Annotated in this window: 778 protein-coding genes, 4 tRNA genes, 30 pseudogenes and 4 riboswitches (2 of these 816 running past the window's edge); of the genes and pseudogenes, 384 read left to right on the top strand and 428 right to left on the bottom strand. The window is 72.5% G+C overall.

Annotation, left to right across the window (positions count from 1 at the left end; genetic code table 11):
* Positions 1-113, top strand: partial view of a hypothetical protein gene (locus HEP81_RS03020; RefSeq protein WP_037652629.1) — the 3' portion only. Its footprint begins 94 nt before the window's first position; the window shows 113 of its 207 coding nt (coding positions 95-207); its start codon lies beyond the left edge, outside the window; its stop codon occupies positions 111-113.
* Positions 114-304: 191 nt separating this feature from the next.
* On the opposite strand, the gene HEP81_RS03025 is transcribed toward HEP81_RS03020, so the two are convergent.
* From HEP81_RS03025 to efeU, 4 genes are all read right to left on the bottom strand, one after another.
* Positions 305-766: a DUF5709 domain-containing protein gene (locus HEP81_RS03025; RefSeq protein ID WP_037652627.1), complete on the bottom strand. Its 462-nt coding sequence runs from the start codon at positions 764-766 to the stop codon at positions 305-307.
* 97 nt (positions 767-863) lie between these two features.
* Complete coding sequence (nicT, locus tag HEP81_RS03030; protein ID WP_172637073.1) at positions 864-2,015, bottom strand: Nickel transporter NicT; 1,152 nt, start codon at positions 2,013-2,015, stop codon at positions 864-866.
* A 186-nt stretch (positions 2,016-2,201) separates the two neighbouring features.
* On the bottom strand, positions 2,202-3,473 hold the full coding sequence (gene efeB, locus HEP81_RS03035; RefSeq protein ID WP_037652767.1) for an iron uptake transporter deferrochelatase/peroxidase subunit: 1,272 nt from the start codon (positions 3,471-3,473) through the stop codon (positions 2,202-2,204).
* A 38-nt stretch (positions 3,474-3,511) separates the two neighbouring features.
* Positions 3,512-5,572, bottom strand: a complete 2,061-nt coding sequence (gene efeU, locus HEP81_RS03040) for an iron uptake transporter permease EfeU (RefSeq protein WP_037652625.1) — start codon at positions 5,570-5,572, stop codon at positions 3,512-3,514.
* Between the two features lie 230 nt (positions 5,573-5,802).
* Between efeU and HEP81_RS03045 the strand changes: the two genes are divergently transcribed.
* From HEP81_RS03045 to HEP81_RS03070, 6 genes are all read left to right on the top strand, one after another.
* Positions 5,803-6,462: a DedA family protein gene (locus HEP81_RS03045; protein WP_037652623.1), complete on the top strand. Its 660-nt coding sequence runs from the start codon at positions 5,803-5,805 to the stop codon at positions 6,460-6,462.
* A 1-nt stretch (position 6,463) separates the two neighbouring features.
* Positions 6,464-7,237: a phosphatase PAP2 family protein gene (locus HEP81_RS03050; protein ID WP_243279272.1), complete on the top strand. Its 774-nt coding sequence runs from the start codon at positions 6,464-6,466 to the stop codon at positions 7,235-7,237.
* Between the two features lie 63 nt (positions 7,238-7,300).
* Entirely contained in the window at positions 7,301-7,741 is a 441-nt protein-coding gene (locus HEP81_RS03055) for a MarR family winged helix-turn-helix transcriptional regulator (protein ID WP_037652618.1), read from the top strand.
* A gap of 46 nt (positions 7,742-7,787) precedes the next feature.
* Positions 7,788-9,539, top strand: a complete 1,752-nt coding sequence (locus HEP81_RS03060) for an MFS transporter (protein ID WP_051849954.1) — start codon at positions 7,788-7,790, stop codon at positions 9,537-9,539.
* Between the two features lie 76 nt (positions 9,540-9,615).
* A complete protein-coding gene (locus HEP81_RS03065; protein WP_037652617.1) occupies positions 9,616-10,200 on the top strand; it encodes a cysteine hydrolase family protein in 585 nt (194 codons plus the stop codon).
* The gene (locus HEP81_RS03070) at positions 10,197-10,757 is read left to right on the top strand and encodes a YbhB/YbcL family Raf kinase inhibitor-like protein (protein WP_037652616.1); all 561 of its coding nucleotides are present in this window, start codon (positions 10,197-10,199) and stop codon (positions 10,755-10,757) included. Before HEP81_RS03065 ends, HEP81_RS03070 begins: the two co-directional genes overlap by 4 nt.
* A gap of 5 nt (positions 10,758-10,762) precedes the next feature.
* Here HEP81_RS03070 and HEP81_RS03075 read toward each other — a convergent pair whose 3' ends face one another.
* The 3 genes from HEP81_RS03075 to HEP81_RS03085 form a co-directional block, all read right to left on the bottom strand.
* Positions 10,763-10,966 carry a hypothetical protein gene (locus tag HEP81_RS03075; protein ID WP_051849953.1) on the bottom strand — a complete coding sequence of 68 codons (204 nt, stop codon included), beginning with the start codon at positions 10,964-10,966 and terminating at the stop codon, positions 10,763-10,765.
* 96 nt (positions 10,967-11,062) lie between these two features.
* Positions 11,063-11,917 carry a proteasome subunit beta gene (gene prcB, locus HEP81_RS03080; RefSeq protein WP_037652614.1) on the bottom strand — a complete coding sequence of 285 codons (855 nt, stop codon included), beginning with the start codon at positions 11,915-11,917 and terminating at the stop codon, positions 11,063-11,065.
* Positions 11,918-11,944: 27 nt separating this feature from the next.
* Positions 11,945-13,465: a hypothetical protein gene (locus tag HEP81_RS03085; protein ID WP_051849952.1), complete on the bottom strand. Its 1,521-nt coding sequence runs from the start codon at positions 13,463-13,465 to the stop codon at positions 11,945-11,947.
* A 164-nt stretch (positions 13,466-13,629) separates the two neighbouring features.
* Between HEP81_RS03085 and HEP81_RS03090 the strand changes: the two genes are divergently transcribed.
* Both HEP81_RS03090 and HEP81_RS03095 read left to right on the top strand, forming a co-directional pair.
* Positions 13,630-14,013: a BlaI/MecI/CopY family transcriptional regulator gene (locus HEP81_RS03090; protein ID WP_078967196.1), complete on the top strand. Its 384-nt coding sequence runs from the start codon at positions 13,630-13,632 to the stop codon at positions 14,011-14,013.
* Positions 14,014-14,173: 160 nt separating this feature from the next.
* Positions 14,174-15,064: a M56 family metallopeptidase gene (locus tag HEP81_RS03095; RefSeq protein WP_037652607.1), complete on the top strand. Its 891-nt coding sequence runs from the start codon at positions 14,174-14,176 to the stop codon at positions 15,062-15,064.
* 52 nt (positions 15,065-15,116) lie between these two features.
* Here the strand turns inward: HEP81_RS03095 and HEP81_RS03100 are convergent, their stop codons facing one another.
* Complete coding sequence (locus HEP81_RS03100; protein ID WP_037652605.1) at positions 15,117-17,474, bottom strand: glycoside hydrolase family 65 protein; 2,358 nt, start codon at positions 17,472-17,474, stop codon at positions 15,117-15,119.
* The gene (locus tag HEP81_RS03105) at positions 17,471-18,211 is read right to left on the bottom strand and encodes a beta-phosphoglucomutase family hydrolase (protein ID WP_037652603.1); all 741 of its coding nucleotides are present in this window, start codon (positions 18,209-18,211) and stop codon (positions 17,471-17,473) included. Before HEP81_RS03105 ends, HEP81_RS03100 begins: the two co-directional genes overlap by 4 nt.
* A 106-nt stretch (positions 18,212-18,317) precedes the next feature.
* Here HEP81_RS03105 and HEP81_RS03110 point away from each other — a divergent pair, with 106 nt between their 5' ends.
* The 4 genes from HEP81_RS03110 (at position 18,318) to HEP81_RS03125 (ending at position 23,789) form a co-directional block, all read left to right on the top strand.
* Complete coding sequence (locus HEP81_RS03110; RefSeq protein WP_037652755.1) at positions 18,318-18,968, top strand: nucleoside/nucleotide kinase family protein; 651 nt, start codon at positions 18,318-18,320, stop codon at positions 18,966-18,968.
* A 498-nt stretch (positions 18,969-19,466) separates the two neighbouring features.
* Complete coding sequence (locus HEP81_RS03115; protein WP_037652601.1) at positions 19,467-20,384, top strand: MurR/RpiR family transcriptional regulator; 918 nt, start codon at positions 19,467-19,469, stop codon at positions 20,382-20,384.
* A 402-nt stretch (positions 20,385-20,786) separates the two neighbouring features.
* Positions 20,787-21,155, top strand: a complete 369-nt coding sequence (locus HEP81_RS03120; protein ID WP_037652599.1) for a hypothetical protein — start codon at positions 20,787-20,789, stop codon at positions 21,153-21,155.
* 141 nt (positions 21,156-21,296) lie between these two features.
* Positions 21,297-23,789, top strand: coding sequence for a SpoIIE family protein phosphatase (locus tag HEP81_RS03125; protein WP_051849970.1), 2,493 nt, complete (start codon positions 21,297-21,299; stop codon positions 23,787-23,789).
* Positions 23,790-24,101: 312 nt separating this feature from the next.
* Here HEP81_RS03125 and HEP81_RS03130 read toward each other — a convergent pair whose 3' ends face one another.
* Positions 24,102-24,587 carry a flavin reductase family protein gene (locus HEP81_RS03130; RefSeq protein WP_037652597.1) on the bottom strand — a complete coding sequence of 162 codons (486 nt, stop codon included), beginning with the start codon at positions 24,585-24,587 and terminating at the stop codon, positions 24,102-24,104.
* 236 nt (positions 24,588-24,823) lie between these two features.
* Between HEP81_RS03130 and HEP81_RS03135 the strand changes: the two genes are divergently transcribed.
* Positions 24,824-27,247 carry a polysaccharide lyase 8 family protein gene (locus HEP81_RS03135; protein WP_037652595.1) on the top strand — a complete coding sequence of 808 codons (2,424 nt, stop codon included), beginning with the start codon at positions 24,824-24,826 and terminating at the stop codon, positions 27,245-27,247.
* Here the strand turns inward: HEP81_RS03135 and HEP81_RS03140 are convergent.
* On the bottom strand, positions 27,234-28,073 hold the full coding sequence (locus HEP81_RS03140; RefSeq protein WP_037652593.1) for an ATP-grasp domain-containing protein: 840 nt from the start codon (positions 28,071-28,073) through the stop codon (positions 27,234-27,236). The genes HEP81_RS03135 and HEP81_RS03140 overlap by 14 nt on opposite strands.
* A 365-nt stretch (positions 28,074-28,438) precedes the next feature.
* On the opposite strand from HEP81_RS03140, the gene HEP81_RS03145 reads away from it, so the two are divergent.
* Positions 28,439-29,596 carry a CaiB/BaiF CoA transferase family protein gene (locus HEP81_RS03145; RefSeq protein ID WP_037652590.1) on the top strand — a complete coding sequence of 386 codons (1,158 nt, stop codon included), beginning with the start codon at positions 28,439-28,441 and terminating at the stop codon, positions 29,594-29,596.
* A gap of 48 nt (positions 29,597-29,644) precedes the next feature.
* Here the strand turns inward: HEP81_RS03145 and HEP81_RS03150 are convergent, their stop codons facing one another.
* Complete coding sequence (locus HEP81_RS03150) at positions 29,645-30,763, bottom strand: substrate-binding domain-containing protein (protein WP_037652587.1); 1,119 nt, start codon at positions 30,761-30,763, stop codon at positions 29,645-29,647.
* Positions 30,764-30,959: 196 nt separating this feature from the next.
* On the opposite strand from HEP81_RS03150, the gene HEP81_RS03155 reads away from it, so the two are divergent.
* The 3 genes from HEP81_RS03155 (at position 30,960) to HEP81_RS03165 (ending at position 35,316) form a co-directional block, all read left to right on the top strand.
* Entirely contained in the window at positions 30,960-31,721 is a 762-nt protein-coding gene (locus HEP81_RS03155) for a TetR family transcriptional regulator (protein WP_037652585.1), read from the top strand.
* A 177-nt stretch (positions 31,722-31,898) separates the two neighbouring features.
* On the top strand, positions 31,899-32,315 hold the full coding sequence (locus HEP81_RS03160) for a Zn-ribbon domain-containing OB-fold protein (RefSeq protein WP_037652583.1): 417 nt from the start codon (positions 31,899-31,901) through the stop codon (positions 32,313-32,315).
* Between the two features lie 172 nt (positions 32,316-32,487).
* A complete protein-coding gene (locus HEP81_RS03165; RefSeq protein WP_037652582.1) occupies positions 32,488-35,316 on the top strand; it encodes an alpha/beta hydrolase in 2,829 nt (942 codons plus the stop codon).
* A 31-nt stretch (positions 35,317-35,347) separates the two neighbouring features.
* Here HEP81_RS03165 and HEP81_RS03170 read toward each other — a convergent pair whose 3' ends face one another.
* Positions 35,348-35,737: a PPOX class F420-dependent oxidoreductase gene (locus HEP81_RS03170; RefSeq protein ID WP_037652581.1), complete on the bottom strand. Its 390-nt coding sequence runs from the start codon at positions 35,735-35,737 to the stop codon at positions 35,348-35,350.
* A gap of 22 nt (positions 35,738-35,759) precedes the next feature.
* The gene (locus HEP81_RS03175) at positions 35,760-36,938 is read right to left on the bottom strand and encodes a MalY/PatB family protein (RefSeq protein ID WP_037652579.1); all 1,179 of its coding nucleotides are present in this window, start codon (positions 36,936-36,938) and stop codon (positions 35,760-35,762) included.
* Here HEP81_RS03175 and HEP81_RS03180 point away from each other — a divergent pair.
* Positions 36,937-37,965, top strand: a complete 1,029-nt coding sequence (locus HEP81_RS03180; protein WP_157854338.1) for a DUF3800 domain-containing protein — start codon at positions 36,937-36,939, stop codon at positions 37,963-37,965. The genes HEP81_RS03175 and HEP81_RS03180 overlap by 2 nt on opposite strands.
* Positions 37,966-38,018: 53 nt before the next feature.
* On the top strand, positions 38,019-38,849 hold the full coding sequence (locus HEP81_RS03185; RefSeq protein ID WP_037652577.1) for an SAM-dependent methyltransferase: 831 nt from the start codon (positions 38,019-38,021) through the stop codon (positions 38,847-38,849).
* A gap of 55 nt (positions 38,850-38,904) precedes the next feature.
* Here HEP81_RS03185 and HEP81_RS03190 read toward each other — a convergent pair whose 3' ends face one another.
* A complete protein-coding gene (locus HEP81_RS03190; RefSeq protein WP_037652576.1) occupies positions 38,905-39,090 on the bottom strand; it encodes a hypothetical protein in 186 nt (61 codons plus the stop codon).
* A 206-nt stretch (positions 39,091-39,296) separates the two neighbouring features.
* The gene (locus tag HEP81_RS03195; protein ID WP_037652574.1) at positions 39,297-39,995 is read right to left on the bottom strand and encodes a L,D-transpeptidase family protein; all 699 of its coding nucleotides are present in this window, start codon (positions 39,993-39,995) and stop codon (positions 39,297-39,299) included.
* Between the two features lie 578 nt (positions 39,996-40,573).
* On the opposite strand from HEP81_RS03195, the gene HEP81_RS03200 reads away from it, so the two are divergent.
* A complete protein-coding gene (locus HEP81_RS03200) occupies positions 40,574-41,077 on the top strand; it encodes a LysR family transcriptional regulator substrate-binding protein (RefSeq protein ID WP_051849950.1) in 504 nt (167 codons plus the stop codon).
* Here HEP81_RS03200 and HEP81_RS03205 read toward each other — a convergent pair.
* The 5 genes from HEP81_RS03205 to HEP81_RS03225 form a co-directional block, all read right to left on the bottom strand.
* Positions 41,034-41,819 carry an SDR family NAD(P)-dependent oxidoreductase gene (locus tag HEP81_RS03205; RefSeq protein ID WP_037652572.1) on the bottom strand — a complete coding sequence of 262 codons (786 nt, stop codon included), beginning with the start codon at positions 41,817-41,819 and terminating at the stop codon, positions 41,034-41,036. The two genes, HEP81_RS03200 and HEP81_RS03205, sit on opposite strands and share 44 nt — an antisense overlap.
* 67 nt (positions 41,820-41,886) lie before the next feature.
* Positions 41,887-42,849 (bottom strand): SDR family oxidoreductase, encoded by a 963-nt coding sequence (locus HEP81_RS03210; RefSeq protein ID WP_051849949.1) that lies wholly within the window; start codon positions 42,847-42,849, stop codon positions 41,887-41,889.
* A gap of 90 nt (positions 42,850-42,939) precedes the next feature.
* On the bottom strand, positions 42,940-43,308 hold the full coding sequence (locus HEP81_RS03215) for a DUF4180 domain-containing protein (protein ID WP_037652570.1): 369 nt from the start codon (positions 43,306-43,308) through the stop codon (positions 42,940-42,942).
* A 28-nt stretch (positions 43,309-43,336) separates the two neighbouring features.
* Positions 43,337-43,966, bottom strand: coding sequence for an MBL fold metallo-hydrolase (locus HEP81_RS03220; RefSeq protein ID WP_037652567.1), 630 nt, complete (start codon positions 43,964-43,966; stop codon positions 43,337-43,339).
* A complete protein-coding gene (locus HEP81_RS03225; RefSeq protein ID WP_037652566.1) occupies positions 43,966-45,054 on the bottom strand; it encodes an S-(hydroxymethyl)mycothiol dehydrogenase in 1,089 nt (362 codons plus the stop codon). The genes HEP81_RS03220 and HEP81_RS03225 overlap by 1 nt, the downstream gene beginning before the upstream one ends.
* Before the next feature lie 265 nt (positions 45,055-45,319).
* Here HEP81_RS03225 and HEP81_RS03230 point away from each other — a divergent pair, with 265 nt between their 5' ends.
* The gene (locus tag HEP81_RS03230) at positions 45,320-46,102 is read left to right on the top strand and encodes an acyltransferase domain-containing protein (RefSeq protein ID WP_051849948.1); all 783 of its coding nucleotides are present in this window, start codon (positions 45,320-45,322) and stop codon (positions 46,100-46,102) included.
* A gap of 9 nt (positions 46,103-46,111) precedes the next feature.
* On the opposite strand, the gene HEP81_RS03235 is transcribed toward HEP81_RS03230, so the two are convergent.
* A complete protein-coding gene (locus HEP81_RS03235; RefSeq protein WP_037652564.1) occupies positions 46,112-46,417 on the bottom strand; it encodes a hypothetical protein in 306 nt (101 codons plus the stop codon).
* A 172-nt stretch (positions 46,418-46,589) separates the two neighbouring features.
* Here HEP81_RS03235 and HEP81_RS03240 point away from each other — a divergent pair, with 172 nt between their 5' ends.
* Both HEP81_RS03240 and HEP81_RS03245 read left to right on the top strand, forming a co-directional pair.
* Complete coding sequence (locus HEP81_RS03240; protein WP_037652562.1) at positions 46,590-46,955, top strand: nuclear transport factor 2 family protein; 366 nt, start codon at positions 46,590-46,592, stop codon at positions 46,953-46,955.
* A gap of 541 nt (positions 46,956-47,496) precedes the next feature.
* A riboswitch (ZMP/ZTP riboswitch) is annotated at positions 47,497-47,576 on the top strand.
* Between the two features lie 26 nt (positions 47,577-47,602).
* Entirely contained in the window at positions 47,603-48,463 is an 861-nt protein-coding gene (locus tag HEP81_RS03245; protein ID WP_037652560.1) for a bifunctional 5,10-methylenetetrahydrofolate dehydrogenase/5,10-methenyltetrahydrofolate cyclohydrolase, read from the top strand.
* 19 nt (positions 48,464-48,482) lie between these two features.
* Here the strand turns inward: HEP81_RS03245 and HEP81_RS03250 are convergent, their stop codons facing one another.
* Complete coding sequence (locus HEP81_RS03250) at positions 48,483-49,508, bottom strand: alcohol dehydrogenase catalytic domain-containing protein (RefSeq protein WP_037652558.1); 1,026 nt, start codon at positions 49,506-49,508, stop codon at positions 48,483-48,485.
* A 394-nt stretch (positions 49,509-49,902) separates the two neighbouring features.
* Here HEP81_RS03250 and HEP81_RS03255 point away from each other — a divergent pair, with 394 nt between their 5' ends.
* The 5 genes from HEP81_RS03255 to HEP81_RS03275 are packed head-to-tail and all read left to right on the top strand — an operon-like array spanning position 49,903 to position 55,752.
* On the top strand, positions 49,903-50,427 hold the full coding sequence (locus HEP81_RS03255) for a (2Fe-2S)-binding protein (RefSeq protein ID WP_037652556.1): 525 nt from the start codon (positions 49,903-49,905) through the stop codon (positions 50,425-50,427).
* A complete protein-coding gene (locus HEP81_RS03260) occupies positions 50,424-52,805 on the top strand; it encodes a xanthine dehydrogenase family protein molybdopterin-binding subunit (RefSeq protein ID WP_037652553.1) in 2,382 nt (793 codons plus the stop codon). Before HEP81_RS03255 ends, HEP81_RS03260 begins: the two co-directional genes overlap by 4 nt.
* A complete protein-coding gene (locus HEP81_RS03265; RefSeq protein WP_037652742.1) occupies positions 52,802-53,656 on the top strand; it encodes an FAD binding domain-containing protein in 855 nt (284 codons plus the stop codon). The genes HEP81_RS03260 and HEP81_RS03265 overlap by 4 nt, the downstream gene beginning before the upstream one ends.
* 15 nt (positions 53,657-53,671) lie before the next feature.
* A complete protein-coding gene (locus HEP81_RS03270; protein WP_051849947.1) occupies positions 53,672-54,547 on the top strand; it encodes an AAA family ATPase in 876 nt (291 codons plus the stop codon).
* Positions 54,548-54,552: 5 nt separating this feature from the next.
* Entirely contained in the window at positions 54,553-55,752 is a 1,200-nt protein-coding gene (locus HEP81_RS03275; protein ID WP_051849946.1) for a vWA domain-containing protein, read from the top strand.
* A 114-nt stretch (positions 55,753-55,866) separates the two neighbouring features.
* Here the strand turns inward: HEP81_RS03275 and HEP81_RS03280 are convergent, their stop codons facing one another.
* The 6 genes and pseudogenes from HEP81_RS03280 to HEP81_RS42845 all read right to left on the bottom strand — a co-directional run.
* Positions 55,867-56,457: a GNAT family N-acetyltransferase gene (locus HEP81_RS03280; RefSeq protein WP_037652551.1), complete on the bottom strand. Its 591-nt coding sequence runs from the start codon at positions 56,455-56,457 to the stop codon at positions 55,867-55,869.
* Positions 56,458-56,479: 22 nt separating this feature from the next.
* Positions 56,480-56,980: a metallophosphoesterase family protein gene (locus HEP81_RS03285; protein WP_037652548.1), complete on the bottom strand. Its 501-nt coding sequence runs from the start codon at positions 56,978-56,980 to the stop codon at positions 56,480-56,482.
* A gap of 4 nt (positions 56,981-56,984) precedes the next feature.
* Positions 56,985-58,004: an SDR family oxidoreductase gene (locus tag HEP81_RS03290; protein ID WP_037652546.1), complete on the bottom strand. Its 1,020-nt coding sequence runs from the start codon at positions 58,002-58,004 to the stop codon at positions 56,985-56,987.
* Positions 58,005-58,060: 56 nt separating this feature from the next.
* A complete protein-coding gene (locus HEP81_RS03295; protein WP_037652545.1) occupies positions 58,061-59,170 on the bottom strand; it encodes an enolase C-terminal domain-like protein in 1,110 nt (369 codons plus the stop codon).
* A pseudogene (locus tag HEP81_RS03300) lies at positions 59,167-60,954 on the bottom strand ((Fe-S)-binding protein); the annotation flags it as partial. The pseudogene HEP81_RS03300 and the gene HEP81_RS03295, both read right to left, overlap by 4 nt.
* A gap of 60 nt (positions 60,955-61,014) precedes the next feature.
* A pseudogene (locus tag HEP81_RS42845) lies at positions 61,015-61,284 on the bottom strand (FAD-binding oxidoreductase); the annotation flags it as partial.
* A 146-nt stretch (positions 61,285-61,430) separates the two neighbouring features.
* Here HEP81_RS42845 and HEP81_RS03305 point away from each other — a divergent pair.
* Together HEP81_RS03305 and HEP81_RS03310 are read left to right on the top strand one after the other, a co-directional pair.
* Positions 61,431-61,868: a MarR family winged helix-turn-helix transcriptional regulator gene (locus HEP81_RS03305; protein ID WP_037652733.1), complete on the top strand. Its 438-nt coding sequence runs from the start codon at positions 61,431-61,433 to the stop codon at positions 61,866-61,868.
* Between the two features lie 77 nt (positions 61,869-61,945).
* Positions 61,946-62,530 carry a hydrolase gene (locus tag HEP81_RS03310; RefSeq protein ID WP_037652544.1) on the top strand — a complete coding sequence of 195 codons (585 nt, stop codon included), beginning with the start codon at positions 61,946-61,948 and terminating at the stop codon, positions 62,528-62,530.
* A 119-nt stretch (positions 62,531-62,649) separates the two neighbouring features.
* On the opposite strand, the gene HEP81_RS03315 is transcribed toward HEP81_RS03310, so the two are convergent.
* The 3 genes from HEP81_RS03315 to HEP81_RS03325 all read right to left on the bottom strand — a co-directional run bounded on the left by HEP81_RS03315 (position 62,650) and on the right by HEP81_RS03325 (position 63,717).
* Positions 62,650-62,835, bottom strand: coding sequence for a hypothetical protein (locus HEP81_RS03315; RefSeq protein ID WP_037652541.1), 186 nt, complete (start codon positions 62,833-62,835; stop codon positions 62,650-62,652).
* Between the two features lie 133 nt (positions 62,836-62,968).
* On the bottom strand, positions 62,969-63,337 hold the full coding sequence (locus HEP81_RS03320) for a DUF6479 family protein (RefSeq protein ID WP_237533380.1): 369 nt from the start codon (positions 63,335-63,337) through the stop codon (positions 62,969-62,971).
* Between the two features lie 92 nt (positions 63,338-63,429).
* On the bottom strand, positions 63,430-63,717 hold the full coding sequence (locus HEP81_RS03325; RefSeq protein ID WP_037652536.1) for a hypothetical protein: 288 nt from the start codon (positions 63,715-63,717) through the stop codon (positions 63,430-63,432).
* A gap of 192 nt (positions 63,718-63,909) precedes the next feature.
* On the opposite strand from HEP81_RS03325, the gene HEP81_RS03330 reads away from it, so the two are divergent.
* The 5 genes from HEP81_RS03330 to HEP81_RS03350 all read left to right on the top strand — a co-directional run bounded on the left by HEP81_RS03330 (position 63,910) and on the right by HEP81_RS03350 (position 72,675).
* On the top strand, positions 63,910-66,042 hold the full coding sequence (locus HEP81_RS03330) for a SpoIIE family protein phosphatase (protein WP_037652731.1): 2,133 nt from the start codon (positions 63,910-63,912) through the stop codon (positions 66,040-66,042).
* Positions 66,043-66,500: 458 nt separating this feature from the next.
* On the top strand, positions 66,501-66,716 hold the full coding sequence (locus HEP81_RS03335; protein ID WP_037652534.1) for a hypothetical protein: 216 nt from the start codon (positions 66,501-66,503) through the stop codon (positions 66,714-66,716).
* Between the two features lie 105 nt (positions 66,717-66,821).
* Positions 66,822-67,628 (top strand): HlyD family efflux transporter periplasmic adaptor subunit, encoded by an 807-nt coding sequence (locus HEP81_RS03340; RefSeq protein WP_037652532.1) that lies wholly within the window; start codon positions 66,822-66,824, stop codon positions 67,626-67,628.
* Entirely contained in the window at positions 67,625-69,850 is a 2,226-nt protein-coding gene (locus tag HEP81_RS03345) for an NHLP family bacteriocin export ABC transporter peptidase/permease/ATPase subunit (RefSeq protein ID WP_037652529.1), read from the top strand. The genes HEP81_RS03340 and HEP81_RS03345 overlap by 4 nt, the downstream gene beginning before the upstream one ends.
* The gene (locus HEP81_RS03350) at positions 69,850-72,675 is read left to right on the top strand and encodes an NHLP bacteriocin export ABC transporter permease/ATPase subunit (RefSeq protein ID WP_037652527.1); all 2,826 of its coding nucleotides are present in this window, start codon (positions 69,850-69,852) and stop codon (positions 72,673-72,675) included. Before HEP81_RS03345 ends, HEP81_RS03350 begins: the two co-directional genes overlap by 1 nt.
* A 111-nt stretch (positions 72,676-72,786) precedes the next feature.
* Here the strand turns inward: HEP81_RS03350 and HEP81_RS03355 are convergent, their stop codons facing one another.
* Complete coding sequence (locus HEP81_RS03355; protein WP_243279273.1) at positions 72,787-73,638, bottom strand: ribonuclease BN; 852 nt, start codon at positions 73,636-73,638, stop codon at positions 72,787-72,789.
* Positions 73,639-73,884: 246 nt separating this feature from the next.
* Between HEP81_RS03355 and HEP81_RS03360 the strand changes: the two genes are divergently transcribed.
* The gene (locus HEP81_RS03360) at positions 73,885-74,961 is read left to right on the top strand and encodes an MGDG synthase family glycosyltransferase (protein ID WP_051849945.1); all 1,077 of its coding nucleotides are present in this window, start codon (positions 73,885-73,887) and stop codon (positions 74,959-74,961) included.
* Here HEP81_RS03360 and HEP81_RS03365 read toward each other — a convergent pair whose 3' ends face one another.
* Genes HEP81_RS03365 through HEP81_RS03375 form a run of 3 tightly spaced genes read right to left on the bottom strand, consistent with a single transcriptional unit; the run spans position 74,962 to position 77,485 of the window.
* Positions 74,962-75,672, bottom strand: a complete 711-nt coding sequence (locus tag HEP81_RS03365; RefSeq protein WP_233360993.1) for a polysaccharide deacetylase family protein — start codon at positions 75,670-75,672, stop codon at positions 74,962-74,964. It abuts the gene before it with no gap.
* Positions 75,673-75,715: 43 nt separating this feature from the next.
* Positions 75,716-76,627, bottom strand: coding sequence for a DMT family transporter (locus tag HEP81_RS03370; RefSeq protein WP_037652522.1), 912 nt, complete (start codon positions 76,625-76,627; stop codon positions 75,716-75,718).
* Between the two features lie 6 nt (positions 76,628-76,633).
* Complete coding sequence (locus HEP81_RS03375) at positions 76,634-77,485, bottom strand: SDR family NAD(P)-dependent oxidoreductase (protein WP_037652518.1); 852 nt, start codon at positions 77,483-77,485, stop codon at positions 76,634-76,636.
* A 282-nt stretch (positions 77,486-77,767) separates the two neighbouring features.
* On the opposite strand from HEP81_RS03375, the gene HEP81_RS03380 reads away from it, so the two are divergent.
* From HEP81_RS03380 to HEP81_RS03400, 5 genes are all read left to right on the top strand, one after another.
* Complete coding sequence (locus tag HEP81_RS03380) at positions 77,768-79,270, top strand: MFS transporter (protein ID WP_037652516.1); 1,503 nt, start codon at positions 77,768-77,770, stop codon at positions 79,268-79,270.
* A gap of 290 nt (positions 79,271-79,560) precedes the next feature.
* On the top strand, positions 79,561-79,752 hold the full coding sequence (locus HEP81_RS03385; protein ID WP_037652514.1) for a hypothetical protein: 192 nt from the start codon (positions 79,561-79,563) through the stop codon (positions 79,750-79,752).
* A gap of 28 nt (positions 79,753-79,780) precedes the next feature.
* The gene (locus tag HEP81_RS03390; protein ID WP_037652512.1) at positions 79,781-80,794 is read left to right on the top strand and encodes an iron-containing redox enzyme family protein; all 1,014 of its coding nucleotides are present in this window, start codon (positions 79,781-79,783) and stop codon (positions 80,792-80,794) included.
* A gap of 14 nt (positions 80,795-80,808) precedes the next feature.
* Positions 80,809-81,483 carry a HemK2/MTQ2 family protein methyltransferase gene (locus HEP81_RS03395; protein WP_037652511.1) on the top strand — a complete coding sequence of 225 codons (675 nt, stop codon included), beginning with the start codon at positions 80,809-80,811 and terminating at the stop codon, positions 81,481-81,483.
* Positions 81,464-81,661 carry a CDGSH iron-sulfur domain-containing protein gene (locus HEP81_RS03400; RefSeq protein WP_078967192.1) on the top strand — a complete coding sequence of 66 codons (198 nt, stop codon included), beginning with the start codon at positions 81,464-81,466 and terminating at the stop codon, positions 81,659-81,661. Before HEP81_RS03395 ends, HEP81_RS03400 begins: the two co-directional genes overlap by 20 nt.
* A 215-nt stretch (positions 81,662-81,876) precedes the next feature.
* Here HEP81_RS03400 and HEP81_RS03405 read toward each other — a convergent pair whose 3' ends face one another.
* Entirely contained in the window at positions 81,877-82,311 is a 435-nt protein-coding gene (locus HEP81_RS03405; protein WP_037652508.1) for a subtilase-type protease inhibitor, read from the bottom strand.
* Positions 82,312-82,652: 341 nt separating this feature from the next.
* On the bottom strand, positions 82,653-83,639 hold the full coding sequence (locus HEP81_RS03410; RefSeq protein ID WP_037652505.1) for an alpha/beta fold hydrolase: 987 nt from the start codon (positions 83,637-83,639) through the stop codon (positions 82,653-82,655).
* 144 nt (positions 83,640-83,783) lie between these two features.
* On the opposite strand from HEP81_RS03410, the gene HEP81_RS03415 reads away from it, so the two are divergent.
* Positions 83,784-84,437, top strand: coding sequence for a helix-turn-helix domain-containing protein (locus tag HEP81_RS03415; protein WP_051849968.1), 654 nt, complete (start codon positions 83,784-83,786; stop codon positions 84,435-84,437).
* A gap of 203 nt (positions 84,438-84,640) precedes the next feature.
* Here HEP81_RS03415 and HEP81_RS03420 read toward each other — a convergent pair whose 3' ends face one another.
* Positions 84,641-84,913 (bottom strand): hypothetical protein, encoded by a 273-nt coding sequence (locus HEP81_RS03420; protein WP_037652503.1) that lies wholly within the window; start codon positions 84,911-84,913, stop codon positions 84,641-84,643.
* A gap of 129 nt (positions 84,914-85,042) precedes the next feature.
* Here HEP81_RS03420 and HEP81_RS03425 point away from each other — a divergent pair, with 129 nt between their 5' ends.
* Entirely contained in the window at positions 85,043-85,924 is an 882-nt protein-coding gene (locus HEP81_RS03425; protein WP_243279274.1) for a barstar family protein, read from the top strand.
* 354 nt (positions 85,925-86,278) lie between these two features.
* On the opposite strand, the gene HEP81_RS03430 is transcribed toward HEP81_RS03425, so the two are convergent.
* Both HEP81_RS03430 and HEP81_RS03435 read right to left on the bottom strand, forming a co-directional pair.
* Positions 86,279-86,875 carry an NADPH-dependent F420 reductase gene (locus HEP81_RS03430; RefSeq protein ID WP_037652502.1) on the bottom strand — a complete coding sequence of 199 codons (597 nt, stop codon included), beginning with the start codon at positions 86,873-86,875 and terminating at the stop codon, positions 86,279-86,281.
* A gap of 38 nt (positions 86,876-86,913) precedes the next feature.
* Positions 86,914-87,732 carry a 3'(2'),5'-bisphosphate nucleotidase CysQ gene (locus HEP81_RS03435; protein WP_037652501.1) on the bottom strand — a complete coding sequence of 273 codons (819 nt, stop codon included), beginning with the start codon at positions 87,730-87,732 and terminating at the stop codon, positions 86,914-86,916.
* A 139-nt stretch (positions 87,733-87,871) separates the two neighbouring features.
* On the opposite strand from HEP81_RS03435, the gene HEP81_RS03440 reads away from it, so the two are divergent.
* A complete protein-coding gene (locus HEP81_RS03440; protein WP_037652500.1) occupies positions 87,872-88,777 on the top strand; it encodes a LysR family transcriptional regulator in 906 nt (301 codons plus the stop codon).
* Between the two features lie 148 nt (positions 88,778-88,925).
* Here HEP81_RS03440 and HEP81_RS03445 read toward each other — a convergent pair whose 3' ends face one another.
* Complete coding sequence (locus HEP81_RS03445) at positions 88,926-90,134, bottom strand: MFS transporter (RefSeq protein WP_051849944.1); 1,209 nt, start codon at positions 90,132-90,134, stop codon at positions 88,926-88,928.
* Between the two features lie 94 nt (positions 90,135-90,228).
* Between HEP81_RS03445 and HEP81_RS03450 the strand changes: the two genes are divergently transcribed.
* Positions 90,229-91,071, top strand: coding sequence for a helix-turn-helix transcriptional regulator (locus HEP81_RS03450; protein WP_037652499.1), 843 nt, complete (start codon positions 90,229-90,231; stop codon positions 91,069-91,071).
* Between the two features lie 124 nt (positions 91,072-91,195).
* On the opposite strand, the gene HEP81_RS03455 is transcribed toward HEP81_RS03450, so the two are convergent.
* Positions 91,196-91,879, bottom strand: coding sequence for an NADPH-dependent F420 reductase (locus HEP81_RS03455; RefSeq protein WP_037652498.1), 684 nt, complete (start codon positions 91,877-91,879; stop codon positions 91,196-91,198).
* A gap of 74 nt (positions 91,880-91,953) precedes the next feature.
* Between HEP81_RS03455 and HEP81_RS03460 the strand changes: the two genes are divergently transcribed.
* The gene (locus tag HEP81_RS03460) at positions 91,954-92,328 is read left to right on the top strand and encodes a winged helix-turn-helix transcriptional regulator (protein ID WP_037652496.1); all 375 of its coding nucleotides are present in this window, start codon (positions 91,954-91,956) and stop codon (positions 92,326-92,328) included.
* On the opposite strand, the pseudogene HEP81_RS03465 reads toward HEP81_RS03460, so the two are convergent.
* From HEP81_RS03465 to HEP81_RS03480, 3 genes and pseudogenes are all read right to left on the bottom strand, one after another.
* Positions 92,320-92,758, bottom strand: a pseudogene (locus tag HEP81_RS03465) (IS5 family transposase); the annotation flags it as partial. The gene HEP81_RS03460 and the pseudogene HEP81_RS03465 overlap by 9 nt on opposite strands.
* 434 nt (positions 92,759-93,192) lie before the next feature.
* Positions 93,193-93,570, bottom strand: coding sequence for a hypothetical protein (locus HEP81_RS03475; RefSeq protein ID WP_037652724.1), 378 nt, complete (start codon positions 93,568-93,570; stop codon positions 93,193-93,195).
* A gap of 3 nt (positions 93,571-93,573) precedes the next feature.
* Positions 93,574-93,813 carry a hypothetical protein gene (locus HEP81_RS03480; protein WP_037652492.1) on the bottom strand — a complete coding sequence of 80 codons (240 nt, stop codon included), beginning with the start codon at positions 93,811-93,813 and terminating at the stop codon, positions 93,574-93,576.
* 195 nt (positions 93,814-94,008) lie between these two features.
* Here HEP81_RS03480 and HEP81_RS03485 point away from each other — a divergent pair, with 195 nt between their 5' ends.
* Both HEP81_RS03485 and HEP81_RS03490 read left to right on the top strand, forming a co-directional pair.
* Entirely contained in the window at positions 94,009-94,731 is a 723-nt protein-coding gene (locus HEP81_RS03485; protein ID WP_037652491.1) for a 2OG-Fe(II) oxygenase, read from the top strand.
* Positions 94,732-94,855: 124 nt separating this feature from the next.
* Positions 94,856-97,255, top strand: coding sequence for a SpoIIE family protein phosphatase (locus HEP81_RS03490; protein ID WP_037652489.1), 2,400 nt, complete (start codon positions 94,856-94,858; stop codon positions 97,253-97,255).
* Here HEP81_RS03490 and HEP81_RS03495 read toward each other — a convergent pair.
* Positions 97,242-97,790, bottom strand: coding sequence for an RNA polymerase sigma factor (locus tag HEP81_RS03495; protein WP_037652487.1), 549 nt, complete (start codon positions 97,788-97,790; stop codon positions 97,242-97,244). The two genes, HEP81_RS03490 and HEP81_RS03495, sit on opposite strands and share 14 nt — an antisense overlap.
* A gap of 46 nt (positions 97,791-97,836) precedes the next feature.
* On the opposite strand from HEP81_RS03495, the gene HEP81_RS03500 reads away from it, so the two are divergent.
* The 5 genes and pseudogenes from HEP81_RS03500 to HEP81_RS03520 all read left to right on the top strand — a co-directional run bounded on the left by HEP81_RS03500 (position 97,837) and on the right by HEP81_RS03520 (position 102,862).
* A complete protein-coding gene (locus HEP81_RS03500) occupies positions 97,837-99,234 on the top strand; it encodes a serine/threonine-protein kinase (RefSeq protein ID WP_037652486.1) in 1,398 nt (465 codons plus the stop codon).
* A gap of 160 nt (positions 99,235-99,394) precedes the next feature.
* Positions 99,395-100,096, top strand: coding sequence for a DUF4232 domain-containing protein (locus tag HEP81_RS03505; RefSeq protein WP_037652484.1), 702 nt, complete (start codon positions 99,395-99,397; stop codon positions 100,094-100,096).
* A gap of 84 nt (positions 100,097-100,180) precedes the next feature.
* Entirely contained in the window at positions 100,181-101,434 is a 1,254-nt protein-coding gene (locus HEP81_RS03510) for an SLC13 family permease (protein WP_078967190.1), read from the top strand.
* Between the two features lie 15 nt (positions 101,435-101,449).
* Positions 101,450-101,941: a universal stress protein gene (locus HEP81_RS03515; RefSeq protein WP_037652482.1), complete on the top strand. Its 492-nt coding sequence runs from the start codon at positions 101,450-101,452 to the stop codon at positions 101,939-101,941.
* A 115-nt stretch (positions 101,942-102,056) separates the two neighbouring features.
* A pseudogene (locus HEP81_RS03520) lies at positions 102,057-102,862 on the top strand (phytanoyl-CoA dioxygenase family protein).
* Between the two features lie 19 nt (positions 102,863-102,881).
* Here HEP81_RS03520 and HEP81_RS03525 read toward each other — a convergent pair.
* Positions 102,882-103,850: an aldo/keto reductase gene (locus HEP81_RS03525; protein WP_037652480.1), complete on the bottom strand. Its 969-nt coding sequence runs from the start codon at positions 103,848-103,850 to the stop codon at positions 102,882-102,884.
* Positions 103,851-103,951: 101 nt separating this feature from the next.
* Here HEP81_RS03525 and HEP81_RS03530 point away from each other — a divergent pair, with 101 nt between their 5' ends.
* Both HEP81_RS03530 and HEP81_RS03535 read left to right on the top strand, forming a co-directional pair.
* A complete protein-coding gene (locus tag HEP81_RS03530; protein ID WP_037652478.1) occupies positions 103,952-104,758 on the top strand; it encodes an endo alpha-1,4 polygalactosaminidase in 807 nt (268 codons plus the stop codon).
* Between the two features lie 138 nt (positions 104,759-104,896).
* Complete coding sequence (locus HEP81_RS03535; protein WP_051849943.1) at positions 104,897-105,754, top strand: hypothetical protein; 858 nt, start codon at positions 104,897-104,899, stop codon at positions 105,752-105,754.
* Here HEP81_RS03535 and HEP81_RS03540 read toward each other — a convergent pair.
* The 4 genes from HEP81_RS03540 to HEP81_RS03555 are packed head-to-tail and all read right to left on the bottom strand — an operon-like array spanning position 105,751 to position 109,003.
* Positions 105,751-106,293: a flavoprotein gene (locus tag HEP81_RS03540; RefSeq protein ID WP_037652477.1), complete on the bottom strand. Its 543-nt coding sequence runs from the start codon at positions 106,291-106,293 to the stop codon at positions 105,751-105,753. The two genes, HEP81_RS03535 and HEP81_RS03540, sit on opposite strands and share 4 nt — an antisense overlap.
* Before the next feature lie 51 nt (positions 106,294-106,344).
* Complete coding sequence (locus HEP81_RS03545; protein ID WP_037652476.1) at positions 106,345-107,211, bottom strand: MOSC domain-containing protein; 867 nt, start codon at positions 107,209-107,211, stop codon at positions 106,345-106,347.
* 47 nt (positions 107,212-107,258) lie between these two features.
* Positions 107,259-108,035 (bottom strand): thioesterase II family protein, encoded by a 777-nt coding sequence (locus tag HEP81_RS03550; protein WP_037652474.1) that lies wholly within the window; start codon positions 108,033-108,035, stop codon positions 107,259-107,261.
* Complete coding sequence (locus HEP81_RS03555) at positions 108,032-109,003, bottom strand: LLM class flavin-dependent oxidoreductase (RefSeq protein ID WP_243279275.1); 972 nt, start codon at positions 109,001-109,003, stop codon at positions 108,032-108,034. Before HEP81_RS03555 ends, HEP81_RS03550 begins: the two co-directional genes overlap by 4 nt.
* A 497-nt stretch (positions 109,004-109,500) precedes the next feature.
* Between HEP81_RS03555 and HEP81_RS03560 the strand changes: the two genes are divergently transcribed.
* The 3 genes from HEP81_RS03560 to HEP81_RS03570 all read left to right on the top strand — a co-directional run bounded on the left by HEP81_RS03560 (position 109,501) and on the right by HEP81_RS03570 (position 113,268).
* Positions 109,501-110,247 carry an AfsR/SARP family transcriptional regulator gene (locus HEP81_RS03560; RefSeq protein ID WP_243279276.1) on the top strand — a complete coding sequence of 249 codons (747 nt, stop codon included), beginning with the start codon at positions 109,501-109,503 and terminating at the stop codon, positions 110,245-110,247.
* A gap of 392 nt (positions 110,248-110,639) precedes the next feature.
* Entirely contained in the window at positions 110,640-112,094 is a 1,455-nt protein-coding gene (locus tag HEP81_RS03565; RefSeq protein WP_051849942.1) for a flavin-containing monooxygenase, read from the top strand.
* A 208-nt stretch (positions 112,095-112,302) separates the two neighbouring features.
* Positions 112,303-113,268, top strand: a complete 966-nt coding sequence (locus HEP81_RS03570) for an alpha/beta hydrolase (RefSeq protein ID WP_051849941.1) — start codon at positions 112,303-112,305, stop codon at positions 113,266-113,268.
* Positions 113,269-113,728: 460 nt separating this feature from the next.
* Here HEP81_RS03570 and HEP81_RS03575 read toward each other — a convergent pair whose 3' ends face one another.
* The 3 genes from HEP81_RS03575 to HEP81_RS03585 are packed head-to-tail and all read right to left on the bottom strand — an operon-like array spanning position 113,729 to position 120,196.
* Positions 113,729-115,312, bottom strand: a complete 1,584-nt coding sequence (locus HEP81_RS03575; RefSeq protein WP_037652467.1) for a long-chain-fatty-acid--CoA ligase — start codon at positions 115,310-115,312, stop codon at positions 113,729-113,731.
* Positions 115,309-119,844, bottom strand: a complete 4,536-nt coding sequence (locus HEP81_RS03580; RefSeq protein ID WP_051849940.1) for a type I polyketide synthase — start codon at positions 119,842-119,844, stop codon at positions 115,309-115,311. The genes HEP81_RS03575 and HEP81_RS03580 overlap by 4 nt, the downstream gene beginning before the upstream one ends.
* 25 nt (positions 119,845-119,869) lie before the next feature.
* Positions 119,870-120,196 (bottom strand): acyl carrier protein, encoded by a 327-nt coding sequence (locus tag HEP81_RS03585; RefSeq protein WP_239695583.1) that lies wholly within the window; start codon positions 120,194-120,196, stop codon positions 119,870-119,872.
* Between the two features lie 135 nt (positions 120,197-120,331).
* On the opposite strand from HEP81_RS03585, the gene HEP81_RS03590 reads away from it, so the two are divergent.
* Together HEP81_RS03590 and HEP81_RS03595 are read left to right on the top strand one after the other, a co-directional pair.
* Positions 120,332-121,786 carry a CoA transferase gene (locus HEP81_RS03590; protein ID WP_157854334.1) on the top strand — a complete coding sequence of 485 codons (1,455 nt, stop codon included), beginning with the start codon at positions 120,332-120,334 and terminating at the stop codon, positions 121,784-121,786.
* Positions 121,787-121,838: 52 nt separating this feature from the next.
* On the top strand, positions 121,839-122,396 hold the full coding sequence (locus HEP81_RS03595) for a carboxymuconolactone decarboxylase family protein (protein ID WP_037652462.1): 558 nt from the start codon (positions 121,839-121,841) through the stop codon (positions 122,394-122,396).
* Between the two features lie 496 nt (positions 122,397-122,892).
* Here HEP81_RS03595 and HEP81_RS03600 read toward each other — a convergent pair whose 3' ends face one another.
* The 3 genes from HEP81_RS03600 to HEP81_RS03610 form a co-directional block, all read right to left on the bottom strand.
* Entirely contained in the window at positions 122,893-123,102 is a 210-nt protein-coding gene (locus HEP81_RS03600) for a ferredoxin (RefSeq protein ID WP_037652461.1), read from the bottom strand.
* A 12-nt stretch (positions 123,103-123,114) separates the two neighbouring features.
* On the bottom strand, positions 123,115-124,344 hold the full coding sequence (locus HEP81_RS03605; protein ID WP_037652459.1) for a cytochrome P450: 1,230 nt from the start codon (positions 124,342-124,344) through the stop codon (positions 123,115-123,117).
* Positions 124,345-124,506: 162 nt separating this feature from the next.
* Positions 124,507-124,965 (bottom strand): nuclear transport factor 2 family protein, encoded by a 459-nt coding sequence (locus HEP81_RS03610; RefSeq protein ID WP_037652457.1) that lies wholly within the window; start codon positions 124,963-124,965, stop codon positions 124,507-124,509.
* A 190-nt stretch (positions 124,966-125,155) separates the two neighbouring features.
* Here HEP81_RS03610 and HEP81_RS03615 point away from each other — a divergent pair, with 190 nt between their 5' ends.
* Positions 125,156-125,605, top strand: coding sequence for a nitroreductase family deazaflavin-dependent oxidoreductase (locus HEP81_RS03615; RefSeq protein ID WP_037652455.1), 450 nt, complete (start codon positions 125,156-125,158; stop codon positions 125,603-125,605).
* A gap of 78 nt (positions 125,606-125,683) precedes the next feature.
* Here HEP81_RS03615 and HEP81_RS03620 read toward each other — a convergent pair whose 3' ends face one another.
* Entirely contained in the window at positions 125,684-126,748 is a 1,065-nt protein-coding gene (locus tag HEP81_RS03620; RefSeq protein WP_037652453.1) for a cation diffusion facilitator family transporter, read from the bottom strand.
* Positions 126,749-126,887: 139 nt separating this feature from the next.
* On the opposite strand from HEP81_RS03620, the gene HEP81_RS03625 reads away from it, so the two are divergent.
* Both HEP81_RS03625 and HEP81_RS03630 read left to right on the top strand, forming a co-directional pair.
* Positions 126,888-127,904 carry a glutathione S-transferase family protein gene (locus HEP81_RS03625; protein ID WP_037652451.1) on the top strand — a complete coding sequence of 339 codons (1,017 nt, stop codon included), beginning with the start codon at positions 126,888-126,890 and terminating at the stop codon, positions 127,902-127,904.
* Between the two features lie 28 nt (positions 127,905-127,932).
* Positions 127,933-128,304, top strand: coding sequence for a DUF4235 domain-containing protein (locus HEP81_RS03630; protein ID WP_078967188.1), 372 nt, complete (start codon positions 127,933-127,935; stop codon positions 128,302-128,304).
* An 18-nt stretch (positions 128,305-128,322) separates the two neighbouring features.
* On the opposite strand, the gene HEP81_RS03635 is transcribed toward HEP81_RS03630, so the two are convergent.
* A complete protein-coding gene (locus HEP81_RS03635) occupies positions 128,323-128,787 on the bottom strand; it encodes a pyridoxamine 5'-phosphate oxidase family protein (RefSeq protein WP_037652449.1) in 465 nt (154 codons plus the stop codon).
* A 131-nt stretch (positions 128,788-128,918) separates the two neighbouring features.
* Positions 128,919-129,785 (bottom strand): hypothetical protein, encoded by an 867-nt coding sequence (locus HEP81_RS03640; RefSeq protein WP_037652447.1) that lies wholly within the window; start codon positions 129,783-129,785, stop codon positions 128,919-128,921.
* A 128-nt stretch (positions 129,786-129,913) separates the two neighbouring features.
* Here HEP81_RS03640 and HEP81_RS03645 point away from each other — a divergent pair, with 128 nt between their 5' ends.
* Both HEP81_RS03645 and HEP81_RS03650 read left to right on the top strand, forming a co-directional pair.
* Entirely contained in the window at positions 129,914-130,864 is a 951-nt protein-coding gene (locus HEP81_RS03645; protein WP_037652445.1) for an NADP-dependent oxidoreductase, read from the top strand.
* A 126-nt stretch (positions 130,865-130,990) separates the two neighbouring features.
* Positions 130,991-131,371: an anti-sigma factor antagonist gene (locus HEP81_RS03650; protein WP_037652442.1), complete on the top strand. Its 381-nt coding sequence runs from the start codon at positions 130,991-130,993 to the stop codon at positions 131,369-131,371.
* Between the two features lie 22 nt (positions 131,372-131,393).
* On the opposite strand, the gene HEP81_RS03655 is transcribed toward HEP81_RS03650, so the two are convergent.
* The 8 genes from HEP81_RS03655 to HEP81_RS03690 all read right to left on the bottom strand — a co-directional run bounded on the left by HEP81_RS03655 (position 131,394) and on the right by HEP81_RS03690 (position 138,536).
* The gene (locus HEP81_RS03655) at positions 131,394-132,338 is read right to left on the bottom strand and encodes a ribose-phosphate diphosphokinase (protein WP_037652440.1); all 945 of its coding nucleotides are present in this window, start codon (positions 132,336-132,338) and stop codon (positions 131,394-131,396) included.
* Positions 132,339-132,381: 43 nt separating this feature from the next.
* The gene (locus HEP81_RS03660) at positions 132,382-134,556 is read right to left on the bottom strand and encodes an ArnT family glycosyltransferase (protein ID WP_037652438.1); all 2,175 of its coding nucleotides are present in this window, start codon (positions 134,554-134,556) and stop codon (positions 132,382-132,384) included.
* A 153-nt stretch (positions 134,557-134,709) separates the two neighbouring features.
* Positions 134,710-136,479, bottom strand: a complete 1,770-nt coding sequence (locus HEP81_RS03665) for a complex I subunit 5 family protein (protein ID WP_037652436.1) — start codon at positions 136,477-136,479, stop codon at positions 134,710-134,712.
* The gene (locus HEP81_RS03670; protein ID WP_037652710.1) at positions 136,479-136,826 is read right to left on the bottom strand and encodes a sodium:proton antiporter; all 348 of its coding nucleotides are present in this window, start codon (positions 136,824-136,826) and stop codon (positions 136,479-136,481) included. The genes HEP81_RS03665 and HEP81_RS03670 overlap by 1 nt, the downstream gene beginning before the upstream one ends.
* Before the next feature lie 8 nt (positions 136,827-136,834).
* On the bottom strand, positions 136,835-137,575 hold the full coding sequence (locus tag HEP81_RS03675) for an MnhB domain-containing protein (protein WP_037652434.1): 741 nt from the start codon (positions 137,573-137,575) through the stop codon (positions 136,835-136,837).
* Positions 137,572-137,832: a Na(+)/H(+) antiporter subunit B gene (locus tag HEP81_RS03680; protein ID WP_037652431.1), complete on the bottom strand. Its 261-nt coding sequence runs from the start codon at positions 137,830-137,832 to the stop codon at positions 137,572-137,574. The genes HEP81_RS03675 and HEP81_RS03680 overlap by 4 nt, the downstream gene beginning before the upstream one ends.
* Before the next feature lie 60 nt (positions 137,833-137,892).
* Positions 137,893-138,345, bottom strand: a complete 453-nt coding sequence (locus tag HEP81_RS03685) for a monovalent cation/H+ antiporter complex subunit F (RefSeq protein ID WP_037652430.1) — start codon at positions 138,343-138,345, stop codon at positions 137,893-137,895.
* Entirely contained in the window at positions 138,342-138,536 is a 195-nt protein-coding gene (locus HEP81_RS03690; RefSeq protein WP_037652427.1) for a hypothetical protein, read from the bottom strand. Before HEP81_RS03690 ends, HEP81_RS03685 begins: the two co-directional genes overlap by 4 nt.
* A 289-nt stretch (positions 138,537-138,825) precedes the next feature.
* On the opposite strand from HEP81_RS03690, the gene HEP81_RS03695 reads away from it, so the two are divergent.
* Entirely contained in the window at positions 138,826-140,067 is a 1,242-nt protein-coding gene (locus tag HEP81_RS03695) for a ricin-type beta-trefoil lectin domain protein (protein WP_037652424.1), read from the top strand.
* A 9-nt stretch (positions 140,068-140,076) separates the two neighbouring features.
* On the opposite strand, the gene HEP81_RS03700 is transcribed toward HEP81_RS03695, so the two are convergent.
* Positions 140,077-140,322, bottom strand: coding sequence for a hypothetical protein (locus tag HEP81_RS03700; protein WP_037652422.1), 246 nt, complete (start codon positions 140,320-140,322; stop codon positions 140,077-140,079).
* Between the two features lie 150 nt (positions 140,323-140,472).
* On the opposite strand from HEP81_RS03700, the gene HEP81_RS03705 reads away from it, so the two are divergent.
* The gene (locus HEP81_RS03705; RefSeq protein ID WP_037652419.1) at positions 140,473-141,513 is read left to right on the top strand and encodes a PHP domain-containing protein; all 1,041 of its coding nucleotides are present in this window, start codon (positions 140,473-140,475) and stop codon (positions 141,511-141,513) included.
* A 48-nt stretch (positions 141,514-141,561) separates the two neighbouring features.
* Positions 141,562-142,221 carry an HAD family hydrolase gene (locus HEP81_RS03710; RefSeq protein WP_037652418.1) on the top strand — a complete coding sequence of 220 codons (660 nt, stop codon included), beginning with the start codon at positions 141,562-141,564 and terminating at the stop codon, positions 142,219-142,221.
* 294 nt (positions 142,222-142,515) lie between these two features.
* Here the strand turns inward: HEP81_RS03710 and HEP81_RS03715 are convergent, their stop codons facing one another.
* Complete coding sequence (locus tag HEP81_RS03715; RefSeq protein WP_063755207.1) at positions 142,516-143,409, bottom strand: alpha/beta fold hydrolase; 894 nt, start codon at positions 143,407-143,409, stop codon at positions 142,516-142,518.
* A gap of 217 nt (positions 143,410-143,626) precedes the next feature.
* On the opposite strand from HEP81_RS03715, the gene HEP81_RS03720 reads away from it, so the two are divergent.
* The 3 genes from HEP81_RS03720 to HEP81_RS03730 all read left to right on the top strand — a co-directional run bounded on the left by HEP81_RS03720 (position 143,627) and on the right by HEP81_RS03730 (position 145,825).
* Positions 143,627-144,658: an SDR family oxidoreductase gene (locus HEP81_RS03720; protein ID WP_037652708.1), complete on the top strand. Its 1,032-nt coding sequence runs from the start codon at positions 143,627-143,629 to the stop codon at positions 144,656-144,658.
* A 50-nt stretch (positions 144,659-144,708) separates the two neighbouring features.
* A complete protein-coding gene (locus tag HEP81_RS03725) occupies positions 144,709-145,002 on the top strand; it encodes a hypothetical protein (RefSeq protein ID WP_037652416.1) in 294 nt (97 codons plus the stop codon).
* Between the two features lie 70 nt (positions 145,003-145,072).
* Complete coding sequence (locus HEP81_RS03730) at positions 145,073-145,825, top strand: dienelactone hydrolase family protein (RefSeq protein ID WP_037652414.1); 753 nt, start codon at positions 145,073-145,075, stop codon at positions 145,823-145,825.
* Between the two features lie 55 nt (positions 145,826-145,880).
* Here the strand turns inward: HEP81_RS03730 and HEP81_RS03735 are convergent, their stop codons facing one another.
* On the bottom strand, positions 145,881-147,173 hold the full coding sequence (locus tag HEP81_RS03735; RefSeq protein ID WP_037652412.1) for an ROK family transcriptional regulator: 1,293 nt from the start codon (positions 147,171-147,173) through the stop codon (positions 145,881-145,883).
* Positions 147,174-147,314: 141 nt separating this feature from the next.
* Positions 147,315-148,199 (bottom strand): DUF3626 domain-containing protein, encoded by an 885-nt coding sequence (locus HEP81_RS03740; protein WP_037652409.1) that lies wholly within the window; start codon positions 148,197-148,199, stop codon positions 147,315-147,317.
* A gap of 83 nt (positions 148,200-148,282) precedes the next feature.
* Here HEP81_RS03740 and HEP81_RS03745 point away from each other — a divergent pair, with 83 nt between their 5' ends.
* From HEP81_RS03745 to HEP81_RS03755, 3 genes are all read left to right on the top strand, one after another.
* On the top strand, positions 148,283-148,777 hold the full coding sequence (locus tag HEP81_RS03745; protein WP_037652408.1) for an FBP domain-containing protein: 495 nt from the start codon (positions 148,283-148,285) through the stop codon (positions 148,775-148,777).
* Positions 148,778-148,871: 94 nt separating this feature from the next.
* Positions 148,872-150,122: an FUSC family protein gene (locus tag HEP81_RS03750; protein WP_172624745.1), complete on the top strand. Its 1,251-nt coding sequence runs from the start codon at positions 148,872-148,874 to the stop codon at positions 150,120-150,122.
* 88 nt (positions 150,123-150,210) lie between these two features.
* Entirely contained in the window at positions 150,211-151,404 is a 1,194-nt protein-coding gene (locus HEP81_RS03755) for a lactonase family protein (RefSeq protein WP_190275937.1), read from the top strand.
* On the opposite strand, the gene HEP81_RS03760 is transcribed toward HEP81_RS03755, so the two are convergent.
* Together HEP81_RS03760 and HEP81_RS03765 are read right to left on the bottom strand one after the other, a co-directional pair.
* Positions 151,372-152,097, bottom strand: coding sequence for a DUF2470 domain-containing protein (locus tag HEP81_RS03760; RefSeq protein ID WP_037652406.1), 726 nt, complete (start codon positions 152,095-152,097; stop codon positions 151,372-151,374). The genes HEP81_RS03755 and HEP81_RS03760 overlap by 33 nt on opposite strands.
* A gap of 141 nt (positions 152,098-152,238) precedes the next feature.
* The gene (locus tag HEP81_RS03765; RefSeq protein WP_037652404.1) at positions 152,239-152,844 is read right to left on the bottom strand and encodes a TetR/AcrR family transcriptional regulator; all 606 of its coding nucleotides are present in this window, start codon (positions 152,842-152,844) and stop codon (positions 152,239-152,241) included.
* 121 nt (positions 152,845-152,965) lie between these two features.
* Here HEP81_RS03765 and HEP81_RS03770 point away from each other — a divergent pair, with 121 nt between their 5' ends.
* Positions 152,966-154,543 (top strand): cytochrome P450, encoded by a 1,578-nt coding sequence (locus HEP81_RS03770; RefSeq protein ID WP_078967187.1) that lies wholly within the window; start codon positions 152,966-152,968, stop codon positions 154,541-154,543.
* A 539-nt stretch (positions 154,544-155,082) separates the two neighbouring features.
* Here HEP81_RS03770 and HEP81_RS03775 read toward each other — a convergent pair.
* Positions 155,083-155,940, bottom strand: coding sequence for a pentapeptide repeat-containing protein (locus tag HEP81_RS03775; RefSeq protein ID WP_037652401.1), 858 nt, complete (start codon positions 155,938-155,940; stop codon positions 155,083-155,085).
* Positions 155,941-156,147: 207 nt separating this feature from the next.
* On the opposite strand from HEP81_RS03775, the gene HEP81_RS03780 reads away from it, so the two are divergent.
* Positions 156,148-157,302, top strand: a complete 1,155-nt coding sequence (locus HEP81_RS03780) for a glutathione-independent formaldehyde dehydrogenase (RefSeq protein WP_037652399.1) — start codon at positions 156,148-156,150, stop codon at positions 157,300-157,302.
* 44 nt (positions 157,303-157,346) lie between these two features.
* Here HEP81_RS03780 and HEP81_RS03785 read toward each other — a convergent pair whose 3' ends face one another.
* Together HEP81_RS03785 and HEP81_RS03790 are read right to left on the bottom strand one after the other, a co-directional pair.
* Positions 157,347-158,648: an alpha/beta fold hydrolase gene (locus HEP81_RS03785; RefSeq protein WP_037652397.1), complete on the bottom strand. Its 1,302-nt coding sequence runs from the start codon at positions 158,646-158,648 to the stop codon at positions 157,347-157,349.
* Positions 158,649-158,767: 119 nt separating this feature from the next.
* Complete coding sequence (locus tag HEP81_RS03790) at positions 158,768-159,043, bottom strand: hypothetical protein (protein WP_037652396.1); 276 nt, start codon at positions 159,041-159,043, stop codon at positions 158,768-158,770.
* 153 nt (positions 159,044-159,196) lie between these two features.
* Here HEP81_RS03790 and HEP81_RS03795 point away from each other — a divergent pair, with 153 nt between their 5' ends.
* The 4 genes from HEP81_RS03795 to HEP81_RS03810 all read left to right on the top strand — a co-directional run bounded on the left by HEP81_RS03795 (position 159,197) and on the right by HEP81_RS03810 (position 163,296).
* Positions 159,197-159,952, top strand: coding sequence for a (Fe-S)-binding protein (locus HEP81_RS03795; protein ID WP_037652393.1), 756 nt, complete (start codon positions 159,197-159,199; stop codon positions 159,950-159,952).
* Entirely contained in the window at positions 159,949-161,424 is a 1,476-nt protein-coding gene (locus HEP81_RS03800) for a LutB/LldF family L-lactate oxidation iron-sulfur protein (RefSeq protein WP_037652391.1), read from the top strand. Before HEP81_RS03795 ends, HEP81_RS03800 begins: the two co-directional genes overlap by 4 nt.
* Positions 161,421-162,065, top strand: coding sequence for a LutC/YkgG family protein (locus tag HEP81_RS03805; protein WP_037652389.1), 645 nt, complete (start codon positions 161,421-161,423; stop codon positions 162,063-162,065). The genes HEP81_RS03800 and HEP81_RS03805 overlap by 4 nt, the downstream gene beginning before the upstream one ends.
* Before the next feature lie 76 nt (positions 162,066-162,141).
* A complete protein-coding gene (locus HEP81_RS03810) occupies positions 162,142-163,296 on the top strand; it encodes an ABC transporter ATP-binding protein (RefSeq protein ID WP_037652387.1) in 1,155 nt (384 codons plus the stop codon).
* A 27-nt stretch (positions 163,297-163,323) separates the two neighbouring features.
* On the opposite strand, the gene HEP81_RS03815 is transcribed toward HEP81_RS03810, so the two are convergent.
* Genes HEP81_RS03815 through HEP81_RS03825 form a run of 3 tightly spaced genes read right to left on the bottom strand, consistent with a single transcriptional unit; the run spans position 163,324 to position 165,604 of the window.
* Positions 163,324-164,259 carry an ABC transporter substrate-binding protein gene (locus HEP81_RS03815; protein WP_037652385.1) on the bottom strand — a complete coding sequence of 312 codons (936 nt, stop codon included), beginning with the start codon at positions 164,257-164,259 and terminating at the stop codon, positions 163,324-163,326.
* Positions 164,256-164,927, bottom strand: a complete 672-nt coding sequence (locus tag HEP81_RS03820) for an ABC transporter permease (protein WP_037652383.1) — start codon at positions 164,925-164,927, stop codon at positions 164,256-164,258. Before HEP81_RS03820 ends, HEP81_RS03815 begins: the two co-directional genes overlap by 4 nt.
* Entirely contained in the window at positions 164,924-165,604 is a 681-nt protein-coding gene (locus tag HEP81_RS03825) for an ABC transporter permease (protein ID WP_037652380.1), read from the bottom strand. The genes HEP81_RS03820 and HEP81_RS03825 overlap by 4 nt, the downstream gene beginning before the upstream one ends.
* 232 nt (positions 165,605-165,836) lie before the next feature.
* On the opposite strand from HEP81_RS03825, the gene HEP81_RS03830 reads away from it, so the two are divergent.
* From HEP81_RS03830 to HEP81_RS03875, 10 genes are all read left to right on the top strand, one after another.
* Complete coding sequence (locus HEP81_RS03830; RefSeq protein ID WP_037652378.1) at positions 165,837-166,694, top strand: AAA family ATPase; 858 nt, start codon at positions 165,837-165,839, stop codon at positions 166,692-166,694.
* Positions 166,691-168,043, top strand: coding sequence for a vWA domain-containing protein (locus tag HEP81_RS03835; RefSeq protein ID WP_037652376.1), 1,353 nt, complete (start codon positions 166,691-166,693; stop codon positions 168,041-168,043). Before HEP81_RS03830 ends, HEP81_RS03835 begins: the two co-directional genes overlap by 4 nt.
* A 120-nt stretch (positions 168,044-168,163) precedes the next feature.
* Positions 168,164-169,132 carry a pyridoxal-phosphate dependent enzyme gene (locus HEP81_RS03840; protein ID WP_037652375.1) on the top strand — a complete coding sequence of 323 codons (969 nt, stop codon included), beginning with the start codon at positions 168,164-168,166 and terminating at the stop codon, positions 169,130-169,132.
* Positions 169,133-169,277: 145 nt separating this feature from the next.
* Positions 169,278-169,766, top strand: coding sequence for a hypothetical protein (locus HEP81_RS03845; protein ID WP_125210626.1), 489 nt, complete (start codon positions 169,278-169,280; stop codon positions 169,764-169,766).
* 61 nt (positions 169,767-169,827) lie between these two features.
* Complete coding sequence (locus tag HEP81_RS03850) at positions 169,828-170,481, top strand: RNA polymerase sigma factor (RefSeq protein ID WP_037652371.1); 654 nt, start codon at positions 169,828-169,830, stop codon at positions 170,479-170,481.
* The gene (locus HEP81_RS03855) at positions 170,478-170,828 is read left to right on the top strand and encodes a hypothetical protein (RefSeq protein WP_037652370.1); all 351 of its coding nucleotides are present in this window, start codon (positions 170,478-170,480) and stop codon (positions 170,826-170,828) included. The genes HEP81_RS03850 and HEP81_RS03855 overlap by 4 nt, the downstream gene beginning before the upstream one ends.
* A gap of 84 nt (positions 170,829-170,912) precedes the next feature.
* Entirely contained in the window at positions 170,913-171,878 is a 966-nt protein-coding gene (locus tag HEP81_RS03860) for a pirin family protein (protein ID WP_037652369.1), read from the top strand.
* Between the two features lie 269 nt (positions 171,879-172,147).
* Entirely contained in the window at positions 172,148-172,687 is a 540-nt protein-coding gene (locus HEP81_RS03865; protein WP_190275938.1) for a hypothetical protein, read from the top strand.
* A 21-nt stretch (positions 172,688-172,708) separates the two neighbouring features.
* Complete coding sequence (locus tag HEP81_RS03870; RefSeq protein WP_051849937.1) at positions 172,709-173,119, top strand: hypothetical protein; 411 nt, start codon at positions 172,709-172,711, stop codon at positions 173,117-173,119.
* Positions 173,101-173,616, top strand: a complete 516-nt coding sequence (locus HEP81_RS03875; protein WP_051849936.1) for a nucleoside phosphorylase-I family protein — start codon at positions 173,101-173,103, stop codon at positions 173,614-173,616. Before HEP81_RS03870 ends, HEP81_RS03875 begins: the two co-directional genes overlap by 19 nt.
* A gap of 432 nt (positions 173,617-174,048) precedes the next feature.
* Here the strand turns inward: HEP81_RS03875 and HEP81_RS03880 are convergent, their stop codons facing one another.
* Entirely contained in the window at positions 174,049-176,448 is a 2,400-nt protein-coding gene (locus HEP81_RS03880; protein WP_190275939.1) for a M4 family metallopeptidase, read from the bottom strand.
* A 157-nt stretch (positions 176,449-176,605) separates the two neighbouring features.
* Between HEP81_RS03880 and HEP81_RS03885 the strand changes: the two genes are divergently transcribed.
* Complete coding sequence (locus HEP81_RS03885) at positions 176,606-177,565, top strand: LysR family transcriptional regulator (protein WP_037657081.1); 960 nt, start codon at positions 176,606-176,608, stop codon at positions 177,563-177,565.
* 218 nt (positions 177,566-177,783) lie between these two features.
* A complete protein-coding gene (locus tag HEP81_RS03890) occupies positions 177,784-178,554 on the top strand; it encodes an intradiol ring-cleavage dioxygenase (protein ID WP_479681813.1) in 771 nt (256 codons plus the stop codon).
* A gap of 107 nt (positions 178,555-178,661) precedes the next feature.
* Here HEP81_RS03890 and HEP81_RS03895 read toward each other — a convergent pair whose 3' ends face one another.
* Positions 178,662-180,017, bottom strand: coding sequence for a histidine-type phosphatase (locus HEP81_RS03895; RefSeq protein WP_037657078.1), 1,356 nt, complete (start codon positions 180,015-180,017; stop codon positions 178,662-178,664).
* Between the two features lie 120 nt (positions 180,018-180,137).
* On the opposite strand from HEP81_RS03895, the gene HEP81_RS03900 reads away from it, so the two are divergent.
* The 5 genes and pseudogenes from HEP81_RS03900 (at position 180,138) to HEP81_RS03915 (ending at position 183,770) form a co-directional block, all read left to right on the top strand.
* Positions 180,138-180,491: a hypothetical protein gene (locus HEP81_RS03900; RefSeq protein ID WP_037657077.1), complete on the top strand. Its 354-nt coding sequence runs from the start codon at positions 180,138-180,140 to the stop codon at positions 180,489-180,491.
* A gap of 301 nt (positions 180,492-180,792) precedes the next feature.
* Positions 180,793-180,956, top strand: a pseudogene (locus HEP81_RS41200) (pirin family protein); the annotation flags it as partial.
* A 92-nt stretch (positions 180,957-181,048) separates the two neighbouring features.
* The gene (locus HEP81_RS03905) at positions 181,049-181,951 is read left to right on the top strand and encodes an alpha/beta fold hydrolase (RefSeq protein ID WP_421673947.1); all 903 of its coding nucleotides are present in this window, start codon (positions 181,049-181,051) and stop codon (positions 181,949-181,951) included.
* Positions 181,952-182,000: 49 nt separating this feature from the next.
* A pseudogene (locus tag HEP81_RS03910) lies at positions 182,001-182,580 on the top strand (nitroreductase).
* Positions 182,581-182,963: 383 nt separating this feature from the next.
* Positions 182,964-183,770 (top strand): hypothetical protein, encoded by an 807-nt coding sequence (locus HEP81_RS03915; RefSeq protein WP_157854459.1) that lies wholly within the window; start codon positions 182,964-182,966, stop codon positions 183,768-183,770.
* Between the two features lie 36 nt (positions 183,771-183,806).
* Here the strand turns inward: HEP81_RS03915 and HEP81_RS03920 are convergent, their stop codons facing one another.
* From HEP81_RS03920 to HEP81_RS03930, 3 genes are all read right to left on the bottom strand, one after another.
* Entirely contained in the window at positions 183,807-184,928 is a 1,122-nt protein-coding gene (locus HEP81_RS03920; protein ID WP_037657072.1) for an FAD-dependent oxidoreductase, read from the bottom strand.
* Between the two features lie 489 nt (positions 184,929-185,417).
* Positions 185,418-186,782, bottom strand: coding sequence for a beta-1,3-glucanase family protein (locus tag HEP81_RS03925; protein ID WP_037657070.1), 1,365 nt, complete (start codon positions 186,780-186,782; stop codon positions 185,418-185,420).
* Positions 186,783-187,006: 224 nt separating this feature from the next.
* Positions 187,007-187,969: a TIGR01777 family oxidoreductase gene (locus tag HEP81_RS03930; protein ID WP_037657068.1), complete on the bottom strand. Its 963-nt coding sequence runs from the start codon at positions 187,967-187,969 to the stop codon at positions 187,007-187,009.
* 356 nt (positions 187,970-188,325) lie between these two features.
* On the opposite strand from HEP81_RS03930, the gene HEP81_RS03935 reads away from it, so the two are divergent.
* A complete protein-coding gene (locus HEP81_RS03935; RefSeq protein ID WP_037657066.1) occupies positions 188,326-188,760 on the top strand; it encodes a VOC family protein in 435 nt (144 codons plus the stop codon).
* 75 nt (positions 188,761-188,835) lie between these two features.
* Here HEP81_RS03935 and HEP81_RS03940 read toward each other — a convergent pair whose 3' ends face one another.
* The 4 genes from HEP81_RS03940 to HEP81_RS03955 form a co-directional block, all read right to left on the bottom strand.
* Positions 188,836-190,086 carry an MFS transporter gene (locus HEP81_RS03940; RefSeq protein ID WP_037657065.1) on the bottom strand — a complete coding sequence of 417 codons (1,251 nt, stop codon included), beginning with the start codon at positions 190,084-190,086 and terminating at the stop codon, positions 188,836-188,838.
* Entirely contained in the window at positions 190,083-191,222 is a 1,140-nt protein-coding gene (locus HEP81_RS03945; protein ID WP_037657064.1) for a PLP-dependent cysteine synthase family protein, read from the bottom strand. The genes HEP81_RS03940 and HEP81_RS03945 overlap by 4 nt, the downstream gene beginning before the upstream one ends.
* Positions 191,223-191,339: 117 nt before the next feature.
* Positions 191,340-191,777, bottom strand: coding sequence for a hypothetical protein (locus HEP81_RS03950; protein WP_157854457.1), 438 nt, complete (start codon positions 191,775-191,777; stop codon positions 191,340-191,342).
* A 64-nt stretch (positions 191,778-191,841) separates the two neighbouring features.
* A complete protein-coding gene (locus HEP81_RS03955; protein ID WP_051850246.1) occupies positions 191,842-192,267 on the bottom strand; it encodes an ArsR/SmtB family transcription factor in 426 nt (141 codons plus the stop codon).
* 70 nt (positions 192,268-192,337) lie between these two features.
* On the opposite strand from HEP81_RS03955, the gene HEP81_RS03960 reads away from it, so the two are divergent.
* Complete coding sequence (locus HEP81_RS03960) at positions 192,338-194,314, top strand: heavy metal translocating P-type ATPase (protein WP_037657119.1); 1,977 nt, start codon at positions 192,338-192,340, stop codon at positions 194,312-194,314.
* A 143-nt stretch (positions 194,315-194,457) separates the two neighbouring features.
* Positions 194,458-194,529: riboswitch (Fluoride riboswitch) on the bottom strand.
* A 136-nt stretch (positions 194,530-194,665) separates the two neighbouring features.
* On the opposite strand, the gene HEP81_RS03965 is transcribed toward HEP81_RS03960, so the two are convergent.
* Positions 194,666-195,967: a PP2C family protein-serine/threonine phosphatase gene (locus tag HEP81_RS03965; RefSeq protein ID WP_037657061.1), complete on the bottom strand. Its 1,302-nt coding sequence runs from the start codon at positions 195,965-195,967 to the stop codon at positions 194,666-194,668.
* Between the two features lie 329 nt (positions 195,968-196,296).
* On the opposite strand from HEP81_RS03965, the gene HEP81_RS41205 reads away from it, so the two are divergent.
* The 3 genes from HEP81_RS41205 to HEP81_RS41215 are packed head-to-tail and all read left to right on the top strand — an operon-like array spanning position 196,297 to position 197,342.
* Positions 196,297-196,860, top strand: a complete 564-nt coding sequence (locus HEP81_RS41205) for a hypothetical protein (RefSeq protein WP_051850245.1) — start codon at positions 196,297-196,299, stop codon at positions 196,858-196,860.
* 17 nt (positions 196,861-196,877) lie between these two features.
* Positions 196,878-197,012 carry a CoA transferase gene (locus HEP81_RS41210; RefSeq protein ID WP_243279774.1) on the top strand — a complete coding sequence of 45 codons (135 nt, stop codon included), beginning with the start codon at positions 196,878-196,880 and terminating at the stop codon, positions 197,010-197,012.
* Positions 197,013-197,027: 15 nt separating this feature from the next.
* Positions 197,028-197,342, top strand: coding sequence for a hypothetical protein (locus HEP81_RS41215; RefSeq protein WP_051850244.1), 315 nt, complete (start codon positions 197,028-197,030; stop codon positions 197,340-197,342).
* A gap of 28 nt (positions 197,343-197,370) precedes the next feature.
* Here the strand turns inward: HEP81_RS41215 and HEP81_RS03975 are convergent, their stop codons facing one another.
* Positions 197,371-199,596: a protein kinase domain-containing protein gene (locus HEP81_RS03975; RefSeq protein WP_037657059.1), complete on the bottom strand. Its 2,226-nt coding sequence runs from the start codon at positions 199,594-199,596 to the stop codon at positions 197,371-197,373.
* A 367-nt stretch (positions 199,597-199,963) separates the two neighbouring features.
* On the opposite strand from HEP81_RS03975, the gene HEP81_RS03980 reads away from it, so the two are divergent.
* Entirely contained in the window at positions 199,964-200,707 is a 744-nt protein-coding gene (locus HEP81_RS03980) for an SDR family NAD(P)-dependent oxidoreductase (protein ID WP_051850243.1), read from the top strand.
* A 66-nt stretch (positions 200,708-200,773) separates the two neighbouring features.
* Here HEP81_RS03980 and HEP81_RS03985 read toward each other — a convergent pair whose 3' ends face one another.
* From HEP81_RS03985 to HEP81_RS04000, 4 genes are all read right to left on the bottom strand, one after another.
* Positions 200,774-202,831 (bottom strand): cellulose binding domain-containing protein, encoded by a 2,058-nt coding sequence (locus HEP81_RS03985; RefSeq protein ID WP_243279279.1) that lies wholly within the window; start codon positions 202,829-202,831, stop codon positions 200,774-200,776.
* A gap of 376 nt (positions 202,832-203,207) precedes the next feature.
* Positions 203,208-204,278 carry a CU044_5270 family protein gene (locus HEP81_RS03990; protein WP_037657056.1) on the bottom strand — a complete coding sequence of 357 codons (1,071 nt, stop codon included), beginning with the start codon at positions 204,276-204,278 and terminating at the stop codon, positions 203,208-203,210.
* Complete coding sequence (locus tag HEP81_RS03995) at positions 204,275-204,892, bottom strand: RNA polymerase sigma factor (protein ID WP_037657115.1); 618 nt, start codon at positions 204,890-204,892, stop codon at positions 204,275-204,277. The genes HEP81_RS03990 and HEP81_RS03995 overlap by 4 nt, the downstream gene beginning before the upstream one ends.
* A 115-nt stretch (positions 204,893-205,007) precedes the next feature.
* Positions 205,008-206,027, bottom strand: coding sequence for a LacI family DNA-binding transcriptional regulator (locus HEP81_RS04000; RefSeq protein WP_037657054.1), 1,020 nt, complete (start codon positions 206,025-206,027; stop codon positions 205,008-205,010).
* A 271-nt stretch (positions 206,028-206,298) separates the two neighbouring features.
* Between HEP81_RS04000 and HEP81_RS04005 the strand changes: the two genes are divergently transcribed.
* The 3 genes from HEP81_RS04005 (at position 206,299) to HEP81_RS04015 (ending at position 211,654) form a co-directional block, all read left to right on the top strand.
* Positions 206,299-209,523, top strand: coding sequence for a glycosyl hydrolase 115 family protein (locus HEP81_RS04005; RefSeq protein WP_037657052.1), 3,225 nt, complete (start codon positions 206,299-206,301; stop codon positions 209,521-209,523).
* Positions 209,524-209,542: 19 nt separating this feature from the next.
* On the top strand, positions 209,543-210,874 hold the full coding sequence (locus HEP81_RS04010) for an SGNH/GDSL hydrolase family protein (RefSeq protein ID WP_037657051.1): 1,332 nt from the start codon (positions 209,543-209,545) through the stop codon (positions 210,872-210,874).
* Between the two features lie 93 nt (positions 210,875-210,967).
* Positions 210,968-211,654 carry a glycoside hydrolase family 11 protein gene (locus tag HEP81_RS04015; RefSeq protein ID WP_106979950.1) on the top strand — a complete coding sequence of 229 codons (687 nt, stop codon included), beginning with the start codon at positions 210,968-210,970 and terminating at the stop codon, positions 211,652-211,654.
* A gap of 53 nt (positions 211,655-211,707) precedes the next feature.
* Here the strand turns inward: HEP81_RS04015 and HEP81_RS04020 are convergent, their stop codons facing one another.
* From HEP81_RS04020 to HEP81_RS04060, 9 genes are all read right to left on the bottom strand, one after another.
* Complete coding sequence (locus HEP81_RS04020) at positions 211,708-213,039, bottom strand: protoporphyrinogen/coproporphyrinogen oxidase (RefSeq protein ID WP_037657047.1); 1,332 nt, start codon at positions 213,037-213,039, stop codon at positions 211,708-211,710.
* A gap of 43 nt (positions 213,040-213,082) precedes the next feature.
* Positions 213,083-214,678, bottom strand: coding sequence for a class I adenylate-forming enzyme family protein (locus HEP81_RS04025; RefSeq protein WP_037657044.1), 1,596 nt, complete (start codon positions 214,676-214,678; stop codon positions 213,083-213,085).
* Between the two features lie 46 nt (positions 214,679-214,724).
* Positions 214,725-215,756 (bottom strand): UbiA family prenyltransferase, encoded by a 1,032-nt coding sequence (locus HEP81_RS04030; RefSeq protein WP_243279281.1) that lies wholly within the window; start codon positions 215,754-215,756, stop codon positions 214,725-214,727.
* A gap of 80 nt (positions 215,757-215,836) precedes the next feature.
* The gene (locus HEP81_RS04035; RefSeq protein WP_154821885.1) at positions 215,837-216,328 is read right to left on the bottom strand and encodes a hypothetical protein; all 492 of its coding nucleotides are present in this window, start codon (positions 216,326-216,328) and stop codon (positions 215,837-215,839) included.
* Between the two features lie 168 nt (positions 216,329-216,496).
* Positions 216,497-218,779 carry a lantibiotic dehydratase gene (locus HEP81_RS04040; RefSeq protein WP_190275940.1) on the bottom strand — a complete coding sequence of 761 codons (2,283 nt, stop codon included), beginning with the start codon at positions 218,777-218,779 and terminating at the stop codon, positions 216,497-216,499.
* 110 nt (positions 218,780-218,889) lie between these two features.
* Positions 218,890-219,153, bottom strand: coding sequence for an acyl carrier protein (locus tag HEP81_RS04045; RefSeq protein ID WP_037657040.1), 264 nt, complete (start codon positions 219,151-219,153; stop codon positions 218,890-218,892).
* Positions 219,154-219,181: 28 nt separating this feature from the next.
* The gene (locus tag HEP81_RS04050; RefSeq protein ID WP_078967426.1) at positions 219,182-220,276 is read right to left on the bottom strand and encodes a threonine ammonia-lyase; all 1,095 of its coding nucleotides are present in this window, start codon (positions 220,274-220,276) and stop codon (positions 219,182-219,184) included.
* A complete protein-coding gene (locus HEP81_RS04055) occupies positions 220,273-221,763 on the bottom strand; it encodes an amino acid adenylation domain-containing protein (protein WP_037657038.1) in 1,491 nt (496 codons plus the stop codon). The genes HEP81_RS04050 and HEP81_RS04055 overlap by 4 nt, the downstream gene beginning before the upstream one ends.
* On the bottom strand, positions 221,763-224,087 hold the full coding sequence (locus HEP81_RS04060) for a lantibiotic dehydratase (protein ID WP_154821889.1): 2,325 nt from the start codon (positions 224,085-224,087) through the stop codon (positions 221,763-221,765). The genes HEP81_RS04055 and HEP81_RS04060 overlap by 1 nt, the downstream gene beginning before the upstream one ends.
* A gap of 316 nt (positions 224,088-224,403) precedes the next feature.
* On the opposite strand from HEP81_RS04060, the gene HEP81_RS41220 reads away from it, so the two are divergent.
* From HEP81_RS41220 to HEP81_RS04075, 3 genes are all read left to right on the top strand, one after another.
* Positions 224,404-224,583: an MbtH family protein gene (locus tag HEP81_RS41220; RefSeq protein ID WP_037657109.1), complete on the top strand. Its 180-nt coding sequence runs from the start codon at positions 224,404-224,406 to the stop codon at positions 224,581-224,583.
* A 127-nt stretch (positions 224,584-224,710) separates the two neighbouring features.
* On the top strand, positions 224,711-225,487 hold the full coding sequence (locus tag HEP81_RS04070; RefSeq protein ID WP_243279282.1) for a 4'-phosphopantetheinyl transferase family protein: 777 nt from the start codon (positions 224,711-224,713) through the stop codon (positions 225,485-225,487).
* A 145-nt stretch (positions 225,488-225,632) separates the two neighbouring features.
* A complete protein-coding gene (locus HEP81_RS04075) occupies positions 225,633-226,373 on the top strand; it encodes a Type 1 glutamine amidotransferase-like domain-containing protein (protein ID WP_037657036.1) in 741 nt (246 codons plus the stop codon).
* 25 nt (positions 226,374-226,398) lie between these two features.
* Here the strand turns inward: HEP81_RS04075 and HEP81_RS40915 are convergent, their stop codons facing one another.
* Together HEP81_RS40915 and HEP81_RS04085 are read right to left on the bottom strand one after the other, a co-directional pair.
* Complete coding sequence (locus tag HEP81_RS40915) at positions 226,399-227,019, bottom strand: helix-turn-helix transcriptional regulator (protein WP_051850242.1); 621 nt, start codon at positions 227,017-227,019, stop codon at positions 226,399-226,401.
* The gene (locus HEP81_RS04085; protein ID WP_037657034.1) at positions 227,016-227,618 is read right to left on the bottom strand and encodes a helix-turn-helix transcriptional regulator; all 603 of its coding nucleotides are present in this window, start codon (positions 227,616-227,618) and stop codon (positions 227,016-227,018) included. The genes HEP81_RS40915 and HEP81_RS04085 overlap by 4 nt, the downstream gene beginning before the upstream one ends.
* A 644-nt stretch (positions 227,619-228,262) precedes the next feature.
* Between HEP81_RS04085 and HEP81_RS04090 the strand changes: the two genes are divergently transcribed.
* The 3 genes from HEP81_RS04090 (at position 228,263) to HEP81_RS04100 (ending at position 234,698) form a co-directional block, all read left to right on the top strand.
* On the top strand, positions 228,263-231,361 hold the full coding sequence (locus HEP81_RS04090) for a type 2 lanthipeptide synthetase LanM family protein (RefSeq protein ID WP_037657031.1): 3,099 nt from the start codon (positions 228,263-228,265) through the stop codon (positions 231,359-231,361).
* Positions 231,362-231,429: 68 nt separating this feature from the next.
* Complete coding sequence (locus HEP81_RS04095) at positions 231,430-231,645, top strand: hypothetical protein (RefSeq protein ID WP_037657029.1); 216 nt, start codon at positions 231,430-231,432, stop codon at positions 231,643-231,645.
* Positions 231,646-231,782: 137 nt separating this feature from the next.
* Positions 231,783-234,698 (top strand): helix-turn-helix transcriptional regulator, encoded by a 2,916-nt coding sequence (locus HEP81_RS04100; protein WP_037657027.1) that lies wholly within the window; start codon positions 231,783-231,785, stop codon positions 234,696-234,698.
* Between the two features lie 19 nt (positions 234,699-234,717).
* Here the strand turns inward: HEP81_RS04100 and HEP81_RS04105 are convergent, their stop codons facing one another.
* The 7 genes and pseudogenes from HEP81_RS04105 to HEP81_RS04135 form a co-directional block, all read right to left on the bottom strand.
* Positions 234,718-236,016 (bottom strand): MFS transporter, encoded by a 1,299-nt coding sequence (locus HEP81_RS04105; RefSeq protein WP_243279283.1) that lies wholly within the window; start codon positions 236,014-236,016, stop codon positions 234,718-234,720.
* A gap of 10 nt (positions 236,017-236,026) precedes the next feature.
* Positions 236,027-237,283, bottom strand: coding sequence for a cytochrome P450 (locus tag HEP81_RS04110; protein ID WP_037657024.1), 1,257 nt, complete (start codon positions 237,281-237,283; stop codon positions 236,027-236,029).
* Positions 237,280-244,569: pseudogene (locus HEP81_RS04115) on the bottom strand (non-ribosomal peptide synthetase); the annotation flags it as partial. The pseudogene HEP81_RS04115 and the gene HEP81_RS04110, both read right to left, overlap by 4 nt.
* Before the next feature lie 56 nt (positions 244,570-244,625).
* Positions 244,626-250,919, bottom strand: a complete 6,294-nt coding sequence (locus HEP81_RS04120) for a non-ribosomal peptide synthetase (RefSeq protein WP_051850239.1) — start codon at positions 250,917-250,919, stop codon at positions 244,626-244,628.
* A gap of 224 nt (positions 250,920-251,143) precedes the next feature.
* Positions 251,144-251,833, bottom strand: coding sequence for a VOC family protein (locus HEP81_RS04125; RefSeq protein WP_037657021.1), 690 nt, complete (start codon positions 251,831-251,833; stop codon positions 251,144-251,146).
* A gap of 57 nt (positions 251,834-251,890) precedes the next feature.
* The gene (locus tag HEP81_RS04130) at positions 251,891-252,304 is read right to left on the bottom strand and encodes a hypothetical protein (RefSeq protein WP_037657019.1); all 414 of its coding nucleotides are present in this window, start codon (positions 252,302-252,304) and stop codon (positions 251,891-251,893) included.
* A 133-nt stretch (positions 252,305-252,437) separates the two neighbouring features.
* Positions 252,438-253,412, bottom strand: a complete 975-nt coding sequence (locus HEP81_RS04135; RefSeq protein ID WP_037657018.1) for a TetR/AcrR family transcriptional regulator C-terminal domain-containing protein — start codon at positions 253,410-253,412, stop codon at positions 252,438-252,440.
* A gap of 179 nt (positions 253,413-253,591) precedes the next feature.
* Here HEP81_RS04135 and HEP81_RS04140 point away from each other — a divergent pair, with 179 nt between their 5' ends.
* The 3 genes from HEP81_RS04140 (at position 253,592) to HEP81_RS04150 (ending at position 256,400) form a co-directional block, all read left to right on the top strand.
* Entirely contained in the window at positions 253,592-254,827 is a 1,236-nt protein-coding gene (locus HEP81_RS04140) for an FAD-dependent monooxygenase (protein ID WP_037657017.1), read from the top strand.
* Between the two features lie 563 nt (positions 254,828-255,390).
* Positions 255,391-255,837: a DUF6027 family protein gene (locus HEP81_RS04145; protein ID WP_051850238.1), complete on the top strand. Its 447-nt coding sequence runs from the start codon at positions 255,391-255,393 to the stop codon at positions 255,835-255,837.
* Between the two features lie 77 nt (positions 255,838-255,914).
* On the top strand, positions 255,915-256,400 hold the full coding sequence (locus HEP81_RS04150; RefSeq protein WP_051850237.1) for a nucleotide triphosphate diphosphatase NUDT15: 486 nt from the start codon (positions 255,915-255,917) through the stop codon (positions 256,398-256,400).
* 75 nt (positions 256,401-256,475) lie between these two features.
* Here HEP81_RS04150 and htpG read toward each other — a convergent pair whose 3' ends face one another.
* The 4 genes from htpG to crcB (HEP81_RS04170) all read right to left on the bottom strand — a co-directional run bounded on the left by htpG (position 256,476) and on the right by crcB (HEP81_RS04170) (position 259,617).
* A complete protein-coding gene (gene htpG / locus HEP81_RS04155) occupies positions 256,476-258,377 on the bottom strand; it encodes a molecular chaperone HtpG (protein WP_037657015.1) in 1,902 nt (633 codons plus the stop codon).
* A gap of 81 nt (positions 258,378-258,458) precedes the next feature.
* Entirely contained in the window at positions 258,459-258,833 is a 375-nt protein-coding gene (crcB, locus tag HEP81_RS04160; protein WP_037657013.1) for a fluoride efflux transporter CrcB, read from the bottom strand.
* Complete coding sequence (locus HEP81_RS04165; protein ID WP_037657012.1) at positions 258,830-259,183, bottom strand: DUF190 domain-containing protein; 354 nt, start codon at positions 259,181-259,183, stop codon at positions 258,830-258,832. The genes crcB (HEP81_RS04160) and HEP81_RS04165 overlap by 4 nt, the downstream gene beginning before the upstream one ends.
* The gene (crcB, locus tag HEP81_RS04170; RefSeq protein ID WP_375139897.1) at positions 259,180-259,617 is read right to left on the bottom strand and encodes a fluoride efflux transporter CrcB; all 438 of its coding nucleotides are present in this window, start codon (positions 259,615-259,617) and stop codon (positions 259,180-259,182) included. Before crcB (HEP81_RS04170) ends, HEP81_RS04165 begins: the two co-directional genes overlap by 4 nt.
* A gap of 529 nt (positions 259,618-260,146) precedes the next feature.
* On the opposite strand from crcB (HEP81_RS04170), the pseudogene HEP81_RS41225 reads away from it, so the two are divergent.
* Positions 260,147-260,260 (top strand): annotated as a pseudogene (locus tag HEP81_RS41225) (ATP-binding protein); the annotation flags it as partial.
* Between the two features lie 320 nt (positions 260,261-260,580).
* Here the strand turns inward: HEP81_RS41225 and HEP81_RS04175 are convergent.
* Entirely contained in the window at positions 260,581-261,108 is a 528-nt protein-coding gene (locus HEP81_RS04175) for a hypothetical protein (protein ID WP_051850236.1), read from the bottom strand.
* A gap of 262 nt (positions 261,109-261,370) precedes the next feature.
* Here HEP81_RS04175 and HEP81_RS04180 point away from each other — a divergent pair, with 262 nt between their 5' ends.
* Entirely contained in the window at positions 261,371-262,333 is a 963-nt protein-coding gene (locus tag HEP81_RS04180) for a LysR family transcriptional regulator (RefSeq protein WP_037657008.1), read from the top strand.
* Between the two features lie 9 nt (positions 262,334-262,342).
* On the opposite strand, the gene HEP81_RS04185 is transcribed toward HEP81_RS04180, so the two are convergent.
* The 8 genes from HEP81_RS04185 to HEP81_RS04220 form a co-directional block, all read right to left on the bottom strand.
* Positions 262,343-263,287 (bottom strand): alcohol dehydrogenase catalytic domain-containing protein, encoded by a 945-nt coding sequence (locus tag HEP81_RS04185; RefSeq protein ID WP_421673923.1) that lies wholly within the window; start codon positions 263,285-263,287, stop codon positions 262,343-262,345.
* Between the two features lie 151 nt (positions 263,288-263,438).
* Positions 263,439-264,689, bottom strand: a complete 1,251-nt coding sequence (locus HEP81_RS04190) for a vWA domain-containing protein (RefSeq protein WP_051850235.1) — start codon at positions 264,687-264,689, stop codon at positions 263,439-263,441.
* Positions 264,690-264,722: 33 nt separating this feature from the next.
* Positions 264,723-265,499, bottom strand: coding sequence for an SRPBCC family protein (locus tag HEP81_RS04195; RefSeq protein WP_037657006.1), 777 nt, complete (start codon positions 265,497-265,499; stop codon positions 264,723-264,725).
* 3 nt (positions 265,500-265,502) lie between these two features.
* A complete protein-coding gene (locus HEP81_RS04200; RefSeq protein WP_037657003.1) occupies positions 265,503-266,396 on the bottom strand; it encodes an AAA family ATPase in 894 nt (297 codons plus the stop codon).
* On the bottom strand, positions 266,393-267,283 hold the full coding sequence (locus HEP81_RS04205; RefSeq protein WP_037657095.1) for an XdhC family protein: 891 nt from the start codon (positions 267,281-267,283) through the stop codon (positions 266,393-266,395). Before HEP81_RS04205 ends, HEP81_RS04200 begins: the two co-directional genes overlap by 4 nt.
* Before the next feature lie 60 nt (positions 267,284-267,343).
* Entirely contained in the window at positions 267,344-269,740 is a 2,397-nt protein-coding gene (locus tag HEP81_RS04210; RefSeq protein ID WP_037657002.1) for an aerobic carbon-monoxide dehydrogenase large subunit, read from the bottom strand.
* Positions 269,737-270,297: a (2Fe-2S)-binding protein gene (locus HEP81_RS04215; RefSeq protein WP_359424048.1), complete on the bottom strand. Its 561-nt coding sequence runs from the start codon at positions 270,295-270,297 to the stop codon at positions 269,737-269,739. The genes HEP81_RS04210 and HEP81_RS04215 overlap by 4 nt, the downstream gene beginning before the upstream one ends.
* Positions 270,294-271,175 (bottom strand): FAD binding domain-containing protein, encoded by an 882-nt coding sequence (locus HEP81_RS04220; RefSeq protein ID WP_037656999.1) that lies wholly within the window; start codon positions 271,173-271,175, stop codon positions 270,294-270,296. Before HEP81_RS04220 ends, HEP81_RS04215 begins: the two co-directional genes overlap by 4 nt.
* Positions 271,176-271,518: 343 nt before the next feature.
* On the opposite strand from HEP81_RS04220, the gene HEP81_RS04225 reads away from it, so the two are divergent.
* The 3 genes from HEP81_RS04225 to HEP81_RS04235 all read left to right on the top strand — a co-directional run bounded on the left by HEP81_RS04225 (position 271,519) and on the right by HEP81_RS04235 (position 273,952).
* Positions 271,519-272,643, top strand: a complete 1,125-nt coding sequence (locus tag HEP81_RS04225) for an XdhC family protein (RefSeq protein WP_037656997.1) — start codon at positions 271,519-271,521, stop codon at positions 272,641-272,643.
* A 184-nt stretch (positions 272,644-272,827) separates the two neighbouring features.
* Positions 272,828-273,196, top strand: coding sequence for a tetratricopeptide repeat protein (locus tag HEP81_RS04230; RefSeq protein ID WP_037656996.1), 369 nt, complete (start codon positions 272,828-272,830; stop codon positions 273,194-273,196).
* Between the two features lie 111 nt (positions 273,197-273,307).
* Positions 273,308-273,952 (top strand): peptide deformylase, encoded by a 645-nt coding sequence (locus tag HEP81_RS04235; RefSeq protein WP_037656994.1) that lies wholly within the window; start codon positions 273,308-273,310, stop codon positions 273,950-273,952.
* A 44-nt stretch (positions 273,953-273,996) separates the two neighbouring features.
* On the opposite strand, the gene HEP81_RS04240 is transcribed toward HEP81_RS04235, so the two are convergent.
* Entirely contained in the window at positions 273,997-275,436 is a 1,440-nt protein-coding gene (locus HEP81_RS04240; RefSeq protein ID WP_037656992.1) for a dihydrolipoyl dehydrogenase family protein, read from the bottom strand.
* 194 nt (positions 275,437-275,630) lie between these two features.
* Here HEP81_RS04240 and trxA point away from each other — a divergent pair, with 194 nt between their 5' ends.
* Positions 275,631-276,005: a thioredoxin gene (gene trxA, locus HEP81_RS04245; RefSeq protein ID WP_037656990.1), complete on the top strand. Its 375-nt coding sequence runs from the start codon at positions 275,631-275,633 to the stop codon at positions 276,003-276,005.
* 20 nt (positions 276,006-276,025) lie between these two features.
* Here trxA and HEP81_RS04250 read toward each other — a convergent pair whose 3' ends face one another.
* Together HEP81_RS04250 and HEP81_RS04255 are read right to left on the bottom strand one after the other, a co-directional pair.
* The gene (locus HEP81_RS04250) at positions 276,026-277,021 is read right to left on the bottom strand and encodes a LacI family DNA-binding transcriptional regulator (protein ID WP_051850233.1); all 996 of its coding nucleotides are present in this window, start codon (positions 277,019-277,021) and stop codon (positions 276,026-276,028) included.
* 112 nt (positions 277,022-277,133) lie between these two features.
* Positions 277,134-277,814, bottom strand: coding sequence for a TetR/AcrR family transcriptional regulator (locus tag HEP81_RS04255; protein ID WP_190275941.1), 681 nt, complete (start codon positions 277,812-277,814; stop codon positions 277,134-277,136).
* 100 nt (positions 277,815-277,914) lie between these two features.
* Here HEP81_RS04255 and HEP81_RS04260 point away from each other — a divergent pair, with 100 nt between their 5' ends.
* The 3 genes from HEP81_RS04260 to HEP81_RS04270 all read left to right on the top strand — a co-directional run bounded on the left by HEP81_RS04260 (position 277,915) and on the right by HEP81_RS04270 (position 281,256).
* Positions 277,915-278,478, top strand: coding sequence for an NAD(P)H-dependent oxidoreductase (locus HEP81_RS04260; RefSeq protein ID WP_037656987.1), 564 nt, complete (start codon positions 277,915-277,917; stop codon positions 278,476-278,478).
* 311 nt (positions 278,479-278,789) lie between these two features.
* Complete coding sequence (locus HEP81_RS04265; protein ID WP_037656986.1) at positions 278,790-279,749, top strand: alpha/beta hydrolase; 960 nt, start codon at positions 278,790-278,792, stop codon at positions 279,747-279,749.
* 100 nt (positions 279,750-279,849) lie between these two features.
* Positions 279,850-281,256: an amidase gene (locus HEP81_RS04270; RefSeq protein WP_037656984.1), complete on the top strand. Its 1,407-nt coding sequence runs from the start codon at positions 279,850-279,852 to the stop codon at positions 281,254-281,256.
* 4 nt (positions 281,257-281,260) lie between these two features.
* Here HEP81_RS04270 and HEP81_RS04275 read toward each other — a convergent pair whose 3' ends face one another.
* Together HEP81_RS04275 and HEP81_RS04280 are read right to left on the bottom strand one after the other, a co-directional pair.
* Positions 281,261-281,590 (bottom strand): hypothetical protein, encoded by a 330-nt coding sequence (locus HEP81_RS04275; protein ID WP_190275942.1) that lies wholly within the window; start codon positions 281,588-281,590, stop codon positions 281,261-281,263.
* Positions 281,587-282,366 carry a helix-turn-helix transcriptional regulator gene (locus tag HEP81_RS04280; protein WP_037656983.1) on the bottom strand — a complete coding sequence of 260 codons (780 nt, stop codon included), beginning with the start codon at positions 282,364-282,366 and terminating at the stop codon, positions 281,587-281,589. The genes HEP81_RS04275 and HEP81_RS04280 overlap by 4 nt, the downstream gene beginning before the upstream one ends.
* A gap of 114 nt (positions 282,367-282,480) precedes the next feature.
* Between HEP81_RS04280 and HEP81_RS04285 the strand changes: the two genes are divergently transcribed.
* Together HEP81_RS04285 and HEP81_RS04290 are read left to right on the top strand one after the other, a co-directional pair.
* Positions 282,481-282,882, top strand: a complete 402-nt coding sequence (locus tag HEP81_RS04285) for a cupin domain-containing protein (RefSeq protein WP_037656981.1) — start codon at positions 282,481-282,483, stop codon at positions 282,880-282,882.
* An 87-nt stretch (positions 282,883-282,969) separates the two neighbouring features.
* Positions 282,970-283,422 (top strand): type II toxin-antitoxin system PemK/MazF family toxin, encoded by a 453-nt coding sequence (locus tag HEP81_RS04290; RefSeq protein ID WP_037656979.1) that lies wholly within the window; start codon positions 282,970-282,972, stop codon positions 283,420-283,422.
* Positions 283,423-283,446: 24 nt separating this feature from the next.
* Here HEP81_RS04290 and HEP81_RS04295 read toward each other — a convergent pair.
* Positions 283,447-284,269 (bottom strand): annotated as a pseudogene (locus HEP81_RS04295) (TIGR02452 family protein).
* A 275-nt stretch (positions 284,270-284,544) separates the two neighbouring features.
* Between HEP81_RS04295 and egtA the strand changes: the two are divergent.
* From egtA to egtD, 4 genes are read left to right on the top strand one after another with little or no spacing between them, the layout of a single operon-like run.
* Positions 284,545-285,879 carry an ergothioneine biosynthesis glutamate--cysteine ligase EgtA gene (gene egtA / locus HEP81_RS04300; protein ID WP_037656975.1) on the top strand — a complete coding sequence of 445 codons (1,335 nt, stop codon included), beginning with the start codon at positions 284,545-284,547 and terminating at the stop codon, positions 285,877-285,879.
* The gene (gene egtB, locus HEP81_RS04305; RefSeq protein ID WP_037656973.1) at positions 285,876-287,213 is read left to right on the top strand and encodes an ergothioneine biosynthesis protein EgtB; all 1,338 of its coding nucleotides are present in this window, start codon (positions 285,876-285,878) and stop codon (positions 287,211-287,213) included. Before egtA ends, egtB begins: the two co-directional genes overlap by 4 nt.
* Positions 287,213-287,992: an ergothioneine biosynthesis protein EgtC gene (gene egtC, locus HEP81_RS04310; protein WP_037656971.1), complete on the top strand. Its 780-nt coding sequence runs from the start codon at positions 287,213-287,215 to the stop codon at positions 287,990-287,992. The genes egtB and egtC overlap by 1 nt, the downstream gene beginning before the upstream one ends.
* The gene (gene egtD, locus HEP81_RS04315) at positions 287,989-288,951 is read left to right on the top strand and encodes an L-histidine N(alpha)-methyltransferase (RefSeq protein WP_037656969.1); all 963 of its coding nucleotides are present in this window, start codon (positions 287,989-287,991) and stop codon (positions 288,949-288,951) included. Before egtC ends, egtD begins: the two co-directional genes overlap by 4 nt.
* A gap of 5 nt (positions 288,952-288,956) precedes the next feature.
* On the opposite strand, the gene HEP81_RS04320 is transcribed toward egtD, so the two are convergent.
* Positions 288,957-290,213, bottom strand: a complete 1,257-nt coding sequence (locus tag HEP81_RS04320; protein ID WP_037656967.1) for an extracellular solute-binding protein — start codon at positions 290,211-290,213, stop codon at positions 288,957-288,959.
* 227 nt (positions 290,214-290,440) lie between these two features.
* On the opposite strand from HEP81_RS04320, the gene HEP81_RS04325 reads away from it, so the two are divergent.
* A complete protein-coding gene (locus HEP81_RS04325) occupies positions 290,441-290,656 on the top strand; it encodes a dodecin (RefSeq protein ID WP_037656965.1) in 216 nt (71 codons plus the stop codon).
* A gap of 10 nt (positions 290,657-290,666) precedes the next feature.
* Here HEP81_RS04325 and HEP81_RS04330 read toward each other — a convergent pair whose 3' ends face one another.
* Positions 290,667-291,158 (bottom strand): phosphatase domain-containing protein, encoded by a 492-nt coding sequence (locus HEP81_RS04330; protein WP_037656964.1) that lies wholly within the window; start codon positions 291,156-291,158, stop codon positions 290,667-290,669.
* Positions 291,159-291,214: 56 nt separating this feature from the next.
* On the opposite strand from HEP81_RS04330, the gene HEP81_RS04335 reads away from it, so the two are divergent.
* From HEP81_RS04335 to HEP81_RS04345, 3 genes are all read left to right on the top strand, one after another.
* Positions 291,215-292,222 carry an LLM class flavin-dependent oxidoreductase gene (locus HEP81_RS04335; RefSeq protein ID WP_037656963.1) on the top strand — a complete coding sequence of 336 codons (1,008 nt, stop codon included), beginning with the start codon at positions 291,215-291,217 and terminating at the stop codon, positions 292,220-292,222.
* Between the two features lie 87 nt (positions 292,223-292,309).
* Entirely contained in the window at positions 292,310-292,504 is a 195-nt protein-coding gene (locus tag HEP81_RS04340; protein ID WP_037656962.1) for an antitoxin, read from the top strand.
* 29 nt (positions 292,505-292,533) lie between these two features.
* On the top strand, positions 292,534-294,867 hold the full coding sequence (locus HEP81_RS04345; protein ID WP_037656961.1) for an ATP-binding cassette domain-containing protein: 2,334 nt from the start codon (positions 292,534-292,536) through the stop codon (positions 294,865-294,867).
* Positions 294,868-294,936: 69 nt separating this feature from the next.
* Here HEP81_RS04345 and HEP81_RS04350 read toward each other — a convergent pair whose 3' ends face one another.
* The 6 genes from HEP81_RS04350 to HEP81_RS04375 all read right to left on the bottom strand — a co-directional run bounded on the left by HEP81_RS04350 (position 294,937) and on the right by HEP81_RS04375 (position 301,191).
* The gene (locus tag HEP81_RS04350; RefSeq protein WP_037656959.1) at positions 294,937-295,752 is read right to left on the bottom strand and encodes a lysophospholipid acyltransferase family protein; all 816 of its coding nucleotides are present in this window, start codon (positions 295,750-295,752) and stop codon (positions 294,937-294,939) included.
* Positions 295,752-296,522: a GNAT family N-acetyltransferase gene (locus HEP81_RS04355; protein WP_037656957.1), complete on the bottom strand. Its 771-nt coding sequence runs from the start codon at positions 296,520-296,522 to the stop codon at positions 295,752-295,754. Before HEP81_RS04355 ends, HEP81_RS04350 begins: the two co-directional genes overlap by 1 nt.
* Before the next feature lie 157 nt (positions 296,523-296,679).
* The gene (locus tag HEP81_RS04360) at positions 296,680-297,714 is read right to left on the bottom strand and encodes a hypothetical protein (protein WP_051850232.1); all 1,035 of its coding nucleotides are present in this window, start codon (positions 297,712-297,714) and stop codon (positions 296,680-296,682) included.
* Positions 297,715-297,822: 108 nt separating this feature from the next.
* Positions 297,823-298,572, bottom strand: a complete 750-nt coding sequence (locus HEP81_RS04365) for a succinate dehydrogenase/fumarate reductase iron-sulfur subunit (RefSeq protein ID WP_037656955.1) — start codon at positions 298,570-298,572, stop codon at positions 297,823-297,825.
* On the bottom strand, positions 298,569-300,518 hold the full coding sequence (locus HEP81_RS04370; RefSeq protein ID WP_037656954.1) for a fumarate reductase/succinate dehydrogenase flavoprotein subunit: 1,950 nt from the start codon (positions 300,516-300,518) through the stop codon (positions 298,569-298,571). The genes HEP81_RS04365 and HEP81_RS04370 overlap by 4 nt, the downstream gene beginning before the upstream one ends.
* Before the next feature lies 1 nt (position 300,519).
* On the bottom strand, positions 300,520-301,191 hold the full coding sequence (locus HEP81_RS04375; RefSeq protein WP_037656952.1) for a succinate dehydrogenase: 672 nt from the start codon (positions 301,189-301,191) through the stop codon (positions 300,520-300,522).
* A gap of 120 nt (positions 301,192-301,311) precedes the next feature.
* On the opposite strand from HEP81_RS04375, the gene HEP81_RS04380 reads away from it, so the two are divergent.
* Positions 301,312-302,196: a LysR family transcriptional regulator gene (locus HEP81_RS04380; protein WP_037656950.1), complete on the top strand. Its 885-nt coding sequence runs from the start codon at positions 301,312-301,314 to the stop codon at positions 302,194-302,196.
* A gap of 74 nt (positions 302,197-302,270) precedes the next feature.
* Here the strand turns inward: HEP81_RS04380 and HEP81_RS04385 are convergent, their stop codons facing one another.
* Positions 302,271-304,412 (bottom strand): putative bifunctional diguanylate cyclase/phosphodiesterase, encoded by a 2,142-nt coding sequence (locus HEP81_RS04385; protein WP_037656947.1) that lies wholly within the window; start codon positions 304,410-304,412, stop codon positions 302,271-302,273.
* A complete protein-coding gene (locus HEP81_RS04390; protein ID WP_037656945.1) occupies positions 304,409-305,221 on the bottom strand; it encodes an SAM-dependent methyltransferase in 813 nt (270 codons plus the stop codon). Before HEP81_RS04390 ends, HEP81_RS04385 begins: the two co-directional genes overlap by 4 nt.
* A gap of 1,045 nt (positions 305,222-306,266) precedes the next feature.
* Between HEP81_RS04390 and HEP81_RS42095 the strand changes: the two genes are divergently transcribed.
* Both HEP81_RS42095 and HEP81_RS04400 read left to right on the top strand, forming a co-directional pair.
* Positions 306,267-306,395 carry a hypothetical protein gene (locus HEP81_RS42095; protein ID WP_259332543.1) on the top strand — a complete coding sequence of 43 codons (129 nt, stop codon included), beginning with the start codon at positions 306,267-306,269 and terminating at the stop codon, positions 306,393-306,395.
* Between the two features lie 32 nt (positions 306,396-306,427).
* Positions 306,428-307,192: a bestrophin-like domain gene (locus HEP81_RS04400; protein WP_078967421.1), complete on the top strand. Its 765-nt coding sequence runs from the start codon at positions 306,428-306,430 to the stop codon at positions 307,190-307,192.
* A 91-nt stretch (positions 307,193-307,283) separates the two neighbouring features.
* Here HEP81_RS04400 and HEP81_RS04405 read toward each other — a convergent pair whose 3' ends face one another.
* The gene (locus tag HEP81_RS04405; protein WP_037656941.1) at positions 307,284-308,240 is read right to left on the bottom strand and encodes a hypothetical protein; all 957 of its coding nucleotides are present in this window, start codon (positions 308,238-308,240) and stop codon (positions 307,284-307,286) included.
* 334 nt (positions 308,241-308,574) lie between these two features.
* On the opposite strand from HEP81_RS04405, the gene HEP81_RS04410 reads away from it, so the two are divergent.
* A complete protein-coding gene (locus tag HEP81_RS04410) occupies positions 308,575-309,267 on the top strand; it encodes a class F sortase (RefSeq protein ID WP_037656939.1) in 693 nt (230 codons plus the stop codon).
* A 33-nt stretch (positions 309,268-309,300) separates the two neighbouring features.
* Here HEP81_RS04410 and HEP81_RS04415 read toward each other — a convergent pair whose 3' ends face one another.
* Together HEP81_RS04415 and lysX are read right to left on the bottom strand one after the other, a co-directional pair.
* The gene (locus HEP81_RS04415) at positions 309,301-310,143 is read right to left on the bottom strand and encodes a polysaccharide deacetylase family protein (protein ID WP_037656937.1); all 843 of its coding nucleotides are present in this window, start codon (positions 310,141-310,143) and stop codon (positions 309,301-309,303) included.
* 291 nt (positions 310,144-310,434) lie between these two features.
* Entirely contained in the window at positions 310,435-313,704 is a 3,270-nt protein-coding gene (gene lysX / locus HEP81_RS04420; protein WP_037656935.1) for a bifunctional lysylphosphatidylglycerol synthetase/lysine--tRNA ligase LysX, read from the bottom strand.
* 103 nt (positions 313,705-313,807) lie between these two features.
* Here lysX and HEP81_RS04425 point away from each other — a divergent pair, with 103 nt between their 5' ends.
* On the top strand, positions 313,808-314,278 hold the full coding sequence (locus tag HEP81_RS04425; RefSeq protein ID WP_037656933.1) for a universal stress protein: 471 nt from the start codon (positions 313,808-313,810) through the stop codon (positions 314,276-314,278).
* Here HEP81_RS04425 and HEP81_RS04430 read toward each other — a convergent pair.
* Positions 314,214-315,464, bottom strand: a complete 1,251-nt coding sequence (locus tag HEP81_RS04430; protein WP_243279286.1) for an MFS transporter — start codon at positions 315,462-315,464, stop codon at positions 314,214-314,216. The two genes, HEP81_RS04425 and HEP81_RS04430, sit on opposite strands and share 65 nt — an antisense overlap.
* A 122-nt stretch (positions 315,465-315,586) precedes the next feature.
* Here HEP81_RS04430 and HEP81_RS04435 point away from each other — a divergent pair, with 122 nt between their 5' ends.
* Together HEP81_RS04435 and HEP81_RS04440 are read left to right on the top strand one after the other, a co-directional pair.
* Complete coding sequence (locus tag HEP81_RS04435) at positions 315,587-316,534, top strand: LysR family transcriptional regulator (RefSeq protein ID WP_078967427.1); 948 nt, start codon at positions 315,587-315,589, stop codon at positions 316,532-316,534.
* Between the two features lie 51 nt (positions 316,535-316,585).
* A complete protein-coding gene (locus HEP81_RS04440; protein ID WP_037656927.1) occupies positions 316,586-318,007 on the top strand; it encodes an amino acid permease in 1,422 nt (473 codons plus the stop codon).
* Here the strand turns inward: HEP81_RS04440 and HEP81_RS04445 are convergent, their stop codons facing one another.
* Positions 318,008-319,135 (bottom strand): CapA family protein, encoded by a 1,128-nt coding sequence (locus HEP81_RS04445; protein WP_037656925.1) that lies wholly within the window; start codon positions 319,133-319,135, stop codon positions 318,008-318,010.
* Between the two features lie 417 nt (positions 319,136-319,552).
* Here HEP81_RS04445 and HEP81_RS04450 point away from each other — a divergent pair, with 417 nt between their 5' ends.
* Positions 319,553-320,068, top strand: coding sequence for a hypothetical protein (locus tag HEP81_RS04450; RefSeq protein WP_037656924.1), 516 nt, complete (start codon positions 319,553-319,555; stop codon positions 320,066-320,068).
* A 224-nt stretch (positions 320,069-320,292) separates the two neighbouring features.
* On the opposite strand, the gene HEP81_RS04455 is transcribed toward HEP81_RS04450, so the two are convergent.
* From HEP81_RS04455 to HEP81_RS41230, 3 genes are all read right to left on the bottom strand, one after another.
* Complete coding sequence (locus HEP81_RS04455; RefSeq protein ID WP_037656923.1) at positions 320,293-321,156, bottom strand: Fpg/Nei family DNA glycosylase; 864 nt, start codon at positions 321,154-321,156, stop codon at positions 320,293-320,295.
* Between the two features lie 78 nt (positions 321,157-321,234).
* Positions 321,235-323,304: a SpoIIE family protein phosphatase gene (locus HEP81_RS04460; protein ID WP_037656922.1), complete on the bottom strand. Its 2,070-nt coding sequence runs from the start codon at positions 323,302-323,304 to the stop codon at positions 321,235-321,237.
* Positions 323,305-323,369: 65 nt separating this feature from the next.
* Complete coding sequence (locus HEP81_RS41230; protein WP_243279287.1) at positions 323,370-325,433, bottom strand: DUF6777 domain-containing protein; 2,064 nt, start codon at positions 325,431-325,433, stop codon at positions 323,370-323,372.
* A 101-nt stretch (positions 325,434-325,534) separates the two neighbouring features.
* Between HEP81_RS41230 and HEP81_RS04470 the strand changes: the two genes are divergently transcribed.
* Positions 325,535-326,956: a lipase maturation factor family protein gene (locus HEP81_RS04470; protein ID WP_037656921.1), complete on the top strand. Its 1,422-nt coding sequence runs from the start codon at positions 325,535-325,537 to the stop codon at positions 326,954-326,956.
* Between the two features lie 109 nt (positions 326,957-327,065).
* Here the strand turns inward: HEP81_RS04470 and HEP81_RS04475 are convergent, their stop codons facing one another.
* Entirely contained in the window at positions 327,066-330,080 is a 3,015-nt protein-coding gene (locus HEP81_RS04475) for an alpha-mannosidase (protein WP_037656920.1), read from the bottom strand.
* Positions 330,081-330,259: 179 nt separating this feature from the next.
* On the opposite strand from HEP81_RS04475, the gene HEP81_RS04480 reads away from it, so the two are divergent.
* On the top strand, positions 330,260-331,606 hold the full coding sequence (locus HEP81_RS04480) for an amidase (protein WP_037656918.1): 1,347 nt from the start codon (positions 330,260-330,262) through the stop codon (positions 331,604-331,606).
* 22 nt (positions 331,607-331,628) lie between these two features.
* Here HEP81_RS04480 and HEP81_RS04485 read toward each other — a convergent pair whose 3' ends face one another.
* From HEP81_RS04485 to HEP81_RS04495, 3 genes are all read right to left on the bottom strand, one after another.
* Positions 331,629-332,282: a hypothetical protein gene (locus HEP81_RS04485; RefSeq protein WP_037656916.1), complete on the bottom strand. Its 654-nt coding sequence runs from the start codon at positions 332,280-332,282 to the stop codon at positions 331,629-331,631.
* A gap of 80 nt (positions 332,283-332,362) precedes the next feature.
* Positions 332,363-332,848, bottom strand: coding sequence for a GNAT family N-acetyltransferase (locus tag HEP81_RS04490; RefSeq protein ID WP_037656914.1), 486 nt, complete (start codon positions 332,846-332,848; stop codon positions 332,363-332,365).
* Between the two features lie 53 nt (positions 332,849-332,901).
* On the bottom strand, positions 332,902-333,075 hold the full coding sequence (locus tag HEP81_RS04495; protein ID WP_106979947.1) for a hypothetical protein: 174 nt from the start codon (positions 333,073-333,075) through the stop codon (positions 332,902-332,904).
* A 462-nt stretch (positions 333,076-333,537) separates the two neighbouring features.
* On the opposite strand from HEP81_RS04495, the gene HEP81_RS04500 reads away from it, so the two are divergent.
* A complete protein-coding gene (locus tag HEP81_RS04500) occupies positions 333,538-333,933 on the top strand; it encodes a hypothetical protein (RefSeq protein WP_037656912.1) in 396 nt (131 codons plus the stop codon).
* A 39-nt stretch (positions 333,934-333,972) separates the two neighbouring features.
* On the opposite strand, the gene HEP81_RS04505 is transcribed toward HEP81_RS04500, so the two are convergent.
* The 4 genes from HEP81_RS04505 to HEP81_RS04520 form a co-directional block, all read right to left on the bottom strand.
* The gene (locus HEP81_RS04505) at positions 333,973-335,517 is read right to left on the bottom strand and encodes an SDR family NAD(P)-dependent oxidoreductase (protein ID WP_037656911.1); all 1,545 of its coding nucleotides are present in this window, start codon (positions 335,515-335,517) and stop codon (positions 333,973-333,975) included.
* A gap of 171 nt (positions 335,518-335,688) precedes the next feature.
* On the bottom strand, positions 335,689-337,020 hold the full coding sequence (locus HEP81_RS04510; protein WP_037656908.1) for a wax ester/triacylglycerol synthase family O-acyltransferase: 1,332 nt from the start codon (positions 337,018-337,020) through the stop codon (positions 335,689-335,691).
* A gap of 144 nt (positions 337,021-337,164) precedes the next feature.
* Positions 337,165-339,486 (bottom strand): GH92 family glycosyl hydrolase, encoded by a 2,322-nt coding sequence (locus tag HEP81_RS04515; protein ID WP_037656906.1) that lies wholly within the window; start codon positions 339,484-339,486, stop codon positions 337,165-337,167.
* A 166-nt stretch (positions 339,487-339,652) separates the two neighbouring features.
* Positions 339,653-340,462 (bottom strand): (2Fe-2S)-binding protein, encoded by an 810-nt coding sequence (locus HEP81_RS04520; protein ID WP_037656904.1) that lies wholly within the window; start codon positions 340,460-340,462, stop codon positions 339,653-339,655.
* A gap of 244 nt (positions 340,463-340,706) precedes the next feature.
* Between HEP81_RS04520 and HEP81_RS04525 the strand changes: the two genes are divergently transcribed.
* Positions 340,707-341,834, top strand: a complete 1,128-nt coding sequence (locus tag HEP81_RS04525; RefSeq protein ID WP_078967420.1) for a DMT family transporter — start codon at positions 340,707-340,709, stop codon at positions 341,832-341,834.
* Here the strand turns inward: HEP81_RS04525 and HEP81_RS04530 are convergent.
* Positions 341,824-342,795: a M23 family metallopeptidase gene (locus HEP81_RS04530; protein WP_037656902.1), complete on the bottom strand. Its 972-nt coding sequence runs from the start codon at positions 342,793-342,795 to the stop codon at positions 341,824-341,826. The two genes, HEP81_RS04525 and HEP81_RS04530, sit on opposite strands and share 11 nt — an antisense overlap.
* Before the next feature lie 270 nt (positions 342,796-343,065).
* Here HEP81_RS04530 and gndA point away from each other — a divergent pair, with 270 nt between their 5' ends.
* Positions 343,066-344,505, top strand: coding sequence for an NADP-dependent phosphogluconate dehydrogenase (gene gndA, locus HEP81_RS04535; protein WP_037656899.1), 1,440 nt, complete (start codon positions 343,066-343,068; stop codon positions 344,503-344,505).
* Positions 344,506-345,043: 538 nt separating this feature from the next.
* On the opposite strand, the gene panD is transcribed toward gndA, so the two are convergent.
* Positions 345,044-345,463: an aspartate 1-decarboxylase gene (gene panD / locus HEP81_RS04540; RefSeq protein ID WP_037664635.1), complete on the bottom strand. Its 420-nt coding sequence runs from the start codon at positions 345,461-345,463 to the stop codon at positions 345,044-345,046.
* Between the two features lie 808 nt (positions 345,464-346,271).
* Between panD and HEP81_RS41240 the strand changes: the two genes are divergently transcribed.
* The 3 genes from HEP81_RS41240 (at position 346,272) to HEP81_RS04560 (ending at position 348,523) form a co-directional block, all read left to right on the top strand.
* The gene (locus tag HEP81_RS41240; RefSeq protein WP_078967838.1) at positions 346,272-346,805 is read left to right on the top strand and encodes a transposase; all 534 of its coding nucleotides are present in this window, start codon (positions 346,272-346,274) and stop codon (positions 346,803-346,805) included.
* 149 nt (positions 346,806-346,954) lie between these two features.
* Complete coding sequence (locus tag HEP81_RS04555) at positions 346,955-348,034, top strand: serine hydrolase domain-containing protein (RefSeq protein WP_190275943.1); 1,080 nt, start codon at positions 346,955-346,957, stop codon at positions 348,032-348,034.
* 321 nt (positions 348,035-348,355) lie between these two features.
* A complete protein-coding gene (locus tag HEP81_RS04560; RefSeq protein ID WP_157854713.1) occupies positions 348,356-348,523 on the top strand; it encodes a tetratricopeptide repeat protein in 168 nt (55 codons plus the stop codon).
* On the opposite strand, the gene HEP81_RS04565 is transcribed toward HEP81_RS04560, so the two are convergent.
* Positions 348,507-349,381, bottom strand: a protein-coding gene (locus tag HEP81_RS04565; protein ID WP_207748323.1) for an IS5 family transposase whose coding sequence is annotated in 2 segments (ribosomal slippage) — positions 348,507-348,988 and positions 348,988-349,381 — 876 coding nt in all. Because the reading frame shifts where the segments join, the coding sequence is not laid out codon by codon here. The two genes, HEP81_RS04560 and HEP81_RS04565, sit on opposite strands and share 17 nt — an antisense overlap.
* 560 nt (positions 349,382-349,941) lie before the next feature.
* On the opposite strand from HEP81_RS04565, the gene HEP81_RS04570 reads away from it, so the two are divergent.
* From HEP81_RS04570 to HEP81_RS41245, 3 genes and pseudogenes are all read left to right on the top strand, one after another.
* Positions 349,942-350,628: a helix-turn-helix transcriptional regulator gene (locus HEP81_RS04570; protein WP_154821937.1), complete on the top strand. Its 687-nt coding sequence runs from the start codon at positions 349,942-349,944 to the stop codon at positions 350,626-350,628.
* A gap of 305 nt (positions 350,629-350,933) precedes the next feature.
* Positions 350,934-351,944: an aldo/keto reductase gene (locus HEP81_RS04575; protein ID WP_037662388.1), complete on the top strand. Its 1,011-nt coding sequence runs from the start codon at positions 350,934-350,936 to the stop codon at positions 351,942-351,944.
* A gap of 918 nt (positions 351,945-352,862) precedes the next feature.
* Positions 352,863-353,006: pseudogene (locus tag HEP81_RS41245) on the top strand (DUF1684 domain-containing protein); the annotation flags it as partial.
* A 32-nt stretch (positions 353,007-353,038) separates the two neighbouring features.
* Here HEP81_RS41245 and HEP81_RS04585 read toward each other — a convergent pair.
* From HEP81_RS04585 to HEP81_RS04605, 5 genes are all read right to left on the bottom strand, one after another.
* Entirely contained in the window at positions 353,039-354,718 is a 1,680-nt protein-coding gene (locus tag HEP81_RS04585; protein ID WP_172636797.1) for an ABC transporter family substrate-binding protein, read from the bottom strand.
* Between the two features lie 98 nt (positions 354,719-354,816).
* Entirely contained in the window at positions 354,817-356,901 is a 2,085-nt protein-coding gene (locus HEP81_RS04590) for a dipeptide ABC transporter ATP-binding protein (protein WP_037662386.1), read from the bottom strand.
* A complete protein-coding gene (locus tag HEP81_RS04595) occupies positions 356,898-357,833 on the bottom strand; it encodes an ABC transporter permease (RefSeq protein WP_037662383.1) in 936 nt (311 codons plus the stop codon). The genes HEP81_RS04590 and HEP81_RS04595 overlap by 4 nt, the downstream gene beginning before the upstream one ends.
* A gap of 1 nt (position 357,834) precedes the next feature.
* The gene (locus tag HEP81_RS04600; protein WP_190275944.1) at positions 357,835-358,818 is read right to left on the bottom strand and encodes an ABC transporter permease; all 984 of its coding nucleotides are present in this window, start codon (positions 358,816-358,818) and stop codon (positions 357,835-357,837) included.
* A gap of 291 nt (positions 358,819-359,109) precedes the next feature.
* Positions 359,110-360,579, bottom strand: coding sequence for an extracellular catalytic domain type 1 short-chain-length polyhydroxyalkanoate depolymerase (locus tag HEP81_RS04605; RefSeq protein WP_037662379.1), 1,470 nt, complete (start codon positions 360,577-360,579; stop codon positions 359,110-359,112).
* A 524-nt stretch (positions 360,580-361,103) separates the two neighbouring features.
* Between HEP81_RS04605 and HEP81_RS04610 the strand changes: the two genes are divergently transcribed.
* The 5 genes from HEP81_RS04610 (at position 361,104) to HEP81_RS04630 (ending at position 363,916) form a co-directional block, all read left to right on the top strand.
* A complete protein-coding gene (locus HEP81_RS04610; RefSeq protein WP_037662377.1) occupies positions 361,104-361,916 on the top strand; it encodes a 3-hydroxybutyrate dehydrogenase in 813 nt (270 codons plus the stop codon).
* A 144-nt stretch (positions 361,917-362,060) separates the two neighbouring features.
* Complete coding sequence (locus tag HEP81_RS04615; protein ID WP_037662376.1) at positions 362,061-362,351, top strand: hypothetical protein; 291 nt, start codon at positions 362,061-362,063, stop codon at positions 362,349-362,351.
* 88 nt (positions 362,352-362,439) lie between these two features.
* A complete protein-coding gene (locus HEP81_RS04620) occupies positions 362,440-362,652 on the top strand; it encodes a helix-turn-helix domain-containing protein (RefSeq protein WP_037662375.1) in 213 nt (70 codons plus the stop codon).
* A 127-nt stretch (positions 362,653-362,779) separates the two neighbouring features.
* On the top strand, positions 362,780-363,025 hold the full coding sequence (locus HEP81_RS04625; protein WP_037662373.1) for a DUF5133 domain-containing protein: 246 nt from the start codon (positions 362,780-362,782) through the stop codon (positions 363,023-363,025).
* A gap of 132 nt (positions 363,026-363,157) precedes the next feature.
* Complete coding sequence (locus HEP81_RS04630) at positions 363,158-363,916, top strand: restriction endonuclease (protein ID WP_106980063.1); 759 nt, start codon at positions 363,158-363,160, stop codon at positions 363,914-363,916.
* 33 nt (positions 363,917-363,949) lie between these two features.
* On the opposite strand, the gene HEP81_RS04635 is transcribed toward HEP81_RS04630, so the two are convergent.
* From HEP81_RS04635 to HEP81_RS04645, 3 genes are all read right to left on the bottom strand, one after another.
* Complete coding sequence (locus HEP81_RS04635; RefSeq protein ID WP_037662369.1) at positions 363,950-366,349, bottom strand: prolyl oligopeptidase family serine peptidase; 2,400 nt, start codon at positions 366,347-366,349, stop codon at positions 363,950-363,952.
* Positions 366,325-368,106 carry an N-acetylglutaminylglutamine amidotransferase gene (locus tag HEP81_RS04640; RefSeq protein WP_037662366.1) on the bottom strand — a complete coding sequence of 594 codons (1,782 nt, stop codon included), beginning with the start codon at positions 368,104-368,106 and terminating at the stop codon, positions 366,325-366,327. The genes HEP81_RS04635 and HEP81_RS04640 overlap by 25 nt, the downstream gene beginning before the upstream one ends.
* A gap of 276 nt (positions 368,107-368,382) precedes the next feature.
* Positions 368,383-369,534 (bottom strand): carboxylate-amine ligase, encoded by a 1,152-nt coding sequence (locus HEP81_RS04645; protein WP_051850592.1) that lies wholly within the window; start codon positions 369,532-369,534, stop codon positions 368,383-368,385.
* 267 nt (positions 369,535-369,801) lie between these two features.
* Here HEP81_RS04645 and HEP81_RS41250 point away from each other — a divergent pair, with 267 nt between their 5' ends.
* Positions 369,802-371,910 (top strand): eCIS core domain-containing protein, encoded by a 2,109-nt coding sequence (locus HEP81_RS41250; protein ID WP_051850591.1) that lies wholly within the window; start codon positions 369,802-369,804, stop codon positions 371,908-371,910.
* Between the two features lie 66 nt (positions 371,911-371,976).
* Here the strand turns inward: HEP81_RS41250 and HEP81_RS04655 are convergent, their stop codons facing one another.
* Complete coding sequence (locus HEP81_RS04655) at positions 371,977-372,576, bottom strand: DsbA family protein (protein WP_051850590.1); 600 nt, start codon at positions 372,574-372,576, stop codon at positions 371,977-371,979.
* A gap of 345 nt (positions 372,577-372,921) precedes the next feature.
* Between HEP81_RS04655 and HEP81_RS04660 the strand changes: the two genes are divergently transcribed.
* Positions 372,922-373,581 carry a DUF4230 domain-containing protein gene (locus HEP81_RS04660; protein ID WP_037662363.1) on the top strand — a complete coding sequence of 220 codons (660 nt, stop codon included), beginning with the start codon at positions 372,922-372,924 and terminating at the stop codon, positions 373,579-373,581.
* A gap of 40 nt (positions 373,582-373,621) precedes the next feature.
* On the top strand, positions 373,622-374,257 hold the full coding sequence (locus HEP81_RS04665; protein ID WP_037662361.1) for a VanZ family protein: 636 nt from the start codon (positions 373,622-373,624) through the stop codon (positions 374,255-374,257).
* A gap of 124 nt (positions 374,258-374,381) precedes the next feature.
* On the opposite strand, the pseudogene HEP81_RS04670 reads toward HEP81_RS04665, so the two are convergent.
* A pseudogene (locus HEP81_RS04670) lies at positions 374,382-374,669 on the bottom strand (ATP-binding cassette domain-containing protein); the annotation flags it as partial.
* 282 nt (positions 374,670-374,951) lie between these two features.
* On the bottom strand, positions 374,952-375,209 hold the full coding sequence (locus HEP81_RS04675) for a hypothetical protein (protein ID WP_157854592.1): 258 nt from the start codon (positions 375,207-375,209) through the stop codon (positions 374,952-374,954).
* Between the two features lie 282 nt (positions 375,210-375,491).
* On the opposite strand from HEP81_RS04675, the gene HEP81_RS04680 reads away from it, so the two are divergent.
* Positions 375,492-375,644 (top strand): hypothetical protein, encoded by a 153-nt coding sequence (locus HEP81_RS04680; RefSeq protein WP_157854590.1) that lies wholly within the window; start codon positions 375,492-375,494, stop codon positions 375,642-375,644.
* Between the two features lie 27 nt (positions 375,645-375,671).
* Here the strand turns inward: HEP81_RS04680 and HEP81_RS04685 are convergent, their stop codons facing one another.
* Positions 375,672-377,192, bottom strand: a complete 1,521-nt coding sequence (locus HEP81_RS04685) for a catalase (RefSeq protein ID WP_037662357.1) — start codon at positions 377,190-377,192, stop codon at positions 375,672-375,674.
* Between the two features lie 227 nt (positions 377,193-377,419).
* A pseudogene (rpsN, locus tag HEP81_RS41255) lies at positions 377,420-377,720 on the bottom strand (30S ribosomal protein S14); the annotation flags it as partial.
* Positions 377,721-377,788: 68 nt separating this feature from the next.
* Here rpsN and HEP81_RS04695 point away from each other — a divergent pair.
* The 4 genes from HEP81_RS04695 (at position 377,789) to HEP81_RS04710 (ending at position 380,134) form a co-directional block, all read left to right on the top strand.
* The gene (locus tag HEP81_RS04695) at positions 377,789-378,007 is read left to right on the top strand and encodes a hypothetical protein (RefSeq protein ID WP_037662354.1); all 219 of its coding nucleotides are present in this window, start codon (positions 377,789-377,791) and stop codon (positions 378,005-378,007) included.
* A 107-nt stretch (positions 378,008-378,114) separates the two neighbouring features.
* Positions 378,115-379,164 carry a tRNA (adenosine(37)-N6)-threonylcarbamoyltransferase complex transferase subunit TsaD gene (gene tsaD / locus HEP81_RS04700; RefSeq protein WP_037662352.1) on the top strand — a complete coding sequence of 350 codons (1,050 nt, stop codon included), beginning with the start codon at positions 378,115-378,117 and terminating at the stop codon, positions 379,162-379,164.
* Positions 379,161-379,748 carry a GNAT family N-acetyltransferase gene (locus HEP81_RS04705; protein WP_037662349.1) on the top strand — a complete coding sequence of 196 codons (588 nt, stop codon included), beginning with the start codon at positions 379,161-379,163 and terminating at the stop codon, positions 379,746-379,748. The genes tsaD and HEP81_RS04705 overlap by 4 nt, the downstream gene beginning before the upstream one ends.
* A 32-nt stretch (positions 379,749-379,780) precedes the next feature.
* A complete protein-coding gene (locus HEP81_RS04710; protein ID WP_037662348.1) occupies positions 379,781-380,134 on the top strand; it encodes an antibiotic biosynthesis monooxygenase family protein in 354 nt (117 codons plus the stop codon).
* A gap of 7 nt (positions 380,135-380,141) precedes the next feature.
* On the opposite strand, the gene HEP81_RS04715 is transcribed toward HEP81_RS04710, so the two are convergent.
* On the bottom strand, positions 380,142-381,011 hold the full coding sequence (locus HEP81_RS04715; RefSeq protein WP_037662346.1) for an NmrA family NAD(P)-binding protein: 870 nt from the start codon (positions 381,009-381,011) through the stop codon (positions 380,142-380,144).
* Positions 381,012-381,409: 398 nt separating this feature from the next.
* On the opposite strand from HEP81_RS04715, the gene HEP81_RS04720 reads away from it, so the two are divergent.
* The 3 genes from HEP81_RS04720 (at position 381,410) to HEP81_RS04730 (ending at position 383,737) form a co-directional block, all read left to right on the top strand.
* Positions 381,410-381,613: a cold-shock protein gene (locus tag HEP81_RS04720; protein WP_030648194.1), complete on the top strand. Its 204-nt coding sequence runs from the start codon at positions 381,410-381,412 to the stop codon at positions 381,611-381,613.
* Positions 381,614-381,793: 180 nt separating this feature from the next.
* Positions 381,794-383,284, top strand: a complete 1,491-nt coding sequence (locus HEP81_RS04725; protein WP_172636798.1) for a DEAD/DEAH box helicase — start codon at positions 381,794-381,796, stop codon at positions 383,282-383,284.
* 105 nt (positions 383,285-383,389) lie between these two features.
* A complete protein-coding gene (locus tag HEP81_RS04730; protein WP_037662344.1) occupies positions 383,390-383,737 on the top strand; it encodes a hypothetical protein in 348 nt (115 codons plus the stop codon).
* 294 nt (positions 383,738-384,031) lie between these two features.
* Here the strand turns inward: HEP81_RS04730 and HEP81_RS04735 are convergent, their stop codons facing one another.
* Positions 384,032-384,406 carry a hypothetical protein gene (locus HEP81_RS04735; RefSeq protein WP_037662342.1) on the bottom strand — a complete coding sequence of 125 codons (375 nt, stop codon included), beginning with the start codon at positions 384,404-384,406 and terminating at the stop codon, positions 384,032-384,034.
* A gap of 544 nt (positions 384,407-384,950) precedes the next feature.
* Between HEP81_RS04735 and HEP81_RS04740 the strand changes: the two genes are divergently transcribed.
* Positions 384,951-385,301, top strand: coding sequence for a MerR family transcriptional regulator (locus tag HEP81_RS04740; protein ID WP_037662340.1), 351 nt, complete (start codon positions 384,951-384,953; stop codon positions 385,299-385,301).
* Positions 385,302-385,425: 124 nt separating this feature from the next.
* On the opposite strand, the gene HEP81_RS04745 is transcribed toward HEP81_RS04740, so the two are convergent.
* From HEP81_RS04745 to HEP81_RS41265, 3 genes and pseudogenes are all read right to left on the bottom strand, one after another.
* On the bottom strand, positions 385,426-385,914 hold the full coding sequence (locus HEP81_RS04745) for a GNAT family N-acetyltransferase (RefSeq protein WP_037662338.1): 489 nt from the start codon (positions 385,912-385,914) through the stop codon (positions 385,426-385,428).
* Between the two features lie 730 nt (positions 385,915-386,644).
* The gene (locus HEP81_RS04750; protein ID WP_037662336.1) at positions 386,645-387,370 is read right to left on the bottom strand and encodes a peptidylprolyl isomerase; all 726 of its coding nucleotides are present in this window, start codon (positions 387,368-387,370) and stop codon (positions 386,645-386,647) included.
* A 361-nt stretch (positions 387,371-387,731) separates the two neighbouring features.
* Positions 387,732-388,116 (bottom strand): annotated as a pseudogene (locus tag HEP81_RS41265) (NF041680 family putative transposase); the annotation flags it as partial.
* 1 nt (position 388,117) lies between these two features.
* Here HEP81_RS41265 and HEP81_RS41270 point away from each other — a divergent pair.
* The 7 genes and pseudogenes from HEP81_RS41270 to HEP81_RS41285 all read left to right on the top strand — a co-directional run.
* A pseudogene (locus tag HEP81_RS41270) lies at positions 388,118-388,765 on the top strand (NF041680 family putative transposase); the annotation flags it as partial.
* Between the two features lie 403 nt (positions 388,766-389,168).
* Positions 389,169-389,768: pseudogene (locus tag HEP81_RS42575) on the top strand (aminotransferase class I/II-fold pyridoxal phosphate-dependent enzyme); the annotation flags it as partial.
* 74 nt (positions 389,769-389,842) lie between these two features.
* Positions 389,843-390,193, top strand: a pseudogene (locus tag HEP81_RS42580) (aminotransferase class I/II-fold pyridoxal phosphate-dependent enzyme); the annotation flags it as partial.
* Positions 390,194-390,338: 145 nt separating this feature from the next.
* Positions 390,339-392,072 carry a bifunctional S-methyl-5-thioribose-1-phosphate isomerase/methylthioribulose 1-phosphate dehydratase gene (locus HEP81_RS42290; RefSeq protein ID WP_051850589.1) on the top strand — a complete coding sequence of 578 codons (1,734 nt, stop codon included), beginning with the start codon at positions 390,339-390,341 and terminating at the stop codon, positions 392,070-392,072.
* Between the two features lie 71 nt (positions 392,073-392,143).
* Positions 392,144-392,722: a 1,2-dihydroxy-3-keto-5-methylthiopentene dioxygenase gene (locus tag HEP81_RS04770; RefSeq protein ID WP_037662331.1), complete on the top strand. Its 579-nt coding sequence runs from the start codon at positions 392,144-392,146 to the stop codon at positions 392,720-392,722.
* Positions 392,719-393,495 carry an acireductone synthase gene (gene mtnC / locus HEP81_RS04775; RefSeq protein WP_037662328.1) on the top strand — a complete coding sequence of 259 codons (777 nt, stop codon included), beginning with the start codon at positions 392,719-392,721 and terminating at the stop codon, positions 393,493-393,495. Before HEP81_RS04770 ends, mtnC begins: the two co-directional genes overlap by 4 nt.
* A 141-nt stretch (positions 393,496-393,636) precedes the next feature.
* Positions 393,637-393,852, top strand: a pseudogene (locus tag HEP81_RS41285) (IS256 family transposase); the annotation flags it as partial.
* Positions 393,853-394,035: 183 nt separating this feature from the next.
* On the opposite strand, the gene HEP81_RS04780 reads toward HEP81_RS41285, so the two are convergent.
* Positions 394,036-394,998 (bottom strand): IS481 family transposase, encoded by a 963-nt coding sequence (locus HEP81_RS04780; RefSeq protein ID WP_190275945.1) that lies wholly within the window; start codon positions 394,996-394,998, stop codon positions 394,036-394,038.
* A gap of 500 nt (positions 394,999-395,498) precedes the next feature.
* Here HEP81_RS04780 and HEP81_RS04785 point away from each other — a divergent pair, with 500 nt between their 5' ends.
* The gene (locus tag HEP81_RS04785; RefSeq protein ID WP_037660670.1) at positions 395,499-396,881 is read left to right on the top strand and encodes an MFS transporter; all 1,383 of its coding nucleotides are present in this window, start codon (positions 395,499-395,501) and stop codon (positions 396,879-396,881) included.
* Positions 396,882-397,021: 140 nt separating this feature from the next.
* Complete coding sequence (locus tag HEP81_RS04790; RefSeq protein ID WP_037660667.1) at positions 397,022-399,028, top strand: helix-turn-helix domain-containing protein; 2,007 nt, start codon at positions 397,022-397,024, stop codon at positions 399,026-399,028.
* A 59-nt stretch (positions 399,029-399,087) separates the two neighbouring features.
* Here the strand turns inward: HEP81_RS04790 and HEP81_RS04795 are convergent.
* Positions 399,088-399,912: pseudogene (locus tag HEP81_RS04795) on the bottom strand (branched-chain amino acid ABC transporter permease); the annotation flags it as partial.
* A gap of 505 nt (positions 399,913-400,417) precedes the next feature.
* Between HEP81_RS04795 and HEP81_RS04800 the strand changes: the two are divergent.
* Both HEP81_RS04800 and HEP81_RS04805 read left to right on the top strand, forming a co-directional pair.
* Positions 400,418-401,266, top strand: a complete 849-nt coding sequence (locus HEP81_RS04800; protein WP_243279288.1) for a GAF and ANTAR domain-containing protein — start codon at positions 400,418-400,420, stop codon at positions 401,264-401,266.
* 136 nt (positions 401,267-401,402) lie between these two features.
* Positions 401,403-402,182, top strand: a complete 780-nt coding sequence (locus HEP81_RS04805) for a DUF1206 domain-containing protein (RefSeq protein ID WP_037660666.1) — start codon at positions 401,403-401,405, stop codon at positions 402,180-402,182.
* A gap of 92 nt (positions 402,183-402,274) precedes the next feature.
* Here the strand turns inward: HEP81_RS04805 and HEP81_RS42295 are convergent, their stop codons facing one another.
* Both HEP81_RS42295 and HEP81_RS04815 read right to left on the bottom strand, forming a co-directional pair.
* Entirely contained in the window at positions 402,275-402,964 is a 690-nt protein-coding gene (locus HEP81_RS42295) for an ATP-binding protein (protein ID WP_310739520.1), read from the bottom strand.
* Positions 402,965-403,050: 86 nt separating this feature from the next.
* On the bottom strand, positions 403,051-404,379 hold the full coding sequence (locus HEP81_RS04815; protein WP_037660664.1) for an MFS transporter: 1,329 nt from the start codon (positions 404,377-404,379) through the stop codon (positions 403,051-403,053).
* 712 nt (positions 404,380-405,091) lie between these two features.
* On the opposite strand from HEP81_RS04815, the gene HEP81_RS04820 reads away from it, so the two are divergent.
* Genes HEP81_RS04820 through HEP81_RS04840 form a run of 5 tightly spaced genes read left to right on the top strand, consistent with a single transcriptional unit; the run spans position 405,092 to position 416,864 of the window.
* Positions 405,092-411,298, top strand: a complete 6,207-nt coding sequence (locus HEP81_RS04820) for a type I polyketide synthase (RefSeq protein WP_051850473.1) — start codon at positions 405,092-405,094, stop codon at positions 411,296-411,298.
* Positions 411,295-413,109, top strand: a complete 1,815-nt coding sequence (locus HEP81_RS04825) for a non-ribosomal peptide synthetase (protein ID WP_037660662.1) — start codon at positions 411,295-411,297, stop codon at positions 413,107-413,109. Before HEP81_RS04820 ends, HEP81_RS04825 begins: the two co-directional genes overlap by 4 nt.
* 34 nt (positions 413,110-413,143) lie before the next feature.
* The gene (locus tag HEP81_RS04830; RefSeq protein ID WP_037660660.1) at positions 413,144-414,931 is read left to right on the top strand and encodes a beta-ketoacyl synthase N-terminal-like domain-containing protein; all 1,788 of its coding nucleotides are present in this window, start codon (positions 413,144-413,146) and stop codon (positions 414,929-414,931) included.
* The gene (locus tag HEP81_RS04835) at positions 414,925-416,172 is read left to right on the top strand and encodes a cytochrome P450 (protein WP_037660658.1); all 1,248 of its coding nucleotides are present in this window, start codon (positions 414,925-414,927) and stop codon (positions 416,170-416,172) included. The genes HEP81_RS04830 and HEP81_RS04835 overlap by 7 nt, the downstream gene beginning before the upstream one ends.
* A complete protein-coding gene (locus HEP81_RS04840) occupies positions 416,169-416,864 on the top strand; it encodes a formyltransferase family protein (RefSeq protein ID WP_037660656.1) in 696 nt (231 codons plus the stop codon). The genes HEP81_RS04835 and HEP81_RS04840 overlap by 4 nt, the downstream gene beginning before the upstream one ends.
* Positions 416,865-417,010: 146 nt before the next feature.
* Here HEP81_RS04840 and HEP81_RS04845 read toward each other — a convergent pair whose 3' ends face one another.
* Together HEP81_RS04845 and HEP81_RS04850 are read right to left on the bottom strand one after the other, a co-directional pair.
* Positions 417,011-418,051, bottom strand: a complete 1,041-nt coding sequence (locus HEP81_RS04845) for an alpha/beta fold hydrolase (RefSeq protein WP_037660654.1) — start codon at positions 418,049-418,051, stop codon at positions 417,011-417,013.
* Positions 418,052-418,294: 243 nt separating this feature from the next.
* Complete coding sequence (locus HEP81_RS04850) at positions 418,295-419,701, bottom strand: short-chain fatty acyl-CoA regulator family protein (protein WP_037660652.1); 1,407 nt, start codon at positions 419,699-419,701, stop codon at positions 418,295-418,297.
* A gap of 375 nt (positions 419,702-420,076) precedes the next feature.
* On the opposite strand from HEP81_RS04850, the gene aceA reads away from it, so the two are divergent.
* From aceA to HEP81_RS04875, 5 genes are all read left to right on the top strand, one after another.
* Positions 420,077-421,363 carry an isocitrate lyase gene (gene aceA, locus HEP81_RS04855; protein WP_037660650.1) on the top strand — a complete coding sequence of 429 codons (1,287 nt, stop codon included), beginning with the start codon at positions 420,077-420,079 and terminating at the stop codon, positions 421,361-421,363.
* Positions 421,364-421,408: 45 nt separating this feature from the next.
* Complete coding sequence (gene aceB / locus HEP81_RS04860) at positions 421,409-422,992, top strand: malate synthase A (RefSeq protein ID WP_037660648.1); 1,584 nt, start codon at positions 421,409-421,411, stop codon at positions 422,990-422,992.
* A complete protein-coding gene (locus HEP81_RS04865; protein WP_037660646.1) occupies positions 422,989-423,858 on the top strand; it encodes a 3-hydroxybutyryl-CoA dehydrogenase in 870 nt (289 codons plus the stop codon). Before aceB ends, HEP81_RS04865 begins: the two co-directional genes overlap by 4 nt.
* Positions 423,859-424,097: 239 nt before the next feature.
* Positions 424,098-424,320, top strand: a riboswitch (cobalamin riboswitch).
* Between the two features lie 155 nt (positions 424,321-424,475).
* Entirely contained in the window at positions 424,476-426,794 is a 2,319-nt protein-coding gene (gene metE / locus HEP81_RS04870; protein ID WP_037660644.1) for a 5-methyltetrahydropteroyltriglutamate--homocysteine S-methyltransferase, read from the top strand.
* A gap of 511 nt (positions 426,795-427,305) precedes the next feature.
* Complete coding sequence (locus HEP81_RS04875; RefSeq protein ID WP_037660641.1) at positions 427,306-428,256, top strand: SDR family NAD(P)-dependent oxidoreductase; 951 nt, start codon at positions 427,306-427,308, stop codon at positions 428,254-428,256.
* On the opposite strand, the gene HEP81_RS04880 is transcribed toward HEP81_RS04875, so the two are convergent.
* The 3 genes from HEP81_RS04880 to HEP81_RS04890 are packed head-to-tail and all read right to left on the bottom strand — an operon-like array spanning position 428,196 to position 431,765.
* Positions 428,196-429,335 carry a bifunctional 2-methylcitrate synthase/citrate synthase gene (locus HEP81_RS04880; RefSeq protein WP_037660639.1) on the bottom strand — a complete coding sequence of 380 codons (1,140 nt, stop codon included), beginning with the start codon at positions 429,333-429,335 and terminating at the stop codon, positions 428,196-428,198. The two genes, HEP81_RS04875 and HEP81_RS04880, sit on opposite strands and share 61 nt — an antisense overlap.
* 19 nt (positions 429,336-429,354) lie before the next feature.
* A complete protein-coding gene (prpB, locus tag HEP81_RS04885) occupies positions 429,355-430,260 on the bottom strand; it encodes a methylisocitrate lyase (protein WP_037660636.1) in 906 nt (301 codons plus the stop codon).
* On the bottom strand, positions 430,260-431,765 hold the full coding sequence (locus tag HEP81_RS04890) for an MmgE/PrpD family protein (protein ID WP_037660634.1): 1,506 nt from the start codon (positions 431,763-431,765) through the stop codon (positions 430,260-430,262). Before HEP81_RS04890 ends, prpB begins: the two co-directional genes overlap by 1 nt.
* Positions 431,766-431,960: 195 nt before the next feature.
* Between HEP81_RS04890 and HEP81_RS04895 the strand changes: the two genes are divergently transcribed.
* Both HEP81_RS04895 and HEP81_RS04900 read left to right on the top strand, forming a co-directional pair.
* Complete coding sequence (locus HEP81_RS04895) at positions 431,961-433,406, top strand: short-chain fatty acyl-CoA regulator family protein (RefSeq protein WP_037660632.1); 1,446 nt, start codon at positions 431,961-431,963, stop codon at positions 433,404-433,406.
* A 22-nt stretch (positions 433,407-433,428) separates the two neighbouring features.
* Entirely contained in the window at positions 433,429-434,004 is a 576-nt protein-coding gene (locus HEP81_RS04900; RefSeq protein ID WP_037660629.1) for a histidine phosphatase family protein, read from the top strand.
* A gap of 116 nt (positions 434,005-434,120) precedes the next feature.
* On the opposite strand, the gene HEP81_RS04905 is transcribed toward HEP81_RS04900, so the two are convergent.
* From HEP81_RS04905 to HEP81_RS04945, 10 genes and pseudogenes are all read right to left on the bottom strand, one after another.
* Positions 434,121-434,993 (bottom strand): CbtA family protein, encoded by an 873-nt coding sequence (locus tag HEP81_RS04905; protein ID WP_037660626.1) that lies wholly within the window; start codon positions 434,991-434,993, stop codon positions 434,121-434,123.
* A 25-nt stretch (positions 434,994-435,018) separates the two neighbouring features.
* Entirely contained in the window at positions 435,019-435,234 is a 216-nt protein-coding gene (locus HEP81_RS04910; RefSeq protein WP_037660624.1) for a CbtB domain-containing protein, read from the bottom strand.
* Between the two features lie 243 nt (positions 435,235-435,477).
* Positions 435,478-435,645 (bottom strand): annotated as a pseudogene (locus tag HEP81_RS04915) (enoyl-CoA hydratase-related protein); the annotation flags it as partial.
* A gap of 18 nt (positions 435,646-435,663) precedes the next feature.
* A pseudogene (locus HEP81_RS04920) lies at positions 435,664-435,789 on the bottom strand (NAD(P)-binding domain-containing protein); the annotation flags it as partial.
* A gap of 34 nt (positions 435,790-435,823) precedes the next feature.
* Complete coding sequence (locus tag HEP81_RS04925; RefSeq protein WP_037660622.1) at positions 435,824-436,903, bottom strand: enoyl-CoA hydratase/isomerase family protein; 1,080 nt, start codon at positions 436,901-436,903, stop codon at positions 435,824-435,826.
* Positions 436,900-437,886 (bottom strand): acyl-CoA dehydrogenase family protein, encoded by a 987-nt coding sequence (locus tag HEP81_RS04930; protein WP_051850477.1) that lies wholly within the window; start codon positions 437,884-437,886, stop codon positions 436,900-436,902. The genes HEP81_RS04925 and HEP81_RS04930 overlap by 4 nt, the downstream gene beginning before the upstream one ends.
* 167 nt (positions 437,887-438,053) lie before the next feature.
* Positions 438,054-438,170, bottom strand: a pseudogene (locus HEP81_RS41295) (hypothetical protein); the annotation flags it as partial.
* Between the two features lies 1 nt (position 438,171).
* Positions 438,172-438,495, bottom strand: coding sequence for a hypothetical protein (locus HEP81_RS04935; RefSeq protein WP_167739867.1), 324 nt, complete (start codon positions 438,493-438,495; stop codon positions 438,172-438,174).
* A 72-nt stretch (positions 438,496-438,567) separates the two neighbouring features.
* The gene (locus HEP81_RS04940; protein ID WP_037660617.1) at positions 438,568-439,401 is read right to left on the bottom strand and encodes a sterol desaturase family protein; all 834 of its coding nucleotides are present in this window, start codon (positions 439,399-439,401) and stop codon (positions 438,568-438,570) included.
* Positions 439,398-440,120: a FadR/GntR family transcriptional regulator gene (locus tag HEP81_RS04945; RefSeq protein WP_037660684.1), complete on the bottom strand. Its 723-nt coding sequence runs from the start codon at positions 440,118-440,120 to the stop codon at positions 439,398-439,400. Before HEP81_RS04945 ends, HEP81_RS04940 begins: the two co-directional genes overlap by 4 nt.
* A gap of 225 nt (positions 440,121-440,345) precedes the next feature.
* Here HEP81_RS04945 and HEP81_RS04950 point away from each other — a divergent pair, with 225 nt between their 5' ends.
* From HEP81_RS04950 to HEP81_RS04970, 5 genes are all read left to right on the top strand, one after another.
* Positions 440,346-440,555 (top strand): ferredoxin, encoded by a 210-nt coding sequence (locus tag HEP81_RS04950; RefSeq protein WP_037660614.1) that lies wholly within the window; start codon positions 440,346-440,348, stop codon positions 440,553-440,555.
* Positions 440,545-441,900 (top strand): NAD(P)/FAD-dependent oxidoreductase, encoded by a 1,356-nt coding sequence (locus HEP81_RS04955; protein ID WP_037660610.1) that lies wholly within the window; start codon positions 440,545-440,547, stop codon positions 441,898-441,900. Before HEP81_RS04950 ends, HEP81_RS04955 begins: the two co-directional genes overlap by 11 nt.
* A 25-nt stretch (positions 441,901-441,925) precedes the next feature.
* Positions 441,926-443,107, top strand: coding sequence for a cytochrome P450 (locus tag HEP81_RS04960; RefSeq protein WP_037660609.1), 1,182 nt, complete (start codon positions 441,926-441,928; stop codon positions 443,105-443,107).
* A gap of 57 nt (positions 443,108-443,164) precedes the next feature.
* Positions 443,165-443,818 carry a M15 family metallopeptidase gene (locus tag HEP81_RS04965; RefSeq protein WP_037660606.1) on the top strand — a complete coding sequence of 218 codons (654 nt, stop codon included), beginning with the start codon at positions 443,165-443,167 and terminating at the stop codon, positions 443,816-443,818.
* A gap of 62 nt (positions 443,819-443,880) precedes the next feature.
* Positions 443,881-444,774, top strand: a complete 894-nt coding sequence (locus tag HEP81_RS04970; protein WP_037660681.1) for a carbon-nitrogen hydrolase family protein — start codon at positions 443,881-443,883, stop codon at positions 444,772-444,774.
* A gap of 30 nt (positions 444,775-444,804) precedes the next feature.
* On the opposite strand, the gene HEP81_RS04975 is transcribed toward HEP81_RS04970, so the two are convergent.
* The 7 genes from HEP81_RS04975 to HEP81_RS05005 form a co-directional block, all read right to left on the bottom strand.
* Positions 444,805-445,575: a thioesterase II family protein gene (locus HEP81_RS04975; protein ID WP_037660604.1), complete on the bottom strand. Its 771-nt coding sequence runs from the start codon at positions 445,573-445,575 to the stop codon at positions 444,805-444,807.
* 79 nt (positions 445,576-445,654) lie between these two features.
* A complete protein-coding gene (locus HEP81_RS04980; RefSeq protein ID WP_037660603.1) occupies positions 445,655-446,089 on the bottom strand; it encodes a cold shock domain-containing protein in 435 nt (144 codons plus the stop codon).
* A gap of 86 nt (positions 446,090-446,175) precedes the next feature.
* The gene (locus tag HEP81_RS04985) at positions 446,176-448,602 is read right to left on the bottom strand and encodes a glycoside hydrolase family 65 protein (protein WP_037660600.1); all 2,427 of its coding nucleotides are present in this window, start codon (positions 448,600-448,602) and stop codon (positions 446,176-446,178) included.
* A complete protein-coding gene (locus HEP81_RS04990) occupies positions 448,599-450,704 on the bottom strand; it encodes a xanthine dehydrogenase family protein molybdopterin-binding subunit (RefSeq protein ID WP_037660599.1) in 2,106 nt (701 codons plus the stop codon). Before HEP81_RS04990 ends, HEP81_RS04985 begins: the two co-directional genes overlap by 4 nt.
* Before the next feature lie 57 nt (positions 450,705-450,761).
* Complete coding sequence (locus HEP81_RS04995) at positions 450,762-451,757, bottom strand: FAD binding domain-containing protein (protein WP_037660598.1); 996 nt, start codon at positions 451,755-451,757, stop codon at positions 450,762-450,764.
* A complete protein-coding gene (locus HEP81_RS05000; protein WP_037660595.1) occupies positions 451,754-452,293 on the bottom strand; it encodes a (2Fe-2S)-binding protein in 540 nt (179 codons plus the stop codon). Before HEP81_RS05000 ends, HEP81_RS04995 begins: the two co-directional genes overlap by 4 nt.
* Before the next feature lie 112 nt (positions 452,294-452,405).
* Positions 452,406-454,304 (bottom strand): ABC transporter ATP-binding protein, encoded by a 1,899-nt coding sequence (locus HEP81_RS05005; protein WP_172637078.1) that lies wholly within the window; start codon positions 454,302-454,304, stop codon positions 452,406-452,408.
* Positions 454,305-454,498: 194 nt separating this feature from the next.
* On the opposite strand from HEP81_RS05005, the gene HEP81_RS05010 reads away from it, so the two are divergent.
* The gene (locus HEP81_RS05010) at positions 454,499-455,473 is read left to right on the top strand and encodes a lysylphosphatidylglycerol synthase transmembrane domain-containing protein (RefSeq protein ID WP_243279289.1); all 975 of its coding nucleotides are present in this window, start codon (positions 454,499-454,501) and stop codon (positions 455,471-455,473) included.
* A 43-nt stretch (positions 455,474-455,516) separates the two neighbouring features.
* The gene (locus tag HEP81_RS05015) at positions 455,517-456,275 is read left to right on the top strand and encodes a crotonase/enoyl-CoA hydratase family protein (protein ID WP_037660675.1); all 759 of its coding nucleotides are present in this window, start codon (positions 455,517-455,519) and stop codon (positions 456,273-456,275) included.
* Positions 456,276-456,350: 75 nt separating this feature from the next.
* On the opposite strand, the gene HEP81_RS05020 is transcribed toward HEP81_RS05015, so the two are convergent.
* Genes HEP81_RS05020 through HEP81_RS05035 form a run of 4 tightly spaced genes read right to left on the bottom strand, consistent with a single transcriptional unit; the run spans position 456,351 to position 461,811 of the window.
* Entirely contained in the window at positions 456,351-457,622 is a 1,272-nt protein-coding gene (locus HEP81_RS05020) for a hypothetical protein (protein ID WP_037660672.1), read from the bottom strand.
* Between the two features lie 39 nt (positions 457,623-457,661).
* Positions 457,662-458,939: an NAD(P)/FAD-dependent oxidoreductase gene (locus HEP81_RS05025; RefSeq protein WP_190275946.1), complete on the bottom strand. Its 1,278-nt coding sequence runs from the start codon at positions 458,937-458,939 to the stop codon at positions 457,662-457,664.
* Positions 458,936-460,381 (bottom strand): FAD-dependent oxidoreductase, encoded by a 1,446-nt coding sequence (locus HEP81_RS05030; RefSeq protein ID WP_051850726.1) that lies wholly within the window; start codon positions 460,379-460,381, stop codon positions 458,936-458,938. The genes HEP81_RS05025 and HEP81_RS05030 overlap by 4 nt, the downstream gene beginning before the upstream one ends.
* Positions 460,378-461,811 (bottom strand): FGGY family carbohydrate kinase, encoded by a 1,434-nt coding sequence (locus tag HEP81_RS05035; RefSeq protein ID WP_037663831.1) that lies wholly within the window; start codon positions 461,809-461,811, stop codon positions 460,378-460,380. The genes HEP81_RS05030 and HEP81_RS05035 overlap by 4 nt, the downstream gene beginning before the upstream one ends.
* A 309-nt stretch (positions 461,812-462,120) precedes the next feature.
* Here HEP81_RS05035 and HEP81_RS05040 point away from each other — a divergent pair, with 309 nt between their 5' ends.
* The 5 genes from HEP81_RS05040 to HEP81_RS05060 all read left to right on the top strand — a co-directional run bounded on the left by HEP81_RS05040 (position 462,121) and on the right by HEP81_RS05060 (position 469,597).
* On the top strand, positions 462,121-463,197 hold the full coding sequence (locus tag HEP81_RS05040; RefSeq protein ID WP_051850727.1) for a hypothetical protein: 1,077 nt from the start codon (positions 462,121-462,123) through the stop codon (positions 463,195-463,197).
* A gap of 73 nt (positions 463,198-463,270) precedes the next feature.
* A complete protein-coding gene (locus HEP81_RS05045) occupies positions 463,271-464,782 on the top strand; it encodes an amino acid permease (RefSeq protein WP_037663832.1) in 1,512 nt (503 codons plus the stop codon).
* A gap of 188 nt (positions 464,783-464,970) precedes the next feature.
* Positions 464,971-466,056 carry a mechanosensitive ion channel family protein gene (locus tag HEP81_RS05050; protein ID WP_037663834.1) on the top strand — a complete coding sequence of 362 codons (1,086 nt, stop codon included), beginning with the start codon at positions 464,971-464,973 and terminating at the stop codon, positions 466,054-466,056.
* Positions 466,057-466,856: 800 nt separating this feature from the next.
* Positions 466,857-467,258: a DUF4186 domain-containing protein gene (locus tag HEP81_RS05055; protein ID WP_037663835.1), complete on the top strand. Its 402-nt coding sequence runs from the start codon at positions 466,857-466,859 to the stop codon at positions 467,256-467,258.
* Between the two features lie 119 nt (positions 467,259-467,377).
* Positions 467,378-469,597, top strand: coding sequence for an NADP-dependent isocitrate dehydrogenase (locus HEP81_RS05060; RefSeq protein ID WP_037663837.1), 2,220 nt, complete (start codon positions 467,378-467,380; stop codon positions 469,595-469,597).
* Between the two features lie 77 nt (positions 469,598-469,674).
* Here the strand turns inward: HEP81_RS05060 and HEP81_RS05065 are convergent, their stop codons facing one another.
* Positions 469,675-470,130: a hypothetical protein gene (locus tag HEP81_RS05065; protein WP_037663839.1), complete on the bottom strand. Its 456-nt coding sequence runs from the start codon at positions 470,128-470,130 to the stop codon at positions 469,675-469,677.
* Between the two features lie 320 nt (positions 470,131-470,450).
* Here HEP81_RS05065 and HEP81_RS05070 point away from each other — a divergent pair, with 320 nt between their 5' ends.
* Positions 470,451-471,761 (top strand): bifunctional o-acetylhomoserine/o-acetylserine sulfhydrylase, encoded by a 1,311-nt coding sequence (locus tag HEP81_RS05070; protein WP_037663841.1) that lies wholly within the window; start codon positions 470,451-470,453, stop codon positions 471,759-471,761.
* Positions 471,762-472,901: a homoserine O-acetyltransferase MetX gene (gene metX / locus HEP81_RS05075; protein WP_078967788.1), complete on the top strand. Its 1,140-nt coding sequence runs from the start codon at positions 471,762-471,764 to the stop codon at positions 472,899-472,901.
* 3 nt (positions 472,902-472,904) lie between these two features.
* Here metX and HEP81_RS05080 read toward each other — a convergent pair whose 3' ends face one another.
* Complete coding sequence (locus tag HEP81_RS05080; RefSeq protein WP_037663844.1) at positions 472,905-473,225, bottom strand: DUF5713 family protein; 321 nt, start codon at positions 473,223-473,225, stop codon at positions 472,905-472,907.
* Between the two features lie 60 nt (positions 473,226-473,285).
* Here HEP81_RS05080 and HEP81_RS05085 point away from each other — a divergent pair, with 60 nt between their 5' ends.
* Together HEP81_RS05085 and HEP81_RS05090 are read left to right on the top strand one after the other, a co-directional pair.
* On the top strand, positions 473,286-474,065 hold the full coding sequence (locus tag HEP81_RS05085) for an N-formylglutamate amidohydrolase (protein WP_037663859.1): 780 nt from the start codon (positions 473,286-473,288) through the stop codon (positions 474,063-474,065).
* Between the two features lie 108 nt (positions 474,066-474,173).
* Entirely contained in the window at positions 474,174-475,400 is a 1,227-nt protein-coding gene (locus HEP81_RS05090; RefSeq protein ID WP_037663863.1) for a cytochrome P450, read from the top strand.
* 12 nt (positions 475,401-475,412) lie between these two features.
* On the opposite strand, the gene HEP81_RS05095 is transcribed toward HEP81_RS05090, so the two are convergent.
* Genes HEP81_RS05095 through HEP81_RS05105 form a run of 3 tightly spaced genes read right to left on the bottom strand, consistent with a single transcriptional unit; the run spans position 475,413 to position 477,981 of the window.
* Entirely contained in the window at positions 475,413-475,928 is a 516-nt protein-coding gene (locus HEP81_RS05095) for a hypothetical protein (RefSeq protein WP_037663847.1), read from the bottom strand.
* Positions 475,925-476,500, bottom strand: a complete 576-nt coding sequence (locus HEP81_RS05100) for an RNA polymerase sigma factor (RefSeq protein ID WP_037663849.1) — start codon at positions 476,498-476,500, stop codon at positions 475,925-475,927. Before HEP81_RS05100 ends, HEP81_RS05095 begins: the two co-directional genes overlap by 4 nt.
* Before the next feature lie 59 nt (positions 476,501-476,559).
* Entirely contained in the window at positions 476,560-477,981 is a 1,422-nt protein-coding gene (locus HEP81_RS05105) for a S8 family peptidase (RefSeq protein WP_037663851.1), read from the bottom strand.
* 74 nt (positions 477,982-478,055) lie between these two features.
* On the opposite strand from HEP81_RS05105, the gene HEP81_RS05110 reads away from it, so the two are divergent.
* Entirely contained in the window at positions 478,056-480,668 is a 2,613-nt protein-coding gene (locus tag HEP81_RS05110; RefSeq protein WP_106980107.1) for a CHAT domain-containing protein, read from the top strand.
* 159 nt (positions 480,669-480,827) lie between these two features.
* Here HEP81_RS05110 and HEP81_RS05115 read toward each other — a convergent pair whose 3' ends face one another.
* The gene (locus tag HEP81_RS05115) at positions 480,828-482,012 is read right to left on the bottom strand and encodes an IS701 family transposase (protein ID WP_037664760.1); all 1,185 of its coding nucleotides are present in this window, start codon (positions 482,010-482,012) and stop codon (positions 480,828-480,830) included.
* Between the two features lie 90 nt (positions 482,013-482,102).
* Between HEP81_RS05115 and HEP81_RS05120 the strand changes: the two genes are divergently transcribed.
* Positions 482,103-482,639 carry a GNAT family N-acetyltransferase gene (locus HEP81_RS05120; protein ID WP_154821980.1) on the top strand — a complete coding sequence of 179 codons (537 nt, stop codon included), beginning with the start codon at positions 482,103-482,105 and terminating at the stop codon, positions 482,637-482,639.
* A 141-nt stretch (positions 482,640-482,780) separates the two neighbouring features.
* On the opposite strand, the gene HEP81_RS05125 is transcribed toward HEP81_RS05120, so the two are convergent.
* From HEP81_RS05125 to HEP81_RS05150, 6 genes and pseudogenes are all read right to left on the bottom strand, one after another.
* A complete protein-coding gene (locus HEP81_RS05125; RefSeq protein WP_198422737.1) occupies positions 482,781-482,999 on the bottom strand; it encodes a hypothetical protein in 219 nt (72 codons plus the stop codon).
* A 325-nt stretch (positions 483,000-483,324) separates the two neighbouring features.
* Positions 483,325-483,507 (bottom strand): hypothetical protein, encoded by a 183-nt coding sequence (locus HEP81_RS05130; protein ID WP_037664713.1) that lies wholly within the window; start codon positions 483,505-483,507, stop codon positions 483,325-483,327.
* 251 nt (positions 483,508-483,758) lie between these two features.
* Complete coding sequence (mobF, locus tag HEP81_RS05135) at positions 483,759-485,207, bottom strand: MobF family relaxase (RefSeq protein ID WP_190275947.1); 1,449 nt, start codon at positions 485,205-485,207, stop codon at positions 483,759-483,761.
* A 43-nt stretch (positions 485,208-485,250) separates the two neighbouring features.
* Complete coding sequence (locus tag HEP81_RS05140) at positions 485,251-487,278, bottom strand: vWA domain-containing protein (RefSeq protein WP_154821982.1); 2,028 nt, start codon at positions 487,276-487,278, stop codon at positions 485,251-485,253.
* Positions 487,279-487,742: 464 nt separating this feature from the next.
* Positions 487,743-488,570, bottom strand: a complete 828-nt coding sequence (locus HEP81_RS05145) for an alpha/beta fold hydrolase (protein WP_037664469.1) — start codon at positions 488,568-488,570, stop codon at positions 487,743-487,745.
* A gap of 76 nt (positions 488,571-488,646) precedes the next feature.
* A pseudogene (locus tag HEP81_RS05150) lies at positions 488,647-490,097 on the bottom strand (catalase).
* 438 nt (positions 490,098-490,535) lie between these two features.
* Between HEP81_RS05150 and HEP81_RS05155 the strand changes: the two are divergent.
* The 3 genes from HEP81_RS05155 to HEP81_RS42305 all read left to right on the top strand — a co-directional run bounded on the left by HEP81_RS05155 (position 490,536) and on the right by HEP81_RS42305 (position 492,521).
* Positions 490,536-491,675 (top strand): alpha/beta hydrolase, encoded by a 1,140-nt coding sequence (locus HEP81_RS05155; RefSeq protein ID WP_078967821.1) that lies wholly within the window; start codon positions 490,536-490,538, stop codon positions 491,673-491,675.
* Positions 491,676-491,886: 211 nt separating this feature from the next.
* A complete protein-coding gene (locus tag HEP81_RS42300) occupies positions 491,887-492,117 on the top strand; it encodes a hypothetical protein (RefSeq protein WP_338058739.1) in 231 nt (76 codons plus the stop codon).
* A gap of 65 nt (positions 492,118-492,182) precedes the next feature.
* The gene (locus tag HEP81_RS42305; RefSeq protein ID WP_338058770.1) at positions 492,183-492,521 is read left to right on the top strand and encodes a DUF6233 domain-containing protein; all 339 of its coding nucleotides are present in this window, start codon (positions 492,183-492,185) and stop codon (positions 492,519-492,521) included.
* 255 nt (positions 492,522-492,776) lie between these two features.
* Here the strand turns inward: HEP81_RS42305 and HEP81_RS41305 are convergent.
* From HEP81_RS41305 to HEP81_RS42585, 3 genes and pseudogenes are all read right to left on the bottom strand, one after another.
* Positions 492,777-492,968: pseudogene (locus HEP81_RS41305) on the bottom strand (B/F/G family RNA polymerase sigma-70 factor); the annotation flags it as partial.
* Positions 492,969-493,160: 192 nt separating this feature from the next.
* Positions 493,161-493,658, bottom strand: coding sequence for a hypothetical protein (locus tag HEP81_RS05170; protein WP_243279290.1), 498 nt, complete (start codon positions 493,656-493,658; stop codon positions 493,161-493,163).
* Positions 493,659-494,098: 440 nt separating this feature from the next.
* Positions 494,099-494,368: pseudogene (locus tag HEP81_RS42585) on the bottom strand (MobF family relaxase); the annotation flags it as partial.
* A 73-nt stretch (positions 494,369-494,441) separates the two neighbouring features.
* Between HEP81_RS42585 and HEP81_RS05180 the strand changes: the two are divergent.
* Positions 494,442-494,543: pseudogene (locus tag HEP81_RS05180) on the top strand (transposase); the annotation flags it as partial.
* A gap of 420 nt (positions 494,544-494,963) precedes the next feature.
* Here the strand turns inward: HEP81_RS05180 and HEP81_RS05185 are convergent.
* Both HEP81_RS05185 and HEP81_RS05190 read right to left on the bottom strand, forming a co-directional pair.
* Positions 494,964-495,356 (bottom strand): hypothetical protein, encoded by a 393-nt coding sequence (locus HEP81_RS05185; RefSeq protein WP_154821983.1) that lies wholly within the window; start codon positions 495,354-495,356, stop codon positions 494,964-494,966.
* Positions 495,357-495,521: 165 nt separating this feature from the next.
* Entirely contained in the window at positions 495,522-495,842 is a 321-nt protein-coding gene (locus tag HEP81_RS05190) for a hypothetical protein (protein WP_167739895.1), read from the bottom strand.
* Here HEP81_RS05190 and HEP81_RS05195 point away from each other — a divergent pair.
* Positions 495,796-496,566, top strand: coding sequence for an IS5/IS1182 family transposase (locus tag HEP81_RS05195; protein WP_063755303.1), 771 nt, complete (start codon positions 495,796-495,798; stop codon positions 496,564-496,566). The genes HEP81_RS05190 and HEP81_RS05195 overlap by 47 nt on opposite strands.
* A gap of 87 nt (positions 496,567-496,653) precedes the next feature.
* Here the strand turns inward: HEP81_RS05195 and HEP81_RS05200 are convergent, their stop codons facing one another.
* The gene (locus HEP81_RS05200) at positions 496,654-498,372 is read right to left on the bottom strand and encodes a LuxR family transcriptional regulator AbsR2 (protein WP_244312134.1); all 1,719 of its coding nucleotides are present in this window, start codon (positions 498,370-498,372) and stop codon (positions 496,654-496,656) included.
* Positions 498,373-498,460: 88 nt separating this feature from the next.
* On the opposite strand from HEP81_RS05200, the gene absR1 reads away from it, so the two are divergent.
* The gene (gene absR1, locus HEP81_RS05205) at positions 498,461-499,543 is read left to right on the top strand and encodes a beta-glucuronidase AbsR1 (protein ID WP_037663989.1); all 1,083 of its coding nucleotides are present in this window, start codon (positions 498,461-498,463) and stop codon (positions 499,541-499,543) included.
* 116 nt (positions 499,544-499,659) lie between these two features.
* On the opposite strand, the gene HEP81_RS05210 is transcribed toward absR1, so the two are convergent.
* The 10 genes from HEP81_RS05210 to HEP81_RS05245 all read right to left on the bottom strand — a co-directional run bounded on the left by HEP81_RS05210 (position 499,660) and on the right by HEP81_RS05245 (position 508,826).
* Complete coding sequence (locus HEP81_RS05210; RefSeq protein WP_037663987.1) at positions 499,660-501,036, bottom strand: NtaA/DmoA family FMN-dependent monooxygenase; 1,377 nt, start codon at positions 501,034-501,036, stop codon at positions 499,660-499,662.
* A 19-nt stretch (positions 501,037-501,055) separates the two neighbouring features.
* The gene (locus HEP81_RS05215; RefSeq protein WP_037663985.1) at positions 501,056-502,294 is read right to left on the bottom strand and encodes an LLM class flavin-dependent oxidoreductase; all 1,239 of its coding nucleotides are present in this window, start codon (positions 502,292-502,294) and stop codon (positions 501,056-501,058) included.
* 123 nt (positions 502,295-502,417) lie between these two features.
* Positions 502,418-502,540, bottom strand: a complete 123-nt coding sequence (locus tag HEP81_RS42100; RefSeq protein WP_274599479.1) for a putative leader peptide — start codon at positions 502,538-502,540, stop codon at positions 502,418-502,420.
* A gap of 127 nt (positions 502,541-502,667) precedes the next feature.
* Positions 502,668-503,687: an ABC transporter substrate-binding protein gene (locus HEP81_RS05220; protein ID WP_037663982.1), complete on the bottom strand. Its 1,020-nt coding sequence runs from the start codon at positions 503,685-503,687 to the stop codon at positions 502,668-502,670.
* Between the two features lie 50 nt (positions 503,688-503,737).
* The gene (locus HEP81_RS05225) at positions 503,738-504,538 is read right to left on the bottom strand and encodes an amino acid ABC transporter ATP-binding protein (protein ID WP_037663980.1); all 801 of its coding nucleotides are present in this window, start codon (positions 504,536-504,538) and stop codon (positions 503,738-503,740) included.
* Positions 504,535-505,515, bottom strand: coding sequence for an amino acid ABC transporter permease (locus HEP81_RS05230; RefSeq protein ID WP_190275948.1), 981 nt, complete (start codon positions 505,513-505,515; stop codon positions 504,535-504,537). The genes HEP81_RS05225 and HEP81_RS05230 overlap by 4 nt, the downstream gene beginning before the upstream one ends.
* Before the next feature lie 238 nt (positions 505,516-505,753).
* Entirely contained in the window at positions 505,754-505,903 is a 150-nt protein-coding gene (locus HEP81_RS05235) for a hypothetical protein (RefSeq protein WP_157854681.1), read from the bottom strand.
* Positions 505,904-505,935: 32 nt separating this feature from the next.
* A riboswitch (SAM riboswitch) is annotated at positions 505,936-506,046 on the bottom strand.
* 79 nt (positions 506,047-506,125) lie between these two features.
* Positions 506,126-507,016 (bottom strand): glutathione S-transferase C-terminal domain-containing protein, encoded by an 891-nt coding sequence (locus HEP81_RS05240; RefSeq protein ID WP_037663978.1) that lies wholly within the window; start codon positions 507,014-507,016, stop codon positions 506,126-506,128.
* A gap of 97 nt (positions 507,017-507,113) precedes the next feature.
* Entirely contained in the window at positions 507,114-507,236 is a 123-nt protein-coding gene (locus tag HEP81_RS42105; protein ID WP_256639939.1) for a putative leader peptide, read from the bottom strand.
* Between the two features lie 138 nt (positions 507,237-507,374).
* Positions 507,375-508,826: a purine-cytosine permease family protein gene (locus HEP81_RS05245; RefSeq protein ID WP_037663977.1), complete on the bottom strand. Its 1,452-nt coding sequence runs from the start codon at positions 508,824-508,826 to the stop codon at positions 507,375-507,377.
* Between the two features lie 287 nt (positions 508,827-509,113).
* Here HEP81_RS05245 and HEP81_RS05250 point away from each other — a divergent pair, with 287 nt between their 5' ends.
* Complete coding sequence (locus HEP81_RS05250; protein ID WP_037663974.1) at positions 509,114-510,529, top strand: amino acid permease; 1,416 nt, start codon at positions 509,114-509,116, stop codon at positions 510,527-510,529.
* 16 nt (positions 510,530-510,545) lie between these two features.
* On the opposite strand, the gene HEP81_RS05255 is transcribed toward HEP81_RS05250, so the two are convergent.
* The 5 genes from HEP81_RS05255 to HEP81_RS05275 all read right to left on the bottom strand — a co-directional run bounded on the left by HEP81_RS05255 (position 510,546) and on the right by HEP81_RS05275 (position 519,012).
* Positions 510,546-511,922, bottom strand: a complete 1,377-nt coding sequence (locus tag HEP81_RS05255; RefSeq protein ID WP_037663973.1) for a cryptochrome/photolyase family protein — start codon at positions 511,920-511,922, stop codon at positions 510,546-510,548.
* A gap of 106 nt (positions 511,923-512,028) precedes the next feature.
* Positions 512,029-513,552: an SDR family oxidoreductase gene (locus HEP81_RS05260; RefSeq protein ID WP_106980113.1), complete on the bottom strand. Its 1,524-nt coding sequence runs from the start codon at positions 513,550-513,552 to the stop codon at positions 512,029-512,031.
* Positions 513,553-513,725: 173 nt separating this feature from the next.
* Positions 513,726-516,002 (bottom strand): DEAD/DEAH box helicase, encoded by a 2,277-nt coding sequence (locus HEP81_RS05265; protein WP_078967797.1) that lies wholly within the window; start codon positions 516,000-516,002, stop codon positions 513,726-513,728.
* A 1,091-nt stretch (positions 516,003-517,093) separates the two neighbouring features.
* Positions 517,094-517,735, bottom strand: a complete 642-nt coding sequence (locus HEP81_RS05270) for a response regulator (RefSeq protein WP_037663970.1) — start codon at positions 517,733-517,735, stop codon at positions 517,094-517,096.
* Positions 517,732-519,012 (bottom strand): sensor histidine kinase, encoded by a 1,281-nt coding sequence (locus tag HEP81_RS05275; protein ID WP_078967796.1) that lies wholly within the window; start codon positions 519,010-519,012, stop codon positions 517,732-517,734. The genes HEP81_RS05270 and HEP81_RS05275 overlap by 4 nt, the downstream gene beginning before the upstream one ends.
* 172 nt (positions 519,013-519,184) lie before the next feature.
* On the opposite strand from HEP81_RS05275, the gene HEP81_RS05280 reads away from it, so the two are divergent.
* The 8 genes from HEP81_RS05280 (at position 519,185) to acs (ending at position 527,942) form a co-directional block, all read left to right on the top strand.
* Complete coding sequence (locus HEP81_RS05280) at positions 519,185-520,273, top strand: ABC transporter permease (protein WP_037663968.1); 1,089 nt, start codon at positions 519,185-519,187, stop codon at positions 520,271-520,273.
* Complete coding sequence (locus HEP81_RS05285; protein WP_037663966.1) at positions 520,270-520,962, top strand: ABC transporter ATP-binding protein; 693 nt, start codon at positions 520,270-520,272, stop codon at positions 520,960-520,962. Before HEP81_RS05280 ends, HEP81_RS05285 begins: the two co-directional genes overlap by 4 nt.
* Before the next feature lie 55 nt (positions 520,963-521,017).
* On the top strand, positions 521,018-522,220 hold the full coding sequence (locus HEP81_RS05290) for a sensor histidine kinase (protein ID WP_051850739.1): 1,203 nt from the start codon (positions 521,018-521,020) through the stop codon (positions 522,218-522,220).
* A 39-nt stretch (positions 522,221-522,259) separates the two neighbouring features.
* Positions 522,260-523,075 carry a LytR/AlgR family response regulator transcription factor gene (locus HEP81_RS05295; RefSeq protein WP_037663964.1) on the top strand — a complete coding sequence of 272 codons (816 nt, stop codon included), beginning with the start codon at positions 522,260-522,262 and terminating at the stop codon, positions 523,073-523,075.
* The gene (locus tag HEP81_RS05300) at positions 523,068-523,442 is read left to right on the top strand and encodes a hypothetical protein (RefSeq protein ID WP_037663963.1); all 375 of its coding nucleotides are present in this window, start codon (positions 523,068-523,070) and stop codon (positions 523,440-523,442) included. The genes HEP81_RS05295 and HEP81_RS05300 overlap by 8 nt, the downstream gene beginning before the upstream one ends.
* 43 nt (positions 523,443-523,485) lie before the next feature.
* Positions 523,486-525,048: a sodium/solute symporter gene (locus HEP81_RS05305; RefSeq protein ID WP_037663962.1), complete on the top strand. Its 1,563-nt coding sequence runs from the start codon at positions 523,486-523,488 to the stop codon at positions 525,046-525,048.
* A gap of 262 nt (positions 525,049-525,310) precedes the next feature.
* Entirely contained in the window at positions 525,311-525,940 is a 630-nt protein-coding gene (locus HEP81_RS05310; protein ID WP_051850738.1) for an acetate uptake transporter, read from the top strand.
* A 43-nt stretch (positions 525,941-525,983) separates the two neighbouring features.
* Positions 525,984-527,942 carry an acetate--CoA ligase gene (gene acs / locus HEP81_RS05315; RefSeq protein WP_190275949.1) on the top strand — a complete coding sequence of 653 codons (1,959 nt, stop codon included), beginning with the start codon at positions 525,984-525,986 and terminating at the stop codon, positions 527,940-527,942.
* Positions 527,943-527,988: 46 nt separating this feature from the next.
* Here the strand turns inward: acs and HEP81_RS05320 are convergent, their stop codons facing one another.
* The gene (locus tag HEP81_RS05320) at positions 527,989-529,440 is read right to left on the bottom strand and encodes an amidase (protein ID WP_037657322.1); all 1,452 of its coding nucleotides are present in this window, start codon (positions 529,438-529,440) and stop codon (positions 527,989-527,991) included.
* 155 nt (positions 529,441-529,595) lie between these two features.
* Between HEP81_RS05320 and HEP81_RS05325 the strand changes: the two genes are divergently transcribed.
* Entirely contained in the window at positions 529,596-530,204 is a 609-nt protein-coding gene (locus HEP81_RS05325; protein ID WP_037657324.1) for a TetR/AcrR family transcriptional regulator, read from the top strand.
* 377 nt (positions 530,205-530,581) lie between these two features.
* Positions 530,582-531,658 carry a response regulator gene (locus HEP81_RS05330; RefSeq protein WP_172636802.1) on the top strand — a complete coding sequence of 359 codons (1,077 nt, stop codon included), beginning with the start codon at positions 530,582-530,584 and terminating at the stop codon, positions 531,656-531,658.
* 161 nt (positions 531,659-531,819) lie between these two features.
* Here HEP81_RS05330 and HEP81_RS05335 read toward each other — a convergent pair.
* A tRNA-Pro gene (locus HEP81_RS05335) sits at positions 531,820-531,893 on the bottom strand.
* 85 nt (positions 531,894-531,978) lie between these two features.
* On the bottom strand, positions 531,979-532,515 hold the full coding sequence (locus tag HEP81_RS05340) for a hypothetical protein (RefSeq protein ID WP_037657326.1): 537 nt from the start codon (positions 532,513-532,515) through the stop codon (positions 531,979-531,981).
* A gap of 180 nt (positions 532,516-532,695) precedes the next feature.
* Here HEP81_RS05340 and HEP81_RS05345 point away from each other — a divergent pair, with 180 nt between their 5' ends.
* The 3 genes from HEP81_RS05345 (at position 532,696) to HEP81_RS05355 (ending at position 535,417) form a co-directional block, all read left to right on the top strand.
* Positions 532,696-533,040 carry a cupin domain-containing protein gene (locus HEP81_RS05345; protein WP_037657327.1) on the top strand — a complete coding sequence of 115 codons (345 nt, stop codon included), beginning with the start codon at positions 532,696-532,698 and terminating at the stop codon, positions 533,038-533,040.
* A 157-nt stretch (positions 533,041-533,197) separates the two neighbouring features.
* A complete protein-coding gene (locus tag HEP81_RS05350) occupies positions 533,198-534,346 on the top strand; it encodes a Gfo/Idh/MocA family protein (protein ID WP_037657328.1) in 1,149 nt (382 codons plus the stop codon).
* A 66-nt stretch (positions 534,347-534,412) separates the two neighbouring features.
* Complete coding sequence (locus HEP81_RS05355) at positions 534,413-535,417, top strand: Gfo/Idh/MocA family protein (protein WP_037657329.1); 1,005 nt, start codon at positions 534,413-534,415, stop codon at positions 535,415-535,417.
* Between the two features lie 24 nt (positions 535,418-535,441).
* Here the strand turns inward: HEP81_RS05355 and HEP81_RS05360 are convergent, their stop codons facing one another.
* The 5 genes from HEP81_RS05360 to HEP81_RS05380 form a co-directional block, all read right to left on the bottom strand.
* Positions 535,442-535,636 carry a hypothetical protein gene (locus HEP81_RS05360; protein WP_037657331.1) on the bottom strand — a complete coding sequence of 65 codons (195 nt, stop codon included), beginning with the start codon at positions 535,634-535,636 and terminating at the stop codon, positions 535,442-535,444.
* A gap of 538 nt (positions 535,637-536,174) precedes the next feature.
* The gene (locus HEP81_RS05365; RefSeq protein ID WP_037657333.1) at positions 536,175-537,077 is read right to left on the bottom strand and encodes a sugar phosphate isomerase/epimerase family protein; all 903 of its coding nucleotides are present in this window, start codon (positions 537,075-537,077) and stop codon (positions 536,175-536,177) included.
* Positions 537,078-537,079: 2 nt separating this feature from the next.
* A complete protein-coding gene (locus HEP81_RS05370; RefSeq protein ID WP_037657335.1) occupies positions 537,080-537,976 on the bottom strand; it encodes an ATP-binding cassette domain-containing protein in 897 nt (298 codons plus the stop codon).
* A 3-nt stretch (positions 537,977-537,979) separates the two neighbouring features.
* On the bottom strand, positions 537,980-539,059 hold the full coding sequence (locus HEP81_RS05375; RefSeq protein ID WP_037657337.1) for an ABC transporter permease: 1,080 nt from the start codon (positions 539,057-539,059) through the stop codon (positions 537,980-537,982).
* Positions 539,059-540,078, bottom strand: a complete 1,020-nt coding sequence (locus tag HEP81_RS05380; RefSeq protein WP_037657339.1) for a substrate-binding domain-containing protein — start codon at positions 540,076-540,078, stop codon at positions 539,059-539,061. Before HEP81_RS05380 ends, HEP81_RS05375 begins: the two co-directional genes overlap by 1 nt.
* 406 nt (positions 540,079-540,484) lie before the next feature.
* Between HEP81_RS05380 and HEP81_RS05385 the strand changes: the two genes are divergently transcribed.
* Genes HEP81_RS05385 through HEP81_RS05415 form a run of 8 tightly spaced genes read left to right on the top strand, consistent with a single transcriptional unit; the run spans position 540,485 to position 548,514 of the window.
* Positions 540,485-541,678, top strand: coding sequence for a cytochrome P450 (locus HEP81_RS05385; protein WP_037657340.1), 1,194 nt, complete (start codon positions 540,485-540,487; stop codon positions 541,676-541,678).
* Between the two features lie 40 nt (positions 541,679-541,718).
* Positions 541,719-542,849 carry an acyl-CoA dehydrogenase family protein gene (locus HEP81_RS05390; protein ID WP_037657341.1) on the top strand — a complete coding sequence of 377 codons (1,131 nt, stop codon included), beginning with the start codon at positions 541,719-541,721 and terminating at the stop codon, positions 542,847-542,849.
* Positions 542,850-542,904: 55 nt separating this feature from the next.
* A complete protein-coding gene (locus HEP81_RS05395; protein ID WP_078967438.1) occupies positions 542,905-544,155 on the top strand; it encodes a GNAT family N-acetyltransferase in 1,251 nt (416 codons plus the stop codon).
* Positions 544,142-544,609 (top strand): type II toxin-antitoxin system RatA family toxin, encoded by a 468-nt coding sequence (locus HEP81_RS05400; protein WP_037657342.1) that lies wholly within the window; start codon positions 544,142-544,144, stop codon positions 544,607-544,609. Before HEP81_RS05395 ends, HEP81_RS05400 begins: the two co-directional genes overlap by 14 nt.
* On the top strand, positions 544,606-545,886 hold the full coding sequence (locus HEP81_RS05405) for an aspartate aminotransferase family protein (protein WP_078967439.1): 1,281 nt from the start codon (positions 544,606-544,608) through the stop codon (positions 545,884-545,886). The genes HEP81_RS05400 and HEP81_RS05405 overlap by 4 nt, the downstream gene beginning before the upstream one ends.
* 51 nt (positions 545,887-545,937) lie before the next feature.
* Positions 545,938-546,198, top strand: a complete 261-nt coding sequence (locus HEP81_RS41320) for an acyl carrier protein (RefSeq protein ID WP_063755244.1) — start codon at positions 545,938-545,940, stop codon at positions 546,196-546,198.
* Positions 546,195-547,442, top strand: a complete 1,248-nt coding sequence (locus tag HEP81_RS05410; protein ID WP_037657344.1) for a beta-ketoacyl-[acyl-carrier-protein] synthase family protein — start codon at positions 546,195-546,197, stop codon at positions 547,440-547,442. The genes HEP81_RS41320 and HEP81_RS05410 overlap by 4 nt, the downstream gene beginning before the upstream one ends.
* 28 nt (positions 547,443-547,470) lie before the next feature.
* Entirely contained in the window at positions 547,471-548,514 is a 1,044-nt protein-coding gene (locus HEP81_RS05415) for an SDR family oxidoreductase (RefSeq protein ID WP_037657345.1), read from the top strand.
* Positions 548,515-548,705: 191 nt separating this feature from the next.
* On the opposite strand, the gene HEP81_RS05420 is transcribed toward HEP81_RS05415, so the two are convergent.
* The 3 genes from HEP81_RS05420 to HEP81_RS05430 all read right to left on the bottom strand — a co-directional run bounded on the left by HEP81_RS05420 (position 548,706) and on the right by HEP81_RS05430 (position 550,460).
* On the bottom strand, positions 548,706-548,888 hold the full coding sequence (locus HEP81_RS05420; protein ID WP_051850258.1) for a hypothetical protein: 183 nt from the start codon (positions 548,886-548,888) through the stop codon (positions 548,706-548,708).
* Between the two features lie 64 nt (positions 548,889-548,952).
* Positions 548,953-550,080: an erythromycin esterase family protein gene (locus HEP81_RS05425; RefSeq protein WP_051850259.1), complete on the bottom strand. Its 1,128-nt coding sequence runs from the start codon at positions 550,078-550,080 to the stop codon at positions 548,953-548,955.
* A 306-nt stretch (positions 550,081-550,386) separates the two neighbouring features.
* Positions 550,387-550,460, bottom strand: a tRNA-Pro gene (locus HEP81_RS05430).
* Between the two features lie 107 nt (positions 550,461-550,567).
* On the opposite strand from HEP81_RS05430, the gene HEP81_RS05435 reads away from it, so the two are divergent.
* Both HEP81_RS05435 and cobF read left to right on the top strand, forming a co-directional pair.
* Positions 550,568-551,074, top strand: coding sequence for a DUF309 domain-containing protein (locus HEP81_RS05435; RefSeq protein ID WP_037657347.1), 507 nt, complete (start codon positions 550,568-550,570; stop codon positions 551,072-551,074).
* Between the two features lie 90 nt (positions 551,075-551,164).
* The gene (cobF, locus tag HEP81_RS05440; protein ID WP_037657491.1) at positions 551,165-551,938 is read left to right on the top strand and encodes a precorrin-6A synthase (deacetylating); all 774 of its coding nucleotides are present in this window, start codon (positions 551,165-551,167) and stop codon (positions 551,936-551,938) included.
* Between the two features lie 33 nt (positions 551,939-551,971).
* On the opposite strand, the gene HEP81_RS05445 is transcribed toward cobF, so the two are convergent.
* Positions 551,972-552,763 carry a cobalt-precorrin-6A reductase gene (locus tag HEP81_RS05445; protein WP_037657349.1) on the bottom strand — a complete coding sequence of 264 codons (792 nt, stop codon included), beginning with the start codon at positions 552,761-552,763 and terminating at the stop codon, positions 551,972-551,974.
* A gap of 196 nt (positions 552,764-552,959) precedes the next feature.
* Here HEP81_RS05445 and HEP81_RS05450 point away from each other — a divergent pair, with 196 nt between their 5' ends.
* Positions 552,960-553,871: an aldo/keto reductase gene (locus tag HEP81_RS05450; RefSeq protein WP_037657351.1), complete on the top strand. Its 912-nt coding sequence runs from the start codon at positions 552,960-552,962 to the stop codon at positions 553,869-553,871.
* Here the strand turns inward: HEP81_RS05450 and HEP81_RS05455 are convergent.
* The 3 genes from HEP81_RS05455 to HEP81_RS05465 all read right to left on the bottom strand — a co-directional run bounded on the left by HEP81_RS05455 (position 553,868) and on the right by HEP81_RS05465 (position 557,552).
* Positions 553,868-554,647, bottom strand: coding sequence for a sulfite exporter TauE/SafE family protein (locus HEP81_RS05455; protein WP_093680009.1), 780 nt, complete (start codon positions 554,645-554,647; stop codon positions 553,868-553,870). The genes HEP81_RS05450 and HEP81_RS05455 overlap by 4 nt on opposite strands.
* A 54-nt stretch (positions 554,648-554,701) precedes the next feature.
* Positions 554,702-556,210, bottom strand: a complete 1,509-nt coding sequence (locus HEP81_RS05460) for a long-chain-fatty-acid--CoA ligase (RefSeq protein ID WP_037657356.1) — start codon at positions 556,208-556,210, stop codon at positions 554,702-554,704.
* Between the two features lie 154 nt (positions 556,211-556,364).
* Positions 556,365-557,552, bottom strand: a complete 1,188-nt coding sequence (locus tag HEP81_RS05465; RefSeq protein WP_037657357.1) for a thiolase family protein — start codon at positions 557,550-557,552, stop codon at positions 556,365-556,367.
* 141 nt (positions 557,553-557,693) lie between these two features.
* Between HEP81_RS05465 and HEP81_RS05470 the strand changes: the two genes are divergently transcribed.
* From HEP81_RS05470 to HEP81_RS05485, 4 genes are all read left to right on the top strand, one after another.
* The gene (locus HEP81_RS05470) at positions 557,694-558,518 is read left to right on the top strand and encodes an alpha/beta hydrolase (RefSeq protein ID WP_037657358.1); all 825 of its coding nucleotides are present in this window, start codon (positions 557,694-557,696) and stop codon (positions 558,516-558,518) included.
* 139 nt (positions 558,519-558,657) lie between these two features.
* Positions 558,658-559,134: a Dps family protein gene (locus tag HEP81_RS05475; protein ID WP_037657360.1), complete on the top strand. Its 477-nt coding sequence runs from the start codon at positions 558,658-558,660 to the stop codon at positions 559,132-559,134.
* Positions 559,135-559,163: 29 nt separating this feature from the next.
* Complete coding sequence (locus HEP81_RS05480; RefSeq protein ID WP_037657362.1) at positions 559,164-559,505, top strand: DUF3140 domain-containing protein; 342 nt, start codon at positions 559,164-559,166, stop codon at positions 559,503-559,505.
* Positions 559,506-559,541: 36 nt separating this feature from the next.
* Positions 559,542-560,189 (top strand): endonuclease, encoded by a 648-nt coding sequence (locus HEP81_RS05485; protein WP_037657364.1) that lies wholly within the window; start codon positions 559,542-559,544, stop codon positions 560,187-560,189.
* A 221-nt stretch (positions 560,190-560,410) separates the two neighbouring features.
* Here HEP81_RS05485 and HEP81_RS05490 read toward each other — a convergent pair whose 3' ends face one another.
* A complete protein-coding gene (locus HEP81_RS05490; protein ID WP_037657366.1) occupies positions 560,411-561,265 on the bottom strand; it encodes a Cof-type HAD-IIB family hydrolase in 855 nt (284 codons plus the stop codon).
* 180 nt (positions 561,266-561,445) lie between these two features.
* Here HEP81_RS05490 and HEP81_RS05495 point away from each other — a divergent pair, with 180 nt between their 5' ends.
* The 6 genes from HEP81_RS05495 (at position 561,446) to HEP81_RS05520 (ending at position 567,458) form a co-directional block, all read left to right on the top strand.
* On the top strand, positions 561,446-562,243 hold the full coding sequence (locus HEP81_RS05495) for an SAM-dependent methyltransferase (RefSeq protein WP_397729457.1): 798 nt from the start codon (positions 561,446-561,448) through the stop codon (positions 562,241-562,243).
* A 104-nt stretch (positions 562,244-562,347) separates the two neighbouring features.
* Positions 562,348-563,751: a type I glutamate--ammonia ligase gene (locus HEP81_RS05500; RefSeq protein WP_037657369.1), complete on the top strand. Its 1,404-nt coding sequence runs from the start codon at positions 562,348-562,350 to the stop codon at positions 563,749-563,751.
* 2 nt (positions 563,752-563,753) lie between these two features.
* On the top strand, positions 563,754-564,929 hold the full coding sequence (locus tag HEP81_RS05505; RefSeq protein ID WP_037657371.1) for an amidohydrolase family protein: 1,176 nt from the start codon (positions 563,754-563,756) through the stop codon (positions 564,927-564,929).
* Positions 564,930-564,945: 16 nt separating this feature from the next.
* Complete coding sequence (locus tag HEP81_RS05510; RefSeq protein ID WP_037657374.1) at positions 564,946-565,473, top strand: NUDIX hydrolase family protein; 528 nt, start codon at positions 564,946-564,948, stop codon at positions 565,471-565,473.
* Positions 565,474-565,644: 171 nt separating this feature from the next.
* Positions 565,645-566,868, top strand: coding sequence for a hypothetical protein (locus HEP81_RS05515; protein WP_172624589.1), 1,224 nt, complete (start codon positions 565,645-565,647; stop codon positions 566,866-566,868).
* Positions 566,865-567,458 carry a hypothetical protein gene (locus HEP81_RS05520; RefSeq protein WP_051850260.1) on the top strand — a complete coding sequence of 198 codons (594 nt, stop codon included), beginning with the start codon at positions 566,865-566,867 and terminating at the stop codon, positions 567,456-567,458. The genes HEP81_RS05515 and HEP81_RS05520 overlap by 4 nt, the downstream gene beginning before the upstream one ends.
* On the opposite strand, the gene HEP81_RS05525 is transcribed toward HEP81_RS05520, so the two are convergent.
* Positions 567,416-569,518: a tetratricopeptide repeat protein gene (locus HEP81_RS05525; protein ID WP_078967441.1), complete on the bottom strand. Its 2,103-nt coding sequence runs from the start codon at positions 569,516-569,518 to the stop codon at positions 567,416-567,418. The two genes, HEP81_RS05520 and HEP81_RS05525, sit on opposite strands and share 43 nt — an antisense overlap.
* Before the next feature lie 184 nt (positions 569,519-569,702).
* On the opposite strand from HEP81_RS05525, the gene HEP81_RS05530 reads away from it, so the two are divergent.
* Together HEP81_RS05530 and HEP81_RS05535 are read left to right on the top strand one after the other, a co-directional pair.
* On the top strand, positions 569,703-570,152 hold the full coding sequence (locus tag HEP81_RS05530) for a hypothetical protein (RefSeq protein WP_037657376.1): 450 nt from the start codon (positions 569,703-569,705) through the stop codon (positions 570,150-570,152).
* Positions 570,153-570,263: 111 nt separating this feature from the next.
* Positions 570,264-571,061 (top strand): COG4705 family protein, encoded by a 798-nt coding sequence (locus HEP81_RS05535; RefSeq protein ID WP_037657378.1) that lies wholly within the window; start codon positions 570,264-570,266, stop codon positions 571,059-571,061.
* Between the two features lie 76 nt (positions 571,062-571,137).
* Here HEP81_RS05535 and HEP81_RS05540 read toward each other — a convergent pair whose 3' ends face one another.
* Positions 571,138-571,800, bottom strand: coding sequence for a chaplin (locus HEP81_RS05540; RefSeq protein ID WP_037657380.1), 663 nt, complete (start codon positions 571,798-571,800; stop codon positions 571,138-571,140).
* A gap of 334 nt (positions 571,801-572,134) precedes the next feature.
* Between HEP81_RS05540 and HEP81_RS05545 the strand changes: the two genes are divergently transcribed.
* From HEP81_RS05545 to fxsT, 3 genes are all read left to right on the top strand, one after another.
* A complete protein-coding gene (locus HEP81_RS05545; protein WP_037657382.1) occupies positions 572,135-572,443 on the top strand; it encodes a trypco2 family protein in 309 nt (102 codons plus the stop codon).
* 170 nt (positions 572,444-572,613) lie between these two features.
* Positions 572,614-574,059 carry a VMAP-C domain-containing protein gene (locus HEP81_RS05550; RefSeq protein ID WP_037657384.1) on the top strand — a complete coding sequence of 482 codons (1,446 nt, stop codon included), beginning with the start codon at positions 572,614-572,616 and terminating at the stop codon, positions 574,057-574,059.
* 273 nt (positions 574,060-574,332) lie between these two features.
* Entirely contained in the window at positions 574,333-578,298 is a 3,966-nt protein-coding gene (gene fxsT / locus HEP81_RS05555; RefSeq protein WP_051850261.1) for an FxSxx-COOH system tetratricopeptide repeat protein, read from the top strand.
* Between the two features lie 69 nt (positions 578,299-578,367).
* Here fxsT and HEP81_RS05560 read toward each other — a convergent pair whose 3' ends face one another.
* The 4 genes from HEP81_RS05560 to HEP81_RS05575 form a co-directional block, all read right to left on the bottom strand.
* On the bottom strand, positions 578,368-580,206 hold the full coding sequence (locus HEP81_RS05560) for an HEXXH motif domain-containing protein (RefSeq protein ID WP_078967442.1): 1,839 nt from the start codon (positions 580,204-580,206) through the stop codon (positions 578,368-578,370).
* Positions 580,207-580,242: 36 nt separating this feature from the next.
* The gene (locus tag HEP81_RS05565) at positions 580,243-580,407 is read right to left on the bottom strand and encodes a hypothetical protein (protein ID WP_157854461.1); all 165 of its coding nucleotides are present in this window, start codon (positions 580,405-580,407) and stop codon (positions 580,243-580,245) included.
* A 126-nt stretch (positions 580,408-580,533) separates the two neighbouring features.
* Positions 580,534-581,625: an effector-associated domain 2-containing protein gene (locus HEP81_RS05570; protein WP_037657386.1), complete on the bottom strand. Its 1,092-nt coding sequence runs from the start codon at positions 581,623-581,625 to the stop codon at positions 580,534-580,536.
* A gap of 9 nt (positions 581,626-581,634) precedes the next feature.
* Positions 581,635-582,528, bottom strand: coding sequence for a helix-turn-helix transcriptional regulator (locus HEP81_RS05575; RefSeq protein WP_037657388.1), 894 nt, complete (start codon positions 582,526-582,528; stop codon positions 581,635-581,637).
* Positions 582,529-582,687: 159 nt separating this feature from the next.
* Here HEP81_RS05575 and HEP81_RS05580 point away from each other — a divergent pair, with 159 nt between their 5' ends.
* Together HEP81_RS05580 and HEP81_RS05585 are read left to right on the top strand one after the other, a co-directional pair.
* On the top strand, positions 582,688-583,449 hold the full coding sequence (locus HEP81_RS05580) for an SDR family oxidoreductase (RefSeq protein ID WP_037657390.1): 762 nt from the start codon (positions 582,688-582,690) through the stop codon (positions 583,447-583,449).
* Between the two features lie 724 nt (positions 583,450-584,173).
* A complete protein-coding gene (locus tag HEP81_RS05585) occupies positions 584,174-585,415 on the top strand; it encodes a cytochrome P450 family protein (RefSeq protein WP_037657391.1) in 1,242 nt (413 codons plus the stop codon).
* Between the two features lie 107 nt (positions 585,416-585,522).
* On the opposite strand, the gene HEP81_RS05590 is transcribed toward HEP81_RS05585, so the two are convergent.
* The gene (locus HEP81_RS05590; RefSeq protein WP_037657393.1) at positions 585,523-586,287 is read right to left on the bottom strand and encodes an SDR family oxidoreductase; all 765 of its coding nucleotides are present in this window, start codon (positions 586,285-586,287) and stop codon (positions 585,523-585,525) included.
* A 285-nt stretch (positions 586,288-586,572) separates the two neighbouring features.
* Between HEP81_RS05590 and HEP81_RS05595 the strand changes: the two genes are divergently transcribed.
* Positions 586,573-586,977 carry an FKBP-type peptidyl-prolyl cis-trans isomerase gene (locus tag HEP81_RS05595; protein ID WP_037657395.1) on the top strand — a complete coding sequence of 135 codons (405 nt, stop codon included), beginning with the start codon at positions 586,573-586,575 and terminating at the stop codon, positions 586,975-586,977.
* 61 nt (positions 586,978-587,038) lie between these two features.
* On the opposite strand, the gene HEP81_RS05600 is transcribed toward HEP81_RS05595, so the two are convergent.
* Positions 587,039-588,652: a phospholipase D-like domain-containing protein gene (locus tag HEP81_RS05600; RefSeq protein ID WP_051850263.1), complete on the bottom strand. Its 1,614-nt coding sequence runs from the start codon at positions 588,650-588,652 to the stop codon at positions 587,039-587,041.
* A 142-nt stretch (positions 588,653-588,794) separates the two neighbouring features.
* A tRNA-Pro gene (locus HEP81_RS05605) sits at positions 588,795-588,868 on the bottom strand.
* A gap of 126 nt (positions 588,869-588,994) precedes the next feature.
* On the opposite strand from HEP81_RS05605, the gene HEP81_RS05610 reads away from it, so the two are divergent.
* Together HEP81_RS05610 and HEP81_RS05615 are read left to right on the top strand one after the other, a co-directional pair.
* Positions 588,995-589,702, top strand: coding sequence for a thiamine pyrophosphate-dependent enzyme (locus HEP81_RS05610; RefSeq protein WP_037657398.1), 708 nt, complete (start codon positions 588,995-588,997; stop codon positions 589,700-589,702).
* A 131-nt stretch (positions 589,703-589,833) separates the two neighbouring features.
* A complete protein-coding gene (locus HEP81_RS05615) occupies positions 589,834-590,745 on the top strand; it encodes a transketolase family protein (RefSeq protein WP_037657401.1) in 912 nt (303 codons plus the stop codon).
* A gap of 23 nt (positions 590,746-590,768) precedes the next feature.
* Here HEP81_RS05615 and HEP81_RS05620 read toward each other — a convergent pair whose 3' ends face one another.
* The 11 genes and pseudogenes from HEP81_RS05620 to HEP81_RS05670 form a co-directional block, all read right to left on the bottom strand.
* On the bottom strand, positions 590,769-592,061 hold the full coding sequence (locus tag HEP81_RS05620) for an MFS transporter (protein ID WP_037657402.1): 1,293 nt from the start codon (positions 592,059-592,061) through the stop codon (positions 590,769-590,771).
* A gap of 186 nt (positions 592,062-592,247) precedes the next feature.
* Positions 592,248-592,607: an MmcQ/YjbR family DNA-binding protein gene (locus HEP81_RS05625; RefSeq protein ID WP_037657404.1), complete on the bottom strand. Its 360-nt coding sequence runs from the start codon at positions 592,605-592,607 to the stop codon at positions 592,248-592,250.
* A 40-nt stretch (positions 592,608-592,647) separates the two neighbouring features.
* Complete coding sequence (locus tag HEP81_RS05630) at positions 592,648-593,550, bottom strand: LysR family transcriptional regulator (RefSeq protein WP_037657405.1); 903 nt, start codon at positions 593,548-593,550, stop codon at positions 592,648-592,650.
* 31 nt (positions 593,551-593,581) lie between these two features.
* A complete protein-coding gene (locus HEP81_RS05635; RefSeq protein WP_037657407.1) occupies positions 593,582-594,775 on the bottom strand; it encodes a glycine C-acetyltransferase in 1,194 nt (397 codons plus the stop codon).
* 77 nt (positions 594,776-594,852) lie between these two features.
* Positions 594,853-595,881 (bottom strand): L-threonine 3-dehydrogenase, encoded by a 1,029-nt coding sequence (tdh, locus tag HEP81_RS05640; protein WP_037657409.1) that lies wholly within the window; start codon positions 595,879-595,881, stop codon positions 594,853-594,855.
* A 215-nt stretch (positions 595,882-596,096) separates the two neighbouring features.
* Complete coding sequence (locus tag HEP81_RS05645) at positions 596,097-596,672, bottom strand: GAF domain-containing protein (RefSeq protein ID WP_037657411.1); 576 nt, start codon at positions 596,670-596,672, stop codon at positions 596,097-596,099.
* Between the two features lie 61 nt (positions 596,673-596,733).
* Positions 596,734-597,336, bottom strand: coding sequence for a GTP-binding protein (locus HEP81_RS05650; RefSeq protein WP_037657413.1), 603 nt, complete (start codon positions 597,334-597,336; stop codon positions 596,734-596,736).
* Positions 597,314-597,685: a DUF742 domain-containing protein gene (locus tag HEP81_RS05655; RefSeq protein ID WP_037657415.1), complete on the bottom strand. Its 372-nt coding sequence runs from the start codon at positions 597,683-597,685 to the stop codon at positions 597,314-597,316. Before HEP81_RS05655 ends, HEP81_RS05650 begins: the two co-directional genes overlap by 23 nt.
* Positions 597,686-597,687: 2 nt before the next feature.
* Complete coding sequence (locus HEP81_RS05660) at positions 597,688-598,122, bottom strand: roadblock/LC7 domain-containing protein (RefSeq protein ID WP_037657417.1); 435 nt, start codon at positions 598,120-598,122, stop codon at positions 597,688-597,690.
* 101 nt (positions 598,123-598,223) lie between these two features.
* Positions 598,224-600,071, bottom strand: coding sequence for a sensor histidine kinase (locus HEP81_RS05665; protein ID WP_243279292.1), 1,848 nt, complete (start codon positions 600,069-600,071; stop codon positions 598,224-598,226).
* A 277-nt stretch (positions 600,072-600,348) separates the two neighbouring features.
* Positions 600,349-600,648: pseudogene (locus HEP81_RS05670) on the bottom strand (cupin domain-containing protein); the annotation flags it as partial.
* 56 nt (positions 600,649-600,704) lie between these two features.
* Here HEP81_RS05670 and HEP81_RS05675 point away from each other — a divergent pair.
* A pseudogene (locus HEP81_RS05675) lies at positions 600,705-601,324 on the top strand (TetR/AcrR family transcriptional regulator).
* Between the two features lie 30 nt (positions 601,325-601,354).
* Here the strand turns inward: HEP81_RS05675 and HEP81_RS05680 are convergent.
* On the bottom strand, positions 601,355-602,521 hold the full coding sequence (locus tag HEP81_RS05680; RefSeq protein ID WP_037657419.1) for an MBL fold metallo-hydrolase: 1,167 nt from the start codon (positions 602,519-602,521) through the stop codon (positions 601,355-601,357).
* A 162-nt stretch (positions 602,522-602,683) separates the two neighbouring features.
* Here HEP81_RS05680 and HEP81_RS05685 point away from each other — a divergent pair, with 162 nt between their 5' ends.
* On the top strand, positions 602,684-603,865 hold the full coding sequence (locus tag HEP81_RS05685; protein WP_037657420.1) for a Glu/Leu/Phe/Val dehydrogenase dimerization domain-containing protein: 1,182 nt from the start codon (positions 602,684-602,686) through the stop codon (positions 603,863-603,865).
* A gap of 9 nt (positions 603,866-603,874) precedes the next feature.
* The gene (locus HEP81_RS05690; protein WP_172624587.1) at positions 603,875-604,492 is read left to right on the top strand and encodes a TetR/AcrR family transcriptional regulator; all 618 of its coding nucleotides are present in this window, start codon (positions 603,875-603,877) and stop codon (positions 604,490-604,492) included.
* Positions 604,493-605,178: 686 nt separating this feature from the next.
* Here the strand turns inward: HEP81_RS05690 and HEP81_RS05695 are convergent.
* Positions 605,179-606,483 (bottom strand): amidohydrolase, encoded by a 1,305-nt coding sequence (locus HEP81_RS05695; protein ID WP_037657424.1) that lies wholly within the window; start codon positions 606,481-606,483, stop codon positions 605,179-605,181.
* 180 nt (positions 606,484-606,663) lie between these two features.
* Between HEP81_RS05695 and HEP81_RS05700 the strand changes: the two genes are divergently transcribed.
* Positions 606,664-606,837, top strand: a complete 174-nt coding sequence (locus tag HEP81_RS05700) for a thiazolylpeptide-type bacteriocin (protein ID WP_037657426.1) — start codon at positions 606,664-606,666, stop codon at positions 606,835-606,837.
* A gap of 62 nt (positions 606,838-606,899) precedes the next feature.
* Here HEP81_RS05700 and HEP81_RS05705 read toward each other — a convergent pair whose 3' ends face one another.
* The 9 genes from HEP81_RS05705 to HEP81_RS05745 all read right to left on the bottom strand — a co-directional run bounded on the left by HEP81_RS05705 (position 606,900) and on the right by HEP81_RS05745 (position 623,016).
* Positions 606,900-608,864 carry a TOMM precursor leader peptide-binding protein gene (locus tag HEP81_RS05705; RefSeq protein WP_078967444.1) on the bottom strand — a complete coding sequence of 655 codons (1,965 nt, stop codon included), beginning with the start codon at positions 608,862-608,864 and terminating at the stop codon, positions 606,900-606,902.
* The gene (locus HEP81_RS05710; RefSeq protein WP_037657428.1) at positions 608,861-609,613 is read right to left on the bottom strand and encodes an ABC transporter permease; all 753 of its coding nucleotides are present in this window, start codon (positions 609,611-609,613) and stop codon (positions 608,861-608,863) included. The genes HEP81_RS05705 and HEP81_RS05710 overlap by 4 nt, the downstream gene beginning before the upstream one ends.
* Entirely contained in the window at positions 609,610-610,569 is a 960-nt protein-coding gene (locus tag HEP81_RS05715; RefSeq protein WP_078967448.1) for an ABC transporter ATP-binding protein, read from the bottom strand. The genes HEP81_RS05710 and HEP81_RS05715 overlap by 4 nt, the downstream gene beginning before the upstream one ends.
* A gap of 1,391 nt (positions 610,570-611,960) precedes the next feature.
* The gene (locus HEP81_RS05720; RefSeq protein ID WP_051850264.1) at positions 611,961-613,043 is read right to left on the bottom strand and encodes a thiopeptide-type bacteriocin biosynthesis protein; all 1,083 of its coding nucleotides are present in this window, start codon (positions 613,041-613,043) and stop codon (positions 611,961-611,963) included.
* Complete coding sequence (locus HEP81_RS05725; RefSeq protein ID WP_078967445.1) at positions 613,040-615,892, bottom strand: lantibiotic dehydratase; 2,853 nt, start codon at positions 615,890-615,892, stop codon at positions 613,040-613,042. Before HEP81_RS05725 ends, HEP81_RS05720 begins: the two co-directional genes overlap by 4 nt.
* Before the next feature lie 58 nt (positions 615,893-615,950).
* A complete protein-coding gene (locus HEP81_RS05730; protein WP_037657432.1) occupies positions 615,951-617,552 on the bottom strand; it encodes a nitroreductase family protein in 1,602 nt (533 codons plus the stop codon).
* A gap of 125 nt (positions 617,553-617,677) precedes the next feature.
* Entirely contained in the window at positions 617,678-619,609 is a 1,932-nt protein-coding gene (locus HEP81_RS05735; RefSeq protein ID WP_037657434.1) for a TOMM precursor leader peptide-binding protein, read from the bottom strand.
* A complete protein-coding gene (locus HEP81_RS05740) occupies positions 619,599-621,869 on the bottom strand; it encodes a TOMM precursor leader peptide-binding protein (protein ID WP_037657436.1) in 2,271 nt (756 codons plus the stop codon). The genes HEP81_RS05735 and HEP81_RS05740 overlap by 11 nt, the downstream gene beginning before the upstream one ends.
* A gap of 22 nt (positions 621,870-621,891) precedes the next feature.
* A complete protein-coding gene (locus HEP81_RS05745; RefSeq protein ID WP_078967446.1) occupies positions 621,892-623,016 on the bottom strand; it encodes an AfsR/SARP family transcriptional regulator in 1,125 nt (374 codons plus the stop codon).
* A gap of 293 nt (positions 623,017-623,309) precedes the next feature.
* Here HEP81_RS05745 and HEP81_RS05750 point away from each other — a divergent pair, with 293 nt between their 5' ends.
* Positions 623,310-623,504, top strand: coding sequence for a hypothetical protein (locus HEP81_RS05750; RefSeq protein ID WP_037657437.1), 195 nt, complete (start codon positions 623,310-623,312; stop codon positions 623,502-623,504).
* 203 nt (positions 623,505-623,707) lie between these two features.
* Here the strand turns inward: HEP81_RS05750 and HEP81_RS05755 are convergent, their stop codons facing one another.
* The gene (locus HEP81_RS05755; protein ID WP_037657439.1) at positions 623,708-624,493 is read right to left on the bottom strand and encodes an SGNH/GDSL hydrolase family protein; all 786 of its coding nucleotides are present in this window, start codon (positions 624,491-624,493) and stop codon (positions 623,708-623,710) included.
* 339 nt (positions 624,494-624,832) lie between these two features.
* Here HEP81_RS05755 and HEP81_RS05760 point away from each other — a divergent pair, with 339 nt between their 5' ends.
* A complete protein-coding gene (locus HEP81_RS05760) occupies positions 624,833-625,630 on the top strand; it encodes a tyrosine-protein phosphatase (RefSeq protein WP_037657441.1) in 798 nt (265 codons plus the stop codon).
* Between the two features lie 43 nt (positions 625,631-625,673).
* Here HEP81_RS05760 and HEP81_RS05765 read toward each other — a convergent pair whose 3' ends face one another.
* The 20 genes from HEP81_RS05765 to HEP81_RS05855 all read right to left on the bottom strand — a co-directional run bounded on the left by HEP81_RS05765 (position 625,674) and on the right by HEP81_RS05855 (position 646,712).
* Positions 625,674-625,796, bottom strand: a complete 123-nt coding sequence (locus tag HEP81_RS05765; protein ID WP_037657443.1) for a DUF6126 family protein — start codon at positions 625,794-625,796, stop codon at positions 625,674-625,676.
* Positions 625,793-626,419 carry a helix-turn-helix domain-containing protein gene (locus HEP81_RS05770; RefSeq protein ID WP_037657445.1) on the bottom strand — a complete coding sequence of 209 codons (627 nt, stop codon included), beginning with the start codon at positions 626,417-626,419 and terminating at the stop codon, positions 625,793-625,795. Before HEP81_RS05770 ends, HEP81_RS05765 begins: the two co-directional genes overlap by 4 nt.
* Before the next feature lie 80 nt (positions 626,420-626,499).
* Positions 626,500-627,885, bottom strand: a complete 1,386-nt coding sequence (locus tag HEP81_RS05775; protein ID WP_037657447.1) for an aspartate aminotransferase family protein — start codon at positions 627,883-627,885, stop codon at positions 626,500-626,502.
* Positions 627,882-629,780 (bottom strand): 1-deoxy-D-xylulose-5-phosphate synthase, encoded by a 1,899-nt coding sequence (gene dxs / locus HEP81_RS05780; protein ID WP_037657449.1) that lies wholly within the window; start codon positions 629,778-629,780, stop codon positions 627,882-627,884. Before dxs ends, HEP81_RS05775 begins: the two co-directional genes overlap by 4 nt.
* Positions 629,781-629,818: 38 nt before the next feature.
* Positions 629,819-630,934, bottom strand: coding sequence for a flavodoxin-dependent (E)-4-hydroxy-3-methylbut-2-enyl-diphosphate synthase (gene ispG / locus HEP81_RS05785; RefSeq protein WP_037657456.1), 1,116 nt, complete (start codon positions 630,932-630,934; stop codon positions 629,819-629,821).
* A gap of 4 nt (positions 630,935-630,938) precedes the next feature.
* Positions 630,939-631,961, bottom strand: coding sequence for an adenosyl-hopene transferase HpnH (gene hpnH, locus HEP81_RS05790; RefSeq protein ID WP_037657461.1), 1,023 nt, complete (start codon positions 631,959-631,961; stop codon positions 630,939-630,941).
* Positions 631,962-631,967: 6 nt separating this feature from the next.
* The gene (locus tag HEP81_RS05795; protein WP_037657462.1) at positions 631,968-632,609 is read right to left on the bottom strand and encodes a phosphorylase family protein; all 642 of its coding nucleotides are present in this window, start codon (positions 632,607-632,609) and stop codon (positions 631,968-631,970) included.
* A gap of 1 nt (position 632,610) precedes the next feature.
* Positions 632,611-634,674, bottom strand: a complete 2,064-nt coding sequence (shc, locus tag HEP81_RS05800; RefSeq protein ID WP_037657463.1) for a squalene--hopene cyclase — start codon at positions 634,672-634,674, stop codon at positions 632,611-632,613.
* Positions 634,675-634,790: 116 nt separating this feature from the next.
* On the bottom strand, positions 634,791-635,918 hold the full coding sequence (locus HEP81_RS05805; protein ID WP_093681208.1) for a polyprenyl synthetase family protein: 1,128 nt from the start codon (positions 635,916-635,918) through the stop codon (positions 634,791-634,793).
* A complete protein-coding gene (gene hpnE, locus HEP81_RS05810) occupies positions 635,918-637,342 on the bottom strand; it encodes a hydroxysqualene dehydroxylase HpnE (protein WP_037657465.1) in 1,425 nt (474 codons plus the stop codon). The genes HEP81_RS05805 and hpnE overlap by 1 nt, the downstream gene beginning before the upstream one ends.
* The gene (locus tag HEP81_RS42590) at positions 637,339-637,467 is read right to left on the bottom strand and encodes a DUF6380 family protein (protein WP_220511668.1); all 129 of its coding nucleotides are present in this window, start codon (positions 637,465-637,467) and stop codon (positions 637,339-637,341) included. The genes hpnE and HEP81_RS42590 overlap by 4 nt, the downstream gene beginning before the upstream one ends.
* The gene (gene hpnD, locus HEP81_RS05815) at positions 637,467-638,429 is read right to left on the bottom strand and encodes a presqualene diphosphate synthase HpnD (protein ID WP_037657468.1); all 963 of its coding nucleotides are present in this window, start codon (positions 638,427-638,429) and stop codon (positions 637,467-637,469) included. The genes HEP81_RS42590 and hpnD overlap by 1 nt, the downstream gene beginning before the upstream one ends.
* On the bottom strand, positions 638,426-639,322 hold the full coding sequence (gene hpnC, locus HEP81_RS05820; RefSeq protein ID WP_037657472.1) for a squalene synthase HpnC: 897 nt from the start codon (positions 639,320-639,322) through the stop codon (positions 638,426-638,428). Before hpnC ends, hpnD begins: the two co-directional genes overlap by 4 nt.
* Positions 639,323-639,683: 361 nt before the next feature.
* A complete protein-coding gene (locus tag HEP81_RS05825) occupies positions 639,684-640,496 on the bottom strand; it encodes an ABC transporter ATP-binding protein (protein WP_037657474.1) in 813 nt (270 codons plus the stop codon).
* On the bottom strand, positions 640,489-641,418 hold the full coding sequence (locus HEP81_RS05830; protein WP_037657476.1) for an ABC transporter permease: 930 nt from the start codon (positions 641,416-641,418) through the stop codon (positions 640,489-640,491). The genes HEP81_RS05825 and HEP81_RS05830 overlap by 8 nt, the downstream gene beginning before the upstream one ends.
* Before the next feature lie 55 nt (positions 641,419-641,473).
* On the bottom strand, positions 641,474-642,319 hold the full coding sequence (locus HEP81_RS05835; protein WP_078967449.1) for a glycosyltransferase family 2 protein: 846 nt from the start codon (positions 642,317-642,319) through the stop codon (positions 641,474-641,476).
* A gap of 35 nt (positions 642,320-642,354) precedes the next feature.
* Positions 642,355-643,134 (bottom strand): CDP-alcohol phosphatidyltransferase family protein, encoded by a 780-nt coding sequence (locus HEP81_RS05840; protein ID WP_078967447.1) that lies wholly within the window; start codon positions 643,132-643,134, stop codon positions 642,355-642,357.
* Positions 643,112-644,173 carry an iron-containing alcohol dehydrogenase family protein gene (locus HEP81_RS05845; RefSeq protein WP_037657480.1) on the bottom strand — a complete coding sequence of 354 codons (1,062 nt, stop codon included), beginning with the start codon at positions 644,171-644,173 and terminating at the stop codon, positions 643,112-643,114. Before HEP81_RS05845 ends, HEP81_RS05840 begins: the two co-directional genes overlap by 23 nt.
* A complete protein-coding gene (locus tag HEP81_RS05850) occupies positions 644,161-644,913 on the bottom strand; it encodes a phosphocholine cytidylyltransferase family protein (RefSeq protein ID WP_182789516.1) in 753 nt (250 codons plus the stop codon). Before HEP81_RS05850 ends, HEP81_RS05845 begins: the two co-directional genes overlap by 13 nt.
* Entirely contained in the window at positions 644,910-646,712 is a 1,803-nt protein-coding gene (locus tag HEP81_RS05855) for a DUF5941 domain-containing protein (protein ID WP_037659599.1), read from the bottom strand. The genes HEP81_RS05850 and HEP81_RS05855 overlap by 4 nt, the downstream gene beginning before the upstream one ends.
* A gap of 335 nt (positions 646,713-647,047) precedes the next feature.
* Between HEP81_RS05855 and galE the strand changes: the two genes are divergently transcribed.
* From galE to idi, 3 genes are all read left to right on the top strand, one after another.
* Complete coding sequence (gene galE / locus HEP81_RS05860) at positions 647,048-648,019, top strand: UDP-glucose 4-epimerase GalE (RefSeq protein WP_037659602.1); 972 nt, start codon at positions 647,048-647,050, stop codon at positions 648,017-648,019.
* Between the two features lie 134 nt (positions 648,020-648,153).
* A complete protein-coding gene (locus tag HEP81_RS05865; protein ID WP_037659603.1) occupies positions 648,154-649,095 on the top strand; it encodes a cation diffusion facilitator family transporter in 942 nt (313 codons plus the stop codon).
* A 238-nt stretch (positions 649,096-649,333) separates the two neighbouring features.
* Entirely contained in the window at positions 649,334-649,927 is a 594-nt protein-coding gene (gene idi, locus HEP81_RS05870; RefSeq protein ID WP_037659604.1) for an isopentenyl-diphosphate Delta-isomerase, read from the top strand.
* Positions 649,928-649,950: 23 nt separating this feature from the next.
* Here idi and HEP81_RS05875 read toward each other — a convergent pair whose 3' ends face one another.
* Together HEP81_RS05875 and HEP81_RS05880 are read right to left on the bottom strand one after the other, a co-directional pair.
* Positions 649,951-650,442 (bottom strand): ATP-binding protein, encoded by a 492-nt coding sequence (locus HEP81_RS05875; RefSeq protein ID WP_037659713.1) that lies wholly within the window; start codon positions 650,440-650,442, stop codon positions 649,951-649,953.
* 157 nt (positions 650,443-650,599) lie between these two features.
* Complete coding sequence (locus HEP81_RS05880) at positions 650,600-651,172, bottom strand: HdeD family acid-resistance protein (protein WP_037659606.1); 573 nt, start codon at positions 651,170-651,172, stop codon at positions 650,600-650,602.
* A 117-nt stretch (positions 651,173-651,289) separates the two neighbouring features.
* Here HEP81_RS05880 and HEP81_RS05885 point away from each other — a divergent pair, with 117 nt between their 5' ends.
* Together HEP81_RS05885 and HEP81_RS05890 are read left to right on the top strand one after the other, a co-directional pair.
* Complete coding sequence (locus HEP81_RS05885) at positions 651,290-652,039, top strand: enoyl-CoA hydratase/isomerase family protein (RefSeq protein WP_037659608.1); 750 nt, start codon at positions 651,290-651,292, stop codon at positions 652,037-652,039.
* Positions 652,040-652,325: 286 nt separating this feature from the next.
* Positions 652,326-652,610 (top strand): hypothetical protein, encoded by a 285-nt coding sequence (locus tag HEP81_RS05890; RefSeq protein WP_157854519.1) that lies wholly within the window; start codon positions 652,326-652,328, stop codon positions 652,608-652,610.
* A 95-nt stretch (positions 652,611-652,705) separates the two neighbouring features.
* Here the strand turns inward: HEP81_RS05890 and HEP81_RS05895 are convergent, their stop codons facing one another.
* On the bottom strand, positions 652,706-653,341 hold the full coding sequence (locus HEP81_RS05895) for a DJ-1/PfpI family protein (RefSeq protein ID WP_037659612.1): 636 nt from the start codon (positions 653,339-653,341) through the stop codon (positions 652,706-652,708).
* 36 nt (positions 653,342-653,377) lie between these two features.
* Positions 653,378-654,349, bottom strand: coding sequence for a GlxA family transcriptional regulator (locus HEP81_RS05900; protein WP_037659614.1), 972 nt, complete (start codon positions 654,347-654,349; stop codon positions 653,378-653,380).
* Between the two features lie 206 nt (positions 654,350-654,555).
* Here HEP81_RS05900 and HEP81_RS05905 point away from each other — a divergent pair, with 206 nt between their 5' ends.
* Positions 654,556-656,979 (top strand): Tex family protein, encoded by a 2,424-nt coding sequence (locus tag HEP81_RS05905; protein ID WP_037659615.1) that lies wholly within the window; start codon positions 654,556-654,558, stop codon positions 656,977-656,979.
* Positions 656,980-657,188: 209 nt separating this feature from the next.
* Positions 657,189-657,860, top strand: a complete 672-nt coding sequence (locus HEP81_RS05910; protein WP_239695686.1) for a hypothetical protein — start codon at positions 657,189-657,191, stop codon at positions 657,858-657,860.
* Positions 657,861-657,921: 61 nt separating this feature from the next.
* Here HEP81_RS05910 and HEP81_RS05915 read toward each other — a convergent pair whose 3' ends face one another.
* Positions 657,922-659,562 (bottom strand): ABC-F family ATP-binding cassette domain-containing protein, encoded by a 1,641-nt coding sequence (locus HEP81_RS05915; RefSeq protein WP_037659617.1) that lies wholly within the window; start codon positions 659,560-659,562, stop codon positions 657,922-657,924.
* Between the two features lie 173 nt (positions 659,563-659,735).
* Between HEP81_RS05915 and HEP81_RS05920 the strand changes: the two genes are divergently transcribed.
* Positions 659,736-660,653: an FAD-dependent oxidoreductase gene (locus HEP81_RS05920; RefSeq protein WP_037659717.1), complete on the top strand. Its 918-nt coding sequence runs from the start codon at positions 659,736-659,738 to the stop codon at positions 660,651-660,653.
* A gap of 101 nt (positions 660,654-660,754) precedes the next feature.
* Here the strand turns inward: HEP81_RS05920 and HEP81_RS05925 are convergent, their stop codons facing one another.
* Positions 660,755-662,731 carry a Xaa-Pro dipeptidyl-peptidase gene (locus HEP81_RS05925; RefSeq protein ID WP_037659619.1) on the bottom strand — a complete coding sequence of 659 codons (1,977 nt, stop codon included), beginning with the start codon at positions 662,729-662,731 and terminating at the stop codon, positions 660,755-660,757.
* 184 nt (positions 662,732-662,915) lie between these two features.
* Between HEP81_RS05925 and HEP81_RS05930 the strand changes: the two genes are divergently transcribed.
* Positions 662,916-664,403 carry a M1 family metallopeptidase gene (locus HEP81_RS05930; RefSeq protein ID WP_037659620.1) on the top strand — a complete coding sequence of 496 codons (1,488 nt, stop codon included), beginning with the start codon at positions 662,916-662,918 and terminating at the stop codon, positions 664,401-664,403.
* A gap of 208 nt (positions 664,404-664,611) precedes the next feature.
* Here the strand turns inward: HEP81_RS05930 and HEP81_RS05935 are convergent, their stop codons facing one another.
* Both HEP81_RS05935 and HEP81_RS05940 read right to left on the bottom strand, forming a co-directional pair.
* Positions 664,612-665,091, bottom strand: coding sequence for a macro domain-containing protein (locus HEP81_RS05935; RefSeq protein ID WP_037659622.1), 480 nt, complete (start codon positions 665,089-665,091; stop codon positions 664,612-664,614).
* 42 nt (positions 665,092-665,133) lie between these two features.
* Positions 665,134-666,597 carry an amino acid permease gene (locus HEP81_RS05940; protein WP_037659624.1) on the bottom strand — a complete coding sequence of 488 codons (1,464 nt, stop codon included), beginning with the start codon at positions 666,595-666,597 and terminating at the stop codon, positions 665,134-665,136.
* 264 nt (positions 666,598-666,861) lie between these two features.
* Here HEP81_RS05940 and HEP81_RS05945 point away from each other — a divergent pair, with 264 nt between their 5' ends.
* Positions 666,862-667,605 carry a MerR family transcriptional regulator gene (locus HEP81_RS05945; RefSeq protein WP_037659625.1) on the top strand — a complete coding sequence of 248 codons (744 nt, stop codon included), beginning with the start codon at positions 666,862-666,864 and terminating at the stop codon, positions 667,603-667,605.
* Here HEP81_RS05945 and HEP81_RS05950 read toward each other — a convergent pair.
* The 3 genes from HEP81_RS05950 to HEP81_RS05960 form a co-directional block, all read right to left on the bottom strand.
* A complete protein-coding gene (locus tag HEP81_RS05950) occupies positions 667,594-669,774 on the bottom strand; it encodes a 3-hydroxyacyl-CoA dehydrogenase NAD-binding domain-containing protein (protein ID WP_037659626.1) in 2,181 nt (726 codons plus the stop codon). The genes HEP81_RS05945 and HEP81_RS05950 overlap by 12 nt on opposite strands.
* Before the next feature lie 41 nt (positions 669,775-669,815).
* The gene (locus tag HEP81_RS05955; RefSeq protein ID WP_037659627.1) at positions 669,816-671,030 is read right to left on the bottom strand and encodes an acetyl-CoA C-acetyltransferase; all 1,215 of its coding nucleotides are present in this window, start codon (positions 671,028-671,030) and stop codon (positions 669,816-669,818) included.
* A 62-nt stretch (positions 671,031-671,092) separates the two neighbouring features.
* A complete protein-coding gene (locus tag HEP81_RS05960) occupies positions 671,093-672,247 on the bottom strand; it encodes a CaiB/BaiF CoA transferase family protein (RefSeq protein WP_051850424.1) in 1,155 nt (384 codons plus the stop codon).
* A gap of 219 nt (positions 672,248-672,466) precedes the next feature.
* On the opposite strand from HEP81_RS05960, the gene HEP81_RS05965 reads away from it, so the two are divergent.
* Positions 672,467-673,636 (top strand): saccharopine dehydrogenase family protein, encoded by a 1,170-nt coding sequence (locus HEP81_RS05965; protein ID WP_037659631.1) that lies wholly within the window; start codon positions 672,467-672,469, stop codon positions 673,634-673,636.
* A 90-nt stretch (positions 673,637-673,726) separates the two neighbouring features.
* On the top strand, positions 673,727-673,915 hold the full coding sequence (locus HEP81_RS05970; protein ID WP_037659636.1) for a hypothetical protein: 189 nt from the start codon (positions 673,727-673,729) through the stop codon (positions 673,913-673,915).
* On the opposite strand, the gene HEP81_RS05975 is transcribed toward HEP81_RS05970, so the two are convergent.
* Positions 673,864-674,613: an endonuclease V gene (locus HEP81_RS05975; RefSeq protein WP_037659639.1), complete on the bottom strand. Its 750-nt coding sequence runs from the start codon at positions 674,611-674,613 to the stop codon at positions 673,864-673,866. The genes HEP81_RS05970 and HEP81_RS05975 overlap by 52 nt on opposite strands.
* Before the next feature lie 60 nt (positions 674,614-674,673).
* On the opposite strand from HEP81_RS05975, the gene HEP81_RS05980 reads away from it, so the two are divergent.
* Positions 674,674-674,970 carry a YciI family protein gene (locus tag HEP81_RS05980; protein ID WP_037659640.1) on the top strand — a complete coding sequence of 99 codons (297 nt, stop codon included), beginning with the start codon at positions 674,674-674,676 and terminating at the stop codon, positions 674,968-674,970.
* Positions 674,971-674,999: 29 nt separating this feature from the next.
* Here the strand turns inward: HEP81_RS05980 and HEP81_RS05985 are convergent, their stop codons facing one another.
* Together HEP81_RS05985 and HEP81_RS05990 are read right to left on the bottom strand one after the other, a co-directional pair.
* Positions 675,000-675,338 carry a hypothetical protein gene (locus HEP81_RS05985; protein ID WP_037659642.1) on the bottom strand — a complete coding sequence of 113 codons (339 nt, stop codon included), beginning with the start codon at positions 675,336-675,338 and terminating at the stop codon, positions 675,000-675,002.
* A gap of 73 nt (positions 675,339-675,411) precedes the next feature.
* Positions 675,412-676,503, bottom strand: coding sequence for a WD40/YVTN/BNR-like repeat-containing protein (locus HEP81_RS05990; protein ID WP_243279293.1), 1,092 nt, complete (start codon positions 676,501-676,503; stop codon positions 675,412-675,414).
* Between the two features lie 233 nt (positions 676,504-676,736).
* Between HEP81_RS05990 and ssgD the strand changes: the two genes are divergently transcribed.
* The 4 genes from ssgD to HEP81_RS06010 all read left to right on the top strand — a co-directional run bounded on the left by ssgD (position 676,737) and on the right by HEP81_RS06010 (position 681,674).
* Positions 676,737-677,150: a spore wall synthesis regulator SsgD gene (gene ssgD / locus HEP81_RS05995; RefSeq protein WP_037659645.1), complete on the top strand. Its 414-nt coding sequence runs from the start codon at positions 676,737-676,739 to the stop codon at positions 677,148-677,150.
* Between the two features lie 758 nt (positions 677,151-677,908).
* Complete coding sequence (locus HEP81_RS06000; RefSeq protein WP_037659646.1) at positions 677,909-679,537, top strand: ABC-F family ATP-binding cassette domain-containing protein; 1,629 nt, start codon at positions 677,909-677,911, stop codon at positions 679,535-679,537.
* Between the two features lie 153 nt (positions 679,538-679,690).
* Positions 679,691-680,467, top strand: coding sequence for a dimethylargininase (gene ddaH / locus HEP81_RS06005; protein ID WP_037659648.1), 777 nt, complete (start codon positions 679,691-679,693; stop codon positions 680,465-680,467).
* 229 nt (positions 680,468-680,696) lie between these two features.
* Positions 680,697-681,674 carry an acyl-ACP desaturase gene (locus tag HEP81_RS06010; RefSeq protein WP_037659650.1) on the top strand — a complete coding sequence of 326 codons (978 nt, stop codon included), beginning with the start codon at positions 680,697-680,699 and terminating at the stop codon, positions 681,672-681,674.
* Positions 681,675-681,718: 44 nt separating this feature from the next.
* Here the strand turns inward: HEP81_RS06010 and HEP81_RS06015 are convergent, their stop codons facing one another.
* Positions 681,719-681,964 carry a WhiB family transcriptional regulator gene (locus HEP81_RS06015; RefSeq protein ID WP_037659718.1) on the bottom strand — a complete coding sequence of 82 codons (246 nt, stop codon included), beginning with the start codon at positions 681,962-681,964 and terminating at the stop codon, positions 681,719-681,721.
* A 256-nt stretch (positions 681,965-682,220) separates the two neighbouring features.
* On the opposite strand from HEP81_RS06015, the gene HEP81_RS06020 reads away from it, so the two are divergent.
* A complete protein-coding gene (locus HEP81_RS06020; RefSeq protein WP_037659653.1) occupies positions 682,221-683,006 on the top strand; it encodes a VOC family protein in 786 nt (261 codons plus the stop codon).
* 136 nt (positions 683,007-683,142) lie between these two features.
* Here HEP81_RS06020 and HEP81_RS06025 read toward each other — a convergent pair whose 3' ends face one another.
* Both HEP81_RS06025 and ligD (HEP81_RS06030) read right to left on the bottom strand, forming a co-directional pair.
* Entirely contained in the window at positions 683,143-684,243 is a 1,101-nt protein-coding gene (locus HEP81_RS06025) for a LacI family DNA-binding transcriptional regulator (RefSeq protein ID WP_243279294.1), read from the bottom strand.
* 73 nt (positions 684,244-684,316) lie between these two features.
* Entirely contained in the window at positions 684,317-685,336 is a 1,020-nt protein-coding gene (gene ligD / locus HEP81_RS06030) for a non-homologous end-joining DNA ligase (protein WP_172636808.1), read from the bottom strand.
* Between the two features lie 74 nt (positions 685,337-685,410).
* Here ligD (HEP81_RS06030) and HEP81_RS06035 point away from each other — a divergent pair, with 74 nt between their 5' ends.
* Positions 685,411-686,481 (top strand): ATP-dependent DNA ligase, encoded by a 1,071-nt coding sequence (locus HEP81_RS06035; protein ID WP_037659658.1) that lies wholly within the window; start codon positions 685,411-685,413, stop codon positions 686,479-686,481.
* A gap of 32 nt (positions 686,482-686,513) precedes the next feature.
* Here the strand turns inward: HEP81_RS06035 and HEP81_RS06040 are convergent, their stop codons facing one another.
* Positions 686,514-687,704: a zinc-dependent alcohol dehydrogenase gene (locus tag HEP81_RS06040; protein ID WP_037659661.1), complete on the bottom strand. Its 1,191-nt coding sequence runs from the start codon at positions 687,702-687,704 to the stop codon at positions 686,514-686,516.
* Between the two features lie 253 nt (positions 687,705-687,957).
* Here HEP81_RS06040 and HEP81_RS06045 point away from each other — a divergent pair, with 253 nt between their 5' ends.
* Positions 687,958-688,869: a DUF3048 domain-containing protein gene (locus HEP81_RS06045; RefSeq protein WP_243279295.1), complete on the top strand. Its 912-nt coding sequence runs from the start codon at positions 687,958-687,960 to the stop codon at positions 688,867-688,869.
* A gap of 22 nt (positions 688,870-688,891) precedes the next feature.
* On the opposite strand, the gene HEP81_RS06050 is transcribed toward HEP81_RS06045, so the two are convergent.
* Positions 688,892-691,570 (bottom strand): ATP-binding protein, encoded by a 2,679-nt coding sequence (locus HEP81_RS06050; protein WP_190275950.1) that lies wholly within the window; start codon positions 691,568-691,570, stop codon positions 688,892-688,894.
* Positions 691,571-691,744: 174 nt separating this feature from the next.
* Here HEP81_RS06050 and HEP81_RS06055 point away from each other — a divergent pair, with 174 nt between their 5' ends.
* The 3 genes from HEP81_RS06055 to HEP81_RS06065 all read left to right on the top strand — a co-directional run bounded on the left by HEP81_RS06055 (position 691,745) and on the right by HEP81_RS06065 (position 695,725).
* The gene (locus HEP81_RS06055; RefSeq protein WP_243279296.1) at positions 691,745-693,073 is read left to right on the top strand and encodes an MFS transporter; all 1,329 of its coding nucleotides are present in this window, start codon (positions 691,745-691,747) and stop codon (positions 693,071-693,073) included.
* Between the two features lie 2 nt (positions 693,074-693,075).
* Positions 693,076-694,260, top strand: a complete 1,185-nt coding sequence (locus HEP81_RS06060; RefSeq protein ID WP_051850425.1) for an anhydro-N-acetylmuramic acid kinase — start codon at positions 693,076-693,078, stop codon at positions 694,258-694,260.
* Between the two features lie 94 nt (positions 694,261-694,354).
* Positions 694,355-695,725, top strand: coding sequence for a DUF2510 domain-containing protein (locus tag HEP81_RS06065; RefSeq protein WP_037659666.1), 1,371 nt, complete (start codon positions 694,355-694,357; stop codon positions 695,723-695,725).
* Between the two features lie 142 nt (positions 695,726-695,867).
* On the opposite strand, the gene HEP81_RS06070 is transcribed toward HEP81_RS06065, so the two are convergent.
* On the bottom strand, positions 695,868-696,482 hold the full coding sequence (locus tag HEP81_RS06070; protein WP_037659668.1) for a TetR/AcrR family transcriptional regulator: 615 nt from the start codon (positions 696,480-696,482) through the stop codon (positions 695,868-695,870).
* Between the two features lie 210 nt (positions 696,483-696,692).
* On the opposite strand from HEP81_RS06070, the gene HEP81_RS06075 reads away from it, so the two are divergent.
* Both HEP81_RS06075 and HEP81_RS06080 read left to right on the top strand, forming a co-directional pair.
* Positions 696,693-697,493 carry a phosphatase PAP2 family protein gene (locus HEP81_RS06075; protein ID WP_037659670.1) on the top strand — a complete coding sequence of 267 codons (801 nt, stop codon included), beginning with the start codon at positions 696,693-696,695 and terminating at the stop codon, positions 697,491-697,493.
* Positions 697,490-698,461, top strand: a complete 972-nt coding sequence (locus HEP81_RS06080) for a DMT family protein (RefSeq protein ID WP_037659671.1) — start codon at positions 697,490-697,492, stop codon at positions 698,459-698,461. The genes HEP81_RS06075 and HEP81_RS06080 overlap by 4 nt, the downstream gene beginning before the upstream one ends.
* Before the next feature lie 123 nt (positions 698,462-698,584).
* Here the strand turns inward: HEP81_RS06080 and HEP81_RS06085 are convergent, their stop codons facing one another.
* The 3 genes from HEP81_RS06085 to HEP81_RS06095 all read right to left on the bottom strand — a co-directional run bounded on the left by HEP81_RS06085 (position 698,585) and on the right by HEP81_RS06095 (position 702,374).
* A complete protein-coding gene (locus HEP81_RS06085) occupies positions 698,585-699,469 on the bottom strand; it encodes an LURP-one-related family protein (protein ID WP_037659672.1) in 885 nt (294 codons plus the stop codon).
* A gap of 66 nt (positions 699,470-699,535) precedes the next feature.
* Entirely contained in the window at positions 699,536-701,584 is a 2,049-nt protein-coding gene (locus HEP81_RS06090; RefSeq protein ID WP_037659674.1) for a phosphocholine-specific phospholipase C, read from the bottom strand.
* A 118-nt stretch (positions 701,585-701,702) separates the two neighbouring features.
* A complete protein-coding gene (locus HEP81_RS06095; protein ID WP_037659676.1) occupies positions 701,703-702,374 on the bottom strand; it encodes an MmyB family transcriptional regulator in 672 nt (223 codons plus the stop codon).
* A 261-nt stretch (positions 702,375-702,635) separates the two neighbouring features.
* Between HEP81_RS06095 and HEP81_RS06100 the strand changes: the two genes are divergently transcribed.
* Both HEP81_RS06100 and HEP81_RS06105 read left to right on the top strand, forming a co-directional pair.
* Positions 702,636-703,292 carry a helix-turn-helix domain-containing protein gene (locus HEP81_RS06100; protein WP_037659679.1) on the top strand — a complete coding sequence of 219 codons (657 nt, stop codon included), beginning with the start codon at positions 702,636-702,638 and terminating at the stop codon, positions 703,290-703,292.
* A 119-nt stretch (positions 703,293-703,411) separates the two neighbouring features.
* Positions 703,412-703,642: a hypothetical protein gene (locus HEP81_RS06105; RefSeq protein ID WP_037659682.1), complete on the top strand. Its 231-nt coding sequence runs from the start codon at positions 703,412-703,414 to the stop codon at positions 703,640-703,642.
* A 106-nt stretch (positions 703,643-703,748) separates the two neighbouring features.
* Here the strand turns inward: HEP81_RS06105 and HEP81_RS06110 are convergent, their stop codons facing one another.
* From HEP81_RS06110 to HEP81_RS06120, 3 genes are all read right to left on the bottom strand, one after another.
* Positions 703,749-704,432: a 4'-phosphopantetheinyl transferase family protein gene (locus HEP81_RS06110; RefSeq protein WP_037659685.1), complete on the bottom strand. Its 684-nt coding sequence runs from the start codon at positions 704,430-704,432 to the stop codon at positions 703,749-703,751.
* Positions 704,380-705,288 carry a metallophosphoesterase family protein gene (locus HEP81_RS06115; RefSeq protein ID WP_037659687.1) on the bottom strand — a complete coding sequence of 303 codons (909 nt, stop codon included), beginning with the start codon at positions 705,286-705,288 and terminating at the stop codon, positions 704,380-704,382. Before HEP81_RS06115 ends, HEP81_RS06110 begins: the two co-directional genes overlap by 53 nt.
* Before the next feature lie 83 nt (positions 705,289-705,371).
* Positions 705,372-706,709, bottom strand: coding sequence for a 6-phospho-beta-glucosidase (locus HEP81_RS06120; RefSeq protein ID WP_037659692.1), 1,338 nt, complete (start codon positions 706,707-706,709; stop codon positions 705,372-705,374).
* 244 nt (positions 706,710-706,953) lie between these two features.
* Between HEP81_RS06120 and HEP81_RS06125 the strand changes: the two genes are divergently transcribed.
* From HEP81_RS06125 to HEP81_RS06135, 3 genes are all read left to right on the top strand, one after another.
* Positions 706,954-707,796 (top strand): hypothetical protein, encoded by an 843-nt coding sequence (locus HEP81_RS06125; RefSeq protein WP_037659695.1) that lies wholly within the window; start codon positions 706,954-706,956, stop codon positions 707,794-707,796.
* 228 nt (positions 707,797-708,024) lie between these two features.
* A complete protein-coding gene (locus HEP81_RS06130) occupies positions 708,025-709,434 on the top strand; it encodes a glycoside hydrolase family 16 protein (protein WP_037659696.1) in 1,410 nt (469 codons plus the stop codon).
* Positions 709,435-709,465: 31 nt separating this feature from the next.
* Positions 709,466-709,864 carry a hypothetical protein gene (locus HEP81_RS06135; RefSeq protein WP_051850426.1) on the top strand — a complete coding sequence of 133 codons (399 nt, stop codon included), beginning with the start codon at positions 709,466-709,468 and terminating at the stop codon, positions 709,862-709,864.
* On the opposite strand, the gene HEP81_RS06140 is transcribed toward HEP81_RS06135, so the two are convergent.
* From HEP81_RS06140 to HEP81_RS06150, 3 genes are read right to left on the bottom strand one after another with little or no spacing between them, the layout of a single operon-like run.
* Entirely contained in the window at positions 709,855-710,220 is a 366-nt protein-coding gene (locus tag HEP81_RS06140; protein ID WP_037659700.1) for a MerR family transcriptional regulator, read from the bottom strand. The two genes, HEP81_RS06135 and HEP81_RS06140, sit on opposite strands and share 10 nt — an antisense overlap.
* A 52-nt stretch (positions 710,221-710,272) precedes the next feature.
* Positions 710,273-711,226, bottom strand: coding sequence for an aldo/keto reductase (locus HEP81_RS06145; protein ID WP_243279297.1), 954 nt, complete (start codon positions 711,224-711,226; stop codon positions 710,273-710,275).
* A gap of 50 nt (positions 711,227-711,276) precedes the next feature.
* Positions 711,277-712,179 (bottom strand): helix-turn-helix domain-containing protein, encoded by a 903-nt coding sequence (locus tag HEP81_RS06150; protein WP_037659702.1) that lies wholly within the window; start codon positions 712,177-712,179, stop codon positions 711,277-711,279.
* Between the two features lie 146 nt (positions 712,180-712,325).
* Here HEP81_RS06150 and tkt point away from each other — a divergent pair, with 146 nt between their 5' ends.
* The 8 genes from tkt (at position 712,326) to HEP81_RS06190 (ending at position 722,034) form a co-directional block, all read left to right on the top strand.
* Positions 712,326-714,401 carry a transketolase gene (gene tkt, locus HEP81_RS06155; protein WP_037659704.1) on the top strand — a complete coding sequence of 692 codons (2,076 nt, stop codon included), beginning with the start codon at positions 712,326-712,328 and terminating at the stop codon, positions 714,399-714,401.
* 19 nt (positions 714,402-714,420) lie between these two features.
* On the top strand, positions 714,421-715,566 hold the full coding sequence (gene tal, locus HEP81_RS06160) for a transaldolase (RefSeq protein ID WP_037659708.1): 1,146 nt from the start codon (positions 714,421-714,423) through the stop codon (positions 715,564-715,566).
* Complete coding sequence (gene zwf, locus HEP81_RS06165) at positions 715,563-717,149, top strand: glucose-6-phosphate dehydrogenase (protein ID WP_190275951.1); 1,587 nt, start codon at positions 715,563-715,565, stop codon at positions 717,147-717,149. Before tal ends, zwf begins: the two co-directional genes overlap by 4 nt.
* A complete protein-coding gene (opcA, locus tag HEP81_RS06170; protein ID WP_093679015.1) occupies positions 717,146-718,072 on the top strand; it encodes a glucose-6-phosphate dehydrogenase assembly protein OpcA in 927 nt (308 codons plus the stop codon). The genes zwf and opcA overlap by 4 nt, the downstream gene beginning before the upstream one ends.
* A 1-nt stretch (position 718,073) precedes the next feature.
* Complete coding sequence (pgi, locus tag HEP81_RS06175) at positions 718,074-719,732, top strand: glucose-6-phosphate isomerase (protein WP_190275952.1); 1,659 nt, start codon at positions 718,074-718,076, stop codon at positions 719,730-719,732.
* 2 nt (positions 719,733-719,734) lie between these two features.
* Entirely contained in the window at positions 719,735-720,613 is an 879-nt protein-coding gene (gnd, locus tag HEP81_RS06180; protein ID WP_037654933.1) for a phosphogluconate dehydrogenase (NAD(+)-dependent, decarboxylating), read from the top strand.
* A 2-nt stretch (positions 720,614-720,615) separates the two neighbouring features.
* Positions 720,616-721,209 (top strand): histidine phosphatase family protein, encoded by a 594-nt coding sequence (locus HEP81_RS06185; protein WP_037654929.1) that lies wholly within the window; start codon positions 720,616-720,618, stop codon positions 721,207-721,209.
* A gap of 150 nt (positions 721,210-721,359) precedes the next feature.
* Positions 721,360-722,034 carry a TetR/AcrR family transcriptional regulator gene (locus HEP81_RS06190; protein WP_037654927.1) on the top strand — a complete coding sequence of 225 codons (675 nt, stop codon included), beginning with the start codon at positions 721,360-721,362 and terminating at the stop codon, positions 722,032-722,034.
* Positions 722,035-722,049: 15 nt separating this feature from the next.
* On the opposite strand, the gene HEP81_RS06195 is transcribed toward HEP81_RS06190, so the two are convergent.
* Positions 722,050-722,646 (bottom strand): TetR/AcrR family transcriptional regulator, encoded by a 597-nt coding sequence (locus HEP81_RS06195; protein WP_037654924.1) that lies wholly within the window; start codon positions 722,644-722,646, stop codon positions 722,050-722,052.
* A gap of 141 nt (positions 722,647-722,787) precedes the next feature.
* Between HEP81_RS06195 and HEP81_RS06200 the strand changes: the two genes are divergently transcribed.
* Positions 722,788-723,687 carry an NAD(P)-dependent oxidoreductase gene (locus tag HEP81_RS06200; RefSeq protein ID WP_274599513.1) on the top strand — a complete coding sequence of 300 codons (900 nt, stop codon included), beginning with the start codon at positions 722,788-722,790 and terminating at the stop codon, positions 723,685-723,687.
* 6 nt (positions 723,688-723,693) lie between these two features.
* Here the strand turns inward: HEP81_RS06200 and HEP81_RS06205 are convergent, their stop codons facing one another.
* Positions 723,694-724,131 carry a PPOX class F420-dependent oxidoreductase gene (locus HEP81_RS06205; protein ID WP_037654918.1) on the bottom strand — a complete coding sequence of 146 codons (438 nt, stop codon included), beginning with the start codon at positions 724,129-724,131 and terminating at the stop codon, positions 723,694-723,696.
* Here HEP81_RS06205 and HEP81_RS06210 point away from each other — a divergent pair.
* Positions 724,130-724,663, top strand: a complete 534-nt coding sequence (locus HEP81_RS06210; protein ID WP_190275953.1) for a hypothetical protein — start codon at positions 724,130-724,132, stop codon at positions 724,661-724,663. The genes HEP81_RS06205 and HEP81_RS06210 overlap by 2 nt on opposite strands.
* A gap of 59 nt (positions 724,664-724,722) precedes the next feature.
* Here the strand turns inward: HEP81_RS06210 and HEP81_RS06215 are convergent, their stop codons facing one another.
* Positions 724,723-725,433: a YcnI family copper-binding membrane protein gene (locus HEP81_RS06215; protein ID WP_037654915.1), complete on the bottom strand. Its 711-nt coding sequence runs from the start codon at positions 725,431-725,433 to the stop codon at positions 724,723-724,725.
* A 43-nt stretch (positions 725,434-725,476) separates the two neighbouring features.
* The gene (locus HEP81_RS06220; RefSeq protein ID WP_037654914.1) at positions 725,477-726,082 is read right to left on the bottom strand and encodes a hypothetical protein; all 606 of its coding nucleotides are present in this window, start codon (positions 726,080-726,082) and stop codon (positions 725,477-725,479) included.
* A gap of 522 nt (positions 726,083-726,604) precedes the next feature.
* Between HEP81_RS06220 and HEP81_RS06225 the strand changes: the two genes are divergently transcribed.
* The 3 genes from HEP81_RS06225 to HEP81_RS06235 all read left to right on the top strand — a co-directional run bounded on the left by HEP81_RS06225 (position 726,605) and on the right by HEP81_RS06235 (position 728,838).
* On the top strand, positions 726,605-727,105 hold the full coding sequence (locus HEP81_RS06225) for a hypothetical protein (protein ID WP_037654913.1): 501 nt from the start codon (positions 726,605-726,607) through the stop codon (positions 727,103-727,105).
* A gap of 23 nt (positions 727,106-727,128) precedes the next feature.
* The gene (locus tag HEP81_RS06230) at positions 727,129-727,500 is read left to right on the top strand and encodes a hypothetical protein (protein WP_154822102.1); all 372 of its coding nucleotides are present in this window, start codon (positions 727,129-727,131) and stop codon (positions 727,498-727,500) included.
* Positions 727,501-727,803: 303 nt separating this feature from the next.
* Positions 727,804-728,838, top strand: coding sequence for an EcsC family protein (locus tag HEP81_RS06235; RefSeq protein ID WP_243279298.1), 1,035 nt, complete (start codon positions 727,804-727,806; stop codon positions 728,836-728,838).
* A gap of 86 nt (positions 728,839-728,924) precedes the next feature.
* Here the strand turns inward: HEP81_RS06235 and HEP81_RS06240 are convergent, their stop codons facing one another.
* The 5 genes from HEP81_RS06240 to HEP81_RS06260 form a co-directional block, all read right to left on the bottom strand.
* Positions 728,925-730,325, bottom strand: coding sequence for a GH1 family beta-glucosidase (locus HEP81_RS06240; protein WP_051850129.1), 1,401 nt, complete (start codon positions 730,323-730,325; stop codon positions 728,925-728,927).
* On the bottom strand, positions 730,322-731,161 hold the full coding sequence (locus HEP81_RS06245) for a carbohydrate ABC transporter permease (protein WP_037654999.1): 840 nt from the start codon (positions 731,159-731,161) through the stop codon (positions 730,322-730,324). Before HEP81_RS06245 ends, HEP81_RS06240 begins: the two co-directional genes overlap by 4 nt.
* A 7-nt stretch (positions 731,162-731,168) precedes the next feature.
* Entirely contained in the window at positions 731,169-732,158 is a 990-nt protein-coding gene (locus tag HEP81_RS06250; RefSeq protein WP_037654907.1) for a carbohydrate ABC transporter permease, read from the bottom strand.
* Positions 732,159-732,163: 5 nt separating this feature from the next.
* Positions 732,164-733,480 carry an ABC transporter substrate-binding protein gene (locus HEP81_RS06255; protein ID WP_037654906.1) on the bottom strand — a complete coding sequence of 439 codons (1,317 nt, stop codon included), beginning with the start codon at positions 733,478-733,480 and terminating at the stop codon, positions 732,164-732,166.
* Between the two features lie 310 nt (positions 733,481-733,790).
* Positions 733,791-734,390 carry a TetR/AcrR family transcriptional regulator gene (locus HEP81_RS06260; protein ID WP_243279299.1) on the bottom strand — a complete coding sequence of 200 codons (600 nt, stop codon included), beginning with the start codon at positions 734,388-734,390 and terminating at the stop codon, positions 733,791-733,793.
* Between the two features lie 123 nt (positions 734,391-734,513).
* On the opposite strand from HEP81_RS06260, the gene HEP81_RS06265 reads away from it, so the two are divergent.
* Positions 734,514-735,527 carry a zinc-binding dehydrogenase gene (locus HEP81_RS06265; protein ID WP_037654904.1) on the top strand — a complete coding sequence of 338 codons (1,014 nt, stop codon included), beginning with the start codon at positions 734,514-734,516 and terminating at the stop codon, positions 735,525-735,527.
* Positions 735,528-735,676: 149 nt separating this feature from the next.
* Here the strand turns inward: HEP81_RS06265 and HEP81_RS06270 are convergent, their stop codons facing one another.
* The gene (locus HEP81_RS06270) at positions 735,677-736,486 is read right to left on the bottom strand and encodes a TrmB family transcriptional regulator (protein ID WP_037654901.1); all 810 of its coding nucleotides are present in this window, start codon (positions 736,484-736,486) and stop codon (positions 735,677-735,679) included.
* Between the two features lie 322 nt (positions 736,487-736,808).
* Here HEP81_RS06270 and HEP81_RS06275 point away from each other — a divergent pair, with 322 nt between their 5' ends.
* Together HEP81_RS06275 and HEP81_RS06280 are read left to right on the top strand one after the other, a co-directional pair.
* Entirely contained in the window at positions 736,809-737,996 is a 1,188-nt protein-coding gene (locus HEP81_RS06275; protein ID WP_093676501.1) for a S53 family peptidase, read from the top strand.
* A 209-nt stretch (positions 737,997-738,205) separates the two neighbouring features.
* A complete protein-coding gene (locus tag HEP81_RS06280) occupies positions 738,206-738,625 on the top strand; it encodes an ASCH domain-containing protein (protein ID WP_037654899.1) in 420 nt (139 codons plus the stop codon).
* Positions 738,626-738,685: 60 nt separating this feature from the next.
* Here HEP81_RS06280 and HEP81_RS06285 read toward each other — a convergent pair whose 3' ends face one another.
* The 14 genes from HEP81_RS06285 to HEP81_RS06350 form a co-directional block, all read right to left on the bottom strand.
* Complete coding sequence (locus HEP81_RS06285) at positions 738,686-739,573, bottom strand: alpha/beta fold hydrolase (RefSeq protein ID WP_037654897.1); 888 nt, start codon at positions 739,571-739,573, stop codon at positions 738,686-738,688.
* 176 nt (positions 739,574-739,749) lie between these two features.
* Entirely contained in the window at positions 739,750-740,877 is a 1,128-nt protein-coding gene (locus tag HEP81_RS06290; protein ID WP_051850127.1) for a pyridoxal-phosphate-dependent aminotransferase family protein, read from the bottom strand.
* Positions 740,870-742,213, bottom strand: a complete 1,344-nt coding sequence (locus HEP81_RS06295) for a glutathionylspermidine synthase family protein (RefSeq protein WP_037654895.1) — start codon at positions 742,211-742,213, stop codon at positions 740,870-740,872. Before HEP81_RS06295 ends, HEP81_RS06290 begins: the two co-directional genes overlap by 8 nt.
* On the bottom strand, positions 742,210-743,061 hold the full coding sequence (locus HEP81_RS06300) for an alpha/beta fold hydrolase (RefSeq protein ID WP_051850126.1): 852 nt from the start codon (positions 743,059-743,061) through the stop codon (positions 742,210-742,212). The genes HEP81_RS06295 and HEP81_RS06300 overlap by 4 nt, the downstream gene beginning before the upstream one ends.
* A 20-nt stretch (positions 743,062-743,081) precedes the next feature.
* Entirely contained in the window at positions 743,082-743,933 is an 852-nt protein-coding gene (locus HEP81_RS06305) for a class I SAM-dependent methyltransferase (RefSeq protein ID WP_051850125.1), read from the bottom strand.
* Positions 743,934-744,130: 197 nt separating this feature from the next.
* Positions 744,131-745,414 (bottom strand): MFS transporter, encoded by a 1,284-nt coding sequence (locus tag HEP81_RS06310; protein ID WP_037654893.1) that lies wholly within the window; start codon positions 745,412-745,414, stop codon positions 744,131-744,133.
* A 45-nt stretch (positions 745,415-745,459) separates the two neighbouring features.
* A complete protein-coding gene (locus tag HEP81_RS06315) occupies positions 745,460-746,458 on the bottom strand; it encodes a class I SAM-dependent methyltransferase (protein WP_037654890.1) in 999 nt (332 codons plus the stop codon).
* On the bottom strand, positions 746,455-747,474 hold the full coding sequence (locus HEP81_RS06320; RefSeq protein WP_037654887.1) for a GNAT family N-acetyltransferase: 1,020 nt from the start codon (positions 747,472-747,474) through the stop codon (positions 746,455-746,457). Before HEP81_RS06320 ends, HEP81_RS06315 begins: the two co-directional genes overlap by 4 nt.
* 6 nt (positions 747,475-747,480) lie before the next feature.
* Positions 747,481-748,311 (bottom strand): isocitrate lyase/PEP mutase family protein, encoded by an 831-nt coding sequence (locus HEP81_RS06325; protein WP_037654885.1) that lies wholly within the window; start codon positions 748,309-748,311, stop codon positions 747,481-747,483.
* 60 nt (positions 748,312-748,371) lie between these two features.
* On the bottom strand, positions 748,372-749,490 hold the full coding sequence (gene aepY / locus HEP81_RS06330) for a phosphonopyruvate decarboxylase (protein ID WP_078967326.1): 1,119 nt from the start codon (positions 749,488-749,490) through the stop codon (positions 748,372-748,374).
* Positions 749,487-750,530 (bottom strand): aminotransferase class I/II-fold pyridoxal phosphate-dependent enzyme, encoded by a 1,044-nt coding sequence (locus tag HEP81_RS06335; RefSeq protein WP_037654883.1) that lies wholly within the window; start codon positions 750,528-750,530, stop codon positions 749,487-749,489. Before HEP81_RS06335 ends, aepY begins: the two co-directional genes overlap by 4 nt.
* Positions 750,527-751,843, bottom strand: a complete 1,317-nt coding sequence (locus HEP81_RS06340) for a nucleotidyltransferase family protein (RefSeq protein WP_078967325.1) — start codon at positions 751,841-751,843, stop codon at positions 750,527-750,529. The genes HEP81_RS06335 and HEP81_RS06340 overlap by 4 nt, the downstream gene beginning before the upstream one ends.
* Positions 751,803-752,759, bottom strand: coding sequence for a nucleoside-diphosphate kinase (locus HEP81_RS06345; protein WP_157854421.1), 957 nt, complete (start codon positions 752,757-752,759; stop codon positions 751,803-751,805). Before HEP81_RS06345 ends, HEP81_RS06340 begins: the two co-directional genes overlap by 41 nt.
* Positions 752,760-752,793: 34 nt before the next feature.
* Positions 752,794-753,681 (bottom strand): GNAT family N-acetyltransferase, encoded by an 888-nt coding sequence (locus HEP81_RS06350; RefSeq protein ID WP_037654878.1) that lies wholly within the window; start codon positions 753,679-753,681, stop codon positions 752,794-752,796.
* 593 nt (positions 753,682-754,274) lie between these two features.
* Between HEP81_RS06350 and HEP81_RS06355 the strand changes: the two genes are divergently transcribed.
* The 6 genes from HEP81_RS06355 (at position 754,275) to HEP81_RS06380 (ending at position 764,307) form a co-directional block, all read left to right on the top strand.
* Positions 754,275-757,718, top strand: a complete 3,444-nt coding sequence (locus HEP81_RS06355) for a non-ribosomal peptide synthetase (protein ID WP_063755222.1) — start codon at positions 754,275-754,277, stop codon at positions 757,716-757,718.
* A 103-nt stretch (positions 757,719-757,821) separates the two neighbouring features.
* Positions 757,822-758,655: an alpha/beta fold hydrolase gene (locus HEP81_RS06360; RefSeq protein WP_051850123.1), complete on the top strand. Its 834-nt coding sequence runs from the start codon at positions 757,822-757,824 to the stop codon at positions 758,653-758,655.
* Positions 758,636-759,169, top strand: a complete 534-nt coding sequence (locus HEP81_RS06365) for a hypothetical protein (RefSeq protein WP_037654876.1) — start codon at positions 758,636-758,638, stop codon at positions 759,167-759,169. Before HEP81_RS06360 ends, HEP81_RS06365 begins: the two co-directional genes overlap by 20 nt.
* 28 nt (positions 759,170-759,197) lie before the next feature.
* A complete protein-coding gene (locus tag HEP81_RS06370; RefSeq protein WP_037654873.1) occupies positions 759,198-761,249 on the top strand; it encodes a S9 family peptidase in 2,052 nt (683 codons plus the stop codon).
* 6 nt (positions 761,250-761,255) lie between these two features.
* Positions 761,256-761,969 (top strand): thioesterase II family protein, encoded by a 714-nt coding sequence (locus tag HEP81_RS06375; RefSeq protein WP_037654872.1) that lies wholly within the window; start codon positions 761,256-761,258, stop codon positions 761,967-761,969.
* Positions 761,970-762,033: 64 nt separating this feature from the next.
* Positions 762,034-764,307 carry a non-ribosomal peptide synthetase gene (locus HEP81_RS06380; RefSeq protein WP_051850122.1) on the top strand — a complete coding sequence of 758 codons (2,274 nt, stop codon included), beginning with the start codon at positions 762,034-762,036 and terminating at the stop codon, positions 764,305-764,307.
* Positions 764,308-765,712: 1,405 nt separating this feature from the next.
* Here HEP81_RS06380 and HEP81_RS06385 read toward each other — a convergent pair.
* Positions 765,713-767,155: an aminopeptidase P family protein gene (locus HEP81_RS06385; RefSeq protein ID WP_037654870.1), complete on the bottom strand. Its 1,443-nt coding sequence runs from the start codon at positions 767,153-767,155 to the stop codon at positions 765,713-765,715.
* Positions 767,156-767,494: 339 nt separating this feature from the next.
* On the opposite strand from HEP81_RS06385, the gene HEP81_RS06390 reads away from it, so the two are divergent.
* From HEP81_RS06390 to HEP81_RS06420, 7 genes are all read left to right on the top strand, one after another.
* The gene (locus tag HEP81_RS06390) at positions 767,495-768,748 is read left to right on the top strand and encodes an MFS transporter (RefSeq protein ID WP_243279300.1); all 1,254 of its coding nucleotides are present in this window, start codon (positions 767,495-767,497) and stop codon (positions 768,746-768,748) included.
* 62 nt (positions 768,749-768,810) lie between these two features.
* Positions 768,811-769,632, top strand: a complete 822-nt coding sequence (locus HEP81_RS06395; protein WP_243279784.1) for a cupin-like domain-containing protein — start codon at positions 768,811-768,813, stop codon at positions 769,630-769,632.
* Positions 769,629-770,903, top strand: coding sequence for an 8-amino-7-oxononanoate synthase family protein (locus tag HEP81_RS06400; protein WP_037654867.1), 1,275 nt, complete (start codon positions 769,629-769,631; stop codon positions 770,901-770,903). The genes HEP81_RS06395 and HEP81_RS06400 overlap by 4 nt, the downstream gene beginning before the upstream one ends.
* Positions 770,900-771,910: an HpcH/HpaI aldolase/citrate lyase family protein gene (locus HEP81_RS06405; RefSeq protein WP_078967323.1), complete on the top strand. Its 1,011-nt coding sequence runs from the start codon at positions 770,900-770,902 to the stop codon at positions 771,908-771,910. Before HEP81_RS06400 ends, HEP81_RS06405 begins: the two co-directional genes overlap by 4 nt.
* Positions 771,907-772,827, top strand: a complete 921-nt coding sequence (locus tag HEP81_RS06410) for an acetaldehyde dehydrogenase (acetylating) (RefSeq protein ID WP_037654865.1) — start codon at positions 771,907-771,909, stop codon at positions 772,825-772,827. The genes HEP81_RS06405 and HEP81_RS06410 overlap by 4 nt, the downstream gene beginning before the upstream one ends.
* Positions 772,824-773,834, top strand: coding sequence for a 4-hydroxy-2-oxovalerate aldolase (gene dmpG, locus HEP81_RS06415; RefSeq protein ID WP_037654864.1), 1,011 nt, complete (start codon positions 772,824-772,826; stop codon positions 773,832-773,834). Before HEP81_RS06410 ends, dmpG begins: the two co-directional genes overlap by 4 nt.
* Positions 773,831-774,787: an ornithine cyclodeaminase family protein gene (locus tag HEP81_RS06420; RefSeq protein WP_037654862.1), complete on the top strand. Its 957-nt coding sequence runs from the start codon at positions 773,831-773,833 to the stop codon at positions 774,785-774,787. Before dmpG ends, HEP81_RS06420 begins: the two co-directional genes overlap by 4 nt.
* Positions 774,788-774,804: 17 nt before the next feature.
* On the opposite strand, the gene HEP81_RS06425 is transcribed toward HEP81_RS06420, so the two are convergent.
* Positions 774,805-775,296 (bottom strand): MaoC family dehydratase, encoded by a 492-nt coding sequence (locus tag HEP81_RS06425; protein WP_037654861.1) that lies wholly within the window; start codon positions 775,294-775,296, stop codon positions 774,805-774,807.
* 131 nt (positions 775,297-775,427) lie between these two features.
* Between HEP81_RS06425 and HEP81_RS06430 the strand changes: the two genes are divergently transcribed.
* From HEP81_RS06430 to HEP81_RS06495, 14 genes are all read left to right on the top strand, one after another.
* Positions 775,428-776,789: a hypothetical protein gene (locus HEP81_RS06430; protein WP_051850121.1), complete on the top strand. Its 1,362-nt coding sequence runs from the start codon at positions 775,428-775,430 to the stop codon at positions 776,787-776,789.
* Positions 776,790-776,864: 75 nt separating this feature from the next.
* Positions 776,865-778,217, top strand: coding sequence for a cation:proton antiporter (locus HEP81_RS06435; protein WP_063755221.1), 1,353 nt, complete (start codon positions 776,865-776,867; stop codon positions 778,215-778,217).
* A complete protein-coding gene (locus HEP81_RS06440) occupies positions 778,214-778,810 on the top strand; it encodes a histidine phosphatase family protein (RefSeq protein ID WP_037654859.1) in 597 nt (198 codons plus the stop codon). The genes HEP81_RS06435 and HEP81_RS06440 overlap by 4 nt, the downstream gene beginning before the upstream one ends.
* Before the next feature lie 129 nt (positions 778,811-778,939).
* Positions 778,940-780,772 (top strand): eCIS core domain-containing protein, encoded by a 1,833-nt coding sequence (locus HEP81_RS06445; protein WP_051850120.1) that lies wholly within the window; start codon positions 778,940-778,942, stop codon positions 780,770-780,772.
* 343 nt (positions 780,773-781,115) lie between these two features.
* On the top strand, positions 781,116-788,450 hold the full coding sequence (locus HEP81_RS06450) for an amino acid adenylation domain-containing protein (protein ID WP_157854419.1): 7,335 nt from the start codon (positions 781,116-781,118) through the stop codon (positions 788,448-788,450).
* An 81-nt stretch (positions 788,451-788,531) separates the two neighbouring features.
* Positions 788,532-790,130: an argininosuccinate lyase gene (locus HEP81_RS06455; protein ID WP_063755220.1), complete on the top strand. Its 1,599-nt coding sequence runs from the start codon at positions 788,532-788,534 to the stop codon at positions 790,128-790,130.
* Positions 790,130-791,158 (top strand): GHMP family kinase ATP-binding protein, encoded by a 1,029-nt coding sequence (locus tag HEP81_RS06460; protein ID WP_063755219.1) that lies wholly within the window; start codon positions 790,130-790,132, stop codon positions 791,156-791,158. Before HEP81_RS06455 ends, HEP81_RS06460 begins: the two co-directional genes overlap by 1 nt.
* A gap of 2 nt (positions 791,159-791,160) precedes the next feature.
* Positions 791,161-793,431 (top strand): pyridoxal-phosphate dependent enzyme, encoded by a 2,271-nt coding sequence (locus HEP81_RS06465; RefSeq protein WP_037654857.1) that lies wholly within the window; start codon positions 791,161-791,163, stop codon positions 793,429-793,431.
* 70 nt (positions 793,432-793,501) lie between these two features.
* The gene (locus HEP81_RS06470; protein WP_037654855.1) at positions 793,502-793,726 is read left to right on the top strand and encodes an MbtH family protein; all 225 of its coding nucleotides are present in this window, start codon (positions 793,502-793,504) and stop codon (positions 793,724-793,726) included.
* Positions 793,719-795,608: a condensation domain-containing protein gene (locus HEP81_RS06475; protein WP_051850118.1), complete on the top strand. Its 1,890-nt coding sequence runs from the start codon at positions 793,719-793,721 to the stop codon at positions 795,606-795,608. The genes HEP81_RS06470 and HEP81_RS06475 overlap by 8 nt, the downstream gene beginning before the upstream one ends.
* Entirely contained in the window at positions 795,605-798,802 is a 3,198-nt protein-coding gene (locus HEP81_RS06480; RefSeq protein WP_051850117.1) for a non-ribosomal peptide synthetase, read from the top strand. Before HEP81_RS06475 ends, HEP81_RS06480 begins: the two co-directional genes overlap by 4 nt.
* 21 nt (positions 798,803-798,823) lie before the next feature.
* Positions 798,824-802,069: a non-ribosomal peptide synthetase gene (locus HEP81_RS06485; RefSeq protein WP_051850116.1), complete on the top strand. Its 3,246-nt coding sequence runs from the start codon at positions 798,824-798,826 to the stop codon at positions 802,067-802,069.
* A gap of 89 nt (positions 802,070-802,158) precedes the next feature.
* Positions 802,159-803,697, top strand: coding sequence for an amino acid adenylation domain-containing protein (locus HEP81_RS06490; protein WP_051850115.1), 1,539 nt, complete (start codon positions 802,159-802,161; stop codon positions 803,695-803,697).
* 78 nt (positions 803,698-803,775) lie between these two features.
* Positions 803,776-805,122: an MFS transporter gene (locus HEP81_RS06495; protein ID WP_051850114.1), complete on the top strand. Its 1,347-nt coding sequence runs from the start codon at positions 803,776-803,778 to the stop codon at positions 805,120-805,122.
* A 498-nt stretch (positions 805,123-805,620) separates the two neighbouring features.
* On the opposite strand, the gene HEP81_RS06500 is transcribed toward HEP81_RS06495, so the two are convergent.
* Positions 805,621-806,073: a MarR family winged helix-turn-helix transcriptional regulator gene (locus HEP81_RS06500; RefSeq protein ID WP_037654852.1), complete on the bottom strand. Its 453-nt coding sequence runs from the start codon at positions 806,071-806,073 to the stop codon at positions 805,621-805,623.
* Positions 806,074-806,264: 191 nt separating this feature from the next.
* On the opposite strand from HEP81_RS06500, the gene HEP81_RS06505 reads away from it, so the two are divergent.
* Positions 806,265-807,716: an MFS transporter gene (locus tag HEP81_RS06505; protein ID WP_037654851.1), complete on the top strand. Its 1,452-nt coding sequence runs from the start codon at positions 806,265-806,267 to the stop codon at positions 807,714-807,716.
* A 108-nt stretch (positions 807,717-807,824) separates the two neighbouring features.
* Here HEP81_RS06505 and HEP81_RS06510 read toward each other — a convergent pair.
* From HEP81_RS06510 to HEP81_RS06530, 4 genes and pseudogenes are all read right to left on the bottom strand, one after another.
* Positions 807,825-807,980 (bottom strand): annotated as a pseudogene (locus tag HEP81_RS06510) (LuxR C-terminal-related transcriptional regulator); the annotation flags it as partial.
* A 32-nt stretch (positions 807,981-808,012) separates the two neighbouring features.
* Positions 808,013-808,084, bottom strand: a pseudogene (locus tag HEP81_RS42850) (hypothetical protein); the annotation flags it as partial.
* A 716-nt stretch (positions 808,085-808,800) separates the two neighbouring features.
* Positions 808,801-809,091, bottom strand: a complete 291-nt coding sequence (locus HEP81_RS06525) for a hypothetical protein (RefSeq protein ID WP_037654850.1) — start codon at positions 809,089-809,091, stop codon at positions 808,801-808,803.
* Positions 809,092-809,119: 28 nt separating this feature from the next.
* Positions 809,120-809,311 (bottom strand): hypothetical protein, encoded by a 192-nt coding sequence (locus tag HEP81_RS06530; protein WP_037654849.1) that lies wholly within the window; start codon positions 809,309-809,311, stop codon positions 809,120-809,122.
* A 462-nt stretch (positions 809,312-809,773) separates the two neighbouring features.
* On the opposite strand from HEP81_RS06530, the gene HEP81_RS06535 reads away from it, so the two are divergent.
* The 3 genes from HEP81_RS06535 (at position 809,774) to HEP81_RS06545 (ending at position 813,542) form a co-directional block, all read left to right on the top strand.
* The gene (locus HEP81_RS06535) at positions 809,774-810,091 is read left to right on the top strand and encodes an SCO0607 family lipoprotein (protein WP_037654847.1); all 318 of its coding nucleotides are present in this window, start codon (positions 809,774-809,776) and stop codon (positions 810,089-810,091) included.
* Between the two features lie 160 nt (positions 810,092-810,251).
* Positions 810,252-812,927 (top strand): MXAN_6230/SCO0854 family RING domain-containing protein, encoded by a 2,676-nt coding sequence (locus HEP81_RS06540; RefSeq protein WP_037654846.1) that lies wholly within the window; start codon positions 810,252-810,254, stop codon positions 812,925-812,927.
* A gap of 78 nt (positions 812,928-813,005) precedes the next feature.
* Positions 813,006-813,542 carry a cysteine hydrolase family protein gene (locus tag HEP81_RS06545; protein ID WP_037654950.1) on the top strand — a complete coding sequence of 179 codons (537 nt, stop codon included), beginning with the start codon at positions 813,006-813,008 and terminating at the stop codon, positions 813,540-813,542.
* 15 nt (positions 813,543-813,557) lie between these two features.
* Here the strand turns inward: HEP81_RS06545 and HEP81_RS06550 are convergent, their stop codons facing one another.
* From HEP81_RS06550 to HEP81_RS06565, 4 genes are all read right to left on the bottom strand, one after another.
* The gene (locus tag HEP81_RS06550) at positions 813,558-813,926 is read right to left on the bottom strand and encodes a nuclear transport factor 2 family protein (protein WP_037654845.1); all 369 of its coding nucleotides are present in this window, start codon (positions 813,924-813,926) and stop codon (positions 813,558-813,560) included.
* 186 nt (positions 813,927-814,112) lie between these two features.
* Positions 814,113-817,487, bottom strand: a complete 3,375-nt coding sequence (locus HEP81_RS06555) for a GH92 family glycosyl hydrolase (RefSeq protein ID WP_243279301.1) — start codon at positions 817,485-817,487, stop codon at positions 814,113-814,115.
* A gap of 796 nt (positions 817,488-818,283) precedes the next feature.
* Positions 818,284-818,371: transfer RNA gene (locus HEP81_RS06560), tRNA-Leu, on the bottom strand.
* Between the two features lie 180 nt (positions 818,372-818,551).
* The gene (locus tag HEP81_RS06565; protein WP_037654842.1) at positions 818,552-819,499 is read right to left on the bottom strand and encodes a beta-ketoacyl-ACP synthase III; all 948 of its coding nucleotides are present in this window, start codon (positions 819,497-819,499) and stop codon (positions 818,552-818,554) included.
* Between the two features lie 318 nt (positions 819,500-819,817).
* Here HEP81_RS06565 and fdhD point away from each other — a divergent pair, with 318 nt between their 5' ends.
* Positions 819,818-820,672 carry a formate dehydrogenase accessory sulfurtransferase FdhD gene (gene fdhD / locus HEP81_RS06570; protein WP_037654841.1) on the top strand — a complete coding sequence of 285 codons (855 nt, stop codon included), beginning with the start codon at positions 819,818-819,820 and terminating at the stop codon, positions 820,670-820,672.
* 117 nt (positions 820,673-820,789) lie between these two features.
* Positions 820,790-821,509, top strand: coding sequence for an SDR family oxidoreductase (locus HEP81_RS06575; RefSeq protein WP_037654839.1), 720 nt, complete (start codon positions 820,790-820,792; stop codon positions 821,507-821,509).
* Between the two features lie 23 nt (positions 821,510-821,532).
* On the opposite strand, the gene HEP81_RS06580 is transcribed toward HEP81_RS06575, so the two are convergent.
* A complete protein-coding gene (locus HEP81_RS06580) occupies positions 821,533-822,009 on the bottom strand; it encodes a MarR family winged helix-turn-helix transcriptional regulator (RefSeq protein ID WP_051850111.1) in 477 nt (158 codons plus the stop codon).
* A 169-nt stretch (positions 822,010-822,178) separates the two neighbouring features.
* Between HEP81_RS06580 and HEP81_RS06585 the strand changes: the two genes are divergently transcribed.
* Positions 822,179-823,096 carry a quinone oxidoreductase family protein gene (locus tag HEP81_RS06585; protein WP_037654838.1) on the top strand — a complete coding sequence of 306 codons (918 nt, stop codon included), beginning with the start codon at positions 822,179-822,181 and terminating at the stop codon, positions 823,094-823,096.
* Positions 823,097-823,280: 184 nt separating this feature from the next.
* On the top strand, positions 823,281-825,197 hold the full coding sequence (locus HEP81_RS06590) for an exo-alpha-sialidase (RefSeq protein ID WP_037654836.1): 1,917 nt from the start codon (positions 823,281-823,283) through the stop codon (positions 825,195-825,197).
* On the opposite strand, the gene HEP81_RS06595 is transcribed toward HEP81_RS06590, so the two are convergent.
* On the bottom strand, positions 825,147-826,205 hold the full coding sequence (locus tag HEP81_RS06595; RefSeq protein ID WP_037654834.1) for a bile acid:sodium symporter family protein: 1,059 nt from the start codon (positions 826,203-826,205) through the stop codon (positions 825,147-825,149). The genes HEP81_RS06590 and HEP81_RS06595 overlap by 51 nt on opposite strands.
* 200 nt (positions 826,206-826,405) lie before the next feature.
* Here HEP81_RS06595 and HEP81_RS06600 point away from each other — a divergent pair, with 200 nt between their 5' ends.
* The 3 genes from HEP81_RS06600 to HEP81_RS06610 all read left to right on the top strand — a co-directional run bounded on the left by HEP81_RS06600 (position 826,406) and on the right by HEP81_RS06610 (position 830,424).
* Positions 826,406-827,275 carry a LysR substrate-binding domain-containing protein gene (locus tag HEP81_RS06600; RefSeq protein ID WP_037654832.1) on the top strand — a complete coding sequence of 290 codons (870 nt, stop codon included), beginning with the start codon at positions 826,406-826,408 and terminating at the stop codon, positions 827,273-827,275.
* A gap of 378 nt (positions 827,276-827,653) precedes the next feature.
* Complete coding sequence (locus HEP81_RS06605) at positions 827,654-829,480, top strand: AMP-dependent synthetase/ligase (protein ID WP_037654830.1); 1,827 nt, start codon at positions 827,654-827,656, stop codon at positions 829,478-829,480.
* 107 nt (positions 829,481-829,587) lie between these two features.
* Positions 829,588-830,424: an aldo/keto reductase gene (locus HEP81_RS06610; RefSeq protein WP_037654828.1), complete on the top strand. Its 837-nt coding sequence runs from the start codon at positions 829,588-829,590 to the stop codon at positions 830,422-830,424.
* Positions 830,425-830,537: 113 nt separating this feature from the next.
* Here the strand turns inward: HEP81_RS06610 and HEP81_RS06615 are convergent, their stop codons facing one another.
* Positions 830,538-831,149: an antibiotic biosynthesis monooxygenase family protein gene (locus HEP81_RS06615; RefSeq protein WP_037654825.1), complete on the bottom strand. Its 612-nt coding sequence runs from the start codon at positions 831,147-831,149 to the stop codon at positions 830,538-830,540.
* 185 nt (positions 831,150-831,334) lie between these two features.
* Here HEP81_RS06615 and HEP81_RS06620 point away from each other — a divergent pair, with 185 nt between their 5' ends.
* Positions 831,335-832,042 (top strand): glycoside hydrolase family 75 protein, encoded by a 708-nt coding sequence (locus HEP81_RS06620; RefSeq protein WP_037654824.1) that lies wholly within the window; start codon positions 831,335-831,337, stop codon positions 832,040-832,042.
* Positions 832,043-832,055: 13 nt separating this feature from the next.
* On the opposite strand, the gene HEP81_RS06625 is transcribed toward HEP81_RS06620, so the two are convergent.
* Positions 832,056-832,757: an SDR family oxidoreductase gene (locus HEP81_RS06625; protein ID WP_037654822.1), complete on the bottom strand. Its 702-nt coding sequence runs from the start codon at positions 832,755-832,757 to the stop codon at positions 832,056-832,058.
* A 95-nt stretch (positions 832,758-832,852) separates the two neighbouring features.
* Positions 832,853-833,797: a class I SAM-dependent methyltransferase gene (locus HEP81_RS06630; RefSeq protein ID WP_037654820.1), complete on the bottom strand. Its 945-nt coding sequence runs from the start codon at positions 833,795-833,797 to the stop codon at positions 832,853-832,855.
* 146 nt (positions 833,798-833,943) lie between these two features.
* Between HEP81_RS06630 and HEP81_RS06635 the strand changes: the two genes are divergently transcribed.
* Positions 833,944-834,708, top strand: coding sequence for a phytanoyl-CoA dioxygenase family protein (locus HEP81_RS06635; protein ID WP_051850133.1), 765 nt, complete (start codon positions 833,944-833,946; stop codon positions 834,706-834,708).
* Positions 834,709-834,761: 53 nt separating this feature from the next.
* Here HEP81_RS06635 and HEP81_RS06640 read toward each other — a convergent pair whose 3' ends face one another.
* Complete coding sequence (locus HEP81_RS06640) at positions 834,762-835,502, bottom strand: class I SAM-dependent methyltransferase (protein ID WP_037654815.1); 741 nt, start codon at positions 835,500-835,502, stop codon at positions 834,762-834,764.
* Between the two features lie 5 nt (positions 835,503-835,507).
* Positions 835,508-835,813 (bottom strand): 4a-hydroxytetrahydrobiopterin dehydratase, encoded by a 306-nt coding sequence (locus tag HEP81_RS06645; protein ID WP_037654812.1) that lies wholly within the window; start codon positions 835,811-835,813, stop codon positions 835,508-835,510.
* A 212-nt stretch (positions 835,814-836,025) separates the two neighbouring features.
* Here HEP81_RS06645 and HEP81_RS06650 point away from each other — a divergent pair, with 212 nt between their 5' ends.
* Together HEP81_RS06650 and HEP81_RS06655 are read left to right on the top strand one after the other, a co-directional pair.
* Positions 836,026-836,853 (top strand): helix-turn-helix domain-containing protein, encoded by an 828-nt coding sequence (locus HEP81_RS06650; protein ID WP_037654810.1) that lies wholly within the window; start codon positions 836,026-836,028, stop codon positions 836,851-836,853.
* 99 nt (positions 836,854-836,952) lie between these two features.
* Positions 836,953-837,816 carry a helix-turn-helix domain-containing protein gene (locus HEP81_RS06655; protein ID WP_037654808.1) on the top strand — a complete coding sequence of 288 codons (864 nt, stop codon included), beginning with the start codon at positions 836,953-836,955 and terminating at the stop codon, positions 837,814-837,816.
* Positions 837,817-837,914: 98 nt separating this feature from the next.
* Here the strand turns inward: HEP81_RS06655 and HEP81_RS06660 are convergent, their stop codons facing one another.
* The 3 genes from HEP81_RS06660 to HEP81_RS06670 all read right to left on the bottom strand — a co-directional run bounded on the left by HEP81_RS06660 (position 837,915) and on the right by HEP81_RS06670 (position 841,177).
* A complete protein-coding gene (locus HEP81_RS06660) occupies positions 837,915-838,340 on the bottom strand; it encodes an OsmC family protein (protein WP_037654806.1) in 426 nt (141 codons plus the stop codon).
* A 115-nt stretch (positions 838,341-838,455) separates the two neighbouring features.
* On the bottom strand, positions 838,456-840,567 hold the full coding sequence (locus HEP81_RS06665; RefSeq protein ID WP_037654804.1) for an alkaline phosphatase family protein: 2,112 nt from the start codon (positions 840,565-840,567) through the stop codon (positions 838,456-838,458).
* Between the two features lie 178 nt (positions 840,568-840,745).
* Positions 840,746-841,177, bottom strand: a complete 432-nt coding sequence (locus tag HEP81_RS06670) for a hypothetical protein (protein ID WP_051850110.1) — start codon at positions 841,175-841,177, stop codon at positions 840,746-840,748.
* Between the two features lie 84 nt (positions 841,178-841,261).
* On the opposite strand from HEP81_RS06670, the gene HEP81_RS06675 reads away from it, so the two are divergent.
* Both HEP81_RS06675 and HEP81_RS06680 read left to right on the top strand, forming a co-directional pair.
* On the top strand, positions 841,262-842,035 hold the full coding sequence (locus HEP81_RS06675) for an MBL fold metallo-hydrolase (protein ID WP_037654945.1): 774 nt from the start codon (positions 841,262-841,264) through the stop codon (positions 842,033-842,035).
* A complete protein-coding gene (locus tag HEP81_RS06680) occupies positions 842,032-842,664 on the top strand; it encodes a DedA family protein (RefSeq protein WP_078967317.1) in 633 nt (210 codons plus the stop codon). Before HEP81_RS06675 ends, HEP81_RS06680 begins: the two co-directional genes overlap by 4 nt.
* A 12-nt stretch (positions 842,665-842,676) precedes the next feature.
* On the opposite strand, the gene HEP81_RS06685 is transcribed toward HEP81_RS06680, so the two are convergent.
* From HEP81_RS06685 to HEP81_RS06695, 3 genes are all read right to left on the bottom strand, one after another.
* Positions 842,677-843,840, bottom strand: a complete 1,164-nt coding sequence (locus tag HEP81_RS06685; protein ID WP_037654941.1) for an MBL fold metallo-hydrolase — start codon at positions 843,838-843,840, stop codon at positions 842,677-842,679.
* Complete coding sequence (locus tag HEP81_RS06690; protein WP_037654801.1) at positions 843,837-845,096, bottom strand: aminotransferase class I/II-fold pyridoxal phosphate-dependent enzyme; 1,260 nt, start codon at positions 845,094-845,096, stop codon at positions 843,837-843,839. Before HEP81_RS06690 ends, HEP81_RS06685 begins: the two co-directional genes overlap by 4 nt.
* Positions 845,097-845,283: 187 nt before the next feature.
* Positions 845,284-846,066 (bottom strand): hypothetical protein, encoded by a 783-nt coding sequence (locus HEP81_RS06695; protein WP_037654800.1) that lies wholly within the window; start codon positions 846,064-846,066, stop codon positions 845,284-845,286.
* 411 nt (positions 846,067-846,477) lie between these two features.
* Between HEP81_RS06695 and HEP81_RS06700 the strand changes: the two genes are divergently transcribed.
* From HEP81_RS06700 to HEP81_RS06710, 3 genes are all read left to right on the top strand, one after another.
* The gene (locus HEP81_RS06700) at positions 846,478-848,274 is read left to right on the top strand and encodes a thiamine pyrophosphate-requiring protein (protein ID WP_037654799.1); all 1,797 of its coding nucleotides are present in this window, start codon (positions 846,478-846,480) and stop codon (positions 848,272-848,274) included.
* Positions 848,275-848,345: 71 nt separating this feature from the next.
* On the top strand, positions 848,346-848,723 hold the full coding sequence (locus HEP81_RS06705) for a DUF2795 domain-containing protein (RefSeq protein ID WP_037654797.1): 378 nt from the start codon (positions 848,346-848,348) through the stop codon (positions 848,721-848,723).
* 34 nt (positions 848,724-848,757) lie between these two features.
* A complete protein-coding gene (locus HEP81_RS06710; RefSeq protein ID WP_037654795.1) occupies positions 848,758-849,300 on the top strand; it encodes a type 1 glutamine amidotransferase domain-containing protein in 543 nt (180 codons plus the stop codon).
* An 88-nt stretch (positions 849,301-849,388) separates the two neighbouring features.
* Here the strand turns inward: HEP81_RS06710 and HEP81_RS06715 are convergent, their stop codons facing one another.
* The 3 genes from HEP81_RS06715 to HEP81_RS06725 form a co-directional block, all read right to left on the bottom strand.
* The gene (locus HEP81_RS06715; protein ID WP_037654794.1) at positions 849,389-849,676 is read right to left on the bottom strand and encodes a DUF6158 family protein; all 288 of its coding nucleotides are present in this window, start codon (positions 849,674-849,676) and stop codon (positions 849,389-849,391) included.
* 86 nt (positions 849,677-849,762) lie between these two features.
* The gene (locus HEP81_RS06720) at positions 849,763-851,382 is read right to left on the bottom strand and encodes an ABC-F family ATP-binding cassette domain-containing protein (protein WP_037654792.1); all 1,620 of its coding nucleotides are present in this window, start codon (positions 851,380-851,382) and stop codon (positions 849,763-849,765) included.
* A gap of 118 nt (positions 851,383-851,500) precedes the next feature.
* On the bottom strand, positions 851,501-852,157 hold the full coding sequence (locus HEP81_RS06725) for a histidine phosphatase family protein (RefSeq protein ID WP_037654790.1): 657 nt from the start codon (positions 852,155-852,157) through the stop codon (positions 851,501-851,503).
* A gap of 92 nt (positions 852,158-852,249) precedes the next feature.
* Between HEP81_RS06725 and HEP81_RS06730 the strand changes: the two genes are divergently transcribed.
* Together HEP81_RS06730 and HEP81_RS06735 are read left to right on the top strand one after the other, a co-directional pair.
* Positions 852,250-853,758 (top strand): bifunctional phosphatase PAP2/diacylglycerol kinase family protein, encoded by a 1,509-nt coding sequence (locus HEP81_RS06730; protein WP_078967314.1) that lies wholly within the window; start codon positions 852,250-852,252, stop codon positions 853,756-853,758.
* Positions 853,759-853,920: 162 nt separating this feature from the next.
* Complete coding sequence (locus HEP81_RS06735) at positions 853,921-854,742, top strand: class I SAM-dependent methyltransferase (protein WP_037654789.1); 822 nt, start codon at positions 853,921-853,923, stop codon at positions 854,740-854,742.
* A gap of 26 nt (positions 854,743-854,768) precedes the next feature.
* On the opposite strand, the gene HEP81_RS06740 is transcribed toward HEP81_RS06735, so the two are convergent.
* The 13 genes and pseudogenes from HEP81_RS06740 to HEP81_RS06795 form a co-directional block, all read right to left on the bottom strand.
* Positions 854,769-855,050, bottom strand: coding sequence for a gas vesicle protein K (locus HEP81_RS06740; RefSeq protein WP_037654788.1), 282 nt, complete (start codon positions 855,048-855,050; stop codon positions 854,769-854,771).
* Positions 855,050-855,259, bottom strand: coding sequence for a gas vesicle protein (locus HEP81_RS06745; RefSeq protein ID WP_037654786.1), 210 nt, complete (start codon positions 855,257-855,259; stop codon positions 855,050-855,052). Before HEP81_RS06745 ends, HEP81_RS06740 begins: the two co-directional genes overlap by 1 nt.
* Positions 855,256-856,080, bottom strand: a complete 825-nt coding sequence (locus tag HEP81_RS06750) for a GvpL/GvpF family gas vesicle protein (RefSeq protein WP_037654785.1) — start codon at positions 856,078-856,080, stop codon at positions 855,256-855,258. The genes HEP81_RS06745 and HEP81_RS06750 overlap by 4 nt, the downstream gene beginning before the upstream one ends.
* Positions 856,077-856,424, bottom strand: a complete 348-nt coding sequence (locus HEP81_RS06755; protein ID WP_037654784.1) for a gas vesicle protein — start codon at positions 856,422-856,424, stop codon at positions 856,077-856,079. The genes HEP81_RS06750 and HEP81_RS06755 overlap by 4 nt, the downstream gene beginning before the upstream one ends.
* Positions 856,421-857,587 (bottom strand): SRPBCC family protein, encoded by a 1,167-nt coding sequence (locus HEP81_RS06760; RefSeq protein WP_037654783.1) that lies wholly within the window; start codon positions 857,585-857,587, stop codon positions 856,421-856,423. Before HEP81_RS06760 ends, HEP81_RS06755 begins: the two co-directional genes overlap by 4 nt.
* Positions 857,584-858,192, bottom strand: a complete 609-nt coding sequence (locus HEP81_RS06765) for a hypothetical protein (protein WP_037654782.1) — start codon at positions 858,190-858,192, stop codon at positions 857,584-857,586. Before HEP81_RS06765 ends, HEP81_RS06760 begins: the two co-directional genes overlap by 4 nt.
* Positions 858,189-858,452: a gas vesicle protein GvpG gene (locus HEP81_RS06770; RefSeq protein WP_037654781.1), complete on the bottom strand. Its 264-nt coding sequence runs from the start codon at positions 858,450-858,452 to the stop codon at positions 858,189-858,191. Before HEP81_RS06770 ends, HEP81_RS06765 begins: the two co-directional genes overlap by 4 nt.
* Before the next feature lie 51 nt (positions 858,453-858,503).
* Positions 858,504-859,268, bottom strand: a complete 765-nt coding sequence (locus HEP81_RS06775) for a GvpL/GvpF family gas vesicle protein (RefSeq protein ID WP_037654780.1) — start codon at positions 859,266-859,268, stop codon at positions 858,504-858,506.
* A complete protein-coding gene (locus HEP81_RS06780; protein ID WP_037654778.1) occupies positions 859,265-859,684 on the bottom strand; it encodes a gas vesicle structural protein GvpA in 420 nt (139 codons plus the stop codon). The genes HEP81_RS06775 and HEP81_RS06780 overlap by 4 nt, the downstream gene beginning before the upstream one ends.
* 54 nt (positions 859,685-859,738) lie before the next feature.
* A complete protein-coding gene (locus HEP81_RS06785) occupies positions 859,739-860,206 on the bottom strand; it encodes a gas vesicle protein GvpO (RefSeq protein ID WP_078967328.1) in 468 nt (155 codons plus the stop codon).
* Between the two features lie 64 nt (positions 860,207-860,270).
* Entirely contained in the window at positions 860,271-860,600 is a 330-nt protein-coding gene (gene ligD / locus HEP81_RS42595; protein WP_421673924.1) for a non-homologous end-joining DNA ligase LigD, read from the bottom strand.
* Positions 860,560-860,907 (bottom strand): annotated as a pseudogene (gene ligD / locus HEP81_RS42600) (non-homologous end-joining DNA ligase LigD); the annotation flags it as partial. The pseudogene ligD (HEP81_RS42600) and the gene ligD (HEP81_RS42595), both read right to left, overlap by 41 nt.
* A 161-nt stretch (positions 860,908-861,068) precedes the next feature.
* A complete protein-coding gene (locus HEP81_RS06795) occupies positions 861,069-862,916 on the bottom strand; it encodes a transketolase (RefSeq protein WP_037654774.1) in 1,848 nt (615 codons plus the stop codon).
* 321 nt (positions 862,917-863,237) lie between these two features.
* Between HEP81_RS06795 and HEP81_RS06800 the strand changes: the two genes are divergently transcribed.
* On the top strand, positions 863,238-864,197 hold the full coding sequence (locus HEP81_RS06800; protein ID WP_037654771.1) for an LLM class F420-dependent oxidoreductase: 960 nt from the start codon (positions 863,238-863,240) through the stop codon (positions 864,195-864,197).
* A gap of 40 nt (positions 864,198-864,237) precedes the next feature.
* Here the strand turns inward: HEP81_RS06800 and HEP81_RS06805 are convergent, their stop codons facing one another.
* Entirely contained in the window at positions 864,238-864,684 is a 447-nt protein-coding gene (locus HEP81_RS06805; protein ID WP_037654769.1) for a phage holin family protein, read from the bottom strand.
* An 82-nt stretch (positions 864,685-864,766) separates the two neighbouring features.
* On the opposite strand from HEP81_RS06805, the gene HEP81_RS06810 reads away from it, so the two are divergent.
* Positions 864,767-865,114: a VOC family protein gene (locus tag HEP81_RS06810; RefSeq protein WP_037654767.1), complete on the top strand. Its 348-nt coding sequence runs from the start codon at positions 864,767-864,769 to the stop codon at positions 865,112-865,114.
* 4 nt (positions 865,115-865,118) lie between these two features.
* On the opposite strand, the gene HEP81_RS06815 is transcribed toward HEP81_RS06810, so the two are convergent.
* From HEP81_RS06815 to HEP81_RS06840, 6 genes are all read right to left on the bottom strand, one after another.
* Positions 865,119-867,080: a DUF5107 domain-containing protein gene (locus HEP81_RS06815; RefSeq protein ID WP_037654764.1), complete on the bottom strand. Its 1,962-nt coding sequence runs from the start codon at positions 867,078-867,080 to the stop codon at positions 865,119-865,121.
* 91 nt (positions 867,081-867,171) lie between these two features.
* The gene (locus tag HEP81_RS06820) at positions 867,172-867,717 is read right to left on the bottom strand and encodes a GNAT family N-acetyltransferase (protein WP_037654762.1); all 546 of its coding nucleotides are present in this window, start codon (positions 867,715-867,717) and stop codon (positions 867,172-867,174) included.
* A gap of 41 nt (positions 867,718-867,758) precedes the next feature.
* Positions 867,759-868,682: a S66 peptidase family protein gene (locus HEP81_RS06825; RefSeq protein WP_037654758.1), complete on the bottom strand. Its 924-nt coding sequence runs from the start codon at positions 868,680-868,682 to the stop codon at positions 867,759-867,761.
* Positions 868,679-870,646, bottom strand: coding sequence for a dipeptidyl-peptidase 5 (locus HEP81_RS06830; protein ID WP_037654756.1), 1,968 nt, complete (start codon positions 870,644-870,646; stop codon positions 868,679-868,681). The genes HEP81_RS06825 and HEP81_RS06830 overlap by 4 nt, the downstream gene beginning before the upstream one ends.
* 5 nt (positions 870,647-870,651) lie before the next feature.
* Complete coding sequence (locus tag HEP81_RS06835) at positions 870,652-871,956, bottom strand: M20/M25/M40 family metallo-hydrolase (protein WP_037654754.1); 1,305 nt, start codon at positions 871,954-871,956, stop codon at positions 870,652-870,654.
* Positions 871,949-872,782: a M55 family metallopeptidase gene (locus HEP81_RS06840; RefSeq protein ID WP_037654752.1), complete on the bottom strand. Its 834-nt coding sequence runs from the start codon at positions 872,780-872,782 to the stop codon at positions 871,949-871,951. Before HEP81_RS06840 ends, HEP81_RS06835 begins: the two co-directional genes overlap by 8 nt.
* Before the next feature lie 247 nt (positions 872,783-873,029).
* Here HEP81_RS06840 and HEP81_RS06845 point away from each other — a divergent pair, with 247 nt between their 5' ends.
* Positions 873,030-874,709, top strand: a complete 1,680-nt coding sequence (locus HEP81_RS06845) for a chloride channel protein (RefSeq protein WP_198422768.1) — start codon at positions 873,030-873,032, stop codon at positions 874,707-874,709.
* 40 nt (positions 874,710-874,749) lie between these two features.
* Here HEP81_RS06845 and HEP81_RS06850 read toward each other — a convergent pair whose 3' ends face one another.
* The 5 genes from HEP81_RS06850 to HEP81_RS06870 form a co-directional block, all read right to left on the bottom strand.
* A complete protein-coding gene (locus HEP81_RS06850) occupies positions 874,750-875,286 on the bottom strand; it encodes a MarR family winged helix-turn-helix transcriptional regulator (RefSeq protein ID WP_037654749.1) in 537 nt (178 codons plus the stop codon).
* A gap of 107 nt (positions 875,287-875,393) precedes the next feature.
* Positions 875,394-876,113, bottom strand: a complete 720-nt coding sequence (locus tag HEP81_RS06855; protein WP_037654748.1) for a class I SAM-dependent methyltransferase — start codon at positions 876,111-876,113, stop codon at positions 875,394-875,396.
* 105 nt (positions 876,114-876,218) lie between these two features.
* Positions 876,219-878,774 carry an ATP-binding SpoIIE family protein phosphatase gene (locus HEP81_RS06860; protein WP_037654746.1) on the bottom strand — a complete coding sequence of 852 codons (2,556 nt, stop codon included), beginning with the start codon at positions 878,772-878,774 and terminating at the stop codon, positions 876,219-876,221.
* A gap of 153 nt (positions 878,775-878,927) precedes the next feature.
* Positions 878,928-881,384 carry an MFS transporter gene (locus tag HEP81_RS06865; protein WP_037654745.1) on the bottom strand — a complete coding sequence of 819 codons (2,457 nt, stop codon included), beginning with the start codon at positions 881,382-881,384 and terminating at the stop codon, positions 878,928-878,930.
* A gap of 185 nt (positions 881,385-881,569) precedes the next feature.
* Positions 881,570-882,013 (bottom strand): SRPBCC family protein, encoded by a 444-nt coding sequence (locus HEP81_RS06870; protein WP_037654743.1) that lies wholly within the window; start codon positions 882,011-882,013, stop codon positions 881,570-881,572.
* Positions 882,014-882,175: 162 nt separating this feature from the next.
* Between HEP81_RS06870 and HEP81_RS06875 the strand changes: the two genes are divergently transcribed.
* The 5 genes from HEP81_RS06875 (at position 882,176) to HEP81_RS06895 (ending at position 887,224) form a co-directional block, all read left to right on the top strand.
* On the top strand, positions 882,176-883,222 hold the full coding sequence (locus tag HEP81_RS06875) for an Rv2578c family radical SAM protein (RefSeq protein ID WP_037654742.1): 1,047 nt from the start codon (positions 882,176-882,178) through the stop codon (positions 883,220-883,222).
* A 147-nt stretch (positions 883,223-883,369) separates the two neighbouring features.
* Positions 883,370-884,923: an alpha/beta hydrolase gene (locus HEP81_RS06880; protein ID WP_037654741.1), complete on the top strand. Its 1,554-nt coding sequence runs from the start codon at positions 883,370-883,372 to the stop codon at positions 884,921-884,923.
* 85 nt (positions 884,924-885,008) lie between these two features.
* The gene (locus HEP81_RS06885; protein ID WP_037654739.1) at positions 885,009-885,425 is read left to right on the top strand and encodes a RidA family protein; all 417 of its coding nucleotides are present in this window, start codon (positions 885,009-885,011) and stop codon (positions 885,423-885,425) included.
* A gap of 98 nt (positions 885,426-885,523) precedes the next feature.
* Entirely contained in the window at positions 885,524-886,585 is a 1,062-nt protein-coding gene (locus tag HEP81_RS06890; protein WP_037654737.1) for a YihY/virulence factor BrkB family protein, read from the top strand.
* Positions 886,586-886,747: 162 nt separating this feature from the next.
* Positions 886,748-887,224: a hypothetical protein gene (locus HEP81_RS06895; RefSeq protein WP_037654735.1), complete on the top strand. Its 477-nt coding sequence runs from the start codon at positions 886,748-886,750 to the stop codon at positions 887,222-887,224.
* A 223-nt stretch (positions 887,225-887,447) separates the two neighbouring features.
* Here HEP81_RS06895 and HEP81_RS06900 read toward each other — a convergent pair whose 3' ends face one another.
* Positions 887,448-888,032 (bottom strand): adenylosuccinate lyase, encoded by a 585-nt coding sequence (locus HEP81_RS06900; protein WP_037654734.1) that lies wholly within the window; start codon positions 888,030-888,032, stop codon positions 887,448-887,450.
* Positions 888,033-888,432: 400 nt separating this feature from the next.
* On the opposite strand from HEP81_RS06900, the gene HEP81_RS06905 reads away from it, so the two are divergent.
* The 7 genes from HEP81_RS06905 (at position 888,433) to HEP81_RS06935 (ending at position 897,735) form a co-directional block, all read left to right on the top strand.
* Positions 888,433-890,235, top strand: a complete 1,803-nt coding sequence (locus HEP81_RS06905) for a 3-hydroxyacyl-CoA dehydrogenase family protein (protein ID WP_037654733.1) — start codon at positions 888,433-888,435, stop codon at positions 890,233-890,235.
* Between the two features lie 157 nt (positions 890,236-890,392).
* Positions 890,393-891,211 (top strand): TetR family transcriptional regulator, encoded by an 819-nt coding sequence (locus HEP81_RS06910; protein ID WP_243279302.1) that lies wholly within the window; start codon positions 890,393-890,395, stop codon positions 891,209-891,211.
* A 464-nt stretch (positions 891,212-891,675) separates the two neighbouring features.
* Complete coding sequence (gene ccrA, locus HEP81_RS06915; RefSeq protein ID WP_172624596.1) at positions 891,676-893,013, top strand: crotonyl-CoA carboxylase/reductase; 1,338 nt, start codon at positions 891,676-891,678, stop codon at positions 893,011-893,013.
* Positions 893,014-893,022: 9 nt separating this feature from the next.
* Positions 893,023-895,050 (top strand): protein meaA, encoded by a 2,028-nt coding sequence (locus HEP81_RS06920; protein ID WP_037654729.1) that lies wholly within the window; start codon positions 893,023-893,025, stop codon positions 895,048-895,050.
* A complete protein-coding gene (locus HEP81_RS06925) occupies positions 895,047-896,012 on the top strand; it encodes an HpcH/HpaI aldolase/citrate lyase family protein (protein WP_037654727.1) in 966 nt (321 codons plus the stop codon). Before HEP81_RS06920 ends, HEP81_RS06925 begins: the two co-directional genes overlap by 4 nt.
* A gap of 5 nt (positions 896,013-896,017) precedes the next feature.
* Complete coding sequence (locus HEP81_RS06930) at positions 896,018-896,530, top strand: MaoC family dehydratase (RefSeq protein ID WP_037654726.1); 513 nt, start codon at positions 896,018-896,020, stop codon at positions 896,528-896,530.
* Positions 896,530-897,735, top strand: coding sequence for an acyl-CoA dehydrogenase family protein (locus tag HEP81_RS06935; protein WP_037654725.1), 1,206 nt, complete (start codon positions 896,530-896,532; stop codon positions 897,733-897,735). Before HEP81_RS06930 ends, HEP81_RS06935 begins: the two co-directional genes overlap by 1 nt.
* Positions 897,736-897,771: 36 nt before the next feature.
* On the opposite strand, the gene HEP81_RS42110 is transcribed toward HEP81_RS06935, so the two are convergent.
* Positions 897,772-897,897: a hypothetical protein gene (locus HEP81_RS42110; RefSeq protein WP_256638473.1), complete on the bottom strand. Its 126-nt coding sequence runs from the start codon at positions 897,895-897,897 to the stop codon at positions 897,772-897,774.
* A gap of 18 nt (positions 897,898-897,915) precedes the next feature.
* Between HEP81_RS42110 and HEP81_RS06940 the strand changes: the two genes are divergently transcribed.
* Positions 897,916-898,572 (top strand): phosphatidylserine decarboxylase, encoded by a 657-nt coding sequence (locus HEP81_RS06940; protein WP_078967312.1) that lies wholly within the window; start codon positions 897,916-897,918, stop codon positions 898,570-898,572.
* Positions 898,573-898,594: 22 nt separating this feature from the next.
* A complete protein-coding gene (gene pssA / locus HEP81_RS06945; RefSeq protein ID WP_037654721.1) occupies positions 898,595-899,413 on the top strand; it encodes a CDP-diacylglycerol--serine O-phosphatidyltransferase in 819 nt (272 codons plus the stop codon).
* A 161-nt stretch (positions 899,414-899,574) separates the two neighbouring features.
* Here the strand turns inward: pssA and HEP81_RS06950 are convergent, their stop codons facing one another.
* The gene (locus tag HEP81_RS06950) at positions 899,575-900,711 is read right to left on the bottom strand and encodes a glycerate kinase (RefSeq protein ID WP_037654719.1); all 1,137 of its coding nucleotides are present in this window, start codon (positions 900,709-900,711) and stop codon (positions 899,575-899,577) included.
* Between the two features lie 174 nt (positions 900,712-900,885).
* On the opposite strand from HEP81_RS06950, the gene HEP81_RS06955 reads away from it, so the two are divergent.
* The 3 genes from HEP81_RS06955 to HEP81_RS06965 all read left to right on the top strand — a co-directional run bounded on the left by HEP81_RS06955 (position 900,886) and on the right by HEP81_RS06965 (position 903,291).
* The gene (locus HEP81_RS06955; protein ID WP_051850109.1) at positions 900,886-902,004 is read left to right on the top strand and encodes an ADP-ribosylglycohydrolase family protein; all 1,119 of its coding nucleotides are present in this window, start codon (positions 900,886-900,888) and stop codon (positions 902,002-902,004) included.
* Entirely contained in the window at positions 901,988-902,482 is a 495-nt protein-coding gene (locus HEP81_RS06960; RefSeq protein WP_037654717.1) for an NUDIX domain-containing protein, read from the top strand. Before HEP81_RS06955 ends, HEP81_RS06960 begins: the two co-directional genes overlap by 17 nt.
* A 71-nt stretch (positions 902,483-902,553) precedes the next feature.
* The gene (locus tag HEP81_RS06965) at positions 902,554-903,291 is read left to right on the top strand and encodes an SIR2 family NAD-dependent protein deacylase (protein ID WP_037654713.1); all 738 of its coding nucleotides are present in this window, start codon (positions 902,554-902,556) and stop codon (positions 903,289-903,291) included.
* Between the two features lie 84 nt (positions 903,292-903,375).
* Here the strand turns inward: HEP81_RS06965 and HEP81_RS06970 are convergent, their stop codons facing one another.
* The 9 genes from HEP81_RS06970 to HEP81_RS07010 form a co-directional block, all read right to left on the bottom strand.
* On the bottom strand, positions 903,376-904,863 hold the full coding sequence (locus HEP81_RS06970; RefSeq protein WP_154822190.1) for a DNA-3-methyladenine glycosylase 2: 1,488 nt from the start codon (positions 904,861-904,863) through the stop codon (positions 903,376-903,378).
* 67 nt (positions 904,864-904,930) lie between these two features.
* Positions 904,931-905,800, bottom strand: coding sequence for a methylenetetrahydrofolate reductase (locus HEP81_RS06975; RefSeq protein WP_051850422.1), 870 nt, complete (start codon positions 905,798-905,800; stop codon positions 904,931-904,933).
* Positions 905,801-905,982: 182 nt separating this feature from the next.
* Positions 905,983-907,338 carry a cytochrome P450 family protein gene (locus tag HEP81_RS06980; RefSeq protein ID WP_037659563.1) on the bottom strand — a complete coding sequence of 452 codons (1,356 nt, stop codon included), beginning with the start codon at positions 907,336-907,338 and terminating at the stop codon, positions 905,983-905,985.
* 14 nt (positions 907,339-907,352) lie between these two features.
* Positions 907,353-907,913 (bottom strand): GTP-binding protein, encoded by a 561-nt coding sequence (locus tag HEP81_RS06985; protein WP_037659561.1) that lies wholly within the window; start codon positions 907,911-907,913, stop codon positions 907,353-907,355.
* Positions 907,914-907,916: 3 nt separating this feature from the next.
* Positions 907,917-908,300 carry a DUF742 domain-containing protein gene (locus HEP81_RS06990; RefSeq protein ID WP_037659559.1) on the bottom strand — a complete coding sequence of 128 codons (384 nt, stop codon included), beginning with the start codon at positions 908,298-908,300 and terminating at the stop codon, positions 907,917-907,919.
* Positions 908,297-909,136, bottom strand: a complete 840-nt coding sequence (locus HEP81_RS06995) for a roadblock/LC7 domain-containing protein (RefSeq protein ID WP_233360081.1) — start codon at positions 909,134-909,136, stop codon at positions 908,297-908,299. Before HEP81_RS06995 ends, HEP81_RS06990 begins: the two co-directional genes overlap by 4 nt.
* Positions 909,133-910,323, bottom strand: a complete 1,191-nt coding sequence (locus HEP81_RS07000; protein WP_037659557.1) for an ATP-binding protein — start codon at positions 910,321-910,323, stop codon at positions 909,133-909,135. Before HEP81_RS07000 ends, HEP81_RS06995 begins: the two co-directional genes overlap by 4 nt.
* Positions 910,324-910,664: 341 nt before the next feature.
* Positions 910,665-911,174, bottom strand: coding sequence for an O-acetyl-ADP-ribose deacetylase (locus tag HEP81_RS07005; RefSeq protein ID WP_037659555.1), 510 nt, complete (start codon positions 911,172-911,174; stop codon positions 910,665-910,667).
* 36 nt (positions 911,175-911,210) lie between these two features.
* Positions 911,211-911,669 carry the 3' portion of a phytoene desaturase family protein gene (locus HEP81_RS07010; RefSeq protein ID WP_106979995.1) on the bottom strand. The gene runs 960 nt beyond the window's last position, so only the last 459 of its 1,419 coding nucleotides appear in the window; the start codon falls outside the window, past its right edge; its stop codon occupies positions 911,211-911,213.

Below are 911,669 nucleotides of genomic sequence, written 5' to 3' on the forward strand. Positions count from 1 at the left end.
CGGAGGATCTGGTGATGGCGGCCGGGCGGGACGTCACCCCGAAGACACTCGACTGGGCGCGCCGCAAGCTGGAGACGGAGGGTCCGTCGGCGATCGAGAAGCTGCTGCCGTAGGTTTTCCGACCGCGTACCGGCCGAGCGGCGGGCGATCCAGGCTCGGCCGGTGTTCCCGACTGCGTTGCTCCGGGGGCCTGCTCAGGGGATCATCTCCGCGTCGTCAGCCGCGGCTCGTCGGTGGCGTGTCGCGCGGTTCCCCGCGCCCGCCCCTCGGGTCGGACCACCCGGGGTCGGCCGAATCGTTCCGTTCATTCCGGCCGGTCCTGCTCGTCCGGTACGACGTGCACCGCGGCCTCCTCCGCGCCCGCCGCGCCCCCGTCGATGCCCACGTCCTCGGCGAAGGTGTCCACTCCCGGGTCCCGGGCCGACAGTCGGCCGGCGCGGGAGTCGCCCGCCTCGGGGTCGAGGGGTTCGCCCTCGCCGCCGGGCAGGTCGCCGATGCCGTCGCCGACCGGTTCGTCCGGTTCGGGGACCTCTTGGCGGAGCCGCTGGTCCAGGGACTCCCCCGCGTGCTGTTCGGCGGCGGTGGTGCCGTACTTGGTGACGCCGAGGGGCCGTTCGGGCGGCGAGTAGCCCTCGTCCAGCATGTCGTCGTACGAGCGTTCGCCGACCGCGTCCTCGGGATCCACGGGTGCGGCGTCCGCCTGTTCCTCATTGGTCCCGGTGGGCTGGTAGGCGTCGTCCCCCAGGGGAGTCTGCGCGTCGCTCATCGTCGCCTCCTTCGGTGTTCGCGCGGCGGTCCCGGTCCGCGTTTCCCGCAGCCGGGACGTCAACCCCGCGAATATCGGATCGGCCGGTGCGACCGGGTCAGTCGGCGGACTGCTCCGCCAGGCCCGAGGTCCACTTCTCCTCGATGCGGCCCGCCTTCCACACCAGCAGCGCGAGCGCCCAGGTGACGAAGAACAGGCCGACGATCACGAAACCGACCGTGTTGAGGTCGAGCCCCGCCACCCAGTCCCAGAAGAACCCGTGCAGGTCCATCTTGTCGGCGAGCAGGCCGAGGAGTTCGACGGACCCGATGATCAGGGCGACGGCGACGGACAGACCGGTGATGGTGAGGTTGTAGTACACCTTGCGGACCGGCTTGGAGAACGCCCAGCCGTAGGCGAAGTTCATGAACGAGCCGTCGATGGTGTCCAGCAGCGACATCCCGGCCGCGAACAGCACCGGCAGGGTGAGGATCGCGTACCAGGGCAGTCCGGAGGCGGCGCCGGAACCGGCGAGGACCAGCAGGGCGATCTCGGTCGCGGTGTCGAAGCCGAGCCCGAACAGCAGGCCCAGCGGGTACATCTGCCAGGGCTTGCTGATCGAGCCGGTGACCCGGCCCAGCAGGCGGTTCATGAAGCCCCGGTTGTTGAGCTGGGTCTCCAGGGCGGCCTCGTCGTAGTGGCCGGTGCGCATCTTGCGGAAGACCTTCCAGATGCCGGCCAGGATGACGAGGTTGATCGCGGCGATCAGATAGAGGAAGGCGCCGGAGACGGTCGTACCGATGAGGCCGGTGACCTCGTGCAGATGCGAGTTGTCGTTCTGGACCGGTCCGGCCAGGGACTTCATGCCCAGGGAGAGCAGCAGGGCGAGGCCGAAGACGATGCTGGAGTGGCCGAGGGAGAACCAGAAGCCGACGGACAGCGGACGCTGCCCCGAGCCCATCAGCTTGCGGGTGGTGTTGTCGATGGCCGCGATGTGGTCGGCGTCGAAGGCGTGCCGCATGCCCAGGGTGTAGGCGGTCACTCCGATGCCGATACCGAAGGACTCGGTGCCGACGCTGAAGTGCCGGGGCGCGATGAAGCCGACCAGGGTGCCCCAGCCGATGACGTGCAGGGCCAGCACGAAGGCGGCCATCGAGCCGAGCCTGACCCACTCCTGGCGCGTCATGGAGCGGCGGACGCGTTGCCAGGCCGACGGCTTGGCGCCGGCCTGTGCGGGGAGGGACGGAGCGGAACCAGGGGCGGCCGTCATCGGGAGGGTCATTCCTAACGTCGTACGGGTACGGCTGCGCACCACAGCCTTGTGCCATCTTCCCGTACTTGCAACTGATGCGCAGTAAAGGCGACGACAGGCCTTTCCCATGGTCAGGAAAAGACCATGAACAGGAAAAGGCCGCTCCCCAGGGGTGGGGAGCGGCAAAGAGGGGCCGGGGTCCGGTCAGGCGGAGAACATGCCCCGGCCCAGCCAGTCCTCGGCGTCCCGGACGCCCGGCAGGGCGAAGAAGTAGCCGCCGCCGGTCGGGGAGATGTAGTCCACCAGGGGCTCGTCGATCAGCCGGGTCTGCACGGCCTCGAACTGGCGCTTGACGTCCTGCTGATAGCAGCAGAAGACGAGGCCCATGTCGAGGTTGCCGACATTGTCCGCGCCCCGGTCGTAGTTGTAGCCGCGGCGCAGGATGCGGGAGCTGTCCGACGTCGCGGTGCGCGGGTTGGCGAGCCGGATGTGGGCGTCCATCGGGATCGCGTTGCCGTGCGGGTCCTTGGCGTAGTTGGGGGCGTCGGTCTCCTTGGCGCCGTCCAGCGGGGCGCCGGTGTCCTTGCGGCGGCCGAACATCTTCTCCTGCTCGGTGAGCGAGACCCGGTCCCAGAACTCGACCAGCATCCGGATGATCCGGATCACCTGGTAGCTGCCGCCGGTGGCCCAGGCGGGCTCGCCCTGTCCGTCGCCGACCCAGATCAGCTTGTTCGTCTCGCGGGCGGAGTTGACGTCCGGGTTGGCGATGCCGTCCTTGAAGCCGAGCAGGTTGCGCTGGGCGCCGCTGGGCCGGGGGGCGTTCTGGAAGCCGTCGATGCGCCACTTGACCTGCATCGCGCCGCGGGTGTGCCGGGCGATGTCGCGCAGGGCGTGCAGCACGGTGTCCCTGCTCTGCGCGCAGATCTGGAGGGAGAGGTCGCCGTGGCACTCGGCCGGGTTCAGATTGTCGTTCGGGAAGGTCCGCATGGGGACGAGCCGGGCGGGCCTGGCCTTGGCGAGGCCGTAGCGGTCGTCGAAGAGGGAGGTGCCGACGCCGAGGGTGAGGGTGAGGCCGTCCGCGGGGACCTCGGGGCCGAGGATGCCGTTGTCGGCGGGCGGCGCGCCGACGCCCAGGTCGGCGGGGGTTCCCCCGGAGGTGAGGAAGCGGGCCCGCTCGGTGATGGTCTTCAGCAGCTCGGTGAGGCCGCGCCGGTCGTCGGCTATGACGTCGAAGGAGACGAACGCGGCGGCGGCCGGCTGCGGGGTGATGATCCCGGCCTGGTGGGCGCCGTGGAAGGGCACCTTCGTACGGCCGTCCGGACCGCTCGGCCGGGCCTGGGCCGTGCCACCGCTCTCGGCGAGCGCGAAGCCGCCGCCGGCCAGGACCGCTCCGGCGGCACCGGCGCCCAGCGCGCCGCGCACGAAGGAGCGGCGGGCGGGGCCCACGGGGCAGGACGGCGTGTCGGCGGTGGGCATGGGCGGGTTCCCTTCGGGGTGCGGGTGCGCGGTGGTCATCAGGCGGACTTCCGGATCTCCAGCAGGTCCGGGATCGGCGCGAGGTCCTCCAGGAGCTGGCCGGTGGCTCCGTCCAGGCGCCGGCGGTCGGCGTCGGAGAGCTTCTCGACGGGGGTCCAGTGGCCGCCGTCGTGCTGCGCGTCCAGCAGCTTCTGCACCCGGTCGATGTCGGTGTCGACGGTCGGCAGCACCTTGGGGGCGCGGTCGGTGAGCAGCGGCTTGAGGACGGTGAGCAGTTCGCGGGTGCCGGCGAGATTGGCGTCGGCGGTGGCGAGGTTGGTGCCGCTGCCCTCGTCGGTGTCGCCGGTCAGCTCGAACTGGAGGGTGTTCTCCAGGATCTCGTGGGCGCGCAGCGGCAGGTCGCCGGCGTCGAAGTCCTGGCTCGGGAAGGCCTTGCCCAGCCCGGCCACGTCCGTGCTGAGCTGCCGCGCGGGCCCGGTCAGCTCCTTGGCCGAGCGGCCGTGCCACAGGCCGTACTCCAGGCGCAGGAAGCCGCTGAAGTCCTTGTCCCGCTCACCGCCGGGCAGACCGTCGGCGCGGCCGTCGATCTTCTTGTCGAAGTCCTCGAAGGTGCCGTAGGCGGCGCCGAGCGAGGCGTAGGTGCGGTGGGCGGTGAGCCAGTCGGTGCGCGCTCTGTCGAGGTGACCGCCCTCGATGTCGTGCTGGAGGGCGCGGGTCTGCCCGGCCAGGGTGTCCAGGCCCTTGCCGACGTACGACTTGTACGACTTCAGGGGCGCGGCGAGGTCCTGCTCGGAGACGGGGGCGACCGGCTTGGCCGCGCCGCCGCCGGTGACGGTGACCGCCTTGGAGGTGACGGCCTTGCCGCTGGCGGGGACGCAGCGCCAGGCGTAGGTGCCGCCGGCGATGGTGGCGACGAGGTCGCGGGTGGTGCCGGGGGCGAGGCCCTCGATCTCGCCGTAGACCGCGTTGGTGGAGGGGTCTACCAGGTAGACCTCGGAGGCCTGGCGGCCGGTGTTGTGCATCTGGAAGGTCTGCCGGCCGGGCTCGGGCACGGTGAAGCCTTTGCCGCAGTCGGTCTCGGAGACGGCGACGGTCTGGTCACCGGCGGGCTTGGGGCGGCCGAGGGCGACGAAGAGTCCGGCGACGACGGCGGGTACGGCGACGACGGCGGCCGGGACCACCCAGACCGGGCGGCGCCGGGCGGCGGCGGGCTTCCGCGCGGCGGATCCCTCGCCGGATGCGCCGGCGGACCTCTGGGTGGCTGTTTCGGGCTTGGCCTTGGGCGCGGTGACGCGTACACCGCGCACGAACAGGGTCATCACCACGGCGAGGTAGGCGACGTAGGCGACCACCTGGAGCCAGGTCATGGTGGGCATCAGGTTGAAGACGCCCTGGATCAGGGTGCTGTACCAGGAGCCGGCGTCGATGCTGCCGGCCAGGTCGACGGCGTAGGCCGTCTTGCCGGGCAGCACGCCGCCCTCCTGGAGGTCGCGCAGGCCGTAGCCGAGGACGCCCGCGGCGATGACGATCAGGACGACGCCGGTCGCGGTGAAGAATTTCGTCAGGTTGATCTTCAGGACCCTGCGGTACAGGCCCCAGCACAGCCCCGCCGCGAGGAGCAGGCCGATGGCGGCGCCGGTCAGCGGACCCGCGGACTCACCGGCCGCCTGGGCGGTGGTCCACAGGAACAGGGCGGTCTCCAGGCCCTCGCGGCCGACGGCCAGGAAGGAGGTGAGGATCAGCATGCCGGAGCCCATGGCGAGGGCGCCGGAGACCTTCTGCTTCAGCTCGCTGGAGAGGTTGCGGGCCGAGCGGCGCATCCAGAACACCATGGCGGTGACGAACGCGACGGCGATCACGCTGAGGACGCCGCCGAAGGCCTCCTGGGCGGTCTGCGGCATGGACGCGGCGGTGAAGGTGAGGACCGCGCCGAAGCTCATCGCGACGGCGATCGCCGCCAGCACACCGGTCCACACCTGCGGCAGCCGTGAGCGGGCCTCGGCACGCACCAGGGTGGCGACCAGGATGGAGACGATGAGTCCGGCTTCGAGTCCCTCCCTCAATCCGATCAGGAAACTCGGAAACGCGTCGTCCCACATGCCCTGCGGCCCTCCCGGAAAACCAAACGAAGCATGCGAAATAAGCGAAGGCATGCCTTACTTTCGCGACCATGATGACCACACCTTCATAGGCAACCGGTCACGATCCGGTAATCCCCGGGCAAAGTCCGGGAAGGAACCCCTGTCCATGTCCGACGGTCGCCCGGCGAACGTCTACAAATGTGTAGTCACATGTTGTCGAAGCAAGTCGAAGGAAAGGGTGTGCGGCCGTGGCCACTCCCCCACATCTGGCATCGCAGCTCGCGGTCAATGTGCTCGACGCCCACTCGCTGCTGGCCGCCTTCGGCGTCTTCGGCGTCGGCGTGGTGCTCTTCGCGGAGACCGGCCTGCTGATCGGGTTCTTCCTGCCCGGGGACTCGCTGCTGTTCACGGCGGGGCTGCTGTGCACCGGCGCGGCCGACCGCGGGCTGCACCTCTCGCTCGGCCCGCTGCTGGTCGCTGCGGCGCTCGGCGCCCTGGCGGGCTCCCAGTGCGGGTTCCTGATCGGCCGCAAGGCGGGCGGCGCGCTGCTGGCCCGCACCCGCTCGGCGAAACTGCGCGAGGGCGCGCAGCGCGCGGAGGAGCTGCTGGACCGGTACGGCCACGCGAAGGCGATCGTGCTGGCCCGCTTCGTGCCGGTGGTGCGTACGGTGCTCAACCCGATGGCGGGCGCGCTCGGCGTACCGGCCCGCACCTTCACCCTGTGGCAGGTGATCGGCGGCCTGGTCTGGAGCCTCGGTCTCACGCTCGGCGGGTACGCGCTGGGGTCCTCGATCCCGAATGTAGACAAGTATCTGCTGCCGGTGATCGCGCTGATCGTCCTGGTCTCGCTGATCCCGCTCGCGGCGGAGGTGCTGCGTTCACGCAGGGCGGCGAAGGAGGCACCGTGACGTGCCGGACGGCATGCGGGCCGGGGCTTCGGGCGGCGCGCGGGCCGGCCCTTCGGACGGCGGGGGCGTCCCGGGCGTGGCCGCCGTCCGCGTCGTGAGCCCCCGGAGGACCACGGTCGTCGTCGGCCTCGGTGTCTGCGCCTGGGCCGCGTTCGCGGTGCTGACCCTGATCGTGGTCTCCCGGCACGGCGCCCCGCTCCCCCCGGACCGCGCCCTGCTCGCCCGGTCCCTCGGGCACCGGCCCCCGATGGCGGTCGCCGCGGCGCGCGCGCTGACCGACACGGGCACGGGCGCGGTGCCGTACGCCCTGGTGATCGCGGCCGGACTGATCGCGGGCCGTACAGCCCGGCAGCGCTGCGCCGCCGCCGTGACGGGCCTGCTCTGCCTGGGCCTCGGGCAGGCGGTGCGGTACGGCGTGATGGACCTGGTCGGCCGGGTCCGGCCGCCGTACGCGGACTGGGAGGCGCTGGCCTCCGGCTGGTCGTACCCCTCCGGGCACACCACCACCTCGGCCCTGACGGCCGGGCTGCTGATCACGGCGCTGTGGCTGCGCGCCCCGCACGGCCGGGGCCCGCTGACACTCCTGGTCGCCTGCTGGGGCGCGGGGGTCGGGCTGACCCGGATCTTCCTCGGGGTGCACTGGTTCACCGATGTGCTGGGCGGCTGGCTGTTCGCGGCGGGCTGGCTCGCCCTGTTCCTCACGGCGGCGGCCCGGTGGCTGCCCGCCGACGTCAGGCCCGGTGCTCCGGAGCCCGGTTCCGGAGAGGCTCCGTAGTCCGGTTCCGGAAGGAGAGCCTCGGAGAGATGCTAAGGCAGCTTTATAAGTTAGCCTTAGCATATGAGTGATGATCTGGATCCCGAGGCGGTCGCCTCGGCCCTGCTCGCGAGCATCGGCGTGCTGGTGCGCCGACTACGTCAGGTGCCGGTCGAGGGCGGACTGACCCTCCCGGAGCGCGGCGCGCTGGCGCAGCTGGACCGCACGGGCCCCACCACCTCATCGGCGCTGGCCCGGGACGCGCAGATCACCGCGCAGTCCATGGGGGCGACGCTCGGCGCGCTCCAGGCCCGGGGGCTGGTCGAACGCCGCCGCGATCCGGACGACGGCAGGCGCGTGGTGCTGTCGGTGACCGACGCCGGGCGGCAGGCGCTGCGGGACAAGCGCAACGCGCGGGCCGAGCTCATCGCGGGCGCCCTGACCGGCGGCGCGTTCACGCCCGCGGAGCTGGAGCGGCTCGCGGCCACCGCCCCGCTGCTGCAACGGCTGGCCCAGAACATCTGACGCCGCCGCGCCCGCCGCGCCGACGAACCTTCGAGGAAGCAGGCCGATGACGGATTCCCCCCAGGCGCCCGCCCCGCGCCGCTCACCGGGTGACCGGTACAGGTGGACGGCGCTGACGAACACGACCGCCGCTGTCTTCATGTCCGCGCTGGACGGCTCCATCGTGCTGATCGCCCTGCCGGCGATCTTCCGCGGGGTGCACCTGGATCCGCTGGCCCCGGGCAATATCGCCTATCTGCTGTGGATGATCATGGGGTACCGGCTGGTCCAGGCCGTCCTGGTGGTCACGGTGGGCCGGCTCGGGGACATGTACGGGCGGGTCCGGATCTACAACTCCGGCTTCGCGGTGTTCACCTTCGCCTCGGTCCTGCTGTCCTTCGATCCCTTCGACGGCGGCCACGGGGCGATGTGGCTGATCGCCTGGCGGGTGGCGCAGGCCGTGGGCGGTTCGATGCTGACCGCGAACTCGGCGGCGATCCTGACCGACGCCTTCCCCAAGGAGCAGCGCGGTTTCGCCTTGGGCATCAACCAGGTGGCGGGGCTGGCCGGGATGTTCATCGGTCTGGTGGCCGGTGGTCTGCTGTCGGCGTGGGACTGGCGGGCGGTGTTCTGGGCGAACGTGCCCGTCGGCGTGTTCTTCACGCTGTGGGCCTACCGCACCCTGCGCGAGACGGGCAGGCGGGGCGGCGGCCGGATCGACTGGTGGGGCAACATCACCTTCGCGGTGGGCCTCAGCGCGGTCCTGATCGCGGTCACCTTCGGCCTCCAGCCCTACGGCGGGCACACCATGGGCTGGACGAACCCCTTCGTCGACGTGCTGATAGCCGGCGGTCTCGCGCTGCTGGCCGCGTTCGTCGTGATCGAGAACCGCACCGCCGCGCCGATGATCCAGCTGAGCCTGTTCCGCCGCCGGGCCTTCGCCTTCGGCAACCTGGCGGGCCTGGCCATCTCGATCGGGCGCGGCGGGATGCAGTTCGTGCTGATCATCTGGCTCCAGGGCATCTGGCTGCCGCTGCACGGCTACGACTACGGCGACACGCCCCTGTGGGCGGGCATCTTCATGCTGCCGCTGACCGCGGGCTTCCTCGCGGCGGGACCGGTGTCCGGGTATCTGTCCGACCGGCTCGGCTCCCGGGGCCTGGCCACCGGGGGCGCGGTGCTGTTCGGCGCCAGCTTCCTCGGCCTGATGCTGCTGCCGATCGACTTCAGCTACTGGGTGTTCGCGGTGCTGATCGCGGTCAACGGGATCGCCAGCGGCATGTTCGCCTCCCCCAACTCCTCCGCGATCATGGGCAGTGTGCCCGCCGAACTGCGGGGTGTCGCCTCGGGCATGCGCGCCACCTTCCAGAACTCCGGCACCGCCGTCTCGATCGGCGTGTTCTTCTCGCTGATGATCGCCGGTCTGGCGAGCCGCCTCCCGCACACCCTCACCGCAGGCCTGCACCAGCAGGGCGTGCCCGCCCAGGTCGCCGCTCAGATCGGCGATCTGCCCCCGGTCTCCTCGCTGTTCGCCGCCCAGCTGGGCGTCAACCCGATCCGGCATCTGCTGGAGCCGAGCGGCGCCCTGGCCCGGCTGACCCCGGCGCAGCAACAGGCCCTGACCGGGCGGGAGTTCTTCCCGAACCTGATCTCCGGGCCCTTCCACTCCGGCCTGGTGATCGTGTTCGCCTTCGGCGCCGCCCTCGCCTTCCTCGCCGCGACCGTCTCCCTGCTGCGCGGCGCCAACACCCCCGCCCGCGTGCCGGAACCGCGCGAGAACGGCGCCATCACGCGTCCGCACCGGCGCACCAGCGCCTGAGACACCACCCGGCCCGGGCGCCCTCGCCTCATGGCCAGGCCCCGCACCACGGACATCCACAGGAGAAGCAACCACCATGGCACTGACCACGATCGACCCGACGTGCGCACTCGTCGTGATCGATCTCCAGAAGGGCATCGTCTCCGCCCGCGCCGGCGCCCGGGTGACCGACGCCGTCGAGCGATCGGCGCACCTGGCGGACGAGTTCCGGCGGCACGGCCTGCCGGTGGTCCTCGTCAACGTCACCGGACGCTCGCCGGGTCGTACGGACGCCGTACGGTCCCGGGAGACCGGCCGGTCCGGGGGCAGGGCCGAGCGGCCGTCCGACTGGGCCGAGCTCGTGGACGAACTCGGCGTCCGGCCGGGCGATCATCTGATCACCAAGCGGCGGCGCAGCGCGTTCCACGACACCGGGCTCGACACCCTGCTGCGGGACCTGGGCGTCACCCAGGTCGTGCTCACCGGCATCTCGACCAGCTCGGGCGTGGAGTCGACGGCGCGCTCGGCCGCCGACCACGGCTACCACGTGGTCCTGGCCACCGACGCCATGGTCGACCCGGACCCCGAGGCCCACCGTCACAGCGTCGAACGCGTCTTCCCAAAGCTCGGCGAGACCGCCACCGCCACCGAGGTCGTCACCATGCTGGAGGCGACGCGATGAGCCTGCTGGGCCGACTCCTGAGGAACCGCAGGGCGGGCGAGACGCATATGGCGTGGAACATGCCCAACCTCCAGGGTCCCGAGCCGCTGATCCTCACCAGCCGGGACTTCGGCGACGGTGACCCCATACCGCTGGAGCAGTGCGCGAAGACCATCGGCGGCGCCGACCTCTCCCCCCAGCTGTCCTGGACGGCGCCCCCGGGCGGCACCGCCCGACTCCTGCTGGTGGTCGAGGACATCGACGTGCCCATGGCCAAACCCGCCGTGCACTGCCTCGCCCTGATCGACCCGGCGGCCGGACACCTCGACCCCGGTGCCCTCGGGGCCCGGCAACCGGCGCCCGGCGTACGGCTGTTGCGCTCCACCATCGGCCGCGGCTACCACGGTCCGGCCCCGATCAAGGGCCACGGCCCCCACCGCTACACCTTCCAGCTGTTCGCCCTGGCCACCCCCGTGGACCTCCCGGCGCCGGAGCGGGCCCGCCCCCGCGCCTTCCTGCCCGCCGTCACCGCACCGGTCCTCGCCCGCGGCCGCCTGACCGGCGTCTACGAGCGCTGATCCGGTCAGGCGCCCGCGTCCCGGCGCCCGTGCTCCAGGAAGGCGCGCAGGGCTTCGGGCATGCCGTCGTCCAGGGCCTCCTCGGCCGCCGCGCACAGGGCCGCTCCGGTGGCCGGGTCGGCGAGGATGCGGAAGACCGCGACCCGCACATCGGCGTCGGACATGTCGTCGACCGGTGTGGTGGAGCCGTCCGTCGCCGCTGCCGCCACGCTCGTGGTGGGGCGGCGAGGCGCCGGCCCGGCCCGTACCGGTGTTCGTTGCCGTTCGCATGACGCCCCGGCAGTTCACCGGATGCCCGCCAGGGTTCAGGGCGCGACGTGCGGGCCGTCCGGGCGGCCGTCGCGCTGGCGCACCATCTCGCGGCTCAGCTCCTCCGTCTCGGCCTCCGGCAGCCGCTCGTAGCCGTCCTCGGTGATGAACGAGAGGATCGGGAAGATACGGCGGTTGAGGTCGGGCCCGCCGGTGGCCGAGTCGTCGTCGGCGGCGTCGTACAGCGCGTGCAGTGCGGCGAGGGCGGCCTCGCGGCGGGTCAGACCGGGCCGGTAGAGCTTCTTGAGCGCGCCCCGGGCGTACGGCGAACCGGAGCCCTCGGCGTGGAACTCCCGCTTCTCGTACAGGCCGCCCGCCGCGTCGTAGGCGAAGATGCGGCCGCCCTCGCCCGTGGGCGCGCCGAGGTCGTACCCGGCGAGCAGGGGGACGACGGCGAGGCCCTGCATGGCCTGCGCGAGGTTCTGCCGGATCATGGTCGCGAGGCGGGTCGCCTTCGCGCCCAGCGTCATCGGGATGCCCTCGATCTTCTCGAAGTGGGCCAACTCGACCTGGTAGAGCCGCACCATGTCGAGGGCGAGTCCGACGGTGCCGGCGAAGGCGACGGCCGTGTGGTCGTCGGCCGGGTGGACCTTCTCCAGGTCCCGCTGGGCGATCAGATTGCCCATGGTGGCCCGGCGGTCCCCGGCGAGCAGCACACCCTCGCCGTAGGTGAGCGCGAGCACCGTGGTGCCGTGCGGGAAGCTGCCCGGGGCCGCGCTCGTGCCGGGCGGCAGCGGGGACGCGGTGGGCAGCAGCCGGGGGCGGTGGGCGGCCAGGAACTCGGCGAAGGAGGAGCTGCCCGGCGTGAAGAACGCCTCGTCCATCAGCCCGGCGGTGTCGTTCCCCGTCATCTGCTTCCCCTCCATAGACACGCGGTATCACCCGTCTCCTACCTGACGCGGCCGAACCGGAAACCCTTCCCCGCGCCCCGGCGTGTAGTACAGCCGTCGGTTTTCGGCCGCGACCCATGGCCAAGCACGGGCGTACGGGGGCGGGTTCGCCCCCGCCGGTACGAGGGTGGCCGTCGGCACGCGCCGGGCCGTGCGCGCGATGGCGTCCGCCGTCGTGTCGGCGTTGGGCCCGGACGTCGCGGCCGAGGCGCAGCCGGCGTAGAAGGCCACGGGCAGGGCGTCCTCGCCGGTGACCAGGCAGGGGGCGCGCACCCCGAGGCGGTGCAGGGTGGTGGCGGTGCGCGACCAGGAGCGGTGGCCGCTCGCGGCGATGTCCGCCGTGCGCACCAGGACGGTCAGTTGGGCGCCGAGGTGGACGGCGAAGGCCAGGCAGAGCGCGCCCGCGGCCACCGGGCGCCAGGGCCGGGGCGGGGCGCTCGCCAGGCGGAGCAGCGCGGCGGCGACGGGGGGCGCGAGCAGGGCGTAGGCGGGCAGCAGGAAGCGGGGTGCCGCGTAGCCGATCAGGAACAGGTACGGGAAGGCGGCCGACGCCGCGCACGCGAGGGGCAGCGCCGTGGCCGCCGTCCGTCCGGCGCGGACCGCGAACAGCAGGGCGAGTGCGGCCAGCAGGGGCAGCGCGCACCACCAGAAGGTGACGAGCGGACCGGGCAGCGCCCCGGCGCAGGGCCGGCACAGGGTACGCCCGCCGAGGCTGCGCAACTGGTCGACGAGGGCGAGGTGCCAGCCCAGGCCGCCCTGGATCGCCGAGCCCTCGGACAGCCGGTGCAGCAGGCCGCCGTAGCGTACGTACGCCTCGATCACCCACTCCGCGGCCCCGGCCGCGAGCCCGGCGAGCAGTGCGGCCGCCCGGCGCGGGTCCCGGTGCCGCAGTCCGAGGGCGAGCAGCGGCAGTACGACCCACACCGCGTCCATGGGCCGCATCCAGCCCAACAGCGCGGCGCCCGCGGCGAGGCCCCCGAGCGCGCCCCGGCGGGATGGGGATGCGCCCGCGCGCAGATACGAGCCGACCGTCACCAGTGCGCCCATCGCGACCCAGTAGTTGGGCATGGCCTGGAGGCCGTAGAAGAGGGTCACCCACAGGGAGGCGAGGAGGGCGGCGGCGAGGGTGAGGACGCGGGGCGGGAACAGGCCGCGCCAGGTCCGCAGCGCCACGTACAGGGCGAGACCGGAGAGCGTGGCGAGATAGCAGCGCAGCAGGACCGTGGAGGACGACCACGCGGCGACCGGCGCGACGAGCAGGGAGATCCCGCGGGCCCGGGGGGCGCTGAAGTAGGCGGCGGGAGCGCGGGCGCCGACCTGGCTGACGTACACCGCCTCGTCCCAGCCGAGGCCCATGCCGGGGCGGACCAGGAGCAGTTGGGCGAGGGTGAAGGCGGCGGCGACGGCCGCGAGCGGGAGGGCGGCCCGGGGGCTTCGGGCGCCGTTCGACGAGGGCCGGGAGCGGGCGGATCGCGTCCCGGTGAGTACGGTGTCGGCGCTGCCGGTCATCATCCTCCCCTTCGCCCCGAACGGGGCGGAACCGGAAAGACCACCCCATCACAGAGTGGCCGGAGATCTCGGGCGAACCCGCCGCTCGCCCCGCCGCTCGCCCCGGTGTCCGGGAAGGCGGGACGACCCACGGGCGCCGCCACTACGCGCTGTAAGGTTAGGACATGGCTGGCACAGGGTCCCGGGGCAGGGCGGAACGGCGCAGCGCCGGGGAGCTGGAGAGCGAGGTGCTGGCCGCCCTCTGGGCCACCGACCGGCCGCTCACCCCGGCGGAGATCCAGGCCGAGATCGGCGGCGGCCTCGCGTACAACACGGTGCACACCATCCTCAAGCGCCTGTACGACAAAGGGCTGGTCCTGCGGGACGCGGACGGGCGGCGCGGCGCCTACCGTCCGGCGAAGAACGCGGCCGAGCTGACCGCCGAGGCCATGCACCAGGCTCTGGACCGGGGCCCGGACCCGATCGCCGCGCTCCAGCAGTTCGTGACCGGGCTGAGCCGCGAGGAGGAGCGGGCGCTGCGCGCGCTGCTCGCCGAGGGCGACGCGTAGGCGGACGGCTCCTCGCGCAAAGCCCAAGTACCAAGTACACGCACCAAGCGCGTGCTCCGAGCCACGCACGAAGGCTCCGCACAAGGTTCGGCACACGAGGTTCGGCGCATTTCGGCACACGAGGTTCCGCGCACGACGTCCACGACATGAGGTCTCGCGCATGAGATTCGATGTGTACAGCCCGCTGGCACTGTCGCTGCTGCTCGCCGCCGCGGGCCCGCTGACCGGCCGGTACGTCGCCCCCGCGGCGGCCGCGCGGGTGCTGGCCGTGGCCGCCGTGGTGACCGCCGGGGCCACCACCTGGTCGCTGGTGCTGCTCGGCGCGGCGCTGCTCGGGGACATGCCGCCGGCGATGCGCGGCGCCGGGCAGGGCGGGGCGGCGGCCGATCCGGTGCCGGTGATGATCGGTCTTGCCGCGTGGCCGGCGCTGGTGGTCGTCGGCGTGCGGCTGCACCGTGCCGTACGGGCCGAGCGGCGCACCCGCCGGGCGCTGCGGCGGCTGTGCGCGGGGCATCCTGCGGACACCGAACTGATCGTGGCCGCCTCGGCGGTGCCGCGGGCGTGCGCGGTTCCCGGGCGGCCGGGCCGGATCCTGGTCACCTCGGCGATGCTGGGCGCGCTCGGGCCCGCGGAGCGGCGGGCGCTCCTCGCGCACGAGCGGGCCCATCTCGCCCATCGGCACGATGTCCTGGTGACGGCGGCCACCCTCGCGGCGGCGGCCGATCCGCTGCTGTGTCCGGTGCGTTCGACCGTCGTCTACCTGGTGGAGCGATGGGCCGACGAGCGGGCGGCGGCCGCGGTCGGCGACCGTCGTACCACCGCGCACGCGCTGGCGCGGGCCGCGCTCACGGCGCAGCGGGGCGGCGCGGTGTGCGCGCTGCACTTCGCCGACCGCGCCGTCACCCGCCGTATCGCCGCCCTCCAGTCCGCCCCGGAGCCGAGCCTCGGGTCCGCCGCGCTGGCCGTGCTCGCCCTGAGCACCCTGCCGCCGCTGCTGGCGGCGGACGCCACGGGCGACCTCTTCCGGCTCCTGACGGGCGCGCCGCTCTGAGCGGACCGGGCCCCCGTCCGGAACTCAGGCCCGAGCCCCGGGAGATCCGGCCTCAGGATGCCTGGTTCGGCACCCGGTGCCGTGGCTGCTGCGGCAGCGCCCGGCGGGGGCCCGGTGGTACGGGGCGGACGGCCGGCTCGCTCATGGTCACCGTGACGGCGTCCCCGTGGTGCCGCAGGTCCAGCGGCGGCCCGTCGAGCAGCTCGTACGTCGTCTTGTCCGCGTCGATCTCCACCCGCAGCCTGCGGCCCCGGAACTGCACATGGAAGGCGAGCCGGGAGAGCCGTTCGGGCAACCGGGGGGCGAAGCGCAGCCGTTCGCCGTCGCGGCGCATCCCGCCGAAGCCCGCGACGAGCGCCATCCAGGTGCCGGCGAGCGAGGCGATGTGCAGTCCGTCGCGGGTGTTGTGCTCCAGGTCGTGCAGGTCCATCAGGGCCGCCTCGGCCGTGTAGTCGTAGGCGAGGTCCAGATGGCCGGTCCGGGCGGCGACGACGGCCTGGCAGCAGGCGGACAGGGAGGAGTCGCGGACGGTCAGCGGCTCGTAGTAGGCGAAGTTCCGGGCGATCTGCTCCTCGTCGTACCGCTCGGCGAACCAGCCGTCGCAGGTGTACAGGGCCAGCACCAGGTCGGCCTGTTTCACGACCTGTTTGCGGTAGAGGTCGAAGTACGGGAAGTGCAGCAGCAGCGGGTACTGGTCGGAGCGGGTGCCGTCGAAGTCCCAGCGCTGGTAGCGGGTGAACCCGGAGTGCTGTTCATGGACGCCGAGTTCGGCGTTGTACGGCACATGCATCGCCCCGGCCGCGTCCCGCCAGGCCGCGCTCTCCTCCTCGTCCACCCCGAGCCGGGCCGCCTCGCGCGGATGGCGTTCGACGACATCGGCGGCGGCCAGCAGGTTCTGACGGGCCATCAGGTTCGTATAGGCGTTGTCGTCGGCGACCGCGCTGTACTCGTCGGGTCCGGTGACGCCGTCGAGATGGAAGACGCCATGGGCGTCGTGGTGGCCGAGCGAGCGCCACAACCGGGCGGTCTCCACCAGGAGTTCGACCCCGGCCTCGCGTTCGAAGGCGGTGTCGTCGGTGGCCTCTACATAGCGGACGACGGCGTCGGCGATGCCGGCGTTCACATGGAAGGCGGCGGTGCCGGCCGGCCAGTACGCCGAGCCCTCCGGACCCGCGATGGTCCGCCAGGGGAACGCGGCCCCGGCGAGTCCCAGTTGGGCCGCGCGCTCACGGGCCTCGTCCAGGGTGCTGTACCGCCAGCGCAGCGCCTGGGCGACGGCCGCGGGCGCGGTGTGGGTGAGCACCGGCAGCACGAACATCTCGGTGTCCCAGAAGGCGTGTCCGTCGTAGCCGGAGCCGGTCAGGCCCTTGGCGGGTATCGCGCGCCGCTCCGCGCGGGCCCCCGCCTGGAGGACGTGGAACAGGGCGAACCGTACGGCCTGCTGGATCTCCTCGTCGCCGCTGACCTCGACATCGGCGCGCGCCCAGAAGTCGTCCAGGCAGGCCCGCTGGTCGGCGAGGAGTCCGGGCCAGCCGTCGTGGGCGGCGGCCGCGAGCGCGGCGTCGACCTGGTCGGCCATCGCGGGCAGCGAGCGGGTCGCGGACCAGCCGTGGGCGACCAGCTTCTCCACCCGCAGGCTCTGACCGGGCTCCAGGACGGAGGTGACGGTCAGCCGGGCCAGGTCGGTGCCGCTCTCACTGCGGGTGGTGGTGCGCTCGGGCCCGCTGACGACATGGTCGGCGGCGACCGCGACCCGCAGGCCGCTGCGCCGGGTCCGGTGCACCAGGCGCAGCCGGTTGCCGGTGGCGAGATGGTCCTCCTGCTCCAGGGGCGACTGGAGCGCCATCGCGGCGCGCGGGTCGCCGTCGGAGCCGGGCAGGCTCTCGTTGGCGACCAGCTCGGACTGGATCACCACCCGGCTGCGGGCGTCGACGGCCTCCACCTCGTACGCCACGGCGGCCACCGCGCGCTGGGTGAGCGAGACCAGCCGGGTCGAGCGCACCCGGACCGTGGAACCGGCCGGTGAGGTCCACTCGCAGGTCCGCTCCAGCACCCCGCGGCGCAGGTCGAGTACCCGCTCGTGGGCGGTGAGGCGGCCGTAGCGCAGATCGAACGGCTCGTCGTCCACGAGCAGCCGCAGCACCTTGCCGTTGGTGACGTTGATGACGGTCTGGCCCGACTCCGGATAGCCGTACCCGGCCTCCGCGTACGGCAGCGGGTGCACCTCGTGCACACCGTTGAGGTAGCTGCCGGGCAGTCCGTGCGGTTCGCCCTCGTCGAGGTTGCCGCGCCAGCCGACATGGCCGTTGGACAGTGCGAACACGGACTCGCTCTGGGCGAGTACGTCGAGGTCGAGGGTGGTCTCGCGGACCGTCCACGGCTCGACGGCGTACGACCCCTGGGTGATCACCGTTTGCCTCCCAGCTCGTCGAGGTCCGCCACGACGACGCTCGCGCCGTGCGCGTACAGGGCGTCGCGCTGGCCGACCCGGTCGAGGCCGACGACGTACCCGAAGCCGCCGGCGCGGCCCGCGTCCATGCCGGCCTGCGCGTCCTCGAAGACGGCCGCCCGGGAGGGCTCGACGCCGAGGTCGTGGGCGGCGGCGAGGAAGGTGTCGGGATGCGGCTTGCCGGGCAGCTTGCGCTCGGCGGCCACCACGCCGTCGATGCGTACGTCGAAGAAGTGCTCGGCGTCCACGGCCCGCAGCACGTCACGGCAGTTGGCGCTGGAGGAGACGATCGCGGTGCGCAGGCCCTCGGCGCGGACCGCCTCCAGGTAGCGCAGGGTGCCCTCGTACGCCTCGACGCCGCCGGTGCGGATCCGCTCCAGGAGCAGTTCGTTCTTCCGGTTGCCGAGGCCGTTCACGGTCAGCGCGTCCGGTGGGTCGTCCGCCGTGCCCTCCGGGAGGTGGATGCCGCGTGACTCCAGGAAGGCGCGCACCCCGTCGGCGCGGGGGCGGCCGTCGACGTACTCGTCGTAGTCGGCGACCGCGTCGAACGGCCGTGCCGCCGCGCCCTCGTGGGAGAGCAGGAAGGCGTCGAACGTCTCCTTCCAGGCGGCCGCGTGCACCACGGCCGTCCTGGTGACGACCCCGTCGAGGTCGAAGAGGCAGGCCTGGATGTCGTCGGGGAGTCCGAGCTGAGTCATACCGAGGACTGTTCCCCATCAGCGGCGCTCCAGCGAGTGTCCCGCGCCACAATATTCCCGGTTTCGGGGTGACACACTCGGGGGTGTGCAGTTGACCTCCGACCGTGTGCCCCCGGCCTTCGACGACCTCCTCGCGCGCGCCCGCGCACTCCCCCGAGGCGGCCGGCGCGCCCTGCTCGGCATCGCGGGCGGCCCCGGCGCGGGCAAGTCCACCCTGGCCGCGTCCTTGGTGCGGGCCCTGAACGCCGATGGGCCGCCGTGGGCCGCCCATGTCCCCATGGACGGCTTCCATCTGGCCGACGCCGAACTCGACCGGCTGGGGCGGCGGGACCGCAAGGGCGCGCCGGACACCTTCGACGCGGCCGGGTACGCGGCGCTGCTGCGGCGGCTGCGGGAGGAGTCGGAGGAGGTCGTGTACGCGCCCGGGTTCGAGCGGGTCCTCGAACAGGCGCTCGCCGGTGCGATCCCGGTGCCGCCGGCCGCCCGGCTCGTGGTGACCGAGGGCAACTACCTTCTCCTCCAGGAGGGTTCCTGGGCGCGGGTGCGGCCGGCCCTGGACGAGGTCTGGTACTGCGAGATCCCCGAGGCCGAGCGGATCCACCGACTGGTGGCCCGGCACGAGGAGTTCGGCAAGGAGCCCGCGGCGGCGCGCGCGTGGGTGCTGGGCACGGATCAGCGCAATGCCGAGCTGGTGGCGACGACGCGGGGGCGGGCGGATCTGGTGGTCCCGGCGGGGGCGATGCCGTCGCCTCGGTGACCCCCTGGGTGAGCTCCTGGGTGACCTCCTGCGGGGGGAGGCGACGGCGTCGCCTTCGTGCTCCCTACGGGCGCTGCTGTCCGCTTTGGACCCCTACGGGGTGCGCGACCGTCGGCTTCGCGTGCCCTGGGGGTGGGCTGCGCCGCCTTCGCCTGTGTGGCCCCTACAGGTGCGCTGCACCGCCTTCGCTTTCACGGCCTCTACGGGTGCGCTGCTGTCGCCCTGGTGACCCCGGTGGGGGCGCCGCCGCTGTCTTCGTGGCCGGGGCAGGCCGAGCCGGCCGGGCCGGGTGACCCCTGGTCAGCCGGGCCGAGCGGCCCCGGTCGGCGGAGCCGATCGCCCCTCGGCCGTCCGGGCCGGTCGGCCCCCGGTCGGCGGGGCCGACTCCCCTGGCTGTGCCGGGTGGTGGGCAGGTTCCCTCGATTGCTGGTCAACCCGCTGGTCACGGCCCTGGGTGAGCTATGTTGAGTGCTCGTGGGAGACAAAGGAGACGGACCGGTGCCCTCGCCGCAGCAGGCCCGCGCACAGGCATCAGCGATCACTTCGGGCAAGACCGCGCCGGAGGTCGAGGCCGCCCCGACCTCCCAGCTCAGGGAGTTGTTCGACGGCCCCCGTCTGTCCCCGGGGCAGCGGCGGATCGCCCAGTATCTGATCGAACACATCACCGAGGCCGCGTTCCTGTCGATCACCGAACTGGCGGACCGGGTCGGGGTCAGCCAGCCGTCCGTGACCCGCTTCGCCGGTGCCGTCGGCTTCAGCGGCTACCCCGCGCTGCGCGAACGGCTCCAGTCGATCGCACTGAAGGCCCTGGCGGGCGGGCCCGGTGAGCCGGACCGCGCCAATGAGCTACAGGCCGCCGTGGACGCCGAACTCGCGAATCTGGAGAACCTGCGCCGCGACTTCGCCGACCCGGACCGGGTGATCCACATCGGCCGCGAGCTGTCCCGCTCCACCCCGCTGACCGTGCTGGGCCTGCGCATCGCGGAGTCGCTGGCGGAGTACTTCGGTTACGCGGCCCGTCGCATCCACCCCGATGTACGGCTGGTCACCCGGGGCGGCAGCGTGGCCTACGACGCGCTGCTCCAGTCCCGCGAGGCCGGCGGCAGCTGGGTGCTGGCCTTCGCCATGCCCCGGCACTCGCACGAGACCCTCCAGGCGGTCCGGGTCGCGCACCGCGTCGGCCTGAAGGTCGCCCTGATCACCGACCTCGCGCTCGGACCGCTGGCCGACGAGGCCGACGTCACCTTCGCCACCGGCACCGGCTCCCGGCTGGTCTTCGACTCCTATGCCGCGCCCAACGTGATGGCCGCGGCGCTGCTCCAGGCGATGACCGACGCCGACCCGGAGCGGACGCAGGCGCGGCTGGAGAAGTACGAGCAGGTGTCCGACCAGCACCAGTTCTTCGTACGGGACTGAGCGCCCCCTCTCCGAGCGGCTTCCCTCTCCGAGCGGCTTCTGTCACCGGGCCGCTTCCTCCCTGAGGGCCGTCACTTCCGTGTGGCCGCGCGCCGTCGGTCCTGCGGTGCCGCCCTCACACCCGTGAAGATCTTGCGGTCGTCGATCGCCCGTAGGCGGATCTTTCACCTCATATCGAGGATGAATGTTTTCATACGCCTTGCAAACTGCTCGGTATATATAAATACTCTGCTGGCGGATCGCCCGCGCGGACATCCCTGACCGCCGTCACCTACCCGGACGGCGCCGAGGGTGTCCGGTGGTGCGGCGCCCCTGTGCCGCACCAGGGGCGGCCCCGGTCATCCCCTAGGCCGGGGCCGCCCGCATTTCGTCGGACCACCCTCACGACGCCGCAGACCGGAAGTGACCATGCCCCTGACCAGCACGCGCATCAGCCCCGACTGGCCCTGCCAGGTCAAGACCCCCGGCTCGTACGACTGGGAGCGCTCGGCCGCCAAGTGGCTGCGCGAGCTGATTCCGGCGCGCTATGCCAGCTACCCGGCCCTGATCCGGCACCCCGTACTGCTCGCCCGGCACGCGCAGATCCAGGTGGAGCAGGAGATCCGGGTGGCCCGCACCGCGCTCCAGACCGCGCGGGCCGAGCTGCCGACACTCGGACTGCCCGAGGCGGTCATCGAGCACACGATCAAGATGTACGCCGCCGAGGTGCTGCAACTTCAGCACATCGCCCGCAGCGTCCGCGCGGTCAGCACGGCCCTGGCCCGCCGCTGAGCCCCGTCCGGCCGCGCCCGCACCCGCGCCCTCACCTGCGGCCCACCCGTTCCCTCGTAGCACATCGCCTTCCCCGGACAAGTGATCGAACGTCCCCGAATGTGCGATGCTCATCGCGTGACCAGCAAGTCCGTGCCCCCGATGGACGACCCCGGAACCGGTGCCGACAGCGCCACGCCGGCCCAGGTCGTGGCCCGGCAGCGTGCCGAGCTGGAGCGGCTGCGCGGTCTCGCCGCGGCATCGGCAGTCCTCGAACGGGCCAAGGGTGCCCTGATGGCGCTCACCGGACGCACCCCGGACGCCGCCGACCAGGAACTGCGCAGACGCGCCGCGGACAGCGGGCGCACCCTTCTCGAACAGTGCCGGCTCACGCTGGGCTCCCTCCCGCCGCCCCAGGAACCATCGCTCCAGGGACTATCGCCCCAACAACCGCCGTCCCCCGCGCCGCCCGGCACGGCACCCCCGCCCCGTACGACGCCCGCGACCCCGCTCCCGCCCTCGCCCGCCGGTGCCTCGGAGATGGCGGAGGTGGCGGAGGTGCTCAGCGAGATCGGGCGGGACCTGGTCCATGTCCGCTCCGCGCACGAGCTGGCCGCGCGCCTGCTGGACCACCTGGCGCCACGGGCGCGGGCCGATGCCGTACTCCTCTACGAGCGGCGGGCCGAGGGCGCTCTGGAGCTTGCCGGGCATGCCGGGATCGACGCGCGGTTCGCCGCCCGGTGGCGGCAGGTTCCGCCGCTGGCCGGGATGCCCGCGTTCGACGTCCTGACGGCGGGCGAGCCGCTGTGGCTGGAGGACCTGGCCGCCGACCGGGTCCGCCATGTGCTGGTCGGGGACCCGCCCGAGCGGTGGCCGAGCCGGGTGTGGCTGCCGGTACCCGCCGGGGAAACCGCCCGGTTCGCCCTCGGGGTACTGCGCCGGTACGGGGGGCCTTTCGAGCCGCACGAGCGCCAACTGCTCGTCGCGGCGGCCCGGTTGTGTGCGGGGCGGCTGCGCGTCTTCGACACCCCGCGGGAGGCGCCCGGGGATCCGGGCGTCACGGAGACCGTGCAGGCGGTGTTCGACGCGCTGCCGGGTGCCGCGGTCCTGCTGACGCCGTTGCGCACCGCCGCCGGTGAGGTGACGGACTACCGGATCGACGCCGCCACCCCGCAGGCCGTCGATGCGTCCGGCCGGACGGGCCGGGACATGGTCGGCCGGCTGATCCTGGAGAGCTTCCCGTCCGTGGCGGGCGAGCCGCTGTGGCGGGGCTATCTGGAGACCCTGGAGTCCGGGGTGCCGTTCGAGAGCGAGACGTTCGCCTACCAGGAGACCGTCGACGAGGCGGCCCTGACCGGCACCTTCTCGGTGCGGGCCGCTCCCCTGGGCGGGGGCCTGCTGGTGTCCTGGGTGCGGCACGACCCCCTGGAGCGGCAGGAGCAGCGGCTGGCCGATGTGCAGCGGCTCGGCAACCTCGGCTGGGCGAACTGGAATCTGCTCACCCAGGAGATCTCCTGGTCCGCGCAGGCGTACGCCGTCCTGGGGCGCGACCCCGAACAGGGGCCGCTGGAACTGGAGAAGCTGCCTCGGCTGGCGCTGCCGCAGGACGCGGATCCGCTGACCGCCGCGATCGCCGGACTGATCCACCGGGGGCGGCCGTTCGACGTGCCGTTCCGGGTCGAGACGCCCGCAGGCGTACGGCATCTGCGGCTGGTCGCCGAGGCCGTACGCGAACCGGACGGCACCCCGGCCGAGGTGCACAGCTTCGTACAGGACCTCACCGCGCAGCGCAGCGCGGAACTCGCCCTGGTCAAGAGCGAGCGCACCATGTCGGTGCAACGCGGGGTCCTCCAGGCCGAACGCGCCCTCGCCGCCCGGCTCCAGCACGCCCTGCTGCCCCTGCCCAGTAAGCCGGTACAGCTGGCCGGGCTGCGCGTCGAGGTTGCCTATCTGCCGGCGCAGGCCGGGATCCATGTCGGCGGCGACTGGTTCAGCGCCGTCGAACTGCCCGATTACGACGCGCTGTTCGTCGTCGGCGACGTGGCCGGACACGGTATCGACGCGGTGGCCACCATGGCCCAACTCCGCTTCACCGCCAAGGGGATGGTCAGTACCGGCACCTCGCTCACCGTCGCCCTGGCCCGGCTGAACCACCTGCTGCTGCACTCCCGGGACAGCCGGATGACGGCCACCATGATCATGGCCCGCTACGACCCCGACCGCCATCTCCTCGCCTGGGCCCAGGCCGGGCATCCGCCGCCGCTGCTGGTGCGCGGCGACGAGGTCCGCTACCTCGACCGCCCCGGCGGCCTGTTGCTCGGCGCCAGCTCCGACCCGTACTACGAGTCCGCCGAGCTGCGCCTGCGCCCCGGCGACCGGCTCCTGCTCTACACCGACGGCCTGGTCGAACGCCCCGGCGAGGGCCTGGACGCGGGCCTCGACCGCCTGGTCCGGGCGGTACGCGCCCACGACGACGGCGACGGCGGCGGTTCCGGCTCCCTGGAAGCACTGCTCGCGGCCATGCTGGTGGACGAATGGCGGGACGACGTGTGTGTGGTGGACATTCGGGTGCCGGAGCAGTTGGCGGAGGCCGCGGACGGGGAGGAGGCCGGGGCCGTCGACGCGGCGGGTGCCGGGGAGAACCAGGACGGCTGACAGGCGTTCACCTGGAAGCCCTTGATTCGCCGACCCGTGACCCTCGTGACTTCGACCACGTCGTCCCGGTCGCAGGCATCCTCCTCGAACCAGCCTGTTCCGGCGAGCCATGTCTCCAGCCACACCGCGAGGCCGGCGGAGTCGAGGAACCAGCACTCGGCCCATGACCCGCCGCTGTACGGGTTCGGCTCGAAGAGCAGGACCCGGCCCTCGGCACTGAGACAGTCGACCCCGGCCTGCATGGCGCGGACAAGTCGCCCCCATGGGCCGACGGTTGAGCCACAGGGCCACAGGGTTAGGGAAGGGTCCGGGTCAGTCCACGGGGTGGCCGGCCTCGATGTCGACCGCGTCGGAGAGCCGAAGCAGGGGTCCTTCCCGGCCGCCGCCCCACGCCAGGGGGTCGAGGACGAAGCCGACGTGGTCGCCGCCGTCGACACGGTGCAGGATGCCGCCGACGAACCAGGCCGCCGCGTCGCCGAGGACGGCCGCGCCACCGGGTCCCGGCGTCCAGTCGAGGCCGGTGAACTTGTCGGTCTCGTCGCCGGTCTCGCCGCCGAAGCGTTCCGCGAGGGTGTGTTGGTCGCGGGTGAGCAGGTGGACGGCGAGGCAGTGCGCGGCGCGGGCGACGCGGTAGGTGTGGTTGGCCTTGGACAGCCATACGGCGAACCGGGTCGGCCGGATGGAGCACTGCGAGGCGAAGCCGACCAGACAGCCCGCCCGCTCACCGCCGGCCGAGGCCGTGACCACGCACATGTCGGGGTCGAGCCGCCCCAGGAATTCGTCCTCCGCCCGCGCCATGCCGCTCCGCTCCGTCCGCCGCTGCCGCCGCCGTCGCCTTTGAGTGCCGTGCTTGCGTACCGATCGTTCCGCGCACTCATCGTCCCGTGGTCCGGCGTTCCCCGCGCGCCGCTGTCGAATCGCCCCACCGGCCCAACTCGCCCAACCCGCCCACCCCTGTGCGACCAAACGATCAAACGATCACCTGGAACGCGCCTATTGAGCGTTTGAGTAAGCGCGTGCTAGAAAGCGCCGTCATGACGACTCCTTGGTCACGCCGTGGTTTCCTGGCCGTCTGTTCCGGCACCGCCGCCGTCCTGGGACTGGGCACCTCCTCCCCCGCCTCCGCCGCAGCGGACGAGTTCGCCGCCCTGCGAGCGAAGTGGCGCACCCTGATCCTCGGCGAGGGCTTTGACCCCGCCGCCGAACCCTTCGCCTCCCGGCTGGCCGCCCTGGGCGGTACGGCGCGGCAGTACCTCGCCTCGATGTCCCCGGCGACCGGGGCGCTGTGGCCGGACCTTCCGTACGCCGACCCGGATCCGGACACGGACCCGGAGTCGTACGTCTACTCGGGCAACATGAGCACCAGTTACACCCGGCTGAGCACCCTCGCGCAGGCGTACAGCCAGCCGGGCACCGGCCTCACCGGTGACGCGGCTCTGCGCGAGGCCGTCCTCACCGGCCTCGACCACCTCCACGACGATGTGTACAACGCCGGCCAGGCGCGGTACGGCAACTGGTGGAGCTGGCAGATCGGCGCCCCGCAGGCACTGCTGGACGCGTGCGTGCTGATGTACGACGCGCTGTCCGCCGATCGGCTCGCCGGCTATCTCGCCGCCGTGGACCGGTTCGTGCCCGACTCGGCGGTGTCGAGCTACAGCGGTACGAGCACCGGCGCCAACCGGGTGGACCTGTGCCGGGTGCTGGCGCTGCGCGGGGTGGTGGGGGCGGACGCGGCGAAGGTGGCGCTGGCCAGGGACGCCCTGTCCCCCGTGTTCCCCTACGTCTCCTCGGGGGACGGTCTGCACACCGACGGTTCGTTCATCCAGCACACCTGGGTGCCCTACACGGGCTCGTACGGTTCGGTGTTCCTCGGCGGACTCGGCATGCTGTTCGCGCTGCTGGCCGGGTCGAGCTGGGAGGTGACGGACGAGCACCGGGCCATCGTGTTCGACTCGGTCGAGAAGGCCTGGGCGCCGTTCCTGTACAACGGCCTGGTCATGGACGGCGTCTCAGGCCGGGCGGTCAGCCGGGGCCTGTCCGCCGGCGACCCGTCGGACGTCCAGCAGGACGACCATCTGCGCGGCCACCCCGTCCTGGCCTCCATCGTGCTGCTGGGGCAGGGCGCGAGCGCGGCGCAGAACGCGCGCTGGCGTGCTCTGGTGAAGGGCTGGATGCGGCGCGACCAGTACCGTCCGCCGCTCACGGACCCGGTGCTCAGCCTGCCGAACCTGGCCCGGCTGAAGGAAGTCGAGGACGACACTGCGGTGCGGGCCCTCCCGGAGCCGACCGGGCACCGGCTGTTCCCGGCCATGGCCCGGGCCACGCACCGCCGGCCCGGCTGGGCGGCCTCGCTGAGCATGGCGAACAAGCGGATCGCGTACTACGAGTCCGGCAACGGCGAGAACCCGCGCGGCTGGCACACCGGTTCCGGCATGCTGTACTGGTGGGGCGACACGTTCGCCAACGACCAGTACAGCGACGCCTTCTGGCCCACCGTCGACCCCTACCGGCTCCCCGGTACGACCGTCTCGCGCAAGGTGCTGGCCGACGGCGCGGGCGGCGACTGGGGCGCGGCCAAGCCGGATGTGAACTGGGTGGGCGGCGCGACGGACGGCCACCGGGCAGCGGTCGGGCAGTACCTCAAGGGCCTCCTGTCGACGCTGGTCGCGAAGAAGTCGTGGTTCTTCCTGGACGACACGGTGGTCTGCCTGGGCGCGGGCATCTCCTGCACCGACGGCACGGCCGTGGAGACGACGGTCGAGAACCGCAACCTCGGCGCGGCCGGGAGCGCGTCGTTCACGGTGGACGGCAGGGCGGAACCGGCCGGATACCCGTGGTCGCAGACGCTCACCGACACCGGCTGGGCGCACCTCGGCGGGCACGGCGGTTATGTCTTTCCCGGGGGCGCGACGGTACGGGCGGTGCGCGAGGCTCGGGAGGGCAGCTGGAGTTCGATCAACACGGGCGGATCGACGACCGTGTTGAGCCGGAAGTACCTGACGATGTACGTCGATCACGGCACCGATCCGGTGAACGCCTCGTACGCCTATCTGCTCATGCCGGGCGCGAGCGCCGCGCGGACGCGCGCACGATCGGCGGACCGGCACTGGCTGACCGTTCTGGCCAACACGAACGATCAGCAGGGCGTCTCGGTTCGTTCGCTCGGCTTCACCGGGGTGAACTTCTGGTTCGGCGGTACGGTCGGATCGCTCACGGCGAGCGATCCGTGCTCCGTGATGATCAGCGAGAAGGAGGACGATACCGCGGTGATCGCAGTGAGCGATCCGATGCTGATGCGCACGGGTCTGACCCTGACCTGGAGGCGTCCGGTCGCCTCGGTCAGCTCGGCCCCGGCCACGCTCGCTTCGGCCGAAACGGGCAAATCGCTCACACTGACCTTCGGCGATCTCACCGGCACGGCCGGAGTCACCCAGCTGATCACCGTCAGACTGCGCTGACCGCCCCCCGCGCGAACCGGCTCAGCGACGCCGTGAACGCGCCGACGAAGGCGTCCCTGCCCTCCTCCGGCAGGGCCTCCAGCGACAGATAGGGGTTGAGGTCCTCCAGCTCGACCAGCAGGAGGCCGTCGTCGGGCGCGCGGCAGGCGTCGACGCGCTGGATGCCGTGGCCGAGGTCGTTCCAGTCGATGAAGCGCCGGGCGAACTCCAGGTCGGCGGCGGTCGCGGCGTACGGCTTCAGCTCCCAGCGGCGGCGCGGGTCGGGGGCGTAGAGGGCGTACTGGAAGTCGTCGTCCACGAAGTAGAAGGAGACCTCGTAGGCGAAGTCGATGTGCGGCTGGATCAGGACGTCGTCCCCGGCATGCGTGTCGAGGCGGGCGGCGGGGACGATGCGCAGGCCGAGGGAGTCCGCGCCGAGCCGGGGCTTGACGACATAGCGGTGCGCGGGCGGCAGCCGGTGCAGGTCGGCCAGGCTGTCGACGGTCGGGATCACCGGGTACCCGGCGGCGGTCAGGTCGAGGAGGTACTGCTTGCCGGCCATGTCCGCCTTGCCGGTGAGCGGGTTGTACACGCGGCTGCCGCGTTCCAGGGCCCGGGCGCGGAAGTCGTCGTAGGCCTGCTGGTAGCCGAGGACCGGGCCGCTGTTGCGGACGACGACGGCGTCGTAGCCGTCCAACAGGGCCGCCGCGTCCAGCGGATGGCACAGGGCGAGGTCGAAGTGGGCGCGCAGCCGGGAGGTGAGGAAGATGTCCTCGTCGCAGTAGCGGCGCCCGCGGGCCTGGTACGCCAGGTCGGTGACGTAGAGGACGCGGGGGCGAGCGGGCATGCGGGTCTCCTTGGGCGGCGCTGGGGTCGGCGGTTGGGCAGGGCCGGGCGCAGAAAGGTTACGCCTGACGGTTGACGCGTTTTCGATCACCCGGGGTTCCGCCTCGCCGCGCCCGGCGCCATCGACAGATCGGCGTACCCCGACCCCCGGGAGCAGGCCATTTCGTCCAGTGCGTCGCGGGGCCGGCCACGCCCACAATGGCCGCCTCAGCCAGGCCGGCGCGGCTCGGGGCACTCCGGGGTGCGGCGGCGTGCCGAAAGGAGTGGCGTTGTGCGGTCCATCGCAGGCGGCGGGGAGGGGCGGACCGGCGCGGTCCGGCGGCGCCGGGTCACCGGGTGTCCGCACGGCTTCGGGGGTACGGCGTCATGAGCGGGGCCGCTTCGCCGCTGCCGCTGAGCGGTGTGCTGGTCGCCGACTTCGGACGGGTGCTCGCGGCGCCGTACGCGACGATGCTCCTCGCCGATCTGGGCGCCGATGTGATCAAGGTCGAGCATCCGGCGGGCGGTGACGACACCCGCGCGTGGGGCCCGCCGCACGCACACGGCGAGGCCACCTATTTCCTCTCCGTGAACCGCAATAAGCGTTCGGTCGCTCTCGATCTGCGGGAGGAGGCCGACCGGCGCCGTGCCGCCGAACTGGCGCGCCGCGCCGATGTGTTGTTCGAGAACTTCCGGCCGGGGACGCTGCGCAAGTACGGGCTCGGCTACGACGAGGTGCGGGCCGCGAACCCGGGCGTCGTGTACTGCTCGATCACCGGCTTCGGGTCCGGTCCTGGGGCCGCGCTGCCCGGGTACGACCTGCTGATCCAGGCCGTGGGCGGCCTGATGAGTGTGACCGGGTCCGCGCCCGGGGAGCCGGTGAAGACCGGGGCGGCGCTGGTGGACGTGCTCACCGGGCTGCACGCCGCGGTCGGGGTGCTGGCGGCGCTGCGGCACCGGGACGCGACCGGCGAGGGGCAGCTCATCGAGGTCGATCTGCTGAGGACCCTGCTGTCGAGCCTGGTCAACCAGTCCGCCGGGTACACCCTGGCCGGGCGGGTGCCGGGCATCATGGGCAACCGGCACCCGTCGATCGCCCCCTACGAGGTGTACCGGGCCAAGGACCGGCCGCTGGTGATCGCCGTCGGCAACGACCGCCAGTTCGCGGCGCTCTGCCGGGGCCTCGGCGCCCCGGAACTGGCCGCCGACCCGCGCTTCGCCGGCAACGCGGACCGGGTGGCCCATGTCGACGAACTGGCGGAGAGACTGGGCGCGTTGCTGGTGGCTCGGACCGCCGCCGAGTGGTTCGAGCACCTCACGCCCCTCGGTGTCCCGTGCGGTCCGGTCAATGACCTCGGCCAGGCCTTCGCCCTCGCCGACCGGCTGCATCTGGCGCCCCGGGCCACGCTGGACGGGGACGACGGGGCGGCCCTGGACCTCGTCGCCAACCCGATCTCGCTGTCCCGCACCCCGCCTCGCTACGACCGCCGCCCGCCCCGACTCGGCGAGCACACCGGGGAGATCGCGGACTGGCTGGACTCCTGACCGGGCGGGCCGAGGTGTCCGCAGGGGGATGCGGTGGCGGCCGGTGGATCAGTGTGCGGTGGCGGCCGGGGACTTGGCGCCGCAGGAGGAGCGGATGTGCAACTCCGGAAGCAGGTCGAGGTGTTGGCGGGGTCCAGGGGTGAGCCGGCCGGCGCGTTCGGCGATGCGGCGCAGCAGGATGCCGGTGGCGAGTTCGCCGACCGAGCGCTTGGGCGGGGCGACGGCGGTGAGGGGCACGTCGGCGAGCGGGGCGACCTGGTCGTCGTAGGCGATGAGCGCGAGGTCCTCGGGCACCCGTACGCCGCGCGCCTGGAGGCGGGGTACGAGCACGATGGCGTCCTCGTCGCTGTGCACCAGGGCGGCGGTGACCCCATGGGCGCGGACGGCGTCGGTCAGGTAGTCGACGGACGCCTCGTAGTCTCCGTACTCGCGTACGTTCGGGGCGCCTTGGTGGATCTCCAGGCCGCGGGCGCGGGCGGCGGCCCGGAAGCCTTCGCTGATCGGTGCCGCGTGGGGGCCTTCCTGGAGGACGGCGGTGACCCGGCGGTGACCGAGGACGGCGAAGTGGCCCACGGCGACGGCGGCGCCGTGGGCGCGGTCGGTGCGCACCCGGTCGAGGCCGGCGGCGGGGTTGCCGGGCGGTGCGGAGCGTTCGACCAGGACGACGGGCACCCCGCAGCGGGTGAGCCACTCCTCCTGCCCGTCGGTGGGGACGCCGCCGAACCAGCTGGGTGCCACCAGCAGGCCCTGGGCGCCGCCCGCGATCAGGTGTTCGGCCTGGACGGAGTCCTCGGTGTCGACGTAGCCGGAGACGCCGAGGACGAGCCGGCCGCCGCGGGCGCCGACCGTTTCGCGCGCGCCGTGCACGATGTCGGTGAAGATGGACACGGTGGTCGGCACGATCATGCCGATCACCGCGCCTTCGGGAGTGTCGTACGACCGGTCGATGGGGGCCTGCCGGAGTGTGGCGGCGGTGTGGTCGCCCGGCCAGACGACCGCTCCGTGCATCCGGCGCAGCATGCCGCGGGTGGCGAGGGTCTCGACGTCGCGGCGCAGGGTGACGGCGGAGACGCCGAGTTCGGCCGCCAGTTCGGCGACGCGGAGGCTGCCCCGCTCACGGACGAGTTCGAGCACCCGCTCGTGGCGCTGGTCGACGTGCAGTCGCATGGGCTCCCCCTGGACAGTGATCCCGAGCCGGATTTCGGGCCGCTCACTCTACGCCCACAGCCGTATCGACCGTTTCCAATCAATACGATCGCTCCGATGTTCGAACGCACATCTCGCACTGCACTCAGTTCCCTCATATCTCCACAGTCGCTGCACTGAGTGTCACATTGCCGGTCCGGGTGCTACGTTCCCGTCCATGAGCTCCAGCAGTGCGGCGCCGGCCGCCAAACCGCCGATGCGGGACGCCCTGGTCGCGGCGGCCTTCCGGCTCTTCTCGGAACACGGCTACGAGCAGACCACGGTGGACGACATCGTGGCGCTCGCCGGAGTCGGCCGGCGCTCCTTCTTCCGTTACTTCCCCGCCAAGGAGGACGTGGTCTTCCCTGACCACGAGCGCTGTCTCGCCGACATGACGGCCTTCCTCGCGGCGGGCGGCGAGGAGTGCGAGCCGGTGCGGCGGGTGTGCGACTCGGCCCGGATGGTGCTGCACATGTACGCGGAGAACCCGGCGTTCTCCGTGCAGCGCTACCGCCTCACCCGCAAGGTGGCGGGCCTGCGGGCGTCCGAGCTGTCGGTGGTGCGGCGGTACGAGCGCGCGATGGCCGGATATCTGCGCGGCCGGTTCACCGGGCGCCCCGACGGGACGCTGCGGGCCGATGTGATCGCGGCCGCTGTGGTCGCCGCGCACAACAACGCGCTGCGCTCCTGGCTGCGTTCGGACGGCCGGGGCGACGCGGTCGCGGCGCTGGACCACGCGCTGGGGTATGTACAGCGGGAGTTCGGGCGCCCGCAGGAGACGGCGGCCGCGGCGGGCGGCCGTACCACCGTGTGGCCCGGGTCGGCGCCGGACGACGAGGACGCGCCGCACCCCGACGACGTGCTGGTCCTCGTCACCCGCCGGGACGCCCCGCTGTGGCGGGTGGTGCAGGAGCTGGAGACGGCGACGCGCCGCGCCTGAGCGGTCGGCACGGCGGACGTCCGGGGGGCCTCGGGATAATTTTGGGGTACCGAGTGCCTTTACGAGTGACACTGAGTGCCATACCCTGTCGGTCATGCGCGGTGGCCAGGCCGCCGGGCGCACGCGTGCACGGGACGCGCACGCGGGATTCCGGCCGAGTGCAGGGAGTTGACCAGGATGTACCACCACGAAGTGAGCGCCCCTTATGCGGTGGCCGGCTCCGCGACGGGTGTGCTCGATCCCGTCCCCGCGGACTCCAGGGACGCCCTCCACTTCCAGCGCTGCACCTGGTGCGGCACCGCGATGTACCACCGGCTGCTGTGTCCGGTGTGCCAGGGCAGCGAGCTGTGCACCGAGCGCAGCGAGGGGGTCGGCACGGTCCGCCACTCCACGGTGGTGCACCGCAACACCCCGGCGGCGCGCAATGTCTCGCTGATCGAGATGGCCGAGGGCTTCGTCGTGCGCGGCCGGGTGATGGGCCCGGCGGTCGGCATTCACAGCGGTGACCGGGTGCGGCTGTCGACCACCAAGGACCCGGTGCGTGGTGAGCCGGTCTTCCAGCTGGTGGACGAGCCGTACCGGGCCTGGACCTGACCCGCCCGCACGCCGGACCCCCCGCACACCCCACTCTCGTACTCCTGATCCCCCTACATGTGATCCACCACTTCTCCTCCACAGGCAACCCACAGACTCCGCGTTCCGTCCTCCGGGGGCGAGGGGCCCCGGGACGGCCGGGGCGCCCGCGGTCGGGGGTCGAGGAGGAACAGTGGTCCGTGCCCGGCGCATATGGGTCACCGCCGCCGCGTTATGCGCGGTGGCGGGAGTGTCTCCAGGGGTGGCGGTCGCCCAGGGTCAACCACCGTCAGCGGCGGCCAAGTCGGCGTCAGCGGACGGCCATGACGCGCTGCCGCCCGGCTGGCGGCTGACCGGCGGGACGTCGGCGCCTCAGCTGGAGTGGCGTTCCGACCGGCCGCTGCCGGTAGGGGACGCGCGGGTCGAATTCCGTTCCGGCGGGCGCCTGTTGGGCGTCCCGACGCCCGACGCGGACGGCCGCACGTTCCGTCTCGCTCTCGACGGGAGGCAGTCGGGCGGCCCGCACGGGCTCGCCGGACTCGGCAGGACCGACGGGCTCCAGGTCTGGTCCGGCGGCCGGCGGCTGGACGGCCGTACGAGCGGCGGGGCTCCCGCGTCGCCCGGCTCGCCCATGGCCCCCGTCTCACCCGCCAAACCGACTCCCCCGCCGCAGCTTCCGGCGAACGGCGTCGACCCGGGCAAGCCGGGCGCCTACCGCACCAAGACCGGTGAGTACACCCTGGATTCGGTACGACTGCCGGGCTTCGCGAAGCCGGTGGAGATGCGCGCGGTGGTCGTCGCTCCCGTCGGCGCCCCCGGCAAGCGGCCGCTCGCGCTGTTCCTGCACGGCCGGCACTCCACCTGCTACCGGGGCGACGAGATCACCATCGACTGGCCCTGCAAGTCGGGCTACCGGTCGGTGCCGAGCTACCGCGGCTATCTGCGCGACCAGCAACTCCTGGCATCGCAGGGTTACATGACGGTGTCGATCGCGGCGAACGGCATCAACGGGCAGGACAACGACACGGAGGACGGCGGCGCCCAGGCCCGCTCCTCCCTGATCCGGCTCCACCTCGGCCACTGGGCCGACTGGGCGAAGAACCCCGGGTCCGCGCCGGCGATCGTCCGTTCCGCGCCCCGCGCCGACCTGTCCCGGGTACTGCTCGTCGGACACTCCCGGGGCGGCGAGGGCGTCAACCGGGCGGCCCTGGACAGCCTCTACCCGCCGCCCGCCGACCAGGACGGCTATCACGGCGCGGTGCGCTGGACCGTGCGCGGCTCGGTGCTGATCGGCCCCACCGCCTTCGGCCAGAACCCGGTGCCCGATGTGCCCTCGATGTCCGTCCTGCCGGGCTGCGACGGCGATGTCTCCGACCTGGAAGGCGAGTTGTACGTCGACGGGACGCGCGCGGTCACCGGCGGCAGCGCGCTGCACAGTGCCGTGTACGTCATCGGCGCCGACCACAACTTCTTCAACTCCGAGTGGACGCCCGGCACTTCGGCGGCGCCCGCCGAGGACGACTTCTACGACGATCCGGACCGGCCGGACCCGGTGTGCGGCAAGCACGCCGCGACCCGGCTCTCCGCCGACCGGCAGCACCGCGCCGGTTCGGTGTACATCGCGGCGGCCGCGCGGCTGTTCGTGGCCGGCGACGACCGGGTGCGGCCGCTGCTGGACGGCTCCGGGAAGCGGGCGCCGTCGGCGGATCCGGCGCGGGTCCTCAGCCATGCCGTGGGGGCGCGCCGCGGCGGCGGGTTCCTGCCGGACGGCGGGGTCGCGGTGAGCGGCGGCAGGCTGTGCTCCGTCGTGGCCACCGGCCCGGCCGAGCGCTGCCTCGGCGACGACGCGAGCGGTTCCTCGCCGCACTTCGCTCAGTGGGGGACCGACCAGGAGGCCGGCCGGCACGCGATCGCGCTGCGCTGGACGCACACCGGCGCCCGGACCCGGGTGACGTCGCAGCGGCCGCTGTCCCTGGCCGGTGCCAAGGATCTGGCGCTCCGGCTGTTCGTGCCGCCCAACTCCCGTGGCGCGCAGTTCGATGTGACCCTCACCGACACCGGCGGGCATCGTGCGACGCTGGGCCGGATCCATGCGGACGGACTGCCCGGCAGTGAGCGGACCGCCTCCTACTGGGCCCGCGAGTTCCGGGTCCCGCTGACGGCCGCGGGCCGGGCGCGTGTCGATCTGCGGTCGGTCAAGTCCATGGAACTGACGGCACGTTCGGCCTCCGGGCGGGCCTGGGCCGTCGACGCGTGGGGCTGGCAGCCGGGGACGCCCGCGGTGCGTGCGGCGGCGCTGCCGCGCGTGGACCTCGGCCGGCTGACGGTGGCCGAGGGCGACTCGGGCACCCGCACCTACCGTGTCCCGGCCCGGGTGTCGGGTCACGGCAGCGGCCAGGTCCGTGTCTACGTCCTCGACCCGGTCACCGGCCATGCCTCGGACCGGCTGGTCACGGTGCACCCGGGCGGCCAGGACATCGATGTGCCGATCAAGGTCGTGGGCAACACCCGCTACGGTTCGGACGTGACGTACGACGTGCTGGTCAAGGCGGTGCACAACACCGTCGTCGGGTCCTACGGGGGCGGTGTCACGGTGCGTGACGACGATCCCGCGCCCACCATGACCGTCACCCCGGTCGCGAACCGGGTCACGGAGGGACAGTCCCTCACCTGGCGCGTGTCGCTGTCGGAGCCGGTCGACGTGGACATGAGCGCCATGTTCGCCGCCATCGCGCCGACCACGGGTGCGGAGCTGTCCACCAAGGACGTCCCCGCCGCGTGGCTGCGCGATGCCTCGGGTGAATCCCCGGACCCGGAGCGCCCGTTGTCCAAGGTCAGCGGTCTCTACCTCTGGGTCGACATCCCCGCGCACCGAACGAGCGCGGACATCACGCTGCCCACGGTCAAGGACAAGGTCGCCGAGCCAGCGGAGTCCGTACGGTTCCAGCAGCTCGACGACATGACGGGCGAACCCCGGAAGAACGGGCTGGTGTTGGAGGGTTCGGTGCTGAACGCGTCCTGATCCGGGGGTGGTTCCGGGTGGCTCTCGGCGGTCAGTCGTCGAGGGTCACCCGGATGCCGACCGTGCCGTCCGTGCCGCGCCGCAGCCTGCTGCCAAGGAGGGTGAGACGGCCGAGGATGCCGTACTTGCGGGCGATCAGGGCGCGGTAGCGGGCGGTGGTGGCCCGGTCGGTGATCTCGGCGGTGGCGGGGAGTTGGTCGCCGGTGGGGTTGCCGCGCACGTCGCAGGGGCCGGCGAGGATGTCGGCGCGGTGGCGGATGCGTTTGACCTTGAAGCTGTCGGCGGTCGTCCAGACGCCGAGGCTCGCGCCGTCCCGGACCACCCAGACCGGGGTGGCCACGGGGGTGCCGTTCCTGCGGAAGCTGGTGACCAGCAAGTACTTTCCGGCGGCGAGCCGGGCCAGGCGCGAGTCGTCGTCCATGACGCCGAGTCTAGGCGTTCGCTCACTTCAGGGCGGCGGCCATGCGGTGCACGGCCTCGGTGAGGATCTCCGGTGACGTCGCGAGGTTGAGGCGGGCGTGGCCCGCGCCGCCGGTGCCGAACGGGAGTCCGGCGGACAGGGCGACCCGGCCGCGGTCCAGGAAGACCTGGGCGGGATCGTCACCGAGGCCGAGGCCGCGGCAGTCGAGCCAGGCGAGGTAGGTCGCCTCCCCGGGATGGACGCGGACCGCGGGCAGGTGCTCGGCGAGCAGGTCGGCCAGCAGCAGCCGGTTGTCCCGGATCCCGGTGCGCAGGGCGTCGAGCCAGCCGGTGGCCGCACGCAGGGCGGCGGTGTGCGCGATGATCGCGACATGGCTTGCGCCGTGGCCCACTTCCTCGGGCATCCGGGCGAGATCGGCGGCGGCTCCCGGTCCGGCCAGGGCGAGGGCGGCCTTGAGGCCCGGCAGGTTCCAGCCCTTGGAGGCCGACATGAGCGAGAGGCCCCGGGCGGCGGCGGGCAGGCTGAGGTACGGCACGAAGGGGGTGCCGGGGGCGGTGAGCGGGGCGTGGATCTCGTCCGCGACGACCCGCACACCATAGTGTTCGGCCAGTTCCGCGACGGCCGTCAGCTCGGCGGCGGTGTGCACCGTACCGGTGGGGTTGTGCGGGCTGCACAGCAGGTAGGCGGCGCGGCCGCCGCGCGCCGTGGCCGCTCGGAAGGCGTCCTCCAGAGCCGCCAGGTCGAGGCGCAGGTCCGCGCCGAGCGGGGCTTCCACCACGCGGCGGTCCATATGCGTGATGAACAGGAAGAACGGCGGATACACCGGCGGGTTGACGATCACCGGATCGCCCGCATCGGTCACCAGCTTGATCATTTCGACCACTCCGAGCATGACGTCCGGAACGATCGCCGTGCGGTCCGTCGTGATCCCGTCCCAGTGCCAGCGGCGGGCCGCGAAGGCGGCGAGGGCCTCGGCATAGGCGGTGCCCGCCGGGTACCCGGTGTCGCCCAGGGCGAGGGCGTCGGTGACGGCACGGACGACGGGTGGGGCGAGGGGTACGTCCATCTCGGCCACCCACAGCGGCAGGACGTCCTCGGGGTAGGTGCGCCACTTCATGCTCGTACGACGGCGCAGCCGCTCCAGGTCGAGGGCGCGCAGCGGATCCGGTTCGCCGGCGGTGTCGTGCGGGAAGCTGGTCATGAGGCACAAGATAGGGGGCTGCGCGGTGAGCCGGAACGGGGCGGACGAGGCGGGCGCGGCGGTGGTGCGCCGCCGGGAGGTCGCCTGTGACGAGTCGGGGTCGGACGGGGAGAACCTGACCGGTGGCAACACCGAGGTGTTCGCGCACGCGAGCGTGGCGCTGCCGGAGGACGTGGCGGCGGAGTGCGTACGGGAGATCAGGCACCGGATCCGTTCGCCCGCCGAGGAGTACAAGGCGAACCATCTGCTGCGGGAGAAGCACCGGGCGGTGCTGGAGTGGCTCCTGGACGAGGCGGGCCCGATCCATGGGCATGCCCATGTGGAGCTGACGGAGAAGGCGTACTTCGTGGTGGAGCGGACCGTCGAGCTGCTGCTCGGGGACACGGCCGAGGCCGGTCCGCTGTACCGGTGGGGGCCCGGCACCTTCGGGGAGCCGGGCTGGCGGGAGTTCCTGCGTGCGGCGAACCGTCTGCTGCGCGTCCGTCCCGACGGTGATCCGCTCACCGTCGTCGATCAGTTCTTCCGTACGATCGACACGCTCACGCGAGCCTGGCCGGGAACCGAGGCGGCGCGGATCCTGCGCCGGCTGTCCGCGGCACGCGCCGGCGCGGACGCCTACCGGGAGCGTGTCCGGGCCGCCCCTCCGTTGTTCCCGGTGCTGAACCCGCTGTTCCCGGCGATCCGGCGCACGGCCGCTTGCTGGAGCGCGGGCGGGGTGCCGGTGACGCTGGTGCACGATCAGCAGAACGCGCTGACGCCGGGCCGGATCGCGGCGATCGTGCAGGGCGCCCGGCGTGACGGGATCGCGCTCGACGGTGTGCGGCTCGTCGACTCCCGTGCTGACGCCCGGGTGCAGATCGCCGACTTCCTCGCCGGGGTCGCCCGCCGGATCACCTCCGACCAACTGGCCCAAGACGGTGACCCGTTCCTGATCAGTGCCCTGCGCCCGTACATCGGCGAGGGGGTGCCCACGGGTCCGGTACCGGAATCGGACGGACCGGCGGCGCGGGGCAACCCGGGGGATTAGATTGCGCCTTGAAGGTTGAACCACTTCTCCAGGCACCCCAGGAGCTGACGCACGTGACCGACAACCCCGCAGCCACCAACGACGTGGCGGTGTCGCTGCGCGCCCGTATCAACACCAGCCAGCCGCACACGGCGCGGATCTGGAACTACTGGCTCGGCGGCAAGGACAATTACGAGGTCGACCGGGCGGCCGGCGACCAGATCCGCCAACTGCACCCGGGCATCGGGGAGTACGCGCGCGCGGACCGGCTGTTCCTGGGCCGGGCCGTGCGGCATCTGGTCGAGGAGGCGGGCATCCGCCAGTTCCTGGACGTCGGCACGGGGCTGCCCACCGCCGACAACACGCACGAGGTCGCCCAGCGCATCGCGCCGGAGTCGCGGATCGTGTACGTGGACAACGACCCGCTGGTGCTGGCGCACGCGCGGGCCCTGCTGACGAGTACGCCGGAGGGTCGTACCGACTATCTGGACGAGGATCTGCGCAATGTGGACGCGATCCTCGAACACGCCTCGAAGACGCTGGACTTCAGTGAGCCGGTCGCGCTGATACTGCTCGGTGTGGTCATCTTCATCGGCGAGGACGACGAGGCGTACGGACTCGTGCGGACGCTGATGGACCGGCTTCCGGCGGGCAGCCATCTGGTGCTTTCGCACACGGTCACGCATCCCTCGATGCCGGACGTGGACGAGGCGGTGAAGTTCTGGAACGAGCACGGCACGCCGAAGCTGACCCAGCGCACGCCGGAGGACGTCACTCGGTTCTTCGACGGTTTTCAGTTGCTGGAGCCGGGGGTGGTCTCCTGCTCGCGCTGGCGCCCGGAGCACGACAACGGGGCCGAGCCGGAGGAGGTCGCCATGTTCGGCGGGGTGGCCCGCAAGGACTGAGGAGGATCTGGGGACCCGCGACTCCCGATCGGGGTCGCGGGTTCGCGTCGCGAGGTCAGACGGCCCGGTACGGCCGTGGGGCCGCGGCGGCCCACTCCATCACGAGGCGCTGGTACTGCTTGCGCTGCTCGCTGGTCAGCGTCCCGCCCGATCGGCGCCACAGGGCCCGGATCTCCTCGTTGACCTCCGCGGCCGATCGCTCGGAGGCGGCTTCAAGAGTGGTGGACATGCTGTGAAGCATATGCCGATCGAAGTGAAGGCGCTGTGAGCAAGTACCTTCGATACGGACATTTCGGACCGTGTTGCTCATCACGTCAATGTGTCAAGAGGCGTACGGGAGTTCACACCCGCCCCTCACCCGACGGCCGCTCCGGGGCCGCCGGACGAGGGTGAGCAACGGCACAGCGCCCGATCGAGGCGACCGGGGTGATCGGGTGATCGCCTCGCTCAGGTGCCGGGCTTGTGGCCGTACACGAAGACGTCGTCGCCCGTCCGCAGCAGCGACCAGTACTTCTTGGCGTCCTTCGGGGTCATGTTGACGCAGCCGTGCGAGCCGGGCGGGTTCCACATGCTCAGGCCGACCGAGTGGAACGCCTCGCCGCCGTTGAAGAACTGGCTGTAGGGCATCGACACGTCGTAGAGCGTCGAGACGTGGTGGAGGTCACGCCAGTAGACCTTCGTCAGACCGGTGCGGGTGACGAAGCCCTTGCGGCCGGTGCGCACGGGGACCGGGCCGTAGACCAGCTTCTTGCCGTCCTGGATCCAGCTGAGCTGGTGCGTGAGGTCCACACAGGCGATCCGGCCCTTGTTCACCGGGCACTTGCCGCTCTTGTTCGGGTTCTTCCCCACGGCCTTCTGCTGGTTGATGAGGTCCATCACACCCCAGGTGACGGGCCCCGCGTAGCCGATGGTGGGGGTGATGCCGTTCTTCGCCTGGAAGGCGCGGATCGCCTTGCAGTCGGCGGCGGACTGGCGGCCGTCGACCGGGCGGCCGAGGAACTTCTCCGCCTGCTTCTGGTACGGGCCCGTCGATGTGGTGCAGGAGCTCGCGGCCTGGGCGGGTGCCGCGCCGAGGGCGAGTGTGAGCGGCGCCACCAGAGCCGTGAGTCCGAGCGCCACGACACCTCGTCTATGTATGTCCCCCATGAGGGCTTTTCTCCTTCTTCTGGCCGGTTTGCCCAGGGCCTCCCCCGGGGTTTCTTCGTGCGCGATTCCCACGATCTCGGACAAGTAGACCTGATCGGGCGTGTCGAGGTTGCCTTTCTGGTCATGCTGTGATGAAAGGGTGAGTTTCCTCACCCCGGAGTCGGCCACAGCGCGCTGCCGTGGAGGGACCCGCCGGTCCAGGTCCAGGGCGACGGTGATGTCCAGGCCGGTCCTGGTGGGCGGCCGCGTCCCGGTGGGCGAGCCGGTCGGCGCAGAGGCTGGGCGCGCCCCGCTGCGCGGGGTCAACTCCTCGAAAAAATTGGCCGATTCGCGGCGTTCGGCGGCGACGAGTGCGGCGAGGTCCGGTGCTCTCTCCATACGCCCCGGCATGGTGAGGACTTCGACGGCACGTCCAGGACCGGGTTCCGGGCGGGGCGTGCGGTGCGGCCGACGGAGGTCGGTGCGGCCGTACTGCCGTACGCGCGGGCGGGTCGCGATCGGTCTCGTGCCCGGCGCGCTGGACCTCGCGGTGGCCGGGGTGGCGGTGCGGACCCCGCCGCCGGGCCTCGCCTGGGGGGGTGTTCGTCGATGTGCCGCTGGTCGTGGCGGCCGTACCGGAGCATCCGCTGATGGCCGCGTACCCGGACGGGGGCGCCGTGTCGTCGGCCGCGCTGGCGGGGCACCGGCTGATCGGTCTGCAGCACGTGATCGGGATGCGGGCGGTGCTGGAACGGCTGTGTGCCGGGGCCGGGTTCCGGCCGCAGGTCGTGTTCGAGGCCGCGGCATCGGACGCGCTCGCCCGTCTCGCGGCGCGCGACCTCGGCGTCGGCGTCGGCGTCGGCGTCCTACCGGGCCCGGGCCCTCACCCCGGCCTGCGCGCGCTCACCCTCGCCGACCCGCGCGCCCGCGCCCGCGCGGCCCTCGTCCGGCGGGCCCAGGGGCCGCTGGGCCCGGCCGCGCGGGAGCTGCTGGGCCGGCTGCGCGAGGAGTTGCGCGCAGGGAGACGAATGCGCGGCCGCAACCGGGCCGGGGCGAGGGTCAGTTGTGCAGGGCGGCGTGGAAGCCGGTGTGCACGGAGGTGAGGCCACCGTCGACCACGAGGGTGGTGCCGGTGATCCAGGCGGCGTCGCGGGAGGCGAGGAAGGCGACCGCGGCGGCGATGTCCTCGGGTTCGCCGATCCGGCCGAGCGGGTACAGGGCGCGGACGGCGTCGAGTTCACTCTCGCGCCCCTCCCACGCCGAGGTGCGCACCGTACCCGGGGCCACGAGGTTCACCCGGACGCCCCGAGAAGCCGCGTGCCCGGCGAGGGTGCGGGTCAGGGAGCCGAGGCCGGCCTTGGCGGCGCTGTAGGCGTGGTTGCCGAAGTCCTGGAGTCCGTTGACGGAGCCGATGCTCACGATCGCGCCGCGTCCGGAGGCGGCCAGGTGGGGCAGGGCGGCGCGGCAGCAGCGCTGGACGCCGGTCAGGGTGATGTCGAGGTCGCGGGCCCAGGTGTCGTCCGTGCCGTCCTCGAAGCGCGGGGTGTCCGGGGTGCAGTGGGCGGCGCAGTTGACCAGGACGTCCAGGGAGCCGAAGGCGTCGACGGCACGGGCCACGGCCGCCTCCACGGCGGTGCGTTCGGCCACGTCGCAGCCGAACGCCTCGCCGGTCAGGCCCTGTCGGCGCAGCTCGGCGGCGGTTCGCTCGGCCTCGGCCGGGTCCCGGTCGGTCACCAGGACCCGGCCGCCCTCCTCGGCGAGCCGCCGGGCGACGGCGGCACCGATGCCGCGGGCCGCTCCGGTGACGAGTACCGCGTGTCCCGCGAAACGGGTGTGATCGCTCATGGGGCGACGGTACGTCCGCACCCGCGGTCTTTCACCGTCCCGTGCCGGTGTTCCGCCCAACTCCCCCTCACCGGTATCCCGTTGTGTCGGCGGGCCGCCCCGCGTCCTGGACCTCCTTCAGATAGCGCCAGGCGTCGGGGCGGCTGCCGTCGAGGTCGGTGAAGCCGTACTCACGGGCGAGGCCGCCGCTGGAGAGGGACCGCCCGTTGAAGCGGGCCACGGTGGGGTCGGCGGCCAGGGCGGCGACGGCCCGGCCGGTGAAGCGCGGGGTCTCGGAGATGGCGAAGTGCGGCTCGCGCGCGAGGGCGTCGCGCCAGTTGTCCTCGCGGACGCCGAACAGGTCCAGCATCAGTTCGGAGCGCATCCAGCCAGGGGTGAGGGCGACGGCGGTGGCGCCGCGCGGGCCGAGTTCATGGCCGAGGGCGAAGGCCATGCGCAGGACGGCGGTCTTGGCGAGGTCGTAGAAGAGGTTCACACGATAGGTGTCGCGGTTGTGCTCGGCGGTGCCGTCGGTCATCTCCACGACCAGCCCACCGGGTCGGCGCAGCAGCAGGGGCAGCGCGAAGTGGCTGGTGACGGCGTGGGTGTCGATCGCGAGGCGCAGGAGTCTGAGCCCGTTGTCCAGGTCGTGCTCCCACACCGGGGTGTCCCACTCGAAGAGTTTCTCGCCGCCCCAGATGTCGTTGACGAGGATGTCCAGGCGGCCCTGTTCGGTCGCGATGCGGTCCACCAGGTCGCGTACGGCAGCCGGTCGCAGATGGTCGACGGGTACGGCGATGCCGTGGCCGCCGGCGGCGGTGACCAGGTCGGCGGTGTCCTCGATGGTCTCGGGGCGGTCGTACTCGGAGCGACGGGCGCGGGTGCTGCGGCCGGTGACGTAGACGGTGGCGCCGGCCGCGCCGAGCTCCACCGCGATGCCCCGCCCTGCGCCCCGGGTCGCCCCCGCGACCAGGGCGACCCTGCCCGCGAGGTCCTTGATGTCCTTGAGGTCCCCCGGATCTCCGTGGTCCTCGTCGAGCGGTGCTGGCATGTCCGGCCTCCGTGCGCTGAGCGTGTGCTGTCGTCCCTCAGCGTCACGGAGAAGCCGGACATCTCCCGTCGGGTTTTACCGGGCGGTCGGTCAGCGGGCGAGCCGTTCGGCGACGGCGTCGGTGTCCGGCAGGAACCACAGCTGGTCGCCCTGGTTGGACTCGTGCACGAAGTCGCGCAGGGCGTCGCTCGCCTCGATGTGGGCGGAGATGTCGCCGACGACGGCGAGCCGCACCCGGTAGTTCACGAACTTCTGGACGACGGCGCCCGCGACGCCGGACCGCAGCCGGAAGAACTCCTGCGCGATCCGTGCCACGGGCACCTCGACCAGCTGGGCGTCCTGCCCGAAGGCGTCGCCTATGAGGTCCAGTGCCGCGCGCTCGCCGTCCAGGGGCGGGCCGTCGGGGGCGCAGCGCAGGACGCGGGTCTCGTGCAGGGTCACGAGCGTGTTCGTGGTCATGATCGCGACCCTATGCGCACGATGCGGTTCAGTGCCCGCGTTTGATCCATTCCTCCAGATGAGGGGCCTCGGCACCGATGGTGGTGGAGTCGCCGTGGCCGGTGAGGACCTGGGTCTCGGGCGGGAGGGTGAGCAGTTTGTCGCGGATGGAGTCGATGATCGTGGGGAAGTGCGAGAAGGAGCGGCCGGTGGCGCCGGGGCCGCCCTGGAAGAGGGTGTCGCCGGTGAAGACGGCGCCCAGTGCGGGGTCGTAGAGGCAGATCGCGCCGGGCGCGTGCCCGGGGGTGTGCAGCACGGTGAGGTCGGCGCCGGCCGCCTCGATGACCTGGTCGTCCACGAGGAGCCGGTCGGGGTCGCGGTCGGGGTGGGTCATCCGCCACAGCGGCAGATCGTCGGGGTGCAGCCAGATGACCGCGCCGGTGCGGTCGGCCAGCGCGGGCGCCGCGTCGATGTGGTCGTTGTGGGCGTGGGTGCACACGATGGCGGTGAGCCGGCGGTCGCCGACGGCGCGGGCGATGGCGTCGGCGTCATGGGCGGCGTCGATGACGATCGCCTCATGGTTGTCGCCGACGATCCAGACGTTGTTGTCGACGTCCCAGGTGCCGCCGTCGAGGGTGAACTGCCCCGAGGTGACGAGCCGTTCGATGCGTGCGGTCATCAGAGCACCACCACCGAGCGCAGCACGTCGCCCTGGTGCATCCGGTCGAACGCCTTCTCCACCTCGTCCAGTTGGATGGTCTCGGTGACGAACGCGTCGAGCGGCAGCCTGCCTTGCAGATGCAGGTCGATGAGCATCGGGAAGTCGCGGGAGGGCAGGCAGTCGCCGTACCAGCTGGACTTGAGGGCGCCGCCGCGGCCGAAGACGTCCAGCAGGGGCAGTTCGAGCTTCATCTCCGGGGTGGGGACGCCGACGAGGACGACGGTGCCGGCGAGGTCGCGGGCGTAGAAGGCCTGCCGGTACGTCTCCGGGCGGCCGACCGCCTCGATGACGACGTCGGCGCCGAAGCCGCCGGTCAGTTCGCGGACGGCCTCGACCGGGTCGTGCTGCTTGGAGTTGACGGTGTGGGTGGCGCCGAGGGCGCGGGCCTTCTCCAGCTTGCGGTCGTCGATGTCCACGGCGATGATCTTCGCCGCGCCGGCCAGCTCGGCCCCCGCGATGGCGGCGTCGCCGACGCCGCCGCAGCCGATGACGGCGACCGAGTCGCCCCGGCCGACCTGGCCGGTGTTGATGGCGGCGCCGATGCCGGCCATCACACCGCAGCCGAGGAGGCCCGCGACGGCCGGGGAGACGGCCGGGTCGACCTTGGTGCACTGGCCGGCGGCGACCAGGGTCTTCTCGGCGAACGCGCCGATGCCGAGGGCCGGGGAGAGTTCCTGGCCGGTGGCGGCGAGGGTCATCTTCTGCTTCGCGTTGTGGGTGTTGAAGCAGTACCAGGGGCGGCCGCGCAGACAGGCCCGGCAATTGCCGCACACGGCACGCCAGTTGAGGATGACGAAGTCACCGGGGGCCACCTCGGTGACACCGTCGCCGACCGACTCCACCACACCGGCGGCCTCATGGCCGAGGAGGAAGGGGAAGTCGTCGGAGATGCCGCCCTGCTTGTAGTGCAGATCGGTGTGGCAGACACCGCAGGCCTGGACGCGTACGACGGCCTCGCCCGGGCCGGGATCCGGCACCACGATCGTCTCGACTCGTACGGGCTCGTCCTTGCCCGGTGCGATCACGCCGCGTACTTCCTGCGCCATGGTCTGGTTCCTTCCATCGAGTGCTTACCGTGCAGACCCTACGCGCGCCCGATGGGCGGCGGGACGGGCCACGGCGGTGACCCTGGATCTTTCCCCCGGGGGCACCCAGAGGCGCCTGGAGGCAGCGGGAGGCACCCGCCCCGAGAAACGCTTATGAATTGCACAAGAATCGGATCGAATGACGACGTTCGATGATGGGGATTCCTTTGCGAGGTGCAGGCGCCCGACCGGTCCGGTGCTTACCCGACCGTGCCTTCATGGGGGCATGCCCGCTGATGGCCGTAAGGGACGTACCGCATTCCTGTTCTCGGCCGGTGCCTCGCCGCGCCCGGAGACGGAACGTGAACTCGCGGCGGCTTTCCCGCTGTTCGCGAAGACGCTGGACGAGCTGTGCGCCCGTCTGGATCCCTATCTCGAACTGCCGTTGAAATGCGTGATGTTCGCGGAGCCCGGCACCCGGACGGCGGCGCTGCTGGGCCGGGCGTCGTACGCCGGGCCGGCGCTGTTCGCGCTCCAGGTGGCGCAGTACCGGCTGCTGCGGAGCTGGGGCGCCCGCCCTGATGTGCTGTTCGGGCACGGGGCCGGGCGGATGGCCGCGGCGTACGCCGCAGGGGTCTTCTCGCTCGCGGACGGCTGCCACGCGGTCGGCACCCTGGCCCGGCTGCTGGACGGCGCCCTGGGTGAGACGGCCCCGCAGGCGCTGCGCACGGCTTACGGCCGTACGCTCGCCACGCTTCACCCCGGCCCGCCGCGGCTCCCCCTCGTCTGCGACATCACCGGCCGCCCGGTCGGCGCCGAGACCGCCGAGCCGGGGTTCTGGCTGCCGGGCCCGGGGTCCCGGCGGTTCGCGGAGGTGGCCGCCCTGCTGCACCGGGGCGGGGTGCGGACCTGGCTGGAGCTGGGCCCGGCGGACACCCTGACCCGCGCGCTGGCCGAGGAGCTGCCGCCCGGCGCCGCCCCGGCCCCCGGCGCGGCCTACGCCGTGGCCCGGGACTGGGCGGTGCTGAACGCGGGCGGCGGCACTCGGCCGCGCGGCGCCCCGGTGTGACGCGTCGGCTCAGGCCCCCACGGCCGGGAGCAGGCCGGTCACCGGCGCCACGATGTCGGTGACCTGGTGGAGTTCGCTGAGCTGGTTCAGCTGGCTGACCTGGTTCAGGGACTTGAGCTGCTGGGAGGCCGTGGGCAGCTGGGCCCGCTGCTCGGCGGGGATGTTGCCGGTGGTGAGCGTGTCGAGCACGGTCATCGGGTTGATCTGCCCGGTGTGCGAGGCGCTCGCGTCGGCCGCGCTCGCGAGGGGTGCGGCCAGGCCCGTGACCCCGGCGGCGAGTCCGAGGACGGCGACGATACGGCGTGTTGAGATCATGCCCTCAGCAACGCCGACGGCCCCCGGCCGGACACGGGCGGCGGCCCGCGCTCACTCGTGAGGCGGAGCGCGCCCCGTGCGCTTGCCGAGGCCACCGGGGCGGGGGACGCTCGAAGACGGGGCCCGTACGGTCCGCCGCGCGCCGGACCGGGAGCCCTTGAAGGAGGTCACCATGGGCACCGCGACAGGCTCCGCCTTCGACACCGAGACACTGCGCCGGGGCATCGAGGGGAACACCGGGAACACCCTGCTGTCCCTGTACGCGGACGACGCGGAGATCCGCATCATCGACCGCAACACCCAGCCCAGCCACCCCAAGATCCTGCACGGCCGGGGCGAGATCGCCGAGATGCTCGACGACGTCTACCGCCGCGACATGATCCACAAGTTGGACCGGTGCGTGGTGCAGGGCGACCACGCCGCGTTCACCGAGTCCTGCCAGTACGGGGACGGCACCCGCGTCCTCGCCGAATCCATGATCACCCTACGGGACGGGAAGATCGCCGAGCAGATTCTGATCCAGGCATGGGACGAGTAGGCAGGAGGTTCGCGCGGATCCAGGTCAGCTCCCGGCTGACCTGGACTTTCTCGGCCCGCGCGGTGGTGGGCCGGGCGCGGCCCCGGCGCCGCGGGCCGGTCTCCGCGGCGGGTGTGCCGGTGACGGGCGCGGTGCTGCGGTCGGTCCTGAAAGCGATGCGTGGACGTCCCCCGGCGGCGGTGCCGCGCGCGTCGCGGCTGCCACGGGTGCCGCGGGTGGTGCCGCGGGTCCGGCGCGGACGGACGCGGTGAGCGTCCCCATTCCCGAGGGTCGGCTTTCCCGACGGTGCGCCTCCCCGGCCGCGCGCCTTCCCGACGGTGAGCCTTTCCCACCGTGCGCCATCCCGGCCGCACGCCCTCCCGACGGTGAGCCTTTCCCACCGTGCGCCATCCCGGCCGCACGCCCTCCCGACGGTGAGCCTCCCCGGCCGCGCGCCCTCCCGAAGAGGGCTTTCGCGGCCGTGAGGTTCCCGCCCCCGTGAGGCTGGGCGCGGGCTGGATCACGCCCGCTCCCCGGCCTCCTGCGCGCCTCGGTTACGCTGTACACGGGCCGTGACTGGCGCTGAGGTGGAGTACCACCGGGGAGCGGTCCGTATGGTTGCCGCGCGCCTGGGCGTAAGACATCTATCCAGCTCAGGAGTGTGCCGCATGACCCAGGCCCGTCTCATGGACGGAACCGCCCTCGCCCGTCGCATCGTCGAGGACACCGCGCGCAGGGCGGCCGACCTCACCGCGCGTACCGGTGTGGCGCCCTGTCTCGCGACCGTGCTGGTCGGCGAGGACCCGGCGTCCGTGACATACGTCCGGATGAAGCAGAACCGCTGCCGCAAGGCCGGCATCACCTCCCGGCACGTGGCCCTGCCCGCGAGCACGTCCACCGCTGAACTGGTGGGCACGCTGCGGGAGTTGTCGGCCGATCCGACGGTGCACGGGATCCTGCTCCAGCATCCGGTGGGCGACCATGTCGACGAGCGGGCGGCGTTCGAGGCGATCGCGCCCGAGAAGGACGTCGACGGGGTCACCTTCGCCTCGTTCGCCACGATGAGCTTCGGTCTGCCGGGCTTCGTGTCCTGCACGCCGGGCGGCATCCTGCGGCTGCTGGACGAGTACGGCGTCGAGTTGGCCGGGAAGCGGGCCGTGGTGGTGGGCCGCAGCGCGATCCTCGGCAAGCCGGTGGGCATGCTGCTGCTGGCCAGGGACGCGACGGTGACGTACTGCCACTCGCGCACCCGGGATCTGTCGGCGGCGGTCCGCGAGGCGGACATCGTCGTCGCCGCGGTCGGCCGGCCGCGGCTGCTGCGGGGCCAGGACATCAAGCCCGGCGCGGTCGTGATCGACGCCGGTTACAACGCGGGGAACGTGGGCGACGTCGACTTCGACTCGGCCGTCGAGCGAGCCTCCCTGATCACCCCGGTCCCGGGCGGCGTCGGCCCGATGACGATCGCCACGCTGCTGGAGCAGACGGTGACGGCGGCGGAGGCCGCCGCAGGGAGGCTTGCGGCGGCCTGACGCTCACCCGCTCCCCCGCTCACCCCTCCGTCAGCACCATCCTGAACCTCGCGCCGCCCGCCATCATCTTCCGGAACGCCGCGTCCGCCTCCGTCAGCGGAACCTTCTCCGTCATCGGGCGGATGCCGTGCAGGACGCTGAACGCCATGGTGTCCTCGATGTCCTGCGAGGTCCCGGAGGGGTGGCCCCGGACCACGCGGGCGGCCATGAGGAGCTGGTTGGGGTTGATGTCGAGGGGGGCGATGTCCGCGCCGATGACGACCAGTTCACCGCGGTGGGTCAGGCCGTCCACGGTGGCGGAGATGGCCTCGGAGTTGCCGGCGGTGCCGAGGACGACCTTGGCGCCGCCGAGGGACTGCAGCGCCTCGGCGACCGGGGTGGCGGCGGTGCTGTCGACGTAGTGGTGGGCGCCGAGTTGCTTGGCGAACTCAGCCTTCTGGGGGCCCCGGGCGATCGCGACCGTCTCGAAGCCCATCGCGACCGCGTACTGCACACCGAGGTGCCCGAGGCCGCCGAGACCGAGCACCGCGACCAGGTCGCCGGGGCGTCCCGCGCTGCGCCGCAGCCCGTTGAAGGTGGTCACGCCCGCACAGGCCAGCGGCCCCGCGTCGCTCGCGGCGAGCGCCTCCGGGATCCGGGCCAGGGCGTCGACGGGTGCGATCACCTGCTCGCCGAAGCCGCCGTCGTAGGTCCAGCCCGGCACCTTGAGGCTCTCGCACACGATGAAGTCGCCCTCGCGGCAGGCCCGGCAGTGGCCGCAGCTGCCGCCGAACCAGCCCACGGCCACCCGATCGCCGACCTGCCAGCCGCGCTCCCCCGCGCCCTCGCCCAGCTCCGCGATCCGTCCGGCGATCTCGTGCCCGGGCACCTCGGGGAAGGTGATGCCCGGCACCGCCGCGCTGACGAAGAGAGCGTCGCTGTGGCAGACGCCGCACGCCTCGACGGCGATCCGCGCATGGCCGGGCCCCGGCCGCGGCACCTCGCGCTCGACCACCTCGAACGTGCCGTTCGCGGCGGGCACTTGGGCGACTCGATAGCTGCTCATGGATCTCTCCGGAGAAGGGGGTACGAGCATGGGCGGGACGGCCGCTCGGGGGTGCCGGCCGCCGCTCTCCCGGGCAGGTCGGCACGACGGCCCATTCCTTCTCAGCAGACCAGTTCCGGCGCGATCGCGCGCGCCGAACGGCTTCCGCCGGACCCGACCGCTCGGACCCCCGCCCCGTGCGGCGGCCGCCGCTCCGGCTCATGCCCCCGGGACCGTGACGTGGAGTGCCAGCCGGTCACGCTCCGTACAGGAAGGCGCTCCCCCTTCGGCAATGGATCAGTGCGCGACGAACCGGCGCCTCAGCGTTCGCCGGGTCCACACCCCGGTCATAGAGTGACCTACATCATGCCGGACCGGCTGATATCGACTCCTGCCCGCACGGTCTGGAGGGCGCATGACGCACATCAAGGTGAACGTGGACGGCACGATCTACGAGGACGACGTGGAGCCGCGGCTGCTCCTCGTCCACTATCTGCGTGACCGTCTCGGTCTGACCGGCACCCCGATCGGCTGCGACACCTCCAACTGCGGGGCGTGCACGGTCGACCTGGACGGCGCGACCGCCAAGAGCTGCTCGGTGCTGGCCGTCCAGGCGGACGGATGCGCGGTGACGACCGTGCAGGGCCTGGCGAAGGACGGTGAGTGGACACCGCTCCAGCGCGCCTTCCATGAGCAGCACGGACTCCAGTGCGGCTACTGCACCCCCGGCATGATCATGGCGGCGCGCGATCTCCTGCGGGAGAACCCGCACCCCACCGCCGAGGAGGTGCGCGGCGCCCTGGAGGGCAACCTCTGCCGCTGCACCGGCTACCAGAACATCGTCCGCGCCGTGCTCGCCGCGGCCGGTCAGCAGGACGGCTCCGGGACGCAGGCTCAGGCCCCCTCCGGACAGCAGGTCACCGAGGAGGCCACGGCATGACCGATCAGGCCGTAGCGGGCGAGACCGGCACCGGACGGGAGGTCGGCCGGTCCCGGCTGCGCAAGGAGGACGCCCGGCTGATCACCGGCCAGACCACCTGGACCGACAACATCCAGGTCGCCGGGATGCTGCATCTGGCCGTGCTGCGCAGCCCGATGGCGCACGCCCGCATCACCCGCGTCGATGTCGCCCCCGCGCTCGAACGCCCGGGTGTCCTCGCGGCGTTCAGCGGCGCGGACCTCGCCGAGGGGCTCGGCTCACTGCCCTGCGCCTGGCCGGTGACCGAGGACATCGTGCTGCCCGACCATCCGCCGATCGCGGTGGAGGAGGTCCGCTACGCGGGCGACCCGGTGGCCGTCGTCGTGGCCCGCGACCGGTACGCGGCGGCCGACGCGCTGGAGGCGATCGAAGTCGACTACGACCCGCTGCCCCCGGTCCTCGACCTGGAGGACGCGCTCGCCGAGGGCGCCCCGCTGGTCCACTCCGACAAGGGCACCAACCGCTGCTACACCTGGCCGCTGGCCACCGGCGAGAGCTTCGCGGCGGTCCGCGAGCGCGCCGAGGTGACGATCAAGCGGCGCTACCACCAGCAGCGGCTCATCCCAAGCGCCATGGAGCCGCGCGCGGTCGTGGTCACTCCGCTGGCCGCCTCCGGCGAGTACACCATGTACTCCGCCACCCAGATCCCGCACATCCTGCGGATCATGCTCGCGACGGTCACCGGCATCCCCGAGCACAAGCTGCGGGTGATCGCCCCGGACGTCGGCGGCGGTTTCGGCTCCAAACTCCAGGTGTACGGCGAGGAGGTGCTGGCCCTCGCGGTCGCCCGCCGGCTGGGGCGGCCGGTGAAGTGGACGGAGTCCCGCTCCGAGGGCCACCTCGCCACCCACCACGGGCGCGGCATGATCCAGGACATCGAGGTCGCGGCCACCCGGGAGGGCCGGCTGCTCGGTCTGAAGGTGGATCTGCTCGCGGACATGGGCGCCTATCTGATGCTGGTGACACCGGGCATCCCGATCCTGGGCGCGTTCATGTACCCGGCGATCTACAAGATGGACTCCTACGAGTTCACCTGCACCGGCGTCTTCACCACCCGCACCCCTACCGACGCCTACCGGGGCGCCGGCCGCCCGGAGGCCACGTTCGCCATCGAGCGGATCATGGACGAGCTGGCCGCCGAACTGGGCCTGGATCCGGTGGAGTTGCGGCGCCGCAACTGGATCAGGCACGAGGAGTTCCCGTACACCACGATCGCCGGACTGACCTACGACAGCGGCGACTACGAGGCGGCGACCGCGAAGGCGCTCGCCCTGTTCGGCTACGACGGGCTCCGCGCCGAGCAGCGCGAGCGTGCGGAGCGCGGCGATCCGGTGCGCCTGGGCATCGGCGTGTCGACGTTCACGGAGATGTGCGGCCTGGCGCCGAGCCGGGTGCTGCGCGACCTGAGGTACGGCGCGGGCGGCTGGGAGGCGGCGAGCATCCGGATGCTGCCCACCGGCAAGGTCGAGGTGGTCACCGGGACCAGCCCGCACGGGCAGGGCCACGAGACCTGCTGGAGCCAGATCGCGGCGGACGTCCTCGGTGTGCCGTTCGAGGACGTCGAGGTGCTGCACGGCGACACCAGGTCCTCCCCGCAGGGCATGGACACCTACGGTTCGCGCTCGCTGGCCGTGGGCGGTGAGGCCGTGCACCGGGCGGCCACCACGGTGGTCGACAAGGCCCGCAAGGTGGCCGCGCATCTACTGGAGGCGAGCGAGCAGGACCTGGAGTTCCGGGAGGGCGTCTTCTCCGTGAAGGGCTCCCCGGAGGCCCGCAGGTCCATCCAGGAGATCGCCTTCGAGGCGTTCACCAACCACGATCTGCCCGACGGGGTGGAGCCGTCCATCAACGCCGAGCACGTGGTCGACCCGGAGAACTTCTCCTTCCCGCACGGCACCCATCTGTGCGCGGTCGAGGTCGACACCGAGACCGGGCGGACCTGGATCAGGTCGTACGTCTGCGTGGACGACGTCGGCCATGTGGTCAATCCGATGATCGTCGAGGGGCAGGTGCACGGCGGGCTCGCGCAGGGCATCGCGCAGGCGCTCTACGAGGAGGCCGTCTACGACGACGAGGGCAACCTGGTCTCCGGCAGCATGGCCGACTACCTCGTGCCCTCGGCCGCCGATCTGCCGGAGTTCGTGACCGACCGGACCGAGACCCCCGCGTCGTCCAACGCGCTCGGCGTCAAGGGGGTCGGCGAGGCCGGGACCATCGCCTCGACGCCCGCCGTGGTCAACGCCGTCGTGGACGCGCTGCGGCCGCTGGGCGTGACCGATGTACGGATGCCCTGCACCCCGGAACGGGTGTGGCGCGCGGTGCGGGAGGCGACGGCATGATTCCCCCGGCGTTCGAGTACGCCCGCCCGGAGAGCGTCGAGGAGGCCGTACGGCTGCTCGGCGAGGCGGGCGACGAGGCCAAGGTGCTGGCCGGCGGGCAGAGCCTGCTGGCGCTGCTGCGGTTGCGGCTCGCCTTTCCCGAACTGGTCGTGGACGTGGGCCGGATCCCCGGCCTGCGCGGGGTCCGCGAGGAGGGCGGGACGCTGGTGATCGGCGCGCTCACCACCCACCACGAGGTGATCCACGACCCGCTGGTACGCCGGCACGCCGGTCTGCTGGCGCAGGCGACGGCGACCGTCGCCGATCCGGCGGTACGGCACCGGGGCACGCTCGGCGGCTCGCTGGCGCACGCCGACCCGGCAGGCGATCTGCCCGCGATCGTCCTGGCGCTGGACGGCGAACTGGTCGCCGTGGGCCCCGGCGGCCGACGCACCGTACCGGCGCGGGAGTTCTTCGTCGGCTACCTCCAATCCGCCCTCGCTCCGGAGGAGTTGCTGGTGGAGGTGCGGTTGCCGAAGGCGGACGGCTGGGGCTTCCACTACGAGAAGTTCCACCGGGTTGCGCAGTCCTGGGCGATCGTCGGGGTCGCCGCGCTGGTACGCCGGGAGAACGGGCACATCGCCGAGGCGCGGGTCGGCCTGACCAACATGGGCGCGACCCCGCTGCGCGCGGCCGCGGCCGAGGCGGCGCTGGCCGGTGCCGACGGGCCGCAGGCGGTGGCACGGGCCGCGCGATCGGCGGCCGAGGGCGCGCAGCCGGGGCGGGACGCGTCGGCCTCGCCCGACTACCGGGCGCATCTGGCCGAGGTGCTGACCGAGCGGGCGGTGCTGACCGCCGCCGGGATGGGGTGAGGGCCGATCGCCCGGATGGACGGCCCGGAACAGGTGCGGGCCCGCCTGGAGGAGACGGGGTATCTCGTCGACGAGGGGCTGGCCGTCACCTGCTACCTGGCGCTGAGGCTGCACCGGCCGCTGTTCTGCGAGGGCGACGCGGGCGTCGGCAAGACCGCGCTCGCCTCCGCCCTCGCCGAGGCGCTCGACGCGCCGCTGATCCGGTTGCAGTGCCATGAGGGCATCGACGCCTCGCAGGCCCTGTACGACTGGGACTTCCCGCGTCAGCTGCTGCATCTGCGCGCGGCGGAGGCGGCCGGCGTCAAGGACGCGGACCGGCTGGAGAGCGAGCTGTACGACCGGCGGTTCCTTGTCGCCCGGCCGCTGCTCCAGGCCCTCCAGAGGCAGCCGTCGGTGCTGCTGGTGGACGAGATCGACCGCGCCGACGACGAGTTCGAGGCGTTCCTGCTGGAGCTGCTGTCCGAGTACGCGGTGACGATCCCGGAACTGGGCACGCTGCGGGCCGAGGTGCCGCCGGTGGTGGTCCTCACCTCCAACCGGACCCGGGAGGTGCACGACGCGCTGAAGCGGCGGTGTCTGTACCACTGGTTCGACCACCCCGGCTTCGCCCGTGAACTGGCCATCGTGCGCCGCAGGTTGCCCGAGGTGTCGGCGCGCCTGGCCGAGCAGGTCACGGCTCTCGTCCAGGCGTTGCGCGGCGCGGACCTGGTGAAGCCCCCGGGGGTCGCGGAGACCATCGACTGGGCGGAGGCGCTGGACGCCCTGGGAGCCACGGAGGTGGACGCGGAACTCGCCGTCTCCACGCTGGGTTCGGTCCTGAAGTACCGGGAGGACATGGACCTGGCCAGGGGTCTCGACCTGGCCGCGGTGCTGGCCGCGCGGGGGGTGTGAGCGCCATGGCCGGCGGCGGGCGGACGGAGTCCGGGCGGGCCGGGGGGCCGACGGCGGGGCTCGCCGGGGCGGATGCCGTACTGCTCGGCCTCGTACGGGCGTTGCGCGCGGCCGGGGTCGACGCGAGCGCCGAGCGGATGTACGCCTTTCTGCGGGCGGTGGCCGTGCTGCGGCCCGGGATGCGGGCGGATGTGTACGCGGCGGGGCGGGCGACGCTGTGCGGCGGGCCGGACGATCTGGAGCGCTACGAGCGGGTGTTCGCCGCCTACTTCGGCGCCACCGCGGGCTCCCCTCCCCTGCCGACGGTGCGCACCCCTCCCCCGCCCCGGCCGCGGCTGCGCGCACGGGACGCGGCCGGTGGCGGCGGTACCCCCGGCGAACGCGATCCGCTTGGCCAGCCGACGGCGGCACTGGCCAGCTCCACGGAGGTGCTGCGGCACCGTGACATCGCCGCGCTGGACGCCGTGGAGCGCGCCCGACTCCACCGGCTGCTGGCCGCGTTCGCGCTGCGCGGCGAGGCCCGGCGGTCCGCGCGGCGGCGGTCCGCGCGGCGCGGGGAGGTGGATCCCCGTCGTACCGTGCGCGAACTGCTGCGGCGCGGGGGCGAACCGGCCCGGCTGCGCCGGCAGGCGCGGGTCGACCGGCCGCGCCGGGTGGTGCTGCTGGTGGACGTGAGCGGTTCGATGGCGCCGTACGCGGACGCGCTGCTGCGCTTCGCCCACGCGGCGGCGCGGGGCGGCCGTACGGAGGTCTTCACGATCGGCACGCGCCTGACCCGGGTGACGCGCGAGCTGTCCCCTCGCGACCCGGACCTGGCGATGGCGGCGGTCTCGGCGGCGGTGCCCGACTGGCGGGGCGGCACCCGGCTGGGCGAGCTGCTGCGCGAGTTCCTGAACCGCTGGGGGCAGCGGGGCATGGCACGCGGCGCGATCGTGGTGCTGCTCTCCGACGGCTGGGAACGCGACGATCCCGCGCTGCTCGGCGCCCAGATGCGCCGACTGCACGCGCTGGCGCACCGGGTGGTCTGGGCCAACCCCCTTAAGGCGCGGCCGGGTTACACGCCGACGGCCGCGGGAATGGCGGCGGCGCTGCCGAGCGTGGACGCGTTCGTGGAGGGGCACAGCCTGGCGGCACTGGAACGGCTCGCGGCGGTGGTGCGCGGGGCGGACACCGGCGCGGTGCCGGAGGCGGAGGCCGAGCGTTGATCGACGGCAGGACCGTGGTCGACTCGGTGAGGGTGAAGGTGAGAGGGCGCCGGGCGGAGATTTCTCCGGTCGGCGGCCACAGCGCGCGGGCCGTGTCCGAAGCGGCCGTCCCGCCTACTCCGGGTCGCCCGCCAGCCGTGCGTGCAGATGCTGGTCGTGCCAGCCGTCGGCGTGCAGCAGGGCGCCGCGCATCGTGCCCTCGAAGGTGAAGCCGGCCTTCTCGGCGACGCGGCAGGAGGCGGGGTTGGCGGTGGAGTGGCACAGGCGCAGGCGGTGCAGGCCCAGGTCGTCGAGGGACCAGCGGGTGAGGCGCCGGGTCGCGGCGGGGGCGAGGCCGGTGCCGCGGACCTCGGGCAGCAGCCAGTAGACGAGTTCCGCGGCGCCGCCCGCGAGGTCGATGTCATTGAGCCCGATCAGTCCGATCGCGGCGCCGCCGGTCCGGGCGATGGCCCAGACGGCACCGGTCTCGCCCCGCCACCGCTCGTGCATCCGCTCGATCCGGCGCCGGGCGTCGGTGTGGTCGGCCACGGTGAACAGGTTCCACCGCCCGATCGCCGGATCCCGTGCGGCGGCCAGCAGCGCGTCGGCGTCGTCCGGGCGCCAGGGCCGCAGCTCGACGCCCTCCGTGAGATCGAGAACGGGCTGCCCCCTGTCGGCCATGCGGCCCGCGGGTACGACGTCGGGTATGCCTGCGCTGAAGATCATCCGGTGATGATCGCACGCCGTCCTACCCCTGGGGCAGCCGATGCAGGGTCACCTCGGCGAGCGCCCCGCCCTCGATCTCGGCCGTCATGTAGGTGCGGTACGGCTGGCGTCGGCGGTCGGTCGGCGAGCCGGGGTTGAGCAGCCGGAGGCCGCCGGGGGCCGTGCTGTCCCAGGGGATGTGGCTGTGCCCGAACACCAGCACGTCCAGGTCGGGGAAGCGCGCGGCGCACCGGGCCTCGCGGCCCCGCGCGGACCCGGTCTCGTGCACCGCCCCGAAGCGCAGTCCGTCGAGTTCGGCGTACGCCACCTCGGGGAGCCGGGCGCGCAGTTCGGGCCCGTCGTTGTTGCCGTACACCCCGATCAGCCGGCGGCTGCGGCTCTCCAGCAGATCGAGCGTGTCGGTGTCCACCCAGTCCCCGGCGTGGAACACGACGTCCGCGCGCGGGAGTTCGGCCAGCAGCGCCTGTGGGAGCCGTTTGGCGCGCCGGGGCAGATGGGTGTCGGAGATGAGCAGGAGTCGCACGGCTTCAGGATGCCCCCTTCACCGACCGCCTCAGCCGCCGTACCCCCGCGAAGGCGGCGCACGCGGCCGCTCCCGCGCCGACGGCCGTGGTGGCGGGGTGGCGCAGGGCGGCCTCCTGCCAGGAGTGGGCGTGTGCGCTGTCGTCGAACGCGCCGTGGGCTCCCCGGTCCTGCCCGGGGCCCCGGTCGATCGGCGTGAAGAGGTTGTCCTCGCCGGTGGGCGGGACGGCGGTCGTCTGCTGGGCGTCGTAGCCGGTGCGGGCCAGGTAGCGGTCGAGGAGGGCGGGGAAGAGCCGGTTCGCCCAGATGGTGGCCACCGTCGAGGCACCCACGTAGTACTGCTTGCGGCGCGGATGGTCGGCCGCGTACATGATGCCGCGGGCGGCGACCTCCGGCTGGTAGATCGGCGGGACCGGCATGGGGTGGTGGTCCAGACGGTTGCGGACCCAGTCGAACTGCGGGGTGTTGACGGCGGGCAGCTGGGCGACGGTGACGCGCACCCGGCTGCCGCGGTGCAGGAGTTCGGTGCGCAGGGACGAGGTGAAGCCGTTGATGGCGTGCTTGGCGCCGCAGTACGCGGACTGCAACGGGATCGAGCGTTCGCCGAGCGCGGAGCCGACCTGCACGATGGTGCCCCGGTCGCGCGGCAGCATCCGGGCGAGGGCGGCGCGGGTGCCGTTGACAAAGCCCAGATAGGTCACATCGGTGATGCGCCGGTACTCGTCCGGGGTGATCCGGTCGAAGGGCGCGAACACGGAGGCGAAGGCGCAGTTGATCCAGACGTCGATCGGGCCGAACTCCCGCTCGGCGGCCGCCGCGACGGTCTCCGCCTGTGCCGGGTCGGCCATGTCGGCGGGCTGCACGAGGGGGCGCCCGCCGAGCGCCGCGACCTCGTCGGCGACCGCTTCGAGGCCGCTCTCGCCCCGCGCGACCAGGACGACGTCGGCCCCGCGCCGGCCGTAGCGGCGCGCCGTGGCACGGCCGATCCCGGCACTCGCCCCGGTGATGACGACGGTCGTAGGCATGATGCTCGACTCCCTTTCCCTCTAGGTGAGTTCACTCGGCTTCCGCTTCGGTGGGTTCACTGGACCCGGTACGGCTCCGCACGCTCCTCGGCGAGGGTGAGGCCCAGTCCGGGTGCTCCGTCGGCGCCCGGGGTGATGCTTCCGCCGCCGGGGTCGAGGACGCCGTCGAAGAGCAGCCGTTCGGTGCGGACGTGGTCGTGGAACCACTCCAGATGGCGCAGGCCGGGCACCGCGGCGGCCGCGTGGGCGTGGGCGCTCGGCGCGCAGTGGCCGGAGATGTCGATGCCGTGCGCGTGGGCGAGGGCGGCGGCGCGCAGCCAGCCGGTGATGCCGCCGCACCGGGTGGCGTCGGCCTGGAGGCAGTCGACGGCTCCGGCGGCGATCAGCTGCGCGAAGTACGGGAGCGTGTAGCCGTATTCACCGGCGGTGACGTCCATCGGGAGCCGGTGGCGCAGGTCGGCGAGGGTGGTGAGGTGGTCGCAGGAGACGGGTTCCTCGAACCAGGTGACGCCCGCGTCGGCGAGGGGGCCCGCGAGGCGGCGGGCCTGGCCGCCGGTGTACGCGCCGTTGGCGTCGACGTACAGCTCCGCGCCGTCGCCGATGGTCGCCCGGGCCCGGTCGACGCGTTCGAGGTCGCGTCCGGTACGGCGGCCCCAGGACTCCCCGATCTTGATCTTCACCCGGGGGATGCCCGACTCATGTGTCCAGTGCCGGAGTTGGCGGTCCTGCCGCTCGGCGTCGTAGGTCGTGAAGCCGCCGCTGCCGTAGACCGGCACCTCGTCGCGGGCGGCGCCGAGCAGGTGGACGAGGGGCAGGCCGAGGAGGCGGGACTTGAGGTCCCACAGGGCGATGTCGACGGCGGAGATCGCCTGGGCGGCCACCCCGGGCAGGCCGGCGTTGCGTACGGCCCGGAGCATCTCCTCGTTGGCGCGCGGCACATCGAGGGCCGGGCGGCCGGTGACGGTGCCGGTGAGCAGTTCATGGACGAGGTGGGCGGTGGCGGCCGGCGCGTAGGTGTAGCCGAGTCCGGTGGTGCGGCCGCTGCGGGCGGTGACCAGGACGAGGGTGGTGCGGTCCCAGGCGAGGGTGCCGTCCGCCTCGGGGGTGTCGGTGGGCACGGTGTAGACGGCGGTGTCCAGCGCGTCGATGGCCGGCAGGTCGCTCATGCGGGGCTCCTCAGGCGCGGCGCCGCAGCAGGCGCAGGGCGAGTGCGGCGCCCAGGGGCAGGGCGGCGGTCGTCGCCCAGGGGCAGGGCGGCGGTCGTCGCCCAGCGGGCCGCGCGGGACGGCGGGGACGGGCGGTCGGCCAGCCGCTCGGGGTGGTCGCTCGGCAGGTTGCCGTCGAGGGCGAGGGCCAGGGCCTCGGCGAGGTGCAGCGCGCGGCGGCCGGTGCCGCCCTCCTCGGTCTGGGTGCGGCAGCTGAAGCCGTCGGCGAGGACCAGGCTGTCGGGCGCGGCGCCCCGCACGGCGGGCAGCACGCCCTGTTCGGCGACGGTCATGGAGACCTCGTGGTGGCCGCGTTCGAAGCCGAAGTTCCCGGCGAGTCCGCAGCAGCCCTCGTCGAGGACGTCGGCGTCGAGGTGGGCCCGCCGCATCAGCGCGCGGTCGGCGTCGTCCTTCAGGACGGCGTGCTGGTGGCAGTGGGTCTGTACGAGGGCCTGGCGGGCGAGCGCGGGCGGCCGCCAGTCGTCCGGGGCGTGGTGGACGAGTTGTTCGGCGAAGGTGCGGACCTGCCCGGCCAGGCGCTGCACGTCCTGGTTGTCGGGGAGCAGTTCGGGGGCGTCGGAGCGGAAGACCGCGGTGCAGGAGGGTTCGAGCCCGATCACCGGGGTGCCGGCCTCCAGATAGGGCGCGAGCACATCGAGAATGCGGCGCAACACCCGTTTCGCGGTGTCGAGTTGGCCGGTGGAGATCCAGGTCAGGCCGCAGCACACCGGCCGGGTGGGGACGGCGACCCGGAATCCGGCGTCCGCCAGGACCCGGACGGCCGAGCGTCCGATCGCGGGGTGGAAGTAGGTGGTGAAGGTGTCCGGCCACAGCAGGACGGTGCGCGGGTCGGCCGGGTCCGGCGGTTCGTCGGCGCGGGCGCGCCACCACTGCACGAAGGACTCCTCGGCGAACACCGGAGCCGCGCGGGAGCCGTCCACCCCGGCCAGCAGCTTGCCCGCGCGGGCCGGACCCGGCGCGTGCAGCGCGGAGTTGACGAGGGACGGCGCGAGGCGGGACAGCCGGGCCCAGAGCGGGAGCCAGCCGAGGGCGTAGTGCGCGGCGGGCCGGGGGCGGCCCTCGTAGTGGTGGGAGAGGAACTCCGCCTTGAGGGTGGCCATGTCGACGCCGGTCGGGCAGTCGGACTTGCAGCCCTTGCAGGCGAGGCACAGATCGAGGGCGTCGCGTACGGCGGTGGAGCGCCAGCCGTCCCGGATCGCGGAGTCGGCGTGCCCGTTCAGCATCTCGAACAGCAGCCGGGCCCGGCCGCGTGTGGAGTGCTCCTCCTCCCGAGTGGCCCGGTACGAGGGGCACATGACCCCTCCGGAGTGGCTGCGGCAGTTGCCGATGCCGACGCAGCGCAGCACCGCGCGGGTGAAGGAGTGCTCGTCGTCGGGGAAGCCGAAGCGGGTTGCGGGGGTGTCGGGCCGCCAGTCAGCGCCGAGGCGCAACTGCCCGTCGACCGGCTGGGGTCGCACGATCTTCCCGGGGTTCATCCGGTCGTCCGGGTCGAAGAGGGCCTTCAACTCGCCGAAGGCGCCGACCAGTCGCTCGCCGAACATCCGGGTGAGCAGTTCGCCGCGGGCCTGCCCGTCGCCGTGTTCACCGGAGAGCGAGCCGCCGTAGGAGGTGACGAGGTCGGCGGCGCGTTCCAGGAAGCGGCGGAAGTCCGCGACGCCTTCGGCGGTCCTGAGGCCGAAGGGGATGCGGGTGTGCACACAGCCCTGCCCGAAGTGGCCGTACAGGTCCACGGTGATCAGGTCGGTGCAGTACTTGCTCCAGTCGATCACCACGGCGGTGTTGGTGCACTGTCCGGCCAGGCTGGTGCCGCCGCCCCGGGACAGCACGGGGGCGGCGAAGCGCGCGCACACCGAGACCGCGCGGGCGCCCGCCTCGACCGTGCGGGGGACGACGACGCCGAGGGGCACCTGCCGGTAGTTGGAGCCGTCGGTGGCGTAGGCGCCGCGGCTGCCGGCGTCGAAGCGGATCTCGCCGTCCACCTCGGCGCGCAGGGCGGCGATCAGTGCGGCGCGGTCGGTCGTGTCGCCGGTGCCGCTCATGTCCCCAGGCGTCATCCGTGCTCCTCGCGTCCGCCGGACCGCTTCTCCGGCCGCCTTTCCGGGGGCTCCCGGGCCGTCCGACGAGTACCCGAGAGTTTCTTCAGGCAAAGCTGAACAGTTTCAGCTGGACAGTCCAGCCTGACGGACCTAGGGTGACCGGCGTGGAAGACATCTCCGACGCCGCGGTCCGGGCGGCGCGCGATCTGCGGGTGGCGTTCAGCCGGCTGCGGCGCCGTATCCGCGAGGTCGCCCAGGACGCGGACCTGACTCCGTCGCAGGAGTCGGCGCTGACCCTGGTCGGCAAGCACGGCGCGGCCACCGCGAGCGCGCTGGCCGCCGCCGAGGGAGTGCGCCCGCAGTCCATGGCCACCACGCTGGCCGGGCTGGAGCAGCACGGTCTGATCCGCCGTGCCCCCGACCCGGACGACGGCCGCCGTCAGCTGGTCACCCTGACCGACGCCGGCCGGACCCGTATCGAGGGCAACAAGCAGGTGCGCGAGGAGTGGCTGGCGCGCGCCTTCCAGGACCGGTACAGCGACGAGGAACGGCAGACGATCCTGGCGGCCCTGGAGCTGATGCAGCGGCTGTCGCGGCCGTAGCCACCGAACACACACGCGAAACCCCGCACACCCCTGAACGCCCCCTGAAACAACCCCTCGAAAGGCCTGACCGACTCATGTCGCTCACCACGCTCGACCCCCGTACCGCCCTCGTCGTGATCGACCTCCAGCACGGCATCGTGGGCTCCCCCACCGAGCCGCACTCGGGCGCCGACGTGCTGTCCCGCTCGGTGGAGCTGGCCGAGGCGTTCCGCGCCCGGAACCTGCCCGTCGTCCTGGTCCGGGTGTCCTTCGCACCCGACTTCTCCGACGCCATGCCCGGCCGCACCGAGCAGCAGGGCGGCGGCGCGGCCTTCCCGGAGGGCTGGGACGTCATCGTCGACGAACTGACCGGCCACGCGGGCGACATCCAGGTCACCAAGCACAACTGGAGCGCCCTGTTCGGCACCGACCTGGATGTGCAGCTGCGCCGTCGCGGTGTCACCCAGATCGTGCTGACCGGCATCGCCACCAGCATCGGCGTCGAGTCCACCGCGCGTGACGCCTACGCCATGGGCTACCACGTCACCCTGGCCACCGACGCGATGGCCGACCGCGACGCCGCCACGCACGCGCACAGCGTCGAGAAGATCTTCCCGCGGCTGGGCGAGACCGGCACCACGGCGGAGATCCTGGAGCTGCTGGCGAAGACGCACGGCTGAACCCCGGATCCGGCGACGCACGGCTGAACCCCGCGGCCGGACAGCGCGGCGGCCCGGTTCCCTCGTCCGTGCGAGGGGCCGGGCCGGTGCGGTGTCAGAGGCCGCGGTGTGCCGTGCGCTCAGTCCTCGCCGCGCACGATGGTGTCCTCGGGGCCGTTGCCCGGCCGCCAGGCCCCGGTGCGGTCCGGCACGGCGGGCACGCAGGTACGCACCCCCAGATCCGGCCGGTCCCGGCGGTTGTGCGCCTGCGCCCACCCCGTCTCGGTCCGCGGTATGTCCGGTTTCTCGGTCGGCTGCGCGATCACGTCGTGTCATCCACCCTCTGCGTACGGCGGCCGGCGGGGCCGGCGTGTCGGACCCCGCGGACCTGGTCTGGACTATCCGCCGCGGGTATCCGCCCGGCGTGACCCGTAAACGGGAGCCGGGCGACGGGCCGTTTCAGGTACGGCCGCCGCCACCGCCGCCGAAGGACCCGCTGGACCCCGGTGACCAGCGCGGACGCCGCTGGTCGTCGGCGCGCTGGGAGCGGATGTTGTCGAGCTGGTGCGGGGTGAGCCGCTCGCTCTCCTCGCCGGTCCTCGGCACATCGCGGGGCTCGCGCATCTCGCTGGTCTCGCGGACCGGGCCCGTCGGCGGCAGCTTGGGCTGCTCCTCCGGCAGCGGTGGGGCGGGCTCGCGCTGACGCACCTTGAAGCCCAGCCGGAACGCCCAGATCAGCCCGCCGACCAGGACGACCCCGGCGATCAGGATGAGGACGTAGCCGAAGACCTGCCTGCTGGTGGCCGCTTCGTACATGGCAGTGTTCATGGTCGCCGGGTACCCGGGGCGGGCCGACGAATACCGGCTCGCACAGGGGCCTTTCCCCGGCCGCTCGCCAGGCCCTCGGCCCGCCAGGCCCGTCAGCCCGTCGGCGGTCGCTCCCCCGGCGCCGCGGCGGCGCGTTCCACCTCGGCCTCGATGTCGGCGCGCGGGCGGCCCGTGTCCTTCGCGTACTCGCTCAGCGCGGTCTGCGCCTCGCGAGCGAGGTCGCGCCAGGCCCGCAGGGCGGTCTCGTAGGTGCCCGACTGGACGCCGGTCATGCCGCGTTCGGCCGGCGGACCGTACGTCTCGCGCAGCTCCTCGACCATGGTGTGGGCCGCGTCGGCCGCGCGCTGCTTCTGCACCAGTTCCTCGAAGGTGTGTGCCACGCCATCGAATCTAGGCGCGGTCCCGTCGGCGCGCCTGTCCAACCCGCAACCAAGCGCTCCGACACCACGGCGCGCCGTACCGCCCCCCGGCGGGGGCATGCCGCCGGGGGCGTGCTCGCCGTGCGCCGGGCGCCGTCACGGGGGAGTCTTGATCCGGGATGCGACACGCGGCCGTAGGAGGAGGTGGTCGGCGTGTCCGACGGGCCAGGGCCCGCACGGGCGGCCGCCGGGACACCCCCCGGTGAGCCGGTGCTGTCGGTCGCCCTGGCCGCGATGATGGAGGAGGTGCACGCCCACTCCGGCGCCGTGTACCTGCTCAGACCCGACGAGCCGGTCCTGGAGATGGCGGTGCACGCGGGCCTGCCCCGTGCGTTCGCGGCGCCCTGGGAGCGGCTCGGGCTCGGCGCGTCGGTGCCGGTCGCGGACGCGGTGCGCAAGCGGCGTCTGGTGTGGGTGGGCGGCGAGGAGGAGATGGCGGGGCACTATCCGCGGATCGCGGTGGTGCTGCCGTACCCGTTCGCGCTGGCCGCGCTGCCGCTGGCCACCGCGCACGAGGTGTACGGCGCGGTGTTCGTGACCTGGCCCGGGAGCCATCCGACGGAGCTGTCCACCGAGGAGCGGGTCCGGCTGACGGCGGCCTGCAAGCGGCTGGCACTGCGGCTCGCCCGGGCCGCGAAGGAGCACAGGCCGCTGGGCCGGGAGCGCGATCTGCTCGCGGCGCCAGGACCCGAGGTGGCGGGCACCCTGGGTTCCGTCGAGGCCGCGCGGATGGTGGCCCGGCTGCCGTACGGCCTGGCGTCGCTGGATCTGCACGGCCGGATCGGCTACGTCAGCCCGGCCGCCGCCACCCTGCTCGGCAAGACCCCGGACGAACTGCTCGGCGCCCTGCCGTGGATCGCGGTGCCCTGGCTGAACGATCCGACCTACGAGGACCGCTACCGGGCCGCGCTGCTGAGCCAGCAGCCGACCTCGTTCGTGGCGCTGCGGCCGCCCGGCGACTGGCTGTCGTTCCGGCTGTATCCGAATCTGACCGGGCTGAGCGTGCGCATCGGCCGGACCCACCCGATGTCCGACGTGGCGCCCGCCGCCGCGCCGGTGGAGGCGGGACCGTCCCGGCTGGTGACGATCTCCCAGGTGCTGAACCTGGCGGGCGCGCTCACCGAGGCGGTGGGCGTGCGGGACGTGGTGCGGCTGGTCTGGGACGAGCTGGCGCCCGCGGTGGGCTGCCGGGCGTTGGTGATCGCCGCGCCGCAGGGCGGGCGGCTGCGTCTGCTGGGGCATCGGGGATACGACGAGCCGCGCGCGGTGGAGCGGTGGGATGGGCTGCCGTTGTCCGAGCGGACCCCGGGCATGCGGGCGCTGAGCAGCGGGGTGCCCGCGTTCTTCGAGTCCCGGGAGCAGCTGGGGCGGCTCTACCCGGAGCGGGAGGAGAGCCCGGACGGCTTCGAGGCCTGGGCGTATCTGCCGCTGATCGCCTCCGGGCGGCCGGTCGGCACCTGTGTGCTGGCGTACGCCGAACCGCGGCTCTTCCCCGCCGACGAACGGGCCGTACTGACCGCCCTCGGCGGGCTGATCGCACAGGCCCTGGAGCGCGCCATGCTCTACGACGCCGAGCACCAGCTGGCGCACGGGCTGCAGCAGGCGCTGCTGCCGCACTCGCTGGCGTCGCTGCCGGGGGTGGAGGCGGCGGCCCGGTATCTGCCTGCCACCCATGGCATGGAGATCGGCGGCGACTTCTACGACCTGGTCGCGGCCCGGCCCCTGACGGCGGCGGTGATCGGGGACGTGCAGGGGCACAACGTGACGGCGGCGGGCCTGATGGGGCAGCTGCGCACCGCGGTGCGGGCGTACACCGCGGTGGGGCAGGGCCCGCACGAGGTGATGGCCAGCACCAACCGGCTGCTGATCGACCTGGGCACGGAGCTGTTCGCCAGCTGTCTGTATCTGCGCCTCGACCCGGCGGCCGGGCTCGCCGTGATGGCGCGCGCGGGACATCCGCCGCCGCTGCTGAGGCGGCCCGACGGGCAGGTGCGGGTGCTGGACCTGGCCGGGGGCCCGCTGCTCGGCATCGACGCGTCGGCGGCGTACCCGACGACCGAGGTCGCCCTCACGCCCGGTTCGGTCCTCGTCCTCTATACCGACGGCCTGGTGGAATCGCCCGGCGTGGACATCGAGGACGCCCTCGCGGAACTGAGCGCACGCCTCGCGGAGCTGGGCGACCTGCCGCTGGAGACGCTCGCGGACGAACTGGTGCGCCGGAGCGTGCCGGCGGGGGCGCGCCGCGACGATGTGGCGCTGCTGCTCCTGCGGGCGCGCGGCGATTGAGCGCCCGCGCACCCGATGGAAAGCCCGCCCGCCCGAAAAAACACGTGCAGCGACCGGCCAAATACGTTCAGTTCCGGCTCCGTACCGGAATCACCGCTTCAGCGAATCTGCACATTGAATACTCAACCAAGCCACCGCGGTCAGCGCTTCTGCACATCCGGGCACCCTCGGCCCGCCCCGAGTGGCTGCCGTGCCGGACGCCGCCCCCCGAGGCAAGCCCGTGGCCGCGACGATGCCGTGCCACATGTGAAAAAGTCGCCGACAAGCCGTGCCCGCGCCTGCACGGTTGCACCCCCTCGTGGATCAAGTTCCCTGGTGAGGGCCCTGTTTGAGTGGAAGCGCGGACGACGTGCGTGCTTTGATCCTTCGCACCGCGGCCCTCCTCCTGTTGATCGCCTGTCGACCGGAGAGGGTCTCGTTCCCCCCTTGTGAATATCCATATGAAGGGAAGTTCCATCATGAACTCCACCCCCCAGGTCCAGACCGCCGAGATCGCCGACGCCGAGCTGGACGCCGTCTCCGGTGGTCTCCAGGTGAACGCCCTCAACACCGTGACCGGCGCCGTCAACGGCATCGCCCCGGTCTCCGACCTGGCCAACACGGCCATCGGCACGGTCGAGGGTGTCACCGGCCTGAACGTGGCCCCGGTCACCGGCCTGGTCGCCGGTCTCTGACCGAGCCCTCCTTGCAAACCCGTCGGTCCCGGAGCCGTCCCCCGGCTCCGGGGCTCTCGGGCGTCCCGAACCACCCGCGACTCCCCCACAGGTGAGGGAAGTTCCGTGCAGTTCCGCCAACAGGCCCTCGCCAAACTCCAGTCGCCCCAGGAGCTGGACCTCCCGGTGCGACTCGCCCGCCCACAGGGCCGGCTCGCGCTCGGGGTCACCGTCGCCGTCATGGCCGCGGCCTCCGTCTGGGCGGTGACAGGTTCGGTCGCCTCCACGGTGAGCGCGGGCGCCATCCTCACCCACGGGCAGGGCAGTTACGTCCTCCAGAGTCCCGTGGCGGGGCAGGTGACGGCCGTCCTCGCCCGGCAGGGCCGACAGCTGCCCGCGAACGCCCCCGTGATCAAGGTCCGTACCCCGCAAGGGGATTCGGTCGTCCGCACGGTCGCCGCGGGCAGGATCACCACGCTCGCCGCCACCATCGGGCAGATCGTGCAGACCGGCACCGATGTGGCCGCCGTCGAGAAGGTCGCCCACGCGGACGACCCGCTGTACGCGACCGTGTACGTCCCCGCCGAGAACGCCGCCGCCATCCCCGCGGGCGCCGCCGTGGATCTCACCGTCTCCTCCGTACCGGCGCAGCGCTACGGCGTGCTGCGCGGCCGGGTGCGCTCGGTGGACCGGGCCGCGCAGTCCGCGCAGTCGATCGCCGCGTTCCTCGGCGACAGCCAGCTCGGCCGACAGTTCACCAAGGACGGCCGTCCGGTCGCGGTGACCGTGGAGCTGGACAAGTCCCGTACCGCCAAAAGCGGTTACCGGTGGTCGACCGCCGACGGGCCGCCGTTCCGGCCGGACTCCATGACCCTCGCCTCCGCCTCCATCCGGCTGGCCGACCAGCACCCCGTCGATTGGCTGCTCCCGTGACGACCGCTCCGCAGGAGACCCGCGGCCGCAGACGCGCCGCCCCCGCCCGGCGTCCGGTCCCCACATCCCGTACCGGCACGGTCCGTACGCCCACGGTGCTCCAGATGGAGGCCGTCGAGTGCGGCGCCGCCGCCCTCGCGATGGTCCTCGGCCACTACGGCCGGCATGTCCCGCTGGAGGAGCTGCGCATCGCCTGCGGTGTCTCCCGGGACGGCTCGCGCGCCAGCAACCTCCTGAAGGCGGCGCGTAGTTACGGCCTGACCGCCAAGGGCATGCAGATGGACCTGGCCGCCCTCGCCGAGGTGCGCGCCCCGGCCATCCTGTTCTGGGAGTTCAACCACTACGTCGTCTACGACGGGACGGGCCGCCGCCTCGGCCGGCGCGGCGTCCACATCAACGACCCCGCCAAGGGCCGCCGTTTCGTGCCCCTGGAGGAGTTCGACGGCAGCTTCACCGGTGTCGTCCTGGTGCTGGAGCCCGGCGAGGACTTCACCCGCGGCGGCCGCAGACCGGGTGTGCTCGGCGCGCTGCCGGCCCGGCTGCGCGGCACCGCGGGCACCCTGCCCGCCGCGGTGCTGGCCAGCCTGCTGCTGGTCGCGGTGGGCGCGGCCGTACCCGCGCTGAGCCGCACCTATATCGACATGTTCCTGATCGGCGGACAGACCTCGCTGCTGGGCGTGCTGTTCACCTCGATGGCCGCCTGTGTCCTGCTCACCCTGGTACTGACCTGGCTCCAGCAGGCCAATCTGCTGCACGGCCGGATCATCTCCTCCACGCTGAGCAGCGCCCGCTTCCTGCGCCATCTGCTGCGGCTGCCGGTGACGTTCTTCGCCCAGCGCTCCCCCGCCGACCTGGTGCAGCGCCTTCAGTCCAACGACCAGGTGGCGGAGACGCTGGCCCGCGACCTCGCGGCGGCCGGCGTGGACGCGATCGTGGTCGTGCTGTACGCGGTGCTGCTCTACACCTACGACCCCCAGCTGACGTTCCTCGGCATCGGCGTGGCCCTGCTGAACATCGTCGCCATGCGGCTGGTCGTACGGCTGCGCGCGACCCGCACGGCCAAGCTGCGCGCGGACACCGCCCGGTTGACCAACACCGCTTATACCGGGCTCCAGTTGATCGAGACGATGAAGGCGACCGGCGGTGAGGACGGCTACTTCCGCAAGTGGGCCGGGCAGCACGCCGCCACGCTGGAGGAGCAGCAGCGCCTCGGGGTGCCGAGCGCCTGGCTCGGGGTGGTCGCCCCGACGCTGGCCACGTTCAACAGCGCGCTGATCCTGTGGATCGGTGGGCTGCGCGCCGTCGAGGGGCATATCTCGGTGGGTCTGCTGGTGGCCTTCCAGGCGCTGGTGACCCGCTTCACCGCGCCGCTGACCCGGCTGAACGGGGTGGCGGGGCGCATCCAGGACTTCGCGGCCGATGTGGCCCGGCTGAAGGACGTGGAGAACTTCCAGGCCGATCCGCTCTACGCGCGGGGCGGCCCCGGCGACGAGACGCGGCGGCTGCGCGGCCATGTCGAGCTGGAGAACGTCGCGTTCGGCTACAGCCCGCTGGACAAGCCGCTGCTGAGCGGGTTCGACCTGACCGTGGGGCCGGGGCAGCAGGTGGCGCTGGTGGGCGGCTCGGGCAGCGGCAAGTCCACGGTGTCCAGGCTCATTTCGGGCCTCTACGCGCCCTGGGAGGGGGTGATCCGGATCGACGGCCGACGCCTTGAGGACATCCCGCGCGGCGCGCTCGCCGCCTCCGTCTCCTTCGTGGACCAGGAGGTGTTCCTCTTCGAGGGCTCGGTCCGCGACAACGTCGCCCTGTGGGACCCCTCGATCCCGGACGAGGCGGTGGTCGAGGCGCTGAAGGACGCGGCCCTGTACGAGGTGGTGGCGCGCCGGCCCGGCGGCATCCACGGCAGGGTCGACCAGGACGGCCGCAACTTCTCCGGCGGGCAGCGCCAACGCCTGGAGATCGCCCGGGCCTTGGTGCGCAGGCCCAGCATCCTGGTGCTGGACGAGGTGACCAGCGCGCTGGACGCGCAGACCGAGCTGGTGGTGATGGACAACCTGCGGCGGCGCGGCTGCGCCTGTGTGGTGATCGCGCACCGGCTGAGCACGGTCCGCGACAGCGACGAGATCGTCGTGCTCCAGCACGGCACGGTGGTCGAACGCGGGCGGCACGAGGAGCTGGTGGCGCGCGGCGGCGCGTACGCGGCGCTGGTCAGGGAGCGTTGATGACGTCTGTTCAGGAGGGGTACGAGGGCGACCTGGTGCTCGGCGCCCTGGGCGCGCTCGGCACCCGGGTGGACTGCGCCGGGCTCACCCGCCTCGATCTGGAGGGGCCCCAGGTGCTGTGGCTGGTGGCGGCCGGCGCCCTGGACCTGTTCGCCGTGGACGCCGAACAGCAGGGCCACTGGCACCATCTGGGCCGCCTCGACGCGGGCGCGCTGCTGCTCGGCCCGGTCGCCGGTCCCCGGCACACCCTGGTGGCCCGCCCGGCGCGGGACTGCGTGGTGCACCGGGTGAACCTGCGCGAGCTGTACCAGCAGACGGGCACCCAGACCTGGTCGTACGACGAGTACGGGCGGCCGCAGTACGTGCCGCCCGCGTCCAGCCCGCTGGAGTACGCCCTCGCGCTCGGCGTCGGCCGCGGTCTGTCCGTCCTCTTCCAGGCCCCGCTGGCCGAGGAGCGGCCCGAAGTCCCCACGGACGACGATGTGTTCTGGATGCAGGTGCCGCCCGGCAGCGTCCAGTACGGCTCCCTGTACGGCGCGGAGGCCGCCGCCGATCTGCTGATGGACCCGGCGCTGTGGCAGTCGCTGGTCGACCAGCAGTACCGGCTGCTGACCGCGCTGGACCGCTGGATCGAGCAGCTGGAGCGCAGCCATGAGACCCGGACGGCCGCCGGGATCAAGGCCGGTGAGGCGGCGGGCGCCCAGGCGGACCGCACCCTGCTGGCCTCGATCGGCCGCCGCTCGGGGCGTCGTACGACGGCCGCCGACGCCGATGCCACGTACGCGGCCTGCGCGTTGGTCGCCGAGGCCGCCGGGATCAAACTCGCCGAGCCCGCGCGGAGCGGCACCGAGAGCGAGCGCCTCGATCCGGTGGAGCGGGTGGCGCTGGCCTCCCGGGTGCGCACCCGTGCCGTACGGCTCGAAGGGCGCTGGTGGCGAGAGAACGTGGGACCGCTGGTGGGGCAGCGGGCGCTGTCCGGGGCGCCGGTCGCCCTGCTGTGGCGGCGCGGCGGCTATGCGGCCGTCCACCCCGGCAGCGGCCGGGAGACAGCCATCGACAAGGCGAACGCCGAGGAGTTCGAGCCGCGCGCGGTGATGTTCTACCGGCCGCTGCCCGACAAGGCGCTCTCACCGCTCGGGCTGCTCCGGTTCACGCTGGGCGGCGCCCGCGGCGATCTGCTCGGGCTGCTGTTCGCGGGTCTGGTGACGGTGGCGATCGGCGCGCTGGTGCCCATCGCCACCGGCAAGGTGCTCGGCGAGTACGTGCCGAGGGCCGAGGAGGGCCTGATAGTCCAGGTGTGCCTGGCGGTGCTGGTGAGCGGGGTGGTGTCGGCGGCGTTCACCCTGCTGGAGAACCTGTCGATCCTGCGCCTTGAGGGGCGTGTGGAGGCGGCGCTGCAACCGGCCGTCTGGGACCGGCTGTTGCGGCTGCCCACCCGGTTCTTCACCGAGCGCTCCACCGGTGAACTGGCCAGTGCGGCCATGGGGATCAGCGCGATGCGCCGGATGCTGGCGGGCGTCGGTCCGGTGGTCGCCCAGTCGGTGACGGTCGGCGCGATGAACCTCGGTCTGCTGCTGTGGTACAGCGTGCCGATGGCGCTCGCGGCGATCGGCATGCTGGTCGTGATCGCGGCCGTGTTCCTGGGGCTCGGGTTGTGGCAGGTGCGCTGGCAGCGCCGTCTGGTGGTGCTCGGCAACCGGCTGAACAACCAGGCGTTCCAGACCCTGCGCGGGCTGCCCAAGCTGCGGGTCGCGGCCGCCGAGAACTACGCGTACGCCGCCTGGGCACGGGAGTTCGCGCGCAGCCGGGAGCTCCAGCAGAAGGCCGGGCGGATCAAGAACCTCACCGCGGTGCTCGGGGCGGTCTATCTGCCGGTGTGTTCGCTGCTGATGTTCATGCTGCTGGCGGGTCCGGCGCGGGGCACGCTGTCGGCGGCGGACTTCCTCACCTTCAACACCTCGGTGACGATGGTGCTGACCTCCGTCACCCAGCTGACCGGCTCGCTGGTGTCGGCGGTGGCCGCGCTGCCGCTGTTCGAGGAGATCCGGCCGGTCCTCCGGGCCGCCCCCGAGGTCCGCGCCGGAAGCACCCGGCCCGGTCCGCTGACCGGCGCGCTGGAGGCCCGCAAGTTGTCCTTCCGGTACTCCGAGGACGGCCCGCTCGTCCTGGACGGTGTCGACTTCGCCGTGCGGGCCGGGGAGTTCGTCGCGGTCGTCGGCCCCAGCGGCTGCGGCAAGTCCACCCTGCTGCGGCTGCTGATCGGCTTCGACCGGCCCCTGTCGGGCAGTGTCCTGTACGACGGCCAGGACCTCGCCGCCCTCGATCAGTCGGCGGTGCGCCGGCAGTGCGGGGTGGTGCTCCAGCACGCCCAGCCCTTCACCGGCTCCCTCCTGGACGTCATCTGCGGCACCGAGCCGTACACCCCCGAGGAGGCGATGGCGGCGGCCGAGATGGCGGGGCTCGCCGAGGACATCGAGCGCATGCCGATGGGCCTGCACACCATCGTCTCCGGCGGCGGCTCGGTCTCCGGCGGGCAGCGCCAGCGGCTGATGATCGCCCAGGCGCTGATCCGCCGCCCCCGCATCCTCTTCTTCGACGAGGCGACCAGCGCGCTGGACAACGACACCCAGCGCATCGTCATCGACAGCACCCGCAAACTGAACGCGACCCGCGTCGTGATCGCCCACCGTCTGTCCACGGTCATGGACGCGGACCGGGTGATCGTCATGGAGGACGGCCGCGTGGTCCAGCAGGGCAGCCCGGCCGAGCTGCTCGCGGACACGACGGGCCGACTGCATGAACTGGTGCGGCGGCAAATGACGTAGGTCCGGGGCGTCGTACCCGGCGCGGCCCTGGCGGGGGCGGGACGTGCCGCTGGTCGTGCCGAGGCGGTTCGTCGTGGAACGGGGTATCGCAGGGGGAGCCGGGACGGTCCCCTAAGGGGCCTCGTCCTCTCCCGGGCCCCCGCTCTCCCCGCCGTCCTCGTGCTCATGGCGGCGCAGATGGACCGGCATCACCCAGTGGTGCTCGCAGAACCAGCGGCCGAACAGGGCGCCGCCGTAGATGACGAAACCGACGCCGATCAGCCAGGACTCCAGGACGAGGACGGTGCCGACCGCGCCGTAGCTCAGGGCGTTGGTGACGATGAGGGGCGTGAAGACGAGGTAGGAGAAGGCGCGCAGCCCGGCGAGGCCCACCATGGTGGCCAGCGCGCCGGGCAGCAGTTCCCGCCAGCGGACCTGGTCGCCGAGCAGGAAGTGCTGCCCCCACCAGAAGAACAGCACACCGCTGAGCCCGGACAGCAGGATCCGCTGGGAGCCGTGCAGCGCGGCCTTGGTCGCCACCTCCTGGTAGAGGTAGGCGGTCAGCACGATCAGCCAGGTGGCCTGCCGCCAGACCCGGTGCCAGGGCCCGGCGGCGAGGCCCCAGATGCGTTCGTAGGCGTTCTGCACGCTGCCCCCGAAGGACACGCCGAACACGGCGAGCAGCACGGCGCTCCAGGCGCTGGTGGTGCCGATGACGTTGTGCGGGGGGCTGATGACGTCCGTGACCACGCGCGCGGAGGCGCCGGACAGTCCCATCCCGTCGGTCAGCCAGGAGGCGAACCCGCCCTGGACCAGCGGATCGGCGGCGGCGACCACGATCAGCAGCGGGGCCAGTGTCACCAGTGCCAGGGTGGCGAAACCCATGGCCCGGTGCATCAGCTCCAGCTCCCGGCCGTGTGCGAACAGGGCCTGGACGCGGATCCACCGCCAAGCGCGGTGCAGGCCGCGCCGCAACCGACTCACGGCACCTCCCGTGCTCACCGCCGCGCGCGTGCGGGTCCGGCGTGAACGCGCGCCTGGCTTCACTCTGGCACGGTCCGGGCGTCCCGCCACGGAGGAGTCGGCCAGTCGGGTCCATCGAGGCGGCCCGACACGGCCCGACACGGCCCGGCCTGTCCGGTTCGGCCGTCCCGGCCCGGAGAATCGGTCCCCGTGTGCGCATCTGCCGAGGTGCCCCGGCGGCGCCGGACGCTGGTCCTGAGCGCGAGCATGGGGGCGGGACATGACACGGTCGCCGCCGAACTGGCGCGGCGGGCCGGGGGGTACGGCCATGAGCCGTACGTCGTCGACGTGCTGACGCTGCTGCCCCGCGGGCTCGGGGCGGGGCTGCGCGGCTGGTACCAGGGGGTGGTCCGGCACGCGCCCTGGGTGTACGCCGGGGTCTACGACGCGTTCCTGCGCGGCGGCCCGGGCGGCACCCGGCCGAGCGGGGTGCCACTGGCGCGGCTCGCCGGGGAGCGGCTGCTCACCCTCGTGGACCGGGTGGACGCCGATGTCGTGGTGTCGGTCTTCCATCTGGCCGCCCAGCTGACCGGGCATCTGCGGGCGCGGGGGCGGCTGCGGGTGCCGAGCGCGGTCTATCTGGTCGATTTCGCCGTGCACCGGCAGTGGCTGCACCCGGGCAACGACCGCTATCTGTGCCTGACGGACGCGGCGGCCCGGGAGGTGCGCGGGAGCCTCGGGGTGGCGGCCGTGCCGACCGGTCCCGCCGTGGCCCCGCCGTTCTCGGCCCCGGCCCCGGGCGCGGCGCGCTGGCGGGAGCGGTTCGCCGGTCGTGCGCCCGGCCGGCCGCCGGTGCTGCTGTCCGCGGGTGCCTGGGGAGCGGCGTCCCGGCCGGACGCGACCGCCGCGCTGCTCGCCGGCGCCGGGTATCTGCCGGTGGTGCTGTGCGGTCGTAACCGGCGGCTGTACGACCGGATCGGCCGGGTTCCCGGGGCGCTCGCCCTCGACTGGGTAGCGGACATGCCGGGGCTGCTCGGCGCGTCGTACGCCCTGCTGGACAACGCGGCCGGTCAGACCGCTGTCCAGGCCCTCGCCGCCGGGTTGCCGGTGATCGGCTACCGCCCCTTGCCGGGCCATGGCCTGGAGGGCGTCCACCGGATGGCCGACCTGGGTCTTTCGGCCCTCGCCCCGGACCCGCCCGGCCTGCTGAAGGCCCTGGCCGACCTTCCGTCCTGCGGCCCGGCGCGGGCGGCGCAGGCGCGCGCCCTGTTCCGGGCGGACCCGATGGCGGCGGTGGCGGAACTCGCCGAACGCGCCGAACGCGCCGGCCCCTCGTCTTCCTGATCAGCCGATCCCGTGCTCCCCCAGCGGCCCGACCGCCAGCCCCGCCTCCCGGCAGTCCCCGACGATGCCCGGCAGGGCGTCGAGGGCCGCTCGCCAGCAGCCGGGCGCGGACTGCCGGTCCGAGTCGTGGAGCAGGATCGTGCCGCCGCCCCGCAGCTGCGCGGTCACCAGGGCGTGCACCGACCGCGGGGTGGCGTCCGCGCGCCAGTCCTTGCCCCAGGCGGACCACAGGACCGGGCGCAGCCCGGCGCGCCGGGCGGCCAGCCAGCGGGGGGAGGTGAGGATGCCGTACGGCGGCCGGTACCAGCGGGGGCTGCGGCCGGTGAGGTCGTGGACGGCGCGGGCGGTGCGGGCGACGCCCTCGCGTTCGCGGGCGAGGGCGGGGTGCCAGGGCCGGTCGTGGCGCCAGCCGTGCACCGCGATCTCGTGCCCGCGCCGTGCGGTCTCCGCGACCAGCGCGGGATGGCGCACCGCGTGTTCGCCGAGCACGAAGAAGGTGGCGCGCACGCCGAGTCCGTCCAGCGCGTCCAGGAAGCGCGGCGTGGCGACCGGGTCGGGGCCGTCGTCGAAGGTCAGGGCGACATGGTGGGGCGCTCCGGTGCCCGCGAGCCGGGGGAACAGCGGCAGCCGTACGGCGGGCAGCCAGGTGGCGGCCGGGCCGACATGGGCGCCCACCAGCCCGAGCGGCAGCAGCGCGGCGGCCGTACCCAGGGCGCGCGCCGACGGCCGGGGAGCCCGCCAGGGGATCAGGTGTTCACTCACGGCGGGTCCGGACCTCACTGCCGTCCGGCTCGGCGGGTGCGTCCCAACCGCGCCCGGCGGAGAGCGTGTTGGCCAGTCCGATGCTGCCCGCGCCGATCAGCACGATGCCGATGGCCTCGGGGATCATCCGCAGCCCGAGCTGTACGGACTCCTCGAACAGCGCCCAGCCGAGCGCCACGCTGGTGAGCGCGTCGCCCAGGGTGAGCGCGGGCTGGGAGGCGGCCAGCGATCCGGCGCCGAGCGCGCTCTGGAGCAGCAGGAAGGCGACCAGCCCGACGGCGGCGGTGGCGTACGGCGACCAGTGGGAGAACATCACGCCCGGCCCCAGCCGCAGCCGTCCCACGCTCTCCTTGAGCAGCGCGGCGGTGGTCGCGAAGGACACGGCGGAGGCGAGGCCCAGCAGCGCCGCGCGGGCGGGCCCCCGTACCGTACGGGCGGCCAGCACCAGCAGCAGGACGACGGCGCAGGCCACCCCGCCCGCCATGAGCCAGGCCCGGGAGGTGGCGTCGTCGCGGCCCGGGCGTGGCGCGGCCGAGAGCAGGAAGACGGCCAGCCCCACGGCGAGCGCGACGAACGCCAGCCAGGTGCGGCCGCCCGGGCGGCGCCGGAAGACGAGGCCGCCCACGATCAGCGTGAACAGCAGCTCGGTGGCGAGCAGCGGCTGGACCAGCGAGAGACTGCCCACGGCCAGTGCCCAGCCCTGCATGACGGCGGACAGCATCAGCAGGGCGACTCCGGCCAGCCAGTCCGGGCGCCGCAGCAGTCGCCGCAGCCCCCGCAGCAGCGCGCCGGGGCCGCCGGGTTCCGCGGGGGTGTCCACCGCGGCGGCCCGGCGTTGCAGCACCGAGGAGGCGGCGTTCGCAAGCGCCGAGCACAGGGCGAGGCCGACCGGGAGGGCGAGCACGGGCGCTCACCCGAAGCGGGCGGCGAGCCGCCGGTAGAGCCCCGGCGCGGCGCCGCGCACCCGGGCGGGCAGCCGCAGCCAGCCGGGCACGTACACCTCGTCGGTGCCGCGCCGTACGGCGGTGAGCACGGCGTCCGCGACCCGCTCGGGCGGCACCGGGCGGGGCCAGGTGCGCCGGTAGGGGGCGCCGCGCCGGTCGAAGAAGGCGGTGTCGACCACGCCGGGGACCACATGGGTGACGCCGACGCCGGTGCCGCGCAGTTCGTAGCGCAGCGCGTCGGCGAAGGCGGCCACGGCGGCCTTGACCGCGGAGTACACCGCCTCGCCGCGCACGCCCACACTGCCCGCGACGGAGCCGAGCAGCACGATCCGTCCGGAGCCGGCCGCGACCATGTGGGGCAGCAGTCCGCGGACGAGGTGCAGGGTGGCGAGCAGATCGGTGCCGACCAGTTCGTCGATGCGGGCGCGGGGCATACCGGTGAAATCGCCGGCCCAGCCGACACCGGCGCCCGCCACGAGCAGGTCCACGCGGCCCAGGTGGTCGAGGGCGGTCTCGGTCACCCGGCGGTCGGCGCCGGGCCAGCTGAGGTCGGCGGCGACGGTCAGCGCCGATGTCCCGGCGGCCACCTGCTCCAGACGGGTGAGGTCGCGGCCGTTGAGCACCAGCCGCCAGTCGCCGTCGGCGGCCAGCCGACGTGCCACGGCCGCGCCGATACCGGAGGAGGCGCCGGTCACCAGGGCCGTGCGGCGAGGTGCCCGCTGATCGGCGGGCCGGGCGCCGGGATCCGCCGCCGGGCCGGACTTCGTCACCGGCCGAGCGCGGTTCGACGGTCCTGCGGGGGACGGGGCGTGGGACATGGTGGCGACCTCATCGCGACGGCGTGCGGGATCCGCGAGCTCCTGGGCCGAACCTCGCGGTGTATCCAGGGCGCCACATCCGGATACTCCGCGCACGTGGAAGCGGCGCGGACGGGGCCCCGGGCGGGCCCGCGCCGTCGCCGGGCGGTGCGCCTTTCCGGGCGCGACAGCGAAACGTTGCCGTTTCGCTCAAGCTGGTCTAGCCTCGACGCGTACGAAACCGTTTCGTTTATGTACGCCGTATGACTCGCGCGTGAACGACTTCCCTGGAGTGGTTCCCCCATGTCCCAAAAGACCCTGACCGACGATCCCCGAACGGGGACCGGGACGGCGCCGCACGATGCCTCGCCCCGTCGCTGGTGGATCCTCGCGGTGATCGCCGTCGCCCAGCTGATGGTGGTCCTCGACGCCACGATCGTGAACATCGCCCTGCCCTCCGCCCAGCGCGACCTCGGCTTCTCCGACGGCAACCGGCAGTGGATCGTCACCGCCTACGCGCTGGCCTTCGCCTCGCTGCTGCTGCTCGGCGGCCGCATCGCCGATCTGTTCGGCCGCAAGCCCGCCTTCCTCGTCGGCGTCGTCGGCTTCGCCGGGGCCTCCGCGCTGGGCGGCGCCGCCAACGGCTTCACCATGCTGGTCACCGCCCGCGCCCTCCAGGGCGCCTTCGGCGCGCTGCTCGCACCGGCCGCGCTCTCCCTGCTCAACACCACGTTCACCGACGCCCGCGAGCGGGCCCGCGCGTTCAGCGTCTACGGCGCGATCGCCGGCGCCGGCGGCGCGGTCGGCCTATTGCTCGGCGGGCTGCTCACCGACGCCCTGGACTGGCGCTGGACGCTGTACGTGAACGTGGCCATCGCGGTCATCGCCTTCGCGGGCGGCTGGATCCTGCTCGGCAACCACCGCGACGCGAGCCACGCCAAGCTGGACGTGCCGGGCACGGTCCTGGTCGCCGCCGGACTCTTCTCCGTGGTCTACGGCTTCTCCAACGCCGAGAGCCACCACTGGCACTCCCCGCTGACCTGGGGCTTCCTGCTCGCCGGCGCCCTGCTGCTCGCCGCGTTCGCCTGGTGGCAGACCCGTGCCGCGCACCCCTTGCTGCCGCTGCGGATCCTGCTGGACCGCGACCGGGCCGCCTCCTTCCTCGCCGTGCTGATCACCGGCGCCGGCATGTTCGGCGTGTTCCTCTTCCTCACCTACTACCTCCAGCTCAACCTCGGTTTCAGCCCCACCAAAACCGGTGTGGCGTTCCTGCCGATGGTCGGCGCGCTGATGGTGGCGGCGCAGCTGGGCACCACGCTCCTGGTGCCGCGGCTCGGCCCGAAGGCGGTCATCCCGCTGGGCTTCGCCATCGCGATGGCGGGCATGGCCTGGCTGACCGGTATCGGCCTCGGCTCGCACTACAGCACCGCCGTGCTGCCGCAGCTGATCGTGGCGGGCTTCGGCCTCGGTCTCGTGATGCCGCCCGCGATGCAGCTGGCCACCGGCGGGGTCGCCGCCGAGGACGCGGGCGTGGCCTCCGCGAGCGTCAACGCCATGCAGCAGGTGGGCGGCTCGGTCGGTACGGCCCTGCTGAACACCCTCGCGACCAGCGCCGCCACGCACTATGTGGCCGGTCGTGACGCCACCAGCAAGCTGGTCCAGGCGCAGGCCACGATCGAGAGCTACACCACCGCCTTCTGGTGGTCGGCGGGCTTCTTCGCCGCGGGTGCGGTGCTGGCCTTCCTGCTCTACCGGCGCGGGGTGCCGCGGCAGGACGCGGGCGCGGCGACGGTCGTCCATATGTGAGGCCACCCGGCCGCATGACGTGGGGCCACCCGGCCGCATGCGAGGCCACCTGGTCCGGCGCGGAGCCGCCGAGGGCCATCCAGCCAGGAGGCCACCGAGCCGAGAGGCCACCCGAGCCGAGGGGCCGCCGTCCGCAGGGAGACGGCGGCCCCTCGCCCATGTCCCGGGGACGGCGCGGGCGCACGCCGGAGCCCGCGCCGGGGGCCCGCGCGTGGGCGGGGCCGTACCGGGTAATCGGATGCAGATCAGAAAGAGACCCACGGGGATGACCCCTACGGGAAGGAGACAGCATGTCCGGCGGGAACGACCACGGCAAGCGGCCCGAGACGGCGCTGGAGGAGGTGCTGCACGAGGCCGAGCAGGCCGAGCTGCGCGGCGAGAAGCGCCACGACGAGGGCGAGGCCGGGGATGCCATCTCCCCGAACACACAGGCCCAGGAACAGGCGAGCGGCGACCGGACGGCACCCAGGCGGCGGCACTGACCTGCCCGGATCCGGGTACCCGACCGCCATGAACCCACGAGGACCCGAGCTGCCGCCCGCACGGGGCCCGCTGTCCGCCGCGCTCGTCGAATACCTGCGCGGCACCGGACCGCTCCCCGGCCCCACCGACCCCGGGGACCCCTACGGGGACGACCCGCAGCTCGCCCTGTACCTCTGCTACGAGCTGCACTACCGCGGCTTCGCGGGCGTGCCCGACGAGGCCGAGTGGGACCCGGACCTGCTGCGTCTGCGGGCCGCCCTTGAGCACCGCTTCCTGGCCGCGCTGCGCGCGGACACCCCGGGGCACGCGAGCCTGGACGACGCGCTCGGCGCGCTCCTGGTGGAACCGGCCGAGGGCACCGGCGTCACGCATTTCCTGTGCGCCGAGGGCGAGTTGTGGCAGCTGCGCGAGTACGCGGCGCAGCGCTCCCTGTACCACCTGAAGGAGGCGGACCCGCACGCCTGGGTGCTGCCCCGGCTGTGGGGCCGGGCGAAGGCGGCGATGGCGGCGGTGGAGTACGACGAGTTCGGCGGCGGCCGGGCCGAGCGGGTGCACGCGCGTCTGTTCGCCGACCTGATGCGGGACCTGGGCCTGGACACCGCGTACGGCCGCCATCTGGACGCGGCACCCGCCGAGATGCTGGCCGTCGTCAACCTGATGTCGCTGTTCGGCCTGCACCGCGCGCTGCGGGGCGCGCTGGTCGGCCACTTCGCGGACGTGGAGATCACCTCCTCCCCCGGCTCCCGGCGGCTCGCCGAGGCGCTGCGCCGCACCGGCGCGGGAGCGGCCGCGCAGTTCTTCTACGACGAGCACGTGGAGGCGGACGCGGTGCACGAACAGGTGGTCCGGCACGAGGTGATCGGCGGACTGCTGGAGGAGGAACCGGAGTTGGCCCAGGACATCGCCTTCGGCATCGACGCGACCGAGTATCTGGAGGACCGGCTCGCCCGGCGGCTGCTCGCCGACTGGCGCGCGGGCAGGTCCTCGCTGCGCGTCCCACTCGCCCAGCCGGACACGCTGGAAGAGCCGTGCGCGACATGACCCATATTTCTGCGATGTCCGGGTACTCGCGTCACGTGATCGCTTTGCTGATTCCGGGCGTCTACGCCCCCCAGGACGACACCGCGCTGCTGGCCGAGGCCCTGCGCGAGGAGGCGGTGCCCGGCGGGGCGCGGGTGCTCGACGTGGGCACCGGGAGCGGGGCGCTGGCACTCGCGGCGGCCCGGCGGGGTGCCGAGGTGACCGCGGTGGACGTGTCCCGGCGTGCGGTGTGGACGGCCCGGCTGAACGCCCTGCTGTTCCGGCTGCCGGTACGGATCCGGCGCGGCGACCTCTTCGCACCGGCGCGCGGACGGTCGTACGACGTGATCCTCGCGAACCCGCCCTACGTCCCCGCCCCGCACGGCGGCCGCGGTCCGCGCGGCCGGTCCCGGGCCTGGGACGCGGGCCATGACGGGCGGCTGCTGCTGGACCGGATCTGCCGGGAGGCGCCCGCGCTGCTGGCGCCCCGGGGCGTGCTGCTGATCGTGCAGTCGGTGCTCAGCGATCCCGGGCGCACCCTGGAACTGCTGCGCGGCGCGGGCCTGAAGGCCGCGGTGGTGCGGCGGCGCTGGATCGCGCTGGGCCCCGTACTGCGCTCCCGGGAGGAGTGGCTGCGCCGACGGGGGCTGCTCGCACCGCACGAGAGAACGGAAGAGCTGGTGGTGATCCGTGCCGAACGAACCCGCTGACCGAGCCCGCCGGATCACCGTGCAACGGCGGGGGCCGCTGCTCGTGGAGGGTCCGGTCGAGGTGGAACTGGAAGACGGTACGACGGTGTCCTCGGACCGCTTCCGTGTCGCTCTGTGCACCTGTCGGCGCAGCCGCCGCTACCCCTGGTGCGACACAAGCCATCGACGCAAGGCCTGAGCACCGTTCGTTTTTCGCCGCTCCCCGGTAGGCCCCCCACGGGCCTGTCCGGGGAGCGGCTCTGTGTGCCGGCAAACCGGCGGGCGACCCCACTTCGCCCAGCGGTCCGGCGCGAGATCGCGGGTTCCCCGTTCCGAGAGGTCCGCACTCCCCAGTCACGGTCCTGATCCGGTGTGCACGGAGACCCTGCGATCCCGGTCCTTGTGCAGCCCTCGCTAGAACGCGAAGAGGCTGCCGCCGACGGCATCCCGCTCACAGGAGTTGCCGAACGTGCGCTCGTAGCTGACCCGCTGGCCCTGCCACACACCCTGGGCGGTGACGACGACGGGGTCGTAGAGCTTGTTGCACCAGACATCGTCGCGCGCCTTGAGGGCGGCGAAGTCACCGCCGACACCGCGCAGTTCCGCGCAGGCCGCGGGGGCGGCCGGGTGGGTGCCGGAGGAGGTCGGGGCGCAGCTGAGTGTGACGGCGCGTTCGGGAGTCGCGGTGGCCGCTCCGCCGCCGTGGCCGATGGTCAGCACCAGCGCCGAGGGGGCATAGAGCGAGGCCGGGGCGGCGTCCGGGGCGGCGACGGCGGCCCCGGTCAGGGGTCCGCAGACGGCGACGGCCGTGAGGCCGAGGGCCGCTGCCCAGCGCGCGGTGTTCCGCATGGTGTGCATCCTTCCGCTCGAACTAGACGGGTGCCGGCTCCGTTTCCGGTAGGACGTCGGAGCGGCGAGCGCCACTCTGCCGAGTCCCCGCCGGAAACACACATCGACCCCACAGGTTTCGGTAACATTTCGTGTTGAAGCAGTGGCGTGAAGTCACGGAATTCGAACGGCGGGGCCCTGGAACTGGGCGGCACGGGCCCCTGAGAAGTCGTCAATTGGCCGAAAATCAGCGGTTATTTAATCGTCCGGAAACATTCCGACACCACCGCCCCGGACCCCCTTCATGACTCCCTGTGTTCACCTGATGATCACCGCCCGAGCGGGCCGGGGCGACCGCCGGTTCAGCCCTGGAGGGTGGCGAGCCAGTCGGTCAGCAGGCGGTTGACCTCGTCGGGGCACTCCTGCTGGATCCAGTGGCCGCAGCCGTCCAGGAGATGGGAGGCCGACAGGGCGGGGAGGGTGGTGGGGTAGGCGTCGATGGCGTCGGACATCCAGGTGGTGGAGGCGTCCAGGGCGCCGCCGATGAACAGGGACGGCTGTGCGATCGGGGCTCCGCGGTGCGGGGCGAGGTCTTCCCAGTCCCGGTCCATGTTGCGGTAGCGGTTGAGTGCGCCGGTGACGCCTGCGCGCTCGAACTCCCCGGCGTAGACGTCGAGATCGTCCTCGCTCAGCCAGGCCGGGAGGACCCCCGCGGGGAAGCGGTCGCGCAGCCGGCCGCCGCGGGCGACGAAGTGCGGGTCGGGCTCACCCTGGGCGGGCACGGTGTCGGCGGACAGGGCCGCGTAGAAGCCCGCGAGCCAGCCCCGGACATCGGGCTCGATCTCCGCCTCGGCACGGCCGGGCTCCTGGAAGTAGGAGACGTAGAACTCCTGCTCGGGGCCGCCAATCAGGCCGAAGACATCGGTGGGGCGAGGGCCGCCGGGCGGCGCGTAGGGGACGCTCAGCAGGCCGACGGCGCGGAAGACCTCGGGGTGGAGCAGGGCGGAGGCGGCGGCGATGTTGGAGCCCCAGTCGTGGCCCACGACCACCGCGCTCTCCTCACCGAGGACGCGCACGACGGCGACGTTGTCCGCCACCAGGTCGAGCATCCGGTAGGCGTCGGTCGCCGCCGGCTTGGAGGAACGGCCGTAACCGCGCACGTCGATCGCCACCGCCCGGTAGCCGGCCGCGGCGAGGGCCGGGAGCTGGTGGCGCCAGGAGTACCAGGACTCGGGGAAGCCGTGCACGAGCAGGACCAGCGGGCCGCTGCCCTGCTCGACCAGGTGCAGGCGCCCGGCAGGGGCCTCGACGGTGCGGTGGCGGAGGGCGGCGGTGGGCTCGGGCTGCATGGACTTCTCCTCGGTTCGCGGCGTTCGCGGCTTTCCGTCGATCATGCGACGCGACACCCACCCGACGCGATCAGCGTTGACATTCTGGCAAACTCGCAGAACAGAGCAGTGAAGCGGCATGGTCTACAGGAGGGAGCGGGAGTGGTGGCGGTCGACGACGTGGACGGCACGCTGGCCGCGCTGGGGCCCCGGTTGCGGGCCGCGCGTGAGCGCCACGGCGCGACTCTCGCCGGCGTCAGCGGCGCGACCGGCATCGCGTCCAGCACGCTGTCCCGGATTGAGACCGGCCGGCGCAGGCCCACCCTGGAGGTGCTGCTGCAACTCTCGAAGGAATACGGCGTCGGCCTGGACGAGCTGGCCGGCACGGCACCCGCCCCCGCGGCCGAGCCGCGCGCCACGGCACCGCTGAGCTTCGGCGACGACAAAGCAGTACTGCCGCTGACCCGGTACGTCGGCGGCCTGCACGCCCACAAGCACGTCCTGCCCGCCCTTGAGGAGGACCCGCCCACGCGTCCCCGTCAGGTCTCCCACGACGGCTACGAGTGGCTGTGCGTCCTGTACGGGCGGCTGTGGCTCGCGCTCGGCGACCAGGACCTCCTTCTGACCGCCGGAGACGTCGCCGAGTTCGACACCCGCACCCCGCACGGAGTGACGAACACCAGCCCCGGCGCCCCGGTCGAATACCTGATCATGTTCGGCCCCCAGGGCGAACGCCTCCGCCCACGCACCCCTGCGACCACTGACCGCGGGAACCTCCGGCGGAACCGCGCCCGGGCCGACCCAAAAGAACAGCCGTAGCGGAGCATCCGGCGAGCGTTCTTGGCTGTGTGCTGATGGGCAATGGCGGGGGCCACCGCCCCGAAGTCCCCGAGCCGTACCACTCTCAAGGGTGAGCCCTGTCCAAGCAAACGCTCGACTCGCCAGATCGCCTGCTGATTCGTCAGTTGGAAGGCTCGGTCACAACGGGGCTGCTGAGAGTCCGAGTTGGCCAGTTTGGTGCCTCACCTGGCCACCTCGTCCCCAGCGAGGGTGCCGACCGCGGCAAGATTCCGTACGTCACGTAGCCGGCGAAAAGCGTTCTCGGAGGCGACGAATACGTTCGACGCGGCCGTGATCGACATCTGGTAGTGCACGCCGTAGCACGGAGCGAAGCTGTCGCGGGCGGAACGATCTCGTTCGACCAAGTCCACGGTCTGATCGCGGGCCAGACTACGGAAGTTGTTGCGGGCCTGAGAGAGGCACGCGAGGTACTCGCCGTACAGGGTGCCGACCACGGCACTGGCCAGTGTTGTCCAAGGCACGGCCAGAGGGCAGGACGCGTGCCGACGCGCCAAAAGCCCGCTGAACGCCGGGTGCTCAGTCGGCCACCGACAACAGCGCCCTTCGCACCGTAGGGTCGGAACATGTCGTCCGAAGACCTCCGGTTTCCCACGGCCAAGCACTGGCAGGGCTGCACGGATGTGCACGACTTCCTGGACCAGATCCGTCTCCGGCCCGACATGTGGCTGTCCGGCGGCTCGCTCCACGATCTACAGACGATGCTGATCGGCTATCAGGTAGCTGTTGGCGTGCACTCCATCGACGAGGGGTACGACTTCTGGCATGGCGGAGCCTTCAGCCAATGGCTCGGAACACACCTGGGCGGCTCCAGTCCACTCGGCTGGGCAGCCGACATCGAACGCAACACCCCACGCGGTTCGACCCCCGTCGAGGAGTTCTTCCGTCTCCTCGACGCCTACCGAAGTGACGCGTCACATGCTCCAGCGCAGGCCACCGCGACGACTCGGCCCCCCGGCATCGAATACATGATCAACACTTTCGTCACTCTCTTCTGGCGCAAGCGTCTCCTGACACAAGCGACCGAACGTCTCGAAGACTGCGGCTTCCAGGTGATCTGTCTGGAGGCCGGACGATGGAGCACGGCGCGAGATATGCACCGTGCCATGGCCGCGGCCCTGGACTTCCCCGACCACTACGGGCACAACCTGGACGCGCTCAACGACTGCCTCGGCGACGTGGCCTGCTACGGCGGCTACGACGATGCTCCCGAGGGCGCCGGGCTGGTCCTCGTCCTCACCGACTACGACCGGTTCGCGACGGCCTGCCCCAGGGCGGCCCAGGTCGTCCTGGACATCATCGCCGACCAGGCCAGGAAGGCATCTGTACTTCGCCGCCGTCTGATCTGCCTGGTCCAGAGCAACGACCCGCAGATCCGGTTCGACCCCGTCGGAGCCATGCCCGTCATGTGGAACAGCGATGAATGGGCGGACGACAAGCGCGGCTGAGCGGGTGGCACCAGTGGGAGACGATCAGCGCTGACACAGCGAGCCAGGTTATGGCCGCGGCTCGCCAGGCGGTGACGACACGCCCTTCGTCTTAGCGCCACCATCCGGAAGCGTCCGATCCCCTCGCCGATCGTGCCGAGATGACGAAACGCCTCCACCACGAAACGGACTCACCGGCCCAGCGGCACCCGTCATCGTCGGCCCACGCCGCATAGCGCCGACGGTGTCCCCGTGGGCACAAGCCCTGGGGACCGTCGCGCTCGGCGTCGTCATCACCCTCGTCATCGCGATGCTGCGGGCGTTCGTGGAAGTCGACCGGGCGACCGGATGGCCGCCGGAAGTCGAGGGCTGCCTTCAGCGGGCGATTGTGATGGCGAAGGGGGCGAGGCCGTTGGAGCGGATGATGGGCGGTACGAAAAGGATCGCGGCCTCCGTGGCGCGGGCGGTGTGGATTCCGCCGAGGTCGGTGATCCATTCACTGCGCCAGCCGAGGGTGCTGAGCAGTTCGCGGACGGTCTGCTTGGCCCGCGGGTCCTCGCCGGAGAGGAAGGCTTCCGGTGTCTGGGTGAGGGTGGCCGGCGCGGTCATCACCGGGAAGAGCATGGTGTTGAGTGTCTTGACGACGCGCGTTTCGGGGAGTGCTTCCTGGAGTTGCTCGGCGAGGCTGGAGCCGGGGTAGATCAGGGCGGCGGGCAGACCGTCGGGGCCGTCGACGGTGGCGTTGGAGACGTCGATCAGGATCTTACCGCGCAGTTCGTCGCGCAGGGCGGAGAGCCGGTCGAGCGAACCGGCGCCCGGTGTGGCGTTGATGACGATCTGTGCGGTGCGGGCCGCCTCGGCCGCGGCGCCCGGCGTGCGGTCCGCCACCCTCACCTCGTGCCCTGCACGGGTGAGGGCCGTGGCCAGGTTGCCGCCGACGCGGCCGTTTCCGAGGACGGTGATCGTGGTCATGGTGGTCCGGTTCCTCCGTGTGCGGTGGTGGTGCGCTGTCAGCGGGTGAGGGTGGTGACGGCCTGGCTGTGGATGCCGGGCGCGCAGGCCAGGAAGCTCTCGCTGTGCGGGGTCCAGGGGCGGCCCTTGGCGTCGGAGATCCGTCCGCCGGCCTCGGTGACGAGCAGTGCCCCCGGCAGGAGGTCCGCGCGGGCGCCGGCGAACTGCCAGAAGGCGTCGATCCGGCCGGCGGCCACGTGCAGCAGGTGCAGGGTGGCGGGGACGGCGGTACGGACGACGAGCGCGTCGCTGAGCATGGCGGTGATCGAGGAGCCGACGCGGCGCACGACGTCGTCCTCCTCGCCGGGCCGGGCCTGGCTGGTGGCCACGATGCTCAGGCCGAGGTCCGTGGTCGGGGCGACGTCGAGCGGGCGGCCGTCGAGGTGGGCGCCCGCGCCGGTGAGCGCGGTGTAGGTCTCGCCGGTCATCGGCACGTGGACGGCGGTCAGCACGGGCCGGTTGTCGCGCACGAGGGTGGCGGTCACCGCCCACTCCGGCAGGGCGTGCAGATGGTTGATGTTCCCTTCGGCCGGGTCCACGACCCACCATTCGCCGGGCGGCAGCGCCCCGCCGACCAGTTCGTCCTCGACCCAGCCGGCGTGCGGGCGCAGCCGCGTGAGGCGGGGGCGCAGGATGTCGAGGGCCGTGTCGTCGTTGGCGGCGAGCGCACGCATCAGCTCCTCGCGGGTCTGGTGGCGGACCACCTCTCCGAAGCGCTCGCGGAGCGCGGAGCCGGCCGCGCGCACGGCGATCGCGGTCCGGTCGAGGAGCTCGATGTCGGAGGTGGCGACGTCGGCGGCCTCAAGGGTTTCGGACATGGTGTAACTCCCTTTGAGTATTGGGGGGTTGAGGCTGGTGAGGCCGAGTCCGGCGCTCTGGTCCTGCGCTCTGGTCTCGAAGGTATAGAGCCCTTTGATTAACTTCAAATGCATGTCAGGCACGGCTAGGATTACTCCTATGCAACTGGATTTGAACCTCCTGGCCGCGCTCGACGCGTTGCTGGAGGAGGGCAGTGTGACCGGGGCGGCTGCGCGCCTGCATGTCACCGCCCCCGCGATGAGCCGGAGTCTGGGCCGGATCCGGCGCACCACCGGGGACCAGATCCTGGTGCGCACCGGGCGGACGATGACCCCGACGCCGTACGCGATCGCCGTACGGGAACAGGTGCACGAGCTGTTGCATCAGGTCCAGGGAGTGCTGGCACCGAGCCGTGAACTCGATCTGGCGACGCTGGAACGCACCTTCACGCTCCGCTGGCACGACTCCCTGGTCGCCCTGAGCGGCCCCGCACTGCTCGCCGCCGCGCGCGCGGAGGCGCCGGGCGTACGACTGCGCTTCGTCGCCGAATCGAGCCTCGACACACCGGAGTTGCGGCGCGGCGAGGTGGACTTGGAGGCGAATGCCAACCGCCCGAGCGCACCGGACATCCGAGCCGAGAGCGTCGGCGCGACCCGTCTCGTCATCGCCGTACGGAAGGGGCATCCCCTCGCCCGGGGCGGGGCCGTCACCGCGGCGCAGTACGCCGCCGCCGAGCACGTGAACGTCTCGCGGCGCGGCAACCTCACCAATGCTATCGACGATGCCCTCGGGACGCTCGGCCTCACCCGCCGCGTGGTGGCCACCGCGCCCACGGAAGCGGCCGCGCTGGAGTTCGCGCGCGGCTCCGATCTGCTGGTCAGTGTCCCCGAGGCCACCACACGCTCCGCCGCCGCCGACCTCGGCCTGGTCGTGCTCCCGCTGCCGCTCGAACTGCCGTCGGCATCGGTCTATCTGTCGTGGCATCAGCGCTACGACACCGACCACGCCCACACCTGGCTGCGCGGGCTGGCACGGACCGCACTGACCATGCGCGAGGCGCCGTAGACGGGCGATGAGGCCCCAGAGACACGCGAGTTGACGCTGTGCCCCTTCTGCGGCACCAGGCACGCGAAAGCCGGCGACCGGCGGTTTCCTGCCGGTCGCCGGCTCGGGCGCCGCGTGGTGCAGCGGCCACCGGGCACCCCTTCGAGGTTCAGGACTCCGGGGCCGGGCGGGGGATCAGGCCGTGGACGGCGGCGGCCGCGAGGGCGACGGCGACGCCGGCCAGGCACAGCGCGCGGGCGGTGATTCCGTGGTCGACCAGGATGCCGCCGAGGGCCGCGCCAAGGGCCTGGCCCAGGTAGATGCCGGAGGAGTTGAAGGAGATCACGACGCTGGGCAGCGTCGGCGCGAGCGCGGTCAGGCGGTGGTTGTTCGGGGTGGCCAGGGCCCAGCCGGCGGCGCCGTTGAGCACCATGACGACGATCACGGGGACCATCGAGGTGCACACGGTCAGCGCCGCGAGGGTGACGATCAGCAGGGCGATCGCGACGGTGAGGGTGCGGGCCGCGCCCAGCCGGTCGGTGAGCCAGCCGCTGCCGAAGGAGCCGAAGATGCCGCCGACGCCCCAGGCGAGCAGCGCGGCCGCGAGGCCGGTGCCGTGGATGTGGGCGATCTGCCCGAGCACGGTGGCGGTGTAGGTGTAGACCATGATGCTGCCGCCGCTGGCCAGGAGCATGAAGGCCACCATGGCGACGACCCGGCGGTTGGCCAGTACGGCGAACCGCCGCGCGAGCGGGATCGCCGGCGGTATCGGCAGACCGGGCAGCACCACCACGACACCGAGCAGGGCCAGGGCGCCGACGGCCGCGACGAAGACGAGGCCGGCCTCCCAGGACAGGTGCTGGCCGATGGCGGTGCCGACGGGGACACCGAAGACCGTGCCGACGGTCAGACCGCCCAGGATCATCGACAGCGCGCGGCCACGGGCGGCGGGCCCGGCGAGCGCGGCCGCGGCGGCGGAGGCGTTCGGGGTGTACAGGGCCGCGCCGAGGCCCGCGACGACACGCGCCGTGAGCAGCAGGGGCAGGTCGGGCGCGGCGGCCGAGGCGAGGTTGGCGAGGACGAACAGGGCGAGCGCGACCACGAGCAGGGGCTTGCGGGGCAGCCGGCTGGTCAGCGCGGCCAGGAACGGCGCGGTGAGGCCGTAGGCCAGCGCGAACGCGGTGATGGTCTGCCCGGCGGCGCCGGTGGAGATGCACAGACCATGGGCGATCTGCGGGAGGATGCCGGCCAGTACGAACGAGTCGGTGCCCATGGCGAACGAGCCGAGGGCGAGGACGGCGACGGGCCTTCCCCAGGCGGGCGAAGACGTGGCGGGGGCGGGGCTGTTGATGCCCGCGGCAGTGGATGACGTGGTCACGAGAACACGGTGCGGCGGTTCCCGAAGCGGGTACAGAGGGGCAGTCATGCTGGTGTAATGGCCACCAGGACAGGGCCGTTCGGGGGGTGCTTGGATGACCGGCATGCAGCGTGAGCTACTTGCGGCGTTCCTGCGCTCCCGGCGCGAGGCGCTCTCCCCCGAGCGGGCGGGGCTGACCCCCGGACGGCGGCGCCGCACCCCGGGGCTGCGCCGCGAGGAGGTGGCGCAGCTCTCCGGGGTGAGCCTGACCTGGTACACCTGGCTGGAGCAGGGCCGGGACATCCGGGTGAGCCGGCAGGTCCTGGAGGCGCTCGCGCACACGCTCCAGTTGACCCCGGCCGAGCGGCGGCACCTGTTCACGCTGGCGGAGACGGCGTTGCCGGCCGAGCGTCCCGAGCCGGTCGCGGTGAGTCCGACCCTGCGCAAGCTGGTGGAGACCCTCGACCCGTTCCCGGCGCATCTGATCAACGACTGCTGGGACCTGCTGGCCGCGAACCGCGCCTACGCGTCGCTGGTCGGGGGTCTTGAGCAGTTGCCGCAGGAGGAACGCAACAGCATCTGGCTGCTGTTCACCCGGCCGCAGATGCAGTCCCTGCTGGTCGACTGGCAGCGTGAAGTCCGCGCCATCCTGGGCCAGTTCAGGATCTCGGTGGGCCGCAACCCCGACGATCCGCGGACCGCGGCCCTCATCGACACCCTGACCAGGTCCAGCGGCCAGTTCCGCGCGCTGTGGTCCGAGCACCCGGTGCAGGCGTTCCAGCCGACCCTCAAGCGCTTCAGCCATCCGACGGCCGGGCGGCTGGACCTCAACTACACGAAGCTGGACGTCACGGAGACGCCCGGTCAGCACCTGGTGGTGTTCATGCCGTCCTCGGAGGAGGACGAGCGGGCGCTGGCGCGCCTCGTCGAGGAGTCGGGGCAGGCGGCGCTGCTGTAGGGCGGACGGCGTTTCGTCCAAGGCGAGGCCCCGAGTGGTGAGTTGACGCCCGCCTCCCCTTTCCGTGCACCTGTCTCCCCCCTCGGTACGTCCCCCTCCCGCACGCTCCTTCCCCTAAGAACTCCTAACGAAAAACCCCCTTGGTCTCTTCTGATTCCTCGTGTCCCGGTCCGGCGGCATAGGCCAGCGGGGGTGCGATTGCTTGGGCATCGGCTCCCTCGCCGACCCATAGCCCGATGAAGAGCGCGGCGGTCGCTTCCAGGAGTCCCGCTCGTTCGAGACCGCCTCCGACCACGGGCTCACAGCCGACCTGCCGCACCAACTGGTGTACGAGTGCGAGGGCCGTCTCGTCGTCTCCGCAGACCGGAACGGCCAGTGGCCGCCCGTCGAAGACGGGTGGCGTCATGCGCCATACGTCCTCGTGGCAGAGATTGAACGCCTTGACCACATGAGTTCCCGGCGCCGCCGCGGCCAGTCGCTGTGCGGCCGAGAGGCCGCTCTGTGTCAGCAGCCGGAAGCCCGGACCGACCGGATTGGAACAGTCGAGCAGCACCTTGCCGTCCAGGACCGCCCGCAGTTCCCTCACCACACTCGCCCCCGCGCCGAAGGGCAGCGCGACCAGCACCACCTGACCGAACTCGGCCGCCGCACGCGGACTGGCCGGCTTCGCGCTGCCCCCGAGGCGCGTCGCGAGCCGCTCCGCCTTGCGCACGTCCCGCCCACCGATGACCACGTCGTGCCCGGCCCGCACCCAGTGGGTGGCGAGCGCGTCCGCCATGTTGCCCGTGCCCAGTACGCCGATTCTCATCACGCATTCCCTCCCAGGACCTGCTTGGACCGTTCGCAACGACGCTAGAGGGCCCATCGGGCACCATTTGGTACGTGACGACCGACACTTTCCTCGCCGACTGCCGTGCCCGCCTCGCTTTCGACCTCCTCTCCAACACCTGGAACGCCGTCGTGCTCTGGGCACTGAGCGACGGTCCCAGACGCCCGGTCGAACTACGCCGCCGGATCGGGGGAATCAGCTCGAAGGTCCTCACCCAGACGCTGCGGCGCTTGCAGTCCAACGGACTGGTGGACCGGCAGGAACACCCCGGAGCGCCACCGCGCGTTGAGTACCGACTCACCGCCCTGGGAAGGACTTTGCTGGCACCCATCAACGCTGTCGGAGCATGGGCCTTCGAGCATGGCGATGAGCTCATGGCCGCCCAGGAAGCCGAATGCACCGCCACGATCCAGCCCTCCTCAGAGTGAGCGCGGGCGCCGCCGGCAGATCAGTGCACATCCAAGGGTGAGGAAGGCTTCGTGGACGTCGTCTCGGTCTCCCAGCGGATCCGCAGTCGGCGGAACCAGTGCGGATGGGCGAACGCGCGCTCCACTGGCCAGCGTTGGGTGCCCGGGCCCGAACCGTGCTCGGTGCCGCGGCGGGCGATCAGCGGCTTCACGCCGAGGTCCCAGACCAGGCGGCGGTACTTGCCGTGGTCGTAGCCGCGGTCGCCCAGGACCACGTCCGGGCGGCGCCGGGGCCGGCCGCGCTTGCCACGTACCGGCGGCACGGCTTGGAGGAGCGGGGTCAGCTGGGTGGCGTCGTTGCGGTTGCCGCCGGTCAAGGTGGCGGCGAGCGGTATGCCGGTGGCGTCAGTGATCAGGTGATGCTTGCTGCCGTCCTGCCCCGGTCAACAGGGCCGCCCGCATGGGCGACGGCGGCCAGTTCGGTGGTGCCGAGGCGGCGGCTGCCGCAGATGGCTGCCGAGGACCGGGCCGCCTTCGCGCTGCCCCTGTTCGCGGTGACCGCGTTGCCGGACCGGATGCGCCTGGCCGGGCGGGCGTTCGCCGCGGTCGCCGCGGTCGCCGCGGTCGCCGCGGTCGCCGACATCCTCGCCCCGCTCGTGCAGCGGTTTCTACGATCTGGTGCTCGCCTTCGGGGTGAGCCGGGTCGCGCACGTGCTCGCCCTGCACCGGCTGGTCGCAGCCCTGAGACTGTTCATCGGCGAGGCCATCCGCCCCTGCCGGGCGGTCTGTCCCAACTCCGGCCCCCCGCGCGGCGCCTGGGCGAAAGAGCCGTGGGCGCTCCGCGCGCGGGTGTCCGGACCCGTACCCGGACCGGTGCTCCGGCGGTCAGATCTGCCAGGAGCGGAGCCGGTCGGCGGCCCCGTACACGTCCGCCTTGCCGGAGATCAGATCGCGGGCGAGGTCCACCAGCGCGCCGTACGGCGGGTCGATGCCGGCGCCGCTGACGAACATGTAGGCGACCGCGGTGGCGCAGGCGAAGCGGGCGTTGGCCGCGGGCAGCGGCTTGAGCAGGGCGAGGGTGTGCAGCAGCGCGGCGGCCCGCCAGGCGGGGTCGGAGTCCACGCCGAGCCGGGGCGGGTCGACCCGGTGCCGGGCGACGGCGGCGACCAGAGCGGAGAAGTCGTCGACCGTGGGCTGCTCGGGCAGGACCTCTTCATGCCGCTGGAGCAGCCACGGGACATCGATATGGATGACGGGCGGCATCACTCAGGCGGCCTCGCCCCGTGCGGGCGGCTCGTCCTCGGGGAACGCGGCGGCGAATTCCTCGGCGTGCGTGGTGAAGAAGCTGCGGAACGCCGCGGCGCCCTCCTTCAGCGCCCGGTGCCGGGCGATGTCGGCGGCGGCGGCCTCGCGGACGAGGGCCTTCATCGACGTACCGCGCTCCTTGGCGATCTGCCGCAGGTCCTCTAGTTCCCGGTCACTGAACTCCACGTTGAGAGCTGGCATGGACCAAACGGTACCGCTCGGGTACTCACCAGTAAATTCCCGCAGGTCACGTCATCCCGGCCGCGGTACCGGTGGTGGCCCAGGGGCGCCCGAGAGCCGTGTCCGTTTCCCGCCGGTCCCACGGCGTCCGGCGGCGCAGACTCGGCACGGACGACGGTTCGAGCAAGCCCCGGACCTTTCGAGGAGGCACCGCACATGGAGTTCACCCCGGCCGAGGGCCGCCGCCGGGTGGCCGGCACGGACTGGGCCGCGCTCGCGGCCGAGCTGGACGACGTCGGCTGCGCCGCCACGGGGCCGCTGCTGACACCCGCCGAGTGCGCGGGGCTGGCCGGCCTGTACGACCGCCCGGACCTGTTCCGCACCACGGTCGACCTGGCCCGGCACCGCTTCGGCTCCGGCACCTACCGCTACTTCACCCACGATCTGCCCGCCCCGGTGGCCGCGCTGCGCGGCGCGCTCTACCCGCGGCTGCTCCCCCTCGCCCGCGACTGGGCGGCGCGCCTGGGCCGCCCGGCGCCCTGGCCTGACACCCTGGAGGAATGGCTGGCCCGCTGCCACGCCGCGGGCCAGGACCGCTCGGCGCAGATCCTGCTCCGCTACGGCCCCGGCGACTGGAACGCCCTGCACCGGGACGTCTTCGGGGACCTGGTCTTCCCGCTCCAGGTGGTGGTCGCCCTGGACGTGTACGGCGCGGACTACACCGGCGGCGAGTTCCTGATGGTCGAGCAGCGCCCGCGCGCCCAGTCCCGGGGCACCTCGACCGCGCTGCGCCAGGGTCATGGCCTGGTCTTCACGACCCGGGACCGCCCGGTGCGCTCCCGCCGCGGCTGGTCGGCCGGCGCGCTGCGGCACGGGGTGAGCACCGTACGATCCGGACGGCGGCGGACGCTGGGGCTGGTGTTCCACGACGCGAGCTGATCACCGCACACCACAGGTACCGGCCCCTGGGAGGCCCGGCGTCCGCCGGTGTGCGGGAAGCACTAGGCTGGGGCGCGAGGGGTGCCACCTGTTCACTGTGAGTGTGCGCTTGGGAGCGGCGACGATGAGCCGGGTCTATCCGTTCGACGAGGCGGCGACGGCCCGAGCTGTCATCGATGACGACGGAACGCTGGTGGAGTGGAACGAGGGCGCGCGGCGCCTGCTCGGCCACCCCGCCGACGCGGTCGTGGGCCGCCCCGCCGCACAACTGCTCCTCGGGCCCGCCCCCACCCTGCCCCGGGGCTCCCGCTGGCACGGCACGCTCACCGTGCGCCACCTCGACGGCCGCAGCGTCGACCTCTGGCTGCTGGCCCGGTACAGCCCTTCGCCCGACGGCGCGGGGAACCGGTGGATCCTGGTCACCCCGGTGCCTCGCGCGGAGCCGCCCGGCGCCGACGATCCGCTGGGCGACGCGGGCCTGATCCAGTCGCCGTGCGCGATCGCGGTGTACGACGAGGAGCTGCGGCTGCGCCGGATGAACAACGCCATGTCCGTGGTCTCCGGGCTGCCGGAGGACCACGCGCGGGGGCTGCGGTTCACGGAGCTGGTCGACGGTCCGCAGAGCGAGGAACTGGCGCAGGGCATGCGCGAGGTGCTGGCCACCGGCCACCCGCTGGACGTGCGGACCTTCATGCGGGCCGGCGGCGAGAGCGGGGCGCACGCCTGGCTCGCCCGGATGGCGCCGGTGCACGACCGCGCGGGCCGGGTGCGGGGCGTGTGCCTGGCCGCGCACGACGTCAGCGACAGCCACCGGGCCCGGCAGCGCCTCCAGCTGGTCAACGAGGCGAGCATGCGCATCGGCACCACCCTCGACGTCACCCGGACGGCGCAGGAGCTGGCCGACATGTGCGTCCCCGCGCTCGCCGACTTCGTCACCGTCGATCTGCTGGACCCCGAGGAGTACGGCGGTGAGCCCCCGGCCCGTGTCGCCACCCCGGTGACCCTGCGGCGGGCCGCCCACCGTTCGGTCCTGGACGGGGTGCCGGAGGCGGTGATGGAGCCGGGGCAGACCGAGCGCTATCCGGGCGGCTCCCCGCAGGCGGACTCGCTGACCGCGGGCCGCACGCTTGTCTTCTCCAGGACAGCGGGCGGCACCAACCCCTGGATGAACTGGAACAGCGCCCGCACCCGGCAGGTGGGGCGCTTCGGCATCCACTCCACGATGTCGGTCCCGGTGCGGGCCCGCGGCCTCACCCTGGGCGTCGCGGTCTTCATACGGCACCGCCGCCCGGACAGCTTCGACGCCGACGACCGGATGCTGGCCGAGGAGATCACCGCCCGGGCCGCGGTCTGCATCGACAACGCCCGGCGCTACTCGCGCGAGCGGGAGACCGCCCTCGCCCTGCAACGCAGCCTGCTGCCCCGCACCTTGCCGCGCACGGCCGCGCTGGAGGCGTCCTCCCGGTACCTGCCGGCGGCACGCGCGGGGGTGGGCGGCGACTGGTTCGACGTGATCCCGCTGTCGGGGCTGCGGGTCGCGATGGTCGTCGGGGACGTGGTCGGGCACGGCGTCCAGGCCTCGGCCGCCATGGGCCGGATGCGCACCGCCGTACGCACCCTCGCGGACATCGACCTCGCCCCGGACGAACTGCTCACGCACCTGGACGACCTGGTGATGCGGCTCGCCGAGGAGACCGGCCGGGACGGCAGCACCGGCGAGGTCGGCTCGACCTGTCTGTACGCGGTCTACGACCCCGTGTCGCGGCGCTGCACGCTGGCCCGCGCGGGGCATCCGCCGCCCGTCGTGCTGCCGCCGGGCGGCCGCCCGCACCAGCTGGACCTGCCCGCGGGCCCGCCGCTGGGCCTCGGCGGCCTGCCGTTCGAGTCCGCCGAGGTGGAGCTGGCGGAGGGCACGGTGCTCGCGCTGTACACGGACGGGCTGGTCAAGTCCCGGGACCCGGACGGGGACGCCGGGCGCGCGATGCTCTTCGAGGCGCTGACCGCGGGCGGCGGCTCGCTGGACCTGTCCTGCGACCGGATCCTGCACACCCTGCTGCCGTCCGGCGGCGCCGCCGACGACGTGGCGCTGCTGCTCGCCCGCACCCAGGGACTGCCCGCCTCGCAGGTGGTGACCTGGGACATCCCGGCGGACCCGGCGCTGGTCGCGCCGATCCGCAAGCAGGTGGTGGAGCAGCTGGACGTATGGGGGCTGAGCGAGGCGTCGTTCACGGCGGAGCTGGTGGTCAGCGAGCTGGTCACCAACGCCATCCGCTACGGCGCCCATCCGATCCGGCTCCGGCTGATCCATGACGCGGCCACGCTGATCTGCGAGGTCTCCGACACCAGCCACACCGCCCCGCATCTGCGCCGGGCCAAGACCTTCGACGAGGGCGGCCGGGGGCTGCTGCTGGTCGCCCAGCTCACCCAGCGCTGGGGCAGCCGGCACACCGGGGACGGCAAGACGATCTGGGCGGAGCTGCCGCTGTTCGAGGAGGACGACCAGCCGCCGGTCAGGGGCTCGTGAGCCAGGGCCGTACCTGTCTGCGGGCCTCGTGCAGCCGGGACTTGAAGGTGCCGAGGGGGATGCCGACGCGTTCGGCGGCCTCGGCGTAGTCGAGCTGGCAGATGTCCCGGTAGACCAGCGGCGCGACCAGTTGCGGATGCTCGCGCTCCAGCCGCTCCAGCGCCTCCAGCAGGTCCACCCGGGAGCCGGCGATGACGCTGGTGGTGCGCGGGTCGACGGCGTGCGCCGGCTCGATGACGACGGGCTGCTCGGCGGCCCGCCGCTTCAGCTCGCGGTACTTCTGCCGGCAACAGTTGGCGACCACGGTGTACAGCCAGGTGCTGAAGCGGCTGCGGCCCTCGAAGGCGCCGATGCGCCGGGCCACTTGGAGCAGTACGTCCTGGGCCGCCTCCTCGGCGTCCTCCCGGCAGGGCAGGAAGCGCCCGCAGCGGCGGACGACATCGGGCCGCAGCTCGGTCAGCAGCCGGTCCAGGGCCGCCGGGTCCCCGGCGGCGGCATGCCGGGCGAGTTCCTCCACCGGCGCCTCGTCCCGCACGTCACGCTCCCCTTCGGGTCGATCTCAGGGCAGGCATGATAGTCGTATGCACTCCCTGGAGCGGATCGGCCGCTACCGTCTCGAACGGCCGCTGGGCACCGGCGCCTTCGCCACCGTGTGGCTCGCCCATGACCCGGAGCTCGAGGCCCCGGTGGCGGTGAAGGTGCTCGCCGAGAACTGGTCGCACCGGCTGGACGTCCGGGAGCGTTTCCTCTCGGAGGCGCGGCTGCTGCGCCGGGCCGGTTCCAGCCGGGTGGTGCAGGTCTACGACATCGGTGAACTCCCGGACGGAAGACCGTACTTCGTGATGGAGTACGCCGACGGCGGCACCCTCGCCGATCTGCTGCGGGACGGTCCGCTGCCGGTGCCGGAGGCGCTGGCGCTGACGGCTCAGGCGGCGCGGGCCGCCGCCGCGCTGCACGAGGCGGGGATCGTGCACCGCGACATCAAGCCGACCAACGTACTGCTGCACACCGCTCCGGACGGCACCCGGCGGGTGCTGCTGGCCGATCTGGGGCTCGCCAAGAGCCTGGCGCAGGGCTCGGTGCTGACCCTGGCGGCGGGCTCGGCGGGCTACCGGCCGCCGGAGCAGGCGGAGCCCGGCGCGGGCATCGACGAGCGGGCCGATGTCTACAGCCTGGGCGCGGTCGGCTACGAGCTGGTCACCGGGACCGTGCCGGGGCCGCCCGGCAAGGTGGTGCCGCCCGCACGGCTGCGGCCGGGCCTCGGTGAGGACGTGGCGCGGGCGCTGCTGCGGGCGCTGGAGCCGGACAGGGCGCGGCGCTGGCCCGGCGCCGGTGCGTTCGCGGCCGAGCTGGACCGGCTGGCGGGCCGGCCCGCGGCCGCGGGGAGCACGGCGCGCCCTCGCCTCGACCGGGTCCGGGGGCGGCTGAACACGGTGACGCTGTCGGTGGCCGCGCTGGTCGCCGCCGCGCTGGCGGCGGTCACGGTGACCGTGGTGCTGCACCACGGCGGGGCCCCGGAGCAGCCGCGGGTGGCGGACGCGGGCGGCCGGGTGAGTGTCCGGGTGCCCGCGAGCTGGGACCGCGAGCTGCGCGACTCCGGCTGGGACCCCCGGGTACTGGGCCTGGGCCCCGGGCATGAACCGGGTCTGGTGGTGGCCGACGACCTGGCCCGCTGGCCCGAGCTGACCGCCCCGGTCGACGGTGTGTTCGTCGGGGTCAGCGCGCACGGCGATGTCACCGCACGGGTGAAGGCGCTCGCGCACTCCGCCTGTCACTACTCCAGCAGCCGTGATTTCCGCGGTGCCGACTGGCACGGACTGGTGCGGGCCTGGAGCGGCTGTCCGGACGGCGGTTCGATCACCGAGTCCGCGCTCGTCCCGGCGGGCGGCGCCACCGAGCCGCAGGTGTATGTGCAGCTACGCCAGCGGGGTGACGGCGACGCCACCGATGGCGTACTGCGCTCGCTGCGGGTGCGCTGAGGGGTGAGCCGAGGGTCGGTCCGGGGCCGAAGCGGGAAAAGGAATCCTCGTGTTCCGAACTTTTCCCACCCTCCGTGCATCGGAGTGGGGTGACGGCGCACTCGGCACCGTAGGCACGCGTCCATCCGCGTGCCCCGACCAACCAGGAGTGTTGAGCGACATGGTGTACACCCCACGGTCCGCGCGGCGCGGAGCCCTGTTCGCGGGCTCGGTCGCCGTGCTGGGCCTGCTGACCGCCTGCGGCACCGGCCAGACCGTGCACAGCAGTTCCCCCATCACGTCCTCGGGTACGGCGGCGCCCGCGACCGGCGATTCCTCCGCACCGGCGCCCTCCGACACCGCGACCACGTCCTCCCCCGTCTCCTCCGCGCCCACCGGCGCCCCCTCGACGGCGCCCACCCGGGCGACCGCCACCTCGGGCGGGGGCACCACCGCCGCGGCGAGCACCCGCTGCCACACCTCCGAACTGCGGGCCTCCGTCGGCCGCAACGACCCGGGCGCCGGGCAGGAGAATTTCCCCGTGGTTCTCACCAACACCTCCGGGCGCACCTGCACCGTGCGCGGCTTCCCGGGCGCGGCCTTCGTGAACGCGTCCGGCGGGCAGCTCGGGCCCAACCCCGGCCGGGAGTCGGGCTCTTCGACGACGGTCACGCTCAAGCCGGGCCAGAGCGCCTGGGCCGGGCTGACCTTCTCCAACCCGGGGGTCAGCGGCGCGAAGACGGCCAGGCCGGCGGCCCTGCTGATCACCCCGCCGGATGAACGCGATCATCTGAAGGTGACGTGGACGGGCGGTGAGGTCCCGGTCTCCGGCAACTCCTCGGCCGTCTTCCTGACCGTGTTCAGCCCCGGCACCGCTCCCTGACCGTCCGCCCCGGCCGTCGCGAGACGGCCGGGGCCATCTGCTTTCATGGGCGGGAAAGCGTGATCGAATCCGGAAGGACCCGCCCTGAACAGCGCGCTCGCCGAAGCACTCTCCGTGGCACTGCTCCTCGCGGTGCTCGCCTTCGCCGTCGTACGGCCCTTCGGGTGGCCGGAGGCGGTCATGGCCGTCCCGGCCGCCGGGATCGTGATCGCCTCCGGCGCCATCTCCCTCGACCATGCCCGCGCCGAGGCCGAGCGGCTGGGTCCGGTGGTCGGTTTCCTCGCGGCGGTCCTGGTGCTCGCCCACTTCTGTGCCGTGGAGGGCCTGTTCCGGGCGTGCGGGGCATGGATGGCCCGGTGGGCGGCGGGGCGTCCGGTACGGCTGCTGACCGCGGTCTTCGTGCTCGCCTCCGCCATCACCGCCGCACTCAGCCTGGACGCCACGATCGTGCTGCTCACCCCGGTGGTGTTCGCCACCGCCGCGCGCACCGGCGTACGCCCCAAGCCGCACGTGTACGCCTGCACGCATCTGTCGAACACGGCGTCCCTGCTGCTGCCGGTGTCCAATCTGACGAACCTGCTGGCGTTCGCGGCGAGCGGGCTGAGCTTCACCCGGTTCGCCGGGCTGATGGCCCTGCCGTGGCTGGCGGCGATCGCCGTGGAGTACGTGGTGTTCCGGCGGTTCTTCGCCGGTGACCTCGCGGCGGCGGCCCCGGCGGGCCGGGACACCGGCGAGCCGCCCGTCTTCCCCCGGTTCGCGGTGGTGACCGTGGTCTGCACGCTGGCCGGGTTCGTGGTGGCCTCGGCGTTCGGCGTCGAACCCGCCTGGGTGGCGGCGGCCGGGGCGCTGGTGCTGGCCGGGCGGGCGCTGCTGCGCCGCGAGGCGACCCCGGTGGCGGTGGTGCGGGCGGCGGCCCCGGCGTTCCTCGCGTTCGTGCTCGCGCTGGGCATCGTGGTGCGGGCGGTGGTGGACAACGGGCTCGCCGATGTGCTCGGGCATGTGGTGCCGGGCGGCACCGGGCTGCCCGCGCTGCTGGGGATCGCCGCGCTGGCCGCCGTCCTCGCGAACATCGTCAACAATCTGCCCGCCGTGCTGGTCCTGCTGCCGCTCGCGGCCCCCGCGGGCCCCGGCGCGGTGCTCGCGGTGCTGCTCGGGGTGAACATCGGTCCGAACCTGACCTACGCCGGGTCCCTGGCCACGCTGCTGTGGCGGCGGATCGTGCACCAGCACGAGCACGGTGTGAACCTCGGCGAGTTCACCCGGCTGGGTCTGCTCGCCGTGCCGTCCTCCCTCGCGGTCGCGGTGGTGGCACTGTGGGGGTCGCTGCACGTTCTCTGACGGGAGGCCGACCCGATGCGGGTGATCGTCTGGCTGGTCGAGGGCACCTGGCCCGCGTGTGTGGACGCCGTGCGCACACATGCGCCGGAGTCCGCCGAGGTGGTGCTGCTGCATGTCAGCGGGCCCGATGTGCCCGGGGTCGCGCACGGCGCGTTCGCCGGGCTGCTGGGCCGTGGGCACCCGGAGCGCGATCCCGGTGACCTGCTGGAGGCGTTGGGCGGGACGTCGGCGGCCGAACTCCTGGCGGCGGCCGCCGAGCGGCTGGGCCGGCCCGCCGTGTGCGAGGAGCGCGCGGGCCGGGTGGAGCGGGAGGTGGTGGCCGCCGCCGAGGGGGCCGATCTGCTGGTGCTGGCCCGGGACGGCGACCGGTCCCGGCTCGGGCCGCGCAGCCTCGGCCCGGCGGTCCGCTTCGCCGTCGACCACGCCCCCTGCCCGGTCCTGCTGGTCTGGCCCGAACCGGCCCCCGGCCTCGCGACCATCCCCCCTCCGCCGCCGCACCACCCCTGAGAACGCCCCTTGAGCCGGTGGGTGACCTCCGGGAGCCGGGCCTCGCACACGCCTCCCCCTGTCGGGGGTGTCCGCCTGGCCTGGCACGGGCTGGACCCCACGCGAGGAGCGGACCATGACAGCGACAGGCAAGGGCACTCTCACCCGGGCCGCGGCCGCGCACTTCGAGGAGCGCGGATTCACCGTCGTACCGGGGCTGTTCGGGTGCGACGAGATCGCCCGGCTGTGCGCCGAGTTCGCGGCGCTGCACGCGGCGGGCCGGTGCCGGGGCACTTCGCGCCGGATGCGGCCGACCCCGATCCGCTGCGCCGCCACCCCCGGGTGATACACCCGCACGAAATCAGCTCCCTGGCCCGGGAGTTCCTGCTCGACGTCCGGCTGCGGTCGGTGCTGGAGGCGCTGTTCGGCGAGGAGGTGCTGGCCGCGCAGAGCATGTTCTACTTCAAGCCGCCGGGTGCGCGCGGGCAGGCGCTGCACCAGGACAACTTCTATCTGCGGGTGGCGCAGGGCACCTGTGTGGCCGCGTGGGTGGTGTGCGAGCCGATCGACCGGGGCAACGGCGGTCTCGAAGTGGTGCCCGGCACACACCGGATGGACCTGTTCTGCCCCGAAATAGCTGACATGGAGCTGTCGTTCGCCCGTGAGTACGTCCCGCCGCCGCCCGGTCTCGAACCGGTGCCCGTCGATCTGGCCCCGGGCGACGTGCTGTTCTTCAACGGCAGCCTGGTGCACGGCTCGGGCCCCAACCGCACCGCCGACCGGTTCCGGCGCTCCTTCATCGGGCACTACGTGGGCCGTTCGGCGCGGCGCATCGGGGCGCACTACCGGACGCTCACCATGTCCGGCGCGCGGGTGCGGCTGCCCAAGAGCGCGGGCGCGGGCCCGTGCGGCACGGAGTTCGCGCCGCACGGACCGCACTGAGCTCGACCGCGCGGGGCTCTCAGTGACCGCTGATCGCGCGCGGAGTGTACGGCCGCTCCAGCTCCTCGATCTCCTTGTCGCTGAGGGTGAGTTCGACGGCGGCGACCGCGTCCTCCAGGTGCCGGGGCTTGCCCGCGCCGACGATCGGGGCGGTCACCGGGCTCTGGTGCAGCAGCCAGGCGAGGGCCACCTGGGCGCGCGACACGCCCCGCTCCCCGGCGATCCGGGTGACGGCCTCCACGATCGCGCGGTCGCCCTCCTGGTAGAGCTTGCCGCCGAAGACGTCGTGCTCGCTGCGCTCGGTGACCGTGCCCCAGTCGCGGGTGAGCCGGCCCCGGGCGAGCGGGCTCCACGGCAGCACGCCGACGCCCTGGTCGACGCAGAGCGGCAGCATCTCCCGCTCCTCCTCGCGGTAGAGCAGGTTGTAGTGGTCCTGCATGGAGACGAACTTCGTCCAGCCGTGCCGCTCCGCCGTGTACTGGGCCTTGGAGAACTCCCACGCGTACATCGAACTCGCCCCGATGTAGCGGGCCTTGCCCGCCTTGACCACGTCGTGCAGCGCCTCCATCGTCTCCTCGATCGGAGTGGCGTGGTCATAGCGGTGGATCTGGTAGAGGTCGACGTAGTCGGTGCCGAGGCGGCGCAGGCTGTGGTCGATCTCGGTCATGATCGCCTTGCGGGACAACCCGGCGCCGTTGGGGCCCGGCCGCATCCGCCCGTGCACCTTGGTGGCCAGCACGATGTCGTCGCGGTGCGCGAAGTCCTTGAGCGCCCTGCCGACGATCTCCTCGCTGGTGCCGTCGGAGTAGACATTGGCGGTGTCGAAGAAGTTGATGCCCGCCTCCAGCGCCTGCCGGATCAGCGGACGGGCGGCCTCCTCCTCCAGGGTCCATTCGTGCTTGCCGCGCTCCGGCACCCCGTAGGTCATGCAGCCCAGACAGACACGCGACACGTCCAGGCCCGTCGAACCGAGCTTCACATACTGCATCGTTGCTGCTCCTGCCTTCGGGACGGGTGATCACGGCCGAGCCTACGACGTGGCCGGACACCGTCTTGACGGTCGAAGCGTTTGCACGCTTTGATCCTGACATGTTCCGCGCCGCCTCACTCGTCGTACTGGCCGTCACCGTCTCCGTCCTGACGGGCTGTGCGACCACCGGAAAGGACGACGGCGCGAAGCCGCCCTCGGTCCGGCTGCCACCCCGGCACGCCGGGTTCGACTACCAGATCGGCGGCGCCTATCCCCCGCCGTCCGGCGTCCGCGTCGTCAGCCGCGACCGGTCCGACTCCCCCGCCCCGGGCCTGTACAACATCTGCTACGTCAACGCCTTCCAGGCCCAGCCCGCCGAACGCGCCTCCTGGCCGCGCGACCTGCTGCTGCGGGACAAGCACGGCAGGGTGGTCATGGACAAGGACTGGAACGAGGCGCTGCTCGACATCGGCACCCCGGCCAAGCGCAAGCGGGTGGCGCGGCGGGTGGACGGCTGGATCGACGACTGCGCGCGCAAGGGCTTCGACGCCGTGGAGCCGGACAACTACGACAGCTACACCCGCTCCGACGGCCTGCTCTCCGCCTCCGACGCGACGGCGTTCATCGCCCTGCTGTCCCGGCACGCGCACGACCGGCACCTGGCGATCGCCCAGAAGAACACCTCCGAACTGGCCGGCCGGCGGCGCCGGGCCGGGCTGGACTTCGCGGTGGCGGAGGAGTGCGGGCAGTACGACGAGTGCGGGGTGTACGCGAAGGCGTTCGGGGACCGCGTGGTCGACATCGAGTACACCTCGGACGGACTGCGCAAGGCCCTGGCCGGCTGGGGCAAGCGGCTGAGCATCGTCCGCCGGGACCGGGACGTCACCACTCCGGGCGCCTCGGGGTATGTGCGGGCGGTGCGCTAGGTGTTCTGTCCGGGCGGATGTGTTGCTGCCCCCAGGTGACCGTTCGGCGTGGGAGGCGGTGGAGGGTCGTACCGTCGGATGATCCTCGTGGGCAGGCGACCGGCGCCCGGCCGGTCCTGGCCGCCCGGGAGGACCGCGGTGCCGACTCGTCCGACCACCCTGAGAGCACTGACCGGAGCGGCGCTGCTGCCTCTGGCCCTCGTCACCCCGGCCTGGGGCAGCCCGGCCGCCGCCCCGGCCCCGAAGGCCGAGGATCCGGCCACGCTGTGCGCGGTCGCGGGGACGCTGCGCGGCGATCACGGCCAGCACGCGCTGGTCAGCCTGTGCGCGGGCAGCGGCACCCCGCAGTTCGCGGTCTCCGCCCCGGCCTCCTGCGGCCGCGCGGGCACCCGGGTCCGCTACAGCTGCCGTACCAATGGCACCTGGTCCGCCAAGCGCTCCGGCAAGACCCTGGCCGGCGGCCCGCTGCCCGGTTCGGGCGACTACCCGGGGCCCGGCACATACGACATCACGGCCACCGTACGGGTACTGTCCGCACCCGCCGGGGTGGACCTCACGGGCCAGGTGCGGGCCACCCTGACACTGACCGCGCCCAAGGCGCCGCCCACCCACGCCATCACCGTCGACCGGACCACCCTGCGCCGCAACTCCACGACCACGCTTGTCTACACGGTCCGCCGGGACAGCGCGGAGGGCGACGGCAGCGCACGGTTCGGACTGATCGGCGAGTCGGCCAGCGGTGTCCGGATCGCCACCTCCGACGCCCGCTGCGTCAACCCGCTGGTGGGCAAGTACCCGGCGAGGACCCGGCTTCCGTACTCCCTGGACTGCGCGCTGACCGAGCTCCAGCCCGGCCACCCGGAGCAGGTCAAGGTCCGCGTGACCGTCGGCGCCACCTGCTCCACGGTGGTCTCCAAGCTGGGCTACTGGATGCCGAACGGGCAGGCCCTGTACACCGGCGGCATGCTGGAAGGACCCGAGCTCACCTGCTCCTAGGCTCGTTCCAGCAGGTCGAGGGCGGTCGTCCAGGGGAACGCGGGGCGGTCGCCGGCGGAGCCCGGCTCACCGGAGTACGGCTCTCCGAAGCGCACGCCCATCCCGCGCAGCCGTACCAGGCTGTCCTGGTAGGCGGGATGGGCGGCCAGCGCACCACCCACACAGGGCAGCACCGCGATCGGCACCCCGAGGCCCGCGGCCTCGCACAGGGTGCCGACGGCCAGGGTGTCGCCGATGCCCGCCGCCCACTTGTTGACGGTGTTGAAGGTGGCCGGCGCGACCGCCACCGCGTCGGGTGCCGGGAACGGCCGCGGATCGGCCGGAGACCGCCATGCCGACCGTACGACCCTGCCGGTACGGGCCTGAACGGCCGCGACGTCGAAGAAGCCGCCCATCGCGACCGGGGTGGCGATGACCCCGACCTCCCAGCCCCGCTCCTGCGCGGCCGCGATCAACTCCTCGACCCCGGCGGCGATACCGGCCGCGCAGACGACGACGTACAGGAACGGCTTCTGAGGTGCTCCGGCGTGTTCGGTCACCGGGGAAGCGTATCGACCGGCGACGGGCCGCTGCGGTGATCCGGTGATCCGCTACTCCCCGGCGCCCATGGTCACCGGATCGCCCGTGCGGACGGTGCCGGGTTCCACTACGTCCAGGTAGACGCCGACGCAGGACAACGGGCCGAGGGTGAGGACCGGGACGCGGTGCTCGCGGGCCACCGTGCGCATGATGCCCGGGTCGGAGGGCAGTTCGCCGTGGCGCAGGGTCGGGACCACGCAGCGGGGGGTGGGGACCGTGACCCGGAACAGGGCCTCGCCGATCCGCAGTGTCGCGCCCGGCCAGGTGTCCTCGGGGAAACCGGGGCCGCCGGGGAGGTCGACCACCAGGTTCGGCCGGAAGCGGCGCGGGGCGAAGTCCCCCGCGGGATACACCTGCTGGAGCCGGCGCAGGCTCGCCGTGGTGACGAGATGGACCGTGCCGTAGTCGAAGAAGGTGCCGGGGGCGACGCGCCCGGAGGTGATGAGGTCCCCGGTCTCGTCCGGGGCCGCCGTCGCGCGCAGCACGTCCGGCAGGCCGCCCTCGTACGCGGGCACCGCGCGCTCCAGGGCGCCGTGCCCCGACGGCTTGTCCGACACGGACACCTGACGGCCGAGCAGATCGGAGAGCCGCGCGTCCAGTTCCGCGGCCCCGGCGGACAGGACGGTGCCGTCCGGCAGTTCGACCCGGACCGCGCCGGGGCCGGTCAGCCGGCCGTGGCAGCGCAGCAGCGGCTCCCACTTGCGCGGATGCTTGGCGCTGCCGATCGCGCCACCCGCGTCGAGCACCGCGAACATCCGGTCCCCGGCCAGCCCCCGCTCACCGACCCGCACGGCCGTCAGCGCCTCGCCGAGCATCGATTTCACCGGGTACCGGCGCAGCGCCGTCACTGTTCCCGGCACCGCCGTCACTGTTCCCATCCGGCGATTATGCGATCTTCCCGTCTCCGCGGGGTGGGGTGTGGTCGTCAGATCCGGGCGGAGAGGCGGCGCAGCCTGCGGTCCAGGCTGTGCTGGAGGGCCGCGGTGTGTTCGAAGAGGTAGAAGTGGCCGCCGGGGAACTGGGTCGCGCCGAGGAAGTCGGTGCAGTGGTCGGCCCACGCGGCCATGTCGCCGGGTGCCACGATGGGGTCGGTGGTGCCGCAGTAGGCCGCGACCGGGCAGGGCGCCGGTTCGCCGTCCTCGCGCAGGCTGCCCGCGGCCAGGAAGTCGGCGCGCAGCGCGGGCATGATCGAGGCCAGGGTGGCCGGATCGAGTGTCGCACCCTCCGGCATCAGACCCAACTGGCCTACCCGGTCGAGGAGTTCGTCGTCCGACATGGTGGCGACACGGGCCAGTTCGGCGGCCGGTTCCAGGGCCGGGGCCCAGGCCGAGACGCCGAGGAGCGCGGGGGCCTGCAGCCCGTTCCACGCGGCGGCCACGGACAGCCGGTAGGCGAGCAGCGCGCCGAAGCTGTGGCCGAACAGCAGATAGGGCCGGCCGTCGAGTTCGGCCTCGAACACCTCCAGGAGCGCGTCCAGCAGGGGCTCCACATCGGTGAACGGCTCCTCGTCCGACCTCTCCTGGCGGCCGGGCAGTTGCAGGGTGCGTACGTCCATGGTGGAGGGCAGGGTGGCGGCCCACGCCTGGTAGGCCGGGGCGGTGCCGCCCGCGTGCGGGAAGAGGAACACCTGGTGGTCGGCGTGCGGGTCGGCCCCGGCGGTGGTGAACCAGCGGGCGCGTCGGGTGCGGCCGGCGGTGCTCATGTGCTCTCCTGATCTGTCTGGCGGGCCGTGGACACGAGTACGTCCGCGATCTCCCGCAGGTGTGTCTCCGGTCGCAGCGAGCCGATGCGGAGCAGGATGTGCCGGGCGCCCGCCCGCACGTAGTCGGCGAGGCGCTGCGCGCAGTGCTCGCTGGGCCCCCACGCACAGGCGCGCATGGCCGACATCTGCTCCAGGGCGCGTCCGTAGCAGTGTTCGAGATAGTCGTCCAGCTCGACCCTGGCCCCGCGCTCGTCCGGGCCGACCGTGACCGTGAGATACAGGGCCGGGGTCACCGCGCCGGCCCGGCGTCCCGCGCGCCGGCAGAGGTCCTCCAGACGGCGCCGGGCACCGGCGTAGGACTCGGCCGAGGTACGGGACGACAGCCAGCCGTCGTAGAGGCGCGCGGCCCGTTCGAGCGCGCGGGCGCCGTCGGCGCCGGCGGCGAGCCACAGCGGCGGTCCGTCCAGCGCGGCGGGGCAGATCAGCCGGTCCAGGCCCTCCTCCTGCCAGTGCCGGCCGGTGAAGTGTGTGGGCGCGCCGGGCCGGGTGCTGCTCCAGGCCGTCCGCCACAGCGCGGTGACCTCGTCGACGGAGCCGGCCCGGGCGGCTGGCGAGGCGCCCACGGCGGCCAGTTCCTCGTCGGTCTCCGGTACCGGGAAGCCGGATCCCACGCCGAGCACGAGCCGGCCGGAACTGACCTGGTCCAGGCTGCTGACCATGCTCGCGGCCACGAGCGGGTGGCGCAGCGCCGGTGTCATGGCCGCGGTGCCCAGCAGCACCCGGCGGGTCACCGCGCCGACGGCGGACAGCACCACCAGGGGGTCGAGCCGGGGGCGCGCGGTGAGCGAGTCGCCGGTCCACAGGGAGTCGAAGCCGAGCTGTTCGGCGCGTCGCGCGAAGTCCAGCAGGGAGGAGGCGCCGCGCTCGCCGAGGATCGCCTGCTCCCGGGTCGGCAACAGGACCCCCACACGGAGCGGCTGACGAACGGGCCCCATCACACACCTCTTTCTCGGTCGCGGTCGGCGGTACCCGCGATCCAAGCAACCGCACCTGACAGGTTCCTGATCGTCCGATGAAAGCGGTCCCGGCAATTGGAAAACCGTTAATGCAGTGCCTTAACCGGCCGTGGCTGGGCTCGATAATCAGCACGATGGGGTGGCGAACACGCAATGATGACGTCCGAAATGCACCAGTTCACCCCGATATCACCGACGGAAATCAGCATTGTTGCAATGGACACGCACTGGCCTGGAAGCGACGGCCGACTCTGCTCGATACTTGCGGTTGCGAAGGTTACTGGAGTCAATTAAAGGAACCGCGTACGGCTCGGCAGGAGGAAAAAGTGATCACCTATTCGAAGTTCGAGGACGCTCATCCGAACAACGACCGGAGACTACATTCCGGGCCTACGGGACCGGACGTTTCCCTGACGCGTCCGGTCTGCGCATTCCTGGGCCCCCTGGAGGTGCGCACCGGCGGTCGTACACACACCGTCGGCGGCAACAGGCAGCGCACCCTGCTGGCGGCGCTGCTGGTGAGCCCCGGCCGGCCGCTGGCCGCCGAGCAGCTGTACACCGAGCTGTGGGGAGAGAACCCCCCTCCCACCTTCGAGAACTCGCTCCAGGCCCACGTCTACCGGTTACGCCGGACCCTCCAGCAACTGGCCGGGCCGGACGGCCGGGCACCCGAACTGCTCACCCGCTCGTCGGGGTACGTACTGGAGCTGGGCGACGAGGAGACCGACGCGGCGGCCTTCCGGCGCCTGGTCGGCCAAGCCCGCGCCTGCGCCCGGCACACCCCCGACCAGGCGCTTCACCTGCTCGACGAGGCACTGGCGCTGTGGCGCGGTGCGCCCTTCCAGGACGTGGCCCAGGGGCCCATGTCGCAGAGCGTGGCGCTGGCCCTGGAGGAGGAGCAGCTGTGCGCGGTCGAGGACAAGCTCTGGCTGGAGATACAGCTGGCGGACCCGGTGCACAGCATCAGTGAGCTGAAGCGCATGCGCACCATCCACCCCTGGCGGGAGCGGCTCACCGAGATGCTCATGCTGGCCCTGTACCGGACCGGGCGGCAGGCCGAGGCGGTGGAGACGTACAACAGCACACGGCAACGGCTGGCCAGCGAGCTGGGCATGGAGCCCTCGCTCAAGCTGCGCCAGCGGCTCCAGCAGATCCTCAACCAGGCGCCCTCGCTGGACGCCGCCGTGCCCGCCTAGCGGCTCGGCGGCCCAGCGGCAGGCAGCGACGAGGCTGCGGCAGTACGCCCGGAAACCGCCGGGGGCGTACCGCCGCAGCCTCGTTCCTCGTTTTCGGGCCCGGCCTCGTCCGAAGGAGTCCGCGGCGCGTCAGCTCCGTGTCAGCGCTTCGCGCGAGACTATTCCTCGCGCATACCCCGCACAGGAAGTCGACACGAGCACGAAGAGAGCGCTGTCAAAGCATTCTTCGATGCTTTTCTCCTTCGAGTCGGCGAGGGTTTACTTGTCGCATCCTTTTCTATTGCAATCACTGTGAGCAAATGTAGCTCTTCGGTCCATCAGTCGTTCTTCAGCCGTCGATCAGCAGCCCTGTCCAGGGTGGAGCGCGAAGAGGCACTACGAAGGGGATGACTATGGACGAGGACTTCGAGATCGTCATCATCGGCGCCGGGATGTCGGGCCTCGGCATGGCCGCCCGTCTCAAGGAGACCGGCCGGCACACGTTCACGGTGCTGGAGAAGGCCGCCAGGATCGGCGGGACCTGGCGCGACAACACGTACCCCGGCGCGGCCTGCGATGTGCAGTCCCACCTGTACTGGTACTCCTTCGGCGAGCAGCCCGACTGGAGCCGCACCTACGCCGGGCAGCCGGAGATCCTGCACAACCTCGAACGGTTCGCCGAGAGCCAGGGGCTGATGGAGCACATCCGCTGCGGCACCGAGGTCACCCAGGCCACCTGGTCGGACGAGGACGGCCGCTGGCTGCTGCGCACCGCGCGCGGCGAGCGGCTGCGGGCCCGGGCGCTGATCACCGCGTGGGGACAGCTCAATCTGCCCGCCTGGGCGGCCATCGAGGGCGCGGAGCGCTTCACCGGGACCCAGGTGCACACGGCGCGCTGGCCCGAGGACCTGGATCTGACGGGCAAGCGGGTCGCCTGCATCGGCAGCGCGGCCAGTGCCGTCCAGCTGGTGCCCGCCATCGCGGCGGACACCGAGCGGCTGACGGTGTTCCAGCGGTCCGCCAACTACCTGCTGCCGCGCCAGGACCAGGCCCTGAGCGACGAGGAGCGCGCCGAGCTGCTCGCCGAACCGCACCGCTACGACGAGCTGCGCGAGGGCCTCTACCGTGAGCGCGACGGCTGGGCCGTCGGCCTGCGCGACGACGGCAACCCGGTGCGGGACGAGTTCCTGCGGGTGGCCAAGGATCATCTGGCCGCGCAGGTCGCCGACGAGGAGCTGCGCGACCGGCTCACCCCCGACTACGCGTTCGGCTGCAAGCGGGTGCTGATCAGCGACGACTACTACCCGGCCGTCTCCCGCGACAATGTCGAGCTGGTCTCCGAGCCCATCACGAGGATCGAGCCGGAGGGCATCAGGACCGCGGACGGGCGGCTGCACGAGGTCGATGTGATCGTGCACGCCACCGGCTTCCAGCCGCTCGACCGCACCGGCGGGGCGGAGATCGTCGGACGGAACCTGCTGACGCTGCGCGAGGCGTGGAAGGACGGCCCCGAGGCGTATCTCGGGGTGTCGGTCAGCGGCTTCCCGAACATGTTCATGCTCTACGGCCCGAACACCAACCTGGGCCACCACTCGATCCTGTTCATGGTGGAGTGCCAGATCGACTACGTCCTCAAGGCGCTCGGCTCCCTCGGCGGCGAGCCGAACCGCATCCTGGACGTCGACCCCGAGGTGCAGCGCCGCTACAACGAGGAGCTCCAGCGGGACCTCGCGGGCACAGCCTTCGCCGCGGGGTGCGCGAGCTGGTACAAGACGGGCGACGGGCGGGTGGTCAACAACTGGCCCGCCAGCATCGAGGCGTACAAGGAGCGCACCGCCGTCTTCGAGCCGAAGGACTACACCCGCTAGGCGGTTCTCGTCCCGCTCCGGGGCGGGGCCGGCCGGGGCCCAGGGCGGCACCGCGGCCGCGTCGCGTCCGGCGGCACCGAGCGGTGGCAACTCCTCGGGGCCGCCCGGGCGTTCACGGTCGCCGCGCCCCGGCCGGCGGCGCCCGCGCGGTCACGTTCCCCGCTTCGGGCGACGCCCTCTTGTTCCGATCCCGGGAAGGAAAGAGACCATGGCCCACGACATCGACCCCGAGCTCGCGGCGGCGCTGGCCGCCCTGCCCAAGGCCCCGAACGGCGCCCTGCTGGACCTCTCCGACATCCCCGTGTGCCGCGAGCGGGTGGCGGCGGCCGAGGAGTGGCTCCCCGCGCCCGAGCCGGACCCGCGCGTCAAGAGCGAGACGCTGAGCCTGCCGCGCGCGGACGGGACCGTGCTCGACGTGCTGATGTTCCATCCCGGCGACCCCGACCGCGCCCGCCCTGCCCTGGTCCATTTCCACGCCGGCGGGCAAGTGCTCGGCAGCGCCCACGACCGCACGGCCCGGGCGTACTGCGCGGACCTGGCGCTGCGGCTCGATGTCGTCCTGGCCGCCGTCGACTACCGGCTGGCGCCGGAGACTCCGGCGCCGGGCGCGGCCGAGGACGGCCATCTGGCGTACACGTATCTGACCGCGCACGCCGCCGAGCACGGCATCGACCCGGACCGGATCGGGCTCGCGGGCGCGAGCGGCGGCGGGGCGGTCGCCACGGCCGCCGCGCTCATGGTCCGCGACCGCGGTGAGCGCGCCCCGCGGCTGCTGTCGCTGCTCTACCCGATGCTCGACGACCGGGGCGTGACGCGCTCCAGCCGGGAGATCACCGACCTCGGTGTCTGGGACCGTCAGGAGAACCTGTACGCCTGGGCCGCGGTGCTGGGCGACCGCGTGGGGGCGCCCGATGTGCACCCGTACTCCGCGCCGGGCCGCGCCACCGATCTCGGGGGCCTGCCGGACACGTTCATCGCGGTCGGCCAGTTCGACGTCTTCCGCGACGAGGACATCGACTTCGCGCGGCGGCTGATCGCCGCCGGGGTCCCGGTCGACCTGCATGTCTACGCGCACGCCTTCCACTCATGGGACGTGTTCGCGCCGCACTCGGCCCTCGCCAGGACCTTCGAACAGACCTGGCACGACTATCTGCGCCGCCATCTGCACGGCTGAGCCCGGTCGGACGGCCTGAGCGGACGCCCCCGGCCGGGGGCGTCCGCTCAGGCCGTCCACACCCGCACCGCTTCACCGGCGATCTCCACGAACTGCCGGGATCATCCTGGGCGGTCCGGGTCGTGTCGAAGCTGGTCCCGGTAGTACGCCCGGCCGCAGAGCCGGACCCGGCCCGGACCGTCGTCCAGGACGCCTCTCGTCGTCGGCTGGCTCGACAGGTGACCGGGCCCGCACCGCGGTCCGCGCGTTGGACACATCCAGCCGGTTCCAGTCAGTGCGAAGCACCCGGCACACCGGCCGTCCGGTACCGCTCACCGGCGCCAGGAAAGCGATCTCCCCAACGCCCGCCGGCACCGGGACCTCCCGGACCCCGCCGTCGCCACCGGTCAACGCTGTTCCCGTACGACGCCGGCCCGCCCCCTCGGTGAGGTGGCGGGCCGGCGTCGTACGCGATGTGCGGTCAGCTCTTCGCGGCGGCGAGTTCGTCGCGCACCGCCCGGCGCAGGACCTTGCCGCTGGGGTTGCGGGGCAGGGCGTCGGCGAAGTCGTACGACGTGGGCATCTTGAAGTCCGCGAGCCTTCCGCGCAGGAAGAGGTGCAGGTCCCTGGCGCCCGCCTCCTGACCGGGCTCCAGGACCACCCGGGCGTGCACGGACTCGCCCCAGCGCTCGTGCGGCAGGCCCACCACGGCGGCGCCGGCCACGGCGGGGTGCCGGGCTAGGGCGTCCTCGATCTCCTTCGGGTAGACGTTCTCGCCCGCCACGATGATCATGTCGTTGACGCGGTCGCGGACGTAGAGGTAGCCGTCCTCGTCGAGGTAGCCGGCGTCCCCCATGTGCACCCAGCCCTCCACCACGGTGCGCTCGGTGGCCTCGGGCAGCCGCCAGTAGCCGAGCATCCGGGCGGGGGTGCGCACACAGACCTCGCCGACCTCGCCGGTGGGCAGCACCCGGCCCTCGGGGTCCTCGATGCGCACCTCGATCCCCGGGTAGGGGCGGCCCGCCGCGCGCAGTCGCGGGCTGCCGGGGACATGGTCGGCGGGCGGCAGGCAGACGGCGAAGTTGCCGGTCTCGCTGCTGCCGTAGATCTGGAGGAAGTCGCAGTCCATGAGGTCGATCGCCCGGCTCAGCAGGTCCTCGCCGATCGGCGAGCCGCCGTAGACGATCTTGCGCAGCGAGCCGAGGGCGCCCCTGGCGGCGGCCGGTTCCAGGAGCATCAGCTCCAGCATGGCGGGTGCCACGATGCCGGTGGTGACCTTCTCCTCCTCGATCACCCGCACCGCGTCGGAGCTGATGAAGGCGGGCAGCGACACCACGGTGACACCGGCGTTGAACGCCTGCATCGCGTAGGAGAGGCCGCCGATGTGGAAGCCGGGCAGGCCGATCAGGCTGCGGTCGCCGGGCTTCCAGTCGAGCCAGTCCAGGCCGTTGTCGTCCATCGCCTCGGCGACGTTGAAGAAGCTGCGGTGCGGCAGGACGACGCCCTTGGGCAGCCCGCTGGTGCCGCTGGTGTAGATCTGCACGACGGGGCTCTCCGCGTCGTCCGGCACTTCCCGGCCGCCGGGCTTCCGCGGGCCGGCACCCGCGGACACCGCTTCCTTGCGGGCGGCCAAGGACTCGGAGCCCGGCGTGTCGGCGTCCAGGCAGAGCAGGGTCCGCAGCGTGGGCAGCCCCTTGCGCACCTCGGCGGCCACCGGCAGGTGCTCCTCGTCCACCAGCAGCACCTGGGTGGTGGAGTCCCGCAGGATGTGGTCCACCTCCTGGGGGGTCAGCCGCCAGTTGACGGGGACCAGGACCGCGCCGGTGCGGGCACAGGCGAAGGCCAGCTCCCAGTACTCGACGGCCTCCTTGCCGAGGTAGCCCACCCGGGCGCCGGGCACGACGCCTGCCGCGCGCAGCACCTCGGCCGTACGCGTGCTCTCCCGGTCCAGTTCCCGGTAGGTGAGCGACCGTCCGGCGCAGACGACGGCCGGCTGGTCGGGCCGGAGCGCGGCCTGGCGGGAGATCACTTCCCCCAGGGTCCGCGATCGTGTGGCTGTGGTCATCGGTGTGCTCCCGTTCCCGCCTCGTGTGCCGGTGCCTCGGCACCGGACAGCAGTTCTTCGATGTATGCGCCGAGCAGGTCCACGCCGGGCCGGTCGAAGGTGACCGACGCGGGCAGCGTGATCCGGAAGGCCGCCTCCAGCGCGTTGCGGATCTCGACCGCGTTGAGCGAGTCCATGCCGAGGGCGGCCAGTTCGGCGTCGGGTTCGATGTCGTCGGCCGACTCGAAGCGCAGCACGTCCGCGAGCCGGGCCCGCACGATGGCGTTGATCCCGGCCGAGCGGGCCGCCCCCGGGGTGTCGGCCAGGGCGTCGACACCGGTCGGCGTCCCGTCCGCGGCGGATCCCGAGACCAGTTCGGCGAAGAGCGCGCTGGGCGCCCTGCGGGCCACGAAACGGTTCCAGTCGCAGCGGCCCATCAGGACCTGGGCGCGCCCGGCGTCCAGCAGCGCGGGCAGCGCGTCGGTGGCCTCGTCCTCGTCCAGGAGCGTGATGCCCTGACCCTCCCAGCTGCGGACCAGCGAGGAGCTGAGCTGCCGACCCGGCTCCCGGGGCGCCCAGGGGCCCCAGTTGACGGCGGTGGCGGGCAGCCCGGCACCGGCGCGCTGGGCCATCAGATGGTCGAGGAAGGCGGCGCCCGCACCGGCACCGGTCTGCGTCGCGGCGCCGAACAGGGCGCCCGCCGTGGAGCAGCCGAGGAAGAAGTCCAGCTCGGGCAGGCCGGCGGTGGCCTCGTGCAGCAGCCAGGCGCCGTAGACCTTGGCCTGGAACACGGCGTCCAGGCTCTCCCAGGTCTGCTGGGCGAGTGGCAGGTCCCGCGCGGCCTCCTGGGCGGCGTGCACGACACCGCCCACCGGGGGCGCGGTGGCGGCGAGTTCGGCCAGGACGCGGGTCAGGTCCGCCGCGGAGCCGAGGTCGCAGGCGTGGACCTGGACCGTGACGCCGTCGCCGAGGGCCGGGGCCGGGCCGCCGGTGCGGCTCAGCAGGGCCAGATGGCGGGCGCCGAGGGCCACCAGGCGGCGGGCGAGAGCCCGTCCGACCATGCCCGTCGCGCCGGCCACCACATAGGTGCGGTCGGGTCGGACGGTGAGGGGACGGGAGTCCGCGGGCACGGGGTCGGCCGTGCGCAGCCGCCGTACCCAGCGCCCGCCGTCGCGGTGGACGATCTCCAGCTCGCTCTCCTGGGCCGCCAGGCACTCCCCCACCAGTCCCGCGGCGCCGTCGGCGCCGGGTGTCAGGTCCAGCAGGGTCACCCGGTAGCCGGGGAACTCCGCGCCCAGCGCGCGGCCGAAGCCCCACAGGGTGGCCGCGGCCGCCGGTTCGGTGTTCTTGTCGCCGGGCAGGTGCTGGGCGCCCTCGGTGACCAGCCACAGCCGCTGGCCCCGGCCGAAGCCCGAGCGGGCCAGCGTGTCCAACACGGCCAGCAGATCACGGTAGTTGGCCTCGGACTCGGCGCGCAGCCGCGCCGCTCCCGTCTCCTCGCCGGTGTGGGCGCGCCACAGCCAGCAGACATCGGTGGGCGGCTCGCCCGCCAGCGCCCCGGCGAGGGCCTCGGGGTCGGGTACGACATCGAGGGTGACGCCCTGGGCCGCGGCCGTCTCGGCGAGGGCGCGCGGCAGCCGGTCCGTGCCCCCGGCGACGAGGACGCGCCGTCCGTCGCGGCGGGTGTCCGGCAGGGTCTGCGCGACCCAGTGCTGCTCGTAGAACAGGCCGCCGTTCGCGCCCTGTTGGTCCTCGCCGGTCCGCTCCGCCTGCCAGGCGGCCTCGGCGGCCCGGCGCTGCGGGGTGGGCAGCCAGTACCGCTTGCCGTCGAAGGGGTACGACGGCACGGGGATCCGGCGTCGCGAGGCGCCCTCGTGGTAGCCGGTCCAGGAGATGGGCACGCCCGCCTCGTACGCCTTGGCCAGGGACCGGCGGACCATGTCGCCGTCGCGGTCGTCCCGGAAGGTGCTGCTCAGCCAGACGTGGTCGGCATCGCCGGCCGAGGTCCTGGCCAGCGCGGTGAGCGCGCCGGAGGGGCCGAGCTCGACGAAGACATGCCGACCGCGCTGGTCCACCGCCTGGACACCGGCCTCGAACTGCACCGGTTCGAGCAGGTGGCTGATCCAGTACTCGGGGTCCGCCATCTGCCGGCCGCGGGCCACGCGTCCGGTCACATTGGAGACCAGGGCCATGCCCGGGGTGCGGAACTCGACACCGGCGAGGACCTCGCGGAACGCGTCGGTGATCTCCGCCATCAGCGGCGAGTGGTAGGGCACGGCGCCCTTCAACGGGGTGAATTTCACGCCGCGTTCGGCCAGTTTCCGACCCGCGTCGGCGAGCGAGTCATGGCCGCCGGTGAGCAGGCACTGGCCGGGTCCGTTGACGGCGCCGATGGTCAGGTCCGGGTAGTCCTCGATCAGCGGGGCGATCTCCGCGGCGGGTGCGCCGACCGCGGCCATGCCGCCCTTGCTGCGCAGTGCCTCGCTGAGCCGGCCGCGGGCGGCCACCAGGCGGGCGCCGTCTTCCAGCGAGAACAGTCCGGCCACCGCGGCGGCGGCGAACTCGCCCAGGCTGTGGCCCATCAGCACCGAGGGGCGGACGCCCCAGGACAGCCAGAGCCGGGCCATCGCGTATTCCAGGCTGAACAACGCGGGCTGGAGGTAACGGGGTTCGTGGATGCGCTCGGGTGCCTCGCACTCGCCGCGGATCAACGCGCCGAGCGGGACGCCGAGCAGCGGGGTGAGGATGGCGTCGCACTCGTCCAGCGCGGCGCGGAAGACCGGGTACTGCCGGTAGAGCGCGGCGCCCATGCCGGGGTACTGGGTGCCGGTGCCGGAGAAGAGGAAGGCCACCTTAGGGGCGCTCGTCGAGCCGCCGCGGGCGCTGCCCGCCGCCAGGGACTCGACCCGCTTGCCCAGGGCCCGTACGGCGCCGTCCCGGTCGCCCACCACCTCGGCGATCCGGTAACGGAAGTGCGCGCGCCCGGTGTTGGAGGTGCGGCACAGGTCCGCGAGCGGGGTGTCGGGGTGGCGGTCCAGGTGGTCGAGGTAGCGCTCGGCGAGCCGGCGCAGCGAGGCGCGGCTCTTGGCGGACAGCGTGAGCACGGCGCTCGGGCGTGTCTCGGCCTCCGCTTCCTCGGCGGGTGCGGGCGGTGCCTCCTCCACGATGACGGAGGCGATCGTTCCCGTCACGCCGAACCCGTTGACCATCGCGCGCCCGGGGCCGGTGCCGGGCCAGGGGCGGCACTCGGTCGGCACGGTGACGGGCGCCTCGTCCCAGGCGATGCGCCGGGAGGGGGTGACGAGGTTCAGGTGCGGGAAGACCGTACGCTCCCGCAGTTGGAGCACCGCCTTGATGAGCGAGCCGGCACCGGCCGCGCCCTCCATGTGCCCGATGTTGGTCTTCAACGAGCCCACCACGATGGGCCGTTCCTTGGTGTGCGACGTCGCGAACACATCGCTGATCGCGTCCATCTCGGTGGGGTCGCCGAGCGCGGTGCCCGTGCCGTGGGCCTCGACGTAGTGGATGTCGCCGGGCGTGAGCCGGCACCGGGCCAGGGCGGAGCGCATGACCTGTTCCTGGGCGGCGCCGTTGGGCGCCGTCAGGCCCGCGCTCTCGCCGTCCTGGCCGACCGCGGAGCCCCGGATGACGGCGTGCACGGTGTCGCCGTCCCGCAGCGCGTCGGACAGCCGCTTGAGGACCAGCACCCCGCAGCCCTCGGCGCGGGCGTAGCCGTCGGCCCGCTCGTCGAAGGTCTTGCACTGCCCGTCGGCGGAGAGCACCCCGCCCAGCTTCAGGATGGTGTGGTTCTGCGCGTTGTGGATGACGTTGACACCGCCGCTCAGCGCGATCCCGCACTCGCCGCCGCGCAGGGCCTGCACGGCGAGGTGGGTGGCCGTCAGCGACGAGGAGCAGGTGGTGTCGACGGTCAGGCAGGGGCCGCGCAGCCCGAGGAAGAACGACATCCGGCCCGAGACGGCGCTGTGGGTGAGTCCGGGCGCGAGGTAGCCGTCGAGGTCGGCGGGGGCGAGGTCGGTGGACTCGAAGATGTAGTCGAGGGTGGTGACGCCCATGAACACGCCGGTGTCGCCGTGCCGCAGCGAGGTGGGGTCGATGCCCGCGTGCTCCAGCGCCTCCCAGGCGGTCTGGAGGGCCAGCCGCTGCTGGGGGTCGATGTAGGGGGCCTCCTTGGGGGAGATCGAGAAGAAGGCGGCGTCGAAGCGGTCGACGTCATGGACGAAGCCGCCGCTCGGCAGCTCGCCGTCCTGCCCGTCGGCTTCCGCGCCGTCGCCCGGGGCCATCTGACGGCGCTCGTCGGCCGGCAGCGGTCCGATGCCCGAGCGGCCCTCGCGCAGGAACTCGGCGAATGTGTCGACGTCGTTGTTCCCGCCCGGGATACGCAGCCCCATCCCCACGATGGCGATGGGTTCGTATTTCTCGCGTTCCAGGGCGGCGAGCGCCTCCGCGTTGGCGGCGAGCGCTTCCTCCTTGCGTCGCAGTTCGGCGAGTACGGCGGCCAGTTCGGCCGCCGTAGGATTCGATGTGTCCGACATTTATTCCCTCCGGTCAGGAAAAAGATCACGCACAAAGATGGTCGATCAACTGACCGGCGGTCGGATGGCCGAAAAGGGCGGCTGTCGAAATCTCGCGACCCAGCTTCCGCTCCAGGGAAAGCTTCACCTCGCTCAGCCGCAACGAGGTGAGCCCCAGGTCGAAGAAGCCCACGTCCAGGGCGAACTCCTCGCGGTCGGTCATGAAAAGGGCGCTCCTGAACTCCTGCACCACCAGGTCCTCGATGAGCTCCCGGCGCTCGTACTCCGGCAGGTGATTGAGCTCCTCCACGGCGGGAAAATCATGCGACATCCACGTCACCGCCTCTCTACGAATCGACTGCTTCAGAACCACCGAACCAGCCCTTCCTGATAGTGAACTGATAGCCGGCTGATAACGGTTCGACTTTCCTCGGCAGCGCTCCGAACCCCCTTCGAAAATGACACTCGACCGGTTTACCGCCACCTCATCGGTGCTATGTTTCCGGGCATGGAAGAAAACGAATTCGATCTGGTCGGTGAATTAGACAGGACACTGAAGGCGCTCGGCCTGTCGCGTGACGGCGCGGTCAGCGAACTCGTCGTGCGCGGGCAGGATCCGCTGGTGCCCTCGACCATTCGGCTGGGCTCGGCCATGGGCATAGCCCTGCTGTCCGCGGCCGTCGGCGCGGCACAGATATGGGAGAGCGCGACGGGCCGCCCGCAGCGCCTCGGCCTGGACCTCGGGCAGGCCATGCACCAGCTCACGCCGTACCTCGGCGGCGGCAACACGCTGAACGGCTACGGCTCCAACATGGGCAGCGTCCTCGGGCTCGGCGGCGGCCTCGCGCCCGCGCTGTGGGACCTGTACCGCACCGCGGACGACCGCTGGGCCATCCCGATCGCCTGCTATCCGAGCACCCGCGACGCCTTCCTCGACATGCTGGGTACGGCGCACACCCGCGAGCACATCGGCGCGGCCGTGGCGCGGCGGATCTCCTGGGAGCTGGAGGAGGAGGCGGCGGACCGGGGTGTCCCCCTCGCGATCATTCGCAGCCGCGAGGAGTTCCTCGCGCATCCGCAGGGCCGGGCCGTGCTGGACGAACCCCTGGTGGCCGTGGAGCGGGTGGGTGACGCCCCGCCGCGTCCGCTGCCGGCCGGTGCCCAGCCGCTGTCCGGTCTGCGCTCCTTGCAGTTCACCCATGTCTTCGCGGGCACCGCGGCCGGCCGGGTCCTCGCCGAGCAGGGCGCGGACGTGCTGCATGTGTGCGAGCCGAACGCCTTTGACCACGATCTGTGCTGGAACGAGACCGGGGTCGGTCTGCGCTCGGCCCGGCTCGCCCTGGACTCCGGCGGCGACGGCCGGCGCGCCTTCGAGGAACTGCTGCGCACCGCGGATGTGTTCATGCACAACCACCGGGCGGGCAAGATGTCCCGGCTCGGGCTCAGCCCCGAGGAGTGCGCCGAGATCTCGCCCGGCATCATCCATGTGTCCGTGCGCGCCTACGGCCACAGCGGCCCCTGGCGGGACCGGGGCGGTTTCGACCAGCACGCCCAGGCGCTGACCGGCGTCAACTGGAGCGAACGGCGGGACGGGCGACCGCAGTTGCCGCCCGGCCGGATGCTCAACGACTACCTGGCCGCGTATCTCGTCGCCGCCGGTGTCATGAGCGCGGTCCTGCGCCGTGCCCAGGAGGGCGGCAGCTACCGGGTCCGGGTCTCCCTCGCCGGGGTGTCCAACTGGGCCTATCAGCTGGGCACGTTCACCCCCGAGCAGGTGGAACGGCTGCTTCCCGCCACGCCGTTGGCCCCTGCGGAGCGCCTCACCCGGGCGACCCCGCTCGGTGAACTCTCCCTCGTGGCGCCGCCGGTGACCCTGAGCGAGACCCCGCCGGCCTGGCGCGGCCCGCTCCTCGTCCCCCGCGGCTCCTCACAGCCCCGCTGGCTCGACGACGAGTCCTCCTGACCCTCCTCCCCCACCTTGCCCCTTGCGCCGTCCCGCCCCAAGGAGAGACCCCATGTCCCGCATCCCCTGCCTCGACACCGAGGCGCTGCCCGAATCCCTGCGCTCGCTCAGCCAGGGGCGCATCATCAACGTGTACCGGACGCTCGGCCACGCGCCCCGCTCGGTCACGCAGATCGCCCGGCTCGGCGCCGCGCTCTTCGCCGACGCCAGCCTGAGCGCGATGGACCGCGAACTCCTCATCCTCACGTACGGCACGGTGTTCGAGGCCGAGTACGAGTGGGCGCAGCACGTGCCCATCTCCCGGGCCGTGGGTGTCACCGACGAGCAGCGTGCGGCCCTGCGCGCCAAGCGCTACGACGCCGAGGTGTTCACCCCGGCCCAGCAGGCACTGGTCACCTTCGCCGCCGCCGCGGCCGCCTCGCCCCTCGTGGACGACGCCCGTTACGCGGCCGTCAGCGCCCACTACACCGAGGAACAGATCGTCGAGACCCTCGTCCTGGCGGGCTTCTACTACCTTCTGGCCCGCGTCTGCACCGTCCTGGACGTCGAGATCGACGCGGCGGAGAGCGACGAACTGGTACGGATGGCGCAGAGCATGCATGCCAACTGAATCCCCGCCGACGCACGACGGACCGGGGCGGGCGGGGCGGACGGGGGCCACCTCGCGGCATCCGGTGCGGGCCTGCGGCATGCCGACCGGGCCGACTCGCCCCACAGGCAGGGCCGCGGCTCTCTCACCGACGTCACGGCCATGGCCCGCCGGTGGAACGGCATCCCGCCCGACGGGCGGTCCGTACGCCGTCCGCAGTCCGTCCGCTCGCGGGTCGGCCTTGGTGGCGACCGGCGCGGGCAGCACCCACCGCTCCGGCGAGGCGGCAGCGCTGAAGGCACCGCCTCGCCGGTCGGCGTGGGGCCGGGAACCGGCTCGAACATTGCCCCGGTCCGTCGGTCGGGGCGACAACCGGTCCGGGCGCTGCCCCAGCCGACCCACCGCTCCACCGACCTGACGTACAGGCGAGAAGGCCAGAAGGCGAGCAGGCCGGCAAGCCCATCGCTCACTGCCCCTGCCCGCCCCTCGCCACCCCCACTCAGTCCGCTCAGCCCACCTACGCCTCCGCCGTCGCAGAGTCCGTCACGGTGATCGCGCCCACCGGGCACGCCCGGGCCGCCTCGCGGACGTTCGGGTCGCCCGCGCCGTCCTCGCGGCCGGGGATCAGCATGCTGAACCCGTCGTCGTCCTGGGTGAACACACCCGGCGCGGTCAGCGCGCACTGGCCCGCGCCGATACAGACGTTCTTGTCGATCTCGATGTGCATGAGCTGAGCCTCTTACCAGGTCACGGGGAGTTCCAGCATCCCCTGGATCGTGTCGCCGGGTTTGAAGGGAATCTTCTCGGCGGGCGCGGCCAGCCGCAGTCCCGGCAGCCGGGTGAGCAGGGTGCCGAGGGCGATCTCCAGCTCAGCGCGGGCCAGGTTCTGGCCCAGGCACTGGTGGATGCCGAACCCGAACGCCACGTGGTGGCGGGTGGGCCGGTGGAAGTCCAGGGCGTCGGGTTCCTCGTACTGACCCGGGTCCCGGTTGATCACCGACGTGGAGAAGAAGACGCCCTCACCGGCCCGGATCGTGGTGCCGTCGATCTCGATGTCCTGGAGCGCCACCCGGGCCAGCCCGTCGGCGATGGACAGCATCCGCATCAGTTCCTCGACGGCCGCGGGCAGCAGCGCCGGATCCGCGCGCAGCTCGGCCAGCCGGCCGGGGTTCTGGAGCAGGGTGAAGGTGCCGAGGGAGATCATGTTGGCGGTCGTCTCATGGCCCGCGACCAGCAGGATCACCGCGAGCGAGACGACATCGGCGCGCTCCAGTGTGCCCTGGCTCAGCTGCTGGTGGACGAGGTCGTCGAGGACGCCGTCACCGGGCTCGGACTGCCGGGCCTTGGCGTCGACGAGGCCGCCCAGATACTCCTCCAGGCGGTCGCGGGCGCCCTGGCTGTCCGCGGCGGTCGGCCCGCGCAGCAGCCGCCTGGACTGCTCCTCGAAGAACTCGTGGTCGGCGTAGGGCACGCCGAGCACATCGCAGATCACCATCGACGGCACGGGCAGCGCGAAGGCGGGGACCAGATCGGCGGGCGGCCCCTGTTCGATCATCGTGTCCAGCAGGCCGTCCACGATCCGCTGGATGGCGGGCCGCAGGCCGCCGGCGCGTTTGAGGGTGAACGACGGGATCATCATCCGCCGCTGCCGCTGGTGCTCGGGGTCGTCCTGGCCGAGCAGCGCCACCCGCCGGTCGCGGACGCCCTCGAAGCGGGGGGAGATCGACGGGAACTCGCCGCGGCGGCGGTCGCTGGACAGCCGGGGGTCGGCGAGCAGCGACCGGGCGAGGGCGTGCCCGGTGACCATCCAGACCTCGCGGCCGTCGTACAGGGAGACGCGCGCCAGGGGCCGGGCCTCGCGCAGCGGGGCGTAGCCGGTCGGCGGGTGGTAGGGGCAGTTGCGGTCCTGGGGGAAGGCGACGGGGTCGGCCGGGGTCGCCGGGCCGGTGATGTCCGTCAGTTCCGTCATGGAAAGACCTCGCAGACGAAGAAGTGCGTCGTGCCGATCTTCATTAGATGCCTCAGGCACCTATGGGTCGATGACAAGTTCAGCCACTTCAAGGATCCTCCCGATCCGTCCGAATCGCGAAGGTAGGAGGGTCCGGTTCCGGCCAGACGGCGCAACCGCCGCTCACCGTGCCCCGGCGGCCCCCTCGTGCGGGGCGAAGGCGCGGGCCACGGCGAGGCTGTCCTCGTACACGTGGTGGCGTACGACGAAGCCCTCGCGGACCGTGAGACGCAGGGCGAACCGGGCGGTGTAGGAGCGGCCGGTCGGCGCGGCCGTCTGCCGTATGACGCCGAGGACGACCGCGTCCTCGCCGTCGACCAGGACCCGCTCGACGCCGGTGTCCGCCTTCTCGGGGACATGGTGGGCGGCCAGCTCCCGGAAGTGGGCGGCCGCGTCGGCGCGGGTGGCGCGGTGCCGGATCCAGGGGGTGTCCGGGCGGCCGTGCTCCTCCTCGGGCCAGTCCAGCCGCCAGTCGCAGTCCTCGGCGTACAGCTCGGCGATCCGGTCCGGGTCGCCCGCGCCGATCCTGGCCAGGAGTTCCTGGACCGCGGCGCGGGTGTCGGGGGTGGGGTCGTACGTCATGGCGGGCGCTCCCGGGGTCTGGGACGGTCTCGGACGGCGACCACTGTGTCAAGGGCGGTGCGGGTGACGCGATGACCGCCGAGGTAATGATCGCGGCGGTGCGGGGAAGCACGGTACGGATGAAGCATGCGCGCGCCGGTGTTGAAACCGGTGCACATGCATATGTGGAAGCGACGAAGGGGACGGATCCATGCCTCTCAAGGGTGAGTACGAACCGAGCCCGGAGCAGTGGGTACGCGATCAGGTGGAGTTGTACGAGAGCTCCGGCGGGACGAAGGGGAACACCCTGCTGGACACCGGGATGCCGGTCATCGTCCTGACGACGCGGGGTGCGAAGAGCGGGAAGATCCGCAAGACGCCGCTGATGCGGGTGGCGCACGACGGCGCGTACGCCGTGGTCGCCTCGCAGGGCGGCGCGCCGAAGCACCCGGTGTGGTACTTCAACATCAAGGCCGATCCGCATGTCGAGTTGCAGGACGGCCCGGTCAAGCAGGACATGCGGGCCCGTGAGGTCACCGGCGACGAGAAGGCCCGGTGGTGGGAGCGGGCGGTCGCCGCCTACCCGCCGTACGCCGAGTACCAGCAGAAGACCGACCGGGAGATCCCGGTGTTCGTGCTGGAGCCGGCCGAGGGAAGCTGACCGGCGCCGAGGCGACGCCCGCCGGAGATTTCTTCACCCGGCAGGTGTGAACTCGCTCCGGCACGGGCAGTCGTGCCGTCAGGCCCCGCCGCGTTCCCCCGTCGCGGCGGGGCTCTGTCGTGCCCCGCCGTCCGCGCCGTCGGTGACGTCGAGGAAGATCTGGTCGGCGGCCGGGAACGTCGCGGCCAGCGAGCGCTTGATGCGGTCGGCGACCTCCTCGACCCGCTCGCTGTCCAGGCCCGGCACCAGGTCGATGCGGGCGGCCACCAGGATGGAGTCGAGGCCCAGTTTCATGGTGAACAGCGACTCCACGCTGTCGATCTCCGGCTGCGCCCGCAGCAGCGCGCGGATACGGCCGCTCAGCTCCGGGTCGGCGGCCTGTCCGATGAGCTGATCGCGGGCCTCGCGGCCGAGTCGGTAGGCGACGTAGACGAGCAGGACCCCGATGGCGAGCGAGGCGGACGCCTCCCAGGCGACCTGCCCGGTGGCCATGTGCAGGGCCATCCCGGCGATCGCCAGGCTCACACCGAGCACCGCCGTGCCGTCCTCGGCGACCACCGTGCGCAGCGCCGGATCGCGCAGCGCCGCCCGGCCGCCCCGCGCACGCACCTGATACAGGGCACGCAGCAGCGAGCCGCCCTCGGCCAGCAGTGCCACGCCCAGCACGATCAGGCCCACCACATAGCCGCCGGACGTCTCCCGGGTGCCCTGGCGCAGTGCCTCGAAGCCCTGGAAGAAGGAGAAGCAGCCGCCCATCACGAAGATCCCGACGGCGGCGAGCAGCGACCAGAAGAAGCGTTCCTTGCCGTAGCCGAAGGGGTGCCGGGCGTCGGCGGGGCGGCGGCTGCGGCGCAGGGCGGCCAGCAGGAACACCTCGTTGAAGGAGTCGGCGACCGAGTGCGCGGCCTCCGAGAGCAGCGCGGGCGACCCCGAGATCACGCCCCCGACGGCCTTGGCCACGGCGATCAGCAGATTGGCCCCGAGGGCGACGAGGACGGTGACCCGGGTACGGCGGTCGCTCGCCCGGCTGCGCCGCTCGCGGGCCCGCACCCGGTGGTCGGTGGCCCGGGCGCGCCCATCGGCGCGGGCCGCTTTCGCCGGGGCGGCCCCGTGCTCCTGTCGTTCCTGTGATGTTCCGCTCACGGGGGCCGACTGCCCGGGGGCCCGGGAATCACACCGTGCGGGTGCCCGGAAACGGGGAAGTCGGTGCTCTGACGGAGAAGTCGGTGTGCTCCGGGGGCCTCGGCTGCGAGGGTCCGGGACCCGGAGGCGAGGAGGAGACATGGGCGGTGACGGCAACCGCGCCTACGGCCACAAGAGCTTCAGCCGGTCACGCAGCCATTTCCGGGACCGGATCACGGCGGACGGCCGAGACGGGTGGCCGGTTGCGGCCGGGCGCTACCGGCTGGTGGTGTCGCGGGCCTGCCCCTGGGCCAGCCGGGCGGTGATCTCCCGCCGACTGCTCGGCCTGGAGGACGCGCTGTCCATGGCGGTCGCCGACCCCATCCAGGACGACCGCAGCTGGCGGTTCACCCTGGACCCGGACGGCCGGGACCCGGTGCTCGGCATCCGCTACCTCGGCGAGGCGTACGACCGCCGGGAGACCGGTTATCCGGGCGGGGTGAGCGTGCCCGCCGTCGTGGACGTGGACAGCGGGAAGCTGGTCACCAACGACTATCAGCAGCTCACCCTGGACCTCGCCACCGAGTGGACGGCCCTGCACCGCGAAGGCGCCCCCGACCTGTACCCGGCGGACCGCCGCGACGAGATCGACGAGGTGATGGCCGGGGTGTACGAGGACGTCAACAACGGCGTGTACAGGGCCGGGTTCGCCACCCACCAGGAGGAGTACGAGAAGGCCTGCGCGGGGGTCTTCCGGCGGCTGGAAATGATCGCCGAACGGCTGGCCGGACAGCGGTATCTGGTCGGCGACACCCTCACGGAAGCGGACATCCGGCTGTTCACCACGCTGGTCCGGTTCGACCCGGTCTACCACGGCCACTTCAAGTGCAACCGCTGGAAGCTGGCGGAGGACCCGGTGCTGTGGGCGTACGCACGTGACCTGTTCCAGACCCCGGGGTTCGGCGACACCGTCGACTTCGACCACATCAAACGGCACTACTACCAGGTGCACACCGGTATCAACCCGACCGGCATCGTGCCGCTCGGACCCGATCTCGCGTCCTGGCTGAGCCCGCACCACCGCGAGGAGCTGGGCGGCCGGCCGTTCGGCGACGGCACGCCCCCGGGCCCGGTGCCCGAGGGCGAACGGGTGGCCCCCGCGGGCCGCCCCGTATGAGAACCCCCTGACGAGGAAGGAGTCATCCATGTCCAAGTCGAAGAAGTCCAAGCTCCCCTTCGTCTACCAGCCGATCGGTTTCGTGCTCAGCTGGGCGAGCGGCGCGGTCGCCAGTCTCGCCTTCAAGCAGGCGTGGAAGGCGATCCGGCACGAGGACGACGCGCCCACCGCCCTGGACGAGGACCGCCGGCTGCGCGACATCCTGCTGGCCGCCGCCCTCCAGGGCGCGATCTTCGCGGTGGTGCGCAGCGCCGTGGACCGCACCGGGGCCAAGGCCATCGCACGCTCGACGGGCGTATGGCCGGTGGCCGAGGACCACGAGAACGGCACGGCGGGCAAGGCGGGCAAGGGCGGCAAGGAGAGCAAGCGGGACAAGGGCGGCAAGCGGGGACGGCGTTGAGCCGCCGCCCGGTCGGGCTCAGTCGTCGAGCAGCCACCGGCCGTCGCGCATGAGGTCACGCCCGGGCAGCTCGTTCGCCTCGCGCCAGGCCTGGATGCGCTCGGGGACGACCCGGAAGTACAGATAGCGGGTGGCGAGCCGCCGGGGGTCGAAGCCGGTCTTGCCCGCGAAGACCTCCGCGTCCTCCTCGGGCAGGTCCTCCGGGCTCACCGACTGCACGCCGCCGTCCACGACGACGACGTCCCGGGTCGTCCCGATGCCGAGCCTGACCCGGCCGCTGTCGACCAGATTGCGGCCGGTGGGGCTGTCGGCCGGGGTGGCGAACAGCAGGAGGGCGCCGTCCCAGACGAACGACAGCGGCACCAGGTAGGGCGCGCCGCCGTCGGGTCCGGCCGTGGCCACCCAGGCGTCCTCGTCGTGGTCCAGCCGGTGCAGGGTGTCCTTCTTGCGCTGCTCGGCGGTGCGGGCGGGCGGCGGGGTCATCGCGTTCGGCCTCCTGACGGGATGCGGGTGCGCTCCAGTGTGCCGCCGGGGCGGGGCCGGCGCACGAGGTCCGTCCCCGACGGCGCGTCTTCGCACCGGGGCCGTCCCCGGCGTATGCCCGGCCCCGGATCTCAGTCGCAGTTGACCCCCGGCTTCAGGCGGGGCCACGCCTCCACCCCGTGGGAGGTCCGGACGTAGGCCGTGGCCCGGCCGGGGGTGAGCCACAGCCGCTCGTCGCGGTGCCGGTACCCGGTGTCGTACGCGTCGGCGGGCAGGGCGCGCAGCCGGCCGGCGTACGGCGCGCCGAGGAAGCCGTCGCGGGCGAGGACGCCCTCGGGATCGCGGACGTAGATCCGGTCGCCCAGGCCGAGGAAACGGGCGGATCCCCAGCCGCAGTGGTCAGGACCGGGTGAGGTGTACAGCCGGGTCACCGGCACCCGGCTGCCGTCGCGCGCGGTCCAGATCTCCCACATGGTGGTGGCGGTGAACCGCTCGGGGAGTTCGGCCGGGTCGCAGGAGGCGCTGGTCTCGGGGCCCCAGCCGGGCCGGTCGCGCTGATCGCTGGCCACCACGACGGCCACCTTGGTACGGCCGCCGACGTCGAAGGAGTACAGCACCCGGCCCGGCTCCCGGCGCTCCACCCGGTAGCCGTACGCGGGCACCTCCGGCTTGTCCATGTCGAAGTAGCGGGCCAGCCCCTCCTCGGGGGTGGCGCCGCCCTCGGCGGTGCTCCAGGGGTCGGACCCGCCGCCGTCGAAGATCTTCCCGTCGCACTCCAGCGCCCGCCCGGCCGCCCCGGAGGCCGCGGGCAGCGCCCGGGTACCGCTTCCGCCCGCCACCTCGGTACGGACGTGGAGCGGTCCGCCGTACGGCCGCGCCGGCGGGGTTCCCCGCACCACCAGGTCAGGACCTGGTCCCGTCCCGTGGCCGCCCGCGCCGCATCCCGCCACCACGGCCGTCACCGCCACCGACGCCATCGCCCTCAGCCCTGCGCGCATGTTCCGCCCCCACCTCGCCTCGTTCACCGGATCCGTACGACCCCTGGACGCGGGAGCGGGTCCGAACGTTCGAAACTCCGTCATGGTGCCGATCCGCCGTGGGGCGGCGCGGGGCAGGCTGGGGGACCATGAACGATGTGACCACCATGCGAGCCATCAGCCAGGACGTCCTCGGCGGCCCCGAGGTACTGCGGGAAGTGACGCTGGAGCGGCCGGAACCGCGGCCGAACGAGGTGCTGGTCCGGGTGCGGGCCGCCGGGGTGAACCCCACCGACTGGAAGCACCGCGCCACCGGCGGGTTCCTCGGCGAGCCGCCGTTCGTGCTCGGCTGGGACGTCTCCGGGGAGGTCGCCGGGACCGGGATCGGCGTGGCCGAGTTCCGGCCCGGCGACGAGGTGTTCGGCATGCTGCCCTACCCCTTCGGACACGGCTCGCACGCCGAGTACGTGATCGCCCCGGTCCGCGCCCTGTGGCACAAACCGGCCTCGGTCGACCACACCCAGGCGGGCGCGCTGCCCCTGGTGTCGCTGACCGCCTGGCAGGCGCTGACCGAGCGGGCCGGGGTACGGCGGGGACAGCGGGTGCTGATCCAGGCGGCGGCCGGCGGGGTCGGGCATGTGGCCGCGCAGATCGCCACGGCGCACGGCGCTCATGTGATCGGCACGGCGAGCGCGGCCAAGCACGGCTTCCTGCGGGAGATCGGCGTGGCCGAGCCGATCGACTACCACTCCACCGATGTCGCCGAGGCGGTACGGGACGTGGACGTCGTCCTGGACACCCTCGGCGGCGAGACGGCCCTGCGCTCCCTGCGGACACTGCGGCCCGGCGGGATCCTGGTGTCGATCCTGCCGGTGGGCTCCCGCGAACTGTACGAGGAGGCCGAACGGCTCGGTGTACGGGCGGTACGGATGCTGGTGGACGCCGACCGGGCCGGCATGCGGTCGGTCGCGGAACTGGTCGAGTCGGGGAAGCTGAGGGCATCGATCGCCGGGACGTACCCGCTGGCCGACGCCGCGAAGGCGCACGAACAGGGGGAGACCGGGCGCACCACGGGGAAGCTGGTGCTGCTGGTCGACTGAACGGCCCGCGGACACGCGTGAAACCCGAAGACATATGTCAATCGAACATGCTCAAATTCCTTCCATCGAGGGTAACTTGACGGTCGGAGATCCGACGTCCGGGCGCGGGTGGGAGGTGATGCCGAGGTGCGACGGGAACCCGTGTCCCTCACCCGGCATCTGCGCGTGTACGCATACCAGGCGTACACCGTCCTGGAGTTCCGGGGCGAGATCGACATCATCGCGGCGGACGAGATCCTCCCGCTGCTGGACCGGATCACCGGCTGCCCGGGCGCCCGGGTCGTGCTCGATCTACGGCCCGTGGAGTTCTTCGACTGCTCGGGGCTGCGCCTGCTCTACCGGGCGCGGGCCCGGATCCTCGGGCACGACGGGCAGGTGCACCTGGTGTGCACACACCCGTTGACCCTGCGCGTCCTGCGGGTGACGGGCCTGTCCCGGCTGCTGCCGCCGCATGCCACCCCGGACGCGGCCCTGGCGCAAGCCGGGTCCACGTCCGGTGCGCACTGAGGGCGCCCGGGGGCGGAAGGGCTCACCCCTCCTCGAACAGGGCGCTGACCGACTCCCCGTTGTGGATGCGCCGTACCGCCTCGGCCAGGGCCGGGGCGATGGACAGGACGCGCAGCTTGTCGCTGTGCTCGTCGGCCGGGATCGGCACGGTGTTGGTGCAGACGATCTCCAGCACGTCCGGCTGCTCCCCGAGCCGCCCCAGCGCGCCGGCCGCGAACAGCCCGTGCGTGCACGCCACCCGGATCGAGCGCGGACCCAACTCGCGCAGCCGGTCCAGGAGTTCGAGCACGGTGCTGCCCTTGGCGATCTCGTCGTCCAGCACGATGACGTCCCGCCCGGCGATGTCGCCGATGACGGAGCTGATGCTCACCCGGTCGTCCGCGTACCGCTGCTTGGCGCCGGCCGCCACCTGCGCGCCGATACGCCGGGCGAAGGCGGCGGCCTCCTTGGCGTTGCCGAGGTCCGGGGAGACCACCGTGGTGCGCGACAGGTCGTACTGCCGGAAGTGCGCGGCCAGTTCGCGCAGCGCGTGCAGATGGTCCACCGGCACCGAGAAGAAGCCGTGCACCTGCGGGGAGTGCAGGGTCATGGCGAGGACCCGGCTCGCGCCCGCGGCCACCATCAGATCGGCGACGAGCCGGCCACCGATGGAGATCCGGGGCGCGTCCTTCTTGTCGGAGCGGGCGTAGGAGTAGTGCGGCATGACGACGGTGATCCGGGAGGCGGAGGCGCCCCGGGCCGCGTCGCACATCAGCAGCAGCTCGACCAGGTGTTCCTGCACCGGCTTGACCAGCGGCTGGATCAGGAAGACGTCCCGTTCCCGGCAGTTGGCCTGGAGCTGTACCTCCAGACAGTCGTTGGCGAACCGGCTGACCCTGGTCGGGCTCAGCGGCACCCCCAGATGCGCGCAGACCTCCTCGGCCAGTTCGGGGTGGGCACTGCCGCTGAAGACGGCGATGTCTCGCACGATCTGCTCCTAGCATGATCATTCCGGGCTGCCGTCGCTCATGCTACTGGCCGGGACCGCAGCGGTAGAGCGTCCGGGCGGCCCGTCCGGGCGCCGGGGGCGCGGCGGGGGTGTCCGTGCCGCCGTACGCCGACGCGGGGACCTTCGTACAGGTGGCCGCGACCCAGTCGGCGATCCGCGTGGCCGCGGTCGGCCCGGCGGCCGTGTTCCCGGTACCGGCGGCCAGCGGGCCGAGCCCCGCGGGGCCGCCCACGAGCACGTACCGGACCTGCCCGGCCGCCACCAGCCGCCGGAAGTCGGCCGGTGCCGGGAAGGGCACCTTGCCGCTGAACCCGCCGAGCGGCAGGACGTCGGCGCCCGCCGACAGGATGTACGGGGAGGCCGCGTTCCAGTTGGTGGTGGCGAACACATAGCGGGCCCCGTCCCGGTGGGCGCGGGTGTAGCCGAGGAGACGGCGTTCGTCGGGGGTCAGGGAGCCGTCCGAGGCGATGCCGGCCAGGGCGGCGAAGCCGGCGGGGGAGGCCGTGCGCGCGCCGGCGGACTGCGGTCCCGAACTCCCCCGTGACCGCTCGCGATTGGGGGTGGTCGGGCCGACCGAGCCCATGCCCAAGGTGCCGTACGCAGGGTTGAAGACCTGCACCGCCCAGGCGCTCGGGGCGATGAGCAGGGCCGCGAGGGAGGCGGCCAGCCCGGCGAGCGCCAACCGGCCGCCGGTGCGCGGCCGCTGGGGCCGGGCGAGGGCCAGCAGGACGACGGCGGCGAGGCCCAGCGCGGCGACCGCGGGGGCCAGCCACGGCAGGAAGGAGGCGGCGAAGCGGTCGGCGAGGCACGCGCTCCACACCGTGGTCGCCGCCACCGCGACCGGCAGGGCCCAGGCGCGCCGCCCGCCCGCGCGGTGGGCACGCCACATCTGCACCGTCCCGGCGCCGGTGAGCGCGGCGAGCGGCACCGCGATCACGCCCATGTAGTAGGTGTGCGGGCCGACGCTCCCGGCGCTGAACACCAGGAAGTAGGTGGCGAGCCAGGCGCCCCACAGCAGGAACCCGGCGCGCGAGGCGTCGGTGCGCGGCCGGCCCCGCCGCCAGCGCAGCCCGCAGACGACGGCCGCGGCGGCGAACGGGTAGAACCAGCCGGTCTGGGCGGCGAGCGTGGTCCCGAACATCTTCGCCCACCCGTTCTGCGCGCCGCCGAACCCGCCCGCGGCCAGCGGTGAGGCGCCCGGGGCAGGCTGCGCGCCCTGCCGCTCGGATGTCCGGTGCGTGTCCGCGCGTACGGCTCCGGGCCCGGCCGCTCCCCGCTCCCGGTCGCCCCGGTGGCCGCCGCCGCCCTGTGTCGCGCTCACGCTCCCGGTGGCGGCCGCGCTGATGCCGAGCGAGCCGAAGCGGTTCAGGAAGTTGTACCCGACGACCATGCTGAACGCGGAGTTGTTGGTGGTGCCGTCCACGTACGGGCGGTCCTTGGCGGGTACCAGGGTCACCGCGAGCATCCAGGAGGCCGAGACGGCGGTCGTCACCAGGGCGGCCAGGCCGAGGTGGGCGAGGCGGCGGCGCAGCGCGAGCGGGGCCGAGACCAGGTACACCAGGGCGAGGGCGGGCAGGACGGCCCAGGCCTCCAGCATCTTCGCCTGGAAGGCGGCACCGACCCAGACCCCGGCCAGCAGCAGCGGGCGCAGTCGGCCCGCCCGCGCGGCCCGCTGGGTGGCCTCGGCGGCGAGCAGCAGGCACAGGGTGAACGCCGGGTCCTCCACCGAGGTGCGGAACAGCCCGACGGCGACCGGGGTCACCAGGAACGCCGTGGCGGCCAGGAGGGCCGCGTGCGTCCCGGCCCAGCGGTGCACCAGGCGGTACAGCACCAGCATGCTCGCCACGCCCTCCAGGACCTGGGGCAGGGTCAGGGTCCAGGGGTGGAAGCCGAGGAGGCGGGCGGACAGGGCCTGCGGCCACAGGAATCCCGGGGATTTGTCGAGCGTGATGGAATTCGCTGGGTCGAAAGAGCCGTAGAAGAACGCCTTCCAGCTTCCGGTCATGCTGCGGGCCGCGTCGGCGTAGAAGGTGTGGTACTGGCTATGGGTGATTCCCCATGCGTAGAACACCGCGGCGAGCATGGTCAGGAACAGCAGTGCCGGACGGGCGTACGGAGGTTCGCCCACCGGGGCTTTCCACGGGGCGCGGCGGCCGGTGCCGGTCGCGGCGGTCGCGTCGAGAACGTTTGTTGCCATGCCCGGAAGTTTTGGTCACACCGGGCGCCCGGCACGCCGTGTCGCGCCCTCTTCAAGGAAACTCTCATCGCGAACAGGGCAATTCTTTGATCGCACGATACGGAATTTGCTCCGGTAAAGCAGAGTCATTACCCACGGCGCGACGACCGCCCGTCAGCCGCCGAGCACCCCCGGCAGGGCCAGGGCCGCCAGCAGGGTGCTGCCCAGCAGCAGCCAGGCCACGTAGTCGCCGACATGGCCGGACTGGAGGCGGCGCAGGGGTGTCATCCACGCGGGGGCGGACGGGCGGTGGGAGCGGGTGACGGCGGCGGTGGCGAGGGCCACGGCGAGGGCGGCGGAGACCAGGCCGAGCAGGACGCCGTGGAGGGTCCAGGCGGCCGAGGCCCGGGCGCCGCCCGAACCCGCCTCGTTGACCGAGCGGGCCACGAGGTCGCCGAAGCCCGGGACGGTACCCATGGCGAGGGCCGCCGCGAGGAGCACGGCCGGGACCGTCGTCATGGTGTCGGGCACCCGGCGCAGCAGTCCGGAGGTCTCGGGCCGCTCCGCCGAGCCGCTGGTCTCGTACGCGTCGGTGTCCTCGGGCGGTGGCCCGAGCCCGAGGAAGACCCGGGCGGCGACGCGCAGCACCGCGCCGGCCGTGACCGCGGAGGCGAGCACGTACACCACCGTGAGCGGCCCGCCGACCGCCTCCTCGCTGACCGCCTTGCCGAGCCCGGTGCCGAAGGGCGGCAGTCCCGCGAGGGCGAGCCCGCCGACCGCGAACAGCACTCCCGTGGCCCGTAGTTCGCGCGCCCGGCCGTGCAGTTCATGCTCGTCCACGCTGCCGAACCGGTCGAGGAGCGCGCCCGCGCAGGCGAACAGGGCGGCCTTCACCCCGGCGTGTCCGAGGATGTACAGGGCGGCTCCGTCGTCGCCCTCGGGGGTGAGCACACCGACGGCGACCAGGAACAGACCGGTGTGCGCGATCGTGGAGAAGGCGAGCAGCCGTTTGATGTGCCGCTGGTACCAGCACATGACGGCCCCGGTGACGGCCGTGAGCACGCCGAGGGTGACCAGGGCGCGGGTCAGATCGGCGGCCGGGATGCCGCCGGGTCCGGCGAAGACGGTGCCGTAGACCCGCCAGACGCCGTAGACACCCAGTTCGACCATCACCCCCGACAGCAGCATGCACACCGGGGTGGGGGCGACGGCATGGGCGTCGGGCAGCCAGAAGTGGAAGGGCACGGTGGCCGCCTTCACCAGCAGCCCGGTCAGCACCAGGACGAACGCGGCGAGGACCAGCGCGTCCGGTCCGCCGTGTCCGGCCGCAGTGTCCAGGCCCCGGCCGATCTTGGACATCGACAGCTCGCCGGTACGGGCGTAGAGCAGGCCGATGCCGGTCAGCATGGCGTACGCGCCGAGCGAGTTGACGACTCCGAAGGTCAGCGCGCCCTGCACGGCCTTGGCCTCGTCGATGCGGAAGCCGGTCAGCGCGTACGCCACCACGCTCATCAGCTCGAAGAACACGAAGGCGTTGAACAGGTCGCCGGCGAGGGCGAATCCGCACATGGCGCCCTGGAAGACCAGCATCAGCGCGGGGAACGAACCGGCGTGGCCGCGCGGTGGCTCGTCGAAGTAGCGCCAGGAGTAGGCGAGCGCGGAGAGGGTGAGAAGGGAGACAAGGGTCGCCATGCCGAGGGAGGGGCCGTCCCCGATCACCTCGATGCCGACGCTCTCCCCGCCGACGGGCACCCAGCCGCCGGCCCATTCGACCACGGGCGGCGAGGAGTTCAGCAGCAGGACGAGGGCGAGCGCGGCCGTCGCGGCGCAGACGAGGAGGCCGGTCAGCTCGGCGGCGGGCCGCGGCAGCCGGCGCCCGGCGGCGGCCAGCAGGGCGGCCCCGAGGAGTGGCACCGCGACGAGGAGCGGAAGCAGATGGTGCATCAGCCGCGCAACTCCCGCAGTTCGTCCGGGTCGAGGGTGCCGTGCCGCTTGACGATCTGGAGCACCAGGGCGAGCAGCAGCGCGGTGACGGTGGCACCGACCACGATGTCGGTGAGGGTGAGGGCCTGCACCACCGGGTCCACCAGGGGCCGGGTGCCGGGCTTGATGTCCGAGAAGACGGGTGCGGTGCCGCCGGACCGGTAGCCGACCGCCAGCAGCAGGATGTAGGTGGACACCTGGCACACCGAGAGGCAGCCGACGGCATGGATCAGATTGCGGCTGGTGGCGAGGCCGTAGCAGCCGGTCAGGAAGACATAGGCGGCGATCAGGTACGGCAGGACCTGCATCAGGGCGCTCATCCCGCTTCCTCCTCCACGATCTCCACGGCCTGGTCGAGGAAGTTGGCGAGCAGCACGACGACCGCGCTCGCCACCTCCATGCCGACGGCGGCGTTCAGCAGCGGTACGAAGCCACCGGAGGACAGCGTGTTGAACGTGCCGTACGGCAGCAGCGTGTTGGCGAGGAACGCGGTCCCGGCCAGGACCCCGGCGAGGCCCAGCACGAGATACGCGCAGACGGACAGGGCGTCGGTCGCCTCGAAGGCGCCCAGGGGGCGGACCCGTTCCAGCGCGCGGTAGTCGGCGCCCAGGTAGAGCAGATGCAGGGCGGTCGCGGCGACCACGCCGCCCTGGAAGCCGCCGCCGGGGCTGAGCTGGCCGTGGGCGACGATGTACAGGCCGCAGACGAGGGCGGCGGGGACGACGAGCAGGGCGTAGCGCCGTACCGGCCGGGCCACTTGGGCCGGCCGCGGTCGCTCGCGGTGTTCGTCGCGGGCCTGGCGCAGCAGCACCACACAGCCGAGGACGGCGGCGAACAGGATGCTCATCTCGCCGAGGGTGTCGTAGGCGCGCTGGTCGAAGTTGACGGAGGCGATGGTGTTGGCGGTGTGCCGGGCGAGGGAGGCGCGCACGGCCCGGGTCCCGTAGGGGTGCGAACGGCCGCCGAATCCGGGCAGTTCGAGGCAGGCGGCGGCCAGCACGGCGGCGAGCCCTGCGCCCCCGACGGCGAGCAGCCACAGCCGCAGCCGCCGGCTCATCGCGCACCGTCCCGGTCCCGGCGGCGGCGGCGGATCTTGCGCACCGACAGCATGATCAGCAGCGGAGTGAGGGCGGCCCCGACCGCAAGCTGGGACAGGCCGACGTCGGGGGCCTGGAGCACGGTGAACAGCACGGCCAGGAACACGCCGAGCACGGACAGCACAAGGGCCTGCCGGGCGGGGTCGCGCTGGGCGACGGCGGCGGTCGCGGTGGCGGCGACGAGCAGCAGGGCCACGAGGATCAGGGCATCGGACATCCGGCACCTCTCCCGTCCCCGGCCCCCCGCCTGTTCCCCCGGCCGCCTTCCCGTCCCGGCTCAGCCACCCAGCACCCCCCGGAAGCCGCCCGACAGGGCGCGGGAGGCGATCAGGTTGCCGCCGATCAGGAGCGCGCCGATCACCAGCAGTTTCACCATGGCCCGGCCCGGTCCGGTGACGGCGCAGAGCGCGATCACGACCGCGGCGCCCACCCCGGCCACGGCGTAGGTGAGCCCCCAGGCGCTCGGTCGCCGCCCCTCCAGGTCCTCGTGCAGCAGCCGGGCGAAGACCAGGGTGCCGACCGGTCCGAGGAGGGCGAGCAGCAGGGCGAGATCGACATAGGCGGGGCGGCCGTACCCCTGCGCGAGCAGCAGCAGGGCCGGGCACAGGGCGGCTGTGGTGAGGTTCTGGGCGACGACGCGGCGGGCGGTGGGGCCGGTGGTCACGCCCCACAGGGCGGCCGCCCCTCCCCCGCCGAGTTCGACGGTCGCCGCGAGGATCCAGCCGTTCACCGCCAGGTCACCGCCCGCCGGCCGGCCCGTGCCAGCAGCGCGCCCGCGGCGGCGACGCCCGCCCCGACGACCCGCTCCAGAGTGTCGACTGTGCTGATCAGCACCAGCCAGAGCAGGGCCAAGGCGCCCCACCACAGGAGGAGTTCACCGGTGGCGAGCAGGACCGCACGAGGCGTCGTACGCCGTCGCATCCGCCGCCTCCTCTGTCCTCGCTCTCGTCCGGCCGCTTCCGGTTCGCGGCGGTATGCCCGCCGCGCCGCTCGGTGCATCCAAGCACCGCCGGGCCCCTGGCGGGGTGGCGGCACGCGGGTCCGCGGGCGGAGTGCCCCGGGAGCGTGAACGGAAACCGGTGAGGCATCCCTCCCGTCAACAGCAGGTCTGCACCAGCCTCTTGACGCTCACTTATCTCACTCCTTAAATCAAGAGACATTGCTTCATCCGAGAGCCTCCCCGGAGCCTCCCCCCACCGATCGGAGAGCCATGGCCTCCCCCCGTCTGCTCCGTGGCTGTCTGTTCGCCGCCCTGTCCGCCGCACTGGTCGGCGCGGCCGCCGTCGGCCCCGCGCAGGCGCGCCCCGCCGACCGGATCGCCCCCGCCGCGACCGTGAGCACCTTCTCCGACACCTTCGACGGGCCCGCGGGCTCGGCGGTCGACTCCTCGAAGTGGACCCAGGAGACGGGCGACAACGTCAACAACCACGAGCGGGAGTACTACACCTCGGGCACCAACAACGCGGCCCTGGACGGCCAGGGCCATCTGGTGATCACGGCCAAGAAGGAGAACCCGGCCGGATACCAGTGCTGGTACGGCAGTTGCCAGTACACCTCGGCGCGGCTGAACACGGCCGGGAAGTTCAACGCCCAGTACGGGCATGTCGAGGCGCGGATGAAGATTCCGCGGGGTCAGGGCATGTGGCCCGCGTTCTGGATGCTCGGCACGCCGGTGAACTGGCCGGACTCGGGCGAGATCGATGTGATGGAGAACGTCGGTTTTGAACCCTCGACGGTGCACGGCACCATCCACGGTCCCGGTTACTCCGGCTCGGGCGGCATCGGCGCCGCCTACAGCCTGCCGAACGGGCAGGCCTTCGCGGACGGCTTCCACACCTTCGCCGTGGACTGGGCACCGAACTCGATCACCTGGTCGGTGGACGGCACCGTCTACGAGCAGCGCACGCCCGCCGATCTGGGCCGCAAGACCTGGGTCTACAACGACCGGCCGTTCTTCCTGATCCTGAATCTCGCGGTCGGCGGCTACTGGCCCGGCGACCCGGACGGCAGCACCCAGTTCCCGGCGCAGCTGGTGGTGGACTCGGTCTCCGTCACGACCAGCAACACGGCGGCGGGGCTCCCGATCCGGGGGCTGGCCGGCAAGTGCGTGGACGTGGCCGGCGCGAACTCCGCGAACGGCACCCCGGTCCAGCTCTACGACTGCAACGGCACCGCCGCGCAGTCCTGGACGGTCGGTTCGGACGGCACGATACGGGCGCTCGGCAAATGCCTGGACGTGACCGACCGGGGCACCGCGGACGGCTCGACGGTCCAGCTGTGGGACTGCACCGGCGCTGCCAACCAGAAGTGGACCGTCACCGGCGCGCACGACATCGTCAACCCGCAGGCGAACAAGTGCCTGGACGCCACCGGGAACAACTCGGCCAACGGGACGCGGTTGCAGATCTGGACCTGCACGGGCGGCGCCAACCAGAAGTGGACGGTGGGCTGAGCCGGCGGCTCAGTGCAGAGTCCAGGTGTACTTGCCGCCGCCGACCCAGCGGACCACGTCCGGGTCGTCGAGGTCATGGATGGTGATCCCGTGGGCGGCGGCGACCTCCAGCACATCGGTGACGTTCCTGGCCTCGCCGATCACCTCCCCGTCGATCTCCATGATCCGGAAGGGCGGCTGCCCCGGCTTCCCCGGGCACACGCCCAGCACCCAGATCCGCGGCTGAGGAATGTAGGGGGCTGCTTGTTCGGTCATGCAATTCAGGTTAGGTCGGAACGTCCTGGAAGGGAGATTCACGGGCCTCGATCACGTAAGGGCGCGGCACCGTCGGGGATGCGGGTGGGGTGTGGTCGACCGCGCGGTTCCCCGCGCCCCTGAGGGGCGCCTGATGTCAGCCTTGGCCGTATGGATGCCGTCGCCGCCCTGGAGCGGATCGCGTTTCTGCTGGAGCGCTCCTTGGCGCCCGGCTACCGGGTGCGGGCGTTTCGGACGGCCGCCCGGGTGGTGCACGGGCTGCCGCCCGGGGAAGCGGCCGCGCGGGCGGCGGACGGGTCGCTGGAGTCGCTGAAGGGCATCGGACCGAAGACGGCGCAGGTGGTGCGGGAGGCCCTGGCCGGGGAGGTGCCGGGATATCTGCGCAAGCTGGAGGAGGAGAGCGAGGACACCGGCCGCGAGGGACCCGGGGCCGCGCTCCGGGCGCTGCTGCGGGGGGACTGCCACACGCACTCGGACTGGTCCGACGGGGGCAGTCCGATCGAGGAGATGGGGCGGGCGGCGGCCGCGCTCGGCCATGAGTGGACCGTCCTCACCGATCATTCGCCGCGGCTGACCGTGGCCCGGGGCCTCTCCCCGCAGCGGCTGCGCGAGCAGCTGGATGCCGTCGCCGGCCTGAACGCCGGCTGGGCGCCGTTCCGGCTGCTCACCGGCATCGAGTGCGACATCCTGGACGACGGCTCCCTGGACCAGGAGCCCGAGCTGCTGGAGCGGCTGGACGTGGTCGTGGTGTCCGTGCACTCCAAGCTGCGGATGGACGCCAGCGCCATGACCCGCCGTCTGGTGGCCGCCGTACGCGATCCGCACGCCGATGTCCTCGGGCACTGCACCGGTCGCCTGGTCACCGGCCGCGGGCGCCCGGAGTCGCGGTTCGACGCGGACGAGGTGTTCGCCGCCTGCGCCGAGTCGGGCACCGCCGTGGAGATCAACAGCCGCCCCGAACGGCTGGACCCGCCCCGCCGGCTGCTGCGCCGGGCGGTGGCCGCCGGGACCCTCTTCGCGATCGACACCGACGCGCACGCGCCCGGCCAGCTGGACTGGCAGATCCTGGGCTGCGCCCGCGCCGAGGAGTGCGGGGTACCGGCCGAGCGGGTGGTCACCGCGTGGTCGGCGGACGAACTGCTGGGCTGGACACGCGAGGGACGGGTGCCGGCACGCGTGGCGGGCGCCTGACGTGGTACCCGGTCCCGAGCCGCACCAGCGACAGAGAGGGTCTTCGGGATGGAGCCGCGCGCCGCAGTCTTCGATGTCGACGGAACCCTCGTCGACACCAATCATCTGCACGTCGTCACCTGGTGGGAGGCGTTCCGGCAGGCCGGTCACACCGTGCCCATGCACGCCGTGCTCCGGGCCGTCGGCCTCGGCTCCTCGGACCTGATCGCGCATCTGCTGGGCGAGGACCGCGACCGCGGGCAGGACGCGGAGCTCAGCGCGGCGCACAAGGCGCTGTACGGGCAGTACTTCGACCGACTCCCCGCCCTGCCGGGCGCCGGTGAGCTGCTGCGAAGGCTGCACCACGACGGCTGGACGGTCGTCCTCGCCACCTCGGCGAGCGGCTCGGAGCTGGGCGCGCTGCGCCGGGCCATCGACGCGGACGAGGCGATCGAGGCCACCGCGAGCAGCGACGACGTACAGGAGGGCAAACCCGCCCCGGAGCCGGTGGAGCACGCGCTGGAGCTGGCCGGGGTGCCGGCCGAGCGGGCGGTGTTCGTCGGCGACACCGTGTGGGACATGCGGGCGGGCACCAGGGCCGGGGTGCGGTGCCTGGGCGTGCTGTGCGGCGGGATCCCCCGGGCCGATCTGGTGCAGGCCGGAGCGGAGGAGGTCTACGCGGACCCCGCCGATCTGCTCGCCCACCTCGCCGACAGCCCGCTGACCTGAGCGTTTCGCCGTGTGGCACAGGTCACCGGCGGGGGTGGAACAGCGGATGCCGGCCGCCCGTTGAACCAGGCGTGGGTACGGACGGGACAGTGTCCCCGGGCCTCACCTTTTGCCCACAGGGACGATCGTTCGGCTGAAGCCCTGTGGAGCCTTTCGCCGAGAGGCGACCGCCGTCCGCACCCACTCTCAGACCGCCCCGGCCGTGAATCCCCCCGTCACGGCCGGGGCTTCCTCATTTCCCCGGACGTTCTCCCGGTCGGCCTTCTCGATCGCTCGCCCCCAGCCGGGGGCTGCTCATCCGCCGAGCCCCGCCGCGGCGAGCATCCGGCAGATCCCGGTGGTGGCCGCCGTGGCCCCGGCAGCGCCGAGGAAGTCCCGCAGGTCCGCGGTGAGGCGTTCCGCATGGGTGAAGAACAGGCCGTGACCGCCGTTCTCGTACACCTTCAGGACGGCACCCGGCACCAGCCGGGCCAGCCGCTCACCCGTATGGGCCAGGGGCGCGGAGGTGTCATGGGTGCCGTGCACGACAAGCACGGGTACGTCCACGGCGGGCAGCTCGGCGGTGAGATCGAGGCCGGTCACCACGGACCGTACGCCGGTGGCGGCGCGGGGCGTGGCCACCAGGCAGCGGTCGATCAGATAGCGCGTACAGGCGTCGGAGACCTCGTTTCCCGCGCTGGTGACGGCGAAGAACGCGTCCGCGAAACGGGTGAACCATGCGGCCCGGTCGCGCCGGAAGAACTCCTCGTCGGCCTGTACGACCGCCGGATCCAGGCCGTCGGGCAGCCGCTTTGAGCGGATGATGCCCGGGCTGACCCCGCTGACCAGCGCGGCCCCGGCCACCCGGGACGAGCCGTGCCGGGTCAGGCAGCGCACCACCTCGGCGGTGCCGACGGAGTGCCCGATCAAGGTGACCTCGCGCAGGTCGAGGTGGTCGAGAAGCCCCTGGAGGTCATCGGCGAGGGTGTCGAGGTCGTACCCCGACCAGACGTCGTCCGAGCGCCCGTGACCGCGCCGGTCCAGGCCAACACAGCGGTATCCGGCCTCGGCGAGCGGCAGCATCTGGTGCTCCCACATCTCATGGCCGAGATAGGCACTGGCGACGAAGACGGCGACGGCACCGCAGGCGGGACCGTGGTCGACGTAGTGCAGCCGGGTGCCGTCGACGGGGCTGTCGTAGTACGGCATGGGGGTCTCCTCTGAATGCGGCGCGCGAGCACCGGCGGGCGCGCGGGGGGCAGCGGTCCGCCGATGATCCCGATGGTGCCCAAAACGGACCGCGCGGTCGATTACCCGGCACGTCAAGCACGTGTGTCCGAGTCCCCGGTACGCGTGTGCGGGCGGACCGCCCGGGTACCCGGCCGGTCGTCGCGGACCCTTCGCCGAAGGACGGAAGGAGCCGATGGTGAGCAGCTCAGCGGGGAGCACGGTGGTGGTCACGGGAGCCACCGGCAATGTCGGTACGAGCGTGGTGCGCCTGCTCTCCCAGGATCCCGGGGTCGCCTCGGTACGGGGCCTCGCGCGCCGGATGCCGCAGTGGTCGCCGCCGGGGACCGAGTGGTCCGCGGTCGATCTGGCGTCGGACCGGGCGGATCTCGCGGAGCGGTTCGCGGGCGCGGACGCGGTGGTCCATCTGGCATGGGCGTTCCAGCCGACCCACGATCCGGCTGCCACCTGGCGGACCAATGTGCTCGGCAGCATCCAGGTGTTCGAGGCGGTCGCCGCGGCCGGGGTGCCGGTGCTGGTGCACGCCTCGTCCGTGGGCGCGTACTCACCGGGTCCCAAGGATCACGCGGTGGACGAGTCCTGGCCGACGCACGGCTGGCCGGACGCCGCGTACTGCCGGGAGAAGGCGTATCTGGAGCGCACCCTGGACGTGTTCGAACGCGACCATCCGGAGGTACGGGTGGTGCGGATGCGGCCCGCTTTCCTGTTCAAGCGGGAGTCGGCGAGCGAGCAGCGCCGGATCTTCGGCGGCCGCTTCCTGCCAGGACCGCTGGCCCGGCCCGAGCTGCTGCCGCTCCTGCCGGACGTCCCCGGTCTGCGCGTCCAGGCGCTGCACACCGACGACGCCGCCGAGGCCTACCGGCTCGCGGTGCGCTCGGCGACGGCCCGGGGCGCCTTCAATCTCGCGGCCGACCCGCCACTCGACGCCGCGGTCCTCGGCGAACTGCTCGGCGCGCGTCCGGTACGCCTCCCGCGTACGGCGGCACGCTCGGCCGTCGCGGCGGCCTGGAACCTACGGCTGCTGCCGGCGTCCCCGCATCTGTTCGACGCGGTACTGCGGCTGCCGCTGATGGACTGCACGCGCGCGCACCAGGAGTTGGGCTGGCGGCCCCGGTGGACGGCGACCGAGGTGCTGGAGGAGTTCCTGGAGGGACTCCAGCGGGGCAGCGGGCTGGACACGGCGCCGCTGCGCGGCCGCAAGGTGGGCTGATCCACGAGAACGCTCTGACCGCACGGCAAGGGGAGGAAGGCGAGGACATCATGGCCGAACAGCGCGCACAGGAACCCGTCGGGGCACCGGAGCCGGACCCGGTCCCCAGGGACATGCCCGACCAGCAGGCGCGGTCCGACGATCCGTGGGACCTGCCCCCGGACAAGGACGACGGAGAAGACCCGGGCGACGGGGACGACAGGGAGCGAAGGGGCGGAAGGGACGGCGGGGATCCCGGAGACGAACTGCCGGACACGGACGAGGCCGGTACCGGTCCCCGCGGCGCGCCGCGCAGCGCGACGGTTCACCCCGAGCACCCGGGCTCGGACGAGTCACCCGCGTGAACGTCCGCTGTCCCCCGCACGGTTGATCTCCCTTGCGCGCGTCCGGCGGCGACGGCGAGGATGGTCGATCATGCTCACCGAGACTCTGCGCATCCCCACCCCGGACGGCGTCGCCGACGCGTTCGCCGCCCGTCCCGACGACGACCGGCCCCACCCCGCCGTGTTGATGTACCCCGACGCCTTCGGCCTGCGGCCGGTACTGGAGGAGATGGCCCGGGAACTGGCCGGACACGGTTACTACGTGCTCGTGCCCAACGTCTACTACCGGCAGGGCCCGGCGCCGCTGATCGACCTGCCCGAGCACATCGGCGAGGAGATCCGGCCCAAGGTCATCGCCCAGCTGATGCCACTGGTCGACGCGCACACCACCGAACGCGTCCTGCGCGACGCCGACGCCTACCTGGCCTTCCTGGCCGACCGGCCCGAGGTCGCCGCCGGGCCCGTCGCCGCGATCGGCTACTGCATGGGCGCCGTCCTGGCCATGCGCACCGCGACGGCCCATCCGGACCGGGTGGCCGCGGTCGCCGGGTTCCACCCCGGGTTCCTCGTCACCGACGACGCCGACAGCCCGCATCTGCTCATCCCGGGACGCCTCACCGCCGAGGTGCATCTCGGCCTCGCCGAGAAGGACATGACGCCCGAGGCCATCGCCACGATCGACGAGGCGTTCGAGGCCGCGGGCGTCGGCCACAGCACCGAGGTCTACCCCGGTACCATCCACGGCTTCACCATGTCGGACACCGACGCCTTCGACGCGGCCGCGTTCCAGCGCCACTGGGACCGGCTGCTGCCGCTCCTCGGCCGCGCTCTCACCGCGTCCTGAGACTCCGGACCAAGGGCTCCGGATCAGGGGCTCCTGAAGGCGCGTCAGGCGCCCGTCACGCGCCCGGAGTCCGCTCCCGCAACGCCGTCCGCCAGGCGGGGAGCGGGCTCTCGGGGGCCGGGGCCGGGCGGTGGCCGCCGCTGGTGAAGAAGTCGGCCAGGGGGAGGATCGCGGCGCCGACGGTCACGGCGTCCGGACCGAGGCGGCCGAGTTCGATGGTGACCTTGTCGGCGGGATGCCGCAACGCGTACGTCGTCGCATGCCGGCGTACGGCGGGCAGGAACCGGGTGCCGAGCTGGAGCCCGGCCCAGCCGCCGACGATGATCCGCTCGGGCTGGAAGAGGTTGATCAGATCGGACAGGCCCGCCCCGAGGTACTCGGCGGTCTCCTCCAGGACGGCCAGCGCCACCGGGTCCGCCGCACCGGTGTCCGCCGGGTAGGCGGCCGCGAGCATGGCGGTGAGCGCGGTCTCCTCGTCGGCCTCGGCCGGTGGACGGCCGCCCTCCTCGCACCAGCGGGCGAGCAGCGACTCGGCGCCCGCGTACGCCTCAAGGCAGCCCGGAGCGCCGCAGCGGCAGCGGCGCCCGCGCACCCGTACCGTCAGATGCCCCCACTCGACGGCCCGCCCGCGCTCCACCTCGGGGGTCACCAGGCAGGCACCGACGCCGGAGCCGAACAGCACGACGACGGCGTTTCGGGCACCGCGTCCCGCGCCGAACCACATCTCGGCCTGGCCCAGGGTCTTGGCGCCGTTGTCGATGAAGTACCGCACGCTCTGCGGCAGTTCGGAGGTGGCCCGGAGCAGCCGCTCCAGCGGGACCGCGTCCCAGCCGATGGTCTGCCCATGGACGACGGCACCCAGGTCGGCGGTGTGCTCGACGATGCCGGGGACCCCGACCCCGATGCCCAACAGCCGCTCCGGCACGGCCGCCTGGGCTTGCAGCACCTCGGCGACGCCCTCGCGGATATGTCCGGCGATGACCTCGGCGTCGTACCGCTGGGCGGTCAACGGGCGTTCGGTGCGGGCGAGTTCGTTCAGGGCCAGGTCGAACAGCTCGACCCTCACCCGGGTCTCGCCGACGTCGACGCCGATCATCTGTCCGCTGTCCGGGGCGACCCGCAGCAGCGTGCGCGGCCGGCCGCCGTCGGAGTCGACGCTGCCGGCCTCCTCGACCAGCCCGTCGGCGACCAGATCGGCGACCACATTGCTGACCGACCCGGAGCTGAGACCGGTGGCCGGCCCCAGCTCGAACCGGCTCAACGGGCCGTCGAAGTACAGCCGCTGCAACACGGCGGTGCGGTTGCCCCGCCGAAGGTCACGCACCGTGCGCCCGTTCCGCCCTGCCATGCGGCTCCTTTCACGAACCATGCCCGACCTGCAACATACTCCTTCGGGCGACCGGAACGCGACTTTCCACCAACCCTTAGTTCATGCTGTGAGCTAAGCAAGAACCCGGTGAGTTCCGCTCACCGGGCCGGAACCGCCGACTCAGCCCGTCGCGCACACCCGCTCGGAGCGCGCCGTGCCCGCCCCCTCCGGCGCGCCGAAGCGGGCCAGGGTGTGCCAGAGCATCTTCAGATGCTGGAGGTCATGGTCGCCGGTGCGGGCCGCGTCGCCGAGGTGGCGGGGGGTCAGGAGGCCGTCGGAGGCGAGGCGGGTGCCGAGGGAGGTGTATCGCGGGCCCCGGTAGCCGGCGTGGTGGTGGAGGCGGTCGGTGGTGAGGACATAGCCGGGGTGCCATTCCAGGGGGAAGGGGAGGTGCCGGGCGGCCGCCTCCACCGGGGTGCCGCGGTAGCTCGCGTCCAGGACCAGGGCCTCGACGTCCCGGGCGAGCAGCACTCCCCCGTGGACATGGCTCTCGATGTAGTCGTCGAGGGCGTCCCGTTCGTCCGCCTCGGCGAGGGTGATCAGGCCCAGCGCGGAGGCCACGCCGAAGTCCGTGGGCTCGGCGGCGCTGTCCGGGTAGCAGAAGGTCGCGCGGGCCGTGGCCAGGGCGGTGAGCCGTAAGTGTGAGGAGCCGAAGCGTGGGGCGGCGCCCACCACTTGGCGGCGGAAGTCCAGCGCGCCGTACACCGGCCGCGCCGCGGGCTCGGCATCGTCGTAGGCGCCCCCGAAGATCCGGCTTTCCCAGCGCCACCGGTCGCCGCCCCGGTGCGCGGTGAGCCCGCCGTTGCTGGTGCCGGTGACGAACTGGGAATGGTAGACGCCGTCCCGGGCGAGCGAGGTGAGGATCGGCAGGCCGCCCGAGAGCCGGTCCGGGTGGAAGTTGAGGGTGATGCGCGGGCCGGGGGCGAGCGGGGGCCCGCAGGCGCGGGCGGCCACATGGCGCAGTGCGCGCAGGGCATGCGTCGAAAGCCCGTCCGGGAAATCCATTGGCCCGCCCTCCCCTGAGGTACCTAGGCTGGTCAGGGGCCCCATCTTCCCGGGTCCGGCGCACGTACGACGAAGGATTTTCCATGAAGCCGCTCACCGAGCAGGACATCCGTAGCTCTTTCGTGAACTGCTCGAAGGGTGAGGCCAAGCGGCTCGCGGTGCCCCGGGACCTGGAGGAACGGCCCTGGGAGGACCTGGACTTCCTCGGCTGGCGGGATCCGGGCGCGCCCGACCGCAGCTATCTGGTCACCGAGCGGGAGGGCCGGCTGGTCGGCGTCGCGCTGCGCTACCCCTCCTCCCAGCGCGGCTTCCTGCACCGCAGCATGTGCTCCCTGTGTCTGACCACCCATCGCGGCGGCGGGGTGTCCCTGATGACCGCGCGCAAGGCGGGCACGGCGGGCCGCGAGGGCAACTCGGTCGGCCTGTACATGTGCACGGACCTGGCGTGTTCGCTGTATGTGCGCGGCAAGAAGACCCCCGACACGGGGATGCGGATCGAGGAGAGCCTGACCGTGGAGGAGCAGATCGCGCGGACGACGGGCAATCTGGCCGCGTTCCTCGACAAGCTGTACGTCTGAGTCCACCGGCCCCACCCCTGCCGGATGGCCCAACCCCGGGCCCCCCTCGAACAGCCACGTTCGACGCACCCGAGGAACGGGAACAGGCCAAGGGATGCACTGGGTACGCATGGGGACCGAGGGGCTGCTGCGCCTGGCGAAGCGTCGCCGGGAGCCGGTGGTCGTCCAGACACTGCGATCGGCCACGGCGGCGACGATCGCCTATGTCATCGCGCTCCGGCTCAGTCCGGAGCCGGCCCCGCTGACCTCGCCGCTGACCGCGCTGCTGGTGGTTCAGGTGACGTTCTACGCCACCCTCACCAACGGCATCCGCCGGGTGAACGCGGTGGTGGCCGGCGTCCTGGTCGCCATCGCCTTCAGTGTGCTGGTGGGCCTGACCTGGTGGAGCCTCGCGCTGCTGATCGTGGCCTCGCTGGGCGTCGGCCATCTGGTGCGGGTGGACGAGTATGTCGCCGAGGTGGCGATCAGCGCGATGCTGGTGCTCGGGGTGACCACGGTCGGGTTCACCGCCTGGGCGCGGATCGTGGAGACACTGATCGGCGCGGTCGTCGGCACCGCCTGCAATCTGCTGCTGCCGCCGCCCGTATGGGTGGACAAGGCGAGCGAGTCGATCGAGAACCTGGCGCGCCGGGTGCGGCAGTTGATGCTGCGGATGGGCGAGGAGGCCGCGGACCGCATCCCCTGGGAGCGGGCGGCCGAGCGGCTTCACGAGGCGCGCCGGCTGGACCAGTACATCGCCGAGGTGGACGCCTCGCTGCGGCAGGCCGAGGACAGTCTGCGGCTCAATCCGCGGGTCAAGGAGGGGCTGCTGCACCGGGTGGTGCTGCGCACCGGTCTGGACACGCTGGAGATCTGCACGGTGGTGCTGCGGGTGCTGGCCCGCTCCTTCACCGACCTGGCGAAGGCCCGCGAGTCCGACTATCTGTTCCCGCCCCGGGTCGGGGCGACCGTGGCGGAGCTGCTGTCGCAGATCGGCGACGCGGTGGTCAGCTTCGCGGTGCTGGTGACGGCCCATCTGAGTGCGGACGCCGAGTCCGCGGAGTCCCGGCTGACGGCCGAGCTGCACACCGCGGCCGGCACCCGGGACCGGCTGGCCGAGCAGCTGCGGGAGGAGATCCGCGCCGACTGGGCGAACTGGCAGCTGCTGGGCGCCGTACTGACCGAGACCACCCGGATCATCGACGAGCTGGACACCGAGCACCGCACCCACCGTCTGCTGGAGGAGCTGGACCGGGTCTCGCGCGAACAGCGCGCCAAGCTGCCCCGAATGACCCGGCTGCGCGAGCGGCTCGGGGTGCAGGAGGAGCTGTGGCGCCGTACGGGATTCGGCGACCGTGCCCGGTGAGCGGGCGCGGGCCGGTGCCGGGCTTGCCCTTCGGGCCCGGCTCGGGCGAGGGTGGCCGTGCACGACCGGGACGACCTGAGGTGGGCGGATGAGCACGCGGGCAGGGACGGACGGCCGCTGGAGCAGACGCGGATTCATCGGGATGGGCGCGGGCGCGGCCGCCGTCGTGGCGGTGCCGGCCCCGGCCGCTCCTCCCCCGGACCCCGCGCGCTCCGGCGCCACGGGACGCCGGCCCGCCGACCGCGAGGACGGGCCCCGCCCGCTGTACGTGGGCACGTACACCTCCGTGCCGGGCGGCGGCACCGGCATCGGGCTCGCCTCGTACGACCCGGAGTCGGGCCTGATCACCGGGTCCGGGACGCTCACCGGGGTCCCCGACCCGTCGTATCTCGCCGTCCACCCGGACGGCCGGACCCTGTACGCCGTGGACGAGCGCCAGGACGGCGGGGTGACGGCCGTACGGCTCGCCGACCGGCAGGTCCTCGGCACGCGGAGCACCGGCGGCGCGGGCCCCTGCCATCTGTCGGTGCACCCGTCCGGGCGGTGGCTGCTCAGCGCCAACTACACCTCGGGCAGTGTCGCCGTGCATCCGATCGACGGCTCGGGCGCTCTCGGCGAGCGCACCGACCTGGTCACGCACACCTCGCCGAAGCCCGGCCCGGGCCAGGAGGGGCCGCACGCGCACCAGTTCCGCACCGGCCCCGACGGCCGCCATCTGCTGGCGGTGGACCTCGGCACCGACACCGTCTACACATACCGTCTCGACAGCGCGAAGGGCACGCTCACCGAGGTGAGCCAGGCGCACACCCGGCCGGGCGCGGGGCCGCGTCATCTGACCTTCCATCCGGGCGGGCGGCACGCCTATCTGGCCAACGAGGTGGACGACACGGTCGTGGTCTGCGCGTACGACCCCGCCACCGGCCGGCTGACCATCGGCGAGCCGCAGTCCACGGGCGCCACCGGGGATGTCACCAACTACCCGGCGCAGCTGCTGGTCACGGCGGACGGCCGGTACGCCTTCCTCGCCAACCGCGGTCACAACAGCCTGGCCAGGTACGCCGTCGAGGCCGACGGGGCCCGGCTGCGGCTGCTCGGCACGGTGCCGGTGGGCGGTGACTTCCCCCGGCAGATCGCCTTCTCCCCGGACGGCCGGCTGCTGTTCGCGGCGAACCAGCGCTCCGGCACCGTCACCGTCTTCCATGTGGACGCCGACCGGGGCGAACTGCGGTCCGCGGGCGAGCCGTTCGCGTCACCCGTCGCCGTCTGCGCGCTGCCGCTGTAGCGCCCGCGGGCAGCCGGCGGCGCTCGCCTGCGCCAGCAGGGCGTGCACCCGCTCGGTGAGCTGGCCGAGGTCGTCGGCGGGGGTGTGGAAGGGCAGGCGTACGTCGCCGTGGGCGCGGGTGCGTTCGATGCGCAGGGTCAGTCCGTGCCGGTCGACGGCGAGCGGCAGCACCCGGATCGCGGCGTGCAGACTCTCGGGCCGCACCAACCGGGTGAGCCGCTCCACGGCGTCCGGGTGGGCCTCGGCGAGATGGGTGAGCAGCCCCGCCTCGGCGACGGCCAGCGGGTCGGGGCGGGCGGTGGCGAACTCGTCCGGGTCGACGAGTACGGCACCGCAGGAGCGCCGCAGCACCACCCGGGCGGGGTGGAAGTTCAAGGCGCCGTCGGCCGGAGTGAGGCGGCCGGCCAGCCAGAGCCGGGCGCGGATCCGGTCGCGTACGGCCACGGGGGCCACGTCGGCGAACTCCAGTACGGCGCGGGAGTCCTGGCGCGGGAGGCAGCGGCCCGCCCCGTGCAGAGGGCTGTCCTCGGGCACGGTCAGCAGTACCGCGCCCTCGTCGGTCACGGTGTGCGCGCCGACGTACTCCTCGCGGGCGCCGCCCGCGGTCACCGCGCACGACCACGCGGCGGCGAGCACCGAGCGCGCCTGTTCCGCCGCGCCGGGGGCGGCCGTCCATGCCTGGATGTCACCCATCTCGAGACCTCCTTAGGTAAGCCTTGCCTAACTTAGCGGAGATCGAGGCGCGCGCCAACCAGGCACCCCGGTTCGCACCCGAACGTTTGCGCCATGTGGGTGACATGTGGCTCGATCGGGGTCAGGCCACTCGTCCGAGTCTCAGGTGATGGCGCCGAGCAGCGCGCGTGCGCACAGGTCGCGCACCTGGTCCCGGCTCAACTCGCCCTCGCGCAGCCACTCCAGGCAGACGGCGGTGGTGAAGGCGAGCCAGCCGCGCACGGCGAGGCGCAGATGCGGGGCACCCTCGAAGTCCGGCCCGAACTCGGGGTCGGCCGCGAGGGCGGCGAGGATCTGCTTCTCCTGTGCGGCCAGGGCCCGTCGATAGACCCGGCGCACGGCTTGGTCGCCCGCGGCGTCGGCGCGGTGGAAGGCGCGGAAGCCATGGGCGTGGGCCTCGACGTAGCCGAGGTAGGTGTCGAGCCCCGCGGTCAGCTGCTCACGCGCCGGCACGCCCGGCTCGGCCGCCGTCATGCGCAGCATCCGCTCGCTCTCGCGCTCCACGACCGCCGCGAAGAAGTCCCGCTTGGTCGGGAAGTAGTGGTACAGCAGCCCCCGGGAGACCCCGGCGAGATCGGCGACCTGCTCGATCCACACCTCGTCGTACGGGCTCTCCGAGAACAGCCGCGCGCCGACCGTCAGCAGTTGCTCACGGCGTTCGCCGGTGCTGAGGCGGCGCCGGGCGCGCTCCCCCTGGTTCGCGGGCATGGCGTCACTTTACTTGACGTCGGTTCAACAAGCGGACCAGACTGAAGCCGTTGTTGAATCCACGTACAACAGGCGTGCGCCGGGGGCTCGACGGCCCGCCGGGTCAAGGGAGATCGGCGTCATGGCGCAGACGACGGAGAGCGCGCGGACCACGGCTGTGACCGGGGATTCGCGGTTGCCGAAGGGCTTCCGGAGTGCCGAGCTGGGGTGGCCCGAACTGGACCGCGTCCCGCATCCGCCGCGCCGGCTGCCGCTGCTCGGCGATGTGGTGGGCGTCGACCGGCGCAAGCCCGTCCAGGACTCGATGCGCCTCGCTCGCGAGCTGGGACCCGTCTTCCGGCGCCGGATCTTCAACAAGGAGATCGTGCTGGTGTGGGGGGCGGGGCCGGCCGCCGATCTCGCCGACGAGTCCCGGTTCGCCAAGCATGTCGGGCTGGGCGTGGCCAACCTCCGGCCGATCGCCGGGGACGGGCTGTTCACCGCGTACAACCACGAGCCCAACTGGCAGCTGGCGCACGACGTCCTGGTGCCCGGGTTCAGCCGGGACGCGATGGAGGGCTACCACGGGATGATGCTGGCGGTCGCCGGGCGGCTGACCGACCGCTGGGACCGGGAACTGGCCGCGGGGCGCCCGGTGGACGTGCCCGGGGACATGACCAAGCTGACCCTGGAGACGATCGCGCGGACCGGGTTCGGGCACGACTTCGGCTCCTTCGAGCGGGACCGGCCGCATCCCTTCGTCTCGGCGATGATCGGCACGCTGACCTACGCCCAGCGGCTCAACGCCGTGCCCGGACCGCTGGCCCCGCTGCTGCTGCGCGGCGCGGCCCGGCGCAACGCGGCCGACATGGCGTATCTGAACCGCACGGTCGACGCCCTGGTCGAGGAGCGGCGCGGGTCGGGCGGCGGTGACGGGGATCTGCTGGACCGGATGCTGGCCACGGAGCATCCCTCGACCGGTGAGAAGCTGTCCGCGCAGAACGTCCGGCGGCAGGTCATCACCTTCCTGGTCGCCGGGCACGAGACCACCTCGGGCGCGCTCTCCTTCGCCCTGTACTACCTCGCCCGGCACCCGGACATCGCGGCGAGGGCGCGGGCCGAGGTGGACCGGGTCTGGGGTGGCACCGGGCGTCCCGGCTACGAGCAGGTGGCGAAGCTGCGCTATGTGCGCCGGGTGCTCGACGAGTCGCTCCGCCTGTGGCCGACCGCGCCCGCGTTCGCCCGTGAGGCCCGCGGGGACACGGTGCTCGCCGGGGAGCATCCGATGCTCCGGGGCGCGTGGGCGCTGGTCCTCACGCCCATGCTGCACCGGGACCCCGCGGTCTGGGGCGAGAACGCGGAGGACTTCGACCCGGACCGCTTCACCCCGCAGGCGGTGCGCACCCGCGCCCCGCACAGCTTCAAGCCCTTCGGCACGGGGCTGCGCGCCTGCATCGGCCGCCAGTTCGCCCTCCACGAGGCCACCCTCGTCCTCGCGCTCCTCCTGCGCCGCTACCACCTCCACGCCGACCCCGCCTACCAGCTGAAGGTGACGGAACGGCTGACCTTGCTGCCGGAGGACTTCCGGCTACGGCTGTCGCGTCGTCCGCTGCCCGGACGATCAGCGGAGCCGGACCCGGCGGCGGAGCGGGAGGACGGCGGGACTCCCGGGGGCTGCTGCCCGGCGCATGCGAACGAGGGCGCGGAGAGCGGGGGTTGAGGGGAGCGGGCCCGGACGCGGGTTGCCCGGCGTACGGGCGGGTGGCGGGGACGGCGGTTCAGCGGCGGTCGGCGTGACACGGGATCAGGCGGATCAGAGTGGTGCCGGGACGGGCAGGGGCCGGTTCGGGGACCTTCGGCGGCCCGGCGGCGGGGCGACCCGCGCGGGCGACACCGGCGCGCGGGCCGCTCCGGAAGCGCTGACGGAACCCCGGTGGCCGCAGCGCCGGGCCGCCCCTGCGGACCCGCCGACGCACCGGCTCGCGAACCGCCGTGTCAGCGGGGCACGTTGTTGTGCGGGCGGCCGGTAAACCGGGCCGGTGTGTGAAGCGTCCCGGTCATGGCCGACTGCCGGGCCCCGGCAGTCGCCGCCGAGTCATGCCCGCCACTTGTCACCCGCCACCCGCACAGCCACACCCCGCCGCGACCACGGCGGCACCCGGTCCGCACCGCTCCCGGCGCCGGAGTCCGCCCCGCCCTGGCCGCTCGACGCCCCCGTCCCTGCCGCGCGACGCCCCGGTCGCTCCCCCTCGGTCGGCGCTACTCCCCCGCCGTCCCAGTCCAATGCCCCGGCCTGTTCAGCGTTCCCGGCAGCTTCGTTCCCGTGTTTCCCCTCGCCGCGTTCACCTGCGGCTGGGTGAGGAAGAAGGCGCCGGTGAGATCGGCGTCGGAGAGGTCGGCGTCGCGCAGGTCGCTGCCGATCATGTCGGCGTCGCGCAGGTCCGCGCCGGTGAGGTCGGCGGCGATGAGGTAGGCGCCGCGGAGGGTCGCCCCGCGCAGGTCGGCGCCCCGGAGCCGGGCGCCCATCAGATCCGCGCCCCGGCGGTTCTTGCCCTTGCCGCCCTTCTTGCCCTTGCCGCCGGCCGCTCCGGCCCGCACCAGTTCGCTGGTGCGCAGCAGCAGGGCGTTGATCTCCGCGCGGTGCGCGGCGACGTCCAGCGCGGCCAGGTCCTCGGCGGGCAGCAGGGTGAGGCGTTCGGTCTCCGCGAGCGCCCGGCGCAGCTCGGGGTGGACGGACCGGGCGGCGGGCAGGGACAGCGCCTCGGTCAGGTACCAGAGCAGCTCGTGCAGCTGGCGTACGACGGGAAACACGTCGAACATCCGGCGGGCCCGGTCCTTGGGCGCCGTACGCCAGTCCTGTCCGCCGAAGGTGTGCCGTGAGACCTTCTGGCCCGCGCCGAAGCAGTCGTAGACGGTGCAGCCGGTGAAGCCCTTGTCCCGCAGCCGGGCGTGGATGCCGCAGCGGTGGTCGTCGGCGAGGTTGGGGCACGGCCTGCCCGCGGGCTTGTCGAGCGCGAAGTCGGCGGACGCGGCAAAGGGCAGGGCGACGCAGCACAGCCCGAAGCAGCTTCCGCAGTCCCCGCGCAGCTCCGGAAGCCCGGCTATCTGATCTGGCATGAGCACAGCCTACTGGCCCCGACCAGCCGGAACACCGGCCCACCGAACCGGGGGTTGCGACCCCTGCCGTACCGGAGTTACCTGGAAGTACCGGCGGTGAAGCGCGCGCAGGGGGCTCCGGCACATACCGGGGGCCCGGGCCGACGCCTGCTCCCCCGGACCTGGCTCACCGCCGTCGTCCGGCGTTCCACGCGGAGGTGACCCAAGGTGAAAGCCGTCGTCTACGAAAAGCCGTTCAGCGTGGCGGTGCGAGACGTCGATGACCCGCGGATCGAGCACCCCAACGATGTGCTCGTACGCGTCACGTCGACCGCGATCTGCGGCTCCGACCTGCATATGTACGAGGGCCGCACGGCGGCCGAGCCGGGCATCGTCTTCGGCCACGAGAACCTCGGGGTGATCGAGGAGATCGGCAGCGGTGTGACCTCGCTGTCCGTGGGCGACCGGGTCGTGATGCCGTTCAACGTGGCCTGCGGTTTCTGCAAGAACTGCCTCGCCGGCGAGACCGGCTTCTGTCTGACGGTGAACCCCGGCTTCGCCGGCGGCGCCTACGGATATGTGGCCATGGGCCCGTACGAGGGCGGTCAGGCCGAGCATCTGCGGGTGCCCTTCGCCGACTTCAACTGTCTGAAACTGCCGGCGGGCGAACAGTTCGAGACCGACTTCGTGCTGCTCGCCGACATCTTCCCGACCGGCTATCACGGCTGTGAGCTGGCCCAGGTGGCCCCCGGTGAGAGCGTGGCCGTCTACGGCGCGGGTCCGGTGGGTCTGATGGCCGCCTACTCGGCGCTGCTGCGCGGCGCGTCCAAGGTGTTCGTGGTGGACCGGGTGCCCGAGCGGCTGGCCAAGGCCGAGGAGATCGGGGCCGTCCCCATCGACTTCACCAAGGGCGACCCGGCCGAGCAGATCAGGGCGCAGACGAACGGCGAGGGCACGGACAAGGGCGTGGACGCCGTCGGCTACCAGGCCCAGGCGCACGACGACACCAGCCACGAGGAGCCCGCCATCGTCCTGAACGCACTGGTGCAGACGGTGCGGGCGACCGGCAGGCTGGGCGTGCCGGGGCTGTATGTGCCGTCCGACCCGGGCGGGCCCGACGAGCACGCCAAGCACGGCCAGCTCCTGGTCTCGATCGGCAAGATGTTCGAGAAGGGCCAGAAGATGGGTACCGGTCAGTGCAATGTGAAGCGGTACAACCGCCAGCTGCGCGATCTGATCATCGCCGGGCGGGCCAAGCCCAGCTTCGTGGTCTCCCATGAGCTGCCACTGGACCAGGCACCGCAGGCGTACGAGAAGTTCGACAAGCGGATCGAGGGCTACACCAAGGTCGTACTGCACCCGGGACACGCGCTCGCCGCGTGAGGTCCAGGGGTCCGGGCGCCCGCGAGGTGCCCGGACCCGCCGTGTCACACCTCGTCCCGGACCATCGCGAGAAGCCGGTCAAGGACCCGGGGCGCGCCGCTGCGCAGCCCGTCGTGCTCGTACTCGTCGGTGACCCAGGTGCGCAGCCCGCGGATGGTGCGGGCGGTGCGCAGCGAGTGGCCGGCGTCGACGTACATGTCGTCGTGGTAGACGGCGGCGGCGACCGGGACCTCGTTTGCGGCGAGGCGGTCGCGGTCGTACAGCGGGGTCCAGTCGGTGCGGGCGGCGAGCAGCTCGGCGGTCTCGCGCAGCGGGCGCAGGGCGGGGTCGGTCTCGAACATCCAGGGATGGATGGTCTCGCCGGTGAACAGCAGCGGCTCGTCGCCGGTGAGCGTCTTCGCGGCGTCGAACCGGGGGAACTCGGCGCGGACGCGTTCGGCGGCCCAGGCGGTGGGGCGGGCGTCCTGGCCGTAGATCGACTCGTGGACGAGGGCGTAGAGGGGGTGGCCCGCGAACGACAGCAGGCTCTGGACCTGCTCCTGGAAGGCATCCGCCAGTTCGGGCCCGGCCGGGGTGCGGACGAACGCGTCCGCGAGGAGGTGGTGCAGGCGGTGGCTGCCGTCGCCGCTGCCGAGCATCAGGCCGAGGGACTGGAAGGCCTCGACGGTGAGGCGGTAGCCGTTCGGCAGGACCACGTCATGGGTGAGCAGGTGGTCGGCGATGCGGCGGGCCCGCTCGATGTCCTGCGGGTACCGGGCGTAGTGCGCGGTGACCTTGCGTTCGATGCGGGGGTAGGCGGCGCGGTAGACGTCCTCGGCGTGGGCGTCCAGGGAGGGCAGTCCACCGGTGATCAGGGCGGTGTTCAGGCCCTCGGGGGCGAGCGAGAGGTACGACACCGTGCAGAAGCCGCCGAAGCTCTGGCCGAGGACGGTCCAGGGGGCGCCGCCGGTGACCTCGGCGCGGACGGCCTCGCAGTCGCGCACGATGGAGTCGGCGCGGAAGTGGGCGAGGTAGTCGGCCTGCGCGGCCGGGCCGCCGCGCTGCGGGAGGGTCTGCCGGGTGGCGGGGGTGGAACTGCCCGTGCCGCGCTGGTCGAGCAGCAGTACGCGGTACTCGTCGAGCGCGCGGTCGAGCCATGCCTGTCGCCCGATGAAACGATTCGCCCCGAAACCGGGACCGCCCTGGAGGTACAGCAGCCAGGGCAGTTCCTTGTCCGCCTTGTCCCCCGCGACCACCTCCCGCGCGTACAACTCGATGCGCTCACCGCCGGGATCGGCGTGGTCGAGGGGCACGGTGAACCGGCGATCGGTCAGAACGACGCCGGGCTGGCGGTAACTGATGCTCAACGGGTCTCCCGGGAGGGGTGGGGTGGACGGGTCAAGTTCAGCACATGCGTGGTGGGGCCGGGTGGACGGGTGGCGGGCCGCCGCGGCGTGCGGTCGCGGCGCGCTCGCGCCGGCGGGCGTCAGGGTCCGGAGTACCGGAAGACGCCCTCCGCGATGTCCTCCAGCGCCTCCGCGCCGATGACCGCCTCCAGCGCGTCCCCCACGGTCCCCCTCGCGCGGGCCAATCTGGCGGCCACCCGACGGTCCACCAGGTAGTCGGCGAGGATCGCGGGATCGGCGCCCGCCGCGAGCCGGGACATGATGCGGTCCAGGGAGACCGCGTACTCCTCCAGATCCCGGAACAGCAGCAGGGCGTCCTCGGCACTCAGCGAGAGATCCGCGTTCGGAAGGCTCATCCCACCGCCTGTACATGTGCGACGTCGCACCTCGGGACCGGGTCACTTCCGCACATGCTAGGGCGCGCGCCACGCCCCGGTCCCCGGTCCGCGTCGCGGCCCCTGCGGCGACTAGGCTGCATCGCGCCCCGTGATCCCTCCCGAGGAGCCGCGATGCGTGTCGCCCTGTTCCTGACGTGTGTCAATGACACGCTCTATCCGGAGACCGGGAAGGCCGTGGTGAAGCTGCTCGCGAGGCTGGGGGTCGAGGTCGGGTTCCCGATGGGGCAGACGTGTTGCGGGCAGGCGCACTACAACACCGGGTACCGGCATGAGGCGGAGCCGCTGGCGCGGCGGTTCGCGGAGGTGTTCGGGGAGTACGAGGCGGTCGTGACGCCCTCCGGGTCGTGCGCGGCGATGGTGCGGGAGCTGTATCCCCGGATGGGCGAACGGGCCAGGGCGGAGGGCCGCGGGGACTCGCTCGCGCGGACCGTGGCGCCGGTGGTGCCGCGGACGTACGAACTCACGGAGTTCCTCGTGGACGTGCTGGGCGTGATCGACGTGGGCGCCTGGTACCCGCACACGGTCACCTATCACCCCACCTGCCACGGTCTGCGCAGCCTGGGTCTCGGAGAGCGGCCACGCCGCCTGCTGGAGGCGGTGCGGGGGCTGGACCTGGTGGAGCTGCCGGGCGCGCAGGAGTGCTGCGGGTTCGGCGGCACCTTCGCGGTGAAGAACGCCGCGGTCTCGGCCGCGATGGGTGCGGACAAGGTACGCAACGCCGAGTCGACCGGCGCCGAGGTGCTGTGCGCCGCCGACAACTCCTGCCTGATGCACATCGGCGGCACCATGACCCGGCTGAAGGCGGGCATGCGCCCCGTCCACCTCGCGGAGATCCTGGCGAGCACGGAGGAGGACCCCGCGCGATGAGCGGCACATTCGTCGGCATGCCGGCCTTTCCCGAGGCCGCGCGCACGGCCGTGGACGATCCCACCCTGCGCGGGAATCTGCGGCACGCCACCCACACCATCCGCGCCAAACGCGCGAGTGCCGTCGCCGAGTTGGCCGACTGGGCCGAGCTGCGCGAGGCGGGGCGCCGCATCAAGGACCACACGCTGCGCCATCTCGACCGCTTTCTGGAGCAGTTGGAGGCGTCGGTGACCGCGGCCGGCGGCACGGTCCACTGGGCCGAGGACGCCGAGGAGGCCAACCGGATCGTGGCCGCGCTGGTCAAGGAGACCGGTGAGTCGGAGGTCGTCAAGGTCAAGTCGATGGCGACCCAGGAGATCGGGCTGAACGAGGCGCTCCAGGCCGAGGGCATCCGCGCCTACGAGACCGATCTCGCCGAACTGATCGTGCAGCTGGGCAAGGACCGCCCCTCGCACATCCTCGTCCCGGCCATCCACCGCAACCGTGGCGAGATCCGTGACATCTTCACCCACGAGATGGCCGCCTGGGGCCGCCCGGCCCCCGAGGACCTGACCGACACGCCCGCCGATCTCGCCGAGGCCGCCCGGCTGCATCTGCGGGAGAAGTTCCTGCGGGCCAAGGTCGGTATCTCCGGCGCCAACTTCATGGTCGCCGAGACCGGCACCCTGGTCGTGGTGGAGTCCGAGGGCAACGGGCGGATGTGTCTGACCCTGCCACAGACGCTGATCTCGGTCGTCGGCATCGAGAAGATCGTGCCCACCTGGCGCGACCTCGAAGTCTTCCTCCAGACCCTCCCCCGCTCCTCCACCGCCGAACGGATGAACCCGTACACATCGATGTGGACCGGCACCAGCGACGAGGACGGACCACGCGCCTTCCATCTGGTGCTGCTCGACAACGGCCGCACCGACACCCTCGCCGACCAAATCGGCCGCCAGGCCCTGCGCTGCATCCGCTGCTCGGCCTGCCTCAATGTCTGCCCCGTCTACGAGCGCGCCGGCGGCCACGCCTACGGCTCGGTCTACCCCGGGCCCATCGGCGCCATCCTCACCCCCCAGCTCCGGGGCACCGCCAGCGAGATCGACGCCTCCCTGCCGTACGCGTCGAGCCTGTGCGGCGCCTGCTACGAGGTGTGCCCGGTCGCCATCGACATCCCCGAGGTCCTGGTCCATCTGCGCGAACGGATCGTCCAGGGCGGCCCCGCGGTGCGCCACGGCAACAAGGTGGTGCTGCGCCCCGCCAGGGGACACGCGGCCGAGCGCGCCGCGATGCGGGCGGCGGCCTGGGCGTTCGGGCACCCGGGCGCCCTGCGCACCGGCCAGCGGCTCGCCGCCCGCTCCCGCCGGCTGCACCCCCGCACCCTGCCGGGCCCAGGACGGGCATGGTCCGCCACCCGCGACCTGCCGGCCATGCCCGCGGAGCCGTTCCGCGACTGGTGGCAGCGCACCCACGGCGGAAAGGACGCCAAGTGAACAGCAGGGACCGGATCCTGGGCCGGGTACGGCGCGCCCTCGCCGACGTACCCCCGCACGACGGCTCGTACGAGGAGGCCGTGCCCCGAAACTATCTGCGCGAGCACGGGAAACGGACGCTCCAGGAGACGGTCGATCTGCTGGCCGAGAACCTCGCGGACTACCGGGCGATCGTGCACCGCACCGACACGGCCGATCTCCCGCACCTGATCACCCGGCTGCTGGCCGCGCACGGCTCCACGGAGATGCTGGTCCCGCCCGAGCTGCCCGCCTCGTGGACCGCGGCGGCCGACCCCGTGCGCATCCACGACCGGGCGGAACTCACCCCTGAGCGCATGGACCGGGTCGCCAGCGTCGTGACCGGCTGCGCCGTGGCGATCGCCGAGACCGGCACCCTCGTCCTCGACGGCTCCCCCGACCAGGGCCGGCGCCGTATCTCGCTGATCCCCGACCACCACATCTGCGTGGTCCGCGTCCCCTCACAAGTCGTGGCATCGGTGCCACAGGCCCTCGAACGCCTCGACCCCACCAGCCCGTTGACCTGGATCTCCGGCCCCTCGGCCACCAGCGACATCGAACTGAACCGGGTGGAAGGCGTCCACGGACCGCGCACGCTGGAAGTGATCCTGCTGGACGACTGAACCAGCGGACTGAACCACGGGGGGAGGCGGCCGGCGTCGCCGCGCGTCGTACCGGCGGCGCCGTTAGCGTGAGGACATGATCCGGTTCGAGCAGGTCACCAAGCGCTACCCGGACGGTACGACGGCCGTGGACGATCTCTCCTTCGAGGTGGCCGAGGGCGAGCTGGTGACGCTGGTCGGCCCCTCGGGCTGCGGCAAGACGACGACCATGATGATGGTGAACCGGCTGATCGAGCCGACCTCCGGGCGGATCAGCGTCGACGGCGAGGACATCGCCGCGGTCGACCCGGTGCGACTGCGTCGCCGTATCGGGTACGTCATCCAGCAGGTGGGCCTCTTCCCGCACCGCACCGTGCTGGACAACACCGCGACCGTGCCCGCGCTGCTCGGCTGGAAGCGGGCGAAGGCGCGGGCCAGGGCCGCCGAACTGCTCGACCTGGTGGGTCTCGACCCGAAGACGTACGGGCCGCGCTACCCGGAGCAGTTGTCCGGCGGCCAGCGTCAGCGGGTGGGCGTGGCGCGGGCGCTGGCCGCGGACCCGCCGGTGCTGCTGATGGACGAGCCGTTCGGCGCGGTCGATCCGGTGGTGCGCGAGCAGTTGCAGGACGAGTTCCTGCGGATGCAGGCGGCGGTGCGCAAGACGGTGCTGCTGGTCACCCATGACATCGAGGAGGCCGTCCGGCTCGGCGACCGGATCGCCGTGTACGGACAGGGCCGGATCGAACAGTTCGACACCCCGGGGGCGGTGCTGGGGGCGCCCGCCACACCGTACGTCGCCTCGTTCGTGGGCGCGGACCGGGGCCTGAAGCGGCTCTCGGTGACCGCGATCGAGCCGGACGATCTCCAGCAGCCGCCGGTGGCCCGGCCGGACGAGCCCGCCGAGCGGGCGCGGCAGCGGCTGACCGAACAGGGCGCGCGCTGGGCGGTGGTGCTGGACGAGCGGGGCGATCTGCACGGCTGGGTCGGGGTGGCGGACCTCGCGGCGAGCGGCACGGTCGGGGAGTTCGGCCATCGGATGACCGCGTGGGTGCCGGTCGGGGCGCCGCTGAAGCAGGCGTTCGGGGTGATGCTCCAGCACGACGCCGGGTGGGTCGCGGTCCTCGACGGGGCACGTTTCCTCGGGGTGCTGACCCCGGCGAAGCTGCACGAGGCGCTGCGCCGCTCGGTGGACGCGGACGCGCGGGGCGTGGCGCGCGGGCAGGTGCCCTTCGACTCGGTGTCCGACGCGTGAGACCTGGCGTGTGCGGATACGGAGGGCCTACTTCAGCAGGCCCTTGTCCCTGAGGTAGGCGCGGGCCACGTCGGCGGGCAGCCTGCGCCAGTTGTCGACCTGCTCGTTCAGATCGGCCAGGTCCGAGGTGGTGAGGACGTCGTTGAGCCGGCCGAGGGCCTTGGTGACTCCGGCGCCGCCCGCGCGGGCGCGGTTGACGACCGGGACCACGTAGTCGGCGTTCTGGAGATGCCGGTCGTCGGCGAGCAGGACCAGGCCGAACTGGTCGAGGGTGGCGTCCGTGGTGGTCGTGAGCACCATCTGGTCCCGGCCCTGCTGCACCGCCCGCTTGGCCGGGGTGGTGCCGACGCCCTTGGGGTCGACGCCGGTGACGTCGATTCCGTACTCCTGTCTCAGGCCCGGTGCGCAGTACGGCCGTTGCACGCATTCGTCGCCCGCCGCGAGCCGTACCTTCAGGCCGGAGGCGCCGAGATCGCTGAGCGTCTTCAGACGGTGTTCGCGGGCGTAGTCGGCGCTCACCGCGAAGGCGTTCTGGTCGACGGCCCGGCCCGGGGGCAGGACGGTGAGTCCGCGGGGGGCGGCGAGCGCGCGCAGGGCGTCCATCGTGGTGTCGAGGTCAGGCGAGCCGACCGGTTTCGCGTCGGTGCCATGGACCTTGGCGTTCAGCCAGTCCGCGAAGGTGGCGGCGAACTCGGGCACGACGTCGATCTGGCCGGATTCCAGGGCGGGTTCGTACAGCTCCCGGTTGGAGACGGTGAGGATGGAGGTCTTGTATCCGGCCCGGTTCAGCAGTTGGGCGTACATCTGGGCGAGCAGATCGCTCTCGGTGAAGCCGGCCGAGCCGATGGTGAGATGGTGGCTGTCCCCGGGCGGTGCGGTGACCCGGCCGCGGTTCTCCAGGGAGGGGCCGGTGGCGCAGCCGGCGAGGGCGAGAAGCACCAGCAGCCACGGGACGCGTCTCATCGCCCTCCCCTCGCCCACGCGGGGCCCAGCCGTTCGGCGATCTCGAATCCGCCCTCCACGAGGAGCGCGAAAACGGCGACCAGCAGGGCGCCCGCGACCACCTGGGGGGTGCTGGCGAGGTTGAACCCCGCGGTGATGATCCGGCCGAGCCCGCCGCCGCCCGCGAGCGCCGCGATGGTGGCGGTGGCGACGAGCTGTACGGCCGCGATCCGCACCCCGTTCATCAGCAGGGGGAGCGAAAGGGGCAGTTCCACGTGAAACATCAGTTGTCGGCCGGTCATGCCCATGCCCCGGGCCGCCTGGACGACGCCCCGGTCGACCTCGCGCATCCCGACGTAGGCGTTGGTGAGCAGCGGCGGCACCGCGAACAGCACCAGGGCGACGACGGTGGGGCCCTCGCCCCAGTTGCCGACCGGGGTGAGCAGCAGCAGGACCAGTACGGCGAAGGTGGGGACCGCCCGGCCGACGTTGGAGATGTTCACGGCGAGCGCCCCGCCCCGGCCGAGATGGCCGAGGACCAGGGCGACGGGCAGCGCGATCAGACAGCTCAGGACGAGGCAGACCACGGTGAGCAGAAGGTGCTGGAGCAGCCGGTGCCACACACCGTTGTCGCCGGACCAGTGCGCGGGGTCGGCGAGCCAGTCCCAGGTGGCGGTGAGGGTGCTCATCCGCGTGCCGCCCTCGTCCAGGGCGTGATCAGCCGCTGTACGCCCAGGAGCAGCAGGTCGGCGGCGACCGCGATCAGCACGCAGAGCACGGAGGCGGTGAGCACCTGGGCCTTGAAGTAGGTGTTCATGCCCGCGTAGACGAGGTTTCCGAGGCCCCCGTAGCCGACGATCGCGCCGACCGTGACCAGGGAGACCGCGGAGACGGTGGCGATGCGCAGCCCGGCCATCGCGGCGGGCAGGGCGAGGGGCAGTTCGACGGTGAGCAGCAGCCGGATCGGGCCGTAGCCCAGGCCGCGCGCCGCCTGCCGGGTCTCCTCCGGGACCGCGCGCAGGCCCGCGAGCAGATTGCGGACCAGGAGGGTGAGCGAGTACAGCACGAGCCCGGCGACGACCAAGGTGGCGGACAGGCCGTAGAGGGGCAGGAGCAGGGAGAACATCGCGAGGGACGGGATGGTGTAAAGGATCGTGGTGAGCGCGAGCACCGGTCCCGCGGCCCAGCCCCAGCGGCGGGCCAGCACCGCGAGGGGCACCGCGATGAGCAGGCCGATCAGGACCGACAGGGCGGTCAGCTGGAGGTGCTGGACGACCGCGTCGAGCAGGATCCCGCGGCGGCTGCTCAGATAGGCGCCGCAGATCCACTCGTTGCGCGCGAGACAGTCGTCGGGGGCCGCGGTCACGGGTCCATTGGACCGGCGGCCTTGGCGGGACGCGCGCGGTGGGGGGCCGTACGAGGGAGGGGCCGTGCGAAGGAGGGGGCGTACGAAGGCCGTACGACCGGGCGGTGCGGCGCCTCGTACGGAGCGGCCGGGGAATCCATGCGTGACAGGGGCGCTGAACAAGCGCTTAGATAGAAGGGCTCGGGTGCCGTTCCGCGCCCGGCTCGCTCCCCGACCCCGCCGGAGGACCCCGTTGTTCACGTCCGTCGACGACGTCTCCGCCCGCCTCGCCGAGACCGGCTATCTCGCCTCGCCCGCGGTCGCCACCACCGTGTTCCTCGCGGCCCGGCTGGGCAAGCCGCTGCTGGTGGAGGGCCCCGCCGGGGTCGGCAAGACCGAGCTGGCCAAGGCCGTCGCCCAGGTGGCCGACGCCCGGCTGGTGCGGCTCCAGTGCTACGAGGGCGTGGACGAGTCCCGGGCCCTGTACGAGTGGAACCACGCCAAGCAGCTGCTGCGCATCAGCGCGGGCCGGGACGAGAGCTGGGACGAGGCGCGGACCGACATCTTCAGCGAGGAGTTCCTGCTGCCGCGCCCGCTGCTGACCGCGATCCGCGGCGACGAGCCGACGGTGCTCCTGATCGACGAGACCGACAAGGCCGACGTCGAGATGGAGGGCCTGCTGCTCGAGGTGCTCAGCGACTTCCAGATCACGGTGCCGGAGCTGGGCACGGTCACCGCGACCCGGCGCCCGTTCGTCGTGCTCACCTCCAACGCGGGCCGGGAGCTGTCCGAGGCGCTGCGCCGCCGCTGCCTGTTCCTGCACATCGGCTTCCCTGAGGAGGAGCTGGAGCGGCGGATCGTACGGCTGAAGGTGCCGGGCCTGCCCGAGGCGCTGGCGGAGTCGGTCGTCCGGGTGGTCGGGGCGCTGCGCGCGATGGACCTGCGCAAGGCGCCGTCCGTCGCCGAGACCGTCGACTGGGCGCGCACCCTGCTGGCGCTGGGCGCGGACACCCTGGACGAGGCGGTCGTACGGGACAGTCTCGGGGTGATCCTCAAGCACCAGGACGACATCCAGAAGGCCGCGGCCAAGCTCGATCTGGACGCGCTGTGACGGATCCCGCCGAGCGGATCACCGGTCTGGTCGGGGCGCTGCGGGCGCACGGGGTGCGGATCGGCACCGGGGAGACGGTGGACGCGGCCCGCGCGGCCGAGGCGCTGGGGCTCGGTGACCGGGAGCTGCTGCGCGAGGGACTGGCCGCGACCCTGTTGCACGGCCCGGCCCAACGCGCCGTGTTCGACCCGGTCTTCGACCTCTACTTCCCGCGCGGGGTGGGTGCCCCGGACGCCGGCCCCAGCGATCGCGAGAGCCTGCGCGACCGGCTGACCGAGGCGCTGGCGGCCGACGATCGCACCCTGATGGCCCAGTTGGCGGCTCAGGCGGTCGACGGGCTCGGCGGATACGGGAGTTCACCGGGGTCGGACGGCTGGTCGGCGTACCAGACCCTCGAACGGCTGCGCCCGCAGACCCTGTTGGCGCGGGTACGGGCCGATGTACGGGCCGGGGCGGGCGCCGGCGGGCAGTTCGCCGACCGGTTGCTGGACGACGAGATCCGGCGCCGTATCGAGGAGTTCCGGCGCCTGGTCGGCGCGGAGGCGCGGCGCCGGGTCGCCGAGCGGCGGGGGCGGGACGAGATCGCGCGGCGCGGAGTGCGTCCGACGGCCGACCGGGTCGACTTCCTGTTCGCGAGCAGGGACCAACTGGCCGAACTGCGCAGGGCCGTTCAGCCGCTGGCGCGCAAGCTGGCCACCCGGCTCGCCGCGCGCCGCCGCCGGGCCGCACGCGGCACCGTCGATCTGCGCCGCACCCTGCGCTCCTCGCTGTCCACGGGCGGTGTTCCGATGCGTCCGGTACTGCGCCGGCGCCGCCCGGTCCGCCCCGAACTGGTCCTGCTCTGCGATGTGTCGGGCTCGGTGTCGGGCTTCTCCGACTTCACGATGCTGCTGGTGCAGGCGCTGCACGACCAGTTCAGCAAGGTCCGGGTGTTCGCCTTCGTCAACCGGCTCGACGAGGTCACCGGCCTGCTCGACCACGGCCGCGCCGACCCCGAGGGCCTCGGCGCCCGTATCCGCGAGGAGGCCACGCTCACCGGCTGGCACGGCAGCAGCGACTACGGCATGGCGCTGGGCGAGTTCACCGAGCGGTACGGCGCCGCGGTCGGCCCGCGCACCACGGTGTTCGTGCTCGGCGACGCCCGCACCAACCAGAGCGACCCGAATCTGCCCGCGGTCCGCGAGATCGCCCGGCGGGCCCGGCGCGTGTACTGGCTGAACCCGGAGCCGGCCGGCCAGTGGGGCACCGGGGACTCGGCGGCGCTGGCGTACGCGGACCTGGTCGAGATGCACGAGTGCCGTACGGCGCGGCAGCTCGGAGGGCTGGTGGGGCGGCTGCTGCCGGTGTGAGGGAGCGGCGGCGGGGCGCCGGCCGCGGCGGGGTGACGTACGGGACCTACTGTGATCGACTGATCGGCGTACCGCCGTCACCGTAGCGAGGGCCCTGCCCTTCTCCCCCGAGGATCAGCCATGACGCACCCGCCCGTGCCGCTCGGCACCTTCCCCACCCCGCTCGAACCGGCGCCCCGGCTGGCCGCGGCGCTGGGGCTCGGCCCGGAGGACCTGTGGGTCAAGCGGGACGATCTGACCGGTCTGGGCGGGGGCGGCAACAAGATCCGCAAGCTGGAGTGGACGGTGGGCGCGGCCCTCGCCGAGGGCACGGACACCCTGGTGACCACGGGTGCCGCGCAGAGCAATCACGCCCGGCTGACCGCCGCCGCGGCCGCCCGGCTGGGTCTTGACGCCGTCCTGGTGCTGCGCGGCGCCCCCGGTGCCTCCCGCTCCGGGAACCTCGCGCTCGACGGGCTGTTCGGGGCCCGGCTCGCCTGGGCGGGCGAGGCGGACCAGGCGGGTCTGGACGCGGCCGCGGCCGAGGTGTGCGCCCGGCTGCGCGCCGAGGGGAGGCGGCCCGCGCTGATCCCGTTCGGCGGGTCCGGGGCCCTGGGCGCCCGGGGCTACGCGCGCTGCGGCGAGGAGCTGCGCGCCCAACTGCCCAATCTGCGCACGGCGGTGGTCGCGCTCGGCTCGGGCGGCACCATGGCGGGCCTGGTCGCCGCCCTCGGCACCGGCTCCGTCCTCGGCGTCGACGTCGGCGCGCTGGCCGACCCGGCCGCCGCGGTGGTGGCGTTCGCCGCGCCGCTCACCTCGGAGGAGGTCACGGCGCAGCGGCTGCGGGTGCGGCGGGACCAGGTGGGCGCGGGATACGCGGCGCTGACGGGACCGGTGGCCGAGGCCCTGCGGCTGGCGGCGCGCACCGAGGGGATCGTGCTGGACCCGACGTACACGGGCCGGGCCCTGGCCGGGCTGGCGGCGGCGGTGCGCGAGGGCGACGTACGTCCCGGTGAGAAGACGGTGTTCGTGCACACCGGAGGGCTGCCGGGGCTGTTCGGTCATCCGGCGGCGGTGACGGCCGCGGAGGCGGGGGCGGGGGCCTACTGAGAGAACGGGCCCGGGGGGAGATCGAGGCGGTGAAGGGCGTACGAAAATTCCTCGGCCGCCACCCGCAACCTCGACCGGGGTCGGACGTCTGTCCGGGTGGAGGCCTCCACTTCGACCAGTTGTCCGACCAGCCCCGAAGGATCCCATGTCCGCACATCGTGTCCCCCGTCCGCTCCGCGCCCGCAAGCTGCGCACCGTCCTGGGGGTCTCCGCGCTGGGCGCGGCACTCGCCGTCACCGGCACCGTGGCCGCGCAGGCCGCGCAGTCCGACCACCACGCCGCGGCGACGCCGAAGCCGGTGCCGTCGACCCCGACGCGTACGGCGACCCCGAGCCCCGTCCCCTCGGTCCCGGGCGGTACGGCGACCCCGAGCCCCGTCCCCTCGGTCCCCGGCGGTACGGCGACCCCGAGCCCCGTCCCCTCGGTCCCCGGCGGTACGGCGACCCCGAGCCCCGTCCCCTCGGTCCCCGGCGGTACGGCGACCCCGAGCCCCGTCCCCTCGGTCCCCGGCGGTACGGCGACCCCGTCGCCCGTGCCCGCGCCGCCGCGCTCCGCGTCCCCGTCGCCGGTGCCGTCGACGCCCGCGCACCCGCACCACGGCCCGGCCGTTCCGGCACCGGTTCCGCAGCACTGAGGTAGGGCGGGTGCGGGGAGCCGTCGCAGGACGGTTCCCCGCACCCGGTCCCGGGAGATCCATGACGACAGCCACACCACCGGCGGCCCTGCCCTGGGAACGGGCCGGAACCGCCCGACTCCCTTCCTTGCGGCGGCGACTCACCCGACTCCTCGCCCGCGTCAACATGGACACGGACACCGTGTCCGGGCCGCGTCCCCCGACCGCGGGGACGGCCACCCCCGAACCCCGGCCCGGGATCGAGGAGTTGTACCACCACCGCCGGCTGTCCCTGGTGCGCTTGGCGGTGCTGCTGGTGGACGATCTGCCCACGGCCGAGGACGTCGTACAGGACGCGTTCACCGCGCTGTTCCGGCGGCACGGCCATCGGCTCGCCACCCTGGACGACCCGGAGGCGTATCTGCGGACCAGCGTGGTCAACACGGCCCGCTCGGTGCTGCGTCGGCGCAGGACCGTACGGGCGCATCCCCCGGTGGCGGAGGGGCACGCGCCCGCGCCGGAGGAGGACGTGCTCATCCATGAGGACCACCGGGAGGTGCTGGCGGCGCTGGGCACCCTGACCCGGCGCCAACGGGAGGTACTGGTGCTGCGCTACTGGTCGCATCTGACGGAGGCCGAGATCGCGGCGACGCTCGGTCTGTCGAGAGGGGCCGTCAAGTCCACGGCCAGCCGGGCCCTGGACGCGCTCGGCCGACGACTGGAGGGTCTGCGATGAACCACTCCCCCGTCGACGGATCCGTCCGCGAACCCGTCGAGGAACGGCTGCGCGCCGCCCTGGCCGCCCGCGCGAACGCCGTCGGACCGGCCGAGCTGCGCCCCCTGCGCCCGCCGACCGACGCGCTCAGGACCCATCGGCTGTCGCTGCGCGGCACCGTGGCGGGGCTGCTGGCCCTGGCGGCGGTGGCGGCCCTCGTCCTGTTCACCCTCCACGGCGGCGGGAGCCGCCCGGCACCGCCGGCCCATCCCCCGCGTCCGAGCGTCGGCACTCCCTCACCGGTGCCGAGTTCCGCGCCGCCCACGCCCGTGGCGAGCCCTTCCGTCCCGGAGCCGGACCCGCGGTGACGACGATGAGCACGGGGAGAACGGTGGCGAATTGCACCCGTCCGCGGTCACCGGTCCGGCATCGGCACCGCTAAGTTGGGCTGCATGAGCAACCTTGACCGCGCGCCCGAGCCGACCGTCTGCGGTGGCCGTGGATTCGTCGTCGCCGAACCCGTCCGCGAGCTGCTGAGCCCCCGCCCCGTCAAGCTGGGGGAAACGACCGAGGTGCGCAGGCTGCTGCCGAACCTCGGCCGCCGCATGATCGGCGCGTGGGCCTTCGTCGACCACTACGGTCCGGACGACATCGCCGACGAGCCCGGTATGCAGGTCCCGCCGCACCCCCACATCGGGTTGCAGACGGTCAGCTGGCTGCACGAGGGCGAGGTGCTGCACCGCGACTCCACCGGCAGCCTCCAGACGATCCGGCCCCGGCAGCTGGGCCTGATGACCGCGGGGCGCGCGATCAGCCACTCCGAAGAGAGCCCCCGCCCGCACGCCCGTCTCCTGCACGGCGCGCAGCTGTGGGTGGCGCTGCCCGACGCGCACCGGTACACGGAACCGAAGTTCGAGTTCCACGCCGAGCTGCCGACGGTCACCGCGCCGGGCCTGACCGCCACGGTGCTCCTCGGCGACCTCGACGGCTCCGTCTCCCCCGGTACGGCCTACACCCCGATCGTCGGCGCCGATCTCGCCCTCACCCGGGGTGCGAATGTACGGCTGCCCCTGGACCCCGACTTCGAGTACGGCGTCCTCGCGATGTCCGGCGAGGTCCACGTGGACGGCGTACCGGTGCTGCCCGGTTCGATGCTCTACCTCGGCTGCGGCCGCTCCGAACTCCCTCTGCGCGCCGAGTCCGACGCCGGGGTCATGCTCCTGGGCGGCGAGCCCTTCGCCGAGGAGCTCATCATGTGGTGGAACTTCGTGGCCCGCACCCAGTCCGAGATCGAACAGGCCCGCGAGGACTGGTCCCAGGGCACCCGCTTCGGCGAGGTGAAGGGCTACGACGGGGCTCCGCTGCGCGCACCGCAGCTGCCGGAAGTACCGCTGAAACCGCGCGGAAGGGTGCGTTGAGCTGGGGAAACTCTGATTTGCGGTCCAAGGTGTTCGAGACCGGCCCTTCGCCTGACCTCCAACGAGGATCGCTGGTGGCGCTGGCCCTTGGATACTGCCTGCGGGACGCCTCCGGGGCTGCCCGCGTTTCCAAGGTCTGGTCATATGAGGCAGCTTTGGCCGGACGAATGCTGACCCAATGCTGACTTTACTGACGAGTCATCAACACATGGTGAAGCGGTGTGATCGCTCCTTGGAGCGCGGCTGGGCAGGAGATTATCTGCATCGCGTTGTCGGCTGATGCTGCCCCGGAGTCGATTGTCCTTCGGGGCCAGTCGTCGTTGGCCGGCTCGGGCAGTTGCCCGGCTGTCACCGAGCGGGCCATCCAGTACGACTGCCTCGTCCGCGACGGCAACCGGCTCGCGGCGCCCGCCGGGAGCCGTACCGCAGCATCGAGTCGCCCCGGCCCGTCGATGAAGCCGACGTACTCGGCATATCAGGATCTGGGCGCCTCCCACTTCTGCTACCCGGTCACCGACGGCACCGCTGTCGGTATGCACAGCGGCCTGACCGACCCCGAGCCGCTCGCCGACTACCTCCAGGCCGTCAGCGAACTCGGCGACTTCGGGCACCTGTTCACCGAGCTGCACCTCACCCAGGCGCGCGGCATCATCACCATCGCGCCCGAGTGGGCCGCGCCCGACCTCGACACCCTGTACGGCAAGATGCAGAAACGCGAGCGCGTGAACAAGGCCCTCGACCTGTGCCGGGCGAGCGACGTCAACACGGTGATGCCGTACTTCATCATCGGGGCACCGACGGGACCGTGATCGTCAAGCTGCACCAGTTCAATGCCCAAGCCGGGCGCGCTCACCCAGCGGCTCCGGATGGCGGACCCCGACGTGGCGCATGGCTACGGTGACCGGGTCGCCGCCCGGCCGCGCGAGTTGGTCGGCGATGAGGAGTACGAGCAGCACTACCGCGTGGAGCAGTTCGGCGCGAGCCGCATGCGTCTGGAAGTCGTGTGCTCGCGTGGCGACCGGCGCATCGGCCATGTGCTCGAAGACCTCTACGACGCCGGAACCGACCTGAGCGAGCTGACGAAGGACCAACTCACCGAGGCCCTGGCCAGACGCGGCGTGGACCACGACCGCCACCTTCGGCACGAGCCGGTCCTGCCCTGGCACATCCTCAACCACGTTCACGCGGGCGCCGAGCAGGAGCTGGCGACCACGCTCGCCGAGTGGGAAGCACGCTCGTGACCCCGTTCCCGCTGCATCCCGGCAAGCACGCACTGCCGGCGGTGACCGAACCGGCCGAGCACGCCAGACACGTGCGCGACCGGTATCCGGGGGCAACGCTCAGCAGCACCGACGGAGTGGTCCTGCTGTATCAGCAGGACGTGCCGGAGAAGACGGTGAACCGCTACCGCTGCCGCCGTGTGCACCGGGTCCGCGGCGAGCTGTTCATCCTCAAGCGCCGGGACCGACAGGTCGCGGCGTGCGGCGGGTTCGGCCTCGGCGCACCGGCGACGGTCCTGGTCCTCGAACAGCTCATCGCCCTTGGCGCCCGCCGCGACGTCACGGTCGGCACCGCCGCCACCCTCCGCGCCGACCTGTCGCCGGGCCAACTCGTGGTCTGCGACAACGCCCTCCGCAACGAGGAGGGTCCCGCCACTACCTCCCGCCGGGCTCGCACATCAAGGCGTTCCAACAGCTCACCTACGCCCTCGCCGCAAGTCTGCGCGCACGAGAGGTAGACGCCAGGAGCGGACCGAGCTGGACCACGGACGCCCTGTACCGGGGCATCGATGCGGCCGCCGTGTTCGCGGTCGCCGACTCCCTCGTGGAGCGCCGGCCCCGGCGCGAGCAGCCCGAGGTCGCTTCGGCTTCGGCTTCGGCTTGCCATCGGCCTTGAGGTGATGGGCGACGCGGGCGCGGAAAGAATCCCTACCGATGCCGCCGGGGTCCGGCCTTCCGGGTTGCCCACCGCAGGCGCCCGAGTATCAGAAATTCGGAAGCCTGGGCAGGAGAACTTCCATGCGATCGACTCGAAGGCGAACAGATCTCGTACCAACGTCGATGGATGTCGCACGTCTTCCGGGTGACGCCCGCCTATGTGGACTCGCTCTGACCCGCCATGGTCCCGCGCCCAGGGAACGGTGTGCGGGACCATGCCGGCCAGCGTGTGCTCAGCTGGTCGTCAGAGCGGTGTCGTCCACGACGAAGTCGGTCGCGAGGTAGGCGTCCTCGACGCCGGTGAACTTCAGGGTGACCGTCTGGCCCGCCAGCGAGGACAGGTCGAAGGTCTTCAGCGAGTAGCCGGAGGCCGCGTTGGCGTTCGAGTACGTCGCGAGGGTCTTCGAGCCGGCGGTGACCGTCAGCTTGTCGTAGGCGGTGCTGCCGCTCTCCGCGGTGTCGACGTGCAGGTAGAAGGACAGGATCGCCTTGCAGCCCGTCGGGATCTTCACCGACTGCGACAGCGTGTCGGTGTGCGCGGATCCCCAGCCGTTGAGCCAGGCCGTCCAGGAGCCGCTGCGGGCCGGCTCACGGGTGTCGTTGTTGATGACCCCGCTGTCGGTCCAGCCGGTGTCCCCCGACTCGAAGCCCGGGTTGGCCAGCAGCTGGGTCGATGAGCAGCCACCCCCACCGCCGCTGGTGCTGACGGTCCAGGAGAAGGAGGCGGTGCCGGTGGCGCCGGTGGAGTCCTTCACCGTGACGGCGGTGCTGTAGGTCCCGGCCGTGGTCGGCGTACCGGAGATCACGCCGGTGGAGGCGTTGATGGACAGACCGGTGGGCAGGCCCGAGGCGCTGTAGGTCAAGGAGCCGCTGTTGGTGCTGGACGCCTGGACCTGGAGGCTGACCGCGGTGCCCACCGTGGAGGACTGGCTGCCCGGGTTGGTGACCGTCACACCGCTGCTCGGTGGGGTGATGTGGCTGCCCACGTTGATACCCGCGAACGCGTTGCCGACCGCCGCGTACTGCGCCGAGTTGGCACCGTACAAGGCGGATGCCGCGTTGAGGGCGGCGGTGCGGGCACCGGCGTAGTTGGTGCTGGACGTCATGTACGACGTCAGCGCCTTGTACCAGATCTGGAGGGCGGCGTCGCGGCCGATGCCGGTGACGGCGACGCCGTCGGTCGTGGGGCTGTTGTAGGTGACACCGTTGATCGTCTTGGTGCCGCTGCCCTCGGACAGCAGGTAGAACATGTGGTTCGCCGGACCCGACGAGTAGTGCACGTCCAGGTTGCCGAGAGAAGAGGACCAGGAGTCGGCGGAGTTGCCGTCCTTGCTGGGCTTGTCCATGTAGCGCAACGGGGTGCCGTTGCCGTTGAGGTCGACCTTCTCGCCGATGAGGTAGTCACCGGGATCGGACGAGTTGTTGGCGTAGAACTCCACGCCCGTGCCGAAGATGTCGGAGGTCGCCTCGTTGAGACCGCCGGACTCGCCGCTGTAGTTCAGGCCGGCGGTGTTGGCGGTGACGCCGTGGCTCATCTCGTGACCCGCGATGTCCAGCGAGGTCAACGGGTCGTTGTTCCCGGAACCGTCGCCGTAGGTCATGCAGAAGCAGCTGTCGTCCCAGTACGCGTTGGCGTACGCGTTGCCGTAGTGGACGCGGGAGTAGGCTGCCTGGCCGTCGTTCTTGATGCCGTTGCGGCCGAAGGTGTTCTTGTAGAAGTCCCAGGTCTCCTGCGCGCCGTAGGCGGCGTCCGCGCCGGCCGTGGCGGCGTTGGAGTTGGTGCCGTCGCCCCAGGTGTCGCTGGTCTGCGAGAACAGGGTGCCGGTGCCGGAGGTGCCGTGGTTCAGGTTGTACGTCTTGTGCCCGCCGCGCGTACCGTCGGTCAGGTTGTACGACGAACCCGACTGGGTCGAGGTCAGCGAGACCTGGCCGCTGTAGTGGGTGTTGCCGACGCCGGTCTCGATGCCCTGGTACCGGTACAGCTCCTTGCCGGTGGTGGCATCGGTGATGACGTGCAGCCGGCTCGGCGTGCCGTCGTCCTGGAAGCCGCCGATCACGGTCTCCCAGGCAAGCTTCGGGGTGCCGCTGCCGGCCCAGATCACCTTGCGGGCGCTGTCGGCGGCGGGCTTCGCGGCGTCCAGGGCCTTGGCGGTCTTCAGCGCCTTGCTCTCGGCCGCCGACTTGGCGACGGTCGCGGTGGTGGAGGACACCGCGATCTTGTGCTTGTTGTTGTACGTGGCACTCAGGGTCCCGGCCGCGAGCGAGGCGGGCGGGGTGTGCACGATCAGGTCGCCGCCGAGGACGGGCAGACCGTCGTAGGTGCGCTCGTAGCGGGTGTGCAGCGTGCCGTCGGCGTCCTTGGCGACGTCCTTGACGACCAGCTTCTCCTTGGCGCCGAGGCCGAGGGTGCGGGCGGTGTCGGTCGTCTTGTCCTGGGCGCTCTGGATCAGGGCCTTGTGCTGGGCCGGGCTGAGCTTGACCTCCAGGGCACCGGTGCGCAACAGGCTGAGGTGGCGCGCGGCGGGGGCGGAACCGCCCTCGGCGGCCGCGGCGGCGGTACTCACGAGAGTGCCCGCGAGGCCCGCCGTCAGTGTGAGCGCCGCAAGGGCCGCCGTGAGTCTGATGGGGTGCACGTCTACTCCAGTTCCGTAACGGGGAGTCGGGGGGTTGCGCCGAGTATGAGCGTGGGCATGGCAAAAAGGGGACCTCCCATCGGGCATAAGACCGGTGTTATGACCAGTCGGCCCGAGCCCCTCCCAGGCCGTCCGTCGCCCTGCCTATGCTGGTGAAATGCAGTTGGAGTTGAGGCATCTGGAAGCTGTCCGCGCGATAGCGGAAGCGGGCAGCCTGGGGAGGGCGGCCATGCGGCTCGGGGTGTCCCAGCCGGCTCTCTCCGCGCAGCTACGGCGTATCGAACAGGTCACCGGCGGCGAGCTGTTCGTCCGCGGCAGACTCGGCGTCGAGCCCACACCGCTGGGCGAGTTCGTGCTGTCCGTGGCACGCCGGGTGCTCGGCGAGATGGACGCCCTGACCGCCGGAGCGCGAGCCGCGGCACCGCATCCGACACTACGACTCGGCTGTATCCAACTCGTGCTGGTGGACCGACTGTTCGGGCGTTTGGAGGAGGAACTGCCCGGCCATGAGGTCGACATCGCCATCGAGCACTCGGCGACCACGCTCACACGCATGCTCGGTGCCGGGAAGTACGACGCGATCCTGTACGCGGAGGTCGGCGACCACGAGGTGCTGCTCCCCGACGGCCTGGCTGCCCGCACCCTCATCCCGAAGGAACCCGCCTGCGTACGCCTGTCGGCGACCCACCCCCTGGCCGGGCAGGAGGAGATCGAACTCGCCGACCTGGCCGGCGAAACCTGGACGACGCTCACCGACGACGGCGACGGCGGCCCGGAAGCCATGACCGACGTCTGCCTCCAGGCCGGCTTCACACCGAAACTGCGCTACCGGATCGCCGACCGCAAGATGCGTTGGGAACTGATCGCCGCCGGACGGGCCATCTCCATGTGCCAGCCCACCTCTCCCCATGTCGAGGGAACGGTACTGCGCCCGCTGGCCGGCGACCCGCTCACCGAACGCATCCGGATCGCCTGGAACCGGGCCGCAGTCACGGAGCAGCGTGCCGGGCTGCTCTACCGGGCGGCGGGACGCGCGTACCTCGACAGCATCCCCGACGACACCTTCTACCGCACATGGTGGGAAGCCCGCCCCGAACTCCACCCTGTCCTCGACTGAGCGCACCCGCGGATCACGGCGGGGACGCGTCCTTCGCGGAGCAAGACGGCTCCAGGCGCTTCCCCTTCCAGCACGTGACGTCCCGTCATGTAAACGCTGTGACGGAGAAGTTGAGGCGTCAACGGGCGGTTGCCGTCGCGAGCGCCGCCGACCGCAGCGCCGCCGGCACCGGCACTCTTGATTCGGTGAAGGCGGCCGCCTCCGCGTCCAGCGCCTGCATGTCGCTTACCACGGAGCAGATCGAGGGCCCTTACTACATCGACTACGAGCTCTTCCGGAAGAACGTGGTCGAGGACCGCACCGGAATCCCGCTCCTCCTCGTGCTGCGCGCCGTGGACAGCGCGACCTGCAAGCCCATCCGGAACTCGGCCGTCGAGATCTGGCACTGCGACGCGTCCGGCATCTACTCCGGCTACACCCAGATCGGCAACGGCGGCGGCGGTACGCCTCCCGGTCCGCCGCCCTCCGGTACGCCGACGGCACCTCCGGGCGGTCCCGGAGGCCCGGGCGGCGGGGGCGGCCACGCGACCTCGACCGACGACCTCACCTGGCTGCGCGGCATCCAGATGACCGACCACCAGGGCTTCGTCACCTTCCGGACCGTCTTCCCCGGCTGGTACACCGGCCGCGCCGTCCACATCCACACCAAGGTGCACACCGGCGGTTCCCGGACCTCCGACGGGTACACCGGCGGACGCACCTGCCACACCGGGCAGTTCTACTTCTCCGAGGACGCGGTGAAGGCCACCGAAGACACTGCCCCCTACTCTGCGAACACCGTCTCACGCGTGACCCTCGACGAGGACTCGATCTACCCGAGGACCGGCGCCCAGGGCGGTCTGCTCGAACTCGTCTACGACAAGAGGCACATCGAGCGCGGAGTCATCGGGTACCTCACGATGGCGGTCGATCCCAGCGCCACGAACGACGGCCAGGGCGCACCCGGCGGCGCACCCGCCCCCACCACCTCCCCGACACCCTCCGCCTGACACAACGACGTCGTCGCATGCGACAGAAAGAGCGGCCCGGACACCGTTCGGTGTCCGGGCCGCCACCTTCCGGCACTCCGCCTGGCGTTCGGTGGACTCAACCGCCCTCAGCCCGCGCGGCCGAAGCAGCGTTCGAGTTCGTTCAGGTCGTAGAACGCGCTGCCCTTCGACACCGGGCGGCAGTCCTGCTTGAAGGCGGTCTCTTTCTCGTTGTAGAGCATGCGTACCAGGTAGGTGTCGCCCTTTCGGAAGACGTCCCATTGGATGTTCGCGGCCATGGGGGCGACGGATGCCCCGCGCCACGTGTTGTCTTCGTAGGTGTACGGCCGGTCGGGTGTCGCCGCTTCGGTGCTGCCCGGCAGGCCCATCAGCGCGGCCAGTGGGATGATCTCCTCGGCGTGCGTGAAGCGCAGCTCCGCGCCCAGCGTGCTCGTGCCGTCCCGCTTGGCCTCGACCTGCTGGAAGAAGTCGTCGAGCAAGACGTCCGCCATCTTGTAGGTGATGTCGCTGTCCGCGAAGCCGGGGCCCTTCTCGTAGAAGTCTTCGGCGTCGCTCAGGTACCCGAACCACGCGGCGTCGCGCGGCGCGATGTAGCGCTCCATGGGCAGGGCGCGGCCGTCCGGCATCTCGGCGCTCATGGCCGGGGCGATCGCGTAGAGGTTGTAGACGGCCTGGGCGGCGTCGACGTCCGAGGCGATGGAGGAGAACTCGCCGTCCGCGACGCGCTGGACGAACGCGGGGGTGAAGATCCTCTCCAGGACCCTGCGGGCGGCCTGCCGGGTGGCGGGCTGATCGGTGATGCTGTTGAGGGTGGCGGCCAGCCGCTGGTCGTGGTCGATGTAGTCGCGGTAGGCGGCGCCGCCGGCCGACTTGTGGAAGTAGAGCAGGTCCCTTTCGGTCCTGGCGGGCCGGATGAGCGGCTTCAGGGCGGGGTCATCGGCGGCGAGGGCGTCGGTGAACACGTTGCCGCTGGCGACGGCGCGTGCCTCGCCGGAGTTGACGACATCGATGGGTTCGGAGTCCTGGGCGATCCGCCGGAACAGGTCCGGAAGACGCTGCTCCAGGCGTGCGGCGGCGCCGCGCAGCTCCTGCCGGCCGCGCCCGCTCAGGTTCCCGTAGCCGATCTTGTCCATGGCGGCGAGGAGCGTGCGCACGTCGGGCCCGAACCGCCTGCCGGCGGAGGTGAGCAGGCCCTCACGGGCGGCCTGGTCCCACAGCCCGAGGATGAGGTCGCCGTCCTTGCCGCTGGTCGCGGCGCGCGAGCCGTGCCGGGAGACGGTCTCGGTGAAGACGGGGACGTAGCCCCTGGGAGCGTGCTGGTAGCTGCGGACGCTCTGCCGCGGCTCGTACGACGCCTTGGTCCCGTAGCTGTTGAGGGGCCGCGAGCCGGTGGCGTGGGCGGGCACCGTGGCGGCGAGCAGCGCGGACAGACCGAGGGCGATGACAGGGGCGACCCGTTTCATGAGGCGTATGGTGATCGGTGCGGGTGAACAGAGGCCGACGCTGAGGTTGTCGCAAGAGGTATACGGTCTGGCCCTGACGCGAGCGGGTAGCGGAACATCGCGGTACCCCCCTGCCTTCCGATGTTTGAGCGGGCCGTACTGACGAGTGGACATGATGACCTGCTCGGTGACGCGATCCACATCGTCAGCCGCGATGTCGTTGACGTGTACGGCCGCCGCCTCGCCGTTACGGAGGCCACAGCCGCTCATCAAGTCGACGATCAGCATGAGCGCGTGATCACCTGCGGTGCGTACAGCACGAAGTTGTTCGGGAGACGGAATAACGGCGCGCTTGGGGTCGTACTGTGGCGGCTTGACGCCGGCCACCGGGTTGTCGGTGAAGATACCGAGTCGATGTGCATCGAGAAGGATCGCGCGCGGATGACCACCTTGTCATCGAAAAAGTTCATCCGTCGGCTGGCGAGCGTCGGATAGAGATGGTGTTCCAGGAGGGAGTCGAGGTGTCGCACCGACGCGACAATGGCCTTGTCGCGGTCCGCGAACCCCGACTCCTCCACCTGCTTGCCGGCCGCCGACCGGTACCGGATCTTGTAAGGGTGGGGGCACTTCGACCACCGGGACCGCGGATGCTCGCACTCCTCGAAGAACGAGCCCGTCCCCGGAACCAACGGATCCCACCACGGCCGACCGACTCCTCGCGACCAGTGCTGACCTTTTGCTGACCAGGAGCAGTCGCGCAGGTCGTTGACCTGCACAAACAGCGGCGCAGTGCGATATGTGCTGGAACTTCGCGGCCCGCACCCAGTCCGAGATCGAACAGGCCCGCGAGGACCGGTCCCGGGCACCCGCTTCGGCGAGGTGAAGGGCTACGACGGGGCTCCGCTGCGCGCACCGCGGCTACCGGAGGTACCGCTGAAGCCACGGGGAAGGGTGCGCTGACCTGCCGGAAGTGCTCCAGTGCCGCGTCGGACAACATCTGCCCTGTTCGAGGCCATGGTGAAAGTCGAGTGCGGGACTTCGGGCCCATGGCCATGCTGGTGATCATGACTGGTTGCATCGACGTTCCTGCCCGACTGGGTGAGAGTGCGCTGTCCGACGGGCGGTTGCTCGGCTGGGCGGAGTGGGGGCCGTTGGACGGGACGCCTGTGCTGTTGTGTCCTGGTGCGGCTACGAGCCGGTGGCTCGGTTTCGGCGCAGGCGTTGTCGAGGCGCTCGGAGTGCGTCTCATCTCCGTGGATCGTCCGGGTCTCGGTGTCTCGACGGCCGCCCCCGGGCGGACCTTCTCCGACTTCGCCGGAGATATGCGCCAACTCTGTGTGCGGCGGGGGCTGGAGCGACCTGTGATGGTCGGGAATTCCCAAGGTGCGCCCTTCGCTCTCTCCTGCGCCGCGGCGGGGGTCGTCTCGGCGCTGGCTGTCGTCTCCGGTGCGGACGAGGTCGCCAGGCCGGAGTTCGCTTCGGTGCTGAACGCGGACCTGCGTGCTCTGGTCGAGCGGACTGAGTGCGATCCGGCCGGCGTCGAGGAGTTTTTCGCGCGCTTCACCGCGGATGCGATGTGGGACATGGTCATGGCCGGGAGCCCTGCGTGTGACCTCGCCGTTTACCAGGCTCCTGATTTCGCTGCCGGCTACCGCAGGGCCTTGGCCGAGGGATTTGGTCAAGGCGCCGCCGGCTACGCCCGGGACACGGTCCTCGCGATGGGGCGGTGGCCGTTCGCCCTCGACGAGATCGCCGTCCCCGTCGACATCTGGTACGGCGAGCAGGACACCGGCCACTCACCCGACAACGGAGCACTTCTCGCCGCCCGAGTGCCCGGTGCTCGTCGTCATGTCGTGCCGGGGAACGGCGGTGCCCTGCTGTGGACTCATCCCGAGCCGATCCTCACCTGCCTCCTTGAAAAAGCCGTCACCGGCCGGCAGACGAGGGGTTCGTGACCGCGCCGTTCAGCAATGTGGCTGTCGTCAAGTGGGAGGAAGAGCGGACGTGGATGTGTATGAAGCTGTGGACAGTCGCCGGGCGGTGCGGGCGTTCAGCGAGGAGCCGGTGTCCAGGGAGATACTCGAACGCGTGCTGGCCGCGGCGACGCGGGCTCCGTCGAGTGGGAACCTCCAGCCGTGGCATGTGTATGTCGTGACCGGCGAGCCCCTGGCCGAGCTCAAGAGGCGCGCGACAGCCAGGGCGCTGGCCGGAGACCCGGGCGATGAGCGGGAGTACCCGATGTACCCGGCCGAACTGACCCCGCCGTACGTGGACCGCTTCTCCGCCGCAGCAGCTCAGCGGTACGAGGCACTGGGAATCGAGCGCGACGACCCCGACCGGCCCCTTAAGCGCCGAACGCCTGCGAGTTCAAGGCGGCGATCTGACGGTCATGCTGTTGCTGAGGGCGGAAGGGCTGCACAGCTGCCCCCAGGTGATGTGGACGATGTATCGCGAGACCGTCGGAGCCGATGACGGGCTCGTACTGTTCTGCGGTGTCGCGGTGGGATTCGAGAAGGAGGGCGTGCCGCGGCTGCGTACCGGGCGGGCGGACATGACGGAAACCGTGAGCTTCATCGGAGTGTGACCGGCGATGCCGGTCCGGGCATCGGCCTCGACGCCACCGCGTCTTCGAGGGCGGCCTGCTGAGCCTGCCGCTCGTGGATTCCTCGCCGATTCGCCATGCCCTTCCGACTGCCCTTCCGACTGCCCTTCCGGCCCTTGTGGGGGCCGGACCGAGAGCCTAGCCTCGGCCCCTCCGAGCCGATGTCGGCCTGAGTGACCGGAGGGCTGGTCAGCGCGTGCGAGACAGAGCGACATCCCCGGTGCCGGAGGCGCCCGCGGCGGCGCGGAGGAGGCAGATACCGGGCCCGGCCCCGCAGTTCACCGCCGGGCGGGCGCCGCATGCCGCCGGGCTCGCCGACCTTCAGCGGACCGTGGGCAACGCGGCCGTCACCCGTTATGTGCAACGTGTGCAGGGCCAGGGGGGGTCCCGGTGTCAGGGAGGAGGCGCGGCGCCATGCCGCCGACCCCACCGCCCACGGCGAGTGGGACACCTTCCGCGACATGATGGACAAGGTGGGCTTTCCGCAGGATGTCACGGACGCTGCCTGGCAGTTGATCCTGGGCGGCATCGCCGAACAGGGACAGCTCAACGACGAGGCGCTGGCGATGTTCACCGAGCGCCAGGAGCAGCGCGACCACCGCGCGTCGAACAGCTGGTACCAGGAGTTGGTGCGGCTCATCGGTGACTATCTGGAGATCGACCGGCCGACGATGGCCCTGTGGTCCGGCGGCATCGACACCAGCGTCTACGCCCGCTCCAAGGGCCATACGCCCCTGGAGTCCACCCCCTTCGGCAGCGTGGTCAACGAACTCCAGCTGACCATGGACTGGATGCTCAAGACGCCGATGTGGAACGTCCTGTCCAAGGCGTTCGTGACCCGCGCCCGCGGTCCCGTCCACATCTTCCTGCGGGCGTACAACCCCGACAGCGTCCTCATCGCGCAGGAGGTCCCGCAGTTGCGCGTGGTCATGGCGCTCAACCCGGCGGTGGAACTCGTCTGGCACCCCGTCTACACCACGGCCGACGGGCAGCTGCTGGAGGTCACCAAGGACCTCGAACTGACCTCGGACGCGACCTATCGCACCCGGGACCTGTGCGTACGGGCCCTGTACGACTACCTCCGGCTCAAGCACGACCAGGCCAACAGCCGTTCCGAGCGCGCCAACGCGGAGATGGGCGCCCGGCTCGCCTCCAACGGCAACCAGCCGTGATCCCGGGGCGGCGGGATCACGGACCGGGGCCAGAGGTCAGGAGCGGTCGAACAGCGCGGCCACGCTCTGCGGTGCTTCCTGGCCGAAGAAGACCTCCAGGTTCTTCGCCGAGCGGTCGGCGGCGTCGCGGCTCCGCGGGAACAGCCGCTCCTCGTAGGCGGTGAGCGCGGCCTCGACGTCGGGTTCCTCGACCAACTTGCCCGCCAGGTCGGCGCCGTCGTACATGGCGAGGTTCGCGCCCTCGCCGGCGAAGGGCGACATCAGATGCGCGGCGTCGCCGACGAGCGTCGCGCCGGGCACCCTGTCCCATCGGAGCCCGACCGGCAGGGCGTGGATGGGCCGGAGCAACGGTTCCGCGTCGCTCCGCGTCACGAAGGCGGTGAGCAGCGGCGACCAGCCGGCGAACTCGTCGGCGAGCCGGCGTGGGCCCGCGGACGGGTCGCCGAAGTCGATCGACCTCAGCCACTCCTCGGGTTTGTTCAACGCCACGTATCCGCGCACCTGCCCGTCGGCGCAGCGATGGGCGATGATGCCTTTGCCCGGCGCGACCGCCATCAGCGTGCCGCCGCCGATCGCGGCCACGCTCGCCCGGGACTCCCGGCCGCCCGGAGCGAGGGCGATCTCGATGAAGCAGGTTCCGGTGTAGTCAGGCTCGGCGGGGGTGAGCAGCGGACGCACCTTCGACCAGGCGCCGTCCGCGCCGATGACCAGGTCGGCGCGTGTGGTGGGACCTTCCGCGAAGGCGAGTTCGTAGCCGCCCTCCCCGCGGTGCCGGACCGAGGCGAGCTTGTGACCCCACTTGATCGTCCCGGGCGCCAGCGAGTCGATGAGCAGGCGCCTGAGTTCGCCACGATCCACCTCAGGACGGGCCGACGCGGGGTCCGCGGGCCTGTCGAACAGGATCGTGCCGTGGCGGTCGACGACGCGCTTGGCGTCCTCGCCCGGGCGGACCAGGGTGCGGAACGCGTCGTACAGACCGGCCGCGCGAAGCGCGACCTGTCCGGTCTCTTCGTGGATGTCGAGCAGGCCGCCTTGCGCACGGGTCGTCGCCGAGGCCTCGCTCTCGTAGATCGTCGCGGCGACGCCGTGGGTCTGGAGCACACGCGCGAGCGTCAGCCCGCCCGGTCCGGCTCCGACGATGGCGATGGTCTTCCGCATGGTGCGCCCCTCTGTCGCGCCGACACGCGTCGGCGGTGGTCAGCGCCGGAAGCAGGCGGTATGCCCGGTCTCGGCAAGGAGACGCTCATCGATCAGAACCCTCTGCATCGATGTATGCGCGATGTCCGGCGGACGGAACCACACGGAACATCGTTTTTCGCGACCGTGTGACTATAGCGTCTCTCGCGGGAAGGACGCGTCGACCTTCGCCGCCCCGGGAAGGGCGGACAGCGGCTCATGGATCTCGTGCTCGCGCGGCAGCCCGGTGGGGTGGTCGCCCCGGCCGATGAGCGCCTGGGCCGGGGAGTCGAGTTACACGGCGGGCAGATCGGCACTGACCCGGGCCATCGGGCGGGCCGGGGACACCGTGTCGTCCCACAGCGCACCATTTGGCCGGTCGCCCCGCAGGCGCAGAGCCCCTCCACCGGTCGGGACGGTCACCGGTGAAGGGGCGTGCCCATGTGCCGCGCCGTACGGGCGGACGGTCGCTCAGTAGCCGACCGCGACCTCCATCCACTGCGGGCCGTCCATCGAGGTGTACGCGGCCTGGCCCGCCACGTCGTCGTACGGGAAGCCGTACGCCAGGTGGTTGATCGCGTGGTCGTGCCAGTACTTGGCGTACCAGTTGGCCGGGTCGCCGCCGTAGAACTTCGACGGGTCCTGCTGCTGGGCGGCCGGCAGGTCGGCGGTGTGCCGGTTGAGCGCGGCGCACAGGGCCGCGTTGGAGGCGAGGGACCCGGCGCAGCCGAAGATGTTCGAGGTGGGCTCGTTCACGCCGACCGAATTGGCGTACGCCGTGAAGTAGTTGGCGTTCGCGCCGTCCGACCGGAAGCTGGGGTCGCTGCCGGGGGCGATGATCCGGTACGGCGCCTGGGTCTGGGCCAGGACCTTGAACTGCTGCGGCACGGAGTTCTGGAAGTTCTGGAACACCTGGTCGCGGGTCATGGTGAACAGGTCCTGGGCGTCGCCCAGTTGGACGTCCTGCCCGCTGTGCGAGTGCAGCCGGATCGCCAGCGGCAGGCCCCAGGCGTCGACCCGGGTGGTGTTGCCGCTGAACGAGGACGTGCCGGTGGTGAACTCGATGAAGTCGTAGTACTGGCCGTTCGGGGAGCCGACGTAGAAGTACATACGCTGGGCGGGGGCGGCGACGATGTCCACGTAGGGCTGTTCGGCGATGGAGTGCTCCTGGCCGTTGTAGCTCCAGTAGACCTGGCTGTCCGGGTAGGCGCCGCCCGTCCGGTTGAGCACCTTGACCTTCATGACGCCGGAGGACGGCGGGATGTCGTCGGTGGTGCCCCAGAAGGCGTCCGGGGGCGTGGTGCCGCCGGAGCCGCCGTAGACCTGGAACTCCCAGAGGGAGTAGCCGTACGGAGTGGCGCGCTGGGTGCCGTACATCCGGACGTACCGCCCGGAGCCGCTCACGTTCAGGTTCTGTACGCCGCCGGTGCCTGCGGTGGTCGAGTAGACGGTGGTCCAGGGGCCGTTCGGGTCCGTGGCCGTCTGCACGGTGAAGGCCTTGGCGTAGGCGGCCTCCCACTTCAGGGTGACCTGGGTGAGGGGCTGCACCGAGCCGAGGTCGACCATGATCCACTGCGGGTCCGCGAACGCGCTGGACCAGCGGGTCTGATCATTGCCGTCCACCGCCTGCGCGGCGCCGAAGGAGGCGTTCTCGGTGGAGGAGGCGGTGGCGGGTCTGCCCTGGGAGAGCAGGGTGCCCGCGGCGCGGGCGGGGCTCTGGGAGGTGACGGTGAGTCCGAGCGCGGCGACGAGCGCGATCAGCAGCGCGAGGACGAGATGGGGCCGGGACCGGGGTCGTCCCGGCGCGCGGCGTGATGAGGCGGAGCTGACTGGCATGGGTGTACTCCTCGAACGGGTGGGGACCGTGCTGGAGACCGAACCGTGACGCAGCCTGAGAGCGCTCTCGGGTGAGGGTGATGGTGGCAAGCTCCCCGGGGCCAGTCAATGGGTTGTTCACAAATGAACGGCAGCACAGCGGAATTCGTTCGGCTCTCGAACGCCGGGCCCGCGACAGCGGTGTCGGCCGACCTCGTCCGGACCGGCCGAAGGGGCGGGCTCACTCATCGGCCCACCGAGGCCCCGCCCCTTTCTCGTGCCCGACGCACCAACTCGTCGGCGGCCCGCGGCCATTGGGGGTACTGGAACGCGAAGCCCGCCTCGGTCAGGCGCCCCGGGACCACTCGGCGGCTCTTCAGGAGCAGTTCGGTGTCGGAGCGCAGGGCGAACGCGCCGGCCTCGGCCATCCACCTGGTCGCCGGAAGACCCATCGGCACTCCCCACGCGGAGCGCAGCGCGCGCATGAAAGCGCGCTGCGGCAGAGGATGGGGTGCCGCCAGGTTCACCGGCCCGGTGAGGTCCTCGCGGTCCACCAGGAACTCCACCGCGCGCACGAAGTCATGTTCGTGGATCCACGACACGTACTGCGCGCCGCCCGCGACCGGGCCGCCGAGGCCCAGGCGGGTCAGCCCGGACAGGACGGCGAAGACTCCCCCGGGGTCCGGGCTCATCACCATGGCCGAGCGCAGGGCGACCTTGCGGGTGGCCGGCGTCTCGGCCTGCCGCTGAGCCCGCTCCCACGCCGCGGCGATGTCGACGCTGTACGCCCAGTAGTCCGGCACGCCCGTCTCGCTGCCGCCGATCACTCCGGTGGCCTCGTCGTTCGGGGCGTCGAAGCGGTGCGCGTACACCGTGGCGGTGCTCATCTGGAGCCAGACCCGAGGCGGTCGGGCGGCACCCGCGATCGCGGCGCCCACGACGCGGGCGGAGTCGACCCGGGACTCCATCATCTCCCTCAGATGGGCCGCCGTGTACCGACAGCTCACGCTGCGTCCGGCCAGATTGATCACGACATCACTACCATCGACGGCCGCGGTCCACGGCCCCGGGGTCCTGCCGTCCCACTCGATCTCGCCCGCACGCTCGGGGCGTCTGGTGAGAACCACGACCTCGTGGCCTGCGGCGTCGAGCGCGCGCTTCAGAACCGTGCCGATCTGCCCGGTCCCACCGGGAATCACGATCTTCATGTGCAGCCCCTCCCTCGTGTGGAGGTGACCCTAGACCAAGGGGTTGAACGCGTTCAAAACGGGTCGGCAGGTGGCGGCCGGAGTGGCCGCAGGCTCTACCTGGGCGGTGCAGTAGCTGGTCACTACATGTGACCTGGACCACACACTCGTAAGCCTTCCCAACGAACTGCCGGAGGCGTACGTTCCGGTTTACCTCGCGATGGCGCCCCCAAGGCGTCGGCCCGCCGAGCCTGGGACGGCGGGCCAGCGGGGGCCAAATCCGTCCCGTGCCGGTCGGCGTGACCTTCCGCCCGGTGGACAACGTGCCGCACGAAAAAGACAGTTCGACGGCGGAGCACCCCTGCTATGGTGCGCCGATGTCATCGATCAAGAAGATCCAGGTCACCTTCGACTGTGCGGAGCCCGAGCGCGTCGCCCGGTTCTGGTGCGAGGTGTTGGGCTACGAGGTTCCGCCGCCGCCGGAGGGGTTCGACACATGGGGTGATTTCGATCGGTCGCTGCCGGCCGAGCGGCAGGGCGCCGCGTTCGCCTGCGTCGATCCCTCGGGCGACGGGCCGCGGCTGTTCTTCCAGCGCGTTCCCGAAGGGAAGGTCGTGAAGAACAGGGTGCACCTCGATGTACGGGTCGGCACCGGGCTCGTGGGCGAGGAGCGGCTGGCCGCGCTGGAGGCCGAGTGCGCGCGGCTGGTCGCGCTCGGCGCGGTGCAGGTACAGGTGCTGCGCGCCGACGGCTTCAACGAGTCTTGCATCGTGATGCAGGACATCGAGGGCAACGAATTCTGTCTCGACTGAGGACCGCCCCTCCCCTGATGGCCAGCCTCCCCCGCGCGGTCCCGCCGACGAGGCCGGGACCGCGCGGAGCCGGGATCACACCGGGGCGAGCCGAGGCTGTGGCGTGGTCAGGCGGCCGGTACGGGCCAGCGCCGCGACGGCCGTCGCACAGGCCGCCCCGGTGACGGTCAGAGCCGTCCAGGGCAGCCAGGCGGCATCGTGGCGGGCGGCGCTGTCCCAGAGGGCTCCGGTGCCGAGGTTGCCCAGGGTGACGCCGAGCCCGGAGACCGTGTTGTAGAGGCCGTAGTGGGTGGCGACCAGGCGGTTGCCGGACAGGGCGACGACCGTGTCCATCTCGAAGGGGTAGACGATCGCGGACCCGGCGGCCAGCAGGACCACGGCCACCACCAGGGAGGCGAGCACGGCCGCCGAGGAGCCGCGCGGGCACAGGGCCAGGGGGACGAAGGCGAGTCCCATGACCGTCAGCCCCCGCACCAGGGCCTGGCCGCTCTGCCAGCGGTTCTTGGCCCAGCCGGTGAGCCGTAGCTGTCCTACGACGGCGACGGCGGCCGAGATGACGAACAGAGCGCTGGTGGCGGCGGTCCCCTCGGCGCCGAGCGCGTCGGCCGCGGCCAGCGGCAGGGCGAGATAGACCTGGAACGTCAGGACGTACGAGCCGATCATGGCCGCCGAGAAGAGCAGGAACGGGCGGTTGGCGACGATGGCGCGCCACTGCGCCAGGACACCGCCGGTTCCGGTGTCTTCCAGGAGCCGGTGGCGGGCGGGCAGCGCGCGCCATTGCAGCAGGGTGAGGGCGGCGAAGACGGCGGCGGCGACCGTGCACACGAGCCGGAAGTCGGCGGCCAGCAGGGCGAGTCCGACGAGCGGGCCGAGCAGCATGCCCGCCTGGTAGTAGACGTTGAAGGTGGCGAAGGCGTCCACGCGCCGCTCGCCGGCCTCGGTGGCGAGGCAGGCGCGGACGGCGGGGTTGAACAGGGCGCCGGCGAAGCCCGTGGCGGCGGAGGCCACGACGAGGGCGGGCAGGTTGTCCACCCAGCCGAGCAGGCCGAAGCCCACGGTGCGCAGGAGGCAGCCGGCCATGATCGGGGCCTTGTGGCCGAGGCGGTCGGCGAGCGTGCCGCCGACGAGGAACATGCCCTGCTGGGAGAAGTTGCGGACGCCCAGCACGAGTCCGACGGCCCAGGCGGCGAGGCCGAGGCCGTGGGACAGATGGGCGGCGAGGTAGGGCATGAGCATGTAGAAGGCCAGATTGATGGCGAACTGGTTGGCCATCAGCAGCCTTGCCGCGGGCGGGAAGGAGCGGGTCTGCCGCCACAGATGCTTCATCGGGCCGCTCCCACAAGGGCGTTCGGCGCGGAACGGGCGAGGGGGTCGGCGACGCGGGTGCAGCGCGTCCAGCGGGTGACGGTGCGCTCCCGTGGATCGCCGATCTCGTCGGGGTCGTCGGCCGGCGGATGCCCGAGCAGGTCGTGGCGGTGGCAGTAGGGGTCGTCGAAGACCGTGCCGACGTACCGCTCGGGGCCGTCGGGGAAGACGGTGGCGATGCGGTGCTCCGGGGGCGCGGTGCGGGCCACCCAGCGGGCGACGAGGGCGACGGCGCCGACGCTCCAGCCGCCGGTGGCGTAGTGATGGCGGGCCAGGCGCCGGGCGGCCCACACGGACTCGGGGGCGGCGACCCAGTGGACCTCGTCGAAGAGGTCGTAGGCCACATTGCGGGGGTGGATGCTGGAGCCGAGGCCGCGCATCAGACGAGGCCCGGCGGGCTGTCCGAAGATGGTCGAACCGGTCGTGTCGACGCCGACGATCCGCAGGTCGGGGAAGTAGCCGCGCAGGACGGAGCCGATGCCCGCGGAGTGTCCTCCGGTGCCGACGGAGACCACCAGGGTGTCGATCCGGCCGAGTTGGGCGAGGAGTTCATGGGCGAGCGGCGCGTACGCGGCGATGTTGTCCGGGTTGTTGTACTGGTCCGGGCACCAGGCGTCCGGGCGCAGCGCGAGGAGTTCCGTGACGCGCCGCCGCCTGGCCTCCTGCCAACCGCCGTGCGGGTGCGGTGTGTCGACGACGTCGATCTCGGCGCCGTACGCGGTGAGCAGGCCGGTCATCAGCGGTTCCATGCCGGGGTCGGTGACGACGGTGACCGGATGGCCGTACGTCGCCCCGGCCAGCGCCAGGCCGAGGCCCAGGGTGCCGGAGGTCGACTCGATGAGGGGTGCGCCGGGCACGAGCGGTCCGCGCTCCCGGGCGGCGCGGACCATGTGCAGGGCGGTACGGTCCTTGATCCCGCCGGGGTTGTGGCCTTCGAGCTTGGCCCAGAAGCCGCGGTCGGACGTGGTGAAGGGGGCGCCGATCCACAGGACGGGCGTGCCGCCGACGAGGCCGGCCGGGGTGTGCAGGGGGCGTTTGGCGTCGGCCAGGATCTGGGCCGCGGGCATCGGCCGTGCGGTGGGGGTGGGTTGGTTCATGGCGTGCATCTCCCGCGGCCGGCGCCGTACGGGGCGACCGGCCGGTGGCTGTGGAAAGGGGGCGGAGGTGATCGTCCGCCGTGCGGCCCACGGGTGTGGGGCACGGCGTGGGAGCGATCAGGTCCGCCACACGCCGAGTCGGGCTCGGGTCTCCGCGGCGGGTGGTGCCGGAGGCCGTGGGTCGAACCGGTGCCGCGCCGGTGGGGCAAAGAGGTGGAGGTACCCGGGCGCGGCCGGTGGAACGGCGGCGAGCAGCGGCGCGCCCGTACCGGCCTCACGCGGCTGGACAGTCGGCTGGTCCAGACCCGAGCAGTGGGCTTCCCCGTCGGGGGCGGGTGCGCGCTGCCCGGCCGCGGTCACCCCGGGCCGGTTGGCGGGAAGCTGCCCGCAGGCGGTCGCCGAGGTCTGTGCCAGGGCGTCGGCGCGGGCGTCGGGGGACGCCGTCGGGCCGTGGCAGCAGCCGAAGAGGTGGAGGAGCGTGGCGAGCAGCAGGACGAGCACCGCTCCGGGCCGCGGGGCGGAGCGGTCGTATCGCGTGGAGGACGCAGCCCGCATGGGCACGAAGAGTAGCCCGGTGTGTGCGTGACGTAATCGTCAACCGGCGCCCTGACGTGGGGGGTTACGGGGCGATGTTCACCGCATCGGGTGAACTCTCCAGCTCCGGTTCCGGCTCGGGCAGGGCCAGGTGGTCGGCGGCGTCGGCCAGGCCGAGGCGGAGATGTTCGACGTGGTAGATGGCCTGGTCGATCAGTTCCGCGACGTGGTTGTCGTAGAGCGAGTACACGATGGAGCGGCCTTTGCGGGTGCCCACCACGAGACCGAGGTTGCGCAGGAGGCGCAGTTGATGGGAGCAGGCGGACTGCTCCATGCCGACCTCGGCGGCCAACTCGGTCGCGGGCAGGGGACCTTCGCGCAGCCGGGCGAGGATCAGCAGCCGTGAGGGAGTCGCCAGCGCCTGGAGGGTGGTGGCGACTTTGGCGGCGCTGGTTGCGTCCAGGCGGCCGCGTGGAACGCGACCTGCCGGCGGTGCGGCTCCATGACCCATGGGGCTATCGTACGGCACCATTGATGAACACATGAATGCCTCTTCATTCATTCCTGTTATGGTGGCGGCCATGTCTTCCACTCTTCTGCGTGAGGCGCCGCCCGGTGTCGACCGCGCGACCGTGGCGCCCGGCCGTCGCACCCGGATCCTCGCCGTGCCCGAGGCCCGCTGGGCGGCCGCGGCTCTGGTGCTGTTCCTCGTCGCGCTGCCGCCGTATCTCGCCGGTGCGCCGGCCTGGGCATGGGGACCGCTGTTCGCGGCCGTCTACGCGAGCGGCGGCTGGGAGCCGGGCTGGGCCGGGCTCCGGGCGCTGCGGGAGAAGACCCTGGACGTGGATCTGCTGATGGTGGTCGCCGCGCTCGGGGCCGCGTCGATCGGGCAGGTTCTGGACGGCGCGCTGCTGATCGTCATCTTCGCGGTCTCCGGGGCGCTGGAGGCGATCGCCACCGCCCGCACCGCCGACTCGGTACGCGGCCTGCTCGATCTCGCCCCGGCCACGGCCGCCCGGCTCGCCGACGACGGCACCGAGGAGACGGTGCCGACCGGGCGGCTCTCGGTGGGCGAGGTGATTCTGGTACGGCCCGGTGAGCGGATCGGCGCCGACGGCCGGGTGCTGGCCGGGTCGGGCGAGGTGGACCAGGCCACGATCACCGGCGAGCCGCTTCCGGTGACGAAGGGGCCGGGTGACGAGGTGTTCGCCGGGACTTTGAACGGCACCGGCGCGCTACGGGTCAAGGTCGAACGGGACCCGTCGGACTCGGTGATCGCCCGCATCGTTGCCATGGTCGAGGAGGCGTCCGGGACCAAGGCGCCGACCCAGTTGTTCATCGAGAAGGTGGAACAGCGGTACTCGATCGCGATGGTGGCCGCCACCGTCGCGTTGTTCGTGCTTCCCCTGCTCTTCGGTGCCGCGCTCCGGCCGACCCTGCTGCGGGCCATGACTTTCATGATCGTGGCCTCGCCCTGTGCGGTGGTGCTGGCCACCATGCCGCCGCTGCTCTCGGCCATCGCCAACGCCGGCCGCCATGGGGTGCTGGTGAAGTCGGCCGTGGTCATGGAACGCCTCGGCCAGATGGACGCGGTGGCCCTGGACAAGACCGGCACGCTCACCGAGGGCGCCCCGCGGTTGACGGACGTGCGCCCGCTCCCCGCTTCCGGGCTGGCCGAGGACGAGGTGCTGCGGCTCGCGGCCGCCGCCGAGCACCCCAGCGAGCATCCGCTGGCCCGTGCCGTGGTGGACGCCGCCCGCGCCCGGGGGCTGGACATTCCGCAGGTGGAGGACTTCGGCTCCACTCCCGGCACGGGCGTGACCGCCGTCGTCGACGGTGCCTCGGTCGCGGTCGGCAGTCCCGCCCGGCTGCTCGGCGGCGGCCGGACGCACCCGGCGGGCGTGGTCGCGGCGGAGTTGGAGGACGAAGGCCGTACGGCCGTACTGGTCACCGTCGAGGGGGACCCCGTGGGAGTGCTGGGCATCGCGGACCGGCCGCGCCCGGACGCGGCGGCCACTGTCGCCGCGCTGACCGCTCTCGCGGGAGCCGCGCCGCTGCTGGTCACCGGGGACAATCCGCGTGCCGCCGCCCGGCTGGCCGAGGAGGTCGGGATCACGGACGTACGCGCCGGTCTCCTGCCGCAGGACAAGGTCGCCGCCGTTCAGGAGCTGGCGCGGGCCGGACGAAGGGTCCTGGTGGTCGGCGACGGGGTCAACGACGCCCCCGCGCTCGCCGCCGCGCACACCGGCATCGCCATGGGCCGGGCCGGTTCCGACCTCGCGCTGGAGACCGCCGACGCGGTGATCCTCCGCGACGAACTCGCCGCCGTCCCCGCCGTCGTACGGCTTTCCCGCCGGGCCCGGCGCCTGGTGGTGCAGAACCTGGTCGTCGCCGCGGTGTTCATCACCGGCCTGGTCGTGTGGAACCTGGCCGGCACCCTGCCGCTGCCGCTCGGCGTCGCCGGGCACGAGGGGTCCACCGTGATCGTCGGGCTCAACGGACTGCGTCTGCTGGCGGACGGTGCCTGGCGCCGGGCGGGTGCGGGGAGCGGGCGGTGAGACCTGGTGCCGTGGCCGTCCGGGCGATCCGCGCAGCCGACACCGGGGGGCCGTGCGCGAGCCGGTGACCAGGCCGGTGGCCAGCAGGGCGGTGGCCGTACGACGCGAGGGGTAGCTCGCTCCGTGGAAGACGGCGATCCTGACGTCGGTCAGGAACCATCAGCCCGGGGGCGGTTCGGACCGAGGTCCAGGCGGGATCCGTCGCCGAGGTCGCCGGTCTCCTCTTTGGCCTGCCGCTGCCCGCGACCGCGATCGCCGCCCTGGTCATCGGGGTCGGTACATGGCTGCCGCCGGCCGTGCGAAGCCGCTCGGAGCCGGACGCGGTTCACCGCCGTAACGGCCCGTCGCCGCTCAGGGGACGCGCAGGGCCAGTACGGCGACATCGTCGTTCTGGACGTCGCTCATCCGGGTGAGCAGTTCGTCCCGGAAGACGGCCAGTGGCTCGCGGGCGAGTGCCGCCGCGTGCTGGCGCAGCCGGGTCAGACCGCGGCCGATGTCCTCGCCGGGGCGTTCGACGAGTCCGTCGGTGTACAGGAGGAGGGTGGCGCCGGGCGGCAGGGTGACGGTCGCCGTCTCCCGGGCGAGCGAGGGGTCGACCCCGAGGATGGGGGCGTGCCCTTCCTCCAGCAGCAGTGTGTGGCCGTCGGGCTGGGCCAGCAGGGGTGGGAGGTGGCCGGCGTTGGTCCAGGTGAGCCGCCACGGCCCGGCGTCGGGGGTCTCGATGCGCGCGATGACGGCCGTCACCAGCTCGATGCTGGTCAGGCCCTGCATCACCTTGTCCAGGCGGCACATGATGCCGGCCGGGTCGTCGCCGCCGCTGTCGTAGGCGAGTGCGCGCAGCATGTTGCGCAGCTGCCCCATCCGGACGGCGGCGGCGAGGTCGTGGCCGACCACGTCCCCGATGGCGAGAACGGCCGAGCCGTCGGGCAGCGGGAAGGCGTCGTACCAGTCGCCGCCGACCTCGGCCCGTTCGCGGGCGGCCAGATAGCGGGTGGCGAGCTGGAGGTGGTCCAGGCCGGTCAGGTCGGGCAGGAGGGAGAGCTGGAGCTGCTCGGCGGTGTGCTCCTGGAGCGCGTACAGCCGGGCGTTGTCCAGGGCTAGGGCCGCGCGGTGGCCGAGGTCGGCGGCGAGCGCCTGCTCCTGCTCGTCGAACGCCGGGGCTCCGGTGCGGCGGACGAAGGTGAGGGCGCCCAGCCCTTGCCGACGTACCCGCATGGGCACGATCAGCGCGCTGTGGGCGCCGAGCGCCCGGTACAGGGACCACTGGGCGGCGCGCAGCGGGTCGCCCGGGCCGGGTTCGCCGAAGTCGGTGACCACGACGGGGCCCGCGCCCCGCAGCACCTTCGCCAGCGCGCAGGCCGAGTCGTCCGGGCCGGGGAGCAGCCCGCCGGAGAGCACGCGCAGCGCCCGTTCGGTGTCCCGGTCGGTGACCATGAGACGTCGCACCCCCTCACCTTCGACGACGTCCACGACACAGGCGTCGGCCAACTGGGGCACGACCAGTCGGGCGAGCCTGCGCAGCGACTCCTGCGCGTCCAGACCGGAGGCCAGCGCGCGGCTCACATCGGCGAGCAGCCGCAGCCGGGCTGCGGCGACCTCCGGTGGCAGCTCCTCGGACGCAACGGCCGCCGGTGGCGTCGGCTCTCGTTTCATGACGCTCCTCCGGGCGTCCCTGGGGCGGTCGGGAGTCGTCCGGACCGCCTGTCCGGTGGGATCGCGGATAACGGCCGGCAGCGCGGCGCCGACCGGGCGGTCGCACACGGCGAGCCTGATCGCCGTCTTACGCACCGATGCCCCGCCGGGGTGCCGCGCAATCCCTCCTCACTCCCCCTGACCACCGGCGTCGGACGTCGTCGGCAGCCGTGCCGTGGAGACGGGACGGACGGTGGAGGGGCCCACCGCCAACCGCGGCACGGCGGCGCCGACGGTCCCTGCCCGACGCAGGGTGGTGATCCGGATGGACAAAGACCAGGGCCGGACGGGTGCAGGCCGAGAGTGGGCGGGCGGTCGGGGTGGTCGTCCGGTGGCCGCAGGCCGGTGGCGGCCCGCACCGCCTGTGCCCCTTCTACGACGGGAAGTGGGAGCTCATCAACGGCTATGTCGGCGGCACCCCCTCGCTGCCGAACCAGGCGTTCGCCAACGCTCTCTACCGCACCGCCGACCACCGCTGGATGATGCCGTTCGACATCTACCCCACCATCAAGGTCGCCGCGCAGCGGCTGCTCGGTGCGGGCGGGGTGCCCGAGGACGTGGCGGCCGCGATCTCCAAGTGCGCGGATCCGACCGCGCCGTTCGACGGGGTGCGTGCCCTGGGCATGGGCCACATCATCGCGGGCGCCGGAGCCGGCCGCGCCCTCGCCCTGCACGGCGCCGATGTGCTGAACCTGTGGCGGCCCTACGAGCTGGAGCACGATGTCACCTACCTGACCACCGGCGTGGGCGTGCGCTCCGCCACGGTCAGCCCGTACACCCGGGAGGGCTGGCCCGGATCCACGAACTCCAGTCCGGCGCCGATGTCCTCTACGCCAACCGCCGCCCGGGCCTGATCCACGCGACGGTCTCACTGAACGGCCGTAGCGGTCCCTGGAAGAACTGCCTGGGCTTCGACCGGACCGCGGGCGCGCTCACCGGACTGCTCCATCTGGAGGGCGACGGCGACAAGCCGGCCCTGCCGCCCATCACCGTCGTCAACGACTAACTGGTCTCGTGGTTCATGACGGCCGGCATCGCCGAGGCACTGCGCCGCCGTGCCGTGGACGGCGGCGGCTACCGCGTCCATGTCTCGCTGTCCCGGGTCGCCCTGTGGATCCTGTCGATGGGCGTCTTCGACACGTCGTACGCCGAGGAGATCGCGGGCACCGGCGAGCTGCACGCCTACCCGGACCCCGAGGTCTTCACCGCCGAGACGCCGCTCGGCCACTGCCAGGGCGTCACCGACCAGGTGAAGATGTCGGACACCCCCGGCACCTACCGGCAGGTCCTCGTGCCCCGCGGTTCCCAGCGGGCACAGTGGCTGCCCACCGCCTGATCCGCCGCGCGGCGCAACCGGGTTCGTGTCACCCCGGTACGGGTTCGCGGTCCGGGTGGGCCGGGTCGAGGGTGAAGAGTTTGCCGTCGGAGGCCGCGAGGACCAGCGCGCCCTTGTCGAACCACACCGTGGGCAGCAGCCCGCTGTCCAGCACCTCCGCGCGGGCCGAGGACTCCCACAGCAGGAGGCCGCGGGCCGTGTCGAGAGCGGCCACCCGGCCGCTCCCCCCGGCCAGGTACACGGTGCGGCCGTTCGGATCCACCGAGACCTGGCCCGGCGTCTCCAGGGTCGTATGGCTCTGCCACAGCCTGGCCCCGGTCACGGCCGAGACGGCCGTGACCATGCCGCTGGAGGTGGCGAAGTAGAGCGTGCCGCGGGCCAGGGTCGGGAGCCCGCCCCGATACCGCTCGGGCAGCGGGGTCAGCGCACGCTCGCCGGTGCGCGGGTCGACGCGCACGATACGGGTGTAGACCAGGTCGGGGCTGTCGGGCGCGGGGTTGTCGGTCGATTCCACGAAGACCAGCCGGCCGTCCAGGGCGCCGATGAAGCTCCGCTGCTGGGCGGGGGACGCCAGGGTGCGCGCGGAGCCGTCGGCGGGGTCGACCACGAGGAACCTGGTGAGGTGCGAGCCCTCCGCGCGGGTGATGCACTCCACGTACGGGCGGTTCCCGGCGGCGAGCGGATAGCAGTCGTATCCGGCGGGTATGGGGATCCGTCCGCGTACCGTTCCGTCGCGCGCCGAGCGGACGGTCACCGCGCCGCCGTCGCCCTCCTGGGTCATCGTCACCCCGGCCGCGTAGGCCGAACCGAGACTGTCGGGGCGCACCGGGTGGGACCAGAGCTGTGCGCCGCTCGTGGCGTCGAGGGCGAGGACGGACTGCGACCGGCCCGTGCCGGCCGAGCCGGTGACCGTCAACTCCACGAGCACCACGCCCTCGTACGTGCCGAGGGTGTTCGTGACGTACCGGTCGGCCGGGACCCCGGCGGGCGCGATGCCGGCGCGCCACAGGGTGCGGCCGGAGGCGGCGTCGATCCGCTCGGGGAGGAGTGCGCTGCCCGCGCAGTAGAGGGCGCCGGCGTCCGGTACGCAGTCCGGTGTCCGGTTGCCGTCGTATCCAGGTGCCTTCCGCACGCCCTTCTCGGCGTCGGCGGCCGCGGTCGTCTGCCAGGGTTTCCAGCCGGCCGGGAGCGGGGTCCAGCGTCCGCCGGCCGTGGCTCCAACCTGTACCGTGCCGCCACCGTCGCCACCGCTGTCGCCCGGCGGGTCGAGCAGGAGATAGCCGTTCAGGGCGGCGGCCAGCACTCCGGACACGGCCAGCAGCACGCGCGGTCCGCGCCTTCGGGGGCGCTGGTCCGCGGTCGTCGGGGCGCCGGTGGCGGGCGGATCCGCGGGCCGCGCGGAGGGCAGCCGCAGTGTCATCGTCCGCGGTTCGCCCGGTGACAGCTCCGGCAGGGCCTCGGCGAACTCCTGGGCCAGCCGGTCCGGTGCGGGCCGGTCGACGGGCTCCTTGGCCAGGCAGCGCTCCAGCACCGCGCGCACGGATCCGGTCACCCCGTCGAGCGCGGGCTCGTTGTGGACGACCCGGTAGCCGGTCAGATAGGGGCTGTCGGCGTCGAAGGGGCCGCGTCCGGTGACGCACCACACCAGCAGCGCGCCGAGCGAGAAGACGTCGGAGGCGGGGCCGACCGTACGGGCGTCGGTGAACTGCTCGGGGGACATGAAGGGCGGGGTGCCGATCACCTGCCCGGTCTCGGTGAGGGTGTGGTGGCTCTCCACGGCCCGGGAGATGCCGAAGTCGATGACGCGCGGGCCGTCCTCCGCCATCAGGACGTTGGCCGGTTTCAGATCGCGGTGCACCACCCCGGCCCGGTGGATGTCGCGCAGCGCCTCCACCAGACCCAGCGCCAGCGGCCGCAACTCGGTGACGCGCAACGGTCCTTGGTCGCGGACATGGTCCGCGAGGGACCGGCCGCGCACGTACTGGGTGGCCATCCAGGGCGCGTCGGCCTCCGGGTCGGCGTCCACCACGGCCGCGGTGAAGGCGCCGCTCACCCGGCGGGCGGCCTCGATCTCCTGCCGGAACCGGGCCCGGAAGACGGGGTTCTGGGCGTATTCGGCATGGACGACCTTGACGGCGACCTCGCGTCCGGAACGTGATCTGCCCCGGTAGACCCTGCCCATGCCGCCGGCGCCGAGCCGGTCGACCAACTTGTAGCCGCCGACGGATCTCGGGTCGTCCTTGTGTAGCGGCACGCGCCCCTCCCCTGGCCAGCCGGCAGTTCCAGCCGCCAGAATACGGAACGCGCAGGCGTGGCCGGCCGGGCTGCGGACGGTCCGGGCAGCCCTTCGCAGAAGCATCACACTCGGACACGGCCCTCCCAACTCCTCGGCGACCGGGCCGAGTCCGTGCTGGGGGCTCCGGGCGGGCCCTCACCCGACGGAGGCCGACCCGCCGGGGCCGACGCATGCCCGCCTCGAAGGCGCCGATCAGGCGGCCCCCCGGGGTGTCGTGACGCCTTCTCACCGCCGGACTGCGTTCCTTGGGGAGGGCGTCGTCTCGGACGCGCCCTCAGTCCGCCGGACGGGCCTGCCCGGCTCGTGACCTCGAAAGGTGTCCCGTATGTCCGCACAGAGCGCCGCCCCCGCGTCCCGTCCCCCGACCGCGCTGGTCACCGGGGCCACCTCCGGTATCGGCCGGGCGATCGCCAAGCGGCTGGCCGAGGACGGGCTGTCCGTCGTGGTCGTGGGCCGCAATGCCGAGCGCGGTGCCGAGGCCGTGGCGGAGATCGCCGCGGCCGGGGGCCGGGCCCGGTTCGTCGCGGCCGACCTCACCGAGCCGGACGGCGCGAGCCGGCTGGCGGCCGCGGTGGGCGAGGTGGATGTACTGGTCAACAACGCCGGAGTCGCGCACTGGGCCCCGACCGAGGAGATGCGGCCCGCCGACTACGACGCCATGTTCGACGGCAATGTCCGCGCGCCCTTCTTCCTGGTGGCCGCCTTCGCCCCCGCGATGGCCGCGAAGCGCTCAGGCAGTGTGATCAGCATCGGCAGCATGGCGGGCACCCTCGGTCTGGCCAACGCCGCGGCCTACGGCGCCACGAAGGCGGCCCTGGCCTCGCTGACACAGAGCTGGACGGCCGAGTACAGCGCGCGCGGTGTCCGCTTCAACACCGTGGCCCCCGGCCCGGTGTACACCCGGCCGGAGGGGCGCGAGCTCTTCGACGCGCTGGGCGCGACGACCGCGATGAAGCGGGTCGCCGAGCCCTCCGAGGTCGCCGAGGTGGTCGCCTTCCTGGCCTCGCCTAGGGCCAGTTACGTCACCGGCGCCACCATCGCCGTGGACGGCGGCCGGACCGCGATCTGAGGCGCCCCGGTCCGGGACGTACCTCGGGTGGGGCGGTGGAGCCGTCCCACCCGGGGCCGCGCCGGATCAGGAGACCGTCCGGCAGACCGTGCCGTTGAGGGTGAAGGACGTCGGGGAGGGGTTGGCGCCGTCATTGGCGCCGACGAAGCCGAAGGTGACGGAGTTGCCGCCGTTCGGGGCAAGTTCGGCGTTGGAGTCGGTGTTGGTCACATGGACGTGCCGCCCGTCGCCGGTGACGTTCGCGTTCCAGGACGAGGAGAGGGACTGCCCGGCCGACGGCCAGTCGAAGGTCAGGGTCCAGCCGTCGATGTCCGCGGGCCCGACATTGCTCACCACCACGTTGGAGACGAAGCCGTTGCCCCAGCCCGAGGTCACCTGGTACGAGACGGTGCAGGTGCTGTCGTCCGGCGTAGTGGTGGTGAAGGTCAGCGGGGCGGAGGGCCGGGAGAGGTGTCCCGCCTTGTCGCGGGCCAGCACCTCGACGGTGTGCCGGGAGCCGGCCGGCAGGTTGGAGAGCGTGACGGAGGTGCCGGTGGACGAGCCGAGCAGCTGGATGTTGGTGCCGAGCTGCTCGTAGACCTCGTACCGGTCCACCGTGCCGGTCGCGGCCGGCCAGGTCAGGCCGACGGTGCCGGCGCCGACCGCGGTGGTCCGCGGTGTGCCGGGCGCGCCGACGGTGGCGGCGGCGGAACCCGTGCCGCTCTTCGGGTGCAGGGTCAGTACGGTGATGGAGTACGGCGCGAGGGTCACCGAGTCGGCCGTGGCGGTGCCGGTCGCGTCCACCAGGCCGTCGTCACCGGGGGCCCACCGCTGGACCTCGGGGGTGCCGGAGGCGGCGGTGAAGCCCAGGTACCGCAGGTCCACGGTGTGCTCGGTGCCGGAGCTCTTGTTCAGCAGCAGGACGCCGAGGTCACCGTCGGAGCGGAGCACCGCGTGCGAGGAGACCTCGGAACCGGAGGTGCCGGAGGCCACCATGCTGTCGCCGGGGTCGCTGAGCGCGCCGAGTGTCCTGATGCCGTAGTACGGCGCGAAGGGGGTGTTCACGGCGGGCTCGCAGACGCCGCCGGAGCAGCTGCCGTTGGACAGCATGCCCATGTCGCCGTAGTCGGTCTCACCGCCGACGTTGCTGATGGTGCCCGCGCTGTTGTGGGTGTCCCACCAGTCGACGGTGAAGACGCCGTTCTCCAGCGCGGTCATCATGGCCTCGGCGGTGAACAGGCCGTTGGGGCGGCTGGTGAAGGCGCCGCCGCCGGAGTTGGAGTTCACCTCGGTCATCGCGATGCCGATGTGCGCGGAGTCGGCGCCCGCGTACCGGTCCACCAGGTCGCGCACCTCGTGCAGCTCACCGGGCAACTGCCGTACGGCGGCCAGCGACTGGTCGCCGTTACTGGTGTTGGGGTACCAGTGGACGCTGACGAAGTCGATGTCGTGGGCGACGGCGGCGAGCACGGTGTGGTTCCAGTCGCCGGTGTCACCGGTGGCCACCGAGCCGTCGGGCCAGTTGCCGGGCATGGTGAGGACCGCTCCGATCCTGACGGTGGGGTCGACCGCCTTCATGGCGGCGGCGTAGGACTTGACCTCGCGGGCGTACTGGTCCGGCGTCTTGTCGGCGTGGGTGTCGTTCTCCCAGCCGCTGCCGTAGACGCCGTTGCCGTAGAGCTCGTTGCCGATCTCCCAGTACCTGGCGCCGTAGCCCTTGGTGATGTTCGCGTACCGGACCCAGTCCGCGGCCTCCTGGGCGGTTCCCGAGCCGTAGTTGGCGATCAGGATCGGCTGGGCGCCGGATGCCTTCGCGGTGCCCATGAAGGAGTCGAAGTCGGTGCCGGGGGCGACGTAGCCGCCGGGCGCGGTGTTGTCGACCCAGTGGTAGAGGTCGGCGTAGGAGCCGCCCGGGTAGCGCAGCGCGCCGATCCCCGCGGCCCGGTAGAGGGGGGCCACGCCGGGGTCGTTCATGTACGCGTCCCAGACGGCGGTGTTGGCGCCGAGCGCGGTCGAAGTGACCGTGCCCAGGCCCGCGTTCGCGTTGACCGTGACCGTGGTGTCGCCGGTGGCGGCCGCGTCGGCTGCGGCGGAGGTGGCGAGCGGCACGATCGCGGCCGCCATGGCCAGGGCGGCCGAGGCCAAGACGGCGAGCGGACGGCGGAGCCCGTCCGTTCTGCTGCGGGCTGGTCTCCTGCGGAACGGCATGGGGGTGTTCCTCCCGGGTGATGCGCCGGCCCGGGGCCACACCGCGGAGCCGGACGAGGGATGGGGGACCGTGCGGCGTGCAGCACCGCGCCGTCCGTCGGCGGTGCGCCAACGGGTGGGCGGAGCCTGGGACTTGAGGCTTGGGAGCGCTCCCATGATGGGAGCGCTCGCCGGTCGTGTCAATCGGCTGTCCCTCGCCACCACGACCCGCGTCCGGCGGTGTCGCGGCCCGCCCGCGACGGTGCCACGGCGTTCCCGGTGCCCGGTGGCCGTGCCCCGCGGGAGGTCTCGCCCGCGGGGCACGGCCGGATCATCAGGCGGTTCCGGTACGGTCCTCGGCCGCGGGCCGCACGCCCGCCTTGTCGACCACGGCGTGGGCCAGTTCGGCCGTGCTGGACAGCAGGGTGCCGGCCTTGCCGTACGACGCGTCCTTCGTCAGGTAGCTGCGGGAGCCGAGGAAGGAGTAGTCCTTGGCGTCGAAGACCCACTCGGTGCGCACGCCGTAGCGCGTGTCGTCGCGGACGATGCCGAGGCCCGGCCGGCCGATCGCGTCCCGCACCCGCGACGACCGGTCGACGCCGGGGATCTTCGCGGCGGCCTGGTACAGGGCGGCGGCGGTGCGGGGCGGCGTCAGTCCGCCGAGCAGGCTGCCGATCTGCTCGAACACCGCCTGATCGCGCTCCCGTCCCTCGGCCGCGGGCGTCTTGGCGTAGAGGTAGGCGAGCAGCTTGTCCGGGTCGGTGGGCAGGGAGGCGAGCCAGTGGTACGTCGGCCGGCCGAGACCGGCCGGGGTGCCCTTGGTGTCCCCCAGTTCGGCGTTGATGGGCATGGTCTCGCCGTCGGCGCGGACCAGGCCGAGCGTGTGCAGCGGGCCGGGCTTCTGGGACACCCACGACTCGTAGTCCTCGAGCGGGCCGACGACGGCCTTGCCGCTGGTCAGATCGGCCCCGCGGACCTTCTCCCGGGTGTAGGCGAACTGGTCGTCGCGCACGGTGAGAGTGCCGTGGTCCGCGACGGCGTCCGAGATGCGGTGCAGCAGGGCGGCGGCGGGCCGCATGTCCGTTGCGGCGTGCTGTGCGGCGGCGTCGTCGTGGCCGCCGTTGCCGCTCAGGACGGCACCGGTGGTTCCCGCCGCGGCCAGGGCGAGGGCGGCCGCCGAGGCGACGAGCGCGGGCCGCAGCAGGGGCCGCGCGCGGCGGACCGGCGCGGTGCTGGGTTCGGGGGTCGCGGTCTCGGCCTGGTCGCGGTCGATGTGGCGCATGAGCAGATCCTTGTGACGAAGGTGCTGCGCGCGCGGGAGGTCCCAGTCGGCCGGGGCCGGCAGCAGACGGGCGATCTCCTCGCGGTCGTCGTGCCGCTGTGGGCAGGCGTGACGGTCGTTCATGTGAGTTCCTCCCGCACGGGCAGGGCCGCGATCGCGGCCGCACTGGTTATCTCTCCGCGGCGGATCTGCGGTTCCCGATTCTGTCCGGCGCTCTCGTCCGCGAGGCGGGCGAGCTTCTTGCGGGCACGGGAGAGCCGGGAGCGTACGGTGCCGACCGCGATCCCCAGTGCTTCGGCCGTCTCCTGGTAGTCCAGTCCGGACCAGACGCACAGGGCGAGGACCTCACGGTCCTGCCGCCGCAACCGGCCCAGCGCCGCGTGCACGGCCCGGAGCCGGCGCGCGTCGTCGATGCGCCCGGCCGAACGGGCGGCGAAGTCCTCGACGTCCGGCGGTGGCGGCTGACGGACCAGGAACAGCTGGCGCCGCCAGGTGCTGCGGCGCGCGTTGTCCGCCTTGTGGGTGGCGATGCCCAGCAGCCAGGGCAGCAGCGAGCCGCCGTCCTCCTGGACCCGCGCACGCGAGTGCCACGCGGTCAGAAATGTCTCTGCCATGACCTCTTCGGCCGTCGACCAGTCGCCGGTCAGCCGCAGCCCGTGGTTGTACACGGGCCGGGCGAACTCCTCGTACAGCTGGGCGAACGCCTCGCGATCCCCCTCGCGTACGCGGCGGCGGATGTCGTTCTCTGACTTGTTCACACTCACTTCTCTCCGCACGACGCGGATAGTTCCTGTGTCGTACATCACGGCGGCGCCCCGCTCCGGGCAGCCTCCCGAGGGCCCGGCCCCGGGATCACCCCCGCGCCAGGCCCGTACTGCTGCGCACCACCAGTTGTGTCGCCAGTTCGATGTGCGGGCTCTCCAGGGTCTCGCCCTGGATCAGGCGGAGCAGGGTGCGGACGGCGACCTGGCCCATTTCGTCCAGGGGTTGACGGACGGTGGTCAGGGGTGGTGGGGACCACTGGACCTGGGGCAGGTCGTCGAAGCCGACGACACTGAGGTCGTCCGGGATCCGCAGGTCGTGCTGGCGGGCGGCCTCGTAGACACCGAGGGCCATCTGGTCGCTGGAGGCGAAGATCGCGGTCGGCGGGTCGGGGAGGGTGATCAGTTCCGTGCCCGCGGTGAAGCCGGCCTCGTAGGAGAAGTCGCCGCGGCGGACGAGCCGGTCGTCGATCTCCACCCCGGCGGACTCCAGAGCGGCCCGGTAGCCGTCGAGCCGGGCCCGGCTGCACAGCAGCGTGGCCGGGCCGGTGATGACGCCGATGCGGCGGTGCCCGAGGGAGAGCAGATGCTCGACGGCGCTGCGGCCGCCCGCCCAGTTCATGGCGCCGATCGTCGGTATGCCGAAGGTGGGCACCCCGGCCGGGTCGATGATGACGGTGGGCACGCCCAGGCGCCTTAGCTCGGCGTGCAGTTCGGGGGCGAGGTCCGAGGTGACCAGGATGACGCCGTCGGAGGCCCGGGCCCGCAGGTTGACCAGCCACTGCTGGGCCGAGGTGCTGCGATGGTGCACCGCGGAGACCACCGTGCCGAGGCCCGCCGCGTGCGCCACGTCCTCCACGCCGCGCAGGATCTCCACGGCCCAGGGGCTGTCGAGGTCGTTGAAGACCAGGTCGATCAGTTCCGCCCGGCCGGCGGGCTGGGCGGCGCGCCGCCGGTAGCCGTGGTGGGCCAGCAGGTCCTCGACCCGGCGGCGGGTCGAGGGGGACACATCGGCGCGTCCGTTGAGCACCCGGGAGACCGTCGGCAGGGACACGCCCGCCTCCCGGGCGATGTCCGCGATGGTGACGCGGCCCGCGTCCTGTGCTGCCATCCGTGCCTCCTCGCCTGCGGTCCCTCAGCATAGGCAATCGCCCGAGCGGGGACCCGCGCGCCGCCGCCCGGGACGCCGCGCGGCCAAGGCCCGCACGGCGGGGGCCAGTTGATGCCGCGGGGGTTGACGGCCAGTCGGTGCGACCCTAACGTTTCGCGACAACTTCCGGAAACTTTCCGGAAACAGTATCGGCCCCTTTCGATGCCCCACCCCGTCCCCAGGGCCGTCCCCCGCGGCCCGCGAAGGGGCTCCCCGTCCCCTGGAGAGCGGCATGGACTCTGCGCGGCACAGGCCCGCCGGCACACGACCCGACACCCCCGCGGCCGACGACGGCCGCCCGGACGGTATGAGCCGGCGGACGGCACTGGCCCTCGGGGTCGGGCTCACCGCGCTGACGGCCCCCGTGGCCTCCGTGCTGGGCGCGGCGGCCCCCGCCCGGGCCGACGGGACCACGGCGGCGGCGCGGCCCACCGACCCGGGGTCGTACATCACCACCTCGCGCGGACCCGGCACGTTCCCGCTGGTCGACCGCGGCAGGGCCACTCCGCTGGTGGTCGATGCCGACGACCACGAGAGCGTGGTCCGCGCGGCCGGCGATCTGCGCGACGACCTGGAGCGGGTCACCGGGGTCGCACCCGCGCTGTCCCATGGCACGGCCGGCCTGCGCGAGGTCGTCCTCATCGGCACGCTCGGCAAGAGCCCGCTGATCGACCGTCTGGTGGCCGCCGGGAAGCTGGACGTCAGCGGGCTCGCCGGGAAGTGGGAGACCTCTCTCGAGCAGGTGGTGGAGCACCCGCTGCCCGGGGTCGACCGCGCCTTCGTGATCGCGGGCAGCGACCAGCGCGGCACCATCTACGGCATCTACGACGTCAGCCGGGGCGTCGGGGTCTCGCCCTGGTACTGGTGGGCGGACGCCGCGCCGATTCACCAGGATCTGCTGCACGTCCGGCCAGGGCGGCACACCCAGGGCACGCCCGCCGTGAAGTACCGCGGCTTCTTCATCAACGACGAGAACCCGTCGCTGGGCACCTGGGCGCCGGCCCACTTCGGTCCCGGTCTCGCCCCCGGCCACCCCGACGGCTTCAACCGCGCCTTCTACGCCAAGGTCTTCGAGCTGATGCTGCGGCTGAAGGCCAACTACCTCTGGCCCGCGGTATGGGGGCGCGCCTTCGCCGAGGACGATCCGGAGAACCACGCGACCGCGACGGCGTACGGCGTGGTGATGGGCACCTCGCACGAGGCGCCCATGATGCGCGGCATCGAGGAGTGGAACCGGCACGCCGTGCCCGCGGTGCGCGACACGCAGGGCAATGTCGTCACTCCGGGCAGCGACCCGTACGGCGGTACCGGCGAGTGGAGTTTCCGGCACAACACCGAGGCTCTGAAGGCGTATTGGACGGACGGCATCCGCCGCAAGGTGCGCGAGGGCTTCGAGGGGGTGGTGACCCTCGGCATGCGGGGCAACGGCGACACTGCGCTGCCCGACGGCGACGGCATCGACCTGATGCAGAGCATCGTGGCCACCCAGCGCCAGATCATCGCGGACGTCACCGGCAGGCCGCAGTCCGAGACCCCGCAGGTGTGGACGTTCTACAAGGAGGTCCAGCGCTACTGGGAGCAGGGCCTGCGGGCGCCCGACGATGTGACGGTGGTCTTCACCGACGACAACTGGGGCAATCTGCGCCTGGTCCCGAGCCCGTCCCTGCCCGCGCACAGCGGCGGTTACGGCCTCTACTACCACTTCGACTACGTCGGCGCGGGCCGCAACTACAAGTGGGTCGACACCGCCAACCTGGCCAATGTCCTCGACCAGCTCGGCCAGGCGTACACCTACGGCATCCGGCAGCTGTGGATCGCCAACTCCGGTGATGTGAAGGGCAATGAGCTGTCCACGCAGTTCTTCCTCGACTACGCCTGGAACCCCGCGCGCTGGACCGCCGAGGACGTCCCCGCCTGGCTGGAGCAGTACGCACGGCAGAACTTCGGGCCCGCGCACGCCGCCGAGATCGCCAAGGTGCTGGACACGTACGGGTATCTACAGGCCCGGCGCAAGCCCGAGTTGCTCAACCGGAAGATCACCGTGGATCCGGACAAGGACCTGGCCACGGACTCCTCCGCCGTCGTCTACGACGACCGGGCGACGCCGTTCAGCCTCACCGACTACCGGGAGATGGAACGCGTCACACGGGAGTGGACGGAGCTGTCCGCCGCGGCCGAGCGCGCGAACCGCGCCCTCCCGGCGGCAAAGCGGGACGGCTTCTACGAGCTGGTCCTGTATCCGGTCAAGGCGACGGCGAACCTCTACGCCCTGCGCCAGGCCCAGTTCACCAACCTGCTGTACGCCGGTCAGGGCCGGGCTCTCGCCAACGCGCTGGCCGCGCAGGCGGAGTCGTACTTCGCCGAGGACAAGGCGCTCGCCGATCACTTCGACAACGGTGTGGCACAAGGGAAATGGAAGGGGTTCCAGACCCAGCCGCACATCGACTACGGAGATGTGGCCCGGTACGGCCCTGACGCGCCCTGGCAGCAACCGCAGATCGACAACGCGGCCATCCCCGACGTCATCTTCCCGGCCGTCGAGCGGATCACCCCGCAGACGAAGGCGCGGATGGGGATCGCCGTGGACGGCAGCGACCAGGTGTGGCCCGGCTCCGCGGCCGACTGCGTGCTGCCCGCCCTGAGCCCGTACGCGAGCGGACCGGCGCCGTACATCGAGATCTTCAACCGCGGTACGGCGCCCTTCGACTACCAGATCCGTACCGGGGTCCCGTGGCTGTCCGTCGACGCGACGAGGGGGCGCGTCGACGGACAGACACGCGTCACCCTGCACGCGGACTGGTCCCGTGCGCCCCGGGGCAGGACCACGGTGCCCGTCACCGTCAGCGGTCCGGACGGCCAACGGGTCACGGTCCAGGTCCCGGTGGACCATCCGAGGCCCGCGCACAAGGTCAGCGGGTTCGTCGAGGCGCGCGGCCACATCTCCATCGAGGCCGACCACTACACCGATGCCCGTGGCGGGGACGGGATTTCCTGGCGCCGCCTCCCCGGCATCGGCAGGACCGGCGCGGGCATGGAGCCCTTCCCGGTCACCGCGTCCCGGCGGACCCCGGGCGGCGACGGACCCCGACTGGAGTACACCGTCACGCTGTTCACGACCGGCCCGGTCAAGGTGTCGGCGTACCTCTCGCCGCGCAACGACGTGCTGGCGAACGGCGGTCTCACCTACGCCGTCTCCTTCGACGGCGACCGGCCGCAGTCGGTGAACATCACCGAGGTCACCGGCTCCGACGACGGCACGATGAACACGCAGTGGCAGCGCAACACCTCCGACAACGTCAACGTCACCACGACCACCCACCGCATCACCGAGGCGGGGGTGCACGTCCTGAAGTTCTGGATGGTCGACCCCACCGTGGTGCTCCAGAACCTCGTCATGGACACCGGTGGCCTCAAGCCCAGTTACCTCGGTCCGCCCGAGAGCCTCCGGCTGCGCTGAAGAAGGGACGACACACCTCATGGGCCGAACATCCGCATTCGTGGTGAGCATTGCCGCCGCGGCCGTGCTCACGGCCACCGGCTTCGCCACCTCACCCGCGGCCGGCGGGGACCGTACGGTGGCCACGAGCCGGGCCGTCGCCGGGCACTGGGTGAACACCTGGACCTCGATGCCGCAGCTGACCGAGCCGGGCAACATGCCTCCGGCGCCGTTCACCCAGCCGGACCAGGTCTTCGCCGACAGCACGGTGCGCCAGACCGTGCATGTCTCGGTCGGGGGGACGCATCTGCGGCTGCGCTTCTCCAACGCGTTCGGCGGGGCGGCGCTGCCCCTCACGGCCGTCTCGGTGGCGCTCCCGGCGGGCGGGCGCCCCGGGTCCGGCGCCGTCCGGGCGGGCAGCACCCGGAAGGTGACCTTCGACGGCCGTGCCTCCACCGTTCTCCCGGTCGGCGCGCAGGCCGTCTCCGACCCGCTGGACTTCCAGCTGCGGCCGGGGTCCAACCTCACGGTGACGCTCTATCTGGCCGACGGCCAGGCGTCGGACGACATCACCTCGCATCCGGGCTCGCGCACCACGTCGTACATGGTGCGCGGGAACCATCTGGACGACGCGGACCTCGGCGGGGCGGCCACCGCTCAACACTGGTATTTCCTCAGCGGAGTCGAGGTCTTCTCGAAGAGCGATACCGCGGCGGCCGTCGTGGTGGGCGACTCGCTGACGGACGGCCGGGGCTCCACGACCGACGGGAACGACCGGTGGCCGGACCAGCTGCTCACCCGGCTGCGGTCGCGCCCCGAGACATCCGGTGTCGCGGTCCTCAACCAGGCGGCCGGCGGCAACCGGGTGCTCAACGACGGCCTCGGACCCAATGCGCTGGCCCGATTCGACCGCGATGTCCTGGCGCAGAGCGGGGTGAAGTGGCTGATCCTCTTCGAGGGGGTCAATGACATCGGCACCGCCGACGCCACCGGGGCCGCGCAGCGGAGGACCGCGGCGGATCTGATCGCGGCCTACGACCAGATCATCGTGCGGGCACACGCCCAGGGGATCCCGGTGTACGGGGCCACGCTGACGCCGTTCGGCGGCAACACCGGCTACGACGACCCGAACGGCTACCGCGAGGCGGCCCGGCAGACGGTCAACCGGTGGATCCGCACCAGCGGCCGCTTCGACGCCGTCCTCGACTTCGACCGGGCCGTCCGCGATCCGCGCCGACCCCGGCGGATCCAGGGCGCGTTGGACGTCGGTGACCATCTGCACCTGAACCCGGCCGGCTACCGGCTGCTGGCCGACGCGGTGCCGGCCCGGCTGTTCGGCAAGCAGCCCACGCCGGAATTCGGTCTCCGCTAGCGGCACTTCGCCGGCCGGACCGATCTGTGCCCCCGGAGCGGCAGCACGCGGCCCCGGGTTCTCCACGAGCCTTCCCGAGGAGGAAGCATGCACATGGAGGACAAGCCCCCCGCCCACCCGCTCAGCCGCAGAAATCTCCTCGCCGGTGCCGGGGCCGGTGCCCTGGCGCTGGCCGCCTCCGGGCTGCTGCTGCCGGGCACCGCCCAGGCCGCCACCACCGTCACCACCAACCAGACGGGCAGCAACAACGGTTACTGGTATTCGTTCTGGACCAACGGCGGCGGTTCGGTCTCCATGAACCTGGGGTCCGGCGGCAACTACAGCACCTCGTGGACCAACTGCGGCAACTTCACCTGCGGCAAGGGCTGGAGCACCGGCAGCCGCCGCAGCGTGAACTACTCCGGCAGCTTCAGCCCGTCGGGCAACGGGTATCTGTCGCTCTACGGCTGGACCACCAACCCGCTCGTCGAGTACTACATCCTGGAGAGCTGGGGCACCTACCGGCCCACCGGCACGTACAAGGGCAGCGTCACCAGTGACGGCGGCACGTACGACATCTACGAGACGCAGCAGGTCAACCAGCCGTCCATCATCGGCACCGCGACGTTCAACCAGTACTGGAGCGTGCGGCAGTCCAAGCGGGTGGGCGGCACCATCACCACGGGCAACCACTTCGACGCGTGGGCGAGCCACGGGATGAACATGGGCGCCTTCAACTACATGATCCTCTCGACCGAGGGCTACCAGAGCAGTGGCAGCTCCAACATCACGGTGAGCTGACCGAGGACAACCCCGCACAGGGGAGGGCCGGGGCGTCCCGGCCCTCCTTCGCGTCAGCCGGTGCCGGCGGCGAGGACCCGGCGCACGGCGAGCGTGGCCGAGTGGACGGCGGCCTCGCTGTTGGGGCGCAGGGCCAGCCAGTCCCCGGCGAACTCGACGCAGCGCAAGGGGCGTTGGAGGAAGGCCCGGCGCAGGCGCAGCGCGGCCGGTTGTGCCTCCGGCAGGCCGTGCGGCCAGCGCGCCACGAGGGCGGTGCGTGTCGCCTCGGTCAGGCCCGGCAGATACCGCTCGGCGTGCGCGCCGATCTCGGACGCGATCTCCTCGTCGGTGCCCGCAAGCAGCCGCCCCGACGCGTACGGGGAGGCGAACAGGCTGATCAGGCCGCGTCCGGGCGGCACCCGGCCGGGTGCCTTGATGTGGTCGAGGATGGCTCCGGCGAACACCCGGTCCTCCACCGCGGGCACTTGGAGGCCGTAGGAGGGCCGGCGGGTGGGGCTCGGCAGGGGGCGGTCGAGGAGGCAGGACACCTTGAGCATCGGGCGATAGGTGCTGGCCGTCAGATAGGGGCGCTCGTCGTCCGGGACATCGGCGTGCAACTCGAGTGCGAGGGGCGCGGGTACGGCGAGGACGACGTGTCCTGCGGTCACCGTCGTGCCGTCGGCGAGGTCGAGGCGGCCCGTGCGCGGGCCCGGCTTGACGGCGACGGCGGCGGTGCCGGTGACGACGTCCAGCCGGTCCGCGAGTGCCCTGGCCAGGGTGTCCATGCCGTCCCGGTACGCCACCCAGCGCTCTCCCGCGCCGCCGACGGCGAGCAGCAGCGCGGCCATCGGTCCGATCGCCGAACGCTCGGGCAGCCAGCCGAAGAAGGTGCCGGACATCGGCTGCAACAGCCGCTCGTACAGGTCGCGATGGTGACGGCGGGCGTACTCTTCCACGGTCATCTCGCCGAACGGTGTCGACTCCGGGTGCTCGGGGTCGAAGCGCGAGCGGTGGCGCAGGAGGGTCGCGGTGAAGCGCAGCCAGGACAGCCGGCCGCGCCAGGTCATGCCCGCGCCGGTCAGCAGCCCCGCCGGATGGCCGAAGTCGGGGTGGGCCCGGCCGTCGCGCCAGATCGCCATGCGGCCGCCCACCGGTACGACGGCGTCGGCGGGCAGGCCGACCGCGCGGATGAGCCGCCAGGTGGCGTCGTAACCGCGGGTGGCGATCTGCTCGGCGCCCTCGTCCAGGACGTACCCCTCGTGGCGGCGCCCGGCCATCCGCCCGCCGACCCGGTCGCCCGCCTCGAACACGCGCACCGATCTGCCGGTGCGCGTCAGATGGAAGGCGGCGGCCAGGCCCGAGATCCCGGCTCCGACCACGGCGACATCGATGTCTGTGTCGGCCATCAGGGGTTCTTCCTCGTGTAGGGGTACGGCGCGGCGGCGCGGGTCAGGTCCAGCGTCCGGTGCCGGGCGCCGGCGCCCCGTCGAGCAGCCGGTCCCGCAGCTCCTGGCGCCGTACCTTTCCCGTCGCGGTGAGCGGGAGCCGGTCCAGGGGCAGCAGGGCGGGCTCGCCGAGCGGGGGAAGGTCGGCGACGGCCCGGCGCCACGTGTCGTGGTGGAGGGTTCCGTCCCGGGTCGCCAGGACGGGCAGCGGGAGATCGTCCGGCCGGGCGAGCACCACCGCCTCGACGACGTCCGGGAGCCGGTCGTGCAGCACGTCCTCGATCTCGACGCAGGCGCCGCCCGGGACCGCGTCCACCTCCCGGTCGAGCAGCCGCAGCCGGCCGGACCGGGTGATGACGCCGAGGTCCCCGGTGGCGAACCAGCCGCCCGCGGACTTGGCGGACAGCCGCTCCCGCTCCCCGACGTATCCCGCGCACAGCGCCTTGGTACGGGCCATCACCAGGCCGGTCCTGCCGGGTGCCACCGGTCGCAGGGTGGCCGGATCCACCACCCGCAGCCGTGTCCTACCGGGCACGGGACGGCCCAGGTCGCGGGTGGTCGGGTGCCGCTCCCCCGCCGCGCGCACCGAACGGCGGGTCAGGCAGCGGAAGGTGAGCGGCCCGGTCTCGGACTGCCCCCAGACCTGCACCCACAGCGGCAGCCGACGGCGCGTGGCCGCGAGATAGGCGCGCACCGTGGGCGGGTGGATGGCGTCGAAGGTGCTGACGAACAGGCGCACTCGGGCAAACGGGTTGTCCGGCGCCGCCGCGAGCGGCTGCCAGCGCACATAGGCGGCGGGCGTGGCCTCCAGGACGGTGGGGCGGTGGGCGCGCAGGACGGGTTCGGCGTGCTCGGCCTCGAAGCGGTCGAGCAGCACCACGTCGCGCGGGGCGAGGGCGAACACGCTGAGCGTCCAGGTGAGGCCGCGCCCATGGGCGTACGACGTCGCCTGGGCCACGATGTCGTCGGGGCGGCTGCTCACCAGGGGCCAGCGGTGGGCCTCGGCGGCGGCGATGCGGTGCACCAGTGAGGCGGTGGTGTGCACGACCAGCTTGGGTACGCCGGTGGTGCCCGAGGTGTGCATGATGGCCAACGGTGCCTGCACGGACGGGCGTTGGGGTGTCGGTGGCCGGTGGCCGCGCACGTCCGCGAGGGGTACGGCGCCGGGTGCCGGGGCGTCGAGGGTGAGAGTGCGGCGGGTGCAGGCGGTCAGGTCGGTGCCCGCGGTGTGTGCGGCCGCGAGGGTGTCCGCGGTGGTGACCAGGGCCCTGGCGTCGAGGCGCTTGAGCAGGAGGTGCAGGGTCTCGGGCGGGAGGCTCCCGGAGAGCAGCGCGGGCACGGCGCCGATGCGGGCGGCGGCGCAGGCGAGCAACACGTAGTCCCAGTGGTTGGGTTTGAGCACGGCGACCCGGTCGCCCCGCGTCACACCGAGCGCGGTGAGCCAGCCCGCGGCCTGGGTCACCAGGCGGGAGAGGTCCTCGACGCCGTAGGACGTACGGCCGTCGTCCGGGATGTCCAGCGGGCGGCTCAGGTGGACCCGGGTCCGGGTGCCGCGGTCGGCCAACGCGTCGAAGAACAGGCCGGGTTCGAGGGTTCTCATCTCTGGTGCTCGTCTCTCGGGTACCCGCGACCGCGGGTCGGACGGGTCAAGACGTGGCGGCGTGCAGGGTGTTGGCCGCGACCAGGGCGACGACCAGGATCCGGTGCGCCCGGATGCCGATCAGCCGGCCGCGCAGGATGTCGCCGCGCACCATGCCGACCGTGAACTGCGCGATGCGGACCGCCGTCACGGGGAGGAGGGCCGACGGGAACCACCAGGGCACGATGCCGAGGACGGCCGACGCGACGATCACCGCGGTCTCCAGGGCGGAGAGCGCGCCGATGAAGACGGTGTTGCCGCGGCGGGAGAGGAGGCAGGCGGCGGTGGGCCGGCCCACCGCACGGTCTCCGGCGATGTCGTTCGTGTTCGAGTACACGCCGAAGAGGAGGGGCCCGAGGCCGAACAGAAAGGCCTCCACGGCCGCGAGGGCGGTGGCCCGGCCGGTGAGCAGGCCGTACAGCGGCAGCACGAAGGCCCAGCCGACAGCGGCGAGGAACACTTCCTGGAGCCCGTGGTAGCCGAGTCGCAGGCCCCAGGAGTACTGGGGGACGAGGAGGGCGGCGGCCGCGACGCCGAGCACGGCCCACCACGGCCGATGGGGTGCGAGCGCCAGTGCCGCCGTCCAGCACAGGGCACCGGCGGCGAGCGCGCCGCGGGCGAAGCGGAGGGCGTCCGCCTCGGTCAGGGTGCCGGCGAGCAGGGGTTTGCGGGCGAGCCGGCGTACGGCGGCGTCCGTGCCGTAGTTCGCGGCGTCGCTGCCGTCCCGGTACCCGGTGATGTCGTCGTACGCGACGGCCGCGCCCACCAGGCACAACTCGCCGAGCAGGAAGGCCGCGAGGGCCGCCCACGACGAGGCGCCGAGGACACCGGCGCCGCTCGCCGGGAGCAGCGACACGACGACGATCAGGCTCAGGTAGTAGTCGACCATCCCGAGCTTGGCCAGCCGGAGATAGGCGGTCGGACGGGGGCGCGCGGGGCGGGCGGGGTGGAACGCGACGGCGGGCGGCGGGCCCGCGGGGGCGTGTCCCACGCCGGGCTCGGCGACGGCGACGGCCGACGTGGGGGCAGAGGGCTTCACCGAAGCTCCTGAGATCACTTGGCGGGTGTGCGAGGAGCCGCGGGCCACGCCGGCGGCTCCTCGCACATCGGTTCCCGACGTCAGGAGAACTTGACGTCGACCTTGTAGACACCGGGGCGCTCGGCGGTGACGGTGGCCTCGCCCTGCGCGCCGTTGTACACCCCGGTACCACCCTCGACCACGGCCTTGAACCGGTAGGGGTAGTCCATCGGGTTGGCGTCGATCACAGCCTGGGTGCTCAGGTTGAGCTCGTCACCGTCGTTGAAGATGATGTACGCGCCGCAGTCGGCGTCCATCTTCGTCGGGCCCTCGATACCGTCGACGGCGCAGGTGTCGAAGGTCCGGCCGATCACCCGGCCCCAGGCGTCGAGCACCGGGCCGTTGCCGGCGAACCCTCCGCCCAGGCTCGGCGACTGCGGGATGGAGGTGTTCCTCGTGTAGTCGATGGTGAAGCTCAGCGGCGCGGGCGCCGCCGCCAGGGCCGGTGCCGCCCCGGCGACGCCGAGCGCGCCGACGAGGGACGCGGTGGCGACGGCGGAGGCGATACGCCTGCCCATAGCAACTCTGTGCATGAACTCTCCTTGGACATCTCGGGCCCGTTGCCCGACGACCAGGGCACAGTTGATCACAGTTCGGAGTTTCTTGATCACCAACCGTGATGGCGTGTCGGGGGTGAGGTGTTCGCGGAATTCACTACGGGGCGCACGCTCGGGGGCGTGCGGTTCACCGGCCCTCCGCCGTCAGCGCGGCATCGTGGTGTCGAAGGCCACGAAGCGGAGTTCGGAGGTGTAGCGACGGCCCTGGTCGTCGGTGAGCCAGCTCTGTTCGGGCGTGGGGAGCATCTCGGTGAGGGTGACGGTGGCGGAGGGGTCCTTGCGGGCGAGGCGGCGCAGGGCTTTGGCGAGGATGGTGAGGTAGACGGGGCTGTCGAAGTCGACGTAGAAGGGCCGTGATTCGGTCGGGGAGACCACGAAGACGTAGCGGGGCAGGCCGAGTTGGGCGCGCCAGCGGCGGGCGGCCACGAAGCGGCGGGCCTCGTCCTTCTCGTCGGCGAACGAGGCGTCCGCGGCCGGCAGGCGCCAGGTCTCGCGGGCCACCACCAGCCGGTCCAGGGTGACACGAGGGGTGTGGTCGGCTTGGGGCAGGAGTTGGAAGAGGTCCATCGACAGGGTGGTCAGAACGTGGGAGAAGACGTCCAGCGCGGGGAAGACGGAGCCGTCCGGGAGGCGGACGACGAGATCGCCGGCCCGGTTCTCCACGGTCGCGTCGGCACTGCGGATCGTCCGCGCGGGGTCCGCGGTGAAGTCGGCGAGGGCCACTTGACGGTCCTGGGGCCGTACGAGGGTGTGGCGGACCCGGGCCGACAGGCGGGCGCGGTGCTCCTTGGGGATCAGGGGCATCAGGCGGGGGCCGGGGTGGTCGCGGTCGGTCAGGTCGAGGAGTTCGGCGATGTCCGGGTGCTGATGGGTGAACAGGGAGGCGCCCAAGGTGTTGGACGCCATGTGGAGTTCGCCCAGGACCAGGGTGAAGTCGCCGCGCTCGATCGCCTCCGTGCTCTCGGCCGCGATCAGGATGTCCGGGCTCAGATAGCGGGCCGTCGTCCAGCCGTCGCCGCCGGACGCGAACCCCTCCCGTACCGCCGTCTCGATGTCGGCCGTCGAGACGGTCACCTCGCGGGCGCCCTCCGGCACCGCCAGGATCCGCCCCCAGCGGGCGGCGAACTCCCTTTGCAGTTCGGCCGACTTGGCGCGGGCGGCGCCGTGCAGCGCAGGGAGGCACGCGAACCAGAAGGAGGCGAGGTCGACCGGGCCCTCGGCGGCCAGACGGTCGTGGACGAGGCGGACCTCCTCCCGGACGGTGGCGGCGAGTTCGGAGGTGAGCCAGGCCGCGCTGTCCATCAACAGCCTTAGCGGGCGCAGCGCTTCGAGCATGCCGGGGCCGAGGCGGGCCCTCGCGGAGCGGCGGCTGTCGGAGTAGACCAGCGAGCGGCAGGGCGCGGTCGACGCGGACTTCTCGCGTACCGCGGCCGTGTCGGTGAGTTCGGTGAAGTCCTGTTCGAGGGCGGTCAGGGCCTGGACGAGGGTGTCCACGTCGGTGGCCGCCGCCACGGCGGCGCGGCCGCGTTCCAGCCGGTCCAGTGCCGCGAGCCCGCGCCGGCGGGGTTCGGGCGCGCCGACGGTCTCCAGCCAGGCGCGCAGGGCGCGGTCGGGGTGGGTGTCGGCGGGTATCTCCAGGCGCCGGACCACCCAGCGGCGGGCGACCAGGTCGGTCAGCACGGCGGGGACGTCGGTGTCCGGGAGTTCGGCGGCGATGGACCGGGCCGGGCGCACGCCGTCGCAGCGGGCGAGGACGGCCGCCGTCTCGGCGGACACGGGGATGGGGCGCCGGCCGGGGACGCGGACCCGGTCGCCGTCCAGCACGAGGAAGGGCACGCGGCGGGGGGCGATCCACTCGCGCAGGGCGGGGTCGGCGTCCAGCATCTTGGCGAGCGCGTCGATCCCCCAACTCGCCCAGTAGACCGAGGATTTGGCGATCAGGCCGGTTCCGGGGTCCACGCCGACCGTCCGGGTGCCAAAGTCCCAGCGGCCCCAGCCCACGGGCCCGAAGAAGCCGATGGTGTCGTTCTTCACGCAGAACCGCTGCCAGTAGTGCGCGACCAGCTCCTCGCGCTGCCGCGGCATGCTGCTGCGGCTGTCCGCCGTCGGGGTCCAGCGCAGGAAGGGGGCGATCCCGGAGGTGAGGACCGGCCGGTTCTGCCAGGCCACCGCCTCCCGGAAGGCGGGTGCGCGGGCGATGTCCTGCAAGGTGTGCGCGGTCTCCACGGCGGCCTCCGTGAAGAGGCGGGCGAAGCCGCTCCAGTCGGGGCCGTCGAGCGGTTCGCCCGCGCCGAACTTGTCGGCCGCCTCGGCCAGTCCGGGCGGGGCGAGGCGCAGTACGCCGTCGGCGGGGAAGCCCGCCCCGCGCAGGGCGAACTGCTCCCACAGCCGCCAACGGCCGAGGGACGGCACGAGATCTTCGGTCATGGCACGGCTCTCCTTGGCGAGCGCGGACGGACGGGAGCGACGACGGGGGCGACGGGGCGCGGTGGAGGAGCGGGACCCGTCGGGCGGATCGGGGCGCGGCGGCGAACGGGTCAGGCGGTGCCGTAGTCGGCCTCGACGACCTCGGCCAGCTCCAGCGGCGTCGGGTAGGCGAAGACCAGGGAGACCGGGACGTCGGCGCCGAGGATCTCCTGGAGGCGGCCGGTGATCTGGAACGCGGTGAGCGAGTCGCCGCCGGCCTCGTAGAAGTCGGTCTCGGCGGTGAGGTCGGGCAGGCGCAGCACGTCCCGGAAGATGTCGACCAGCAGGTCGACGGTGACGGCGGCGGTGGCGACGGTGGCGGTGTTCGGGGTCATGGCGTGGGCTCCTTCGTCTTTGTACGGATCAGATGCGGACGTCGGTACGGGCAGTGGTACTGGTACTGGTGTGGCTGTGGTGCAGGGTGTGCAGCCGGGCGGGGGTGTTGCCGCCCGAGACGATGGCCACGGCGCGTTCGCGGCGTCCGGCGCGCAGGGCGCCGGCCAGGGCGACGGCTCCGCTGGGTTCGGCGTCGACGCCGAGGCGGTGCAGCAGGGCGGTGGCGGCGAGGATCTCCGCGTCGCCGACTGCGATCAGTTCGTCCACGCGGTCCCGGATGATCGGGTAGGGCACGGCTCCGGGGCTCTGGCCGCGCAGTCCGTCCGCGACGGTGGCGCAGGGCGGGAGGCGGACCGGGTGTCCTGCGGCCAGGGAGCGGGCGTAGCGCGGGGTGAGGGCGGGTTCGACGCCGACCACGCGGACCGGGTGCTCGGCGGCGGCGAGGCACAGGCCCGCGAGGAGTCCGCCGCCGCCGGTGGGGACGTAGACCGTCTCCGTGTCGGGCGCCGCGGCAAGGATTTCGAGGCCGGCGGTGCCCTGTCCGGCGACGACCAGGGGGTGGTCGGAGGACGGTACGAGGACGGCGCCCCGCTCGGCCGCGAGGGCGCGGGCCCGTTCCTCCCTCTCCGCCACTCCCCCGCCCACCTGGACGGTCTCGGCGCCGAGCGCGCGGATGGCGGCGGCCTTCGAGGGCATCGCGCCCGCCGCGAGGACGACGGTCAGCTGGATGCCGAGGGTCCGGGCGATCCGGGCGAGGGCGATGCCGTGGTTGCCGGAGGAACCGGTGACGACCCGGTCGGCGGCCAGCGCCAGGACGGCGTTGGCGGCGCCGCGCATCTTGAACGAGCCGCCGAGCTGGAGGTGTTCGGCCTTCAGCAGCAGCCCCGTCCCGTGCGCCGCGGTCACCGGGCCGCGCAGCAGAGGGGTGCGGACGACGTACGGTGCGATACGGGAGGCGGCGGCCAGGAGGTCGGCCCCGCCCAGCGCCCCGGAGGCGACCCCGAGCCGGACCTCACCGGTTCCGGGTCCGAACCCGACCCCGGATCCGGTCGTACTCGTACCGGCCCCGAGCCCGGTGACGCCCGTACCGGCCCCGCGTCCCGCCGTACCCGTCGTACTCATACCGGCCTCCCGCCCGCCAGCACCCGGCGGTCGGCCTTGCCCCCGCGGGTCGTCGGCAGTGTCTCCAGGCGGACGAAGCGGCGCGGCATCAGGTGCGGGGGCAGGGTGCGGGCGAGGTGGCGGCGCAGGGTGGCGTCCGTCGTGTCCGACAGGGCGCCGGTGACATGGGCGAGCAGATGGACGCGGCCCAGGTCGTCGGTGTGCGGGGTGACCACCGCGCCGGTGACGCCCGGGTGGGAGAGCAGGGCGCCCTCGATCTCGGCGGGGTCGACGCGGTAGCCGCGGATCTTGAGCTGGCGGTCGGTGCGGCCGGTGTAGTGCAGTCCGCCGGGGCCCCAGCGGCCGAGGTCGCCGGTGCGGTAGAGGCGGGTGCCGGGTGGGCCGAGGGGGTCGGGGACGAACGCGGCGGCGGTGCGGGCGGGTTGGCCGCCGTAGCCGCGGGTCACCCCGGTGCCGCCGATGTAGACCTCGCCCACCGTGCCCTCGGGTACCGGGGCGAGGTCCGCGTCCAGGATGCGGACGACGGTGCCCTCGCGCGGGGTGCCGACGAGGTCGGTGGTGTGGTCGGGGGCGGCGGACACGCTGTGCCGGGTGGTGGTCATGGTGCACTCGGTGGGGCCGTACTGGTTGACGAGCCGGCCGGGTACGAGACCGCGGCCGCCCGCGGCGAGGAAGGGCCGCAGCGATTCGCCGCTGGAGGCGACCAGTTCGACGCCCGCGAGGGGTTCGGTGAGGTCGGTCTGTCCGCCGAGGTGGGTGAGGAAGGACGGGGTGACGCTGAGCAGCGCGGTCACCCCGTGGTCGCGGACGGTGGCGGCGAACTCCGCGGGGCGCAGCAGCCGGGCGCGGTCCACGATCACCAGCCGGGCGCCGGCGAGCAGCGGTACGAAGGTGTCCCGGATGGAGGCGTCGTAGCCGAGCGGTGCGGTCTGGAGGGCCACGGTGTCCGGGCCGAGGCCGAACGCCCGTGCGGTGTCGCGGAGATAGGCGTCGAGGCTCGCGTGTTCGACGAGTACGGCGCTGGGTTCGCCGGTGCTGCCGGAGGTGTGGCTGACGTAGGCGAGGGCCTGGGGGTCGGCGTCCATGTCCGGGAGCGGGCTGTCCGGGGGTTCCTCCTGATCCAACAGGAGAGTGGGTACGCCGAGTTGGAGGGCCGGGGCGAGGGTGGCGTGGGTGAGCAGCAGCCGGGCGCCGGCGCTGCGGACGAAGGCCGCCAACCGCTCGCGGGGCTGGCTCACGTCCAGGGCGAGGAAGGCGGCGCCGCAGCGCAGCACGGCGGCCATGGCGGCGACCGCGTCGGTGCCGTGCTCGACGGCCACCGCGCAGACGGTCTCGGGCCGGGCGCCGTGGGCGCGCAGCAGCCGGGCGATCTCCTCGATCCGGGTGGCCAGCCGAGCGTACGACACCTCGCCCGCCGGGGTGCTCAGGGCGGTGCGGCCGGGGTGGCGCAGGGCGTGCGCCGCGAGGTCGTCGGCGACCGTGCGCATCACTGCTCCCTCAGGTCGGCGACGGTCATGTCGACGGCCACGAACCGCAGTTCGGAGGTGTAGCGGCTGCCCTCGTCGTCGGTGAGCCAGGCCTGCTCGGGGGTGGGCAGCATCTCGCTGACCTTGAGCCGGGCGCCGGGGTCCTTGCGGGCGAGTCTGCGGGCCGCCTTGGCGAGGATGGTGAGGTAGACCGGGCTGTCGAAGTCGACGTAGAACGGCCGGGGTTCGGTCGGCGAGACCACGAACACGAAGCGGGGCAGATCGTGCCGGCGCTGCCAGTGCCGGGCCTTCACGAAGCGGGCGGCCTCCGCCTTCTCGTCGGCGAAGTCCACCTCGGCGACGGGCAGTTGCCAGGTCTCGCGGGCCACGGTCATCCGGCCGAGGGTGATCCGCGGGGTGTGCTCGCCCTCGGGGCGCAGGGTGAAGCGGTCCATGACGCGCTGGGTGAGGGTGTTGGCGTAGGCGTCGAGCACGTCGTACGCGGTGCCGTCGGGCAGGACCGCGGTGAGCCGGCCGTCCCGGTCCTCGACCCGGACGTCGGCGCTGAGCACGGTGCGCGGGCGGTGCGGGTCGCCGGTCTGGTCGACCAGGGCGACGTAGTGGTCCTCGGGCCGGTCCAGCGAGGGCCGGCTGCGGGTGGACCACTTCAGGGGCAGCTCCTTGGGCAGCATGGGCAGCAGGCGCGGGCCGGGGAAGTCGCGGGTGGTCTCGGCGAGCAGTTCGTCGCGGTCGGGGTGCTGGTGCACGAACAGGGAGGCGCCCATGGTGTTCAGCGCGCAGTGCATCTCGCCGAGGACGAGGTCCACGTCGCCCCGGGCGAGGGCGGTCTCGTCGGCGGCGGTGACCAGCACGTCCGGGCTGATGTAGCGGGCCAGCGACCAGCCGTCGCCGGGCTCGTCGAACTCGCGGCGGACCCGTTCGGCCAGCTCGGCGGTGGTCACCTGGACCCGGCGCGCGCCCTCGGGCAGTTCGAGGACGCGGGCCCACTTGACGCGGAGTTCGGCCTGGATCGCGTCGATGAGGTCGCCCGCGTCGGGGTGCGGGGAGGGCAGGGTGTGCAGCCACAGGGTGCCCAGGTCGACCGGTGCGCCCCCGGCGCTCAGCCGCTCGTACACGGTGCGCAGCCGGGCGCGGACGGCCTCGGCGAAGCGGTTCGTCATCCAGCGGGCGGCGGTCAGGCACAGCTGGAGCGGTTCGAGGTGGCCCAGCAGTGCGGCGCCGGTGGTGGCGGTGGCGGCGCGCCGGGTGTCGGAGTACACCAACCCCCGGCAGGGCGCGGTGCGTTCGCCCTTGGCGCGCTGGGCCTCGCTGTCGGTCAGCGTGGCGAAGTCGGCTTCCAGCGCGGTGATCGCGGCGGTCAGCGCGGTGGCGTCGGTGCCGGCGGCACGGACGGCGTCCCGGCCGCGCTCCAGTACGGCGAGGCGCTCCAACGCGCCTTCCCGTGCGGCCTGTTCGGGGACACGCTCCAGGATGTCGCGCAGCGCGCGGTCGGGGTGGGTGGCGGCGGGTACCTCCAGTCGCCACTGCACCCATCGGCGGGAGATCAAGTCCCGTACGGTCTGGGTGACGTCGTCCTCGGGCAGGCCGAGTTCGGCGGCGATGGCGGGTATGTGCCGGGTGCCGTCGCAGCGTTCCAGTACGGCGCGTTCGAGGTCGCCGAGCTGCCGGGCGGGGCGGCCGGGCACCTGCACCGTGCCGTCGGCGCAGCGCACGAACGACACCCGGCGCGGCGGGATCCAGCGCATCAGGGCGCTGTCCGTGGCCAGCACCTTCGCCAGGGCGTCGATCGCCCAGCCGGAGAAGTACACCTCCCGGGCGGCGAGGAAGCCTTCGCCGGGGGTCACTGCGACGCCGCCCCGGGCGACCAGGTCCCAGTAACCCCAGCCGACGGGCCCGAAGAAGCCGATGGTGTCGTTCTTCACGCAGAACCGCTGCCAGTAGTGCGCGACCAGCTCCTCGCGCTGCCGCGGCATGCTGCTGCGGCTGTCGGCGGTCGGGGTCCAGCGCAGGAACGGGGCGATGCCGGTGCGCAGGACGGCGGGGTTCTGCCAGGCGAGCGCGGCCTGGAAGCGGGGCCGGGCGGCGATCTCCTGGAGGTAGCGGGCGGTGTCCACGGCGGCCGCCGCGAGGTCCTCCGTGAAGGCATCCCATTCCGGTCCGGACAGCTCGCTGTCGGGCCCGAACTTGTCGGCGGCCTCGGCGAGTCCGGGCGGGGCGAGGCGCAGCACGCCGTCGGCGGGGAAGCCGGGACCGCGGAGCGCGAACTGTTCCCACAGCCGCCAGCCTCCGCCCGGCAGCAGGACAGGTGCGTTCTCGTCCGACATCGCGTGCTCCTTCCGAATGGGGTGCGCGGGAAATCGCGTGGCCCGGGGTTTCCGGGGTGCCGGGCGGCCCGCGACCAAGCAGCACGGTCCCGCGTCGGGGCGGTGGGTCACCAGGGAAGTTCCGGCAGCAACGGGTGCCACCACTGCGGCGTGTTCGTCCCTGACCGGGCGGGCCGGGGGCCGGGCACTCTTGCGTCGCCGGACCCTGATCCGCGGCCGGCCCATCACCTGCGGGAGGTTCACCGTGACGCAACCCAACTCCGCGAACGGCAGCGGCGGCGACGAGGCGCGCCCCGGCGTCGAGGACGGGTATCTCGTGGTGCGCAACGACGAGGAGCAGTACTCGATCTGGCGGGCGGACCGCGAGCTGCCGGCCGGCTGGCACCGGGAGGGCCACGAGGGCAGCAGGCAGGAGTGCCTGGACCACATCGACGCCGTCTGGACGGACATGCGCCCGCTGAGCCTGCGCCGCCGGCTCGCCGGGGCCGATGTCTGAGGTCCGGCCGGCCCTGGTGCCGGCCAGGCCGGCCAACGCACCGCCGACGGACGACGGATGTGACCTATCGTCATTCTCGCTGTCTGCGGCAGGAGTTGGCCTCCTGACGACGACAGAACCGGGCGGCGTGCTCACGACCGCCCGGATGCCGGCGGACGTCAGCGACACACCCCTGCCGGACTCGCCCCCCGGCCCCCTGTGTCCCGCCCTCCTGGACCTGCCCGGTCCGCAGTACCCGCAGTACCCCGCCGGCCCCCGGCCGCTGCGTGGTCAGCTGGAGCTGTATCTGACCGAGGTCGGCAGCCAGGACGACCGATCGCTGCTGCGCGCCCAGGAGTTGCTGGACGCGCAGGAGCGGGCGCGGGCCCGTGCCTTCCGGCGGCCCCGGGACCGGGACGCGTATGTGATCGCGCATGCGACGCTGCGCGCCCTGCTCAGCCCCCTGCTGGGTGTCCCGGCGGACGAGCTGCCGCTGATGCGGGAGCCGTGCGCGGGCTGCGGGGGCCCGCACGGGCGGCCCGCGCTGCGCACCTCGGGGGTGCACTTCTCCCTGTCGCACAGCGGGGACCTGGTGCTGGTGGCGCTCGCCGGCGCACCGGTCGGCGTCGATGTGGAGGGCGTGGCCACCGTGGAGGCGGTGCGCAGCGCACAGTGCGCGCTGCACGCGGCGGAGGTGGCGGAGCTGGCCCGGCTCCCGGCACACGAGCGGCAGGCGGCCTTCACCCGGACCTGGGTGCGCAAGGAGGCGTACCTCAAGGGGCTGGGGACGGGGCTGGTGCGCGATCCGGCCCTTGACCACGTCGGCACCGGACCACGGCCGGTGTCGCCGTCGCCCGACTGGAGCCTGCGGGACGTCCTCGTCCCGGCGGGGTACGCGGCGGCCGTGGCACTGCGGCGCGAGTGAGCGCGCGGCCGAGGCGGCGCATGCGAAGACGGCGGGGACCGGTCCGACGACCGGTCCCCGCCGCGTTGTCGCCCGCCCGTCTTCGCGGGTGCGCCTTCACGACTCCCCCACGTCCGGAGCACGTATCGCGCGCTACGATCACCGCGTGACCGCCCCGGAACCCACCATCGTCGCCACCTCCGGAGGACATCGCGTCGCCGCACGCACCCGGGTGCTCTTCGACGCCCTGGTCCAGCACGCGGTCGATCTCTCCGGCGTGCACGGCAGGCGACCGCGCATCCTGTACGTCGGCACCGCGATCGGGGACGCCGAGCACGTCGCGGCGCGGATGTCGGAGGCGGCCCGGGTTGCGGGCTTCGATCTGACACCGCTGCACCTGTTCCCCATGCCGAACGTCGAGGACGTCGAGGGCACGGTCCTCGACCACGACGTGGTCTGGGTGATGGGCGGCTCGGTGGCGAACCTGCTCGCCGTCTGGCGGGTGCACGGCCTGGACGCGGTGCTGCGGCGGGCCTGGCGGTCGGGGGTGGTGCTGGCCGGGGTGAGCGCGGGTTCCATCTGCTGGTTCGAGGGCGGTGCGACGGACTCCTTCGGGCCCGAACTGCGCCCGGTGACGGACGCGTTGGGGCTGCTGCCGTACGGCAACGGGGTGCACTACGACTCCGATCCGGGCCGGCGCCCGCTGATCCACCGGCTGGTCGCCGACGGCACCCTGCCCACGGCGCACTGCACCGACGACGGGGTGGGCCTGGTCTACCGGGGCACCGAACTGGTCGAGGCCGTCGCGGAGTTGCCGGGCAAGGGCGCGTACGTGGTGCGCCGCGAGGACGGGCGGGCGGTGGAGGAGCGCATCACACCGCGGTTGCTGCCGACTCCCGGGGCGTGACCCCCGGGTCGCTGGCGATCGCATCTCAGATCAGTCCGTGGCGCACCGCGCGCGCCACCGCGTGGGCCCGGTTGCGGGCGCCGAGCCGGGCCATGACCTCGTAGACGACGTTCTTCACGGTGTGTTCGGAGCAGTCAAGCAACTGTGCGATGCCCGCGTTGCCGTGGCCCTCCGCCATGAGTCGCAGCACGGACATCTGACGTCCCGTCAAGGAGGGGGGCCGGTCCTCGTGCGCGGTGGGCGTGCCGGGTCCGGGTCCGGTGGTCAGCAGGTGGGACAGCTCCGGGTAGGGAATGCTCAGATGCGGCGCCCCGGCGCGGCGGACGGCCGCCGTGAGGCTCTCCTCGGTGAGGTCCGCCCTGCGCAGTACGACGACTCCGGCGCGCAGCGCCTCCAGGAGTCCGGCGCGGCCCACCGTGTCGCACACCAGCAGCAGCGGGCCGGGCAACCGGGTGGCGCGCAGGGCCCGTTCGGCGTCGTCGGTGACGACGACGGTGACGGTCCCGGGCTGTCCGTGGCCGATCGCGCAGTCGAGGCCGGCGCGGCGGGCGAGTTCCCGCACCCGGTCCGCGTGCCGTGCGGGCAGGACGCGCAGGGGCAGGATCGTGGTCACCGCGCCGGGTGCGGCGGTCAGGGTGGCGGTCACAGCAGGCCCGCTCTCAGTGCGTAGGCGACGGCATGGGCGCGGTTGCGCAGTCGGAACCGCTGGGTGATGTCGTGCACGACCGTGGTCACGGTGCGCGGCGAGTAGGCGAGTTGCTGGGCGATCTCCGCCGTCTCGTGCCCGTCGGCGACCATGCGCAGCACCGAGCGTTCGCGGTCGGAGAGCGATCCGCCCACCCAGCCCCGCTCGGCGCCCTCGGGCCGGTCGAGGACCTGTTCGAGCAGGTCGGTGGGGACGGTGCAGTCGTCCTGTGCGGCGGCGAGCACCGCGTGGGCCAGCCGGGACGCGTCCGCCTCGCGGCGCAGCAGCAGTCCCCGGGCGCCGGCGGCGAGGGCGTGCAGGGCGTCTCCGGAGGCCAGCGCGCCGGCCACCAGGACGACGGCGGGACGTGTCAGGTGGGCACGGGTGGTGCGCACCATGTCGAGTTCGGCCGGGCCGAGCCGGTCCACGGTGAGCACCGCGACCCGGGCGTTCCCGGGCTCGCACACGGTGAGTTCCGGGCAGGCGAGCAGGGTACTGCGGGTGCCGGCCTCCAGGACCGGGTCGAGGGCGACCACACCGACGGGTACGGGAACTCCCATCTTCTGCTCCTTGCAAGGTCGTTCGCCCGGTGGTGAGCACCGCGGGCGGCCTGTGGGGTACGACGCTCACTCTGCTGTCGTCTCCTGGGGGCGGGCATCGGTAGTCGGTCCCCACGTTTCCGCTGCGGGCCCGCCGCGGGATGGTGGGGACGGTTCCCTGAGGGCGTGCGCAGCCCCCCTAGGGGCGACGCGGGACCCCCTAGGGGGGGCCGCAGGTCCCCTTAGGGGCGCCTGCGCACGCCCCTAAGGCCTGCGCGGAACCCCCTAAGGGCGTGCGCGGAGCCCCTAAGGGCGCGCCCCGGGGGGCTCCAGAGACTCACGCGAGGCCCCTTAAGAGCTGCGCGGCCCCCGTAAGGGCATGTCCCGGCCCATGGCCGGGGGCCGTCGGCCATATGGGGGGTACCCGTGGCGACGCATGGGGGCGTCTCTGGGTAGTCGCGCGTGCGGGTGGCGGCCGTAGGGACATGGGGGGTGTTCCTGGGGGCCTATGGGGGACGGGCATGGGGGTTATGGGTAGTACGGCGCCGACCTGCGGTTTCCCCATCCTCCGGGGCGCCCGCCCCCACCCCTGGGAAGGGGCCGGGGAGAATATGGGGGTCACTTCCCCATGTGGGGGTCGGCCCCCGTCTGGGACCTTCGTTGACGTGACTGAGACCGCCAGCCTCTCGACTCCCCGGAGCGCCGGCCTGCCGCTCGCCTGGTGGGCCCCGGCGCTTTCCCTCGCGGAGCGCCTCGCCGCCCCCGGCCGACCGGCCGCGCCCGCCGACCCCGACGCCCCCGTCCGCGCCCCCTGGGCCGCCGGGGACGCGGAGGGCTTCGCGCTGCGGCTGGCGCACCTCGGAGTGGACGGCGCCACGGTGGCGGCCCTCGCGGCGGAGCCCGCCGAGCGGCTCGCCGCCCGCGCCGCCGAGCCCCGCTGGGCCCGCTATGTGGCGGCCGCGCTGGACGCCGCCCCCGAGCACCAGGAGGAGCCGGCCACGGACCGTACGGGCGCCGAGGCCTTCGCCCACGTCGTACGACCGCTCGTCGCCCCGGCCACCGAACGCCTCGCCGACCTGCTGGCGGGCGTGCCCGTCACCGAACGGAGCGTGTGGCAGGGCGAGTTCGAGACCTGGCTGACCTCGCAGCTGGTGCGGCTGGCCGCTCGTACGCTCGTACGGGAACTCGCCGGGGCCCGGCGCGCCGGACGTCTCGCGGGGGCGACCTCGCGGGAGCGGTTCGCGTCCTTCGTGGCCGGCGCGGGCACCCGGCGGGGGCTCGGTGATCTGTTCGCCGCCTATCCGGTACTGGCCCGGATGCTCGGACAGACCGCGCTGGACGCCCTGGACGCGGCGGCCGAACTGGCCGCCCGTTTCCGGGCCGACCGGGACGAGCTGGTCGCCGCTCTCCTCGACGGCCGCGACCCGGGGGCGCTGGTCCGCGTCGAACTCGGGCTCGGCGACGCCCACCAGGGCAACCGGTCGGTGGCCGTGCTGCGCTTCGCCGACGGGGCCCGCGTGGTGTACAAGCCGCGGCCGCTCGGCCAGCACGCCCTGCTGGACGAGCTGGCCGCCTGGTTGGACACCAAGGTGCCCGATCTGGCGCTGCGCACCGCGCGCACCGTGCGCCGGGAGGGCTACGGCTGGCTGGAGTTCGTCTCCCACCGCTGGTGCCGCTCGGTGACCGAGACCGACGCCTTCTACCGCCGCCAGGGCGTGCTGCTCGCGCTGCTCTACGCGGTGGACGGCGCCGACATGCACTACGAGAACGTCATCGCCTGCGGCGACCAGCCGGTCCTGGTGGACGCCGAGACGCTGCTGCACACCGGCCTCGGGCAGGCCATGACGGCCGGCGCCGACCCGGCCGCGGACGCCCTGCACACCTCCGTGCACCGCACCTGCCTGCTGCCCCATCTGCTGATCGGCGAGCACGGCGCGCTGGACATCTCCGCGCTGGGCCGCTCCACCGACGGCACCTTCCCCAGCGAGGGGCTGCACTGGGCGGACAGCGGCCGCGACACCATGCGCGCCGTACGGGGGCCGCTGCTCAGCCCGGCCGCGCAGAACCAGCCGCTGCCCGACGGCCGCCCGCTGGACGGCGCCGACCACCGGGCCGCCCTGCTCGACGGCTTCCGCACCGCGTACGCGGCCATCGCGGCGCACGGCGGTGAACTGACCGGCGAGGACGGCCCGTTGGCGGCGGCGGCGGACAGCCCGGCACGGCTGATCGCCCGTGCCACCCGGCTGTACGCGACCCTGCTGGAGGAGTCCACGCATCCGGCGCTGCTCGGTGACGCGCTCGCCCGGGACGGGGTGTTCGCCGTGCTGTGGACCGAGTCCGAGCACGACCGGGCGCGCTCGCGGCTGATCGAGCACGAGACGGCCGACCTGTGGCGCGGCGACGTCCCCCTGTTCACCCATCGGCCGTCCGGGACAGGGGTCCGGGCGGCCGACGGGACCTGGCTCGCGGACGTGCTGCCGGAGGCGAGTCTGGCCGCGGTGCGCAAGAAGATCGCACGGATGGACGAGATCGACTGCCGCGACCAGGAGTGGATCGTCTCGGCGACGCTGGCCGCCCGGGGCGCCTGCGAGCCGGCGGACCGGCCGAGGTCGGCGCTCGCCGTGGCGCCCGTGCCGGCCGTGGTGCCCGACGCCTCACGGCTGCTGGCCGCGGTGTGCGGGATCGCCGACGACATCGCCGCCCGTGCGGTACGCGACGGCGGCCGCGCCAACTGGCTCGGTCTGGAACGGGTTTCGGGTCCGCACTGGGCGGTGCTGCCGATGGGTGCCGGGCTCGCGCAGGGCTACTGCGGGGTCGCGCTCTTCCTCGCCCACACCGGCGCGCTGACCGGCGCCGACCGGTACACCGCGCTGGCCCGGGAGGCGGTACGGCCGCTGCCCGCGCTGCTGAAGGCCCTGGCCGCCGACCCCGAGCTGGGCGCGGCGGCGGGCCCGGGCGCCTACGACGGTCTCGGCGGCATCTGCTACGCCCTGGTGCGGCTGTCCGCGCTGCTGGGCGAGGAGTTGACGCAGGTCCTGCCGGACGCGCTGACCGCGCTCGGCCACGCGGCGGCCGGGTGTACGGACCCCGGGCTGTCCTGCGGTACGGCCGGGGCGCTGGCCGCCGCCGTCGCCGTGCACGAGGCGACCGGGACCCCGGGCGCGCTGGAGCTGGCGGACGCCCTGGCCGACCTGCTGTGCCAGGCGGGGCCCGTCGAGGACGCCGGTTTCGCGGACGGCGCCGCCGGGATCGGCTGGGCGCTGCTGCGGTACGCCGCCGCACGGCCGGAGCGGTCCGCGGCGCACGCGAGCGCCGGCCGGGCCCTGCTCGACGGCGCGGCCCGGCGGGCCCGGGACACCAGGACGGATCCGTCCTGGGCGCACGGGCTCGCCGGAGTGGCGGCCGCCACCTCGGCACTCACCGGACTCCCCTGCGCCGCCGACGAGTTCTCGGCCCTGCTGCGGGACGCCGAGGTCGGGCCCGATCTCAGCCTCGGCCAGGGCGCCCTCGGCGCCCTGGAAGCCCTCACGGTCCTGGCGGAGCGGGGCGACGGCCCGGCCGCCGAAGCCCTGACCCTGCGCACCGGCCAGGCGCTCGCGTTCGTCGAGGCGCAGGGCCACCGCTGCGCCACCCCCGACCACGTTCCCTCCCCCGGACTGCTGACCGGTCTCTCCGGCATCGGCTACGGACTGCTCCGCCTGGCCCATCCGGGCACCGTGCCCTCCGTCCTGCTCCTGGGACATCCCGGCCAATACGGCAACTGACCACCGCGCACCTCTCCGCCTCCGCCCCCGCGCCCACCCGCGCGGGACCATCTGAAGGGGATCACCTCATGGACAAGAACTTCGCCGCCACCGCCGCCACCGCCGACGCCACGGAGATCGCCGCCGAGATCGCCGCCGACGAGCAGGACGCGGCCGGTGGCATCACCCTCAAGGGCCGTAACCGCGCCTGCGCCCGCGCCCGGGTGCTGGCCGGAATGGTCCTCACCAGCGGCCTTGTCATCACGCTGAGCACCATCGACACGTCGGTCTCCGCCCCCCGGTAGGCGACCGCCGACTGCCACAGGCGTGATGGCGCGGACCCGTCTTGCGGGTCCGCGCCGCCGTGTGTCCAAGCGGAGCGGCACGGTCCGGACGGGGCGACCTGCCACAGGTCGCGATATTCCGATTATCATCTGCGTTCATGCGTTCCCATACGCCTTCCCTGGTCGGGCGGGGTCCCCAACTCCACCTCCTCGAACGTGCGTTGAGCGGTGCTCAACAGGGACGCGGTGGTGTGGTCTTTCTGGTCGGCGAGGCCGGCGTCGGCAAGTCGCGGCTCGCGGCCGAGGTGGTGGGCGGTGCGCTCGACTCCGGTATGCGGGTACTGCGCGGCCGCAGCAGCACCACGGGCCCGGCGGTGCCGTTCCGGCCATTGACCGAGGCGCTGATGTCGCTGTTCCGGGGCGGCGAGTCCATGGACGACCTGGCCCTTGGCCCGTACCGGCCGGTGCTCGGACGGCTGATTCCCGACTGGGACACCGGCGAGCGCGAGAGCAGTTCCATGGTCATCCTGGGCGAGGCGGTGCTGCGGCTGCTGATCGCGGCCGGGCGCGGCCAGGGCCAATTGCTGCTCCTGGAGGATCTGCACGACGCCGACCCCGAGACGCTCGGCGTCCTCGAATACCTCGTGGACAACCTGGAGTACACGCCCGTCCTGCTGCTCGCCACCGTGCGCACGGATTTCAGCGACGCGCTGGACCTGGCCCAGTCCGCGCGCCGGCGCGGTGCCGCGACCCTGCTGGAGATCCCGCCGCTGACCCGGGAGCAGGCGGACGAGATGGTCGCGGCCCAACTGGGCGCGGCGGACCCGCAGGAGGTGCCGCAGCCGGTGCTCCAGCGGCTGTGGGAGGACAGTTCCGGCAGCCCGTACCTGGTCGAGGAGCTGCTCCAGACCATGATCGGGGCGGGCACCCTGGTACAGGGCCAGGACGGCTGGCGGGCGATCGGGGATCTGCGCAGCGATGTCTCCTCCACGCTGGCGCGGGACATCCTGCGCCGCATCGACCGGCTGGGCGCGCAGGGCCTGACCCTGCTGTCGGCGGCCGCCGTGCTGGGCCGGCGCTTCCCGCTGACCGTGCTCCAGCGGATGAGCGGCGTGGACGACCGCGCGCTGCTCAGCCATCTGCACGCGGGGGTCGCGGCCCGGCTGGTGATCCCCGACGAACCCGCCCCCGACTGGTACTCCTTCCGGCACTCGCTGACCGTGGAGGCCCTGTTCACGCAGATGACGCCGGGCCAGCGGGCCGACCTCGCGCGCCGGGGCGCGGAGGCGGTCGAGGAACTGCATCCCGAACTCGGCGGCGACTGGTGCGCGTTGGCGGCGGGGCTGCGCAGCGAGGCCGGGGACCGGGGCGCGGCCGGGCTGCTGTTCGCGGACGCGGGCGGCCGGGCCCTTGCGGCCGGGGCGCTGGGCTCCGCCGTGACCCTGCTCAGCCGTGCCGAGAACCTGCTCGCCGAGGCCGGTGACGCGCAGGGGCGGGCCGCGGTCCTGGAGAACCTGCTGCCGGCGCTCGCCGAGGCCGGTGACTTCGCGCGCGCCTTCGAACTGGCCGAGGACCTGCATCTGCTGGGCGGCTCCGGGCTCAGTCCCGTCCGCCTCGCCACGCTGCACGCCCGGCTGGCCAAGGTCGCCCACACGGCGGGGCGGTGGAGCGACGGCAACCGGCAGGTGGCCCGCGCCCGTGAGGTGCTGGCGAGCGCGCCGGACGAGATGACCGCCGCCACCGTCGATGTGACGGCCGCCTATCTGGCCCTCGACACCCCGGGCCCCGACCGCACCCAGCACGCGGAGAAGCTGGCCCGCTCGGCCGCCGACACCGCCGAACGGCACGGGCTGCCCGTGGTCGCCTGCCAGGCACAGGAGTTGCTCGCCACCGTGGCCCGCGAACGCGACCCGGAGGAGTCCGAGGCGATGCTCGGGCAGGCCCTCGCCACGGCCGAACGCCACCGGCTCCCCTTGCAGCGGATGTACGCGGCCACCCGGCTCGGCGGCAACGCCTGGCTCGCCGAGGGCGACGCCACGGGCCTGCTGGCGGCACGCGAGGAGGCCCTGCGGCTCGGCTCGGTCAACATCGTGCACACCGTCGACGGCATCCTCGTACTCGACGCCGTACTGCGCGGTGACCACGACACGGCGCGCGCGACCGCCGCCGAGTGCCTGCCCGTCGTACGACGGCTGCGGCTCGCGCCCGCCGTGCGGTACGTCCTGATGGCACAGGCCGTCCTCGCGGCGCACCATGCCGACCGGGCCGGGATGGAGGCGGCGCTGGCCGCGTTCGCGCAGTGGGACGGGGCCGGTTCGCAGGAGGAGCCGCTGAGCCACGGTCTGGCCCGGGCGTTCTGCGCGCTCCTCGAGGAGGACCGGGAGCAGGCCCGGGAGGATCTGGGCACGGTGCTGGCGCTGGAGGCGGACAACCCCTCGACGTACCATCTCAGCGGCACCCACGGCATGGTGCTGCTGCTGGACGTACTGGCCGGGCGCGCGGACCGCACCCGGCACGCGGAGATCACCGCCACCGCGATGGCCCGGATGCGCTGGAACCGGCACTTCGTGCTGCTCACGGAGGCCGTGCTGCTGGGCCGGGAGGGCGCGGGGGCCGGGGCGGCGCGTGCGGTCGAGGCGGCGCAGGCGGTGGCGGAGCCGTATCCGCTGGCCCGGCATCTCGGGCTGCGGCTGATCGCGGACGCGGCGCACCAGGACGGCTGGGGCGATCCGGTCAGCTGGCTGCGGCAGGCGGAGCACTACTTCCACGAGCGGGACATCCCGGCCGTGGCGGGCGCCTGCCGGGCGGGGCTGCGCCGGCTCGGTGCCCCCGTGCGCCAGCACCGCACCGGGAGCAGCGGCATCCCGGACCCGTTGCGCGCCCAGGGCATAACGGTCCGGGAGTTCGAGGTGTTCCGGCTGCTCGCGGAGCGGCTGTCCAACAAGGACATCGCCGACCGGCTGTTCATCTCCCCGCGTACGGCGGAGAAGCACATCGCCAGCCTGATCACGAAGACGGGGGCGGCCAACCGCGCGGATCTGTGCGCGCGTTCGGCCGCCCTGCGCGATTCCTAGGGCCTTCTTCGAAGGGGCCCTAACGCATCTCGCGCACCGCCCGGGAGCCGAGCACCGCGAGCCCTGTGAGGGCGAGCACCGCGGCGACCACTCCGAACAGGGCGAGCGTGCCGGTCCTGGCCAGCGCGCCGCACACGATGAGGGACAGCGGGGCGGCGGCGTAGCCGAGGACCATGTCGACGGAGATGACCCGGCTGAGCACCTCCTGGGGGATGTTGCGCTGGATCCAGCTCAGTCCGAACACCCCCTGGAAGCCGATGGCGAAGCCCATGGCCAGCACGGTCGCGACGACCGCCGGGGTGCTGTGCACCAGGCCGAGGACCGCCATCCCGGCGCCCAGCCAGCCGGCCAGTGCGGCCACCAGCAGACCGACCCGGGGCCGGCCGCCCATGGCGCCGCCCGCCAGCGTGCCGAGCATCGCGCCGCCGGCGAGGGACCCGTTGAGCACGCCCAGGGTGGCCGAGCCGCCGCGCAGCACCTGTTCGGCGAGGGTGGCGAAACCGACCGTGAAAGGGCCCGCGTAACAGAAGTTGACGGCGGTGTCGAGGACGACGACCGTGCGCAGCCGCGGGTCGCGGAGGGTGAAGGCGATGCCCTCGCGGATGCGGGCACCGAGGGACGGGGGGCGTTCCGTCTCCTCGCCGTCCCGGGGGTCCGCCGGCTGCTGCGGCGCGGCGGTGCGGGGCCGGGTGGCGATCAGGGACACGCACCAGCCGCACAGCGCGAAGCAGACGGCGTCGACCACGAAGGCGACCGGCGCCCGGGTCAGCGCGATGACCACACCGCCGACCGCGGGCCCGACGACGGCCGCGGTGCGCGAACCGGCGCCGAGCAGCGCGTTGGCCGGGGTGAGCAGGTCCTTGTCCACCACCGAGGGCAGGATCGAGACCCGGGCCGGCTGGAAGAAGGCGTCCACCGTGCCGAACGCGGCGGCCGCCGCGCACAGCATCCAGACCGTCAGATGCCCGGTGAGCCCGGCCAGTCCGACCCCGGCCATCAGGGCGGCGCGGGTCCAGCTGGAGGCGATCATCAGGGTGCGGGTGGACCAGGAGTCGCTGAGGGTGCCGCCGACCAGGGTGAGCAGGGCGCGGGGCACGGCCTGGAAGGCGAGGACGTAGCCGAGGGTGAGGGTGGAGCCGGTCAGGCCGAGGGTGATCCAGGAGAACGCGACGACGCTGAAGCCGTCCCCGAGCAGGGACAACGACTGTCCCAGCCACAGGAGTCGGAAGGGCCGCTGGCGGGCGGGTGCCCACAGCCGGGGACCGGCGCCGGCGAGGGTGGTGGCCATGGTGTGCCTTTCGGGGGTGCGGACGCTCACGGCGGTCCGGTCAGTAGCGGACGGGCAGCGCGGTGAGGCTGCGGTTGAGGAGGGACGGCTGCCAGGTGAGCCCGCCCGGGTCGGTCAGGGTCAGGCCGGGGTGGTCACTGACGAGCGTCCGCACGGCGGCGACGGCGACCAGCCGGGCCAGCGCGGCGCCGATGCAGAAGTGGGCGCCGAAGCCGAAGCCGAGGTGGGTGGCGCCGGTGCGCCGGACGTCGAACCGGCCGGGGTCGGGGAAGCGGGCCGGGTCCCGGTTCGCGGCGGCGGTGACCAGGAAGATCCGGTCGCCCGCCCGCAGGGTGTGGCCGTCCAGCTCCAGATCGGAGACGGCGGCGCGGATCGACATCTTGGACGGGCCGTCCAGGCGCAGCGCCTCCTCCACGGCGCCCTGCGCCAGCTCGGGATCCTCGCGTACGGCGGCGAGTTGGCCGGGGCGGGTGTGCAGGGCGAGGACCGTGTTCGCGATGAGGTTGCTGGTGGTCTCCCCGCCGGCGAACGCCATCTGGGTGAGCATCCCGACGAACTCCTCCTCGGTGACCGACTCCCCCACCCGGCCCTCCTTCAGGACCTGGCTGATCAGGTCGTCGGCGGGTTCGGCGCGGCGCCGGGCGACCAGCCCGGCGAGGTAGTCCTCCAGGCTCACCAGCGCCTGGAGGGAGGCCCGGTACTCGCTCTCCTCCTGGGCGGTGCCGAGCACGAGGTCGGCCACGCGGGCGTTCCAGTACCAGAAGGCGGCGGCGTCGGTGCGGGGGATACCGAGCCAGCGGGCGAACACCAGCGCGGGCAGCGGCTTGGCCACGTCGGCCATCAGGTCGCCGGTGCGGCCCGGAACGGCCTTGCGGGCGAGGACGGCCCGGGTCGCCTTCTCGGTGAAAGTCCGGTAGCGGGCCACCGCCCGGGCGGCGAACGCCTCCTGGAAGACCTGGCGCAGCCTGCGGTGCTGCGGCGGGTCGTTGAACACCATCCAGCGGGACAGGATCCCGAACGCCCGCTCCGCGTCCTCGCGGGCGCCCTGCGGCACGGCGTCCATCAGGGGCCGTACCCGGTCGGCCGTGACGCCCGGGTCGCGCAGGCAGCGCATCACCTGGTCGTAGCCGGTGACCAGCCAGGCGTGGTGCATCGGGCTCCAGTGCACGGGGGCGTACGCGCGCAGGGCGTCGAGGTGACCGTAGGGGTCGGCGATCATGTCGGGGGACAGCAGGTAGCGCTCGGTGAACGTGGTCGCGGGGACGGTCGCCGTACTCGTCGGGGTCGCCGTCGTCATCGGTTCTCCCCCTCCTTGATCGCGACGAGGATCTCGGCGATGCCGGACACCCTCGGCTCGGCCATCATCGACATGTGGTCGCCCTCGCTGATGTGGACGGTGAGCCCGCCGCCGGCCAGGTCGCGCCAGCGGGCGAGATAGGTGTCGTAGTCGACGTCCAGGCCGGGCATGGTGCGGCCGCGCGGCAGTCCCGCGGCCTCGCTGCCGACCACCAGGTGGATATGGCCGGGGTAGGGGCGGACCTCGTAGCCGGCGAGGGCGGCGAGCAGGGAGTGCCACACCTCGATGGGCGCGTTCTCGACCAGGGCCGCCTCGGCGGGGCTCATGCCGGCGCCCAGCAGGGTGGCGGTGAGTTCGGCGGTGGCCCGGTCGCGCTCCGGGGACGGCGGCAGTTGCCGGATCAGGTCGCGCTGGCGCCAGGCGGTGCGCAGGTCGTCGGTGACGCCGTTCAGCCGGGCGCGGGCTGCGGGGTTGGGCAGGTACGGCTCGATCAGGACGAGCGGGGCCACCGGGTGCCCGGCGCGGTCGAGCTGGGTGGCCATCTCCAGGGCGATGTTGGCACCCATGGACCAGCCGAGGAGGGCGTGCGGGGCCCGCTCGCCGGTGGTGACCGTGGTGACGTCCGCGGTGCGGTCGGTGATCTCGGCGACGTAGTTGGCGGCGATCCCGGTGACGGTGCTCGGGTCCACCCCGCCGAGCAGTCCGCGCGCCTGGAAGGCGTGCACGGGCCGGCCGGGCGGCAGGGCGCGGGCGAGCGGTACGAACCAGGCGGCGCTGCCGCCGGTGGGGTGCACGCACCACAGCGGCTCGCCGGTGCCCTCGCGCAGCCGTACCTCGGAGGTGACGGCGGCGGGCAGGCCCGCTCCGGCCGCGCGGGTGGCGTGCTCGGCGAGCTGGGCGATGGTGGGGTGCTCGATCAGATCGCCGACGGAGACGGTCAGGCCGCGTCCGGCGGACATCAGGGAGACCCGGACGGTGGACAGGGAGCTGCCGCCGATGCGGAAGAAGTCGTCGTGGACGCCGATCCGGGCGAGGCCGAGGACTTCGCGCCAGATCTCGGCGAGCACCTTCTCGGCCGGGGTGGCCGGGGCGACGAACTCGGTGTCTTCCCGGTCGAGTTCTGCGGGCGGCAGCGGCAGCGCCCGCTTGTCGATCTTGCCGCTGCGGTTGACGGGCAGTTCGTCGAGGAGCACGAACCGGGCGGGGATCATGTACGCGGACAGCGAGGCGCGCAGGGCGCGGCGCAGTTCCTCGGGCGTGGGCGCGGCGGGGCCCTGCGGGACGAGGTAGGCGACGAGGGCCGGTTCGCCGCCGGGCAGGTCGGTGCGGTGCAGTACGACGGCCTGGCGGACCTCGGGCAGGGCCCGCAGCGCGTGCTCGATCTCGCCGAGTTCGATGCGGAAGCCGCGCAGCTTGACCTGGGAGTCGCGGCGGCCGAGCCATTCCACGGAGCCGTCGGGCCGGTGGGTGCCGAGGTCGCCGGTCCGGCACAGCCGGTCACCGGGGAGCCCGTAGGGGTCGGGTACGTAGGTGGCGGCGGTGAGTCCGGGGCGGCCGAGGTAGCCGCGGCCAACGGCCTGTCCGCCGAGGTAGATCTCGCCGGGGACGCCGGCCGGGACGGGCTGGAGGTCGTCGTCCAGGACATGGACGCGGGTGTTGCGGATCGGGGTGCCGATGGGCGGCTGTCCCTGGCCGGGGCTCAGTTCGGCGGCGACGGACCATACGGAGGTCTCGGTGAGGCCGTAGACGTTGTGGAAACGGCGGCCGCGCGACCAGGCGTCGGCGAGTTCGGCCGGGCAGGACTCGCCGGCGACCTGGAGGACCCGCAGTTCGGGGAAGTCGTCCTCGCCGAGCACCGCGAGGGCGCTGGGCGGCAGCATGGCGCAGGTGACGCGGGCCGTGCGCAGGGTGCGGGCGAGGTCGGGACCGGGGCGCAGGTCCTCCTTGGGCGCGGTGACCAGGCGGCCGCCGTTGGCGAGGGACCAGGTGAGTTCGAGGATCGAGGCGTCGAACCCGAACGACGCGAACTGGAGCACCCGGTCCCCGGGGGTGGGGCGTACCAGGTCGCGCTGGCCTTCGAGCATGTTGGACAGTCCGCGGTGCGGCAGGGCGACGCCCTTGGGGGTGCCGGTGGAGCCCGAGGTGTAGATGATGTAGGCGAGGGTGTCGGCGTCGGGCTCCCGGCCGGGGACGGGCTCGACGTGCGCGGCGGGGGCGTCCAGATGGAGGACGGGGCCGTCGAAGGGGACCGTGCCGTCGAGGGCGCGCTGGGTCAGCAGGACCCGCATGCCGCTGTCGTCGGCCATGAACTTCAGTCGCTCGGTGGGGTGCTGGGGGTCGAGCGGCAGGAAGGCACCGCCGGAGCGCAGCACCCCGACGGCGGCGCGCACCAGGTCGGGGCCGCGTTCGACGCAGATGCCCACGACCGTCTCCGGGCCGACGCCGAGGTTCCGCAGCCTCCTGGCCAACTGCTCAGCCTGCTCCTGGAGTTCACCGTACGACAGCTTGTGTCCGCGGTGCTCGACGGCGATCGCGTCCGGGGTGCGGGCGGCGTGCCCGGCGATGTGCTCGTGGAGCATCAGCGGCGAGGACGGGATCTCGGGTCCGCGTGCCCAGACGTCGAGGGCGGTGGCGCGGGCCGTGCCGGTGAGCGCGGGCCGGGTGACCCGGGCGTCGGGCCCGGCGACCATGGCCTCCAGCTGGGCGCAGTACACGTCGGCCAGTTGCTCGGCCGTGGCGGGGGCGACGAACTCGGGGTCCACATCGAGGGTGAAGGCGTTGACGCTGGCGTTGACCAGCAGCGGGAACATGGTCCGGGCGATCTCCAGGGAGTCGTCCCAGGAGTAGTGCGAGAGCCGGTGGAAGTTGACGTAGTTGAAGACGGTGTCCGTCAGGCTGGGCTCGGTGGGCCGCAGTTGGGCGATGCGGACCAGCGGCACCCTGCGGTGCGGCAGCATCTCCTGCTCGGCCTCGAACACGTCCCGCAGATAGGCGCGCCAGCTGCCGCGCGGGCGGGCGACACCGAACGGCACGGTGTTCAGGAACAGTCCGCGCATCCGGTCGGCGCCGGGCACCTCGGGCCGTCCGTTGGTGACCAGGCCGATGCTGTGTCCGAGGGCGCTCTCGTCGCGGTCGGCGAACAGGCTCATGGTGTGGTGGAAGGCGGTGAGCAGCACGGTACGCCGCGGCACCCCGGCCTCCTTCGCCAACTTCCCGATGCGCTCGGCGAGATGGGCGTAGGAGCGCCGGACCTCGTGCACCGGCGGCCGGTCGGCGCCCGCGTCGCCCTGCACCCGGCGGCGGAAGGTCACCGGGCGCAGGTCGGCGAGGCTGTCGCGCCAGTACGTCAGCGACTCCTCGCTGTCGAGGGCGGCCCGCTCCAGGGCCACGTACTCGGCGAACGCGGGGGCCTGTGGCGGCCGGGGCGTGGTGCCGTGGGCGACGGCCTCGCGGTGCAGGGCGAGCAGGTCGGCGACGAGCGAGGTGAGGCTCCAGCCGTCCAGCACCACATGGCAGTCGGTGAGCACCAGCCGCAGATCGTGGTCGGTGATGTGGTGCAGATGGATGCGGACCAGGGGCGCGGCGGCCAGGTCGAAGCGCTTCTCGAACTCCTCGTCCACGAACTCCCGCAGCCGGGCGCGCTGTTCGTCGCGGGGCAGCCCGCGCAGATCGGTGTAGCCGACCCGCAGACGGGCGGCGCGGTGCACGAGCTGGAGGGGTTCGCGGTAGGTGACGAGGTCGACGGAGCTGCGCAGGATGGGGTGTCCGGCGACCACCGCGTCCACGGCCGCCTGGAAGGCATGCCGGTCGAAGCCCTCAGGCGTGCTGATCTTCAGGTCGGTGACGTTGTGGTAGGCGCCGCGCCGGGGGTCGGCGAGCATCTCGTGCAGCATGCCGGCCTGGAGCATGGTCAGCGGATAGGCGTCTTCCAGCCCGTCGGGCAGCCGGCCCGCGTCGGCGGGGTCGAGCTGGGAGAACGGGGCGACGGGGGCGGGCTCGTCGACGGCTTCGGTGACGAGGCCGGCGAGGTCGGCGAGGGTGCGGGTGCGGAAGACGTCGGCGACGGAGAAGCCGAGTCCGGCGAGCCTGGCGAGACCGACCAGGCGCAGCGCGAGGATCGAGTCGCCGCCCAGGTCGAAGAAGTTGTCGCCGCGGCCGACGTGTTCGGCGCCGAGCACCTGGCTCCACACCCCGGCCAGGGCCTGCTCCAGCGGGCCCTCGGGCGGTACATGGGTGCCGGGTCCTGCGGCGGCGGGGGCGACGGCGGTGAGCGCGGCGCGGTCCACCTTGCCGTTGGCGGTCAGCGGCAGCCGCTCGTGCCGGACGAACAGCGCGGGCACCATGTAGTCGGGCAGGGTCAGCCGCAGCCCCTCGCGCAGCGCGGGCGCGTCGAGCGGGCGGGCCTCCGGGGTGACGATATGGGCGACCAGGCGGGCCGTTTCGCCGTCCCGGCGGGCGACCACCGCGACATCGGCGACGCCGGGCAGGGCGCGCAGCGCGGTCTCGATCTCGCCGGGTTCGATGCGGTAGCCGCGGATCTTCACCTGGTGGTCGGCGCGGCCGAGATACGCCAACTCACCGTCGGGCAGCACCCGTACGAGGTCGCCGGTGCGGTACATCCGGGCGCCGGGCGCGCCGAAGGGATCGTCCAGGAAGCGTTCGGCGGTCAGTTCGGGCCGGTTGCGGTAGCCGCGGGCCACGCCGCCGCCGGAGACGTACAGTTCGCCGACGCTGCCGGGCGGCACGAGCCGGCCTCCGGGGTCGAGGACGTACCCGTGCTGTCCGGTGAGCGGACGGCCGATGGGGGAACGGACGGTGCCGTGCACATCGTTCTCGGTGATGGTGCGGAAGGTGACGTGCACCGTGGTCTCGGTGATGCCGTACATGTTCACCAGGGCGGGCTTCCCGCCCGGGGCGGTGAACCAGTCGCCGTAGTCGCGGACGTCGAAGGCGTCGCCGCCGAACACCACGGTGCCCAGCGCGAGTTCGGCGAAGTCGCTCCCGGTGCTCTTGAGGTGGGCGCGCAGACCCTTGAAGGCGGCCGGGGTCTGGTTGAGGACGGTGACGCCCTGCTCGCGCAGCACCCGGTGCACGGCGGCCGGATCGCGGACCTCGTCGGCGCCGAGCACGACCACGCGTCCGCCGCTGGTCAGCGGCGCCCACAGCTCCCAGACCGAGAAGTCGAAGGCGGGCGAGTGCATCAGCGTCCACACGTCGTCCGGGCCGAAGTCGAAGTGCCGGTCGGCGGCGGCCAGCAGCCAGGCCAGATTGCCGTGGGTGACCTCGACGCCCTTGGGGCGGCCGGTGGAGCCGGAGGTGTAGATGACGTACGCGAGGTCGCCGGGCGCGGGGCGGATGTCGGGGGTCTGGGCCTCGGCGCCGCCTTCCTCGTCCAACGCCATGAGGCGGACCGGCAGTTGCTCCACGGCGCCGCGGGTCGCGCTGTCGGTGACGATCCACTCGATGCCGGAGTCGGCGACGGTGAACTCGCGGCGGGCCTTCGGGTGGGAGGGGTCGAGCGGGAGGTAGGCGGCTCCGGCGCGCCAGACGGCGAGCAGGGCGACGGCCAGGTCGGGGGTGCGGTCGAGGCAGACGCCGACCAGGGAGCCCGGGGTGACCCCGGCCGCGCGCAGCCGTCGGGCCAGGTGCGAGGCCCGGGCGTCGAGTTGGGCGTAGGTCAGGGAGCGGCCGGCCGTCCTGTGGGTGCCGCGTACCGCGATCGCCTCCGGCGCCCGGGCAATGTGCTCGGCGAGCCGGTCGGGGGCGGTGCGCGGGGCGGTCCGGGGCTCGTTGCCGGCGTTCGCGGGGCCGTTCGGGCCGAGCAGGTGGGCGCGTTCGGCGGGGGTCAGCGGGTCGATGCCGCTGAGCGGGGTGTCGGGGGTGGCGCAGAACGCCTCCAGCAGGTTCACGGTGTGCCGGGCGAGGGCCGCCACGGTCCCGGCGTCGTACAGGTCGGGCCGGTAGACGAACGCCAGCTCGGTGCGGCCGTCGCCGTCGCGCAGATCGAGGGTGAGGTCGAACTTGGCGGTGGTGAGGTCGATCCGGAACGGCGTCCCGGTCGCCCGGCCGAGGTCGAACGCGGAGCCGCTGATGTCGGTGTGCGTGTACAGGACCTGCACCAGCGGGTTGCGGGCGAGATCGCGCTCGGGGCTCAGCGCCTCCACGACCCGCTCGAAGGGCAGCGACTGGTGCGAGAACGCCTCCAGGACCCGCTCCCGGGTACGGGCGAGCAGCACGGCCGGCGTCGGGTCGTCGCTGAAGTCACCGCGCATGACCAGGGTGTTGACGAAGAACCCGACGAGCTGCTCGGTCTCGGCCCGCTCCCGGTTGGCCACCACGGTGCCGACCGCGATGTCCTGCTGCCCGCTGTGGAAGGCCAGCGCGGCCTGGAAGGCGGCGAGCACCGTCATGTACGACGTCGTGCCCGCGCGTCGGCCGAGTTCGCCGAGCGCACCGGTCAGCGCGGGCGACAGGGTGAGGACATGGGCGTCGCCGCGGCCGCCCGGGGTGTCGGGGCGGGGGTGGTCGGTGGGCAGCTCCAGCGGGGTGAGGCCGGCCAGCCTGGTGCGCCAGTGGTCGAGCGCCGCGGACTGGTCGCCGCCGCGCTGCCAGATCGCGTAGTCCGTGTAGTCCAGGGGCAGTTCGGGCAGCTCGGCGCGACGATTCCCGGTCCTGGCCCGGTACAGCTCGGTCAGGTCGCGGACGATCAGACCGAGGGACCAGCCGTCGGAGACGATGTGGTGCATGCCGAGGACCAGGACATGGTCGTCGTCGGCGGCGCGGACCAGGGTGGCGCGGAAGGCGGGCTCCCGGCCGAGGTCGAAGGGGCGCAGCGCGGCGGCGTGCACGGTGGCGGCCAGCCGTCCCTCCTGGTCCGCGCCGGCCGGTCCGGTGGCGTCCACCAGGTCGAGGCAGGCGGGGTCGGGCGGCAGGATCCGCTGGTAGGGCAGGCCCTCGTGCTCGGGGAAGACCGCCCGCAGCTGCTCGTGCCGGGCCGTGAGGTCGGTGACGGCGGCGCGCAGCGCGGGCAGGTCCAGGGGGCCGGTGAACCGCCAGGCGGCGGGCAGCAGATAGGTGGCGGCCCCGGGGTCGAGGCGGTCCAGGAAGTACAGGCGCTGCTGGGCGGGCGACAGCGGGATGCGCTCGGGGCGCGGGCTGATGCGGACCGGGCCGTCGTCGCGGGCGCCGGTCAGTCCGCGCAGCCGCTGCTCCAGCAGGCGCCGGGCGGCCGGGGACAGCGTGGCGGACGGGGCGGCGGGTCCTGGGCGCACGTCGGATGTGGTCATGAGGGCACTCCGATCTGAACTCATGGGAAGGAAGCGGGTGTCGGGGCGAAAGGCCCTCAGAAGTCGGCGGTGAGGGAGAGGTCGATCTCGTCGTCGCTCATCTGCGAGATCAACTCCAGCAGTCGGCTCTCCACCTCGGCGGCGAGCCGCCCCACCGTGGGATGCTCGAACAGGTCCCTGACCTGGAGCGGGCAGTCGAACGCGGTACGCAGTCTGGAGGCGACGGCGACGGCGCGCAGGGAGTGGCCGCCCAGGGCGAAGAAGTCGTCGTGGACGCCGACCCGGGGCAGGTCGAGCACCTCGCACCAGATCTGGGCGACGACCGTCTCGGCCGGGCTGCGGGGCGCCACGAAGGCCGTCGCCTCGGGTGCCGCGGGCTCGGGCAGGGCGGCGGTGTCCAGCTTGCCCTGGACCGTCAGCGGCAGCGCGTCGAGCAGGACGAACGCCGACGGCACCAGATAGTGCGGCAGTTGGGCCCGGCAGTGCGTCTGGAGGATCTCCTCCGACAGCCCGTCGGCGACGACGTAGCCCACCAGGGCGGCCTCGCCGCGCAGGGTGCGGACGACGACCGCCGCGGCCCGGACCCCGGGGTGCCGGCGCAGTGCCGCCTCGGCCTCCCTGGGCTCGACGCGGAACCCGCGGATCTTCACCTGGTCGTCGTTGCGGCCGAGGAACTCCAGCTCGCCGGTGGGCAGTCGGCGTACGACGTCCCCGGTGCGGTAGAGCCGCCCGCCGAGCGGCCCGAACGGGTCGGGCTCGAACCGCTCGGCGGTCAGCGCCGGCCGCCCCAGATATCCACGGGCCAACTCGCGCCCGCCGACGAGGAGTTCGCCAGGGACACCCTCGGGGACGAGCTCGCCCCGCGCGTCGACCACATAGGTACGACGCCCGCCCAGGGGCCGGCCGATGGGAACTCGTCCGCCGCGGGCGCCGTCCACGGTGTGCGCGGTGGCCGAGATCACCGACTCGGTGGGCCCGTAGGTGTTGAGCACGGGCACCTGCGGCAGATGCGCGAACCACCGCTCCAGCGGATCGGCGGGAAGTGCCTCCCCACCGGTCACCAGCAGCCGCAGCGAGGCGAGCCGCGGGGCGAGCCGGTCCAGGTGGGAGACCAGTTCCGCCCAGTAGGACGGGGTGAGTTCCATGACGGTGACCCGCTCGGCCGCGACGCGGGCGGCCAGCTCCTCCGGCGCCCAGATCTCGTCCGGGCGCACGATCACCGTGGCGCCGGTGCTCAGCGCCGGCAGGATCTGCTCCAGCGAGGCGTCGAACGACGTGGACGCGAAGGTCAGCACCCGGTCCTCGGCACTGAGCGCGAACCGCTCGCGGGCGGTGGCCACATGGGCGTCCAGGGCGTGGTGCTCTACCCCGACGGCCTTGGGGCGGCCGGTGGAGCCTGAGGTGAAGATGACGTAGGCGAGGTCGCTCGGGTCGGGGGTGCGCGTCGGTCCGTCGGGCAGCGGTCGTACGTCCTCGACGGCTACGGCGCCGACCCCGAGCGCGGTGACCTTCGCGCCGGTGTGCGCGTCGGCCACCACGTGCCGTACCCCGGCCTCCTGGAGCATGTACCGGAGCCGGTCCTCGGGCAGCAGGGCGTCGAGCGGGACGTAGACGCCGCCCGCCCGCCACACGGCGAGCATCGCGGCCACGGACCAGACGCCTCGCCCGACGCACACCCCGACGGGGTCACCGGGAGCGACCCCCCGGTCGGCGAGGCTGGCGGCCAACCCACCGGTCAGGGCGTCCAGTCGGGCATAGTCGAGGCTCGTGCCCTCGCACACCACGGCGGGGTCGGCGGGGCGGCCGGCCACCCGGAACGCCGGTGCGGGCGGCACCTCGCGCCCCGCCGTCGCCACCAGCAGGTCACGCTCCCCCGCGGACAGCAGCGGTGCCGCGTCCACCCGGGTGCCGGGGTCGGCGAGGAAGGCTTCCAGCAGGCGTCCGACATGGCGGGCGAACCGGGTGGCGGTGGCCGGCTCGAAGAGGTCGGCGGCGTACTCGACGTTGAGGGCGAACCCGTCGGGCCGCACCACGAAGGTGGCCGTCAGATCGAACTTGGCGGATCCCCAGGGCAGTTGGAAGTCTCTGGTGTCGAGCCCCGGCAGCCCGGCGCCGCCGGTGGAGGCGTCCTGGACGTCCACCATCACCTGGAACAGGGGGTTGCGGGACAGATCGCGTGCGGGGCGCAGCCGCTCCACGACCCGCTCGAACGGCACCTCCTGGTGGTCGAAGGCGCCCAGCACCACCTCACGCACCCGGTCCACGAGCCCGGCGAAGGTGGGCCGCCCGGACAGGTCCGTGCGCAGCACCACGGTGTTGACGAAGAAGCCGACCAGCGGCTCCAGTTCAAGGCGGCCGCGCCCGGCGACAGGCGTGCCCACGGGGACGTCGGTCTGTCCCGACCAGCGGGCCAGCACCGCCTGGGCGGCGGCCAGCAGCACCATGAACCGGGTCGCGCCGCGCTCCCGGGCGAAGGCGTCCACCCGGTGCACCAACGCGGCGGGCAGATCGATCTCGACGGCACCGCCGCGCCCGGTGAACGCGGCCGGCCGGGGCCGGTCAGTGGGCAGCTCCAGGGCGGGCGTCTGTGCCAGCACCCGCTCCCAGTAGGCGAGTTGCGGTTCCAGCGCCCCGCTCTCGGCACGTTCACGCTGCCATACGGCGAAGTCGCCGTACTGGACCGGCAACGGCGGAAGGTGGACCTCCCGTCCCGCACGCCGGGCCGCGTAGTGGTGGGCCAGCTCGTCCAGCAGGACGCCCTTGGACCAGCCGTCGGTGACGGCGTGGTGCAGGGCGAGCAGAACCACATGGTCGTCGTCGGCCAGCTCCCACACGCCGGCCCGCAGCAGGGGCGGCCGGGCGAGGTCGAAGCGGCGGGTGGCGAGGGCCGCGGCCCGCTGCCGTACGGCGTCCAGGCGGGACTCCTCGTCCGGCCCCTTCGGCGCCGCCTCCCAGTGCAAGGGCACGCCCACCGGGTCGCACACCTGCTGCACCGGGCGGCCGTCGGACTCGATCAGCGCCGTGCGCAGCACCTCGTGCCGGGCCACCAGATCGTCCAACGCCCGCTGCCATGCGTCGCGTTCGAGTCCGCCGCGGACCCGCCAGCAGTACCACAGCAGATAGGAGTCGCCGCGGTCCGAGGTGCGGTCGAGGAACCACAGGCGCTCCTGCGCGAAGGACAGCGGCAGCGGGCGGGCGCGGTCGACGGGCACCACCTCGGTCGTGCCGGAGGTGCGGGCGCCGGCCACCCGCGGGGCGAAGCCGCGTACGGTCGGGTGCTCGAAGACGGTGCGCAGCTCGATGTCCCGGCCGAGCCGCCCGGCGATCCTGGAGACCGCCATGGTGGCGAGCAGGGAGTGCCCGCCCAGGTCGAAGAAGCTGTCGTCGATGCCGATCCGCTCCAGGCCCAGGACATCGGCCCACACCTCGGCGACGATCCGCTCGGTCTCGTCGCGGGGCGCGGCGAAGGCGGCGTCGTCGGCCGGGCGGCCCCGGTCGGGGTCGGGCAGGGCGCCCCGGTCGAGCTTGCCGGAGACGCCGACCGGGAGGGCGTCCAGGGTGACGTAGTCGGAGGGGACGGCGTAGTGCGGCAGATAGCGGGCGCACCAGGCCCGCAGCTCCGCCCGGTCGGGCGCGGCGGGCGCGTCCGGGGCGGGTACGACATAGCCGGTGAGGGCCTGTCCGGTGGCGCGGTCGGGCCGGACGGCGGCCGCGGCGACCAGCGGGCAGGCCCGCAACACCGCTTCCACCTCGCCGAGTTCGACACGGAAGCCCCGGATCTTGACCTGGTCGTCGCGGCGGCCGACGAATTCCAGCTCTCCCCCGGTCGTCCAGCGCACGAGGTCGCCGGTGCGGTAGAGGCGGCCACCGGGCGGGCCGTAAGGGTCGGGGACGAAGCGGTCGGCGGTCAGCGCGGGCCGGTTGAGGTAGCCGCGTGCCAACTCAATGCCACCGATGAGGAGTTCGCCCGACACCCCGACGGGCACCTGCTCGTCGTCCGCGTCCACCACGTAAACCCGCCGGTCGCCGAGCGGGCGGCCGATGGGCACGCTGTCGGCGGGCGGTTCCTCGGCGTCGTAGGTGGTGGCGGTGACGGTGGTCTCGGTGGGCCCGTAGGCGTTGCAGACCCGCACCCAGGGCACGGCGGCCCGCCAGACGGCCAGGGTGTCGGCCGGTACCGCCTCGCCGCCGAGGACCAGCAGCCGCAGCGGCGCGAGGGCGGCGGCCAGCCGCCGGTCGAGGGAGAGGGCCAGCTCGGACCAGTAGGTGGGCGGCACATTGACCACGGTCAGTTCGTGCCGCTGGACGATCTCCGGCACCTGGGTGGGCAGCCAGGGCTCCTCGGGGCGCATGACGACGGTGGCGCCGGAGGTGAGGGCGGGCAGCACCTGGTCGAGAGAGGCGTCGAAGGAGAAGGAGGCGAAGGCCAGCACCCGGTCGGCGGCGGTGATGCCGAGGCGCTGCCGCGCGGCGGCCACGTGCGAGGCGAGCGCGGCGTGTTCGACACCGACCGCCTTGGGGCGTCCCGTGGACCCGGATGTGAAGATGACATGGGCGAGTTGCTGGGGGTCGGGCCGGTGACGGGGCCCGTCCGGGTCCGGGGTGACGGCGGTGACGTCGACGGCGACGGGCGCGAGCGGGGCGGCGGTCACGGCTGTCGCCGGTGCGCTGAGGACACAGGCGAGCCCGGCCTCCTGCGCCATGAACGCGAGGCGTTGCGCGGGCAGTTCGGGGTCGAGCGGTACGTACACCCCGCCGGCCCGCCAGATCCCCTCGATGGCGGCGATCGACCACAGACCTCGGCGCAGTACGACACCCACCGGGCTGCCGGCGGTGACTCCGGCGGCACGCAAGGCGGCGGCGAGTCCGCCGGACATGGCGTCGAGTTCCGCGTACGTGGCGCTGTCGTCGCCGCAGCGCAGCGCGAGCGCGTCGGGCCGCCCGGAGAAGGCGACCGGTGCCGCGGGTGCCGCGGGCCGGTCGGGGGCGTGGTGCCAGTCGCTCCTGGGCCGCGCGGGCGCACCGGGCCCGGCAGCCAGGGTGCGCGCCAACTCGTGTACGGGAGTGGCGGGTTGGGTGATGACGGCCCGCAGCAGGGCGACGTACGCCGTCCCGAAGGCGCGCATCGTAGTGGCGTCGAACAGGGCGGTGGCGTACTGGAGGATGGCGGCGATGCTGCCGTCCGTGCGCAGGGTCAGGTCCAGGAAGAGGTCCAACGGGGTCTCGGTCAGCGGCGGTTCGACGAGCGCCACGTCCAGGTCCGCCATCCGCACCGGCCGGATCGGGGAGTTGAGCAGGGTGAACGACGCCTGGGCGAGGGGGTGCCGGGACAGGTCCCGGGATCCGCCGAGCGCGCCGACCACGAGGTCGAAGGGCGCCTCGGCATGCGACAGATCGGCCGGCACCCGGCGCCGTACCCGCTCCAGCAGGGTGTCGAAGCCGGGCCGTCCGGACAGGTCCGTGCGCAGCACGACGGTGTTCACCAGCGGGCCGATCAGCTCGGCGGCACCGCGCTGGGCCCGGTCGGCGAGGGTGCTGCACACGGCGACGTCGGTACGGCCCGACCAGTGGCCGAGCAGCGCCTGGTAGGCGGTGAGCAGCACCATGTACCGGGTGACGCGGTGGGAGCGTGCCAGCCCGTCCACGGCGGTGACCAGTTCGGCGGGCAGGTCGAAGCGGACGACGTCACCGGAGCCGTCCCAGACCCGGGGCCGGGGCCGGTCGGTCGGCAGCTCCAGCGGGGTCAGCCCGGTCAGCCGCTCCCGCCAGTGCCCGAGCAGCCGTTCCAGCCGGGCGCCGGAGAGCCGGTCGGCCTGTGTGCGGGCGAGTTCGGCGTACTGCACGGCGGGCGGCTGGACCTCCTCGCCCCGGTATCCGGCGGCCAGTTCCTCCAGCAGCACGCCCCAGGACCACCCGTCCACGGCGATGTGGTGGACCTCGACCAGCAGCAGATGCTCGTCCTCGGCTACCCGGGCGAGGGTGGCGCGGATCGGGTGCTCTTCGGCAAGGTCGACGGGGCGGCCCAGGCAGCGGGCGTACAGCTCTTCGGGGCCGTCCGCCGTGACCCGGCGCAGCGTGAGCCCGGCGGGCGCGTCCACGACCGGCACCGGCTCCCCGTCCACGGCGGTGAACCGCGTCCGCAGCACCTCGTGCCGGGCCACGATCCCGTCCAGCGACCGCTCCAGCCGGTCGACATCGAGGCGCCCCCGCAGCCGCAGCACCAACGGCAGCATCGACCCGCTGGAGGACCCCGCCAGCTGGTCCATGAACCACAGCCGGCGCTGCGCGAAGGACGCCGTCCGGGCGTCCACGTCGTTCGGCGCCCCCGCAGGGGCCGGGCCTGTTGTCACTGTCGCCTCCCAGCCGTCTTTTCCCAGCAGCCTGCCGCCACCGGCGGGCACTCCCCAGGGAAGAAGACGCAGCGGTGTGAGCAGAGTCGACTGCGGTTCTGGGGGCGGGGGCAGAGCTGAGGGCGGCGCGCCCTTGCGGTACAGCGGACCGGGTCCTGCTCCTGGAGGGGCGTCCGGGTCGAGCGAGCGAGGTCACAGCCGTACGCATGACGGTGGCGGGCCCGCTACTCCGTCGGGGCGGGTGGGCCGGCCACGCCGACGCAGGCCTCGTTGCCCTCGGGGTCGGCCAGGACCCAGTTCGACGGGGCGTCGGCGTCGTTCACCAGTCGGCCGCCGGCCGCGAGCGCCGCGGCTATCCGGGTCTCGGCCTGGTCGTAGGGCACCCATACGTCGATGTGGATCCGGTTGCGCTGCGGGCGCGGTGCGTCCATCGGCTGAAAGTAGAACGGTGCCCCGCGGCGGAGCGGGTCCATCAGGTCCTCGCCGCTGTGCGCACGGTCCTGGTAGCCGAGCAGCGCACGCCAGAACGCCACCACTTTCGGGCCTTCGAGGGCATCGACGGTGACCTGGACGGTCTGCACGGCGGACGGGTCGGCCGATATGCCCAGCGTGCGGGCCACCGCGGAGATCCGCCGGGCCAGTTCGACGTGCCGCTCGGTCAGCCCGTAGTAGTCGTCCGTGACCGCGATCAGCCGTACGACCACGGCGTCCTGCCGCACGTCGACGTCCGGGTGATCGCCCTCGGCGCCGGGCAACTCTCCGATCGCCCCCACGAACCGGGCACCGACCGCGAACGACCCGGTCCGGAAGTACGCGCACGCCCCCTCGCCCACGACGCGCCAGTCCTCCACACCGGCGCTCCCATGGAAGCGCTCCGGCCGGATACGCTCGCTCTTGCTCTCCGCGAAGGTCATGCGGAAGACGTAGCGCCCGGCACTGACAACCCCCGTCGGCCGTCGGACACTTCAGCCTCAGTGGCTTGCCCGGCGCAGGCTTCGCAGGAAAAGCGGCACCGACAGCAGAAGCAGCGCGCCCTCGACGGCCAGGCTGGCCAGCCCGAGCGGTTCCGTCCAGTTGCCGATGTCATCACGGTAGTCGGGCAGTCCCGGGCCCCGGGAGAGGACGTAACCGAGCAGGGGCCCGACGGCGACCCCGGCGGCCAGCAGCCATCCCGGGCGGACGAGGCCGACGAGGAGCAGTACGGCGGCGACCACGGCCGCGATCTCCAGGACGTGGTAGGCGACGCCCACATACCGGGGATCCCTCGTCGCCGTGATGCCGCCCTGGTCCACGACATGGATCGCGGCCACCGCGAGACACAGCAGCGCCCCCGCCCATCGGGCAGCCCGGGCGGCCTCCGACGTCCTCGCGGCGTGGTGTGGCATACGGGGGCACCCTCTTCTCCGGTGGCGCGGCGTACCTCTGTCAGGTCCAGCCTCGACGGACGGCCGCTCGGCGTCGCCTTCGGCGGTGCGGACGGGTGATGCGGGGGTCATCCCCCAACCAGGTGGAGCGCGGTCACGGGGTGCAGGGTGTCTCCCCCCGGCGGCCCTGGTCGAGCAGCGCCGCCACCCCGTCCAGCAGCCGCTGGAGCCCGAACTCGAAGAGGGCGTCCAGGTCGAGGTCGTAGCCCGCCGTGGCGAGGCGGGAGAGGACGGGGAAGCGGCCGTTGGCCAGGATGTCGAGGAGTTCGGGTTCCCGGGTGTCCATCCACTGCTCGCTGTCGAGGCCGCTGTACGCCTCGGCCTCCCGTTCCGACTCCAGGTTCACGGCGATGCCGCGGGCGTAGTTGAGCAGCATCAGATGCGCGGTGAAGGCGGTTCGCAGGTCGAGGCCGCGGGAGTGCAGGACGGAGAGCATCCACTCGCTGTACGGCAGGGCCGAGACCACCATCTGGGGGCGGGTCACCGACAGGGCCGGCGCGAGCCACGGGTGGCGGCGGAACTGGCCCCACAGCCGCCGGGCGGCCAGCTCGATCGCCGCGCGCCAGTCCTGTGGCGGGTCGGCGGGCAGCGGGTCCCGTGCGATGACCGTGTCCAGCATCCGCGTCAGCAGGTCGTCCTTGTCGGTGACGTGCCGGTACAACGACATGGTCGCCACGCCGAGTTCGGCGGCCACCCGGCGCATCGAGACCGCCGCCAGCCCCTCCGCGTCGGCGACCTCGATCGCGGCGGTGACGATCCGGTCGAGCGCGAGCGCCGACGGGGCCGCGGACGCGTCGGCGGACCGGGTGCCGCGCCGGGTGGCGGCAGCGGGGCGGGCGGGCCGCGCCGGGGGCGCCACGACCGTGCCGACGCCGGGTACGGCGCGGACCAGGCCCTCGCGGCGCAGCTCGGTCAGCACCTTGGTGGCCGTCGCCATGGCCACGCCCCACTGGCGGGTGATCTCCCGGGTCGAGGGCACGCGCTCGCCAAGCGCCAGTTCGCCCGTCTCGATCCGCCGGCGCAGCTCGCCGACGATCTGACCGGAGCGCGACACCGCCTGTCCGCTCATGGACATCCTCCGTACTAGTGCACTGAAGGGGGCCATCGTAAGCCCGCGACACCTGGCGATAAGCCCGTACGTCCCCCTCTCAGCACTCTCACGCACTAGTGCACTGTGCCGTAACTCCCCTGACCAGCATGCCGTTTCGCGCTTGCGTCCTAACTTGCGTACGGCGTACATTCACGCTCATGACCGACAACGAGATACTCATCTGCGGCGCCGGCATCGCGGGGCCCGCGCTGGCGTACTGGCTACGCGAAGGGGGCTTCACGGTCACGATCGTGGAGCGGGCGCCGGCGCCCCGGCCGGGCGGCCAGACCGTGGATCTGCGCGGCGCCGGCCGTACCGTGATCGAACGCATGGGCCTGATGGAGCGGGCCAGGGCGGAGAGCGTGGACCAGCGCGGGCTCGCCCTCGTCGACACCGCCGGACGCGTCACCGCCGCACTGCCCGCCGACAGCTTCGGCGGCGAGGGGATCGTCTCCGAGATCGAGATCCTCCGGGGCGATCTCGCCCGGCTGCTGTACGAGGCGAGCCTGCCCGACACGGAGTACCTGTTCGACGACACGATCACCGCGCTGGAGCAGGACGCGGACGGGGTCACGGTCACCTTCGAGCGGGCCGCGCCACGCCGGTTCGGGATGGTCGTCGGCGCGGACGGGCCGCACTCCGTGGTGCGCGCGCTGGCCTTCGGCTCGGAGCGGGAGTTCGTCCGCCCGCTCGGCCTCTACACGGCCTGGTTCACCGCCACCGACGACCTGGACCTGGACGGCTGGTACATGATGCACAACGCGCCGCCCGGTCTGGTCGCCTCCGCCCGGCCCGGCCGGCTGCCCGGCGAGATCAAGGCGGGCCTCAGCTTCCGCTCGGCGCCCCTCGCCTACGACCGCCGGGACATCGCCGCCCAACACGAGCTGCTGGCCCAGCGGTTCGCCCACGTCAGATGGGAGGCCCCGCGGCTGCTGCGGGCGATGCGCACCGCCCCGGACTTCTTCCTCGACTCCCTGGGCCAGGTCCGCCTCGACGGCTGGTCGCGCGGCCGGGTCGCGCTGCTGGGCGACGCCGGGTACTGCGCGACCCCGCTGACCGGCCTCGGGACCAGTCTCGCCCTGGTCGGCGCGTACGTACTGGCCGGCGAACTGGCCATGGCCGGGGGCGACCACCAGGCCGCGCTGCGCCGCTACGACGAGGTCATGCGCCCGTACGTCGACCAGGCCCAGCAGCTCCCACCGGGCGGCGCCTCCGGATACGCGCCCAGGAGCCGCCTCGGCATCCGGCTGCGGGACCTCTCCATGCGTCAGATGACCCGCCGCCCGATGCGGAACGTGCTCGCCGCACAGTTCGCCAAGGCCGGGAACATCGAGCTGCCCTCCTACAGATGGGGCTCACAACTCCCCGGGCGCCGACAGGAGTTCGGTGTCTGAGCGGGGGCGGGAGGCGAGGTCCGCCACGTGGGTGGGGCAACGGGGACGTCGCCGGTGAACAGTGTCCCGGCACGGCTGCCGGCGGCCGACTCGCGCACGAGCACCTCGCCGGGCGTGATCGGATCCGGGGCGGCGGACTCGTCGTAGCGCACCCGGCCCCGAGGAACACGGCGCCGCCCGATCCATCGACCGACCGCTCTCCTGCCGTAGCACGGCCACCCGCGACCCGGACGGCACACTCGGCCGTCGTCGCCCGGGTCGGATGTCCGAGAGGCCACGGATCACGCCCGTCGGTCGTAACCGGTCGACGGTTGCGGCAAGTCGACCGTGACGCCGGGTGTCCAGTCGCAGTCGGTCGGCCCCCGCGAGAGCTCCCGGGCGGCTGCCGTACGTCGCCGCGCGGGCATACCCGGCCGCCGTCGCCCGCCGGACCGGTTCCCCACCGAGGAAACCGGTCCCCGTCGAGGAAGCCGCTGCCGCCGATGACGAGGTGCGTCAGGCTGTGCCTTGCCCGAGGTTCGGGAGCGAGGCCGAGTGCGAGGTCGAGACGGAGGTAGAGGCGGATGACCACCATGCCGCATGGGGAGTACGAGGAGACGGGTCCGCGGGAGGAGCCGGTGATCCGGCTGCACCGCTGGGACGCCGACTGGCCGGACGACGACCCGCACGCCAACTTCAAGTCCGACGTCGTCCTTTACGGCCGGCTCGATCCGCTCGCCACCCTGCGGGGCATGGCCGAGAACCTGGACATCCCGGTCGGCGCCCTCGCCCGCTATGTGCTGGCGCGCTGGGCGACCGGCGGCAGCGGCGGTCTGCTGGAGGTGGGCCCGGTGATGGTGCACCGGCTGTGGGAGCCGATCGCCGAGGCGGAGCGGCAGGACAGCGACAGCGAGCGGCTGCGGGCGTACCACCAGCTGCGGCAGATGATCGCCTGGCTCAAGCTGCCGCTGGACGAACCGAGCGTCTATCCGGCCCACTTCGAGGACGGTCCGGCCGACACCACCCGGTGAACTGCTGGAACCATGGTGACGGCCACCCGTTTCGGCGGGTCGCCCGCCCACGCACCCCGCTCACCCAGGAGTTTCCCGTGTCCGCACCGGACGTCGGCACCATCACCAGCCGCGAACGCTCCGCCAAGCCCCCCGTCCCGCATGCCGCGCTCGGCGTGGGCGCGATCGTCCTCGGTGAGCGGGGCGTCCTCCTCGGCCGCCACCAGCGCGGCACCCTCGAACTCCCGGGCGGCACGGTGGAGCCCGGGGAGTCCCTGGAGCAGACCGTCGTACGGGAACTCGCCGAGGAGACCGGGCTGATCGTGCGCACCGAGGACGTCGGGCTGCTGGGCACGCTGGTCGACCATGTCGAGGACGTCGTACGCGTCACCGTCGGCGCCCTCGTCACCGCATGGCGGGGCGAACCGGCCACCCAGCCGGACGAGCGGGTCGGCGACTGGGCCTGGTACCCCCTGGACAAGCTCCCCGACGGCCTGTTCGTGTGCAGCGCGCAGATCCTCACCGCCTGGTGCGCCGAACTGCCCATCGCGCACGCCCCGGCGCACTTCACCCCGTACGCCTAGGAAGACCCCGTACGCCGGGGGAGGAAGGGCGGCCGCCGCACCCGACACGGCCGGCCGCCTTCCCCCGTACGTCCCCTACAGCGCCTTCTCCAGCCGCTCCGCCATCAGCTTCACGAAGCGGGCCGGTTCCTTCGGCTGGCCGCCCTCCGCCAGGACCGCGAGGCCGTACAACAGCTCGGCGGTCTCGGCGAGTTCGGTGCCGTCGCCGTGCTCGGTGTACGCCTCGTTGAGCCCCTGGACCAGGGCGTGGCCGGGGTTGAGTTCGAGGATGCGCTTGGCCCGGGGGACCTCCTGGCCCATGGCGCGGTACATGTTCTCCAGGGCCGGGGTGAGTTCATGCGCGTCGGAGACGACGCAGGCCGGGGAGACGGTGAGCCGGGAGGACAGCCGTACCTCCTTGATGTCGTCCTCCAGCCGCTTGCCCATCCACTCCAGCAGACCGGCGTACGCCTCGTTCCGCTTCTCCCGCTCGCCGTCGGCGCCCTCGTCCTCGCTCTTCGCGTCGAGGTCGAACTCGCCCTTGGCGACGGAGCGCAGCTTCTTGCCCTCGTACTCGCCGACCGCGTCGACCCACACCTCGTCCACGGCGTCGGTGAGCAGCAGCACCTCGATGCCCCGGTCGCGGAACGCCTCCATGTGCGGGGAGTTCTCGATGGCCTGGCGGGATTCGCCGGTCAGGTAGTAGATGTCGTCCTGGCCGTCCTTCATCCGCTCCAGGTACTGCTTCAGCGTGGTCGGCTCGCTCTCGTGGTGCGTGCTCGCGAACGAGGACACGGCGAGCAGGGCCTCGCGGTTCTCCGCGTCGGTGACCAGTCCCTCCTTGAGGACGGTGCCGAACTCCCGCCAGAACGTGGCGTAGCGGTCCGACTCCTCGCCCATCAGGTCCTTGATCGTGGAGAGGACCTTCTTGGTCAGCCGGCGGCGCATCATCTCGATGTGGCGGTCCTGCTGGAGGATCTCGCGGGAGACGTTGAGCGTGAGGTCGGCCGCGTCCACGACGCCCTTGACGAAGCGGAGGTACGGCGGCAGCAGCGCCTCGCAGTCGTCCATGATGAACACGCGCTTGACGTAGAGCTGTACGCCCCGGCGGAAATCCCGGGTGAACAGGTCGTGGGGGGCGTGTTCGGGCAGGAAGAGCAGCGCCTGGTACTCGAAGGTGCCCTCCGCCTGGAGCCGGATGGTCTCCAGCGGGTCGCGCCAGTCGTGCCCGATGTGCTTGTACAGCTCGTGGTACTCGTCGTCGGACACCTGGTCGCGGGGCCGCGCCCACAGCGCCTTCATGGAGTTGAGGGTCTCGGGCGCCGGCTCCTCGCCGTCGGCCGGGGTCTCGGTCACCATCCTGATCGGCCAGGTGATGAAGTCCGAGTACCGCTTGACGATCTCCCTGATCTTCCAGGGGGAGGTGTAGTCGTGGAGCTGGTTCTCCGGGTCGGCCGGCTTGAGGTGCAGGGTGACCGAGGTGCCCTGCGGCGCGTCCTCGACCGCGGTCAGGGTGTACGTCCCCTCGCCGCGCGAGGTCCAGCGGGTGCCCTGGCTCTCCCCGGCCCGCCGGGTCACCAGGGTCACCTCGTCGGCCACCATGAAGCCGGAGTAGAAGCCCACGCCGAACTGGCCGATGAGCCCCTCCTCACCGGCCGCGTCCTTGGACTCGCGCAGCTCGCGCAGGAATTCGGCGGTGCCGGAGTTGGCGATGGTGCCGATGAGCTGCCCGACCTCCTCGTAGGACATACCGATGCCGTTGTCCCGCACGGTGAGCGTGCGGGCCTCGCTGTCGATGTCCAACTCGATGTGCAGGTCGGAAACTTCGGCGTCGAGCGCGTCGTCCCGCAGCTTCTCCAGGCGCAGCTTGTCCAGTGCGTCGGAGGCGTTGGAGACGAGCTCGCGCAGAAAGACATCCTTGTTCGAGTACACGGAGTGGATCATCAGCTGGAGCAGCTGACGGGCCTCCACCTGAAACTCAAACGTCTGCGTCGACATGTTCGCGGATACCTCACAGGTCCTGTCGTCCGAACTGGGCGCCAAACACTGTAAAACACCACGTCGGAGCAGGGTGCCAGATCAGGCCCAGAGGGACTGCGCGAGCGCGGCGCCCAGGAAGGCGGCACCGAGTCCGGCGACGATGCTCGCGACGACGTTGGCGGCGGCGAAGAAGCCCGCCCCGTCCTCGGCGAGCCGCAGCGTCTCGTAGGAGAACGTGGAGTACGTGGTCAGCGCCCCGCACAGCCCGGTGCCGATCAGCAGCTGGAAGTTCGAGGACAGCCCGCCCGCGACGACCGCCCCGGTGATCAGGCCGAGAACGAGGCTGCCGACGACATTGACGGTGAAGGTGCCCCAGGGGAAGACGGTGTCGTGCCTGGACTGCACGGTGCGGTCGGTCAGATAGCGCAGTGGTGCGCCGACGACGGCTCCGGCGATGACCAGCAGCCAGTTCACGAACTCTCCTTGTCGTCATGGCCGCCCGGGCACACGATCTCGCAGTGGTCGATGGTCACCAGGCCCTCGCCGACCAGCTCGTCGAGCTGGGGCAGGAAGGCCCGGACGCGTTGTTCGGTGTCGATGACGACCACGGCCACCGGCAGGTCCTCGCTGAGGGAGAGCAACCGGCGGGTGTGGATCAGGGAGGTCGCCCCGAATCCCTCCACGCCCCGGAACACGCCGGCGCCGGAAAGCCCGGCCCGGTGCGCCCGGTGCACGATCTCGGCGGAGAGGGGCTTGTGGTGCCACATGTCGTCCTCGCCGACGAGGACCGTGAGCCGGAGGCCGGGAGCGGTCGTTGTCGTCATGATGTTCTCCACTCGATGACGCGCCGGGTGAGGTGCGCGGTGGTCCAGACGGCCGCGAGGGCGCCGAGCGCGGTCGCGACGAGGTCGAGCAGGCCGGTGGTGGCCCGGCCGGTGTCGGTCAGGCGCTCGATGTCCACGGTGTAAGTGGAGAAGGTGGTGAATCCGCCGAGCACACCGGTGCCGAAGAAGGGTCTGACCAGGCGGTGCCCGGCGCCGATGTCGGTGATGACGACCATGAGGACGCCGATGACGGCGCAGCCGCTGACGTTCACCCAGAACGTGGTCCACGGGAAGGCACCGGACGCGGTCGGCCACAGCAGCGCGGTGGCGTAGCGGGCGCAGGCCCCGATGGCGCCGCCGACGGCGATGGCCGCGAGGACCGGTCCCTGCGTGCGCCAGGGCACGCTCCGACGGGCCGGCGTGCGCCGCTCGATGCCGCGTTCGGTGGCTGCGTTCAGCGCGGTCCGCTCTGCCACATGGGCCTCCTCTTACAGGGCGCCCGGGGCGTGCGGGGGCGCACTTCGTCATAAGGAGGGACCATTGGCGGCGACATTGCCGCGGTTGGGTACGGCGGGACCCACCGCCGTGCGGGGACCGAGGTCGCACCGCGCAACCAGGATAGCGCGGAGGGCGGAGGGCCTGATGACGGGCTGCCCCGGCGCCGTCCGGCAGGACGAACGGGGGCTCGGCGGCGGGCCCGACATACCCCCGCAGACCCTGGCGGAGCGAATGTCGGAATTGCGAAAGTCAGCAATTAATTCGGCGCTATGTTCGCTCCAGGACGGGCCCCGGCCGGTCCTACGCCACCACCCCGAGGCGATCCGGGCGGCCAGCGGCCACCTGGAGGGCGTCGTGCCCGCGCTGCCCGCGCAGCGGACCGTCCCGGTGTCCAGTGAGGAAGCCGTCCGATGAGCGGAACCTCCAGCGCGGAAGACCCACAAGGCGCGTCTGCTCACCGCGCTCACCGGGGTCGGGGACCTGGTCACCGTGAGGGAACTGGTCCTCGTCCTGGGCGGCACCGCGGTGGTCCGCGCGGACGCCGACGGCGAGGGCAAGAGCATCTGGATCACCGGCCCGCACCGGATCGCTCGCGGACCGCGCAGGCGGTGCCGCCGCTGTTCGCGCCCACCCTCGTCCTCGTCCCGGTGGCCGCCTCGGTCTCGACGTTCCCGGCCCTGTGGGAACCGATGGCGCCGGCCTCCCAGACACCGGCGTTCACCGAGCACGCCGAGCGGCGGACGGTACGGCAGGCCGACCGCTGGTACGCGGTGCCGACCTATGACTGCCTCGCAATGATCGGGCGGTTCGCCGAGGAACTCGCCGGGCCGGTCACCGCGCTGGGCGCGGCACCGTCGCCTCCCAGGTGGAACCGGGCCCCGAAGGGACGCTGCGCCGGGTCAAGAACGACCTGTGAGCCCGCAGACCCCCCGGGCCTCGGCGGACGGAACGGTCCGGTGCTCGGCGCCGCGCGGCCACAGCACCTCCACGTCGACGCCGTGGCTGCGCGCGTAGGCCACCAAGTGGGCCGTCGCGTCACGCCCGTTGGAGGGTGAGCCGTCCCAGATGGCCAGCACCCGGGCGCAGGAGCGGACCAGGGCCTCGTCGGCGCTGATGCAGGAGGCGCGGTCGCCGGGGTCGTACTCGACCAGACGCACCATCTGCGACAGCAGCAGCAGTTCACCGGCCGCCTTGCGATCCGGCTCGGCGACGTGGGCGGGCACGCCGCTGAGGGTCGGCAGCACGGTGACCAGGGCCAGCCCCGCCTTGCGCGCGGCCCGCCCGAACACCACGGGCAGGCCCTTGCCGGCCCGGACCAGCCCGGCACGGCCGGGGCGGGCACGGTCGGCCAGCCGCGAGCGCAGCTCCTCCTCCAGGATGGCCAGCGTCGGCACGGTGAGATCCGGATGTCCGACCACGGCGATCACTCCTGACCTTCCCTTCCTCGCATGCGCCGATCATCGTCATGCGCGGCCGCCGGGCACAGGGGCCTTCGGCAGAGATTCCGGGGCCGAACGGCCCATGGACGAAGGCGGCGGCGATGCGCCGGGCGCCGATGTGCGAGGCGTGCGGCCGGGGTCCGGGGGTTCGGCCGGTTTCATGGCCCCGGAACGATCTGTGGGGTAGTTTGAGACATAGGTCACACTCGCCACTTATGTACGCATCCGTGGTGATCAGGGGAGGTTCTGGTTGACCCCGGCACAGCTGCGGGCGTTCTCGGCGACCGTCCGGCTCGGCTCCGTGAAGGCAGCGGCGGCGGACCTCGCGGTGACCGAGGCCGCCGTCTCGCTGCACATCGCCCATCTGCGCCGGGAACTCGGCGACAAGCTGTTCACGCGCACGGGCAGCGGGCTGGCGTTCACCCCGGGCGGGTTGCGGCTCGCCAGCCGCGCGGCGCAGATGCTGGGCCTTCAGGACCAGACCGTGCTGGAGGTGCAGCAGGCCGGGGCCGGGCGGCGGCTGCTGCGGGCCGCCACATCGAGCCTGTTCGCCGAGTACGCGGCGCCCGGCCTGATCGAACTCTTCGCGGGGCGGGCCGACGATCTCGACGTCGAACTCAGCGTGCACGATCCGCAGCGCTTCCCGCTGCTGCTGCTGGAGCGGGCGGTGGACGTGGCCATCGGGCCCCGGCCGGCCACCGTGGACGCCTCGATGAGCTGTACGCACTTCCTCAACTACCAGGTGATCGCGGTCGTCGGCGCCACCCATCCGCTCGCCGCCCGCACCGGGCCCGCCGGGGTCGCGGAGCTGCGCGAGCAGACCTGGCTGCTCGGGCCCTCGGCGGTGGGGCGGGCCGGGATAGTGCCGTCGGTGCTGCGGCGGCTCCAGATCCCCGAGGACCGCCAGCGGATCTTCCAGAGCCACACCGCGGCGGTGGACGAGGCGAAGCACGGCACCGGGGTGGCGCTCGCGGTGACGTTCGCGGTCAGCAAGGACCTCGCCGACGGCGACCTCCGGCAGCTCGGCGGCCCCCAACTGCCCGCGCGGGGCTCCTGGAACCTCCTCACCCTCGGCGACCGCGAGGCCCCGCCCGCCGCCGCCGAACTCCGCCGCTTCGTCACCACCCCGCGCGCCACCCAGGCCATGCTGCGCGGCGCGGGGGTCACAGCGGGCCGGTTCCGTCCGGCGATCCATGTGACGCTGTGGAGCTGAGCCGCGGCGTCACCGCTGCGCTTCGATCAGGATCTTTCCGCTTCTGTGCCCGACGGCGGGAGCCTGGAGATGCCCGGCGAGTGCGCTGAGCCCGACCCGGTGTGACACGGCCGTACGCAGCAGGCCGCGGCGCAGCTGCTCGAAGACCGGCGCGAACAGCTCGGGCAGATACCGCCGTCCGTCCCCGTGGACGGTGTCGCGCAACCGGAACAACTCCACGCGCGGGCCCCCGGGTTCGGTGAAGCACCGCGCGGGCAGCGGCCTGCCCGACAGCAGCCCGTAGTGGACGAGCACTCCGTCGGCGGACGTGAGCGCGCAGACGTCCGCGCCGACCTCGCCGCCGACGCAGTCGTAGGCCACGTCGATCCCCCGGGGCCCGGCCAGCGCCCGCAGCCGTTCGCGCCACCCGGGCTCGTCCGTCCGGATCAGGGCCCGCCACCGGGACGGCTCGGCGACCGTCCGCCCCGGCGTTCCGCGTACGACCCCGATCGGCGCGACACCGCGCGCGGTGAGGAGTTCCGCCAGGTGTCCGCCGATGACCGAGTTCGCCGCCGTGACCACCACAGCGCGCACCCCCGGCCGGCAGAACCGCTCGACCATCGTCACGGGGGTCAAGGGGTTGATGTAGGCGAAGCAGGCGAGGTCGTCGGGGAGATCGTCCGGGACCGGGACGCACCAGGAGTGGTCGAGCCGCTTGTACTGCTGCCAGGCCCCCGCGGACCCCAGCGGAAGCACCCGCCGGCCCAGCGCCGCGGCGGGCACCCCCGGTCCGGCGGCCTCGGTCACACCGACGCCGTCGAACCCCGGGACCAGGGGGAACGACGTCCGGGTCCCGTAGGCGCCCGAGAGACGGTGACCTCGTCGGAGGGATTGACGGTCGACGCGAGCATCCGCACCACGACCTCGCCCGCGCCGGGGGCCGGGGCCCCTCCACCTCGCGTACGGCCAGCACATCGGCGAGGCGACCGGGTGAGTCGACGACGGCGGCCAGCATCGACGGCCTCCCTTTCCTGCACATGCCGGAACGTCCCATCCTAGGAACGCCGAGGATCGCGACTCCGACCGGGACAGCGCCGGGGACGCCCGCGAGGGACGGCCGCGGGGCCTACTCCCACACTTTCGTGCGACGCCGAGGCGGGCCGCCGCGCCCCGTCAGCCGGGCCACCTCCGGGGCCACCCGCAGCAGGGAGGCGAAGGTGTCCGCCGGGAGAAGCAGGTCGATGTACGGGAGCGCGGCGGTCATCGTCGTCGTACGGGGGCGGTAACCCGGGGCGCCCGCGCGGGGGTTGAGCCAGACGACCGTATGGGCGCGGCGGCGCAGCCGGGCCATGGCCGCGGCGAGGCGCTCGGGCGGGTCGCCGTCCCAGCCGTCGGAGGCGATCAGCACGACGGCGCCGCGCAGCGCGCCCCCGTGGTGGGAGGCGAGCAGGGTCTCCAGGCAGTGCGCGATCCTGGTGCCGCCGAACCGGTCCTCGACCCGCCGCGACGCCTCCTCGAACGCCGTCTCGGCCGAGCGGTGCGCGAGCACCTGGGTGAGCCGGGTCAGCGAGGTGGCGAAGGCGAACACCTCGGCCCGCGTGGTCAGCGCGAGCGCCCGCATCAGATGCAGATAGGCCACCGCCTGCGCCTGCATCGACCGGCTCACATCGCACAGCACCACCACCCGCCGGGGCCGGTCCAGGGGCCCGGTGCGCACCAGCCGGACCGGTTCCCAGCCGGTGCGCCGGGAGCGGGCCACCGTCTCCCGGATCGCCACCCGGGGCCCGCCAGGACGCCGCGCGTACCGGCGGGAGCGGCGCGTCGGCCACTGCCGCAGCCCTGTCTCCAGCCACTGCCCGAGCAACGCCGCCTCCCGCTCGCCCAGCCGCTCGAACGGCGTGTCCACGGCACCGGCCAGCTCGGTCGGCAGCCGCTGCGGCACGGTCAGTACGTGTTCCTCGCCCGGATCGGCCGCCCCCGCCACCGGCGGCGGCGTCACCCACGGCAGCCCCGCGTCGTCCACCGGGTCGCCGTCCGCACCGACGGGCAGCGTGGCGCGGACGTCGTCTGCGGCTGGTGGCACGGCGCCCCGGCCGGTACGGCGGGCGTGCGGGTCCAGGGACAGTACGGCGTCCCCGAACACCGCGTCGAAGACCTCGTCGAAGCGGGTCAGACACGGCTGGTCGCGGACCAGGGTGACCCGGGCCGTCCAGTACAGGGCGGACCGTGTCGTGGGCCAGGACGCGGCCAGCGCGTGTACGAAGTCCCGGGCCGAGGTCAGGCCCACGGGCACGCCCCGGCTCCGCAGCCGGTCGGCGAGCGCCACGGCGAACGCGGCCCGGTCGACGGCGGGCAGGAACGGCTCGGTCGGCGTCATCACACGGGCTCCCGTGTCACCGCCCGGCCGGGCTCAGTGCACCGCCCAGTAGATCACCACGCCGACGACGACCGCGCCGACGGCCACCGGGACGAGCCGTTTGTACACCGACTTCCCGGCGTACTGCATCAGGTCCAGGGGTTCGTTCTCGCGCACGGTCGGCTGCGGGCGGGCGGCGGGCCGGGGCGCGGCGGACTCGGACCGAGGGGGCGCTGAGGGTCGTACGGCAGGGGCATCCGCAGGGGCATGGGACTCGGCGGCGGTCGGCTCGGCGGTGCTCTGCTCTACGGTGGTCGCGGACGAGGGTGCGGGCGCGGCCGCCCGGGCTTCGGATGCCTCCGGCTCCGTCGGCTCCGCCGGTTCCGGCTTGTGCAGCAGCTGCTCCTCCACGTTCGCCACGAACTGCGCGAACAGCTTCTCGGAGATCTCCTTGATCATGCCGCTGCCGAACTGCGCCAGTTTCCCGCTGATGTTGAGGTCGGTGCTGACGCTCACCACGGTGCCCGTGCCGTCGGGCCGCAGCCGGGCGTGCACGGTCGCGGAGGCGTTGCCCTGGCCCCGGATGTCCTTGCCGGAGGCGCTGATCACCGCGCTGTGGCCGGCCTCGTCCTGCTCGGTGAGGCGGGCGGTGCCCTGGAACTGGCTGGTCACCGGCCCGACCTTGACCTTCACCTTGCCCCGGTAGACATCGCCGTCGACCCCGGTGAGCTGGGCACCGGGCATACAGGGGGCGAGGCCCTCCAGATCGGTGAGCGCCTGCCAGGCCCGCTCCAGGGGCGCGTCCACCCGGAACTCGTTGTCGATCTTCATGGCTTACGGTCTCCTCGCTTCTTCGGGGTAGCCGAGCTCGCCGAGGGCCCCGGTGATGGTGGTGCGGTCGTCAGGGCTCTTGGCGACCGCGCTGAGGGTGCTGATCACATCGCGGCGGGCCAGCCGGGACACGCGCAGCGCGGCGAGCGCGGACACCCAGTCGATGGCCTCCGCCAGGCCGGGCGCCTTGTCCAGGTCCAGCGCGCGGATCTGGCCGATGAACGCGGTGGCGGACGCGATCAGCGGTTCGTTCGCGGCCGGCACCGAGCGGCGCAGGATCTCCGCCGCGCGCTCGGGGCCCGGATAGTCGATCCAGTGGTAGAGGCAGCGGCGGCGCAGCGCGTCATGGAGTTCGCGGCTGCGGTTGGAGGTGAGGACCACCACCGGGGGCCGGGCGGCGGCGAAGGTGCCCAGCTCCGGGACGGTGATGCTCCACTCCCCCAGGAACTCGAAGAGCAGCGCCTCGAATTCGTCGTCCGCGCGGTCGATCTCGTCGATCAGGAGCACCGGCGGCAGCGGTCCCTGATGGCGTACGGCGCGCAGCAGCGGCCGGTCCAGCAGGAAGTCCTCGGTGAACAGGTCGGCGTCGGCCAGACGCTCCCCGCGCGCCTCGGTGAGCCGTACGGCGAGGAGCTGGCGTTGGTAGTTCCACTCGTACAGCGCCTCGCCGGCCGTCAGGCCCTCGTAGCACTGGAGGCGGATCAGCGGGGTGGCGAGTGCCTCGGCGAGTGATTTGGCCGCGCTGGTCTTGCCGACGCCCGGCTCGCCCTCCAGGAGCAGCGGCCGGTCGAGGACGGTGGCCAGGTAGAGGGCGGTGGCGGTGCCCTCGTCCACGAGGTGGCCGGCCTCGGCGAGACGGCGCCGTACGTCCTCCGCGTCCAGGAAGAGTGCGCTCACCCGCCCACCAGTCCCGTCGCACAGCGGTCCCGGCAGCCGGTGCCGCAGAACCAGAACTCCTTGTCCCCTGCGGTGAGATGAGGGGTGTCGGCGGTCACGGTCACCGTCATCCCGCACACCGGGTCGACGACCTGGGCCGGCGCTTCGGGCAGGGCCGTCGGCGGTGGCGCGCCGCGCGCGTGTACGGCCTCCACCACCTCCGCGAGGATGGACAGTGCCACCTCCGGTGCCGTGCGGGCGCCGATGTCGAGGCCGGCCGGGGTGTGCACACGGGCCCGCGCCGCCTCGCCGAGGCCGAGTTCGTCCAGCAGGGCGGCGCCCCGGCGGCGGCTGGCGACCAGGGCGATGTGCGGGACGTCCGCGTCCAGGGCGGCGCGCAGCGCCTCGGCGTCGCCGCGGCCCTGCCCGGCCACGATCACCGCGCCGGTGTACTCGGCGGGCGGCCCGTCGGGCAGGGAGCGCGCGGTGGCGTACCCGAGGACATCGGCGAGGGCGATGAACGCCTCCGCGATCGGGGTGGTGCCGACGACCTCGATCAGGGGCGGCGGCAGCACCGGTTCTAGGAAGATCTCCAGCGCCCCGCCGGACAGACAGGGGTTGACCACCACCTTGGCGCCCGGGGTGTCCGGGAAGGCCACCTCGCCCGCCGGCAGCACCCGCAGCAGCAGCGGCCCGCCGCCGTTGAGGGCGCCGAGCGCCGCCGTGCGCACCGAGCCCTCGGCGCACATCCCGCCGACGAATCCGTCGATCCTGCCGTCGCCGTAGACGATCGCCTCGTCGCCCGGGTGCGCGGACGCGGGCGGCTGGGCGCGCACCACGCGGGCGTGCACGAACGGCACGCGCCGCTGGGCCAGTTCGAGCGCACGCGCGCTCACCGTCTTCGGCACCCCGGTCACCTCCTCGACTCCGTCACCGTCTCCTGTTCCTGCGGTGGTCGCCACTTCTCGTCAGATCGGCGGGAGGGGCCGGCCCTGCATCGCCTCCCAGACCCGGGAGGGGGTCAGCGGCATGTCCGCGTGCCGGATACCGAACGGGGAGAGGGCGTCGACCACCGCGTTGACGATCGCCGGCGGGGAGCCGACGGTCGCGGACTCGCCCACGCCCTTGGCGCCGATCGGGTGGTGCGGGGAGGGAGTGACCGTGAACCCCGTTTCCCAGTCGGGCACTTCGAGTGCGGTCGGGATGAGGTAGTCCATCAGGGAGCCGCTGAGGCAGTTGCCGTCCTCGTCGAAGGCGATCATCTCCATCAGCGCCATGCCGACGCCGTCGGTGAGTCCGCCGTGCACCTGGCCCTCGATGATCATCGGGTTGATACGGGTGCCGCAGTCGTCCACCGCCACGAACCGCCGTACCGTCACCTTCGCGGTGCCCGGGTCGATGTCGACCACGCAGATGTAGGCGCCGTGCGGATAGGTGAGGTTCTCCGGGTTGTAGCAGATCTGCGCCTCCAGACCGCCCTCCACGCCCTCGGGCAGATCGCCCGCGCCGTGCGCCCGCATCGCGATGTCCTGGATGCTCACCGAGGCGTTCGGGTCGCCGGCCACCGTGAAGGAGCCCTTCTCCCACTCCAGGTCGGCGACCGAGACCTCCAGCATCCCGGAGGCGATCAGCCGCGCCTTGTCGCGGACCTTGCGGGCGACCAGGGCGGCGGCCGCGCCGGAGACCGGGGTGGAGCGGCTGCCGTACGTGCCGAGGCCGAACGGGGTCTGGTCGGTGTCGCCGTGCACGACCTCGATGTCCTGGGGCGGGATGCCGAGTTCCTCGGCGACGATCTGCGCGAACGTCGTCTCATGGCCCTGCCCCTGGCTCTGCACCGACAGCCGTACGACGGCCTTTCCGGTGGGGTGGACCCGCAGTTCGCAGCCGTCGGCCATGCCGAGGCCGAGGATGTCCATGTCCTTGCGGGGTCCGGCGCCGACCGCCTCGGTGAAGAAGGACACGCCGATGCCCATGATCTCGCCGCGGGCCCGCTTCTCGGCCTGCTCGGCGCGCAACTCGTCGTATCCGGCGAGCTGTTTGGCCAGTTCCATGGTCGGGGCGTAGTTCCCGGAGTCGTAGACCCAGCCGGTCTTGGTGCGGTACGGGAACTGCTCGGGCCGGATGAAATTCTTCATCCGCAGCTCGATCGGGTCCATCCGCAGTTCGTCGGCGAGGCAGTCGACGATCCGCTCGACCAGGTAGACCGCCTCGGTGATACGGAAGGAGCAGGCGTACGCCACCCCGCCCGGCGCCTTGTTGGTGTAGACGGCGGTCATCTTGCAGTAGGCCGCCTCCAGGTCGTAACTGCCGGTGAAGACACCGAAGAAGCCGGCCGGGTACTTCACGGGCGCGGCGACGCCGTTGAACGCGCCGTGGTCGGCGAGGACGTGGGTGCGGATCGCGAGGATCCTGCCCTCGCGGGTGGCCGCGATCTCGCCGCGCATGATGTAGTCGCGGGCGAAGCCGGTGCTGATCAGGTTCTCCGCGCGGTCCTCCATCCACTTCACCGGTTTGCCGGTGAGCAGGGAGCCGACGATCGCGCATACATAACCCGGGTAGATCGGCACCTTGTTGCCGAAGCCGCCGCCGATGTCCGGGGAGACCACCCGGATCTTGTGCTCGGGCAGTCCGGCGACGATCGCGTACAGGGTGCGGTGGGCGTGCGGGGCCTGGGTGGTGGACCACAGGGTGAGCTTGCCGTCGACCGCGTCGTAGTCGGCGACGGCGCCGCAGGTCTCCATGGGCGCCGGGTGCACCCGCGGGTAGACGATGTCCTGCGAGACGACCACGTCCGCGCGCCGGAACACCTCGTCGGTGGCGGCCGCGTCCCCGGTCTCCCAGTCGAAGACGTGGTTGTCGGCCTTGCCCTCCAGGTCGTCGCGGATGACCGGCGCCTCGGGCGAGAGGGCGGTGCGTACGTCGATCACCGCGTCCAGCGGTTCGTACTCGACGTCGATGAGTTCGAGGGCGTCGCGCGCCGCGTACCGGTCCTCGGCGACGACGAAGGCGACCTCCTGGCCCTGGAAGCGGACCTTGTCGGTGGCGAGGACGGCCTGCACGTCGTTCGACAGGGTCGGCATCCAGGCCAGGCCCTTCTCGGCGAGCATCGCGCCGGTGACCACCAGGCGGACCTTGGGGTGGGCCTCGGCGAGGGTGGTGTCGACGGACAGGATGCGGGCGTGGGCGAGCGGGGAGCGCAGGATCGCCAGGTGGAGCATGCCGGGCAGCTGGAGGTCGTCCACATAGCGGCCCCGGCCGCGGACGAAGCGGGGGTCCTCCTTGCGCAGCATCCGGCCGTGGCCGTTGGGCTTGCCGTCGTTGTCGACGAAGGCGGTGCGGTGGCCGTTGGCGGCGACGGTGGTCATGAGGCGCTCCCCGAGGCCGACGCGACGGCGGGTCCGGGAGCGTCGGCCGGTGCGACGGTCCGCTCGGGTTCCTCGGCGGTGGTGCGGGTGCCTGCCTGTTCGGCGGCGGCCCAGCGGATCGAGCGGACGATGGTGGCATAGCCGGTGCAGCGGCAGATCTGGCCCGAGATGGCCTCGCGGATCTCCTCGTCGGAGGGGTCGGGGTTCCGGTCGAGCAGGGCGCGGGCGGTCATCATCATGCCGGGGGTGCAGAAGCCGCACTGGAGTCCGTGGCATTCCATGAAACCGCGCTGGATCGGGTCGAGTTCGCCGTGCTGCTCCAGGCCCTCTACGGTGCGTACCTCGTGGCCGCCCGCCATCGCGGCCAGTACCGTACAGGACTTGACGGGTTCACCGTCCAGCCAGACCACACAGGTGCCGCAGTTGCTGGTGTCACAGCCCCAGTGGGTGCCGGTCAGCTGGAGGTGGTCGCGCAGGAAGTGCACCAGCAGCAGCCGGCCCTCGATCTCCCGGGTGACCTCTTCGCCGTTGACGGTCATGGTGACCTGCACGATCACACCTCCTGTCCGTTGATCCGGGCCGCGGCGCGGCGCAGTACGCGCATCGTCAGCTCGCGGGCCAGATGCCGCTTGTACTCGGCGCTGCCGCGCCGGTCGGTGGCCGGGGAGCAGGACTCGGCCGCGATGTCGCCGGCCCGCGCCCACAGCTCCTCGGCGGGCGGCTGTCCGCGCAGGGCGTCGGCGATCCCGGGGATGCCGGCGGTGTTCGGGCCGACGGCGGCGAGGCCGACCCGGGCGTTCGCGATCAGCCCTGACTCGTCCAGCCAGAGCGCGGCGCCCGCCGAGACGACCGCCCAGTCCCCGGCGCGCCGCTCGACCTTCTCGTAGGCGCTGGATCCGCGCGGGCGGACCGGGAAGCGGACCTCGGTGAGGATCTCCGCGTCGCCGACGGCGGTCTCGTACGGGCCCTGATGGAAGTCCTCCATGGAGACCACGCGCTCGCCGTCCGTCCCGCGGATGACGCAGGACGCGTCCAGCGTGGTGCACACCGCCGAGAGGTCCTCGGAGGGGTCCGCCTGGCACAGGGAGCCGCCCAGGGTGCCGCGATTGCGCACCACCGGGTCGGCGATCACCCGTTCGGCGTCGCGGAAGATCGGGAAGGCTGCGGCGAGTTCGTCGGACTCCAGCAGTTCGCGGTGCCGGGTCATCGCGCCGATGCGGATCAGGCCGGGCTCGACACGGATATGGCCCAACTCGTCGTGCAACTCATTGATATCGATCAGGTATTCGAAGTTGGCCAGCCTGAGTTTCATCATCGGGATGAGGCTGTGGCCGCCGGCCACCAGGCGGGCGGTGTCGCCGAGCCGGTCCAGGAGCGTGACCGCCTCGTCCACCGTGCCCACCCGCTGGTACTCGAACGGAGCGGGAACCTGCATGCCGCACCCCCTGTCTCGCCCGGCGGGCAGCCGGACGCGTCGGGTGCCGTTGTTCAAAGATCATTGCGCCTCCGTCCGGGACGGGGTGTCAATCGCGGCTTAAGTCTTCGCTTAACTCGCCCGACACGGAGGGCGCGGCCACTTGAGCGAAGACTTAAGCTGCCGTTGACATGCGACGGACGGCATTCGCGTGATCCGGACGCCGGACGGGTGAGAACGGCTGCCACGGGGTGTGGGCCGGGGCCGGACACCAAGGCGCGGACCGCCGTACGGCCTGCACAGAGGACCGAACGGGTATTCGGCGGGTGTGGCGGTGGTGGACACCGCCGAAGGAGGCACACGGATGCGGGACATCGCGCAGGGCCTCTCCTCCTGGAGTGCGTCGGGCAAGCGATTCGCGGTGGCGACGGTCGTACGGACCTGGAAGTCGGCGCCGCGCCAGGCGGGCTCGTCGCTGGCGGTCGCCGAGGACGGCGAGGTGATCGGCAGCGTCTCCGGCGGCTGTGTGGAGGGCGCGGTGTACGAGCTGGCGAGCGAGGTCCTGGAGAGCGGCGAGCCCGCTCTCGTGACCTACGGCGTCAGCGACGACGACGCGCTGGCGGTCGGCCTGACCTGCGGCGGGATCATCGAGATCCTGGTACGACCGGCGGGCGCGGGCCGCTTCCCGGGGCTGCCGGGGGTGCTGGCGGCGATGGACGCGGGGCGGCCGGTGGCGGTGGTGTCGCCGCTGCCGGACGAGGGCGGCGGCGCGGAGCCGGATCCCACGGCCGCGCCCGCCGGTCAGATGATCGTCACGCCGTCCGGTGCGCAGGGCACGCTGGGCGGCCCCCGTCTCGACGCCGCGGTGGTCGAGCGGGCGCAGGGGCTGCTGGCGCAGGGCAGTACCGGTGTGATGCGGGTCGGGCGCGCGGGTGAGGAGCGGCGCGACGATGTCGCCGTGTTCGTGGAGTCCTTCGCGCCGCCGCCGCGGCTGCTGGTGTTCGGCGCCATCGACTTCGCGTCCGCGGTGGCCCGGATCGGCAAGTTCCTCGGCTATCACGTCACGGTGTGCGACGCCCGCCCGGTGTTCGCCACCCGCCGCCGCTTCCCGGACGCGGACGAGCTGGTGGTGGACTGGCCGCACCGCTGTCTGGAGTCGACCGAGGTGGACGAGAACACGGTGATCTGCGTCCTCACCCACGACCCGAAGTTCGATGTGCCGCTGCTCCAGCGGGCGCTGCGCACCCCCGCCCGCTACATCGGCGCGATGGGCAGCCGCCGCACCCATGAGGACCGGCTGCGGCGGCTGCGCGAGGAGGGCATGACCGAGGCGGAACTCTCCAGGCTCTCCGCCCCCATCGGCCTCGACCTGGGCGCCCGCACCCCGGAGGAGACGGCGGTGGCGATCATGGCCGAGGTCATCGCCCTGCGCTGGGGCGGCACGGGCCGCCGCCTGGTGGAGATGACCCCGCTGCCGATCCATCGCTGACACCGGTAGGCAGTCGTCGACGCCGTCCGGGATCCGTACGGGGTCCCGGAGGAGGAGCCAAGGGGGCGCCTCGGCTCGGGAAGACGATGTCGTTGCGGCCGTCGTACGCGGACCGGACCCACGGAAACCAGTAGTGGAATATTGAACTACATGGTGCCGTTGTGCCCGCCGAGGGAGGTCACAAGTGGAGACCACGTACTACGACCACGGCACCCCGGCCGAGCGCTGGGAGCGTGCCCAGGCGTTCTTCGCGGCCAAGGACTACGCGGGGGCGGCGCGCGTGCTGGCCGCCCTGGTGGAGGAGGTGCCGGAGCAGACCGGGCCCCGGCTGCTGCTGGCCCGTGCGTACTACCACTCGGCGCAGCTGCGGCGGGCCGAGGACCAGCTGCGGACGATCGTGGAGCGCGACCCGGTGGAGCACTACGCCCGGCTGATGCTGGGCCGCACGCTCGAACGGCAGTCGCGGCACGAGGAGGCGGAGCGGCATCTGCGGATCGCCGCCGCGCTCGCGGGCGACCTCCCACAGGGCCGGAGCGACCTCCCGCAGGTCTGAGGCGGCGTCCGGCAACGCTGAGGCGGATTCCCGCGGCCACCGGGGCGGGGCCGCCGCGGCACCGGGGCGGGTGCCTCGTGCCCGGGTGGGCCACCGTGGCATCCTGGCGCGATGGCATCCGACCGTGATCACGCGCCGCTCGCCGAACGGGTCGAGGAACTCCTCGCCGCCGGCGGCCCCCTGCCCATCGTCGCCGCCGGCCGGCCGGTGCTGCGCCGCCCCACCGAGGCGTACGACGGCCAGCTCGGCCCCGCCCTGCTGGCCCGCTTCGTCGAGGCGCTGCGCCTGACCATGCACGCGGCGCCCGGCGTGGGCCTCGCCGCGCCCCAGGTCGGCGTGGAGCTGCGGATCGCGGTCCTGGAGGACCCGGCGCCGGTGCCGGAGGAGATCGCCGCGATCAGGGGCCGGCGCCCGCAACCCTTCCGGGTACTGGTCAACCCCGCGTACGAGCCCGTCGGCACGGCGCGCGCCGCGTTCTTCGAGGGCTGCCTCAGCGTGCCCGGCTGGCAGGCGGTGGTGGCCCGGCACGCCGAGGTGCGGCTGCGCGCCGAGGACGAGCGGGGGCACGCCGTGGACGAGGTGTTCACCGGCTGGCCGGCCCGTATCGTGCAGCACGAGACGGACCACCTCGACGGCACGCTCTACCTCGACCGCGCCGATCTGCGCTCCCTGTCCACCAACGAGGCCGTCGCCGCCCTGTGGTCCCAGCCGACCCCGGCCACGGCCGCGACGGCACTCGGCTTCGAACTGCCGTAATCCACCCGCGCGTCAGCGCCCCGGCAACTCCCCTGAGGGTCCCCTCAGTTGTCCCGGTACGCCTCCAGCAGGCGCAACCAGACCTCGCTCAGGGTCGGGTAGGAGGGGACCACATGCCACAGGCGGCTGATCGGCACGTGTCCCGCGACGGCGATCGTGGCGGAGTGGATGAGTTCGCCGACGCCGGGGCCGACGAAGGTGACGCCCCGCAGGATCTCGTCCTCCAGGTCCACGACCATCCGGGCGCGGCCCTTGTAGCCGTCGCCGTACAGCGCCGCCCCGGCGACGGAGGAGAACTCCACATCGACCGCGCGGACCCGGTACCCGGCCTCCTCCGCCTCGGCGAGGGAGAGGCCGACCGCGGCGGCCTCGGGGTCGGTGAACACGACCTGCGGTACGGCCTCGTGGTCGGCGGTGGCCGCGTGCGGGCCCCAGGGGCCGTCCAGCAGCGGGGTGCCGGCCGCGCGGGCACCGATGGCGGCACCGGCGATACGGGCCTGGTACTTGCCCTGATGGGTGAGGAGCGCGCGGTGGTTGACGTCACCGGCGGCGTACAGCCAGTCGGTCCCGGTGACCCGCAGGGTGTCGTCGACCTCCAGCCAGGAGCCGGGCTCCAGGCCGACCGTGTCGAGGCCGATGTCATCGGTCTGCGGGATGCGGCCGGTCGCGAAGAGGATCTCGTCGGCCTCGAACCTTTCACCCGTACGGGTGAGGGCGACGACGGTGCCGTCCTCCCGGGTGACGGACGCGACGGACACCCCTGTGCGCAGGTCCACCCCGGCCTCGGTGAGCGCCTCGGCGACCAGCTCTCCGGCGAACGGCTCCATACGGCTGAGCAGGCCCTTGCCGCGCACCAGCAGGGTCACCCGGGAGCCGAGCGCCGCCCAGGCGGCGGCCATCTCGGTGGCCACGACACCGCCGCCGACGACGAGCAGCCGCCCGGGAGCCGAGTCCGCGCTGGTGGCCTCCCGGCTGGTCCACGGCCGCACCTCGGCGAGTCCGGGCAGGTCGGGCAGCTGGGCGCGGGTGCCGGTGCAGACCACGACGGCGTGCCGGGCGGTGAGGGTGGTGACGCTCCCGTCGGACACGGTGACGGTGACCGTGCGCGGTCCCGCGAGGCGGCCGTGGCCCCGGTAGAGGTCGGCGCCGATGCCCTCCACCCAGTCGACCTGCCCGTCGTCCTGCCAGTGTGAGGTGAAGTTGTCGCGGCGCTCCAGCACGGCCGGGGTGTCGAGGGGCGCCTGGGCCGCCACGGCGAGGCCGGGCAGCCGGCGGGCGTCGGCCTGGGCGATGACCGGCCTGAGCAGCGCCTTGCTGGGCATGCACGCCCAGTAGGAGCACTCGCCGCCGACCAGTTCGCTCTCCACGATCGCGGTGGTGAGGCCGGCCGCGCGGGTGCGGTCGGCGACGTTCTCCCCCACGGGCCCGGCCCCGAGCACCACGACGTCGTACGCGATGGTTTCCGATTCCGTCGTTTCCGTCATGGGGTCAGTCTGGTGGGTGGTGTGCGTGGAGGCCACATGGGTACGAGCGCGCACACGTGCGCCCGGTGCGCGAGAGGCCATCCGGGTGCGCGTGCGCGGTGCCCGCACCAGCGTGGACACCGCCCGGAATAGGCGGCCCACCGGCCGTGTTTCCGCCGTCGGCACACCCCGGACCAGGAAGAGGGAACCAGGCCATGAGCAGCACCGTGGAACTGACCAAGGACAACTTCGACCAGACGGTCACGGACAACGACTTCGTGCTGATCGATTTCTGGGCGTCCTGGTGCGGTCCGTGCCGGCAGTTCGCGCCGGTGTACGAGAAGGCCGCGGAGGACAATCCGGACCTGGTGTTCGGCAAGGTGGACACCGAGGCGCAGCCGGAGCTGGCGCAGGCCTTCGGCATCCAGTCGATCCCGACGCTGATGATCGTGCGGGACCGGGTGGCCGTGTTCGCGCAGCCGGGCGCGCTGCCCGAGGCGGCCCTCACGGACGTCATCGGCCAGGCCCGCGAGCTGGACATGGACGAGGTCCGCAAGAACATCGCCGCCCAGGAGGGCCAGGCGCAGTAGCCGCCTGGGGCGGTCCGGGTTCAGGTGGACTCGCGTCGTACGACCGAGGAGCCGAGGACCCGGTGCACCTCCGGTTCGCCGCCCGGGTCGCGCACCGCGCGGTCGACGAGAGCGGCGAGCGCGCGGCCCGAGGGCAGTTCGATGCGGACGGTGCTCAGCCGGGGCCTCAGCAGCCGGCCGAGCATCAGGTCGTCGGCGCCGATCACGGCCACGTCCTCGGGGATGCGCCGCCCGGTGTCCTGGAGGGCGCGCATCAACAGCATGGCGTACTCGTCGTTGTAGGCGAACACCGCGTCCAAGTCCGGCCAGTTGGCGATGAGTTCGGCGGCGGACCGCTCCGTGTAGGCGAGCGGCACCCCGGTGACGCGCGCGCCGGTGCCGCGCAGCGCCTGCCGGGCGCCGGCGAGCCGGGGTCTCGAATAGACCTCCAGGCCGGGCTCTTCGGGTATGACGACCCCGATCCGCCGTCTGCCGCGTTCGTACAGGTGGGCGGCCGCGCATCGGCCCACGGCGTCATGGTCCATCAGCAGGGCGTGCGCGCCCTCGACCCGTTCGGGACCGAGGGTGACGATCGCGCGGGCGCCGGAGCGTTTGAGGACGGCGACGCCCCGCGGGCCGATCCCGGTGCCGGGCACCAGGACGGCCACGGGCCGTAACTCGGCCCAGGCGCGGGCGGCGTCGTCGCCGTGCAGGCCGACGGAGCCGTACTGGACGACGGTGTAGTCGAGTCGGTTCAGAGCGCCCTGGACCTCGTTGAGGAACGCGCTGTAGAGGGGTCCGACGGGGATCGCCGGGGCGGGCATGAGGACCGTACGGCTGTGTCCCGCGCGCAGGCTGCGGGCGGCCGCGTGGGGGACGTACCCCAGTTCGCGCGCGGCCTCGTGGACGCGCTGCCGCGTGGCGTCGCTGATCCGCACGGCGTCGGTCTTGTTGAGGACGTAGGACACGGTCGCGCGCGAGACGCCGGCCAGGCGGGCCACATCGGCACTCGTGGGAGTGTTCGGTATCTGCACCATGACAGCCGCATCTTGGCAGAGCCGGCCATGGGGGTGGCGGGCGGGGGAATGTGGTTCGCTTTTTGACCAACTCCCGTGTACGGCAGGGCCGTTCGGTCCCTTGCCGGCGGGGTCAGACGGGTGGCCGGGTGCGCGTCACCCGCGCGACCAGGTCCACCCAGGCCGACTCGAGGCGGGCCATGGGCATGTGGCGCTGCCGGGTCAGATGGTGGATGAGCGCCGGGTCCAGGGAGGCCAGCAGGGTCTGGGCCAGCAATTCGCAGTCCGCGTCCGGCACGATCTGGCGCAGCAGCATGGTGACGTGGGTGCGCAGCGCCTGCGTCGCGGGGTGGGAGAAGCGGCGGCACGCCTCGGGCTGGGCGGCGAGTTGCAGCTCCAGTTGCTCGGCCGAGCGGTAGAGCACCGCGATGCCGAACGCCCGCAGCCGCTCCAGGGGCGGTGCACCGGGGCCGAGCGGCGGGGGCCCACCGAGGAAGTCGGCCTGGAGCTGTCTGCCCGAGTGGTCGAGCAGGGCCATCAGCAGTCCGGTGCGGTCGCCGAAGCGCCGGAAGACCGTGCCCTTGCCGACCTTGGCCGCCGAGGCGACGGCCTCCATGGTGACGCCGGCCACGCCGTGCTCCGCGATCAGCCGGGCGGCGGCCTCCAGCAGCCGGGCCCGGTTGCGGGCCGCGTCGGCACGCAGACAGGGCTCTTCGGGAGCCGGGCCGAGCTCCAGCAGGCGTGGCGCGTCGGAGGGCTCCTGCGGCGTCGGGAAGGGCTGCGGCGCGCTGGACATGAAGACAGCGTAAAGCACCGGGAACAGAACTGGACCCCGGTCCGGTTAGAGTGGTAGAAACTTAAACGGACCTTGGTCCGGATCGTAACGGCGATGTTTCAGCCCCTGGAGATTTCCCATGTCTGTTCGTATCCTCGCGCTCGTCGGCAGCCTGCGTGCCGGTTCGCACAACCGTCAGCTGGCCGAGGCGGCCGCCAAGCTCGCCCCCGAGGGCGCCGAGGTCGTGCTCTTCGAGGGCCTGGCCGACGTGCCCTTCTACAACGAGGACATCGACGTCGAGGGCGCTGTCCCGGCCGCCGCCGCGGCGCTGCGTGAGGCCGCTCAGGGCGCCGACGCGTTCCTGCTGTTCTCGCCCGAGTACAACGGCACCATGCCGGCCGTCCTGAAGAACGCCATCGACTGGCTGTCCCGCCCCTTCGGCGCCGGCGCCTTCGGTGGCAAGCCCGTCGCCGTGATCGGCACCGCCTTCGGCCAGTACGGCGGCGTCTGGGCGCAGGACGACACCCGTAAGTCGGTCGGCATCGCCGGCGGCAAGGTGATCGAGGACATCAAGCTCTCGATCCCCGGCTCCATGACCCGCTTCGCCGAGACCCACCCGGTCGACGACGCCGAGGTCGCCGCCCAGCTGACCGAGGTCGTGGCGCGGCTGCACGGCACCGCGGCGGAGATCACGGCCGCCTGAGCCCCACCCGAACCGCCCGTAGGGGCCGGAGCCGAGCGGCCTCCGGCCCCTACGGGTCTTTTCCGGCCCCTGAGGGGTTCCGGCCGCCCGGTGCCGAGGGCCGCGCGGTACGGCGGCGCCCCCACTCGCCACGAACGACGCGGCGGCGCCGGGATGCGCGTCATCCACGCGCAGTTGCCCACCGCTGAACGGAAGCCCATTACGGCAGCCGGGGTACCACTCCGCGGCGAACTCGACTTCCGGGGGCGGTCAGGGGTATGCGGACGATGGCCGTACGGCCATGATCGTGTCAGCCGTCCGAGGAGGAAGCCGTGCCCCTGGTCCCGCCCCCGTTCGACCCGGAGCTGGCCGCACGCCTGGACTCGCTCGGGGACGCGGCCGCGCCCGGGTTCCGGCTGGAGGATCTCGACGCCGCCCGGCGCGGTACCTGCCTGGCGGCACCGGACCTCACCCTGGGCGGCGCCTTCGAGGTGAGCGAGTACGCGGTGCCCGGTCCGCCCGGCGCCCCCGGGGTCCCGCTGCTGGTCTGCCGCCCGAGGGATACGACGGCCCCGCTGCCGGTGCTCTACCACGTGCACGGCGGCGGCATGATGGCCGGCTCCGACCGGGCCGGGGTGGAGGTCCCGCTGGACTGGGCGCGGGAGCTGGGCGCGGTGGTGGTGTCGGTCGACTACCGGCTCGCCCCCGAACATCCGCATCCGGCCCCGGTCGAGGACGTCTACGCGGGCCTCGTCTGGACCGCCGCGCACACTGCGGAGATCGGTGGCGCCCCGCGGCGGATCGTCGTCGCGGGGGCCAGCGCGGGCGGCGGGCTCGCGGCGGCCGCCGCCCTGCTCGCCCGGGACCGGCAAGGGCCTTCCCTGCTGGGCCAGTTGTTGATGAGCCCGATGCTGGACGACCGCAACGACACCGTCTCCAGCCGGCAGATGACCGGCCGCGGGCTGTGGGACCGCACCGCCAACGAGACCGCCTGGACAGCCCTGTTGGGCACGGACAGGGGCGGCCCGGACGTCTCCCCGTACGCCGCCCCGGCCCGCGCCACCGATCTGTCCGGGTTGCCGCCGGCCTACCTCGACGTCGGATCGGCGGAGACCTTCCGGGACGAGACGGTCACCTACGCGTCCCGCCTCTGGGCGGCCGGCGGCCGGGCCGAACTGCACGTCTGGCCGGGCGCGTTCCACGGCTTCGACACCCTCGCCCCCGAGGCGGCCCTGTCGCGCACGGCGCGCGCCGCCCGACTCGACTGGCTGAGGCGGCTGTTCGCGCGGTGAGGCACAAGCCGGCCCGGCGGGCAGCCCCCTCCCCGGCCCGGCTTGTTGACGTTACCGTTCGGTAGACCCCGTGTCCGGAGCCTCCCGGAGGTACTCGCCCATGACGCCCGACCGCTCCCCCGGTCTCGCCGAGTCCGCCCGTGCGCTCGCCGCCGGGGAGGTGACCTCCCGGACCCTGGTGGAGCGGACCCTGGCCCGGATCGAGGCCGGCCGGCCGGTGCTGAACGCCTTCCGTATCGTGTGCGCCGAGGCCGCACTCGCCGAAGCGGACGCCGCCGACCGGGAGTTGGCGGCGGGCGGGCGGCGCCCGCTGCTCGGGGTGCCGGTCGCCGTGAAGGACGACACGGACGTGGCGGGCGAGCCCACGGCGTTCGGCTGCGCGGGCGACTTCCCGCCGGCCGCCGAGGACGGGGAGGCGGTACGGCGGCTGCGCGCGGCCGGCGCGGTGATCGTCGGCAAGACGAACACCTGTGAGCTGGGGCAGTGGCCGTTCACGGAGGGGCGGGCCTTCGGCGACACCCGCAACCCCTGGCACCCCGGGCACACCCCGGGCGGTTCTTCGGGCGGCTCGGCTGCGGCGGTGGCGGCGGGTCTCGTCCCGGCCGCGCTCGGCTCCGACGGCGCCGGTTCGGTGCGCATACCGGCCGCCTGGACCCGGCTGATCGGCATCAAGCCGCAGCGCGGCCGCATCTCCACCTGGCCGCGCCCCGACCCCTTCCAGGGGATCACGGTCAACGGCACGCTGGCCCGTACGGTCGCCGACGCGGCCCTGCTGCTGGACGCGGCGAGCGGCAGCCACGCCCGGGACGTGCACCGGCCGCCCGCGCTGACGGTCGCGGACGCGGTCGGCCGCGATCCCGGCCGGCTGCGCGTCGCGCTGTCCCTGAAGCCGCCGTTCACCGCCGTACCGGCCCGGCTGCATCCGCAGATCCGCGCCCGGGTCACCGAACTCGCCGGGCAGCTGGCGGCGTTGGGGCATGAGGTGACGGAGGACGACCCGCCGTACGGACAGATCGGGCTGGCCTTCGTGCCCCGCGCCACCGCCGGGATCGCCGAACTGGTCGCCGAGGCCCCCGACCCCGCGCTGCTCGACCCCCGCACCCGGGGCGCGGCCCGGCTGGGCAGGCTGCTCGGCGGGGCCCCGCTGCGGGCGGCCCGGCGCGCGGAGGTGGCGCTGCAAGGGCGGATCGGCGCCTTCTTCCGGTCGTACGACGTGATCCTCGCCCCGACCACGGCGGCGCCCCCGCCGCGGATCGGCGCGCTGTACGGGCTCGGCGGGGCGGCCACGGACCGGGCGATGATCGGCGCGTGTCCGTACGCGTGGCCGTGGAATGTGCTGGGCTGGCCCGGGGTCAATGTGCCCGCCGGGTTCGCCGGGGACGGGCTGCCGGTGGGGGCGCAGTTGCTCGGACCCGCGGGCAGCGAACCGCTGCTGGTGTCGCTCGCGGCCCAGTTGGAGGCGGAGTTGCGCTGGCACGAGCGGTGGCCGCCGGATCCGGCCGGGTGAGGGCTCAGACCGTGAGCGGGCCGATGCCCAGGGCGAGCAGGGCGGCGACCTTGAGGAGTTCCAGGGCCACGTACCACAGGTGGCTGCGGGAGCGGGGCAGGTTCTCGCCCGCGAGGAAGCGGTCGGAGCAGCGGTTCAAGGAGGGGCGGACGGCCGCCAGTTGGGCCAGCGGGAGGACGGCGGCGGCCGCGGTCGGCCCGATGATCCAGGCGGGGGCGGCGCCCACCGCGACGGCGACGATCCCCACGACCGCGCACACCGCCTCGACCGTGTGCGGCGCCCGGAACACCAGTCGGCCGATGCCGAGCCCGACGGGGACGGACGTGGCGTTCATCGGCGTGTGCCCTTTCTAGGGTCCCGTGGTGCGGAGCCTGCCGCGCTCAAGTGGGCGTAGCAGGAGTCGGGTTCGGCGAACGGCTCCAGACGGGTCGCCGTCAGCGGCGCGTCGAGCCGGTCGAGGGCACCCTGGATCAGGCCGAGATGGAGGGGGCAGACCAACTCGCCGTGCTCCTCGGCCAGTTCGAGGAAGGGGCAGTGGCGGAGACGGATCCGCTCCGGGGTGTCCTCCCCCGCCGCCACCGGGCCGGGCTCCGACGCCGATTCCCGCTCGCCTCCGGGTGCGGACTCCGGAGCAGCTCCCGACGCGGACTCCGGCGCGGCGCCCGCCGCGGGCTCCGGTTCAAAGCCCAGGTCGGCGAGGAGCGCGAGAAGTCGGGTGACCGACCGCTGGGCCGTCGGCCGCTCGAACGGCGGCAGCGGGTCGACGAGGAAGCGGCCCCATTCACGGCCCGTCCCCATGGCCTGCTCGCGCGCCTCGGCCGGATCGGCGGACGTCCAGCGGCTGAGCAGCATCCGCGCCAGCAGCAGATATCCGCGGGCACCACCCCGGTCCATGCCGGGGCGGACGGTGTAGACGGTGCGCGGGCGGCCGGGGCCGGTGGACGCCTCGGCCCGGCGCTCGACCAGACCCTCGGCCACCAGGGCGTCCAGATGGAAGCGGACGGTGTTGGGGTGCACGCCGAGCCGCTCGGCCGTCTCCGTCACCCCGAGCGGCGCGGGTGCGGCGCGCAGCACGTCCAGCACGGCACGTCGGCGCGGGCTCTCCGCCATGTTCCGCCCCCTCTCACCTGCGTGTATTTTTTACAAATTCTACGTGTGGAAATTGTACGCTGGTCCCGGAGACCGAGGAGGGCAAGGGGTACGGATGACGAGCGAGGGGTGCAGATGACGTCAGAGGCCGAGCGGGCGGAACCGCTTCCGGAGCTCCTGTGCGACGCCCGGGCACTCGCCGAGGAGTCGCCGGTGCCATCCGGTGTGCTGTGGAAACTCGCCGAGAGCGGGCGCCAGTTGGATGCCAACGTGGTACGGATCGCGCCGGGCGGGCGGATCGCGGCGCACGCGGAGGGGCGACTGGATGTACTGCTGCTGGTCGTCGCCGGGGACGGGGTACTCGGCGCGGGCCCCTCGGACGCGCCCCGGCCGGTCGCCGAGGGCACCCTGGTGTGGCTGCCGCGCGGGTCCACCCGCAGCATCAGCGCCGGGGAACGGGGCCTGACCTATCTCACCGTGCACAACCGCCGCCCCGGTATGGGCATCACCGCCCGGCCCGCCGACGGCCCGTCCTGACCCATATCCGGACCGATCCGGACAGGGCTCAACCGGGATACGGCAGGCGCCCGTTGCCCCTGCGGGAGGTGCCACTAGGGTGCCCACGTGAGCACGTTTACCGACACCGATGAGAACGTCCCCGGCCGCCACGGCCCGCACGCGACCACCGAGGCCGACCCCCGCGAGGTCGGCCGGGTGCGCACCGAGTACTCCCCGGCCCACGACGGCGACCCGGACCCCGGCGAGATCGTGTGGACCTGGGTGCCGTTCGAGGAGAACGACGGCCGGGGCAAGGACCGCCCGGTGCTGGTCGTCGCCCGCGAGGCGGCGGGCACCTTCCTGGCGGTGCAGCTCTCCAGCAAGCGGCACGACGGCGACCGGGAGTGGGTGGCCATCGGCAGCGGCCCCTGGGACCGCTCGGGCCGGGACTCCTGGGTGGACGTGGACCGGGTGCTGCGCCTCTACGAGGACGGCATGCGCCGCGAGGCCTGCGCCCTGGACCGGATGCGGTTCAACCTGGTCCGGCAGCGGCTGCACGAGCGGTACGGCTGGACCTGACGGCCGACGCCGACCCCGGTCTCTCTAGACCCCGGCCGACGTGAACACCCGTACGAACGCCTGCCGTACCGTCGCCCGCGGAGTCCGGTCCAGGACTCCGAACACCACCCGCTCGAACGACCGCTCGAACCGGCCCCCGGTACCGAGCAGCTCCCGGAAGGCGCCCGCGACCTGCTCCGGGTCGTTCTGGAAGACGCCGCAGCCCCAGGCGCCCAGTACTAGCCGTCGGTACCCATGGGCCGCGGCGGTCTCCAGGACCCGCTCGGCGCGGGTCGCGAGGGCGGCCGGGATCTCGGCGGCGCGTTCGGGAGCCGTACGCCGCAGGACGCCCGCGTTCGGGGCGGCGGCGGTCAGGAAGCCCGCGTGGTAGGGCTCGGCGAGGAGCCGCCCGCGGTCGTCGCGGAAGACGGGGACGCCGGGGGTGTGGATCACCCGGTCGGAGTAGAGCGGGTCCCGGTCGGCGCGGTGATGGTCGTAGAACTCCCGGGCCTCCAGCAGACACGTGTACAGCGCGGAGGCGCGGCACAGGGCCTCTTCCTGGGCCTGGGCGCCGTTCAGATAGCCGCCGCCGGGATTTCTCGCCGAGGCGAAGTTCAGGACGGCGACCGGGGCGTCGGCCAGCCGCCGGGCCGCCTCGGTGCTGCTCTCGCCGGTCACCTCGACGACCGTGTCCAGGCCGGGTGCCGACGGCACCGGGACCGGCCCGGGGCCGTACATCCGGGTGCCGGTCCGGGCGGCCGCCGTCGCGTCCGCGAGGGACACCTCCCGGCCGTCCGGGAGCCGGTAGCGGCCCGCGGCCACGATCTGTTCCGTCTCCGCGGCGATCCCGCGGCAGGCGTGCGCTCATGGCGCCACCCCCGTGGACGCCATGACCGCGGCCCGCGCGGTCTCCCCCGTTGTGCTCATGCGGTCATCCTGGGTGATGCTGGTGGAGCGGTGCAACGGAGTTTCCCGGCCCCGGAGTCCGCCGCGAACGCGCACGGTCACGAAGATGACCGTTCCGGAACGCCCGGAAGGGCGCTCTTGTGCGATCCGGCACGAGGGTCTTGGCTGGGACGAGTGCCGGTCCGGCCGACCGAACGCCGGACCGCAGACATGGTGGAATCTCAGGAGGATCCCGACATGTCCGATGTGATGGACGAGGGTGGCGACTGTACGGGGCACCGTGCGACCGTCACCGAGGCCGAGGTGGACGCCCTGGTCCAGGGCATCTGCTTCAAGACCGGGCCGCCCCGGACCCTCGGTGTGGAGCTGGAGTGGCTCATCCATGACCGGGACCTGCCGCAGCGTCCCGTGACACCCGAACGACTGCGCGCGGCCTACGCGGCCGTGCGTGCCGTACCCCTCGGTTCGGCGCTCACCGTCGAACCCGGCGGCCAGCTGGAGCTCAGCTCGCCGCCCGCCGCCTCCCTGATGGAGTGCGTCGGCACCGTCTCCGCCGACCTCGCGGCCGTCCGCGCCGTCCTCGACGAGCAGGGGCTCGTCCTCGTCGGTCTCGGGCACGATCCCTTCCGCGTCCCGGAGCGGTTCCTGCGCGAGCCGCGCTACGACGCGATGGAGACCTGCCTGGACCGCACCGGACCGGCCGGGCGGCACATGATGCGTGCCTCCGCCTCCGTGCAGGTCTGCGTGGACGCGGGCCACGAGGAGCCGGGCCCGCTGGGGCACGGGCGGCGCTGGTGGCTGGCGCATCAGCTGGGCGCGGTCCTGGTGGCCGCGTTCGCCAACTCCCCGCTGATCGACCGGCTGCCCACCGGCTGGCTGTCCAGCCGGCAGCTGATGTGGGCAAAGATCGGCGCGGCCCGGGCGGGCGCGCCCCCGCCGCGCGAGGAGCCGCGGTCCGCGTGGGCCCGGCATGTACTGGACTCCCCGGTGATGTGCGTACGCCGAGACGGCGGGCCCTGGGAGGTCCCCGAGGGGCTGACCTTCCGGGAGTGGACACGGGGGCAGGGGTCCCGGCCGCCCACCCGGGCGGACCTCGACTACCACCTGACCACCCTGTTCCCGCCGGTCAGACCGCGTGGCCATCTGGAGCTGCGGATGATCGACGCGCAGCCGGGCGAGGACGGCTGGATCGTGCCGCTCGCGGTGACGGCGGCGCTCTTCGACGATCCGCAGGCCGCCGAGACCGCCTACCGCTGTGTGAAGCCCCTGGCCGAGCGGGCCCTGAACCTGCCGGCCCCGCACAATCCGCTGTGGAGCGACGCGGCCCGGCTCGGGCTCGCCGACCCGGAGCTGCGGGAGGTGGCCGCCGCCTGTTTCGCGGCGGCGCTCGACGCGCTGCCCCGGCTCGGTGCCGGCACCGAGGTGACGGGCGCCGTCGCGGGGTACCTGGAACGCTATGTCGCCCGGGGCCGCTGCCCGGCCGACGATCTGCTGGACGCGCTGCCCGGCACCCCTACCGCCCCGGCCGGGAGCGGCCCCGCCGCCCAGGGCAGGAAGGACGTTCCCTCATGACCGCCGCCAAGGCCGAGGCCACGACCGCGGAGCCGGACATCGAGGCGCTGCGCGAGCGTGCGCTGACCTCGCTCACCACCGCCCGGGACCGCACCACCTTGCTGACCACATGTGTGGACGAGCCCGATCTCACCGCGCAGCACTCGCCGTTGATGTCCCCGCTGGTGTGGGACCTCGCGCACATCGGCAACCAGGAGGAGCTGTGGCTGCTGCGGGCGGTCGGCGGGCGGGAGGCGATGCGCCCCGAGATCGACGGCCTGTACGACGCCTTCGAGCATCCGCGCGCGGAACGGCCCTCGCTGCCGCTGCTGCCGCCCGCGGAGGCCCGGCACTACGCGGCCGAGGTGCGCGGACGGGTCATGGACGTGCTGGAGTCCGCCGATCTGCGGGGCACCCGGCTGACCGAGGCCGGGTTCGCCTTCGGGATGATCGCCCAGCACGAACAGCAGCACGACGAGACGATGCTGATCACCCATCAGCTGCGCAAGGGGCCCGCGGTGCTGACCGCGCCGGACCCGGAGCCGGGGCCGCCGTTCACGGGTCCGGCCGAAGTCCTCGTCCCCGGCGGCCCGTTCACCATGGGCACCTCCAATGAGCCCTGGGCGCTGGACAACGAACGCCCGGCGCATCCGAGGGAGGTGGCGCCGTTCTGGATCGACACCACCCCGGTGACGAACGCGGCGTACCAGGCGTTCATCGAGGACGGCGGCTACGACACCGAGCGCTGGTGGACGCCGGAGGGCTGGGCGCACATCCGGCGGGGCGGCATCGACGCGCCGCTGTTCTGGCGCCGGGAGGGCGAGCGCTGGCTGCGCCGCCGCTTCGGCACCACCGAGGTGGTGCCGCCCGATGAGCCGGTGCTGCATGTGTGCTGGTACGAGGCCGACGCCTACGCCCGCTGGGCCGGGCGCCGGCTGCCCACCGAGGCGGAGTGGGAGAAGGCCGCCCGGCACGACCCGGCCACCGGCCGCTCCCGGCGCTACCCCTGGGGCGACGCCGACCCGGGCCCGGAGCACGCCAACCTCGGCCAGCGGCACCTGGGTCCCGCCCCGGCCGGCAGCTACCCGGGGGGGGAATCCCCGCTCGGGGTACGACAGTTGATCGGCGACGTGTGGGAGTGGACGGCGAGCGACTTCCTGCCGTACCCGGGGTTCCAGGCGTTCCCTTACAAGGAGTACTCGGAGGTGTTCTTCGGCGCCGAGCACAAGGTGCTGCGCGGCGGTTCGTTCGCCGTGGACCCGGTGGCCTGCCGGGGCACCTTCCGCAACTGGGACTATCCGATCCGGCGGCAGATCTTCTCCGGCTTCCGCACCGCCCGTTCGGAGGCCGTCTGATGTGCCGTCACCTCGCCTATGTGGGAACCGAGTCGCCGCTGGGGCGGCTGCTGACCGAGCCCCCGTACAGCCTGTTCCGGCAGTCGTGGGCGCCGCGGCGGCAGCGGTACGGGACGGTCAACGCCGATGGCTTTGGCGTGGGTTGGTACGCCGAGGGCGATCCCGAGCCGGCCCGCTACCGGCGGGCCGGGCCGATCTGGGCGGACCTGTCCTTCACCGATCTGGCCCGGGTGGTGCGCTCCGGCGCGGTACTGGCCGCCGTACGGGACGCCACCCTCGCGGGGGCGGACGCGGAGGCCGCGGCGGCGCCGTTCGCCGCGGGGCGCTGGCTGTTCAGCCACAACGGGGCGGTCGCGGGCTGGCCCGACGCGGTGGCACCGCTGGTGCCCACGCTTCCCCCGGTCGACCTGCTGTCGCTGTCCGCACGCACCGACTCGGCGTTCGTCTGGGCCCTGGTGCTGCACCGGCTGCGCACCGGGGCGGACCCGGAGCGGGCCCTGGCGGAGACGGTGCGCGAGGTCGCGCAGGCCGCCCCCGCCTCCCGGCTGAACCTGCTGCTGACGGACGGCACCACCATCGCCGCCACCGCCTGGGGCGACAGCCTCTGGTACCGCACGGAGCCCGGTCACGGCACGGTCGTCGCCTCCGAGCCCTATGACGACGACCCGCTGTGGCGGGAGGTCCCCGACCGCACCGTGCTCACCGCGGACAGCACCGGTGTGCTGCTCGCCCCGGCGGCGCGCCCGGCCGCCGTACCACCTAAGGAGCCCTGCACGTGAGCCCTCTGCACGTCACCCGCACCCTCCCCGAGGACGCGACGGAGGCCGCGCTGCGCGCCGATGTCGAACACGGCCTGACCGACGATCCCAAGTGGCTGCCGCCGAAGTGGTTCTACGACGCCCGGGGCAGTGAACTCTTCGACCAGATCACCGAGTTGCCCGAGTACTACCCCACCCGTGCCGAGCGGGAGATCCTGGCCGCCCGGTCCGGTGAGATCGCCGCCGCGAGCGGAGCCAGGACGCTGGTCGAACTGGGCTCGGGCTCTTCGGAGAAGACCCGCTATCTGCTGGACGCCCTCACCTCACTGGCCGCGTACGTGCCGGTCGACGTCAGCGAGAGCGCCCTCACCCAGGCCGGGCGGGCGCTCATCGCGGAGCGCCCCGACCTGGAGGTGCACGCGCTGATCGCCGACTTCACCGCGCCGCTCGACCTGCCCCCGACGCCGGGCCCCCGGCTGGTGGCGTTCCTCGGCGGCACCATCGGCAATCTGCTGCCCGCCGAGCGCGCCGCGTTCCTCGCCTCGGTGCGCGCCCTGCTCGAACCCGGCGACGGCCTGCTGCTCGGCACCGACCTGGTCAAGGACGAGCAGGTCCTGGTGCGGGCGTACGACGACGCGGCCGGGGTGACGGCCGCGTTCGACAAGAACGTGCTGAACGTCGTCAACCGCGAACTGGGCGCCGACTTCGACCCGGACGCCTTCGAGCATGTGGCGCTGTGGGACGCCCGCCGGGAGTGGATCGAGATGCGTCTGCGCTCGCGCACCGCGCAGACCGTGAAGGTGCCCGCGCTGGGCCTCGCGGTCGAGTTCGCGCCGGGCGAGGAGCTGCGCACCGAGGTGTCGGCGAAGTTCCGCGAGGAGGGGGTGCGCCGGGAACTGGCCGCCGCCGGGCTGGGGTTGACCCATTGGTGGACCGATGCGCAGGACCGGTTCGCGCTGTCGCTGAGCGTGGCGCGGTGAGCGGATCAGAGGTTCGGGGTGAGTTCCTCGGTGATCTTCTGTGACGCCCGGCGGGCCTCCGTCGCCGGGTCGCCCCCGTTCAGCACCCTGGTCATGTACTGCTTGATCGGGTTGTCGGCCTCGACGTCCGCCCACTGAGGGGTGTTGGGGGTCGCCCTGCCGTGTGCCGCGCCCGCGGCCATGGCGGCGACCCCCTCCTCGCCGGAGACGGCGGAGGCCAATGTGGTCTTGTTGGGCACGTAGTTCATGGTGCGGGCGAGTTCGGTGTCCCACTTGGCGCCGGTGAGCGCCCCGACCACGGCGGTCGCGGCGAACTGGTCCTTGGTGTTCTGCGGGACGACGAGGTCGGAGCCGCCGGTGAACACCGCGCCGGGCCGGGAGGCGTTCGGTCCGGGCACCGGGAAGTAGCCCAGCTTTCCCTTGAGTTCCGGGTTCTGCTTCACGATCGCCTGGGCGAGTCCCGGTACGGCGACGATCTGCGCCACCTTGCCGCCCGCGAACACCTTGGCCTGGGGCGGGTGTTCCTCGTCGGCGCCCTTGGGCCCGTCACCCAGTGACTGGAGCCGCCGGTAGAAGTCCATGCCGCGCAGCGCGGCGGGGGTGTCCAGGGCGCCCTTCCACTGGTAGTCGCCGACCTTGCGGGCGAGGTCGCCGCCCTCGTCCCAGATGAAGCCGGAGAGCGTGTACCAGTCCTGTCCGGCGAGGTAGATCCCCTGGTTCGGGCCGGAGTCGAGCTTCTCGGTGTCGGCGAGCCATTCGGCGCGGGTGCGCGGCGGCCGGGCGATGCCGGCCTGGGCGAACAGGTCCTTGCGGTAGACGACGACGCGGTTGGCGGCGTACCAGGGGATGCCGTACTGGGAGCTGCCGTCCTTGCCGGGTTCGGCGAGGCCGGGCAGCCACTTGTCCTTGCCCCAGTCGCGCATCGACTCCAGGGTCAGGTCGGCGAGTCGGCCGCCGTCGGCGTACAGCGGCACCTGGGTGTTGCCGACCTCGATCACGTCGGGCGCGTCGCCGGAGGTCTCCGCGAGCGCCTTGCGGACCTTCGCCACGATGCCGGTCCAGTCCTGGACGCGGATGTCCAGGCGCAGGTCCGGATGGGTGTGTTCAAAGTCCTTGGTGAAGCGGTCGAGGAAGTCCGCCGAGGCGCTGTCCTTCATCAGCCACACGGTGACGGTCTCGCGCTGATGGGTGCCGGGGAGCATCCCGCAGCCGCTGACGAGGCAGCCGGTGACACAGCCGAGGGCGAGCAGACGACGTCTCACGAGGGGTCCTGTTCTGTCTGGCATGGCGCATGCGCACAGGGGTGAAGACCCGACGTGGGGGGACGAGCGCACAGGCTCGTACGGGTGTGGCTGGATTTTGGTATGGACCAATGCCGAGGTCAAGGGGTGTCGGTGATTACGCGAGGTCACGGTCGCCACGCCGTGCGGAGCGGGCCGGGATGCGGCACCGTGGAGTACGACGTGTCCCCGGCCCAAGGAGCCCCCCGATGACGGACCACACCTACCGGGTCACCGAGATCGTCGGCACCTCGCACGAGGGCCTCGACCAGGCCATCCGCAACGGCATCACCCGCGCCGGCCAGACGCTGCGCAACCTGGACTGGTTCGAGGTGACACAGGTCCGCGGCCAGATCGAGGACGGGCGGATCGAGCACTACCAGGTGGGCTTGAAGGTGGGCTTCCGCATCGAGGACGGCGACTGACCCTCCCGCCTCAGGTACGGCCCTCCTTCTCCTGGGCCTCGCGCAGCGCGGCGGAGTCCTCGGCCCAGCGGGCCCGCACCACGGTGAATCCGGCGCGTTCGGCGTCGTCGCACACCACCGCGTCGTCGTCCACGAGGAAGCGCACCTCGCGGCTCCGGGCGAGCCGGCGCAGGGTCGCGAGCTTGGTGAACCGGGCGGGCCTGCGGTCCGCGTCGCCCCGCATGTGCAGGTCTCCCGCGGGCAGTTCATGCGCGGCGAGCCAGTCCAGGGTGTCGCGCCGGTACCGCTCCGGACGGCCGGTCAGATAGACGACCTCGCAGTCCCGCGCGCTGCGCCGGGCCAGCTCGACGCCCTCGGCGAGCGGCGGGTCCGCGGGCGCGGCACCGAAGAACCCGTCCCAGTCCTTGGGCCGCCGCTGGAGGAAGTGCTGCCGGTGGGCGGTGTCCGCCAGGGTGTTGTCCAGGTCGAACACGGCGATCGGCCGTGCGCTGTTGTCGCTCACACCAAGACCTTAGCCACCTGCGGGAATCCGCGGGCGGTCAGCGCGTTGAACCGTATGTGAGCAGTTCAGTGATCGCCCGGACCCGGTTCTCCGTCCTCGACCGTTCGCGCATCCGGCAGGGGCACTCGCCCGCCGAGGCGCTGCGGGACACCGTGGCGCTTGCGCGGCAGGCGGAGGCGCTCGGCTACCACCGGTTCTGGGTGTCCGAGCACCACGGTGTGCCCGGTGTCGCCGGTTCCGCGCCGACCGTGCTGGCCGCCGCCGTGGCCGCCGCCACCCGGACGATCCGGGTGGGCACCGGCGGAGTGATGCTGCCCAACCACCGGCCGCTGGTCGTCGCCGAGCAGTTCGGGGTGCTGGAGTCGCTGTTCCCGGGGCGGATCGACATGGGTCTCGGGCGTTCGGTGGGCTTCACGGACGGGGTGCGCCGGGCGCTCGGCCGGGACAAGGAGGACGCCGAGGACTTCGGGGCCCAGCTCGACGAGCTGCTCGGCTGGTTCTCCGGGGCGTCCCCCACGGGAGTGCGCGCCCGGCCCGCGGACGGTCTGCGGGTGCCGCCGTTCGTGCTGGCCCTCGGCGAGGGCGCGGCGATCGCGGCGCGGGCCGGACTGCCCCTGGTCATCGGGGACCTGCGCGGCCGGGAGCGGCTGCTGCGCGGTGTCGAGCGCTACCGTGCCGCATTCCGCCCCTCCCCCTGGGCGGCCGAGCCGTATGTGGTGATCTCCGGGACGGTCGCGGTCGCCGGCACCGAGGAGGCGGCGCGACGGCTGCTGGTCCCGGAGGCCTGGTCGATGGCGTACGCCCGCACGCACGGCACCTTCCCGCCGCTCGCCCCGGCCGAGGAGACCGAGGCCCGCGCGCTGACCGCGCGGGAGCGGGAGGCGTACGACGTCCAGCTCGCCGGGCAGCTCGCGGGCACGCCGGACCAGGTCGCGCACGAGCTGGAGGGGGTGCTGAAGGAGACCGGCGCGGCCGAGGTCCTGGTCACCACCAGCGGCTACGACCGTACGGCGCTGCTGGACTCCTACCGGGCGCTGGCCGCGCTCTTCGCTCCCGCTGCCTGACCCCGGGGGGCGCGCCCCGAGATGCGAGGCGGGCCCGCGCCGGTGAACCTGGGAGGGCAAGTACGTAAGCCGAGGAGGAGGACCGCCATGTCCTTCATGGACAAGCTCAAGGGCATGATCAAGGGCCACGAAAGTCAGGCCGACAAGGGCATCGACAAAGGCGGCGACTACATCGACCAGCGCACCGGCGACAAGTACCAGAAGCAGGTCGACGCCGCTCAGGACAAGGCGCGGGACGAGTTCGGCACCCGGCAGGACCCGGGCAACCCTCCGCGAACCTAGCGTGCGGGGGCGGATAGGGTGTGTCTTCCATGCACCACAGCCCCCATGATCCCTACGTCCGCGTGCGCGGCGCCCGTGAGCACAATCTCCGGGGCGTCGACGTGGATGTCCCGCGTGACGTACTGGCCGTGTTCACCGGGGTGTCCGGCTCGGGGAAGTCGTCCCTGGCGTTCGGCACCATCTACGCCGAGGCCCAGCGCCGTTACTTCGAGTCGGTCGCGCCGTACGCCCGCCGGCTGATCCACCAGGTCGGCGCGCCCAAGGTCGGTGAGATCACCGGGCTGCCGCCCGCGGTCTCGCTCCAGCAGCGCCGAGCGGCCCCCACCTCGCGCTCCTCGGTGGGCACGGTCACCAATCTCTCCAACTCCCTGCGCATGCTGTTCTCGCGTGCCGGGGAGTACCCGCCGGGCGCGGAGCGCCTGGATTCCGACGCGTTCTCGCCGAACACGGCGGCGGGCGCCTGCCCCCGCTGCCACGGTCTGGGGCAGCTGCACGACACCAGCGAGGAATTGCTGGTGCCGGACGACTCGCTGTCGGTGCGCGAGGGCGCGATCGCCGCGTGGCCGGGTGCCTGGCAGGGCAAGAACCTGCGGGACATCCTGGACGCGCTCGGCTACGACGTGGACGTCCCCTGGCGTGAACTGCCCGCCGAGCAGCGGCACTGGATCCTGTTCACGGACGAGCAACCGGTCGTCACGGTGCATCCGGTGCGGGACGCGGAGCGTATCCAACGCCCCTACCAGGGCACGTACATGAGCGCCCGCCGGTATGTGCTCAAGACGTTCGCCGACACCAAGTCGCCGACCCTGCGCGCCAAGGCGGAGCGTTTTCTGACCAGCGCGCCCTGTGCGGGGTGCGGGGGCAGCCGGCTGCGGCCCGAGGCGATGGCGGTGACCGTCGGCGGCCGCACCATCGCCGAGCTGGCGTCGCTGCCCCTGACGTCCCTCGCCCGGCTGCTGGACGGCGAGTCGGAGACGGCGCGTGTCCTCACCGAGGACCTGAAGTCACGGATCGCGCCGGTGGTCGAGCTCGGTCTCGGCTATCTGAGCCTGGACCGCGCCACGCCCACCCTCTCGGCGGGCGAACTGCAACGGCTGCGGCTGGCCACCCAGTTGCGGTCCGGACTGTTCGGTGTGGTGTACGTGCTGGACGAGCCGTCCGCGGGACTGCACCCGGCGGACACCGAGGCGCTGCTCACCGTGCTGGCCCGGCTGAAGGCGGCGGGGAACTCGGTGTTCGTGGTGGAGCACCATCTGGAGGTGGTGCGCGGCGCGGACTGGCTGGTGGACGTGGGGCCCGGCGCGGGCGAGCACGGCGGGCGGGTGCTGTACAGCGGGCCGCCCGCCGAACTGGCCTCGGTCGAGGAGTCGGCGACGGCCGCGTTCCTCTTCGACGAGGCGCCGGGGCCGCCGCGTGAAGTGCGGGAGCCGCGCGGCTGGTTGAAGGTCGGCCCGGTGACCCGGCACAACCTGCGCGAGGTGACGGCCGCGTTCCCGCTCGGCGCGTTCACCGCCGTCACCGGGGTCTCCGGATCCGGGAAGTCCACGCTGATCGGGGAGTTGACGCAGGACTTGGAGGGCGTCGACCGGCTGGTGCGGGTCGACCAGAAGCCGATCGGCCGTACCCCGCGCTCCAATCTGGCCACGTACACCGGGCTGTTCGACGTGGTGCGGAAGGTGTTCGCGGCGACGGACGAGGCGCGGGCGCGCGGATACGGGGTCGGGCGGTTCTCCTTCAATGTCGCCGGGGGCCGCTGCGAGACCTGCCAGGGCGAGGGGTTCGTCAGCGTCGAGCTGCTGTTCCTGCCGAGCACGTACGCGCCCTGCCCGGACTGCGGCGGCGCCCGCTACAACCCCGAGACGCTCCAGGTGACGTACCGGGGGCGGAGCATCGCCGAGGTGCTGGACCTCACGGTGGAGGCGGCGGCGGAGTTCTTCGCGGACGTCCCGGCCGCCGCCCGCAGCCTCGGCACGCTGCTCGATGTGGGCCTCGGCTATCTGAGCCTCGGCCAGCCCGCGACCGAACTGTCCGGCGGCGAGGCGCAGCGGATCAAGCTGGCGAGCGAGCTTCAGCGCGGTCGCCGCGGCCACACCCTGTATCTGCTGGACGAGCCGACCACCGGGCTGCATCCGGCCGATGTCGAGGTCCTGATGGACCGGCTGCACGGCCTGGTCGACGACGGGCACACGGTCGTCGTGGTCGAGCACGACATGACGGTGGTCGCCGCCGCCGACTGGGTCATCGATCTCGGCCCGGGCGGCGGCGACCGGGGCGGCCGTGTCGTCGCCGCGGGGCCGCCGCAGCGGGTGGCCGGGGCGGAGGGCAGCGCGACGGCGCCGTATCTGGCCCGGGTGCTGCCGTAGGGGACGCCCCCGAGGGGCTGCCCCTGCCTGGTCATCCCCTCCTGGTCCCCCCAGCTCATCCCCTCCTGGTCATCCCCGGCCGTTGACCAGGACCGCGTGGGGCCAGGTCGGGGCGGGGGTGATCGGCTGGGCCGCGGTGGCGAGGGCGCGCCGGTCGGGGTGGGTGTCCGGGGGGATCAGCGGGCGCACCTGGACCTCGGCGACCAGTCCCCGGGTGCGGGCCACCCGCCACAGGGAGGCGAGCAGGGTGTCCTCGCCGACGAACGCCGCGGCGGTGCCCGTACCGCCGTCCTTCAGCCAGTACCGCAGACGGACCGGCTGCACGGGCACGCCCGCGTCCAGCGCCGCCTGGAAGACGGCCCGGTGGAAGCGGCCGTGGGCGCGCCCGCACCAGGTGCTGCCCTCCGGGAACGCGGCCACGGCGGACCCGGTGCGCAGGGCGTCGGCGATCACCGCGACCGTGCCGGGCAGGGCCCGCAGCCGGTCCCGTTCGATGAACAGGGTCCCGCCCCGCGCGGCCAGCGCGCCCGCCACCGGCCACCGCCGTATCTCCGTCTTGCCGAGCATCCTGGCCGGCCGTACGGCGGTCAGCAGCGGGATGTCCAGCCAGGACACATGGTTGGCGACCAGCAGCAGCCCGCCGCCTGGCGCGACCGCGCCGGTGATGCTCGCCCGTACCCCGAAGGCCCGTACGACGGCCCGGCACCAGCGCCCGATCCACTCGGCGGGGATCCGCCGCCCGAGTGGGGACAGGGCGATCCCGGCCAGCACCAAGGCGGCGACGGCGGCCAGCCGCAGCACGGCACGGGGTGCGGCGACGACGGCGGGCGCCGGTTCCACACAGGCGTCCGGGGTGCAGGGCGCGGTGGGCAGCCAGACGCTCATCAGGCCGGCACGAGGGAGAGGAAGTGCCGCAGATAGCGCGGATTGACCCGGCGCATCGGCAGCAGCACATACAGGTCGGCGACCCCGAAGTCCGCATCGTGCGCGGGCTCCCCGCACACCCAGGCGCCGAGGCGGAGGTAGCCGCGCAGCAGGGCGGGCAGTTCGGTGCGCCCGGCGGGGGCCTCGGCGTTCGGGGTCCAGGGCGAGAGCGGTCGTACCCGGAACTCCTCGGGCGCCAGGTGCTTGGCGCGCACCCGGTCCCAGGTGGCGGTGGCGAGGGCGCCGCCGTCGGCGAGCGGGATCGAGCAGCATCCGGCCAGCCACTCATGGCCCCGGTCGGTCATGTAGCGGGCTATGCCGGCCCAGATCAGGCCGATGACCGCGCCGTCGCGGTGGTCGGGGTGCACACAGGAGCGGCCGACCTCGACCAGGCCGGGCCGGATCGTGTCGAGCGCGTCGATCGTGAACTCGCCCTCGGAGTACAGCCGTCCGGCGGCCGCGGCCCGCTCGGGCGGCAGCAGCCGGTAGGTGCCGACGACCTGCCTGGTCACCGTGTCGCGGACCAGCAGATGGTCGCAGTGGGCGTCGAAGGCGTCGATGTCGTGGCCCGGCCGCGGGGTGGCGAGCACGGCGCCCATCTCCCCGGCGAAGACGTCGTACCGCAGCCGCTGCGCGGCCCGCACATCGTCCTCGTCGCGGGCGAGCGCGACGGTGTAGCGGGCGGGTGCCAAGGGCCCCGGGGGACGGTCGAGGGTGGATACGCCGGTCATGGCTCTCTCCTGGTCACGGGGCCGGTTCGGCGGCAGCGGCGGCGGACCGGTGGTCCGCGGCCCGCCGTTCCTGTTCTTCCGACGCCGGTTGGCCGGCGCGTGACGGGTGCCGGGAGAGCGGATGTGGGAATGCTGAACGGCCAGGGCCGCCAGGCGGCTACTCGCCCGGCGACCCCTCGGTCGCACAGTCGGCGAGCAGCCGCGCGGCCTCCTCGGGCGCGAGGACGCGTTCCAGGACGAGGTCGCCGCTCATGTGCGGGAAGAAGCGGCCTGCGGGCCAGCTCCGCTGGTACGGCGGCGGGTCAAGGACGAGGAGCCGGGCGCCGTCCACGACCGGGATGTCCGCGGGGGTGCCCTCGTTCCACACCCACTCCCCGGTGGGGCTGACCAGGTTGAAGGAGCCGGTGGTGGGCACCTGGCCCGGCTGGTCGCGGCAGACGGCGGCCTCCTCGGCGGAGGGGGCCTGGCCGGGGAGGTGGCCGCCGCCGATCAGCACGTCGGCGAGCAGGGTGTGCAGCTGGAAGTTGTCGCCGAGTCCGCTCATCCGCAGCGCGAAGCCGGTGCCGGTGGCGCGGTCGAGGACGATCAGCGGTTCGTCGTCGAGGACGAGCAGGGCGTGGTGGAGGCACTTGAACGCGTCTCCGGATGCCTCCTGCACCGCGCGCAGCCCCGTGAGCAGTGCGGCGCGCCGCTCGGTGCCGAGCGCGGTACGCACGGCGGCGTGGTTGAGCACGGCGACGCAGGCCATCTCCCACTGGGGCAGCGTCAGCCAGGCCAGGGCGGCCTCGGGGCCGACCCGGTCGAACAGCCCCGGGTCCTGTTCCCCCTCCGGGTCCGGCAGTTCACCGCCGCCGGTCGCCGCCCAGCGCTCGCCGAACTCTCGGACGCCCGCGAGCGCCTCCGCGAGGCCGTCGAAGATGTGTGGCGCGCAGGCGGTCGGATCGGCGCCCCGCTCCACGCAGGCGCCGACGATCACGGCCACGGTGCCGCGCGGTCCCGGCGGTATCCCGGGCAGCAGCGCGGCGAGGCGCCGTGCGGCCCGCTCGGTCTCCTGCGCCTTTGCCCCCTGGAAGTGCCGGTGCAGCTCCTGGAACGCGTGCTCGGCACGATCGGTGTCACGCTCCCGCACAGCGGTCTCGAACCCGGCGACGGCTTCCAGGAACCGCTCCCTCCCCTTGTTTCCGAAGATCATGAGCGGAGGGTACAGGCGCGGGAAACACGAGACGGGGCCGGGTGAGCACCACCCTCCCGGCCCCGCCCGCTCGCCCCTGTCGGCGAACGGTCGTGTGTGCGAGCGGCGTTACCGCTTGCCCGCCTTCCGGGTGGCCCGCAGCCACTCCCGGTTCATGCCGGTGATGGACATCAGCGGAATGCCCTTGGGGCAGGCGGTGGCGCACTCCCCCGTCAGGGTGCAGCCGCCGAAGCCCTCCTCGTCCATCTGCGCCACCATGTCGAGCACCCGGGTCTCCCGCTCGGGCGCGCCCTGCGGCAGCACATTCAGATGGTTGATCTTGGCCGAGGTGAACAGCATCGCCGCGCCGTTGGGGCACGCCGCCACGCAGGCTCCGCAGCCGATGCACTCGGCGTGCTCGAACGCGAAGTCGGCGTCCGCCTTCGGCACCGCCGTGGCGTGTGCCTCGGGCGCGGATCCGGTGGGCGCGGTGACATAGCCGCCGGCCTGGATGATCCGGTCGAACGCGGACCGGTCGACCACGAGGTCCTTGATCACCGGGAATGCGGCGGCCCGCCAGGGCTCGATGTCGATCGTGTCGCCGTCCTTGAAGGACCGCATGTGCAGCTGGCAGGTGGTGGTCCGCTCGGGTCCGTGCGCGTCGCCATTGATCACCAGGGAGCAGGCACCGCAGATGCCCTCGCGGCAGTCGTGATCGAAGGCGACCGGGTCCTCGCCGGAGAGGATGAGCCGCTCGTTGAGAAGGTCCAGCATGTCCAGGAAGGACATGTCGGACGAGATGCCGTCCACCTCGTAGGTGGACATCGTGCCGTCGGCGTCGGCGTTCTGCTGCCGCCAGACGCGCAGGGTGAGCTTCATGCGTAGCTCCGCTGGGTGGGGTGGACGTACTCGAAGACCAGGTCTTCCTTGTGCAGGACGGGAGCGGAGCCCGTACCGGCGAACTCCCAGGCGGCCGCGTAGGCGAACTCCTCGTCCGTGCGGGCGGCTTCGCCGTCCGGGGTCTGGGACTCCTCGCGAAAGTGGCCGCCGCAGGACTCGGCGCGGTGCAGCGCGTCGAGGCACATGAGTTCGGCGAGTTCGAGGTAGTCGACGATGCGGTTGGCCTTCTCCAGCGACTGGTTGAACTCCTGGCCGGTACCGGGGACCTTGATGCGCCGCCAGAACTCCTCGCGGATCTGCGGGATGCGCTCCAGGGCCTTGCGCAGCCCCTCGTCGGTGCGGGCCATGCCGCAGAACTCCCACATGATCTCGCCGAGTTCACGGTGGAAGGAGTCCGGGGTGCGGTCGCCGTCGACGGCGAGCAGCAGGTTCAGCCGGTCCTCGGTCTCCGCCAACACCTCCTGCACGGCGGGGTGTTCGGGGGTGACCGGGGCCTGGTGGGGGTTGCGGGCCAGGTAGTCGTTGATGGTGGCCGGGAGCACGAAGTAGCCGTCGGCCAGGCCCTGCATCAGGGCGGAGGCGCCGAGCCGGTTCGCGCCGTGGTCGGAGAAGTTGGCCTCGCCGACCGCGAACAGGCCGGGGACGGTGGTCTGGAGGTCGTAGTCGACCCACAGTCCGCCCATCGTGTAGTGCACGGCCGGGTAGATCCGCATCGGCACCTCGTACGGATCCTCGTCGGTGATCCGCTGGTACATGTCGAAGAGGTTGCCGTACTTGGCCTCCACCGCTCCCCGGCCCATCCGCTGGATCGCGTCGGCGAAGTCCAGGTAGACGCCCTGGCCGCCGGGGCCGACCCCCCTGCCCTCGTCGCAGACGTTCTTCGCGGCGCGGGAGGCGATGTCGCGCGGGACCAGGTTGCCGAAGGAGGGGTAGATGCGCTCCAGGTAGTAGTCGCGCTCCTCCTCGGGGATCCGGTTCGGCGGGCGGTCGTCCCCCTTGGCCCTGGGCACCCAGATCCGGCCGTCGTTGCGCAGCGACTCGCTCATCAGGGTGAGCTTGGACTGGTGGTCGCCGGTGCGCGGGATGCACGTCGGGTGGATCTGCGTGAAGCAGGGGTTGGCGAAGTAGGCGCCGCGCCGGTGCGCCCGCCAGATCGCGGTCGCGTTGGAGTTCATGGCGTTGGTGGACAGGTAGAAGACATTGCCGTAGCCGCCGGAGGCGAGGACGACCGCGTCCGCGAAGTACGTGTCGATACGGCCCGTGATCAGGTCCCTGGCCACGATGCCGCGCGCCCGCCCGTCCACGACGATCAGGTCCAGCATCTCGGTGCGCGGATGCATCTCCACGTTCCCGGCGGCGATCTGCCGCGACAGCGCCTGGTAGGCGCCGAGGAGCAGCTGCTGGCCGGTCTGGCCGCGGGCGTAGAAGGTGCGGGAGACCTGGACGCCGCCGAAGGAGCGGGTGTCGAGCAGGCCGCCGTACTCACGGGCGAAGGGCACGCCCTGGGCCACGCACTGGTCGATGATCTCCACCGAGATCTGCGCCAGGCGGGCGACGTTGGACTCGCGGGCGCGGAAGTCGCCGCCCTTGACGGTGTCGTAGAACAGCCGGTGGATCGAGTCGCCGTCGTTGCGGTAGTTCTTCGCCGCGTTGATGCCGCCCTGCGCGGCGATGGAGTGGGCGCGGCGCGGGGAGTCCTGGTAGCAGAACTGGACGACGTGGTAGCCCTGTTCGGCCAGGGTGGCGCCCGCGGAGCCGCCGGCGAGGCCGGTGCCGACCACGATGACGGTGTGCTTGCGCCGGTTGGCCGGGTTGACCAGCTTGGCCTCGAAGCGGCGGGTGTCCCAGCGCTCGTGGATCGGTCCCGCGGGGGCCTTGGTGTCGGCGACGGGTTCGCCGGTCGTGTAGTTCACGTAGTCGGTCATGTCAGCTCACCACTCCGGTCATGACGCCCACGGGTACGGCGATGAAGCCGGCCGTGAGCAGCAGCGCGAGTACGTTCGCGGTGGTCTTCAGTGCGCGGTCGCGGGCGCGGCTGCCGACGCCGAGGGTCTGCGCGGCGCTCCAGAAGCCGTGCCGGATGTGCAGGCCGAGCGCGAGCATCGCGACGATGTAGATCACGTCCCCGTACCAGGTGGAGAAGGTGTCCACGACGTTCTGGTACGGGTGGCCGGGCTGGAAGCCGCCGGAGTGCACGGTGCCGGTGGTCAGGTCCAGGATGTGCCAGACGATGAACAGGCCGAGGATGATCCCGCCCCAGCGCATGGTGCGCGTGGCGTAGCTCGCCCGGGGCCTGCTGTGGACGTACTTGCTGGGCCGTGCCTTGATGTCGCGGCGGCTGAGCTGGTACGCGGACGTGGCGTGGGCGACCACGGCGACGACGAGGACGACCCGGATGATCCAGAGCGTCCACTCGTAGTGCATGAAGGGTTCGCCGACGGTGCGCAGCCAGTGGGCGTAGTGGTTGAACTCGTCCGCCCCGAAATAGATCTTCAGGTTTCCGATCATGTGCACCACCAGGTAGAGCAGCATGATCAGACCGCTGACGGCCATCACTGTCTTCTTGCCGACGGAGGAGTCCCACATCGTGCGCGCCATGGACGGCCGTCGGTCCGTCCGCGTTGCCAGAGCCATGGAACAGCACGCTAGGGCCGAACGTCCCGATCGGTCCAAGACATGGTGCGGCTCGTTTCCATAGGCTGAGGCTATCGTTGCTGTATGCAGCTCCAGCAGCTCCAGTATTTCGTGGCCGTCGCCGAGACCCGGCACTTCACCCATGCCGCCGAGCTGGTGCATGTGGCACAGCCGTCGCTGTCGCAGCAGATCAAGGCGCTGGAGCGGGAGCTGGGCGCGGATCTGTTCCTGCGCGCGCGGGGCAACATCACGCTCACCGACGCGGGCGAGGCGCTGCTGCCACTGGCCCGGCGGATCCTCGCCGACGCGGACACCGCCCGGCAGGAGGTGCAGGAGCTGGTGCAGCTGCGCCGCGGCCGGGTGCGGCTCGGTGCGACGCCGAGCCTGTGCACGGGTCTGCTGCCGGATGTGCTGCGCGCCTTCCACGACCGCTATCCGGGCATCCGGCTCATGATCGAGGAGGGCGGCTCCCACGACCTGGTGCGGGAGCTGGCCCGGGGCGCGCTGGACCTCGCGCTGATCGTGCTACCGCTGCCGACGCCGTCGCCCGCGCTGACCACGCGGGAGGTGCTGCGCGAGGACCTGGTCGTCGTCTCCTCCCCGGAGGCACCGGCGCCCGGCCGGGGCGGGCGGATCGTGCACATCGCCGACCTGGAGCGGGAGCGCCTGGTGATGTTCCGGCACGGGTACGACCTGCGGGAGCTGACCGTCGCGGCGTGTCGCTCCGCCGGGTTCGAGCCGGAGTTCGCCGTCGAGGGGGGTGAGATGGACGCGGTGCTGGGGTTCGTGCGGGCGGGGCTCGGGGTGGCGGTCGTACCCCGGATGGTCGCCATGCGGGCGGGGCTGGGGTTGCGGGTCACTCCGCTCGCTCGGCCGGGGTTGGATCGGGTGATCGCGTTGGCGCATCGCAGCGACGTGGCTCCGCCGAGGGCGGCGCGAGAGCTTCAGCGGATGTTGCTGGAGCGGTGAGGGAGCTTGGTGCGGGGTGCGTCAATACAGCCCCGCGCCCCTGGTGGGGGGCTGCGCCCCCCACACCCCCGCGATCATCCCTTCGCGTCCGCCAACGCCAGGTCATGCAGCCGCTCCGGGGGGCCCGGGCGGGCGTAGTACCAGCCCTGGGCCGTGTCGCAGCCCAGGACGCGGAGTTGTTCGGCCTGGGCGCCGGTCTCCACGCCCTCGACGGTGACGGCGAGGTCGAGGCTGTGGGCGAGGGTGACGATGCCCTCGACGATCTTCAGGTCCACGGGGTCGGCGGGGAACTGCTGCATGCCCTGGGTGAAGGAGCGGTCCAGTTTCAGGACGCTCACCGGGAGGCGGCGCAGATTGGCCAGGTTCGAGTAGCCGGTGCCGAAGTCGTCCAGGGCGATGTCCACGCCCATCTCGGCGAGTCTGCGCAGGGGTTTGAGCAGATCGTCGTCGGCGCCGATGAGCGCGGACTCGGTGACCTCCAGGCACAGCGCGTCGGGGGTGACGCCCGCGCGTTCGAGGATGTCCACCGTGTCCTGGACCAGACCGGGGTGGCTGAGCTGGCACGGGGACAGGTTGACGTTGATCCGCAGCGGCCCGGCGTCCTGGCCGCCGTGCCGCACCCGCCAGGCGCGGGCCTGCCGGATCGACTCCTCCAGGACCCAGCGGCCGAGCGGCACGATCAGCCCGGTGTGCTCGGCGAGCGGGATGAAGCGGTCGGGCCCGAGCACTCCGTGCTGCGGGTGCAGCCAGCGCACCAGCGCCTCCGCGCCGCGCACGCTGCCGTCGCCGAGGTGCACCAGCGGCTGGTACTCGATGAAGAACTCGCCGCGTTCCAGGGCGGCGGGCAGGGCCGTGGTCAGGCCGTGCCGGGTGATGGCGCGGGCGTCCGCCTCCGGGTCGGCCAGCTCGCAGCGGTTGCCGCCCGCCGACTTGGCCCGGTACATGGTGATGTCCGCGCTGCGCAGCACCTCGGCGGCCGTACGCTCGCCCGCCGGGCCCTCCACGATGCCGAGACTGCCGCGCACCAGCAGGTCGCGGCCGTCGATGCTGATCGGAGTGACCAGCGCGTTCATGATGCGCTCGGCCAGCTCGTCCACGGTGCGGTCGGTACCGGGGCCGGTGGTCAGCGCCACGAACTCGTCGCCGCCGAGCCGGGCGACCATCTCGCCGGGCGCGGTCGCGCAGGACTGGAGACGGTCGGCGACCTCCACCAGGAGCCGGTCGCCGGCCGCGTGGCCGAGGCTGTCGTTGATGGTCTTGAAGCCGTCCAGGTCGAGGTAGCACAGCCCGAAGCGCTGGCCGTCCCCGGCGGCGAGGACCTTCTCCAGCCTCTCGAAGAACAGGGTGCGGTTGGGCAGTCCGGTGAGCGCGTCGTGCGTCGCCTCGTACCGCAGCCGCAGATTGAGCAGCCGGCGCTCGGTGGTGTCCTCCATGAGCGCGAGCTGGTACTGCGGTCTGCCGTCGGCGTCGCGCAGCAGGGAGACCGTCAGATTGGTCCACAGCACCGTGCCGTCGGGCCGGTTGAAGGCCTTCTCCAGGTGGTAGTGCTCGCGGTCGCCGCGGACCAGTTCGTCGTAGAGCCGCCAGGTCTGGGGGGCGTCGTCGGGGTGCGTCCAGTCCTGCACCCGGCGGCCGCGCAGCGACTGCTGGGTGAGCCCGAACATGCGCAGCAGCGCCTCGTTGACCTGGAGGATGTGGCCGTCGAGGTCGGCGATGCCGATCCCTATGGCGGCGCCCTCGAAGACCGCGCGGAACCGGGCCTCGCTCGCGTGCAGCGCCTGTGCCACCACGCCCTGGGCCCGCAACGCGGCCTGGGCGATGGCCTCTTGCTCGGCGAGGGTGCGCCGGCGCAGCGCGTGCGCGTAGCCCGCGGCCATCGCGTGCTGCAACCGCGAGGAACGCATGCGCAGTTCGTCCTGCGGGCCGTCTCCGCCGCAGTAGAGCACCAGGTAGGCGTCCACGCAGTCCAGGGTGCGCGAGAGCGCCTCGGGGTCGGTGCAGTGCGCCTCGACCAGGGCGGCGCCGACCGCCTTCGCGGCGTCCGCGTCGAAGCTGCGGACTCGCAGCAGCTCGCTCAACCGGCGCGCGAGCGGAAGGAGTTGTTCCTCGAACTCGGCGCGGGTGAGCGACGTCGAGGTCACCGGGTACAGCGCCCGGCTCCAGATCGTCGTCAGCCGGCGCAGTCTGTCCTCCGGCCCGTCCGGTTCCGCGCTCACGCCGTACGCCCCACGCCGGCGTATCCGGCGAAGGCGAACGGATCCTCGTCCTCCGGCGCGGATTCCGGGCGCCAGAGCGGCATCGGCACCAGTCCGGGTTCCACCATGTCGTACCCCTCGAAGAACCGCGCGACCTCGTCGCGCGAGCGCATGATCAGCGGGTTGCGAATGTCCTTGTATACGTCCACCGCGCCCTCGGCCCGCTCCGCGGACACGGGGATTCCCTCGTACGAGGCATGGGTGAGGATCAGCATGCTGCCGGGCGCGAGTGCCTCGCGCAGTTCGGCCACCGCCCCGTAGGGGTCGTCCGCGTCTTCCACGAAGTGCAGTATGGCAACGAGGAGGAGAGCGACTGGCCGGTTCAGGTCGATCAGGCGGCCAACTTCGGGGCTGGCGAGGATCTCCTGCGGCTTGCGCAGGTCCGCCGTGGCCACGTCCGCGGTGTCGTTGCCCGCGAGGACGGCCTGGCTGTGCGCGACGGCGACCGGGTCGTGGTCGACGTAGACGACATGCGCGCCGGGGACGGCGGCCTGGGCTATCTCATGGACATTGCCGTACGTCGGGATGCCGGAGCCGATGTCCAGGAACTGGGTGATGCCCTCCCGCCCCGCGAAGCGCACGGCCCGGCGCAGGAAAGCCCGGTTGGCCTGCATCGTCTTGGGCAGCCCCGGCATGAAGTCCATGGCCTTGCGGGCGGCCTCCCGGTCGACCTCGAAGTTGTGCGAACCGCCCAGGTAGTAGTCGTAGATGCGCGAGACGCTCGGCACCGAGATGTCGATGCTGCGTGGGACCCAGGCGGGACGCTCCATTATCTCTCCAAGGCGGGGACGTGGACGTAGGCGATCCGGTGTTCGAGCAGAGGCTACTGATCGCCCGCCAAAGGAGCGACCTGAACCGGAAATTGACCATCCGTTCCCGGTCACTGCCTGCGGGAAGTGCCCGGCCGACCCCGCTCGGTGACGTCCGGGCCCGGGGACCGCGTCGACCGCCGTCCACCGCACGCCATCGGGACGGGTGACGCCTCGCGGGGCCCTCTGTTCGACGATCCGGTGATGCCCTCGTGTGGATGAAGGGTCGAACTGGGGTGCCTTCTCAGCCATGTCGGACTCATCCGATCGTCAAACCGCTGATCGGCTTTATCCCTCCTTCGGACCAATATCGCCGCAGTCCGGGTTACGGCCGCCGCGCGCGTCCCATGATCTTCGGGTGCATGGACTCCACGTGACCCGACGCCCGCCCGCCCCAAGGGTGTTGGCCCTCCTGGCGCTGGCCTGCGCTCTGACGGGCTGCCCGGTCGGCCATGCGTCGGCCGACGCCTGCGCGTACGCCTCCACGGGGCCGGACGGCACGGTGGCGGTGGCCTCGGCGGGCGATGTCTCGGTCGTGGCCTCGGGGGGTGGCGGCTCGGCCTTCGCGGGCGGTGCCTGGGCCTTCGAGGGTGCCGGCTCGGCCTCCGCCGACGGCCCGTCGGCCCCGGCGGGCGGTGTCCCGGTCGCCGTGGGGGGCGCCTCGGTGACCCTCTCCGGCGGCCGTCATCACCGGCCGGCTCCCCCGTACCACCACCACCGGCCGCCGCACCGGCACTGCCCACCGCCACCCCCGCCGACGTGCCCACCGACCCCGACGCCGACCCCCACACCCACCCCGACCCCGACCCCTGCTCCGCCCCCTACGCCTTCGCCGAAGCCGAAGCCGAAGCCGACGCCGACGCAGCGGCCCACACCGAAGCCCGCGCCGCCCGTCCGGGCGCCCCGGCCGACGCCCACCCCGCCTCCCCCGCCCACGCCGAAGCCCGTACCGGCCCCGAAGCCGAAGCCCAAGCCCGCACCCGCACCGCGGCCTTCGCTCGCGCCGGTGAGCTTCCCGGCGTACCACCCGCATCCGGCCAACCGGCCCGCCCCGGGCCACACCGCGCCCGTCACCTACGTCCTGCTCATCGCCGTACCCGCGATCGTCGCCGTCGTGGCCCTGCGCCCGCGCTGACCCGTCGGGCAGTTCACCTCTGGAGGTATCCGTTGTCGGATTGGCTTGTTCTCGTCCTCGGGATGCTGGGCGCCTGTGTCGTGGTGGTCCTCGTGACCTTCGTACGGCACCGGCGGGCGCCCGAGGACGAGGACCCCAATGAGACCCCGGACGTCATCGAGTACATGACGATGTGGATCGGCGTCGTCTACGCGATCGTCCTGGGTCTGGCCATCGCGGGCGTGTGGGAGGCGCGTGACTCCGCCCAGAGTTATGTGCAAACCGAGGCGCAGGCGCTGCACGAGATCTCGGAGCGGGTGCGGGTGTATCCGCCGCAGACCCGAGACCTCATCCGGGCCGATGTCAACTCCTATGTCAGCTATGTCGTGCACTCCGAGTGGCCCACGATGGCCCACCAGGAGCGCATCACCGACCATGGGACCGCGCTGCTCCAGAAGGTCCGCGAGGACGTCACCGACTACCGGCCGAAGAACGACTTCGAGGCGCAGGCGTACCAGCCGCTGCTGGATCAGATGGCCGCCGCGGACCAGGCCCGCAACGCGCGGGGCGATTCGACGGGCGCCACCATGCCCTCGGTGGTGTGGTGGGGGCTGCTCACCGGCGCGGTGATCACCGTCGGGATGGTGTTCGCGCTCCAGATCCGGCGCACCAAGAGGGAGTTGCTCCTGGCCGGGCTGTTCTCCGCGACCATCGCCTTCATGCTGTTCCTGATCTGGGACCTGGACGCCCCCTACAGCCGGGGCATCGCGGTGACCGCCGAACCGTTCCTCAATCTGTTCCCGGGCATCACCAGCTGACCGGACCGGGCACAGCCCGACAGCACAGGAGTCCCGGACCGGCGGCCCGCGCACAGTGGCCGCCGGTCCGGGCGTTTCTCGGGGTTTCCCCTCAGGCCCGCCGCTCACCCCTGCGGCGCAGCCAGTACGCCCCGCCGCCGATCAGGGCCACGCCGACCAGACCGCCGCCGATGGCCATGTCCGTGGTCGTCGCGCCGCTGGTCCGGCTGCCGCCGAGCCCGCCGTTGACCCCACCGATCACCGTGAAGGCCCGGGGCCGGGTGATGGTGCGGCCGTCGCAGCGCACGGAGATGTCGTACCGGCCCGCGCGGGCGTTGCGGTTGACGTAGACGACTCCGCGCGAGGTGTCGTCCCGGAAGGGCGTCAGCGGGGCCGTGCGGAAGGCGCGGGAGGCCATCTCGCCGCCGCGCCGGCAGCCCTGCACGGTGACCGTCAGCCGGCCCCCGGCCGCGACCACGCTCGGTGAGACGACGATGTTGCGCAGCCCGTTGTCACCGCCGGGCCCGTTGCCGAAGTCACCGCCGAGGCCGCCCTCGCCGCGTCCGAAATCGTCGCCCCGGCCATTGCCGAAGTCATCGCCCCGGCCATTGCCGCTGATACGGCCGTTGCCGCTGATGGTGCCGTTGAAGTGGCCCTCGAAACGGCCGTTCCCGTTGAAGCCGCCGTTCCCGTTGAAATTCCCGTTCCCGTTCCCGAAGTCGCCGTTCCCGTTGCCGAAGTTGCCGCCTCCGCCTCCGCCTCTGTTCCCGTTGCCATTGCCGAAGTTGCCGCCCCCGCCTCCGCCGCCCCCTCCGCCGTTGCCGAAGTTCCCGCCTCCGCCACCCCCGCCACCGCCACCGAGATTTCCGCCCCCGCCACCGATTCCGACATTGCCGTTCCCGAAGTTGCCGACACCGGTACCGGGACCGACGATGGTCCCCGAGCCGGCGCCCGTGCCTCCCGTGGTGCCGCCCCCGTTGCCCATGCCGTCCGCGACGGCCACGGGGGCGGCGAGCCCGAGCACGGCCACCGCGGTGCACGCGGCCGCCAGGGCGCGTTGGTTTCGCATGTGATCCTCCGCGGAAGGCACCCCGGGGCCCGTCCCCGGTCGATCGGCGAGAAAGCACCTCCCAGCTCAGACCCTCGGGTGAACGGAACACGCCCGCATGTCGAGAATGCTCCGTCCTGGTGATCCGACACTCCGCACGACAACCTGACAATCGGATATAGCCGCAGGTCACGGACCGTCAGAAAATTCCTGGGAACGGCAACTCGGATGGCGCACCACGAGGGTGACGGGCCACCCGTTCGCCACTCGGCCCGTCGCCGGGTGCCCGTGCGGGACTTAGCTTTTTCCCATGCGCAACGCAGGGGACGACCGACGCTTGGAGACGGGACGGCGCATGTCCGCGCCCCGGCTGTACCAGCCGCCCCGGCTCGCCGAGGAGGACGAGGACGACGCCGTACGGCGCCGGCGGCGCGCACCGTGGGGTGTGATGGCGCTGCTGCTGCTCTCCGGTCTGGCACTTCTCCGCAACGGCTCGGGCGAGTTCGACGTCGGCCCGCCGCAGCCCGCCTCGGCGGCGGCCCCGGACACCCGCACCCCGCAGAGCCCGCAGCCCACCGGGCCCGTACCGCTGACGTTCTCCGCGGCGGACCGGGTGCGGATCCCGGCGATCCATGTGGACGCGCCGGTCACCCCCGTGGGCCTGGACCCGACCGGCGCGGTGAGCGCGCCGCCGCCCGAGGACCCCGATCTGGCGGGCTGGTTCACCGGCGCGGTCTCCCCGGGTGAGAAGGGCACCTCGGTCATCGTCGGCCATGTCGACAACCAGCAGGGCCCCGCCGTGTTCTACGGACTCGGGGCCCTGAAGAAGGGGAACCGCGTCGAGGTCCTGCGCAAGGACGGCAGGACGGCGGTGTTCGAGATCTACGGCGTCGAGGTCTTCTCCAAGGCCGGCTTCCCCGGCGACCGGGTGTACGGCTCGAAGGGCACCCCGGAACTGCGGGTCATCACCTGCGGCGGTGGTTTCTCCAAGCAGAACGGCTACGACGGCAATGTCGTCGTCTTCGCCCGCCTGGTCGCGGTCACCTGAACCACCGCGGCCCGGCGGGCGGTCGGGCGGGGGTCAGACGCGCCGGGTCGGCACCGTGAGGTGGTATCCGCTGTCGAGCAGATAGGGCAGCCACTCCTGGATGGCCTCCACGGTCTGCGAACGGTCGCCCCCGGCGTCGTGCGAGAGGATCACCACGCCCGGCGCGGCGCCGCTCTCCACCCGGTCGATGATGACGTCGGTGCCGGGCGTGTCCCAGTCGGTGGTGTCGACGGTCCAGGCCATCGGCTCCATGCCCATCTCGGCGCCGAGCTGGAAGGCGGCCTTGTTCCAGGCGCCGTAGGGGGCGCGGAACCATTGTGGAAGGTCGCCGTAGAACTTCTCGATGATGTGACTGGTGCGTTCCATCTCGGACTTGATCTCGGAGCGGTCGAGGGTGGTCAGCAGGGGATGCGTCCAGGTGTGGTTGCCGACGACATGGCCGTCCTCCGCCATCCGGGCCACCAGGTGCGGGTTGGCCTCGACGCACTCGCCGCACAGGAAGAACATCGCCCGTACGCCGTGCTTGGCGAGGGTGTCCAGGATGTGCGGGGTGTAATCGGGATTGGGGCCGTCGTCGAAGGTGAGCATCATCTGCCGGCCGTGCTCGGAGATCCGGAAGATGGGTTCGGTGCGCACCTTCAGCTTGCGCGGCGCGGAGTGCGGCGGGGCGCCTCCGGTCAGCGGCCGGAGCCGGAAGGCGGAGGACTTCAGGGGCGCCTGGCGGGCCTGGGGGCCGGGGGCGGGCGCGGGGGCGGCGATCCGGGCGCCCTCCTCGTCGCTGCCCGCCACGATGAGTCCCGCGGTGCCGGCCGCGCCCAGGGCGGCGGCACCGGCGAGGAGCAGGCGACGGCGTGTGAACAACTGATCTTTCTGCATGACTCATCAGTCGCCCCACAAGGGGTCGCCGCACCGTAACGGCACGGCGTGCGGGCGGTATTTCCACCCGGTCGGACCAGCGGGGGCAGCGCCTCCGCGGCACCCGCGGGGCGGCTCCGACAGCCCTTCGGCCGGCACGGACATCGTCAGGACAACGGTCAAGGGGGCGAGCCGAGTTGGCGCCGCCGGGGGGAGCGCGCAGGCGGTGGTGCCGTGCCGCGGGGTCTGGACGCGTCCCGGCGGTCGCGCCGCCGGCCTTCGCCAGGACCGCCCCGGCCCCCGAGGCCGGGCTCAGCGGCGGCGCACCAGCGGGAACGGCAGGGTCTCCCGGATCGTGAGGCCGGTGAGGAACATGACGAGCCGGTCGACGCCGAGGCCGAGGCCGCCGGTCGGGGGCATCGCGTAGTCCAGGGCCTGAAGGAAGTCCTCGTCCAGTTCCATGGCCTCCGGGTCACCGCCCGCCGCCCGCAGCGACTGCTCGGTGAGCCTGCGGCGCTGTTCGACGGGGTCGGTCAACTCGGAGTAGGCGGTGCCGAGTTCGGTGCCGAAGGCGACGAGGTCCCAGCGTTCGGCGAGCCGGGGGTCGGTGCGGTGCTGCCGGGTCAGCGGGGAGACGGCGGTCGGGAAGTCCTTGTAGAAGGTGGGCAGTTGGGTGCGCTCCTCGACCAGGCGCTCGTACATCTCCAGGACGACGTCGGCGGGTTGGTCGTCCGCCGTGTACGGCACCTTGGCGCGGTCGCACAGCCGGTGCAGGCGCAGCAGTTCGGTGCCGGGGCCGATCTCCTCGCCGAGGGCCTCGGACAGGGCGCCGTAGACCGTCTTCACCGGCCAGGGCCCGGAGATGTCGTACTCCTCGGTGCCTCTGCGGGCCACCGGGGCGCCGTGGGCGGCGGTGGCGGCGCCCTGGATCAGTTCGCGGGCGAGGTCGAGCATCACGTCGTAGTCGGCGTACGCCTGATACGCCTCCAGCATGGTGAACTCGGGGTTGTGCTTGGGCGACACGCCCTCGTTGCGGAAGGTGCGGCCGAGTTCGAAGACCTTCTCCAGGCCCCCCACGCACAGCCGCTTGAGGTACAGCTCGGGGGCGATGCGCAGATACAGATCGAGGTCGTAGGCGTTGCTGTGGGTGGTGAAGGGACGGGCGTTGGCGCCGCCGTGGATCCGCTGGAGCACCGGGGTCTCGACCTCGACGTAGCCGCGGCCGAGCAGTCCCTGGCGCAGGGCTCCGACGGCGGCGGAGCGGGCGCGGAGCACGGCACGGGCGCTGGGCCGGGTGACCAGGTCGAGGTGGCGCAGCCGGACCCTGGCCTCGGGGTCGGTCAGGCCCCGGCGCTTGTCGGGCAGCGGGCGCAGGCACTTGCCGGTGAGCTGCCAGGCGGTGGCGAAGACGGTGGGCTCGCCCCGGTCGCTGAGGCCGCTCGTCCCGGTGACGGTGATGTGGTCGCCGACGTCGGCGTCGGCGGTGAAGCGGGCGAGGGCGGCGCCGCAGCCCTCGCGGGTGAGGGCGATCTGGTGGTCGCCGGACCAGTCGCGGAGCACGGCGAAGACGATCCCGCCGAGGTCGCGGACCAGCATGATCCGCCCGGCGACGGTGACCCGCTCGCCGGGCGGAACGTCGGCGAGGGCATGGGTCGGGGGGCGGACCCCGACGGGGTAGGGGTCGGTGCCCTCGGCGCGCAGCCGGTCGAGCTTGTGGTGGCGGACGCGGACCTGGTCGGGCAGCCCCGCGTCCGGGTCGGCGGGCGCTGCGCCGGTGTCCGGGGCGGGCGCGGTCGTGAGCGGCGGGGTGAGGGGCGCGGGCGGCCGGCCGGTCGTGCGGTGCCCCTTGCCCCACAGGGTGCGCAGGGACGGTACGGGGACGAAGCCCTCGGCGATGCCGGAGGCCAGGCCGATCCGGGCGAGGGAGGCGGTCTCGCCGTAGCAGATGAAGCGCGGGTACCACTCGGGGTGGTACTTGGCGTTGGAGCGGTACAGGGCCTCCAGCTGCCACCAGCGGGAGAAGAACAGCAGCAGCCGGCGCCAGAGCCGCAGGACGGGCCCGGCGCCGATCCGGGCGCCCTCCTCGAAGACCGAGCGGAACACGGCGAAGTTCAGGGAGATCCTGCGGATGCCCAACTTCGGTGCGGCGGCGCACAGTTCGGTGACCATGAACTCCATCACGCCGTTGGGCGCGGCGCGGTCGCGGCGCATCAGGTCCAGGGAGACGCCGTCGGTGCCCCAGGGCACGAAGGAGAGCAGCGCGAGCAGTCGGCGGTCCTCGCCGCAGGCCTCGACGAGCAGGCAGTCGCCGTCGGCGGGGTCGCCGAGGCGGTCCAGGGCCATGGAGAAGCCGCGTTCGGTCTCGGTGTCGCGCCAGGCGTCGGCCCGGTCGACGATCTCCTCCATCTCCCGTTCGCCGAGCGCGGCGTGGCGGCGGATGCGGCAGGTGGCGCCGGTGCGGCGGACCCGGTGCACGGCCTGCCGGGTGACGCGCATGTCCCGGCCGTCCAGATCGAACCCGGCGACGTGCAGGATCGCCTCGTCGCCGAGCTGGAGGGCGCCGAGGCCCGCGCGGGCGTAGGCGCGGGCGCCGTCCTCGGAGGCGCCCATCACGGCGGGCACCCAGGCGTAGCGGCGGGCCAGATCCAGCCAGGCGGCGATGGCGTGCGGCCAGGCCTCCGGGTCGCCGACGGGATCGCCGCTGGCCAGGCACACCCCGACCTCGACGCGGTAGGTGACGGCGGCCTTGCCGCTGGGCGAGAAGACGACGGCCTTGTCGCGGCGGGTGGCGAAGTAGCCGAGCGAGTCGCGGTCGCCGTAACGCGCGAGCAGGGCGCGGACGCGGGCCTCCTCGTCGCCGTGCAGGGCGGCCTCCAGGCGCTGCGAACGGAACAGTGTGGCGGCTGCGTTGAGCAGGGCGAGGGCGCCGAGCAGGCCGAGCACGAAGGTGACCGCGCGGGGCGGGTGTCCGGCGAAGGAGCTGCTGGAGACGAGGCCGCCGCAGACCCGGTCGGCGGCCCAGGCCAGGTGCTCGTCGGCCGGGAGGGTGCCCGGGAACAGCAGGACCAGACCCCAGCCGAGCAGGATCGCGACGGCGAGCCCGCCGAGCAGCACGGCGAGGGCGCGCCACACCGCGCCGCGGCGGGAGGCGGCGTAGAACTCGCCCCGGGCCACCAGCAGCAGGGCCAGCAGCAGGCCGCACGGGATCAGGGAGGGCAGGGACTGGGCGTACAGGCCGAGGGCGAGGCCGAGCGCGTCGCTGAGGACGAGCAGGCCCAGGTAGACGACGACCAGCCACCAGGCGACCTTCTTGCGGGCGGCGGTGGCCCCGGCCAGCAGGAACAGGAAGACCGCGTAGGCGAGGTTGGCGCTGATGGGGACCAGCAGCAGATCGATGCCCCGGACGAGCGGACGCAGCACCCGGCGCAGGGGCTCCACCAGCGCGATCGCCGCGCACAGCAGCCCCAGTGCGGCGAACAGCCCCCCGAACGCCTCGGGCACCCGGCCGAGCCGCCCGCCGCCGGCCGGGGGGTGCTCCCCCGCGCCGTCCCTGCGTGCGGCGGGCTCCGCGGTGGCGGTCATGGTTCCGACTGTAGGGAGGGGGGCGGGGGGTGCGCGCGTCGAGGCGTGATCTCCGTACGCCCTGGCGGTCCACAGGAAGCAACGGTTCCGATAACCTCGGGACGTGACGGAGCAGCACGAAGAGCATGCGCAGCAGTTCGAACGGGGCACGGACGGGCCGAAGGTGATCCTCGTCGGCGTGGACGGCTCCGAGTCCTCGATGCGCGCCGCCGCGTACGCGGGCGGTCTGGCCCGGCGGCAGCACGCGCTGCTCGCGGTGGTGTACGTGCAGCCGGTGCTGGCCGCCGGGGCGGCGCTCGGGGCGCCGGTGATGGAGACGACCGACGAGATCGCCGATGACCTGGTGGCGCAGATCCGGGACGCGGCCGAGCGGGTCCGCGGGATATTCGAGGTGCGCTGGGAGTTCCACACCTTCCGCGGCGACCCCTACGCCGGACTGGTGACGGCCGCCGAGGAGCTGAAGGCGGACGCGGTGGTGGTGGGCGCCTCGGAGCAGGCGGGGCACCGGATCATCGGGTCGGTGGCGGTGCGGCTGGTGAAGGCGGGACGGTGGCCGGTGACGGTCGTTCCGTAGCGGCCGGGCGGGGCCACAGCAGCAGCGGCGTGGCGAGCAGCAGCGCCCCGGCGAGGCCGAGCGCGGTGCGCGCGCCGAGGAGGGCGGCGAGCAGCCCCCACAGCGCGGTGAGCGCGGCCGTGACCGCCTTGCCGGTGACCGACCAGGCGGCCAGGACGCGGGCCACCCGGTCGTTCGGGGTCATCTCCAGGCGCTCGGTGACGAGGAGCGGGTTGAAGATGCCGCAGCAGGTGATCAGTCCGGCCTCGACGACCATCACCACCAGCAGTCCGCTCGGGCCGGGCCCGACGAAGGCGAGGCCGATCGGCCAGCAGGCGCGCAGGACGCCCGAGGCGCGCAGCACCCGGTGTCTGCCGTACCGGGTGGCGAGCGGGCGGGCCAGCCGGGAGCCGAGCAGTCCGCCGAGGCAGGGCACGGCGAAGGCGAGGCCGTACTGCCAGGGCGTGAAGCCGAGGCGGCCGAGCATGAGGACCGCGAGGACCGGTGAGCCGGCCATGATCAGCGCGTTGTTCAGCAGCACGTTGAAGAACAGCGGGCGCAGGGCGCGGCTGGTGAGCAGGTGCCGCCAGCCGTCGAGCAGCTCTCCGGCGCGGGGTGTGCCGGGGCGCTCGGGGACGGTCTCCTCGCGGCCGATGGCGCGGATGCCGAACGCGGAGAGCAGATAGCTGACGGCGTCCGCGGCGACCGTGGTCACCGGTCCGAGCAGCCCGACGAGGGCGCCGCCGACCGGGGGGCCGAGCACGCTGGCGGTCCAGGTGGTGGACTCGAATCTGCCGGCGGCGGTCAGCAGGCCGTCGGGCGGCACGAGCGCTTTGAGGTGGGCGCCGGAGGCGGCGGTGAAGGTGATGTCGGCGGCCGCGACGACCACGGAGACCACGAGGAGCTGCCCGAAGCCCAGCGTCCCGAGCGCGTAGGCGGCGGGCAGGGTGAGCAGCGCGGCCCCGCGTACGAGGTCCGCGGTGATCATCACCGGCCGTTTGCGGCGGAACTCGATCCAGGGTCCGAGCGGTACGGCGGCCACCGCGCCGACGGCCACGCCGACCGAGGCGAGCAGCGAGACCTGGGCGGCGCCCGCGTGCAGCACGATGACCGCGATCAGCGCCAGCGCGTCGAACGCGAGCCAGGTACCGAAGGTACTGACCGTGTACGCGGCCCACAGCCACCCGAACCGCCGACCCAGCTTCATCCACAACCTCCCGTTGCCCCGGGACATGAAAACCACCAGGTGGGGTGCGTATCAAACAACCGGGAAGACGCCGGCCACAACCACAGGTTGTACAGCGAGGGGCGGTGGCTACGATGACGGGCGTGGATCTCAAGGCCGTACGCACCTTCGTCGCCGTGGCGGACACCGGGCAGTTCCAGGAGGCGTCGGCCGTCCTCGGCATCACCCAGCAGGCCGTCTCCAAGCGGATCGCGGCACTGGAGAAGGAGCTGGGGGTACGGCTGTTCACCCGGACCGCGCGCGGGGCGCGGCCGACCATCGACGGGCAGGCGTTCCTGCCGCACGCCCGCGAGCTGCTGCTGGCCGAGGAACGCGCCGCGGCCTCGGTACGGCCGGGCCGGCGGGCGCTGCGGGTCGATGTGGTCGGGGCCCGGCTCGGCCCCGCGGGGCTGCTGCGCGACTTCCACCGGGCGCATCCGGAGACCGCCCTGGACGTGGTGACGCTGTTCGACGCGGACACGGCCGTTGCCGCCGTGCGCGCGGGCACCATCGACGCGACCTTCCGCGCGGTGGGCACCCGGCTGCCCGAGGGGCTGCGGGCGGCCCGGGTCTTCGACGAGCCGGTGCAGCTGCTCACCGGCCCCCGGCACCCGCTGGCCGGGGCTCGCTCGGTGACCCCGGCGCAGCTGGCCGGGCACCGGATCTGGATGCCGGGCCTGGTGGCCGGCACCGAGTGGGCCGCCTACTACGCGGCGCTGGCCGCCGAGTTCGGGCTGACCATCGACTCGGTGGGCCCCGACTTCGGCTCGGAGGCGCTGCTCGACACGGTCGCGGACTCCGCCTCGCTGGCCACCCTGGTCGCCGAGGGCATCCGGCTGGTGTGGCCGCAAGGCCACGATCTGCGGCGGATCCCGCTCACCGACCCGACGCCGGTCTATCCGCACTCCCTGGTGTGGGACGCGGCGAACACGCATCCGGGGCTCGCCGCGCTGCGCGCCCATCTCGCCGAGCGGCCGCTCGCCCGCCCGTCCTCGCGTGCGTGGACCCCGGCCTGGGCCGTGCGTGGCGCCTTCCCTGCGCGGCGCCCCTGAGCCATCATGAGCCGCCGTCAGCCGTTTGCCGTCGGCGAAGAGGTGAGGCGTATGGCAAGACTCCGCGCGGGTGAGGGCATTCTCCGCCGCAAACCCATCGAGCACATCGAGGAGACGGAGGTCGGCGAGGGGCCCCGCCTTGAGCGGTCCCTCGGGCTGTGGCAGCTCACCGCGATCGGCGTCGGCGGCATCATCGGCGCCGGTATCTTCACCCTCGCCGGTACGGTCGCCAACGGCACGGCCGGGCCCGCGGTGCTGGTGTCCTTCCTGATCGCCGGTGCGGCGAGCGCGTGCGCGGCGCTGTCGTACGCCGAGTTCGCGGGGCTCATCCCGAAGGCGGGTTCGGCGTACACCTACGGCTACGCGGTGCTCGGTGAGTTCGCGGGCTGGTTCATCGGCTGGGACCTGCTGCTGGAGTACACGGCGATCGTGGCGGTGGTCGCGATCGGCATCTCCGGCTACTTCGGCTTCCTGGTCGAGCAGATGGGCGCGAAGCTGCCGCACTGGATGCTGGGCGCGCCCGGCACCGGCGCCGGGCACCGGGTGGACCTGTTCGCGGTACTGCTCTGCTTCCTGATCGCCTGGCTGCTCACCCTCGGCATCCGCAGCGCGGCCCGCTTCGAGACGATCGTGGTCGGGGTGAAGGTGCTGGTGGTGCTGCTGGTCATCGGGGTGGGCCTGTTCCACATCGACAGCGCGAACTACCACCCGTTCTTCCCGTACGGGATCAGCGGCGCGTTCACGGGTGCGGCGACGGTGTTCTTCGCGGTGTTCGGCTACGACGCGATGTCGACCGCCGCCGAGGAGTCCAAGGACGCGCAGCGGCACATGCCGAGGGCGATCATCTACTCGCTGGTGATCGCCATGGTGCTGTACGTGGCGGCCTGTCTGGTGCTGACCGGTATGCAGAACTACAAGTACATCGACAAGGAGAGCGGGTTCAGTACGGCCTTCAAGTCGGTCGGGCTCAACGCGCTCGCGGACGTGATCGCGGTGGGCGCCATCATCGGCATTCTTACTGTCATGTTCACGTTCATGCTGGGGGTCACTCGTGTCTGGTTCTCCATGTCCCGGGACGGGCTGCTGCCCCGCTGGTTCGCCAAGACGCACCCGACGCGGCATGTGCCGACCCGGGTGACCTGGATCGTCGGGGCGGCGTCCGCGCTGATCGCCGGGTTCCTGCCGATCGGGGAGGCGGCCGAGCTCACCAACATCGGGATCCTGCTGGCGTTCGTGGTGGTCTGCGTGGCGGTGATCGTGCTGCGCCGGCGGCGCCCGGACCTGCCGCGCGCCTTCCGTACGCCGTGGGTGCCGTTCGTGCCCGCGCTGGGTGTCGTCTTCTCGATCTGGCTGATCACGTTCCTCCAGTGGCAGACCTGGGTGCGGTTCGCGGTGTGGTTCGTGATCGGCTGCGTCGTCTACTTCACCTACTCCTACAAGCGTTCGGCGCTGGCCGAGCGGACCACCGACTGATCACTCCCCCATGACCAGGCCGTCCTGGGCGGCGCCCCGGCTGAGCACCACGTCCCGGATCCGGTCCCGGACCCCGGCGAGGTCGGCCCCGCCCGCGACGGCCCGGTCCACGTCGACCACACGCCCGGCGTCGAGGTCGTACAGCTGCGGCACGAACTCGGCCCGCGTCACCCGCCAGCGCTCGCCGGACCGCGCGGGCGGGGCGAAGGTGAAGCGGGCGAGGGTGGACTCATTGCCGCGCGGGTCCCGGGAGCCGTTGCCGTCATCCAGTTCGCCGGAGATCTGGTCGCCGAGGCCGTAGACCACCCAGGTGCCGTTGACCTTCTCGTACGGCTGCGGGACATGGGTGTGGGCGCCGAGGATCAGGTCGATGTCCGGGCGGTGTCCGTCAGTGGCCGCGGTCAGCCTGCGGGCGAGGGCGGCCTGGTCCTCGGTGGGGGCGTCGTCTCCATTGGTGCCCCAGTGCAGGGAGAGGACGACCACATCGGCGCCGGCCTTGCGGGCGGCGCGGGCATCGGCGGTGATCCGGTCGGCGTCGATCGGACCGAGCGCCCAGGGCTGCCCGTTCGGCAGCGGCTGCTCGGTGTCGAAGGTGTACGACAGCTGCGCGACCGTGGCGGAACCGGCGCGGTAGAGGGCCGGCCGCCGGGACTCGTCCGCGCTGCGGGCGGTACCGACGTGCTTGAGGCCCGCCGCGTCCAGCGTGTCGAGGGCCCCCCGGATGCCGTCGGCGCCGTTGTCCAGGGCGTGTTCGGAGGCGGTTGCGCAGCCGTCGTAGCCGGTCATGGCGAGGTCCTGGGCGAGCTGCGGCGGGGCCAGCGGGGCCGCGCCCCCGGCGCCGTCCTCCAGGTGGCACAGCGCCAGATCGGCGTCGTGGACGAGGGGTTCGACGCCGGAGAGCATGGGCCGGAAGTCGTAGCCGCCACCGGAGGCGTCGGAGGAGGCGCGTTCGAGGACGGCGGGGTGGGTGAGGATGTCGCCGGTAGCGACGAGGGTGAAGCCGCGGCCCCCGGGCGGCCCGGCGGCTCCCCTTCGGCCGGAGTCCTGGCGGGCCTGCTGGGAGCAGGCGGCCGCCGCCGTGAGGACAACGGTCAGGGCCAGGGCCACCTGGTGTCTGCGTCCGATCATCGGCTCACCCCTCGGGATCTGCGTCAGCACCTCAGTACGGCTGTCGTATTTACCGACCTTGCCGTGACGGGCATATGGGTATGAAGCCGACTCTCCGTCCAAACGGGCCGGGTCCTCTCATTGACCCATCCGGTGCCTCCACAAGGGGCCGCCGGGCGGCTGTGAAGACTCTCACGCCGCGGCGCCGGGACGCGTTTGCCCTCGTGTGCACCCGCGGGGCCGATGGGACGGAAGCGGCGCGCGCCCTCACCGTTCCGCCCGGTACCGTGATGAAACCGGGGGTCAGGTCAAACCTTGGCAAAGCGCCTTGCTGTGAGCCCCGTCGGGGCAATGGGCTGTCCTCATCCGCGTTCCGGGCGAGGGCGGGTCCCCGGGGATCGGGCGACCCGTACGCACCGGAGGAAGGGCAGGAAGGAAATGCCGCACACAGGTCACGAGAGCACCGACGGCGCGGACGGCGTCGGTGGTGAACTGGTCGTCCCCATGGCGTGGTTGTACGCCGAGTACATCGCCGACGAGCTGCTGCGCACCGGCGATCTGATGCCGCCGACGTCCTTCGAGTTCCGGGCGGGCCGGGACGCGCTGGCGCTGACCGTCTTCCTGTCCGACACCGAGGGGGAGCTGTCCGGCATCCGGGTCGTCTCCCAGCTGGAGAACTGGCTGTCGCTGACCGCCTGCGATCATCCGTGGCAGGACTGGGTCCGCACCCGGATGGCCGACCTGACCGCCCGCGCCGCCGGCTTCCCCTCCCCCGACCTGGCCCTCGCCCAGGACGCCTGGCGCTGGCTGGAAGAGACCGAACTCCTGGCCACCGACCTGGACGCGGTACCGGGCACCGGCACCCCGGCCGACGAGGACGACGGCCCGAAGGTGTGGACCCCCGCGTGGCAACTGGGGCTGCCGCTGGGGCACTTGGCGATCCATCTGTTCTGAGGCCGGGGCCCGTTCGACCGCTCCGAGGCTCGGTGGGGGCCGGGTCCGACCGACCGGCACGAGGGCGGGTCCTCGCCGCGGGGCGCGGGCAGCCGATTGCGGGCCCCGGAGGCGTCTCGGCCGTGGTCGCGCCCGCCCCGGCGGGCCAGGACGACCGTCGGGCGCGGGCCTTGCGCCGCCGTTCGCGTCATCGGGCCGCGGCCGCGAGCACCGCCGCCCGCCCCTCACTTCAGCAGGCGGGACAGTCTTCGGTCCGCCAGGGGTTTGCCGCCCGTCTGGCAGGTGGGGCAGTACTGGAGGGAGGAGTCGCTGAAGGAGACCTCGCGGATGGTGTCGCCGCAGACCGGGCAGGGTTCGCCGGTGCGGCCGTGGACACGCAGTCCGCTCTTCTTCTCGGACTTCAGCCGGCCCGCGGCCACGCCCCGGGAGCGTTCGACCGCCTCGGTGAGGGTGCCGCGCAGCGCGTCGTAGAGGTGGCGGGTCTCCTCCGGGGTGAGGGAGGCGGCGAGCTTGAAGGGGGACATCTTCGCGGCGTGCAGGATCTCGTCGCTGTACGCGTTGCCGACCCCCGCGATCAGGGACTGGTCCCGCAGGGCCCCCTTGAGCTGCCGTCTCTCGCCCGCGAGGAGAGCCGCGAAGCGGGCCTCGTCGAAGTCCGCGGCCAGTGGGTCGGGGCCGAGGCGGGCGATCCCCGGCACCTGCGCCGGATCGCGGACCACGTACACCGCGAGCCGCTTTTGCGTGCCGGCCTCGGTGAGGTCGAAGCCCTCGCCGGTCTCCAGCGCCACCCGCAGCGCGAGCGGACCCTTGCCCGGCTTGGGCGGTCGGTCCGGCAACCGGTCCCGCCACTGGAGCCAGCCGGCCCGGGCCAGATGCGTCACCAGGTGCAGCCCGCTGTCGGCCACGAGGTCCAGGAACTTGCCGTGCCGGCGCACCTCGGTCACCCGGGCGCCCTCCAGGGCGGTGACGGGAGGGTCGTACGTCTTCAGCACGCTGACGGCGACCGGCAGCACCCGCGCCACCCGGGCGCCCACCAGGTGCTCGGTGAGGAAATCCGTCAGCGCTTCCACCTCGGGCAGTTCCGGCATACGTCCAGAGTGCCACCCAGCACCGACAACACTCCCCGGCCCACCCGGTCGGCCCGCGCCCACTCGGCGGTCACCCGTTCAGCCGTCGTCCAGCCGGAACTCGCACCACACCGCCTTGCCGCTGCCCCGCGCCTCAACGCCCCAGTCGTCGGCCAGCATGTCCACCAGCAGCAGCCCCCGCCCGGACACGCCCTCCTCGCCCGCGTCCCGGCGCCGGGGCAGGGCGCTGGAGGAGTCCTCCACCTCGATCCGCAGCCGGTGCCCGGCGCCGACGAGGGAGCGCAGGGTGACGATCGCCGCGCCCTCGGTGTGCACCAGGACATTGGTCATCAGCTCGTCCGCGGCCAGCTCGATCTCGTCCGCCCGCTCACCCGCGCCCCACGCCCGCACCGCCGATCTGATCATGTGCCGGGCCTGGGTGAGGGCCTCCGGGTCGCCGGGTGCCACATGCTGCTGGAGCCGGCCGCAGGCCCGCGCGGTCTCCGGCTCCCGGCGGCGCAGCAGAAGCAGGGCCACGTCGTCCTCGCCGCCGCGCTCCTCGGCCAGCTGGATCAGCCGGTCGGCGAGGTCGTCCACGTCCTCGGGCCCGGCGCAGACCTGCTCCGCCAGGCTCCGCATGCCGTCGTCCAGGTCGGCGCCGGGTTGTTCGACCAGGCCGTCGGTGCACAGCAACAGGGTCTCGCCCGGGTCGAGTTCGAGGGTGGAGACGGGATACTCCAGACCGCCGAACTCCGCCGAGAGCCCGAGCGGCAGCCCGCCCTCCACCTGGACCCGCCGGCATCCGCCGGGCCCGCGGATCAGCGGGTCGATGTGCCCGGCGCGCACCACCTGCACCACCCCCGTGGACAGGTCGGCCTCCGCGTACAGACAGGTGGCGAAGCGGTCGGTGTCCAGTTCGTGCAGGAAGACCGAGGCGCGGGCCATCACGGCGGCCGGGGTGTGCCCCTCGGCGGCGTAGGCGCGCAGCACGATCCGCAGCTGGCCCATGACGGCCGCCGCGTGGGTGTCATGGCCCTGGACGTCGCCGATGACCGCGCCGACCCGGCCGCCGGGCAGCGGGATCACGTCGTACCAGTCGCCGCCGATGTCCCGGCCGAGCGCGGCCGAACGGTAGCGCACGGCGATGTCGGCGCCCGGCACGTTCGGGATGGTGCGCGGCAGCATGGCCTGCTGGAGGCCCTGGGCCAGGTCCTTCTGCTGCTCGTAGAACATGGCCCGCTGGAGGCTCTGCGCGATGCTGCTGCCGAGCGCGACGAGGACGCCGCGCTCCTCGTCGGAGAAGCCGCGCCGGTCGCTGTAGAGCAGGCCCATCGCGCCGATCGGGCGGCCCTGCGCGATCAGCGGCAGATAGGCGGCGGAGGCGATGTCCAGATGGGTGATCTGGGGCCACAGGAGCGGGTACTCCTCGGCGAACTCCTCCGGCGTCTCCACGAACCGGGGGCTCAGTGTGCGTACGACCTCGCTCATGGGGTACGGCTCGTCGATCCGGTTCACCTGGGTGGCGGGTACGAAGCTGCCGGGCGGTGCCTCCGCGACGAGCCGGATCCGCCCGGCCTCCACCAGGGCCATCACAAAGCTGGCCGCGCCCAGGCGGCGGATGCCGTGGGTGTCCTTGAGCACGTCGATGACGTCCTGCACGGTACGGGCGTGCGCGAGGGCCGCGGAGACGACCTGGACGATGTTGGTCTGCTGCCGGAAGGCGAGTTCCTGCGCCGCGCGCATGCTGCGGGACGTGCTGTCGGCCAGTTCCTCGGTGGCGTCCCGCACGATGCCGACGACCCGGCGGGGCCGCCCGGAGTCGTCGCGGCGGATATAGCCCTGGGTGTGGGTCCAGCGCGGGGTGCCGTCGCGGCAGCGGATACAGAAGTAGGCGCCGTAGTTCTCGCCGCCCTCCTTGATGACCTGGGCGATGAGGGCGTCGAGCCGGGCCGCCTCGGGCTGCGGCACCCGCAGGACCAGGGATCCGGGGCGTCCGTCGAACTCCTCGGGCAGCAGGTCGAAGACCTCGTGCGCCTTGGCGTCCATGTGGAACAGGCCCTTGTCCAGGTCCCAGTCGAAGGTGCCCATGTGGTTGAGCGCCAGAATCGGGTCCGGGTGGGCGGGCCAGTCCTCCGGGAGTGACAGGGCACTCGCTCCCCGATCAGCCATGGGCCCACCTTGCCAGGATTCGCCGGATTCTTCGACCGGTCCCGGGGCCACGGCCCGGCCCGCGGTCAGCCGCCGAGCGCGTCGGTGCCACTGGGGTCGGGCATGGCGGGGGTGTCCGTGACGTTGGGCGGGCCGATCTCGTCGGAATCCTGGGGCATGAGCGAATCGCCGAAGGGGGCCGAATTGTAGAGGGAGGTGTCGGGGGGATAGGCGAGGGGGTCGAGGAGGGAGGGGGCGGTGGAGGGCGTGGGCTTGGGCTTGGGAGCAGCCGGTGACTTCGAGGGCGCCGAGGAGGCCGACGGGAGGGCCGAGGCGAGGAGTACGGCACGCGCCTCGGCGGAGGTGACGGGCGCGGGCGTGCCCCGGCCGGGGGCGGCGGACGTACCCCGGGCGTCAGCCGTCGGGGTGCCCTGGCCGGTCACGGCGGGGGCACTGGACGCGTCGGCCGCGCGGGTGCCGTGGCCGGTCACGGCGGGAGTGGCGGACGCATCGGCCGACCGAGTCGAATCGCCGGTCGCGGCCGGCGCACCGGACGGATCGGCCGCGCGAGTGCCGTGGCCGGTCACGGCGGGGGCACCGGACGCGTCGGCCGCGCGGGTGCCGTGGCCGGTCACGGCGGGAGTGGCGGACGCATCGGCCGACCGAGTCGAATCGCCGGTCGCGGCCGGCGCACCGGACGGATCGGCCGTCCGAGTGCCGTGGCCGGCCGTATCCGAAGGGGCGGACGCGTCAGGTGTCCGGGCCTCATCGCCGGTCGCAGCCGGAGCGCGAGACCGATCGGCCGTCCCCGTACCCGTCCCCGTTCCCGTCCCGTCCCCGGTCGTACCCGAAGTGCCGCGCGCGTCCGGCGCCGGGGTCACCCGCTCGTCCGCCGCGTGCGTGCCGTGTCCATCGGCGGAGGCGGCGCTGTGCGAACCGGTGTCCGACCTGCCCTCGGCGGTGTCCGTCGTCCTCTCGCCGGAGTTCGCCCCCGTGCCCGTCGTCCCCTTCGTGCTATCGCTCCCGGTGTCCGGCCGCCCCTTGGCGCTCTGCGTCCGCGTGTCGGACCTGCCCTCGCTCCGCCCGGGTGCCCCCCGATTCACGGCACGCGTACTCCGCTCCCGTTCCCCCGCGCCGATCCCGTCCGCCCTCGTACGACGATCGTCCGCACGCTCGCCACGGCCGTCACCGTGCCCCGGTGTCACCCGCCCGGTGTCGATCACCGCTCCCCCGATCTCGCCCGTCGCCGTGTTCGGCCTGCTCTCCCGGGGACTCGGCCGGCCGGTGTCAGGCCGGGACGGGTGGGGGAAGCCGGTGAGTCCCGGATCCGGGGGCGCGGTGTCGGCGACGGCCGGCGGGGCCACGAGGTGGTCGTTGCGGACGTCGGGGCCGAGCCGGCGCTCTATCCACGTGTTGGTCCCCGCGTCCAGGAGCGTGAGGCTGCCGACGGTCTGGGGCGCCGGGGTCACCACGATGACCTGGTTCGGCCGGTAGCCCGACCAGGCGGTGCCGCGCGCGCCGACCCCGCCCCGGGCCTCCTCGGGCGGTCGCAACGGGTTCCCGCATGCGCAGCGCACCCGGGGCACGCCCCGGTTGTCGACCAGCACGGCGGTACCCGCCTGGAGCACGGCCTGGTACCCGGCGGTCTGCCCGTCGCGGTAACCGTGGTTGGTGACACGGGTGTCGGCGCGCAACAGGACCGGGGTCAGGGCGCGCAGATAGCCGGGCAGATCCGCAGGGGAGACACCGGCCACATGGGCGAACGCGTCCCTCCGGGCGGGGTCCGCGGTCAGCCCGCCGATCTGCCGCTCGACATCGCAGCCGGAGACGCGGACACTGCCGCTGTAGAGCCCCGGGGTGCCGCCGGACAGGGCACGGGCCGCCGCCAGCGGGGCGACGGCGAGACCGGCGGGCGGCGCGCTGACGTCGGCGGTGCGACCGGTGCCGGTCGGCCGGGGCGTGCCGGTGCGGGCGGGGCCGGTCGCCATGGAGGCGGTGAAGGGGTTGGGCCCCTGCTCGGCGGCGGGCTGGAGGAAGACCTCCTCGCCCAGCTGGGCCTCCTTGACGGAGGCGCCCGCACACCCGGTGAGGAGCAGCCCCACCGACAGCAGCACGCAGGCCATGAGCATGGATCCGGTGGGTATGCGCACCGTGCACTCCGCATCACTGTGGGTGAATTATCTCTATTATTTGCTTTGCTCCCGTTTCACTGGCAACTCGGGGGGATCGGCACGAGGGAGACGAGGCGGTCGTGGACTGGTTCACCGCACCCGACTACTGGCTGAGCCGGCTCGTCCTCCAGCGGGCACTGGCCGCGGTGTACCTCGTGGCGTTCCTGGCGGCCGCCCTCCAGTTCCGGGCGCTGCTGGGCGAGCGCGGCATGCTGCCGATCCCGCACTACGTGGCGCGGATCCGGTTCCGGCGGGCGCCGAGCCTGTTCCACCTGCACTACTCCGACCGGTTCTTCGCGGCCGTGGCATGGCTCGGGTGCGCGGTGTCGGTGGCGCTGCTCGCCGGGGCGGACGCGCTGCTGCCGCTGTGGGCGGCGATCGTGCTGTGGCTGCTGCCGTGGGCGCTGTATCTCTCGATCGTGAACGTGGGCCAGACCTGGTACGCGTTCGGCTGGGAGTCACTGCTGCTGGAGACCGGTTTCCTGGCCGCGTTCCTCGGCAACGACAAGGTGGCGCCGCCGGCGCTGGTGCTCTTCCTGCTGCGCTGGATCCTGTTCCGGGTGGAGTTCGGCGCCGGGCTGATCAAGCTGCGCGGCGACGCGTGCTGGCGCGAGCTGACCTGCCTCTACTACCACCATGAGACCCAGCCGATGCCGGGCCCGCTGAGCTGGTTCTTCCACCATCTGCCGAAGCCGCTGCACCGGGTGGAGGTCGCCGCGAACCATTTCACCCAACTCGTGGTGCCGTTCCTGCTGTTCACGCCCCAGCCGATCGCCTCGGCCGCCGCCGCGCTGATGATCGTGACCCAGTTGTGGCTGGTGCTCTCCGGCAACTTCTCCTGGCTGAACTGGATCACCGTCGTGCTGGCGGTCTCCGCGCTGCGGCTCCCGGCGACGCCGCCGTCCCTGCCGTCCGCGCCCCTCTGGTACGAGATCGTGGTCCTGGCCCTCGCCGCGCTGCTGCTGTTCCTCAGCTATCACCCGGTGGTGAACATGGTCTCCCGGCGCCAGGTGATGAACCGCTCCTTCGACCCGCTCCATCTGGTCAACACCTACGGCGCGTTCGGCAGCGTCAGCCGGGTGCGCTACGAGGTGGTCGTGGAGGGCACCTTGGACGAGGTGGCCCGGGAGGACTCGGACTGGCGGGAGTACGAGTTCAAGGGCAAGCCGGGCCGACTGCGCCACTGGCCGCGTCAGTTCGCGCCGTACCATCTGCGCCTGGACTGGCTGATGTGGTTCGCCGCACTGTCGCCCGCGTACGCCGGGGAGTGGTTCGGCGGTCTGATGGAACGCCTCCTGGAGAACGACCGCGACACGCTACGGCTGCTGCGCCGCTCCCCCTTCCCGCCGGACACCCCGCCGCGCTACGTCCGCGCCCGCCTCTTCCGCTACCGCTACACCTCCTGGCGGGAGTTGCGGGAGACGGGGGCGTGCTGGGACCGGACGTACGTGCGCGAGTACCTGCCGCCGACCCGGCTGGCGGGCGCGGCCGAGCGGCCGTAGCCCCGCCCTGGCCGCGTCCGCGTCCGTGTCCGTGTCCGACCAGCGCCACCCGGCGACGGTCAGCAGCCCGCCCAACAGCGCGCCCGACCGGCGCCGCCGGAGGGGTGGTTCAGAGCCTGCGCAGTCGCAGCGTCATCAGCTCGAACGGGCGCAGTCGTACGGTGATCCGCGCGCCCTCGCAGGCCGGTCGGGGCGCCTGGGCGAGCGGGCGTTCCAGCAGGTCGGTCGTCGTGAGACCGGTGAACTCGAAGCCGGCCGTGAGGGTGGGCCGGGACCGGCCGCCGTGGGCCTCGTGGAAGCGGATCACCACATCGCCGCTGCCGTCGTCGGCGAGCTTGACCGCCGTGATGACGACCGCGTCGTCGTCCACGGTGACCAGCGGGGCCACGTCCTGGGCGCCGGTCATGCGGCGTTCGGGCAGATTGACCCGCCAGCCCTCGCGGACCGCGTCGGCGATCGTGGCGCCGGGGACGAGGGCGTGCCGGAAGCGGTGGGTGCCCTGGTCGGTGTCGGGGTCGGGGAAGCGCGGGGCACGCAGCAGGGAGACCCGGACCGTGGTGGTCGTACCCCGGTCGCCGTCGGTCCGTACGGTGCGGGTGACATCGTGCCCGTACGTCGCGTCGTTGACGAGGGCCACGCCCCAGCCGGGTTCCTCCAGGTGGACGAAGCGGTGGTTGCACGCCTCGAACTTGGCGGCCTCCCATGAGGTGTTGGTGTGGGTGGGGCGGAAGACATGCCCGAACTGGGTCTCCGACGCGTACCGTTCGGCGTGCAGGTCGAGCGGGAAGGCCAGCTTCAGGATCTTCTCCGTCTCGTGCCAGTCGACCTCCGTGTCGACGACCAGCCGCCGCTGCCCCGGGGGCAGCGAGTACACCTGGGTGGCACGGGAGTCGCCGAAGGAGCGGACGATCCGTACCGAGGCCCCGTCCGCGCCGACGCCGATCTCGTCGGTGTCCGTGAGGTCGGTGACGGTGTTGCGGTAGAAGGAGTCGACGTCCCAGGCGTCCCACATGTTCGGGAAGTCCTGGTGGAGTTGGAGGAGTCCGGCCGCCGCGCCGGGGGCGACGGCCTCGCGGTCGGCGGTGAGGTCGCGGGCGGAGACGACGAGGCCCCGGGCGTCGATCTCGATGTGCAGCAGCCCGTTGTCGAGCACGTAGCCGCCCGCCGCACGGGGCTCCGGCACCGTACCCGCCCCCGCCCTTGAGGACGGCCGGGCGCCCGCCGCCGGTACCCCGTCGTGCTCGTACGGCGCCGAGTTGAAGACCAGCTCCCGGTCCCCCTCCCCCGCCAGTGCCCGCTGCGCCCCGGCGATGATCGCCTCCAGTTCTCCCGCGACCCTCGCGTAGGTCGCCCGCGCCTCCCGGTGCACCCAGGCGATGGAGGAGCCGGGCAGGATGTCGTGGAACTGATGCAGCAGGACGGTCTTCCAGATGCGGTCCAACTCCGCGTACGGGTAGGGGTGTCCGGTGCGCACGGCGGCGGTCGCGGCCCACAACTCGGCCTCCCTGAGCAGGTGTTCGCTACGCCGGTTGCCCCGCTTTGTCTTGGCCTGGCTGGTGAGGGTGGCGCGGTGCAGTTCCAGGTACAACTCCCCCACCCACACGGGGGCGTCGGGGTATTCGGCCGCCGCCTTCTCGAAGAAGGCACCCGGTGTCTCCCAGACGACGGTGGGCGAGCCCTCCAGATCGCGCAGCCGGGCCGCCCTGCCGGCCATCTCCCGGGTGGTGCCGCCGCCCCCGTCGCCGTAGCCGGTGGGCGCGAGGGAGTGCCGGGCGCGGCCCTTCTCCCGGAAGTTGCGTGCGGCGTGGGCGAGTTCGGAGCCGTGCAGGGCGCAGTTGTAGGTGTCGACGGGCGGAAAGTGGGTGAGGATCCGGGTGCCGTCGATGCCCTCCCACTGGAAGGTGTGGTGCGGGAAGCTGTTCGTCCTGGACCAGGAGATCTTCTGGGTCAGCAGCCACTTGGCGCCCGCCGCCCGGATGATCTGCGGCAGACCGGCCGCGAAGCCGAAGGTGTCGGGCAGCCACACCTCCTCGTTCTCCAGGCCGAACTCGTCCAGGAAGAACCGCTTGCCGTGCACGAACTGCCGGGCCATCGCCTCCGAACCGGGCATGTTGGTGTCCGCCTCCACCCACATCCCGCCGGCCGGCACGAACCGCCCCTTCGCCACCGCCTCGCGCACCCGCGCCCACACCTCGGGCCGGTGCTCCTTCACCCAGGCCCACTGCTGCGCCTGGGACATGGCGAACACGAACTCCGGCCGGTCCTCGATCAGGGCGGTCATGTTGGCCGCCGTCCGGGCCACCTTGCGGACCGTCTCGCGCAGCGGCCACAGCCACGCCGAGTCGATGTGCGCGTGCCCGACGGCGCTGATCCGGTGGGCGGAGGGCACGGCGGGCGCGGACAGGACACCGGCGAGTTGTTCGCGGGCGCGGGCCGCGGTGCCGTTCACGTCCTGGAGGTCGACGGCGTCCAGGGAGCGTTCGACGGCGCGCAGGATGTCGTACCGGCGCGCGGAGTCGACCGGCAGCTCGGCCATCAGTTCGCCGAGCACCTCCAGATCGAGGACCAGCTGCCACACGGTCTCGTCGAAGACGGCGAGGTCCATGCGGCCGAGCGTGTACTGCGGAGCGCTCCCGGCGGTCTCCTTCTCGCCGAGGGGGGTGGGTCCGGGCCCGAAGACCAGCGGATTGGCGGCGGCCTCGATGTGCAGGCACACCCGCTCGCCGCCCGCGGCGGGGGCCCCGATCCGCACCCACTGGTTGCGCGGGTTCAGGCCCTTCACCGGGGTGCCGTCGGGCCGGTGGACCAGGCCCTCGCACTGGAATCCGGGCAGGTCCTGCTCGAAGCCCAGGTCGAGCAGGGCCTCGACGGTCCGGCCCGCCCACGCCTCGGGCACGGTGCCGGTCACCCGGAACCAGCTGGTGCCCCAGGGGGCGCCCCACCGGGCGCCCACCTCGATCGGCCGGTGCTCGGCCGCGAGCCCCTCGGCGACCGGCACGGGCTCGCCGGGCGCGTGCCACACCGCGACCTGGAGCGGCACGGACTCGGGGTACACGGCCGGTCGGATGCGCTCGCTCAGGACACGGCGCAGGCGGTCCTCCACCAGAGTGCGGTCGTCATGCATACGGGATGCTCCCTGCCGGGTTCCGGTTGTTCACGGGTCGGGCTCGCCGCGGACTCACTGAGGAACGCATTCCCCTCCGACGGCCTCCGGACCCTCGACGTACCGTGCTCGACGGGGCACAGTTCTCCCTGCGCCCCTGTGCGTACCGGCGAGTAGCCGACGAGTGACCGAGGAGTGCCGTGGGGAACTGGGCCGGGCGGAGCGCCGCCGACATAGCCGCCGCCGTGCGGGAGAAGCGGGTGACGCCACGGGAGGTGGTGGCGGAGCACCTGGCGCGGATCGAGCGGTACGACGGGCGGATCGAGGCGTTCCGCACCGTACGGGCGCACGCGGCGCTCGCCGAGGCGGACGAGGTGGGCGCACGCGCCGATCTGACCGAACTGCCCCTCGCGGGCGTGCCGGTGGCGGTGAAGGACAACCTGGCGGTGCGCGGCGAGGCCCATCGCGACGGCTCCGCCGCGACCCCGGACACCCGGGCGGCCGAGGACCATGTCACGGTGGCGCGGCTGCGGGCGGCGGGTGCGGTGGTCGTGGGACTGACGAACGTGCCCGAGCTGTGTGTCTTCGGTACGACCGAGGGGCCGTACGGCGCCTCGCGCAACCCCTGGGACACCACGCGCACGGCGGGCGGCTCCTCCGGGGGCAGTGCCGCCGCGGTGGCCGCGGGGTTCGTGCCGGTCGCGCTCGGCAACGACGGCATGGGCTCCCTGCGCATCCCGGCGGCCAACTGCGGACTCGTGACCCTGAAGCCGGGGTCCGGAGTGGTGCCGGCGGGGATCGGCAACGGCGACTGGTTCGGCATGTCGGAGAACGGCCCGCTGGCCACCACGGTCGCGGATCTGCGGCTGATGCTGGGCGTCCTGGCCGGTCAGGACTTCCCCGCCGCCGAGGAGCCCGCGCGGCGCACGATCGCCGTGGCCCTGCGCAATCCGCTCCCCGTGGCGGGCGTCGGCCGCCCGTACGCGAGCGCGGTCCGGCAGGCCGCCGGGGCGCTGGCGCGGGCGGGCCACCGGGTGCGGCACGCGGAGCCGCCGTACCCCCTGACGATGGGGGTGAGCGCGCTCAAGCACTGGACGGCGGGGACGGCGGTGGACGCCGAGGGCCTGGATCCGGCGCGGCTGGCCCGGCGCACCCGGGTGCACGCGGCGATCGGTCGGCGCTTCGTCGGCTCGGTCCGCACCGGCACCGAACGCGAGCGCCTGCGCGCCCGGCTGACCCCCTTCCTCACCGAGCACGATGTGCTGCTCACCCCGGCCCTGGCCCGCCGCTCCCCCGCCGCCGGGCCCTGGCACGAACGCGGCTGGCTGCGCAATGTCCTCGCCAACTCGGCCTACTCGCCGTTCACCCCGCCCTGGAACCTGACCGGCTGGCCCGCGATGTCCGTCCCCGTCGGCTCCCTGCCCTCGGGCGCCCCCGCCGCCGTCCAACTGGTGGGCCGCCCCGGCACGGAGGCCGTCCTGCTGGACCTGGCGGAGGAACTGGAGCGCTCGCTCCCCTGGGGGCGTACGGCACCGCTGGGCGACTGAGACGGGCGACCGCCCTCACCCATCAGCCCTGCTCCCCGATGAGCTGCCGGGCCTGCTCGACCCACCCCGACACCGTCGCGGCGCCACAGCTCTCGGCGACCTTCCGGGCCTCGTCGAGGTGCCCGGACGCGGTCGCCGGGTCCCCGGTCTCGGCGGCGAGGTAGCCGAGCGCCACCAGCCCGGCCGCCTCGCCCGCCGCGAAGCCGATCTCCCGGCGCAGCGCCACCGATTCGGTCAGCCGCTCCCGGGCCCGCTCGAAGCGCCCGGCGTCCTTGTCCGCGAAGCCGAGATGCCGCACGGCGTACGACATCGTCCTGCGGTCGCCGGCATCCCGCGCCAGCGCGTACGACCGCTCGAAGTACGGCACCCCGGCCGGGCCGTCCCCCTTCACCACCTGGTGGCAGCAGCCGATCCAGAACAGCGCGTCCGCCTCCCCCGGACCGTCCCCGAGGCGCCGGTACAGCTCGGCGGCGCGTTCGAACAGCGCCAGTTCCTCGGGCCGTTCCACTCGGTCGCCCAGGAAGCGGATGTGCAGCACCTTGCCCCGGGCGAGCGCGAGCGGCGCCTCGACCGCGTCCAGTACGTCGTCCGACCGCTCCAGCGCGCCCGTGTCCCCCCGGAACATCGCCGCCTCGAACAACTCCCCCGCCTGCCCGATCCAGTCAGGCTCCCGCATGTCCCGCCCCTCCCCGTCGATGTGAACAGCGCCGAGGCTATCCGCCCGCGCCGGGCGGGGTCCGGGGATTTCCGCGGGGGTCAGACGAGCGATCTGTGCATGACGTGCAGACCGACCAGGCCGTGGCGGGGGTGTTCGAACGCCTCGGGGATCGTGGCCAGGACCGTGAAGCCGAGCGAGGTCCACAGGCGTACGGCGGGATTGGTCTCGACGACGGCGTTGAAGACCATCGCGCGGTAACCGTGGCGGACGGCCTCGGTGAGGACGTGTTCGGCGAGGGCGCGGCCGAAACCCCGGCCGGTGTGGGCGGGATCGACCATGAAGCCGGCGTTGGCGACATGGGCTGCGGGGCGGCCGTAGTTCGCCGTGAGGTAGGCGGAGCCGGTCACGGTGCCCGTGGGGTCCTCGGCGACGTACCCGTGCTTGCCCGGGCCCGTCCACAGGGCGCGGGCGGCGGGCTCGTCGGTGTCGGGGTCCCAGGTGTACGTCTCGGCGGCGGCGACGATCCGGTGCCAGAAGGGCCAGATCAGTGGCCAGTCCTCGGGTACGGCTGCTCTGATCGGCATGGGCGTGATTCTCGCATCACGCCCATGCGCGGCGGCGATCTCGGGCGAGAGGGTCAGTCCACGCTCGGCAGGATATGGGGTTCGGCGAGGTCCTCCTCGTAGCCCGCGAGGCGGATGGGGGCGGACCGGGCCCACACGTCGAGGCTGCCGAGTTCTCCGGGCCGGCGGCCCGGACGCTCCGGGTACTCTTCGGGGCTTTGCTCGCGTTTCGTCTTCTCCGGTGTCACCGCGCACTCCTTATGTGTCGGGTCACCCTCGGGGCGTACCGGACAGTCTGCGCTCCGGCGTTCGCCGCCCGCTCAGGTCTGGGTGGAAGGCCAGTTCGGGCGCGGTGGCGCCGGTACTTCGGGCGGAGCGGGCCGGTGATCTGCGGCATGCTCCCGGACGGACGAAATGGGTGTGGGTGGGACCCCTTTTCGCTGTCCGTCCACTCCAGATTAACCAAATGAGCGGACTGCCGCTCGATAGGGAGTGCAAACAAGGGGTAACTATCGCGTTTCGAACGGCAACCCAACACCGTCCAATATGCAGCTATTCATAACAAAGCGCATCGCGGACACGACGGTCCGTATCACCCGTTCGGCCTACGTGACGGGGTTCGCGACGCAGTTCAGGTGCCGTTGGCCGGGCCGCAAGCTCACCATGGTCTGCTGGCGCCCGACACGGCCCTCTCGCGGAAGGACGGACGCATGGAACTGCGCAGCGTCGAGGAGCTGATGGACCTGCTGCACGCCGGGCGGCCCCAGCACGCGCTGCGGACCGCCGCGCTGCTGCGCCGCGGCCGCCCCGCCGACAAGGAGCTCCAAGTGGCGGGGCTGGTCCAGGGCATCGGGCCGCTGCTTGCCCCGGGCGACGAGGCGGACTCGGGGCGCCGTGCGGCCGCGGCGGTACGGCCGCTGCTCGGGGAGCGGGTGTGCCGGCTGGTGCGCGGGGACGCGGGCGTCGCCGACGACGACGTCCTGCGGCTGCGGCTGGCCCGCGAGGAGGGCCGTACGGCGGGCTTCGACGCCGGGGTGCTGGAGGACTGGCGCACGGTCCTGGAACTGGTCGCCGCCCGGCACTGCCGGCTCGACGCGGTCGACTGACCCCCGGGGCGGACCCCGGAGATCAGTGCCGGGCGCTTCCTACCACTTGCCGGGCGCGTAGTCCTTGAGGAAGACGCCGTACACGTCGTCGCCGTCCTCGCCGCGCACGATCGGGTCGTAGACGCGGGCCGCGCCGTCGACCAGGTCCAGGGGCGCGTGGAAACCGGCCTCGGCGAGCCGCAGCTTGTCGTAGTGCGGGCGCTCGTCGGTGATCCAGCCGGTGTCGACGGAGGTCATGAGGATGCCGTCGGTGTCGAACATCTCCTGGGCGCTGGTCCGCGTCACCATGTTCATGGCCGCCTTCGCCGCGTTGGTGTTCGGGTGCCCGGCGCCCTTGTAGCCGCGGCTGAACACCCCTTCCATCGCCGAGACGTTGACGACGTACGACCGTCCGCGCGCCGCCTTGCGGGCCGCGTCGGCCATCGCCGGGCGCAGCATGCTGATCAGGATGAACGGCGCCGTGTAGTTGCACAGCTGGGTCTCCAGCAGCTCCACCGGGGAGATCTGCTCGATGGACTGCACCCAGGTGTTGGAGTCCACGACGTCCGGGACCAGGCCGCCCGCGTCGATCGCGGTCCCGTCCAGGTGCCGGGCGACGCTGGCGTTGCCCGCGACCAGCGCGAGGTCGGCGACCTGCTGCGCGTCCAGGCCAGCGGTCCGCGCCTCCAGGGCACCGGTGCCGAGAGGCAGCGCGGCGATGCCGTCGACGGCGCCCGAGTTGAAGGCGCCGATCACCTGGTGGGCGGGGAGTTCACCGGCGGGCAACGGGGCGCTCTCGCCCTCGACCAGCGCGGCGTACGCCGAGGGCAGCCGGCGCACGGTCTGCGTCGCGTTGTTGATCAGGATGTCGAGCGGGCCGGCCTCGGTGACCCGCTCGGCCAGGGACACGGCCTGCGCCGGGTCGCGCAGGTCGATGCCGACGACCTCCAGGCGGTGCAGCCAGTCCGCCGAGTCCTCCATCGCCTTGAAGCGGCGGATGGCGTCCTTGGGGAACCGGGTGGTGATCGTGGTGTGCGCGCCGTCGCGCAGCAGCCGCAGCGCGATGTACATGCCGATCTTGGCGCGGCCACCGGTGAGCAGGGCGCGCTTGCCGCTGAGGTCGGCGCGGGCGTCCCGCTTGGCGCGGTTCAGACCGGCGCACTGGGGACAGAGCTGGTGGTAGAAGTAGTCGACCTCGACGTAGCGGGTCTTGCAGGTGTAGCAGGAGCGCGGGCGCTGGAGTATGCCCGCGATGCGGCCCTCCTCGACCTTGGAGGAGGGCAGGATGCCCTCGGTCTCGTCGTCGATGCGCTCGGCGGAGCCGGTGGCCGTCGCCTCGGTGACCGCGCGGTCGTGCGCGGTCTTGGCGGCCCGGCGCTCCTGGCGGCGGCGCTGCTTGACCGTCCGGTAGATGGACGAGGTGGCCCGGCGCACCAGGATCGCGTCGGGGTGGTCGACGTCGATCGTGTCGAGCTCCTCCAGCACGCTGAGGCAGACGGCCAGGCGCTCGGGGTCGATCCCCGGGCCGTGGACGACCTCTTCCGCGGCCATGGAGTCCATGCCCATGGGGTCCGTGGCCATGGAGCCGTCTTCTGTCACCGTCATCGCGCTGCCGTTTCCCTGATCCCGCGCAGCGCTCCGACTCACGCCCGCTATCGAACGCGAAATTCTAACGGAGCGCGGGCGGCGGAAGCGAAACCCGATCGGAGCAGGGGCGGAACCGGTGGGGAGCCGGGGCGGGCGGGGACCGGTGCGGCTCCGGCCGGGCCCCGCCCCTCAGCAGTCGCAGGCCGCCAGCAGCGTCGCCACCTCCGTCGACACCGCGTGCGCGAACCGGTCCAGGTCCGGTACCGCCGCCGCGTCCGCGACCAGGCCGTAGTGCACCCGCCCGCGGTACGTCGAGATCGCGACGGCGAGCGACTGGCCGGGCGCGAGCGGGGCCAGCGGGTAGACCTCGGTCAGCTGGTGGCCGCCGAGCCGCAGGCCCACGCCGGGCAGCGGCACGCTCGTGACCAGGATGTCGAACCACAGCCGTGCCGCCTGGCCGACGAGCGGGCCGCCGAGCCGGTGGCCGAGCGCCGGCACATGGTCGGCGAGCAGCGCGACCGCGCCGGCGCCCCGGTCGGGGCCCGCGTCCTTGTTGCGGACCATCGCGGTGCGCACGGCGGCGAGCCGGCCGAGCGGGTCGGGCTCGTCCACGGGGAGCCGTATCAGATAGCCGGAGAGCCGGTTGCCGGGTGGCTGGGCGGTGCGCGGGCGGCGCCGGGAGACGGGGATCAGGGCGCGCGGCGCCACCCCGGTGCTGCCGTCGCCGCGTTCGTCGAGCCAGCGGCGCAGCGCACCGGCGACGACCGCGATGAGGACGTCGTTGACGGTGCCCCCTGCCGTCTTGCGCACCCGGTGCACATCGTCGATGTCCAGGACGACACCGGCGGTGCGGCGGGTACCGCTGGGCGGGGAGGCGAGCGCGGTGCTGGGGCGCATGCGCAGGGTGGACAGGGCGAGGGAGGCACCGATGTCCAGGGCCCGCCCCGCATCGGAGAGGGCGCCCCTGACCAGGCCGGGGAGCATGCCGGGCAGCTCGCGTACATGCGGCAGCGCGCGGCGCGGCGGTTCGGCGGGGCGGGCCGGCCGCTCGGGCATGTCCATCGGATCGAGGACGCCCGCGGCGAGCTTGAGCGCGCGCAGCCCGTCGGCGAGGGCGTGGTGGAACTTGAAGAGCACGGCGAAGGAGACCCCGTCCTCGCCGGGCAGGACATGCGCCTCCCAGGGCGGCCGGCCGCGCTCCAGCGGACGCTCCATCAGTCGTCCGGCGGCCGCGTGGAAGTCGCCGGTCGGCGCGTGCAGCCGTACATGGTTCAGCGGATCGAAGTCCGGGTCCGCCTCGCGGGTGGCACTGCCGAAGGCGAGCGGCCCCCAGACGTCGCGGATGCGCAGGCGGAGCCCGGGGACGGCGGCGGCGCGGGCGGCGAGCAGGTCGGCGGCGTGGGCGCCCGCGGTGGGCGAGTGCGCGCCGAAGACACCGAGTGCGCCCAGGTGCATCGGGTGCCGGTCGGACTCGATGTTCCAGAAGGCAAGGTCGAGGGGAGCGAGCAGATCGGAGGTCACGGGCTTGCCTCGCGCGTCGACGGAAGGGAACTTCAGTCAATCCCCGACAGTCGATTACGGTCAAGTGTGATCGATATACGCTCAGTTAACAACGGATAAAGTCCCGCCCCGCCGAACGGGGCGGGACTCAGGAGACGCCTGAGGTCACTTCAGTACCGGGGGCGCCGCCTGGGCCGACGTACCCCACCCTGACGGGCGCGGGCCGACCGTGAACGCCAGCGAGCGCAGGGAGCGCAGCGCACGCGTCGTCAGATACGTCCGCCCGTGGGCCGAACCGTCGACGCGCACGCCCTGGACGTAGCGGTCGGCGGCCGAGGTGCCCGGCGCGGTGACGGTCAGTCCCCCGCTCGGCCAGTAGCGGCGGTCCAGGGCGAGGTCGACGCGGTCGAAGACCGGGGTGGACAGGCCCCAGGTGTCGTAGCCGGGCTGGATCGGGAACAGCCCGATGGAGGACAGCACGTTCCAGGCGGACATGGTGCCGAGGTCGTCGTTGCCGGTCATACCGGTGGGGCCGTCGGTGAACAGGGTCAGGGCCGCGTGCACCACGTCGGTGGTCTTCCACGGCTGGCCGGTGGCGAGGTAGGTGTAGGGCGCGATCAGATCGGGCTCGTTCATCGGGTTGTAGACGGCCGCGTTGTAGTAGGCGTACGCGTCGCCGTGCACCCACACCTCACGGGCCGTCCGCGCCGGGTCGGCGAGCAGCCGGTCGTAGGCGAAGAAGGAGTCCAGGCGGTCGTTGGCGGCGCGCTTGCCGCCGATCAGTCCGATCATGCCGGTCAGGTCCTGCGGGACCAGCCACTGGTACTGCCAGGCCGTGCCCTCGTGGAAGCCGGTGCCGAGCGCCGGGTCGGGGGAGCCGGTGAAGGCGCCGGAGGCGTCACGGGCCCGGAAGAAGCCGGTCGAGGGATCGAAGATGGTGCGGTAGTCGCGGGAGCGGGCCGCGTACCGCGCCGCGTCGGAGTCATGCCCGAGGCCCCGGGCCATCTGGGCGAGCATGGCGTCGGCGAGGGCGTACTCCAGGGTGACGGAGGCACCGTGGTGGTAGTCGGAGTCGCCCATCTTGGCCAGCGGCCGGTCCTTGTCGAACGGGGCGAAGCCGTCCCTGATGTACTCGGCGTTGGCCTCCCGCCCGATGCCCGGGTTGGCGGCGGGCGGCACCCCGTCCGCGTTCTTGCGCAGCGCCCGGTAGGCCCGCTCCTCGAACCCCTTCAGCAGGCCCATCTGATAGGCCGTGGTCAGGAACGGGGTGACCGGGTCGCCGCTCATCACATTCGTCTCGACCGGGCCGTAGCCCCACTTGGGCAGCCAGCCGCCGTCCTCGTCGATCGCCACCACCGAGCGGGCCATGTCCCGCGCCTCGCGCGGCGCGAGCAGGGCGAGCAGCTGGGCCTGGGTGCGGTAGGTGTCCCACAGCGACCAGTTCTGGTAGTACGTGAATCCCCGCGCGCGGTGAACGCGCCGGTCCCAGCCGAAGTAGCGGCCGTCGGCGTCGCCGCCGACGTTGGGCGCGAGGTACGAGCGGTACAGCGAGGAGTAGAACGTACGGCGCAGGGTGTCGGTGCCGCCCCGCACCCGCACCCCCGCAAGCCGCGTCTCCCACTGCGCGCGGGCCGCCCTGCGCACGGTGTCGAACGACCGGCCGCCCTCGGACCGCAGATTGCCCGCGGCGCCCGCCGCGTCGACGTACGACAGCGCGGTGGTCGCCTCGACCGTACGGTCCCCGGTGGTGTCGAAGCGGACATAGGCGCCGCCCCGTCCGGCGCGCGAGCCCGCGGTGACGGTGGCGCCGTCCCAGGTGCCGTACGCGGTGAAGGGCCGGCTGAAACGGGTGATCGTGTAGACCGTGTACGGACCGGTGTCCCGGCAGAAACCGTGCCCGGTGATCTCGGTGCGCACGGTGCGGTCGTCCAGGATCTCCACCTTGCTGCCGCCCGCCTTGTGCAGCGACTGGGCCGCGTTCAGCAGGACGTTGGCCTTGGTGGTGGCGGGGAAGGTGTAGCGCTGCACACCGGTGCGGGCGGAGGCGGTCAACTCGGCGCGGACACCGGAGGCGAGGCCGACGCGGTAGTAGCCGGGGCTCGCCGTCTCGTCGCCGTGCGCGAAGGCGGCCGCGTACTTGGCGTCGTCGGTCTGCGTGAAGTCGCCGGTGGTGGGCAGCACGGGCAGGTCGCCGCCGATCCGGCAGCCCACGCCCGAGAGATGGACCAGCGAGAAGCCGCGGATCCGGCTCTGGGTGTAGTCGTAGCCGGTGTTGTGCCCGGTGTCGGGCGAGAGCTGCACCATGCCGAAGGGCACGGCGGCGCCGGGGAAGGTGTTGCCCTCGTCCTGGCTCCCGATGAAGGGGTTCACCAGGTCGGTGAGGTGGCCGTCGGTCCGCTCGGCGGCTCCTGCGGCGGGGGTGGCGATCAGCGCGGACGCTGCCATCACCCAGGCCAGGCACAGCCGTGTGCGCCGGGTCCCTCTCATCTCGGATGACCTCCGGAGGTTCGACATCGTTGCCTGCATCGTGGCGGGCGAACGCCGTGAAACCGGGCATTGCGCGACGGGAGAGGGTAAACGCGTCGCGGACGAGGGTGATTTGACGGGCCGTGAGAAGAGCCGCGCCCCGGTCGCGCCCCCCTCGTACGGCACTTCAGCCGGTCGCCCCATCCCCCTTGTCCGGTACGACGGTTGAGGTGCCCGGTGCCGCCGGGGGCCGGGAGAAGCAGCAGTCGCCGCACACGCCGCCGCCGGGGACGCGGTAGTACAGGCAGCAGCTGCGGCGGCGGAAGACGGTGCCGGTGGTGGCGGCGGTGCGGGTTCCTGTGGTCCGCAGCAGGGGGTGGGCGAAGAGTTCACCGGCGAGCGCACGGGTGTGTGCCGCCGTGTCGGGGCGTCCCTGGGCACGGGCCCAGCGCTCCAGCTCCCGGGCGGCTCCGGCGAGCGCGGAGCCCGCGTTGCCCCACAGCAGCCCGGAGGCGATCCCGTAATGGGCTCTCAGGGTCTCCCCCAGGGGCTCCAGATGGCCGTGCAGCACGGCGTCGGCGAGGGCGGTGGCGGCGGTGGCGGTGGCGGTGGCGGTGGCGGCGGCGGCGAAATCCCCGGGCGCCGGGGACACCTCGGTGAGCCACAGGTCGTCGGGCGCGGCCGCCTCGATGTCCCAGCGCAGCAGGCTCGGGCGCAGCTCGGGCAGCCGGCCGTACAGGACGGCACAGCCCAGCGCGACCGACCAGAGCCGGGCGGCCAGGCCCTGCTGGGCGAGGGAGGCGGCGACCCGGGGCTCGGGGGTGCGCAGGCGGTGGGCGACGAGGCGCACCCGTGCTGCCAGGGGATCGTCGGGGCCGTCCGGGGCGTAGGCCGCCGCGAGGGTCGGCAGCCCGGACGGGTCCCCGTAGGGGTCCGTGCGCAGGGCGAAGAAGGGGCCCGGCGGGCGGAGGGCGGCGAGTTCGGGGTCGAGGTCCACGAGGACACTCGTACCAGGCCCGTTCGCGCACCGGTTGTCGGGGGCTCCCCCCTGGGTAACCCACCTGAGGGATGATCACCGAACCGGTGTACTCCATCGGGAGTAGGACGCATCGCGTGCTCAGGGACGACGACGGGAAGAGCGCGGGCGGGCAGAGTGTTGACCATGGAAGCCGACCGTAGGCCGCGCCGGGCCCAGGCCCCCCGCCCCACGTACAGGAGACACCGATGAGCGGGAGAGGCAGATGAGCGCCCTCGCGCTGTCCGTGCTGCTGTCGCTCGTGTCCGCCCTCGGCTACGCGGGCGGCGCGATCGTGCAGGAGCGCGTCGCCGTGACGTCTCCCGACAGCGCGTATCTCCCGCTGCGCAGGCCCGGTTGGTGGGGCGCGCTAGCGCTCAACGGCCTCGGCGGGCTGCTGCACGTGGTGGCACTGGCCTACGGTCCGCTGAGCATCGTCCAGCCGCTCGGCGCGCTGACCATCGTCTTCGCCCTGCCCCTGGCCGCGCTGTGCGTCGGCCGCCGGGCCGGGGCGACCGCCTGGCGGGGCGCCGTGATGGCCACCGTCGGGCTCGCCGGGCTGCTCTCCCTGGTCGGCTCCTCCGAGGACCACGCGCTGGACGCCGCCCAGCGACTGGCGGCCGCGATCGTCACCGGCGGCGCGGTGGTGGCGCTGATGTGCGCGAGCCGGGCCGCCCACCGGCACCCCGCGGTGCGCAGCGTGCTGCTCGCGACGGCGGCCGGCACGGCGTTCGGCATGTCCTCGGTGTTCACCAAGTCCGTCACCGTCGACTGGGACGGTGACCTCGACTCCTCCGGCACCCTGTTCTCACTGGCGCTGATCGCCGTGTTCTCGGTGGCCGGCGTACTGCTGTCCCAGGCCTCCTACGGGGGCGGCGGCCTGACCGCGCCGCTCGCCACCCTGACCGTGGTCAACCCGGTCCTGGCCGCCGTCGTCGGCATCCTCATGTTCGGCGAGACCTTCCGCTACGGCACGACGGGCACCCTGCTCGCCCTGGGGTGCGGGGTGCTGGCGGCGGGCGGGCTGATCATGCTGACCACGGAGCGGATGGAGGAGACGGAGACGCCGGCCCCGGAGCCTTCGCCCGCCGTCGGGGCGCAGATCACCGGCGCGGTGCTCTCCTCGGTGCCGAGGCAGCGGGTCGACGGGGAGGACGTACGAGGCCCCGCGCACGCCGACGGACCGCTCACGGAACAGGGGGTGGAGCCGGGACCGGGGGAACTCTTCGATCCGGCGGCCGACATCGCCCCGGGGGACGCGGACGGGCCCGCACCGCCCGGGGAGCGGGCACCGGCGGCGCCGTACGCCCGCCGGACGCTCCCGCACCGACGACGACCGCGGGTCAGATCCTGACGCCGTGGGCCCGGAGATAGCCGAGCGGATCGATGTCCGTGCCGAAACCGGGCCCCGTGCGCACCTCGAAGTGCAGATGGGGGCCCGTGACATTGCCGGTGGCCCCGGAGCGGGCGATGCGGCCGCCGGCGGCGACGCGTTGGCCGACCCGTACGGAGATGGCCGACAGATGTCCGTACTGGGTGTAGTGCCCGTCGGAGTGCCGGAGCACCACCTGGTACCCGTAGGAGCCGCCCCAGCCCGCGGCCACCACCTCCCCGGCCTCGGCGGCGTGCACGGCGGTGCCGGTCGGCACGAGGAAGTCGACGCCGGTGTGGTAGCCCTTCGACCAGTACGGGCCGGCCACGCGGTAGCCGGTGCCGATGGCGGCGTGGACCGGGGCCACGATGCTCGTGTTCTGGTGGTGAGCCTTGGGCTTCTCCGGGTGTGAAGTCAGCTTTTTCTTGGCGGACTCGGTGGGCTTGGCTTTCTCGGCGGCCTTGGCGGGCGCTTTCGTGACCTTGGCGGGTCCGGCGGGGGCCTTCGCGGGGTGCAGACCGAGCCGCTCGCCCGGCAGGATCAAATCGGGGTCGGCGCCGACGGTGGCACGGTTGGCCGCGTAGAGCTTTCGCCACCCGCCCGGGACGTGATGCTCGTCGGCGATGCCGGAGAGGGTGTCGCCGTGGACCACCGTGTACATCGTGGTGCGACCGGCGCGGGACTGGGGCGTGGTCTGGGGGCGCACATCGTGGGCGGAGGCGTCGAGGGCCCGGCCGGGCGCGGCGTCCGCGGTGTCGGCCCGCGGACCCGCGGGGGAACCGGCCTCGGTGCCGGTGCGGGCGTCCGCCCCGATGGCCGTGCCCGCGGCCGTTCCCGCGGCGATCAGCGGGAGCGCGAGGCCCGCGCCGCCCGCCGTGACCGTGAGCGAGGCGCGGTTGATCCTGTTCGGCTGATACCGGCGGTGCCGGCCGCTTAGGGCCATGCGCGAGGTCCCCTCATGCGTCAGGAGGGGCAAAGCTATGCGCCGCGCACATGCCACGACAAGACGGCGTTTCGGCCTTACATGGGCGCCAACTGGCCATGATCGTAAGGCTGTTGACGGGGCGCTACCCAGTCCGGCACGGTCGGCGCCCGCGCTCCGCTCCCGGGAACGGCGGGTCTGATGTGCGCTCGCCCTGGGGTCACGTCAGGATGGGCGGGGACCCGTACCACACGGGGGCCGTACTCACGAGGCGATCAGGGAGCAGGCGGTATGAGCACTTCAGCGCAGATCGGCGTCACCGGCCTCGCGGTCATGGGCCGCAATCTCGCCCGGAACTTCGCGCGCAACGGCTACACGGTCGCCCTGCACAACCGCACGGCGTCGCGGACGCACGATCTGGTGAAGGAGTTCGGGCAGGAGGGCGACTTCATCGCGACCGAGACCGCCGAGGAGTTCGTGGCCGCCCTGGAGCGCCCGCGCCGACTGATGATCATGGTCAAGGCCGGTGACCCCACGGACGCGGTGATCAAGGAGTTCGCACCGCTCCTGGAGCCCGGCGACATGATCATCGACGGGGGCAACGCGCACTTCGCGGACACCCGGCGCCGGGAACGGGAGCTGCGCGAGCAGGGCATCCACTTCGTCGGCACCGGCATCTCCGGCGGCGAGGAGGGCGCGCTGCACGGGCCGAGCATCATGCCGGGCGGTTCGAAGGAGTCGTACGCCTCGCTGGGCCCGATGCTGGAGAAGATCTCCGCGAAGGCGAAGGACGGCGCGCCCTGTGTGACCCATGTGGGTCCGGACGGCGCCGGGCACTTCGTGAAGATGGTGCACAACGGCATCGAGTACGCCGACATGCAGCTCATCGGGGAGGCGTACCAGCTGCTGCGCGATGTGGGGGGATACTCTCCGGCGCAGATCGCGGACATCTTCCGGACCTGGAACACCGGGCGGCTCGACTCCTATCTGATCGAGATCACCGCCGAGGTGCTGTCCCATGTGGACGCCGCGACCGGCAAGCCGTTCGTGGACGTGGTGGTGGACCAGGCCGAGCAGAAGGGCACCGGCCGCTGGACCGTCCAGATCGCGCTCGACCTCGGCGTCCCGGTCTCCGGCATCGCGGAGGCCGTCTTCGCCCGCTCCCTGTCCGGCCACGCCGCGCTGCGGGCGGCCTCCCGCCATCTCGCCGGTCCCCGGCCGGCGCCGCTGAGCGGGGCGGAGGCGGCGGCGTTCGCGGACCGGGTGGAGCAGGCGCTGTACGCGTCCAAGATCGTGTCGTACACCCAGGGCTTCCACGAGATCGCGGCGGGCGGCGAGGAGTACGGCTGGGACATCGACCAGGGCGCCGTCTCCGCGATCTGGCGCGCCGGCTGCATCATCCGCGCGGCGTTCCTCGACCGGATCCGCGCCGCGTACGACGCCCGCCCAGACCTGCCGAGCCTGCTGTCCGACGAGACGTTCGCCCGGGAGATCGCGGCGGCCCAGGACGACTGGCGCGAGGTGCTGGCCACGGCGGTACGGCAGGGCGTGCCGACGCCGGGCTTCGCGGCGGCCCTGTCCTACTACGACGGGCTGCGCGCCCCCCGGCTGCCCGCGGCGCTCACGCAGGGGCAGCGGGACTTCTTCGGGGCGCACACGTATCGGAGGGTGGACCGGGAGGGGGCGTTCCACACGCTGTGGGGCGGGGATCGGAGTGAGGTCTCGGCGTAGCGCTGGAGCCGCGCGTTCCGGGTGCGCCCGAGGAGGCACGGGGAGCTGTCGTCGGCCGGCCGCGGGTTCGTCGCGGCCGGCCGCACAGTTCCCCGCGCCCCCTGGGGGCACCTCCGTGCCGGGCCCTGTTTCAGGTGGTCAGGGGTGGGCCCGGTTCGGGGTTGGGTACGGGTTCGGGGCCCGGCGGGATCGGGGAGGGGGACGGCTCCGGGGGGCCGGGCGCGGGTGGGGTCGGCAGCGGCCCGGGGCCAGGTGGCGGTGGGGTCGGCTGTGGACCCGGACCGGGTGGGGGCGGGGTCGGCTCGGGGCCGGGGCCGGGTTCCGGGGGTGGTACCGGGCTCGGGTAGGGGTCCGGCGGTGGGGGCGGCTCCGGGGTGGGTGGGGTGCCCGGTGGGGCGGGGTCGGGGTGCGGGTTCGTCATCGTGCCCTCCGCGCGGTCGTCGTTGTCACTGGACGTCGCCTCTGGACTATTCCCCCGCCTACCCGACCACCGCCGGGCCACTCACCCGAGAGCGGCGCCCGACTGTGCCGACCGGAGTCAGGCCGTCACGGCCTGCGGGCTGCGCCGCTGGTCGGACCCCGGCACCGGCTCGGACGCGTCGGCACCGAGGGCCACGATCCGATTGTCGGCGTCGACATGCACGACCCGCGGCTTCAACTCCCGCGCCTCGGCGTCGTCGACCTGCGCGTAGCTGATGATGATCACCAGGTCCCCGGGGTGCACGAGATGCGCCGCCGCCCCGTTGATCCCCACGACCCCGGACCCGCGCTCCCCCTCGATGACGTACGTCTCCAGCCGGGCGCCGTTCGTGATGTCCACGATGTGCACCAGCTCCCCGGGCAGCAGATCCGCCGCGTCGAGCAGGTCGGCGTCGATCGTCACGGATCCCACGTAGTGCAGGTCGGCCTGGGTGACGGTGGCCCGATGGATCTTGGACTTGAACATGGTACGCAACATTGGGGCTCCCACAAGTAGGCTCCCTGCCTGCGTTTTTGCAGGTCAAGGGCTGTTTCCATACCCTACAATGAGTCGCACGTCCGGGCAGCTCCCCCCAGGATTTCCGGGACTCACGCTGACCACTTGCCGACTTTCCTGATGTCTCGTCAGGCGACCGACTGGACGAGGGTTTCGCGCGCTCCCCCGTCCCCCACCGCGACGACGGCACAAGCCTACGCAGCACCCCCTCAAGGGCATCCGTGATGACCGTCACTCGGGCGGCCTGGAGAGCGGTCAGACGCGGGCGCGCCCCGCAAGTGGGGCTGATGTCTGCGCTGCCGCATCGGCCGCAGTCCTCATTCGCCTGAGCCTCGCCGCCTCGACGTTGCCATAGGAGCGCCCCTCGGTCGCTCGTACGGCATCTCCCCCGGATGGTGTGCACGCAGCGCCACCGTGTCCCGGTCGGCCTCCGTGAGCCAGCCGTTGCGGCACGACAGGTTGGTCCGGATCGCCACCCATCGCAACTGCGGCAGATGTGACAGCTCCACCAAGAGCCCGGCGGTACCGGGGGCGCACCAGCGCCTAGCTAGGCAGTTTCGTTTGGATCAGCTGGTCGTTGGTCCGGGTGTGCCGTTGACTGATGCGCGGTGGGCGCGGATTGAGCCGCTGCTCCCGGACCGGGCCCCGAAACGGGGTGGCCCGTTGGCGGGACCATGGGCTCACCAGCACGCAGCCAGCGCCCGCAAAAAGGGCCCCGGCCGGTGAACCGGACGACCATGCCAGCGTCCGCTCCCGCGGCGGACTGAGCACGAAGATCCACCTCGCCGCAATGGCCCGCCTGCGCGTTCCCCGCCGGCGAGGACGGCCCCGTGCCACACCCGACCTGGTCTTGGCCGACAAGGCGTATTCATCCCGCGCGATCCGCGAACACTTGCGCAGGCGCGGCATCCGCGCAGTGATCCCCGTCCCCGCCGGCCAGCGCGGACACCGGCTACGTCGGGGCAGCCGTGGCGGCAGGCCACCGGCCTTCGACCCCGAGAGCTACAAACGCCGCTGGAGCGTGCAGGTGGTCACCGATCCGGGCGGCCGGCCGCTGTGGCTCTCACCCGCATTGCCTGGCCGGGCTTTCGATCTGACCGCCGCCCGCACCCACCGGATCATCCGCATCTGCGAGCGCCAGGGCGTCCCCATCCTGGCCGACCTCGCCTACCAGGGCGGCGGTCCCTGGGCGAGCACCGGCATCGAACGCAAGCCCCCAAACCGCATGACGGCAACCGCCAAAGCCATCCCCACCCTGGAGCGGCAACGCTTGGGCGACGCCAGCGACTGCCGAGTTGCGGATTCAGTGTTGGGTCAGGGTTAGCCCAGGGCTAACTCCGGGGTGACCCCTGATGATTGCAGAGCCGGGTAAGCAGCATTCTCGTGGGCATGACGTTCGAGCCTTCTTCCAACCACCGTACGACCGCCCCGAGGCCCCGGCGACACAAGCGAACGTGGGCTGTGCTGTCGTGCATGGCCATTGCCGCCGTGGTCATAGGTGGGGCTGAACCCGCGCAGGCCACGCCGGCCGTGCACCCGGCCGCCGCAGGCCATCGTGCCGACGGCTCGTTGCCCAAACTGAACCCTCAGGTCCTTCAGCGGGCGATCTCCAGCGCACCGAACCGAGTAACAGGGGCGCTGGCACGGGTCAGCGGGCCGGCCGGACACTGGACGGGGACGTACGGCGTCGCCGACACGGCGACGCAGCAGCCGGTTCCGTTCGACGGTCGTTTCCGGCTCGGCAGCGTCACCAAGACCTTCATTGCCACCGTGATGCTGCAACTGGCCGCCGAACACCGCGTCGACCTCGACCAGCCCGTCCAGTACTACCTCCCCGACGTCCTGCCCGCCGGCTACCCGCCGATTCCGGTTCGCACCCTGCTGAACTTCACCAGCAGCCTGCCCGAACTGACGGCCGACGACATGCCGTCCACGCCCGACGCCATCGTCCAGCACCGCTTTGATGACCATCCGCTGTCCCAGCTGGTCGCCACGGCGGTCCGACATGACCGGCCCTTCACCGAGCCAGGCAGTATGCAGGCATACGGAGCCACCGGCTACTACGTCGCGGCCATGCTCGTGGAGAAGCTCACCGGACACAGCTACGAGCAGGAGATCACCAGTCGCATCCTGCACCCGCTGCACCTGCGGTACACCACTGCCCCCGAGACCGACCCCACCATCTCCGGCCCGCACGCCCATGGGTACCTCGCAGTCCCACAATCCGACGGAGGGAGCAAGCTGGTCGACGTCACCGAGCAGAACCCGGGCGCCGGAGGCATGATCTCCACCACCGCCGACCTCGACCGCTTCCTTACCGCCTTGTTCCGAGGGCGGCTCCTGGCACCGGCCCAGATGAAGGAACTGCTCGCCGTCCCCCGCGTGCCCTATCTGGGCGGCTCCGAAAAGGATCCGGGACAGGGCTGGGCCTACTACAGCGCCGGTCTGATGCGCGCCACGATTCCCGGCCGCGACCGGCCGCCCAAGCATGACAGTGTGGGGCAAAACCGGCAGCACCTACGGTTACACCGACGGCATGTTCACCACCCCTGACCTCCGCCGCCGCCTGGTGTACTGCTTCAATCCCGTGACCGGTGGAGGCAACGACATGGGCCTGGTCAACCAGATCATCACCGCTGCATTCGCCCCATGAGCGGCTGATGTGTCCGTCGTGAGTCCGCAGGGGCCACGGACGGGACAGGTGAGCCACCACTCCTCACCGAGAAGACCGTCAACCGAGCCCTGGCTGCGGCAAGTGCACCCGTCGAACTCCGAGGCGTCCGCCTCGATCAGTAGTTACGGGGCAGCTCTTACGAGCTCGTGCACAGTAAGCAGTGAGGCGTCGAGCTTCTGATCGTCGATCACGGTCGCGTGGTGGAGACCGCACTGAGCGCGGTACTGAACTTTCTCGGCCGCTACGAGGAGGGGATCGAGGCAGCTCGGCGAGCACTGGAGCTGGACCCGAGCGTTACCTACGCCTGGGTCAACCTGTACACCGGGCTAGGGCGTGTTGTGAAAGTGCTGGTCAAAGCCACTCGTTGATGGCTGCGACCAGCACTGTCGCTTCGTAGCGGACGGCGAGTTTGTCGTACCGAGTGGCGACGGCCCGGTGGCGTTTGAGCCGGTTGATCCCGCACTCGACCGCGTGCCGCTGCCTGTAGTCGTCCTTGTCGAACGCCGGTGGACGCCCGCCGCGCGAGCCGCGCTTGAGGCGGTTGCGGACGCGGTCCGCAGGGACTGGGATGGTGGCTTTGATGCCGCGTCTGCGCAGGTAGGAGCGGTTGCTGCGGGAGTCGTACGCCTTGTCGGCCCGCACCCGGTCCGGCCTCTTGCGCGGCCTGCCGAGTCCCAGCCTCGGAACCCGGATGGCTTCCAGGACCGCTTCGAACTGCGGGGAATCGCCCCGCTGTCCAGCCGTGATCACGACGGACAAGGGCTTCTGCCCCTGCTCGACCGCGAGGTGGATTTTGCTGGTCAGCCCGCCGCGGGATCGTCCGAGACCGTGGTCGGCCGGCTCGACGAAGATCCCGCCGGGCGGTTCCTTCTGGAGATCCCCCTTTTCACCGCGCCGGCAGCGTGCTGGTGAGCCCGGCAGACGGTGGAGTCGACGTTCACGTCCCAGGTGACCAGGCCCTCCGCATCGGCCTCGGCCTGGAGCTGGGTGAGGATCCTCGCCCAGGTGCCGTCCCGCTGCCAGCGCCGGAACAGGTCATAAACCCGGTCCCACGGCCCGTAGCGTTCGGGCACGTCACGCCATGGGGCACCGGTCCGGGTCCGCCACCGTATGCCGTCTATCAGCTGCCGCCGCGTCCACACCTGCGGACGACCCGGCTTGATGCCTTGCGGCAGCAACGGCTCAAGCCGGGCCCACTGGCCGTTCGTCAGATCCCCACGTCCCACGAAAGGTGATCATCAACGAACAAGATCCACTTTCGCAACAGACCCTAGCCCTCGACCAGGGTCCGCAGACGGCACTGCGGGAACTCTCCCACGTCACACCGACGGTGCTACGAGCCACGCCCGAGACCGGCCCTCACGACGTCGCTCTCCTCTCCCCGCGGGGAACACTGCGTGTCGCCTCGGGCTCGCTGAAGCGAGGAGCCGAGGAGTGCCGCACGGCACTGGACTGGGCAGAGCACACAGAGTTTCGACGCTGTCCGACTTCACCCACGCACACCTGGCCATTGCGCAGTACCTTCTCGGGGACTGGGAGGACGTCCCGATCAGCTGCGAGCGGGGATTCGCCATCACCGCCAACGGCGAAGGGGACACGGCCGCCTACGCATGGGAGTACGCGGCTCTGTGCTGGCTCGCCGCCGGACGAGGCGAGTGGGCCGCGGCGCTGGAACACCTGCACGCCTTGGAGAACCGTCACCGACCGGGTGGACACCGCGCACACGTCTGCCTTGTGCGCGGCCAGCAGGGCGATCTACGCGCAGGCCCGCGGTGATCACCAGGCGATGCTGACTGCCTTGGAGCCGTTGGCACAGTCGAAGACGGGATGGGCCCGCCAATTGCAGGTGTACTGGCTGCCCCTGCACGCGGAGGCGCTCATCGGACTGGGGCGGATGCGTGAGGCGGAGGCCGAGATCTCGCATCTGCGGGTCACCGCGGAGGACTTCCCCTGCCTGCGGGCGTCCGCGTCATGGCTGCCCGGCCGGCTGGCCTCGCATCGCGGGAACCTGGCGCTGGCCCGTACCACTTTCGAACAAGGGCTGGCGTCGCTCTACCAGACGGACGCACCCCTGCTTCACACCGCGCTGCTGGAGCACGACTACGGTCTGGTCCTGCGGCACTCGGGACACATGGCGGCCGCCGACAAGTGGCTCAACGAGGCACGTCAGCGACTGCGGAGGGTGCAGGCCCGGCCCTTCCTCGAACGCTGCGCCCAGGATCTTTCCCAACCGGCACAGCCCGCCACGACCACCCGCGAGGCCGTCGTCGTGCGGGAACTCAGCGCCCGAGAACGGGAGATCGCCCATCTCGTCGGCCGAGGACTTACCAACAAGGAGATCGGCAAGGAATTGTTCGTCAGCTCCAAGACCGTCGAATACCACCTCAGCCACGTCTACGAGAAGTTGGCCCTCACCAACCGGCGCGAACTCCGGGATCATGTCCAGCGCGGGATCCTCACTCAGGGGAACTGAGCCGCGGCCCGTGAACGGTTGCGGCCGGCCGGCAGCAGCTCGTGCGATGTCCGTGTACAGCAGCGCCGTTCCTTCCTCGGCAACAGCGGCTCGATCCGCTCCCACAGCTCGTCCGACACGATCCACGGTGATGCCCCCACAAGGTCGGACAACGCTCAACTCGCCTGCCAGACACGGCGCTGAGCGGCACTCCGCCTCCCGTGGAATCTCTCAGTGATCGAGCGATGATCGGTCGTGCACGCCTCCGAATTCCGGACCGAGACGCATTTGCGTTAAAGCGCACTCCAACTCCTAGGTTCGGAAGCATGCGATACATCAAACTCGGAACGACCGGGCTGGAAGTCTCCGCCATCGCCCTCGGCTGCATGAGCTTCGGCGAGCCGGACCGGGGCGGCGAGCCCTGGTCGCTGGGCGCGGAGGCCAGCCGGGACATCATCAAGCAGGCCCTCGAGGCCGGCGTCAACTTCCTTGACACGGCCAACGGGTACAGCGCCGGAAGCAGCGAGGAGATCGTCGGTCAGGCGGTCAAGGACTTCACCCGGCGCGAGGAAGTCGTTCTCTCCACCAAGGTCTGGATGCGGATGCGCCCCGGCCCGAACGGCGCCGGGCTGTCCCGCAAGGCGATCTTCGCCGAGCTCGACGCCTCTCTGAAGCGACTGGGGACCGACTACATCGACCTGTACCAGATCCACCGCTGGGACTACGACACCCCGATCGAGGAAACCCTCGAGGCGCTGCACGACGCGGTCAGGTCCGGGAAGGTCCGCTACATCGGCGCCTCTTCCATGTACGCCTGGCAGTTCGCCAAGGCCCTGTACCTGGCTGACCTGAACGGCTGGACCCGGTTCGTGTCGATGCAGGACCACTACAACCTCATCCACCGGGAAGCGGAGCGGGAGATGCTCCCGCTCTGCGCCGACCAGGGCATCGGCGTGATCCCGTGGAGCCCGCTGGCGCGGGGCAGGCTGACGCGGGTCCGGGACATTGCCACGGCGCGTGCCGCGACGGACCCGGGCGGCAAGATCCTCTACCGCGACGGGGACCAGGCGGTGGCCGAGCGCGTCCACGAGATCGCGGGCAAGCGGGGTCTGTCCCCGGCCCAGGTCGCCCTGGCCTGGGTCATGCGCAACCCGGCGGTGACCTCGCCCATCGTCGGAGTCACCAAGCCGGCCCAGCTGGCCGACGCGGTCGCCGCTGTGGACGTCGAACTCGACGAAGACGAGGCCGCCTACCTGGAGGAGCCCTACCAGCCGCACGAGGCCGCCTACCTGGAGGAGTCCTTCTACAAGCAGCAGCCTGCGGCGGCCTCCCGGTAGCCCGGGCCACCACCGGGCCTTCGACGAGTTGTCGACCTCGGCCTTCACAGCTCTGTGGTCGGCCCGGCGGTGCGTGCCGGCGGCCGCGCGCAACCGCATGACCCGCGCGCTGCGCGGGCGGGCCGATATGGGACCGGAGCGTTCGGTTTGGCTCCCGGCCGTGAAGCAGCGGAGCAATCACGTGCCGCGCGCGGGTCCACGACGAAACGCCGTCCGCACCGCGGCCCCGTCTGGGCCCGCGGACCTCGGACCGGGGTGCGCCCGCTGCTGGAGATCGGCGTGCACGACGCCGACTGCCGCGCCCCCCAAGACACTGCCCATCAGGCCGCGCGAGAGCGGCCGTTGCCGGTACGCATCAGCGGCTCGCCGCGCAGGAAGGTGAAGCCCTCGCCGAATCTCCGTCAGCAGCCTGGTCCCGTTTCCCCGGCCGGCGAAGGGACTTCCTCGATCGCGTGCCCCATGCCGCGAGACAGCGCGGTGATCACCGATCCGAGGGTTGAGCGAAATGGGTCTGAAGGGTGTCGGCGGGTGCCCTGATCTTCGGCGGGGGAGCACCATGGGGCCCCGGCGACCGTGGGGTCGGGACAGGGCTCCGGGGCGCACCATGACACGGCGGACGCGAGTCGCGGGAGCATTCCCCTGCGGTCCCCTGCCCGAGTGCTGAACGGGCGATCCTGACCGGTGTACGGTCACCGGGGCCGCGGGCGTCGTCCCGCGTCGCGGGCGGTTACGAGTGCGGACAGGATTCCGGCCGAGCCGCCGGAGGCGAAGCAGCCGCCCATCTGAGCCGGCATCCCGGGTCCGCGATCAGCCGCGAGACCTGGTTCTTTGCGGCGATCGGTCCGGAGGCGAGTTGCCAGGAGACGCCTTGGACGGACGAGCAGGAGACGAGCATGTCGAACAAACCGCGGCTGGGGTGGCACGGTCGTCCCTGAATTCAACCGTGCTGCGAACCCGCCGCGCGCCTACACGGACCTGGCGGCCTGCCCGCTGCCGCCGGCCGGGAACCGGATGCCGGTGACGATCGAGGCGGGGCCGAGGATCCCCCGCGAGCGGGGCGGCCCGCGCCCCTTACGGCATCGCCCCGCGCGGGATCACTTCTGCCAACCCACCGTCTCCGGAAGCGGGTTGTAGAAGATGGTCGCGCCGACGTTGGCGAGGCCCTTCTTCACGCCGTAGGTCGAGGGGCCGCTGAACAGCGGGAGGAAGGCGTACTGGCGCAGCGCCTCGCGCTCGACCTGGTTGGCCGCCGCGGCCTGCTGGTCGAGGTCGGCGATCTCGGTGGTGGCGCGGATCTTCTTGTCCAGCGCGGGCGTGCCCGCGCCGGTGATGTTGGAGTCGCGGTCGGAGCAGTAGAAGTCGCACAGGTAGCGGGCGCCGAACGGGTCCATCGAGCGGTTGCCCGACAGGAACAGGTCGAACTTGCGGTCGCTGAGGATCTTGGAGAAGTCCGACTCGTCGGCCTTCCTGATGTCGAGGCGGATGCCGACCGACTTCAGCATCGCCGCGAAGGCGCCCGCGGTCGCCTTGTCCAGCGGGTTGTCGCCGAGGAGCGTGTAGCCGATTTCGAGCTTCTTGCCGTCCTTGGCGCGTACGCCGTCGCTCCCGGGCTTCCAGCCGGCCGCGTCGAGTGCCTTCTTCGCGTCGTCCGGGGCGTACTTCAGTACGGCCGAGACGTTGTCCTGGTAGCCCTTCTGGAAGCTGTAGAGGATGGCGGAGCCGGGCAGCGGCTCCTTGTAGTCCAGGCCCTGGAACTGGATCTTCGCGATCTGGGAGCGGTCGACGCTCTCCTCGATGGCCTTGCGCACGGTGAGGTCGGCGAGGAGGGGGGACTTGGAGTTCAGGTAGAGCGAGTACTCGAAGGGGCTGCCGCCGCTGCGGATCTCCGTGCCCGGGAGCCCCTTGATCTGCTTGAGGCTCTCGGCGTCGACCGCGGAGACGTTGTCCACCTGCCCGTTCTTGAAGGCGTTGACCGCGGCGGTCGACTCCAGGTTGACGTAGATGCGCTTGTCGAGCTTGCCCTTCTTGCCCCACCACTTCGGGTTGCGGACGAAGGTGATGTCACCCGAGTGCGTGTCCCAGCTGCCGACCGTGTACGGCCCGGCGCCCCACTCCGGATGCGCCTTCTTGACGTACGCCTTGTTGAAGTTCTCGACCGTCGCGGCCTTGGGGTGCAGGAAGGTGGTGAAGAGGCTCGACCAGGAGGGGTACACCCCCTTGAAGGTGATCACGGCCTGCTTGGCGTTCTTGCCCTGCTCGACCGAGGTGATCTGGTCGTATCCGTCCGTGGAGGAGGCGGCGTACGCCTTGTTCGAGCCGTTGTCGGCCTTCCAGGTGGCCTCGATCGCGGTCCAGTCGATGGGGGTGCCGTCGTTGAAGACGGCCTTGGGGTTGATGGTGAGCGTGACCTTCTGGTTGCCGCCCGCCACGGAGACCTTCACATCGCTGAAGTAGTCCGGGTTGTACTGCACTTCACCGGTCGGCGAGTAGGTGATCGCGTCGGCGTTGTACCAGGACCAGACGCGGGACGCCGTCAGCGTGGAATTGACGTTGAACGGATTGCCCTGGTCGTCGAAGGTCCCGACCGAGGTGTATGTGCCGCCGTCCTTGATCCGGTCGTACGGCGTCGGGGCGTAGTCGGCGACGGACGACGCGGCCTTGGGGGTGTTCTTCGTGTCCGATCCGGCGGAGTCCTTCCCCGAGGACTGGCACGCGGTGGCGGTGACGGCGATGGCGGCGATCAGGGCGACGGGCAGGGCCAGTCTGGTGCGCATGGTGGAGGGTTCCTTCGGAAGGCGGGCGGAGACGGGTGGGGGCGGGAAGGTCGGTGCGGCCGGCGGGACCGGCGGGGGCCTCGATGCGGGGCCCGGGCTCAGACGCCGTGGCAGGCGTACCGGTGGCCGGGAAGTCCGGGCGCCGCGGTGAGCGCGGGGGGCTGGGTACGGCAGCGGTGCCGCAGTTCCTCGTCGGCGAGCCGGTACAGCGGGCAGCGGTCGACGAAGACGCACCCCTCGGGCAGGCGCGCGGCGCTGGGCTGTTCGCCCTCCAGGACGACGCGTTCGCGGGCGCGTTCGCGCTCCGGGTCGGGTATCGGGATCGCCGACAGCAGCGCCCGGGTGTAGGGGTGCTTCGGATCGGCGAAGATCGCCTCGGTGTCCCCGGTCTCCACGATGTGCCCCAGGTACATCACGGCGATGCGATCGGAGATGTACCGGATCACGGCCAGATCGTGGGCGACCACCAGGTAGGCGAGGCCGAGTTCCCGCTTGAGCCGCGCCAGCAGGTTGATCACCCCGGCCTGTACCGAGACGTCCAGCGCGGACAGCGGCTCGTCGAGCGCGAGCAGCTTGGGCTCCGTCGCCAACGCGCGGGCGATGCCGACCCGTTGGCGCTGGCCGCCGGAGAGCGCGGCCGGGAAGCGGTCGCTCATCGAGTCGTCCAGGCCCACCAGGGCCAGCAGTTCGCGGACGCGTGCGCGGATCGACTCGCGATCGCGGCCGATCGCCCGCAGGGGCTCGGCCAGCAGATGGAAGACGGGCAGCCGGGGGTCCAGCGCCCCCAGGGGGTCCTGCATGACGATCTGTACGTCCTGCCGCAGCTCGCGTGCCCGCGCGCCGGAGGTGATGGTGCCGACGTCGACGCCGGAGATCTCGATGCGGCCGCCTTCGGGCCGGGTGAGCCGCAGTATCTCCATCAGCGTGGTGGTCTTGCCGCTGCCGGACTCGCCCACCAGGCCGAGGGTCTCACCGGCGCGCAGTTCGAAGCCGACCCCGTTGACGGCGCGCAGCGTGCCGACCCGGCGCTTGAGAAGGGCGCCCTTGGTGACCGGGAACGTCTTGACGAGGTCCGAGACGCGGAGCACCACCTCGCCGGCATCGGCGGGACGCGCGGGTGCCGGTGGGTCGGCGGGCGCGGCATCGCCCGCCGGATCCAGGGATCCCTCGGCGATCTCGGTGGCGCGCAGGCAGGCCACGTCCCCGTGCCCGGCGACATGGCTCAGCTCCGGTTCGCCGGAGCGGCACGCGTCGAGGGCGACGGCGCACCGGGGTGCGAAGGGGCAGCCGTCCGGGAGGCCCACCAGGGCGGGCGGTTCGCCGCCGATCGGGACCAGGGGGCGCCGGGCGCCGCCGTCGACGGTCGGTACGGCGGCCAGCAGCCGCGCGGTGTACGGCATCGTCGGCCGTCGGAAGAGCTCCTGGACACCGGCGCGTTCCACGAACCGGCCCGCGTACATGACGGCGACGTCGTCCGCGTGGCCGGCGACGACCCCGAGATCGTGGGTGATCAGGACGAGTCCGGCGCCGGTCTCCCGCTGTGCGAGCCGCAGTACGTCGAGGATCTGGGCCTGCACGGTGACGTCGAGCGCGGTGGTGGGTTCGTCGGCCACCAGCACGGAGGGGCGGTTGGCGATGGCCATGGCGATGACCACGCGCTGGCGCATGCCGCCGGAGAACTCGTGCGGGAATGCGGTGGCCCGGCCGCGCGGGTCGGGGATGCCCACCAGATCGAGGAGTTGTACGGCCTGTTCCCAGGCGGACCGTTTCGTCAGATCCTGGTGGACCCGCAGGGCGTCGGACAGCAGCCGGCCCACCGAGAAGATCGGGGTGAGGGCGGACAGCGGGTCCTGGAAGACCATGCCGATGGAGTTGCCGCGGATCTTGGACAGGGCACGGTCGTCGAGGCCGATCAGGTCCTGTCCTGCGAGCAGCACCTGGCCGCGCAGGTCGGCGGTGGGCGGCAGCAGCCCCATGATGCCCATCGCGGTGGCGGACTTGCCCGAGCCGGACTCGCCGACGATGCACAGGGTGCGGCCGGGCAGCAGGTCGAAGTCCACCCCGCGCACCGCCTCGACGGTGCCCGCCTCGGAGGGGAAGGAGATCCGCAGATCCCGCACGGACAGGACGGGATCCGGGCCGACGGCCGGGGCCGGGGTCGGCAGGGGGGTCGCGAGGGTCATCGTCGGCCTCCCGCCGAGGTCACCGACGTGGGGTCGAGGGCGTCGCGCAGGCCGTCGCCGATGAAGGTCATCGACACGGTGAGCAGCACGACCAGTCCGGCGGGGAAGGCGAAGAGCCAGGGGGCGCTGGTGATGGTGCTCGCGCCGTCCGCGAGCATCGTGCCGAGCGACACATCCGGGGTCTGGACGCCGAATCCCAGGAACGAGAGGGCAGTTTCGCTGAGCACGGTGGCCACGACGCCGAGCGTCAGATTGACGATCAGCAGGGAGCCGAGGTTGGGGATGATGTGGCGGAGGATGATCCGCAGCGGTCCGACGCCCATGAACTCGGCCGCCTTCACATAGTCCCGTTCGCGCAGCGAGGTCGAGACGGACCAGATCACCCGCGCGGTGGACATCCAGCCGAACACGGTGAGCACGATGATCAGGACCCGCCAGTCGCCGGCCAGCCGGTGGGAGACCAGGGCGAGGATGAGGAACGAGGGGACGATCAGCAGGAAGTGGATGACGGCGAGGGTCACCCGCTCCACACGGCCCCCGAAGTAGGCGGCGCCGGAGCCGATGATCGCGGCGAGGACGATGGTCAGTGCCGACACGCTCACGGCGATCGTCAGGGAGCGCTGGAGCCCGTGCACGGCGCAGGCGTAGATGTCGTTGCCGCCCTGGTTGGTGCCGAACCAGTGCAGGCCGCTCGGGGGCTGGGTCAGGGCGGTGAAGTCGGTGTCGGTGTACGTGTAGGAGGTGAGCCGGCCGCCGAGGGCCGCGAACAGCACCAGCAGGACGAGGATCACCACTCCGGCGACGGCGAGGCGGTTGCGCAGGAAGCGCCGCAGATAGAGCCGGCCGAGACCGAGGTTCGCCTGCTTCCGCGCGACGGCCGCCGGTTCGGGGCTCAGCTCCGCGGGTGGGTGGGCGGAGGTGTCGATGGTCATGTCAGCTCACCCGCACCCTCCGGTCGAGGAACACCGTGGCGATGTCCGCGAGGATCGCGCCGATCGCGGTGAGCGCGGCGGCGAAGGCGGCTGTCGCGACCGCGCCGTGTACGTCGTTCTTGCTGATGGTCTGGATGAAGTAGCGGCCCATGCCGTTCCAGCCGAAGATCGTCTCCGTGATGACGGCGCCGGTGAAGACGGCCGGGACGCTGAACGCCACGGAGGCCGCCGTCGGGATGAGCGCGGCCCGCAGGGCATGCCTGCGGATGGCCTGGGCGCGGGTGAGGCCGGTGGCCTGGGCGGTGCGCACGAAGTCGGAGTTGAGCGTGTCGAGCAGCAGCGAACGCTGGGTCAGGTGGTAGCCGACGTACCCCATCAGGGTGAGCGTCAGGGTTGGCAGGATCAGATGCAGGAGGCGATCGAGGATCGTGGGGAACAGCCCGTCGACGCCCGGGGAGTTCTCACCGGCGACGTAGAGGAAGTGCAGTCCGGCGTGCTGATTCAGCCAGATGGCGACGAAGACCACGGCGAGGGCGGCGACGGTCGTGGGGACGTTGAACACCACGATGGACACCGCCTGCGAGACCCGGTCGGCCCAGCCGTACTGCCGTGCGGCGGTGTAGACGCCGAGCGCGACGCCGACCACCACGGACAGTACGGTCGCGATGACGACCAACTCCGCGCTGACCAGGGCCCGGTAGCCCATTTCCCCGTTGACGGAGACGCCGGTGGGGGACTTTCCCCAGTCGAAGTGCAGGATCACCGAGGTCAGCCAGTCCCACCAGCGGTGCACCAACGGCACCCGGGGGTCCAGGTTGTACGGCGCGAGGGCCCGGTCGATCTGCGCCTCGCTGCGGACGGGCCGCAGCTCTTTGAAGTTCGACCGCGGGTCCAGGAACCAACTGGCGAGGAAGTAGGTGGCGTTGGTCGCCACCACGATCATCAGGAGCCAGCCGGCCGCCTTGCGCATCACATAGCGCACCATGTGCGGCACCTCCTCACCACACACGGGACGCGTGCTTCTGGAGCACCGGGGGGACAGGGCGAATGCATGCGTGGTGGCGCTTTCTGGGGGGACGGAAGGGCTGCATGGATGTGCACACGTCAGCTTGGTCCCACGCGTCACCCCAGCACCAGGTCTTAACCAGCCGTGCCATGAAGCCGACATGCTGCCGTAGCACAGGGTCGGCAACACGCCACATTTCGGGCGCGGTTGAAACGTTCGGCCTCCGCTCACCGGGCCCGGGCACGCACAGCCGGTCGGTGCGGGCCCGGTTCAGCAGCCGGAGTCGGCGATGACGAAGTAACCCGCAGGGGACTCCCTCAGGGTGTGGGTGATGGCGACGTTGTAGAGGCCCATGTTCTGGTTCGAGCCGTTGGCGTAGGTGTAGCCGCCGCTCTGGTGGGCGCGTCCGGCCTGCACCTGGTTGTAGTTGTTGTCGGTGTAGCACTTGGGCGCGGAACCGGTCGTCGTGGCGGTGACCGAGGTGGAGGACGCGCCGGCGGCGCCCGAGGAGTCGACCGCGGCGACGGTGTAGCGGTAGGCGGTGGCGGCCGTCAGACCGGTGTCGGTGTACGTGGTGCCGGTCGTGGAGCCGGTCTTCGTGCCGTTGCGGTAGATGTCGTACGACGCGGCGCCGCTGACGGCGTTCCAGGACAGCGAGGCGCCGGTGTCGGTGGTGCCGGTCACCATGAGGCCGGTCGGCGCGGGCAGCGAACCGGTGCCGCCGCCCTGCCCCGCGCCGCCGTCCAGGCCCCAGAACTTGGCGGTGTAGTAGCTGGAACAGATGGCCGCGAGGTAGTAGGCGCCCGTGCTGCCGCACTGGTCGGCGCCGGAGCCGGGGTCCACGGCGAGGCCGTGTGTCATACCGGGGACGGAGAACAGGGTGACCGCGGGTCTGCCGGTGCCGTCGTCGTAGCGGCTCTCGGTGGTGCCGCCGGGCAGGCTCTGGGTGCTGGAGGCGGTCTGGCCGATGCCCCAGACATCGGTCCACTGGTCGCGCAGCTCGGTGCCGTTGACCGGGGTGACGGTGGTGTCGGCGGTCCCCTGCCAGACGGCGACCCGGGGCCATGGCCCCGGGTAACCCGGAGCGGAACTGCGGACCTTGTCGCCCCACTGCTTCGGGGTGAGGTTCTGGCTCCCGTACTGGCACCCGGAGGCGGCGGTCAGGGTGGTGGCGCACTGCGCGGGCAGGCCGGAGTCCACGGAGCCGCCCGCGAACACGTCCGGGTAGTCGGCGAGCAGATCCGCGGTCATGCCGCCGCCCGCGGACAGGCCGGTGACGAAGACACGGCCGCGGTCCGAGCCGTACTGCGCCGCGGCGGTGTCGACCATCTGGACGATCGAGGCCGCCTCGCCCTTGCCCCGTGCGTCCTTCGTCGAGTCGAACCAACTGAAGCAGGACAGGCTGTTGTTGGCCGTGCTGGTCTGCGGATAGACCACGGCGAAACCCCATTGGTCGGCGAACTTCTGCCAGCCGGAGTGCGTGTGATAGTCGCTCGCCGACTGGCTGCACCCGTGCAGGGCCACGACCAGGGGCGCGCCGGTGGGCAGGTCGGACGGCGCGTACTCGTACATCGCCAGGTTGCCCGGGTTCGAGCCGAAGCCGGTGACCTGCTGGAGGGTGCCGGCGGCCACCGCGTCGGCGGTGAGGGGGGTGAGGGCGGTCAGGCCCGCGGCGAGCAGGCCCAGTACGGCGGTCTGCGCGGTGCGCCGGAAGAATCCGCGCCAGGTGGTGTGGGGCATGGGTGCGACTCCGATGAGTGGTGGGGAGGGGGCGGAGGCACTGGACGTGGCGCGCCGCCCGGCGGTCCCGTCCCGCCCGGCGTGCCCCGCGCCCGTGCCTTCGGCAGGCCGGGCGCGGACCGGGCCCGCGTCCGGCGCGTCGTCGTACCGGGTTGCTGGAAGCGGAACGTACGACCGCCGCTCCCGGCGCGCCATGTGAGGGGCAGCCAGGGCGGCGGCGCCCGGCGTGGTTCACGCAGCCATGGTGGGGGCGGGGGCGCCATGCCATACGACGGTTCGCGCGGGGCCGGTGGGACTGGCGGGGCTGGCGGGGCTGGTGCGAGGCCGGTGGGGCCGGTGTGGGGCCGGTGGGGCTGTAGCGCGGACCCGCTCGGGGGCTTGCCGGGGCGGTGCGCCCGCGCCCGGGCGGGCTCCCCGGCGTCGTCCGGCCGTCGGCGCATGGTGGCGCCGCCCATTTCGAGGTGCGGAAATGTGTCGGTGATCCACGTGTCTCGCCTCGGGGTTCCTCCCTACGGTGTTCGACCATGGACAGTGCCAAGACGCCCCAGCATCCCGGGCCCGGTGCCGCCGTCGCGGCCGGACCGGCCTCGATGCGGTTCCTCGCCGGCCGCAAGGCTCTGGTCACCGGTGCGGCCAGCGGGATCGGCCGGGCCTGCGCGGAGGGCTTCGCCGCGGCCGGTGCCGAGGTCTATGTGGTGGACCGGGCCGCCGAGGCGGCCAAGGAGGTGGCCGGGGCGATCGGCGGCATCGCCGTGGTGGCCGACCTCTCCGAGGCCGAGGAAGTCGACGCGTTGCCGGACGACGCGGACATCGTGGTCAACAACGCGGGTCTGCAACACATCGCGCCGGTCCATGAGTTCCCCCCGGACCGCTTCACGCTGATCCAACGGGTCATGGTGGAGGCGCCGTTCCGCATCCTGCGCCGCACCCTGCCCCATATGTACGCGGGGGCGTGGGGCCGGGTGGTGAACATCTCCTCGGTGCACGGACTGCGGGCCAGCGCCTACAAATCGGCGTACGTCACGGCGAAGCACGCGCTGGAGGGGCTGAGCAAGGTGGTCGCCCTGGAGGGCGCCGCGCACGGTGTGACCAGCAACTGCCTGAACCCCGGGTACGTCCGCACGCCCCTGGTGGAGCGGCAGATCGCCGATCAGGCGCGCGCCCACGGCATTCCGGTGGCGGACGTGCTGGACCAGGTGTTCCTGGAACGCACCGCGATCAAGCGGCTGATCGAGCCGGTGGAGGTCGCCGAGGCGGCGCTGTGGCTGTGCGGGGAGCACAGCGCCTGTCTGACCGGCAGCTCGATCCCCCTGGACGGCGGCTGGACCGCGCACTGACGTCGGTCAACGCCTCTGCTCCCTTCACCAGTTCAAGCCATTCACCTGCCGGAACCGTGGAAAACGGACGTCCGGGGGTATCCGCAGCCGAGATCGGGACGCGGCACCGCCCTCGTCCCCCTGCGGCGAAAGGAGACATGGCGCATGGCCACCGACGCGAACTCAGCGAGGATCACGGCGAAGGTCCAGGGCCGGGACATCACCCTGGAAGGGGGCTTGTCGAAGGACGAGATCAGGAGCCGGGTGTGGTGGTGGCGGGCGGCCGGCTCCGGGGCCGCGGGGGAACGGGACGGCCACGGCCATGAGTACGACGACTCGCAGGCGGACGTGATCGCCACCCTGGGCGGCTACTACAGAGTCTCCGGCGATCCCCGCACACGGGAGGCCGAGGAACTGGTGGAGTTGGTGTACACGGAACTCAACCCCACTGACTGACATACCCGTTGAACCCGCTCGGGTGCATGGGGAGCGGCGGTGGGGGCAATCGGTGATCACGTCTCGACATGACGAGAAGGAGATCATCGTGAACAAGGGACAGTGGATCACGGGCGGCGCGCGCGAGGAACTGGCCGACGCCTTCGCCGGGGAGTACCGGGAGGGGCGGTCGATCCGTGCCATCGCCGAGGCGCACGGCCGGTCGTACGGCTTTGTGCATCGCCTGCTCGGCGAGGCGGGCGTGCCGCTGCGTGCCCGGGGCGGCGATGTGCGCACGGAAGCCGGCCGGTCGGCACGATGACGTGCGGAAAGCCGCCGGAGCCGGGCATGTGGTGACACGGCGGGGGCAGACGGGATGCCGGGGCAGGAAGAGCCCCGATCCACTGTCATGCCCCCCTATCCACCGTCTTGCCAGGGAGGACTTCGCCGTGTCGCTGCCCGCCGAGAAGGAAGTGCGTACGCTGCTCGCCCGGTTCGCCGAGGCCCGCTTCCGCCATGATCTCCAGCCCACCGGCCGCTCCAGCCGCGAGTTGGAGGACACCTCCTCCGCCCTCTGCGCGATGACCGGCACCCGGACGGTGGACGGGGCGCTCGCCGCGGCCGACGCGCTCCTGGACCGGCTCCGGGCGAACCGCCGCGCGGCCGCCGAAAGGCCCCGGGCACTGGCCGCTTGAACAAGCCCGAGAGCCGTAGAGCTGTAGAGCTGTAGAGCTGTAGAGCTGTAGAGCTGTAGAGCTGTAGAGCTGTAGGCACTCTCGGGCATCCGTATGTCTTCGCACTCCGTTCCCTGCCCGAAAGAGAGCCAGATGACGATACCGGTGCGCCCAATGCGACCTGTGCGCCGAGACCGGCGGTTCGATCTGCGGACGACCACCTGGTTCTTCGTCCTGCTCGCGACCGTCCTCTGCCTGCTGGCGCTCGTGGTGCGCCTGGCGGCGGGTGTCGTCGAGCGTCGTCCGCTGTGGGCCGCCGTCCTGGCCGTGCTCGCCGTCGCCGGGTGCCTGCTCTGGTGGCCGGGTCGGGGGAGGCTGTCCGCCGGGAGGTACGCCAGGCGGGCCGCCCGCGCGCTGGAGGCGGGGGCCGAGGCGGCATCCGACAGTCTCGACCTCGCACCGGTGGACGTCGCCGTGCCCGGCGGGGACGGGGAGGAACCCACGCTTCTCCTCGACTCCCACGACGCCTATGCCGAGTTGGACCCCGATGGGTTCGAGCAGGCCATCGCCGAGCTGTGCGTACGGGAGGGCTGCGGCGAGGTGGAGGTGGTGGGCGGCGCCGGCGATCTGGGGGCGGATGTCGTCGCGGTCACGGCGGAGGGGCTGCGCGTGATCATCCAGTGCAAGCAGTACGGCGATGCCAACAAGGTGGGCTCACAGGACATGCAGCGCTTCGGCGGCACGTGTTTCACCATTCACGAGGCCGATGTCGCGGCGCTCGTCACCACCAGCGAGTTCACCGCACCCGCGCTCGACTACGCGCGGCAGTGCGGCATCGTCTGCATGGACGGACAGGAACTGGAGGCGTGGCGCGAGGGAACGGGCCCGAGCCCCTGGGATCCGCGCCCATAGGGCGGGAGTCGGAGCCGGCGACCCGCCGGCTCCTCAGCCGAGCAGGTGCCGTTGCAACCAGTCGGCGGCGGCACGGCGGAAGAGCCTGCGGTTGTCGGCGCGAAGGAAGTCGTGTCCTTCCTCGCGCAGGGTGAGGAGTTCGGCGGGCACACCGCGCTCGCGTGCCGCCCGTACGAACTGCTCCGACTCCCTGGGCGGCACATTGGTGTCATGCTCCCCGTGCACCGCGAACACCGGTGCCCGCAGCGCGTCGATACGGGTCATCGGCGAGAGCTCGCGCAGCAGTTCGCGGTCGCGTTCGGGATGGCCGTACTTGTGGGCCGCCGACTGGGCGATCCAGGGTTCGGTGCCCTCGAAGAACGTCGCCAGGTCCGACATCCCGCACACCGCGACGCCGGTGCGGAAGAGGTCCGGGTGCCAGACCAGGGAGGCGAAGGTGAGGTAGCCGCCGTACGAACGGCCCATCACCGCGAGCCGGGACGGGTCGGCAGGACCGGCCAGTACGGCGTGTGCGGTGCAGTCCGCCACATCGTCGAGGGCGGCGAACCGGCCCCTTCCCAGGTCGGCGTCGACGAACGACCGGCCGTAGCCGGAGGATCCGCGTACATCGGGCGCGAAGATGTCCAGTCCCCGCCCCAGGATCTCGTGGTACAGAGGGTCGAGGACGGGGCGTTCCTGGTCCTCGGGCCCGCCGTGCAGATGGATGACACAGGGCGCAGGTTCGCCGGGCGCGCGCCCCGGTGCGCGGTAGTACCAGCCGTTCAACGGCAGCCCGTCCCGGGCGGTGGGGCGCAGCGGGACCGGTCGTACGGGCGGGCGGCCGGGCGGTACGGCGTCCTCGTCCCGGGAGGACCAGGGAGTGCGGACCGGGGTCGCGCCGTCCGGCAGCCACCAGATGCCGGGGCGACGGCGTGATCCCGAAAGGGCCAGCGCGAGACGGGAGTTGGCGTCGGTGACGCGGGTGACGACCTCGTGAGGCAGGGAGATGTGCCGGGACGTGGAGCCGGTCCCCTCCTCCGGCCGGGTGTCCGTGTCCGCACCCGTGTCGGTGTCCGGGTCCAGGATCTCGACGTCGCTCATGCCCCGGATGTTCCAGGCGAGCACGGCGGTGGCGCCGTCGCGGGTGTACCGCAGCAGTTCCAGGTCGCTGCCCTCGCGTGCGGCGACGGTCGACCAGCCGAGCGGCCGTCCGTCCGGGTCGAGTTCGGCGGTGAGCAGGACCGCGAACTCCCGGTGGGCGTTGCTGCGCAGCCGGAGGGCGTCCGCTCTGGGGGAGAAGCTGCCGATCCAGGGGTCCCCGTCGGCCACCGGCAGCACACAGGTCGTCACATGGTCGGCGGTGCGCAGCACGACCGCCTCGCGCCGGCCGCGCGGTCCCCGGCGCAGCAGGGCGAGCGACCCGTCGCGGCTGAGGTCGCACACGCGCAGTGTCGCCGCGTCCTGCACGGCGGCGATCAGGACGGGGGCGGCGACTCCGTCCGGATCGACCAGATAGGCCGACAGCCCGTCGCCGAAGGCGGTGGCCGTGAGGGTGCCGCCCGGGGCGCCGATCGGCGTGGTCCCCACCGTGACGGCGGGCGACGGCAGGGCCGGGCCGCGGTCCGTGTGGGGCGCCGGGCCGAGCAGTTCCGTCTCGCCCGCGCGGCCCCGCCAGTGGTCCGGCAGACGGCCGTCGGAAAAGCCGGAGCCGAGGTCGAGGCCGAAGCCACGGCCGGTGCCGGTGCCGGACGGGCCGTCGCCGGACGTGGTGTCCGAACCGGACGGGGAGGCCGGGGCGGGTGGTCCGGTGGGGACCGCGACGGTGACCGTGACCGCCGATCCGTCGTGCGCCCAGCAGCCCAGATGGGCGGAGCTGCCCGGTTCGGCGCCGGCCAGGATCTGCCGGTCGCTGCCGTCCGGGCGGACGCACAGCACCCGGGTGTGCTCACCGCCGCCGGGCGCCGTGGTGTAGGCGATCCAGCGGCCGTCGGGCGACCAGGACACCTCCCGTACGGGGTCGGGGCCGTCGTCGAGCAGTCGTACCGGCTCCCCGTCGGCGGGGCCCGTCCACAGCTGCGGTACGCCGCCCCGGTCGCAGATGAAGGCGAGCCGGGTGCCGGACGGGTCGGCCGAGGGGTACCAGCAGCCGTGCGCGATGAGCCGCGTCGGCGCGTCGCGGGGCCCGGAGGCGTCCGGCAGCGGGATACGGGCAGGCGCGGCGAAGGCCGCTGTCAGCCCGTCGGAGCCCGCCGGGGGCGGGGCACCGGTCCCGTCCGTGCGCTCTTCCGTGCGCTCGGCAGGCCGCTCGTCGGTCGGGCGCTCCTGCGAACGCACGGTGGCGGGCCGTCCCGCATCGGCCGTGCCGACGTCGGACGGGTGCTGCGCGACGGGCTCCGCGGCCGGATTCCGCGCGGTCGCGTCCCCTGCGGTCAGATTCCGTGCGTTTGAAGCCATATCTCCAGCAAAGCCACCTGCCACAGCGCGTTCGCTCCGCGCTTGGTGCGGTGACGGTCGGGGGCGGCGAGGAGTGCGGTGACGTAGGAGTCCTGGAAGACGCCGCGCCGTTTCGCCTCGGGGGCGCTGAGCGCGTCGCGCACCCTTTCCAGCACGGGTCCGGCCATATGGGTGATCGCCGGGACGGGGAAGTAGCCCTTGGGGCGGTCGACCACCTCGGGCGGCAGGAGTTTGCGGCCCGCCTCCTTCAGCACGCCCTTGCCGCCGTCGGCCAGCTTCAGCTCCGGCGGGCACGCGGCCGCCAGCTCCACCAGCTCGTGATCGAGGAACGGCACCCGGGCCTCCAGGCCCCAGTCCATGGTCATGTTGTCGACCCGCTTGACCGGGTCGTCCGCCAGCATGACGTGGGTGTCCAGGCGCAGGGCGGCGTCGAGCGCCGTCTCGGCCCCGGGCACGGCCATGTGCTCCCGCACGAACCGGCCGGACACATCGTCCTCGGTCAGCATGTCCGGACGCAGGATGGCGGAGAGGTCCTGGTGCGACCGGTCGAAGTAGGTCTCGGCGTACCGCTGCGGCTCCTCCTCGCGGGGCGCGTCGGCCAGCCGCGGATACCAGTGGTAGCCGGCGAATACCTCGTCGGCGCCCTGCCCGCTCTGGACGACCTTGACGCTGCGCGAGACCTGCTCGGACAGCAGATGGAAGGCGACCACGTCATGGCTCATCATGGGCTCGCTCATCGCTGCGACCGCCCCGTCCAGGGCCGTCGAGACGCGCCGCGAGGGGATCAGCAGCTGATGGTGGTCGGTGGCGAACTCCCGGGCCACCAGGTCGGAGTACCAGAACTCGTCGCCCTCGTCACCGGCCTCCGCCTCGAAGCCCACGCTGAACGTGGCCAGGTCCCGCTGCCCCTCGTCGGCCAGCAGGGCCACGATCAGGCTGGAGTCCAGTCCGCCGGACAGCAGGACGCCGACCGGGACGTCCGCGACCATGCGCCGCTGGACGGCCGTGCGCAGCGCGTCCAGCACCGCGTCCCGCCACTCGGCGGCGTCCATGCCGAGGTGCTCGGGGCGGCGGGTGTACGACGGCTGCCAGTAGCGGTGGTCCCGGTGGGTGCCGTCCGGTTCGACGACCCGCACGGTGGCCGGGGGGAGCTTGCGCACCCCCGCCAGCACGGTGCGGGGCGCGGCCACGGTCGCGTGCCAGCTGAGGTACTGGTGCAGGGCGGCCGGGTCCAGCGAGGTGTCGACGTCGCCGGCCGCGAGCAGCGCGGGCAGCGAGGAGGCGAAGCGCAGCCGCCCGGGGGTCCGCGCCAGGTAGAGGGGCTTGATGCCGAGCCGGTCGCGGATCAGGATCAGCCGGCCGGTCCGGTGTTCGACCAGGGCGACGGCGAACATGCCGTGGAAGTGGTCGACGCAGGCGGTGCCCCACTGCCGGTACGCCGCAAGGACGACCTCGGTGTCGGACGTGGACCGGAACCGGTGCCCGAGGGCGACCAGCTCCGCCCGCAGCTCCCGGTAGTTGTAGATGCAACCGTTGAAGACGCCGGTGACCTCTCCGGTGGTGTCGGTCAGGGGCTGGGCCCCGCGCTCGGAGAGGTCGATGATCTTCAGACGGCGGTGCCCCAGGGCCACGGCGTCCCGCGTCCAGACCCCCTGCCCGTCGGGGCCGCGGGGGGCGAGCCGGTCGCTCATCCGCTCCACCGCCGCCAGATCGGGCCGCGTCCCGTCGAAGCGCATCTCCCCGCTCAGGCCGCACATCCGCGACCACCTCCCCGGTGCGCGTAGGGGTCGCGCGGCGGGCGCGGCGAGTACGGCAAGTGCGGCGGTGAGGTGCGCGGGAGGCCGCGCACCGGCATGTGGCCGGGACTGGTCGACACGGGGATGTCTCTCCTTCGCGACAAGGGGTGTCCGGGTGGTACCGACGTTCTATGTGTGCCCTCTCGCGTCCTCTCTCTGCGCTCCTGCGTCCTCTTTCTGTGCTCCGGTGCGGTGTGGCTTCTGTGCTCCGGTGCGGTGCGGCCCGGACCGCTGCGGCTACGCGGCGGCCTGCCCCGGCGAGGCGACGCGGTGGGCGGGTGCGGTGCGCCGTGGGCGCGGGCGCTCCTCGCCCCGGGTCTCCGCGATCGCCAGATCCGTGCACGCCAGCAGGTCGTCGTGGTGGGCCGTACGACGGATGCGGTGGGCGGCGCTGCCGTCCGCGAGCGCGCGTTCGGCCAGGTCCCGGACGGTGGGCCAGTCCCCGGCGGCCTCCAGCGCCGGGCGCACCCTGCCCAGCAGGCCCCGGACGACCTCGGCCGCGGGCGCCTCGCGCCGGGTGCCGGGGTCGATCAGGGCACCCTCCAGGCCCGACCGCGCGGCCCGCCAGGCGGCCGCGCGCAGCCATTCGTGCCGGCCCGGGCAGGCGGGTGGCTCCGCCGCCGCCAGTCGCGCGCGGGCGTCGGTCACCAGGGCGCGGAAGAGCCCGGCGATCAGTACCACCGTCTCGGCGCGGGGGCAGGCGTCGCAGATGCGCAGTTCAAGGGTCTGCTGGTGGGCGGAGGGCCGGATGTCGTAGTAGATCATTCCCACGTCGCTGATGACGCCGGAACGGACCAGGCCCTGCACCACCGCGTCGTACTCGGCGGCGTCGGCGAAACAGCCGGGCGGGCCCGCGGTGGGCCAGCGCTGCCAGACCATGGTCCGCCAGCTGGCGTACCCGGTGTCGGTGTTCGCCCAGAAGGGGGAACTGGCGGAGAGGGCCAGCAGCGCGTGCAGCCACGGGGACACCTCGCACATGACGCGTACGGCCAGGTCCCGGTCGGGTACGTCGACGTGGACATGGGTCCCGCAGATCAGCTGCTCGTCGGCGACCAGGCGGTAGTCGTCGACCATACGGCGATATCGGCGCCCGGGGGTGGGGCGGGTGTCCTCGGCGCGGGCCAGCGGCACGGTACCCGCGGCCACGACGGCCAGTCCGTGTGCGGTCGCCCCGGCATCGAGCCGGCGCCTGGCGCCGGTCACATCGTCGTACAGGTCGGCGAGAGTCTCATGCACACCACTGTTCGTCTCCACGGCAGCCTGCTGCAACTCGGTCGTGAAGGTGTGTTCGGGGAGACCCTTCAGCACGGCATCGGCCCGCGGGGCGAGTCGGCCCGTCTCCACCTCGACGATGTGGAATTCCTCTTCCACTCCGATACGAACGGTCACGCGCTCTCCTAGGTGACGGCCGAACGCCGGCAACCGCGCCCGGAAGCCGCCCCGCCCCATCAGTCCCCCGGAGGCGAGTTGTGCCCCGACTTCCCACGAAACCCATTGCTAAGCGTCCGGCCCCGGCGGCGGGCGCCGTACCGGCGGTCCGAACCCCTCCGGGTTGCCCGTACGGGCCGCTCATACTGCCCCTTCGTACCTGGCGCCGACGCTCGCGAACACGTATCCAGAAAGAAGATGATCAACACACCTTGGAGGAGAGACCCCTTGCGCGATCACGAGGACGCCAAAGCCACCGGGATCGGCAGGGACCGTACCTCTTCCCGCAGAGCGGACCCCGCCCCGGCCGCGCAGCCGGCCGGGCTGCTCGGGCTCCAGGCCGCGGTCGGCAACGCGGCGGTCGTCCAGATGCTGCGCCGGGCCGGTGGGGGCGAGGTGCAGAGGTCCGCGGTCCACGACGTCCTGCGCGCCGGGGGCCGGCCGCTGGACGAGGGCGTGCGGACCGACATGGAGGCGCGGCTTGGCGCGGACTTCTCCGACGTCCGGGTGCACAGTGACGCCCGGGCCCGGGCGTCCGCGGCCGCCATGGGGGCGCGTGCCTACACCTCGGGCAACCACATCGTGATCGGCGACGGCGGCGGGGACCGCCACACCCTCGCGCACGAGCTCACCCATGTCATCCAGCAGCGTCGAGGACCGGTCGCGGGCACGGAGACGGGCGACGGACTGCGGGTGTCCGATCCGTCGGACCGCTTCGAACGGGAGGCGGAGGCGACCGCGCACCGGGTCCTGCGCGGATCACCGGCCGGCGCGGCGGCGCACGGACCGGCGGACGCCTCCGGGGCGACGCCTGCGGGGCGGCCGTCGGTCCAGCGGCTGCTGGTGCTCGGGCAGAAGGGCGAGGCGAAGGCGGCGGAGCCCGCGTACGCGGAGATACGGGCGGAGCTCACGGATCCGGAGCTGATCAGCGCCTGGGAGGACACGAAGAACAAGCCGGCGATCATGAAGGTGCTCGACGAGTGGATCACGGCTCCGAAGCAGTCCACGCCCCAGGCCACCGCGAAGAGCGAGCGCGGCCCCCGGGACGCGCTCGCCCGCTCCTACGCGACGATGGACGAGGCGGCCTCCGCCGTGCTGGACCGGGTCAACGCCCTGCCGGTCGCCGACGTGGAGAAGGCGATCTCCGACGACGTGGCGGTCGACGCGAAGATCAAGGAGGTGCTGGCCGGATTCGTCGCGAACTCCCTGCGGCCGTGGCTCGGGAAGCAGCGGACGCAGGTGACAAAACTGGAGGACATGCTCTCGAAGACCGTGGCGGAACTGGCGTCGGTGCGACGGCTCTACCTGCCGTACATCGAGTTCGGCGAGAAGACGCTGGACGGGATCCTCAGCAACCCCGATGCGCAGGGCTTCGCCACGCTCATCAGTGCCATCCATGACATCGCCGAGATCCTCTACGACATCAAGGAACTCGAACAGCATGTCACGGTCTCCGAGGAGCAGTTCAAGGGATACGTGCTCAAGGACGGGGCGAAGCTCGCGGGGCCGCGGAACTCGCCCGCCTGGGCGCTCGGTGACGGGGCGGGCGCGTCGGGCGGGAGCGTCGACGATCTGGAGCGGACGCCGGTCCCCAACACGTTCCGGGGGGCGATGGCGACACCGAACCAGCGCAACGACCAGGTGCGGACCGCCGGCCACCTCGGCTACCCGGTGTCGCTGGGGCCCTCGCGGACGACGGGCAAGCTGATGAAGCTGGCCGACACGACCGGCGCCGACCCGGCGGTCAAGGAGGCCATCGCCTACTCGCTGCTGGCCCTGTGGTACACGGACTACCGGCGCGACCTCACGGACATCCACCGCTACCACTTCGTGATGGACATGGCGGCCAACTTCGGTGTCGCCTACGACCCTTACAAGGCGCCGCGCAATCCGGCGACGGGCCAGGACTACTCCCAGCTGATCGCCGACACGCTCGACCGGTTCCGCAAGAACCACGAGGAGGAGTCGGCGCGGTACTGGAAGAAGGCCGAGGAGCTGAAACTCGATCCGCCCGCGATTCCCGGTCCGGTCAACGGGCCGTCGGCGGGTGAGCAGTCCGCCCAGGCGGTGGAGGAGGCGGCGCCCGCGTGGAAGACCGACCCGGTCGCACGGGCCGTGATGGCGGCGCTCAAGGCCGCGCCCAAGTTCCGGATCCCGGGCGAGAAGCACGACGCGGTCGACCGACTCCGGCTCACCGAGGAGCAGTTCGACGCGGCGTTCACCCTCCTGACGTCGAAGGACCACGTGGGGAACAAGCCGCTGGTGCAGATCGACCGCATGGGCCTGGTGCTCACCAACCCCGGTAAGGCGGCGGCCAAGAAGGCGACGGACCTGTGACCTCGCGGACGTCCCACGAGGCGCCCGGCGGCCGGTGAACGGACCGGCCGCCGGGCGCCTTCGCGCTTACGCGGACGGGCCGTCCGCCAGTGTCAGGAATTTGCCGAAGACACCCGGGTCGAACAGGAGCCCATCGGACTCGACCGGGATCTGATACCCGTTCACCACGGCCGTCGGTGTGCCCGGCCCGGCGTGCCCGCCGCCGCGGCCGGCGGCGGCGTAGGCGCTCTCGGCGGAGTCCACGAAGCCCCGGTACTTCATCGACCTCACCGCGGCGTCGAAGGAGGGGCTCCGCAACCCCTTGACCTTGCCCGCCAGTTGCAGCAGGCGCGCGTCGGTGAACCCGTCCACCTCCTCGGCGGGCTGGTTCTGGTAGAGGACGGCGTGGTACTCGACGAACTTCCCCCTCTCCAGGGCCGCGCGCAGCGCGTTGACCGCCTTCTTCGACCCGTCTCCGCCCAGCCGCGGGTCCAGGAACGACGCCATCGTGTACTCGACCTTGGCCTTGTGCCGCAGCACCCACTCGGTCAGGACCGGGCCCCCGCCCGAGGTCTCGAATTCCTTGCAGACCGGGCAACGCGGGTCCCCGTAGAGGCGCACGGTCATCCTCGCCCCGGGGTCGCCCACCAGAACCGTCGAGCGGTCCGGCTCCACCTTCTCGGGCACGTCGGCAAGCCCGGGGTACGCTGCCTCGGTCCGGCTCGCCGAACCGGCGCCGCCACTCCCCTGCCGCGGCCCGCCGCCGTCCGCGGCTCCCTGGTGTCCCGGCCCGCAACTCACCACGGCCGCACCGAGCAAACCGCTTGCCACGACCGCCGTCAGCCGTCTGTGCGCACGCTTCATCCGCATCATGCCCCCCTGTGATTCTGGAAAAGGGGAGAGTAGGCCATCGGCCGCCGGTCGGCGCGGCCGGGGGCCCGCCGCCCGGGGCCGGGGCGGTTCCCGCTGTCAAATCGGGGGTCTGTTACGGGCTTTGGGGGGCATCCGGACAGCAGGAAGGAGGGGTGCCGGATGTCGACCGACCTCAGGCGGCCGCCCCGACGGATGCCCGGCTGGGCGAAGGCGGTGGCCGCCCTCGTGGTGGTGCTCGCGGTGCTGTTCGCCGGGATCAGGCTGGCCGTGCTCCCGGGCGTCAAGGATCTGCTCGGCACCGAGACGCACGACCGCTCGGGTCCCGCTCTCCTCAAGTCCATCGACGACATGAGCCGTTACGACGCGGCCTCGGGCAACTTCCAGGTGGTCGTCGACCTGGAGAAGGACGCCAAGTACCTGCCGGACGCCCTGCGCGGCACCCGCACGCTGTACGTGGGCGCCGGCACCGTGGAGGCGTACGTGGACCTCGGCCGGGTCGGCGAGAAGGACGTGACGGTGAACAAGGACCGTACGTCGGCCACCTTGCGGCTCCCGCACGCACGACTGGGCAAGCCGGCCCTGGACGCCGACCACTCCTACGCCGTCTCCAAGCAGCGCGGACTGCTCGACCGCCTGGGCGACCTGTTCTCGGACAACCCCGACAGCGAGCACGCCGTACAGAAGCTCGCCGTGTCCCGTATCGGCGAGGCGGCCAAGGGCAGCGGACTGACCGCGCGGGCCGAGAGCAACACCACGGACATGCTGGAGGGTCTGCTGCACTCCCTCGGATTCAAGGACGTGCACGTCACCTACGGGTGAACCGCCCGCCGTTTCAGGGTCGTTGACGACTGGAGGACCGATGACCCGCACCGCTCTGTTCTCACGCACCGCCTCGACCGGCCGCGCGTCACGGACGAGTCGCCTCGCGAAGGCGCGGGCGCGCTGGAGCGGCGGGAGGTTCCGGCGCGCGAAGGCGGACCGCACGCGTGAGGCCCCCGAGGTGGAGCGCGCCGAAGCGGCAAAGCCCGTGCGCCGTCGGCACGTTCTTCCCCTGCCGGTCCGGATGCTGGCGATGCTGTGCGCCTTCGTCCTCATGGTGGGCTTCGCCGTCGTCCTGGCCAAGCTCACCCTGGAGCCGTCCCCGGCCTCGGTCTCCTTGGTGCACAGCAATCTGCATCCGGGCCGCTCCATCAGGGCCTATCTGGACCAGCCCGAACTGCGGGACACCGTCAAGCAGATCGGCGGCAACATCCTGCTGGGTGTGCCGTTCGGGATCCTGGTGCCGGTACTCGCGCCGGGCGCCCGGGGCATCTGGCGGGTACTGCTGCTGACCGCGACCGTGATGCTGCTGGTGGAGATGGCCCAGGGCGCCCTGGTCACCGGACGGGCCTTCGACGTGGACGATGTCATCCTCAACACGTCCGGCGCGCTGCTCGGTTACCTCTTGGTGGGCCGCAAGCTGGGGCGGGTGCACGATCGCCGCGAGAGCGTCTGACCGGACGCGTCATCTCCCGTACGCCCAGGACGCCCACAGCCTGGCGTAGGCAGTTCGTCGGGCGGTCTCTGTTCGACCACCCGGCCGTTCTCCATCACCACCACGACCGCGGTCCGGCCCTCGGTCACCGCCAGGGCGGCCCGGTCGAGGGACCGCGCCATGTGACGGCGAGCGTGGCTGCGGGTCGCTCGTCCGACGCCTCCCGGCACGCGAGCCGGAGGTTGTCGGCCACCGTCCCGGGGAAGAGGTGGTGCTCCTGGGTGACCAGTACGATCCTGCGGTTCCCGGGCGCGCCCGGGCGGGCGAGGCCGGCCGTGGGGATGCCGTCGAGTGTGACGCCGCCCGCGTACGGCGTGCGCATCCCGGCGATCAGGCTCGCCGGCGTGGACTTGCCCGAGCCGGTCGCGCCGACGACGGCAGCCGCTGCCCGGCGCGGAGGTCGAGGTCGATGCCGTGCAGTACATCGGGGCCGTCCCCGTAACGGTAGCGGACACCACGCACGGCGATCCCCTCCGCCGGTCGGCCGGGCGACACCTCCGGGCGCCCTTCGGACACCGGCGCACCCAGGGTGACGCCGACGCGCAGGGTGCTCACCGGGTCGAACAGCCCGACGAAGAGGAGGGCCGCCGTGGTCGCGGCCCCGACATCGGCGTGCCCGGAGTGGACCAGGCCCAGGCCACGAGGAGGACCGCGCTCAGACCGGTGAACTCGGCGATGTTGAGCCGCCCGTAGAAGCGGGGGGGCCGCGCGGGTCGCCCGGAACTCGTACGACATCGCCGCCGCGGATGCCTCCTCTACGCGGGGCGTACCGGCCCGGTCCGAGGCGCAGGGCGCGCAGGGTGGGCAGGGCGGTGAACGCGCCGAGCGGTGCCGAGGCGCGGCGGCCCTCGGCGGTGCGGCCGGCCGCGTAGAGCGGCTGCGAGTTGCGCCAACCGCCGGTCCAGCGCGGCAAGTCCGGCGAGCGCGGCGAGAATGCTGAGCGCCGCCGCGGCGGAGTCGCCGAGGGCTCCGGAGGCGGCGTCCGGGATCCGTCCGGCGATCTGGACGGCAAGGCCCGTCGGCGGGAAGGGCAGCGGAGCCAACTACGTCAACGTCGCGCCGTGCCGACATCGACTACGAGCAGTTCGCCGCGCTCAAGCCGGGTCTGATCGGCGGCGTCGATACGCCCTACCTCTCCACGGCGTACAAGAGGCCGTCGGCCATCGCGCAGACGTACGACGACGGGATCGCCGCGGTGCGCAAGATCCTCGGCGCGAACCTGGAGCTACCGTCCGCCAGGAAGCACCGGGCGGTCGGCACCCCCGACTTCCTGCCCCGCTCGTACAGCGACGCCGTGGACGTGGCCGACCGCATCGAGAGCGTGCTGCGGGGCAGGCAGGCCGGCTGAGTCGGGGGGCCGCCCGGCCCGGGTGTTTCAGGCCTTGTGCTGCATGGAACTCCGTGCCGGGTTGCCCTGTTCGGCGGCCTTGAAGTCCTTCTCGCCCGCCTTGGCCCGGACGCCGTCGGCGATGCGCTTGCCGATGGTCTCGTCGATGTGCGACCAGTACGCGAAGGCACGTTCGAGGACGGGCTCGGTCACCCCGTTGAGGAGGTGTCCGACCACATTGTCCACCAGCCGGTCACGGGCGGCATCGTCCATGACCTCGCGCACCAGCGTTCCGGGCTGCCCCCAGTCGTCGTCCTCGGGGTGGGAGACGTAGGCCGCGCGGGTGATCTCACCGTCGGCCGTCCAGCTGGGCGGCGACCCGTAACGCTCGGTGTCCGCCGCGGGGCCGCCCTTGGAGTTCGGGGCGTAGACGGGGTCGGTCGTGTTCCGGTACGCCATCGCGCCGTCCTTGGAGTAGGAGTGGACGTCGACGACGGGGGCGTTCACCGGCAGTTGCTGGTAGTTGGCGCCGATGCGGTGGCGGTGGGCGTCCGCGTAGGAGAACAGCCGGGCCAGCAGCATGCGGTCCGGGCTCGGTCCGATGCCGGGGACGAAGTTGTTGGGCTGGAACGCGGCCTGCTCGATCTGGGCGTGGTTGTCCGTGGGGTTGCGGTCGAGCGTCATACGGCCGACCGGGATGAGCGGGTAGTCACCGTGCGGCCACACCTTGGTGAGGTCGAACGGGTTGAACCGGTAGCCCGGCGCCTCGTCGTACGGCATCACCTGCACGTACAGACTCCAGCTGGGGAAGTCACCGTCCCGGATGTGCTCGAAGAGGTCCCGCGTGTGGTAGTCCGTGTCGGCCGCGGCCATCTGGTCGGCCTCGTGCTGGGTGAAGAACTCGATGCCCTGATCGGTCTTGAAGTGGTACTTCACCCAGAACCGCTCGCCGGCGGCGTTGATCCACATGTAGGCGTGTGAGGTGTACCCGTTCATGTGGCGCCAGGTCCGCGGGATGCCCCGGTCCCCCATCAGCCAGGTCACCTGGTGGGCCGACTCCGGTGAGAGCGTCCAGAAGTCCCACTGCATGTCGTGATCGCGCAGGTTGTTGTCGGCGCGGCGCTTCTGGGAGCGGATGAAGTGCTGGAACTTCATCGGGTCCTTCACGAAGAACACCGGCGTGTTGTTGCCGACCATGTCGTAGTTGCCCTCGCTGGTGTAGAACTTCACCGCGAAGCCGCGCGGGTCACGCCAGGTGTCCGGGCTGCCGCGCTCACCGGCGACGGTCGAGAAGCGGACGACCAGGTCGGTACGGGTACCGGGCTGGAACAGGGCCGCCTTCGTGTACGCGCTGACATCACCCGTCACCTCGAAGTGACCGAAGGCACCGCTCCCCTTGGCGTGCGGCTGACGCTCCGGGATCCGCTCCCGGTTGAACTGCGCCATCTGCTCGATCAGATAGGCGTCCTGCAACAGGATCGGTCCCCCGGGGCCCACGGTGAGCGAGTGCTCATCGCTCTCGACCGGCGCTCCGGAATCGCTGGTGGTGGCGGGTCGGATCTCCGTCATGGGTTCTGCCTTTCGTGGACGACACCCCGTTCCCCCAGGCCGCGTGTCCAGGAGCGGGCGGGGTAAACACGGGGCGCCGGACGGGACGCCGTCGGCGGCGGAACTGTCCGAGAGCGAACCACTAGTACAGGGAGTGAGCACCGCAGGCCCGGTCGGTGCGGCGACGGATGCCGTCGAGGTGTGGCGGGGACGCCGCGCCCACGTCGTTCCCGCCGAGCCCCCTCCTGCCAGGAAGACTTCGTCACCCCGGGCAGAAGTCCGGCATGCGCCTGCGCCCGCGCGTCCACCCGGGAGAGGCCGAACCTGCGCGGGTGGCCGCGGGGACGGCCGTCCACGCCGTCGCGGTTGCGGACCCGGGTCGCCTCGCGTCCCGGGTCCGGCGGCGGAACTCCGTCCGCGCGGCGGCCTTCTCGTCGGCCGTGGCGCGCGGGGGCACCAGGACGGCCTTCGGTTCGGCACGGCGCTGGGCGCACCGGGCCACGATCCGCTTCGCCGGTCGTTCTTCGCGATCTTGCTCTTCTTCGCCATCACACACGCTCCCCGCGGGCCCGGATCCGGGCGACGGCGGCCTCGATGCCGATGGCGTCCGCGCCGGGGTGACGGAGCTGTGGTCCATCGGGACGGAACTGGATCCGCCCGCGCCGCGCACCGCCATGGAGGGCTGCCTCCTGGACGGTGAGCGGACCGGCGGCGCGGACCCTTTCCCCTGCTGGGACGTCCAGGGAGCCCATGGCGCCTGCGCCCATGACCCGGACGGCGCGGTGACGCTGCCCGTGCGAGGGCTCCGGGCCGGTCTGTCGGCGTCGGCCCCCTAGGGCTCCCCTCAAGGCGCTGACCTGTGTGTTCTTGGCCGAGTGCGCATGCCGGGGATTCTTATTGCACACTACTTGCAACAACCTAGGAAGTGCAGAAAGGGTCCGAGATGGGTTCTCCGATCGTGCTCGGCATCGAGTCGTCCTGCGACGAGACGGGCGTCGGCCTGGTCCGCGGCGGGCGGCTGCTGGGGCATGCGGTGGCGTCGAGCATGGCGGAGCACGCCCGATTCGGCGGGGTGGTGCCGGAGATCGCCTCCCGGGCGCACCTGCACGCGCTCCGACCGGTGCTCGGGCAGGCACTGGAGGGGGCGGGGCTGCGGCTCTCCGACATCGGCGCGGTCGCCGTCACCACCGGACCCGGCCTGTCGGGCGCGCTCCAGGTGGGCCTGGCCGGGGCGAAGGGGATCGCCTACGCGCTGGGCGTACCGCTGTACGGCGTCCACCACCTGGCCGGCCATGTCGCCGCGGACACCCTCGCCCACGGCCCGCTGCCCGACCCCTGCGTGGTGCTGATCGTCTCCGGCGGCCACACCTCACTCCTCCTCGTCCGCGACCTGGCCCGTGACCCGATCCACCACCTCGGCGACACCCTCGACGACGCCGCCGGGGAGTGCTTCGACAAGGTCGCGCGGGTCTTCGGGCTGCCGTATCCCGGCGGCCCGGCCATCGACCGGACGGCGCGGACGGGGGATTCGCGCGCCGTCCCCTTCCCGCGTCCGCTGCCGGGGTCGTACGACTTCTCCTTCTCCGGTCTGAAGACGGCCGCCGCACGCTGGGCCGAGGGCCACGCGGGCCGGGAGCTGCCGGTGGCCGACGGCGCGGCCGCGCTCCAGGAGGCGGTGGCCGACGTACTCAGCCGCAAGGCGGTCGCGGCCTGCGCGGAGCACGGCGTGGGGACGCTGGTCGTGGTCGGTGGCGTCGCCGCGAACTCACGGGTGCGGGCGCTCACCGAGGAGCGCTGCCGGGCCGCGGGCATCGAACTGCGCGTGCCACCCCTGGAGTTGTGCACGGACAACGGCGCGATGATCGCGGCCGTCGGTGACCTCCTCGTCCGGGCCGGAGCCGAACCCGCCCCGCTGGACGTGTCGATCGACCCGTCGGCGCCGCTGGAGTACGCGGCGCTGCATCCGGTCACGGCCCCGGCGGTGGCGGTATGACCGAGATCCGCGTCCACACCGAGATCCGGGTCCACAAGGACGCTCAACTCCTCGCGCACATCGAGGACTTGCGCTCCGTCTATGTCGACGCCTTCTGTGCCCCGCCGTGGGACGAGGACGAGGACAGGGCCGCCGATTTCGTCGGGCGGCTGCGGGCGGACGTCGACCGGCCGGGCTTCATCGCCGCGACAGCGGTACGGGACGGGGAGCTGCTCGGCTTCGCCACGGCCTGGACCACCCCCGCGCCCTTCCCCGACGACCGCTGCCACGCACAGGCCGCCGCCGGACTCGGTCCCGACCGCACCTCCGACTGGCTGGTCGGTGCACGCGCGTTGGACGAACTCGCCGTCCGCCGCGCCGCCCGGGGCAGCGGCCTCGCGGCCCGCCTCCTGGAGACGGTCACCGCGGACGCCCCGGGAGGCCGCTGCTGGCTGGTGACCTCCCCGCGGTCGGACCGGGCCATGTCCTTCTACCGCCACCAGGGTTGGACCCAGGCCACGCACCCCTCCCCCGCCGGCCGGGGCGTGGTCGTCTTCCTCGGCCCCCGCCACCCGGCCCGCGCTCTGGCACCCCAGCCCCTGTGACCTTCGCGCAATTCACAGACAGGAGAAGCACGATGACGACCGTCACCGCGACCATCGACACGACCCGCCCCGTGGCCACACTCATCAACGTCTTCACCGTCACCCCGGACCGCCAGGACGAACTCATCGCCCTGCTCGCCCGCGCCACCGAGGAGACGATGAAGCACCAACCCGGCTTCATCTGCGCCAACTTCCACGCCTCCGAGGACGGCGAACGCGTCATCAACTACGCCCAGTGGGAGTCCGAGGACCACTACCGGGCGATGCTCGCCAACCCCGAGGCGCGCGTCCACATGGACCAGGCGGCGAAGTTCGCGACCGACGTGCAGCCACGACTGTTCCAGGTCCGCTCGACACACGGCACGGGTCGGCCTCGCCCGCACTAGCAGGTCGTCAGATCAGGGGCCGCAGGACGTCGTAGGCCCAGGACGCCAGGGTGGTGGGGGTGGTCGTGCGGACGGTCCGGGGTTGTTCCGGTACGAAGCCGTCCCGCAGGCCGGTCGACATGCCGATGACCGCTTCGACCAGGCCGTCGGCCATGCCGGACGCGCGCAGCAGGTGCCGCATCGCGTCGTCGCCCACACGTTCGACCCGCAGGGGGCGGCCGACGGCGGCGGACACGATCTCCGCGGCCCGGGGCCAGGTGAGATCGGCGGGGCCGTGGACCGCCTGGACATGGCGGCCGGACCAGTGGGCCGTCAGCAGGCGGGCCACGGCGACCTCGGCGATGTCGCGCGGCGCGACCCAGGCGAGCGGCTGGTCCAGCGGCAGGATCACCGGGATCGTGCCGGCCCGGATGGCGTCGAGGAAGGACACCAGATTGCTGAAGAAGTAGCCGCAGCGCAGGTGGGTGACCGTGGCGCCGAGCGCGTCGAGGGCGGTCTCGGTGCCGGCGAGGCCGTCGATCTCACCGGCTCCGTGGCGCAGCTCGGCGCCGACGCTGCTCTGGAAGACGGTCCGCTCGATGCCGTTCACACGTACAGCGCTCACTACGCCCGCCGTGGCCGACGCGTAGTCGCCGAGCGGGTCCGCGCCCGTGGTCGGGGGGTCGACCCAGAAGAGGGCGTCGACCCCGGCGGTGGCCGCGACGACCGCCGCCGGGTCCCGCTGGTCGACCGCGGCGGCATCGACCTCGCGACGCACCCCGGGATCGAGCCGGCCGGGGTCACGGGCGAGGACCAACGGCCGAAGCCCGGCCCGGATCAGCAGGGCGACGACATGACGTCCGACGTTCCCGGTGGGCGTCGTGACCGCGATACGCATGGCCTGGTGTCCTTTCGATCGTGGAGGCCGACAACGCGACACTAGAAGCCGAACCGGACACCTGTTGTCCCCTTTTCAGAGGGAGGTCCGGACGAGGTGAGCGGCGTGTCTGCCGCGTGTCCGCCGCCCTGCGCGGCGGATCCCGATGGGCTTCACACGCCTGCACCGCGGAAAATATCTGTGGTGACGACATAAGAAATCGCCGCAGCGCACGGCAACTATTCCTGCGATCACAGTCGGCGCGGAATTATTGGGCCAGCAGGGCGGGCGTCGACGTGCTATTGTCGTCATCAGTTGCAGGTGTGGTTGCCAGAAGGTTTTTCCGACGGCTGATCATCACGGCGACACGGACTACGCACAGGGCGTATTCCTGACACCGTCTCCGAAGGAGAAACAAAATGGCTACCGGTACCGTGAAGTGGTTCAACGCGGAAAAGGGCTTCGGCTTCATCGAGCAGGACGGCGGCGGCCCCGACGTCTTCGCCCACTACTCGAACATCGCCACCCAGGGCTTCCGCGAGCTTCTGGAAGGCCAGAAGGTCTCGTTCGACATCGCTCAGGGCCAGAAGGGCCCGACGGCCGAGAACATCGTTCCCGCCTGATGCAGCGACGCTGACGCATACTTCGTAGCTGGGGCCCGCACCTTGGGGTGCGGGCCCCAGCTCGCTTTATTTTCAGGGTTATTCAAACCCGCTGTTTCCGGCCCGTATTCGCGATTCTCTGCGCCGCTCATTCCGCTGCGGAAATTCCTTGATACGCGCCCGCATCGAGGAAGGTTCCGCATGAACCCCACGCGCCCCAATCGCGCACGCACCACTCGCACATACGACCGCTTCGGAGGAAGCTCCGCCGCGGACCGCTCCCGCGTTCCGCGCCGCTCCACCGGTCGCGGAAAACCGCAGCCGGTGCGCGGAGAGTTCGCACTGCCGAAGACGGACACGCCCGCGCTGCCCGCTGTCGAGTCGTTCGCCGATCTCGCCATGCCGGCGCCGCTGCTGGCCACGCTCGGCCACGAGGGTGTGACCGTGCCGTTCCCGATCCAGGCGGCGACCCTGCCGAACTCGCTGGCCGGCCGCGACGTACTCGGTCGCGGGCGCACCGGGTCGGGCAAGACCCTGGCCTTCGGCCTCGCGCTACTGGCCCGTACGGCGGGTCGGCGCGCCGAGTCCCGCCAGCCGCTGGCCCTGGTCCTCGTCCCCACCCGTGAGCTGGCCCAGCAGGTCACCGACGCGCTCACGCCCTACGCCCGTTCCGTGCGGCTGCGGATCGCCACCGTCGTCGGGGGCATGTCCATCGGCAGGCAGGCCGGTGCCCTGCGCAGTGGCGCGGAGGTCGTGGTCGCGACGCCCGGCAGGCTCAAGGACCTCATCGACCGGGGCGACTGCCGGCTCGACGACGTCGGCATCACCGTTCTCGACGAGGCCGACCAGATGACCGACATGGGCTTCATGCCCCAGGTCACCGCCCTGCTCGACCTGGTGCGCCCGGAGGGCCAGCGCATGCTGTTCTCGGCCACCCTGGACCGAAACGTCGACCTGCTGGTCCGCCGCTATCTCACCGACCCGGTGGTCCACTCCGTCGACCCGTCGGCCGGTGCCGTCACCACGATGGAACACCACGTCCTCCACGTGCACGACGCCGACAAGCACCGCACGACCACCGAGATCGCGGCCCGGGACGGCCGGGTCATCATGTTCCTGGACACCAAGCACGCCGTGGACCGGCTGACAAAGCACCTGCTGGACAGCGGCGTCCGCGCCGCCGCCCTGCACGGCGGCAGGTCGCAGCCGCAGCGCACCCGGACCCTGGCGCAGTTCAAGGACGGGCACGTCACCGTCCTGGTGGCCACCAATGTCGCGGCCCGAGGTATCCACGTCGACAACCTCGACCTCGTCGTCAACGTGGACCCGCCCACCGACCACAAGGACTACCTGCACCGCGGCGGCCGCACGGCACGCGCCGGCGAGACCGGCAGCGTCGTCACCCTGGTGACCCCCTCCCAGCGCCGCGGCGTCACCCGGCTGATGGCATCGGCCGGCATCACCCCGTGCGTCACCCCCGTCCGCTCCGGCGAGGCGGAGCTGAGCCGCATCACGGGCGCGCAGGCACCCACCGGTGTCCCGGTGGTCATCACCGCGCCGGCTGTGGAGCGCCCCCGTCGCACGGCTTCCACGTCCCGGGACCGCCGGCGCCGCACCGGCCAGGGCCGGCCCGTGGGCGCGCAGGCGCGCCGCAGGGCTCGGCCGGAGCCCGGCAACAACTCGGCCGCTTAGACAGACCGACCGCGATCCCCGGCAGCCCCAGCAGCCCCGCCGCCCGCGGCCACCGGACAAGCGCACCGCCGTCGAAGCGACCAGCCCCGACCGAAGGAGAAGCCCTTGACGCCTGCACGGACGCAGTACCGCGCTCCGCACCCCGCCCCCGTCGTCGTACTCGACGACATCGAAGGACACGGCCCCCGGGTGTGCGACGACATGACCGTCGAGGTGGCTCTGGCCGTCATGGCGGGTGCCCGGGTCGAATACCTGACGGTGTGCGACGGGGACGACGAGAGCACGGGCTCGGTCACCCAGGTCCGGCTCGCCGTCCTGCGTGACAGCCCCATGTACACGGACCGCATGCGTCTGCGGGACGTCCTCACCGGGGCGCTGCCCTCGCCCGGCGCCCGCGCCGGCCGTGTCGGTGAGCACAACCGGCTTCCCGCCGTACTCCCCTTCTCGCGCTGATCCGGCTCACCCGGGGCTGCCTCGCCCTCCCGGGACGCCCCTGGAAGGCATCACGCGCCGTGTCGTCGCCCGGTATCCGTTCGAGCGGACCAAGGGCGGAGTGCCGGCTTCGGTGAAGGGCGTCGGGCCCGAACCCGGCACGGGTGCGTCCGTGGCCTTCGGCGACCGTCCCGAGACCGGCACAAGCCGCCCTGAGCCCGTGGGGGCCATGTCGACACGCGTCGGCAGGGCCCCCACCGCCATGTCACCGTCCGCCCGGGAAACGCCGGCCGGAAGAGGGACTCGGGCGGCGCCTCACTGGTCGAAGTAGCTGAGATCGCCCACGGTCCACGCGCTGACGTCCTTGATCGCGACCCGGTACATGCCACCCGTCTCCGGGATCCCGAGGCTGCCCTGAAGGATCCGGGCGAGATGGAAGTGCAGATGCGTCGGCATCTCGCCGCGGCCGGGCCGGTATCCCCGCGGGCCGCGGGCGAAGACGTCGGAGAACGGGCCGAGGCGTTCCGAGTCCTTCAGGACCTCCGCCACCCGCTCCCTCCATACCGCCTCGGGGGCCAGCCTGCCGGTGATGACGGCGCCGCCGACGACCACGGTCAACGACATCTGATTACTCCGCTCGGACTCCACCGCGGCGGAGATGGCGACGAGCAGCTCATCAGGGTTCGACATGACAGCAGAGTTTATGCGCCCGCGCGTCGAGCTCGTCCACCCCCCTGGCGTCGAGCTCGTCCATCCCCCGGCGCCGAACCGCCCGCGGAGCGTGGAAGGGCCGCGTACGGAGGGGCACGCGGCTCCCGGTCAAGACGCCAGGAGTCGATGGCAGGAAGGTTCTTCCTCTGCCTGAAGGGTGAAATCTACTGTTGTCAGTAGACATTTTTTCTCTGGCGTGGGTAGGCTTCAGCACGTGGAGGTGGAGCCGCCCACAGCGGCACCGGCTCACACAGTGATTGCTTCGCGAGGAAAGGGAGGAGCAGACGCCATCAGGATCGTCCGGACCGCCGAGCACGCGGTCCGGGTACCGCAAGACCCCGGAATGGATGGTGGTCCCCGGTCACGCAGCTGCGATCCCCTGCTCCGCCCTGCCGGGCCGGGCAGCGGAAAGAGAAGGTCGGCTGAGCAGTAGGGCCGACAGATGGTGTTGAATTTCCTTCGGGGCCCTGGTGCCGTACGGCACCAGGGCCCCTCGACGCGTTGCATTGCACAGCGAGGTGACATGACATCGGACAATCCACTGCACGACCGTCTCGACGACGACGACTACCCTGCGTACACGATGGGGCGGGCGGCCGAGATGCTCGGCACCACCCCGGCCTTCCTCCGAGCCATCGGTGAAGCCCGGTTGATCACTCCCCTCCGCTCGGAGGGCGGGCATCGCCGGTACTCCCGCTACCAGCTGCGGATCGCCGCTCGCGCTCGCGAACTCGTGGACAAGGGGACCCCGATCGAGGCCGCGTGCCGCATCGTCATCCTTGAGGACCAGCTTGAGGAGGCGCAGCGCATCAACGCCGAGTATCGGCGTGCCGCCGACAAGTCAGCGGGTGGTTCCGGCTCCAGCCCCGGCTGAGAGCCCGGGCGCGGTCCGGCGGCAGGAGGAGTACGACCCCAAGGAGCACCGGGTGGGGCGAGCGCTCGGGTCGGTTTCGTCGCGGCACGGGATCAGGCCCGGAGCGAGCGAACCGGCACAGCCGTCATTCCGGAGAAATCCGGAACTCGAACTCGGGGCGGTCCCACGGCACGGCAGGCGGGTTCGCGAGCGCGGTCCCGGCCCGGACCGCGCCGACGCGGTGGTAGAAGTCCTCGGCGGGAGGATGCGACACGACCTTGACACGGTCGATTCCGGCGGCCCGCGCCTCCGACTGCATATGCGCCACGAGCAGGCGCCCGATCCCCCGCCCCTGCGCCTCGTCGGCGACGAACAGCAGGTCGAGCTCCGGTGGAGCGAGGATCAGCGAGTAGAAGCCGAGGACCCGGCCGCCGTCCTCCTCACCGCCGACCGCCACGAAACTGCGGTGGGCCTCGAGGTAATCAGGCCCGACCCGGTAGCCCGCGACCGCCGACGCGTACTGCCCCGCGTAGGCACCCGAGCCACGCACCAGCCGGGTGAGCCGTTTGGCATCCCGGGCGACGGTCCGCCGTATCGTGATCTGCCGACCGATCGGGGAAGTGCGTGAACTCATCCGAAGAGTATTCCGCACCGGAGAGGCCCTTCGTGCGCTGGGTCGGGCGCGCGTCCCTCCGCCGACCGGCATGGTGATCGCCCTCACAGCCGCCCCACGAACTATGTCGCCCCGCCACATGTGCACCCGACGTACGCCTTCCTACGGTGTGCCGACACGTCCCCCTCCCCACCGCGTACCAGGAAGTGGCGCACATGGCCGCAGGAAACACCGCTCCTTCGCCCTCCGCCGGGCTCGGAAGGATCGTCGCCGCCAGTCTCATCGGGACCACCATCGAGTGGTACGACAACTCATTCGATCAAGGCTAGGACCTGCGGTTATGCCATCCCAGCGGCCTCAAAGTCAGCACGGGTACTCAACGGTGCTGGGTGGGGCAGCATTCGAGGGATCGGCGCAGCAGCAGGGAGGCCGTATGGTCGACCAGCCGATCTCACAGACTGTAGCCAACGTCCCGGTTCGCGAGCGACCGTTCCCAGCCGCCGTCGGGAGCGGTATACGAACCAGCGACGCCGAACGTGAGCAGGCCCCTTGAGATCGCCCACCGGATCGTGGCCACAATCGGCGTCGACCCCGGGGACGGCCAATCCGGCTGCCACTGGGCCGCCGTACGCCACGCCGATCATTACTTCACATCCTCGCCACCCTGGTGTGCGAGGACGGCAGCCCCGATGACGTGCGCTCCGGCAAGCGCGCCCAGACCGAATGCCGCCTGATCGAGCACCGCAGTTCATCAGGGCCGGCAGGACGGCCGGACGCTGAGCAGCACGGTCCGCAGCACGGGTGTGCCGTCGACAGGTGCCGGGTCCTGCGCTGTTGGTTCGATACCGCTGGCAGCGATCTTGTCGAGCGTCTCCAGGCCGGCGGCACCGACCGTGCCGAACACCGTGTAGTTCGGCCGCAGCGCGGAGTCGCCGTAGACGACGAAGAACTGCGAACCGTTCGTGTCCGGACCGGCGTTGGCCATCGCCAGCAAGCCACGCCCGTAAAGGCGACGGACGCCGGTCGGATCGCTCGGTGCCGGCGGCAGGTCCACCGGCAGCTCGTCCTTGTACTTGTACCCCGGCCCTCCTTCGCCGGTGCCGGTCGGGTCGCCACACTGAAGAACCTTCAACGTCGGATACGCCGTCAGTCGATGGCACACCGTACGGTCGTAGAACCGGTGCCGCGCCAGGTGCACGAAGCTCTGGACCGTGCACGGCGCCTTCGCCCGGTCCAGACGCAGCGGGAGCGGGCCCTGGCTGGTCGGGACAGCCATATCGACCGTGCCGTGAATGGGGGTGTGCCACGGGTCGGGCGGCAGGGGAACCGGCCGCGCCGCCGGCTCGTCCAGGGTCTGGCTGTACTGGCAAGGACCGTGCGTGGTGCGCGGCGGGGCATCGGAAGCGAAGGCGGTGGTGCTGCCCCCGGACACGACCAACGCTGCTGCCGCCAATGCGGTCATGAGAGTTTGGTTCATCCTGCGCATCCTCCAAAAGATCGTCAGATTTCGGAGCGGTCGGAGTCTAAGGCCCGGCCCGGCGGGCGAGAACCCGTCCGCAAGCCACATCCGCTGGTGCCGACAACAGCCTGCGATAGGGCCGCAGCCGAGCAGGCCGCGGACAGCGCAGCAGTCCACCGCGGCAGCCGCGATGGCCTTCGGCCTCGATGGGGCCGCGGCCGGACAGGCCACGGACAGGACTTCGACCAGGGCCAGTTCGGGTCGTGCACGGGCCTGCGATGGAGCCGCAGCCGGACAGACCGCGGAAATGTCGGCACCACGCGCCGATGGGTATAGCAGCAGGCCCTGCGATGGGGCCGCAGACAATAAAGCTTGTTCTTTAACCTTTCAACCGTTGTAGGGCGACAAGTGTCTTCTCGCGCCGGACGGTTTTGCCCACGTCGTACCGGGGTGCCCGTTGTTTGTTCGGGGCGCCTGGAGGTCGCCCGGGGCCAGCCGGTGGGGTTTCGGTGCCCTGGCGGGGCAGGCATGTGCTGGCGGAGGTTCCGAAACGTCCGGCGAACCCGGGCGGGTGTGAGCCGGTGCAGTGCGGCCGGCTTCTCCCAGGGAGGCAGGTCGTGAGTGACCGGGCGGGCGAGCCGGAGCTGGATGTTGGCGGCGGTGATCAGCCACGTCCACCGGTCCGCCGCCTCCGGTTCCCGCAGCCGCGGCCGCGTCCAGCCCAAGGTCTGCTTGAACAGCCTGAACGTGTGCTCCAGGTCGAACGAGGCGGCGGTCACCACCGTCACCGACACCACCAACTACGGCAAGGCCGAAGCCCAGGCGTGAGAACCGAGTCCACCCGCGGCTGACCCACCGCTCGGCCTGGCTGGAGCGCGACGGTGAACTCCCCGTCGTCGAGGGCACCTTGGTCCGGCTGAAGGTCGAGCACCTCACCAAGGAACGGGAAGCACCGCCGGTATGGCTGTGGTCCTCCAGGACCGACGCCGCCCCGGCAGACGTGGACCTGTGGTGGCAGGTGTTCCTCAGGAGATTCGATCGTGAGCACACCTTCAGGTTCGGAAAGCAGATCCTCGGCTGGACCACCCCAAAGGTCCGTACTCCCGAGGCCGCGGACCGGTGGACCTGGCTCGTGGTCATCGCCCACACCCAACCTTGCCTCGCCCGCCCGCTGGCCGCCGACCTCCGTCGCCCCTGCCCGAACGCTTCACCCCGGCCCGGGTCCGGCGGGGTTCAGGAACATCCGAGCCGACCTGCTCTGTCCGGCCCGTGTTCCCCAACCACGCGGCGCTGGTCCCAGGACGACCGCCCGGGACCAAGAACCGCCATCCCGCACCCCGCTACGACGTCGGCAAGACCGTCGAACCCCCCGAGACCCTCAAGGCCATCGGCAGACCTGGCAGATCCTGGTGACTCAAGCAAGGGCGAGCATCGCGCTGAGGTGCGGCTGACAAACACCGCAGCATGTGCAGTCCCGATCAGCCATGCTCTCTGCCCGCAGGGACTCATGGCCCGCTGAACACCGAGGGGGTAGTTCAGCCGAGAGGAGGTCGCGTGGTTGTCGCCGTTGAAGCCGGCCGTTCTGTCGCCTGCGAGGGTGGAGGTCCTGCGGCTGCTCGGGCGGAGACCTTGCGCACCCGGTGGCTGTGGACAATTCTTCCTGCCTGGTCGGGCGGTCTGCCGTAACGCGACGTGCAGCACGATAATGCTACCGACGCACAGTGACGCCAGAGCGTCGTGGGGGAGGAGGGGCATGGGCGACAGACCCGTACTCAACCGGGTGCTGGCCGGGTTGGGCACGACCGTCTTCGCGGAGATGTCGGCGCTCGCCGCCGCGACCGGAGCGATCAATCCGGGGCAGGGCTTCCCGGACACGGACGGCCCCGCGGCCGTCGCCGAGGCCGCCGTGCGCGCGATCCGGGAGGGGCGCGGCAACCAGTACCCCCCGAGCGTCGGGATCCCCGAACTCCGCACCGCTGCCGCCGAGCACCAGCGGCGGTTCTACAAGCCGGCGTACGACCCGGACACCGAGGTCGTGGTCACCGCCGGGGCGACGGAGGCGCTCGCCGCCGCGCTGCCGGCGCTCCTGGAGCCCGGCGACGAGGTCATTACCCTCGACCCGGCCTACGATTCCTACTCCGCCTGTCCAGCCAAGGCCGGCGCGGTCCGGGTCCCGGTCGTGCCGCGGCCGCCCGCCTTCCGGCCCGACCTCGACGCCCTGCGCGACGCCGTCACCCCGCGCACCCGCCTGCTGGTGCTCAACTCCCCGCACAACCCCACCGGCACGGTCCTCACCGACGAGGAGCTGCGCGCCATCGCCGGCCTCGCCGTCGAGCGCGATCTGCTGGTCGCCTCCGACGAGGTCTACGAGCACCTGGTGTACGACCGCGTGCGGCACCGGCCGATCGCCGGCCTGCCCGGTAGGCGCGAGCGGACCGTAACCATCTCCTCCGCGGGCAAGTCCTTCTCGTTCACCGGCTGGAAGGCCGGCTGGGCCACGGGGTCGCCCGAGCTGCTCGCCTCGGTGCGCACCACGAAGCAGTACCTCACGTTGCCGGGGCCGGCCCCTTCCCGTACGCCGCGGCCGAGGCGCTGCGGCTGCCCGATGCGTACTTCACCGGGCTCCGCGAGGACCTCCAATTCCGCCGTGACCTGCTCTCCGCCGGACTCGCGGCGGCCGGGCTCGACGTCCTGCGGCCCGCAGGCGCCTGCTTCGTCAGCATCGACATCAGCGAGGTGGGCGAGGGAGACGGGGTGGCCTTTTGCCGGTCGCTGCCCGCCCGCCGCGGCGTCGTCGGCGTCCCGCACTCCGTCTTCCACGCCGACCCGGACGCCGGCCGCTCCCTGGTCCGGTTCGCCTTCTGCAAGCAGACCGGCGTACTGGAGGAAGCGGTGCGCCGGTTCAAGGACCTGCCCCCCCGGCCCGACAAGATCTGCCCCCCACCCGCCCGTTCCCTTCCCCGGCCCCCCGTGACTGAGGAGCAACATGTCGGCCCCACCCGTGTCCACCGGCGCGCCGTCCGGCCAGCCGGCCGCCACCACCTCCCTCGCCTGGACGGAGGACGGCATCAGCGTCGTCGACCAGCGCGCGCTGCCGCAGGAGACCCTCCTGCTACGGCTGAGAACCGTGGACGAGGTGATCGACGCCATCCGCACCCTGGCGGTGCGGGGCGCTCCGGCCATCGGTCTCGCCGGCGCCCTCGGCGTCGCGCTCTCCGCCCGGCTGCACACCTCGCCCGACGGTTCGGTCGACCGGGCAGCGGTCCGCGCCGACGCCGAGCGGATCGCCGGCGCGCGGCCCACCGCCGTCAACCTCACCTGGGCCGTCTCCCAGGTGATCGAAGAGCTGCCACAGGGCCCCGACGCGGTGCTCGCGACCGCGCTGCGCATGATCGAGGAGGACGTCGCCGCCAACCGGGGCGCCGCCACGACCGCCGCCGACCTGGTGGAGGAGCTGCTGCCGGAGGGCCCGCTGCGGCTGCTGACGCACTGCAACACCGGGCGGCTGGCCACCGCGGCGGGCGGTACCGCGCTCGGCACCGTTCTGGAGCTGGCCGCCCGCGGCCGGGTCGCCGAGGTGTTCGTCGACGAGACCCGCCCGCTGCTCCAGGGCTCGCGGCTCACCGCCTGGGAACTGGGCGAGGCGGGCGTGCCGTACCGGATCTGCCCCGACTCGGCGGCGGCCGCCGCGATGGCGCAGTCCATGGTCGACTGCGTCCTGGTGGGCGCCGACCGGATCGCCGCCAACGGTGACACGGCCAACAAGATCGGCACCTACGGTCTCGCCCTCGCCGCGGCCCGGCACGGCATCCCCTTCATCGTGGTCGCGCCGGAGTCCTCCTGGGACCCCACGCTCGCCGACGGCACCGGCATCGTGGTCGAAGAACGCGCCGCCGAGGAGGTCACCACGGTCGCCGGGGTCCGGGTGGCCCCGGAGGGCGCCGGTGTCTTCAATCCGGCCTTCGACGTGACCCCGGGGGCGCTGATCACCGCCGTCGTCTCGGAGTCCCGGGTGCTGCGGCCCGCCGGACCGGCCGGTGCGGACGTGCGGCCCGGGGCGGCGGCGGGCGCGGAGGCCGAGGCGGGCGCCGCCCTCTCCGGGCTCTCCCGCGACCTGTACACGCGCGGCTGGCTGCCCGGCACCTCCGGAAACCTCTCCGTCCGGATGCCCGGGCCTGAGCCGCGTGCGCTGATCACCGGCAGCGGCCTGGACAAGGGGTCGCTGGGCCCCGGAGACTCGGTGCTGGTCGACTCCGGTACCGCGCGCGCCGTACGGCCGGACGGCGCCCTGCGGCCCTCGGCCGAGACGGCGATCCACACGGCCGTGTACCGGACCACGTCCGCGGGCGCCGTGGTGCACGCCCACCCGCCCTACGCCACCGCCCTCGCCCGGCTCACCGGCGCCGCCGGACGGACGGCCTGGCTGCCGCTCGACAGCCTGGAACTGCTCAAGGGGCTCGGCCTGCCCGAGCCCGGCCGCACCCGGCTGCCCGTCTTCGCCAACTGGCCGGACGTGTCCCGGATCGGCGAGGAGGTGGCCGCGTACCTGACCGCGTCCCCGGACGCCCCGCCCGCGCTCCTCATCGCCGACCACGGCGTCACCGTCTGGGGCCGCGACCTCGCCCAGGCCCGCAACCGGCTGGAGTGCGTCGAGGCCATGTGCCAGTTGCTGCTGCTCACCGGCGAGGTGCCCGCCGCGGGCCGGGCGGCGGCCGCCTGACCGGCCGCCCGCCGCGCACACGAGCCGCCCCTTCCACCCGACACGTCTCCGAGGACTGAGGAAGCCGACCCATGACCCTGTTGCAGATCATGCCGGAGGACGCTCCGGACCAGGTGCTGCTGCGCACCACCGACGACGCGCGCATCACCAGTGAACTCGCCGCCCACGGCGTCAGCCTGCGCCGCTGGGACGTCCGCAGCGACGATACGCCCACACTCGACGACGCGGCCCTCCTCGAGTTGTACCGCGACCGCGTCGACGAGGTGTGCGCCAAGGACTCCATGAAGCTCGTCGACATCGCCCGGCTGCACCCGGCGCCCACCGAGGAGTGGCGGGAGCGCGCGGCGACGGCCCGCCGGACGTTTCTGGAGGAGCACCGGCACAGCGAGGACGAGGTCCGCTTCTTCGCCCACGGCCGCGGCATGTTCACGCTGCACCTGGACGCCCGGGTGTTCGCCGTGGTCTGTGAGGCCGGCGACCTGCTGTCGGTGCCCGCCGGGACGCGGCACTGGTTCGACATGGGCGAGACCCCCGACTTCGCCGCCATCCGCTTCTTCCAAGAGGAGGACGGCTGGGTCGGCGACTTCACCGGCACCCCCATCGCCGGCCGCTTCCCCCGCCTGGACGACATCGTGGGATCCGCCGAGTGACCGGCCCGCACACGGAGGTGGTGGTGCTCGACATCGAGGGCACCACCGGCTCCCTCACGTACGTACGGGACGTCCTCTTCCCCTACGCGCGCCGGGAGTTGGCTGGCTGGTTCACCCGGCACGCACAGGAGTCCCGGGTGCGGCAGGTGGCCGAGGACGTGCGCACGGAGCTCGACCGGCCCGACCTGGACACCGACGGTGTGGTGGCCGCGCTGGCCGCTTGGTCGGACGCCGATGTGAAGGCGGCCCCGCTGAAGACCGTGCAGGGCTGGATCTGGGCGGAAGGGTACGCGTCCGGCGCGCTGCACGGCCATGTGTACCCGGAGGTCCCCGCCGCGCTGCGCGCCTGGAAGGCGGCCGGGGTGCGCGTGGTCATCTACTCCTCCGGCTCGGCGGCGGCCCAGCTTGACTGGTTCCGCCACACCGCGTACGGGGATCTGTCTCCGCTGCTCGACGGCTACTTCGACCTTCGGAGCGCCGGCAGCAAGACCGACCCCGCGTCGTACCGGACCCTCGCCGGGGCCGTCGGCGCGCACCCCGGGCGCCTGCTCTTCCTGAGCGACGTCGCCGCCGAGCTGGACGCCGCCGTGCAGGCCGGCTGGCACGCCGTCGGCGTCCGCCGGGAGGGCGACCCCCGGGGCCCGGCCGTCCCCCGCCACCGCACCGTGGCCACGCTCGACCCGCTGTTGCCCGGCCCTTCCTCCGCCTCCCGCCCCCAGGAAACCCCGGCCTCCCCAGAGTCCCCCCAATCCCACGAGGTGTCACCGCCATGAGCGCGATCCCCGCACTGTCCGAGCTCGCCGAGATCGGAGTGATCGGCGGTACCGGCCGGATCAACTCCTGGAGAATGCCGGTGAGTTCGACCTCTACAGTGAGCCGTCCGACAAGCTGACCGTCGGCACCGTGGCCGGCCGCTGGCCGCCGCGCTGGAGGCCGAAGTCAATGCCTACATGGCCGAGTCGGTTGATGAACGCGACGACAAGGGGCGCCACCTGGTGGTCCGCCACGGCTATCACGAGCCGAGAAGAGTCACCACCCCGGCCGGAACGGTCGGGGTGAAGGCACCGCGGGTGAACGACGAGCGCGTCGACGAGGCAACGGGCGAGCGCAAGCGGTTCTCCTCCGGTCTTTCATCGCGCGGTCGGCGATGCCGCAGAACTCGTTGCGGACGGACGGAAGCCGCAGCTAGCGGCAGGCGGAGTCGATGGCGGCGTCGGCGGCCTGCTCGGTCAAGCCTCGCTGGCGGGGCATGGTCACTGCGCTTCTCCCTCACGGTGGCTGCTGCTGGTGCGGCGGCGTCGGAGCAACTGGTCCTAGGTGTGCTGTCCGGAGAGGTTGGTGACGCGGCTGGCTGGTGGATGGCCGCTGATGCCGGTGTGGGGTCGGTGGTAGTTGTACCAGTCGAGCCAGTCGGGAAACGCGGCCTGTCGTTCGGCGTCTGAGGTGTAGGGCCGGTGGTAGGCCCATTCCTCGAGCAGGGTGCGGTGGAAGCGTTCGACCTTGCCGTTGGTCTGCGGGCGCCAGGGCCGGGTCCAGCGGGGGCTGATACCCAGGTCGCGGCAGGTGTCGCGCCAGGTGTTCTTGGTGTAGGCCCAGGCGTTGTCGGTCAGGACGCGTTCGACGGTCACGCCGCATTCGGCGAACCAGGCGACCGCTCGCCGCAGGAAGCCGGCGCAGGTGGCGGCGGTTTCGTCGGGCAGGTCTTCGGTGTAGGCGAGGCGGGCGTGGTCGTCCAGGGCGGTGTGCAGGTAGGCGTAGCCGGCTCCGTTGCGGCGGTCCTTGTTCGGGCTGCCGGCCGCCCGGCCGAGGACTTTGTGGCCGCCGCCGTCGGGGATGCGGCCGAGTTTCTTGACGTCGATGTGGACCAGTTCGCCGGGCCGGGAGCGTTCGTAGCGGCGGATGGGCTCGCCGGTGGCCCGGTCCGTGGCGGCCAGGGCGGGCAGGCCGTGCCGGGCCAGGATGCGGTGGGCGGTGGAAGCGGCGACACCGGCTCGGGCGGCCAGCCGCACCGGCCCGATCCGGTGCTGGCGCCGAAGCCGCACGACTTGCAGCTCGACCGCGGCAGGAGTCTGGCGCGGGCTGTTGTGCGGGCGGCTGGAGCGGTCGTGCATTGCGGCCTCGCCCAGTTGCCGGTAGCGGTTCGCCCAGCGGGCGGCGGTCGTATGGCTGACCTGGAAGCGTTCCGCGGCCTGCCGCAGCGGCCAGCCGTCGTCCACGACACACCGGGCCAGACGCAGCCTGCCGGTCGGAGTCAGCGGGGCATTACGGTGGGACACGAGGGCCTCCTGGGCGTTGGTGCAGATGTCGCAATTCACACCGAACCCAGAAGGCCCTCACCTGTTCAAGCACCCAGCACGCGTGTCACCAACGTCCCGGGACAGCACACCTAGATCGGGCTCGATTTCTCAGTCCGGTCACCTACCACGAAAGGACTCTGTGCCGATCAACCCCACATGTCCGAGTTCAACGCAGCGTAGTCAGCACCAAGTCAGCACGGGACGGGTGAACACGGGTGATGACGTGGCTTTTTAGTCAGCACCAAACCAGCACGGGAGTCAGCACGCCACCGTCGAACCACCCCGAACTACGCGTCCCGGGCTGCGCTCGTTTCGGCCACCTTCAAGCCCCTGAACCGCCCTTCCGTAAGCCGGCATGGTGGCCACACGCATAGCCGACCACCAAACTGTGTTGCCCCGCCACATGTGCGCCTGACCTGCATGTTTCTACGGTGTGCCGACACGTACCCGTCCCCACCGCACACGAGGAAGTGGCGCCCATGGCCTCCGGAACCACCGCTCCCCCACCCCCCGCCAGCCTCTCCAGGGTCGTCGCCGCAAGCCTCATCGGCACCACCATCGAGTGGTACGACTACTTTCTCTACGGTTCCGCCGCCGCGCTCGTGTTCGGCCGGGTGTTCTTCCCGGAGTCGGACCCGCTGACCGGGACGCTGTTGTCGTTCCTCACGTACGCGATCGGGTTCGTGGCCCGTCCCGTCGGTGCCGTGGTGTTTGGACACTACGGTGACCGGCTCGGGCGCAAGAAGCTCCTGGTGATCAGTCTGCTGATGATGGGGCTGTCCACCGCGCTGATCGGCTGTGTGCCCGGGTATCACACGATCGGGGTCGCGGCTCCCCTGCTGTTGACCACCCTGCGACTGATCCAGGGCTTCGCGCTCGGCGGTGAGTGGGGCGGGGCGGTGCTGCTGGTGTCCGAGCACGGGGACGCGAGGCGGCGCGGGTTCTGGGCGTCCTGGCCGCAGGGCGGTGCGCCGGCCGGCAATCTGGTCGCCGTCGGGGTGCTGTCCCTGATGACCACGGTGCTCAGCGACGACGCGTTCGACTCCTGGGGCTGGCGGGTGCCGTTCCTGCTCTCCGCCGTACTGGTCATGATCGGCCTGTGGATCCGGCTGTCCGTCGATGAATCCCCGCTGTTCAAGGAGGCGTTGGCCGCGGCAGAGCGGCGCAAGGCCGAGCAGCGGGCCGAACGGCCGCCGCTGGTCGCGGTGGTGCGTGACCACTGGCGGGACATCCTGGTCGCGATGGGCGCCCGGATGGCCGAGAACATCTCCTACTACGTGATCACCGCCTTCGTCCTCACGTACTGCGTCGAGCACCTGAAGATAGACAAGCAGACGTCCCTGAACGCGGTACTGATCGGCTCCGCCGTGCAGTTCTGTCTGATCCCGCTGTTCGGCGCCCTCTCCGACCGGGTCGGGCGCAAGCCCGTCTACCTGGTGGGCGCGGTCGGTGTGGGCCTGTGGTCCTGGGCCTTCTTCGCGCTGCTCGACACCAGGTCGTTCCCCGCGCTGGTGGTGGCCGTGACCGTCGGGCTGATCTTCCACAGCGCCATGTACGCGCCTCAAGCCGCCTTCTTCTCCGAGCTGTTCGCCACCCGGATGCGTTACACTGGCGCGTCCATCGGGGCCCAGCTCTCCTCGGTGGCGGCCGGCGCCCCCGCCCCGCTGATCGCCACCGCGCTGCTCGGTTCCTACGGAAACTCCACTCCGATCTCGGTGTACGTCGGCCTGGCCGCACTGATCACCGTCGTCGCCGTCCTCGCCGCCCGCGAGACGCGCGGCAGGGATCTGGCCGCGATCGAACCGGGGGACGGGGCCGCGGCGCGGACCACCGCGGACCGGCGGACGGCCGCCTCCACCTGAGCGCCACCGGTCCACCCAAGGGCGCAGGCCGTCCGTCCGACGGTCGCGTCCGCCCCGAACGGCCCGGCACCGCTCCCGGGCCGTTCGACCCCGCTCGCCGTTCGCCCCTCAAGTACCCCCGACTTCCCCACGGTTGCCCCATGTCGCACAGAACCGCCTCCGCCGCCCCGCACCTTCGCCGGCTGTTCGAACTCCTCGCCGCGGGCGCCCCGGCCGAAGAACTCGGCGCCGTCGTCGCCGAGGCGCGCCGCGCCGGTGTCGACGCCCGGGACCTCGCGGAGGTGGAGGGGGCCACCGAGGCGGCGTTGCGGGTGCGGAACACGCTGCGGCAGCACCGGCGCCGGGAGACGGAGCTGACCGCGCTCTTCGACACCGCGGGCGACCTGGCGGCCCTGCGCGACCTCGACGCCGTACTGCGCTCCATCGTGCGGCGGGCCAGGATGCTCCTGGGCACCGACACGGCGTACCTCACGCTGGCCGACGAGGAGGCCGGGGACACCTATATGCGGGTCACCGACGGGTCGGTGTCGGAGCTGTTCCAGAATCTGCGCCTGCAACTGGGCGAGGGCCTCGGCGGGCTGGTCGCGCAGACCGCCCGCCCCTACGCCTCCCCGGACTACCGCACGGACGGCCGCTTCCTGCACACCGGCAGCATCGACGCCGGGGTCCTCGACGAGGGCCTGGTCGCGATCCTCGGGGTGCCGTTGCTGCTGGGGTCGGGCAGCGGCGGTCAGGTCATCGGGGCGCTCTTCGCCGCGGACCGTACGCCCCGCACCTTCGCCCCCGAGGAGGTCGCCCTGCTGTGCTCGCTGGCCGACCACGCCGCCATCGCCATCGACACCGCCCGGACGATGGCCGACGCACGGCTCGCGCTGGCCGAACTGGCCGAGGCCAACGCCGTGATCCGGGAGCACTCGGCCGCCATGCAGCGGGCCGCGGAGTCCCATGACCGGCTCACCGATCTGGTGCTGCGCGGCGGAGACGTGTCGGACGTGGCCGCCGCGGTGGCCGGTCTGCTGAAGGGCGAGGTCGCGGTGCACGACGGCGCCGGGTGGCCGCTCACCGCGACCGGCGGGCACGGCGGCGGGCTCACGGACGGTACGGAGCGCCCGGCCGGCGCCGGGAAGGCGGCTGGTGTTCAGGAGGCGTCCGGCGCCGAGGAGACAGCCGGTGCCGAGCAAGCGGCCGCGCTGGTAGCGGCGGCGGAGAGCTCACGTGCGACGGCCCGCGCGGTCTTCCGGGACGGGCGCTGGGTCTGCGCCGTACTGGCGGGGCAGGAACTGCTGGGCTGTCTCGTCCTGTACGGGCGGCCGGAGCTCGACGACCCCGACCGGCGGCTGTTCGAGCGGAGCAGCGTGGTGACCTCGCTGCTGCTCCTGCTGCGGCGTTCGGTCGCCGAGACCGAGAACCGGGTCCGCGGCGACCTCATCACCGATCTGCTCACCGCCCCCGACCGCGACCCGGCCGGGCTGGTGGCGCGCGGCCGGCGGCTCGGCATCGACCTCGACCGTCCGCACTTCCTGCTGGTCGCCCGCGCCGGTGACGCGGCCCGGGAGCGACTCGCCGACGCGGCGGTGCAGTACCTGTTCGGGTGCGGCGGCGTCAGCGCGGTCCACGAGGGCGCGGCCGTGCTGCTGCTCCCCTGCGACGGCTCCGGTGCCGGTGCGGCGGCCCGTGCCGCCGCCGGGCAACTGGGGCGGCTGGCCGGGGTGCCGGTCACGGTCGCCGGCGCCGGTCCCGCGGCCGGGCCGCGGGCGATCGCCGACGCGCATGCCGAGGGTGTCCGCTGTCTGCGGGCCATGCATGTGCTCGGTCGGGACGGGGGTGGCGCCTGTGCCGCCGAACTCGGCTTCGTGGGCGTGCTGTTGGGCGACGACCATGACGTGGACGGCTTCGTCGCCGCCACCCTGGGGCCGCTGCTGGACTACGACGCCCAGCGCGGCACCCAGCTGGTCCGCACTCTGCGCGCCTACTTCGGCTGCGGCGGCAGCCTCACCCGGGCGAAGGAGGAACTGCACGTCCATGTGAACACGGTGGTGCAGCGCCTGGACCGCATCCACGCCCTGCTCGGCCCCGGCTGGAACACCCCCGAGCAGACCCTGGAACTCCAACTCGCCCTGCGTCTGCATCTGTTGTCCGGCGGATGACCTGGTCCGGCACGGCACGACACGGTCCGCTGTCCGTGCCGAGGGCTTCGGGCGTGAACTCACCGCACATCAGGGGCTTTTGTTCGCAGTCGGGCAGGTAACCGGGCCACCCCGCCGGGCAGCAGGTAGATCACCGCGACGAACAACGCGCCGAGCAGGAAAGGGGGTTGCGACAGCGGTATCCGTAGCACCGAGGGCAGGGCGGTCACCGTGCCCGAGCCGGCCAGGTCGCCGAGGCGCTGGTCGGCCCAGGTGTAGAGGATGCCGCCGATCATGGGGCCCCAGCGGGTGCCCGAGCCGCCCAGGACCACCATCACCAGCAGGGACAGCGTGAAGTCGGAGGTGGTGGTGCGCGGGGTGGCGCCGCCGGTCAGCAGCAGGTACACGATGCCACCGAGCGCGGCCAGGGTGCCGGCCAGGACGAAGGCGATCAGCTTGAAGCCGTACGGGCGCAGGCCCAGTACCTCCAGTCGGCGCTCGTTCTCCTTGATGCCCTCCCAGACCCGGCCGGTGGGCGAGCGGACCGCCCACCGTACGACGGCCAGGGTCACCACGAGGTAGGCCAGCGCGACCCAGTACAGATGGGCGGTGTGCTCGATGCCGACCAGGGAGGCGGGCAGCCGGTCCGCGGGGGCGGCTCGGCCCTCCTCACCGCCGGTGACGCACCCGGGGTCGCGCTGCACCAGGATCGACGCGGCCTGGGCGAACGCCAGGGTGACCATGGAGAACCCGATGCCGCCGACCCGCAGGCTGACCGCGCCCAGGAGGGCGGACAGCGCCACGCCCGCGAGCAGGCCGAGGAGCGCGGACGCGGTGAAGGACAGGCCCGCCTCCAGCATCAGGATGCCGGTGACGTAGGTGCCCGCGGCGAAGTGGAGCGCATGCCTGCACCGGGGCGGACCCGCCGTCCGCTCCGGCGGACGTGGTACCGGCGGTGCCGGCCGAGGAGCAGCCCGCGATCAGGGCGCCGACGGCGAGGGTGAGCGCGCGGGGATCTGCCGCGGAAGGTGTCGATGACGCGGGAAGGCATCGCGGGCCGCTCCTGACGGGGTGTCGCCCGTCCGCCGCGCGCATCCCGCCGCGCCGGTCCGGGGCGGCGGGATGCGTGCGCGGGGACGGGAGCGCGGTGTGTGGTTGCCGGAACCCTAGGAGTGGCGGGCGACGGGCGGCACGTCGCCGGACACCGCTCTTCGGGGCACGGTCATGGCAGGGGCACACATGCCGGTACGTCCCGGGGCGGGCGCGGCGCTGTGGGGGCCGTCCGGCGGTCGCTCCGACGGGTGTGCATACAGTGTGGGCAGGTGCTTCGGCCGGCAGGCACCACGGTGTTGTCACTCATTCGGGATGCGACCGCCTCGCGCGGGTCGCGTCGGACAAGGAGGCCGGCCGGTGACCGCGGACCAGGAGACGCCCGCCGAACACGAGGAAGCCGTACCCGGCGGCGCGGCGGAGAGCCGCCCGGTCGGCCTCGACGGCCTTCTCGATGAGCGGAACCAGCGGCTGGCGCACGCCGGTATCGCGCGCGCCGAGGATCTCCTCCTCTCCCGCTACCGGCTCTCGTCCCGGGAAGAAGCCTTCGACCTGCTGCGCCGTACCTCCCAGCGGTTCAACGTCAAGCTGCACACGCTCGCCGACGTCGCGGTCCACGCGCCCGCCCCGCAGCGCAACGCCCACAGCTGGATGCCGCGTCGGCCGCGCGGCGCCGCGCCCGCGCTGCCCGCCCTGCGCGGCGAGGGGCAGCCGGCCGGCCAGGGCGCGGTCCTCATGGCCGCCCTGCATCGCACCCTGCACATCACCGGCACCGAGATGGGCAATGTGCAGCTGGTGGAGAACGGGATGCTGCGGCTGGAGAAGCACACCGGGCTCAACAAGCGTTTCACCGACTACTTCACCTTCGTCGAGGACTCGACGACCGCGTGCGCGCGGGCCGCCGAGGAGAGGCGCCAGGTGACGGTCAAGGACGTCGCCGCCTGCGACACCTTCGACGAGGGTTCCCGGCAGGCGATCCTCCAGACCGGCAGCCGCGCCTGCCACAGTGTTCCGCTGGTCAGCCCGAAGGGTGCCGTGGTCGGCATGATCTCCTCCCACCATGAGGGGACTCTCGGCGGCCTCACCGACGCCCAGTTGAACGCCCTGAACGAGCTGGGCGGCCAGGTCGCGCGCTGGCTGATCTGGCACCGGGGCACCGTCGCCGGCGCCCTCGATCATCTGCACGCCCTCGCCACCAGCCGCCGCTGACCGGTCGCCGAGGTGTCGGACGGGTTCCCCGGGGCATCGGCGGAATATGGATGCACGGTCATGGGCCCGGTCACGGGCCCGCTCATGGGTACCGAGGGGGCGCGGCGAGGCGCGCCGGGCCGCGGACGGTAAGGCGATGGCGGTGGCGGCCCGGTCCGGCTTCGCCGCCCGTGGGCTGCTCCACGTCCTGGTGGGTGTCATCGCGCTGCGGATCGCCTTCGGTGGCGACGGCGGCGGGCAGCAGGCCGACCGGGGCGGCGCCCTGGAGGAACTGGCCGATCGGCCGCTCGGGGTGGCGATGCTCTGGGCCGTCGGGGTCGCGCTCGCCGGTATGGCGCTGTGGCGGCTGTCGGAGGCGGTGTTCGGCGGGGCGGGACCGCGGGCGGGTAAGCCGTCGAAGCGGGTGGGGGCGGCGATCCAGTGCGTCTTCTACGTCTTCCTGTCCTTCTCGGTGCTGGCCTACGCGGTCGGCTCCCGGGGCAGCGGCAGCGGATCCTCCGACCGGAGCACCCAGGATGTCACCGCGACGGCCCTGCGGTGGCCGGGCGGGCAGTGGCTCGTGGGCGTCGGCGGTGCCGCCGTGGTGGTCATCGGGGTGTGGATGGCGGTCCGGGCGCTGCGGAAGAAGTTCCGCAGGGACCTGCGGCTCGACGCCATGTCGCCCTTGGCACGGCGGATCACGGACTTCTTCGGTGTGGTCGGCGGCACGGCACAGGGTGTCGTCTTCGCCGTGGCGGGCGGGTTCGCCGTCGTCGCGGCCGCCCGGCATCGGCCCGGCGAGGCGAAGGGTGTGGACGACACGCTGCGTTCCTTCCGCGATCTGCCGGCCGGGCCCTGGCTGCTCGCCCTCATCGCGCTGGGCCTGGCCGCGTTCGGGGTCTTCTCGTGGTGCAGCGCGCGGTGGCAGCGGCTGTGACCGGGCGGCGGGGCCACGCCACTCATGACAGCGGTTCGGTCGGCTGACGGCGGTTCGGTCGGCCGGCGGGGGCTCGGCCGGTCGGCCGGGGCTCAGCGGGCGGTCGCGGACGTACGGGTCTCCGCGAAAGTGCGGGCCTCGACAACAGCGCAGGTCTCTGCGGAAGCACGGTCCGCGGCGGAGGCGGGCGTCTCGGGGCGGTTGTCGGCGCGTTGACGGCAGCGCGGTGCGGGGCGCCGGGTCCGTGCGCACGGCCGGTCCGCGCCCGCTCCCCGTCCGGTGTCCCGGCTGTCCACGAGGGCGATCCGGACGATGATCCTTTTGCCCGGCGGTCTGCCCGGCGGTTCGGGCCGCATCTCGAACGACTCGGCGACGGCCAGGACGATCTCCAGCCCGTGCTGCCCCACCCGGCGGGGCTCGGCGGCCCGGATCACCGGAGGAAGGGGAAGGGAGTCCCGCACCGAGATCTCGATCCGGGGCTCTTCCGTGCGGGCGCCGGTGATCCGCAGGTCCATGCGGATCGGTCCCGGGGCGTACTTGCACGCGTTGGTGACCATCTCGCTGACGACGAGCCGCGTGAGGTCGAGGGCGCGCGCGGAGACGGCGACGCCGTGTTCGGCGCGGGCGCGGGTCAGGAACCGTGCCGCCTCGTGCCGTGCCACGGCGATGCATCCGGGGTCTCCGTCGAACTCCGCGACGGCGGCCGTCGGTTCGGCGGGCAGGGACCGTCGGCCACCGGTAGGGGGCCGGGGCGCCGTGCGGATCGTTGGCGCTGCGTTCACATGGCCGCCCATACCCCGAGCCAAGGACTCCATGCCCAGGAGATCCTGCGGGGTTTCTCACATGGTGGCCCGAAGCCCCCGGACGCTCAGTTCCGTCGGCCGGCCAGCGCGATGCCACCGGCGCCGATCGCACAGGCGATGCCCGCCACCAGGTACGCCAGGTGGTAGCCGCTGAGCCGGTCGCCGGTGGTCGCGGCGAGGAGGACCAGGGCGGCGACGCCCGCGCTGGAGCCGATCTGCTGGGCGACGACGTTGACCGCGCCGGCGACGGCGTGCTGCTTCGGGGGGACGTCGGAGAGACCGGAGGTGGTCATGGCGGGGAAGTTCAGGCCCTGGCCAAAACCGCTGATCACCAGGCCGGGCAGTACATGCAGCAGATAGGAGCCGTGCGCCGGGGTGGTGATCCACAGGGCCGTGCCGGCGCCGATCAGGAGCAGGCCGGTGACCATCAGGGCGCGCGGGCCGTACCTGGCCAGCAGGCGTCCGGTGGCGAAGTTGGCCGTGAGGAAGACGGTCAGGGACATCGGGACCAGGGAGAGGCCGGATTCGACCGGTGAGTAGCCCAGCATGCCCTGGAGATACAGCGGCGCGAAGAAGACGATCGCGACGGACGCCGTGTACTGGAGGAACGCCGCCGCGGTGGCCAGCCGTACCGAGGACATCCGGAAGAGGGCCAGCGGCAACAGCGGGTCGGGCGCCCGGTGTTCGTGGACGGCGAAGAGCACCAGGAAGACCACCGCCGCGGCGATCAGCGCCCAGGCCCACACCCCGCCGAGGCTCACGCCGATCACGAGCAGCGCGAGCCCGAGGGTGCCGGTTATCGCGCCCGCCAGGTCCAGCGGGACCCTGGTGCCCGCCCCGTCGGGCAGCCCGGACCGGGTGATCGCGAGCACGACCGCGCCGAGGGCCACCGAGAACCACAGCACCGACCGCCAGCCGAGGAACTCGGTCAGTACGCCGCCCAGCAGCATGCCGCCGCTGAAGCTGGCCGCGCCGACCGCCGCGTACACGCCCAGCGCCCGGCCCCGGCTCGGGCCCTCCGGGAACACCTCGGTCAGCAGGGCGAGCGCCGCCGGTCCGGACAGGGCCGCGCCGATGCCCTGGACCGCCCGCGCGCCGAGCAGCACGGCACCGTCCGGCGCCAGCGCCCCGACCAGCGCGGCCAGTGTGAACAGCGCGACGCCGGCCTCGAAGACCCGGCGCCTGCCGAACACATCGGCCAACCGGCCGCCCACCAGCAGGAATCCGGCGAAGGTGACCGAGTAGGCCGTCATGACCCACTGGAGCGTGGTGTCCCGCAGCTCGAAGCGCGCCCCGACGGAGGGCAGGGCCGCGTTCAGTACGGCCATGCCGCTGAGGTCCAGTGCGAGTGCCCCGGCCAGCACCCCGAGCGCCAGGCCCGGCCGCTGCGACAAGGCCCGCCCCTGAGCTGATGTGTTGAGCATCGCGGTGCTGCTTCCTCTCCCCGGGACACGAACCCCCTAAGACGATCACCGCGCCCCACCCAGGTCAATCTCTCGTATTCCAAGTGGCTTGAAACAAGACTCAGTTCATACGGTTCGGTTTGTGCGCAAGTCGGCGAACCAGCCACCCGGGAGTCAAATCTTGCCAGTGCGGGTTCCAGCCAGCAGGCGCTCTTGCCCCACCAATCACCGGATGGCAGGCTGACATTCGCCGATCGGGGTGAGCACCTCGTCAAGCGATCCGTCCGGGGTAAAGCGGATCGTGACTCCCGTCGGCGGTGGCCGTGCGGGCGAGGGGTTTCGCGTGTGCGTCGCCATAGTCAACGCAACTGACCGTGAGCTGATTCTGTCGGGATGACTCAACGAGGGCGGTTCAGTGCAGTCATGGTTCGGTGCAGTCATTCGGGTATTCGGCGGCTCCACCTTTGGCAGGGAGCCGTACGATCCGTCGAGCGTGAGCCGGTAGCCGTCCGCTGACCACGGACGCTCGATCGCTCGGACATTCCTCCAACTCCTTCTTCCTCAGTATCCCTTGGTTTCCTTCGCGTGTGTGGTGACGCGTCGGAGTACCCGGCGCGGCCGAACGAACCTCTGTGTCCGTAAACCATCTCCCGCTTTCGGGCCGGCGACCGGCCCATTCCATCCGCCTTGCCGAGGAGGCGAAATGCCCCAAGAGCGCGGGCCGCGCGATGTGCGCGCCGTCACAGATTTTCTGCTTTCTCGCTTCGTGGAGCTGCTGGACGTTTCCAGGGACGCGGTGGATCGCTGGGCGCCGATGCACCAGTACGGTCTGGATTCGGCCAAGGCGGCCACACTTGCCGCCGCGTTGTCCGCATTCCTCGGCCGTCCGGTTCCGGTCACCTGGATGTGGCAATATCCGACCGTCGACGAGCTGTCCCGGGCACTGGTCGAGGGCCCGCCCGCCGCGCCGGAGGCGGCCGCCCCCGGCCGGGACCGCCGTGGGCCCTCGTACGAGCCCGTCGCGATCGTGGGCATCGGCTGCCGGTTCCCCGGCGGTCCCGATCCCGCCGCGTTCTGGCGGCTGCTGGCCGAGGGACGCGATGCCGTGGGTCCGGTGCCGGCCGCGCGGCGCGAGCTGCTGGGCGACTCGGTGCGCTGGGGCGGGTTCATCGACGGTATCGACCGGTTCGACCCGCTGTTCTTCGGCATCTCGCCCAGGGAAGCCGTCCAGATGGACCCGCAGCAGCGGCTGATCCTGGAGCTGGCCTGGGAAGCGCTGGAGGACGCCGGTGTGCCACCGCTCGGCCTGGTCGGCAGCGACACCGGTGTGTTCATGGCCTCCTGCTGGGGCGACTACGCGGCGCTCGCGCACTACCGGGGCCCCGACAGCCAGATCACCCCGCACACCGCGACCGGTATGCACGACGGGATCATCGCCAACCGCGTCTCCTACGTCCTCGGACTCCAGGGTCCGAGCATGGCCATCGACGCCGCCTGTGCCGGATCGCTGGTCTCGGTGCATCTGGGCTGCCAGTCGATCTGGATGGGCGAGAGCGAACTGGTGCTGGCCGGTGGCGTGAATCTGAGCTTCGTCTCCGACTACTACACGGCCATGGACCAGATGGGCGCGCTCGCCCCGGACGGCCGCTGCAAGACCTTCGACGCGCGCGCCGACGGCTATGTCCGCGGTGAGGGCGCCGGGGTCGTCGTACTGGCCCCGCTCAGCGTGGCGCTGGAGCGCGAGCTGCCGGTGTACTGCCTGATCAAGGGCAGTTCGGCCAATAACGACGGCCTGAGCAACGGCATGACCGCGCCCAATCCGCAGGCGCAGGAGCTGATGCTGCGCACCGCGTACCGGCGGGCCCGGATCGCGCCGGCTCTCGTGGACTACATCGAGTGCCATGGCTCGGCGACGCCGCTCGGCGACCCGATCGAGGCCAATGCCATCGGTGCGGTCCTGGGCGGCGACCGGCCGACGCCGCTGCGCCTCGGGTCCGTCAAGTCCAATGTCGGACATCTGGAGGCGGCGGCCGGGATCGTCGGTCTGGTCAAGCTGGCGCTGTCGATCCGCAACGGGGTGCTGCCGGCGAGCCTGCACTACACCGCGCCGAACCCGCAGATCCTCTTCGACGAGTACGGGCTCGCCGTGCAGGACCGGCTGACCGAGTGGCCGCGCCGGTCCGACGCGCGCCGCGGGGGTGTCAGCTCGTTCGGGTTCGGCGGGGCGATCTGCCATGTCGCCGTCGAGGAACTGCCGCGCCCCGAGGGCAGACTCCTGCTGCTGGCCGAGGACTCCCCCGAGGCGCTGGCCGAGCGGGCCCGGGCCCTGCGGGACGAGCACGATCTGCGGGAGGTCTGCGGGCGGGCGCCCGGCGAGGGAAGGTTCCGGCTCGCGGCCGCCGCCCGTGACATGGGTGAACTCCGCTCCCAGCTGGACGCGTTCACCGCCGGTACGACGGCCTCGGGGCTCAGCGCCGGAGAGGTGGCCGGGCGCAGACCGCGGTTGGCGTTCCTGTTCTCCGGCAACGGCTCCCAATGGGTCGGCATGGGGCGGCAGTTGCTCGCCGGGATGCCCGTGTTCCGGCGGTCCATGATGCGCTCCGACCGGCGGATGCGGGAGCTGCTGGGCTTCTCCCTGGTCGACCAACTCCTCGCGGCCGACGGCCGCCTGGACGACATGGATGTCTTCCAGCCGCTGCTGTTCTGCTTGCAGGTGGCGCTGGCCGACGCCTGGCGCTCGCTGGGGGTGGCGCCGGATGTGGTCGTGGGCCAGAGCGTCGGCGAGTTCGCCGCCTCGCACATCGCCGGGGCGCTCGACTTCGAGGACGCGGCGCGGCTCGCCGCCTGCCACGGCCGGCTGCTCCAGCAACTGGCCGTCGGCCGCGGCGAAGGCATCGTGGTCACGACCGAGGCGGCCGCCGTCCAGCCGTACCTGACCGGGCAGCTCACCGTGTCCGGCCACAACGGCCCGGACTCCACGCTGGTCACCGGCACCCCGCAGGAGATCAACGCACTCGTCCAGCGGCTGACCGAGGAGGGGATCACGACCCATCGGGTACGGATGGGCCACGCGCCCCACTCGCCCCTGGTCGACCATGTCCTCGCCCCGCTGCGGGCCGAACTCGACGGCATCAAACCCCGCACGACCCGCGTCCCGATGATCTCGACGGTCACCGGCGAACGTGTCGACGGCGCGGAACTCGGCCCCGACTACTGGGCGGACAACCTGCGCCACGAGATCCAAGTGGTCAAGGCCCTGACGGCGTTGCGCGACCACGACATCGACGCGGTGGTCGAGCTGTCCCCGCACCCGCTCCTGCTCAAGGCCGCCGCGCAGCTCCTGGACGCGGCCACCCTGCCCTCGCTGCGGCGCGGCGCCGACGAGGCCCAGACCCTGCTGGGTTCGCTCGGCGCGCTGTACACCGCGGGCCACCCGGTCACGGCGTCCCCGTTCCTCATGGGTGACAGGGGACGGCACCTCGCACCGGGTCAGGGCGCCGCCGCGGAGGACGAGGCCCTGCGTCTCGTACCGGTGTCCGCGCACTCGGCGGCCGCGCTGGCCGACACCTGCCGTGCGCTGTCCAACCATGTCGAACGCGACGCGGGTCTGCGGGTGTCCGACCTCGCCTACACTCTCGCGACCCGGCGCACCCATCAGAACCACCGGGTGGCGCTGCTCGCCCGCAGCCGCCAGGACGTGCTGGACGGGCTCGCCCGGGTCGCCGCCGGGCGGCCGCACCCCGGGGTCGTCACCGGCACGGTCTCCGGCAGCACCGACCGGCGCGTGGCGCTTGTCTTCTCCGGTGGCGGGACCCAATGGGTCGGCATGGGCCGGGAGTTGCTGCGCACGCACACCGGGTTCCGTACCTGGATGCACGCCTGTGACACCGCGGTGCGCGCGGCCGGTGGCTGCTCGGTGCTCGAACAGCTCGACGCCCCGGAGGGCGAGGCCCGGTTCGAGGAGATGGACTTCCAGCAGCCGGTGCTGTTCGCCCTCCAGGTGTCGCTGGCGCGGGTCTGGCTGGAGCTCGGCATCCGGCCGGCCGCCGTCGTCGGGCACAGCCTGGGCGAGGTCGCGGCCGCGTGTGTCGCGGGGGCGCTGTCGCTGGAGGACGCCGCGCGGGTCGTCGTGGCGCGGTCGCACCTGCTCGAACGCAAGGCGGCTCCCGGTGCCATGATCTCGGTCGATCTGCCGGAGCGGGAGCTGTCACCGTGGCTCGCGCCGTACGCTGAGCACGCGGCCGTAGCCGTGGTCAACAGCCCCACCAGCACGGCGGTTTCGGGCTCACCGGAGGCGGTCCGCGCCCTGGAGGCGGACCTGCGGACGGCCGGGATCTCGACCAGGAACATCCGGGTCGAACGGCCCGTGCACAGTCCCGGCATGGATCCGCTGACCGGGCCGCTGCGCGAACTCATCGACGGCATCAGCCCGTTGACCGGGGGCATCGACTTCCACTCCACGGCGCTGGCCGGGGCGGTGAACCCGCTCGTGGACGTCGACTACTGGGTGCACAACCTGCGCGATCAGGTCCGGTTCGCCGAGACCATCGGCGCGCTGGTCGAGGACGGCATCGGCACCTTCGTGGAGATCGGCCCGCACGAGACGCTGCGCGGCGCGGTCGAGGAGATCGCGCTGACCCGGGGCGCCCGGGTGCACGCGGTCAACTCCCTGCGACGCGGCGAGAGCGACCTGCGCTGTCTGCTGGAGGCGGCCGCGTCGCTGCACGTCAGGGGCGTGCCCTTGACCTTCGACACGCTGTTCACGGACGACGTCGAGGTCGTGGAGACCCCGCTGGTGCAGTGGCAGAAGGAGCGCTACTGGCTGGATGCGGCGCCGCGCGTCGACGGCAGCGTGGCGTCCACGGCCGTACGGGCCGCGTCGGCCGGGTCGGCCGCATCGGCTGTGCCGTCCGCGTCGACCACGCCGACCACGTCGTCCGTGGCGGTTGTGGAGGCCGGCGCCGAACCGGTGGGTACGGCCGTGCCGGGCAGGTCGGTGGAAGAGCTGGTCCTCGCCGAGATCGCCGATGTGCTGGGCGTGCCGGAGGACCGGTTCGACGCGGGGTCGAGCCTGCGGGACTTCGGTCTCGACTCGATGCTGGCGATCCGGCTGGTCAACCGGGTGCAGTCGCTGTTCGGGCAGCGGGTTTCGCCGGTGGTGTTCCTGGACGGGCGGACCATCTCCGAGATCGTCGGCCATCTCGGGGAGGTGGTCGGCGGGGCAGGCGCGAACGCAGGTGCGGGTGCGAACGCCGGCGCGGTGGCCGGTGCGGCACCGGTCGCCCAGGAGCCGGCCGCGCACGCAGCGCCCCCGCCCGCGCCGGTCTCCCCCGCCCAGGCCCCGCCCGCGACACCACTGCCCGCGCCTGCCTCACCCTCACCCTCACCCTCACCCGTCCCCGCCCCCGTCACCTCCCCGAACCCACCCCGCACCCCGCTCGACGCCCTCTGCGAACTGGACGCCGAGGAACTCCTGGACGAGCTCGCCACCCGTGGCCTCCTCGACCCCACCGACGCCCCCGCCCTCGATCAACTCCGCGCCGGGGGGCTCGGGTTCGAGCTGGCGCCGGCGTCGCACGGCCAGGCCTCGCTGTGGTTCATGCAGCAGATCGACCCGGACGCCGTGCCGTACAACTTCATGGTGGCCGCCCGGGTCCGGGCCGAGGTCGACGCAGCGGCCCTGGAGCGTGCCGTGGCGGCCGTGCTGCGGCGGCATCCCGCGCTGCGCACGATCTTCGTGGAGGCGGGCGGCAGCCCGTACCAGGTCATCCTCGACGAACCGGAGTACGAGTTCCTGGTCACGGACAGCACCCATCTGGACGACGAGCAGGCCCGCGAGGAACTCGCCGTGTACGGCCACATGCCGCTGGACCTGGACAACGGTCCGCTGGTGCGGGTCGTCCTGATGACGCGCGGGCCGGCCGACCACTATCTGCTGGTCCTCGTGCACCACATCGCCTCGGACGCCGCGTCGGCCGATGTGATGATCCGCGAGCTCCAGGAGTTCTACGAGGGGGTTGATCCGGCGGCCGCCGAACCAGTCGCTCCCTACACGGAGTTCGTGGAGTGGGAGCGGCAGTGGCTGGCCGGTCCGGCGGCCGAGGCGGCGCTGGACTGGTGGTCGCGGCGGCTCGCCGACCCGCCCGCCCATCTCGATCTGTCCCCCGGCGAGCGCCCGCCCGGCGTCACCTACGAGGGCCGCGACCTCACCTTCCGCTGGAGCGCCGAAGAGACGCGGACGCTGCGGGAGTTCGCGGTGCGCGAGGGTGTGTCGATCAGCACGGTGGTGCTGGCCGGTTTCTTCGCGACGCTCAACCGCGCGGCCGGCGTCGAGGACTCCGTCCTTGCCACCGCCATCGCCCAACGCGCGGAATCCGGCTGGGAGTCCGCCATCGGCTACTACCTGAACACGGTTCTGGTGCGGGCGAAGCCGGCCGGTGACCGCGGCTTCCGGGAGCTGCTGCGCGAGGTGCACGCGTTCTCTCTCGGCCTGCTGGAGCACATGAACTATCCGCTCGACCTGCTGGCGGCCGAACTGAAGCCCCCGCGGGCCGAGGGCCGCTCGCCCTGGTTCGACGTCGTCCTCAACTGGCTTTCCTCGGACGCCTTTCCGCGCTCCGTGAAGCTCTTCCACGGCATCGGCGACACCATCGCGCCGGAGGGCGCGCTGCCCCTGGAGCCGCTGCCCGTACGCAGGCACCTCGCCAAGTTCGACCTGGAGATCTCGATGGCGGAGATCGGCGGCGAGGCCGTCGGCCATGTCCAGTACAAACCGAGCTATCTGGAGAAGCGGACCGTGACGGCACTGCTCGCGCTCTACCGCACCGTGCTCTTCGACTCGATCGCCCACCCCGACCTGGCCCTCGACGCCGTCGCGCCGGCCGGCCGGGCCAAGGAGACGGACCAGTGACCCAGACCCTGCACAGCAGATTCATCGAACAGGCCGGGAAGACCCCGGACGCCATCGCGGTCCACTCCGACGCCGGAGCGCTGACCTACGGCGAACTGGACGAGCGGTCCCGGGAGTTGGCCCAGCGGCTGGTCGCCGAGGGCGCGGGACCCGGGGTCCCGGTCGGCGTCTGCGTCGAGCGCTCGCCCGGCCTGCTCGTCGCCATCCTGGCCGTCCTGCGCGCCGGCTCCTGCTATGTGCCGCTGGACCCGAGGTACCCGGCCGAGCGGCTGGAGTTCATGGTCCGGGACAGCGGCACGAGCCTGCTGCTGACCACGCCCGCGTCCCGGGAGAACTGCCCGGCGGGCCCGACCCTGGTGGTGCTGGACGGGGCCGTGACGACCGAGCCCGGGGAGCGGCCCGTACCGGTCGTACCCGCCGACACCGCCTACGTGATCTACACCTCGGGCTCCACGGGAACGCCCAAGGGGGTGCCGATCCGGCACAGCGGCTGCGCGGCCATGCTGTCCGCCTGGGACCAGGTCCTCGGCGAGCGCGACCTCGGCGGGGTCTGCGCGGCAAGCTCGATCTGCTTCGACATGTCCGTGATGGAGATCTTCCCCGCGCTGAGCCGGGGCGGCGCCCTCGTGCTCGTGGAGAGCACCGTCCATCTGCCCGAGAGCCCGCACGCCGACAAGGTCACCCTGCTGCACGCCATCCCGTCGGTGACGAACGCACTCCTGGACGCCGGCGGGCTGCCCCCGAACCTGCGCACGGTCGTGTTCGGCGGCGAGCCCCTGCGGCGCAAGCTGGTGGACCGGGTGTACGCGGAGACCGGCGCGGAGGTCTTCAACGCCTACGGCCCCACCGAGGGCACCGTCTTCTGCACGCTCGGCCCGGTGCCGAGGGACGGGACCGGCGAGCCCACGATCGGCGCGGCGGCGGCCGGTGCCCGGCTCCATGTGCTGGACGCGGACCGCAGGCCGGTGCCGGACGGTACCCCCGGTGAGCTGTACCTCGGCGGCCCTGGCGTCGCCCACGGCTATCTCAACCGGCCCGAGACCACAGCCGAACGGTTCGTGCCCGACCCGTTCCTGGACGGCGGGCGCCTGTACCGCACCGGTGACGTCGTCGTCCGCACCGACAGCGGGGAACTGGAGTTCGTCGGCCGTACCGACAACCAGGTCAAGGTGCGCGGCCATCGCATCGAGCTGGAGGAGGTCGAGTCGCGGCTGACCGGCTGCCCCGAGGTCCGCGAGGCCGCGGCCGTCGTACACGGGCGCAGGCTCGTCGGCTACGTCGTGACCGAGGGCGGGCCCCGGGGCGGCGCCCGGCTGGACGCCGAGCTCCAGGCCACCATCACCGGCAAACTGGCCGCCGAACTGCCCGAGTACATGGTGCCGGGGGCGATCGTGGTCCTGGACGAACTGCCGCTGACGCCGGGCGGGAAGCTCGACCGCGCCGCGCTGCCCGAGCCACCGGCCGCCGACAGCGGACCCGTGACGGCCGCCGGCACGCCGACCGAGGTGGCGCTCTCCGAGATCTGGGGCCAGTTGCTGGGCCTGGAACCGGCGGGCATCGACGTCCGGGCCGCCTTCTACGACCTCGGCGGCGACTCGCTCCTGCTGGTGCGGCTGGCCCGGCTGATGACCCGGCGCTTCGACCGCCGCGTCCGGGTGCCCGATCTCTTCCGCTTCCGTGACATCCACTCGCTGGGCCGCTGGCTCGACGAGGACGGCGACGCCACCCCCGAGGTGGTCGAGTCGGCCCGCCGGCGCGCCGCCGTACGCCGTGCCGCGCTGCGCGGCCGCGCCTCCTCCACCGGTAACTGAGCGTTCCCCCAACCCACTTGAGCAGGAGCCCTTCATGTCCGAAAGTCCCGAGCAGGACTACGACCCGGGCGACGTGGCCGTCATCGGCATCTCGTGCAAGGCGCCCGGTGCCCGCACCAAGGAACAGTTCTGGGACAACCTCGTGCACGGCAGGGAGTCCGTGCGGTTCCTGGAGAAGGACGAGATCAAGGTCGACGAGACCCTGATCAACAACCCGTACTACGTGCGGGCCTGCGGCACGCTCGACGGGTACGACGCGTTCGATCCGTCGGTGTTCGGCATCAGCGACCGGATGGCGGCCGCGATGACCCCGGAGAACCGGCTGTTCGTGGAGAGCGCCTGGGAGGCGCTGGAGGACGGCGGTTACGACCCCGACCGGGTGCCCGGCGAGATGGGCATCTACGGCGCCAACAACCCTCAGACGGCGGCCCTTTACGGCACTCCACCGGACCGGGTGTCGGTCGGTCCCGAGGCGATCGAGCACGGTCTGGCGTGGTCGCCGGACACCATGACGTCCAACGCGCTGTACTACATCGGGCTGACCGGCGAGGCCGTCACCGTCACCACCGCGTGCGCCGGATTCCACTACGCGGTGCATCTGGCCTGCCAGTCACTGCTGTTGGGGCAGACCGACATGGCGATCGCGGGCGGCGCGATGGTCCGGCTGCCGCACCCGCGCGGCCATCTGTGGGAGGAGGGCCGGATCCTGTCCCGGGACGGCCACTGCCGCCCGTTCGACGCGGCCGGCACCGGCGCCGCGCTGTCCAGCGGTGTCGTCACCATGCTGCTCAAGCCGCTCGCCCAGGCCGTCGCCGACCGGGACCACGTCTACGCCGTGGTCAAGGGCTCGGCCATCAACAACAACGGGGTCAGCGCGATGGCCTACGGGCTGGCGCAGCCCGAGCGGCTGAGCGCGTGCATCGCGGCCGCCATGCAGGTCGGCGGTGTCACCCCGGACACGGTGTCCATGTACGAGGCCAACGGGCTCGGGCTGCCGATCACCGACCAGCTCGAAGTGCACGCCGTGAACATGGCGTTCGGCAAGCAGACCGGCACCTGCTCGATCGGCGGGGTCAAGGGCAACGTCGGACACGGCGGGGTGGTGGCCGGCGGCTTCGGCGCCATGAAGGCCACGATGGCGCTGTACCACCGGACGCTGGCGCCGACGATCAACCTTACCGAGGCCGACCCGGAGATCGACTTTCCCAGCACCCCGTTCGTGCCCCAACTGGAGTCCGCGGACTGGGAGCCGGAGGCCGGTATCAGGCGCGCCGGGATCACCGCGATCGGTGGCGGCGGCTACAACGGGCACCTGGTGCTCGAAGAGGCGCCGGCGCTCGCCGAGCGCGCCCCCGAGGCCGTCGGCAGGCCGCGTCTGGCCACCCTGTCCGCCCTGGACGACGACTCGCTCGCCCGGCAGCGCGCCCGGCTGCGGGACCGGCTGCTGGCCGACCCCGGACTGCGGCTCGACGATGTGTGCTTCAGCCTCAATCTGGGCCGCCGGACGATGGACCGCCGGTGGGCGGCCGTGGTCCGCAGCCGCGAGGAGCTGATCGAGGCGCTGTCCGCGGACTCCGCCGGCGGTCCGGCCGTCACGACCGCCGCCGCGCCGCGGGTGGACGCCGACGGCCTCCCGCAGGGCGACCAGGGGATCGTGCCGGCCGCGCCGGACGACGACCGGGCGCTGTCCGCGCTCGCCGCCGCCTGGGTGAACGGCCGGCGGGTGGACTTCCGTCCGCTGCACAAGGGGGAGGCGAGCCACCGCGTGCCGCTGCCCACCTACCCGTTCCGGCCGCGCCGGTTCTGGCGCACCGAATGGTGAGGGCGGGCGCGCCGGCGCCGGCCACCGTGGACCTGGGCGACCCGGACACCTTCGCGGACCATGACCTCGACGGGTTCTGGCGCACCCTGCGGGACACCGCGCCGGTGTACTGGAACCCGCCGGTCGGCGGCCGCCGCGGATTCTGGGTGCTGTCCCGGTACGACGACATCCTGGCCGCCTACCGGGACGATCTGAATCTCACCTCCGAGCGCGGCAATGTACTGGTCACGCTGCTGGGCGGGGGTGACGCCGGGGCAGGGCGGATGCTGGCCGTCACCGACGGGCACCGCCATCACGAGCTGCGCAAGATCCTCCAGCGGGTGCTCTCGCCGAGGGTGCTCAGCGAGGTCGCGGCGGCGGTGCGGGCCAACACCCGGCGGCTGATCCGCGAGGCGGTCGAGGCGGGCGGCTGCGACTTCGCCGCGGAGATCGCGAGCCGTATCCCGATGACCACGATCTCCAATCTGCTCGGCGTGCCCGAGCAGGACCGGGACTATCTGCTCGCCCAGACCAAGGCCGCGCTGTCGGCCGACACCGAGGACATCGACGAGACCGACTCCGAGATGGCCCGCAACGAGATCCTGCTGTACTTCATGGACATGGTCGAGGAGCGGCGTGCGGCGCCGGGCGACGATGTGATCAGCATGCTGGTCGCGAGCTCCATCGACGGGGTGCCGCTGTCCGACGAGGACATCGTGCTCAACTGCTACAGCCTGATCATCGGCGGCGACGAGACCAGCCGGCTGACGATGATCGACGGTGTGCACAACCTCGCGGCGAGGCCCGAGCAGTGGCGGCGGCTCAAGGACGGCGAGGTCGCGATCGACACCGCCGTGGACGAGGTGCTGCGCTGGGCCTCCCCGACCATGCACTTCGGGCGCACCGTGGTCCGCGAGACGGAGATGCACGGCGTACGGCTGGGTCCCGGCGAGATCGTCACGCTCTGGCACGCCTCCGGCAACCGGGACGAGCGTGTCTTCGAGCGGCCCGGGGAGTTCGACCTCGGCCGCGCCCCCAACAAGCATCTGGCCTTCGGCTACGGCCCGCACTTCTGCCTCGGCTCCTATCTGGCCAGGGTGGAGATCGCCGAACTGCTCCTGGCGCTACGGGACTTCACCACCGGTGTCGAGCAGACCGGCGAGGCGCTGCGCATCCGGTCGAACTTCCTGACCGGGTTCTCCACACTGCCGGTACGGCTGCGGCCCGACCCCCGCTCGATGAAAGAGGCGGCAACCCAGTGAACATCTACCTTTCGGGACAAGGGGCGTTCGCGGTCCAGGTCGCGGAGGCCCTGGGCGAGGAAGGCCACCGGATCGCGGGCGTGGCCGCCCCCCGGCTGCGCAAAGGGCACTCCGACGAGGGCAACGCGCTGTCCTGGGACCGGCTGCGCGCGTGGGCGTACCCGAGGAGCGTGCCCTGGACGGACTCGGCCGAACTGCGCGCGATGCATGTCCCCGACGGGGTCGACCTCATCGTCGCCGCCCACTCACACGCCTTCATCGGCCGCGCGACCCGCGCTCGCGCCGCCGTCGCGGCCATCGGCTACCACCCCAGCCTGCTGCCGCTGCATCGCGGCCGGGACGCGATCCGGTGGACGATCCGCGACGGCGACAAGGTGACCGGCGGCAGCGTCTACCACCTCACCGAACGCACCGACGGCGGCCCCATCGCCGCCCAGGAACACCTGTTCGTACCCCCCGGCTCGACCCCGGAGACGCTGTGGCGCGAACACCTCGCGCCCCTCGGTGTGCGCCTCCTGGTCCGCGTGGTCACCGACCTCGCCAAGGGCCGCCGCGTCGAGGTCCCCCAGGACGACAAACTGGCCACCTGGGAACCCGCCATGGGCGCACCCCCCCTGTTCAAACCCGAACTGATCGCCCTGCCGGGCTCGGAACTCGTGGACGGCAGCAGGTGGGCGTTGCACGTGGAGTGACCGGACGAACCGGCGAAGACCGTGACGGAGAGCGCCGGTTGGGGAGAGCCCGGGCCCTGGCGAGGCCCGGGGCCGTGGCCATCGACAGAGGAACCGAGTCCCGCCGCGGGGGCTGGACTTCGCGCCGTCCAGCCCCTGTTCCTCGTTCAGAGGCGGCCGGCGTCCAGCACCGCCCGGGCGAAGACGGCCGGCGCCTCCTGCGGGAGGTTGTGGCCGATGCCCGCCACGACCCGGTGCTCGTAGGGGCCGGTGAAGCGGTCGCGGGTGGGGTCGCCGGGCGCGGTGAAGGGGTCCAGTTCGGGGCTCAGGGTGATGGTGGGGACATGGATCACGGGCCGGGCGGCGAGTTCCTTCTCGTAGCGGTCGTAACGGCGTTCGCCGTCCGCGAGGCCGAGGCGCCAGCGGTAGTTGTGGATGACGATGGCGGCGTAGTCGGGGTTCTCGAAGGCCGCCGCCGTGCGCCGGAAGGCGGCCTCGTCGAACTTCCAGCCGGGTGAGACGAGTTGCCACACCAGATGGCACAACTCGTCACGCAGTTCGGGGGTTTCCATGGCCTGGCGGCCGCGCTCGGTGGCGAAGTAGTACTGGTACCACCAGTTGTGCTCGTCGGCGGGCGCGATGGGTGACTTCTGCGCCTCGACGTTGGTGATGAGGTAGCCGCTGGTGGAGACGAGCGCGGTGACGCGCTCCGGCCACAGCGCGGCGATGATGTCGGCAGTGCGCGAGCCCCAGTCGAAGCCAGCGAGGACGGCCTCGCGGATCTCCAGCGCGTCCATGAGCGCGACGATGTCCAGGGCGACCGCGGACTGCTGGGCGTTGCGGACCGTACGGCCGGAACGGAACCGGGTGCTGCCGTGGCCCCGGAGGTAGGGCACGATCACGCGGTACCCCTGCCCGGCGAGGAGCGGGGCGACGTCGACGTAGCTGTGGATGTCGTACGGCCATCCGTGCAGGCAGATGACGACGGGGCCGTGGGCCGGCCCCGCCTCGGCGTACCCGATGTCGAGCACGCCCGCGTGGACCTGCCTGAGCGCGGGGAAAGTGGTGTGCGTCCCGGGTGCGGGAGCCTCGTCCGCGCCGCGGGGCCCGGCCTGGGCGGCGTCGGCCGACTGCGCGCCGGTCAGGGAGAGCGCGGCCGCGCCGGTCCCCAGGCCGACGGCCTTCCCGAAGGTACGCCTGTCGATCATGTGAAACCCTCCGTCGTCCGCTGCGTGCGGTGCGGTCAGCTCGTGCGCGACGCTACAGGCCGGCCCCCGTCCCCCGAAGGCGGCGCGAAGGGGGTGACACCTCATCCAGGAGGAACTCTTCGCAAAGGTGGCGCGGCGGGCTTCCGGGCGGCCCCGGCGAACTCGGCGAGAACATCACCACCCGCGCTCTGGACCTGCTCGGCCGGACCGCACCGCCCGCCGGACCGGGTCCGAGCAGCGCCCTCAGCCTTCGGGTTCCATGACGCGGTACGGCACGAACGTGCTGGTGTCCTGGTCGATGTGCAGCCGGTGGCCGAGCGGCGGGGCGGCGCGCTGAGGGCACGAGAGGCGTTCGCAGACCCGGCAGCCCATGCCGATGGGGGTGGCGGCGGAGGTGCCCGCGAGGTCGAGGCCGTCGGAGTAGACGAGCCTGTGGGCGTGGCGGATCTCGCAGCCGAGGCCGATGGCGAAGGTCTTGCCCGGTTCGCCCCAGCCGCCCCGGTGCCGGGCGACGGCCCGCGCGGTCCACAAGTAGCGCTGCCCGTCGGGCATTTCGGCGACCTGGACATGGATGCGGCCGGGCGCGGCGAACGCCTCGTACACATTCCACAGGGGGCAGGTGCCCCCCGCCCGGGAGAAGTGGAAGCCGGTCGCCGATTGCCGCTTGGACATGTTGCCGGCCCGGTCGACCCGGACGAAGGAGAAGGGCACCCCGCGCAGCCGGGGGCGCTGGAGGGTGCTCAGCCGGTGGCAGACGGTCTCGTAGCCGAGGCCGTAGCGGTCGGTGAGGCGCTCGATGTCGTAGCGCACCTCCTCGGCGGCCGCGTGGAAGGCGCGGTACGGCAGGACGAGCGCCGCCGCGAAGTAGTTGGCGATGCCGATGCGGGCGAGCGCGTGGGCGGGTGAACCCGGGGTGAAGTCCTCGGCGGCCAACTGGTCGAGTTCGGCTCCGTGTTCGAGCAGGGCGAGCTGGGTGGCCAGGCGGAACGCGCGCTGGCCGGGGCGCAGCCGGGTGGAGAGGTGGAGGGTGCGGGTCGGGGCGTCGTAGTGGTGGAGGTGGTCGGCCGCCCCGACGGACAGCCGGACGCCGTGCCGGTCGGCGAGGCGGGCGGTCAGGGCGGGCAGGACCTCGCCGGGGCCGATGCCGATGTCCTCGGCGAGGGCTTCGGCCGCGAGGTCGCTGTCATGGAGGTAGTTCCGGCGGCGGTAGAAGAAGTCCCGGATCTCCTCGTGGGGTGAGCGGGGCAGTTCGGGGTCGGTGCCTCGGCCGTCCGTGGCCTGCGCGAGGCGTTCGGCGAGCAGTTGGTTGCGGCGGCCGAGGCCGAGCAGCACCTGAGCGACGGCGGGCATCCGGGCGGCGAGTTCCGCGAGGTCGGCGGCGGACAGGCCGGCCTCGGCGAGTTCCCCGGCCAGGGCCTCGCGCAGGTCGGCGATCAGGCGCGTGGTGTCGCGCTCGGAGAAGAAGCCCGGATCGACGCCGAACGTCTCGGTCAGCCGGAGCAGGACCGGGACGGTGAGCGGCCGGGAGTCGTGCTCCATCTGGTTGAGGTAGCTCGGCGAGATGGCGAGCACGCGGGCCATCTCGGCCTGGCTGAGGCGCCGTTCCTCGCGCAGGCGCCGCAGCCGCGCGCCCGCGTAGGTCTTGCCCATCCCCGGGTCCTTCCTCTTCCTTCCGGCTTCCGGTCAGCGTAGGTGATGAACACCCCGGTGGGGCCTTCGCAAAGTTGGCAGATGACGGCCGGAAGATTCGCAGAAGTTGGCAGACGTCCACCATTGATGGCACTCAGTGCCACTGCCAGAGTGTGACTACGGCCCGCCGGACACCGGCGGCCACCGCTCGCGGCGGGGGCCCGAATCAGGCCCTGACATCGGTTTTTCCGGCGCGGGTGGGGTCGTCACCGGCAGCACTGCTCAGCTCCGTCCCCCAGGTGCCGGCGGGCCGTACCTCAACTTTTCGACACGTAGTGCCACACCCGTTCGCCCGAGCGGGGGTGTTGGCAGCCAGTACAGACCGAGGAGACAGTCATGGCAGAGGCGACGAGGACGCAGGCGGCCGAGGAGCTCGCGCGGCGCTGGGCCACCGACCCCCGCTGGCAGGGCGTCGAGCGCACCTACAGTGCCGAGGACGTGATCCGGCTGTCCGGCAGCGTCCGCGAGGAGCACACCCTGGCCCGGCGCGGCGCCGAGCGGCTGTGGCGGCAGCTGCACGAGCAGGAGTACATCCACGCCCTCGGCGCGCTCACCGGCGGGCAGGCGGTGCAGCAGGTCAAGGCCGGTCTCCAGGCCATCTACCTGTCCGGCTGGCAGGTCGCCGCCGACGCCAACCAGGCCGGGCACACCTACCCGGACCAGAGCCTGTACCCGGCCAACTCCGTTCCCCAGGTGGTGCGTCGGATCAACAACGCGCTGCTGCGCGCCGACCAGATCGCCACCGCCGAGGACTCCGGGGACACCACGGACTGGCTCGCGCCGATCGTCGCCGACGCCGAGGCCGGCTTCGGCGGGCCGCTCAACGCCTTCGAGCTGACCAAGGCCATGATCGCGGCGGGCGCGGCCGGTATCCACTACGAGGACCAGCTCGCCTCGGAGAAGAAGTGCGGCCACCTCGGCGGCAAGGTCCTGGTGCCGACCTCGCAGCACATCCGGACCCTGAACGCGGCACGTCTGGCCGCCGACATCGCCGATGTGCCGAGCATCATCGTCGCCCGCACCGACGCGCTCGCCGCCAACCTGCTCACCACCGATGTGGACGAGCGGGACGCCGAGTTCGTCACCGGCGAGCGCACGGCGGAGGGCTTCTACCGGGTGCGGCCCGGGATGGCGCCGGTGATCGCCCGCGGTCTGGCGTACGCGCCGTACGCCGATCTGCTCTGGGTGGAGACCGGCACCCCCGACCTCGCGCAGGCCCGTGAGTTCGCCGAGGCGATCCACGCCCGCTATCCGGACCAGATGCTGGCCTACAACTGCTCGCCGTCCTTCAACTGGAAGGCCGCGCTGGACGACGACCAGATCGCCAAGTTCCAGCGGGAGCTGGGCGCGATGGGCTACCGGTTCCAGTTCATCACCCTGGCCGGGTTCCACTCCCTCAACCACGGCATGTTCGACCTGGCCCGCGGCTACGCCGAGCACGGCATGACCGCCTATGTCGACCTCCAGGAGCGGGAGTTCGCCGCCCAGGCGCAGGGATTCACCGCCGTCAGGCACCAGCGCGAGGTCGGCACCGGCTACTTCGACCTGGTCTCCACCGCGGTCAACCCCGCCTCCTCCACCACCGCACTGGCCGGGTCGACGGAGGCCGAGCAGTTCCACTAGGCCGACCCGCACACCTCCTCCTCGCACCTCCTCCAGGAGACACCGATGACCACCAGCGCACTGACCCATCGGGTCCGCGTGCTCGCCCCCGCGGGCGAGCGGCACGACGAGATCCTCACGCCCGCCGCCCTGGACTTCGTCGGCGCCCTCGCGGCCGCGTTCGGCGAGCGCCGCCAGGAGCTGATGAAGGAGCGGCGCCGGCAGGCCCTGCGGCTGGCCGCCGGCACCCCGCTCGACTTCCCGATGGTCACCTCCGCCGTGCGCGCCGACCCAGGCTGGCGGGTCGCGCCGCCCGCGCCCGGTCTCACCGACCGCCGCGTGGAGATCACCGGGCCGCCGGAGCGCCGCATGGCGGTGAACGCGCTCAACTCCGGGGCCCAGGTGTGGATGGCCGACCTCGAGGACGCCACCGCGCCCACCTGGGGCAATGTCATCGGCGGCCAGCTGAGCCTGCTGGACGCGATCGAGCGGCGGATCGACTACACCGCCGCGGACGGCCGGGAGTACCGGCTCGGCGAGCACCTCGCCACGATCGTCGTACGGCCGCGCGGCTGGCACCTGGAGGAGGAGCACCTGGAGTACGACGACCGTCCGGTGCCCGCGGCGCTGGTGGACTTCGGCCTCTACTTCTTCCACTGCGCCCAGCGGCAGATCGACGCCGGGTACGGCCCGTACTTCTATCTCCCCAAGCTGGAGAACCGGTACGAGGCGCGGCTGTGGAACGATGTCTTCCTGCTCGCCCAGGAACTGCTCGGCATCCCCCAGGGCACCGTCCGCGCCACCGTGCTCATCGAGACGATCACGGCCGCGTTCGAGATGGAGGAGATCCTCTACGAGCTGCGCGAGCACAGCTCGGGCCTCAACGCGGGGCGCTGGGACTACCTGTTCAGTGTCATCAAGACCTTCGGCCACCGCACCGACTTCCTGCTCCCGGACCGGGCGAAGGTCACCATGACGGCCCCGTTCATGCGGGCGTACACCGAACTCCTCGTGCACACCTGCCACAGGCGGGGCGCGCATGCCATCGGCGGCATGGCGGCGCAGGTGCCGGGCGCCGAACCGGCCGCTCGTGAGGCCGCGTTGGCGACGGTGCGGCTGGACAAGGAGCGGGAGGCCGAGGACGGCTTCGACGGTTCCTGGGTGGCGCATCCGGGTCTGGTCCCGGTGTGCCGGGAGGTGTTCGACGGCGTCCTGGGCGAGCGGCCGCACCAACTGGACCGGCTGCGTGAGGACGTGGCGGTCACGGCGGCCGAGCTGCTGTCGGTGCGGCGGATCGCGGGACCGCCCACGGCGCAGGGGGTGCGCACCAACCTCCGGGTCGCGCTGCGCTACTTCGCCGCCTGGCTGGACGGCCGGGGTGCCGTCGCGCTCGACGGCCTCATGGAGGACGCGGCCACGGCGGAGATCGCCCGGGTGCAGATCTGGCAGTGGCTGCGGCACCGGGTGATCGAGCGGGAGACGGTGGCGGAGCTGCTTGAGGAGGAGACGGTGGCGCTCGGCGCGGAGTATCCATGGGCACCGGTGGAGGAGGTCCGCGAGTTGTTCGAACGCACCGCTCTTCAGGGCGAGTTGCCGCTGTACTTCACACCGGAGGCCTACACCCGGCATCTCGTGCGGCGGGCGTCATGAGCGGGCGCTTCGCACGCGTCGGAGTGGTCGGCGGCGGCCGGATGGGCGCGGGCATCGCCGAGGTGTGCGCGCGGGCCGGTCTGGACACCGTGGTCTGCGAGGCGGACGCGGTGGCCGCCCGGGCGGCCCGGGACCGGGTGACCGGCTCGCTCGAACAGGCCGTACGGCGGGGCAAGTTGGCCGAATCCGAGGCGCGGGACGCCCTCGCGCGCATCGTCTTCAGCGGCGATCTGGACGCGTTGGCCGACCGGCAGCTCGTGATCGAGGCCGTCACCGAGAACGCGGACGCCAAGACCGAGGTGTTCGCCGCGCTCGACAAGATCGTGGCGGATCCGGCGGCGGTGCTGGCCACCAACACCTCCTCGCTGCCCGTGATGCGGCTCGGCATGGCCACCTCGCGGGCGGACCGGGTCGTCGGACTGCACTTCTTCAACCCGGTACCGGTGCTGCCGCTGGTGGAGGTCGTCGCCTCGCTGCACACCTCGGCCCAGGCCGTGGCCGAGGTGGCGGCCTTCGCCACCGAGGTGCTCGGCAAGACGGTCGTGCACGCCAAGGACCGGGCCGGCTTCGTGGTCAACGCGCTGCTGGTGCCGTATCTGCTGGCCGCCATCCGGATGGCGGAGTCCGGCTTCGCCTCGGCCGCGGACATCGACGCGGGCATGGAGCGGGGCTGCGCCCACCCGATGGGCCCGCTGCGGCTCGCGGACCTGATCGGCCTCGACACCGTCGCCGCGATCGCCGAGTCGCTGCACGACGAGTTCCGCGAACCCCTGTACGCCCCGCCCCCGCTGCTGCGGCGGATGGTCGAGGCGGGGCTGCTGGGCCGTAAGAGCGGCCGGGGGTTCCACGTGTACGACCAGGGCTGAGGAACCTGGTCCGGCCGGGCTGAGGGGCCCGGTCCGCGGTCCCCGGCCGAGGGTCCGGACCGACCGCGCGGAAGGAAGGGCGGGAAGCGCGTGTGCGGCGCTTCCCGCCCTCTGCCGTGCGGCCGCTGCGCAGCAATCACCGGGTCATGGAGCCGGGACGCGATCTGGTCCGAGGCCTCCCGTCTCGGCGCGCCATCCGAATGCTGGACTTGATCCACCACGCGAACCCTTCGGCCCGTAGGCTGGCCCGTGCAGCTGGTTCGCCCCGTCCGCCAGGCGGGAGCGTCGTAAGAGGGAACCCGGTGGGAATCCGGGACTGCCCCGCAGCGGTGAGCGGGAACGACCGCCGTCATACGCACTGGACCCGGTGAAACGGGTCTGGGAAGCGACGGCCAGTAGGTGTCCTCAGACGACGAGGACGGGCCCGCGAGTCCGAAGACCTGCCAACTGCCCGTGCGCGGGACCTCCCGTGCGCGGACATCCCGGTGACCTCGAGGGCGGGTCGGCGACACAGAACCGAACGGATGGCCATGGGCCGCTGCCGTACGGTCCGTCACCCTTCGCGCTCTCGTCCCGTCCCCGGGATCTCAGGGATTCATCTCGCGAAGGAGATCTCCGTGACCACGAAGTCCGCAGCCGCGGCGGCACGGGCCACCGTGTACGGCTACCCCCGCCAGGGGGCGAACCGGGAACTGAAGAAGGCCGTCGAGGGCTACTGGAAGGGCCGCGTCACCGCCACCGAACTGCGCGCCACCGCAGCCGAGTTGCGACGCGCCACCTGGCACCGGCTCGCCGAGGCCGGCCTGCACGAGGTGCCGACCGGCGACTTCTCGTACTACGACCATGTCCTGGACACCACCGTCATGGTCGGCGCGATCCCCGACCGGCACCGGGCGGCCGTCGCCGCCGATCAGCTGGCCGGCTACTTCGCGATGGCCCGCGGCACCCAGGAGGTGGCGCCGCTGGAGATGACCAAGTGGTTCGACACCAACTACCACTACCTGGTGCCCGAGTTGGGCCCGGACACGGTGTTCACGGCCGACTCGGCCAAGCAGGTCGCGGAGCTGACCGAAGCCCTTGCCCGCGGGCTCAGCGCCCGCCCGGTGCTGGTGGGCCCGGTGACCTATCTGCTGCTGGCCAAGCCCGCGCCCGGCGTGCCCGCGGACTTCGAGCCGCTGACCCTGCTGGACCGGCTGCTGCCGGTGTACGCCGAGATCCTCGCCGATCTGCGGGCGGCCGGCGCCGACTGGGCGCAGCTCGACGAGCCCGCCCTCGTCCAGGACCGCACCCCGGCCGAGCTGAACGCCGCCGCGCGCGCCTACCGGGACCTCGGCGCCCTCACCGACCGCCCGAAGCTGCTGGTCGCGTCCTACTTCGACCGGCTCGGCGAGGCCCTTCCGGTGCTCGCGAAGGCGCCGGTGGAGGGCCTGGCCCTGGACTTCACCGAGGCCGCCGCCCAGAACCTGGACGCGCTGGCCGCGGTCGGCGGGCTGCCCGGCAAGCGGCTGGTCGCGGGCGTCGTCAACGGCCGCAACATCTGGGTCAATGACCTGGAGAAGTCCCTGGCCACCCTCGGCACCCTGCTGGGCCTGGCCGACCGGGTGGACGTCTCGGCCTCCTGCTCCCTGCTGCACGTGCCCCTCGACGCGGCCGCCGAGCGCGACATCGACCCGCAGATCCTGCGCTGGCTCGCCTTCGCCGAGCAGAAGACGGCAGAGATCGCCACGCTCGCCAAGGGCCTCACCCTCGGCACGGACGCCATCGCCGGGGAGCTGTCCGCGAACCGGGCCGACCTCGCCTCCCGGGCCGGCTCCCCCCTCACCCACGACCCGGCCGTGCGCGCTCGCGCCGCCGCCGTCACCGAGGCCGACGCCCGCCGCTCACAGTCGTACACCGAGCGCACCGCCGCGCAGCGGGCCCGGCTCGGGCTGCCCCTGCTGCCCACGACGACGATCGGATCGTTCCCGCAGACCGGTGAACTGCGCACCGCGCGCGCCGACTTGAGGGCGGGCCGGATCGACACCGCAGGATACGAGGAGCGCATCAAGGCCGAGATCCGGGAGGTGATCGGCTTCCAGGAGAAGGCCGGTCTCGATGTCCTGGTGCACGGCGAGGCCGAGCGCAACGACATGGTGCAGTACTTCGCCGAGCAGCTCACCGGCTACCTCGCCACCCAGCACGGCTGGGTCCAGTCATACGGCACCCGGTATGTGCGGCCGCCGATCCTGGCCGGTGACATCTCCCGCCCCGGGCCGATGACGGTGCGCTGGACGTCGTACGCCCAGTCGCTCACGGACCGACCGGTCAAGGGCATGCTCACCGGTCCGGTCACCATGCTCGCCTGGTCCTTCGTCCGCGACGACCAGCCGCTCGGGGACACCGCGCGGCAGGTGGCCCTCGCGCTGCGGGACGAGGTCAACGACCTTGAGCTGGCCGGGACTTCGGTGATCCAGGTGGACGAGCCCGCGCTGCGCGAGACGCTGCCGCTGCGCGCCGCCGACCGGCCCGGGTATCTGGACTGGGCGACCGAGGCGTTCCGGCTGAGCACCTGCGGGGTGCGCCCGGACACCCAGATCCACACGCACATGTGTTACGCCGAGTTCGGTGACATCGTGCGGGCCATCGACGATCTCGACGCCGATGTGATCAGCCTGGAGGCGGCCCGCTCCCATATGCAGGTCGCCCGTGAACTGGCGGACCACGGCTATCCGCGCGAGGCCGGTCCCGGTGTCTACGACATCCACTCCCCGCGCGTGCCGAGCGCCGAGGAGGCGGCGGGGCTGCTGCGCACCGGGCTCGGGGCGATCCCGGCGGAGCGGCTGTGGGTCAACCCCGATTGCGGACTGAAGACCCGCGGCTGGCCGGAGACCCGCGCATCCCTGGAGAACCTGGTCACGGCCGCCCGCACGGTCCGCGAGGAGCTGGCCGGGGCCTGATCCGGACACAGGGGCGGGGCAGGGGCGCACGCGCCCCTGCCCCGCCCGGTGCACTGACGCCGGTGAAAGGGGCCTGGGAAGCGACGGCCGGTAGGTGCCCTCAGGCGATGAGGACGGGCCCGCGAGTCCGAAGACCTGCCACCGGCGCGTACGCCGACGGACGGCGTGCGCGCTTCGAGGCCCCGAGGGAGGGCCGCGTGGCCGTCGTGCGGACCCCGGGGCCCGGCGTGTCTTCTCTGCCGCCCGCCTCGCGTGCCGCCGTGCCCTCCTCTGCTTCCTGAACCTGAAGGCCAACCGGGCGCTGTTGCGCGGGGTGATCTCCTCCGAGCTGCGGGAGTTCACGTACGCCCTGCTGGAGGCCCGGCATCGGCGCCCGTGTCTGCGCCCGCGTAGGCGATCTGTGGGCGGCGCGTGTGATCTGTCGGCGGTATGTCGGTGCGGGCTGCGACCTTGGGCGGGTCGGCGCCGCTCACCATGAGCGGGTCGCCCCGAGCGCAAGGAGCCTGTCATCGTGTCTTCCGCAACGCACAGCCGCCCGTGGGACGTTCATCGGCTGCCCTCCGCCGAGGGCAGGAACTTCCTGGTCACCGGGGGCAACGCCGGGATCGGCTACTTCACCGCGGAGCAGCTCGCGGCCACCGGCGCCGTCGTCGTACTGGGCTGCCGGGACCGCGCGAAGGCAGAGACCGCCATGGCCTCGATCCGTTCGCGCGTCCCCGGCGCGCGGGTGCGGTATCTGCGCCTCGACCTCGCCGATCTGTCGTCCCTCAAGGCCGCCGTGGACGGGCTGGAGCTCGATCGGCTCGACGCGGTGGTCCACAACGCGGGGGTCGCGCTCGACGACCCGCCGCGCCGGGAGACCGCGGACGGCCATGAGCTGATGTTCGGCACCAACCACCTCGGCCACTTCGCGCTGACCCGGTGGCTGGCTCCGCTGCTGTCCGCGGCGCGGGCGGGCCGCGTGGTGACGGTGGGCAGCTTCGCGGCGCGGTCCGAGCGACTGGACCTCGGCGATCTCCAGTCGACCCGGGACTACCGGCCCAAGCGCACGTACGGCCGGTCGAAGCTGGCGCAGATGTGCTTCGGCTTCGAACTGGACCGCCGGCTGCGTGCCGCCGGCAGCACGGTGCTCAGTGTGGTGGCCCACCCCGGCGGCGCGCTGGACTCCCTCACCCCGTCCCGCCCGCCGGTCCACCGGACGACCCCCGGCGCGCGGCTGCGCGCGCTGCCCTCCGCGCTGCTGGTGCAGGGCAAGGAGGCCGGGGCGTGGCCCGTCGTCCGTGCCGTCCTCGACCCGGAGGTGGCGGGAGGGGAGCTGTGGGGGCCGCGGGTCTTCGGGCTGCGCGGCACACCCCGCCGTGAGCCCGTCCCCTCCCATATGGCCGACCCGGCCGTCGCCGCTCAGCTGTGGGCCGCCAGCGAGGAGTTGACCGGTACCGCCCGCTGGTCCGGTCCCGCGTAGGAGGCGAGGGGCCTGATCAGGGCGTTGTGGGCGAGTTGTTCGGTGATGTGGGCGGTCCATCCGGTGATCCGGCTCATCACGAAGATCGGGGTGAAGGCCGGGATGTCGAAGCCCATCAGGTGGTAGGCGAGGCCGGCCGGGTAGTCCAGGTTCGGGTGGATGCCCTTGCGCTGGAGCATGGCGTGCCGCAGGGCGGCGTGCAGGGTGGCCAGCCGGGTGGTGTCCGGGTCGGCGGCGCGGGCCACCAGGCGGTCCAGCGCGCCCTGCATGATGGGGACCCGGGAGTCGCCCTCCTTGTAGACGCGGTGGCCGAAGCCCATGATCTTCCGCTTCTCGGCGAGGGCCCGGTCCAGCCATTCCTCGGCGCGGCGCGGATCGCCGATCTCCTCCAGCATGTGCATCACGGCCTCGTTGGCACCGCCGTGCAGGGGGCCCTTGAGCGCGCCGATGGCGGCGGTGACCGCGCTGTAGAGGTCGGAGAGGGTGGAGGTGACCACGCGGGCGGTGAACGTCGAGGCGTTGAAGCTGTGTTCGGCGTACAGGACGAGGGAGATCTCGAAGCAGCGGACCGTCTCGGGGCCGGGCACCGTGCCGAAGCACATGTGGAAGAAGTTCTCCGCATAGCCGAGGTCCCGGTCGGGCGGGATCGGATCGAGGCCCTTTCGGCGGCGCTGGTCGGCGGCGACCATGGTGGGCAGTTTCGCCAGCAGGGTCAGGGACTTGGCGCGGTTGGCAGCGGGACTGCCGTCGTCCTCGGTGGGGTCCTCGGCGCCGAAGAAGCTGACGGCGGTGCGCAGTACGTCCATCGGGTGGCAGGTCTCGGGCAGCCGGGCGAGCAGTTCGGCGGTGGTGCGGTCGAGCGGGCGCAGGGCGCGCTCGCGGGCCTGGAACGCCCGCAGTTGGCCGGGGTCGGGCAGTTCGCCGTACCAGAGCAGATAGGCCACCTCCTCGAAGGAGCGGCGGACGGCCAGGTCCTGGACCGGATAGCCGCGGTAGGTGAGGGAGTTGGTCTCCTGGATGACGGTGGAGATCTCGGTGGTGTCGACGACGACACCGGCGAGCCCGCGATGGATGGTCATGGGGATCGTCTCCGGTGGGTCAGGCGCCGGGCGGCAGCGTGAAGTCGTGGACGGCCGAGTCGAAGGCCGAGTAGTCGGCGTAGCCGAGGAGTTCGTACAGCCGGGAGCGGGTCTGCATCCGGGGCAGCAGGCTCTCCTGGGTGCCTTCGGCGGCCAGGGTGCGCAGCCCGTCCTCGACGGCGCCCATGGCGAGTCGGAGCAGGGTGACGGGGTAGAGCGCGATGTCGTAGCCGAGGTCCTCCAGGGCGCGCGCGTCCAGCAGGCGGGACTTGCCGAACTCGGTCATGTTGGCGAGCAGCGGCACCTCGACCGCCGCCCGGAGCGCCTCGAACTCCCGCTCGTCGACGAGGGCTTCGGGGAAGATCGCGTCGGCGCCCGCGTCCACGTACGCCTTGGCGCGGTCGACCGCCGCGTCCAGCCCCTCGATCGCGCGGGCGTCGGTGCGGGCCATGAGGAGGAAGTCGGGGTCGCGGCGGGCGTCCACGGCGGCCCGGATCCGGCGGGTCATCTCCCCGCGCGCGACGACCGACTTGCCGTCGAGGTGGCCGCAGCGCTTGGGGTTGACCTGGTCCTCCAGATGCAGTCCGGCCAGGCCCGCGTCCTCCATCAGCTGGACCGTGCGGGCGGCGTTCATCGGTTCGCCGAAGCCGGTGTCGGCGTCGATCAGGACGGGCAGGTCGGTGGCCCTGGTGGTCTGCTGGGCGCGGGCGGCGATCTCGGTGGACGTGGTCAGGCCGATGTCGGGCAGGCCCAGATCGGCGGCGAGCACGGCACCGGAGAGGTAGGCGGCCTCGAAGCCGGTGTCCTGGATCAGCCGGGCGGACAGCGGGTTGAGGGCGCCCGGCATCATCAACAGCCGCTCTTCCTGGAGGCGCCCGCGCAGGGCGCGGCGGCGTGCGGCGGGGGTGGTACGGGTGTGCAGCATCAGAACAGGCCCTTCGGCAGACGCGCGTCGTACTCCGCGACGGCCCCGGTGTCCACGGCGGGGAACAGGCCGTCCAGGTCGGGGGCGGACAGCTCGGCCAGGTGCTCGGCGGCGGCGAGGAAGCGGTCCTGGGCGGCGGGGGCGACGGTGTTCTCGGTGAGGGTGCGGAACTTGCCCGCGTAGGCGGCCCGGTCGAACGGGAGGGCACCGGCCGGGTGGGCGTCGGCGACGGCCAGTTCGTCCTCGATCACCGTGCCGTCCGCCAGGGTGATCACGGCCCGCCCGCCGAACGCCCGGCGCCCGGGGTCGGGGTCGTGGTAGCGGCGGGTCCACTCCGGGTCCTCGACGGTGCTGATCCTCCGCCACAGCTCCACGGTCTCCGGGCGCCGCGCCCGCTCGGGGGCGTAGGAGCGCTCGTGGTGCCAGGTGCCGTCCTCCAGGGCGACCGCGAGGATGTACGGCACCGAGTGGTCGAGGGTCTCGCGGCTGGCCGTCGGATCGTACTTCTGCGGATCGTTCGCGCCGGAGCCGATGACATGGTGGGTGTGGTGGCTGGTGTGCAGGACCACCGAACGCACCTTGTCCAGCGGGGTCTTCTCGCGCAGCCGCCGGGCCAGGTCGATGATCGCCTGCGCCTGGTACTCGGCGGAGTGCTCCTTGGTGTAGGTGTCGAGGATCGCGCGGCGCGGCTCGCCCGGCTCGGGCAGCCACACCGTGTAGTCGGACCCGGGGCCGTTCAGCATCCGGGCCAGGAAGCCGTCCTCGCCCTCGTAGATCGGGGAGGGCGAAGTCTCGCCGCGCATCGCCCGGTCGACGGCCTCGATGGCGGCCTTTCCGGCGAAGGCGGGGGCGTACGCCTTCCAGCTGGAGATCTCGCCCTTGCGGGACTGGCGGGTCGAGGTGGTGGTGTGCACGGTCTGCTGGACGGCCTGGTACACCGTCTCGGTGGGCAGCCGCAGCAGGGCGCCCAGGCCGCAGGCGGTGGCCGCGCCGAGGTGGGCGACATGGTCGATGCGGTGCTCGTGCAGGCAGATGCCCTTGACCAGGGCGACATGGATCTCGTAGGCGGCGACGACGGCGCGCAGCAGGTCGGCGCCGGTGCGGCCGGTGTGCTGGGCGACGGCGAGCAGCGGCGGGATGTTGTCGCCGGGGTGGGAGTAGTCGGCCGCCAAGTAGGTGTCGTGGTAGTCGAGTTCGCGCACCGCGGTGCCGTTGGCCCAGGCGGCCCACTCGGGGCTGACCCGGTGCGGGGCGCCGAAGACGGAGGCGCCGTGCCGGGCTGCGCGGTGGGCGGTGGCCTGGGCGCGGGCGACGGCGACCGGGCGGCGCAGCAGGGAGGCGACCGCGACCGAGGCATTGTCGATCACCCGGTTGACGGCCATGGCCGCGCTGTCCGGGGCCGGCTCCTCGCTGCCGGTGGCCACAGCGGCGAGCTTCCAGGCGAGCTGCTCCTCACGGGGCAGGCGGTCGGCGCTGGGGTGGACACGGACGTGCTGCTCGATCACGGGACTCCTCGCGGTGTCGGGGCCTGGACGGAAGAACCTTGGGCGGATGTGATCGAGCCTGCCCCGCCGCCGGCCCGGCGGCCACCACCCCACCGTGCGGATTCCGTACAGCGCGGACCTGCGAATCTGTGAAATCTGCGAATCCTGCGAATGCTATGTTCGCAGGACAGGCACCCAGAATCAGGAGGTGTGCGCGTGGCCAGGCGAACGGCCGAACGGAAGATCTACGCCCACGCCAAGCTGCGCCGGCTGCGCCGCGAGCACGGGATGAACCAGGTCGACATGGCCCGCGCGCTCGGCATCTCCACCAGTTACGCCAACCAGCTCGAACAGAGCCAGCGTCCGCTGACGGCGCCCGTGCTGCTGCGGATCGCCGAGGTCTTCGGCGTCGACACCGAGTTCTTCTCGGAGGCCGAGGGCGACCGCCTCGCGACCGAGCTGCGTTCCGCGCTCGCCGACGAGGCGTGCGGGGTGCCACCGCCGCCCGAGGAGGAGATCGCCGAGGCCGCCCGCGCCCATCCGGAGGTGGCCCGCGCCCTGGTGGCCCTGCACCGCCGCTACCGGGACACCGCCGAGCAGGCCGCCGCGCTGGCCACCCCGGACGCGGGCGGCGGCGCCCGGCTGCTGCCCGGCGAACCGCACGACGAGGTACGGGACTTCTTCTACGCCCACCACAATCACTTCGAGCCACTGGACACCGAGGCCGAGCGGATCGCCGAGGCGCTGGCACTGCGCCCGGGCCGGGCCGCCGAGCCGCTGGTGGCCCGGCTCGCCGAGCGGCACGGGGTACGGGTGGTGCGGGCGGGCCCGGGGCGTCTCGCCGACGCCCGCCGCTACGACCCCGAGTCCGGGCTGCTGTTCCTCTCCCCCTGGCTCAGCGAGGGCCGCCGCGCCTTCCAGCTCGCCACCCAGCTCGCCCTGCTGGAACACGGCGCACTGCTCGACCAACTCGCCGACCATGTCTCCGAGTTGACCTCACCCGAGTCCACCGCGCTGGCCCGCATCGGCCTCGCGAACTACTTCGCGGGCGCGCTCCTGATGCCGTACGCCACCTTCCACGCGGCGGCCGAAGAGGTGCGCTACGACATCGAGTTGCTGTCCGCCCGCTTCGGTGTCGGATTCGAGACGGTCTGCCACCGGCTGAGCACCCTCCAGCGCACCGGACGCCGGGGTGTGCCGTTCTCCTTCCTGCGGGTCGACCGGGCCGGCAACATCTCCAAGCGGCAGTCGGCGACCGACTTCCACTTCTCCCGGCTCGGCGGCACCTGCCCGCTGTGGACGGTGTACGAGGCGTTCTCGGCGCCCGGCCGGATACTCACCCAGGTCGCCGAAATGCCCGACGGCAAAAGGTACTTCTGGGTGGCGCGCACCATCACCCGGGGCGGGTTCGGGCATCACGCGCCGCGCGCCGAGTTCGCCGTCGCGCTCGGCTGCGAACTGCGCCACGCGCACCGGCTGGTGTACGCCGAGGGCATCGCCCTGGACGACCCGCGGGGCGCCACCCCGATCGGCCTGGGCTGCCGGATCTGCGAGCGCCGCGACTGCGCCCAGCGGGCCCGTCCCCCGGCCGGCGGGCGCCTCGCCATCGATCCGGACCGGCGCACATATGTGCCGTACCCGGTGGAGACCCGAACCCGTTGACGACCCCGCAGGAGTGTCCCGCGTGACCAGCCGTGTCCTTCTCGTCTCCCCCGCCATGACCCCCGCACTGCGTCAGGCCCGCTTCTACGACGGCGACTCGATCGAGGACGTCGGCGCGGCGCGGGCCCGCTCGGCGGCAGGGTCGCTGCCCGCGCCCACCCGGGTGGTGGTGTCCGCGAGTACGCGCTGCCGGGAGACGGCGCGGGCCCTGGGCCTCGAGGGCGCTGTGGAGGAGGCCGCACTGCGGGGCGTGGACGTGGGCCGCTGGCGCGGTCGGGCGCTCGACGAGGTGACGGGGGCCGAGCCGGAGGCCCTCGGCCACTGGCTCACCGACCCTGAATGGGCGGGCCACGGCGGGGAGTCGGTGCGGGAGGTGTGCGCACGGGTGGGGGCCTGGCTGGACGGCGCGGCGGACGGCCGTACGGTGGCCGTGGTCGAGCCGGAGATCGTACGGGCCGCGGTCGTCGGGGCGCTGGGGCTGCCCATGAGCGCGTTCTGGCGGCTGGACGTGGTCCCGTTGACGGCGACGGGGCTCAGCGGGCGGGCCGGGCGGTGGAATCTGCGGCTCGGGGGGCCCTTGGTCGCGCCGGAGGCGTGAACACGGCTGCCAACGGGCCGAGGGCCGCACCCTGTTGGGGGTACGGCCCTCGGTGCGGCCCTTTGTGCGTCCTGCGCGCCGGTCGGCGTGGGTGATGCGATGCCGGTCGGCGTGGGTCAGGCGGCGCCGACCCCTTCCGGCTGCCGGGGAGCCGGTTTCGCGGCCGCCCGGGCCGCCGGGTCGAGCAGCCGCTCGGCCAGGGGGGCGAAGACGAGGCCCAGGGTCGCCCAGAGCAGGGCCTGGGCGGCGACGGAGTAGAAGCGGAAGGAGGCCAGGACGTCCGCCGGGAAGCCCGGATAGACGATGGTGCCCTTGGAGTTGGTCAGGGGCAGCGGGGTCTCGGTGGCGTGGTGGCCGTACTCCTTGACGTTGGCGGAGAGTTCGCCGAGCGCGGGGAGCAGCGCCATCACGATGCCGATGGCCACCACATAGGCGCCGGCGGCGAGCAGCGTGGCGTTCCAGTTGCCGAAGCGCGGCTGGAGGCGCTTGCCCAGCCAGACGGCGGCGACGAGGAAGACCACCGAGCAGACCACCATGGCCAGATAGAGATTGCCCCGGTCCCTGATCGTCTCGGGGTGGCCGATGGCCGGCGGGTTGGCCGGGTACTTGATGAACGGCACCAGGTACATGCCGACGAAGCCGCCCAGCGCCACCAGCATCGCGAGGTTGCGCGGGCGCAGCTTGCCGACGCGGCCGAGGCAGATCGCGTAGGCGACGGCGAAGAGCGCGCCCATGGCGACGCCGAAGAGGACCATGCCCAAGCCGATGCCGACGTTGGCCTGGATCGTCCGGCTGAAGATGTCGGGGCCCTCGGCCTCGGCCGTGATCCCCGCGGCCTTGTCGAGGACGGCCTGCGCGGCGTCGCGGCCGCTCTCGTAGTCGATCGCCTTGGCGATCTGGGGCTCGGCGAAGATCCGTGCGAAGACGAAAGCGAGCAGACCGGCGACTGCGCCGGCGATGACGCCGCGCAGAATGAGTCTCTTTTCCATGTTCAGATGTCCGTGCTCACTCTTGTCAGTGGCAGGGGAAGCCCAGGAAGTGGCGCGCGTCGTGCACGAACTCGTGGACGTGCATGTCCTTGCCGAAGACGGAGTAGGCGCCCTGGTCGACACCGATGAAGTAGTAGATCGCCAGCGCGAAGAGCGCGGTCCCGACCAGCCAGAACACGGCCTTCGCGGCCGGGAGGACGACGGGGGTGGGGAGTGCGGCGGGCGCGGACAGACTGCTCATGAGTGAGCCTCCTTCAGGGGATCGTGCGTCCCTCAGCCAGTGGAGCGTCGCGATGGCCCGGTGTCTGACTTCGTGCCCGCCCTCGCGGAGGGGCACGTACACAGTGGCGCGACCGTGCTGGATTCCCACCAGCTTCCTCAGGCCATCACTACAAGCGGAGCGTACGGAAACGAGTATCGTCCGTCAATCAGACAAGTAGCCGAGAGGCGCACCCCCAAGGTCGGAGAGACGCACCCCCCTGGGTCAGCGGTGCCGGAACTCCGGCGGCCGCTTGCCCACGAAGGCGGCCATCCCCTCCTTCTGGTCGGCGGTCGCGAACACCGCCTGGAACAGCCGCCGTTCGAAGCGGACGCCCTCCGCGAGGCTGGCCTCGAAGGCCCGGCCCAGCGCCTCCTTGGCCATCATCGCCACCGCATCGGCCGCGGATCAGGCGGGCTCCACCCCCGCCCGCGCGGCGGCCGCCAGCGCCTCGGGCACCAGGTCGTGTCCGCGTACCAGGTGTCCGGCCCCGACCAGGTTGGCGGCCATCAAACCGCCCATGTGCCCGAGCCCGATGAAGGCGACGGTGGCGCGCGGCCGCCGTCCCCGCTCACCGCGCCGGCTCCGTCGTGCCGCCGGGCCCCGCGAGCCCGAGTTCGCGGTCGCCGAGCGGGGCGAAGAAGCGCTCCACGTCGGCGTCGCTGACCTCGGCCAGGGTCGCCGGTGACCAGTGCGGGTCGCGGTCCTTGTCGATGATCTGGGCGCGGACGCCCTCCACCAGGTCGGGGTTTTTCAGCCCGACGCACGAGACGCGGTACTCCTGGTCGAGTACCTCCTCCAGGGTCCCGAGCCGGCGGGCGCGGCGGAGGGCGGCGAGGGTGACCTTGAGCGCGGTGGGCGACTTGGCGAGCAGGGTCTCGGCCGCCTCCTTCGCCTCCGTACCGCCGTGCGCGAACAGCCGCTCGACGATCTCCTCGACGGAGTCGGCGGCGTAACAGGCGTCGATCCAGCTCCGCTGCTCGGTCAACACGCCTCGCGGTGCGGGCTGTTCGTGCCGTGCCAGGGCCTGGGTGACGGGCATCGCGGCGAGGTCGGCCAGCAGGGCGTCCAGGGCGCCGGAGGGCACGTAGTGGTCGGCGAGCCCGCACAGCAGGGCATCACCGGCGCCGATCTGATTACCCGTCAGGGCGAGGTGGGTGCCCAGCTCGCCGGGTGCGCGTGAGAGGAGGTAGGTGCCGCCGACGTCCGGGATGAATCCGATCCCGGTCTCCGGCATCGCGATCCGCGAGCGCTCGGTGACGACGCGGACACCGCCGTGCGCGGAGACGCCGACCCCGCCTCCCATCACGATGCCGTCCATGAGGGCGACGTACGGCTTGGGGTAGCGGGCGGTACGGGCGTTGAGGTGGTACTCGTCCCGCCAGAACGCGGCCGAGGCGGTGCCGTCGCCCGTCCGGGCGTCGTCGTGGATGGCGCGGATGTCGCCGCCCGCGCACAGTCCGCGCGCTCCGGCGCCACTGATGACGACCGTCCGCACGGCCGGGTCGTGCTCCCAGTCGGTCAGCGCCGCGTCGATGCGGGTGACCATCTCGTGGGTGAGGGCGTTGAGCGCCCTGGGCCGGTTGAGGATGATCCGGGCGGCCCGGCCTTCGGTGCGCAGGAGGACGGGTTCCTCGGTGTCGTTGCTCATCCGAGGGCCTCCGTCAGGCCGCGGGCCACGATGACGCGCATGATCTCGTTGCTTCCTTCCAGGATCCGGTGGACGCGAAGGTCTCGGACGATCTTCTCAATGCCGTACTCGGCGTGGTAGCCGTATCCGCCGTGCAGTTGGAGGGCGCGGTCGGCGACCGAGTACCCGGTGTCGGTGGCGAACCGCTTCGCCATGGCGCACAGGTACGGCGCCTGCGGGTCCCTGGCGTCCAGGGCGCGGGCGGCGGTCAGCTCGGTCTCGATGTCGGCGAGGCGGAAGCGCAGCGCCTGGGCGTCGAGGAGGCGGGCGCCGAACGCCTCCCGGTGGGCGAGGTGGGCGAGGCTGCGGTCCAGGGCGCTGCGGGCACCGCCGAGAAAGCAGGCGGCGATGCCGAGGCGGCCGCCGTTCAGGCCGTTCATCGCGATCCGGAAGCCCTCGCCCGCACGGCCGAGGAGGCGGTCGGCGGGGATCCAGGCGCCGTCCAGGACGACCTGGCGGGTGGGCTGGGCGTGCCAGCCCGTCTTGCGTTCGTTCGGGCCGAAGGAGATGCCGGGGTCGTCCCTGTCGACCAGGAAGGCGGAGATGCCGCGGGGGCCGGGTTCGCCGGTGCGGGCCCTCACCACGTACACCTGGGCGGCGCCCGCGCCGGGTTCGGTCAGGCAGCAGCTCGCGAGGTCGTCCATCGCGCACAGCCGGGGCAGCCGGCGCTCGCGCTGGGATGCGTCGCCGTAGAGGCCGATCATCCAGGCGACCATGTTGTGGATGGACAGACAGCCGGCGATGGCGGGGCAGCCGGAGGCCGGGGCCTCGAAGACGAGCACGCCGTCGGCCCGGCCGAGGGCGGATCCGCCGTGCTGTTCGCCGACGTGGACACCGCCGAGGCCGAGCCCCGCGGCCTTGCGCAGGACGTCGACGGGGAAGTGCTGGTCGCGGTCCCCGTCGATGCCGGTGCCGGCGTTGTCGCTGAACTCGCCCTTGAGCAGGTGCGGGGTGCCGGCGGCGAACTCCACGACGTCCGGGCCGCGCTGGAGGTCGCCGTGGGAGTCGGGGACGGGCTTGCCGTGCTCGGTCGACAGCAGCCGGGCCAGCGTGTCTTCTCCTGCTCGGCGAGTTGGAGGAAGCGCGGCAGGACGCGGGCGCGGCGCTGAGGGTTCCACTCGGCCCAGGCGCGCTGCGCCTGGGCGGCGGAGGTGGTCGCGGCCGTGGTCTCGCCCCGGTCGGCGAGCGGCACCAGGGCCTGGACCTCGCCGGTGTCGGGGTCGGACACCTCAGGGGTTCGCCGTGCGCCCCGGCGGTGTGAAGGCGTACAGCCCGAGGATCTCCGGCAGCGGTGCCACGCCCGGACCGCCGGACCGTACCCAGGTGATGATGTCCTCGGTCGCTTCCGGGTCGTTGACGAGCCCCAGCCAGACCGGGCGGCCACCGGCGGCGCGGCCGGTGGCGGAGGGCCGTACGACGATGACGTTGGCCTGGTCGCACACATCGAGGCAGTCGGAGATCCGCAGGGGCACCGCCGCCTCCAGCCGGGCGGTCTGTGCCGCGTGGTCGACGCCGGTCACCTTCGGGCTGCCGCAGCAGCAGTCACGGCACACGACGACACGGCACGGGACCGATCCGGCCACTGCTACCCCCCGGACTTCCGGCTCGATTTGACGATCATCATCTCATCGGCTGACGCGGGGTGACCATCCCGGCGGCCCGAACACATACCCGGCCCGGTCCCGCCATCGCACCGCCGCGCGGACGTCGCGCCAGGCGGCCGCGTACTCGTGGAAGGCCACCCGCACCAGGTTGTAGCTGTCGATGTTCTTCGTCAGCCCGTACACCACCCGCTCCCCCTCCGGCTCGAAGGTGCGGAAGAGCCGGTCCCAGATGATGAGGATGCCGCCGTAATTGCGGTCCAGGTACACCTGGTTGGAGCCGTGGTGGACCCGGTGGTGCGAGGGCGTGTTGAAGAACCACTCCACCGGGCGCCACAGCTTGTCCACCCGCTCGGTGTGCAGGAAGAACTGGTAGACGAGGCTGACCGCCTGCTCCACCAGGATCATCCACGGCGGCACGCCGAGCAGCGCCAGCGGCAGCCAGAACGGCAGGCCGGTCATCGGCGTCCAGGTCTGGCGCAGCGCGGTGGAGAGGTTGTAGCGCAGGCTGGAGTGGTGCACCACATGGCTCGCCCACAGCACCCGTACCCGGTGATGGGCCCGGTGGTAGGCGTAGTAGGCCAGGTCGTCGCCGAAGAACAGCAGCAGCCAGGTCCAGCCGGAGGACGGCGACAGATGCCAGGGGACGGCGGTGTACGCGGCGGCGTAGACCACGATGGTCGCCACCTTCCACGGCACCGCGATGACCTGGCTGCCCGCGCCCATGGACATGCTGGTGACGGTGTCGCGCAGCTCGTACCCGCGCTCGTCGTCGTCCGGCAGGAAGCGGTACGACAGCGCCTCCACCACGACCAGCAGCACGAACGCCGGGATCGCGTAGACCACGGCGGGGATCATCGCCGTGCCCCCTTACCGGCGCGGGGCGCGGCGGGCACGCTGCGGGTCAGCAGCTCACGGGCCAGCAGCTCGGCCGCGCCGGCCTCGCGGGCAGTGATGTGCCCGGCGAGCCGCCGATGGGCCTCGACGTCGAGGATCTCGCCGGCGCCGAGGTCGGCGGGCACGTCGGCGACCGGGATCAGTCCGTCGACCAGGCTGTTGAAGGCCAGCAGATAGGCGATGTTCCCGGAGCCCTCCACGATCAGCCGCCACCAGGCGATGTAGGTCTCGTCCAGCTCGGTCAGATCGGGTCCGGCCTGGGCGTGTGCCTCGACGGCCGCGGCGATCTCGGCGGCGGCCCGCGCGGAGCAGCGCAGCGCGCACAGCCGGGCGGCGTCCGCGCCGATACAGGCCCGCATCTCCAGGGCGTCGCGGGCGATGTCCTGCACGGTGGGCCCGCTGTCGGCGGCGGCGATGCCCACGGCGAGTTCCAGACCGGCGGTGCGCCGCCAGTCCAGCACCTGGGTACGGCCGCCGTGGCTGACCTCGACCAGCCGGGCCTGCTGGAGGCGTTTGACGGCCTCCCGTACGGCGTGCCGGTTCACCCCGAACTCGGCCGCGAGTTCCCGCTCGGCGGTGAGCGCGCTGCCCGCCGGCAGCGCCCCGCCGAGAATCCTGTCCCGCAACAGGGCGAAGAGCTGGTCGGAGACCGCCTCGCGCCGTATGTGTCCCTCGGTCATGGCGATCAGGGTGGCCGCGGTTCGTACAGTGGTCAACTGGTTGGACCAGTTTTTCTGCGCGGGCCCGCGGACATGTGGGCGTTCGTCCGGATCCGTCAACCGGCGCTTCCCTCCGCGGCGTTGGCGCGCGGCTCCCGGCCGCCGCCCGGGTGGCCGTGCGCGCGCCCCGGTCTCACCCCATGCTGGATATGAGGGGGCGGTACGGCGGAGGAGGAAGTGGTTGCGATGCAGACCGTTGTCGACCTCACGCGCTGCCAGGGGTACGCACAGTGCGTGTTCCTCGCGCCGGACGTGTTCGGGCTGCACGGCGAGGAGGGGCTGCTGTACGCCCCGGCCGTCCCCGACGATCAGGTCGAACGGGTGCGCCAGGCCGCCGCGGCCTGCCCGGTGCAGGCCATTCTCCTCGGGGAAGAGGTGAGCGGCGGTGCCCGATGACCTCATGGACGGCCGGATCGTCGTCGTGGGCGCCTCGCTGGCCGGGCTGCGGGCCGCGGAGGCGCTGCGCGAGCAGGGTTTCACCGGCTCCCTGACCATCGTCGGGGACGAGCCCCATCCGCCGTACGACCGCCCGCCGCTGTCCAAGCAGGTACTGCTGGGCGTCGCGCCCGCCGACTCCACCGGGCTGCCGATGCGCCGCGACCCCGAGGCGGACTGGGTGCTCGGTGTAAGGGCCACCGGCCTGGACACGCTGGGCCAGCGGGTGCTGCTCGACGACGGGGAGTCACTGCCGTACGACCGGGTGCTGATCGCCACCGGAACCCGCGCCCGGCCCTGGCCGAACCCGGCGGAGGCCGCGCTGGACGGCGTGTTCACCGTGCGCACCCGCGAGGACGCGGCGGGGCTCGCGGCGGCGCTGGACGCGGGACCGCGGCGGGTGCTGGTGATCGGCGGCGGGTTCACCGGCTCCGAGATCGCCTCGGCCTGCCGGGAGCGCGGTCTGGAGGTCACGGTCACCGAGCGCGGCCCGGCGCCCCTGGTCGGCGCGCTCGGCGGCACCCTGTCCAAGCTCGCGGCCGCCATGCAGCGCAACCACGGCGTGGACCTGCGCACCGGGGTCACGGTGACCAGGCTGCTCGGCGAGAAGACCTTCACCGGTGTGGAGCTGTCCGACGGCAACCAGGTGGACGCGGATGTGTGCGTGGTGGCGCTCGGCGCGGTGCGCAATGTGGAGTGGCTCGCGGAGTCCGGGCTCGCGGCGGGCCCGCGCGGGCTGGCCTGTGACGCCGGGTGCCGGGCCTTCAACATGTACGGCATCGTCACCGACGACGTCTTCGTGGCCGGTGACGTCTCCCGCTTCCCGCACCCGCTCTTCGGCTACCAGCTGCTGTCCCTGGAGCACTGGGGCAACGCGGTCACCCAGGCCGAGGTGGCCGCCCACAACATGGTCAACCCGGGACCGCTGCGGCGCCCGCACCTGGCCCTGCCGACGTTCTGGTCGACCCAGTTCGGGCTCAACATCAAGTCGGTGGGGGTGCCCACCTACTCCGACCACGTGGTCATCGCGCAGGGCTCCCTGGAGGCGCGGCGGCTCGCCATGGTCTACGGCTACCGGGGCCGGGTCACCGCCGCGGTCACCGTCGACATGGCCAAGTCGCTCGACTACTACCGGCATCTGATCGAGACCGGCGCGCCGTTCCCGCCCCCGCCGGGCGCCGCCGACCGGGCGATCGCCGCCGAGATCCCGATCCCGTCCGACGTACCGGACCCGTCGGTGCTGTCCCACGGCCCGACGGTCGCACTGACCGGCTATCTGCCGGACCGCCGGCTGACGGTGGTATAGCCCGCCCCGACTCCGAGGAGCCGACATGGACCCCGGCACCCTGCTGGCCAGGATCACCGACTACGCCAGCCGCCCCGACCCCTACCCCCTGTACGCGGAGCTCCGCGAGGCCGGCGCCGTCGTCCCGCAGGCCGACGGCAGCCTGCTGATCGGCGGCTATCACGAGGTCGCCGCGCTGCTGCACGATCCGCGGATGAGCGCGGATCCCCGCACCCGCGGCCTGGAGACCGCCAAGCCGCCGTTCCTGCGCCTGGACGATCCGGAGCACCACCGGCTGCGCACCCTGGCCATGCGGCCGTTCGGCCCGCCGCACACGCCGCACCGGGTGGACGGGATGCGCACCGAGATCGAGAACATCACCAAGGAGCTGCTGGCGCCGTTCGAGTCGGGCGGACAGGTCGATCTCGTGGACGACTTCGCCTATCCGCTGCCGGTCACGGTGATCTGCCGGCTGCTCGGGGTGCCGCACGAGGACGAACCGCTCTTCCGGGCCTGGTCGGACACGCTGGTGGCGTCCGCCGACGTACGGCCGGACGCCAGCTCGGCGCCGCGCGACGAGGCCGAGCGGGCCCGCCAGGAGATGGGCGGGTATCTGGTGGGCCTGGCCGAGCAGCGCCGGGAAGACCCGCGCGACGACCTCCTGTCCGCGTTCGTCTCCGAACCCGACCCCGAGTTGCGGCTCAGCCAGGAGGAACTGGCGCAGACCGCGGTGCTGTTGCTGATCGCCGGGCACGAGACCACGGTCAACCTCATCACCAACGGGGTGCTGACCCTGCTGCGCCATCCCGAGGAGCTGGACCGGCTGCGCCGCGAACCCGAGCTGATGCCGAGGGCGGTGGAGGAACTGCTGCGCTTCGAACCCCCGGTGCACATGCGCGAGCGCATCCCGCTCGCCGACTTCGATGTCGCCGGCACCACGCTCCCGCGCGGCTCCTCCGTGTTCCTGGCCCTGGCCGCGGGCAACCGCGACCCGCGCCGCTTCACCGATCCCGACCGCTTCGACCCGACCCGCGCCGACAATGAGCACCTCGGCTTCGGCTCCGGCATCCACCTCTGCTACGGCGCCCCGCTCGCCCGTCTGGAGGCGCAGTCCGCGCTGACGGCGCTGCTACCCCGGCTGGGCACGGCGGAACTGGTCGAGGACCCGCCGCCGTACCGGCAGAACGCCATGCTGCGGGGGCCGCGCCATCTGACGCTGAGGTTCTGACGACTGCGATGGCCCGAACCTCTCCCGGTGGCGGCGCGGGGCTGAGACGATCGGGCCATGGCAGAGATCATCTTGATGTCCGATCCGAAGGTCGCCGCCGTGCCCGTGCGGGAGTGCGGTGAGCGGCTGGTGGATGTGCGCCGTGACGGCCGGCTGCCGGTCGACGCGCGCAAGGTGGACGGGGGCGGTGCGTTCGCCCGGCTACGGGAGGGTGTGTTCGAACGGCTGCTCAAGGCACAGGAGTTGCTGCCCGAGGGGCTGCGGCTGCTGTTCGTCGAGGGGTACCGGCCGCCGTCCCTCCAGCGGCGCTATTTCGAGGAGTACAGCGCGGAGTTGAGCGCCGCTCACCCCGACTGGTCCGCCGAGCTGGTGCGTTCGGCGGCCAGCCGGTACGTCTCGCCGCCCGAGATCGCCCCGCACAGTGCCGGGGCGGCCGTCGATCTCACGCTGATCGACGCCGACGGCCAGGAGCTGGACATGGGAACGGCGATGAACGCCAACCCCGAGGACAGCGCGGGTGCCTGCTACACGGCGGCGGACAACATCAGCGACACGGCCCGCGCCCACCGTGACGTCCTGGGGTCGGCCCTGACCGCCGCCGGGCTGGTGAACTACCCCACGGAATGGTGGCATTGGTCGTACGGCGACCGGTACTGGGCCCTGACGACGGGGGCTCCGGCGGCGCTCTACGGGCCGAGGGAACTCGGGTAGCACGACGCGGGTGGAGCCGGCCGGAGCGAGCGCCGATGTTCCGCGTGCTCTATCGTGCCCCGATGGGCAGGAGCTTGCGGCTGGCGGTCGCGCAGAGCACGGTTCCGGAGGATCCCACCGACCCGGAGAATCTGCGGGCGAGCGGTCGGCAGATGCGGACGCTGCTGCGCGCGGCCGGTGCCGCCGGCGCGCGGCTGGTGCAGTTCCCGGAGGGGTCGATCACCTACCCCGGCAAGCACGTACTCTCGTCCGGCCCGCGCGGGACGCTCGCCGCCGCTGACTGGAGCCGGGTCGACTGGGAGGTCGTACGCGCCGAGGCGGAGTCCGTCGCCGACCTGGCCGGAGAGCTGGGCCTCTGGGTGGCGTTCGGAGCGCCGCATCCGCTGACGCCCCCGCATCGGCCGCACAACAGCCTGTATGTCGTCTCGGACAAGGGTGTGCTCGTCTCCCGCTACGACAAGCGGTACCTGTCGCACACCGAGGTCTCGCACATGTACACACCGGGCACTGAGCCACTGGTCTTCGAGGTCGACGGCATCCGGTTCGGCACCGCCCTGTGCATCGAGGTGAACTTCCCGGAAGTCTTCCACGAGTACGAACAGTTGGGCGTGGAGTGCCTCCTGGTCTCCGTCATGGTCGACGACGCCGCACGGGCGGTCGTCGCGCAGGCGTACTCGACCCTCTACAACTACTGGGTGGGCTACTCCGTCCCGGCCCAGTTCGGGGCGACCGCTCCCGCCGCGGTCTTCGCTCCCGGCGGACGACGGCTCGCGAGCTGCCCCGCCGACAGCAGCCCCGGCCTCGCGATCGCCGACATCGACCTCGACTCGCGGGACCCCGACATCGACGCGGCGCTGCGTCTTGCGCGGCCGTGGCGCAGGACCGCACGGGCGGGCCTGTACGAGCGCCATGTCGTCCGGGGAGACCGCAGGAGCGACACGCGGAGCGAGTTCTGAGCGGCGGGATCCGGCCGAGCTGTCGGCGGCTCACCGTACGGCGGCCGGGTCCTCCCCTGTCAGCCGGGCCCGCAGGAGATCCGCCAGTTCGGGGATCTGCTCGGAGAGATAGAAGTGGCCGCCGGGGAAGATCCGCAGGTCGAAGGTCCCGGTGGTGTGGGCGCGCCAGGCGTGGGCCTCCTCGGGGGTGACACGGGGGTCCGTGTCGCCGGTGAGGGCGGTGATGGGGGTGCTGATGACGGTGGAGGGCGTGGCCCGGTAGGTCTCGACGGCGGTGTAGTCGCTGCGCAGGGCCGGGAGGATCATCCGCACGATCTCCTCGTCGTCCAGCAGCCGGGCGTCCGTGCCGCTGAGCCGGCGCATCTCGGCGATGATGCCGTCGTCGTCCCGCTGGTGCACGTTCTCGCCCGCGTAGGCGGACGGGGCGCGGCGCGCCGAGGCGAAGAGATGGACGGGGCCCTCGCCGTCGCGTTCGAAGCGGCGGGCCACCTCGAAGGCGACGATGGACCCCATGCTGTGCCCGAAGAACGTCAACGGGCGGTCCGCGTACGGCTGGAGAGCCTCATGGGCGCGGTCCGCCAGCTCCGCGATGGTCTCGATGCCCTTCTCCGCGTGCCGGTCCTGCCGCCCCGGGTACTGCACCGCGACCACGTCGGCCGTGCCGCGCAGGGCCGCGGAGAGCGGGAAGTAGAAGGTCGCCGAGCCACCGGCGTGCGGGAAGCACACCAGCCGGGCGGACGCGTCGGGTGCCGGGTGGAAGCGGCGCACCCACGGGTCGCCGGTCGGGCAGGCTGTCGTCACGATGTGCTCCAGGGGCCGGGAGGAGGAGTACGGCGGGGTCCCTCGCGGGGTCGGCCGAGGGCGGCTCGGCCGGATCCGGTCAGGCGGTCAACCAGCCCTTTTCCCGGGCCAGTTCGACGACCCGCTCCCTGACCTGGCGGATCTGCGCGGCCGTGAGGGAGTCGACCGAGGTGACCAGGACCTCGGTCAGTTCGGTGCGGAAGCGGCCCGCGCCGGTGGCCTCACCGGACGGCGCGGCGGCGGGGCGCTCGGCGGTGGCGGCGCCGTCGGAGAAGACCGGGCGGTTGGGCAGGCGGTGCGAGGAGGGCTGGTAGACCAGCCGGATCTGGGAGGCCTTCGGGCCCTTCTCCCCCATCTCCAGGTGGAATTCGACCTCGCTGCCCTCGTGGTAGAGGTACTTCTCGTCCAGCAGGTCGTTCGCGTGCATGAAGACGTCCTCGCCCGGTTCGGCCGGGGCGATGAACCCGTATCCGCGGACCTCGTCGAAACGCAGCACCTTGCCGGTCATCAGCACAGCCCACACACCTCCAGCAACACCCGCACAACGTCAACGCTGGTGAACTTACACAGCTTCGGCCCCGGTTTCGACCCCCGAGGTCCTCACTCCGGCAGCACCAGCCGCACCGTGCGCCCCGGCCGCACCGTCACCACCCGGTCCGCGAGGCGTACGTCGATGGGTGCGCCCGCGGAGTCGGGCACGGCGATCTCCAGTTGCTTGCGGGCGAGCCGGACGCCGATCCCCCAGTGGCCGAGGTAGCGGATCGAGAAGCCGTAGGTGGAGACCTTGGGCAGCGGGACGGGGTCCAGCCAGAGGGCGCCGTCGCGGGTCTCCAGGCCGGTCAGCCCGCGCTGCACCAGATCGAGGGTGCCGGCCATCGCGCCGAGGTGGATGCCCTCGCCGGTGGTGCCGCCCTGGATGTCGGCGATGTCGCCGCGCAGCGTCTCCTGGACGTACCGCCAGGCGTCGGCGCGGCGGGCGCGGGTCAGGATCCAGCCGTGCACGAGTCCGCTGAGAGTGGAGCCGTGGCTGGTGCGGCCCAGGTAGTGGTCGACCGTCGCGGACCAGGTGTCCTCGTCGATGTCATGACCCAACTGCCGGAAGAGCGCGTGCAGTTCGCGGGGCGCGAAGAGGTAGGCCAGCATCAGTACGTCGGCCTGCTTGGACGCCTGGTAGCGGTTGACGGTGTCGCCCTCGGCCTCCAGGATCCGGTCCAGGCGCCGGATGTCGCCGTAGCGTTCGCGGTAGGCGCCCCAGTCGAGTTCGGCGAGGTCGCCGTAGCCCGCGAACTGGCTGATCACCCCGTCGTGCCGGGGCACATGGAGGGTGTGCGCGACCTCCGCCCAGCGGTCGGTCTCGCCCACTTCGAGGCCGAGGCGTTCGGTGAGTTCGCGGCGGCGCGGTTCGGGCAGGGTGCGCAGCAGGTCCAGGGCGCGGGCGAGCACCCAGGCGGCGGTGGCGTTGGTGTACGTGTTGTCGTCCAGGCCCGGCCGGTCGGCGCCGGGGTAGGCGTCGTGGTACTCGTCGGGGCCGACCACGCCCCGGATGCGGTGCCGGCCCAAGTGGTCGTCGTACACCGCGGAGTCGGCCCAGAAGCGGGCGATCTCCAGGAGCATCTCGGCGCCCTCGCCGGCGCGGAAGGCGCTGTCGCCGGTGGCCTCGCAGTACTGCCACACGTTGTAGGCGACCGCCGAGCCGACATGGTGCTGGAGGCGGGAGTGGTCGGGCAGCCAGCGGCCGGAGCGGGGGTTGAGATGGAGTTCCTGGGTCTCCTCGTGGCCGTCGCTGCCGCTCTGCCAGGGGTAGCACGCGCCGCGTCTGCCGAGCCGGGCCGCGGCGCGGCGGGCCGCGTCCAGGCGGCGGTGCCGGTAGCGGAGCAACCCCCGGGAGACCTCGGGCAGATGGAGGTCGAGGTAGGGCAGCACGAAGAGTTCGTCCCAGAAGACATGGCCGCGGTACGCCTCGCCGTGCAGTCCGCGCGCGGGGACGCCGACGTCCAGGTCGGCGGTGTGCGGGGAGAGGGTCTGGAGTACGTGGAAGAGGTGCAGCCGCAGGATCCGTCCGGCCTCGCCGGGCACGTCGAGGACGGTGCGGCGCCACAGCCGCGCCCAGGCGGCGCGGTGGGACTCCCGCAGCTCCGGGAAGCCGGGGGCACCGGCCAGCCGGTCGAGGGCCGCGCGCAGCGGGTCGCCGATGGCGGGGTCGTGGGAGGTGTGCAGGGCGACGGTCTTGTCGACGGTGACGGTACGGCCGGGGGTCAGGGTGAGGCGCGACGTCTGTACGGCGCGGCGGGGTTCGGCGGTGGCGGTGACGGGCGGTGGGGTGTCCGGAGGGTCCCCCGCCCCCGGGCCCGCTGGGACCCGCGTGACGGTGAGCCGGCTCGCGAGGGCGATGCGGATGTCGGAGGTGCGGGTGCGGCAGTCCAGCCACACGGTGGCGGCGCCGGCCGCCGCGGTGCGCACGTCGGTGAGATGGCGGCCGTCCAGATCGCGGTAGCGGGCGACGCCCGCGTTGGTGACATCGCCGTCGAGCGCGGCCTCGACATCCAGGTCCAGCACCGCGCCCTCGGTGGTGAACTCCGTGCGCAGCGCGGCCAGATGGGGGTCGCCGAGATGGACCAGGCGCGACTGCCGTACCAGCAGGGACCCATCGGGCCCGAGGCGGTAGCGGGTACGGCGCTCCAGCAGGCCCGCGTCGAGGTGCAGGGTGAGGTGGTGTTCGGTGACGGTGGCGGTGTCCGGGGTCAGCCAGTCGGCTCCGTCGGCCGCCGGACGGAAGCGCAGGGGCAGCCAGTTGGGCAGGTTGACCATGTCCTCGTTCTCGACCCGGCGGCCCGCGATCTCGGAGGTGAGCCGGTTGTAGAGGCCGGCCGCGTAGGTGCCCGGGTAGTGGAGCTCGTCGGCGGTGCACTCGGGCAGCGCGCCCCGGGTCGCGACATACCCGTTGCCCAGGGTGCACAGGGACTCCCGCAGCCGCTCGCGTTCGGCCTGGTAGCCGTCGTACTCCCAGGTCGGCCCGGCCACCGTCACCCCGCGACGGGCAGACCGGCGAGGATCCGGTCGGGGGTGAGGGGCAGTTCGCGGCAGCGGACGCCGGTGGCGTGGTGGACGGCGTTGCCGATCGCGGCGGCGGTGCCGACGATGCCGATCTCACCGACACCCTTGCTGCCCATGGGGTTGAGATGGGTGTCGTCCTCGTCGATCCAGTGGCCCTCGACGGCGGGCACATCGGCGTTCGCGGGCACATGGTAGGAGGCGAGGTCGCACTCGGGGAAGTCGCCGAACGCGGGGTCCAGGGTGCTGCCCTCGGTGAGCGCCATGCCCAGACCCATGATCATGGCGCCGGTGAACTGGGAGTGCGCGGTACGGGAGTTGAGGATGTGCCCGGCGGCGAACACGCCCAGCAGTCGGCGCACCCGGGTCTCGCCGGTGACGGTGTCGACGGCCACCTCGGCGAAGTGGGCGCCGAACGCGTGCCGGGCGTAGGGGACTTCGGCGTCGGCGCGGCCCGCGGTGTCGGCGTGCGCTTCGAGGCCGTCGGGGGGCAACGGGCCTTCTTCCACGGCGAGTCGGGCGGCCAGGTCGGCGCAGGCGTCGTGGACGGCCCAGCCCCAGGAGGCGGTGCCGGTGGAGCCGCCGGCCAGCCAGGCCGGGGGCAGATCGCTGTGCCCGATCTCGATGCGCACCCGGTCCAGGGTGGTGGCGAGGGTGTCGGCGGCGATCTGGGCGAGGACGGTACGGGCCCCGGTGCCGATGTCGGTCGCGTTGATCCGCACCTCGAAGGTGCCGTCGGGCAGGGCGCGCGCGGTGGCGGTGGCCGGGACGGCGGAGGCCGGGTAGGTGGCGGCGGCGACACCGGTGCCGAGCAGCCAGGGGCCCTCGCGGCGGGTGCCCGGGCGCGGATCGCGGTCCTCCCAGCCGAACCGCCGGGCCCCCTCACGCAGGCACTGCACCAGGTGGCGGCTGCTGAACGGCATGCCGGTGCCCGGCTCGTGCTCGGGCTCGTTGCGGATCCGCAGCCGCACCGGGTCCATGCCGAGCGCCTCGGCGAGTTCGTCCATGGCGGACTCAAGGGCGTACATGCCGGGCGACTCGCCGGGGGCCCGCATCCAGGAGGGGCTCGGCACATCGAGGGCGACCACGCGGTGGAGGGTGCGCAGGTTGGGCGTGGCGTACATGACGCGGGCGGGCACCGCGGCCTGCTCCACGAACTCCTTGACCCGGGAGGTCTGTGTGGTCACCTCGTGCACCAGCGCGGTCAGCCGGCCGTCCGGATCGGCGCCGAGGCGCAGCCGGTGCAGGGTGGGCGCGCGATGGCCGACGGTGGTGGGCAGCTGGCGGCGGGGGTAGGCGAGGGTGACCGGGCGGGCGGTGCGCAGGGCGGCCATGGCGGCGAGGATCAGGTCGGGGCGCGGGGTGCCCTTGGAGCCGAAGCCGCCGCCGACGTGCTCGCTGACCACGGTGACCTTGTCCTCGGGCAGCTCGAACATCTGGGCGAGCACGGCGCGTGCCGTCGTACCGCCCTGGCTGGAGGTGTAGACCGTGAGCCGGTCGTCGTCCCAGCGGGCCGTGGTCGCGTGCGGCTCCATCGGGTGGTTGTGCAGCGGCGGCACCCGGTAGGCGACGTCGACACGGGTCGCCGCGGCCGCGAAGGCGCCCTCGGGGTCGCCGTGCTCGACCCGGCCGGGCAGCCCGGCGTTGGCCTCCTCCGGTTCGTAGGCCCGCGGGTGGTCCGCGCTCAGTTCGATGTCGTACGGCTCGCTGTCGTAGTGGACGCGCACCAGGTGGGCGGCGGCCCGTGCGGTCTCCAGGGTCTCGGCGACGACGAGGGCGACGCACCAGCCCCGGTGCGGTACCCGCGGGTCCTGGAGCACGGCGAGGGTGGCGTCCTCGGGTTCGGCGACCCTGGGCGCGTCGCCCGGGGTGAGGACGGCGAGGACGCCCGGCAGGGCGCGGGCAGCCGAGCTGTCCACCTCGGTGACCCGGCCGCGCACCACGGCGGCGGGCACCGGCCAGGCGTGGGCGCGGCCGGGCTGCGGGTGCTCGGCCGCGTAACGGGCGGCGCCGGTGACCTTCTGCCGCCCCTCCAGGCGCTCGGCGGGAGCGCCGAGGACAGTGTCGGTGTGGGGCATGGGTCCTCCTGTGACCGGGTCGGGTCCTCTGGTTCCTCCTGTCACCGGTGGTGCGCGTCAGGCCACGGCGGGGGCCGGGGCGAGGCGGCCGAGGACGTCGAGGGCGAGGTTGCGGGCGAGCGGCACCTTGTACGCGTTCTCCTCCAGGGGACGGGCGGCGGCCAGTTCGAGGTCGACGGCGCGTTCGAGGGCGGCCGGGGTGGGGGCCGCGCCGCGCAGGGCCTCCTCGGCGCGCCGGGCCCGCCAGGGCTTGTGCGCGAGCCCGCCGAAGGCGAGGCCCACATGCTCGATCGCGCCGTCCGCGAGCCGCAGCACGACGGCCACGGAGGCGAGCGCGAAGGCGTACGAGGCCCGGTCCCGGGCCTTGCGGTAGGCGGAGGGCATCCCGGCCGTGGCGGCGGGCAGCAGCACGCCGGTGACGATCTCGCCGGGCCGGATCTCGGTGTCCCGCTCGGGGTGTTCGCCGGGCAGCCGGTGGAAGTCGGCCACGGGCATGCTGCGGGTGCCGTCGGTGCCGTACAGCTCGACCTCGGCGTCCAGCGCGGCGAGCGCGACGGCCATGTCGGAGGGGTGGGTGGCGACGCACCGCTCGGACCACCCGAGCACCGCGTGGTCGCGGTGGACGCCCTCCAGGGCGCCGCAGCCGCTGCCCGGATCGCGTTTGTTGCAGGGTTTGTCCAGAGCCTGGAAGTAGGGGCAGCGGGTGCGCTGGAGGAGGTTGCCGCCGGTGGTGGCCGCGTTGCGGAGCTGACCGGAGGCACCGGCGAGGAGGGCCTGGGAGAGCGCCGGGTAGCGGTCGCGTACGCGCGGGTCGGCGGCGAGGTCGCTGTTGCGGACGGTGGCACCGGCCCGCAGGGAGCCGTTAGGCAGTTCCTCGATGCCGTCGAGGGGCAGGGCGCCGACGTCGACGAGGAAGGCGGGCCGTTCGACGCCGAGTTTCATCAGGTCGACCAGGTTGGTGCCGCCGGCCAGGTAGCGGGCGCCGGGGTGGGCGGCGTAGGCCTCGGCGGCCTCCTGGAGCGTGGTGGGCCTGAGGTATCCAAAGCCGTTCACTCGATCACGTCCTCCACCGCGGCGACGATGCCCGGATAGGCGCCGCAGCGGCACAGATTGCCGCTCATGCGCTCGCGGATCTCGGGCCGGTCCAGCGCGACGGGGCGCCCGGAGGGGGCGGCGGGGTCGGTGACATGGGAGGGGTGGCCGGCCGCGGCCTCGGCGAGCATGCCGACGGCGGAGCAGAGCTGGCCCGGGGTGCAGTAGCCGCACTGGAAGGCGTCGCGGTCGAGGAAGGCCCGCTGCAACGGATGCGTTTCCTCGCCGTCGCCGCCCAGGCCCTCCACGGTGGTGACCTCGGCGCCGTCGAGGGTCACCGCCAGCAGCAGACAGCTGTTGAGCCGCCGCCCGCCGGCCAGCACGGTGCAGGCACCGCACTGGCCGTGGTCGCAGCCCTTCTTGGCACCGGTGAGCCCCAGGTCCTCCCTCAGCAGGTCCAGCAGGACACGGCGGTGGTCGACGTACAGGGTGTGTGGCTTGCCGTTCACCCTCAGGGTGATCTCCGATCCCGGAGCGGGCGCGTTCTCGCTGGTCATGGGCGTGGGCCTTCCGGACGAGCCGTGGTGCCGTGCGCTCCGCGTATCCAGGTTCACCGGGCTCACACGTACGGGCCGGGGCGGGACCCTCCCTTACGGGCGGCGCGGGGCCTCAGACCGCCCCCACCTCCGTCTCCGCGCCCACCGCCTCCCCGGCCCCCTGTGCGAACTGCGTCCGGTACAGCTCGGCGTAGCGCCCGTCCGCCGCCAGCAGTTCCTCGTGCGTACCCCGCTCCGCGATCCGGCCGGACTCGATCACCAGGATCTGGTCGGCGGAGCGTACGGTGGACAGCCGGTGGGCGATGACCACGGCGGTGCGGCCCTCCAGCGCCTCGGTGAGCGCCTCCTGGACGGCGGCCTCGGAGGTGTTGTCCAGATGCGCGGTGGCCTCGTCGAGAATGACGACACGCTGGCGGGCCAGCAGCAGCCGGGCGATGGTCATCCGCTGGCGCTCACCGCCGGACAGCCGGTAGCCGCGCTCCCCGACGACCGTGTCGAGACCGTCGGGCAGGGACCGTACGACCTCGGCGAGACGGGCCCGGCCGAGGGCGTCCCACAGTTCCTCGTCGGCGGCACCTGGGCGGGCGAGCAGCAGATTGGCGCGGACGGTGTCGTGGAAGAGGTGGCCGTCCTGGGTGACCATGCCGAGCGTGGCCCGCAGCGAGGCCGCCGTCACCTCGCGCACGTCCACCCCGCCGACCCGTACGGCACCCTCGTCGACGTCGTAGAGCCGCGGCAGCAACTGCGCGATGGTGGACTTCCCGGCGCCGGAGGAGCCGACGAGGGCGATGGTCTGTCCGGGTTCGGCGCGGAAGGAGATGCCGTGCAGGACCTCGGTGCCGCCGCGGGTGTCGAGGGCGGCGACCTCCTCGAGGGAGGCGAGGGAGACCTGGTCGGCGGCCGGGTAGGCGAAGCGGACGGCGTCGAACTCGACGGCGACCGGGCCCTCGGGCACCTCGATCGCGTCCGGCTTCTCCTCGATCAGCGGCTTCAGATCCAGCACTTCGAAGACCCGCTCGAAGCTGACGAGCGCGCTCATCACCTCCACCCGGGCCCCGGCGAGCGAGGTGAGCGGGGCGTAGAGGCGGGTCAGCAGCAGGGCCAGCGAGACGACGGCCCCGGCCTCCAGAGTGCCGCGCAGCGCGAACCAGCCGCCGAGGCCGTAGACGAGGGCGAGCGCGAGGGCGGAGACCAGGGTGAGGGAGGTGATGAACACCGACTGGGCGGTGGCCGTGCGCACCCCGATGTCCCGGACCCGGGAGGCGCGCGCGGCGAACTCCGCCGACTCCTCGTCGGGGCGGCCGAACAGCTTGACCAGGGTGGCGCCGGGCGCGGAGAACCGCTCGGTCATCCGGGTGCCCATGGCCGCGTTCAGCGCCGCCGCCTCCCGCTGCATCCGGGCCATCCGGCTGCCCATGCGGCGCGCGGGCAGCACGAAGACGGGCAGCAGTACGAGCGCGAGCAGGGTGATCTGCCAGGACAGGGTCAGCATCACGGCGAGCGTGAGCAGCAGGGTGACCAGGTTGGTCACCACGCCGGAGAGGGTGTTGGCGAAGGCCCGCTGGGCGCCGATCACATCGTTGTTGAGGCGGCTGACCAGCGCTCCCGTGCGGGTGCGGGTGAAGAAGGCGACGGGCATGCGCTGCACATGGTCGAACACGGCCGTTCTGAGGTCGAGGATGAGTCCCTCGCCGAGCGTGGACGACAGCCGCCGGCCGAGGATGCCGAGCCCGGCCTCCGCGAGGGCGACCAGCGCGATCAGCAGGGACAGGCGGACCACGGTCCCGGAGTCGTGCCCCGAGACGATGGCGTCCACGACATGTCCGGCGAGTACCGGGGTCGCCACGGCGAGCAGGGCGGTCAGGACCCCGAGCAGGACGAAGCGGATGATGCCGGCGCGGTGCGGGCGGGCGAAGGCGGCGATGCGGCGCAGCGTGGCGCGGGCGAGAGGACGGCGGTCGGCCTGCGCGTTCATCACGCTGTGCAGCTGCGTCCATGCGGTGGTCTCCATGCTCATGAGGAGAAGGTAGAACCTCAAGCTTCGTTGAGGTCAAGGTCCGAGGCTTTTCACCCGCTCCGGCGTCCGTCGACCGGGGCGCCCCGACGAACCGGACGGCCCCCATGGCCCCGCAGACCACTGCCCGTAAGCCGCCGTCCCCGATCGCGCCACCCCCCGTTGGGACGGCGCCGGGACCCTCTGCGGATGTGACTGCCGTCCCCGCTTCCCCGCTGTCCCGGGCACGACTCCGCCGCCGCGTGCCCGTCCGGCAGACGCTGTGCCTGCTGCCGCTCGCGCTGGTCGCCGTGGCCGCCGTACGCAATCGCTCGCTGCTCACCGCGGGCTTCGGGCAGTTGCGTACCGCGTCCTGGCCCTGGCTGCTGGCGGCGGCCGGTGCCACCTGTCTGACCTGGGTGGCGGCGGCCGTCACCCGGCAGGGCGCGGTGGTCCAGGCGCTGCCCAGGGGACGGTTGCTGGCCACCCAGTTCGCGGCGGCCTCGGCCAATCATCTGCTGCCCACCGGGCTCGGCGCGGGCGCGGTGAACCTGCGTTTCATGACCGTGTGCGGGGTGCCGCCGGCCCGCTCCTCGGCCGCGCTCGCGCTGTATCTGCTGGCGGAGAGCGCGGGCCGGCTCGGGCTGCTGGCGGCCCTGCTGCTGGTCTTCCCGGACGCGCTGCGGCTCGGCCCGCTGCTGCCGGGCGGTTCGACGCTGCCGCTGCTCCTGTGCGCGGCCGGGCTGCTGGTGGCGGTGGTGGTCGCCGGGGCGCTGGTACGACCGCTGCGCGTCCGGGCCGCCGCGTTCGTCCGGGACGCCGTGGGCGAGGCGTGTTCCGTGCACACCCGGCCGGTCCGCGCCCTGGCGCTGTGGGGCGGGTCGCTGGCCTTCCCGGCGCTCCAGGCGGCCGGGCTCGCCGCGGTCGGCCAGGCACTGCGGCTGCCGGTGCCGCCCGCCCATATGGCGCTCGCCTATCTCGCGGCGACCGTCGCGGTGGCCCTGGTGCCGACCCCGGGCGGGCTCGGTTCGGTGGAGGCCGCGCTGATCGTGGCCCTGGTCGCGGTCGGCGGTCCGGCGGCGCCGGCCACGGCGGTGGTGCTGGCCTATCGGATCATCACGGTCTGGGCGCCGCTGCTGCCGGGGGCGCTGACCCTGGGGGCACTGGTGCGGCTGAAGGTCATCTGAGGCAGAGTGGCCCTCCCAGCCGTCTGGAGAGGGAGTGCCCGCCGTGCCGGTCCGTGTGGAGCGCGAGGAGTACGTCACCACCGTCGTCCTGTCCCGGCCCGCGGCCCGCAATGCCGTGGACGGTCCGACGGCGGCCGAACTCGTCGCCGCGTTCCGTGCGTTCGAGGCGGACGAGAAGGCCCGGGTGGCGGTGTTGTGGGGCGAGGGCGGCACGTTCTGCGCGGGGGCCGATCTGAAGGCGATCGGCACCGAGCGGGGCAACCGGGTGGCGGCGGACGGCGACGGGCCGATGGGTCCGACCCGGCTGCGGCTGTCCAAGCCGGTGATCGCGGCCGTCGCCGGGCACGCGGTGGCGGGCGGCCTGGAGCTGGCCCTGTGGTGCGATCTGCGGGTGGCCGAGGAGGACGCGGTGTTCGGGGTGTTCTGCCGCCGCTGGGGGGTGCCGCTGATCGACGGCGGGACCGTACGGCTGCCCCGGCTGATCGGGACGAGCCGGGCCATGGACCTGATCCTGACCGGCCGGCCGGTGCCGGCGCCCGAGGCGCAGGCGATGGGGCTCGCCAATCGTGTGGTGCCGACCGGCACCGCGCGCGCCGAGGCGGAGGCGCTGGCCGCGGAGATCGCCCGGTTCCCGCAGGCGTGTCTGCGCAGCGACCGCGCCTCGGTCCTCGACCAGGAGGGGCTGTCGGAGGAGGCGGCGCTGCTCGGTGAACTCCGCCATGGCGCGGGCGTGTTGGCGCAGAGCGCGGAGGGCGCCGCCCGGTTCGCCTCGGGGGCGGGGCGGCACGGCTCGTTCAGCTGAGTCCGCCGCATATGGGCACGCCGCACACGAGCACGCCACATCTGGGCACGCCGCACACGAGCCTCCCCCTCACGGTCACTCCTCGGGCAGTCCGGCGTAGGCGCGCAGTGCGTCGCGCGGGGTGGGCAGGCCCCAGGAGCGGACGATGCCGCAGAAGTTCGCCCACTGCCAGGTGGCCCTGTCGCGTTCGGCGAGGACCCGGACCAGGCGGCGCTGTGCTTCGGTCAGCTCCGTGAAGGCGCCGGGTCCCTGCGGTCCGGGCTCGCCGAAGGCCAGCCGGAGCGCGGCCGTGGCGACGGGGAAGCTCGCCGGGCCGGTGGTGGCGGCGAGTCCGTCGGTCACCGCGTCCAGGGCCTTTCGCGGGTACCGGTCCCCGAGCAGGGTGAGGGAGGCGGCGGAGTAGCCGCGCAGGTCGCCCTCGTGGAACGGGACCCGGGTCTCGTCGGGCCCCGGCTCCTCGGCGCCGGAGACGAGTGCGGCCAGCACCTCGGCGGTGACGGCCGCCTCGACGCCCCTGCCGCCGAGCCGGGCCAGCGCGGTGGCCGCCGCCCAGCGCACCACCGGTTCCCCTGTGGCGAGGAACGGCCGCAGTCGGAGCGCCGGTTCGGGGCCGGACCCGTCGTCGCCGAGCAGCCCGATGGCCACCAGTGCCGTGGCCAGGGCGCCCGGCTCGCGTTCCTCGTCCAGCCTCGCCAGCAGCCGCGGCAGGATCTCCCCGGCCGCCTCCGGGAACCAGGCCAGCACATAGGCCGCGCCCGTGCGTACGGCCGCGTCCGCGTCGCCGAGCAGGGGCAGCAGGGCGGGGACGCCGGCGCGCACCGCGTCGTAGGCACCAAGTTCCGCGGCCAGAGCCTCCAGTTGCCGGTCGTGGTCGTACATGTCGCGACGGAACTCCCGCATCCGCCGCTCCTTGTCGTCGCTCGCCGCCCCGACCCAGGCGTCGTACTCGGCGCGTATCGCCTCCGGGTCCTGTGCGCGGACCTCCTCGACGGCGGCCCGCCACTCGGTGATCGCGATCCCACCGGGCAGATGGACCTCGTCGTAGCCGATGGCGAGGGCGGCCAGCAGCTGGAGGCACCCGGCACGGTCGGGCAGCTGGGGGTCCGCGGCCATGCGGACCAGGAACGGCACCGCGGCGGCCGTGGCCGGGTAACGGCTGCCCTGGTGGAAGATGTTGCCGTACAGCTCGTACAGGGCCTCGCGGCGCCGCTCCTCGTCCGGGGAGCACAGCGCGCCCAGCAGTCCGGGCACGTCGTCGGCGGGGCCGTAGGCGTGCGTCAGCGCGGACCAGTCGACGGCGTCGAGGCCGGACAGCGCGGCGGTCACCGGAGTGTTGATCTCAGTCACGATCGCACTGTCGCACACGCCACTGACAACGCCCCGGGCTCAGCCCGCGCTCACCCGCACTTCCCCGCCCTCGGGGTCCACCCGCCCGTGCCAGGACACACCGAGCGTCAGGGTGCGGTGCGGCTGGGCGGTGCGGACCCCTAGGCGGGCGCGGTGCAGCAGGCGGCCGTCCTGGTGGACGTACAGGACGAGGCGGGGCAGGGGGGCTTCGATGCGCAGGAGATGGGGCGGGGGCGGGGCGGCGGCCGGGTGGCTGCGGTCGGGGGTGAGGAGATTGGGGGTGAGGCGGTTGGGGGTGATCCAGCGCAGTGGCGACTCGACGGTGACCGGGATCCCGGGGTGCGGCCAGGGGGCGCCCGCCAGGTGGCGGAGGACGGCGGCGGCCGCCCTGGCTCCCTCGCGGGCCGCGGTGCCGGCGGGCTCCACGGCGTGCAGGAGGTTTCCGGCCGCGAAGACGCCGGGGCGCGAGGTGTGGAGGGCGGTGTGCACGGCGGGGCCCCGGGTGCCGGGGTCGAGGTCGAGGGCGCCGCGCCGGGCGAGTTCGTGGTCCGGGACGAAGTCGCCGGTGAACACGACGGTGTCGCAGGGCAGTACGGTCGTACGGCCGTCCCGATGGCGGACGCGGACGCCGGACAGCCGCCCGTGGCCGAGGAGTTCGGTGACCGTGGTGTCGGTCAGCAGCGGAACGCCTTGGACCAGTCGGGCCGATCGCGCGCGGGCGGGGCTCGTACGGGCCCGGGGGTGTTCGGTGACCAGTGCGACGACCTCGGCACCGGCCGTGCGGACGGTCCGGGCCGCCGCGTACGACACGTCCCGCGCCCCGACCACGACCACCCGGGTGCCGATGCGCTGCCCGAACAGGTGGACCGCCTGCTGGAGTTCACCGGTGGTGTAGACACCGGCGGGCCGGGTGCCGGGCACCAGGCGGGCGGCGCGGGGGCGTTCGCGGGCCCCGGTGGCGAGGACGACGGCCCGCGCGGCGAGGGCCTCCGGTCCTTCCGGCCCGACGGTCAGCAGCACGTTCGTACCGCAGGTGGCCGCAACTTCCCAGTCCAGCACGGTGGTTCGCGTCCTGACCACCGCGCCCGCCCGCTCGGCCGCCGCCGCGAGCAGATGGGCGTAGCTCGGTCCGGTCAGCGGGCGGGTCCAGGTGCCGAAGCCGCCGTGGGCGCAGTGCCGGGGCACTCCCCCGGGCCGCGTCTCCCGCTCCAGGACCTCCACGCGTCCGGCTCCTGCGGTGGCGAGCCGGGCCGCCGCGGCGAGACCGGCGGGCCCGGCGCCGACCACGAGGACGTCGACCTGCCGTACCGCCGTCATGCGCGCCCGCTCCCGCCCTGCCGTTCGAGCAATTCCCTTACGGCCGCCCCGCAGTAGAACCCCTGGCAGCGGCCCGCCCGCGCCCGGGTGCGGCGGCGCAGGCCGTCCGGGCCGCGGGGCGGGATCGGACCGGCGAGGGCGTCGCGGATCTCGCCGAGGGAGACCCGCTCGCAATGGCAGACGAGGGTGCCGTAGGCGGGGTCGGCGGCGATCAGTTCGGGACGCTGGTGGGGGCGCGGGAACGCCTCGCCGAGGTTGGGCATGGGCACCGGCTCCAGATCGCGCTCGGGACCGAGGTCGAGGCCGCTGTCGGCGAGCAGTCCGGCGATGTGCTCGGCGATGGCCAGGGAGGCGGTCAGACCGGTGGAGCGGATGCCGCCGACGGTGACGTACGACCGCTCGGGGTGCGCGGCGATCCGGTAGTCCTCCTGCCCGGTGGCCGCGCGCAACCCCGCGTAGGCGGCGATGACTTCCTCCTCGACCAGCGCGGGCAGGACCCGGCGGCCCCGCTCGCGCAGCAGGGCGATGCCCTCGGCGGTGGTGCCGGTGGCCCGCTTGTCGTCCAGGTCCTCGGCGGTGGGGCCGAGCAGCACCTTGCCGTACACGGTGGGGGCGACCAGAACTCCCTTGCCGAGCGCGGTCGGTACGGGCAGCAGGATGTGCCTGACCAGTGGGCGGGCGAACGTGTCGAACACCAGGAGCTGGCCGCGACGCGGGGTGACGGTGAAGTCCTCGTGTCCGAGGCGGCGGTCGAGGGTGTCGGCGCCCAGCCCGGCCGCGTTGACGAGGTGGCGGGCGCGGAGGGTGCCCCGGGAGGTGTGCAGGTGATGCCCGCCGTCCCAAGTGGCCTTTTCCACAGCGGCGTTCAGGTGCAGTTCGACTCCGGCGCGGACGGCCTGGGTGGCGTACGCCAGGGTGGTGGTCCAGGGGCAGATGATGCTCTCGCCGGGGATGTGCAGGGCGCCGAGCGCGCCGGGACCGAGATGCGGCTCACGCGCGTACAGCTCCGCTCCGCTCAACAGGCGTGCTTCGTCGCAGAAGTTGGCTGTCGCCTTCGCCGCGAGCCCGGGCAGGGCGGCGAGTTGCTCCTCGTCCCAGGCGACGAGCAGCGCCCCGACGGGTTCGACGGGGATGCCGGACTCGGCCGCATAGGTGGCGAGTCGGGCGTGTCCCTCCCGGACGAGCCGGGCTTCCAGGGTGCCGGGTACGGCGTCGAACCCGGTGTGCAGGATCGCGGTGTTGGCCTTGGAGGTGCCCTGGCCCACATCGTCCTGCGCCTCGATCAGGGCGACGCTCAGGCGGGGGTGGCGGGCGAGTCGGCGGGCGATGGCGCAGCCGACGACTCCGGCGCCGACGATCGCGATGTCGTACGGCCGGTCGGGCAGGGCGCCTTCGACGGTGACGGTCGGGGGCCCCGGGAGCGGATCCCTGGCGTCCTTCATGAGCCGGGCAGGGCGGCGACGGCCGCGCGGAAGCGGGCGCGGCGTTCGGCCGCCAGGTCGGCCGGGATGCGGGGCTCGTACACGGCGGCGGGGCGCTCCTCGGGCAGGGCTTCGGCGATGCCGAGGGCGGGGTCGGCGCCGAGGCGGGCGAGGGCGGCTGCGCCGAGCGCGGTGGCGTCGGGCAACGCGGAGACCTCGACGGGGAGTTGCAGCAGATCGGCCTGGGTCTGCATGAGCAGCGCGGAGCGGGTGAGACCGCCGTCGACGCGCAGCGTCCGGAGCGGGGTGCCGAGGTCGGTGGCGGCCGCCTCGGCGAGTTCGGCGACCTGGGCGGCGATGCCCTCGCACAGGGCGCGCACCAGATGGCCGGCGGTGGTGTCCAGGCCGAGCCCGGTGAGGGAGCCGCGCAGTTCACCGCGCCACCAGGGGGCGGCGAGTCCGGCGAGGGCGGGTACGAAGGTGACGCCACCGCTGTCGGGGACGGCGCCGCCGACCGGGTCGAGGTCGGCGGCGGAGCCGATGACCCCGAGGTCGGCGAGCCAGCGCACCGCGGAGGCGGCCGTGTAGACCTGCCCGTCCAGGCAGTAGCTGGCGGTCCCGCCAAGCCGCCAGGCCACGCAAGCGACCAGTCCCGAGTCGCCGCGCCGGGGGCGTTCGCCGGTGTGGGCGAGCAGGAACGCGCCGGTGCCGTAGGTGCACTTGGCGGCGCCGGGGGCGGTGACCCGCTGGGCGAGCAGCGCGGCCTGCTGGTCCACGATCAGCCCGGTGAGCGGAATGTCGTATCCGAACTCCCGGGTTTCCCAGATCGGTTGGGCCACATCGGTGATGTCCGGGAGGGGTTCGCCGGTGAGGCCGTAGAGGTCGAGGGCGCGAGGGGACCAGCGGACGTGGTCGAGGTCGAGGAGCTGGGTGCGGCCGGCGGTGGCGGCGTCGGTGACGAAGGCGCCGGTGAGGCGGTGCACCAGCCAGGCGTCCGAGGTGGTGACGACGCCCTCGCGGGTGAGATGGCGACGGATCCAGGCCATCTTGGGCGCGGCGAAGTACGGGTCCAGGGGGAGGCCGGTGAGATGCCGCAACTCCTCGCGCTGATGGTCGAGTTCGGCGCAGACGGTCTCGGCGCGGCGGTCCTGCCAGACCAGGGCGTCGGTGAGCGGGCGGCCGGTCGCGGGGTCCCAGGCGAGGACGGTCTCGCCCTGGTTGGCGAGGCCCAGGGCGACGACGGGCTCACCGGCCTCGGCGAGGGCGCTCCGGCCGGCCGTGAGCACCGAGTCGTACAGCGCCTCCGGGTCCACCTCGACCAGTCCGCCGGGCCGGTGCCGGGGGCGGACCTCGGCGTATCCGGTGCCGAGGACACCGCGCTCCGGGCAGACCACCAGGGCCTTGGTGCCGGAGGTGCCCTGGTCGACGGCGAGTACCGGCCCCGCCGTCACGCCGGTCCAGCCGTCCGCCGCTCCGGTACGGCCGTCCGGCGCGCCGCCCCTGTCATGCGTACCCTCCCGCGCCCGGCACCAGAGATCACCGCGTCAGCCTGCCGCCGTGCGCATCCGGCGTCAAGCCGACCCGAGGCGGACCGATGATCTGCCGACTCGCCCGGCTGGCTCATTGAGTTGGCAACAATGGTGAGGCTGAACCACCACCCCTATAGTGGCCGCCGACCACCACGCACCGCCCAGGGGAGGGCTGTTGCCACCTCATTCCGCCGCCTCGTCCGTGCGTCATCGGCTCCGGGGCTTCGGCTGATGGCACGCGAGGGAGCGAGACCCTCCTACGATCCGGCAGGACCCGACCACGCCCTGCGCGCGGTGCTCCAGGAGTTACGCACCGGGCGCTGGGTGGCCATGCGCACCCTGCTCGCGGAGACCACCGAGTGGTGGCTGTGGACCCAGCGCACCCAGATCCTCGCGGCCGCGGCCGCCGGCAGCGATGTGGTGCGCGCCTGGCTCGCGGAGGAGCCGGACAGCGCCCACGCGGCGGTGATGCGGGCCCGGATCGGCGTGGAGCGGGCGTTACGGGCCCGCCGCGAACGGCATCTGCGGGCCCATGAGTTGTGGATCGAGGCGTGGGACACCGCCGAGACCGCCACCCTGCTCGCGCCGCGCGATCCCGTGCCCTGGATCTGTCTGCTCGCCCTGGCCCAGCTGGACCCCGAGCAACGCTGGGCGGAGCACCGGGCGGACCCGCCCGAGCCGCATCTCGTGCCGGGCCCCTGGGGACTGCTGGCCGAGGCCGCCGAGCGTGACCCGTTCAACCGCGAGGCGCATCACCGGATGCTCCAGTTCCTCTACGCGCGAGGCGGCGGAGGCGATCGTACGGGAGCCCCGGCCGACGACGACTCCAACAGGCTGACGGACGCGGCGGGTTACGCCCGCTGGGCGGCGGCGGGGGCCCCGCCCGGATCGGCGCTCCATCTCCTCCCCCTGTACGTCCGTGTCGAGCGCCATCGCCGCGCGCGCCGCCCCGACACGCACTGGGCCACGGACGCGGCCGTCGAGGAGGCGCGGTCCGCCCTGCACTCCTGGTTCGAGCCCGCGCCGCCCGGCCGGCGTGCGCAACCCGACCTGAACCATCTGGCGCACGCCCTGTGGGGAGCCGGTCAATTCACGTGCGCCGACCGGGTGTTCGAGGCGATCGGCCCGTACTTCGGCCCGCCGCCCTGGATGTACCGCGTCCAGAACGGCGACCGCGCGGTGGACGTGTTCACCCGGGCCCGGGACCACTGCCGTGCCCTGGCCGGCGACGCCGCCACCGGCGTCCGTGGCAAAGCCTGCGCCGAATCCTGCACCGAGCCTCGCGCCTGCACCGGAACCCACCCCTGAGCCCTGCCCCTGAGCACCCCGACCGTCCCGACGTCCTCCCGAACCCCCAGGTCCCCACCCCCGGAGGTCCCCCATGTCCCCATCCCCAGAGCTGCCCCAGCAGGACGAAGAACGGCGGCTGCGCGAGCTCGGCTACCGCCCCGTACTCGCCCGCCGCATGGGCGGTTTCGGCAATTTCGCGATCAGCTTCTCCGTGATCTCGATCCTTTCCGGCTGTATGACCCTGTACGGGTTCGGACTGAACACCGGCGGGCCCGCCGTGATGCTGTGGGGCTGGGCGGGCGTCGGACTGTTCGTGCTGTGCGTCGGGCTCGCGCTCGCCGAGGTCACCAGCGCGTATCCGACCTCGGGTGCCCTGTACTACATGGCCGACCGGCTGGGCGGCCGCCGCTGGGGCTGGTACACGGGCTGGCTGAATCTGCTCGGGCTGCTCGGCGCGATCGCCGGGATCGACTACGGCGCCGCCCTGTTCACCGGCGCGTTCGCCAATCTCCAGTGGGGCTTCGTGCCGACGCCGAACAGGACGATGCTGATCTTCTGCGCCATCCTCCTGCTGCACGCGGTGCTGAACCTGTTCGGTGTCCGCGTCGTCAGCGTGCTCAACTCGGTCAGCGTCTGGTGGCACCTGGCGGGCGTCGCGCTGATCGTCGGCGCGCTCGCGATCGTGCCCGACCACCACCGGTCGCCGTCCTTCGTGTTCACCACGTTCGTCAATGGGACCGGCTGGTCGAACCCGGTCTACGTCGCGGCGATCGGCCTGCTGCTCGCCCAGTACACCTTCTCCGGCTACGACGCCTCCGCCCATCTGTCCGAGGAGACCTCGCGCGCCTCGGTGTCCGCCGCCAAGGGCATCGTCCGGGCCATCTGGGTGTCCTGGCTCGCGGGCTTCGTCCTGCTGGCCGGGCTCACCTTCGCCATCCAGGACTACGACGCCACGCGCACCACGGCCACCGGGGTGCCGCCCGCGCAGATCCTGCTCGACGGCCTCGGCACCGGCGGCGCGAAGGCACTGCTGCTGGTGGTGATCGTGGCCCAGCTGTTCTGCGGGAGCGCCGAGGTCGCGGCGGCCAGCCGGATGGTGTTCGCGTTCAGCCGGGACGGCGCGCTGCCCGGCTCCCGGCTGTGGCGCACGGTCAGCGGCCGCACCCAGACCCCGGTGGCCGCCGTATGGCTGTCGGTCGGGGTCGCCGGGGTCCTCGCGCTGCCCTCGCTGTACTCGGCGACGGCGTACAACGCGGTGACCGCCATCAATGTCATCGGCATCACCCCCGCGTACGCCATCCCGGTGCTGCTGCGGCTGCGGGCGGGCGACCGGTTCCGGCGCGGGCCCTGGCATCTGGGCCGGTGGAGCAGGCCGGTCGGCTGGGTCGCGGTGGTCTGGGTGGCATGTGTCACGGTCCTGTTCTGTCTGCCGCAGTCCTCGCCGGTCACCGTCGGCACGATGAACTACGCGGCCGTGGCGCTGGCCGTCGTCCTCCTTCTCGCCAGCGTCTGGTGGTACGTCGCCCGCCGCTCGTACGGCACCCCGATCGCGGCGTACGGCAGCGACCGCGACCAGGCCGAACTCGCCGAGGGCATCATCTGATCGGGGCCCCGGGGTTCCAGCGGACCGGGTGGTAGGGCGTGTTCCGGATACGGCAGGATGAACGCTCGTGCCGGTCACCGGAGTTCCGGGGCCGGCACGTTCGTACTTCCCGCACATCGAGCAGGTGACAACGTGACGAGACCTCCTGTACGGCCCTCCGCGCAGACTCCGGGTTCCGGGGGTGACCGGTGAACCGTGCGCTGACCCTGGACGACGCGGCGGTGGCCGGTATCGCGGTCGCGGCGGGCCTGGTGGCCGCCTTCCTCTCCCGTTCGCTGCTGCGCTGGCTGGCCAAGCACGCCAAGCGGACCCGCTGGAGCGGTGACGACATCATCGTGGACGCGCTGCGTTCGATCGTGCCGTGGGCGCTGATCGCGGCGGGTGTGGCGGCCGCGGCGGTCGTGCTGCCGCTCACCAGGTCCGTGCAGCATCACACCGATCAGGTGCTGGAGGTGTGGCTGATCCTCGTGGCCACGCTGTCCGCGGCGCGGGTCATCACCGGTCTGGTGCACACGTTCACGCAGTCGCGCTCGGGGGTGGCGGGCTCGGCGACCATCTTCGTCAACATCACCCGGGTGCTGGTCCTGGCGATCGGCTTCCTGGTGGTGCTCCAGACGCTCGGGATCTCCATAGCGCCGCTGCTCACCGCGCTGGGCGTCGGCGGTCTCGCGGTGGCGCTCGCGCTTCAGGACACCCTCGCCAACCTCTTCGCGGGCGTCCACATCCTGGCGTCCAAGACGGTCCAGCCGGGCGACTACATCCAGCTGAGCAGCGGTGAGGAGGGGTACGTCGTCGACATCAACTGGCGTCAGACGACGGTCCGCCAGCTGTCCAACAACCTGGTGGTGATCCCGAACGGCCAGCTCGCCAAGGCCAATATGACCAACTACACCAGGCCCGAGCAGCGGCTCACGGTGCCGGTGCAGGTGGGGGTGAGCTACGACGCCGATCTGGAGCAGGTGGAGCGGGTGACCGCCGAGGTGGTCGTGGAGGTCATGCACAAGGTGCCGGGCGCGCTGCCGGACCATGAGCCCGCGATCCGCTTCCACACCTTCGGCGACTCCCGCATCGGCTTCACGGTGATCCTCGGCATCGGCGAGTTCAGCGACCAGTACCGGATCAAACACGAGTTCATCAAGCGCCTGCACCGCCGCTACCAGGAGGAGAACATCCGCATCCCCTCCCCGGTCCGCACGGTCGCCATCCAGCAGGGCTCCTTCACGATCCCGCAGCAGCGAACCGCGGGGGAACCGGCACGGGAGACCGCCGAGTAGGGATCCCGGCCGCCGACGGAAGCGGGGGCGCGCCGCCATCACGGACGGGGACGGGGGCCCGTCGCTCGTGACGCGGCGCGGGAGGCGCCGAGCGGGGGGGCCGACTGCCGACCGGGGCAGGGACACGCCATGGCTGCGGACGTGTACCGGGCCGTCGCTCACAAAGTCCGGGGGCCCGCGCCCGGCATCGATCGCAGAAGCGAAGTCCTGCCTCCGCAGCGGGCGCCGACCGCACGGGCACGAGTCGTCGCCGCAGCGGGCCGGAGACGAAAACCCGACCGCCGAGGCCGGGGCGGGCCACACACCGACGACGGAAGCGGAAGCCGGGAACGAAGGCCGAGGGCGCCACCGGAACGGGGGCCGCAGGCTCGCGGAGATCGGGGCGGGCGGCGCGGCGCGGCCCGCTCGAAAGGCGGAGCCCGGCCCCGAAGCAGATCACCCACACCGCAGCGCGCCGAAGACGACGACGGACCACCGGTGCCGGACGAGCCGCGCACCGGCGGCCGCGGCGAAAGCCGTCCCCGGGCGAGGAACCGCTCGCCGACGGACGCGAAGCTCGGGCCCGCAGCACAAATTCCGCCACACATGCCGGATCCGGCTCCCCTGGAGCAACGGCCGGATACAGGAGCCGAGGCGGCCCGGGCGCGAGGGTCGACGCGCGGGCGGGCCCGGGCGGGGGCCGCGCCCGCAGGCCGGGTGGCGGAGGTGGCCGCCGGGCTGGATACGGAGGCCTGTCGCCGAGGCACAAGCACCCCGGCACCCCGCACGATCCCCGCCCCACCCCGTACCCTCGTACCGATATGACCGTTTCACCCGACCCCCGCTCCCTCGATCAGCGGCTCGACGAGCTCGCCCGGCAGCCGTTCCGGGCCCGGTTCCGGCTGCGTGGGCCGGAGCGGGTCACCGCCGAGGAGAAGGGGGCGGCCACCATCAGGTGGCACGCCTATGACCTGGTCGCGAAGCGGCTCGCGCCGGCCGAGCCGTACAAGGACGGGAAACAGACGCCGTACCGGGGCCACCCCGTCTTCGTGGCGCAGCACGCGACCGCCACCTGCTGCCGGACCTGCCTGCTGCGCCTGCACGGCATCCCCAAGGGACGGCAGCTCAGCAGGGCCGAACACCTGTACGCCGTGGAGGTGATCTGCCGCTGGATCGAGCGCGAGCTCACCCGCGGGCCCGGGGAAACAAGCGGAGGCGACTGACCAGGTGAGCGGCCGGTCGGCGAAAAACAGCGGCCCCGGACGCCACCCCTGTCGAGCCCGCCCCCGGCACGAGATATCTTGATGTCGAGCAATGTTGCAGACGTGGAGCGGAGCACCCGGTGACTGACTCGACCATCATCTACACGTATACAGACGAGGCCCCGGCCCTGGCGACGCATTCGTTCCTGCCGGTGGTCCGGGCGTATGCCTCGCAGGCCGGTGTGCCCGTGCAGACCCGCGACATCTCGCTGGCCGGGCGCATCATCGCCGTCTTCCCGGAGTACCTGAACGAGGACCAGCGCATCGCGGACGCGCTGACCGAGCTGGGCGAGCTCGCCAAGACCCCCTCGGCCAACATCATCAAGCTGCCGAACATCTCGGCGTCCATCCCGCAGCTCAAGGCCGCCATCGCCGAGCTCCAGGGCAAGGGCTACGCGCTGCCGGACTACCCGGACGACCCGAAGTCGGACGAGGAGCGCGACATCCGCGCCCGCTACGACAAGATCAAGGGCTCCGCGGTCAACCCGGTCCTGCGTGAGGGCAACTCCGACCGCCGCGCCCCGGCCTCGGTGAAGAACTACGCCAAGACCCACCCGCACCGCATGGGCGCCTGGACCGCCGAGTCCAAGACCAATGTGGCGACCATGAGCGAGAACGACTTCGCCGACACCGAGAAGTCCGCGGTGATCGCCGAGGACACCACCCTGCGCTTCGAGCTGGTCGGCGCCGACGGCACCACCACCGAGCTGCGCGCGCCGCTGCCGGTCGTCGCCGGTGAGGTCGTGGACGCCGCCGTGCTGCGCGCCGCCGCTCTCAACGAGTTCCTCGCCGCGCAGGTCGCCCGCGCGAAGGAGGAGGGCGTGCTGTTCTCCGTGCACCTGAAGGCCACGATGATGAAGGTCTCCGACCCGATCATCTTCGGTCACGTGGTGCGCGCCTTCTTCCCGAAGACGTTCGCGAAGTACGGCGAGACGCTCAAGGCGGCCGGCCTCTCCCCGAACGACGGCCTCGGCGGCATCTACAAGGGCCTGGAGAACCTGCCCGAGGGTGCCGAGATCAAGGCGTCCTTCGACGCCGAGCTGGCCGACGGCCCGGCGCTGGCCATGGTCGACTCCGACAAGGGCATCACCAACCTGCACGTCCCCTCGGACGTCATCGTGGACGCCTCCATGCCCGCGATGATCCGCACCTCCGGCCACATGTGGGGCGCGGACGGCCAGGAGCACGACACCCTCGCGGTGCTGCCCGACCACAGCTACTCCGGCGTCTACCAGGCCGTGATCGAGGACTGCCGCGCCAACGGCGCGTTCGACCCGTCCACCATGGGCTCGGTGCCGAACGTGGGCCTCATGGCGCAGAAGGCCGAGGAGTACGGCTCCCACGACAAGACCTTCGAGATCCCGGCCGACGGCACGGTCCGCCTGGTAGACGCGGCCGGCAACGTGGTCCTGGAGCAGGCCGTGGCCCAGGGCGACATCTTCCGCGCCTGCCAGACCAAGGACGCCCCGATCCGCGACTGGGTCAAGCTGGCCGTCACCCGCGCCCGCGCCACCGGCGACCCGGCCGTGTTCTGGCTGGACGAGGAGCGCGCCCACGACGCGCAGCTGATCGCCAAGGTCAAGCAGTACCTGCCGGAGCACGACACCGAGGGCCTGGACATCCGGATCCTGTCCCCGATCGAGGCCACCAAGCTGTCGGTGGAGCGCATCCGCCGCGGCGAGAACACCATCTCGGTCACCGGCAACGTGCTGCGCGACTACCTGACCGACCTGTTCCCGATCCTGGAGCTGGGCACCAGCGCCAAGATGCTGTCGGTCGTCCCGCTGATGGCGGGCGGCGGCCTGTTCGAGACGGGCGCCGGCGGCTCCGCGCCCAAGCACGTCCAGCAGCTGGTCAAGGAGAACTACCTGCGCTGGGACTCGCTCGGCGAGTTCTTCGCGCTCGTACCCTCCCTGGAGCAGTACGCGACGGCCACCGGCAACACCCGCGCCAAGGTCCTGGCCGACGCCCTGGACCGCGCCACGGCGACCTTCCTCAACGAGGACAAGTCCCCGACCCGTCGCCTCGGCGGCATCGACAACCGCGGCAGCCACTTCTACCTGTCCCTGTACTGGGCGCAGGAGCTGGCCAAGCAGACCGACGACGCCGATCTGGCCAAGGCGTTCGCGCCGCTCGCCGAGGCCCTCGCGGCCGACGAGCAGCAGATCGTGACCGAGCTGAACAGCGTCCAGGGCAAGCCGGCCGACCTCGGCGGCTACTACCGCGTCGACCAGGAGAAGGCGGACGCGGTGATGCGCCCGTCGGCCACCTGGAACACGGTGCTGGCCTCCCTGAGCTGATCCCGGCTGAACCCGGCTGATCGCAGCGGAGCGCCCCACCACCCTCGCCGGGCGGTGGGGCGCTCCGCCGTTCCCGCCTACGGGTGGTAGATCTCCGACAGGGCGGTGATCTGGCCCTTGGCGTTGACGTGGTAGAAGAAGTACGGGCTGTTGGCCAGCTTGTGGTTCGCCAGCCACGTCGGGGCGACCTTCACACTGGTGGTCTCGCGCAGCACCTCGACGGAGGCGCCCGGCGCGAAGCCGAGCGAACGGGCCGCGCCGCTCGGGGTGTAGACGACGTCCTCGTCGTTCCTCGTGTTCACCTTGCACGCCTGCGGGGTGACGCGCACGACGGCCTTGCCCTTGACGTTCTTGGCGGAGTCCAGCTTCAGGAAGTGCCGGCCCGCGGGCAGGTGGCACGGCTTCCAGGTCGTGGCCGCGGCGGCGTGGCCGGCCCCCTCCCGCGGGGCTGCGCCGGCGGAGCCGCACGCGGTGGCGAGGAGGGCCGCGGCGGAGGCGGCGACGAGGGCGGCGGAGACATGGCGGTGGTTCATGGAGCGTCCTCTGCTGTGAAGATCTGCTGACATCGGGGGAGATGGCGGACCGGGACCATGGGTTTCACCGGTCCCCGCGGCTGTGACGGGACGGTGACAACCGGTACCCGGCCGGGACGATCACCCCGGGCGCGCCGCATGGACGTTCGCCGCGGCCGTACGTATGGCCGACCGCCCGCACCGCCCCGTGTCGGGAACATTGCGGCCGCATGTCGTCCATGACGTCCTCATGTCGCCTCGCGGGTAAGCCTGTCGGCCGAAGAGAGCGCGTGGTTGCCTCGTGCCACGTCACCGCCTCCCGCGCACGAGGAGCCCGCACCATGAGCACGCAGCCCGACACCGCCGCCTGGTCCTTCGAGACGAAGCAGATCCACGCGGGCGCCGTCCCCGATCCCGCGACCGGCGCACGGGCCACCCCCGTCTACCAGACCACCTCGTTCGTGTTCCGGGACACCCGGCACGCGGCCGACCTGTTCTCGCTGGCCGAGCCCGGCAACATCTACACCCGGATCCACAACCCCACCACCGACGTGTTCGAGCAGCGGATCGCCGCGCTGGAGGGCGGGGTCGGGGCGGTCGCGCTGGCCTCGGGGCAGGCCGCGGAGACCCTGGCGATCCTGACCCTGGCGGGCGCCGGTGACCACATCGTCTCCAGCACGGCGCTGTACGGCGGCACGTACAACCTCTTCCGGCACACGCTGGCGCGGCTCGGCATCGAGGTGTCGTTCGTGGACGACCCGGACGACCCCGAGGCCTGGCGGGCGGCGATCCGGCCCACCACCAAGGCGCTGTTCGCCGAGTCGCTCGGCAACCCGCGCGGCAATGTGCTGGACGTACGGGCGATCGCGGACGTGGCGCACGCGGCCGGGGTGCCCCTGATCGTGGACAACACCGTGCCCACCCCGTATCTGCTGCGGCCGATCGAGCACGGCGCGGACATCGTGGTGCACTCGGCGACCAAGTTCCTCGGCGGCCACGGCACCGCGGTCGCGGGGGTGGTGGTGGACGGCGGCACCTTCGACTTCGGTGCCCACGCGGACCGGTTCCCGGACTTCAGCGAGCCGGACCCGAGCTACCACGGGCTGCGCTACTGGCCGGCGCTCGGTCCCGGCGCGTTCGCGGTGAAGCTGCGGGTGCAGCTGCTGCGCGACCTCGGCCCGGCGCTCGCCCCGCACTCGGCGTTCCTGCTGCTCCAGGGCGTGGAGACGCTGAGCCTGCGGCTTGAGCGGCACACCGCCAACGCGCAGGCGCTCGCCGAGTGGCTGGAGCAGCGGGACGAGGTGGCGACCGTCCACTACGCGGGCCTGGAGTCCAGCCCGTGGTACGAGACCGGGCAGAAGTACCTGCCGCGCGGGGCCGGTGCCATCGTCTCCTTCGAGCTGCGCGGCGGGATCGAGGCGGGCAAGCGGTTCGTGGACGCGGTCGAGCTGTTCAGCCATCTCGCGAACATCGGCGATGTACGCAGTCTGATCATCCACCCGGCGTCCACCACGCACAGCCAGCTCACCGAGGAGGAGGCGGCGGCCACCGGTACGGCGCCGGGTCTGGTGCGGCTGTCGGTCGGCATCGAGAACCTGGCCGATCTCAAGGCGGATCTGGAGGCCGGCTTCCGCGCGGCGAAGGGCGCGTAGGTGGGCGCGGTCACGGCGACCGAGCGGGTGCCGGCCACCGGAGCCTGGCGGGAGGGGGACCCGCCGGGCCGCCGGCGGTGGTTCACGGCCGACCGGCCGCTGCCGCTGGAGGCGGGCGGTGAACTCCCCGGTGTACGGCTCGCGTTCGAGACCTGGGGGCGGCTCGCGCCGGACGCGTCCAACGCGGTGCTGGTGCTGCACGCGCTGACCGGCGACAGCCATGTCGCCGGTCCCGCCGGGCCCGGGCACCCGACGCCCGGCTGGTGGGAGCCGCTGGTCGGGCCGGGGCGGCCGCTGGACACCGACCGGTGGTTCGTGGTGGCCCCCAATGTGCTGGGCGGCTGCCAGGGCAGCACGGGGCCGTCCTCGGCGCGTCCGGACGGCCGCCGGGCATGGGGCGGCGCCTTCCCGTTCCTCACCCAGCGGGACCAGGTCGCGGCGGAGGCGGCGCTCGCGGACGCGCTCGGCATCGACCGCTGGGCCCTGGTGGCGGGCGGTTCGATGGGCGGGATGCGGGCGGTGGAGTGGGCGGCGTCGTACCCGGAGCGCACCGGGGCGCTGCTGCTGCTCGCCACGACGGGGGCGGCGAGCGCGGAGCAGATCGCCTGGGCGGGGATCCAGTTGCGGGCGATCCGCACGGACCCCGACTGGCGGGGCGGCGACTACCACGACGCCGCCCGCGGTCCGCACACCGGCCTCGGGCTCGCCCGCCGCCTCGCCCATGTCACCTACCGCAGCGAGCCGGAACTGGCCACTCGCTTCGGCCGGGCCCCGCAGGACGCGGAGCACCCCTGGCGGGGCGGCCGCTACCAGGTGGACTCCTATCTGGACCATCACGCCGAGAAGCTGGTACGACGCTTCGACGCGGCGAGTTACGTCGTCCTCACGGAGGCCATGAACGCCCACGACACCGGCCGCTCCCGGGGCGGCCTGCGCTCCGCCCTCGCCCGGGTCACGGCCCCCACCCTGGTCGCCGGCGTCGACTCCGACCGCCTCTATCCCCTCGCCCAGCAGCATGAGCTGGCCGCCGCGATCCCGGGCGCGGACCGGACGCGGGTGGTGCAATCGCCGTACGGACACGACGGGTTCCTGATCGAGACGGAGCAGGTGGGCGCGCTGGTCACGGAGTTGCTGGGCTGATCGTCACCACTCACGTGGGGCGATCAGCTCCTCCGCGTCCGCCTCCCCGAAGCCGTACGCCCGGGCGATGTACCGGAACTCGCCGCCTACCTCGTCCCGGGCCACGGTCTCGATCTCGCTGCCCGCGGCCTCGAACTGGGCCTCCAGCGCGTTGAACTCCTCGCTGGCCGCGTGCGTAAGCCGGTAGAGCGCGGGCAGGTCGGCGGGCCGCTCGGCCTCGATGCGGGCGCACAGGGCGAGCAGGATCGCCCGGGCCTTGTCCAGGGCGTGGTCCGGGTAGTACGCGTCCCCGTACAGCGCCGCCAGGAAGGTATGTTCCTTCACAGCGCGATCCTGCACCACGCCACTGACAACGACGCCACCGCCGACGCCCCGGAGTCCCCGATGCCCGCGTTCGAACTCCTGCCCGGCGCCCCCGACTCCCCCGTTCTGCTGCATGTGCCGCACTCCGCCCGCGCGATCCCCCGGGACGTCCGGGACGGGATCCTGCTGGACGAGGCCGCTCTGGAGCGGGAGTTGGACCACATCACGGACGCGCACACCGCGGAGCTGGCCGGGCGGGCGGCGGGGGCGGCCGGGAAGGCGCCGTGGCGGTTCGTGAACCGGTTGTCGCGGCTGGTGGTGGATCCGGAGCGGTTCCCGGACGAGCGGGAGGAGATGCTGGCCGTCGGCATGGGCGCCGTGTACACACGGACCACGCACCGGGCGGAGCTGCGGCCCGCGGACACCGACCCGCGGCCGTTGGTCGAGCGGTACTTCCGGCCGTACGCCGAGGCCATGACACGGGCCGTGGCCGGGCGGCTGGCGGCGACCGGGCGGGCGGTGATCGTGGATGTGCACTCCTACCCGGCGCGGGCGCTCCCCTACGAGCTGCACGGGGACGGCCCGCGGCCGCCGGTGTGCCTGGGCACCGACCCCTTCCACACCCCGCCGAAGCTGCTCGCCGCCGCCCGCGAGGCGTTCGCCGGGTGCGGGGGGACGGGGCTGGACAGCCCGTTCGCCGGGACCTACGTGCCACTGGCGTACTACGGCACCGATCCCCGCGTCGAGGCGCTGATGATCGAGCTTCGGCGGGACACCTACATGGACGAGCCCGGCGGACCGGCAGGACCGGGACTGGACCGGCTCGCGGCGGCGCTGGCCACCCTGGTCGACGCCCTCTAGCCGGGCCCGGCTGAGAACGCCGCAGCCACGCCGGTCGGCGGCCCGTGAACCCTCCGCCTGGAGCAGTCCCGCACGACACCCGCCGTGCCCCGCCCCATCGTGGAGGGCATGACGACCATGGAGACCAGCGCGCCCACCGGTCAGGAACCGCCCCCCGTGCGGGACTGGCCCGCGATCGATCTGGACGGCACCGAGTTCGACCCGGTGCTCGCGGGTCTGGTGCGCGAGGGGCCGCTGACCCGAATACGGCTGCCGTTCGGGGAGGGCTGGGCCTGGCTGGCCACCCGCTACGAACATGTGAAGCTGATCACCAACGATCCCCGGTTCAGCCGCGCGGAGGTCGCCCGCGGCCGGGTCACCCGGCTGGCGCCGAACTTCGCACCCCGCCCCGGCTCGCTCGCCTGGGCCGACCAGCCGGACCACAACCGGCTGCGCAAGCCCATCTCGGGTGCCTTCACGGTCGGCGCGATGAAGCGGCTGCGGCCCCGCGCCCAGGAGATCCTGGACGAGCTGGTGGACGGCATGGTCCGCGAGGGCCCGCCCGCCGACCTGGTCGAGCGGGTGCTGGAGCCGTTCCCGTTGTACGTCGTCAGCGAGATGATGGGTGTCCCCGGCACCGACCGCGAGCAGGTGCACGACTGGACCCGGCAGATCATCTCCCTGTCCGGGGGCGCGGAGGCCGCCGACCGGGCCAAGAACGGCCTGTACGGCTGGATCACCGAGATCGTCCGGGCCCGCGCGCGCAGCGCCGGGGAGGACGTCTACTCGCTGCTCGCGGGCGCCGTGGCGCGCGGTGAGATCGGCGAGGAGGAGGCCGTCGGGCTCGCCGGTCCGCTCCAGATCGGCGGCGAGGCGGTCACCCACAACTGCGGGCAGATGCTCTATCTGATGCTGACCCGGCCGGAGTTGATGGCACGCATGCGCGCACGGCCGGACGAACGCGGCCCGGTGTTCGACGAGTTGCTGCGCTGGATCCCGCACCGCAGCACCGTCGGGCTCGCCCGGATCGCCCTGGAGGACGTGGAGATCGCCGGGCACCGGATCGCCGCGGGCGAGGCGGTCTACGTCTCCTACCTGGCCGCCAACCGCGATCCGGAGGTCTTCCCCGACCCGGACGGCATCCTCCCGGACCGGGACCCCAACCCGCATGTCGCCTTCGGCAACGGCCACCACTACTGCACCGGCGCGGTCCTGGCCCGCCTCCAGCTGGAACTGCTGGTGGACACGCTCCTCGACCGGCTGCCGGGGCTGCGGCTCGCCGTACCGCCGGAGGATGTCGAGTGGCGGCAGCAGACGATGATCCGCGGGCCGCGCACCCTGCCGGTGACCTGGTGAGCCGGTCCCCGCTCAGGCCCGCAGCCACTCCGTGACGATCACCTCCGTGCCGGTGCGCAGCCGCAGGGCGAAGGGCCCGCGGGGCGGGTCGTCGCTGAGGAAGCGGCCGAGGCTGTCGACGGCGACCGGGCGGGCGGCGCCCGGACCGCCGAGCACCTCGATCCGCGCCGAACCCGGCGGCAGCACCTGCCCGATCAGACCCTCCCCCGTGACCTCGACATCGACGGTGAGCGCGCCCGCGCGGAACGTCAGCATGCGCGGCGCGTCCGTGACCCCGCGCACCGGCAGCGCGTCCACCAGCGAGTCGAAGGTCAGCTCGGCGATCCGCGCGTCGAGGTCGTGCAAGGCGTAGGCCTCGAGCGCGAGTTGGCGCAGGAAGTCGGGCACGGGGTCGAGGACGGCCGCGGCCTGCCGCAGCTCCTCCTCCAGCAGGGCGTCCGCCGTGGCCTCCAGCAGCGCGTCCGCCGACTCGTCCCCGTCCCCGTCCCCGTTCGCCCCGTCGTACGGGAACCCGTTGTCCTTGTTCATGCCGCACCCCGTTGGTCCATCCGGGCCCGCAGCCGGCGCAGACAGCGCTGGCGCAGGGGGCCGATGCTGCCGACCGCGATACCGAGCGCGGCCGAGATCTCCACATAGCTGGGCGGTGGCGAGGACACCAGCACACGCAGCAACTGACGGCAGCGCTCGCCCAGTTCGTCCAGCTCCTGCCACAGGCGGCGGACCCGTTCGGCCCGGTCCGCCGCCTCCTCGGAGTCGATCAGTGTCTGCTCCGGCGTACGGTCGTCGCTGGCCCGGTCCAGGACCTGCGGATCATCCGTGAGGGTGAGCCGCGTCATGCCCTTGATGACCTTCAGGCATTCATGGCGGGCGGTGCTCGCCAGCCAGGCGCCGGTCTTGTCGGGCTCCCTGATCCGCCCCAGATGCTGGGCGAAGCGGAACCACACGGTCTGGTAGACCTCGTGCCCGTCCGCGTCGGAGAGCCGATGGGCGCGCACCACCGACCACACCAACGGGCTCATGCCCTCGACCAGCGCCTTCCAGGCCGCGGCGTCCCCGTCGACGGCGGACCGGACGAGCGCGCCGACCTCTGTTCGGTCCACGGCTCCACCCCTCGTATAGGGCTCGTCATGGTACGCCGTGGAGCGGAGGGTTCCGGCGCTCACGCGGGCAGCGCCGGGGCCGTGACCGGGACCGGGCGCCAGGTGGGCGGCCGGAGCGCGCGCACCTTCGCACCGCGGACATCGGTGCGGTGGGTCGCGTCGGCCAGCAGCCGGGCGCCCGCCGTACGGGGATCGCGCTCGCGCTCGGACGTCATCAGGGCGGCGACGAGCCCGGCGGCGACCGGGGTGGCGAAGGAGGTGCCGCTCCACTGCGCGAACCCGTCGAACATCACCTGGTCCGGCTTGCCCCCGGTGCTCTCCCGCGCCTCGCTCAACGCGCCGGTGTGGCGCGGGTACTGGCAGGTGCAGGAGTAGTCGAAGCCGTACCGGCAGTCGTCGTAGGTGGAGTGCTGGTAGAGGTACGGCACCGGGGTGCCGAAGCCGGTCAGAGCGCTGGTGAGGCGCTCGCCGGGGGCGAAGACACGGACCCAGCGGCCGTGGTTGCTGAAGCAGGCGGGGCCTTCGCCGTCCGAGCGCAGCGCGCCGACCGACACGACGCTGTCCGCGTACTCGGGCAGGGCCGAGTAGGCGGCGGGCCAGAACGGCACGTCGCTGCCGTTGTTCCCGGCGGCGGCGACCAACAGGGTGCGCTGCTCGCGCAGTTCGCGCATGAACGCGTCCAGGCCGAGGAGCCCGTGCAGGCCCGGGGCGGGGCTGCCCGCGGACAGGCTGATCACATCGGGCCAGCCGGCCCCCTCGACGGCCTCGAAGAGCCGGGCGCCGAACTCCGACTCCAGTACGGCGCCCGCGTCGTTCAGGGTGCCGCGGACGGTGATGTCGGTGTTGGGCGCGACGGCCGCGAGGATGCCCGCGATGAAGGTGCCGTGGCCGACGTACTGGCGCAGCACCCCGCCGTCGGTCTCGGCCGCCTGGGTGTCGCCGGTGGTGTGGGCGAGCAGCGGGTAGGCGTGGTGGTCGTGCACCAGACCGGTGTCGACCACCAGGACGCGGACGGCGGTGGCGGGGTCGTGTCCGGTCCCGGCGGCGGCCGGGTTGGGCGCCGCGGAGCGCGCGATGGGCACCGGTTCGTCCCCGGGGCAGGCGTTGACCGCGATGTGCACCACATGGTTGCGGCTGACCAGCCGGCGCCCGTGCCGCTCCTCGGCCGCGCGCAGGGCGCCCAGGGCGTGCGGCACCACGTCGTCCCCGAGGTCGGGGGCGCCGACCCGGATACGGGTGACCCCGGTGCGGCCGCCGTCCGGGCCGTCGCGGCGCACATGGTCGGGCAGCAGTCCCCGGGTCTCGGTGAAGTGGGCGCGCACCGTGTCCTCCACGGCGCGGGCCTCCTCCCCGGACCGGGCGAGGACGACCCCCTTCTCGTACAGCGGATGGCCGTCGTCGTCCGGGCCCATGGCCAACGGGACTTCGGGCATCGAGCGCTGGATGTGATCGAACTGTTCGCGGTATCGCTGGAGTGCCATGCCGTGTCCTCCCCCTGAAAGGCGGTGTACGAGAGTGAGAGCCGCCGGTCCGCCGTCTGATACAGGCCACTACCATGCGAGGCGTGACAGCGGGAAGCGAGCCGGCCCTCCAACTGCTGCCCCTGGTGTTCGCCGACCCCGGCGAGGCACGGGCGCGTGCCGAACTGCTGCTCGAATCCGCCCCGGCCCCGCTGCCCGCCAGCATCGCCCACCAGGTGCTCGGCATCTGGCAGCGGGACTTCGGCGATCTGCGGATCGCGCTCACCCATCTGCGCCGGGCCCGGGACCTGGCCGCGCGCGCCGACTCCGCCGACCGGGAGGCGGATGTGCTGGCGACCCTGGGGGTCGCACTGGTGCACGCGGGGCGCACACGGCAGGGGCTCGCCTCCTTCGAGCGGGGCGTCTCCCGGGGCACCGGACACACCCGGGCCCGGGTGCTGTACCGGCGGGCGTACGTCTGGTGGGTGCTGGGGCATCACCCGGAGGCACTGGAGGACGTACGGCGGGCGCTGCCGGTGCTCAGGCAGCTGCGGGACGACATCTGGACCGCGCGGGCGCTGACCCTGCGGGCCACGGTGCATCTGGCGCTCGGCGCGGTGGACCGGGCCGACGCGGACTTCACGGCGGCGGAGCGGCTGTGGGACACCACGGGCCAGGAGCACGACAAGGCGGACGCGGTGGAGAGCCGGGGCCTGGCCGCGTTCCGCTCCGGGGACATCCCGCTCGCGCTGCGGCTGCTCGACGAGGCCGAGGAGCGGTACGCGAAGCTCGGCACGCCCACCTACATGCTGTCGGTACGGCGCTGCGAGGTGCTGATGGCCGCGGGGCTCGCCCCGGAGGCGCTGGCCGAGGCGGACGCGGCGATCGCCCTGCTGGACCGGCTGGGCGGGCAGTCGACCCGCAAGGCCGAGCTGCTGCTGGCCGCCGCCCGGGCGGCCCGCTCGGCCGGGGACGCGCACACCGCGATCGCCCGCGCGGCCGTCGCCGTACGGCTGTTCGCGGCGCAGCGGCGGCTGTGGTGGGAGACGCACGCCCGGCTGGTGCTGATCGAGGCGCGGGTGGCGGCCGGGCGGTGCTCGGGGCGGCTGGTCGGGGACGCGGCGGCGGTGGCGGAGCGGCTGGCCTCCTTCGGCTCGCCCGCGGCGCCCGAGGCGTCGCTGCTCGCGGGCCGTATCGCGCTGGCGCTGGGCTGGACGGCGGACGCGGAACGGCATCTGGCGGTCGCCGCGCGCAGCCGTCGGGGCGGATCGCCGACGGCCCGGATGACCGGCTGGGCGGCGCAGGCGCTGCGGGCGCGCGCGGCCGGGTCCCGGCGGGGTGTCCTGGAGGCGTGCCGGCACGGTCTGGACGTCCTGGACGACCACCGGATGACGCTGGGCGCCTCGGAGCTGCGCGCGCATGTGACCGCGCAGGGCGCCGAACTGGCCGCGCTGGCCCAGGAGGTGAGCCTGACCGACGACAGGCCCCGGCGCCTCCTTGAGTGGAGCGAGCGGTGGCGGGCCACCGTGCTGTCCACCCCGCCGACCCGGCCGCCCGCCGACGCCACGCTGCTCAGCGGTCTCACCGCGTACCGGGAGATAGCGGCCCGCGCGGAGGAGTCCCGCATGGAGGGCCGTCCGGTGCCGGCCCTGGAGCGGGAACAGCGGCGCCTGGAACGGGAGATCCGCTCCCGCACCCGCCATATCCGCGGCTCCGCCCCGCACGAGGGGGCCCGCTTCGAGGTGCCCCGGCTGCTGGACCGGCTCGGCGAGGACCGGCTGGTCGAACTCGCCGTCGTACAGGGGCGGGTGCATGTGCTGCTGTGCGGTCGGGGCAGGGTACGGCGGTTCGTCGGCGGCCCGCTCGCGGACGCGGTGGCGGAGGCGGAGTACGTCCAGGCCGGGCTGCGACGGCTCGCGCACCCGGGTGCGGAGGCGCGGCTGCCGCTGGTGGAGGCGGCGGGCGCCCGGCTCCAGGAACTGCTGCTCGCCGGGGCGGTGCCGCACCTGGGCGCGGGTCCGGTGGTGATCGTGCCGCCGGGCGCACTGCACCGGGTGCCGTGGGCGCTGCTGCCCGCGCTGCGCGACCGGGTGCTCAGCGTGTCGCCGTCGGCGGGCAGTTGGCTGCGGGCCCGGGAGACCGAGCCGCCGCGGGACGGCCGTACCGTCCTGGTGCGCGGCCCCGGGCTCGCCACCGGCGGCGCGGAGGTGCCCGAACTCGCCGACCGCTACGGCACGGCGACGGTACTGGAGGGCGACGACGCGCAAGTCCCGCGGGTGCTGTCCGAGTTGGACGGCGCCGGGCTCGCCCATCTCGCCGCGCACGGCACCTTCCGCGCCGACAGCCCGCTGTTCTCCGCGCTGCGGATGTCGGACGGCCCGCTGATCGTGCACGACTTCGAGCGGCTGGCCCGCAGCCCCTACCGGATCATCCTCTCCAGCTGCGACACCGCCCGGCTCGCCTCGGTCGGCGCCGATGAACTCCTCGGCCTGGTCACGGCGTTGCTCCCGCTGGGCACGGCCGGGGTGGTCGCGAGCAGCGCCCCGGTCAACGACGCCGCGGTGGTCCCCCTGATGCTCGCCCTGCACAAGGGCCTCACCGCGGGCCTCTCGCTGGCCGAGTCGCTGCGGGACGCCCGGACCACCCTGCCGTCCGACACGGTGCACCAGGCGACGGGGTGGGCGTTCGCGGCGTTTGGAGCGGCCTAGTACTGCAACGGTGCTTGTTGTGATGGGTGGTCGGTCAGGGGCCGTGTCCGCGTCGCTTGTAGTGGCTGGTGCGGGCTTGGTGCTGACGCCGCCGGCGCCAGGTCGACCAGTGCAGGATGTGTTCGACGGTCATGGGCTGGTGGTGGGTAAGGCGGGTGATCAGCCGTCTGATCTCGGCGAGGCTGAGGTGGATGAGCTCGGAGGATCCGTTTCTGCTTTCGCAGCGTCGAGTTCCCGGGCTCGTAGGACGGTCAGGCAGGCGTGGGCGGCCATGGCCAGGGTCATGTGGCGGTGCCAGCCGGGGTAGCGGCGGACCTGGTAGTCGTCCAGGCCGCATTCCTGCTTCGCGCTCTGGAAGCATTCCTCGATGGCCCATCGGCTGCCGGCGATGCGGATCAGGTCGTCAAGTGTGGTCTCGGCGGGGCAGTAGGCGATGTAGTAGGAGACCTCCTGCGGGCGGGCGACGCTGCGGCGGGCGATCACCCAGTGCCGGCGGTCGGGCCGGTGCCAGGGCCGCACCTCGACGCGTGCCCAGTCGTAGATCCGCAGGCCGTGAGCCCCGTTGCCGCAGGAACGCCGCTTCCATTTCTGCCGCGGCAGGCCGTTGAACAGGTCGTGGACGGGATGGTCGATCACCCAGCGGGTGACCACGGTGTCGTGCCGGGTGGTGGCCATGACGTGGAAGACGTCCGCCCTCTCCAGCTCGGACCGCCAGCCCTTGGAGAAGCCGTAGGCGGCATCCGCGGTCACCCACCGGAACGGGATCTTGTCCGTGATGGCCCGGCGGACCATCGCCTTGGCCATGGCCACCTTGGTCGCGAAGCCGACCTCGTCGTCGATACCGGCCCGGCGGCACCTTTCGCGGTCGTCGGTCCAGGAGGCGGGCAGATACAGACGCCTGTCGATCAGTGTCCGCCCACGGTCGGTTGCATAGGCGAGGAACACGCCGACCTGGCAGTTCTCCGTCCGCCCGGCGGTGCCGGAGTACTGCCGCTGCACCCCGGCCGACCGCGTCCCCTTCTTCAGGAAGCCCGTGTCGTCCACGACCAGGACGGCGCTGGGATCGCCGAGGTTGTCGACCACATACCGGCGCACGTCGTCGAGCACCTCATCGGCGTCCCACTCGATCCGGTTCAGCATCCGATGGAGGCGGTCCGGGCCTGCGTGGCCAGCTTCCTCCGCCAGGGTCCAGCCGTTCTTCCGCTGCAGGGGTGCGATCAGGCCCCGCATATAGGCAAGTGCCGATTCCCGGGGCTCCGACCTGCTGAAACGGTGCACGAACCGCTCATGCACAGCCTCCAGTTCACCCGCCCACGACCTGACATCAGCAAGGCCCCCACCCATAACCACACCAACGACCGACCTGGCCATCAGTCACAACAAGCACCGTTGCAGTACTAGGCCAGTGCTCGGCGGAGAGATCATCATGTGGGAATGACTGAGAACCGATCCCCTGTGGCACCGACTGTGGTGCGGCTCGCCCAGTACACGAAGGCGGACCAGGAGGAGATCCTTGGCATCAGCGATGATCCCTTCGGTGTCGCCTGGACCGGTCTGACCTGGCTGCCGAAAGAAGAGCACTTCGGCATCCGGCACGACGGCCGCCTCGTGGCACACGCCGGCCTGCTGCGACTGCCTGTTGCGATCGGCGACGCCGAGACAGAGGTGGTGGGCGTCGGCGGGGTGGCCGTCTCACCCCGCATGCAAGGTCAGGGCCTCGCTCGCCTCGTCGTCACAGCTGCCCTGGAGCACGCCCGAACGATGGGGCCTCAACACGCACTCCTCTTCTGCCGGCCTCCCCTCGTGTCGCTCTACCAGCGCCTCGGATGGCACCCGCTTGACAAGGACGTACTCGTCGAAGCACCCGAAGGCCGCCTCGCGACCATGCCGCTGCGGACCATGGTGACGCCCCTGCGCGACGATGCCCGGTGGCCCGCAGGGCCAGTACGGCTATTCTCACTCCCTATGTGACGGGCCCCCTCAAACAAAAGCCTCGCAGCGCGGCGACGCAGGGTTCACCCACTCGCGGTTACGAAGCCAACCGGGCACACTCCGGCATCCGGACCGCCTGGAACAGTTCGGCCTCGTCAGCTCGAGGAAGGAAAACACCTACTAAGCGACCGAAGAACCGCTTCCCTTCTCCTGCTTCTCCAGACGTTCCAGGACCTTTCTCGTGATCGCCACGGCCGTTTGTTCGTCTCCAGCGGCCAGGGCGGCCCTCGCCTTGTCGACGTGTTCGGTGACAGCCTTGTCCAGCTCTTCGCTGGTGGCTCCGACCGTGGCCATGCAGTCGTCGATCTTCTGCAGGTTGATCTCCGCAAGACTTGCCATCTGCCCGCTCCCAATTCGTCTCAATACGAGGAGTGACAAGTGTGTAACGCTCGAAAAATACGGTGGGTCGGACATTCCGGACGTTGTTTCTCCTTGACCTTGTACATTTCCCCTTGACCTCGGCCGCCGGCTGCCCAGGAAACGGAATTGGCCAACAGGGTCGCGGACCGGGGTCAAGGAGGAACGCGGCGGGTGCGCACCGGGTGGATGCACGACATCGTCCCGGCGATGGCGGCCACTCCCGCGCGATGTCGTCCACTCCACCGAGTGGGCTCCACTCAGCCTCAGACCCCCCTGATCGGGAACTGTCGATCGGCGGAAATGTTCAGCGGTCTTCGCGGAAGGAGTCCCGCATACCTTCGACCTTTTCACGCATGTCGGCGGCGGCATCCTTCGCCTTGCCCTTGGACTGGCCTGATCTGCCTTCGGCTGTCATGCGGTCCTTGCTTTCAGCGTTGTCGAGGATGTCCTCGGCCTTGCCCTTAGCCTTGTCGGTGCTCTCACCCATTCTTGCTCCATTCAATGGTGTAGGGGACTCCAGCACGCTACGGGGCAGGTGTGTAACTCGCATTCCGCGAGACGCTAGATGAGAACAGTGGAAAGTGCGCGTGTCCCGAGCGAGCTTCACGGACGGGCTCTCAGTGGAGTGGATGCCGGCCCGGTGGAGTCCACTCCGGCCGGTTGAGTCCACTCGGTGGAATGGAGCGCACCGCATCGTCGGTGCGCACCACCGCACCGGGTGCGCACCATCGGGTCCACTCAGTGGCCGGCCTCCCGGCCGCGGTGCGGTCCGGGCTCCTGCGGGCGGTGCGCCTGCTGGCCGTCCGGGCGCGTCGGGCGCACCGCGCTGGCGTCGGTCTGTTCAGCGGTGTGGCGATCCGAGCGGTCGCGGGAGTCGTCGCCCAGCTTGGCGAACGCGTCCTGGAGGCGGCCCAGCCGGTCGGCGGTGAGATCGAGGGCTTCCACGTCCGTGCGGGACTTCCGCAGGGCCCGCAGCGCCGTCATGTCGATCGCCTCCCCGCGTCCGGCCTTCGGCTCCTGGTCGTCGTGCTCGGGGTCGGCCGGCTCGGGCGCGAGCAGCTGCTCGGGCATGGCCGCCTGCTGGTGGGCGACGACGTCGTACGCCCGGCCCCGCACAGCAGTGACGGTGGTGGTCCGCAGCTTCTCCCGGACCACCGCGCCGGCGAGGACGGCGCGCTCGTACGGGAGCGGTATGCGGGGGATCTCCCGCTCCCCCGCGTCCTGGCCCGGGGGCCGGGGCGCGGCCGACTCGCCGGGATCGGCCGGGGTTGCCGCGCCGGGTCGGGCGCCAGGGTGGGTGGGCGGCGGCGGGCGGGGAGGTCGGGCAGGGTCCACCGGGCGGTGTAGAGGCGGTAGCCGGCCTCCAGGGCCGCGTACGGTCTTCGGCTCGCTGATGTCCAGGAAGTGGGTGGAGATGGCGGCGGCCACGATCCGGTCGTCCAGGCCGGGGTCACGGCGGCGGCCGCGCAGGACGAGAGCGAGATGGCGGCGGGCTTCAGCGAGCAGATGCCGGCGGTGGAAGCGGCCGCCGTCGTTCATCACGAACACCGTCGCGGCGACGTCGACAGCCGCCAGCGCTATGTCGACCACGGCGGCAGCCCTGGCCCGGATCACCGCCGCCGTGGCGCGGGCGTGTTCGAGGAGGGAGTTGATGACGTCGACGTGCACACCGGAGGTGAGGATCGCACTCGCCTTCCACCGCGCGCGCAGCTGCGCGCGCGGCCGGGTCTTCTGCTTGGGCGGGCGGGTCTTGCGGGCGGCGATCTGGTTGAGCTTGGCGCGGGCCCGCTCGGAGACCACGAGCAGGAACCGCGGCTCGCCGTCGTCGTCGATGGCGGTGACGTACTCGTGCTCCAGCTCGGTCAGGCAGGCGGCGATCCGGTCGCTGCGCCGGGCAGTCCAGCGGATCAGCTCGTGGGGTACCCCGGCGATCTCCATCACCGGGCGGCGCCCCGGTGTGACGGTGCGCGGCTCGGTCGCCAGCCCCAGCGTCTCGCAGACCTCCGCGGCCACCAGTTCGTTGTAGAGCGCGGAGGCCGCCACCGTGTTCTCGTGCAGGGCCGTGGTGTGGATCGAGCCCCACTTCCCGTCCAGGCGCTGCCACTTCACCGACAGCAGCAGATGGTCATGGAGCAGCGGTCGGCCGGGGCGCGCCTCGTAATGGCGGAAAAGCGCCCCGTAGCGCATGAGTCTGGCTGTGAACCGCCCCGGTATCCGGCTGCCGCGGTGTTCAGCGGCCGTATCCGTGCCCCCCGGACCCGTCGCCGTCGTCGCCGTATCCGCCGTCGTGGTCACTTCCGTGGTCGCCGCCCGGCCTACACGTCACGGTGTTGGTGACGGTCAGGTGCCGGTGCGGTCCGGTGAGGACGGTCGTGTGGGGCAGCGGAAGGTGCACGGTGGCGCCGTCTACGCCGGTGACCTCGGAGCCCGTGACGGTGCACCCGGAGCCCTCGGTACGGACTTCCTCGGCCACGGTCACCGCGTCGCCGACGGAGTAGCCGGGCCGGGCGACGCCCCAGGGCTGCGGGGTGGCAGGCGCCGCGCCGGGGCCGGTGAGGGTCAGTTCGGCACTGAGGCCGTCCGGCTGGGAGCCGTCCGGGTAGCGGTGACCGTCGACGTCCCACACCTTGTCCACGGTGACCTCGGCGGGCTCCTCCTCTTCCGCCGCCCGGTTGTAGACGGTGCAGCTGACGGCGTCCTGCCGGGGGACGTCGACAGTGAAGCCCGGTCCGGAGGCCGTTGCGGTGTTCTCGACGGGGACGTCCGCGCCGGTGTCGAGGTCGGTGCAGACCGCGTTCCGGCCCCCTTGGGTGACCAGCTCGTAGCCGGGGTGCTGTGCCTCGCCGACGGTCACCGCGGCCTGCTCGTTGGTGCCGAAGCCCGGGGTGAAGGTGACCGTGCCCGTGCCGTCCGCGCCGGTGGTCTCGGAGGCGGGCAGGCCGGTGACGCCGGGGGTGGTGGTGGAGGCGCCGAAGGTCCAGCCGGGCCCGGCCGGTTCGGCGCCAGCCACGTCCTCGCCGGTGGTACCTGGCGGCACGATCTGCTTGACCACGTTGAGGGTGCCGGTGCAGTTGCCGAGGGCGAGGGCACGAAGCTCCTGGCCGGCCTGGCCGTAGTCCGCGGTCTGGAAGTAGTCGGCCGTGGCGGTGTTGCCGCCGTCGAATCCGGTGGGCCCGGAGATGGCCCGCAGGTTGAGGCCGGAGACGCCTTCGACCCCCTTGCCGACACCGAGCGCGATCACCCGGGTGTCCTCCGCCTTCACCGAGTTGGCGGAGAAGATGCCGTTCTCGACGTCGATGAAGTGGGTGTTGGCGCCGTCGCCGTGCAGGCTGCCGAAGCGCGTCGGGTTGCCGTCGGTGAGCACCACCGCGGCGTCGTAGTGCTCCGGCGCCCGGGCCACCGCCCACAGCGCGCGGTCCCAGTTCGTGCCGCGGCCCAGCGTCCAGTCCGCGTACCTGCTCTTGTACGCGGCGGCCCCGGCCGGCGTCGAGACCGACTGGAGCTGCGGGTAGTTCACGCCGACGCTCGTGGACGGCGACTCCTGGTCGAAGGAGAACAGGGCCAGTCGTGAGGGCGTGCCGGTCAGCGCGTCGGTGAACGCGTCGGCGGCGGCCTTGAGCGCGGGCAGCTGGCTGCCGACCGACGCGGACAGGTCGAGCACCAGGGCCACGTCCAGACCGCAGGAGGACGGCAGCGGCGGGTTGTCGCGCGAGGTTTGCCACACGCCGCCCGAGCGGGTCGGCAGGCCGTTGTCGGTGCTGTACATGAACTCGCGGGTGGACCGGTAGGTGGCCCCGCCCTGGAGCGCCGGTGTCCGGAACCGGTACGGCGAGGCTACGGAGTTTGAGCCGCTGCCCGGTCCGGTGCGCAGCACGGGGTTCGTGTACCAGCCTGCCGGCGCGCCGGTCTGACTGACCGTCAGCACGCGGCCGTTGTTGTCCTCGCCCGCGCCGGTGTCCGGGACGACGAACGAGCAGTCGCCGTCGGCGTCCGAGGTGCAGCGGGCCCAGTCGGCGTCGATCGGCTGCGTCGCGTCCGGGGCCGCGAAGAGTGCGAGGCGTACCCCGGCGAGCGGTGCGGGCACGTCGGTCGCCGCCCGGTCGCCGCCGGTGCGCACGGTGACGACGGTGCTTTCAGGTCCGGGCACCGGCACGACCCGGTGGGCCGCGGCACCCGGGGCCGCCGCGCCGGCGGCGGGGACTGCGGCCACCACGAGGGCGAACGCCCCCGCTGCGGCCAAACGGATTCTGTGGTTCATCGGGACCTTCCCTCGGTGCCGGCGACAACCCGTCCGAGAAGGACCGGCCATTCGGCACCATAAGTACATTTCGTCCCGAATCTTTCGATACGCGCCGAGTTTCACGACAACGTCGGCCACGAGCGGTGCCGCCGCCTGCGGCTCGGCTGAGTCCGCGTCCCGCCGTTCAACACCAGGTGACTTTTCGACTTGCCTGTGCCTTCCCGGTCCTGGTCAGTGTGGGACTGCTCACTGGTCGCGGAGTCAGACAGGTGGTGACGCGCCCTGACGTAACCGGAACGGCCCGGAGCCAAAAGTGTCAGTCCCCTCTGAGATACAGCAGCCCCAGGCGCAGATGCCTGGGGCTGCGCGTGTCCGTGGCGCGACGGCAGGCGGGGGCTGGCGGCGGTGCTGAGGTCTGGGGCGGCCTCACCGGTGCTGCTGTGGCGTCGCGCGGCCGTGGCGGATGGTGCGCCCGGTGGCAGTCAGTGGCGCAGGAACTCGATCAGGTCCTGGTTGAACTTCTCCTTGTCGCCGGGAACCATCGCGATGCCGTGGGAGCCGCCCTCGTACACCTTGAGTTCGGCGTCGGCGATGATCTCGGCGGACTTGCGGCCGGTGGCGTCGATGGGGACCACCTGGTCGTCGTCGCCGTGGACGACGAGGGTGGGGATGTCGAACTTCTTGAGGTCGTCGGTGAAGTCCGTGTAGGCGAAGGCGTCCACGCAGCGCACGCCGCCCTCGATGGTCTGCGCCATCGCCATGTACCAGAAGGCGTCCCTGTTGCCCTGCGTGACCTTGTTGCCGGGCCGGTTGGCGGAGAAGAAGCCCTCCGCGGTGTCCTTCCAGAACTGCGAGCGCTCGGTGAGGATGCCGTTCTTGATCTGTTCGAACACCTCGTCCGGCACACCCGCGGGATTGCTCTCCGACTTCGCCATGATCGGCGGGACCGCGGACAGCAGTACCGCCGAGCTCAGGCGCCCGGTGCCGTGCCGGCCGATGTAGCGGGCGAGTTCGCCGCCGCCCATCGAGTGGGCGACCAGGGTGACGTCGGTCAGGTCGAGATGGTTGATCAGGTCGTTGAGGTCGTCGGCGAAGGTGTCGAAGTCGTAGCCGTCCCACACCGGTGTGGAGCGGCCGTGGCCGCGCCGGTCGTGGGCGATGCCGCGGAATCCGGCATCCGCGACGGCCTTGAGCTGGTCCTGCCAGGCGTCGCCGTTGAGCGGCCAGCCGTGGATGAACACGACCGGGCGACCCTGGCCCCACTCCTTGTAGAAGATCTCGACTCCGTCGCGGGTGGAGCATACTGGCATGATCCGGTCCTTTCGGTGGAGGGTGCGGACGCCCCCGGACATGAGCGGCCCGGAAGGCGGTGGCATGGGGGTCGCTTCAGGCGAAGGCGTCGGCGACGCGGCTGCCGGTCGTGGCGTCGATGTTCTTCCAGTACTGCAAGGCCCGCTCACGTACGGTGGCGGACACGCCGTTGCGCAGGTGGCGGGTGACGTTGCCGACGAGCCGGTCGCGCTGGGCGTCGTCCATGACCTCGCGGACCAGGTGGCCGGGCTGGGAGAAGTCGTCGTCGTCCGCGTGCAGGGTATAGGCGGCGCGTACCATTTCCGCTGTCTCGACCCGCCAGCCGGCCGGGTGGTTGTAGCGATCCTCGTCGGCGCTCGGGCCGTCGTAGCTGTTGGGGGCGTAGGGCCGTGCGACCTGCGGCTCGGTGAAGCGCATCGCTCCGTCCTTGGCGTAGGAACGGACGTCGGTGAGGGTCTGGTTGGGCGGCAGCTGGGTGTAGTTGTTGCCGACGCGGTAGCGGTGGGTGTCCGCGTAGGAGAACAGCCGTGCCTGCAGCATCTTGTCCGGTGAGGGGCCGATGCCCGGAATGAGGTTCGAGGAGTCGAAGGCGGCCTGCTCGATGTGGGTGAAGTAGTCCTGGGGATTGGGTGCAGGGTCATCCTGCCGACCTCGGTGAGCGGACAGTCGGCGTGGGGCACGGTTTTGGTGACGTCGAAGATGTTGTACCGGTAGCCGGGGGCGTCCTCGTACGGGATCAGCTGTACGTACAGCGTCCACGAGGGGTGTTCTCCGCGGTCGATGGCCTGCAGCAGGTCCCTGCGGTGGTAGTCGGCGTCTTGACCGCACAGTTCGGCGGCCTCGTGGTCGGTCAGGTGTTCCACTCCCTGGTCGGATTTGAAGTGGTATTTGACCCAGGTCCGCTGCCCCGATGCGCTGATCCACATGTAGGTGTGCGAACTGTAGCCGTTCATGTGGCGGTAGGTCCGCGGGATGCCGCGGTCGCCCATGAGGTAAGTGACCTGGTGGGCCGATTCCGGGGACAGTGTCCAGTAGTCCCACTGCATGTCGTTGTCGCGCAGAGCTCCGCGGATGTGCCGCTTCTGGGAGCGGATGAAGTCCTGGAACTTGCTCGGGTCGTGCATGAAAAAGATCGGCGTGTTATTGCCGACCATGTCGTACGCCCCCTGCCGGGTGTAAAACTTCAGCGCGAAGCCACGCGGGTCCCGCCAGGTGTCGGGGGAGCCCTGTTCGCCTGCCACGGTCGAGAAACGGGCCAGCATCCTGGTCCGCCGACCGGGCTGGAAGACATCGGCCGCCGTGAACTGCGTGACGTCGTTGGTGACCTCGAACGTCGCGTAGGCACCACTGCCCTTGGCGTGCACGACCCGCTCGGGAATCCGCTCCCGGTTGAACTGCGCCATCTTCTCGATGAGGTAGTTGTCCTGGAGCAGGATCGGCCCGTCCGCGCCGACGGTGAGCGAGTACTGGTCGCTCTCCACCGGAATGCCGGTGTTGGTCGTGGACACGGGATCGGCCTCTTTCACGATGACAGGGAACTCCGCGCCGACGGCCGTGGCGGTAACAGCGGGCAGCGGAATGTGCGGCCGGCCGGTCAGGGGCACGTATTGCCGGCGGGCAGGGCGCGCGCACGACGTGTCCAAGGCGACGCTGTCGCTCTTCGGCCCCTTCCACTATCCGGGCTCGGCATCCGGGCGGCAATCCGGGCATTTCGCGCGGGCCGCTTGAGCTCCGGGTGCGGACGAGGTCGTTTCCTCACCAGCGGCACCATGCGGGCGTGGACCACGTCGGTGAACAGCGGGATCAGCGGCCAGAACCGAGGGGCGAAGACTCAAACCGGTTCGCGCCGGTGGTCAGTCCGTCAACGGGCTCCGATCACCCGAACGCCACGACTGCAGGGCGTTGGAGGGAACTGCCCGCAACGGTATGTGAAGGGGGCCAAGTTCACTCAGAAGGAGAAGTTGATGCGTGCAACCGACGGACACGCCCGCCGCAGGACTCTGTCCGCCGTGGTGGCGACCGTGGCCGCAGGCGCGGTCCTGACCGGCTACTGCGCCGCGCCCGGCGCCGCGTCCGCCCTTCCGGCATCACTCATCACCGGCGGCGGAACAGCCGACGGTGACACGTCCAACGGCAACGTCCCCTGCGGGATGCCCTCCGTCAACCTCGACCGCACCACCCAGTCCTTCCTCAACCAGCTCGCCCACCAGGGCGGCAAGCCGCTGTTCGAGCAGACCCCCGCGCAGGCCCGCGAGGTCCTGAACAAGCTCCAGGCCGGCCCCGTGCCCGAGCTTCCCGCGGACATCACCGAGAAGACGATCAAGGGCGGCCCGACCGGGCAGGTGTCCCTGCGCATCGTCCGCCCCGCAGGAGTCAAGGGCACCCTTCCCGGCCTCGTCTACATCCACGGCGGCGGCTGGGTACTCGGCAACGAGAAGACCCACGACCGCCTGGTACGTCAGCTCGCCAACGGAGCCCACGCGGCAGTCGTCTTCGTCAACTACACCCCCTCCCCCGAAGCCCGCTTCCCCGTCGCCATCGAGCAGGCCTACACCGCCTCCAAGTGGGTCGCCGAACACGGCAAGGAGATCGGCATCGACGGCAACCGCCTCGCCGTCGCCGGCGACTCCGTCGGCGGCGACATGACCGCCGCCGTCACCATGATGGCCAAGCAGCGCGGCGGAGTGAAGTTCCGCCAGCAGGTCCTGCTCTACCCCGTCACCGACGCCAACTTCGACACCACCTCCTACCAGCGGTTCTCGGAGAACTGCTGGCTGACCCGCGCCAACATGGAGTGGTTCTGGGACAAGTACGCTCCCAAAGCCGCTGACCGCAGCAACCCCCTGGCCTCGCCCAACAAGGCCACCATCGCACAACTGCGCGGCCTGCCCCCCGCACTCGTCGTCACCGACTCCGACGTCCTGCTCAACGGAGCCAAGACCTACATCGGCAAACTGCGCGCCGCGGGCGTCAACGTCCAGCACCTGGACTACCCGCACACCGTGCACGACTTCATGATGCTCAACGCCCTGCGCGACACACCATCCGCCAAGGACGCCATCGCCAAGACCACCGCCGCCCTCCGTCAGGCACTGAACAGCTGACGCAGGCTCCCACGCCCGGCCGGAGGCATCACCGCGCCTCCGGCCCGGCCCGGTTCGCCCCCGCCGCCGGAACCGAAGCCGTCCGGCGCGGACCTCCCAGGAGGAGGACCGACACGACAGGCTTCTCGCCGGGCCTCCGGGACCGGAACCACGCCTTCGAGGGACGCCTTCCGCCAGGCCAATATCCGACGGTCCCGTGCCGGTGCGGGTCGTGCTGCCTGCCGGCCCGGCCCTGGGGCACCCCGAGCAGGAGATCCTGGCGCGGCTGTGGAGGCGGCCCCAGACCCAGACCGGCTGGCTGTCCCAGGTGGGCCTGCCGTCCTACCAGGGCAGCGAAAACGGCACCGTGCAGGCTGCGGAGTACCGGGTGTGGGTCCGCGCCCCGGAGCATGTGCGGCCGGTCGACGGCGTCGACTACGACCAGGCCCCACCGACCGGCTGAAAGCGTCGGCGCCGCCGTCAGCGGTGCGCGAGATCCTCGGAGAGCGCCGCCCGATCGGCTGGGTCGTGCAGAAGACCCGAATCCGGCGCGGCCCGGCCCGGCGCGCCCTGCACGCCCCGGACTGCACCGAGGCGCCGCAGGATACGCCGCTCCTGGACCTGAAGCGCGCCCTGGACGTCGCGGAGAACCCGGCGACGACCTTGTGCACCCTGTGCGGGGGCCGCGCAGGAGATCACGCCGGTGCTGCGCGGCTTCGACCACACCGGCGATGGCTCTCTCGAGGCCTGATCTCGGACCGCTGCTTGGCAGTGCCGGCGCGCGCGATGGTTGTTCGGGCGGGCGGCTTCGGCTCTACCCGACCGAGGGGGCAGGCCGGTGGTCGGCAGGGCGGGCCGCCCGCTTAGGATCCGCGCGTGGCGCACACCTTCGAAGAGCTTGTGGAGATGCAAAAGGCCACCGACGCGGCGAAAGCCCAGCTAGAGCAGCTGCGTGACCAGTACGGGCCGCCCACCGCCCGCCCGTGGAGCGAGCAGCAGACCCAGACGTACGAGACGGCCTGGCGGTCCTGGCGTGACCTCGCCCGCAGCGTCCAGGCCGCGGTCACCGAGCACGCCAAGGCGAGCGGGCAGCCGCGGGTCGAGGTGGAAGCCGGAGTGAGAAGCGATTCGGTGCGCCATGGGCAGCCAGGCGCTCACGAGTTCGTCGCGTACGGCGTCCCGCTCGGGACCGTCGTCCAGGCGCGCCAGCCGGGCGAACAGCTCGACGGTCCAGTCGGCGTTACCGACCGCCTGCCAGGGCCCACGGGGCGTCGGTGGACTCCAGCGCGCGTCCGAGGCGAACGAAGCATCCATAGTCGGACCGTCCATTGAGAGCCACCCGCCTCATCCCTCGAGGAGTGGTGGAGAAGTAATGTCGAGTTCGCCGGGTGCGGTGGACCGGCGCGCGAAAGATGGCCGGGCATCGTCGGAGTGGTGCGGTGCTGGACGCGGTGCGCACCACACCACTCTCCGGCCGGTGGACTCCACCCAGTGGAGTGGACGCACTCAGTGGCCCGCCTCCCGGCCGCGGTGTGGTCCGGGCGTCTGCGGGCCGTGTGCTTGCTGGCCGTCCGGGCGCACCGTGCGCACCGGGCCGGTGTCGTCGGCCTGGCCGGTGTAGCGGTCCGCACGGACGCGGGAGTCGTCGCCCGCCTTGGCGCACGCGTCCTGGAGGCGGCGCAACCGTTCGGCAGTGAGGTCGAGGGCTTCCACGTCTGTGCGGGCTTCCCGCAGGGCCCGCAGCGCCGTCATGTCGATCACCTCTCGGCGGCCGTGCCCCTGCTTCTGGTCGTCGTGCTCGGGGTCGGCCGGCTCGGGCGCGAGCAGCTGCTCGGGCATGGCCGCCTGCTGGTGGGCGACGACGTCGTACGCCCGACCCCGCACAGCAGTGGCGGCGATGGTGCGCAGCCTCTCGCGCACCACCGCGCTGGCGAGGGCGGCGCGCTCGTACTGGAGCGGGATGCGGGGAATCTCCCACTCTCCCGCCTCCTGGCCTGGCGGCATGGGCGCCGCCGGCTCGTCGGGATCGGCGGGGGGCTGCCGGTCCGGGTCGGAAGCCGCAGTAGGTGGTCGGTGACGGGCGGGGAGGTCGGGCAGGGTCCACCGGGCGGTGTATAGGCGGTAGCCGGCCTCCAGGGCCGCGTACGGTCTTCGGCTCGGTGATGTCCAGGAAGTGGGTGGAGATGGCGGCGGGCTTCAGCGAGCAGGTGGCGGCGGTGGAAGCGGCCGCCGTCGTTCATCACGAACACCGTCGCGGCGACGTCGACAGCCGCCAGCGCTATGTCGACCACGGCGGCAGCCCTGGCCCGGATCACCGCCGCCGTGGCGCGGGCGTGTTCGAGGAGGGAGTTGATGACGTCGACGTGCACACCGGAGGTGAGGATCGCACTCGCCTTCCACCGCGCGCGCAGCTGCGCGCGCGGCCGGGTCTTCTGCTTGGGCGGGCGGGTCTTGCGGGCGGCGATCTGGTTGAGCTTGGCGCGGGCCCGCTCGGAGACCACGAGCAGGAACCGCGGCTCGCCGTCGTCGTCGACTACGGTGACGTACTCGTGCTCCAGCTCGGTCAGGCAGGCGGCGATCCGGTCGCTGCGCCGGGCAGTCCAGCGGATCAGCTCGTGCGGCACCCCGGCGATCTCCATCACCGGCCGGGGCTCCAGTGTGACGGTGCGCGGCTCGGTCGCCAGCCCCAGCACCTCGCAGACCTCCGCGGCCACCAGCTCGTTGTAGAGCGCGGAAGCCGCGACCGTGTTCTCATGCAGGGCCGTGGTGTGTCTGATAGTTGATCTTGTGGTGGGTCGTGGTGAGCTGACGGATGCGGCGTGGGAGCGGATAGCACCGCTGCTGCCGGGTGTTGACGGGCGAGGGCCTCCGTGGCGGGATCACCGGAGACCACCTCGCCGATGTCGCCGACGCCACCGTGCAAGACATCCGTCGCATCAACGCCAACCCTCAACTGCCGTGGTCATTCCTCGCTCACACTGGCCTGACCATCCGCCCACCACATCCACCGAACTTACGAAAAGATCAGTAGCGGAGCCTGGATCGGCCTGGACTCCCTGGAGCCGGGCCGTCCCAGCGCCAGGCGCCTCGGCGCCCACGAGGGAGCGCCGTCGGCGACCTGCGGGCCACGTCGTGACCGCGACGCCACCGGCGGCCGCCATCGAGACAACCGCGGTCCCGGCCCCAGTGACCGCTGACCAACTGTCCGACGGCGAGCTGGTCGGCGGCGTCCGCGACGACTTGCGGCGGTAGTCACCTTGATGGCCGACTGCGCCGTTGGCCGATTGGGCCGGTGCTTGGTGGCCGGCCTCAGCAGTAGTTCCAGACATACCAGACAGGGCCCCAGCTCCCGTGGGCGTCTGAAGAGGGGGCGCCGGGAGTCGTGTAGAGCCATCCCCCGTTCGTGCCATTTTTGTTGTACATCCCCGTCGTCGTGCCCGGCGTCTGGTTGTTGTACCAGGAACCTCCGCTGCCCATGCCGTCGGGGATCTCCTGAATATAGCAGTCCTTGTACCGGAATCCGAGCTGCTGGAAGTTGGCCTGCTTGTAGCCGCAGAAATAACCCTTGGGACAGTCAGCCGGCGCGGACCGTAATGCCGGCTGCGCAGCGTTCGAGGGCGCAGTGGACAGTGCTACGGCCGTGAGTGCCCCAGCGGTCACGAGAAGCTTCCGCAGAGAGGTTCGGCGAGTGGGGTTGAACATTCGAGTCTCCTCCATGTCGGCGGCAGTGGGGGGGCGACCGGAACCGTGGAGATCATTCCCGGCATCCGCTGTCAATTTGACAATTGTTTGCGGATGAATGCTTGTTGCACACCTCTATTTTTCGCCGCATTAGAAAACTTCCGCCAAGAGGGTATTGAGCCATGATCAGGTTCTGGTAGGTGCAATCACTGCGACCTTGACCATCGGGGTATCGCGCCCGAACAGCCCGACAAGGTGCACCACGAGCGCATCGTCACCCTCACGCGTGAGCAGGCCGGCCTGTACCAGGCCCTGGTCGACCAGACACCGGAGCAGGTCAAGGCTTCCACTGGTATCGCGCGGCGCGGCCTGATCCTCAAGTTGCTGCAAGGGCTGCGCCAGATCTGCAACACCCTTTAAAGCGCGTTGCAGAATGCCGTGATCTGGGCATTTTCCTTGTATGCGTGGGGTGTTGAGGGCTGAGCCGTTGTGGGTGGAGACGTTCACGGGGCTACGGATGAAGCAGTTCGAGGGACTGTTGAAGGCGGTGCGGGAGCGGGGTGGCGATGGCCCGCGAATCGGGCGGCCATGGTGTCTGCCGCTTGCCGATCGGGTGCTGATGGTGGCGGTCTACTACCGGACGAACCTGACCATGCGGCAACTCGCGCCGCTGTTCGGAATCTCGCCGGCCACGGTGTGCAGGGTCATCCAGCGGCTGCGGCCGCTCCTCGCGCTCAGGCCGGTCACCCGCCCCGTCGATGCTACGGACCGGCTGTGGATCGTGGACGGCACACTGGTGCCGGTCCGTGACCGCAAGGTCGGCGCCTCAGGCCGCAACTACCGGTTCTCGGCGAACGTGCAGGTCATCATCGACGCCGACACACGCCTGGTCGTGGCCACCGTCCGTCCGGCCCCGGGCAACAAAGCCGACGCCCATGTCTGGCGCAGCTCCGGGCTGCCAGAGCAGTGTCAGGGCGTCACCGTGCTCGGCGACGGCGCCTACATCAACACCGGCCTGGTCGTCCCGCACCGCAAACGACCCGGCCGACCTCTGCCGGCCGGCGAGGAAGCCGACAACAAGGAGCACCGCCGTGTCCGCGCGCGGGTCGAGCACGCGATCGGACGTCTGAAGAACTACAAGATCCTCCGTGACTGCCGACAGCCCGGCGACGGCCTCCACCACGCGGTCCAGGCTGTCGCCCACATGCACAACCTCGCCATGGCCGCATGATCAGAACAGCCGTAGTCGCACCCTGACCTGCAAAATCACGGCATTCTGCAACGCGCTTTAGATCAGCTTGGTGACAAGGGAGTTCGGCTAGGCTGACCGGTCCAACAGGCAGGGCAGCGCGCCCCGGTCCCCCGTGCCCAGCCGGGTGTACGCGCTGTACAGATGGTTGCCGACCGTGCGCACGGACAGCGTCAGCCGCTCGGCGATCTCCTTGTTGCTCAGGCCCGCCGCCGCCAGGGCCACGATCTGCCGTTGCCGTGCGGTGAGTTCGCCGAGCACCAGACCGGCCAGCGCCGGGGTGCGGGCGCCCTGGCAGCGGCGGGCGAGGGCGAGCGCCCGGGTGCGGGAGCGGCGCCCGGCCCGGGGGTCGCGGTGGACGCGTACGGCCTGGGCATGGGCCTCCGCCGCGAACAGCAGGAACCCGCGCTCCGCCAGGGCGGTCGCGGCACGGTCCAGCGCGTCCCCGTCCCGGCGCGCCAGCGCCTCGGCGTGCCGGGCGAGCACACTTCCCGGGGGCAGCGCGCGGGCGGGCTCCCCGGCGCGTACGGCCCCGTAGCGCGCGTACACGTCGCCCTCCGCGAAGCCCTGCCCCGATTCGTCCGACTCGGCCTGCCCCAGGGCGAGTTCCGCCGCGCACCCGGCGTCCCCCGGCGCCCACCGCAGTCCCTCCCGCGCCCATGCGGCGGCGTCCCGCACCGCGCCCCCCAGCCGGGCGAACCGGGCCCGCACCGCCGCGTACCCGGCCGGTACCGGCTCCCCCTCGGCCACCGCCCAGTCCCCCACCGGCGTCTCCACCGGCCGTACGTCAAGCTGGGCCAACCGCCCCTCCAACAGCCGCTGTTCGGCGGCGAGGGCGGCACCGCGGTCCGCTCCGGCCCGGCTCAGCCGCCGAGCCCGCAGCCGCCCGGTCACCGCCCGCAGCGCCGGTCCGTGCAGCGGGTCGGCGAGCGCGACCCCGCCGGCGTCGTCCACGGCGATCAGACCGGCCGCCTCCAGCCCTTCGAGGACATCGAGGTCGAGGTCGTACAGCGGGGGCCTGGCCGGCTCGGCGAAGGCGAGGCGTTCCAGGATCTCGCGCTCGCCGGGCGCGGCGCGCTCCAGCACGGGCGCGAGCCGGTCGCGGACGGCCGGGGTGACGGGCAGCGGCCCGCGCCAGGCGCGCTCACCGGTGCCGGGGACGGCGACCAGGTCCTCCCCGGCCACGAGCGCGGCCACCAGGGAGCGCAGCAGCCGCAGATCGCCCCGGCACAGCCGGTGCAGCCGCCGCACGGTGAGCGCCTCGAACCCGGCCGCGCCGAGGAGCGCCGCGGTGTCCTCCTCGGGCAGCGGGGCGAGGGCCAGCCGGGGCAGCAGCTCCCCGGTCCACAGCCGGGACACCGCGCCGGGCGCCGACGCCTCGTCGCACGCGGCCACGATCAGCCGGGTGCGCCCGATGGCGGCCAGCTGGTGGACCAGCGCGGCGGAGTCCTCGTCCAGCAGATGGGCGTCGTCCACGACCAGGAGCCGGACGCCGGACAGGGCCCGCACCGCGCCGGGCAGCGAGCCGGTGACGGCCGGCAGGTGCGCGAACGCCGCGAGGGGCAGATGGCGGGCCTCGGGGGTGCCGGTCACCCGGACGTGGTCCGTGCCCCGGATTGCCTCCGTGATCAGCCGGGTCTTGCCGCGCCCGGCCGGACCGGTCACCACGATGCCGCGCCGGCCCGCGGCCATCGCCCCCCGCACCAGCTCCAGTTCGTCCTCCCGGCCGGTGAACGGCCAGGGCAGTTCGAGAGTCTTCGCGTCCTGTTCGTAAGTCCTCACACCCATCAGAGCACGCGTACTCAGGTTTGATACAGGGCGACTTGAGTAGCCTTCGACTCAGGCGCCCTCACCGCGAGGCGGGCACGCTGGCCGCATGACCCGACGCCTGTGCTCGCTATCACGGCAGCCGGCCCCGTCCTTCGGACCGGGGCTGACCGCCGAGCGGCAGGCCGCGCTGCTCGCCGGGCGGCGCATGTGGGTCAACGGCACGGTCCTGCACTACTGCTTCCTCGACGCCGACCACGACGCCTCGGTGATCCCGGTCCCCGGGACCGGGGAGCTGCGCCGGGTGGCGTGGGCGGGCGGCAAGGAGCAGCTGGACGTGGTCCGCGAGTGCTTCGCGCAGTGGGAGGCGCTCGGCATCGGGGTCGCCTTCGCGGAGGTCGGCGACCGGGGGGAGGCCGAGCTGCGGATCGGGTTCCAGGCCGGCGGGGGTTCCTGGTCGGCGGTGGGCCGCGAGGCCCTCGCCGTCGGCCGGGGCGAGCGCACCATGAATCTCGGCTGGGACGTGACCGCGCAGGGGGAGCGCGGCACGGTCCTGCACGAGATCGGGCACGCGCTGGGCCTGGTGCACGAGCACCAGAACCCCTGCGCCGGGCTGCACTGGGACGACGAGGCCGTCTACGCGGAGTTGGCGGGCCCGCCGAACCACTGGAACCGGGAGACGGCGTACACCAACGTCCTGCGGGCGCTGGACGCCGGGGAGTCCAGGGGCGCGGTGTGGGACCCGCGCTCGGTGATGGCCCTGCCGTTCGGTCCGGGGCTCGTGCTGGAGCCGGAGCAGTACCGCGGGGGGCTGCGTCCGGCCGAGCGGCCCTCGGACCGTGACCGGGAGTTCGTCCTGCGCTGGTACCCGGGTATCGCGCCCGGACCCGACCCGCTGGTGCCGTTCCGTTCGGCACCGCTGGGCCTGGGTCCGGGCGAGCAGGCGGACTTCGTCGTCGAGCCGACAGAGACCCGCGATTACACCGTGGGGACCTTCGGCGACGCCGACACCGTGCTCGTGGTCTTCGAGGAGCGGGACGGGGAGCCGCGTTTCCTCGCCGGCCACGATGACGGCGGCACTCCGGACAACGCCCGGTTGCGGGTACGGCTCGTCCGGGGCCGCCGCTACTTCGTCCGCGTCCGCGTCTACTCCGTCTGGGGGGCGGGTCAGACGGCGGTGATGTGCTGGTGAGCACGCGCGGGCGGCACGGTCCGTAGTCCGGCTCCGGGGGAGCGGGCGCGTACGTCACCCACGGGGGAGGTGACGTGCGCGCCCGCGCCGGTGCCATGCCGGGGCCGCGCCGGTGGCTACGAGGCGGCCCGCTCGGCCGGGGCGGCGGCGTCGGGGTGGGCGAGGCCCAGGTGCTCGCGCAGGGTGGTGCCCTCGTAGTCGGCGCGGAAGACGCCCTGTTCCTGGAGGAGCGGGACCACCTTGTCGGCGAACGGGTCGAGACCGCCCGGAGTGATGTGCGGGACGAGGATGAACCCGTCGGAGGCGTCCGCCTGCACGAACTCGTTGATGGTCCGGGCCACGGTGGCGGGGGCGCCCACGAAGGTCTGCCGGTTGCCGTTGTTGATCACCAGATCGCGGATGGACCACTTGTTGGCCTCGGCCAGCTCACGCCACTCGCGGGCGATGGCGACCGGGTCCCGGTACATCCGCACCTGGGCGCGGCCCCGGGAGATGTGCTCCTCGCTCACCAGCGGATCGATGTCGGGCAGCGGGCCCTCCGGGTCGTACCCGGACAGGTCGCGGTTCCAGACGAACTCCAGGTGCTTGAGCGCGGTGGCGCCGCTGACCTGCTGGCGGCGCACCTCGCGGGCGAGTTCGGCGGCCTCGGCGTCGGTGTCGCCGAGCACGAAGGTCGCGGCGGGCAGGATGAGCAACTGGTCGGGCCTGCGGCCGTACTTGGCGAGGCGGCCCTTGACGTCGGCGTAGAAGGCCCGGCCCTCCTCCAGGTGGGAGTACCTGCTGAAGATGGCGTCCGCGCCGGCGGCGGCGAACTCGCGGCCCTCCTCGGAGTCGCCCGCCTGGAAGATCACCGGGCGGCCCTGCGGGGAGCGCGGCACGTTGAACCGGCCGTGGATGTCGAAGTGCCGTCCCTGATGGACGAAGGCGCCGGCCCGCGCGTCCCGCAGGAAGGTACCGGTGGCCCGGTCGGCGAGGATCTCGTCGCCGCTCCAGGAGTCGAACAGCTCGTGCGCGGTGGCCAGGAACTCCTTGGCGCGTGAATAGCGTTCGTCCTGCGGCAGGAAGCCGCCGCGCCGGAAGTTCTCGCCGGTGAAGGCGTCCCAGGAGGTGACCACGTTCCACGCGGAGCGGCCACCGGAGAGATGGTCGAGGCTGGCGAACTGGCGGGCCACCTCATAGGGCTCGTTGAACGTGGAGTTGATGGTGCCGGTCAGGCCGAGCCGGTCGGTGACGGCGGCGAGCGCGGCCAGCACGGTGAAGGTGTCGGGACGGCCGACCACGTCCAAGTCGTATATCTGCCCGCCCTGTTCGCGCAGGCGCAGGCCCTCGGCGAGGAACAGGAAGTCGAACTTGGCGCGTTCGGCGGTGCGCGCGAAGTGCGCGAAGGAGCTGAACTCGATGTGGCTGCCGGCGGCCGGGTCGCTCCACACGGTGGTGTTGTTGACGCCGGGGAAATGGGCGGCCAGATGGATCTGCTTCAGCGGCTTGCTCATGGTCGTACGGTCCTCCGGCTCAGACGGCGGTGGCGGCGGCAGCGGCGTAGCGGTTGGCGGGGCGGGCGAGGCCGAGCAGGCCGCGCAGGGTATCCGCCTCGTAAGCGGTGCGGAACCGGCCCCGGCGCTGGAGTTCGGGCACCAGGTCGCGGCTGATCCGGGGCAGGTCGTGCCCGGCGACGGCCGGCCGCAGCCGGAACCCGGTCAGCCCGGCGCCCGCCAACTCCTCAAGGAGATCGGCGAGTTGTGCCGCCGTGCCGGTGAAGATCGGGGCGTCGCCGGTGTACGGCTCCCCCGCGAGCGCGTCCAGCCGCGCCCGCCGAGCCTCGGCCTCGCCCCGGCTGTCGTCCAGGAGGACCAGCAGGTCCCCGAAGACATGCAGGGTCTCCCCCGCCCGCCCGGCGCTCTGCTGCTCGGCACGGATCTCGGCCACGATCGCGCGGGCGTGCGCCGCGTCGCGCGGGGTGACGTAGCCGATGTCGGCCCCCCGGGCCAGCAGCCGGTACGGCACGGTGTCGTGCGCGAGGGCGCTGACCAGCGGCTGCCCCTGGGGCGGGCGGGGGGTGATGGAGGGGCCCTTGACGCTGAAGAAGCGGCCTTCGAAGTCGATGTAGTGCAGCTTGTCCCGGTCGACGAACCGGCCGGTCGCGCGGTCGCGGATCTCGGCGTCGTCCTCCCAGCTGTCCCAGAGCCTGCGCACCACCTCCACATAGTCGGCGGCCTCGTCGAACAGGTCGGTGAGCAGGCCCTGGGCGTCCGGGCTGTCGTACGCCTCGATCCGGTCGACACGGCGGCGGCCGAAGTGGTCGGCCTCGTCCGGCCGGGCGGTGATCCGCACCCGCAGTCCGGCGCGGCCGGTGCTGACGTAGTCGAGGGTGGCGATCGCCTTGGAGATGTGGAACGGCTCGGTGTGGGTGGCCACCACGGTCGGCACCAGGCCGATGTGCCGGGTGAGCGGCGCGACGCGGGAGGCGACGAGCACCGCGTCGAGCCGGCCGCGTACCTGGTCGGTGCGGTCGTCGGGCTCCAGCGGGTGCGCGGACTGGGGGCCGAGGCCGTCCTCGATGGTCACGAAGTCGAGCAGACCGCGCTCGGCCTCCGCGACCTGGTCGGCCCAGTATCCGGCGGTGAACAGCTCGTCCGGGCGGGCGACGGGCTCGCGCCAGGAGGCGGGGTGCCAGCCGGTGCCGTCCAGGGCGACCGCGAGATGGAGGTGGGAGTGGGGGTCGGGGCGGGTGGAGGAGGTGGCAGAGGACACGAGTTGGCGCCTTCCTGGGTGTCCGTACGAGGGCGCGCCGGGCCGCGCCGGGAGCGGGGCACGGCGGCGGGCGGGCGCGGCGGAGCGAGGGATCCGCGCGGCCGCGAGGGCGAAGGGGGAGCGTCAGGAGCGACAGAGCGCGCCGGCCACGCGCTGGAGGTCGATATGGGGCCGGGAGTGCAGCACGGCGGAGCGGGCGGTCCGCAGGACGCGTGCGCACGGAAGGTGCCTTCGGTCCGCGGTCATGTCCGCCACCTCCGTCCACCGCGCTCGGCGGCCCGCCTCTGCGGCGGCCGCACCCATCTCGTCATGAGGCACAACGCCCCGGCCCCACTCGGTGTTCCCGGCGCCGGAAGCTGTTCGGGCCGGCTGCTCAGGAATCGCTGAGCGGCAGTCCGGGCGGGTTGACCTGGGACTTCGCCACGGCCTCGTCGGAGAGGTTGTAGGCGGCGAGCCACTTCGCGTACTGCCCGTTCTCGATCAGGTGGTTGACGGCGTCCGCGATGGGCTTGGCCAGGCCGCTGTCCTTCTTCGTGGTGGCCGCGATCAGCCCCTGGAGGCTCGCGCCCGCCCCGGAGTAGGTGCCCGCGCTGCGGGTCGGGTTCGGTGACTTCGCGGTCTGGGTGACGTGGTAGGCGACGCCGGGGTTCGCCGCGAAGTAGGCGTCGATCCGGCCGCCGGACAGCGCCAGATAGGTGGCGTTCTTGCTGGCGTAGTGCTTGACGGTGAGGGTCTTGCCCTCGGCCTTCAGCTTGGTCTGCCACTCCAGGAGGATCTTCTCCTGGTTGGTGCCGTTGTCGACGGCGACCGTCTTCCCGGCGAGGTTCTCGTAGTTCCCGCCGAAATTCCAGGTGCTCTTCTTCAGCACCTCGAAGCCCACGTTGTCCTTGCGGTACGAGGCGAAGTCGTACTTCTTCTTGCGTTCCTCGGTGTCGGTGATGTTGGCGAAGCCGACGTCGGCCTTGCCGCTGTCGATGCCGACGAACATGTTCTCCCAGGTGGCGTTGGCCAGTTGGGGCCTGAGGCCGAGGACCGCGGCGACCAGGCGGCCGAAGTCGGGTTCGGCGCCGGTGAGGGTCTTCTGGTCGCCGCCGATGTAGGCGAGCGGCGGGAAGCCGTCGGGCAGCGCGCCCACGACGATGTCCAGGGTGCCCCGCTCGCGGACGGCGGCGGGCAGTTCGGCGTGCAGCGAGGCGACCTCGGGGACCTTCAACTCGGTCTGTCTGGCGGCGCCGTTGGACACCCGGCCCACGGTCACCGTGCCGGCGGCATCGGTCGTGGTGGCCGCGTCACTGCTGCCACCGCAGGCGGCGAGGGTGCCGGCGAGGGAGGCGATCACGGTGGCCGCGGACAGACCGCGTATCAGGCTGCGTCGGGTGAGGTGGCTGGGCATGGCTGTCCTTGTCGTTCGATGGTGCGTCTGGGGGGAGGAAGGGGGCGGGTTCAGAGGACCTTGGCGAGGAAGTCCCGGGTGCGGGGATGCTCGGGGTGGTCCAACACCTGGGTCGGCGTGCCCTGTTCGACGATCCGGCCGCCGTCGATGAAGACGATCCGGTCGGCGACCTCGCGGGCGAAGCCGATCTCATGGGTGACGATGACCAGGGTGGTGCCGCTGGTGGCGAGGTCCTTGATGACGGAGAGGACCTCGCCGACGAGTTCCGGGTCGAGCGCGGAGGTCGGCTCGTCGAAGAGGATGATGCCGGGGCGCAGCGCGAGGGCGCGGGCGATGGCGACGCGCTGCTGCTGGCCGCCGGAGAGCTGGCGCGGGTAGGCGCCGGTGCGCTCGCCCAGGCCGACCCGGGTGAGCAACTCCCGGGCCAGTGCCCGTGCTTCGGCCTTGCCGAGGCGGCCGGTGGCGACGGGAGCGGCGGCCACGTTGTCGAGGACGGTGAGATGCGGGAAGAGGTTGAAGTTCTGGAAGACGAACCCGATCCGGCCGCGCTGGGCCAGGATCGCGCGCTCGCCCAGCTCCTTCAGCCGGTCGCCCACGCGGCGGACGCCGATAAGTTCGCCGCCGACGCTGACATGGCCGATCTCCGGCTTCTCCAGGTGGTTGATGACCCGCAGCAGTGTGGACTTGCCGGAGCCCGAGGGCCCGATGACGACGGTGACCTCGCCGGGGCGCACGGTCAGGTCGATGCCGTCCAGGACGCGGTGGGTGCCGTACCACTTGTGGACGTCGTGCACCTCCAGCGCGGCCGGGGCCGTCTCCTGGGCGGCGGTGGCGGTGGCGGTGGCGGTCATACGACGGCCTCCCCGCGCAGCCGGGTGCGGAACGCGGCGAGGGCGGCGCGTGCCTTCTGGAGCGGGGTCGGCGGCAGGGTGCGGGTGGCGCCCCGGGCGAAGTACCGCTCGACGTAGAACTGGACGACGGAGACGGCGCTGGTCAGGATCAGGTACCAGACGGTGGCGACCAGGAGCAGCGGCACGATGTCGCCGGGGTAGGTGCTGCCCATGGTCTGCACGGAGCCGAACAGGTCGAGCAGCGACACGTAGAACACCAGGGACGTGCTCTTGACCAGGCCGATGAGCTGGTTGACGTAGTTGGGCGTGATGGAGCGCAGCGCCTGCGGCAGCACGATCCGGGTGAACTGGTAGCCCTTGGGCAGGCCGAGCGCGGCGGCCGCCTCGTGCTGGCCCTGGTCGACGGAGAGCAGCCCGCCGCGCACCACTTCGGCCGCGTACGCCGCCTCGTTGAGGCCGAGTCCGATGACGGCGACCGTCATGTCGGTGGCGAGCTTCGACTCGTCGAAGGTGACGAAGGCGGGTCCGAAGGGGATCCCGAGGCTCAAGGTCTTGTACAGGGCGGAGAAGTTGTAGAGGAAGATCAGTACGACGATCAGCGGCACGGAGCGGAACAGCCAGGTGTAGGTCCAGCTGACGGCGCGCAGCACCGGGCTTCCGGACTGCCGCGCGAGGGCCAGCAGGACTCCGCCGACCAGGCCCAACAGGGCGCTCAGCGCGGCGACTTCGAGCGTGACGAGGAGACCGTCCAGGACCGTGGGCCGCAGGAACCAGTAGCGGAAGCGGTCCCACTGGTAGAAGGGGTTGGTGGCCAGGCCGTGCGCGATCTGCGCGACGACCACCAGGACGACGGCGGTGGCGATCCAGCGGCCGGGCCGGCGCAGCGGCTGAACGCGCTGCGCGGCGAGGGGCTTTGACGGCTGTGCGGCGGGCGGCGCCTCGGCGAGCGAGACGGCGGCGCCTGGGGGTTGGCTCATGGCGGGCTCCGGCGAGGGGCGGGGCGTGACGGGGAGGAGCGGGGGGTGTGGGGAGAAGCGGGGTGCGGGGTACGACGGACCGGGTGCGGCCCGCCGCACGGCTCGGGGCGTGCGGCGGAGCGCGTCGAACGCGCGGAAACGGGACCGGAGTTGGTCCGGAGAGCGGAGAAGGGGGCGGGCCGCTGAGGCGGTGTGCCCGAGGTCCGGGGCTACGGCCGCCGGGGCGAGATGATGGAGGTCAGCCCCGGCAGCCGCGGATCGCGCCCGGCGCGGTACACAGCGCGCTGCTGACCCGCAGCAGGTCGACGGCGCGGTCGGCGACCAGGGCGGTACGCGCCGGTACGCAGCCCTGGGGGCGGCTCAGGGCCGTCCGGGGAGCTGCGTACATGGCGTCACCTGTCACTGTCATGGCCCCGTGGGGCCGCGCGCTTACCGAAGTCGTCGTCCGGTCCGGTCGTCACCTGGGGCACCCCACCGCGTCGCGAGGGTTGCCGGTCAGCCAGCCAGGGCTTGGCGCTGACACTCTTGACCGTATCTGGGCCGCAAGTAATCCAGTTGGCGCCGCGAATGTCAATGTCCGTCCGTCACGTGGACACCGCCTGGACCGATCTCACCTGCGGGAAGCGTCCGGCGAGCCGCTGGCGTGGGCCGCCCAGTCCAGGATCTGGACGGCGGCTCCGGCGGCCTCCAGGCCCTGGCAGTGGCCCTGATGGCGGCGCGCGATGCCGTCGAGGTCGAGATGGCGGCCGAAGGCGGGGTGGCCGGCCAGACGGCGGGCGTAGGCCCACAGGGCCCGGTGCTCGGCGATGCGCTGCACGGCGGACGCGTCCAGGTGGCAGCGGTGCACCAGGTCCAACTGCACCAGGGACACCCAGAGTTCGACGTCGGCCGCGGTGAGCCTGCCGTCGGCCAGGTACTCCTCCCCCGCCAGCCGCCGCTCCAGCCGGCCCAGCGTGTCCAGCAGCGCGTCGAGCGCGGCGGCCCGCTCCGCCGGGCCGGCGCCGGCGCGTCCGGCACGCTGGGCGGCCTCCTCGATGCCCTCGGCGCACATCCGCTCGACGGACTCGATCACGGACTCCAGGCCGGGCGGGAACAGGGGGTTCTTGCAGGTGCGCGGGAAGCGGTCCAGGTCGCGCAGGATGTCGCGGGCATGGGTGCTGACGATGCGTCCGGACCAGTCGTCGCTGAGCACGGGGGCGAGCGCCGGGCCCCGGTAGTGGTGGGCGCTGGCCTCGTACAGCGGGCGCAGCTCGGCGTGACCGCCGTCGCGGCCGTCCGGGAGGGCGGGCAGGAAGGTGACCGGACAGCTGTCGGCCAGGCCGAGCAGGGCGTGGCCGACGGCGAGGCGCAGTCCGTCCGGACAGGCGGTGGACAGATGGAGGCGGTAGCGGTGGGGCACGGCGTAGTGGCCGCTGCGCGCGTCCCGGCCGAGCCGGCCCCGGAAGTCGGGCGCGGTGACGCGGTGGGCGGGCGGGACGGCGGCGAGCGGAGTGATGGACATGCGTCTCCCCGGGTGGTGGGCGTGCGAGGGCGCGTCGGCGGGAGCCGCCGGCGGGCGGCCGCGCGGGCCTGAGCGGCGAAGGGCGTGGTGCGGCGGGTCAGCGCGGGTCGCCCAGGGCGCTACAGACGCGCAGCAGATCGATGTGCCGGCGGGAGGTGAGCAGTGGGGTGCGCGTCGGCGTCCGGCCCGCTCGGCCGGTGACCGCTTCGAGGCGCACCATGTTTCCCTACCTGTTCACTAGGATTCCCTGTCAGGAAGTCTCGATCCCCCTCGACCCGGCGTCAAGAGGGTGTCCACCGACAGGGACAAGACCGTGGTCACGTACCCGGACCCGCCGTCACGCGCCCGGACCCGCCGCTCAGGGCTCCCGGTGCTCGGACGCCGCCCGTTCCAGCTCCGCCGCCTCCGCCCGGGCCAGCCGTGCCTCCGCCTCGACATCGAGGGAGCGGGTCAGCCACCAGTACAGGAGGGCGGAGACGGGCAGCCCGATGAACAGGGAGATGTCCGCGCCGCCGAGCGCCTTCGCGGCGGGGCCCACGTACAGGGTGCCGACGGAGAAGAACGGGACCATGACCGCGAAGCCGACCAGGTAGGAGATGATCCCGTGCCAGCCCCAACGGCCGTAGATGCCCCGGGGGTTGAAGATCTCGGCGACCGCGTAGTGGCCCCGGCGCACCACGTAGTAGTCCATGAGGTTGACCGCGGTCCACGGGATGAACAGATAGAGGACCAGCAGCAGGAAGTCGTTGAAGTCGGCGAGGAAGTGCGCGGTGGCGGCGAGCGCGCCGATCACGGAGAGCGCGGCGGTGAGGGCGAGGGTGAGCAGCCGCACGGAGAGCGTCGGCCGTACCCGTCGTACCGAGTCGATGGCGCTGATGAGGGTCAGCGAACCGCCGTACATGTTGAGCGCGGTGACGGAGATCAGACCGAGGGCGGCGAAGAGCAGCACGATCGCGCCGAAGCCGTCGAAGACCTTGTCACCGGCCGCGTCGATCGAGGTGATGGTCTCGAAGTGCGGGCCCGCCCAGGCCGCGAGCAGGGAGCCGAGGACCATCATCCAGATGCCGCCGAGCGCGGAGCCGAAGTAGGTCCAGTAGAAGGTCTTGCGGACGGTCACGTCCGGCGGCAGGTAGCGGGAGTAGTCCGAGACGTAGATGGCCCAGCTGATCTGGTAGCCGGCGACCACGCCGAACTGGGCGAGGAACGGCGTCCACTTGAAGGCGCCGAGGTCGAAGGAGCCGGCCGGGTAGTGCAGGGTGAGCAGGATACCGACGGTGAAGATCCCGAAGACGGCCAGGAAGACGTAGGTCAGGATCCGTTCGGCCTTGTGGATGATGTCGTAGCCCACCAGGGCGACGGCGAGCGCGACCACGGTGACCGCGAGGACCCAGGGCTTCACCCCGCCGTGCAGCGTGGTGTGCAGGGCGTCGGCGGCGAGGATGCTGTTGAAGACGTTGAACCCGGCGTACTGCACATAGGCGAAGAGCCACACCAGGAGCGCGCCGACATAGCCGAACTGCGGCCGCGACTGGATCATCTGCGGCAGGCCCAGCTGGGGTCCCTGGGCGGAGTGGAAGGCCATGAAGAAGGTGCCGAGGACGGTGCCGGCGACGATGGCCAGCAGCGACCAGAGGAGATTGCCGCCGCCGGTGATGCTGATCAGCCCCACGGCCAGGGTGGCGATCTGGGCGTTGGACATGAACCACAGGGGCCCCAGGTGCCACAGCTTGCCGTGCCGCTCGTTCAGCGGGACGTAGTCGATGGACCGGACCTCGATCCCGGACGTCCTGCCCTGCGCCGACCCGCTCATGCCGCCTCCCGAGCCCGTTGCGTCACTCGGATCACATGGTGCACCGGCGCGGGCCCGGTGACGAGAGCGCGGGCGACGACACCCCGGGCGATCACCGCGGGCCCGTACGGCGCCTCAGGGAGCGCCGGAGATATCGCGGTCGGAGGGGCCCCGCGGCTCAGTTTTTCCGTGGACGGAATGCCCGGACGAGACAAGAAACGGCGATTTTGCGACAGGTAGGGGCATCGCCGACCATGGCGGGGTCCCGGCGATCCCGGGACGTCGGCTTGATGAGAGGCGCACCACCCATGCACGTCACCGGAACCGCTCCCCTGCCGGCTCCGGCCCCTTCGGAGAGCCTCACGGCACCCGCCGGGGACCCCCAGGGCACGCCCGGCAGCCGGCACGCGCGCCGGTTCGGGCTGCCCGTGGCCACCGCGCTGGTCATGGGCAACATCATCGGTGGCGGCATCTTCCTGCTGCCCGCCTCCATCGCCCCCTACGGCACGGTCAGCCTGGTCGCCTTCGGGGTGCTGACGATCGGCGCCATCGCCCTCGCGCTGACCTTCGGCAAGCTCGCCGCGCGCGATCCCCGCACCGGCGGCCCGTACGTCTACGCCCGCGGGGCGTTCGGCGACTTCGCGGGCTTCCTCGCGGCCTGGTCGTACTGGATCACCACCTGGGTGTCGAACGCCGCGCTCGCCGTGGCCGCCGTCGGCTATCTGGACGTGCTGATCCCGGTGAGCGGACACCGCTGGACCGCGTGTCTGGCCGCGCTGGCGATCCAGTGGCTGCCCGCGCTCGCCAACTTCGCCGGCACCCGCTATGTGGGCGCCGTGCAGCTGGTCTCCACGGTGCTGAAGTTCGTGCCGCTGCTGCTCGTGGCGGTCGGCGGGCTGTTCTTCTTCGACCCCTCCCGGCTCGGCCCGTTCAACTCCAGCGGCCACGGCGCGATCGGCGCGGTCTCCGCCTCCGCCGCGCTGCTGCTCTTCTCCTACCTCGGGGTGGAGTCCGCCGCGGTCAGCGCCGGTGAGGTCAAGAACGCCCGGCGCAATGTGGGCCGCGCCACCGTGATCGGCACCGCGGGCGCCGCGCTGGTGTACCTGCTGGGCACGCTGTCCGTGTTCGGCACGGTCGCGCACCACCGGCTGGTCAACTCCACCGCGCCTTTCTCGGACGCCGTGAACGCGATGTTCGGCGGCAGCTGGGGCGGCTGGGCGGTGGCGCTGGCCGCGCTGGTGTCGATGATCGGCTGCCTGAACGGCTGGACCCTGCTCAGCGCCCAGACCCCCTACGCCGCCGCCCGCGACGGGCTCTTCCCTGCCGCCTTCACCCGGCGCCGCCGGGGCGTGCCGACGGTCGGCGTCGCCGTGACCGTGGTACTGGCGTCCCTGCTCACCGCGTACAACTACCTCTCCGGCTCCGGCAAGGTCTTCGAGGTCCTGGTCCTCGTCACCACCTTCACCGCGACCGTCCCCTATCTGCTGGCCACCGCCGCCCAGCTCTTCCACCTCGTCTCCGGCCGCGCCGACTCGGTGGACCGGGGACGGCTGGTCCGCGACGCGGTGGTCACCTCGGTCGCGGCCGCCTTCTCGATCTGGCTGATGGCGGGCGCCGGCTACGCGGCGGTGTACCAGGGCGCGCTCTTCCTCTTCGCCGGCGTCCTCGTCTACGCGGTGATGACGGCGCGCCGGGCCCGGGCGGCAGAGGGGCGTACCGCCTAGCCGCGACCGGGGGCGTTCACTTACCCCGGTCGCGGCCCCTGCGGAACCGGTCCACGCCCTCCGCCAGGTCGATCATCGGTTCGGGATAGTCCAGCGCGGCACGCTCCGCGCCGGGCAGCTTCCACGGCTCGTGCACGAAGCGGTCGGCGAGGCCCGCGAGCTCGGGTACCCAGCGGCGCACATAGCCGCCGTCGGGGTCGTAACGCCTGGCCTGGGCAATGGGGTTGAGGACCCGGTTGGGGCGGGTGTCCGTGCCGGTACCGGCGACCCACTGCCAGTTGAGCTGGTTGTTGGCGATGTCTCCGTCGACCAGCCAGTACAGGAAGTGCTCGGCGCCGATCCGCCAGTCGACGTAGAGCGTCTTGGCCAGGAAGGACGCGGTCAGCAGCCGGGCCCGGTTGTGCATCCAGCCCTCGTGGCGCAGCTGCCGCATCGCCGCGTCGATCACCGGATAGCCGGTACGGCCCTCCCGCCAGGCCTCGACGTCGGCGCGCGCGGCGCGCCCCGTGCGCCAGCGGTCGCCCTTGGTGCGGTAGTCGGCGCGGGCGACCGCCGGGCGGGCGGCGAGCACCTGGCGGTGGAAGTCGCGCCAGGCGAGCTGGCGTACCAGCGCTTCGGCGCCCGGACCGCCGTGGCGGCGGGCCCGCTGGACCAGTTCCACCGGGGACAGGGTGCCGAAGTGCAGATGCGCGGAGAGCCGGGAGGTGGCGTCGGCGGCCAGGTCGTCGCGGGTGTCGTCGTAGGCGTCCAGACCCGTGCGCCAGTACGCGGTCACCCGCTTGCGGCCCTCGCTCTCGCCGCCGGCCGGCAGGGCGGGCGAGACACCGGTGACGTCCTCGCGGGCGGGCAGCCGCTCGCCCCGCACCCCGTCCGGCACGGGCACCCGGCGCGGGGCGGCCAGCGGCGCGCGCAGCCCGGCCTGGGCCCAGCGGCGGTGGTACGGCGTGAAGACCGCGAAATGGTCGGAACCGGCCGGGGTCACCTCGCCCGGGGGCACCCCCACGGTCACCGCGTCGTGCACGAGCAGCCGCCGCCCGTCGGCCGCCAGCGCCCGCCGCAGCAGGTCCTCCCGGCGGGTGGCGAAGGCGCTGTGCGCGGCGGCCAGGTGCACCTCGTCGGCGTCCGCCTCCGCCGCCACACCGCACACCTGCGCCACGAGGTCGCCGGAGCGCACCACGAGCCGTCCGCCGCGCTCACACAGGGACGCGTCCAGGTCGGCCAGGCAGTCGGCGAGGAAGGCGGTGCGGTTCGGGGTGGCGAAGCCGGCCGCCTCGACGGCGCGGTCGCGGACGAACAGCGGCACGACCTCGTCGGCGGCGGCCAGCGCGGCGTGCAGCGGCGGATGGTCGTGCAGCCGCAGGTCGGAGGTGAACAGGACGACCGAGACGGACATGGCGGTCAGCCTATTCGGGGTGGTCGGGGGCGGTGCGTTCTCCCGGCGGCGCGGCGGAGCCGGATGTGGGTTCGGGTGCAGCGGGTCCGGGTCCGGACACCGGTGCTCATCTCGCTTCGTCCCGGGTGCGGGCGGCGGCGCGCACGATGTTGCGGGCCATGCCGCCGAAGACGACCGCGTGGAAGGGCGAGACGCTCCACCAGTACAGATGGCCGAGCAGCCCGCGGGGATGGAACAGCGCCCGCTGCCGGTACCGGACCCCGCCGTCGCCGTCGTCCACCCGCATCTCCAGCCAGGCCAGGCCCGGCAGCCGCATCTCGGCGCGCAGCCGCAGCAGCCGGCCGCGTTCGATCTCCTCCACCCGCCAGAAGTCCAGCGAGTCGCCCACCCGCAGCCGCCGCGCGTCCCGGCGGCCCCGGCGCAGGCCCACCCCGCCGACGAGCCGGTCGAGCCAGCCCCGTACCGCCCAGGCCAGCGGGAAGGAGTACCAGCCGTTCTCCCCGCCGATGCCCTCCACCACCCGCCACAGCGCCTCGGGCGGTACGTCCGCCGCGCGCTCGCGCACATCCGTGTACAGGCTGCCGCCCGCCCAGTCCGGGTCGGTGGGCAGCGGACCGCTCGGGGCGCCCGGTACGGCGGCGGAGGACCAGCGGGTGACGACCTGGGCCTCGCGGACCCGCTGAAGCGCCAGGGCGAGCGCCCGGTCCAGGCCGAGGGGGTGGCCGGGCGGGCTCGGCACGTACCGTTCGATGTCGTTCTCATGGCAGACGACCTCGTGCCGCAGCGACTCCGTCAGCGGACGCGCGATACCGGCCGGCACCGGGGTCACCAGGCCGACCCAGTAACTGGACAGGCCCGGCGTGAGCACCGGCACGCGCACGATCACCCGCTTGGGCAGCCCGGCGGCACTGGCGTACCGCTGCATCATGTCCAGGTAGGTGAGCACCTCGGGGCCGCCGGCGTCGAAGGCGCGGCTGACGTCCGGGGGCAGCCGCGCGCAGCCCACCAGGAGCCGCAGCACATCCCGTACGGCGATGGGCTGGATCCGGGTGTGCACCCAGCGCGGGGTGACCATCACGGGCAGCCGTTCGGTCAGGTAGCGCAGCATCTCGAAGCTCGCGGAGCCGGAGCCGATGATGACGGCGGCGCGCAGCACGGCGGTCGGCACGCCCGAGTCGAGCAGGATGCGGCCGACCTCGGCCCGGGAGCGCAGATGCGGCGACAGCTCGCGCTCGGGCACTCCGGCCGGGGTCAGCCCGCCGAGGTAGACCAGGCGCTTCACTCCGGCCCGGCGGGCCTGCTCGCCGAAGACCTGGGCCGCCCGCCGGTCGGTGCGCTCGAAGTCGCGGCCGGTGCCGAGGGCGTGCACCAGGTAGTAGGCCACGTCCATGCCGGCCATCGCCCGCGCCACCGAGTCCGCGTCCGTGACATCGCCCTTGACGATCTCCACCCGGCCTGCCCAGGGGTGGTCGCGCAGCTTGTGCGGGGTGCGGACCAGGCAGCGCACCCGGTATCCGGCGTCCAGCAGTTCCGGCACGAGCCGGCCGCCGATGTACCCGCTGGCGCCGGTGACCAGACAGGCGGGCGAGCCGTCCTCGTGCGCGTCGTCGGCCACTGTCTCGTCCGCCACGGATCCGCCCCGTCCACGCTCGTGTCCCGGTGCGTCGGATCGCGCTCCCGGCTGACTCCAGGGTGGCGGCCTCGTGGGGCGACGCGCCTGGGGCGTGGGCCGATCGGGTGATGTTACGGGGGCTCGGGCCGGACCCCCGGGACGATGTACGAAGGTCGCGGGCGGCTCCTCGGTCACTCGCTGGGTTGCAGTGGGCTCTCCTCCACGGCGCCCGGCCGTGCCCGCTCCTCCGCGACGTCCGGCCGTGCAAGCTCCTCCGTCACGCCCAGCCGTGCCTGCTCCTCCTCGACGATCCGGCGGGCCAGCTCGGTGTCCGACACGTCGACCGCGTCGGGGGTCGACTCGGCCACGGCGCTGCGGCGCGCGTAGGCGTCGAACAGGCGGGTCTTGGCGGCGAGCATCTTCACCAGGCGTTCGTCCACGCCTCCGGTGGCGAGCAGCCGGTACACCCGTACCGGCCTGACCTGCCCCATCCGATGGGCGCGGCCCACCGCCTGGTGTTCGATGGTCGGCTTGATCTGGGGTTCGCAGATGATGACGACGGAGGCGGCCTGCATGTTGAGGCCGACGCCGGCCGCCTGGATCTGCGCCAGGAGCACCGCGGGGCCGGACGCGGCGGCGAAGTCGTCCACGAGCCGCTGGCGCCGCGTGGCCGGGACGCTTCCGGTGAGCGGCCCGAACAGGGTGGTGTCCGGGGCGAGTTCGTCCCGTACCACGCCCAGTACGTCCTTGAAGTTGGAGAAGACGACGGTCTTCTGCCCGTTCTCGCCGGCCTCCCGGACGATCTCACGGAGCCGGTCCAGCTTGGCCGATCCCTTCGGGTGCGCATAGGCGGCCCGGCGCATCGCCATGAAGTTGCCGGCGCGTACGGCCTCCCGGTACGCCTCCTCGTCCGACGCGCTGAGCTGTTCCCACTCGTCGGACTGCTGGAGGCTGGGCAGTTCGGTCAGTACGTCCACCTGGTTGCGCCGCAGGTACACCGGGGCGACGGCCTTGCGGAAGGCGACCGAACCGGCCGGCGCGTCCCCTTCTCCCAGGGAGTCCGCTATCCCGCGGTGCAGCATCCCGACCAGGTTGCGGAACTCGACGACCCTGTTCTCCATGGGAGTTCCGGTCATGAACAGGGCGCGCTCGCAGTGCTCCGCCCATCCGGCAACCGCCTGGGACCGCTTGGCCTTCGGGTTCTTCACACAGTGCGCCTCGTCCACGACGAGCAGTCCGACCTCGCCGCCGCCCGGCTCCGGGAATCCGCGCAGCGCGTCGAACGTGGTCACCGCGACCCCGCCCCGCCCCTTCCAGTCGGCGAACGCCTCGTGCCGGTCGGGTCCGTGCAGCACCGTGACGCGCAGGGTGCTGCGGGCCTCGATCTCCCGGGTCCAGTTGACGAGGACGCTCGCCGGGCAGACGACCATGAAGTGGCTCTGCCCCTCGGCCGCGAGGTGTGCCAGTACGGCGATCGCCTGGATGGTCTTCCCGAGGCCCATCTCGTCGCCGAGGATCACCTTGCGCTGCGCGAGGACGAAGCGCGCGCCGAACGCCTGGTAGCCGCGCAGGGAGACGCGCCGATGCTCCTCGGCGAGCTGCTGGATACGGACCCGCTCGGCGACCTCGTCCGGCAGAAAGCCCTCGGCGGCGGCCGCGTCCGGCTGCCGGCCGGAGATCTCGGCGAGCAGGCCGTAGTACTCGGCGGAGCGCAGCTCGAAGTCCACCCAGGCCGCGATGTCGGAGGATGTGCCGCGCAGCAGGTCCACCGAGGTCTGGGCCAGCGACTCGGGCAGGCCGGCGGCTTCCGCCTCGGCGGTGAGGGAGCGGATCTCGGCGAGCGCGGCCAGGGCGCGGGCCCGCTTCTCCCGTCCGGCCAGCAGCATCCTGAACCGTCCGGCGGCGGGCTTCGCCTCGGTCAGCAGCGGGCCGAGGCGCTTGGCGAGGGCGACGGCCTCGTCCACCGCGCGCCGGGCCGCCGGACCCGCTTCCACCAGGACGTGCAGGGCTTCGACCAGGGCGGTGGTCGCCGGTTCCGGCCGGTCGACGTCGATATGGACGGCCACCGTCTCGTGCACGGCCTCGGACAGGCGGCGGGCGGCGGCGAGCATCTGGTCGACGGTGCGCTGGCCGACGCCGGGGATCTGCCGCAGCCGGTACGGTCCCGCTTCGAGGACCTGGCCCACCGTGCTCAGACCGCTCTTGTCGACGCTGCCCAGCCGCAGCCGGCCCTCGGTGACGTCCTGCAACCGGGCGACCGGGATGGCGTCGAGCTCCCGCTTGACCAGCGCGTCATGAATCGGCTTCAGCGCCGCGCGCACCGCCTCGACCGCGCGGGCATGATCACCGGCCACCGCCTGCGCCGCCTCATACAACCGCGCCCCACCCGCGAGTACCTCCCGCCCCTCGTGCCCCACCCTCGCCGCCCCCACTCCTTCGCCACCGGCCTCACACGCCCCCAGGAACATAAAAGATTCCCATACGACGGGGGGTGGGGAGGCCGGAGTGCGGACGACGGGGTGACGGGTTGGAGGGCGGGGGGATGGGCCAAGAGCCGGTGACGGGCGGGGCCGGTGAGCCCGCGACCGGGGGCGGGCGAAGCGGGTCACGGCGGATGAGATCGGGGTCGGCTGCCGGACGCGGACTGTCGGCAACCCTACGAGGCCGAGATGCGCGGCGGACGCGGCAGGAGCCAGTGGCCGATGAAGCCGCGGGCACATGCGGGCGAGCCCGGCGACGGGGACGACCGAGCGGACGGTCGACGGTGGACCAGGACGGGACAGCGACAGCCGAAGCGAGAACGGTGACAGATGAAGCCCAACCCGGGATCAACGAGCCCGAGACCAGGGGCAGACGAAACCGAAGCCCCGACAGGCCCGGACGGGGGCTGTTGGCGGTCTTACGAGGCCAAGGCCAGCGGCGGACGCGGCAGGAGCCAGTGGCCGATGAAGCCGCGGGCACATGCGGGCGAGCCCGGCGACGGGGACGACCGAGGCAGCGGACGGTCGACGGCGGATCAGGACGAGACCAGCGACGGCCGAAGCGGAGAAGCGCTGACGGATGAAGCCGAGGCCAGGGGTCCGGAGCCCGACTCCGGTGGTCGCTGAAGCCGGGATCAACGGCGGACGCGTCCGGAGCCGATGGCGGACGAACCCGAAGCCGACGCCCGATCAGCCCTCCCCTAGCAATGGACGACCCCGAAGCCACCGACCGATCAGCCCGAGTCCAACCCGCACACCGCGCACCACCCCGGAACCGACCCCCGACCAGCCCGCCACCGACGAGAGGCGAACGCGGGATCAGCCGCGCGTCAGCCCGAGCCCGACCACGGCCGCGTGCCGAAGCCAGCCCTGGACCAGCCCGCCACCGGCGACAGACGAACCCAGATCAGCCCCACGTCACCCCAGCCCCACGACAAATACGTGCCGGAGCCAACCCCGGACCAGCCCCACGCCACCCCCCACCCCCAGCCCCCACCACAGATACGTGCCGAAGCCAACCCCGGACCAGACCTCACCAGCGACACACGCCCCCGCCCGACGCCGCACACGTCCCGCGGTCAGCGGCGGATCAGGCCGAGGTCCGTCGCCGTGGCGACCGCTGCCGTGCGGGAGTCGACGGCCAGTTTGGTGTAGACGCGGGCGAGGTGGGACTTGACGGTTCCCTCAGTGAGGTGGAGGCGGTGGGCGATGGCCTGGTTGGAGAGGCCGTCGGCGACCAGCGCGAGGACCTCGGTCTCGCGCCGGGTCAGTGCGGTGCCCGGCATGCGCAGCCGGTTCATGAGCCGCTCGGCGACCGTGGGCGCGAGGGTGGTGCGCCCGGCCGCGGCGGTGCGCACGGCCGCGGCCAGTTCCTCGGGCGGCGCGTCCTTGAGGAGATAACCCGTGGCCCCGGCCTCGATGGCGGGCAGGGTGTCCGCGTCGGAGTCGTACGTGGTCACGACCAGCACCCGCGGCGCCCCCGCCCTCGCCGTGATCCGCGCCGTCGCCTCCGCCCCGCCCATCCCCTTGCCGAACTGGAGGTCCATCAGCACCACGTCGACATCACCCCCGGCGGCCCGGGCCACGGCCTCCTCCGCGGTCGCGGCCTCGGCCACGACGACCAGGCCGGGCTCGGTCTCCAGCACGGCCCGCAGCCCGGCCCGGACCACGGGGTGATCGTCGGCCAGGAGCAGCCGGATGGGGGCGCTGTCGTCGGTCACGGGCGAGCCTCGGGCGTGATGTCGGATACGGGGGTGGGCGTGCTGTCGTACATGATCCCGGACGCGCTGCCCGGCGTACCGTCGGCGGGCCCGCCGAGCGGCAGCCGCGCGGCCAGGGACGTACCCCTGCCCGGCGCGGATTCGATGCTCAGCGTGCCGCCGAGGGCATGCATCCGGGCCCGCATCGCGGCCAGTCCGAACCCGCCGCTCTCCGGGTCGGGGGCGGGCGACAGGGCGGGGTCGAAGCCGGTGCCGTCGTCGGAGATGTCGAGGGCGACGCGGTCGCCGAGGTAGCCGAGGGTGATCTCGGCACCGGTGGCACGGGCGTGCCGCACGGTGTTGGCGAGGGCGGACTGGGCGATGCGCAGCAGGGCGACCTCGTGCTCCATGGCCAGCGGGACCGGTTCGCCGGTGAGGTGGAAGCGCACGCTGATCCGGTGGTGGTCGCCGGTGGTGACGCACAGCCTGGCCAGCGCGTCGGCCAGCGTGGTGCCGTCCAGGGCGGGCGGGCTGAGCGCGGCGACGAAGCGGCGGGCCTCGGCGAGGTTGTCCACCGCGGCCTGGCGGGCCGCCGCCACATGACCGGCGGCGGCATCGGGCCTGCCGGGCAGGGCGCGTTCGGCGGCGCGCAGCAGCAACTGGATGCTGGAGAGGCCCTGGGCGAGGGTGTCGTGGATCTCGCGGGCCAGGCGTTCGCGTTCGGCCAGCACCCCCGCCGTGTGCTGGACCCGGTCCAGGTCGGCGCGGGTGGCGGTGAGTTCCTCGATCAGGCGTCTGCGCCGCTCGCTCTCCCGGTACAGGGCCTGATAACCCCGTACCACCGCGACCGCGACCGCCGCGCCGAGCGCGGGGCCGATCACCATGGCCGCGCCGAAGGAGCCTTGATGGGCGGCGAAACCGGCGACGGCCGCCGCCGCGGTGGCGGCCACGGCGGCGAGCCCGGACCGGCGCGGCAGCAGATGCAGCTGGAGGAAATACAGCGGGAACGCCATCCACACGGCGTCGGCGGACAGCGCAAGCAGCACCAGCCATACGGCGCCCACCGCGGCGAGCCACAGCGCGGCGGCCCGCCGGGAGCGGCGGACGCCGGGCAGCAGCGGCCCGGCCGCGTACACCCCGGCGCAGGCCACGGCGACGGCGACGACCGGCCACGCGGCGGACCGTTCGTCGGCGACGGCTCGCCAGCCGGCCAGCGTGAGCAGGCCGAGGACCAGCAGGTGCAGGCACCAGGACAGGGCCCGGGTGGTCGGGGTCAGGGCGGGGGAAGCGGTGTTCACAGTGCCTCCCAGGCTACGGAAGCCGCGGGCCTTGTGGCCTCTGTCGAAAGTTGGAGTCCGCCCGCCGCCTTCCGGCCCGTGAAGTGCCGTCCTGCGCCGGACGCGGACATGGGGGCGCGACGGCGACGGTGAGGGCCTACCGCTTTTCCCCGTCGGAAGGACAGCCGAGGCCGTGTTCGTCGCCTGGAGAGATCTGAGGTTCGCCAAGGGGCGCTTCGCCCTGATGGGAACCGTCGTCGTACTGATCACCCTGCTGGTCGGGCTGCTGTCCGGGCTCACGGCCGGGCTGGGCCGGCAGAACATCTCGGCGATCACGGGACTGCCCGCCACCGAGATCGCCTTCCGGTCCCCCGCCCGTGGCCAGGCTCTGTCGTACGCCGACTCCGCCGTCACCGACGCCCAGCGGCGGCAGTGGGCCGAGGCACCCGGGGTCGAGAGCGCCGAACCGCTCGGGATCAGCACCACCAAGGCCACCGCGGGGGACCGCAGTGCCGGGGTCTCCGTCTTCGGCGTCCGGCCCGGCTCCCGTCTCGCCCCGGACGGCGGGCGGCTCGACGACCGTACGGTGGTGCTCTCCACCGGCGCCGCCGACGGCCTCGGCGTGACTTCCGGCGGCTCCCTCACCCTCGCCGGGCAGCGGCTGACGGTCGCCGCGGTGCGGGGCGACGCCTTCTTCAGCCACACCCCGGTCGTCTGGACCAGCCTGGACGTCTGGCGCGGGACCGCGCCGCCCACCGGCGACGGGAAGCGCCCGGCCGCCACCGTCCTCGCCCTGACCACCTCCTCCGGGGCCGATATCGCGGCCGTCGACCGGCGGGCCGGCACCAGGACCGTCTCCCCCGCCGACTCGCTGTCCGCGATCGGCTCCTACACCTCCGAGAACGGCTCCCTCCAGCTGATGCGCGGCTTTCTGTTCGCCATCTCCGCCCTGGTCATCGGCGCCTTCTTCACCGTGTGGACCATTCAGCGCGGCGCCGATGTCGCCGTGCTGAAGGCTCTGGGCGCCTCCACCGCCTACCTCCTCGGGGACGCGCTCGGCCAGGCCGTCGTCCTGCTCGTCGGCGGCACCCTGCTCGGCACCGGCATCGCCGCCGCCCTGGGCGCCCTCGTCGTGGGCGGCGCCGTGCCCTTCGTCCTCTCCCCGGGCACCGTCCTGGTCCCGGCCGCGGTGACGGTCGTCCTCGGTGCCCTCGGGGCCGCGCTGTCCGTCCGCCGCATCACCTCCGTCGACCCGCTGACCGCCCTGGGGAGCGCCCGATGAGCCTGTGCCTGAACGACATCACCCTCACCTACCCCGACGGCGACACCCGGCTGACCGCCCTGGACCGGGTCACCCTGGAGGTGCCCACGGGCAGCCTGACCGCCGTGGTCGGCCCCTCCGGCTCCGGCAAGTCCAGCCTGCTGGCCGTCGCCGCCACCCTGATCACACCGGACACCGGCACCGTCACCGTCGACGGCATCCGCACCACCGGACTGAGCCGGGGCGAGCTGACCGAGCTGCGCCGGGGCCGGATCGGCATCGTCTTCCAGCAGCCCAATCTGCTGCCGTCCCTCACCGCCGCCGAACAGCTCCAGGTCATGGCCCATATCGACGGCCGCTCCCCCGCCCGGGCGCGCGCCCGGGTCCTGGCGCTGCTCGACGCGGTCGGCCTCGCCGACCAGGCCGGGCGCCGCCCGCACCAGCTCTCCGGCGGCCAGCGCCAGCGCGTCAACATCGCCCGTGCCCTGATGAACGACCCCACCGTCCTGCTGGTCGACGAACCCACCAGCGCCCTGGACCACGAGCGCGGCACCGCCGTCCTCGACCTGCTCACCCGGCTCACCCATGAACGGGACACCGCCACCGTCCTGGTCACCCACGACCGCACCCACCTCGCGGCCGCCGACCGGATCACCGAGGTACGGGACGGCAGGCTCGTGCCGGTGCCGATGCCAGGACCGGCGAGGTGAGCTGCCGTGTGAGACGGCTGTCTCGCCCGGCATCCGTAGGGCTACCTTGGCCGCCATGGCTGACATCTTCCGGCGGCCCGGTCGGCTGCGCCGGCACGCGGGCTTCGACGGGCGGGCCGGGCAGGCGGCCTTCGAGGCGCTGCATCGTGCCTCCCTCGCGGCACCGGCCTTGCGCGCCGGGCTGACCGAGACCTCGGCCGGTGCGGCCGCCCGGCATCTGCGCGAGCTGCTGGGCGCCCCGGGTCTCGCCGTCACCGACACCGAGCGGGTGCTGGCCTGGGACGGCGCAGGCAAGCACCATGGCGCGGGCGCGGCGGAGCTGGCGGCGGAGGTGCTGGCCGGCGGCGGGAGTGCCGTACTGAAGGCGGACCGGGTGTGGTGCGGGGACCTGCGCTGCGAGCTGCGCGAGGCGGTCGCGGTGCCGCTGGTGGTGGAGGACCGGGTCGAGGGCGCGCTGCTGGTCTACGCCCCGGGTGTGTCGGCGGGTCTGGTCCGGGCCGCGGGCGAGGTGGCGCGCTGGACCTCCGGGCAACTGGAACTCGCGGAGTCGCACCGCTCCCGTACCCGTCTGGTGGAGGCGGAACTGCGGGCGCTGCGCGCGCAGATATCGCCGCACTTCTCCTGCAACGCGCTGACCGCGATCGCCTCGCTGGTGCGTACCGATCCGCAGCGGGCCCGTGAACTGCTGCTGGATTTCGCCGACTTCACCCGCTACTCGTTCCGTCGGCACGGTGAATTCACCACGCTGGCCGAGGAGTTCCGATCGATCGGCCAGTATCTGGTGCTGGAGCAGGCGCGGTTCGGCGACCGGCTGTGCATCGATGTCCAGGCGGCCGTGGAAGTGCTGCCGGTGGCCGTGCCGTTCCTGTGTGTGCAGCCACTGGTCGAGAACGCGGTGCGGCACGGTTTCGAGGGCAGTACCGGGCCGGGGCGGATCACCGTACTCGCGTGGGACGTCGGCGCCGAGGCGCACATCACGGTGGAGGACGACGGGGCCGGTATGGACCCCGAGAAGCTGCGCCGCATCCTGGTCGCGGGCGGCACGTCCGCGCCGGGCGGCGGCGGTTCGGGTGGGGTGGGCCTCGGCAATGTCGACGCCAGGCTGCGCCGGGTGTACGGCGACGCGTACGGGCTGGTGGTCGAGACCGCGCCCGGCGCGGGCACCAAGGTACGGCTGCGGGTGCCCAAGTACCGTGCGGGGGTGACGGCACCGCCGGCCGGGAACCCCCGGGCGTGTGGCCAATCCCACACCACTTGAGAGATTGACCAACTATATGAGCAATGCTCATATTTGCACATGCTGCGCATCCTGGTGGTCGACGACGAGCCACACGCCCGCGACGAGCTGGTCTATCTGCTCGGACTGCATCAGGGCGTCGGCCCCGTCGAGTGCGCGGCGGACGGCCCCGCCGCCCTGCTGGCGCTGGACCGCGCCCTGGCCCACCGGCACCCGGTGGACGCGGTCTTCCTCGACATCCGGATGCCCGGCCTGGACGGACTTGAGGTGGCCCGGGTCCTGTCCCGCTTCGCCGAGCCGCCGCCGGTCGTGTTCGTCACCGCGTACGACGACTTCGCGGTGCCCGCCTTCGAGGTGCGCGCCCTGGACTACCTGCTCAAGCCCGTCCGCGCCGAGCGGCTCGCGGAGACCGTCCGGCGGATCGCCGAGCGGCGGACCCCGCCCCCCGCGCCCGGGGAACCGGCCCCCGCACCCCTGCCCGTACCACCCGCGCCCCCCGCGGAGCCGCCCGCCGACGACGAGACGATCCCCGTGGAGATATCCGGGGTGACCCGCTTCGTGCAGCGTTCCGAGGTACGGCATGTGGAGGCGTGCGGCGACTACGTGCGCCTGCATCTCGCGTCCGGGAGCTGTCTGCTGCGGGCCCCGCTGTCCAGCCTGGAGGAGCAGTGGCAGGACGCCGGATTCGTACGGGTGCACCGCCGCTATCTCGTCGCCACCGGCCATATCGAGGAACTGCTCGCCGACTCCGGGCGGTTGTCGGTGCGGGTGGCGGGCACCGTGCTCCCGGTCAGCCGCCGCAGCAGCCGCCGGCTCCGCGAACTGATGCTGCCCGCGTCCGGCCTCCCGCGCGGCGGACGGGCCGCCCATGGGTGACCCGTCCCGGCGCGTGAGCGTCAGCCACCCCCGCACCCGTGCCGCCCGGCCCGGACGGCGGGACGCGGCGGTGCGCGACGTACACGAGCAGACCCCGCTCGGCGAGGTGTACATGAAGGCGCTGATGCGCACCCAGCTGCGGCTGGGCCTGCTGGTCTGCGCCGCGGTCTGTCTGCCGCTGGCCGCCCTGCCGCTGCTGCTCGGGCGGGTACCGGTGCCGCACTGGGCGCGGTTGTGGGGCGCGGGCCTGCCCTGGCTGGTCCTGGGCCCGCCCGTCTACGCGCTGCTGGTGGCGGCCGGGATCTGCTACGTCCGCCGGGCCGAGCGCAACGAACGCGACTTCGACGAACACGTGCGCCGATCATGAACACCCGCCGAGAAGCCTGTCCGCCGTTCACGAACACCCGCCGATGAACGCGCCCGCGAACCTGACGGCCGTCCTCCTCGTCGTCGCCGTGACGGTGGGCGTCGGCGGCTACGGCCTGCGGTCCCGTTCCACCCCGGACTTCTACGTCGCCTCCCGTACCGTCTCACCGCTGCGCAACGCGGCCGCCGTGAGCGGCGAGTACGTCTCGGCCGCCTCCTACCTGGGCATCGCCGGGCTGCTGGCGACGTACGGCAGCACCATGCTCTGGTACGGCATCGGATACACGGCCGGCTATCTGGTGCTGCTCGTCCTGGTGGCCGCCCCGCTGCGCCGCTCGGGGGCCTACACCGTCTCCGACTTCGCCGAGGCGCGCCTCGGCTCGATGGCGGTACGGCGGACCGCCACCGTGTTCGTCGTACTCATCGGACTGCTCTACCAGGTGCCCCAACTGGTCGGCGCGGGGCTCGCGTTGCACACGGCGCTCGGCGCGCCCGCCTGGTCGGGGACCGTGCTGGTGGCCGTCGTGGTGCTGGTGAGCGTGATCACCGGCGGGATGCGCAGTGTCACGCTCGTGCAGTCCGTGCAGTACTGGCTGAAGCTGACCGCGCTCGCCGTCCCGGCGCTCGCGCTGCTGCTGGTCTGGCGCGGCGTCTGGCACCCGGCCGGCAGCCCCTCCCCCCTGCCCGTGGCGCACGCGGCGGGCGGGCACGACGGCGGGCAGGGGCTCTACGGCGTCTACTCGCTGATGGTGGCCCTCTTCCTCGGGACGATGGGCCTGCCGCATGTCACCGCCCGCTTCTACACCAACCCCGACGGCCGCGCGGCCCGCCGTACGACGGTGGGCGTCCTCGGCCTGCTCGGCGTCTTCTATGTGCTGCCCGAGGTGTACGGCGGTCTCGGCCGGCTCTACGCCCCGGGCCCGGCCGCGGCGGACCGGGCGGCGGACACCGAGGTACTGCTGCTGCCCGGACGCCTGGTGCCGGGCAGCACGGGCCAGTTGCTGACGGCGCTGGTGGTCGCGGGCGCCTTCGCCGCGTTCCTGTCGACCTGTTCGGGGCTGGCCCTGTCCGTGGCCGCCGTACTGTCGCAGGACCTGTTCGGCGGGGACGTACGGGGATTCCGCCGGGCCGCCGCGCCCGCCGTCCTGGTGCCCTGTGCGATCTCGCTGCTGCTGTCGGGGAGCGGTATGTCCGTCGCCCACGAGGTCGGCCTGATCTTCTCCGTCGCCGCCTCCACGTTCTGTCCACTATTGGTGCTGGGCATCTGGTGGCGGCGGCTGACCGCGGCCGGGGCCGTCGCCGGGATGCTGGTCGGCGGCGGGCTGTCCGCGGCGGCGCTGACCCTCACGCTGCTGGGGGTGGGCGGCACCGGCTGGGCGGGGGCCCTGCTCGCCGAGCCCGCGGCCTGGAGCGTGCCGGCCGCCTTCCTGACCATGGTGGGCGGCTCCCTGCTCACGCCCGGCCGGGTGCCCTCGGCGGCCTCCGTGATGCTGGCCCGGCTGCATCTGCCGGAGGCACTCGCGGCGGGCCCGGCCGACCGCTCGGCAGCGGACGGCGACCGTTCGTCCGCCGTCCCCGCCCGTTCGTCGCGCGACGGCCACCACTGATCGACAAGTCCCGTACGGGGGCTCCCCGGCGGGGCGGGTGTGCCGCACAGTAACCGACCAGAGAAAGGCACCGGCAAGGGACGGCCGGCCGCGCTTCCCGACCGGGAGCGGCAGCCGAACCCGCCCTGTCCGTCCGCGCACTCACGCCCGGACCAAAACCCGCAGCCCGACGCGTACCGCCCCCGCGGTTCGCCGTGTCTGCGTCCGCGCCGCCTCGCTCCCGGACCGCTGTCCGAACCCTCTTCTACCCAAGGACCGCACCATGAACGACACCCAGACGCCCGGCACCGACGAGCGGACCCCGGCGAGCCCCGCGGCCCCCACGCAGATCGCCGACCCCGGTCCCCTGGGCCTGGCGGCCTTCGCCCTCACCACCTTCGTGCTCTCCGTCTTCAACGCCGGTCTGATCAAGGACGGCGCGCTGGAGGCCGTGGTGCTGCCGCTCGCCCTCTGGTACGGCGGCATCGCCCAAGTGCTCGCCGGTATGTGGGAGTTCCGCAAGAACAACACCTTCGGCGCCGTGGCCTTCACCTCGTACGGCAGCTTCTGGCTCTCCTTCGCGGCCTACGTCCAGTTCGTCGCCCCGAAGCTCCCGGCGGCCCACGCCCACCAGGCCACCGGCCTGTTCCTGCTCGCCTGGGCCATCTTCACCCTCTACATGACGATCGTCGCCACCCGGATCAACGGTGTCCTGCTCGCCGTGTTCACGGTGCTGTCGCTGACCTTCGTGCTGCTCGCCGCCGGAGCACTCGGGCAGAGCACGGGCGTCTCGCACGCCGGCGGCTGGGCGGGTCTGCTCACCGCGGTGCTGGCCTGGTACGGCTCGTTCGCCGGCGTGGCCAACGCCACCTGGAAGGACAAGTCCCTGCCGACCTGGCCGCTCGCGGGCTGAGTCCGCCACCGCCGCCCACCCGCTCGACGACGACGGAGTCCTGATGAGTGACATGAGCCTGGCCAACCTGCTGAAGGAAGAACGCAGGTTCGCGCCCCCCGCCGACCTGGCCGCACACGCCAACGTCACGGCGGAGGCGTATGAGCAGGCCAGGGCTGACCGGCTCGGCTTCTGGGCCGCGCAGGCCCGCCGGCTGACCTGGGCCACAGAGCCGACCGAGACGCTGGACTGGTCGAACCCCCCCTTCGCGAAATGGTTCAAGGACGGCACCCTCAACGTCGCCCACAACTGCGTCGACCGGCACGTCGAGGCCGGCCACGGCGACCGGGTCGCCATCCACTTCGAGGGCGAGCCCGGCGACAGCCGCGCCATCACCTACGCCGAACTCAAGGACGAGGTCTCCCGCGCCGCGAACGCCCTCCTCCACCTCGGCGTCCGCAAGGGCGACCGCGTCGCCGTCTACATGCCGATGATCCCCGAGACCGCCATCGCCATGCTGGCCTGCGCCCGCATCGGCGCCGCCCACTCCGTCGTCTTCGGCGGCTTCTCCTCCGACGCACTCGCCACCCGCATCAAGGACGCCGACGCCAAGGTCGTCATCACCTCCGACGGCGGCTACCGCCGCGGCAAGCCCTCCGCCCTCAAACCCGCCGTCGACGAAGCCGTCGAAAAAGCCGGCAACGTCGAACACGTCCTCGTCGTACGCCGCACCGGCCAGGACGTCGCCTTCGACGACACCCGCGACATCTGGTGGCACGACCTCCTCGCCGCCCAGCCCACCGAACACACCCCCGAGGCGTTCGACGCCGAACACCCCCTGTTCATCCTCTACACCTCCGGCACCACCGGAAAACCCAAGGGCATCCTGCACACCTCCGGCGGCTACCTCACCCAGGCCGCCTACACCCACTGGGCCGTCTTCGACCTCAAACCCGAGACCGACGTCTTCTGGTGCACCGCCGACGTCGGCTGGGTCACCGGCCACTCCTACATCGTCTACGGCCCCCTCGCCAACGGCGCCACCCAGGTCATGTACGAGGGCACCCCCGACACCCCCCACCAGGGCCGCTTCTGGGAGATCATCCAGAAATACAAGGTCTCCCTCCTCTACACCGCCCCCACCGCCATCCGCACCTTCATGAAGTGGGGAGACGACATCCCCGCCAAGTACGACCTCTCCAGCCTGCGCATCCTCGGCTCGGTCGGCGAACCCATCAACCCCGAAGCCTGGATCTGGTACCGCAAACACATCGGCGCCGACCACACCCCCGTCGTCGACACCTGGTGGCAGACCGAGACCGGCGCCATGATGATCTCCCCCCTGCCCGGCGTCACCGAGGCCAAGCCCGGCTCCGCACAACGCCCCCTGCCCGGCATCAGCGCCACCGTCGTCGACGACGAGGCCCACGAGGTCCCCGACGGCGGCGGCGGCTACCTCGTCCTCACCGAACCCTGGCCCTCCATGCTCCGCACCATCTGGGGCGACGACCAGCGCTTCAAGGACACCTACTGGTCCCGCTTCGAAGGCAAGTACTTCGCCGGCGACGGCGCCAAGAAGGACGACGACGGCGACATCTGGCTCCTGGGCCGCGTCGACGACGTCATGCTCGTCTCCGGCCACAACATCTCCACCACCGAGGTCGAATCCGCCCTCGTCTCCCACCCCGCCGTCGCCGAGGCAGCCGTCGTCGGAGCCACCGACGAGACCACCGGCCAGGCCATCGTCGCCTTCGTCATCCTGCGCGGCACCGCCTCCGCCGACGACGAAACCCTCACCGGCACACTCCGCGACCACGTCGGCGCCACCCTCGGCCCCATCGCCAAACCCAAACGAATCCTCCCCGTCGCCGAACTCCCCAAGACCCGCTCCGGCAAAATCATGCGCCGCCTCCTGCGCGACGTCGCCGAGAACCGCCAACTCGGAGACGTCACCACCCTCACCGACTCCACCGTCATGGACCTCATCCAGTCCAAACTCCCCGCCACCCCCAGCGAGGACTGACCGGGACCGAGTTCGAACCACGGAGCGTCCCCGCCCGCCCGCGCGGTCAGGCGTCCTGGCGATTCCCCGCCCACACGGCGGGGATCCGCCGCGCCCAGGGAGCGGCCTCTTCCAACTGTCCGGCGAGGCGGAAGAGGACGTCCTCGCGGCCGTAACCCGCGGCGAACTGGATGCCGATGGGGAGCCCGGTGGCCAGGTCCGTCTCCAGGGGGACGGACATGGCCGGGGTGCCCGCGATGTTGAACGCGGCGGTGAAGGGCGAGCGGTGGAAGACCTGTTCGAGCCAGCCGAGCCCGTCGACGCCCTCGGCATCCTCGGCGTACGTGCCCAGGGGGACCGGCAGTTCGGGCAGGGCCGGGGTGAGCAGCAGGTCGTACTCCGTGAAGTACCGGCCGATCGCGCGCGCGACGCTGTTGCGCATCGCGAGCGCGTCGACGAACTCGGCGCCGCTGACCCGCCGTCCGTAGACATAACTGGCGAGCGTCTCGGGTTCGAGGGTGGTGAGGTCGACGGGCCGCTCGAAGGCGGTGGCGAAGCCGTCGATCCAGGTCACCAGATTGGTGCTCCACAGACGGGCGTTGGCCTGGACGAACTCCTCCCAGCCGATGCCCAGTTCGACCTGGACCTCCGCCACCCGATGCCCCAGGGACTCGGCGAGTCGCGCCGAGCGGAGTACGGCGTCGAGGACGGTTCCCTCGACGGCCCGGCCGCCCCAGGGCCGGGTGAGGAGACCGATCCGCAGGCTGCCCGGGGAACGGGTGATCTCCCGCGTGTACGGCCGCTCGGGCCGCGGGGCGGCGTAGGGGTCGCCGGCCTCGGGGCCATGGACGAGGTCCAGCAGCGCGGCGCTGTCGCGTACCGAGCGGCTCAGGAAGCCATGCACGGCGAGCCCGTTGAAGACCTCGTCCGTGTCCGGCCCCATGGAGATCCGGCCACGGGTCGGCTTCAGCCCGAACAGACCGTTCGCGGCGGCGGGGACCCGGACGGAACCCGCCGCGTCGGTGGCATGCGCGATCGGGACGACGCCCGCGGCGACCGCCGCTCCCGAGCCGCCGCTGGAGCCGCCGGGGCTGCGGGTGGGGTCCCAGGGGTTACGGGTGGCGCCGTACAGGACTCCTTCCGTGGTGGTGCTGTACGCGAACTCCGGGGTCGCCGTGCGTCCGAGCGTCACCAGCCCGGCGCGCCGCAGGCGCGCCATGAGCGATGAGTCGGCCCCGGCGACGTTCCCGGCGGCGATACGACTGCCCAGTTCCACCCGCTTGCCGGCCATCGCGACGGCGAGATCCTTGATCAGGAACGGCACGCCGGCCAGCGGCGTACTGCCCGCGGCCGGTATGTCCTGTGCGGGCCAGGTCTCCACGACCGCGTTGAGCCGCGGATTCACCGCGTCGGACGCCGCCTGGGCGGTCGCGGCGAGTTCCGCGGCGGTCACCTGGCCGCGAGCCACCAGGTCGGCCAGGCCGACGCCGTCGTAGCGCACGTACTCGGAGAGCTTCATGTTCGCCCCTTCAGGAGAAACGGAGGATCGAAGAATCGATACCGATCAGTCCCGCACGATACCGAGCGGTATCGTGCGGGACTGATCGGTACCGTAGCATTGGGCCGGAGCGGCGCAACGCTCCACCGGAACCGACGAGGGGCCGTACGACGGACATGGACAGAGCCGGCAGGCAGAGCAGGGTGGCCAAGCTGCCCCCGCGGGAGCGGATCCTCGACGCGGCGGAGGAGCTCTTCTCCCGCGAGGGGATCAAGGCGGTGGGCGTCCAGGCGATCGCCGACCGCGCCGAGACCACCAAGATGGCGCTGTACCGGCACTTCGCGACCAAGGACGCGCTGGTCGAGGAGTGGCTTCGCATCGTCGCGGCCGACTACACCGCCGTGTTCGACCGGCTGGCGGACACGCACCCCGACGAGCCACGGGAGCAGATCCTGGGGATCGCCCGGTTCATCGCCGACGGACTCCCCGAGATCTCCCACCGGGGATGCCCGTTCATCAACTCCATCGCGGAACTGCCGGACCGCGCCCACCCGGCACGCCGGCTGATCGAGAGCCACAAGGCCGGCCAGCTGCACCGGCTCACCGACCTGTGCGCCCGGGCCGGGCTGCCCGATCCGGACGAGGCGGCGGCGGAGATCACGTTCATCCTCGAAGGGGCCCAGGTGAGCGCCCAGAACGGAAGCGTCGAGCACGCGGGCGAACGGCTCATGCGGATCGTCGAGGCGGCCCTGGACCGCCGCTCGACCCCCACGACGGCCGCGTGAACGGTCGCGGGCGCGGGATGCGACGACACCCGGACCGCCTCCTGTTGACGACGTCTCGGACCTTGCGGCTGTTGCGGGCGTTGCCGGTGTTGTCGACCTTCGAGAGCGTTGCGGAGCAACACTGCGACAACGGTCGACATGCCAATGCCCCTGACCTGCCGTGAACTTCACAGCGACCGGCGACAACGCCCGCGCAACAGGCTCCCGTTGGAGCCCGCCGCTGAATCGCGGGCCGCAACGCCTCCGGCTTCCTCCATCCTGGTTCGGACGAATGGAGGACTTGATGGATCCGGACCCCCTGCTACCGCCGAGACCGACCGCGACGCTTCTGCCCGCCGGTGCGGCGAGAAGCGGGATGACGGCCACGGGGGCGCGCCATGGGTGAGTTACGGCCTCTGGGAGACGACCTCAACGCGGCTTCCCGGGCGCTGGCCGAGGCGCTGCGCGAGCTGTTCGAGAGCCTTCACGTGTCCGTCCGCCGGTACGCGGCCCGGCGCGGACTCGACCCCGGCACGGTCTCCCGCTACCTGAACGGCACCCGGCTGCCCCCCTGGGGGGTGATCAACGATCTCTTCACCGATGTCGCCGAGCATCGTGGCACCGCCGTCACCACCGAGGCCATCGAGCTGGTACGGGGCCTGTACGGATCGGCCGTGGACGCCGCCTCCTCGCCCAAGCACGCGGTGGAGATCCTGGAGCAGCAACTGGCCGACGCCGACCATGTCTCCCGGCGCTCCAGCGTCCGCGGCGACGTCCTCGGCGACGCGCTGCTGGACCGGACCCAGCGCATCGCCGACCTGGAGACACGGCTCAATCAGCTGGAGGCCGACCGCATCGCGGAGCGGAAACGGGCGGACGAGCTCGCGGAGGCGCATCCGGATGTGTACGGCCTCATCCAGGAACGCGACGAGCTCCAGCTGGAGGTCGAACGGCTAGGAGCGGCCCTCCAGGAGGCGCAGGCCCAGCGCGCGGCGGCGGAAGGCCGCTGCGAGCTGCTCGAACGCCAGCTGGAGGCGGTCGAACAGTCCGCCCCTGCCCCGCTGCCCGCGGGGCGTCAGAACATGCCCAAGATCCTCGTCGTCGACGATCAGCCGGACAACCTGCTGGCGATGACCGCGGTGCTGGCGACGCTCGAACAGGAACTCGTCACCGTCTCCTCAGGCCGGGAAGCCCTCAAGGCCCTCCTCGACCACGACGACTTCGCCGTCATCATCATGGACGTCCAGATGCCGGAGATGGACGGCTACGAGACCTGCGCCCACATCAAGCGCCGCTCGAGAACCCGGGACATCCCCATCATCTTCCTGACCGCGATGGGCCTCGGCTCCGAACACTCCGCACGCGGCTACGCGGCCGGCGCCGTCGACTACATCAGCAAGCCCTTCGACCCCTGGGCCCTGCGCGCCAAGGTCGCCGTGTTCACGTCCATCCACTTGGAGCGACACGGCCGGTAGACCTCGCGCCGGCGCAGGTCCCGGCACATGCTCGGGGGCCGGTCTCGGATACCTCCGTCGGAATACCGGGCGCGCCTCAGCATGCTCACCTGGTCCCCAAAAACGATCAGGGGCGGTCCCGGATTTCTCCGAAACCGCCCCTGATCTGCGACTCTCTTGAGTCGGGACGACAGGATTTGAACCTGCGACCCCTTGACCCCCAGTCAAGTGCGCTACCAAGCTGCGCCACGTCCCGTTGCGACCTCACGCGGTGTTTCGCGTGATCACGCAGGTCAACACTACCGTATGCGCGCGGGTGCCCGCTGACATCGAGGGTGGGGTCACTTGATGAGGGCGTTGGCGACGACGACGATCAGGCCGAGGAGGGCGTCGCCGAGGCCCATCAGGACGGCGGCGGGCCAGGGGCGGGCGGCCTGGCGGGCGGTGGTCAGGCCGAGGGTGAAGAGGATCACGATGTTCAGGGTGAAGGCGGGGTATTCGACGCCCTTGGCCGGCCACCACCCCCAGCCCGCGCCCGCCAGCAGAAAGACCGTCGGCACCACGGCCGCGACCAGCGGCCACTCGTTGCGCAGGGCGCGCAGGCCGTCCCAGCGGCGGTGCGGGGTGCGCTCGGCGATGTAGTGGGCGTAGCCGTGGGCCAGGGCGGAGGCGAGGGCGGTCACCAGCAGCCAGAGGGCGTCGTAGCGGCGGGTCGCGGGCGTGCTGGCGCCGTAGCGGGTGAGGGCGGCGACCATCGAGCTGGCGAGGACGGAGCCGTAGACCCCGCCGAAGAGGAGCGCCTCGCGGGTGCTGTGCCCGCCGGGGCGCGGCCCGTCCTCCACATGCCCGTGGGCGTCCGCCGCGGTCGAGTCGGCCATGTCTTCCACGATCACCCTCGGCCCGGGCACCCGCCAGTCCGCCCGGCCCGCGTCCTGACCAGCCCGCGTGACCCGCGCGCCCCCAGCCCGCGCGGCCCGACGAAGTGTCCTCCGACCAGGCCCGATGCCGCACACTCTGTCGACGGCGGCCGGGGTACGGGCCCCGTTAGGGTCGGGCCCATGACGCACAGCTTCGCGCTCCACATCCCCGACGCCGATCTCGAACCCGACCCCCTCGATCCCGGACAGATCGTCTCCGGGAACCCCGAGGTCACCGGAAAGGTGGTCTGGGAGTCGGCGGACGGCCGGCAGATCCGCGGAATCTGGCAGATCACCCCCGGTGTGGTCACCGACACCGAGGCCGACGAGCTGTTCGTGGTGATCAGCGGCTCCGCCACGATCGACGTCGAGGACGGTCCGACACTGCGGGTCGGACCGGGTGACATGGCGGTGCTGCGCGCGGGCGACCGTACGACGTGGACCGTGCACGAGACGCTCCGCAAGGCGTACGCCATCAACCTGTAGGGGCACCCCTGACACCGCTGCAGGTGGCACCCCCGGGACCGGCGATTTCGACGCCCCGCCCCGTTCGGGGCGTTGACAGCGCCACCATGTCAGGACAAAGGTGGCCGGGCGGGAAGGTGGACCGGTCCCGCGGTGCTGACGCGGAGAGGCGGGCAGGGTGGAGGATCTGGGTGTCGCCGTCGTCGGGTTCGGCTGGATGGGCCGGGTGCACACCCGGGCGTACGCCCGTCTCCCCCACCACTACCCCCGGCTCCCGCTGCGGCCACGGCTGATCGCGGTCGCCGACGAGGTGCCGGGCCGGGCCGAGGAGGCCGCCGGGCAGTTCGGTTTCGCCACCGCGACCCGCGACTGGCGGGAGGTGGCCGCCGATCCCCAGGTGCGGGCGGTCAGCGTCACCGCGCCGAACTTCCTGCACCGCCGGATCGGGGTGGCGATGGCCGAGGCGGGCAAGCATCTGTGGATCGAGAAGCCGGTGGGCCTGTCCGCCGGGGACGCCCGTGCGGTCGCGGACGCCGTCGCACGGGCCGGGGTGCAGGGCACGGTCGGCTTCAACTACCGCAACGCGCCCGCCGTGGAGAAGGCCCGCGAGCTGATCGCGGCGGGCGGGATCGGCACCGTCACCCATGTGCGCATCCGGCTGTTCAGCGACTACGCCGCCCACCCCGACTCCGCCCTGACCTGGCGCTACGAACGGGAGCGCGGCGGCAGCGGGGTGCTCGGCGATCTGGCCTCGCACGGCGCCGACCTGGCCCGTTTCCTGCTCGGTGACATCACCGCGCTCACCGCCGACACCGCGGTCTTCGTCCCCGAGCGCGCCCGCCCGACCGGTGCCACCGCCGGTCACACCCGCACCGGCGGCGGTGAGCGCGGCCCCGTGGAGAACGAGGACTACGTCAGCTGCCTGCTGCGCTTCGCCTCCGGTGCCCGGGGTGTCCTGGAGGCCTGCCGGGTCTCGGTCGGCGAGCAGAACTCCTACGGCTTCGAGGTGCACGGCACGAGCGGCGCGGTGTTCTGGGACTTCCGGCGGATGAACGAACTCGCGGTCAGCCGGGGCACATCCTTCCAGGACCAGCCGGTGAGCACCGTCTATGTCGGCCCGGGCGACGGTGAGTTCGCCGCGTTCCAGCCGGGTGCGGGCAACGCGATGGGCTACGACGATCTGAAGGTGATCGAGGCCCACCGGTTCCTGCGCTCCATCGCCGAGGGCACACCGTACGGCGCGACCCTCGCGGACGCGGCGCGCGGCGCGGTCGTCCTGGACGCGATGGCCGAGTCCGCCGTCAGCGGCAAGTGGATTGATTTGTAGGCGGGTTGACCAACGCCCTTGGCGTCTCGCCCCTTTCGTTCGAACTCCTGAGGAGCGGCAACACCCATGCGTATCGGAATCCTCGGCCTCGGCCGCATCGGTGCCTTCCACGCCGAGACCCTCTTCGGGCTCGACGCCGTCGAATCGCTCGTGTTCGCCGATCCGTTCGCGGACGCCGCGAAGGCCGCCGCCGAGCGGTTCGGGGCACAGGTCGCGGATTCGCCGGGGGCGCTGTTGGCCACGGGGGTGGACGCCCTGGTCGTGGCGGCGGCCACGGACGCCCATCCCGCGCTGATCCGGGCCGGGGTGGCGGCGGGTGTACCGGTCTTCTGCGAGAAGCCGGTGGCCCGCACGATGGCGGAGGGCGTGGCGGTGCGCGACAGCGTGCGCGACAGCGGGGTGCCGATCCAGATCGGCTACAACCGCCGCTTCGACGCGGGCTTCGCCGCCGCGCGCGCCGCCGTACGCTCGGGCGAGTTGGGGGCGCTGCACACCGTGCGCTGTACGACGCTGGATCCGGCGCCGCCGCCGGCCGCGTACGTCGCCGCATCCGGTGGCATCTTCCGGGACTGCTCGGTGCACGACTTCGACATCATCCGGTGGGTGACGGGGCGCGAGGTCGCCGAGGTGTACGCGGTCGGCGGCAACCGGGGCGCCGACCACATCGCGCGGGCCGGTGACGCCGACACCACGGGCGCGGTCCTGACCCTGGACGACGGCACGATCGCCATGGTCTCCAACTCCCGCCACAACGGCCGGGGTTACGACGTGCGCATGGAGCTGCACGGCTTCGCCGACGCCATCGCCGTGGGCCTGGACGACCGGCTGCCGCTGCGCTCGGTCGAGCCCGGGACCGGCTTCCCGTCCGCCACCCCGCACGGCTTCTTCATGGACCGGTTCGCGGCCGCCTACCGCGCCGAACTCACCGCCTTCACCGAGGTGGTGGCCGGCACCAGGCCGTCCCCGTGCACCATCGAGGACGCCCTGGAGGCGGGCTGGATCGCGGAGGCCTGCACGCTCTCCCGCGCCGAACACCGTCCGGTGTCGCTCGCTCAGGTGCGGCAGGCCTGACGGGCGCGGTACCGGGGGCCTTGGTCAGCCGCAGTACCGCACCAGCCACTCGTCCGCGTGATACCGGTCGCGGGCCGGGTCCGGCAGCGTCGCCGGGCTGGTCTCGACCGTGTCCTCGGGACGGATCCGCTCGGGCAGGGTGCCGAAGCGTTCCCGGCGCTGGGCCGCTGCCTCGGCGGTGTCCTGTGCCGTCTTCCGGGGTTCCGTACGGTGTGTCATCCTCGTCCTCCCGTCTGCGCGGGCGCCCCCGTTCACCTCAACAACGCCCACGTGCCCCCGGTTGGTTCCCGGCCGTGCCTGGCGCGAATCCGTCAGGGTTATGGAGGAACGACGCCCCCGGTGGCGTCAGGGCCGACAATGCCGGACCAACTCGGCGAGAACACGCTTCGGGTCGTACAGCGTGCACGCGCCCTCGGCGACGACGCGACGGGTGCCGGGGTCGACGGGATCGGTCCGCGAGGTGCCCCACCCCGGACCGCCGATGCCGAACTCGGCCTCCGGGCCCGGGACCAGGGTGTATCGCCGCTCGGTGATGGGTCCCAGGCACGGGTGCGGACCAGTCGGCCCAGGCCGAGTTCACCGGCCCAGCCGGTCCAAGTGCCCCCGGATCCAGCGGCGTCGGGCTCATCGGTGCCGGACTCATCGGTCCCGGACCCAGCGGTGCCGGTGAGGTACGGCGCGGGATCGGCCGCCAGCAGGACGACGTCCACATCGGAGTCCGGACGCGCGGCCCCGCCGCGCCCGTACGCCTCATCCCTCATGCCCCGCAGGACCGCAGGAACCTTCGTGTCCGCTCCGCGATCGGCAGCGGCTTGTCCGGCTCGCACGGATACATGTCCTGCTCCACGATGGCGAAGAGATCCACCCCCAGTTTCTGCGCCGCCGCCAGAACCGGACCCAACTCCGGTACGCCGTCCGGTGGTTCCTGGAAGACGCCGTGCGCCACGGCGGGCCCGAACGGCAGCCCCCGCGCGACGACCTCGGCGAGGACCGCGGGGTCGACCTGCTTGAGGTGCAGATAGCCGATGCGTTCGCCGTACGTCTCGATCAGCCTGACGCTGTCGCCGCCGCAGTAGGCGTAGTGACCGGTGTCCAGGCAGAGGCCGACCGAGCCGGAGTCGGTCGCGTCCAGGAAGCGTGCGACATGGGCCTCGGTGTCGATATGGGTGTCGGCGTGCGGGTGGACGACGATGTCGAGGCCGTACGTCTCCTTCACCCGGCGGCCCAGCCGCTCCATGCCCCGGGCGAGGTGGCCCCACTGCTCGGCGGTCAGCTCGGGCGGCTCCAGGATCTCGGCGGTCCTGTCGTCGCGCCAGAAGGACGGGATCACCACGAGGTGCCGGGCGCCCACCGCCTGGGTGAGCGCGGCGACCTGGGAGACATGGGCCCAGGTGTCGTCCCAGACGGCGGGGCCCCGGTGCAGCCCGGTGAAGACCGTGCCCGCGGAGACCTCGAGCCCGCGGCGGGCCACCTCCTCGGTGAGCCGCGCGGGGTCGGTGGGGAGGTAGCCGTAGGGGCCGAGTTCGATCCAGGCGTAGCCGGCTTCGGCGACCTCGTCCAGGAAGCGTTCCCAGGGCACCTGCCGAGGGTCGTCGGGGAACCAGACACCCCAGGAGTCGGGGGCGGAGCCGACCCGGATGCGGTCGAGGTCGTGCGGCATGATCAGATGGTCCCTTCGGGGAAGGTGTCGTCCAGGTCCTCGGGCAACGCGTCGAGTTCCACGCCGCGTACCTGGGACAACTCGTGTTTGAGTGTGGCGAGTTCGGCACCGCCGGCCATGTGGTCGGTCAGTTGCTCCAGGGTGATGTCGCCGCGTGCGGCGGACAGTTCCAGGGTGCCGAGGCGCAGCACGCTGAAGTGATCGCCGACCATGTAGGCGTGGTGCGGGTTGTGGGTGATGAACACGACGCCGAGGCCGCGTTCGCGGGCTGCGGCTATGTACTTGAGCACCACGCCGGACTGTTTCACGCCGAGCGCGGCGGTGGGTTCGTCCAGGATGAGGACGCGAGCGCCGAAGTGGACGGCGCGGGCGATGGCCACGCACTGGCGCTGGCCGCCGGAGAGGGTGCCGACGGGCTGTTCCAGGTCGTCCAAGGCGATGCCCATGCGGCGCAGTTCCCGGTCGGCGGTCTCCTTCATGCGGGCGATGTCCAGACGGCGCAGCGGCCAGGGGCCCCGGGTCAGCTCGGAGCCGAGGAAGAAGTTGCGCCACACCGGCATCAGCGGGACGGTCGCGAGGTCCTGGTAGACGGCGGCGATGCCCTGGTCCAGGGCGTCGCGCGGGGTGCCGAAGCGCACCGGGCGGCCGTCGACCAGGAAGTCGCCTTCGGTGTGCCGGTGCAGCCCGGAGATGATTTTGATGAGGGTGGACTTGCCCGCGCCGTTGTCACCGAGCACGCAGGTCACCCGGCCGGCCCGGACCGCGAGGTCGACGCCGTGCAGGGCGCGGACATTGCCGTACGACTTGCCCACCCGGCGCAGTTCGACCAGGGGGGTGTCCCGCGGGGCGGGGGTGTCGGGGAGGACGGCGCCGTGGGTGCCCGTTCCGTTGTCGTTCATGGGTTACCTCCGGGTCGCCGTGCGCTGTACCCACAGATTGATCAGGACGGCGCCGAGCAGCATCACGCCGAGGAACGCCTTGAACCAGTCGGGGTTCCAACCCGCGTACACGATGCCCTGGTTGACCATGCCGAACATGAAGGCGCCGAACAGGGGACCGATCGCGCTGCCGTAGCCGCCGGTGAGCAGACAGCCGCCGATGACGGCCGCGGCGATGTAGATCAGCTCATTGCCGACGCCCTCGCCGGACTGCACGGTGTTGAAGGAGAACAGGTTGTGCATGCCGACGAACCAGGCGCCGAGGCCGACCAGCATGAACAGGGTGATCTTGGTGAACCGTACCGGGACGCCGACCGCGCGGGCGCTGTCCTGGTCGCCGCCGACGGCGAAGACCCAGTTGCCGTACTTGGTGCGCAGCAGCACCCAGGTGGCGAGGGCGGCGAAGACCAGCCACCACACCACGGTGATCTTCACCTGGACGCCGCCGACGTCGAAGGAGGACGCGAAGATCTTCTTCGCCTGGCCGAAGCCGTCCATGTCGCTGACGTCGTCGGTGGCGACATTGCCGGTGACCAGTTTGGTGACGGCGAGGTTGACGCCCTGGAGGATGAGAAAGGTGCCGAGGGTGACCAGGAAGCTGGGCAGTCCGGTCCGCACCACCATCCAGCCGTTGAAGGCGCCGACGGCGAGCGAGACGACCAGGGCGGCGATCACACCGGTCCACACGTTCAGGGTCAGCTGGTAGCTGAGCATGCTCGCGGTGAGGGCCGAGGTGATGACGGCGACGCCGGAGGACAGGTCGAACTCGCCGCCGATCATCAGCAGGGCCACGGGCAGCGCCATGATGCCGATGGTGGAGGACTGGTAGAGGACGGTGGCCATCGAGCCGCCCTGGCGGACCGAGGGCGCGGCGATCAGGAAGAAGACCAGGACGGCGAGGGCGCCGAGGAAGACGCCCACCTCGGGGCGGGCCAGCAGCCGCAGCGCGGGCGGGCGCCGGGTCGTACGGCCGTCCCGCTCGCCGGTGCCGGTGCCGGGTCCGGGCGCCGGCGGGGTGCCGAGGGCCTGGCCGCCGCCGCTCATCAGCGGGTCCCCTTCGCGGCGAACCCGGCCACCTTGCCGACGTTCGGCCTGTCGACGAAGGCCGGCCCGGTGAGTACCGGCGCGACCCCGCCGCCGCTGTAGTTCCCGTTGTACTTGTAGAGCCAGAGCGCGTCGACCGCCAGATAGCCCTGGAGGTAGGGCTGCTGGTCCACGGCGAACTCGATGCTGCCGTCGCGCACGGCCTTCACGAGGTCCTTGTTGAGGTCGAAGGTGGCCACCTTGGCCTTGCTACCCGCATCGCCCACCGACTGCACCGCGGTGGCGGCGAACGGAGCGCCGAGGGTGACGACGGTGTCGATCGAGGTGTCCTGCTTGAGCTTGGCCGTGACGGTCGCCCGTACGGAGGGCATGTCGGTGCCGTTGACGTACAGCGTCTCGGTGGTTCCCTTGAAGGTCTTTTTCAGTCCGTCGCAGCGCTGGGTGAGGCCGATGTTTCCCTGCTCGTGGACGACACAGACGACCTTTTTGGCGCCGGTCGTGTTCAGCTTGTCGCCGAATGCCTCGCCCGCCACGCTCTCGTCCTGTCCGAAGAACTCCAGCAGACCGAGCCGCTTCCAGTCGGCCAGCCCGGAGTTCAGGCCCACCACCGGGATGTCCGCCCGCTCCGCCTTGCCGAGCACGCTCTTGAGGGCGTCCGGCTTGGCCAGGGTGACCGCGATGCCGTCGACCTTCTGGTCGACCGCGTTCTGCACCAGGTTCGCCTGGTTTCCCGCGTTCGGGTCGGCGGAGTAGACGAGTTTGATGTTGTCCTTGGCCGCGGCCGCCTCCGCGCCCTTGCGGACGGTGTCCCAGAAGGTGTCGCCGGGCGCCTGGTGCGTGACCAGGGCGACCGTCATCCGGGGGGTGTCCGCCTTGCCCGCGGCGGCGTTCGCCTCGGCCTGTTCGGCCTTCTTGCCGCCATGGCCGCTGGAGCAGCCCGTGAGGGCGAGCGCCGCGGCGGCGGCCATGGCCACCAGCGGTACCGACGTGCGCGAGCCCGAGCGAGAAGAGCGATCCATCGTTCTTGCACCTCACTGTGCGTGCGACGGGAAGGGCGCTGTTGCGTCGGGACGCGATACAAGTCCCCGCCGGAGCCACTGTCAATACTTTGTCCAGACATGGCTCCAGGCTGTCAGGTCCGGGCTTTACGTGTACGCCACCTCCGAATTATCCGACCTCAAAGCCCGCTTATATGACTTATAAATTCACTCTCTTCACTACCCGGTTGCACCCCGGGGTGGTGAAGGGGGCGCATATTTCCTATCCCTCATGAGATCCGGCCAGAGGTGGATCATAATTGGCCGGAGAATTCATCGACATGGCAGTCGGACCAGCTGAGGGACATACTGGCGACGTGCCACTCCGCTCCCGGACCGGATGGCCGGAAAGGCCACAACGGTGGATTCGGAAACGCTGCTTTCGTCGATGTTCACGGCCGAGGGGAAGGAAGACCCCTATCCGGCCCTGGCCGAACTGCGCCGTATCGCCCCCGTCTATTACCACGAGAAGCTCGACACGTACTTCCTGACCCGGTTCGCCGACTGCCAGCAGGTGCTGAGCGACCCGTCCTGCCTCACTCCCGATCTCACCTGGTGCGAAACGGAGTTGCCCGACTGGCGGGAACATCCGGCCGCCGTGTTCTTCTATTCCTCGCTGCTGCGCGCCAACGGCACCGACCATGTACGGCTGCGACGGCTGGTGGCCGACCGGTTCAGCGCCCGCCGGATCGCCGTCCTCACGGAACGCATCGAGACCACCACCACGGCCCTCCTCGACCGCTTCGCCGACGCCACCCGTGACGGCGGCGCCGCCGACTTCCAGGAACTGGTCGGCTACCCGCTGCCGGTGGCCGTCGTGGGCGATCTGATCGGGGTCCCGCACACGGACCAGGACCGCTTCCACCACTACGGGCAGGACGCCAGCCGGCTGCTTGAGCCGGTGCGCACGGACGAGGACTGGAAGCGCGCCGACGAGGCCGTGACCACCCTGCGCGGGTACTTCGCCCAACTGGTCGCCCTGCGCCGACGCAGGCCCGCCGACGACCTGGTCTCCGCGCTGCTCGCGGTGCGCGAGGCCGACGACGGCAGGCTCGCCGAGAGCGAGCTCCTGGACATGCTGCTGCTGGTGTTCGTGGCCGGCTTCGAGACGACCACCAGCCTGCTCGGCCTGACCGTACACGCCCTGCTCAGTCATCCCGACCAGCTGGCGCTGCTGCGCGAGGACCCCGCCCTGGTGCCCAACGGCGTGGAGGAGTCCCTGCGTTGGGACACCCCGGTGCGGATGACGGAGCGGATCGCCACCCGTCCGCTGACCGTGGGCGGCGTCGCGATCCCCCAGGGCGGCAACATCACCACCGTGCTCGCCGCCGCGGGCCGCGACCCCGCCCGGCATCCGGACCCCGACGCCTTCGATGTGCTGCGGCCCGACATCCGGGTGCTCAGCTTCAGCGCGGGTGCCCACTACTGCCTGGGCGCCGCCCTGGCCCGCCTCGAAGGCGCCGCCGTGGTACGGCAGTTGCTGGCGCGCTTCCCCGGACTGGCCCACGCCCGCCGCCCGGTGCGCCGGGACAGCATCAGCCTGCGCGCCTTCACCCGGCTGCCCCTTGTCACCTCGGGCTGAGCGGCCCCCGCTCGGAACCCGGCCCACAGAAGGGACGTCCGTGAACTTCCTGCACACCGAACGCGCCGTGCTCGACCGGCTGCTCCCGGGCCTGGACAGCGCGCTCGCCGCGCATCCGCTGGCCGATCTGGAGCGCGCGCCGAGCCCCGCGATCGAGGCGTTCCGCGCGGCGGGCGGCCCGGGGCTGCTGGTGCCCGCCGAGCACTCCGGCGCCGGGGCCACCGTGCTCCAGGCGGTCCGGGCACAGCGGGCCGTCGGCGCCCGCTGCCCGTCCCTCGCGGTCGCCACCACCATGCACCACTTCTCGGTCGCGGGACTGGTGGAGACCGCCAGGGGTGGCACTGGCATGGAGGGCCTGCTGCTGAGCGCGGTCGCCGGTGAACGGCTGCTGCTGGCCTCCGGGTTCGCCGAGGGCAACACCGGACAGAACATCCTGCGCCCCGGCATCCGGGCCGAACTCCGGGACGGACGGGTGGTGTTGAACGGCAGCAAGAAGCCGTGCAGCCTGTCCCGTTCGATGGACCTGCTCACCGCCTCCGTCACGCTCACCGGCGCGGACGGGGTGGCACGCCTCGCGGTGGCGGTCGTACCGGCGAAGACCCCGGGGCTCACCGTGCGGCCGTTCTGGAACAGCCCGGTGCTGGCCGGGGCCGAGAGCGACGAGGTGCTGCTCACCGAGGTGGAGCTCGACCCGCAGATGGTCGTCAGCACCGAGGTCACGGCCGACGCGGTGCCCGACTCACTGAATGTCGCGGGCTTCCTCTGGTTCGAACTCCTGCTGACCGCAGGCTACTTGGGGGTGATCAGCGGCCTGGTCGAACGGGTGCTGACCAAACCGGGGGGCTTCAGCGGCGATCTGACACCGCTCCTGGTCGATGTCGAGGCCGCGATGCTCGCCGTGGAGGCCGTGGCCATGGCCATGGAGAGCGAGGCATGGGACGACACGCTGCTGGTGCGGGCGCTGCACGCCCGGTACGCGGCGCAGGACGCCATCGCCCGCACCGCACCCCGCTGTCTGTCCGCGCTCGGCGGGATGGCGTTCATCGGCTCGCCCGACGGCACCTATCTGGCCTCGGCCGCGTCCGGGCTCACCTTCCATCCGCCCTCGCGCCCCCGCATGGCCGAGCCGCTGCGGGAGCATCTCGGCGGCGCCCGGCTGCGCATCGGCTGAACGGCGCGGTGCGCACCGGTTCCGGCCGTCGATCCCACCCGCCGAGGAGGCACCCATGAGGCGAGAGCGCGGCGCGGCACCGCGGCCCGGCGAACCGCCGCCCGCGCGGCAGCGCTACCGGGTCGAGATCGCGGACACCGTCGACGCCGTGCCGTCGGAGGTCTGGCGGGAGCTGGCCCCGGCGGACGACCCGCTGTGGTCCCAGGGGGTGTTCGCGGCGATGGAACGCGGCCGCCTCGGCCCCGAGGGCTACCGCTATCTGCTGCTGCGCCAGGGCGACGAGACGGTGGCCGTGCTGCCGCTGTGCCTCTTTCCCGGGCTGCGCCTGGACGACGTGGTGGGTCCGCGTGAACGCCGGCTGCTGCGCCCGCTGCGCGCCGTGTGTCCCGGGCTGCTGCGCGTGCCCATGCTGTTCTGCGGCCATCTGCTGGGCCAGGGCCATGTCGCGGCGGCGCGGCCGCTGCCACCGGAGGCCGTACGACTGCTCGTGTCGGCGGCCGGGGACGTGGCCGACTGGTCCGGGCTCGGGACCGTGGTGTTCAAGGACTTCGGCGACGCGGAACTCGCGCTCCTGCGACAGGAGTTGGAGCGCGCCGGGTACTTCGTCACCCGCAGCCTGCCGGACACCGAACTGCGGCTCGGCTACGACTCGTTCGAGGAGTACGTCCGTGCGCTGCCCGCCAAGCCGCGGCGCAACGCCCGGAGCAAGCTGCGCAAGTTCGCGGACTGGCCGGGTGCCCGTGTCGAGATCGTCGAGGACTTCGCACCCCTGCTGCCCGACGTACTCGCCCTGTACGAACAGGTGATGGAGCGCGCGGACCAGACACTGGACCGCCTGGACGCGTCCTTCCTCACCGCCCTGGCGGACTCCGCCGAGCCCCGGCGGGCGCTGGTCGCCGTGTTCGAGGACGACCGGCTGGTGGCGTTCCTGCTGTGCCTGTTCCGGGGCACCGGCGCGACCGGCGCGCGGATCGGCCTCGACTACCGCATCGCCCACGAGGCACGGCTCTACCACGCCGTGCACTACGCGGCGATCCGGCTGGCCATCGAGTCGGGCTGCACCCATATCCGGTTCGCGCAGACCGCGTACACACCGAAGGTGGAGCTGGGCTGCGGCCTGGTCCCGCAGTCCTACGCCCTCACCCACCGACGCCCGCTCCCCCGCGCCCTGTTGCGCGCCCTGCTGCCGCGCGCCCTGGACGCGGCCCTGGCCGAGGCACTCGGCGCGCACGCCGATCTGCTTCCCGCGTCCGCCGCCGCTCCGCCGTCCGCGCCCGAGAAGAGGACTTCGCATGCCCCGAGTTGACGTGGAACTGCGCATCGCCGCCTCGCCCGATCAGGCCTGGGCCGCCGTGGCCGACGTCGAGTCCTATCCGGGCTGCATGGACAACGTGGAATCGGTGACGGTGATCGAACGGGGCGACGGCCGGCGCCGTACGACGGCGTGGTCGGTCCGGCTCAAGGGATCGGTCCTGCGCTGGACCGAGGCGGAGGTGCTCGATCCCGAAGCGCGGCGCTTCGACTTCCGTCAAGTCACCGGTGACCTGGGGGACTTCTCGGGCCACTGGGCCGTGACCCCGAACGGCGCCGCGCACAGCACGGTGTCCCTGCACGTCGACTTCGACATCGGCATCCCGCTGCTGGCCGAGATGCTCAACCCGGTCGCCTCCGACGCGCTGCGGGAGAACGCCGCGCAGATGCTGCGGGCACTGGAGCGGCGGCTGGTGGCCGCGGACACGGACGCGGGGGTACGGCGGTGACCGGGAGCCCGGCCGCGGGGCTCGACCAGGACCAGGAACTCCCGAATGCCCAGGGCACGTTCGAGCTGGTCCGGCGGCACTTCTCGCCCCGGCTCGCGCTGACCGGGAGCTTCGCGGGGCGGGGCGCGGTGGAAGTGGGCGCCGAGGGATGCCGGGTGACCCTCTCCGACGGCCGGAGCGTGCTCGACTTCGGCTCCTACGCCGTACCGCTGCTCGGGCACCGGCATCCGGGGGTCGTGGCGGGCGTGCGGCGGGCGCTGGAGACCCTGCCCACCGCGACCCGCAGCCTCGCCAACCCGGTGACGGCGCGGGCGGCCGCCACCCTGGTGCGGTACTTCGAAGGCGCCCTGCCGAAGGTGTACTTCGGGCTGAACGGCGCCGACGCGGTGGAGGTGGCGGTCAAGCTGGCCCGGCTGGCGTCGGGGCGCGGCCGCGTCCTCGCGGTGCGCGGCGGGTTCCACGGCAAGTCCACCGGCGCGCTGGCCCTCACCCACAGCCCGCTCTTCCGCACCGGGCTGCGCGGCAGCGTGGTCGACGTGGTGCACGCCGACCCGGAGGACGTCGAGGCGGTCGAACGGGCCGCCGCCCCGGGTGATTTGGCGGCCGTGGTCTTCGAACCGGTGCAGGGCGAGAACGGCGTCGTACCGCTGCCCCCGGCCGTGCTGCGGCGCTGGTGCGCGGACGCCCGGCGGCATGGCGCGTTCGTCATCGCCGACGAGATCCAGTGCGGGCTGCGGCGCTGCGGCGAGCGGTCCGTCGCGCTCGCGCAGGGGCTGCCCGTGGACGCGGTGCTGGTGGGCAAACCGCTGGGCGGAGGTGTCGTACCGCTGTCGGCGGTGGTGTGTTCCGAGGAGTTGTACGCGCCGCTGGAGGCGGACCCGTTCCTGCACTCGGCGACCTTCGGCGGGCACCCGTTGGCGTGTGCCGCGCTGCCACCGGCCCTCGCGGCCATCGAGCAACTGGCTTCACATGGAGTCGAGTTGGCGCAGGCGATGGCCGAGGGGCTGGGCCGGCTCGGCAGTCGTCGTGCCGGTGCGGTGCGCGAGGTGCGCGGCCGTGGGCTGCTGTGGGGGGTCGACTACTCCTCCCCGCATCTGGCCGGCGATGTCGTCCTCGGCCTGGCCGACGCCGGACTGCTGGTCTCCCCCTGTCTGAGCCGCCCCACCACCGTGCGTCTGCTGCCCTCGCTCGCCTGCGGCCTGCCGGAGGTGGCGGAGGCACTGGCCGCCCTGGACCACGCCACGGCCGAGGCCGAGGCCCGGTGCGCCGAGAGATGACCCCGAAGCCTGTCCGTGCCGCGCCACCGCTCAAGGAGAACGGAACCCCCCATGCCCACCCGGACCCGCGAACAGCTCGACCTCCTGCTGCGTACCGTCGTCTCCGATGTGATCGGCACCGAGCCGGAGGAACTCCACGGCGGCACCAGCCTGGTGGAGGATTTCGGGACCGACAGTCTCGAACTCATGGAGATCGGCTCCCGGTTGGAGTCGGCGCTCGGACTGCGCATCCAGGTGGGCGACTTGACGGCGGCCGAGACTCTGGGCGAGGCCGTGGACCTGCTGGAGACCCGGCTGGCGGAACCGCGGTGAACGCCCGGGACGCGCACGGCCGGTTCCGGGTGGCCGTGACCGGTGTCGGGGTGAAGTCGCCCGCGGGCAACACACCCGAGGAGGCGTTCCAGACGTTCCTCGCGGCCAAGTCCACGGCGGCGACGGTCGATCGGCTGGCGGCCGAGGCGGTGCCCGTGCGCTTCGCCTGTCTGGTGCCGCCGTTCGAGCCCGAGGCGTATCTGACCCGCCGCGAGGCCCGGCAGATCGACCGGGTGACCCTGCTGGCGCTGTGCGCGGCGGCCGACGCGGTGACCGACGCCCGGCTGCCCGGCGATCTGCCCCCGGACCGCACGGGGGTGCAACTCGGCACCGGCATCGGCGGACTGCCCAGCATGGAGGCGACCGCGCTCGACCACGGCGGCTTCCCGATGGGCATGCCGGTACACACCGTGCCCCGGACCATGACCAACTCCCCGGCGTGCCGGATCGCCATGCGGTTCGGGTTCCGCGGCTCGTGCACCACGTACGCCACCGCGTGCGCCAGCGGCACCACCGCGCTCGGCGAGGCGGCCCGCAAGATCCGGCACGGCGAGCTGGACGTGGCGCTCGCGGGCGGCGCCGACGCTCCGGTCACGACCGTCATCATGAGCGGCTTCGCCCGGATGCGGGCCGTCTCCCTGCGCAACGAGGAGCCCTGGCTGGCCAGTCGGCCCTTCGCCGCGGACCGCGACGGGTTCGTGGTCGGCGAGGGCGCGGCGCTGCTGGTGCTGGAGCGCTGGGATCTCGCGGTGGCGCGCGGGGCCCGCATCCAGGGGGAGATCACGGGCTACGCGGACAACTGCGACGCCTTCCACATCGTGGCCCCGCGCAAGGACGGCTCCGTCGCCGCGGCCTGTATGCGCTCGGCGCTCGCCGACGCGGAGCTGTCGCCCGCGGACGTCGGCCATGTCAACGCGCATGGCACCTCCACGCTGCTCAACGACCGTGCCGAGGCCGCCGCGATCGACCGCTGCTTCGCCGGGCAGTCACCGCCGGTCACCGCGCTCAAGGGCGTCACCGGCCATCTCATCGGCGGTTCCGGGGCGTTGGAGGCGGCGCTGGCACTGCGCTGCGCCTCGGCGGGCCTGGTCCCGGCGATCGCCAACACCCGCACCAGCCCCGAGGCCGATCTCGTGGACCTGGTCACCGGGGCGCCCCGGACGGTGCGTTCGGCTCCCGTGCTGTCCAACTCCTTCGGTTTCGGCGGCCAGAACGCCTGCCTCGTCATCTCCCCCGCCCCCTGATCCCTCGCACCCGCTCGGAGACGGAATCATGCGCATCCTCGTCACCGGTGCCACCGGTGTGATCGGCACCGAGACCGTCGAGACCCTGCGTGCGGCCCACGTGCCGCCGCACGCCCTGGTGCGTACGGCGCGCCGCGCGACGGACGCGGGAATCGTGCCCTGGACTCTCGGCGGGAGCCCGGTGCCGGCGGGGCTCGGCGGCCACTGGGACGTCATCGTGCACACCGCGGCCTCCACCCGCTGGACGATGACCCGCACGGAGGCGCTCGCCGCCAATGTGGCACCGCTGCGCGCGGTCCTCGCGCTCGCCGGCCGCGACACCCACCTGGTGCATGTGTCCACGGCGTACGTCGCCGGGGAACGGGGCGCGGCCGCAACGGAGTTCGACGGCTACCGCAACGGCTACGAGTGGTCCAAGGCGGTGTGCGAGGAGGTGGTGCGCGAGGAGCACCCCGGCCCTTTGACGATCGTCCGCCCCCCGCTGGTCGTCGGCAGGCGCCGCGACGGCCGGATCGCCCGCTTCTCCGGTCCGTACACGCTGCTGCACGCCCTGGTGTCCGGGCTCGCCGCGGTCGTCGTCGGCGACCCGGACGGCTTCGCGGAGATCAGCCCGGTGGACGAGGTCGCCCGCGCGATCGCGGACGCGGCCCTCGGCGCTCCGCCGCGCGCCTCCCGCACCGAGATCGTGGCCGCCGGCCTCGCGAGTCTGCGCCTCGCCACGCTCATCGAGGTGACCTGTACGGCGCTGAACACCTTCCGCGCCGCGCACGGCGCCCCAGCGATCGCCCGCCCCCCGATCGTCCCCCCGGACACCTGGACCCGCTTCTTCCTCCCCCTCGCCGACCGCTGTCTCTCCCCCTTCCAGAGCGAGGCGGTCAAGCTCTTGGCCATGTTCCAGAGCTACACCAGCATGGCCACCCCTTTCACCCCGACGTATCCCGTCCGGGACCCCGCCGACGCGATGACGACCGCGGTCCGTCACTGGGCCGCGCGGAAGCCCCGGTTGGCGTTGGCGGAGCCGCGGCCGTGGACGTTGCTGACGCATAACCCCTCGCCGCCGCAGAGCCCCTAGGGGATGCTGCACAGGTGATCGAACGAGAGGCCGCGGTGCGCCTCGTCGCGCATCCGCGTCCTTCAGCGCCCGCACGAACCGGGTCGCCGCCTCCCGTTCGTCCCCGGCGCGCCACCACCCCAGCGCGCTGAGCACCACCTCCCCCGGCCCGGATACGCCTCCGTATCCGTGTTTTTCGGTGCGCCCGGCGCCTATCGCGGTAGGTCGGCGCTGAGGGTGGTGTCCGGGACGCAGATGACTCCGTCGAACGCGTCGAGGGCGGGCACCTCGATGAACGCGGTGTCCACCCGGGTGCGGACCGGCTCGGGCAGACCATGGCGTCGTGCGTACGCACGCAGCGCCCGCGTGTCCACCAGGGCCGGTTGCCCGGACACGCCCGCGAACAGGGCCTCGACGCTGTCCGGCAGTGGTTCTCCACCGTCTCGCCGCCGTTTCCGGTCAGCGCGAGGGGAACGTAGTCCTTGCCGAGCGCCCAGGAGAGCAGATTGCCCATGGGTGTCCCGGCCAGTGCGCCCTGTATCTGGTTGACCGAGCGCTGGATGTGGGCATGGTGCGCGACGAACACGACGCGATGCCGGGCCGGGACCGGTCCAGGAGCTCCAGCAAGGTGTCGGCCAGGTAGCGCTCCCGGGCCGACAGGTTCAGCCCGTCGGGCGTGCCCGCGAACGCCTCGGCCATGGCACGCTGCGTCCGGTCGGTCGTCACCGCCGCGCGCACGTCCGACAAAGCGGTCGCGTACGCCTCGGCACCGCCCCGCTCGGTATAGACCTCACGCAGGTCCGTGAAGCGGCCGAGCAGCCGGGCGAGCGCGGCGGTGAGGCGATCCTGCACCGCCGGTTCCAGACCGAGCCTGGCGTAGGTCGGCACCATGACCGTGCCGCCCGCGAGCGGCTCGGAGATCTCCAGCGCGGTGTTCAGGAAGGGCAGCGCACCCGGGTCCACGGCGGTCAGATAGGCGGCGACCGGCTCCAGAACGGGCCGGAGCGAGCCGCCCGCCGTGGGGATGTCGCAGCCGACGAAGCGAACCGGCTGTGCGGCTCCGGAGTTGTGGCGGCGCAGCCACCGCAAGGTGTCCCCGCATTCGGCGGGCTGCCCCAGCCCCTTGACGGACCCGCCCGCGCCATCGGCGCCGTTGCCCTGCGCCCCGCCGTTCGCCGGGGCCAGGAGGTCGTCGATGTCCCCCGACCCGCCCTGGACCCAGGCGTCCACGGCACGGCCCTCCGCGGCTCCGTACTCCATCGCGTAGACGGTGAAGCCCAACCGCTCGATCAGAAAACGCAGGATACGGCGGCGCATCAGGCCGAACTCACGGATCTGGTGGGAGCTTTCACCGAGGGCGACCACGCGAGCGTCGCCGACGAGGTCACGCAGCGGCTCCAAGTCGTGGAGCGGGCCCTCCGAATCCGCGCCGGGGCCCAGGTCCGCCAGCCGGGCGGAGTGCGAGGTGACCCACCGTGTCAGCTCGACGGGGGCTGCGGTGAGGGCCGGCTCGGCCGCAGGGTGGAGATCGCGCAGATCGCCGATGTGCGCGTGGGTGTCGTGGTCGTGATGGTTCTGGTCATGCATGAGATGTGCTCCGCGGTATGAGTTGTCGGAGCCAGGCAGCGCTGAGTACCGCACCGGCGGGAAACCGGAGTGCGGCGAAGCTGTCGGAGCAGAATGCCGGTCGCAGCCCGCCGCTAGGCGGCGCTGCGGGGCTTGATGAACCAGCTCTGGCCGGTGCACAGGAACATGTCGGCACCCCACCAAGGGCGTTCCCGCACGCCTCCCGATTTTCCGGCGGGGAACAACGGCCCCACCCGGCCCCCAGAAACGATCGAAGGGCGGTCCCGGATTTCTCCGAAACCGCCCTTGATCTGCGACTCTTTCGAGTCGGGACGACAGGATTTGAACCTGCGACCCCTTGACCCCCAGTCAAGTGCGCTACCAAGCTGCGCCACGTCCCGATGCGCTGACTCGCGGTGAACCGCGTGATCGCGCGAAGAGAACTTTACCGCACGTACGGGGGTGCGCAGAAAGGGGCTCGGGGTGGGGCGGGAGGAGAATCGGCGGTATGACGAATTCGGGTGACGACGAGCGGCGGGATCGGGACGCGGCGGGGCGGGCCCGCAGTGCGCGGCCGCGGGACGGGCTCGGGCGGCCGTTGCCGTACGGCGCGCAGGGGGTGCCGCGGCAGCCGGAGGGGGTGGTGCGGGCGCCGCGCGAGACGGTGGCCGAGGCGCAGGCGCTGCTCGACGCGGGCCGGCCGTTCCATGCGCACGAGGTGTTCGAGGACGCCTGGAAGTCGGGGCCCGAGGACGAGCGCGCCCTGTGGCGGGGGCTGGCCCAGCTGGCGGTGGGGCTCACCCACGCGGCCCGGGGCAACGCGGTCGGCGGCGCCCGGCTGCTGCGGCGCGGCGCGGACGCGGTCGAGGAGTGGGAGCGGGGCAGGGGCGAGGACCGGCCGTACGGGGTGGATCTCGCCGGGGTGGTCCGGTGGGCGCGGGAGCTGGCCGGGAGGGTGGCGGCGGGGGGCGAGCCCGTGGACGCCGTGGTGGAGGCGCCCAGGTTGGGGACCTGACGGCGGTACAGGCCGGGGTGGGGGGCGGCCGCAGCTGCCCGTCCGGAGGCGGTGGGCGCGTTGTCAGTGGCGTACGGCAGACTCGGTGGCGTGCGAGAGATTCATGTCATCGGTATCGGCGCGGGCGACCCCGAGCAGCTGACCCTCCAGGCGGTAAGGGCGCTGCGCGGCACGGACGTGTTCTTCCTGCTCGACAAGGGCGAGGAGAAGAGCGATCTCACCCGGCTCCGCCTGGACATATTGGGCGCGCATCTGCCCGAGGGGTCGTACCGGGTGGTCGAGGCCCGGGACCCGGAGCGGGACCGCAAGGCGGGCGGGCCGGCGTACTCACCGGCCGTCGGGGACTGGCGCAGCGCCCGTGCCGGTATTTATGAGCAGATGATCGTCGAGGAGTTGGGCGACGACGAGACCGGCGCGTTCCTGGTCTGGGGTGATCCCGCGCTGTACGACAGCACGATCGGGATCCTGGACGAGGTGCTGGCGCGGGGTGCGGTCTCCTTCGCGTACGACGTGGTGCCCGGTGTCAGCAGCGTCTCCGCGCTGGTCGCCCGTCATCGCACCGGATTGAACAGGGTGGCCCGGCCCGTGCAGATCACCACCGGGCGGCGGCTCGCCGAGGGCTTCCCGGAGGGGGTGGACGACGTGGTGGTGATGCTCGACGCCCACCAGTCCTTCCGGCACTACGCGGACGAGGACATCGACATCTACTGGGGCGCCTACATAGGCACGCCGGACGAGATCCTCGTCTCCGGACCGCTCGCCGAGGCGGGCCCCGAGATCGAGCGGGTGCGGGCGCAGGCCCGGGAGCGCAAGGGGTGGATCATGGACACGTATCTGCTGCGGCGCAACCCCGGGGAGCGGTAGGCGGGTTCAGGCGGTCCTCGCCAGCTCCTCGGCCTACTCGACTTGGTCGGTTCCGTCCGGGCCGAGGCCCAGTCGGCGCAGCACCGCCGCCGCATCGGGCACGGCCGTCACCCCTTCCGGTAGCGCCGGGCGGCGTACGACCACCACCGGCAGGCCGAGTTCCCTGGCGGCCGTGAGTTTCGCCGCCGTGGCCTCGCCGCCGCTGTCCTTGGTGACCAGGACCTCGATGCGGTGCGCCCGCAGCAGTTCCCGTTCGTCGGCGACGGTGAACGGGCCGCGCGCGAGGAGGACTTCGGTGTGCGGGGGCAGCGGGGGGCCCGGGCGTTCCACCGAACGCACCAGGAAGTGCCGGCCGGTCAGATGGGCGAAGGCGGCCAGGCCGAGGCGCCCGGTGGTGAGGAACACCCGGTCGCCCAGGCCGGGCAGCGCCTCGGCGGCCGCGGCCAGGGACGGGACGTCGTACCAGCGGTCGCCCGGGACGGGCCGCCAGCCGGGGCGGCGCAGGACGACCAGCGGGACCCCGGTGCCCGCCGTCGCGCGAGCCGCGTTCGCGGTGATCGACTCGGCGAACGGATGGGTGGCGTCGACCAGCGCGTCCACCCGGTGCGCCCGCAGCCACTCCGTAAGCCCCTCGGCTCCGCCGAAGCCCCCGATCCGTACCTCCCCAGCCGGCGCCTCCGGCCGGGCGGTGCGTCCGGCAAGGGAGGTGGTCACCCGGATCCCGGCGGGGTGCGCGGCCAGGGCGGCGGCGAGACGGCGGGCCTCGGCGGTGCCGCCCAGGACGAGGACATGGCGTCGCGGGGGCTGCGGGGACGGTGCGGGCATGAGGCGAGCGTATCGGCAGGTCAAGGGGTGGGGAAACGCGTGCCGTGCCGTCCCTTCTCAGCAGGGTCAACGGCTGGGCGGCCGAGGATGGTTCCCGTGGCGGATGTGACCTTTCGCCCGGCCGATCGCCCTGTCGCGGGGGGCCGCGGACACCTCATACTCCAGGGCCTGATCAGTACACGGCCCGAGGAGCAGGGTGAACACAGCGGCGGCGGCAGGTACATGGACGCTCGGCGACCTGGAGGTGAACCGCGTCGGCTACGGCGCGATGCGGCTGACCGGCAACGGAATGATGGGGAACTCCGACGGCGCGCCGATCGACCGTGCCGCCGCCGTCGCCCTGCTGCACCGCGCGTTCGAGCTGGGGGTCGACCACATCGACACGGCCGCCTTCTACTTCTCGCCGCTGCGGTCCGCGAACGAGCTGATCAACCGCGCCCTCGCCGGCTGGGGCGGCGAGGTGGTCGTGGCGACCAAGGTCGGGCCCGGGCGCGACGCCGGTGGTGAGTGGCAGCCCATGGCCCGCCCCGACCAGCTGCGCGGCCAGGTCGAGGAGAATCTGCGCCAGCTCGGCCGGGACCAGCTGGACGTGGTGAACCTGCGCCGCAACGGCCCCGGCATGGAGTCGATCGCCGAACACTTCGGCGTCCTGGCCGAGTTGCGCCGGGCCGGCCTGATCCGGCACCTCGGGCTCTCGAACGTCCGCCCGGAGCATGTGACCGAGGCCCTGGCGATCGCGCCCGTGGTCTGTGTGCAGAACTCCTACGGCCTGGACTGGCGCCGCGCCGACGAGAGCGGTCTTGTGGGCCTGTGCGGGGAGCGGGGCATCGCCTTCGTCCCGTTCTTCGCCGTCTCCGGTCTGCGCCGCGAGGCGAGCGCGGGCCGGGAGAGCGACGCACGGGTCCGTTCCGTCGCTCGCGCCCATGACGCCACGCCTGCCCAGGTCCGGCTCGCCTGGACCCTCCACCGCGGTCCGCATGTGCTGGCCATCCCCGGCACCACCGATCCGGCCCACCTCACGGAGAACATCGCCGCCGGAGCCCTGCGGCTGACCGAGGAGGACCTGGCCCTGCTCGACGCACCGGGCGAGAAGGCCGCGGAGGGCTAGCCCACCAGAAGCTGGAGTCCGCCCACCACCGTCGCCGCGATCACCAGCCGGTCGAAGAGCCGCTGGTTGATCCGGTGCACGGCCCAGCGGCCGAGCAGGGCGCCGGGGGCGACGAAGAGCACCAGCGTGGCATCGAGGAGCAGGGAGCGGGTGTCGATCAGGCCGAGAGCGGCGCTGAAGGGGACCTTGGAGACGTTGACGATGAGGAAGAAGAAGGCCGAGGTGCCGAGGAAGCCGAGTTTCCGGAAGCCCGCGGAGAGGAGGTACATGGACATCACCGGGCCGCCCGCGTTGGCGACCATCGTGGTGAATCCGCCGAGTACGCCGTAGGAGCGGGCCTTCAGGCGGCCCGCGGAGGTCGTCACCGCGTCCGGCGCGTCGTCCGCGCCCTCGCTCTCCCGGCGCCGGCGCCACAGGGTGACGCCGGTCATCAGCAGCAGGATCGCGCCGATCGAGGTCCGTACGATCCCGTCGTCGGCCCACATCAGGAACAGCGTGCCGATCACCACGCCGACCGCGACGGCCGGGAACAGCCGCCACAGGGTGGGCCAGTGGGCGTGCCGCCGGTAGGTGAGGACGGCCAGCACGTCCCCGGCGATCAGGAGGGGCAGCAGGATGCCGGTGGAGGCGCGGGCGGGCAGGATCGCCGCGAACACGGCGAGGCTGATCGTGTTGGCGCCGCTCACCGCGGTCTTGGAGAAGCCCACGAGCAGGGCCGCGAGGGCGAGGGCGGCGAACTCCCAGCCGGATATGTGCCAGAGCGTCATCATGTTCATGCGGGGACCGATGCTATGTGCGCGCACCGGTCCCGGGCACGGGGCCCCGTACCGTCAGCCCGCGTACCGCGTCCGCAGCTCCCGCTTGAGCACCTTCATGCTCGGGCCGAGCGGCAGTTCCTCGGCGAACTCCACGCGCCGCGGGTACTTGTGGCGGCCCAGGTGCTCCTTGGACCACTCGATGACGGCGGTGGCGTCGAGGCCGCCGTCCGGTGCCGGGACGACGATCGCGCAGACCTCCTCGCCGTGCAGCTCGTCGGGCAGGCCGATGACGGCGACCTGGGCGATACCGGGGTGGCGTACCAGGACCTCCTCGACCTCGCGCGGGTAGACGTTGTAGCCGCCGCGGATGATGACGTCCTTCTTGCGGTCGACGATGGTGAGGAAGCCCTGCTCGTCCTTGGTGCCGAGGTCGCCGGTGCGGAACCAGCCGTCGACCAGGGCCTCGGCGGTGGCCTCCGGGCGGCCGAGGTAGCCGGAGAAGACGTTGTGGCCGCGGATGACGACCTCGCCCAGCTCGCCGGGCGGCAGCAGTTCGATGCGGCCCTCCACCTCGGCGCGCGCGATCTCCGCGTCGACGCCCCACAGCGGATGGCCGATGGTGCCGGCCCGGGTGCCGAAGTCCGGCTGGTTGACGGTGGCCGTCGGCGAGGTCTCCGACAGGCCGTACCCCTCGTAGATCCGCGCGCCGAACGCGGCCTCGAAGCGTTCGAGGACGGCGACGGGCAGCGAGGCGCCGCCGGAGATGCACACCCGCAGCTCGGGCAGCACATCGGCGGCCGCCGCGGCCGCCGCGAGCGCCACGAACATGGTGGGCACGCCGTGGAAGGTGTTGATCTTCTCCTTCACCATCAGCTCGATCGCGCGGGCCGCGTCGAACCGGGGCAGCAGCACCAGCGTGGCGCCCGCCCGCCAGGTGGAGTTGAGCGAGACGGTCTGCCCGAACGCGTGGAAGAGGGGCAGCGCGCCGAGGGCGATGTCGTCGGGGCGGACGTCGTTGGCGTCGAAGGCGCAGACGGTCGCGTTCATCACCAGGTTGAAGTGGCTGAGCACGGCGCCCTTGGGGACGCCGGTAGTGCCGCTGGTGTAGAGGATCACGGCCGGGTCGTCGGCGGCCCGGGTGGCGTACGTCGACGGCGGCTCGGCCGCGGCGGCGAGGGCGTCGAACTCCGCGCCCAGAGTGACCACACGGACGCCGAGGGCGTCGGCCGCGGCCCGGCCCGCGACGGCCTGCGCCGGGTGGACGAGGAGCAGGGTGGCGCCGCTGTCCTTGAGGACGTGCTCGATCTCGCCCGGGGACAGCAGCAGATGGACGGGGACGACGACACCGCCGGCCGCGGCGACGGCGTAGTAGGCGAGCGGGAACTCCGTGGTGTTCGGGGCCATGAGGGCGACCCGGTCGCCCGGTCGGACGCCGAGGCCGGTGAGCGCGCCCGCCTGGGCCAGCGCCGCCTGCCACGCGTCGCCGAAGCTCAGCCGCCGCTCCCCTTCCACGAGTGCGGTCTTGGCGGGGCGGCGCCTGGCGTTCTCGGCCAGGATGGCGGCGACGGACAGGGTTGCCATGGAGTGCGGCTCCGTTTCCTTGCTGAGGCTCGGCACGCCGAACCGGTCGTACGGTCGTTCCCTCCGCGGGAATCCCTCCTCGTCACCAGAGGGATTCCCGCGTCGGACGGTTGCTCAGGGTCACTCTCGGCCGACCTGACCCGAAAGAGAGGTCCTAGTGCCTCTCGACCAGCACCGCACTGCCCTGGCCCACGCCCACGCACATGGTGGCGAGACCGCGCTCGGCGCCGGTGCGGCGCATGCGGTGGAGCAGGGTGGTCAGGATGCGGGCGCCGGAGGAACCGAGGGGGTGGCCGAGGGCGAGGGCGCCGCCGGTGGGGTTGATCAGGCCGGGGTCGATGCCGAGCTGGTCGACGCAGGCGAGGACCTGGGCGGCGAACGCCTCGTTGAACTCGGCCTCCTGGAGGTCGCCGACCTCCCAGCCGGCCCGCGCGAGCACCTTGCGGGTGGCGGGCACCGGTCCGATGCCCATGACGTCGGGGTGGACGCCCGCGGAGGCACCGGCGACATACCGGCCGAGGGACTCAAGGCCCAGTTCGCCGAGGGCTTCCTCGCTGACCAGGAGCAGACCGGCGGCGCCGTCGTTCATCGGCGAGGTGTTGCCCGCGGTGACCGTGCCGCCCGCGCGGTAGACCGGCTTGAGGCGGGCCAGCTTCTCCAGGGAGGTGTCCTCGCGGATGCACTCGTCCTGTTCGACCACGATGCCGTCGGGGCGTTCGACGGGCAGGATCTCGTCCGCGAACAGGCCGTTCTTGCGGGCGGCGGCGGCGAGTTGGTGGCTGCGCAGCGCGAACTCGTCCTGCCGTTCACGGGAGATGCCGTGCCGGGTGGCGACCTCCTCGGCGGTCTCGCCCATGGCGAGCACGCCGTGCAGGTCCTTCATGGCGGGGTTGGTCAGGCGCCAGCCGAGCCGGGTGTCGAAGGTCTCCATGCGGTGCGGCAGGGCCTCGTCGGGGCGGGGCAGCACGAAGGGGGCGCGGCTCATGGACTCGGAGCCGCCCGCGATCACGATGTCGGCCTCGCCCGCCGCGATGGTGCGGGCGGCCGTGGTGACGGCTTCGAGGCCGGAGGCGCACAGCCGGTTGACGGTGGCGCCGGGCACGGACTCGGGCAGCCCTGCGAGCAGGGCCGCCATCCGGGCGACATTGCGGTTGTCCTCGCCGGCCTGGTTGGCGGCGCCCCAGTAGACGTCGTCGATGCGGGCGGGGTCGAGCGTGGGCACCTCGGCGACCAGTCGGCGGATGACGGCCGCCGCGAGATCGTCGGGCCGGACGGACGAGAGGGCGCCACGCAGCTTGCCGATGGGGGTACGGCGGGCTGCCGCGAAGTGGACGGGACGCACGGCTTCGACTCCTGACCTACGACGGTGTGGATCAGCGGACCGGAAAAGCTCTTAATTAGCACTGCTAGTTTTGGACTATAGACCCAGGAGCGCCCCCCTGGGAAGATCCTCCCGAACCGTACCGAGGCAGTTGGAGGAGAGATGCCCCACGTTCGCGCGCACGTCGTCGGCGGCACCCGCGGCGAACTCGCCGTCCGCGAGTGGGAGCATCCCACGCCCCGCTTCCTCGCCCTGCTGGTGCACGGGTACGGCGAGCACGCGGGCCGGTACGACGGGCTCGCCGCCGTCCTCACCGGGCACGGGGCCGCCGTGTACGCGCCCGACCACATGGGGCACGGGCGCTCGGCCGGTGAGCGGGTGCTGATCGAGGACTTCGAGGACGTGGTCGCCGATGTGCGCGGCGCGGCCGATCTCGCCCGCGCCGCGCATCCGGGGCTGCCGCTGGTCCTGGTCGGCCACTCCATGGGCGGGCTGATCGCGGCCCGCTACGCGCAGCTGCACCACCCGGAACTGGCCGCGCTGATCCTGTCCGGGCCGGTGATCGGCACCTGGGAGCTGCCGGGGCGGCTGCTGGCGCTGCCGGAGATCCCGGACACACCGATCAGTCCGGGCGCGCTCTCCCGCGATCCGGCGGTGGGCGCCGCGTACGCCGCCGATCCGCTGGTCTGGCACGGGCCGATGAAGCGGCCCACCCTCCGGGCGTTCACGCGGACCCTGGACGCCGTCGCCGCGGGCGGTGACGTGGCCGGGCTGCCGGTGCTGTGGCTGCACGGGGACGACGACCGGCTGGTGCCGCTGACCGGCAGCCGCCCCGGTGTCGAGCGGCTCGCCGGCGGCGGTCTCACCGGCGGCGACCTCACCGAGCGGATCTTCCCCGGGGCGCGGCACGAGGTGTTCCACGAGACCGTGAAGGAGGAGGCGTTCGCGGAGGTGACGCGGTTCCTGGACCGGGCGCTGCCCCGCTGAGCCCGGCCACCGAGACCCGACGGCAACCCGCTGAGCAGGGCTGTTTGCGCCCCCGAACGCGGGGCACCCGCCCTTTCGGACGAGATCGTACGTCGCTTGTGCAAGACGTACGACACTGTTGAAAGGGGACGTAGGCACCATGACCGTGGTGAAGAGCACGCTGTCCGAGAAGGCCCTCGGCGTCACCGCGCCCGCGCTCCAGGACACCCTGGTGGATCTGCTGGGTCTGTCGCTGGTCGGGAAGCAGGCGCACTGGAACATCGTGGGTCCCCGGTTCCGCTCGATCCATCTCCAGCTGGACGAGGTGGTGGCGACCGCCCGCGCCCACTCCGACACGGTCGCCGAGCGCGCCGCCGCGCTGGGCGTCTCGCCGGACGGCCGGCCGGAGACGATCGCGGCGACCTTCGCGCTGCCCGGGACCAAGGACGGCTGGCTGCGGGACACCGAGGTGGTCGAGCTGATGGTCTCGACCCTGGAAGCGGCCATCGGGCGGCTGCGCGAGCGGATCACGGCCACCGAGGAGGCCGATCCGGTGACGCAGGACCTGCTGATCTCGATCACCGCGGACCTGGAGAAGGAGCGGTGGATGTTCGCGGCGGAGAACCAGTCGCACTGACACCCGTCCCGGAGCGAAAGGGGAGCCCCATGGCCGACGCCCTGGAGACCGAGGCGCTGTGGGAGGACTTTCACCGCGTGGTGAACATGACCTCGGCGGAGCTCGCGGCCTGGCTCAGGGTCCGCGACGCCGAGGAGCGCTCGGAGCCGCTGCCCGACGAGGCCGGCAGCGCGACCGGCCGGCATGTCCTCGCGATCCTCCAGAAGCGCCGCACCGATCTCACCGACGACGACGTCCGCGTGATGTACAAGGTCGTGGACACCGTCGATGATCTGGTGGACATGGACGACGAGCCGGAACCGGAGCGCCCGGACGACACCCGGCGGCGGCACCGGCTGATGACGCTGGGCCACGATCCGCTCAAGCCGTAGCGGCGGCGGGGGTACCACCGGCGAGGGAGTGACGCGATGAACCGGGACGAACGCGTCGTACGGGAGCTGGTGTCCGCGTACGGGCGGACCTACGCCGAGGAGGCGGGGATCCGGCTGGCGGACACCCCGCAGCCGCTGTACCGGCTGCTGGTGCTGTCGCTGCTGCTGAGCGCCCGGATCCGGGCCTCGGTGGCGGTGGCCGCCGCCCGCGCCCTGCACGAGGACCGGCTGGACACCCCGCGCCGGATGGCCGACGCGGACTGGCAGCGGCGCGTCGACGCGCTGGGCCGGGGCGGCTATCGGCGCTATGACGAGCGGACCGCGACCCAACTCGGCGACGGCGCCGAGCTGTTGGACGAGCGCTGGGGCGGCGACCTGCGCCGGCTGCACGAGGAGGCGGGCGGCGACACCGGGGAGCTGAAGCGGCTGCTCCAGGAGGAGCCGGGGGTCGGTCCGGCCGGCGCGGACATCTTCCTGCGCGAGGCGCAGCGCGTCTGGCCGGAAGTCGGCCCCTATCTGGACGGCAAGGCCCTCGACGGCGCGGACCGGCTCGGTCTGCCGAAGGACCCGCAGAAGCTGACCGAGCTGGCCGGGGACACCGAACCGGCCGTACTGGCCGCCGCGTTGGTGCGGGCGGCACTCGACAAGGACGTGGCCGAGGACTGCCTCCAGCGCGCCGCGTGATCGTGCCGGGCTGCCCTGCGTTCGTTTCGAGCGGAGGGCGGCACTGACGGGGACCGGGCCGAGCACGCCGTACATCGACACCACTCGGCCGCATCCGCCGCGTGTGTACGACTGGTTCCTCGGTGACCGCTCCCAGGACGAAGTGGGCGCCTTCTCCAAGGGACTTGGTACGGCGCGGTGGTCCGCGAACCGGCGAGCTGAGCCGCCGGGCCCCCGGCGGCTTACAGTCCGAGGACCCGGGAGATCGTCCGCAGGACGCCGTTCTCGTCGTTGGATGGGGCCAGATGGCGGGCGCGCGCGATGACGTCCGGGTGGGCGTTGGACATGGCGAAGGACCATTCCGCCGCGTCCATCATCTCCAGGTCGTTGAGGTAGTCGCCGAAGACCATGGTCTGGGCCGGGGTGATGCCCAGGGTCCGCTGGAGGGCGCGCAGCGCGGTGCCCTTGTTGGCGGTGCGCGTCATGACGTCGACCCAGTGCTCGCCCGAGACCACGACCTGGTGGGTGCCGGCGAAGGGGGCGAGCGCCGGGGCGGCGGAGCGTTCGGCGGAGTGGAAGTCGAAGACCGCGACCTTGATGAAGTCGTCGTCCACCGCGGTGACGTCGTCGACGACGCGGTGCTCGACGTAGTAGCGGCGCACCTCGGCGAGGAACGCCTCGTCGGTCCGCTCCACATAGGCCGCGCGCTTGCCGCAGACCACGGCGCCCGCGTCGCCGCCGGCCGCGTTGAGCCGCCGTACCGCCTGCGCTACCCCGGCCGCGGTCGCGCGCTCCAGCGGGTCGGAGCTGAGTTCGACGCCGTCGCGGACCACATAGGTGCCGTTCTCGGCGATGAAGACCATGCCCTCGGCGACCTCCGCGAACTGCCGGGCCAGCGTGGCGTACTGGCGGCCGCTCGCGGGGCTGAACAGCACCCCGCGCCCGCGCAGTTCGGCGAGCATCGGCCACAGGCCGGCCGGGATCCGCTGGTGGGCGTCCAGCAGGGTGCCGTCCATGTCGGTGACGATCAGCCGGATGTCCGCGGGGCCCGCCGGGAGGCCGGGTACGTCGAGGAGGGGCGTGGGTATGGCGGGCATGTCCTGCTTCCGGCCGGGGTCAGGGTACTCGTCCAGTGTCCCTCATGGGTAAGAACGTCCCCGAGCCACCCCGAACCGCCGACCGTGCGCGGTTCCCGGGACAGGGCGATCACCCGGCGGCACAATGACGGCGGGCACCCGCACGAAAGAGGGGCGAAGGACGTGACCGACGGTGACGCTGTGACCACGGGAGCGCGGCTGGACACCTCCGTGGCGCACAACGCACGGGTCTGGAACTACTGGATCGGCGGCCGCGACAACTACGAGGTCGACCAGCGGGTCGGCGAGCATGTCGCCGGGATGTTCCCGGTGATCCGGGAGGTGGCCCGCGCGGACCGGGAGTTCCTCGCGCGCGCCGTGCGCTTCCTCGCCGCCGGGCAGGGCATACGGCAGTTCCTGGACGTGGGCACCGGACTGCCGACCGTGGAGAACACCCATGAGATCGCGCAGCGCCTCGCCCCCGAGTCCCGGGTCGTGTACGTCGACAACGATCCGATCGTGCTGGTGCACGCCCGCTCGCTGCTCACCAGCTCCCCCGAGGGCGTCACGGACTATGTGGACGCCGATGTGCACGACCCGGACACCATCCTGCGGCGCGCCGCCGACACGCTCGACCTGGAGCGGCCGGTCGCGCTGATGATGCTGGGCATCCTCAACTTCGTCCTGGACACCGGCGAGGCCCTCGACATCGTGCGGCGCCTGATGGCGGCGTTGCCCTCCGGCAGCCATCTGGTGCTCACCCACCCCACCACCGACGCCGAGGTGGGCGGCGCGGGCAATGTCGCCGCGATGGAGTTCTGGAACGCCCACGCCACCCCGCCGATCACTGCCCGCAGCCGCGCCGAGATCGCCTCCTTCCTCGATGACGTCGACGGCCTCGACCTGGTGGAGCCGGGCCTGGTGCCCTGCTCCCAGTGGCGTGCCGAGCCGGGCGCCGCGCCGGTCCCGCAGTTCGGCGCGGTCGCCGTGAAGCGCTGACGCCCGCGCGGCGGACATCGGCGCGCCCCTCGGGAAGCGGCCCCGAGGACACTCCCCCACCTGAACCGACCGCCCCCACCGGGCCCCGCCCGCAAAGGACACGTATGACCACTCTCGCCGACCCCGTGCCCGGCGGCCGTCCGTCCGATCTGCGGCGGGTCGCCGCCCTCACCACCACCCTGGCCGCGCAGGACGTGCGCGGCATCGTCCTGGCGTATGTGGACACGGCGGGCGTCACCCGGGTGAAGGCCGTCCCCACGGCCCGGCTGGAGGCCGCCGTCTCCTGGGGCGTCGGGATGTCCCCGGTGTTCGACACCTTCCTGGCCGACGACTCGATCGTCAGCACCGATGTGCTCGGCTCCCCCGACGGCGATCTGCGGCTCTACCCCGACCTGGACCAGCTGGTGGCGCTGGCCGGGCAGCCCGGCTGGGCGTGGGCGCCGGTGGACCGGATCACCCAGGAGGGCGAGCGGCACCCCGGCTGCGCCCGCACCTTCCTGCGCCGCGTGGTCACCGAGGCGGCCGAGCGGTACGGGCTCACCTTCAAGGCGGCGTTCGAGATCGAGTGGGCCCTCGGGCTCGGCTCCGCGCCCGCCGGGGAGTTCGTGCCCGCGGTGTCCGGACCGGCGTACGGCGCGATCCGCCAGGTGGAGCTGGGCGACTTCCTCGCCGATCTGCTGGCCGCGCTCGACGCCCAGGGCGTGGACGTCGACCAGGTCCATCCCGAGTACGCGGCCGGGCAGTTCGAGCTGTCGGCGGGCGCCCTCGACCCGGTCGCGGCGGCCGACCGCAATGTGCTGGTGCGCCAGACGATCCGGGCCCTCGCCCAGCGGCACGGGCTGCGGGTGTCGTTCTCCCCAGCCGTCCTCGCGGGGAGCGTCGGCAACGGCGGCCATGTGCATCTGTCCTGCTGGCGCGACGGCGGCAATCTGCACGCGGGCGGCGAGCGCCGGTACGGACTGACGCCCGACGCGGAGTCCTTCGCGGCCGGGATCCTCGCGCATCTGCCCGCGCTGACCGCGATCAACGCGCCCAGCCCGGCCAGCTATCTGCGGCTGCGGCCCTCCCAGTGGGCGGGCGTCTTCACCGCGTGGGGCCGCGAGACCCGGGAGGCGGCGCTGCGGCTGGTCACCGGCAGCGCGGGCCGGCAGCGGCAGGAGGCCAACCTGGAGGTGAAACCCGTCGACCTGGCCGCCAATCCCTATCTGACCCTCGGCTGTCTGATCGCCGCGGGACTCGACGGACTCGCGGCGAAGCGCCCGCTGCCGGAGGAGATCACCGGCGACCCGGCGCGCTACGACGCGGAGGCGGCGGCGAAGCTCGGCGTACGACGGCTGCCGGCCACACTGGCCGAGGCGGTGACGGAGTTCCGCGCGGACGAGGTGCTGCGGGCCGCGCTCGGCCCGGTCCTCGCGGACGCGGTGAGCGCCGTACGGCTCGGTGAGGCGGCCGCCGTCGAGGGGCTGGACGACGAGCGGGTGGCGGCGGCCTACCGCTGGGCGTACTGACCATGGTGTCCGCCGGTCCGGTCCACGAGGCTCTGGCCGCACTGGAGTTGGTGGACCACCACTGCCATGGCGCGACGGTGGCCGACCTGTCCTTCGACGGGTTCGAGTCGCTGCTCACCGAGGGCGAGGCGTGGCCCGGCGTCTCCCCCTTCGACACGCCGGTGGGCATCGCCGTACGACGGCACTGCGCGCCCCTGCTGGACCTGCCCCGGCACGCGCCGCCGGACGTGTATGTGGCCCGGCGCGCGGAGCTGGGGTGGCGGGAGGTGAACCGGCGGTTCCTGACGGCGGCCGGGGTCGGGGCGTACTGCGTGGACACCGGCCATTCCCCGCAACCGCTCACCTCGCCCGCCGAGTTGGCGCAGGCGTCCGGTGCCGCCGCGTACGAGGTCGTACGTCTGGAGCGGATCGCCGAGGAGGTGGCGGCGCGGGGTGTGGAGGCGGGCGAGTACGCGGCCGCCTTCCGCGCGGCGGCCGAGGAGGCGGTGCGGCGGCCGGGTGTGGTGGCGGTGAAATCGGTGGCCGCCTATCGCACCGGGTTCGCCCTCGATCCGGAGCGGCCCTCGGACGCCGAGGTGACCGTGGCGGCGCGGCGCTGGCTCACCGCGGGCGGCCGCCTCGCGGACCCGGTCCTGGTACGGCAACTGCTGTGGACCGCGGTCGACTTGGGCCTGCCGCTCCAGTTGCACACCGGTTTCGGGGACGCGGACGTGCGGCTGCACCGGGCCGATCCCGCGCTGCTCACCGACTGGCTGCACCGGATCGCCGGCACCGTCCCCGTGCTGCTGCTGCACTGCTGGCCCTATCACCGCCAGGCCGCCTATCTGGCCGCGGTGTTCGAGCGGGTGTACCTGGATGTGGGGCTCGCCCTGCATCACACCGGCCCCGCCCGGGCAGGGGTGGTGCTGGCGGAGGCCCTGGAGATCACCCCGTTCCGCAAACTGCTGTACAGCTCGGATGCCTATGGTGTGGCGGAGTTCCATCACCTGGGCGCCCTGTGTTTTCGTCAGGGCCTCGCCGAGTTGCTGCGACGTCGTGTGGAGGCCGATGAGCTGTCCCTGTCCGACGCCCTGCGGATCGCGTCCTGGACGGGCCGCGACAACGCTCGCCGGCTCTATGGACCACCCGTATCCGAACCGGTCCGTGACCCCCGCGGCCGCCCCACCCGGAAAGTATGATCAAGCAATGTCTGACATGACCGATACCACGCCCGGCTGGCTGACCTCGGACGAGCTGGAGATGGCCAGGGCCCGGATGCCGATCCTGTACGTCGAGGCCGTGCCCGTGCGGGTCGACGACAGCGGCGAAGTCACCAGCATCGGACTGCTGTTGCGGATCGGCCCGGACGGAACGGTCAGCCGGACCCTGGTCTCCGGGCGGGTGCTGCACCACGAGCGGGTCCGCGACGCGTTGCTGCGCCATCTGGAGAAGGACCTCGGCCCGGTGGCCCTGCCCCGGATCCCCGCCTCGCTCCAGCCCTTCACCGTGGCCGAGTACTTCCCGACGGTGGGCATCACCCCGTACCACGACCCGCGCCAGCACGCGGTGTCCCTCGCCTATGTCGTCCCGGTCACCGGTGACTGCCGGCCCCGCCAGGACGCCCTGGACCTGGTCTGGTTCAGCCCCCAGGAGGCGGCGTCGGAGGTGCTCCAGAGCGAGATGCCGGGCGGCCACGGCGCGCTGCTGAAGCAGGCGCTGGCCCACGTGGGCCTGGTGTTCTGACCCCGGTCCGGTGCCGGGGCGGGGCACTCCGCGCCCGGCACCGGATCGCGTCCGCCCCCGTGCCCCTGCCAGGTTTCTGCAAGGTCGCCGCAAGGCTTTCGTCCGTGAGCCCGGGCAGAGCCTGGGCAACGGCCCGCAGGGGCGACTCGCGAGAGACATCGGGGGTACATCGTGTCGGCATTGGGTTCACAGGCCGATCCATCGGCCACCGGCAGGGAATGGCGGACACTGGTCGGCCGCAGGACGGTCCTGACCGTCGCGCACACGATCACCTATGCGAAACGACTGGTCGACATCCTGTCGCTGGTCGACGACGACTTCCGGGTCCAGGTGGCGTTCACGGCGCCGCCGCACGTCTTCGGCGACGAGGTGCCGCGCTTCCTGGAGCGGCTCGGCTGTGCGGTGCTGCCGTGGGAGGAGGCGGTCCGGCTGCCCTTCGACGTGGCGGTGGCGGCGGGTCCGAAGGGCGTCGAGCGGCTGTCGGCGCCGCTGATCACGCTGCCGCACGGCGCCGCGTATCTCAAACTCGTCCCGTCGGCCACCGAGCCCGGGGTGGCCGGGCTGCGCCGCACGGACCTCGCGCCCGGCGGGAAGTTACCGGCGGCGCTGGTCATGCCGCACCACGCCGACCTGGCGGAACTGGCCCGCCAGTGCCCGGAGGCGGTGCCGCTCGCCCATGTCGTCGGGGATCCGGTGTACGACCGGATGTCCGTCAGCCTGCCGCTGCGTGAGCGCTACCGCGCGGCCCTCGGGCTGCGCGGCTCGCAGAAACTGGTGGTGGTCGCCTCCACCTGGGGCGCGCGGTCCTCGTTCGGCCGGTTCGAGTCGCTGCTGCCCCGGCTGCTGTCCGAGCTGCCCGCCGACGAGTACCGCTGTGTCGTCCTCGCCCACCCGAACGTTTGGTCGGGGCACGGCGCCTGGCAGGTGCGGTCCTGGCTGCGGCGCTGCGCCCGGCTGGGCATCTCGCTGCTGCCGCCGGAGGCGGAGTGGCGCAGTGTGCTGATCGCCGCGGACTGGATCATCGGCGACCATGGCTCGGTCACCCTGTACGGGACGCTCACCCCGGCACCGATCCTGCTCGCCTCCTCACCCGCGGGGGACATCAACCCCGCTTCCCCGGCCGCCACGCTCGCCCTGACCGCGCCCGCGCTGTCGCCGGTGCATCCGCTGGTCGACCAACTCCGGTACGCGGCCGCGGAGTACCGGCGCGAGGAGTACACGGAGATCAGCGCGCGGATCACCTCGGAGCCGGGGCGCTTCCACCGCAATATGCGGCGCCTGCTGTACCGGACCCTCGGGCTCGGACAGCCCGCCCATCCGCCGGTCACGGCCCAGCTCCCGGCGCCGCCGCCGCTGAGCGCCTGGCCGACGGCGGGGCAGGAGGTGCCGGCATGAGCGGCCTGGTCGTCGTACGGCTGCTGTCCCCGGGAGCGGAGGAGTCCGGGCCCGTTCACTGGACGGGGCCGCTGCTGCGGGTGCGCATGGGGGCGGTGGGATCCGGGGCGGAGGTGATCGCCGAGGCGGGGCAGGTCCGGGCGGGGGCAAGGGCGTTGCCGGAGGGCGACGAGCACTGCGCCGTGAACGCCGAGGCGGCCCCCGAGAACCGCCGGCTGGCCTGTGCCGATGTGCTGTACGGGGTACGGCCGCGGCCGCCGGCGTCGGCACTGCACTGGCTGACCGGGGTGGCGGCGCGCCATCCGTCGTGCGCGCTCGCCGCGGTGCCCCTGTCCGGGGGCGGCTGGCTGACCCTCGCGGGCTCGGCCGCCCGCGGGCGGGGCGGCGGGCCGCGGGTCGTGGCGGAGGCGGTCGGCCCCGACCAGCCGCTGCTGGCGTCCTGTCTGCACGCGTGGCTGGTCGAGGGCCGTACGCTCGCCGAGTTGGCGTATGTACGACCCCTGCGGCAGGCCGCCGCGGGAGGTCGTACGGCGGCGGGGGCGTGTGCTCACTCCAGGCGGCGCGCGTCGGCGGGGCTGGTGACCTCGTAGAGGGAGCGTGCCTCGGCCAGGTACCCGCGGGCCTGGCTGTCGGCGCCCTGCTCCTGCGCGCCGCGCCCCAGCATCTCCAGGGTGCGGGCCTGCCAGTGCAGGGCGCCCGAGGCACGGAACGCCTCCAGCGCCTCGGTCAACTCAGTGGCGCCCAGGGCGTGTTCGCCGCCCTGGGCATGGGCGCGGCCGAGGAAGGCCAGGGCCCGGGTCGCGTCGTGCGGGTCGGCCACCTCGATCAGGATCCGCCGGGCCTCCTCGAAGAGCGGGATCGCCGTGTCCGGGTCGCCTCGGCGCAGGGCGGTCTCGCCGAGCGAGATCCCGGCGAGCGCGACACCCCGGCGATAGCCGCACTCCTCCCAGACCCGTACGGCGAGGTCCAGATGGCGCACGGCCTCCTCCAGCCGGCCGGCGGCCATACGGCAGCCGCCGAGCCCGAGTTGGGCCTGCCCTTCGTCGCGGACGTCACCCGCGGCGCGGGCGGCTTCCAGGGACCGGGTGTACCAGTCGGCGGCCTCTTCGACGCGGCCGGCTGCGGAGAGGCCGATGGCGCCCGAGTTGAGCATCTGGCGTTCGGCCTCGGCATGCCCGTCGGCACGGGCGGCCGCCAGACCGATGGTGTGCGCCTCGGCCCACAGGTCGTAGTAGCGCAGCCGGAGGAACAACGGCCACATGGCGTCGACCAGTTGCCAGGCGGTGGCGTACCAGCCCCGTCCGGCGGCGGTGCGCAGCAGGGCCATGAGGTGATGGCGGTGGGCGTCGAGCCAGTCCAGCGCGCCCTTCTCCGCCGTGAACGGCGCGGGCAGCGAGGACGGGTGGGCGTAGGTTCTCGGGAGGGTGAACTGGGCCGGGGTGATGAGCTGTTCGGCGGCGGTGGTCGTCCGCAGATACCAGTCGGCGACCCGTCTCAGCGCCTCCGTCCGGGCGTCCTCACCGTCGTGGATCTCGGCGCAGGAGCGGGCGTGGACCCGGACGAGATCGTGGAAGCGGAAGGTGTCGGGGCCGATGTCCTCGACCAGGTTGGCCTCGATCAGTTCGTCGAGCCGGCGTTCCGCCCACTGCTCGCTCTCGGCGCAGCCGGCCGCGGCGGTGCGGGTGTCGAAGGTGGGCACGGGGAGCGTGCCCAGCGTGCGGTAGAGACGGGCGGCCCGCGGATCAAGCACCGCGTACGACGCGTCCAGTGCCTTGCTCACCGTGATCTCCCCTTCCACTTCCAGTGCGGCCAGCCGGTCGGCGTCCGGCGCCAGGGAATCCGCCAGGGCGGCGATGGGCTGCCGGGGGCGGGCGGCGAGGCGGGCGGCCGCCAGGCACACCGCCAGGGGAACCCCGGCGCACAGCTCCACGACCTGTTCCACGGCGGTGCGTTCGCCCGCCACGCGTTCCGCGCCGACACCGCGGGTGAGCAGTTCGAGGCCGGCGGCGGGATCGAGCGCGGCCAGCCGGAAGAACGCGGCTCCGTCCAGGCGCAGTCCGGTCAGCCGCCGCCGGCTGGTCACGACCACGAGGGCGCCGGAGCCGCCGGGCAGCAACGGCCGGATCTGTGCCGCGGTGAAAGCGCTGTCCAGCATGACGGCGACCCGGAGCCGCGCCGTCACCGTCCGCCACAGCGAGGCCTGTTCGGCCAGTCCGGCGGGCGGGGCGGCGACCCCGAGGGCCCGCAGGAACTGTCCGAGCACCTCCGCCGGGTCCGCGGGTCCCTCGGCGGCGTGGCCGTACAGGTCGGCGTACAACTGGCCGTCGGGGAAGGCCGCTTCCCGGGTGCGCAGCCAGCGGGAGACCAGCGCGGTCTTGCCGATCCCGGCCGGGCCGTTGACCACGATCAGCGGGGGTCCGGCTCCCGGGTCGTCCGCGCTGGTCAACAGGTCGTCGAGTTCCGCGAGTTCATCGATCCGGTCGGTGAAGTGATGCGGCACCGGGAGGAGTTGCCGGGGCACCGGCAGGGGCGCGTTCGCCGGCATGTGCACATGGACGTCACGGGCCTGGACCACCGGTCCCGAGAAGGTACCGCTCGCGATGCTGTTGCCGACCCCGCCGTCCCGACCGCCCTCTTCCGCCGCTCCCATCCGTTTCTCCCCCGCCCGTTGTCATATTCATCTGTCACCGGGCTCTACCCCTGAGACGGCATGCCGTATGCGGCAGCCGGTCATTCCCGGCCACCCTGGCGCTTCGTGGCGCTCTTGAAGGCGGCGCGCGCGGCCCGCACAGTGGAGGGGCCAGAAGGACGGGACGGGACGGGGGGTGTCGCGCATGGATCCGGTGTCGATGGGGTTGCTGACGGCTCTGGCGGGAGGGGCCGGCGGGGAGCTGGGCCGCCAGGCGTGGACCGGGCTCGGGGAGTTGGTACGACGCCCGTTCCGGCGCGGCGGCGCGGTGGTACCGGAGGGATCGGCGCCCGAGGGGTCCGCGCCGGAGGGGTCCGTGTCGGAGGGTTCGGGGGAGGCGGAGCTGGCCAGGCTGGCCCGGGATCCGGGTGACGCGGCGGCGGCGCGGGCACTGAGCGCCGTACTGCACCGGCGGGCCGCCGCCGACGCGGAGTTCGAGGAGCGGCTGCGGCGCTGGGACGAGGCGGCCCGGCGGATCTCCCTGACCGGCGGGGACGTCCACAACTCCATCTCGGGCGGCACGTTCTCGGCACCGGTGATCCAGGGGCGCGATTTCACGGGCACGAACTTCGGTACGTCCCCGGCCGACGGCTGACCGATTGCCCTTGGATTCGGTAAGAGGCGGACAACAGCCGCACGAGAAGCGACAAAAGCAATGGCAAAGGGGGCTGGGGGCGGGCCCCTCGCGCGTGCGAGGGTGCGGGGCATGAGCACAGAGCACGTCCTCGATCACCGGCCGCAGGGCCCCCTACGCGCGCGTCTGCGGGAGAGCGCGAGCAAGGTGCCGGAGGTCACCGTCTACTTCTGGATCGTCAAGGTCCTCACCACCGGTATGGGCGAGACCGCCTCCGATCTGCTCGCCAAGGTGCTGGGCCCGATCCCCGCGGTCGGCCTCGGCGGTCTCGCGTTCGTCGCCGCGCTCGTGCTCCAGTTCACCGTCCGCCGGTACGTGGCGTGGATCTACTGGACGGCCATCGTCATGGTCAGCGTGTTCGGCACCATGGCCGCGGACGTGCTCCATGTCGGCCTCGGTGTGCCGTACACCCTGTCCACCCCGTTCTTCCTCATCGCCCTCGCGGCCGTCTTCGCGCTCTGGTACGCGAGCGAGCGCACCCTGTCGATCCACACCGTGCGCACCCGGCGCCGTGAGAGCTTCTACTGGGCGGCCGTGCTCGCCACCTTCGCCCTGGGCACCGCGGCGGGCGATCTCACCGCGAGCATCGGCCTCGGTTACCTGGGCTCGGCCGTCCTGTTCGCGGTGGCCATCGCGGTCCCGGCCCTCGCCCACCGCGGCGGCGTCCTCGGCGCGGTGACCGCGTTCTGGGCGGCGTACGTCATCACGCGCCCGCTCGGCGCGTCCCTCGCGGACTGGATGGCCGATCCGATCGCGCGGGGCGGTCTCGGCTGGGGCCTCGGCCCGGTCACGCTGTCGTGGACCGTGGCGATCGTGGCGTTCGTGGCGTTCCTCGCGGTGTCGCGGCGGGACAGCAGGACCACCGTCTGACGATCGCCCCCAGCGCTGACGGGAAGGCCCCGTGGGACGTGTCCCACGGGGCCTTCCCTGTGTCGAGCGCTGTGGATCAGCGCGTGGCGCCCGCGCGGAAGCGCCGGTACAGGGCCGCGCCGCCGACCAGCGAGGCGGCGCCCGCGAAGGCGGCCGCCAGGGTGCCGTCGGCGCCGGTGTGGGCGAGGGTGCCCGTCGGCCGGTGCACGGCCGCGGGCGGCTCGGGGGCCGTGCGCGCGGGCGGCACCTGCGGGTGCGCCGGGGGCGTGGTGTGCGCCGGCGGGGTGACCCGTGGCGGGGTCACCGGCTGGGTGCCGTGGGTGCTCGACGTGTTCTCGGAGTGGTTGCCGAAGACGGGGTTGAGAAGCCCCACCACGTTGACGCTGTCGCCGCTGATGTTCACCGGCAGATCGATCGGCAGCTGGATGCCGTTACCCGACACCGCGCCCGGCGAGCCCTTCTCCGCCGAGGCGGCCGTGGACCCGCCCCCGTTGGCAGAGCCGCCCCTGGTGGCGCTGCCGCCGCCCGTGTTGGCGCAGCTGTTGCCCATCGCGGGGTTGAGGAGCCCCACCACGTTCACCGTGTCCCCGCACACGTTCACCGGGATGTGCACCGGGAGCTGGATCCCGTTGCCGGAGATCAGCCCCGGCGAGCCGACCGCGGCGCCGTCCGCCGTGGAGTCGGCGTACACCGGCCCCGCCACAGCGATCGCGCCCGAGGCGGCCGCGAGGGCGATCACACCGTTTCGGGTAACCCGTTTCATCGGTTCCCTGCCTTCCAGAATCAGGCGCGGGCACTCGCCCGCACGGAGGTAAACGCGGGGAAAAACAGGTGAGTTATGGCTTGTCAATCATTCGGCCGGTATATGCCACCATCGCTGGTCCTCGTGACACCGGGGACGCCGGTTAGTCGTACTACTTCGCGCGATCACGTGAAGAGAGAGCAGAAGGGTGCGGACCTGGGCGGTCCGCGTCTCCGGCGGCTGATTCAGGCCGACCGCCACCACGTCGCGGTCCATGACCTGACGCCCATTCACCTTCCACGGGGGTGACCCATCCCGATAGGATCGCCATGTGATCGAACTGGCGGAAATGATCAGGGAGTTGGGTCAGGAGCTGAACACCGCTCTGAGTGAAGGTCCCTCCGGAGTGGTGCGGTTCGAGCTCGGGACCGTCGAGGTCGAGGCGGATGTCGTGGTGAGCCGCAAGGGCGGCGCGGGCGGCAAGGTGCGGTTCTGGGTGGTGGAGGCCGGTGCCGAGGGGCAGTCGGAGACCTCGCGCACCCACCGGATCCGCCTCGCCCTGCACCCGAAACTCGTCGCGCCGGACGGCACACATGTGAAGGTGCTGATCTCGGGGGACGAAGAAGAGGGAGAGCGCTGACGGCAGGCGCCGAGGCGGTACGGCCGTTCCGCCGTCCCGACACCCTGACGTGGCGGGACGGGTGGTCGTACGCTGGTCGGCACCGCCGGTGGGAGAGAACCGGCGGCAGGTGACGATCGGAGGTCACGGGGGTGGAAGGGCGGAACCCCGCGCGGGTTCGCAACGAATTGGTGGCCAAGGTCGTCGACGTGCTCCAGGAATCGGCCACCCTGCGGCACCCGACCAGTGCCGACCTGCTGGTGACCATGCTGAGCCAGGAACTGGGCGCGCCCGTCGAGCCGTTGCAGAACAGGACGCTGCGCCCGTATCTGCTCCAGCTCGTGGAGGTGTGCGCGCGGATCCCCGACGGACTGCCCTGCCTGGTGCGCTGCCTCGGCTATGTGGAGGAGCAGTCCGTCACCGTGCTGGCGCTGCGCCGCCTGGTGGACGAGTGGGAGGCGGTCGACTTCTTCGACGGCGCCGATCTGCACCCGCTGCGCCCCGATCTGATGGAACTGCGCTCCTCGGCCGCGCTCGCGGCGATGGCGCGCCGGGCCAGCCGCTCCCGCACCCAGGAGCTGCCCGCCTGGTGCGACACCGGCTGGGCGGTGTTCTTACGCCTGGCCGGCGGCAATTCGGCGGCGCGGGAACTGCCTGTGAGCATGGCCTTTCTGTCGCTGGCCGCGGATCAGCTGGCCGAGGACGGACTGCGGGAGGCCGCCGAACGGCTGCGCCGCTGGAACCGCGCGCAGGCCCGCGTCTGGGGCTTCGAGGACCAGATGGCCGAGTGGCAGCACGACAGCATCACCGATCAGCCGGCCTCGCTCATGCCCGCTTATCTGATGATCCAGTTCGAGCCGGACGGCGTCGATCCCGACCGGTACTACCTCTCCCACTGGCGCCAGTCGGACGCGGAGAGCTGGCACCCCCTCCCGGGCGAGACGCTGCATCTGCACCGCGACGACCTGCCGGCCGAGGTGGACACGCTCATCGAGCAGACCGAGGAACGCTGGTCGGACCTGCGGCAACCGGTCGTACTCGAATTCATCCTTCCGTGGGAGCTGTTGGGGGAACCGGTCGAGTGGTGGCACAAGGAGGCGGACTCCGCCTCGCCCACTCCCCTGGTCATGGACTACACGGTTCTCATCCGCAGCTTCGAACGCCTGCGCAAGGCCGCGTGGCACCGGCCCTGGCACAACAAGTGGCGCCAGTTGAAGGAGCGTCCGGCGGAGACGCACTCCTACTGGAACCGCCCCGGCCACTCGCACTTCCATCTGGAGCGGGAGCTGAAGGAGGACGAACAGGCCGTCTGCCTGGTCCTCAGCGAGCCGCCCGGCACGGACTCCGCCACCAGCCGCCAGGAGTATCTGGCGGGCCTGCGGGCGGGAGTTCCGGCCATGATCTGGCACCGCGGCGACTGCTCGGATCCCGCCTTCAAGGAGGCGGTGGCCGAGATCGTGCAGGACCGGGGGCTGGCCGGGCTGCTGGAGCGGACCGGACGTTGGCGCAAGGAGGCACTGGCCATGGGGCCGGAGGGGTGGGACAACCATGTGGGGCGCCATCTGGCGATCCTGCTCGACGATCCGGAGCGCAAGCCCGAGCCACCGGGGCCCGCGCATGTGCCGGTGAAGCCGTGAGGCGGCCGGCCGGATCCGCGTGTCCACCGACCGTCCGCGCCTGGTGAGTGGGGGTGCCCGGCATGCACCGGCGTGATTCCACCGGTCCGCGTCCGTTCCATGTCCGCCACCCTGCTTCCGCCGTGCTGCGGCGTACACCGTCCGCGTGCTTCCGTGCGTCCTTGCTTCGGGGGTGCCCACGCTGCGAGGCTTGGAGCGTGGATGTCACGCATGCCTGGAGTCTGCGGGACTCCACCGCACTCTCACCGTCACTACGGCGCTTTGAGAGCACCCATGCACGATGACGACGAACAGCGACCGGCCAAGGCCGCGCGGGCCCGCCGGGAGGCCGCCCGTGTGCTGAGCCGGCTCGGCCGGGAGGGCGGGCCGCATCCCGTGGAGGCGGTGCTCGTCGTCGACGCGCATCCCACGATGCGGGTGTGGGACGGAGCCGTCCAGGGCGATCTGGTCGAGGAGCTGGAGCGGGCCGGGCGGTTCACCCGGGTGCGGGTGGTACAGCTGCTGGGCACCGACGAGACGGATCCCGCGCAGGCACGCACCGAGGAGCCGCTGGGCGCGCCCGACGCGGGCGTACGCCGGGTGGTACTGGTACTGACCGACGGCATCGCCACCGGCTGGCGCCTGGGCACCGTGCATCCGCTGCTGCGCGAATGGGGGCGCGCGCAGCCGGTCGCGGTGGCCCATCTGCTGCCCCCGCACCTGTGGTTCCGCACCGGGCTCGACGTGTACCGGGTGCGGATCCGCTCCCCGCGCCCCTGGGCGGCCAACAGCGCCTGGAGCTGGACCGAGCGGGAGGCTCCGGCCGGTTCGGGGGACGACGAGGGACGGGACGCGGAGGCGGCCGCCCCCGTCGTCGTACCGGTGCTGGCACTGTCCGAGCGATGGGCGGCCGTGCTGCTCCGGCTGGTGTCCGGGGCCGAGCCCGAGTGGCTGGATCTGGCCGCCGTACAGGCACGGGAGTGGAAGAGCAGGCCCGACGCGGCGCGTGCGCTGCCCTGGGCGCAGGACGTGCCCGATCCGCACAGCCCGGTGCCCGCCGCCGAACGCGTCTCCGATTTCCGGGCCGCGGCCAGCCCGACGGCGTTCACCCTGGCGACCCGCCTGGCCGCCGCGCCGCTGAGCCTGCCCGTCATCCGGGTACTCGTCGCCGCCACCCCGGACGCGGGCCCGGTGCATGTCTCCGAGCTGCTGATGAGCGGTCTGGTACGGCCCGTACCGGCACGCGGTGACGGCCCGACGGACGTGGTGTTCGACTTCGCGCCCGATGTCCGCGAGGAACTGCTGGCACTGGGCCGCCGCAGCGCGACCGCCCGGGTGCTGTACGACGTCCGGGGGTTATTGGCCGGGGACGAGGCGACCCGTTCCCTGCTGCCCGCTCCCGACGAACCGCTGGACACGCTGGCGATGCCCGGCGTCAACAGCCGCAACATCGTCTTCCTCCGGGTGGAGCTGACCGCGCTGCGCGCCCTGTCGGGGCGCTACGACCAGCGCGCCGCGATGCTGGCCAAGGTGCTGAGCTGGCACGATCGGCGCTACGCAGTCAGCCTGGAGAAGTTCACCCTGGAAAAGACGCGCCGCACATCCACGGGATCCGCGCCGACCGCCTCGGTCTCCGAAGCGGACGGGCCCGCCGCCGGGCCGCAATCCCGGACCGTTTCCGAAGGAGCCTCATCGATGCCGACACCGCCTCAGGAAACCGCGGAGGGAGAGCGCACCACACAGCCGCGCGTCTGGGGGAACCTGCCGCCGCGCAACCCCAACTTCACCGGACGCGACGAGCTGCTGGAGCTGCTCGACCAGCGGCTGCGGGAGGGCACCACCACGGTGCTGCCGGAGGCGATCCATGGCATGGGCGGCGTCGGCAAGACCCAGCTCGCGATCGAGTACGCCTACCGGCACCAGTCCGAGTACGACATCGTGTGGTGGATCCCCTCCGAGCGGCCCGGACAGATCGGCCAGGCGCTGGTGGAACTGGCCCAGCGGCTGGGCCTGGTGACCACCACCGAGGCCAATATCGCGGGCCCGGCGGTGCGCGAGGCGCTGCGGGAGGGCCGGCCGTACTCCCGCTGGCTGCTCATCTTCGACAACGCCGACAACCCCGAACAGGTGCGCCACTACTTCCCGCAGGGCGGCCACGGCACCATCCTCGTCACCTCCCGCAACCGCCGCTGGGGGCAGGTGGGCGGCTCCCTCGAAGTGGATGTGTTCACCCGGGAGGAGAGCAAGGAACTGCTGCGCCGTTCCGGGCCGCCGCTGCGCGAGGAGGAGGCCGACGCGCTGGCCGAGGCGCTGGGCGATCTGCCGCTGGCCCTCGAACAGGCCGCGGCCTGGCGGGCCGAGACCGGGATGCCGGCGTCCGAGTACCTGCGGCTGTTCGAGAACAAGCGCATGGAGCTGCTGGAGGTGGCACCGCCGCCGGACTACCAACTCCCCGTCGCCGCCGCCTGGAACGTGTCCCTGGACCACCTGGAGACCCGCAGCCCCGCGGCCCTGCGGCTGCTCCAGCTGTGCTCCTACTTCGCGCCCGACCCGATCTCCCGCTCCATCTTCTCCGGCCTCGGCAACAGCAGCATCTTCCCCGAGCTGGACGCCGCCCTGAACGACCCGATGCGGCTCGCCCGCGCCATAAGAGAGGTCAACCGGTACTCGCTGGCGCGGATCGACCACCGTACGAACTCCATCGAGATGCACCGCCTGGTGCAGCTGGTCCTCAACAACCGTATGTCGCCGGAGGAGCAGGCGAGGATGCGGCACGGGGCGCATACGCTGCTGGCTGCCGCCGACCCCAAGGCACCGGTTGATCCCGCGAGTTGGCCTCGATACGCGGAGCTGTACAGCCACGTCATCGCCGCCGGCGCGATCAGGTCCGACCAGCCCTGGGTACGGCAGTTGGTGAGCAACATCGCCAAATACCTGTACTGGTGGGGCGATCACGAGGTGTCGCTCGACTTCTCCGAGCAGGCGTGGAAGTCCTGGCTGGACATCTTCGGCGAGGACGACCAGCAGACCCTTCTGATGGGTCAGTGGCTGTGCTTCATGTACTGGGTGGTGGGCCGCTTCGACGACGCGGCGAGGCTGGTGAGCCACCTGAGGGAGGTGTACGAGCGCACCGCGCCGGCGGACGGCGAGGACAACCGTGAGGACGCGCTCGACGCACTGCAACTGGAGGCGGCTGTACGCCGGGTGGAGGGCAGGTTCGCCACCGGAGCGGAGCTGGACCGGATCGCGTACGAACGGGCGCACCGGGCCTTCGGCGAGGACGACCCCACGACACTCAACATCGCGCACAACCTCTGTGTGAGCCTGCGTCTGGTCGGGGACTTCAATGGAGCGCTCGAACTCGACCGGCGCACCCTGGATCTGAAACTGCGGCTGTACGGCCGAGAGGACCGGCGGACCCTCCACTCCGAGCACCACGTGGCCATCGACACTCGCGAGACGGGGGACTACGTCGGAGCGCTCGCCCTTCAAGAGACCGTGCTCAGCGCCTACGAGAACGTCTTCGGTCGAAACAACCCCGCCACGGTGGAGGCCAAACGCCAGCTCAGCGAGGCTTCCCGCAAGGCGGGCGACCATGCCCGGTCGCTGGAGTTGGCCACCGAGGCGCACGCCCAGTTCACCCGCCGTTACGGCGAGACCCACCCGCAGTCCCTGGCTTCCGCGCTGGCCCTTGCCGTGGCGCTGCGGCAGAACGGAGACCTCCAGGCGGCGCGGACGCGGGGCGTCAAGGCCTGCGAGGGGTATCGGCAGATCTACGACCCCCGCCACCCGCATGTTCTGTCCGCGGATGTCGACCTCGCCGTCACCCTGCGGCTGCTTGGTCTGCCCGAGGAGGCGCGGCGCCTGGACGAGGCGGCGCTCACCTCGCTCACCGACCGGCTCGGAGTGGGGCATCCCCAGGCGCTCGTCTGTGCCATCAACCTGGCCAGCGACCTGGCCGCCCTGGGCCGGTACGAAGAGGCACGGCGACGCGGCGAGGAGACACTGGCTCTGTGCCGGACCTCCTTCGGCGAGGACCACCCGACCACCCTGGCCTGCGCCGCGAACCTGTCCTTGGACCTCCTCGCGACCGGCGCGGACGCTGAGTACGGGCCTCTGCGCGAGGACACTCTGACCCGCATGGAGCGCGTCCTCGACGCCCCTCGCCTCCAGACGGATTCGGGGACCCGGCACCCGGCGACGGTGCAGTTCCGAGAGCGGGAGCGGGCCAACTGCGATATCGATCCACTGCCGCTGTGACGAGGAGCGGGGGCACCGGGGTGCGGCGGAACCCCACATAGCCGCACCAGGTGTGTTTGCTCCCGAGCCTCACGCCCCCAGCCAGGCCGCCAGCCGAACAGGGTCCGCGCGGCGGCCGGTCGTCCGCTCCATGGCGTCCTGTACGGAGCGGGCGCGCTCGGGGTAGTGGAGGAGGAGGTCGGAAGCAGCCTGCTGGGCCGGATCGAACGCGAGGGCGCGGCCGAGTCCCGACCAGGCAGAGACGGGTGCCTCTCGGCCCGACAATCGGGCCGTATACGCGGCACGGGCTTCGTTGTGTTCACCGCAGAGCAGCCACACCTCGGCCATATCGGCGCCGTCTACACCCCCGGGTCGCCGCCAGGCTCCGTCGGGGTCGCTGAGGAGGTACCGGGCAAGGACTGCGGTGCTGTCCGAGAAGCGGACCTCGGGCTCGGGAACCAGTAGTGGCTCGGCCGCGAGGGCCGACGGCGGACGAGGGGCGCCCTGCTGCCAGGCTCGGACCGATTCCTCGACGGCTTTCGCCGGTGGGCGCAGGTGGTGGGCACGCCAGCGGGCATGATGGTCGGCCGCGGCATCATGGGCCAGCCGCAGCGGTGTCGTGGGGACCTCGTCGGCCATCCACGCCGCACAGCGTTCGGTGAGGCGCTCGACGACGTACAGCCCGAGCGAGGTCAGCCGCCCGTGCCCGCGGACGGCGTTCAACGTGACCCACACCTGGGTACGCCAGAGCGCGAACTCGAAGTGGGCGAGGGGGGCGTAAGCCGGGTCGGCCGTATGCCGGTGGGCACGCCAGAATCGGGTCACGCCGAGGAAGGCGTATATGCCCTGGAGCAATCCGCCGAGTGGCCGGGGATCGTCGCGCCAAGGGGCGTAGAACAGGGCTTCGGACGGCGCAGGGTCCGGCGTCTCCTCACAGAGCGACTCCAGGTGCATCAGCCCGCCCAGCTTGGTGTGCTGGAACTCGTGCACGAGGGTCGCGGCGAGTTGGGCGACGTCGTCCGGGCGGGACGCGGTGACGCCGCCGAAGGCATCGCCGGCCGTGCTGCTATGCGGCCGAAACCTTTCTCTCACGGGGGCCGGTGCCACCGACATGAGGCCTTGGCGCATCGCCTCGGCAGTCTCCGGGTCGTCGCGAAGCAGCACCTCCCATGCCTCGGCGAGCGATGACTCCCAGTACGCCGCCTCCGTCGGGGACAGCACGTTTGCCCCGCTCGGGTGGGGAAACGTGCGGTAGGGGTCCAGTTCCTCCAGCACCAGGGGCTTCGCCCGGTCCGCGGCCCCCAGCGTCATCCGGCGCACCGGTAACCAGTCACGCTCTCGCCGGGCCGGGTCGGCAGGGACCGCCACCTCGCCGCCCACACCGGTGATGCGCAACCGGCCGTCGTGCCCCGTGACCCGGGCGGTGCCCCACGGTTCAGGGTCCGCGAGGACCGCGCAGCCCAGTGTGGGCAACGGCACCAGGCCGCGACGCACGGGAACGGTGATGTCGAACTCCAGCCCGGCCCGTGCCGCGGCGGCGGCCGCGAGCGCGGCCAGATGCCCCATGACCACCCAGTGCGGCGCGTCCTCGTAGGCTCGCCCCCTGACTCGACGCACCGCGAGCGACACCCACATACCGGTATTCGGGGACATCAGCAGCTCTTCGCACACCTCCGGAGCGTGGAGCTGGGCGCGTTCGAGCAAGTCCCAGCCCTGGGCGAAGAGATCCGAGCCGTCCAGGTCCGCGCCCATCCGGAAGACTTCGTTGCGCAGCGCCCACAGCAGCAGAAGCCGACGACTGCGCTCCGCGCGCAGCAGTTCCGCTATGACCGCACCATCACCCTCGCCGTGTGCGAGATCTCTGAGGCCGGCTGCCGAGAGCCGGTGGTACGGCGGTTGTCCCCCCGTCGTCGTGGCATCAGCAGCCACGTGTCCCCCATAGCACCCTGCTGATCACCTCGTCGCTCAGTCCAGGCGGGGCGGGCTGTATGACACCGTGATGGCCTGCGGCCCGTCGATGTGGTGCAGCAGCTGCTCCAGGGACTCGGTGAATGTCCGGTCGTCCATGGAGCGCAGTGCTTCGAGGGAGATTCCCGAGAGATCGACGAGACCGGACTCGACGGCAGGCACCGGATGCTCCAAGGCTGCCAAGTCCCCTCCCGTGTCTACCAGTTATGCACTATCAGTGCCTCGACCAGCATGACCCAGCACCGCACGCCCCGCAACCCTGCGGCCTTTCGGCGTCGCGAGATCGAGTCAGCCGCGAAAGCGGGCGAGCCGGGCCGCCGCGCCGTCCACCCGGTCCACTTCGGGCGAGGGCCCTTCCAGCAGGCGTACCGTCTCCAGGAGTTGATCGAGGGTGCCGGGATAGCGCAGACAGGTGCGCACGATGCCGTAGACGTCCATCCGCAGCCGGGGATCACGGGGGCTGTTGGCCGCTATCCGGTCGCTGATGCTGTCCAGCACGAGTCCCATGCCGTTGCCGCCGCGCAGTGCCGGTACAGCGGTCAACGCGTCGACCAGCTCCGCGAGTTCGCGCAGCGGAAGATCGGACGGCAGCCCCGCCAGCCCGACGGCCGGGCGTCGCCCCTCGATGCCGTCGGCGAGGCCGAGCGCGGTGTGGGACGGCAGACCGGCCCAGCGCCGCAAGCACTCCGACTCGGCGGCCGTGAGCGACTCGTACCACCGCTCCACCCGCCCCGCCGCGAGTCTGCCGAGGCCGTCGGCCCGGTGGTGGGCGCTCACCAGGCCGATCACCGCGCCGCCGCACCACACGAGCGCGCCGGACATACCCTCCCAGGGAGAGCGGTGCGGCTCGGGGTCGGCGGGCGGGGCGGCGACCGCCAGTTCCAGGGTGCCCTCGCGGCGGTTGGACAGGACCGAGACGGTACCGGTGACATGGCAGGAGTCCCGGTAGCGGCCGGGCGTCCCCCCGGCCCCGCCCTCGCCGCTGCTCTCGCTGTCGCTGTCGCTGTCGCTGTCGCTGTCGCGGAGCTTGAACCGCGGGAAGCCCATCGCGCTGAAGGGCAGTACCACGTCCGCGTCGGGTACGGCGGCATAGCGCGGTGGTTCGACACCGGTGCGGCCCGTCGGTACTTCCGCGAGCTCCAGCAGCGCGACATCGGCGGCCACGGCCGAGAGCACGACCCGTGCGGGGGCGCTCCACTCCCCCGGCCGGTCGGCGTCGAACCGTACCCGTACGGCGCTCGTCCCCGCGACGACGTGGGCGGCCGTCAGCACATGCCCGGCCCCGACCCGGTACCCGGACCCGCGCCGCCTCGGCGGCCCCGCCACCAGCACCTCGGCGACCCGCGCCGCGTCCAGCCCCGCTTCCCCCGGTCCGCTCACCTCCGTCCTCTACCCCTCGGGCCTCGGGGGTACGCGGCGTTCGGCGCCCGGCGATCCCCCAGGTGCCGGTTCCGCACCGCCGGGCGCATCGGTCTGCGTCAGCGCCGCGAGGAGCCGTAGCTTCTCGTCGCTGTCGCTGTTCCTGTCCGGGTAGTAGACGACGAGGATGACGTCCTCCACGGGGAGCTTGTCGCGGTGCAGGCGCAGTTCACCGACGACCGGGTGGTGCACGGTCGTCGTGCCGCCGTCCAGGCTCCGGACGTCGTGCCGAGCCCACAGGGTGCGGAACCGCTGGCTGGACAGGGCGAGTTCACCCACGAGTTCGACGAATCGGGGGTCGTCGGTGTCGTCCCCGATGGTGGTGCGCAGCGCGGCGACGAAGTCGGCGGTGGCCTTCGTCCAGTCCTGGTGGAAGGCCTGTTCCTCGGGGTCGAGGAGGAGGGAGCGCAGCCGGTTCTGACCAGGTGTCAGACGCGGGGAGAGCGCGACGGCCATGGAGTTGGCGGCCAGGACGTCGAACGCGCGGCCCTCCACGAACGCCGGGATCTGGAGGTGGGCGAGCAACTCGTGCACCCGCGCCGGTACCTGCTCGGGGCGCCTGCGGCGCGGCGCCCTGGGGCGTGCGGCGGCGAGGCCGAGCAGATACGTCCGCTCGATGTCGTCGAGCCGCAGGACCCGCGCGAGCGATTCGAGGACCTGCGGTGAGGGGTTCTTGTCGCGGCCGCGCTCCAGGCGCAGGTAGTAGTCGGGGCTGATTCCGGCGAGCAGGGCGACCTCCTCGCGGCGCAGCCCGGGTACCCGGCGGTTGCCGCCGGGCGGGAGCCCCGCCTGCGCCGGGGAGACCAGCTCACGCCGGGCGCGCAGATAGGCACCGAGCCGGTTGCCGGATTCCTCGTCTTTCATACGGCCACCGTAATGCGGAGCGCGTGTCCCAGCGGGGGGCCCTGGCAGGACCAGGGAGAACGGGGGCCCTGCCACGGGCCGCGGACGCCGCCAAGACTGGGGGAGCACCGTTTTCCCGAAGATCTCAGCAGAGAAGATCTCAGCAGAAAGGAAGATCCCATGGATCTCTCCCACCGCACTGTTCTCGTCGTCGGCGGCACCTCGGGCATCGGGCGGGAGCTGGCCCGGCGGTTCGCCGCGGCGGGCAGCACCGTGGCCGTCGGCGGCCGTAACCGCGGGGCGCTCAAGGAACTGGCCGAGGAGGGTTTCGGCACGTTCGAGGTGGATGTCACCGACGGTTCCTCCGTCGCCGCCGCCCGTGACGCCGTGCTCGACCGCTACCCCGGGCTGGACACGGTGGTGACCATGTCGGGCGTCATGCTCATGGAGGACCTGCGCGACCCGGCGCACTTCGAGGCGGCGCGGGCCACGATCGACACCAACCTGCTCGGCACCATCCGGGTGATCGACGCCTTCACCCCGCATCTGGTCGGGCGCGGCGCCGGCACCTTCGTCACGGTCACCTCCGGTATCGCCTTCCTGCCCTTCCCGCCCATGCCCAGCTACGCCGCCTCGAAGGCCGCGGTGCACGCCTACTCCGAGGCGCTGCGCGCACAGCTCGCCGGCACCGGTGTCGGCGTCGTGGAACTCGTCCCCCCGGCGGTCGCCACGGCGGGCCAGGAGAAGGTGAACCCGCACGCGCTGCCTCTGGACGCCTTCGCCTCCGAGGTCATGGAGCTGCTCTCGGCGGACCCCACTCCCGACGAGATCCTTGTGCAGGGCGTCCTGATGCACCGCTGGGCCGAGCGCGAGGGCACGTACGACGACCTCGTCGCCCAGCGTTCCCGGGCACTGGCGATGCTCCCCGGGCGCGAGGGCTGACGTCCGGGGCACACCGGCGCCCCCGGCGAGAAGCTCCTGTCACGCCCCTTACGGGGAGGGCGTGGGGGCCGTACTCGCGGTAACGGATGCCGAGGGGGTCTTCCGGCGTATCTTCCTCGGTCACGGCCCCTTGACCGATATGCGAGGTCTATCCTGCTCACATGGCCGGCTGCCGGGGGAAAGCCGGACTTCGCCTCCCCTGCGGCACGCGGTGCGTGACACCTTGCCAGGGAGGCGTTCGGACATGGCACTCCTGAACCCGCTCACGGACGACGGACTCACCCGCGCCGGTCGGCGTACTCGGCCGGGCGGGGGGACGCGGCCGACCGGCCCCGGTCGCGCGCCGACCCCTCGAAGCCGGTGGTGACGCCGGTGCGGGGGAAGCCCGTGGCCAAGCACGGTGACGGCCCGGGCCCGCCGATCCGGCCCGCTGCCGGTCCACGCGCACATGCCGCCCGGCCGGCAGCGGCGGGCTTCGGCGGTGTGGGGCGATCATCGCGGCGCACGGCCCTCGCCGACCCCGGTTCCGGCCCATGCCCGTGCCCATGCCCGCGACGGCACCGTCCCCGCTCCCTGGCCGGCGGCGGATCGCCCCTCGCCGAGCCCCGCTGACGAGCGAGCCGGCGACCACGGGCCCGCGACGCCCGCCTCGCCACAAGGACGCCGGTCCCGCGCCCGCACCGCCCTCCCGTCCTTCCCGACTTCCGTCGAAGGAGCCCTGGCCGTGACCGAAGAGCAGCCTCTCGTCCTCGACCCCGCCGGTTCCGACCATCACGCCGAACACCGGGCGCTGTACGCCCGTGGCGCGGCCACGCCCGTGGACGTCCTCGGGGTGACCGCGTGGTCCGTCTCCGACCCCGACCTCCTGAAGCGGCTTCTGACCCGCGCCGCCGTCTCCAAGGACGCGCGAGCGCACTGGCCGGCCTTCGCCGCCACCGTCCCCACCTGGCCACTCGCTCTCTGGGTGGCGGTGGAGAGCATGTTCACCGCCTACGGCAGCGACCACCGCAGGCTGCGCCGACTGGTCGCCCCGGCCTTCTCGGTCCGCCGTATCGCCGCCCTGACCCCCGTCGTGGAGTCCCTCGTCACCGGCATCCTCGACGAGCTGGAAGCCCTCCCGCCCGGCGAAGTGGTGGACCTGCGCGAGCGGTTGGCCTATCCACTGCCGATCTCGGTCATCGGCCGGATGATGGGCCTCTCCGCCGCCCGGTCGAGCGGACTCCGTACGGTGGTGGACCGGGTGTTCGCCACCACCCTGTCCGCCGAGGAGGCGACGGCGAACACGGCCTCCCTCTACCGGCTGTTCGACGAGCTGATCGCGGCGAAGCGCGCCGCGCCCGGCGACGACATGACCTCGCTGCTGATCGCCACCCGCGACGAGGAGGGCGACGGCGGTTCCCTGACGGACGCCGAACTGCGCGACACCCTCGTACTGATGGTCAGCGCCGGGTACGAGACGACCGTCAACGTCATCGACCACGCCGTCACGTCCCTGCTGGCCGACCCGGCGCAGCTGGCCCACGTGGACGCCGGCCGGTGCGGCTGGGAGGACGTGGTCGAGGAGGCCCTGCGCCACGAGTCGGCGATCAAGCACTTGCCCATGCGCTTCGCGCTCCAGGACATCCCGCTGCCCGACGGGAGGACGATCCGGGCGGGGGAAGCCATCCTCGCCTCCTACGCCGCCGCCAACCGCCATCCGGACTGGCACGGTGCGGACGCCGATCTCTTCGACGCCACCCGGACCACCAAGGACCACCTGGCGTTCGGCCATGGCGTCCACTTCTGTCTCGGCGCCCCGCTCGCCCGCCTCGAAGTCGCCACCGCCCTGCGCCAGCTGTTCGCGCGCTTCCCCGAGGCCCGGCTCGCGGTGCCCGCCGAGGAACTGCGCCCGCTGCCGACCTTGATCAGCAACGGGCACATCAGCCTGCCGGTCCGCCTGCGTCCGGTGTCCGCTTCGCAGGCGTAGCCTCCACCCGCTTCCCTCACGTGGACCTCGCAGGGCCGCCCTCCGGCATGCCCCGGCCGCCCCGCGGTGCCTAGGTGATCGGGGCGGCCGTCGTGCCCGGGACGGGGTCAGCGGGTGGTGTATCCGCCGTTGAGGAAGAGTGTCTGCCCGTTGGCCCACCATCCGTCGGTCAGCAGATGGCGGACCCACGGCACGATGTCGTCGATCTTGGTGAGCTCGCCGTTCATCGCGGAGGACTTGTGGTAGGCGACGGAGTCGTCGTCCTCGGCGGGGTAGAAGAACGAGGTGTCCATCGGGCCGGGAGCGATGTTGTTGACCGAGATGTTCCGGCCGAACAGCTCCTTCGACAGGGCGCGGGTGAAGTGCTCGACCGGGGCCTTGCTGCCCGCGTACACGGAGTACAGGCCGGTGTACGCGGCGAGCAGCGAGGTGACGATCGTGATGATCTTCCCGCCGTCGTCCATCCGGCGGGCCGCCTCGCGCATCACGAAGAACGCGGCCTTGGAGTTGACCGCGAACATACGGTCGTACTCCTCCTCGGTGATCTCGGTGAGCGGTTTCTTCAGCACCATGCCGGCGGTGTTGATGCTGTAGTCGAGCTTGCCGAACCGGTCCAGGACCTCTTCGAAGACCCGCTCCACCTCGGCGACCTTCGTCAGGTCGGCCTGGACGGCGAAGGCCTCGCCCGGACCCTTGTTGATCTGCGCGACGACGTCCTCGGCCTTGGCCCTGGAGGACTCGCTGTTGTAGTGCACCGCGACCAGGGCGCCCTCGGCGCCGAGGGTCGTGCTGATCAGCCCGCCGAGATTGCGGGACGCGCCGCCGACGAAGGCGACCTTGCCGTTGAGTGTCTTGTCCGGGGTACTGGCCATGACAGCCCTCCTGCGGTGTTCCGAAGGTGACGGCCAGGGTCCGGCGAACGCCGTTGGCCCTGCCATGCCCATGGACTCATCCGCACCAGGGGGCGCGCATCTTGAACGGTCCGATCGCCGAGGGAACAAGCCGCCCCGCACCACCGCATCCACCGCATCGGGCACGTCCGTCCCGATGGCCCCGGGCCGGCTCGGTAACGTGACCATCTGCCGCATGGAGTGGCCATGTGTTCTGTGTTCGGCCGGCCCGTGCGAGGGCTTCCGACGGAAGGTGATGAGGCCCCGATGAGCGAACCGACGAAGCCCGAGGTCGACGTCCCGGAGGGTGCCGCTCCCACCGAGCTGACCATCCGTGACCTGGTGGTCGGGGACGGTGCCGAGGTCAAGCCGGGCATGGTGGTCAGGGTCCACTACGTCGGGGTGACCTTCGAGTCCGGGAAGGAGTTCGACGCCTCCTGGGACCGGGGCCAGCCGTACAAGTTCGCCCTGGGCAGTGGCAAGGTCATCAAGGGCTGGGACCGGGGAGTGAGGGGGATGAGGGTCGGCGGCCGGCGCGAGATCATCATTCCCCCGCGTCTCGGCTACGGCAATCAGTCCCCCTCGCCGTTGATCCCGGCGGGCTCGACCCTGATCTTCGTGGTGGACCTGCTGGACTCGTATTCCAGCACGACCGGATGGAGCAACTCCTAGCGCCTCCGACCGCTCGTCCCCCGACCGCTCGCTCAGTCGTCCCGTTCTCTGAGAGAGGGCGTCAGATGCGGCACAGGCCCCGCGCGTAGTCGACCGTGGCGGTCTCCTTCGAGTGGGTCCACTGAGGACTCAGCAACTGCGCGTCGAGCTGCTGGGCCGCGCCGGGGCTCTCCACGATGTACCCGAAGTCCTGCAACCACGCCGGGTAGAGGTTCTTCGATCCGATGTAGAAGGCCGAGCCGTCGACCGAGACCAGCTTGTGGTGCTGGGCGTAGGGATGCCCGTCCGCCCAGCGTGCGCCCGGGGAGCTGCGGAAGGTCGCGAGCTGGAGGTTGGAGCAGAGCGCCGCCCCGGCGCTGGTCTCGTCACCGGTGATCCGGGCAAGTCGGTCCCGCAGCACGCCGCTGACCTCGGAGAGGGACTTGATCTGCGAGTAGCCTCCGCTGCCGACGGCGCCACGGTTGGCGGGGTCGCTGACGACGATCCGCACCTTCACACCGTCGGCGAGCTTGGTGGCGAGGGCGTCGTAGACCCGGGTGTCGTAGCGGGGCAGCGGCGGGCAGGTCGCGTTGAGGTCCTGCTGGGAGATCTCGATGTGCCGGGTCGCGCTGGAGATCAGCGAACGCAGCGCGCTCTCTTCGGGGTTGACCGTGTCATAGGGGCGGTCCCCGTTGGTGTTGTCGTGCAGGCCGACGACGCACCGGGTGTCGGAGGTGGACGGCAGGGCCGGTCGCCAGGCCGAGGCGGGGTCGGAGTCCTCCATGCCCACGCCGAGTCCGCCGACGGCGATCACCGGCACATCGCCGGTGGCCGGGACGGCGCGGGGGTTCGTGTCCCGTTCCATGGTGGCCATGCAGTCCGATCCGCCCGAGGCGGCGTACCACACGCCGGCGGGGTTGGCCTTGTTGCGGCAGGTCCAGCCCCACAGCCGGTCCAGGTAGCGCCCGGCCGTCCCGGCGGCGGGGCCGGTCAGGGCGAGGTCGACGTCGCTGACCGGATGGCCGGTGTCGAGGTAGTCGCCCTTCCAGTCGTTGATGCCACCGGTGACCGCGGACTGCCCGTCCACGACCAGGAGTTTGGAGTGGTTCCAGGAGAAGGCGGTCTTCGACGTGGTCATCGAGGCGACGTTCAGCGTGACGGCGTCGGCGGCCGGGCCCAGCTTGTCGCGCAGGTCGTCCCGGTACTTCGAGGGCAGTACGGTCATGTGGTAGACCGGAGCGGCTCCGACCAGGACCCTGACCTTGAGCCGGTGCCCGGAGGCCACGGACGATTTCAGGCCCGCGACGATCGCGTCCTGGAAGGCGCCGTCCGGGAAGGGCGCCAGACTGGAGATGTCGACGGTCCGGGTCGCCCGCGCGATGTTCTCGGTCATCTTTGCCAGCAGCCGCCGAGTGCCGACGCGGTCCTGGCAGCCGGCGTCACCCCAGCAGCCGGGAGTCTGGAGCAGCCAGCCGGCGGGATCGTCCGCCCCGGCGTCGAGCCGGTTGCCGGCCGTCCGCTCCCACACATCCCCTTCGAGGCCGGGCGAGACCTCGCGCAATGTGCGCTCCACGGCGTCGAGATGAGGAGTCGCGGCGTCGGCGGCGGTGGCGGGCGAGGCGGGTAACCCGGTCAGGGCGAGAGCGCAGATGAGAGCGGCCCGAGCGGGACGGGATAAGCGAAATGAAATGATCATCTACGGAAATTACCAGGTGAGAGGCCCTGTCCCCGGCCCCGGCGGTACCCCGAGGAACGCCGGTGCCCACCTGGTCCCCAAAAATGATCAGGGGCGGCTCCGGATTTCTCCGAAACCGCCCCTGATCTGCGACTCTCTCGAGTCGGGACGACAGGATTTGAACCTGCGACCCCTTGACCCCCAGTCAAGTGCGCTACCAAGCTGCGCCACGTCCCGTTGCCGTTTGACCTGCGGTTTCGCCGGTCGCAACGTGCAGGGAAACAATACCGCACTCGGCTCGGTGATCGCGCACGGCTTCCAGGGGTTGACCTCAAGTTTGGTCGAGGTTGCACGCTGTCGTACATGACGATCACAACGGACGAACACCGCGCCCACGAGTACGCCGACCTTCCCCGGCTGATGAGCCTGATGACCGGGGACGAGAAGCACGGCCCGGCGGCCACCTCCACGCTCGATGTGCTGTGGGTGCTCTACGACCGGGTACTGCGCGTCACACCGGAGCGGACGGCGGACCCCGGCCGGGACCGGTTCCTGCTGAGCAAGGGGCACGGGCCGATGGCGTACTACGCGGTGCTGGCCGCCAAGGGGTTCCTGCCGGTCGAGTGCCTGCCCGGGTTCGGCGGGTACGACTCCCCGCTCGGCCACCACCCGGACCGGCTGCTGGTGCCCGGGGCGGAGATCGGCAGCGGCTCGCTCGGACACGGGCTGCCCCTCGGGGTGGGGACCGCGCTGGGGCTGCGGGCCCAGGGCCTCGGCGATCCGGCGGTCTGGGTGCTGATCGGGGACGCCGAGCTGGACGAGGGCAGCAATCACGAGGCCATCGCCTTCGCGGGACCAGCGGGACTCGACCGGCTGCACACCGTCGTGGTGGACAACTCCTCCGCCAGCCATGCCCGGCCCGGTGGGATCGCCGCCCGGTTCGAGGCCGCGGGCTGGTCGGCGGCGACCGTCGACGGGCGGGACCATGCGGCGCTGTACGAGGCGTTCACGGCGCCGCATCCGGGACGGCCGCACGTGGTCGTGGCCCGGGTCGAGCCGAAGAACGCCTGAGCGCCCCGCGTCTCCGAAAGCCCCCGCTTCCCCTGAACATCCCGCTTCCCCCGAACACCCCGCTTCTCCTGGCCCTCCGGCCTTCCCTCACCTTCCGAATTTCCCTCACGCTCCGAAAGGGCGACCTCTCCATGGACACCATGCGTGACCGTTTCGCTCCCGTCGTCTCCCGGCTCCTGGACGAGGACCCGCGGGTCGCGGTGGTCCTCGCCGAGATCGGCAAGGACGCCTTCCACGAGGCCATCGCCCGGCATCCCGAGCGGGTGGTCAACGTCGGCATCCGCGAGCAGCTGCTGGTGGGGGCGGCCGCCGGGATGGCGCTGACCGGGCTGCGGCCCGTCGTGCACACATTCGCCAGTTTTCTGGTGGAGCGGCCGTTCGAGCAGGTCAAGCTCGACTTCGGGCATCAGGGCACGGGGGCGGTACTGGTGAGCGCGGCCGCCTCCTTCGACTGGCCGGCCGGCGGGTTCACCCATATGGCGCCGGGCGACGTGGCCCTGATGGACACCCTGGACGGCTGGACCGTGCATGTGCCGGGCCACCCCGACGAGGCCGAGACCCTGCTGCGGCACGCGGTCGCGGCGGGCGACGACCGGGTGTACGTACGACTGTCCGTGCAGTCCAACCGGCGGGCGCTGCCGGTCGACGGCGAGCGGTTCTTGACCGTACGGGAGGGGCGGGCCGGCGTGGTGCTCGCGGTGGGCCCGCTGCTGGACGCGGTGCTGGAGGCGACGGAGGGCATGGATGCGACCGTGCTGTACGCGACGACCGTACGACCGTTCGACGCGGCCGGGCTGCGCCGGGCGGCCGGCGCCGCGGGGACGGATGTGGTGCTGGTCGAGCCGTATCTCGCGGGCACGTCGACCGCCGCGGTGAACGACGCCCTCGCGGACCTCCCGCACCGGGTCCTCGGCCTCGGGGTCGGCCGCCGGGAGCTGCGCCGCTACGGCACCGTCGAGGAGCACACCGCCGCGCACGGCCTGGACGCGCGGAGTCTGCGGGAGCGGATCGGTGGGTTCCTGGGGGCGCGCGCCGGAGTGTGAGGCGGGGCGGGCGCGATCCGGCGTCAGCTCGGCGCCGGGGACGCGTCCGCTCGTACCAGGTCGCGTATCGCGGGGACGGCGAGGAGCAGGGCGACCACGGCGAGGCTGATCACCGCGGCGACCAGCAGCACCCGGTCGGCGCCCAGCAGGACGGCCGCCGGGCCCGCGAGGGCCTGGCCGACCGGCATCATGGCGAGGGAGCCCGCGACGTCGTAGGCGTGGATGCGGTTGAGGGTCTCGGGCGGGACCTGGGTCAGGACGCTCGTCGCCCACATCACGCCCCAGAAGGACATCCCGGCCCCGGCGAGCGCGGCGCCCCCCGACATGGCCGGGACGCCGAGACCGAGGCCGACGGCGCCGGGGAAGGTGAAGTACAGGCACAGGGAGAGCGCGCCCGCCCTGAGCATGCGGCGGGGGCGCAGCCGCAGGGCGAGCAGGCCGCCGATGACGGTGCCGGCGCCGAGGGCCGAGTTGACCAGGCCGTAGGCGCGGACGCCGTGGTGCTGGACGACCTCGGTGGCGACCAGCGGGACGACCGGGCCGTTCACCGCGATCATGTACAGGCACCAGATGGCGATCACGGCCCACAGCCAGGTCCGGGACCTGAACTCCCGCCAGCCGCGCACCAGATCGGCACGGAAGTCGCGCAGGGCGCGGCCGGTGGCGACGAGGGTGTCCGGGGGCAGTGGGCGCAGCCGGAGCAGCAGCAGGCACAGGGCGCTGACCGCGTAGGTCCCGGCGTGGGCGGCGAACACCCCGCCGGGCGAGGCGAAGCCGACGAGGAGACCGGCGAAGGCCGGGCCCGCGAGCTGGGCGGCGGACTCGGCGATGCGGATCGCCGCGTTGGCGCCCTGGACGTCGGCGGCGAGCCTGGGCAGCGTGCTGGCCACGCCGGGCTGGAACACGGCGGCGGCCACGCCGTTGACGAAGCCGATGACGCACAGCTCCCACAGCACCACGTGCCCGGCGAAGAACAGGCCCGCGGCGAGGGACTGGGTGCAGACCCGGGTCAGGTCGGCGCCGATCATCAGGCGGCGGGTGCTGAACCGGTCGGCGATCACCCCGCCGAAGACGACAAGGCCGGCGAAGGCCGCGGTCGACGCCGCCATGGCGAGCCCCACCGCGCCCGCGCCGTAGCCGCGCTCCAGCAGTCCGGCGGCCAGCGCCACCGGCAGCATGGTGTCCCCGAGCCGTGCCACGGCCCGCGCCACGAAGAACAGTCCGAAGTCCCTCGACCAGACACCCCGGTCCCGCTCCCCCGCCGCTCGCGGCCCCGACCGGGCCGCCGCGCCGGCACCCGGCTCCCGAGCCGTCACCGCCGCATCGGGCTCCACTCCCCGCCGACCGCCACCATCCCGGCCGCCCCGACCGCCACCGGACCGACCACCCCGGCCGCCCCCCGCTCCGTCGGACCCATCCGTCTCCATCCCGCCCATCCCGGCTCCCTCCCTGAGCGACCGCGCGGGATCATGCCATGCCGCCTTCCCTGGACACCGGAATTTTCAGTGGGTGGGCGGGGGGCCCAACTCGGGGTGGGATTCGAGGAGTCGGGGTGGGGCGGCCTGGCGCCAGGAGTCGGCGAGGATGTCGCGCAGTTCGGCCTCGTCCTCCAGGGTGGCCAGCCGGGCCCTGATCCAGGCGAACTGCGCCTCGTGCCCGGCGATCCAGAACTTCTCCGGCTCGGCCAGCACCAGCTCGTCCCGCTCCTCCTTCGGGCAGCGCACGGCGACGGACGTCTCGTCCTCGGGCAGGGTCGCGAACATCTTCCCGGCCACCCGGAAGGTGGGCATGTTCCAGGCGGTCTTCTCCGTGGTGTCGGGGAAGGACAGCGCGATACGTCGTACAGCTTCGGCATCCGGCATGCCACGCACCGTAGCGCCGACCACTGACAATGCCCGGTGGTCAGCCTCCCGCGGCCCCGCCCAGCGCCGCCAGTACCGGCCTGATCAGCGGATGCCCCTCCGCGCCCCGGCGCACCGCGGCGAAGACCCGGCGGGTGGGGGCCACCCCGTCGACCGGGCGTACGACCACATCGCTGAGGTCCATGCCGCGCAGCGCGGAACGGGGGACGAGGGCGACACCCGCGTCGGCGGAGGCGAGGGCGACGACGGCGCGGAAGTCGTCGGAGGAGTGTTCGAGGCGGGGCTGGAACCCCGCGCTCTCGCAGGCGAGTACGACGACGTCGTGGCACGGATTGCCGGGGTAGGGCCCGATCCAGGGGTCCTTGGCCAGCTCGGCGAGCGGGACCTCGGGCGAGTCGGCGAGTCGGTGGCCGACCGGGACCACGGCGTCGAACGGCTCGGCGTACAGCGGCACATGGGTGAGCCGGGGGTCGTCGGCCGAGGGTGCGCCCCGGTACTCGACGGCCACCGCCACATCCACCTGCCGGTCGAGGACCATCGGCAGGCTGGCGTCGCCCTCCGCGTCCTGGACCCGGATGCGGATGCCGGGCGCGGTGCCGGCGAGGCGGGCCACCGCGGGGGCCACGACCTGGGCGATGCCGGTCGCGAAGGCCGCCACGGTGACCGTCCCGGCCTCGCCCGAGCCGTACGCCGCGAGTTCCGCCTCGGCGCGCTCCAGCTGGGCGAGGACCGCGTTGGTGTGGCCGAGCAGGATCTCGCCGGCCGGGGTGAGCCGTACCCCCTTGGCGCCCCGCTCGACCAGCCGGTGGCCGGTCTCCTGCTCCAGGGCGGTCAGCTGCTGGGAGACGGCGGAGGGGGTGAGATAGAGGGCGGCGGCCGCCGCGGTGACCGTGCGGTGGTCGGCCACCGCACGGAGGATGTGGAGCCGCCGTGCCTCGATCATGCCCCCGATTATCCCAGGTGATACCCCCTGGTCAGGCCGCCAGCTCCGCGCGCGCCGCGATGAACGCGTCCACCGCGCGGTTGACGTCCGCGGTGGAGTGCGCGGCGGACAGCTGGACCCGGATACGGGCCTGGCCCTGCGGGACGACCGGGTAGGAGAACCCGATCACGTACACGCCGCGCTCCAGGAGCAGCTCGGCCATACGGGCCGCCTTCGCCGCGTCGCCGATCATCACGGGGGCGATGGCGTGGTCGCCGGGCAGGACGTCGAAGCCCTCGGCGGTCATCCGGGAGCGGAACAGCTTGGTGTTCTCGGTCAGCCGCACCCGCAGGTCGTCGGCGGACTCCAGCAGGTCGAGGACCTTGAGGGAGGCGGCCGCGATCACCGGGGCGAGGGTGTTGGAGAACAGGTACGGGCGGGAGCGCTGGCGCAGCAGGGCGACGATCTCGGCGCGGGCGGCGACATAACCGCCGGAGGCGCCGCCGAGGGCCTTGCCGAGGGTGCCGGTGATGATGTCCACGCGGTCCATCACGCCGTGCAGCTCGGGGGTGCCGCGGCCGCTCGGACCGACGAAGCCGACGGCGTGCGAGTCGTCGACCATGACCATCGCGTCGTAGCGGTCGGCGAGGTCGCAGATCTCGTTCAGCGGGGCGACATAGCCGTCCATGGAGAACACGCCGTCGGTGACGATCAGCCGGCGGCGGGCGCCGGACGCCTCCTTGAGCTTCGCCTCCAGGTCGGCGAGGTCGCGGTTGGCGTAGCGGTAGCGGCGGGCCTTGGAGAGCCGGATGCCGTCGATGATGGAGGCGTGGTTGAGGGCGTCGGAGATCACCGCGTCCTCCTCGCCGAGCAGGGTCTCGAAGACACCGCCGTTGGCGTCGAAGCAGGAGGAGTAGAGGATCGTGTCCTCCTGGCCGAGGAACGCGGAGAGGCGGGCCTCCAGCTCCTTGTGCACCTCCTGGGTGCCGCAGATGAAGCGGACGGAGGCCATGCCGTAGCCCCAGCGGTCCAGGGCCTCGTGGGCGGCGGCGATCACCTCGGGGTGGTCGGCGAGGCCCAGGTAGTTGTTGGCGCAGAAGTTGAGGACCTCGCCGGGGCGGCCGCCAGCGGTGACGCTGACGGTCGCGGACTGCGGGCTGCCGATGACCCGTTCGGGCTTGTGCAGGCCGGCGGCGCGGATCTCGTCGAGGGTGGTGCGCAGATCGTCACGGACGGTCTCGAACATGACAGAAGCTCCTAGGTGATGCGGGTGGCGTACGCCGAGCGGGTGGCGTACGGCTGACGCGGGCCGGTTCGGTCGGGTTACGCGGTCCAGTCGAGGATGACCTTGCCGCCCTTGCCGCTGGCGGCGTCCGCGAAGGCCGACTCGAATTCGCGGTAGTCGTACCGGCCGGTGATCACGGGGGCGAGGTCCAGGCCGCCCTCCAGCAGCACCGACATCGCGTACCAGGTCTCGAACATCTCGCGGCCGTAGATGCCCTTGATGGTGATCATCGAGGTGACGATCCGGGACCAGTCGACGGGGAACTCCTGGGCGGGCAGGCCGAGCATGGCGATCCGGCCGCCGTGCGTCATGTTGGCGATCATGTCCCGCATGGCCTCGGGCCTGCCGGACATCTCCAGGCCGATGTCGAAGCCCTCGCGCAGCCCCAGCTCGCGCTGTCCGTCGGCGATGGTGGTCTCGGCGACGTTCAGCGCGAGGCTCACGCCGATCTTGCGGGCCAGCTGGAGGCGCTCCTCGCTGACGTCGGTGACGACGACATTGCGGGCGCCCGCGTGCCGGGCGACGGCGGCGGCCATCAGGCCGATCGGTCCGGCGCCGGTGATCAGGACGTCCTCGCCGACCAGCGGGAAGGACAGCGCGGTGTGCACGGCGTTGCCGAACGGGTCGAAGATCGCGGCGACATCGAGGTCGACCGGGACGCGGTGCACCCAGACGTTGGTCGCGGGCAGGGCGACGTACTCGGCGAACGCGCCGTCGCGGCCGACACCGAGGCCGACGGTGGCCCGGCACAGATGGCGGCGCCCGGCCAGGCAGTTGCGGCACTTGCCGCACACCAGGTGGCCCTCGCCGCTGACCCGGTCGCCGATCCGGACGTCGGTGACTGCCCGGCCGATCTCCACGACCTCGCCGACGAACTCGTGCCCGAGCACCAGCGGGGTGCTGATCGCCTGCTGCGCCCAGCCGTCCCAGGCCCGGATGTGCAGATCGGTGCCGCAGATACCGGTCCGCAGGACCTTGATCAGTACGTCGTCGGCCCCGATCGCGGGCTCCGGGACGTCCGTCAGCCAGAGTCCGGGCTCCGCCTTGTCCTTGACCAGCGCCTTCACTCGTACGGCTCCTGTGGGTGAGGTCCCGTACGCGGGCATGCCGAAAGGCCGCGCCCGCACCGGGTCAGAGGGGTGGAATCACCCTGCAATCTGCCGTATGGGCGCGCCGTAATCCATCGAGCTTTTCTTAACCGCCGCCTCAGCTTTCCTTCACGCCCCTCTTGTCACATGAACAGAAGCCGCTGAACCGGCCCCCTTGTCGTACGAGCCGACGGTCAGATGGGCAGCCCGTCCCGGGCGCTGCGTTCGATCCGTACGACGAGTTCGGCGGCCAGCGCCTTGATGGTCTCCAGTCCGTCCCTGCCCCAGGCGCGCGGCCCGATGTCGGCGGCGCAGACGGTGCCCAGCGTCATACCGGTGCCGTCGAGGAGCGGGGCGCCGAGGTAGGAGCGGATGCCGTACTCGTCCACGACCGGGTTGCCCGCGAACCGGGGGTAGTCGCGGACGTCCTCCAGGACCAGGGCCTTGCGGCGGACCACCACATGGGGGCAGAACCCGTGGTCGCGGGGCAGCGTCCGGCCCCACACCGCCGCGCTGCCGTCCTCCCGCAGGACCGGGGCGATCGCCGGGACGCGCAGGCCGGCGAAGAACTGCCGTTCCTCGCCGATGAAGTTGACCATGGCGTAGGGCGCGCCGGTGCGGCGGGCGAGATGGTCCGCGAAGGCGTCGAGCGCGGGGTCGGGGCGCTCCCCGAGACCGAGCGCCCGCAGCCGTCGGACGCGGGCGGGGGCCTCCTTGTCCTCGGGGGTGAGCAGCAGACCGCGGACCGGCCGGGGCGGCTCGTAGCTCATGGCCGGGCTCCGTCGCTGTGCGGGTGCCTCATCTGGGGAACTCCGTGGCGGTCGGTCGGGTTCACCGGTGCGCGGCGCCATGGCTCGGCGCGTGCTCCGGGGTGTGGGCGAGCAGATGGCGGACGAGGGCCAGCAGGGTCCCCACGCCGGAACTGGAGATCCGGGCGTCGCAGCGCACGACGGGCACCTCGGGGTCGAGGTCGATGGCGGCGCGCACCTCCTCGGTGTCGTAGCGGTGCCCTCCGTCGAACTCGTTGACGGCGACGATGAAGCCGAGTCCGCGTTCCTCGAAGAAGTCCACGGCGGCGAAGCAGTCCTGGAGCCGGCGGGTGTCGGCGAGGATCACCGCGCCGAGCGCGCCCTCGGACAGCTCGTCCCACATGAACCAGAACCGCTCCTGCCCGGGGGTGCCGAACAGATAGAGCACATGGTCCGGATCGAGGGAGATCCGGCCGAAGTCCATGGCGACCGTGGTCTCCATCTTGTTCTCGATGCCTTCGAGGCTGTCGGTCGCGGCGCTGACCGTGGTGAGCAGTTCCTCCGTGCTCAGCGGGGCGATCTCGCTGACCGCGCCCACGAAGGTGGTCTTGCCCACCCCGAACCCGCCCGCGACCAGGATCTTGAGCGCGGTGGGGAACGGGTCAGAGCTGTCGTCGTAGTCCATCGAGCACTGCCTCCAGCAGGGACCGGTCGGTGGGAGTGTGGTGGAACGCGGGGGGCTTGGTGGTCAGCGCTTCGCAGTCGACCAGGTCCGCGAGCAGGACCTTGGTGACCACGGCGGGCAGTTTCAGGTGGGCGGCGACCTCGGCGACCGAGACGGGTGCCCGGCACAGGTCGAGCGCCTGGGCGTGCTCGGGGCCGAGGTAGCCGAGCGGGGTGACCCCGGTGGCCATCACCTGGGAGATCAGGTCGAGTGCGACGCTGGGTTCGGTGCGGCCGTTGCTGACCGTGAACGGGCGTACCAGCCGTCCGGCCGCGTCGTCCAGCCAGGGCCCGTCGCCGGCCGCGGCCACGCTCAATGCCTCGGCGCCGCGGGGTCGGCGGCGTGTTGCCTGGGGGCGGTGACCAGATAGGGGCGCACGCTCTTGACCAGCATCGCCATCTCGTAGCCGAGCACGGCCGCGTCGGCCTCGCGGCCCGCCATCACGGCGAGACAGGTGCCGGATCCGGCGGTGGTGACGAACAGCAGGGTCGAGGCGAGTTCCACGACGACCTGCCGTACGTCACCGCCGTCCCCGAACCGGACGCCCGCGCTGCGGCCGAGCGAGTACAGGCCGGAGGCGAGGGCGGCCATGTGGTCGGCGCTGTCCGGGTCGAGGCCGTGCACGGCCTTCACCAGCCCGTCGCAGGACAGGAGCACCGCGCTGCTGGTGTGCGGTACGCGCTGCACGAGGCCGCTGAGCAGCCAGTCGAGGTCGGATGCGTGAGCGGTCGGCGCATCGCTCGCCATGGTGGATCGACTCCTTGGGGTACGAAGGTCTGTGGGAGCGCTGGGGGTTGGGGGGGTGGTACGGGTCGGTACGGGGCCCGGTGCGGGCCCGGTACGAGGGGTCAGCCGGCCGGCGCGCTTCCCTCGGTCGGACCGGTGGACAGGGAGGACGGGTCGGGGTGGACGTGGTGCGGGTCGCCCGGTGTCAGCGGCCCTTGGGGTCGGTCCTGATCGGGGTGGAGGACGCGCAGGCGCGCGGGCTCGGCGGGTGTGCGGGCGGTGGCTCCGGCGTGGCCGGCGTGTGCGTGTTCGCCGTCCGTCGCCGGTCGGGCCGCCTCGGCGAGGCCGATGCCGCGCTGGAAGGCCGCCATCAGGCCGGGGTCGTGACCGCCGAGGGTGTCGCCGTCCGGGCGGGGGGCCGGGCCGCCGCGAAGCTGGGGGACGAGGTTCTCCTGGGCGCGGCGGCGCGGCAGTTGGGGTTTGGCCATGGTGCCGCGCACCGTGTCGACACGCGGGGTGGGCATGACGCCCTCGTGCTCCTCGACCGCCGCGCGATGCCGCGCCCGGATGCCGGGTACCGCCTCGGCGGGGGTGGGGCGCTCGCGGTGGGTGCCGCGCACGGGGAGCGGGGGCGGGTCGTCGTGGGCGTGAACGTCGGTGTGCACGGCGGGGGTTGGACTCATCGGCACGGGCGGGGGGACGTGCCGTACCGGCGGGACCTGCGCGGGCGGCAGGGCGGCGATCTCCGGCGCGCACTCCGTCTGCGGGGTCCCCAACAGGTCCTCGGGTACGACGAGTACGGCCTGGACCCCGCCGTAGATGTTGCTCTGGAGCCGTACGCCGATGCCGTGCCGCCGGGCGAGCTGGGAGACGACGTAGAGGCCGATGCGGCCGTCGGCCAGCAGGCTGGCGACGTTGACCTGGTCGGGATCGGCCAACAGGGCGTTCATCCGGGCCTGTTCGCCGACGGGCATGCCGAGTCCGCGGTCCTCGACCTCGACGGCGAGTCCGGAGGTGACGAGGCCCGCGCGCAGCAGTACCTGGGTGCCGGGGGCGGAGAACACCGTGGCGTTCTCGATGAGTTCGGCGAGCAGGTGGATGACGTCGGCGACGGCGTGGCCGCGCAGTTCGCCCTCGATCGGGGGCACCAGTTTGACCCGGGAGTACTGCTCGACCTCGGCGATGGCGGAGCGCAGCACCTCGGTCATGCTCACCGGGTTGCTCCACTGGCGCCGGGAGACGGCGCCGCCGAGCACGGCGAGGTTCTCGGCGTGCCGCCGGATGCGGGTGGCCAGGTGGTCCACGTGGAAGAGGCCCTTGAGCAGATCGGGGTCCTCGATCTCGTGTTCCAGCTCGTCCAGGATGGAGATCTCGCGGTGCACGAGGGACTGAAGCCGGCGCGCGAGGTTGACGAAGACCTCCAGCTTCTGCTCGCTGCCCGCGTGGCTGGAGAGCTGGGCGGCCCGTACGACGGCGGTGACGGCGCCCTCGTGCGCGCGGGCCAGATCGGCGGCGAGCAGTTCGAAGTCGTCGGCGTCGGTGGGCGACCGGCGGCGGGACGGGCGCCGCGGCGGTGCCTCCCCCTGGCGCAGGGCGTCCACGAGTTCATGCAGGTCGGCCTCGCCGCGGGCGGCGGTGCGACGCAGCGCGTCGATGCGCTCGGCGACCCCGCGGGCGGCCCGGTCGGCGGCCACGGCGGCGATCAGGATGCCCGCGACGGCCACGGTGACCGCGCCGCCGAGCACGGCCCACAGGACGGGGCCGGTGCGGGCGCCGGTGGAGCGGATGGTGCACAGGACGGCGGCGGTGGCACCGAGGGCGACCGCGAGCGGGGGCAGCACGGCGAGCCGCATCAGCTGGGGCCGTATGTGCGTCTCGGGCAGTGCGGGAGCGGGTCGGGCGACCGGCCGCCCGTGCCGCCCGCCCTCCCGGCGGTCGGCACGGGTGCCCGGTGCGCGAAGGTGAGACATCTGCGTCCTCGTACTGGTCCGTCGGGCCTGGGGTCGGACACTCACGGTAGTCGCCTCCGGCTCATGTGCGAGGGGCAGTTGCCAAACTCCCCCGCCCAGCGTCCCGCTCTGGTATGAGGCTCCGTACGAAAGACCGATGACCGGGCCGCGTGTGCTCCGATCGGGTCGAAAAAGATCGATACGGTCCGATCAAAAGCGGTCAGAAGGAGCGGATGGGGCGCGAGGGCCGACCCCCGCCCCAAACCTCGGCTCACGCCCGCCCAACGTCATTCACACCTCACCCGACCGCGCGCGATCCCACTCCCGGACACTCGCGAATGTCACTCAGCGTGTTCCCCTTGGCCTTCGATGCGCTCGCGGGGCGCGTGCCCTGGCGCAGGGTGAGGGACATCAGGTCGCTGGGGGCGTCCAGCCGCACCCGGTGCCAGCGACCACGGGGCACGATCACCGCGGAGCCCGCCCGCAGCCGTACCGTCTCCTCGGCTCCGCCCGGCCCGGTGGGCCGGAGGTGGAGGCGGACGGCGCCGGTCAGGCAGCACACCGCCTCGTCGGCCTCCGGGTGCATCTCCCAGTGGTCGACCGATGTGCGGCGCGGCGGCGAAGAGGCCGACGGGGGCGAGGGGTGTCGTCGCCATGAGGGGGTTCCTTCCGGTCGGGGCGGCCCGCCGGATCGTCGCCGAGGAGGGCGTGGAACGGCTCACCATGCGGCGGCCGGCCACGGAGATCGGCAGTACGCCGATGGCGCTCCACCACCATGTCCGCAACAAGGAGGAGTTGCTCGTCCTGCTGCTGGACGACCACGCGGCGCGGACGCCGCGCCGGACCGGGATGCCCGCCGAGCCGTGCGAGCGGATCGTCGCCGCCGCCGCGGCGATCCACCGGGCGCCCGCCGACTGCCCCTGGATCGTGGAGGTGCTGACCGCGGACGATCTGATGTCCGCCTCGGCGCTGTGGTTCGTCGAGCAGATCGTCGACGGGTTCATCGCCTGCGGTCTGACGCCCGAGCGGGCCGTCCATGGATACCGCGCGATCTGGTACTACACCGCCGGGAGATCGTGGTCCGTACGGCGGCGGACCGCAGGCGCGCGGACGACGACCGCCCCACCTACCGGGAGCAGGTCTTCACCGACCTCGCCCCGGGCGAACTGCCCCGGCTCTCCGGACTCGCCGACGCCTGGGGCCCGTTGACCGCCGAGGACACCTGTCTCGACGGCCCGCGGGCCCTGGTGGAGGGTCTCACCGGGCGCGGCTGAGGCCCCGGGAGCGGCTGAGCCCCCGGGGCCTCAGCCGCGCTTCGGCGGCTCCGCGACCAGGGCGCCGACCGAGCGCCAGGTGCGGCGGACCTCACCGGACACGCCTCGCCACCAGGCCTCGGCCGGGAGCTTCCCGGCGGGCTCGAAGGGCTCGCCCGGGCACGGCAGGGCGACCGCCTGACCGGCCTCCTCGGCGACCTCCTTGGTCCACTCCCCCGGCTCGGCCCACGGGTGCGGGGCGAGATTGAAGGTGCCCCAGTGGATCGGGAGCAGCACACCGTGCGAGGCGCCGCCCTGGAGGTCCAGATGGGCGCGCAGCCCTTCGTCGGGACGCATATGGATGTCCGGCCAGAACTCGCTGTACGCCCCGATCTGCACCATCGTGGCGTCGAACGGGCCGTGGGCGGCGCCGATGTCCTGGAAGCCGTCGAAGTAGCCGGTGTCCCCGCTGTGGTAGATCCGGTGCTCCTCGCCGGCGACGACCCAGGAGGCCCACAGGGTGTGCTGGGTGTTGCGCAGGCCGCGGCCGCAGAAGTGGCGGGCCGGGGTGGCGGTGAGGGTGATCCCGCCGACCCGGGCCGACTCGTGCCAGTCCAGTTCGCGCAGCCGGTCCGGGCTGACGCCCCAGTGTTCGAGGTGGGCGCCGACGCCGAGCGGCACCGCGAAGACGGTGTCGGTGCCGGCCAGCGCCTTGATGGTGGGCAGGTCGAGGTGGTCGTAGTGGTCGTGGGAGATCACCACCACGTCGACGTCCCCGAGCGCGGCGAGCGGCAGCGGCACGGGGTGCAGCCGCTTGGGCCCGGCGAAGGGGAACGGGGAGCAGCGCTCGCCCCACACCGGGTCGAACAGCACCCGGTGGCCGTCGATCTCGGCGAGCACACCGGAGTGCCCCATCCAGGTCAGCCGCAGGCCCGTGGCGGGCGGCCGGGCGAGGTCGGCGAAGGTCGTGGGGTGCACCGGCACCGTGCCCCGGGGGGCGCGCAGCGGCCGGGTCTCCTTGTCGAAGAAGACCTTCGCGAAGTCCAGCGTGGAGCCGGAGGGCCGGGTGCGCGCGGGGCCACCGGGGTTCTGGAAGACGCCGTCCTTGAAGTGCGGGGAGCGGCGGATGCGTGCCAGGCGCTCACCGCCCGGGTCCACACCGAAGGCCGCCGGACGCGGCACACGGGGCCCTGAGGTCGAGGAACGCGGACCGGTCACGGTACCTCCCGGTTGAGTGCTGGGCCCTCCATTATGGTCGGCCCGTCCGACAATCCGGGAACGGCCCGGTGCTACTGAATGCTGATTCAGTACGTTGACGATCGCGGCACCTCCCCCCAATACTGACTCGGCATTCAGTAAGCCGACTCCGAGGAAGCTCCGATGACCGCCCCCTTGATCTCCCTCACCTGGACCGACCATGTCACCGGCCGGCAGGGCTTCCTCGTCGTGGACCGGCTGGTGCGGGGCGTGTCCAGCGGCGGGCTGCGGATGCGCCCCGGCTGCACGCTGGCGGAGGTGACCGGCCTGGCCCGGGGCATGACCATGAAGGAGGCCCTGCACTACGACCCCGAGAGCCGCTACGTCCCGCTCGGCGGCGCGAAGGGCGGCATCGACTGCGATCCGCGCGACCCGGCGGCGTACGGGCTGCTGGTGCGCTATCTGCGCGCGGTGCGACCGTACGTCGAGAGCTGCTGGACGACCGGTGAGGACCTGGGGCTCACCCAGGACCTGGTGGACCGGGCGGCGGCCGACGCGGGCCTGGTCTCCACCGTGCAGGCGGTGTATCCGCTGCTGGACGACGAGACGGCGGCCCGGGCGCGGCTCGCGGACGCCTTCGCCGTCGAGGTGGACGGCATCGGCCTTGCCGAGCTGGCCGGGGGCTGCGGGGTGGCCGAGTCGGTGCTGACCGCGCTGGACCGCGCGGGGGTGCCGTACCGGGGGACGCGGGTCGCCGTGCAGGGCCTGGGCACCATGGGCGGGGCGACGGCGCGCTTCCTCGCCCGGGCGGGTCTGAGCGTGGTCGCCGTCGCCGATGTCGAGGGGACGATCGCCAACCCGGACGGCCTCGACGTCGAGGCGCTGCTCGCCGCGCGGGACGGCTACGGCACCGTCGACCGCTCCATGCTGCGCCCCGCCGACCGCCGGCTGCCCGGTGCCGCCTGGTCGGCGGCGGACGCGGAGGTGCTGGTGCCCGCGGCCGTGTCGTACGCCATCACCCCCGCGAACCAGGCCCGGATCAGCGCCCGTTGGATCGCGGAGGCCGCCAATATGCCGGTGCTGCCCGAGGCGGAGGCGCTGCTGGCCGCGCGCGGGGTGACCGTGCTGCCGGACGTGGTGGTCAACTCGGCGACGAACGCCTGGTGGTGGTGGACCCTGTTCGGCGACATCGGCGCCGCCGCGGACGAGGCGTTCGCCCATGTCCGCCGCGCGATGCGCGCCCTGCTCACCCTGACCCTCGACCGGGCGGAGCGCGACGGTACGACACCCCGCGCGGCGGCCCACGCCGTGGTGGCCGACCGGCTGCCGGTGCTGGCGGAGCGGTTCGGGTCGTATCGGCACTAGGGTGACCGGGTGGCAAGAGTGCGGTTGAGCGTGGCCGAGCGGCAGGGGGAGCTGCTGCGGGCCGCCGTCGAGCAGATCGAGGCGCGGGGCGTGGCGGCGGTCCGGATCGCCGATGTGGCGGCCGCGCTCGGGGTGAGCAACGCGCTGGTGCTGTACCACTTCTCGACCAAGGAGAAGCTGGTCGCCGCCGCGTTCGCGCACGCCGCCGAGGACGATCTCGCGCGTCTGCGCAAGCTGCTCGGGCGGCGCACGACCGCGCTGCGCCGGCTGCGGGCCGCGGTGCGCTGGTATGCGCCGACCGGTCAGGCCAAGGGCTGGCGGCTGTGGATCGAGGGCTGGGCCGCCGCCCTGCGCGAGCCCGCGCTGCGCGAGGTCACCCGCGATCTGGACCGCCGGTGGAAGGCGGCCCTCGCCGAGGTCATCGCCGAGGGCGTCAGCGACGGCGAGTTCAGCTGCCCCGACCCGCAGGCCGCGGCCCTGCGCCTGACCGCCCTCCTCGACGGCCTCGCCGTCCAGCTGACCTCGTACCCGGGCTCGGTGCCGCGGGCACGGGCGCAGGAGTGGGCGGACGAGGCGCTGGCCCGGGAACTGGGCGTGGCGCGGGAGCGGTTGACGGGGCGGGCCTGAGAGGACCGGCCCGGCGGGACGGGTTCGGCCGGGCACCTGGTCACGCCGACCGGCACGGCCCCGGAGCCCGACCGCCCGCGACCACCCCGCACAAACACCCAGTCGCGGCTATCGACACCGAAGCAGCGACGCTCCCAAGACCGCACAGACCCTGACCAGCCCCGACCCGCCACCCGACCGCGCCCACCCGATCGACCCCCGACCCCGACCACACGCCACCACCCCCCACAAACACCCAGTCACGGTCAGCGACACCGAAGCAGCGACGCTCCCAAGACCGCACAGACCCTGACCAGCCCCGACCCGCCACCCGACCGCGCCCACCCGATCGACCCCCAAACCCGACCACACGCCACCACCCCCCACAAACACCCAGTCACGGTCAGCGACACCGAAGCAGCGACGCTCCCAAGACCGCACAGACCCTGACCAGCCCCGACCCGCCACCCGACCGCGCCCACCCGATCGACCCCCAAACCCGACCACACGCCACCACCCCGCGCGGACCACCGGTCACGACCGCCGACACCGAAACGGCAACGCTCACAAGGTCGCTCGGGCCCTGACGCCCCCCCATCGGCTGGTCCCCGAGCGGCGCCCCGGACCGGCAACGTCCGTCGCCCGGCACCTCGCTCCGCCTCGACCGAGCGCCGCCCTCGTCCGGGGTCCGCGGCCGATCGCCCGCTTCACCTCCCCCCCGCACCCAGCCGCGCCAGCGCCCCCGTCACCATCGCCGTGATCCCCGTCTGCAACGTCAGCCGTACGCTGGGCAGATACCGCGGTGAGTGGTTCGCCGGCAGTGCGCGGAGTTTGGCCGCGGGGTCGGGTCCGGGGGCCGCGGCCCACTGGGCGGGGCCGGTGGCGCCGAGCATCCAGTAGCAGCCCCGGATGCCGCCGTGGCCGTGGAGGTCCGCGCCCGCGCCGGTCAGCAGCGGGAAGTCCTCGGTGGCCAGGGCGGGTGGCCAGGCGGTGACGCGGGCGGCACCGAACGCGGTTCGGTGGGCGGTGCGCACGCCGTCGGTGACCTCCGGGTCGGTCACGGTGACGCCGGAGCGGGAGACGGTGGTGACGGTGACCCGGGGCGGCAGCGCGGCCGTCGCGGCCTCGGCGTGGGCCAGGCGCGAGACATCCGCGGCGGCCCGGTCGAGGGCCGGCTCGGCGAAGCCGCGCAGGGAGACGAGCAGGTCGGCGCGGTCGGGGACCACGTTCCCCGGGTGCCCGGCGTCCCCGGACCGCAGCGCGGTGGCGGTCACGGTGGGGCGCCCGCTCTCGCCCGCCGCGACCTCGGGCAGCCGCGTGACCAGCCCGGCCGCCGCCCGCAACGGGTCCGCGGCGAGATGCGCCGTGGCCGCGTGACCCCCGTCGCCCTCGAAGGCCACCGCCAGGGTGCGGCTGCCGGCCAGGACCGGGCCCTCGGCGTGCGCCACCATCCCCGCAGGGAACGGCGCGGTGTGCTGGGCGAGCACCTCGTCGGGCGGGGTGACCCGGTCGTACAGGCCGTCCTCCAGCATGGCCCGCGCGCCGCCGAGAGTCTCCTCGGCGGGCTGGCCGAGCAGCAGCAGCGTGCCCCGCCACCGGTCCCGCCGGGCCGCGAGCCAGCGTCCGGCGGCCGCCACACAGGCGAGATGGGCGTCATGGCCGCAGGCGTGCATCACGGGGACCGGGCGGCCGTCGGGCCCGGTGGCGGTCGCGGTGCTGGCGTACGGCGCCCCGGTGGCCTCGGCGACCGGCAGTGCGTCGAGTTCGGCCCGCAGCAGGACCGCGGGGCCCTCCCCGTTGCGCAGTTCGGCCGCGACGCCGTGGCCGCCGATACCGCGCAGCACCCGGAAGCCGTCGGCGTCCAGCCGCTGGGCGAACCGGGCGGCGGTGCGCGCCTCTGCGCCGGAGAGCTCCGGATGGCGGTGCAGGTCGAGATAGAACTCGGCCGTCGGTGCCAACAGCTCCGCCAGACCCGGGAGTTCCTGGGTGGTCCGGGAAGGTTTGGTGCTCATGTCAGTGGCTCCTCGGGCAGGTGTCAGCGAGGTGACAGCGAACGGCAAGGGGGGTGCACGCGGACGCGCGTAGAACTGTGGAGTGCCGGGAGGCCGCAACGCTCCTGCGGATGCCGGGTGTTGCGACCCGAACCGCCCGACCGGCCGTACCGCACCGTCCCCGAAACGGAAGGAGTCGTCATGTCTGACAACGCCCTCGCCTCCCTCGCCCAGGAGATCCTGGACCTCGAGTCGGAGACCTTCGAGATCACCGACTACTCGGACGCCAGCGAGGTCATGCTCGGTTCGTCCACGAGCTGCTCCTCCACGAGCACCTGCTCCAGCACCACCAGCACCACCTCCTGCACCGCCTGACGTCCGACGTCGGTGGAAAGGTCCCCGGCCATGCCGGGGACCTTTCGCGTTCCCGGAAACCGTCAGGGGAAGGGGTGCGGCACCAGCCGCAGGTCCTCCTCGCGCAGCGGTGCGGGCACCAGCCCCGCGCGGTACGGCGCGGTCCGCAGCCTCGGCAGGTGCGGCGCCCGCTGGCGAGGCCAGCCGAAGTCGATCGGCAGCAGCCCGGGGGCGAGGGTGGCGACCGTGCGCAGTCCCATCCGCCGCTGCTCCGGGGTGGTCTGGTCGACGGCGATGACATCGCAGGCCGCGTCGGCCAGCAGATCGCGCAGCAGCGTGACGTCGTCCAGCAGATCGGTGGTGCGGGGCCGGCGTCCCTCCCAGTCGGCGAACAGCTCGGCGAGCGGGGCCACTCGGGGCGGGGCCAGATAGCTGCGGGCGTGCTCGCGCATGGCGGGCAGCCCGAACAGTGCGGCGTGGTCGGGCAGTCGTACGACCTTGTCGAAGTCCTCGACCATCGAGGCGAGTTCGGCGGGCCGTTCGGCGACCTGGCGGGGCAGGTGCGGGATGTAGGTCAGGATCTCGGAGAGCGCCGACTCCACGGCGGTCTCCGGGTCGAAGGAGGCGCCGGCTGCGAACGCCAGGGTGCCGGGTCCGTCGTCGCGGCGGACGGCGAGGCCGGTGACGACCGGTACCGGGAGGTCCACCCGGTTGTCGAAGACATGGACGTCGTAGCCCTGGAGTTCGGCGCGGGCCGCCATCGCGCGCACCCGTGCGCCGCCGACCGAGTCCAGGTCGATCTCCGGCAGCGGCAGATTGCCGTACCAGCCGAGCAGGAAGGCGTCCCGCTCCAGGAGTTCGAGCAGTCCGAAGAAGACCGCCTCCTCCAGACTGGCGCCGGTGGCGCAGCCGTTGGAGCACTCGAAGACGAAGTTGTCCTCGCGGGTGCCCGCGCTGTAGTAGACGAGCCGGGCGGGCACCAGGACGGGTCGCTCGTCACGCAGCGACCAGCCGGTGACCCAGGGGATCGGCCGGGCCGGGTCGAAGGGCTGGACCATCGGGTCCTCGGCATAGGTGCGCGGTGTGTACAGGCCGCAGGAGCGGGGGTCCAGGGCGCGTTCGCCCAGCTCGTCGTAGGAGGCGGTGACGACGGGGGCGCGGTGCCGGCGGTGGGTGCCGGCATAGCGTTCCAGTCCCTCCAGGAAGGCCAGCTCCCTGCTGCGGGCGAAGGAGTTGGCCTGGCCGCTCCAGGTGACGTCGGTGAGTCCGGCGTAGCCCCGCATGAAGACGCTGCCCGCGACCGGCGCGGTGGTGGGCGAGGTCACATCGATCCAGGTGCCGCCGCCCAGCACCCCGCAGACCGGGTTCGCGAGCCCCTTGACCGGCACCGGGAAGTCGCCGGGGCGGCCCGAACGGTAGTCGTCGGGACCGGACTTGGGCCGGGAGGTCATGGGCCCCGCGGTGCGCTGGGCCGCCGCCTCGGCCACGGCCTCGCCGGTCGCCGGGCGGCAGTGGGGGCACATCGGGTCGGGCAGCAGTGGGAAGGTGCGGACCTGGAGGGTCTCCAGGTCGAGTTCGGTGACCCGGGGCAACTCGGCGTCGGGGCCGGGGGGTTCGTGCCGGGCGCCGCCGGTGGCGATGAGCCGGTGCAGGGACCAGACGGCGTCCACCAGATGGTCGGGCAGGGCGGGCCAGCGACCGGCGACCGTGGTCTCGGTGCCGGTCTCCAGGGCGTCCCGTTCGGTGCGGGTGCGCAGCCGCTGGCGGCGCATCGCGAGGCAGGTGCCGCAGGCCCGGCCGGCCCGGCCGGTGCCGCCCCAGGGACCCAACAGCACGGCCTGGGCGGTGAGATGGACCTCGGCCGTGTACGGGGGCACCGGCGCGGCGGGGCCGGGTCGCTCGCCGAGGACATTGGTGTCGCCGATGCGGGAGACGGCGGGGGCGGGCAGGCCCGCCGCGGCGGCGCGGGCCGCCAGGCGGTCCTGGAGGGCCGCGCGGGCGGCCTCCAGGGGTGCCGTCGCCGGGGCGGGGGCGGTGACGGTGGTCATGTCCGGTTGCTCCAGCGGAAGATCCGGGTGGCGATCAGCCCGAAGATCAGGGCGAAGACGACGAGTCCGACGCAGTCCAGGCCGATGTCCCCGAGGTCGCCGCGGCCGCCCATGGCGTCGGTGAGGCCGTCGTTGAGGTAGTGCAGCGGCAGCACCTTGGCGACCGTGCGCAGCCAGCTCGGCATCAGGTCGTCGGGGAAGAACGAGCCGGACAGGAAGGCCATCGGCACCATCACCAGGTTGGCGATGGCCGCGACCGACTCCGGGGTGTTCGCGAGGCTGCCGACGACCAGTCCCATGGCGAGGAACGCGGTGACGCCGAGCACCAGCAGCGGAACGCCGGTCCACCAGGGACCGTTCAGCTCAAGCCCGAAGAAGGGCAGCAGGGCCACGGCGGTGAACAGCACGGTCTGCGCGGCGGCGACGCCGAGGGCGAGGGTCCAGCGGGAGGCGATCAGCGAGCGCAGCGGGGTCGGGGTGCGCCAGATGAGGCGCAGCAGGTCGTCACGGCGCCACTGCATCAGGGCGAAGCCGACGGAGAACACGCACGCGTTGCCGACGCCCCACGAAAGGACGCCGGGGGCGGTGTAGTTGATGGAGGCCATCCCGCCGTTGACGTGCTGGCCCTGGAAGATGAGGCCGAAGAGGACCAGGAAGGCGAGCGGGAAGAGGAAGGTGAAGAAGAGGGTCGTACGGTCGCGCACGCTCGCGACGTAACCGGCCCTGGTCAGTGCGGCGTAGGCGGTCAACTGCGGTGCTCCGTTCCATGGCCGGTGAGGCTGAGGTAGGCGTCTTCGAGGGTGGCGGTGCGCACGGTGACCGACTCGATGTCGACGAGGTCGCCGAGCGCGGTGAGGACGTGGTTGACGGCCGAGGTCTCCAGGACGAGTTCGTCGCCCTCGACGGTGGCCCGGTCCACGCCGGGCAGCGCGAGCGCGGCCTCGGCCGTCAACTCGGCTGCGGGCAGCATCAGTCGGGCGGGTGCGGCGAGGGCGCGGATCAGGCCCCGGGGGGTGTCGAGGGCGATCACGCGGCCGCCGGCCACGATCGCCACCCGGTCGCACAGCGCCTCGGCCTCGTCCAGGTGGTGGGTGGTGCACACGATGGTGCGCCCCTCGGAGCGCAACGAGCGCAGCAGCGCCCACAGTTCGCGCCGGGCCTCGGGGTCGAGGGCGGCGGTGGGCTCGTCCAGGAAGATCAGTTCCGGTTCGTGCAGCAGCGCGGTGGCGATGGCGAGGCGCTGGCGCTGTCCGCCGGAGAGATGGTCGACGCGCGCGTTCTCCTTCTCGGTGAGCCCGACCCGCTCCAGGGCGATGCGCACCGCGTCCGGGTCCGTGCCGTAGAGCGCGGCGACGGTGCGCAGATGCTCGCCCGCGGTGAGCCGTGCGAAGAACGCGGACGCCTGGGTCTGGACGCCGATCCGGGCGAGCAGCGCGGTGTCCCGGGGCCAGGGGCTCTGGCCGAGGAGGCTGACGGTGCCGCCGTCCGCCTCGCGCATGCCCTCGACGATCTCCACCAGGGTGGTCTTGCCCGCGCCGTTGGGGCCGAGGATGCCGAAGAACTCACCGCGCCGCACGGTGAGGGAGACGCCGTCGAGCGCGGTGACCTCCCCGTACCGCTTGATCACGCCGTCGAGGACGACGACCGGCTCGGTGGCGCTGACGGGGCCGGGCGCGGTCCCGGTCTGTGCGTGGGGTTCGTTCATCTCGCCTTTCCTTGCGGGGTCCAACGGGGTGCGGACACCGGTGACTTGACCGGGTTCCGCGGACGGGGAGGTGGGCGCGGCGGACCGCGCGGGGCCCGGCGTCCGGTCTTCGGCGGGGCCCTGCGGGCGGCCTTCGGTACGGCTCTCCGTACGGCCCTCGGTGCCGCCTTCCGTACGGCGTCCGCGCAGGCGCCGGCCCAGGTTGCCGAGCCCCCACAGCAGCAGGGCGGCGGCGAGCAGGGCGGTCGGCAGCCACCAGGCGAGCAGCGCCATGCCGTCCGGCAGCAGCTGGCGCAGGACCAGCCCGGCGAGGGCCAGCAGCGCGGCCGTCTGCGCGGCGGTGAGCAGGGCGAAGCCGCCGTACAGCAGGCGCAGCCGGGGCGGGTAGGCCCGAAGGCCGGGGCCGCGGCGCAGCACGGCGCGGGCGGCGAGGGCGGTGAAGGTGCGGCTGCCCTCGGCGAGTCCGGAGACCCCGAGGGCGTGGCCGAGGGCACGGTAGCCGTCGAGCGGTGCCAGCGGCAGCAGGTTGGCGAGGCCGGTGACGACGCCGAGCAGCAGCAGCGCGCCGAACGCGGGCCGGGCCTGGGCATCGGCCGGGAGCACCAGCCAGATGACGTAGAACGGCACCAGGAAGAGGAGGTTGGCGAGGACGCCGGCGCAGGCGGTGGCGACCTTGCGGGCCCGGCTGCCGAGGAACTGGACGTCGTCCACCTGGCAGTAGAGGTAGGTGGCGCCGAGGATCCAGCGCAGCCCGATCTCACTGACGCGGCCGCCCCAGGTGCGCGCGAACAGGCCGTGGGCCAGCTCGTGCAGGGCGAGGCTGCACCACAGGACGCAGCCGACGGCGAACAGCAGCACGGGCTGTTCGGCGGTGTGCACCGTCTGCCGCCACAGGGTGTCGGCACTGACGGCGACGACGGCGAGCACGCCGACGGCGAGCGCGGTGAGCGCGGCCAGCAGGGCGGGCCTGCGGTCCAGCGCGGTGAGCCGGTGCAGCCGGTCCATGAGGGCGGGCGCGTCGGCGACCATCCTGGTGTGTCCGGACAGGAAGCCGCTCGGACCCTGGGAGGGGGTGGGGACCGGCGTGGGCGCGACCGGTGCGGGGCCGCCGTCGAGGAGGCCCCGGGTGCCCAGCAGCCGCAGCATCTGCCCCCACTGGGCCTCGCCGAGCCGGGTGCCGAACGCGCCCGAGTAGGCCTGCCCGATCTCCTCCAGGGACCGGGTGCCGTCCAGGCGGGTGATGATGAAGTGCTCCTTGGCGCCGACCTCCAGGCGCCGTCCGGTGCGCGGGTCCTTCAGCAGATGGATGCGGGTCGGGCCGCGCAGCAGGCTGGGGCCGAGGACGAGGTCGGGGCGCACCCGCGGCCGGGCGGCCAGGAAGGCGTCGGTGGTCATCTGGTGTCCTCCGGGGCGCCGTCGCGCAGGGCGCGGGCGAGGACGTAGGAGAGGAACGCCTCGTCCCGGACGGTGATACCCAGCCGGTTGTTGGTCATGTGCATATAGGGCGACAGAAGCATCGGCAGGGCGTGCGCCGGGTCGGTGGCGTGGATGTCGCGGGTGCCGTCGAAGGAGCGGAAGACCAGGTCGCCCCGGTGCGCCGACCGCGCCGCGCGGTCGCGGAGTTCGGCGCAGTGCTCGGCCCAGCCGCGCAGGAAGGCCGGGAGCCGTTCCAGTTCGCCGCGGGCGACCGCCTCGCGGATGTGCCGAAAGCGTTCGGGGAGCCGGTCGCCCATGGTGGCGTACGCCCGCTCGTAGCCCTTGTCGGTGGTGTAGTTGGTGGTGCTGAACGCGTTGTTCCAGAAGCCGTGGTAGCGGTCGAGGAAGGTCAGCAGGGCCTCGTCGGCGGCGAGGAAGGTGCCGGAGACGACCATCATCAGCTGGGCGGACAGACCGAGCAGCACCGTGCGCAGATGGAGGTTCATGGTGCGGGTGGCCTCGATGACGAGGTCGCTGGAGTGCTGGAAGTGCCATTCGGCGAGCGCGATGCCGGCGGGCCCGCCGTACTTGCCGTACTCGGGCTCGTAGTCGCGGTCCTCGAAGCTGTTGTTGGGGCGCAGCTTCATCCGCCCGTCGGGGCCGATGAATCGGGCGCGTTCCTCCTCGCTGTACTCCAGGGTGAACAGGGTCTCGTACAGCTCGGCGAAGAAGCCCGCCTTGACCTCGTAGAGGGCGGGGCGTTCGCGCAGGAACGCGTCGAGGGCGGCGTGGGTGCGCGCCCGGACGGTTTCGGCGTCGGCGGCGCGGGCCGGCTTCAGGCGCAGCCGCAGATGGGGGCCCTCCAGCCAGTAGTTGATGAAGAACCAGCCGGTGATCAGCCCCTCTTCGGTGAGCCGGCGCACCAGGGGTTCGACGCACTGGAGGAGCAGCGGGCGGGGGCTGGCCGCGTAGAAGACGTGCACCGCGAGCCAGGTGCCGGGCGCGTCCTCGGTGGTGTCCACAGCAGGGGTGTCCGCAGCGGGGATGGGTGCGGTCATCGGGCTTCGTCCTTCCGGTGCGGGCCGGCCGGGGCGGGCAGCATCTCTACGGCGAGTTCGGCGACATGGCGGCCGCGGGGCGAGGTGACATGCAGCTCGTCCTCGCCGGGCAGCATCTCCTCGAACACGGTCCGGGCGCGTTTTCCGGCGAGGAGGCCTTCGAGTCCGGTGAGGGAGAGCGGACTCGCGAAGTCGACGTACTGGGGCTTGGCGCTGCCGAACCAGCCGCCGGCCTCGTCGCCCTCGCGTTCCTCGTGGAGGGTGGCGAACGCCCGCTCGGGCAGGCCGTGTTCGACGCGCCACCGGTGCCAGCCGAGGTACCAGTCGGCGTCGGTGACGCCCGGGGCGCGCAGCGGGAGGTGTCCGTCGGCGACGGTCCAGGAGCGGCGCTGGAGGACGAGGCTGTGGTGGCGCACGCGGGGGCGCCGGGTGACTCCGTCGTGCTCGGGTCCCGCGGGCACTCCGCGCCAGACGTCCGGCTTGGGGCGGGCGGTCGGGGAGAACAGCAGCAGAGTGCGCGGGATCTCGGGCAGCACCATGGGCACCAGGTAGCCGAGGTAGAGCGGGACGACCTCGCGGTCCAGTCGGCGGGAGCGCAGCAGCAGCCGGTCGGTGGTCTCGTCGTGCACGGCGTAGAGGTCGTCCAGGTGGAGGCGGGCCTCCTCGGGCGCCGAGCTGGTCTCGCCGGGGCAGACGATCTCGTGGTCGGTCAACCGGCCGTGCAGATTCAGGTTGGTGGTCGCGGATCCTGCGGTGATCTCGGCGAACACGGTGCCGGGCGGCAGCAGTTGGCGCAGCTCGGCGCGGATGGCGGCGGTCAGTCCGGGGCCTTCGGGGTCGTCGAAGCAGTGGGTGAAGCGGGTGAAGGGGAAGCAGAGGCCGCCGAAGGAGTCGTTGAGGACGACCAGGGGGTCGCCGTCGCGGCGGGCCAGCTGGAGGAAGTGGCTGTGCGACTGGAACGCCGGGGCGGCGGCGCCGAGGGCTTCGGCGACCTCGTCGGTGAGGACGTCGTCCAGGGTGAACTCCTCCGTGTCCGTAGGGAGTTCGGCCCAGCGTTCGCGCATACGGGCGGTGAAGGTGGCACGGGCCCCGTCCAGCGCCGTGATCTCGGGCAGGCCGAGCCAGTTCTCCTCCGGGGCGTGGCTGCCGTCCGGCAGGAAGTCGTCCTTGGCGGAGGTGAACTGGAGGTACTGCCGGAAGATGTCCTCGTGGAAGTCGTGCACCAGGCGCAGCAGATCGTCGCAGCGTCCGCCGCGGCCGAAGCGGGCGAGGAAGAAGCCCTTGAGGGTGAGGCGTTGGGGCAGCGCCACGTCGAAGGCGGGCAGCAGCCGCCCGAGCGAACGCAGTGGGCCCTCGGCGAGCCGCGTCCACTCGGCGAGGTCGGCGGTGGCGGTTCCGGCGGAGACGTCCTCGTAGACGAGGGTCTGTGGGAGGGAGGGACTTTCGGCCCCCAATTCGCTCTGGAGCCCGAGGAGTTCCGTCCGCAGTGCGCCGAGCAGGGTACGGCGGGTGGGGATGTCCGCCGCCGGGAAGCGGGCCAGGAGGTCGGCGGGGCCGTCCAGGCGGGCGGCGAGTGCCTCGGCCCACGGCCGGTCCAGGGCGCGCAGGGCACGCTGGAAGGCGCGCACCGGGTCGCCGCTGTGCACACCCGTGGCGAGGCCCGGGAGCTGGAGCATGCCGAGGTCACGCAGGGCGGCGAGATAGTGCTCGGCCTCCTCCGCGCCGGCCCTGGTGGTCTCGGCCAGCCAGTGCGCCAGCTCGCCGTACCTGAGCGGGCCTTCGTGGTCATGCAGCAGGGCCAGCATGCCGTCGAGGGTGCCCTGGCGGCGCAGGAAGAACAGCCGGTCCTGGGCGGCGTCGAAGCTGACGGCGGCGCTGTCGTCGCCCGCCGTGACGGCCCGCTGGACATAGCGGATACGGTCCTCGTCCAGTTTCCAGCCGGAGGCCAGGGCGACCGGCAGGTCGGCGCGGCGCGCGGGGTCGGCGGCGACGAGTTCGGCGAGGCGGGCGAGCGCGACGACGTTCAGCCGGGGGTGGCCGCGCCAGTCGTCGCCGACCCGTGTGAGCGCCGTACCGTCCCCCTCGTCCCCGAACCGGCCGACGGCGACGCCCGTGAGCGTGCTGAACGGGCTGGTCTTGCAGGCGGTGCGGTAGACGTACGACAGCAGGGAGCGCTCCATCTTGCGGGCGCGCTTGCCCGGTACCGGAGCCGGGTCGGCGGCGAACGCGTCGAGGCGCTCCTCCAGCGTGGGCGAGGCTAGCAGCAGGCCACGGCGCAGCCGGTCGTCCAGGGCCAGCTCGCGCAGCGCGGCCCGGGTGCGGGCGAACCCGGCGGCGAGCACCGACTCACCCTCGGACCGCAGCTCCTCCCAGCGGACCCGGGCCTCCAGCCACTGGGCGAGATCGGCGCCGGTGTCCCCGCCGAGGCTCCCGGCGAGCGCGCGGACGGCCGAAAGGTCGCCGGGCAGACGGTTGTTGAACACCTGGCGGCGCAGGGCGAGCAGCCGGCGGCGCAGCACCGCGTCGTCGGTGCCGCCCACCGCGGCGGAGAGCGGATCGCTGAGCCGGGCGCCGAGCGCGGCGAGCCGGTCCTGCTCGGCGGCGGTGCGCACGGCCCAGTCGGCGGCCTCGGGGGCGCGCAGGGCGAGGGCGGTGTCCACGGGGAGGCCGGAGACACGCAGCATGAAGCGGTGGTGCAGGGCCGGTTTCGCGGGTCCGGCGGGGATGTTCCCGGGCGACACGGCCGACGCGTTCGCGGCCGGGGTGCCGGTAGGTGAGACCGAGGGGTCGGGCCCCGGGCCGTCCTGCGCGGGGAGGTCCTCGGCCGGGGTGGTGGCGGTCGGGCTCATGCCCTCCCCCTTTCCTGTGGGGTAGCGGCCGCCCCGGGGGCGGGGCGGGGTCCTCGGGTCATGGGGCCACGATGTCGAAGCGGTAACCGGCCGGGCGTGGAGCCTCGTTGCCGATCATCATCACGAGCAGCGGGATCTCGCCCCGTTCGGCGAGGCCGAGTTCCTCCGCGAAGGAGACGCAGTCGAAGCCGAGCGCGACACCGCAGCCCATGCCCGCGGCCGAGGATGCGGTGTACACGGCCTGCGCGGTGGCGCCGATGACGGCGTTGACCAGCCGCAGGCCCCGGTCGCCGACCGTGTCGAGGACGGTGTGGGTGCGGGCCGCGGGCACCAGCACGGCGGCGGCCTGCTCCAGGTTGTAGTTGGCGAGGAAGTAGTTCTCCTGGAGGAAGCCGCCGAAGTCGCCAAGCTTCATCAGAACCAACTCGTTCGTCTCCCGGTCGTGTTCGTAGATGCCGGGCGCGATGCCCCGGACGTGGTTGACGAAGACGTACTGCCGGGTGAGGGGTGCGGCGCCGGGGGTCTCCGCGTCGGTGTCCAGGGTGCCGGCGGCGACGGCCGCGGCCAGCGCGGCGGACAGCCGGTCCGGGTCGAGCGGGGTGGTGGCGGTGAACCGGCCGAAGCTGCTGCGGCGTTCGCGCAGCGCCCGGCGTGCGGTCGCCTCCAGCGCGAGCGGCGCGGGCAGCGCGACACGCTCACCGGGGCCGGGCGGGGTGACCAGCGCGGAGTCCAGCGTCCCGGGCGCCGGACGGTCGGCGGCGCCTTCCAGGGTCGCCGCGTGGATCGCGTGCACGGTCGGGAAGGTCAGGACGCGGCGGGACCGCTCATCGGGGACATGACGGACCCGGGCGCCGGGGGTGGCCGGGGCGGCCTGCTTGCCCGTGTCGTCCTCGTCCGGCTTCTCCCACGTCAACGGCACCACCGCGAACACCCCGTCCTCCTCGGGGTCAAGCCCGAGCACCCGGCCGAGGCGGGGCTCGTCGAACCACAGCGCGGCGCCGATGTGCAGCCCGTGCGCGCGGGCCCACATGCGCCAGGTCTGGAGGAGGGCGCCGATGTCCATCGTGACGACGTGGTAGGAGAAGCTGTTGTACTTGAAGGCGTTCTGCCAGAACGTCACGCCCAGCACCAGGAACTGGTCGGTCTCCGCGGCCTCTTCGAGATCGCCGAGGGCGGTCCGCACCTCACCGGTGACATCCCCGGACAGGGTCCTGGCGAAGGCGTTGCGCGGGGTGTCGTAGTAGTAGACACCGGGGGCGAGGGGTCCGCTCGCGCCGCTGAGCCAGTGGATCCCAATGGGGTAGAGGCCGCCGCCGGAGGAGGTGCCGCGGGACCAGTTGGCGTGGGTGTGGAACGGCAGGGAGCCGAGGTCGCTGTTGGCCTGGACGGCGAGCCGGCGGCCGGTCAGTCCGTAGGAGTCGCGGAGCATCGCGCCGAGCAGCGGCAGGCTGAACGCACCGGTGCCGCGGGGCCCGAACAGGCCCCGGCCGAGCGTGGCGTCGTCCGCGCAGCCGCCGTCGGGCAGCGGCAGGACGGGGGCGTCGGGGAAGAACTTGCCCTTGCGGGGGCGGTCGGACCAGTTGGGCACGAAGTCGGCGGGCTCCATGGGGATCCTGCCCCGCCGCATCACCGCGGTCGCGTACTCATGGGCGTATCCCATGGTCACTTCCCTTTCTGCTGTCTGTGGTCGAGGTCGGCTGCCGAGCCGTGCACGGGGCGTCGGGCCAAGGGGGGTAGGAGCGTGGGGGCGTCGGCGCGTTGGGGGGCGGGGCGTGGGGTGTCGGGTCAGGGGAAGGGATGCGGCGCCGGGTTGAGATCGGCGGACGTCAAGTCGTCGTCCCGTAGGCCGGCTTCGCGCAGCGCTGTTCGCATCCGGGGCATCAGCGGGGCGCGTTGGCGGCTTGTGCCGAAGTCGATCGGGAGCAGGCCGGGCACCAGGACCTTCACGGTGTGCAGGCCCAACTCCCGCTGTTCCGGAGAGGTCTGGTCGACCACGACGACATCGAAGCCGTGCGCGGTGACGGCGCCGACGCACGCCTCCACATCGGTACGCAGATCGGCGGCGGGCGACAGGGCACCCCGCCCGGTGGCGAGGGAGGCGAGCGGCACCCGTTCGGCGTCGTCGCGGCCGCGCAGCAGGAAGTCGGTGTACCGGCCCATCTCGGGCAGCCCGTACAGCAGGGGGTGGTCGTGCAACACCTGGACCTGGTCGAAGTCGCCCGCCAGGCGCCGCAGCCGGGATTCGTCGCGGGCGGTGCGGCGGCGCAGGTTGACCGAGTCGGTGGCGATCTCGCACAGTCCCCCGGCGAGCGCGGCCTCGGGGTCGAGGGAGGCGCCCGCGCCGAAGCAGAGCAGTCCGGGCCCGCCGTCGACGCGTTCGGCGACGGCGGTCACCACCGGCACCGGGAAGGTGACGCGGGTGTCGAAGAACCGGGCCCGGTAGCCGTACATCGCCAGCCGGTCGACCATGGCGCGGGTCGCGGTCCGGGTGCTGCTCGCCGGGTCGATCTCGGGCAGCCGGAGCCGGCCGAACCAGGCCAGCAGGAAGGCGTCGCGTTCCACGGTCTCCATCAGCCCGTGGTAGACGGCCTCGGTCAGACTGCCGCCGGAGGCACAGCCGTTGGAGCTCTCCTGGACGAAGCGCCGCCGGATCCCGCCGGGCGCGTGGTAATAGGCCACGACCTCGGGCACGAGAACCGGCCGGGCGTCGCGCAGCGACCAGCCCCACACCCAGTCCACCGGGCGGTCCGGCGCGAACCGCGGCACCTCGGGTGCGGTGGCGTGGAAGGCGTCGGAGTACAGGCCGGTGACGCGTGGGTCGACGGCGAGGTCCCCGAGGTCGTCGAGGCTCGCGTTGAGCACCGTCCGTTTGGCGCGGCCCCGCATCCCGGCGAACCGCTCCAGGCCCTCCAGTACCCCGACGCGCACACTGGTGCCGTAGGAGTCGGTGTGGCCGCCCCAGTAGCACTCCCGCAGATAGTCGCCCGAGCGGGTGGTGAAGGCGCCGATCACCGAGGAGGTCGAGGCGGAGGCCAGGTCGGGTGCGAAGGAGGGGCCGAGGGCGCCGGTGACGGGGTTGACGAACGCCTCCGGCACCAGGTCGTACGCGGCGAGCGGGCGGGCGCGGAAGTCGGCCGGGTCGTGCTTGGTGCCGGGGTCCAGGGTGATCCTGGCGCCCTCGGCGGTGTCGTCCGGCCGGGTCCCGCAGGACGGGCATTCGCCGTCGGGCACCAGCGCGACCCGGCACACGCGCAGGGTCTCCAGGTCCAGCAGCCACACCCAGGGGTGCCGGCCGCCCCGGTCCCCGCGGGACACCGCCGCGACCAGCGCGGCGAGGGCGTCCACCGTGAAGCCGGCCAGCCAGGGCGGGGTGCCGGTGGCCCGGGGTTCGGTGCCGCGTTCCAGCGCGTCCCGCAGATATCCGGCACGCACCGCCTGCCAGCGGCGCGCGAGGCACCGGGGGCAGCCGGGCGCGCCCTCGGCCGGTACGGGACCGACCAGGGCGTGGTGTCCGTACAGGCCGACCGGTACCGCGTCCCGCGTGAACTCATAGGCGTCGACGACGAGTTCGTCGCGGACGCCGAGCGGGGTCACGGTCACCGGCGGGGTGCCCGGGCGCTCCGCGAGGGCGGCGGTGAGCGCGGCGCACACCGCGTCCCACGGCCCGGTGGCCGTGGGCGGGGCGGGGTGCGGCGCGGTCACGGTCTCAGTGGGCACGACGCGTCCCGCGGGTCAGCACGACACGCGACGCGAACACGGCGCCCTCGGCGAGGTCGGGCGCGGTGACCCGCACCGCGAACGCGTCCCGGCCGGCCGCGGCGAGCCCGTCGAGGACGGCGGGCCAGGTGGTCTCCACGGCGAGGGCCGGTACGACGCCGTCGGGGACGAGGGTCGCCGCGTCCAGGTCGGCCCACAGCGGGTCACCGGCGTCGGACTCGCCCCCGGCGCGGCGCAGTTGCTCGGCGCCGAGCAGATCGCGCAGCGCCTCCAGGACGGCCTCCCGGTGCCGCAGCCCGCTGCCGATGGCCCAACGGGTCACGCCGCCGGGCTCGTCGGTGAACCGGGCGAGCACCACCGGCAGCAACGGGCTTCCCAGGTCCAGGACTTCGGCCGTGACACCGAGGTTCTCCGCCGAGCGCAGCAGGAACCGCAGTTCCGGGTCCTCGGTGAGGGTCGCGGGGTCCACGGTGCGTACCGGGTGGGTGCGACGGACGGCGGCGTGCAGCGCGTCCTGGGCGAGCGCGGTGCGCAGGGCGCGGGCGAGCGCGGCGCGGGGGCTGCCCGCGGCGCCGGTGCCGGCGGAGGTCCGCTCGAACAGGCCCGCGTCGTTCCAGCCGCCGAAGGTGCGCACGGCGCCCGCGGGCACCAGCACGGTCCGCCCGTCGAGCAGCGAGGTGGCCTCGCCGAAGTGGGCGATCCGGTCGGCGGGCACGTCCAGACCGCTGGAGACGGCGAGTTCGGCGGGGGCGAGGCGGGTCCACTTCCCGGCTGCGGCCTCCAGCGCGGCGGCCGTCAGCACCTGGGGAGGGACGACGTGTTCGGCGTACACCTCGGCGGCGCGGAACAGCGCGTTCAGGCGGGCACCGGCGACATGGTGCACGTCGGCGGCGGACACCTCGCGGGTCCGTCCGGGGGCGAGACCCAGCCGTACGGTGCCGATCTTGAGCGGTGTCTGCTCCCACTCGTCGTCGGCGTACGCGGTGAAGACGCCCGCCGCCTCGCGGACCAGGACGTCGCGCTCCTCCAGCGCGGCGAGCGCGGCGCGGGCGGCGTCCTCGTCGGCGGCGCCGTCGGCGGGCGCGGCGGCGGACTCGTCCTCGGGGTGGGCGGTGCGCAGGGCGTCCACGCCCTCCGTGTGCTCGCCCTCGGGGGCGGCGGAGCAGTAGGGACATCGCGGATGCGGCAGCAGCGGCTCCGTCAGCACATCGAGGGAGTCGAGGTCCTGGACGACGAGCTGGCCCCGGGTCTCGGCGGGGAGCGCCCCGGTGACCAGGCGGAACACCTCGAAGGCGAGCAGGTTGCCGAGCATCCCGGCGAGCGGGCCGCCGATGAGCGGCGCGGGGGTGCCGAGCGGTGCGGCGGGTCCGACGGACGCCCACAGGTCGGCGCTGTCGGCCGCGTCGGAGCCCGCGCCGAGCCGCAGCGCGGCGCAGCACCAGCAGCCGGTGTGCCCGGCGGTCATCTCGGGGCCGATGACGGCGCGGTCGCCGAAGGTCCAGGCGCCGAGCAGCCGGCGCCCGGCCGGCACGCCCTCGCCGAGCAGCCGCAGCAGTTGCCGGGATCCGGCGGCGGGGGTCACCAGGACGGTGTCCCAGCCCTCCAGTTCGGCCCAGCCGTACGTGCCGTCGGCGGCTTCCCCGAGGCGGGCGAGCCGGGGGGCGCAGCCCGCCTCGGCGAGGGCGGCGGCCTCGGCGTCGATCTCCGCGCCGCCCTCCACCCCGTGCCGTTCGGCCCGCAACTCGCTGTACGGACCGTCCTGTTCGGTGATGGCCACGGCGGCGCTGCCGTTGCGCAGCAGGCCGAGCGCGGCCCAGCGGGCCAGGGCGTCGTCACCGAGGACGGCGACCGGGGTGTCACGGAAGCGCGCGAACCGTGCGGCCGCGTCGTCGGCGTAGTGGTCGAGGTAGTCGAGCTGATGCGCAAAACGCTCGCTGACCTGCGGCGCGAGCAGGTCGCCCGGGGGCTTGGGACCGGCGTCCCGGGCGAAGCCACGCGCGTAGAGCGCACGTACGAGTTGGACCACCATGTCGCGCTGCTTGTCCCCCAGCCCCGCGCACAGCTCCTCGACCCGGCGCTCGCCGTCGAAGTGCGGCACGATCAGCGTGGCGAAGCGGTACGCGTTGCGGGTACGGACGTTGAACCCGCCATGGGCGTTGTGGAAGAGCACTCCGTCCGGGGTCTGCGTGTAGAGCACGTCCCGGCGGATACGGGGCCGCGACTGCGCGATCTCCTCGGGAGAGGCGGGAGCGTGGGGCATGGGCGGGGAGACCTTTCGATGCTCACTGGGAGGGTCGGCCGGCGGCCGGGGGAGGCAGGTCCGTCGGGTCGTGCGGGACGGCGGGGGCGCCGGGGAGACAGGCGCCTGCCGCCTGGACGAAGAGGCGCAGCAGATCGTGGACGCGATAGCGGCCGGAGGGGTCCTCCTGGAGCAGCCCGGCGTCCACGAGCGAGCTGAGCACCAGGGCGCCGGGGGCGCTGAGCGAGCCCCGCCCGAGCCCCGGGGGAGGCTCGCCCGACCCGCCGCTCCCGACCGGCAGCGGCAGCGGACGGCCACCGGAGGCAAGCGCCGCGGCCGGTGCGCCGGTGGCGATCGCCCCGTGCTGTCCGTCGGGTAATTCGCCGCGCAGCACGGCGAGTTGGAGATCCCGCAGGACGGGTCCCGGCTCCACCCCGAGTTCCTCGGTGAGATGGGCGTGAATCCTGCGGTACTCGGCGAGCGCCTCGGCACGTCGGCCGGAGCGGTAGAGCGCCTCGACGAGCAGCGCGGACAGCCCCTCGTGCCCGGGGTGGGCGCGCACGGCCTCACGGGCCTCGGGGATCAGCTCGCGGTGCCGGCCCAGACGCAGCTCGCCGTCGAACACCCGCTCCACCGCGAGAAGTCGTTCCTCGGCAAGGCGGGGCACGAGATCGCGGTGGATCTCGTCCGAGTGCACGTTCGTCAGCAGGGGTTCGCCCCACAGTGCGAGCGCGGCGCGGGCGAGCCGCAGCGCGGACTCCGGGTCGTCGGCGGTGTACGAGCGGGCGAGCAGCTCGCGGAAGTGCAGCAGATCGAGGGTGCCTGCGTCGGCGTACAGCCGGTAGCCGCCGGGCACCGCCTCGATGGCGTGATCGGCGATGCCGTACTTGGCGAAGAGCCGGCGCAGCCGGAGCACGCAGGTGTGGAGCGCCGATCGGCCGCCCGAGGGCGGCCGGTTGCCCCAGACCACCCGCTGGAGCAGCTCCGAGCCGACCACCGCGCCGGGGTGGAGCAGCAGGGCCGCGAGGAGCGAGGCGGGGCGAGAGGGCTGGAGCACGACGGTGTCGTGGCCGTCGGTGATGGCGAGCAGGCCGAGCACGAGGAACCGGGGCCGATGGGCCCCTGGTGCGGGGAGAGCGCTGTCCGGCGCGGAGGTGCCTGTCTTCACCGTGGCCTTTCAGCGTCGAGGTGGGGAGTGCAGTGGGGGTGCACAACGGTGGTACGACGGCGCGACGTTGGGCACGCCGAAGACCGCCAACGCGCCCAATTCCACTACCGAGACGGGAACTTAGATTCGAAGATGCGGTGGCGTCCAGTGCTCGGAAGAAAACGTCCGGTGACACGTGAACGGCACAAAGGTCGCCGGGAGTGGGGGCGTTGGCGATCCGATCGCAAGGGCATACGCTGCGATCAGGTGGGCCGGGTCACATGCCGGGGCACCACGCACCCAGGGGAGGATCCATGCCGTGGTGGGCGCTGATCCCGGTCGTCTCGATGGTCACCGGGCCGCTCGCTCTGTATGTCATGACCCGGCGTAAACGCGCCGAGGACAGGGCCGACGAGCGGTACGAGGAGCTCTCGCGGAAGTACACGGCCCTGCTGGAGGAGACCACCTCGGGCGAGCTTCCGCACCGCCGCGACCGCCGTCTCGACTAGCCGCGCGCGGCGTCACCGATTTCCAGGCGGGAACGAGGTAATTCGAACGGGCATTCCGAAAGTGGGTTGCATAATTTCCACCCCGGGGCGCGGGACGGCGCGCGGGTGGCGATCGGACATTTACGGCGAGACGCGCGCGCCCCGCGCCGCACCCGGTGAGGTGCGAGGCGGGGCGGGGGTGTTCCGGGCGGGTTCCGGACCGGTCAGGCCACGGAGGCGATGCGCAACCTGATGTCCTCGGGGGACAGGGTGCCCTTCGCGGTGACGTGGTCGCCGGAGGACTCGCCGCGCAGCCGGCGGCCGATCCAGGGGACCAGGTGCTCGCGGGCCCAGTGCACATCGTCGCGGCGGACGTCCAGGGTGCCCCGGGGCGGCAGCGGCGGCCACGGCTGCTCCGGGTCGGCCGGGATCTCCAGCCCGAGCGCCTGTCCGGCGCGCAGTGCGACACGGGTGTGCCCCTCGGGCGAGAGGTGCAGCCGGTCGCTGTCCCAGGCCCGGCGATCCTGCACGGACCGCAGCGACCACAGGTCGAGCACGGGGCAGCCGTACCGGTCGGCGATGGCCCGCACGTGCCCGTTGTACGTGGCGATCTTGCCGCGCAGGTGCTTGAGCAGGGGGACGCCCCGGGTGTCGAAGCCGGTGGTCACCATGACGGTGCCGGCCACCTCGGCGAGCCGGGCCACGGCCGCCTCGAACCGCTCGGCCACCTCGTCCGGATCGGTGCCGGGACGGATGATGTCGTTGCCGCCCGCGCACAGGGAGACCAGATCCGGGGCGAGTTCGGCCGCCCGCGGGACCTGGTCGGCCACGATCTGGTCCAGCAGCTTCCCGCGCACGGCGAGATTGGTGTACTGGAAGTCCCCCTCGGGCCGCCGGTCGGCGAGCAGTACCGCGAACCGGTCGGCCCAGCCCACGAACGCCCCGTCGGGGCCGGGATCGCCGACGCCCTCGGTGAAGCTGTCCCCCACCGCCACGTACGACCCGATCACTGATCTGCTGTCACTCTTCGAATCGTCTGCCACGTCGGACCATGATTCACCTCGGGGTGTGACTTACGCGACCGTAGGAATGGGTTGACGAACGGTGATATGAGCCACTCCGCGAGTTTTCGCGTTCCAGGAATACACCCGCTTGCGGGGCTGTTGGGCGGGGCCGTCAAGACCTCACCGTCGCCGCCGGCAACGCTGGATGACGCGCGTCAGCGGCCCCGGCCCGCCCCGCCGACAGCGCCCTGTGGACAACTCATTGCCCCACGAAACCAATGCCGTATGGTCGACGCAGCGCCCGCCGCGAGCCGTGACGGCGGGGTTGGATCGGGAGGAGCCCCCGTGACGCAGCAGGTCCCGTCGACCGAGCCGGAGCTGGCCGGCGTGCGCAATTTCCGTGACGTCGGCGGACTGCCGACCGTGGACGGACGCCGGCTGCGCCAGGGCGTGCTCTTCCGCAGCGGGCACCTGGCGCACGCGACGGCGCAGGACGCGGTCTTCCTCTCCTCCCTGGGCCTGCACACCATCTTCGACTTCCGTAACGCGGCCGACCAGAAGCTGGAGGGCCCGGACATCGCGCTGCCCGGCGTGCGCAATGTGAATCTGCCGCTGAGCGACCCGGCGGACGGCGCCGAGTTCTGGAAGATGGTCCGCGACGGCGACCTCGACCAGCTGCGCGCGGTCCTGGACGACGGCAAGGGCGCGGCCCGCATGGTGGCCTCGTACCGGTCCACGCTCCGCAATCGCACGGCCGAGCACTCCCGGGTGCTGCACGCGATCGCCGAGGACAGCGTGCCCGCGCTGCTGCACTGCGCGGCCGGCAAGGACCGCGCGGGCATCTCCATAGCCGTCACCCTGCTCGCCGTGGGGGTGGAGCGGGACGCGATCATGGCCGACTACCTGGAGTCCAACGCCAAGCACCGCCGCTACAAGGTGCAGCGCAGCGGCAGTGCGCAGAGCGCGTACACGCCCGAGGTGATGGAGCTGCTCAGCCCGCTCTTCGACGCGCGCGCGGAGTATCTGGCGGCCGCCTTCGACAGCATCGACGAGACCTGGGGCGGCGTGGACCGCTATCTGGAGCAGGGTCTGCGGCTGGCTCCCGAGACACGGGAGCGGCTGCGGGCGCGGCTGGTGGACTGACGCGTTCATCCGGTCCGCGCCCGCCGTGTGCGCGGGCGCGGGCTCAGCTCTTGGCGCCGACCGCGAAGAGCAGATAGAGGAACGCGGCCAGGACGTGCCCGAGGGCGATGTAGATGAGCAGCCGGATCCACAGGGAACGGGGGAACTTGGTCTCGAGGTTGCTCATAGCAGCTCTCCGTTCAGGTGCCCCAGGCACAGCGCGGCCGTGGGGCTCTGTAGCAGGGTGTGGACGAACAGCAGCTCCACGCCGTCCGGGTCCTCGGCGGCGAGGCGGTGCGGGGTGAGCGAGTCGAAGTGGGCGCTGTCGCCGGGGGCGAGCAGATGCGTGGCGTCGCCGAGGCGCAGCCGCAGCCGTCCCTTGAGGACATAGAGCCACTCCTCGCCGGGGTGGACCCGCACGATGTCGCCCTGGGTGCCGTAGGGCGCGTGCACCCGCAGGGCCTGCATGCCGCGGCCGGGGGCTCCGGCCTGGAAGTAGGTCCACCCGGCGGCCCGGGTCGGGTCCATGTCGGCGGCGCGGACGATCGCGTTCTGGTCGGCGACCCGTTCGCCGAGGAGTTCGGAGACCGTCGTACCGTAGATACGGGCGAGCGCGAGCAGCATCGGCAGCGAGGGCTGTCGCTGCCCGGTCTCCAGCCGGGACAGATGGGCCGGTGAGAGTCCGGCGTCCCGGGCCGCGGCCTCCAGGGTGAGACCGGCCCGTCGGCGCAGTGCGCGCAGTTGCGGCGCTACGGCGGGCAGATCCTCACCCTGGCCCGCCGCAGGCGATGCGGCATCTGAGGCGTTCATGCCTCTATTCAGCCCCACTTTTGCCCGTGGGGCAATTTTCTTGCCTCGGAGGCAAAAGGCCACGCTCGTGTACTGACCGCTCAGCGGTTGGCGACCGCCTGTTTGATCAGTGTCTTGCCGAAGTCCCACATCAGGCCGCCGCCGCTGTGCGCGTCGTCCATGACCGCGGCGAAGCCCTCGATGAACCGGTCCACGTCGGCCTCGCCGAAGACCAGCGGCGGGATCAGCTTGATGACCTCCAGGTGGTCGCCGGAGACCTGGGTGAGGATCCGGTGCCGCTGGAGCAGCGGTACGACGACCATCTGGGCGAACAGGCCCTTGCGGGCGGCCTGGAGCATGGCCCAGCGGCTGCGCAGCTTCAGCGAGGACGGCTTGCCGAACTCGATGCCGATCATCAGGCCCCGGCCGCGCACATCGGACAGCAGCTCGTACTTGTCGATCAGCTCGGTGAGCCGGGACCTCAGCAGCTCGCCCGTGGTGCGCACGCCCGCGACGATCTGCTCGTTCTCCATGACCGACAGCACGGCGAGGCCGCACGCCATCGCCTGGGCGTTGGCGCCGAAGCTCGCCGAGTGCACCAGGACGCGGTCCATGGACGAATAGACCTTCTTGAAGATCCAGTCCTTGCCGAGGGTCGCGCCGACCGGGACATACCCGCCGGACAGGGCCTTGGCGACGCACACCAGGTCCGGCTCCACGCCGTCCTCGTGCTGATAGGCGTAGAAGTCGCCGGTGCGGCCGAGGCCGGTCTGCACCTCGTCCGCGATCAGCAGGGCCTTGTGCTTGTGCAACAGCTCCTGGGCCGCGCGCAGATAGCCGGGCGGCGCCTCGTGCACGCCCTTGCCCTGGATCGGCTCCACGATCAGCGCGGCCACGTCGCCCTTCTTCAACTCCCGCGCCAGGGCGTCGAGATCGCCGAGGGGTACGGCGGTGTCGGGCAGCAGCGGGGCGAAGCCGTCGCGGAAGCCGCTCTCCCCGTTGACGGACAGCGAGCCGGTGGTCAGCCCGTGGAAGGCGTGCTCGCAGTACAGGACCCGGGGCCGGCCGGTGGCGTAGCGGGCGAACTTCAGGGCCGTCTCGACCGCCTCGGTGCCGCTGTTGCCGAAGAACACCCGGTCCAGGTGCGGGCTGTGGGCGAGCAGCCGTTCGGCGAGCAGTCCGGGCAGCGGCTGGCAGTCGAACCGGGTGAGGTCGGCGAGGTCCATGTCGACGACGTCGTGCAGCGCCTTGCGGACGACCGGGTGGTGGCGGCCGAGGCCCATCACCCCGAACCCGGCGAGCATGTCCAGGTAGTCGTTGCCGTCGGCGTCGAAGAAGTGGGCGCCCTCGGCGCGCTCGTAGACCTTGTCGAAGCCGATGGTGTGCAACATGCGCGGGAGCTGCGGGTTGAGGTACTTGGTGTGCAGCTCGTACCGCTCGGCTCCGCGCTCGGCGAGCAGGGCGCCGAGGTCGAACTCGCTGGTCATTCACTCTCCTTGACGGTGCCGTCGGCATCCTTGACGGCCAGGCTCGCTGAAATGCGTCCGGCGATCTCCACCGGGGTGAGACCGAGGTCGGCCAGTACTTCACTGCGTTTGGCGTGCGGCAGGAACTGGTCCGGGATGCCGAACTGCCGTACCGGCACGTCGACTCCGGCATCCCTGAGGGCTCCGGCGACGGCAGAACCGACGCCGGAGGCACGGCTGTTGTCCTCCACCACGGCCACCATGCGGTGCTCCGAGGCGAGTTGCGGCAGGGCGGGATCGACCGGCTTGACCCACCGGGGGTCGACCACCGTGCAGCCGGTGCCGCCCTCCGCGAGGAGTTCCGCCGCGCCGAGGCACACCGGCGCCATCACACCGACGGCGACCAGCAGCACCTTCGCCCGCTGCGCGCGATGCAGCACATCCATGCCGCCCACCCGGTCGAGGGCCGGGATGTCCGGTCCGACGTCCTCCTTCGGGAACCGCACCACGGTCGGCGCGTCCTCCACGGCCACCGCCTCCCGCAACTGGGCGCGCAACCGGGTCGCGTCGCGCGGGGCGGCGATCCGCAGTCCCGGCACCACCTGGAGGAGCGACATGTCCCACACGCCGTTGTGGGAGGCGCCGTCGGGACCGGTGACGCCGGCCCGGTCGAGGACGAAGGTGACCCCGCAGCGGTGCAGGGCGACATCCATCAGCACCTGGTCGAAGGCGCGGTTGAGGAAGGTGGCGTAGAGGGCGACGACCGGATGCAGTCCCGCGGTGGCGAGCCCGGCGGCCGAGGTGACCGCGTGCTGTTCGGCGATGCCCACGTCCCACACCCGCTCCGGGAAGCGTTCGGCGAAGGCGCCGAGACCGACCGGGTGCAGCATCGCTGCGGTGATCGCGACGACGTCCTCGCGCTCCTCGCCGATCCGTGCGATCTCCTCGCCGAACACCGAGGTCCAGGACCGCCCGCCGGTGGCGGTGAGCGGTTCGCAGGTCGCCGGGTCCATCACGCCGATGGCATGGAAGCGGTCCAACTCGTCGGCGAGCGCGGGCTCGTAGCCGCGGCCCTTCTCGGTCAGGCAGTGCACCAGGACCGGTCCGTGGAAGCGCTTGGCGCGGCGCAGCGCGGACTCGACGGCTCCGATGTCATGCCCGTCGACCGGGCCGACGTACTTCAGGCCCAGGTCCTCGAAGAGCCCTTGGGGGGCGAAGGCGTCCTTGAAGCCCTTCTTGGCGCCGTGCAGGGACTCGTAGAGCGGCGCGCCGACGACGGGGGTCCGCCGGAGCGCCTCCTTGCCCCAGGCGAGCACCTTCTCGTAGCCGTCGGTGGTGCGCAGGGTGGCCAGATGGTCGGCGAGCCCGCCGATGGTGGGGGCGTAGGAGCGCGCGTTGTCGTTGACGACGATGATCAGCGGCCGGTCCGGGGCGTCCGCGATGTTGTTCAGCGCCTCCCAGGCCATGCCGCCGGTCAGCGCGCCGTCTCCGACGACGGCGACCACATGGCTGCGCTCCCCCTTCACCTCGCGCGCCTTGGCGAGGCCGTCGGCCCAGCCGAGCGCGGTGGAGGCGTGGCTGTTCTCGATGACGTCGTGCTCCGACTCCTCGCGCGCGGGGTAGCCGGACAGACCGCCCTTGCCGCGCAGCTTGGAGAAGTCCTGACGTCCTGTCAGAAGCTTGTGTACGTAGGTCTGATGGCCGGTGTCCCAGAGGATCCGGTCGACCGGTGACTCGAAGACCCGGTGCAGGGCGATGGTCAGCTCCACCACGCCCAGGTTGGGCCCGAGATGACCACCGGTACGCGAGACCGCCTGCACCAGGAACTCGCGTATCTCCTCGGCCAGTACGCCGAGTTCCGCCCCGGACAGCCCCTTCAGATCACGCGGTTGCCGGATCGTCTCCAGAATCGTCACGTTCGTGGCCCCCTCTCGCTCCGTGCAGTTATGTGGACTCACTTCATCCGCTCGGCGAGCCGCTGCGCCTCCTCGATCAGGGTCTCGACGATCCGGGACTCCGGGACGGTCCGCACGACCTCCCCCTTGACGAAGATCTGCCCCTTTCCGTTGCCCGAGGCAACTCCCAGATCGGCCTCACGGGCCTCTCCGGGGCCGTTGACCACACAGCCCATCACCGCCACCCGCAGCGGCACTTCGAGGCCGTCGAGCCCCGCGGTGACCTCGTCCGCGAGCCGGTAGACATCCACCTGGGCGCGGCCGCAGGAGGGGCAGGAGACGATCTCCAGACGCCGCTCGCGCAGCCCCAGCGACTGCAAGATCTGGATGCCGACCTTGACCTCCTCCACCGGCGGCGCGGACAGCGAGACACGGATGGTGTCGCCGATGCCCCGGGAGAGCAACGCCCCGAACGCGACGGCCGACTTGATGGTGCCCTGGAACGCGGGGCCGGCCTCCGTGACACCGAGGTGCAGCGGGTAGTCGCACTGTTCGGCCAGCTGGCGGTACGCCTCGATCATCACGACCGGGTCGTTGTGCTTGACCGAGATCTTGATGTCCCGGAAGTCGTGCTCCTCGAAGAGCGACGCCTCCCACAACGCCGACTCGACCAGCGCCTCCGGCGTCGCCCTGCCGTACTTCTGGAGCAATCTCCGGTCCAGCGAACCGGCGTTGACCCCGATCCGGACCGGTGTGCCGTGGTCCTTCGCGGCGCGCGCGATCTGGGCGATCTGGTCGTCGAACCTCTTGATGTTGCCCGGGTTGACCCGGACCGCCGCGCAGCCCGCCTCGATGGCCGCGAAGACGTACTTGGGCTGGAAGTGGATGTCCGCGATCACCGGGATCTGCGACTTGCGCGCGATGACGGCGAGGGCGTCCGCGTCGTCCTGCGTGGGGCAGGCGACGCGGACGATCTGGCAGCCGGACGCGGTGAGTTCGGCGATCTGCTGGAGGGTGGCGCCGATGTCCGACGTACGGGTCGTCGTCATCGACTGCACCGAGACCGGCGCCCCGCCCCCGACCGCCACCGGCCCGACGTGGATCTCCCGCGACCGCCGCCGCGGGGCCACCTGCCGGGCCGGCACCTCGGGAACGCCCAAGGGTACGGCGGTCATCGCTTTACTCCCGGTTTCCCGAGACCGTCTCGCGCAGGGCCCGCAGCGACTCCGTCAGGGAGCCCATGGTGGCGAGCACGGAGGTGGGCTCGTAGCCGCAGTGCGCCATGCAGTTGGCGCACCGCGGGTCCTTGCCGCGGCCGTACTTGTCCCAGTCGGTGTCCTCCACCAGCTCCCGGTACGTCGGCACGTACCCGTCGCTCATCAGGTAGCAGGGACGCTGCCAGCCGAAGAGCGAGTAGTTCGGGATCGCCCACGCGGTGCACGGGAAGTCGACCTTGCCCTCCAGGAAGTCCAGGAAGAGCGGGGAGTGGTTGAGCCGCCACTTCTTGCGGTTGCCGCCCGAGAACGCCTTCCGGAACAGCTCGCGGGTCTGCTCCACACCGAGGAAGTGCTCCTGGTCGGGGGCCTTCTCGTAGGCGTAGGCGGGCGAGATCATCATCTCGTCCACCTTCAGGTCGTCGTTGAGGAAGTTGAGCACCTCGATGACGGTCTGCGGGGTGTCGGTGTTGAAGAAGGTGGAGTTGGTGGTCACCCGGAAGCCGCGCCGCTTGGCCTCCTTGATGGCCGCCACCGCCTCGTCGAACACGCCTTCCTTGGCAACGGACTCGTCGTGCCGCTCGCGCAGCCCGTCGATGTGCACCGCGAAGGCGAAGTAGGGCGAGGGGGTGAACTTCTCAATCTTCTTGCGCAGCAGCATCGCGTTGGTGCACAGGAAGACGTACTTCCTCTTGGCCACCAACTGCCGCACGATCTCATCGATCTGAGGGTGCATCAGGGGCTCGCCGCCCGCGATGGAGACCATCGGCGCACCCGATTCGAGCACCGCGCCCACCGCCTGGGCGACCGGCATGCGCTGCTTGAGCACCCCGGCCGGATGCTGGATCTTGCCGCAGCCCTCGCATTTGAGGTTGCACGCGAAGAGCGGTTCGAGCTCCACGATGAGCGGGAACTTGTCCCGCTTGCGGAACTTCTGTTCGGCCAGGTATGTAGCGACCTTGATGGACTGGCGCAACGGCATGGCCATCTGGGCTCACCTCCGGGGGAGCAGCAAAGAACGGTGCCATTCGAAATATGCGGGAAGTACGGAACGAAGAACACGGAATGCTGATATTCCACCGCGCACGGTGCCGATCCGGACGAGTTCGTGTTCGGGAGTGTCGACGACCACCCGGACGGCGGCGACCGGGCGTTCGCCCGCGGTCACGGCTCTGAGCAGGGTGGCCGCGGACTCCATGTCGACGGCGATCGCGCCGGTCGCGCGCAGGGCGGACCGTTCGGGGCCGCGGACGACATGATCGGAGCCGGTGAGCGGGCCGGTGTGGACCGTGCGGCCGGGCAGCAGCCGCGCGAGTTCCTTCACCAGCAGTTCGGTGGCCACGCACGGCACGGTGCCGTGCGGGTCCCGGGTCTCCTCGGCGACCACCAGGTCACCGGGGTGCATCCCGGGGGCGAGGCCCGCGCAGAAACCGGTGGCCACCACGGCGGCATCGGTGAGCGCGGGCCGGGCCAGGTGCCGGGTGAGGGAGCGCTGCGCCGCCCGCGGCCCCATCCCGGTACGGACGAACGTGACCGGCCCGCCGGCTCCGCCGCGATCGCCCGAGCGCAGCGCGAGGTGCTCGATGCCGAGCGCGCAGGCGATCAGCAGCGGGGCCGGGGCGGGCTGGACGTTCACATCAGCTCCCCTTGGCCTCGGAGAGCGGTGGCCCGGCGGGCTTGGCCGCCTCGGGCCGCGGCCGGGGGGTCCTGGCGAGCAGCTGCCGCTCGAAGGGGTCCCCGTGCAGATACCGGCCGAGCGCGGTGAGCGGGAACACCTGCCGGTACAGGTGGTAGTTGATGGAGAAGTCCCAGGGGAAGCCGGTGCCGGTGAAGTACGGCTCGTCCCAGGTGCCGTCCTCCCGCTGGGTGGTGGCGAGCCACTGGATGCCCCGCTCGACGGCCTTGGAGTCCTTCTCCCCCGCCGCGAGCAGGGCCATCAGCGCCCACGCGGTCTGCGAGGGGGTGGAGGCGCCCCGGCCGGCCCATTCCCTGGCGTGCTTGTAGGAGCGCAGGTCCTCGCCCCAGCCGCCGTCGTCGTTCTGGACCGACTCCAGCCAGGTCACCGCTCGCCGGATCGCCGGGTGCGAGGCGGGCAGCCCGGCCGCGGTCAGCGCCGGGACCACCGACCCGGTGCCGTAGATGTAGTTGACGCCCCAGCGGCCGAACCACGCCCCGTTCTCCTCCTGTTCGGCGAGCAGCCAGGCGATGCCGCGCCGGGTGCGCGGGTCATGGGCGAGACCCTCGGCGGCGAGCATCTCCACCACGTGCGCGGTGACGTCCGCGGACGGCGGATCGATGACCTCGCCGAAGTCGCAGAACGGCAACCGGTTGGGGAACGGGCTTGTGTTGTCGACGTCGAAGGCGCCCCAGGCGCCGTTCTTCGACTGCATGCCGAGGTTCCAGCGCACCGCGCGCCCGATCGCCCTATCCGTGCGCTCCGGGTCGTGGTGCCGGATCCGGCGCAGCGCGAGGGAGACCTCGGCGGTGTCGTCGATGTCCGGGTAGTTGTCGTTGTGGAACTCGAACGCCCAGCCGCCCGGCGGAAGTTGGGGGCGTTTTACGGCCCAGTCGCCGGGCCGGACGATCTCCTCGCCGAGCAACCAGTCGGCGGCCTTGACCAGTTGGGGGTGGTCGACGGGCAGCCCGGCGTCGACCAGCGCGATGGCGGCCAGGCAGGTGTCCCATACCGGGGACTGGCAGGCCTCGATCATCCGGGCGCCGTCCTCGCGCCAGACGGCGAACCGGTCCAGCGAGGCCAACCCCTCGCGCAGTACGGGGTGTTCGAGGTCGTAGCCGAGCAGATGCAGGGCGATGACCGAGTACACGGCCGGGGGTTGGATGCCGCCCCAGCAGCCGTCGTTCTCCTGCCGCTCGATGATCCAGCGGGCGGCGGCGTTCATCGCGGCCTTGCGCAGCCGGCGCGGGACGACCTTGCGCAGCTGCCTGAGCGCCCGGTCCAGGCGCTGGAAGGCACCGTCCCAGGTGTTCGCGGGCGCAAGGGGTTTGGGCGGATTGGGGTTCGCCGGGTCGGTGTGCAGCTCGTCCAGCGCGAAGGGCGCGGGACGCACCGGGCGCTTGGCCGAGACGATGGTCAGCGGCACGATCGTCTGCCGGGCCCAGCACCCGAAGTCGTAGATGTTCAGCGGCATCCAGCCGGGGAACCAGATCAGTTCCGGGGGCATCTCCGGCAGGTCTTCCCATTTCCACCAGCCGAACAGGGCGAGCCAGATACGGGTGAAGACCCGGGCGGCGGCAATACCGCCGCGCTCACGGATCCAGGCGGCGGCCCGCGCCATGTGCGGGGCGTCGGGCGTGTCGCCGGCCAGCCGCAGGGCGACGTACGCCTCGATGGTGGTGGACAGTTCGCCGGGTCCGCCCCAGAAGGTGGCCCAGGTGCCGTCCTCGCGCTGTTCGCCGCGGATGAACTTCGCGGCGGCCTGCGTGGTGCGCTCGTCCTGGATGCCCAGGAACTGGCGGAGCAGCAGGTCCTCGGCGTCCATGGTGACGTTGGTCTCCAGGTCGCCCTTCCACCAGCCCTCGGCGTCCTGCCGGGAGAGCAGGAAGTCGGTGGCACGGCGGGCGGCCTGTGCGGCGGCTTCCGGTGCCCCGGCCGCCTCGGGGGTCGTGAGGGTGGTGTCGCTGGCCGCGGCAGCGCGGGACGGCAAGGTGGCCCCGGTGCTTCCGTCGGTCGTCGCTGTCATGGCTTCCCCTTCGTACAGTCGTGCGAGACGTGCTGCTGTGGGTCCGCCGTCGGCCGGTGTGCTTCCTGTCGCGACACCGGCCGGCGACTACGCGAGGGTGGTTCGACCGATAGTGATCATCTCTTTCGTACGACGACGAAGTCGGCGAGGGCCGTGAAGGCGGCCCGCACCTGGTCCGGCATGGTGACCGCGTCCAGGGCGCTGACGGCGATGGTGTGCTGGCGGCGCGCCTCCTCGGCGGTCCATTCGCGGCCGCCCGCCTCCTCGATGAGGGCGGCGCGGGCCGCGAACTCCTCCTCGGAGAAGTTCTCGAAGTCGCTGCTCTTGGCGTCGGCGGCGAGGATCTCGCCGAGCCGCTCGGAGGCGGGTCCGCCGGCCGCGAGCGCGGCGACCACCGGCAGCGACTTCTTGCGCTGGCGCAGATCGCTCCAGGTCTGCTTGCCGGTGGCCTCCGGGTCGCCCCAGATGCCGAGCAGATCGTCCACGGCCTGGAAGGCGAGTCCGAGGTGGTAGCCGTAGCGCTCCAGCGCGTCGGCGGTGGCGTCGTCGGCGCCGCCGAGGACCGCGCCGATGGAGGAGGCGCAGGCGAGCAGCGCGCCGGTCTTGTTGCCCTCCATCTCCAGGCACTCCTCGACGCTGACGCGGTCGCGGTGCTCGTAGGAGATGTCCTGGGCCTGACCGTCGATCAGGGCGCGGGTGGCGGTGGTGAGCCGGCGGGTGGCGCGGCCGGCCTCGACCGAACCGAGCTCCAGCAGCAGCTCGTTGGCCAGCGCGAACAGGGCGTCGCCGACCAGGATGGCCTGGGCGGGGCCGTGCACCTTCCAGACGGTGTCGCGGTGGCGGCGCTGCTCGTCGCCGTCCATCAGGTCGTCGTGCAGCAGCGAGAAGTTGTGGACCAGTTCCACGGCGACGGCGCCCGGCACACCGGTCTCGGGCGCACTGCCGGTGACCTCGGCGGAGAGCACGGCGAGCGCGGGACGTACGGCCTTGCCGCCGTCGCCGTCGGCCGGGTTGCCGGCGGCGTCGATCCAGCCGAAGTGGTAGGCGGCGACGGTGTCCATGGGAGGAGCGAGGCGGTCGACGGCCGCACGCAGGACCGGTGTGGCCAGGGTCCGTCCGCGCTCCAGCAGCGCGGTGACGTCCACCGCGGTCTCCGTCGAGGCCGGGGGCACAGTGGGCACAGTCTCTCCTCTTGTTGCGGTACCGAAGGTGCGGGGGCCTGCCGCCGGCTGCCGATGAGGCATCAGGCCGCCTCCTCGAAGGCGAAGAGACGGCTCGGACGGGGCCGGCCCAGGGCGCGGAGCGCGGCATCGGCCGCGCTCACTCCGCTACGGACCGCACTCTCCATGGTCGCGGGCCACCCGGTGGCGGTCCACGCTCCGGCCAGGTACAGGCCGGATGCCTTGGTGCGGGCGCCGGGCCGCAGACGCCCGACGCCGGGGGTGGGCGCGAACGTCGCCGTACGCTCCCGGGTCACGAAGAAGTCCTCGATCACGGCGCCGCGCGTGCCCGGGAGGAGCTTCTCCAACTCCGGGACGTAGCGCGCGCGGAGCTCCGCGACGGGGAGGTCGATGTCGTCCTGCGCGGCCGACTGGGACAGCGCGAGGTACTGGCCCGAGCGCAGCCCGGAGGCGTGGGTGCGGTCGAAGACCCACTGCACGGGGGTGCCGAGGGCGGCGAAGAAGGGCCGCGCGAGCACCTTGCGGTCGTACACCACATGCACGTTGAGGATGGGCGCGGTGCCGATCTCGAGCAGCCGCTCGGGGGCGTCGAGGGCGCCGGGCGGCAGCAGTTCGTACGCCTCGCGCTGGGGTACGGCGAGGACGACCGCGTCCGTTTTGATGCGCTCGCCGGGAACCTCGACGCACCAGCCACCGTTCTCCATGGCAGAGACGGAGGTGACGCGTGAACGGACCTCGGTACGCACGCCCGCGGAGTCGAGCGCCCTGCGGGCCAGCCGGTCGTGCAGTTCGCCCAGCGGGACATGGGCCCAGCCGATGTCGGCCGCTCCCGGGTCGGACAGCAGACCGGTCTTGAACACCATCGCGGCGAGCCCCAGCGAGGAGTCGCCCGCGACCGCGTTGAGGGTGGCGACCCCGACCAGGTCCCACAGGGCCTCGATGGCACGCGCCGACTGGCCGTGGGCGGCCAGCCAGCTGCCGAAGTCCTGGGTGTCCAGGGTCGGATCGGCGAGGTCGAGACCCTTGAGCGCGAGCGCGGCACGCCCGACGGAGGCGCGCTCGGCGAGCGAGAGGTGCGGATAGGCGGCCAGGCTGCGCCCCAGATGCAGGGGCACGGGCAGCGGGTCGCGCCGCAGTCTGCCGAGCCGCCGGCCCTCGGGCTTGGCGAGGTCCACGACGGGCACGTCCAGGCGGTCCTGCAACGGCGCCAGCGCCGCGCCCTCGATCCGGTCGAGGAACCAGCGGTAGGCGGTGCAGCAACGCAGGTACACATGCTGGCCGTTGTCGACGGTCAGTTCGCCGCGCTGGAAGGAGAAGGCGAGGCCGCCCAGCCTGGGCCTGCCTTCGAGCAGGGTGACGCGGACGCCCGCGTCGGCGAGGGCGAGCGCCGCGGTGATGCCGGCGAGGCCGCCGCCGATCACGACGGCGCCGCGGGCCGCGCTCTCGGGAGTGCGCTGTCCCGGTGCGGGGCGTGCGCCGTCGCTCATGGTGCGTCCTTCCGTGCGTGCCGGCCGTGCTGGTTGAACGGTGCACGTACGGTCGTCGCAGTCAGGGACGCCACGCCGTGGCGCGGGGTTGCCCGGTGGAAGTCCGCTGGTTCGGTGAGGTCCATCAGACGCGCCTCCCGACGGATCGCCCGGCGCCATGACGGGTGACCTGCCGGGTGTCGAGGCCGGACAGACCGCGCACGGCGACGTACGCCTTCTCGTGGCCGGGCAGCGAGACCCGGCCGCGCAGCACGGCCTCGGGGTCGCGCGCGATGCGGTCCAGGAGGCGGCGGTAGATGCCGGCCATGGCGGCCACGCAGGCGCCGCTGCGCCGGTCGAGCATGGGCAGCAGCTGGTAGCCCTCGGCGAAAAGGGCACGGGCGCGGCGGACCTCGAAGTGCACGAGGCCGGCGAAGTCGGAGCCCTCCGGCGGGGTGGGCCGCTCGAATCCGGCCGCGCAGCCGAACTTGGCCAGGTCGTCGGCGGGCAGATACGTACGGCCGCCCAGGGCGTCCTCGCGGACGTCCCGGAGGATGTTGGTGAGCTGGAGCGCGAGCCCGAGCGTGTCGGCGTACTCGGCGGCGCGCTCGGCGCCGCGGGCGCCCGGTTCGGTGCCGAACACGCCGAGCGAGAGGCGGCCGATGGCACCGGCGACACACCGGCAGTAGACCTTCAGGTCGTCCCAGGTCTCGTAGGTCTCCCCGCGGGTGTCCATCTCGACGCCGTCGATCAGCTCGTCCAGGCCGTCGAGCGGGATCGGGAAGGCGTCGGCGGCATGGGTGAGCGCGACGGCCACCGGGTCGGTGTCGTCCTCCTCGATGCCGCCCTCCCGGATCCGGGCGAGCAGGGCCCGGGTCTCCTGGAGCCGTGCCACCTTCACGTCGTCGGCCAGATCACCGTCGCCGATGTCATCGACACGCCGTGAGAACGCGTACAGCGCCGACATGGCGCGCCGCTTCGGTGTGGGCAGCAGCCGGATGCCGTACGCGAAGTTACGGGCCTGCTGTCCGGTCACCGTCTCGCAGTAGCGGTAGGCGGCGAGCACCGGTGCGGACACGTGCGACGCAGACTCCACGGTCCGGATCACCCCTCTCCTCGCAGAATCACGCCCGCCTCACGCAGCAACTGGACCTTGCCTGGTTTGGGCGGGCCGGGAAGAACGTCGTATTCGGCGGCGGCGATCGCGCGGACCGCCGCCCTTCCCCCCGCCACGAACCCTGCGAGCAGCAGCTTCAACCTGCCGTGGACGCTACCCACCAGGGGGGCGCCTTCATTCAGCAGATCGCGGGCGCGTTGTGCTTCGTATGCAACCAGGGCGCGCATCGATGCGCCCGCGGTTTTCGCGGACAGATCGGTTTCCGTGACGTGGAAGCGCTTCATGTCCTCGGCCGGAAGATAGATCCGGTCGTGGCCGAAGTCCTCGGCGACGTCCTGGAGGTGTTCCACGATCTGGAGCGCGGTGCAGATCGCGTCGGACAGACGGATCCGCTCGGGGGTCGAGGTGCCGGTGACGGCGAGGACGAGGCGGCCGACGGGGTTGGCGGACAGTTCGCAGTAGGCGAGGAGGTCGTCGTACGTCTCGTACCGGGTGACGAGCTGGTCCTGGCGGTTGGCGGCGATCAAGCCGAGGAACGGCTCGGGGGTGAGCGCCCGGCGCCGTACGACGGGCTGGAGCCGGCGCAGCAGGGGGTGGCTCGGGGTGGCGTCGAAGACCCGGCGCAGATCGGCCTCGAAGGCGTCGAGCAGCAGCAGCCGGTCGTCGGCGTCGGTGGCCGACACGCCGAGCAGTTCGGCGTCGGCTCCGCCGGGGGCGAGGTCTCCGTCGCCGATGTCGTCGACCAGACGGGCGAAGCCGTAGACCGCCATGAGGTCGTCGCGCCAGTCGCGGGGCAGGAAGAAGGGGGCCACGGGGAAGTTCTCGCTCGCGGCCTTGTCGAGGGTGGCGCGTTCCAGGTCCGGCGCCCTCGTGGTGGCCGTCATCGGGCGACGCCCGGGGCGGCAACGGCACATGCTGCGTTGAGCTGGGGAGTTTCCGTAGCCATTGCCGTCACATCTCCCGTTCTACACTGCCGACCCAATACACACTATTTCGGACACGCCGCCCGGCAATTCGCGGGGCGTGGCCTGGCGCAGGGTGTCGCGCATTATCGCCCCACTTGCCGCTTTCCGGCACCGGTACAGCTTACGTTGTACAACACATCAAGATTCGAGGGGGTGTCCCGCACATCACAAGAACACACCGATTGGCGCCAAGATTCCTGACAGGCTTGGGAGTTGACGCTTCCTTTGCAGACGCGGGGCCCCGCCGGAAGGTTGCCGGCGGGGCCCTGGCCGAAACAGTTCACTTGCCGGTGAACTTCTCGTACTCCTTGAGCACCTCTTCGGTCGGCCCGTCCATGCGCAGCTCACCGCGTTCCAGCCACAGCACGCGGTTGCAGGTGTCGCGGATGGACTTGTTGTTGTGGCTGACCAGAAAGACCGTGCCGGCCTCCTTGCGCAGTTCCCGGATGCGTTCCTCGGAGCGCTTCTGGAACTTGCGGTCACCGGTGGCCAGAGCCTCGTCGATCATGAGGACGTCGTGGTCCTTGGCGGCCGCGATCGAGAAACGCAGCCGGGCGGCCATACCGGAGGAGTAGGTGCGCATCGGCAGGGTGATGAAGTCGCCCTTCTCGTTGATCCCGGAGAAGTCGACGATGTCCTGATAGCGCTCCCTGATCTGCTCGCGCGACATGCCCATGGCGAGACCGCCCAGGATGACGTTGCGCTCGCCGGTCAGGTCGTTCATCAGGGCCGCGTTCACACCCAGCAGGGAGGGCTGGCCGTCGGTGTAGACCTTGCCCCGCTCCGCGGGCAGCAGGCCGGCGATGGCGCGCAGCAGGGTGGACTTGCCGGAGCCGTTGGAGCCGATCAGGCCGATGGCCTCGCCGCGGTAGGAGACGAAGGAGACCCCGCGCACGGCGTGCACCTTGCGCACGCCCCGCTCCTCGCCGCGCTTGAGGATCCGGCTGAGGGCGGCCGTCGCGCTGCCCTTGCCGGTCTTGGCGCCGTTGACCCGGTAGACGATGTGCAGATCGTCCGCGATGACCGTCGGACGGCGCTCGCCGGTGTCCGTGGTGCTCTGCTGGGGGTTCTGCTCGGCGTTCTGCTCAGCCACGGCCGTACCGCTCCTCCGCCTTCCAGAAGTACACGAAGCCGCCGGCGAAGACCGCCACGGCCCAGAACGCCGCGATCGCCCACACATGCGGGGGCAGGTTCGAGGCGCCGTAGCCGTCGATCAGCGCGAAGCGCATCAGGTCCATGTAGATCGCGGCCGGGTTGACCTGGAGCAGCCGCACCGCCCACTCCGGGCGGTCCGCCATCATCGTGCTGATGGAGAACATCACGCCGGAGGTGTACATCCAGGTGCGCAGCACGAACGGCATCAGCTGCGCCATGTCCGGCGTCTTGGCGCCCATGCGGGCCACGATCAGCGCGAGACCGGTGTTGAACAGGAACTGCAACGCCAGGATCGGCACGATCAGGAGCCAGGACATGCCGGGGTAGCTGCCGAAGCCGATCGCCACGATGAACAGCACGATCATCGAGAACAGCAGCTGCTGGAGCTGCTGGAGCGAGAAGGAGACGGGCAGCGAGGCGCGCGGGAAGTGCAGGGCGCGCACCAGGCCGAGGTTCCCGGAGATGGCGCGCACACCCGACATGACCGAGCTCTGCGTGAAGGTGAACACGAAGACGCCGGTGACCAGGAACGGGATGTACACATCATGGGACATGCCGCGGCTGGCGTGCAGGATGACGCCGAAGATGAAGTAGTACACGGCCGCGTTCAGCAACGGGGTGGCGACCTGCCACAGCTGCCCGAGCTTGGCCTGGCTGTACTGCGCCGTCAGCTTCGCCTGCGAGAAGGCGAGGATGAAGTGGCGCCGGCTCCAGAGCTGACGGACGTACTCCACCAGCGAGGGACGGGCGCCGCTGACGGCGAGCCCGTACCTGGCGGCCAGCTCGGCCGGCGTCAGCCCCTCATCGGGCGACGGTATCGCGCTCACCGCGACACCGGCGTCATGCGTTGTGTGACTCACGAGTAAGAACCCGGACTCTCTCAGTAAGAAGCTTGCTGTTCAGGTAAGAAGCTTCTCAGATGACCGGAGGACGGCCCAGCCGGGTGAGCCGCCAGACCGTGCGCCAGCGCATCGGACGGCGCGGACCGCAGGGCGTGGTCCAGCCCTCCTTGAAGCCGCCGAACCAGGCCACGAGGGCCGGCCGCGAGGGCCGTCGGGCCAGCGTGAGCAGCAGCCACACGCCCAGGTAGACGGGGACCAGCGGGGCGGGGAGGTTGCGCCGGGCGAGCCAGACGCGGTTGCGGGCCACCATGCGGTGGTAGACGGCGTGCCGCGAGGGCGCGGTCGTCGGGTGGAACAGCACCATGTCGGAGCGGTAGTCGATCAGCCAGCCGGCGTCCAGCGCCCGCCAGGCCAGATCGGTCTCCTCATGGGCGTAGAAGAACTCGGCGGGCAGCCCGCCGACCTCGCCGAGCACCTTGGTGCGCACCGCGTTGGCGCCGCCCAGGAAGGTGGTCACCCGCGAGGAGCGCATCGGGTCCGCGGCGCGCAGCCGGGGCACATGGCGGCGCTGGGTCTCACCGGTCTCGGGATCGGCGATGCGGAAGCTGATGATGCCCAGCTGCGGGTCGGCGGCGAACGCCTCGCGGCACAGCTCGGCGGTGTCGTGCCGGGCGAGCAGGCCGTCGTCGTCCAGGAAGAGCAGGATGTCGACGTCCTGGCCGCCGGGGCCGAACGCCTCGATGCCGACATTGCGGCCGCCCGGGATGCCCAGGTTCTCCGGCAGCTCGACGGTGCGCACGCCCTCGGGGACGTCGGGCACCGGGGAGCCGTTGCCGACGACGACCACCTCGATGGGGTCACCGTCCTGCTTGGCGACCGAGTCGAGCAGGGCGCGCAGCTCCTCGGGCCGGTTGCCCATGGTGATGATGACGGCGCCGACGCGCGCGGCCGCGCTCACTTCAGCCTGCTGGAGGCGAGGATGGACACCAGGTGCAGCAGCGTCTGGAGCAGGGCGATGCCCGCGAGGACGGCGGTGCCGAGCCGGGTGAAGAACAGGTCGCCGTGGATCTGGTCCGCGATGGCGAGGAGCACGATCAGCAGCGAGGCCTCGATACCGAGGATGAGCCGGTGGAACTTCAGCGCCGAGGCGGCCCGGCGGGCCAGCGCCATCCCGGAGGAACGCGGCTCGGCGGCGGCCTCCTGCACCGGCGGCTTGCCGGTCTGGTGCCGGGCGACACCGACCAGGTCGGTCTCCGCCTTGATCAGGATCGCGCCGAGCGCGGCCAGGGTACCGAGGAAGGCCCACAGCCAGTCGATACGGCCGGAGCCCCACAGGTCGGCGGCGCGCAGCCCGAGGCCGACCAGCACGGCCGCGTCGGTGAGGTAGGCGCCGACCCGGTCCAGGTAGACACCGGCGAGGGAGTACTGCTTGCGCCAGCGGGCGATCTCGCCGTCGACGCAGTCCAGCAGCAGGTACAGCTGGGTGGCGACCACGCCGAGGATCGCGCCCCAGATCCCCGGCACCAGCAGGGCCGGGGCCGCGAGCACACCGCACAGGGTCATCAGGTACGTGAGCTGGTTGGGCGTGACCCTGGTGTTCACCAGGTAGCGGTCGATGCGCAGGGAGACCTCACGCATGTAGAGGCGTCCCGCCCAGTGCTCACCGCTGCGCCGGTCCTTCACCCCGGCGGGGTGGACGACCGGACGGAGTTCAGCTACCGATGGCCTTGACATAGTCGGCGTAGATGTCCTTGATCTGGTTCGGCTTGAGGTCGAGGTGTTCGAGGATGGTGTAGCGGCCGGGCCGGGTCTCCGGCGCGAACTCCACGGCGCGGACGAACTCGTCCACGGTGAAGCCGATCTCCTCCGGCAGCACCGGAAGCCCGTGCCGGCGCAGCACCTGGGCGGTGTGCCCGGCCTCCTCGTGGGCCCCGCGCAGATACATCGCGAAGGCCGCGCCGAGTCCGCACTGCTCGCCATGGGCGGCCGCGCGCTTGGGGAACAGCAGGTCGAACGCGTGGTTGATCTCGTGGCAGGAGCCGGAGGAGGGCCGGGAGTCGCCGGAGATCGACATCGAGATACCGCTGAGGACCAGCGCCTCGGCGAGCACCTGGAGGAAGCCGTTGTCGCCGATGCCGCCGGGGTGCCGCAGCACCGCCTCGCCGGCCTGGCGGGCCATGGCCGCGGCGAGCCCGTCGACCTTCTCGCCGTTGACCCGGTGGGACAGCTCCCAGTCCGCGATCGCGTTGATGTTGGAGATGGCGTCGCCGATACCGGCCCGGACGAAGCGGGCCGGAGCGGCACGGATCACGTCCAGGTCGATGACGACCGCGATCGGGTTCGGCACACCGTAGGAGCCGCGCCCCGCGTCGTTGTCGAGCGTGGCGACCGGCGAGCACAGGCCGTCGTGCGCGAGGTTGGTGGGCACGGCGACCAGGGGCAGGCCGATCCGGGCCGCGGCGAACTTGGCGCAGTCGATGATCTTGCCGCCGCCGAGCCCGACCACCGCGTCGTAGTGGCCGGACTTCATCTCGCCGGCCAGCCGGATCGCGTCGTCCAGGGTGCCGCCGCCCACCTCGTACCAGGAGGCGCCGGGCAGCGAGGGGGCGAGGCGCTCGCGCAGCTGGGCGCCGGAGCCGCCGCTGACGGCGACGGCGAGGCGGCCCGACTGGGAGATGCGCTCGTCGGCGAGGACGCCGGCCAGGTCGTCCAGGGCACCCGGACGGATGTCCACGACGACCGGCGAGGGGATCAGCCGGGTCAGTAGCGGCACGCGATCTCCCGCCCCTTGGCCAGGTCGTCGTGGTTGTCGATCTCGACCCAGGAGACATCGCCGATGGGCGCCACGTCGATCCGGAAGCCGCGGTCGACCAGCTCCTGGTAGCCGTGCTCGTAGAACTGCTGCGGGTCGGTCTCCCAGACCGTCTTCAGCGCGTCGCCCAGCTCCTCGGCCGCGTCGCCCTCGATCAGGGTCACGCCGATGTACTCACCGGTCGCCTCGGCCGGGTCCATCAGCTTGGTGATCTTCGTCATGCCCTTGGCGGGGTCGACGACGACCTTCATCTCCTCGTCCGCCAGGGACTTCACGGTGTCCAGCGCGAGGATGATCTTCTTGCCGTCACCGCGGGCGGCCAGCAGCGTCTTCTCGACCGAGACCGGGTGCACGGTGTCGCCGTTGGCGAGGATCACACCCTCCTTGAGCGCGTCGCGCCCGCACCACAGGGAGTAGGCGTTGTTCCACTCCTCGGCCTTGTCGTTGTCGATCAGGGTGAGCTTGAGGCCGTACTTCTCCTCAAGGGCGGCCTGGCGGGCGTAGACGGCCTCCTTGCGGTAGCCGACGATGATCGCGACCTCGGTCAGCCCGATCTCCGCGAAGTTGCCGAGGGTGAGGTCGAGAACCGTGGGCTCGCCCTCCATGCCCGCGGGCCCCACCGGCACCAGCGCCTTGGGCAGGGTGTCCGTGTAGGGGCGCAGACGCCGTCCGGCGCCGGCCGCCAGCACGAGGCCGATCATGCGGTTTCTCCTTCATCGTGTACGGCGGGTGCCCCTGCGGACACCCAGAACCGGATGCTCTCCGCGAGCACCACCAGGGCGACGATCACGGCGAGCACCGTGAGCGCGGCCGTGAACTGCGCGGCGGTGAGCGCCGCGGCCAGGACGGTGACGAGCAGGGTGCGCCCGTCGTGCCCCCCTATGGAGCGCACCAGCCAGGCCGGCGGCGCTCCGGCGTTGCCGCGGATGCGGTACACCGTGTCGTAGTGATGGTAGGCGACCGCCGCCACCAGCCCGAAAGCCGCGGGAAGCGCCCCGTTCACGCCCGCTTTACCGGCGAGCGCGAGGACGGTGCCGTACTCGGCGGCGCGGAAGAACGGCGGGACCAGCCAGTCGAGGGTGCCCTTGAGCGGGCGGGCGACGGCGAGGGCCGAGGTGAGGACGTAGACCAGGGCGCCGATCACCGGCACCACCGAGCCGTAGCCGGAGAGGGCCGAGCAGGCGACGACCGCGGCGCCGCCGAGCAGGGCGACGGCGGGGACGGCGAGGCCGGGCAGACCGCGCCGGGCGACACGCCCGACCGCCTCGCTGAGCGGGCCGCAGTCGGCGAGGTCGGCCAGTGCCTGCGCGGCGCGGTCGGTGCGGTGCGCCTTGCGGGTCAGCGAGCGCAGCACCCGGCCCGCGGTGGTGTACGTGGCGGCGAAGGCGCAGCCGACGAGCAGCGCGTAGAAGGTGATCCGCGGGGTGGTGACGGCGGTCAGGACCGCGATCATCGCCCAGCGCTCACCGATCGGCAGCACTATCATCCGGCGCACCCAGACCGTCCAGCCGACGCTGTCCAGCTTGTCGGAGAGGGCGGCGGTGGGGCTGGTGTTGGCGGTGGCGTCGTGGTTGGCCTCGTTGAAGGAGAAGTCGACCACGTGCCGGCAGGTCTGGAGGACCATCGCGCCGAGCGCGAGCGCCCAGACGTCGTCATGGCCGCCGCGGGCCGCGCCCAGGGCGAGCCCGGCGTAGTAGGCGTACTCCTTGGCCCGGTCGAAGGTGGCGTCGAGCCAGGCGCCGAGGGTGGAGTACTTCAGGGCGTAGCGGGCGAGCTGACCGTCGGTGCAGTCCAGCACGAAGGAGGCGATCAGCAGGACGCCGGCGGCTATGAAACCGCCGCGGGTGCCGGTGGCCGCGCAGCCCGCCGCGATCAGCGCGGTGAGCAGCGAGGCGGTGGTGACCTGGTTCGGGGTCAGACCGCGGCGCGCGCACCAGCGGGCGAGGTAGCGCGAGTACGGGCTGATGCAGTACGTGGTGAAGAAGCCGTCGCGGGACTTCACGGCCGACTTCAGGCGCACGGCCTCGTCGTCCACGGCGGCGACGGCCTGCCGCGCCTCGTTGCGGGCCTGCGGGTCGGCGGGTACGACGGCGACGAGGCTGCCCAGCTCGGGGCGGTGGACCTCGCTGCCGTCGGCGTCCAGCTCGGTGACGATCCGGTCGGCCAGGCTGCCGACGGCCACCGCGGTGCCGCCGCCCGAGGAGGTCTCCCGGGCCACGGCGCGGGTCAGCGCCTGCCGGGCGGCCGGCTGCGCGGTGACGGCGCCGGGGACGGCGGCGAGCGGGAAGCGGGGGTCGGTCAGGCCGAGCCGCAGGGCGTGCACATGGCCGACGAAACCGGCGTCGACCACGGCCACGCGATCACCGGCGGGGGCGGCCGCGAGCAGAGTCTCGGTCTCGGCGGTGCTCTCCGCCATCCGGACGTCGAAGCCGAGGGACCGCAGATCGCTCTCGAGCGACGATCCGGGGACCGGCTGACCGGTGACGATGGCGGTCGGCAACCGAACTCACTCCCTGGGTGCCGGCGCGTCGGCGCCGGTCTTCTGCGTGGTGGGGCGCCCCTTGCCTGCGGCACCCGGGCGGCATGTCGGCAGAGGGTATCGGATGAACCGAAGCCCGTGTTCACCGGCCGTTCACGACCCGTCCCGCGTCCGGGGCCCCGCCCTTCGCCGCGATCATCATGGGTGATCCCGCCCCCGCCCCACAAACCGCGGCCGCAGATGCGGGCATCCGGGACACGCGGGTCGACGAGGGGTGTGCGCCCGGTCGCCGAGGGCTACGGCCCGCCCGGCCGGCGCCGGTGCGCGATCCCCCGCGGAGCATAGGGTGAGGAAACATGACCTGGCTGATCACCGGCGGTGCCGGATACATCGGGGCGCATGTGGCACGCGCCATGGCCGGCGCCGGCGAGAAGGTCGTCGTACTGGACGACCTCTCCGCCGCCGTACCCGCACGGCTCCCCTCCGACGTCCCGCTCGTCACCGGCTCCACCCTGGACGGCCCCCGGCTGCGGGAGGTCCTCACGGAGCACGGCGTCACCGGCGTCGTCCACCTCGCCGCCCGCAAGCAGGTAGCCGAGTCCGTCGCCGAGCCCACCCGCTACTACCAGGAGAACGTCGGCGGCCTCGCCACCCTCCTGGACGCCATGGCGGCGGCGGGCGTCCACCGGCTGCTGTTCTCCTCCTCCGCGGCGGTGTACGGCAACCCGGACGTGGACCTGATCACCGAGGACACCCCCTGCGCGCCGGTCAACCCCTACGGGGAGACCAAGCTGGCGGGCGAGTGGCTGGTCCGGGCGGCCGGGCGGGCGTACGGGATCTCCACCGTGTGCCTGCGCTACTTCAACGTGGCGGGCGCCGCCGCGCCGGAGCTCGCGGACACCGGTGTGTTCAACATCGTGCCGATGGTCTTCGACCGGCTCACCCGTGGCGAGGCCCCGCGGATCTTCGGCGACGACTACCCGACGCCGGACGGCACCTGTGTGCGGGACTACATCCATGTGGCCGACCTCGCCGAGGCCCACCTCGCGGCGGCGCGCCGTCTCGCCGGGGACGCCCCGGCCGACGATCTCACGCTGAACATCGGCCGCGGCGAGGGCGTCTCGGTCCGGGAGCTGATCACGGTCATCGGGGAGGTCTCGGGAGACCGCCGGGAGCCGGTCGTGGAGCCGCGCAGGCCCGGCGACGCGCCCCGCGCGGTCGCCTCGGCCGAACGCGCCGCCCGGGAACTGGGCTGGCGCGCCCGCCGCGATGTCCACGAGATGGTCGCCTCGGCCTGGGAGGGCTGGCGGCTGCATCACGGGAAGTAGCCCGCACCGCCCTGACCAGCGGATCGTTTCCGCAGGTCAGGGCACATGACAACGGTGTTCAGTACCGCGTTGCCCCATACCCCCCGCCCGTAGTTCACTGGGCCTCCGGACGACCACGGAAGGACGGTTCCGCCATGGGGGCTGGGCACGATCACGGGCATGCGCACACCCATGCGCCACCCACGGGCACGGCCGCGGCCGCCTACCGCGGCAGGCTGCGGATCGCCCTCTGCATCACGCTGACGATCATGGTGGTGGAGATCGCCGGCGGACTGCTCGCGGACTCCCTCGCGCTGATCGCGGACGCCGCGCACATGGCGACCGACGCCGTGGGCCTCGGCATGGCGCTGCTGGCGATCCACTTCGCCAACCGCCCGGCGAGCGCCAACCGCACGTTCGGCTACGCCCGCGCCGAGATCCTCGCCGCGCTGGCCAACTGCATGCTGCTGCTCGGTGTCGGCGGCTATGTCCTGTACGAGGCGGTGCAGCGATTCGTCGCCCCCGCGGACACCCATGGCGGTCTGATGATCGTGTTCGGCGCGATCGGCCTGGTGGCGAACTCCATCTCGCTGACCCTGCTGATGCGCGGCCAGCAGGAGAGCCTGAACGTGCGCGGTGCCTTCCTGGAGGTCGCCGCCGACGCCCTGGGCTCGGTCGCGGTGATGATCTCGGCCGCCGTGATCCTGCTCACCGGCTTCAAGGCCGCCGACCCGATCGCCTCGCTCGTCATCGGGCTGATGATCGTGCCGCGGACCCTGAAGCTGCTGCGGGAGACGCTGGACGTGCTCCTGGAGGCGGCGCCCAAGGACGTCGACATGGCGGAGGTCCGGGCGCACATCCTGGCGCTGGACGGCGTGGAGGACGTCCATGATCTGCACGCCTGGACGATCACCTCGGGCATGCCGGTGCTGTCCGCGCACGTGGTGGTCAGTTCGGAGGTGCTCAACGCCATCGGGCACGAGAAGATGCTGCACGAGCTCCAGGGCTGCATCGGCACGCACTTCGACGTCGAGCACTGCACCTTCCAGCTGGAGCCGGGCGGACACGCGGAGCACGAGGCGCGGCTCTGCCACTGAACCGCCCGCGGACCGCCGCCGTACCACCGGCGGTCCGCCGCCGTACCCGACACGGAAGCCATTCATCCGTTCGATAGCACCGGGGCGGTTCCCTCCCGCGGCCTGCGGGCACGATGATCTACCGGGTCCCCCTTCCGGCGCCGTCGCACGCTCTGACATGCGGGTGTGCCGGGAAGTGCCGGGAGTGCCGGATTCGTACGGCAGACTTGGGGGGCGAAGACCGAGGCGAAGGATGGGTATGCCGATCACACCTGCCACCGAGACTCACAGCTCGACGAACGACGCCGCACAGGCGATCTTGCTGGAACTCGTCGACGAGAAGGGCGTGACCATCGGCACCGCGGAGAAGCTCGCGGCCCATCAAGCGCCGGGGCAGCTGCACCGCGCGTTCTCGGTGTTCCTCTTCGACGAGCAGGGCCGGCTGCTGCTCCAGCAGCGGGCGCTCGGCAAGTACCACTCCCCCGGCGTGTGGTCCAACACCTGCTGCGGCCACCCCTACCCCGGTGAGGCGCCGTTCGCGGCCGCCGCCCGGCGTACGTACGAGGAGCTGGGCGTGTCCCCCTCGCTGCTGGCCGAGGCGGGCACCGTGCGCTACAACCACCCGGACCCGGCCTCGGGCCTGGTGGAGCAGGAGTTCAACCACCTGTTCGTCGGCCTGGTGCAGACGCCGCTCACGCCGGATCCGGAGGAGGTCGCCGAGACCGCCTTTGTGACCGCGCAGGAGCTGGCCGAGCGTCATGCCCGGGACACGTTCTCGGCCTGGTTCATGACGGTGCTGGACGCGGCCCGCCCCGCGGTCCGGGAACTGACCGGCCCGGCCGCGGGCTGGTGACGCCCCGCGAGGCGTCCTGAACCTCAGGGATACGCGGGCTTGAGCGGCAGGGCGGCCCAGATCACCTTGCCGCCGCTCGCGGTGTGCTCCACGTCGACCACCCCGCCCGCCTCCCGGGCCACCTCGCGTACCAGGAGCAGCCCCCGTCCGCCGGTCCGGCCGTGATCGGCCTCCAGGGCCGTCGGGCGGTAGGGGTGGTTGTCCTCCACGGACACCCGCACCCACTCCGCGCCGACCGCGACCTCCACGGCCACCATGGGCGAGAGCAGCGCCGCGTGCTTCACGGCGTTCGTGACCAGCTCGGAGACGATCAGCAGCAGGCCCTGCACCAGCTCCTCGGAGATCGGTACGCCCTGGCGCAGCAGCAGGTCCCGCACCGCGTGCCGGGCCTGCGGGACCGAGGCGTCCACCGCGGCCGCGGTGAACCGCCAGACACCTTCGTACGGCAGTGGGTGGGGCGCACGCTCAGCGTCCCCCGCTGGGCGCGGGCCGTCCCCGCGCCCGTGGTTGTCCATCGTCCGGTCGCCACCCTCGCGCTCGATTGTCACCACGCGTCGAGTGTTGGTAACGACCGCCTCCGCCCCGGACATCTGACCAGAAGTCGCAGGGTATCGAGCGCTTTCTGACCGACTGCTTATGACAACGTCACGTGTCGGACTGTTTTCATTCCTCTCACTGCTCGCTGACGAGGCCGACGATCCGGCGGCCGCCGTAGCCGGTGGCGATCAGGCCGAGGCCGTCGAAGAGCAGCGCGAGCGAGAAGAAGGCGCCGATGACGTACTGGCTGCTGCTGGGCCAGTGGGCGAGGACCAGGATGCCGAGCAGCAGGTCGAAGACGCCGAGCAGCAGGGTCCAGCCGAACTGGGGACCGCGGACCACCATGCTGCCGACCATCCGGAAGAGGCCGGCGGACAGGAACAGCAGCGCGGCGAACATGGTGAGCGCGGCGGCGGCCGCGTGCGGCACCCGGATGACGACCACGCCGGCCGCGATGTTCAGGGCGGCCACGATCACGCCGAGCCAGAAGTAGTTGGTGCCGCGGGCCTGGATCGCGTGCAGCAGTCCGACGATCCCGCCGATCAGCAGCAGCCAGCCGAACAGCAGCATCGAGGTGAGCGTGGCGACCCCGGTGTAGACGAGCCCGACGAGTCCGGCGAGGACGAGGATCACGCCGAGCACCGCGAGCAGGCCGAACCCCTGGCGCATCGATGTCGCCCTGTCCTTGGGCTTGCGCGCCCTGGCCATCGCCACCTCCTCGGGAATCGGCCGACTCCGCTGATTCCTCTTTGCGGACATTCACCTTTTATGTCCCCCTCGGGGGCGGTCTCGTAACTCCAGGGGCGGGCGGATAGCATCCGGCGCATGGAGCCCCAGCTGTCCCACCAGGTCACCGACTCCGTCGCCACGGTCGTGATCGGCAATCCGGCCAAGCGCAACGCCATGACGGCCGAGATGTGGCGGGCGCTGCCGCCGCTGCTCGCGGAACTCGCGCGCGATCACGGAGTACGGGCGCTGGTGCTGACCGGCGAGGGCGCGACCTTCTGCGCGGGCGCGGACATCTCCACGCTGCGGGGGTCGGCCCATCCGGCGCAGGGGCTCGCGGTGGCGGCGGAGGAGGCGCTGGCCGCGTTCCCGAAGCCGACGGTGGCCGCGGTGCGCGGGTACTGCGTGGGCGGCGGGGTGCAGCTCGCGGCGGCCTGTGATCTCCGACTGGCCGAGGAGGGCGCCCTGTTCGGGGTGACCCCGGCACGGCTGGGCATCGTCTACCCCTCCTCCTCGACCCGCCGACTGGTGTCGCTGGTGGGCCCGGCCTCCGCCAAGTACCTGTTGTTCACGGCCGAGTTGATCGACACCGGGCGCGCGCTGCGCACCGGCCTCGTGGACGAGGTGCTGCCCGAGGGCGAACTCGACAAGCGGGTCGCCGAGTTGACGCGGACGCTGGTCTCCCGCTCGGGGCTCACCCAGGCCGCCGCCAAGGAGTTCGCGAACGGCCGCGAGGACCGGGACGCCCACTGGACGGAGCAGGCCCGCACCGCCGAGGACACCGCGGAGGGCGTGGCCGCCTTCCTGGAACGCCGCTCCCCACACTTCACCTGGACCCCGCCCGCGTAAGGCGCCCGTGCGGACAGCCTGCGGACACGCGGGGCCGGGGCCGTCCGACCGGCGCACGCCCTGTTACTCACTTTCGGGTGAGCGCGGGGGCGCGCAGGGGCGCGAAACCGCAGGAAGAGGGCGCATTCAGGGCATAAATGGTTGCTACAGGCGACCGTTACAGAAGTCCCTCATATCCGTAATGGCGCCCGCGTGTCCCCCGCGGCGGCCAGGGTGCGGGTCGCAGGGTGTGGGCGTGCGGCCGACCGGTCGCCACGCGCACCACACCCTTGTGAAGGGGGACCTCGTGTCCGTTCTCGCCTCTGTCCGCAGACTGACCGCCGCCGGAGTCCTGGCCGCCGCCCTCGTGGGCGCGGCCGCCCTGCCGGCCGCCGCCGCGGGTCGGCCGACCGCCCGTCCGCACCACGCCGTCACCACCGACACGCGGCACTTCCCGTACCCCGGTGGCCGCTGGGGCCACGACCACCGCCGCGGCGGGGACCACCGCGGCGACGGCCGGCAGGGCGGCCACCGGCACGGCTGGGACGGCCGCTTCGGCGACCACGACCGCCGCGGGCACCGCTGGCACTGATCCGATCCACGAGTCGCCGTCGGCATCGGGGCTCGCCGGGGCCGGGCAGGACCTCTCCTGCCCGGCCCCGGCGCGTGCGCGGCGCCCCTTCGCGGTTACGACAGATCGAAACGACCGCCCGCCCGCAACTCCTCGACCAGATGGGCGGGCGCCTTCTCCGGGGACCCGGCGTCGTAGGGCGGCTGCGGGTCGTACTCGGTCAACAGCTGGACAGCCTGGGCGTGTTCGTCGCCCGCGATCCGGCCGACCAGGGTGAGCGCCATGTCGATGCCGGAGGAGACCCCGGCCGCGGTGACGTACTTGCCCTCGGTCACCACCCGCTCGCCGGTGGGCCGGGCGCCGTACTTCTCCAGCATCGGCAGCACGGTCCAGTGGCTGGTGGCGCGGCGGCCCTCCAGCAGCCCGGCGGCGGCGAGCAGCAGCGAGCCCGAGCACACCGAGGTCGTCCAGGTGCTCGTCGTGTCGGCGGCGCGCAGCCAGTCGAGCAGTACGGGGTTCTCCAGCTGGGCCAGGGTGCCGGGGCCGCCGGAGACGACGACGATGTCCGGGTCCGGGAGTTCGTGCAGGGCGCGGTCAGCGGTGAGGGCGAGGAAGCCGGTCTCGGTGCGGACTGCTCCGGCCCGCTCGGCGACGAAGGTGAGGTGCGCGTCCGGGAGCCGGCTGAGGATCTCGTAGGGCCCCACGACATCGAGGGCGGTGAAGCGGTCGTAGACGACGACGGCGATCTGCACGGCTGATCCTTTCGGTTCGGTTGACGACGGTGGTCCTCAGTCGACGGCGGCGGGGCGGAAGCGGCGCCGGTACTCCGCCGGGGCCGTGCCGAACGCCTTGAGGAAGGCGCGGCGCATGGCCTCGGGGGTGCCGTAGCCGCTGGCCCGGGAGATCTCCTCGACGCCGTCGGGGGTGTCCTCCAGCAGCCGCCGGGCGTGTTCCAGACGGACCCGGTCGACATAGCGGCCGGGGGTCACACCGGTCTCGTCGCGGAAGGCGCGGGCGAAGTGGCGGGGGGAGAGCGCGGCGCGGGCGGCCAGGGCGTCGACGCTCAGGTCGGTGTCCGGGTGCTCGGTGATCCACCGCTGCACGTCCCGCAGCGGCTCGCGCAGGGCGGTCTGGGCGGCCAACTGGACGCTGAACTGGGCCTGGTTGCCGGGGCGGCGCAGGAAGACCACGAGATGCCGGGCGAGGCAGAGCGCGACATCCCGGTCCAGGTCCTCCTCCACCAGCGCGAGCGCGAGATCGATGCCCGAGGTCACGCCCGCCGAGGTGGCGATGCGGCCGTCGCGGACGTAGATGGGCTCGGGCTCCACGCGCACGGCCGGACGGTCCTGCGCGAGCTGCTCGCAGTAGGCCCAGTGGGTGGTGGCCCGGCGGCCGTCGAGCAGCCCCGCGGCGGCGAGCAGAAAGGCGCCGGTGCACACCGAGACCAGCCGCTCGGCGCGCGGGCCGTGGGCGCGCAGCCAGTCGACCAGCCGCGGGTCGGGGGCCTGGGTGCCCTCGCCGCCGGGGACCAGCAGGGTGTGCGGGTCCGCCGCCGCGGCGCGCGCCCCGGTCAGTGCTTCGTCCGGGACGAGCGTCAGTCCGCTGGAGGTGCGCACCGGGGCGCCGTCCAGGGACGCCGTGCGGATCCGGTACGTGCCGGGGGTGTGCACCTCGGCACCGGCGAACACTTCGAGGGGTCCGGTGACGTCCAGGCTCTGGACCCCGTCGAAGACCACGAAGAGAAGGGTGCGCTGCGGCATGCCCCCGATTCTTCGGGCCCGGACGGATGACCGCAATGACGAATTTCCCACCTTTTCTGCCATCGGGAGCATGCACGCGGCATGCGCACGGTGACGGGGTCCCGCGACGGGCACGGCGCCCCGCCGTAAGGCGCCCTGATCCACGGTTGTCGGTGTCACCTGCCACAATTGCCGCGCAACCTCAGTGGAGAAGGCGGTACGGGATCGTGACGACACCCGGGTCCATCGAAGCAGGATCCATCGAAGGCAGGATCGCCGAGGAACTCGGCGTACGGGAGCGGCAGGTGAAGGCCGCGGTCGAACTGCTCGACGGCGGTTCGACCGTGCCCTTCATCGCCCGCTACCGCAAGGAAGCGACCGAGATGCTCGACGACGCGCAGTTGCGCACGCTCGAGGAGCGGCTGCGCTATCTGCGGGAGCTGGAGGAGCGGCGGACCGCGATCCTGGAGTCGGTGCGCGAGCAGGGCAAGCTCACCGAGGAGTTGGCGGCCCGGATCCGCGGCGCCGAGACCAAGGCGCGCCTGGAGGACATCTACCTCCCGTACAAGCCGAAGCGGCGCACGAAGGCGCAGATCGCGCGTGAGGCGGGCCTGGAGCCGCTGGCCGATGGCCTGCTGGGCGATCCGTCGGTGGAACCGCTGTCGGCGGCCGCCGCGTTCGTGGACCCGGACAAGGGCGTCGCCGATCCGGGGGCGGCCCTGGAGGGCGCGCGGGCGATCCTCACCGAGCGGTTCTCCGAGGACGCCGACCTGATCGGCGAGCTGCGCGAACGCATGTGGGTGCGCGGGCGGCTGGCCGCGAAGGTGCGGGAGGGCAAGGAGGAGGCGGGCGCCAAGTTCGCCGACTACTTCGAGTTCGCCGAGCCGTTCACCGACCTGCCCTCGCACCGCATCCTGGCGATGCTGCGCGGCGAGAAGGAGGAGGTGCTCGACCTCGTCCTGGAGCCCGAGGAGGCGACCGACGGACCCTCCTCGTACGAGGGCATCGTCGCCCACCGCTTCGGCATCGCCGAACGCGGCCGGCCGGGCGACAAGTGGCTGACGGACACCGTCCGCTGGGCCTGGCGCACCCGCATCCTGGTGCATCTCGGCATCGACCTGCGGCTGCGGCTGCGCACGGCCGCCGAGGACGAGGCGGTGAACGTGTTCGCGGCGAACCTGCGCGACCTGCTGCTCGCCGCACCGGCCGGTACCCGCGCCACGCTGGGCCTGGACCCCGGTTTCCGCACCGGTGTGAAGGTCGCCGTGGTCGACGCCACCGGCAAGGTCGTCGCCACGGATGTGATCCACCCGCACGTCCCGGCCAACAAGTGGGACGAGGCGCTCGCCAAGCTGGCCCGGCTCGCGAAGGAGCACGCGGTCGAACTGGTCGCGATCGGCAATGGCACCGCCTCCCGCGAGACCGACAAGCTCGCCGCCGAACTCATCGCCAGGCACCCCGAGTTGAACCTCACCAAGGTGATGGTCTCGGAGGCCGGCGCCTCGGTGTACTCGGCCTCCGCGTACGCCTCCCAGGAGCTGCCCGGGATGGATGTGTCGCTGCGCGGCGCGGTCTCCATCGCCCGGCGCCTCCAGGACCCGCTGGCCGAGCTGGTGAAGATCGACCCGAAGTCCATCGGCGTCGGCCAGTACCAGCACGACCTGTCCGAGGTGAAGCTCTCCCGCTCGCTGGACGCGGTGGTCGAGGACTGTGTGAACGGCGTCGGCGTGGACGTCAACACCGCGTCCGTGCCGCTGCTCGCCCGGGTGTCGGGCGTCTCGGCCGGGCTGGCGGAGAACATCGTGGCGCACCGGGACGAGAACGGCCCCTTCACCTCCCGCTCGGAGCTGAAGAAGGTGGCGCGGCTCGGCCCGAAGGCGTACGAGCAGTGCGCGGGCTTCCTGCGCATCCGCGGCGGCACCGACCCGCTGGACGCCTCCAGCGTGCACCCGGAGTCGTACCCCGTGGTGCGGCGCATGGTGAAGACCTCGGGCCAGGAGGTGGCCTCCCTCATCGGCAACACGGGCGTGCTGCGCTCGCTGCGGCCCGCCGACTTCGTGGACGACACCTTCGGTCTGCCGACCGTCTCGGACATCCTCAAGGAGCTGGAGAAGCCGGGCCGCGACCCGCGTCCGGCCTTCAAGACGGCCACCTTCAAGGAGGGCGTGGAGAAGATCTCCGACCTGTCCGCCGGGATGGTGCTGGAGGGTGTGGTGACGAACGTGGCGGCCTTCGGCGCGTTCGTGGACATCGGCGTCCACCAGGACGGCCTGGTCCATGTGTCGGCGATGTCCAAGACGTTCGTCAAGGACCCGCGGGACGTGGTGAAGCCGGGCGACATCGTCAAGGTGAAGGTCCTGGAGGTGGACATCCCGCGCAAGCGGATCGGGCTGACCCTGCGCCTGGACGACGAGGCGGCTCCGGCGGACCGCTCCGGCGGCGGCAGGCGCCAGCGCGGCGCCCGCCCGCCCCAGCAGCGGCAGGGCGGCCAGGGGCAGGGCCAAGGACAAGGCCAAGGCGGCCAGGGCCAGGGGCAGCGGCAGGGCCGTGGTGGCGGTGAACGGGGCGGACGGCAGGCGCCGGCCCCCGCGAACAGCGCCATGGCGGACGCGCTGCGCCGCGCGGGTCTGCTGAACCCGAAGCAGCGCTGACCCGCCGACCGTCGAAGGGGCCGGAGCCGCTACGGCTCCGGCCCCTCTGCATGTCCTCCGCACCAGGGGATACCGGCCGAACCAGACTTTTCCCCGTATCGAGGGGTTTGGCGCAAGGAAACGCACGAAGCGGGCACAGCGCCCACCCGCCCCCTCCACACTCGCTTCTGTGCACGTGACCGTGCACGCGAAGCGATGGGGAGGACTCTGTGTTCCGCACCACCAAGCAGCGCCTGGCGGCATGCACGGCCGCCGCCGCCGTGGCCGCCGCGGCGGCCTCGTTCGCCGCTCCGACGGCGGCCACCGGCGCCGCGGCCCAGGGTGAGCTGACCTACGGCACCGTCATCCTGCTCCAGAACCAGTACGGCGGTGACGGCGGCTACCTCGACACCAACGGGGTCTCCAGCCAGCCGGGTGCCACCTACAACGTGAGCACCAACGACCGGCCCAACAGCCGCGGCCCGGCCACCTCGGAGTGGCGGGTCGTCTCCGCCACCGGCAAGGCCACCGGCGCCCGGGTGATCAGCGGTGACGTCGTCTACCTGATCAACCAGTACGGCAGCCACCACACGTACCTGGACACCAACGGCGTCTCCGACCAGTCGGGCGCCAAGTACAAGGTCTCCGCCACCACCACCAAGGACCGGGGCCCCGGCACCGGCAAGTGGCACATCTTCGGCGTGCGGTCCTCGCCGAACGACGGGCACATCCGCACCGACGACATCGTGCATCTGCTCAACGACTACGGCTCCGCCAACGGCGGCTTCCTCGACACCAACGGCCGTTCCTCCCAGGGCGGGGGCGCCAAGTACGGCGTCTCCACCAGCCCCTACAGCGACCGCGGCACCGGCACCGGCTCCTGGAAGGTGCTGCACTCCTGATCCGACCTGACGCCATGACCGCCGGGCCCCGGGGACGCCGTACCCCCGGGGCCCGGTCCCGTCAGTGCTCGGTCACCTTGCCCGCCGCGACCTCCCAGCGCCTGCTCACCCGGACCGCGTCGAGCATCCGGCGGTCATGGGTGACCAGCAGGAGGGTGCCCGTGTAGGCGTCCAGGGCGGACTCCAGCTGCTCGATGGCGGGCAGGTCGAGATGGTTGGTGGGCTCGTCCAGGACCAGCAGGTTGACACCCCGGCCCTGGAGCAGGGCGAGGGCGGCGCGGGTGCGTTCGCCCGGGGAGAGGGTCGCGGCCGGGCGCAGCACATGGTCCGCCTTGAGGCCGAACTTGGCGAGCAGGGTGCGGACCTCCGCCGGTTCGGTGTCGGGGACGGCCGCGCAGAAGGCGTCCAGCAGCGTCTCGGGGCCGTGGAACAGGCCCCGGGCCTGGTCGACCTCGCCGACCAGCACGCCCGAGCCGAGGGCCGCGTGCCCGCAGTCCAGCGGGAGCCGGCCGAGCAGGGCGGCCAGCAGGGTCGACTTGCCGGCGCCGTTGGCCCCGGTGACCGCGACCCGGTCGGCCCAGTCGATCTGGAGGGTGACCGGCCCGAAGGCGAAGTCGCCGCGCCGGATCTCGGCGTCCCGCAGCGTCGCCACCACGGCGCCGGAGCGCGGGGCGGCGGCGATCTCCATCCGCAGCTCCCACTCCTTGCGCGGCTCCTCGACCACATCGAGGCGCTCGATCATGCGCTGGGTCTGCCGGGCCTTGGCGGCCTGCTTCTCGCTGGCCTCGCTGCGGAACTTGCGGCCGATCTTGTCGTTGTCGTTGCCCGCCTTGCGCCGGGCGTTCTTGATGCCCTTGTCCATCCAGGACCGCTGCATCTGGGCCCGGTCCAGGAGGGTGGCCTTCTTGTCGGCGAACTCGTCGTACTCCTCGCGGGCGTGCCGCCGGCCCGTCGCGCGCTCCTCCAGATAGGCCTCGTAGCCGCCGCCGTAGAGGTTGATCTGCCCCTGCGCCAGGTCGAGTTCGAGGACCTTGGTGACGGTGCGGGTGAGGAACTCGCGGTCGTGGCTGACGACGACGGTGCCCGCGCGCAGTCCGGTGACGAACCGCTCCAGGCGTTCCAGGCCGTCGAGGTCGAGGTCGTTGGTGGGCTCGTCCAGCAGGAAGACGTCGTAGCGGGAGAGCAGCAGGGAGGCGAGTCCGGCGCGGGCAGCCTGGCCGCCGGAGAGCGAGGTCATCGGCTGGTCCAGGTCGACGGCGAGGCCGAGGGAGTCGGCCACCTCCTCCGCGCGCTCGTCCAGGTCGGCGCCGCCGAGGTCGAGCCAGCGTTCCAGGCTCACGGCGTAGGCGTCGTCCGCGCCGGGCGCGCCGTCGACCAGTGCCTGGGTGGCCTCGTCCATGAGCCGCTGCGCCTTCGCGACGCCGGTGCGGCGGGCCAGGAACTCCCGGATCGTCTCCCCCGGCCTGCGCTCGGGCTCCTGCGGCAGATGGCCGACGGTGGCGGTGGGCGGGGACAGGCGCAGTTCGCCCTGCTCGGGCGTGAGCAGTCCGGCGAGCATCCGCAGCAGCGTGGACTTGCCCGCGCCGTTGGCGCCGACCAGCCCGATCACATCGCCGGGCGCCACGACGAGGTCGAGCCCGGAGAAGAGCGAGCGGTCGCCGTGCCCGGCGGCGAGATTCTTGGCGACGAGGGTGGCAGTCATCAGGACGCCGATCCTAGTGGGCCCACCGCCCCGGCCGATTCCGGCCGCCCCGTCTCCTGTGAGTATCCCCACGTCAGCCGATGTGTGCCGGGCTCTGACGGGGACGGCGGGGCAGGGCCTATGGTCCACACGTGAACAGCGTGAGCAGCGTGGACCGTGAGACGGACGGCGAAGTGATCGTGGTCGGCGGCGGGGTCGTCGGCCTCACCACGGCCGTGGTGCTGGCCGAGGCCGGGCGCCGGGTGAGCGTGTGGACCCGGGAGCCCGCCGAGCAGACCACCTCGGCGGTCGCCGGCGGCCTGTGGTGGCCGTACCGCATCGAGCCGGAGCGGCTGGTCGGCGCCTGGGCGCTGGAGACCCTCGCCGTCTACGAGGAGCTGGCGGCGGATCCCGGGCAAACGGGTGTACGGCTGGTCGACGGCGTCCATCAGGGGGCGCGCCTGGCGGAGCTGGGCGACTGGGCGGCCCGGGTGCCGGGGCTGCGCGCGGTGCCGGACGGGCTGGCGGCGCGGCTGCCGGTGATCGACATGCCGACGCATCTGGGGTGGCTGCGGGAGCGGCTGGTGCGGGCCGGTGGCACGGTGGTGCTGCGCGAGGTGGCCGATCTCGCCGAGGTGCCCGCACCCGTGGTGGTCAACTGCGCGGGGCTCGGGGCGCGTTCGCTGGCCGGGGACGGCACGGTGCGCCCGGTGCGGGGGCAGTTGGTGCTGGTGGAGAATCCCGGGATCGACACGTACTACACGTCCGTCGACCATTCCTCGCCGGTCGCCGCGTACTTCATCCCGCAGCCGTACGGGCTGATCCTCGGCGGTACGGCGCAGGAGGACGACTGGTCGCTGGAGCCGGACCCGGGCACGGCGGCGGAGATCGTCGCCCGGTGCGCGCGGGTGCGGCCGGAGATCGCGGGGGCGCGGGTGCTGGCCCACAAGGTGGGGTTGCGGCCGTACCGGGACGCGGTGCGGCTGGAGCGGGAGGTGCTGGACGGGGGCCGGGTGGTGGTGCATTCGTACGGCCATGGCGGTGCGGGTGTGACGGTGGCGTGGGGGTGTGCGCGGGAGGTCGCCGGGTTGGTTCTGGAACCGGACGCGTAAGCGTTTCGCCGGGGGCTCGCAGCGGTCGTACGGCTGCGGGTCGTGGCCGGCTGGTCGCGCAGTTCCCCGCGCCTCTGGGGAAACCGCGCGACCGTCAGTTCTCAGTCACCCGGGATGCGGCTGGGCCTGCGCGGGCTGCTCAGGCCCTTCAGCCGCTTCGGTGCCGGGGCTTTCGCCGTCGTGCCGGATGTCGCGCGGGTGAAGGCCTGCGCGCCGCCCACCAGGGGCAACTGGGCCGAGGTGCCGCCCAGTTGAACCGTCACCGTCGGCCTCGTGGACGGCGGGTCGATGAGGTCGCGGTCGGTGCCCGCGACGATCAGGGCGAGGCGGTGGCCCTTGGGGACGACATGGTCGGTGGCGGCCAGGGTGAGGGTCATCGTGTAGGACCTGCCCGGGGTGAGGGGGACGCCCTTGGCCGGCGAGGCGTAGTGGCCGAGGTCGGCCCAGCCGCGGCTGAAGACCGTGTAGTCGACGTCGGCCGTCTTCGCGGCGGTCTCCAGATAGCAGGCGCTGTCACCGGCCGTGCTCGCGCCCCAGCAGGTGCGGTTCTTCAGGGTGGTGATGCCCTCGGCCTCGTCGGAGTAGTCGCGGATGGTGTCCGGGCCGACGTCGACGAGCACGGCGGAGAGATGGGCCGAGGCAGTGGTCGGGGTCGCGGTGACCGTCACCTGTGACATGCCGGACAGGCGCAGGTCCTGGGTGAGGGGCGCGGTGAGGAAGCCGGTCTTCTCGGGTGCGGACGTGGTGAGATGGGCCGCCCAGTCGGTCTCGCCGAGCTTGGGGTCGTCGGTGAACGTCTCGGTGCCGGTGGCGCGGTGCAGGCCGAGGGTGCCGACGCCGGGCGTGGCGCCGGGGGCGGGGTGCACGGTGGTGGCGCGGGTGCCGGCGGGCGGCCAGGTGGCGGAGGTGACCCACTGGTCGGGGTGGCGTTCGATGTCGGCCACCGGCTCGCGGTCGATGCCGTTGTCGTAGCCGAGGAGTTCATGGTCGAACCAGCGGTGCAGGGTGTCGACCCAGGCGCCGCGCCGGTAGTCGAAGGGGTCGACATGGCCGGTCTGGGACAGCCACAGCTTGCGCTTCACACCGTTCTTCGCGAGGGCGTCCCACCACTGGCCGAAGTGCTTGGTGCGGACGTTGAGGTCCTGCATGCCCTGGGCCACGAACACGCTGGCGCGCACCTTGGCCGCGTCCTTGACGTAGTCCCGCTCGGTCCACAGCGGGGTCCAGTCGCCGCTGCGCGGGCTGCCGTCGGTGAGTTTCTTCTGCTCGGCCGCGCAGTGGGCCGCGGCCGCGTCGCTCTGGACGTATCCGGCGAGGTCGGCGGGGCCGCCGTCGTAGAGCGGGGCGCCCTGGGCGAAGTAGTAGTCGTACCAGGAGGAGATGGCGCTGATCGGCACGATGGTCTTCAGGCCCTTGACGCCGGTGGCGGCGACGCCGTTGGCGATGGTGCCGTCCCAGCTCTTGCCGATCATGCCGGTTCTGCCGTTGGTCCAGGTGGCCTTGACGGTGTGGGTCCCGGTGCGGCTGGTGTAGGCGGTGGCGCGGCCGTTGAGCCAGTCGATCACGGCCTTCGCGGACTGCACGTCGGAGCGGCCGCCGACGTCCACGCAGCCGTCGGAGCGGTCGGTGCCGGCCAGGTCGACGCCGACGAAGGCGTAGCCGCGGGGCACGAAGTAGTTGTCGTAGAACAGCGGCATCTGGACGACATGGCCGCTCGCGTCGTACGTCTTGACCTGGTTCTCGTTGCCGCGTCCGCAGCAGGAGTAGTACGGGCTGGCGTCCATGATGACCGGCACCTTGCGGCCCTCGCGGGCCGGTTCGGCGGGGCGGACGATGTCGGCGGCGACGCGGTCGTGCCTGCCGTCGCCGTCCTCGTCGAGGCCGGTGTCCACCCACACGGACTCGCGGACGGCGTGGGCGTAGGAGTAGACGGGGGCGCTCTCGCGGGGCGGTGCGGCCTGGGCGGCGGCCGGGGTGAGGAAGGTGGCCAGCAGGGCGGCGACGGCGGCCGTCGCGAGCGCTCTCCAGAGGGTGAGGCGCGTGCGCAGGGGCGCTCGGACAGATGTGCTCTTCGGCATGCGCGGACGATAGTCCCGTCAACTGCCGTACAGAAGAGTGCGTTACGGCACCCGGGTGGCTGATTGCGGCCGAATGGCGATCGTGTGACAGCAGGGGTCATGGACAGGGCAAGGGGCACAGGGGGTGAATAGGCTCCGGACAGTCCCGTGAAAGCACCCGCAGTCCCCACGACTTGGAGCTGACGTGCACCGCAGAATCATCGCGCCGGGCGCACTGGCGGCGGCCTCCCTCCTGCTGGCGATCCCGGCATCGGCCGCGAGCTACTCCCCCGGCGCGCCGGGCATCGGCGACCCCTACTACCCGTACTACGGCAACGGCGGCTACGACGTCTCGCACTACGGTCTGCGGCTGCGCTACCAGCCGAAGACCGACGAGTTGCAGGGCACCGCGACGATCAAGGCGCGGACCACCCAGGATCTGTCCAGCTTCGACCTGGACTTCCTGCTCGACGTGAGCGAGGTGCGGGTCAACGGCGTCAAGGCGTCCTTCACCCATGCCGAGCAGCATGAACTGGTGATCACGCCGAAGCGGCCGCTGGCGAAGGGCACCCCGATCACGGTGGAGGTCCGTTACAGCGGGGTGCCGTCCACGAAGAGCGCCTACGGCTTCACCACCTGGCACCGCACCCCGGACGGCGCGGTCGCGGCGGACGAGCCCGAGTCGGCGTGGTGGTGGTTCCCGAGCAACGACCATCCGAGCGACAAGGCGACGTACGACGTCTCGGTCAGCGTGCCGAAGGGCACCCAGGCGATCTCCAACGGCGCGCTGCGCTCGGTCTCCTCGAAGCGGGGCTGGACCGAGTACTCCTGGCGGCAGGACAGGCCGCAGGCGACGTATCTGGCCACGCTCGCGCTCGGCAGATTCGACATCACCACGAGCCGGTCCGGGCGCGGGGTGCCGGTGATCAACGCGTACAGCACGGACCTGGGCGCCAATGACGCGGCGGCGCGGGCGAGTGTGGAGCGCACCGGGGAGATCGTCGACTGGCTGAGCAACTATTTCGGGCCGTATCCGTTCGCCACGGCCGGTGGTTATGTCCCGAACACGACCACCGGGTACGCGCTGGAGACCCAGACCCGCGTCTACTACAGCCCCAAGCAGTTCGCGAAGGGCGCCAACCCCTCGGTGGTCGTGCACGAGCTGGCCCACCAGTGGTACGGCGACGACGTGTCGCTGAAGGGCTGGAAGGACATCTGGCTCAACGAGGGCTTCGCGACGTACGCGCAGTGGCTGTGGTCGGAGCACGAGGGCCAGGGCACCACGCGGCAGCTCGCCGACCAGGTGTACTCCGCGCACCCGGCCGACGACCCGTTCTGGAAGGTCGCGCCCGGCGACCCCGGTCCGGACGACCAGTTCGACGACGCCGTCTACGACCGGGGCGCGGCCGCGATCCAGGCGCTGCGCGACAGGGTGGGCGACCACGCCTTCTTCCGCATCCTGAAGGGCTGGCCGAAGGCGCACGCATACGGCAACGCGTCGGTGGCCGACTTCGAGAAGTACGCCGAGCAGATCTCCGGCAAACCCCTCGCGGGACTCTTCGACGCCTGGCTGTACCAGCCGGTGAAGCCGGCGGCGTCGGCTGCGCGCGGGTTCGCGGCCGCCGGCACGCCCCTCGCGCAGCCGAAGTCCTGGAAGGCCGTCGAGGCGGCGCACGGCGGCCCCAACCGCTGATCCAGCGCACCGGGGCGGCCCGATCCGTGTCTCCCTCCCGGCTCAGCGCGTGCGCGTGGTGGGGCGGGAGGGCGGGGCGGGGCGGGCCGCGCCGGGGGCGGCGCTCCCGGCCGAGCGGGTCGTCGCGAAATCCCTGCGGGCGGGGCGCGCGGATGCGGTTCCCGGCCGGTCCCCCGCGGCCGTACCCCCTGATCGCGAGGGCGCCGGTTCAGTCCCCGTGGTCGTACACCGTGACCGCTATCCCCCGTCCGGTCAGCCGCTCGGTGACGAGCGGCTCGACGCGGGACCATTTGCCGCCGGCCAGGCCGCAGCCTATGCGGGGCATGTGTACGGAGGCGCCGAGGGCGAGGGCATGGGCGGCGAGGCCGGTGAGGGCGGTGTCGATCGCCTCGTAGCGCACCGGAACGCCCTTGCTGCCGGTCCTGGTGCCGCGCTGGCCGACCATGTTGGCCACCCAGGTGCGCGGGTCGACCTGGACGAGCTGGACCGCGCCCAGCCCGAAGTCGTTGTGCGCGCGGTCGCGGTGCCAGGCGCGGTAGGCGCGCTCCGGCTCCGGCCAGCGGCGGGAGAGGGCGAGGACGAAGCCCTTGCCCCAGCCGCCCAGGTCATTGCAGACATGGGCGATGATCTTCGGGCCCTTGCCCGACGGAGCGGTGGCGTCACCCCGGACGAATGCGATCTCCGGCATGACGCCACCGTAAGGGCCGCCACTGACAGTGGCGCAGGTCCGCTACTTCGCCGGCTCGACCGGCTGCTGGTCGGTGCCCGCGTTCACCCGGCGCCGGACGCCGAACCAGCCCGCGACGAGCATGATGGCGATCACCGGGATGAGCAGCAGGGTCTTGCGGCCGACCTCGTGGTCGTCCCACATCAAGCCGAGGCAGACCAGCAGGAAGACGATCGTGGCGATCTCGGTGGCCGGGGAGAACTTCAGCTGGAAGTGCGGCCGGGTCACCAGGCCCGCGCGGGCGCGGCGGACGAAGATCGCGTGGCAGATCATGATGATCACCCAGGTGCTGATGATCCCGAGCGAGGCGACGTTCAGCACGATCTCGAAGGCCTGGCTGGGCACGAGGTAGTTCAGGCCGACGCCGAGGACGCAGATGCCGCAGGTCAGCAGGATGCCGCCGTAGGGCACCTGGCTGCGGCTCATCACCCGGGTGAACTTGGGCGCGGAGCCCGACATCGCCATGGAGCGCAGGATGCGGCCGGTGGAGTACAGGCCGGAGTTCAGCGAGGACATGGCGGCGGTGAGGACCACGAGGTTCATCACGTCGCCGGCCGCGGGGATGCCGATCTTGGACAGGACGGTCACGAACGGGCTCTGGTCGGCGGAGTACACCGAGCCGGGCAGCAGCAGCGCGAGCAGGACGACCGAGCCGACGTAGAACAGGCCCACGCGCCACATGATCGAGTTCACCGCGCGCGGGACGACCTTCTCCGGCTCCTCGGTCTCGCCGGCGGCGACGCCGACCAGCTCCAGGGCCGCGTACGCGAAGATCACGCCCTGCATCACGAGGACGACCGGCATCATGCCGTGCGGGAAGATCCCGCCGTGGTCGCTGATCAGGCTCAGGCCCGGCGTGTAGCCGTCGACATGGTGCTGGGTGGCCAGCAGGAAGATGCCGATGAGCATGAAGCCCACCAGGGTGGCGACCTTGATGATCGCGAACCAGAACTCCATCTCACCGAAGATCTTCACCGAGATCAGGTTCACGGTGAGGACCACGGCGAGCGCGATCAGCGCCAGCACCCACTGCGGGATGGGCGTGAAGAAGCTCCAGTAGTGCGTGTAGAGCGCGATCGCGGTGATGTCCGCGATACCGGTGGTCGACCAGTTCAGGAAGTACATCCAGCCGGCGACGTAGGCGCCCTTCTCGCCGAGGAACTCACGCGCGTACGACACGAAGGACCCGGAGGAGGGCCGGTACAGGACCAGCTCGCCCAGGGCGCGCACGACGAAGAAGGCGAAGATGCCGCAGACCAGGTAGGCCAGGGCGAGCGCTGGGCCCGCGTTGTGCAGGCGCCCTCCGGCGCCGAGGAACAGTCCGGTTCCGATGGCGCCGCCGATGGCGATCATGTTGACGTGGCGGGCCTTGAGGTCCTTGCTGTAGCCGGCGTCGCCCGCGTCGGCGGGCGTCTGCGCCGCCCGGGTCGGGGCGGCCTGTGCCGATTCCACGGCGTCCTTGCTCACGGGTGGTACCACTTCCTGGTGCGCCCGGGCCTGGGCCCGGGGGTCGTGCAGGGCTTGGCCCGCACCACCCGATGGGTCGCGGCACAGACCAAGCCAGCAGCTTCCCAGACACGCCGGGCATTACGCGGTGGCCCAGATCACAGAGCGTTGCTTCTCACATGATCTTCCCAGTGTCCACATGATGTTCACCACGGTGCGTACGCGCCGGGCGCGCGTCGCTCCGACGGGTTTCACAGCAGTGGTGTGACAGCGATACTGCTGCACATGACGACCGATGCCGGGGAGATGAGCCTGACCGTCGACGAGCTGGCCGCACGGGCAGGGGTGACGGTGCGGACCGTGCGCTTCTACGGGAGCAAGGGGCTGCTGCCGCCGCCGGTGATCGGGCCGCGGCGGGTGGGGCGGTACGGGGCGAGGCATCTGGCGCGGCTGGCGCTGATCGAGGAGTTGCAGCGGCAGGGGATGACGCTGGCGGCGATCGAGCGGTACCTGGGACAGCTGCCGTCCGATCTGTCCGCCTACGACCTGGCCATCCACAGGGCCGTGGTCGCCTCCTGGGCACCGGACTCCGTGGAGACCCTCTCGCGCGCCGAGCTGGACCGGCGGGCGGGACGGGTGCTGGCCGACGAGGAGCTGGAGCGGCTCGCGGCGGCCGGGGTCCTGGTCACCGGGGACGCGGGCGACACCGAGGGCACGGGCGGCGCGGAGGACGGCTTCCGGGTCGACACCGGGCTGCTGCGGCTCGGCCTCGAACTGCTGGACGTGCCGCTGTCGCAGGGCACGGTCCTCGCGGCGCGCGAGGTGCTCATGGAGCACTCGCGCGCCGCGGCCCGTGAGCTCGCCCGGCTCTTCCGCGGCGAGGTAGCCGAGCGGGACACCCGCGACGTGCGGGACCTGTCCGCGCACATCCACCCGCTGGTGGTGCAGGCGCTGCTGACCACGTTCCAGCGTTCGCTGCGCGAAGAGCTGAGCGAGCTGCTCAGCGGAGAGGGACCGTCAGGCGGCTGAGTCCGCGAAGGGCTCGCCCTTGTCCGCCTTCTCCACCAGCAGCGCCGGCGGCTCGAACCGCTCGCCGTAGGTCCCGGCGAGTTCCCGGGCACGGGCCACAAAGCCGGGCAGGCCGCCCTCGTAGCCGTTGATGTACTGGAGCACGCCGCCGGTCCAGGCCGGGAAGCCGATGCCGAGGATGGAGCCGATGTTGGCGTCGGCCACCGAGGTCAGCACGCCCTCCTCCACCAGGCGCACGGTGTCCAGCGCCTCGGAGAAGAGCATCCGCTCCTGCATGTCCTTGAACGGGATCTCGTACCCGGCCTTGGTGAAGTGCTCGCGCAGGCCCGGCCAGAGCCCGGCGCGCTTGCCGTCCTCCGCGTAGTCGTAGAAGCCGGCGCCGCCGCTGCGGCCGGGGCGCTCGAACTCGTCGACCATGCGGTCGATGACGCCGTCGGCCGGGTGCGCGCTCCAGGTGCCGCCGGCCTCCTCGACGGCCCGCTTCGTCTCATTGCGGATCTTGCGCGGCAGGGTGAGGGTCAGCTCGTCCATCAGGGAGAGCACCTTGGCCGGGTAGCCGGCCTGGGCGGCGGCCTGCTCGATGGAGGCGGGCTCGATGCCCTCGCCGACCATGGCCACGCCCTCGTTGATGAACTGGCCGATCACCCGGGAGGTGAAGAAGCCGCGCGAGTCGTTGACGACGATCGGCGTCTTGTTGATCTGCCGGACCAGGTCGAAGGCGCGGGCGAGGGCCTCGTCGCCGGTGCGCTCGCCCTTGATGATCTCGACCAGCGGCATCTTGTCGACCGGCGAGAAGAAGTGCAGGCCGATGAAGTCGCCCTGGCGCTCGACGCCCTCGGCGAGGGTGGTGATCGGCAGGGTGGAGGTGTTGGAGCACAGCAGCGCGTCGGGCGCGAGTACGGACTCGATCTCCTGGAACACCTTGTGCTTGAGCGCGGTGTCCTCGAAGACGGCCTCGATCACCGCGTCGCAGCCGGCGACATCGGCGGCGTCCCCGGTGGGCGTGATCCGGGCGAGCAGCGCGTCCGCCTTCTCCTGGGTGGTACGGCCCCGGGACACGGCCTTGGCGCACAGCTTCTCGGAGTAGTTCTTGCCCTTGAGCGCGGCTTCCAGGGAGACGTCCTTGAGGACGACCTCGATGCCCGCGCGGGCGCACGAGTAGGCGATGCCCGCGCCCATCATGCCGGCGCCGAGCACGGCCACCTTGCGGACCTCGCGGGACTCGATGCCCTTGGGCCGGTTGGCGCCGGAGTTGACCGCCTGGAGGTCGAAGAAGAACGCCTGGATCATGTTCTTCGCGGTCTGCCCGGTGACCAGCTCGGTGAAGTAGCGGGTCTCGATGGTGCTCGCGTTCTCGAAGTCGACCTGGGAGCCCTCGACCGCCGCGGCCATGATGTTGCGCGGCGCCGGGTAGGGCGCGCCGTTCGTCTGCTTGCGGAGGTTGGCCGGGAAGGCGGGCAGGTTGGCGGCGAACTTCGGGTTGGCGGGGGTGCCGCCCGGGATCCGGTAGCCGGGGACGTCCCAGGGCTGCTGGGACTCTGGGTGCTCGTCGATGAAGGCGCGGGCCTTGGCCAGCATCTCCTCCGGCGTCTGCGCCACCTCGTGGATCAGCCCGTTCTCCTGGGCGCGCCGCGGGGTGTACTGGGTGCCCTGGAGCAGCACCTTGAGCAGCGCGTCGGTGATGCCCATCAGGCGCACGGTACGGGTGACGCCGCCGCCCGCGGGCAGCAGGCCGAGGGTGACCTCGGGCAGGCCGATCTTGGAGCCGGGGGCGTCCAGCGCGATGCGGTGGTGGGAGGCGAGCGCGATCTCGTAACCGCCGCCCAGGGCCGCGCCGTTGATGGCGGCGACGACCGGCTTGCCGAGGGTCTCGATGCGGCGCAGCGCGTTCTTGATCGCGGTCGCGGTGTCGAAGACGGTCCGGGCGTCCTCGGGGCCGGCCTGGATCATCTCCTTGAGGTCGCCGCCCGCGAAGAAGGTCTTCTTGGCGGAGGTGTAGATGATGCCCCGGATGGAGTCCTTCTCGGCCACGGCGCGGTCCGCGATCGCCTCGATGGAGGCCTTGAAGGCCTGGTTCATCGTGTTCGCGGACTGGTTCGGGTCGTCCAGGACCAGGGTCACGACACCGGTGTCGTCCTGCTCCCAGCGGATGGTGGTGCTCTCGGTCATGACAGTCGTCTCCGTTGAAGTCGCTTGGTTCCGCGGGGAGTTCAGATGCGCTCGATGATGGTGGCGATGCCCATGCCACCGCCCACGCACAGGGTGACGAGGCCGTAGCGCTTGTCCTGGCGCTCCAGTTCGTCCACGAGCATGCCGACGAGCATGGCGCCGGTCGCGCCGAGCGGGTGGCCGAGCGCGATGGCGCCGCCGTTGACGTTGACCTTCTCCAGCGGCAGGCCCATCTCCTCGACGAAGCGCAGCACGACGGCGGCGAACGCCTCGTTGATCTCGACCAGGTCGATGTCGTCGATGGTGAGGCCGGCCTTGGCGAGGGCCTTGCGGGTGGCGGGCGCGGGGCCGGTGAGCATGATGGTGGGCTCGGAGCCGGAGACGGCGGCCGAGACGATCCGCGCGCGCGGGGTGAGGCCGTAGCGCTCGCCGACCTCCTTGGAGCCGATCGCGACGAGCGAGGCGCCGTCCACGATGCCGGAGGAGTTGCCCGCGTGGTGGACGTGGTCGATCTTCTCCACCCAGTGGTACTTCTGGAGCGCCACGGCGTCGAAACCACCGAGTTCGCCGATGTCGGCGAAGGACGGCTTGAGCTTGGCCAGGGTGTCGGCGGTGGTGCCGGGGCGCGGGTGCTCGTCGCGGTCGAGGACGACCAGGCCCGCACGGTCCTTGACCGGGACCACGGAGCGGGCGAAGCGGCCCTCCTTCCAGGCGTTGACGGCGCGCTCCTGGGACAGCGCCGCGAACTCGTCCACGTCCCGGCGGGTGAAGCCGCCGATGGTGGCGATCAGGTCGGCGCCGATGCCCTGGGGCACGAAGTTGACGTCCAGGTTGGTCATCGGGTCGTTGAACCAGGCGCCGCCGTCGGAGGCCATCGGGACCCGGGACATCGACTCCACGCCGCCCGCGAGGACCAAGTCCTCCCAGCCGGAGCGGACCTTGGCCGCGGCCAGGTTGACGGCTTCGAGGCCCGAGGCACAGAAGCGGTTCTCCTGCACGCCCGCGACGGTGTCCGGCAGCCCGGCGGCGATCGCGGCGATGCGGGCGATGTCGGAGCCCTGGTCGCCGACCGGGCCGACGACGCCGAGCACGATGTCGTCGATGGCGGCCGGGTCGAGGCTCGGGAAGCGGTCGCGGATCTCGTGGATGAGGCCGACGACCAGGTCGATGGGCTTGGTGGCGTGCAGGGCGCCGTTCGCCTTGCCGCGCCCGCGCGGGGTGCGGATCGCGTCGTACACGTACGCTTCGGTGCTCACTGGGATGCCTTTCGGGAGGGTCGGGCGAGCGGTTCGGTTGCACAGCGGATGGGTCGGTGGGCTCAGTCGGCGGCCGGGGTGTGCCGGTCGTCGCCGGTGAGCGCGGGTATGTCCCAGTCCCGGGCCACGGCCTCGGTGTCGGCGCCGGGCAGCGCGGGCCCGGTGCGCACGGCGGTGGGGGTGGCGGAGAAACGGGGCGCGGGGGCGGGCTGGGTGATGCCGCCGTGGTCGGTGAAGGTGCCGCGGGCGGCCAGGTGCGGATGGTGCGGGGCCTCGCGCAGCGACAGGACGGGGGCCACGCAGGCGTCGGAGTCCGCGAACAGGGCGGTCCACTCCGCGCGGGTGCGCTCTCGGAAGCGGGCGGTGATCGCCGCGCGCAGTTCCGGCCACCGGGTGAGGTCGGAGCGGGCGCCCTGGAGGTCGTCCAGGCCGAGCAGGCGCAGGAACTCGGCCGAGAACTTCTCCTCCAGGGCGCCGACCGCCATATGACCGCCGTCGGCGGTCTCGTAAGTGCCGTAATAAGGGCAGCCGCCGTCCAGCAGGTTGGCGCCGCGCCGGTCCTGCCAGGCGCCGGCGGACAGCATGCCGTGGATCATCGCGGACAGGTGGGCGGTGCCGTCCACGATGGCGGCGTCCACGACCTGGCCGGTGCCGGTGGCGCGGGCGTGGTGCAGGGCGGCGAGGACGCCGACGACCAGGTAGAGCGAGCCGCCCGCGTAGTCCCCGAGGAGGTTGGCGGGCACGGCCGGGGGCTCGCCGGGGCGGCCGATCATGCCGAGGGCGCCGGTGACGGCGATGTACGACACGTCATGGCCCGCGCGCTCGGCGAGAGGGCCGTCCTGGCCCCAGCCGGTCATCCGGCCGTAGACCAGGCGGGGGTTGCGGGCATGGCAGTCGGCGGGTCCGACGCCCAGACGCTCGGCGACGCCCGGCCGGTAGCCCTCGACGAGGATGTCGGCGCGCTCGGCGAGGTCCAGCACGCGGGCGGCGCCGTCCGGGGACTTGAGGTCGACCACGATCGAGCGCTTGTTGCGGTTGGTGATGTCGTGGGCGGGGTCGATGCCGAGGCCGGGGCCGCCGGGGCGGTCCACCCGGACCACGTCGGCGCCGAGGTCGGCGAGCAGCATGGCGGCGAACGGGCCCGGCCCGATGCCGGCCAGCTCCACCACGCGCACGCCGCCGAGCGGGCCCCGCTCTGCTGGTGCCGCCGTGCTCATGCCGTCCCCCAAGCGTGTGACACAACTGATGTAACACCGGTGATGCTATGAACGCGTTCCATCCGGCACAAGACCTGAACGAGCAAGCGCTTAGCCAAGTGCCCATCCGGCTGAAAATCACCCGGGCGCCTCCGGGGCGCTCACCTCACGCTAGCCTCGGCCACCGACAGCGGCGCGGGCTGCGCGACCGAGGGGTGTCATGAGCAGGCGAGGTGGGTCATGAGCGGGCTGGACCGTCCCTACGACGTGGTGCTCTACGGGGCGACCGGCTTCGTCGGCACCCTGACGGCGGAGTATCTGGCGGCGCACGCGCCAAAGGGCCTGCGCTGGGCGATCGCCGGGCGCGACGAGGTGAAGCTGCGGCGGCTGCGGGACCGGCTGCCCGCGGGCGCGGACATCGGGGTGCTGCGCGCCGACGCGTCCCGGCCGGCCGAGCTGCGCGATCTGGCCGAACGGGCCCGGGTGGTGGCCACGACCGTCGGGCCGTACCTGCGCCACGGCGAGGAACTGGTCGCCGCCTGTGCGGACGCCGGGACGGACTATCTGGATCTCACCGGCGAGCCGGAGTTCGTGGACCTGATGTACGTACGGCACGACGCCCGCGCCCGGGAGACCGGCGCACGCCTGGTGCACGCGTGCGGGTTCGACTCCGTGCCGCACGATCTGGGCGTGTACTTCACGGTGAAACACCTGCCGGAGGGCGTCCCGCTGCGGGTGGACGGCTATGTGACGGCCGACGCGGCATTCTCCGGCGGCACGCTGGCCTCGGCGCTCGACCAGTTCGCGCGCGGGCGCACGATGCTGGCCGCCGCCCGCGACCGGGCGCGGCACGAGCCGCGGCGGTACGGGCGCCGGGTGAGCGCGCCGACCGGGGCACCGCGGTTCGCCCCCGAGGTCGGCGCGTGGGCGCTGCCGCTGCCCACCATCGACCCGCGGATCGTGAGCCGTTCGGCGCGGGCCCTGGACCGGTACGGCCCCGACTTCCGCTACCGGCACTTCGCGGCGGTCCGCCATCTGCCGGTCGCGCTCGGCGGGGCGGCCGCGGTCGGTGCCGCGGTGGCCGCCGCCCAGCTGCCGCCCGTGCGCCGCCGGCTGTCCGACCTGCTCGCTCCCGGCGAGGGGCCCAGCGCGGAGAAGCGGGCCAAGAGCTGGTTCAGGGTCCGCTTCGTCGGCGAGGGCGGCGGCCGGCGCGTCTACACGGAGGTCTCGGGCGGCGACCCCGGATACGACGAGACGGCCAAGATGTTCGCCGAGGCCGCGCTCTGCCTCGCCCTCGACGCTCTCCCGACGACATCCGGCCAGGTGACGACGGCCCAGGCGATGGGCGACGCGCTCACGGACCGGCTGCGGGCGGCCGGGATCACCTTCCGGGTGGCCGCCGAGCGGTGACCGGGATCCTCCGGTGCGCGCGCCTCGCCCCGAGACCCGGTGCGAGGATGGGCGCTCGCACCGAAGGACGCACAAGGAGGCGCGGCGACAGTGAAGTTCGTGCTCGAAGTGACCGTGGACGAGAACGCGTCGGCGCAGGAGCGGGCCGCCGAGCTGGGCCGGATCCTGCGCTACTGGGGCGGCAATCTGCACCACTACGCGCTGGAGCCGGGCGACGGCTCGCCGGTCTACGACTCCCGGTACAAGGAAGTCGGTGTGTGGCGGCTCGCCGACGACTGAGCGGGCCCGTTCGCCGTCGCCTCCTTGAGCGCGTTGCGGCACAGACCGTCCGCGTGCCGGGTGGTCTCCGGGAGGCGGTAGGCGGGGGTGAGGGCGAGCGTATGGGCGAGGGCGCCCGCCAGGGACACCCGGTGGCCGACGGAGACGAAGACGGGTTTGACGGCCTCGCGGGTACGAAGGGCGCGGCCGACCTCCTCGGCCCCGGCGAGCAGCGGTGCGGAGCTGCCGCGGGCGGCGCCGGGCTCCTCGTACGTGAAGGTGAACGGGTTCTTGGCGACCCCGATGGTGGGCAGGCCCGTGAGGACGCCCAGGTGGCTCGCCAGGCCGAAGCGGCGGGGGTGGGCGAGGCCGTAGCCGTCGCACACGACCAGGCCGGGGCCGACGGGCAGGGACTCCAGCGCGGCCAGGACCGTCGGCAGTTCACGGAAGGCGAGCAGACCGGGGACGTACGGGAAGGACACCCGGCCGACCGCGGTCGACTCGGCGACCACCTCCAGGGTGGCGGCGTCCAGGACGACGGCCGCGGCGGCGACCAGGTCGCGCTCGTCGTCATAGGCCACATCGACCCCGGTCACCCGGCCGGTGCCCGGCGGCGGTCCGGGCTCGTCGAGCACCACCCGGCCGCGCAGTTCGTCCTGGACCGCACGGGCCTCCGCCTCGGTGGCGGGCCAGCCCGCCGGTACGCCTACGGTCGTCATGTCGGCCGACTGTACGTGCCCGGCCCGGGGCGCCCCGCCCCCGGGGTTAGGCTCGCGATCATGTTCGTACTGGAGCTGACCTACACCGCGCCCCTCGACGCCGTGAACGCCCTGCACGCCGACCACATGGCATGGCTGGCGGAGCAGTTCGAGAAGGGCTTCTTCCTGGCGTCGGGGCGCAAGAACCCGCGCGACGGCGGGGTGATCCTGGCCGTCGCCGAGGACCGGTCCCGGATCGAGGAGATCGTCGCGGCCGATCCGTACACCGTCAGCGAGGTGTGCGCCTACCGGATCACGGAGTTCACGGCCACCACGACGGTCCCGGAGCTGGCCCGGTACCGGCAGACCCCGAACTGAGGACCCGCGCCCCTGGGGCGCGCGGCCCGTCAGCCCTTCTTGGCGTTCAGCGCGCGCTGAAGCTGGTCCTTGTTCATGTTCGAACGGCCCTCGATGCCGCGCTGCTTCGCCTCGTTGTACAGCTGGTCGCGGGTCGGGCCCTGGGGTCCGGTCCGGTTGCCCGACCGCTGGCCGCCGCGCCTGCTCGACGACATGTCCTGGGTCGAGGTGCGGCTCGCCGTCCTGGACTCGCCGGAGCGGGCGCGCTCCTTGTTGACGGTCCGCGCGGCGATCTCCTCGGCCCGTCCCTCGCTCTCGCCCCGTTCCCGCGCGCTCTCCTTGATGTGCTCGTACTGGCGTTCGCGCTTGGGGCTGGAACCGGCTGGCATGATCGCTCCTTTCACCGCAAAGGCCGCTACGACGCCTTCGGGGCGCGAGTACCCGGCTGTCGGCGTGGCTATCTCACCTTTCCAGCCGGGCCACCCTGCCCCGCTCGCCCGCCGCCCAGCAGCCGAGGTCGGGGGTGCAGGAGACGGTGTCGTAGGAGCCGGTGTCGATCGTGCGCCAGGTGCGGCCGCCGTCCGTGGTCAGATCGGTGCCGGTGGGGCCGACGGCGAGCGCCGCGTTGCGGCTGTGCGGGAGCCAGGCGGCGCCGGAGCGGTAGGCGGGCGGGGGTGTGGCCGACGGCTGCCAGGTACGCCCGCCGTCCCGGGTGACGGCGGCGGCCTTCGGTGAGGGCTGCCCCGCGCGGTAGTCGCCGCCGACGGCGAGGCCGTGGACGCGGTCGCGGAAGGCGAGCGCGAAGACCCCGCGAGCCGGGTCGCCGGCCGGGACCGGGGTGTCGGTGGCGGTCCAGGTCACACCGCGGTCGGCGGAGTGCAGGACCCGCGCGCGGGCGCCGCCGCCGGTGGCCAGCCAGGCGTCCTTGGAGCCCGAGGTGACCAGGCACTGCCCGCTCGCCGCGAAGCCCGCCTCGCCGTCCAGGGCGGGCGGCATCCCGGCCGGGGGCAGCACCCGCCAGGAGCGGCCGCCGTCGCTCGTGGACAGGACGCGGAACCTCCCGTCCACGGGGTCGCCCATCGCGAGGCCGTGGCGGCGGTCGAAGAAGGCCATGCAGTCGTAGAACGCGTTCGGATCGGTGTTGCGGAAGGACTCCGTCCAGCTCGCCCCGCCGTCGTCGGTGCGGTACACCCGGGACGCCTCGCCCTCGCCGATGGCCAGGACCACCGCGTGCCGCGCGTCGAACGCCTCGACGTCCCGGAACTCCAGGGCGGACGCGCCGGGCGGGGAGACGTTTCGCCAGGAGGTGCCGCCGTCCCGGGTGAGCAGGACGGTGCCGCCGGTGCCGGCCAGCCAGGCGGTGTGCCGGTCGACGGCGGCCAGGCCCCGGTAGCGGACCTGCGGGGTGCCGGGGTCCTTCGCCGCCCAGTGCACGCCCTGCGGCCGGCCGAGCGCGGCGGCCGACGGGACGGTCAGCGCGGCCAGCGCCGCGCCGCACGCGACTCCCGCCGCCGTCAGCCTGCCCATCCGCCGGGGGCCTCTCGCGCCCCTCATGTCCCGCTTGTCCCTCGTGCTCCCCATGCGCCTCATGGCGGGCGAAGCTAGTCCACCGCCCGGTCGCCGTCCAGAGGGGCCAACTGCCGTACGGGCCAAGGGCGCCCACGCGTGCATGAACGCGGTGACCGAGGTCACTCGTTCCCCAGGTGCACGTCCCGGCCCGTTCCGTCGTCTCACCCAGTGCCGGGAGTCACCAGGCCGCAGTCCAGCCGTCACGAGGGAGCAAGGCGTTGTCCACCGTCATCGAGCAGCCCGTAGAAGCCCGCCTCGTCGCCGCCGCACCGCGTATGCCGAGCATTCCCGCCACGCTGCGGTACGACCGCTGCGACCCGTTCGCCGTACGGATGACCTTCCCGGCACCGGCCACCCTGGAAGGCGTCGAGGTCTGCTGGACCTTCGCCCGGGAACTGCTCGCCGCCGGGCTGCTGGAACCCGAGGGCCAGGGCGACGTACGGGTGCGGCCGTACGGCTACGACCGGATCGTGCTGGAGTTCCACGCCCCCGAGGGCACCGCCGTCGTCCATGTGCGCGCGGGCGAGATACGCCGCTTCCTGGAGGCGACCGGCGAGCTGGTGCCGGTCGGGCTCGAACACCTCCAGCTGGACCTGGACCACCACCTGGCCGAACTGATGCGGGACGCCTGACCGGGCAGACCCGCCCGGCGGCTAAGACACGCACGAGGGCGGCGCCCGCGCCGATCCGGGCGACATCGAGCTGCGGCGAGCCCCGCGACGGTCGGGGCGCCCGTGCGGACATCACGTACAGCGGACCGTCGACGCCCGCGACCAGTTTCTCCACCGCCTCGGAAGCGACGGCCCCGGGGACGACCACGCCGTCGGCACGGAAGGCGACGGCCCGCGCCAGGGTGCGGTCCACTCCCCCGGCACCGCGCGGATACGTCGACGCGTGCGTTGCCGCACAGCGGCCCGCCTTCCGCGTCGGCGGCCTCCCGCGCGGCCGCGATCCGCTGCGACTGCTCGGCGGCGGCCTGCGGCGGCTCACCGCCCGGCTCGTAGCGGCCGTCCCCGATGTTGGCGCCGACCGGCACGCGTACGGCGGCGGCGTTCCGGGCGACGGCGGCCGGCGCGCGGAGCGGGTCGAGCCGGCCGGCGACCGCCCCGGCACCCGCCGCGCCGGTAAATGTTTTGACTCCCGGCCGCGGTGCTCCTACCGTTTACCTCGGATCTGTTGCCGTCGATCGGAGAAGGACGTTGCTCGTCTGAGGTTCGGAGACACCGCGTCGCACCGGTGAGGTGTGCGTGGCGTACGACCCTCGGCGTTCGAGCCGTCCTCCGGCACAGGCCTTTTTCTTTTGTACGGCCTCCGGGTGACCCTTCGGTTCCCGCCCCGCGGTGTCTCAAGACGCGTCCGCGAAACCGCACCCACTCCCCGCGAGGCCCTCATGTCAACCGCGTCATCCTCTTCCGTCAGCCTTTCGTCCCTGTCCTTCGCCTGGCCCGACGGCACCACCGTGTTCGACGGGCTCGACGTCTCCTTCGGCCCCGGCAGGACCGGGCTCGTCGGGGTCAACGGATCGGGAAAATCAACCCTGTTGAAGCTCATCGCGGGTGAACTCGCCCCGGCCGACGGCACCGTCAAGGTCATGGGGGAGGTCGGCTACCTCCCGCAGAACGTCACCCTGGACACCGCGCTCCGCGTGGACCGGGCCCTCGGCATCGCCGAACAGCGGGCCGCGCTGCACGCCATCGAGGCGGGCGACGTCTCCGAGCGGCACTTCGAGACGGTCGGCGACGACTGGGACGTCGAGGAGCGCGCCCTGGTCACCCTCGGCGAACTCGGCCTGGGCCACATCGGCCTCGACCGCACCGTCGGCGAGGTCTCCGGCGGCGAGTCGGTGCTGCTGCGGCTCGCGGCCCTGCTGCTGCGCCGCCCGGACGTACTGCTCCTGGACGAGCCCACCAACAACCTCGACCTGTACGCCCGCCGCCGCCTCCACCAGGCCGTCGCCGCCTGGCCCGGGGTCCTCGTCGTCGTCAGCCACGACCGTGAACTCCTCGACCTGGTCGACCAGATCGCGGAACTGCGCGCCGGCGACGTCGCCTGGTACGGCGGCAACTTCTCGGCCTACGAGGAGGCGCTGTCCGTCGAACAGGAGGCGGCCGAGCGGATGGTCCGGGCCGCCGAGGCCGATGTGCGCAAACAGAAGCGCGAACTGTCCGACGCCCAGATCAAGTTGGCCCGTCGCAAGCGGTACGGGCAGAAGATGTACGAATCCAAGCGCGAGCCGAAGATCGTGATGGGCGCCCGTAAACGCGCCGCCCAGGAGTCGGCGGGCAAGCATCGCATCATGCACGAGGAGCGCCTCGCCGAGGCCAAGGAGCGCCTGGACGACGCGGTGGACGCGGTGCGCGACGAGGACGAGATCCGCGTCGACCTGCCGTACACCGCCGTGCCGCCGGGCCGGCAGGTGCTCACCCTGGAGAACCTGGCGATGGCCTACGGGGCACGTATCGAGGGCATCCTCGATCTGCGCGGCCCCGAGCGGATCGCGCTGGTCGGGCGCAACGGCGCGGGCAAGACGACGCTGCTGCGCACGGTCGCCGGGGAGCTGGCGCCGGTGGAGGGCAGCGCCATCGCGCATGTCCCGCTGCGGTTCCTGCCCCAGCGCCTGGACGTTCTGGACGACGAGCTGACGGTCGCCCAGAACGTGGCCCGGTTCGCGCCGGGCGCAACCAACAACCGGGTCCGGGCGCGCCTGGCCCGCTTCCTGTTCCGGGGCGCCCGCGCCGACCAGCGGGCGGCCACCCTGTCCGGCGGCGAGCGCTTCCGGGCCGCGCTGGCCGCACTGATGCTGGCCGAACCGGCACCGCAGCTGCTCCTGCTGGACGAGCCGACCAACAATCTCGACCTGGCGAGCGTCCGGCAGCTCACCTCGGCCCTGGACTCGTACGAGGGGGCGCTGCTGGTGGCCAGCCATGATCTGCCGTTCCTGGAGTCCATCGGCATCACCCGCTGGCTGCTGATGGCAGACGGCGAGCTGACGGAGATCGCGCCGGAGGAGGTGGGCTAGGGCTTACGGAAACGGCGTGGGTACGGCGCGGCATCTCAGGAGGGCCAGGGCCTGATGACGAGGGTTTTGTCCTGGCCACGTCGGGCTGCATGATGGCGGACCGGCGTCGCACCCGCGGCGCAGGCAGCGCGTCCCCGACCGGAAAGGCCCGTCGTGCCCAGCAAGAAGGCTCTCGTCCGCCGCCCGAGCCCCCGTCTCGCCGAGGGCCTGGTGACCCATGCCGAGCGGCAGAAGGTCGACGTCGGGCTCGCCACCGAGCAGTGGGAGGCGTACGTCGAGGTGCTGCGGGCGCACGGCTGGGAGATCTGCGAGGTCGAAGGGGCCGACGACTGCCCGGACTCGGTGTTCGTGGAGGACACCGTCGTCCTGTTCCGCAATGTCGCGCTGATCACCCGGCCGGGCAGCGCGTCCCGCCGCCCGGAGACCGCCGGTGTGGAGGAGGCGGTGGCCGGCCTCGGCTGCTCGGTGAACTGGATCTGGGACCCGGGCACCCTGGACGGCGGCGATGTCCTGAAGGTCGGCGACACCGTCTACGTCGGCCGCAGCGGGCGCACCGACGCGGCCGGTGTGCAGCAGCTGCGGGCCGCGTTCGAGCCGCTGGGCGCCCGGGTGGTCGCCGTACCGGTGAGCAAGGTGCTGCATCTGAAGTCGGCCGTGACCGCGCTGCCGGACGGCACCGTCATCGGGCACATCCCGAAGATGGACCGGCCCTCGCTGTTCCCCGGCTTCCTCGCGGTGCCCGAGGAGTCCGGCGCGCAGGTGCTGCTGCTCGGCGGGCACCAGCTGCTGATGGCGGCGAGCGCCCCGAAGACCGCCGAGCTGCTGACCGACCTCGGCTACGAGGTGGTCACGGTGGACATCGGCGAGTTCGAGAAACTGGAGGGCTCGGTCACCTGCCTCTCCGTACGCCTGCGGGAGCTGTATGCCTGACCGGGGGAATCCCTCCCTCCGACAGCCCCGGGACCGACGCGTCCCGGGGCTGTTCCCTATGCTCGGACGACTCCGGCGCACCATCTGATCTGGGAGTCTCTTACGACGCCCTTAACCTACGGTTTCGTAACCTACGGACTCGTAGCTTACGATCACGTAGGTTTCGCGGCACCGCTCGCCGGTACCCCTCGTTTGTGCTCTCCCCTGTTCGGCGTCCCCTGGAGTTCCCGTGACGATCACCTCCCCCCATCTCGGCAGCCCGTCCGCCTGGACCGACGCCCGGCTCCTGTACGCGCTGGAGGAAGTGGTGGAGGGGGAGTTGAACCGGCATCTGAAGGTCGCCAAGGACTGGATGCCGCACGAGTACGTGCCCTGGAGCGACGGGCGCAACTTCCCGGCCCTGTTCGAGGACGGCGAGGCCTGGGCGAAGGACCAGTCCAAGGTGACCGAGATCGGTCGTACCGCCCTGGTCGTCAACCTGCTGACCGAGGACAACCTGCCCAGCTACCACCATGAGATCGCCAGCCTGTTCGGTCGCGACGGCGCCTGGGGCACCTGGGTGCACCGCTGGACCGCCGAGGAGGGCCGGCACGGCATCGTGATGCGGGACTATCTGCTCGCCTCGCGCGCGGTGGACCCGGACAAGCTGGAGCAGTTCCGCATGGCGCACATGAGCGAGGGCTTCGAGTCCGACAACCGGCACTCGATGCTGCACTCGGTCGCCTATGTCGCCTTCCAGGAGCTGGCCACCCGGGTCTCGCACCGCAACGCCGGCCATCAGTCCGGCGACCCGGTGTGCGACCGGATGCTCGCCCGGATCGCGACCGACGAGAACCTGCACATGGTGTTCTACCGCAACCTGCTCAAGGCGGCGTTCGAGCTCGCGCCCGACCTGACGATGCAGGCGGTCCGGGACGTCGTCGTCGGCTTCCGGATGCCCGGGCACGGCATTCCCGGTTTCGAGCGGGCCGCCGCGCAGATGGCGATCGGCGAGGTCTACAACCTGCGCATCCACCATGACGACGTGCTCCAGCCGGTGCTCCGCTTCCTGAAGGTCATGGAGCTCGACGGCCTCGGTCCCGAGGGGCGGCAGGCGCAGGAGGAACTCGGCCTGTTCATGGGCGGCCTGGACATGGAGGCCGGCCGGTTCGACGAGAAGCTGGCCGCGCGCAAGGCGCGGATGGCGGCGCGGGCCGCCGGCCACTGAGCGAGGCGGTCACCGGCTGACCGGCCCCGATCGCGGGCGGCCGGTCAGCCGGAGGTGCGGCGCAGGGCGAGACGTTCCTTCTCGGACAGGCCGCCCCAGACGCCGAAGCGCTCGTCGTTGGCGAGGGCGTACTCCAGGCAGGCCGGGCGCAGCTCGCACATCCCGCAGATGCGCTTCGCCTCGCGGACCGAGCTGCCCGGCTCGGGAAAGAAGAAGTCCGGCCCCGTCTGCGCGCACAGGGCCTGCGCCTGCCAGGTCGGGTCGGCCGGGGTGATGGTGTCGAGGTGCATGGCCAGGATCTTGCCGATCGGCGAAAAACGTTCGATCAACGCGCGCTCAACGCCGTCGTCGGGGCCCCCGGCCGCATCGATGATGCTCTCCGGGTCCGGTCGGTTGCACGGCGGCGCGCGGAATTTTCGAAAACCCAGCGGACATGCCGGGTCACCGAAGGTGAGGGCGGACCCCGGCGGGGCTCCGGCGGCGATTGTCAGTGGGCGGTGCCAGACTCGGCAGTGCACGGGACGGGACCCTTCGAGGAGGGCGGCAATGCTCACCACCGATTTCGTCGACGGCGCGCCGAACTGGCTCGATATCGGCGCTCCGGACATCGACGGCGCGCGCTCCTTCTACGGCTCCCTGTTCGGCTGGCACTTCGCGTCGGCGGGCCCGGACGCGGGGGGTTACGGATTCTTCCAGCTGGACGGGAAGACCGTCGCGGGCGGCATGCGGTGCGGGCCCGAGCAGGGGCCGCCGGCCTGGACGCTGTACTTCAGGACCGCGGACGCGGCGACGACCGCCCGGGCGGTCGAACAGGCCCATGGGCGGGTGCTGTTCGGACCGGTCGACGTGCTGGGCCAGGGGCACATGGCGGTCCTCGGCGACCGGGCCGGGGCGACGTTCGGGGTCTGGCAGCCCGGCCGCACCAAGGGTGTGGAGGTGGCGAACGCGCCGGGCGCGCTGTGCTGGGCCGAGTTGCACACCCCGGACATCGCGGCGGCGGCCGCCTTCTACCAGCGGGTGCTCGGTCTGGAGACCTCCGGCGTGTCCTTCCCGGGCGGTGTGTATACGTGCGTCAACCCGGCGGATGCCGGGGAGGACGCGATGTTCGGCGGGATGGTGCCGCTGTCCCGGGCTGAGGACGAGCCGTACTGGCTGCCGTACTTCGGGGTCGAGGACACCGACGCGATCGTGGCCGAGGCGCGGCGGCTCGGCGGCTCGGTGACCGCTCCGGCCATGACGGTCGAGGGCGTGGGCCGCATCGCCGGGCTGGCCGACCCGTACGGGGCACGGTTCGCGGTGATCAGGAGCGAGCGGGCGCGGGCACGAGGGTGAGGCGGTGATCGGGGACCGCCCCGGGGCCGGGGGCCGGCCGGGGGGTGAGTCGGGCTCGCGGCGGCCGACGGACCACTGACGCCTCTGACGTCTACCGGCTACCGGCTACCGGCTACCGGCTCAGGTGCGTACCGGCTCAGGCGGACTCCCGGCGAATCAGGGTGGTCGGCAGGATCACACCGGGTCCGGGAGTCCGAGCCGCCGGGTCGACGCCGCCCGGCCCGGAGGTCCCTTCCCGCCCGGCCCCGGTTGAGCCGTCCCGCAGAGCGGATGCGCCGCGCAGCAGCAGACGGGCCATCAGGCGGCCCATCTGCTCGATGTCCTGACGGACCGTGGTCAGCGGCGGATCGGACTGCTCGGCCAGCGGCAGCATGTCGTCGAAGCCGACCACGGCCACGTCCTCGGGCACCCGCAGTCCCCGCTCCCGCAGCACACGCAGGGCACCCAGCGCGGTGAGGTCGTTCGCGGCGAACACGGCGTCCACATCGGGGCGGCGGTCGAGGAGTTCCCGCATGGCCCGCTCCCCGCCGGCCGGGGTGAAGTCGCTCTCCACGACCAGCGAGGGATCGCCGCCCCCGTCGGCCGTCTCCGCCATGACGTCCCGGTAGCCGTCGAGCCGGTCCACCGCCGAGGTCTGGTCCAGGGCGCCCGTGATGTGCGCGATCCGGGTCCGGCCGAGCCCGGCCAGATGGCGTACGGCGGTACGCGCGCCGCCCCGGTTGTCGGTGTCCACGTACAGCGGTGTGCCGGTGCGGTCCCGCCAGCCCGGCCGGCCGCCGAACACGGTGGGCACCCCCGCGTCATGGATGAGTCCGGGCAGCGGGTCGTCCAGATGCAGGGAGAAGACCAGCGCCCCGTCGACATGGCCCCCGGCGAGATACCGGGCGACCCGGGTGTGGTCGTCCCGGCCCTCGGTGAGCAGCAGCACCAACTGGTTGTCGTGGGCGGTCAGTTCCTTGCTGATGCCGCGCAGCTGAAGGGCGAAGAACGGGTCGGTGAAGACCCGGGCCTCCGGTTCGGCGATGACCACGGCGACGGCGTCGTGCCGCTTCGTGACGAGGCTGCGGGCCGCCTGGTTGGGGACGTAGCCCAGTTCGGCCACGGCACGCCGTACCCGCTCGGCCAGTGTTTCCCGTACGCCGTATCCGCCGTTGACCACCCGTGACACGGTGGCTCTGGAGACCCCGGCGCGCGTCGCCACGGCCTCCAGGGTGGGACGCGACACTGCCTCGGGCACCACGGGACTCCTCATCGGCCGGTTACCGCCCAGGATAACGAGGGTTCGGTGTCCGGCGGAGCGCCGTCGGCGATCAGGGCGCGGGGTCCTTGCGGGCCCGGCTCGGCTGGACGCGTTTGGGTTCGCCGGGCATCTTCGGGTACTCCGGCGGGTACGGCAGATCGCCGAGCCCGTGGTCGTGCTCGTCGCGGCGGGCCAGCTCCAGCAGGGCGTCCAGGGAGTGGGCGTGGTCGTCCATGTCGGCGTGTACGTCGCCGAGTTCGGCGAACCGGGCCGGCATGGTGGCCAGGTCGAAGTCGCGGGGGCGGGCGGAGTCGACCTCCGACCAGCGCAGCGGCGCGGAGACGGTGGCCTCCGGGCGCGGCCGTACCGAGTAGGCGGAGGCGATGGTGCGGTCGCGGGCCGTCTGGTTGTAGTCGACGAAGATACGGGCGCCGCGCTCCTCCTTCCACCACTTGATGGTGACCTGTTCGGGCATCCGGCGCTCCAGCTCCCGGCCGACGGCGATGGCGGCGCGCCGTACCTGGGTGAAGGTCCAGTGGGGTTCGATGGGCACGAAGACATGCAGTCCCCGGCCGCCGGAGGTCTTCGGCCAGCCGCGCAGTCCGCCGAACTCGTCGAGGACGGCGCGCAGTTCATGGGCGGCGCGGACGGCGTCCGTGTAGTCGGTGCCGGGCTGCGGGTCGAGGTCGATGCGGAGTTCGTCGGGGTGGTCGACATCGCCGGCGCGTACCGGCCAGGGGTGGAAGGTGAGGGTGCCGTACTGGGCGGCCCACACCACTGCGGCTTCCTCGGTCGGGCACATCTCGTCGGCGCTGCGGCCGCTGGGGAAGGTGATGTGGGCGGTCGGGATCCAGTCGGGCATGCCCTTGGGGGCGCGTTTCTGGAAGAACCACTCCCCCTCGATGCCGTCCGGGTAGCGCTCCAGGGTGGTGGGCCGCTCGCGCAGGGCGCGCAGGATGCCGGGTCCGACCGCGATGTAGTAGCGCGCGAGGTCCAGCTTGGTGAAGCCACGCTCCGGGAAGAACACCTTGTCCGGGCTGGACAGCCGTACGGTCCGCCCGGCTACCTCCAGTTCCAGCGCTTCGGCCATGCGGCCACCGTAGGCGCCCCCCGCGCGGCGCGCACACCGGGCGGGCAGGGGCGCGCGCGAGCAGAATCGGAGCCATGGAGCTGCCCGTGATGCCGCCTGTGAAGCCGATGCTCGCCAAGTCGGTGGCGAGGATCCCGCCGGGCATGCACTACGAGGCGAAGTGGGACGGGTTCCGTGCGATCGTGTTCCGCGACGGCGCCGAGATCGAGCTGGGCAGCCGCACCGGCAAGCCGTTGACCAGGTATTTCCCCGAGCTGGTCGAGGCGCTGCGGGAGCGGGTGCCGGGGCGGTGTGTGCTCGACGGGGAGATCGTGATCGCGCGGGCCGGGCATCTGGACTTCGACGCGCTGACCGAGCGGATCCATCCGGCCGCCTCCCGGGTGCGGACCCTGGCGGAGCGCACCCCGGCGTCCTTCGTCGCCTTCGATCTGCTGGCGCTGGACGACCACGCCCTGCTGGACGTGCCGCTCACCGACCGCCGGGCGCTGCTGGACCGGGCCCTCGCCGGCGCCGGCCCGCCGGTGCATCTGGCGCCCGCCACGACGGATCTCGCGGTGGCCGAGGAGTGGTTCGAGCGGTTCGAGGGCGCCGGGCTCGACGGGATCGTGGCCAAGCCGCTCGACATGCGCTACCGGCAGGACGAACGCGCCATGTTCAAGATCAAGCATGAGCGCACGGCCGATGTCGTCGTGGCCGGGTACCGGCTGCACAAGAGCGGTCCGGTGGTGGGCTCGCTGCTGCTTGGCCTGTACGACGGGCAGGGCAGGCTCCAGCATGTGGGCGTGTCGGCCGCGTTCCCCATGAAGCGGCGCGCCGAACTGGTCGAGGAACTGGCGCCGCTGCGCATGGAGGAGGTCACCGGGCACCCCTGGGCGGCCTGGTCCGAGGAGGCCGCGCACGAGAGCGCGCGGCTGCCGGGCGCGCCGAGCCGCTGGTCGGGCAAGAAGGACCTGTCCTGGGTGCCGCTGCGGCCCGAGCGGGTGGCCGAGGTCGCCTACGACCACATGGAGAACGGGCAGCGCTTCCGGCACACCGCCCGTTTCCGCCGCTGGCGCCCCGACCGGGCGCCCGAGAGCTGTACGTACGCCCAGTTGGCGGAGCCGGTGCGGTACGACCTCGCGGAGATCCTCGGGAAGAAGGGCTGAGCCCTGCGCCACCGAGCTCCGGGTCCCTGCCGCTACGGCTTCATCAGGATCTTGATCGCGCCGTCCTCCTTGCGCTGGAACATCTCGTAGGCGTGCGGCGCCTCGGACAGCGGGACCCGGTGCGTCGCGAAGTCCTCGACACCGAGCGGGTCGTCGTCGGTGAGGTACGGCATGATCTGGTCGCTCCAGCGGCGGACGTTGGCCTGCCCCATCCGCAGCTGGGTCTGCTTGTCGAACAGGGTGAGCAGCGGGATCGGGTCGGCCATGCCGCCGTAGACACCGCTGAGCGAGATGGTGCCACCCCGTCGTACCAGGTCGATCGCCATGTACAGGGCGCCGAGCCGGTCGATGCTGAAGCGTTCCGCGAAGGGGGCCGCGACCGCGCGCGGCATCAGGGCGGTGGCCTGCTGGGCGAGCCGTGCGGCCGCGCTGCCGTGGGCCTCGGTGCCGACGGCGTCGATCACCGCGTCCGGACCCCGGCCGCCGGTCTCGTCACGGATCGCGTGGATCAGCGCCTTCTCGTCGTCGAAGGCCCGCAGGTCGTACGTCTTCACTCCCCGCCGGTTCGCCCGCGCGAGCCGCTCGGGCACCAGGTCGATGCCGAAGACCTGTTCGGCGCCGCGTGCCTTGGCGATCCGGCAGGACATGTCGCCGATCGGGCCGAGCCCGAGGACGGCGACGCTGCCGCCGGGCGGGATCGCCGCGTACTCCACGGCCTGCCAGGCGGTGGGCAGCACATCGGAGAGATAGACGAAGCGGTCGTCCGGCGGGCCTTCGGGCACCTTCATCGGGCCGAACTGGGCCTGCGGCACCCGCAGATACTCGGCCTGGGCACCCGGTACGGCGCCGTAGAGCCGGGTGTAGCCGAACAGGGCCGCGCCCATGCCCTCGCCGGTGACCTGGGTGGTCTCGCACTGGGTGGTGAGCCCGGAGTCGCACATGAAGCAGTGCCCGCAGGAGATCTGGAACGGCACCACGACCCGGTCGCCGGGCTTCAGGTTCGTCACCTCCGAGCCGACCTCCTCCACGATGCCCATGGGCTCGTGGCCGAGGATGTCACCCGGGGTCATGAACGGGGTGAGCACTTCGTACAGATGCAGGTCGGAACCGCACAGCCCGCTGGAGGTGATGCGGATGACAGCGTCGGTGGGCTTCTCGATCCTCGGGTCGGGCACGTCCTCCACCCGCACGTCCCGCCTGCCCTGCCAGGTGACTGCCTTCATGAGGTCGCGCTCCCTTGGTCGCGTGGGTCCGTTTCGCGGTGGCGGCCGGGTACCCGTGCGTCCGGGTGCCGAATCCCCTGGTGGGCAGGGCTCGGGTGCCGGGCGCGTGCGGGACGGGGGCACAGCGGGTATGACCCGCGTGCGCGCACGATCGGAGGCGGACGGCGGACGACTGACGACCACGGCGGATGACGGACGAGGTGGCGAGGTGGGCGGAAGACGTGGTCGGCGAAGAGCCGCGGGGACGGCGGTCGTGCTGGTCGCCGCCCTGGCGTCGGGGTGCGGCGGGCACGGCGGCCGGCACGACCGGGGGCCGGTTCCGACCCGGCCCCCGTCCCCCACCGCCATGGGCGGCTCGCCGCTCGCCGTGAAGATCGACAATGTGCCGGCGGCCCGCCCGGCGACCGGGCTCGACGCCGCCGACGTGGTGTACGCGGAACAGGTCGAGGGCGGTCTGAGCCGACTGATGGCGGTGTACGCGAGGCGCCTGCCGAGCGCCGTCGGACCGGTGCGCAGCGCCCGCGAGTCCGATCTGGAGCTGCTCGGCCAGTTCGACCGGCCGTATCTGGCCTTCTCCGGCGCCCAGCGCAAGCTGCTGCCGCTGATCGAGCGGGCGCCGGTGCGGCCCGAGTCGCCCGACGAGGCATCCGGCGCCTACTACCGGGACAGCACCCGGGGCGCGCCGCACAACCTCTGTCTGCGCCCGGCGCGCCTGCTGCGCTCCGCCCCGGGCGAGGGCGCGCTGACCACGGGCTTCCGCTACGGCCCCGCCCCCTCCGGCGGCACCCCGGTGGCCTCGCGCACCGTGCGCTATCCGGCGGCCCGCTTCACCTTCACCTGGTCCGGGGCCCGGCACGGCTGGCTGATCGCGATGGACGGCACCCCCGCGGTCACCACGGAAGGTCCCCGCCCGGCGCCGCCGACGGTCGTCGTCCAGTACGTCCGGATCCGCGATTCGAAGTACCACGATGTGCTCGGCAACCCCACCCCCTACACCGAGACGGTCGGCTCCGGGCGGGCGGAGGTGCTGCGCGACGGGCGCTCCTTCGCCGCCACCTGGTCGCGGCCCGCGGCGAACGGCGGTACGGCGTTCACCGGGGCGGACGGCGGGCCGCTGGACTTCGCCGCCGGTCAGGTGTGGGTGGTGTTCGCGCGGGCGGCCTGAACCGCCCCGCGGCGCCCGAGGACTATCGTGCTCCTCCCTGGTCGAGCGCCGCCCTCGCCTGTGCGACCAGGCCGTCCGCCCCGCAGGAGCGGGCCAGGTCCAGGCCACGGTCGAGGTCGGCGGCGGAGCGGGCGAGGATGCCGAACTCGATACGGGCGGCCGCGTGTTCGTACTGGGAGGGCGATGCCTCCAGATAGGTGACGGCGCGGCTCGCGAGCTGGAGTGCGCGGGTGCCGGTCTCGAGCGCGGCGGCACAGCGCAGGGCCTCGCCGATGGCGGTGTCCGTGCCGAAGCGCTCGGCCTGCCGCCGGGCGTCGGCGGCGAGCCGTTTGCTGCGGGCCGGGTCCTGGACCGCGAGGGCCCGGGCGAGATCGACCGACCAGGGTGCGAGGACCGGGTTGTGGCCGCCCCGGGAGGCGGCGGTCTTCTCGGCGGCCTCCAGCTCGTTGACGCCTTCTTCCGTACGGCCGACGGCGAGCAGCAGCCGGCCGCGCACCGAGCGGACGTCGAGCAGCACGATGGTGGACGGGTAGGGCGGGGCGAAGCCGTACTGTTCGGCGACCGCCCAGGCTTCGTCGACATGGCCGCGGGCGAGCAGGGTGTCGACCAGACCGCAGGTGGCGGACCAGTGCAACGGCAGGCGTCGGCCCACCCGTTCGGCGAGGGCGAGGGCCTCGCGCAGATTGGTCTCCGCGTCCCGCAGTCGGCCCTGCCGGCGGTAGGCCAGACCCAGGTAGGCGTTGGCCAGGGAGAGATGCCCGCCGTGCCAGCCCGCGCCGGTGTACACGCGCAGGGCCTCCGCGAACAGGCTCTCGGCGCGGTCGAGCCGGTCGGTGTAGACATAGGCGCTGCCGAGCATCATCAGCAGTTCGATGCCCCACTCGCGGTCGGTCCAGCCGAGGCCGGGCGCGAGCCGTCCGTTGACGAGGGCCCGGTCGCAGAGTTCGACGATCTCGGCGGCGCTCTCGCCGTGCGTCATGGCGTCGAAGCCGCGCAGGATCAGCAGCGCGCGTTCGGTGTTGTCGCGGCCGGCGCAGGTGGCGGCGAGTTCGGCGAGGCCCTGGGAGCGGGCCGGGGCGACGGTCTCGCCGTGGATGCCCTCCCACATGTACTGGAACGCCTGCAACCGCAGCCGCACGGGCCCCGGTTCGTGCCGGGCGGCCTCGGCCTCGATGGTGCGGACGGCCTCCTCCAACTGGTCGTTGTGGAGCAGGGCCTGGGAGAGCCGGACCACGGCGTCGACGCGTTCGCCGCCGTCGAGGCCGCGCATGCCGAGGGCGCTGCGCAGATGGGCGATCGTGACGGCGGGTGCGGTCAGCAGGGTGGCGCAGCCCAGTTCGTAGAGGACCTGGGCGTGGATCTCGGGGCGGGGCGGCTCCTCCAGGGCGCGTTCGAGGCAGACGCGGGCCGCGTCGGGCGCGCCGACGGCGAGGTGTTCGCGGGCGGCCTCGCGCAGCCGCTCGACCAGTCTCTCGTCGGCCTCCGGATGGACTTCGAGGAGGTGCCGGGCCGCTTCGGCGGCGCCCCGGCCCAGCTCGGTGACGATCTCGGCGGCCACTCCGTGCATGGCGGTGCACACGCCCGGCGGGATGGAGTTGTAGACGGCGGAGGCGATCAGCGGGTGCACGAACTCCAGCTCGCCGTCCCGGCGTTCGCTGGCCGTGGGGTCGGGTGTGGTGAGGATGCGGGCGGTGCGCAGCAGACCGGCGCAGTGCCGGGCGGTGTCCTCGTCCATCGTGGCGAGACGGGCGACCGACTCCAGGGTGATGCCGGTGCCGAGGACGGCGGCGGCCCAGGCGAACTGGGTGGCCTGGAGGCCGAGTTCCTTGATCCGGTCGACGAGTCCGCCGCCGCGGGCCGCGCGGTTGAGGGCGCGCAGTTCCCCGGCCCGGGCCTCCACCGGCGACAGTTCGCTCTCCTGCACCTTGGCGAGGAGTTCCACGGCGTCGTACGGATTGCCCGCGGTGACGGCCCAGACCTCGCGGCAGAACGCGTCGTCGGCATGCCGGCCGAGGGTGGCGCGGGTGAGTCCGGCCGCCGCGTCGGGGGTGAGTGCGCGCAGATTGTTGACGGGGCGGCCCGCGGCCTCGGCGACCGCGTCGAGGTGCCGGGCGCTCTCCCCGCTGACGTCGCCGGGCCTGCGGGCGACCACGACCAGGACGGGCAGGTCGTGCAGGCGTTCGGCGAAGGCGGCGAGCCAGCGCAGGGTCTCCTGGTCGGCCCAGTGCGCGTCGTCGATCAGCAGCACGAGCGGCCATTCGCGGCGGGCGAGCCGGCGGACGGCGGCCACGAGTCCGTCGCACACGTACTGCGGGTCGGCGCTCTCCTCCTGCGGTTCGGCTATGCCGAGGGCGGGACCGGCGATGTCGTACCAGTCGCCGAGGTACTCGCGGGCCTCCTCGGGCAGCAGCGACAGCAGTGCGGGCTGGAGCAGCTGCCGTACCACGTTGAAGGGCACGGACCTCAGGGTCTCGGCGCCGCGTGTGTACCAGACGGTGCAGCCCCGGCGTTCGGCCATGCGCCGGGCCTCGGTCAGCAGCGCGGTCTTGCCGAGGCCCGCCTCGCCGCGGAAGACCAGCAGGCCGCCCGCGGAGGACTCGTCGGCGCGCAGCTCCTCGATGGCCCGCGCGACGGTGTCGATCTCCGCGTCCCGCTCCCACAGGGGAGCCGAAGCGGCCGCCGCCGGCCGTCCCTCCGTCATCCCGTTACCTCCCCAAGGTCGCCCGAATGACGTACAGACCCCGAGCGTAGCCGTCCGGTGGGATATGTGGTGGCCGGTCGGGGCAGCTCTTGCACAGCCGGGTGAAAGTTCGGGCGGCCGGGCGACGCGGGCCCGCCTCGATCAGCGATGTCGTCGGCGGACGGAGCGTCAGCGGTGAGCGAGACGAGGCGGGTTCCGCGGGGGCGTACGACCGTCCGGGGCCCCGGGGTGCGGGCGGTGGCGGCGGGCTCGGTCGGGAACTTCGTGGAGTGGTACGAGTTCGCGGTCTACGGCTTCCTCGCGACCGTGCTCGCCGAGCGCTTCTTCACCCCGGCGGGCGGCGGCGCGGTGGAGGGGCTGGTGCGGACGTACGCCTCCTTCGCGCTCGCGTTCTTCTTCCGGCCGCTGGGCGCGGTGCTGTTCGGCAGGCTGGGCGACCGGTACGGGCGGCGGCCGGTGCTGATCGGGGTGGTGGCGCTGATGTCGGGCGCGACGGCGCTGATCGGGGCGCTGCCGACGTACGGCGCGGTGGGCGCCCTCGCGCCCTGGCTGCTCACGCTGCTGCGGATCGTCCAAGGGCTCGCGGCGGGCGGGGAGTTCGGCGGTGCGGTGGCGGTGCTGACGGAGTTCGCACCGCCGGGGCGGCGGGGGCTGTACGGGGCGTGGCAGTCCTTCACGGTGGCGCTGGGGCTGCTGGGCGGCGCGGGGGTCACGGCGGTGACGGCCGCGGTGCTGGGCACGGAGCGGCTGTCCGCGTGGGGGTGGCGGCTGCCGTTCCTGCTGGCCGTGCCGCTGGGTCTGCTGGCGCTGTGGCTGCGCAGCGGCCTCACGGAGACGCCGGAGTTCCTGGAGCGGACCAACACCCGGGATATAAGGCCCGGTTGGGGGGCGCTGGTGCTCGCGGCGGCGCGGGTGACGGGCTGGGCGGCGGCCGGTTACACCTTCCTGGTGGTGCTTCCCTCGTACCTCCAGAGCGCGCTGCACACGGGCTTCGCGCAGGCGCTGCTGGCCGCGGCGGTGGCCAACGCGGGGTTCGCCGCGGCGATCCTGCCCGCCGGGGTGCTCAGCGACCGGGTGGGGCGGCGGCCGGTGCTGCTCGCGGGCGCGGTGCTGGTGGTGGCGACCGCGCTGCCGGTGCTCGATCTGCTCCGGGATCCCGGGGCCTCGACCGTGGCGAAGGCCCTCGCGCTGGCCGGCGCCGGCGCGGTGGTGGGTCTGATGGCGGGCCCGGGACCCGCCCTGCTCGCCGAGATGTTCCCCGCCCGCGTCCGCTGGACCGGCCTCGGTCTCGCCTACGCCCTGTCCAACGCGGTCTTCTCCGGCTGCGCGGGCCTGATCATCACGGAGGCGGTGCGCAGGACCGGGAACCCGGACGTACCCGGCTACTACGCGGCGGCCGCGTGCGCGGTGAGCGCGTCGGCCCTGCTGAAGCGGGCTCCAGGAGAGGGGAGTTGGCGGCGTCGGCCATCGGAAGAGGCGGCACAAAAGGCGAGTTGGAGGTAGCGGTGCGAGTGATCGGGCTGATGTCCGGGACGTCGTACGACGCCGTGGACGCGGCGGCCGGCGATCTGCGGCTGGACGGCGACACCTTGGTGCTGCGGCCGCTCGGGCTGGTCGCCGCGCCGTACGAGGAGCCGTTGCGCGCGGCGCTCGCGAAGGCGATGCCACCCGCGGAGTGCGGGTTCGAGGCGGTGTGCCGTCTGGACACCGGGATCGGGCGGGCGTTCGCGGCGGCGGCGGTGCGGGCGGACCGGGAACTGTGCGCGGGGCGCGCGGAGTTGGTGGCCTCGCACGGGCAGACGGTCTACCACTGGGTGGCGGACGGGCGGGTGCGCGGCACCTTGCAGCTCGGGCAGCCCGCGTGGATCGCGGAGGCGACCGGGCTGCCCGTGGTCGCCGACTTCCGGGCCCGGGACGTCGCGGCGGGCGGCCAGGGCGCGCCCCTGGTCAGCCTGTTCGACCTGCTGTGGCTGCGGGGCCGGCCCGGCCGGCCGGTGGCGCTGAACATAGGCGGCATCGCCAATCTGACCGCACCGGACGGCACCGCCTTCGACACCGGGCCGGGCTGCGCGCTGCTGGACGCGGCGGCGCGGGAGTTCAGCGGCGGGCGGCTGGCCTACGACGCGGACGGCGCCCTCGCCGCCCGCGGCCGCCCCGACCCGCGGCTGCTGGAACGGCTGCTGGCGGAGCCGTACTACGCCCTGCCCGCGCCGCGCACCACCGGTAAGGAGCTGTTCCACGCGGGGTATCTGCGGTCCGCCGGTGCCTTCGACGGGGGCCGCCCGGAGGACGTGCTGGCCACGCTCGCCCTGCTGACCGCGCGGACGATCGCGGACGCGGTGCGGTCCGTCGGCGCGAGCGAGGTGATCGCGTCCGGCGGGGGTGTGCGCAATCCGGTGCTGGTGCGCCTGCTCCGGGAACTGCTCGACGGGATTGCGCTGCGCTCCTCGGACGAACTCGGGCTGCCCGCCGCCGCGAAGGAGGCGTACGCCTTCGCGGTGCTCGGCTTCCTCACCGTGCACGGCCTCGCGGGCACCGATCCGCGCAGCACGGGGGCGCGGCGGCCGAGCGTACTGGGGTCGGTGACACCGGGGCGGGACGGATTCCGGATGCCGGCGCCCGCGGGGTGCGCGCCGGTGCGGCTGGTGGTGGCGGGCGCGGAGGGCCGGGAGGGGAGCCGGACGGCATAGGCCGAAGAAATCGAGGGGCGATATGTCCCGGGACGGCGGGATTGGCGGCAGATCCTCTCATCCCGCTTTCACGGATGCCTCATACGGTGGGGCCATGACGCAGGTGACTCCTCCCGGGTGGTACCCCGACCCCGGGCAGACGCATGACGGTCCGCCCACCGAGCGCTGGTGGGACGGCAAGGCCTGGACGGACCGGGTCCGCCCCGCCGGGACGGCCGCGCCGTGGGATCCCCCGGCACAGGTGCCGGGGGATCAGCCGGGGACGGGGCAGCCGGAGACGGGTGAGGCGGAGCCGGGCCGGGCGTCGGAACACGGCCGGACACCGGAGAACGGCCCGGCGGCGCAGGCCGACCCGGCGACGGAGCCCGACACCGGGGCGCAGGCCGACCCGAGGGCGCAGGCGGGTCACGTGCCGCCCGCCGGCCAGTCCCCCCTCGCCGGTCCCGCGGCGCAGACCACTCCCCTGCCGCCCGTGGGCCAGGCGCCGCCCGCCGGTCAGGCGCCGCCCGGCTACGGCTCCTACCCCGGTCACCAGCCCCCGCCCGGACAGCCCGGCTACCCGGCGTACACCGGCTACCCCTCCTATCCCGCGTCGCCCCCGCCGCCCGCGCGCAGCGGGCTGCGGACCGGCATAGCCGTCACCGCGGCGGTCGCGGTGCTGGCCTGCATCGGGATCGGCGTGTACGCGCTCACCAATGACAACGGCGGGAGCAACGACCGCGCCGGGGTGCGGCAGGGCGCGAGCGGCGGCCAGAACGGCGGCGGGTTCGGCGGCCCGGGCGGCGCCGGTGGGTCCGACGGCTCCGGCGGTGCTTCCGGCGGGCAGGGCGGTCCGGGCGGCTCCGGTGGCCTCGGCGGTTCCGGGGGCGGGGACGGCTCGGGCGGCTCCGGCGGTCAGTCGCCGTCGCCCGACCGTTCGCCCGCGCCCAAGATCAAGGGCGGCGGGACCGTGCCGGACTCGATCGACGGCGTCAGCCTGCCCGTGCCGAAGGGCTGGACCGGGCAGGCGATCAGCGTCGGCGCGCAGGTCACCTCGGACAACTCCTACAAGTGCCCCGGCAACAGCTCCCAGACCTGCACGGCGGGCGGCGCCTACACCGCCCCCGCCGTGGCGCTGGGCACCGACGGCGACACCGCGGAGCAGGTCGCGAAGGCGGACATCGCGGCGAACGCGAAGGAGTCGTACGGCGGCAGCACCTACGGCAGCATCACCTCGCACCAGCAGCTGGCCGCCGAGGCGGTGACGGTGGCCGGGCAGAAGGGCTATCTGGTGCGCTGGAAGGCGGTCACCAGCAAGGGCGCCGACGGCCTGGTCGAATCGGTCGCCTTCCCCTCCCCGAACGACGCCCGGCAGATGGTGGTCGTGCGCTTCGGCATCGACGTCGGGCAGGACACGTCGGTCATCGACGAGATCCTGAAGGGGATCAAGGTCTCCTCCGGCGGCGGGGACGGCCAGAACGTCTGACCGGGCCGAAGAGTCCGGCCGGGTGGGGTTCCCCTCCGCTCAAGGGGAACCCCGCCCGGCCGGGGGTGCGCGCCGCCCCCGTCCCCACGGTGCGGCGCGGGCAGACCGCCGTTCAGTCATCCCGTGAACGGCGGCCTGGGTCCTATGTCAGTGCGAGCGCGGGCAGCACGGCGGCCTCCACGAACCGGAGCAGATAGTCGGCGTCGGCGTACTGGCCGCTGAGCACGGGCCGTACGCGCAGCACGCCGAACATCATGGCGGGGATGAACTCCAGCGCGGGATGGCCCGGGGCGATCTCGCCGCGTGCCACACCCCGGTCGAGGATCTCCTGGAGCGCGGCGATCTCCGGGTGCACCAGCGCCTCGCGCAGCGCCTGGGCCAGCTCCTCGTCCTGGGTCACCGCGGATCCGAGCGCCTGGAGCAGCTTGGTGTCCTTGCCCGACCAGTCGCCCGCGGCCCGCGCGGCCTGGCGCAGGTCCTCGGCGAGCGATCCGGTGTCGATGCCGGCGAAGCGCACCCGCCCCCGGGCCCGCAGCGCGGCGGCCACGAACTGGGGTTTGTTCTTCCACTGCCGGTAGAGCGTGGACTTGCTGCACCGGGTGGTGGAGGCGACGCCCTCCATGGTCACGGACTCGTAGCCGCACTCGCGGATCTGTTCCAGCACGGCGTCGAAGAACTCCCGCTCACGCTCCGGCGTGATCTTGGAGCGGCGCGAGGCGACGACCGTCTCCGGTCCCTCCGCGGCCTGCGACGTCATGTGGTGTTTCCCCTCGCTCATGGGCTCGGGCGCCCCCGGGCCCAGTTCCAGTGTGTCGCACTTCAATCGATACACGAGTGTACCGGTACTCCATCGTATCGGTACACTGCCGTATCGGTACACCAACGTATCGGTACGGACACGTACCAAAGCGTTGCCGCACCGTACCGAAGCACCGCCACACACGACCGTCAGCGAAGGGGCCGGGGGATGACTGCGCTCACCGAGCCTGCCGAGGCAGAAACGGACCCGGACGCCGCCGCGCGTCCGGGTCTCATACGTGAGTTCCTGCTCGTCGCGGGGCTCTTCCTCGTCTACAAGCTCGGCCGGCAGCTGGCCACCGGCCACACCCTGCGCGCCTTCCACAACGCCCATGGCGTCTGGGACCTCGAACGGTCCCTGCGTCTGCCGCGCGAGACCGCCGTCCAGTCGGCGCTGCTGCACAGCGACACCCTCGTCCATGCGGCCAACACCTACTACGCGACGGTGCACTTCCCGGCCACGCTCGCCTTCCTGGTCTGGCTCTACCTCCGGCGCCCCGCGCACTACGTCTGGGCCCGCCGGGTCCTCGCCGTGGTCACCGCGGCCGCCCTGGTGCTGCCCTTCACCTTCCCGCTGGCCCCGCCCCGGATGCTGGCCGGAACCGGCCTGGTGGACACCGCCCGGATCTACGGCCCCTCCGTGTACGGCCCACCGGCCCACGACCATCTCTCCAACCAGTTCGCCGCGATGCCCTCGCTGCACTTCGGCTGGGCGCTGATGGTGGCGATCGGCCTGATCACGGCCACCCGCTCGCGCTGGCGCCCGCTGTGGCTGCTGCACCCGCTGCTCACCCTGCTGGTGATCGTGGGCACCGCCAACCACTACTGGCTCGACGCGCTCGCCGCGACCGCCATGCTGGGCGTCGCCCTCGCCCTGCTCCGTCCCCCGCGCCGCACCACCACCCGGGTGGGCCGCGGCCCCGGCCGGATCGTCCCGCGCCAGCGGGTCCTGGCGGGAGCGGCCCGGTGAACGCCGCCGAGCTGGTCGCCGTCGCGCTGTCCCTGGTCTCCGCCGTGGCCTACGCGCTCGCCGCCGTCGCCCAGGAGCGGCTGGCCGCCCGCAACGCCGGTGCCGGGCTGCTGCGGCTGCTCGGCACGGGTGCCTGGTGGTCGGCGGTCGGCCTGAACGCGGCGGCCGCGCTGCTGCATGTCGCGGCCCTCAAGTACGGTCCGCTGACCGTCGTACAGCCGCTCGGCGCGCTGACCCTGGTGGCGGCCGTGCCGCTGGGCGCGCGGGCCGCCGGGCGGCGGGTCAGCGCGGTGGAGTGGCGCGGTACGGCGCTCACCCTGCTCGGTCTCGGCGCGGTGCTGATCACCGCGTCGGGCCCGGCGCCCTCCCGGGTGCTCAGCCTGCCGGAAGCGGTCGCGGTGGCCGGTACGACGGCCGCGCTGGTCGGCGCCCTGTCCTGGCCCGGCGCCCGGCCGGGGCTGCGGCACGCGACCGCGTCCGGGTTCGCCTCGGGGGTCGCCTCCGCGCTCACCCAGACCGTGACCGTGGCCGCCACCGACCGCTCGGGTCCGGTGCTGAGCACCGAGGTGATCGTGGTCGCGCTGCTGGTCGCGGCGTTCGCCGTCGGCGGGCTGCTGCTCTCGCAGACCGCCTATCGCGGCGGCCTCGGCGCCCCGCTGGCGGTCGTCACCCTGGCCAATCCGGTGGCCGCCGCGCTGATCGGGCTCACCCTGCTCGGGCAGGGGCTCACCGGCGGTGCGGGCGGGGTGCTGCTGGCGCTCGCCGGGGCGGCACTGGCCGCCCGGGGTGTGGTGCTGCTCACCCGGGTCACCAGGGCGACGGCGGACGACGCGGAACCGCACGACCATCCGGTGGCCGCGGTGCTCGCCCTGCGCGCGGAGACGGCGGCGGCTGAACCCGCTCTGCGGTCCCAGCTGCCGGAGCAGCCCGAACGGCCCGAACAGCCGGGGCATCTCACGGCGCTGTGACCGCGCTGCCCGCAGACGTCGGCGGTCGGTGCGCGCGTTTCCGCGTGCACCGACCGCCGTTGCCGTGCTCGGTGTTCCGCCGTGCTGTTTGCCCTGCGGTGCGTGCCCCCGTACGGGAGGCGGTCAGTTCCAGCCCCGCGAGTCCTGCTTGAGCGCGGTGTCGACGGTCAGGGCCGTCGCGACCACCAGGCTCAGCAGCGGCTCGGGCAGCTGGTAGTGGATCTGGAGGACGTAGTTGTCCGCCGAGGTGAACAGCGTCTTGGCGAGGCCCTCCCAGGTCTTGGTGATCCGGGCCACCTCGTTGTCCTGGTGGTCGACGATCGCGAAGTTCCACGCCCGCCAGTTCTCCGCCTTGATCGCGCCGACCTGCTGGCCGTTCACGTTCATCGCGAAGTTGATCTTGCCGATCATGTTCTGCTGGACGATCTCACCGACCGGCGAGCCGTCCGGACGGGACACGATCACCCGGGACTTGAAGATCTTCGCGGGCCGGGTCAGCAGCAGCTGCGGCTGGCCGTAGGCGTCGCGGATCTCCAGCTTGTGGGTGAGGAACTGGTCCCAGCTGGAGACGAAGCGCAGGATCTTGCGCAGCGCGCCCTGCCCGACCTCGGTGACCGAGCCGAGCTCGCGGCCGTTCTGATCCATGACCTTGTACTCGTTGGTCAGCTCGATCAGCTTGGCCTTCTGGTTCACCACCAGTACCGGCTCGGTGAACAGGGTGCCGCCGCCGGGGCCGCCGGCCACCACACCGGCCTGCTGCTGCACCTGGCGCTGCACCCGGGCGTCGGGAGCCTGCTGCTGCGGGAACTGCTGCTGCGGCGCGGCCTGGTGGGGCTGCTGGGCCTGCTGCTGCGGTATCGCCTGCTGGGCCACCGGGGCCTGCTGGCCCTGCTGGGCCTGGTTGTTCGTGTGCTCGGTCCACTGGCTGCCGTCCCAGTAACGGAGCGTCTGAGGCGCGCCGTGCGGGTCCGGGTACCAGCCTGCCGGAGTGTTTGATTGCGTGGTCACCGGGGCACACTACCCTGCTCCGACCCGTACCTGACCAGCCCGGCGGAAGCGGTGTTCATCGCCCGTTCACTCCGTCGCGAGCGCCGGGTCGCTGACCCCGGGCCGACCGTTCTCCACGTGCCCGGCGAAGCCGCGCAGGAAGGCCGGGTCGTCCGCCGAGGTCACGGTCAGGTCGTACCAGAGGTGGCTGCTCGTCAGGTCCACGGTGTGCCGGACGAGCGCGCCGGGGCGTACGGACACGGTGACCGGGGCGCCGCCGTAGCCGTCGGCCATCTTCAAGCGCGCCGTGCCGGAGCCCTTGTTGGTGAGGGTGAGTTCGACGTGGTCGCCGGTGTGCCGGGCGGTCACCTCGGGGCCCGCCGTCTTGTTGCCGCCCTTGAAGACGCGCAGGAAGCCGTTGGGACCGTGCACGGCGAGGTCGTAGGAGCCGCCGGAGTAGGCCGAGTTCCAGGTGTCGGACAGGGTCTTGCCGGCCTCGGTGGTGTAGGTCCAGGGGCCGTCGGTGCGGTTGCCGGAGGTGACGAGGAAGACGGCGCCCGCCTTCGCGCCCGAGGCGAAGCTGAGGGTGAAGGTGCCGGCCGAGGTGTCCGCGGCGCCGTCCACGGCGGGCGCGTACTTCAGCGGGCGGGTGGGGCGGCCGCCTCGCTCCTGCCGGGGCAGCGAGGGGTTCGCGGGCGGCTTGGGCACGTAGTCGGGGTGCCGGTCGTGGTCCGGCGGCGCGTAGCCGGCCGTCGAGGGCAGCGAGACGGCCCCGGTGTCCTTGCGGGAGAAGTCGAAGGCGCTGGTGAGGTCGCCGCACACGGCCCGGCGCCAGGGCGAGATGTTCGGCTCGCGCACCCCGAAGCGCTGCTCGATGAAGCGGATGATCGAGGTGTGGTCGAAGGTCTCGGAGCAGACGTAGCCGCCCTTGCTCCAGGGCGAGACGACCAGCATCGGCACCCGCTGGCCGAGACCGTACGGTCCCGCCGTGTATCCGGCGCCGCCCGGGTACAGGTCGGCCGAGGCGTCGACCGTGGACTTGCCCTGGGCACCGGAGGCGGCCGGGAAGGGCGGCACGACGTGGTCGAAGAAGCCGTCGTTCTCGTCGTAGGTCAGGAAGAGGGCCGTCTTCGCCCACACCTCGGGGTTGGAGGTGAGCGCGTCGAGGACCTGGGAGACGTACCAGGCGCCGTAGTTGGCGGGCCAGTTCGGGTGCTCGGTGAACGCCTCGGGGGCGGCGATCCAGGAGACCTGCGGGAGCGTCCCGGCCTTGACGTCGGCCTTCAGCCGGTCGAAGAAGCCCTCGCCCGCCTTCGCGTCCGTGCCGGTGCGGGCCTTGTCGTACAGCGGGTCGCCGGGCTTCGCGTCGCGGTACTGGTTGAAGTAGAGCAGCGAGTTGTCGCCGTAGTTGCCCCGGTAGGCGTCGTCGATCCAGCCCCAGCCGCCGTTCGCGTCCAGGCCGTCGCCGATGTCCTGGTAGATCTTCCAGGAGACGCCCGCCTGCTCCAGGCGTTCGGGGTACGTCGTCCAGCCGTAGCCCTTCTCGTCGTTGCCGAGGACCGGGCCGCCGCCTTTGCCGTCGTTGCCGACGTAACCCGACCACATGTAGTAGCGGTTGGGGTCGGTGGAGCCTATGAACGAGCAGTGGTAGGCGTCGCAGATGGTGAAGGCGTCCGCGAGGGCGTAGTGGAAGGGGATGTCCCGGCGGGTCAGGTACGCCATCGTGGTGGCGGACTTGGCGGGTACCCACTTGTCGTACTTGCCGCCGTTGAACGCGGTGTGCCCGTCGTTCCAGCCGTGCGGCAGGTCCTGGAGGAAGGCGAGGCCGAGGTCGTCGGCGTCCGGGTGGAAGGGCAGGATGTCCCGGGTGCCGTCCGACTGCCGCCACACGGAGCGGCCGTTCTGGCTGACCGCGCGCGGGTCGCCGAAGCCCCGGACGCCCCTGAGCGAACCGAAGTAATGGTCGAAAGAACGGTTCTCCTGCATCAGGACGACGATGTGCTCGACGTCCTGGACCGATCCGGTGCGATGGTTCGCGGGCAGGGCGGCGGCGCGCTGGATGCTGCTCGACAGCGCCGTGAACGCCGTCGTGGCGCCCGCGATCTGGAGGAAGCGCCGGCGGTTGACTTCGGTCATGGGGGGTGGGTCCTCTCGTCCTGACGTCCGTGTTGTGCCGCGCCGAGTGTTCCAAGCCCGGCGAACGTCAGGGAAGGGTGAGATGACGCCGATGTGAAAGTACGGCTGGCGAAGGGTGTCAGCCCTCGGGGGGCGGGACCACCGTCAGATGCGCCGGCACGGCGCGCTGTCTGCGCGGGCGCCGGACCGGCGCGGCGGCGCCGCGGGAGTCGCGCGGGACCAGGGTCAGGCGCCGGCAGCCCAGTTCGCGCAGGGCCTGGGGTGTCTCGTCCACGATGCGGCACTCGGTGGGGCCCCGGCGCGGATCGGGGTGCAGCAGCAGCCGTACGGCCCCGTCGAGCCGGGTGCCGCGCTCGCCGACGGCCCGGATCCAGTGCGGCAGGCCCTGCCGGTAGGCGGCGTCCATGAGCGGGTCCTGCATGATCTCCCGGCGGATGGCCTGGAGTTCGGGATCATGGCCGTAGGCGTCCATGGCTCCCTTGAACTGCGCCAGCATGGGCAGGCACCAGCCCGCCTCGTGGTCGCCGAGGACGAGCCCGGCGTCCGGGTGGAACAGCACGAACCGCAGGAAGTTGTCCCCGGGCATGGCCGTGGGGTGCGGGCGCGCCCCGCCGAAGAGCGTGGCGTAGGCGTCATTGGCCAGCACCACGTCCCAGCGGTGGTCCACCACCAGGGACGGGAAGGGCACGGCGTCCAGCAGCACGCCGTAGTCCTGTAGATACGACTGGGTCTCGGAGGTCTCGGGGACGGGCCGCGGCGCCGGCCACTGCCCTCCTGCCTGATGTGCCATCGGGAGGTCACCCCTCTTGCCTCTGCGGCCTTCACGCGGCGATGCGATCCTGCTTCCCCACGAGGAGTGATGTCAACTATCGTGGCATTCCACGCCGGTTGACGGCTGAAATTCGCCACAGTTGTGGCGACACCTGGATGTGGGTTCACGGCACGGGCTAATCTCCGGGAAGTTCACGGCGACCGCCGGTCCTGGTACCGAGCATGCGGGATGCACGGACGCACCTGTTGCCCTTGCTTGAGAGACGTAGGAGTTCTGTCGGTGACGGATGGCTACGAGGATCCGGGCGCCGCGGCGACCGCCCAGCTGCCGGCCGTCGTCGCCCGCGTCACCGCGCTCGCCGAGCGCCTCGGGGTGACCCAGGCCGAGGTCTTCGACATCGCGCGGCTCTCGGTCGCCTGCGGGGTGCCCGAGCCGGTGGTCAAGGCGCTGCTCAGTGGGCGTCCGGCGGGTGAACCCGACGTCCAGGCGCGCTTTTTGCAGCGTCTCGGGCTGCTGCGGCGCACCCGGCTGAAGCCGAACGGGCGCAAGTACACCCAGCAGGAGATCGCCGACGGCGCGGGCATGTCCCGGCAGCAGGCCGGTGCCCTGATCAACGGCGACCGGCGGCCCACCATGGAGCACTGCGACGCGTTGCAGCGCTTCTTCCGGGTGCACGCCGGGTTTCTGACGGCGGAGGACCCGGAGGCACTGGCGGGCGCGCTCCAGCGCACCGAGCAGGAGCTGCTCCAGAAGCTGGCCGACCGGGAGCGGGCCGCGGCCGGGCCCGCCGAGGATCCGCTGGAACGGCTGCTCCAGGACCACGGGGTGCGCGGAATCGCCTGGCGGGCCGCGCAGTTGCCGACCGACCAGCACCGGGACAAGGTCGCGGAATGGCTGGACATGCTCCTGGAGAGCGTGAAGCGGCCGGAGGCCTGACGGCGCCCGGGACACAGGTCGAGGTGCGGTTTCGCCCGATTGTCAGTGGTGGGCGGCAAGCTGGTGTGCGTGCGCCGCAGCGCGCGTGACCATGACGCCTACTCGGGGAGAGCCGACCGATGCCCACCGCCGTACTGACCGATCATGAGCGCACCGCCGTCCAGGCCTACTTGCGGCTGCTGCACACGGTGCGCGCCGCCTTCGACGGTCCACCGGAGGGGGCGCCGCCCGCCCTGGTGCCGCCGTCCGTGCTCGCCGAGGCGGAGACGGCCCTGACCCGGGCGGGCCTCGCGGGCAATGAGGAGGAGTTCTTCCGGATGCTGGGCGAGTGGTGCCCGTCGGCCGGCTGAAGGGGCGGCGGCGGACCGGTCCTGGGGACGCGGGACCGCCGTAAGGGTGATCGCCGTAGCGGTGATCGTCGGGCGCCCGTGCTCGTCAGCCGGGCGCCCGGGGCCGTCAGGCGGGGTGCGGGATGACGATCGTGGTGGTCACCAGGGCGTCCCGGGCGGCCCAGCGGCCGTCGAGGACCTGGAGGCGGTGGCCGCCGACGAGGGGGCCGGGGACCAGGAGTTCGGCGTGCAGGGTTCCGTGCGGGGCGCCGTCGGGGGACGGGCACAGGGTGATGTCGGCCTCGGAGAAGTCCAGCCACTTGCGGGTGAGCGGGAACCACGCCTTGTACACCGACTCCTTGGCGCTGAACAGGATCCGGTCCCAGTGCACGGCGGGCCGCTGCTCGGCGAGGCGCGCAAGGCGTGCCGTCTCGGCGGGCAGGAAGACGGAGGGGCCGACGCCGTCGGGCAGCGGGCCGTGCGGTTCGGCGTCGATGCCCAGCGAGACGAGGTCGGTGGTGCGGACCAGCGCGGCGGCGCAGTAGCCGTCGCAGTGGGTCATGCTGCCGACGATGCCCGCGGGCCATTGCGGGGCGCCCCGCTCGCCGCTGACCACGGGCCTGGGCGGGATGCCCAGCTTCTCCATGGCACGCCGGGCGCAGCCGCGCACGGCGGCGAACTCACGGCGCCGCTTGGCAACGGCACGCGCGACCAGCACCTCTTCCTCCGGGTGGAGGGGGGTGTCCCACAGCGGGTCGTCACGAAGTGCCTCCACGGCCACGACCGACTCCGGGAGCAGCTCCTCGATCACCGGCTTCCACCTCCTCCATCGGCAGGATGCGGCGCGCCGTGCCCGGCTTCTGCGAACGCTTGCGCCACTCACGGGGGTAGCCGACGGAGACCTCGGTGAAGCGGACTCCGTCGTGCCAGGTGGTGCGGGGGATGTGCAGATGGCCGTAGACCATGGTGGCGACGCGGAACCGGCGGTGCCAGTCGGCGGTCAGCTCGGTGCCGCACCACATGGCGAACTCGGGGTGCCACAGCACCTCGGTGGGGTGCCGGTGCAGCGGGTAGTGGTTGGCCAGCACGGTCGGCAGGTCGGCGGGCAGCGCCGCGAGCCGCTCCTCGGTCCGTGCCACCCGCTCGCGGCACCAGGCCTCGCGGCTCGGGTACGGGTCGGGGTGCAGCAGGTACTCGTCGTTGCAGACGATGCCGGTGCTCTCGGCGTAGGCGAGGCCCTCGGCCTTGGTGGCGCAGCCGGCGGGCAGGAAGCTGTAGTCGTAGCCGAGGAACAGCGGGGCGACGGCGACCGGGCCGCCGGGGCCCTGCCACACCGGGTAGGGGTCCTCGGGGGTGAGGACGCCGAGTTCGCGGCAGACCTGGACCAGATGCTCGTAGCGGGCGACGCCGCGCAGTTGTACGGGGTCCTTCGGGTGGGTCCACAGGTCGTGGTTGCCCGGGGTCCACAGGACCTTGCGGAAGCGGGCCGCGAGGGTGGCGAGGGTCCAGCGGATGTCCTCCACCGTCTCCGCGATGTCGCCCGCGACGATCAGCCAGTCCTCCTCGCCCGTCGGGTGCAGCTGCTCCACGAGCGCCCGGTTCTCCGGGTAGGAGATGTGCAGATCGCTGATGGCCAGCAACTGGCCGGGACCGGCCGTCGGCTCCACCCCGTGTTCCCCTTCCCATCAGCGGTTTGTCTGCTCCACAAGAACATACTTGGGTGCGGCGTTCAAGTGCCTCTTGAGCCGGTCTACTTGAGGTAGGCGAGGCCCGGATGGACCGCGAGATAGCCGTCCGTCAGCCGGCGCGCCACGTTCACCGAGTCGACCAGGGGGTGCAGGGCGAACGCCTTGAGCGCGGTGGTCCGGGAACCGGACTCGGCGGCGGCGAGGACCTCGCGTTCCACCGCCTTGACCGAGGAGACCAGGCCCGTGGCGTGGTCCGGCAGCGGGGCGGTGGCCAGGGGGTGGGCGCCGTTGGCGTCCACCAGGCAGGGGACCTCGATGACCGCGTCGGCGTCCAGGTCCGGCAGGGTGCCCTGGTTGCGGACATTGAGGATGAGGGTCGTACGGGCGTCGCGGGCGATGGCGCGCATCAGGGCGAGGGCCACCTTCTCGTAGCCGCCGGAGAGGTCCTCCTCCTCACGTTCGCCGGCGCCCGCGGTCTCCCGGTTCTCCGCCATGTACGTCGCCTCGCGCTCGGCGCGGGTGCGGTCCCAGGCGCCCAGCGCGGAGACGTCCGGGCGCCCGGCCTCGGCGTAGAAGCGGGCCTGCTGGTCGCGCAGGAAGGCGCCGCGGGTCGCCTCGGCCTCCTGGTAGGCGCGGACGGACTCGCGGTTGAAGTAGTAGTAGTGCAGGTACTCGTTGGGGATCGCGCCGAGCGCGCTCAGCCAGTCGGGGCCGAAGAGCCTGCCCTCCTCGAAGGAGCCGAGCAGCGCGGGATCGGCGAGCAGCCGGGGCAGTTCGTCGCGTCCGGCGACGCGCAGGCCGCGGACCCAGCCGAGGTGGTTGAGCCCGACGTAGTCCACGAAGGCGTCCTCCGGATCGGCGCCGAGGACGCGGGCGACCCGTCGGCCGAGGCCGACCGGGGAGTCGCAGATGCCGATGACCCGGTCGCCCAGGTGCCGGGACATCGCCTCGGTGACCAGACCGGCCGGGTTGGTGAAGTTGATCACCCAGGCGTCGGGGGCGAGGCGGGCCACCCGGCGGGCGATGTCGGTGGCGACGGGCACGGTGCGCAGCCCGTAGGCGATGCCGCCCGCGCCGACCGTCTCCTGCCCGAGCACACCCTCGGCCAGCGCGACCCGCTCGTCCTGCGCCCGGCCGTCGAGGCCGCCGACGCGGATCGCGGAGAAGACGAAGTCGGCGCCGCGCAGGGCCTCGTCGAGATCCGTGGTGGTGCTCACCCGGGGCGCGTCGGGGCTCTCGGCGGCCTGCTCGGCCAGGACCCGGGAGACCGCGTGCAGCCGGCCGGCGTCCAGGTCGTGCAGGACGACCTCGGTCACCCGGCCCGGGGCGCGGTCGGCCAGCAGCGCGCCGTACACGAGCGGCACGCGGAAGCCGCCACCGCCCAGGATCGTCAGCCTCACGTCACCACGCACCTTTCCCGAGCCCCGAGACCCCTGCCACGGCACATCATCCCCGCGCGCGGCCTCCCGGCGCACATTCCGGGGCCCCTCGCTTCCTTGCCGGTCCTTCGAAGGCACCGGCCCGGCCCCGGAGACCACCGGGGCGTCGGCCGGAACCGGCACACCCGACGCGTCGCCGTCACCCGGTGGCCGCCGATCCGTGGTTGCATGCGAACCCCGACTCCACAGCTGTGACAGGAGCCTGATGAAGCGTCAACTCGCCGCGCTCACCGCACTGGTGGGCGCCGTCGTGTGTGCCGCCCCGAGCGCGTCGGCGGCCGAGCCGGACCGGTGGACGGCGGCCGGGACGTCGTACACCGACACCCTGGGCGGCGGCCAGGGCCTCGCCAGCCGGGCCGACGGCTCGCTGCTGCACCGCGGACTGCTGGACATCCCGCTGGATCTGCGGATCAAGGGCTGGAACCACGTGGGTGACCCGGACATCGCGCGCGGTTATGTCTTCGACGCCTACCAGGGCGCGGACACGGCCACGTCGAAGATGTACGCGGTGACGACACCGGACGGCAAGCGGTACGACTATGTGCACCCGCTGGATCCGGGCGAGAAGGTGAACAACTCCTTCGCCGCGGTCTCGCCCGACGGGCAGTGGATGGTCTCCGGTGAGTGGGAGGACCAGGACCGGCTCCAGGTGTTCCCCGCGCCGCTGCTCAACCCGGCCACCCCGCGCACCGGCGGGACGCTGGCCCAGGCCGGACAGATCAGCCTGGACAAGCCGGTGCGCGACATCCAGGGCTGCGACTTCGTGACCGCCACCCGGCTGGTGTGCGCCTCCGACGACGGCTCGGGCACGCTGTTCCCGCAGAGCAGGCCGCTCCTCCAGGTCGATCTGCCGCACCCGCTGGACGGCAAGCCGGTCACCGGCCGGGTGAGCAGCCTCTTCGGGCTCCCCCAGCAGAGCCTGTGCACGGGCACGTTCGAGGCCGAGGGCGTCGACTACGACCCGGGCACCGGCACCCTGCGCACCGAGGTGATCGCACCGGGCGTGTGCGCGGTGGTGACGACGGTGTACGCGTACCACCTGGACTAGGGCCTCTCGTCTGGATCACGCCGGGCTCGCGGGCCCCGGGGGCGGCGGTCGACCGGCGGCACCGGTCGACCGCCGCCGCCTACTTCAGTGGGTGAACTCGCCTTCCCCGCACGGACTTTCGCCGTTTCTTGTATTGACGGGACCGGAGCCGGGGAGCACATTGGCGACACCTTGAGAGCGCTCTCAAACACCCCCTCGTCCCCACTCCCCACTCCCCGAGAGGCCCCCATGAGTGATTCCTCCGGCACCCCCAGACCCCGTTCCCGCTCCGTGCGCCGCGCCCTCATTGCGGCCGTCGCGACGTTCGGCCTCGCCGCTGCCGTCGCCACCGCCGCCACCGGCCCCGCGGACGCCTCCGCCCCCGCGCCGCCCTCCGGCTGGTCGCAGGTGTTCCTCGACGACTTCGACGGGGCGGCCGGAAGCAGCGTCAACACCTCCAACTGGCAGTTCGACACCGGCACTTCGTACCCCGGCGGGGCCGGCAACTGGGGCACCGGCGAGGTCGAGTCGATGACGTCGAGCACCAGCAATGTCTCCCTGGACGGCAACGGCGATCTGCTCATCACCCCGCGCCGTGACGCGTCCGGCAACTGGACCTCCGGCCGGATCGAGACCACCCGCACCGACTTCCAGCCCCCGGCCGGCGGCAAGCTGCGCGTCGAGGCGCGCCTCCAGATGCCGAACGTGACCGGGGACGCGGCCGCCGGGTACTGGCCCGCGTTCTGGATGCTGGGCGCGCCCTTCCGCGGCAACTACCAGAACTGGCCCGGCGTCGGCGAGCTGGACATCATGGAGAACGTCCAGGGCCTGAACAAGACCTGGGCCACCATGCACTGCGGGACCAGCCCCGGCGGTCCCTGCAACGAGACCAGCGGCATCGGCAACTCGACCGCCTGTCCGAACACCACCTGCCAGTCGGGCTTCCACACCTACACCATGGAGTGGGACCGCTCGGTCAGCCCCGAGGCGATCCGCTTCTTCGTCGACGGCGTCAGCTACCAGACGGTCACGGCGAATCAGATGGACGCTGCCACCTGGACCAACGCCACGAACCACGGCTTCTTCGTCATCCTGAACGTGGCGATGGGCGGCGGCTTCCCGGGTGCCTTCGGCGGCGGCCCGACCGGCGCCACCGAGCCCGGCCACCCCATGGTCGTCGACTACGTCCAGGTGCTCCAGTCCTCGGGCGGCGGGGGCGGGGGCACCACTCCCCCGCCGACCGGCAACCGGGACGCGTACGGCCAGATCCAGGCGGAGTCGTACGACGGCCAGTCCGGTGTCGCCACCGAGACCACCACGGACACCGGCGGCGGACAGGACATGGGCTACCTCGCCAACGGCGACTGGGCGCTGTACAAGGGCGTGAACTTCGGCTCGACTCCGGCCACCCAGTTCTACGGCCGGGTGGCCAGCGGCGCGGGCGGCGGGGTCAGCGGCCTGGTGGAGGTGCGGCTGGACAGCCGTACGAACGCGCCGATCGGGAGCTTCGCGGTGGGCGACACCGGGGGCTGGCAGTCCTGGCGGACGGTTCCGGCCAACATCGGGTCCGTCACCGGCACGCACGACGTGTACCTCACGTTCAGCAGCGGGCAGCCGGCCGACTTCGTGAACGTCAACTGGTTCGGCTTCGGGCACTGATCCGCCGCGGGGACCGGGGTAGCTTTCCGGCATGTCGTCACCGCCGCCCCGGTTCCCGCCGTATCCGATCCGCGGTGTGCGCGTGCTGCACCAGAGACAGAACTGCGCGCCGCAGTTCGCGCTGATCGTGGTGGACTTCGAGCCCGCCGAGGCCGAGGGGGTCGCCTTCGAGGTGGCCGAGGGGCTGACGGTGGAGTACGAACCCGCCGACGAGCTGCCGCACTTCTTCGCCGCGGCCGCCGCGGGCATCCAGGAGCACCTGAGCCTGCCGGAGCACGGGGTCGTCGCGGCGGCCCGGGTGGTGCTGCGGCAGGCCCGCGCCGACACCTTCGGCTCCAGCCGGCCGGCGTTCAGGATCGCCGGATACCTCGCGGCCCGTGCGGCGCTGGCGCGGACGGTACGGGCCGAATCCTGCGAGACTCAGCTGTAGTAGGCGATCTTCTCGTCGAGCACCGCCATGGCCCGATGCAGCGCCGCCGCCCGTTCCGCCAGGGCGGCGCGGCGCTCGCGCAGGAAGGACACCCGGTCCTGCGGGGGCTGTTCGGCGCGCAGGAGGGCGACGAAGCCGCGCAGGTCCGCGATGCCGAGACCGGCTTCCCGGAAGCAGGTGACCAGGCCGACCCAGAAGACGTCGTCCTCGGTGTACTCCCGGCGGCCGCCCGCGGAGCGCCGGATCGGGCCGATGAGCCCTTCGCGCTCGTAGTAGCGCAGGGTGTCGAGGGAGACGCCGGTGCGGTCGGCCGCCTGCGCGGGAGAGAGGGCCGCGGTCGGGCCGCTCGGGGTCATGGGGGCTCCTTGGTCGCGGGGTTGGTGGGCGCGGGATTCGTGGGGGCGGCCGCTACCGTGCCGCCGCGAAGCGCGCCATGTGCTCGTCATCGAGCCGTACGTGGCGTGCGGCGAGGGCCTCCTCGGCATGGTCCGTCCGGCTCGCGCCGACGATGGGGTTGATCCCCTGCCGCATCAGCCAGGCGAGGACGACCTGGTTCCGGGTGGCCGAGAGTTCGTCGGCGACGGCGTCCAGGACGGCGAGGACCCGTTCGGTGCCGGGGTGATCATAGGTCGGCGGCAGCGGCTTGTCCGGGCGGGTGTACGAGCCCCACAGCAGCGAGCTGTACGACCACACCGTGAGCCCTTCCGCCGCCGCGAGGTCCAGGTCCTCGGCGGTGAGCATGCGGTGGCCGGCCTCGGCGACGGGGGTGAGCGGGCGTGGCTGGAGGAGCGAGTGCCGCAGTTGCAGGGCCGTCCAGGGGGCCACGCCTTGCTCCCGCGCGAGGGACCGGGCGCGCTCGACGCGCCAGGCGGTGTGGTTGGCCGCCCCGATCCGCAGGGCCACGCCCTCGCCGACCAGTTCACCGAAGGCGCCGACCGTCTCCTGAAGCGGCACGGCGCGGTCCTCGGCGTGCGCCCAGAGCAGATCGAGGTGATCGACGCCCAGGCGGCGCAGGCTCTCCTCGACGCCCTTGCGGACGGCGGGGGCGGAGAGCCCCTCCGCGCTCTGCGGCCAGGAACCCGGCACCAGCGGGTTCTGCCGGACCTTCGTCGCGATCCGTACCGCCTCGCGCGCTCCCGGGCGGGCCCGGAGCCAGGCGCCGATGACCCGTTCGCTGGCGCCGCCGACGCCCTCGGGATCGGCCCAGAAGGAGTAGCAGTTCGCGGTGTCGAGCCAGCGGCCGCCTGCGGAGACGAAGGAGTCGAGGACCGCGAAGGCCCGCTCGCGGTCGACGCGGGTTCCGAAGTCCATGGTGCCGAGGACGATCTGGGGAGGGGTGGTGTGCACCCGGCCGGTGTTCATGCGGCCCATGCTCGGATCTGGAGCGCGCTCCAGGTCAAGGGCCGTGGCGATTACCGTAGTTCGGCGCGGAAGGCCACCGGTGTTCGCCCGGTGTGCAGTTGGAAGAACTTGGAGAAGTTGGCCGCGTCCGGGAAACCGACGGCCGCGCCGACCCGGCCGATGGGCAGCTCGGTGTGGGCGAGGAGGCGTTTGGCCTCCAGGACGACGCGTTTGTCGATGAAGCCCTTGGGGGTCTCGCCGGTGGCGGCGCGGACGGCGCGGACCAGGGTGCGGCGGGAGTAACCGAGCGCGTCCGCGTAGGCGCTGACGCTGTGATTGGTGGCGAAGCCCTGCTCGACGGCGTCCCGGAACAGGGTGAAGGTGTTGTCCGACTGCTGCCGTGAGCCGGGCGCCGAGCTGGCGGCGAGGTGGGCGAGGCGCAGCAGGAACGCGCTCAGTTCGTGCCGCAGGACGGCGGCGTGCAGGCTCGGCGGGAGCGTCGTGGTGTCCTCGTACTCGCGGCGCAGCTGCTCCAGGGCCGCCCCGAGCGCTTCGAGCTGGGCCGCCCCGGGGTGCAGCAGCGGCGGCAGGTCGTAGCGGTACAGGCCGGTGGCCTCCACGGTGGCACGCGGCAGGAAGCCGGGCTGCATGGTCAGCACGGTTCCGCGGTACACGCACTCGCGGGAGAAGCGGTGGACCTGTCCGGGTCGTATCCACAGCAGGTCGCCGGCCGCGGCCTCGTACTCGGTGAAGTCGACCATATGGCGTACGGGGCCCTCGGTGAACAGCAGGACCACATGGAAGTCGATGCGGTGGACGCGGTCCAGCGGGATGTCGGCCCGCCAGCCGCGGCCGGCACCCATATGGCCGATCCGCATGCCGACACCGCCGACGGCCAGCTCGGTCGGGAAGGGGAGGGTTCGGATGCCGTCACCGACCGCCGCGGCGCCCTCTTGGGGCGTTGTGTCAGCCATGTCCTTTTCGTGCCGTCCCTGCTCCGCGCTCACTGTCCCAGATTCACCACAGGGTGACACATCCCGCCCTTCCGTCGAAAAAGTCAGACTTTTAAGTTTGAACGCGTCCGGCCAGCCCTTCCGCACTGAACGAGGACTTCTTGAAGATGAGCACGCAGACTTCCGGTGGCTTCGAGTGGACCGATCTCGACCGGCGGGCCGTGGACACCGCCCGCCTGCTGGCGGCCGACGCGGTGCAGAAGGTGGGCAACGGCCACCCGGGCACCGCGATGAGCCTGGCGCCTGCCGCGTACACGATCTTTCAGAAGGTGATGCGTCACGACCCGGCGGACCCGGAGTGGACCGGCCGTGACCGGTTCGTCCTCTCCCCCGGCCACACCTCGCTCACCCTGTACACCCAGCTGTTCCTGGCCGGGTACGAGCTGGAGCTGGACGATCTGAAGGCGTTCCGCACCCAGGGCTCGCGGACCCCGGGCCACCCCGAGTACGGGCACACCGCGGGCGTGGAGACCACCACCGGACCGCTCGGCCAGGGCGCCGCCAACGCGGTGGGCATGGCGATGGCCGCCCGCTACGAGCGCGGCCTGTTCGACCCCGAGGCCCCCGCGGGCACCTCTCCCTTCGACCACACCATCTGGGCGATCGTCTCCGACGGCGACCTGGAGGAGGGCATCTCCGCCGAGGCGTCCTCGCTCGCCGGCCACCAGAAGCTCGGCAACCTGGTCTTCCTGTACGACGACAACCACATCTCCATCGAGGGCGACACCGCGACCGCCTTCTCCGAGGACGTCCTGAAGCGGTACGAGGCGTACGGCTGGCACACCCAGCGCGTCGCGCCCACCGCCGACGGCGACGTGGACGTACCCGCCCTGTACGCGGCCCTCCAGGCCGCGCGGAACGAGACCGGGCGGCCCTCGATCATCGCGATGCGCACGATCATCGCCTGGCCCGCCCCGAACGCCCGTGACACCGAGGCCTCCCATGGCTCGGCGCTGGGCGCGGAGGAGATCGCGGCCACCAAGCGGCTCCTCGGCTTCGACCCTGAGCAGAACTTCCAGGTCGAGGACGCGGTCCTGAAGCACGCCCGGCGGGCCCTGGACCGGGGCGCCGAGGCGCACGCGGCCTGGGACAAGCGGATCGCCGAGTGGCGAGGCGCCGAGCCGGAGCGCGCCGCCCTCTTCGACCGGATCAGCCGGGGCGAGCTGCCCGCGGGCTGGGAGGACGCTCTGCCGGTGTTCGAGGAGGGCAGGTCGGTCGCCACCCGCGCCGCCTCCGGCAAGGTGCTCCAGTCGCTGGGCCCCGTGCTGCCGGAGCTGTGGGGCGGCTCCGCCGACCTCGCCGGCTCGAACAACACCGACATCGACAAGTCCAGCTCGTTTCTCCCCCACGGCAACCCGCTGCCGACGGCCGACCCCTATGGTCGTACCGTGCACTTCGGCATCCGCGAGTTCTCCATGGCGGCGGAGATGAACGGCATCGCCCTGCACGGCAACACCCGGATCTACGGCGGCACCTTCCTGGTGTTCTCCGACTACATGCGCAACGCGGTGCGGATGTCCGCGCTGATGCAGCTGCCGGTGACGTACATCTGGACGCACGACTCCATCGGCCTGGGCGAGGACGGCCCGACCCATCAGCCGGTCGAGCACCTGGCCTCGCTGCGGGCCGTCCCGGGTCTGAACGTCGTCCGCCCGGCGGACGCCAACGAGACCGTGATCGCCTGGGCCGAGATCCTGAAGAGGCACGCCACCAGCCCTGCTCCGCACGGGCTCGCGCTCACCCGCCAGGGCGTGCCGGTGTACGCGCCGAACGAGGACGCGGCCAAGGGCGGCTATGTGCTGCGCGAGTCCTCGACGGAGATCCCGGAGGTGATCATCATCGCGACGGGCTCCGAGGTGCAGCTCGCCGTGGCCGCGCGGGAGCTGCTGGAGGCCGAGGGCACCGGCACCCGGGTGGTCTCGATGCCGTCCGTGGAGTGGTTCGAGGAGCAGCCGCGCGCCTACCGCGAGCGGGTGCTGCCGCCGGCCGTGCGGGCCCGGGTGGCGGTGGAGGCCGGCATCGGGCTGACCTGGTACCGCTATGTGGGCGACGCGGGCCGGATCGTCTCCCTGGAGCACTTCGGCGCCTCCGCCGCCGCGGGGACCCTGTTCACCCAGTTCGGCTTCACCCCCGAGAACGTCGCCGCGACGGCCCGCGAGTCGCTCGCCGCCGCGCGCGTCTGACACCGACACACAAAGAAAGATGATCACTGTGACCGAAGCAATCGCGACCCCGGGAGCCCTCAAGCGCCTTGCCGACGAGGGTGTGTCCATCTGGCTGGACGACCTGTCGCGCAAGCGGATCACCTCGGGCAGCCTCGCCGACCTGGTGGCGAGCGGCAGCGCCGTCGGTGTCACCACCAACCCGTCGATCTTCCAGGCGGCCATAGGCTCCGGCGAGGGTTACGAGGAGCAGCTCACCGATCTGGCCGTACGCGGGGTGACGGTCGACGAGGCCGTGCGGATGATGACCACCGCCGACGTCCGCGACGCCGCCGACGTCCTGGACTCCGTGTACCGGGCGACGAACGGCCGCGACGGCCGGGTCTCCATCGAGGTCGACCCCCGTCTGGCGCATCGCACCGCGGCCACCGTCGCCGAGGCCAAGCAGCTGTTCTGGCTGGTCGACCGCCCCAACGTGATGATCAAGATCCCGGCGACCAAGGCGGGCCTGCCGGCCATCACCGAGGTCGTGGGGCTCGGCATCAGCGTCAATGTGACCCTGATCTTCTCCCTGGAGCGCTACCGCGAGGTCATGGCCGCCTACCTGGCCGGCCTGGAGAAGGCCCGCGAGCGCGGCATCGACCTGTCGACCATCCACTCGGTGGCGTCGTTCTTCGTCTCCCGGGTGGACTCCGAGATCGACAAGCGGCTGACCGCGCTGGGCACCGACGAGGCCCTCGCGCTCAAGGGCCGCGCGGCCCTCGCCAACGCGCGACTGGCCTACGAGGCGTACGAGGAGGTCTTCTCCTCGGACCGCTGGCTGGCGCTCGCCGGTGACAAGGCGAACAAGCAGCGTCCGCTGTGGGCGTCCACCGGCGTGAAGGATCCCGCGTACAAGGACACCCTGTATGTGGACGACCTCGTCGCGCCGGGCACGGTCAACACCATGCCGGAGGCCACCTTGAACGCCGTCGCCGACCACGGCGAGATCATCGGCGACACGGTGACCGGCGGCTATGCGCAGGCCCGTGCCGACCTCGGCGCGATCGAGCGGCTCGGCATCTCCTACGACGAGGTCGTCCAGCAGCTGGAGGACGAGGGCGTCGCCAAGTTCGAGACGGCCTGGCAGGACCTGCTGGACGCCGTGGCGAAGTCCCTGGAGAGCAAGGGAGTTGACGCGCGATGACCGAAAAAGCGAGCCCTGCCCCGGCGCCCGAGGAGGTGCGGGTGCCCCTCGCCCCTGCCGCCGACTGGGTGAACCCGCTGCGGGACACCCGGGACCGCCGCCTCCCGCGCATCGCGGGTCCCTCGGGTCTGGTCATCTTCGGGGTGACCGGTGACCTGTCCCGCAAGAAGCTGATGCCGGCCGTGTACGACCTGGCCAACCGCGGTCTGCTGCCGCCGGGCTTCTCCCTGGTGGGCTTCGCCCGCCGCGAGTGGGAGGACCAGGACTTCGCGCAGGTCGTCCACGACTCGGTGCGCGAGCACTCGCGCACCCCGTTCCGCGAGGAGGTGTGGCAGCAGCTCGCCGAGGGCATGCGCTTCATCCCCGGCGACTTCGACGACGACACCGCGTTCAAGCAGCTCAAGGACGCCGTGGAGGAGCTGGACGCCTCCCGCGGCACCGGCGGCAACTTCGCGTTCTATCTCTCGGTGCCGCCGAAGTTCTTCCCGAAGGTCGTGCAGCAGTTGAAGAAGCACGGCCTGGCGAGCCCGCCCGAGGGCTCCTGGCGGCGCGCGGTCATCGAGAAGCCGTTCGGCCACGACCTGGCCAGCGCCCGAGAGCTGAACGCTCTGGTGCACGATGTGTTCGAGCCGGACCAGGTGTTCCGCATCGACCACTACCTGGGCAAGGAGACGGTCCAGAACATCCTGGCGCTGCGCTTCGCCAACCAGATGTACGAGCCGATCTGGAACCGCAGTTACGTCGACCACGTCCAGATCACGATGGCCGAGGACATCGGCATCGGCGGCCGGGCCGGCTACTACGACGGCATCGGCGCCGCCCGTGACGTCATCCAGAACCACCTGCTCCAGCTGATGGCGCTCACCGCCATGGAGGAGCCCATCGCGTTCGACGCGGAGGCGCTGCTCACCGAGAAGCTGAAGGTGCTCAAGTCGGTACGGCTCCCGGACGACCTGGGCGACCACACCGTGCGGGCGCAGTACGCGGCCGGCTGGCAGGGCGGCGAGAAGGTCGTCGGCTACCTCGAAGAGGACGGCATCGACCCGGCGTCGAAGACCGACACCTTCGCCGCGATCAAGATCGGTATCGACAACCGCCGCTGGGCGGGCGTCCCGTTCTATCTGCGCACCGGCAAGCGGCTCGGGCGCCGGGTGACGGAGATCGCGGTGGTCTTCAAGCGGGCCCCGCACTCCCCGTTCGACTCCACCGCCACCGAGGAACTGGGCCAGAACGCGATCGTGATCCGCGTCCAGCCGGACGAGGGCATGACGGTCCGTTTCGGCTCCAAGGTGCCGGGCACCTCGATGGAGATCCGGGACGTGTCCATGGACTTCGCCTACGGCGAGTCGTTCACGGAGTCCAGCCCGGAGGCGTACGAGCGGCTCATCCTGGACGTGCTCCTGGGCGACGCCAACCTGTTCCCGCGTCACCAGGAAGTGGAAGAGTCCTGGAAGATCCTCGACCCGATCGAGCAGTACTGGGCGGCGCACGACCGTCCGGCACAGTACGCGTCGGGCAGCTGGGGACCGCGGGAAGCCGACGAGATGCTCGCACGAGACGGACGGAGCTGGCGCAGGCCATGAAGATCGACCTGACCGACACCACGGCAAGCAAGATCAACAAGGCGCTGGTGCAGGGCCGCCGAGCGATCGGCACCCCGGCCGTGGGCATGGTCCTGACGATGGTCATCGTCACGGACGAGGAGAACGCCTACGACTCGATGCGGGCCGCCGAGGAGGCCTCGCACGAGCACCCCTCGCGCACCCTGGTCGTCATCAAGCGGCACGCCCGCACCCTGCGCGACCGCACCCACTCGCGCCTGGACGCCGAGGTCCGGGTCGGCTCGGAGGCCGGCACCGGCGAGACGGTGGTGCTGCGCACCTACGGCGATGTCTCCGACCACGCCGACTCGGTGGTGCTGCCGCTGCTGCTGCCGGACGCCCCGGTCGTGGTGTGGTGGCCGGTGGACGCGCCCGACACCCCTTCCAAGGACCCGCTGGGCGCGCTCGCGCAGCGCCGGATCACCGATCTGTACGCGGTGGAGCGGCCGATGGAGGTCCTTCAGGCCCGCGCCCGCACCTACGCGCCCGGTGACACCGACCTCGCCTGGACCCGGCTGACGCTGTGGCGCTCGATGCTGGCCGCCGCGCTCGACCAGGCGCGGGCGAAGGTGACGTCGGCGGCCGTGGAGGCCGAGGCGGACAACCCCAGCGCCGAACTGCTGGCCCGCTGGCTGGAGGCACGGCTTGGGGTGAGCGTGGACCGCGTGGTCACCGAGGGTCCGGTGGTCACCGCCGTACGGCTGGGCACCCGCGACGGCGAGATCGTCGTGGACCGCCCCGAGGGCCCGCTCGCGACGCTCACCCTGCCGGGTCAGCCGCCGCGCACCCTCGCCCTGAAGGTCCGCTCCACCTCCGAACTCATCGCCGAGGAGCTGCGCCGCCTCGACGCCGACGAGATGTACGCCGTCGCCCTGCGGGGCGAGGCCGCCAAGGAGAACGCCTGAGATGGCCGAAGTCCATTATCCCAATCTCATCCACCGGCCCGAGTGGACGGCGCTCGCCGACCACCGCGCCAAGGGGCCGCTGCATCTGCGCGAGCTGTTCGCGTCGGACCCGGGCCGCGCCGAGCGGTACGTGGTCCGGGTCGGTGATCTGCACATCGACTACAGCAAGCAGCTGATCACGGACGAGACCCTGGCCCTGCTCCAGGAACTCGCCATCGCCACCGATGTGTTCGGGCTGCGGGACGCCATGTTCCGCGGCGAGAAGATCAACGTCACCGAGGACCGTGCGGTGCTGCACACCGCGCTGCGCGCGCCCCGGGACGCGGTGATCGAAGTCGACGGCGAGAACGTGGTGCCCAAGGTGCACGCCGTCCTCGACAAGATGAGCGACTTCGCGCAGCGGGTGCGCTCCGGTGCCTGGACCGGCCACACCGGCAAGCGGATCCGCAATGTCGTCAACATCGGTATCGGCGGCTCCGACCTCGGGCCCGCGATGGCGTACGAGGCGCTGCGCAGCTTCGCCGACCGCGATCTGACCGTTCGCTTCGTGTCGAACGTGGACGGCGCGGATCTGCACGAGGCGACGCGTGATCTGGACCCGGCCGAAACCCTGTTCATCGTCGCGTCCAAGACGTTCACGACGATCGAGACGATCACCAACGCGACGTCCGCGCGATCGTGGCTGCTCAAGGCGTTCGAGGGCGACGAGAAGGCCGTGGCGAAGCATTTCGTGGCGCTTTCGACCAACTCGGGCAAGGTGACCGAGTTCGGTATCGACCCGGACAACATGTTCGAGTTCTGGGACTGGGTCGGCGGCCGCTACTCGTACGACTCCGCGATCGGCCTCTCCCTGATGATCGCCATCGGCCCGGACCGGTTCCGGCAGATGCTGGACGGTTTCCACCTGGTCGACGAGCACTTCCGCACCGCGCCCGCCGAGGCCAACGCCCCGCTGCTGCTGGGCCTGCTGGGCATCTGGTACGGCAACTTCCATGACGCCCAGTCGCACGCCGTACTGCCGTACAGCCACTACCTGTCGAAGTTCACCGCGTACCTCCAGCAGCTGGACATGGAGTCCAACGGCAAGTCGGTGGACCGGCAGGGGCGCCGGGTGGAGTGGCAGACGGGTCCGGTGGTGTGGGGCACGCCCGGCACCAACGGGCAGCACGCGTACTACCAGTTGATCCACCAGGGCACCAAGCTGATCCCGGCCGACTTCATCGGCTTCGCCCGCCCGGTCGGCGAGCTGAGCCCCGAACTCGCGGCGCAGCACGACCTGTTGATGGCCAACTTCTTCGCCCAGACCCAGGCGCTGGCCTTCGGCAAGAGCGCCGAGGAGGTCCGCGCGGAGGGCGTGCCCGAGGAGCAGGTGGCGCACCGCACCTTCCACGGCGACCACCCGACCACGACGATCCTGGCCGCCGAGCTGACCCCGTCCGTGCTGGGCCAGCTGATCGCGCTGTACGAGCACAAGGTGTTCGTGCAGGGCGCGGTCTGGGACATCGACTCCTTCGACCAGTGGGGCGTGGAGCTGGGCAAGGTCCTCGCCAAGCGCGTCGAACCCGCCCTCACGAAGGGCGCGGACGTCCCCGGCCTCGATCCCTCCACCACGGCCCTCGTCGCCGCCTACCGCACTCTCAAGAACGCATCGGAGAACTGATCATGCAGCTCGGTCTCATCGGTCTCGGCAAGATGGGCGGCAATATGCGCGAGCGCATCCGCCGCGCCGGCCACACCGTCATCGGCTACGACCGCAACCCTGAGGTCTCCGACGTCAAGAGCCTCGCCGAACTGGTCGAGAAGCTGGACGCGCCCCGCCATGTGTGGGTGATGGTCCCGGCCGGCACGGCCACCCAGACCGTCGTGGACGAGCTGGGCGACCTGCTGGAGCCCGGCGACACGGTGATCGACGGCGGCAACTCCCGCTGGACGGACGACGAGAAGCACGCGGCGGCGCTCGCCATCAAGGGCATCGGCTTCGTGGACGCGGGCGTCTCCGGCGGTGTGTGGGGCCTCCAGAACGGCTACGCGCTCATGGTCGGCGGCGAGAAGGAGAACGTGGACCAGCTCCAGCCGATCTTCGACGCGCTCAAGCCGGAGGGCCCGTACGGCTATGTGCACGCGGGCCGGGTCGGCGCCGGGCACTTCTCCAAGATGGTCCACAACGGCATCGAGTACGCCATGATGCAGGCGTACGCCGAGGGCTGGGAGCTGCTGGAGAAGGTGCACTCCGTGGAGAACGTCCGCGAGGTGTTCCGCTCCTGGCAGGAGGGCACGGTCATCCGCTCCTGGCTGCTCGACCTCGCGGTCAACGCGCTGGACGACGACGAGCACCTGGAGAAGCTGCGCGGCTTCGCGGAGGACTCCGGCGAGGGCCGCTGGACCGTCGAGGCGGCCATCGACAACGCGGTGCCGCTCCCGGCGATCACCGCCTCGCTCTTCGCCCGGTTCGCCTCCCGGCAGGACGACTCGCCGCAGATGAAGATGATCGCGGCGCTGCGCAACCAGTTCGGCGGCCACGCGGTCGAGAAGAAGGGCTGACCGTGGCGGACCTTCTGCTGGTCCGCCACGGGGAGACGGAGTGGAGCAGGTCGGGGCAGCACACCAGCTACACCGACCTGCCCCTGACCGACCACGGCGAGGAACAGGCCAAGTCCCTCGCCCCGCTCCTGTCCGGCCGGACCCACGCACTCGTACTCAGCAGCCCGCTCGGCCGCGCCCTGCGCACCGCCGCGCTCGCGGGCCTGACCGGGGTCGAGCCCGAACCCGCGCTGCACGAGTGGGACTACGGCGGCTACGAGGGCATCACCACCGCCGAGATCCACCGCACCCGACCCGAGTGGGACCTGTGGACGGACGGGGTGGCGCCGGGGCCCGAGGGGCATCCGGGTGAGACACCGGCCGAGGTCGGCGCCCGCGCCGACCGGGTGCTGGACCGGGTGGCCGGGGCCCTCGCCGCGGACGGCCCCGATGTGGTGCTCGTCGCCCACGCCCACTTCCTGCGGGTCCTGACGGCCCGCCGGCTGGGCCTCGCGCCCGCGCAGGGCCGGTTGTTCCAGCTGGCCACCGGCACCGTCAGCCGGCTGTCCACCGAGCACGGGCACCCGGTGATCGCCGAGTGGAACCGGCGGCCGTAGCGGCCGGCGACCACTGCTTTCCTGGTCCGTGGCCCGGGGCACCTCGTGTGCTCCGGGCCACGGACCCACCCGTACTGTCATGTTCGCGTCCTAGAATCGACGGCACCGAGCACGCCACCGAGGCGGCCCGAGGCCCGAAGGAACCACCCGATGACCAGCGTCGATGAGCCGATACGACCCGACGGGCGGGTGCGCGACGCCGCCCGCACCAAGGCCGAGATCCTCGACATGGCCACCCGGGAGTTCGCGCGGGCCGGCTACGAGGGCGCCCGTGTGGAGGAGATAGCCGCCCGCACCCGCACCACCAAGCGGATGATCTACTACTACTTCGGCGGCAAGGAGCAGTTGTTCACGGCCGTCCTCGAACGGGCCTACGGCGCGCTGCGCGAGGCCGAGCGGCGACTGGACGTCGCCCACCTGGACCCGGTCGCGGCGATCCGGCGACTGGCCGAACTGATCTTCGACCATCATGAGCGACACCCCGACTACATCCGCCTGCTGAGCATCGAGAACCTCCAGTGCGCCGAGGACTCCCCGCCCTCGGGGCGGCTCGACGCGATCGGTTCCCCGGCGCTGGACGTGCTGCGCGAGATCCTCGCCGCCGGACGGGAGTCGGGGGTGTTCAGGGCGGACGTGGACGCGGTCGACCTGCACGCGGTGATCAGCTCGTTCTGCTTCTTCCGCGCCGTCAACCGGCGGGCGTTCGGCGCCCTGTTCGGCCGCGACCTGGTGGACCCGGACCGGCGGGAGCACTACCGGGTGATGCTCGGGGACATGGTGATCGGGTACCTCACGACGGAGGGCGCGGGCGCGCCCCTTCGCTGACGCGCGGCCGGGAACTCACGCGGGCCGGGTCACCGCCGCGTCGAGCAGCGGGCCCAGTTCCCGCACCACCGTCGTCAGGGGCCGTACGTCCCGCTCGGCCCGTGCCATCAGGATCGCGCCCTCCAGGGTGCTGATCATCAGCATGGCCAGGTCAGCGGACCGGCCGGCGGGCACGCCCAGGGCGGTGAGGGCCTCGGCGAGCGGGGTCCGCCAGGTGGTGAACGCGGCGGCCACGGCGGCGCGGACGGCGTCGTCGGAGGCGGCGCGGTCGACCGCGGCGGCGGCGACCGGGCAGCCCGCGGCGAAGCCGTCCCGGTCGTACTCCTCGGTCCACTGCGCGGCCATCGCCGCGAACAGCGCGCTCGGCGTCGGCTCGGCCAGCTGCTCGACGAAGCGTGCGATGCGCTTGCCCGCGTACCGTCCGGCCCAGGCGACGGCCTCGCCGACCAGCTGTTCCTTGCCGCCCGGGAAGTAGTGCTGGAGGGAGCCGCGCGGGGCGCCCGCGTGCGCGGCGACCTCGCGCATACCGGTCGCGTTCACCCCGTCGCGCCGGATGAGCTGGGCCGCGCTGAACACCATCCGCTCGCGGGGGCCGCGCTGCCGCTCGCTCATGTCCTTGCCTCCGTCACTCACTTTGGGACAAACCCGGGAACAGCCCGGAGATGCCCAAGAAACTCCCCGGGGACGCCCCGGAGGCAAGCCTATGACCGTCGTCATAACGTTCGCTACTATGACCGCTGTCATAATCAGCCCCTGCGGGGAAGGGCGGCCACCGTGCGCGTCGGATTCATCGGTCTCGGAGTGATGGGCGGGCCCATGGCCCTGCGCCTGGCGGCGGCCGGCACCCCTTTGGTGGTGTGGAACCGCACCCCGCACCGCACCGAGCCGCTGCGCGCGGCGGGTGCCGAGATCGCCGGGGACGCGGCCGAGGTGTTCGCGCGGGCCGAGGTGGTGCTGCTGATGCTCGCCGACGGGCCGGCCGTCGACACGGTCCTCGGCCGCGGCACCCCGGAACTGGCCGCGCGGGTCGCGGGGCGGACCGTCGTCCACATGGGCACGACCTCGCCCGAGTACTCCGCCGCGCTGGAGACGGACATCCACGCCGCCGGTGGCCGCTATGTCGAGGCACCGGTGTCCGGGTCCCGAGTGCCCGCGGAACAGGGGCAGTTGGTGGCCATGCTCGCGGGCGAGACGGCCGCGGTGGAGACGGTACGGCCGCTGCTCGCGCCGATGTGCCGGGAGACGTTCGGGTGCGGTGCGGCGCCTGGCGCGCTGCTGATGAAGCTCTCGGTCAACCTGTTCCTGATCACCCTGGTGACCGGGCTGGCCGAGGCCTTCCACTTCGCCGAACGGCAGGGCCTGGACCCCCGGCTGTTCCTGGACGTCCTCGACGCGGGCCCGATGGCCAGCCCGGTGTCCCGGATGAAGGCGCCCAAGCTGCGCGAGCGGGACTTCGCGGTGCAGGCGGCCGCGCTGGACGTCCTGAAGAACAACCGCCTCGTCGCCGAGGCCGCCCGCACGGCCCGTCTGGCGTCTCCGCTGCTCGACGTCTGCCGCGCCCTCTTCGAGGAGACGGTGCGCCAGGGGCACGGCGCCGAGGACATGATCGCCGTACTGCGGGCGATCGAGGCACGGACGGAGAGCGCCGCTTAGCCGGAGTCAGCGCTTGGGGATGCCGTACACCCGTGCGACATGGAGCCGGACGACCAGCCGGCGGTCGCGGACCATCGCGGCGCGGTACTCGTCCCAGTCCGGATGCTCGCCGATGACCGCGCGATAGAGCCGGATCAGCTCCTCCACGGTCTCGTCATGGGGGTCCTCGGCGACCGGGGACAGCTCGGCCATGCCCTCGGCGACGGTGTACGCCCAGCGGTCGTCGCTGGTGACGTGGTACGAGGCGCGGGGGTCGCGGCGCAGATTGCGGGTCTTGGCGCGGTCGTCGGTGACGGAGATCCGGATGATCCGCTCGTCCGGGTCGTACGCGTGGCTGACATTGGACAGCTGCGGCCGCCCGTCGCGGCGGAGGGTGACCAGTACGCCGCCGTGTCCTGCGGAGAGCAGCGGGAGGAGCGCGTCCTGCGTGGAGTCCTGAGTCATGACGAGATCAACCGCGGGTGGCGGGGGCCGCATTCCCGTCGGTGCGCGGTGGACATATGCTCCGGGCGGGTCGGTCGCGGTGATCGACCCCGGGCTCATCGGCGACCCCGACGGCTACGTCCCGGGGGAAGCCGTCCAGGGCGTCCGGCGGGTCGGCGAGGACGGGAAGCCGACCGGGGAGTTCGTGCCCGATCCGCGCTACGGGTCGCCCGAGGACGACTTCGCCGAGCTCACGAAGTCCCGGCACTGGCTGGATCGGCTCGGCGAACAGCCCGCCGCCGGGGACGCGGTCCGCATGGTCGTGACCCGGGCCGCCGTCGCCCTGTCCTTCGCGCTCTCCGTGACCGGTCCCGGCGGTCGGCGGGAGGTCCTTCAGGGCGTGTTCTCCTGGGGCGCCGTCGGGCTCGACCGGTCCGGTGAGCGCAAGGATCAAGTCTGGTTCGACCTGCGGGCCGGACTGGACCGGGCCGAGGCGGACCTGCGCGAACGGACCCACCTCGTCGGCCGGGCCCCGGAGCCCGACACCCCCTGACCGCGCCACCGCACACCGGTGGGCCGCGCGTGGTGCGCGAGGCCCACCGGTGGCCGTGGCTACGACCGCGCCGAGGACCGGCCGCGCAGCAGGGCGAACGCGGCGGCGGCCAGGCCCAGGGCGCCGACGACCAGGCCGGCGACGCCGAGTTCGCGGGCGGTGGAGTCGCTCGCCTTGGCGGTGGTCGTGGCGGCCGTCCTGGCGGGGGCGGCGGCGGGTGAGGCGTCGTCCGCGGTGAGTTTCAGGGACGGGGCCGGGTTGTCCGGCTCGTCGTCGCCCGAGGCGGGCTGCTCGATCCAGCGGACGACCTTGCCGTCCGAGTAGGTCTGGAGTGTCTTGAACACCAACTGGTCGGCGTCCTCGGGGAGTTCACCGAAGGCGACGTTGAAGTCCTCGTACTGCCCCGGTTCGATCTTCCCCCCGGTGAAGGTGATCTCGGAGGCGGCCTCGGTGGTGGTGCCGTCGTCGGTCTTGACCGGCGTCTTCAGCTTGGTGGTGGTCACCTTGGCGCTCCAGCCGTCGCCGGGGTGGACCAGGACGCCGAGGACGGGGTGGTCGGTGGGCAGGAAGACCTGGACCTTGCTGGTGTAGGCGTGGTCCTCCTCATTGGGCACGCGGAAGGTCAGCACGCCGTCGGTGGCGCCCTTGGCGTAGCTCTCCGGGTGGACGGTGACGTGCGCCGAGGCGGCCCCGGCGGCCAGCAGGACCGAGGCGGCCGTGAGGGCGGTGACGGCGCCGGCGCGGCGCGGGGTGATGCGTGATGCGGACATGGTGAGTCGATCTCCGTACGGTGACGAGTGACGGGGTCAGGGGTCAGCGCGGGTACGGGATCGGGGCGGGCGGTCCGCGCCGGGTGACCGCGTGCCGCAGCGGGGCCCGGCGGGGCGGGACGTCGAGGGGCCGGTGGCGCGGGACCGGCTCGGCGGTGGCGGGCAGCGGGGCGGGCCGCCACCGGGTGAGCAGGGCGGGGACCAGGGCGGCGGTGCGCCGTAGCAGCGACCACAGCGCGGCCTCGCCCCGCCGCAGCCACCAGGAGGCGGCCAGGGCGGCGAGTAGGTGGGCGGCCGTGGCGTGGGCCGTGGTGTGCGCGGCCGTCGCGTGGGCGGCGGGCCCGGTCATACCGGGCATGCCGGGCATGGGGGTGCCGGTGCGGGTCGTACCGGAGTCGCTGTGGGCCGCGTCGAAGCCCAGGTGCAGCCCCGCCTGGGTGAGCAGCATCGCCGCGCCGATGCCCGGCCCCGACCGCTCCCGCGCGCCCAGCGTCCAGCCGAGCGCGAGGACCGCGAGGAAGCCCGCGCCGTCGCAGCCGAGCGAGGGCATCTCCCCCATGGCCAGGCCGTGGCCCGCGGCGGCGAGCAGCACGCACACCGCGGCGAACACCGCGGCCCGCAGGCCCCTCACCGCCCAGGATGCGCTCACAGTCAGGGATCCTGCCACGGCCGGGTGGTCCGCGCGCCACCGATGCCCGGTCCGGCTCCCGGCTCCCGGCTGTCGAGCGATGTCCGCCCGGCCGTCGCGGTCCGCCGGGGCGACGCGCCCGACGCTTCCCGCCGCGGCCGCCGCCCGCTGTTCGCTCGTCCAGGTGAACGCTCGCCCGTTCGGGCGTCGCGGGGGGGGCTCCTGGAGAGCATCACGGCGTGGCGAGCCACCGGACCGAGGGGAGCGGCGTGGTGAACGGGGAATGTGGTGGCAGGACCCGAGGCGGCGGCGCCGGGGGAACGGCTCACGGCTCGACCGGCGGTGCGGGGCAGGGCAGGAGGATTCCGAGGGGCCCGGTCGCCGCGGCCCCGGTCGTGCTCGCCGCGGTCGTGCTCGCCGCCCCGGCCGCCAGGGGGCTCCGGAGCGGTCCGGCGCGGGGGCGGTGGTGAGTACCGCGGCTGTCACGGACGCCGCAGGCCGGAGCTACACGGCGACGACGGTCACCGGGACGTACGCACGACGTTGCGCTTCACCTTCAATGGTGGCCCGAAACTCACCCGCGCGGATCTGGACCGCGTCGGCGCGCGGCTCGGCCTCGGCAAGGGCAGCCTGCGCGCGGCGCCGGTCCGTACGGCCCGGACCGGCGCGGCCGAACGCCCTTCAGCGACGTTGCGTTGTGACAAGAACCCGAGCTGGAGCAACGCCAACGGCACCCTCGCGGCCCGGTTCAACTGTCATCACTCCACCATCGACTGGGGATTCAAGATCTCCGCCCGTGTGCAGTCCGTCATCACCGGCAACGTCAATGAGTCCGGTGTCTCCTGGTGGCGGAACGGACGGCGGATGCCGAAGAACGCGGGTCATGTCGTGGGCAGGAGCTACCACTTCCACGGCACACTGAAGCCGGTCAGGTATGCCGATCACGTCCAGTTCCAGTACTACATGACCTTCCGCGTCAACATCGGCGGTCGCCCGGGCACGGGCTCGCTGACCTGGGCGGCGGACGTGACGGCGAAGAAGTAGGACCGACGGACGGGCGGTGGCTCATGGCACTCGACGTACGGACGGTACGCGGCTGGGCGGAGTCTCTTCTGCGCACTCTGGAAGCGCCGGAAAAAGCCGTGCTCCAGGTCGGCACGCAAGGCACGGCCCCCGGTACCGGGTCCGGTGTGCACGTCACCCTCACCTACCCGGACGGCACCTCGGTCACGGTGGACCTGGACGGCGCCCTGCCCGAGCCCGAGGCACTGCTCCTCCTGGCGGAGCAACTCCAGGACAGCGTCCTCGAATCCACCGGCGGCCACCCGGCCCCCCGGTGTCCGGCCCCCGGCCACACCCACCCCGCGACGCCTCATGTCTCCCACGGGACCCTTGACTGGCACTGCCCGATGAACGACGGCCAAGACCTCCACCTGTGACCAGGACCGGCCACTGACCCGTCCGCCGCGCGCCTCGGCCCGCCGGCATATGGCGGGCGCCACCGCTCAACGCGCCGCGCGTGCAGCCGAGTTCATCCACCATCACGATCGGATAAAACTCACCAGCACCACGCAACCACACAACTTCTCCACAGGTCACATGCCGGGACATCACTGACTGCCTCAGGGGGGACCATGAGCAATCCGCAGCACCCGCATCAGCCCGATCGGGTTCCCTCGGATTACGAGCTGGCGGCATGGCTGGCCATTCAGCAGTTCAAGAGCCGCCCACTGTCACGAGCGATGAGAAACGCCGGCGAACAGGTGGCCGTCGGGGTCGCGGAACTCGGCAAGCGCGCCTCGAAGCGCCTGGAGAACCATCCGCGGGCGAAGTCCGCTCTCGCGCGCGGACAGGAGATGGCCGCCAAGGGTGCTCACAAGGTCGGCGCCGGTGCACTTGGGGCCGCCGATATCCTCCCGGACTGGAGCACCGCCGCCGTTCAGTCTCTTCGGCAGACGGTGGGACGGGCCGCGCGGGCGGGGCTCTCCCCCAAGCGGGTGGTGGCACGCCACAAGAAGCACGGGCACGACATCGCGGCGCTCTCCGATCTGCGCCGCCTCGACCTCGAACAGATCGACGCGGTCCGTGGACGAGGGGCGAGTTGGTACTACCCGGCCGCCGCGGCGCTCTCGGGAGCGGGTGCGGGGCTGGTGATCTCCGGCGGACAGCTCGTCATCGCCGCCTCCGCAGGCGCCGCGGCAGCCCCTTCGGGGGGAGCGATCACCGGTGCCTTTGTCGCGGACACCGCAGCCGTACTCGGACTCGCGTTCCGCTCCGTCGGCCAGGTCTCGCTGCTCTACGGATACGACCCGGAAGAGCCCGCCGAGAAGCTCTTCGTGATGTCGGTCGTCAACGCCGGGACGGCGAGCTCGGCCACTGCCAAGAACGCCGCGATGGCCGACATCTCCCGGCTCACCCAAGCGCTCTTCCGCGGCAAAACGTGGGAGGTCCTGAATGACACGGTCGTCGCCAGGGTCTCCTCCCAGTTCGCGAAGGCGTTCAACTTCCGCCTGACCAAGAAGGGGCTCGGAAAAGCCGTACCCGCGGTCGGGATCGTCGTCGGGAGCACGCTCAACTGGGCCACCCTGGAGGGGATCGTCGACGCCGCCGAGATGGCGTACCGACGGCGGTTCCTCCTGGAGAAGTACCCGCACCTCGCCGACGACGAGGCATCCGTACCGTTCACCGGCTCCGGCACGGACGTCTCGGAGAACACCGACGAGGGCATCAGCCTGCTCGACGAGATAGCCGAGGCGGGCGGGCCCGATCTGCGCTGACCGGGCGGGGTCGGGCCGTGGCACGCCGGTTCGTGGGGGCGGGGTTGCCGCCTCATGTGCCACGGCCCAAGAGCCCCAGGTCAGGCTCAAGCCGCGCTGCGGCCCCGCTCCCGGTGTGCGCGCACGATCTCCGCGTATCGGTGCCCGCTGCCCTTGATGGTGCGGGCCTGGGTCCGGTAGTCGACGTGGACCAGGCCGAAGCGCTTGTCGTAGCCGTACGCCCATTCGAAGTTGTCCAGCAGGGACCAGGCGAAGTAGCCGGCCAGCGGGGCGCCCCGGCGGGCGGCGGAGGCGCAGGCGGCGAGGTGGGACTCCAGGTAGTCCTGCCGTTCGGGGTCGTGCACGGTGCCGTCGGGGCGGACCGTGTCGGGGAAGGCGGAGCCGTTCTCGGTGAGGTAGAGGGTGCGGGCGCCGTACTCCTCGGTGAGCCGGAGCAGCAGGGTCTCGATGCCGCCGGCGTCGATCTCCCAGTCCATACCGGTGCGCGGGACGCCCTCGCGGCGGACGGTACGGGCGTAGGGCGCGGGGCCCTCGGGGTCGTCGACGACATGGGCCGGGAAGTAGTAGTTCAGGCCAAGCCAGTCCAGGGGTGCGGCGATCGTCTTCAAATCGCCCTCGCGCAGCGGGAGTTCGACGCCGTACGTCTCGGTCATGTCGGCCGGGAAGCCGCGGCCGTGCACCGGGTCGAGCCACCAGCGGTTGACATGGCCGTCGTGCCGGCGGGCGGCCGCGATGTCCTCGGGGCGGTCGGTGGCCGGGTGCACGGTGGAGAGGTTGTTGACGATGCCGATCCGGGCGTCCGGGACGGCGGCGCGGACGGCCTCGGTGGCGAGGCCGTGGCCGAGGAGCAGATGACAGGAGGCGCGGACCGCGGCGGTCAGATCGGTCCAGCCGGGGGCCATCGTGCCCTCAAGATGGCCGATCCAGGCCGAGCAGGACGGCTCGTTGAGCGTCGCCCAGAGCTTGACGCGGTCGCCGAGGCGCCGGGCCACGGCGTCGGCGTACTCCGCGAACGCGTGGGCGGTGTCCCGCTCCGGCCAGCCGCCGCGGTCCTGGAGCGACTGCGGCAGGTCCCAGTGGTAGAGGGTGACGGACGGGGTGATGCCCGCCGCCAGCAGATCGTCCACCAGCGCGTCGTAGAAGGCGAGGCCCTTGGGGTTCACGGGGCCGGTGCCGCCGGGGACGACGCGCGGCCAGGCGACGGAGAGCCGGTAGGCGTTGAGGCCGAGGCGGCGCATCAGGGCGATGTCCTCGCCCCTGCGGTGGTAGTGGTCGCAGGCGACGTCGCCGTTGTCGTCGCCCGCGATCTTCCCCGGGGTGTGCGAGAAGGTGTCCCAGATGGAGGGGGTCCGGCCGTCCTCGGCGACGGCTCCCTCGATCTGGTAGGCCGAGGTGGCCGTGCCCCACAGGAAGCCGTCCGGGAGTGCGGCGAGGTCGATGCGTTCGGACACGGAAGTCCCTTCGGAATACGGAGTGTTGCCGTTCATTTGACGGCCCCCGCCGTCAGGCCGGCCACGAGATAGCGCTGGAGCAGCAGGAATCCGGCCACCACGGGGACGCTGACGACCAGCGAGGCGGCCATGATCTGGTTCCAGTAGACGTCGTTGAGGGTGGAGTAGCCCTGGAGGCCGACGGCGAGGGTGCGGGTGGTGTCGTTCGTCATCACCGACGCGAACAGCACCTCGCCCCACGCGGTCATGAACGCGTAGACGGCGACGGCGACGATGCCGGGGATCGCGGCCGGTACGACGATCCGGAACAGCGCGCCGAGCGGCCCGCAGCCGTCGACCAGCGCCGCCTCGTCCAGGTCGCGCGGCACCGAGTCGAGGTACCCGGTCAGCATCCAGATGGAGAACGGGAGGGAGAAGGTGAGGTAGGTGAGGATCAGACCGCCGCGGGAGCCGAACAGGGCGATGCCGGTGGCGTTGCCGATGTTGACGTAGAGGAGGAAGAGCGGGAGCAGGAAGAGGATGCCGGGGAACATCTGGGTGGAGAGCACGGTGACGGTGAAGACGCGCTTGCCCCGGAAGTCGTAGCGGCTGACCGCGTAGGCGGCGAACACCGCGACGACGACGGACAGGACGGTCGCCGAGCCCGCCACGATCAGCGAGTTCACGAAGTAGCGGGCGAGCGGCACCGTGGACCACATGTCGATGTACGGGCGGATCGTCAGCCCGCTCGGCACCCAGCGGAACTTCCCGGAGACGTCCGCGAGCGGCTTCAGCGAGCTGGAGAGCATCACGTACACGGGGAGCAGCACGAAGCCGGTGAGCAGGGTGAGGAAGACCCGTCGGGCCCAGCGGAACGAAGGCGGCGGTGCCAGCGGCGAGTCAGACATCGGAGGTCCTCCGCTCTCGCGAGGTCGCCAGCAGGTAGCCGCCCGTCACCACGAGCAGGAAGAGCAGCAGCAGGACGGACATGGCGGAGCCGGTGCCGAAGTTCCAGGTGACGAAGGAGGCTTGGTAGATGTGCACGGAGACGAGGTCGGCGGCCTCGGGCGCGGACCTGCCGAACAGCACGTAGGGCGTGTTGAAGTCGTTGAACGTCCAGAGGAACAGCACCAGGACCAGGACCTGGTTGACCGGGCGCAGGGACGGCAGGGTGATGCGGCGGATCCGCTGCCACATGCCGGCGCCGTCCAGCGCGGCCGCCTCGTACAACTCGCCCGGGATGTTCTGGAGTCCGGCCGTCACCACGAGGAAGGCGAACGGCCAGCCCTTCCACACCGAGACGGTCAGCAGGGCGTAGAAGCTGTTGTCGCCGATGAGCCAGAAGGCGGGCTTGGCGCCGATGTGCAACTGGTCGTGCAGGACGTGGTTCACCAGCCCGTTGTCGTGCTGGAACATGAACACCCAGGTGATGACGGCCGCGTAGACGGGCAGCGCGTACGGCACCAGGAACAGGGCGCGCAGCAGGCCGCGGCCGCGGAAGGTGTCCTGGAGGAAGAGGGCGGCGACGGTGCCGATCAGCCAGCACAGGGCGACGGACAGCAGCGTGAAGCCGACGGTGACGAGGAAGGAGTGCAGCAGGGCCGCTCCGACGGGGGCGTGGAAGTCCACCGACAGGCGGTAGTTGCCGAGGCCGGACCAGGGGGCGGTGCCCCAGTCACGGATGTAGAACTGGGTGAGTTCCTTGAAGCTCATCACGATGCCGATGACCATCGGCACCAGATGGACGAGGAGTTCGAGGACAAGGGCGGGCAGGAGCAGCAGGTACGGAAGCCCGGCGCGGCGGAACCTCCCGGGACGGCGGCGGGCCGAGGAAGCCGCCGCCCCGGGAGGGGACTTCGCCACCGACTCCTCAAGGGTGTGGGTGGTCATGGCCGCTACGCCGCCGGCATCTGCTGCTGGGCCTTCTGGAGCGCGGCCCGGACCGAGGCCGTGGTCACCGCGCGGCCGGCGGCGGCGTCGGCGAACAGGTCCTTGACGGCGGTGCCGACCGTCGTCTCGAATTGCGATTCGGCGGGCACCTGCGGCAGGGCGGCGGCGCTGGTGGCGAGGGTGTCCTTCAGGACCGTGTTGGCGGGGGTGTTGAACGCCGGGTCGTTCTGCGCGGAGGTGACCGCCGGGATGGAGCTGTAGGCCTTGTTGAGGATCTTCTGCTCGTCGTCGGAGGTCATGAACTTCACGAACCTCGTCGCCCCGTCGAGGTTGTGGGTGTTGCGGAAGACCGCGATGTTGATACCGGCGGCCATCGAGTTGATCTGGGTGCCGGGGCCGGGGGTGCCGGAGCGCACCGGCACGGGCGCGACGCCGTACTCGCTGTCCTTCATCCCCTGGGAGGCGAGGTTGGCGGAGGCCGACTGCCACAGCAGCATGGCCTGGCGGCCCTTGGCGAAGTCGCTGACGGACTGGTTCTGCGCGTACTCGGCGTCCCCGGTCGGGATGACCTGGTCCTTGGCCATCAGATCGACGTAGGCCTTGACCGCGTCGACGACCTTGGGGTCGGTGAAGTTCGGCTTGCCGTCGGCGGTGAAGAAGTCGACGCCGCGCTGCTTGGCGAAGACGAAGATGTGGTGGATGTTCTCCGAGACGTTCGAGCCCTCGGCGCCGAGCGGGGAGCTGCCCTTGGCCTTGATCTTCTTGCCGTCGGCTATCAACTCGTCCCAGGTGGCGGGCGGTTGGGAGATACCGGCGTCGGCGAAGATCTTCTTGTTGTAGTAGAGCGCGTAGGCCAGCGCGTACAGCGGCACGGCGGCCGGGTCCTTGCCCTGGACGCCGGTGGAGGCGAGCGCGGACGGCACGAACCGGCTCTTGCCGCCGATCTTGTCGAAGTTCTTGGCGTCCCAGGGCAGCAGCGCGCCGCTGGCCTGGAGGGAGGCGCTCCAGGAGTTGCCGATGTTCAGCACATCGGGGCCCTGGCCGGAGGTGGTCGCGGTCAGGATCCGGTTGAGCAGGTCGGGCCAGGGCACGACCTCCAGCTTCACCTTGATGCCCGTCTGCTTCTGGAACTTGTCGAGTTCGGGCTGGAGTACCTGCTTGTCGACGGCGACGCTGGCGCCCTGGTTGGAGGCCCAGTAGGTCAGCGCCTTCGGCGCGTCGTTGGACCCGCCCCCCGTGGACGAACCGCCTCCACAGGCCGTCGCCGTGAGGGCGAGAGAGAGGGTGACGGCGCCGACGGCCGCGGCTCGGATGCTGCGCATGTCTCCAGGTGTCCCTTCCGGGCGTCGAGAACCTTCGGGATCGCGCACCGGGAGCGGTCGGTCCGACCGTTGCCCTCCGAAGACCCTCACGTCTTAATTTAGGACGTGAGTTAATCGGCGCGGAGTCGTGTCGTCAAGGGATTCGGCAGAGGTTCCTCGTGTTCCGGCGTGTTCAGGACCGTCGGGCACGCAGGGCGAGGACCGTTCAGCCGGGCGGGGGCGGGCTCGCGGGCGGGGTCGGCCGCCGATCACGGAGAGAGGTCGCGCGGGGTGGCCCACAGATGCCGGCACGGCCCGCCGACCGCGGGGATCAGGGGCCGGCCGGGGTGCGCGGCAGGGCGCCCGTGAGGGTCAAGTCGACGAGGCGGGTGGCGAGATGCTCGTCGAGGGGGGCGCCGCTGATCAGGGCGCGGGTGAACAGGGCGCCGCTGACGGCCTCGATGACGAGGCCGGGGTCCGTGTCCGGGGCGAGTTCGCCGCGCTCGACGCCCCGGCGGACCATGACGGCACCGCGTTCGAGGCGCTCGGTCCAGTAGGGAAGGCGGCGGTCCGGCAGGGTGTCGTCGCGTTCGACACTCAGCCGCAGCAGCGCCTCACCCTGGGCGGTGGCCAGCAGCCGGGCGAGCGCGCCGAAGTACGTGGCGAGGTCGTCGCGGACGTGCCCGGTGTCCGGCACGGGCATCGCCGCGTCGAGCTGTTCGGTCAGCGCTTCCAGGATCAGGTTCTCGCGGGTCCCCCACCGCCGGTAGACGGAGGTCTCATGGACGCCGGCGGCGCGGGCGACGGCACCGACGGTCGTACCGGCGAGCCCTTGTGCGGTCAGGACGTCCACGGTGGCGGCGAGCACGGCGGAGCGCATCCGGGCCCCGCGGCGGCGCAGGGGCGGTGCGTTCTGGTCGGACGAGGGCATGGTCCACCATAACGCAGGGTTACTTGCTTTAGGCCGAGGGCGGGCGTAGGTTTCATCGCAAGGTGACTTGCGTTAAGGGGCTCGCGGCCCCAGGGGTCGCCGCCGTGCCAAGGAGGCCATGTCATGGAGCAGATGCTCGCCGCCCGGCTGCACATCCCCAGCCGCACCCTGCGGATCGAGGAAGTGGCGAAGCCCGAACCCGGCCCCGGCCAGGTCCTGGTGAAGGTGGAGGCCGCGGGCGTCTGCCTGTCGGACGTCCATCTGATCGACGGCACCCTCACCCCGCTGCTGCTGCGCGGCGACACGGTCACCCTGGGCCATGAGGTGTCCGGCACCATCGCCGGGACCGGCCCCGGCGTCACCCGCTGGACCCCGGGCCAGCGGGTCGTGCTGTACGCCGGTGAGATCCGCGAGGGCGTCACCTACACCCGGGGCGTGGACTACGACGGCGGCTGGGCCGAGTACGCGCTCTCCTCCGAGCACGCCCTGACCGAGCTGCCCGCGGCCATCCCCTTCGACCAGGGCGCGATCATCCCGGACGCGGTCTCCACGCCCTGGGGCGCGATCACCGTCACGGGCGCCGTGAAGCCCGCCGAGGCGGTCGGCGTCTGGGGCGTCGGCGGACTCGGCGTCCACGCCGTGCAACTGCTGCGGACCGTCGGCGCGTACCCGGTCGTCGCGATCGACCCCAATCCCACCGCCCGCGAGCGCGCCCTCGCCCAGGGCGCGGACCTGGCGCTCGACTCCGCCGATCCGGCGCTGCGCGAGCGGATTCGCGAGGCGACCGGCGGGGCCGGTCTCGCCGCCGCGTTCGACTTCGCCGGCGTCCCTGCGGTCCGCGCGCAGGCGCTGTCGGTGCTCGCGGCCAAGGGCCGGCTGGTTCTCGTGGGCCTCACCGACCAGCCGCTGACCGTCGCCGACGGCACCCGCTTCAGCTACCTCCAGCAGCAGATCCTCGGCCACTACGGCTCTGACATGCCGGTCGCGCTGCCGCAGTTGCTGTCCCTGATCCAGGGCGGCCGGCTGGACTTCTCCGCCTCGATCAGCGGCGAACTCCCGCTGGCGCAGGCGGCCGAGGCGGTCGAACGCCTGGAGAACAAGACCGGCGACCCGATCCGGCTGATCCTGCGCCCCTGACCGGGCAGCTCGGACAGGGCAGCTCGGACAGGGCAGGCGGTGGCGGGAACACCAGCAGGTGATCCCGCCGCCGCCTTCGCGCATCTCACCGCTTCTTCACATACGGCCCCTCCCCCGCCCCCGCCATCTCTTCGCCCCGGCACGGGAGTTCACGACTCCGGACCCGGCCGGGCCGTCCCCCACACCGTGTCGAACGCCAGCCGCAGGCAGGCCGCGAGAGCCGGATGTTCGATGAACAGGGTCGTCGTGGTGTCCGCTCCCGCCACCGGGTCCGGCATGTCGCACAGGACCAGGGACACGTCGGCGATCACGAGCTTGAGCGGGAGGTCGGGGGCGAAGCGCGCCTCCTCCCCCGCGGCGGCGAACCGGCGGACATGGTCGGCGGTCTCGGGGTCGGCCAGGGTGTCGCAGAGGTAGATCGCGCGGACCGTGCCGCCGCTCTCATGGAGGCGCCGCACGGCGGTGATGCCCGCCGTGTTCTCGGGCGGCGCGACGAAGGGGGGTTTGCAAAAGGTGAGGAGTTCGTGACGGGCCTGAAACTGGATATCGGCAAAACGTTCACCGATCGCCTTCGGGTCGCGCAGCACCTCGATGTAGTCCAGCGGGTCGGTGTACTGCCTGCCCTGGGCCCACAGCGGGCCCAGCAGACCGGCCAGTTCCTGCGAGGCCCGTTCCAGTCGGTCGACGGTCTCCCGCTGGGCTGACATCAGCCGGGCCAGGGCCAGTTCGGGGGGCACCGCGGAGTACGTCGTCACACGTCCGGGGCGTGCGGTGGCCAACTGCCGCCGTACCAGGGAGTCCAGGACGTCGTACACGCGCTGGCGCGGCACATCGGCCTCGCGGGCCACCTCGGCGGCCGTGTAGGAGTCGCGCCTGATGAGTGACAGATAGATCCGGGCCTCGTAGCGGGCGAGCCCGAGGGACATCAGACGGTTGACGGTGGTGTCGTCCAGCTCCATGGCCGCACAACATATCGGCCACACAGAGAGCTTGGGCCAAGGTTTTACCAACTGCCCTTGTTCTCAACGGCAAACAGTCAATAACCTCAAGCCCAGCCACCACTGACCAGGGTGGCAGATCCATCGACATGCCCAGAACCAGACTCCGGCCGGCCACCCCCAACGGTGGGTTGTCATGCCTTTGACATGCCCATCAGGCCGTCGCTCCGGAGTCGACCATCCCCCCACGGAGGGCAGTTCTTTGCATTCCCACCGCAGAAAAAACCGCATACGTCGCAGCGCCCCGGCGCTGCTGTCCGCGGCGGCTCTGATCACCGGCGGCGTGGCCGTCGCCACGCAGACGTCGGCCTTCGCCACCACTCCTGCGGCCTCGCACGCGGCGACCACCTCCGCGGCCGCGTCGGTGCACACGCACCGGCTGTGTTCGCAGCCGAGCAAGCCCGGTTACATGGCCTGCCAGTCGGTCGAGCGCACCGACATCGCCCAGCACAAGTCCCTCGGCCGCAACGACACCCCGCAGGGTTTCGGGCCGTCCGACCTGGCCGCCGCCTACAACCTCCCGAAGGACGGCGGCAAGGGGCAGACGGTCGCGATCGTCGACGCCAACGACGACCCGAACGCCGAGAAGGACCTGGCGGCCTACCGCTCCCAGTACAACCTTCCCGAGTGCAGCACGGGCAACGGCTGCTTCAAGAAGATCGACCAGGACGGCGGCAGCAACTACCCGACGCCGGACGCTGGTTGGGCCGGTGAGATCTCCCTCGACGTCGACATGGTCAGCGCGGCCTGCCCGCAGTGCAACATCCTGCTGGTCGAGGCCAAGTCGGCGAGCATGGACGACCTGGGCGCGGCCGTGAACCAGGCCGTCAAGCAGGGCGCCAAGTTCGTGTCCAACAGCTACGGCGGCAGCGAGGGGTCCGACGACACCACCGCGGACGACCAGTACTTCAAGCACCCCGGCGTCGCCATCACCGTCAGCTCCGGTGACAGCGGCTACGGCGTCGAGTACCCGGCGGCCTCGCAGTACGTGACCGCGGTCGGCGGCACCTCACTGAAGAAGGACAGCAGCACCCGCGGCTACTCCGAGACCGTCTGGGGCACCTCGGCCGGCGGCGACGGCGCCGGTTCGGGCTGCTCGCAGTACGAAGCCAAGCCGTCCTGGCAGAAGGACACCGACTGCGCCAAGCGCGCGGTCGCCGACGTCGCGTCCGTGGCCGACCCGGCCACCGGTCTCGCCGTCTACGACACCTACCAGGCCAGCGGCTGGAACGTGTACGGCGGCACCAGCGCCGCCGCGCCCTTCATCGCCGGTGTCTACGCCCTCGCGGGCGCCCCGGGCTCGGGTGACACCCCGGCGTCGTACCCGTACTCCCACCCGGACCAGCTGAACGACGTGACCAGCGGCTCGAACGGGTCCTGCGACGTCGCCTACCTGTGCCAGGCGGGCAAGGGTTACGACGGCCCGACGGGCCTCGGCACCCCGAACGGGACCGGCGCCTTCACCAAGTAGTCCGGGACCCCTCCGGACCGTGTGAGCGCCTCGACGCCGGTCCGTCCGACCCCCGCCGCGGGTCGGACGGGCCGGCGTTCCGCATTCCGTCTTCCGCCCTCCGTCTTCCGCCCTCCGTCTTCCGCCCTCCGTCTTCCGTCTTGCGTCATCCGGGCAACTCCGTTGCGAGATCCACGAGTTCGGACACCCTGTCAGGTACGCTCGGCCGTATGAGTGCTGACGATCTCCCCAAGCTCGCCCTCGCCTTTCCCGGCCCGGAGCGCGACAGCGGGGTCGAGGCCATCATCAGCGGCCGCAAGACGGCCATGACGGCGCTGGTCGAGATCCTGGAGCAGATAGGGCAGCCCGTCCCGGAGGCCGGCCAGCGGTACGCGGTGCTCGACTCGGACGACCGTACGGCCGTCGTGATCGAACTGACCGAGGCCCGGGTGATCCCGTTCCGCGAGGTGGACGACCGATTCGCTCTGGACGAGGGCCGCGGCTACGCGAACGTCCAGGAGTGGGCCGCCGCGCACCGGGACTTCTTCCGCGGTGAACAGGTGACCGAACTGCTCGGCTACACCCCCGTCGTGGACGACGACGCGCTGGTCGTGGCCGAACGGTTCCGGGTGGTCGACGCGGAGAGCTAGTACCGGGTGGTCGACGCGGCGACGCGGAGGACCGGACCTCGCCGGCGTCGCGATGCGCGCTCAGGCTCGGCCGGTGTGGGCCGCCAGTGCGTCGAGGAGTGTGGGCCAGAGTTCGCGGGGGCGGTCGTGGCCCATGTCGGGGAGCAGCAGGAGTTCGGCGCCGGGCACCAGTTCCGCGGTGCGTCTGCCGCCGCTGGGGTCGATCAGGGTGTCGTCCAGGCCGTGGATCACCAGTGTCGGTACCCGCAGTTCACGCAGCGCGTCCGCGCGGGAGCCACTGAGGATCATCGCGCCGAGCTGTCGTCCGATCCCCGCGGGGCGGTAGGCGCGGTCGTAGCTCGCGGCGGCCAGTTCGCGCAGCGCCGCGGCGTCGCCGTACCGCTTGGAGGCCCACACCAGTTCCTTCTCCGCCGCCGCGACGTACCCGTCCCGGTCCGCGGGCCGCGGACCGAACAGCACGGCCTGCGCCTGGGGGCTCGGCCGGCCGTACTCGCTCTCGCCGGTCGAGGACATCATCGAGGTCAGGGTCAGCACACGCTCCGGGGCGCAGACGGCCATCGTCTGGGCGATCATTCCTCCCATCGAGGCGCCGATCACATGGGCGCGTTCGACACCGAGCGCGGTGAGCAGGCCGAGGCCGTCGGCGGCCATGTCGGAGAGCCGGTAGGGAACCATCGCGAGCGCGGCGGGGAGGTCACCGGAGCTGACGGCGGTGAAGAACTCGCCCATGTCGACGGGATGGTCGTCGAACGTGGTGGACAGCCCGCAGTCGCGGTTGTCGTACCGGATCACATAGCGGCCGCGGTCGGCCAGCGCCCGGCAGAAGTCCTCGTGCCAGGCGAGCAGCTGTGCGCCGAATCCCATCACGAGCAGGACCGGCGGGTCGCCGGGGTCGCCGAAGGTCTCGTATGCGAGGGACACCTCGGGAGACACACCGATGATCGACATGCGTGGAGACTGTCATGGCCGGCCGTGGCGCGCATCCGGGATTCCGGCGCGACCGTTCGCGGCGGGCGCGGGGGGCGTGCGGAAGGCCCCGCCGGCCGTACGACCGGCGGGGTCTTCGTCGTCACGTCACGACTGCTTCTTCGGCGTGTTTCTCTCGGCCGCTCCCGCGCCCGTTCCTACTCACCCCGCGCCTTCGCCAGGTGCCGTATCGACTCCTCCAACGCCCCTTCCAGTTCCACCAGTCGGGGCAGCGGGATCTCGCCCATGGTGGCGATGCGGAAGTGGGTCCGCGACAGGCGGCCCTGGCCCGCGTAGATGACGTAGCCGCGCCGTTTCAGCTCGTCGTGCAGCGCGGGGTAGGCGACGCCGGCGGGCAGTTCGAGCGCCGTGACCGAGTTCGCACGGTACGGCTCCTCGATCAGGACCGGCAGGCCCAGCCGGGCGAACCCGGCGCGCACCACGGCCGCCCGCTCCCGGTACAGCCGGACCCGTGCCGGGTACCCGCCGGCGTTCTCGTACTCGGTGATCGCCTCGTCCAGCGCGTAGCACGTCTGGACGGCCGGGGTGAACGGGATGTCCCCGGCGCGCTGGGCCGCCAGCTGGGCCGCGGGGTCGAGGTAGACGCTGCGCCGGGGCACCGCGGCGACCCGGTCGACACCCTTGGCGGTGGACAGCAGCAGGAAGGAGACGCCGGGGATGCCGTGCAGGCCCTTGTTCGCCGTCCCGCAGATGATGTCGGCGCCGACGTCGGCGAGATCGGGTGACTCGATGGCGGTCGAACTGATCGCGTCGACCAGGAAGACCGCTTCATGATCACGGACGATCGCACCGATCTCGGCGATCGGGTTGAGCATTCCGGTGGTCGTCTCGTGATGCACGCACGCGACGGCGTCGATACGCCCGTCCGACCGCAGCCGATCGGCGATGGCGACCGGATCGACCGGAGTGGTCCAGGGTGCCTGCACCACGACCGTCTCGATCCCATGGGCCTCGGCCATGGCCAGCAGCCGGGCGCCGTACACCCCGTTGTTGACGACCAGCAGCTTGCGTCCGGCGCGGACCGAGCCGATCACGGCCGTCTCCATGGCCGCCGTGCCGGAACCGGTGATCAGCACCGTCTCATGGGTGTCCGGCACACCGAGACACCGGGTGATCGAGGTGCGCAGCCGGGCGAGGAGCGCTGCGAACTCCGGTTCACGGTGGCACAGATCGCCCCGCAGCAGGGCCTGACGCACCCCCGGTGAGGTGCACGCGGGGCCGGGGTTGAGCAGGATGAGGTCGTCCGGCGTCGCGAGGTCAGTCATCGTCGCCCCAGTAGACCGGTGCCGGGACGGCGCCCTGGAGGCCGTTGATCATCAGGTGGCCGTCACCCTTGACGCCGTAGCGGCGGATGGCGCCGACGAACTCGCCGTCCAGGACGTAGGAGCCGTAGACCACGGGGACGGTGATCTCGTGCAGGGCGCCGGAGTCGTCCTGGAAGGAGAGGGGTTTAGGGGTCGCCGTCATCAACTCCTGTACGACCCAGGGGCGGTCGGCGCCGGCCGCCTGCTCGATCAGGGCGGACCAGTCGGCGGCGGTGAGTTCGCGGCCGATGAGGACGTCCCGGCCCTTCTCCCCCAGCGCGGGCTTGATCACCAGGCGGTGCTGGTTGCGCAGCGACCAGTCGAGCAGGTCGACGCGCTCACCGCGCCAGAAGGTGTGGCGTTCGGTGAGCCGCCGGGTCCAGGGCACCGCCTCGGTCAGGTCGGCGGCGAGGGAGGGCGGCAGTTCGCCGGTGAACTCCTCGTCGGAGAGCATGGCGAGGGTCGCCTTCGTGGCCAGGATCTCGCCCCACAGCCCGGTGATGGACCGCAGGGCGCCGTCGCGGGCGGCGGCGGAGATCCGGCGCAACTCGGCCATGTGGTGCGGGTTCTCGGCGTCCGGCAAAAAGTAGCGGTGGACGAGTCCGATGCGTGCGCCCCGGTGCCAGGCGGCGCCGTCGCGGATCTCGATGTCCTCCATGTGCACGGAGCGCGCGGTCAGTCCGTGCCGGGCCAGTTCCAGCACCAGGGAGCGGTAGTGCCAGTTGTCGAAGTGGTCGTCGCCGGCCGCCTCGTCGGCGTAGTAGGTGAGGGCGATCAGGCCGTCCTCGTGCGTCATGTGCCGGCGCAGGACGTCCGCGAAACGGCCCATCAGATAGCGGGGTTCGCCGCAGGCGCCGAACTCCGGCCTGAGCACATCCGCCTGGTGGGCGCGCAGCAGCATGTCGTTGAGCGGGAACAGGCCAGCGAGGGAGCCCGCGTTGACGTCGACGACGACACAGCGCTCGGGTCCGGTGCCGTCGGTGGTGCCGAGGATCATGTCGGGGCGGCCGATGAGGTGCCAGTCCCGCGCGGGCAACGACTCCCACATCGGGACCAGTTGCTCGGGCAGGCCGAGGGCCTTGGCCATGCGGCCGGCGTCGCCGTCGTAGCGGTCGATGAACGCCTCGACGCCGCGCCGGAAGGCCGTCCAGGTGCGGGACATCTGTCCGAAGGTGGCCGTGGGCAGCCGGGCGGCCGACAGGGCGAACCGGAAGGGTACCGGTACGGCGTCCAACTCGGCGGTGACGGTAGCCAGTTCTTCCGGGGTGAGCGCGCGGGGTGCGAGGAGCCCGGTCATCGGGCCGTCTCCGCTCGGGCCGCCTCCGCGAGGAAGGCGCGGGCCTTCTGGAGGAACTCCTCGGGCCGCTCCATGGTGATCATGTGGCCGAGGTCGTCGATGTACTCGGCGCGCGCCCCGGGGATGTCGCGCGCGAGGCGCTCGCCGATCTCGATGGCGTCCGGCTGGTCCATGCCGCCGATCAGGACGAGCGTGGGCACCTGGAGGGAGCCGAGCCGTTCGGCGGCGTTGGGCACGAGTTCGAGTTCGTCGGGCTCGTTGCCCGTCTCGGCGACCGTCCTGCGCCTGCGGTCGTAGCCCGCGGTGGCGGTGATCCGCAGCCGCGCGATCAGCGTCGGGTCCATGTCCGCGAGGGTCCGCTTGGGTCCGGCGACCCAGCTGCCGAGGCTGATGTCGAGGGCCTTGTCGTCGTCACCGGCCCAGATGAGGTCCTCCTCGGCCATCCGGTTGGTGTTCACCTCGTCGGTCCACTCGTGCTCCCGGCTGACCGGCGCGGCCAGCAACAGGGAGCGGACCCTGGCGGGGTGCAGCACCGCGAACTCCACGGCGATCCGGCCGCCGAAGGACGGGCCGATCACATGGGCGCGCTCGATGCCGAGGTGGTCGAGGAGGGCGGCGAGGTCGTCGGCGGACTGGTACGGCTCGTCCGGGTATCCGGAGCGGCCGAAGCCCCGGCAGTCGTAGCGGACCACGGTGTAGTCCTGGGCCAGGTCCTCGAACTGGCCGTCCCAGATGGTGGTGTTGCCGTTGCCGGTGTGCAGCAGGACCACGGCGTCGCCGGAGCCCGCGCGTTCGTAGTAGAGCTCCGTGCCGTTGACGGGTGCGAAGCCGGTCTCGTGGTTCGTCATGTCTCTCTCCTCGTGCTGGCTCAGCCGCGGGCGGCGGTCAGCGCGCCGGTCAGCGGGGTGGAAGGCAGGGCCACGGACTCGCTGTAGCCGGCGGCGCGGATCTCCACCAGGAGGTCCTCCTGGGTCAGGGAGCTGCCGCCGTTGACCGCGGTGACCAGGTCGGACATCGCGTTGACGATGGGGAGTTCGGAGTCGGCGGCGAAGGTGGTGGCGATCACCCAGCCGCCGGGCCGCAGCACCCGGCGCACCGCTTCGAGGGCCTTGGGGATCGCGTCGGGGGACATGAAGCTCAGCGGCAGCCAGGCCAGGTCGTAGATGGCGTCGTCGGCGAGGTCGGTGACATCGCCGTGGCGCAGCTCGACCCGGTCGGCGCAGCCCGCCTCGTCGATGACGGTGCGGGCGAGGCCGAGGACCCGTTCCATGCGGTCCACGCCGACGACCCGGGCGCGCGGCCAGCGTTCGGCGATACGGGCGGCGAGCTGGCCGGTGCCCACGCCGACGTCGAGGAAGGCGGCGTCCGTCCGCTCGGCGATGCCGGTGAGGCCGAGGACGGGCGCGGCCTCGTCCACGATCCAGTCGGCGACCTGGCGTGAGCCGCGTCCTTGGGCGAGCAGCACCTCGTCGGGCATGTCGCCCCAGCCTTTGGTGGGGCCCTCGGCGAAGGCCGCGGCCTGGGCGAGCTGGCTGGTCAGGGCGGCGGCGAATTCCGGATCGTGGTGGCCGACGGGCAGCCCGGACAGGGTGAGCGCCCTTTCCACCGCGGCGCGCTGCTGCGGGCTGAGGTCGTCGCGGCCCTGTGCGGCGTAGGCGGCGACGGCCCAGGCCGCGTCGACCAGTCTGCTGAGTTCGAACTGCATCTGTGCGCCGAGCATGATGCTGCCTCCTTGGGCGTCAAACCGAGTCGGGGCGAGCGGGGCCGGGCCGGGCGGCCGGGGGCGGCCTGGCGGGGCCGGGCCTGCGGGGTCCTGGCCGGGGCGGGCCTGGCAGGGGCGGCCGGGGCGGGGTCTGGCAGGGTCGGCCGGATCGCGCCGGGCCCGGCTTGGTCTGGCCGGGCCCGGCGCGGGCCGTGTCAGACGGTGGTTCCGGCCGGCTCGTTCTCCACGGCCGCGGGCCGGGAGGAGAAGGTCGTGCCGCCGCGCACCAGCAGCGGCAGCGGGGCCGCGATCAGCACGATGAAGGCGCTGACGATGAGCATGTCGCGCGTGCCGATGCTGGCGGCGACCAGGCCGGCCGCCGCGTAGCCGAGCGGCATCAGGCCCTGGCTGCCCAGCCAGTCAAGGGCCATCACCCGGCCGAGGACCCGGTCGGGGACGTCCTGCTGGAGGGCGGTCATCCACAGGATGGAGAAGACGGTGACGCCGACGCCGGCGATCGCCCAGCAGATGAGGACGCCGACCAGCGGCAGCACGGCGAGCGAGCCGACCGAGCCGAAGATGGTGAAGAGGCCGCAGCAGGCGACGGTGCCCGGGCGGCTGGTGCGGATCTTGCCGCCGACGATCGAGCCGATGATCGAGCCGACGCCGAGGGCGGCGAACGCACCGCCGTAGGCGGCGGATCCGCCGAGGCTCTTCTCGGCGACGATCGGGGCGGCGAGGAAGGCGGGGGCCACGCAGAAGGTCATGACGACGGTCGCCATGCCGATGGAGGCGCCCACCCAGGGGCGGGAGCGGATCTCCCGGATGCCCTCGTTGAAGTCGCGCAGACCGCGCCGGATGATGCCGCCGGGCTCCTCCTCGTCGGGGGACTCGTCACGCGCGTTGGCCGCGTCGGTCTCCTTGATGAACACGAGGGTGGCGAGGCTGGCGGCGAAGGTGCCGACATCGATCCACAGCGCGGGCCCGGGGCCCACTCCGGCGATCACGAGGCCCGCCAGGGTCGGTCCGGCCACCATGGAGACGTACTGGGACAGGGCGCTGAGCGCGTTGCCGCCCTGGAGCGCCTCCTCCGGCAGCAGCCGCGGGGGTACGGCGCTGTAGGCGGGCAGGAACAGGCCCTCGGCGATGCCGATGGCGATCACGAGGACCATGAAGACGGCCGTGTTCAGGTGGACCGGGGCGATCGCGATGGCGGCGACGCCGACGGCGCGTACGACGTCCGCGCCGATCATCACCCGGGTGCGCCGCCAGCGGTCGCCGATGGAGGCCGCGAGCACGGTGCCCACGGCCAGCGCGATGCCCTGCACCGCGAGAACCACGCCGAGGCCGGTGGCGCCGGAGTGTCTGTCCAGGACGACCATCGCGAGGATGATCGGGAACATGGCGTTGCCGATGGAACTCAGGGACTGCCCGGTCCACAGGAAGGCGAAGTCCCGGTGTTTGAGCGGCAGGAACATGCTGGGCTTGGGATCCGTCATGTACTCGATCTCTCAGGGGGTCGGTTCGTCGGAGCGGTGGTGGGGTCAGCTGGGTCGTACGGCGGTGAGGCAGGTGAAGTGCGGTGGGGCGCTGGGGAGTTCGACCGTCCGCATGCCGGTGAGGCCGGCCTCGGTGAGCCAGTCCGCCACCTCCGCCCGGGAGTACATGGCACCGCTGCTCGTGCGGGCGGCCAGGAACAGCGCGTACTGGGCGCGCACGGGGTTCGTCTCGTACGGCCCGGAGCCGAGGATGTCGATGACGGCGAGGGTTCCGCCGGGCTTGACGGCGGCGGCCGCGCGGTGCACCAGGCGCTCGGCGTCCCCTGCGGTCTCCAGGTGCAGGATGTTGCCGAGGATCACCAGGTCATGTGCGGCGGCGGGCAGTTCGACGTCGAAGTAGCTGCCCTCCAGCGTGGTGACGCGGCTCTCGACGCCGGCCTCGGCCGCGTTGTGCCGCAGTCCTTCGAGGACCGGCGGCAGGTCCACGGCGGTGACCCGGGCCTTCGGCATCCGGGTGGCGACGGCGAGGCTCCACACGCCGGAGCCGGCGCCGAGGTCGAGCACCGAGCGGGCGCCGTCGCCCATGCCGTACGGCTCCCCCTCCAGCGCCTCGGCCAGTTCGGCGGCCGCGCCCGGGTACATGTGTCCAAGGCCCTGGGCGACCTGGGCGTAGTGGCGCCCCCGCTCCTCCAGGGTGCCGTCCATGGACAGCAACGGCTTGCCGGACAGGAGCAGTTCAGGCAGGTGGTCGAAGAGGTTCAGATGGAGTTCGACGCCGCCGGGGGCGTCGCGGGCGCGTTCGGCCAGTTCGGGGGAGGCCTGGTAACGGCCGTCGGTGTGGACGGCGGCGCCGCTGTGCACGAGGACGTTGAGGGTGAGGCGGGTGGCGAGCGGGTCGAGCTTGAGGTCGGTGGCGAACTCCTCGGCGGTGGCGGCCCGTTCGAGCAGGGCCGCGAGGAGACCGGCGCGTTGGGCGCCGAGGACCGCGAGCACGGGTATGCCCTGGTCGAAGACCTCGGCGAGCGCGGTGGCCGGCTTGGTCATGAGAATTCCCTTCGATCTTCCGAGTCGCACATCCAGGAGACGAGCTCGACGGGTTCGGCCCCGAAGCGCTGCTTCCACGCCGGGTTGGTCCGGCCCAGCTCGATGACCTCGCAGCCCTGGGACACCGCGTAGTCGACGGAGAGGTCCAGCAGCACGAGGTAGGGGCTGAAGGTGCCGCGTACCTCGCTCTCCACGCCGATGGCCCAGTTGTGCAGGGTCCGGCCGTCCAGGAAGGACACCGAGGCGGCGACCACGTGCCCGGCCTCCTCCAGGGTGAAGACGCACGCGGGCGCGCCCACGTTGGTCAACAGATCGGCCAACGGGCCCTGTTCGTAGTAGCCGGGGTTGTAGCGGTCGGCGGTCAGCTTCAGGAGCCGGCACGCGTCCCGGACGATCCGCTCGGGCAGCGGGTCGCGGTAGACATGTCCGGTGATCCCGGCCCTGGCCGCCAGGCGCAGCTGCCGGCGCGCGTCCTGCCGTACCCGGGCGGGCAGGCGTTCGAGGTGTTCGGCGAAGCTGCCTACCGCCGTCAGGGGCATGCGGAAGCGGTGGTTGCGCGGCACCCGGCGGGCCCTGCTCTCCAGGAGCGGGGTGAGCGGGGAGTCCAGTGCCATGTTGATGAATCCGAACTCGGCCGCGCCCCACGCGCGGGCCTGTGCCCGCATCGCTTCCCACAGGGGCTCGACCAGCTCCTTCTCCGCGTGCCGCAGGGGCAGCCGGGTGTCGTAGCAGTGCCAGAAGTGGCTGACCGCCCAGGGCGGGCCCGCCACGTTCCGCGTCCCGAACGGGTCCCGCGCGGGCACCAGGTACAGCGGCATGACCGCGGCCGGGTCGTCGCCGGAGCCGACGGTCAAGTACCGGTGGTCCAGGGTGGGTTGCAGGGGGTTCGCGGCGTACGAGGTGAGCAGTGCGGACCGGTAGAAGACCGGTGCGCCCGCGGCGGCGACCACGGCGTCCCAGCCGCGCGGGTCCGGGATCCGGGTGTGGGAGGAGATCCGTATGCCTGTGGCCGGCATCGGAGGCTAGCCCACTCGCTCGTCGGTCATGCGCAGCACCTGCTCCACCGGGGCGATGTCCCCTTCGACGGCGGAGAGCAGGCACTCGCTGCGCAGGGTGCCGAGCATGGTGGGGAGGGTCGCGAGCATGCGGCGCACGACGACGTTGGCGAAGAGCACGGTGGTCGCGCCGTACTCGGCGAACGTCTCCAGCGGCACCTCGGGCAGCGAGGTGGGCGCGAGGGTGATCGGCAGCAGTCCGCGGACCTGTTCGAGGACGGGGAAGAGCTGGTCCTTGCACTTCTTGTTGACCTGTACGAACAGCCCGTCCACGCCGGTCTCGGCGTAGCGGCGCAGCCGGCGGACCGCCTCGTCGACGCCGAGGCCGGCCACGAGCGCCTCGCAGCGGGCGACGATGCGCAGGTCCTTGCGCTCGGCGGTCACCCGCTCCAGGCGGCGGGCGAACTCCTCGGTGTCCATGAGGTCGCGGGACTCGTCGGCGGCGAGCGAGTTGCGCTTGGGGAAGACGTTGTCCTCGATGACGACGGTGTGGGCGCCCGCGTCCTCGAAAGCGCGGATCGCACGGGCGGCGGTCAGATCGCTGCCGTAGCCGTTGTCGGCGTCGACGAAGATCGGCAGGGTGGTGGCCGCGCGGACCTCGCGGATGACGGAGGTCATCTCGGTGGGGGTGAGCAGGTTCCGGTCGGGTATCGCGAAGCGCGAACAGACCTCCAGGCTGCCGAGCCACAGCAGGTCGAAGCCGGCGCTCTGCACCATCCGCGCGGTGAGCGCGTCATGGACGCCGACGCCGATGGCGGTGGCGGGGGTCGGCCTCAGGGCGGTGTTGTGCACGGTCATGGTCTCAAGTCCTTCGGGTGGGGTGTCCGGTGGTGCCGTAGTGGGGTGGGGTACGGGCGCTCAGCCGGCGGCTTCGGTCATGAAGCGGGCGCGGATCGCGTCGGGTTCCAGGCTGGCCGTCGCCCGTGGGGGCGCGGCGCCCGCGCCGGCGGTCGTCTCGATGACGAGCAGGGCGGGTCCGGGCTGTGAACCGACGTGTTCCAGCACGGGTTTGAGGTCGCTGAGGGAGGTGACGCGGCCGCCCCAGCGGTAGCCGCTCGCGCGGGCGACGTCCTCGAAGCGGGTGCGGGCGCCGGCGGTGGGCTGGCCGCCGGTCGATTCGTACTGCTGGTTGTCCAGGACGACATGGACGAGGTTGCCGGGGTGCTGGGCGCCGACGGTGCCGAGGGCGCCCATGTGCATCAGGCAGGCGCCGTCGCCGTCGAGCACGAACACCCTGCGGTCGGTGCGGGACAGTGCGAGGCCCAGGCCGAGGGAGAGCGCGTGGCCCATGGAGCCCTGCATGTAGAAGTTGCCGGGCCGGTCGGCTCCGGCGAACAGCCAGCGGGAGGTGAACCCCGTGGTGGAGACGACCAGTTCGTCGCGGAGCAGTGCGCCGAGCGCGGCCACCACGTCCTCGGTGCCCGGCCGCTGGGAGGTCTCGGGGAGCTGCTCGGCGGGGGCCGGCTTCGCCATCACGCCGCGCGGGACGACGAGGGCGGCGGTGCGTCCGGAGCGGACCGCGTGGAGGGCGGCGTCGAGGGTCGTACCCAACTCGTCGGGGTCCGGTGAGAGTTGCCAGTTCGGCACCCGGAGCGCGTCGAGGAGCGGGACGGTGGCGGCGCCCATGAGCCGGTGCTGGGGCTCGTCGGACGGCCCGTCCGGGTCGCCGCGGTGGCTGACGAACATCAGGACACCGATGTCGTACGGCGCGGACAGCGAGGTGAGGGGGTTGACCAGGTTGCCGAGGCCGGAGTTCTGGAGCAGTACGGCGCCGGGGGCGCCGGCGAGGGAGAAGCCGCAGGCGGTGGCGAAGGCGGCGCCCTCGTTGGCGCAGGCCACATAGCGGCCGTCCTGCTGGAGCAGGGGGATCAGAGCGGCGAAGTAGGAGCAGGGGACGCCCGCGAACCGGTCGACGCCCCGGTCGCGCAGCGCCCGGTCGAGGAGGTCCGCGGGCAGTGCCGGTGTGGTGTTCGTCATGTGTGTCCCTGACATCGGAGCCGGAGTGCGGTGCGGGGCGAGCGGGCCACCGCGTCGGCGAAGCGTACGGCCTCTGCGGCGCCGACCCCGAAGAACGTGGCGCGCAGGGCGGGCCCTTCGGCGTCGAAGTGGCGGGCGGCCACGGCTTTGAACCCCTCCTCGTGGAGCGCGGCGAGCGCGGGCTCCTCCAGCTGCTCGGCGGTCGGGGCGGGGGCCTCGCCGGCGATCGGGTCCAGCGGGATCAGCGCGTTGGGTCCGTCGAAGGCGGGAAACTCGATGCCGTGTGCCGAGGCCAGCCGTTCCCTGAACGCGTCCTTTGCGGCGTCCACTTGGGCCAGCAGTCCGTCCCGGAGCAGGTCGAGTCCGCCGTCCCGGAGGAACAGTCCCCAGGCCCGCTGCCAGACCGGTGAGGGCGGGGTGCCCAGCAGTTCCGGGAAGGCCTCCTCGAAGCAGCCGGGTCCGGCCATCCAGCCGAGGCGGGCGCCGACGCCCCGCAGCTTGTGCAGGGTGCCGACGCTGTCGGCTCCGGCGGGGGTGCCGGCCTGCCCGCAGAACCAGGCGTACGTCTCGTTGACCACGACGCGGTGGCCCTCGGCGGCCAACTCGGCGATACGGGCACGCTCCTGGCCGGTCAGCGTGCGGCCGTCCGGGTTGCGGCCGGGCGAGGTGAACCACAGCAGGGTGTCCCAGGGTTCGCCGCCGAAGGCGCCCTTGAGCAGCTCGTCCCAGGAGGCCCGGGTCACCTGGGCGCCGGCGCCCGCGAGGACGGGGACGACTCCCGGATAGGTGGGCCGTTCCAGCACCACGTGCCCGAAGCGCCGCGCGTAGGTGAGGGCGGCCGCCCGCAGGCTGGCGGTGATCGTCAACTGCTCCACCGGCAGACCGAGTTGGGTGGCCAGCACCTCCCGCAGGACCTCGTCGCCCTGCGGGGCGGGTACGGTCCACAGGTCGGCCTGCCGGGCCGCTCGGCCGACCCGGTCGGCCCACAGCCGGGTGGCCTCGTCCGGCCAGGGGGCGGGGGATCCGCTGAGGTCGATCACGCCGGCCCTGCCGTGAGACGGCGGGCGAGCGCGAGGCTGTCCCGGCTGATCTCCCCCCAGACGGTGGGGACGAAAACGTCCCGGCCGTACCGGACGGCCCAGGCGTTGGCGCCGCCGAACAGGGTCATTCCCGCCGCGAGTTCGATGCTCGTGACCTCCGCGGGCGTGCCGTCGGCCGCCGTCTCGGCCAGCGTCTCCCACACCTCGCGCGGCACCAGCCGCCAGCAGCGGTCCCGTCCCGGATCGCCGGGGGCGGCGGCGCCGTCCGGGTCCGCGACGCGTGGGCTCAGGTCGGCGGAGAAGTAGTGGCGCGCGGAGTCGGCGAGGGCGGTGGCGGCCGTCTCGTCGGCGCCGCGGGCGCGCTCGTCCTCATGGGCCAGGGCGGCGAACGCCTCGGCCCGCGCCTCGGGCCCCGGCGGGGTCAGCTCCAGTGCGGTCTCCTCCCCGAGGTCCGGGGGCAGTACGGCGGTGCTCTCCGGGTAGGCCTGGCGGACCGCGTTGACGACGCGGGCGAGGGCACCCTGGGCGCTGACCGATCGGCACAGCTCGCTCACCGACACCCAGTCCGGGGTGGTGTCGCTGACCAGGGCGTGCAGGTCGTTGACGTCCTTGACGGACAGCATCTGGTCGCACAGGGCGTGTGCGGCGGTGATCGCGATGGAGGTCTCGACGCCGGGTACGGTGGCCGGCCGCCCGAGCGCGGTACCGGTGCGCCAGCCGACCAGCGGCAGCAGTCCGGCGTGGCCCACCGAGAAGGCGCCGATGTGCAGGTCGACACGGGCGTACGGGTTCTTGTTGTCGGGGTAGACGAGGGAGACCTGGCCGTACACGGCACCGTTGTCATGCCACTTGAGCCAGGGCATCTCGTCGGTGTCGTACACCCAGTCGCGCTCGCGCAGCCAGTCGACCAGCGGCCGGGCGGCGGACCACTGCGGGAACTGGACGTCCACGTCGCCGAGATGGCGCAGTTCGGGCCTGGGGTAGACCGACTGGGCGCACAGTCCCTTGATGATGCGGCCGCCGAACTCCTGGACGGCGTCGACGACTTCGCGCATCTTCGGGGCGGCGTCGGCCTGCCAGGCGTCGTCCTGGCGGACCTCCTCGGCGAGGAGTTCGTACAGCCGGTTCCTCCAGGGGGAGTCGGTGTGGCCGTCGAGGGCGGCGTGTGCGAGGCGGGTGACCTTCGAGCGGGAGAGGATCGCGTACAGATCCTCGGGGGTGATCTCGCCGTCCAGCGTGTTCAGCGCGGCGGCGACGGTCGAGGACGGCGGCTCAGTCCGTCCCAAGGTCATGATCGCGGTCTGCGTGTCCATGCGCGCCTTTCGTGGTGAGGACGGGCTCGAAGTACTGCGAGGTGGTCAGGACCGCGGTCTCCCAGGAGTCGCACGCGCAGCCGTGCCGCCGGAGCACGAGGTCCACCTCGGACAGGTCCCAGGGGGCCGCGCTCGGGTCGAAGGGGTGCGCGAGGACGGCCAGCAGCGGGTGCCCGGCGGCCTCGGGGCGGACCAGGTCGGCGAGGCGGCGGCCGGCGTCCGGGCGGGCGAGTTCACCGCGGGCGGTCAACCGCTCCGCGAGGGCCCGGCCTTCGTCGCCGAGTTCGGTCCACAGCGCGGATACGATACGGCCGCGCAGCGCGCCGAGGACGGCGACATGGTCGCGGGACTCCTTCGGCTGGGTCCGGGCGAGCACCGAGAGGTATCCGTCGAGGGTCGCGCCGTCATGGAATGCCGCGAGTGGTTCGGGGCCGAGTATCGCGGCCGATTCCCGGGCGGCGTTGGCGGGACTGTCCGACAGATGGAGCAGGCTCAGAATGGCGTTCACCGAGCCGACCTCGTGCCGGATCGAGCCGGGGCGTGTTCTCGGCGGCGTGCCGCCTTTGATTTCGTGGAGAACGGCGTACCGTTCCGCCGCGCTGCGGGACACTTCGTCGCGCAGCCGCAGGGCGATCGACGGTCCGAGTGAGAAGAGGGCGTCGAGGGCCCGATAGCGGAAAGTACTCCCGGCGCCGACGTTCTGAATCTCTGCAATGGCGTCGATCTGCTGGGCGGTCACTCGCACTTCCCGCCACCCGACAGGCTTGAAGCCCGCGACCGCGAGATGGTCGAGTACGGCGCGGACTCGCTGTTCGCGCAGACTGTCCGGACTGATCAGGCAGAACGCATGAGTTTGCCAGACCGATTCATCGAAAGACTGTCCCTCGTGAATGGCCCGTTCGCCTTCGATTGTCATGGAGCCTTTCCCTGTATCTGCGAGTCAAGGATCCCTAAATGTGCCCGTCAAGGCGTAGCGCGGCGCCGTACAGCGGGGCGGCGACGCAGCCGCGGAGTTGCTTCGCCTCCCAGGAGCCGAGGCCGTAGGGAATGATCCGTACGCCCCGCTCGGGTGCCAGCTCGATGGGCTTGTAGAACAGCGTGGCGAAATAGGTGAGCCGGGAGTTCGGATCGGTGTAGTCCGCGCCGGCGAGGGTCGGCATCCAGGTTTCGCCGTCCTGGACGAAGACGCCGAAGCCCAGGGTCCTTCCCTCGCGTTCGGCCGTGACGACGGTGATCGCGTCGTCGTCGAAGCAGCACCGCAGCCGGCGGATCATCGAGGCCTCTTTGGCGGGGTCGGCGCTCCCCCCGTACTTGACGACCAGCTGGCAGCGCAGGTCGACCAGTTCCGGCTCGTCGTCCCGCAGGGTGCGGGTGGCCACCCGCACCCCGGACTCCTCAAGGGCGCGCAGCTCACGGCGTACGCGGACCCGGCGGCGCGAGGACAGGGTGCCCAGGTAGCCGTCGAAGTCGGACCAGGTGACATGGAGGTCGCAGCGGGCCGCGAACTCCACGACCGGCCAACCCGCCGTGCGCAGCGCGTTCGTGAGCGGCGCCGCCTCCGGGGCCAGGTACTCGAACGCGATGCCGCGCAGCCCCTGTTCGCCGGCCCACCGCCGCAGCCGCTCCAGCAGGACGGCGCAGGCCGTCTCGTCCTTGGCGAGCCGGCCCACCGGCAGCGCCTCGTAGTGCGGCATCAGTACCAGCAGGCAGGGATAGACGTCCTCGGGCGCGAGGTCCCGCCAGGGGTGCGGGCCCTCGGTGGCCAGGCCCTGATAGGACGAGGCTCCCGAGAATATCGAATACGGATCGATGCGGGTATTCGGTGAGGGACCTGTCATGACCGAGCCATGGAGCGCTAATTCAGGCTCACCCGACATCCCGCGCAGAAAGATGGTGACGCGTTCTCCGGGCAGCCGCTTCGGTGCGAGGCGCAGCCAACGGTCCGTCGTGGTGGCGGGGATGGGTGCGGGAGTGGCGGCGACAATGTCGTCCCAGGAACCAGGAACGCCTGGCTCCACTTCAATAGCTAACGCGGCTTTCGTCGTTTCTGGCTCGTCAAGATGCCGAACATGAGGCATGGGTAGATCCCCCGTCGCGCACAGATCCATCACAGACACCGGCCCGAATGATCGATGCAGTCAAACACACTGCCGAGAGCGAGGCAAGAGGATCATCAACAGACCAGGGCCGCGCAGAGATGTCCCGATTTCCCGTTATGTCGACTTCGCCTTGGGTGCAAGTCGCCTCGGGCTATTGACTCGGCGGTTGTTGACTCCCCGCGACGGTCCGTGATTAGCTCCCGAACCGTCTGCCACTAATCTCCTCTTACCTCTGCTGGTACGGCCTGCCCTCATGCGTGCGGCCACTCGGGATTTGTCAAAACATTTATTCCTGCCCACCTGAGCATCTGAACGCCCTAAGGAGTAGCAGGATGGCTCATCTCCTTGAGGAACTCGCGCTTTCGGTACTCCCCGGGGAGGCGGACACGGCCGCACTCACCGAACTGAGCTTTGTGCGACTGGGTGGTGACTCTCTGCGGGCGATGCACTTGGTCTCGCTCGCCGAGGAAAGGCTCGGTGTCGCCGTTCCGCTGGGGCGGCTGCTGGCGGACGAGCCGTTGCGCGCCGTCCTCGCGAAGGCGGAGACGGAGGCGGGGGCTGCGCCGGCGGCGCGGCCGAGACCCGAGGCGCACGCCCCTCTCGCCGAACCCGCCCGCGTGGAGGGGCAGTTGTCGCACGCGCAGCAGGGCATGTGGCTCACCGAGCGGGCGGTCGGCGGCTCGCCGTACAACCTGGTCTTCGTCGCCTTCACCGAGGGGCCGCTGCGACGGGACCTGCTCGCCGGGGCGGTGGCCTCGGTGGGGCGCCGGCACGAGAACCTGCGCACCCGCTTCGTGGACGTGGACGGGCGCGTCGACCGGCAGGTAGACGACGAATTCACCTTGCCACTCGAGGAGTTGGCCCACGACGCGGCAGGGAAGGGCGACTTCGAGTCCTTCGTGCGAGCGGCGGCGACCCGGGAGGGACGGGTGGTCTTCGACCTCGCCGGCGCTCCCCCGCTGCGCTTCCTGCACGCGTCCGCCGGAGACGACCGGCACGCCCTGGTGCTGATCGCCCACCATCTGCTGCTCGACGGCTGGTCGGTCGGCCTGCTGCTGCGGGAACTCTTCGACGCCTACGACCACCCGGACCGCTCGCTCACACCCGCGCCCCGGTTCCAGTGCCTGCTGGACCACCAGGAAGGGCTGTCCGGCAGCGGGGTCTGGGACCGGCAGGGCGCGTTCTGGGAGGGGCATCTCGCGGGCGTACCAGCCGTGTTGGAGCTGCCGAGCGACCTCCAGCGTCCCGCGCTCCAGGACCCGTCGGGCACCCGCACCCCCTTCGACCTGGGCACCGAGACCTCGGCCGGGATCACCGCACGCGCCCGGGAGTGCGGTGTCACCCCCTTCGCCCTCCTCCTCGGCGCCTACGCCCTCGCTCTCGGCCGTCACACCGGCGCCCGCCGGCTGCTGATCGGCGTGCCCCTGGCGGGCCGCACCACGCCCGAGCTGCGCGAACTGGTCGCGGTGACGGGCAATCTGGTGCCGGTCAGGATCGACATCGACGATGACCGGGGCATCGGCGACTATCTGCGTACGGTGCAGCGCTCCCTCGCGCTGAGCCTGGAGCACGGCTCGCTGCCCATCGACACGCTGGTCACCCGGCTGGGCATGGGCGGCAGCACCAGCCGTCATCCGCTGGTGCAGTTCTGCTTCGGCATGCACGACCAGCTGGTGCCCCGGCACCTCGCCACCCGGGAACTGTCGGTCCGGATCGAGGAACTGCACGGCGGGGGCTCGCAGTTCGACGCTACCCTGTTCGTCAGCGACAGCGATCCGTCCTTCGCGGGCAGCCTGGAGTACGCGACCGGGGCCCTGCTCCCGGAGGAGGCCGAGGCGTTCCTCGCCGACTTCGCGGAGGCCGTCGCACGGCTGGCGGGGGACCCGGCGCAGCAGATCCTCGAAGACGTACGGGCCCTGTCCGCGCCCCAACGGGCCCGGCTCGACCGGCTGAACCGGACCGAGCAGCCGTGTCCGGCGCTCACGGTCGAGGAGTTGTTCCTGGCCCAGGTCGAACGCCGGCCCTCGGCGGCGGCCGTACGCGAGGGTGAACAGACCCTCACGTACGCCGAGTTGGCCGCGGCGGCGGCAGGGCAGGCGGCGCGGCTGCACGCGGTCGGGGTGCGGCCCGGGGACACCGTGGTGATCGCCGTGGAACGGTCGGTCGCCGAGATCGTGGCCGTCCTGGGCGCCCTGTGGGCCGGGGCCGGCTACCTGGGGATGGACCCCGCCCTGCCCGCGAGCCGCGTCGACCAGATGTTTGAGCGGATCAAGCCCGCAGCCGTGGTGGCGCGCGCCGGTGCCGAGTTGGGCCGGCTGGGCGAGATCGGGCTGCCGCAGGTGGAGCCCTGGCCGGCCGACGCCGACGGGCATACCGCAGGGCCGACCGGTGAGCGGGATCCCGGGCGGGTCGCCTATCTGGCGTTCACCTCGGGCTCCACCGGAACGCCCAAGGGGGTGCGTGTGCCGCACCGGGCGGTCGCCCGGCTGGTGCACGAGGCCGCCTACCTCCGGCTCGGCCCCGGTGAGCGGATGCTCCGTCTCGCGCCGCTGGGCTTCGACGCGTCGACCCTGGAGATCTGGGGCCCGCTGCTGTCCGGCGCGGCGATCGAGATCCTGCCGGCCGGGCTGCCCGCACCGGCCGAGATCGGCGGCTTCCTGCGGCGGCGCGGGGTGACGGTGTGCTGGCTGACCTCGGGCCTGTTCCGGCTGGTGGCGGACTTCGCCCCGGACGGGTTCACCGGGGTACGGCATGTGCTGACCGGCGGGGACGTGGTGCCCGCCCGCCAGGTGGCCGCGCTGCTCGAACGCCATCCGCATCTGGTCGTCACCAACGGGTACGGCCCGACGGAGAACACCACCTTCTCCACCGTGCACACCGTCGGCCGCGCCGAGGATGTCGAGGACCCGCTGCCGATCGGCGTCCCGGTGCCCCGCTCCCGGGCGTACATCCTGGACGAGCGCGGCCGGCTGCTGCCGCCCGGTGCCGCGGGCGAACTGTATGTCGCCGGGGACGGACTGGCCCTGGACTACGCGGGCGACCCGGACGGAACCGCCGGGCGTTTCGGGCACTTCTCCGCGGACGTACCCGAACGCCTCTACCGGACGGGGGACTTGGTCCGCCTCGACGCGCGGGACCGGTTGCGGTTCCTCGGCCGGGTGGACGACCAGGTCAAGATCCGCGGTTTCCGGATCGAGCCAGGCGAGGTCGCGGCCGCGCTGCGCGAGCACCCCGGGGTACGGGACGCCGCCGTGGTGGTCGGCGACGACGGGGGCGTGAGCAAGCAACTCCTGGCCGCCTGCGTCCCCTTGGACCCGGACGCGGCCCCCTCGACCGCCGAACTCGGCGCGTTCCTCGAAGAGCGGCTCCCCGCGTACATGGTGCCGGGGCTGTGGGCGATCGTGGACGAGATCCCCGTGACCGCCAACGGGAAGACGGACCGCGCCGGGCTCGCCGGACTCGGACGGCCGGCCGCCGCCGCGCCCGCCGCCCCGGCCGAACAGGACGGACGGCGACCCGAGGTGGCCCGGTTCCTGTGCCAGGTCCTGGAGCGGGACGAGGTGGGTGACGACGACAACTTCTTCGACGTGGGCGGCAATTCGACCCGTGCGGTCCGGCTGGTCGGGCTGCTCAGAAGGGAGTTGGGGGTCGAGGTGGGGCTGCGGGACTTCCTGCGCGCGCCGACCCTGTCCGGCCTGCTGCGCACCCTCGCCCGGAACTCCGACCCGGCGGCGGGCACGGCGACCGGTCCGACACCTGGTACGGCCGCCGTGTGAGCCGCCGTGTTCGCCGCCGCGCGATCCGCGAGAACGACCCCCGCGTGACCGCGCGCCGTACCGCACCGACCCCCCACCGCCCAGCCCCAGGGAGTTCGCCGCCGTGCCACTGGCCAGGATCAACGGAACGGATCTCTCGTACGCGGTCGACGGCGACCGGGGCGCCCCGGTGCTCCATGTCGCCGGGTCCGGTCAGTCCTCGGTCGTCTGGGAGATGCAGACCGTGCCCGCGCTGCTGGCGGCCGGCTACCGTACCGTCGTCTTCGACAACCGGGGCATGCCACCCTCGGCGGTGCCCCCCGCGCCGTACACGGTGGAGGACCTGGTCGCGGACACCGTCGGCCTGATGGAACACCTCGACCTGGGCCCCTTTCATATGATCGGGTCGTCGCTCGGCGGTCTCGTCACCCAGGCGGTGGCCCTGCGCCGCCCCGACCTGGTCCGCTCCGTCACCTTCCTCCAGGGCTGCGGCGACCTCTCCCCCGCCGCCGTACCGGTCCTCGAAGCCACGGCCGAGCTGTACGCACTGGACGCCCCGCCCCCGGCCGCGCTGCGCTGGCTGGCGGCGGACGGGCTGGTCCCGCCCACGCGCTGGCACGACGCGCGCGCGGTGGCCGAGGCGCGGGAGCTGACCGCCGAGATCATCGCGGGTCCGGCCGGTGCCGGGGTGGTCGGGCAGACCGCGGCGACCCTGGAGTGGGCCGCCGAGGACCATCTGACCGAACTCGCCGAGCTGTCCGTACCGGCCCTGGTGGTCGCCTCCGAGTGGGACCGCATGTTTCCGCCGGCGCTGCTCCGGCGCGCGGTCGAGACCATCCCGGACGCGCGCTACCTGGAGATCGACGGCGCCGCGCATGTGCCGACCGGCCACTCCGCCACGATCGCCGCCGCGGTCCTGGACTTCCTGAAGGAGATCGGTGAACCCTCAGCAGACTGAGCCCGCGCCCGCACCGGGGACCGGCCCGCTCGCCCTCGCCTTCCACAAGTTCGCCCTGTTCGCCTCGATGTCCGCCCAGGCCAACCCGGGTATCGCACCCTGTGTGCTCGCGGTCGGCGAGGTGGCCGAGGCGCTCGGCGCGGCGCTCGACCGGCGCGGGATCGCCGTGCTCGGTGTGCGCGCGCAGGACGTGCTCGGCGCGGACCCGGCACGCCTCGGCGGTCATCGGCGCTTCCCCGGCGCCTATGTCGAACCGGCCTGCCCCCAGCTGGACTCGGTGCCCGCCGCCCGGCTGATCGGTGCGCTGTCCGACCTGATCGTGCCGCACGGCGCCGTCCTCCTCGCGGGTCCGGAGCGGTGCGGGGAGGTCCGGGAACTGCTCGCGTCCTGCGGTCTGCACGACAGCGACGACCCCCGGGCGGGCACCCATCTGCTGGCGCGGAAGAAGGACGTCTGCTGCCACGACCGCGACCAGCAATTCCATGACCGCAGCGCCATCTGGTGCGAAGGCTGACTTCGCGACCGCCGACGAAGGGTTCACCATGATCCGCCCCCCGCACCCGGCCCCCTACGGGACCTGGTCCTCCCCCGTCACCGAGGAGGCGGCCGCCTCGCACCCCGGCCGGGCCGAATGGCTCCGTTGTGTGGGGGACGAGGTGTGGTGGACCGAGCTGCGGCCGAGCGAGGGCGGCCGGCAGGCCCTGTTGTGCCTGCGCGACGGGCGGCAGCACGATGTGCTGCCCGCGCCCTGGAACGTCCGCAACAGCGTGCACGAGTACGGCGGCCGCCCCTGGACCGGTCAGGAGCGGGCGTCCGGGGGCCCGCTGGTCGTGTTCACGCACCACCCCGACCAGCGGCTGTACGCCTACGCCCCGGACGAGGACGGGGCGCCCCGCGCGCTGACCCCCTCGGGGGCATCCGGCGAGGGTCGTCAACTGCGCTGGTGCGCACCACGAGTCGGACCCGGCGGCGATGAGGTCTGGTGCGTGCTGGAGGAGCACACCGGCCCGCGACCGGGGGACGTCCGGCGCGTCCTGGCCGCCGTACCGCTGGACGGATCGGCCGCCGGGGATCGCGGCAGAATCAGGGAACTGACCGACGACGGGCCGCGGTTCCTCACCGGGGTGGTGCTGTCGCCGGACGGTGGGCGGGCCGCGTGGCTGTCGTGGGACCACCCCGACATGCCGTGGGACGCGACACGGTTGCACCTCGCGCGGATCGACGCCGGCGGGGGCTTGCGCGAGCGGCGGACACTGACGCTCACCTCGGAGCGCGACGAGGACGGGGGCGGCGATGGGCGCGGGGACGGCGGTGGGCGCGGGGACGGGCGCGTCGCCGCGTCCCGTGAGTCGATCGCCCAGGTCGAGTGGTACTCCCCCGACGAACTGATCGTCGCCACCGACCGCAGCGGCTGGTGGAACCTGCACCGCGTGGACGCCACCACCGGGCGCGCCAACGAACTGCACCCGGCGCGCGAGGAGTTCGCCGGGGCGCTGTGGCAGGTGGGCATGGAATGGTTCCGGGTGCTGCCCGACGGCCGGATCGCCTGTCTGCACGGGCACGGCCGGCTCGCCCTCGGCATCCTCGACCCGGCGACCGGCACGCTGACGGATGTCGAGGGCCCCTGGACCGAGTGGGCGCCGACGCTCGCGGTGCGCGGGGACCGGGTCGTCGGTGTGGCGGCGGGACCCGCCTCCGGCTACGAGATCGTGGAGACCTCGGCCCGCACCCTGGCCGCGAAGGCGCTCACCGACTCCCCCGGCGAGGCGCTCGACCCGGACTACTGCCCGCTGCCCGAGCCGCGCACCTTCGAGGGCGCCGACGGACGGGACATCCAGGCCTGTCTCTACCGTCCCCGCAACCCCCGATTCACCGGACCCGAGGGCGAGAAGACGCCGTTCGTGGTGTGGGTGCACGGCGGTCCGACCGCGCGCACACCGAAAGCCCTCGACCTCCAGATCGCGTACTTCGCCTCACGGGGCATCGGCGTCGTGGCCGTCGACCACAGCGGCTCCACCGGATACGGCCGCGCCTATCGCGAACGGCTCCGCGAGCAGTGGGGAGTCGGCGATGTCCAGGACTGCGCGGACGTCGTCTCGGCGCTCGTCGCGGAGGGCCTCGCCGACCCCGCACGGGTGGCGATCCGCGGTGGCAGCGCCGGGGGCTGGACCGCCGCCGCGTCCCTCGCCTCCCCGCTGGCCGGGGGCCGCTACGCGTGTGCGGCGATCTACTATCCGCTGCTCGACGCGGCGGCCACGGTCACGGGTGAGACGCACGACTTTGAATCGCGGTACGTGGAGGGGCTGATCGGCCGCCCGGACGAGTTGCCGGAACGCTTCGCCGAACGCTCCCCGATCCATCACGCCGAGCGTGTCACCACGCCGTTCGCGCTCTTCCACGGGGCCGAGGACCCGGTCTGCCCGGCGACCCAGTGCGACCGTTTCCTGGCCCGTATCAAGAACCCGGACCTGGTGCACACCCATCTCCTTTTCGCGGGCGAAGGACACGGATTCCGCCGCGAGGAGAACATCATCGCCGCGCTGAAAGCCGAATTGCGTCTCTACCTCGACACGTTCAGCCCTTCGGAAGGTTGATCACGCATGGACGGTTCCCGTTCGGAGATCCTGCTCTGCTTTCCGGCGGCCGGTGGCGGCCCCAGTTTCTTCGCGCCCTGGAGCGGGGCGTCGTCCGTCTTCGACGTGGTGCCGATCGATCTCCCGGGAAAGGAGAAGCTGCTGTTCGAAGAACCCGTCGACAGCATTCCGGGACTCGCCCGCGCCGTGCTGCCCGCCGTGCGCGCGGCGGTGGCCGGGCGGCGCCGGATCGTCCTCTTCGGCCACTGCTTCGGCGCGATCGTCGCCTATGAGCTGGCCCGGCTCCTGGAACTCAAGGACGGAGACGCGGAGTTGGTGCTGTTCGCCAGCGGCTCGGCCGCGCCAGGGGAGATCCCCTGGACCCGCGCGGCCGATCTGTCCGACGAGGGCCTGCTGCGCCAGGTCGCGCTGAACGCCGGGGAGTCGGGGTCCATCCCCGAGGACCCCGAACTGCGTGAGCTGATCCTGCCCGCCCTGCGCGCGGACGTGACCGCCCACGAGTCGTACGAGCCCCCCGCGGGCCCTCCACTCTCGTGCTCCGTCGTCACCGTGCGCGGTGCGCACGACGCGCTGGTGAGCGCCGGATCGGCGGCCCGCTGGCGGGACTTCACGACGGCCCGGGTCGACGGCTTCGAGCTGCCCGGCGGCCATATGTATCTCACCGAGCAGTGGGGTCCGTTGATGGCCCATCTGGAGAAGGAAGTCGGCGACCGCGCCTGATCCACGCGTCGCGGCCCCGCCGCGCGGATGACACCAGCCGGAAGGACGTTGGGAGTTGAAGCGGATGCGTGCACAGCAGTCGTCGAACGCCGAGGCCGGCGCCCCCGTCGATCCACCGCAGGACGTACTGGCGGCCGGCGTGCTCGCGGTCTCCCGCTTCGCCGGACAGGAGGACGTCGACGTCCGGGTGAGCCTGGGTGACTACCAGGCGGTGGAGGTCCGCGCGGCTGCGGGGACCAGCGTCGCCGAGTACCGGGAAGCGCTGCTGCGGCACTGGGAGAAGGTCACGGCACCGGCGGGCGCGGACGTTCCCGCCCGGCTTCTGGTGGAAGCCGTCGGGGACGAAGCGGCGGGCCCGTCCCTCACGGTGACGCGGAACCCCGACGGCGGCCGGACGGTGGTGAGCGCGGGTCCAGGTGCCGTACCCGGGTGGCTGGTGGAGCGCCTGAGCTTCAGCGTGAGCCATCTGCGGCAGTTGCTCACAGACCCGGCCGGGCAGCACCGGACGATCACGGACCTCCCACTCCAAGGGCACGACGCGGAGCGGGAGTTCGTCGCGCTGGGCAGGGGCGCGGAGCTTTCCGCGGACCTCCCGGCGGGCATCCACGCCGCGTTCGGCGCGCAGGCGCGGCGCACTCCCGACGCCGTGGCGGTGACGGACGCGGACACGGACGTCCGCTACCGGGAACTGGACGCGTGGGCCGACGAGATCGACGGCCGGCTGCGGGCGGCGGGTGCGGTGCGGGGCAGCCGGGTGGGGGTGCTGCTCGACCGTTCGGCGGGGGCGATCGCCGCGCTGCTGGCCGTACTCAAGTCCGGCGCCGTTTACGTACCGATCGACCCCCATGTGCCCGATGAGCGGCTCGCGTTCATGGCGAAGGACTGCGGCCTCGCGCTGGTCCTCACCGAGGACACCGAGCGGGTACGACGCCTCGGGCTGCCCTCGGTCACCGCGCGACGGCTCGGGGACGCCCCGGTGGCCGTGCCGGACACGGTGCCCGGCGGCGCGGAGGATCCGGCGTACATCATCTTCACCTCCGGCTCGACCGGCCGGCCCAAGGGCGTCGAGGTGGCGCACCGGAGCGTGCTCAGCCTGGTGGCGGCGACCGCCCCGTCCTTCGGGTTCGGTGCCGGGGACGTGTGGAGCTGGTTCCACTCCGTGGCGTTCGACTTCTCCGTGTGGGAGATCTGGGGCTGCCTGCTGACGGGCGGGCAGCTGGTCGTCGTACCCGAGTCCGTACGGCGCGCACCCGAGGAGTTCCGCGCGCTGCTGGCCGAGCAGCGGGTGACGGTGCTGAACCAGACGCCGTCCAGTTTCATGCAGCTGGTGGAGCTGGAGTGCCGGGAGCGCACCGAACTCGCGCTCCGGCTGGTGGTGTTCGGCGGGGAGACCCTGGACACGGCGGGCCTGGGACGCTGGCTGGCGATACGTCCGGCCGCCGTGTGCCGGTTGGTGAACATGTACGGCATCACGGAGACGACCGTGCATGTGACGGCGCAGGAGATCACCGGGGAGCTGGTGGCCGCCGGGTCCCGGTCGGTGGGGCCCGCGCTGCCCGGCTGGTCGGTTCGGGTGGTCGACGCACGTCAACGGCCCCTCCCGCCGGGGGCGTCTGGGGAGATCGCGGTGGGCGGGGCGGGGGTCGCCCTCGGGTACGTCGACCGGGCGGAGCTGACCGCGCGGCGCTTCGTCGCCGATCCGGTGAGCGGGGAGCGGATCTATCTCAGCGGGGACCGGGGGCGGATGCTGCCGGACGGGTCCCTGGAGCATCTGGGCCGTCTCGACCAGCAGGTCAAACTCCGGGGATATCGGGTCGAGCTGGGTGAGATCAGGGCCGTACTGCTGGCGCGGCCGGAGGTGCTCGCCGCGGCGGTGGTGGTCGGCCGGCCGGTACCGGAGGACCGTGCCTTCGACCGGCTGGACGCGTATGTCGTGCCCGCTCCGGACGCGGGTCCCTGGGACGCCGAGGAGGTCCGGCGGGGACTGGCGGCGACCCTGCCCGACTACATGCTGCCGGCCACGCTCACCCCGTTACCCGCGATGCCGCTCACCGCCAACGGAAAGCTCGACGTGGCCGCGCTCCCCGCCCCCGGGTCCGGCCGGACCGAGACCCCGGCGGACGACACCCAGGCCCTGGTACTGAGCTGCTGGGACAGGGCGACGGGCCGCACGGCGGGCCTGGACGACAACTTCTTCGACCTCGGCGGCAACTCCCTCCTCGCCACCCGCCTCATCACCACCCTCCGCGCCTCCGGCCTCCCCTCGGCGCGCCTGGCCGACCTCTACCACCACCAGACGCCCCGCCTGCTGGCAGCCCACTATGCGCAATCCAGCTGACGCCGAGGGGGCGTGTCCGCAGGTGCCGGGGGCCGGAAGCGCGGACCTTGACGTGTGGCCGCCACGGGACGGGGGCCCGGGCGAGCGGCCGACCCACGCCACGGGCTCTGGCGAGCGGCCGGGACGGGGCGTGGGCGGTGGCGCTCGGGCGGCGCGGGGCGTGGGCGGTGGCGCGTGGCCGACGTATGGCAGGGACCATGGGGAGCGGCTGACGCGCGGCACGAACCTCGGCGACCGGCCCGGGCGCGGTACAGGCGGTGACGATCGGGCGGCACGGGGCCTGGGCCTCGGCACGCAGCCGACGTACGACAGAGATCCGGGCGAGCAGACGGTGTACGGCACAAACTCCGGCGACCGGCCCGCGCGGAGTCTGGACGACGGCGATCGGGCAGCCCCGAGCGTGAGCCTCGGCACGCGACCGACATACAACAGAGATCGTGGGGAGCGGCTGACGCGCGGCCCCAACCCCGGCGACCGGCCCGGGCGCGGCACAGGCGGCGACGATCGGACGGCACGGGGCCTGGGCCTCGGCACGCAGCCGACGAACGACAGAGATCCGGGCGAGCAGACGGTGTGCAGCACGAACTCCGGCGACCGGCCCGCGCGGAGTCTGGACGACGGCGATCGGGCAGCCCCGAGCGTGAGCCTCGGCACGCGACCGACGTACGACAGAGATCCGGGCGAGCGGACGGTGTGCGGCACGAACTCCGGCGACCGGTCGGTGGGCGGTGGGCGGCCCGCCCGTACGGGTTCCGGGGCACTCTCGGGGGGTCGCACGCGGCCGATGGGAGGGTGGGTATGCGGCGAGCGCGCCGGTAGGGCGGGCTTTTGCGGCCAGTCCGCGGCAGGTGCGGGGCTCAGGCGTACGAAGCCTTGCGGCCGGCCGTCGATCCGCGCCCGCCGCTATCGCACCGACCCCGGTACCTCTCCGGGACGGCTCAAACGACTCGCAGGACAGTCGGTACACGAGACAGGCGCCGGTCACACACTGCCTGGCGCACGGCCGATGGACGGCGCGCGCCCCGGCGACATGGCCTCCAGCGAACCGTCGGCGTACCGCGTGCGGGCTGCTGGCCGACCAGGTCCCGGCAAGCCGCCCAGCCAGGGGCGGGGGCGGGCGTCACGGCACCGTGACCGTTCGGGGCGGGGAGCGGGCTCGGCAGTGTACCCGGGAGTGGCACGAGGCTCGGTAGCCCGCCCGGGACCGGCGCCGGCAGGGGAAGCAGCGTTCCGCCCACGACGGGTGGGAGGCGCGGCGGTACGGACAGAGGCATCGGCCCGCCCCTGCCGCCGACCGGCCCCCCGCACCCGCGCTCAAGGACCGGGCCGCCCCCACCGCGCACGCCCCGCAGGGACCCGCCCACTCGGCCCCGGGCACGCGCGGCGGCCCTCCGGCTCCTCCGGGTCAGGATCCGAGGCTCGACATCCAGGCCTCGACCTCCTCCGAGCGGCGAGGGAGGGAGACGGAGAGGTTCTCGTTGCCGGATTCTGTGACGAGGATGTCGTCCTCGATGCGCACGCCGATGCCCCGGTACTCCTCGGGCACGGTGAGGTCGTCTGCCTGGAAGTAGAGGCCCGGTTCGACGGTGAGGACCATGCCGGGCTCCAGCGTGCCCTCGACGTACATCTCGGTACGGGCCGCGGCGCAGTCGTGGACGTCGATGCCGAGCATGTGGCCCGTGCCGTGCATCGTCCAGCGGCGCTGGAGGCCGAGTTCGAGGACCTTGTCCACCGAGAGGTCGCCCAACAGGCCCCAGGAGACGAGGTGTTCGGCGAGCACCCGCTGCGCCTCCAAGTGGTACTCGCGATACCCGGCACCGGGCCTGACCACCGCGATACCGGCCTCCTGGGCCTCGTACACCGCGTCGTAGATCTTGCGCTGGAGCGGGGTGAAGCGTCCGCTGACCGGCAGGGTGCGGGTGATGTCGGCCGTGTAGAGGTTCCTCGTCTCCACGCCGGCGTCGAGCAGCAGCAGGTCTCCCGGGCGCACCGGGCCGTCGTTGCGCACCCAGTGGATGGTGGTGGCGTGCGGGCCGGAGGCGCAGATCGAGGCGTAGCCGACGTCGTTGCCCTCGACGCGGGCGCGCAGGAAGAAGGTGCCCTCGATATAGCGCTCCGACGTGGCCTGCGCCTTGTCGAGGACCCGTACGACATCCTCGAAGCCGCGCGCCGTCGCCTCGCAGGCGAAGCGCAGGTCGGCGATCTCGAAGTCGTCCTTGATCCGGCGCATCTCGGAGAGGAACACCCGCAGTTCCTCGTCGCGTTCGGCGGTCACCTTGTCGGTGAGCGCGTCCTCGATCACCGTGTCGTGCCCGCGCAGCACCCGCACCGCTCCGGTGGTCTCGCGCAGCGCGTCCGGCAGGGGGCGGACGTCCGCGCAGGGCAGGCCGAGGAGTTGGGCGTTCTCGCCGAGGCTGTGGCGACGGCCGTCCCACAGTTCGCCACGGGCGGAGAGCCAGAACTCCCCGTTCTCCCGGTCGGATCGGGGCAGCACATACGCGGTGGCGGTGTGGCCGCCGTCCTCGCGGGGCTCCAGGACCAGCACGCCGTTCTCGGTCTGGTCGCCGGTGAGATACGCGTAGTCGGAGGAGGGCCGGAAGCGGTAGTAGGTGTCGTTGGCCCGGACCTTGAGCCGGCCGGCCGGGATCACCAGGCGCTCCCCGGGGAAGCGGGCGGACAGCTCGGCGCGCCGGCGGGCGGTGTGGGCGGCCTGCGCTATCGGCTTCAGGTCGTCGCGCTCGGTGTCGTCCCAGCCCTCGTTCATGTTCGTGGCGAGTTCATCGCTGATCTTGCGGTCGAGGCCGTTCTTCCGCTGTTTGACTGGTGCGCCGGACGTCCGCTCGGTCACGTTTTCCTCCTGCGTCGATTCGGTCGGGACCGCCCGTTCACCTGCGGTCGACCGTCATCGTATGGGGAAATAAATCACCGTCGCACAGGAAGTCCGGAACAGCCGGATCCGTGTCCCGGCACCGGAGTCACATTTCCCAACTCATGCCACAAATATAAGCCGTTGACACCCCGCGGTGATCACCCTACTATCACCACGGCACGGCAGCGGGCGGGGGCGCACCAGATCGGCACGGTCGGCGGGGAAGCGTTTAGTTTCCCGACATGTGGCGGAACCGAGTTTCCGACCCGAATTTGCCAGAGCTTTCTACATGGCCTATTTCATGCCGACAGGAGTGCTGTGTCCGCAGCGGTTTCGGGGTCGCATTCGGGGTTCGGTTCCTATCTGAGACTGCTCCGGTTACCCGGCGCCGCGCCCCTGGCCCTGTGGGGCGTGGTCGGCCGGGCCCCGATCGCGATGCGGTCCATCAGCATTCTGATGCTGGTCTCCGCGATGACCGGCTCCATGGCCGAGGCGGGCACGGTCGCGGCCGCCATGCTGCTCGCCCAGGGCGTGGTCAGCCCGCTGCTCGGACGCACCGCCGACCGGATCAGCCAGCGCCGGGTGCTGCTGACCGCGGGTGTCACGCATCTCGCGGGCATGACGCTGCTGCTCCTCGCGATCACGCTGAAGGCCCCGCTGGTGCTGATGATCCTGGCGGCGGTGGCCACCGGCTGCACCTCGGTGTCGTTCACCTCGTTCATGCGGGCGCGCTGGGCGGCGATGGTCGAGGCGGACGTGCTGCGCACGGCGTACGCCATGGAGTCCATTCTGGACGACACGATCTTCCTGCTCGGACCGCTCGTGGTCACCGTGCTGGCGTCGGCCGTGCACCCGGCGGCCGGCCTTGTCGCCTGCGGCCTGCTGACGCTGGCCGGGTCCGTGGCCGTCGCGCTGCACCGGCGCTCCGAGCCGGCCCCGCAGGGGTCGACGGGACGGAGCACCGAGCGCGCCATCAAGGTGCCCGGCGTATGGATCCTGATGCTCTGCTACGCCGGGATGGGCTTCCAGTTCGGCGCGGTCGACGTCACGATGATCGCGTTCGCCAAGGAGCAGCACGCGCCCGGGCTCGGCGGTGTGTTCCTGGCCCTGATCTCGGTGGGCAGCCTGATCGCGGGCGCCGTCTACGGAGCCGTCAACTGGCGTCTGTCCCAGGCCCGTCTGCTGACCGTCACATGCAGTGTGCTCACCCTGGGCGTGCTCCCCCTGGCCTTCGCCCCCTCCTCCCTCGTGATGGGTTTCCTCGCGGTCCTCGCGGGGGTGGCGATCTCGCCGGGGCTGATCGCGGGCAGCACGCTTCTCGAATCGGTCTGTCCCAAGGGCGCGTTGTCCGAGGGATTCTCGTGGCTCACCAGTGCCGGTGCCCTCAGCATCGCCACGGGTACGGCGGCGGGCGGCAGGCTGGCCGACTCCTTCGGGTCCGCGGCGGGGGCCTGGGCGGGTGTCGGCGGCGGACTCTTCGCCCTGGCGCTGGCGGTGCTGGGGCAGCCGGCGCTGCGCGGTGAGCGGCCCGCGGCGGAGCCCGCCGCGGAATGGGCGGTGCAGGAACAATGAGCGGAGAGGGAAGAGTTGTGGACGCAAGCCAGCCTGTCCCGGCGAAGAGCGGCCTCGGCGGCCTGCCCGTACCCCGGCTGTCGTTCGACGAGTTCATGGCCTTTGGACGGGACGCCCTGATCCGTGCGGACGTCCCCGTGGTGATCACCCTGCCCGGCGGCACCGAGGGCATGGGCAAGGAGGGGGTGGCCGAGCTGCTCGGGGAGCTGCCGGTGACCCTGTTCACCGAGCCCAGCGACAAGAAGAACCCCGAACGCTGGACCACCAGGGAGATCCGGCTCGCCGAGTTCTTCGCCGACGACACGTACCAGAACGACGCGAGCACCTGGAACCGTGTCGTGTCCAACATCCGCGACCGGCCCGGTGACGTCAACCGGATCCTCGGCTTCGACGCGGGAAGGCTGTTCGACTACCGGCGCGCCCTCAACGCGGCCAATCTGTGGATCAGCCATCGCGGGGTCTTCACCCAGAGCCACTTCGACGAGCTGGAGAACTTCAACATCGCCCTGGAGGGCCGCAAACGGTTCGTCATGGCGCCGCCGGGCTCGCGCGCGTACTACCCGCGCTCGCTGAAGCAGGGGTTCGGCGACAAGTCACAGGTCTTCGACTTCGACGACGTGGACCCGGCGCGCTTCCCGAGGATCGCGGCCAAGCTCGCCCGGCGCCGTGAAGTCGTCCTGGAACCGGGGCAGATGCTCTATCTGCCGCTGGGCTGGTGGCACCAGGCGGAGTCGCTGGACGCGATGAACATCAATGTGAACTTCTGGCTGCGCGACCCCAAGATCCTGCGCCGTCCGTACGTGCTCGGGGTGGCGGTCTACACCGCGGTCTTCCGCAAGCTCAAGGGCGTCTACAACTACGAACCGGCACAGGCGGCGTCATGACCGAGCGCATCAGCATCACCCCCACCCACCGGTACCGCAACAACGACAAACTCATCGGCATCGGCAACGAGTTCTGGGACATGTCGGAGCGCAACGGCCTGGCCGGCCTCGTGGCCGACCTGGACTCCGGGGTGCTGCGGACCACCGCCGGACATGAATTCGTCCCGGACGGGCATGAGTTCATCAACTTCAGCTGCTGCTCCTACCTCGATCTCGACTCCCACCCGAAGGTGATCGAGGGCGGCCTCGACGCGATGCGCCGCTACGGCGTCCTGGACCACTGCATCGCGCGCAGCCGGGTGCAGATCCCCGCGATGCTGGAGCTGGAGGACTCCCTCGGCGAGCTGTTCGGCGCGCATGTGGTGTGCTCCATCGCGGCCAGCACGGCCACGTTCGGGCTGCTGCCGCTGATCGCCTCCGGCCATCTGGGCAATGGCACCCGGCCGTTGATGGTCTTCGACAAGAACGCCCATATCTCGATGTCGAACCTCAAGCCGGTCTGCGCCGACGAGACCGAGGTCGTCACCTCGCCCCACCACGACCTGGACTTCATCGAGGACGCGTGCCGGAAGTACGCGCGGGTGGCCTACGTCTGCGACGGCAGCGACAGCCTGGGCGGCTACGCACCGGTCAAGGAGCTGGCCGAACTCCAGGACAAGTACGGCCTGCTGGTCTACTACGACGACTCCCACTCGCTGTCGGCGTACGGCGAGCGCGGCGTCGGGTACGTGCGCACGCACAGCCCGGTGCTGGACGAGCGCACCATCGTGGTGGTCACCCTGAACAAGGCGTTCGGCACCAGCGGCGCGGCCATCGTGCTCGACGGGTACGAGAAGGAGACGCTGCGGGTCATCGAGCGTTTCGGCGGCGCACTGAACTACTCGCAGCTGCTGAACACGGCCGCGGTCGGCGCGGGCCTCGCCTCCGCCGAGATCCACCGCACGCCGGAACTGACCACGCTTCAGGACCGGTTGTACCGCAACATCGAGCTGTTCGACTCCCTGGTGCACACCGAGCAGACCGGCAGCACCTATCCGATCCGGCTGGTGCCGATGAGCGACGAGACGGTGATCGAGGCCGGACGGCGGGTCTTCGAGGCCGGGTTCTATGTCTCCCCGGTGTTCTTCCCGATCGTCGCGCGCGGCACGGCGGGGCTGCGGGTGATGATGCGCGCGGGCCAGACCGAGGAGCAGGTCCGGGGGCTGTGCGCGGTCCTCACCGAGGTCGGTGCCTCCCCCGCGATACCCGCGCCCGGGGAGGCGGCACGATGACCGACGCCACCCGGGCGCTGCCGCGCAGCATCCTGTACACGCCCGCGCTCTCCCTCGACCTGGTCGTCAAGGCATGGTCGTACGACGCCGATGTGCATCTGATCGACCTGGAGGACGCCGTGCCACCGCCCGCCAAGGCGGCGGCGCGCGAGGTGTGCCGGACGGCGCTGGAGAAGGCGCCGGCCCCGGCCAACACCGCGGTGCGGATCAATCCGCTGGGCACCCTGGACGCCGTACGCGACCTGCTGATGCTGGCCGAGTCGCCGGTCCGCCCCGGCATCGTCGTGATGACCATGGTGGACTCGCCCGTCGAGGTACGGCTGCTGCGGGAGGTCCTCGCCACGGCCGGGGCGCACCCGGAGATCTATGTGACGCTGGAGACCCCGGCCGGCGCCCGTGCCGTGGACGCCATCGCCGAGGCCGCCGACGGGCTGATCCTCGGCTCCGCCGATCTGGCCGCGACCCTGGGCGTCGAGATCACCTGGGCCGGTCTGCTCGCCACCCGCCAGGCGATGGCCCTCGCCTGCGCGCGGTACGGCACGGCCTGTGTCGACACCGCCAACTTCCGGCTCGACGCGCCCGAGGTGCTGGCCGAGGAGATCGAGCGGGTGCGGGAGCTGGGCTTCCACGGCAAGGTGGCGGTCCATCCCGGCGAACTCGCCACGATCAACCGGGCGTTGCGTCCCGATGCGGCGGAGCTGCGCCACGCCCGCCGGGTCACCGAGGCGGTCCGCGCGGCGGACGGCGGAGTGGCCCTGCTGGACGGCGCCATGGTCGGACCGCCGTTCGCCCGCCGGGCGCGGATGACGGTGGAGCGCGGGGACGCGTGGAACGCCCGGTTCGCGCCGACGGACGCGGGGGCCCCCGGTGCGGGAGCCGCGGACGCACAGGCCACGGACTCGCGTGCGGCGGACTCGCGCGCGGCGGAGCCGATCGCGGCGGGCTCGACCGCGACGGAGCCGAGATCCGCCGATCCGCTGCCCTCGGACCCGGAGGCAGCGCGATGAGCGTAACCGACGACAGAACGCCGCACACCGTGCCGGGGATCTCCGTCGCCGTGATCGGCACCGGCTCCATCGGACAGGACCTGGTCTCCAAGATCCGTCGTTCGGCCGTGCTGGACTGCGCGCTGGTGGCGGGGCGCGATCCGGAGTCGGCCGGGATGCGGCGCGCCGCCGGGCTCGGCTGTCCGACCAGCGCGGACGGGATCGGCGCGATCCTCGCCGCGCCCCGGCCCTTCGACGTGGTCTTCGACGCCACCAACGCACGGGCGCACGCCGAACACCGGCGGCTGCTGCGGTCGTTCGACACACTGCTGATCGATCTGACGCCGAGCAAGATCGGGCAGATGGTGGTGCCGACCGTGACCGGTGTGCACGCGCCGCCCGAGGGCGACGTCAGCCTGATCAGCTGCGGCGGCCAGGCGTCGGTCCCGGTCGCGCACGCCCTCGCCGAACGGTTCGACGTGCGCTATTTCGAGGTCGTCTCGACCGTCGCCTCCAGCGTCGCGGGCCGGGCGACCCGGCTCAACCTGGACGAGTACGTGGCGACGACCCAGCAGGCGCTGACCGCGTTCACCGGCGTGGGCGACACCAAGGCGATCCTCAACATCAGCCCGGCGGCGCCGCCCGCGACCTTCCGTACCACGGTGCACGCGCTGGCGCCCGGGGCCGACCCCGGCACGGTACGGGCCGTGGTGGACGAAGCGGCCGCGCGGGTACGGGAGTTCGCGCCCGGCTACCGGGTCCGGGGCTGCGAGGTGCGCGGCGAGCTGATCGTCGCCACCCTCGAAGTGATGGCCGACAGCGAGGTGTTGCCCGCCTACGCGGGAAACCTGGACCTCATCGACGCGGCCGCGGTCCTGGTCGCCGAGCAGCACGCGGTCCGGCTCGCCCCGGCCGCCCGGCGGGGGGTGAGCCGGTGACCGCGGTGGTGATCCATGACCCCACCTTGCGCGACGGCCAGCACGCGGTGCGCCATCAACTCGGCATGGAGGCGCTGCGCGGCTACGCGGCCGCCGCCGACGCCGCGGGGATCCCGGTGGTGGAGGTGGGGCACGGCAATGGGCTCGGCGCCTCCTCCCTCCAGGTCGGCCGCGCCGCCGTACCCGACGATCTGATGCTGGCCACGGTGCGCGAGGCCCTCCAGCACAGCCGGATGGGGGTGTTCCTGCTGCCCGGCTGGGGCACCTCCGACGATCTGCGCAGGGCCCTGAAGCAGGGTGCCGACGTGGTGCGGATCGGTGTGCACTGCACCGAAAGCTCCCTGGCCGAGCGCCACTTGGGTTTTCTCGCGGAGCAGGGTGCCGAGGCGCACTGCGTGCTGATGATGAGCCATATGGCCTCTCCGGACGAGCTCGCCGAGCACGCGGCCCGCGCCGTCGGCCACGGGGCGCGCGCGGTCGGCATCATGGACTCCGCAGGGCACTTCCTGCCGGACGACGTCAGCGAGCGGATCGGCGCGATCCGGGCCGCCGTCGAGGTACCGGTGATCTTCCACGGGCACGACAACCTCGGCATGGCCGTGGCGAACTCGGTCGCGGCCGCCCGGGCGGGCGCGGGGATCATCGACGGCTGTGCGCGCGGCTTCGGCGCGGGCGCGGGCAACACCCAACTCGAAGTGCTGGTGCCGGTGTTGGAGCGCACCGGGTTCACCACCGGTATCGACCTGTACGCGCTGCTGGACGCCGCCGAGTTCGCCGAGCGCGCCCTGATGCCGGCGCCCCCCGTGACCGATTCGCTGAGCATCGTCAGCGGACTCGCCGGGGTCTTCTCCGGGTTCAAGCACCAGGTCCTCGAACAGGCCCGGGGGGCGGGCGTCGATCCCCGGGACGTGTTCTTCGAGCTCGGCAGACGGCAGGCCATCGCCGGGCAGGAGGACCTGATCGGGGACGTGGTCGCGGAGCTGAGCGCGCGGGGGCCGGTCGCATGAGCGGGCCGGTGTTCATCGGGCCCGAGGGCATGGGGGGCACCGAGCGGCTGCTGCGGGTGGTAGACGCGCTCGCCGAGGCCTTCGCCGACCTGTCCGCCGGCCGTACCTCCTCTCCCCCGCGCACCGTCGTCCCGCACGAGCGTGGCGGGGAACTGCTCGCGGCGACCTCCGTGTGGGAGCGGCACGGCGTGGGCAGCGTCAAGATCACCACGCTGACGCCGGGCAACCCGGAGCGCGGCCTGCCGCTGATCCACGGGGTCGTCGCGGTCACCGATCTATCGACCGGTCGTATCACCGCACTGCTGGACGGCGCCGAGCTGACCGCCGTCCGCACCGGCGCGGTCGCCGCGCTGGCCACCCGGCTGTGCGCGCCCGCGGACGCCGCCGACCTGGCCGTGCTGGGCGCCGGGGTGCAGGCGCGGGCCCTGGTGCGGGCCGTCTCGGCGGTGCGTCCGCTGCGCACGGTCCGGGTGTTCTCCCGTACCCGCGAGCGCACCGAGGAGTTCGCGCGCGAGATCCGGGACACCTCGGGCGGCGCGCTCCGGGTGACCGTGTGCGACACGGTGAAGGAGGCCGTCACCGACGCCGCCGTCATCTGTACGACGACGTCGACCAGCGCGCGTGAACCGCTGGTCGAGGCCGGCTGGGTGGCGCCGGGCGCGCATCTCAATGTGATCGGCGGCACCCACGAGGACGCCCTGGAGGTCGATCCGGCGCTGCTCGTGGACGCGCTGGTCGTGGTGGAGGAGCGCCGGGCGGCGCGCGAGGAGGCCGGTGAGGTGCGGGCCGCGCTGGCCGGCGGGCTGATCGGCCCGGGGGCGCTGCGCGAGCTGGGCGAGCTGGGCGGCACCGCGGGCGCGGCGGACGGCCGTACCTCGGTGTTCCGCGGGGTGGGTCTGGCCATCGAGGACACGGCCGCCGCGGCCGCCCTGTGCGCGGAGACCGCGCCATGAGGTGGGGGGCGGTGGTGTCAGGCCGTCTCGCGGCAGCGGACCATGAAGGACCGCTCGAAGACGATGACGGTCTCCCCGGTGGACTTGTGTCCGGTCGTCTCGACCGTGACGATCCCCTGCCCCGGCCGGGACTTGGAGAGCCGCTTGTCCAGGATGCGGCTCGTCGCGTACAGGGTGTCGCCGACGAACACCGGGTCCTTCAGCCGGACCCGGTCCCAGCCGAGATTGGCCACCGCCCGCGCGGACAGCGCCTGTACGGTCATGCCGCTGATCAGGCAGATGGTGATCCCGCTGTTGACCAACACCTTTCCGTACTCGGCGCCTTCGCCGTACGCCTTGTCGAAGTGGAGCGGGTGCTGGTTCATCGTCAGCAGCGTCAGCCAGGTGTTGTCCGACTCGGTGATGGTCCGCCCGGGCCAGTGCTTGATCACCATCCCCGGCTCGAAGTCCTCGTAATCGCCGCCGTGTTCCTCGACGTACTCGTTCTCGCTCACCTGACGCAGTGTCATATGACCTTCTCCCGTGTGCGTGTACGGCCTGCGGGGCGCCGGAATCGTGGCGGCGCCGCGCACACCCTAGCGGTGTACCGCGCCTCGTGATCGGGGCTTGTGATCAGAAGAAGGAAAGGAGAGGCAGACGGATGACCGTGCTCCTGGAGGCGGACCCCTCGCCGGTGACGGGCCACCCGTGGTTCGGCCGGTACCGGCTGGCGCCCGCGGCCGGTGCGGCGACCCTCCGTGATCTGCTGCGGCACGAGATACGGGACACGGGCTACTGGTACCAGACGCATCTGCCGGCCGCGCCGATCGCGCTGCCCGCCGCTTCGTACGCCGAGTTGTTCCGCGTCTCGCGGGCCCTGCTCGACCTGGTGCGGCGCACCGCCCTGGAGAGCGCGGCCACCACCGAGGGTCGCCTGACCGCGTACCGCATGCCGCCCAGTGAGCAACAGCTGTTCCTGGCGGACCAGTTCACCGAGGAGCGGTACGCGGACTGCGTGGCCCGGCCCGATATCGTGATCGGGCCGGACGGGCCCCGGTTCCTGGAGTTCAACGTCAGCGGCGCGCTCGGCGGGCCGGTGGAGTTCCACTGCCGGATGGAGGTCTGGCGACGCCTCTACACCGACGCCCGGGGGCGGTTGCCGTTCGACTACCAGCACCCGTTCGCCGTACGTGCGGAGATGTTCCGGCAGCTGTGCGCCGAGTCGGGGCTGCCGCCCCGGGTGGCGATGGTGGGCAGCGCCCGCGACCAGGGCGGCTTCACCCGCTACTTCGACCTCCAGGTCGACCACTTCAACAGCCATGGCCTGCTGGCGCGGTTCTTCGAGCCCGAGGATCTGCACGAGGCCTGGGACTGCCCGCCGCGGTTGCGCTACGGGCTGGGGCTGCGGGACTTCACCATCCCGGACTGGGCCGAACTCGGCATCGACACCGCGCCGGTGCAGACCGCGCTGGACAACGGCTGCCTCCTGGTCGGCACCCAGACCTCCACCTTCCTGTCCAGCAAGCTGACCATGGGCCTGCTCTCGGAGGGCCGCCCGTGGATGAGCGCGGCCGAACGCGCCCTCGTCGACCGGTATCTGCCGTGGACCCGGGTCCTGTCCCACCGGTGGACGACCCGGGGCGAACGCAAGGTCGACCTGGTGGAGTTCACCCTCGCGCACCGGGAGTCGCTGGTGCTCAAGGAGAGCATCGGCATGAGCGGCCGGCAGGTCCTCATCGGCCGGGAGAGCGACCGGGCCGACTGGACGGCGGCGGTGACGGCGGCCGCGGAGACCGGCACCAGCGTGGTGCAGGAGTTCGTGGCGCCGCGCACCTGCCGGCTCGCGATGGTGGCCGACGGGGTGGACGAGCCGTACGACACCGAGGTGGCCCCGGTGTTCGGACCGCTGCTGTTCGGCGGCCGCCCCGCGGGCCTGTTCGCGCGGTTCTTCGGCGACGGAAGGGAGGGAATCGTCAGCGTCGCGGGCGCGGGCTGCTCCGACGACTGTGTGGTCTCGATCTAGGCACCACCGAGAGAGCAGAAGGGACACCCGTGGTTTCCGCACGCTTGCGCACGTACCCGGAAGGGGGGAGGAGCCGTGTCTCTCGAAGCCGCTGAGGTCGCCCATCTCCTCCTCGCGCTCATCGTCCTGCTCACCGCCGCCCATCTCGGCGGCCATCTGTTCGCGCGCCTGCGCCAGCCCCAGGTCATCGGCGAGATCGCCGGCGGTCTGGTGCTCGGCCCGACGGTCCTCGGCGAGTTCGCGCCCGGGGCCTGGCACTGGCTGTTCCCGGCCGGGGGCGCCACCGCGTCCGTGCTGGGCGCCTTCTACCAGCTCGGCATGCTGCTGCTGGTGTACCTGACCGGCGCCGAGCTGCGAGCCCGGCGCGAGACCGGGGGCCAGCGGACCATCACCTACGCCGCGATCTCGGGTCTCGCCCTGCCGTTCGCCTTCGGGCTGGCCGTCGCCTCCGCCGTGCACACCGGCGACCTGGCCGGGCCCAATGGCTCGCCGGCCGCCCTCGCGCTCGTCTTCGGCATGGCCGTCGCGGTCACCAGCGTGCCCGTCATCTCCCGCATCATGCTGGACCTCGGCATCCTGCGGACCCTGTTCGCACGGATCGTGCTGGCCGTGGCCGTGATCGAGGACATCCTGCTCTACGTCGTCCTCGCCATCGTCCTCGGCATGGCGCAGGCCCGCGGCGCCGACGCCTACGGGCTGTGGGCGTCGTACGGCTCGGACGAACTGGCGCCCACCGTCGCCTACTTCACCGTCGTACCGCTGCTGTTCCTGGCGCTGTCCCTGTGGCTCGGGCCGAGGCTCTTCGTACGGCTGTCACGCTCGCGGGCCAATGTGCTGGAGCGGCGCAGCCCCCTCGCGTTCCGGCTGGTCGTCGTCTTCCTGCTGTGCGCGGCATGCGGCGGGCTCGGCATCGACCCGATCTTCGGGGCGCTGGTGGCGGGCATGTGCGTGGCGGGCGCGTCGGGGGCGCAGGCGGAGCGGTCCCAGGAGACGCTGCGCCAGGTCTCGCTGGGTTTCTTCGTGCCGGTCTACTTCGCGATCGTCGGCATCAAGCTGGATCTGGTGCGCCATTTCGACCCGGTGTTCTTCTGCTGGTTCCTGGCGCTGGCCTGCCTGGTGAAGTCGGCCAGTGTCTGGCTCGGGGCCCGGCTGGCGGGTGAGTCCTCGGCGGCGGCCAGGAACCTCGCGGTCGCGATGAACGCGCGTGGCGGTCCGGGCATCGTGCTCGCCTCCGTGGCGTTCGGCGCGCACGTCATCAACGAGAACTTCTTCACCTCGCTGGTGCTGCTGTCCATCGTGACCAGCCAGTTCGCCGGGTTCTGGCTCGGCCGGATCGTGTCCGGGAGCAAGCCCCTCATGCCGGGTCGCAGCGGGGAGACGGCGGGATCCGGGGCCGGCCGGGAGCCGCTCGTGGAGGACGCCCGGTGAAGATCTATCTGGTACGGCACGGTCAGGCACAGGTGGCCGCGGGGCGCCGCCGGGACGCTCCGCTCAGCCCGCTCGGGCACACCCAGGCCGGGCATCTGGCGAAGTGGCTCGCGGGCGACGCGCGGCTCGACGGCGACACCTCGCTGACCGTGGGCAGCGTGGTGACCAGCCCGCTGACGCAGGCCCGCGAGACGGCCGAGTACGTATGCGCACCGCTCGGGCTCCCGGCCCGGGCCCAACACACGCTCACGGAGGCCGACTTCCCTCTCTCCCCAGAACTCCCCTCGTCCACCGCCCCGTTCGCCCGGCGCCGAGGCAGACTCCTGTCCGAGCGCTATCTGGACTTCCGTGCCCAGGCGCGCGCCGCTCTGGCCGAACTCACCCGATGTGCGCAGGAGTCGGGGCGGCCGGTGCTCGCGGTGACCCATGGCGGCCTGATCGGCACGGTCGTCCGGGTGGTCGCGGAGTCCGACACGTTCCACCTCACGCTCTACCACTGCGGGATCACCGCGCTCGACTGGTCCGACGGCCGCTGGCGGCTGTCCCACGTCAACCTCTGGGACCATCTGCCGGTGCCGCTGCGCACCACCTGACCACCGTGTCGCCCATGACCGGCCGGGCAGTGGCGCTGCCCGAGCGTTGCCCGTTTCGCCCTGTTCGAGGGAAGCGTCCCTGTCGTACACCAAAAGGGTGGGGCAGGTCTCGGCGTGGTGAGGAGAGTTGTGCACGAGCACCGGAAGCGACACGAGGATCCCACGGCGACGGGCTCGCGGCCCCGGCACACCACGGCGCGCGCGGCGGAGGCTCAGCGGCCCGTTCCGGCGGGCGCGCCACGGCCGGACGCGGTGGCCGCGCTGCAACGGCTGATCGGCAACGCGGCGGTCGGCGAGCTGCTGGGCCGCGCCGGGGCGGAGCGGTCCGAGGGGGCCGAACAGCAGTCCGCCGCGGTGCGCGGGGTGCTGCGCTCCCCCGGCCGGCCCCTGGAGGACTCGGTGCGCGGCGACATGGAGGCCCGGCTGGGCTCGGACTTCTCCGATGTGCGGGTGCACACCGGCCGGGCGGCGCACGAGTCCGCGGCCGCCGTCTCCGCCGAGGCGTACACCTCCGGCTCGCACATCGTCTTCCGCGAGGGCCGCTACGACCCCGCGTCCGCGGCGGGCCGCACCGTGCTCGCCCATGAGCTGACGCATGTCGTGCAGCAGCGGCGCGGCCCGGTCGCCGGGACGGACACCGGGGGCGGGCTCGCCGTCAGCGATCCGTCGGACCGGTTCGAGCGGGAGGCCGAGCGGGTCGCCCGGCGGGTGACAACCGACGGGGCGTCCGAGGCGGTGGCCGACGGCCCGGACCGGGCGCCGGGCGCGGTGGCGCACGCCGGCGCGGGGCTGACCGTGGCCCGGCTGATGTCGGTCGACGATTTCCAGGGGCGCACCACCGTCGGCACCTTCCAGAAACGCGGCTCGTCCATCGACCTGGTCGAGCGGGCCCTCGCCGAGTGCCATGGGGGCGGGGCGGGGGCCGACGACTTCGCGGCCAGGGCCGATCGGCTGGAGAACCTCGTCCAGGCCGCCGAGGGCTACCTCACCCAGTCGAAATCGCGCCGGCACGGGCAGGTCGTTCAGGAGCTGCTCGACGAATGCCGGCCCGAGGCCGCGATCTTCCGGCAGCTCGCGAACGCCGTGGGCCTCGCGAACCCGCTGGCGAAGGCGCGCGCGCTGCTCACCGCGCAGGAGGCCGTCCTCCAGCGCGTCCAGGCCGCGCACCTGGACTTCGACAGCGAGCTGGCCAAGGCCAACGTCCATCTCCAGACACCGCTGCTCCAGGCCGTCAACACGCTGTCGGACGCCGAGAAGAGCACCCTCGTCGGGGACGATCTCGATCTGCTGGCCGGGATCCAGGCGGACCCCGGCGCTCCGCAGGTCACCCGGGACACCCTCGGCGATCTGCTGGCGAACCGCGGCATCGTCAACTTCACGACCGGCCTGCCGGGAACGAAGCTGTCGGAGCCGGGAGTCGCCGAGAAGTACACCCTCAGGCACATGATGGCGCAGCCGGAGGGCGCCACGGGGCGGCTCGGCTCGCTGGCCCATGAACTCACCCATGTGGACGCCGGCGAGAGCTTCGACAACACGCAGATCCTGCTGCTGTTGCGGCAGAACCTCTCCGACGCCGAGATCACGGCGCTGGCCAAGGAGCGCAAGGCCCGGGTCGACGACCTGCGGGGACTCCTGGCCGGCGACGGGACGCTCACCGACGACCAGAAGGACCTCTTCGCCTCCAAGTTGCGGTACGCCACGGACCCGAGCAAGGGCGTCGGCCGCTACGCGGCGAACTTCAAGAGCAAACTCGATGCCGCCACCCATCAACGCCTGCTGGAGATCGAGGCGTTGAGCGCCCCGAACAGCTCCACCCTCGTGGAGTACGACACCGTCGTCACCCAGCTCCTCGTCTATCTGCACCGCTGGGGCGTCCCCCAGACGGTCCCGCTCTACACGGCGCTCACCCAACTGGCCACGGAACTGCGCAACGACCGAAGGGCCGCGGCGGCGGGCCACTAGGGCCTCTCATTTGGATCAGGCCGGGCTCGCGGGCCCTGGCACCGCTGCGTTCCGATGCGCACCACCGAGGGCCTGCTGTGTCTGGACGTGGTCGACGGCCGCATCATGTACGTCGAGATCCTGCACCGGCCGCCGATGCGGCGCCGCCCTTAGCCCACATCTCCCATTGATTGCACGGCACTTGGATGGGCCGGAGGCAACTGATCCGGGTGCCGTGTCACGTGAATCCGGGACCGGCAGATCGGGACTTATCTCCATCCCGTCCCGCGCCTAGCGTTGAACTCACCAACCAGTGGGATCAGTGCCGCACGTCCGGAAAGGCGTGGCGGTCGAGGGAGTCGACTTGGCCACTCACGTCACGGCCGAAGCATTCACCGAGCCGTCGGTCAGCGTTTTCCGCGCTTCGCGGGCTCAGCAACGGATGTATTTCCTCCAGGAGATGGAGGAGGGCAGGCCGACCTATCACATGCCGGTCTTCTGCGCGCTCGACGGCGCCGTGGACGCCGAGGTGCTCCGCTCGTGCGCCCAGGGTCTGCTGGACCGGCACGAGGCGCTGCGCACCCGGTTCGTGCTGGACGAAGGGGAGTTGACGCAGCACATCGACGCCTCGGCGCGGCTCGACTGGTCGGTGGCGGAGGCGCACGGCGAGACCGACTTCGAGCGCTGGATGGACGCCCAGCACCACAGGTCCTTCGATCTGGCGACCGGTCCGCTCTTCCGGGCCGCGCTGCTGCGGCGGGAAGAGGGTGCCGTACTCGCCCTGGGAATGCACCACATCGTCGGTGACGGGTGGTCGGCGGGACTGCTGCTCAAGGAGTTGCTCACCGATTACGCGGCCCGCACCGGCGCGCTGAACACGCCCGAGAGCGGCGAATTCGAACTGGAGGAGCCCGAGTTCCAGTACGCCGATTTCTCCGAATGGCAGGAGGAATGGCTGAGCGGTCCGGCCGCTGAGCGCCAGCTCACCTACTGGGCCGATCAGTTGGGCGGCGAGCTGCCGTCCTCGGGACTGCCGACGGACCGCCGTCCGAGCGGGGAGCCGGCGCCCCGTGGCGCGGCCCTCCATGAGGCGGCGGTCCCCGGGGACGTCCTGGAGCGGCTGAACCGGCTCTGCCGGGAGACCGACAGCACCCTCTACACGACCATGCTGGCGGCCTTCCAGATCGTCCTCGGACGCTACACGGGCGGCGAGGACATCCTGGTCGGCACGCCCGTGGCCAACCGCAACCGCAGGGAGTTCGAGGACACCGTCGGGCTGTTCGTCAACACCCTCGTGATCCGCTCCGACCTCTCCGACGACCCCCGCTTCCGCGATCACCTCAAGCGGCTGCGGGACACCGTCGCGGATGCCCAGGACCACCAGGACCTGCCCTTCGAGCGGATCGTCGAGCACCTCAACCCCGAGCGCACCACCGACCGGGCGCCCCTGTTCGACGTCGTGTTCGGCTTCCAGGACGAGGCGGAGACCACCGCCGCGCTGCCCGGCCCGCGTGCCCGGCTGCTCGAAGGCCCCGCCGGGAGCGCCAAGTTCGACCTCACCTTCGATGTCGTACGGGGCGAGGACGGGGTCCGCTGCCGGCTGGAGTACCGCGCCGATCTGTTCGAGGCCGCCACCGTCGAACGGTTCACCCGGCACTATCTGCGGCTGCTGGCCGGGGCCGTCGCGGAGCCCGAGCTGCCCGTCAGCCGGCTGCCCATGCTCAGCGACGAGGAGCTGTGCCCGCTCGTCTCCGCCCTGCCCGAAGAGGCCGCGGAGGCCGCCGCGCGCTGCGCCCACGAGGTGTTCGCCGAGCACGCAGCCCGCACCCCCGACGCCATCGCCGTCACCGACGGCTCACGAGCGCTCAGCTACGGTGAACTCGACCGCAGGGCGAATCAGTTGGCGCACCGGCTGCGCTCCCTCGGGGTCGGACCCGACACCCTGGTGGGCCTGTGCGCGCCGCGCTCCGCCGAGCTGCTGGTCGGCCTGCTGGGCATCCTCAAGGCGGGCGGCGCCTACCTTCCGCTCGACCCGGACAACCCGCCGGAGCGGCTGCGGCACATCATCGGCGACGCCGGGCTGCGCCATGTCGTCGGCACCACCGCCACCCGTCCGCTGTGGGAGACCGCGGCCACGCACGCGGTCGATCTGTCGGCCGACGCGGACCGGCTCGCCGAACTGCCCGGCACCGCACCGGACAGCGGTGTGACGCCCGACCATCTCGCCTACGTCATCTACACCTCCGGCTCCACCGGACGGCCCAAGGGCACCCTGGTTCCGCACCGCAACATCTCCCGGCTGTTCTCCGCCACCCGGCACTGGTTCGGCTTCGGCCCCGAGGACGTGTGGACGCTGTTCCACTCCATCGCCTTCGACTTCTCCGTCTGGGAGTTGTGGGGCGCCCTGCTGCACGGCGGACGGCTCGTCGTGGTGCCGTACGAGACCAGCCGGTCCCCGGAGGAGTTCCACCGCCTGCTGTGCGGCCAGGCGGTCACCGTGCTCAACCAGACCCCGTCCGCCTTCCACCAGCTCGATCGCGTGGACGCCCAGCGAGCGGGCGAGACATCCGGACAACTCGCACTGCGCACTGTGGTGTTCGGCGGCGAAGCCCTCGATGTCGGCGCGCTCACCGGCTGGTTCGACCGGCACGGCGACACCACGCCCCGGCTGGTCAACATGTACGGCATCACCGAGACCACGGTGCATGTCACCTACCGCCCGCTGACCGCCCGGGACGCGGCGCGGGGGCGGGGCAGCGTCATCGGGGTGCCCATCCCGGACCTGCGGCTGCATCTGCTGGACCGGCACGGGAGCCCGGTCCCGCGCGGCGCCGCCGGTGAGCTGTACGTCGCCGGGGCGGGTCTGGCGCGGGGCTATCTCAACCGCCCGGAACTGACCGCGGAACGCTTCCCCACCGCACCCTCCGGGGAGCGCCTGTACCGGACCGGCGACCTGGCACGGCTGCGGGCCGACGGCGAGCTGGAATACCTCGGCCGCATCGACGACCAGGTCAAGCTGCGGGGCTTCCGGATCGAACTCGGCGAGATCGAGGCGGCGCTCACCGCGCACCCCGGCATCGGTGCCGCCGTCGCCCGTGTCGTCCCGGACGCCACCGGGACCCCCGTACTGGCCGGCTATGTCGTACCGGCCGCCGAGAACCCCACGGAGGACGGCACGGGCACGAACCACCCCGGCACGGACGGCTCCGCCCCGGTCGGTCTCACGGTGGACGACCTCCGCGCGCATCTGGCGGCCCGGCTGCCCGGTTATATGATCCCCGGCGCCCTCGTCACCCTCCCCGCGCTCCCCCTCACCGCCAACGGCAAGGTCGACCGGCGCGCGCTGCCGGTGCCGGGCACGGCGACGGGTGCGTTCGCGCCCGGAGCGGCGTACGAACCGCCGAGCGGCCCCGTCGAGACCGCCCTCGCGGAGGTCTGGCAGGAGGTGCTCGGGCACGAGCGGGTCGGCGCCCTCGACAACTACTTCGCCCTCGGCGGCGACTCCATCCGCTCCCTCCAGGTGCTGGCACGCGCCCGGGACCGCGGGCTGCGGTTCGGCGTCGTGGACCTCATGCGGCACCAGACCGTGCGCGGCCTGGCCGAGGCCGTCGCCCACGACCAGGGCGCGGCGCGGGAGACACCGTCGTACGAGCCGTTCTCGCTGCTCACCGAGGCGGACCGGGCCGCGCTCCCGGACGGGCTGGACGACGCCTACCCGATGACCCGGCTCCAGGCCGGGATGCTCTTCCACAGCGATCTCCCGGCCGCCGCGGGACGCGTCTACCACAACGTCTCCGCCTACCACGTGGAAGCGCCCTGGTCCGAGGCCGCCTGGCGGCAGACCGTCGCCGAGGCCGCCGCCCGGCACGAGATGCTGCGCACCTCCTTCGATCTGCACGGCTTCGGCGAACCCCTCCAGTTCGTGCACCGCGACGCCCGCCCCGAGATCACCTTCGAGGACCTGCGCGACCTGGACGAGACGGCGCGGGAGGCGGCCGTCGCCCGGCACTACGAGGCCGAGCGCACCCGCCCGTTCGTCTGGGGCCGGGCGCCGCTGATCCGCTTCCATGTGCAGCGCCGCTCCGACACCGCCTTCCAGCTCTTCATCGCCGAACACCACGCGATCGTGGACGGCTGGAGCGAACGCTCACTGTTCACCGAACTCAGCGCGCGGTACGTCCGTCTGTGCGCCGGAGCGGACGCCCCCGCGCCCGCCCCCGCGCCGCGCTCCCGCTTCGCCTCCTTCGTCGCGCTCGAACGCGCCGCCCTCGCCGACCCGGCGCACCGGTCCTTCTGGGCCGGGCAGACGGCCGGCGCCACCGTGACGCGGCTGCCCCGCACCGGTCCCGCAGCGGGCGCACCGCGGATGTCCTGGCACCATGAGCCGCTCCCCGCCGACCTGCATGAACGCCTCACCGCGCGCGCCGCCGAACTGGGTGTGCCGCTGCGCACCCTCCTGCTCGCCGCGCATGTCCGGGTCATGGCGCTGATGGGAGGCAGTGACGAGATCACCACCGGTGTGGTCCACAACGGGCGCGCGGAGGAGCCGGACGGCGACAAGGTCGTCGGCGTGTTCCTCAACACGCTGCCCTTCCGCGTCGCCCTCACGGCCGGGAGCTGGCGGGAGTTCGTACGACGCGTCGCGGACCTGGAGGTCCCCGTCCACGAGCACCGGCGCTTCCCGCTCGCGGAGATCGTGCGCACCGCTGGCGGCAGCGCGCCCTTCGAGACGTTCTTCAACTACACCCACTTCCATGTCGAGCAAAAAGGCCCCGACGAGGGCACGTTCACCGTGCTGGAAGAGATCGGCGAGGCCGACACGGACTTCGCGTTCGGCGCGGAGTTCTCCCGCAGCCCCGACGGCCGGCTCCTCGAACTCGGGCTGCGCTACGACGCCGCCCGCTTCCCCGCCGAGCGGATGGCCGCGGTCCACGCCTCGTACACGGCGGCCCTGCGGGCCCTCGCCGACACCCCGGACCGGGACTGCCTGGCGGCCGATCTGCTTCCGGTGGCGGACCGGCGACGGTACGCGGAGTGGAACAGCACGGAGAAGCGGTACGAAGAGCCGCATGTGCTCACCGAGTTGATTGACCGTCAGGTACGAGTGTCGCCGGATACCGCGGCCGCCCGCTTCGAGGGCGGCGAGCTGAGTTACCGGGCGCTCGACGCGGCGGCGGAGCGGCTGGCCGTGCGGCTGCGGGAGCGGGGCGCCGGTCCCGGCACGTTTGTCGGGTTGCTGCTCGAGCGGTCCCTCACGTTGCCGGTCGTCCTGCTCGCCGTGCTCAAGTGCGGTGCCGCGTATGTGCCGTTGGACCCGGGGCATCCCGAGCAGCGGGTGCGATCCCTGCTGACGGAGGCGGGGATCGGGCTGGTCGTCGCCGACGAAGACCGGGGCGCCCGGCTGCGGGGCGCCGGAGTGAGTGTCGTCGTACCGGGTGAACCGAGTTCCCTGCCGGGCGAGTCGGACGTCGTACCGGACCAGCGGACGGACGGTCCGCGCACCACCGTACCGGCCGCGTCTCCCGACGACCCCGCGTACATGATCTTCACCTCGGGTTCCACCGGCACCCCCAAGGGCGTCGTGGTGTCCCATCGGGCCATCGCCAACCGGCTGTTGTGGATGCAGGACGCGTACGGGCTGGTCGCCGGTGAACGGGTGCTCCAGAAGACGCCGTACACGTTCGACGTCTCGGTGTGGGAGCTGTTCTGGCCGCTGCTCACCGGGGCGACGCTCGTCCTCGCCCGGCCCGGCGGCCAGCGCGACCCCGGCTATCTGGCCGGGCTCGTGCGGAGCGAGCGGATCAGCACCGTGCACTTCGTGCCGTCGATGCTGGCCGTGTTCCTGGACGACACCGAGGCGGTCGCGTCGGCCGCCGGGCTCACCCGGGTCGTGTGCAGCGGCGAGGCCCTGCCCGCCGACGTCCGCAACCGGTTCTTCGAGCTGCTGCCCAGGGTCGAGCTGCACAACCTCTACGGCCCGACCGAGGCGGCCGTCGATGTGACGGCCTGGCGGTGCGCGCCCGATGACGGCGACACAGTGCCCATCGGGCGGCCCATCGCCAATATGCGCACCCATGTCCTGGACGCCCGGCTGGCCGAGGTCCCGCTGGGTGTCACCGGCGAGCTGTACCTGGAGGGCGTCGGGCTGGCGCTCGGGTACCACGGCCGACCGGAGCTGACCGCCGAGCGGTTCGTGCGGCACACCGGCGCCGACGGGGTCACCCGCCGCCTCTACCGGACGGGTGACCTGGCCCGGCACCGGCCGGACGGCGCCCTGGAGTACGCCGGCCGCACCGACCACCAGATGAAGATCCGCGGCTTCCGGGTGGAGCCCGGGGAGATCGAGGCGGTGCTCGGCGAACACCCCGCGGTGCGCGGCTGTGCCGTGCTGCTGCGCGGGGAGCGGCTGGTCGCGTATGTGGTGACGGCCGACGACAGTGCCGACGCCACGGGCACACGCACAGACACAGACGAGCTGGTCCGGCACGCCCGGGCCCTGCTTCCCGACCACATGGTCCCCTCGGCGTGGGTCCTGCTGGACGCCCTGCCGCTCACCCCCAACGGCAAGCTCGACCGCGCCGCGCTGCCCGCACCGGACCCGGCGGGCGCGCTCCGGCAGAGCCCGCCAGAGCCGCCCCGCGACGCGACGGAGGCCCGGATCGCCGGGATCTGGGAACAGCTCCTCGGCGCCGGACCGGTCGGTGTCCACGACGACTTCTTCGCCTGTGGCGGCCACTCCATCGACGCCCTGCGCCTCATCTGCCGCCTCAACGACGCGTTCGGCGAACGGCTCTCGGTCTCCACCGTGCTGGAGCGTCCGACCGTCGCGGGGCAGGCACAGGTGCTGCGCGCCGAGCGGCGGCCGAGCGGCCCGGACCCGGTCGTCCGCATCCGTCCGGACGGCGATCTGGACCCGCTCTTCCTCGTCCATCCCATCGGCGGCCAGGTCCTGTGCTACCGCGATCTCGCGGCCGAACTGGGCTCCGGACGACCGGTGTTCGGGCTCACCGCTCCCGGCTTGACGGGTGCGGAAGCGGACGGGGACGACCGCAATCCGGCGACCGTCGAGGAACTGGCCGCCGCCCACGTCACCGCGCTGCGCCGGGTGCGGCCCGAGGGCCCCTACCATCTGGCCGGCTGGTCCTTCGGCGGGCTGCTCGCCTACGAGATGGCCCACCAGCTGCGCGCCGCCGGGGAACGTGTCGGCACGCTCACGCTGCTGGACACGGCCTACCCCCAGGCGGTCGACGTCCCCGATGACGACCTGGCCCTGCTGGAGTGGTTCCACGACGACCTCGCGCGCTCCTCGGGGACGGACCCCGGCCCGGACGCCCGTGCCGCGCTGCGCGCCGAACTGCGCGCGGCGGCCGGCACCCCTGCCCGGCTGCGGGTCGTGGCGGACCGTCTCCCGGACACGGCGCCGGACTTCGACGACCTGGTCCGGCACTACACCGTCTTCCGCACCGGTCTGCTCGCCACCGTCCGCTACCGGCCGCCCGTCGCAGCGGGCCCCGTCCACTTCCACCAGAGCCTGACCGGCGCCGAGCTCGGCTCGGCGCGGCGCTGGGCCGACCGGGTCCCGGACGGTCTGATCCGGTACGACGCCGACGCCGACCACTACCAACTGGTGCGGCCCCCAGGGGCGTTCGCCGTGGCCGCGGCCCTCGGCGCCGCTCTGGCCGCGTCCGACCACCGCTGAATCCTGCCTGCCCGCCCGCGGAGGGCGCCCACCGGCCCTTGCGCACCACGCCCGCTCACACCACAGAACGGACACCGTCACGTGACGAGCCAGTCCCCGGCACCCGCCGCCGAACTCACCGGCCGCATCAGCGGCGGACCGAGCGAACTGCTGCACGAGGAGGTGCTCGCCCCGCAGTTCCGGTTCGAGTCCCGCCATCTGCTGCACCACTACGTCGCCATCGAGAAGACCCTCGCCGCCGAGTACGCCCGCATGGGGCTGCTCGACACGGACGAGGCGCACGCCGTCGCCGCCCTCCTCGACGGGGTGGGCCCGGACACCCTCAGCGCCCGGCCCGACGCCAACATGTCGGACATCGCGTTCGCGATCGAGCGGCATGTCGAGGCGGGGCTCGCGCGTCCGGCCGTGCGCTGGCACGTCGACCGCAGCCGCAACGACCTCCAGGCGTGCGCCCAGTTGATGTTCGGCCGGGAGCGGCTCATCGCGTTCGCCGGGGCCCTGGCGGAGCTCGGCGAGGTCGTCGTAGAGCTCGCGGAGGAGACCCGCGAGCTGCCCATGCCCGGGTACACGCACTTCCAGGCCGCCCAGATCATCACCCCCGGCTTCCATCTCACCGCGCTCTCCGAGCATCTGCTGCACACCCAGCGCCGGCTGCTGGCCGCCTACGACGGCATCGACGCCTGCCCGCTCGGCGCCGGCGCGATGGCCGGGCAGGAACTGCCCTGGGACCGCGTCCGGATGGCCCGGCTGCTCGGCTTCGACCGCCCGCAGTCCAACGCGCTCACCGCGGTCGCCTCCCGCCGCTGGAGCGCCGAGGCCACCGCCGAACTCAGCCTGCTGGGCGCCGCGTTGAGCCGGTTCACCACCGACCTGCTCAGCTGGGGCGGCAGTGAGTACGGCTTCATCGAGCTGCCCGACGAACTGTCCGGCATCTCCTCGGCCATGCCGCAGAAGAAGAACTACCCCGTGCTGGAACGCATCCGGGGCCGCACCGCCCATCTGACCGCCTTCCACACGGACGTCCTGCTCGGCCAGCGCAACACTCCGTTCTGCAATCTGGTCGAGGTCTCCAAGGAGGCCGGTACCCACGTGCTGGCCGCCTTCGACTCGGCGCACGGCACCGTACGGCTGCTCACCGAGGTGCTGCGCCGTCTTATCTTCCGCGCGGGGCGGATGCGCGAGGTCTGCGAGCGGGAGTTCCTGGGCGGGTTCAGCCTCGCCAACGCCCTCACCCTGACCGAGGACGTGCCCTGGCGCACCGCCCAGGTGATCGCCGGCAAGTACATCGTGCGGGCCGTCGCCGCCGGCGCCCCGCCGCACCCGGGCGTGCCCGAGCTGCTGGTGGAGGCGGCAGCCGAGCACTCCGTCACGCTCGCCGGACCGGGCGGGCTGCTCGCCGACGCCTTCGATGTGCGGCGCGGGCTCGAACGCCTGGCCTCTCAAGGGTCGGCGCGGCCCGAGGCGGTCGCCGAGGCACTGCGCGTCCAGCGGACGGCGTACGCCGAGGTGCGGGCGGCCTGGGAGCGGCGGGCCGCGGCCGTCCGCGCGGGTGCCGCCGAGACGGACCGGGCGCTCGGGCTCGTGGCGCCGGCGGGCTCCGCCGTGGACGCCGTACGCACAAAAGAGGCGACGGCGGGCTCCCCCGAGGGCGCCGTACACGCGGAAGCGGGGGACCGCTGATGCCGCCGTCACCGATCTCCAGCCCGGCCGCCGCGCCGGCCGACCTCGAACCCGGTCTCGGGCACGCCTTCGGCACGTTCGGGGAGCTTCTCCAGGGCGCGCTGCCCGAGCTGGACGGCGACTTCCTGGTGACGTTCCCGCTGGCCCGGTGGGCGACCGCCGCCTTCCACCCATGGCCCGGACGGCCGGACGTACGGGTCGCGCCCGCGCACAAGGCCAAGTCCCGGCGCACCGCCGAGGCCGTCCTGTCCGCGCTCGGGGTGACCCACGGCGGTCTGCTGGAACTCGGCGGCGACCTGCCCGAGGGCAAGGGCATGGCCAGCTCGTCGGCCGACCTGGTCGCCACCGTGCGAGCCGTCGGCGCGGCCTTCGGACGGTCGTTCTCCCCCGCCGAGACCGAGGCGTTCCTGCGGGGTGTGGAGCCGGCCGACGGTGTGATGTACGACGAGATCGTCTGCTTCCACCACCGGGGCGTGCGCCTCGGCCGCAGGCTCGGCACGCTGCCGCCGTTCGCCGTCGTCGCGCACGACGAGGGCGGACAGGTCGACACGGTCGCCCACAATCGCACGGCCGGTCCGATCGGGGCCGCGGACCGGCACGAGTACGCCCGGCTGCTCGACCGGCTCACCACCGCCGTCACCGAGGGCGATCTGCCGTCCGTGGGCGAAGTGACCACCCGCAGCGCCGAGTTGAACGGACGGCGGCGCGAGCGGCCCGGGTTCGACCGGCTGCGCGTGCTGTGTGCCGAGGTCGGCGGGCTCGGCCTGGTCCTCGCGCACAGCGGCACCCTGCTCGGTGTCCTCCTCGAAGCCGGCGACCCCGAACTCGACGCCAAGTCGGCGCATATCAGGGACGGTTGCGCGGCGCTCGGCGGCGAGGTGTCCGTGCACCGCTCGCTGGGCGCGGGCGACGACTGGACCCGGCCGCACCGCGGGCAGCTCACCGGGCCCGCCGGCCCCGTACCCCGTCCCGCCGTACCCCGTCCCGCCGCGGAACCCTCCGCCCTCCCTCATGAGCTGGAGATCTGACCATGCTGTTCGACACGCTGACGGACGCGATCGGCGGGACTCCGCTGGTCCGGCTGCGCCTCGGCCAGGCACGCGGGGTGGAGGTCTACGCCAAGCTGGAGCTCCAGAACCTCTTCGCGATGAAGGACCGCGTCGCCCGCAACATCATCCGGGAGGCCCGGCGCCTCGGCACGCTGCGGCCGGACGCCCCGGTCGTGGAGAGCTCGTCCGGCACGATGGCCCTCGGTGTCGCCCTCGTGGGCCGCTCGCTCGGTCATGAGGTGCACATCGTCACCGACCCGCGCATCGACCCCGTCACCCTCGCCAAACTGCGCGCCCTCGGCTGCCGGGTGCACATCGTGGAGGCGATGACCAGCCACGGCTGGCAGTCCGCCCGTCTGGAGCGGCTCGCGGAACTGATGGCCGAACTGCCCGGCGCCTTCTGGCCGCAGCAGTACACCAACCCCGACAACCCGGGCGCCTACCGGGAGTTGGCGGGCGAGCTGCTCGCCGATCTGGGGCACATCGACACCGTCGTCGGGGCGGTCGGCTCCGGCGGATCGCTGTGCGGCACCTCCCGTGCCCTGCGCGAGAGCCTGCCCGGCGTGAAGGTGGTGGGCGTCGACTGCGTGGGCAGCGCCCTGTTCGGGCAGCCCGATGTGCCGCAGCGGCTCCAGAGCGGCCTCGGCAACAGCCTGCTGCCGAAGAACCTGGACCGCTCGCTCATCGACGAGGTGCACTGGCTCAACGACCACGAGGCGTTCGCGGCCACCCGGGATCTCGCCCGGGAGCAGCAGATCTTCGCCGGGAACACCTCCGGCTCGGTCTACCGCGTCCTCGGCGACCTCGCCGAGCGCGCCGAACCGGGCTCGCGCATCGTCGGTATCATGCCCGACCGCGGCGACCGGTACGCCGACACCGTCTACAGCGACGAGCACTGGGACAGCCACCGGCTGCAAGAACTCCCGGCGCCTGAGGGGCCGTCCGTGATCCCGGTCGGACAGACCGCGCTGAGCTGGTCCCGGCAGCCGTTCCGCGCCCCCGAGGAACTGCGGCGGCATCTGGTCTTCGTGGAGTCCAACACCACGGGCACCGGCATGCTCGCCCTGGAGCTGGCCCGGGAGGAACTGGACACCGTACCGGTGCTGTTGACGGGTGACCCCGAACGCTACCGGGGCCTCGCCGCCACCGGCGCCGAGGTGATCCGCTGCGACACCAACTCGGACGCCGCCCTGCGCGCCGCCGTCCAGGACCGCTTCCGCCGCGAGGAGATCGCGGGCATCACCACCACCAGCGACTTCTACGTCCCCGCCGCCGCGCGCCTGGCCCGCTGGCTCGGGCTGCCCGGCAATCCGGCCGAGGCCGTGACCGCGTGCCGTGACAAGTCGGCGCTGCGGGCCCTGCTGGAGAGCGCCGGGGTGCGCCAGCCGCGGTACGCCGTCGTCCGCGACGCGTCCGAGGTGGCCGCCGCCGTCGCCCGCACCGGGCTGCCCTGCGTGGTCAAGCCCGCCGACGACTCCGGTTCCGTGAACGTCCTGCTCTGCGCCGACGAGGCCACCGCCACCGCCCACGCCGAGCGGGTCCTCGCCGTGACCACCAATGTCCGCGGTATGCCGACCGCGCGCACCGTCCTGGTGGAGGAGTACCTGGACGCCCCCGAGTACAGCGTGGAGATGTTCACCTGGGACGGCCGCGCCGAGTGCGTCGGCATCACCGAGAAGTCCGTGACCGGCACCCCGCACTTCGTGGAGCACCGGCACCTGTTCCCGGCCCCGCTGCCGGCCGAGACGGCCCAGCGGATCACCGAGACCGTGACCGCCGCCCTGGACGCGGCCGGGATCCGGCTGGGCGCCACCCACACCGAGGTGAAGCTGACCGCCGAGGGGCCCGCCGTCATCGAGATCAACCCGCGCCCCGCGGGCGGCATGATCCCCGAACTGATCAGGCTGGCCACGGGCGTTGACCTCCTTGAGCAGCAGCTGCGCACCGCCGTCGGGCTCGCCCCCGCGCTCAAGCCCGCCCAGGACGCGCACGCGGGCATCCAGTTCCTGCTGCCCGACGCCGACGGGGTGCTCGACGCCGTCGAGGGAACCCAGGAGGCGGCCGCCCTGCCGGACGTCGAGGCGGTCACGGTCACCGCCGCGCCGGGCACGGTCGTACGGCGCCCCCGCAGCGCCGGCGACCGGATCGGGCATGTCATCGCCGGCCACCCGACGCCGGAGCGGGTGACGGCGGCGCTGGACGAGGCGCGGCGCCTGCTGCGGCTCAGCGTCGACACCGGCCCCCGTCCATAGCCCCCACCACCCTCACCACCCCGTCGTACGACCCGTACGGCACCCGGAACGGACACCCCGAGGACCTGCCATGAGCAACCCCTTCGAGAACGACAACGCCGACTACCTGGTCGTCCGCAACGACGAGCTCCAGCACGCCCTGTGGCCCGCCACCGTGGCCGTCCCGGCCGGGTGGACGCGGGTGCACGGGCCCGCGCCGCGGCAGAACTGCCTCGACCACGTGGAGCGGAACTGGACCGACATGCGGCCCGCGTCCCTGGTGGCCGCCCTCGCCGGGAACACGGCCCGTGACTGACCTCGACCGCTCCACCACCACCCTCGCGGAAGGCGGGGCCGACGGCGGCACCGGCGTGCCGGATCCCGCCGGGACGCTGTGCGCGCTGATCGCGGACGTGCTCGGGCTGGCCGCCGTCGGCCCGGGGCAGAGCTTCACCGGGCTCGGCGGTGACAGTATCCAGGCCATCCAGGTCGTCAGCCGCGCCCGCCCCGCCGGGCTGCTCGTCACCACCCGTGAGGTGCTGCGCAGCGAGACCGTCGCCGCGCTGGCGGCCGGTGCCCGCGCGGTCGGACGCTCCGGTGCGGGCACCGCTCCCGCCAGGACCGCGCGCCGGTTCGGCCCGTTCGCGCCGACCCCGATCATGGCGTGGCTCGGGGAGCTGGGCGGTCCCGTCGACACGTACAACCAGTCGCTCGTGCTGCGCACCCCGGCCGGTTTCGGCACCGAGGACGCGGTACGGGTCGTACAGGCCCTGCTGGACACCCACGACATCCTCAGGCTGCGGGTGCCGGGGGGCGCGGGCGCGATCCGCGCGGGCGCGGCCGGTGCGGGCACTGCTGGAATGGACTCGGCAGGTACGGAACCGACAGGTACGGAATCGACAGGCTCCCGGCCGCTGGTGCCACCGCCCGGGAGCGTCGACGCCCGCGCGCTGATCGAGCACGTCGAGGCGGGGGCCCTCGGTGACGAGGAGTTGCCCGGCCTGGTGACGGAGCGCGTCCGGGCCGCGCGGCGGCTGCTCGCGCCCGCCGAGGGGATCGTGCTGCGCGCTGTACGCGTCGACCGCGGCCCCGCCCGGCAGGGCCGACTGGCGCTCATCGTCCACCACTTGGCCGTCGACGGGGTGTCCTGGCGCATCCTCCAGGACGATCTTCGCTCCTGCTGGGAGGCGCTCGCCGCGGGCCGCGCACCCGAACCGGCGCCGGTGCCGACCCCGTTCGCGCACTGGGCCGGCCTGCTGCGGGCCGACGCCACCTCGGGCCGCCGGATGGCGGAGGCCGCACGGTGGACCGACACCCTGCGCCCCGCGCCCGAACCGCTGGGCGGTGTCTGCGCGTCGGACCGGCTCGACGCCGAGAGCGCGGTCAACCGGCACACCCTCACCCTGCCCCCGGACATCACCGGGCCGGTGCTCACCGTGGCACCCGGGCTGGTCAACGGCACGGTTAACGATGTCCTGTTGACCGGTCTCGCCCTCGCCGTCCTGGCCTGGCGGCGGCCCGACACCGGGGACGGCGACGGCGGTTCGGTGCTCGTGGACATCGAGGGGCACGGGCGGGAGGAGATCACCGACGGCGTGGACCTGTCCCGCACCGTCGGCTGGTTCACCACCGTGTACCCGGTCCGCTTCGACCTCGGGCTGCCCGATCTGGCCGACGCCCGGGCCGGCGGGCCCACCGTCGGAGCCGCCCTGCGCCAGGTCAAGGAGACGCTGCGGGCGATCCCCGACCACGGCATCGGGTACGGCCTGCTGCGCCACGGCAACAGCCGTACCCGCCCGGGGCTCGCGGCCCTCGGCATCCCCGAGATCGGCTTCAACTACCTGGGCCGCTTCCCCATGGGCGACACCGCCGACTGGGCCGCCGCCCCCGGACACGACTTCGCCCTCGACGACGCCGACGAGGGCCTGCCCATGGCGCACGCCGTCGAGGTCAACGCGGCCGCGCACGAGGGCCCCGACGGGCTCACCCTCAGCGCCACCTGGACCTGGGCGGGCAACGCCTACCCGGCCGACCGGGTGCGGACGCTGGCCGAGGAGTGGTTCGCGATGCTGCGGGCCCTCGCCCGGCACACCGCGCTGCCCGGCGCCGCCGGACTGACCCCGTCCGACGTGTCCCTCACCGGCCTCAGCCAGGCCGACCTCGACGCCTTCGAATCCCAGCTCGGAGATCTGCTGTGATCCCCCTGTCCCACGCCCAGCGCCGTCTGTGGTTCCTGTGCCGTGACGGCGACCCGTCCGGCCTGCACAACATCCCCGTGGGGCTGCGCCTGCGGGGCGACCTCGACCGCGCCGCCCTCGCCGCCGCCCTCGCCGATGTGACCGACCGGCACGAGGCCCTGCGGACCGTGTTCCCCGACGAGGGCGGCCGCCCCCGCCAGCATGTCCTGGAGCCGGGCGCCGCACCGGACCTGACCGTCACGGTCTGCCCTGCCGCCGAACACGGCGAGCGCGCGCGGTCCGCCGCCGGCCGGCCCTTCGACGTGGCCACCGAAGTCCCCCTGCGCGCCCACCTGTTCACCGACGAGGTCGATGAGCACCAACTGCTGCTGGTCCTGCACCACATCGCGGGCGACGGCGCCTCGCTAGACGTGCTCGTCCACGACCTGGCCGCCGCCTACACCGCCCGGGTGTTGGGCGGCGACGCCGAGTGGCCGGAACTCCCCGTGCAGTACCCGGACTTCGCCCTGTGGCAGCAGGAGGTGCTGGGCGACGCGGCGGACCCTGACTCGCTGCACGCACGGCAACTCGACCACTGGGCGGGCGTGTTGGCGGGCCTGCCCGAGGAGCATGCGCTGCCCACCGACCGGCCTCGTCCCGCCGTCGCCTCGCACCGCGGCGCCGTGGTGAGCGCCGAGGCCGGTGCCGCCGTGCACGCGGGGCTCGCCGCGCTGGCCCGGGAGCGGCACGCCACACCCTTCATGGCCGTCCAGGCGGCCTTCGCCGCACTGCTCACCCGGCTCGGCGCAGGCACCGACCTGCCCCTGGGCTGCCCGGTGGACGGCCGTGACGACGAGGCGCTGCACGATCTCGTCGGCCTGTTCGTCGACACCGTGGTGGTGCGGGCCGACACCTCGGGCGACCCCGCCTTCACCGAGGTGCTCGACCGGGTCCGCGACGCCGTGCTCGACGCCCACGCCCACCGCGATCTGCCCTTCGACGCGCTGGTCGAGCGGCTCAACCCGCCGCGCTCGCCCGGCCGTCACCCCCTCTTCCAGATCGCGGTGGCCAGCCAGCGGGACGCGCACGACGAGCCGGTCTTCCCCGGACTACGGGTGGAGACGGAGACGGTGCGCACCGACACCGCGAAGTTCGATCTGACCCTGGAGGTGGACGAGCGCCACGACCCCGCGACCGGCGCGCCCGCCGGGATCGGCCTGGCCCTCGAATACGCCGCCGACCTCTTCGACGCCGAAACCGCCCAGCGGCTCCTGGACCGGCTTGTCCGCCTCGCCGCCGCCGTCGTCCACGACCCGGCCGCCCCGATCACCGCCCTTGACCTGCTGAGCCCCGCCGAGCGCGCGGACCTGGTGCGCGGCTGGCAGGGCGCCCCCGCGCAGCCCCATGCCACCACCGTGGACGCCCTGTTCACCGCGCGGGCCGCCGCCCATCCGGAGCGGGCGGCCGCCGTCTGTGCCGGACGCGAGGCCAGCTACGGTGAACTCGACGCGCTCTCCGACCGGTTGGCCGCGCGGCTCGCTCGACTGGGCGTGCGGCACGGCGACACCGTCGCGGTGCTGATGGACCGCTCGGTGGAACTGATCGCGGCCACCCTCGGGGTGCTCAAGGCCGGCGCGGCCTACCTCCCGCTGGACGCGGCCGCCCCGCCGGCCCGTTCGACGGCGATCGTCGCCGAGGCCGGCGCGGCCGTGCTGATCACCGACGCCGGGTCCGCCCCCGATCTCGGCGTACGGCACACCCTGCGCGTGGACGACAGCAACGACAACAGCGGCGACGGCAAGGGCGGCGACGGCGGCACCGCCCCGGACCGCGCCGCCGCCCACCCCGACGGCCTCGCCTATGTGATGTACACCTCCGGCTCGACGGGCACCCCCAAGGGCGTCGCCGTCTCGCACCGGGAGGTCGTCGCCCTCGCCGTGGACCGCCGTTGGCGCGGCGGCGCCCATGAGCGGGTCCTCTTCCGCTCCCCGCACGCCTTCGACGCCTCCACCTACGAGTTGTGGGTGCCGCTGCTCAACGGCGGCCTCGTGGTCATCGCCCCGCCCGGCGACCTGGACGTCCCCGCCCTCGCCGCGCTCATGCAGGAGCAGCGGGTCACCGGCACCTTCCTGACGGCGACCCTCTTCAATGAGCTCGCCGACCGCTGCCCGGAGCGGCTGGGCACGCTGGTCGAGGTGATGACCGGCGGCGAGGCGGCCTCCCCCGCCGCCGTCCGGCGGGTCCGCGAGCACTGCCCCGGCACCACCGTCACCAACGCGTACGGGCCGACCGAGACGACCACCTTCGCCGCCACGTTCGCCATGGCGCCCGGGGCGCCGCTCCCGGACGGGCAGGTGCCCATCGGCCGCCCCCTGGACGGCACCTGCCTGCACATCCTCGACGACCGGCTCGCCCCGGTGCCGCCCGGTGTGACCGGCGAGCTGTACATCGCCGGGACGGGCCTCGCGCAGGGCTATCTGGGCCGCCCCGGGCTCACCGCCGAACGGTTCGTGGCCTGCCCGGCGGGGCCGCCCGGCGCCCGGATGTACCGCACCGGCGACCTCGCCCGCTGGAACACCGCGGGGCAGGTCGAGTACCTCGGGCGGGCCGACCGCCAGGTCAAGATCCGCGGGCTGCGCATCGAACCGGGCGAGATCGAGAACGTGCTCGCCGGGCATCCGTCCGTCGGCCGGGCCGCCGTGACCGTCGTCCCCACGGCAGCCGGACCCGCCCTCGCCGGGTACGCGGTGCCCGCCGCGGGCGCCGCCCCCGACCCGGCCGAGCTGCGTCGGCATCTGCGATCCGAACTGCCCGACTACATGGTGCCGTTGACGATCACGGTGCTGGACCGCCTCCCCGTCACGGCGAACGGCAAGACCGATCTGGCGGCGCTGCCCTCCCCGGCCCCGGCCGCCGCCGAACGGCCCTACGAGGCGCCGCGCGACGACACCGAACGGGCGCTCGCCGCGCTGTGGGAGCAGTTGCTGGGCGCGGACCGCGTGGGCGTCCACGACAACTTCTTCGAGCTCGGCGGGCACTCCCTGCTCGCCGCCCGGCTGCTGGCCGAGGTCCGCTCCGGCCTCGGCGCCGCGGTCACCGTCCGCCGCTTCTTCGCCGGACCCACCGTCGCCGAACTCGCCCTGGCCATCGCGGAGTCGGCCGCCGCGCCGGAACCGCCGATCGTGCGCCGCGCCCGCCGCGGCCGTCCCGCCTGACCATCGACAAGGAAACACACCGTGAGCGAAACCGCCGCCCCCGCCGCCCCCGCCGCCTCCCGGGTCGAGGACGTGCTGCCCCTCTCTCCGCTCCAGGAGGGCATCCTCTTCCACGCGCTGTACGACGAGGACGAAACGGACGTCTACGTCGCCCAGTTGCTCCTGGACCTGGCCGGGCCCCTTGACGCCGAGCGGTTGCGGGCCGCCGCCGACACGGTGCTGCGCCGCCACGCCAATCTGCGCGCCGGCTTCCTGCGCCGCGCCTCCGGCGAGCCCGCGCAGGTCGTACGGCGTGACGTCCAGGTGCCGTGGGCCGAGACGGACCTCAGCGGGCTCGGCTTGGCGGAGCAGGCGGCCGCCGTCGAGACGCTGCTGGCCGAGGACCGGGCCCGCCGCTTCGACCTGGCCCGTCCGCCGCTGCTGCGCTTCACCCTCGTACGCACCGGCCCGCTCAGCCACCGACTGCTGCTGACGTACCATCACATCCTGCTGGACGGCTGGTCGTGGCCCGTGCTGGTGCGCGAGCTGCTGGCCCTCCACGACGCCGGACCGGACAAAGCCGCGCTGCCTCCGGTCACGCCGTACGCGTCGTTCCTGCGCTGGCTCGGCACCCGCGACACCGGCGCGGCCCGGGACGCCTGGGGCCGCGCGCTGGCCGGACTCTCCGGTGGCACCCGTACCGCCCCGGTCTCCGCGGCCCCCTCCGGGCCGCTGCCGCACCGGGTCGAGACCGTCCTGCCGGAGCCCCTGACCGAGCGGCTCACCGCGCTCGCCCGGGCCCACCGGATCACCCCGGGCACCCTGCTCCAGGGCGCGTGGGCGCTGCTGCTCGGCAACCGGCTGCGCTCGTACGACGTGGTCTTCGGCGCGGTCGTCAGCGGCCGCTCCCCCGAACTGCCCGGCGTCGCCGACATCGTCGGGCTGTGCCTCAACACCGTCCCGGTGCGCGTCCGTATCGACCCCGCCGAATCCCTGATGAGCCTGTTCACCCGTCTCCAGGACGAGCAGGCGAGCCTGATCGAGCACCATCACCTCGGCCTCACCGAGATCCAACGCACCGCTGAAGCGGGCGAGTTGTTCGACTCCTGTGTCGCGTTCCAGAACTACCAGGCGGACGCCGAGGGGCTCGCCGCGCTGTCCGCGCTGTCCACGGGCGACCTCCGCGTCACCGGGGTCGACCCGCACGACGCGGCGCACTACCCGCTCTCCCTGACCGCCATCCCCGGCGAGCGGCTGCGCCTCCAGATCGACCACCGGCCGGACGTCTTCGACACCGAGGACGCCCAGGCCCTGCTGGACCGCCTGGTCCGGCTCCTCACGGCCGTCGCCGACGACCCGGACCGCCCGGCCGGCTCCGTCGACCTGCTGTCCCCGGCCGAGCGCCACCGCGTCCTGGTGTCCTTCAACGACACCGCCCGCGAGGAGGACTTCGCCGAGGTCACCGACCGGGTACGGCGTCAGGCCGAGCTGCGTCCGGACGCCGTCGCGGTCACCGACGACACCGGCCGGGCGCACACATACGCCGAGCTGGTCGCCCGCGCCGACACGCTCGCCCTGCGGCTGCGCGCCGAGGGAGTGGGCGAGGGCGAGCTGGTCGCGGTGCTCAGCGAGCCGACCGCCCGGGTGCCGGTCGCCCTGCTCGGCATCCTCGGCGCCGGCGCCGCCTATGTGCCGCTCGACCCCGAGGGCCCGGTGGTGCGCACCTCCGACCTGCTGGCCCAAGGCGGCGTGGGCTGGCTGCTCGCCGCCCCCGAACAACGGCCCCGCGCCGAGGAGATCGCCGCCGCGGTGCCCGCCGTACGACTGCTGTTCCTCGACGACCGCCACGACGACGCCGAGCCGCAGGCAGCTCCCGTGCCGCCGCCGACCGCCGGTGGCCGCGACGCGCTCGCCTACATCTGCTTCACCTCCGGCTCCACCGGCCGCCCCAAGGGCGCCATGGTGCACCGGCGCGGCATGAACAACCATCTGCTCGCCAAGCTGGACGACCTTCAACTCACCCCTGGTGACCGGGTGGTGATGAACGCGCCACTCACCTTCGACATCTCGGTGTGGCAGATGCTCGCACCGCTGATCACCGGCGGCCGGGTGCACCTGGTCTCCCGCGATGTCGCCCGCGACCCGGCGGTGCTCTTCGCCGCCGTCGCCGAACACGAGGTCACCGTGATGGAGACCGTGCCCTCCTTCGTCCGCGCGGCCCTCGACCTGTGGGACGCCGGCACACCGGCGCCCGAACTCCCGTCGCTGCGCTGGTTCATCGTCAACGGCGAGGTGCTGCCGGCCGAGCTGTGCGAGCGCTGGTACGACCGCCACCCGGACGCGGCGCTCGTCAACGCCTACGGCCTCACCGAGTGCTCGGACGACAACACCCACGCCCTGATCACCCGGGATGTCCAAGCCCAGCTGGAACAGGGCCGGCTGCCCGTCGGCCGGCCGCTGCGCAACAACCGGCTGTACATCCTCGACCCGTCCCTCGCGCCCGTACCGCCCGGTGTGCCAGGGGAGTTGTTCATCGCCGGGACCGGCGTCGGACCCGGCTATCTGAACGATCCGCGGCGCAGCAGCGAACGCTACGTCCCCGACCCGTTCGCCACCGAGCCCGGCGCCCGGATGTACCGCACCGGCGATCTGGCCCGGCTGCGCGCCGACGGTCAGCTGGACTTCCTCGGCCGCCAGGACCACCAGGTCAAGATCCGCGGCAACCGCATCGAACTGGGCGAGGTGGAGACGGCGTTGCGTGCCGCGCCCGGGGTCGGGGACGCGGTCGTGGCCGTGGACCGCGACGGCGCCGGACAGCAGCGGCTGATCGGCTACGTCACCGGTACCGCCACCCCCGACGAGATCCGCGTGGCGCTCTCCCAGACGCTGCCGAACTACATGGTCCCCTCGCTGCTGCTGCCGCTGCCCGCGCTGCCGCTCACCACCAACGGCAAGGTGGACCGCAAGGCGCTGCCGGATCCGGCGAGCCTCGCCCGCTCCGCCGGGCGGGCGCCCTCGGGCCCCGGCGAGCAGAGGGTGTGCGACCTGTTCGCGGCGGTCCTCGGACTGTCCGAGGCGGGTCCGGACGACGACTTCTTCGCCCATGGCGGGCACTCGCTGCTCGCCACCCGGCTGACCGGCCGGCTGCGCACCGAACTCGGCGCCGAGCTGACCATCCGCGATCTGTTCGAGACGCCCACCCCGGCGGGCATCGCCGCCCGTCTCGCCTCGGCCCGCCCGGCACCGGCCCGCCCTGCCCTGCGGGCCCGCGCGAGGAACGGCGCGTGAGCCCCGCGCCGCCGGCGGCCGCTCCGACCTCCCATCCGGCCGTGTCCCCGATGTGCACCGGTCCGGCCGTACCGACCAGGAGATCCCGTATGACCGCCAGCGAGCTCCCCGTACCGCTGCTCATCGCCCGGCAGGCGGCGGCGACCCCCGACGCCACGGCGGTGCTCGGGCCCGAAGGCGAGCTGACATATCGTCAACTCGACCAACGGGCCCGCGCGGTGGCCCGCGAGCTGGCCGCCGCCGGTGCGGGGCCCGAGGACACGGTGCTGGTCGGCGTGGGCCGGGGCGCCGACTGGGCGGTCGCCGTGCTGGGCATCTGGTACTGCGGTGCCGCGCTGCTGCTCGCCGACCCGGCGACGCCCGACGAGCGGCTGCGCACCCTGCTGGCCGCCGCCGGCACCCGCTATCTGGTCGCCGCGGACCACGCGGCCGCGGCCGACCTCCAACTCCGGGTCGGCACCGAGCTGTTCTGGGCGGCGACCACCGGGGCCGAGACCGGCGGCGCGGACTTCGTCCCGGCCCGGCCCGCGCCCGGCGCCCTCGCCTACGTCCTGTTCACCTCCGGCTCCACCGGGGCGCCCAAGCCGGTCGCGGTCGGGCACCCCGGCCTCGCCCGGCAGGCCCATGTGCTCGCCGAGCGCTACGGCCTGACCGGCGCCGACCGGGTGCTCCAGTTCGCCGCGCCCGCCTTCGACGTGTCACTGGAGGAGGCCCTGCCCACCTGGTGCACGGGCGGCGCCGCCGTGTTCGTCGCCGACAACATGGTCTCGCCCGGCGAACTCGAACCCTTCCTCGCCGGGCAGCGGATCAGCGTCGTCAATCTGCCCACCCCCTACTGGGCGCAGTGGGCGAAGGACGTCGAGCGCCGGCCCCGGCCGCTGCCCGCGTCGCTGCGCCGGGTGGTGATCGGCAGCGACGCCGGGCGCACCGCGGATCTGCGCCGCTGGTACGGCGCGGGCGGCCCCCCGGTGACCAGCGCGTACGGCCTCACCGAGTCGACGATCACCGCGACCTGCCACGAGGCCCGTGCCACCGCGCTCGACGGCGTCCCAGGCGACGAGGTGATCCCGCTCGGCGTACCGCTGCCCGGCGTGCGAGCGTATGTCCTGGACGAGGAGCTGACGGAAGCGGCGGACGGGGAGGCGGGCGAACTGTATCTGGCCGGCGCGTGCTTGGCGCGCGGTTACCACGGCAGGGCCGCACTGACCGCGGAACGCTTCGTGCCCGACCCGTTCACCGAGGAGCGGGGGCAGCGGATGTACCGGACGGGCGACCGGGTGCGCCGGTCGCCCGACGGCACGCTCCGCTTCCTCGGCCGCGCCGACGACCAGGTCAAGGTGCGCGGCCACCGGGTGGAACTCAAGGAGGTGGAGGCGGCGGTCGGTGCGCTTCCGGAGGTGGTGGACGTGGTCGCCCGCGCGGTGACGCATCTGGGCGAGGTCCAGGTGGCGGCCTATGTCGCCGCCGCGCCGGGCCGGACCCCGGATGCCGCCGAGCTGCGCCGCGAGCTGAGCGCCCGCGTCCCGGCCCACCTCGTCCCGGCCCATCTCACCGTCCTGCCCCGGCTCCCCCGCACCCCGGGCGGCAAGCTCGATCCGCGGGCCCTGCCCGAGATCGCCGCCGGCTGACACCGACACCGGGGAAGCCGCACCGCTTTCGGCCCTCACGCGGCGCCCGCCGCCTCCACCAGACAAGGAACGTCTCTCGTGTCCCAGCCCACGGCCGCGTCCGGCCCCGCCACCGACCCGGACGACACCGCTGCCGTAACCGACTCCACCGCGCCATCCGGCTCCACCGCCACCGAGCCCGAGGACTCCGCTCCCTCCCCCCGGCAGCGGCGCGACTTCCGCCGGTTCATGGCGTCGCACATCTGCAACGAGCTCGGCAACAACATCACCTACGTCGCCCTCCCCCTCGCCGCCGTGCTGACCCTGCACGCCTCGGCGTGGCAGGCCGGTCTGCTCGCGGCGGCCGAGCAGGCGGCGTTCCTGCTGTTCGGGCTGCCCGCCGGGGCGTGGGTCGACCGGATGCGGCGGCGCAATGTCATGATCGCCGCCGATCTGACGCGGGCGGTGCTGCTCACCACGGTGCCGGTGGCCTGGCTGCTGGATCTGCACTCCATGCCGCTGCTGTACGTCGTGGCCCTGCTGCTGGGCTGCGCCCGGCTGTTCGGTGATGTGGCCGACCAGAGCTATCTGCCCACCCTGGTCGGACGCTCCACCCTGGTGAGCGGCAACTCCCGCCTGGAGACCGTGCGTTCGACGGCCGAACTGGCCGGACCCGGCATCGCGGGCTTCTTCGTGCAACTCCTCGGCGCGGTCGGCACCTTGGCCGGGCAGGCCGTCACCTCCCTGGTCTCCGCCGCCCTGTTGGGCAGGATCGAGGCGCGGGAGGAGCGGCCGTCGCCCGCCGGACGCGGCCGGCTTCTGCACGAGATCCGCGAGGGCCTGCACCATGTGCTGCGCAACCCGATCCTGCGGGTGATCGCGCTCAGCACGGCGTCCGTCAATCTCTTCCTCAGCGGGATCTTCGCCCTGGAGACCCTGTTCCTGACCCGCACGGTGGGCCTCCAGCCGGCCGCGGTCGGCTGGGTGCTCACCACGGCGGGCGTCGGCTCGATGCTCGCCGCGCTGGTCACCGAGCGCCTCTCCCGCGCCCTCGGCGAGGCCCGTCTCACCTGGCTCTCGCTGCTGGTCACGATGCCCTTCGGGCTGCTGCTCCCGCTGACCGGCCACGGCTGGCGCATCGCCCTGTTCGTGGTCGGCGCCCTGATCCAGTCGGCGGGTGTCACGACGTACAACATCTGCCAGGTCACCTACCGCCAGACAGTCTGCCCCCCGCATCTGCTGGGCCGGATGACGGCCACCATGCGGTTCCTGGTCTGGGGCGTCCTCCCGCTCAGCGGTCTGCTCGCCGGCGGTCTCGGCCAAGTGGCGGGTGTGCGGGGCGCGTTGTGGTTCCTGACGGCCGCCCTTTCGGCGACCCCGCTGGTCCTGCTGTGCTCCCCGCTGCGCCGGATGCGCGCCTTCGACACGGGCACCGCCGCCGGGTAGCCGAACCGGGCCCCGGCGGCCCGCCCTGAGACCCCCGGCCGGGCTTCCTGTTCTGCTGCGCACCGGCGCTCCACTCGCCCCGGCCCCAGCACGCCCACGTGGTCGTCGCGGGCCGCGCCGCCGCCCGCGACGTGGACGCCGCACTGACGCGGACCCGGCCGGGCGGCTTCGACGTCCCGGCCGTGGCCCGCACGTCGGACGCCCGTCAGGCCGTACCCGACCGGACGACGGTGGCCGGCTTCGCCCCCGAAGGCCCTGGCTGCTGGCCGAACTGGACGCCGCCGCGAGGCTCCCGACGTTCTTCCAGTACGTCCATGCCGTCATCCCCCTCGGCGACACCGTGGAGGCCTTGCGCTCGGCGCTCCGCTTCGGGGGGCCGGGATACTCAGGCCGGTCCTGGTGCTGTGCGCGCCGGTGCGGCAGCAGCCGCTGCGCCGTGGCGATGTCGTACGGGCGGACTTCCTGTTGCGGGACCGCGGGGACGCGCCCGGAACGGGCTCACGACCGCGGCCACGGCTGGCCGGTGATCCGCTCCACGCTGGTGTTGAACCGCTGGAGGTAGCGGGCGAAGTTCTCCACGTCGTCGGCCGACCAGTCCTCGAAGACCCGGTCCAGGTCCTGGACATGCAGCTCGCGCTCCTCGCGCAGCTTGCGCTCGCCCTCCCCGGTCAGCCGGAACTTGCGGGCCATGCCGCCCTCGGGATCGGGGATCCGCTCCAGGAGCCCGGCCCGCATCGCGTGCGCGGTCTGCCGGTTGACGGTGGAGACGTCCAGCTGGAAGGCGTCGCTGAGCTGCCCGATCGACATCGGCCCCTGCACCTCGATCCGGCTCAGCATGATGTACGCGCTGCGCTCCATCCGGCCTTCCTGATGCCGGCGGGTGGTACTGCTCAGCTGATGCCGCCCGAGCACCATGTGCTCGAACTCGACCAGGTGCGACGGCTTCCCCATGTACGTGCCTCCTTCAGAAGTCGACCGTATCTCAGGGCCCGGCGGCGAAGGACCGCAGGCGGGCAGCGACATGCATGGCACATGCGATATGAATACTGCATACGATGTGCATGATGCATATCGCCAGATGTGCATCATGCACATCCCGGCGACCGCCGACCCCGGACGACCGACGAATCAAGGAGTCACCCATGGATGCCCCGCAGCCGAGCCGCAGAACGGGCGGTGTCGTCGCCGCCCTTGCGCTCGCCGGAACCGTCGCCGCGATCATGCAGACACTGGTGACCCCGCTCATCGCCGAACTGCCACGGATCCTGCACACCTCGTCGTCGAACGCCGCCTGGGTGATCACGGTCACCCTGCTCGTCGGCGGGGTCTGCGTGCCGGTGTCCGGGCGCCTCGGCGATCTCGTGGGCAAGCGGCGGATGATGCTGATCTGCGTGGTGCCGCTGGTGATCGGCTCGGTGGTGTGCGCGCTGTCCACGTCCGTCGTGCCGATGATCGTCGGACGCGGCCTTCAGGGCATGGGGATGGGCATGATCCCGCTGGGCATCGCGCTGCTGCGGGACGTCCTGCCCGCCGAGAAGCTCAGCGGCTCCATCGCCCTGGTCAGCGCGTCCATGGGCATCGGCGGCGCGATCGGGCTGCCGCTGGCCGCGGCGGTCGCGCAGTACGCCGACTGGCAGCTGCTGTTCTGGGGATCGGCCGCCCTCGCGGTGATCGTCGGCGTGCTGATCTTCGTCGTCGTGCCGGATGTCCCGGCCGGCGCCAAGGGGCAGCGGTTCGACGCGATCGGCGCGATCGGGCTGGCGATCGGCCTGGTGGCGCTGCTGCTGGCGATCTCCAAGGGCGCCGACTGGGGCTGGGCCTCGGGCACCACGCTCGCGCTGTTCGCCGTCGCCGCCCTCGCCCTGCCGGCCTGGGGCCACTGGGAGCTGCGCACCCGCGACCCGCTGATCGACCTGCGCACCACGGCCCGGCCGCGGGTGTTGATCACCAACGCAGCGTCGGTCCTCATCGGCGTCGGCATGTATTCCTTCATGCTGATCGCACCGCAGCTTCTCCAGTTCCCGAAGGCCACCGGGTTCGGTCTTGGCCAGTCGATGCTCGCGGCGGGTCTGTGGATCGCGCCCGGCGGCATCATGATGATGGTGATCTCGCCGCTCGGCGGAAAGCTGATCAACGCGCGCGGTCCCAAGCTCGCGCTCACCTGCGGCGCGGTCGTGATGGCCGCCGGCTACGCGCTCGCGCTGCCGCTGATGGGCACGGCCTGGGGCATCATGCTCTCCGGCATCGTCATCAACAGCGGCGTCGCCCTCGCCTACGGCTCCATGCCCGCGCTCATCATGAGCTCGGTCCCGCTCTCCGAGACCGCCGCGGCCAACGGCTTCAACACGCTGATGCGCTCGCTGGGCACCACGATCGGCTCGGCCGTGATCGGCGTCGTGCTGGCCCATATGACCATCACCCTGGGCGGCTACACCCTCGCCTCCGAGAACGGCTTCCGCACCGGCCTCCTGATCGGCTGCGGCGTCGCCCTCGTCTCCGCCGCGGTCGCCTCCTTCATCCCCGCCCCGCGCAAGCCCACCGACACCCCCGACCCCCACCCGACCGAGGCCGACCCGGCTCCGGCCCGCCCCTGAACCGGCGGTGCGCCCGAACCACGAGACCGGGCGCACCGGCCGCGCCGCGCTCCCCGGACCGGCCGGACCGCTGCCGTGCGGGGCACCTGGATGCCCGTGGGCGTACGCCTACGAGAGCCAGCCCGCGCGGGCCGCGCGCACCCCGGCCTCGAAACGGCTGCGCGCCTCCAGCCGGGCCATGAGGTTGGACACCGTGCGGCGTACCGTGCGCAACGACACCCCGAGCTTCTTGCTGATGAACTCGTGAGCATGCCCGGATGCCAGGCGACGCCGTCACTGCGCTCGACGAACAGGCAGGAGAGCGGCAGGTTCTGCTCACGTGCGCAGGCCGCGAGTGCGAGGTTCGAGGGGCCGAATCCAACGCCCAGGAGATCGTACGGCCGCTCCCCGCTGGGCGATGTCCCGGATGGACGCCGTCGGGTCGCTCAACAGCAGCTCGTACACTTTGATCCGAGCGCCGGAGCCGTCGACGGGCCGGGCCCTGCCGTCCTTGCCGACGCGTACCCCGGCCGAGTCGTCCGCCGCCGCCTCCTGGTCCCGGATCCGCCCTATGGTGCCCGCGGACAGGCCCGTCAGGGAGGCGATCATCCGGTTCGACCAGTGCGGGTGCGTCGTGATCAGACGGCCCGCCGCCGTGCGGTCCGCGCGGGGGAGGAGCAGACCCCGCCCGTGCACGGTGTTCAGCCGGATCGCCAGGACGAAGGCTTCGTCGGCCGAGCCCTCGAACATCCGGGCGGCGATCTCCTGACGCCCGCTCAACACCGCTGCCCGGACTCGGTGGTTGCCGTCCACGACACGCATGGTGCGGCTGTGCACGACGACCGGCGGCAGGGCATCGGCGGTCGCGGCGAGCATGCGGCAGTGGTCGTCGTTCAGCCCTCCGCCGCGCGGCGAGTCCCCGAAGCGCAGGGAGCGGACCGCGAGGAACACCGTCGGCGCGTCGATCGCGTCGGGGTCGAGGACGTCCAGGGACAGTGTTTCCGGCAGGGTCAGGGAGATACTCACGTGTTCCTCCGGGAAGTTCCGCCGTGGCGTACCGTGCCGGCCGACGGGACGGGTGTCGTGCGTGCCCGCGGGCGGGCGCTCACGAGGTGAGGCGTACGACGCAGGAATCGACGTGCCAGCCGGCCAGGCTCGGCACGACCATCACCAGGCGCCAGCTCAGGGCCAGCGCCCTTTCGGCTGCCACCGCCTCGTTCTGCCCCCGCATGAAGAGAACCGACGAGAACCCATCGGCGCAGCCGACGGTCCGTACGTGTTCAAGACCGTCCTCCTCCAGCGCGTGGGCCCAGAAGGCATCGTTGAGGGATGCCGGGGCGAGCGGTGTCTCGCCGGGCCCGGCCGCTCCCTTGACCACGACGACGACCGCGTACATGAGCGCTCTCCGCCCGGTGCGGTGCCGGTCAGCCCCAGCCGAAGCCGTCGTCCGAGGGGTCCGTGGCGGTCGCGCCGGACGGCGTCGCCTGCACGGCGGCCATCACCGGCGTCGCGCCGACCGCGGCCGAACAGGCGGCCGAGCCTCCGGCGGCGACCGCTCCGGCCACCACGGCGGAGACGAGGAGAGCCCGTACGGCGACGATCTGCTTCTTCTTCACAGGATTCCTTCTGGGAATTCGGGGTCAGGAATGACGGAACGCTTGGGATTCAATGGCTTCCGAAAGCCGGTTTCTGAGATCCGGCTTTCTCGGCTACGAGAGAAATCCTGTCCTGCGCCCGGGTCACTGTCAGTACTTGTCGACTTACACCAATAGGCCTGGCCGCTTGGGGCCTCGCTCCCCCGGCGCTCGATACATGGCTGACCTGGTGCGTTGTGCGGCTGTCCGCATGCGGCCATGCACGTTCGTGCCAGCCCGGTACGACGAAGGCCGGGCCGCCCCCGAGACCCGCCGCGGCGCCCTCGGCCGGCAACCCGCCAGGTGCGACACCGAGTCTTCGAGCGGTGCGATCTCCGTACTCATCTTTCCGGCTCCCCGAATGAGTACGCGCACCAATCCGCGCGCCCCCGCCCTCCCCGATGCTTGGTCCGTCAGAGGCCGATCCTGTTCGAGGGGAAACACATGACCACGCACCGCACCCGCCGACGGACCACCGGAACCGCCGCGGCACTCGTCGCCTGCTCCGCCGCCACCCTCGCCGCGCTGCTCACCGGCTGTTCGACCGCCGACGCGATCTGCTCGGACGGCGAGTACCCGGTGCAGAACATCGGCACGACCGGCGGCCAGTGCGTCGCCGACGGCGACAAGGTCCCGAAGGGCACGTTCCGTTACCCCGAGGACAAGACGCCGAAGCACGTGGACGACAAGTGGGACATCTACTGGCAGACGCACACCATCGACGAACACGGCGCCATCATCAAGGCACCGCAGGACTCCTGAGCGTTAATTCGTTTGGCACGTGCGAGGCGTCGTGATGGGATCAAGGCGACGGGGGCGGCTCCCCGGCGCGCATCCTTCTCACCTTCCTTGAAAAGACCCGGCGCGCCCACTCTCCGCCCCCGTTCCTCAGTTCCAGATCATCGTGGAGGGGAATCCCCTGTTGCTCGCTGCCGAGTCCGTACTGCTGCGCCGTACCCAGACCGTCTTCGTGGACAGGCCGTCCTCGTCCGGCGACGGATCAGGACCGGCGCTGCGTCGACTCGAAGCCGAACTGCTCGGCCGCGGCCACCTCCTCTCCGCCGAACTGCACACGGCACTCGGCTCGTTGGGCTCCGAGGAGCTGGCGGCGGCGCACGCCCGGCTGGTCGGTCTGGTCGACGACCTGCTCGGCGGCGACCGCGTCCACACCCCGCTCTTCCGCCAGTTCCCGCGCACCGTGCCCCGCAACACCGAAGCGCTGTACGTGGACCGGGTCTTCGCCTTCCTGCTCCAGCAGCCTGACCACCCCTGCGTGCTCTGCGGCGAGGCACGCACGGTGTTCCCCGTCTCGCCCTGCGCCCACCTGGTGTGCCGGCTGTGCTGGGACGGATCCGACTACGCGGGCTGCCCGGTCTGCCACCGCCGGATCGACGCGAACGACCCCTTCCTGCGCCCTGTGCGTGCCGTCGGCGCCGCCAAGGCACCGCTGCCCGGCCCGCTGCGGCTGCTGCGCCTGGGCACCGACCGGGCCGCCGACGCCGGCGCCGTGGTCGACTCCCTGCTGGCCCGCCGTACCCCGCTCTCCCCGCAGGACCGCGACGACCTGCTCACCCTGCTGCCGCTCACCCCGGCCGGCCGGGGCCTGCTGCCGCGCGAGATCCCGGTCCGGGAGACCAAGGCGACGGTGCTGGGCGCGCTGCTGCGCGAGGCGCCGGACGGCCTGCCCGTACGAGAGCTGCTGACCGAGCGGCTCACCACCGCCACCGACGTGTTGCGGCTGCTCGCCGTACTCTCCGACGGCGACGCCGGGCTGGTGACCCTGTCGCCCTTCACCAGTCTTCCGCGACCGCTGCGCCGCGAACTCCTCGCGATCCTCGACGCGTTGCCGACGCCTTATCTGGTGGAGGACGTGCTACGGCACCCCACGGCATGGAAGCGCGCCGCGGAGGTACTCCACCCCTTCGAACGGCATGCCCGCCATCCGCGTGCCGCCCTCGCCTTCGCCGTGCTGCGCGGGACCCCGGTGGACCCCGGCACGGCCTTCGGCGCCGCCCTGCTGGAGACGGCCGCCGCACACCCGGACGCCGTCCGCGTGGATGACTGCCGCGTGGACGACGGGCGCGTGGACGACGGGCGCGTGGACGACGGGCGCGTGGACGACGGACGAGTGAACCGTGTCCGGCTCCGGCCGGCCACCTGGGCCGGGCGGCTGGAGCAGGCGTTGGCCGAGGGTGACGCGGGCCGGGCCGCCGCCCTCGCCGGGGACCGTCCCGGCGAACTGGTGCGCCGGCTGGACGTGTTGCTGCGTCTGCACACCTGCGACACCCTCGTGCCGGAGCTGGAGAAGGCCCTGCTGCGCGGCCTGCCCAAGGTGGGCCCGGGTCCGCTGTTGTCGGCGCTCGGGGCGCTGCGGGTCCGCACCGAGGACCGTACCGGCCGCCGTCGGGTGTTCTTCCCGCGCGGCGACGTCACCCGCGCCCTGTCCGTTCCGGAGCGGCGGGCTCCGCTGTCCACCGGACTGGTCACGGCGGCGGTGACGCTCCTGGAGGCCGAGCTGCTGCGCCGGTTCGCCGCCGGGGAGCCGTACGAGCTGTCGGTACTGGACGCGGACCTGGCCGACCTCACCGTGCCCTTCACCGAGCGGTCCACCGCGAAGGCCCTGGTGGCGGTGGCCCGGGGCAGCATGCAGACGCTGCCCGAGGGCGCGGTGCTACGGCTGTTCCTGCACTGGACCGAGCCCCAGGGCAACCGCACCGACCTGGACCTGTCGGTCGCGTTCTTCGACGCCGAGTGGAAGTTCACCGGCCTGTGCGACTACACGAACCTGGTGCACGGCCCGCAGGCCGCGGTCCACTCCGGCGACCTCACCTCCGCCCCGGCCCCACAGGGCGCCACCGAGTACGTGGACCTGGACCTGGACCTGCTGGCAGCACGGGGCGATGTGTACGCCGTCCCGCTCGTCTTCAGTTTCAACAACGTGCCCTTCGAGGAGTTGCCGGACGCCTTCGCCGGTTTCATGGCGCTGCCCGCGCAGGGCCCGCGCGACGCGTCGTACGACCCGCGCACGGTGCGCCAGCGCTTCGACCTCGCGGGCGAGTCGCGGGTGTGCCTGCCGATGGTCGTGGACCTGGGCCGGCGCCGGATGCTGTGGACGGACACCCATCTGACGTCCACCGGCGGCTTCCAGAGCATCGGCTCGCACGGCGGCGGCCAACTGGCGGCCGTGGCACAGAACTTGTGGGAGCAGTTCGGCTCCGGCAGCCGAACCACCCTCTGGGACCTCGCGGTTTGGCGGGCCGCTGCCCGCTCGCCCGAGGTGGCCGTGGTGTGCCGGGAGCCGGAGCCCGCGCTGCTGCGGTACCGGCGCCGGCCGGACGAAGACGCGGCCGCGTTCGCCGGCCGGGTCTCCTCCCTGGAGGAGGCCGAGGAACGGCGCCCGCACCCGGACCCCGACGCGGCGGCGGCCGAACTCGCCTCCGGGACACGGGCGTTCCTGGCGACGGTGCATGGATCCATCGGCCCCGCACGGGCGTCGGGCACGTACTACCGGCTCTTTCCCGGTGCCGGGGACGCCTCGGAGGGCCTGAACCGCGTGACCGCCGGTGACCTGGTCGCGGAGCTCGGCAGCGGCCTGTAGGAGCCCGCCCTGCGCCGCCGAGGCCGATGGCGCCGCCGCCCACCGATGCACCCGCCGCGAACGGGGAACCCGGTGGACGTGAAGAACACCGCACTGCTGGTCATCGACATGATCAACACATACGACCACAAGGACGCCGACCTGCTGATTCCCTCGGCCCGGACGGTCGTACCGGCCGTGGCGGACCTCTTGCGACGCGCACGGGACCGCTCGGCGCCGGTGATCTATGTGAACGACAACTTCGGTGAGTGGCGATCCCACCACGGTGAGTTGCTCGATCACGCCTTGAGCGGACCGCACAGGCACCTGGTGCAGCCCTTGAAGCCCGACCGGGACTCCCTCTTCGTCGTCAAGGCCCGCCACTCCGTCTTCTTCGAGACTCCCCTGGAGTACCTGCTGCGTCAGCAGAACATCGACCAGCTGGTGCTCACCGGACAGGTGACCGAGCAGTGCGTGCTCTACTCGGCTCTCGACGCCCATATCCGCCACTTCGACGTGATCGTCCCCAGGGACGCCGTGGCCCACATCCACGAGGACCTCGCCCGGGCCGCCCTGCGGATGATGGAGCGGAACATGGGCGCGCACGTATGCACGAGCAAGGACCTGTGGAGGTGACCGGTCCGGCCGCGCTCAATCGGTCAGGGTGCCCTGGTGGAAGTACATCCGCCAGCCCGTCTCCGTCAGCCGCCACAGGGAGCTGCGCCAGGCCCGACGCCCCTGGTTGTCGGCGAAGTACGTCAGATGAACGACACCAGGAGCAAGCAGCACCCCGGACATCTCACTCACCTTGACCGGAGACTCCGCGGACACCGAGCCGCTGCTCGTCACGGTGAGGACCGAGTTTATGTCCCACCGGCGCCCCGAGGCCCCGAACTCGGTGAACTCCGGGTCCAGCAGCTCCAGGACCAGGGCCGGAACGGCTCGTACCTCGGGGTCGAGAAGCCGCAACTCCCCGTCGATGGCCGCCTGCACGGCCTGCTTCCGCTCGTCGTCCGCCATGCCGGAACCTTAGGAGTACGACACCCCGGAAGACAGCGAGTTACGCACGCGCGCGCCACGGCGGCTCACGCCACGCGGACCGGGTGGGCCGGGATGCGCCGGGATGGGCCGGGTGGCCCGGGATGGGCCGGTCCCTGGGGCTCATGGCGTCGGGACCGGCCCACCGTCATCGGTGTCGCCCGCCTCTCACCGGCCGAAGCCGTAGGCGAACAGGTGGTCGCTGCCCGACGAGCCGGTCACCGGCAGGGTGATCGAGGCCACCTGCTTGGACGCGTCGAGCGGGACCTTCGTGGCGAAGACGTAGGTCTTCACACCGTCCCGGCCGCCGCTTCCGGTGTTCCGGTAGCCCGTCGTGACGGCCGTGGTGTCGCCCGCCATCGGCTTGGTCGAACCGGCGTTGAGCGTCCAGTCCGAGAAGCCGACCGTCGCCTTGGCGGTGGTGCCGTCGGTGTAGGTGACGGTCATCGTGCCCGACACCCCGCTGCCGTCGGTCGGCGCGTTGGTCGCCGTGCCCAGCAGGCCCAGCGACGCTCCCGACGTACCGGCCGGCATCGGGATGGTCTGGCCGGCCATCTCCAGGTTGTCCAGCCGACCGGACGCCACCGCCGGCCAGGTGTAGGAGATGCCGTCGACCGTCAGGGCGGAGCCGCTCGTGGCGCCGGCCGCCGACAGCGCGTTCTGCGAGAACGCCCAGCCGCCGTCGTCGAAGCCGCCCGAGAAGGTCGTACCGTCGGGGTAGATGCCCTCGTTGGTTGCGTACGGCCACAGCTCACCGGCCTTGGCCACCGCGACCCGGAGCGCCGCCCCGTTCAGTGCCGCCCCGGTGCTGTGATCGGTCAGCGCGAAGGCGACGGGGAACGTCCCCTCGCTCGTGCCCGCCGTCACCCGCACCTTCGCCTCCGCGCTGCCCGAGGCGGGCACCGTCACCGAGCCCGACGCCGGGTCGAGCGTGACGCCGGACGGCGCCGTCGCCTTCCAGTCGACGGTGACGGCCTTGCCGCCGAGGTTGGTGAGGTCGAGCGTGCCCTCACCGGAAGCGCCCGGCTGGAGCACCAGTCCGTCACTGGTCGGTCCGGCCGCGGCCAGGACGCGGTCCCCGCCCGTGGTGTCCGACGGCGGCACCGCCGACGGATCGGAGGCCCAGGACTTGTTCGGCCGGGTCCCGAGGGTGAAGTCCAGCGTGCCCGCGCCCTTGAACTGTCCGTACGTCAGCCAGGAGCTGTTCCACTCCTTGCCCTTGACGTCGAGGGACTGCACATACGGCGCGTCGGGCGCCGCCTGCGGTGCGTTGATCCGCACCGTCCTGCCACCGGCGAGCGTCACCTGCGCCACCGGGAAGGCCGGGCTGCCGAGCGCGAGGGTGTCCGTGCCCGGGGTCTCGGGGTACATGCCCAGCTCGGACCAGACGTACCAGGAGCTCATCGCGCCGAGGTCGTCGTTGCCGAACGAGCCGACCGGGGCGTTGAAGTACAGATTCAGCTGGGCCGCGCGGACGGCCTCCTGGGTCTTCCACGGCCGGCCGGTGTAGTCGTACTCCCAGGGGATCTCCACGCTGGGCTCATTGCTCAGGTTGGCGTTGGTGTTGCCGGGGTCGGTGATGTTGTCGAGCAGGCTGTCAAGGAAGGACGAGTACGCCTGGTCACCGCCGCGCGCCTGGATGAGCTGCTTCAGGTTGAACGGAACCATCGGCGTGTACTGGGCCGACGTGCCCTCGACGAAGCCGTTGGAGGTGCCCGGGGTGAAACCGCCCGCGAACCTGCCGTCCTTGTCCTTCGCCTGCATGTAGCCGGTCCCCGGGTTGAAGACGTTCATCCAGTCCTGGGCGCGGGTGGCGAACTTCTGGTAAACCGCCTTCCTGCCCAGTGACTTGGCGAAGGCGGCGAGGGCGTAGTCGGCGGAGTCGTACTCCAGCTGGGTGGAGACCGGGCCGTAGAAGTTGCAGCACCCGTAGTCCTTCTCGTCCAGCGGGAGATAGCCCTTGGCATCCCGTACGGCCTCGCCGGGACGGTCGTTGTTCGGGGCGGTCGCCTCGTGCTGGAGGGCGGCGAGCGCCTTGTCCGTGTCGAAGCTCCGGGCGCCGAAGGCATACGCGTCGGCGATGATGCCGGCCGCCGGGTCGCCGACCATGACGTAGCTCTCGCCGTTGTTGGAGGCCCACTTGGGGAGCAGGCCCGTCTGGTCGTAGCCGTTGAGCATGGAGGTGACGACGTCGCTGGTGACCTTGGGCTCGGCCATCGCCATCAGCTGGGTCTGGGAGCGATAGGTGTCCCAGCCCGAGTAGTTGGCGTACTGGGCCTGCTGCCCCTTGGCCAGCTTGTGGACCTGGTTGTCCATGCCCATGTACTGGCCGTTGGCGTCCGAGAAGACGTTCGGGTGCAGCAGCGCGTGGTAGAGCGCCGTGTAGAACTGCACCTGCTGGTCCCGGGTGCCACCGCCGATCCGCACCTTGTCCAGCACCGTGTTCCAGGCGTAGTGGTTCGCCCGCTCCACCGCGTCGAGGTTCCAGTTCTTGATCTCGGTGGTGAGGTTGTCCGCGGCATTGGCGTCACTGGTGTACGAGATGCCGACCTTCGCCTTCACCGTGGCGTTCGAGGAGGTGTCGAAGGTCAGGTACATCCCGTTGGCGCCCGTGGTGGGCGGCTGGGCGGACTTGCTCGTGGCCGAGGGCGAGGCTGACGGCGAGGTCGAGGGCGTGGCGCCGGTACTCGGGTCCGGGGAGGGCGTACCCGTACCGGACGACTTCGCGGCGCCCCCGTGCACGGTCGGCGACGGGGCCGCGGGAACCGTGAAGTGCTTCTCCTTCAGCCGCTTCGACGGATGCGGCTGCACCTTCTGCTCGACCTTGCCCGCCTTCAGCGAGGTCGCGTCCGGGTTGATGGTGCCGCCGACCCAGGTGCCGCTGCCGGTGAACGGCCGGTCGAACTTGATGTCGAAGTGCAGGGTGTACCGGTTCTTCGCACCGCAGAAGTGGCCGCTGTCGACCGAGCCGCTGATCTCCTTCTTGTTCACCACCTGGACGCGGGTCCCGTCCACCTGGGTGGCCCCGCCGCTGAGCTTGAACAGCAGGTTCGCCTGACTGCCCGTCGGGAAGGTGAAGGAACCCAGTCCGGCGCGCGTGGTGTCGGTCAGCCGGGTCGTGACGCCGTTCGCGTCGGTGACCTTGTACGACCCGATGCCGGTCTGCTCATCGGCGTGGCTGAAGCCCGCGGACGTGTTGCCGAGATTGCCGGAGAGCGAGCCGGTCACCGGAAGTATGGGCAGGTCACCCGCGACACCGCACCCGGGTCCTGAGACATGGGTGAGGCTGAAGCCCGAGATCTTCTTGTCGTCGTACTCATAGCCGCCGCCGGAGGGCCGGTCGGGCGTGGTGTCCGGACCCCACTGCACCATGCCGGCCGGCATGTCGGGGCCGGGGAAGGTGTCCACCTCTCCGGAGGTGCCGATCAGCGGGTTGACGAGGGACGCGGGATCCTTCACCAGGGCCGGCGACGCGGCACTCGCGGCATAGGCGCCGCCGATCGCCGGAAGCGGGAACGCCGCGATCCCCAGGACGGAGATCACGGCCAGACGTTGACGAAATCTCTTTCGATTGCGTGGCTCGGCTGAACGTCGGGATCGGACCATCGGTTACCTCCGCAGCGTTTCGTGCTTCGCACAGGTGCTGATGTGCCGAAGGGCAGGGACATCGGTGAGAGCGCCGGTGCCGGGCGCCTTCGGTCGGCGGCCTGACAACGTTGCCATTCACAGGTGTCGAGTGAAACGCGTGGGCTTACGGCGTGTCAACGAGGCCAACAGCAGTTTCTGGGAGCGAAGTTCGCGAGGGGTGTTCGATGGGGCGGCGACACGGCCGGTGCGGTCGATCGCCGACCGCCTGATGGAACGGTGCCCGCCCTGGGGAACTACAGGTGCCCGGGGCGGACTTCTCCCACCCCCGAGCCGACCGACAGCGCGCGCCGCCTTGAACGCGACCGGCTGGAACACGGAGCGACAACCTCCGACATCGCAAAAGCGACGAGCAACGCCCGGCCGGTTTCGCTCCGAACGCGCCTGGGGGGCACGAGGCATGGGCAAGGAGAGACCTCGCAGAGGCCGACGGTGGGCGATCCTCCTTGAGCTCGGCCCCAATCCATCCACCCAGGTCGCTGCCGTAGCAACCAAAGCGCCGACTGCCCCTCGGATGCCGCGCGCCTGATGACTCCACGAAGAGATACCGAAAGAGCGGCCATGCCCAAACAGCGCATCACCGTCTGCGTCGAACCGCCCGACGACGATCGGGAAGATAGCCGTGGGGGTTGATGCCGACCGAGACCGCCATAGCCCAAAAACAGAAAGACCCCAGATCAACTGGGGTCTCTGCTGGTGTCCGAGGGGGGACTTGAACCCCCACGCCCGATAAAGGGCACTAGCACCTCAAGCTAGCGCGTCTGCCATTCCGCCACCCGGACCAGGTGTCTGTCGCCTTGCGGAGGGCTTCCCTCGCGGCGACATGGACAACAATACCAAGGTTTCGGAGTGCCTTTCACCTGCGTATTTCGCTCGGGTGGGCGAGGAGCCGGGCGGGTTCGCGGGTGTGTACACGGTGCGGGAGCCCATATACGCAGAGTGATCGTACGGGCGGGCGCGTCCTACGGGCAGTGGATGACCTGACCGGCGTACGACAGGTTCCCGCCGAAGCCGAAGAGGAGGACCGGCGCGCCGGTGGGCAGGGCGCCCTGTTCGACGAGCTTGGAGAGGGCGAGGGGGATGCTCGCGGCGGAGGTGTTGCCGGATTCCGTCACGTCGCGGGCGATCACCGCGTCGACGGCGCCGATCTTCTCCGCGAGGGGTTCGATGATGCGCAGATTGGCCTGGTGGAGGACGACGCCCGCGAGGTCCTCGGGGGTGATCCCGGTGCGCTCGCAGGCCTGGCGGGCGATGGCCGGCAGCCGGGTGGTGGCCCAGCGGTAGACGCTCTGGCCCTCCTGCGCGAACCGCGGCGGCGTGCCCTCGATCCGTACCGTGTGCCCCATCTCCGGCACCGACCCCCACAGCACGGGCCCGATCCCCGGCTCCTGCTCCGGCGCGCACGCCTCCACCACCGCGGCTCCCGCGCCGTCGCCGACGAGGACGCAGGTGCTGCGGTCGCTCCAGTCGGCGACGTCGGTCATCTTCTCGGCGCCGATGACCAGCGCACGGGTGGCCGCGCCCGCGCGGATCGTGTGGTCGGCGGTGGCCAGGGCGTGGGTGAAGCCGGCGCACACCACGTTGATGTCCATCGCGGCCGGCCCCGGGATGCCGAGCCGGGCCGCGACCCGGGCGGCGGTGTTCGGGGACCGGTCGATGGCCGTGGAGGTGGCGACGAGGACCATGTCGATGTCGGCGGGTCCGAGCCCCGCCGCGGCGAGGGCCTTGGCGGCGGCGTGCGCGGCCAGCTCGTCCACCGGCTCGTCGGGGCCGGCGATGTGCCGGGTGCGGATGCCCACCCGCGTGCGGATCCACTCGTCGCTGGTGTCGACCATGCCGGCCAGGTCCTCGTTGGTGAGCACCCGGGCGGGCTGATAGTGGCCGATGGCGGCGATGCGAGAGCCGTGCATGACGGAGGTCCCCCTTGTTGCCGTGGTGAACGGGATCCACAGTCTGCTGAGTGACTCGCCAGTACGACGGCACGTGAAGCCACAGGAAACGGGCATACGAATTGTCGGCTCCCCTCAGCACCACCGAGCCCTCGCGAGCACTACCCGGGCACTACCGCGCACCACCGGGCACCACCCGGCCTCCCGCGAAGCGGGCCGCGGCCTCGTCCTCCATGTGCAGGACAATGCAGGTGCAGGACAATGAGATCTCCGCATCGCAGATCCCGCACCAAGGGCCGCTCGGCCACCAGCACGTACAGAACCGGGGCTGATCAGGACATGGGACGAGTCACGGAACGACGCAAGGTCCTCCGCATCCGGGACGGCGCGGTCACCACCCGGCCGGACACGCTCGTCGCCGAGGAGCCCCTGGAGATCCGGCTGAACGGCAAGCCGCTGGCGATCACCATGCGCACCCCGGGCGACGACTTCGCGCTCGCGGCCGGGTTCCTGGTGAGCGAGGGCGTGCTGGCCACCGCGTCCGATCTCCAGAACATCGTCTACTGCGCGGGTGCGATCGCCGACGGTTCGAACACCTACAACGTGGTCGACGTGCGGACCGCCCCGGGCGTCTCCCTCCCCGACTTCACCCTCGAACGGAACGTGTACACCTCGTCCTCGTGCGGGCTGTGCGGCAAGGCCAGCCTGGACGCCGTACGTACGACCACCCGCTGGCCCATCGCCGACAGCCCTCGCCTGCGCGTCACGCCCGCGCTGCTGTCCGGGCTGCCCGAACGGCTGCGGGAGGCCCAGCGGGTGTTCGACCGCACCGGTGGTCTGCACGCGGCCGCCCTGTTCACCGAGGACGGAGAGCTGCTCGACATCAAGGAGGACGTCGGCCGGCACAACGCGGTCGACAAACTGGTGGGGCGGGCCCTCCAGAACGGCGAGCTGCCCCTGTCCCGCACGGTGCTGCTGGTCTCCGGCCGAGCCTCGTTCGAACTGGCGCAGAAGGCCGTGATGGCCGGGATCCCGATGCTGGCGGCGGTGTCGGCGCCGTCGTCGCTGGCCGTGGACCTCGCGGCGGAGACCGGCCTGACACTCGTCGGTTTCCTGCGGGGCGGCTCGATGAACGTGTACGCGGGGGACGACCGGATCGTCCTTGCGGAGGAGACGGAAACGGCGAAGGGCTGACCGCGACCCGACCGACCACCCGCCACGGCCAGAAGAGGTCTTGGACGAACCCGCCCCCAGAACCGCAGGCTTGGAGGCGTACGGAAAGTCGGAGCACGTTGACGGAGAGGTAGTTCCATGGGTCTGCGGGGACAGCGTGTGGTGGTGCTCGGGGGTACGTCGGGCATCGGGTTCGCGGTGGCCGAGGGCGCGGTGCGGGAGGGCGCCGAGGTGGTGGTCGCCTCGCGGCGGCGGGAGAGCGTGGACGCGGCACTGAAGCGGCTGCCGGAGGGTGCCCGCGGGGAGGTGCTGGACACGACGGACGAGGCCGCGGTGCGCGGGTTCTTCGAGGGGCTCGGCGCGTTCGACCACCTGGTGTACACGGCGGGTGAGACGCTGCTGCTGGAGAGCGTGGCGGACACCGAACTGGACCGGGCGCAGCGGTTCTTGGACACCAGGCTGTGGGGCGCGTACCGGGCGGTGAAGCACGGCGCCGGGTCGATCCGCGAGGGCGGCTCGATCGTCCTGACCACGGGTACGGCGGGATACCGGCCACTGCCGGGTTCGAGCGTGGTGTCGGCGCTGTGCGGGGCGATGGAGTCCCTGACCCGGGCGCTGGCACTGGAGTTGGCGCCGCTGCGGGTCAATGTGGTCGCGCCCGGTGTCGTACGCACCGAGTTGTGGCGGGAGTTGCCGGAGGCGGAGCGCGAGGGGCTGTACGGCGCGGCGGCGGGATCGCTGCCGGTGGGCCGGGTGGGCGAGCCCGCGGATGTGGCGGAGGCGTATCTGTATCTGATGCGCGGGGGTTACAGCACCGGCTCGGTGGTGGTCGTGGACGGCGGCGGAACCCTGGCCTGAGGTCCGGTCCGACACCGCCCGGGTCATCCCTCCACGCCGGAGATCCTCGTCAACAGCAGCATGAACAGCTCGCGTTCGGCCGCCGACAGCGGAGCGAGCAGTTCCTCGTTGGCCGTACGGGCGGCCTGCTCGCAGCGTCCGAGGAGCAGGCCGCCCTCCTCGGTGAGGGACACGGCGTTCTTGCGGCGGTCCCGGGGATCCGGCGTGCGGACGACCAGGCCGGCGCGCTGGAGGTCGTTCAGGATGCCGACGAGGTCCTTGGGGTCGAGGGCGATCCCCCGCGCGAGATCGGCCTGCGCCACGGGGGCGAGATCGCGGACGGCGGAGAGCGCCACGTGGTGCCACATCTTCAGCCCCTCGGCGGCGAGCGCGTCGGCGACAAGGGCCCGGCCCCGCGCGGCGGCCCGGCCGAGGATCCAGCTGGGCAGTGCCCGGATCGCGGTCAGGGGCGGTTCGGACGTCCGTGCCGGTTCGGCACTCGGAAACGTTTCGGCAGCCATGGTCGGCAGCCTATCCGAGAAATCGTTGGACTTCCCCATGAGTTTCGACATATCGTTGGGGCTCCCAACGATTTCGCGAGGTTCGGCCCGCCCTTACCCCGCGACCGATCCCGCCGATCCGGCCCGGTCCGCCCTTGTGCGACCCGGTCCGACGGCCACGGAGGTTGCGATGCGTCGCGTCCGGTACGACTCCCCCGGCGGCCCCCTGTTCATGGAGAAGGCCGACATCCCCGAGCCCGGCCCCGGGCAGCTGCTCGTGCGCTGCGCCGCGATCGGTGTCACGCTGCCGGTCGTCCGCAAGGTCCGCGAGGCCCCCGAGCCGATACCGCTGGGCGGCGAAGTGGCGGGCGAGGTGGTGGCGGTCGGCGCGGAGGCGACCCGGTTCCGGGCCGGCGACCGGGTGACCGGGCTGTGCTTCGGACACGGGTACGCCGATTACGCGGCGCTGGACGAGGCCATGGCCTCACCGCTGCCGGAGGGCGCCACCGAGGTGGACGCGGTCGCCCTGGTGCGCAGCGGGCTGGTCGCGCTCGGCGCCCTGTCCGCGGCGCGTCCGGAGCCGGGCGAGTCGGTGCTGGTGACGGCGGCGGCGAGCGGGGTCGGGCACCTGGCGGTGCAGCTGGCGCGGGCGCGGGGTGCGGGGCGGGTCGTGGGGGCCGTGTCCGACCCGGCGAAGGCCGAGTTCGTGTGCTCCCTCGGCGCGGACGACTGCGTCCGGTACGGCGACGACGGCTGGGGCGAGCCGGTGGACTGCGTCCTGGACGCGGTCGGCGGCGAGCTGCTCACCCCCGCCCTCGCCGCCCTCGCACCGCACGGCCGGCTGGTCGCCTACAGCTCGGGCGGCGGTACGATCCGGGCGTACGACCTCCTCGTGGGCGCCAAGTCGGTGATCGGCTTCCAGATGGCGCTGATCGCCCGCGGCCGGCCCGAGCTGTACGAGCGGTGGCGCCGGGAACTGTGGCGACTGTTCGCCGAGGGGAGCGTACGGCCCGTCGTGCACGCGGAGTTCGCCCTGGAGGAGGCCGCGCGGGCACACGCGGCGATAGAGACACGGTCCAATCTGGGCAAGGTCGTGCTGCGCCCATGAACCCCCGCGCGCTTGCTCCGGTAAACCCCCGGATGCTTCCGGTGGCGGGCTCCATCGTTTCGCGTGGCGGGTCCCGGCACACTTCTTGTATGACACCAAAGGCCCAACTACCTTCGATGGGGCGCACCTTGGACATGGGATGTCCGGACGTCCAGATGTCCGGCCGACGAGAGGCAGGCCGTACGTGCCGTCATGTCTTCGCGCCCGACTCAGATCCGTACTCGCCACGGCCGCCGTCATGACGGCCGCCCTCCTCGCGCCCCTGCTGCCGGCCCAACCGGCCCAATCAACCCCGCAGAACCAACAGATTCAAGGAGGTCGTCAGTCTCAACGAGCGGGCGTAGCGCCCGAGTTCGAGCAGCAGGTGCTGTTCCGGGCCTCCCAGGACCCGGGTTACGCCTGCTTCCGCATTCCCGCGGTCGTCCGGGCGAAGGACGGGACGCTGCTGGCCTTCGCCGAGGGCCGGGTGCTCAACTGCGGGGACGCCGCTGACATCGACATCGTGGTCAAACGGTCCACCGACGACGGCCGCACCTGGGGCCCGCTGCGGGTGGTCAATGAGGGCGCGGGCGACACCCATGGCAACCCGGCGCCGATCGTGGACCGGACGACCGGCCGTATCTGGCTCGCCGAGACGTACAACACGGGGCGTACGGACAGCGCCAGTTGCTCGGTCCCCTGCGACCGCACCCCGCATCTCCAGTACAGCGACGACGACGGCCTGACCTGGTCCGCACCGCGCGATCTGAGCCCCGAGATACTGCCCGCCGACTGGAACTCCTGGTACGCGACGGGTCCGGTGCACGGTATTGAGCTGACCAAGGGGCGGTACGCCGGCCGGCTGGTGTTCGGGGTCAACGCCGAGACCTGGAACGGCAGCCGGATCACCGCCAACCACGCGGCGCTCATCGTCAGCGACGACCACGGCGGCCACTGGCGGATCGGCGCCACCGACACCTGGCCCATCGCGGACGACGGCACCTTCCGGCAGAAGCCGTCCGAGCTGACCCTCGCCGAGCTCGGGGACGGTTCGATCCTGGTCAGCGGCCGGGAGACGGACGGCACCGACCTCGGCCAGCGCACCCAGACCACCAGCCGCGACGGCGGCAACAGCTTCACCGCGCCCTTCCGTGCCCTTCCCGACCTGTACACCCCGCAGGTGCAGGGGTCGATACTGCGCCTGGGCGACCGCGTCCTGCTGGCCTGCCCCGCCGACCCCGACCGGCGTCGCACCATGATGATCCGCTCCTCCTACGACGGCGGCCGCACCTGGGACAGCGTGGACCGGGGCACGGTCGTCACCACCGACTGGTCGGGCTACTCCGACCTGGTGCGGACGGCGGATGACACCGTGGGTCTGCTGTACGAGGGCGGGGCGGTGGACGCGCGGGACGAGATCCGTTTCGCCCGGTTCACCGAGGACTGGCTCACCCCGCGCCGGGGCCCCGACCCGGTCACCCCGGACCTGGCCCCGGGCGCCCACCCGGCCGCGGTGCTCGGCGGCGCGCAGCGGACGGACGGCGTCTTCGGGGGCGCGCTCGCCTTCGACGGCACGGACGACGCCGTACGCCTGCCGTACCGCGCGAGCCTTCCCCTGGGCGCGAAGGACTTCACCGCGTCACTGTGGTTCAGGTACACGGCGACGAGCGGGGAGCAGCCGCTGCTGTGGATGGGCGGGATCGGGACCAGCGAGCCGCAGGTGTGGCTGCGCGGGGAGCCGGCGAACCACCGGATACAGGGGCTGATCACCGCCCGGGACGGCGCCGCGGCACCGCGGACGGTGTCCGTGCGGACGGACAGCGCGTACAACGACGGCCAGTGGCACCACGCGGTGCTGCGCCGGGGCGACAGGACGCTGTCGCTGTTCGTGGACGGTACGCGGGCCCTGGTGGCCGATGTGCCGGGCTCGGTGAGCCGTAGCTCGGCCTTCGGTGTGCACATAGGCCAGCGGATGGACAGCCGGGCCTTCTTCACCGGTGCGATCGACGAGGTGCATGTGTGGGACCGGGCGCTGACCGATCAGGAGCTGGCCGACCCGAAGGCGCTGCGATCACCGAAGGACGCGGTTCTGTGGCTGCCCCTGGACCGGGTGAGCCGCTGACCCCTCGGCGCCCTCACCCGTCTCGGTCCCGGCTCCGGCGCCCCGGCCGGCGTCCCCGCTCTCGACCTCCGGGTCATGGGCGCGGCGTTTGGCGATGACGGCGCACACCATCAGCTGCATCTGGTGGAAGAGCATCAGCGGGAGCACGGCAAGGGAGGCGTGGGCGCCGAAGAGGACGCTGGCCATGGGCAGGCCCGCGGCGAGGGACTTCTTGGAGCCGGCGAACTGGATGGCGATCCGGTCCGCCCGGCCGAAGCCCAGCGCCCGGCCGCCGTACCAGGTCCCCACCAGCATCACGGCGAGCACCGCGGCCTCGACCAGCAGGAGCGCGCCGAGCCGGGCGGGGCTGACCTGGTGCCAGATGCCCTGGATCATGCCCTCGCTGAACGCGGTGTAGACGACGAGCAGGATGGAGCCGCGGTCGACCAGTCCGAGGACCTTCTTGTGCCGGGTGATGAAGGGGCCGATCCAGCGCCGCAGCAGCTGCCCGGCGAGGAACGGCACCAGCAGTTGCAGCACGATCTTGACGAGGGAGTCGGCGGAGAACCCACCACCGCTGTTGCCGAGCAGTACGGCGGCCAGCAGTGGGGTGATGACGATGCCGACCAGGGAGGAGAAGGAGCCGGCGCAGATGGCGGCGGGCACGTTTCCGCGTGCGATGGAGGTGAAGGCGATGGAGGACTGGATCGTGGACGGCACCAGGGTCAGGAAGAGCAGGCCCTGGTAGAGGGGCTGGGTGAGGAGGACCGGCACGGTGGCGCGGGCGGCCAGGCCGAGCGCGGGGAAGACGAGGAAGGTGCAGGCCAGCACGGTGACATGGAGCCGCCAGTGGCGCAGTCCGTCGAGTGCCTCGCGGGTGGAGAGGCGGGCGCCGTAGAGGAAGAAGAGGAAGGCGATCGCGGCGGTCGAGGCGCCCGAGGCCACGGTGGCGCCGGTGCCATGGGCCGGGAACAGGGCGGCGAGGCCCACCGTGCCGAGGAGCAGCACGATGTACGGGTCGATCGGCATCCAGCTCGGCCAGCGCAGGCGTGTCACGGTGCTCCGATGGTGTGCGAGGACATGGGGGCATGGGGGTGTGTGCGACGGAGTTCCGGTCGGGACCGCGGGACCGGGCCCCTCCTCATGATCCCTTGCCCCGCCTTGATCGGGAATCCCGCACACCACTCTCACTGTCATCATGATTCGCGATAGCGACGTACGCTGGGCCCGTGTACGACCCGACACAGCTGCGGACCTTCCTCGCGGTCGCCCAGACGCTGAGCTTCACCCAGGCCGCCCGGCGCCTGGGCCTGCGCCAGTCCACGGTGAGCCAGCATGTGCGCAGGCTGGAGGACGCGGCGGGGCGTCAGCTGTTCGTCCGGGACACGCACTCCGTGGAGCTGACCGAGGACGGCGAGGCGATGCTGGGCTTCGCGCGCCGGATCCTTCAGGTGCACGAGCAGGCGACGGCGTTCTTCACCGGGACCCGGGTGCGCGGGCGGCTGCGGTTCGGCGCCTCGGAGGACTTCGTGCTGACCCGGCTGCCGGAGATCCTGGCGGGCTTCCGTCACGACCATCCCGAGGTCGATCTGGAGCTGACGGTCGAGCTGTCCGGGATCCTGCACGAGCGGCTGGCCGCCGGGAAGCTCGACCTGGTGCTGGCCAAGCGGCGCCCGGAGGACCCGCGCGGGGCGCTGGTGTGGCGCGACGACCTGGTGTGGATCGGCGCCGAGCGGCTGCGCCTGGACGCCGAGCGGCCGGTCCCGCTGATCGTGTATCCGCCGCCCGGCCTCACCCGGGCGCGGGCCCTGGAGGCGCTGGAGCGGCAGGGGCGCGACTGGCGGATCGTCTGCACCAGCGGCAGCCTCAACGGGCTGATCGCCGCGGCCCGCGCGGGGCTCGGGGTGATGGCGCACTCTCGCCGGCTGATCCCGCCGGGCCTGTTCCGGCTGCCGGAGCGCGCGGGGCTGCCGGAGCTCGGCAAGGTCGACTTCGTGCTGGCGCACGGCCGCCACCGGCCCGAAACGCAGCAGGCGGCGGACGCCCTCGCGGCGGCGGTCCTGGCGGGCGGGGAGCGGTTGCGGCGCCACGGCGGCTGAGGAACGAGGGCTGAGGATGGTGTGGCGCTCTTCACAGGGAGTCGGGCGGCGGGCCGGACACCGGTGGCCGTACGGGGGCGGCGGGGCGGAGCCGTCGGGGGGCGCGCACGGCGTGGTCGTGGCCGTAATCGCCCTGTACAGAGCGGTAATCGGCGCGTACAGATTCGGTGGAGATTACGCCGCCGAAACTTACTGACCCGTCAGTATTGTGTCCGTCCCTTCCCCATGTGCGGGCATTTTCCGGACAACCATCGGGCAGAAGGCGAGGTTTGCTCTGTTTCCGCCCCCCTCCCCTCCGGTCAGGGTGTGAGGTAGCTTTCACGGCGCTGTGCCGCACATCACCGGCGCGTTCAGGCAGCGAGGATCGGGGAGCGAGGATTGCGCGAGTTCACCAACCCGCCTCTGACGTCGGCACCGCCGGTGGGCGGTCTGGCCGATGTCGTCTTCGAGCATGCCCAGACGGATCCGGGGCGGGTGGCCCTCGGCCGCAAGGACGCTGCCGGGCAGTGGCGCGATGTGACCTCCGCCGAGTTCCGTGACGAAATCCTCGCCCTGGCCAAGGGCCTGCTGGCGAGCGGGGTCCGGTTCGGCGACCGGGTCGCGATCATGTCCCGTACCCGCTACGAGTGGACGCTCTTCGACTTCGCCCTGTGGACCATCGGCGCCCAGGTGGTGCCGGTCTACCCCACGTCCTCGGCCGAGCAGTGCTTCTGGATGCTGTACGACGCGGAGGTCACCGCGGCGATCGTGGAGCACGAGGACCACGCGATGACCATCGCCACGGTGATCGGCCGGCTGCCGCGGCTGCGCCAGCTGTGGCAGCTGGACGCGGGCTGTGTGCAGGAGCTGTACGACGCCGGCGCGCATCTGGACGACGAGGTGGTGCACCGGCACCGGCAGGCGGTCACCCCGGACTCGGTGGCCACCGTCATCTACACCTCGGGCACCACGGGCCGCCCCAAGGGCTGTGTGCTCTCGCACGGGAACTTCATGTTCGAGGCGGACAGTGTGGTGGGCCGCTGGGAGCCGGTGTTCCATTCCAAGCGCGGCGACGAGGCGTCCACCCTGCTTTTCCTGCCGCTCGCCCATGTCTTCGGTCGCATGGTGGAGGTGGCCACGATCCGGGGCCGGGTGCGGCTCGGCCATCAGCCGCAGCTGAACGCCGCCGCGCTGCTGCCCGACCTCCAGGCGTTCCAGCCGACGTTCATCCTGGCGGTGCCGTACATCTTCGAGAAGGTGTTCAACGCCTCCCGGCGCAAGGCGGAGAAGGAGGGCAAGGCGGGGCCGTTCGAGAAGGCGGTCGATGTGGCGGTGCGGTACGCGGAGGCGATCGAGGCGAAGGCCTGGGGGCTCGGACCGGGGCCGACGGCGGGGCTGCGGATGCAGCACCAGTTGTTCGACAAGCTGGTGTACGCGAAGGTCAGGGCCGCGATGGGCGGCCGGATCCGCAACGCCATGTCCGGCGGCTCCGGTATGGACCGCCGGCTCGGACTGTTCTTCGCGGGCGCGGGCGTACAGATCTATGAGGGCTACGGCCTGACCGAGTCCACGGCCGCGGCGACCGCGAACCCGCCCGAGCACACCCGCTACGGCACGGTCGGCCAGGCGATCCCTGGCACGACCGTGCACATCGCCGACGACGGCGAGGTGTGGCTGTACGGCGGCAATGTCTTCCAGGGCTATCTGAACAACCCCAAGGCGACCGACGGATCGCTGCACGACGGCTGGCTGGCCACCGGTGACCTGGGCTCCCTCGACGAGGACGGCTATCTGACGATCACCGGCCGCAAGAAGGAGATCCTCGTGACCTCCGGCGGCAAGAGCGTCTCGCCCGGGGTGCTGGAGGAGCGGGTCCGGGACCATCCGCTGGTCAGCCAGTGCATCGTGGTCGGCAACGACCGCCCCTACATCGCGGCCCTGGTCACCCTCGACCACGAGGCCGTCGAACACTGGCTCCAGATGCGCGGCAAACCGGCGATGGCGCCCGCGCAGCTGGTGCGGGACCCGGATCTGGAGACCGAGGTGCGGCGCGCGGTGGTCGCCGCGAACACGCTGGTCTCACAGGCCGAGTCGATCCGCACCTTCCGGATACTGGCGCAGCCCTTCACCGAGGAACACGGCCTGCTGACGCCGTCGTTGAAGCTGAAACGGAAGGCGATCGAGAAAGCGTACGAGCGCGAGGTCGAGGCCCTGTACAAGTCCTGAGGGGCCGGGACGGATCCTGATCTTCCAGGCGCGTCAGGAATGTATCGCGGTGTGTGATCGTTGACGATGGAGAACCACGTCGTCGACCAGCGAAGGATCACGAGCTCGTGAGCAGCAAGGTCCCCCCGATCATCCTCAACAACGGCGTCGAGATGCCCCAGGTGGGCTTCGGCGTGTGGCAGGTGCCGGACGACGAGGCCGAGCGGGCCGTCGGCACGGCGCTTGAGGCCGGGTACCGCAGCATCGACACGGCCGCGGCGTACGGCAACGAAGAGGGCACCGGCCGGGCCATCGCGGCCTCCGGTCTGCCCCGCGAGGACATCTTCGTCACCACCAAGCTCTGGAACAGCGACCAGGGGTACGACGCGACCCTGCGTGCCTTCGACACCTCGCTCGGCAAGCTGGGGCTCGACCATCTCGACCTGTACCTGATCCACTGGCCGCTGCCGGCCCGGGACACGTACGTCGACACGTACAAGGCGCTGGAGAAGCTGTACGCCGACGGCCGGGTCCGTGCCATCGGTGTGTCCAACTTCCTGCCGGAGCACCTGCGGCGGCTCGCCGAGGAGACGTCCGTCATCCCCGCGGTGAACCAGATCGAGCTGCATCCGCATCTTCAGCAGCACGCGGCCCGGGAGTACCACGCGGAGCAGGGCATCCGGACGGAGGCATGGTCGCCGCTCGGGCAGGGCAAGGGGCTGCTGGAGGTGCCGGCGATCGTGGCGATCGCGCAGAAGCACAACCGCACTCCGGCGCAGGTGGTGCTGCGGTGGCATGTCCAGCAGGGCACCATCGTGATCCCGAAGTCGGTGACGCCGTCGCGGATCAAGGAGAACATCGAGGTGTTCGACTTCAGCCTGGACGCGGAGGACCTGGCGGCGATCGGCGCGCTGAACGAGGACCGGCGGATCGGTCCGGACCCGGCCACGTTCGACATGGGCTGACGCATTCTCTTCCGGCCGTGTGTACGGGAGTGCCCTGTACACACGGCCGAGGCTTCGAAGGGGTGCGGGGAACCGCGCGACCGGCCAGGACGGCGCCGCGGACCCGCCCGCACTCACAGCGTATGCGCGTCCGCGTGCACCACCTCGAACTCCTCCAGCGCCACCACCGTCGCCCGCGCCTTCGCCGTGCCGGAGCGTCGGATGGCGGAGAGGGCGGCGCGGGAGGCCGCGAGGGCGTGCTGGTCGGTGAAGACCGTGCCCGCGATGCCCCGGCCCCGGTCGTGGTCCAGCAGCAGCGCCGTACGGGCGAGTCCCGGTACCGTCTCAAGACGCGGCAGCGCGCTCGCGTGGAAGGTGTCGGCCAGCAGGTCCGCGTCCCGGGGGTCGAACTCCAGCCGGGCGACGCGCAGTCCGCCGCCGACCACGGGCCGGGGCAGGGCGTGGAAGACCGCGACGCGATAGTGCTCGACGGCCACCGAGGCGGCGAAGGGTTCCAGCAGCGCGGGGCGGCGTTCCCGCATCACCTCGTCGCTGTTGGCCTGTGCCTCCTCGGACTCCCACCAGCTGACCGTGAGCAGTTTGCCCAGCTCGCGGTCGACGAAGACGCCCGCGCCCCGATAGCCGGGCCGCTCCTCCAGCAGATCGTGACCCTGGCCGTTCAGAGCGCGCAGGGCCGAGTCCAGCCGGGCCGGGTCCCCGGTCGCGTACACCGTGCGTACGAACATGACGCCTCCCGGGCGCGAAGGGCGTGGATCCCTCCGGTGACTCCAGTCTCGCCATGAGCACAAACCCCCGCAATACGCACGGGGTTCCCACGAGTTCACAGCCGGAGGGTTGACGCGCACATGGCGTCTACGCCACGGTGGAGCCGCCCGGTAAGGAAAGTTTCCTAACAGAAGGGTCCCCCACAGTGCGTCTTCGATCACTGACCCTCGCCGCGGCCTCCGGGGCCGCCCTGCTCGCCGCCGGCCTGATGCCCGCGCACGCACTCGCGAACCCCGTGCCGACAGCCACGCCGAAGGCCGCCCAGGAGGGCTCGGTCAGCGCGGCCGACCTGCTCGCCAAGGTGAAGTCCTGTTCGCAGATCTCCAACGGCAAGTACAAGACCGACGACGAGACCTCGGCCACGGTCCCCGTCTGCGGCAAGAACGGCGCGGTCTTCTGGAAGGCCGACATGGACATCGACTGCGACGGCCAGCGCACCACCAACTGCAACGAGGACCGCGACCCCTGGTACCAGGACGACACCGCCTTCCACCAGTCCGACGGCAAGCCCCTGAAGTCCGAGTCGCTGCCCTATGTCGTGGTGCCCAGCTCCAGCAGCATCTGGAAGTACTCCGACTACGGGATCAAGGGCGGTGGCGTGGTCGCCGTCATCTACAACAACAAGGTGGAGTACGCCGTCGTCGGCGACACCGGCCCCACGAAGATCATCGGCGAGGCGTCGTACGCCACCGCCAAGGCGCTCGGGATCGACCCCGACCCGGCGACCGGCGGCGCGGACTCGGGCGTGACCTACATCCTGTTCAAGGACTCCAAGGTCTCCCCCATCGAGAGCCACAGCGCCGCCGTGTCCCTCGGCGACCGGCTGGCGCAGCAGTTCATAGCCAACAACTAGAACTGCTGGTACGTCAGTTGGGCTGACCCAGCGGACGTACGACCACGGTGTTGACATCGACCCCGGCCGGCTGCCGGATCGCCCACACCACGGAGTCGGCGATCTGGCCGGCGGTCAGCAGAGGCCCCGGGGGCAGGCTGCCGTAGCCGTCCCAGAACGGGGTCTCCACCCGGCCGGGGGCGATCAGCGTCACCCCGACGCCGAACTCGGTGACCTGCCGCCGGGTGTTCTCGGCGAGCCCGGTGACCGCCCACTTGGTCGCCCCATAGAGGTTGCCGGGCGTGTTCACGAACCCGGCGACGCTGCCGACGAGCACGATCCGGCCGCGCGTCTCCTTGAGCGCGTCGACCGAGGCGCGGATGAGCAGGGCCGGGCCGAGGACGTTGGTGAGCACCATCTCGGACCAGCCCGCCGGGTCGCCCTCCGCCACGGAGTCATGCGTGGCGAACCCGGCGTTGGCGACCACGGCGTCCAGTCGGCCGTACGCCGTGCGGGTGCGGTCGACCGCGCGCCGGATGTCGTCGTACGACGCCGCGTCGCCGACGACCGTCGTCAGTTCCTCGGGGTCGCCCAGGCCCTCGGCGAAGTCCCGCAGCCGCCGTTCCGTGCGGCCGGTGACGGTGACCCGGTGGCCCGCGGCCAGCAGTTGCCGGGCGACGGCAGCCCCGATGCCGCTGCCGCCGCCGGTGATGAGCGCGACCGGAGAGTCGTTCATGGTTTCCCCCTGGATTTCCGAATGCCGTTGGACGGAAAGGGAGTTCACCACTTGAAGCGCTCTCGAAGTCAAGTGCCGTCGGACAACGGGCGCGGTCAGGACGGGCGTGCGGCCGTGTGCACGGTGTACGCGGACAGCACGAAGACGTCCGGCCGCCGGTGGACGCTCGCGGGGTCGGCGGGGTCCAGGAGCCGGTCGAGGGTGTCCCGGTCCTCGGCGGCCAGGGCGTCGCCGAAGCCCTCGCGCAGCCGGCCGAGGGTGGCGGCGACATAGGCGCGGGTCCGGTCGTCGGCCGGGGCGGGCAGGTCGAGCAGGAAGCTGCGGGTGCCGGTGTACCGCAGGCCCGCGGCGGTCAGCAGGGCCGGCCAGTCCTCGGTCTCGGCGACGGAGCCGGGCAGTTCGGAGCGCATCCGGGTGAACCACTCCTCCTCCAGCGCGTCCAGCCGTGCCTGGAGTCCGGGGCGGCCGATGCCGAGGTCGCGGGGCAGGAAGCGGGAGGGCAGGCCGCCTTCGAGGAGGGCCAGGGTGCCACCGGGGGCGAGCCGCTGCCCGAACGCGGTGAGCGCGGCCCGCTGGTCGCCGAGGTGGTGCAGGCTGCGGCTGGCCCACAGCAGATCGGCCGGCTTCGACAACTGGTCCAGTACGTCCGGGAGTTCACCGGCGAGGGTGTCGAAGCGGTCGGCGAGGCCCAGCCGGTCGGCACGGGCGCGGGCCCGGTCGAGGAGCGGCGCGGTGCCGTCCACGGCGACCACCCGGGCGCCGGGGAACGCCTCGGCGAACAGGCAGGACAGGACCCCCGGTCCGCTGCCCGCGTCCGCGATCAGCCCCGGCTCGGCGACCTCGTCCGCGAGCCAGGACAGGGCCTGCCGGTACAGCGGGGCGAACAGTTCGGCCTGGGCCTCCAGCAGGGGGGCCATCTCGTTCCAGTCGAGGTCCGTGCCGTGCCCCTGCCCGTGCCCATGCCCATGGCCGTGCTTGTGTCCGTGGTCCTCTTCGTGCCCCTGGCCCTGGGTGTGCTCGCCGTGGTGGTCGTGCGCCATGGTGGTCAGCCTCTCTTCCGGATGCCGTCAGGGTGCGACGGCACACCGGGCGAGGGCCAGTTCCGTTGCCGACCCGGCAAATCCGGGGCGAGCGGCCGCCGGAAAATCGGATGCCCGGCCCTCTCTCCTCGTCCACGATGGCCCGCATGGGCAACGACATGGTGGAGCGCTTCCTCGCCGACGGATTCGTGAAGATCGAGGGCGCGGTCGCGCCCCGGGTCGCCGAGGACTGCGCGCGGCTGCTGTGGCGGGAGACGGGGTACGACCCGGAGGACCCCGGCACCTGGAAGGAACCGGTGGTACGGATCGGCGGCCTGGCGCAGGGCCCTTTCGCGGCCGCCGCCAACTCCCCCGCCCTGCATGCGGCGTTCGACCTGCTGGTGGGTGAACGGCGTTGGCTGCCGCGGTACTCGCTCGGCACGTTCCCGCTGCGCTTCCCGCACCCCGAGGACCCGGGCGACGCCGGCTGGCACATCGAGGGCAGCTATCTGCCCGAGGGCGCCACCTGGTTCCACACCAATCTGCTTTCGAGGGACCGGGCGTTGCTGATGCTGTTCCTGTTCAGCGAGGTGACCGAGGAGGACGCCCCGACGCGGATCCGGGTCGGCTCACATCTGGATGTGCCGCGGATCCTCGAACCGTACGGCGAGGCGGGTGTCTCCGGCCTTGAGATCGCGCCGGAGCTGGTCGCGGCGAGCGCACAGCGGCCGCTCGCCCTGGCCACCGGGCGCCCCGGCGATGTCTATCTGTGCCATCCCTTCCTGGTGCACGCGGCGCAGCCGCACCGCGGCGTCCGGCCGCGGCTCATGGCGCAGCCGCCGCTGGAGCCCGCGGTGCCGTACGAGCTGGAGCGGCCGGACGGGGCGTACTCGCCGGTGGAGACGGCGATCCGCCGGGGGCTCGGGCGATAGCCACCGGGGCCGGCCACCCGCCCCCGCCCCGCCCCGTCGGCCTCCGACACCCGTCAGTGTTTACGGAAGGCGCGCAAGCTGAACGTCGGGTCCGCGCGCGGGCGGTCCTGGTCGGGGAGGGCGGCGAGGCGGGCGGCGTACGTCTCCCGGCGGGGATCGCCGGGTGGCAGCAGGCTGAACCAGCCCCGGTGCAGGTCGGCGATGGTGCTGCGGGGGCTGCGGCCCTGGCCGACGCCGGGGAAGGCGGACCGTCCCGCGAGAGCGAGCCCGTGCCGGGCGGCCTGCGCGGTGACGAGGTCGGCGGCATCCGCGGCGGGGCGGATCGGGCGGTCGGCGAGGGCGGCCTCGATGTCGCTGCCCACGTCGTGCGCGGCGGCCTTGTCGACCGTCGTGACGTACACCCCGCCGGGCCGAAGGACGCGGGCGCACTCGGCGAGGACCGTGGCCAGGTCGTCGGGGCCGGTCAGCAGGTGCAGCAGCCAGATGCTGGTGACGGCGTCGAAGGCGGCGTCGGGGAAGGGCAGTCGGCGGCTGTCGGCCCGGACGATCGCGCCGGGCAGTCGGGCGGCGGCCCGGTGGATCATGCCGGGGGCGAGGTCCGCGCCGGTCACCCGGGTCGCGGGGCGGGCCGCGGCGAGCCTGCGGGTGACGATGCCGGTGCCGCAGCCGAGGTCCAGGAGGCGGCCCGGGCGGTCGGGTATCAGGGCGAGGACGGCGTCCGCGGCGGCCTCGGCGCGCTGCTCGCCGCCGCGTGAGGCGTCGTAGACACGGGCTTCCTTGTCGTAATCGAGCACGACGCTCAGTGTGCGCCGTGGCCCGGGGCGATGTCTTGCACCCTGCGGGCGAGGGTGAAGTCCTTCTCGGTGAGGGTGCCGCCGGCGCTGTGGGTGGTGAGGGTGAGGTCGACGGAGTGATAGCCGAGGGTGCAGTCGGAGTGGTGGTCCAGCTCGTCCTGGATGCGGGCGATGTGCATGACCAGGGCGGCCGCGGCGAAGTGCGAGGGGAGCCGGTAGGTACGGGTGAGCCGGTCGCCGTCCGCGGACCAGCCGGGAAGTTCGGCGGTCCGGTCCTCGATCTCCTTCTGCGACAGCGGTGCGACGGCCATGGCGCGGCTCCCTTCGGGTCGGGGCTGATCTCCTCCCCAGCCTGCCACGCGCCGGGCCGGGCGGGCGGGCGACGCGTCCACGGGGCCGATGCTCGGCGCCCCGTCGATTCCGGCCGGCCCCCGCGACTGTCGGCAAGATCCGAAAGACCGGCCCTGGCGCGTCCGCGGGTGCGAGGTCGTTGGGGTGCGTACTTCTCGTTTAGGGTCGAGGTATGACCATGGTCGCCACCGAAGCTTCCGTGTCCACCGCCGCCTCCGACAGCAAGGGGGTGGGTCCGCTGCTCCGTGCCTGGCGGGAGCGGCGCCGCATCTCCCAGCTGGAGCTGGCCCTGCGGGCCGACTCCTCCGCCCGGCACATCAGTTTCGTGGAGACCGGCAGGTCCCGCCCGAGCGAGGAGATGGTGCTGCGGCTCGCCGAGCATCTGGACGTACCCGTGCGGGAGCGCAACGCGCTGCTGCTGGCCGCCGGTTACGCCCCGCGCTACCCGGAGACCCCGCTGGACGATCCCGCCCTTGACGCCCTGCGCGACGGGATGGAGCGGCTCATCCAGGGCTACGAGCCGTATCCCGCGCTGGTGGTGGACGCCGGGTACACCGTCGTGGCCGCCAACCGGGGCATCACGATGCTGCTCGACGGCATCCCGGAGAAGCTGCTGCACCCACCGAACGCGATGCGGCTGACCCTGCACCCCGAGGGCCTCGCGCCGCGGATCCGCAATCTGAGGGAGTGGCGCGGGCATCTGGTGGCGCAGATGGAGCGGCAGCTCGCGCTGCACCGCTCCGATCAACTCCGCGCCCTGTACGAGGAGGTGACGGCGTATCCGGTGCCCGAGGACGCGCCGGGCGAGGAGCCGGAGGAGCCGGTGCCGTACTTCGCGCTGCCGATGCGGGTCGAACACGAGGGCCGGATCCTGTCGTTCGTGTCCTCCATCTCCACCTTCAACACGCCGATGGACGTCACCGTCGCCGAACTCGCCATCGAGACCTTCCTGCCGGCGGACCCGGCGACCGCCAAGTACCTCCAGACACTCGCGGGTTGACGAACCTGTGACCCTTTAGTGCGCTCGATCCGCTGTGCGAGAAGGCGTCGCGTGACAGACTGCTGCGCGCCAAGGCGACACGGCAGGGGAGGGCGTGGCGTGAGTGAGCGGCGGGCCGCACCCACCGTGGGTCAGGTGGTGCTCGGCAAGCGGTTGCAGGAGTTGCGGGAGGCGGCGGGGCTCAGCCGGGAGGAGGCCGCCGGTGTACTGCGGGTCGCTGCGGCGACGGTACGGCGCATGGAGACGGCCGAAGTCGCGCTGAAAATACCGTACTTGCAGGTACTCCTCGACACCTACGGGGTGGCGCACGAGGAGGCGGCCGCGTTCGTGCGGCTGGCGGAGGAGGCCAACCAGCCGGGCTGGTGGCAGCGGTTCCACGATGTGCTGCCCGACTGGTTCAGTCTCTACGTCAGCCTGGAGGGCGCCGCCCGGATCATCCGCTCCTACGAGCCGCACTTCGTACCGGGGCTGCTCCAGACCGAGGCGTACGCGCGGGCGGTGATGGAGGCGGGGACGATCGGGCAGAGCGAGCCGGAGTCGGTGGAGCGGCATGTGTCGCTGCGGATGGAACGGCAGCGGCTGCTGGAGCGCGCCGATCCCCCGCACCTGTGGGTGATCATGGACGAGACGGTGTTGCGACGCCCGGTGAGCACGTCCGCCGAGGTCATGCGCGAGCAGCTGGACCGGCTGATCGGGTGCGCCGAGCAGGACCGGATCACGCTTCAGGTCGCGGAGTTCGCGGCGGGCCCGCACCCGGGGACGTACGCGCCGTTCACGCTGTTCCGGTTCGCCGAGCCGGAGTTGCCCGACATGGTGTTCACCGAGTATCTGACCGGTGCCCTGTATCTGGACGCACGGCGGGAGGTCGCCGCGCATCTGGAGGTGCTGGACCATATGACGGCGCGGGCCGCCTCGGCGCGGCGCACCCGGGAGATCCTGCGGGAGTACCGGGCGCGGTTCTGAGGCGTACGGGCCCGGGTCCGGCGGACGCCCTACGGCCCCGAGGTGCCGCGCTCCGCCGGGGAGCGCGGCACCCGGGTACCGGGAAGGGACGCCCCGGCTCAGGCCAGTTCGGCGGTCAGGGTGATGGTCGTACCGGTGAGCGCCTGGCTGACCGGGCAGTTCTTCTTGGCGTCCTCGGCGGCCGACGTGAAGCCCTGCTCGTCCAGGCCGGGCACCTCGCCGCGCACGGTGAGGTGGATGCCGGTGATGCCCTCGCCGGGCTGGAAGGTGACGTCGGCCTTGGTCTCCAGCTTGGTGGGCGGGGTGCCGGCGCCGGTCAGGCCGTGGGCGAGGGCCATGGAGAAGCAGCTGGAGTGGGCGGCCGCGATCAGCTCTTCCGGGCTGGTCTTGCCGTTCGCCTGCTCGGCGCGCGACGGCCAGGACACCGGCTGCTCGCCGATGCCGGAGGAGTCGAAGCTGACGACGCCCTTGCCGTCGAGAAGGTTGCCTTCCCATTCGGTGTGCGCGGTGCGCGTGGTGGCCACGGTGGTTCCTTTCGCGAGGGAGCGGTGCGGTCCCGTTGCCGGGTGTCCGGGATCCCTATCCGATCACATCCGCGCGGCGGAGGCGGGGGTTCGGCGGTGCCCGTGGGACGCGTCGTCAGGCCGCCCGCTCGTCCTCCTCCTCGGCGGCGGCCGCGCCGAGCGGGACCTCGGGTCCGGACAGCTCGCCGAGCCAGCGGCGCAGCACCCGGTGCACCTGCTCGGCCCCGGTCAGCCGCTCCCCCGCCGCGGCGGGCTCGGACAGCTCCACCGGCGACATCAGGAACGGTCGGGACTGGGCGCCGCCGAGCCCGCCGTGGGAGCCGATCTGCTCCTCGAAGGCGAGCACCTCGCCGTCGGCGGGTTCGTACGCGGAGTTCACCATGATGTCGGCGGTGTGCGGGAAGGAGTGGGTGCGGCGCACCGCCGCGACGGCGCCGGGTCCGAAGCGGGCCAGCGGGCCGGGGTCGCGGTCGAGGTCGGCCAGCGGGATCTCGGTGCCGCCGGGGCCGAGCAGCACGCCGTCGTGCGCCGCGCTCGCCACCAGCAGGAAGCCGATGCCGGGGTGGTTGGCGAGGGTGCCGAGCAGGGCGGGGTGGCGGGCGTCGATCTCCTCCTTGGTCATGCGGTGGCGCACATCGGGGAAGGAGACGAGGCCCAGGTTGCCGGAGGCCAGCACGATCGGCTCGCGGCGGGCGGGGTGGTGCTGCTCGCCCTCCTCCACGGGCCGGCGCAGGGCGGCACGGACGGCGGCCCGCGCCTCGGTGCCGCTGTGCGTGTGTCCGGCACGGCGCGGCACGTGCAGTCCGCAGCCGGCCCGTACCAGGTCGGCGAGGGTGAGGCCGTAGCGGGCGTGGAAGGTCTCGCCGGGGCTCTGCCCGTGGTCGGAGAGGACGACGAGGCGGTACGGGCGCGGGGCGTGGTCGGCGACCCGGGCGAGCAGGGCGATGCTCCGGTCGAGGCGGGCGAGCACCTTCTCGGCGTCGCGGCTGTAAGGCCCGGAGTGGTGGGCCACCTCGTCGTAGGCGACCAGGTCGGCGTAGACGGCGGTGCGTCCCGCGAGCATGTCGCCCATCACCGCGGCGACCACGACGTCCCGTTCCACGACGGTGGCGAAGGCGCGGACCAGCGGGTAGAGGCCGCCGCGGGAGACCCGGGGGCGCCGGCGGCGGAATCGGGCGCGAGTGGACTCGCCGATCTCGCGGGCCACCTCGGCGATGAAGGACAGGGCGGTGCGCACGGCGTTGGCCGGGTCGGAGAAGTAGGCGAAGTACCCGGCGCGGGAACGGTTCTCCCGGCTTCGGCGGCGGGCCGCTATGGACAGCACGAGGGCCTGTTCCCCGGCGCCGCCGCTGAAGAGGTTGCCGCGGCTGGCGCCGTCCACGGTGAGCAGTCCGCCGTCGCCGGTGTGCGCGACGGCGCGGCGCTGGAGTTCGGCGGCGCTGGTCGGCCGGTTGCAGACCATCACCTCCCCGCGGTCCTTCTCGTACCAGCGGAAGGCGGGGACGTCGTAGGTGCTGCCGTGCAGGATGCCGAGCTGGCTGGCGCCGGTCTGGCTGGACCAGTCGGTGTGCCAGGGGGTGAGGCGGTGGGTGGGGGCCTGGGTGCCCCCGTCCACCGCCAGCAGACGGGCGAGCGTCGGCATCAGCCCCTTGTCCACGGCCGCCGTCAGCACGTCGTGGCCGACGCCGTCGAGCTGGAGGAAGACCAGGCCGGGGGTGGTGGCGCAGGGCGGGTCCGTTCTTCGCCGGCGGTCGGCGAGACGGTGCAGCCGGCGCCGGTACGCCTCGTCGTCGCGCACGGCGAGCGCACCGCCCGTGGCGGAGGCGACGGCCGACATGACCGCGGCCACGATGACGGCGGTCTCCGGCGCGACCGCGCCCCGGCCGGTGGGGTTCAGGCGCAGGGCGACCAGCAGCAGCGAGCCGTTGAGGAAGAAGACCAGCAGGCCGAGGACGAGGGCGGGGACGAGCAGCAGCAGACGGACGAGCAGCGGCCACACCACGGCGGACAGGATGCCGAACGCGCCCGCGCCGAGGGCGGCGGTGAGGGCGATCCGGGTGGCGCTGTCGCCGTCGGCGGACTGGAGCCGGAAGTCGGGCAGGAGCAGCGCGAGGGCCAGCATGGTGAGTGTGGAGACGGCCCATACGGCGACGCTGCGCCCGATCTGACGGGCGATCCGCCGCCATCCGATCCGACCGGCGGCCCGCCGCCACCCTACGCCCCGCACGCCCGCGCTTCCTCCGCTTCGACCCGCCCCCGCCCCGCGGCGAGGTCACCGTCCCGGTGCGCTGGGGCGACCGGGCCGCCCTCCACCTTGTCATACCGGCCGAGAACCACCCGAAGGAGTGATGGAGGGCTCACCGTCCGTGGTGCCGGAGAGGCCGCCGTCCGTCGTGTCCGCGGGATCACCGTCCGTCGTACCCGGCGGTCGGCATGGACAGCCGACGGTGCACCCGGGCCTTCATCTGCGCGTCGTACGACGGTTCCGCCCGGCCCACCGTGACCACGCGCACCCCGCGCCGCGCGCACTCCGCGGTGAACTCCTCGACGGACGACAGGGCTCGGCGCAGCACCCGCAGGCTGGGCACGACGAACAGGTCGACACCGGGGCGTACGCCGTCCCACAGGGCGCGATGATCGAAGCGGAGCCCGCCGACGAGCAGTTCCCGGGCGACGACATAGCCGTGTTCGTCGGCCCAGCGGGCGCACATGGCGTGCTGGGTGCGGCTGTCGACGAGAAAGGGGTCGGCGTCGAGTTCTTCGAGGGGGGTCAGACTGGCGATGGCGATCACCCGTGCCGGTGTGCGCGCGCCGGAGGCGCCGCGTGGTTGTCCCATGGCGTCCCCCTCACCTCCGGTTTTCGCCGCCGACCCTACTCCTGCCCGTAGGCTTCGGACAGGCGCGTGAAGGAGGCGAAGAAGGTGCCGGTGGAGATCACCTGGTGGGGTCATGCCACCTGCACGATCGAGGACTCGAACATACGAGTGCTCACTGATCCCCTGTTCGCCAGTCGGCTGGCGCATCTGCGGCGCCGGCGGGGCCCGCTCCCCTCCGCCGAGGCCCGGCGTGCCGACGTGGTGCTCGTCTCCCACCTGCACGCCGACCATCTGCATCTGCCGTCACTGGGGGCGCTCGACCCGGGCACACGCCTGCTTGTGCCCCGGGGCGCACTCCAGGTGGTGCCGGGCGTGCGCCGGCTGCGACACCTCCGCGTCACCGAGGTGGTCCCGGGGGACGAGATACGCGTCGGCGAGCTGCTGGTGCGGGTGGTGCCCGCACGGCACGACGGACGGCGGCTGCCGGTGGGCCCGCATCGCTCGCCCGCGCTGGGCTTCGTCGTCGAGGGGGAGGCGCGGACGTACTTCGCCGGGGACACCGGGCTGTTCGACGCGATGGCCGGCTGGGTCGGACCGGTGGACGTGGCATTGCTGCCGGTCGGCGGCTGGGGGCCGTTCCTCGGGGAGGGGCATCTGGACGCGGGCCGGGCGGCAGCGGCTCTGGACCTGCTGGCGCCGCAGGCGGCGATACCGGCGCACTACGGGACGTACTGGCCGATCGGCATGGACGCGGTGCGGCCGCATGAATTCCACTCCCCCGGCGACGAGTTCGTACGGCTCGCCGCCCTGGCCGCCCCGAAGGTGGCGGTGCACAAACCGGCGCACGGCGAGAGTGTCCGGCCGGCGGTCGCCCGGTGAGCCGGCTGGCGGCCGCGGCGACGCTGGCCGCGGCGACGACGTCCGCGGTGCCGCCCGAGTCGACTCAACAGGCACTCGGTTACCCGTCGTTGTTCCTGCTGGTGCTGATCGGCGCGCTGGTGCCGGTGGTGCCGACCGGGGCGCTGGTGAGTTCGGCGGCGGTGGTGGCGTTCCATCAGACGGCGCCGTTCGCGATGGCGTTGGTGTTCGTCACGGCGTCCCTCGCGGCGTTCCTCGGGGACGCGGCGCTGTACTGGCTGGGACGGCGGGGGCTGCGGTCGCGGGGCGGCTCGCGGTGGCTGGAGGCGATACGGTCGCGGGCGCCGGAGGAGCGGCTGGAGCAGGCGCGGGGGAAGCTGGCCGACCACGGGGTCGCGGTGCTCGTGCTCTCCCGGCTGGTGCCGGGAGGCCGTATTCCGGTGATGCTGGCGTGTCTCATGGCGGAGTGGCCGTCTCGGCGGTTCGCGCGGGGGAATGTGGCGGCGTGTCTGGCGTGGGCGGCGACGTATCAGGTGATCGGGATCGTGGGGGGTTCGCTGTTTCCCGAGCCGTGGGAGGGGGTGGTGGTGGCGGTGGTGCTGACCGTCGCGATCAGCGCGTTCCCGGGACTGGTGCGGCGGTTCCGGTAGCGCGGGAAGAAGTCAGCCGAGGGTTCTCGAAGAGCCGATCGGCATGTCCCACAGGTCCTCTCTGGGCAGGCCCGCCTCCTCCCAGGCCGCCTGGACGCGGGTCAGGGGTTCGAGGACCGGTTCCGCCGAGAGGACGAAGGTGGCCCAGTGCATCGGGGCCATGCGGTGGGCGCCCAGGTCGACGGTGGCCCGGACGGCTTCCTCGGGGTCGCAGTGGACGTCGCAGAGCCACCAGCGGGGGTCGTAGGCGCCGATGGGCATCAGGGCGAGGTCGATACCGGGGTAGCGGCGGCCGATGCGGGAGAACCAGTGGCCGTAGCCGGTGTCGCCGGCGAAGTAGAGGCGCGGACCGCCGGGGGCGGTGAGGACCCAGCCGCCCCACAGGCTGTGGCAGGTGTCGGTCAGGGTGCGCTTGGACCAGTGGTGGGCGGGCACGAAGTCGAAGCGGACGCCCGCCAGTTCGGCGCCCTCCCACCAGTCCAGCTCGGTGACCCGGGTGAACTCGCGGCGCCGGAACCAGCGGCCGAGCCCGGCCGGTGCGAACACCGGCGTGTCGCGCGGGAGTCGGCGCAGGGTGGGGGCGTCCAGATGGTCGTAGTGGTTGTGGCTGATGACCACCGCGTCGATCCGGGGCAACTGATCCCAGGGCACCCCTACGGGGGTGATGCGGGCCGGGGTGCCGAGGATGCGGCGCGACCAGACCGGGTCGGTGAGCACGGTCAAGCCCCCCACCTGGACGATCCAGCTGGCGTGCCCGGCCCAGGTGACGGCGAGGGTGCCGGTGTCGACGCGGGGCAGCGGGGCGGGCGCGTACGGCAGCCGGGAGATGTCGGCGAGGCCCTGCGCGTCGGGGCGTACGGCGCCCTCGCGGGCGAAGCGGGCGAGCGCCTTGAGGCCGGGCAGCGGTGCGGTGAGCCGGTCGTGGAACGTGCGCGGCCACACCCGGCGTTCGCCCAGCGGGCGGGGTTCGGCCAGCGGCGGGAAGGGGGGCGCGCCGGGGGCGGGCGGGGCGGTCGCCGCGCCCGTGGTGGCGTCGGCCGCCGTCGCCGTACCGGTGTCACCGCCCGCACGGGCTTCGGTCGCCGTCGAAGTCGTGGAAGCCGTCGAAGTCGTGGGAGCCGTGGTCGAGTTGTCGGCCGTCGGGGTCGATCCGGGCTCTTGCGTCTGCTGCGTCATCGAGGAGGCTCCCATCGCTGGGCTTCGTCGCGGAGATCGTCGAGGACCGACCTCAAGGAGATCAACGAGCGTTGTACAAAGGGCAGTTCCCATGGTGTGGGTGAGGTGAGGGCTGCCGTGCGTTCTTCCTCGTCCGCGCCGCCCAGCAGCGGCCCGGTGCCGATCCGTACGCGCGGGGCCGCCAGATCGTCGCCGAAGCGGTGGCCGCCGGGCACGGGCATACCGGTCCTGGCGGTGAGAAAGTCCTCCAGTTCCTGTGCGTCGTTCACGTCCTGGGCGGCGAGCGCCTCGCGGAACGGGCTCAGGTCGGCGTAGACGTGGCGCCCGGCCTGCGGGGGGCGGGCGAGGGCGCCGGCGGCGGTGACCTCGGCGTGCGCCGCGTCGGCCAGCCGGGCGTGCAGCCGTACGGCGGCCTCGCGGCGCTCGGTCACGGGCGGGGGTTCGTCCAGGGCGTAGCAGGCGGCCGCGGCGACGGGGGTGGCGAGGCGGGCGCCGAGCCCGGTGAGGATGTCCAGGACCCGTGCGTGCAGGCGCCGTCCGGTGTCGGAGGCGGGGAAGCGGGCGACGGCGGCGGGCCAGCCGGGCGGCAGCAGGGAGCCGGCCAGGTCGGTGACGACGGTGACCCGGTCGGGCCGCATCTCGGCGGGGCTGAGCAGGACGGTGGCGTGCGGCGCGTGCACGGTGTCGCGCCAGGTCTCGTCGCTGACCAGGTGCAGGCCCTCGGCGGTGGCGGCCTCCACGGTCTCGTGCAGAAGTTCGGGCGGGGCGACGGTGGCGGTGGGGTCGTCGGCGACGGACAGCACCAGCAGCCGGGGGTCGCCGCCCTCGGCGCGGACCCGGCGCACGGTCTCCAGCAGCGCGTAGGGGTCGGGGACGCCGCCGCTCTCGGCGGGCGTGGGCACATGGAAGACGGGCCGCCCGAGGACCCGAGCGTAGGGGGCCCACCAGGCGGCGCAGGGGCGGGGTACGAGGACGTCGGCGCCGTCCCCGGCGAGCGCCGCGGTGAGCGCGAGGAGCAGTGCGGGGGCGCCGGGTCCGGCGGCGACCTGGTCCGGGACGCAGGGCAGGGCGCGGCGGGTCCAGTAGCCGCAGGCGGCCTCCAGCAGGGCGGGGGCGCCGCCGACGGGCTGGGCGTCGGCGCGGCCCGCCGCCGCGGCGACCGCGGCGGTCAGTTCGGGGAGCACGGGCAGGCCGTCGCCGGGCAGTGGCGGGCCGTAGCGGACGGGGCCGTGGCCCTCGGGGTCCGTCCGCCGCATGTCCGCCTCCGCGCAGTCCGTGGTGCCGCCCGGCCCGGGGCCGTGCCGTCCGGTGTGCCGCCCTGGACTTCCGCCCCGCGCCGGACGGTGCCGAAGGTGCGGCGAGCGGCGGGTGGGTCGGGAGTGTCCTCGGGATCCTGTGTACCCGCTGGGCGTAACTCCATGGCCGGGGCGGGAGTTGTGCGGGTCACACGTCCGCCGGGCGGTCACCTCCGCCGGTGCGCAAGCGGCCGTGGATCCGGTAGCCGGCGCCCGCGCAGGCGGCGGCGATCAGGGCCGCGCCCGCGGCCAGGGCGGGGACCGAGTCGTTGAAGGTGCCGCCCACGCCGGCCGCCACGCCGTGCTGGGTGCCGCCCCCGCCGACGGCGCAGTCGTCGCCCTCGTCGTCGCCGCCGCTGCCTGGGGTCCAGCTCGTGGCGCCGTTGCGGTCGTCGCCGCCGCCGTCGTCGTAGGAGTCCTCGGAGTAGCCGGAGTAGCCGGAGGACGAGCGGGAGTCGCGGCAGGAGTCGTCGCCCGAGTCCTCGCAGGCGCCGGAGCGGGCGCCGGAAGCGGCACCGTCGCAGGCGCGGTCGTCGTCGGCGCAGGTCTCGCTCTTCGCGCCGGTGCACTGCCGCGCGTCACCGGTACAGGTCTCCCCCGCCCGGCACTGGGTGCCCGTGCCGGTGCCGTTCCCCGCCCCGGTCCCGCCGCACGACTTGCCGGGGCCGCCGCTCGCCCGTGGGTCCGGGCTCCCGCTCGCCCGGGCCGTGGGTCCGGGCACCCGGCCCGCGCCGCCCCCCGCGTCCGGGTCCGGCGCGGGGGCCGGCGCCCGGGTGGTGCCCGGCAGCTGCGGCTCCGGGACGGTCGTGGGGGCGCAGCTCGCGGATCCCGCGCCGGGGGCGGCCGCCACGGCGAGGGCGGCGGGGCCGGTCAGGGCGAGCGCGGCGCCGGCGGCGAGGGCGACGGGCAGGGCGCGGACGGTGCGGCGCATGGAAGGGCTCCTCGGGAGCTACGGCGGACTGCGGATGACGGTCGGCGGCTGACGGGTGCGGACGGCTGAGGGCGGGCAGTGGTCGGCGAACGGCGGGCTGACGGTCGTACGGGCGCGGTCGTTACGGGCGGCTGGGGCGGCGATACGACTCCCACGCCCTGCGGCGCCCGGGGTCGTACCCCTGCCTCCCCAGCCATCACAGCCCGCCCCTCGCCCCGGCGCGCGCCGCCGGACCCCATTCGCGGGACGCGGACGCCCACCCGGGTGACGGCGTAGCCCGGTGCGAGGCTCCCGGGCGCCGGAGCGCGCGGGACTCACGAACCCTCGGGAGGTTTTCCGCACTGCCCGCCGGAGACTCGGTCGACGCTGACCGGATCGTCCGCTTCGCAACCCCACCGGGGAGGTCCTTCCATGAGCACGAAGGTGTCCGACCATGTCCTGGAGCGTCTGCGCGCCTGGGATGTCGAGCAGGTGTTCGCCTATCCGGGCGACGGCATCAACGGACTGCTCGCCGCGTGGGGCCGCGCCGGGGACAAGCCGCGGTTCATCCAGTCCCGGCACGAGGAGATGTCCGCGTTCGAGGCGGTCGGGTACGCGAAGTTCAGCGGGCGCATCGGGGTGTGCGCGGCGACCTCGGGACCGGGCGCGATCCACCTCCTGAACGGCCTGTACGACGCGAAGCTCGACCATGTGCCGGTGCTGGCGATCGTCGGCCAGACCGATCGCAGCGCGATGGGCGGCTCCTACCAGCAGGAGGTCGACCTGCACACGCTGTACAAGGACGTCGCCTCGGAGTTCGTGGAGACGGTGACGGTGCCCGAGCAGCTGCCGAACGTGCTGGACCGGGCGATCCGTACGGCGTACGCGCGGCGCTGCCCGACCGCGCTGATCATCCCCGGCGATGTGCAGGAGCTGGACTACTCGCCGCCGACGCACTCGTTCAAGATGGTGCCCTCCAGCCTGGGGGTCAGCGATTGGACGGCGACCCCGACGGACGAGGCGCTGCGCCGGGCCGCGGAGGTGCTGAACGCGGGCGACAAGCCGGCGATCCTGGTCGGGCAGGGTGCCGCGGGCGCGGTCGCGGAGGTGCGGGAGATCGCGGAGCTGCTCGGCGCGGGCGTCGCCAAGGCGCTGCTCGGCAAGGACGTGCTCAGCGATGAGCTGCCGTACGTCACCGGGCCGATCGGGCTGCTGGGCAGCCGGCCGTCGTACGAGCTGATGCGGGACTGCGACACGCTGCTGACCATCGGGTCCTCGTTCCCGTACGCCCAGTTCCTGCCGGACTTCGGCTCGGCGCGCGCCGTGCAGATCGATCTCGATCCGCACATGATCGGGATGCGGTACCCGTACGAGGTGAATCTCGTCGGCGACGCGCGGGCGACGCTCCAGCGGCTGATCCCGCTGCTGGAGACCGACCGGGGCGGCCGGGAGTGGTACGACACGGTGACCGCGAACGTGCGGCGCTGGCACGAGACGATGGACCGGCGGGCCGGGCTCGCGGCGGACCCGATCAACCCGGAGTACGTGGCGCGGGCCCTCGACCCGCTGCTCCCCGACGACGTGATCCTCACCGCCGACTCGGGCTCGGTGGCGAACTGGTACGCGCGGCACATCACCATGCGGCCCGGTATGCGCGGCTCGCTGTCCGGGACGCTCGCGACGATGGGGCCCGGGGTGCCGTACGCGATCGGCGCGAAGTTCGCGCACCCGGACCGCCCGGTGGTGGCGCTGGTGGGCGACGGCGCGATGCAGATGAACGGGCTGGCGGAGATGATCACCGCGGCCAAGTACCGGGACCGCTGGTCGGATCCCCGGCTGGTGGTCGCGGTGTGGAACAACCAGGACCTGAACCAGGTGACCTGGGAGATGCGGGCGATGGAGGGCGCGCCGTCCTTCCTGCCCTCGCAGGAGATCCCGGACGTGCGGTACGCCGATTTCGCGCGGTCGCTCGGCCTTGAGGGCATCCGGGTGGAGAAGTCCGAGGACGTGGCGGCGGGCTGGCGGGCGGCGCTCGCGGCGGACCGGCCCTGTGTGATCGAGTTCCTGACCGACCCCGCCGTACCGCCGGTCCCGCCGCACGCCACCTGGGAGCAGATGGAGGCCACGGCCGCCTCGGTCCTCAAGGGCGACCCGGACCGGGGCTCGGTGGTCAAGCAGGGCCTGAAGGCGAAGGTCCAGGAGTTCCTGCCGGGCCGGACCAGGCGGTAGACGGCGGTGGCGGTGTTTGGTGGTGCCGTACCGGGTACGCGGGTGCGGACGTTCGATCCCTGGAGGGAGATATGCAGCGAGGCAGTGACCGGCTGAACGTGCACCGGGACGACGAGATGAAGCATGAGCTCAAGGGTCTGCTGAGGTCCGGGCACCCGACCCGGGCCGAGGAGTGGCACGACCCGGAGCCCGCCGCCGACGACGACCCGGAGGTGACCGGCGGCCCGGTCGGCGGGATCGGCTCCCCGGCGTCCCTGGAACGGGTGCGGCTGGAGCTGGCCCGCAGCCTGAGCCGCAGCGCCTTCCCGGCCCGCCCGGGCGAGCTGGTCTCGGCGCTGCGCCGGGACAACGCGCCGGATCCGCTGGTGGACGCGGTGGCGGAGCTGCCGCGCGGCGAGCGGTTCCGCAATGTGCAGCAACTGGCCGAGGCGCTCTCGGGCGGCGGATGAGCGAGGGAAGAGCGAGCAAAGGAGGACGAAGATCATGCGCATCGCGTTTCTGGTGGCGCCCGAGGGCGTCGAGCAGGTGGAGCTGACCGAGCCGTGGAAGGCGGCCGCGGACGCGGGGCACGAGCCGGTGCTGGTGTCGACCGAGTCCGGGAAGGTTCAGGGGTTCAACCATCTCGACAAGGCGGACACCTTCGAGGTGGACGAGGTGGTCGGCGAGGCGGACGCCGGCTCGTTCGGGGGGCTTGTGCTGCCCGGCGGGGTGGCGAACCCGGACTTCCTGCGGATGGACGAGAAGGCCGTGGGGTTCGTGAAGGACTTCTTCGACCAGGGGCGTCCGGTCGCCGCGATCTGCCACGCGCCCTGGACGCTGGTGGAGGCGGACGTCGTGCGCGGCCGGGTGCTGACCTCCTGGCCGAGCCTGAAGACGGACATCCGCAACGCCGGCGGTACCTGGGTGGACGAGCAGGTCAAGGTCTGCGACCACGGACCCAACCAGCTGGTGACCAGCCGTAAGCCGGACGATCTGAAGGCGTTCTGCGAGACGTTCCTCCAGGTGTTCGAGGGTGCGGCCGGCTGAGACCCCGCCGGTTCGGTGACATGGTGAGGGGGCCGACCCAGGACGGGTCGGCCCCCTCACACGCGTCGTGCCGTGCGCTCGGCTCGGCTCAGGTGCCCGGCTGCCCCGGAGTCACCGACTCGCCGCAGTGGCGCTCCCGGGCGCCCTCGCGGGTGCGGCCCGCGCTGACCAGGCGGCGCGGGTTGCGGCGCAGATACTCGCCCTCCAGCTGCGCCATGCGCTCGTTGTGGGCCCGCAGCGCGTCGTTGGAGGCGTACAGGAGGGTGTCGTGGCGCGTGCGGTGGATCGTCTCCAGCTCCTTCATGAGCTGCTGGTCGTCCAGTCGGCTGGGGTCGACTCCGGTCATGGTGGTGCCCCGCTCGTCGTGTCCGTTCATTCGGTCCGAGTACCCGCGTTCCTGAATCCACTGTACGAACATCCCGGTCCCCCGGCCTCCGCATGCCGCCGGGGGAGCGCGGGCGGCTACCGGGCCCGCTCCACCCGGCGCTCGTCCCACACCGGCTCCGGGGTCTCGCGGACCCGGCCGTCGGTGCCGAAGACCAGGAAGCGGTCGAAGGAACGGGCGAACCAGCGGTCGTGGGTGACCGCGAGGACCGTGCCGTCGAACGCCTCCAGACCCTCCTGGAGGGCCTCGGCGGACTCCAGGTCCAGGTTGTCGGTCGGTTCGTCCAGCAACAGGGCGGTGACGCCCTCGAGTTCGAGCAGCAGGATCTGGAAGCGGGCCTGCTGGCCGCCGGAGAGCCGCTCGAAGCACTGCTCGGCCTGCTGGGTCAGCTCGTAGCGGCGCAGCCGGGACATGGCCGGGCCGCGGTCCTGGGCGTGCTCCTTCCACAGGATGTCCAGCAGGGTGCGGCCCTGGAGTTCGGGGTGCGCGTGGGTCTGTGCGAAGTGGCCCGGTACGACACGGGCGCCGAGCTTCCAGAGGCCTGAGTGCGCCACGTCCTCGCCGGCCAGCAGGCGCAGGAAGTGCGACTTGCCGGAGCCGTTCGAGCCGAGGACGGCGACCCGTTCGCCGTAGAACACCTCCAGGTCGAACGGCTTCATCAGGCCGGTCAGCTCAAGTCCCGTGCAGGTGACCGCCCTTACACCGGTGCGGCCGCCCTTCAGGCGCATGGTGATGTCCTGCTCGCGCGGCGGCTCCGGGGGCGGTCCGGCCTCCTCGAACTTGCGCAGCCTGGTCTGCGCGGCGGCGTAGCGCGAGGCCATCTCATGGCTGACGGCGGCGGCCTGACGGAGGTTCAGGACGAGCTTCTTCAGCTGGGCGTGCTTCTCGTCCCAGCGGCGGCGCAACTCCTCGAAGCGGGCGAAGCGTTCGCGGCGGGCCTCGTGATAGGTGGCGAAGCCGCCGCCGTGCACCCAGGCGTCCGCGCCGGCCGGTCCCGGTTCGACGGAGACGATCTTCTCGGCGGCGCGGGCGAGGAGTTCACGGTCGTGGGAGACGAACAGCACCGTCTTGCGGGTCTCCTTGAGCTGCTGCTCCAGCCACCGCTTGCCGGGTACGTCCAGGTAGTTGTCCGGCTCGTCCAGCAGCAGGACCTCGTCGGTGCCGCGCAGCAGCGCCTCCAGCACCAGGCGCTTCTGCTCACCGCCGGACAGGGTGCGCACCTGGCGCCACTGCGCCTTGTCGTACGGCATGCCGAGCGCGGCCGTGGTGCACATGTCCCACAGCGTCTCGGCCTCGTAGCCGCGCACCTCGGCCCAGTCGGCGAGGGCCTGCGCGTAGGCCAGCTGGGCGGGCTCGTCGTCCACCGTCATGACGGTGTGCTCGGCCTCGTCCACCGCCTTCGCGGCCTCGCGGATCCGGGGCGGGGCGACGGAGACCAGCAGGTCCCGCACGGTCGTCTCGTCGCGCACGGAGCCGACGAACTGGCGCATCACGCCGAGGCCGCCGCTCACCGTGACCGAGCCGCCGTGCGGCTTCAGCTCGCCGGAGATCAGCCGCAGCAGGGTGGTCTTGCCCGCTCCGTTCGGGCCGACCAGGGCGACGGCCGAGCCCTCGCCGACCCGGAAGGAGACATCGCCGAGCAGCGTCCTGCCGTCCGGTAGGTGGTATTCGAGGTGCGCGGCTTCCAGATGTCCCATGAGGCCGCATTCTCCGGTCCGGGGGCGGACAGGGGCAAACCGTTATCGGACGCCCCCGCCCGAACCCCGCGGCCGCACCGGTTCACCGGGTTTCCGCCCGCGCTCCCCCGCCCCGGTTTCACCCCGTGGTGCCCAGCGGCTCCCCCGACGGGCCGGGGGTGCCCGCCGGCTCGACGGTGTGGGCCTCCCAGGTCAGGGCCCGCCAGCCGGTCCCGGGGTCGCCCTCCAGGGTGATCACACCGGTGTTGGCCAGCGGGCGCGCGGCGGCGAAGGCGACCTCGATGTTCCGGGCGCGGGCGGCGGTCCACATCCGGATCGCGGCGCCATGGCTGACCAAGGCGACCGTGCCCGCGCCGCTGCGGTACGCCTCCTCGATCACGGCGTCGTACCGCCCGAGCGCCTCCTCGCCGCTCTCCCCGCCGGGGACGCGCAGCGCGGTGTGCCCGGCCGCCCAGGCGAAGGCGGTGCGCATGTAGGACTCGGCCTCGGGGGCGTCGCCGGGCAGCATCTCCAGACGGCCCGCGGACAGCTCGCGGATGCCGTCGCGGACGGTCACCTCCAGTCCTCGCGCCAGAGCCAGCGGGGCGGCGGTGAGCTGGGTGCGGATCAGCGGGGAGGCGTAGAGGGCGCCGATGTCCTCGGCGGCCAGCGCCCGGGGCAGCGCGGCGGCCTGGGCCTCGCCGAGCGGGGTGAGACCGGGCCCGGGTGCGGCGGTGTCCAGCAGTCGGCGCACGTTGGACGTGGTCTGGCCGTGGCGGATCAGGAGCAGGCGCATCCGGGCGTTCTCCTTGTGGCGTCCGGGCGGCGTCCGCGCGGTGCGGGACGCGATGGGACAGGAAACGGGCACTTCAGGGTAACCGCACTCCTATGAACGAGACCGAGACCCCGGACGTGGACCTCACCGCCCCGACCGCCCTGCCGCATCCCCTGTACGAACGGCTGCTCGCGGCCGACGCCCGCCTCTTCGAGCGGGCCGCCCGCTGGAACTGGCCGGGTGCCCAACATGTGCTGCCCCGGCTGAGCCGCAGCGCCAACCACGGGGTGCTGTGGGCGGCCGTGGCCGCGGGGGTGGCGGCGACCCGTACGCCCAGGGCACGGCGGGCCGCCCTGCGGGGCATGGCCTCGCTCGCGGTGGCCTCCGCGACCGTCAACACCCTCGGCAAGCGCTCGGTGCGCCGGGCCCGGCCGCTGCTCGACCCGGTGCCGCGCGGGCGGCGGCTGCGGCGGCAGCCGGTCACCACGTCCTTCCCCTCGGGCCACGCGGCCTCGGCGGCGGCCTTCGCCGTCGGGGTGGCGCTGGAGTCCCCGGCGTGGGGCGCGGCCGTCGCACCGCTGGCGTTCTCGGTGGCCGCCTCCCGGGTCTACACCGGGGTGCACTTCCCGAGCGACGTACTGGCCGGTGCGGCGCTCGGCGCGGGCGCCGCCCTCCTGGTACGGCGCCTCGTGCCGGCCCGCGCGGCGGCGGTGCCGGGCGCTCGGCCGCGCGCCGAGGTGCCCGCGCTGCCGGAGGGCGAGGGTCTGGTGGTGGTCGCCAACCAGGGCTCGGGCACCGCAGACCGGGTGAACGGGCTGCGGGCGGCGCTGCCGCGCGCGGAGATCGTGGAGTGCGAGCCCGAGGAGACCGGCGACGCGCTCGCGAAGGCGGCGGCGCGGGCGCGGGTGCTCGGGGTGTGCGGCGGCGACGGCACCGTGAACGCGGCGGCGGCCGTCGCCCTGCGCCACGGGCTGCCGCTGGCCGTGCTGCCGGGCGGCACCCTGAACCACTTCGCGTACGACCTGGGCGTGGAGGACGAGCGCGATCTGGCCCGCGCGGTGCGCAAGGGCGAGGCGGTACGGGTGGACGCGGGCCGGTTCGCCTCCGAGGGCACCGAGCACCTGTTCCTGAACACGCTGAGCCTCGGGGTGTACCCGGAGCTGGTGCGCGCCCGGGACTCCTGGTCGCACCGGATCGGCAGCTGGCCTGCCGGGCTGCTCGGCGCGCTGCGGGTGCTGCGCGAGGGGCGGCACCCGCTGGAGGTGGAGGTGGGCGGTGAACGGCGGCCGCTGTGGATGCTGTTCGCCGGCAACGGCGTCTACCACCGGATGGGGCTCGCGCCGGGCCGGCGTACCGATCTGGCGGACGGGCTGCTGGATGTGCGGGTGGTGCACGGCAGCGGGCGGCCCGCGCTGCGGCTGCTCGCGGCGGCCGCCGCGGGGCCCCTGACCCGCTCGCCCGCGCATGCCGCCGTCCAGGTGAACCGGCTGCGGCTGACCGGCCTCGCGCCCGGCACCCCGCTGGCCTACGACGGGGAGGTCACGACCGTCTCGGGCGAGGTGACGGTGGAGAAGCTGCCGGAGGCGCTGACGGTCTACCGCCCGCTGCCCAGCACCTCCTGACGGTCGGCTCTTGGATCCCGCTTCCCTGACGCTCTGTCAGTCCATATATCAAAACGGAGGTCTCACCATTCGGCCCGCGCGCGTACCGTGAAGCGTGGCGCGGGCCGGTGGGGCCGGCGCGACGGGACACGCGTCGGGGACGCGAGGAGCAGGGGAATCGGCATGCCGAAAGCACGGGAGACGGCCGTCTACACGCATGGGCACCACGAGTCGGTGCTGCGCTCGCACACCTGGCGCACCGCCGCCAACTCCGCGGGCTATCTGCTCGGTTCCCTCAAGCCGCACATGAGGGTCCTGGACATCGGCTGCGGGCCCGGGACCATCACCGCCGATCTGGCCGAGCTGGTACCCGACGGCCGGGTGACCGGCGTCGACCACGCCCCCGGCATCCTGGAGCAGGCGCGGGAGACGGCCGCCGCGCGCGGGCTGGCGAACGTCGACTTCGCGGTCGCCGATGTGCACGCCCTGGACTACCCGGACGACACCTTCTGCGTGGTCCACGCCCACCAGGTGCTCCAGCACGTGGGCGACCCGGTACAGGCGCTGCGCGAGATGCGCCGGGTGACGAAGCCGGGCGGCTTCATCGCCGTACGGGACGCCGACTACGCGGCGATGACCTGGTACCCGGCGCTGCCCGGCCTGGACGACTGGCTGGACCTGTACGAGCGGGTGGCGCGCGCCAACGGCGGCGAGCCGGACGCCGGGCGGCGGCTGAAGTCCTGGGCGCTGGCCGCCGGGCTGCGGGACATCACCGCGAGCTGCGGCACCTGGACCTTCGCCACCGAGGAGGAGCGCGCCTGGTGGAGCGGTCTGTGGGCGGACCGCACCCTCGCCTCCGCCTACGCCGAACGGGCTACGGAGGGCGGCCATGCCACGCCCGAACGGCTGCGGGCGGTGTCCGACGCCTGGCGGGAGTGGGGGCGGCGGGAGGACGGCTGGTTCGCGGTGCTGCACGGGGAGATCCTCTGCCGCAAAGAGGCGTGAGCCCGGCGTACGCGGGCGCTCCCGGCTCAGTCGCGGGGCAGCAGGGGGCCGAGCGGTCCGAGGTCCAGGTTGAGGTCCTCGGGCCGCAGCCCGTAGCGGTCGCGCAGCTCCGCCATCCGGTCCTCCAGGAGCATCAGGGTGAGCCCGATCCGCTCCTCCTGCTCTTCGGACAGATCACCGGTCTCGAAGCGCCGTACGGCCTGCCGCTCCATCAGCTGGCGCAGCAGTTCCACCACGGTGAGCACCAGTTTCACCAGATCGCGCTCGACCGTGTCTGGTTCGAGGTCGAGCCGGTTGCGGGCGGACATCACAGCTCCTTCGCGGGCGGCTCGGGCAGGATCTCGAACGGCGAGGGCACGGAGGCGTTGACCGAGCTGATCAGCGCGTTCAGGTCGATACGGACGAGGTCCACGTCGGCGATGCGCAGCGTGACATCGCCCGTGATCACCACGCCGCCCGCCAGCAGCCGGTCCAACAGGTCGACCAGCGCGATCTCCCGGCGCTCCACGACGGTCACCGGCCCTCCCCCGCCGACGCGCCGTGCCGCGCGTCCTCCTCGGCGAACCCGCTGAACGAGTACGCGGCCCAGGGCCCGGTCAGCTCCACCCGCAGCCCGCCGGCCTCGTCCTTCGTGCGGTCCACCAGCTCCACGAACTCCTCGGAGCGGTTGCGGGGCACCAGATAGGCCGCGTTCAGCACATTGCGGCCCCGGGCACCGGACAGCGAGGCGCTCTGCGGGGGGTGCAGCCTGCTGGCCTCGGCGTGCGCGCCCAGTCGCTGGTGCAGGGCGTCCGCGAAGGACTCGGCGGCCTGGAGGTCCGCCTCGTGGGCCCGGGTGTCCGCGCGGCGGCGGCGCAGATAGTCCCGGCCGCTCATCGGCTTGTCCGACTTATCCCCCGTCGCCGCCGTCCTGGCCCGTTCGTCCGTGGCGGGCTCCGGGGGCGGCTCCGTGAACACCTTGACGCCCCACTCGACCCGGCCCTCCAGCCGGTCCAGGGCGTGCAGGAAGTCCGTCTCGCGGGCCTCCATCATGCTGCGCACCCCGCTGTCGTCCCGGAAGACGGTCGCCAGGCGCAGCGGCAGCGGGGTGGTGACGGTGGTGAGCGCGTCGATCACACCCTGGTGGGCGCGGGCGGTCGCGGCCAGCCAGTCCAGATCCTCCAGATGGGCCTTGAGCCCCTCCTCGCAGAAGTCGGCCTCGGGGACCGTACTGACCACCGCGACCAGCCCCCGGTGGGCCAGCAGGGCCGGCGGAGCGCCCCCGATGCCCGTCAGCTGGGCCTGTAGGGGCGCCCCGAGGGGACGGCAGACGGCATACACATAGCGCAGTCCGGTCACGGCGCCTCCTTCCGCGCGCGGCCCGGCTCCAGCTCCTCCAGCCGGGCCAGCCGTTCTCTCAGCTCCGCGTTGTCCCGGGTCAGCTCGTCCCGGCGGGCCCGGGAGGACAGGGCCGGGTCGGTCTCCCACCAGTCGATCCCCATCTCCTTCGCCTTGTCCACCGAGGCGACGATGAGCCTCAGCTTGATGGTGAGCAGTTCGATGTCGAGCAGGTTGATCCGGATGTCACCGGCGATGACGACACCCTTGTCGAGGACGCGTTCCAGGATGTCGGCGAGGTTCGCGCCCGAGTTGTGGCCGTAGGGGTCGGCGAAACCGCTCGACCGGGGGGCGGGCGTCGTCATCGACGGCTCCCGCGCTCGGCGTACTCGGGTTCTTCCTCCTCGTCCTCGTACTCCTCGTCCTCGGGCTCCTCGTCCTCGTCCTCGTACTCGTCCTCCTGCTCCTCGTCGTCCTCCTCCGGCTCCTCGGCCTGGTCCCCGTCCTCGACCTCGTCCTCGTACGAGCCGTCCTCCTCGTCCTCGTACTCCTCCGGCTCCCCGGACTCCTGGTCCTCGGCCCGGTCCTCCGGCTCCTCGGAATCGCGGTCCTCCGGCTCCTCGGACTCCTCGGACTCCTCCTCCGCGATCGCGTCCTCGTGGCTGCGGACGACCTCGCCGTCGCGGATCTCGCCGCGCCAGCCGTCGTCCGCCTCCGCCTTGAAGGTGATGAAGCGGGCGTAGTGCTTCAGGTCCAGCCTGACCCGGCGGCCCTGGGCGCGCCACAGGTTGCCCGTCTTCTCGAAGAAGCCGCTCGGGTAGTACTCGATGACCAGCAGGACCCTGGTCAGGTTGTCACCGAGGGCGTGGAAGGTGACGACGCCCTTGGTGCTGCCCTTGGCTCCTTCGGAGGTCCACTGGATACGCTGGTCGGGGATCTGCTCAGTGGTCCGGGCCTTCCAGCTGCGGCTGGACCAGAAGATCTTCGCCTGCCAGTCAGACTCGGTGTCGTTGGCGCGCGAGGCGCTCTTGACCCCGCGGGCGAAGTTGGAGAAGTCCTGGTACTGGGTCCACTGGTCGTAGGCGGTGCGCAGCGGCACCCCGACGTCGATGAACTCCATGATCACCGTGGGCTTGTTGCCGCTGCGGCCCTTGCCGCCCTTCTTGCCGCCCCCGATGTTCTTGACCGCGTCCATGACGTTGTCCTTCACTCGGGAGGCGCCGAGTTCCAGCGCGGAGCGCAGGGGCCCCTTGCCCTCGGCGAGCTTGCGGCCGCCGTCCAGGGCGAGTTTGGCGAAGCCGGGGCTGTTGCCCTCGGCGATGTCGTTCAGCTTGCCCGTGGTCTCGCCGAGCTTGCGGCCGAGACCGGTGAGCAGCCGCTGGGCCTGTGCGGACAGGTACTCCTGCGCCTCCTCCTTCAGCCGGTCGGCGGCCTCGCTGTGGGCGAGATCGGTGAGCGGATTGGCGTCCTTGGCGGCGCCCTTGGCCTTGCCCGCGGCCGAGGCCGCGGAACCGACGGTGTCGGTCATCGTTCATCGCCGCCCTTCGCGGAACCGCCGCCGCGGGAGCCGGCCGGCTTCTTCGCGGCCGTCTGACGCTGGGCGCCGGTCTTCTTGGCCGCCGTCTTCCTCTTCGCGGGGCCTGTCTTCTCCGTCGTGCCGGTGCGCCGTGCCGCGGTCTTCTTGGCGGCCGGCTTCTGGGCGCGGGGCTTGGGGGTGGACCCGCCGCCGTCCGGCTCGTCGCCGCGGTCGGCCGCGCGGTCCTCGTCGTCCCGCCCGGCCTCGGGCGCCTCGTCGGACTCGTCGTCGGACTCGTCCGCTCCGGGGAGTTCGCCGCGCACCTGGGCCGTACGGTCGTGCAGGCGGTCGGCGAGGGTGCTCATCTGGCGTTCGACCATGGCCCCGGAGGCCGCCTTGCCGACGCCCCGCAGATCGGTGCGCAGCTGCTCGCCGATCTCCTTGAACTGCGGGTTGTCGCGCAGCTGCTGGCGTGCGAGGTCGACGAGCGCGCCCGGGCCGAGGTTGAGCTTCTTGCCCGCCACGAGCGAGCCGACCGCGATGGCCATCTTCAGTTTCCTGGTGCGTCCCAGGAAGTATCCGGCCCCTATGGCGAGGCCCAGTGCCGTTCGGTTCATCGTCCCGTTCCGTTGCCTGTGGTGTCGCCGGGCCCCTGGGGGGCTTCCAGCCGGTCGAGCAGTTCGTCCTCGCGCCGGTCGAACTCCTCCTCGGTGATCTCGCCCGCCGTCAACTGCTCTTCGAGGCGGGCGAGTTCGGCCCGTACGGTGGCGGGGTCGTAATAGATACGTTCCGCCTCGCGGAGCACCTGGTTGATCGCCCAGCCGCTGCCGCGCACGGGCGCGAAGGGCAGCAGCAGCACTTCCTTGATCAGTCCCATGGGGTCCTCCTTCCGCTCGCCGTCCGGGCCGTTCGGGTCGTCCGCCGGCCCTCAGGACGCCGCGGCGGCGGAATCGGTCTCCGCCGGCTCGGCCGGGCCCGGTTCGACGAAGCTGTACGGCGGCAGCGGGCCGTTGACCCGCAGTTCCAGGTGGGGCTGGCCGGTCCGGATCCGCTCGACGGCGGCCAGGAACTCCTCCGCGGTGTCCCGGGCGATCAGGAACGAGACGTTGAGCAGCCAGCCGGTGGACTCCGGCCCGACGCTGACCGCGGCGGCGGTCGGCTCCAGCAGGGCCCGTATGCGGGCGGCGTCCTCCGTCTCCCGCGCCTTGACGGCGCCGGCGACCATCTCGCCGAGGCGGATCTTGTCGTCGTAACTACCGCCGCCCGCCTTGCGGTTCGCGTCGGCGAGGGCGCGCAGGTCCGGCTGCTCGGCCATCACCAGATGGAGGACGGCCTCCTCGACGTGGTTGGCCTTGACGTTGTACTCGACCTTGCCATCCAGGGCCGCGAGCCGCTCCCGGTAATGGTCGGCGCGCTCGCCGAGGACGTGCGTGACGGTGTCGTCGTCGGGAGCGACGTTGCCGAACCGCATGGGCAGCACACAGCCGCCGGCGCCCGCCTCGGCGAGCACGTTCTGGTGCGCGAGCAGATCACGGCGCTTGGGGCGCAGGCTCTCCGGGGCGTCACTGACCAGCGCGGTCAGCTCACCCTCGGTGAGGAGCCGCACGGGCAGCGGCGGCTCTCCGACTCCGGTCATCCCCTCGGGGAGGTCCGGGTGGGAACGGGCGGTGATCCCGTAGACGTACGTGCTCACTCCTGCTCCTCCTTGCGGCGGGCCGACGTCTTACGCGCGCGACGAGGCTGTTCCTCGCCCTCGTCGCGGGCCTGCTTGAACGCGTCGGATATGGTCTCGGCCGCACCAGACAGGGCGCCCTTGGACTTGCCACGCGCACCGGACTCGGTGACCTGGCCGACCACGTCGGGCAGGCCGGGGCTCTTGTTGGGTCCGGACTCCAGGTCGAGGCGGTTGCACGCCTCGGCGAAGCGCAGATACGTGTCGACGCTCGCCACGACGACGCGGACGTCGATCTTCAGGATCTCGATACCCACCAGGGAGACGCGCACGAAGGCGTCGATCACCAGGCCACGGTCGAGCACCAGCTCGAGTACGTCGTAGAGGCCACTGCTGCCTCCACCGCCGCCGCTCTGCTGTGCCGGGACAACGGTCATACCGGCCGTTCCTCCTTCGGTTCGTTGCTGAATGGTCGATTGCGCCCGGCCCGGCTAGCGGCCGCCGGCGCGCGGATCGGCTCTGCCGCGCTCGTAGCGGCGGACCCGCCGGTAGCCGGTGAGCTGCCCCTCCCGGTCGAGTTCGACCTGGTAGCTGCCCATGAGGCTCATGGTGTCCGGCACCCTGGAGAGCTCCAGTACCTCGACCTCGAGAGACCAGCCGTCCTCGGTCTGCTCGAAGGAGGACACCGATTCGGCTTCGAGTCCGGTCAGCTCGGCGAGCTGGCCGCGCGCCTGCCGCAGCACCTCCATGAGGGGCGGCCGACGCCCTTCGGGCTCGTGCGTGGACTCCTCGCCGTCGGAAGACGGCCGAGGGGGCCTACGGGGCTTCCGGGGCCTCGCCTCGGGCTCCGGTTCCTGTTCCTGTTCGACTTCCTGTGGTGCCTCTTGCTCGTCTTCCCGCTCGGATTTATGGGATTCTCGTGAATTCTGTGTTCGCGTTGTGCGATGTGTGTTCGACATGGCCACCTCTTTGGTGCGGGTGGCCGCTCATCCCGTGGCCAAACCTTCGGGCCGTCCTCAGTCCTCAGTCGCGCAGCTTCGCGAGACGCCGCCGTGCGGGGCCCGGACCGCGGCCCCTGGCCGGCAGCTCCGCCCATGGGTCGGTGCGGGCCCGTTCCAGGGCGTCGGCGATCGTCCCGCGGCGGGCGTGGAGTACGGGGTCCTCCAGCTGCGACCAGGCGACGGGCACGGCGACGGGGGCGCCCGGGAGGGCGCGGACCGCGTAGGGGGCCACGGCGGTCTGTGCGTAGGCGTTGCGCTGGACGTCGAGACAGAGGCGGTCGCCGCGGTCCTCCTTGCGGACGGCGGTGGTGAGCCGGTCCGGGGTGCCGTGCGGCGGCGAGTTCGGCGACATCGTGGGCGAACCGCCTCACCTCGTCGAAGCCTTGACGTCCGTCGAGCGGGACGACGAGGTGCAGTCCGCGCGAGCCGGTGGTCATCGGGGCTGCGGGCAGGGCGAGTTCGTCCAGCAGTGTGCGCAGCACGGCCGCGGCCGCGCGGACCGTGGCGAAGTCGTCGTCCGGTGGGTCGAGGTCGAACACCAGCCGGTCGGGGTGGTCGGGGCCGGCGGCGCGGTCGGTGCGGGACAGCCAGCGGTGCGGGGTGACACAGGCCTGGTCGGCGAGGAAGAGGAGGGTGACGGTGTCGTCGCACCACCACATGGGTGACGGTGCCGCCCTCCTTGGCGACCTCCGCGCGGGTGATCCACTCCGGGTAGTGCTCAGGGGTGCCGGGCCGCGCGCGGCCGGGGAAGAGGACCTTCCCGGCCGCTGGAACCGTACGGTGCGACGGCCGGCCCGTATCGGCCGGTCCGCGCCCTCGCTCACCGCACCACCGCCTCCTCCACCAGCAGCTTCGCCGCGGCCACGATGCCGAGGGCGTCGATGCCCGCGGCGTGCAGCTGCTCGTCGGGGGCGGCCGAGCCGGGCATCGTACGGACCCCGAGCCGGACCAGACGGGGCACCGGGCGGCCGTCGGCGAAGGACTCCGCGACCGCGTCCCCGATACCGCCCTCGGGGTGGTGGTCCTCGACGGTGAGCAGGCAGCCGGTGTCCTCGGCGGCCCGGCGCAGCGTCTCGGCGTCGACGGGCTTGACCGAGTACAGGTCGATCACCCGGACCGCGATGCCGTCCTCGGCGAGCCGGTCGGCGGCCGCCAGCGCCTCGGGCACGGTGACCCCGGCGGCGACGATCGTCAGCCGGTCCTCCTCCGAGGAGCGCAGCGTCTTGCTGCCGCCGACCGGGAACTCCTCGTCGGCGTCGTAGAGCACCGGGGTCTTGCCGCGGGAGGTGCGCAGATAGCGGATGCCGTCAAGACCGGCCATGGCGGCGACCAGCCGGGCGGTCTGGTTGGCGTCGCAGGGGTAGAGCACCGTGGAGTCGTGGATGGCGCGGAACATGGCGAGGTCCTCCAGGCCCATCTGCGAGGGCCCGTCCTGCCCGATGGCGACCCCGGCGTGCGAGCCGACGAGGTTGATCCCGGAGCCGCTGATGGACGCCATGCGCACGAAGTCATGGGCGCGGGTGAGGAACGCGGCGAAGGTCACGGCGTACGGCACCCAGCCGCGCACCGCCATTCCCACGGCGGTGGCGACGAGTTGCTGCTCGGCGATGTAGCACTCGAAGAAGCGCTCGGGGTGCGCCTTGGCGAACTCCTCGGTGCGGGTGGAGTCGCCGACCTCGCCGTCCAGGGCGACGATGTCGCCGCGCGCGTCACCGAGGGCGGCGAGGGCGGCCCCGAAGGCGTCCCGGGTGGCCGCCTCGTCGCCCTTGTCGTAGCGCGGGAGCCTGATCACCTCGGTGGTGCGATCGCGCAGCGCGGCGGCGGCCGGCGGCTCGCCCACGCGGATGTGCAGCGCACGGGGGCCGCCGAGCTCGGCGATGGCCTCGTCTGCGTCGGGCAGCGGCTTGCCGTGGTGGCCCTCCTGGTCCTCCACGGCGGCCACGCCCTTGCCCTTGAGGGTGCGGGCGAGGATCACGACGGGCTGCCCGGTGGTGGACAGCGCCTCCCCGTACGCCCGGTCGATCGCGTCCACGTCATGGCCGTCGATCTCGATGGTGTGCCAGCCGAAGGCCTGGAAGCGGCGGGCGTAGGCGTCCAGGTCATGGCCGTGCCGGGTGGGGCCGCGCTGCCCGAGCCGGTTGACGTCCACGATCACCTTCAGGTTGTCCAGGTTCTCGAACCCGGCGTGCTCGGCGGCCTCCCACACCGAGCCCTCCGCCAGCTCGCTGTCCCCGCACAGCACCCACACCCGGTAGCCGGTGCGGTCCAGGCGCAGCCCGGCGAGGGCGATGCCGACCCCTACGGGCAGACCCTGGCCGAGGGAGCCGGTCGCGGTCTCCACCCAGGGCAGCCTGCGGGGTGTCGGATGTCCTTCGAGGCGGCTGCCGAGCTTGCGGAAGGTCATCAGCTCGCCGTCCTCGATGGCGCCGGCCGCCTTGTACGCGGAGTACAGCAGGGGCGAGGCATGGCCCTTGGACAGCACGAAGCGGTCGTTGGCGGGATGCTCGGGGCGCTCGAAGTCGTAGCGCAGATGGTTGGCGAGGAGTACGGCCATCAGGTCGGCGGCGGACATCGAGGACGTGGGATGCCCGGAGCCCGCCGCCGCGGCGGCCCGTACGCTGTCGACGCGCAACTGCTGTCCGAGTTCGGCGAGTTCGGCGGTGTCCATGGCTCTCCTTGCGCGAGATTCGTGGTCGTCGGTCGGTGGGCGTCCGTAGGGGCCGCCCGGGATCGCCGGAGCGCGGGAACGGCCGGACCGAGACGCGCGGTCGGCCCGCGAGGACGCCTCGGGCGGTGGGCTCGTGCGAGGTTTCCCGCGTATCCGGGGCCGGACCAACCAAACGCGGGGCCGCTCACCCGGGCGGAGCACACGGGGGCCGACCGGGCTCGCCCCCGCCCGTCGCGGCGGGCGGACCGCGTTTCACCCGGATACCCCCGGTTACCCGGCCCCGGACGTTCCCACCCGCTTCCGGCACGCGGAGGTGCCCCGATGCCCGAGTACGGATACTTCCTGGCGAGCGAGGAACACGGGCCGGCCGGGCTCGTGGAACAGGCGCGGATGGCCGAGCAGGCCGGATTCCAGGCGCTGTGGATCTCCGACCACTTCCACCCGTGGAACGACGCGCAGGGGCAGAGCCCCTTCGTGTGGTCGGTGATCGGCGCGCTCTCCGAGGCCGTGTCGCTGCCCATCGAGACCGCCGTGACCTGCCCGACCGTGCGCATGCATCCGGCGGTGACGGCGCACGCGGCGGCCACCTGCGCGGTGCAGACCGAGGGCCGCTTCCGGCTGGGCCTCGGCAGCGGCGAGGCACTGAACGAACACGTCCTCGGCGACCGCTGGCCCCCGGCGCACGTACGTCTTGAGATGCTGGAGGAGGCGGTACAGGTGATGCGCCGGCTGTTCACCGGCGAGGAGGTCGACCACCACGGCACGCACTACACCGTGGAGAACGCCCGCCTCTACACCGTGCCCGCGGAGCCCATCCCGATCGACATCTCCGGCTTCGGCCCGAAGGCCACCGCCCTCGCCGCCCGGGTGGGCGACGGCTACATCACGATGATGCCCGAGGAGGAGATGGTCACCTCCTTCAGGAAGGGCGGCGGCGGGGCAAAGCTCGTCAGCGGCGGCACCAAGGTCTGCTACGGCGCCGACCGCGCGGAGTGCGTCCGTACGGTGCACCGGCTCTGGTACAACGAGCTGCTGCCCGGCGAGATGGGCCAAGTACTGCCCTCGCCCCAGCACTTCGAGCAGTTGCACGAGCTGGTCACCGAGGACATGGTCCGCAAGGACGTGGTGTGCGGGGACGATCCGGACGTACACGCCGCCGCCCTGCGCGCCTTCGCCGACGCCGGGTTCGACCGCGTGTACGTCAACCAGATCGGCCCCGACCAGCAGGGTTTCTTCGACTTCTACCGTACGAAGGTGCTGCCCCGGCTGGCCGAAGGATGACCGGGCCTGGAAGTGACCCCGGGGGGACTCCCCGCGCCGGCTATCGGCGCGGGTCGTCCAGGTCGGCCGGGGTCTCCGGCGGATTCTTGGGGATCGGCGGATACGGCATGCCGAGGCCGCCGGGCGGGGCGACCGGCGGGGTGCCGCCGACCACCCGGTGCGGCGGATGCGGGTGGTGTTCCGAGGACGAGGAGTGGGCACTGGCCCGCAGCGCGTACGCCACCGCGGCCATCAGCGCCCCGGTGATCAGCGCGGCCGCCCAGCCGGGCAGCCCGATCGCCAGGGCGAGGCCCACGGCGACGACGACCGCGCCGCCCGCGTACAGGGCGGCGGCGCCCGACGCGCCGTACAGCACGGCGGTGCGGCGCTGCTTGCGGGTCTGCTCGCGCAGCTCCTCCCGTACCGTCACACGGGCCACCTGAGCCAGCTCCTCGACCAGCTCCTTGTCGAGATGTTCCAGATGATCCAGAGGTTGCGAACGGTTCATGTCACGCGGGTACCCTGTGCGCACCTCGGATAACTCCGTGGGTGCCTGCGCGCCGGCCCTCGCCCCAACTAGGCTCGGCCGTATGGAGATTATGGGCGCCTCGCTGCGTATCTGCGTTGCCGACATCGAGACCGCGATCCCCTTCTACGAGCGGCTGGCCGGTGGCACGGCACAGCGGTTCGCGCGCGGCGGGGTCCAGGTCGCCGCGATCGGCTCCTTCCTGTTGATGAGCGGTCCGGAAGCCGAGCTGGAGATCCTGCGGAAGGTCACCGCGACCATCGCCGTCAAGGACGTGGGCGAGGCGCGTGAGCTGCTCACCGGCCTCGGCGCCCGCATCCTGGTGGAGCCGGTGCCGACACCGGCGGGCAGCAACATGCTGGCGATGCACCCGGACGGATCGCTCTTCGAGTACGTGGACCAGCGCGGCTGAGCGCTCAGGCGGAATCGGGACGCATCCTGAAGTCGTAGCGGGCGGGCAGAGGTTCGTCGGTGAGCCGGGCCCATACCCGGTCGAGCTCCCGGGAGCCCTCCCGCAGATCGGCGATCTCGAAGCCCGCGTCGAACACGGCCCGCGCCTCGGCCCGTCGGCCCTCCGCCAGCAGCAACTCCGCCTCCAGCAGCCGGAATCGGCCGCGCTGCCGGACGGCCGACGGCAGCCGTTCCCAGACCGCGCGGGCCTTCGCCGTCCGCCCGACCCGCAGCAGCGCTTCGAGCGCCTCGCGGCCGAGGGCGGTCCGCCGGGCGACCCGGTCCGCGTCCTCCGGGCGCTCCGCCGCGCACAGGTCGGTGAACGCGTCGGCGTACCGGTCGGCGGCCCGCGCGTGGTGGCCGTCGTCCTGGTCGGCGACGGCCAGGGCGCGCAGCAGCGGCCAGCGCGCGGGGGCGAGCGGCAGGGCCCGCTCCCAGCTGCGGACGGCCTGGGCGCGGTCGCCCGCGTGCCACTGGGCGATGCCGAGGTGGTACTCGGTGTGCCAGGTGGCGGGCGCGGTCTCCAGCAGGTCCCGCCAGTGCGGGGCGACCGGTGTCGCACCGGCCGGCTCCGGGCCGCGCGGGGCGGGCAGGCCCCCGGTGCGCAGCAACTCCCGCCAGGGCTCCTGGTCCTGGCCGAGCGTGGACTCGGGGAAGGGCGTGCCGGGCAGCTTCCAGCCGGCGCGCAGCACTTCGAGTGCGCCCCAGCCGGAGCCGGTGGCGAGGATCTCGCCGGGTTCGGTGTCGGCGTACGGCCGCCATCGCGCGTACGCCTCCTCGACACGGGCGCGCGGCAGCACCGCCTCCAGCCGCTCCTCGGCCTGCCGGACCGCGCAGGTCCACTCCCCCGCGGGCGAGGTGTCGAGCGGGCCGTACGCCTCCAGCCAGGACACCTCGCTCTCCGGGTCCAGGCGGACGTGCTCCAACTGGGTACGGGCCAGGCCCGCCTGGATCTCGCAGTAGCCGCCGGTGCCGGGCTCGGTGAGCCACTGCTGCCAGCGGCGGCCGCCGGGACCGCTGCCCCAGACGAACAGCTTGCGGCCGCGCAGCACATCGGTGGAGGTCTGCACCAGTCCGTGCCCGGCCGCGTCCAGCGCGGCGATCCAGCGGCGCCGGCCGTCGGGCACGTCGTAGAAGTAGTCGGCGGCGTAAGGGCTGTTGAGGGGGTAGGTGCGGTCGATGCCGTCGTACGCCGGGACGGGCACCCGGCGCAGCCGCTGCTCGTAGCCGAACTGCCAGGCCGCCTCGGCGGGGGCGAGGACCCGGACCTTTTCGGGTACCGCGATGTTGGACCACCAGTAGGTGGGCACCGGGTGCTCGTGCGGATTGCGGACGCGGACGGCGACGTGGAGGAAGTCGGAGCCGTCGGGCAGCCACAGGTCGACCTGGAAGGGCAGGTCGCGCAGCCGCTCCCACTCCCACAGGCGCAGCATCTCGCCGCCGTCGGGCGCGGGGACGCGCGCGGCGTGCAGGGGGGCGCAGGAGAGGGTGGTGTGGCCGGTGGCGCCGATGTTCCACTCGATGCCGCCGGAGTACCAGGCGCCGTTGAGGGCGAAGTCGGCGGGCTGGAACACCGGGTTGCGGTAAAGAAGTTCGCGTCCGGTCGGCAGATGGAGCAGCGAGGCGACCCGGCCGCCGAGGCCGGGCAGGACGGTGGCGCGCAGCCGGTCGTTCTCGATCACCAGGGCGTCGAGGGCGCGGGGTGCGCGGGTCCTGTCGTAGCCGTCGCGCAGGCGGACCGGCAGCAGGCTGCGCAGCGGCGCGTACCCGAGCCCGCGCGCCATGTCCGGGGGCATGTCCGCCCGGTCGCGGTCGTCGACGCGGTGGACCTCGTCGAGCGGGCGCAGCGGAGGCAGCGGGTTGTCCGGGCCCAACTCGGCGGCGGGCAGGGTCAGTACCTCACGTCGGATCCTTGTCACGACGACCATGGAACCCGGCGCGCGGTGACTCGGCCAGGGGAGCTGCCGGTCAGGATTGCGCAAAGGGCGTAAAAACCGCGGCGGGGCGGCCCGTGCGAGGTCAGGCGCGCATCTCGGCGGTGAGCGCCCAGCGCTCGTGGTCGCGCCAGTCCCCGTCGATGTAGATCATCTTCGGTGAGAAGCCCTCCAGGCGGAACCCGGCGCCCCGGGCCAGCGCGGCCGAGGCGAGGTTCTCCGGCTGGGCGTTGATCTCCAGGCGGTGCAGCCCGAGCGGCCCGAAGGCGTGGCCGATCACCAGGTCGAGGCCCTCGCGCATCAGACCCCGCCCGGCGGCGTGCGCGAACGCGCCGTAGCCGAGGGCGCCGCAGCGGAAGCCGCCCCGGACGATGTTGTTGATGTTGATGAACCCGGCGATGTCCCCGCTCTCGCGCTCGCACACCAGGAAACCGGCCTTGGTGGGGTCGTCGATCAGCCGCCCCGCGTACTGGGCGTACGCGTCCTCGGTGTCCGGCGGGAACAGCCACGGGCGGTGCAGGTCCTTGCTCTCGCGGGCGCGCGCGGTGAACTCGGGACCGTCCTGAAGGGTGAAGTGGCGGATGCCCACCCGTGGGCCTTCGGCGAGGTAGCGGGACGCGATGTGCGGCATCCGGCCAGCTTACGCGTCCCCTCTCGCCGCGCGGGGCATGCTCAGCGCAGCGCGGGCTCCGCCAGTGTCAGCGTCCCGGCGTCCGCGTCCAGCTCCGCCTCGGCCCCGAACGGGATCGTCAGCGCGTCCGCGCAGTGCCCGAACCCCATCTCCTCGCAGACCGGCACCCCGAGCCCGCCGAGCCGGTCCGCGAGGACGGCGCGCACCTCCTCGTAGGGCCCGCAGCGCTCCCAGGACCCGAGCCCGATCCCGGCGACCCCGTCCAGCCAGCCGGAGCGCAGCAGCTGGGTGAGCAACCGGTCGATGCGGTACGGCAGTTCGGTGACGTCCTCGATCATCAGCAGCCCGCCGCGGGCACCGGTCCGAGCGAGCGGGGTGCCGAGGTCGGCGGCGAGCCCGCCGAGGTAGCCGCCGAGGGTCACCCCGCGGGCCCGGCCGGACACCAGCGCCGTGCCGGTCGTCGCGATGGTCCGCACCGTCTCGGGTGCGAACAGGGTGGCCTTCAGATGCTCCTGCGCCCGGGTGCTCTTGATGAAGTCGATCCCGGCGGCCACCGGCCCGTACAGCGTGACCAGGCCGAGGCGGGTGGCGAACGCCTGGTGCAGATGGGTGATATCGCTGAATCCGAGGAAGACCTTCGGCCCGGCGGCGCGCAGCGCGTCCCAGTCGACCAGGTCGGCCATGCGCTGGGCGCCGTAGCCGCCGCGGGCGCACAGGACCGCGGCCACCGACGGATCGCACCAGGCGTTCTGGAGGTCCGCGGCCCGGTCGGCGTCGGTGCCCGCCAGATAGCCCAACTCGCCGTCCCGGTCGAGGACATGGGGCATGACGACGGGGTCGAGGTCCCAGCCGCGCAGCACATCGAGGCCCGCCTGGACGCGTTCCTCGGGCACCGGGCCGCTGGGGGCGACGACGGCCACCCGGGCGCCCGGGGCCAGCCTCGGCGGGCGGGTGAGGGCTTTCACCGGTGCAGCTCCAGTCGGGGCACGTCGGGCACGTCCAGCTTGAACACCTGGGCGTACAGGGAGAGTTCGGCTTCCAGGGCGCGGATCACGGTGTCCGCCCTGCGGAACCCGTGGCCCTCCCCCTCGAAGGTGAGGTAGGCGTGCGGGACGCCCTTGCCCTGGACGCGGGCGAGGAACTCCTCGCACTGCACGGGCGGGCAGATCACGTCGTCCAGGCCCTGGAGCATCAGGAACGGCGCGGCGAGCCGGTCGGCGTGGCTCGCGGGCGAGCGCTCGGTGTAGCGGGTCGGCACCTCGGTGAACGGGCCGATCAGGGACTCCATGTAGCGCGACTCGAAGTCATGGGTGCCGCCGGAGGCCCAGCTGGTCAGGTCGAGGACCGGGTAGAGGATGGTGCCGCACGCGTAGACCCCGGTGGTGGTGAGGGAGGCCGCGGTGGTCCAGCCGCCCGCGCTGCCGCCCCGGATCGCGAGCCGCCCGGGGTCCGCGGTGCCCTCCTCGGCGAGCGCGCGGGCGACGGCCGCGCAGTCCTCGACGTCGACCACGCCCCACTGCTCGCGCAGCCGCTCGCGGTAGGCGCGGCCGTACCCGGTGGAGCCGCCGTAGTTGACCTCGGCGACGCCGATGCCCCGGGAGGTGAAGTAGGCGATCTCCAGGTCGAGGACGAGCGGCACCCTGCTGGTGGGGCCGCCGTGCGCCCAGATGACGTAGGGCGGCAACTCGCCGTCGGGTGCGGTGTGTTCGGGGTGGTGCGGCGGGAAGACCTGGGCGTGCACCTCGCGCCCGTCGGGTCCGGTGAAGACGCGGATCTGCGGCTCGGGGTAGTAGGCGGGGTCCACCGGGTCCCGGTGGCGGGCGCCGACGGCGCGGGCGCGGCCGGTGACGGTGTCCAGTTCGACCACCTCGTACGCGGTGCGCGGGCTGGCGCCGATGGCGGCGACCCGGCCGCCGTGCACGGCGAGGTTCGCCGCGAACTCGGTCCAGGGGCCCGCCGCGTCGACGATCTCCCCGGACTCCGGGTCCAGGATCCCGAGCACGGTCGAGCCCTTGCCGTGCACGACCGCGATCAGCCCGCTGTCCAGCGGTGCGAACCAGCGCAGGCCCAGCTGCCACAGCGGGCCGCCGAACTCCTCCTCGCGGGTGCACAGCGGGACGTCGTCGCGGTAGAGGTTCCACCAGCCGCCGCGGTCGCTGGAGTACAGGAGCCCCCCGTCCGGGGCCCATTCCACCTGGGCGACGGCCTCGTGCTCGCCCCCGGCGACGGTGTGCGCGCCGTGCAGGGTGCCGTCCGCGCCGACCTCGGCGACCCGCAGTTCGGTGCCCTCCCAGGGCATCCGCGGGTGGTCCCAGGCGAGCCAGGCGGCGCGCCGGCCGTCCGGGGAGATCCGGGGGGCGGTGACGAACCGGTGCCGCTCCTCGGTGAGTTCACGCACCGCGCCCCGGTCCTCGGCGGCCGAGCCGTCCAGCGGTACGGCGGCGAGGACGCGCCGGACGTCGCCGGGGTCGTCGCCGGTGTACTCCTCCAGCACGCACCACACCTCGCCCCGTTCGAGGTCGAGCTGCGGTTCCGCCCAGCGCAGTCCGCCGCCGACCGGGGAGAGCGGGGTGAGCGGACGGGGTTCGCCGCCGGGCTCGTACCGGTAGAGCCGCTGGTCGGCGAAGTGGGCGAACACCAGGAGGGGCGCGCCGCCTCGGCTCTCTGCGGTCCAGGGCCGACCGCCGTACTCGATGACGCGGGTGCGCACGTTCCACGGCGCGGGCAGCAGCGATTCCTCGCTGCCGTCCGCGCGGCGCCGTATCAGCGCGCGGCGCCCGCCCTCGCCGGGGCGGGGCTCGGTCCACCAGGTCTCGTCCCCGACGTAGCCCACCCAGTCCGGGCGGCCGTCGTGGGCGGCGGCGAGTGCCGCGTCGATGGGTGACGGCCAGGTGCCGTACGGTGCCCTGTGCATGGTGTCCTCCCCCATTTCGTCTAGGCCGTGCGCAGGAAGCGGTCGAGGACACGGACGCCGAAGTGCAGCGCCTCGACGGGCACGCGTTCGTCCACGCCGTGGAACAGCGCCTGGTAGTCGAGCCCTTCGGGCAGTTTCAGCGGTGCGAAGCCGTAGCCGGTGATGCCGAGCCGGGAGAACTGCTTGGCGTCGGTGCCGCCGGACATGCAGTACGGCACCACATGTCCCTCGGGCGCGAACTCCTGTACGGCGGCCCGCATCCGGTCGAAGAGCGGGGCGTCCACCGGTGCTTCGAGGGCGACCTCGCGGTGCGCGAACTCCCAGTCGACGTCCGGTCCGGTGAGCCGGTCGAGGGTGGCGGTGAACTCCTCCTCGCCGCCCGGCAGATAGCGTCCGTCGACATGGGCGATGGCCTCGCCCGGGATCACGTTCAGCTTGTAACCGGCGTCCAGCATGGTCGGGTTGGCGCTGTTGCGGACGGTCGCCTCGACCAGCTTGGCGGCCGGGCCCAGCTTCTCCAGCAGCCGGTCGACATCGCCGAAGTCGGCGTCGATGCCGTACAGCGCGGCGAGTTCGGCGAGCGCGGCGCGCACCGTCGGGGTGAGCCGCAGCGGCCATTGGTGCTCGCCGATGCGGGTGACGGCGGCGGCGAGCCGGGTCACCGCGTTCTCCTTGTTCACCTTGGAGCCGTGCCCGGCGCGGCCGCGCGCGGTCAGCTTGAGCCACCCGGTGCCGCGTTCCCCGGCGGCGATCGGATAGATCTGCCGTCCGGCGCCGTCGTGGAAGGTGAAGGCGCCGGACTCGCTGATGCCCTCGGTGCAGCCCTCGAACAACCCGGCGTGCTCGTCGGCCAGGAAGCCGGAGCCGTCCTCGGCGCTTGCCTCCTCGTCGGCGGTGAACGCGATGACCAGATCGCGGCGGGGCCGCACCCCCGTGCGGGCCCAGGAGCGGACGACCGCGAGGATCATCGCGTCCATGTTCTTCATGTCGACGGCGCCCCGCCCCCACACCACTCCGTCCCGGACCTCCCCGGAGAACGGGTGCACGCTCCACTCGGCGGCCTCGGCGGGCACCACGTCGAGATGACCGTGGACCAGCAGGGCGTCCGCCCCCGGCTCGGTGCCCTCGATCCGGGCGACCACATTGGTACGGCCCGGGGTGCGCTCCAGCAGCAGCGGTTCGAGGCCGGCGCCGGCCAGCCGCTCGGCCGCGTACTCGGCGGCGGGCCGCTCCCGGCAGTCGCCGCCGCCCCGGTTCGTGGTGTCGATCCGGATCAGCCCCGAGGTGAACTCCACGACCTCGTCGAGGGCCCGCGGGTCAGCCATACTGCTCCTCCACGGCGCTGGAGACGATCGTGGTGACCGCCTTGAACGTCCGGATGCCCTCGTACATGGTGGCGCTGGTGTACGCCACCTTCCGCTCGCCGACGCGCGCGACGCCCGGGACCACGGTCGCGGCCATCGCCAGATGCTCGGCGTCGAACTCCACGGCGACGGTGAACGGCCCCGCCTCCACGGGCGCGTGGCGCACGGCGAGCCGGGCGGCCTCCTTGGCGGCGGCGCGGATGTCGGCGGCGGTGCGGGCCGGGGTGCGGCAGACGGCCGCGTACCGGGACACATGGTCCTTGACGGCGACCTTCAGCGCCTCGGGCGCGTAGCCGAGCGCGTCCTCGCAGGCCACGTCGTCGCCGGTGACGAGGACGACGGGGACGCCGTACTCGGCGACGACATGCGCGTTGAGCAGGCCCTCGCTGGCGCGTACGTCGTTCAGCCAGACGCCGGTGATCTGGTTGGCGAGGTAGGTGTGGGCGAGCACGCCCTCCATTCCGGCGCCCGCGTGGTAGCCGATGAAGGCGATCCCGTCGATGTCCCCGTGCTGGACGCCCTCCACCATGGACAGCGCCTTGTGCCGCCCGGTGAGCATCTCCGTGCGCTCATCGAGCTGTTCGAGCAGCAGATTGCGCATCGTCCAGTGGGCCTCGTTGACGAGCACCTCGTCGGCGCCGCCGTCGAAGAAGCCCTGCACGGCGGCGTTCACGTCCGAGGTGAACATCCCCCGGCACCGCTCCCACTGCGGTGTCCCCGGCAGCACATCGGCCGGCCAGGTGACACCGGTGGCGCCCTCCATGTCGGCACTGATGAGGATCTTCATGGAGCGTCACGTTACGCGCTGCGGGGTCACCGGACCAGGAGAGCGGCCGAGACGCCGTGGCGGCGTCCCTCTATCTTTTGCATAATACAAAAGTGAGGGAGGAGAATCAATGAGTGCCATACCGGCGACCGAGGACGAGAAGCGCGGGAGCGGCGCGGCGGCGAGGGGCCGGGGGCCCGCGCCGGGAGGGAGCCGCCCGGCGAGACCGGTGGGACCGGTGGGGCCGCCGCGGGGGGCCTGGACCGTCCTGGTCCTGGCGGTCGTCGTGGGCGCCGGGGCGGGCGTGGGCTCGATCGTCTTCCGCTGGTGCATCCGGACGTTCACCCTGCTGCTGTCCGGCCACTCCGACTACGCCGCCTCGCCCGGCGCCGCGAACCCTCATGTGCCCTGGCTCGGACCGTACTTCGTGCTCCTCGCCCCGGTCGTCGGCGGTCTGCTCCACGGCCCGCTGGTCAACCGGTTCGCCAAGGAGGCGCGCGGCCACGGGGTACCCGAGGTGATGCTCGCCGTCGCCCAGCGCGGCGGCCGGATCAGCCCCAAGGTCGCCGTGGTCAAGACCCTGGCTTCGGCGCTGACCATCGGCTCGGGCGGTTCGGTGGGCCGCGAGGGCCCCATCGTGCAGATCGGCTCGGCGCTCGGTTCCACCCTCGGGCGGCTGACCGGGGCGGCCGAGGGCCGGATGAGGCTCCTGGTGGCCTGTGGCGCGGCGGGCGGCATCGCGGCCACCTTCAACGCGCCCCTGGCCGGTGTCTTCTTCGCCATGGAGCTGATCCTGGGCGCCTTCTCCGCCGAGGCGTTCGGCGCGACCGTGCTGGCCAGCGTCACCGCGAGCGTGATCGGCCGCGCCGCGTTCGGCGACAACGCCTTTCTGAACCTGCCCGGCTTCCACGTCGGCCATCTCTCCCAGTACGGCCTGTTCGCCCTGCTCGGCGTCGTCGCGGCCGTCGTCGGCGTGGGCTTCGCGCGCTTCCTCTACGTGATCGAGGACGTCTGCGACCGGCTGTGGCGGGGCCCGGAGTGGCTGCGCCCGGCGATCGGCGGGCCGGCGCTCGGCCTGGTCCTCCTGGCCCTGCCCCAGATGTACGGCGTCGGCTACCCGGTCCTGCAACGGGCGACCGAGGGCGGCTACGCGGCCGGCTTCCTGCTTCTGCTGCTGGCCGGGAAGATGCTGGCGACCAGTCTCACCATCGGCATCGGCGGCTCCGGCGGCGTCTTCGCGCCCAGCCTGTTCATCGGGGCGATGCTCGGCTCGGCGTACGGCATCGGGGTCCACCACCTGCTGCCCGGCTCGGCCGGCGCCGTGGGGGCGTACGCGCTCGTCGGCATGGGCGCGGTGTTCGCCGGCGCGGCCCGGGCGCCGATCACCGCCGTGGTCATCCTCTTCGAGCTGACCGGCGAGTACTCGATCATCCTGCCCCTGATGCTGGCCGTCGTACTGGCCACCGCCGTCAGCCGGCTGCTGTCCCGGGACACCGTCTACACCCTCAAGCTGCGCCGCCGCGGCATCGACCTCGAAGGCCCCGTGCCGGGCGCGCCGCTCGGCGCCCAGCATGTCGGCACCGTCATGGAGCCGCTGCCCGCTCCCCTGCCCGCAGCCACGCCGCTGGCCGACGCCGCCGGTCTGCTCGGCCGGTCGGGCCACGGCGCGCTGCCGGTGATCGACGGCGCCGGGGCGTACGTCGGCGTGGTCACCGCGCGGGCGGTGGCCGAGGCCCTGGCGGAACAGCCGGACGCGGCACCGGCGACCGTGGGGCGGCTCGCCGAGCCGCCCGCCGCGGTGACCGCCGACCAGCCGCTCGCCCAGGCCCTGCACACGCTGCTGGCGGCCGCCGGGGGCGGGGTGCCCGTCCTCGACGCCGAGCGGGGCAGGCCGGTGGGCTGGCTCAGCCACCAGGGGGCGCTGCGGGCGGTGCATACGACGGCCTGACCGACCCCGGCTTCTTTGCACCATGCAAGGGAGGCGGGGGTCAGATCTCGTGGGCCGTCGATCCGTCCACGATCCAGCCCAGCGGATGCGGTTCGGGGTCGTCCGCCCCTGGGGCCGGTGGCTCCCCGCCCGCCTCGTTGAAGGCGTTGAGGGCCTCGACGAGGGCCAGCCGCTCGGTCGGGCGGAGTCGTTCCACGATGGCGGCGATCTCGGCGCGGCGCCCGGCGGTCACGTCCGCCACGATGCGCCGGCCCTCCTCGGTCGGCCGCAGCAGGGTCTCGCGCCGGTTGTCCGGGTTGGGCTGCCGGTCCGCGAGCCCGGCGGCGATGAGCCGGTCGACCATGCGCATCGCGGTCGAGGGCGCCACCTGGAGGAGTTCGGCGAGCGCCACCAGCTTGGTCGTCCCCCGGGTCGCCAGCACCACGAGCATGCGGAACTGGGCGAGGGTCACCCGCTCCTCCACGGCCGCCAGGGAACGGGCGGAGACGGCCACCAGCAGACGGGAAGCCGTCAGCACGGCCCTGGTGACCGCGTCGACATCGTCCAGGGCGCCCGTGGGGGTCTTTCGTTCCGGCATGGGTCCTTTCTACCGCGCCCGGCCCGGCACGCTCGCACGAGCACCCCGCCGAGGCCGGCGCGGGACGGCCCCGGACGACCGGCCCGCACAGCGCGCCGCGCGTCCGGCTACCGGCCCGCGAGCACGAACCAGCGGGCCGGCAGGTCGATGCGGGTGCCGTCGGTGAGGTGTTCGGTCTGCGGGAGGACGGTGTCGCCCTCGGCGAGGACGGTCAGCCCTGCCTCGCCGAGCAGGCGCGGGATCTCGCCCTCGTCGGCGTCGGCGGGCTTGAGATGGTGGTGGAAGACGCGCTGCAACTTCGGCGGCGGGCCGGACGGCTCGGCGGCGGCGCGCCCCAGGACATCGCGGGAGGCGGGGGTGAGCTCCACGACGAAGGCGCGGCCCGCGCTGCCGATCAGCGTGGCGACGGCGGCGGCGACCGCGGGGCGCGCGGCGGGCTCGCTCTGGTGGATGACGGCCCGCATATAGACGTTGCAGTCGCCGAGCCGGTCGTGCAGGGCCTTCACTGCGTCGCTGTCGGTCAGATCCAGCTGTTCGAACTCCACGGGCGCGTCCCCGGCGGCGCGCCGGGCGTGTTCGACGGCCGCGTGCGAGAGGTCGACGCCGACGGCGCGGGCGAAGCGGGTGGCCAGATAGCGGGTCTGGGTGCCGTTGCCGCAGCCGAGGTCGACTATGGGGCGGGCCGGGTCCGCGTGCGGCAGGAGCAGCGCGGAGTGCGGCTCCGCGGTCAGTGAGGGGTCCGAGTCCCAGATCGCCTCGCCCGGAGCGTCGGAGGTCTCGCTCCAGTAACTCTCCCAGTTGCCACGGTAGTTGTCCGAAACGTTCATGCGCTCTCCCACGATCGGTTGCCGTGATCGGGATATCGCGCGGACCGGGTCGCGGGCAAGGGCCGGGAGCCACCTTCACCGGACGTACCGACGGCTCTCGCCGGTTCAGTGGGTTCCCGTGACCGACTGTTCGAACCAGACCGTCTTACGGTGCCCGGTGGCGCTCGCGCCCCATTCGCGGGCGAGCCTGCTGACCACGCGCAGTCCGCGCCCGTACTCGTCACGGGGACCGGCGGCTATCATCGCGGGCAGGGTGGGCTCGTCGTCGGTGACCTCGAACAGCAGCGCGTCGGTGCGCACCACCCGCAGCCCGATCCGGTCGCCCTCGGCATGCCGTACGGCGTTGGTGACCACCTCGCTCACCAGCAGTTCCGCGGTCTCCACCGGCTCCGGCAGCCCCCAGGCGAGAAGTTGCTCACGGACCAGGCGGCGGGCCCGGCCCACCTCGCGGGCATCGTTGTCGAGCCGCCAGTCGGCGACGTGTTCGGCGGGGATGCCGTTGAGCCGGGCCATGAGCAGGGCGACGTCGTCCTTGCGGCCGCCCCGGGTGTTGAGGGCGCGGATGATGGTGTCGCAGGCGTCGTCCATGGAGGCGGCGGGATGCGCGGCGGACTCGCAGAGCGCGGCGAGGCCCTCGCCGATGTCCGAGCCGCGCACCTCGACCAGTCCGTCGGTGCACAGCACCAGCCGGTCCCCGGGCGCGACCCTGATCCGGACCGCCTCGAAGGGGACGCCGCCGACACCGATGGGCGCCCCGGTCGGCAGGTCGAGCAGCTCGCTGCTGCCGTCCTCGGCGCGCACCAGCACCGGCGGGATGTGTCCGGCGTTGGCGAGGGTGACCTCGCCGCGGATCGGGTCGTAGACCGCGTACAGACAGGTGGCGAGGTAGTTGTCGCCGAGCCGGCGTGCCAGGTCGTCCAGATTGCGCAGGAGTTGGGCGGGCGGGGTCTCCATCGTGGCCATGGTCTGTACGGCGGTGCGCAACTGGCCCATCATCGCGGCCGAGTTGAGGCCGTGGCCCATGACGTCGCCGACCACGAGGGCGGTACGGGAGCCGGACAGTTTGATGGTGTCGAACCAGTCGCCGCCGATCCGCCCGAGCAGGGTGCCCGGGAGGTAGCGGGTGGCCACGTCGCAGCCGGCCATCCGCGGGGTGACCTGCGGGAGCATGCTGTCCTGGAGGGTGTCGGCGACGTTCTCCTGGTATGTGTACATGCGCGCGTTGTCGAGCACGAGGCCGGCGCGGGCGGCGAGTTCGGCGCCGGTGGTGCGGTCCATGTCGTCGAACTCGGGCCGGTCGGGGCGGCGCATCAGCACCATGAAGCCGAGGACGACATTGCGCGCCTTGAGCGGCACGATCAGCAGCGAGCGGCCGCCGATCAGCGGCCTGAGGTCGCGCTTCTCGAACTGCCCGGAGATCCGCTCGGACAACTCGTCGGTGACCTTCGGGACGAGCACCGGCTCGCCGGTGCTCATGCACTGGTAGAACGGGGTGTGCTCGGGGAAGGCGAAGGCCTCGCCGACCGGCACGGTGTCGTCCCAGCGGCCCGGTTCGTCATTGTGCTCGACCCACACGCGGAACATGACGGTGCTGGCGTCCGGCGGGCCGTCCGGGAAGCCCTCGCCCGCGAGGACGGCCGCGCGCAGATGGGTGCCGGCGAAGTCGGCGAAACGGGGCACGGCGGCGCTGGTGACCTCGCGGATGGTCTCACCGAGGTCGAGGGAGGAGCCGATGCCGGAGCTGACCTCGTTGAGGAATTCGAGGCGTTCACGGACGGCGGCGTACTCCAGGTCCCGTTCGGCACCCAGGGGTACGGTGCGCACGACGGGGGTGCGCTGACGCGGTACGACGTCCTCGGCGGCCTTGGCGAAGGCGCGGCCGAGACGGCGGGGCACGCCCCAGTACGGGGTCACCGGGACCCGTTCGAACTGGCTGAACTCCAGGACGGGATACCCGAGTTCGAGGACCTGGGAGACGATGCGGCCGCTGAGTCCCGGGCCCATGTTGGGCAGGATCTCCGGCAGCCGCCGTTCCAGTTCGTCGAAGGCGGGCAGCTCGGTGTGGCGGGCGAAGCCGGGCGCGATGCGTTCGGCGGTCTCGTCGTCGTGGCCGCGCTCCTCGCGCAGCCGGACGGCGTCGGCGGCGAGCACCAGCAGCCGCGCGGGTCCGGGGCCGACCAACGGGTAGGCCCACCACAGCACATCGAGACGCTCGGTGTCGGGCGCCGAGTCGCCTTCCGGGAGCGGCCCGTCGTCCGACTCAAGCCGCCGGGGTGTGGAGAGGCGGGCGCGGCCGGCCGTGGCGAAGGAGGTCTGTCCGCCGAGGGAAGCCTCCAGATCGGGGCCCGGGCCCAGGTCGTCGTCACCCGAACCGCCGTACCCCGCGGCGCCGTTCGGCTCCCCGTCGTACGCCTCGTAGGCGTCCGGCATGGGCTCGCCCCTGAGTTGGTCGGGGAGGGCGCCGGAGACCGGCAGCAGATCGCCCGCGGGGCGTCCGACGGCTTCCTCGCGGGTCACGCCGAACAACCGCCGTGCCCCGCTGCTCCAGTGGGACACCAGGCCGCCGCGGTCCACGACGATCACGGCAAGCGGAATCCGGCCCGCGTCGGTGTCGGCGGCGCCGCGCCCGGGAGTCGCGTCCCGCTCGCTGCCACGCTCCATGGCCCAGGCCCCTTCTCCCCACGGCTGTTCGCAAACGATCTGTGCCGCTGGCCACTACGGTACGGGGGCGGCCGGTGGCGATGTGTGGCAATCCGGGAATTGGTTTCACATGATCGCACCGGCCCGCGGCCCGGCACCCGGGCGGGCGCCGGGTCAGTCCTCGTGCCCCAGCTGGAGGTCCCGTTCCGTCCGGCCCCCGCCCGCGACCTGGAGAACCGTGGCGACCGGCGGGTAACCCGCGGCGATGACCGTGTACTCGCCGGAGGACAGATCCACGAACCGGAAGGCTCCGTCCGCTCCGGTGGTGAGGGTGTCCACGACATTGCCCGCGGCATCGAGAAGAGTGACCCGGGCGTCCTCCACGACCCGTCCCCCGCTCGCCCGTACGACGCCCCGCAGCACGGCGCCGCCCGCGAGTTCGACGTCCTGCCGGGTCTCCCGGGACGCCTGCACGCTGACCGGCAGGGCGGCCGGACGGAAGGCGGGCGCGCTGGCGGCGAGGGTGTACTCACCCGCGACCAGCTCGGTGATGACGTAGCCGCCCTCGCGGCCGCTGCGGGTGGTGGCGACGACCTCGCCGTGCACATTGGTGAGCGTGACGGTGGCGTCCCGCACGGGGCTGCCGTCGGCGGTGAGCACGCTGCCCGCGAGGCGTCCGGCGCCGCCGAGGACGACATCGAGCTCCACGGGCCGCTCGCCGACGGTGACGGAGACGGCCTGCGGCTGATGCCCTCCGGCGGCGGCGATCAGGACGTACGACCCGGAGCCGGGGGTGCTCAGCGCGTACCGCCCGTCGTCGCCGCTCGCGCCCCGGCCGATCTGCCGGCCGGTGACGTCGATGAGGGTGAGCGCGGCGCGGGGCACCACGGTGCCGTCGGGGTGCTGCACGGTGCCGCACACCGGGATCCCGGCGGCGTACGAACGCGGGTGCGGGAGGGAGGTGTGCGCGCTGTCGGGGTCGGATTCGGTGGCGTGGTGGGACACCAGGGGTTTCTCCTTGAGGAAGAAGGCGATGAGGAGGCCGAGGACGAGCACCGGGACCAGGTACAGGAAGATCCGGGGCATGGCGTCGGCGTACGCGCGGACGTAGGCGTCGCGCAGGGCCTGGGGCAGGGCGTGGACCAGCTGCGGGGTGAGCGACTCGGGGTCGGGCAGCCGGGCACCGGCGCGCGGGGGGAGTTCCCGGCGCAGGGCGTGGGCGAGCCGGTTCGCGAAGAGGGTGCCGAAGACGGCGGCGCCGACGCTGCCGCCGATCTGCCGGAAGTAGTTGTTGGCGCTGGTGGCGGTGCCGAGGTCGGCGGGGCGCGCCGAGTTCTGCACGGCGAGGACGAGGACGGGCATCACCAGGCCGATACCCGCGCCGAGCACGGCCATCCAGATGCTGTACTGGAGCCGGGAGGTGTCGGCGTCGAGGCGGGACAGCAGCCACATGCCGGCGACCGAGACGGCGCCGCCGAGCACGGGATAGATCTTGTAGCGCCCGGTGTGGCTGATGAGCTGGCCGGAGAGCAGGGAGGCCACCACGATGCCGGCCGTCATGGGCAGCATCAGCAGCCCGGAGCCGGTGGCGCTGGCCCCGTCGACCATCTGGAAGAAGGTCGGCAGATAGCTGGCCGCGCCGAACAGGGCGACACCGATGACGAGGCCGACCAGAGCGGTGACGTTGAAGACGGAGTCGCGGAACAGCCGCAGCGGGATGAGGGGTTCGGCGGCGAAGCGCTCGGCGACCAGGAAGAGCACGGTGGCGGCGAGCGCGCCCGCGCCGAGGCCGAGGATCTGCCGGGACCCCCACGCGTACTCGGTGCCGCCCCAACTGGTCAGCAGCACCAGGCACGTCGACGCGGCGGCCAGCAGCAGGGAGCCCAACACGTCCAGGCGACCGCGCACTTCGGGCCTGGGCAGCTTGAGGACGGTGGCGACCAAGGCGAACGTGACCAGTCCGAAGGGGACGTTGACGTAGAAGCACCAGCGCCAGGAGAGATGGTCGGTGAAGTAGCCGCCGAGCAGGGGGCCGGCGACGGAGGCGACGCCGAAGGCCGCGCCGATCAGGCCCATGTAGCGGCCGCGCTGGCGGGGCGGCACGATGTCGGCGATGATCGCCTGCACACCGATCATGAGCCCGCCCGCGCCGACGCCCTGGAGCGCGCGGTAGCCGATCAACTGGTCCATGCTGCCCGCCCGTCCGGCGAGCGCGGAGCCGAGGACGAAGACCGCGATGGCGAACAGGAAGACGCCCTTGCGGCCGAAGAGGTCGCCGAGCTTTCCGTACAGCGGCAGGCCCACGGTGGAGGTCAGCAGATAGGCGGTGATCGCCCAGGACATCCGGTCCAGGCCGTGGAGTTCGCCGACCACCTTGGGCAGGGCGGTGGCGACGATCATCTGGTCGAGGGCGGCCAGCAGCATCGCCAGCATCAGCCCGAGGAAGACCAGCCGCACCCGGCGCGGGCTCAGCCCGGCGGCGGGGCCGGGCGCCGGAGCCCCGGGGCCGCCCGCCGTGCTGTGCTCCGCGCCGTCCGCCGGGGGCTTTGCCGGGGCGCCCTCGGCGGGTGCCTTCCGGGCCGTGGGCAGCAGCACGAGCGTGTCGTGATCCACCAGAGTCGTCCCGCCCACGTGCCGCTCCCCTCGTCGCCGTCAACGCGGCTGCCGTACCCGTGCAATTTCTCGCGCGAGGCGACAACTACGAACAACAGCGGTGGGTTACGGGGCGGTTCCCGGTGGACGGGACTTCCACTCGAACCGGTGAAGGGGCGACCCCTGAGAGGGCCCAACGCCCCTTCACCGCGCGGAGGTTGGGACTACTTCTCGACCTCGGTGGCGAGCCGGGCGAGCACGGCGTCGTAGATACGGCCGAGGCCCTTGGGGGCGAAGGTCCGCTCGAAGAAGCCGCCGATGCCGCCGGCGCCCTTCCAGGTGCTGGTGACGACGACGCGGGCCTTGCCCTCGCCGGCGGGGGTGACGCGCCAGGTGGTCACCATGGAGGAGTTGCGGTCCTTCTCGACCAGTTCGCCGTCGGTGGGCTCGCTCACCTCCAGCAGGCAGTCACGCACCCGCTTGCTGGTGGCCTGGAGTTTCCAGTGGACGAGGGTGCCCTCGCCGTCGCCGCCCTCGCGCACCTCGTACTCGCTGAACTGCTCGGGCAGCAGCTTCTGCCGGGTGCCGCGGTAGTCGGCGAGGGCGTCGAGCACCTTCTCCGCGTCCGCCGCGACGACCCGCTCCGTAGTGGCCTCGACCTGCGCCATTGCGTTCCTCCAGGACCTGATTGCTCGGGGTTGGGAAAAGCCAACCACCCCGGGTCCCGGCCGCCCAAATCGGGGGGTGTGTCGGGGTGCGGCTCCGGGTGCGCACGATCATGGGAACAGATGTTCTATTGTGGCGGCGAGTGCTACCGAGGAGGACGGCTCATGCGCTGGGACAACCTCACCGACGAGCCCGTCGAACACGGCCGGACCCCCGACGCCGCGCTGTTCGGCGCGGACGCCGTGACCACCCGTACGTTCGACACGCCCGAGTTCCGCGGGATCACCTTCCACGAGGTCCGGGCGCGCTCGGTGCTCAACCGGGTGCCGGGCGCCTCGCGGATGCCGTTCGAGTGGACGGTGAACCCGTACCGGGGCTGCTCGCACGCGTGTGTGTACTGCTTCGCGCGCAAGACGCACGGCTATCTGGATCTGGACACGGGCATCGGTTTCGACACCCAGATCGTGGTCAAGGTGAACGCCCCTGAGGTGCTGCGCCGCCAGCTGGGCTCCGGCCGCTGGCGCGGCGACCATGTGGCGATGGGCACGAACGTCGACTGCTACCAGCGCGCCGAGGGCCGCTACCGGCTGATGCCGGGCGTCATCTCCGCCCTCACCGAGCACGCGAACCCGTTCTCGATCCTGACCAAGGGCACGCTCATCCTGCGCGATCTGGACCTGCTGGTGCGCGCGGCCGAGGTGACGGACGTCGGGATCTCGGTCTCGGTCGGCTTCCTGGACAGCGAGCTGTGGCGCACCGTGGAGCCGGGCACGCCCGCGCCCGAGCGGCGGCTGGACGTCGTACGCGCCCTCGGCGAGCACGGCATCGGCTGCGGTGTCCTGATGGCGCCGGTGATCCCGTTCCTGAGCGATGACCCGGAGCAGCTGCGGGCGACCGTCGCGGCCATCGCGGCGGCCGGGGCGACCTCGGTGACCCCGCTGGTGCTGCATCTGCGGCCCGGCGCGCGGGAGTGGTTCATGGCCTGGCTGGCCGAGCACCACCCGTATCTGGTGCGCCGCTACGAGCGGATGTACGCCGGCGGGTCCTACGCGCCGACCTGGTACCAGCGCCGGATCACCCGTCAGGTGCACGAGCTGGCGCGGGAGTACGGCATCGGGCCCACGCGCGCGGGCGCGTCCCGCCGGATCCGCCCGGCACGGCCCGCGCCGGTGCCCGAGGCGGCCGAGCCGACGCAGCTCACGCTGATGTGAGGCCCCCCGCGGGAGCGTTCGAGGGCTTCGCGCGGGCAATAGGGTCAACTATCGGCGCAACACGTTCTCCAGGGGCCCCGCATCGGGACGATGCGGCGAGGACCGCGATCGCGCGGTCCGCTCGACCTCTCCGTCCCGGGAGGACCCATGAGAAGACGCGCAGCCGTGCTGTGCGCGGCCGCCGCCGTCCTGGCGGGCTCGGTCACCGGAGCCCCGGCGCGGGCCGCCGCGCCCGCGCCGCTCACCTGGAAGAAGTGCGCCACCGACGACTACCCGACGCTGGAGTGCGCGTCGCTGAAGGTGCCGCTGGACCACGCGAACCCGGCGGGCCGCCAGATCACGCTCGCCCTGTCCCGCGTCCCGCACACCGCGGCGGCCTCCCAGGGCCCGCTGCTGGTCAACCCCGGCGGCCCCGGCGGCAGCGGGCTCACGCTCGCCGGGTTCGTGGCCTCGGCGCTGCCGAAGGCCGTGGCGGCGCGGTACGACGTCATCGGCTTCGACCCGCGCGGGGTCGGCCGCAGCAGCCCGGCCCTCGACTGCGTGCCCGGCCATTTCAAGCCGGTGCGTCCGGACACCGTGCCGGACACAGCCGCGCTCGAACAGGCGAACCTGGGGCGCGCGCGGTCCTTCGCCGCGGAGTGCGGCAAACGGTACGGCGACGTACTGCCGTACATGGACACCGTCAGCAGCGCGCAGGACATGGACAGCATCCGCGAGGCCCTCGGCACGTCCCGGATCAGCTACTTCGGCTACTCGTACGGCACCTACCTCGGCGCGGTGTACGCCAAGCTGCACCCCGAGCGGGTCCGCAGGCTGGTGCTGGACTCGATCGTCGATCCGACCGGGGTCTGGTACGCGGACAACATCGGCCAGGAGCGGGCCTTCGACGACCGGCACCGCGCGCTGATGGCCTGGATCGCCAAGTACGACGCGACGTACGGGCTCGGCAAGGACCCCGCGAAGGTCGAGGCCGACTGGTACGCGATGCGCGCGGCCCTGGCGAAGAAGCCGGCCGGGGGGAAGGTGGGCGCGGCCGAGCTGGAGGACACGTTCATCCCCGGCGGCTACTACAACGGCTACTGGCCGTATCTCGCCGAGGCGTTCGCCTCCTACGTCCATGACAAGAAGACCGAGCCGCTGGTGGAGGTGTACGAGGACTTCGCCGGGGTGGACTCCTCCGGCGACAACGGCTACAGCGTGTACACGGCCGTGCAGTGCGGGGACACCGCCTGGCCGCGCGACTGGGCGCGCTGGCGGCAGGACGCCGACGCGGTGTACGGGAAGTCGCCGTTCATGGCCTGGAACAACACCTGGTACAACGCGCCGTGCATGTACTGGCCGACGGGTCGCGCCCAGCAGCCGAGCGTGGCCAACGCCGAGCTGCCGCCGACGCTGCTCTTCCAGGCCACGGACGACGCGGCCACCCCGTACGCCGGCGGCGTCGCGGCCCACCGGCTGCTGACCGGCTCCAGCCTGGTGGTCGAACAGGGCGGCGGGAACCACGGCATCACCCTGAGCGGCAACGCGTGCCTGGACGGCTACCTCGCCGCCTACCTGGCCGACGGCAAGGTCCCCCGCTCCTCCGGCCCGGCCGACGCGGTCTGCGCCAAGTCCCCGGACCCGACGCCGCTGGCGTCCAAGGCGGCGTCGACGGCCTCGCGCGGCTCGATCCTGCACGGCCTGCTGGGGTTCCGGAGCTGAGGGTGCCGCAGGGGGGCGGCCGGGGCATCGCCAAGTGACCCGCTCCGCGCGGGCGTTGTCGGTGGGGTGGTCCATGATGGGGTTCATGAGCGAACCGATCAGGATCAGCGCCCCCGCGGGTGTCGCGCCGGCGGCGCAGTACAGCCATGTGGTGACGGCGACGGGCCGCCTCGTCGCCGTCTCCGGCCAGCTGGCCCTGGACGAGGACGGCAAGCTGGTCGGCCCCGGCGACCCGGCGGCCCAGGCCCGCCAGGTCTTCGAGAACCTGGACCGCTGTCTGACCGCGGCGGGCGCGGGGTTCGAGCATGTGGTGAAGCTGACGTACTTCGTCACCGACATGGCCCATATGCCGGCCGTTCGCGCCGCCCGTAGCGCCCACATACCCGACGACCGCCTCCCGGCCTCCTCCGCGATCCAGGTGGCCGGCCTGGTCTCCCCGGACTTCTTGATGGAGATCGAGGCACTGGCAGTGCTCCCGGACACCGGGCCCACCACGGCCTGACCCCGGCGCCGCCCGCCCCGGCCGAGCCCCCGCCGCCGACCGGGGCAACCTCCGCTTTGCCCCATGACTCCGCGCCGACTTCGGGGTACTCGCCCCCCATGGAGAAACCGCATCTTCCAGGACGCAGGGACCGTGACGGCGGCGAGCCAGACGCTCGGGTGCCGTCGCCCGAGGAGGCCGGGCCGGGGCGGGAGGTGGAGGAGAGGGCGCCGCGGTCGCCGACACAGCTGCCGAAGGCCGCGTGGAGAGCCGTGCTCAAGGGGAGCCTCAAGGAGTTCAAGAAGGACGAGCTGACCGACCGGGCCGCGGCGCTGACCTACTACTCGGTGCTCGCCCTGTTCCCCGCGCTGCTGGTGCTGCTGGCGCTGCTCGGCATCACCGGGCGTTCGACCACCGACCGGCTGCTGCACAGCATCCGGCAGCTCGCCCCCGGCTCGGCGCGGGACGTGCTCACCCGCACCGTGGAGCAGTTGCAGAACAGCGCCGGGACCGGCTCGATCCTGGCGATCGTGGGCATCGTGCTGGCCCTGTGGTCGGCGTCCGGATATGTCGCCGCCTTCATCCGCACCGCGAACGCCGTCTACGACGTGCCGGAGGGCCGCCCGATCTGGAAGGTGCTGCCGGTACGCCTCGGCGTCACCGTGGTGCTGATGCTGATCGCGCTGGTCTGCTCCGTGATCGTGGTCTTCAGCGGCGGCCTGGCCCGGCACGTCGGGCAGTCGCTGCACATGGGGGACGCCGCGCTCACCGCCTGGTCGATCGCCAAGTGGCCGGTGCTGGTCCTCCTGGTCGTCCTGATGATCGCCGTTCTGTACTGGGCCTGCCCGAACGCCAAGGTCAGGGGCTTTCGGTGGATCACCCCGGGCAGCCTTCTGGCCCTGCTCATCTGGATGGCGGCCTCCGCCGGCTTCGCGCTCTATGTGGCGAACTTCTCGTCGTACAACAAGACCTACGGCGCCATGGCCGGCGTCATCATCTTCCTGATCTGGCTCTGGATCACCAATCTGGCGATCCTCTTGGGCCTGGAGTTCGACGCCGAGACCGCCCGGCAGCGGGCCATCGCCGGTGGCTATCCGCCCGAGTCCGACGCGCCGTACGCCGAGCCCCGGGACACCGCGGCATGGGACCAGGACGATGTCCGCCGTATGAAAGACAGCTGATCGCCGCCCGCGCGCCGGATGCGCGGGGGCGGCGCGCGGGGCATGCCCCCACTGCTCCTTGCCCACTCCCCCGGGCGCCTGTCAACCTCGACCTCGGGCCACTGTGCGCATGGTGTGTCAGCGATCAGTGACATCGCGCAGTCGGCAGGAGGGGGCAGCCGCATGGTGATCAAGTCCAGGGGCGTGGTGGCCGCGATGGCCGGTGTGGCGGTGCTGGCCGCCGCGTCGGCGGCGACCGCGACGGCCGCCCAGAGCGCGCGACCGGCCGGCGCCGCGGCCTCCTGCGGTACGAGCATCGATCCCAACACCCGGATCCCGAGCGGCCGTCGGCACACCGGCCCGACCCTGCGGATCGGCGGGGCCACGGTCAAGGTGCGCTACGGCAACGCGAAGCAGGGCGCGCCGTACTACGTGTGGGCGGCGGTCTCCGGCGCGAGCAAGGGCGACCCGGTCGCCCTGGAGTGGGATGTCGACTACGGCTCGTGGGCGGACTTCGGTGTCTGCTCGGCGACCGTGCACTCGGGCGGCACGCAGAACACCCGCGCGGTCAAGTATGTGCACGGCAAGGGCTGGCATCTGGAGGCGCAGGCCTGCGGGCGGCACGCCGGGCACCGGGCGTGCACCGCGTACTGGCCCTGATCGCCCGAGCCGTGTGATCGCACAAGCCGCGGGCCGGGCGCCGAACCGCCCGGCCCGCCGTCACCCGCCCCCGCCACCGGAGCCCGATCAGGCCACCTCCGCCACCGGAGCCCGAAGGCCACGCCCGTCACCAGGGCCCGTTCAGGTCACGCCCGTCGCCGGAGCCCGACCAGGCCGCGCCCGCCACCGGGCCCCGATCGGCCCGAGCGCCCGCCCCGCTCCGTCAGCCGGTCCGCCGCTCCTTGGGCAGCCGGGCCAGCGCGTGCACCGCCGCCTCCGCGAGCGCCGGATGGGCGAGAGCCTCCGTGAGGACGCGCCGGGCGCGGCCGTCGCCGAGGATGCCGAGGCCCTCCACACAGGCGAGGGAGACCCGCCGGTACGGATCGTGCGGGCGCAGCCGGCGCTCCAGGGTGGTGATCAGCGCGGGCACGGACTCGGGGGCGCGCAGCACGACGAGGAGCCGTACCGGGTGCAGGGCGTAGGCGACACGGAGTTCATTGGTGGCGAGGGCGGCGGCCGCGCGGGCGGTGCGGGGGTCGCCGAGCCGGGCCAGCGCGTGCGCGGCGCCGGCGCAGCGCGGGGGGTCGCGATGGTTGAGGAGGAGCACCAGGGACTCGAAGGCGCGCCGGTCGCCCGCGCGGCCGAGCCGGAAGGCGGCCAACTCCCTGGCCCACAGCGGCTGTCCGGGCGCGGTGAGGACCTCCGCCAGTTCGTCCAGGTCCTCGGTCGCCAGCAGGGCGTCGAAGGCCGCCGAGCCTCCCGATTCCTGCCGTAAGCGTTCCGTGACCGATCGCAACTCTTCGTCCACGGCATCAGGTTAAGCATGTTGCGGGGGCAACGGGAGGCACCTCGCACACAAAGAACCCTTCGGGGGACTGGCGCGCTCGTTACCCACCGGTTAAGCTCATACGAGCGAGCAACCCTCTCGCACTCCGCTGGTGACGGTCTGGTGACGCGGCCGTCGCGGGCAAGGAACGATTCGGTACGTCATGTGCGCCTCGTGCGCCAAGTACCGCGAGTACGACCCGGCTTGGGACAGAGCCGGTCGGAAGACATCGCCAACGACGGGCGTGTGCACGCCCGTCGGCACCGGTACCGGGCGTGTGCGCTCGTCAGCCCGGCAACACCCGCACTCCTTCGCGCTCCGTGGTGCGCCTTCGGCGCACCCGGCGCTTCCTCGTCGTCACCCTCATACCTGGAGTCCCGCGATGGCCACTCCCCTGTCCGACACCCCTCTGTCCCTCAAGAAGATCGCCGTCGTCGGCCTCGGCACGATGGGCACCGGCATCACCGAGGTCCTCGTGCAGGCCGGCCGCGAGGTCGTCGGCATCGACGTCGACGAGGCCCAGGCCGCCCGCGCGCTGGCCGCCCTGGAGGCGTCCACCGCCCGCTCCGTCGAGCGCGGCCGGCTGACCGAGGCGGAGCGCACGGACGCCCTCGCCCGGCTGCGCACCGCCACCGATCTGACCGCGGCGGCCGACGCCGACCTGGTGATCGAGGTGGTCCCGGAGTCCTACGAGATCAAGCACCAGATCTTCCGTGAACTGGACGGCGTCGTCCGCCCGGAGACCATCCTCGCCACCGGCACCAACGCGCTGTCGGTGACCCGGCTCGCCGCCGACTCGGCCCGCCCCGAGCGCGTGCTCGGCCTGCACTTCTTCAACCCGGCCCCGGCCATGAAGCTGGTGGAGGTCGTCTCCTCGGTGCTGACCGCGCCGCAGGTCGTCGCCGCCGTCACAAACCTCGCCCTCGACCTGGGCAAGGAGCCCGTCGCGGTCGGCGACCGCCCCGGCTTCGTCGCCGACGGCCTGCTGTTCGGCTACCTCAACCAGGCCGCCGCGATGTACGAGGCCCGCTACGCCTCCCGCGAGGACATCGACGCGGCGATGCGGCTGGGCTGCGGTCTGCCGATGGGCCCGCTGGCGCTGCTCGACCTGATCGGCATCGACACCGCGCGCACCGTCCTTGACGCCATGTACGCCGAGTCCCGCGACCGGCTGCACGCCCCCGCCCCGATCCTCAAGCAGCTCAGCGAGGCGGGCCTGACCGGCCGCAAGTCCGGGCGCGGCTTCTACACCTACGAGGCGCCGGGCAGCGCCACCGTGGTGCCGGACCCGCTGACCCCGGCGGCGGACGGCGCGGGCGTCGCGGGCCGCGAGGTCCGCTCGGTGGGCGTCGCCGGCTCCGGCACCATGGCCTCCGGCATCGCCGAGGTGTTCGCCAAGGCGGGCTACGACGTCGTCCTGGCCGCGCGCAGCGAGGAGAAGGCCGAGGCGGCCAAGGCCCGGATCGGCAAGTCGCTGGCGCGCTCCGTGGACAAGGGCCGGCTGACCGCCGAGGCGGCCGCCCAGACTCTGGAGCGGATCACCCCGGCCGGTTCCTACGACGCGTTCGCGGACGTCGACCTGGCCGTCGAGGCGGTCGCCGAGGACCTGGAGGTCAAGCGGCAGCTCTTCCAGGCGCTGGACAAGGTCTGCAAGCCCGGCGCGGTGCTCGCCACCACGACCTCCTCGCTGCCCGTCGTCGCCTGCGCCCGCGCCACCTCGCGCCCGCAGGACGTGATCGGCATGCACTTCTTCAACCCGGCCCCGGCCATGAAGCTGGTCGAGGTCGTGCGCACGGTGCTGACCGCCGACGAGGTGCACGCCACCGTCCGCGAGGTCTGCCGCACCATCCGCAAGCACGCGGTGGACTGCGGCGACCGGGCCGGCTTCATCGTCAACGCGCTGCTGTTCCCGTACCTGAACAACGCGGTGAAGATGGTCGAGGAGCACTACGCGACGCTGGACGACATCGACGCGGCGATGCGGCTCGGCGGCGGCTACCCGATGGGCCCGTTCGAACTGCTGGACGTGGTCGGTCTGGATGTCTCGCTGGCCATCGAGAAGGTGCTGCACCGTGAGTTCCGCGACCCCGGTCTCGCCCCGGCCCCGCTCCTGGAGCATCTGGTGGCCGCGGGCTGCCTCGGCCGCAAGACCGGCCGCGGCTTCCGCGAGTATGCCCGCCGCTGACGGCGTCGGCGACTGGTCCCCCGCGGCGACGGACGCGGAGACGGACTGGGGCGGGCTGCTCGACCCCGCCATGGCTCCCCCGCCAGGCCCTTCGGGGCCTGGCGGGGCAAACCGGACTCCCGCGCATGGCAGCGCGTCCATGCAGTACGTTCGGGTCATGTCCCAGCCCGCCAAGTCCTCACGTACACCAGCTACGCCCGACGCGCCGGAAAGTGCCGCAGGCAGTCGCGCCGCCGCCCAGCGGCTCAAGATGCGCCGAGAACTGGCGGCCGCAGCCATGGAGCTGTTCGCGACCAAGGGCTACGAGGCCACCACCGTCGACGAGATCGCGGCGGCGGCCGGGGTCGCCCGCCGCACCTTCTTCCGCCACTTCCGCTCCAAGGAAGAGGCGATCTTCCCGGACCACGACGACACCCTGGTCCGCGCCGAGGCGGTCCTCAACGCCGCTCCGGCGCACGAGCACCCCCTCGACACGGTGTGCCGGGGCATCAAAGAGGTCATGCGGATGTACGCGGCGCACCCGGACATCTCCGTGGCCCGTTACCGGCTGACGCGCGAGGTGCCCACCCTGCGCGAGGCCGAGATCGCCTCCGTGGCCCGCTACGAGCGCCTGTTCACCCGCTATCTGCTCGGCCACTTCGACGAGCGCGCGCACGCGGACGACGCCAATGACGACCCGTTGCTGGCCGAGGTCGCCGCCTCCGCCGTCGTCACCGCGCACAACCATGTGCTGCGGCGCTGGCTGCGCGCGGACGGCCGGGGCGATGTGGAGGCGCAGCTCGACCACGCGTTCGCGATCGTCCGCAAGACCTTCGGCACCGGGATCGGCGCCGGACGGAGCACGGCCGCCCGGCCGGCCGCCACCACCCCGGCGACGGTGTCCCCGCACGGCGAGGTGCTCGTCACCGTCGCCCGTACCGACGCCCCCCTCGAAGAGGTCATGCGCACCATCGAGGAGGCGCTGAAGGAGCGCTGAACCCGCTCCGCCACTGCTCCACGGCTGCTCGACCCTGCTCCGCCGCTGTGATGACGGCCACCCTTCGGGGTGGCCGTTTTGCCATGTCAGGGGCCCTTTTCCAGCGGATTTCGGAGGCCGTTCGATCGATCATCGCTCATTTGTTACGTAAAGATTTCATCTGAGAGGAACTTCTGGCACTCAGTGCCTTGTCACCTGACACGCGGTGTCATACGTTGAAGAGGTCCGGGCGGCCGGCGAGCAGCGACCATTCGTTCGCCGGCTGTCCCCGCAAGCCTCATGGCCCGCGCGCCCGGACGCCTGCGTCACAGGCAACCTCCCGCGCCACAAAGCGCTGCCGAAGCACCACCGAGCCGAACCGACGGCACTTTTCACCACACCCTCAGCAGCACGCACCAGAGCACCGACGAAACCTCAAGCGCCCCTCCCTCAGGGCGCTCACCGCCGGAGGCAATACCGTGACCGTGAAGGACATTCTCGACGCGATCCAGTCGAAGGACGCGACGTCCGCCGACTTCGCCGCACTGCCGCTCCCCGAGTCCTACCGGGCGATCACCGTGCACAAGGACGAGACGGAGATGTTCGCGGGCCTGAAGACCCGTGACAAGGACCCGCGCAAGTCGATCCACCTGGACGACGTCCCCGTGCCCGAGCTCGGGCCGGGTGAGGCCCTGGTGGCCGTGATGGCCTCCTCGGTCAACTACAACTCGGTGTGGACCTCGATCTTCGAGCCGTTGTCCACGTTCGGGTTCCTGGAGCGCTACGGCCGCACCAACGAGCTGGCCAAGCGCCACGACCTGCCGTACCACATCATCGGCTCCGACCTCGCGGGCGTCGTCCTGCGCACCGGCCCCGGCGTCAACGCCTGGAAGCCCGGCGACGAGGTCGTGGCCCACTGCCTCTCGGTGGAGCTGGAGTCCTCCGACGGCCACAACGACACGATGCTCGACCCCGAGCAGCGCATCTGGGGCTTCGAGACCAACTTCGGCGGCCTCGCCGAGATCGCCCTGGTCAAGTCCAATCAGCTGATGCCGAAGCCGGGCCACCTCAGCTGGGAGGAGGCCGCCGCCCCCGGTCTGGTCAACTCCACCGCCTACCGGCAGCTGGTGTCCCGCAACGGCGCCGGCATGAAGCAGGGCGACAACGTCCTCATCTGGGGCGCGAGCGGCGGACTCGGCTCGTACGCCACGCAGTTCGCGCTGGCCGGTGGCGCCAACCCGATCTGTGTCGTCTCCAGCGACCAGAAGGCGGACATCTGCCGGTCGATGGGCGCCGAGGCGATCATCGACCGCAACGCCGAGGGCTACAAGTTCTGGAAGGACGAGACCACCCAGGACCCCAAGGAGTGGAAGCGCTTCGGCAAGCGCATCCGCGAGCTCACCGGCGGCGAGGACATCGACATCGTCTTCGAGCACCCCGGCCGCGAGACCTTCGGCGCCAGCGTCTTCGTCACCCGCAAGGGCGGCACCATCACCACCTGCGCCTCGACCTCGGGCTATATGCACGAGTACGACAACCGCTACCTGTGGATGTCCCTGAAGCGGATCATCGGCTCGCACTTCGCCAACTACCGCGAGGCCTGGGAGGCCAACCGCCTCATCGCCAAGGGCAAGATCCACCCGACCCTGTCGAAGGTGTACTCCCTGGAGGACACCGGCCAGGCCGCCTACGACGTCCACCGCAACCTGCACCAGGGCAAGGTCGGCGTCCTGTGCCTCGCCCCCGAGGAAGGCCTCGGCGTGCGCGACGAGGAGCTGCGGGCCGAGCACATCGACGCCATCAACCGTTTCCGGAACATCTGAGAGCCGTAGATGACAGAGCGTCAGAAAGATCGTCCGTGGCTGATGCGGACGTACGCCGGCCACTCGACGGCCGAGGCGTCCAACGAGCTGTACCGGCGCAATCTCGACAAGGGCCAGACGGGTCTGTCGGTGGCGTTCGACCTGCCGACGCAGACCGGCTACGACCCCGACCACATCCTCGCCCGCGGCGAGGTCGGCCGGGTGGGCGTGCCCGTCTCGCACGTCGGTGACATGCGCCGGCTGTTCCAGGACATCCCCCTGGAGCAGATGAACACCTCGATGACGATCAACGCCACCGCCATGTGGCTGCTGGCGCTCTACCAGGTCGTCGCCGAGGAGCAGGGCGCGGACATCACCAAGCTCCAGGGCACGACCCAGAACGACATCGTCAAGGAGTACCTGTCCCGCGGCACGCACGTCTTCCCGCCGGGACCCTCGCTCCGCCTGACGACGGACATGATCGCGTACACGGTCTCCCACATCCCGAAGTGGAACCCGATCAACATTTGCAGCTACCACCTGCAAGAGGCCGGGGCCACGCCGGTGCAGGAGATCGCGTACGCGATGTCCACCGCGATCGCCGTGCTGGACGCCGTGCGCGACGGCGGCCAGGTGCCGCAGGAGCGCATGGGCGACGTGGTCGCGCGCATCTCCTTCTTCGTGAACGCGGGCGTCCGCTTCGTCGAGGAGATGTGCAAGATGCGGGCGTTCGGCCGCATCTGGGACCAGGTCACCCGCGAGCGGTACGGCATCGAGAACCCCAAGCAGCGCCGCTTCCGCTACGGCGTCCAGGTCAACTCCCTCGGCCTGACCGAGGCACAGCCGGAGAACAACGTCCAGCGGATCGTGCTGGAGATGCTGGCCGTGACGCTGTCCAAGGACGCCCGCGCCCGTGCCGTCCAGCTCCCGGCCTGGAACGAGGCGCTCGGCCTGCCCCGCCCCTGGGACCAGCAGTGGAGCCTGCGCATCCAGCAGGTGCTCGCCTACGAGAGCGATCTGCTGGAGTACGAGGACATCTTCGACGGCTCGAAGGTGATCGAGGCCAAGGTGGCGCAGCTGGTCACCGACTCCCTCGCGGAGATGGCGCGGATCGAGGAGATGGGCGGCGCGATGGCGGCCGTCGAGTCCGGCTATCTGAAGTCCCAGCTGGTCTCCTCGCACGCCGAGCGCCGGGCCCGGATCGAGTCGGGCGACGAGAAGATCATCGGGGTCAACGCCTTCGAGGGCACCGAGCCCAACCCGCTCACCGCCGACCTGGACACCGCGATCCAGACGGTGGACCCGGCGGTCGAGGCCCAGGTCATCGCCTCGCTCCAGCGGTGGCGGGACACCCGCTACCAGCCGCCGTTCAACCACCCGCGCCCCTGCAAGGCGCTGGAGCGGCTGAAGGAGGCCGCCCGGGGCACCGCCAACCTGATGGAGGCCACCCTGGAGTGCGCCCGCGCCGGGGCCACGACCGGCGAGTGGGCGGGGGCGCTGCGCGAGGTGTTCGGCGAGTACCGGGCGCCCACCGGGGTCTCGTCCGCGCCGGTGGCCGTCCCCGTCGAGGCCGGCTCGGCGCTCGCCGAGGTCCGCGCCAAGGTGGACGCCACCGCCCGCGACCTGGGCGTCGGCAAGCTGCGCTTCCTGGTCGGCAAGCCGGGCCTTGACGGGCACTCCAACGGCGCCGAGCAGATCGCCGTGCGCGCCCGCGACGCCGGCTTCGAGGTGGTCTACCAGGGCATCCGGCTCACCCCGGAGCAGATCGTGGACGCGGCCCTCGCCGAGGACGTGCACGCGGTCGGCCTGTCGATCCTGTCCGGCTCGCACGCCCAGCTGGTCCCGGACGTGCTCCAGCGCCTGCGTGTGGCGGGTGCCACAGATATTCCGGTGATCGCAGGTGGCATCATCCCGAACGGGGACGCCGAGCAGCTCAGGGAGGCCGGAGTGGCCGCCGTCTTCACCCCGAAGGACTTCGACATCACCGGGATCATCGGCCGCATCGTCGACGAGATCCGGACCGCGAACAAGCTCGACCCCCTGGAGGTCCCCGCATGACCGCCCCCGTCAACCGTCTCCGTCCCCGGCGTTCGTGCCTCGCCGTACCGGGCAGCAACCCCCGCTTCCTGGAGAAGGCGCAGGGCCTGCCGGCGGACCAGGTGTTCCTGGACCTGGAGGACGCGTGCGCCCCGCTCGCCAAGCCCGAGGCGCGGCACACCATCGTCAAGTTCCTCAACGAGGGTGACTGGACGGGCAAGACGCGGGTGGTCCGCGTCAACGACTGGACGACCGAGTGGACGTACCGCGATGTCGTGACGGTCGTCGAGGGCGCCGGTCCGAACCTCGACTGCATCATGCTGCCGAAGGTGCAGAACGCCGAGCAGATCGTGGCGCTCGACCTGCTGCTCACCCAGATCGAGAAGACGATGGGCTTCGAGGTCGGCCGGATCGGCATCGAGGCGCAGATCGAGAACGCGCAGGGCCTGAACAACGTCAACGCGATCGCGGCGGCCTCCCCGCGCATCGAGACCATCATCTTCGGCCCGGCCGACTTCATGGCCTCCATCAACATGAAGTCCCTGGTCGTGGGCGAGCAGCCGCCCGGCTACCCGGCGGACGCCTACCACTACATCCTGATGAAGATCCTGATGGCCGCCCGCGCCAACGACCTCCAGGCGATCGACGGCCCCTACCTCCAGATCCGCAACGTCGACGGCTACCGCGCGGTCGCGCAGCGCGCCGCGGCCCTCGGCTTCGACGGCAAGTGGGTGCTGCACCCGGGCCAGGTCGAGGCCTCCAACGAGATCTTCTCGCCCTCCCAGGAGGACTACGACCACGCCGAGCTGATCCTGGACGCGTACGACTACTACACGTCCGAGGCCGGCGGCAAGAAGGGCTCCGCGATGCTCGGCGACGAGATGATCGACGAGGCCAGCCGCAAGATGGCCCTGGTCATCTCCGGCAAGGGGCGCGCGGCCGGCATGCGCCGCACCACCAAGTTCGAGATCCCGGAGGCCTGAGCGCGATGCAGTTCGGACGCACCTACGAGGAGTTCGAGGTCGGGGCGACGTACAAGCACTGGCCGGGCAAGACGGTCACGGAGTACGACGACCATCTGTTCTGTCTCCTCACCATGAACCACCACCCGCTCCACATGGACACCAACTACGCGGAGAAGACGACCGACTTCGGCAAGAACGTCGTCGTCGGGAACTACATCTACTCGCTGCTGCTCGGTATGTCCGTGCCGGACATCTCCGGCAAGGCGATCGCCAACCTGGAGATCGAGTCGCTCAAGCACGTGGCGCCGACCTTCCACGGCGACACGATCTACGGCCAGACGACCGTGCTGGACAAGTGGCCTTCGAAGTCGAAGAACGACCGCGGCATCGTCTACGTCGAGACCAAGGGCTACAAGCAGGACGGCACCCTGGTGTGCGTCTTCCGCCGCAAGGTGATGGTGCCGACCGAGACGTACATCAAGGAGCGCGGCGGCGAGCAGCCGGGCCGCCCGGAGCCGAAGCAGCAGGAGAAGTGATGGCGCGCCTCGCCCAGACCGCCGGTCTGACCGACGTCCAGCAGGAGATCCTCTCCACCGTCCGGGACTTCGTCGACAAGGAGATCATCCCGGTCGCGACCGAGCTGGAGCACCGCGACGAGTACCCGCAGCAGATCGTGGACGGCCTCAAGGAGCTGGGCCTGTTCGGTCTGATGATCCCCGAGGAGTACGGGGGTCTGGGCGAGTCGCTGCTCACCTACGCACTATGCGTGGAGGAGATCGCCCGTGGCTGGATGTCGGTGTCCGGCATCATCAACACCCACTTCATCGTCGCGTACATGCTCAAGCAGCACGGCACGCAGGAGCAGAAGGACCACTTCCTGCCGCGGATGGCGGCCGGTGACATCCGGGGCGCCTTCTCGATGTCCGAGCCGGCGCTCGGCTCCGATGTGTCGGCGATCAGCTCCAAGGCGGTCAAGGACGGCGACGAGTACGTCCTGACCGGCCAGAAGATGTGGCTGACCAACGGCGGCACGTCGTCCCTCGTGGCCGTCCTGGTGCGCAGCGACGAGGGCCACCCGCAGGGCACGGCCCCGCACAAGTCCATGACCACCTTCCTGGTCGAGAAGGAGCCGGGCTTCGGCGAGGTCCGCCCGGGCCTCACCATCCCCGGCAAGATCGAGAAGATGGGCTACAAGGGCGTCGACACCACCGAGCTGATCATGGACGGGCTGCGGATCCCGGCCGATCGGGTGCTCGGCGGCGTCACCGGCCGGGGTTTTTACCAAATGATGGACGGCGTGGAGGTCGGCCGGGTCAATGTCGCGGCCCGTGGCTGCGGTGTCGCCCAGCGCGCCTTCGAGCTGGGTGTGCGGTACGCCCAGCAGCGGCACACCTTCGGCAAGGCGATCGCCCAGCACCAGGCCATCCAGTTCAAGCTGGCCGAGATGGCGACCAAGGTCGAGGCAGCCCACGCGATGATGGTCAACGCGGCACGCAAAAAGGACTCCGGGCAGCGGAACGACCTGGAGGCCGGCATGGCGAAGTACCTCGCCTCCGAGTACTGCAAGGAGGTCGTGGAGGACGCCTTCCGCATCCACGGCGGGTACGGTTTCTCCAAGGAGTACGAGATCGAGCGCCTGTATCGTGAGGCGCCGATGCTGCTCATCGGTGAAGGTACCGCCGAGATCCAGAAAATGATCATCGGTCGCAGGTTGCTCGAAGAGTATCGGTTCCAGGGCTGATTGTCCGCATACGGGGTGTTTTCTTCGAGGGGAAGATCACACCCCGTAGAGGTTGTTCAGCCGGTCTTCGGCCGCCGACTCGGCTTCCTGGCTTGCCCAGTTGTGGCCCGCGACCGGTACGATCCCCGGAAAGCCGCCGTCCCCCGTCTTGCGCGGCATCATCCGCTACGAAGGTCATCCATGCCCCACAGCCAAACCTCTGCACCTCGCGACAGCCGAGCCGGCGTACGCCTCGCGCGCGGAGCATCGCCGTGGCTTCTCCCGACCGTCGCCACCGCAGCCCTCAGCCTGGCCCGCGCCCGCCGCTCGGGTGCCGCCAAGGCCGTCGCCGTGCCCGCCACCGCGCTCGCGGCGGGCATGCTGTGGTTCTTCCGCGACCCCGAGCGAGAGATCACCCAGGGCCGGGTCATCTCCCCGGCCGACGGTGTGGTGCAGAGCATCATGCCCTGGAAGGACGGCCGCACCCGCGTCGCCATCTTCATGAGCCCGCTCAATGTTCATGTCAACCGCGCGCCGCTCGCGGGCACGGTGACCTCGGTCGAGCACATCCCCGGCGGCTTTGTTCCGGCTTTCAACAAGGAGAGCGAGAACAACGAGCGCGTAGTCTGGCATTTCGACACCGAACTCGGCGACATCGAGATGATCCAGATCGCCGGTGCGGTGGCCCGCCGCATCGTGCCCTACCTCCCTTCGGGCACGAAGGTCGAGCAGGGCGACCGTATCGGTCTGATCCGCTTCGGCTCGCGTGTCGACCTCTACCTGCCCGAGGGCGTGGAGGTGGCGGTCGAGGTCGGTCAGAAGACCGTGGCTGGGGTGACTCGCATTGACCGTGATTGATCCGGAGACCCAGGCGAACTGGGTGCCCGAGGCCGACGAGGTGGACGAAGAGGAGGAGATGCCGCTCTCGCTCCGCCTGTCGATAGCGGACACCCTCACGCTCGGTAACGCCACGTGCGGGTTCATGGCGGTGTACTTCACCACCACCGGCATCCTGATCCCGCACCTCACCGGCAGCCAGGAATCCGGCATGGCCCGCCACAGCGCGGCCACGGCGGTCATCCTGATGCTCTGCGCGGCGGTGTTCGACCTCTTCGACGGTCTGGTGGCGCGCAAGCTGCGGTCCTCGCCGATGGGTGCGGAGCTGGACAACCTCTCCGACCTGATCAGCTTCGGCCTCGCGCCGGCGTACTTCGTCCTCGTCTACGGCATGGTCGCGGACGACGCGCATCAGAGAGTGGCGGCGCTCGGGGCAATCGTGGTGCTCCTGGCCGTCGTCCTGCGGCTCGCCCGCTTCTCGTGCGTGACGGTGAAGGACGGCGTGTTCCAGGGCATGCCCTCGCCGTTCGGCGCGCTCACCGTCGTCTCGATCGTGCTCCTGGAGCTGCCGTTCGTGGCGACGCTGCTGGCGATCGTCGGTACGGCGTGGCTGATGGTGAGCCGGGTGGAGTACCCGAAGCCGCGGGGGCGTCTGGCCGGGGCGATGCTGTCCTGGATCGTCCTGTCCATGGGTCTGCTGGCCGCCTGGGCGTTCGACGCGCCGAGCGGTCAGCTGCTCCTCCAGACGGGGTGTGCGCTCCAGCTGGTCATGGGCGCGGTGATCCCGCTGTTCGCCACGGCGCGACGGGTGAACAACTTCCGTGACAACCGGCGAGAAGCGCGGGCGACGCAGTTGCCGTGACGGCGTCTTGACGCAGGGCCCCGAATCCAGGGTTGGCTGGGTTCGGGGCCTTTGTCTTTCCGACCTCCGCTTGCCCACCCGCCCGTCCGAGACTCTCGGCTGGAAGGCGGGCATGACGGCATCGATCGGCCGGGAGCCCGGAAGGCGGGGCCCTCAGGGGGTCACACCAGCAGGTCCTCCGCGATGCGAGCCGCGAGGCGCTCCAGGATCGGGCCGGCGTCCGCGATGCAGCGGGAGACGTCGGGCTCGACGGACGTCAGGGGGTAGGCGCGGCTGATCCCGGCCGACCGCAGCGCACGGTCCTCCAGCGCCAGCCGCCCGCACACCGCCACGACCTCCTTGCCCGCCGCGCGCGCCGCCGCCGCCACGCCCGCCGGGGCCTTGCCGTGCAGCGTCTGCTCGTCCAGGGAGCCCTCACCGGTGATCACCAGGGACGCCCGGGACAGCGCGGGAGCGAAGCCGAGGACATCGAGCATGATCTCGATACCGGGCCGGAACCGCGCGCCGAGCAGCAGCGCGCCGTAGCCGATGCCACCCGCCGCCCCCGCGCCCGGCGCCGCCGCGTACTCCACCGCCCGCGCCCCGACCGAGTCCTCCAGCACCGCCACGTAGTGCCCGAGCGCCGCGTCCAGGGCCCGTACGTCCTCCGGCGAAGCCCCCTTCTGCGGACCGTACACCGCGGGCGCCCCCTTCGGGCCGGTCAGCGGGTTGTCGACGTCGCTGGCGAGCACCAGGGAGACCGAGGACAGCCGGGGGTCGAGAGCGGAGAGGTCGGCGCGGGCCAGACCGGCCAGACCGCCGCCCCCCGGCGGCACCGGCGCCCCGTCCTCCCCCAGGAACCGCGCCCCGAGCGCCGCCAGCATCCCGGCACCGCCGTCCGTCGTGGCGCTGCCGCCGACGCCGAACACGATCGTCCGCGCGCCCGCGTCCAGCGCGGCCCGCAGCAGCTCACCCGAGCCGTACGTGGACGCCGTCAGCGGTGCGAAGACCCCGGCCGGCAGCCGGTGCAGCCCGCTCGCCTCGGCCATCTCCACCACCGCGGTGCCCTCGCGCAGCGCGAACGCCGCCGTCACCGTCTCCCCCAGCGGCCCGGCCACCCGCACCTCGCGGCGCTCGAACCCGGCCGCGACCGCCGCCGCCACGGTCCCGTCGCCGCCGTCCGCGACGGGCAGCGCCTCGACCACCAGGTCCGGTACCACCCGGCGCAGCCCGGCCGTCACCCGCTCGGCGACCTGCACGGCCGTCAGCGAGCCCTTGAACTTGTCCGCGGCGATGAGTACCCGACGGCTCTCACCCACAGCTTCCGCCACCTTGCCATCCCCTTGCTCTCCGGGCCCCGCACGCGGCGGGACCGGTCGCGCCGCTGTGACCCTAACCTCGGCGCCCGCTCGCCGCCATGCCCCGACCACGGGCTGAGCAGGCCGGGGGCGGGAATCAGGAGCAGGTCCGGGGAAAACGGGTAGGCCCCTTGCATGAGCAGCGAGCGCCCCGCGCCCACCGGTCTCGCCGACCGGATCCACGGCGGCTGGCTCGGCCGGATCGCGGGCAACATGCTCGGCAAGCCGATCGAGCAGGGCGAGGTGTGGACCCGTACACGCATCGACCGGTATCTCGGCGGCTGTGGCGCGCTGCCGCTCACCGACTACCTGCCGGAGCCCGCCGACCCGGCCGACACCGCCATGCTGCGCCCCGAGTGGCGCTCCTGCGTGCGGGGCCGGATCCACGGCAGCTGCCGTGACGACGACGTGGACTACACGGTCCTCGGACTGCACCTGCTGGAGAGCCGCGGCTTCGGCTTCAGCACCGAGGACGTCGGCGAGCTGTGGCTGCTGCGGCTGCCGTACCTCCAGACCTTCACCGCGGAGCGTGCGGCGTACCGCAACCTCGCGAACGGGCTGCGGCCGCCGCTGACGGCGACGTACGACAACCCGTACCAGGAGTGGATCGGCGCGCTGATCCGCGCGGACGTCTTCGGCTGGGCCTGCCCCGGCGACCCCGGGCGCGCGGCCGGTCTGGCGCGCCGGGACGCCGTGCTGTCGCACACGGGCAACGGTGTCTACGGCGCCATGTTCGCGGCCGCGCTGATCGCGGCCGCCTTCACCGCGCCGACCGTGCGGGCCGCGCTGGAGAGCGCGCTCGGCGTGATCCCGGCGAGCAGCCGCCTCGCGCGTACCGTGCGCCGGGTCATGTCGCTGCACGAGGCCGGCCTCGGCTGGGCGGACACCGTGGACACCGCGACCGGGGAGAGTGCCGGGGGCTGGATCCACACGGTGCCGAACGCGGCCGTCCTCACCGCGGGGCTGCTGTACGGCGACGACGACTTCACCCGCACCCTCGCGCTGACCGTGCGCGGCGGTCTGGACACCGACTCCAACGGGGCGACGGCGGGCTCGGTGGCCGGGGTCCGCACCGGCGCCGCCGCACTGCCCGGCCATTGGAAGGATCCGCTCGATGACACGGTCCGCAGCGCGGTGTTCGGGTTCGACGGGGTGCGGATCAGTACGCTGGCCGAACGCACCGTGCGCCTGGCGCACGGCGGTTCGGGGGCCGGTCCGGCTGGATACCCTTCCCTCCATGACCTCCACCGCTGACTACGCCGCGTACATCGCCTCACTGCCCCGGGTGCTCGCCGGGGCCGCCGCGCTCTTCCGGGACGGAGCGGGCCGGGTGCTTCTGGTCGAGCCCAACTACCGCGAGGGATGGGGGCTTCCGGGCGGCACGGTGGAGTCGGACGGCGGGGAGACACCCCGGCAGGGGGCCCGGCGGGAGACGCTGGAGGAGATCGGGCTCGACCGGGCGCTCGGGCGGCTGCTCGCCGTGGACTGGGTGCCGGGGACGGGGCGGCCGCCGCTGGTGGCGTACGTGTACGACGGCGGGGTGCTCACCGAGGACGAGCTGGGCGCGATCCGGCTCCAGGAGGAGGAGCTGCTGTCCTGGCGGCTGGTCCCGCGCGAGGAGCTCGCCGCGCACCTCCCCGGTGCCCTCGGCCGCCGTGTCCTCGCCGCCCTGGACGCCCTCGCGGACGGCTCGGGACCGGCCGAGCTGGAGAACGGCCACCGGGTGGACTGACCGCGCGGCCGCACCGCCACCGCGCGCATATCCATTCGCCCTTCCCCACCCCGCGCCCTACCCTCGGGCCCATGGGCAAGCCTCTCGTGGCCATTCTCAGTGGCGCAGGTATCTCCACCGATTCAGGGATCCCCGACTACCGGGGCCCGAACGGGCTGTGGCGGCGGGATCCCGAGGCCGAGAAGCTCGTGACCTACGAGTACTACATGGGCGACCCGGAGATCCGCCGGCGGTCCTGGCGGATGCGCCGCGAGAACGGCGCCCTGCGTGCCGAACCCAACGCCGCCCACCGGGCCGTCGCCGAACTGGAGCGGTCCGGGGTACCGGTCCGGGTGATCACGCAGAACGTGGACGGGCTGCACCAGCTCGCCGGTACGTCCGCCCGCAAGGTGCTCGAACTGCACGGCACCGCCCGGGAGTTCCTCTGCACCCTGTGCCACACGCGCGGCCCGATGGCGGACGCCCTGGAGCGTCTGGAGGCCGGTGAGGACGATCCCCGGTGCCGGGAGTGCGGCGGCATCCTGAAGTCCGCCACCGTGATGTTCGGCGAACGCCTCGACCCGATGGTCCTCGGCCAGGCCGTGGCCGTCACCAAGGCCTGCCAGGTGTTCATCGCCGTCGGCAGCAGCCTCCAGGTCCAGCCCGCCGCCGGTCTCGCGGGTCTCGCCGCCGACCACGGCGCCCGCCTGATCATCGTCAACGCCGACCCCACGCCCTACGACGACCAGGCCGACGAGGTGATCCGCGAGCCCATCGGCACCGCGCTGCCCCGGCTGCTGGCCGCTCTGGCCGAGGACGCGACGGGCTGACTCAGAACAGGGCCGTGCCGCCGAGCGTCATGTACAGACGCAGGGACCGTCGGTCTCGGTGTGGCAGATCATCGCAGAACCCACTTACACAGGAAGGAAGTTGATCGGGTGGCTGTCGGTCGCCCACAGATACTGCACCGCGTACGCCCGCCACGGACGCCATGCCTCCGCACGCGCGATCAGCGCCGCGGGCGTCGACGGCAGCCCCAGCTCGGCGGCCGCGCGGCGGATACCGAGGTCGGTCGGCAGGAACGCGTCCGGATCACCGAAGGCACGCATGGCGATGACATCGACCGTCCAGGGCCCGAACCCGGGCAGCGCGAGCAGCCGGGCCCGGGCCTCCGCCCAGTCCGACTCCACTCCCAGGTGGAGGGTGCCGTCGGCGAGTTGACCCACCAGCGTGGTGAAGGTGGCGCGCCGGGTGCGGGGCATGGCCAGGGTGTCGGGGTTAAGGGCGGCCAGTGCCTGGGGCGAGGGGAAGAGGTGGGTGAGGCCGCCCTCGGGATCGTCCACGGGTGTGCCGTGCGCGGTGACGAGGCGGCCGGCGTGGGTGCGGGCGGCGGCCGTTGACACCTGCTGGCCGAGTACGGCCCGTACCGCGAACTCGGCCTCGTCCACCGTGCGGGGCACCCGGCGGCCCGGTGCCTTGTCGACCAGGGGGGCCAGCAGCGGATCGGTGCGCAGCCGGTCGTCGACCGCGACCGGGTCGGCGTCCAGGTCCAGCATCCGGCGGCAGCGGCTGATCGCCACGGCCAGGTCGCGCAGGTCGCTGAGGGTGAGCCGGCAGGCGATGTGGTCCGGGCGCGGGGCGAGGGCGGCGATCCCGTGCCCGTACGGCAGCCGCAGCGTGCGACGGTACGCACCGTCCCGCCACTCCTCCACGCCCGGTACGGCGGTGGCGGCGAGGTGGCCGAAGAGGTTGTCCGGGTTGAGCGGGGCACGGAACGGCAGCCGCAGGGACAGGGTGCCCGGGGTGGTCTCGCCCGCCGCCCGCCCGGCCGGCACCCGCCGGCGCAGCTCACTGGGGGACAGCGCGAAGACCTCGCGGACGGTGTCGTTGAAGGCGCGGATGGAGGAGAAACCGGCCGCGAAGGCGATCTCCGCCATGGGCAGCGGCGTGGTCTCGATGAGCAGCCGGGCGGTCTGGGCGCGCTGGGCGCGGGCCAGCGCCAACGGGCCCGCGCCCAGCTCGGCGAGCAGCTGCCGCTCGACCTGGCGGGTGCTGTAACCGAGCCGGGCGGCCAGGCCCGGCACACCCTCACGGTCCACGACCCCGTCCGTGATCAGGCGCATCGCACGGGCCACCAGATCAGCGCGCTGGTTCCACTCCGGGGAGCCGGGACTCGTGTCCGGGCGGCAGCGCTTGCAGGCGCGGAACCCGGCCTGCTGGCAGGCGGCCGCGCTCGGGTAGAACGTCATGTTCCCGGGCTTGGGCGGAACCACAGGGCAGCTGGGCCGGCAGTAGATCCGGGTGGTCAGCACGGCCGTGTAGAACCAACCGTCGAACCGCGCGTCCTTCGACTGCACGGCACGCACACAATGCTCCCGGTCGAAGTGCGTCGCTGTCTGCATGACTCCAGGATGACCAGGACCGAAGCGGCACGCTGGCGGAAATCCGACGCATAGGCCGGAGCGGCCGCTATCGGGTCCGCTCGCGGAATCCGCCGACCCATTCCGCCGTGGTGCGCAGCCCGCCGAACGTGTAGAAGTGCACCTTGACCACGCCGTGGCGGGCGGGGTCATAGCGTTCGCCGAGCGCGTGCAGAAAGCGGTCGGGGCCCGCCGTGCCCAGCAGGTTGGTCAGCGAGAAGCCGTATTTGCGGGCGACGGACGCGCTGGTGGTGACGCCGAAGCGGGTGGCGTAGCCGACGAGGCGGCGGATGCCGGCCGGGCCGGGGACGCCGATGCGGACGGGCAGGTCGACGCCCCGGGCGCGGACGGCCGCCAGCCAGTCGAGGACCGGGTCGGCGTCGAAGCCGAACTGGGTGATCACATCGCCGGTGAAGGGTCCGGCGCCGATGGCCCGCGCCTTGTCGGTGAGCGCCGACCACAGCGCGGGGCCGGATATCGCGGGGTGGCCCTCGGGGTAGCCGCTGATGCCGATGTGGCGCACCCCGTAGCGCTCCAGCAGTCCGGTGCGCAGGACGGCGAGGGCGTCCTCGTACGGCCCCTCGGGGCGGGCCGGGTCGCCGCCGACGACGAAGACGTTGTCCGCGGTGCCGTCCTCGGCGAGGCCCGCGAGGAACTCCTCCAGGGCGGCGGACGAGGGCAGCCGCCGGGCGGAGACGTGGGGCACGGGCACGAAGCCGAGCCCCCGGACCGCGCGGGCGGCGGCGAGCCGGGTGGCGTGGTCCTCACCGGCGAGGAAGGTGACGTTGATCCGGGTGCCCTGCGGGATGCTGCCCCGCGCCTCCTCCAGTGCGGGCACGTCCTTGCCGGTCATCTCCAGCGAGAAGTCGTCCAGCAGGTCGGTGCCCACCGCGGCGGGGGCGCTGACGGCGGGGTTCATCGGGCTCCTTGCGGCTCGGGCGCGGCGGCTCGCCTCTTCGGCATCGGCCTGTGGGCGCTTCGCGCGATGCTACCCAAACCGGTGCAGCGAGCCGTCACGGCGGGGGTCACCGGAAACCGATGACCCCCGGCCCTGCGCCACGCGGTCGGCTCGGAGGCTGTGCCGGCCGCATGGCGCCCTCGTCACTCCCCTCGCGTCCACGCCAGGAAGCGGCTGAACAGGCCCGTCTTGGGCTTGGGGGCGCCACCCATCGACGGCCGGGGCGTGGCCGTGACCTGGCCCGCGGAGGCGGCCACCGGGGATTCCGCCTTCTGCGCCGCCGTCGGCACCACGATGCGCGGGGTGAAGCGCACCGGCAGCGCCACCAGGGAGCGGCTCCATGGTGCCGGGACCCAGCTGAGGTCCTTGAACGGCATCCGGACCTCGATGTCCGGGAGCCGGTTGAGCAGGGTCTCCACGGCGGTCACCGCGATCACGAACGCCGGGTCCTTGGCGGGGCAGGCGTGCGGCCCCGCGCCGAAGGCCAAGTGGGCCTTCGCGCTGAGCTGTTCGCGGTGTTCGGCGAGCCGGGGGTCGGTGTTGGCCGCCGCGAAGGAGATCAGCACCGGGTCGTTCGCCTTGACCACCCGGCCGCCCAGCTCCACGTCGTGGGTGGGGTAGTGGGCCGCGTAGTTGGCGATGGGCGCGTAGTTCCACAGGACCTGGGTGACGGCGTCCTCGACCGGCAGACCCGACTGCCACTCCTCGCCCAGGATCAGCGCGCTCGCGGTGCCGATCATGGCGGACAGCGGGGTGGTGCCGCCGGAGAGCAGGGTGATGAGCTGGTGCAGCATCTCCTCGTCGGACAGCTGCGCCGAGTGCTGCATCAGACGCGTCGTCAGGTCGTCGCCGGGGTTGCGGCGCTTGAGGGCGATCAGCTCGTTCAGCGCCTCGGCCACCAGCTGGTCGGCGCCGGCGCTGCCGGAGAAGAGGCCGGTGATGCCCGCGATGACGCGGTCGCCGATCTCGGGCGGGCAGCCGAACAGGTCGCTGAAGACGAGCAGCGGCAGCGGCTGGGCGTACTCCGCCATCAGCTCGGCCTGGCCCATGCGCTCCGAGCTGAAGCGGCTGATCAGATAGTCGGCCGAGGCCTGCGTCTGACGCACCAGCTGGAGCTCGTTGACGCTGGCCAGGGAGTCGGTGACGGCCTGGCGCAGCCGGGCGTGCGCCGCGCCGTCGCTCATCAGCGCGTTGGGCCGGTACGCCAGCATCGGCAGCGCGGGGCTGTCCTCGGGCACCCGGCCCTCGTTCAGCGCGTTCCAGCGCCGCGAGTCGCGGACGAAGGAGGCGGGGTTCTGGAGGATGTAGAGCGCGGCGTCGTAGCTGGTGACCAGCTCGACCTCGACGCCGGGCGCGATGTCGACCGGCGCGCTCGGACCGAGGCCGCGCAGATGGGCGTAGTGGCCGTCCGGGTCGGAGCCGAACCGGGGGCCGTAGAGCGGGATGTTCCCGTGTGCGGGGCAGCCGGGGGGCGGCTCTATGCCGGGTTGCTGCTGCATGAGCGGGGGGGCTCCTAGTCGATGAGGGAGAGAAGGTGGTGCACGAGGGTGATCAGCGCGTTGGCCGACGACTGCTCGTTGCGGACGTCGCAGGGGACGACGGGGGTGTCCGCGGACAGGTTGAGGGCCTCGCGCACCTCGGAGAGCGGGTAGCCGGGCGTGCCGTCGAAGTGGTTGACACCGATGGCGTACGTCAGGCCGAACCGCTCGACCAGGTCGAGGATGGGGAACGACTCGGACAGCCGCTCGGGGTCGACGAGGACGAGCGCGCCCAGGGCACCCCGGGACAGCTCCTCCCACATCTCCTTGAAGCGTTCCTGGCCGGGGGTGCCGAAGAGGTACAGCACCACCTCGTCGTTGATGGTCAGACGGCCGAAGTCCATGGCGACCGTCGTGGTGGTCTTGTCGGGGGTGCCCGACAGATCGTCGAAGCCCTCGCTGGCCTCGGTGATCTCTTCTTCGGTCCGCAGCGGCTCGATCTCGGAGATGCTGGCGATGCACGTGGTCTTGCCGACCCCGAAGTGCCCCACCACGAGCACCTTCACCGCCGTACGGACACCTGAATCCAGGTACACGAATCACGCTCCGAATCGGGCTCTGAGGCCGTCGAGCACGGCGTTCAGTACTTCTCGGTCGACACGTTCCGCGCGGGGCACCGGCTTCCGCGCGATGATCAGGTTGGCGTCCTCCATCTCGGCCAGCAGGATCCGGACGACCCCGAGCGGCAGATGGGTGTGGGCGGCCACCTCGGCCACGGACAGGAAACCGTCCATGACCAGGTCCAGAACCTGTCGGGCCTCCGGGGTGAGCGTGCGCACCGTGGTGGCGGCGTGCTCGCTCGCGGACACGAGCGTCGTGTGCCCGTAGGCGTGTTCCGGAGGAAGGGACCGGCCGTTCGTGATCACGAAGAACGGGACTAATGCGGAGGTGAGTTCCAGATCCTCTTCGGGCTCGTCACTCACGCGCGGCTCGCCTCCCCGTGCGGGGACAGATAGGCGCCGAGTCTGGGCACCACCCGGTGCAGCCGGGTCGTGAACTCCTCGATGTCGGCGTCGTGCTGGGCCGCGGCGGCGAGGAAGGCGCCCCGCCCGGCCGAGATCAGGAAGATCCAGCCGTGCTGGAACTCGATGACGGTCTGCCGCCAGGACGCGTCCGGCTGGACGCCGGCGAACTGGGCGGTGGCCCGGCTGTAGGCGTGGATGCCGGTCATCGCGGCGGAGATGGTGTCCGCGAGGTCCTGGCTCATGCCCGTGGTGGCGCCGCGGGGAAGGCCGTCGCCGCCCAGCAGTACGGCGTGCTGGGCGCCGCGCACCTCGCTGATCACCTCGTCCAGGTCGGCGATCCGGATGCCGGTGCCGATCTCCCGGTCGGCGCGGGTGCGCCGGTCGCGGGTCCCGGCCTCGTCGGCGTGCACCCGGGGCGGCGAGGTGAGGTTGTTGCCGAGCCGGGCGACGAGCCGGTGCATGCGGAAGGAGATCTGCTGCATGTCGACATCGGGTGCCGCGGCCGCCGCGAGATAGGCGCCCTGTCCGGCCCCGATCAGGAAGATCCAGCCGTGCGAGAACTCGATGATGGTCTGGTTCCACTGCCGGTCCGGGCCGTCCCCGGCGAAGTGGGACGTGGCCCGGCTCAGCGACTGCATGCCCGCCATGGCGGCGGAGATGGTCCGCACGTCCTTCTGCGCCATGCCGTCGGTCGACCCGCGGGGCAAGCCGTCCGCGGACAGCAGGACGGCGTGGCGTGCCTTGGGCACGTTGGCCACGATGTCCTCAAGCATCCACGACAGGTCGGTGATCATGTGTCATCGGACCCTTCGGACGGTGCCGCGGAGAGATTGCGGCCGGAGAGCGTGCCGCGCTGGAAGGCACCCAGGCTGCGGCCCGCCGCACGGCCGGCGTCCTCCCCCGCCGCGACGTGCGGCAGACCGACGGTGTCCTGGTCGGGAACGCTGGCTATGGGCACCTGGCGGGCACCGCGCCGGGGCAGTCCGCCCGCGGTGCGCGCCACCGGCTCGGGCCGGGCGGCGGGGGCGCCGGGCTGCTCGACGACGGGCTGGACCTCATTCACCGGTGCCGTCTCCTCCTCGGTCCACAGCTCCTCGGGCAGCAGCACGACCGCGCGCACACCGCCGTAGCGGGAGACACCGGTCACGTCCACCCGGAACCCGTACTGCTGGGACAGCAGGCCGATCACCGGGAAGCCGAACTTCGGCTGGTTGCCCAGCTGGGACAGCCGGGGGCGGTACTGGCCGGAGAGCAGGGCGGTGGCCTTCTGCCGCTCCTCGTCGTTCATGCCGACGCCCGCGTCGTCGATGACGATGCAGAGGTTCTTCTGCACCCGCTGGAACGTCACCTCGATGGGCGAGCCCTGCTGGGAGAAGCTGGCAGCGTTGTCGAGCAGTTCGGCGACCGCGAGGGCGACGGGCGAGACCGCCGACGCCTTCAGCGCGAGGCCGGTCTGCTGCATGATCTCCACGCGGCGGAAGTTGCGGATCTGGCCCTGGGCGCTGCGCACCACGTCGTAGACGCTGGCGGCGCGGCTGCGGCGGCCCAGCGGGGCGCCGCACATCACGGCGATGCCCTGCGCCTTGCGTGCCATCTGCGCGTTGGCGTGGCCGACCTCCAGGAGGTCGCCGAGGACGGTGTGGCCGCCGTACTTGCGCTGGATCTCCTCCAGCAGCGCCAGCTGTTCGGCGGCGAGGCTCTGAAGGAAGCGCGCGGAACCCTTGAGCACGGCCTTGGTGCTGTCCTCCGCCGCCTCCTCGGCTTCCTGGATGGTCTTGGCGTGGTCGGTCCGGTGCTGGTGGAGCTCTGCTCGTAAAGTGGCGAGCCGGCCGTCGGCCTCGCTCAGTCGCTGGGTCAGTGCGGCTTCGGACCTGTCCTTGTTCGCCGCGATGGCCTTGGCGCGACGACTGAGGACCACGGCCGCGGCGACGCCGAGCGCCGCCACGACAGCCAGGCACCAGACAAGTGCGTCTCGAATCATGGAAACCTTTCCTGGCGGTTAGCCTGCGACCGCTGGCGGAAGCGCACCGCACCACCGGTGTGGGACAACCGGTCGCGAACGGGTCGGGCAGGTCACGCGGAGGACCGGACCGAAACCGTTTTCTGCGGTGCCTGAGCCGAGGGGACCAAGGTCACAGACGCGGGGATGCTATCACCCGCTTAGGGGAACCTTTGCCACGCCGAGGAAGGTCAACAAGCCTGCTCACCGCCCGGGTTGCGGTGGTTACGTGCTACTGCTCCGACAATTCCGGATAGGGGTCGGGAAGTTGCCCCGCACGTGGTGTCAAGCGGGCGACAAGAGGGCGTGAAGAAGCCGTCGGATCACCCGATCTGACGGGCGAACACCTCGTACGCGGGGGTGTCGAAGAGCACGAAGCGGATCTCCTCGACGGCCGTCTCCGCGGAGCGGACGGTCTCCAGGGCGATCCGGGCGGCGTCGGCCATGGGCCAGCGGTAGACGCCGGTGGAGATCGCCGGAAACGCCAGGGTGCGGGCGCCGAGCGCGTCGGCGACGCCCAGGGACTCGCGGTAGCAGGAGGCGAGCAGTTCGGAGCGGTCCTCGTCCTCGCTGAAAACCGGTCCGACGGTATGGATCACCCAGCGGGCGTCGAGCCGTCCCGCGGTGGTCGCGACGGCCTGTCCGGTCGGCAGCCCCCGGCCGTAGCGCGCGGCGCGCAGGGCGCGGCACTCGGCGAGGATCTCGGGGCCGCCGCGGCGGTGGATGGCGCCGTCGACACCTCCCCCGCCGAGCAGCGAGGAGTTGGCCGCGTTGACGATCGCGTCGACGCTCTGGTGGGTGATGTCGCCCTGGACGAGCAGGATGCCGGTCATGTCCGCCTCACTCTCCGCCTCGTTCTCCGCCGGAGGTCATCTCTGCCTGAGCCTGCGCCAGACGGCCTTCGCCGCGTTGTGTCCCGACATGCCGTGGACGCCCGGCCCCGGCGGGGTGGCCGAGGAGCAGAGGAAGACGGCCGGGTGGGGGGTGTGGTACGGGAAGAGGGTCGGCCGGGGCCGCAGCAGCAACTGGAGCCCGGAGGCGGCGCCGCAGGCGATGTCGCCGCCCACGTAGTTGGCGTTGCGGGCGGCCATCTCGGCGGGGCCGGCGAAGGCGCGGGCGAGGACGCGGTCGCGGAAGCCGGGGGCGAAGCGCTCCAGTTGGCGCTCCATGGCGTCGGTGAGATCGCCTGACCAGCCGTTGGGCACATGGCCGTACGCCCAGAAGACGTGTTTGCCGGCGGGGGCGCGGCCGGGGTCGGCCACGCTGGGCTGCACGGTGATCATGAAGGGCTTCTCGGGGGCGCGGCCCTCCCGGGAGGCGGCCCGCAG

The organism is Streptomyces griseofuscus, from assembly GCF_014673495.1.
In the GTDB taxonomy this organism is placed as follows: Bacteria; Actinomycetota; Actinomycetes; order Streptomycetales; family Streptomycetaceae; genus Streptomyces; species Streptomyces murinus.

What these genes read in the sequence shown, in the direction of transcription:
- HEP81_RS03025 (WP_037652627.1), bottom strand. Translation starts at nt 766, where the DNA reads ATGAGCGACGCGCAGACTCCCCTGGGGGACGACGCCTACCAGCCCACC.
- nicT (WP_172637073.1), bottom strand. Translation starts at nt 2,015, where the DNA reads ATGACGGCCGCCCCTGGTTCCGCTCCGTCCCTCCCCGCACAGGCCGGC.
- efeB (WP_037652767.1), bottom strand. Translation starts at nt 3,473, where the DNA reads ATGCCCACCGCCGACACGCCGTCCTGCCCCGTGGGCCCCGCCCGCCGC.
- efeU (WP_037652625.1), bottom strand. Translation starts at nt 5,572, where the DNA reads ATGTGGGACGACGCGTTTCCGAGTTTCCTGATCGGATTGAGGGAGGGA.
- HEP81_RS03055 (WP_037652618.1), top strand. Translation starts at nt 7,301, where the DNA reads ATGAGTGATGATCTGGATCCCGAGGCGGTCGCCTCGGCCCTGCTCGCG.
- HEP81_RS03060 (WP_051849954.1), top strand. Translation starts at nt 7,788, where the DNA reads ATGACGGATTCCCCCCAGGCGCCCGCCCCGCGCCGCTCACCGGGTGAC.
- HEP81_RS03065 (WP_037652617.1), top strand. Translation starts at nt 9,616, where the DNA reads ATGGCACTGACCACGATCGACCCGACGTGCGCACTCGTCGTGATCGAT.
- HEP81_RS03070 (WP_037652616.1), top strand. Translation starts at nt 10,197, where the DNA reads ATGAGCCTGCTGGGCCGACTCCTGAGGAACCGCAGGGCGGGCGAGACG.
- prcB (WP_037652614.1), bottom strand. Translation starts at nt 11,917, where the DNA reads ATGACGGGGAACGACACCGCCGGGCTGATGGACGAGGCGTTCTTCACG.
- HEP81_RS03085 (WP_051849952.1), bottom strand. Translation starts at nt 13,465, where the DNA reads ATGACCGGCAGCGCCGACACCGTACTCACCGGGACGCGATCCGCCCGC.
- HEP81_RS03090 (WP_078967196.1), top strand. Translation starts at nt 13,630, where the DNA reads ATGGCTGGCACAGGGTCCCGGGGCAGGGCGGAACGGCGCAGCGCCGGG.
- HEP81_RS03095 (WP_037652607.1), top strand. Translation starts at nt 14,174, where the DNA reads ATGAGATTCGATGTGTACAGCCCGCTGGCACTGTCGCTGCTGCTCGCC.
- HEP81_RS03105 (WP_037652603.1), bottom strand. Translation starts at nt 18,211, where the DNA reads ATGACTCAGCTCGGACTCCCCGACGACATCCAGGCCTGCCTCTTCGAC.
- HEP81_RS03125 (WP_051849970.1), top strand. Translation starts at nt 21,297, where the DNA reads ATGGACGACCCCGGAACCGGTGCCGACAGCGCCACGCCGGCCCAGGTC.
- HEP81_RS03130 (WP_037652597.1), bottom strand. Translation starts at nt 24,587, where the DNA reads ATGGCGCGGGCGGAGGACGAATTCCTGGGGCGGCTCGACCCCGACATG.
- HEP81_RS03135 (WP_037652595.1), top strand. Translation starts at nt 24,824, where the DNA reads ATGACGACTCCTTGGTCACGCCGTGGTTTCCTGGCCGTCTGTTCCGGC.
- HEP81_RS03140 (WP_037652593.1), bottom strand. Translation starts at nt 28,073, where the DNA reads ATGCCCGCTCGCCCCCGCGTCCTCTACGTCACCGACCTGGCGTACCAG.
- HEP81_RS03145 (WP_037652590.1), top strand. Translation starts at nt 28,439, where the DNA reads ATGAGCGGGGCCGCTTCGCCGCTGCCGCTGAGCGGTGTGCTGGTCGCC.
- HEP81_RS03150 (WP_037652587.1), bottom strand. Translation starts at nt 30,763, where the DNA reads ATGCGACTGCACGTCGACCAGCGCCACGAGCGGGTGCTCGAACTCGTC.
- HEP81_RS03155 (WP_037652585.1), top strand. Translation starts at nt 30,960, where the DNA reads ATGAGCTCCAGCAGTGCGGCGCCGGCCGCCAAACCGCCGATGCGGGAC.
- HEP81_RS03160 (WP_037652583.1), top strand. Translation starts at nt 31,899, where the DNA reads ATGTACCACCACGAAGTGAGCGCCCCTTATGCGGTGGCCGGCTCCGCG.
- HEP81_RS03170 (WP_037652581.1), bottom strand. Translation starts at nt 35,737, where the DNA reads ATGGACGACGACTCGCGCCTGGCCCGGCTCGCCGCCGGAAAGTACTTG.
- HEP81_RS03180 (WP_157854338.1), top strand. Translation starts at nt 36,937, where the DNA reads ATGAGGCACAAGATAGGGGGCTGCGCGGTGAGCCGGAACGGGGCGGAC.
- HEP81_RS03175 (WP_037652579.1), bottom strand. Translation starts at nt 36,938, where the DNA reads ATGACCAGCTTCCCGCACGACACCGCCGGCGAACCGGATCCGCTGCGC.
- HEP81_RS03190 (WP_037652576.1), bottom strand. Translation starts at nt 39,090, where the DNA reads ATGCTTCACAGCATGTCCACCACTCTTGAAGCCGCCTCCGAGCGATCG.
- HEP81_RS03195 (WP_037652574.1), bottom strand. Translation starts at nt 39,995, where the DNA reads ATGGGGGACATACATAGACGAGGTGTCGTGGCGCTCGGACTCACGGCT.
- HEP81_RS03205 (WP_037652572.1), bottom strand. Translation starts at nt 41,819, where the DNA reads ATGAGCGATCACACCCGTTTCGCGGGACACGCGGTACTCGTCACCGGA.
- HEP81_RS03210 (WP_051849949.1), bottom strand. Translation starts at nt 42,849, where the DNA reads ATGCCAGCACCGCTCGACGAGGACCACGGAGATCCGGGGGACCTCAAG.
- HEP81_RS03215 (WP_037652570.1), bottom strand. Translation starts at nt 43,308, where the DNA reads ATGACCACGAACACGCTCGTGACCCTGCACGAGACCCGCGTCCTGCGC.
- HEP81_RS03220 (WP_037652567.1), bottom strand. Translation starts at nt 43,966, where the DNA reads ATGACCGCACGCATCGAACGGCTCGTCACCTCGGGGCAGTTCACCCTC.
- HEP81_RS03225 (WP_037652566.1), bottom strand. Translation starts at nt 45,054, where the DNA reads ATGGCGCAGGAAGTACGCGGCGTGATCGCACCGGGCAAGGACGAGCCC.
- HEP81_RS03230 (WP_051849948.1), top strand. Translation starts at nt 45,320, where the DNA reads ATGCCCGCTGATGGCCGTAAGGGACGTACCGCATTCCTGTTCTCGGCC.
- HEP81_RS03235 (WP_037652564.1), bottom strand. Translation starts at nt 46,417, where the DNA reads ATGATCTCAACACGCCGTATCGTCGCCGTCCTCGGACTCGCCGCCGGG.
- HEP81_RS03240 (WP_037652562.1), top strand. Translation starts at nt 46,590, where the DNA reads ATGGGCACCGCGACAGGCTCCGCCTTCGACACCGAGACACTGCGCCGG.
- HEP81_RS03245 (WP_037652560.1), top strand. Translation starts at nt 47,603, where the DNA reads ATGACCCAGGCCCGTCTCATGGACGGAACCGCCCTCGCCCGTCGCATC.
- HEP81_RS03250 (WP_037652558.1), bottom strand. Translation starts at nt 49,508, where the DNA reads ATGAGCAGCTATCGAGTCGCCCAAGTGCCCGCCGCGAACGGCACGTTC.
- HEP81_RS03255 (WP_037652556.1), top strand. Translation starts at nt 49,903, where the DNA reads ATGACGCACATCAAGGTGAACGTGGACGGCACGATCTACGAGGACGAC.
- HEP81_RS03260 (WP_037652553.1), top strand. Translation starts at nt 50,424, where the DNA reads ATGACCGATCAGGCCGTAGCGGGCGAGACCGGCACCGGACGGGAGGTC.
- HEP81_RS03265 (WP_037652742.1), top strand. Translation starts at nt 52,802, where the DNA reads ATGATTCCCCCGGCGTTCGAGTACGCCCGCCCGGAGAGCGTCGAGGAG.
- HEP81_RS03270 (WP_051849947.1), top strand. Translation starts at nt 53,672, where the DNA reads ATGGACGGCCCGGAACAGGTGCGGGCCCGCCTGGAGGAGACGGGGTAT.
- HEP81_RS03275 (WP_051849946.1), top strand. Translation starts at nt 54,553, where the DNA reads ATGGCCGGCGGCGGGCGGACGGAGTCCGGGCGGGCCGGGGGGCCGACG.
- HEP81_RS03280 (WP_037652551.1), bottom strand. Translation starts at nt 56,457, where the DNA reads ATGATCTTCAGCGCAGGCATACCCGACGTCGTACCCGCGGGCCGCATG.
- HEP81_RS03290 (WP_037652546.1), bottom strand. Translation starts at nt 58,004, where the DNA reads ATGCCTACGACCGTCGTCATCACCGGGGCGAGTGCCGGGATCGGCCGT.
- HEP81_RS03295 (WP_037652545.1), bottom strand. Translation starts at nt 59,170, where the DNA reads ATGAGCGACCTGCCGGCCATCGACGCGCTGGACACCGCCGTCTACACC.
- HEP81_RS03310 (WP_037652544.1), top strand. Translation starts at nt 61,946, where the DNA reads ATGTCGCTCACCACGCTCGACCCCCGTACCGCCCTCGTCGTGATCGAC.
- HEP81_RS03320 (WP_237533380.1), bottom strand. Translation starts at nt 63,337, where the DNA reads ATGAACACTGCCATGTACGAAGCGGCCACCAGCAGGCAGGTCTTCGGC.
- HEP81_RS03335 (WP_037652534.1), top strand. Translation starts at nt 66,501, where the DNA reads ATGAACTCCACCCCCCAGGTCCAGACCGCCGAGATCGCCGACGCCGAG.
- HEP81_RS03350 (WP_037652527.1), top strand. Translation starts at nt 69,850, where the DNA reads ATGACGTCTGTTCAGGAGGGGTACGAGGGCGACCTGGTGCTCGGCGCC.
- HEP81_RS03360 (WP_051849945.1), top strand. Translation starts at nt 73,885, where the DNA reads ATGGGGGCGGGACATGACACGGTCGCCGCCGAACTGGCGCGGCGGGCC.
- HEP81_RS03375 (WP_037652518.1), bottom strand. Translation starts at nt 77,485, where the DNA reads ATGTCCCACGCCCCGTCCCCCGCAGGACCGTCGAACCGCGCTCGGCCG.
- HEP81_RS03380 (WP_037652516.1), top strand. Translation starts at nt 77,768, where the DNA reads ATGTCCCAAAAGACCCTGACCGACGATCCCCGAACGGGGACCGGGACG.
- HEP81_RS03385 (WP_037652514.1), top strand. Translation starts at nt 79,561, where the DNA reads ATGTCCGGCGGGAACGACCACGGCAAGCGGCCCGAGACGGCGCTGGAG.
- HEP81_RS03390 (WP_037652512.1), top strand. Translation starts at nt 79,781, where the DNA reads ATGAACCCACGAGGACCCGAGCTGCCGCCCGCACGGGGCCCGCTGTCC.
- HEP81_RS03395 (WP_037652511.1), top strand. Translation starts at nt 80,809, where the DNA reads ATGTCCGGGTACTCGCGTCACGTGATCGCTTTGCTGATTCCGGGCGTC.
- HEP81_RS03405 (WP_037652508.1), bottom strand. Translation starts at nt 82,311, where the DNA reads ATGCGGAACACCGCGCGCTGGGCAGCGGCCCTCGGCCTCACGGCCGTC.
- HEP81_RS03410 (WP_037652505.1), bottom strand. Translation starts at nt 83,639, where the DNA reads ATGCAGCCCGAGCCCACCGCCGCCCTCCGCCACCGCACCGTCGAGGCC.
- HEP81_RS03425 (WP_243279274.1), top strand. Translation starts at nt 85,043, where the DNA reads ATGTCGTCCGAAGACCTCCGGTTTCCCACGGCCAAGCACTGGCAGGGC.
- HEP81_RS03430 (WP_037652502.1), bottom strand. Translation starts at nt 86,875, where the DNA reads ATGACCACGATCACCGTCCTCGGAAACGGCCGCGTCGGCGGCAACCTG.
- HEP81_RS03435 (WP_037652501.1), bottom strand. Translation starts at nt 87,732, where the DNA reads ATGTCCGAAACCCTTGAGGCCGCCGACGTCGCCACCTCCGACATCGAG.
- HEP81_RS03440 (WP_037652500.1), top strand. Translation starts at nt 87,872, where the DNA reads ATGCAACTGGATTTGAACCTCCTGGCCGCGCTCGACGCGTTGCTGGAG.
- HEP81_RS03450 (WP_037652499.1), top strand. Translation starts at nt 90,229, where the DNA reads ATGACCGGCATGCAGCGTGAGCTACTTGCGGCGTTCCTGCGCTCCCGG.
- HEP81_RS03455 (WP_037652498.1), bottom strand. Translation starts at nt 91,879, where the DNA reads ATGAGAATCGGCGTACTGGGCACGGGCAACATGGCGGACGCGCTCGCC.
- HEP81_RS03475 (WP_037652724.1), bottom strand. Translation starts at nt 93,570, where the DNA reads ATGCCGCCCGTCATCCATATCGATGTCCCGTGGCTGCTCCAGCGGCAT.
- HEP81_RS03480 (WP_037652492.1), bottom strand. Translation starts at nt 93,813, where the DNA reads ATGCCAGCTCTCAACGTGGAGTTCAGTGACCGGGAACTAGAGGACCTG.
- HEP81_RS03485 (WP_037652491.1), top strand. Translation starts at nt 94,009, where the DNA reads ATGGAGTTCACCCCGGCCGAGGGCCGCCGCCGGGTGGCCGGCACGGAC.
- HEP81_RS03490 (WP_037652489.1), top strand. Translation starts at nt 94,856, where the DNA reads ATGAGCCGGGTCTATCCGTTCGACGAGGCGGCGACGGCCCGAGCTGTC.
- HEP81_RS03500 (WP_037652486.1), top strand. Translation starts at nt 97,837, where the DNA reads ATGCACTCCCTGGAGCGGATCGGCCGCTACCGTCTCGAACGGCCGCTG.
- HEP81_RS03505 (WP_037652484.1), top strand. Translation starts at nt 99,395, where the DNA reads ATGGTGTACACCCCACGGTCCGCGCGGCGCGGAGCCCTGTTCGCGGGC.
- HEP81_RS03515 (WP_037652482.1), top strand. Translation starts at nt 101,450, where the DNA reads ATGCGGGTGATCGTCTGGCTGGTCGAGGGCACCTGGCCCGCGTGTGTG.
- HEP81_RS03525 (WP_037652480.1), bottom strand. Translation starts at nt 103,850, where the DNA reads ATGCAGTATGTGAAGCTCGGTTCGACGGGCCTGGACGTGTCGCGTGTC.
- HEP81_RS03530 (WP_037652478.1), top strand. Translation starts at nt 103,952, where the DNA reads ATGTTCCGCGCCGCCTCACTCGTCGTACTGGCCGTCACCGTCTCCGTC.
- HEP81_RS03545 (WP_037652476.1), bottom strand. Translation starts at nt 107,211, where the DNA reads ATGGGAACAGTGACGGCGGTGCCGGGAACAGTGACGGCGCTGCGCCGG.
- HEP81_RS03550 (WP_037652474.1), bottom strand. Translation starts at nt 108,035, where the DNA reads ATGAGCACCGCCGGCCGCACCCGACGCGCCCGCTGGTTCACCACCGCC.
- HEP81_RS03565 (WP_051849942.1), top strand. Translation starts at nt 110,640, where the DNA reads ATGGACGAGGACTTCGAGATCGTCATCATCGGCGCCGGGATGTCGGGC.
- HEP81_RS03570 (WP_051849941.1), top strand. Translation starts at nt 112,303, where the DNA reads ATGGCCCACGACATCGACCCCGAGCTCGCGGCGGCGCTGGCCGCCCTG.
- HEP81_RS03575 (WP_037652467.1), bottom strand. Translation starts at nt 115,312, where the DNA reads ATGACCACAGCCACACGATCGCGGACCCTGGGGGAAGTGATCTCCCGC.
- HEP81_RS03580 (WP_051849940.1), bottom strand. Translation starts at nt 119,844, where the DNA reads ATGTCGGACACATCGAATCCTACGGCGGCCGAACTGGCCGCCGTACTC.
- HEP81_RS03590 (WP_157854334.1), top strand. Translation starts at nt 120,332, where the DNA reads ATGGAAGAAAACGAATTCGATCTGGTCGGTGAATTAGACAGGACACTG.
- HEP81_RS03595 (WP_037652462.1), top strand. Translation starts at nt 121,839, where the DNA reads ATGTCCCGCATCCCCTGCCTCGACACCGAGGCGCTGCCCGAATCCCTG.
- HEP81_RS03600 (WP_037652461.1), bottom strand. Translation starts at nt 123,102, where the DNA reads ATGCACATCGAGATCGACAAGAACGTCTGTATCGGCGCGGGCCAGTGC.
- HEP81_RS03605 (WP_037652459.1), bottom strand. Translation starts at nt 124,344, where the DNA reads ATGACGGAACTGACGGACATCACCGGCCCGGCGACCCCGGCCGACCCC.
- HEP81_RS03610 (WP_037652457.1), bottom strand. Translation starts at nt 124,965, where the DNA reads ATGACGTACGACCCCACCCCCGACACCCGCGCCGCGGTCCAGGAACTC.
- HEP81_RS03615 (WP_037652455.1), top strand. Translation starts at nt 125,156, where the DNA reads ATGCCTCTCAAGGGTGAGTACGAACCGAGCCCGGAGCAGTGGGTACGC.
- HEP81_RS03625 (WP_037652451.1), top strand. Translation starts at nt 126,888, where the DNA reads ATGGGCGGTGACGGCAACCGCGCCTACGGCCACAAGAGCTTCAGCCGG.
- HEP81_RS03630 (WP_078967188.1), top strand. Translation starts at nt 127,933, where the DNA reads ATGTCCAAGTCGAAGAAGTCCAAGCTCCCCTTCGTCTACCAGCCGATC.
- HEP81_RS03635 (WP_037652449.1), bottom strand. Translation starts at nt 128,787, where the DNA reads ATGACCCCGCCGCCCGCCCGCACCGCCGAGCAGCGCAAGAAGGACACC.
- HEP81_RS03640 (WP_037652447.1), bottom strand. Translation starts at nt 129,785, where the DNA reads ATGCGCGCAGGGCTGAGGGCGATGGCGTCGGTGGCGGTGACGGCCGTG.
- HEP81_RS03645 (WP_037652445.1), top strand. Translation starts at nt 129,914, where the DNA reads ATGAACGATGTGACCACCATGCGAGCCATCAGCCAGGACGTCCTCGGC.
- HEP81_RS03660 (WP_037652438.1), bottom strand. Translation starts at nt 134,556, where the DNA reads ATGGCAACAAACGTTCTCGACGCGACCGCCGCGACCGGCACCGGCCGC.
- HEP81_RS03665 (WP_037652436.1), bottom strand. Translation starts at nt 136,479, where the DNA reads ATGCACCATCTGCTTCCGCTCCTCGTCGCGGTGCCACTCCTCGGGGCC.
- HEP81_RS03670 (WP_037652710.1), bottom strand. Translation starts at nt 136,826, where the DNA reads ATGCAGGTCCTGCCGTACCTGATCGCCGCCTATGTCTTCCTGACCGGC.
- HEP81_RS03675 (WP_037652434.1), bottom strand. Translation starts at nt 137,575, where the DNA reads ATGAGCCGGCGGCTGCGGCTGTGGCTGCTCGCCGTCGGGGGCGCAGGG.
- HEP81_RS03680 (WP_037652431.1), bottom strand. Translation starts at nt 137,832, where the DNA reads ATGTCCGATGCCCTGATCCTCGTGGCCCTGCTGCTCGTCGCCGCCACC.
- HEP81_RS03690 (WP_037652427.1), bottom strand. Translation starts at nt 138,536, where the DNA reads ATGCGACGGCGTACGACGCCTCGTGCGGTCCTGCTCGCCACCGGTGAA.
- HEP81_RS03695 (WP_037652424.1), top strand. Translation starts at nt 138,826, where the DNA reads ATGGCCTCCCCCCGTCTGCTCCGTGGCTGTCTGTTCGCCGCCCTGTCC.
- HEP81_RS03700 (WP_037652422.1), bottom strand. Translation starts at nt 140,322, where the DNA reads ATGACCGAACAAGCAGCCCCCTACATTCCTCAGCCGCGGATCTGGGTG.
- HEP81_RS03705 (WP_037652419.1), top strand. Translation starts at nt 140,473, where the DNA reads ATGGATGCCGTCGCCGCCCTGGAGCGGATCGCGTTTCTGCTGGAGCGC.
- HEP81_RS03710 (WP_037652418.1), top strand. Translation starts at nt 141,562, where the DNA reads ATGGAGCCGCGCGCCGCAGTCTTCGATGTCGACGGAACCCTCGTCGAC.
- HEP81_RS03715 (WP_063755207.1), bottom strand. Translation starts at nt 143,409, where the DNA reads ATGCCGTACTACGACAGCCCCGTCGACGGCACCCGGCTGCACTACGTC.
- HEP81_RS03725 (WP_037652416.1), top strand. Translation starts at nt 144,709, where the DNA reads ATGGCCGAACAGCGCGCACAGGAACCCGTCGGGGCACCGGAGCCGGAC.
- HEP81_RS03730 (WP_037652414.1), top strand. Translation starts at nt 145,073, where the DNA reads ATGCTCACCGAGACTCTGCGCATCCCCACCCCGGACGGCGTCGCCGAC.
- HEP81_RS03735 (WP_037652412.1), bottom strand. Translation starts at nt 147,173, where the DNA reads ATGGCAGGGCGGAACGGGCGCACGGTGCGTGACCTTCGGCGGGGCAAC.
- HEP81_RS03740 (WP_037652409.1), bottom strand. Translation starts at nt 148,199, where the DNA reads ATGGATTTCCCGGACGGGCTTTCGACGCATGCCCTGCGCGCACTGCGC.
- HEP81_RS03745 (WP_037652408.1), top strand. Translation starts at nt 148,283, where the DNA reads ATGAAGCCGCTCACCGAGCAGGACATCCGTAGCTCTTTCGTGAACTGC.
- HEP81_RS03750 (WP_172624745.1), top strand. Translation starts at nt 148,872, where the DNA reads ATGCACTGGGTACGCATGGGGACCGAGGGGCTGCTGCGCCTGGCGAAG.
- HEP81_RS03755 (WP_190275937.1), top strand. Translation starts at nt 150,211, where the DNA reads ATGAGCACGCGGGCAGGGACGGACGGCCGCTGGAGCAGACGCGGATTC.
- HEP81_RS03760 (WP_037652406.1), bottom strand. Translation starts at nt 152,097, where the DNA reads ATGGGTGACATCCAGGCATGGACGGCCGCCCCCGGCGCGGCGGAACAG.
- HEP81_RS03765 (WP_037652404.1), bottom strand. Translation starts at nt 152,844, where the DNA reads ATGCCCGCGAACCAGGGGGAGCGCGCCCGGCGCCGCCTCAGCACCGGC.
- HEP81_RS03770 (WP_078967187.1), top strand. Translation starts at nt 152,966, where the DNA reads ATGGCGCAGACGACGGAGAGCGCGCGGACCACGGCTGTGACCGGGGAT.
- HEP81_RS03775 (WP_037652401.1), bottom strand. Translation starts at nt 155,940, where the DNA reads ATGCCAGATCAGATAGCCGGGCTTCCGGAGCTGCGCGGGGACTGCGGA.
- HEP81_RS03790 (WP_037652396.1), bottom strand. Translation starts at nt 159,043, where the DNA reads ATGAGCCTTCCGAACGCGGATCTCTCGCTGAGTGCCGAGGACGCCCTG.
- HEP81_RS03795 (WP_037652393.1), top strand. Translation starts at nt 159,197, where the DNA reads ATGCGTGTCGCCCTGTTCCTGACGTGTGTCAATGACACGCTCTATCCG.
- HEP81_RS03800 (WP_037652391.1), top strand. Translation starts at nt 159,949, where the DNA reads ATGAGCGGCACATTCGTCGGCATGCCGGCCTTTCCCGAGGCCGCGCGC.
- HEP81_RS03810 (WP_037652387.1), top strand. Translation starts at nt 162,142, where the DNA reads ATGATCCGGTTCGAGCAGGTCACCAAGCGCTACCCGGACGGTACGACG.
- HEP81_RS03815 (WP_037652385.1), bottom strand. Translation starts at nt 164,259, where the DNA reads ATGAGACGCGTCCCGTGGCTGCTGGTGCTTCTCGCCCTCGCCGGCTGC.
- HEP81_RS03820 (WP_037652383.1), bottom strand. Translation starts at nt 164,927, where the DNA reads ATGAGCACCCTCACCGCCACCTGGGACTGGCTCGCCGACCCCGCGCAC.
- HEP81_RS03840 (WP_037652375.1), top strand. Translation starts at nt 168,164, where the DNA reads ATGACGCACCCGCCCGTGCCGCTCGGCACCTTCCCCACCCCGCTCGAA.
- HEP81_RS03845 (WP_125210626.1), top strand. Translation starts at nt 169,278, where the DNA reads ATGTCCGCACATCGTGTCCCCCGTCCGCTCCGCGCCCGCAAGCTGCGC.
- HEP81_RS03850 (WP_037652371.1), top strand. Translation starts at nt 169,828, where the DNA reads ATGACGACAGCCACACCACCGGCGGCCCTGCCCTGGGAACGGGCCGGA.
- HEP81_RS03855 (WP_037652370.1), top strand. Translation starts at nt 170,478, where the DNA reads ATGAACCACTCCCCCGTCGACGGATCCGTCCGCGAACCCGTCGAGGAA.
- HEP81_RS03860 (WP_037652369.1), top strand. Translation starts at nt 170,913, where the DNA reads ATGAGCAACCTTGACCGCGCGCCCGAGCCGACCGTCTGCGGTGGCCGT.
- HEP81_RS03870 (WP_051849937.1), top strand. Translation starts at nt 172,709, where the DNA reads ATGCCCAAGCCGGGCGCGCTCACCCAGCGGCTCCGGATGGCGGACCCC.
- HEP81_RS03885 (WP_037657081.1), top strand. Translation starts at nt 176,606, where the DNA reads ATGCAGTTGGAGTTGAGGCATCTGGAAGCTGTCCGCGCGATAGCGGAA.
- HEP81_RS03890 (WP_479681813.1), top strand. Translation starts at nt 177,784, where the DNA reads ATGTCGCTTACCACGGAGCAGATCGAGGGCCCTTACTACATCGACTAC.
- HEP81_RS03895 (WP_037657078.1), bottom strand. Translation starts at nt 180,017, where the DNA reads ATGAAACGGGTCGCCCCTGTCATCGCCCTCGGTCTGTCCGCGCTGCTC.
- HEP81_RS03900 (WP_037657077.1), top strand. Translation starts at nt 180,138, where the DNA reads ATGTTTGAGCGGGCCGTACTGACGAGTGGACATGATGACCTGCTCGGT.
- HEP81_RS03905 (WP_421673947.1), top strand. Translation starts at nt 181,049, where the DNA reads ATGCTGGTGATCATGACTGGTTGCATCGACGTTCCTGCCCGACTGGGT.
- HEP81_RS03920 (WP_037657072.1), bottom strand. Translation starts at nt 184,928, where the DNA reads ATGCGGAAGACCATCGCCATCGTCGGAGCCGGACCGGGCGGGCTGACG.
- HEP81_RS03925 (WP_037657070.1), bottom strand. Translation starts at nt 186,782, where the DNA reads ATGCCAGTCAGCTCCGCCTCATCACGCCGCGCGCCGGGACGACCCCGG.
- HEP81_RS03930 (WP_037657068.1), bottom strand. Translation starts at nt 187,969, where the DNA reads ATGAAGATCGTGATTCCCGGTGGGACCGGGCAGATCGGCACGGTTCTG.
- HEP81_RS03935 (WP_037657066.1), top strand. Translation starts at nt 188,326, where the DNA reads ATGTCATCGATCAAGAAGATCCAGGTCACCTTCGACTGTGCGGAGCCC.
- HEP81_RS03940 (WP_037657065.1), bottom strand. Translation starts at nt 190,086, where the DNA reads ATGAAGCATCTGTGGCGGCAGACCCGCTCCTTCCCGCCCGCGGCAAGG.
- HEP81_RS03945 (WP_037657064.1), bottom strand. Translation starts at nt 191,222, where the DNA reads ATGAACCAACCCACCCCCACCGCACGGCCGATGCCCGCGGCCCAGATC.
- HEP81_RS03950 (WP_157854457.1), bottom strand. Translation starts at nt 191,777, where the DNA reads ATGCGGGCTGCGTCCTCCACGCGATACGACCGCTCCGCCCCGCGGCCC.
- HEP81_RS03955 (WP_051850246.1), bottom strand. Translation starts at nt 192,267, where the DNA reads ATGGGTCATGGAGCCGCACCGCCGGCAGGTCGCGTTCCACGCGGCCGC.
- HEP81_RS03960 (WP_037657119.1), top strand. Translation starts at nt 192,338, where the DNA reads ATGTCTTCCACTCTTCTGCGTGAGGCGCCGCCCGGTGTCGACCGCGCG.
- HEP81_RS03965 (WP_037657061.1), bottom strand. Translation starts at nt 195,967, where the DNA reads ATGAAACGAGAGCCGACGCCACCGGCGGCCGTTGCGTCCGAGGAGCTG.
- HEP81_RS41215 (WP_051850244.1), top strand. Translation starts at nt 197,028, where the DNA reads ATGACGGCCGGCATCGCCGAGGCACTGCGCCGCCGTGCCGTGGACGGC.
- HEP81_RS03980 (WP_051850243.1), top strand. Translation starts at nt 199,964, where the DNA reads ATGTCCGCACAGAGCGCCGCCCCCGCGTCCCGTCCCCCGACCGCGCTG.
- HEP81_RS03990 (WP_037657056.1), bottom strand. Translation starts at nt 204,278, where the DNA reads ATGAACGACCGTCACGCCTGCCCACAGCGGCACGACGACCGCGAGGAG.
- HEP81_RS04000 (WP_037657054.1), bottom strand. Translation starts at nt 206,027, where the DNA reads ATGGCAGCACAGGACGCGGGCCGCGTCACCATCGCGGACATCGCCCGG.
- HEP81_RS04005 (WP_037657052.1), top strand. Translation starts at nt 206,299, where the DNA reads ATGGACTCTGCGCGGCACAGGCCCGCCGGCACACGACCCGACACCCCC.
- HEP81_RS04010 (WP_037657051.1), top strand. Translation starts at nt 209,543, where the DNA reads ATGGGCCGAACATCCGCATTCGTGGTGAGCATTGCCGCCGCGGCCGTG.
- HEP81_RS04015 (WP_106979950.1), top strand. Translation starts at nt 210,968, where the DNA reads ATGGAGGACAAGCCCCCCGCCCACCCGCTCAGCCGCAGAAATCTCCTC.
- HEP81_RS04020 (WP_037657047.1), bottom strand. Translation starts at nt 213,039, where the DNA reads ATGGCCGACACAGACATCGATGTCGCCGTGGTCGGAGCCGGGATCTCG.
- HEP81_RS04025 (WP_037657044.1), bottom strand. Translation starts at nt 214,678, where the DNA reads ATGAGAACCCTCGAACCCGGCCTGTTCTTCGACGCGTTGGCCGACCGC.
- HEP81_RS04035 (WP_154821885.1), bottom strand. Translation starts at nt 216,328, where the DNA reads ATGCACAGAGTTGCTATGGGCAGGCGTATCGCCTCCGCCGTCGCCACC.
- HEP81_RS04040 (WP_190275940.1), bottom strand. Translation starts at nt 218,779, where the DNA reads ATGACCGAAGATCTCGTGCCGTCCCTCGGCCGTTGGCGGCTGTGGGAG.
- HEP81_RS04045 (WP_037657040.1), bottom strand. Translation starts at nt 219,153, where the DNA reads ATGACCCCGAACACCGCCACCGTCGCCACCGCCGCCGTCACCGTCGAC.
- HEP81_RS04050 (WP_078967426.1), bottom strand. Translation starts at nt 220,276, where the DNA reads ATGAGTACGACGGGTACGGCGGGACGCGGGGCCGGTACGGGCGTCACC.
- HEP81_RS04055 (WP_037657038.1), bottom strand. Translation starts at nt 221,763, where the DNA reads ATGCGCACGGTCGCCGACGACCTCGCGGCGCACGCCCTGCGCCACCCC.
- HEP81_RS04060 (WP_154821889.1), bottom strand. Translation starts at nt 224,087, where the DNA reads ATGTCGGACGAGAACGCACCTGTCCTGCTGCCGGGCGGAGGCTGGCGG.
- HEP81_RS04085 (WP_037657034.1), bottom strand. Translation starts at nt 227,618, where the DNA reads ATGGGAGTTCCCGTACCCGTCGGTGTGGTCGCCCTCGACCCGGTCCTG.
- HEP81_RS04095 (WP_037657029.1), top strand. Translation starts at nt 231,430, where the DNA reads ATGGACAAGAACTTCGCCGCCACCGCCGCCACCGCCGACGCCACGGAG.
- HEP81_RS04100 (WP_037657027.1), top strand. Translation starts at nt 231,783, where the DNA reads ATGCGTTCCCATACGCCTTCCCTGGTCGGGCGGGGTCCCCAACTCCAC.
- HEP81_RS04110 (WP_037657024.1), bottom strand. Translation starts at nt 237,283, where the DNA reads ATGACGACGGCGACCCCGACGAGTACGGCGACCGTCCCCGCGACCACG.
- HEP81_RS04125 (WP_037657021.1), bottom strand. Translation starts at nt 251,833, where the DNA reads ATGACCTTCGCGGAGAGCAAGAGCGAGCGTATCCGGCCGGAGCGCTTC.
- HEP81_RS04130 (WP_037657019.1), bottom strand. Translation starts at nt 252,304, where the DNA reads ATGCCACACCACGCCGCGAGGACGTCGGAGGCCGCCCGGGCTGCCCGA.
- HEP81_RS04135 (WP_037657018.1), bottom strand. Translation starts at nt 253,412, where the DNA reads ATGAGCGGACAGGCGGTGTCGCGCTCCGGTCAGATCGTCGGCGAGCTG.
- HEP81_RS04140 (WP_037657017.1), top strand. Translation starts at nt 253,592, where the DNA reads ATGACCGACAACGAGATACTCATCTGCGGCGCCGGCATCGCGGGGCCC.
- HEP81_RS04145 (WP_051850238.1), top strand. Translation starts at nt 255,391, where the DNA reads ATGACCACCATGCCGCATGGGGAGTACGAGGAGACGGGTCCGCGGGAG.
- htpG (WP_037657015.1), bottom strand. Translation starts at nt 258,377, where the DNA reads ATGTCGACGCAGACGTTTGAGTTTCAGGTGGAGGCCCGTCAGCTGCTC.
- HEP81_RS04165 (WP_037657012.1), bottom strand. Translation starts at nt 259,183, where the DNA reads ATGACGACAACGACCGCTCCCGGCCTCCGGCTCACGGTCCTCGTCGGC.
- HEP81_RS04185 (WP_421673923.1), bottom strand. Translation starts at nt 263,287, where the DNA reads ATGTGCTGGCCGTACGCGAGGTGGAGGGGCCCCGGCCCCCGGCGCGGG.
- HEP81_RS04190 (WP_051850235.1), bottom strand. Translation starts at nt 264,689, where the DNA reads ATGACGCCGACCGAGCCGTTCCTGCCCGCCGTCGACCGGGCCGCGTTC.
- HEP81_RS04195 (WP_037657006.1), bottom strand. Translation starts at nt 265,499, where the DNA reads ATGAAGATCGACAACGAGTTCCGGGTGGACGCGCCCCTGGAGCGGGCC.
- HEP81_RS04210 (WP_037657002.1), bottom strand. Translation starts at nt 269,740, where the DNA reads ATGACCACCGTCGCCGCCAACGGCCACCGCACCGCCTTCGTCGACAAC.
- HEP81_RS04220 (WP_037656999.1), bottom strand. Translation starts at nt 271,175, where the DNA reads ATGCAGGTTCCCGCTCCGTTCGAGTACCAGCGGGTGGGCACGGTGGAC.
- HEP81_RS04225 (WP_037656997.1), top strand. Translation starts at nt 271,519, where the DNA reads ATGCGGGACATCGCGCAGGGCCTCTCCTCCTGGAGTGCGTCGGGCAAG.
- HEP81_RS04235 (WP_037656994.1), top strand. Translation starts at nt 273,308, where the DNA reads ATGGCATCCGACCGTGATCACGCGCCGCTCGCCGAACGGGTCGAGGAA.
- HEP81_RS04240 (WP_037656992.1), bottom strand. Translation starts at nt 275,436, where the DNA reads ATGACGGAAACGACGGAATCGGAAACCATCGCGTACGACGTCGTGGTG.
- trxA (WP_037656990.1), top strand. Translation starts at nt 275,631, where the DNA reads ATGAGCAGCACCGTGGAACTGACCAAGGACAACTTCGACCAGACGGTC.
- HEP81_RS04250 (WP_051850233.1), bottom strand. Translation starts at nt 277,021, where the DNA reads ATGGTGCAGATACCGAACACTCCCACGAGTGCCGATGTGGCCCGCCTG.
- HEP81_RS04260 (WP_037656987.1), top strand. Translation starts at nt 277,915, where the DNA reads ATGTCTGTTCGTATCCTCGCGCTCGTCGGCAGCCTGCGTGCCGGTTCG.
- HEP81_RS04270 (WP_037656984.1), top strand. Translation starts at nt 279,850, where the DNA reads ATGACGCCCGACCGCTCCCCCGGTCTCGCCGAGTCCGCCCGTGCGCTC.
- HEP81_RS04275 (WP_190275942.1), bottom strand. Translation starts at nt 281,590, where the DNA reads ATGAACGCCACGTCCGTCCCCGTCGGGCTCGGCATCGGCCGACTGGTG.
- HEP81_RS04280 (WP_037656983.1), bottom strand. Translation starts at nt 282,366, where the DNA reads ATGGCGGAGAGCCCGCGCCGACGTGCCGTGCTGGACGTGCTGCGCGCC.
- HEP81_RS04285 (WP_037656981.1), top strand. Translation starts at nt 282,481, where the DNA reads ATGACGTCAGAGGCCGAGCGGGCGGAACCGCTTCCGGAGCTCCTGTGC.
- egtA (WP_037656975.1), top strand. Translation starts at nt 284,545, where the DNA reads ATGTCCGATGTGATGGACGAGGGTGGCGACTGTACGGGGCACCGTGCG.
- egtB (WP_037656973.1), top strand. Translation starts at nt 285,876, where the DNA reads ATGACCGCCGCCAAGGCCGAGGCCACGACCGCGGAGCCGGACATCGAG.
- egtC (WP_037656971.1), top strand. Translation starts at nt 287,213, where the DNA reads ATGTGCCGTCACCTCGCCTATGTGGGAACCGAGTCGCCGCTGGGGCGG.
- HEP81_RS04325 (WP_037656965.1), top strand. Translation starts at nt 290,441, where the DNA reads ATGACGGACCACACCTACCGGGTCACCGAGATCGTCGGCACCTCGCAC.
- HEP81_RS04340 (WP_037656962.1), top strand. Translation starts at nt 292,310, where the DNA reads ATGTCCTTCATGGACAAGCTCAAGGGCATGATCAAGGGCCACGAAAGT.
- HEP81_RS04345 (WP_037656961.1), top strand. Translation starts at nt 292,534, where the DNA reads ATGCACCACAGCCCCCATGATCCCTACGTCCGCGTGCGCGGCGCCCGT.
- HEP81_RS04350 (WP_037656959.1), bottom strand. Translation starts at nt 295,752, where the DNA reads ATGAGCGTCTGGCTGCCCACCGCGCCCTGCACCCCGGACGCCTGTGTG.
- HEP81_RS04355 (WP_037656957.1), bottom strand. Translation starts at nt 296,522, where the DNA reads ATGACCGGCGTATCCACCCTCGACCGTCCCCCGGGGCCCTTGGCACCC.
- HEP81_RS04360 (WP_051850232.1), bottom strand. Translation starts at nt 297,714, where the DNA reads ATGATCTTCGGAAACAAGGGGAGGGAGCGGTTCCTGGAAGCCGTCGCC.
- HEP81_RS04365 (WP_037656955.1), bottom strand. Translation starts at nt 298,572, where the DNA reads ATGAAGCTCACCCTGCGCGTCTGGCGGCAGCAGAACGCCGACGCCGAC.
- HEP81_RS04370 (WP_037656954.1), bottom strand. Translation starts at nt 300,518, where the DNA reads ATGACCGACTACGTGAACTACACGACCGGCGAACCCGTCGCCGACACC.
- HEP81_RS04375 (WP_037656952.1), bottom strand. Translation starts at nt 301,191, where the DNA reads ATGGCGCGCACGATGTGGGACTCCTCCGTCGGCAAGAAGACAGTGATG.
- HEP81_RS04380 (WP_037656950.1), top strand. Translation starts at nt 301,312, where the DNA reads ATGCAGCTCCAGCAGCTCCAGTATTTCGTGGCCGTCGCCGAGACCCGG.
- HEP81_RS04390 (WP_037656945.1), bottom strand. Translation starts at nt 305,221, where the DNA reads ATGGAGCGTCCCGCCTGGGTCCCACGCAGCATCGACATCTCGGTGCCG.
- HEP81_RS04405 (WP_037656941.1), bottom strand. Translation starts at nt 308,240, where the DNA reads ATGCGAAACCAACGCGCCCTGGCGGCCGCGTGCACCGCGGTGGCCGTG.
- HEP81_RS04410 (WP_037656939.1), top strand. Translation starts at nt 308,575, where the DNA reads ATGTCCGCGCCCCGGCTGTACCAGCCGCCCCGGCTCGCCGAGGAGGAC.
- HEP81_RS04415 (WP_037656937.1), bottom strand. Translation starts at nt 310,143, where the DNA reads ATGCAGAAAGATCAGTTGTTCACACGCCGTCGCCTGCTCCTCGCCGGT.
- lysX (WP_037656935.1), bottom strand. Translation starts at nt 313,704, where the DNA reads ATGACCGCCACCGCGGAGCCCGCCGCACGCAGGGACGGCGCGGGGGAG.
- HEP81_RS04430 (WP_243279286.1), bottom strand. Translation starts at nt 315,464, where the DNA reads ATGAAGCTGGGTCGGCGGTTCGGGTGGCTGTGGGCCGCGTACACGGTC.
- HEP81_RS04440 (WP_037656927.1), top strand. Translation starts at nt 316,586, where the DNA reads ATGGCAAGACTCCGCGCGGGTGAGGGCATTCTCCGCCGCAAACCCATC.
- HEP81_RS04445 (WP_037656925.1), bottom strand. Translation starts at nt 319,135, where the DNA reads ATGATCGGACGCAGACACCAGGTGGCCCTGGCCCTGACCGTTGTCCTC.
- HEP81_RS04450 (WP_037656924.1), top strand. Translation starts at nt 319,553, where the DNA reads ATGCCGCACACAGGTCACGAGAGCACCGACGGCGCGGACGGCGTCGGT.
- HEP81_RS04455 (WP_037656923.1), bottom strand. Translation starts at nt 321,156, where the DNA reads ATGCCGGAACTGCCCGAGGTGGAAGCGCTGACGGATTTCCTCACCGAG.
- HEP81_RS04460 (WP_037656922.1), bottom strand. Translation starts at nt 323,304, where the DNA reads ATGGCTGATCGGGGAGCGAGTGCCCTGTCACTCCCGGAGGACTGGCCC.
- HEP81_RS04475 (WP_037656920.1), bottom strand. Translation starts at nt 330,080, where the DNA reads ATGCATGACGACCGCACTCTGGTGGAGGACCGCCTGCGCCGTGTCCTG.
- HEP81_RS04485 (WP_037656916.1), bottom strand. Translation starts at nt 332,282, where the DNA reads ATGCGGGAGCCTGACTGGATCGGGCAGGCGGGGGAGTTGTTCGAGGCG.
- HEP81_RS04490 (WP_037656914.1), bottom strand. Translation starts at nt 332,848, where the DNA reads ATGCCGATCAGAGCAGCCGTACCCGAGGACTGGCCACTGATCTGGCCC.
- HEP81_RS04500 (WP_037656912.1), top strand. Translation starts at nt 333,538, where the DNA reads ATGGAACTGCGCAGCGTCGAGGAGCTGATGGACCTGCTGCACGCCGGG.
- HEP81_RS04505 (WP_037656911.1), bottom strand. Translation starts at nt 335,517, where the DNA reads ATGACGGTGACAGAAGACGGCTCCATGGCCACGGACCCCATGGGCATG.
- HEP81_RS04515 (WP_037656906.1), bottom strand. Translation starts at nt 339,486, where the DNA reads ATGAGAGGGACCCGGCGCACACGGCTGTGCCTGGCCTGGGTGATGGCA.
- HEP81_RS04525 (WP_078967420.1), top strand. Translation starts at nt 340,707, where the DNA reads ATGAGCGCCCTCGCGCTGTCCGTGCTGCTGTCGCTCGTGTCCGCCCTC.
- HEP81_RS04530 (WP_037656902.1), bottom strand. Translation starts at nt 342,795, where the DNA reads ATGGCCCTAAGCGGCCGGCACCGCCGGTATCAGCCGAACAGGATCAAC.
- gndA (WP_037656899.1), top strand. Translation starts at nt 343,066, where the DNA reads ATGAGCACTTCAGCGCAGATCGGCGTCACCGGCCTCGCGGTCATGGGC.
- panD (WP_037664635.1), bottom strand. Translation starts at nt 345,463, where the DNA reads ATGTTGCGTACCATGTTCAAGTCCAAGATCCATCGGGCCACCGTCACC.
- HEP81_RS41240 (WP_078967838.1), top strand. Translation starts at nt 346,272, where the DNA reads ATGGCCCGCCTGCGCGTTCCCCGCCGGCGAGGACGGCCCCGTGCCACA.
- HEP81_RS04555 (WP_190275943.1), top strand. Translation starts at nt 346,955, where the DNA reads ATGGCCATTGCCGCCGTGGTCATAGGTGGGGCTGAACCCGCGCAGGCC.
- HEP81_RS04570 (WP_154821937.1), top strand. Translation starts at nt 349,942, where the DNA reads ATGCTGACTGCCTTGGAGCCGTTGGCACAGTCGAAGACGGGATGGGCC.
- HEP81_RS04575 (WP_037662388.1), top strand. Translation starts at nt 350,934, where the DNA reads ATGCGATACATCAAACTCGGAACGACCGGGCTGGAAGTCTCCGCCATC.
- HEP81_RS04585 (WP_172636797.1), bottom strand. Translation starts at nt 354,718, where the DNA reads ATGCGCACCAGACTGGCCCTGCCCGTCGCCCTGATCGCCGCCATCGCC.
- HEP81_RS04590 (WP_037662386.1), bottom strand. Translation starts at nt 356,901, where the DNA reads ATGACCCTCGCGACCCCCCTGCCGACCCCGGCCCCGGCCGTCGGCCCG.
- HEP81_RS04595 (WP_037662383.1), bottom strand. Translation starts at nt 357,833, where the DNA reads ATGACCATCGACACCTCCGCCCACCCACCCGCGGAGCTGAGCCCCGAA.
- HEP81_RS04600 (WP_190275944.1), bottom strand. Translation starts at nt 358,818, where the DNA reads ATGGTGCGCTATGTGATGCGCAAGGCGGCCGGCTGGCTCCTGATGATC.
- HEP81_RS04605 (WP_037662379.1), bottom strand. Translation starts at nt 360,579, where the DNA reads ATGCCCCACACCACCTGGCGCGGATTCTTCCGGCGCACCGCGCAGACC.
- HEP81_RS04610 (WP_037662377.1), top strand. Translation starts at nt 361,104, where the DNA reads ATGGACAGTGCCAAGACGCCCCAGCATCCCGGGCCCGGTGCCGCCGTC.
- HEP81_RS04615 (WP_037662376.1), top strand. Translation starts at nt 362,061, where the DNA reads ATGGCCACCGACGCGAACTCAGCGAGGATCACGGCGAAGGTCCAGGGC.
- HEP81_RS04630 (WP_106980063.1), top strand. Translation starts at nt 363,158, where the DNA reads ATGACGATACCGGTGCGCCCAATGCGACCTGTGCGCCGAGACCGGCGG.
- HEP81_RS04635 (WP_037662369.1), bottom strand. Translation starts at nt 366,349, where the DNA reads ATGGCTTCAAACGCACGGAATCTGACCGCAGGGGACGCGACCGCGCGG.
- HEP81_RS04640 (WP_037662366.1), bottom strand. Translation starts at nt 368,106, where the DNA reads ATGTGCGGCCTGAGCGGGGAGATGCGCTTCGACGGGACGCGGCCCGAT.
- HEP81_RS04660 (WP_037662363.1), top strand. Translation starts at nt 372,922, where the DNA reads ATGTCGACCGACCTCAGGCGGCCGCCCCGACGGATGCCCGGCTGGGCG.
- HEP81_RS04665 (WP_037662361.1), top strand. Translation starts at nt 373,622, where the DNA reads ATGACCCGCACCGCTCTGTTCTCACGCACCGCCTCGACCGGCCGCGCG.
- HEP81_RS04685 (WP_037662357.1), bottom strand. Translation starts at nt 377,192, where the DNA reads ATGACGGAGATCCGACCCGCCACCACCAGCGATTCCGGAGCGCCGGTC.
- tsaD (WP_037662352.1), top strand. Translation starts at nt 378,115, where the DNA reads ATGGGTTCTCCGATCGTGCTCGGCATCGAGTCGTCCTGCGACGAGACG.
- HEP81_RS04705 (WP_037662349.1), top strand. Translation starts at nt 379,161, where the DNA reads ATGACCGAGATCCGCGTCCACACCGAGATCCGGGTCCACAAGGACGCT.
- HEP81_RS04710 (WP_037662348.1), top strand. Translation starts at nt 379,781, where the DNA reads ATGACGACCGTCACCGCGACCATCGACACGACCCGCCCCGTGGCCACA.
- HEP81_RS04715 (WP_037662346.1), bottom strand. Translation starts at nt 381,011, where the DNA reads ATGCGTATCGCGGTCACGACGCCCACCGGGAACGTCGGACGTCATGTC.
- HEP81_RS04720 (WP_030648194.1), top strand. Translation starts at nt 381,410, where the DNA reads ATGGCTACCGGTACCGTGAAGTGGTTCAACGCGGAAAAGGGCTTCGGC.
- HEP81_RS04725 (WP_172636798.1), top strand. Translation starts at nt 381,794, where the DNA reads ATGAACCCCACGCGCCCCAATCGCGCACGCACCACTCGCACATACGAC.
- HEP81_RS04735 (WP_037662342.1), bottom strand. Translation starts at nt 384,406, where the DNA reads ATGTCGAACCCTGATGAGCTGCTCGTCGCCATCTCCGCCGCGGTGGAG.
- HEP81_RS04740 (WP_037662340.1), top strand. Translation starts at nt 384,951, where the DNA reads ATGACATCGGACAATCCACTGCACGACCGTCTCGACGACGACGACTAC.
- HEP81_RS04745 (WP_037662338.1), bottom strand. Translation starts at nt 385,914, where the DNA reads ATGAGTTCACGCACTTCCCCGATCGGTCGGCAGATCACGATACGGCGG.
- HEP81_RS04750 (WP_037662336.1), bottom strand. Translation starts at nt 387,370, where the DNA reads ATGAACCAAACTCTCATGACCGCATTGGCGGCAGCAGCGTTGGTCGTG.
- HEP81_RS42290 (WP_051850589.1), top strand. Translation starts at nt 390,339, where the DNA reads ATGTCGGCCCCACCCGTGTCCACCGGCGCGCCGTCCGGCCAGCCGGCC.
- HEP81_RS04770 (WP_037662331.1), top strand. Translation starts at nt 392,144, where the DNA reads ATGACCCTGTTGCAGATCATGCCGGAGGACGCTCCGGACCAGGTGCTG.
- HEP81_RS04785 (WP_037660670.1), top strand. Translation starts at nt 395,499, where the DNA reads ATGGCCTCCGGAACCACCGCTCCCCCACCCCCCGCCAGCCTCTCCAGG.
- HEP81_RS04790 (WP_037660667.1), top strand. Translation starts at nt 397,022, where the DNA reads ATGTCGCACAGAACCGCCTCCGCCGCCCCGCACCTTCGCCGGCTGTTC.
- HEP81_RS04805 (WP_037660666.1), top strand. Translation starts at nt 401,403, where the DNA reads ATGGCGGTGGCGGCCCGGTCCGGCTTCGCCGCCCGTGGGCTGCTCCAC.
- HEP81_RS04820 (WP_051850473.1), top strand. Translation starts at nt 405,092, where the DNA reads ATGCCCCAAGAGCGCGGGCCGCGCGATGTGCGCGCCGTCACAGATTTT.
- HEP81_RS04830 (WP_037660660.1), top strand. Translation starts at nt 413,144, where the DNA reads ATGTCCGAAAGTCCCGAGCAGGACTACGACCCGGGCGACGTGGCCGTC.
- HEP81_RS04835 (WP_037660658.1), top strand. Translation starts at nt 414,925, where the DNA reads ATGGTGAGGGCGGGCGCGCCGGCGCCGGCCACCGTGGACCTGGGCGAC.
- HEP81_RS04845 (WP_037660654.1), bottom strand. Translation starts at nt 418,051, where the DNA reads ATGATCGACAGGCGTACCTTCGGGAAGGCCGTCGGCCTGGGGACCGGC.
- HEP81_RS04850 (WP_037660652.1), bottom strand. Translation starts at nt 419,701, where the DNA reads ATGGGCAAGACCTACGCGGGCGCGCGGCTGCGGCGCCTGCGCGAGGAA.
- aceA (WP_037660650.1), top strand. Translation starts at nt 420,077, where the DNA reads ATGGCAGAGGCGACGAGGACGCAGGCGGCCGAGGAGCTCGCGCGGCGC.
- aceB (WP_037660648.1), top strand. Translation starts at nt 421,409, where the DNA reads ATGACCACCAGCGCACTGACCCATCGGGTCCGCGTGCTCGCCCCCGCG.
- HEP81_RS04865 (WP_037660646.1), top strand. Translation starts at nt 422,989, where the DNA reads ATGAGCGGGCGCTTCGCACGCGTCGGAGTGGTCGGCGGCGGCCGGATG.
- HEP81_RS04880 (WP_037660639.1), bottom strand. Translation starts at nt 429,335, where the DNA reads ATGACCATCCATCGCGGGCTCGCCGGTGTCGTCGTCGACACCACCGAG.
- prpB (WP_037660636.1), bottom strand. Translation starts at nt 430,260, where the DNA reads ATGCTGCACACCCGTACCACCCCCGCCGCACGCCGCCGCGCCCTGCGC.
- HEP81_RS04905 (WP_037660626.1), bottom strand. Translation starts at nt 434,993, where the DNA reads ATGGAAAAGAGACTCATTCTGCGCGGCGTCATCGCCGGCGCAGTCGCC.
- HEP81_RS04910 (WP_037660624.1), bottom strand. Translation starts at nt 435,234, where the DNA reads ATGAGCAGTCTGTCCGCGCCCGCCGCACTCCCCACCCCCGTCGTCCTC.
- HEP81_RS04925 (WP_037660622.1), bottom strand. Translation starts at nt 436,903, where the DNA reads ATGAGCAACGACACCGAGGAACCCGTCCTCCTGCGCACCGAAGGCCGG.
- HEP81_RS04940 (WP_037660617.1), bottom strand. Translation starts at nt 439,401, where the DNA reads ATGATCCCCGCCGTGGTCTACGCGATCCCGGCGTTCGTGCTGCTGGTC.
- HEP81_RS04945 (WP_037660684.1), bottom strand. Translation starts at nt 440,120, where the DNA reads ATGACCGAGGGACACATACGGCGCGAGGCGGTCTCCGACCAGCTCTTC.
- HEP81_RS04950 (WP_037660614.1), top strand. Translation starts at nt 440,346, where the DNA reads ATGCAGACCGTTGTCGACCTCACGCGCTGCCAGGGGTACGCACAGTGC.
- HEP81_RS04960 (WP_037660609.1), top strand. Translation starts at nt 441,926, where the DNA reads ATGGACCCCGGCACCCTGCTGGCCAGGATCACCGACTACGCCAGCCGC.
- HEP81_RS04965 (WP_037660606.1), top strand. Translation starts at nt 443,165, where the DNA reads ATGGCAGAGATCATCTTGATGTCCGATCCGAAGGTCGCCGCCGTGCCC.
- HEP81_RS04970 (WP_037660681.1), top strand. Translation starts at nt 443,881, where the DNA reads ATGGGCAGGAGCTTGCGGCTGGCGGTCGCGCAGAGCACGGTTCCGGAG.
- HEP81_RS04990 (WP_037660599.1), bottom strand. Translation starts at nt 450,704, where the DNA reads ATGCCCCACACCGACACTGTCCTCGGCGCTCCCGCCGAGCGCCTGGAG.
- HEP81_RS05000 (WP_037660595.1), bottom strand. Translation starts at nt 452,293, where the DNA reads ATGACCAGCGAGAACGCGCCCGCTCCGGGATCGGAGATCACCCTGAGG.
- HEP81_RS05005 (WP_172637078.1), bottom strand. Translation starts at nt 454,304, where the DNA reads ATGGAGACCACCGCATGGACGCAGCTGCACAGCGTGATGAACGCGCAG.
- HEP81_RS05025 (WP_190275946.1), bottom strand. Translation starts at nt 458,939, where the DNA reads ATGACGGCGGTACGGCAGGTCGACGTCCTCGTGGTCGGCGCCGGGCCC.
- HEP81_RS05030 (WP_051850726.1), bottom strand. Translation starts at nt 460,381, where the DNA reads ATGAAGGACGCCAGGGATCCGCTCCCGGGGCCCCCGACCGTCACCGTC.
- HEP81_RS05040 (WP_051850727.1), top strand. Translation starts at nt 462,121, where the DNA reads ATGGCACGCGAGGGAGCGAGACCCTCCTACGATCCGGCAGGACCCGAC.
- HEP81_RS05045 (WP_037663832.1), top strand. Translation starts at nt 463,271, where the DNA reads ATGTCCCCATCCCCAGAGCTGCCCCAGCAGGACGAAGAACGGCGGCTG.
- HEP81_RS05055 (WP_037663835.1), top strand. Translation starts at nt 466,857, where the DNA reads ATGACCGTTTCACCCGACCCCCGCTCCCTCGATCAGCGGCTCGACGAG.
- HEP81_RS05065 (WP_037663839.1), bottom strand. Translation starts at nt 470,130, where the DNA reads ATGAACCACCGCCATGTCTCCGCCGCCCTCGTCGCCGCCTCCGCCGCG.
- HEP81_RS05070 (WP_037663841.1), top strand. Translation starts at nt 470,451, where the DNA reads ATGAGCACGCAGCCCGACACCGCCGCCTGGTCCTTCGAGACGAAGCAG.
- HEP81_RS05085 (WP_037663859.1), top strand. Translation starts at nt 473,286, where the DNA reads ATGCCCGCGTTCGAACTCCTGCCCGGCGCCCCCGACTCCCCCGTTCTG.
- HEP81_RS05090 (WP_037663863.1), top strand. Translation starts at nt 474,174, where the DNA reads ATGACGACCATGGAGACCAGCGCGCCCACCGGTCAGGAACCGCCCCCC.
- HEP81_RS05095 (WP_037663847.1), bottom strand. Translation starts at nt 475,928, where the DNA reads ATGAACAAGGACAACGGGTTCCCGTACGACGGGGCGAACGGGGACGGG.
- HEP81_RS05105 (WP_037663851.1), bottom strand. Translation starts at nt 477,981, where the DNA reads ATGGCACTCCAGCGATACCGCGAACAGTTCGATCACATCCAGCGCTCG.
- HEP81_RS05110 (WP_106980107.1), top strand. Translation starts at nt 478,056, where the DNA reads ATGCGAGGCGTGACAGCGGGAAGCGAGCCGGCCCTCCAACTGCTGCCC.
- HEP81_RS05115 (WP_037664760.1), bottom strand. Translation starts at nt 482,012, where the DNA reads ATGGGTGGGGGCCTTGCTGATGTCAGGTCGTGGGCGGGTGAACTGGAG.
- HEP81_RS05120 (WP_154821980.1), top strand. Translation starts at nt 482,103, where the DNA reads ATGACTGAGAACCGATCCCCTGTGGCACCGACTGTGGTGCGGCTCGCC.
- HEP81_RS05125 (WP_198422737.1), bottom strand. Translation starts at nt 482,999, where the DNA reads ATGGCAAGTCTTGCGGAGATCAACCTGCAGAAGATCGACGACTGCATG.
- HEP81_RS05130 (WP_037664713.1), bottom strand. Translation starts at nt 483,507, where the DNA reads ATGGGTGAGAGCACCGACAAGGCTAAGGGCAAGGCCGAGGACATCCTC.
- mobF (WP_190275947.1), bottom strand. Translation starts at nt 485,207, where the DNA reads ATGCGCTACGGGGCGCTTTTCCGCCATTACGAGGCGCGCCCCGGCCGA.
- HEP81_RS05140 (WP_154821982.1), bottom strand. Translation starts at nt 487,278, where the DNA reads ATGAACCACAGAATCCGTTTGGCCGCAGCGGGGGCGTTCGCCCTCGTG.
- HEP81_RS05145 (WP_037664469.1), bottom strand. Translation starts at nt 488,570, where the DNA reads ATGCCAGTATGCTCCACCCGCGACGGAGTCGAGATCTTCTACAAGGAG.
- HEP81_RS05155 (WP_078967821.1), top strand. Translation starts at nt 490,536, where the DNA reads ATGCGTGCAACCGACGGACACGCCCGCCGCAGGACTCTGTCCGCCGTG.
- HEP81_RS05170 (WP_243279290.1), bottom strand. Translation starts at nt 493,658, where the DNA reads ATGCCGCCAGGCCAGGAGGCGGGAGAGTGGGAGATTCCCCGCATCCCG.
- HEP81_RS05185 (WP_154821983.1), bottom strand. Translation starts at nt 495,356, where the DNA reads ATGTTCAACCCCACTCGCCGAACCTCTCTGCGGAAGCTTCTCGTGACC.
- HEP81_RS05195 (WP_063755303.1), top strand. Translation starts at nt 495,796, where the DNA reads ATGCGTGGGGTGTTGAGGGCTGAGCCGTTGTGGGTGGAGACGTTCACG.
- HEP81_RS05200 (WP_244312134.1), bottom strand. Translation starts at nt 498,372, where the DNA reads ATGGGTGTGAGGACTTACGAACAGGACGCGAAGACTCTCGAACTGCCC.
- absR1 (WP_037663989.1), top strand. Translation starts at nt 498,461, where the DNA reads ATGACCCGACGCCTGTGCTCGCTATCACGGCAGCCGGCCCCGTCCTTC.
- HEP81_RS05210 (WP_037663987.1), bottom strand. Translation starts at nt 501,036, where the DNA reads ATGAGCAAGCCGCTGAAGCAGATCCATCTGGCCGCCCATTTCCCCGGC.
- HEP81_RS42100 (WP_274599479.1), bottom strand. Translation starts at nt 502,540, where the DNA reads ATGACCGCGGACCGAAGGCACCTTCCGTGCGCACGCGTCCTGCGGACC.
- HEP81_RS05220 (WP_037663982.1), bottom strand. Translation starts at nt 503,687, where the DNA reads ATGCCCAGCCACCTCACCCGACGCAGCCTGATACGCGGTCTGTCCGCG.
- HEP81_RS05225 (WP_037663980.1), bottom strand. Translation starts at nt 504,538, where the DNA reads ATGACCGCCACCGCCACCGCCACCGCCGCCCAGGAGACGGCCCCGGCC.
- HEP81_RS05230 (WP_190275948.1), bottom strand. Translation starts at nt 505,515, where the DNA reads ATGAGCCAACCCCCAGGCGCCGCCGTCTCGCTCGCCGAGGCGCCGCCC.
- HEP81_RS05235 (WP_157854681.1), bottom strand. Translation starts at nt 505,903, where the DNA reads ATGTACGCAGCTCCCCGGACGGCCCTGAGCCGCCCCCAGGGCTGCGTA.
- HEP81_RS05240 (WP_037663978.1), bottom strand. Translation starts at nt 507,016, where the DNA reads ATGTCCATCACTCCGCTCGCCGCCGTCCCGCCCGCCCACCGCGTCACC.
- HEP81_RS42105 (WP_256639939.1), bottom strand. Translation starts at nt 507,236, where the DNA reads ATGGTGCGCCTCGAAGCGGTCACCGGCCGAGCGGGCCGGACGCCGACG.
- HEP81_RS05245 (WP_037663977.1), bottom strand. Translation starts at nt 508,826, where the DNA reads ATGAGCGGGTCGGCGCAGGGCAGGACGTCCGGGATCGAGGTCCGGTCC.
- HEP81_RS05250 (WP_037663974.1), top strand. Translation starts at nt 509,114, where the DNA reads ATGCACGTCACCGGAACCGCTCCCCTGCCGGCTCCGGCCCCTTCGGAG.
- HEP81_RS05255 (WP_037663973.1), bottom strand. Translation starts at nt 511,922, where the DNA reads ATGTCCGTCTCGGTCGTCCTGTTCACCTCCGACCTGCGGCTGCACGAC.
- HEP81_RS05265 (WP_078967797.1), bottom strand. Translation starts at nt 516,002, where the DNA reads ATGTTCCTGGGGGCGTGTGAGGCCGGTGGCGAAGGAGTGGGGGCGGCG.
- HEP81_RS05285 (WP_037663966.1), top strand. Translation starts at nt 520,270, where the DNA reads ATGAGCCTGTGCCTGAACGACATCACCCTCACCTACCCCGACGGCGAC.
- HEP81_RS05290 (WP_051850739.1), top strand. Translation starts at nt 521,018, where the DNA reads ATGGCTGACATCTTCCGGCGGCCCGGTCGGCTGCGCCGGCACGCGGGC.
- HEP81_RS05295 (WP_037663964.1), top strand. Translation starts at nt 522,260, where the DNA reads ATGCTGCGCATCCTGGTGGTCGACGACGAGCCACACGCCCGCGACGAG.
- HEP81_RS05300 (WP_037663963.1), top strand. Translation starts at nt 523,068, where the DNA reads ATGGGTGACCCGTCCCGGCGCGTGAGCGTCAGCCACCCCCGCACCCGT.
- HEP81_RS05305 (WP_037663962.1), top strand. Translation starts at nt 523,486, where the DNA reads ATGAACGCGCCCGCGAACCTGACGGCCGTCCTCCTCGTCGTCGCCGTG.
- HEP81_RS05310 (WP_051850738.1), top strand. Translation starts at nt 525,311, where the DNA reads ATGAACGACACCCAGACGCCCGGCACCGACGAGCGGACCCCGGCGAGC.
- acs (WP_190275949.1), top strand. Translation starts at nt 525,984, where the DNA reads ATGAGTGACATGAGCCTGGCCAACCTGCTGAAGGAAGAACGCAGGTTC.
- HEP81_RS05320 (WP_037657322.1), bottom strand. Translation starts at nt 529,440, where the DNA reads ATGAAGCTCTCCGAGTACGTGCGCTACGACGGCGTCGGCCTGGCCGAC.
- HEP81_RS05325 (WP_037657324.1), top strand. Translation starts at nt 529,596, where the DNA reads ATGGACAGAGCCGGCAGGCAGAGCAGGGTGGCCAAGCTGCCCCCGCGG.
- HEP81_RS05330 (WP_172636802.1), top strand. Translation starts at nt 530,582, where the DNA reads ATGGGTGAGTTACGGCCTCTGGGAGACGACCTCAACGCGGCTTCCCGG.
- HEP81_RS05340 (WP_037657326.1), bottom strand. Translation starts at nt 532,515, where the DNA reads ATGGCCGACTCGACCGCGGCGGACGCCCACGGGCATGTGGAGGACGGG.
- HEP81_RS05345 (WP_037657327.1), top strand. Translation starts at nt 532,696, where the DNA reads ATGACGCACAGCTTCGCGCTCCACATCCCCGACGCCGATCTCGAACCC.
- HEP81_RS05355 (WP_037657329.1), top strand. Translation starts at nt 534,413, where the DNA reads ATGCGTATCGGAATCCTCGGCCTCGGCCGCATCGGTGCCTTCCACGCC.
- HEP81_RS05360 (WP_037657331.1), bottom strand. Translation starts at nt 535,636, where the DNA reads ATGACACACCGTACGGAACCCCGGAAGACGGCACAGGACACCGCCGAG.
- HEP81_RS05365 (WP_037657333.1), bottom strand. Translation starts at nt 537,077, where the DNA reads ATGCCGCACGACCTCGACCGCATCCGGGTCGGCTCCGCCCCCGACTCC.
- HEP81_RS05370 (WP_037657335.1), bottom strand. Translation starts at nt 537,976, where the DNA reads ATGAACGACAACGGAACGGGCACCCACGGCGCCGTCCTCCCCGACACC.
- HEP81_RS05375 (WP_037657337.1), bottom strand. Translation starts at nt 539,059, where the DNA reads ATGAGCGGCGGCGGCCAGGCCCTCGGCACCCCGCCGGCGCCCGGACCC.
- HEP81_RS05380 (WP_037657339.1), bottom strand. Translation starts at nt 540,078, where the DNA reads ATGGATCGCTCTTCTCGCTCGGGCTCGCGCACGTCGGTACCGCTGGTG.
- HEP81_RS05385 (WP_037657340.1), top strand. Translation starts at nt 540,485, where the DNA reads ATGTTCACGGCCGAGGGGAAGGAAGACCCCTATCCGGCCCTGGCCGAA.
- HEP81_RS05395 (WP_078967438.1), top strand. Translation starts at nt 542,905, where the DNA reads ATGAGGCGAGAGCGCGGCGCGGCACCGCGGCCCGGCGAACCGCCGCCC.
- HEP81_RS05400 (WP_037657342.1), top strand. Translation starts at nt 544,142, where the DNA reads ATGCCCCGAGTTGACGTGGAACTGCGCATCGCCGCCTCGCCCGATCAG.
- HEP81_RS41320 (WP_063755244.1), top strand. Translation starts at nt 545,938, where the DNA reads ATGCCCACCCGGACCCGCGAACAGCTCGACCTCCTGCTGCGTACCGTC.
- HEP81_RS05415 (WP_037657345.1), top strand. Translation starts at nt 547,471, where the DNA reads ATGCGCATCCTCGTCACCGGTGCCACCGGTGTGATCGGCACCGAGACC.
- HEP81_RS05425 (WP_051850259.1), bottom strand. Translation starts at nt 550,080, where the DNA reads ATGCATGACCAGAACCATCACGACCACGACACCCACGCGCACATCGGC.
- HEP81_RS05435 (WP_037657347.1), top strand. Translation starts at nt 550,568, where the DNA reads ATGACGAATTCGGGTGACGACGAGCGGCGGGATCGGGACGCGGCGGGG.
- HEP81_RS05445 (WP_037657349.1), bottom strand. Translation starts at nt 552,763, where the DNA reads ATGCCCGCACCGTCCCCGCAGCCCCCGCGACGCCATGTCCTCGTCCTG.
- HEP81_RS05455 (WP_093680009.1), bottom strand. Translation starts at nt 554,647, where the DNA reads ATGAACATGATGACGCTCTGGCACATATCCGGCTGGGAGTTCGCCGCC.
- HEP81_RS05460 (WP_037657356.1), bottom strand. Translation starts at nt 556,210, where the DNA reads ATGGCAACCCTGTCCGTCGCCGCCATCCTGGCCGAGAACGCCAGGCGC.
- HEP81_RS05470 (WP_037657358.1), top strand. Translation starts at nt 557,694, where the DNA reads ATGCCCCACGTTCGCGCGCACGTCGTCGGCGGCACCCGCGGCGAACTC.
- HEP81_RS05475 (WP_037657360.1), top strand. Translation starts at nt 558,658, where the DNA reads ATGACCGTGGTGAAGAGCACGCTGTCCGAGAAGGCCCTCGGCGTCACC.
- HEP81_RS05480 (WP_037657362.1), top strand. Translation starts at nt 559,164, where the DNA reads ATGGCCGACGCCCTGGAGACCGAGGCGCTGTGGGAGGACTTTCACCGC.
- HEP81_RS05485 (WP_037657364.1), top strand. Translation starts at nt 559,542, where the DNA reads ATGAACCGGGACGAACGCGTCGTACGGGAGCTGGTGTCCGCGTACGGG.
- HEP81_RS05490 (WP_037657366.1), bottom strand. Translation starts at nt 561,265, where the DNA reads ATGCCCGCCATACCCACGCCCCTCCTCGACGTACCCGGCCTCCCGGCG.
- HEP81_RS05500 (WP_037657369.1), top strand. Translation starts at nt 562,348, where the DNA reads ATGACCACTCTCGCCGACCCCGTGCCCGGCGGCCGTCCGTCCGATCTG.
- HEP81_RS05505 (WP_037657371.1), top strand. Translation starts at nt 563,754, where the DNA reads ATGGTGTCCGCCGGTCCGGTCCACGAGGCTCTGGCCGCACTGGAGTTG.
- HEP81_RS05510 (WP_037657374.1), top strand. Translation starts at nt 564,946, where the DNA reads ATGACCGATACCACGCCCGGCTGGCTGACCTCGGACGAGCTGGAGATG.
- HEP81_RS05520 (WP_051850260.1), top strand. Translation starts at nt 566,865, where the DNA reads ATGAGCGGCCTGGTCGTCGTACGGCTGCTGTCCCCGGGAGCGGAGGAG.
- HEP81_RS05525 (WP_078967441.1), bottom strand. Translation starts at nt 569,518, where the DNA reads ATGGGAGCGGCGGAAGAGGGCGGTCGGGACGGCGGGGTCGGCAACAGC.
- HEP81_RS05530 (WP_037657376.1), top strand. Translation starts at nt 569,703, where the DNA reads ATGGATCCGGTGTCGATGGGGTTGCTGACGGCTCTGGCGGGAGGGGCC.
- HEP81_RS05535 (WP_037657378.1), top strand. Translation starts at nt 570,264, where the DNA reads ATGAGCACAGAGCACGTCCTCGATCACCGGCCGCAGGGCCCCCTACGC.
- fxsT (WP_051850261.1), top strand. Translation starts at nt 574,333, where the DNA reads ATGCACGATGACGACGAACAGCGACCGGCCAAGGCCGCGCGGGCCCGC.
- HEP81_RS05575 (WP_037657388.1), bottom strand. Translation starts at nt 582,528, where the DNA reads ATGAAAGACGAGGAATCCGGCAACCGGCTCGGTGCCTATCTGCGCGCC.
- HEP81_RS05580 (WP_037657390.1), top strand. Translation starts at nt 582,688, where the DNA reads ATGGATCTCTCCCACCGCACTGTTCTCGTCGTCGGCGGCACCTCGGGC.
- HEP81_RS05590 (WP_037657393.1), bottom strand. Translation starts at nt 586,287, where the DNA reads ATGGCCAGTACCCCGGACAAGACACTCAACGGCAAGGTCGCCTTCGTC.
- HEP81_RS05595 (WP_037657395.1), top strand. Translation starts at nt 586,573, where the DNA reads ATGAGCGAACCGACGAAGCCCGAGGTCGACGTCCCGGAGGGTGCCGCT.
- HEP81_RS05600 (WP_051850263.1), bottom strand. Translation starts at nt 588,652, where the DNA reads ATGATCATTTCATTTCGCTTATCCCGTCCCGCTCGGGCCGCTCTCATC.
- HEP81_RS05610 (WP_037657398.1), top strand. Translation starts at nt 588,995, where the DNA reads ATGACGATCACAACGGACGAACACCGCGCCCACGAGTACGCCGACCTT.
- HEP81_RS05615 (WP_037657401.1), top strand. Translation starts at nt 589,834, where the DNA reads ATGGACACCATGCGTGACCGTTTCGCTCCCGTCGTCTCCCGGCTCCTG.
- HEP81_RS05625 (WP_037657404.1), bottom strand. Translation starts at nt 592,607, where the DNA reads ATGCCGGATGCCGAAGCTGTACGACGTATCGCGCTGTCCTTCCCCGAC.
- HEP81_RS05630 (WP_037657405.1), bottom strand. Translation starts at nt 593,550, where the DNA reads ATGATCGAGGCACGGCGGCTCCACATCCTCCGTGCGGTGGCCGACCAC.
- HEP81_RS05635 (WP_037657407.1), bottom strand. Translation starts at nt 594,775, where the DNA reads ATGTTCGAGACCGTCCGTGACGATCTGCGCACCACCCTCGACGAGATC.
- HEP81_RS05645 (WP_037657411.1), bottom strand. Translation starts at nt 596,672, where the DNA reads ATGAGCTACGAGCCGCCCCGGCCGGTCCGCGGTCTGCTGCTCACCCCC.
- HEP81_RS05650 (WP_037657413.1), bottom strand. Translation starts at nt 597,336, where the DNA reads ATGGACTACGACGACAGCTCTGACCCGTTCCCCACCGCGCTCAAGATC.
- HEP81_RS05660 (WP_037657417.1), bottom strand. Translation starts at nt 598,122, where the DNA reads ATGGCGAGCGATGCGCCGACCGCTCACGCATCCGACCTCGACTGGCTG.
- HEP81_RS05665 (WP_243279292.1), bottom strand. Translation starts at nt 600,071, where the DNA reads ATGTCTCACCTTCGCGCACCGGGCACCCGTGCCGACCGCCGGGAGGGC.
- HEP81_RS05685 (WP_037657420.1), top strand. Translation starts at nt 602,684, where the DNA reads ATGACCGCCCCCTTGATCTCCCTCACCTGGACCGACCATGTCACCGGC.
- HEP81_RS05695 (WP_037657424.1), bottom strand. Translation starts at nt 606,483, where the DNA reads ATGAGCACCAAACCTTCCCGGACCACCCAGGAACTCCCGGGTCTGGCG.
- HEP81_RS05700 (WP_037657426.1), top strand. Translation starts at nt 606,664, where the DNA reads ATGTCTGACAACGCCCTCGCCTCCCTCGCCCAGGAGATCCTGGACCTC.
- HEP81_RS05705 (WP_078967444.1), bottom strand. Translation starts at nt 608,864, where the DNA reads ATGACCACCGTCACCGCCCCCGCCCCGGCGACGGCACCCCTGGAGGCC.
- HEP81_RS05715 (WP_078967448.1), bottom strand. Translation starts at nt 610,569, where the DNA reads ATGAACGAACCCCACGCACAGACCGGGACCGCGCCCGGCCCCGTCAGC.
- HEP81_RS05720 (WP_051850264.1), bottom strand. Translation starts at nt 613,043, where the DNA reads ATGACCGCACCCATCCCCGCTGCGGACACCCCTGCTGTGGACACCACC.
- HEP81_RS05725 (WP_078967445.1), bottom strand. Translation starts at nt 615,892, where the DNA reads ATGAGCCCGACCGCCACCACCCCGGCCGAGGACCTCCCCGCGCAGGAC.
- HEP81_RS05730 (WP_037657432.1), bottom strand. Translation starts at nt 617,552, where the DNA reads ATGGGATACGCCCATGAGTACGCGACCGCGGTGATGCGGCGGGGCAGG.
- HEP81_RS05740 (WP_037657436.1), bottom strand. Translation starts at nt 621,869, where the DNA reads ATGCCCCACGCTCCCGCCTCTCCCGAGGAGATCGCGCAGTCGCGGCCC.
- HEP81_RS05750 (WP_037657437.1), top strand. Translation starts at nt 623,310, where the DNA reads ATGCCGTGGTGGGCGCTGATCCCGGTCGTCTCGATGGTCACCGGGCCG.
- HEP81_RS05765 (WP_037657443.1), bottom strand. Translation starts at nt 625,796, where the DNA reads ATGAGCAACCTCGAGACCAAGTTCCCCCGTTCCCTGTGGATCCGGCTG.
- HEP81_RS05770 (WP_037657445.1), bottom strand. Translation starts at nt 626,419, where the DNA reads ATGAACGCCTCAGATGCCGCATCGCCTGCGGCGGGCCAGGGTGAGGAT.
- HEP81_RS05775 (WP_037657447.1), bottom strand. Translation starts at nt 627,885, where the DNA reads ATGACCAGCGAGTTCGACCTCGGCGCCCTGCTCGCCGAGCGCGGAGCC.
- ispG (WP_037657456.1), bottom strand. Translation starts at nt 630,934, where the DNA reads ATGACCGCCGTACCCTTGGGCGTTCCCGAGGTGCCGGCCCGGCAGGTG.
- hpnH (WP_037657461.1), bottom strand. Translation starts at nt 631,961, where the DNA reads ATGGCCATGCCGTTGCGCCAGTCCATCAAGGTCGCTACATACCTGGCC.
- shc (WP_037657463.1), bottom strand. Translation starts at nt 634,674, where the DNA reads ATGACAGCGACGACCGACGGAAGCACCGGGGCCACCTTGCCGTCCCGC.
- HEP81_RS05805 (WP_093681208.1), bottom strand. Translation starts at nt 635,918, where the DNA reads ATGCCTCATCGGCAGCCGGCGGCAGGCCCCCGCACCTTCGGTACCGCA.
- hpnE (WP_037657465.1), bottom strand. Translation starts at nt 637,342, where the DNA reads ATGAGCGACGGCGCACGCCCCGCACCGGGACAGCGCACTCCCGAGAGC.
- HEP81_RS42590 (WP_220511668.1), bottom strand. Translation starts at nt 637,467, where the DNA reads ATGGACCTCACCGAACCAGCGGACTTCCACCGGGCAACCCCGCGCCAC.
- hpnC (WP_037657472.1), bottom strand. Translation starts at nt 639,322, where the DNA reads ATGACGGCCACCACGAGGGCGCCGGACCTGGAACGCGCCACCCTCGAC.
- HEP81_RS05835 (WP_078967449.1), bottom strand. Translation starts at nt 642,319, where the DNA reads ATGGGCAACCGGCCCGAGGAGCTGCGCGCCCTGCTCGACTCGGTCGCC.
- HEP81_RS05840 (WP_078967447.1), bottom strand. Translation starts at nt 643,134, where the DNA reads ATGTCAAGGCCATCGGTAGCTGAACTCCGTCCGGTCGTCCACCCCGCC.
- HEP81_RS05850 (WP_182789516.1), bottom strand. Translation starts at nt 644,913, where the DNA reads ATGATCGGCCTCGTGCTGGCGGCCGGCGCCGGACGGCGTCTGCGCCCC.
- galE (WP_037659602.1), top strand. Translation starts at nt 647,048, where the DNA reads ATGACCTGGCTGATCACCGGCGGTGCCGGATACATCGGGGCGCATGTG.
- HEP81_RS05865 (WP_037659603.1), top strand. Translation starts at nt 648,154, where the DNA reads ATGGGGGCTGGGCACGATCACGGGCATGCGCACACCCATGCGCCACCC.
- idi (WP_037659604.1), top strand. Translation starts at nt 649,334, where the DNA reads ATGCCGATCACACCTGCCACCGAGACTCACAGCTCGACGAACGACGCC.
- HEP81_RS05875 (WP_037659713.1), bottom strand. Translation starts at nt 650,442, where the DNA reads ATGGACAACCACGGGCGCGGGGACGGCCCGCGCCCAGCGGGGGACGCT.
- HEP81_RS05880 (WP_037659606.1), bottom strand. Translation starts at nt 651,172, where the DNA reads ATGGCCAGGGCGCGCAAGCCCAAGGACAGGGCGACATCGATGCGCCAG.
- HEP81_RS05885 (WP_037659608.1), top strand. Translation starts at nt 651,290, where the DNA reads ATGGAGCCCCAGCTGTCCCACCAGGTCACCGACTCCGTCGCCACGGTC.
- HEP81_RS05900 (WP_037659614.1), bottom strand. Translation starts at nt 654,349, where the DNA reads ATGCCGCAGCGCACCCTTCTCTTCGTGGTCTTCGACGGGGTCCAGAGC.
- HEP81_RS05915 (WP_037659617.1), bottom strand. Translation starts at nt 659,562, where the DNA reads ATGACTGCCACCCTCGTCGCCAAGAATCTCGCCGCCGGGCACGGCGAC.
- HEP81_RS05925 (WP_037659619.1), bottom strand. Translation starts at nt 662,731, where the DNA reads ATGCCGAAGAGCACATCTGTCCGAGCGCCCCTGCGCACGCGCCTCACC.
- HEP81_RS05935 (WP_037659622.1), bottom strand. Translation starts at nt 665,091, where the DNA reads ATGCCGGAGATCGCATTCGTCCGGGGTGACGCCACCGCTCCGTCGGGC.
- HEP81_RS05945 (WP_037659625.1), top strand. Translation starts at nt 666,862, where the DNA reads ATGACGACCGATGCCGGGGAGATGAGCCTGACCGTCGACGAGCTGGCC.
- HEP81_RS05950 (WP_037659626.1), bottom strand. Translation starts at nt 669,774, where the DNA reads ATGACCGAGAGCACCACCATCCGCTGGGAGCAGGACGACACCGGTGTC.
- HEP81_RS05960 (WP_051850424.1), bottom strand. Translation starts at nt 672,247, where the DNA reads ATGAGCACGGCGGCACCAGCAGAGCGGGGCCCGCTCGGCGGCGTGCGC.
- HEP81_RS05965 (WP_037659631.1), top strand. Translation starts at nt 672,467, where the DNA reads ATGAGCGGGCTGGACCGTCCCTACGACGTGGTGCTCTACGGGGCGACC.
- HEP81_RS05975 (WP_037659639.1), bottom strand. Translation starts at nt 674,613, where the DNA reads ATGACGACCGTAGGCGTACCGGCGGGCTGGCCCGCCACCGAGGCGGAG.
- HEP81_RS05980 (WP_037659640.1), top strand. Translation starts at nt 674,674, where the DNA reads ATGTTCGTACTGGAGCTGACCTACACCGCGCCCCTCGACGCCGTGAAC.
- HEP81_RS05985 (WP_037659642.1), bottom strand. Translation starts at nt 675,338, where the DNA reads ATGCCAGCCGGTTCCAGCCCCAAGCGCGAACGCCAGTACGAGCACATC.
- HEP81_RS05990 (WP_243279293.1), bottom strand. Translation starts at nt 676,503, where the DNA reads ATGAGGGGCGCGAGAGGCCCCCGGCGGATGGGCAGGCTGACGGCGGCG.
- HEP81_RS06000 (WP_037659646.1), top strand. Translation starts at nt 677,909, where the DNA reads ATGTCAACCGCGTCATCCTCTTCCGTCAGCCTTTCGTCCCTGTCCTTC.
- HEP81_RS06015 (WP_037659718.1), bottom strand. Translation starts at nt 681,964, where the DNA reads ATGCACCTCGACACCATCACCCCGGCCGACCCGACCTGGCAGGCGCAG.
- HEP81_RS06020 (WP_037659653.1), top strand. Translation starts at nt 682,221, where the DNA reads ATGCTCACCACCGATTTCGTCGACGGCGCGCCGAACTGGCTCGATATC.
- ligD (WP_172636808.1), bottom strand. Translation starts at nt 685,336, where the DNA reads ATGGCCGAAGCGCTGGAACTGGAGGTAGCCGGGCGGACCGTACGGCTG.
- HEP81_RS06035 (WP_037659658.1), top strand. Translation starts at nt 685,411, where the DNA reads ATGGAGCTGCCCGTGATGCCGCCTGTGAAGCCGATGCTCGCCAAGTCG.
- HEP81_RS06040 (WP_037659661.1), bottom strand. Translation starts at nt 687,704, where the DNA reads ATGAAGGCAGTCACCTGGCAGGGCAGGCGGGACGTGCGGGTGGAGGAC.
- HEP81_RS06050 (WP_190275950.1), bottom strand. Translation starts at nt 691,570, where the DNA reads ATGACGGAGGGACGGCCGGCGGCGGCCGCTTCGGCTCCCCTGTGGGAG.
- HEP81_RS06065 (WP_037659666.1), top strand. Translation starts at nt 694,355, where the DNA reads ATGACGCAGGTGACTCCTCCCGGGTGGTACCCCGACCCCGGGCAGACG.
- HEP81_RS06070 (WP_037659668.1), bottom strand. Translation starts at nt 696,482, where the DNA reads ATGACGTCGCAGGCCGCGGAGGGACCGGAGACGGTCGTCGCCTCGCGC.
- HEP81_RS06075 (WP_037659670.1), top strand. Translation starts at nt 696,693, where the DNA reads ATGACTGCGCTCACCGAGCCTGCCGAGGCAGAAACGGACCCGGACGCC.
- HEP81_RS06090 (WP_037659674.1), bottom strand. Translation starts at nt 701,584, where the DNA reads ATGACCGAAGTCAACCGCCGGCGCTTCCTCCAGATCGCGGGCGCCACG.
- HEP81_RS06095 (WP_037659676.1), bottom strand. Translation starts at nt 702,374, where the DNA reads ATGGCACATCAGGCAGGAGGGCAGTGGCCGGCGCCGCGGCCCGTCCCC.
- HEP81_RS06105 (WP_037659682.1), top strand. Translation starts at nt 703,412, where the DNA reads ATGCCCACCGCCGTACTGACCGATCATGAGCGCACCGCCGTCCAGGCC.
- HEP81_RS06125 (WP_037659695.1), top strand. Translation starts at nt 706,954, where the DNA reads ATGAAGCGTCAACTCGCCGCGCTCACCGCACTGGTGGGCGCCGTCGTG.
- HEP81_RS06130 (WP_037659696.1), top strand. Translation starts at nt 708,025, where the DNA reads ATGAGTGATTCCTCCGGCACCCCCAGACCCCGTTCCCGCTCCGTGCGC.
- HEP81_RS06135 (WP_051850426.1), top strand. Translation starts at nt 709,466, where the DNA reads ATGTCGTCACCGCCGCCCCGGTTCCCGCCGTATCCGATCCGCGGTGTG.
- HEP81_RS06140 (WP_037659700.1), bottom strand. Translation starts at nt 710,220, where the DNA reads ATGACCCCGAGCGGCCCGACCGCGGCCCTCTCTCCCGCGCAGGCGGCC.
- HEP81_RS06145 (WP_243279297.1), bottom strand. Translation starts at nt 711,226, where the DNA reads ATGAACACCGGCCGGGTGCACACCACCCCTCCCCAGATCGTCCTCGGC.
- HEP81_RS06150 (WP_037659702.1), bottom strand. Translation starts at nt 712,179, where the DNA reads ATGGCTGACACAACGCCCCAAGAGGGCGCCGCGGCGGTCGGTGACGGC.
- tkt (WP_037659704.1), top strand. Translation starts at nt 712,326, where the DNA reads ATGAGCACGCAGACTTCCGGTGGCTTCGAGTGGACCGATCTCGACCGG.
- tal (WP_037659708.1), top strand. Translation starts at nt 714,421, where the DNA reads ATGATCACTGTGACCGAAGCAATCGCGACCCCGGGAGCCCTCAAGCGC.
- zwf (WP_190275951.1), top strand. Translation starts at nt 715,563, where the DNA reads ATGACCGAAAAAGCGAGCCCTGCCCCGGCGCCCGAGGAGGTGCGGGTG.
- opcA (WP_093679015.1), top strand. Translation starts at nt 717,146, where the DNA reads ATGAAGATCGACCTGACCGACACCACGGCAAGCAAGATCAACAAGGCG.
- pgi (WP_190275952.1), top strand. Translation starts at nt 718,074, where the DNA reads ATGGCCGAAGTCCATTATCCCAATCTCATCCACCGGCCCGAGTGGACG.
- gnd (WP_037654933.1), top strand. Translation starts at nt 719,735, where the DNA reads ATGCAGCTCGGTCTCATCGGTCTCGGCAAGATGGGCGGCAATATGCGC.
- HEP81_RS06190 (WP_037654927.1), top strand. Translation starts at nt 721,360, where the DNA reads ATGACCAGCGTCGATGAGCCGATACGACCCGACGGGCGGGTGCGCGAC.
- HEP81_RS06195 (WP_037654924.1), bottom strand. Translation starts at nt 722,646, where the DNA reads ATGAGCGAGCGGCAGCGCGGCCCCCGCGAGCGGATGGTGTTCAGCGCG.
- HEP81_RS06210 (WP_190275953.1), top strand. Translation starts at nt 724,130, where the DNA reads ATGACGAGATCAACCGCGGGTGGCGGGGGCCGCATTCCCGTCGGTGCG.
- HEP81_RS06205 (WP_037654918.1), bottom strand. Translation starts at nt 724,131, where the DNA reads ATGACTCAGGACTCCACGCAGGACGCGCTCCTCCCGCTGCTCTCCGCA.
- HEP81_RS06215 (WP_037654915.1), bottom strand. Translation starts at nt 725,433, where the DNA reads ATGTCCGCATCACGCATCACCCCGCGCCGCGCCGGCGCCGTCACCGCC.
- HEP81_RS06230 (WP_154822102.1), top strand. Translation starts at nt 727,129, where the DNA reads ATGGCACTCGACGTACGGACGGTACGCGGCTGGGCGGAGTCTCTTCTG.
- HEP81_RS06235 (WP_243279298.1), top strand. Translation starts at nt 727,804, where the DNA reads ATGAGAAACGCCGGCGAACAGGTGGCCGTCGGGGTCGCGGAACTCGGC.
- HEP81_RS06240 (WP_051850129.1), bottom strand. Translation starts at nt 730,325, where the DNA reads ATGAACGGCAACACTCCGTATTCCGAAGGGACTTCCGTGTCCGAACGC.
- HEP81_RS06250 (WP_037654907.1), bottom strand. Translation starts at nt 732,158, where the DNA reads ATGACCACCCACACCCTTGAGGAGTCGGTGGCGAAGTCCCCTCCCGGG.
- HEP81_RS06255 (WP_037654906.1), bottom strand. Translation starts at nt 733,480, where the DNA reads ATGCGCAGCATCCGAGCCGCGGCCGTCGGCGCCGTCACCCTCTCTCTC.
- HEP81_RS06260 (WP_243279299.1), bottom strand. Translation starts at nt 734,390, where the DNA reads ATGCCCTCGTCCGACCAGAACGCACCGCCCCTGCGCCGCCGCGGGGCC.
- HEP81_RS06265 (WP_037654904.1), top strand. Translation starts at nt 734,514, where the DNA reads ATGGAGCAGATGCTCGCCGCCCGGCTGCACATCCCCAGCCGCACCCTG.
- HEP81_RS06270 (WP_037654901.1), bottom strand. Translation starts at nt 736,486, where the DNA reads ATGGAGCTGGACGACACCACCGTCAACCGTCTGATGTCCCTCGGGCTC.
- HEP81_RS06280 (WP_037654899.1), top strand. Translation starts at nt 738,206, where the DNA reads ATGAGTGCTGACGATCTCCCCAAGCTCGCCCTCGCCTTTCCCGGCCCG.
- HEP81_RS06285 (WP_037654897.1), bottom strand. Translation starts at nt 739,573, where the DNA reads ATGTCGATCATCGGTGTGTCTCCCGAGGTGTCCCTCGCATACGAGACC.
- HEP81_RS06290 (WP_051850127.1), bottom strand. Translation starts at nt 740,877, where the DNA reads ATGACTGACCTCGCGACGCCGGACGACCTCATCCTGCTCAACCCCGGC.
- HEP81_RS06295 (WP_037654895.1), bottom strand. Translation starts at nt 742,213, where the DNA reads ATGACCGGGCTCCTCGCACCCCGCGCGCTCACCCCGGAAGAACTGGCT.
- HEP81_RS06300 (WP_051850126.1), bottom strand. Translation starts at nt 743,061, where the DNA reads ATGACGAACCACGAGACCGGCTTCGCACCCGTCAACGGCACGGAGCTC.
- HEP81_RS06305 (WP_051850125.1), bottom strand. Translation starts at nt 743,933, where the DNA reads ATGCTCGGCGCACAGATGCAGTTCGAACTCAGCAGACTGGTCGACGCG.
- HEP81_RS06310 (WP_037654893.1), bottom strand. Translation starts at nt 745,414, where the DNA reads ATGACGGATCCCAAGCCCAGCATGTTCCTGCCGCTCAAACACCGGGAC.
- HEP81_RS06315 (WP_037654890.1), bottom strand. Translation starts at nt 746,458, where the DNA reads ATGACCAAGCCGGCCACCGCGCTCGCCGAGGTCTTCGACCAGGGCATA.
- HEP81_RS06320 (WP_037654887.1), bottom strand. Translation starts at nt 747,474, where the DNA reads ATGCCGGCCACAGGCATACGGATCTCCTCCCACACCCGGATCCCGGAC.
- HEP81_RS06325 (WP_037654885.1), bottom strand. Translation starts at nt 748,311, where the DNA reads ATGACCGTGCACAACACCGCCCTGAGGCCGACCCCCGCCACCGCCATC.
- aepY (WP_078967326.1), bottom strand. Translation starts at nt 749,490, where the DNA reads ATGACGAACACCACACCGGCACTGCCCGCGGACCTCCTCGACCGGGCG.
- HEP81_RS06340 (WP_078967325.1), bottom strand. Translation starts at nt 751,843, where the DNA reads ATGGACACGCAGACCGCGATCATGACCTTGGGACGGACTGAGCCGCCG.
- HEP81_RS06345 (WP_157854421.1), bottom strand. Translation starts at nt 752,759, where the DNA reads ATGACAATCGAAGGCGAACGGGCCATTCACGAGGGACAGTCTTTCGAT.
- HEP81_RS06350 (WP_037654878.1), bottom strand. Translation starts at nt 753,681, where the DNA reads ATGACAGGTCCCTCACCGAATACCCGCATCGATCCGTATTCGATATTC.
- HEP81_RS06355 (WP_063755222.1), top strand. Translation starts at nt 754,275, where the DNA reads ATGGCTCATCTCCTTGAGGAACTCGCGCTTTCGGTACTCCCCGGGGAG.
- HEP81_RS06370 (WP_037654873.1), top strand. Translation starts at nt 759,198, where the DNA reads ATGATCCGCCCCCCGCACCCGGCCCCCTACGGGACCTGGTCCTCCCCC.
- HEP81_RS06375 (WP_037654872.1), top strand. Translation starts at nt 761,256, where the DNA reads ATGGACGGTTCCCGTTCGGAGATCCTGCTCTGCTTTCCGGCGGCCGGT.
- HEP81_RS06380 (WP_051850122.1), top strand. Translation starts at nt 762,034, where the DNA reads ATGCGTGCACAGCAGTCGTCGAACGCCGAGGCCGGCGCCCCCGTCGAT.
- HEP81_RS06400 (WP_037654867.1), top strand. Translation starts at nt 769,629, where the DNA reads ATGACCGAGCGCATCAGCATCACCCCCACCCACCGGTACCGCAACAAC.
- HEP81_RS06405 (WP_078967323.1), top strand. Translation starts at nt 770,900, where the DNA reads ATGACCGACGCCACCCGGGCGCTGCCGCGCAGCATCCTGTACACGCCC.
- HEP81_RS06410 (WP_037654865.1), top strand. Translation starts at nt 771,907, where the DNA reads ATGAGCGTAACCGACGACAGAACGCCGCACACCGTGCCGGGGATCTCC.
- HEP81_RS06420 (WP_037654862.1), top strand. Translation starts at nt 773,831, where the DNA reads ATGAGCGGGCCGGTGTTCATCGGGCCCGAGGGCATGGGGGGCACCGAG.
- HEP81_RS06425 (WP_037654861.1), bottom strand. Translation starts at nt 775,296, where the DNA reads ATGACACTGCGTCAGGTGAGCGAGAACGAGTACGTCGAGGAACACGGC.
- HEP81_RS06430 (WP_051850121.1), top strand. Translation starts at nt 775,428, where the DNA reads ATGACCGTGCTCCTGGAGGCGGACCCCTCGCCGGTGACGGGCCACCCG.
- HEP81_RS06460 (WP_063755219.1), top strand. Translation starts at nt 790,130, where the DNA reads ATGCCGCCGTCACCGATCTCCAGCCCGGCCGCCGCGCCGGCCGACCTC.
- HEP81_RS06465 (WP_037654857.1), top strand. Translation starts at nt 791,161, where the DNA reads ATGCTGTTCGACACGCTGACGGACGCGATCGGCGGGACTCCGCTGGTC.
- HEP81_RS06470 (WP_037654855.1), top strand. Translation starts at nt 793,502, where the DNA reads ATGAGCAACCCCTTCGAGAACGACAACGCCGACTACCTGGTCGTCCGC.
- HEP81_RS06490 (WP_051850115.1), top strand. Translation starts at nt 802,159, where the DNA reads ATGACCGCCAGCGAGCTCCCCGTACCGCTGCTCATCGCCCGGCAGGCG.
- HEP81_RS06500 (WP_037654852.1), bottom strand. Translation starts at nt 806,073, where the DNA reads ATGGGGAAGCCGTCGCACCTGGTCGAGTTCGAGCACATGGTGCTCGGG.
- HEP81_RS06505 (WP_037654851.1), top strand. Translation starts at nt 806,265, where the DNA reads ATGGATGCCCCGCAGCCGAGCCGCAGAACGGGCGGTGTCGTCGCCGCC.
- HEP81_RS06525 (WP_037654850.1), bottom strand. Translation starts at nt 809,091, where the DNA reads ATGTACGCGGTCGTCGTCGTGGTCAAGGGAGCGGCCGGGCCCGGCGAG.
- HEP81_RS06535 (WP_037654847.1), top strand. Translation starts at nt 809,774, where the DNA reads ATGACCACGCACCGCACCCGCCGACGGACCACCGGAACCGCCGCGGCA.
- HEP81_RS06550 (WP_037654845.1), bottom strand. Translation starts at nt 813,926, where the DNA reads ATGGCGGACGACGAGCGGAAGCAGGCCGTGCAGGCGGCCATCGACGGG.
- HEP81_RS06565 (WP_037654842.1), bottom strand. Translation starts at nt 819,499, where the DNA reads ATGCACGGCTCTCGCATCGCCGCCATCGGCCACTATCAGCCCGCCCGG.
- fdhD (WP_037654841.1), top strand. Translation starts at nt 819,818, where the DNA reads ATGGGACGAGTCACGGAACGACGCAAGGTCCTCCGCATCCGGGACGGC.
- HEP81_RS06575 (WP_037654839.1), top strand. Translation starts at nt 820,790, where the DNA reads ATGGGTCTGCGGGGACAGCGTGTGGTGGTGCTCGGGGGTACGTCGGGC.
- HEP81_RS06580 (WP_051850111.1), bottom strand. Translation starts at nt 822,009, where the DNA reads ATGGCTGCCGAAACGTTTCCGAGTGCCGAACCGGCACGGACGTCCGAA.
- HEP81_RS06585 (WP_037654838.1), top strand. Translation starts at nt 822,179, where the DNA reads ATGCGTCGCGTCCGGTACGACTCCCCCGGCGGCCCCCTGTTCATGGAG.
- HEP81_RS06595 (WP_037654834.1), bottom strand. Translation starts at nt 826,205, where the DNA reads ATGCCGATCGACCCGTACATCGTGCTGCTCCTCGGCACGGTGGGCCTC.
- HEP81_RS06615 (WP_037654825.1), bottom strand. Translation starts at nt 831,149, where the DNA reads ATGTTCGTACGCACGGTGTACGCGACCGGGGACCCGGCCCGGCTGGAC.
- HEP81_RS06625 (WP_037654822.1), bottom strand. Translation starts at nt 832,757, where the DNA reads ATGAACGACTCTCCGGTCGCGCTCATCACCGGCGGCGGCAGCGGCATC.
- HEP81_RS06630 (WP_037654820.1), bottom strand. Translation starts at nt 833,797, where the DNA reads ATGGCGCACGACCACCACGGCGAGCACACCCAGGGCCAGGGGCACGAA.
- HEP81_RS06635 (WP_051850133.1), top strand. Translation starts at nt 833,944, where the DNA reads ATGGGCAACGACATGGTGGAGCGCTTCCTCGCCGACGGATTCGTGAAG.
- HEP81_RS06645 (WP_037654812.1), bottom strand. Translation starts at nt 835,813, where the DNA reads ATGGCCGTCGCACCGCTGTCGCAGAAGGAGATCGAGGACCGGACCGCC.
- HEP81_RS06650 (WP_037654810.1), top strand. Translation starts at nt 836,026, where the DNA reads ATGACCATGGTCGCCACCGAAGCTTCCGTGTCCACCGCCGCCTCCGAC.
- HEP81_RS06670 (WP_051850110.1), bottom strand. Translation starts at nt 841,177, where the DNA reads ATGGGACAACCACGCGGCGCCTCCGGCGCGCGCACACCGGCACGGGTG.
- HEP81_RS06685 (WP_037654941.1), bottom strand. Translation starts at nt 843,840, where the DNA reads ATGACGCAGCAGACGCAAGAGCCCGGATCGACCCCGACGGCCGACAAC.
- HEP81_RS06690 (WP_037654801.1), bottom strand. Translation starts at nt 845,096, where the DNA reads ATGCGGCGGACGGACCCCGAGGGCCACGGCCCCGTCCGCTACGGCCCG.
- HEP81_RS06695 (WP_037654800.1), bottom strand. Translation starts at nt 846,066, where the DNA reads ATGCGCCGCACCGTCCGCGCCCTGCCCGTCGCCCTCGCCGCCGGCGCC.
- HEP81_RS06700 (WP_037654799.1), top strand. Translation starts at nt 846,478, where the DNA reads ATGAGCACGAAGGTGTCCGACCATGTCCTGGAGCGTCTGCGCGCCTGG.
- HEP81_RS06705 (WP_037654797.1), top strand. Translation starts at nt 848,346, where the DNA reads ATGCAGCGAGGCAGTGACCGGCTGAACGTGCACCGGGACGACGAGATG.
- HEP81_RS06710 (WP_037654795.1), top strand. Translation starts at nt 848,758, where the DNA reads ATGCGCATCGCGTTTCTGGTGGCGCCCGAGGGCGTCGAGCAGGTGGAG.
- HEP81_RS06715 (WP_037654794.1), bottom strand. Translation starts at nt 849,676, where the DNA reads ATGAACGGACACGACGAGCGGGGCACCACCATGACCGGAGTCGACCCC.
- HEP81_RS06720 (WP_037654792.1), bottom strand. Translation starts at nt 851,382, where the DNA reads ATGGGACATCTGGAAGCCGCGCACCTCGAATACCACCTACCGGACGGC.
- HEP81_RS06725 (WP_037654790.1), bottom strand. Translation starts at nt 852,157, where the DNA reads ATGCGCCTGCTCCTGATCCGCCACGGCCAGACCACGTCCAACGTGCGC.
- HEP81_RS06730 (WP_078967314.1), top strand. Translation starts at nt 852,250, where the DNA reads ATGAACGAGACCGAGACCCCGGACGTGGACCTCACCGCCCCGACCGCC.
- HEP81_RS06735 (WP_037654789.1), top strand. Translation starts at nt 853,921, where the DNA reads ATGCCGAAAGCACGGGAGACGGCCGTCTACACGCATGGGCACCACGAG.
- HEP81_RS06740 (WP_037654788.1), bottom strand. Translation starts at nt 855,050, where the DNA reads ATGTCCGCCCGCAACCGGCTCGACCTCGAACCAGACACGGTCGAGCGC.
- HEP81_RS06755 (WP_037654784.1), bottom strand. Translation starts at nt 856,424, where the DNA reads ATGACGACGCCCGCCCCCCGGTCGAGCGGTTTCGCCGACCCCTACGGC.
- HEP81_RS06760 (WP_037654783.1), bottom strand. Translation starts at nt 857,587, where the DNA reads ATGACCGACACCGTCGGTTCCGCGGCCTCGGCCGCGGGCAAGGCCAAG.
- HEP81_RS06765 (WP_037654782.1), bottom strand. Translation starts at nt 858,192, where the DNA reads ATGAACCGAACGGCACTGGGCCTCGCCATAGGGGCCGGATACTTCCTG.
- HEP81_RS06770 (WP_037654781.1), bottom strand. Translation starts at nt 858,452, where the DNA reads ATGGGACTGATCAAGGAAGTGCTGCTGCTGCCCTTCGCGCCCGTGCGC.
- HEP81_RS06780 (WP_037654778.1), bottom strand. Translation starts at nt 859,684, where the DNA reads ATGACCGTTGTCCCGGCACAGCAGAGCGGCGGCGGTGGAGGCAGCAGT.
- HEP81_RS06785 (WP_078967328.1), bottom strand. Translation starts at nt 860,206, where the DNA reads ATGTCGAACACACATCGCACAACGCGAACACAGAATTCACGAGAATCC.
- ligD (WP_421673924.1), bottom strand. Translation starts at nt 860,600, where the DNA reads ATGTCGCCGAACTCGCCGCCGCACGGCACCCCGGACCGGCTCACCACC.
- HEP81_RS06795 (WP_037654774.1), bottom strand. Translation starts at nt 862,916, where the DNA reads ATGGACACCGCCGAACTCGCCGAACTCGGACAGCAGTTGCGCGTCGAC.
- HEP81_RS06800 (WP_037654771.1), top strand. Translation starts at nt 863,238, where the DNA reads ATGCCCGAGTACGGATACTTCCTGGCGAGCGAGGAACACGGGCCGGCC.
- HEP81_RS06805 (WP_037654769.1), bottom strand. Translation starts at nt 864,684, where the DNA reads ATGAACCGTTCGCAACCTCTGGATCATCTGGAACATCTCGACAAGGAG.
- HEP81_RS06810 (WP_037654767.1), top strand. Translation starts at nt 864,767, where the DNA reads ATGGAGATTATGGGCGCCTCGCTGCGTATCTGCGTTGCCGACATCGAG.
- HEP81_RS06815 (WP_037654764.1), bottom strand. Translation starts at nt 867,080, where the DNA reads ATGGTCGTCGTGACAAGGATCCGACGTGAGGTACTGACCCTGCCCGCC.
- HEP81_RS06820 (WP_037654762.1), bottom strand. Translation starts at nt 867,717, where the DNA reads ATGCCGCACATCGCGTCCCGCTACCTCGCCGAAGGCCCACGGGTGGGC.
- HEP81_RS06830 (WP_037654756.1), bottom strand. Translation starts at nt 870,646, where the DNA reads ATGGGGGAGGACACCATGCACAGGGCACCGTACGGCACCTGGCCGTCA.
- HEP81_RS06835 (WP_037654754.1), bottom strand. Translation starts at nt 871,956, where the DNA reads ATGGCTGACCCGCGGGCCCTCGACGAGGTCGTGGAGTTCACCTCGGGG.
- HEP81_RS06840 (WP_037654752.1), bottom strand. Translation starts at nt 872,782, where the DNA reads ATGAAGATCCTCATCAGTGCCGACATGGAGGGCGCCACCGGTGTCACC.
- HEP81_RS06850 (WP_037654749.1), bottom strand. Translation starts at nt 875,286, where the DNA reads ATGCCGGAACGAAAGACCCCCACGGGCGCCCTGGACGATGTCGACGCG.
- HEP81_RS06855 (WP_037654748.1), bottom strand. Translation starts at nt 876,113, where the DNA reads ATGAACGTTTCGGACAACTACCGTGGCAACTGGGAGAGTTACTGGAGC.
- HEP81_RS06860 (WP_037654746.1), bottom strand. Translation starts at nt 878,774, where the DNA reads ATGGAGCGTGGCAGCGAGCGGGACGCGACTCCCGGGCGCGGCGCCGCC.
- HEP81_RS06870 (WP_037654743.1), bottom strand. Translation starts at nt 882,013, where the DNA reads ATGGCGCAGGTCGAGGCCACTACGGAGCGGGTCGTCGCGGCGGACGCG.
- HEP81_RS06875 (WP_037654742.1), top strand. Translation starts at nt 882,176, where the DNA reads ATGCGCTGGGACAACCTCACCGACGAGCCCGTCGAACACGGCCGGACC.
- HEP81_RS06880 (WP_037654741.1), top strand. Translation starts at nt 883,370, where the DNA reads ATGAGAAGACGCGCAGCCGTGCTGTGCGCGGCCGCCGCCGTCCTGGCG.
- HEP81_RS06885 (WP_037654739.1), top strand. Translation starts at nt 885,009, where the DNA reads ATGAGCGAACCGATCAGGATCAGCGCCCCCGCGGGTGTCGCGCCGGCG.
- HEP81_RS06890 (WP_037654737.1), top strand. Translation starts at nt 885,524, where the DNA reads ATGGAGAAACCGCATCTTCCAGGACGCAGGGACCGTGACGGCGGCGAG.
- HEP81_RS06895 (WP_037654735.1), top strand. Translation starts at nt 886,748, where the DNA reads ATGGTGATCAAGTCCAGGGGCGTGGTGGCCGCGATGGCCGGTGTGGCG.
- HEP81_RS06905 (WP_037654733.1), top strand. Translation starts at nt 888,433, where the DNA reads ATGGCCACTCCCCTGTCCGACACCCCTCTGTCCCTCAAGAAGATCGCC.
- HEP81_RS06910 (WP_243279302.1), top strand. Translation starts at nt 890,393, where the DNA reads ATGTCCCAGCCCGCCAAGTCCTCACGTACACCAGCTACGCCCGACGCG.
- HEP81_RS06920 (WP_037654729.1), top strand. Translation starts at nt 893,023, where the DNA reads ATGACAGAGCGTCAGAAAGATCGTCCGTGGCTGATGCGGACGTACGCC.
- HEP81_RS06925 (WP_037654727.1), top strand. Translation starts at nt 895,047, where the DNA reads ATGACCGCCCCCGTCAACCGTCTCCGTCCCCGGCGTTCGTGCCTCGCC.
- HEP81_RS06930 (WP_037654726.1), top strand. Translation starts at nt 896,018, where the DNA reads ATGCAGTTCGGACGCACCTACGAGGAGTTCGAGGTCGGGGCGACGTAC.
- HEP81_RS06935 (WP_037654725.1), top strand. Translation starts at nt 896,530, where the DNA reads ATGGCGCGCCTCGCCCAGACCGCCGGTCTGACCGACGTCCAGCAGGAG.
- HEP81_RS42110 (WP_256638473.1), bottom strand. Translation starts at nt 897,897, where the DNA reads ATGATGCCGCGCAAGACGGGGGACGGCGGCTTTCCGGGGATCGTACCG.
- HEP81_RS06940 (WP_078967312.1), top strand. Translation starts at nt 897,916, where the DNA reads ATGCCCCACAGCCAAACCTCTGCACCTCGCGACAGCCGAGCCGGCGTA.
- HEP81_RS06955 (WP_051850109.1), top strand. Translation starts at nt 900,886, where the DNA reads ATGAGCAGCGAGCGCCCCGCGCCCACCGGTCTCGCCGACCGGATCCAC.
- HEP81_RS06960 (WP_037654717.1), top strand. Translation starts at nt 901,988, where the DNA reads ATGACCTCCACCGCTGACTACGCCGCGTACATCGCCTCACTGCCCCGG.
- HEP81_RS06965 (WP_037654713.1), top strand. Translation starts at nt 902,554, where the DNA reads ATGGGCAAGCCTCTCGTGGCCATTCTCAGTGGCGCAGGTATCTCCACC.
- HEP81_RS06970 (WP_154822190.1), bottom strand. Translation starts at nt 904,863, where the DNA reads ATGCAGACAGCGACGCACTTCGACCGGGAGCATTGTGTGCGTGCCGTG.
- HEP81_RS06975 (WP_051850422.1), bottom strand. Translation starts at nt 905,800, where the DNA reads ATGAACCCCGCCGTCAGCGCCCCCGCCGCGGTGGGCACCGACCTGCTG.
- HEP81_RS06980 (WP_037659563.1), bottom strand. Translation starts at nt 907,338, where the DNA reads ATGCAGCAGCAACCCGGCATAGAGCCGCCCCCCGGCTGCCCCGCACAC.
- HEP81_RS06995 (WP_233360081.1), bottom strand. Translation starts at nt 909,136, where the DNA reads ATGATCACCGACCTGTCGTGGATGCTTGAGGACATCGTGGCCAACGTG.
- HEP81_RS07000 (WP_037659557.1), bottom strand. Translation starts at nt 910,323, where the DNA reads ATGATTCGAGACGCACTTGTCTGGTGCCTGGCTGTCGTGGCGGCGCTC.
- HEP81_RS07005 (WP_037659555.1), bottom strand. Translation starts at nt 911,174, where the DNA reads ATGACCGGCATCCTGCTCGTCCAGGGCGACATCACCCACCAGAGCGTC.